The organism is Fibrobacter sp. UWB5 (assembly GCF_002210295.1).
Lineage (GTDB): Bacteria > Fibrobacterota > Fibrobacteria > Fibrobacterales > Fibrobacteraceae > Fibrobacter.
The window spans coordinates 172,262-1,030,171 of record NZ_MWQH01000001.1; the positions used below are offsets into that span (position 1 = coordinate 172,262).

677 protein-coding genes, 9 tRNA genes, 3 pseudogenes and 1 CRISPR repeat array (1 of these 690 running past the window's edge) are annotated in these 857,910 nt (G+C 50.0%); of the genes and pseudogenes, 430 read left to right on the forward strand and 259 right to left on the reverse strand.

What is annotated here, in order from left to right:
* Positions 1-121: the beginning of an acetate/propionate family kinase gene (locus tag B7989_RS00820; RefSeq protein WP_073056524.1), read on the reverse strand. 1,052 nt of this gene lie to the left of the window's left edge; the window shows 121 of its 1,173 coding nt (coding positions 1-121); the start codon lies at positions 119-121; its stop codon lies beyond the left edge, outside the window.
* Between the two features lie 83 nt (positions 122-204).
* Between B7989_RS00820 and B7989_RS00825 the strand changes: the two genes are divergently transcribed.
* From B7989_RS00825 to B7989_RS00865, 9 genes are all read left to right on the forward strand, one after another.
* On the forward strand, positions 205-747 hold the full coding sequence (locus B7989_RS00825; protein WP_088626757.1) for a phosphatase PAP2 family protein: 543 nt from the start codon (positions 205-207) through the stop codon (positions 745-747).
* Positions 748-792: 45 nt separating this feature from the next.
* Entirely contained in the window at positions 793-1,461 is a 669-nt protein-coding gene (locus B7989_RS00830) for a histidine phosphatase family protein (protein ID WP_088626758.1), read from the forward strand.
* Between the two features lie 280 nt (positions 1,462-1,741).
* Positions 1,742-2,902: a PLP-dependent aspartate aminotransferase family protein gene (locus B7989_RS00835; RefSeq protein ID WP_088626759.1), complete on the forward strand. Its 1,161-nt coding sequence runs from the start codon at positions 1,742-1,744 to the stop codon at positions 2,900-2,902.
* Position 2,903: 1 nt separating this feature from the next.
* Entirely contained in the window at positions 2,904-3,815 is a 912-nt protein-coding gene (locus B7989_RS00840; RefSeq protein WP_088626760.1) for a PLP-dependent cysteine synthase family protein, read from the forward strand.
* Positions 3,816-4,045: 230 nt separating this feature from the next.
* A complete protein-coding gene (locus B7989_RS00845; protein WP_073321672.1) occupies positions 4,046-4,600 on the forward strand; it encodes a carboxymuconolactone decarboxylase family protein in 555 nt (184 codons plus the stop codon).
* A gap of 85 nt (positions 4,601-4,685) precedes the next feature.
* The gene (locus B7989_RS00850) at positions 4,686-5,732 is read left to right on the forward strand and encodes an ABC transporter substrate-binding protein (protein ID WP_144264928.1); all 1,047 of its coding nucleotides are present in this window, start codon (positions 4,686-4,688) and stop codon (positions 5,730-5,732) included.
* A 63-nt stretch (positions 5,733-5,795) separates the two neighbouring features.
* Positions 5,796-6,773 carry an ABC transporter permease gene (locus B7989_RS00855; RefSeq protein WP_088626762.1) on the forward strand — a complete coding sequence of 326 codons (978 nt, stop codon included), beginning with the start codon at positions 5,796-5,798 and terminating at the stop codon, positions 6,771-6,773.
* Between the two features lie 9 nt (positions 6,774-6,782).
* A complete protein-coding gene (locus B7989_RS00860; RefSeq protein WP_088626763.1) occupies positions 6,783-7,583 on the forward strand; it encodes an ABC transporter ATP-binding protein in 801 nt (266 codons plus the stop codon).
* A 108-nt stretch (positions 7,584-7,691) separates the two neighbouring features.
* Complete coding sequence (locus tag B7989_RS00865; protein WP_158212836.1) at positions 7,692-9,056, forward strand: aminotransferase class III-fold pyridoxal phosphate-dependent enzyme; 1,365 nt, start codon at positions 7,692-7,694, stop codon at positions 9,054-9,056.
* A 118-nt stretch (positions 9,057-9,174) separates the two neighbouring features.
* Here B7989_RS00865 and B7989_RS00870 read toward each other — a convergent pair whose 3' ends face one another.
* The gene (locus tag B7989_RS00870; RefSeq protein ID WP_088626765.1) at positions 9,175-10,479 is read right to left on the reverse strand and encodes an O-acetylhomoserine aminocarboxypropyltransferase/cysteine synthase family protein; all 1,305 of its coding nucleotides are present in this window, start codon (positions 10,477-10,479) and stop codon (positions 9,175-9,177) included.
* A gap of 222 nt (positions 10,480-10,701) precedes the next feature.
* Between B7989_RS00870 and B7989_RS00875 the strand changes: the two genes are divergently transcribed.
* From B7989_RS00875 to B7989_RS00895, 5 genes are all read left to right on the forward strand, one after another.
* Positions 10,702-11,112 (forward strand): DUF4418 family protein, encoded by a 411-nt coding sequence (locus tag B7989_RS00875; RefSeq protein WP_158212837.1) that lies wholly within the window; start codon positions 10,702-10,704, stop codon positions 11,110-11,112.
* Entirely contained in the window at positions 11,099-12,319 is a 1,221-nt protein-coding gene (locus B7989_RS00880; RefSeq protein WP_088626767.1) for an ABC transporter permease, read from the forward strand. Before B7989_RS00875 ends, B7989_RS00880 begins: the two co-directional genes overlap by 14 nt.
* On the forward strand, positions 12,316-13,029 hold the full coding sequence (locus B7989_RS00885; protein ID WP_088626768.1) for an ABC transporter ATP-binding protein: 714 nt from the start codon (positions 12,316-12,318) through the stop codon (positions 13,027-13,029). The genes B7989_RS00880 and B7989_RS00885 overlap by 4 nt, the downstream gene beginning before the upstream one ends.
* Positions 13,030-13,181: 152 nt before the next feature.
* Positions 13,182-14,525, forward strand: coding sequence for an O-acetylhomoserine aminocarboxypropyltransferase/cysteine synthase family protein (locus B7989_RS00890; RefSeq protein ID WP_088626769.1), 1,344 nt, complete (start codon positions 13,182-13,184; stop codon positions 14,523-14,525).
* Positions 14,526-14,592: 67 nt separating this feature from the next.
* Positions 14,593-15,621 (forward strand): ABC transporter substrate-binding protein, encoded by a 1,029-nt coding sequence (locus tag B7989_RS00895; RefSeq protein WP_088626770.1) that lies wholly within the window; start codon positions 14,593-14,595, stop codon positions 15,619-15,621.
* A gap of 163 nt (positions 15,622-15,784) precedes the next feature.
* Here B7989_RS00895 and metK read toward each other — a convergent pair whose 3' ends face one another.
* Positions 15,785-16,975 carry a methionine adenosyltransferase gene (gene metK / locus B7989_RS00900; protein ID WP_088626771.1) on the reverse strand — a complete coding sequence of 397 codons (1,191 nt, stop codon included), beginning with the start codon at positions 16,973-16,975 and terminating at the stop codon, positions 15,785-15,787.
* Positions 16,976-17,218: 243 nt separating this feature from the next.
* Here metK and B7989_RS00905 point away from each other — a divergent pair, with 243 nt between their 5' ends.
* The 3 genes from B7989_RS00905 to thiF are packed head-to-tail and all read left to right on the forward strand — an operon-like array spanning position 17,219 to position 19,631.
* Positions 17,219-18,178: a 50S ribosomal protein L11 methyltransferase gene (locus tag B7989_RS00905; protein WP_088626772.1), complete on the forward strand. Its 960-nt coding sequence runs from the start codon at positions 17,219-17,221 to the stop codon at positions 18,176-18,178.
* A gap of 15 nt (positions 18,179-18,193) precedes the next feature.
* Positions 18,194-18,796 (forward strand): dimethylsulfonioproprionate lyase family protein, encoded by a 603-nt coding sequence (locus tag B7989_RS00910; RefSeq protein ID WP_088626773.1) that lies wholly within the window; start codon positions 18,194-18,196, stop codon positions 18,794-18,796.
* A 25-nt stretch (positions 18,797-18,821) separates the two neighbouring features.
* Positions 18,822-19,631: a thiazole biosynthesis adenylyltransferase ThiF gene (thiF, locus tag B7989_RS00915; protein WP_088626774.1), complete on the forward strand. Its 810-nt coding sequence runs from the start codon at positions 18,822-18,824 to the stop codon at positions 19,629-19,631.
* Positions 19,632-19,636: 5 nt separating this feature from the next.
* Here thiF and B7989_RS00920 read toward each other — a convergent pair whose 3' ends face one another.
* Positions 19,637-21,046, reverse strand: a complete 1,410-nt coding sequence (locus B7989_RS00920) for a PLP-dependent aminotransferase family protein (protein ID WP_233144191.1) — start codon at positions 21,044-21,046, stop codon at positions 19,637-19,639.
* 155 nt (positions 21,047-21,201) lie between these two features.
* Here B7989_RS00920 and pdxS point away from each other — a divergent pair, with 155 nt between their 5' ends.
* Both pdxS and pdxT read left to right on the forward strand, forming a co-directional pair.
* Positions 21,202-22,080, forward strand: a complete 879-nt coding sequence (gene pdxS / locus B7989_RS00925) for a pyridoxal 5'-phosphate synthase lyase subunit PdxS (RefSeq protein ID WP_073321625.1) — start codon at positions 21,202-21,204, stop codon at positions 22,078-22,080.
* The gene (gene pdxT, locus B7989_RS00930; protein WP_088626776.1) at positions 22,080-22,682 is read left to right on the forward strand and encodes a pyridoxal 5'-phosphate synthase glutaminase subunit PdxT; all 603 of its coding nucleotides are present in this window, start codon (positions 22,080-22,082) and stop codon (positions 22,680-22,682) included. The genes pdxS and pdxT overlap by 1 nt, the downstream gene beginning before the upstream one ends.
* Here pdxT and bioB read toward each other — a convergent pair.
* The 4 genes from bioB to B7989_RS00950 all read right to left on the reverse strand — a co-directional run bounded on the left by bioB (position 22,671) and on the right by B7989_RS00950 (position 25,426).
* Positions 22,671-23,618, reverse strand: a complete 948-nt coding sequence (gene bioB / locus B7989_RS00935) for a biotin synthase BioB (RefSeq protein WP_088626777.1) — start codon at positions 23,616-23,618, stop codon at positions 22,671-22,673. The two genes, pdxT and bioB, sit on opposite strands and share 12 nt — an antisense overlap.
* Positions 23,619-23,627: 9 nt before the next feature.
* Complete coding sequence (locus B7989_RS00940) at positions 23,628-24,635, reverse strand: DsrE/DsrF/DrsH-like family protein (protein ID WP_088626778.1); 1,008 nt, start codon at positions 24,633-24,635, stop codon at positions 23,628-23,630.
* Positions 24,636-24,875: 240 nt separating this feature from the next.
* Positions 24,876-25,154 (reverse strand): type II toxin-antitoxin system YafQ family toxin, encoded by a 279-nt coding sequence (locus tag B7989_RS00945; protein ID WP_173348449.1) that lies wholly within the window; start codon positions 25,152-25,154, stop codon positions 24,876-24,878.
* Positions 25,154-25,426, reverse strand: coding sequence for a type II toxin-antitoxin system RelB/DinJ family antitoxin (locus B7989_RS00950; protein WP_088626779.1), 273 nt, complete (start codon positions 25,424-25,426; stop codon positions 25,154-25,156). The genes B7989_RS00945 and B7989_RS00950 overlap by 1 nt, the downstream gene beginning before the upstream one ends.
* A gap of 272 nt (positions 25,427-25,698) precedes the next feature.
* On the opposite strand from B7989_RS00950, the gene B7989_RS14110 reads away from it, so the two are divergent.
* Complete coding sequence (locus B7989_RS14110; RefSeq protein ID WP_233144192.1) at positions 25,699-26,436, forward strand: AgmX/PglI C-terminal domain-containing protein; 738 nt, start codon at positions 25,699-25,701, stop codon at positions 26,434-26,436.
* A gap of 374 nt (positions 26,437-26,810) precedes the next feature.
* Here the strand turns inward: B7989_RS14110 and B7989_RS00960 are convergent, their stop codons facing one another.
* The 16 genes from B7989_RS00960 to nifH form a co-directional block, all read right to left on the reverse strand.
* Positions 26,811-27,935 (reverse strand): Fic family protein, encoded by a 1,125-nt coding sequence (locus tag B7989_RS00960; RefSeq protein WP_088626780.1) that lies wholly within the window; start codon positions 27,933-27,935, stop codon positions 26,811-26,813.
* Between the two features lie 59 nt (positions 27,936-27,994).
* Positions 27,995-28,705 carry a hypothetical protein gene (locus B7989_RS00965; RefSeq protein WP_088626781.1) on the reverse strand — a complete coding sequence of 237 codons (711 nt, stop codon included), beginning with the start codon at positions 28,703-28,705 and terminating at the stop codon, positions 27,995-27,997.
* Positions 28,702-33,015: an NACHT domain-containing NTPase gene (locus tag B7989_RS00970; RefSeq protein ID WP_144264929.1), complete on the reverse strand. Its 4,314-nt coding sequence runs from the start codon at positions 33,013-33,015 to the stop codon at positions 28,702-28,704. Before B7989_RS00970 ends, B7989_RS00965 begins: the two co-directional genes overlap by 4 nt.
* Positions 33,016-33,025: 10 nt before the next feature.
* On the reverse strand, positions 33,026-34,588 hold the full coding sequence (locus tag B7989_RS00975; protein WP_088626783.1) for a restriction endonuclease subunit S: 1,563 nt from the start codon (positions 34,586-34,588) through the stop codon (positions 33,026-33,028).
* Between the two features lie 5 nt (positions 34,589-34,593).
* Complete coding sequence (locus tag B7989_RS00980; protein ID WP_088626784.1) at positions 34,594-36,141, reverse strand: class I SAM-dependent DNA methyltransferase; 1,548 nt, start codon at positions 36,139-36,141, stop codon at positions 34,594-34,596.
* A gap of 18 nt (positions 36,142-36,159) precedes the next feature.
* Complete coding sequence (locus B7989_RS00985) at positions 36,160-37,137, reverse strand: Fic family protein (protein ID WP_088626785.1); 978 nt, start codon at positions 37,135-37,137, stop codon at positions 36,160-36,162.
* A 98-nt stretch (positions 37,138-37,235) separates the two neighbouring features.
* Positions 37,236-39,545 (reverse strand): EcoAI/FtnUII family type I restriction enzme subunit R, encoded by a 2,310-nt coding sequence (hsdR, locus tag B7989_RS00990; protein WP_088626786.1) that lies wholly within the window; start codon positions 39,543-39,545, stop codon positions 37,236-37,238.
* 82 nt (positions 39,546-39,627) lie between these two features.
* The gene (locus tag B7989_RS00995) at positions 39,628-40,614 is read right to left on the reverse strand and encodes a guanosine polyphosphate pyrophosphohydrolase (RefSeq protein WP_088626787.1); all 987 of its coding nucleotides are present in this window, start codon (positions 40,612-40,614) and stop codon (positions 39,628-39,630) included.
* Positions 40,615-40,730: 116 nt separating this feature from the next.
* Positions 40,731-41,300, reverse strand: coding sequence for an HD domain-containing protein (locus tag B7989_RS01000; protein ID WP_088626788.1), 570 nt, complete (start codon positions 41,298-41,300; stop codon positions 40,731-40,733).
* Positions 41,301-41,347: 47 nt separating this feature from the next.
* On the reverse strand, positions 41,348-42,040 hold the full coding sequence (locus tag B7989_RS01005) for an ABC transporter permease (RefSeq protein ID WP_233144193.1): 693 nt from the start codon (positions 42,038-42,040) through the stop codon (positions 41,348-41,350).
* 68 nt (positions 42,041-42,108) lie between these two features.
* Positions 42,109-42,924, reverse strand: a complete 816-nt coding sequence (locus B7989_RS01010; RefSeq protein WP_073056567.1) for an ABC transporter ATP-binding protein — start codon at positions 42,922-42,924, stop codon at positions 42,109-42,111.
* Between the two features lie 7 nt (positions 42,925-42,931).
* On the reverse strand, positions 42,932-43,972 hold the full coding sequence (locus B7989_RS01015) for an ABC transporter substrate-binding protein (protein WP_088626790.1): 1,041 nt from the start codon (positions 43,970-43,972) through the stop codon (positions 42,932-42,934).
* Positions 43,973-43,989: 17 nt separating this feature from the next.
* Positions 43,990-45,201, reverse strand: coding sequence for a hypothetical protein (locus B7989_RS01020; protein ID WP_088626791.1), 1,212 nt, complete (start codon positions 45,199-45,201; stop codon positions 43,990-43,992).
* A gap of 381 nt (positions 45,202-45,582) precedes the next feature.
* A complete protein-coding gene (locus B7989_RS01025; RefSeq protein WP_088626792.1) occupies positions 45,583-46,929 on the reverse strand; it encodes a nitrogenase component 1 in 1,347 nt (448 codons plus the stop codon).
* A 17-nt stretch (positions 46,930-46,946) separates the two neighbouring features.
* A complete protein-coding gene (locus B7989_RS01030; RefSeq protein ID WP_072801409.1) occupies positions 46,947-48,551 on the reverse strand; it encodes a nitrogenase component 1 in 1,605 nt (534 codons plus the stop codon).
* An 11-nt stretch (positions 48,552-48,562) separates the two neighbouring features.
* Complete coding sequence (gene nifH / locus B7989_RS01035; protein ID WP_072977618.1) at positions 48,563-49,408, reverse strand: nitrogenase iron protein; 846 nt, start codon at positions 49,406-49,408, stop codon at positions 48,563-48,565.
* A 450-nt stretch (positions 49,409-49,858) separates the two neighbouring features.
* Between nifH and B7989_RS01040 the strand changes: the two genes are divergently transcribed.
* The 7 genes from B7989_RS01040 (at position 49,859) to mnmA (B7989_RS01070) (ending at position 56,450) form a co-directional block, all read left to right on the forward strand.
* Positions 49,859-50,731 carry a radical SAM protein gene (locus B7989_RS01040; protein WP_073056572.1) on the forward strand — a complete coding sequence of 291 codons (873 nt, stop codon included), beginning with the start codon at positions 49,859-49,861 and terminating at the stop codon, positions 50,729-50,731.
* The gene (locus B7989_RS01045) at positions 50,724-51,134 is read left to right on the forward strand and encodes a NifB/NifX family molybdenum-iron cluster-binding protein (RefSeq protein WP_072801406.1); all 411 of its coding nucleotides are present in this window, start codon (positions 50,724-50,726) and stop codon (positions 51,132-51,134) included. Before B7989_RS01040 ends, B7989_RS01045 begins: the two co-directional genes overlap by 8 nt.
* A 154-nt stretch (positions 51,135-51,288) precedes the next feature.
* Complete coding sequence (locus B7989_RS01050) at positions 51,289-52,131, forward strand: class I SAM-dependent methyltransferase (RefSeq protein WP_088626793.1); 843 nt, start codon at positions 51,289-51,291, stop codon at positions 52,129-52,131.
* 73 nt (positions 52,132-52,204) lie between these two features.
* Positions 52,205-52,750 carry an alpha/beta hydrolase gene (locus B7989_RS01055; protein WP_088626794.1) on the forward strand — a complete coding sequence of 182 codons (546 nt, stop codon included), beginning with the start codon at positions 52,205-52,207 and terminating at the stop codon, positions 52,748-52,750.
* A gap of 111 nt (positions 52,751-52,861) precedes the next feature.
* Positions 52,862-54,115: a hypothetical protein gene (locus tag B7989_RS01060; RefSeq protein ID WP_088626795.1), complete on the forward strand. Its 1,254-nt coding sequence runs from the start codon at positions 52,862-52,864 to the stop codon at positions 54,113-54,115.
* 104 nt (positions 54,116-54,219) lie between these two features.
* Positions 54,220-55,308 carry an MBL fold metallo-hydrolase gene (locus B7989_RS01065; protein ID WP_088626796.1) on the forward strand — a complete coding sequence of 363 codons (1,089 nt, stop codon included), beginning with the start codon at positions 54,220-54,222 and terminating at the stop codon, positions 55,306-55,308.
* 53 nt (positions 55,309-55,361) lie between these two features.
* Entirely contained in the window at positions 55,362-56,450 is a 1,089-nt protein-coding gene (gene mnmA / locus B7989_RS01070; RefSeq protein WP_088626797.1) for a tRNA 2-thiouridine(34) synthase MnmA, read from the forward strand.
* 1 nt (position 56,451) lies between these two features.
* On the opposite strand, the gene B7989_RS01075 is transcribed toward mnmA (B7989_RS01070), so the two are convergent.
* The gene (locus B7989_RS01075) at positions 56,452-57,357 is read right to left on the reverse strand and encodes a LysR family transcriptional regulator (protein ID WP_088626798.1); all 906 of its coding nucleotides are present in this window, start codon (positions 57,355-57,357) and stop codon (positions 56,452-56,454) included.
* Positions 57,358-57,513: 156 nt separating this feature from the next.
* On the opposite strand from B7989_RS01075, the gene metE reads away from it, so the two are divergent.
* The 3 genes from metE (at position 57,514) to B7989_RS01090 (ending at position 61,237) form a co-directional block, all read left to right on the forward strand.
* The gene (gene metE, locus B7989_RS01080) at positions 57,514-59,778 is read left to right on the forward strand and encodes a 5-methyltetrahydropteroyltriglutamate--homocysteine S-methyltransferase (protein ID WP_088626799.1); all 2,265 of its coding nucleotides are present in this window, start codon (positions 57,514-57,516) and stop codon (positions 59,776-59,778) included.
* A gap of 94 nt (positions 59,779-59,872) precedes the next feature.
* On the forward strand, positions 59,873-60,856 hold the full coding sequence (locus tag B7989_RS01085) for a hypothetical protein (RefSeq protein ID WP_088626800.1): 984 nt from the start codon (positions 59,873-59,875) through the stop codon (positions 60,854-60,856).
* Between the two features lie 57 nt (positions 60,857-60,913).
* Positions 60,914-61,237 (forward strand): hypothetical protein, encoded by a 324-nt coding sequence (locus B7989_RS01090; RefSeq protein ID WP_139261085.1) that lies wholly within the window; start codon positions 60,914-60,916, stop codon positions 61,235-61,237.
* Between the two features lie 59 nt (positions 61,238-61,296).
* On the opposite strand, the gene folD is transcribed toward B7989_RS01090, so the two are convergent.
* Together folD and B7989_RS01100 are read right to left on the reverse strand one after the other, a co-directional pair.
* On the reverse strand, positions 61,297-62,136 hold the full coding sequence (folD, locus tag B7989_RS01095; RefSeq protein ID WP_088626801.1) for a bifunctional methylenetetrahydrofolate dehydrogenase/methenyltetrahydrofolate cyclohydrolase FolD: 840 nt from the start codon (positions 62,134-62,136) through the stop codon (positions 61,297-61,299).
* A 148-nt stretch (positions 62,137-62,284) separates the two neighbouring features.
* A complete protein-coding gene (locus tag B7989_RS01100) occupies positions 62,285-62,506 on the reverse strand; it encodes a hypothetical protein (protein ID WP_073321533.1) in 222 nt (73 codons plus the stop codon).
* 318 nt (positions 62,507-62,824) lie between these two features.
* Between B7989_RS01100 and B7989_RS01105 the strand changes: the two genes are divergently transcribed.
* From B7989_RS01105 to B7989_RS01120, 4 genes are all read left to right on the forward strand, one after another.
* Positions 62,825-63,802 carry an FKBP-type peptidyl-prolyl cis-trans isomerase gene (locus B7989_RS01105; RefSeq protein WP_088626802.1) on the forward strand — a complete coding sequence of 326 codons (978 nt, stop codon included), beginning with the start codon at positions 62,825-62,827 and terminating at the stop codon, positions 63,800-63,802.
* Positions 63,803-63,937: 135 nt separating this feature from the next.
* The gene (locus B7989_RS01110; RefSeq protein WP_233144195.1) at positions 63,938-64,414 is read left to right on the forward strand and encodes an RNA polymerase sigma factor; all 477 of its coding nucleotides are present in this window, start codon (positions 63,938-63,940) and stop codon (positions 64,412-64,414) included.
* Positions 64,411-65,187, forward strand: a complete 777-nt coding sequence (locus B7989_RS01115) for a hypothetical protein (protein WP_088626804.1) — start codon at positions 64,411-64,413, stop codon at positions 65,185-65,187. Before B7989_RS01110 ends, B7989_RS01115 begins: the two co-directional genes overlap by 4 nt.
* A 10-nt stretch (positions 65,188-65,197) precedes the next feature.
* Complete coding sequence (locus B7989_RS01120) at positions 65,198-67,567, forward strand: caspase family protein (protein WP_088626805.1); 2,370 nt, start codon at positions 65,198-65,200, stop codon at positions 67,565-67,567.
* Positions 67,568-67,576: 9 nt separating this feature from the next.
* Here the strand turns inward: B7989_RS01120 and B7989_RS01125 are convergent, their stop codons facing one another.
* On the reverse strand, positions 67,577-67,921 hold the full coding sequence (locus B7989_RS01125) for an Hpt domain-containing protein (protein WP_088626806.1): 345 nt from the start codon (positions 67,919-67,921) through the stop codon (positions 67,577-67,579).
* Complete coding sequence (locus tag B7989_RS01130; RefSeq protein WP_158212838.1) at positions 67,918-69,621, reverse strand: bifunctional diguanylate cyclase/phosphodiesterase; 1,704 nt, start codon at positions 69,619-69,621, stop codon at positions 67,918-67,920. The genes B7989_RS01125 and B7989_RS01130 overlap by 4 nt, the downstream gene beginning before the upstream one ends.
* Before the next feature lie 124 nt (positions 69,622-69,745).
* Here B7989_RS01130 and B7989_RS01135 point away from each other — a divergent pair, with 124 nt between their 5' ends.
* From B7989_RS01135 to B7989_RS01160, 6 genes are all read left to right on the forward strand, one after another.
* The gene (locus B7989_RS01135) at positions 69,746-71,788 is read left to right on the forward strand and encodes a PAS domain-containing hybrid sensor histidine kinase/response regulator (protein WP_088626808.1); all 2,043 of its coding nucleotides are present in this window, start codon (positions 69,746-69,748) and stop codon (positions 71,786-71,788) included.
* Between the two features lie 4 nt (positions 71,789-71,792).
* Positions 71,793-74,717, forward strand: coding sequence for an amino acid permease (locus B7989_RS01140; RefSeq protein ID WP_088626809.1), 2,925 nt, complete (start codon positions 71,793-71,795; stop codon positions 74,715-74,717).
* Positions 74,718-74,736: 19 nt separating this feature from the next.
* Positions 74,737-76,611, forward strand: a complete 1,875-nt coding sequence (locus tag B7989_RS01145) for an ATP-binding protein (RefSeq protein WP_158212839.1) — start codon at positions 74,737-74,739, stop codon at positions 76,609-76,611.
* A gap of 159 nt (positions 76,612-76,770) precedes the next feature.
* Positions 76,771-79,239 carry a TonB-dependent siderophore receptor gene (locus B7989_RS01150; RefSeq protein ID WP_233144196.1) on the forward strand — a complete coding sequence of 823 codons (2,469 nt, stop codon included), beginning with the start codon at positions 76,771-76,773 and terminating at the stop codon, positions 79,237-79,239.
* Between the two features lie 57 nt (positions 79,240-79,296).
* Positions 79,297-80,706 carry a sodium-dependent transporter gene (locus B7989_RS01155; RefSeq protein WP_088626812.1) on the forward strand — a complete coding sequence of 470 codons (1,410 nt, stop codon included), beginning with the start codon at positions 79,297-79,299 and terminating at the stop codon, positions 80,704-80,706.
* A gap of 127 nt (positions 80,707-80,833) precedes the next feature.
* The gene (locus B7989_RS01160; protein ID WP_088626813.1) at positions 80,834-82,480 is read left to right on the forward strand and encodes a hypothetical protein; all 1,647 of its coding nucleotides are present in this window, start codon (positions 80,834-80,836) and stop codon (positions 82,478-82,480) included.
* Between the two features lie 87 nt (positions 82,481-82,567).
* Here the strand turns inward: B7989_RS01160 and B7989_RS01165 are convergent, their stop codons facing one another.
* Both B7989_RS01165 and B7989_RS01170 read right to left on the reverse strand, forming a co-directional pair.
* Positions 82,568-83,749 carry a glycoside hydrolase family 3 protein gene (locus B7989_RS01165; RefSeq protein WP_088626814.1) on the reverse strand — a complete coding sequence of 394 codons (1,182 nt, stop codon included), beginning with the start codon at positions 83,747-83,749 and terminating at the stop codon, positions 82,568-82,570.
* 14 nt (positions 83,750-83,763) lie between these two features.
* Positions 83,764-84,900, reverse strand: a complete 1,137-nt coding sequence (locus B7989_RS01170; protein WP_088626815.1) for an LD-carboxypeptidase — start codon at positions 84,898-84,900, stop codon at positions 83,764-83,766.
* A gap of 187 nt (positions 84,901-85,087) precedes the next feature.
* On the opposite strand from B7989_RS01170, the gene B7989_RS01175 reads away from it, so the two are divergent.
* From B7989_RS01175 to B7989_RS01200, 6 genes are all read left to right on the forward strand, one after another.
* The gene (locus tag B7989_RS01175) at positions 85,088-85,924 is read left to right on the forward strand and encodes a DUF3450 family protein (protein ID WP_072798008.1); all 837 of its coding nucleotides are present in this window, start codon (positions 85,088-85,090) and stop codon (positions 85,922-85,924) included.
* Complete coding sequence (locus B7989_RS01180) at positions 85,921-87,474, forward strand: MotA/TolQ/ExbB proton channel family protein (protein ID WP_088626816.1); 1,554 nt, start codon at positions 85,921-85,923, stop codon at positions 87,472-87,474. The genes B7989_RS01175 and B7989_RS01180 overlap by 4 nt, the downstream gene beginning before the upstream one ends.
* 6 nt (positions 87,475-87,480) lie before the next feature.
* On the forward strand, positions 87,481-88,164 hold the full coding sequence (locus tag B7989_RS01185) for a MotA/TolQ/ExbB proton channel family protein (RefSeq protein ID WP_073056660.1): 684 nt from the start codon (positions 87,481-87,483) through the stop codon (positions 88,162-88,164).
* Positions 88,165-88,166: 2 nt separating this feature from the next.
* Positions 88,167-88,571, forward strand: a complete 405-nt coding sequence (locus tag B7989_RS01190; protein ID WP_072798016.1) for a biopolymer transporter ExbD — start codon at positions 88,167-88,169, stop codon at positions 88,569-88,571.
* Between the two features lie 39 nt (positions 88,572-88,610).
* Entirely contained in the window at positions 88,611-89,234 is a 624-nt protein-coding gene (locus tag B7989_RS01195) for an energy transducer TonB (RefSeq protein ID WP_233144197.1), read from the forward strand.
* 81 nt (positions 89,235-89,315) lie between these two features.
* Positions 89,316-90,413 (forward strand): lipopolysaccharide assembly protein LapB, encoded by a 1,098-nt coding sequence (locus B7989_RS01200; RefSeq protein ID WP_233144198.1) that lies wholly within the window; start codon positions 89,316-89,318, stop codon positions 90,411-90,413.
* Positions 90,414-90,427: 14 nt separating this feature from the next.
* On the opposite strand, the gene B7989_RS01205 is transcribed toward B7989_RS01200, so the two are convergent.
* Genes B7989_RS01205 through B7989_RS01230 form a run of 6 tightly spaced genes read right to left on the reverse strand, consistent with a single transcriptional unit; the run spans position 90,428 to position 96,402 of the window.
* Entirely contained in the window at positions 90,428-91,597 is a 1,170-nt protein-coding gene (locus B7989_RS01205) for a deoxyguanosinetriphosphate triphosphohydrolase family protein (RefSeq protein ID WP_088626817.1), read from the reverse strand.
* 15 nt (positions 91,598-91,612) lie between these two features.
* The gene (locus tag B7989_RS01210) at positions 91,613-92,524 is read right to left on the reverse strand and encodes an MBL fold metallo-hydrolase (RefSeq protein WP_088626818.1); all 912 of its coding nucleotides are present in this window, start codon (positions 92,522-92,524) and stop codon (positions 91,613-91,615) included.
* Positions 92,525-92,573: 49 nt separating this feature from the next.
* On the reverse strand, positions 92,574-93,353 hold the full coding sequence (locus tag B7989_RS01215) for a hypothetical protein (protein WP_088626819.1): 780 nt from the start codon (positions 93,351-93,353) through the stop codon (positions 92,574-92,576).
* Positions 93,353-94,594: a VWA-like domain-containing protein gene (locus B7989_RS01220; RefSeq protein ID WP_088626820.1), complete on the reverse strand. Its 1,242-nt coding sequence runs from the start codon at positions 94,592-94,594 to the stop codon at positions 93,353-93,355. Before B7989_RS01220 ends, B7989_RS01215 begins: the two co-directional genes overlap by 1 nt.
* A gap of 20 nt (positions 94,595-94,614) precedes the next feature.
* Positions 94,615-95,685, reverse strand: a complete 1,071-nt coding sequence (locus B7989_RS01225; protein WP_088626821.1) for an AAA family ATPase — start codon at positions 95,683-95,685, stop codon at positions 94,615-94,617.
* 9 nt (positions 95,686-95,694) lie between these two features.
* The gene (locus tag B7989_RS01230; protein WP_088626822.1) at positions 95,695-96,402 is read right to left on the reverse strand and encodes a hypothetical protein; all 708 of its coding nucleotides are present in this window, start codon (positions 96,400-96,402) and stop codon (positions 95,695-95,697) included.
* Positions 96,403-96,574: 172 nt separating this feature from the next.
* Between B7989_RS01230 and B7989_RS01235 the strand changes: the two genes are divergently transcribed.
* From B7989_RS01235 to B7989_RS01265, 7 genes are all read left to right on the forward strand, one after another.
* On the forward strand, positions 96,575-97,849 hold the full coding sequence (locus B7989_RS01235) for a PD-(D/E)XK nuclease family protein (RefSeq protein WP_088626823.1): 1,275 nt from the start codon (positions 96,575-96,577) through the stop codon (positions 97,847-97,849).
* A 141-nt stretch (positions 97,850-97,990) separates the two neighbouring features.
* On the forward strand, positions 97,991-98,197 hold the full coding sequence (locus tag B7989_RS01240; RefSeq protein WP_088626824.1) for a hypothetical protein: 207 nt from the start codon (positions 97,991-97,993) through the stop codon (positions 98,195-98,197).
* Between the two features lie 17 nt (positions 98,198-98,214).
* Positions 98,215-98,928 carry a hypothetical protein gene (locus B7989_RS01245; protein WP_144264930.1) on the forward strand — a complete coding sequence of 238 codons (714 nt, stop codon included), beginning with the start codon at positions 98,215-98,217 and terminating at the stop codon, positions 98,926-98,928.
* 9 nt (positions 98,929-98,937) lie between these two features.
* Positions 98,938-99,645 (forward strand): hypothetical protein, encoded by a 708-nt coding sequence (locus tag B7989_RS01250; protein ID WP_088626826.1) that lies wholly within the window; start codon positions 98,938-98,940, stop codon positions 99,643-99,645.
* 9 nt (positions 99,646-99,654) lie between these two features.
* Complete coding sequence (locus B7989_RS01255) at positions 99,655-100,431, forward strand: hypothetical protein (protein ID WP_088626827.1); 777 nt, start codon at positions 99,655-99,657, stop codon at positions 100,429-100,431.
* A gap of 76 nt (positions 100,432-100,507) precedes the next feature.
* Entirely contained in the window at positions 100,508-100,831 is a 324-nt protein-coding gene (locus B7989_RS01260; RefSeq protein WP_088626828.1) for a hypothetical protein, read from the forward strand.
* Between the two features lie 402 nt (positions 100,832-101,233).
* Positions 101,234-102,571 carry an ATP-binding protein gene (locus tag B7989_RS01265; RefSeq protein ID WP_088626829.1) on the forward strand — a complete coding sequence of 446 codons (1,338 nt, stop codon included), beginning with the start codon at positions 101,234-101,236 and terminating at the stop codon, positions 102,569-102,571.
* A 111-nt stretch (positions 102,572-102,682) separates the two neighbouring features.
* Here B7989_RS01265 and B7989_RS01270 read toward each other — a convergent pair whose 3' ends face one another.
* The 8 genes from B7989_RS01270 to B7989_RS01305 all read right to left on the reverse strand — a co-directional run bounded on the left by B7989_RS01270 (position 102,683) and on the right by B7989_RS01305 (position 111,746).
* Positions 102,683-105,277, reverse strand: a complete 2,595-nt coding sequence (locus B7989_RS01270; protein ID WP_088626830.1) for a DEAD/DEAH box helicase family protein — start codon at positions 105,275-105,277, stop codon at positions 102,683-102,685.
* A 5-nt stretch (positions 105,278-105,282) separates the two neighbouring features.
* Positions 105,283-107,274 (reverse strand): site-specific DNA-methyltransferase, encoded by a 1,992-nt coding sequence (locus B7989_RS01275; RefSeq protein WP_088626831.1) that lies wholly within the window; start codon positions 107,272-107,274, stop codon positions 105,283-105,285.
* A gap of 294 nt (positions 107,275-107,568) precedes the next feature.
* The gene (locus tag B7989_RS01280) at positions 107,569-107,928 is read right to left on the reverse strand and encodes a hypothetical protein (protein ID WP_088626832.1); all 360 of its coding nucleotides are present in this window, start codon (positions 107,926-107,928) and stop codon (positions 107,569-107,571) included.
* On the reverse strand, positions 107,928-108,347 hold the full coding sequence (locus B7989_RS01285) for a hypothetical protein (RefSeq protein ID WP_088626833.1): 420 nt from the start codon (positions 108,345-108,347) through the stop codon (positions 107,928-107,930). Before B7989_RS01285 ends, B7989_RS01280 begins: the two co-directional genes overlap by 1 nt.
* Positions 108,347-109,021, reverse strand: coding sequence for a DUF4417 domain-containing protein (locus B7989_RS01290; RefSeq protein ID WP_088626834.1), 675 nt, complete (start codon positions 109,019-109,021; stop codon positions 108,347-108,349). The genes B7989_RS01285 and B7989_RS01290 overlap by 1 nt, the downstream gene beginning before the upstream one ends.
* A 600-nt stretch (positions 109,022-109,621) precedes the next feature.
* Positions 109,622-110,344 (reverse strand): metallophosphoesterase, encoded by a 723-nt coding sequence (locus tag B7989_RS01295; protein ID WP_088626835.1) that lies wholly within the window; start codon positions 110,342-110,344, stop codon positions 109,622-109,624.
* The gene (locus B7989_RS01300) at positions 110,344-110,874 is read right to left on the reverse strand and encodes a type II toxin-antitoxin system death-on-curing family toxin (RefSeq protein ID WP_088626836.1); all 531 of its coding nucleotides are present in this window, start codon (positions 110,872-110,874) and stop codon (positions 110,344-110,346) included. Before B7989_RS01300 ends, B7989_RS01295 begins: the two co-directional genes overlap by 1 nt.
* Before the next feature lie 83 nt (positions 110,875-110,957).
* Complete coding sequence (locus B7989_RS01305; protein ID WP_088626837.1) at positions 110,958-111,746, reverse strand: hypothetical protein; 789 nt, start codon at positions 111,744-111,746, stop codon at positions 110,958-110,960.
* 232 nt (positions 111,747-111,978) lie between these two features.
* Here B7989_RS01305 and B7989_RS01310 point away from each other — a divergent pair, with 232 nt between their 5' ends.
* The gene (locus B7989_RS01310) at positions 111,979-112,992 is read left to right on the forward strand and encodes a YafY family protein (RefSeq protein ID WP_088626838.1); all 1,014 of its coding nucleotides are present in this window, start codon (positions 111,979-111,981) and stop codon (positions 112,990-112,992) included.
* A gap of 26 nt (positions 112,993-113,018) precedes the next feature.
* On the opposite strand, the gene B7989_RS01315 is transcribed toward B7989_RS01310, so the two are convergent.
* Together B7989_RS01315 and B7989_RS01320 are read right to left on the reverse strand one after the other, a co-directional pair.
* Positions 113,019-113,654, reverse strand: coding sequence for a hypothetical protein (locus B7989_RS01315; RefSeq protein ID WP_088626839.1), 636 nt, complete (start codon positions 113,652-113,654; stop codon positions 113,019-113,021).
* A gap of 222 nt (positions 113,655-113,876) precedes the next feature.
* Entirely contained in the window at positions 113,877-114,509 is a 633-nt protein-coding gene (locus B7989_RS01320) for a hypothetical protein (protein ID WP_233144199.1), read from the reverse strand.
* A gap of 134 nt (positions 114,510-114,643) precedes the next feature.
* Between B7989_RS01320 and B7989_RS01325 the strand changes: the two genes are divergently transcribed.
* Positions 114,644-114,943, forward strand: a complete 300-nt coding sequence (locus tag B7989_RS01325) for a hypothetical protein (RefSeq protein WP_088626840.1) — start codon at positions 114,644-114,646, stop codon at positions 114,941-114,943.
* Positions 114,944-115,024: 81 nt separating this feature from the next.
* Here the strand turns inward: B7989_RS01325 and B7989_RS01330 are convergent, their stop codons facing one another.
* Together B7989_RS01330 and B7989_RS01335 are read right to left on the reverse strand one after the other, a co-directional pair.
* Complete coding sequence (locus B7989_RS01330) at positions 115,025-117,706, reverse strand: FISUMP domain-containing protein (RefSeq protein ID WP_088626841.1); 2,682 nt, start codon at positions 117,704-117,706, stop codon at positions 115,025-115,027.
* 193 nt (positions 117,707-117,899) lie between these two features.
* Complete coding sequence (locus B7989_RS01335) at positions 117,900-118,076, reverse strand: rubredoxin (RefSeq protein WP_088626842.1); 177 nt, start codon at positions 118,074-118,076, stop codon at positions 117,900-117,902.
* A gap of 118 nt (positions 118,077-118,194) precedes the next feature.
* Between B7989_RS01335 and B7989_RS01340 the strand changes: the two genes are divergently transcribed.
* The 3 genes from B7989_RS01340 to B7989_RS01350 are packed head-to-tail and all read left to right on the forward strand — an operon-like array spanning position 118,195 to position 127,200.
* A complete protein-coding gene (locus B7989_RS01340) occupies positions 118,195-121,719 on the forward strand; it encodes an exodeoxyribonuclease V subunit gamma (RefSeq protein WP_088626843.1) in 3,525 nt (1,174 codons plus the stop codon).
* On the forward strand, positions 121,703-125,263 hold the full coding sequence (locus tag B7989_RS01345; RefSeq protein ID WP_088626844.1) for a UvrD-helicase domain-containing protein: 3,561 nt from the start codon (positions 121,703-121,705) through the stop codon (positions 125,261-125,263). The genes B7989_RS01340 and B7989_RS01345 overlap by 17 nt, the downstream gene beginning before the upstream one ends.
* Entirely contained in the window at positions 125,260-127,200 is a 1,941-nt protein-coding gene (locus B7989_RS01350; RefSeq protein WP_088626845.1) for an ATP-dependent RecD-like DNA helicase, read from the forward strand. Before B7989_RS01345 ends, B7989_RS01350 begins: the two co-directional genes overlap by 4 nt.
* A 51-nt stretch (positions 127,201-127,251) precedes the next feature.
* On the opposite strand, the gene B7989_RS01355 is transcribed toward B7989_RS01350, so the two are convergent.
* The gene (locus tag B7989_RS01355) at positions 127,252-128,433 is read right to left on the reverse strand and encodes a hypothetical protein (RefSeq protein ID WP_088626846.1); all 1,182 of its coding nucleotides are present in this window, start codon (positions 128,431-128,433) and stop codon (positions 127,252-127,254) included.
* A gap of 11 nt (positions 128,434-128,444) precedes the next feature.
* A complete protein-coding gene (locus B7989_RS01360) occupies positions 128,445-129,257 on the reverse strand; it encodes a TIGR02147 family protein (RefSeq protein ID WP_088626847.1) in 813 nt (270 codons plus the stop codon).
* A gap of 85 nt (positions 129,258-129,342) precedes the next feature.
* Here B7989_RS01360 and B7989_RS13930 point away from each other — a divergent pair, with 85 nt between their 5' ends.
* Genes B7989_RS13930 through B7989_RS01375 form a run of 4 tightly spaced genes read left to right on the forward strand, consistent with a single transcriptional unit; the run spans position 129,343 to position 132,357 of the window.
* Positions 129,343-129,537 carry a hypothetical protein gene (locus tag B7989_RS13930; protein ID WP_158212840.1) on the forward strand — a complete coding sequence of 65 codons (195 nt, stop codon included), beginning with the start codon at positions 129,343-129,345 and terminating at the stop codon, positions 129,535-129,537.
* Positions 129,522-130,379, forward strand: coding sequence for a TIGR02147 family protein (locus tag B7989_RS01365; protein WP_088627337.1), 858 nt, complete (start codon positions 129,522-129,524; stop codon positions 130,377-130,379). Before B7989_RS13930 ends, B7989_RS01365 begins: the two co-directional genes overlap by 16 nt.
* Positions 130,379-131,620, forward strand: coding sequence for a hypothetical protein (locus B7989_RS01370; protein ID WP_088626848.1), 1,242 nt, complete (start codon positions 130,379-130,381; stop codon positions 131,618-131,620). The genes B7989_RS01365 and B7989_RS01370 overlap by 1 nt, the downstream gene beginning before the upstream one ends.
* Positions 131,620-132,357 carry a methyltransferase domain-containing protein gene (locus tag B7989_RS01375; protein WP_088626849.1) on the forward strand — a complete coding sequence of 246 codons (738 nt, stop codon included), beginning with the start codon at positions 131,620-131,622 and terminating at the stop codon, positions 132,355-132,357. The genes B7989_RS01370 and B7989_RS01375 overlap by 1 nt, the downstream gene beginning before the upstream one ends.
* Here the strand turns inward: B7989_RS01375 and B7989_RS01380 are convergent.
* The gene (locus B7989_RS01380; protein WP_088626850.1) at positions 132,341-133,549 is read right to left on the reverse strand and encodes a hypothetical protein; all 1,209 of its coding nucleotides are present in this window, start codon (positions 133,547-133,549) and stop codon (positions 132,341-132,343) included. The two genes, B7989_RS01375 and B7989_RS01380, sit on opposite strands and share 17 nt — an antisense overlap.
* 233 nt (positions 133,550-133,782) lie before the next feature.
* Between B7989_RS01380 and rpmH the strand changes: the two genes are divergently transcribed.
* Genes rpmH through B7989_RS01400 form a run of 4 tightly spaced genes read left to right on the forward strand, consistent with a single transcriptional unit; the run spans position 133,783 to position 136,386 of the window.
* Positions 133,783-133,938, forward strand: a complete 156-nt coding sequence (gene rpmH, locus B7989_RS01385) for a 50S ribosomal protein L34 (protein ID WP_072979488.1) — start codon at positions 133,783-133,785, stop codon at positions 133,936-133,938.
* Between the two features lie 18 nt (positions 133,939-133,956).
* Entirely contained in the window at positions 133,957-134,307 is a 351-nt protein-coding gene (locus tag B7989_RS01390; RefSeq protein ID WP_233144200.1) for a ribonuclease P protein component, read from the forward strand.
* Positions 134,285-134,542, forward strand: coding sequence for a membrane protein insertion efficiency factor YidD (yidD, locus tag B7989_RS01395; protein ID WP_088626851.1), 258 nt, complete (start codon positions 134,285-134,287; stop codon positions 134,540-134,542). The genes B7989_RS01390 and yidD overlap by 23 nt, the downstream gene beginning before the upstream one ends.
* On the forward strand, positions 134,539-136,386 hold the full coding sequence (locus tag B7989_RS01400; protein ID WP_088626852.1) for a YidC/Oxa1 family insertase periplasmic-domain containing protein: 1,848 nt from the start codon (positions 134,539-134,541) through the stop codon (positions 136,384-136,386). The genes yidD and B7989_RS01400 overlap by 4 nt, the downstream gene beginning before the upstream one ends.
* 63 nt (positions 136,387-136,449) lie before the next feature.
* On the opposite strand, the gene B7989_RS01405 is transcribed toward B7989_RS01400, so the two are convergent.
* Positions 136,450-137,751: an LTA synthase family protein gene (locus B7989_RS01405; protein WP_158212841.1), complete on the reverse strand. Its 1,302-nt coding sequence runs from the start codon at positions 137,749-137,751 to the stop codon at positions 136,450-136,452.
* A 381-nt stretch (positions 137,752-138,132) separates the two neighbouring features.
* Between B7989_RS01405 and B7989_RS01410 the strand changes: the two genes are divergently transcribed.
* Positions 138,133-146,127: a T9SS type A sorting domain-containing protein gene (locus tag B7989_RS01410; RefSeq protein ID WP_144264931.1), complete on the forward strand. Its 7,995-nt coding sequence runs from the start codon at positions 138,133-138,135 to the stop codon at positions 146,125-146,127.
* A gap of 133 nt (positions 146,128-146,260) precedes the next feature.
* A complete protein-coding gene (locus B7989_RS01415) occupies positions 146,261-147,250 on the forward strand; it encodes a hypothetical protein (protein ID WP_144264932.1) in 990 nt (329 codons plus the stop codon).
* 27 nt (positions 147,251-147,277) lie between these two features.
* Here the strand turns inward: B7989_RS01415 and B7989_RS01420 are convergent, their stop codons facing one another.
* The 3 genes from B7989_RS01420 to B7989_RS01430 are packed head-to-tail and all read right to left on the reverse strand — an operon-like array spanning position 147,278 to position 151,343.
* On the reverse strand, positions 147,278-148,207 hold the full coding sequence (locus B7989_RS01420; protein WP_144264933.1) for a hypothetical protein: 930 nt from the start codon (positions 148,205-148,207) through the stop codon (positions 147,278-147,280).
* A 3-nt stretch (positions 148,208-148,210) separates the two neighbouring features.
* Positions 148,211-150,613, reverse strand: coding sequence for a ribonuclease R family protein (locus B7989_RS01425; protein WP_088626856.1), 2,403 nt, complete (start codon positions 150,611-150,613; stop codon positions 148,211-148,213).
* A 1-nt stretch (position 150,614) separates the two neighbouring features.
* On the reverse strand, positions 150,615-151,343 hold the full coding sequence (locus B7989_RS01430; RefSeq protein WP_088626857.1) for a 1-acyl-sn-glycerol-3-phosphate acyltransferase: 729 nt from the start codon (positions 151,341-151,343) through the stop codon (positions 150,615-150,617).
* Between the two features lie 155 nt (positions 151,344-151,498).
* Between B7989_RS01430 and B7989_RS01435 the strand changes: the two genes are divergently transcribed.
* From B7989_RS01435 to B7989_RS01460, 6 genes are read left to right on the forward strand one after another with little or no spacing between them, the layout of a single operon-like run.
* On the forward strand, positions 151,499-152,080 hold the full coding sequence (locus tag B7989_RS01435; protein ID WP_072798113.1) for an ATP-dependent Clp protease proteolytic subunit: 582 nt from the start codon (positions 151,499-151,501) through the stop codon (positions 152,078-152,080).
* A gap of 21 nt (positions 152,081-152,101) precedes the next feature.
* Positions 152,102-153,025 carry a signal recognition particle-docking protein FtsY gene (gene ftsY / locus B7989_RS01440; protein ID WP_072798115.1) on the forward strand — a complete coding sequence of 308 codons (924 nt, stop codon included), beginning with the start codon at positions 152,102-152,104 and terminating at the stop codon, positions 153,023-153,025.
* 57 nt (positions 153,026-153,082) lie between these two features.
* Positions 153,083-153,496 carry a hypothetical protein gene (locus B7989_RS01445; RefSeq protein ID WP_088626858.1) on the forward strand — a complete coding sequence of 138 codons (414 nt, stop codon included), beginning with the start codon at positions 153,083-153,085 and terminating at the stop codon, positions 153,494-153,496.
* Positions 153,493-153,993: a thioredoxin family protein gene (locus B7989_RS01450; RefSeq protein ID WP_233144201.1), complete on the forward strand. Its 501-nt coding sequence runs from the start codon at positions 153,493-153,495 to the stop codon at positions 153,991-153,993. The genes B7989_RS01445 and B7989_RS01450 overlap by 4 nt, the downstream gene beginning before the upstream one ends.
* The gene (locus tag B7989_RS01455; protein WP_088626859.1) at positions 153,990-155,141 is read left to right on the forward strand and encodes a glycosyltransferase family 2 protein; all 1,152 of its coding nucleotides are present in this window, start codon (positions 153,990-153,992) and stop codon (positions 155,139-155,141) included. Before B7989_RS01450 ends, B7989_RS01455 begins: the two co-directional genes overlap by 4 nt.
* A gap of 24 nt (positions 155,142-155,165) precedes the next feature.
* The gene (locus B7989_RS01460) at positions 155,166-155,624 is read left to right on the forward strand and encodes a hypothetical protein (RefSeq protein WP_088626860.1); all 459 of its coding nucleotides are present in this window, start codon (positions 155,166-155,168) and stop codon (positions 155,622-155,624) included.
* A 68-nt stretch (positions 155,625-155,692) separates the two neighbouring features.
* On the opposite strand, the gene B7989_RS01465 is transcribed toward B7989_RS01460, so the two are convergent.
* A complete protein-coding gene (locus B7989_RS01465; RefSeq protein WP_088626861.1) occupies positions 155,693-156,904 on the reverse strand; it encodes a hypothetical protein in 1,212 nt (403 codons plus the stop codon).
* Positions 156,905-156,952: 48 nt separating this feature from the next.
* Positions 156,953-160,210 (reverse strand): transglycosylase domain-containing protein, encoded by a 3,258-nt coding sequence (locus B7989_RS01470; protein ID WP_088626862.1) that lies wholly within the window; start codon positions 160,208-160,210, stop codon positions 156,953-156,955.
* A gap of 137 nt (positions 160,211-160,347) precedes the next feature.
* Here B7989_RS01470 and B7989_RS01475 point away from each other — a divergent pair.
* The 9 genes from B7989_RS01475 to B7989_RS01515 all read left to right on the forward strand — a co-directional run bounded on the left by B7989_RS01475 (position 160,348) and on the right by B7989_RS01515 (position 172,747).
* Positions 160,348-160,436 (forward strand) — tRNA-Ser (locus tag B7989_RS01475).
* 370 nt (positions 160,437-160,806) lie between these two features.
* A complete protein-coding gene (locus B7989_RS01480; RefSeq protein ID WP_072798295.1) occupies positions 160,807-161,148 on the forward strand; it encodes a hypothetical protein in 342 nt (113 codons plus the stop codon).
* A gap of 80 nt (positions 161,149-161,228) precedes the next feature.
* A complete protein-coding gene (locus tag B7989_RS01485) occupies positions 161,229-162,245 on the forward strand; it encodes a hypothetical protein (RefSeq protein ID WP_088626863.1) in 1,017 nt (338 codons plus the stop codon).
* A gap of 2 nt (positions 162,246-162,247) precedes the next feature.
* Positions 162,248-163,411, forward strand: coding sequence for a glycosyltransferase (locus B7989_RS01490; protein ID WP_088626864.1), 1,164 nt, complete (start codon positions 162,248-162,250; stop codon positions 163,409-163,411).
* A gap of 19 nt (positions 163,412-163,430) precedes the next feature.
* Positions 163,431-165,743, forward strand: a complete 2,313-nt coding sequence (locus tag B7989_RS01495) for an FISUMP domain-containing protein (RefSeq protein WP_088626865.1) — start codon at positions 163,431-163,433, stop codon at positions 165,741-165,743.
* A 19-nt stretch (positions 165,744-165,762) separates the two neighbouring features.
* Complete coding sequence (locus B7989_RS01500) at positions 165,763-167,772, forward strand: LTA synthase family protein (protein ID WP_233144202.1); 2,010 nt, start codon at positions 165,763-165,765, stop codon at positions 167,770-167,772.
* A gap of 36 nt (positions 167,773-167,808) precedes the next feature.
* The gene (locus B7989_RS01505) at positions 167,809-169,245 is read left to right on the forward strand and encodes a polysaccharide biosynthesis C-terminal domain-containing protein (RefSeq protein WP_088626866.1); all 1,437 of its coding nucleotides are present in this window, start codon (positions 167,809-167,811) and stop codon (positions 169,243-169,245) included.
* Positions 169,246-169,251: 6 nt separating this feature from the next.
* Entirely contained in the window at positions 169,252-170,082 is an 831-nt protein-coding gene (locus tag B7989_RS01510; protein WP_088626867.1) for a glycosyltransferase family 32 protein, read from the forward strand.
* A 25-nt stretch (positions 170,083-170,107) separates the two neighbouring features.
* Positions 170,108-172,747, forward strand: coding sequence for an RND family transporter (locus B7989_RS01515; RefSeq protein ID WP_088626868.1), 2,640 nt, complete (start codon positions 170,108-170,110; stop codon positions 172,745-172,747).
* 207 nt (positions 172,748-172,954) lie between these two features.
* On the opposite strand, the gene B7989_RS01520 is transcribed toward B7989_RS01515, so the two are convergent.
* On the reverse strand, positions 172,955-175,024 hold the full coding sequence (locus tag B7989_RS01520) for an LTA synthase family protein (RefSeq protein WP_144264934.1): 2,070 nt from the start codon (positions 175,022-175,024) through the stop codon (positions 172,955-172,957).
* Between the two features lie 39 nt (positions 175,025-175,063).
* On the opposite strand from B7989_RS01520, the gene lptC reads away from it, so the two are divergent.
* From lptC to B7989_RS01560, 8 genes are all read left to right on the forward strand, one after another.
* Complete coding sequence (lptC, locus tag B7989_RS01525; RefSeq protein WP_233144203.1) at positions 175,064-175,930, forward strand: LPS export ABC transporter periplasmic protein LptC; 867 nt, start codon at positions 175,064-175,066, stop codon at positions 175,928-175,930.
* Positions 175,927-177,216: a hypothetical protein gene (locus B7989_RS01530; protein WP_233144204.1), complete on the forward strand. Its 1,290-nt coding sequence runs from the start codon at positions 175,927-175,929 to the stop codon at positions 177,214-177,216. The genes lptC and B7989_RS01530 overlap by 4 nt, the downstream gene beginning before the upstream one ends.
* An 11-nt stretch (positions 177,217-177,227) precedes the next feature.
* A complete protein-coding gene (gene lptB, locus B7989_RS01535) occupies positions 177,228-177,965 on the forward strand; it encodes an LPS export ABC transporter ATP-binding protein (protein ID WP_088626871.1) in 738 nt (245 codons plus the stop codon).
* Between the two features lie 8 nt (positions 177,966-177,973).
* Positions 177,974-179,599, forward strand: a complete 1,626-nt coding sequence (gene rpoN, locus B7989_RS01540; RefSeq protein WP_088626872.1) for an RNA polymerase factor sigma-54 — start codon at positions 177,974-177,976, stop codon at positions 179,597-179,599.
* A 174-nt stretch (positions 179,600-179,773) separates the two neighbouring features.
* Positions 179,774-180,091, forward strand: coding sequence for a ribosome hibernation-promoting factor, HPF/YfiA family (hpf, locus tag B7989_RS01545; protein WP_072979834.1), 318 nt, complete (start codon positions 179,774-179,776; stop codon positions 180,089-180,091).
* An 81-nt stretch (positions 180,092-180,172) separates the two neighbouring features.
* On the forward strand, positions 180,173-181,135 hold the full coding sequence (hprK, locus tag B7989_RS01550) for an HPr(Ser) kinase/phosphatase (protein ID WP_233144205.1): 963 nt from the start codon (positions 180,173-180,175) through the stop codon (positions 181,133-181,135).
* Positions 181,128-182,045, forward strand: coding sequence for an MlaD family protein (locus B7989_RS01555; RefSeq protein ID WP_088626874.1), 918 nt, complete (start codon positions 181,128-181,130; stop codon positions 182,043-182,045). Before hprK ends, B7989_RS01555 begins: the two co-directional genes overlap by 8 nt.
* 84 nt (positions 182,046-182,129) lie before the next feature.
* Positions 182,130-182,600 carry a TraR/DksA C4-type zinc finger protein gene (locus B7989_RS01560; RefSeq protein WP_072798329.1) on the forward strand — a complete coding sequence of 157 codons (471 nt, stop codon included), beginning with the start codon at positions 182,130-182,132 and terminating at the stop codon, positions 182,598-182,600.
* Positions 182,601-182,712: 112 nt separating this feature from the next.
* Here the strand turns inward: B7989_RS01560 and B7989_RS01565 are convergent, their stop codons facing one another.
* Positions 182,713-183,786 (reverse strand): glycoside hydrolase family 5 protein, encoded by a 1,074-nt coding sequence (locus B7989_RS01565; protein WP_088626875.1) that lies wholly within the window; start codon positions 183,784-183,786, stop codon positions 182,713-182,715.
* A gap of 35 nt (positions 183,787-183,821) precedes the next feature.
* Positions 183,822-184,112, reverse strand: a complete 291-nt coding sequence (locus B7989_RS01570; protein ID WP_072798334.1) for a hypothetical protein — start codon at positions 184,110-184,112, stop codon at positions 183,822-183,824.
* 84 nt (positions 184,113-184,196) lie between these two features.
* On the opposite strand from B7989_RS01570, the gene B7989_RS01575 reads away from it, so the two are divergent.
* Together B7989_RS01575 and B7989_RS01580 are read left to right on the forward strand one after the other, a co-directional pair.
* Positions 184,197-185,033, forward strand: a complete 837-nt coding sequence (locus tag B7989_RS01575) for a menaquinone biosynthetic enzyme MqnA/MqnD family protein (RefSeq protein WP_088626876.1) — start codon at positions 184,197-184,199, stop codon at positions 185,031-185,033.
* Positions 185,034-185,111: 78 nt separating this feature from the next.
* Positions 185,112-185,972: a diguanylate cyclase domain-containing protein gene (locus tag B7989_RS01580; protein WP_088626877.1), complete on the forward strand. Its 861-nt coding sequence runs from the start codon at positions 185,112-185,114 to the stop codon at positions 185,970-185,972.
* Positions 185,973-186,135: 163 nt separating this feature from the next.
* Here B7989_RS01580 and B7989_RS01585 read toward each other — a convergent pair whose 3' ends face one another.
* Positions 186,136-186,765, reverse strand: a complete 630-nt coding sequence (locus B7989_RS01585) for a bifunctional 4-hydroxy-2-oxoglutarate aldolase/2-dehydro-3-deoxy-phosphogluconate aldolase (protein ID WP_088626878.1) — start codon at positions 186,763-186,765, stop codon at positions 186,136-186,138.
* Between the two features lie 95 nt (positions 186,766-186,860).
* Positions 186,861-190,049, reverse strand: coding sequence for a glycoside hydrolase family 9 protein (locus B7989_RS01590; protein WP_088626879.1), 3,189 nt, complete (start codon positions 190,047-190,049; stop codon positions 186,861-186,863).
* A gap of 154 nt (positions 190,050-190,203) precedes the next feature.
* Here B7989_RS01590 and B7989_RS01595 point away from each other — a divergent pair, with 154 nt between their 5' ends.
* Positions 190,204-191,535 carry a hypothetical protein gene (locus B7989_RS01595; protein WP_088626880.1) on the forward strand — a complete coding sequence of 444 codons (1,332 nt, stop codon included), beginning with the start codon at positions 190,204-190,206 and terminating at the stop codon, positions 191,533-191,535.
* Positions 191,536-191,620: 85 nt separating this feature from the next.
* On the opposite strand, the gene B7989_RS01600 is transcribed toward B7989_RS01595, so the two are convergent.
* Positions 191,621-192,829, reverse strand: coding sequence for an ABC transporter permease (locus B7989_RS01600; protein ID WP_088626881.1), 1,209 nt, complete (start codon positions 192,827-192,829; stop codon positions 191,621-191,623).
* Complete coding sequence (locus tag B7989_RS01605; RefSeq protein WP_233144206.1) at positions 192,826-193,581, reverse strand: ABC transporter ATP-binding protein; 756 nt, start codon at positions 193,579-193,581, stop codon at positions 192,826-192,828. Before B7989_RS01605 ends, B7989_RS01600 begins: the two co-directional genes overlap by 4 nt.
* A gap of 150 nt (positions 193,582-193,731) precedes the next feature.
* On the opposite strand from B7989_RS01605, the gene B7989_RS14270 reads away from it, so the two are divergent.
* Complete coding sequence (locus B7989_RS14270; protein ID WP_088626883.1) at positions 193,732-196,098, forward strand: OmpA family protein; 2,367 nt, start codon at positions 193,732-193,734, stop codon at positions 196,096-196,098.
* A 219-nt stretch (positions 196,099-196,317) separates the two neighbouring features.
* Here the strand turns inward: B7989_RS14270 and B7989_RS01615 are convergent, their stop codons facing one another.
* Entirely contained in the window at positions 196,318-196,728 is a 411-nt protein-coding gene (locus B7989_RS01615) for a GtrA family protein (protein WP_088626884.1), read from the reverse strand.
* Between the two features lie 34 nt (positions 196,729-196,762).
* On the opposite strand from B7989_RS01615, the gene B7989_RS01620 reads away from it, so the two are divergent.
* From B7989_RS01620 to B7989_RS01630, 3 genes are all read left to right on the forward strand, one after another.
* Positions 196,763-198,250: an acetyl-CoA hydrolase/transferase C-terminal domain-containing protein gene (locus tag B7989_RS01620; protein ID WP_088626885.1), complete on the forward strand. Its 1,488-nt coding sequence runs from the start codon at positions 196,763-196,765 to the stop codon at positions 198,248-198,250.
* Positions 198,251-198,391: 141 nt separating this feature from the next.
* Entirely contained in the window at positions 198,392-200,785 is a 2,394-nt protein-coding gene (locus tag B7989_RS01625; RefSeq protein ID WP_088626886.1) for a histidine phosphatase family protein, read from the forward strand.
* Positions 200,786-200,792: 7 nt separating this feature from the next.
* Positions 200,793-202,403, forward strand: coding sequence for a phosphoglycerate mutase family protein (locus tag B7989_RS01630; RefSeq protein ID WP_144264935.1), 1,611 nt, complete (start codon positions 200,793-200,795; stop codon positions 202,401-202,403).
* A gap of 6 nt (positions 202,404-202,409) precedes the next feature.
* Here B7989_RS01630 and B7989_RS01635 read toward each other — a convergent pair whose 3' ends face one another.
* On the reverse strand, positions 202,410-203,906 hold the full coding sequence (locus tag B7989_RS01635) for an FISUMP domain-containing protein (protein WP_088626888.1): 1,497 nt from the start codon (positions 203,904-203,906) through the stop codon (positions 202,410-202,412).
* A 256-nt stretch (positions 203,907-204,162) separates the two neighbouring features.
* Between B7989_RS01635 and B7989_RS01640 the strand changes: the two genes are divergently transcribed.
* The 6 genes from B7989_RS01640 to B7989_RS01665 all read left to right on the forward strand — a co-directional run bounded on the left by B7989_RS01640 (position 204,163) and on the right by B7989_RS01665 (position 215,297).
* Positions 204,163-205,008: a hypothetical protein gene (locus B7989_RS01640; protein ID WP_088626889.1), complete on the forward strand. Its 846-nt coding sequence runs from the start codon at positions 204,163-204,165 to the stop codon at positions 205,006-205,008.
* A gap of 48 nt (positions 205,009-205,056) precedes the next feature.
* Positions 205,057-205,416, forward strand: coding sequence for an acetyl-CoA carboxylase biotin carboxyl carrier protein subunit (locus tag B7989_RS01645; protein WP_088626890.1), 360 nt, complete (start codon positions 205,057-205,059; stop codon positions 205,414-205,416).
* Between the two features lie 13 nt (positions 205,417-205,429).
* Positions 205,430-206,590 carry a sodium ion-translocating decarboxylase subunit beta gene (locus B7989_RS01650; RefSeq protein WP_088626891.1) on the forward strand — a complete coding sequence of 387 codons (1,161 nt, stop codon included), beginning with the start codon at positions 205,430-205,432 and terminating at the stop codon, positions 206,588-206,590.
* A gap of 119 nt (positions 206,591-206,709) precedes the next feature.
* Positions 206,710-212,478 (forward strand): GLUG motif-containing protein, encoded by a 5,769-nt coding sequence (locus tag B7989_RS01655; protein ID WP_088626892.1) that lies wholly within the window; start codon positions 206,710-206,712, stop codon positions 212,476-212,478.
* 217 nt (positions 212,479-212,695) lie between these two features.
* A complete protein-coding gene (locus B7989_RS01660) occupies positions 212,696-213,550 on the forward strand; it encodes a TIGR02147 family protein (protein ID WP_088627340.1) in 855 nt (284 codons plus the stop codon).
* Position 213,551: 1 nt separating this feature from the next.
* Positions 213,552-215,297, forward strand: coding sequence for an FISUMP domain-containing protein (locus B7989_RS01665; protein WP_088626893.1), 1,746 nt, complete (start codon positions 213,552-213,554; stop codon positions 215,295-215,297).
* 117 nt (positions 215,298-215,414) lie between these two features.
* Here B7989_RS01665 and B7989_RS01670 read toward each other — a convergent pair whose 3' ends face one another.
* A complete protein-coding gene (locus B7989_RS01670; RefSeq protein WP_088627341.1) occupies positions 215,415-216,533 on the reverse strand; it encodes an ATP-binding protein in 1,119 nt (372 codons plus the stop codon).
* Between the two features lie 211 nt (positions 216,534-216,744).
* Between B7989_RS01670 and B7989_RS01675 the strand changes: the two genes are divergently transcribed.
* The 4 genes from B7989_RS01675 to B7989_RS01690 all read left to right on the forward strand — a co-directional run bounded on the left by B7989_RS01675 (position 216,745) and on the right by B7989_RS01690 (position 222,176).
* A complete protein-coding gene (locus B7989_RS01675) occupies positions 216,745-217,608 on the forward strand; it encodes a TIGR02147 family protein (RefSeq protein WP_088626894.1) in 864 nt (287 codons plus the stop codon).
* Complete coding sequence (locus B7989_RS01680) at positions 217,598-219,385, forward strand: hypothetical protein (RefSeq protein WP_088626895.1); 1,788 nt, start codon at positions 217,598-217,600, stop codon at positions 219,383-219,385. The genes B7989_RS01675 and B7989_RS01680 overlap by 11 nt, the downstream gene beginning before the upstream one ends.
* A gap of 220 nt (positions 219,386-219,605) precedes the next feature.
* The gene (locus B7989_RS01685; protein WP_088626896.1) at positions 219,606-220,583 is read left to right on the forward strand and encodes a hypothetical protein; all 978 of its coding nucleotides are present in this window, start codon (positions 219,606-219,608) and stop codon (positions 220,581-220,583) included.
* Positions 220,584-220,616: 33 nt separating this feature from the next.
* The gene (locus tag B7989_RS01690) at positions 220,617-222,176 is read left to right on the forward strand and encodes a hypothetical protein (protein WP_088626897.1); all 1,560 of its coding nucleotides are present in this window, start codon (positions 220,617-220,619) and stop codon (positions 222,174-222,176) included.
* A gap of 65 nt (positions 222,177-222,241) precedes the next feature.
* Here the strand turns inward: B7989_RS01690 and B7989_RS01695 are convergent.
* Both B7989_RS01695 and B7989_RS01700 read right to left on the reverse strand, forming a co-directional pair.
* Positions 222,242-222,315 (reverse strand) — tRNA-His (locus B7989_RS01695).
* 80 nt (positions 222,316-222,395) lie between these two features.
* Complete coding sequence (locus tag B7989_RS01700) at positions 222,396-222,761, reverse strand: hypothetical protein (protein ID WP_072799910.1); 366 nt, start codon at positions 222,759-222,761, stop codon at positions 222,396-222,398.
* A gap of 126 nt (positions 222,762-222,887) precedes the next feature.
* Between B7989_RS01700 and B7989_RS01705 the strand changes: the two genes are divergently transcribed.
* Positions 222,888-223,799 carry a ComEC/Rec2 family competence protein gene (locus B7989_RS01705; protein WP_088626898.1) on the forward strand — a complete coding sequence of 304 codons (912 nt, stop codon included), beginning with the start codon at positions 222,888-222,890 and terminating at the stop codon, positions 223,797-223,799.
* 2 nt (positions 223,800-223,801) lie between these two features.
* Here the strand turns inward: B7989_RS01705 and B7989_RS01710 are convergent, their stop codons facing one another.
* Positions 223,802-224,563 carry an acyl-[acyl-carrier-protein] thioesterase gene (locus tag B7989_RS01710; protein ID WP_088626899.1) on the reverse strand — a complete coding sequence of 254 codons (762 nt, stop codon included), beginning with the start codon at positions 224,561-224,563 and terminating at the stop codon, positions 223,802-223,804.
* A 50-nt stretch (positions 224,564-224,613) separates the two neighbouring features.
* Here B7989_RS01710 and aroA point away from each other — a divergent pair, with 50 nt between their 5' ends.
* The 3 genes from aroA to dacB all read left to right on the forward strand — a co-directional run bounded on the left by aroA (position 224,614) and on the right by dacB (position 229,682).
* Positions 224,614-225,945, forward strand: a complete 1,332-nt coding sequence (aroA, locus tag B7989_RS01715) for a 3-phosphoshikimate 1-carboxyvinyltransferase (protein ID WP_088626900.1) — start codon at positions 224,614-224,616, stop codon at positions 225,943-225,945.
* Positions 225,946-225,970: 25 nt separating this feature from the next.
* Positions 225,971-227,542 (forward strand): extracellular solute-binding protein, encoded by a 1,572-nt coding sequence (locus tag B7989_RS01720; protein WP_088626901.1) that lies wholly within the window; start codon positions 225,971-225,973, stop codon positions 227,540-227,542.
* A 64-nt stretch (positions 227,543-227,606) separates the two neighbouring features.
* Positions 227,607-229,682: a D-alanyl-D-alanine carboxypeptidase/D-alanyl-D-alanine-endopeptidase gene (dacB, locus tag B7989_RS01725; protein WP_233144207.1), complete on the forward strand. Its 2,076-nt coding sequence runs from the start codon at positions 227,607-227,609 to the stop codon at positions 229,680-229,682.
* A gap of 61 nt (positions 229,683-229,743) precedes the next feature.
* On the opposite strand, the gene B7989_RS01730 is transcribed toward dacB, so the two are convergent.
* On the reverse strand, positions 229,744-230,214 hold the full coding sequence (locus tag B7989_RS01730; RefSeq protein WP_144264936.1) for a hypothetical protein: 471 nt from the start codon (positions 230,212-230,214) through the stop codon (positions 229,744-229,746).
* Positions 230,215-230,269: 55 nt separating this feature from the next.
* Between B7989_RS01730 and dxr the strand changes: the two genes are divergently transcribed.
* The 6 genes from dxr to rseP all read left to right on the forward strand — a co-directional run bounded on the left by dxr (position 230,270) and on the right by rseP (position 241,463).
* Positions 230,270-231,418, forward strand: a complete 1,149-nt coding sequence (gene dxr, locus B7989_RS01735) for a 1-deoxy-D-xylulose-5-phosphate reductoisomerase (protein WP_088626904.1) — start codon at positions 230,270-230,272, stop codon at positions 231,416-231,418.
* A 105-nt stretch (positions 231,419-231,523) separates the two neighbouring features.
* A complete protein-coding gene (locus tag B7989_RS01740; protein WP_233144208.1) occupies positions 231,524-232,789 on the forward strand; it encodes an alpha/beta hydrolase in 1,266 nt (421 codons plus the stop codon).
* 100 nt (positions 232,790-232,889) lie between these two features.
* Positions 232,890-234,725: a glycoside hydrolase family 9 protein gene (locus tag B7989_RS01745; RefSeq protein WP_088626905.1), complete on the forward strand. Its 1,836-nt coding sequence runs from the start codon at positions 232,890-232,892 to the stop codon at positions 234,723-234,725.
* Positions 234,726-234,815: 90 nt separating this feature from the next.
* Positions 234,816-237,776, forward strand: coding sequence for a glycoside hydrolase family 44 protein (locus B7989_RS01750; RefSeq protein ID WP_088626906.1), 2,961 nt, complete (start codon positions 234,816-234,818; stop codon positions 237,774-237,776).
* A gap of 172 nt (positions 237,777-237,948) precedes the next feature.
* Complete coding sequence (locus B7989_RS01755; RefSeq protein WP_088626907.1) at positions 237,949-239,955, forward strand: glycoside hydrolase family 9 protein; 2,007 nt, start codon at positions 237,949-237,951, stop codon at positions 239,953-239,955.
* A gap of 128 nt (positions 239,956-240,083) precedes the next feature.
* Positions 240,084-241,463 (forward strand): RIP metalloprotease RseP, encoded by a 1,380-nt coding sequence (gene rseP / locus B7989_RS01760; protein ID WP_088626908.1) that lies wholly within the window; start codon positions 240,084-240,086, stop codon positions 241,461-241,463.
* Positions 241,464-241,465: 2 nt separating this feature from the next.
* Here the strand turns inward: rseP and B7989_RS01765 are convergent, their stop codons facing one another.
* Positions 241,466-242,044: a hypothetical protein gene (locus B7989_RS01765; protein ID WP_088626909.1), complete on the reverse strand. Its 579-nt coding sequence runs from the start codon at positions 242,042-242,044 to the stop codon at positions 241,466-241,468.
* Entirely contained in the window at positions 242,029-242,703 is a 675-nt protein-coding gene (locus B7989_RS01770; RefSeq protein ID WP_088626910.1) for a hypothetical protein, read from the reverse strand. Before B7989_RS01770 ends, B7989_RS01765 begins: the two co-directional genes overlap by 16 nt.
* An 87-nt stretch (positions 242,704-242,790) precedes the next feature.
* Here B7989_RS01770 and B7989_RS13935 point away from each other — a divergent pair, with 87 nt between their 5' ends.
* Positions 242,791-243,324 carry a hypothetical protein gene (locus tag B7989_RS13935; RefSeq protein ID WP_158212842.1) on the forward strand — a complete coding sequence of 178 codons (534 nt, stop codon included), beginning with the start codon at positions 242,791-242,793 and terminating at the stop codon, positions 243,322-243,324.
* Positions 243,325-243,496: 172 nt separating this feature from the next.
* Positions 243,497-244,084: a zinc ribbon domain-containing protein gene (locus tag B7989_RS01775; protein ID WP_088626911.1), complete on the forward strand. Its 588-nt coding sequence runs from the start codon at positions 243,497-243,499 to the stop codon at positions 244,082-244,084.
* 11 nt (positions 244,085-244,095) lie between these two features.
* Here the strand turns inward: B7989_RS01775 and B7989_RS01780 are convergent, their stop codons facing one another.
* Positions 244,096-244,341 carry a TIGR03905 family TSCPD domain-containing protein gene (locus tag B7989_RS01780; RefSeq protein WP_072799897.1) on the reverse strand — a complete coding sequence of 82 codons (246 nt, stop codon included), beginning with the start codon at positions 244,339-244,341 and terminating at the stop codon, positions 244,096-244,098.
* 132 nt (positions 244,342-244,473) lie between these two features.
* On the opposite strand from B7989_RS01780, the gene B7989_RS01785 reads away from it, so the two are divergent.
* The 6 genes from B7989_RS01785 (at position 244,474) to B7989_RS01810 (ending at position 249,074) form a co-directional block, all read left to right on the forward strand.
* Complete coding sequence (locus B7989_RS01785; protein WP_088626912.1) at positions 244,474-244,953, forward strand: isoprenylcysteine carboxylmethyltransferase family protein; 480 nt, start codon at positions 244,474-244,476, stop codon at positions 244,951-244,953.
* A gap of 27 nt (positions 244,954-244,980) precedes the next feature.
* Positions 244,981-245,316, forward strand: coding sequence for a hypothetical protein (locus tag B7989_RS01790; protein ID WP_088626913.1), 336 nt, complete (start codon positions 244,981-244,983; stop codon positions 245,314-245,316).
* A gap of 50 nt (positions 245,317-245,366) precedes the next feature.
* The gene (purD, locus tag B7989_RS01795) at positions 245,367-246,650 is read left to right on the forward strand and encodes a phosphoribosylamine--glycine ligase (RefSeq protein WP_088626914.1); all 1,284 of its coding nucleotides are present in this window, start codon (positions 245,367-245,369) and stop codon (positions 246,648-246,650) included.
* An 11-nt stretch (positions 246,651-246,661) separates the two neighbouring features.
* Positions 246,662-247,141, forward strand: coding sequence for a 5-(carboxyamino)imidazole ribonucleotide mutase (purE, locus tag B7989_RS01800; protein ID WP_088626915.1), 480 nt, complete (start codon positions 246,662-246,664; stop codon positions 247,139-247,141).
* A 6-nt stretch (positions 247,142-247,147) separates the two neighbouring features.
* Positions 247,148-247,936, forward strand: a complete 789-nt coding sequence (locus B7989_RS01805; protein WP_233144209.1) for a DUF3108 domain-containing protein — start codon at positions 247,148-247,150, stop codon at positions 247,934-247,936.
* Positions 247,937-248,051: 115 nt separating this feature from the next.
* On the forward strand, positions 248,052-249,074 hold the full coding sequence (locus tag B7989_RS01810; RefSeq protein WP_088626916.1) for a hypothetical protein: 1,023 nt from the start codon (positions 248,052-248,054) through the stop codon (positions 249,072-249,074).
* Between the two features lie 49 nt (positions 249,075-249,123).
* Here the strand turns inward: B7989_RS01810 and B7989_RS01815 are convergent.
* Both B7989_RS01815 and rimO read right to left on the reverse strand, forming a co-directional pair.
* Positions 249,124-249,197, reverse strand: a tRNA-Arg gene (locus B7989_RS01815).
* A gap of 21 nt (positions 249,198-249,218) precedes the next feature.
* On the reverse strand, positions 249,219-250,529 hold the full coding sequence (gene rimO / locus B7989_RS01820) for a 30S ribosomal protein S12 methylthiotransferase RimO (protein WP_088626917.1): 1,311 nt from the start codon (positions 250,527-250,529) through the stop codon (positions 249,219-249,221).
* Positions 250,530-250,648: 119 nt separating this feature from the next.
* Here rimO and frr point away from each other — a divergent pair, with 119 nt between their 5' ends.
* The 5 genes from frr to B7989_RS01845 all read left to right on the forward strand — a co-directional run bounded on the left by frr (position 250,649) and on the right by B7989_RS01845 (position 255,918).
* Positions 250,649-251,182 carry a ribosome recycling factor gene (gene frr, locus B7989_RS01825; RefSeq protein WP_072799877.1) on the forward strand — a complete coding sequence of 178 codons (534 nt, stop codon included), beginning with the start codon at positions 250,649-250,651 and terminating at the stop codon, positions 251,180-251,182.
* 12 nt (positions 251,183-251,194) lie between these two features.
* Positions 251,195-251,905, forward strand: a complete 711-nt coding sequence (locus B7989_RS01830) for an isoprenyl transferase (RefSeq protein ID WP_073056179.1) — start codon at positions 251,195-251,197, stop codon at positions 251,903-251,905.
* Positions 251,898-252,779, forward strand: a complete 882-nt coding sequence (locus tag B7989_RS01835) for a phosphatidate cytidylyltransferase (RefSeq protein ID WP_088626918.1) — start codon at positions 251,898-251,900, stop codon at positions 252,777-252,779. The genes B7989_RS01830 and B7989_RS01835 overlap by 8 nt, the downstream gene beginning before the upstream one ends.
* A gap of 187 nt (positions 252,780-252,966) precedes the next feature.
* Positions 252,967-254,367, forward strand: a complete 1,401-nt coding sequence (locus tag B7989_RS01840; protein ID WP_088626919.1) for a polysaccharide deacetylase family protein — start codon at positions 252,967-252,969, stop codon at positions 254,365-254,367.
* A gap of 78 nt (positions 254,368-254,445) precedes the next feature.
* Complete coding sequence (locus B7989_RS01845; RefSeq protein ID WP_088626920.1) at positions 254,446-255,918, forward strand: DEAD/DEAH box helicase; 1,473 nt, start codon at positions 254,446-254,448, stop codon at positions 255,916-255,918.
* A 1-nt stretch (position 255,919) separates the two neighbouring features.
* On the opposite strand, the gene B7989_RS01850 is transcribed toward B7989_RS01845, so the two are convergent.
* Positions 255,920-256,720, reverse strand: a complete 801-nt coding sequence (locus B7989_RS01850) for a hypothetical protein (RefSeq protein WP_144264937.1) — start codon at positions 256,718-256,720, stop codon at positions 255,920-255,922.
* A gap of 28 nt (positions 256,721-256,748) precedes the next feature.
* On the reverse strand, positions 256,749-257,777 hold the full coding sequence (locus tag B7989_RS01855; RefSeq protein WP_088626922.1) for a hypothetical protein: 1,029 nt from the start codon (positions 257,775-257,777) through the stop codon (positions 256,749-256,751).
* 229 nt (positions 257,778-258,006) lie between these two features.
* Here B7989_RS01855 and B7989_RS01860 point away from each other — a divergent pair, with 229 nt between their 5' ends.
* Positions 258,007-264,075, forward strand: coding sequence for an InlB B-repeat-containing protein (locus B7989_RS01860; protein WP_158212843.1), 6,069 nt, complete (start codon positions 258,007-258,009; stop codon positions 264,073-264,075).
* Positions 264,076-264,179: 104 nt separating this feature from the next.
* On the opposite strand, the gene B7989_RS01865 is transcribed toward B7989_RS01860, so the two are convergent.
* Positions 264,180-265,223: a sigma-54-dependent Fis family transcriptional regulator gene (locus B7989_RS01865; protein ID WP_233144211.1), complete on the reverse strand. Its 1,044-nt coding sequence runs from the start codon at positions 265,221-265,223 to the stop codon at positions 264,180-264,182.
* 227 nt (positions 265,224-265,450) lie between these two features.
* Here B7989_RS01865 and B7989_RS01870 point away from each other — a divergent pair, with 227 nt between their 5' ends.
* From B7989_RS01870 to B7989_RS01915, 11 genes are all read left to right on the forward strand, one after another.
* Positions 265,451-267,571, forward strand: a complete 2,121-nt coding sequence (locus B7989_RS01870; RefSeq protein WP_072799853.1) for a glutamine synthetase III — start codon at positions 265,451-265,453, stop codon at positions 267,569-267,571.
* 158 nt (positions 267,572-267,729) lie between these two features.
* Positions 267,730-268,263, forward strand: a complete 534-nt coding sequence (locus B7989_RS01875; RefSeq protein ID WP_088626925.1) for a type II toxin-antitoxin system death-on-curing family toxin — start codon at positions 267,730-267,732, stop codon at positions 268,261-268,263.
* Between the two features lie 9 nt (positions 268,264-268,272).
* Positions 268,273-268,902 carry an FISUMP domain-containing protein gene (locus tag B7989_RS01880; protein WP_088626926.1) on the forward strand — a complete coding sequence of 210 codons (630 nt, stop codon included), beginning with the start codon at positions 268,273-268,275 and terminating at the stop codon, positions 268,900-268,902.
* A 644-nt stretch (positions 268,903-269,546) separates the two neighbouring features.
* On the forward strand, positions 269,547-269,885 hold the full coding sequence (locus tag B7989_RS01885) for a DUF1232 domain-containing protein (protein WP_088626927.1): 339 nt from the start codon (positions 269,547-269,549) through the stop codon (positions 269,883-269,885).
* 14 nt (positions 269,886-269,899) lie between these two features.
* Complete coding sequence (locus tag B7989_RS13805) at positions 269,900-270,106, forward strand: hypothetical protein (protein ID WP_144264938.1); 207 nt, start codon at positions 269,900-269,902, stop codon at positions 270,104-270,106.
* Between the two features lie 83 nt (positions 270,107-270,189).
* Positions 270,190-270,570 carry a hypothetical protein gene (locus B7989_RS01890; protein WP_144264939.1) on the forward strand — a complete coding sequence of 127 codons (381 nt, stop codon included), beginning with the start codon at positions 270,190-270,192 and terminating at the stop codon, positions 270,568-270,570.
* Positions 270,571-270,594: 24 nt separating this feature from the next.
* The gene (locus tag B7989_RS01895; RefSeq protein ID WP_088626929.1) at positions 270,595-272,064 is read left to right on the forward strand and encodes a hypothetical protein; all 1,470 of its coding nucleotides are present in this window, start codon (positions 270,595-270,597) and stop codon (positions 272,062-272,064) included.
* Positions 272,065-272,085: 21 nt separating this feature from the next.
* The gene (locus B7989_RS01900) at positions 272,086-272,766 is read left to right on the forward strand and encodes a hypothetical protein (protein WP_088626930.1); all 681 of its coding nucleotides are present in this window, start codon (positions 272,086-272,088) and stop codon (positions 272,764-272,766) included.
* An 88-nt stretch (positions 272,767-272,854) separates the two neighbouring features.
* On the forward strand, positions 272,855-275,173 hold the full coding sequence (locus B7989_RS01905; protein ID WP_088626931.1) for a DUF262 domain-containing protein: 2,319 nt from the start codon (positions 272,855-272,857) through the stop codon (positions 275,171-275,173).
* A 105-nt stretch (positions 275,174-275,278) separates the two neighbouring features.
* Positions 275,279-277,579 (forward strand): AAA family ATPase, encoded by a 2,301-nt coding sequence (locus B7989_RS01910; protein WP_088626932.1) that lies wholly within the window; start codon positions 275,279-275,281, stop codon positions 277,577-277,579.
* Between the two features lie 26 nt (positions 277,580-277,605).
* The gene (locus tag B7989_RS01915; RefSeq protein WP_088626933.1) at positions 277,606-278,127 is read left to right on the forward strand and encodes a phospholipase D-like domain-containing protein; all 522 of its coding nucleotides are present in this window, start codon (positions 277,606-277,608) and stop codon (positions 278,125-278,127) included.
* Here the strand turns inward: B7989_RS01915 and B7989_RS01920 are convergent.
* Entirely contained in the window at positions 278,120-279,145 is a 1,026-nt protein-coding gene (locus B7989_RS01920) for a YafY family protein (RefSeq protein ID WP_088626934.1), read from the reverse strand. The genes B7989_RS01915 and B7989_RS01920 overlap by 8 nt on opposite strands.
* 171 nt (positions 279,146-279,316) lie before the next feature.
* On the opposite strand from B7989_RS01920, the gene B7989_RS01925 reads away from it, so the two are divergent.
* Positions 279,317-280,270 (forward strand): hypothetical protein, encoded by a 954-nt coding sequence (locus tag B7989_RS01925; RefSeq protein WP_158212844.1) that lies wholly within the window; start codon positions 279,317-279,319, stop codon positions 280,268-280,270.
* A gap of 4 nt (positions 280,271-280,274) precedes the next feature.
* Here B7989_RS01925 and B7989_RS01930 read toward each other — a convergent pair whose 3' ends face one another.
* Entirely contained in the window at positions 280,275-281,108 is an 834-nt protein-coding gene (locus B7989_RS01930) for a ThiF family adenylyltransferase (RefSeq protein ID WP_088626936.1), read from the reverse strand.
* Between the two features lie 11 nt (positions 281,109-281,119).
* Positions 281,120-282,343 carry an aminotransferase class V-fold PLP-dependent enzyme gene (locus B7989_RS01935; protein ID WP_088627343.1) on the reverse strand — a complete coding sequence of 408 codons (1,224 nt, stop codon included), beginning with the start codon at positions 282,341-282,343 and terminating at the stop codon, positions 281,120-281,122.
* A gap of 156 nt (positions 282,344-282,499) precedes the next feature.
* Here B7989_RS01935 and B7989_RS01940 point away from each other — a divergent pair, with 156 nt between their 5' ends.
* Positions 282,500-283,921, forward strand: coding sequence for an FISUMP domain-containing protein (locus tag B7989_RS01940; protein WP_088626937.1), 1,422 nt, complete (start codon positions 282,500-282,502; stop codon positions 283,919-283,921).
* A gap of 96 nt (positions 283,922-284,017) precedes the next feature.
* Positions 284,018-284,968 (forward strand): EF-P lysine aminoacylase EpmA, encoded by a 951-nt coding sequence (gene epmA / locus B7989_RS01945; RefSeq protein WP_088626938.1) that lies wholly within the window; start codon positions 284,018-284,020, stop codon positions 284,966-284,968.
* Here the strand turns inward: epmA and B7989_RS01950 are convergent.
* On the reverse strand, positions 284,958-285,443 hold the full coding sequence (locus tag B7989_RS01950; protein ID WP_158212845.1) for a TlpA disulfide reductase family protein: 486 nt from the start codon (positions 285,441-285,443) through the stop codon (positions 284,958-284,960). The two genes, epmA and B7989_RS01950, sit on opposite strands and share 11 nt — an antisense overlap.
* 130 nt (positions 285,444-285,573) lie before the next feature.
* Here B7989_RS01950 and B7989_RS01955 point away from each other — a divergent pair, with 130 nt between their 5' ends.
* Together B7989_RS01955 and B7989_RS01960 are read left to right on the forward strand one after the other, a co-directional pair.
* Positions 285,574-286,641 (forward strand): type IV pilus twitching motility protein PilT, encoded by a 1,068-nt coding sequence (locus B7989_RS01955; protein WP_072799795.1) that lies wholly within the window; start codon positions 285,574-285,576, stop codon positions 286,639-286,641.
* A 3-nt stretch (positions 286,642-286,644) separates the two neighbouring features.
* Positions 286,645-287,847 carry a type II secretion system F family protein gene (locus B7989_RS01960; RefSeq protein ID WP_088626940.1) on the forward strand — a complete coding sequence of 401 codons (1,203 nt, stop codon included), beginning with the start codon at positions 286,645-286,647 and terminating at the stop codon, positions 287,845-287,847.
* Between the two features lie 160 nt (positions 287,848-288,007).
* Here B7989_RS01960 and pflA read toward each other — a convergent pair whose 3' ends face one another.
* A complete protein-coding gene (gene pflA / locus B7989_RS01965; protein ID WP_088626941.1) occupies positions 288,008-288,742 on the reverse strand; it encodes a pyruvate formate-lyase-activating protein in 735 nt (244 codons plus the stop codon).
* 122 nt (positions 288,743-288,864) lie between these two features.
* Between pflA and B7989_RS01970 the strand changes: the two genes are divergently transcribed.
* A complete protein-coding gene (locus B7989_RS01970) occupies positions 288,865-290,001 on the forward strand; it encodes a family 16 glycosylhydrolase (protein ID WP_088626942.1) in 1,137 nt (378 codons plus the stop codon).
* Positions 290,002-290,102: 101 nt separating this feature from the next.
* On the opposite strand, the gene pflB is transcribed toward B7989_RS01970, so the two are convergent.
* Positions 290,103-292,361: a formate C-acetyltransferase gene (gene pflB, locus B7989_RS01975; protein ID WP_088626943.1), complete on the reverse strand. Its 2,259-nt coding sequence runs from the start codon at positions 292,359-292,361 to the stop codon at positions 290,103-290,105.
* A 461-nt stretch (positions 292,362-292,822) separates the two neighbouring features.
* Here pflB and alaS point away from each other — a divergent pair, with 461 nt between their 5' ends.
* From alaS to B7989_RS02005, 5 genes are all read left to right on the forward strand, one after another.
* On the forward strand, positions 292,823-295,468 hold the full coding sequence (gene alaS / locus B7989_RS01980; protein WP_233144213.1) for an alanine--tRNA ligase: 2,646 nt from the start codon (positions 292,823-292,825) through the stop codon (positions 295,466-295,468).
* A gap of 148 nt (positions 295,469-295,616) precedes the next feature.
* Positions 295,617-297,053: a sodium:alanine symporter family protein gene (locus B7989_RS01985; protein WP_088626945.1), complete on the forward strand. Its 1,437-nt coding sequence runs from the start codon at positions 295,617-295,619 to the stop codon at positions 297,051-297,053.
* A gap of 293 nt (positions 297,054-297,346) precedes the next feature.
* On the forward strand, positions 297,347-300,169 hold the full coding sequence (locus tag B7989_RS01995; protein ID WP_088626946.1) for a DEAD/DEAH box helicase family protein: 2,823 nt from the start codon (positions 297,347-297,349) through the stop codon (positions 300,167-300,169).
* A 6-nt stretch (positions 300,170-300,175) separates the two neighbouring features.
* A complete protein-coding gene (locus tag B7989_RS02000; RefSeq protein WP_088626947.1) occupies positions 300,176-301,612 on the forward strand; it encodes a class I SAM-dependent DNA methyltransferase in 1,437 nt (478 codons plus the stop codon).
* Positions 301,609-303,120, forward strand: coding sequence for a restriction endonuclease subunit S (locus B7989_RS02005; protein WP_088626948.1), 1,512 nt, complete (start codon positions 301,609-301,611; stop codon positions 303,118-303,120). Before B7989_RS02000 ends, B7989_RS02005 begins: the two co-directional genes overlap by 4 nt.
* Here the strand turns inward: B7989_RS02005 and B7989_RS02010 are convergent.
* Positions 303,091-303,720 (reverse strand): restriction endonuclease subunit S, encoded by a 630-nt coding sequence (locus B7989_RS02010; RefSeq protein WP_088627344.1) that lies wholly within the window; start codon positions 303,718-303,720, stop codon positions 303,091-303,093. The two genes, B7989_RS02005 and B7989_RS02010, sit on opposite strands and share 30 nt — an antisense overlap.
* A 133-nt stretch (positions 303,721-303,853) precedes the next feature.
* On the opposite strand from B7989_RS02010, the gene B7989_RS02015 reads away from it, so the two are divergent.
* Complete coding sequence (locus tag B7989_RS02015; RefSeq protein WP_198959533.1) at positions 303,854-305,446, forward strand: ATP-binding protein; 1,593 nt, start codon at positions 303,854-303,856, stop codon at positions 305,444-305,446.
* Positions 305,447-305,464: 18 nt separating this feature from the next.
* Positions 305,465-306,295 carry a tyrosine-type recombinase/integrase gene (locus B7989_RS02020; RefSeq protein WP_088626950.1) on the forward strand — a complete coding sequence of 277 codons (831 nt, stop codon included), beginning with the start codon at positions 305,465-305,467 and terminating at the stop codon, positions 306,293-306,295.
* Positions 306,296-306,314: 19 nt separating this feature from the next.
* Here B7989_RS02020 and B7989_RS02025 read toward each other — a convergent pair whose 3' ends face one another.
* The 3 genes from B7989_RS02025 to B7989_RS02035 form a co-directional block, all read right to left on the reverse strand.
* Complete coding sequence (locus tag B7989_RS02025) at positions 306,315-307,703, reverse strand: endo-1,4-beta-xylanase (RefSeq protein WP_088626951.1); 1,389 nt, start codon at positions 307,701-307,703, stop codon at positions 306,315-306,317.
* A gap of 95 nt (positions 307,704-307,798) precedes the next feature.
* Positions 307,799-309,220 carry an endo-1,4-beta-xylanase gene (locus B7989_RS02030; RefSeq protein WP_088626952.1) on the reverse strand — a complete coding sequence of 474 codons (1,422 nt, stop codon included), beginning with the start codon at positions 309,218-309,220 and terminating at the stop codon, positions 307,799-307,801.
* A 100-nt stretch (positions 309,221-309,320) separates the two neighbouring features.
* Positions 309,321-310,265 carry a GSCFA domain-containing protein gene (locus tag B7989_RS02035; protein ID WP_088626953.1) on the reverse strand — a complete coding sequence of 315 codons (945 nt, stop codon included), beginning with the start codon at positions 310,263-310,265 and terminating at the stop codon, positions 309,321-309,323.
* Positions 310,266-310,722: 457 nt separating this feature from the next.
* Between B7989_RS02035 and B7989_RS02040 the strand changes: the two genes are divergently transcribed.
* The 9 genes from B7989_RS02040 to B7989_RS02080 all read left to right on the forward strand — a co-directional run bounded on the left by B7989_RS02040 (position 310,723) and on the right by B7989_RS02080 (position 321,144).
* Positions 310,723-311,556, forward strand: a complete 834-nt coding sequence (locus tag B7989_RS02040; RefSeq protein WP_088626954.1) for a TIGR02147 family protein — start codon at positions 310,723-310,725, stop codon at positions 311,554-311,556.
* Between the two features lie 9 nt (positions 311,557-311,565).
* Positions 311,566-313,167 (forward strand): FISUMP domain-containing protein, encoded by a 1,602-nt coding sequence (locus B7989_RS02045; protein WP_088626955.1) that lies wholly within the window; start codon positions 311,566-311,568, stop codon positions 313,165-313,167.
* Between the two features lie 140 nt (positions 313,168-313,307).
* Positions 313,308-314,063, forward strand: coding sequence for a geranylgeranylglyceryl/heptaprenylglyceryl phosphate synthase (locus B7989_RS02050; protein ID WP_158212846.1), 756 nt, complete (start codon positions 313,308-313,310; stop codon positions 314,061-314,063).
* 161 nt (positions 314,064-314,224) lie between these two features.
* The gene (locus B7989_RS02055) at positions 314,225-314,503 is read left to right on the forward strand and encodes a hypothetical protein (protein ID WP_088626957.1); all 279 of its coding nucleotides are present in this window, start codon (positions 314,225-314,227) and stop codon (positions 314,501-314,503) included.
* Positions 314,504-314,514: 11 nt separating this feature from the next.
* A complete protein-coding gene (locus B7989_RS02060) occupies positions 314,515-315,426 on the forward strand; it encodes an ABC transporter ATP-binding protein (RefSeq protein WP_088626958.1) in 912 nt (303 codons plus the stop codon).
* Positions 315,413-316,216, forward strand: coding sequence for an ABC transporter permease (locus tag B7989_RS02065; protein WP_088627345.1), 804 nt, complete (start codon positions 315,413-315,415; stop codon positions 316,214-316,216). Before B7989_RS02060 ends, B7989_RS02065 begins: the two co-directional genes overlap by 14 nt.
* The gene (locus tag B7989_RS02070) at positions 316,213-317,832 is read left to right on the forward strand and encodes a type IV pilus twitching motility protein PilT (protein WP_088626959.1); all 1,620 of its coding nucleotides are present in this window, start codon (positions 316,213-316,215) and stop codon (positions 317,830-317,832) included. Before B7989_RS02065 ends, B7989_RS02070 begins: the two co-directional genes overlap by 4 nt.
* Before the next feature lie 9 nt (positions 317,833-317,841).
* Positions 317,842-318,840 (forward strand): ATPase, T2SS/T4P/T4SS family, encoded by a 999-nt coding sequence (locus B7989_RS02075; RefSeq protein WP_088626960.1) that lies wholly within the window; start codon positions 317,842-317,844, stop codon positions 318,838-318,840.
* A gap of 3 nt (positions 318,841-318,843) precedes the next feature.
* Positions 318,844-321,144: a patatin-like phospholipase family protein gene (locus B7989_RS02080; protein WP_144264940.1), complete on the forward strand. Its 2,301-nt coding sequence runs from the start codon at positions 318,844-318,846 to the stop codon at positions 321,142-321,144.
* Positions 321,145-321,158: 14 nt separating this feature from the next.
* Here the strand turns inward: B7989_RS02080 and tsaD are convergent, their stop codons facing one another.
* Entirely contained in the window at positions 321,159-322,166 is a 1,008-nt protein-coding gene (tsaD, locus tag B7989_RS02085) for a tRNA (adenosine(37)-N6)-threonylcarbamoyltransferase complex transferase subunit TsaD (protein WP_088626962.1), read from the reverse strand.
* Positions 322,163-323,170, reverse strand: a complete 1,008-nt coding sequence (locus B7989_RS02090; RefSeq protein WP_088626963.1) for a YbbR-like domain-containing protein — start codon at positions 323,168-323,170, stop codon at positions 322,163-322,165. The genes tsaD and B7989_RS02090 overlap by 4 nt, the downstream gene beginning before the upstream one ends.
* Before the next feature lie 89 nt (positions 323,171-323,259).
* Between B7989_RS02090 and B7989_RS02095 the strand changes: the two genes are divergently transcribed.
* The 5 genes from B7989_RS02095 to B7989_RS02115 are packed head-to-tail and all read left to right on the forward strand — an operon-like array spanning position 323,260 to position 328,902.
* Complete coding sequence (locus B7989_RS02095; protein WP_233144214.1) at positions 323,260-324,102, forward strand: ABC transporter permease; 843 nt, start codon at positions 323,260-323,262, stop codon at positions 324,100-324,102.
* A complete protein-coding gene (locus tag B7989_RS02100) occupies positions 324,099-325,472 on the forward strand; it encodes a murein hydrolase activator EnvC (RefSeq protein ID WP_233144215.1) in 1,374 nt (457 codons plus the stop codon). Before B7989_RS02095 ends, B7989_RS02100 begins: the two co-directional genes overlap by 4 nt.
* Positions 325,469-326,593: an AAA family ATPase gene (locus B7989_RS02105; RefSeq protein WP_088626966.1), complete on the forward strand. Its 1,125-nt coding sequence runs from the start codon at positions 325,469-325,471 to the stop codon at positions 326,591-326,593. Before B7989_RS02100 ends, B7989_RS02105 begins: the two co-directional genes overlap by 4 nt.
* Positions 326,594-328,390, forward strand: a complete 1,797-nt coding sequence (gene recJ, locus B7989_RS02110; protein ID WP_233144216.1) for a single-stranded-DNA-specific exonuclease RecJ — start codon at positions 326,594-326,596, stop codon at positions 328,388-328,390.
* Between the two features lie 11 nt (positions 328,391-328,401).
* Positions 328,402-328,902 carry a hypothetical protein gene (locus B7989_RS02115; RefSeq protein WP_088626967.1) on the forward strand — a complete coding sequence of 167 codons (501 nt, stop codon included), beginning with the start codon at positions 328,402-328,404 and terminating at the stop codon, positions 328,900-328,902.
* Here B7989_RS02115 and B7989_RS02120 read toward each other — a convergent pair whose 3' ends face one another.
* On the reverse strand, positions 328,903-329,331 hold the full coding sequence (locus tag B7989_RS02120; RefSeq protein ID WP_073323078.1) for a hypothetical protein: 429 nt from the start codon (positions 329,329-329,331) through the stop codon (positions 328,903-328,905).
* A gap of 26 nt (positions 329,332-329,357) precedes the next feature.
* Positions 329,358-329,440, reverse strand: a tRNA-Leu gene (locus B7989_RS02125).
* An 87-nt stretch (positions 329,441-329,527) separates the two neighbouring features.
* On the opposite strand from B7989_RS02125, the gene B7989_RS02130 reads away from it, so the two are divergent.
* Positions 329,528-330,052, forward strand: a complete 525-nt coding sequence (locus tag B7989_RS02130) for a hypothetical protein (RefSeq protein ID WP_088626968.1) — start codon at positions 329,528-329,530, stop codon at positions 330,050-330,052.
* Positions 330,053-330,085: 33 nt separating this feature from the next.
* Here the strand turns inward: B7989_RS02130 and B7989_RS13810 are convergent, their stop codons facing one another.
* The 4 genes from B7989_RS13810 to uvrB all read right to left on the reverse strand — a co-directional run bounded on the left by B7989_RS13810 (position 330,086) and on the right by uvrB (position 336,255).
* Positions 330,086-330,964: a hypothetical protein gene (locus B7989_RS13810; protein WP_144264941.1), complete on the reverse strand. Its 879-nt coding sequence runs from the start codon at positions 330,962-330,964 to the stop codon at positions 330,086-330,088.
* A gap of 161 nt (positions 330,965-331,125) precedes the next feature.
* Positions 331,126-332,760, reverse strand: coding sequence for a 2,3-bisphosphoglycerate-independent phosphoglycerate mutase (gpmI, locus tag B7989_RS02140; protein ID WP_088626970.1), 1,635 nt, complete (start codon positions 332,758-332,760; stop codon positions 331,126-331,128).
* Positions 332,761-332,863: 103 nt separating this feature from the next.
* Positions 332,864-333,928 (reverse strand): hypothetical protein, encoded by a 1,065-nt coding sequence (locus B7989_RS02145; protein ID WP_088626971.1) that lies wholly within the window; start codon positions 333,926-333,928, stop codon positions 332,864-332,866.
* 143 nt (positions 333,929-334,071) lie between these two features.
* A complete protein-coding gene (uvrB, locus tag B7989_RS02150) occupies positions 334,072-336,255 on the reverse strand; it encodes an excinuclease ABC subunit UvrB (RefSeq protein WP_088626972.1) in 2,184 nt (727 codons plus the stop codon).
* Between the two features lie 87 nt (positions 336,256-336,342).
* Between uvrB and B7989_RS02155 the strand changes: the two genes are divergently transcribed.
* The 11 genes and pseudogenes from B7989_RS02155 to B7989_RS14310 all read left to right on the forward strand — a co-directional run bounded on the left by B7989_RS02155 (position 336,343) and on the right by B7989_RS14310 (position 348,931).
* Positions 336,343-337,416 (forward strand): hypothetical protein, encoded by a 1,074-nt coding sequence (locus tag B7989_RS02155; protein WP_088626973.1) that lies wholly within the window; start codon positions 336,343-336,345, stop codon positions 337,414-337,416.
* Between the two features lie 137 nt (positions 337,417-337,553).
* Positions 337,554-337,793 (forward strand): acyl carrier protein, encoded by a 240-nt coding sequence (locus tag B7989_RS02160; RefSeq protein ID WP_072801095.1) that lies wholly within the window; start codon positions 337,554-337,556, stop codon positions 337,791-337,793.
* 91 nt (positions 337,794-337,884) lie between these two features.
* The gene (locus tag B7989_RS02165; protein ID WP_088626974.1) at positions 337,885-340,281 is read left to right on the forward strand and encodes a beta-ketoacyl-[acyl-carrier-protein] synthase family protein; all 2,397 of its coding nucleotides are present in this window, start codon (positions 337,885-337,887) and stop codon (positions 340,279-340,281) included.
* Positions 340,282-340,305: 24 nt separating this feature from the next.
* On the forward strand, positions 340,306-341,037 hold the full coding sequence (locus tag B7989_RS02170) for an SDR family NAD(P)-dependent oxidoreductase (RefSeq protein ID WP_088626975.1): 732 nt from the start codon (positions 340,306-340,308) through the stop codon (positions 341,035-341,037).
* Positions 341,034-341,480, forward strand: coding sequence for a 3-hydroxyacyl-ACP dehydratase FabZ (gene fabZ, locus B7989_RS02175; RefSeq protein ID WP_072801092.1), 447 nt, complete (start codon positions 341,034-341,036; stop codon positions 341,478-341,480). The genes B7989_RS02170 and fabZ overlap by 4 nt, the downstream gene beginning before the upstream one ends.
* 129 nt (positions 341,481-341,609) lie before the next feature.
* Positions 341,610-342,275: a 1-acyl-sn-glycerol-3-phosphate acyltransferase gene (locus tag B7989_RS02180; RefSeq protein ID WP_088626976.1), complete on the forward strand. Its 666-nt coding sequence runs from the start codon at positions 341,610-341,612 to the stop codon at positions 342,273-342,275.
* Complete coding sequence (locus B7989_RS02185) at positions 342,272-343,117, forward strand: patatin family protein (protein ID WP_088626977.1); 846 nt, start codon at positions 342,272-342,274, stop codon at positions 343,115-343,117. The genes B7989_RS02180 and B7989_RS02185 overlap by 4 nt, the downstream gene beginning before the upstream one ends.
* Positions 343,118-343,166: 49 nt before the next feature.
* Positions 343,167-346,232 carry an FISUMP domain-containing protein gene (locus B7989_RS02190; RefSeq protein ID WP_088626978.1) on the forward strand — a complete coding sequence of 1,022 codons (3,066 nt, stop codon included), beginning with the start codon at positions 343,167-343,169 and terminating at the stop codon, positions 346,230-346,232.
* 197 nt (positions 346,233-346,429) lie between these two features.
* Positions 346,430-346,753 (forward strand): annotated as a pseudogene (locus B7989_RS14300) (FISUMP domain-containing protein); the annotation flags it as partial.
* A 443-nt stretch (positions 346,754-347,196) separates the two neighbouring features.
* Positions 347,197-347,247, forward strand: coding sequence for a hypothetical protein (locus B7989_RS14305; protein WP_369829050.1), 51 nt, complete (start codon positions 347,197-347,199; stop codon positions 347,245-347,247).
* A 55-nt stretch (positions 347,248-347,302) separates the two neighbouring features.
* Complete coding sequence (locus B7989_RS14310; protein WP_369829051.1) at positions 347,303-348,931, forward strand: FISUMP domain-containing protein; 1,629 nt, start codon at positions 347,303-347,305, stop codon at positions 348,929-348,931.
* Between the two features lie 16 nt (positions 348,932-348,947).
* Here the strand turns inward: B7989_RS14310 and B7989_RS02200 are convergent, their stop codons facing one another.
* The 5 genes from B7989_RS02200 to trxA all read right to left on the reverse strand — a co-directional run bounded on the left by B7989_RS02200 (position 348,948) and on the right by trxA (position 353,520).
* Positions 348,948-350,144, reverse strand: coding sequence for an acyltransferase (locus tag B7989_RS02200; RefSeq protein ID WP_088626980.1), 1,197 nt, complete (start codon positions 350,142-350,144; stop codon positions 348,948-348,950).
* The gene (locus B7989_RS02205) at positions 350,144-350,800 is read right to left on the reverse strand and encodes an MBL fold metallo-hydrolase (RefSeq protein ID WP_088626981.1); all 657 of its coding nucleotides are present in this window, start codon (positions 350,798-350,800) and stop codon (positions 350,144-350,146) included. The genes B7989_RS02200 and B7989_RS02205 overlap by 1 nt, the downstream gene beginning before the upstream one ends.
* A gap of 128 nt (positions 350,801-350,928) precedes the next feature.
* Positions 350,929-352,383: a cysteine--tRNA ligase gene (cysS, locus tag B7989_RS02210; RefSeq protein ID WP_088626982.1), complete on the reverse strand. Its 1,455-nt coding sequence runs from the start codon at positions 352,381-352,383 to the stop codon at positions 350,929-350,931.
* 63 nt (positions 352,384-352,446) lie between these two features.
* Positions 352,447-353,118 carry a Crp/Fnr family transcriptional regulator gene (locus B7989_RS02215; RefSeq protein WP_088626983.1) on the reverse strand — a complete coding sequence of 224 codons (672 nt, stop codon included), beginning with the start codon at positions 353,116-353,118 and terminating at the stop codon, positions 352,447-352,449.
* A 90-nt stretch (positions 353,119-353,208) separates the two neighbouring features.
* Complete coding sequence (gene trxA / locus B7989_RS02220) at positions 353,209-353,520, reverse strand: thioredoxin (protein WP_088626984.1); 312 nt, start codon at positions 353,518-353,520, stop codon at positions 353,209-353,211.
* A 110-nt stretch (positions 353,521-353,630) separates the two neighbouring features.
* On the opposite strand from trxA, the gene B7989_RS02225 reads away from it, so the two are divergent.
* The 12 genes from B7989_RS02225 (at position 353,631) to B7989_RS02280 (ending at position 368,420) form a co-directional block, all read left to right on the forward strand.
* Positions 353,631-354,746 carry an adenosylhomocysteinase gene (locus tag B7989_RS02225; protein ID WP_088626985.1) on the forward strand — a complete coding sequence of 372 codons (1,116 nt, stop codon included), beginning with the start codon at positions 353,631-353,633 and terminating at the stop codon, positions 354,744-354,746.
* 125 nt (positions 354,747-354,871) lie between these two features.
* Positions 354,872-356,368: a hypothetical protein gene (locus tag B7989_RS14060; RefSeq protein WP_088626986.1), complete on the forward strand. Its 1,497-nt coding sequence runs from the start codon at positions 354,872-354,874 to the stop codon at positions 356,366-356,368.
* A 103-nt stretch (positions 356,369-356,471) separates the two neighbouring features.
* The gene (locus tag B7989_RS02235) at positions 356,472-357,359 is read left to right on the forward strand and encodes a sulfide/dihydroorotate dehydrogenase-like FAD/NAD-binding protein (RefSeq protein ID WP_072801142.1); all 888 of its coding nucleotides are present in this window, start codon (positions 356,472-356,474) and stop codon (positions 357,357-357,359) included.
* Entirely contained in the window at positions 357,359-358,858 is a 1,500-nt protein-coding gene (gene gltA, locus B7989_RS02240; RefSeq protein ID WP_088626987.1) for an NADPH-dependent glutamate synthase, read from the forward strand. Before B7989_RS02235 ends, gltA begins: the two co-directional genes overlap by 1 nt.
* Before the next feature lie 508 nt (positions 358,859-359,366).
* On the forward strand, positions 359,367-360,722 hold the full coding sequence (locus B7989_RS02245) for a hypothetical protein (RefSeq protein WP_088627347.1): 1,356 nt from the start codon (positions 359,367-359,369) through the stop codon (positions 360,720-360,722).
* Positions 360,723-360,920: 198 nt separating this feature from the next.
* Entirely contained in the window at positions 360,921-361,886 is a 966-nt protein-coding gene (locus B7989_RS02250) for an NAD(P)-dependent oxidoreductase (RefSeq protein WP_088626988.1), read from the forward strand.
* A gap of 5 nt (positions 361,887-361,891) precedes the next feature.
* Positions 361,892-362,809, forward strand: coding sequence for a glycosyltransferase family 2 protein (locus B7989_RS02255; RefSeq protein WP_255406364.1), 918 nt, complete (start codon positions 361,892-361,894; stop codon positions 362,807-362,809).
* A 129-nt stretch (positions 362,810-362,938) separates the two neighbouring features.
* A complete protein-coding gene (locus B7989_RS02260; protein ID WP_088626990.1) occupies positions 362,939-364,027 on the forward strand; it encodes a polysaccharide pyruvyl transferase family protein in 1,089 nt (362 codons plus the stop codon).
* Between the two features lie 3 nt (positions 364,028-364,030).
* Complete coding sequence (locus tag B7989_RS02265; RefSeq protein WP_088626991.1) at positions 364,031-365,185, forward strand: glycosyltransferase family 4 protein; 1,155 nt, start codon at positions 364,031-364,033, stop codon at positions 365,183-365,185.
* Between the two features lie 8 nt (positions 365,186-365,193).
* Positions 365,194-366,294 carry an EpsG family protein gene (locus B7989_RS02270; RefSeq protein ID WP_088626992.1) on the forward strand — a complete coding sequence of 367 codons (1,101 nt, stop codon included), beginning with the start codon at positions 365,194-365,196 and terminating at the stop codon, positions 366,292-366,294.
* Positions 366,295-366,380: 86 nt separating this feature from the next.
* The gene (locus B7989_RS02275; protein ID WP_088626993.1) at positions 366,381-367,421 is read left to right on the forward strand and encodes a glycosyltransferase; all 1,041 of its coding nucleotides are present in this window, start codon (positions 366,381-366,383) and stop codon (positions 367,419-367,421) included.
* 21 nt (positions 367,422-367,442) lie between these two features.
* Entirely contained in the window at positions 367,443-368,420 is a 978-nt protein-coding gene (locus B7989_RS02280) for a glycosyltransferase family 2 protein (protein WP_088626994.1), read from the forward strand.
* 600 nt (positions 368,421-369,020) lie between these two features.
* Here B7989_RS02280 and B7989_RS02285 read toward each other — a convergent pair.
* From B7989_RS02285 to B7989_RS02330, 10 genes are all read right to left on the reverse strand, one after another.
* A complete protein-coding gene (locus B7989_RS02285) occupies positions 369,021-369,350 on the reverse strand; it encodes a beta-1,6-N-acetylglucosaminyltransferase (protein ID WP_088626995.1) in 330 nt (109 codons plus the stop codon).
* An 80-nt stretch (positions 369,351-369,430) separates the two neighbouring features.
* Entirely contained in the window at positions 369,431-370,909 is a 1,479-nt protein-coding gene (locus tag B7989_RS02290) for a lipopolysaccharide biosynthesis protein (RefSeq protein ID WP_233144217.1), read from the reverse strand.
* A 56-nt stretch (positions 370,910-370,965) separates the two neighbouring features.
* Positions 370,966-371,880 (reverse strand): aldo/keto reductase, encoded by a 915-nt coding sequence (locus tag B7989_RS02295; protein WP_198959535.1) that lies wholly within the window; start codon positions 371,878-371,880, stop codon positions 370,966-370,968.
* A gap of 1 nt (position 371,881) precedes the next feature.
* On the reverse strand, positions 371,882-372,880 hold the full coding sequence (locus tag B7989_RS02300) for a 3-oxoacyl-ACP synthase III family protein (protein ID WP_198959536.1): 999 nt from the start codon (positions 372,878-372,880) through the stop codon (positions 371,882-371,884).
* Positions 372,880-373,887: a 3-oxoacyl-ACP synthase III family protein gene (locus B7989_RS02305; RefSeq protein WP_088626998.1), complete on the reverse strand. Its 1,008-nt coding sequence runs from the start codon at positions 373,885-373,887 to the stop codon at positions 372,880-372,882. The genes B7989_RS02300 and B7989_RS02305 overlap by 1 nt, the downstream gene beginning before the upstream one ends.
* An 11-nt stretch (positions 373,888-373,898) precedes the next feature.
* Complete coding sequence (locus B7989_RS02310) at positions 373,899-374,651, reverse strand: SDR family NAD(P)-dependent oxidoreductase (protein ID WP_088626999.1); 753 nt, start codon at positions 374,649-374,651, stop codon at positions 373,899-373,901.
* A gap of 3 nt (positions 374,652-374,654) precedes the next feature.
* On the reverse strand, positions 374,655-374,882 hold the full coding sequence (locus B7989_RS02315) for an acyl carrier protein (RefSeq protein WP_088627000.1): 228 nt from the start codon (positions 374,880-374,882) through the stop codon (positions 374,655-374,657).
* Between the two features lie 17 nt (positions 374,883-374,899).
* Positions 374,900-376,720 carry a Coenzyme F420 hydrogenase/dehydrogenase, beta subunit C-terminal domain gene (locus B7989_RS02320; protein WP_088627001.1) on the reverse strand — a complete coding sequence of 607 codons (1,821 nt, stop codon included), beginning with the start codon at positions 376,718-376,720 and terminating at the stop codon, positions 374,900-374,902.
* Between the two features lie 277 nt (positions 376,721-376,997).
* A complete protein-coding gene (locus B7989_RS02325; protein ID WP_088627002.1) occupies positions 376,998-378,269 on the reverse strand; it encodes a CotH kinase family protein in 1,272 nt (423 codons plus the stop codon).
* Positions 378,270-378,284: 15 nt separating this feature from the next.
* On the reverse strand, positions 378,285-380,045 hold the full coding sequence (locus B7989_RS02330; RefSeq protein ID WP_088627003.1) for a CotH kinase family protein: 1,761 nt from the start codon (positions 380,043-380,045) through the stop codon (positions 378,285-378,287).
* Positions 380,046-380,159: 114 nt separating this feature from the next.
* Here B7989_RS02330 and B7989_RS02335 point away from each other — a divergent pair, with 114 nt between their 5' ends.
* Together B7989_RS02335 and B7989_RS02340 are read left to right on the forward strand one after the other, a co-directional pair.
* Entirely contained in the window at positions 380,160-380,768 is a 609-nt protein-coding gene (locus tag B7989_RS02335; RefSeq protein WP_144264942.1) for a hypothetical protein, read from the forward strand.
* Between the two features lie 48 nt (positions 380,769-380,816).
* Positions 380,817-381,383 carry a PolC-type DNA polymerase III gene (locus B7989_RS02340; protein ID WP_088627005.1) on the forward strand — a complete coding sequence of 189 codons (567 nt, stop codon included), beginning with the start codon at positions 380,817-380,819 and terminating at the stop codon, positions 381,381-381,383.
* Between the two features lie 54 nt (positions 381,384-381,437).
* Here the strand turns inward: B7989_RS02340 and B7989_RS02345 are convergent, their stop codons facing one another.
* The 3 genes from B7989_RS02345 to B7989_RS02355 are packed head-to-tail and all read right to left on the reverse strand — an operon-like array spanning position 381,438 to position 386,295.
* Positions 381,438-382,625 (reverse strand): glycoside hydrolase family 3 N-terminal domain-containing protein, encoded by a 1,188-nt coding sequence (locus tag B7989_RS02345; protein WP_088627006.1) that lies wholly within the window; start codon positions 382,623-382,625, stop codon positions 381,438-381,440.
* Positions 382,626-382,633: 8 nt separating this feature from the next.
* Positions 382,634-385,159, reverse strand: coding sequence for a DNA topoisomerase III (locus B7989_RS02350; RefSeq protein ID WP_088627007.1), 2,526 nt, complete (start codon positions 385,157-385,159; stop codon positions 382,634-382,636).
* A gap of 2 nt (positions 385,160-385,161) precedes the next feature.
* Positions 385,162-386,295, reverse strand: coding sequence for a glycosyltransferase (locus tag B7989_RS02355; RefSeq protein WP_088627349.1), 1,134 nt, complete (start codon positions 386,293-386,295; stop codon positions 385,162-385,164).
* 144 nt (positions 386,296-386,439) lie between these two features.
* On the opposite strand from B7989_RS02355, the gene sstT reads away from it, so the two are divergent.
* Entirely contained in the window at positions 386,440-387,741 is a 1,302-nt protein-coding gene (gene sstT / locus B7989_RS02360) for a serine/threonine transporter SstT (RefSeq protein WP_088627008.1), read from the forward strand.
* Between the two features lie 57 nt (positions 387,742-387,798).
* On the opposite strand, the gene B7989_RS02365 is transcribed toward sstT, so the two are convergent.
* Both B7989_RS02365 and queF read right to left on the reverse strand, forming a co-directional pair.
* Entirely contained in the window at positions 387,799-388,509 is a 711-nt protein-coding gene (locus B7989_RS02365; protein WP_088627009.1) for a queuosine precursor transporter, read from the reverse strand.
* Between the two features lie 15 nt (positions 388,510-388,524).
* On the reverse strand, positions 388,525-389,001 hold the full coding sequence (queF, locus tag B7989_RS02370; RefSeq protein WP_088627010.1) for a preQ(1) synthase: 477 nt from the start codon (positions 388,999-389,001) through the stop codon (positions 388,525-388,527).
* Between the two features lie 303 nt (positions 389,002-389,304).
* Between queF and B7989_RS02375 the strand changes: the two genes are divergently transcribed.
* The 3 genes from B7989_RS02375 to B7989_RS02385 all read left to right on the forward strand — a co-directional run bounded on the left by B7989_RS02375 (position 389,305) and on the right by B7989_RS02385 (position 394,305).
* The gene (locus B7989_RS02375) at positions 389,305-391,704 is read left to right on the forward strand and encodes a Tex family protein (RefSeq protein ID WP_088627011.1); all 2,400 of its coding nucleotides are present in this window, start codon (positions 389,305-389,307) and stop codon (positions 391,702-391,704) included.
* A 337-nt stretch (positions 391,705-392,041) separates the two neighbouring features.
* A complete protein-coding gene (locus B7989_RS02380; RefSeq protein ID WP_088627012.1) occupies positions 392,042-392,884 on the forward strand; it encodes a TIGR02147 family protein in 843 nt (280 codons plus the stop codon).
* Positions 392,884-394,305 (forward strand): LamG domain-containing protein, encoded by a 1,422-nt coding sequence (locus B7989_RS02385; RefSeq protein WP_088627013.1) that lies wholly within the window; start codon positions 392,884-392,886, stop codon positions 394,303-394,305. The genes B7989_RS02380 and B7989_RS02385 overlap by 1 nt, the downstream gene beginning before the upstream one ends.
* A 206-nt stretch (positions 394,306-394,511) precedes the next feature.
* Here the strand turns inward: B7989_RS02385 and B7989_RS02390 are convergent, their stop codons facing one another.
* Positions 394,512-394,709, reverse strand: a complete 198-nt coding sequence (locus tag B7989_RS02390) for a ferredoxin (RefSeq protein WP_072801269.1) — start codon at positions 394,707-394,709, stop codon at positions 394,512-394,514.
* Between the two features lie 275 nt (positions 394,710-394,984).
* Between B7989_RS02390 and argB the strand changes: the two genes are divergently transcribed.
* Both argB and B7989_RS02400 read left to right on the forward strand, forming a co-directional pair.
* Entirely contained in the window at positions 394,985-395,776 is a 792-nt protein-coding gene (argB, locus tag B7989_RS02395; protein WP_088627014.1) for an acetylglutamate kinase, read from the forward strand.
* Positions 395,757-396,965 (forward strand): aspartate aminotransferase family protein, encoded by a 1,209-nt coding sequence (locus tag B7989_RS02400; protein WP_088627015.1) that lies wholly within the window; start codon positions 395,757-395,759, stop codon positions 396,963-396,965. Before argB ends, B7989_RS02400 begins: the two co-directional genes overlap by 20 nt.
* A 244-nt stretch (positions 396,966-397,209) precedes the next feature.
* On the opposite strand, the gene B7989_RS02405 is transcribed toward B7989_RS02400, so the two are convergent.
* Positions 397,210-398,715: a radical SAM protein gene (locus B7989_RS02405; protein ID WP_088627016.1), complete on the reverse strand. Its 1,506-nt coding sequence runs from the start codon at positions 398,713-398,715 to the stop codon at positions 397,210-397,212.
* A gap of 51 nt (positions 398,716-398,766) precedes the next feature.
* On the opposite strand from B7989_RS02405, the gene B7989_RS02410 reads away from it, so the two are divergent.
* Positions 398,767-399,375: a toxin-antitoxin system YwqK family antitoxin gene (locus tag B7989_RS02410; protein WP_088627017.1), complete on the forward strand. Its 609-nt coding sequence runs from the start codon at positions 398,767-398,769 to the stop codon at positions 399,373-399,375.
* Here B7989_RS02410 and B7989_RS02415 read toward each other — a convergent pair.
* From B7989_RS02415 to B7989_RS02455, 9 genes are all read right to left on the reverse strand, one after another.
* Complete coding sequence (locus tag B7989_RS02415) at positions 399,372-400,199, reverse strand: metallophosphoesterase (RefSeq protein ID WP_088627018.1); 828 nt, start codon at positions 400,197-400,199, stop codon at positions 399,372-399,374. The two genes, B7989_RS02410 and B7989_RS02415, sit on opposite strands and share 4 nt — an antisense overlap.
* Before the next feature lie 104 nt (positions 400,200-400,303).
* Entirely contained in the window at positions 400,304-401,026 is a 723-nt protein-coding gene (locus tag B7989_RS02420; RefSeq protein ID WP_088627019.1) for a pseudouridine synthase, read from the reverse strand.
* A gap of 22 nt (positions 401,027-401,048) precedes the next feature.
* On the reverse strand, positions 401,049-401,996 hold the full coding sequence (locus B7989_RS02425) for a phosphatase (RefSeq protein ID WP_088627020.1): 948 nt from the start codon (positions 401,994-401,996) through the stop codon (positions 401,049-401,051).
* Complete coding sequence (locus B7989_RS02430; RefSeq protein WP_198959537.1) at positions 401,989-402,411, reverse strand: hypothetical protein; 423 nt, start codon at positions 402,409-402,411, stop codon at positions 401,989-401,991. Before B7989_RS02430 ends, B7989_RS02425 begins: the two co-directional genes overlap by 8 nt.
* 66 nt (positions 402,412-402,477) lie before the next feature.
* Positions 402,478-402,792, reverse strand: coding sequence for a histone H1 (locus B7989_RS02435; RefSeq protein ID WP_088627021.1), 315 nt, complete (start codon positions 402,790-402,792; stop codon positions 402,478-402,480).
* A 308-nt stretch (positions 402,793-403,100) separates the two neighbouring features.
* Positions 403,101-403,844, reverse strand: coding sequence for a 3-methyl-2-oxobutanoate hydroxymethyltransferase (panB, locus tag B7989_RS02440; RefSeq protein WP_088627022.1), 744 nt, complete (start codon positions 403,842-403,844; stop codon positions 403,101-403,103).
* Positions 403,823-404,626 (reverse strand): DNA repair protein RecO, encoded by an 804-nt coding sequence (gene recO, locus B7989_RS02445; RefSeq protein WP_088627023.1) that lies wholly within the window; start codon positions 404,624-404,626, stop codon positions 403,823-403,825. The genes panB and recO overlap by 22 nt, the downstream gene beginning before the upstream one ends.
* Positions 404,627-404,983, reverse strand: coding sequence for a histidine triad nucleotide-binding protein (locus B7989_RS02450; RefSeq protein WP_088627024.1), 357 nt, complete (start codon positions 404,981-404,983; stop codon positions 404,627-404,629). It abuts the gene before it with no gap.
* Between the two features lie 81 nt (positions 404,984-405,064).
* Positions 405,065-405,910, reverse strand: a complete 846-nt coding sequence (locus B7989_RS02455; RefSeq protein ID WP_088627025.1) for a type II secretion system protein — start codon at positions 405,908-405,910, stop codon at positions 405,065-405,067.
* Positions 405,911-407,005: 1,095 nt separating this feature from the next.
* On the opposite strand from B7989_RS02455, the gene B7989_RS02465 reads away from it, so the two are divergent.
* Positions 407,006-407,341, forward strand: coding sequence for an EamA family transporter (locus B7989_RS02465; protein ID WP_088627027.1), 336 nt, complete (start codon positions 407,006-407,008; stop codon positions 407,339-407,341).
* On the forward strand, positions 407,338-407,676 hold the full coding sequence (locus B7989_RS02470) for a multidrug ABC transporter (RefSeq protein ID WP_144264943.1): 339 nt from the start codon (positions 407,338-407,340) through the stop codon (positions 407,674-407,676). The genes B7989_RS02465 and B7989_RS02470 overlap by 4 nt, the downstream gene beginning before the upstream one ends.
* On the opposite strand, the gene B7989_RS02475 is transcribed toward B7989_RS02470, so the two are convergent.
* From B7989_RS02475 to B7989_RS02560, 18 genes are all read right to left on the reverse strand, one after another.
* The gene (locus tag B7989_RS02475; RefSeq protein WP_088627029.1) at positions 407,644-408,600 is read right to left on the reverse strand and encodes a glycosyltransferase family 2 protein; all 957 of its coding nucleotides are present in this window, start codon (positions 408,598-408,600) and stop codon (positions 407,644-407,646) included. The two genes, B7989_RS02470 and B7989_RS02475, sit on opposite strands and share 33 nt — an antisense overlap.
* Positions 408,601-408,800: 200 nt before the next feature.
* Positions 408,801-409,910 (reverse strand): acyltransferase, encoded by a 1,110-nt coding sequence (locus B7989_RS02480; protein WP_255406368.1) that lies wholly within the window; start codon positions 409,908-409,910, stop codon positions 408,801-408,803.
* Positions 409,911-410,077: 167 nt separating this feature from the next.
* The gene (locus tag B7989_RS02485) at positions 410,078-412,552 is read right to left on the reverse strand and encodes an acyl-CoA reductase (protein ID WP_088627031.1); all 2,475 of its coding nucleotides are present in this window, start codon (positions 412,550-412,552) and stop codon (positions 410,078-410,080) included.
* Positions 412,553-412,556: 4 nt separating this feature from the next.
* Positions 412,557-414,008 carry a class I adenylate-forming enzyme family protein gene (locus B7989_RS02490; RefSeq protein WP_088627032.1) on the reverse strand — a complete coding sequence of 484 codons (1,452 nt, stop codon included), beginning with the start codon at positions 414,006-414,008 and terminating at the stop codon, positions 412,557-412,559.
* Positions 414,005-414,241: an acyl carrier protein gene (locus B7989_RS02495; RefSeq protein ID WP_088627033.1), complete on the reverse strand. Its 237-nt coding sequence runs from the start codon at positions 414,239-414,241 to the stop codon at positions 414,005-414,007. The genes B7989_RS02490 and B7989_RS02495 overlap by 4 nt, the downstream gene beginning before the upstream one ends.
* 16 nt (positions 414,242-414,257) lie before the next feature.
* Positions 414,258-415,004: an SDR family NAD(P)-dependent oxidoreductase gene (locus tag B7989_RS02500; RefSeq protein WP_088627034.1), complete on the reverse strand. Its 747-nt coding sequence runs from the start codon at positions 415,002-415,004 to the stop codon at positions 414,258-414,260.
* Between the two features lies 1 nt (position 415,005).
* Positions 415,006-416,070 carry a 3-oxoacyl-ACP synthase III family protein gene (locus tag B7989_RS02505; protein ID WP_088627035.1) on the reverse strand — a complete coding sequence of 355 codons (1,065 nt, stop codon included), beginning with the start codon at positions 416,068-416,070 and terminating at the stop codon, positions 415,006-415,008.
* A gap of 3 nt (positions 416,071-416,073) precedes the next feature.
* Positions 416,074-416,817, reverse strand: a complete 744-nt coding sequence (locus B7989_RS02510) for an SDR family NAD(P)-dependent oxidoreductase (RefSeq protein ID WP_088627036.1) — start codon at positions 416,815-416,817, stop codon at positions 416,074-416,076.
* Positions 416,817-417,878 (reverse strand): 3-oxoacyl-ACP synthase III family protein, encoded by a 1,062-nt coding sequence (locus tag B7989_RS02515; RefSeq protein ID WP_088627037.1) that lies wholly within the window; start codon positions 417,876-417,878, stop codon positions 416,817-416,819. Before B7989_RS02515 ends, B7989_RS02510 begins: the two co-directional genes overlap by 1 nt.
* The gene (locus tag B7989_RS02520; protein ID WP_088627350.1) at positions 417,878-418,111 is read right to left on the reverse strand and encodes an acyl carrier protein; all 234 of its coding nucleotides are present in this window, start codon (positions 418,109-418,111) and stop codon (positions 417,878-417,880) included. Before B7989_RS02520 ends, B7989_RS02515 begins: the two co-directional genes overlap by 1 nt.
* A gap of 2 nt (positions 418,112-418,113) precedes the next feature.
* Entirely contained in the window at positions 418,114-418,677 is a 564-nt protein-coding gene (locus B7989_RS02525; protein WP_088627038.1) for a GNAT family N-acetyltransferase, read from the reverse strand.
* A gap of 59 nt (positions 418,678-418,736) precedes the next feature.
* Positions 418,737-419,873 carry a dTDP-4-amino-4,6-dideoxygalactose transaminase gene (gene rffA, locus B7989_RS02530; RefSeq protein ID WP_088627039.1) on the reverse strand — a complete coding sequence of 379 codons (1,137 nt, stop codon included), beginning with the start codon at positions 419,871-419,873 and terminating at the stop codon, positions 418,737-418,739.
* A 61-nt stretch (positions 419,874-419,934) separates the two neighbouring features.
* On the reverse strand, positions 419,935-421,113 hold the full coding sequence (locus B7989_RS02535) for a hypothetical protein (RefSeq protein WP_088627040.1): 1,179 nt from the start codon (positions 421,111-421,113) through the stop codon (positions 419,935-419,937).
* Complete coding sequence (locus tag B7989_RS02540) at positions 421,110-422,798, reverse strand: hypothetical protein (protein ID WP_088627041.1); 1,689 nt, start codon at positions 422,796-422,798, stop codon at positions 421,110-421,112. The genes B7989_RS02535 and B7989_RS02540 overlap by 4 nt, the downstream gene beginning before the upstream one ends.
* A gap of 16 nt (positions 422,799-422,814) precedes the next feature.
* On the reverse strand, positions 422,815-424,020 hold the full coding sequence (locus B7989_RS02545) for a hypothetical protein (protein WP_088627042.1): 1,206 nt from the start codon (positions 424,018-424,020) through the stop codon (positions 422,815-422,817).
* Positions 424,021-424,053: 33 nt separating this feature from the next.
* On the reverse strand, positions 424,054-425,601 hold the full coding sequence (locus B7989_RS02550) for a hypothetical protein (RefSeq protein WP_144264944.1): 1,548 nt from the start codon (positions 425,599-425,601) through the stop codon (positions 424,054-424,056).
* Positions 425,602-425,886: 285 nt separating this feature from the next.
* Positions 425,887-426,381 (reverse strand): type IV pilin protein, encoded by a 495-nt coding sequence (locus B7989_RS14275; protein WP_088627044.1) that lies wholly within the window; start codon positions 426,379-426,381, stop codon positions 425,887-425,889.
* Positions 426,382-426,754: 373 nt separating this feature from the next.
* Positions 426,755-427,729 carry a PD-(D/E)XK nuclease family transposase gene (locus B7989_RS02560; RefSeq protein WP_088627045.1) on the reverse strand — a complete coding sequence of 325 codons (975 nt, stop codon included), beginning with the start codon at positions 427,727-427,729 and terminating at the stop codon, positions 426,755-426,757.
* Between the two features lie 183 nt (positions 427,730-427,912).
* Between B7989_RS02560 and B7989_RS02565 the strand changes: the two genes are divergently transcribed.
* Positions 427,913-428,728, forward strand: a complete 816-nt coding sequence (locus B7989_RS02565; protein WP_144264945.1) for a hypothetical protein — start codon at positions 427,913-427,915, stop codon at positions 428,726-428,728.
* A 44-nt stretch (positions 428,729-428,772) separates the two neighbouring features.
* Here B7989_RS02565 and B7989_RS02570 read toward each other — a convergent pair whose 3' ends face one another.
* Positions 428,773-429,798 (reverse strand): Rpn family recombination-promoting nuclease/putative transposase, encoded by a 1,026-nt coding sequence (locus B7989_RS02570; protein WP_088627047.1) that lies wholly within the window; start codon positions 429,796-429,798, stop codon positions 428,773-428,775.
* Positions 429,799-430,449: 651 nt separating this feature from the next.
* Here B7989_RS02570 and B7989_RS02575 point away from each other — a divergent pair.
* On the forward strand, positions 430,450-431,244 hold the full coding sequence (locus B7989_RS02575; protein ID WP_088627048.1) for a PD-(D/E)XK nuclease family transposase: 795 nt from the start codon (positions 430,450-430,452) through the stop codon (positions 431,242-431,244).
* 73 nt (positions 431,245-431,317) lie between these two features.
* Here the strand turns inward: B7989_RS02575 and B7989_RS02580 are convergent, their stop codons facing one another.
* On the reverse strand, positions 431,318-432,277 hold the full coding sequence (locus B7989_RS02580) for a Fic family protein (protein ID WP_158212849.1): 960 nt from the start codon (positions 432,275-432,277) through the stop codon (positions 431,318-431,320).
* A gap of 458 nt (positions 432,278-432,735) precedes the next feature.
* Between B7989_RS02580 and B7989_RS02585 the strand changes: the two genes are divergently transcribed.
* The 23 genes from B7989_RS02585 to B7989_RS02695 all read left to right on the forward strand — a co-directional run bounded on the left by B7989_RS02585 (position 432,736) and on the right by B7989_RS02695 (position 458,410).
* Complete coding sequence (locus B7989_RS02585) at positions 432,736-433,266, forward strand: hypothetical protein (protein WP_233144218.1); 531 nt, start codon at positions 432,736-432,738, stop codon at positions 433,264-433,266.
* A 2-nt stretch (positions 433,267-433,268) separates the two neighbouring features.
* Positions 433,269-433,886: a sugar transferase gene (locus tag B7989_RS02590; protein ID WP_088627352.1), complete on the forward strand. Its 618-nt coding sequence runs from the start codon at positions 433,269-433,271 to the stop codon at positions 433,884-433,886.
* On the forward strand, positions 433,883-434,761 hold the full coding sequence (locus tag B7989_RS02595) for an NAD-dependent epimerase/dehydratase family protein (RefSeq protein ID WP_088627050.1): 879 nt from the start codon (positions 433,883-433,885) through the stop codon (positions 434,759-434,761). The genes B7989_RS02590 and B7989_RS02595 overlap by 4 nt, the downstream gene beginning before the upstream one ends.
* A gap of 26 nt (positions 434,762-434,787) precedes the next feature.
* Positions 434,788-435,594: a glycosyltransferase gene (locus tag B7989_RS02600; protein WP_158212850.1), complete on the forward strand. Its 807-nt coding sequence runs from the start codon at positions 434,788-434,790 to the stop codon at positions 435,592-435,594.
* A complete protein-coding gene (locus B7989_RS02605; protein WP_088627052.1) occupies positions 435,591-436,682 on the forward strand; it encodes a glycosyltransferase in 1,092 nt (363 codons plus the stop codon). The genes B7989_RS02600 and B7989_RS02605 overlap by 4 nt, the downstream gene beginning before the upstream one ends.
* A gap of 9 nt (positions 436,683-436,691) precedes the next feature.
* Entirely contained in the window at positions 436,692-437,858 is a 1,167-nt protein-coding gene (locus B7989_RS02610; protein ID WP_088627053.1) for a glycosyltransferase, read from the forward strand.
* Between the two features lie 206 nt (positions 437,859-438,064).
* Positions 438,065-439,270, forward strand: coding sequence for an MBOAT family protein (locus tag B7989_RS02615; protein WP_198959538.1), 1,206 nt, complete (start codon positions 438,065-438,067; stop codon positions 439,268-439,270).
* On the forward strand, positions 439,239-440,183 hold the full coding sequence (locus B7989_RS02620; protein ID WP_144264946.1) for a hypothetical protein: 945 nt from the start codon (positions 439,239-439,241) through the stop codon (positions 440,181-440,183). The genes B7989_RS02615 and B7989_RS02620 overlap by 32 nt, the downstream gene beginning before the upstream one ends.
* A gap of 21 nt (positions 440,184-440,204) precedes the next feature.
* Complete coding sequence (locus B7989_RS02625) at positions 440,205-441,299, forward strand: EpsG family protein (protein WP_088627055.1); 1,095 nt, start codon at positions 440,205-440,207, stop codon at positions 441,297-441,299.
* On the forward strand, positions 441,300-442,517 hold the full coding sequence (locus B7989_RS02630) for a glycosyltransferase (protein ID WP_088627056.1): 1,218 nt from the start codon (positions 441,300-441,302) through the stop codon (positions 442,515-442,517).
* 40 nt (positions 442,518-442,557) lie between these two features.
* Positions 442,558-444,084 carry a lipopolysaccharide biosynthesis protein gene (locus B7989_RS02635; protein WP_088627057.1) on the forward strand — a complete coding sequence of 509 codons (1,527 nt, stop codon included), beginning with the start codon at positions 442,558-442,560 and terminating at the stop codon, positions 444,082-444,084.
* Entirely contained in the window at positions 444,081-445,343 is a 1,263-nt protein-coding gene (locus B7989_RS02640; protein ID WP_088627058.1) for a hypothetical protein, read from the forward strand. Before B7989_RS02635 ends, B7989_RS02640 begins: the two co-directional genes overlap by 4 nt.
* Positions 445,340-446,380, forward strand: coding sequence for a nitroreductase family protein (locus B7989_RS02645; protein ID WP_088627059.1), 1,041 nt, complete (start codon positions 445,340-445,342; stop codon positions 446,378-446,380). Before B7989_RS02640 ends, B7989_RS02645 begins: the two co-directional genes overlap by 4 nt.
* 17 nt (positions 446,381-446,397) lie before the next feature.
* Entirely contained in the window at positions 446,398-447,585 is a 1,188-nt protein-coding gene (locus tag B7989_RS02650; RefSeq protein ID WP_088627060.1) for a polysaccharide pyruvyl transferase family protein, read from the forward strand.
* Entirely contained in the window at positions 447,572-448,558 is a 987-nt protein-coding gene (locus B7989_RS02655; protein WP_088627061.1) for an acyltransferase, read from the forward strand. Before B7989_RS02650 ends, B7989_RS02655 begins: the two co-directional genes overlap by 14 nt.
* A 4-nt stretch (positions 448,559-448,562) precedes the next feature.
* Positions 448,563-450,608: a glycosyltransferase gene (locus tag B7989_RS02660; protein WP_088627062.1), complete on the forward strand. Its 2,046-nt coding sequence runs from the start codon at positions 448,563-448,565 to the stop codon at positions 450,606-450,608.
* On the forward strand, positions 450,592-451,719 hold the full coding sequence (glf, locus tag B7989_RS02665) for a UDP-galactopyranose mutase (RefSeq protein WP_088627063.1): 1,128 nt from the start codon (positions 450,592-450,594) through the stop codon (positions 451,717-451,719). Before B7989_RS02660 ends, glf begins: the two co-directional genes overlap by 17 nt.
* 2 nt (positions 451,720-451,721) lie before the next feature.
* Positions 451,722-452,963: a glycosyltransferase family 4 protein gene (locus B7989_RS02670; RefSeq protein WP_088627064.1), complete on the forward strand. Its 1,242-nt coding sequence runs from the start codon at positions 451,722-451,724 to the stop codon at positions 452,961-452,963.
* Positions 452,964-453,175: 212 nt separating this feature from the next.
* Complete coding sequence (locus B7989_RS02675) at positions 453,176-454,222, forward strand: polysaccharide biosynthesis protein (protein WP_088627065.1); 1,047 nt, start codon at positions 453,176-453,178, stop codon at positions 454,220-454,222.
* Entirely contained in the window at positions 454,223-455,428 is a 1,206-nt protein-coding gene (locus B7989_RS02680) for a capsular polysaccharide biosynthesis protein CapF (protein WP_088627066.1), read from the forward strand.
* Between the two features lie 11 nt (positions 455,429-455,439).
* Positions 455,440-456,054 (forward strand): hypothetical protein, encoded by a 615-nt coding sequence (locus B7989_RS02685; RefSeq protein WP_088627067.1) that lies wholly within the window; start codon positions 455,440-455,442, stop codon positions 456,052-456,054.
* Positions 456,044-457,228: a UDP-N-acetyl glucosamine 2-epimerase gene (locus B7989_RS02690; RefSeq protein ID WP_088627068.1), complete on the forward strand. Its 1,185-nt coding sequence runs from the start codon at positions 456,044-456,046 to the stop codon at positions 457,226-457,228. The genes B7989_RS02685 and B7989_RS02690 overlap by 11 nt, the downstream gene beginning before the upstream one ends.
* 87 nt (positions 457,229-457,315) lie before the next feature.
* Entirely contained in the window at positions 457,316-458,410 is a 1,095-nt protein-coding gene (locus B7989_RS02695; protein ID WP_088627069.1) for a nucleotidyltransferase family protein, read from the forward strand.
* 66 nt (positions 458,411-458,476) lie between these two features.
* Here the strand turns inward: B7989_RS02695 and galE are convergent, their stop codons facing one another.
* Positions 458,477-459,496: a UDP-glucose 4-epimerase GalE gene (galE, locus tag B7989_RS02700; protein WP_088627070.1), complete on the reverse strand. Its 1,020-nt coding sequence runs from the start codon at positions 459,494-459,496 to the stop codon at positions 458,477-458,479.
* 181 nt (positions 459,497-459,677) lie between these two features.
* Complete coding sequence (locus tag B7989_RS02705; protein ID WP_088627071.1) at positions 459,678-460,628, reverse strand: sugar phosphate nucleotidyltransferase; 951 nt, start codon at positions 460,626-460,628, stop codon at positions 459,678-459,680.
* Positions 460,629-461,674: 1,046 nt separating this feature from the next.
* On the opposite strand from B7989_RS02705, the gene B7989_RS02710 reads away from it, so the two are divergent.
* The 7 genes from B7989_RS02710 to B7989_RS13820 all read left to right on the forward strand — a co-directional run bounded on the left by B7989_RS02710 (position 461,675) and on the right by B7989_RS13820 (position 464,229).
* The gene (locus B7989_RS02710; RefSeq protein WP_083585284.1) at positions 461,675-462,235 is read left to right on the forward strand and encodes a helix-turn-helix transcriptional regulator; all 561 of its coding nucleotides are present in this window, start codon (positions 461,675-461,677) and stop codon (positions 462,233-462,235) included.
* Between the two features lie 319 nt (positions 462,236-462,554).
* Positions 462,555-462,773, forward strand: coding sequence for a DUF3791 domain-containing protein (locus B7989_RS02715; RefSeq protein ID WP_088627072.1), 219 nt, complete (start codon positions 462,555-462,557; stop codon positions 462,771-462,773).
* A gap of 79 nt (positions 462,774-462,852) precedes the next feature.
* On the forward strand, positions 462,853-462,984 hold the full coding sequence (locus tag B7989_RS02720; RefSeq protein ID WP_198959539.1) for a hypothetical protein: 132 nt from the start codon (positions 462,853-462,855) through the stop codon (positions 462,982-462,984).
* Positions 462,984-463,202, forward strand: a complete 219-nt coding sequence (locus B7989_RS02725) for a hypothetical protein (protein ID WP_073318775.1) — start codon at positions 462,984-462,986, stop codon at positions 463,200-463,202. The genes B7989_RS02720 and B7989_RS02725 overlap by 1 nt, the downstream gene beginning before the upstream one ends.
* Positions 463,203-463,452: 250 nt before the next feature.
* Positions 463,453-463,647, forward strand: a complete 195-nt coding sequence (locus B7989_RS02730) for a hypothetical protein (protein WP_088627074.1) — start codon at positions 463,453-463,455, stop codon at positions 463,645-463,647.
* Between the two features lie 208 nt (positions 463,648-463,855).
* Complete coding sequence (locus tag B7989_RS13940; protein ID WP_158212851.1) at positions 463,856-464,014, forward strand: hypothetical protein; 159 nt, start codon at positions 463,856-463,858, stop codon at positions 464,012-464,014.
* 32 nt (positions 464,015-464,046) lie between these two features.
* Entirely contained in the window at positions 464,047-464,229 is a 183-nt protein-coding gene (locus B7989_RS13820; protein ID WP_144264947.1) for a hypothetical protein, read from the forward strand.
* A gap of 716 nt (positions 464,230-464,945) precedes the next feature.
* Here the strand turns inward: B7989_RS13820 and B7989_RS02735 are convergent.
* The 3 genes from B7989_RS02735 to B7989_RS02745 all read right to left on the reverse strand — a co-directional run bounded on the left by B7989_RS02735 (position 464,946) and on the right by B7989_RS02745 (position 470,212).
* A complete protein-coding gene (locus B7989_RS02735; protein WP_144264948.1) occupies positions 464,946-465,623 on the reverse strand; it encodes a DUF3800 domain-containing protein in 678 nt (225 codons plus the stop codon).
* Positions 465,624-465,800: 177 nt separating this feature from the next.
* On the reverse strand, positions 465,801-467,828 hold the full coding sequence (locus B7989_RS02740; protein ID WP_088627076.1) for a glycoside hydrolase family 3 N-terminal domain-containing protein: 2,028 nt from the start codon (positions 467,826-467,828) through the stop codon (positions 465,801-465,803).
* 191 nt (positions 467,829-468,019) lie between these two features.
* Positions 468,020-470,212, reverse strand: a complete 2,193-nt coding sequence (locus B7989_RS02745; RefSeq protein WP_088627077.1) for an NADP-dependent isocitrate dehydrogenase — start codon at positions 470,210-470,212, stop codon at positions 468,020-468,022.
* 281 nt (positions 470,213-470,493) lie between these two features.
* Here B7989_RS02745 and pelA point away from each other — a divergent pair, with 281 nt between their 5' ends.
* The 4 genes from pelA to B7989_RS02765 all read left to right on the forward strand — a co-directional run bounded on the left by pelA (position 470,494) and on the right by B7989_RS02765 (position 476,960).
* A complete protein-coding gene (pelA, locus tag B7989_RS02750; protein ID WP_088627078.1) occupies positions 470,494-472,227 on the forward strand; it encodes a pectate lyase in 1,734 nt (577 codons plus the stop codon).
* A 1-nt stretch (position 472,228) separates the two neighbouring features.
* The gene (locus B7989_RS02755; RefSeq protein WP_088627079.1) at positions 472,229-474,361 is read left to right on the forward strand and encodes a pectinesterase family protein; all 2,133 of its coding nucleotides are present in this window, start codon (positions 472,229-472,231) and stop codon (positions 474,359-474,361) included.
* Between the two features lie 200 nt (positions 474,362-474,561).
* Complete coding sequence (locus tag B7989_RS02760) at positions 474,562-475,497, forward strand: hypothetical protein (protein ID WP_088627080.1); 936 nt, start codon at positions 474,562-474,564, stop codon at positions 475,495-475,497.
* The gene (locus B7989_RS02765; protein ID WP_088627081.1) at positions 475,497-476,960 is read left to right on the forward strand and encodes a pitrilysin family protein; all 1,464 of its coding nucleotides are present in this window, start codon (positions 475,497-475,499) and stop codon (positions 476,958-476,960) included. Before B7989_RS02760 ends, B7989_RS02765 begins: the two co-directional genes overlap by 1 nt.
* 176 nt (positions 476,961-477,136) lie before the next feature.
* Here B7989_RS02765 and B7989_RS02770 read toward each other — a convergent pair whose 3' ends face one another.
* Entirely contained in the window at positions 477,137-478,036 is a 900-nt protein-coding gene (locus B7989_RS02770) for a cation diffusion facilitator family transporter (RefSeq protein WP_088627082.1), read from the reverse strand.
* Between the two features lie 137 nt (positions 478,037-478,173).
* On the opposite strand from B7989_RS02770, the gene B7989_RS02775 reads away from it, so the two are divergent.
* The 12 genes from B7989_RS02775 to rnc all read left to right on the forward strand — a co-directional run bounded on the left by B7989_RS02775 (position 478,174) and on the right by rnc (position 490,448).
* Positions 478,174-479,490, forward strand: a complete 1,317-nt coding sequence (locus tag B7989_RS02775; RefSeq protein ID WP_088627083.1) for an efflux RND transporter periplasmic adaptor subunit — start codon at positions 478,174-478,176, stop codon at positions 479,488-479,490.
* 207 nt (positions 479,491-479,697) lie between these two features.
* A complete protein-coding gene (locus B7989_RS02780; protein WP_088627084.1) occupies positions 479,698-479,994 on the forward strand; it encodes a type II toxin-antitoxin system RelE/ParE family toxin in 297 nt (98 codons plus the stop codon).
* Entirely contained in the window at positions 479,995-480,297 is a 303-nt protein-coding gene (locus B7989_RS02785; protein ID WP_088627085.1) for a hypothetical protein, read from the forward strand.
* A 34-nt stretch (positions 480,298-480,331) separates the two neighbouring features.
* Complete coding sequence (locus B7989_RS02790; protein ID WP_198959540.1) at positions 480,332-480,859, forward strand: DUF177 domain-containing protein; 528 nt, start codon at positions 480,332-480,334, stop codon at positions 480,857-480,859.
* A gap of 2 nt (positions 480,860-480,861) precedes the next feature.
* Entirely contained in the window at positions 480,862-481,047 is a 186-nt protein-coding gene (rpmF, locus tag B7989_RS02795; protein ID WP_073056893.1) for a 50S ribosomal protein L32, read from the forward strand.
* Between the two features lie 31 nt (positions 481,048-481,078).
* Positions 481,079-482,062, forward strand: a complete 984-nt coding sequence (plsX, locus tag B7989_RS02800) for a phosphate acyltransferase PlsX (protein ID WP_088627087.1) — start codon at positions 481,079-481,081, stop codon at positions 482,060-482,062.
* Positions 482,063-482,295: 233 nt separating this feature from the next.
* On the forward strand, positions 482,296-484,776 hold the full coding sequence (locus tag B7989_RS02805; RefSeq protein WP_158212852.1) for a glycoside hydrolase family 9 protein: 2,481 nt from the start codon (positions 482,296-482,298) through the stop codon (positions 484,774-484,776).
* A gap of 157 nt (positions 484,777-484,933) precedes the next feature.
* Positions 484,934-487,417 (forward strand): glycoside hydrolase family 9 protein, encoded by a 2,484-nt coding sequence (locus B7989_RS02810; RefSeq protein WP_158212853.1) that lies wholly within the window; start codon positions 484,934-484,936, stop codon positions 487,415-487,417.
* Between the two features lie 145 nt (positions 487,418-487,562).
* Positions 487,563-488,483 carry an ACP S-malonyltransferase gene (gene fabD, locus B7989_RS02815; protein ID WP_088627090.1) on the forward strand — a complete coding sequence of 307 codons (921 nt, stop codon included), beginning with the start codon at positions 487,563-487,565 and terminating at the stop codon, positions 488,481-488,483.
* A gap of 28 nt (positions 488,484-488,511) precedes the next feature.
* Positions 488,512-489,252: a 3-oxoacyl-[acyl-carrier-protein] reductase gene (gene fabG / locus B7989_RS02820; protein WP_088627091.1), complete on the forward strand. Its 741-nt coding sequence runs from the start codon at positions 488,512-488,514 to the stop codon at positions 489,250-489,252.
* 51 nt (positions 489,253-489,303) lie between these two features.
* Positions 489,304-489,543 carry an acyl carrier protein gene (acpP, locus tag B7989_RS02825; protein ID WP_072800986.1) on the forward strand — a complete coding sequence of 80 codons (240 nt, stop codon included), beginning with the start codon at positions 489,304-489,306 and terminating at the stop codon, positions 489,541-489,543.
* Between the two features lie 86 nt (positions 489,544-489,629).
* Positions 489,630-490,448 (forward strand): ribonuclease III, encoded by an 819-nt coding sequence (gene rnc, locus B7989_RS02830; protein WP_088627092.1) that lies wholly within the window; start codon positions 489,630-489,632, stop codon positions 490,446-490,448.
* Here the strand turns inward: rnc and B7989_RS02835 are convergent.
* Both B7989_RS02835 and B7989_RS02840 read right to left on the reverse strand, forming a co-directional pair.
* Positions 490,445-491,674 (reverse strand): hypothetical protein, encoded by a 1,230-nt coding sequence (locus tag B7989_RS02835; RefSeq protein ID WP_088627093.1) that lies wholly within the window; start codon positions 491,672-491,674, stop codon positions 490,445-490,447. The genes rnc and B7989_RS02835 overlap by 4 nt on opposite strands.
* Positions 491,675-491,677: 3 nt before the next feature.
* Positions 491,678-492,523, reverse strand: coding sequence for a DUF4423 domain-containing protein (locus B7989_RS02840; RefSeq protein WP_088627094.1), 846 nt, complete (start codon positions 492,521-492,523; stop codon positions 491,678-491,680).
* Positions 492,524-492,698: 175 nt separating this feature from the next.
* Between B7989_RS02840 and B7989_RS02845 the strand changes: the two genes are divergently transcribed.
* Positions 492,699-494,429 (forward strand): arabinofuranosidase catalytic domain-containing protein, encoded by a 1,731-nt coding sequence (locus B7989_RS02845; protein ID WP_088627095.1) that lies wholly within the window; start codon positions 492,699-492,701, stop codon positions 494,427-494,429.
* A 221-nt stretch (positions 494,430-494,650) separates the two neighbouring features.
* On the opposite strand, the gene B7989_RS02850 is transcribed toward B7989_RS02845, so the two are convergent.
* A complete protein-coding gene (locus B7989_RS02850) occupies positions 494,651-496,288 on the reverse strand; it encodes a fumarate hydratase (RefSeq protein ID WP_088627096.1) in 1,638 nt (545 codons plus the stop codon).
* 316 nt (positions 496,289-496,604) lie between these two features.
* Between B7989_RS02850 and B7989_RS13945 the strand changes: the two genes are divergently transcribed.
* The 10 genes from B7989_RS13945 to B7989_RS02905 all read left to right on the forward strand — a co-directional run bounded on the left by B7989_RS13945 (position 496,605) and on the right by B7989_RS02905 (position 518,672).
* Positions 496,605-497,267, forward strand: coding sequence for a hypothetical protein (locus tag B7989_RS13945; protein WP_158212854.1), 663 nt, complete (start codon positions 496,605-496,607; stop codon positions 497,265-497,267).
* Positions 497,268-497,634: 367 nt separating this feature from the next.
* On the forward strand, positions 497,635-504,135 hold the full coding sequence (locus B7989_RS02865; protein WP_233144219.1) for a glycoside hydrolase family 9 protein: 6,501 nt from the start codon (positions 497,635-497,637) through the stop codon (positions 504,133-504,135).
* 71 nt (positions 504,136-504,206) lie between these two features.
* The gene (locus B7989_RS02870) at positions 504,207-510,077 is read left to right on the forward strand and encodes a glycoside hydrolase family 9 protein (protein ID WP_088627098.1); all 5,871 of its coding nucleotides are present in this window, start codon (positions 504,207-504,209) and stop codon (positions 510,075-510,077) included.
* A gap of 1 nt (position 510,078) precedes the next feature.
* Positions 510,079-512,430: an ATP-binding protein gene (locus B7989_RS02875; RefSeq protein WP_088627099.1), complete on the forward strand. Its 2,352-nt coding sequence runs from the start codon at positions 510,079-510,081 to the stop codon at positions 512,428-512,430.
* Positions 512,430-512,804 (forward strand): response regulator, encoded by a 375-nt coding sequence (locus B7989_RS02880; RefSeq protein WP_073056863.1) that lies wholly within the window; start codon positions 512,430-512,432, stop codon positions 512,802-512,804. The genes B7989_RS02875 and B7989_RS02880 overlap by 1 nt, the downstream gene beginning before the upstream one ends.
* A 9-nt stretch (positions 512,805-512,813) precedes the next feature.
* A complete protein-coding gene (locus B7989_RS02885; RefSeq protein WP_088627100.1) occupies positions 512,814-514,283 on the forward strand; it encodes a sigma-54 dependent transcriptional regulator in 1,470 nt (489 codons plus the stop codon).
* Positions 514,276-515,688, forward strand: a complete 1,413-nt coding sequence (gene dnaB / locus B7989_RS02890) for a replicative DNA helicase (protein WP_088627101.1) — start codon at positions 514,276-514,278, stop codon at positions 515,686-515,688. Before B7989_RS02885 ends, dnaB begins: the two co-directional genes overlap by 8 nt.
* A gap of 10 nt (positions 515,689-515,698) precedes the next feature.
* Positions 515,699-516,481, forward strand: coding sequence for an ABC transporter permease (locus B7989_RS02895; RefSeq protein ID WP_088627102.1), 783 nt, complete (start codon positions 515,699-515,701; stop codon positions 516,479-516,481).
* 9 nt (positions 516,482-516,490) lie between these two features.
* Positions 516,491-517,276 carry an ABC transporter ATP-binding protein gene (locus B7989_RS02900; protein WP_088627103.1) on the forward strand — a complete coding sequence of 262 codons (786 nt, stop codon included), beginning with the start codon at positions 516,491-516,493 and terminating at the stop codon, positions 517,274-517,276.
* Positions 517,277-517,424: 148 nt separating this feature from the next.
* Positions 517,425-518,672: a hypothetical protein gene (locus B7989_RS02905; RefSeq protein WP_088627104.1), complete on the forward strand. Its 1,248-nt coding sequence runs from the start codon at positions 517,425-517,427 to the stop codon at positions 518,670-518,672.
* A gap of 192 nt (positions 518,673-518,864) precedes the next feature.
* Here the strand turns inward: B7989_RS02905 and B7989_RS02910 are convergent, their stop codons facing one another.
* The 7 genes from B7989_RS02910 to B7989_RS02940 form a co-directional block, all read right to left on the reverse strand.
* Positions 518,865-519,593 (reverse strand): DedA family protein, encoded by a 729-nt coding sequence (locus tag B7989_RS02910; protein ID WP_088627105.1) that lies wholly within the window; start codon positions 519,591-519,593, stop codon positions 518,865-518,867.
* Positions 519,594-519,684: 91 nt separating this feature from the next.
* On the reverse strand, positions 519,685-521,367 hold the full coding sequence (locus B7989_RS02915) for a tol-pal system YbgF family protein (protein WP_088627106.1): 1,683 nt from the start codon (positions 521,365-521,367) through the stop codon (positions 519,685-519,687).
* Positions 521,368-521,450: 83 nt separating this feature from the next.
* Positions 521,451-523,043, reverse strand: a complete 1,593-nt coding sequence (locus tag B7989_RS02920; RefSeq protein WP_088627107.1) for a hypothetical protein — start codon at positions 523,041-523,043, stop codon at positions 521,451-521,453.
* A gap of 6 nt (positions 523,044-523,049) precedes the next feature.
* Positions 523,050-523,667, reverse strand: a complete 618-nt coding sequence (locus B7989_RS02925) for a hypothetical protein (RefSeq protein WP_144264949.1) — start codon at positions 523,665-523,667, stop codon at positions 523,050-523,052.
* Positions 523,668-525,038 (reverse strand): hypothetical protein, encoded by a 1,371-nt coding sequence (locus B7989_RS02930; protein ID WP_088627109.1) that lies wholly within the window; start codon positions 525,036-525,038, stop codon positions 523,668-523,670.
* Positions 525,031-526,308, reverse strand: a complete 1,278-nt coding sequence (locus tag B7989_RS02935) for a hypothetical protein (protein ID WP_088627110.1) — start codon at positions 526,306-526,308, stop codon at positions 525,031-525,033. Before B7989_RS02935 ends, B7989_RS02930 begins: the two co-directional genes overlap by 8 nt.
* Positions 526,305-526,892, reverse strand: a complete 588-nt coding sequence (locus B7989_RS02940; RefSeq protein ID WP_144264950.1) for a hypothetical protein — start codon at positions 526,890-526,892, stop codon at positions 526,305-526,307. The genes B7989_RS02935 and B7989_RS02940 overlap by 4 nt, the downstream gene beginning before the upstream one ends.
* 154 nt (positions 526,893-527,046) lie before the next feature.
* Between B7989_RS02940 and xseB the strand changes: the two genes are divergently transcribed.
* The 22 genes from xseB to B7989_RS03050 all read left to right on the forward strand — a co-directional run bounded on the left by xseB (position 527,047) and on the right by B7989_RS03050 (position 549,988).
* The gene (gene xseB / locus B7989_RS02945; protein WP_088627354.1) at positions 527,047-527,265 is read left to right on the forward strand and encodes an exodeoxyribonuclease VII small subunit; all 219 of its coding nucleotides are present in this window, start codon (positions 527,047-527,049) and stop codon (positions 527,263-527,265) included.
* Between the two features lie 2 nt (positions 527,266-527,267).
* The gene (locus tag B7989_RS02950) at positions 527,268-528,068 is read left to right on the forward strand and encodes an ATP-binding cassette domain-containing protein (RefSeq protein ID WP_088627112.1); all 801 of its coding nucleotides are present in this window, start codon (positions 527,268-527,270) and stop codon (positions 528,066-528,068) included.
* Between the two features lie 31 nt (positions 528,069-528,099).
* A complete protein-coding gene (hisH, locus tag B7989_RS02955; protein WP_088627113.1) occupies positions 528,100-528,723 on the forward strand; it encodes an imidazole glycerol phosphate synthase subunit HisH in 624 nt (207 codons plus the stop codon).
* A 33-nt stretch (positions 528,724-528,756) separates the two neighbouring features.
* On the forward strand, positions 528,757-529,893 hold the full coding sequence (locus B7989_RS02960) for a dTDP-glucose 4,6-dehydratase (protein ID WP_088627114.1): 1,137 nt from the start codon (positions 528,757-528,759) through the stop codon (positions 529,891-529,893).
* 85 nt (positions 529,894-529,978) lie between these two features.
* Positions 529,979-530,542, forward strand: coding sequence for a dTDP-4-dehydrorhamnose 3,5-epimerase (rfbC, locus tag B7989_RS02965; RefSeq protein ID WP_088627115.1), 564 nt, complete (start codon positions 529,979-529,981; stop codon positions 530,540-530,542).
* 99 nt (positions 530,543-530,641) lie between these two features.
* On the forward strand, positions 530,642-531,088 hold the full coding sequence (locus B7989_RS02970; RefSeq protein WP_073056816.1) for a low molecular weight protein-tyrosine-phosphatase: 447 nt from the start codon (positions 530,642-530,644) through the stop codon (positions 531,086-531,088).
* 21 nt (positions 531,089-531,109) lie between these two features.
* The gene (locus B7989_RS02975; RefSeq protein ID WP_088627116.1) at positions 531,110-532,264 is read left to right on the forward strand and encodes a polysaccharide biosynthesis/export family protein; all 1,155 of its coding nucleotides are present in this window, start codon (positions 531,110-531,112) and stop codon (positions 532,262-532,264) included.
* Positions 532,265-532,277: 13 nt separating this feature from the next.
* Positions 532,278-533,654, forward strand: coding sequence for a mannose-1-phosphate guanylyltransferase/mannose-6-phosphate isomerase (locus B7989_RS02980; protein ID WP_088627117.1), 1,377 nt, complete (start codon positions 532,278-532,280; stop codon positions 533,652-533,654).
* Positions 533,655-533,751: 97 nt separating this feature from the next.
* Entirely contained in the window at positions 533,752-534,564 is an 813-nt protein-coding gene (locus tag B7989_RS02985) for an alpha/beta fold hydrolase (protein ID WP_088627118.1), read from the forward strand.
* 8 nt (positions 534,565-534,572) lie between these two features.
* The gene (locus B7989_RS02990; RefSeq protein WP_088627119.1) at positions 534,573-535,631 is read left to right on the forward strand and encodes an acyltransferase family protein; all 1,059 of its coding nucleotides are present in this window, start codon (positions 534,573-534,575) and stop codon (positions 535,629-535,631) included.
* Positions 535,632-535,700: 69 nt separating this feature from the next.
* Positions 535,701-536,804 (forward strand): VWA domain-containing protein, encoded by a 1,104-nt coding sequence (locus B7989_RS02995; protein WP_088627120.1) that lies wholly within the window; start codon positions 535,701-535,703, stop codon positions 536,802-536,804.
* A 12-nt stretch (positions 536,805-536,816) separates the two neighbouring features.
* A complete protein-coding gene (locus B7989_RS03000; protein WP_088627121.1) occupies positions 536,817-537,845 on the forward strand; it encodes a VWA domain-containing protein in 1,029 nt (342 codons plus the stop codon).
* A gap of 264 nt (positions 537,846-538,109) precedes the next feature.
* Positions 538,110-538,793: a DUF4956 domain-containing protein gene (locus B7989_RS03005; RefSeq protein ID WP_072800390.1), complete on the forward strand. Its 684-nt coding sequence runs from the start codon at positions 538,110-538,112 to the stop codon at positions 538,791-538,793.
* Positions 538,794-538,803: 10 nt separating this feature from the next.
* Positions 538,804-539,868 carry an HlyD family secretion protein gene (locus B7989_RS03010; RefSeq protein ID WP_088627122.1) on the forward strand — a complete coding sequence of 355 codons (1,065 nt, stop codon included), beginning with the start codon at positions 538,804-538,806 and terminating at the stop codon, positions 539,866-539,868.
* Positions 539,869-539,876: 8 nt separating this feature from the next.
* Positions 539,877-541,268, forward strand: a complete 1,392-nt coding sequence (locus tag B7989_RS03015) for a hypothetical protein (RefSeq protein WP_088627123.1) — start codon at positions 539,877-539,879, stop codon at positions 541,266-541,268.
* Between the two features lies 1 nt (position 541,269).
* Positions 541,270-542,100 carry a polyphosphate polymerase domain-containing protein gene (locus B7989_RS03020; protein WP_088627124.1) on the forward strand — a complete coding sequence of 277 codons (831 nt, stop codon included), beginning with the start codon at positions 541,270-541,272 and terminating at the stop codon, positions 542,098-542,100.
* Between the two features lie 31 nt (positions 542,101-542,131).
* Positions 542,132-543,841 carry a lamin tail domain-containing protein gene (locus B7989_RS03025; protein ID WP_088627125.1) on the forward strand — a complete coding sequence of 570 codons (1,710 nt, stop codon included), beginning with the start codon at positions 542,132-542,134 and terminating at the stop codon, positions 543,839-543,841.
* Between the two features lie 134 nt (positions 543,842-543,975).
* Positions 543,976-545,748, forward strand: coding sequence for a TolC family protein (locus tag B7989_RS03030; RefSeq protein ID WP_088627126.1), 1,773 nt, complete (start codon positions 543,976-543,978; stop codon positions 545,746-545,748).
* 21 nt (positions 545,749-545,769) lie between these two features.
* Positions 545,770-546,768, forward strand: coding sequence for an HlyD family secretion protein (locus B7989_RS03035; protein WP_088627127.1), 999 nt, complete (start codon positions 545,770-545,772; stop codon positions 546,766-546,768).
* Positions 546,769-546,778: 10 nt separating this feature from the next.
* Complete coding sequence (locus tag B7989_RS03040) at positions 546,779-548,044, forward strand: ABC transporter permease (protein ID WP_088627128.1); 1,266 nt, start codon at positions 546,779-546,781, stop codon at positions 548,042-548,044.
* Positions 548,037-549,227 (forward strand): ABC transporter permease, encoded by a 1,191-nt coding sequence (locus tag B7989_RS03045; protein WP_088627355.1) that lies wholly within the window; start codon positions 548,037-548,039, stop codon positions 549,225-549,227. Before B7989_RS03040 ends, B7989_RS03045 begins: the two co-directional genes overlap by 8 nt.
* Positions 549,228-549,274: 47 nt before the next feature.
* Positions 549,275-549,988, forward strand: coding sequence for a zinc metallopeptidase (locus B7989_RS03050; RefSeq protein ID WP_083597149.1), 714 nt, complete (start codon positions 549,275-549,277; stop codon positions 549,986-549,988).
* Here the strand turns inward: B7989_RS03050 and B7989_RS03055 are convergent.
* Positions 549,985-551,328 (reverse strand): ScpA family protein, encoded by a 1,344-nt coding sequence (locus B7989_RS03055; RefSeq protein ID WP_088627129.1) that lies wholly within the window; start codon positions 551,326-551,328, stop codon positions 549,985-549,987. The two genes, B7989_RS03050 and B7989_RS03055, sit on opposite strands and share 4 nt — an antisense overlap.
* A gap of 25 nt (positions 551,329-551,353) precedes the next feature.
* The gene (gene glmS / locus B7989_RS03060) at positions 551,354-553,180 is read right to left on the reverse strand and encodes a glutamine--fructose-6-phosphate transaminase (isomerizing) (protein WP_088627130.1); all 1,827 of its coding nucleotides are present in this window, start codon (positions 553,178-553,180) and stop codon (positions 551,354-551,356) included.
* Positions 553,181-553,308: 128 nt separating this feature from the next.
* Between glmS and B7989_RS03065 the strand changes: the two genes are divergently transcribed.
* Positions 553,309-554,277 (forward strand): FKBP-type peptidyl-prolyl cis-trans isomerase, encoded by a 969-nt coding sequence (locus B7989_RS03065; protein WP_088627131.1) that lies wholly within the window; start codon positions 553,309-553,311, stop codon positions 554,275-554,277.
* 84 nt (positions 554,278-554,361) lie between these two features.
* The gene (locus tag B7989_RS03070) at positions 554,362-555,675 is read left to right on the forward strand and encodes a M23 family metallopeptidase (protein ID WP_233144220.1); all 1,314 of its coding nucleotides are present in this window, start codon (positions 554,362-554,364) and stop codon (positions 555,673-555,675) included.
* Here the strand turns inward: B7989_RS03070 and B7989_RS03075 are convergent, their stop codons facing one another.
* The 3 genes from B7989_RS03075 to B7989_RS03085 form a co-directional block, all read right to left on the reverse strand.
* Positions 555,676-557,100, reverse strand: a complete 1,425-nt coding sequence (locus tag B7989_RS03075; RefSeq protein ID WP_088627132.1) for a S41 family peptidase — start codon at positions 557,098-557,100, stop codon at positions 555,676-555,678. It lies immediately after the preceding gene.
* Positions 557,101-558,297, reverse strand: a complete 1,197-nt coding sequence (locus tag B7989_RS03080; RefSeq protein WP_158212855.1) for a S41 family peptidase — start codon at positions 558,295-558,297, stop codon at positions 557,101-557,103.
* Between the two features lie 169 nt (positions 558,298-558,466).
* The gene (locus B7989_RS03085; protein WP_088627134.1) at positions 558,467-559,219 is read right to left on the reverse strand and encodes a leucine-rich repeat domain-containing protein; all 753 of its coding nucleotides are present in this window, start codon (positions 559,217-559,219) and stop codon (positions 558,467-558,469) included.
* Between the two features lie 266 nt (positions 559,220-559,485).
* Between B7989_RS03085 and B7989_RS03090 the strand changes: the two genes are divergently transcribed.
* From B7989_RS03090 to B7989_RS03130, 9 genes are all read left to right on the forward strand, one after another.
* Entirely contained in the window at positions 559,486-561,378 is a 1,893-nt protein-coding gene (locus B7989_RS03090; protein ID WP_088627135.1) for an AIPR family protein, read from the forward strand.
* Positions 561,379-561,699: 321 nt separating this feature from the next.
* Positions 561,700-563,514: a hypothetical protein gene (locus tag B7989_RS03095; RefSeq protein WP_088627136.1), complete on the forward strand. Its 1,815-nt coding sequence runs from the start codon at positions 561,700-561,702 to the stop codon at positions 563,512-563,514.
* A 110-nt stretch (positions 563,515-563,624) separates the two neighbouring features.
* Positions 563,625-565,496 (forward strand): hypothetical protein, encoded by a 1,872-nt coding sequence (locus B7989_RS03100; RefSeq protein WP_088627137.1) that lies wholly within the window; start codon positions 563,625-563,627, stop codon positions 565,494-565,496.
* Between the two features lie 110 nt (positions 565,497-565,606).
* The gene (locus B7989_RS03105; RefSeq protein WP_088627138.1) at positions 565,607-567,460 is read left to right on the forward strand and encodes a hypothetical protein; all 1,854 of its coding nucleotides are present in this window, start codon (positions 565,607-565,609) and stop codon (positions 567,458-567,460) included.
* Positions 567,461-567,594: 134 nt separating this feature from the next.
* Positions 567,595-569,214, forward strand: a complete 1,620-nt coding sequence (locus B7989_RS03110) for an acyl-CoA carboxylase subunit beta (protein ID WP_088627139.1) — start codon at positions 567,595-567,597, stop codon at positions 569,212-569,214.
* Positions 569,215-569,508: 294 nt separating this feature from the next.
* Positions 569,509-576,372 carry a cell surface protein SprA gene (sprA, locus tag B7989_RS03115; RefSeq protein ID WP_233144221.1) on the forward strand — a complete coding sequence of 2,288 codons (6,864 nt, stop codon included), beginning with the start codon at positions 569,509-569,511 and terminating at the stop codon, positions 576,370-576,372.
* 1 nt (position 576,373) lies between these two features.
* Positions 576,374-577,474 carry a tRNA 2-thiouridine(34) synthase MnmA gene (gene mnmA, locus B7989_RS03120; protein ID WP_088627141.1) on the forward strand — a complete coding sequence of 367 codons (1,101 nt, stop codon included), beginning with the start codon at positions 576,374-576,376 and terminating at the stop codon, positions 577,472-577,474.
* A 129-nt stretch (positions 577,475-577,603) separates the two neighbouring features.
* Complete coding sequence (locus tag B7989_RS03125) at positions 577,604-579,481, forward strand: T9SS type A sorting domain-containing protein (protein ID WP_088627142.1); 1,878 nt, start codon at positions 577,604-577,606, stop codon at positions 579,479-579,481.
* Positions 579,482-579,596: 115 nt separating this feature from the next.
* Positions 579,597-584,579 carry a hypothetical protein gene (locus tag B7989_RS03130; protein ID WP_088627143.1) on the forward strand — a complete coding sequence of 1,661 codons (4,983 nt, stop codon included), beginning with the start codon at positions 579,597-579,599 and terminating at the stop codon, positions 584,577-584,579.
* Between the two features lie 5 nt (positions 584,580-584,584).
* Here B7989_RS03130 and B7989_RS03135 read toward each other — a convergent pair whose 3' ends face one another.
* Entirely contained in the window at positions 584,585-585,724 is a 1,140-nt protein-coding gene (locus B7989_RS03135; RefSeq protein ID WP_233144222.1) for a glycoside hydrolase family 16 protein, read from the reverse strand.
* A 135-nt stretch (positions 585,725-585,859) separates the two neighbouring features.
* On the opposite strand from B7989_RS03135, the gene B7989_RS03145 reads away from it, so the two are divergent.
* From B7989_RS03145 to B7989_RS03170, 6 genes are all read left to right on the forward strand, one after another.
* Positions 585,860-586,903, forward strand: a complete 1,044-nt coding sequence (locus B7989_RS03145) for an HD domain-containing phosphohydrolase (RefSeq protein ID WP_088627146.1) — start codon at positions 585,860-585,862, stop codon at positions 586,901-586,903.
* 16 nt (positions 586,904-586,919) lie between these two features.
* Entirely contained in the window at positions 586,920-589,145 is a 2,226-nt protein-coding gene (locus B7989_RS03150) for an ATP-binding protein (RefSeq protein WP_088627147.1), read from the forward strand.
* Position 589,146: 1 nt separating this feature from the next.
* Positions 589,147-590,247, forward strand: coding sequence for a BMP family ABC transporter substrate-binding protein (locus B7989_RS03155; protein ID WP_088627148.1), 1,101 nt, complete (start codon positions 589,147-589,149; stop codon positions 590,245-590,247).
* Positions 590,237-591,343 carry a BMP family ABC transporter substrate-binding protein gene (locus B7989_RS03160; RefSeq protein ID WP_088627149.1) on the forward strand — a complete coding sequence of 369 codons (1,107 nt, stop codon included), beginning with the start codon at positions 590,237-590,239 and terminating at the stop codon, positions 591,341-591,343. Before B7989_RS03155 ends, B7989_RS03160 begins: the two co-directional genes overlap by 11 nt.
* A gap of 71 nt (positions 591,344-591,414) precedes the next feature.
* Positions 591,415-593,877, forward strand: a complete 2,463-nt coding sequence (locus B7989_RS03165) for an ATP-binding protein (protein WP_158212856.1) — start codon at positions 591,415-591,417, stop codon at positions 593,875-593,877.
* 68 nt (positions 593,878-593,945) lie between these two features.
* Positions 593,946-594,953 (forward strand): glycoside hydrolase family 11 protein, encoded by a 1,008-nt coding sequence (locus B7989_RS03170; protein WP_088627151.1) that lies wholly within the window; start codon positions 593,946-593,948, stop codon positions 594,951-594,953.
* 61 nt (positions 594,954-595,014) lie between these two features.
* Here B7989_RS03170 and ybaK read toward each other — a convergent pair whose 3' ends face one another.
* Positions 595,015-595,515: a Cys-tRNA(Pro) deacylase gene (gene ybaK / locus B7989_RS03175; RefSeq protein WP_088627152.1), complete on the reverse strand. Its 501-nt coding sequence runs from the start codon at positions 595,513-595,515 to the stop codon at positions 595,015-595,017.
* Between the two features lie 309 nt (positions 595,516-595,824).
* A complete protein-coding gene (locus tag B7989_RS03180) occupies positions 595,825-598,299 on the reverse strand; it encodes a glycogen/starch/alpha-glucan phosphorylase (RefSeq protein WP_088627153.1) in 2,475 nt (824 codons plus the stop codon).
* A 126-nt stretch (positions 598,300-598,425) separates the two neighbouring features.
* Between B7989_RS03180 and B7989_RS03185 the strand changes: the two genes are divergently transcribed.
* Positions 598,426-599,544, forward strand: coding sequence for a histidine phosphatase family protein (locus B7989_RS03185; protein WP_144264951.1), 1,119 nt, complete (start codon positions 598,426-598,428; stop codon positions 599,542-599,544).
* Positions 599,545-599,551: 7 nt separating this feature from the next.
* Positions 599,552-600,277, forward strand: a complete 726-nt coding sequence (locus tag B7989_RS03190) for an NAD(P)H-binding protein (RefSeq protein WP_088627155.1) — start codon at positions 599,552-599,554, stop codon at positions 600,275-600,277.
* Positions 600,278-600,280: 3 nt separating this feature from the next.
* Here B7989_RS03190 and B7989_RS03195 read toward each other — a convergent pair whose 3' ends face one another.
* Genes B7989_RS03195 through B7989_RS03205 form a run of 3 tightly spaced genes read right to left on the reverse strand, consistent with a single transcriptional unit; the run spans position 600,281 to position 603,311 of the window.
* Complete coding sequence (locus B7989_RS03195; protein ID WP_088627156.1) at positions 600,281-601,483, reverse strand: NAD(P)/FAD-dependent oxidoreductase; 1,203 nt, start codon at positions 601,481-601,483, stop codon at positions 600,281-600,283.
* Positions 601,476-601,667, reverse strand: coding sequence for a 4Fe-4S binding protein (locus B7989_RS03200; protein ID WP_088627357.1), 192 nt, complete (start codon positions 601,665-601,667; stop codon positions 601,476-601,478). The genes B7989_RS03195 and B7989_RS03200 overlap by 8 nt, the downstream gene beginning before the upstream one ends.
* A 57-nt stretch (positions 601,668-601,724) precedes the next feature.
* The gene (locus B7989_RS03205; protein ID WP_158212857.1) at positions 601,725-603,311 is read right to left on the reverse strand and encodes a bifunctional diguanylate cyclase/phosphodiesterase; all 1,587 of its coding nucleotides are present in this window, start codon (positions 603,309-603,311) and stop codon (positions 601,725-601,727) included.
* A gap of 392 nt (positions 603,312-603,703) precedes the next feature.
* On the opposite strand from B7989_RS03205, the pseudogene B7989_RS03210 reads away from it, so the two are divergent.
* The 23 genes and pseudogenes from B7989_RS03210 to B7989_RS03320 form a co-directional block, all read left to right on the forward strand.
* Positions 603,704-604,204, forward strand: a pseudogene (locus B7989_RS03210) (NADH-quinone oxidoreductase subunit B); the annotation flags it as partial.
* A gap of 134 nt (positions 604,205-604,338) precedes the next feature.
* Complete coding sequence (locus B7989_RS03215; protein WP_088627158.1) at positions 604,339-604,938, forward strand: NADH-quinone oxidoreductase subunit C; 600 nt, start codon at positions 604,339-604,341, stop codon at positions 604,936-604,938.
* On the forward strand, positions 604,935-606,128 hold the full coding sequence (locus B7989_RS03220) for an NADH-quinone oxidoreductase subunit D (RefSeq protein ID WP_088627159.1): 1,194 nt from the start codon (positions 604,935-604,937) through the stop codon (positions 606,126-606,128). The genes B7989_RS03215 and B7989_RS03220 overlap by 4 nt, the downstream gene beginning before the upstream one ends.
* The gene (locus B7989_RS03225) at positions 606,125-607,186 is read left to right on the forward strand and encodes an NAD(P)H-dependent oxidoreductase subunit E (RefSeq protein ID WP_088627160.1); all 1,062 of its coding nucleotides are present in this window, start codon (positions 606,125-606,127) and stop codon (positions 607,184-607,186) included. Before B7989_RS03220 ends, B7989_RS03225 begins: the two co-directional genes overlap by 4 nt.
* 2 nt (positions 607,187-607,188) lie before the next feature.
* Positions 607,189-608,496, forward strand: a complete 1,308-nt coding sequence (gene nuoF, locus B7989_RS03230) for an NADH-quinone oxidoreductase subunit NuoF (RefSeq protein ID WP_088627161.1) — start codon at positions 607,189-607,191, stop codon at positions 608,494-608,496.
* 4 nt (positions 608,497-608,500) lie between these two features.
* On the forward strand, positions 608,501-610,120 hold the full coding sequence (locus tag B7989_RS03235) for a 2Fe-2S iron-sulfur cluster-binding protein (RefSeq protein ID WP_088627162.1): 1,620 nt from the start codon (positions 608,501-608,503) through the stop codon (positions 610,118-610,120).
* Entirely contained in the window at positions 610,120-611,475 is a 1,356-nt protein-coding gene (locus tag B7989_RS03240) for a complex I subunit 1 family protein (RefSeq protein WP_088627163.1), read from the forward strand. Before B7989_RS03235 ends, B7989_RS03240 begins: the two co-directional genes overlap by 1 nt.
* Entirely contained in the window at positions 611,475-612,047 is a 573-nt protein-coding gene (locus tag B7989_RS03245) for an NADH-quinone oxidoreductase subunit I (protein ID WP_233144223.1), read from the forward strand. Before B7989_RS03240 ends, B7989_RS03245 begins: the two co-directional genes overlap by 1 nt.
* On the forward strand, positions 612,047-612,592 hold the full coding sequence (locus B7989_RS03250) for an NADH-quinone oxidoreductase subunit J (RefSeq protein WP_088627164.1): 546 nt from the start codon (positions 612,047-612,049) through the stop codon (positions 612,590-612,592). The genes B7989_RS03245 and B7989_RS03250 overlap by 1 nt, the downstream gene beginning before the upstream one ends.
* Positions 612,592-612,906: an NADH-quinone oxidoreductase subunit NuoK gene (nuoK, locus tag B7989_RS03255; RefSeq protein ID WP_088627165.1), complete on the forward strand. Its 315-nt coding sequence runs from the start codon at positions 612,592-612,594 to the stop codon at positions 612,904-612,906. The genes B7989_RS03250 and nuoK overlap by 1 nt, the downstream gene beginning before the upstream one ends.
* A gap of 3 nt (positions 612,907-612,909) precedes the next feature.
* Entirely contained in the window at positions 612,910-614,865 is a 1,956-nt protein-coding gene (gene nuoL, locus B7989_RS03260; protein WP_088627166.1) for an NADH-quinone oxidoreductase subunit L, read from the forward strand.
* Positions 614,865-616,598, forward strand: a complete 1,734-nt coding sequence (locus B7989_RS03265) for a NuoM family protein (protein WP_088627167.1) — start codon at positions 614,865-614,867, stop codon at positions 616,596-616,598. Before nuoL ends, B7989_RS03265 begins: the two co-directional genes overlap by 1 nt.
* Positions 616,591-618,063, forward strand: coding sequence for an NADH-quinone oxidoreductase subunit N (locus B7989_RS03270; RefSeq protein WP_088627168.1), 1,473 nt, complete (start codon positions 616,591-616,593; stop codon positions 618,061-618,063). The genes B7989_RS03265 and B7989_RS03270 overlap by 8 nt, the downstream gene beginning before the upstream one ends.
* 154 nt (positions 618,064-618,217) lie before the next feature.
* Complete coding sequence (locus B7989_RS03275) at positions 618,218-620,854, forward strand: fibro-slime domain-containing protein (protein WP_233144224.1); 2,637 nt, start codon at positions 618,218-618,220, stop codon at positions 620,852-620,854.
* A 69-nt stretch (positions 620,855-620,923) separates the two neighbouring features.
* Positions 620,924-621,409, forward strand: coding sequence for a 2-C-methyl-D-erythritol 2,4-cyclodiphosphate synthase (ispF, locus tag B7989_RS03280; RefSeq protein WP_088627170.1), 486 nt, complete (start codon positions 620,924-620,926; stop codon positions 621,407-621,409).
* A 37-nt stretch (positions 621,410-621,446) separates the two neighbouring features.
* On the forward strand, positions 621,447-625,157 hold the full coding sequence (locus B7989_RS03285; RefSeq protein ID WP_088627171.1) for a peptidase A26: 3,711 nt from the start codon (positions 621,447-621,449) through the stop codon (positions 625,155-625,157).
* Between the two features lie 30 nt (positions 625,158-625,187).
* Positions 625,188-627,011: a hypothetical protein gene (locus B7989_RS03290; protein WP_088627172.1), complete on the forward strand. Its 1,824-nt coding sequence runs from the start codon at positions 625,188-625,190 to the stop codon at positions 627,009-627,011.
* Between the two features lie 207 nt (positions 627,012-627,218).
* Complete coding sequence (locus tag B7989_RS03295) at positions 627,219-628,925, forward strand: Na/Pi cotransporter family protein (protein ID WP_088627173.1); 1,707 nt, start codon at positions 627,219-627,221, stop codon at positions 628,923-628,925.
* 495 nt (positions 628,926-629,420) lie between these two features.
* The gene (locus B7989_RS03300; RefSeq protein ID WP_088627174.1) at positions 629,421-631,634 is read left to right on the forward strand and encodes an FISUMP domain-containing protein; all 2,214 of its coding nucleotides are present in this window, start codon (positions 629,421-629,423) and stop codon (positions 631,632-631,634) included.
* 8 nt (positions 631,635-631,642) lie between these two features.
* A complete protein-coding gene (locus tag B7989_RS03305; RefSeq protein ID WP_088627175.1) occupies positions 631,643-632,692 on the forward strand; it encodes a fibrobacter succinogenes major paralogous domain-containing protein in 1,050 nt (349 codons plus the stop codon).
* A gap of 89 nt (positions 632,693-632,781) precedes the next feature.
* Positions 632,782-633,321 (forward strand): ribonuclease domain-containing protein, encoded by a 540-nt coding sequence (locus tag B7989_RS03310; RefSeq protein WP_088627176.1) that lies wholly within the window; start codon positions 632,782-632,784, stop codon positions 633,319-633,321.
* A 4-nt stretch (positions 633,322-633,325) separates the two neighbouring features.
* Positions 633,326-634,438: an iron-containing alcohol dehydrogenase family protein gene (locus B7989_RS03315; protein ID WP_088627177.1), complete on the forward strand. Its 1,113-nt coding sequence runs from the start codon at positions 633,326-633,328 to the stop codon at positions 634,436-634,438.
* A complete protein-coding gene (locus tag B7989_RS03320; RefSeq protein WP_088627178.1) occupies positions 634,432-635,175 on the forward strand; it encodes a phosphatase PAP2 family protein in 744 nt (247 codons plus the stop codon). Before B7989_RS03315 ends, B7989_RS03320 begins: the two co-directional genes overlap by 7 nt.
* Before the next feature lie 3 nt (positions 635,176-635,178).
* Here the strand turns inward: B7989_RS03320 and B7989_RS03325 are convergent, their stop codons facing one another.
* Both B7989_RS03325 and pgk read right to left on the reverse strand, forming a co-directional pair.
* Positions 635,179-635,526: a hypothetical protein gene (locus tag B7989_RS03325; protein WP_088627179.1), complete on the reverse strand. Its 348-nt coding sequence runs from the start codon at positions 635,524-635,526 to the stop codon at positions 635,179-635,181.
* 172 nt (positions 635,527-635,698) lie between these two features.
* On the reverse strand, positions 635,699-636,955 hold the full coding sequence (gene pgk, locus B7989_RS03330; RefSeq protein WP_072826912.1) for a phosphoglycerate kinase: 1,257 nt from the start codon (positions 636,953-636,955) through the stop codon (positions 635,699-635,701).
* Positions 636,956-637,183: 228 nt separating this feature from the next.
* Between pgk and B7989_RS03335 the strand changes: the two genes are divergently transcribed.
* Complete coding sequence (locus B7989_RS03335; protein WP_144264952.1) at positions 637,184-638,218, forward strand: hypothetical protein; 1,035 nt, start codon at positions 637,184-637,186, stop codon at positions 638,216-638,218.
* Complete coding sequence (locus B7989_RS03340; protein ID WP_073318508.1) at positions 638,212-638,577, forward strand: dihydroneopterin aldolase; 366 nt, start codon at positions 638,212-638,214, stop codon at positions 638,575-638,577. Before B7989_RS03335 ends, B7989_RS03340 begins: the two co-directional genes overlap by 7 nt.
* Here B7989_RS03340 and B7989_RS03345 read toward each other — a convergent pair.
* Together B7989_RS03345 and B7989_RS03350 are read right to left on the reverse strand one after the other, a co-directional pair.
* A complete protein-coding gene (locus B7989_RS03345) occupies positions 638,574-640,109 on the reverse strand; it encodes a YifB family Mg chelatase-like AAA ATPase (RefSeq protein ID WP_088627181.1) in 1,536 nt (511 codons plus the stop codon). The genes B7989_RS03340 and B7989_RS03345 overlap by 4 nt on opposite strands.
* 8 nt (positions 640,110-640,117) lie before the next feature.
* Complete coding sequence (locus B7989_RS03350) at positions 640,118-640,447, reverse strand: SpoVG family protein (RefSeq protein ID WP_233144225.1); 330 nt, start codon at positions 640,445-640,447, stop codon at positions 640,118-640,120.
* A gap of 182 nt (positions 640,448-640,629) precedes the next feature.
* On the opposite strand from B7989_RS03350, the gene B7989_RS03355 reads away from it, so the two are divergent.
* The gene (locus B7989_RS03355; RefSeq protein WP_088627182.1) at positions 640,630-641,178 is read left to right on the forward strand and encodes a carbohydrate-binding family 9-like protein; all 549 of its coding nucleotides are present in this window, start codon (positions 640,630-640,632) and stop codon (positions 641,176-641,178) included.
* A 20-nt stretch (positions 641,179-641,198) separates the two neighbouring features.
* On the opposite strand, the gene B7989_RS03360 is transcribed toward B7989_RS03355, so the two are convergent.
* The 9 genes from B7989_RS03360 to B7989_RS03400 form a co-directional block, all read right to left on the reverse strand.
* On the reverse strand, positions 641,199-641,954 hold the full coding sequence (locus tag B7989_RS03360; RefSeq protein ID WP_088627183.1) for an acyl-[acyl-carrier-protein] thioesterase: 756 nt from the start codon (positions 641,952-641,954) through the stop codon (positions 641,199-641,201).
* A gap of 68 nt (positions 641,955-642,022) precedes the next feature.
* Complete coding sequence (locus tag B7989_RS03365) at positions 642,023-643,753, reverse strand: maltotransferase domain-containing protein (protein ID WP_088627184.1); 1,731 nt, start codon at positions 643,751-643,753, stop codon at positions 642,023-642,025.
* 60 nt (positions 643,754-643,813) lie between these two features.
* On the reverse strand, positions 643,814-645,193 hold the full coding sequence (locus B7989_RS03370) for a carbohydrate binding domain-containing protein (protein ID WP_088627185.1): 1,380 nt from the start codon (positions 645,191-645,193) through the stop codon (positions 643,814-643,816).
* Positions 645,193-646,041: a TIGR02147 family protein gene (locus tag B7989_RS03375; protein ID WP_088627186.1), complete on the reverse strand. Its 849-nt coding sequence runs from the start codon at positions 646,039-646,041 to the stop codon at positions 645,193-645,195. Before B7989_RS03375 ends, B7989_RS03370 begins: the two co-directional genes overlap by 1 nt.
* An 81-nt stretch (positions 646,042-646,122) precedes the next feature.
* The gene (locus B7989_RS03380) at positions 646,123-646,737 is read right to left on the reverse strand and encodes a GNAT family N-acetyltransferase (RefSeq protein WP_088627187.1); all 615 of its coding nucleotides are present in this window, start codon (positions 646,735-646,737) and stop codon (positions 646,123-646,125) included.
* Positions 646,738-646,802: 65 nt separating this feature from the next.
* Positions 646,803-646,886: transfer RNA gene (locus B7989_RS03385), tRNA-Leu, on the reverse strand.
* Between the two features lie 45 nt (positions 646,887-646,931).
* Complete coding sequence (locus B7989_RS03390) at positions 646,932-647,588, reverse strand: hypothetical protein (RefSeq protein ID WP_158212858.1); 657 nt, start codon at positions 647,586-647,588, stop codon at positions 646,932-646,934.
* Between the two features lie 99 nt (positions 647,589-647,687).
* Positions 647,688-648,206: a hypothetical protein gene (locus B7989_RS03395; protein WP_088627189.1), complete on the reverse strand. Its 519-nt coding sequence runs from the start codon at positions 648,204-648,206 to the stop codon at positions 647,688-647,690.
* 7 nt (positions 648,207-648,213) lie between these two features.
* Positions 648,214-649,017 carry a hypothetical protein gene (locus tag B7989_RS03400; protein WP_144264954.1) on the reverse strand — a complete coding sequence of 268 codons (804 nt, stop codon included), beginning with the start codon at positions 649,015-649,017 and terminating at the stop codon, positions 648,214-648,216.
* Between the two features lie 34 nt (positions 649,018-649,051).
* Between B7989_RS03400 and B7989_RS03405 the strand changes: the two genes are divergently transcribed.
* The gene (locus B7989_RS03405; RefSeq protein ID WP_233144226.1) at positions 649,052-650,404 is read left to right on the forward strand and encodes a toxin-antitoxin system YwqK family antitoxin; all 1,353 of its coding nucleotides are present in this window, start codon (positions 649,052-649,054) and stop codon (positions 650,402-650,404) included.
* 151 nt (positions 650,405-650,555) lie between these two features.
* On the opposite strand, the gene B7989_RS03410 is transcribed toward B7989_RS03405, so the two are convergent.
* A tRNA-Gly gene (locus tag B7989_RS03410) sits at positions 650,556-650,627 on the reverse strand.
* Between the two features lie 125 nt (positions 650,628-650,752).
* Between B7989_RS03410 and infC the strand changes: the two genes are divergently transcribed.
* Genes infC through rplT form a run of 3 tightly spaced genes read left to right on the forward strand, consistent with a single transcriptional unit; the run spans position 650,753 to position 651,957 of the window.
* On the forward strand, positions 650,753-651,379 hold the full coding sequence (gene infC, locus B7989_RS03415; protein ID WP_233144227.1) for a translation initiation factor IF-3: 627 nt from the start codon (positions 650,753-650,755) through the stop codon (positions 651,377-651,379).
* 18 nt (positions 651,380-651,397) lie between these two features.
* Positions 651,398-651,595: a 50S ribosomal protein L35 gene (rpmI, locus tag B7989_RS03420; RefSeq protein WP_072800243.1), complete on the forward strand. Its 198-nt coding sequence runs from the start codon at positions 651,398-651,400 to the stop codon at positions 651,593-651,595.
* 11 nt (positions 651,596-651,606) lie between these two features.
* A complete protein-coding gene (rplT, locus tag B7989_RS03425; protein ID WP_088627192.1) occupies positions 651,607-651,957 on the forward strand; it encodes a 50S ribosomal protein L20 in 351 nt (116 codons plus the stop codon).
* A gap of 333 nt (positions 651,958-652,290) precedes the next feature.
* Here rplT and B7989_RS03430 read toward each other — a convergent pair.
* From B7989_RS03430 to B7989_RS03440, 3 genes are all read right to left on the reverse strand, one after another.
* A tRNA-Gly gene (locus B7989_RS03430) sits at positions 652,291-652,363 on the reverse strand.
* A gap of 31 nt (positions 652,364-652,394) precedes the next feature.
* Positions 652,395-653,471: an adenylate/guanylate cyclase domain-containing protein gene (locus tag B7989_RS03435; RefSeq protein WP_088627193.1), complete on the reverse strand. Its 1,077-nt coding sequence runs from the start codon at positions 653,469-653,471 to the stop codon at positions 652,395-652,397.
* 7 nt (positions 653,472-653,478) lie between these two features.
* The gene (locus B7989_RS03440; protein WP_144264955.1) at positions 653,479-653,658 is read right to left on the reverse strand and encodes a hypothetical protein; all 180 of its coding nucleotides are present in this window, start codon (positions 653,656-653,658) and stop codon (positions 653,479-653,481) included.
* A gap of 66 nt (positions 653,659-653,724) precedes the next feature.
* Between B7989_RS03440 and hemW the strand changes: the two genes are divergently transcribed.
* The 3 genes from hemW to B7989_RS03455 all read left to right on the forward strand — a co-directional run bounded on the left by hemW (position 653,725) and on the right by B7989_RS03455 (position 661,987).
* Complete coding sequence (gene hemW / locus B7989_RS03445) at positions 653,725-654,894, forward strand: radical SAM family heme chaperone HemW (protein WP_088627195.1); 1,170 nt, start codon at positions 653,725-653,727, stop codon at positions 654,892-654,894.
* A 137-nt stretch (positions 654,895-655,031) separates the two neighbouring features.
* A complete protein-coding gene (locus B7989_RS03450; protein WP_088627196.1) occupies positions 655,032-657,746 on the forward strand; it encodes a hypothetical protein in 2,715 nt (904 codons plus the stop codon).
* Positions 657,747-657,769: 23 nt separating this feature from the next.
* Positions 657,770-661,987, forward strand: a complete 4,218-nt coding sequence (locus B7989_RS03455) for a hypothetical protein (RefSeq protein WP_144264956.1) — start codon at positions 657,770-657,772, stop codon at positions 661,985-661,987.
* A 205-nt stretch (positions 661,988-662,192) separates the two neighbouring features.
* Here B7989_RS03455 and B7989_RS03460 read toward each other — a convergent pair whose 3' ends face one another.
* Positions 662,193-663,005 carry an RNA polymerase sigma factor RpoD/SigA gene (locus tag B7989_RS03460; protein ID WP_072800257.1) on the reverse strand — a complete coding sequence of 271 codons (813 nt, stop codon included), beginning with the start codon at positions 663,003-663,005 and terminating at the stop codon, positions 662,193-662,195.
* Between the two features lie 254 nt (positions 663,006-663,259).
* Between B7989_RS03460 and B7989_RS03465 the strand changes: the two genes are divergently transcribed.
* From B7989_RS03465 to B7989_RS03490, 6 genes are all read left to right on the forward strand, one after another.
* Positions 663,260-664,039 carry a class I SAM-dependent methyltransferase gene (locus tag B7989_RS03465; RefSeq protein ID WP_088627198.1) on the forward strand — a complete coding sequence of 260 codons (780 nt, stop codon included), beginning with the start codon at positions 663,260-663,262 and terminating at the stop codon, positions 664,037-664,039.
* A gap of 3 nt (positions 664,040-664,042) precedes the next feature.
* Entirely contained in the window at positions 664,043-665,197 is a 1,155-nt protein-coding gene (locus B7989_RS03470) for a glycosyltransferase family 4 protein (protein ID WP_088627199.1), read from the forward strand.
* Positions 665,190-666,212, forward strand: coding sequence for a lysylphosphatidylglycerol synthase transmembrane domain-containing protein (locus B7989_RS03475; RefSeq protein WP_088627200.1), 1,023 nt, complete (start codon positions 665,190-665,192; stop codon positions 666,210-666,212). The genes B7989_RS03470 and B7989_RS03475 overlap by 8 nt, the downstream gene beginning before the upstream one ends.
* Before the next feature lie 99 nt (positions 666,213-666,311).
* Positions 666,312-668,540: a UvrD-helicase domain-containing protein gene (locus B7989_RS03480; protein ID WP_088627201.1), complete on the forward strand. Its 2,229-nt coding sequence runs from the start codon at positions 666,312-666,314 to the stop codon at positions 668,538-668,540.
* Positions 668,537-669,346 carry a glutamate racemase gene (murI, locus tag B7989_RS03485; protein ID WP_088627202.1) on the forward strand — a complete coding sequence of 270 codons (810 nt, stop codon included), beginning with the start codon at positions 668,537-668,539 and terminating at the stop codon, positions 669,344-669,346. Before B7989_RS03480 ends, murI begins: the two co-directional genes overlap by 4 nt.
* Before the next feature lie 139 nt (positions 669,347-669,485).
* Positions 669,486-670,124 carry a hypothetical protein gene (locus tag B7989_RS03490; RefSeq protein WP_088627203.1) on the forward strand — a complete coding sequence of 213 codons (639 nt, stop codon included), beginning with the start codon at positions 669,486-669,488 and terminating at the stop codon, positions 670,122-670,124.
* Between the two features lie 115 nt (positions 670,125-670,239).
* Here the strand turns inward: B7989_RS03490 and B7989_RS03495 are convergent, their stop codons facing one another.
* The 10 genes from B7989_RS03495 to B7989_RS03540 all read right to left on the reverse strand — a co-directional run bounded on the left by B7989_RS03495 (position 670,240) and on the right by B7989_RS03540 (position 684,807).
* On the reverse strand, positions 670,240-672,351 hold the full coding sequence (locus B7989_RS03495; protein ID WP_088627204.1) for a glycoside hydrolase family 30 beta sandwich domain-containing protein: 2,112 nt from the start codon (positions 672,349-672,351) through the stop codon (positions 670,240-670,242).
* Between the two features lie 153 nt (positions 672,352-672,504).
* Complete coding sequence (nth, locus tag B7989_RS03500) at positions 672,505-673,131, reverse strand: endonuclease III (RefSeq protein WP_088627205.1); 627 nt, start codon at positions 673,129-673,131, stop codon at positions 672,505-672,507.
* A complete protein-coding gene (cysE, locus tag B7989_RS03505) occupies positions 673,124-673,912 on the reverse strand; it encodes a serine O-acetyltransferase (protein WP_088627206.1) in 789 nt (262 codons plus the stop codon). The genes nth and cysE overlap by 8 nt, the downstream gene beginning before the upstream one ends.
* On the reverse strand, positions 673,909-674,415 hold the full coding sequence (locus B7989_RS03510) for a hypothetical protein (RefSeq protein WP_088627207.1): 507 nt from the start codon (positions 674,413-674,415) through the stop codon (positions 673,909-673,911). The genes cysE and B7989_RS03510 overlap by 4 nt, the downstream gene beginning before the upstream one ends.
* Positions 674,416-674,961: a hypoxanthine phosphoribosyltransferase gene (gene hpt / locus B7989_RS03515; RefSeq protein WP_088627208.1), complete on the reverse strand. Its 546-nt coding sequence runs from the start codon at positions 674,959-674,961 to the stop codon at positions 674,416-674,418.
* Positions 674,962-674,966: 5 nt separating this feature from the next.
* The gene (locus B7989_RS03520; RefSeq protein WP_088627209.1) at positions 674,967-677,381 is read right to left on the reverse strand and encodes a DUF3536 domain-containing protein; all 2,415 of its coding nucleotides are present in this window, start codon (positions 677,379-677,381) and stop codon (positions 674,967-674,969) included.
* Positions 677,382-677,443: 62 nt separating this feature from the next.
* A complete protein-coding gene (locus B7989_RS03525; protein WP_088627210.1) occupies positions 677,444-679,306 on the reverse strand; it encodes a glycosyl hydrolase in 1,863 nt (620 codons plus the stop codon).
* Between the two features lie 130 nt (positions 679,307-679,436).
* The gene (locus tag B7989_RS03530) at positions 679,437-681,188 is read right to left on the reverse strand and encodes a glycosyl hydrolase (protein WP_088627211.1); all 1,752 of its coding nucleotides are present in this window, start codon (positions 681,186-681,188) and stop codon (positions 679,437-679,439) included.
* Positions 681,189-681,314: 126 nt separating this feature from the next.
* Complete coding sequence (locus B7989_RS03535) at positions 681,315-683,621, reverse strand: glycosyl hydrolase (protein ID WP_088627212.1); 2,307 nt, start codon at positions 683,619-683,621, stop codon at positions 681,315-681,317.
* Positions 683,622-683,781: 160 nt separating this feature from the next.
* The gene (locus B7989_RS03540) at positions 683,782-684,807 is read right to left on the reverse strand and encodes an aldose 1-epimerase (RefSeq protein ID WP_088627213.1); all 1,026 of its coding nucleotides are present in this window, start codon (positions 684,805-684,807) and stop codon (positions 683,782-683,784) included.
* Positions 684,808-684,903: 96 nt separating this feature from the next.
* Between B7989_RS03540 and mnmE the strand changes: the two genes are divergently transcribed.
* Together mnmE and B7989_RS03550 are read left to right on the forward strand one after the other, a co-directional pair.
* Positions 684,904-686,256 carry a tRNA uridine-5-carboxymethylaminomethyl(34) synthesis GTPase MnmE gene (mnmE, locus tag B7989_RS03545; protein WP_233144229.1) on the forward strand — a complete coding sequence of 451 codons (1,353 nt, stop codon included), beginning with the start codon at positions 684,904-684,906 and terminating at the stop codon, positions 686,254-686,256.
* A complete protein-coding gene (locus B7989_RS03550) occupies positions 686,246-687,118 on the forward strand; it encodes a GRP family sugar transporter (RefSeq protein ID WP_088627214.1) in 873 nt (290 codons plus the stop codon). Before mnmE ends, B7989_RS03550 begins: the two co-directional genes overlap by 11 nt.
* 19 nt (positions 687,119-687,137) lie before the next feature.
* Here the strand turns inward: B7989_RS03550 and B7989_RS03555 are convergent, their stop codons facing one another.
* Positions 687,138-689,228, reverse strand: coding sequence for a glycoside hydrolase family 9 protein (locus tag B7989_RS03555; protein WP_088627215.1), 2,091 nt, complete (start codon positions 689,226-689,228; stop codon positions 687,138-687,140).
* A 467-nt stretch (positions 689,229-689,695) separates the two neighbouring features.
* Here B7989_RS03555 and cas9 point away from each other — a divergent pair, with 467 nt between their 5' ends.
* Together cas9 and B7989_RS03565 are read left to right on the forward strand one after the other, a co-directional pair.
* The gene (gene cas9 / locus B7989_RS03560) at positions 689,696-692,791 is read left to right on the forward strand and encodes a type II CRISPR RNA-guided endonuclease Cas9 (RefSeq protein WP_088627216.1); all 3,096 of its coding nucleotides are present in this window, start codon (positions 689,696-689,698) and stop codon (positions 692,789-692,791) included.
* A gap of 97 nt (positions 692,792-692,888) precedes the next feature.
* A CRISPR array of direct repeats spans positions 692,889-693,518; the repeat unit is 36 nt; unit sequence AATATAGAAACTTAGGAAATGAGGTTTCGCCAGAAC.
* Between the two features lie 197 nt (positions 693,519-693,715).
* Positions 693,716-694,093 carry a helix-turn-helix domain-containing protein gene (locus B7989_RS03565; RefSeq protein ID WP_088627217.1) on the forward strand — a complete coding sequence of 126 codons (378 nt, stop codon included), beginning with the start codon at positions 693,716-693,718 and terminating at the stop codon, positions 694,091-694,093.
* 14 nt (positions 694,094-694,107) lie between these two features.
* On the opposite strand, the gene B7989_RS03570 is transcribed toward B7989_RS03565, so the two are convergent.
* Complete coding sequence (locus tag B7989_RS03570) at positions 694,108-695,739, reverse strand: FISUMP domain-containing protein (protein WP_088627218.1); 1,632 nt, start codon at positions 695,737-695,739, stop codon at positions 694,108-694,110.
* A gap of 345 nt (positions 695,740-696,084) precedes the next feature.
* On the opposite strand from B7989_RS03570, the gene B7989_RS03575 reads away from it, so the two are divergent.
* From B7989_RS03575 to rplI, 5 genes are all read left to right on the forward strand, one after another.
* Complete coding sequence (locus B7989_RS03575; RefSeq protein WP_088627219.1) at positions 696,085-697,026, forward strand: aldolase catalytic domain-containing protein; 942 nt, start codon at positions 696,085-696,087, stop codon at positions 697,024-697,026.
* 227 nt (positions 697,027-697,253) lie between these two features.
* Positions 697,254-698,084: a hypothetical protein gene (locus B7989_RS03580; protein ID WP_144264957.1), complete on the forward strand. Its 831-nt coding sequence runs from the start codon at positions 697,254-697,256 to the stop codon at positions 698,082-698,084.
* Between the two features lie 126 nt (positions 698,085-698,210).
* Positions 698,211-698,582: a 30S ribosomal protein S6 gene (rpsF, locus tag B7989_RS03585; RefSeq protein ID WP_088627221.1), complete on the forward strand. Its 372-nt coding sequence runs from the start codon at positions 698,211-698,213 to the stop codon at positions 698,580-698,582.
* Positions 698,582-698,833 carry a 30S ribosomal protein S18 gene (gene rpsR, locus B7989_RS03590; protein ID WP_072801474.1) on the forward strand — a complete coding sequence of 84 codons (252 nt, stop codon included), beginning with the start codon at positions 698,582-698,584 and terminating at the stop codon, positions 698,831-698,833. The genes rpsF and rpsR overlap by 1 nt, the downstream gene beginning before the upstream one ends.
* Positions 698,834-698,850: 17 nt before the next feature.
* The gene (gene rplI / locus B7989_RS03595) at positions 698,851-699,300 is read left to right on the forward strand and encodes a 50S ribosomal protein L9 (RefSeq protein ID WP_088627222.1); all 450 of its coding nucleotides are present in this window, start codon (positions 698,851-698,853) and stop codon (positions 699,298-699,300) included.
* 155 nt (positions 699,301-699,455) lie between these two features.
* Here the strand turns inward: rplI and B7989_RS03600 are convergent, their stop codons facing one another.
* Together B7989_RS03600 and B7989_RS03605 are read right to left on the reverse strand one after the other, a co-directional pair.
* Positions 699,456-700,094 (reverse strand): PolC-type DNA polymerase III, encoded by a 639-nt coding sequence (locus B7989_RS03600; protein WP_233144230.1) that lies wholly within the window; start codon positions 700,092-700,094, stop codon positions 699,456-699,458.
* Between the two features lie 54 nt (positions 700,095-700,148).
* On the reverse strand, positions 700,149-700,661 hold the full coding sequence (locus B7989_RS03605) for a lysophospholipid acyltransferase family protein (RefSeq protein ID WP_233144231.1): 513 nt from the start codon (positions 700,659-700,661) through the stop codon (positions 700,149-700,151).
* An 82-nt stretch (positions 700,662-700,743) separates the two neighbouring features.
* Between B7989_RS03605 and B7989_RS03610 the strand changes: the two genes are divergently transcribed.
* A tRNA-Cys gene (locus B7989_RS03610) sits at positions 700,744-700,816 on the forward strand.
* A gap of 239 nt (positions 700,817-701,055) precedes the next feature.
* Here the strand turns inward: B7989_RS03610 and B7989_RS03615 are convergent.
* The gene (locus tag B7989_RS03615) at positions 701,056-701,715 is read right to left on the reverse strand and encodes a hypothetical protein (RefSeq protein ID WP_088627224.1); all 660 of its coding nucleotides are present in this window, start codon (positions 701,713-701,715) and stop codon (positions 701,056-701,058) included.
* Positions 701,716-701,863: 148 nt separating this feature from the next.
* Between B7989_RS03615 and B7989_RS03620 the strand changes: the two genes are divergently transcribed.
* From B7989_RS03620 to B7989_RS03655, 8 genes are all read left to right on the forward strand, one after another.
* Positions 701,864-702,526, forward strand: coding sequence for a DNA alkylation repair protein (locus B7989_RS03620; protein ID WP_073058164.1), 663 nt, complete (start codon positions 701,864-701,866; stop codon positions 702,524-702,526).
* Positions 702,527-702,643: 117 nt separating this feature from the next.
* A complete protein-coding gene (locus B7989_RS03625) occupies positions 702,644-704,617 on the forward strand; it encodes a 4-alpha-glucanotransferase (protein ID WP_088627225.1) in 1,974 nt (657 codons plus the stop codon).
* Position 704,618: 1 nt separating this feature from the next.
* Positions 704,619-705,878 carry a glycoside hydrolase family 13 protein gene (locus B7989_RS03630; RefSeq protein ID WP_088627226.1) on the forward strand — a complete coding sequence of 420 codons (1,260 nt, stop codon included), beginning with the start codon at positions 704,619-704,621 and terminating at the stop codon, positions 705,876-705,878.
* A 348-nt stretch (positions 705,879-706,226) separates the two neighbouring features.
* Positions 706,227-708,887 carry a protein translocase subunit SecD gene (gene secD / locus B7989_RS03635; RefSeq protein ID WP_088627227.1) on the forward strand — a complete coding sequence of 887 codons (2,661 nt, stop codon included), beginning with the start codon at positions 706,227-706,229 and terminating at the stop codon, positions 708,885-708,887.
* A gap of 90 nt (positions 708,888-708,977) precedes the next feature.
* Entirely contained in the window at positions 708,978-709,913 is a 936-nt protein-coding gene (locus B7989_RS03640; RefSeq protein WP_088627228.1) for a magnesium transporter CorA family protein, read from the forward strand.
* 72 nt (positions 709,914-709,985) lie between these two features.
* Entirely contained in the window at positions 709,986-715,280 is a 5,295-nt protein-coding gene (gene uvrA, locus B7989_RS03645) for an excinuclease ABC subunit UvrA (RefSeq protein WP_088627229.1), read from the forward strand.
* Positions 715,281-715,350: 70 nt separating this feature from the next.
* Positions 715,351-717,678, forward strand: coding sequence for an SUMF1/EgtB/PvdO family nonheme iron enzyme (locus B7989_RS03650; protein ID WP_088627230.1), 2,328 nt, complete (start codon positions 715,351-715,353; stop codon positions 717,676-717,678).
* The gene (locus tag B7989_RS03655; protein WP_088627231.1) at positions 717,678-718,244 is read left to right on the forward strand and encodes a hypothetical protein; all 567 of its coding nucleotides are present in this window, start codon (positions 717,678-717,680) and stop codon (positions 718,242-718,244) included. Before B7989_RS03650 ends, B7989_RS03655 begins: the two co-directional genes overlap by 1 nt.
* A gap of 176 nt (positions 718,245-718,420) precedes the next feature.
* On the opposite strand, the gene ychF is transcribed toward B7989_RS03655, so the two are convergent.
* Positions 718,421-719,518, reverse strand: a complete 1,098-nt coding sequence (gene ychF / locus B7989_RS03660) for a redox-regulated ATPase YchF (RefSeq protein WP_088627232.1) — start codon at positions 719,516-719,518, stop codon at positions 718,421-718,423.
* A gap of 123 nt (positions 719,519-719,641) precedes the next feature.
* On the opposite strand from ychF, the gene B7989_RS03665 reads away from it, so the two are divergent.
* The 3 genes from B7989_RS03665 to B7989_RS03675 are packed head-to-tail and all read left to right on the forward strand — an operon-like array spanning position 719,642 to position 723,319.
* Positions 719,642-720,991, forward strand: a complete 1,350-nt coding sequence (locus B7989_RS03665) for an MATE family efflux transporter (RefSeq protein ID WP_088627233.1) — start codon at positions 719,642-719,644, stop codon at positions 720,989-720,991.
* Between the two features lie 13 nt (positions 720,992-721,004).
* Positions 721,005-722,180, forward strand: coding sequence for a hypothetical protein (locus B7989_RS03670; RefSeq protein ID WP_233144233.1), 1,176 nt, complete (start codon positions 721,005-721,007; stop codon positions 722,178-722,180).
* A gap of 8 nt (positions 722,181-722,188) precedes the next feature.
* Complete coding sequence (locus tag B7989_RS03675) at positions 722,189-723,319, forward strand: hypothetical protein (RefSeq protein WP_088627235.1); 1,131 nt, start codon at positions 722,189-722,191, stop codon at positions 723,317-723,319.
* A 4-nt stretch (positions 723,320-723,323) separates the two neighbouring features.
* On the opposite strand, the gene B7989_RS03680 is transcribed toward B7989_RS03675, so the two are convergent.
* Positions 723,324-724,226: a tyrosine-type recombinase/integrase gene (locus tag B7989_RS03680; protein ID WP_088627236.1), complete on the reverse strand. Its 903-nt coding sequence runs from the start codon at positions 724,224-724,226 to the stop codon at positions 723,324-723,326.
* A 58-nt stretch (positions 724,227-724,284) separates the two neighbouring features.
* Between B7989_RS03680 and B7989_RS03685 the strand changes: the two genes are divergently transcribed.
* The 5 genes from B7989_RS03685 to B7989_RS03705 all read left to right on the forward strand — a co-directional run bounded on the left by B7989_RS03685 (position 724,285) and on the right by B7989_RS03705 (position 729,090).
* Entirely contained in the window at positions 724,285-725,559 is a 1,275-nt protein-coding gene (locus B7989_RS03685; RefSeq protein ID WP_088627237.1) for a hypothetical protein, read from the forward strand.
* Positions 725,560-725,651: 92 nt separating this feature from the next.
* Positions 725,652-726,323: an STAS domain-containing protein gene (locus B7989_RS03690; protein WP_088627238.1), complete on the forward strand. Its 672-nt coding sequence runs from the start codon at positions 725,652-725,654 to the stop codon at positions 726,321-726,323.
* 4 nt (positions 726,324-726,327) lie between these two features.
* Positions 726,328-727,248: a peptidase M23 gene (locus B7989_RS03695; protein ID WP_088627239.1), complete on the forward strand. Its 921-nt coding sequence runs from the start codon at positions 726,328-726,330 to the stop codon at positions 727,246-727,248.
* A gap of 13 nt (positions 727,249-727,261) precedes the next feature.
* Positions 727,262-728,380 carry a hypothetical protein gene (locus tag B7989_RS03700; protein WP_233144234.1) on the forward strand — a complete coding sequence of 373 codons (1,119 nt, stop codon included), beginning with the start codon at positions 727,262-727,264 and terminating at the stop codon, positions 728,378-728,380.
* A complete protein-coding gene (locus B7989_RS03705; protein ID WP_088627240.1) occupies positions 728,377-729,090 on the forward strand; it encodes an NUDIX domain-containing protein in 714 nt (237 codons plus the stop codon). Before B7989_RS03700 ends, B7989_RS03705 begins: the two co-directional genes overlap by 4 nt.
* Here the strand turns inward: B7989_RS03705 and B7989_RS03710 are convergent, their stop codons facing one another.
* Entirely contained in the window at positions 729,091-729,303 is a 213-nt protein-coding gene (locus B7989_RS03710) for a hypothetical protein (RefSeq protein WP_088627241.1), read from the reverse strand.
* Between the two features lie 239 nt (positions 729,304-729,542).
* Between B7989_RS03710 and rimP the strand changes: the two genes are divergently transcribed.
* The 22 genes from rimP to B7989_RS03820 all read left to right on the forward strand — a co-directional run bounded on the left by rimP (position 729,543) and on the right by B7989_RS03820 (position 757,085).
* Positions 729,543-729,989 carry a ribosome maturation factor RimP gene (gene rimP / locus B7989_RS03715; protein ID WP_088627242.1) on the forward strand — a complete coding sequence of 149 codons (447 nt, stop codon included), beginning with the start codon at positions 729,543-729,545 and terminating at the stop codon, positions 729,987-729,989.
* Positions 729,990-730,004: 15 nt separating this feature from the next.
* Positions 730,005-731,174, forward strand: coding sequence for a transcription termination factor NusA (gene nusA, locus B7989_RS03720; protein WP_088627243.1), 1,170 nt, complete (start codon positions 730,005-730,007; stop codon positions 731,172-731,174).
* A gap of 30 nt (positions 731,175-731,204) precedes the next feature.
* Positions 731,205-734,267, forward strand: coding sequence for a translation initiation factor IF-2 (gene infB / locus B7989_RS03725; RefSeq protein WP_088627244.1), 3,063 nt, complete (start codon positions 731,205-731,207; stop codon positions 734,265-734,267).
* Complete coding sequence (gene rbfA / locus B7989_RS03730; protein WP_072976600.1) at positions 734,257-734,610, forward strand: 30S ribosome-binding factor RbfA; 354 nt, start codon at positions 734,257-734,259, stop codon at positions 734,608-734,610. Before infB ends, rbfA begins: the two co-directional genes overlap by 11 nt.
* Positions 734,611-735,516 (forward strand): tRNA pseudouridine(55) synthase TruB, encoded by a 906-nt coding sequence (gene truB / locus B7989_RS03735; RefSeq protein WP_088627245.1) that lies wholly within the window; start codon positions 734,611-734,613, stop codon positions 735,514-735,516.
* Entirely contained in the window at positions 735,513-736,415 is a 903-nt protein-coding gene (ribF, locus tag B7989_RS03740) for a riboflavin biosynthesis protein RibF (RefSeq protein ID WP_088627246.1), read from the forward strand. Before truB ends, ribF begins: the two co-directional genes overlap by 4 nt.
* Positions 736,416-736,919 carry a hypothetical protein gene (locus B7989_RS03745; protein ID WP_144264958.1) on the forward strand — a complete coding sequence of 168 codons (504 nt, stop codon included), beginning with the start codon at positions 736,416-736,418 and terminating at the stop codon, positions 736,917-736,919.
* Positions 736,920-737,135: 216 nt separating this feature from the next.
* Positions 737,136-737,612, forward strand: coding sequence for a division/cell wall cluster transcriptional repressor MraZ (locus B7989_RS03750; RefSeq protein WP_088627364.1), 477 nt, complete (start codon positions 737,136-737,138; stop codon positions 737,610-737,612).
* The gene (gene rsmH, locus B7989_RS03755) at positions 737,599-738,636 is read left to right on the forward strand and encodes a 16S rRNA (cytosine(1402)-N(4))-methyltransferase RsmH (protein WP_088627248.1); all 1,038 of its coding nucleotides are present in this window, start codon (positions 737,599-737,601) and stop codon (positions 738,634-738,636) included. The genes B7989_RS03750 and rsmH overlap by 14 nt, the downstream gene beginning before the upstream one ends.
* Positions 738,633-738,941, forward strand: coding sequence for a hypothetical protein (locus B7989_RS03760; RefSeq protein WP_088627249.1), 309 nt, complete (start codon positions 738,633-738,635; stop codon positions 738,939-738,941). Before rsmH ends, B7989_RS03760 begins: the two co-directional genes overlap by 4 nt.
* Complete coding sequence (locus B7989_RS03765; protein ID WP_088627250.1) at positions 738,938-740,836, forward strand: penicillin-binding protein; 1,899 nt, start codon at positions 738,938-738,940, stop codon at positions 740,834-740,836. Before B7989_RS03760 ends, B7989_RS03765 begins: the two co-directional genes overlap by 4 nt.
* A complete protein-coding gene (locus B7989_RS03770; RefSeq protein ID WP_088627251.1) occupies positions 740,837-742,264 on the forward strand; it encodes a UDP-N-acetylmuramoyl-L-alanyl-D-glutamate--2,6-diaminopimelate ligase in 1,428 nt (475 codons plus the stop codon). It abuts the gene before it with no gap.
* On the forward strand, positions 742,257-743,639 hold the full coding sequence (gene murF / locus B7989_RS03775) for a UDP-N-acetylmuramoyl-tripeptide--D-alanyl-D-alanine ligase (RefSeq protein WP_088627252.1): 1,383 nt from the start codon (positions 742,257-742,259) through the stop codon (positions 743,637-743,639). Before B7989_RS03770 ends, murF begins: the two co-directional genes overlap by 8 nt.
* A gap of 18 nt (positions 743,640-743,657) precedes the next feature.
* Positions 743,658-744,833, forward strand: a complete 1,176-nt coding sequence (locus B7989_RS03780; protein WP_088627253.1) for an FtsW/RodA/SpoVE family cell cycle protein — start codon at positions 743,658-743,660, stop codon at positions 744,831-744,833.
* On the forward strand, positions 744,830-745,900 hold the full coding sequence (murG, locus tag B7989_RS03785) for an undecaprenyldiphospho-muramoylpentapeptide beta-N-acetylglucosaminyltransferase (protein WP_088627254.1): 1,071 nt from the start codon (positions 744,830-744,832) through the stop codon (positions 745,898-745,900). Before B7989_RS03780 ends, murG begins: the two co-directional genes overlap by 4 nt.
* Positions 745,900-747,282 (forward strand): UDP-N-acetylmuramate--L-alanine ligase, encoded by a 1,383-nt coding sequence (murC, locus tag B7989_RS03790; protein WP_088627255.1) that lies wholly within the window; start codon positions 745,900-745,902, stop codon positions 747,280-747,282. The genes murG and murC overlap by 1 nt, the downstream gene beginning before the upstream one ends.
* Before the next feature lie 16 nt (positions 747,283-747,298).
* Positions 747,299-748,141, forward strand: a complete 843-nt coding sequence (locus tag B7989_RS03795; protein WP_233144235.1) for a cell division protein FtsQ/DivIB — start codon at positions 747,299-747,301, stop codon at positions 748,139-748,141.
* A complete protein-coding gene (ftsA, locus tag B7989_RS03800) occupies positions 748,134-749,375 on the forward strand; it encodes a cell division protein FtsA (protein ID WP_088627257.1) in 1,242 nt (413 codons plus the stop codon). The genes B7989_RS03795 and ftsA overlap by 8 nt, the downstream gene beginning before the upstream one ends.
* 34 nt (positions 749,376-749,409) lie before the next feature.
* The gene (ftsZ, locus tag B7989_RS03805; RefSeq protein WP_088627258.1) at positions 749,410-751,050 is read left to right on the forward strand and encodes a cell division protein FtsZ; all 1,641 of its coding nucleotides are present in this window, start codon (positions 749,410-749,412) and stop codon (positions 751,048-751,050) included.
* 357 nt (positions 751,051-751,407) lie between these two features.
* Positions 751,408-752,964, forward strand: a complete 1,557-nt coding sequence (locus tag B7989_RS03810) for a hypothetical protein (protein WP_088627259.1) — start codon at positions 751,408-751,410, stop codon at positions 752,962-752,964.
* 56 nt (positions 752,965-753,020) lie between these two features.
* Complete coding sequence (purT, locus tag B7989_RS03815; RefSeq protein ID WP_088627260.1) at positions 753,021-754,205, forward strand: formate-dependent phosphoribosylglycinamide formyltransferase; 1,185 nt, start codon at positions 753,021-753,023, stop codon at positions 754,203-754,205.
* A 96-nt stretch (positions 754,206-754,301) separates the two neighbouring features.
* On the forward strand, positions 754,302-757,085 hold the full coding sequence (locus B7989_RS03820; RefSeq protein ID WP_088627261.1) for an InlB B-repeat-containing protein: 2,784 nt from the start codon (positions 754,302-754,304) through the stop codon (positions 757,083-757,085).
* Positions 757,086-757,131: 46 nt separating this feature from the next.
* Here the strand turns inward: B7989_RS03820 and B7989_RS03825 are convergent, their stop codons facing one another.
* Positions 757,132-757,860 carry a 16S rRNA (uracil(1498)-N(3))-methyltransferase gene (locus B7989_RS03825; protein ID WP_088627365.1) on the reverse strand — a complete coding sequence of 243 codons (729 nt, stop codon included), beginning with the start codon at positions 757,858-757,860 and terminating at the stop codon, positions 757,132-757,134.
* Positions 757,861-757,897: 37 nt separating this feature from the next.
* On the opposite strand from B7989_RS03825, the gene B7989_RS03830 reads away from it, so the two are divergent.
* Both B7989_RS03830 and B7989_RS03835 read left to right on the forward strand, forming a co-directional pair.
* The gene (locus tag B7989_RS03830; protein WP_088627262.1) at positions 757,898-758,698 is read left to right on the forward strand and encodes an HAD-IIA family hydrolase; all 801 of its coding nucleotides are present in this window, start codon (positions 757,898-757,900) and stop codon (positions 758,696-758,698) included.
* 20 nt (positions 758,699-758,718) lie between these two features.
* Positions 758,719-759,693 carry a hypothetical protein gene (locus B7989_RS03835; RefSeq protein WP_088627263.1) on the forward strand — a complete coding sequence of 325 codons (975 nt, stop codon included), beginning with the start codon at positions 758,719-758,721 and terminating at the stop codon, positions 759,691-759,693.
* Positions 759,694-759,759: 66 nt separating this feature from the next.
* Here B7989_RS03835 and B7989_RS03840 read toward each other — a convergent pair whose 3' ends face one another.
* Complete coding sequence (locus tag B7989_RS03840) at positions 759,760-760,464, reverse strand: FISUMP domain-containing protein (RefSeq protein WP_088627264.1); 705 nt, start codon at positions 760,462-760,464, stop codon at positions 759,760-759,762.
* A gap of 77 nt (positions 760,465-760,541) precedes the next feature.
* Positions 760,542-761,303, reverse strand: a complete 762-nt coding sequence (locus B7989_RS03845) for a phosphatase PAP2 family protein (RefSeq protein ID WP_158212859.1) — start codon at positions 761,301-761,303, stop codon at positions 760,542-760,544.
* Between the two features lie 100 nt (positions 761,304-761,403).
* On the opposite strand from B7989_RS03845, the gene B7989_RS03850 reads away from it, so the two are divergent.
* The 3 genes from B7989_RS03850 (at position 761,404) to B7989_RS03855 (ending at position 765,530) form a co-directional block, all read left to right on the forward strand.
* Positions 761,404-762,351 (forward strand): metalloregulator ArsR/SmtB family transcription factor, encoded by a 948-nt coding sequence (locus B7989_RS03850; RefSeq protein ID WP_233144236.1) that lies wholly within the window; start codon positions 761,404-761,406, stop codon positions 762,349-762,351.
* A gap of 168 nt (positions 762,352-762,519) precedes the next feature.
* Entirely contained in the window at positions 762,520-762,642 is a 123-nt protein-coding gene (locus B7989_RS14225) for a hypothetical protein (RefSeq protein WP_255369325.1), read from the forward strand.
* A gap of 107 nt (positions 762,643-762,749) precedes the next feature.
* The gene (locus B7989_RS03855) at positions 762,750-765,530 is read left to right on the forward strand and encodes a hypothetical protein (protein ID WP_233144237.1); all 2,781 of its coding nucleotides are present in this window, start codon (positions 762,750-762,752) and stop codon (positions 765,528-765,530) included.
* 92 nt (positions 765,531-765,622) lie between these two features.
* Here B7989_RS03855 and B7989_RS03860 read toward each other — a convergent pair whose 3' ends face one another.
* Complete coding sequence (locus tag B7989_RS03860) at positions 765,623-765,838, reverse strand: hypothetical protein (RefSeq protein WP_144264959.1); 216 nt, start codon at positions 765,836-765,838, stop codon at positions 765,623-765,625.
* A gap of 68 nt (positions 765,839-765,906) precedes the next feature.
* Here B7989_RS03860 and B7989_RS03865 point away from each other — a divergent pair, with 68 nt between their 5' ends.
* Both B7989_RS03865 and B7989_RS03870 read left to right on the forward strand, forming a co-directional pair.
* Positions 765,907-767,280 (forward strand): tetratricopeptide repeat protein, encoded by a 1,374-nt coding sequence (locus B7989_RS03865; protein WP_088627267.1) that lies wholly within the window; start codon positions 765,907-765,909, stop codon positions 767,278-767,280.
* Positions 767,281-767,500: 220 nt separating this feature from the next.
* The gene (locus B7989_RS03870; protein ID WP_158212860.1) at positions 767,501-769,045 is read left to right on the forward strand and encodes a family 16 glycosylhydrolase; all 1,545 of its coding nucleotides are present in this window, start codon (positions 767,501-767,503) and stop codon (positions 769,043-769,045) included.
* Positions 769,046-769,098: 53 nt separating this feature from the next.
* Here B7989_RS03870 and B7989_RS03875 read toward each other — a convergent pair whose 3' ends face one another.
* Positions 769,099-770,292, reverse strand: coding sequence for a class I SAM-dependent rRNA methyltransferase (locus B7989_RS03875; RefSeq protein WP_088627268.1), 1,194 nt, complete (start codon positions 770,290-770,292; stop codon positions 769,099-769,101).
* Positions 770,293-770,357: 65 nt separating this feature from the next.
* On the opposite strand from B7989_RS03875, the gene B7989_RS03880 reads away from it, so the two are divergent.
* On the forward strand, positions 770,358-770,786 hold the full coding sequence (locus B7989_RS03880) for a VanZ family protein (protein WP_088627269.1): 429 nt from the start codon (positions 770,358-770,360) through the stop codon (positions 770,784-770,786).
* Here the strand turns inward: B7989_RS03880 and murB are convergent.
* Positions 770,783-771,691, reverse strand: a complete 909-nt coding sequence (gene murB, locus B7989_RS03885) for a UDP-N-acetylmuramate dehydrogenase (RefSeq protein ID WP_088627270.1) — start codon at positions 771,689-771,691, stop codon at positions 770,783-770,785. The genes B7989_RS03880 and murB overlap by 4 nt on opposite strands.
* A 45-nt stretch (positions 771,692-771,736) precedes the next feature.
* Here murB and B7989_RS03890 point away from each other — a divergent pair, with 45 nt between their 5' ends.
* Genes B7989_RS03890 through B7989_RS03900 form a run of 3 tightly spaced genes read left to right on the forward strand, consistent with a single transcriptional unit; the run spans position 771,737 to position 775,212 of the window.
* Positions 771,737-772,858, forward strand: coding sequence for a toprim domain-containing protein (locus tag B7989_RS03890; RefSeq protein ID WP_088627271.1), 1,122 nt, complete (start codon positions 771,737-771,739; stop codon positions 772,856-772,858).
* The gene (gene mtgA, locus B7989_RS03895; RefSeq protein WP_088627272.1) at positions 772,858-773,892 is read left to right on the forward strand and encodes a monofunctional biosynthetic peptidoglycan transglycosylase; all 1,035 of its coding nucleotides are present in this window, start codon (positions 772,858-772,860) and stop codon (positions 773,890-773,892) included. The genes B7989_RS03890 and mtgA overlap by 1 nt, the downstream gene beginning before the upstream one ends.
* Positions 773,893-773,940: 48 nt before the next feature.
* On the forward strand, positions 773,941-775,212 hold the full coding sequence (locus B7989_RS03900) for an argininosuccinate synthase (protein WP_072798409.1): 1,272 nt from the start codon (positions 773,941-773,943) through the stop codon (positions 775,210-775,212).
* A 60-nt stretch (positions 775,213-775,272) separates the two neighbouring features.
* On the opposite strand, the gene B7989_RS03905 is transcribed toward B7989_RS03900, so the two are convergent.
* On the reverse strand, positions 775,273-775,776 hold the full coding sequence (locus B7989_RS03905) for a hypothetical protein (protein WP_088627273.1): 504 nt from the start codon (positions 775,774-775,776) through the stop codon (positions 775,273-775,275).
* Between the two features lie 114 nt (positions 775,777-775,890).
* On the opposite strand from B7989_RS03905, the gene B7989_RS03910 reads away from it, so the two are divergent.
* Positions 775,891-776,763, forward strand: a complete 873-nt coding sequence (locus B7989_RS03910; RefSeq protein ID WP_088627274.1) for a DUF3078 domain-containing protein — start codon at positions 775,891-775,893, stop codon at positions 776,761-776,763.
* 106 nt (positions 776,764-776,869) lie between these two features.
* Here the strand turns inward: B7989_RS03910 and rdgB are convergent, their stop codons facing one another.
* Both rdgB and B7989_RS03920 read right to left on the reverse strand, forming a co-directional pair.
* Positions 776,870-777,499, reverse strand: a complete 630-nt coding sequence (gene rdgB, locus B7989_RS03915; RefSeq protein ID WP_088627275.1) for an RdgB/HAM1 family non-canonical purine NTP pyrophosphatase — start codon at positions 777,497-777,499, stop codon at positions 776,870-776,872.
* A 56-nt stretch (positions 777,500-777,555) separates the two neighbouring features.
* Positions 777,556-777,747 (reverse strand): TM2 domain-containing protein, encoded by a 192-nt coding sequence (locus tag B7989_RS03920; protein ID WP_073053469.1) that lies wholly within the window; start codon positions 777,745-777,747, stop codon positions 777,556-777,558.
* A gap of 83 nt (positions 777,748-777,830) precedes the next feature.
* Between B7989_RS03920 and B7989_RS03925 the strand changes: the two genes are divergently transcribed.
* Both B7989_RS03925 and B7989_RS03930 read left to right on the forward strand, forming a co-directional pair.
* On the forward strand, positions 777,831-778,475 hold the full coding sequence (locus B7989_RS03925) for an ABC transporter permease (protein WP_088627276.1): 645 nt from the start codon (positions 777,831-777,833) through the stop codon (positions 778,473-778,475).
* 17 nt (positions 778,476-778,492) lie between these two features.
* Positions 778,493-779,041: a hypothetical protein gene (locus B7989_RS03930; RefSeq protein WP_088627277.1), complete on the forward strand. Its 549-nt coding sequence runs from the start codon at positions 778,493-778,495 to the stop codon at positions 779,039-779,041.
* Here B7989_RS03930 and B7989_RS03935 read toward each other — a convergent pair.
* Both B7989_RS03935 and B7989_RS14065 read right to left on the reverse strand, forming a co-directional pair.
* Positions 779,038-779,925 carry a hypothetical protein gene (locus B7989_RS03935; protein ID WP_088627278.1) on the reverse strand — a complete coding sequence of 296 codons (888 nt, stop codon included), beginning with the start codon at positions 779,923-779,925 and terminating at the stop codon, positions 779,038-779,040. The genes B7989_RS03930 and B7989_RS03935 overlap by 4 nt on opposite strands.
* Before the next feature lie 84 nt (positions 779,926-780,009).
* A complete protein-coding gene (locus B7989_RS14065) occupies positions 780,010-780,177 on the reverse strand; it encodes a hypothetical protein (protein ID WP_198959541.1) in 168 nt (55 codons plus the stop codon).
* 225 nt (positions 780,178-780,402) lie between these two features.
* Between B7989_RS14065 and B7989_RS03940 the strand changes: the two genes are divergently transcribed.
* The gene (locus tag B7989_RS03940) at positions 780,403-780,822 is read left to right on the forward strand and encodes a hypothetical protein (protein ID WP_088627279.1); all 420 of its coding nucleotides are present in this window, start codon (positions 780,403-780,405) and stop codon (positions 780,820-780,822) included.
* Between the two features lie 56 nt (positions 780,823-780,878).
* Here B7989_RS03940 and B7989_RS03945 read toward each other — a convergent pair whose 3' ends face one another.
* From B7989_RS03945 to B7989_RS03955, 3 genes are all read right to left on the reverse strand, one after another.
* Positions 780,879-783,626 (reverse strand): valine--tRNA ligase, encoded by a 2,748-nt coding sequence (locus B7989_RS03945; protein WP_088627280.1) that lies wholly within the window; start codon positions 783,624-783,626, stop codon positions 780,879-780,881.
* A gap of 146 nt (positions 783,627-783,772) precedes the next feature.
* Positions 783,773-786,928: a type ISP restriction/modification enzyme gene (locus B7989_RS03950; protein ID WP_088627281.1), complete on the reverse strand. Its 3,156-nt coding sequence runs from the start codon at positions 786,926-786,928 to the stop codon at positions 783,773-783,775.
* Positions 786,929-787,331: 403 nt separating this feature from the next.
* On the reverse strand, positions 787,332-787,976 hold the full coding sequence (locus B7989_RS03955) for an SIMPL domain-containing protein (protein ID WP_158212861.1): 645 nt from the start codon (positions 787,974-787,976) through the stop codon (positions 787,332-787,334).
* A gap of 427 nt (positions 787,977-788,403) precedes the next feature.
* Between B7989_RS03955 and B7989_RS03960 the strand changes: the two genes are divergently transcribed.
* The gene (locus B7989_RS03960) at positions 788,404-789,513 is read left to right on the forward strand and encodes a hypothetical protein (protein ID WP_088627283.1); all 1,110 of its coding nucleotides are present in this window, start codon (positions 788,404-788,406) and stop codon (positions 789,511-789,513) included.
* A 23-nt stretch (positions 789,514-789,536) separates the two neighbouring features.
* Here the strand turns inward: B7989_RS03960 and B7989_RS03965 are convergent, their stop codons facing one another.
* The 3 genes from B7989_RS03965 to B7989_RS03975 form a co-directional block, all read right to left on the reverse strand.
* Positions 789,537-790,574 (reverse strand): hypothetical protein, encoded by a 1,038-nt coding sequence (locus B7989_RS03965; RefSeq protein WP_088627284.1) that lies wholly within the window; start codon positions 790,572-790,574, stop codon positions 789,537-789,539.
* A 102-nt stretch (positions 790,575-790,676) separates the two neighbouring features.
* On the reverse strand, positions 790,677-792,203 hold the full coding sequence (locus B7989_RS03970; RefSeq protein ID WP_088627285.1) for a DUF4832 domain-containing protein: 1,527 nt from the start codon (positions 792,201-792,203) through the stop codon (positions 790,677-790,679).
* 76 nt (positions 792,204-792,279) lie between these two features.
* Positions 792,280-793,491, reverse strand: coding sequence for a glycoside hydrolase family 18 protein (locus tag B7989_RS03975; RefSeq protein WP_088627286.1), 1,212 nt, complete (start codon positions 793,489-793,491; stop codon positions 792,280-792,282).
* 142 nt (positions 793,492-793,633) lie between these two features.
* Between B7989_RS03975 and B7989_RS03980 the strand changes: the two genes are divergently transcribed.
* The 4 genes from B7989_RS03980 (at position 793,634) to B7989_RS03995 (ending at position 799,789) form a co-directional block, all read left to right on the forward strand.
* The gene (locus B7989_RS03980) at positions 793,634-796,624 is read left to right on the forward strand and encodes a CotH kinase family protein (RefSeq protein WP_088627287.1); all 2,991 of its coding nucleotides are present in this window, start codon (positions 793,634-793,636) and stop codon (positions 796,622-796,624) included.
* Positions 796,625-796,704: 80 nt separating this feature from the next.
* Positions 796,705-798,147 carry a ribosome biogenesis GTPase Der gene (der, locus tag B7989_RS03985; protein ID WP_088627288.1) on the forward strand — a complete coding sequence of 481 codons (1,443 nt, stop codon included), beginning with the start codon at positions 796,705-796,707 and terminating at the stop codon, positions 798,145-798,147.
* Complete coding sequence (gene plsY / locus B7989_RS03990; RefSeq protein ID WP_158212862.1) at positions 798,080-798,715, forward strand: glycerol-3-phosphate 1-O-acyltransferase PlsY; 636 nt, start codon at positions 798,080-798,082, stop codon at positions 798,713-798,715. The genes der and plsY overlap by 68 nt, the downstream gene beginning before the upstream one ends.
* A gap of 42 nt (positions 798,716-798,757) precedes the next feature.
* Entirely contained in the window at positions 798,758-799,789 is a 1,032-nt protein-coding gene (locus tag B7989_RS03995) for an NAD(P)H-dependent glycerol-3-phosphate dehydrogenase (RefSeq protein ID WP_073318184.1), read from the forward strand.
* Positions 799,790-799,872: 83 nt separating this feature from the next.
* Here the strand turns inward: B7989_RS03995 and B7989_RS04000 are convergent, their stop codons facing one another.
* The 3 genes from B7989_RS04000 to B7989_RS04010 all read right to left on the reverse strand — a co-directional run bounded on the left by B7989_RS04000 (position 799,873) and on the right by B7989_RS04010 (position 804,190).
* Positions 799,873-801,231: a hypothetical protein gene (locus B7989_RS04000; protein WP_088627290.1), complete on the reverse strand. Its 1,359-nt coding sequence runs from the start codon at positions 801,229-801,231 to the stop codon at positions 799,873-799,875.
* Positions 801,232-801,347: 116 nt separating this feature from the next.
* A complete protein-coding gene (locus B7989_RS04005; RefSeq protein WP_088627291.1) occupies positions 801,348-803,162 on the reverse strand; it encodes a hypothetical protein in 1,815 nt (604 codons plus the stop codon).
* Positions 803,163-803,227: 65 nt separating this feature from the next.
* Positions 803,228-804,190: a lysylphosphatidylglycerol synthase transmembrane domain-containing protein gene (locus B7989_RS04010; protein WP_088627292.1), complete on the reverse strand. Its 963-nt coding sequence runs from the start codon at positions 804,188-804,190 to the stop codon at positions 803,228-803,230.
* Between the two features lie 60 nt (positions 804,191-804,250).
* Here B7989_RS04010 and B7989_RS04015 point away from each other — a divergent pair, with 60 nt between their 5' ends.
* From B7989_RS04015 to B7989_RS04035, 5 genes are all read left to right on the forward strand, one after another.
* A complete protein-coding gene (locus B7989_RS04015) occupies positions 804,251-804,874 on the forward strand; it encodes a bifunctional 2-polyprenyl-6-hydroxyphenol methylase/3-demethylubiquinol 3-O-methyltransferase UbiG (RefSeq protein ID WP_088627293.1) in 624 nt (207 codons plus the stop codon).
* An 87-nt stretch (positions 804,875-804,961) separates the two neighbouring features.
* Positions 804,962-806,896, forward strand: a complete 1,935-nt coding sequence (locus tag B7989_RS04020) for a LamG-like jellyroll fold domain-containing protein (RefSeq protein WP_088627294.1) — start codon at positions 804,962-804,964, stop codon at positions 806,894-806,896.
* 66 nt (positions 806,897-806,962) lie between these two features.
* Positions 806,963-807,937, forward strand: coding sequence for a glycosyltransferase family 2 protein (locus B7989_RS04025; protein ID WP_088627295.1), 975 nt, complete (start codon positions 806,963-806,965; stop codon positions 807,935-807,937).
* Between the two features lie 20 nt (positions 807,938-807,957).
* Positions 807,958-811,818, forward strand: coding sequence for a DNA polymerase III subunit alpha (dnaE, locus tag B7989_RS04030; RefSeq protein ID WP_088627296.1), 3,861 nt, complete (start codon positions 807,958-807,960; stop codon positions 811,816-811,818).
* A 6-nt stretch (positions 811,819-811,824) separates the two neighbouring features.
* A complete protein-coding gene (locus B7989_RS04035; protein ID WP_088627297.1) occupies positions 811,825-812,925 on the forward strand; it encodes a lipid-A-disaccharide synthase in 1,101 nt (366 codons plus the stop codon).
* Here the strand turns inward: B7989_RS04035 and mutL are convergent.
* On the reverse strand, positions 812,878-814,761 hold the full coding sequence (gene mutL, locus B7989_RS04040; protein WP_088627298.1) for a DNA mismatch repair endonuclease MutL: 1,884 nt from the start codon (positions 814,759-814,761) through the stop codon (positions 812,878-812,880). The two genes, B7989_RS04035 and mutL, sit on opposite strands and share 48 nt — an antisense overlap.
* A gap of 110 nt (positions 814,762-814,871) precedes the next feature.
* Between mutL and B7989_RS04045 the strand changes: the two genes are divergently transcribed.
* Both B7989_RS04045 and B7989_RS13950 read left to right on the forward strand, forming a co-directional pair.
* Entirely contained in the window at positions 814,872-816,167 is a 1,296-nt protein-coding gene (locus B7989_RS04045) for a hypothetical protein (RefSeq protein ID WP_088627299.1), read from the forward strand.
* A gap of 240 nt (positions 816,168-816,407) precedes the next feature.
* The gene (locus B7989_RS13950; RefSeq protein WP_158212863.1) at positions 816,408-816,575 is read left to right on the forward strand and encodes a hypothetical protein; all 168 of its coding nucleotides are present in this window, start codon (positions 816,408-816,410) and stop codon (positions 816,573-816,575) included.
* On the opposite strand, the gene B7989_RS04050 is transcribed toward B7989_RS13950, so the two are convergent.
* Positions 816,546-819,287: a type IA DNA topoisomerase gene (locus tag B7989_RS04050; protein ID WP_088627300.1), complete on the reverse strand. Its 2,742-nt coding sequence runs from the start codon at positions 819,285-819,287 to the stop codon at positions 816,546-816,548. The genes B7989_RS13950 and B7989_RS04050 overlap by 30 nt on opposite strands.
* Positions 819,284-819,901: a hypothetical protein gene (locus B7989_RS04055; protein WP_144264960.1), complete on the reverse strand. Its 618-nt coding sequence runs from the start codon at positions 819,899-819,901 to the stop codon at positions 819,284-819,286. The genes B7989_RS04050 and B7989_RS04055 overlap by 4 nt, the downstream gene beginning before the upstream one ends.
* A 199-nt stretch (positions 819,902-820,100) precedes the next feature.
* Between B7989_RS04055 and B7989_RS04060 the strand changes: the two genes are divergently transcribed.
* Positions 820,101-822,896 carry a fibro-slime domain-containing protein gene (locus tag B7989_RS04060; RefSeq protein ID WP_144264961.1) on the forward strand — a complete coding sequence of 932 codons (2,796 nt, stop codon included), beginning with the start codon at positions 820,101-820,103 and terminating at the stop codon, positions 822,894-822,896.
* Between the two features lie 103 nt (positions 822,897-822,999).
* Here B7989_RS04060 and B7989_RS04065 read toward each other — a convergent pair whose 3' ends face one another.
* The 11 genes from B7989_RS04065 to B7989_RS04115 form a co-directional block, all read right to left on the reverse strand.
* Entirely contained in the window at positions 823,000-824,289 is a 1,290-nt protein-coding gene (locus B7989_RS04065; RefSeq protein ID WP_233144238.1) for a tRNA (N(6)-L-threonylcarbamoyladenosine(37)-C(2))-methylthiotransferase, read from the reverse strand.
* Positions 824,290-824,293: 4 nt separating this feature from the next.
* Positions 824,294-825,919: a SpoIID/LytB domain-containing protein gene (locus tag B7989_RS04070; protein ID WP_088627302.1), complete on the reverse strand. Its 1,626-nt coding sequence runs from the start codon at positions 825,917-825,919 to the stop codon at positions 824,294-824,296.
* A gap of 38 nt (positions 825,920-825,957) precedes the next feature.
* The gene (def, locus tag B7989_RS04075) at positions 825,958-826,497 is read right to left on the reverse strand and encodes a peptide deformylase (protein ID WP_088627303.1); all 540 of its coding nucleotides are present in this window, start codon (positions 826,495-826,497) and stop codon (positions 825,958-825,960) included.
* Between the two features lie 3 nt (positions 826,498-826,500).
* Positions 826,501-826,878, reverse strand: coding sequence for a preprotein translocase subunit YajC (yajC, locus tag B7989_RS04080; protein ID WP_088627304.1), 378 nt, complete (start codon positions 826,876-826,878; stop codon positions 826,501-826,503).
* A 50-nt stretch (positions 826,879-826,928) separates the two neighbouring features.
* On the reverse strand, positions 826,929-827,873 hold the full coding sequence (locus tag B7989_RS04085) for a Crp/Fnr family transcriptional regulator (RefSeq protein ID WP_088627305.1): 945 nt from the start codon (positions 827,871-827,873) through the stop codon (positions 826,929-826,931).
* Entirely contained in the window at positions 827,870-828,802 is a 933-nt protein-coding gene (locus B7989_RS04090; RefSeq protein ID WP_144264962.1) for a cyclic nucleotide-binding domain-containing protein, read from the reverse strand. Before B7989_RS04090 ends, B7989_RS04085 begins: the two co-directional genes overlap by 4 nt.
* A 30-nt stretch (positions 828,803-828,832) precedes the next feature.
* Entirely contained in the window at positions 828,833-829,180 is a 348-nt protein-coding gene (rplS, locus tag B7989_RS04095) for a 50S ribosomal protein L19 (RefSeq protein WP_088627307.1), read from the reverse strand.
* Positions 829,181-829,195: 15 nt separating this feature from the next.
* Complete coding sequence (trmD, locus tag B7989_RS04100) at positions 829,196-829,900, reverse strand: tRNA (guanosine(37)-N1)-methyltransferase TrmD (protein WP_088627308.1); 705 nt, start codon at positions 829,898-829,900, stop codon at positions 829,196-829,198.
* Entirely contained in the window at positions 829,897-830,454 is a 558-nt protein-coding gene (gene rimM / locus B7989_RS04105; RefSeq protein ID WP_088627369.1) for a ribosome maturation factor RimM, read from the reverse strand. The genes trmD and rimM overlap by 4 nt, the downstream gene beginning before the upstream one ends.
* Positions 830,455-830,568: 114 nt before the next feature.
* Positions 830,569-831,012 carry a 30S ribosomal protein S16 gene (gene rpsP, locus B7989_RS14280; RefSeq protein WP_073318120.1) on the reverse strand — a complete coding sequence of 148 codons (444 nt, stop codon included), beginning with the start codon at positions 831,010-831,012 and terminating at the stop codon, positions 830,569-830,571.
* A 276-nt stretch (positions 831,013-831,288) separates the two neighbouring features.
* On the reverse strand, positions 831,289-832,755 hold the full coding sequence (locus B7989_RS04115) for an amidophosphoribosyltransferase (protein WP_088627309.1): 1,467 nt from the start codon (positions 832,753-832,755) through the stop codon (positions 831,289-831,291).
* A 281-nt stretch (positions 832,756-833,036) separates the two neighbouring features.
* On the opposite strand from B7989_RS04115, the gene B7989_RS04120 reads away from it, so the two are divergent.
* Together B7989_RS04120 and B7989_RS04125 are read left to right on the forward strand one after the other, a co-directional pair.
* Positions 833,037-834,413 (forward strand): GGDEF domain-containing protein, encoded by a 1,377-nt coding sequence (locus B7989_RS04120; RefSeq protein WP_088627310.1) that lies wholly within the window; start codon positions 833,037-833,039, stop codon positions 834,411-834,413.
* Positions 834,414-834,527: 114 nt separating this feature from the next.
* A complete protein-coding gene (locus B7989_RS04125; RefSeq protein WP_088627311.1) occupies positions 834,528-836,012 on the forward strand; it encodes a DUF1846 domain-containing protein in 1,485 nt (494 codons plus the stop codon).
* A gap of 287 nt (positions 836,013-836,299) precedes the next feature.
* Here the strand turns inward: B7989_RS04125 and B7989_RS04130 are convergent, their stop codons facing one another.
* Both B7989_RS04130 and dapA read right to left on the reverse strand, forming a co-directional pair.
* Entirely contained in the window at positions 836,300-836,998 is a 699-nt protein-coding gene (locus B7989_RS04130) for a hypothetical protein (RefSeq protein WP_088627312.1), read from the reverse strand.
* A gap of 18 nt (positions 836,999-837,016) precedes the next feature.
* The gene (gene dapA, locus B7989_RS04135) at positions 837,017-837,973 is read right to left on the reverse strand and encodes a 4-hydroxy-tetrahydrodipicolinate synthase (protein ID WP_088627313.1); all 957 of its coding nucleotides are present in this window, start codon (positions 837,971-837,973) and stop codon (positions 837,017-837,019) included.
* Between the two features lie 180 nt (positions 837,974-838,153).
* On the opposite strand from dapA, the gene B7989_RS04140 reads away from it, so the two are divergent.
* From B7989_RS04140 to B7989_RS04165, 5 genes are all read left to right on the forward strand, one after another.
* Positions 838,154-839,419: a nuclease-related domain-containing protein gene (locus B7989_RS04140; RefSeq protein WP_088627314.1), complete on the forward strand. Its 1,266-nt coding sequence runs from the start codon at positions 838,154-838,156 to the stop codon at positions 839,417-839,419.
* A gap of 263 nt (positions 839,420-839,682) precedes the next feature.
* On the forward strand, positions 839,683-841,296 hold the full coding sequence (locus B7989_RS04150) for a phosphomannomutase (protein WP_233144239.1): 1,614 nt from the start codon (positions 839,683-839,685) through the stop codon (positions 841,294-841,296).
* A 23-nt stretch (positions 841,297-841,319) separates the two neighbouring features.
* Entirely contained in the window at positions 841,320-842,135 is an 816-nt protein-coding gene (locus B7989_RS04155) for a hypothetical protein (protein WP_088627316.1), read from the forward strand.
* Positions 842,136-842,166: 31 nt separating this feature from the next.
* Entirely contained in the window at positions 842,167-842,910 is a 744-nt protein-coding gene (locus B7989_RS04160; RefSeq protein ID WP_088627317.1) for a YebC/PmpR family DNA-binding transcriptional regulator, read from the forward strand.
* Positions 842,911-843,067: 157 nt separating this feature from the next.
* Positions 843,068-843,883 (forward strand): hypothetical protein, encoded by an 816-nt coding sequence (locus B7989_RS04165; RefSeq protein WP_088627318.1) that lies wholly within the window; start codon positions 843,068-843,070, stop codon positions 843,881-843,883.
* A 55-nt stretch (positions 843,884-843,938) separates the two neighbouring features.
* Here the strand turns inward: B7989_RS04165 and B7989_RS04170 are convergent, their stop codons facing one another.
* The 9 genes from B7989_RS04170 to B7989_RS04210 all read right to left on the reverse strand — a co-directional run bounded on the left by B7989_RS04170 (position 843,939) and on the right by B7989_RS04210 (position 851,096).
* The gene (locus tag B7989_RS04170) at positions 843,939-845,105 is read right to left on the reverse strand and encodes an N-acetylmuramoyl-L-alanine amidase (RefSeq protein WP_088627319.1); all 1,167 of its coding nucleotides are present in this window, start codon (positions 845,103-845,105) and stop codon (positions 843,939-843,941) included.
* A complete protein-coding gene (smpB, locus tag B7989_RS04175; RefSeq protein WP_072976871.1) occupies positions 845,105-845,575 on the reverse strand; it encodes an SsrA-binding protein SmpB in 471 nt (156 codons plus the stop codon). The genes B7989_RS04170 and smpB overlap by 1 nt, the downstream gene beginning before the upstream one ends.
* 3 nt (positions 845,576-845,578) lie before the next feature.
* Entirely contained in the window at positions 845,579-846,703 is a 1,125-nt protein-coding gene (obgE, locus tag B7989_RS04180) for a GTPase ObgE (RefSeq protein ID WP_088627320.1), read from the reverse strand.
* Entirely contained in the window at positions 846,703-847,665 is a 963-nt protein-coding gene (gene argC / locus B7989_RS04185; protein WP_088627321.1) for an N-acetyl-gamma-glutamyl-phosphate reductase, read from the reverse strand. Before argC ends, obgE begins: the two co-directional genes overlap by 1 nt.
* 37 nt (positions 847,666-847,702) lie before the next feature.
* Positions 847,703-848,200, reverse strand: a complete 498-nt coding sequence (locus B7989_RS04190) for a YchJ family protein (RefSeq protein WP_088627322.1) — start codon at positions 848,198-848,200, stop codon at positions 847,703-847,705.
* A 124-nt stretch (positions 848,201-848,324) separates the two neighbouring features.
* Entirely contained in the window at positions 848,325-848,945 is a 621-nt protein-coding gene (locus B7989_RS04195; RefSeq protein WP_088627323.1) for a methyltransferase, read from the reverse strand.
* Positions 848,945-850,012 (reverse strand): 23S rRNA (adenine(2503)-C(2))-methyltransferase RlmN, encoded by a 1,068-nt coding sequence (gene rlmN / locus B7989_RS04200; RefSeq protein WP_088627324.1) that lies wholly within the window; start codon positions 850,010-850,012, stop codon positions 848,945-848,947. Before rlmN ends, B7989_RS04195 begins: the two co-directional genes overlap by 1 nt.
* A gap of 93 nt (positions 850,013-850,105) precedes the next feature.
* Complete coding sequence (locus B7989_RS04205; protein ID WP_088627325.1) at positions 850,106-850,477, reverse strand: helix-turn-helix domain-containing protein; 372 nt, start codon at positions 850,475-850,477, stop codon at positions 850,106-850,108.
* Between the two features lie 545 nt (positions 850,478-851,022).
* A tRNA-Arg gene (locus B7989_RS04210) sits at positions 851,023-851,096 on the reverse strand.
* Positions 851,097-851,281: 185 nt separating this feature from the next.
* On the opposite strand from B7989_RS04210, the gene B7989_RS04215 reads away from it, so the two are divergent.
* Positions 851,282-853,588, forward strand: a complete 2,307-nt coding sequence (locus B7989_RS04215) for a penicillin-binding protein 1A (protein WP_088627326.1) — start codon at positions 851,282-851,284, stop codon at positions 853,586-853,588.
* A 111-nt stretch (positions 853,589-853,699) separates the two neighbouring features.
* Here B7989_RS04215 and B7989_RS04220 read toward each other — a convergent pair whose 3' ends face one another.
* Positions 853,700-854,245, reverse strand: a complete 546-nt coding sequence (locus tag B7989_RS04220; protein ID WP_088627327.1) for a TlpA disulfide reductase family protein — start codon at positions 854,243-854,245, stop codon at positions 853,700-853,702.
* A 103-nt stretch (positions 854,246-854,348) separates the two neighbouring features.
* Positions 854,349-856,106, reverse strand: coding sequence for a hypothetical protein (locus B7989_RS04225; RefSeq protein ID WP_088627328.1), 1,758 nt, complete (start codon positions 856,104-856,106; stop codon positions 854,349-854,351).
* A gap of 166 nt (positions 856,107-856,272) precedes the next feature.
* Here B7989_RS04225 and B7989_RS04230 point away from each other — a divergent pair, with 166 nt between their 5' ends.
* Positions 856,273-857,295, forward strand: coding sequence for a PD-(D/E)XK nuclease family transposase (locus B7989_RS04230; RefSeq protein ID WP_088627329.1), 1,023 nt, complete (start codon positions 856,273-856,275; stop codon positions 857,293-857,295).
* 110 nt (positions 857,296-857,405) lie between these two features.
* Positions 857,406-857,910 (forward strand): annotated as a pseudogene (locus tag B7989_RS13830) (hypothetical protein); the annotation flags it as partial.

An 857,910-nucleotide genomic window follows, 5' to 3' on the forward strand; every position in this document is an offset into this window, starting at 1 on the left:
TGACGTGGCCATTCACGCCGATGTTTTCGACGAGGCCGCTAGAGATGGATTCTTTGGTCTGGGTGTCGATAACGGCGAACTTGACCGAGGAGCTGCCGCAATTAAGAACGAGTACGCGCATTGTATTATCCTTTTTGTTTTAACAGCTGATAAAATAGGAATTTTGGCGTGGCGTCGCCAATTGAAAAATCTACATTTACCCCGATGTTCAAGAAAATTGCAGAGTTTGACAATCGCGTGTCGGTGTATTGGACGAACCGGCATTTTTCCGCGAAGACGACGAAGTTCCTCAAGTTCTATGTGCGCCTGGGTGACGGCTACATTTGGGGCGCGTTTGCGATGGTGCTCTTTTTGCATTTGGGCTGGTCGGCATTTTGGCCGATTTTGGCGCAGGCTTTGGTGTCGGTGGTGGTATCGCTTGGCTTGTACGAAGGCGTGAAGCTTTCTACCAAGCGGCCGAGGCCATTTGCGGCGAACCCGCAAATCAAGGCGGAAGTTCCGCCTCTCGACAAGTACAGTTTTCCGTCTGGCCATACCATGAACAACTTGGCGGTGGCCTCGGCGGTGTTTTATGCGGTACCGCAGTATGGCTGGATCATGATGCTCTTGCCGCTCACATGGGGGCTTTTACGCGTGTATTTTGGCGTGCATTGGCTCACGGATATTATTTGCGGTTTCTTGCTGGGCGTTTTAAGTTTTGCGATTGCGCATGCCATTTGGATTCCGGTTTCGGGAATGATTGCTTAGAATAGGAGATCCCGGCTCAAGGCCGGGAAGACAAATAAGGCTTATATGTTCATTCCCGCGTCAACCTTCTTCAATTCGCTTGCATCTGATGAGCGCGTATTCCTGTTGATTCGTCATGGGGAACGCAGGCATATAACTCCTGAAGATCCTGATTTCGGTGCGCATGTTGGACTTACGGAGCGTGGGCGCGAGCAGGCCTTGTCGCTTGGCAAGTGCATTCCTGCCGAAGGCGATATGAGTTTCTTTTCGAGTCCGGTAGGGCGTTGCATGGAGACGGCTTCTTGTATCGCGAAAGGTCGCGGCATTGAAAATCCGCAGGTGCAACCGCTTGATTGCCTGGCGGAATACTTTGTTCAAGATTACGACGAATATACCAAGGTGTTGCGCGCCGGATTTTACGAAGGCATTTGCGAATGGCTGAAGAATGAGGCTGAGGGTAACCCGCGTGGCGATAAAGAAGCTTTTGCTCCGCTGCCTGCACGTTCTGAAGAAATGCTTTCGATGATGCTTGAAAAGGGTGGCGCCCGCTTCAACATTTTTGCGACGCACGATGCTTGGGTTGTTCCGTGTCTCACGCACTTTTGCAAGATGGCCTTTACGCCGCAACGCTGGATGAATTACTTGACGGGAATGGCCGTGGTTACCGATGCGCAGAAGAATGTGAAACGGATTGTGCCCGTGACAGGCCTAGATACCGGCTGGTTATTGTTTTAAACTATAACAAACCAAAGAAAAATAGTATAACCAAATAGCCTGTTTTTGGTTGACAGCGTTATTGTTTTTGTCTATATTATCCCTATGAAAACAGTAGGAAAATATAAATGACTCAAAAAATGATGGACATGTGTTGTTGCTGTTGGAGTCGATGTCGAACGGGCGACTAGTTTTTAGGCTTTTATCTAAAACAGATTCCCGCTCGGTTTTGTCTCCGGAGCGGGATTTTTTATTCGAATTTAAACATTAAAAGGCGCAAGGCGCTAAAGGACTTCAAAAAATGTCAAATTCAAAATACATTGAAACGAAACTCATTCACGGCGGTATCGATGGCGATAGCGTAACAGGTGCAGTCAATGTACCTATCTACCAGACTTCTACCTATAAGCAGGCTGGTCTCGGCGAAAATACCGGTTGGGAATATTCCCGCACGGGTAACCCCACCCGCGCCGCTCTCGAAGCGTTGATTGCCGACCTCGAAGGCGGTGTGGCAGGTTTTGCTTTTGGTAGCGGCATGGCGGCTACCTCTACGGTGCTTTCGCTGTTTAAGCAGGGCGATCGCATCATTATCTCTAGCAACGTTTATGGCGGAACCTTCCGCGTTTTGGACAAAGTATTCAAGAACCTCGGCATTACCTATTCTATTGAAGATACGACCGATTTGGCAACGCTCGATACCAAGGTGACGCCCGATGTGAAGGCCTTCTTTATCGAAAGCCCGGCAAACCCGCTCCTGACCGTGACGGACTTGGCTGGCGTCGCAGCCATCGCCAAGAAGCACGGAATTTTGACCATTGTCGATAACACCTTCATGACTCCTTATTTGCAGCGTCCGCTGGAACTTGGCGCCGACATCGTGGTGCATTCTGCGACCAAGTACTTGGGCGGCCATAGCGATGTGGTGGCTGGCCTTGCAGTGACCAACAATAAAGGAATCGCGGAAAAGCTTGCGTTCAATCAGAATGCCGTGGGTGCGGTGCTCGGCCCCTTCGATTCGTTCCTCCTGATTCGCGGTATCAAGACTCTTGGCGTGCGCCTCGATCGTCATACCGAAAATGCAGAACGCATCGCCCGCTACCTGGAACAGCATGAAGCTGTAAAGCACGTTTATTATCCGGGCCTTCCGACCGCTCAGGGTTACGAAATCAACAAGAAGCAGGCCAAGAACGGCGGCGCCATGATTTCGTTCGAACTGTACGAAGGTTACGACATCAAGAAATTCTTCAAGGCCCTGCAGCTGATTTCACTGGCTGAAAGTTTGGGCGGCGTCGAAAGCCTTGTATGCCATCCGGCTACCATGACCCATGCCTCTATTCCGAAGGAAATTCGCGAAAAGGTGGGCATTACCGACGGACTGATTCGTTTGTCTGTAGGTATCGAAAAAGTCGATGACATTATCTTGGATTTGAACGCCGGCATCAACGCCGCGAAGGAAGCATAATATGCATTACTATGAATCGATGCAATCTTTAATCGGGAAGACTCCGCTTGTAAAGCTTACGCACGTGGGACTCCCCGAAGGTGTAAACCTGTTTGCCAAACTGGAGCTCTGGAATCCCTCGGGTAGCGTGAAGGACCGCACCGGCCTTTACATGGTGAACGACGCGATTGAAAAGGGCCTCCTGAAACCGGGTGGAACCATTGTCGAAGCCACCGCAGGCAACACCGGCCTCGGCATCGCCTTCGCAGCCCTCAACCGCGGCATCCGTGTGATATTCGTGGTGCCCACCAAGTTCTCGCAAGAAAAGCAGACGCTCATGCGCGCTCTCGGAGCAGAACTCATCAACACCCCGCGTGAAGACGGAATGCTCGGCGCCGAAAAGAAAGCCGAAGAACTCCTGACGCAAATTCCGGGCTCCGTATCGCTCAGGCAGTTCCGCAACATGTCCAACCCGCTGGCCCATTACGAAACCACCGGCCCCGAAATCTACGAAGATTTGGATGGACAAGTTGACTACGTGGTGGCAGGCGCAGGAAGTGGCGGCACCTTCAGCGGCATTCTCAAGGCGCTCAAGGAACGCAATCCGAACATCAAGGGCGTGCTCGCAGACCCCGTAGGTTCTACTATGGGCGGCGGCGAACATGGCGACTACAACATCGAAGGAATTGGTAACGATTTCATTGCCGACACCATGGACATGTCGCTCGTAGATCAGGTCATCAAGATTAACGATGACGACGCCTTTGGCGGCGCTCGCGAACTCGCCAAGAAAGAAGGACTCATTGCAGGCTCCTCTTCGGGCGCAGCATTCACCGCAGCCAAAAAGCTCATCGCCTCGGGTGCCCGCGGAAACATCGTGTTCGTAGCCCCCGACCGCGGCGATCGTTACTTTAGCAAGGGATTGTACGAGTAAAAGTCACTAGTTGATATTACCTCTGTCTTCAAAACTCCACCAGGTTGGTGGAGTTTTTTTGATACGGATGTAATAGTTTTCTTTTATAACAACCGATAGTTAAATAGTATGTGTTTATGCCTTGACTAGGGTAAAATCTTATTCTATCTTAAAGCCTACAAAAATGGTAGGGAATAAAACCTAGCATAACAAAACAATCGGTGCGAAGCACCACAAGGAGAGTATAAACAATGGCTAGAGTACATTTAAAACAACCGAATGAATTGACTGGCGAAGCAAAGGCTGCTTACGAAAAGTTGGATGCTGCTGGCAAGGTGACCAACATGAAGTTGGTGATGCTCCAGGATTACGGTATCTACAAGGCTTTCATGGGCTGGTACGATGCTTGGGAAAGCCTCGAAAAGACGGTAGGTCTGCGTGCTGCAACGATTTTTGCACACTCGGTTTCTACGACGAACGGCTGCCTTCTCTGCTCGCTGTTCTTCATTAGCGACCTGAAGGCTCTGGGCCTCGATCCGAACAACTTCGAAACTTCGGAAAACGAGAAGCTTTTGCAGCAGCTGGGCCAGCAGATCGTGAAGGATCCGACAAAGGTTCCGGACGAACTTTTCGAAGGTCTTCGCAAATTCTATACCGACGAACAGATTATCATTATCGTTGGTTTTGGCGCTCAGATGCAGGCGACGAACAACTTCAACTCTGTCTTGGGTGTCGACGTTGACAAGCGTCTGTTGCCCTTGAAGGAATTGTTCAAGCCGGCAACTTGGAGAGAAAATATCAAGTAATTTGTACTCTCCGTACAACCCGGCGCTCCTGGAAATATTCGAAGTCCATTTTCAGGGGCGCCTTTTTTTGAAAGAGGTATTTGCGATGAAGAACAACTACAAAGTTTATTTGACCGCCCTGCTCGCATTTGGCTTTGCCCTGTTGGCCGGAGCATGCGGTAACGAAAAAGCGGAAAAACAGGAAGCCCCGCAGGCAGAAAAATCCCAGTTCAAGTTCGGTACTTTGGAACTCCCGATTCTGGACGGTTCCTTGTGCGGTGCGCCTTTCTACGTGGCTAAGGAAAAGGGATTCTTTGCCGAAGAAGGAATTGATGCCAAGTTGATCGCCGCTGATGGCGAAACGCGTAAGCTGGGCCTTAGCAAGGGCACTTATGCGCTCACGAATTCTGACTTCCAGTTTTTCCAGGCGATTGAAAACGGCGTAGACATTAAGATTGTCGATGGTATTCACATCGGTTGCATCAAGGTGCTTGTAAAGAGGGGCTCGCCCTACAAGACTGCTGCTGATTTGAAGGGCAAGAAGATTGCTGTCGATGAAATCGGTGGCACGCCGCATCAGGCTGCAAGCCTTTGGCTTTCGCTGGGCGGTGTCTCGACGAAGCCCGAAGATAATCAGGTGCAGTTCTTGCCTTATGCCGACGGTAACTTGGCTCTTGAAGCTTTGGAACAGGGCCAGATTGATGCCGCTGCCATTTGGGATCCGCTCGCTTCTGCTTACGAAAAGTCGGGCAAGGCCGACGTGATTATGGATGTGGCGAGGGACCCGGTATTTGACGGTCGCTACTGCTGCTTCATTTATGTGTCTGCCAAGATTCTGAAGGAAGAACCGGCAAAGATTGCAGCACTCCTGCGTGCGATTCACAAGGCGGAAGCCTGGATTGCCGAACACCCCGAAGAAACGGTTGACATTATTGCCGAAGGCAAGTATTCCGAAATCGAAGACAAGCCGCTGGCTGTTGAACTGATCAAGAGCTATGTGTACACTTCGCTGGAACAGCGCAAGACTCTTGGCCGCGACGTGAAGGGCGACTTGCGTTACTTTAGCGAACAGCTCAAGAAGATTGGCTACCTCACGCAGGATCCCGACCAGTTTGTCGCGAACCTGTACGAAGAAGTCGATTTGAACAAGTAATCGAAATTCCTTGTTGCTTAGCGCCCGCAAGGGCGCATTTTTAAAAATTTTACGGAGAGTTGAATGAACATTGTTTTGACGATTTCAGGTTTCCTGATCGCCTTCTTGGTAAACTTGCTTTTTCCGCAGGTGGCCGAAAATGTGCGAATCAAGGAATATGTTTTTGGCGGGTTTAGAGTTGACGACAATTTGGCATACCGCTTAGTTTTGCTTGCCATTATTGCCTATTACGCGGTCTATACGGTGGTGCTGTTTGTCCGCAAGGCGAGTGCAGATAAGGTGGCGAAATTTTTCGCGGGCGCGAAGTTCCGTTTCGCGGTTGGCTTGGCTCTTGCGGCATGGGATATTCTCGGAACCAAGTTGCTGTTTTTGCCGCAGCCGTTCTTTCCGGGGCCTGCGATTATTATGGACGCCTTTATTGGCGATACCAAATTCATTTGGCAGAATACGCTTTATTCGCTGCGCCTTTTCGTGGCCGGATTTTCGGTGGGTGTAGTGACAGGCGTGTTGACGGGGGTACTGATCGGTTGGTATCCGAGGGCTCGCTACTGGATTTTGCCGGTGCTCAACATTTGCGGTGTGATTCCTGCGGTGGCGTGGATGCCTTTTGCTTTGACGCTTTTCCCGACTTCGTTTGCGGCGGCGACTTTCTTGATAGCGATTTGCTCCTGGTTCCCGGTGGCGACCATGACGGCCGACGGGGTGCAGGGTACGCCGAAGTCGCTGTTTGAACTTTCGCGCACTTTTGGCGCGGGGCAGCTGTACCAGATTTTCCATATTGCGATTCCCCATGCGATGCCGCAGATTTTTACGGGCATTATGACGGCGGCTGCGTTTGGCTTTACTACGCTCGTGATGGCCGAAATGATGGGGCAGCCGGGCGGTCTTGGCTACTACATTAACACTTCAAAAGTCTGGAGCGCTTATTACAAGGTGTTTGCAGCGATTGTCGTGATGGCTGTGCTGTTCTCGGCGATTTTGAAGGTGGTTGGCGTGGTGCAGCGTTATGTGCTTCGCTGGCAGAAAGGCGTTGTGCGATAGGAGGCGTTGATGATGGATATTTTAGATAAAGAAAAAATCTTGAAGATTCGCGAAGTAAACCGCTCCTTTATCGATGAACGCACGGGCGAACCGCGACAGATTTTGAAAGATATCAATCTTTCTGTTTTTGAGGGCGAATTCATTTCGATTCTGGGCGCATCGGGTTGCGGCAAGACGACGCTTTTGCGCTTGATTGCGGGGCTCGACCCGGTTCAAGAGGGCAAGATTATTCTTGATGGCGAACCGGTGCATGGGCCAGATTCCAAGCGCGGTTATGTGTTCCAGCAGGGTTGCCTTTTCCCGTGGCTCACGGTAGAAGACAACATCGCGATGGGTCTCAAGATTCGTGGCGTTTACAAGCAGAATAAGGATAAGGTTCACGATTTTATCGAAAAAATCGGTCTTGGCGGATTCGAAAAGAATTTCCCGCACCAGATTAGTGGCGGTATGGCGCAGCGCGTGGCAATTGCGCGTGCGTTGATTAATGATCCTGAAATCTTGTTGCTCGATGAACCCATGGGGGCGCTGGATTCGTTTACCCGTGCAGACATCCAGAACTTGCTTTTGGAACTTCGCAAGGAACGCAATACCACGATGATTTTGGTGACTCACGATATTGACGAAGCGCTTTACTTGTCTGATCGTATCGTGATTATGACGCCGCGTCCGGGGCGCATTAGCGAGGTGCTTGAAATTCGCGACAGTTTCCCGCGTGAAAGAGGCTCGGCGCAGTTCCTGGAAAAACGCCGCAATATTTTAGAGCGCTTTAATCTTGCACGTTCCAATACGGCGCCGGAATATGTCATTTAGTCTAGATGGATTTGTTATCGGAAAAATTGATAACGAGCGCTAAAAACAATGTATTGGACAGCGGCTAAAATCGCACCTATATTTGTTCACAAAATTAAGGAGAGTACTATGTCAAATAACATTAGTTATGTGGCGGGAGAAAATGCCGCCTCTTATGAAAAGGCACGAAAGTATAACCTGTTTTCTTTCGCAAATGCCCCCCATAAAGATTACAAGCCGTTCTTTGTAGACCATGCCGACGGTATCTACGTTTACGATGGTGCAGGCAAGGAATACATCGATATCGCGTCGGAACTGGTCAACGTGAATATCGGCTTTAACAATCGCCACATTATTGAAGCGGTGCAAAAGCAGGTGGAACGTTTGGCTTACATCGCTCCGCGTCATGCCTTTGCCGAAGCGGGCGAACTCAGCGAACTCTTGATCGAAAAGATTGCGCCGAAGAACATGAAAAAGGTGCTGTTTACGCTGGGTGGCTCCGAAGCGAATGAATTTGCCATCCGTTTTGTGAAGGCGTTTACGGGCCGCGACAAGATTTTCTCGAAGTATGAATCTTATCACGGAAGCACTTACGGTGCGTCGAGCTTGACGGGCGAAAGCGAACGCGCTTCGCTGTTCCCGACGATTCCCGGATTCATCAAGTATCCGGCTCCGCACCTTTACGGTTACGACATTAAATTTGCAAGTGAGGAAGAAGCGACCAAGCATTTCCTTTCTCGCCTGGAATATCAGATTCAGCAGGAATGCCCGGAATCGGTGGCGGCTGTGTTTATTGAATCGGTCACCGGTTCTAATGGCGTTTATCTTTACCCCAAGGGATACCTGAAGGGTGTCCGCGAAATCTGCGACAAGTACGGAATTTTGATGGTGTGCGACGAGGTCATGAGCGGCTTCTTGCGCACGGGTGAATGGTTCGCCTGCCAGGCCGATGGCGTGGAACCGGACCTGATTACTTTTGCAAAGGGTGTGAACAGCGCTTACGCTCCGCTCGGCGGCGTGCTCATTAGCGAAAAGATTGCGAATTATTATGAAGAAAATGCCTTTACTGCAGGGCTTACCTATAATGCGCATCCGCTGGGCGTTGCGGCGGCTATTGCCTGTATCGAAGAATATTTCCGCCTGGATGTCAAGGGCAATGTGAAAAAGCAGGAACCCCTTTTGAAGAAAAAACTTGCGGAGCTTAAGGCGAAACACCCTTCTGTTGGTGACGTGCGTTCTGTGGGCCTTTTCGGAGCCATCGAATTCAGCTACAGCAAAGATCATAAGGACGTGATTCGCAAGAATGCGGCTGGTGAACCTTTCCTTGGAAACTTCATCACGAAACTCCGCAACGATTACGGCATTCTCACGATGGGCGGCGGCTCCACGATTATTGTGGCTCCTCCGCTGATTATCAACGAGGCTCAGCTGGATGAAATCTTTGATCGTCTGGACAAAGCGATTAGCGAATACGCCGACGGTTTAATAAAATAATCATCTCCAATTCCTTGATGGCGGACTCAATTGAGTCCGCCATTTAATTTTTTGCCAAGAATTAAAGGTGACTGCTAAATGCAGCCACCTTTTAGGTTTTACTATGGTTATAATCGTGCTATTGGATTGCGGCGAAGGCTTGTTCCAGGTCGGCAATCAAATCGTTCACGTCTTCAAGACCAATCGAGAGGCGGATGGTTTCGGAATGGATATCGGCCAATTCCTGAGCGCGTTCCGGGAGCTCGATGTGGGTGGTTGTAGACGGGTTGATAATGAGCGAACGGGCATCACCGATGTTTGCCTGGAAACTGAATACTTTTACGGCTTCCAAGAACTTGATAATGGTTGCGCGGTCGTTCTTTTTAAGGCCAAAACTCAGGATTGCGCCGGCACCCTTGGGGAAATACTTGGCGGCGAGCGCCTTGTACTTGCTGTTTTTTGCGTGCGGGTGATTGACCCAAGAAACTTCGGGGCGCGTTTCCAAAAATTCTACAATCTTTTCAGCAGACTTTACCGATTTCGAAAGACGTTCCGAAAGGGTTTCAATTCCAAGAAGCACCAAGTAAGAATTGAACGGGGCGATGGCACCGCCCAGGTAATTCAGGTGAATGGCGCGGATGCGGCCGGTGAAAGGCGTATCCGGGAACACGTCGTAAAAACTGCGGGGTACGCCCTGCTGCGACACCAAGAAATGCGGCTGGCCGTTGAACTGTGGGAACTTTCCGTTTTTCCAGTTGAACTTGCCGTTTTCTACAATGGCACCGGCAATCACGTTGCCGTGGCCTGTAAGGCCCTTGGTGGCCGAATAAACAACCACGTCGGCGCCGAAATCAAATGGATTCAGCAAGTAGGGGGTTGCCACGGTGTTGTCGACAATCAGCGGGATTCCGTGCTTGTGGGCGATATTTGCGATCGCTTCGATATCCAGAATGGTGGCGTTCGGGTTGGTAATCGATTCAATGTAGATTACTTTGGTGTCTTCTTTGACGAGTGCCTCGAAATTTGCCGGATCGTCAGGGTTTTCTACAATGTCATACTTGACGCCCGTCTCTCCGAAAATTTGTTCGAAACTATCGAAAGATCCGCCGTAAGAACGAGCTGTTGCAAGGATTCTGCCTTTGCCTGCTGTGACGTTCAAAAGCGAATACGTAACCGCGGCCATGCCCGAAGAAAGCGTGACAGCTCCGGTTGCTCCCGGGTGGAGTGCCGTAAGGCGCGCGTCAAGTACATCCGTTGTCGGATTAGAAAGTCGTGTATAAAGTGCTTCGGCGCTGTCGAAATAAAACAGATCGTCGCTGCGCTTTACGGTGTCGAGCGTAAATGCGGTTGTCTGGTAAATGGGCACCGAAACGGCGTGGTTGTGTTCAGCAGGATTATAGCCTGCGTGCAATTTAAGCGTATCAAAAGAAAATTGATTTGACATTAAACTCTCCTTATTTTTTTTGAAAGCAAATATAGATGTGGTTTTTGATAGCGTCCAATACTTAATTCTTATGCTGAATTATTGATTTTTTCTATATGTGCGACGCTGTTGAATTTGTCTGTGTTATAATAAAAACCTATAACAAATCATAGCGATATAGTATTGGACATTTTCGGTATACCTTTTTAATTTATGCACCGAAAATTTTTTAAGGAGAGTACCATGAAACAGTACAAAGTATTTGTTGTTGCTAATCTTATTTTCGGCGTATTGCTGATTGTACTTACCAAGTTGATTTTGCCTGTTTGCCATCCGATGGGTGGTGGAACCATGAGCTGTGAAATTTCGACGACGGTAGATGCTTTTTTAGGACTTGCGTTGCTAGCAAATGCCGTCGTTGCTGCGGGGCTCCTTAAAAAGAAAGCACATGTCATTCTTTCTGCAGTAACGCTTGTGCTTGGTGTTTTTGTTTCGCTTGTGCCAACGGTGATTGTGGGGGTGTGCCCGCATGCTCACATGGCATGCCATGCGATAACGGGGCCGGTGCTTGCTGTGTTTGGTGTGCTGATTGCGCTTTTTGCGGCGCTGAATTTGATTTACTTGAAACTGAGGAGGCGAAATGAACAAGACTGATTTGAATTTGATTATTGAAAATTACTTGCGAAACCCATTCCGCAGTTTTGGGCTTTCACTTTTGATTGCTTTGCTCGCCTCGGTGCTTTTGGTGGGTGGACTTTTGTCGTTTTCGCTTTCGAAGGGCCTGAATCGTCTTTCGTCTCGCTTGGGGGCCGATGTCATCGTGATTCCGCAGGGGAGCGAAATCAACGACCAGACTGTACTTTTGCAGGGCGATTCCAAGTACACCTATTTGCCGCAGGGCTCGCTAGAATTTATTCGTGGCCTTGACGGCGTAGAAATTGCGACGCCGCAGTATTTTTTGACCACCTTGAATTCTAGCTGCTGCGAACAGAAAGTCATGATTATCGGTTTCGAGCCGGCTTCTGATTTTGTGATTCAGCCTTGGATTCACGAGGTCCTTACGGATAAACTCCCTAAGGGTGCTATCGTGGTGGGCAGTGAAATTAGCGTGGGCGAGAAAAAGACCGTCAAGTTCTTTGACCATGAATACCCCGTGGCGGCCACCCTTGAACCGGTCGGCAACAAGTTGGACCAGGCCGTTTTTGTAGATGTGGCGACACTTGCCGATATCCGCGAGGCAGCTAAGGCCAAGGGCGTGATTTTCTTGCATCAGGATGTCAAATCCGAAGGTTCGGATTCGCCGATTTACTCCAGCGTTTTAATTAAACTTCGCGCAGGGGCTGATATCGAGCGCCTCTCTCAAGAAATTCATACCCGCTTTGACGGCGTGCAAATTCGCACCCGCAAGGATTTGTTCTCGGGTCTTGAAAAGTCGGCGAACTTTTTGCAGATTGTGGTGTGGTCAATCGTGGCCCTTTTCTTGGTGATTGCGGTTGCCGCGATTGTGATTTCGTTTTCACTTTCGACTCGCGAACGCAGGCGTGAATATGCGCTTTTGCGAATTGTGGGCTATGCCCGCAAACGTTTAAGGACTCTTGTGCTGGGCGAATCGCTGCTGGTTTCGGCGGTAGGAACGTACATTGGCTTGCTGCTTTCGAGCGTGGCATTTTTCACTTTTAAAATTTGGATTGGCGAACATGTGAACGTGCCCTTCATTGTTCCGGGAAATGCCGAAATCGCGGCTGTTTACGCTGTGGTAGTTTTGCTTTTGCATTCGGTGGGGCCGTTGGCTGTTTATGGTGTGGCAAATAAGGTGAGCAAGATTGATGCCTACGCCGCTTTGAGGGAGGTAGAACATTGATTTTAAACGTATCTAATTTATATAAAACCTATATCCGTCGCGGCGAAGAATTTAACGCAGTTGATAATGTTGAATTTTTTGCCTGGTCCGGTGATTTCTCGGTAATCTATGGCGAATCGGGAAGCGGAAAGAGTACGCTTTTATCGCTCCTTTCGGGAATCAATCGCCCCTCGCAGGGATCTATCATTTTTAATGGTGTTGATTTTGCAAGTTTGACAGATGCCGAACTTTCCGCGATTCGTAACGATAAAATCGGCTACATTCCACAAGAATCCGTTTTCTTGCCGCAATTTACCGTGCTTGAAAATATCTTCTTGCCGCGGGCGATTCGCGAGGGCAATAAGATTGAGGTGAGGGATATTTCGGAATTGGTCGATATTGATATTCATTCAAAACTCGAAACTCTCGGCATTGCCCATTTGGTGAATGAAATGCCGGCGGAGCTTTCGGGTGGCGAACTCAAGCGAGCCTCGATTGTGCGCGCTCTTGTCAACAATCCCGATATCGTGATTGCTGACGAACCGACCAGCAACCTTGACGAAACTAATGCCAAGATTGTCTTTGACCTTTTGGCGGAACTTGCGCAGTCGGGAACGTCGGTACTTGTGGCTACCCATGATCCTCGCGGCTTCAAGTATGGCGACCGCATTTACACCATGCACAAGGGGAGACTCTTGCCGAACGGTGAATCTGATTACGGCGGATTATAAATAAATCAATATTAAGTGATGTTGCCCTCGACTCGGTCGGGGGCATTTTCGTTATAAAAATTTTTGATAATTCCGCATAAAAACAAAGTATTAGAAAAACTGTAAGTCCCTTTCTATTTTTCGCATTGAAATTTATAAGGAGAGTGATTCACATGTCAATTAAAACATCGAAAAAGTCAAGTAAAATCTCAGCGGATGTTACGAATCCGGCAAATTGGAATTTCGGCACCAAGTGCCTGCAGGCGGGCTGGAAGCCGAAAGTGGGCGAGCCCCGCGTTTTGCCGATTTTCCAGTCAACCACTTACAAGTACGAAGATGTTGACGAAGTAGAACGTCTTTTCGCCCTCAAGCAGTCGGGCAATAAGTATACGCGTACGGGCAACCCGACGGTAGCGGCTTTTGAAGCAAAAATTACCGAGTTGGAAGGCGGCGTGGGCGCGGTCGCGACGGCTTCGGGACAGTCGGCCGTATTGCTCGCAATTTCGAATTTGGTGAAGGCGGGCGATCACATTGTGGCTTCTAAGGCGGTGTATGGCGGAACCTACACGCTGCTTGATGTTCGACTTTCTAAGCTCGGTGTCGAAACGACTTTCATTGACCCGGAAGCGCCTATTGCAGAACTTCGTAAGGCTTTCCGCCCGAATACAAAATTGGTCTTCGGCGAAACCATTGGTAACCCGGCGCTTGGCGTTCTGGATTTCGAAAAGTTCTCGAAGCTTGCCAAGGAATTCGACGTGCCGTTCCTTGTGGACAACACTCTTGCAACGCCGTTCTTGGTGAAGCCCTTGAAGCATGGGGCGAATGTCGTCATTCATTCTGCAACCAAGTACATTGACGGTCATGCCATCGCCTTGGGCGGTGTCGTGATTGACGGCGGCAATTACAACTGGAATAACGGAAAGTTCCCGGATCTTGTCAATCCCGATGCGCAGTACGCAAACACTTCTTACACTGAAAAATTCGGCCGCGCTGCCTACATTGTCAAGGCCCGCGCCCAATTTTTGCGCGATTTCGGTGCAGCCCAGAGCCCCTTCAACGCATTCCTTTTGAACTTGGGTCTTGAAACGCTCCATTTGCGTATGCCGCAACACAGTTCTAACGCCTTGGCCTTGGCGGAATACCTCTCCAAGCATCCGGCGGTAAACTGGGTCAACTATCCGGCGCTCAAATCTAGCCCGAACAGCAAGCGCATTCGCAAGTATTTCGATTACCAGGGCGGAAGCGGCGTGCTGACCTTTGGCCTCAAGGGAGGCAAGGCTGCCATTCGCTCGTTCGTGAAGGCTTTGAAAGTCGCTGCCTTGGTGGTGCATGTGGGTGATGCCCGCACAAGCGTGCTGCACCCGGCAACGAGTACGCATTCTCAGCTTTCGCCGAAGGATAGGCTTGCTGCAGGAATTCCTGACGACATGATTCGCGTGTCCGTCGGTATCGAAGATCCGCGCGACATTATCGCCGATTTTGAACAGGCCATTAAGGCGAGTACAACAAAACATTAAACATCCTCATCGTGTCATCCTGAACGCAGTGAAGGATCTAAAAAAAATTAATCATAGGAGATTTTAAATGAAATTCATTCAAACATTACTATCGTTCGCAGCCATTTTCACTTTGGGCTTTGCACTCATCGCCTGCGAAGAAGAAAAATCCGAGAAGGCTGCCGCTACCAATGAACCCGCTTTTAAATACGGTTCTGTCGAAATTCCCGTTTCCGATGGAACCCTTTGCATTGCGCCGTTCTTTGTCGCCAAAGAAAAAGGCTTCTTCGCCAAGGAAGGTGTCGATGTGAAATTCGTGTCGGCGAATGCGGAAACCCGCAAAATCGGCCTCAACAACGGAACCTATCCGATTACGAACTCCGACTTCGCCTTTTTCCAGTCCGTCGAAAATGGCGTGAACATCAAGGTGGTCGAAGGATTCCACGTCGGATGCATTCATTTGCTCGTCAAGAAGGGTTCGCCGATTCGTAGCGCTCAAGATTTAAAGGGCAAAAAGATTGCCGTGAACGCCATTGGCGCTACACCCCACCAAGCTGCGACTCTTTGGCTTGAAGCAAACGGCGTTTCTGCTATAAACGATGTTCAATTCTTACCCTATGCCGATGGCAACTTGGCGCTCGAAGCCTTGGAACGCGGACAGGTCGAAGCGGTTTCACTTTGGGACCCGCTGGGAAGCCTTGCCGCTGTTGACGGCCGCGCCGACGTACTGATGGATTTGGCGACTGACCCTGTTTTTGCAGGCCGCTATTGCTGCTTCTATTATGTTTCGGGCATCCTTCTGGAAAAGGAACCAGAAAAGATCAAGGCTCTCCTCCGCGCTCTCGAACAGGCGCACACCTGGATCAGCGAACACCCGGAAGAAACCGTGGAACTCATGCAGGCAGGCAAGCACTCCGCTATCGAAGACAAGGAATTCGCAACCGCACTCATCAAGTCGTATGAATACCAGTCCCCTGAACAAAAGGCAAAGAGTGGCCGCAACCTGAAAGCCGACTTGCACTACTTTGCAGACCTGCTGCATAAAGTCGGATACCTGCAGCTGAATGCCGACGAATTCACCGAAAAAATCTACCGCGAAGTCGACTGGAATAAGTAATAATTTGTACTCCTAAATTCCTGTGCACTACTCTCCGCGCAGGGACCCCTCGGCAACACATGTTGCCGAGGGTGTTTTTTATGTATGGGGCGTAGGTGTGTGGGCCATAATAAAAAGGCTCGTCGTTTGACGAGCCTTAATTTTTTTACTAGAGAGAGTTCGCTTATGCTTTGGCGAGTTTCTTCAAAGTTGCAGCCTTGTCCGTCTTTTCCCAAGTGAAGCGAGCGCCGGTGCGACCGAAGTGGCCAAGCGCTGCAGTTGCCTGGTAGCCGGGCTTCTTCAAGTCAAGCATTTTCACGATGCCGGCCGGAGAAAGGTCGAAGGTCTTCTTCACGATTTCTTCAATCTTGCGGTCATCAATCTTGCCAGTCTTGAACGTATTCACCAGCACTGACACCGGCTTGGAGTAACCGATGGCGTAAGCGAGCTGAACTTCGCAACGGTCTGCAAGGCCTGCGGCGACAATATTCTTTGCTACATAGCGTGCGGCGTAAGCAGCGCTGCGGTCAACCTTGCTCGGGTCCTTGCCACTGAATGCACCACCACCGTGACGGCCCATGCCGCCGTAGGTGTCCACGATAATCTTACGACCGGTCAGGCCGCAGTCACCGTGCGGGCCACCAATCACGAACTTGCCCGTCGGATTGATGAGGAAGCGAGTTTTCTTGTCCAAAAGCTTTGCCGGAATCACCTTCTTGATAAGCTTTTCGATGATTTCCTTTTCGATGGTAGAATGCTTGAGTTCCTTGCCGTTCACGAATTCGTCGTGCTGGGTGCTGACCACCACGGTATCGACGCGCACGGGCTTATCGTTTTCGTCGTATTCGACAGTCACCTGAGATTTTGCGTCGGGGCGGAGCCATTTGATTTTGCCGGATTCGCGGAGGTTCTGGATTTCTTCCATGAGCTTGTGAGCAAGGCTAATCGGAAGCGGCATCAGTTCCTTGGTTTCGTTCACGGCATAACCGAACATCATGCCCTGATCTCCTGCGCCCTGCTTGTCATCTTCCTTGCCTTCGGCGGCCTTGGCGTCAACACCCTGAGCGATATCGGGAGACTGCTTGTCCACTGCAACGAGTACGGAGCAACCCTTGTAATCAAAAGCGAGTTCCGGGTTCACATAACCGATGCTCTTAATAGTCTTGCGTGCGATCTGCTGGTAGTCAATTACGGCCTTGGTGGTAATTTCGCCAGAGATAACGACCAGACCGGTGTTGGCAAGTGTTTCGCAAGCCACACGGCTGTTCGGGTCTTGGGCGAGGCAGGCGTCGAGAATTGCATCCGAGATCTGGTCGCAAACTTTGTCGGGGTGTCCCTTGGACACGGATTCAGAAGTAAAGAGATAATGTGCCATTGTATAAGGCTCCTTTTGTTAACAGCACCGAAAAGAACGTCGCATTTTTGAGCATTCCCAAGCGCTGAAAAAACGTGGTTTGAATTTCTATGCATAAATCTACATAAATGCATAAACTTTGTCAAGGAAAAACGGGCTTTTTACTTATACAAAAAATTGATAGCAAGCGCTAGAAATTTTGTATTGGACGCGGCTATAGTCCACATCTATATTTGCACTCAAAAAAAGTGAGGCAACCTATAAATGAGTATTTTAGTTGATGTTAAAAAGTATCTGGCTTTAGAAGAAGCACCGAAACATGTTCAAGATTATCTTTCCGTGGCTGTAACGGATCACGCCTATTTGCCAAAGACCGAAGATATTACTAGCGATTGGGTGGCCTACATCGCGGCACCTGCATTCAAGCTGATCCGCGAGAACCTGCGGCACGATGTGGAAGCGTTCGCTTCAATCGGAACGGGTTCCGGCATCGATGTCTTGACGGGCGTTGAACTCTTGGGCGCAAAACGCGTGGGCTTTACCGATTTGCAGAAAAGTGTGGTAGATGCCGCCGCCAAAAATATCAAGAAAAATTTGAAGAATGCAGATTCAATTGAATTGGAATTCGGTGCAGGCGACCTTCTACAACCTCTTGAAAATGGCAAGCGCCGTTACGACGTGATTTACGAGAACCTGCCCAATGTTCCGTTAACCGATAACACCAAGATTGAAGACAAACGAAACAGCGGCCATTACCTGGAAAAGCGCGTCGAAGTGATTCCGGAATTCGTGCATGAGCAAATGCTGGATTTGCATTATCTGGCGCTTAAGCAGGCCCGCGATTACTTGGCCGACAAGGGTGCCGTCTATTCTACACTCGGTGGCCGCGTGCCGCTCAGTGCGTTTATCAAGCTTGGCGAATTGGCGGGCCTTTCTTCTGAAATCTTCACGTATTCCTGGAAGGTGCAGGCGGAACCTGAAGACGTGATTTCGGGCTATGCCGCACAAGAAAAGGCGGGGCTCGGGCCGTTCCGATTCTACCGCGCAAGCGACTTGCAAAAAGCATTCGCCAACATCTCGGTGAAGGAATCCGGCAAGAACGCTTTCGAAATCGAGAAGTCGCTGGAATCTTCGAAGCTTACTGCTAAAGAAGCTTACGAAGCATTCCTAAAGGGCGAAGTGATCGGCCATACGGTCGCCGTACTGAAATCAAGCGTGAAGTAAAACGAGTGTATTTTGATGCAAGATTTTATTGCCCGTTTAATTGAAGAATCGAAGCGATTTCTGAATGAACGTGCCCAAATTGACGATGATATCGGTCAAGAGGCGGCCAAGTTTGTAGCACGTGAAATTCCTGCCCCGAGCGGGACTTTTGAAAAAAGCGATTCTCCGCTGATTCGCTGGATTGAAGATTCCGCAAAACACGGAAGTTCAGAGACTGCAAATTTGCTGAAAGCGCTAAAGCCCGCACTCCCTTTTTTGCCGTGGAAATATAATTACGAACCTCGCGCCGATATGCCTGATTTAGGAAACCGTATGGGATGGGGAGAAATCCTCGGGCCCGAAGCGCCGTATCACGACGAACATTTTTGTTTCGGATTTACGCTTCTCGGAAAGAATACCTTGTATCCGGCGCATTACCACCCTGCCACGGAACTTTATGTGGTGCTTTCGGGCCTTGCCGTTTGGACATTAGACGGCGTTTCAAAAGTCCGCGGTCCCGGAGAATTTATTCTGCACCCATCGAACCACGTCCATTCAATGCAAACAAGGGATGAGCCTCTACTCGCACTTTACACATGGAGCGGCGAAGATGTCGTGACGCTCTCGAAGTACGTGTAATTGAGGTTGAAAATTCAATAGAAAAATGGCTCTTACCAACGAACAACTGGAACGGTATTCGCGCCACATTATTCTTAAAGATGTCGGCGTAAAAGGCCAAAAGAAGCTCTTGAACGCGAAGGTACTCGTCATTGGTGCGGGTGGCCTTGGCGCTCCAGTGGCCATGTACCTTGCCGCCGCCGGTGTGGGCACGATCGGCATTGCCGATGCCGATGTGGTTGACCTTTCAAATTTACAACGTCAGATAATACACGCCACGCAAGATGTGGGTAAGCCCAAGGTGCAATCCGCGAAAGAAACCATGGAAGCGATGAATCCTGACGTGAATGTAATCGCTTACCATACTTTCGTAACGAGCGAAAACATTCTCGACCTCGTCAAGGATTACGATTTTATCGTTGACGGCACCGACAATTTTCCGACGAAATTCTTGATTAATGATGCGTGCGTCATGGCGAAGAAACCTTTTTCGCATGCGGGTATTGTCGGATTTCAGGGGCAGCTGATGACATACGTACCGGAGCAAGGGCCTTGCTATCGCTGCATTTTCGAAGAACCGCCCCCGAAAGGTTCTGTGCCGACTTGCAAAGAGGCAGGCGTGATTGGGGCAATCGCAGGCGTAATCGGAAGTTTGCAGGCGATGGAAGCAATTAAGTATATTCTTGGCGTAGGCAATTTATTGACAGGCTACCTGCTTACCTACAACGCACTCACGGCGGAATTTCGCAAGGTGAAGCTCCCGAGTCATAACGACGACTGCGCCGTTTGCGGAACACACCCGACCATTACGCAGCTCGTTGACTACGAACAGGCTGCTTGTGATTTGAAACATTAAGCTTTTTAGTTGCACAGGCTCGCGAGTATCTGCACTGCCTTTTGCATGCCCGCTTTATCTACCGACGAGTAGTTCACGACAAACTTGTGCTGCGATGGCTTTGCCTCAAAATAATACTCCGAAAGGGCGCGGATGTTTACCCCGCGGAATCGGGCACGGTTGCGGAATTCAATATCGGAACATTTCGTGTCCACTTCCAAGATAAAGTGGAGTCCGGCATCTTCTTCGTAAATTCGGGCGACGTTCGAAATTTTGCTCTTGCGGATAGCCGACAGGAGCATATCGCGCTTGGCACGGTACAGGTTGCGCATGCGGTTGATGTGCGTCTCGTAGTAACCGAGATCGATGAATTTTGCCATCACATACTGGTCCAGATTCGAAACCGTACACGAATAGAACGAAAGCTTATTATGGAATTTCTCGGCAAGGTGCGGCGGGAGCACCATATAACTGAGGCGAATCGCAGAAGTCATCGTCTTGGAAAAGGTGTTCAGGTAAATCACCTTCTCGGTGACATCGATGTTCTGTAATGCGGGGATGGGTTTTCCGGTCATGCGGAATTCGCTGTCATAGTCATCTTCGACGATGTAGCGATTTGGGGATTCGGCAGCCCAACTGAGCAGGCGATAGCGTTCGCCGACAGGCATCACCATCCCGGTCGGAAAATGGTGCGCTGGCGAAATATGCACGACATCGACGTCTGATTTCTTGACAGAATCTACGAAGCTTTCCGCCGCAATGGGAATGTGACTCACCTTGACGCCGTATTGGCTATACAGTTTTGATATTTTGCCCCAGCCAGGGTCTTCTACGCCATAGCACTTGTCGAATCCGAGCAATTGTACTAGCAAGCCATAAAGGTAATCAGTTCCGGCGCCAATGACAATCTGTTCGGGCGATACCTGGATATTTCTGAATTCGCGGAGCATGCGGACAATGGATCGGCGAAGTTCTAGCGAGCCCATTCCCGGAGAAACTTGCAGCAAATCATTTTGCCTTTCGCAAAGGACCTCGCGAGTGATTTTTGCCCAAGTGGTAAAGGGGAACGCCTCGATATCGGAACCGTTACTTGCAAAGTCGGCAATGTATTTCGGGTTGATATGTTCTGACTCGTCGGTGAGTTCTGCGCGGAGCCTGCGGGTACGCGGCATCTTGCGTTTGCGTTGAGCACAAGGTTCCGCCGTTGCGTTGATGTCTGCGACAAAGAAACCTTTTTTAGGGAGCGAGTAGATATAGCCTTCGGCCAAGAGCTGTGCGTAAGCATTTTCAACTGTCACGACGCTAATGCCGAGATTCTGCGCGAGGTTGCGTTTGGAAGGGAGTTGTTCTTCGGCAAGGACGTTTCCGCTTACGATATCTTTTTTGATGCATTGGTAAAGGTAATGGTAGAGGCTGTTTGCTCCCGCTTTGGACATATCGTAAGTGAACATGAAACTGACCTTATTAGTATTGCTAATCTGATATTTAACTGACCTTATAAAAATAGTAAAAAACTGAATATTGTGCAGGTCAAGCGAATGTTTTAAATTACAGCCTGAAATTAAACCATTCCACAACCAAGGAGATTTACATGTCTGACCAGAATCGTTACGAACTCAACAAGAACCTAGCCCAGATGCTCAAGGGTGGCGTCATTATGGATGTGACGACCCCTGAACAGGCCAAAATCGCCGAAGCCGCAGGTGCCGCCGCCGTGATGGCCCTGGAACGCATCCCCGCCGACATCCGCGCGGCAGGCGGTGTATCGCGCATGAGCGACCCCAAGATGATCAAAGGCATTCAGGATGCCGTCTCAATCCCGGTCATGGCCAAATGCCGTATCGGTCATTTTGCCGAAGCGCAAATTTTGCAGGCCATTGAGATCGACTACATCGACGAAAGCGAAGTGCTTTCTCCTGCCGACGACATTTTCCACATCAATAAGCGAGAATTTGATGTGCCGTTCGTTTGCGGCGCGAAGGACTTGGGCGAAGCGCTGCGCCGTATCGAAGAAGGCGCATCGATGATCCGTACCAAGGGCGAGCCGGGTACGGGCGACATCGTCCAGGCCGTACGACACATGCGCCTGATGAACCAGGAAATCGCCCGCATCTCGAGTATGCGCGAAGACGAACTCTTCAATCGCGCCAAAGAACTTCAGGTGTCGTACGACCTGGTGCGCTTCGTTCACGACAACAAGAAACTCCCCGTGGTGAACTTCGCTGCCGGTGGTGTTGCCACCCCCGCCGATGCCGCCCTCATGATGCAACTCGGTGCCGAAGGCGTTTTCGTAGGCTCCGGAATCTTCAAGTCGGGCAACCCCGCCAAGCGTGCCGCAGCCATTGTGCAGGCAGTTACCAATTACACCGATGCAAAGCTCATCGCCAAACTTTCTGAAGACTTGGGTGAAGCCATGGTCGGCATCAACGAACAGGAAATCGCGCTGCTGATGGCCGAAAGGGGAAAGTAATGGGAATTAACAAACCGCAAATTGGCGTACTCGCGGTGCAGGGGGCGTTCATTGAACATGAACGTATCCTCAAATCGCTGGGTGCCGAAGCATTTGAAATCAGGCAGTTGCGCGACCTTGACCGCCATTTGGACGGTCTTGTGCTCCCCGGTGGCGAAAGCACCGTGCAAGGAAAACTGCTCCACGACTTAGGGCTTTTCGAGCCTCTTCGTAAAAAGATTGTCGAAGGCCTGCCCGTACTCGCAACATGTGCCGGCGCAATCCTCCTTGCCGAAAAAATTGCAGGCGAAAACAAGGCGCATTTCGCGACACTCCCCGCGATTATCCGCCGCAATGCTTACGGAAGGCAGCTCGGCAGCTTCTTTACGGAAAACGAAGTCGCTCACATCGGAAAAGTGCCGCAGACCTTTATTCGCGCGCCCTTCTTTGAATCGGTCGGCGATGGCGTCGAAGTCCTTTCGCGTACGGCAAGTTCGAATACTGCAGATGCTCCCGAGCAAATCGTTGCAGTTCGCTACAAGAACCAAATTGCGCTTTCGTTCCATCCGGAACTCAATAGCGACACGAGCATCCACCGGTATTTCTTGAAGTTAGTGGGATGATTCACTTTCCACTTGCCAGGTGAAGCCAGCCGCCTCGATGGTGCGGAAGGTCTCTTCGAGACTCTGGCCGCCTTCGGTGAGATAGCCTGACGCAAAAATAGAGTCGGCTACCTTGAAGAGCGTCTTCTCGTGACCTTTGAAATACACTTCGCGGCCGGCGGCGCAGCGGATATCCGATTTCGGGAGCATTAGGCGCGCAAGGCAAAGCACCTTGATGCAGTATTCGGGCGTGAGTGCCGAAATATCGCGCTCCGCAAGGCGCGTGCCTTCTACCGGCAGCAGGAAGTTGATGGGAACCGAGTCGGGATTAATCTCCAGCAGTTCGAAAAGCATATCGACGACATCTTCGGGCGTTTCGCCCATGCCGATGATGCCGCCGGAGCAGATTTCAAAGCCGAGGCCCTTCAGCATTTTCAAGTTGTCAATTCGTTCCTGGTAAGTGTGCGTGGTGCAAATGCTCGGGTAAAAACGACGGCTGCTGTTCAAGTTGTGATTGATGCGATTGAGGCCCGCTTCTTTAAGAATCAACGCCTGCTTTTCGGTCAGGAACCCGATGGAACAACAGATTTGCGTGTCGTTCTTTTTCATCTTGCGGATACGTTCGGCCAGTTTTTCGATATCGTCATCCGCAAAACGGATGCCGCTGAGCCCGATGCAGTGTCTCGCCAAATGCATTTCGTCAACGAGATCGTTGTCGCCGTAAAGTTTCTTGTCTTCTACATAGCGGTACTTTTCGATCGGTGCTTCGGAATCGCGCGACTGGGCGCAATAGGCGCAGTTCTGCGTACAGTTTCCGCTGCGGACATTGGTCAGCAACTGAATGCTTACGCGGTTGCCTTTGTACTTGGTACGCAGCTGATATGCCTGTTCAATCAAGTTCGGTAACGAATCTGCGTTCGCGTTCAAAATTTCAAGAGCAGTCTGTCTGTTTATCATAACGGGACCTTAAATAAAATATGTCAAGTCGGATTTTTCAGTGGAACCGAGCATCGTCGCGACGCCGCCGAGTTCCACGCCGTCAATCAACTCTTCGGCTGTGATTCCCATGAGTTCCATCGCCATCTGGCAGGCGACAAACTTCACGCCCTTCTGCCTTGCGCTTTCAATCAATTCTTCCAGCGAAGAAACGCCGTTTTGCTTCATGACCGTGCGAATCATCTTGGCGCCGATTCCGCCAAAGTTCATGCGCGAAAGTCCGAGTTTCTTGGAACCGCGGGGCATCATGAACCCGAACATTTTCCCAATGAGCGATTTCTTGACGCGGACCTTTTCGGGCCTGCGCAAAATGCTTACTCCCCAGAAGGTGAAGAACATGGTAACCGGGCGGCCCATGGCAGCAGCTCCGTTCGCCATAATGAAAGAGGCTATCGCCTTGTCCAAATCGCCGCTGAAAACGACAAACGTCTTGCCGTGCTCAAAATCCCTTTTTTCGAGAGACTGGGGCGCGTCTCGCTTTACGATGGTCGCATAGATCACGCCGTCTTTTTCGGAAAGCGATTTCAATTCATTGCCGGTACGCTGGCACCAAACATTCACATCCGAAAAGAACGCTTTCTCGGTCGCTTCCACCTGAACTTCTTCGCCAACAGATACGCTTTTGACAGCTTCGTCCACCTTCACGATGGGGCCCGGGCATTTGAAGCCCTTGGCATCAACAAAGTGAACTTTTGGGATGGCATCAAGCCCGCCTTCTACATTGTACACGTCGTAATCGCGATCGGCGAGAATTTCGGCAACCTCTTCGGAACGGTCTCCCGTGGAGCAGAATACGTAAACGGGCTTGTCTTTCGGGATGCTATCTATCTTCTTGGATAATTCAAAGAACGGAACTTGCAGCGCCCCGTTCACAGGGCGCACGACGGCTTCACTCGTTTCGCGGACATCGAGTAGCGTTGAATTTTGGGAATCAATCTTGTAGAAATCTTTTGCAAGAATTTTTTTGACTTCGGACATTTTGTCGTATAGAAAAGCGTTTAGTGGTGATTCACAGAGTTAAAAGTGTGACAAGCAAAAATACAAATTGCACCTAAGCGGCGCAATATTTCGGGATATACAATTTTTTTATGGCTTTTTATAGCGCAAGACTATTCCCTGCGCGGTGAAGTCGCAATTTGCGACTTCACGAATTCAACTGGAAACAGAATTTTTCGGGAAAGCGCTCAATTTTTACTGTGACATTTTACTGTGACATTTCTACTTTCCGAACAGGTCTGCGTGCGTTCCTGTATCCACAAGAGTAAGTGTCAAAACGCCTTTATTCTTCCTATAGCACAGAAGCCAATCGGGGTGAATATGGAGTTCGCGCGTACCGGCGAAAACTCCAGACAACTCGTGGTCCTGATATTTCTCTTCGAGAATTTGATCTGTTCTGAGTTTTTCGACGACGGACTTTAACTCATCTAAAGGCAATCCGCGCTTTTTACAGCGCTTATAGCCTTTCTTGAAACGGCTAGTCCAAATAACTTCGTAAATCATTTGTCCAAGTCCGTCCACATCTCGTCCATATCCGTATAACGCTTGGTCTTCGGGTCGGCCTCGAGCCGTTTCGCCTCTTCGATGGCATCGAGCAGTTCGCCAGAATGTTCCGGGTACTTCACCTCGAAAGGAAGACCGCGATGCAGAACAACCTGCTTCAGGAACATGGAAATCGCCTGCGACATGGAAAGCCCCAGCCCCTCAAGAAGCTTACTGGCCTGGTTGTTCAATTCGGAATCGATGCGGAAATTTTTTGCTACGGTACTCATAGTACCAAATATATGTCTTTTTGATTGTATATGCAAGCATTTGCTTGCAAAACCTTGCATATTTAGTGCGTTTACCATTGTTGTTTTCATATGACCTCATCTGCTTACATGCTGAAAAAGCAAAGTGTTACTGCACAAATGTATAAAATATGTGTGGATTATCAAGAGTTTTTTTGCAATTTTTTTGAATTTTCTCTTTTGGCAATTTTTGACACTCCTTTATGCTTATATTTAACGTGACAGAAAGTCTTTCTTTAATTATAGGGGCCGACATGAGCTTTATGGAAAAAATCGCATTCGGATTACTCGGATTCGTCGCCTTCACGTATGCGGGCGGAGCGGCTTCCGTTGTTGCGCAAAAGAGCAAGACAAAGGGATTCTCGTATTCCTATGAAACGGAAGAAATCTTTATGAATGAATGTACGCAAGGCGCGAACCAAAGAGTATGTCGTTGTGTCTTCGGCAAGATAAAACAACAGTATAGTGAGACCGATTATTGGCGACTTGAGAATGATCTGAGAAGAAATGAGGACCATCCAGAATACATTTCCTACTTGACAGAGTCTGTTGAACAATGCGACGCGGAATACGCTGAAGGGAGTTATGGTGGTAGCGGTGATGGTTTGGTCGGATTGCTTGGCGGTGGCGGCGGAGGAATAGCCACAAAAGCAAAGGGATCCATTAGGACTCCGTCTGAACGCGATATAGAGATAGGTGCAGGAAGTTCCCGTTCCGCAGCAGACATCATGAAGGTTGTGCGTCAGCGAACGCCTGGTTTACGTCATGTCTACAACAAGTTTTTAAAGAAAAAGCCTGGTTTTCAAGGTAAGGTGGCTTTGAAGTTCACAATTGATCCGAGCGGCGTAATAATCAGTATTTCCATCGCTGCTTCCACGACAGGCTACAGCGAATTTGATAACGAGATAAAAAGCGCAGTAAGTCGCTGGAAATTTAGCAAAGTGAATGCGGGTAATACAACTGTGACGATACCGTTTACATTCTCGGAATAGGCTTAATTCAACTACTGCAAATTTTCATATTTGTAGTAGTTTTGTACATCTGTAAAGTTGTTTTCCGCCTTGCCCCACAGACAAAATCTAGTCTTTTTGTGTTTCTTTCAACACCTCTTCCAAGGTGAAGTCCTCCTTGCTGCAAAAGAACGTTTTCTTCCCCAAGTCCTTTAGAGACGCTCCAAAGTGATGTATTTCACGTCCCCCTCCATTTTGCCCGGCAAAGAACCCTGCTCCCCGTGAAGTCGCAATTTGCGACTTCACGAATTCAAGAGGATACTAAATTTTTCGGGAAAACGTTCAAGGCAAAGACCTACATTTAGCCGAATAATTTGTGGACGAAATTTTCGTCCGCAAAAAAAGCAAAAAAATCCCTAATTTACCTTCCAATAGCCGTTTTTGTCGGCTCCAATACGAGTAATCAAATTTTGCTTTTTCAGCAGCAACAAATCTCTTTTGATTGTTTTGTCTGTAACGCCAAATTTTTCGGCAAGTTTTTGGGCCGACAGATGAGAATCCTTGGATAGTGCGATGATAATCTTTTTCTGCCTATCTTTTGGAGATGTTTTTACAGGGACATTTACAGGGACATTTACAGGGACGTTTTTACTACGCTTTTTTGCCACATTTGGTTTCGATTTTTCAATCACAGCTTTGTCCTTGACTTTCTTGTAATCCACATGCAAATAGCGGTTTTTCAGTTCATTGCGTTCGCCCATTAGCAGGTTGCGGAAGAATTTCTCAAGATATTCCGGCTTTTGCTGGATTCCTTTTCGCACATTCTTGTAGTTCGCACGGACAAGGGCATTCCTGAAATACCACGAATTTTTGGCGAAAATGTCGTTCCCGACTTTAAAGCCCATGGAACGCAGATACTTGATGGTAAAAACCGCCGTAGTACGCGTATTGCCCTCACCGAAGGCATGAATCTGCCAGAGACGCGACACGAAAAAAGCCAGATGACGGACAATTTCATTCATGCTTAAATTGCTATAGCTAAATTCACGTTCGCGCTCAAAATCATAATCCAGAGCCATCCGCAATTCAAACGATGCCCCGTACATTACGGAATCTCCGTTCAGTACCCATTCTTTTTTGGAAATATCGTACTTGCGAATTTCTCCAGCATGTTTGAACACCCCCTCGAAAAGCCGCTTGTGAATAGCAATCAAAAAAGAGGGTGAGAAATTGAACGACTTTTCACTCAATATTTGCGCAATGCGGGCAGAAACTTTGTCAGCTTCTTCAGTATCGTCTTTGTCGTCGGAACGCTCCGTCTTCGATTCGTAGTAAGAATCAATGAGCGCCTGCGCCTTGTTCAGGGAAATCTTCCCTTCGATGTTTTTCTTGGCGACTTCGAGCAGATAATCCGAAGGAGTCAGACCATCGACCTGCTGCAAGCCGATAGCCGTGGACCACGCGTAGGACTTTTCCCGCTTGGCGGGCTCGACTTGGCGGATGTATTCTTCAAAATCCAGTTCTGACGGTTTCTTTCGCATTGGGGGCCCTTGTGATTTTAATATACATTTCTTTGCATGCTGAGACAAGTGTTTTGAATTTACCAAAGCCACGGATGTTTAAAGCAATCTTCGGCAATATCTGTTTTTACATCTTCTAAATATTCTGTATAACTAATTTCCCCGCTATCACCGACTTTATTACAGGGTAAAAATAGCGGCTGAGTCCAAAAATGATCGTCAGGTGTTTGCATTCCTATATCCAACATTGGTAAATAGAAATGATTTTTATGGTAAAAAACCTCTATTTCAAATGATTCACCAACACGAATCTTATTCTCAAAGTATGCAACATAATGCAACGTGCGAGATTTCATCAATTCATCGGCTAGATATTTGTCGCATAACCAAAAATGTCGTTTGTCTTGGCATATTAATGATATTGACGAAACATCAGTTTTGCCAACATTTTCTAAGGTGTAGCGAACTGAAATCCATTCATTTTTGTTCAACTCCTCAGTAGAAAAATTTGCGTACACGAAACCGTCTTCTATGGATGGCTTGAACTCAGCTGTTACGGCCTGTAGCCTATTTTCGCGTAAATCTTCCTCCGTATATTTTGAACCTGTTTGAAATTCAATTATTTTAAACTCAGGTCGATTTTCAAAACGTCTTTGGCGTTCTTTTTCTTCTTCTTTTTCGTCCATTCGGCGTTCTTTGCGGCGATCATTAAAATAGTTGAACACACAGGATACAATACCGCCTGCAATGGCACCACAAATGGCGGAAATAATTTCGTTAGAAATACTCATGTTACGGACCTTGAATAAACTTTTTGTTCGACTTCATCCATGAAATCATAAAGCCATTCGACATATTGTCCGGCTTTTATTCTTTGTTTAATTCGCCAATTCAAAAAAAGTTTAAAAAAGATGAAGGTTCTGCGTCCAATATGTTCTTTTATGCCTTTAGTTGCGATTGTGGCGAGTGCGGAACGCCTTTCAGATTCTTTTTTCATTGAATAATCAAGCAGCATCCAATAAGCGATTAAAAGGCAGATGTTCCTTTTTAGAAAACCGAATAGATATGCGTGATTATATCCGAAATGGGAATCACATTTTCCACCATGGAGATATTCTGATATTTTTTGAAGAATCTCTTTTTTTGAGCCCAAACGACGTAAAAATTCTTTCATTTCTTCGTCTTTATATTTTTTGTATTTGGCGATCAGGCTCTTTTTTTGTTTTGCTGTTATATTTTTTAGTGCATATTCAATGATATTCCATAAGCAAGGATTTTCATGTCTCAATCCGTATTTTTCAAATGGGATTTCATCTATTATCTCACTTAAATACTTTTTATCGGCTTTTTGCCAAAATTCTGGTAAGGGCTCGTACCTAAAATCGCTACCAGCATAGGATTTTTCTGGTTTTGCAAGGACTCGCTTCGTTTCTTCCAATATAATATTTGCAATTTCTTGTTCACGACAATCGAGATGCTCTATAAGGTTCGATAGAAGCTGCGTTTTTACATAAAGATTATCCGTCTGAGGATAAATCTCAAGAGCTTTATCAACTATTTCTGAATATTTAAAACTCGCGATATTATGAAGCCAATCAAAAGCAGAATTATAATTGCCCCAAACGAGTTGATTTTTAAGTATAATTGTTTGTGTTGCTAAGAATTTTGTTGGATATGCGACAATCGTCAATAATTTATCTTTATCAACATATTCAGGAATTTTGCCATCAAATATGATTTGCACATATCTGATAAAAGGTGTTACCCAAATAGGACAATTCAACGATATTATTTGTTGAACATCTAGACTTTTCTGCGATGCACAAACCCCTATAGCCATCGTATCAACAATTTTTTGCTTTATATTTTCATTTTTCTTCAAGAAATTTTTCACTTCTTCATCTGAATGCGACCGAACATAACAATCATAAAAACCTATCCAAAAATTATTGTCATCCGAAAAACATCTTTTTACTATGTATCTAGCATTATCAAACCATGCCGCAAACGGGCCATTCTTTTCAAATGGCTGCAAAAATTTCACCACGAAATCTGAAAATACGGGAGTACGCCTACACTTAAAATTTATTTCATAGCGAATATTATGTTCAATATTTTCATATTCTAAATCAAAGAAATGATAATCAGAAATATCATTTGAAGAATTATTTTTGAAGAATTCTTCAATAGCATTAATTTCCTCTATTATTTTTGAGGAATCAAGAAGTAAGATGCTTTCCTGTGACAATTTATCATTATGTTCTTTCTCTAATTTAGCTAGTAATTCGTCTCTCGCCTTATCTTCTTGAATTTTTTTCTCAAACGTCTTTTCATATTCAGATTTAATAGCCTTATATAAAGGACGATTCCCATCAACAGTATTATAAATTTTCATCAATAGCGAGTTGTCATTTCCTGCCGTAACCTTTTCTCGTACTAATTGCAGATTAGTTCTCGCTAAAGTTTCGTCAGAAATATCTAACAGCAATGTAACCAGACTCCAAAAATACCAATCCCTATTCCAAGTCAACGTTCCTATATTTTGCAAAATCTTTTCAAGCAAACACAACTTTAATTGGTCCGGCAAATCTTTCAAACACGGTTCAATTTCATAGAATGGAAATTCTCTTTTTTCATCCATGGCATACGAAATTATTCCATAAACAATTTCAACTTTGCCCATAGATATAATCCGCCCGTTTTTTTGTAAAAAATCAAAAATTATTTTCTTCAGTTCTCCAAATTCGTAATTGGTACTATGAAAATTAATATGAGCGTGGTTTAATTCGTTAATTATATCAACAGCATCATCAGCAGAGAGGTAATTACCATCCTTTAGTGAATATATAAATGAATTAATTTCGCCGTCAGTATGAATGCAGGGGGTCTTGTAATTATCATCTATTTCATCTGGAATTATATCTGCATGTTGATTTTCGTTGCATTGGTGCTTCATGACCTCAATACACAAAGACTTTGCGATTTTCCTTATATAATCATCATCAGAAAAATCATTAAAAACTTCTAACTGAAAATAAAATTCCTCATAGCTTACAAATTTTCCAAAACCTAGAGTATTTGGGAAAAGCTGCTTCAGGAAATCATTCCATTCATTTGAAAACCAACCTTTTGTCCACCCATAAGTTTTATACCAATTTAATATAGCCGACTCAGATAAAAGGCCTCTAGTTTTTTCTTTTGCCAAAGTATCGTTCAGAAATGTTTTTATGATTTCAATAGAAGCATGTTTTAAACGTTCTTGCTGAGATTTTTCCCATATAATTTCGCCCCACAAACCCAACAAGATTATTGCGTTTGTGTATCCAATTAAATTCTGATTTGTTCTATCGCAATGATATTTCTTTACATACCCTATTAGATATTCAAATATTTCCTCTTTACCCTCAGCAGGAATCAACCCGCACATAGCCTTATTCAAAGCGGATATACCAGACAGGCAATTAAAAGAACTTCGCCAGCGCAGATAGTATATAATTTTACCTTTTTCTTCAAATTCCTCAAAAATCTTTTTATAGCAATCAACTCTATTCTGATACGACAGAGTTCGATAATCAGTCAATAAAACATACGCATTAGTTTCTTTACCAAGTTTTTTCTTTAACCGAGATATCAATTTTGTTTTTGAATCGGCAATATTAAAAATTATGCTAACGACATTGACGAATTTAACATTCAATCGACCTGACGATAAAAAGAAGCCATTCTTTATTTTAGATTCATGCTTTAAATAATATAGGGCAAGAAAATATTCAAAGAATAAATTTGAGACAAAACTTATATTTTCAGATTCGCTGAATTTAATAAGCGAAGAATTGATTATAAACCAAAAATTTTCCTGTGTAGAATCCCTTAATTCCTGTTCAGAAAAGACAATTTTCCCATTACAGAAAGTTTTATAGCAAAGATTAGACAAATCCTCAATTATTTTTTCTTTGTTAATTGGAGATTTGTCTTTTTCTCTTGCCGAGATATTATTTGCATAGTCTGATTTTTGTTTATCCTTATCTAAAAGATGAAAAACAGCCTTTTCAAAAAAATCTTTATATCCAGATATATCCTCGTTTATCTCTAAATACTTCCGATAAAAAGGAATTGAAATCACATCAAAAATTGCTGAATTTTGAAATTTTTCAATTAATTTTCTATTTGAAGATTCATATTGATCAAAATCATCTGTTAATTCTATCGATAATTTATTTTGACTTACACTATTAATTTCTGAGTCAAACGATGCTTGACGACCGGAAATAACAAATCGAATATTTGTAAATTGACTTCGAATATTCTTCAAACACTTTACAAGTTCAATAAGAGTTGATCCAGAGATTTCATCAAGTCCATCAAGAAAGAGAATAGTATTCTCTTTTTCCTCAAACTTTTTATAGAAATCCTTTTGAAAATCTCTTAATTCAAAGAAATACACAACCGGAAAGAAATTATAATCATCGTAATTTTTCTTATCAGAGAATACATCTAAAAATCTATTATAGGCGAATTTAACTTCCGTCGATTTGCCAATGCCTCCAATCCCTTGAATAAAAACATCAGGAAACTCTTCCCATTTATGATTTTTTGCCAAAGACAACAAATAATCTGCTAGGCAATGAGTTCCTTTTTCGTCTTTTAAAACAGTATCACCTTGGCTTGCAATAATACGAGAAGAATATATTCTCCCATCAACATCTATATTTTGTTTTCTTAAAACACCTTCATTTTGCTTGGCAAATATATTTTGAAAATAGGTGTTATAAATATCTGAAGAAACAAATCCTTCGTGATTATTTTTCCATTTTTTTAATTCAGAAACTGGGTACTTTTCAGCATTATTATCAACAAGCTTATTACAAGACTCACACAGCAAAAGAAGATTATCAATACTACGCCGTTCATCATCAGTCATATTTGGATCATATCGAGGACCATCAGGACTAGCGGCACATATATGAGCTATTTCACCAATATGATTATTTTCTGTAATTAAAGGTTTTCGACAATTAGGATTTGCACAAACATTTCCCGACAGACCATAAAGCCTTTTTATGGTATTTTGTGATATATTTCGAGCTGGATTATACGCCATATATTTCTACCTACAGCACCTTAAAGATTTCTTCTAACTTGGCGACGATTCGTTTTTGCTCTGCTAAAGGAGGAAGGGGGAATACAATGGAATCCAATTCGTTTTGGACGAGATGTTTAATTGTTTCTCCCTTTATATGCTCATCAAGTAAATTCGTATTTTTATAGAAGAAAAGACAGTGCATAAAAAAGCGAGCATCTATTCCCTTGTAAAATCTCACTCGATGCAAAGCATTTTGGTATAAAGTTTCTTCATCTTTATCCCAAATGGCGGCTCTACCGCATTCTCCGCCTTCACAAATAAGCAAATCTCCCTTTCGAACAGCATACTTTACCTTTTCCTGTTCGTTAAAGGGCATTTCTTTCACAGTATTTAATCGAATTTCATCCCAATAAACATTTATACTGCATAAATACTTTAGTGGTTTGCCTTTATCTTTATGAGGGCTTTTGGTTTTACCTAAGGCTGTTTCCGCGATCATAGAGAAATTACACCATTCCCAAGATTCCGGTATATCAAATAATTTTCCATCTTCATCTATAGGAATTTCTTCAAGAGCGCTTTTCTTTAGCAAGCCTTGTTTAACAAGAACATCTTTTTCTTTTCGGATTTTGGCAAGGAGAACGGAGGCGGGTTCGTCTTTGGGGTTCTGTGGGACGAGTTTGCCTTGGATGGCTTCTTGGAGGATGCTTTTTTTGAGGGCTTCGGGGAGTTCCTTGTTGAGTTTGTTGAGTTGTTCCTGGGCGGCTCCGTATTCTTCTGCTAGCGGGAGAACTTGTTCAAGTTTTGCGACGATTCGTTTTTGTTCGGCTAGGGGCGGAAGGGGCATTAAGTAATTAACTAGTTTCTCTTTGGAAATATTGGGTTGTGCTCCGCCTTCTCCGCGCTTTATTAAATCGGATTTGCTTGCCATCAAAAAGTAAAACAAATACTTGTTAAAATCATAGTGTACAGTACATGCACAACAGGCTTGGTTTGTGGTTAATTCAATTCCTGCTATAGCCAATTTACCAATTGTGGCTCCGTACATAGCAATCAGAATGTCGCCTGGTTTGCACAAGCGTAGAGAGCATTTTTCTAAAGCAAGTTTAGATATTTTTGTTTTTGTCTCTGATACAATTGAATTGTTTAATTCACCTGTTAAAAGCCAAGGAATTTCACCATTTTGATAAAAAGCTGGATTTCCTTTTGCCGGTGTAGCCCCTGCACCCCATGAACCAATATTCCCCATTCTACACCAAGTCCAATTTTCAGGAATTTCAAACGGGATTTCATCTGAAATGTCCTTGGGAGCGGCGGTGCCGACTTGTTCGTACCACACACCGTTTTCACAATAAATGCGAGAAGGCGGGTTCTTGGATTGCTTCGTCGCCTTAGCTCCTCGCAATGACGTTTTTTTAGAACCTTTACTGGATTCTTCGCTACGCTCAGAATGACGAGAGTCGCCGGCGTTTCGAGATGCGGCGATGCGTTCCAATAATTTCTGGGCGGGTTCGTCCTTGGGGTTCTGGGGAACGAGTTTGCCTTGTATTGCCCATTGCAGAATGCTGTTCTTGAGTTGTTTTCCGTCCATCGTCGCTAACTCCTAGTTCCCCGAACGGAGTCGGGGATGACAATGGTGTCAATTCCCAAAAGTTTCTGGATTTCTTCAAGCTTTTTGTCAATCTTGGCATCCAGCGCGGCGCGTTTCTTGTGGTAGTCTTCCAGGAGTTCTGCGGGCGGCAATACTTCCTCTTCTTCTTTGGGGAACTTGCACTGGTCAAAGTTGCAGTCCATTTCCACGAGTTCTTCGGGGGTGAACTTGCGGGACTTTTCGCTCACGACTTCGCCGTCGTCGTTGGTTTCAAGGATTTCTTCGCGGTTGTTCCACCAGTCCATTATGGGCTTGCAGTGTTCCAGGCGCATGGGCTTTGTCTTGCTGAAGTGCTTGTAACCTTCGGGCATGTCGAGGCGGTAGAACCAGGTTTCCTTGGTGCTGAACCCTGTCGGTGCGCCTTTCGCCTTTTCGTTGTCGAAGAACAGGATGTTCGTGGCGATGCTGGTGTATGGGCTAAAGATGCTGCCCGGCAGGCGAATGACGGTGTGCAGGTTGAATTCGCGGAGCAACTTCTGCTTGATGGCGAGTTTTGCGCCGTCGGTGCCGAACAGGAACCCGTCGGGGATAATCACACCCGCACGACCCATCTTTTTAAGGCGATACATGATGAGCACAATGAAAAGGTCGGCGGTTTCGCTGCTCTGCATGCTCGTCGGGAAGTTCAGCTTGGCGTTCATGCCGGTACTGCCGCCATAGGGCGGGTTCATGCCGATGCAATCTACCTTGTCGCTGTCCTTGAATTCCGTCACCTTGCGACCGAGCGAATCCGTATGGGTGATATTCGGTTCTTCGATATCGTGGACGAGCATGTTGGTTATCGAAAGCAGGTACGGGAGCGGTTTCCATTCCTGCCCGACAATGGACGACTGGAATTTCTTTTCGTCGCTCGTGGTCTTTACGGAGGGTTTCAGGTAGTTCAGGCAACTGGTCAAGAAGCCGCCTGTTCCGCTGGTAAAGTCGCCAAAGGTTTCGCCGAGTTTCGGATGCAACTGTTGCACGATAAAGTCGGTCAATGCACGCGGCGTGTAGAATTCGCCCGCATTGCCTGCACTCTGCAAATCTTTCAGGATTCCTTCGTAAATGTCACCGAAGGTGTGGCGGTCATCGGCGTCGCTAAAGTCTACTTCGTCAATGATGTTGATGAGCTTGCGTAGGATGATGCCGTCTTTCATGTACTGGTTCAAATCTTCGAAGACCATCCGCACAATCGCCTTGCCGCGAGGGGTATTCTCGTTTACGGGCAAGTTCTTGAGCGTCGGGAAAAGTTCGTTGTTCACGAACGCGAGCAACGCTTCGCCCGTGAGCGCCTTGCCGTCTTTCTCATCGACAGCCCAGTTGCGCCAGCGCATCTTTTCGGGAATGATGGATTTGTACTTGTCCTTGGTGCATTCCCAGATTTCTTCTTGGGCGTCATAGACCTTCAAAAAGAACATCCACACCATCTGTTCGATTCGCTGGGCGTCGCCGTTGATACCGGCATCGCCGCGCATTTCGTTCTGCAATCTCTTGACCAAGTTATTTACGGACATATTTTACCTATTAAAACTTTATTTGACGAGCCAGCGGCCGGTTTTATCTGAACCCTCGCGGTAAATAACCATCTGTTGCTGCAGTTTCGACATTTCACGTTCGACAGTTCGTTCAGAAACTTTCAATTTTTTCGCAATACTTGCAATTGTAATATCGTCTTTTCGGATCATATCAACAATTTTTTGCTGACGTGTTGAGAGTTTCGTTTCGGTTACTCTTGAAACATCGCCTTCGATAGGAGCATCCTTAAATTTTTTCAATGAATCAAGAATGTTCTGAAGCATGAATACGATAAATGCACTGCATTCGCTCGAAGCAGAGGACTTTGCAATAGCGTCATAATACTTTTGCTGGTTCGCATACACCATATTCTCTATCGGCAGATGTTCAAAGGCCGGGTTCCATTTTCCAAGAATAAGGGATTGCCAAAGCCTACCCATACGGCCGTTGCCGTCACTAAACGGGTGTATAAATTCAAATTCGTAATGGAATACGCAAGAACGAATAAGCAGATGTTCGTTGCTCTTCTTTAGCCATTCAAACAAATCCGCCATGAGCGCCGGAACTCGATTTGGCGGTGGGGCCAAGTGAATGCATTTTTTCCCTTTAAAAACACCCTCATTGCAGTTACGGAAATTTCCTGCATCTAGGGCGATTCCCTGCATCATTACGCCATGAGCTTTTAAAAGGTCTTTAACAGAAAACGCATTCAATTTGGGGTACAGTTCGTATGTCGCCAAGGCGTTCTTGACCTCAAGAATTTCTCGCGCAGGAGCAAGGACTCTTTTGCCGTTAATAATGTCGCTCACCACATCTTCGCTCAAAGAATTCCCTTCAATGGCAAGAGAACTATGAATACTCTTGATTTTATTCGCCTTGCGCAATTTAAGAGAGTCGGCTTGTTCCAAACGGATGACAAAGCGTTCAACCAGCGACGATATTTCCGTCGCTATTTTCAAAATTTCTGAGTTCAGTTTGTATGGCGGCTCGTACATATTTACTCCGACAAATAATATGACAAATACCCCGACAGATACATAGTCATTTACACTGACAAATACCCCGACATTTACACCGACATTCTAAATATATATTATGCGACGTCGTCGGTCAAGTAGAGCTGCTTTTTCAGGTCTATAACTGCGGCCTCGTAGCCTTCGCGGCCGCCAAAAAGCTTCATAATCTTGGGAACGGTGCCAATATGGCTGAACGGGTCGAGTTTCAGGACTTCGTTCTGTTCCATCTGCAAAATGCCGTCATCGGCATATTTTACGAGAAGGGCTTCCAAAACCTCGCGGGCCTTGCCCTCATATTTTGCCAAATAATTACGCTTTTTCACGTTGTTCGCGCGTTCGCTGCGAGTCAGTGGCTTTTGGTCGAAAGCCACATGGCAAATGATGTCGAAAACATCTGCATTTGCAAGATTTGGGTTCGCCTCGCGGATTGCGTCAATCAGAACATCGTATTCCTTGAGTTCTTCAACAACGGCAGCCTTGCGTTCTTCGGCTGTCCAACGCTTGATAAAGTCATCAAGTGTTGCGAATTTGCCGCGGATATTCTTGCGGGTAAAGTCGGTAAAACTTTCGACCACCTGAGTCTTGCCGTCGGCTCCCAGATACGAAACCGTCTCGGCGTCAATCTTCACTTCCACGTGATTGATGTAGTATTTCTTGGGACCAGCGTTATATGGAGGCGGAGGCGGTTCGTGAAATCCTCCGCCATGTCCATGAGGTTCCTCGGGCATTTCGGGCTCGCCATCGAATTCGGGGTCCTTGAACAGTTTTGTCGCATTGCGAAAATCAAGGATTTCGAAATGCCATTTGCCCTTGTCTGTCTTGAGACGAGTGCCGCGGCCTACAATCTGCTTGAACTCCGTCATCGATCCGATTTCCTTGTCAATGACGATAAGCCCGCAGGTTTTGCAATCTACACCAGTGCTCAACATTTCTGATGTTGTCACCACCACCGGATAGGGTTCGTCGGGTTCAATAAAGTTTCCGAGCTGTTTTTTGCCGACAGCATCATCGCCCGTAATGCGCATGACGTAGCGCGGGTCTTCCTTCATCATGTCGGCATTCAAAGTCGCAAGCAGTTGACGCATCGCTTCGGCTTCTTCCACATCGGGACAGAATACAATAGTCTTGGTCATGCGGCCAATCTTGTAAAGCATCTGGGTAATGCGCCTGGCAACAACTTCGCGACGAGTCTTGATGACAAGTTCGCGGCCAAAATCCGGGCGCTGGTAAAGTTGCTCTGGAATCACGTTCCCAAAGAGGTCTATTTCTTGTGCACTTTCAGGCGTCCAGCCGTTCAAATCTACATTCAAGAAACTGTTTGTCACGCGATACGGCGCAAGGAACCCATCTTCAATACCTTGCTTCAACGAGTACGTGAAAATCGGTTCGCCAAAATATTCCAGGTTGTTTGCACCGTTCTTGACCTTGGGTGTTGCCGTCATGCCAATCTGCGTTGCGCCGCTGAAGTATTCCAGAATTTTTCGCCATTCGGAATCTTCTTTTGCCGAGCCACGATGACATTCGTCTACCAGAATCAAATCGAAAAATTCAGGCTTGAACTCTGTAAACGGATCAGGAATCTCATCGTCGTAGGAAACTAGCTGCTGGTATAGCGCCATGTAGATTTCAAAACTGGAATCCAGTTCCTTGCCCTTTATCTTTGTCATGATTTTCTTGAAGGGCTTGAAATCTTGGACCATGGTCTGGTCAATCAAAACATTGCGGTCTGCTAGGTACAGGATTTTCTTTTTGCAGCCGGACTTGTGCAGGCGTTCGATAATCTGGAAAGCCGTATAGGTTTTGCCTGTACCCGTCGCCATCACGAGCAATATTCTCTGTTGGCCTTTCGCCACGGCCTCAATCGTACGGTTGATTGCAATACGCTGGTAATAACGGGGTGCATGCGTTTCCGCGTCCCAGTAGTAAGGCTGGTTGATGACTATTTCTTGTTCTGGGGTGAACTTCTTGTTCGCCCGTACACGCGTGAGGAGCTGTTCTTTTGTGGGGAACTGTTCTAGAGAAAGCTCCGTTTCGACTCCTGTCAAAAAATCGTGTTCTACAAAGCCATCGCCATTGCTGCTATACGCAAACGGCACGTCAAGGATTTGGGCGTAATCCATCGCCTGCTGCAATCCGCCACCCATGGGGTGGTTGTTGTCCTTCGCCTCGACAATGGCTATCGGGTAATTCGGGGCAGAATAAAGCAGATAGTCTGCCTTTTTACCCTGCTTGCGGGCATGCTTGCCGCCCTGAAAAATAACGCGCCCGTCGGTGAAATACTTTTCCATGCGCATATCTTCGGCCGCCCAGCCTACAGCGTTTAACGCCGGCGTTATGTAGCGGTTCTTGATATCTTCTTCGGAAAGTTCTTTCTTGTTTTCGGGCATAAAAAACCTTTAATACAAATATATATCATATTTGCATTAAAAGGTGGCCTTTTGACGCTCCGTAACGATTTTTAAGTTGTTATCAGTCAATCAAGTCGTTTTGGAAGCGGGACAGATGCTCGAACGGTAAAATCTGGCGACCGCGGAAAAGGCCGCAACCGTCGTTTATTAGCTGGTTGTTGATAGCCTTGAACATGTTCACGTCCACATTCGCGAGCTCGATTTCTTGCAATTTTGTCAGGCGTTCGTAAGCCTCGTCAAAATACACGCATTCGCCGCTCGGAATCTCGTCGTGCTTGCTGCGGCGCACCTCTTGCGTTTTCTCGTAGCCAAAATGGTTCGCCTCGCCGATTTCGGCAAAGTCATCCATGTCCTTGGTGCGCAACTGCACCTCGGTAAAGCAGCGGGCCAGATTGTCGTAGAAAATAATATGCAGCGACTGGTAACCCGAGCTCCTTGGGAATGCCACCGAATCGTGGTAATACGGCTGCACTTGTTCATTCAACAATTCCGAATGACCGTCTTCCGTGTACTTCGTGATTTCTGCCGTAAAGCCGCGCTCTTCCAAGAATTCCGGCAGCACGTTCGCGATTTCGTACAGATACTTTTCTTCTACTTCGCGGCGGTTCTCGCCCTTTTTAATGTGACAAACCGGCATCGAAATCACAATGCGGTAAGCAATCAAGTCGCGAAAGTTCAGCTTGCTCTTGATTTCGGCCTCTGTCGGGAACTTCCCGTTTTTTTTGTAGTAGCCGTAAATGTATTCAAGGATGTAACCGTTGAATTTTTCTTCGGCGCGAATCAGCGACTTAATGCGCCCCTTGAAAGTAAAAGCCAAGAACGGGTATTCCCGCGTCATGAACTTGTAGAATTCCTTGATCCGCTGAGACTGCGAAGTCAAAAAGTCATTGTGCTCCAGCAATTCAATAATCTGAATCAGAAAATTCGAATGCGCAAGGTCGATGCTGTTGCGCGTTTCCTTCGCACCGTTCCTGAGGTCGTTAGAATACTGGTGCAAAATTTTCAGCACCGTGTTTCCGGAATACAAGTAGTCGTTCAGCGTAATCATATTAAATCCTGCGCCCCATAGAATGCAAAAAATATGCCAAAGCTCTTTCACAAGATACTTTGGCATTTTTCGTTACAGTTTTTGGAAAACTTTACGGTTTTTGGATAGCGTCGTAATTACGCGGCGCTACCGGCAAGGCCGATTTCGGCGGCGTGTTCGCGCATGCCCTCGATGCAGATGGCGGCGACGTCTTTCACGTCCATGCCGAGCAGGGCGCAGCCTTTCAGAATGTAGTCGCGGTTGCACTTGGCGGCGAATTTCTTGTCCTTGAACTTCTTCATGAAACTTTTCACTTCCAGGTCCAAAATTCCGTTGGGGCGCATCCTTGCGCAGGCCTGGATGATACCGGTGAGTTCGTCGACGGTGAACAGGCTCTTTTCCATGTTGGTCTTGGGTTCCACCTGGTTCACGATTTCAAAACCGTGTGCCAAAATGGCGCGCACGTCTTCTTCGGAGACGCCCTGCGCAAGCAGTTCCTTTTCGGTGTGCTGCAGGTGTTCTTCGGGGAATTCCTGGTAGTCGTAATCATGCAGATAGCCCACGGCCTGCCAGTGTTCAACGTCTTCGCCGAAGTGTTTGGCCATGGCGCCCATGGCGTAGCATACGTTGAGGGAATGGATGACCAGCGATTCTTCAGTTACATGGTCTTTATTGATTTCTTTTGCGCGTTCAAGGGTCAGACTCATTTTAAATCTCCAATTTCCTCCGCTAATATAAATATTTTGAAGAATGACTAATTCGCTTTTGTCCAGAACAGGAGCTTGCGTTTAACAAGTTCAAACAGTTCCATAATCGCAAGCACCACAATGCCTGTCCAAAGGATTCCGGCAACCATGTTGGGGTAATCGGAATAGTCCGCGTAAAATTGCACGAAGTGACCAAGCCCCGTATTTTCGCCGAAAAGTTCAGCCACGGTGAGCATGATGAACGAAAGCCCCATGCCTACGGACAGTCCCGAGAATATTGAGGGAAGGCTTGCCACAAGGGCGATTCTCCACAAGTATTCAAACTTTCCGATTCCGATAATGGCGGCGTTACGCTTGTATTTTTCGGGAATTTCAGCCGCGCCGGCAGCCGTATTCAAGTAGATGGGCCAAAAGGCGGCAATAAAAATGATGAATGTCGAAGACAGGTAGAACGTCGGTAAAATGGCGATAGCGTAAGGAATGTAAACGTTTGGCGGAATGGGGGCTGCAAACCTGGAAATGGGTTTTAGCATATTGGAGACCCACGGAATGGAACCGGAAACGATTCCGATAGAGATTCCGACAATCGAGGCCACCAAGTAGGCGGGCACAAGTTTTAAAAGAGAGGCTCCCGCACTGCGCAAAAGTTCTTCACGTGAATCAAAGAGGGCTTTCACTATCGCCTTGGGAGACGGAAACAAATATTGGCTGTCCCATTCGGGGCCGCAGCTGATCAGCACCCAAATTCCTAACAAGAAGAGAAGAAAAAGGATTCCTGAAAACTTGGATAAGTATTTTGTAAAGGTTCTCATATGCTGGCACCTCCTTGTACAATGTGGCCTAGTTTTTCAAGGATGTCCTTGTGGTAGGCGTCTTCAATGGTTGCAATGGTTTGTTGGACTTTTTCGTTGCGGAACCATTCACCACGATTCTTCTTTACCGGAAAATCAAGCGGGATGTCTGCAATGATGCGCCCTGGTGTCGAACCCAAAACGATAATGCGGCTCCCGAGATAAACGGCTTCGCGAATGTCGTGCGTTACAAATAAAGTTGTAATCGGGCGGTCTTTGACGCCGCGGCAAAGTTCCAGCACCAAATCCTGGAGGCTTGCACGGTTTACGGGATCGAGAGCGCCAAAGGGTTCGTCTAAAAGAAGGGCGTCAGCGCTGACACTTAAGGCACGCGCTATGGCTCCGCGCTGGCGCATTCCGCCCGAAAGTTCAAAGGGATATTTATGAAGACTTCCAGAAAGCCCCACCAAATTCAAGTATTCTTCGGCTAAATTTTTGGCGTAGCTCGTCTTCAGTTTTTTTGTCTTTTTAATAGCGAGCGTTACATTTTGGAGAAGGGTAAGCCAAGGGAAAAGGGTGTAGTCCTGAAAGACTACACTCCTTTCTGCAGAAGGCTTTTCGATTTCTTTTCCTTTCCAGTAGACATGCCCCTCGCTCGGCTTGGTCAGCCCGGCGAGAAGGTTAAGCAAAGTGGTCTTGCCACTACCGCTTTCGCCTAGCAGGCATACGAATTCACCTTGATTGATTTTCAAGTTGATGTCTTTCAGGATGGCTCTGCCATCGTACGAAAAACCGAGATTCGTTGCTTCAAAACCATTTTGCTTTATTGTCATACTATTCTTAGTTCCTGGACTTGAAAATATTTTCTGCCTTGGCGTAGAATTCGGACTTGGGATTTTCCTTGCGAAGTTCTGCGATGGCGGCCTTGTAGAAATCGGTGCGAACGTATTCGGAGACTTTCCTGTCAGATTTGATGAATTCTGCGTCTTTCAAGAAATCCCAGAAGAATTCGACACCCTTCACGTTCGGGTCCGTATCCTGCGTGACGTGTCCGCTGTAGAACGCCTTGTTGACAAGAGCTGTATCGAGCTTGATCCACTTGGCAATAATTTCCACACTCTTCTTGTGGTCATTTTGCACCAGTTCTTCAGCTTCGATCAGCGATTTGACCAGACGCTTGTAAACATCGTCGCGGCCTTCGATTTTGCGGAGCGAAGCGATCAGGCGGCAGCAAATATGGCCGGGATTGATGTCCTTACTGCGAAGCACCACAGAAAGGCCTGCTTCTTCGGCGCGGAGGTCGTGCGGGCCCCAAGTGACGCCGGCGAATACGCTACCGTTCTTGACGGCTTCGATCACTGCAGGCGGGTTCTTGAGTTCCACGATGGTGACGTCCTTGCGCCAGTCAACGCCTTCTTTCTTGAGGCCTCCGCGGACAATGGCGTCAGCAGTGCCCAAGCGGATGGTGGCAATTTTCTTGCCCTTGAGGTCACTCAGCTTTTTGACGGAGGCTGCGTTTTCTTTGCGGGTAATCACGGCCTGGTCACCACCCATGATGCCACCAATCACGCGGATGTCGGCGCCCTGCGAAATGTGAATAAGTGGAGCGAGCGAACCGAATGCACCTGCATCGAGTTTACCTGCGCGGACAGCGGCAATGCCGTCGCCAGAATTCGAAAATTCTACGAGCGTTACGTCAAGACCGTTTTTCTCGAAAATACCAGCATCTTTTGCGATGAAGAATTTTCCTTGACCTGTAGAAGACAGGTAACCGATGGAAATCTTGTCTGCGGCGATTGCAGAAGTAGCGCAGGCGAGGCTAAAGAGGATTGAGAAAGCAATTCGATTGCGGATTTTATTGAAAATTTGTTTCTGATTCATTATTCAAGTCTCCTTCGTTAGAAGCCATAAGTTGCAGAAAGTTGATAGCGGTTCAAGTCGGCTTCTTTCACGGTGCCGGCGGTCAGGTAATCGGTTTGAACGTGCAAGTATTCAAATCCGAGCGAGAATGCATCGGTCAGGCTGTAGGTGGTGTTTGCGAAAACGGAAATGTTCTGTTCGCGGCCGCCCACGGTTTCGATGTCATCGCGGTCCAGCTTGTCAATACCTGCGCCAGCGTTAATTGCCAGTTTTTGGATCAGTTTAGCCTGCAAAGCGAACCAACCACCGTAAGCCTTGATGCTCTTGATGCTTTCGGGATCTTCGGTGTTGGCGACAAATCCACGACCGATACCGGCAGCGTATGTATCCAGGTTTTCACCGACGAATCCTTCGCCAAGGAAGGTGATTGCGCCTGTGATGGGGAGAGTCAAGTCGACGTTAGCAGACCAGGTGGGAATATCCTTGGTTTTGCCGGTTGCGTCCAAGTCGATTTCTTCTTGTCCGTAATGGCCCGAAACGCCCAAACCAGCCTTCTTGTTATCTACCCACAGCGGAAGCGCAATGCCGATGCGGCCCTGGAAAGTAGGAATGTCGGCGTCGGTACCGGTTTCCGAGGCAGAGGAGGAGTTGTAAGGCTGATTTTCGCCAATGGTGCGGACAACAGCGGCGGCAATATCCACGGAGCCTTCGCCAACGGGGATTTTCTCGGTGAGTCTCAGCTGAGCTCTACGAAGGCCTGCGTCGCCGGAGTTGTTGAGAACGCCTGCGTTAAGCGTCGGGGTTACCAACGGAGAAATCACGTCCCAAGTTTGACCGCCCAAAATAGAGAAGCCAGTCTTGCCGAAAGAAATTTCACCGTAGCCGTGGCGGAGACGCGGGTTAGGATTGTTGGCTGAGCCACCACCGTAAAAGTCTACTTCGACTTTACCGTTGGCCTTGAAATAAGTCGTGTCGCTACCGCTCGAAAGATTGAAACCGATTCGAGTCAGATTCGGAGTCAAGTGCCAGCCACCATCGTTTTCGTTGGTGAGGTCAGAAGCGGCAACAAAGTTGGCGAAGTTACCGTTGTTGCTCTTGGAATCTTCGTAGGCGGCGTTGAGAGAGGCAAAACCGTAGAGTGTTGCGGTTACGCCGGTTTTTGTGGTGACCGAAATCGGTTCGGCGGCGAAAGAGGTGATTGCAGATAAAAGGATAATCTTGGCAGCAATATTTTTCGAATTGATATTCATTTATAAATCTCCTGATTGAAAATTTTTATGAGTTGAGCAACCATGCAAAAAACTTTTTTGCACGACTTGATTAAATTTTGTTTGGTGGGGTTGAATGCTTACTGGCGAATGCCTTGAGCAAAATTATAAAGTCTACACATATAGGTATCCTCGTTCTGATTTGTTTGCTCTTCGGAACATGACGTTCTCGAATTTTTGTACGACAAAAGTAGAAATAAAAATGAGTTTGTAAAATACTTTTTCTTTATAGCTTAATATAGGGTTAGGCTTGAACAGATGTCGTGACAAAAAGTGACTTTGAAGATTTTAAGAAAATGCCGCCTGAATAATCAAGCGACATTTATTTGGAGAGTAAAAAGAATTGTTTAATTTGTCTTGAAATTATTTGCCACCGACAGAAGTGCTATAAATCTTTTCGAGCAAATTAAGCGCACCCTTGTAACCAACGAAGCTGCGATTAATAATCAACGTTTCGCTGGACGGCGGAGTAATTTCAAAAAGCAGTGCATTCTTTTCGTTGGCAATATTGATTTCCCACGAAGAGGCAAGAATCAAAGGCTTTCCAGAAGAGAAATTCACTTCCTTAATGGACTTTTCAATCAGGTAGCCATCTTCTTCAAATTCCACGTCGACATCGACACCTTCGCTAATGTTGTGGAAGGCATTTTCGATACCTTTGCGGAATTTTTCTGGCGGATCGTCACTGATAATTGCCTTCCGCGGAATAAGGCCGATTTGGTCCACGAGGAACTTGGTGTAGGCAAGCGTGTAGGCGGAATCTGCGGTAATGGCAAATTCGCTGGGCATACCGAACCAGTATTCGGCGAAGAATTCAGAGAAGTGTTCCAGATAGTAGTAATAGATTCTGTTTTCTTCCTTGATGAACTTTTCGCTCTGTTTCTTGTCAATTCCGGCAAATTCGACAACTTTACGGATAAATTCGCTTGTCGCTTCGGCGCCGAGCGGAATTTCAGGAATGTGCAGGAACGGCTGACCGTATTTTTCCTGGAGGTGTTCTGCGTTTCGAACGCCCACCCACGGAGAAATAACCAAGTTGAACTGAGCCTTCGGAATGCGCAACCAATCCTTAACACCTTCGTTTTCGGGTCCGAAGGGAACATTGACTTCAAAACCGGCACCACGGAGAATACGGGCAATTTCCTGATAGTCTCCACGCCAGTTCTGGTTGTAGTAAGGAGTTTCAAACCAAAGATTGACAAGACCTTTTTTGCGTTTACCCTTGTAATCACCCACGAACTGGTCGATAATGGCATTCACGACTTCTTCGTGACCGAAAAGGTTGTTGCCCTTGAAACCGGCGGTATCGACAGACACAATCGGGTAGCCCAAATCGCGGTAATTGCGCACCAACGTGGAAACGTCATCACCGATAAGACCGCCCACGCAACCGGTAAGTACAACGTAGAGGTCGCCATTGAACACCTTGAGCGTCGATTTAATCAACTGATCCAAAGTCTTGATGCCGCCAAAAACGATGTCGTTTTCGGTAGAGTTTGCACTCGGCATGTTACCGGCACCGGCGTAAATGCTACCCTGGAAACCGTTTTCAAACGTGAGGAATGCGGTTTGCTTAAGCTGGCAACCCGGAGAGCAGTTGGCAATAGGAACAGCGCCCTTAATAGCGACAACAGTGTGAGATGCACCAACTGCGCAAGCGTATCGGGGGTCCGAAATGGAATTACTCTTTTTTCTTTTAATTGTAGCCATTGTTAAAAATCCCCTTGTTATGCGCTGGTCGAATTGGATTCTGTACCAATTTTCAGTTTGAGATTTCTCGGTTCCGGCAAATCTTCAAGTGCTTCCGGATGGTGTGTCAGGTAGAACGGATCGTCCTGAGCAAGCCACCAGTCAGAATACGGAAGTTTTACGTTGCGTTTAAGCACTTGGTTAAACTTGGTACGTGCAATCACGCCCTTGAGCATTTCGCCGATACGGAGAATGCCCTGATAGCCCACCGGAATATGTTCGTCGCCCATGGTGAGGGTCGGGAATCCGAGGTGGCCCGCGACAGAGGCGAGACCCGGATGGCGAATGAGCAAGAAGTCTGTCTTGGCGCGCTTCAGAAGCTGCGGAAGCTGGAAGGCGCGAGTCTTACTGACGGTATAGTGCGGAATGTCGCCGTAGGTTTCGACCAGTTCCTTCAAGGTATCCTGATGTTCGCCACCGCCGTCGTAAACGGGGTCGTGGTGGAACACGAGTGCAGCGTCGTGGCCGATTCCCAGTTCCGAAAGCACGCTGATAAGGCCGTGTGCGTATGCAGAACCCGTCATCACGATGCCGTTCTTGCCCTTGAAAAATTCGCGGAGTTCGGCAAGCTTCGGGGCAATGCGCTTGTGTTCGCTTTCAATGTATTCTTCGGCTTCTTTTTCTTTGCCGACAACCTTTGCGATAGCGCGGAGCCATGCATCGGTACCCTTGATGCCGTAAGGCTGCGGAGCGTCAATCTGCGGAACGCCGAAAGATTCTTCAAGTGCTGTTGCCATGTAGCCGCCCAACGTATCGCAGAAGGTTGCGGTAGCGACTGCTTCGGAGGCCTGGCGAATTTCTTCGAAAGAGGCGGTATCCAAAAGGTAGTTTACGCGCAGTCCAAGCGGAGCAAGCATTTCGGAGAAATAGTCCGAACCCCAAAGGGCAACAATGTTGATCAAGTCATTCTGTTTCTTGGTCGGGTGGCGTTCCACAATCTGGCGAAGCACACCATGGAATGCGACGTCAAAACCCGTAGACCAGTGCTTGGAACGGAAACCTTCGCAATGCAGCGGAATAATAGGCACGCCAACTTCCGGTTCCATTTCTTCGGCAATAGAATCGATGTCTTCGCCAATAATAGCGGTAGCGCAAGCCATACCGATGAAAATCGCCTTGGGGTTAAAGCGTTCCTTTGCGTCAAGGATAGTCTGGCGGAGCTTTTCAGAAGCGCCGAAAACCATGTCCTTTTCTTTCAGGTTCGTGCTGATGTTCAGCGTGTTCTGCAGGGGCTTTCCACGACGGCGAAGTCCGTTATGCATCGAGAGGTTAAACTTGGAGTTTTCGCCGCTGCAACCAATAGGAGAATGGTCAATCAGGGCGCAGTCCGTAAGGTTTCCCACCTGGCACTGCACAATTGCATTAGAGCACATGGTCTCTTGGTTCAGCGGGGAATTCAATTCGCAAAGTTTGCAGCCCGAGCCCTTGCCCGCGCAGCCGCCATGCTTTTTCGCGCTGCGTTCGTCATAGGCCGATTCCTTGATCAGGTCGCTTGCCTTGCCGTCCCAGCCGATAATTGTACCCAGTCGATATTCGCGGTTTTCGACTGAGGTCATGTTCAAATTAATATTAGTCTTGGCCATGAACCCTCACATTAAATCTGGTAGTCTTTTTCCATCATGCCGTAATCGATGAGAATCTGTTCCAAACGGTCCTGCGTCATCGGGGTCGGAATGGTAAAGAGTTCGTTTTCGTCGATATTCTTGGCGAGTTCACGATAGACGTTTGCCTGGCTGGACTTAGGTTCGAATTCAATCACGGTCTTCTTGCGGATTTCGGCCTGCTGCACAATGTTGTTGCGCGGCACGAACTGAATGAGCTGCGTGTTGAGTTCCTTGGTGAATGCACGGAGCAGGTCAAGTTCGTTATCCACATTACGGCTATTACAGATGATACCGCCCAAGCGCACTTCGCCGTGCTGGGCATACTTGGCGATACCCTTACAAATATTGTTTGCCGCATAAAGGGCCATCATTTCGCCGGAAGCCACGATGTAAATTTCCTTGGCCTTACCTTCACGAATCGGCATGGCGAAACCGCCGCACACCACGTCGCCCAACACATCGTAGAAAACGTAATCAAGGTCTTCGGTGTAGGCACCGAGCTGTTCGAGCATGCTAATCGAGGTAATAATGCCACGGCCTGCGCAACCCACGCCCGGTTCCGGGCCACCGGATTCTACGCAACGCACACCCTTGAAGCCGACCTTTTCAAGGTCAGAAAGCTGAATTTCAGTTTTGTTGTCACGAATGGTATCGAGCACTGTTTTCTGGTGAAGGCCGCCGAGCAAAAGGCGGGTGGAGTCTGCTTTGGGGTCGCAACCGACCACAAGAACGTGTTTCCCCTGTTCTACAAGGCCTGCGGTCAAGTTTTGAGTCGTGGTGGACTTACCGATGCCACCTTTTCCGTAAATAGCGATTTGACGTAATTTCTTAGACATGTTATCGTGTCTCCTTGATGTTTTCCTACAAAAATACTAGGCAAAGGCAAGTTAGAATTAAAGTCAACTCTTTCCAATACTTTTTGAACCCGTTTAGTCAAAAAAAATCACTTTTTTTAAGTTGTTATAAATTCCGCTTATAGCCCTTATTAGCGTGAATCTATTGCGCATGCGAAAAAGTATTTTGCGATAGCGAACGCCTATAACATGCGTTAGCATAAAGCTATCACTCTCTCAAAAAAATGAACTTTTTTTATTTTTGCTCTTGCCTTCGTATTGAAATCCATTGCTGTGATTTTTAACTTTACACCTATACTTCTTTGGCTAAGAAGTTAAAGCATTAATCACGCTACAGAACGCTAGGCAAAACGTTCACAATATTTAATACAAACTAAATCGGTTCTTTACCGATCATTTTTTGTGCAGGGTTTCTATACCTTGCGAGGTTTTATGGCAACCAGTCAAGAAACAGTTTTTAGAGAACACCCGTGTTTTGGTGCTTGCAAAAACCGAAAGGGGCGCATTCATTTGCCAGTCGCCCCAGGTTGCAACATCGAGTGCCGTTTTTGTGATAGGCGCATTAACGAAGATGCTCAAGTACCGGGTAACACGAGTAAGGTGATTAAACCCGAAGAGGCATGCGGGTACATTCGCAAGGCGTTGGAATTCGTACCGGAACTCACGACGGTAGGAATTGCAGGTCCTGGCGATACTCTTGCGACGCCTTTTGCGCTAGATACATTCCGCTTGGTGAAAAAGGAATTTCCGCAGCTGATTCGCTGCATGAGCACCAATGGACTTTTGCTGAATGACAAGGCAGACGAAGTCATCGATGTGGGCATCGATTCGCTCACGGTTACGGTGAATGCCGTGGACCCTGAAATTGAGGCGATGATCAATGCAAGAATTTTCTACCACGGTAAAACCTATACGGGTGTAGAAGCCGCAGAAATTCTGATTCACAACCAGCTCGAAGGCATTCGCAAGGTGGCGAAAAGCGGAACGCTTATCAAAGTGAATACGGTTCTTTGCCCGGGCATTAACGACAAGCATATCGAAGACGTGGCCGCCACCGTGCGCGAAGCGGGGGCCATCATGTACAATATCATTCCGTTGATTCCGCAAAACGGCTTTAAGGATATTCCTGCTCCGACTCCAAAGACCCTTGCGATTGCGCAGGAGCAGGCGGGAGTGTTCATCAACGTCTTCAAACATTGTGCGCATTGCCGTGCCGATGCCGTTGGCGTCCCGGGCGTTTACGATGTCGGTGCGCAAATCTACATGGACCGTATCCGTGTAAAGGAGACTTTCTCTCATGGCTAAATATAGAGTTGCAGTCGCCACAAACGATGGCGAAAATGTCAATGTTCACTTTGGGCATGCCGCGGCGTTCGACGTCTACGAAGTCGATGAAGAAAGCGGAAAATTTGAAAAAGTCGAAGTCCGCGTTAAGCCGGAGCATTGCGACGGCACATGCGGCGATGGTGCTTGCGGTCAGCGAGATGTAGAACGTTCATCTATGTTCTCGGCCGCGAAAAATCTAGCCGACTTGGATTATGTTCTCTGCTCGCAGCTTGGCCCGCAGGCGGTGCAGGCTTTAACGCGCTTTAACGTGCGCGCTTTCGACATTGCGCTCCCCATCGCCGAAGCGATTGCCAAAATCAACGTATACCGCAAAAAGATTGCGGAACGTACCCAGAGACTCAAGGGATTACAGGATAAATAAAATGCTGCCTCTGATTGTAGGATTTTGTTGTAAGAACGGCCGATGTTGACGGGCGTTTTTTGCGGTATTCATTTTGTCGCCCGTGTAAGGTTAGCCTACGCGGGCGTTTCTTATGGGCTAAGGCCCTCAACTAAAATTTTAAAAGGATAATACAATGGAAAGTTTAACAGCAAAATTATGCGCATTTGCACGAGCCTGGCATTCTCTACAATCGGACCATACCGTTTTCAATGACTTTCTGGCGTTCGACCTGATGGGCCGCGAGGAGTACGAAAATGTTTCGCGCTTGATTCTAAAGCGGTTTCCGCAGGAATCAGAAAATTCGGTCGAATATTTCAACCGGAAATACTTCCTCCCGATTGTACTTTCGAGGAGCCGCTTCGCCGAAGACCGCGTTAAGCTCCTTGCCCGTTCGGGAAAGATTCAATATGTAATTTGCGGTGCGGGCGTAGACACGTTCTCGTTCCGCAACAAAGACCCGAATGTCGAAGTTTTTGAATTGGATTTGCTTCCGACGCAAAGCTACAAGAAAAATCGCATTCGCGAACTCAAGTGGAGCGTTTCGGAGAATGTCCATTTTGTGGCGATTGACTTCAGCAAGGACAGCATTGTCGAAAGACTTGTCGCAAATGGCTTTGACTGCAAAAAGCCGACCGTTATTAGCATTCTGGGTGTCTCATATTACCTTCCGCTTCCTGTTTTTGCAGAAACCGTGCGGCAGTTTTCAGAGATTGCATCAACCGGCATTTCGATTGTATTTGATTACCTGCAAAAAGATGCCTATTCGAATTCGGTTCAGGAATTGCGAAAAATCGTTGCCGATTGCGGCGAAACCATGGCCGAAGGCTACTTGGACCGCGAAGTTTTCGAGGTGCTTGAGCGTTACGGATTCAAGGTCGACGAATTTCTCGGTGAAAATGCGCTACAGCAGCGGTATTTTCTGATGGGAAATCTGAAGGCGCTCGATTCCGTGCGTCTGATAGCGGCAGTAAAGTAGGCAAAATGGATTTGGTTTGCAATGAATCCTTTATTTATATACTATTTTTATAGGAAAGAAAAGGACTTCTCGAATGCACTACTTGATTGTTCCCGGTTTAAATAATTCTGGCCCGAACCATTGGCAAACTTTTTGGACCAAAAGCCTGCCTAGCGCAAGCCGAGTCTATCAGCATTGCTGGGATAAGCCCCAAAAAGAGGATTGGATTGCGACACTCGATGAAGCTGTCCGCCAGCTGAAGGACGACACGATTCTGGTTTCACATAGTCTGGGCGTCGTAACGACGGCTCTCTGGCTTTTGCGTGCGAAGCAGCAAGGGAATCTTCCGGCGAATATCAAGGGGGCCTTCCTTGTGGCTCCTGCCGATGCCGACACGGTCGATGTCATCAAGAACTTTGCTCCGATGCCTACCGAAAAATTGCCGGTGCCCGTTTGCATTGTGGGGAGCGAAAACGACCCGTACATGACTCCCGAGCGTACGAAATTCTTTGCCGAGGCGTGGGGCGCGAAGTTGTTTAATGCAGGCGCGCTAGGGCACATCAATTCCGATTCAAATTTGGGCGAATGGGAACAGGGACGTGCATTTTTAGCCGAATTCGAAAAGGGCTTGTCGCTATAGCGTTTGTAATGTTTAGTTAAGCATTAAGGAATAATGTTGTACGAAAAATAATCCCTGAAGCGCGTTAAAAAAAGTTATCTTGTGCGCGGTTTTTTAAAAAGCGGGTTAGGGATGAATCGTCAGCAGCGCGAAGAGCTTCTTGATAGTATCAATCTTTTAGAAAATAGCCGAGATGAATATCTCCATACCTATGCTGGTGTGAGCGTTCACGATCGCACTGTCAGGTCGGTTCAGCTGCGGAAGGCGCTTGAAAACGTGAAGCGGCCTTTCGCCCAATTGTGCGAAAAGATGAAAACGTGCGATTGGCTTTATTTGCCATTCGACTTGCCGGAGCCCGCCCGCGTAAGGGATTCCGAGTTGACTTATTTCGGTATGCCGCCCAAAACGCTTTCGCAACTGATTGTGCTGATTGCGGCGTCGATCAAGAAGCAGAATGTCACGGTTCTTTCTATTTGTACGAGAAATCTTGCCGTATACGAGATGATGTTCGGCTTTTGGAATACCCCGCAGAAAGACAATCTGGATGAACGTGTGGCGGCCATTACCGAGGCAGAGGAAAAGACGGGCGAGCTGTTTGACAAAGCGTCGGAAGAATTCGAAAGAATCCTGAAGATGACGGACTTGGTAAAAACCCAGATGATGTCTGTGACGGAAGCGGAACAGAATGCGAAGGCGAAGTCTGCAGAGGCAGCAGAAAAGGTTGCCGAAATTCAGGCGCTGACAGAACAGCTGGATGCCCGAAAGCAGGGCTTGGAAGAACTTAAAGAATCTTTGACGCTCAAGATGAATGACGCCGAGGACAGGGACAGACAATTTGCCGAGAAGATGGAGTCTGCCCAGAGTCTGATTGACCAGGCTTGTGCAAGGATTTCTGAAATCGACAACATGACGGAAAATAGCTTGAAGGATGTTCAAGCTTGCTTGACGACGTCTAGCGAAAAAGTCGAAAAAATCAAGAAGATGACAGACTTTGTGGGCGGCGGCTCTTTGGGCAGCAGTTTTAGCAAGAGAAAGCGGAGCTTAGGCCGCAAGGCGCGCCTTTGGCTGTTCCTGAGTTTGGTGCTGTTCGGCAGTGCGTCCTGGTGGATTTATAATGTGTTTACCCGATTTGGCGTGCATACGGATTCTGTATGGGCCGATGTGGTAATCAATGTCGCCATGTCTTCGATGGCGGTATTTGCGCTGATCTTTGCCTTGTGGGAATACGGCAAGGAACGCAAATTGCAAGAAGAGTACGCCTTTAGGGAGACCATTGTGTTGACTTTGACGGCGTGCCTGGAACAGCTGGATGCCTGCAACCGTGACGACGTGAAAAAGCTGCTTTCGGACACCGTCGAAAAACTTTGTTCGAAATTGCCGGTGTAGTGTCGCGTTTTTAGAACGATTTAATCGACTGATTTTATACTTCTGTCGGAATTTCTTTGCTGGAATCTGCGGGTTAACGGAATATTTTTTATTCTTTAATACGTATGGTTACGGCAATCTTTTTTACGGTATTCTTTCTTATTTGTAATGCGGGCGCATTGTTCCTTGGCCAGCCTAGTTTCGGGAAAATCCCGCATGGCGCGCGCCTCGAACGAATTAAGCAGTCCCCGCATTACGACGGCAAACAGTTCGTGAACGAAGAAGAAACGCTCTTTATGACCGGTAACAAGAGCACGCTTGCCGTATGGCGGGAGTTCATGTTCAACACTAAACAGCAAACGGTCCCGGACACCGCCCTACCTGCTATCAAGACTGACCTGAAAAAACTGCCCGGCGATAAGGATTGGGTCGTTTGGTTTGGCCATTCGTCTTATCTATTGAATCTTTCTGGCAAAAAAATCTTGGTAGATCCCGTATTTTATAAGGGGTCTCCAGTGAGTTTTGCGAACAAGATGTTCAAGGGTACAGATATCTATAAACCTGCCGATATGCCGGATATTGATTACTTGGTGATTACGCATGATCATTGGGATCATTTGGATTATGAAACCGTTGTGGAATTGGAACCGCGCGTCAAGAAGGTGGTTACGGCACTCGGTGTCGGTTCGCATCTGGAGTATTGGCGTTACCCTGTTGAAAAACTTCTAGAATTCGACTGGTGGGAATCTATGGACCTTGGCGACGGCAACCGCGTCACGGCAACTCCGGCAAGGCATTTTTCGGGTCGAGACCTGAACAAGAACAAGACCTTTTGGGCGTCGTTTATCTATGAATCGCCAAAGCGTACCGTCTGGATTGGTGGCGACGGCGGTTACGGCAAACATTTCAAGCAGATTGGCGAAAAGTTCCGGAATATCGATTTGGGCATTATGGAAAATGGCCAGTACAATCCAGATTGGGCGCAAATCCATACCATGCCGGAATATTTGGGCAAAGAAATGACGGAACTTGGCGCTAAGCGCTACCTCACCGTTCATCACTCAAAATTCTGCCTGAGCAAACACGCTTACTTTGAGCCGCTCGAAAATGCAAAGCGGGCCGCCAAGGAATCTGGCAAGCCCGTATTGATGCCGGAAATCGGCGAAGTCATGTATTTGGACGAACCCGCCGGTATAATTTTTAACGATATCTAGGTATCAAAAAACTTTATTAGACATTTGTTTTTGCGACTTCTACATTTGGCAAAATGACAAAAAGAGTGGCAGTCGGTTTATCGGGCGGAGTGGATTCCGCCCTTTCGGCGTACCTGTTGCAAAAGCAGGGGTACGATGTGGTGGGCCTCACCATGGCAACGTGGGACGGCTCGGTGAATATGCCTGCGGTAGAAGGTCGTGAAGGCTGCTACGGCCCGAGCGAAGACAAAAATATTGAAGAAGCGAAACTGGTGGCAGACCGTTTGGGAATCCCGCATTATGTGGTTCCTGTCGCCGGCGAATATAAAACCAAGGTGCTGGATTATTTCCGCGCCGAATACCGTGCTGGCCGTACGCCGAACCCGTGCGTGCGTTGTAATCAGTCTATCAAGTTTGGCGCATTGCATTTGGCCGCCCGTAAAATGGGAATTGAATTCGATTATTTTGCCACCGGGCATTATGCGCGCCTTGATTTCAAAAACGAGAATGAACCCTTTTTGTATCGCGCCCTAGATACGGGCAAGGACCAGACTTATTTTCTGTCGCGCCTCTCGGCGGAGCAACTTTCGATGGTGCTTTTCCCGCTGGGCGGTATGCACAAGCAAGATGTAAAGGCTCTCGCCGCTGAAATCGGCTGGGAAGATTTTGCTACCAAGCGCGAAAGCCAGGATTTTATCGAATGTGGCGATTACTCGGTGCTGTTCGAAGAATCGGACCAGGTGCCGGGCGATTTCGTGGATGTGAGCGGCAAGGTGCTTGGTCACCACAAGGGAATCGTGAATTATACCGTGGGCCAGCGCAAGGGCTTGAACATTGGCGGCCAAAAGGAACCGCTTTTTGTGGTGGCCATTGACGCCGCCAAGAATCAGGTGATTCTCGGCCCCCGCAGTGCTCTTTCCTGCATTCAAGTTTCTGCCATTGACTTAAACTTGATGGTCAACGAAAACTCGCCACTGCTTAGGGGACCGCTAGACGCCCACATTCGCTTGGGCCACAAGGGTTCTCCGGCAAAGATTCTTGACTTGGAGCCGGGCCGCATTCGTGTGGAATTCGAAACCCCGCAATTCGCTGCCGCCCCCGGCCAGGTGCTGGTGCTTTACGCGGGCGATGGTGTGGTCGCCTCGGCGATTATTGACAAGTAATTTATTTGCAGTGTCGCATAAGTGCGGCAATGTATGCTTTGGCGTAGCGCGATGGCGTTACGCCTTTTCGCATCACGTAACCGATGGTCATTTTGTCGTGAACATCGAGTTGTCTTGCGATAATGTTGCGGCCGTTGAGCTTATGGCTAATCACGCCGGAACAAATGGTATAGCCGTCAAGACCGATAAGTAAGTTGAAAAGGGTGGCACGGTCGCGAACCTTGATATTGCGCGGACAATCGAAGTCGATGGCGGTTAGGGGCTCTTCGGCAAAGTAGAACGAGTTGAAATCGCCCTGTTCGTAGGTAAGGTACGGATACGGCTTTAAGTCTTCCAGCGTGATTTTTTCTTTCTTGGCGAGCGGGTTTTTAGACGACATAAACACGTGCAAAGGGGTCGCAAAGAGCTCTTCAAAGACCAAATTGTTCTTTTGAATCAGTTTTTTGATGACTTTTTCGTTCTTATCACTCAAATAAAGTACGCCAATTTCGCTTTTTAGCTTCGCAATATCGTCAATAATTTCATTAGTTTGGGTCTCTCGGAGCGTGAAATCGTAGCTCGGACCGCCGAATTTTCGGATGACATCGACGAATGCGTTGACTGCAAAAGAGTAATGCTGACAGCTCACGGAGAAGATGGTATTGCCACTTTTTCCACCCTTGTAGCGGTCTTCCATGAGGGTCGCTTGTTCCAAAACTTGCCTTGCGTAAGAAAGGAATTCATCACCCTCGTTAGTGATCGTGACGCCTTTATTGGAGCGGTTAAAGATGGTAACGCCCATTTCTTCTTCGAGGTCGTGAATGGCCGCCGTAAGGCTCGGTTGCGAGATGAATACGCGCTTGGATGCTTCGGTAATATTGCGTGTGTCGGCGATGGCGATAGCGTATTTAAGTTGTTGTAAAGTCATAGGGCTTTCTTATAGCTAGTTATTCAAATGTTTTTGTTTGCTCCATAGGAAAAATCTATGGTGAATGCGTAAAAAATAGTATTTTACCGATGGTAAAAAAGGAGATATATTTGGCGGCGTAATCGAAAAACAAACAAAAAAGGTAGGTAAAACACTATGAGCAATAAAAAAACATCTGTAATCGGTTTCCCGCGTATTGGTAAGGCCCGCGAACTCAAGTTTGCAAGCGAAAAGTTCTTCAAGGGCGAAATCTCCGAAGCGGAGCTCCAGAACGTCGCCAAAGAAATCCGTCAGTACGGTTGGGCAAAGCAGAAGGCCGCCGGCATCGACTTTATTCCTTCGAACGATTTCTCGTTCTACGATAATGTTCTCGATACCGCATTCTTGTTCGGCATTGTTCCGGAACGTTACAAGAAACTCGAGCTTAGCGATCTCGAAAAGTATTTCGCAGCCGCTCACGGTTACCAGGGTGAAAAGGGCGACGTGAAGGCCCTCCCCATGAAGAAGTGGTTCAACACGAACTACCACTACATTGTTCCGGAAATCGATGACGCTTCTGAATTCAAGGTGAATGATTCCAAGCCGGTGCAGGAATACAACGAAGCGAAGGCTGCTGGAATCCAGACCGTGCCGACTTTGATTGGCGCCTACACGCTCCTCCGCTTGGCCCGCTACAATGGTCAAAAGAAGGCCAAGGATTTTGTTACCTCTGCAGTCGCTGCTTACGCAAAGGTCGCTGAACTGCTCGCCGCTGCCGGTGCCGAATGGATCAGCTTTGCCGAACCCGCCTTGGTGTTCGACGTGACCGCCGAAGAAAAGCAGCTCTTCAAGTCTATTTATGTGGAGCTCATCAAAAAGGTGCGTGCCGCAGGCCTCAAGATTGCCTTGCAGACTTACTTTGGCGATATCCGCGATGTGTATCAGGATGTGGCTGCCCTCGGTTTCGATGCCCTCGGTCTTGATTTTGTCGAAGGCCTCAAGTCGCTGGAACTCATCAAGTCTGGTTTCCCGAAGAATACGCTCTTGCTCGCCGGTATCGTGAACGGCAAGAACATCTGGCGTGCCGATTACTCGCAGAAGAATGCTCTGCTCGCCGAAATCGTGAGTGCTGTCGGTGCCGAAAATGTGGTGGTTGGAACTTCTTGCTCGCTGTTGCATGTACCGTATACGGTTGCTGCCGAACAGAAACTCCCCGCCGAAACGCTCCGTCACTTTGCCTTCGCCGAAGAAAAACTTGTGGAACTTGCCGAAATCGCAAGCGGTGATGCTGCCGCTCTCGAAAAGAATAAGGCCTTGTTTGCAACGCCGCGTGTGCAGGCGAACGCCAAGGTGCAGGCGGAACTTGCCGCCCTCACCGCCGCTGATTTCGAACGCAAACCGAGCCGCCTCAAGCGCCGCGAAGTGCAGAAGGCTGAATTCAAGCTGCCCGCATTCCCCACGACTACCATCGGGTCTTTCCCGCAGACGGCTGAAGTCCGTGCGAATCGCGCCGCCTTCCGCAAGGGCGAAATCTCCAAGGAACAGTATGTGGAATTTAACCGCAAAAAGATTGCCGAATGCATCAAGCTGCAAGAAGAAATCGGCCTCGACGTGATTGTGCACGGCGAATTTGAACGCAACGACATGGTGGAATATTTCGGCTCGAAGATTGACGGATTCGTGTTTACGCAGAATGCCTGGGTGCAGAGCTACGGCACCCGTTGCGTGAAGCCGCCTGTAGTTTGGGGCGACGTGAGCCGCAGCGCTCCGATTACGGTTGAATGGTCTGTATACGCTCAGAGCTGCACCAAGAAACCGGTGAAGGGCATGCTCACGGGTCCGGTGACGATTCTCAACTGGTCGTTCCCGCGCGAAGACGTTTCGCTGAAGGTGCAGGCACAGGAAATCGGTTTCGCTATCCGCGACGAAGTCTTGGATCTCGAAAAGAACGGTATTCGCATTATCCAGATTGACGAAGCTGCCCTCCGCGAAAAGCTGCCGCTCCGCAAGAGCGACTGGCACAAGGAATACCTCGACTGGGCCATTCCGGCATTCCGCCTGGTGCATGCCAAGGTCAAGCCCGAAACGCAGATTCACACGCACATGTGCTACAGCGAATTCAACGACATCGTGCGCGATATCGACAACATGGATGCCGACGTGATCACCTTCGAAGCAAGCCGTTCTGACCTCAAGTTGCTTGACGCCTTGAACGAAGCCAAGTTCGAAACGCAGGTGGGGCCGGGCGTGTATGACATTCACTCTCCGCGCGTGCCCTCGGAACAGGAAATCGTCGACGCTCTCCACAAGATCATAGCGAAGGTCCCGCAGCAGAACGTGTGGGTGAACCCTGATTGCGGCCTCAAGACCCGTGGCGAAACCGAAACCACGGCAAGCCTCAAGAACCTTGTGGCAGCCGCAAAGAAACTGCGCGCCGAATAAGCCGTAAGGAATATTTCCTGATTGAGACGTCTCACGTTTTTGGCGTGAGGCGTTTTTTATTGCACTTCCGCTGAAATTATTATACATTAAGGGTATGGATATCGCATCGAGTACATACCGCCGCATTTTTGTGCTGGGTTCCGGATTCAGCAAGTCGTTTTGTCCGCAGATGCCCACGTTGCGCGACTTGAACGAACTGATTCCCTTTGGAATTTCAGACGAGTTCCCGCACCTGCGTGATTACTGCAGGCGGTTTCTGGAGCTTTGCAATAACCAGGCGGAATACCTGAATATCGAAACGCTTTCGACGTCGATTCTGTCGGCACAGATTTTCCCCGGTGTGCGCGAAAGCCTTTACCATTCCAGTTTGCGTTTTGAGCTGTTGCGCTTTATTGCGGGTGCGATTCGCCATGACCATGCGGTAGATTCCCAGTCGGCGGCCATTCTCCGTAAGTTCTTGGCGGGCTGCGTGAATTGCCCGAGCGAGGGCGTGCGCGATACCTTGCTGCTCAGCTTTAATTACGACACGCTGATTGAAAATATTATTGCTGCTGATCCTGAAATGGGTGCGAACGTGGCGGTGGATTACGGCGTGCGTATTGACCCTGCTGACCGCAGTGCGGTTCGTGCTCCGCGGACCCATTCAATTGATTTGCTCAAACTGCATGGCTCGCTGAACTGGTACCCGGTCAAGGGCGCTTCTGATCCGCTTGATTTAAAGAATGTGTGCCAGGTGGAACCTTGCGACCGCAGTTTCCCGATTTACCGCGAAGACACACCGATTTATATTCCGATGGCGCACGCTAAGGAATCTTTCTTGCGCGGGAGCCTGTTTAATTTGTTGTGGAGTAAGGCCGATTACTATCTCAAGAATGCCCAGGAGATTTTCTTCTTGGGCTATGGATTCCCGAAGTCCGACATGAACAATTTGGAATTCTTGCTCCGCCACCGTGACCGCTTCAAGAAGGTCGTGGTGTTCGAACGCGAAGGCCACCCTGATTTGGAACGCCTGCGGGCGCTGTTGGGCGATACCCTGGTGCAGTCCATGGATGCCAAGGAATTCTTGACTAAGTTCTAGGGGCGCGTAATTCGCGTTGCCGAGGTCTTACTATATTTTGCACCGAAGGGTGCAAAAATGAAACTTTTTGGATTGGCCATATTTATGCTTGCGGGCATTGCATGTGCCCAATTGGTGCAAAAGAAGGCGCCGACGGCTGCCGATTCCATTGATCTTGGCGACAAGAAAGGCCCGATTGTCTATTCGGACCCTAAAGAAAACGAAAAGTCTGCCATAAAAGATGCGACTGTCGAAATGGACAGTCGCAAGATTTCAAACGATTCTACCGTCGGGACGTTGATAGGTGTCGGCGCTGAATTCGTAGGCGACATCATGAAAGGCATGCTTTCGCCCAATTCTGCTGAAACCGACGCTGTCGAGTTAGAGCGAACCAGAAGGTAACCAAAACTGATGTGGAATGTGAAATGTTTAATTACTCATCTCACATTTCTCATTCTTAATTATCCCAAATACTTTTCGCCAGATTCCACGCTCTGGTAAATGAGCGTGTTGATGGTCATGGGGCCTACGCCGCCCGGAACCGGAGTGTAGGCGCTGGCCACGTCTTCGAGACCATTTTCGATATCGCCTACGCCACCTGGATGGTAGCCGGCATCAACCACGACGGCGCCCTGCTTGATCCATTCCTTCTTGATGAATTCCGGCTTGCCGACGGCACCCACCAGGATGTCGGCCTGCTTCACGAATTCGGGCAGGTTTTCGGTCTTGCTGTGGCAAATCGTCACGGTGCAGTCTGCATTCAAGAGCATCATGGCCATGGGCTTTCCAAGAATCGCGCTGCGGCCTACAACCACGGCGTGCTTGCCTGCAAGCGGAATGTTGTAAGCCTTCAAGAGACGCATGATGCCGGCAGGTGTCGCACATCCGTAGGCGGGTTCGCCCATCGCCATGCGGCCAAAGCCGAGGCATGTCACGCCGTCCACGTCCTTGCGAGCGTCAATGGCTTCGAAAGCGGCACGTTCGTCAATGTGGCGCGGAACCGGATGCTGCAACAGAATGCCGTGCACGTCGTTGTTGTCGTTGAGTTCCTGAATCTTGTCGAGGAGTTCCTGCGTGGTGGTGTTCTTCGGGAGCACCACGCGGATGCTTTCCATGCCCACGCGGGCGCAGGCGTTGCCCTTCATCTTCACGTAAGTGGCGCTTGCCGGATCGTCACCCACCAAAATCGTTGCAAGGATCGGGGTCTTGCCCGTCTTTTCCTTGAGCTTTGCCACGCGGGCGCTGAGTTCTTCTTCAGTGGTCTTGGCAAGTGCCTTGCCGTCGAGGATGAGTGCTGCCATAAGTGTCTCCGGGGCGCAAAGTGCGCGATTGTTTGCCCCAAAGATAGAAAAGAGTCTGGGGTTAGTCATTAGTTTTGCGCCAAAGAAAAAAATAAAGCCCCGCGGAAGGCGAGGCTACAAAATTTGAAAAATGTAAGGTTCGTAAATCTTAGAACATGTCCTTGAGGGACGGGACCAAGGAGCAAACAATCACCCACGGGTAGGAAAGCGAACCCTTAAGCCAACCAGTCTTGGCAGGGCTCGGGACTGCACGAGCAGTGTTCGAGCTGACCATGCTATCGAGCTCGCTACGAACGCTCTCGATGGAGCTTTCGAAAGCCTGCTTGTTAGCGGAGGCCGAATTTATGAAATTTTCGAAACGGTAGTTCATACAATTTCCTTATATTTCTCACTCTTATGTGTAAATTTAGTAACAAAAATCTGTTTTAGCAACCCCTTTGTAAACCCCCGTTTACGGCAATTGTGTAAGCAAAGTTGTTGTCTGTTTGGATAAAAGTGTCTAAATTTTGCTAAAAACGGCAATTTTTGCTTAAAACTTTTTCTAAAAAGTCGGAATTTTGTACATTTTAGGGCGAAAAGATTGTTCTAAAAAGTGTTCACGACGCGTTCTTTAAAGTCTTTTCTATTTTTGGATGTGTTGGATATCACTGGAATTTGCGATGTAACTCGCTATAGATCAAGGAATTATATGAAGATAAACCATTTTTTTTCGGCTTCTTTGGCACTTTGCTCGGTGCTGGTTGCTTGCGGTGGCGGTCAAAAACCCGCTGTGGATCCCGAGGCTCAGACTGATTCTGCTGCTGCCCCCAAGTCTGCTTTGCCGGATTTGAATAACCCCACCGACCGTTACAGCTATGCGCTGGGTATGGACTTGGGCAAGGCAATTGCGAACGTGAACGTGCCGCTGAACATGGACGTGCTCATGGGCGCTATCAAGGACCAGGTGGATTCTACCCGCCCGGTGCAGATGGCCGATTCTACCGCGGAATCCGCCTTGCAGGATTTGCTTTTGCAGATGCAGAAGAAGAAGGAATCCGACGAAAAGGCCCAGGCCCAGAAGGCGCTTGATGAACAGACGAAATTCCTTGCCGAAAATGCCAAGGATACGACTGTCAAGAAGACTCCGAAGGGCGTGCAGTATAAGGTGATTAAGGCCGGTGCAGGCATTAGCCCCAAGATGAGCGACAAGGTGCAGGTGCACTATATTGGAGCGCTCCTCGACGGAACGGAATTCGACAATAGCGTCAAGCGCGGTGAACCGCTGGAATTCCCGGTGAGCGCCGTGATAGAAGGCTGGCAGGACTTGCTGCAGGTCATGAAGGAAGGCGACAAGGTGAAGGCCTGGATTCCGAGTGCCCTTGCCTATGGCGAAGCGGGCGTGCCTCCGATGATTCCGGCGAATGCGATGCTTGTGTTCGAGGTGGAACTCTTGAAGGTTTATGCCGAAGTGCCTGCGGTTGACAGCACTGCTGTGCCCGCCGCCCCTGCTGCCGCTCCGAAGGCTGAAACGAAGCCTGCGGAACCGGCCAAGGCCGAAGCCAAGCCCGCTGCTGAAAAGAAGGCCGAGGCTAAGCCCGCTGCTGAAAAGAAGCCGGAAGCCAAGCCTGCAGAGAAAAAGGCAGAAGCAAAGCCTGCCGAAGCTGCAAAACCCGCTGCCAAAAAGTAAAAATTGGCGTTTGCCCAATATTTATACAGATATTGCCCCGCACAAGCGGGGCTTTCTTTTTTTTAAATTTGCGGTGACACTTTTAACTTCCACTAGTGTTACAATGGTATGAACGGGAAAAATCTCCTTGATCGCATGGCTTTTTCGAAACTCTACGAGGCTTACGCCCCGATGGTTTACAGACGCTGTGTCTTTTTGCTCAAGGACGATGCCGAAGCCAAAGACATGGTGCAAAATGTGTTTTTGCGTGTATACGAGCGCATGGACACCTTGGATCTTTCGCAGCCGTCGAGTTTGTTGTGGAATACGGCAACCAGACTTTGCCTGAACCGTATTCGTGACAAGAAACGCCGCGGGCTTGATTGTGATTCGAGCGAACTCTTGCTCACCATCGCCTGCGCCGAAGAAGATGACGGTTATGAGGCCAAGGGTCTTTTGGCAAAGATTTTCTCGAAGGAGCAGGAATCTACCCGCACGATTGCGACGCTGCATTATGTAGACGGCATGACTCTGGAAGAAACTGCTGAAACTGTTGGACTTTCGGTGAGTGGCGTGCGCAAGCGTTTGCGTACCCTGCAAGCCAAGATCAAGAATCTGGAGGTTGAAAGATGACATCTGTCAATAAAATTTCCGATTTCAAGCTGGAACGCTATCTGCTCGGGGAACTCTCCGAAAAAGAAATGCGTGAACTCCAGGAACGCGAATTGAGCGACGAAATCTTTGCCGCCCGCGTGGCTGAAATGCGCCTGCAGGGCAAGCGCTTTTTAGCGGAAAATCCGTTTGCGGATCTTGAAGAACGCATTGAGGCTGCCGAAGCCGCCGGGAATTCTGCCGAGAAGGCTGGCCAGAATATTTTGTGGCTCAAGGTGGCTGCCGCGTTGGTGATTGCACTGGGTATTTTCTCGGTGGTTGTGTTGAATCGCGATGTGGCGACTTACGACAACAATGCCGCCTCGATGGAAGTCGCCATGGCCGATGTAGATGACGGCACGCGAATCAAGGGTATGCAGGCTTCTTTGGAAGTCTGGAAAAAGACGGGCGACAGTGCCGTGCAAATGGTGAACCTGGGCGATGCTTACGAAGGTGACGAAATCCAGTTGCGTTACCGCGTTCCACAAAAGTGCTTCGGCATGCTTTTTAGCATGGACGGCAACGGAACCATTACCATGCACATGGGCGAAGGCAACAAGGCTATTGAGCTGGAACCCGGCAAAATGACGACGCTTCCGTTCGCTTACAAGCTCGATAACGCTCCGAAATTCGAAAAGTTCTTCTTGCTCACGTCGCAGAATGCTTTTGAAATTGACGGCAACGATATTGACAAGAGCTTGAAGCAGGCTGGTGTAGAAAACGTTTCGTTTACGCTCCGCAAAGTTGGGAAATAAGGGGGAGAAAATGAAAAAGATTTTGGGTAAGATTTTATTCTGCGATTTTTTGTCGGGTTCTGCGATTTTTTGCCTGGTTTGCCTGGTGGCGATTTTGGCGGCTGCAAGCAATGCCCATGCCGCTGCGAATTCCGGCGAGATCGCGATTAATCGTTACGTGTTCGCGGTGAGTGCGAATAACGGCGGTAAGGGCCGCCCGGTGCTGCGCTATGCCGAAAGCGATGCCCGCGCATTTGCCAATGTGCTTTCGCAAATGGGCGGAGTGGCTAAGCAGAATGTGTACCGCGTGACAGAACCCAGCGTTGCCTCGTTGCAAAGTCAGCTGGATGCCCTCGATAAAAAGTTGCAGGCTTCAAAATCTTCGAAAGGTGCTGGCGCGGATTCCCGCGAAGAAGTACTGGTGTACTATAGCGGTCACGCCGACGAAAAGGGACTTCGCCTCGGCGAAGAAATTTATAGTTGGAAAGAATTCCGCAAGCGTGTGGATGCCTTGAATGCCGACGTGAAAATTGCCGTGATCGATGCTTGCGGCTCGGGTGCTATCACTCGCGCGAAGGGCGGTGTCGCTGTGCCTGCGTTCATGGTCGACAAAAGCAGCGACATGAAAGGCTACGCCTTTATCACCAGCAGCACTCAAGATGAATCTAGCCAGGAAAGCGACAAACTCAAGGGATCCTTCTTTACGCATTCGCTGGTGAGCGGCCTTCGCGGCGCAGGCGATGCGAGCGGTGACGGCAAGGTGACGCTTTCTGAAGCTTACCAGTTCGCCTTCAATGAAACTCTCCAGAAGACCGAAGCCACCATGGGTGGCGCCCAGCACCCCAGCCGCGACATGAACTTGGCGGGCACCGGTGACGTGGTCATGACCGATTTGCGCAGCACAAGCGCAGGCCTCGACTTGGACGAAGATGTAGACGGTCACTTGTTCATTCGCGACGAAAAGGGTGAACTTGTCGCCGAACTTTACAAGAAATCTGGTCGCGCCATGAGCCTCGGGTTCCCTGCCGGCAAGTACAGCGTACGCTTGGAACGCCCTGCCGAATATAAGGAAACATCGATCACGCTTTATGACAACAACCGTGCGCGTCTCGGCAAAAAGCAGTTCACTGCGGTCGCTGTTGAAAAGACGGCTCTTCGCGGCGAAATCAAGAGCGAACGTTCTTGCGCTAATGGCGATACGGCAAAATGCTCTCTGGATTCGCTTGACCGCAACGGAGTTTCTCGCACGACGTTTGGTTTTTACGACCGCGACAAGGATCCGCGCAAGGGCGTGCAATTGGGTCTCTTTGCCACCAAGACGAAAAATTACATGGTCGGTTCGCAGGTGAGCCTGTTCGTGAATAGCGCCGATAAGGATATGCGAGGTATCCAGCTGACGGGCCTCTTGAATATCGCAAACGAAAACATTGATGGTGCACAGATTTCGGGTACCGTGAACTATGCCGAAAGCGTCGATGGTTTGCAGCTGGCCTATATCAACTGGGCATCTGAAAAATCCGAAGGTGCGCAGATCGGTTTTGTGAACGCCGCTCTCGATACCATGCGCTACTTGCAGCTGGGTTTTGTGAATGCTTCTGAATACAGCAAGACTCACGTTGGTTTTGTGAACACGAGTATGGGCTCCAAAGTGCAGGTCGGCTTTGTCGATGTCGCCAAGGACGCCGATGTGCAAGTAGGCTTTGTGAATGTGGCTAAGGACAATGATGTTCAGGTGGGCTTTACGAATGTGGCTGTCAATTCTCGTGTAGGCGTGGGCCTTGTGAATGCCACGGCATGGGAAGGCGGCACGCAGGTGGGTTACGTGAATGTGGCGCCCAAGTCCAAGGGCCGCCAGGTGGGTTTTGTGAACGTTTGCTTGGAATGCGAAAAGACTCCGGTGGGCTTTATCAGCGTCGTTGGCAACGGTGTGTGGGCTGTGACAACGTCCTTGAACGAAATGGGAGTTTTAGATCTTTCGCTTCGCTTGGGTACAGCTTATTTCTACACCGCCTTTGAATGGGCTCGTCCCTTTGAAAAGGGTGAAGGATTCAAACGCTTTGAAGATCACTACGAAAGCGGTTATGGTATCGGTACGCAGTTCGGCAAGTACGGCAACCACTTTGAGTTGGAATACATGTTCCTGAATGCCTTTGAGAATGTTGCTTTCAGCGGTGAAAACAATTACAATTACCACCACCGCCTGCGCTTGGGCTTTGTACATAAGCTCTTCCCGGGGTTAGGCCTTACGGTGGGTGGCTCGCTGAACTGGGCGACGATTGGCGATGCGGACGAGATTTGGCTCAAACCCTGGAACAACTACCACGACGACTTCGGCAGCGAAAAGCATAAGGCTCGTTGGTGGCCCGGCTTCTACTCGGGCATTACCGTGGGTAGATTCTAAAAGTAAAGTTTAATCTGCGCAAAGCCTGCTGAGTTCATCCTTCTTTTCGAGGATGGTGCCGAGCAGGCTTTTGTAATCCATATCGGTTTCGCTGCGGAGCAATTCAGTGATTTCTGCAACCGGCGTATAAATCGGCGTGAGCGAGAGGTTTCCGAGAACACCCTTTAGCGCATGGGCGGCTTCGAAGGCGTTTTTTTTGTCTTTCGCGGCAATGGAATCCTTGAGCTTGTCGAAATTGCCCTCGCCGGGAATGGTCGCCACGAGCTTCAGGTACAGGGCCTCGTTTCCGAAACAGCGTGCAAGCCCTTCGGCGGTATTTGCCCCAAAAGTGTTCAGTTTATCGACGGTTATCATGCGTCCCTCCGGTGTTCAAGTTCCTTTTCGATGAAGGGCTCAAAGTCCTTCGGCGGAACCGGTTTAGAGAAGTAGTAGCCCTGGATAATCTGGCAACCCATTTCCTTGAGTATTTTGAGTTGGGAGGCTGTTTCCACGCCTTCTGCCACGGCAGGAATCTTGAGGAATTTTGCAATGTCCGCTACCAGTTCCACGAGTTTCAGGTTGCGTTCGTCCTTTTCCATGTTGCGTACGAACGACATGTCGATTTTCAGGATATCGATGGGGAGCGTCGTAATCATGTTCAACGAAGAATATCCGGCGCCGAAATCGTCCATCTCGATGCGGAATCCCTTCTTGCGCAGGTTCTCGATGACTTCGATAAGGCGCTCCATGTTTTCGCAGTAGGCACTCTCGGTCACTTCAAGCATGTATTCTTCCGGTGAAAGGCCGTTTTCTTCGAGGAGCCGCATGAGTTTTGTTTCCAGTTCCGGATCCAGGATGTCAATGCGGGACACGTTCACGGAAACGGGTACCGTTACGCCGAATTCATCTTTCCATTTCCGAATTTGCTTTGCCACTTCGTTCCAGACAAAGTTGTCTATTTTTTGTATAAGCCCGTTCCCTTCGAACAGCGGAATAAAGTCGCCCGGACTGATGAATCCTAGCGTCGGATGTATCCAGCGGATAAGGGCTTCTGCACTGGTGAGCCGCGGGGTGTCGCCTTCGATGTTAAACTTGGGCTGGTAATAGACAACCAGGTTCTTGTTGTCTATGGCGCTTTGCAAGTCGCGGATGAGTGTTTCCTCGAACATGTAGCGGGAATGCATCTCGTTGTTGTAGCGGGTGAACGATTGGCTTAGATCGCCACGGTTCTTGTCGCAGGCGGCTTTCGCGCGGTCGAACCAGGCCTCGATTTCTACGTTGCGGTCCACGTTTTCCCATAGGCCGCAGCGTACGCGGATGTGGTTTACCTCGAAGAATTCTGTAATGATTCCCTGGACAATGTCTCGGATGTTGTCGTAGTTTTCCTGGTGGGTCGCGAAGATGTAGAAGGTATCCGCATCCGCACGGCAGGCGATGGCGTTCATGGAGGCGAGTTCCTTTTGGAGCGCGCTGCCGATTTCTGCAAGCAGGTGGTCGCCGAAATCTCTGCCGCAAAATTCGTTCACCAAATGGAATTGCTCGATGTCGAAGACGATTGCGTCGCGGGAAATGTCCCTGCTCCACAGCTCGATTTGGCGGATGTATTCAAAGAAGTAGTCCTTGGTGTATAGGCCGGAAATATGATCGCGTTCCGTCTGGCGGATAATGTCCCTGTCTTCGCAGAGCTCGATAATCCTTTCGCAGCGGGCGAGAACCACCTCGGGCATGTCGAAGGGTTTGGCGATAAAGTCGGCGGCGCCCAGTTTGAGGCTGCGGACTTCGGATTCCTTTTCGGAGGTCATCACGATGACCGGAATGCGCTTGAGTGTTTCGGTGGTTTCTCTTTTTTTCAGGAATTCAAACCCGTCCATCACGGGCATGAGCAGGTCCAATAGGATAAGCGAAAACCGCTTGTCTTGTCTGGAGAGTGCTGCGAGAGCATCCTTGGCGTTGTCGGCATATTCGACGTCGTAGTTCACGGAAAGGATATTACCCAGGATTTCGCGGTTTACCACCTCGTCGTCTACGATAAGGACGTGTCTTTTGATGGTAGTGATCTGGCGTAGTTTTTTCATTTGAAAAAATTCCTTGTATCCGTAGATAAATATATGTAAAAAGAAACAAAAAAGTAACAACGTGCGCGACAAAGCGTTTTTTTTAGATATCTTTAAAACAGAATTACCAGAATACGAGGTCCCCATGTTCGGTCGACACCTTCCCCTGAGCGAGCAGGCATTGCAAGTTATCGAGCAAATCGGCGAAGACATGCCGGGTGGCTTTTTTATTTACAAGGCGACAGGTAACGAGGAACTGCTTTACGCGAACAAGGCCGTGTTCAAGATTTTCGGCTGCGAAACGCTCGAGGAATTCAAGGAACTCACGGGTTACACTTTCAAGGGGATGCTTTGCCCGGACGACTACGAGAAGGTTTCTGGTTCCATTGTGGACCAGATCGAAAAAAGCCAGGGCAATCTGGATTACGTAGAATACCGCATTGTCCGCAAGGATGGCAAGATCCGCTGGCTCGATGACTACGGCCATTACGTGAACTCCGATGTGTACGGCGGACTCTTCTACGTGTTTATTTCGGACATTACCGAAAAGCGCGTACAGATGGAGGCGGACAAGGCCGTCTATACTGCGGTGATTGATGCGCTGAGTCGCGCCTACAATGCCGTGTGGCTTATCAATGATATTGCGACCGGGAGCTTTTCGCTATTCCGTGCCGACACTTCCGAAGGCAGTATCCACGCAAGGCCCACCAAGGAGGCCTTGGAACTGCTCACCTACGAAGACGCCAAGGCGAACTACATCAAAAACTTTGTGGCCCCGTCGGACAGGGGGCGCTTGGAGAAGGAGCTGACGCTTGAAAACATTACCGCGAACACTTCCAGCAAGAAGGTTTTTGGCGTTGTGTTCAAGCGCGTCGTGGGCGACAAGGAATGCTATTACCGCATCGAGTTTGCACAGGTGCAGCTCCCCAACGGCAAGACCGGCATTGTGGCGGGTTTCAAGGACGTGGACGAGGATGTTCGCAAGGAACAGGAAATACAGCAGGTGCTGCGCGATGCCATTGACACGGCGAATGCCTCCAGCAAGGCAAAGAGCGACTTCCTTTCGAGCATGAGCCATGACATCCGTACGCCCATGAACGGGATTATCGGCATGACGGCGATCGCGACCGCCCATCTGGATGACCGGGAGCGTGTGGAGGACTGCCTCAAGAAAATTTCGGAAGCCTCGAGCCACTTGCTTTCGCTCATCAACGAGGTGCTTGACATGAACAAGATCGAGTCGGGCAAAGTGGAACTGAACGAGGAAAACTTCAACCTCTCGGAGCTTGTGAACACGCTGCTTGCCATGACCAAGGCTCAGCTCGAAAGCCACCGTCACAAATTGAAGGTGAACATTGCGGATGTAATCCACGAAAATGTCATTGGCGATAGCCACCGCATTCAGCAGGTGTTCGTGAACTTGATGAGCAATGCTATCAAGTATACTCCCGATGGCGGGACCATCTCCTTGACGGTGGCGGAACGGCCTACCAACGCCCATGGTATAGCCTGCTATGAATTTGTCTTTGAAGACAATGGCATCGGCATGACAGAGGAGTTCCAGAAGCACCTGTTCGAGCCGTTCACGCGCGCAAACGACAAGAAGACTGCCGCTATACAGGGAACGGGGCTCGGTATGACAATCTCGCAGAGTCTGGTGCGCATGATGGGTGGCGACATCCAAGTGAAAAGTAAGCCCGGAGAGGGCTCTCGCTTTACCGTCACTATCTACCTGAAGTTTGTGGACGTGCAGAATGCGGAACCCCACAAGGAAGACCCGCTCAAGAATCTGGAAGACTTGAAGTTCGAGGGCAAGCGCATCTTGCTGGTGGAAGACCACCCGGTCAATGCGGAAATCGCGAAGAACGTGTTGCAAATGACGGGGCTCGAAGTGGAATGGGTCGTGGACGGCGAAGCGGCTGTAGAACGGATGGCAAACAGCAAGGAAGGCGAATTCGACCTGGTGTTCATGGATATCCAGATGCCGAACATGGACGGCTACCAGGCGACGGCGGCCATCAGGGCCATGACGACCTACGCAAGGAGAATCCCCATCGTGGCGATGACCGCGAACGCCTTTGCCGACGATATCCGCAGGGCGAAGGAGGTTGGCATGAACGGTCATATTTCCAAGCCGCTGGACTTTAATGAATTGGCTAGAATCTTGCAGAAGTGGATAAGGGTGTAGATTTATGTTGTTTGAAAAAGGTCAAAAATCTTGTGTCTTGTGCGCATGGGCGCTCTCCTTCGGGTGTGCGCTAGGCTGGGGCGCCTTCGTAATGCCCGCCACCACGCTCTTGCCGATTGCAGGCCCCCTAGGGACGGTTATCGCCCTCGTGCTTGGCGCCGCGCTGATGGGCGTTATTGCCTACAATTTCCATATCATGATGAACCGTATTCCCGGCACGGGGAGCGTGTTCTCCTTTACCAAGCAGCTTTTCGGTTACGACCATTCCTTCCTTTGCACCTGGGCCACGGCGCTTGCGTACTTGGCGGTACTGTGGGCCAACATGTCGGCCTTCGTGCTGTTTATCCGTTTCTTGTTCGGCCCCGTACTGCAAAGGGGATTCTGTTACAGCATCATGGGTTGCGAGGTTTGGGCAGGGGAACTGTTTACCACGCTTGCGATTATACTCCTGTTCGGATTTATCAGCTGCATGAATACGAATGTGCTGCGCTGGGTGAACACGGTGCTTGCGCTCCTGTTCTTTGGCGGTGTAGTGGGCCTGTTTGCAATTGTCGCCAGCAAGGGCGGAATAGACTTTTCGCACATGAGTCCGGCGTTTGCGACGGCGGGTACCGCGAAGGGGCATGCTCCCTTGATGCAGATTGTGAATGTGCTGGTGCTTGCCCCCTGGGCGTTTGTAGGCTTTGGCGTGGTGAGCTTTGCCTCTTCGACTTACCGGTTCAAGCCGAAATACAGTTTTGCGATTATGATGGCCGCCCTTGTTGCCGGTGCCATCGTCTATTCCCTCACCGCGCTGCTTTCGGTCTCGGTGACCCCCGCGAATTTTGGCGACTGGGAAGCTTATTTTACCAACCTGAAGAACCTCAAGGGCATTGAATCTGTCCCGGTATTCCACGCCGTTTTCAAGACCCTCGGTAACGGCGGCTTTGTGCTGCTCGCCATCACCGTCATGGCGGCCATTTCCACAAGCCTTCTTGGGCTTTACCGTTCGCTCGGGCGCATGTTCATGAGCCTTGCCAACGATTCCGTGATGCCGGCCTGGTTCGGGCATACTAACCGTCACGGCGCCACCAACCACAGCATTATCTACGTGATGCTTCTTTCCTGCATTATTCCGTTCTTCGGGAGAACCGCTATCGGTTGGATTGTAGACATCACCTCCATCAGTGCCTCAATCATTTACCTGTATGTGTCTGCGGGTATTGTCAAGATGGCGCGCGGCGAGACTGGCAGGCGCAAGACGGTAATGAACTTTACCGGAACGCTGGGCATCGTTATCTCAACGTTCTTCTTCTTCTTCCCGCTTACGCCGACGCTCTGGAACATGAATACCATTGCCACGGAATCCTTCATGATTCTGATGGCGTGGAGCATTGTCGGGTTCATCGTCTACAGGGCAGTATTCATGCATGACCAGGAGAATCGATTTGGCAAGTCGGCCATTATGTGGGTGACTATGCTGTTCATATTGCTGTTCTCGGCCGTCATGTGGGAACGTCAAGTCACCAACGACGAAACCGAAGATGTCATTGCGCGCATTACCGAGTTCCATACGGGATTGCACCAGAAGATGCATGTTCCCATGACCGAAGGCCAGATGCTTCAGGAAAAGAACTTCATGGAAGAGCAGATGGACCTTGTCCGCGATTCCCAGCTGAAGAACAACCTGGTAGAAACTCTCTTTATTGTCCTGTGTATCTTTATCGTGGTGAATATTTACCGCACGCAACAACAGCGCGAACAGAAACTTGACCAAGAAAAGCATATCGCTGAGGAATCCAACAGGGCAAAGACCATATTCCTTTCGAACATGAGCCATGACCTGCGCACACCCATGAACGCGATTATCGGCTATACCAATCTGTCGCGCAAACCGGAGGCAAGCCCCGAACAAATCCAGAAATACTTGGCCAAGATCGATTCTTCGAACATGTACCTGATGGCCCTCATCAACGACATGCTCGAAATGAGCCGCATCGAAATCGGGAAGATGGAGCTGGAAGAGCGACCCACCGACCTGCGGAAAATGATGGACGAAATCCGTGACATGTTCGAGGCGCAGATGGTGGGCAAGAACATCGCCTTTGCCGTGAAATACGACGGCCTCAGGAACCCAGTGGTGCTCTGCGACAGGAACCGCATGAACCGCGTGATTCTGAACTTGGTCAGCAATTCCTTCAAGTTTACTTCGGAAGGCGGGCACGTGTCAGTGAGCCTCGTCGAAAAGGAATGTGTTGAAGAGGGCAAGGCTGCATTCGAAATCCGCGTGAAGGATGACGGCGTCGGCATTTCGCCCGAGTTTGCAGACCGCGTGTTCGATGCCTTCGAGCGTGAGCGTGTTTCGACCATCAGCGGCGTGCAGGGAACGGGCCTCGGGCTTGCGATTGCAAAGAACGTGGTGTCGTTGATGGGCGGGACGATCAAGTTTGAATCGACAGTCGGCAAGGGGACGGAATTCTTCGTGAATGTGGTGCTGAAGACGGCCGCAGGCACGGATGTTCCCGAAAGCGACGGGCGCAATATTTCTTTTGCGGCCAAGGCGGATTTCACGAACATGCGCCTATTGCTGGTGGAAGACATGGAAGTGAATCGCGAACTGGCCAAAATCATTCTCGAAAGTCTCGGGTTCAAGGTCGAGATGGCGGTAAACGGCAAGCAGGCGGTCGAAATGGTGGAGAAGAACCCTGCCGGCTACTACAACGGGATTGTCATGGATATCCAGATGCCTGTGATGGACGGTTGCGAAGCGAGTCGCCAGATTCGTGCCATGCCCGACAAGAAAAAGGCCGGCGTTCCCATTATCGCCATGACCGCGAACGCCTTTGGCGATGACCTCAAGAAGTCGAAAGATGCCGGCATGAACGCTCACCTGGCAAAGCCCATCGATGTCGGCATGCTCACGGAAACACTTGTGCAGTGGGTACGGTAGCAGAACACGGGAAGAAATTATGACTTATTCAATTATTGGCATCCTGGCGACAATCCTTTTGCTTATTGGCAACCGCGACGTGTTGCGGAAGCAGCGCGAGTCGGAGTATTCGCGTACCCGCCTGTATTACCGCCGATTCTTGCTTGGCGTGCTTGTGTACTACATCACCGACATGCTGTGGGGCTTGCTGGACGAACAACGCCTGACTAGCCTCCAGTTTATCGATACTACCGTCTATTTCGTTGCCATGATAGCGACGGTCGTGCTGTGGGCGCGCTACGTGGTGTCTTATCTCAACCGCAAGAATTTTTTCGAAAAGTGGCTCTTGCGCACGGGACAAGCCATCTTCGGTGTATTCCTTATCTTTATCGTCATCAATTTCTTCTATCCGGTGTTTTTCTGGTTCGATGACCAAGGCGTTTACCACACCGCATTCATGCGGCATGCGGCACTTTTGGTACAAATTGCGATGTTCCTTTCTACATCAATCTATACTTTTTACATGACCGCGAAGACGCAGGGCGATATTCGTCAACGGCACTTGACTATCGGGCTTTTTGGTCTTGCCATGGTGGTGATGATAGCCTTCCAGGTGTTCTTCCCCCTGTGGCCCTTCTATGCGATGGGCTGCATGATCGGCATAACCCTCTTGCATAGCTTTGTGCTCGAAGACGAAACGGAAGAATACCGCCGCGAACTGGAGCGGAGCCGCGAGGCGCTCAAGGAAGCACTAGCTGCCGCCGAAAAGGCAAGCAAGGCGAAGACGGTGTTTCTTTCCAACATGAGCCACGAAATCCGCACGCCCTTGAACGCCATCATCGGACTCAATAGTATCGCCATGAACGATGCCGACCTTTCGCAGACAACGAGGGAGCACCTGCAGAAAATCGGGACATCGGCACAGCATTTGCTGGGTGTCATCAATGACATTCTAGATATCAGCCGTATCGAATCGGGCAGCATGTCGCTCAAGAATGCGGAATTCTCGTTCGTGCAAGAACTCGAGCAGGTGAACGCCATCGTGACGGCGCAGTGCCACGACAAGAAAATCCGTTACAGTTGCGATGTGAAGGACGGGGTGTCCAACTGCTATATCGGCGACGAGATGAAACTCAGACAGGTGCTGATAAACATTCTCGGGAATGCCGTCAAGTTCACTCCCGAAGGCGGCTCCGTTTCGCTTGTGGTGGAAGCGCTCGCGGTCGACGGGGAAAAATGCCCCCTGCGCTTTACCGTAGTAGATTCGGGAATCGGTATCGGCAAGGACTTTATGCCGCGCATGTTCGAAGCTTTTGCGCTGGAAGACGAATCCTACACCAGCAAGCACGGCAGTACGGGCCTAGGGCTTTCTATTACCAAGAGCATCGTGGAACTGATGGATGGGCGCATCGATGTGGAAAGCGAGAAGGGCGTCGGTTCCAAGTTCACCGTTACCGTCACGCTACAGAAGTCTCCGCACAATGGAGGTGGACTTTGCTCGTCGGGCGGACAGCGCGAAAAACCGCGCGCGACACTTTCCGGAAGAAAGGTGCTGCTCGCCGAAGATCTCCCTGTAAATGCGGAAATTATGGCGATGGTGCTTTCGATGCGTGAGATGAAGGCGGAACGTGCAGAAAACGGGCGCATTGCCGTAGAGATGTTCAAGTCGCATGAACCGGGCTACTATTCCGCAATCCTTATGGACGTGCGCATGCCCGAGATGGATGGCCTCGAGGCGACACGCGTCATCCGTTCCATGGACCGCGAAGACGCGAAGAGCATCCCCATTATCGCGCTCACCGCGAACGCCTTCGATGAGGACGTGCAGAACAGCCTGCAGGCCGGCCTGAACGCGCACTTGAGCAAGCCCGTGGAACCCGACGTACTCTTCAAGACGCTCGAGGAATTGCTGTAATCCATATTTTTTTAGGTGAAGGTAACACATTTCGTTCCTTCGGGTGTTACAATGGCAAATAGGGCCTCCTATTTGCTATTTTTTGTGAGAACGCGAGTTATTTTGAAACGTTATATTGAAATTTTCGTTTTGTTGCTGGCTATATTGAGTGTAGCCGCCGTGGCACAAGAACCTGTGCCCGATTCGCTTGCACCCCAAGGAATCACCTTTAACGGAATCGTGCAGGATTCCTCGTTTGCCCCAGGCGAAAAACTCAATGTCGAAATCCTGGAATCGGGCGAGGCGCTGCAAACCACCGTGGGCACGCCCTTTAGCATTGTGCTTCCCGAAGATACCCTTTGGAATGTGTGCGTCACGAATTCGGACACGGCGGGCGCCGAAAAAGAAAAATGCTACGAACTCAAGTACATTGGCGCTGAACGCAGTTTCTCGCAGGCCCTCGGCGAAGCATTCGCTGAACCCGATTCTATAGTAGAAGGGGAAGGCCTTCCCCTCGCTGCTGCCGCTGACACGGCATCCGCTACCCCTTCTAGCGGGGTCGCCCCGCAACGCCCCGACTCGTTGGCAAAAGATACTTTGGCGCAAGATTCCGCAAGCCAAGACGTCGATGTCGACGCCCTCCTCGCTGGCGGCGACAATGCCAAGGTGACCGAACTCAAGAAAGTCGTGGTGCAGCTGCGCCGTCGCCCCAAGCGTAAGCCCGGCGAATCTGTGGTGTCGGCTAAGTCCATCAAGCGTATGCCCAGCCTCGCCGAAGCCGACGTCATCAAGAGTATCCAGGCGCTCCCGGGCGTGGTCGCCAGCTCCGATTTCAGCTCCAAGATTTATGTGCGCGGTGGCGCCGCCGACCAGAACCTCTTCCTGTTCGACAACGCGGTCGTTTACTCTCCGGTGCATTTCTTCGGACTGTTCAGTACCTTCCTGGTCGAAGGCATTGATGACGTGCAATTCTACAAGAGTGGTTTCCCGGCGCAGTATGGTAACCGCCTGAGTTCCGTGCTCAAGATGGATGGCCGCGCCGGCGGTCAGGATACCGTCAATGAATGGTTCAGCAAGTCAAGCATCAAGATCAGTACGTTTGCGGCGCAACTCCATACCGAAGGCCATCAGGGTCCTGCACGCTGGGTGGTGGCAGGCCGTACTACCTACATCGGCTACATGCTCGATTTGATGAACGCCCTCGACATTATCGACCTGAACCTGGACTACGAATTTACAGACGTGCAGGGCACGTTCATGTATAACTTTACCGATGACACCCGCATGAAGCTTAGCTTCTATGTCGGTAAAGACCGCCTGAGTTTCGACCCGCTCTATATGGACTGGGGTAACGTAGCCATTCCGCTCAACATTACGCACCGCATCAATGGCGACTGGGACTACAACGCGACTCTTGCGTTCAGCGAGTTCTACCAGACCATGAAAATCGGTGAACTCATGTCGATCGAGATGTTCCTTTACACCTTCGCGGGCAAGCAGTGGGTTAACTACCGCGGCATTCCGAACCACACGTTCACTGCTGGCTACGAACTGGAATACATCTACGAGCGCTACCGCGAACAGATGTCCACCATCAGTGTGGCCGATATCCAGGAACCCTTCCACCATGTGGGCTACCTGCAGGATGCCTGGAAGTTTGCACCCGATTACCTGTTGCAATACGGCCTTCGCTTTAATTACCAGACGGCTGCAAAAGACTTTGGTGTAGAACCGCGTGCCTCATTGACCGTGAATATCGACGACGACAAGACGGTGGAATTCTACGGCGGTTATTACCTGCAGTATCTGAACGCGCTTGTCTATACCGACCAGGAAACGTTGAACGAATTCTATTATCCGGCCACCACGACCACCAAGGGCAAGCATATCGAGCCTGCGTCCTCGTGGCTGTTTGCGGCAGAGTATAGCCAGCGCGGCATTATGGAAGATTACGATGCGACCGTGGGCGTTTACTACAAGACCCAAAGCAACCTGAATACGTTTGTGTCTGTGCTGGACAGTAACGACGAAACCGCCTCCGACGACTTTGTACTGGCCGATGGCTTCGGAACGGCAGAAGGCTATTCCTTCGGTTACGAACTTTCGCTGCGTAAAGATAAGGGCTGGTGGTTCGGAGGCATTAACTGGAGTCAGAGCATTAGCGTCATGAAGACGGATGACGGCACCAAGCCGTATTTCCCGAGCTGGCATCAGCCTTACGCCCTCAAGATGGACTTGGGCATTAACTGGCGCGGCCCGGAAGATGCGTTGACGGTGCACCCGACCCAAAAGGACATGTATATTCGAACATCGGTTATCATGAAGTATTCAGCGGGCATGCCCATTAGCGAATACAAGGGTTACTACGTGTCGCAGGATATGGGTCACCAGCAGTATACCGATGCGACAGTGGTGTTGCCGGGTAGCCGCAATGCCGCCCGCCAGACGGACTATTTCCGTGTCGATATCAAGGCGATCGATATCGGTCGCGAAAACAAGTGGAACTTTAGCTGGACCTTTATTAACGTAACCGATCACGAGAATATGTTCTACACATTCTACGATACGAGCAAGAATCCGCCCGAAAAAACGGAGGTCACCCAGTTCCCGTTCTTGCCGGTTATGCTCAGTTACGAGTATTATTTCTAGCATTTTGAATAAAGTGGGGCTGACAAGGGTCTAGATTTTTCTATAGTTTTTTATACTATGGAACGCGAAACCTTTAAATCAAGACTCGGATTTATCCTCATTGCCGCCGGTTGCGCCATTGGCCTGGGCAACGTGTGGCGTTTCCCTTACATTGCTGGCCAGTACGGTGGAGCGGCCTTTGTGCTCCCGTACCTCGGCTTCTTGCTCTTCTTGGGCCTGCCCATTTTAATGGCAGAACTTGCCTTGGGTCGTGGCGGTAAGAGCGGTATCGCTCGCGCTTTCGACAACCTGGAAAAACCGGGTACCAAGTGGCATTGGGCCAAGTTCCCGCTGATTTCGGCCAACTATATATTAATGGCCTTCTACTCGGTGGTGACCGGCTGGATGTTCTACTACTTCTACAAGATGGTGACCGATCCCAAGTTCCTCTTGGGCACTCCTGATGAGATTGCGGCCGGCTTCGGCGAAATGCTCGGAAACCCGGGCCTCATGATCTTCTGGATGACGGTTGCCATTGTCATTGGCCTCTTTATTGTGTCGCTTGGCCTCCAGAAGGGTGTGGAACGCATCACCAAGGGCATGATGATTTGCCTGCTTATCATTATGGTGATCCTTGCGATTCGCGCCGTGACGCTCCCCGGCTCTACGGCTGGCCTTGAGTTCTACCTGTTGCCGTCCTTGGAACGCCTTACGCAATCGGGCAAGGGTCTGGGCGAGGCTATCTTTGCCGCCTTTGCACACGCCTTCTTTACCTTGAGCCTCGGTATCGGTAGCATGGCTATTTTCGGTAGCTACATCGGAAAGAATCATTCCCTGGCAAAAGAAGCCACGAGCGTCTGTATTCTTGATACCGTCGTCGCCTTGGTCGCGGGCATCATTGTGATTCCCAGCTGCTTTGCCTTCAACCAGTCTCCTGGTCAGGGCCCGGGCCTTATCTTCGTGACGCTTTCTAACGTGTTCGCCATGATGCCTGCCGGTAGATTCTTCGGTGCCGCATTCTTCCTGTTCATGTCGTTTGCGGCCATGTCTACCTTGATTGCCGTTTTCGAAAACCTGGTGTCGTTCTGGATGGACCTCAAGGGTTTCAAGCGCCGCAAGGTCGCCTATTGGAATATCTTGATCGTGTTCGTGCTTTCGCTCCCCTGCGCTCTCGGCTTCAACATGCTTTCGGGCTTTGAACCGTTCGGCCCCGGCAGCTGCGTTCTGGACCTCGAAGACTTTATCGTGAGCAACACCATGCTCCCGGCTGGTGGCATGTTCATCGCCATCTTCTGCTCTAGCCGCTATGGTTGGGGTCAGGAAAAGTTCTTTACCGAAATGAACGCCGGTAAGGGTTACAAGATTCCGTACAACGCCGCATTTAGAATCTACTTCAAGTGGGTCTTGCCGCTGCTGGTTTCGATCCTCCTGATTCAGGGTTACCTGTCCAAGTTTGCTCCGGAACTCTGCGCCAAGATTTTCGGATAAGCCTTATAAAGCTTGAATGGGGGCCGCATCGTAAAGGTGCGGCTCTTTTTTTATTAAAAAAACAATTGCGGATGGTGACACTTTTGCGGTGTATAGGTGTTTCAAATATGTAAATTTGCAGGGTACAATGAAACAATTGCTTACATCTCGTCGTTTTTTGCCGTTCGCTCTTTGCGCGTTGTTCATGTTGGTGGCGTGCGATTTTCACGGTCCGTGGGAATATTACCCCGAAAAGCGCGACGTGTATACGGGTATCTACACCTACGGCTACGTTATCAGTGGCGAATCTCCTTATGTCTGCTTTTCGAAGGTTTACGAACTTGACGAAACGGCGGCCGAAAACTTTGCGTTTTACGACAGTGCCTACGTAACGGTATCGGGCCATTTTGACAGTCGTTACAGCGGTATAGACGAAGTGGATACGACGCTTGTCTTGAGTCCCTTTAGTCGTAAGCCGAATTGCTTTAGCGACGTTGCATACGAAGGTGTTATCGGCGAAACCTACAAGCTGGAAGCCTACTTTGTGTGGGATAGCTCGGGCCACAAGGCGAAATCCCGTTACAAGGCGGAGGCGATTATTCCGCCAGCTGTTAAAGTCAAGGGCTTGAATGTTCCTCTGCAAAATGGCGACTATGAGTGGATGGCTTTCGATGAAAGTAAGCCTAGGTTCGAAATAGACTTCCTGGAATTTCCCATGGACATGGAATTCGTGAAGTGCGCCCTGGATTACGATCAGTCTGTGAGAGGCGTCATTGCGGTGATGAATTACGACATGGGTAACGCCGAATCGCAGAATACGACCATCAACAACATGTTCAAGGGCTTTACCGACGAAGATGACCAAGGCTACCGCGGTATTGCGATTCATGACCCTTTGGAACTGACTGAAAATTTGGGCTTTACCTCGAACCGCAAGGTGGCAGATTTCCGTGCGCTGGACACCGCCTACCTGATGAACATGATGCTCCCCTTGGGCGATGTCTCTGTGGACTTGTATTCGACGGATGAATCCTATATCGATTATATAGACAAGGTGAAGGAATCGGTGAACGACTCGCGCATCATTCCGGAATCCAATATCGAAAACGGCATGGGCGTGTTTACCGGAATGTCTAAGGCGACGGTGTTGCTGCATGTTAATGGTAAGGGCGTGGGCATGAAGCACATTGCTCATCACAACTGCTACAATACCGAGGGCGATCTTTCGGATAGCTGGGATTCCAAGGGTTGCAGACTTTACCAGGATATTTACTGCGCGGGAATCGATCTCAATTGGACAGGTGACTTGGCGAATCAGAATAGGTATGCCTACGAAACCTACCGAGATTCTGTATACAGCAGGGATTCTAAGGAATGCTATGCCTCGAACGTGAAGGCCGCCATGATGCTCGATACCACCAAGTGGTCCATGTTCCTGCCCGACACGATCAATGCGGAAGACAAGTCCAGAGCCTACGCCGACGGCCTTAAGCGTTATTGCGTGGCAAGCAACTTCGAGAACAACAAGATTGCAGATTGCTACAACTTGTACGAGCTTTGCATCGTGAATCCGGAAGATAATTACTGCAAGGAATATCTGTGGACCTGGTGCGCCGACCGTGACTGGCCGGATATTGAACAGTGTCAGAGCGCCTTGGTGAGCCGCTACTACCTCAAGGAACAGAAGTCAAGCATTCTCAAGCGCGAAGCCCAGAAAATCTGCAACCGTTACCACCCCGTTATTTGCGACAACTGGTGTGAAAAGCAGAAAGACGGCCGCATGAAATGCCAGTAACGTTATGGCAATAAGTTTGTAAGACAAGAGCCCTGGCGATAAAGCCGGGGCTCTTTCTGTATGCGAGGATTTTTGAGCGTTGAAGAGTTATTTCTTCTTTAACGCGAGGATGCGCTTGACGCTTTCGTCGATGCGGGATTCTTTGATGTCGCCCTTTTCGACGGCCTTGACGACTGCATCGAACACCTGCGTGAATTCGCGGGAGCAAAGCACTACGTCGACACCAGCCTGGATAGACTTGATGGCGGCTTCGGCGTTGCCGAATTGCGTGGTGATGGCGCCCATATCCATGGCGTCGGTCACGATGACTCCCTTGAAACCGAGTTCGCCGCGGAGCTTGTCTTGCAGAATGACAGGAGAAAGTGTTGCGGGCAGATCGTCGCCAGTGACTTTCGGAGCCGCGATGTGGGCGGTCATGATCATCTGGGCGCCTGCCTTGATGCCGGCCTTGAACGGAATCATTTCGCACTTGAGCATTTCTTTCCAAGTCTTGTTGGTCTCGGCGTAGCCGGAATGCGTGTCGGTCTTTACGTCGCCGTGGCCAGGGAAATGCTTGAGCGTGCCGATAATGCCTGCGGAATCGAGGCCGTTGAGGTAACTTACCACAAAATCGGCGGCGGTCTCGGGGTCGTCCGAGAAGGCGCGCGCCCCGATGACGATGTTTTCAGGGTTCGTGTTCACGTCGGCGACCGGGGCGTAGTCGATGTCGAATCCGTATTCCTTGATGTAGCTTCCGATGGTGAACGCCGCCTTGTAGGCTTCGTTCGGGTCGCCGCTTTCGGCAATGGCGGCCATGCTTTCGTACTTGGGAACGTCAAAGTTCTCGTTGTTCGCGATACGGGCGACGCGGCCGCCTTCTTCGTCAATGGCAAGGAGTGGAGAGCCGTTCAGTTCCCTGATTTCGGCGATGAATTCGCCGAGCTGGTCTTCGTCTACAATATTGTGGGCGTAAAGAATCATGCCGCCAATGGGGTAGTCCTTGTTGATGGCTAGCATGGTCTTGTTCACGTGCTGTAGCTTGTAATCTGGAAGTTCCGCGTATTCGTTCCAGTGAATGCTCGTGTCAAGCGCTTCGGGGCGAATGAAGAACATCTGTCCCACTTTTTCGCGAATCGACATCTTGCTTACGTCAATCGTGGCGCTTTCTTTAGAATCGTCAGAAGGCGATGACGAAGAATCATCACCGCAGGCGACAAGCGTCAAGGTTAACGATAATGCAAAAATGGAATGTTGCGCGATGCTTGCAATGACGTTTTTCTTGAAATCCATAAACACTTCAAAAATTATTCAATTGAAAAAATCTTACCCGAAAGCATCAGGCGAATTGCCTTCGAAAGGGTAGTCTTGGCTGTGAGTTTGTCTGTGTCGATGTCTTTGGTTTTGCCATCGATATCGAAGGCGAGCGTGGCGCCTTTGTCGCTTACATCCATCTTGACTTTTGCGCCCATCACGAGCGGCAAGTTCACGTCGTCGTGACCGGCCGGGAATCCGCACATCACAGGAATGTCGTATTTCTTGAGGTAGCTCGAAAGCATGGCCTCGGTGCTTTCGTAATCAAGATCGGTGCCGGAATCCACGAACTCGCCGAGAATCACGCCGCGCACGTTTTCCATGACGCCGTGCAGTTCGATGGAATGGAACATGCGGTCGATGTTGCGCAGGTTTTCGCCGATTTCTTCCATGAACAAGATGATTCCGTCGTTCTGGAAAATATCGATGTCGCTTGTGCCGATGAGCGGCACGAAGGTGGTCATGTTGCCGCCCACGAGAATGCCTTCGGCTTTGCCCTTCTGGTTGTATTTGTGCTTGGGAACCTTGTAAGTCGGCACTTCGCCTTTGAGCAAGTCGCGCAGGAGTGTACTGTTGTCGTCTTTGCCTGCGGTTTTGGCGATGCTGGAACTCATGGTGCCGTGAATGCTCATGACGCCTGCCTTGGTCTGCATGGCATGCAGTGTGGTGATATCGCTGTAGCCAATAAGCCACTTGGGGTTCTTTTTCACAAGTTTCGGGTCAATGAGGTCGACCAGTTGAATGGTGCCGTAGCCGCCACGGTTGGCAAGGATTGCCTTGATGCTTGTGTCCTTGAGGGCGGTAATAAAGTCTTTGGCGCGTTCTTCGGCGGTGCCGGCGTATTTGCCTGCTTCAAGTTTGCCTACGTTCTTGCCGATAACGGGCGTGAATCCCCATTCCTTGATGACGTCGGCGGTCTTTTGGATGTTGGAATCGGGGGTGGTGTACGAGGGCGAAATTAGGGCAACCTTGTCGCCTTTTTTCAGGAATGCTGGCATTGTGCATTCGGCGAGCGGAGCCGTTTTTTCTCCGGGCCATTCTATGGCGCCAGTGGAGCCGTCGTCGCTACAGGCGGAAAGGAAACATAGGGCAACAATAGCACTGAAAGTGCCAATTTTTTTAATATCCATAATCACCTTCTTAATTTTGTAAACATAAATATACCTTGAAGGCCGGTTCATGTCAATTAAAAAGGGGCGGAATGGGGCGCCGGATGGGGCCAAACGCTAAAGTTTTTTTGATATATCGGTAACACTTTTGTTTTGGTCAGGTGTTTTATTTATGTAAATTTTGATGTCTCACTTATTGCGGAAAGTTATGAAACGACTGAAATTATTACCGTTGACGCTTGTCGTGATGCTCCTTTCGGGGGTGGCATTTGCTGATCGTGACGCCGAAATTCGCGATTTGAAGCTCGAAAAAGACAAGCTGAATTCCGAAATCCAGAAATTGAACCGCCAGATCGCCTCGACCGATTCGATGCTCAAGGCGGACGATTCCCGTTACAAGACGTTGCAGGCCCGTTACAAGGCCGACACGGAACGCCGTCGTAGCGAAATCGATACCTTGAATGCCAAAATCAAGAACGTGGCTGCTGAACTCCAGACGGAACGCAACAAACAGGCCCGCGCGAAGAACAAGAGCGACAATGTGGCATCCAAGCGTAAGGCGCTGCGCGAAGAACTCGCCGGCATCAGCAAGCGTTTAGAAGCTCAAGTCGCACAGACGCTCCCGTGGGAACGCGAAAGCAGACTTGACCGCGTCAAATCGCTCACCCGCGATATCGAAAGCGGTAACGCCAGCGAAGAAGAAGCTTTTTCTCGCCTGAAGTCGCTTGTTGCCGAAGAAACCAAGTTCGGTGATGAAGTGGCAATCATCAACAGCCCGCTGACCCGTAAAGACGGCGAACTCATTAACGCGGCGATTCTGCGCATCGGTAACCAGTGGATGGTTTACAGCGACGACAACGGTACCGTTTTCGGAACGCTCGTGCGCAAGATGGTGGATGGCAAGATTGTCTACGAATGGAACGAAGACTTGAATTTGGAAGAACGCGCTGCGGTAAAGCTCGCACTTGACGTGAAACAGGCGAAAAAGCCGCCTCAGGTCGTGAAGTTGCCCGTAAGCCTTTCTGTGGTGGGGGGTGAGAAATGATTTTGAATAAGAATGTTGCATTGTGCGCCTTGATGATTTCGGCCTCTTCTGCTTTTGCGTGGCCGTGGTCGGGTTCGGGCGAAAGCAAGGCTACTGCCGAAGACCAGGCACGAATCAAGGATTCCCTGCAGACTGAAGAAGTTCGCAACTTGCAGCGCGAAGTAGAGGCTTTGACCCGCATTCGCTTGCAGAAGGCCGATTCGCTTGAAAAGCTTGAAGCCGAACACTGGCGCAAGCGTTATGCCGAATCCCAGTTGACCGAAGAACACCAGGCGGCATCGCGCGAACTGGATGCCCGCTATTCCAAGCTTTCGACGGATCTTGGTCGCGTGAGCGAAGAAGTCGCGGCAAGCAAGAGCCTGACCGAAGAAGCCGAAGAAAAGGCTCAGTCCGAAGAATCTGCTTACGATGCATTGAATACGCAGGTGAAGCTTTCGATCGATAAGACGCTTGGCGATGCCATGGGTGATTACCCGGTGGGCATGAACGGCCGCTTGATTCGCCTGAAACAAGCCTCTAACGAAGCCGAAAAGGCGACGCCGAATACGATTGGTGCGGTGCAGAGCTACATGGACGATTTGCTGATCCGTCATGAATTGACTTATACGCAGTTCTACGGTCGCGAAACTTCGCAGGTGGGCAGTCGCCCCGATGTGAACGTGAACCGTTTGCGCTTGGGTACCGTGTTTCTCGGCGAAGTCGCGCAGGACAATGGCGATGTGCAGGCATTGCTCCGCTCTGGCGCCTTGCAGGGTAAGGTGTTTGAATGGAATGCTGCGCTCCCGCCTGAAATGGCCGGTAATGTGAAGCAGGCTGTGGTACAGGCAGGTTCTGCTGGCGAAACTGCTTCGCCGACGGTCGTGATTCCGCTGGATGTGCTCCAGAATAAGGCAATCAAGAATGCGATTACCGATACCAAGGAACTCACGATGACTGAACAGTTCAAGGAATTCTTCAAGAAGGGCGGTATCGTGATGTACCCGCTCATGCTGGTGGCGATCTTTGCGTTGCTCCTTTGCTTGGAACGCTTCTTGGTATTGACTTTCCGCGGACATTTGGGCCGCCGCTTCCTCAAAAAGTTGAATGCGCTTGTCAAGGAATCCCGTTACGAAGACGCTGCGAATCTTTGCCTGAAAAAGGAAACGAGCCTTTCGCTGGTGCTGTTTGCAGTGCTGAACCGTGCCCGCGACAAGCGCGAAGATGCGGAACGCTCGCTGCAAGAAGCGATGCTCCGTGAACAGCCGAAATTGGAACGCCGCATGGGCCTGTTGGCTGCCATGGGTACGATTGCTCCGCTGCTTGGCTTGCTCGGTACGGTGACCGGTATCATTACGCTCTTTACCGTGATTACCGAAGTCGGTACGAATGACGCACGCGTTTTGGCAGGCGGTATTTCCGAAGCCCTGGTGACGACGGAAACGGGCCTTGTGATTGCCATTCCGGTGATGATTTTGCACGGCCTCTTGAGCGAAAAAATTGAAAAGGTCACGAGCGAAATGTATGTGCAGAGTACCTCGCTATTGAACAGAATTTTCGGGAAGGAAGCGTAAGCGGGCATGTCTAACACCCATTACATATTCCTGGAGTCTCTGCAGAACACTTACCAGGCGGGCGGCGTGGTTATGCTCCCGATTCTCTTGGCTGGTGTTATCGGATTCTACTTCCTGTTTTCGAGCTGGTTCCGCATTGGGAGTGACTTCTTCCGTGCCGACATTCACAGGGTCATCAAGCGCATGCGTCTTGACTTGAACGGCGGCAACGAAGAATACGAGAAGAATGCTGAACCCCCGAGCGTCGAAAAGGCGTTGCGCAGGCTTCGCAAGCGTGGCGGACTTTTGGGTCGTGAGCTGAGCTATGCGATTGATGTGGCGAAGGAAAACCCTGAAGGATTCCGCGACTACATGCAGGTGCGTCTCGCCAAGACGGTACGCTATATGGAGCAAGGAAACCACATTGTGTCTGTGATGGCCTCGGCCGCACCGCTCCTGGGTTTGCTTGGAACCGTGACGGGCATGGTCTCGACCTTTGAAGTGATTACGCTTTACGGAAACCAGAACCCGGTGCTCATGGCCGATGGCATTTCCGAAGCGTTGATTTCGACGCAGAGTGGCTTGCTCGTGGCATTCCCGCTCACGCTCTTGAAACAGCGCCTGGATGAACGTGTTGAAATTTTGCGCCAGAAGATGGAACTTGGCGCGACTGTGATTGAAAACTATTTTGTGGAAAAGGCTGAAGGCTAGTTATGGAATTCAATTTGCCGAGAAGAAAGCAGAAAGACATGGGCATCGAAATGGGCCCGCTGATGGATATCGTGTTCATCTTGCTCATCTTTTTTGTGGTGACGTCTTCGTTTACGCGTGAAACGGGTGTTGACGTGACTAAGCCGCAGGCACAGTCTGCAAGCCAACTCGAAAAAGAGAACTTGCTGATTGCCATTACCCGCGAAGGCACAATCCATATGAATGAACGCCAGGTGGACTTGGCGAGCTTGCAAGATATTTTGAAACAGTCGCTTGCAAAGGCTCCGGATCGCGAAGCGGTGGTGATTGCTGACAAGGGTGCCGAAACGGGCGTGTTGGTGCAGGTGATTGACATGTGCAACTTGGCTGGAGTCAAGAAGGTTTCGATTGCGGCTCAAGCTGAATAGGGTTAGACGAGAGAGATGTTGCATTTTTTGAAAAAAATAGTGAAGCGTTTTAGCATTTTGCTTGCGGCGATTCTCGCGAGTATGCTTCTCGTGTTCTCGGTGACGATGGCGAACTTGTTCCTGACGGGTAAGGTGTTTCACGAAAAGAAATACAACAAGACCGAAATCGCCATCAAGAAAGTAGACGAAGTCGAAAAAAAAGTTGAAAAGAAAAAGCCTGCTCGCAAGCCGAATCGCATGAGGTCGAATTCTCGCTCGCCTAAGGCTGGCCCGCGTTTTGCGATGAATTTGGGTGCCGCTTCGGGTAACGGCGGCGCTGCTGTAAGCCGTGACTTGGTGGCTGATTTCCGCGGCGGCGCGCTCTCGACGGAAAAGGGCGATGTGGATAAGAAACCCGAAAGCCGCAGCATGGCGAATTTCCAAGTGCCGCCCAAGATTCGCGACAACGAAATCGATGCAACGCTCCGCTTGAGTTTTTGCGTGGATGTAAGCGGCAAGGCTTACGATATCAAGGTGCTTGAAGAATCTCCAGCAGGTTCCGGCCTTGCGCAGGCGGGCCGTGAGGCTCTTGGCCGCATGACATTTACTCCTGCCGAAAAGGCGGGCAAGGCAGTGCCTTTCTGTGGTATGGAACAACCGTTCGAAGTGAAGTTTAGGGACTGATTTAGACGAGAGAACGGACCTACGGTCCTACAGACTAGAGACGAAAGAATTATAATGGCGCTTTGCGCAAAGAGTTTAAAAATGATGATGAAAGGAATGATAAGTAAGTACAATAGTTTGATGGGAGATTCTTGTATTGCATCTCTCTCGTCTCTCGTCTTTCGTCTCTCGTCTGTTTTGCTTTTTCTTGCTGCCTCTTGTTTCGCTGCGCAGTCTTCTTACGATTTGATGGAACGCGCGAATGCCCTTTACCGCGACGGAAAATTCAAGCAGGCCATTACGCTTTATCGCAAGGCTGAATCTCGCGGCGCCGACCCCGTCGCCACCAGTTTCAACATCGCGAATAGCTATTACCAGTTGGAAAACTTGCCCGAAGCCGCCGCCACTTACCGCAAGGCAATCGACTTCTCGAATGGTGCGTTTTCGCCCGCGCTCTTTAACATGGCGAGCGTGTATTTTAGACTCAAACAGTATCCGGAATGCGTGGCGGCGTATCACCGCGCGTTGAAACTGGAACCGGAAAATGTTTCCGGTTGGCTTTACTTAGGCGAAGCCTACAGTAAAACCGGCGACGCGGTCGGCGCCTTGCGTGCCATTGAAAAAGCTTACCAGCTCGACAAAGAAGACATCAGCATCGTGTACCAGCTTTCCGAAGCGAACATCTCGCTCAATGATTTTGAACGCGCTGTGACCGTGATTCGCGAAGGCTATGCCGCCCACCCCGAAGAAATCGACTTCCTGGTTTACCTAGGTGATGTTTACCGTCTGAACAAACAGTACGAAGAAAGCGCCGCCGCCTACCGCGAAGCGCTGGGGGTACGCCCTGATGATCCGGCGACCATGTACAAACTTGCTGACGTTCTCGCCGAAGACAATAAGCCCTTTGTCGCGATGGATGTGCTCAACAACCTCACGCAAATCAAACCCGATTTTAGCGATGCAGCCATCTTCCTCGGGAACCTGGCTTACGACGCTAAGTTCCTCGACCGCGCCGAATCCGCCTACGAGCTTGCCGCAAAGCAGGGCAACACCGAAGCCGTATTCGGTTACAAGAACATGGCCTACGACGCCCACGCCCAAAAGCGCGATGACGAGGCCTTGCGCCTGCTACGCACCGCCCAGAGCTACTTCCCGGACGATGTCACCTTGCAGGCCGACATCTTGGAATTCGAGAAGTAGAATTTTAGAGAACGCTACTGTGCGAAATTAATTCCGAAAGATTTCGGAATGACAATTTCCCTGTAGGAATTCATCAAGTAGTCATCTGTCATTCCAGAAACGTAATCGGCAACGACGCGGGGCTTTGAAGTTGCGGCCTTGTATTCTTCGCTCATGGATTCGTACCAATGACGAATGCCAGTGATTTTCTTATCCGATTCAAGTTCTTCGAGGCATTCTTCCAGAACCGTCTGGAACATGGTTTTGATTTTCTCGTCTTGCGTAGATTTTTTCGGATTCTGGTAAATGTTCTTGTAATTCCAATCTTTCAGGCGGCTTAACGCTTCGGAAACATCTGCCGAGAAAGTCAGCGTTTCCTTGTCGATGCTGTTATTCACAAGGTCTTTGATCAGCGTGTCAACGATAGTGCCATTTTTGTCGCCGAGAACATCCGTGATTTCTCGAGGTAGGTTTTCGCGTTCCACCAGCTTCAACTTGATGGCATCTTCAATGTCGCGGCCAATATAGGCGATTACATCTGAAATGCGCATCACGCAACCTTCCAATGTCATCGGGACCATCGCCTTCGATTTCAGCGCGCCCGTCAAACTGTTGCGGTACTCTTCTAGCAACTTTTCTGGCGTCTTGTTGCGATCGCAACCATAATGGTTCTGCAGAATTTCGCCGTTGTGGCAAATGATTCCGTCAAGCACTTGTGCGGTAAGGTTCAGACCCTTGCCGTACGCTTCAAGCTCATGGAATAAGCGGAAACTCTGAACGTTATGTTCGAAAATTCCTTCGTTCTGTTTTTCCAAAAATGCCGACAGAATGCGCTCGCCGTCGTGTCCAAAAGGCGTGTGGCCCACATCGTGGCCCAGAGAAATCGCCTCGATTAGATCCTCGTTCAAATTCAAGAAACGCCCGATTGTACGCGCAATCTTCGAAACCAATTGCACGTGAAGCACGCGATGCGTAATATGGTCGTTCTCGACCAAGTAAAAAACTTGCGTCTTGTCAATATATCGGCTGTAGCAATAGGAATGAATAATCTTGTCCGAATCATGGAAAAAGTTCGGACGAACATCTTCCGCGGCCTCGCGAAAGCGAACTGCCTGAACAGACTTGCAAGCATAAGGCGCAAGCGAACTTTCCTTCGCATTCAACCGCGCTTCAATCCGTTCCCTAGTTTCAGCATTCCATTCCATAGAACATCCTTAAAATTATTCCGCAAATCCCGGGGGCGGCAAATGCATGCCAGCCATGGTGAGTTTGTTGTCGCGGGCATATTGCATAATACGCTTGCGGCTTTCAATGGACTTTTCCTTGTCCATGTCGTAATTGGAATTGATTTCGGGGTGGTCCTTTTGCAAAGCGTAACCATGCATCAAATCGCCAATCACGAGTAAGTTCGAAATCTGGAAAGCAGTGTGGCCGGGCGTATGGCCCACGGCATCCAGCGCAAGCACGCCGTGCGGCAAGCTGTCGCCAAAGGCGAACAAATGGAGTTTATCCTTGTACATTCCCATGACGACCTTCTGCAAGTCGTTTTTCGGAATGTCATTCATCCAAGCATCGTATTCCACTTTGCCTGCGTAAACGGTGGCGTTGTTGAATACCTTCACGTCTTTGCCAGCAGAATCTTTTGCAATCATGCCTGCGATGTGGTCCACATGAAAGTGCGTCAGATAAATCAAGTCAATCTTGTCAGGAGTCACATCCAAAGCGGCGAGGCGATCCAGCATCTGGCCGCCGAAAGCACCGAGACCCGCATCAAACAAGATGTTCTTGCCGTCCACCTGCAACAGGAACACGCTCACCGAAGCCGGAATGCCATCGGGCAAATTCAAGCTTGCAAACAGAGAGTCGCTGGCGTCGCTAAAGAGGCTGCGTGGGTTCAGCTTTTCGCCCTGATTGTCCTGAATCCAAGTCACGCTAGCACCGTTTGCGAGCTTGATGGTTTTTGCAACTTGCACGACATTCGCCGCTTCAGCTGGGGCAGCATTTTCTGCCGGCTCCGTAGCAGTCTTGGCAGGCTCTGCCGTTTTTTCAGTAGCGGGGGTCTTGGTGTCGCTGCAGCCGAATACGACGAAAGATGCCATCATGGCAAAGAGGGGGAGAAGATGCTTTTTCATAAGGACTCCTGTTTAGAGTGAATATAAAAAAGAATCGTTCTTGTAAAGTTTAAACCCCTGTTTCGGCCTGTAATTTATCCAATTTAGCCCCTTTTTTCCACGGGATTTTATTGCCGTAGCTCTTTATGTCAACGGCGTAGGGAATTTGGTCTAGCAGTTTTTCTATTTGCGCGATGACGTTCAAAATGCCCGAGATTTTTCCCGAGAAATTCTTGGGAGTGAGCGATATTTGAATCATCTTGTGCTTTTTCATTTTCACAAACAGAAGGTAGCGCGTTTCGTCACTGCTTAAATACCACTCATAGTTCGAAGATGACATGATTTGCGGAATAATAGTCTCAATGCTTTTCTCGGCAATATCAATAAGTTTGTTTTCTTTTTCTTGCGAAAGGCGGAGGTTTTGAGCTTGTTCGTGATATTTCGGAAACTTCCTGAGGAATGCATCTATGTTTTTTAAAGTCGCTTCAATATTGCAGTTGAAGCTGTACACGCTTGTATCATATTCTTGTCCCCAATCCGTATTGTATGTGGCATAGAAGTTCGCAAAAGCGTTCCTAGGCTCGACAACGAGCATAAAACGCTCGCTCTTCACTCCGCTTGGAGTGATAGTCAGAATTATTTTTTCAAGGATAGTATTGAACTTCTCTGTGACAGTTCTGTTTATGGGATCTTTCTGGGCGAAATCGTAGATTTGCTTTTTCAAGTATTCCGGATCGATGGGCCAATGCTTTTCGTTTGAAGGGAATGTGGCGATGATACCCCTGATTTTTCTGTTCCAAAATGAATCAAGGAGTATGTAGGTGGTATTTTGATTCCGGCGTAAGGGCATTATGACCTCGGAATATAAGTGACACGATTCCGTTTGAGTTTTTTGAGTCTTTCGCTATTGGATTCGTAATCCGATTTGTTGCTTAGCACCCAAAGAACATCTATGACACGCTTGGTGCTGTAGGTGGGGGATTCAGCAAAACCATCTGTGAAGAAAATTAACCCATCGTATTCAGGATGATTGCAGTAGTAATCTGCGACGGGTTGAAAGTCGGTTCCGCCTCGGCCTATAATTTTTATGCTCTTGCGAGCTTTCTTGAAAGCTTCGGGGATGCCTTTGATTTCTGAATCGAATTGGAGAACGTCCAGCTTCTCGACTCCGAATTTGAAAAGTCTGCCAATGGCCGAGAAAAAGAATTCTAGGCTTCTGTCGGTGACAGAACCACTCACGTCTACGGCTATGAGCAGATTCGCTTTTAAATCGTAGCGGCTGCCCATGGCGTCAAATCCGAATCGGCGATTGGGGCGCATACGTGTCAGATGGCGTTTACTAGAAAGTACCGATGTTTTGAAAATGCTCAGCATTCGTCGGTAATCCATGTCGACCTTCAAGCTCGCCTTGATAAGTCCTTGCATGGAACCGGGAACCGTTCCCCAGGTGTTGCTTGCTATGGCGACTTCAATCATGTCATTGATTTCGCAACAGGCTTCCGGATCTTCCTCCCAAAGTTCCGATACTTGTGCATCTTTCAACCCCTTATTACGACCGCCATCTCCATCATTGTCTCCGTTTCCTTCAGAATCCTGTCCCTCTCCCTGGTTGTTCTCATATTCGCCTACACCGTCCCCGTCTTCGCCATCTTCGTTTCCACCTAGAGGAATCGCTTTTGCGGTTTGCCCCTTCAGTATCTGGTAGTATTCTTCGAAACACAGCCCGTGTGGCAATTGTAAGCTAGTCCCGCTCATCTGTTTTCTAATCAGGAGGGGCACATCGTAGACATCTGCAATGGTCACGTTGCTTGCCATGGTAAGGAGAGCCTTCTCGGCGTAAGGAGGCTGGCGTTGGTACGGGTGTTTTAGCAGAATTCGGAACATCTCTATCTTGAACATTTCCACCAAAATAGAATCGCGTTCATTTTCCAAGAGAGATGGCGAAAATTCAACTTTTCGATTGCCTGTTCGAATGGGAACTTCCAAGGTGTCGTTTTCAACTACGCTGTGACTACAGTATGCCGCGAAAAGCAGTGGTTCTGTCAGGAACCACGTTTCGCCAATTTTCTTGATTCTCTCAAGAACAGTCATGGGTCACCATCCGTCATTGTTTATATAGACTGCACAAAAGCCATTATCTTGCTATACAGCTTGATGCATCGCGTAATGATAAAAGTCATTGCTTGCGGATACACGGCCGAAGAATAGGCGTTTGTAAAGTGCGCCTGTGCTTCACGGAATTTTTCGTCAGAAAGAAAATCAAAATATGCATCGAGATTTGTAGCGACTTTCTCTATTTCGCTGTCATCGTAATTTTTCGTTTCAATAAAGCGGAAAATGGACTCGTTTATCGCGGCGAGTTCCGGTACTTTGCATTTTTTCAATGCAGTTTTTTGTTTTGCAAAATCACCGAGTAAAATGTCCTTTGCGCTGGGCAATCTATTTTGATTGATGCTTGCAAAGAATTTCGAAGCCGCGGTCATCCCGATGACACCAGCAATAATTGTTTTGAGCAGCGAATTAACTTCGTTCTGTTGCAGAATGTTTGAGACACGTTCCCAGGCGCGCCTGTCAGGAGATTTTTCAAGCCCTTGATCTTCGCGGGTGAATTCTGCACCATCAAGCATTTCTGGGTTTTCAGAAATAAAACAGATGACTCGATTATCCAGTTTTTTCTGGGCCGCCCACAGGAGCCATTCTTGAACGGTGGGGCGGAATTCGTAAATATTGAAGCGGCTAACCAAAGCCGGGTCCAAATCGGTGAGTTGGTATTCTTCTCCGTCGTTCACGGCGCTAATCACGCGACTCCCTTCGGGGAGTTTTTTACCAGCGAGTGTCCGGTTTAGCGTCAAGTCCATGATGGTCTGCAACACTTCGGGGCGGGCGCGGTTGAGTTCGTCTAAAAAGAGTACCATCGGCTTCCCGTCCGTCGGGAACCAATAAGGTGGCATAAAGTCCGTCTTTCCTGTTTCTGTATTCAAGCGCGGGAGCCCAATCAAATCGCCAGGATCGCTCATCTGCCCGAGAAATAGAATGACCACCCGTTCTCCGCGCGCAGTGAAGAACTTCTCCAGAATCTGCGACTTGCCGATTCCGTGTTTCCCGGTGAGCATGATGTTCTGCGATGCGGGAGTTGCTGCCAAAAGTTTTTCCAGTTCTTTTCCATTGATGCGTACGCCCATAGACTCTCCTTAAAATCGTGTAAATTCCTTTGTCATTGTAATATCCATCGGGAAGGGCATTGTGTTCAGCAAATTTTCCACGCGCCCAAGCACCTCTAAAAGCGTGGGGAGCCGTTTCATAAAGTCCCTACGGTTCAGTGTCATCGAAATCACGTTCTTTTTCCCCATGCCAATGCGCAAAGAAAAGAACTCGCCTTTGTCTACTAGGTCCCACTCGTAATGCGTTGTTGAAAGCAACTGCTCCACGGCAGACCTGATGCTGATTTTAGCCATCTCTTCAATTTTTGCCTTTTTCTCGGCCTCGATTTTTGCGCGCTCCATTTTTTCTTTATGTTCCGGGAATTCGTCAACAAAGGTTTCCAGGTTTTCTAGCGTTCTTTGCAGGTCGATTGTTGATGCCGAGAAGCTGAATGAATCTCCGTTTCTTAATTTCAAGTGCACGGTCGCCTGAAAATTGATTGTCAATTCAATGATGTACATTGAATCAAATAATTTCTGGATGGTTATTTCTTCAATTTTATCGTTTTGCTGAAACAGTGATCCTTGCTTTTTCCCGTCCATCGTTACCACAAAGCGGCATTCTGCTCTGCGACTTTTCAATTCGTTGAACGCACAAAGAATTTCCCCTTCAGAGGGGAATGTCCTAGATTCGCCCGGTACAATGATGTTTTTAAGTAGCTTTTTCCAGTAAGAAACCTGAATGTCATCCCTAATCATACCGCAAAATATACTCACGGTATGCGACAACTGATGACGTTTACGGAATGCGTAAAATCATTGAATAATATGCAAATAATGCACATTTTTTTGTTTTTTATGAAAAAAATGGCACTTTTGCGATTTTGAGGGTATATTTCTATTAAGAAGCTTTCAATATAAGGAGAAAAAAATGGCTGCAATTATTTTAAATAAAATGTATACTGGGGGGTATTTGGAATCTGGCGAAAATATCGGTCATGAGATAATCAACCTGTATAAGGCGGACAATGACTGCAATTATGTGTATGTAAACGCCTATGGATGGATTGCAAAAGAATGGGATCATAAAATTTCAGAAATCCTTTTGGTCCGAATGATCAATAATGCAACATTGGAAATTCTAGGTGTTGCGTCTGACTTGCAACAAATCCTTTGCGAATATGACTATAAAAAAGAAGACGTTTTTTTTGAAGAGCAAAAAAAATATGTTCATGAAAACGGAATAAAATACGGTTCTGTATATCTCGATGAAATTATGAAGGGAAATCGAGATGAAGTGCAATATAAACCACAGTTAGTTACTTTCAGGGCTGGGAGTGTAAGACGTCCTAGTAAAACTATATATTTAACGACTGATAAATCATTGAATACAAACGCCAATTCCCAATATTTTTATTTACCAGAATATAATTTTTCTTGCACAAGTCCAAAGATTTATTGCGATGAACAAGAGCAGCCAAAAGCACATACGGTTTTGAAAAAAATTATAGATAATTCATCATTATGGCTTAATTCTGAAAAAAGTACTGATAAGGTAAATTTGAAAAACGATATATCGTCAGAGAAATTTTCTTTCTTAACTCTTATCAAAAAGGAATACGATGAACTGTCGTATTCAAATATGTTGGAATATTTCTTTAATTTAGATAAAAATGTCTTTTTTGAGTTTTGCAAAAAAGTCTTAGGAATAAGCAATTTTAATGAGGATTATGAAATTGTTCGCGAAGTTGAGTGTAACATTGATTTACTTATAAAATCGCAAAGGCATGTAATTGTAATTGAGAATAAGATTAAGTCTGGCATAAACGGTTTTGGACACGACATAAAAACAGAGGAAGATGCAAAAAGTCAATTGGATAAATATTATACCCATGTGTGTAAAAATTATAGCGAACGTGAATGTCATTTCTTTTTATTGACTCCTAACTACAATATTATCGATCCATTGAAGTATGCGCAAAATGGAGAATACAAATCACTGTTATACAGTGATATTTATGAATTCTTTTCTGAAGTCAAAAGTGATGTGCTGGAAAAAGACAAGTATTTTGATGATTTTAAAATAGCCCTAAAAAAACAAAGTGAACCAGTTGATAATCAGAATTTTGATATTATGCAAGATCGTTTTGTAAAGACAATTATAAAAATAAAGAATGAGTCGAGCAAAATTTCTGCTAATGGGTAGATGACGGTTTAAACAATCGCTTTTTATCATGATAGGTATAAAGCCCCTTTTTAGGGGCTTTTTTCATATCGGGACCTATCCGTCTGTAATTGTCGCATAACCGATGTATCTTTATTGCGTCAACCTATTTTAGGAGAGAATATGACGCAAGAAGAATTGATTGATAAAGTCCACAACGAAATGTCCGGCAGAGTGCCGTTTGCCGAGGTGGTGCACCGCATTGCGAACGCCATTAGGCTAGAAGGAAAAACAAATTTCCGCACGATGTTTGCAAGGCTTGAACCGGCTTCAAGCGGATACGTCTATGCCTATCCGGATGATATTTCGGATGGTCCTTGGGATATCTAATTGTGAACGAGACGTATATGCGAAGCGAAAACAACCAACTTTTGGAACTATATCCGCTTTCTACTATGCGGAAAATCTTGGATTGTATTGAAACAACACAGAACATTCGTGTTGACATTAGCCGCATCCCTTTAGACGATAAGAAAACACTAGATCTATTCAGGAACGGGGATACGGGGGGAGTATTCGGCTTTGACTCTCCTGACATGCAAGAATATTCGAAACAGCTGAAACCAGATAGCTTCGAAGAATTAATGATTTTATGCGCGTTATGTGGACCTGCGAGAGCGTTTAGGCCCGCGACATCTGATTTGATTACCGAATATATCGATAGAAAGAGGGGCGAATGTGGCTATGACGGCATTCATCCGGATGTAGAACAGATTATTTTGCCTACCTATGGCATGATTATTTACCAAGAGCAGGTGACGGAAATCCTTTGCAAAATTACAGGATATCCTCCAGAAAATGCAGAGGAAGTTCGTCGCATACTTGCAAAAAGAAATCCTGAAAGAATATCGAAACTTGAACCAGAATTTTTCTGTCAGTGCGAGGCCAAGGGGCATGACCAACAAATCGCTTGGCAAATTTGGGACTTGCTTTTCATATACGCAAAACATGCCGTTTGCAAAACACTTGTGTCGATTTACACCTTTGTCGCTTACCAATTTGCCTATTTGAAGGTTCATTACAAGAGCGAATTTTGTTCCGCAATAACCTGCGCAAAATAGGAGGCCCGTATGACGTTAGATGAATTTCAGAAATACAAGGCGCTTAAAAGCTATGTTGAGGAATCGTATCCCGATAAAGAAGAAAGCAAAGATGTTTGGCATTCCGTCAAACGACTGATATTAAGCTGCAACGAACATGACATCAGGCAAGATCAGCTGGAGATCTTTTTCCAAATGTCTGAAACCGGGAAACCGCTTTGTCATCTGGATGTCCTCGTAAATTCAGACGATTTTGTCTCTATTTTTGATGTCTTGGATGAGCCCTTCGTAAGCTACCCATTTACGCATTGCCTGTTGGTGTGCGACGCGGTCAAAAATACGCATCGATTTTTCTTTGTAAATCCAGATGTGTCGGGTACAAAAGATTTTTCGTTCAACAGTAAGTTGGCGCTCAGGGATTCATACATTCTGCTGAGTTCTTGTGAAGAAAGCGTGGAAAATATCGCTGATTTGATAATTCCCGAAACGGCGAAGTTCATCATCCGTTGCGTATTATGCAAGAACCGTGTTAAATATGCGGGCGTATTTGAAATAACAAGAGATTCTGCGGGAAGCATTTCTGCCGTTGAATTCAAGAACGAAGAAATAGATATGCAAGAATCGCTTTGCAAGAGAATAAAGAAATCGGTCTCGGATGCACAAAAAGTGCAAAAGCAGAACGACAACAAAGTTCTTTGGAAATGGGACGAACTCTTTCAAAAGAGTTTCAATAAATAGGAACACCTTATGGGTACAAGGAATTACAAGAGTGTATTCATTCTGCGCGTTTACAGATTCGATTTGTGTGAAAAGCCTGGTTACAGCGTAGACAAATACGAAATTAAACGGAATGGCTATGCTGCGCCGAGTTTTAAAATTTACGAGTCGGAAACAGGAATTTTTGAGACCTTGGCGCAGGCTGAAAAACAAATCCGAAAGCTAACGGGTAACGAAGATATTTATAGTTTTCTTGTGGAGGAAAAACCAGTAGGCGGTACGTTTTATACTGAAGACGCCCTTTCAAGAAGACGCTACTTGAAAGATGGTAAATTGTGGCAAAAATGCGATGTTTCGAGTGTTCGCTGTTTCAATGGGAAAGATGTTGATTTAGGTGAAGTCAATTTTTATGGCCGCAATCCCCAAACCCTTCCTTTCAAGGAGGGTGACATCGTAGAAATTGCCTACAACGATTATGCGCGGCTCGCCATTATCTGGAAACTTCCGCCAAGCGTTGATTACATGAAAACTATATGGGATCAACACAAAAAACTTTGCAAAAAGAATCCTCTTAGTTCGCGCGTTCATCCTGACGAGTCTGAAGACGCCTACACAATCCTGTTTTACTATGTGGACAAAGACGGCGAAATAAGCCACGATGTCATGCACGCGGCTGTATACGAAACATTGCCGCTTTCATTCCCCGTCTCAAGAAAAAGTGCTGCTGAACTCCGCCGCCGCCTTGAAAAGTTTAAAGACGAATATGAACGGTATGAGGATGAATGCGGAGACGTCATTCCGTTCTAAAAAGGTTTTAATATGAAATACGAAGAACGCAAAAGCTCGGAATACATAAATAATATCATAGAACATCTGATTAAAGATGACCGTTTGGTTAAAGTTCAAAGGAAAATTGAAAGGGAAATTGAACTTCATCAAGATTCGCATCTCTTGGCAAGAAAGGTGCTTGCCAACCAGTGTTATTATTAAAGATACTCCCGGGAAAGAGCCTGCTGATTACAAGGAACTCAACGAATGGCACGAAGAATTAAGCTGGAACATCGAATGTCTTGAGCTCCCGGAATTTGATAACGAATACATCTGTTTTGCCATGCACAAGTTCTTTGCCGACGGTTCTTATTCCCTTGCAGACGCCATGCGTATGAAACCAGAGGATTTTCATATTTACACCAAAATAAACATATAAACCAAACGCCAAATAGGACAATTCCCATATTTAGCAAAGGAGTTTTTATGACGCAAAAGGAATTAATTGACAAGGGCCACCGCGAAATGGTTGGCAGCGTGCCGTTCACCGAAGTGGTTCACCGCATTGCGTAAGCCATTACCCGGGAAGGCGCCGCAGATTTCCGCACCTTGTTTGCCAGGCTTGAGCCGGCATCGAGCGCATATGTCTATGCCTACCCGAATGACCTTTCGGACGGACCGTGGGACATCTAAAAGCGATTGGTGTTTTTGAGTCTAAATCGCCACTTTTCTAGAAAAATGCACTTTTTCGGTTGAAAAAGTGCACTCCAGCTACAATAATTCGGTTGAAAAAGTGCGTCAAAGAGTTGACAATTCGGTCGGAAAAGTGTAGTTTTATGGTATGTTCAAGCGAAAAATCCTTAAAGAATTCGAAAATTGGAAAGTTTCGGGGGGCAAAAAGAAGGCCCTGGTTGTCAAAGGCATGCGCCAAATCGGCAAGACATCTAGCGTCCTGGATTTCGCCCGAACCCATTACGAAAACGTCGTCTACATCAACTTTAAGGAAAACGAAAACGCCAAGCAAGTCTTCGACAGTGACCTGAACGTGGGCAGGATTACCATCGACCTTTCGGCGCTTTTCCCAAACGCTCATTTTGTTGAAAACAAGACCGTCATCATCTTCGATGAAATTCAAGAATGCGCAAACGCCCGCGCGAGCATCAAGCCCTTTATGGAAGATGGACGCTACGACGTTATTTGTACCGGATCCCTGCTTGGCATCAAAGGGTACAATCGTAAAAAAGGGAAAGGCGTCCCGACCGGTTTCGAAAGAATCATTTATATGAAACCCATGGATTTCGAAGAATTCCTGTGGGCTAAGGGAATTGGCGAAAACGTGATCGGTTACCTGAAGGAATGCTACGAGAAAAAGGAACCCGTAAGCGAGGCGACGCACAATGCCATGCTCCGCTATTTCAAGGAATACCTTTGCGTGGGCGGACTCCCTTATATTGTTTCCCGTTTTGTCGAAACGAACGACATGAATGTTGTCTGGCAAGAACAGCAGGACATTCTTGAAGAATACAAGGACGATTTTGGCAAGCACCTGGACGAGAACGAAAACGAGGAAATAGATCGCACGCTTCTTGGCCGCATCAACCGCGTGTTCGATTCCATTCCCGCGCAGCTCGCAAAAGAAAACAATAAATTTGTCTATTCTCAGCTAGAAAAGAAAGGTCGTTCTGAAAATTACCAAACCGCAATCCAGTGGCTCAACGATTGCGGCATCATCAACATCTGCTATAATCTGACCAACATCGCAGAACCCCTTGATGGTTACAAAATCGAGAATACGTTCAAGATTTATGTGCAGGATTCCGGATTGTTTGTTGCCATGCTGGAGCGTGGAACAGCTGCAAAGATTCTAAGCGGCGATATGGGATTCTACAAAGGCGCCATCTACGAGAACATCATTGCGGATTGTTTCTCCAAACAGGGCCGCAAACTATTCTACTTCCGCAAAGAATCTGGGCTAGAAATTGACTTTGTAGAAAATGTCGGCGGCGAACTCGCCATTATTGAAGTCAAGGCGACAACGGGGCGTTCCAAGTCGGCAAAGACCGTTCTGAGTAACGATAATTACGCAGCAAAGGTTTGCTACAAACTTTCCGAAAACAACATAGGTGTTGCTGGCAAGATGGTTACATTGCCGTACTATATGGCAATGTTTCTGGAGTGATTTTATAAATTGGCAGGGGAAAGCCTTCCCCTCGCTCGCACTGCATTGCTCGCTACCCCTTCTAGCGGGCGCTCAGTCGCCGCGCCCGCAACGCCCTAGGCTTGCCTTTACTTATTGTGCCAAAGCCTGAAATTCTTTATCAAATACAGGCATTCTATTCTCAAGATTAAAGAAATGGAAGCCCCAAATTCTATAATCATTGTCATCGACAAACATTTTTACGGGAACAGCTTCGTCGATTAGTTGCAGCATGAATTTTTCTTTCCAAGCATCACTCTCAAGAAGTTGTGTTCCTTTGGGTTCAATGAAAATTTGAATCTGTTCAAATCCATCCGTTTTATCTTTTTGAAGAAATAAAACATAATCAGGCTCAAATCTTTCGCCATCATCAAACGAATAAATATGAAATTCTCGTTCGTTTCTAACCAAATAGACTTTACTATAAGTTTTTCTTAAATCGTCGACATATCCTTTAAAATATGCGACAAAGGCTTTTTCTTCTGATGTTCCGAAATTGTCTGTGTAGGCAAACCAATCCTCATTAGACAAATCTATTTTCCATTCCTTTTTCACCGAAGAATCGTTTTGAGAAACTCCAACACCACCGTCATGAGGTTTTGTGTAATTGACCGTTTTGTTTCGGAATACATCACGAACATTTTTTGCCTTAAACTCTTTTGTTCCGCTATATCTCTCCTGAATATCAGAAATTGAGTTGGCAATTTTACCAAGAACATAGAAAACAGCCGAATAAAGCGTTTCTACAGCAGGTTCATCTTCTTTACACTGAATGTCTATTCGAACTTTTCCAAGATATTCGTTGTCAGTAATGAATTGTCTTGTAGATGTTAGATTAGGAAAATATGAGTGCAATGTTTTGAATTTTAAAATAGGGAATTTCATCAACGCTTTGTTGACTATGGCGTAGTTGATGTTTGCAATATCCTTAATAGTTGTATGAGTTGTTTTTAATTCAACCGCCGTTTCGGATTGGGCCGATTCTGTCATAACAGCATCAATGCCGGACATCCCAGAAGATACTCGGAAATGGTAAATGTCATCACGAACTTTTGGCGATAAGCTATGAACATCATTTCGGTCTTTTACAATCTTCTCGTTCAAAAAAATCAAACCATGCGTATACAAATCATCTGTCTTGAAACTCTCTTTAAGAACATATTCTTGCTGAATAATCTCATCGGAATTTAAGCCAATTTCACGAAGAGCGTTTTTCAATTCAGAAACATATCTATGATCATTTTGACAATGGTAATAAAGTGTTTCGCAAATACGTAATTCATTAGTTATGTCTTCATCATACTTTCGCTGAAATTTAGGCTGTTCTTCATCTACTCGGAACGGGCAATACCTTGCGCCGCGTCCAATCAATTGAGCTTCTGCAGTCGTTGCTTCCGATACTTTGTTTTTGCCAGACTGTCTAGTTTCATAAAGTCGGACAATATCAAAAAGATTCAAGACGTCCCAACCTTCATCTAGTTTCTTCACCTCAAAGATAGCACGATACGGATTGTCTGCATCTTCAAGGGTATTTAGCAGGATTTGCTTCTGGGTAGCGTCCTTATCGTCATTTACTGAAACGCAGTGTTCTTCAGAAAAATCGTCTCGTATTTCCGCAGCAAGGGCGTCAAACGATATACCATTGCTTGTAAAAAAGCTAAAAGCCTTTTGCATTGCCTCGTTATTACATTCTATAGAAAGTTTTTGTAATTGCGATCCGGACAAATTCTTTACAGCATTAAGAAAAACCTCCATAAATTCTTTACTGTCTGCGATTTTTGCAGCCTTAAAAAGAACTATGGGCTTGATAGCAAGTCTATTTTTCTGGAAAATTTTCAAGCGGTATTGGCTAAGGACAAGAGCTTGTAAAGCTCTGTTTATACGAGATAAATCTGAGCGAAGGGTGAGAATGTCCTTGGAATATTTGTCATTGTAGAATTTTGAAAGCGTATAATCGAAGACGATTTTGTTTTCATAGGATGCTTGAATCGACTTGTTGGCAAGATCGCATGTTGCCGTAAATTCAAGTAAGATATTGTCAGTATTTCTTCCAAAAATATTTTTTACTGTTTGTTCCCAGGTCCGAAAATCATCTTCCTCGTCTTTCTTTTTCTTAGATTTTGTTTCAACATTCAAATGATGTGCTTCGTCTGAAATTAGAACAACTTTCTGATTGTCAAAATCATCAAAGGTCATCCCATTTTCTTTCGGGAACCACATATCCATATGCAAGCCCTGTGTTGTCGCAAAACGGATATTGATTGAGTCAGGTTCTGCATATTGAAAATTTTCTACTTGGTTGATGCGAATTCGCTCGCCATCAATAACGATTTCGTCGGCAAACAAATATTTGGAGGCAATCGGATTACAGAAATTTTCTTTTGTCTTTTCAACAATGTTTGACAAGTTGACGAAAAAAAGGAAATTGCGATACCCTTGTTTATAGAGATATAGCATTAACCCTGCCATAATCAAGGTTTTTCCACTTCCTGTTGCCATGTGGAATAAAACTTGCAAAGGATTTGGGCGTTTTTCGCTTTCATAATATGTTATAAAATTTTCAAAAGCCTCTTTTTGATAAGGTCGTAATTCAAATTTCGAATTTAGGTTGCGAGGTATGTAATCTGGAAGCGAAACACTATGGCCTTGATCTCGTAAAAAGTCTATGTTCTCGTATAAAAATGCCATTGTTGCTATTCTCCATAGAAACTTCTCGTGAAAGCCTTATCCTCTTCGGGAATGGCAAATTCTGTATCATCAATATCGCAATAGTTTACATACAGAAGGTTTTTGTCAAGAATTTCCATAAGGAAGGTTTTTTGATCATCAAGAGAAAGGTCTGAAAAATCTTCGGCTGCCGAAGCGATTTCTTTCGGATTTACTTTATGGCTAATAAATCCCGACTGAATCATTTTATTGTAGATGATTGAAAGCGAGGCTTTATCTGTTGCAGCTTCAATTTCTTCAACGATGGCTTGATTTTGTTTGGCGAGTTCACAATAGACAAATGAACCTCCTCCTTGCCATCCATAATTGATGGAAACACCTCTCGTATCACCAATAATGGTATTGTACAATCTCTGACAGGTAATGTCCTTAATATAATCCATCTGTTCGCAAAGAATGAATTTTCGATTCATTTTCATTGCGACAGCTCCTGTTGTTCCTGAGCCGGCAAAGAAATCTATGACGGTATCGCCTTCATTTGTACACAGTTCTAATATTCGGGAAATTAATTTTTCAGGTTTTTTCCCTTTCTTTAATACAACTCCACCTTCATTATGAATGTCATTTGGAAGGACATCATCCCAAATATCAGAAATCGGCTGACTAAATGTCATTTTCCCATCAATATTTGCTAGACGGTCAGAAAGGAACAGTATTAATTTGCCTCCTTTTACGTAGTAAGGTTTTTCCTCATTCCCTCGATCAAGGTACATTACATGGTCCGGATTCTGAAGAGAAATGTTTTTCAGTTCTCTTGCCTGTTGGCTAATATTGTCATCATCAAGTGTTGCTAATTGACAAATACGTTCGGAATGTGCTAATACAAATGCCTCTAAGGCTTCATTAAAGCCTTCTTTTCCATAGTACGATTTTAACTTTGATTTTTGAACGCCAGTCTCTTTCGCAAACTCTTCTAGAACAGTAGAAAATTCCCAATTCTCATACCCTTCATCAAAATGAAGAATGTAATTTCCGTAACGAGAATCATATTCTCTAGCACACAAAACCCGATTTGGCTTCCACAAAGTAGATTTTTTGCTGTAAATCACAACATACTCAACTAAATTTACTACACCTGGGTTTATCACTTTTGCCCCAGTGACAGAACCTCGTTTTACAGTGATTATATTTTTTCGGTTTTCTTTACCAAACACCTCATCAAGCAATACCAGTAAATAACCTATCTCGTAATTATCGACGGAGATAGCGATTGTTCCTTCCGGTTTTAAAAGAGTATGAGCTATTTCAAGTCGATTTTTCATAAAGCATAACCAAGTGCTGTGATTGAATCGATCGTTGTAGCCGAAACTGTCATTACCAGTATTGTATGGAACATCTATATACACACACTTGATTTCTCCTTCAAATCGCTTTTTTATTGACGCTATTGAAAGAAGATTGTTTCCTTTAATGACAAGATTATCTGCATTTGTGTACTCAATCCCGCATTCTTCTTTTATCGCTTTATTTTCGAGGCTATATCTCCTTGCGTTAACAAGAACCTTTGGATAAAGAAGTCTGTCAATTTCATCAGGAGCCAATGTTTCGTTATAGAAAATTTCATCTCTTTTTTGATCTTCTTTTGTCTGACCACCTTCTAGAACGCAGTCCTTGTACGGAAATACGAGCTCCACATTCTCTGATGATGAGATCAGATCTCCATTTCCATCAGTGAGACCAATTTTATTTTTGAAACGAGTGTAACTGTTCGGCAAGAACTGACGATTGTTGATAATCCACGCGAAAAGCGCTTTGTCAAAAACCTTGACACCAGCGACATCCGTGAAAAAGCGGGAACAAGTATCTTTGTTTGACAAAAGAAGTTTAATGAGATTTTCGTCCATCTTCATTGCCGCTTCATAAACAGCATTACGGAGAATCATGCCGCTTTCAGACAAAAAACGTTTGTCTGTTCTCAAAACCGAGAGTAGTGTCTCATAAAAATTCGTTTTACTCATCGCATGTTACCTCAGGCTAGAGATGCATTTCTTTTTTAACCTAAGACAACAAAAAAGGCGTGGAGTCGTAGGCTTATCTAGTCTGCGGGCTACCACACCCTTCTACACAATAAGCACAAACGACCCACGCCCCAGATGGGACGTGAGCGTTCGTCTTATCCTCGTGTAGATTGAAAGTGGTAGTTTCAGACTAGAGAATAAGAGACGAATCTCAAAATTTCCGGTCGCTCCGCACCGTTCGGTACGGGGCTATGTCACGGAAAATGATAGTAAAAAAAACAAAGAATAAGGCGATTAGAACCAGAAATAGATTGGTTTGCCCATTTCCTTCGCCTTGCGTAACGCTTGCATCAGTTTTTCAAACGCTGCTTTCTCCAGTTCTCCGGTTTTCTTGTTCCGAAAATTTTCGGCGATGGCGATAGCCGCGTCGACCTTGCCTGCAGGAAGCTCTTCGTTTTCGTAACGGTCGATAAGCGTTTCCAATTTCTCGTTGAATGCGCTATAGATGTCCCATAAGGTCTCGTTTTCCTTTTTGAACATTTTGAACTGCACAAAATGGTGCAACTGGCGGTGTTCCGGATCAGTATTTATATATATGGTCCAGTCATCATTCAAGTCGTGAATTGGGATAAAGATTTCGTCGTAGCGTTCCATTACATTTCGCTCCTGTATTTAATCCTGAAATGAGTTAATGCTTCACGCTCGGCTTTGGACCGACCATGCTGTTTGCCATTCGCGTCAATATAATTTCGCACATCTTTACCATGTATGTCAAGATACAAATTATATGGAACACTTTTATCCTGCAATCGCAGATAACCTCCACCGATATCGGCTACTACAGAAATTTTCGTCTTTTCGTTATCCCACTCGACCTTGTTGCCATGAACCTCCGCATGGGCACTGGGCGCAAATTGATCAATGACATTGTTGATGTTAACCGAGGTCCATTCTTCAGAATGGGCTATATTCCTTTTCTTGCCTTGCATGATTTTTTCCATTAATTCGGCGTCATGTTTAGCGATTTCCTTCTGGGTATCAACCGATGAAGAGTATACATCTTTTGAGTCCATTATATTTCCCTCCTTTGGGCAGATTGTGCATAGCTCCGAGTTCGATAATCTGTAACGACGTTATAGTCAACGCCTTGTTTCACCATCATTCGTTCGCATTCTTCTCTAAGTGGGCCATAGATTGTTAAATGCGAAGGTCTTGTAATCAAAAGTTTGGTCTTGAAGATGAATTCGTGTAGAGGCGTCATTCTTTTTGAGCATCCCAGCGTTCCCACAACATAGGGAATATTCTTCGGATAGGATTCCAGTGCAAATACAGTCTGCAAATCCCCTATTCTGAAATTGGGAATTATCTTTTGGCCCGACAAAGCGACAAATGCTGTAGCAAGCTGGGAAAGCCATATGTTGAACTTTTGCCGTTGGAAAGACCATCTTATTCTAGGACTTAAGTCAAATCCACCGAAGCCTTTAAATTTTCCATATAATTTAATTTCGTCAAGAATGCAGCGAAGCCTTCTTTTTATCAAAACATCATCAGCGAACGAGCACAGCAAGCACTCGTTTGGATTCTTACAACAGCGAATCCTTTGGATTGGTTCGATGAGTGTAGGAGGTTCTTCAAGAATAACCTCCCTGGGAAATACGGGAAAACCGTATCGGTTAAATGGCCATTTTGCCATTTTTAGTTTTGAGCGTAGCAAAATTGCCAACTCGTATAGATTTTTTATTTTCATAAATAATCCTTTTAGGCCAGATTTTCCACTTCCACAATAGGCCTATAATTGTGAATAGGGAGTCGGCCCTTATTCAGCAACTTGCCACGAACATTTTCAATGAATAAAAAAGGCGTGGAGTCGAACAGCTTATCATCGCTGCGGGCTACCACACCCTTACCAATCAATAAGCACAAAACGACCCACGCCCCAAATTTGGACGTAAGCATTCGTCTTATTCTTGATTGGTTTGAAAGTGGTAGTTTCAGCGATAAGAATAAGAGACGTATCTCAAAATTTCCGGTCGCTCCGCACCATTCGGTACGGGGCTATGTCAATGGGAAATATATCATTTTTTCCCGAGAAAAGGAGGTTCCCCGCCTGCGCGGGGAAGGCAAAAGGGGTGTTTTTTTTGGTATGAAAATTATGGTGTTCCGTCTTTTAGGTTCTAGGTAAGGATGGCGGGCTTGCGGTTGACGGCGTGCGCAAACATTACAGACGCTAAATAAAAAACACCGGTAACCTTCCTGCAATCCGGCATCACCAGCCGGCGAGTGTTTTCCGATGCTTTGATATTAATATACATTTTTTTTAGCAAAAGTGAAGTCCCTTTGAAAAAACTTAAACGACTTTCACTATTTCAGCAATGTCAAGCCCTTGGTATGCTGTTTTACCAAGGAACCCTTCGTAATGGTGGTGATAATGACCGTAAAACCAAAGTGGTGGTTTGATGGCTTTTAAAACATAATCAAGATAGCGGCGGGATTCAACAACCTGTTGCCAAGTGCTTTCGCCCACATGTTTATCTCTTTCGAGCATGGGGGCAAAAGATAACGGAGCCTCATGCGACACGATGATATCGGCAGATTCCGGGAGGCCTTCTGTGATTTGCACGAGTGCTTCGTTTTGCCACCAAACACGCTTTGACGAGCCGTGTTTGATAAGCGATTCGTTTATTGTTCGGCGGGATTTTCGTGTGAGTGGGTCAATTAAATCGATATCCGTAGAAACGGCGCCACCGATGGGGTAAATGCGTTTGCCGCAAAGTTCAATCATTTTGTGATCGGGCAAAAAATGTAGGCGCTCGTAATCGTGCTGGCCGTCGAAAAACGCCGGGTCATCGTGATTTCCCCGAATGGTGTATAGGCAATTATCATTCGCTTCAAGTGCCGAGCGAATCTCGCGATACCGCACATCCATTGAATTCGGGCGGCCGAAACCGGCCCCGAAATCACCGACAACGAGAATATCTGCGCACCGGATTTTTAGCCGATGCAAAGCGTCGTGAACCAGGCGTTTTATTTCGCCATGAATGTCGCCACAAATGTACAGATGTCGGTCCATTACATCCCCAGCAGATTTGTGGCGAGTCTCACCATGGTTTCGCGTTCTTCGGGCTTGCTTTCGGCGATAAGCAGTGTGAGCGCCACCAGCGTTCCGTCAGCGATGTTCTTGGAACCGTCTGCTTTATAAAGCAGGCCGTTTCGCGATAAAAACCAAAGAAAAACGAAAGCCGCAATGCGCTTGTTGCCGTCGACAAAGGAATGGTTCTTGACTACCAAATAAAGGAGCATGGCCGCCTTGATTTCTGCGGTAGGGTAAAGTTCCTTGCCGCCGAAAGTCTGGTAGATTTGCCCTAGCGAGCTCTTGAACGAGGCGTCCTTTTCTGTGCCGAAGATATCGCTGTCGTTGAACATTTCCTTGAGAACGGCGATTGCTTCCATCGCCTCTTCGTAAGTAATGCGTTCGCCCGCATTCACGGCAGTGCTCTTGGGGTAAGCGAGTTGTTCGTGGTCATAACGATCAAGCGTTTCTAACGCCGGCCTAAAATCTGCGATAACCGTCTGCAAAGCCAATGTCTCTTGTGTATTCATTTTATGCCCCATTTCAAATTAATGTATCATGTAAATATAACTGCGACATGCGACAAATGTTGCCGCACGCGCTAGAAGACGTTTTAGCTGCCATTTTTAGCTGACTCCCCAAATTCCTTCAGCGTCAGCTCGTTAATCATCGTTTCGAGGTCGCATTTTTCCCCGTCGCCGTGGAAATCGGCACCTGGTTTGGGGTCCGCATACCCCCCTTTGGCGACCTTCTTTTCGTATTCCACCTCGGCAAGCGTCCACTTGGCGATAATGTCCTTCGCGACCCTCTCAATGTCTTCGCAAAGCTTGCCCTGCAAAAACCAGTAATACTTGCCAAAACTGCGGTTGGCGACATGGGGCTCGCTCTTGCATATGGGGCAGTATGCGGTTGCCTGGGAACCGCCCGAAAGCGGAGACCCGGCAAAGCTACGGATGACTGCCGTGCCCCCGCACTTGCAATTCACCTTGAACTGGTCGGTGTCCCAGACGCGGAGGAGGGTCGCCAGCTTGAGATTGATGGTAACGAAAGTGCCTGCAAAGCTGAACCACTTTGCTGTACTCAGGGGGCCGACATAGAGCCCGCCGCCCTTGATTGCGTAATGTACATCCATGTTGGCGTAACGCGGGGTCGCAAGGATTTCGTCCTTGTGGCGCAAAATCAGGTCCAGCTTGTCGTAAAACAGCTTCTTTTTGCGCTCAAACCTTTTTTCTTGGAGTTTGCGCAGTTCCTCCTGTTCGCGGTTTTCTTGTTCCATTTCGTCGCTAATCAGCTTCAGGCCGGCAGCCTGTCGCTTGCACATAGAGGCGAAAGATTCGCGCTTGTTGTTCGGTTCCTGCAGGAACGGCGGGAAGGGTTTTGTATCGTCAATATGGATAGCCATAATGTGTCTCCTTGTTTGTTGTTGCTTGCCTATATATCGTTTTATTATGCATAAATGTAAATACATGCATAAATCTATTTAGAATATACAAAAATAGGCTGACAAAAAGTGTCAATCTGCCATTTTGCATTTTTCAACCTTGCGACGATATATGTCGTATAGAAGCATTATTATTGTCCATGAACGCTTAAAAAGGAGGTTTTTTATATATATTAAGTGATAGAGGTTATTTATGGCAGATATGACTCGTGGCGAACGTACGGTGCAGCTTTTTGCGCAGGTAATTTCGAATCCGACAAAAAAAAACAGCGTCGGCGACTTGATGGAATTGCTCAATATACCAGAAAGCGAACGACGCAATGTGCAGCGCGATATGCGCTTTTTGTCGGAGATGGATGCCGGGCGATATGTCCAGCAAGAAAGCGTCGGCCGTACTTTTTATTATAGGTCCGCTCTGCATAATGCCGACAGGCTTTTGTTCCCGAATTTCGAGAACACTATGCTGCATTTCGTATTCCTGCGCCGTATTGCAAACATTTATCCGGCTACGAGCGAAATTATTACGCAGCTGTTGGAGCGAATTGAAAACAGTCTCCCGCCCAAAGAGAAAAAGTCTATTCAACAGCTTGGTTCAGAACTGAACAGCAAGATTCTCTTTATGGGCACGCCGCCTGATTTTGATGAAGATTCCAGCGAAAAAATCCGCGTGATTTTGCAGGCCATTCACGATAACCGTAAAATCGAAGTGGAATACATGACGGAATCGTCTTGCAAAAAGTCCAAGCGCATTCCGCTGATGGTAATCATTTACCAGAATGATCTTTATGTAGTCTGCCAGTCAATACAGCATGAGGGCGACACCTACACGCTCAAATTCCGCAGAATCAAGAGTGTCAAGCTCTTGAAAGAAACCTACGTGAGCGAGCCCCAAATCCTTGATAAGTTGCGCAGGCAGGTCATGTCGGGCGCCGCCTTCTTAAGCGGCCAGGAGCCCAAACTCCAGGACATCGAAATTGAATTCGAAAGCCATGCAAAGCTCTTCTTGCAAGAAAACCCCTTCAACCGATCCATGCAAATCGGCAAAACCAAAGACGGAAAAATTACCGTCAAGATGAAAGCCGAATGCAACAGGATCCTTTTTAACTGGGTAGTCTCTTTTGCAGATGCCGCCCGCGTTATAAAGCCCGCTGGCCTCAAGACCATGCTGAGCGAATATGCCGATTATTTGAAAGAAATTTACGGGTAAGGGATTCTTTTCTCATATGGTACTTCCTATGCGGCTAAGGCGAGTCGGATTTCTTCGGCAAGATGGTTGCTGGAATCATCTTGAACGGCTTTTCTGATGGCTTTGAGCTGGTTGTAGATTGTGGCGCGGGTGCAGCCTGTCGCTTCGGCGACGGCTACGATTTCGCCCTTGTCCGTAGCCATGCAAGCCTCATGGTATTCCTTCAGGCATTTTTGAAGAGCCGGCTTTCCTTTGAGACGGTTCGTGATCTTCTTGAGAATCGCTCGATGGCCAATCTCTTTGTCGAAATCGGCCGCGTAGGCAGATTCCTTGATGTCGTCTACGCCGACAGCTTCGAAATGGGAACGCTGGGAGTTCCTGCGCTTTTCGCTTAAGGTGTGCCAGATGACATGCTGGATCATGTAACCTAGGAAATCGTCATTGCGAGTCGGGTCAAATTTTAAGATCTGACTGCGGAAAAGCAGAAAGATTTCGCCCATGATGGCGCGACGGCGTTCAGCAGAGGAAAGCCCGCGATACGAGAAATCGGACTGGCGGAAGCTTGCCTGGGAAACGGCAGCCGACAGGATTGCATCGCCATAGCAACTCCAAAGTTGGTCAATTGCTGTTTTTTTGCCGCTTTGGGCGAGACGGATAAGGAGTTCCGTATTAGTCATGGGCATAAGCTTCCTCATGAAATGAAAATTTGAGACGCGTGGAAACGTCCGGATAGGGACATCCGGGGAAAAGGGGACTTTTCACAAAAAAAGGCTAAAAATTAATGTGTTTTGTTAGAATAAGCCCCATTTTGCCGGGGGAGCAACAAAAAATGACCAAAAACTCTCATTCATCAGCGCCTCTAAATATAAATAAAAGTGGATGTCATAATATGACATTTTGAAACTTTATCGCCATACTATATTGTGGTTGTAAGAATTTTTTCGAAGTTGAATGTGCAAATGCTCGTTCAAATTCCCAATATCTTCATGAAGGACAAGGAATCGGTCATCCAATTCGTCGCGAATCATTTTGACCAGTTCTTTGCGATTTGCGAGATTCCCCATATCTTTAATACGGAAATCGATGGCCGCCCCGGTATAGTGCGCCGACTTTGCTGCATGCCCCTCATAGTCGTTTGCGCTAGTGATGAGTGGCTTAAAGTTGTCATTTTCGGCAATGTTGCAGTACGCCTGCACGACAACGGCAATGGCCGAATCAATTTCTGGACGTATGGGATCGAGGTTTACGCCCCATTTTTGCCTGGTCAGCGAGATAATCTTCTCGTGGAACTCTTGTTGGGCCGGATTGCGTGTTTTAAAGACCTGGCTTTCAATTTGCTCAATACTATTATGATAGACTGTCGTGGTCTCATTTTCACTGCCATCGGTACAGAAAAACAGCCCGAAAAGGCAAATTGCCCCTACGAAAAGAGCAACAGGCAACAATACTAAAGCGACCTTGATAACCAGCACCAAAAGTGCAATGGCAATCGCAATGACGGCCAAGCCGACGACAAGCATACCAATCATCTCAAACATATTGCATCCTCGTATAGGTTGTATCGCTAGGAGGTGCAAGAAATGTCAAGGGAGAAATAAGTTTTTTAGGGGTTTTTGACAAAAAAGCCTTGGCCTTGCGATAATGAGTATGGATTAACCAAGGAGTCGTCCAAATGAATCGTAACCACAGTGAAAATCTGTTCTTCCCATTGCTTGCCGCAACTGTCGCGCTGTTCCTTTCGAGCTGCAGTTCCGAATGTACCGACTGCATCGAGGCCGTCAAGTACCTGGATATGCCACAGGATGACGGATCGCTCAATTGCCTGTACTTCGGGGACTTTGAAAAATTCGTCTATAGCGCCTCACGCGGGGCTGAGTGCCCGGACACGCTGCTAATCAAGAAAGAATCCCTGCAATATAAGGGCATTGCAGGGCTAATAATGATTGACGAGGGCTTTGTTGTGCGAAAATAGGCGGAAAAACGGTGCTTTTGGTGAAAAAAGCTCGTTCGGGAGTTGTCCCGAACGAGCTTTGCTTTAAATAAATTGTTTAAACTAAATTTTTATGCAGCGGACAGAAAAACACCTTTCTGAATTAGAACGTCTCTCGATAATCGCAATGTTTTCCGTGATATGCATATATGGATACGAATCTCTATCATACTCATCTTTTTCTGAATCTAAAGTCCAAAAAAACGCACCACCACCACAATACATTTGATAATGCTTGTCGTAATAACCTTCAGGAAGAGCTCCAAATCCGTTTTCAATTTCTTCCGTCACGTACGGGGATAAGCCTCCAATCCATTCTTTAATTCTCTTTAAGGAATCTGCATTTCCTTTTGTTTCTGCAAGTAATTCTTCAAAATCTCTTTTGTGAGGAATCCTCCAACCCTCAGGAGCAACGCCCATTAATGCCGCTCTACTGTAGAAAAGTCCCTTGTCCGAGATATGGGTTTGCAATAGTGGATCATCGTTTCTATATCTATAAGCTCCATCTGTTTCGAATCGAAGATTTTCTGCCATCCAAACCTGATTTCCTATTTTTATCGTTTGATAGCGAGTTCCATCTCTTTTATCAACTAAAAATCCCAAATTTGATTTATATGCAGGTTCTTTTGGCTTTTCGTTATAAAACTGATTACGGTCTTGAACCGCTAAGTTGGCTATTGGATTGTTGGCGCAAAGAATATAATCACTTAGATATTTCTCCTCCCAAGAATCATCATTTCCGCGGCTTTCCTCATATTCGTTCATTCCCCTTTCTAAACTATCTGGATCACTATCTGATTCAATTTCAGAAATGGATGAATTTTCAGCTGCGTCGTAAACACGCGAATCATGCAGGGCTGGCGGACACGGAGACTCGTCTTCTTCCGCCTTTTCTATTTTAGGTTCATCATCTTTAGGCGTATTCTCTTTAGGTGTGGTAGGTTCGTTGTCTTCGTCCTTATGAAGTATTTTTTCTAGTTCTTTTTTAAGAATGACTTTGCGTTTCTCAAAGAATTCACCAAAATTTGTCAGGTCCAAATCGGTGTCGGGAATTAGATGATCAATTTTGTAACTTTCGCCTTGTCTAGATACATATTCTTTTAATGAAAGGTCGCTTTTAACCTTGTTTTCAGTAGAATTCAACATAGATAAATTTGGCATTGTATTGCACAAACGTTTCCATTTTTCCCATGTGTCATAGTGTATATTGTCTGGAGCCATCCCAGAAAAACGAACACGGGCATGAAGATGGTCAACATCAAAAGTAACTTCAGGATTAAATGCAATTTCATTATCTAAGCGCTCCGAACTGATTAACTGAAGGGCCCTTTCACAAACCGTATCGCCTTTTTGCAAATTAAGAATATTTTCTATTTTCTCTTCGGTTACCCTTAAATCAGGATTGCTATCCAATATTTGCATCGTCAACCTAGGGTAGCCGTTATAACGCGACTTATTCATTTCGTTTTTTAATTTAGCCAATTTATTCGTAGTCGCATTGCTATAGTATTTGAATAGAATTGCTCGGCTTATATAGGCTTCGACCGCATCTTTACACAATAGGTAATCGCTGGAATATGCAAAGTCATCACCGTTCTTTTCAGGAAGAATATGGTTGTAGACAAGGTAAACTATAGGGATCAATATGTTCCAGCGGTTTCGAAAGTCCTCTATATGAAGACGCCTTATTGAATATACAAATTCTTGCGTTTTTAAGAGAGCGCTCTTTATTTTCTCCCAATTAATGTGCATTTGATATACCAAATCACGGTGGATATTGGCATTAACATCTTTTTCATAAAGAATTACTGATAATCGTATAAAAAAATCTAATGGGAAATCCTTGTATTCTTTAAATTTCTCTTGATGAAGTTTTCCTTTACGTTTTTTGTAGTCAAATACTTGACACAAAGATTCGTGAGGTTTCTTCCAAAATGCACCAATAATAGCTTCTCCAATTTCGCTTTTCGTTAGTTTTGTTCCGCCATTGTTGAACCTCACAAACATGTCCAAAGCGTCGTTTTCTGTGCCAGTAATTTGTTGATATTGGATAATCTTTTTATCGTATATTTTTTCGCACAACTTTGCCAAGATTTTTCTTGCGTATTCACGACTTGCTTCAGGGACACTTTTTAGAACTTTGTCAATTTCGTCATTCCTTGTTTCCTGAGAATAGAACTTAGTGCTTATGATTCTTTTTATATTGAACAATGTGGGAGATTGATAACATTCTTCATAAAAACCAATATCAAACTTTGTTTGGACGTCGTCATCAGCGTTTTGCTCTTTCACGGCGCCTTTGTCCAATTGGATACATAAATCTACTGGTTCCCCAGCAAATTTTGTTTTTCTTCCTTTTATCAGATTGACTTGTCCAAAAAGGGTTATATATAGTGAGGTCAATCGTTGCTGCCCATCGAGTACGGCGCTATCCAATTTTTCATTTTCTGACCATTTAATTTCTTCTCCATCGTTATCGTGTTCCGATACATTTTTATTGCTACGAAATAATGCGTTCTTTATAAATTGGAAAAAAACGGTATCTTTAGCGATATTCTCTTGTCCTTGTTCAATTTTCCAAAATAAAAATGTCGATATAGGATAGTCCGACAATATCGAATCCCACAAACACGAAACCTGATCTACCGACCAAACATAACTTCTTTGAAATGCAGGAATAACAAAGCCGTTGCATTGTATTTTTTTCATAGCTTCATAGATAGATGTCTCGCCATGAATAATCATGTAAATCTCCTTTCTTGTTTGACAAACAGGTCTGTTTTTTTCCGTTATGAGCCCGCTTTCAAGATTATGTGTTTAAAATATAGTTCCGAGGTAGAGCTCTTGTCAAAGAAAGTGTACTTGCGATGGATGTTATGCCTGTTAGTAAATTCTTTTGCGAATTAAAGATCTATACCGATTTCTGAAGTCGCTGCGCTCAGTCCACATTCTCGAAATCTTCTTTTTCTGCTCCGCAGTGGGGGCAAATCCAATCATCGGGTAAGTCCTGGAACGGTGTTCCTGGCAGGGCGTCTTCGCCGGCTTCAGGATCCCCGTATTCGGGGTCGTAAATGTAGTTGCAGATGTCGCATTGGTATCTGTCGTATTCGTTCATGGTGAATCTCCTTGATGTATTCCTAGATTTATCGCCTTTGAAGGCGATATTTGTCAATTTTTTTATAAAATTTTTAAAGATTGTTGACAAATAGAATTGTAATTGCGATATTCATAGTATGAAACTACACCTGAAGTTTGCCCTGAATTTGGAAAATCTTGCTGATGAAATGATCGACGAGATTTTGAAGCATTGGCGTGATCCGTTTAATGCTCCTATTGTCATTTTCCCGGACCCCAAATTGGAACAGTGGTTCCGTTTGCGTTGGGTGCAAAAGAAGGGCGTGCTTGCGAATCTGAACAAGAGTACGATTGACCGGTTCCTTGTTGATATTCTGGTTGGGAAAAATCCCAAATTCAAGAAGCTTTCGTCTGACATGCTCGCCAACGTTATTATTGCATACCTGCAGCAAAAAACAGACGGAACGTTTAATTACGAACTTTTGGGTGAAAGCGTCAAGGCATATCTCGAAAACGATGGCGTCGTTGACGAAAACAGACTGTTTGATTTTGCGAATGTGATGGCGGGCCTTTTCCTGGAGTACGAAACCAGTCGCCCGAGCGGTTTTCTTTCGGATTCAGAAACGGGCAAAAGTGTGAAGGGAATTCTGGATTGTTGGAAACAAGGTGCGCTGAAAGATTTCTTTATTACGCGCGATGGTACGCCAGCTGCAAATGAAGAATGGCAACGCAAACTTTATTCGGCTTTATTCCATGCAGGCGATAATGAGAAATCGCTGTTGACACAGGTGTTTGAAAAGTCTGCCGCAAAGAGCGGCGAAAACATTACTTATTTGACACTTCCGTATTTGTACGAGGCCTGCAAGGCTGAATTCAATTACGACAGCGATCTTCCGGTCTTTATTTTTGGCCTTTCGGGCATGGGGCAGTTTTACCGTGTGATTCTGCAGAAGTTTGCAGAAAAACATGATGTTTACGCTTACATTCAAAACCCCTGTATGGCGTTCTGGGAAGATTGTAGTGGCGTGCGTAAACCGCCCGAAAGCATGAAATTGACTGTTCCGAGGCTTTCGACAGATCCTGATGACGAAAGCGAACTGATTGATGAGAATGAAAACGAATTGCTGCGTTATTGGGGCAAGGCTGGTCGCGATAATATCAAACTTTGGAGTATCGCTACCGATTACAACTTCATGACGGCAGAAGATTCCATTATCGATCGGAATAAAGAAATGCCTTGCGACACGTTGCTGCATCAAGTGCAACAGATGGTGGCTCAGCGCAAGAATGTGTTCTGCGACGGCTCGAACATCCTTAAAAAGGTCCCGTTTGAAAAAGATGAATCATTTGGCGTAACGACGGCGCCTTCAAAAATGCGCGAAGTGGAAGCGCTTCATTCCCGCATTTGCAAGCTGCTTTCTGAAAAAGATGCGCAAGGGAACCCGAAGGCGACAATTGCCGATATTCTTGTGGTGTCCCCGAATATTGATGACTACCGCACGGCGATTTTCCAGGTTTTTGACCAGACTCGCGATGGATTCCACATTCCGTTTAATATTGTGGATTCTGCTGCTAGCGATTCGCTTACGGCAAATGCACTTTCGATTCTATTCTCTATCCGCGAAAAGGGAACGCTTTCGAGGCCCGACTTCTTTGCACTCGTTCGCAATCCTGTGGTTCAAAATGTCCGTGGTATTTTGGCCGACGAGGTTTCCGATTGGGAATCTTGGACCAGCAATATGAACGTGTACCGCGACCGTTATGTCGAAGATAACGGCGAAACTCGCCGCGAAGAATCTTGGATTACGGCCACTAGGCGTTTGTTGCTTTCCCGCTTCAGCTACGGCGGCGTTGAAACTGATTCGGGCGACATTCATCCGTATAGCGATATCAGTAGTGCCGACGACAATTCGTTATATCGCTTTGTTGATGCGATTGACGTACTTGAAAACTGGATGGCGCTTGGAACCGATGGCGTCGCCGAAGACGACCTTTCGGCTGTTTACCAGTTCTTGGATTCTTGGCTTTGTATGGGTGACCCTCCCAAGGAACTGGTGGGCGAAAGCATTATTTATCAGTCGGTCACATCGGCTCGCGAAAATCTGGAATACCAGTACCTAGCCGGTAACGCTACGATTTCGTTCAAGTGCATTTCGCAGACGTTGATGTATGCTGCCCGCGGCTCGGAATACAGTTGCGGGAACCTGTTCATTAACGGGCTTACTTTCATGAAGTTTGCACCGAACCGTATTGTTCCGACCAAGTATCTATTCTTTATTGGGGCCGATGCAGCGAACTTCCCGGGTGTGCGGAATACGAATACCCTTGATTTGCGCAAGTCGTGCCGCCCCTGGCCCGGCGACGATTCTGTCGTCAGCAGAAACCGCTACGCATTCCTTTGCCAGCTGATGAGCACTTCGGAAGGATTCTTCATTAGCTATGTGAACAAGGATTTGCGAAAAGATGAAGATTTTTATCCGTCGTCTGTTGTGAACGATGTTCGAGGATTCTTGAAAAATGCTGCCAAGGCTGCCGGCGTAACGGATGCAGAAGTTCTCAAGAACATGTGGCCCGATGATAGCGTTCCGCTAGATGAGACGCGTCCGTGGGAAATGCTATTTACCCAGCGCGAAATTCGCAATAAAAAGGCTCAGCTTGAATTCGGGAATGACTGCGACGTGACCAGTTTTACGCCCGCAGCAGATAATATTGAACCTAGGCGTCTCCCAGAACAGGTGAGCGACTACCAGTTCAAAAAATTCCTGAGTGATCCGTTTGAATTCCGCGTTGACGAAATGATGCATATTGAAGACGAAAAGGAAGACCCGGAAAAGACGGAATATGAGCCGATTTCTATTGACAAGTTGCAGAACGCCATTTTACAGCGCATGCTTACGGCGCAAAAACTGGGTGTTTTTGAAAATGATTATTTGACAACGGAAAAGGATATCCTCTCTTATGCGCTTTCTAAGGGATTGCTGCCTAAGGGCGCCTTTAGTGCAAGTAATTGGGCAAGTGTGTGCAATTCTGCCGAAGTGTTTGCTCGTTCTATTGAAAAATTTTACGACAAGAAAAAGTTCCAGTATGGTAGACGCGCGGTAGAACTTCAGATGAATGGATGGATTCTGATGGGGCAAATTCCTTTATTTGTTCGTGATGAACATACCGTTCACTTGATTTCAATGGCGTCGTCAACCCATCAGCGTCATTTTTTGAAGCCTTATATTCATGCGCTTGCGCTCATCTGCGAGGCTGGACAGAAGAATGAGCCTATTCCTGATGTGACCATTGAATGCTTCTCTTTGACGGAGTGGCGGGCAAAACGAATTTTGAAAACGCCTGAACAGGCCGCAGAATTGCTGGATAATCTCTACCAGAAGATGTTCGCAGCGCAAGAAGGCGAAAATGGCAATCGCTATAGTAAGGTCATTCCGATTGATTTGATTGATAACGAGAAAATCCTGACTTATGACGATTATATCAATGCGTTTGAGGGCAAACGTACTCCCTGGGATTTATTTGCTGGTCGCAAGTTGTTTGATATTGAAAAAGTCTGTGGATTTACAGAAGAAAACTTTGAGACGCTTTGGTTCGAAGAAGTAACCGCCATTAAGAATATGGCTCCTGATTTGTGGAAAATCGAAGAAGATATGGTGGAGGGTATCAATGCTGAAGAACTTTGATATTAATGAGTTCCATCTTGGAAATAATCTGTATGTTGATGCTTCGGCTGGAACTGGTAAAACGTATACCATTCAACAGCTGGTGGCAAAACTTGTGCGTGGCGAAGGTAACCATGCCGGCATTCCGCTGTCTAAGATTTTGATTGTGACCTATACTGATAAGGCCACGGGTGAACTCCGGGATCGTATTCGCCAAAAGATGGAAGAATGCCTTGCCGAAGAAAACCTGGAATGCTACCGTGAAGCATTGCAAAATATTCATACAGCACCGATTTTCACCATTCATTCTTTTTGTCAGAAGGTTTTGCACGACTTCGCGTACGAGGCGGGGGCATCCTTTAATTTGGAAGTGGTTGCAGATGAAGATATCAAAAATTTGATTCAGCGCCTGATTCGCGACAAGTGGTCTTTTGAAACAGAGTTCATGGATTTGGTGAATTCTTCAAATTTCAATATGGACTTGTTTGTCAAGAATTTCGTGAATGCGACCAAGTATAAGTTGCTGAATCGCAAAACGAAATGTTATGTTCCCAATTTTGGCTCGCTAGATGCTGTTTTTGATTTTTGCCCTGAGGCCCGTGCCGCGTGGAATGTTCTGCTCAAGAATAAGGACAAGGTTCACCAAGAAAAGAAAACGACTAAGCCAAAGTGTATTTCTGCTCTTATTGAAACAATTCAAGCTTATGATGGCACGAAAGCTCTGTTTTCGGGGACTTCTTATGGCTCAAAATGGCAGAATATTTGGGATTCTGATGAGTTGAATGCTGCGATTGACACGATGATTAGGGTCAAAGACAAGCATCTAGAAAGGGTCTCTATTAAGGGGGATCAGAAGTTTATCTTTAACCATGTGGATGAGCTTGTAGAATTATGGCTAAAAGAAAAACGCCAGAAGAAGGCTCAATCCTTCAACGACATGATTAACGACGTCCACGATTCCATAATGAATGGTGATGGAAAACTGGTGCAGAAATTGCGCGAGAATTACCGTTATGCCATTATTGATGAATTCCAGGACACGAACCAATTGCAGTGGGATATTTTCAAGACAATCTTCTTGGATAGCGATGATAACAATATCGTTGTTGTGGGCGACCCTAAACAGTCGATTTTCTCGTTCCAAGGAGCCGATGTCGGCGTTTACCGCACGGCAATTGGTGAAATAAAAGAACTAAACGGAAGGCGCCTTTCAACGAATTATCGTTCAAGCGACGATATTATCAATGCTTGCAATGAACTATTTAAGAAAGATTTCCTTGAAGGCGATGAATTCTTGGAATCTGACGTACCGGGCGATAAACTAAAGAAAAGTGCACCCACTTTGAATGGTAACCCCACGCCACCGTTGTGGATTTCAAAAATCTACAACGAATTTGAATTTGCTGAATTTGCTGTGCGTAAAATTGTTGAATGTTGCTCGCCTGATCCCCAAAATAAAGATAAGACGGCTTTGCAGATTTTTGACAAGGACAAGAAAGAAATGCGAAATGTCCGTTTCTCGGATTTTGCCATTCTTTCTCGTACCCGAACTGAAATGACTGCTTTGGAAGATGCCATGGCGCAAGTGGGTGTTCCGTATGCCCGCTACAAAGACACGAACTTGTTCTATGGAAAAGAATGCTCCCATTGGATTTCATTTTTGAAAGCTCTTGATGCCCCTGATTTTTCTAGTTGGAATCGCAAGTTCTTGAATGAGGCTTTGATTACGGACTTTTTCAGGGTGCCCCTTGAACGTGTTGAAGACGAGTCGTTTATCTATCCGACTAGTCGCATTATGAAGTTATTCGTTGGCTGGCGTCAGCTCGTTGCGAAACGCCGTTGGGCGGAACTGCAAGAAAGTATTTATCAAGAAACGGAAATTGACAAGTATTTGAGTACCCCTGCCACATTGCAGCAATTGGCAAAAATCAAGCAAATTGGAACGTACATTTTTGACTACCTGTATAACAATCGCGTTTCCCTTGAAGAGGTTGTAAAGCACCTGCAGGGGTTGGCTAGTGCCTCCGAAGGTGTAGATGATACCGATGGAAACTTGGTCGCAAAGGGGAGTGATTTTGATGCTGTGAACCTCATGACGATTCACTCGTCCAAGGGTTTGGCTTTCCCGATAGCCATTATTACGGGTGGCCTTCGTGGCGATAATAATCAACCTGGCAACGATCCTTATGCATTTAGCCTTGATGGCGAAAAATGCATCGGTTTTGATAAGGATATCTCAAAGAAAACGAGTTTCGAGGAATGCCATGCGGAATGGCGTAGACTCATGTATGTGGCGTATACTCGCGCAGAATCGTTGATGATTGTTCCGCAGTATAGCATTTGGTATGATAAGGAAAAGACATCCATTAATCATGGCTTTCCATTTGCGTTCTTGGCGGTTGCAATTGCGCGCCTGTCTCAGACTGAATTCGCTCGATTGCAAGAAGACGAAAATTTGTCTTCCGGTTTGTGGGCATACAAAAAGACTGTCGCCCAAATCTTGCATAACGCAAAAGACGAAATGCCCGACAATAGCAAATTGCCGGATTTCGATTCCTTGCAGCGCAAGGTGAATAACGCTTGTATTTACCAGTATTCTTATTCAAGCTTGGCTTCTAAAAAGCGAGTGCTTGAAGCCCGCGAAGAATTCGTTGACAACGAAGAAATCTCTGTCGACGGCAACCGTGCTAACCGTGAAGACTTTATCGAAGCGAGCGGCGGAACTAATAGCATCATGATTGATGACGCTTCTGCATTGGTGCAGCCCTGCGTAAATTACGACAAGAATGCTCCGATTGCAAACGTCGCGAATTACCCGCGGGGTGCAAACTTGGGTGATGCCTTGCACAAGGTCTTTGAAAATCTGGATTTTGAAACCGTCGGAAATCTTCCCGACGAGAATGCTGCCTGCAACAACACCGAACTCCGCAACTTGATTGCCGAAACGTACCAAGGCAATTCTATCCATATTCAGGAACATCCTGAATGGAATGATTTGACGACGGGCTTTATTTGGAATACCATGAATGCGGAACTTCCGGAAATTCACGGAAGTGCGGTTACCGGGAAGACTTTCTGCCTTAAAGATTTGCCCGCAGCCACTCGTCGCGCCGAAATGGGCTTCCACATGGATAGCCGTAATTCAAAAGACGCCTCTTGGATGAACAGCCTTTGCAAGGGCTTTATTGACTTGATGTTTGTCCGCAAGGGTGACGACGGCGAAGATTATTATTCGATTCTGGACTGGAAATCCGACGTGATGGATGACCCGGATTACAGCGACAAGGATGCGCTTGCGCATAAAATCGAAGAGGAATATTCCATTCAGCGAGTGCTTTATAGCTATCTGTTGATTAAGTGGCTAAAACAGTTCTATGATGATCTTGATGAACAGCAGATTTTCGAAAAGCATTTCGGCGGCATTTACTATGCGCTTGCTCGCGGCACACGCGCCGGAACTTGCAACGGTATTTATTGCCAAACATGGAAGAGTTATAGTGATCTTGAAAAGAGCTACCGCAATGTTGCTGCCTTAATGAAGCGTAGCGCGAAGGAGTCGGCATGAATCTTGAAACCGCAAATGTCAATGGATCGGTAGTTGAATTTTATACCTTACTTCGCGAAATGCGTGGTATTTCTCTCGTTGCCGAGAAAATGCATAACTTACTTTGTGCTCTGCAGCAAAAACCGCAGTTGTCTTTTGATGCGCAAAAGTTGCTGTACATATACCTCTCGCTGCAAGAAGACGGCAACACGCGTATTCCGCTGAATGCTGAACTGCTCTATTCTAAATGGGAACAAAAGTGGAATGGCTTGGTGGTACAGCATCAAGAACCTTGCCCGAGTGCAGAGGTGTTTTTGCCGATTATCCGTAAAGGTGTCGAAGACCTTGCGGCGGGCAAGTACACGCAAATCATTGGCGAGGGGGCAACGCCTCTGCGTTTGCAGCAGACGCCTCAATGCGCCTACTTGATTTCGGCGAAGCATCTCGAAGACAAAAACCACATCGAAAGTATTTTTAAGTCCGGGTTCTTTAAAGAATCGCCGCTGGATAGCACCGCTATACCGCAGGCCAAGGAGTTTGTGCACGGCTTGTTGCGCGAAGGTTCGCCTATTCGCTTTGATGACCGCCAGGCCGAAGTCATCGCTCGCGGTGTATCGCAGAACTTGATTATTACGGGCGGGCCCGGCACCGGAAAGACAACGGTTATCGGATTCTTGCTCTGGAAACTTTTCGCAAGCGATGCAGACTATCTGAATTGGAATCTCTATATGGCGGCACCGAGTGGAAAAGCCGCCGACCGCCTTGCCGAAAGCATGGACGACACCCTGCGCGAAATTTCGGCGGCGGCCCGCGATAAAAATCCCCGCTTTGTAGAAAAGCTTGCCAAGGCCTCCAGCTACACGCTTCACAGACTCTTGAAGTATAGCGTTTCCAAGGGCGGATTTACTTTCAATTCTGGCAACCCGCTTCCCGAAAAGTCCATCTACATTATCGACGAAGCGAGTATGATTGACATCTCGCTATTTGCGGCATTCTTGCAGGCGCTTCCGCCCAGCGGAAACTTCAAGCTGTTTATTTTGGGCGACCCGAATCAGTTGCCCTCGGTAGACGCTGGCGCCGTGCTCGGTAACATTCTGGAATTTGACCGCAATTTCGTGGTCAAACTGATACGCTCTAACCGATTCAATGACGATTCTAAAATCGGCGTGCTGGCGGGTAAAATCCAGCGCGGCGAAGAAGTCGCATTTGAGGGAGTTTCCTTTGACGCTCATGCGCCCTATTGGGAGGCGACCGATAGCGTACACCAGTTGGATCTCGACCAAGGTCAAACCCTTTCGCGCAAAGAAGAACTCAACGCCGTCGAAAGTCTCGTTCGCAAGTGGACCAAGAAATTTTACGCTCCGCTGATGGACTTTGCAAGCGCTGTTGATCCGGCGATGCCTTCTGACAAGGTGACTCCCGAACAGCGGGCAATTCGCGAAAAACTTTGGAGTGTCGCAAATCAGGCTCGAATCCTTTCGGCAGAAAGGCGCGGCAATCGTGGCGTTGAAACCTTGAACCGTATGGTGGCCGAAGCCCTCGGACAGAATGCTTCATCGCGATTCGTCGGGCAAATCCTGATTTTCAATCGTAACCAGAACGAATTCAAGCTCTACAATGGCGATACGGGAATCGTGGTAAAATCGGAACTCCACGAACAGTATTTCTTGATGCTTAAAAAACAGTCGGAATACGTGTTCTATCCGCTTTCGTATTTTGCAGAAGATTGCTTGGAACCTTCCTTCGCTATCACCATTCACAAGTCCCAGGGCTCGGGCTATCCGAACATTATGATGTTCTTGCCCACGCGCAAGGGGCATCCGCTTTTGAATCGACAAATCCTATATACGGGAATCACTCGAACCAAAAAGCAGAGCCTTACCATCATCGCCACTCCCAAAACCTTCAAATCTGCCTGCGAGACGGTCATCGAGCGCGACACGGGTATCGAACTATAAAAAAACGCGGCAGTGATGCCGCGCTTGCTGTTTAAATCGAATTGTTTGAATCTAGTTCCCGTATCTACAGGCTGCAATCACTTTCGTTCCGTAAATGTCCCATACAGGGTCGGAGTAATTGTAGAATGGTTCTGCGCCGTTCTTATCAACGTCTTCTTTATTGAGGGGCGCAATTTTGATCTCGCAGGTGATTTCGCTGTACGTGTCGCTAACGATGGTCCCGTTTTCAAGGGCGCAATATTCGGTAAAGTTCCTTTTGACGAGGGCGAGTTCTTCGGCCGGCATTCGATTGAAATCATTATCGCTCCATTTCTTTGTGACGGTATTGCCGTTCAAGAAAACGGTATAGGAATGGGCTTTCTCGACTTCACCCAAGGAATCACTTATAAAGTTTTGGCAGCGAATGGATTCAGAGATGTTTGTGTACGTGTAGTACACGATTCCGTTGTCCAGGTGCACTCCGTTATTTCCGCATTCGTACGTGAACTCTGTTTCGACGCACTGATTGTCTACCTGGATGTCCTTGGAAAGCGGATTGCCGTGTAAGTAGCTGGCAAGTTTTTCTTCGTCTTCTGAAAGGAATTTCAGATCATCTTCTTCATCAATTATAACTGAGGGATCGCCGTCTGGGGATTCTCCGTCGTCTATCGGCTCTCCGCAGATATCTATAATCTGCTGGGCGTATTTTTTCCAATGGCCGTCAAAGTATTGCATGCCTCCCGGAGTAATTTCGGTCTTCATGGGGGCCGGCAATGTGCAAGAGAGGTCGTATCGACCTGGGAATAACGGCTCGTTTTCTACAGCAATGCCTCCGTCAAGGGTGCAGTCTTGCTTGAATGATTCTGGCGACAGGGTGTCGGGAATGTCATAGTACTTTGTGACGGCGGTATCGGAAACGGAAACAGAATAGACGAACCACATCTCCGTCGTTTCGCAGAAAACGGATTCGAAATTCGTCTTGTAGACGTGTTTCAGTTCGCCATTTTCGGTTTTGATTCCGGAAGGCAAGTCGTGAATGATGTCGATCACGGTGTCCAAGCATTCGGTGCATTCCGGATTTGGTTTCAATGTGTCGTTATCCAGCCATGTTTGAAAGGTGGAGTCGGCGTTTAGGGCATTGAAGGTGCTGGTCTGTTCGTCAGTGCCGGTGACTTTGGAATCGCTGCAGGCGGTAAACAGCGAGGCCGCAAATAGCATGCCCGCGGCGGCGAGTTTTGTGGTGAAGTATTTCATGGTTTCTCCTCCTATACTTTGTCTGTCAACGGGAAAAGTTGCAGATTCAAACGGTAAACTTGGTTGATGTTTTTACAGCCGTTGGCGAGGGCGATAACGCGCTTGCGGCATTTGTCGATTTCTTCGGAAATGCGTGCGAATGTCGGGGCGTCGACCCCCATGGTGACGCCCGAAATGTTCTTGTCCTTCGCCTCTACCTTGTCAATCGCTTCTTTTGCGAGCTCGGTCATTTCACGATTCATGGAGCGGAGCGCCAGCGGGATTGCCTCGGTAGACCCGGTAATGGCCTTGTCCGCTTGACGGTAAGTGTTCTCGCCGGTTTCTTCGAGGAACTTTGCCTTGGTCAAAAGTTCAAGCGAATCGCGCACCTGCTGAGCGGTAAAGAGATGCTTGATCTTTTTGGCCATGTCCTTGGGGAGTGCGCCCGGCATGAGTGGCGCCAGTTCGCGGACAATGGAATTGATGGACGATTCGTAGTAGGCGAACGTGTCGGCATCGATCACGCGGACCTTCTGTTCCTTGGCGATTCGGGTGAGCTCCGTAAACGCGGCCTTTTTCTTTTCGTCGTTTGTGGCGTTCCCGAATTCCACCATCTTTTCAAAGTAGGTGAACTCGTAGCCCGAAAGGTCCATGGCGTTTGCGACTCGCGGGAGCCCGACGCGGCTCAGGCTGCTTTTGCCTTCGCAAACCAGCTTCAGGTACGAGGGCGAGGCGAATCCGGCGCTCTTCGAAAATTCTCTCCAAGTAAAGCCGGACTTCTTGCGTTCTTCGTAGAAATCCCGCATGTAAAGCCGGTAATCTTGGTATTCGGTGATAGGTTTCATGTTGATTTCCTCCTGCTTCTAATATAGCTCTAAAAACTCAAAAGTCAATAGTACGTGATACAAAAATCTTTAAATTTTGCTAAAAATGCGAAAAATTGTGATGTACAAAAAATATTTTTATGCGAATGAAACAAAAGACGGCCTGTATGATACAGAACCTGGACCGGGGGTGTTGAGAATTGCTGTTGAAAATTATGCAACGGAACTTTGTGTCTCTCAATGGATTGTAAACATTTTCTATCTATATTTGGGTAAATTATGGCTATGCCCGAAGTATTAGACTATTTGGAATACCGCGAGTTCCTGAAGGATTGGTTTGTCGAAACCAAGAAAGGCAGCCCCTTCACCTCGTACCGCTATCTTGGTCAGAAGACCGGTGTTGACCCGGCCTGGCTTGTGCGCGTTTTCCAGAAAGAAGGGCATTTGAACGAAGGCACGCTCCCGGCGTTCATCCGTATTTGCGGACTCGACGACCGCCGTGCCGAATACTTCAAGACTTTATACCGTTTCAACAAGACCAAAGCCAAGCAGACTCTTTCGGAACTGTACTATCGACTCATGGAATTGCGTTCCATGGAAACCCGAATCCTGTCGACGCCGGAACTTTCGTATTTCGGTAGCTGGGCTTGCGCCGCGCTCCGCGCCTTGATTGGCATTACCAAGGATACCAGCGATATCGGCAAGCTCGGCAAGAGCCTGAGTCCTGCCATTTCGCAGGACGAAGCCCGCTCTGCCCTTGGCATTTTAAAACAGCTTGGCCTTGTCGTGCCCGATGGCAACGGCGGTTGGAACATTACCGACCAGATTATCAGTACCGGCGGCGAAGTCAAGAGCCAGGCGGTTCGCGACTTCCACAGGCATACGATCGAACTTGCGCAAGAATCGATCGACCGCCACAAACCCGAAGAACGCGATATTTCGTCTGTGGTGTTTACGGCCGATGAATCCGACCTGCCTGAAATCCGCCACCGTATCGAAGAATTCCGTAGAGGTCTGTTGCAGTTCGCCCGCAAGAGCGAACGCGCCGACCGTGTGTATGCTTTGAATATTGCGATGTTCCCTTTGTCTGACAAGGTGGACGACCCTGATACCGGAGCCGCTCCGCAAAACAAGGGGGTGTAATGCGCAACCTCAATGAAAATTTGTATTTTTGGGATGTGTTGAAGAAGACCCCCGCAAATATGGCTAAGTTCGCCGCGACCTCGTTTCTTGCCCTTTCTTTCGGGCTTGGTCTTTCGGCTTGTAGCGAAACCAAAACAGCCGGCGGTGGCCCGAGCGGTACCGAAGCGGGTAACGCAATTACCGCACAGATTTTGACAGCCGAAAAGTCTCCGGCGGCTCTCGCTAAGGTGCGTCTCATGGACAGCGAAGCTCTCGGCGACGAAAAGGCTTATTCTGCCGAAGCCGACAAGAATGGTAACGTGACTATCGAAGGCGTTGAAGACGGCGACTACACGCTCGAAGCGAAACTCGCTGGCGAAGCCTTGCAGATTCCGGTCCAGGTGAAGGGCGCAAGTGTCGACCTCGGTAAGGACAGACTTAAAAAGACTGCGACCGTTTCTGGCTCTGTGGGTGACAAGTCCCTGAAGGGCGTTGTCAAGGTCCGCGGCCTGGAACATTCCGCCAAGGTGAAAGACGGCAACTTCACGCTGGATTCCCTGCCTGAAGGCGTGCTCAGCCTGGTGTTTATTCCCGATGTCGAAGACGTCGATACCAGCAGCACCTATTTGAAGGTCCTCGCAGGCGAAAGCACTGTGTCCGGCTCGTTCGCTGACGAAAGCCGAGCCCTGTTGCTCGAAGACTTCCAGGATTCCAACTACCAGAACCGCTTTATGCCGGCACGTACCTACGATGGTGGTTGGTGGTATTTTGACTTCTCTGCCGACAACGTGACCCCTGACTTTGTGATTGGTGAAAACCATCTCTTTACGCTTGCGAACGAAGACGGAAACATCTCTGCTCACGTGGCGGCCCACTTCGGCGATATCATCAAGGATTCTACCGGAGTCGCTCACTGGCCCTGGGCAACCATGGGAGTCGAACTGGGCAAGAGCGACAAGGCGCTTTGCAATGACATCTCGTCGGTGGATTCCGTCGCCTTCCGCATCAAGGGTATCGGTTCCGTGGTGTTTAACATTATTGATTCCAATCTGAAACCGGACCATCAGAAGTTGATTCAGTCCGAATATGGCCTTGATAGCGTTTGGGTGCGAGTGAGTGTGCCGCTGCTGGCCGACAAGGAAGCCTTCAAGTGCGTCAACCAGCTGGCTTGGGATTTCAAGACGATCGACGGCTACGCCGAAGTCTGGCTCGACGATGTCGAACTGATCGGTGGCGATCGCCTCTCCATTTGGGAGAAATAGTGACCGTTCGCTCTGTTACCAGCAACCAAATCGACATCTACAAGAATTTAGAAGCCGTGGTGCGCAAGTACGCTGCCACGACTTTTTTGCGTCCGGTGGCAGACCATACCCGCGAAGCGTTTGAAATGGCCTCGGATTTCGTGCGCTCTTTTTATGGGTCTAAGGCTACAGGGCGTTTGGATCTTGTGCTGGATTCCGGCTGCGGTACCGGCGAAAGCACCATCCATTTGGCCCGCAAGTTCCCGAATGTCCCGGTCATCGGAATCGACAAGTCGTCGGTGCGGCTCTCGAAAGCCGGCAATGAACGACAGCTCGAAGTTTCGGCGGGCGGTTCTTGCGATGTGCCGGCGAATGCCTTCTGGGTGCGTGCGGAACTGCTGGATTTCTGGCGCCTCGCGCTCGATCGCGTGCAGGCGGGCGAGTGGAATGTCCTGCACCATGCGCTTTACTACCCGAACCCCTGGCCCAAGGAAAGCGAGGCTACTCGGCGCTTTCATTTGCACCCGATTTTCCCGGTACTCATGCGCCTGAGCCCGGTCACGGAACTCCGCACCAATTGGGAAATCTATGCCTGCGAATACAAAGAAGCCGCCCGCATTGCAGGCGACTGTCTCTCGTTAAATGTCAGCGCCGAGTGCTCGGCCTTTAGTCCCGAGAATCCTGAAACCGCCTTCGAACGTAAGTATCAAACCGCCGGCCAGGAATTATACAGGACGCTGGTTAGAGTCTGTCCTTAAGCCACGTGAGGAAGGCGCGGTTCTTGCGCGTGAACTTCACTTCGATTTCGGCTCCATCCTTCACGATAAATTCCGAAAGGCCGTACTTGCTGTCCGGATTGCCCCAGTCGTAAGTATAACCCAGGCGAGTCCACGGACCGGCATCCTTACTGCGCGATACTTTTTCCTTGTCGAACCAGTTCTTGAACCACATGGCGTTTGCGGTGGTGTCTTCTTCAAGCGTGTTCGTGAAGGTCGTATTCATCATGTTGCTGTTGATTTCGGGGAAGAATGCCGGACGGAATACGTCGGTCACTCGTACCCAGAACACGGTAAAGTACCTGTTGTCCGTTTCGGGGGACTTGCCCAAAAGCTGCTTCAAGCGGATATCCCAGTTGTCCACCTTGTCGTGGTTCTCGCGGAACCATTTCAGGAATTCCTTGTCGGTGTAGGCCCAGAGCACTTCATCGTCTTTCAGGGTGGTCACTTCGCCATCCTTGAAACGGTCCGGGTCGTTGTGCCAGGTCACCAGCACCACCTGGGTGTTGTCACCGCTCAAGCTTGCCATGTCGGAACCTTCTTCGATGGTAACCAGCGGGTAAATATCATCGTTAGTGAGGTTCTTGGCGGTTTCGCGAGCGGCCTTGTACTGTTCTCGGTAAAGGGAGTCGCGGTTCATGAAGGTCACCACGCTACCCTTGGTGTCGATCACGTCGCAGTAAGGGATGTTCGGGTAACCGGCGGCCACTTCGTTCTTTTCGAAGTATTCGCTTAGGAGGTCGTCGTTGTGCGAGAACAGGTTGTCGTTTTCGAGGAACGAAATCACGATCTTGCAGAATCCCTTGTCCGGAATCTTCACGGCGTACGGGAAGGGCTTCTTGCCGTTGTCGGTGGTATCGAGCGTGAGCTTGGTTTCGTCGATACCGCAGGCGTATTCGTACTTGTACAGCGGGGCGATGCCTGGCTTCATTTCGCTAATGAACAGGTTGTCCTGATCGTGGCTCCAGCTCGGCTTCACCACGATCTTCTGGGCGCCAAGCGTTATGTACTGGGGCATCACGTCTTCGCAGTAGAAGGCGGTCTGGCGGAACACGCCGATAATACCGGTCTTGTTCTTGTAAACGTCGGGGTCATCCGGCTTGAGCCCCTTAGCGCATCCGGCGATCAGGGTGGCCACCGAAAGGGAAATAGCGAGAATGATTTTCTTCTTCATAGCGCCGGGAAATATAACTTTTTTTGGATGCCGGCCCGGCCTCGTTGCAGGGGCGGGGGGCGGGCGCGTTCAAAATAGATGTTGATAGATTGTTGATAAGTTGAAGAGCCTGTTGGGGAAAGCTCGAAAATGTGAGTAAATCTTGCTTACACAGGCCCTGACCCCTTGATTTATCTAGGAATTTTTCTAATTTTGAGACTCAAAAAATTTGACTTTTAATAAAGGTTACTACAATGAAAAGAACATTCCAGCCTCATAATCGTAAGCGCGCCAACAAGCATGGTTTCCGTGCCCGCATGGAAGACCGTTGGGGTCGTGCTGTTCTGAGCCGTCGTCGCGCCAAGGGTCGCAAGCGCCTCACCGTGAGCGACACCATCTACAAAAAGTAGGATTGGCTCATAGCCTCGTTGCGCTCCTATAGGCTGCCTAACCAGCCAGCTTATCGGCAAGTAGCCGTCCATGGGAAGTTCATCCGCACGCCGTCGTTCACGATGCGTTGGATAGAAAGCCCGGACGGTTTTTGTCGTTTTTGCTTTTTAGCAAAAAAGAAGAACGGTAACGCTGTTTACCGCAACAAGTGCCGTAGATTACTGCGGCCCCTGTTTTTTGAAAGGGTTCCCCATATCGCAAAGCCCGTGTGGGCGATGATCATCGTGAGCGACAATTCCGAAGTCATGTCTTCGGAACGCATGCGCGAATCGGCGCTCAAGGTGTTCAAGAAAATGGAATGGACCGATGGCTTGGACGCACAAGGTTAACGATGTCTTGAAAGGCGCCTTGATTGTGCCTATCCGGCTGTACCAGTTGATTCACCCCTTTTTCTTTCATGGGGTTTGCAGGTTCCAGCCGACATGCTCTCAGTACGCGATTGAAGCAATCCAGGTGCATGGCGTGTTCAAAGGTTTCTTTCTTGCAGTTTATAGAATTTTAAGGTGCAACCCGTTTTGCAAGGGCGGCTATGACCCGGTCCCGCCCAAAAAGGAAAAGAGATGAACAAGAATACTCTTATCGGATCAGTCCTTATCGCAGCCATCATGATTTGGTGGTTCTCCATGACGAGCGCAAACAACGAAGCTGCCGAAAAGGCCAAGCTCGCAAAGCAGGCTGCCGCGAAGGAAGCCGCCGCTCAGGTCGCCGATTCTGCCGAATCTCCGTCCGCAAGCGGACTCGTGCTCCCGGGCTCTACTGCCGAAGTCAAGGCTGCCCCGGTTCTCGGTGCCGCAAACGTTGCTGCCGATAGCGCCGTGAAGGATTCCTCGGTTGCCGCTAACGACTCTGCCGCCGCCGAAGCTCCCAAGCCGATTGCCCAGCGCACGGTTACGGTCGAAACCGACAAGTTCATCATGACCCTTTCTAACAAGGGCGGCAAGGTCCAAAGTGTGATCGTCAAGGCCCTGCCGGATTCCGCAAACCATTTCCCCGAACTCATCCAAGATACGACCCTCGGCGCCCTCGATCTCAAGCTCGGCGGTGCTGACCTTTCCGAAGTCATGTTCAATGTCGAAGCTCCGGAATGGATCAATGTCGAAAACGATACCACGGTGCAGTTCGTCTTTACCGATGCCAATGGCAACCAGCTGGTGCGTAGCTACGGCTTTACCAAGGCCGGCGTTGCAGTCCGTCAGGTGAACAAGTTCAAGGGTTTCCGCGTCGACAACTACGAGCTCTCCTGGAAGGGCGGCATGCGCGAAACCGAAGTGATCCCGAAGGGCAAGAGCTTCGGCGGTACCAGCTACTTCTTTAGCGAAGTGATTTTCAAGAACAACGAAATCACCGAACGCGAAACCTTCTCTGACGCCATGACCTTCGACAACGCCAACTACTACTGGGTCGGTATGCGCCGCAAGTACGTGGCTATGTCGGTGCAGTTCGATTCTCCGGTGCCCGCACAGGTCAAGGCCAAGCACATTAACACCGCCACCGAAGGCAACCCGGATCCGGGTACCTACAGCCTCTCCATTGCAGACGCCGTCCGCGGTGATTCTATCGCTTACAACTTCATGGTGCTCCCGCTCGAATGGTCCGAAGTCGAATCTCTCGGCCAGGGCTACGAAAAGATCATCGTGACCGGTTCCAAGTGGTTCCCCGGTTCCAGCGTCTGGTTCGTGTGGATTTGCGCCATGCTTCTCAAGTTGCTCAAGTTCTTCTACTCGATCATTCCGAACTACGGCGTCGCCATTATCCTCGTGACCTTCATTGTCCGCGGCATCACGACCCCGTTCACTATCAAGCAGCTCAAGTCGACGTCTGCCATGAGCAAGCTCAAACCGCAGCTCGACGAAATCAACGTGAAGTACCGCAGCGATCCGCAAAAGAAGCAGGCCGCCATCATGGAACTCTACGCCAAGAACGGCGTGAACCCGCTCGCCAGCTGCACCGGCGGCTGCCTCCCGATGATTATCCAGATGCCGATCTTCATGGGCCTCTTCTTCGTGCTCGGTCGCGCCGTCGAACTCCGCGGCATGCCGGCATTCCTCTGGATTACCGACCTTAGCCGCAGCGACGTGATTTTCCACGGCTTCAGCATTCCGTTCCTCATGCCCGATGGCCTTGCTCTCCTCCCGTGGATCATGGTGGTGACTACCTACTTCCAGACCAAGGTGACCATGAGCGGCAACGGCGCCATGGACCCCGCCCAGCAGAAGATGATGGTGTGGATGATGCCTGCCATGATGTTCCTGTTCAGCGCAGTGATGCCCTCCGGCCTCGTGCTCTACTGGATTGTGTCCAACTTCTGGAGCATCATTCAGTACAAGATCATCCGCCGCGACAACGGCAATAACGGTCCGAAAACCGTGAACGGCAAGAAAGTCGTCGACGCCGAAATCGTGAAATAACGCGCACACGCGTCATTGCGAGCCCCGAAAGGGCGAAGCAATCTAAATCTTTAGGCCTCGAATTTATTTCGGGGCTTTATTTTTATTGGGGGAATAGTAATAGTCGTAATTGTGGTCGCTGTCTTCGAGAGCCTTGTTCAGCGAATCAAGACCATATTGCTCAAGGAGCGTGGGCACCAAGGAATAAAGCGAACGTCCGAGGCCCAAAGCCCTGCCGGGAATCTTGGCGCCGATGGCTTCGAGAATTGTCGGGAACATGTCGAGCGAAGTAAAGGACCTCTTGTAATTCTTGGCCGAAGAGGCTGAATTGATAAAGAAATCGAGCCAATAGTGGGTCTGTTTAAAGTCTCTGAATCCGATGATATAGGAAGGACTCATTGAAATGTGATCTCCCATCACCGCGATGGTGGTGTTGTCGTACCATTCTTGCGTTTTGGCCCATAGGATAAATTTGTCAAGTTGCCTAGAAGTGCAGCTGATGCTGGATTGGATTAACTCGGTATTCTGAAGGCCTTGTGGAATGTGACAGCCCGGATCGGTTGCTCCGTAAGGCGTGTGCGTATTGAGCGTGATGAACCACATGGCCCAAGGCTTTTCTGTAGAAGCCGCCTTGTTGATGTGCTCTTTTATTAGTTCGTAATGGGCGGAATCCGAAACGCCCCATTCATTCAGTACGTTTCCGCTGATGAGCCAATCGCGTTTGTATTCGTCAAGCCCGTAGCCTTGATCAATGGCATGAGCTTTTATAAACACATCCATTCCTGCAAAACTTAATCGAGCTCCTTTCGAGACGATTGTGTTGTACCCGTTGTCGTGCAGAATATCGGTAAGGCATGTGATATGTTGTGGAAGCTTCTTGTGTGCGCTCTGCTCGATTGGACGCGATTGCCTTTTCATCGGGATGCCGCAGGTCTTGGCGATGACGTCGGCCATGGTCCAACCGGTGCCTGCAATCTTGGTGCCGCCAGGAATAAAGCTTTGTTCCTGTTTTATGTATTCCGTGATTTCGGGAATAAGGTTTTGGCTGAGTCCGCCTCCGTTTGAGGAGTCTTGAAAATTGTATTCGATTGATTCAAGGAATATGAGAATCAGGTTCCGTTTTTCTTTGAACTCTATTTTTACGGAGTCGGGATCTATATATTCTGTTTTGTAGATGTTGCTGTTTTCAGGGGAGGTGTTGGAGCCAGTCCATAGTTTGTAGTAACTAGAGATGGGAATATTTGTATAAATGCTATGGGCGAGGAGTGCAAGGCAAACTGCATTCAGTAAGGCGGAAATTTTTATGTATGAGGGGCGTTTCCTGTGTTTTAGATATGCGATTGTGATGGAGACAACCGCTATTGTTGTGAAAACGGCCCACGCCAAACTTCCAAGAATCAGCGAAAAGATGAAATCGCTAGCTCCGGAAAGGTTGTGTGTTAGGGTAAATACCACTGCATCGGTGTTGTCTAGCGGAAATGTTTCTGCAAGGACTGGGACCAGTTTGATGCAGAAAATCTCAAATGCGAGTGCTAGAGTTAAGAAGATGTGGGGAATATAACGATACATTTATAACCTGGTTCCCTTGAAATGTAGCATATTATTGGGGAACTTTAGGAGAAAACGTTGCTTTTTGTCTGTATTTAACGCAAAGTGTGCGTAAATTATATTTTTATGTTCTTTTTGTAAATGTTTTGATTATTTTTCAAAAGAGGGCTGGTCTGCCTTTACTAGATTTCGTATGTAAACAAATTTTTGGTGTTTTATATGAAAACGAAAATTAACGCAATTTCGCTTTTAATCTTGGCGGTGTTGTTCGCCGTCTCGGCCTCCTGGTCTGCGGATGCGGATCTTTTAGTTAATGCTGCAGGTGGGTACTACATTGATATGCCTAGTACTGGCAGTGGTACGTTGTCGCTTGATGGAAGCGTGAGCGCATTCAAGGTTTATGATAATGCTGGTTCAGATAGCTGGTGCTCTGGAGGTACTAGTGATCTCACAATGACGGCTCCGACAGGCTATGTTTTTCAGGTGTCGGGTACGTTTGTGGGGGAATCTAGTCTTTGTGGTGAATTAGAACTACGTGACGGAACGAATCCGGTCACAATCTTATTGCCTTCTAACGGTTGTGTGACTGGGTTTAGCACGTTTGATGTTGGGATTGTGCGCAGTACAAGTGATGTTCTGACTATTTATAATCGTTGTGCTGATCATAAACTTGAATTGGATGTGTCTCTTTTGAACACTTCTGTGACTCATACCGTTATGCCTGCGACCGTAACAGGGGGCTCCGCTACCATTACCACGGGTAGCGATGCTTTGGTTAATACGACTGTTTCGGTGAAACTGCAACCATCGACGGGTTATTTGCCCGTTGCTGTTAATGCTACCTCGTCAGACAATTTCCCTTTGAATGTATATATGCGTTCATCGTTTGATTATACGGCGACTTTTACGATGCCGTATGGAAATGTTAGTGTTTCACCGGTGTTTACGAATGATTTGACTGCAGATGGTGGTATATTTACTCGTTTGCCGTATAGCGGAAGTGAATCCATTACGATTCCGTCTAATGTCAAATCTTTTAAGGTCAGTAACGAGGTGGATGAGAAAGGTCGCTATGAAAAAGATTTCAATGGAAGCCTTGTCTTGACCGCTCCGGCGAATATGCAATTAGCGGTGGTGGGCACGGTAAGTTTGAGTGATAATTCTACTGACAAGGTGACCATTTTTGAAGGGGAAGAAAGTGCCAATGCTCCGTTATTTGAATTGGATGGCAGTGGCTTTGACTATTATAATACAACCGCCGATGTTGGTAAATTACGTAGTACTGGCAACAAGATAACGATCAAACTTGAAGATGATGGGAACAGTAACTATTCGTCTGGTCTCGATTTGGTCGTGATGGTTATCGATCCGACGAAAACGTATTCGGTCTCAAGTCCTGCAGCGGTTGCTGGGGGCTCTGTAGATGCCGATTTGTCGGAGGCGGTTTACGACCAGATGGTGACGCTAACCATGACTCCTGAAACGGGATATTACCTTGGCGATCTGGACATTCTGTCGAATGGCAAGCCGGTTCCTTATTCAAGAGCTAGCACGGGATCGGCAGAAACGATTACTTTTGAAATGCCTAATGGTGATGTAACGGTAACACCTCATTTTGTAAAACCGGAAGATGTGGGGTATAGAAAGGATGGCTCCTTGGGAGATTCCGTCTATTTCCAGATGAAGTGTGATGGATCGATTTGTACTATTTCTCAGGTTTTCTCGAATACGGTCACATATCAAGGTGATGATATTGGACGTTGGGAGTACTTTAAGCATTGGTTCCGAGGCTCCGTTGATCAATATGATAATTGCGATGGGTATTTTGATCCGCTTATTTCTTCGACGGTTTATAGTAATTGCGATTTCGGTTTGATGGATGTGTACAGGGCTATTTATAGCGATCGTCAAGTAAAGTTTGTCGGCAAATTGGACTTTGGTGGTTATGACTCTGATGCAGGGAAATGCACCATGCAGTTTGAACCGTTTACCGGTGAAAAAACGGGTTATTCGGATAAGTACGATATAACCATTCGGGGTGACGATGCGGTAATTGATGGATTGTGTCAAGAGAGCACTTCTCACTTTGGCTTGACGAATATAGCCGAAGAAACGAATACCCAGGCGATTTCTGTCAGCTTCATGACGATTAAGAATGCGTATATCAATGCCAAAAACAATGCGAATGAATATGTAGATGATGTTGGTGTCGTTGCAGGACTTGCACGTAATGTTTCGGTAAATAACGTCTATGTCGAAAACGCGACGGTTAAGGCTAAGTCCAATGTCGGTGGACTTGTTGGTCGTTCCTTGGGCAATGTTTCCATTGTAATGTCGTCGATTAGAATCCCTGATGGCGCTTCGCTGTCGGGAGACGGTAATAATGCTGTGGTAGGCGGCATTGTTGGCAACATAAGTAGAGCGAATGGCGTAAATAATATTGATGTCTATATCCGCGGGACCTATTCCATAGGAAAAATTGATGCGCCCTCTACAAACGGCTTTATCGTTGGTTCGATGGGTGCATCTACAGTTCGGGATCCTGTAATACAAGGCAATTATCATTTTGGTTCCGATAATCTTGTTTACGGAATTGGTGGAGGTTTTTATACCCAATTGGCAGATTGGCTGGACGCTTATGATGCGAACGGAGTCTTTTCACATGAAATATATGGCAATATTCGTAACGCGAACGCAAACGTGACGGCGAACGGCTCTCTCAGTATAGGCCCTGATCTTGCAGGGCAGAGTTCTAAAGATGAGTATCGATTGAAGAGCGGTTCTGATGTTTATCATAACGGAGCTGTGGCTGCCGATAGTATGAAAACTCGTAGATTTGCTGCCGTGTTAAATGGAGCGTATAATAGCGATTGGACATCTGTTCCGGGGAAAAATGATGGCCTTCCTTTCTTTGCTGGTGCAACATATTCGCCCATTTATATAATCGGCTTTTCGACGGATAATTTTGGAACCTTTGCGAATACTGATAATAAGGCTGCCTATAACGCGGCTATTGCGAGTGGATATATTGATGAAAGCTATTGCGGCTCCGGATGTGGAGGGTTCTCTCTATTTACAAATCATCAGGGGCATTTGGATCAAGACCAGATTGATTTCTTGAATGAACTGTCGAACGGTGGACGTTATTGGTATTCCTCTAGAGGTGCGATCAGTACTTCTAGAAGATATGATTCTAATGTTGATGGAGAGTTTGAAGTTTACCAATACAGCTCGAATCTCACTTTGAACGTGGCTTATTATCTTTGCGTAGGTCAGTACGAACAGAACGCTGCAACTGACCCGTATGTATGTAATGGAACGGAATACATCATTAAGTCTGGTGAGGATTTGACTGATTATGCCGTCGGATTCTTGACGAAGCCGGTAACCGAGTTTGCGCTTAGTGATGATGCCTTAATTCCGGAGATGTTCGTTCGCGAAAATTCGGGTGCGGTTTCGGCCCTTCGACCTAAAATCATGCGGTTTACGCCTGCTAAAAATTCCACGTATTCTGACGATGTGACTTATACATTTACAGATAGGTATTTTAGCGGCTTGCATACTGTTGATAGAACGTATGAACTTGCATCGCTTTATAATTTCGATGGAAGTGATTACAATGACACGTTGCATTTGCTCTACTCCTTGGTGACAGACGATGTCGGCAAGGCAGAGATTGTGAATGGAATGCCCTCTGGCGCAAGCAATTCTGTGTTGCCATTCACTTATAAACCGCTCGTTTATGATATAGATGGTGCACTAGTTAATATTGGAAGTACAGTCGCCTCTTCGCAGCCTGGTGAAATGCCGATTACGCCGGGCTTCACCGTGGAAGCCCCTGCTGGTTATAAGCTTCAGGAATATACGGTGGAGTTGGGCTGCACGCCCGTTCAAATTCAGTCCGTAATTGAGACTGCGGAAAGTTACTTTGCTACTCCGGATGAATTTGCCAAGAATTATGATACGAAGGTGTGGAAGAAAACGGTGACGGATCTAACCGAATTGGTCACCTTGGATTCTGTTTATAAAGGAATGACGGATGAACACGTTACCTTTGATCAAATACAATTGACTATGGTGCCGACATTTGTTGTGGAACAATACACGGTATCTTTTGATTTGTCTTCGTTTAATAGTGGCTTTTATATTGTTTTGGGCAATAATTGGACTGTTAAGAAAGACAATATGGATGTCGAAACGAACAATGAGCTTCCGAAATTGTATATGAGATCTATCTCGGTGGGTGGCGGAGTTAAATCTGTAGAGTATACGGCTATGGAATGGAGCTCGAAAGCGGATGCGACGCCCAATGATCCTTATTCGTCAACTTTGACGTCGGATTTGTTGGCCGGTGCTAGTATTTCAGGATCGGATGTGGCGCTATATCCTTATACACCTAGACAAAGTGGTAGTGCATCGGCTACAATTCGTGTAATTGCCGTTGATGAAACGGGAACCGCTCAGACTGCAAAGGGCGATTATCACGGATCCATTGTTCTTGCACAGAAAAGTAGTGCAGATGAAAACGCTGTGACGTTTGAGCAACAGTCCGATTTGTGCGCTGCGGGTGCAGGCGCAAATGGAGGTAGCGATGTGTACACGCATTGCCTGTATGTGCCGAACGCAGACGATACTTTGAGTTTCAAGGTTTCGCTCGTGCCAGATTCGGGTTACGCTATGACGATAACGGATCAGTCGTTTAAGTGGCAGGATGCCGCCACTGGGCTAGAGGAAGACAAACCGGGCTTTGGTTTTAAGGCTGCGAATGCAGACACGACGTTAGTTGTCCAACCGAAATATATGGTTTCTGCTACAGCGAATAACGATCAGATGTATTTCAAGGTCAAGTACACGGTCACGGGTCCGTTCTATGTGACTTATAACATGAATATCAACACCGGAGACGAAGACAAGCTCTTCTTCCCGACGGATGCATCGTCGGCGGGTAAGTTCGAATTTAGCGAGACCCTCGTTTCTACAGATTTGTGGGTGCCGTATCGTTCCGACAAGTGTTTCGAAGGTTGGTCTGTTGTTCAGTCTGTAAATCCGGCCGTTCCTGCGACGGAACCGCCTAAGATCACGACGCTTTATGCAGATTATGCGGCGTCTGCTTTGAGCTTGGATCCTGATGCTCCTACTGAGTTGCAGGCCAATTGGAAAGATTGCGGCGGTAGCCAGCCTGCAGCGGGTGTTACGATTGCAAACGGCGGCACGAATGCCAAGGTCATGCTGAAGCAGGTGTTTGACGGTACAGAATACGAACACTTGCTCGGCAACGATGCGTTTGCTTTGCCGGCAAATTCGTCGGGCTATAAATTCTTTATCGATTCCGCCAAAAGCGTTGTTGATTTGGGCTACGAGGCGGTCGGTGTCAGTGCCACGTATAGTGTGAATGGCGTTGAACATGAATTGACCATCGAAGGCGATTCTATCGTGGTGGGAAAGACGAATGTTTCTGAGTTCTCAGTGACGGTGAAGACGCAGGTGGCGTTGGATGGTCGTCAATTCTGGCTTGCCGGAAATGCGGATACCGTGTTCTACGGCTCCAGCATTACCATGTTGAAAGTCCACGCTCAAAAGGACGAGCCGATTACGACGGATGTTTACCGCATAGGTTACAAGCTGAAGGGTTGGAGTTTTGAAGACGGCTCTACACCGCAGCAGCAGGGCCCGGTTGCTTTTGTTTATACGCCGATGACCCACTTGAAATTCGATAAGTATTTTGAAGATGACTATGTTGCGTATGCGAAGGCCTATGGCCACTTGCCCGATACGCTGTATGCCGTGTGGGAAGCCGGTGGAAACGCCGATGTGAAACGCGTGGTCAACAAGAGCGAGCAAATCAGTTCGTTCAGGCTGATGCAGGATGTTGGTGGCCAGATGTTTGACTATCTGGTTTCGGATACCTTGCTGTTGCCTGCAGAGGGCCAATTCGAATTTATCGTAGAAATGCTCTATGATTCAAACCAAGTCGAAGTGGACAACATGCATGCCATTGTCGTCTTGGATGAGGATGGCGAACTGGTTGATATTCTTGAAAATAATATCCGCTATACTGTCGAAAAATCTATCGGACTCAGGGCGAACGTGCTGAAGGATAAGCGCGTGCAGTTCGTGCTGAATGAAAACTCCGAAGACCAGGTGTACTTCGGTAGTGACTGGATCGATACGCTTGCCAGCGAGAATCCGGATTCTGCCTTGGTGCTCCCGACCATCGCTTACAATTCGGCGAAGTGTCTTGCCGGTTGGACAATCGATTCGACTTCTAACAAGCTGCTTAAGGTGCTCGACAAGGATCTGTTGAACGACTTGCGTGCAAAGGGCAATGCCTTGGGCCGCAGTATCAGTGAACTGCTTTACGCCAGGTGGACGACGAATCCTGACAGCTGTGTCGGCGATTTCGTGCAGCTTGCGGTGCAACAGGAAAATGGAAGCGTCTGGTTTGTCGAAGGCGACAAGAATACCAAGGAACGCCGCTTTACCGACGAGGGCACCATGTTCGTGCCGAGCGAATTGGACGGCAGCCAGTTTAGAGTGCAGGCATCGGGTACCGATACTTCTGTGTACGTCCTGGATTCTCTAGTGGTGTTGCGCAAGAATAAAGTGGTCGGCGTGCTTAAAGAGGGCGACGCTATGCCCGCGAATCTTAAAGATGTGTCGCTCAAAGCCTACTTTGGCTGGAAAAATAAGACGGAAATCGGCTTCAAGAGGAATCCTCGCCTGGATGTCAATGGCGTCAGGTTCAGACTGGGCTTCAAGGCGAGCGATTTCGAAGTCAGACGTAATGTTTCTGCCAGGGTAGAAGTTCTTGATCGGGCCCGCCTCCGTGCAAAGCCGCCTATCGATACCTTGCTGGGTGATTCGATCGAGATGGGCTACGAGAAAAAGGACTTCATGTTCCCTATGAACAAGCCGGGCGATTATACGATGGTGCTCACGCTTAAGGACAAGTCGGGTTCTGTGGTCACAGACAGTATCGACTTCTCGGTCAGTTCGGAAATTTCGGTGCTCGCTGCGGATACTTGGCAGATGATTTCGCTTTCGTCTGTAGACGTTTCTGCAGTCAAGAACGATGATGACCGGATTTTCTACTGGTGGGATGAAGAAGGCACGGGTGAATACTGGCAGTACAAGAGGCTGGATTTGAGGGATTCTGTCGACCCGACTCTCGGCGTGTGGTATAACTCGCTAGAAGGTCGTGCCCTCCCGTTGCTGACGGATGTCGATGATGAAGACGACGAAGAAGATTTCACTTGGAAATTGAAAAACGTGAGCACAGGTTGGAACATGGTTGCAAACCCGTATAATTGGAGATTGGATTTGTATGCGAAGAATCCGAATGCCAAGAAGAGCTTTGACGAGGAATCGGACATTTCCTTCTATCGTTACGATGCAGAAAGTGCGGACCCTGTTCCGGTTGACACGATTGGCCCCTACGAAGCCGTGTGGGCCTATGTTTCCAAGAATACCAAGTGGAAAATGTCTGCCGATCCGTACTTTCCGCCCGATGCGGCTCCGCTTGAAAAGCGCGCCCTTGCGAAGGCCTCGACCAAGGATCGCTGGACTTTGCAGGCCAAGCTTACGGATGTGAAGGGCAAGAAGGATTCTTGGAACATTTTGGGCGCCGGCTTGAACCCGCTCGTTGCCGACGAACCGCCTGCAAGCATGGGTGACCACGTGAACCTCGCCATTGTCGAAGGCAAGCGCGCCTTGGCCAAGTCTATCAAGCCGTCTAGCGACGAAATGGAATGGACGATTGCCCTGTCGGCATCGAGCGACCGAATTGGTTTCTTGAGCTTGGACGGTATCGATGGCGTGAAGGCTTTCGGCTATCGCGTGTTCGTCACGGTTGACGGCAATACGACCGAAATGCGCGAAGGCGAACCGCTCAAGGTTTACCTGAAGTCCAGCGCCAAGATGGCGACGGTGCGCGTGGCGCCTGCTGCTAAGGCGGTTGTCAAGAATACGCTCAAGGGCCTGCGCACGGCAAGGCTCGGAAACCGCTTGCAGGTGACTTTCGACGCTTCCGGCCTTGCCGGCACCAATGCGCGTGTCGACATTGTGGACTTGAAGGGTAACGTGAAGTCGACGGCTACTGCCAAGACGATCGAAGGCTCGAACGCATTGGTGCTGGACGCTCCGCAGTCTGGTCTGTACATGCTCCGCGTCCGCGCAGGCTCCCAGCAGCAGGCGGCCAAAATTCTCGTGCGATAAGTCACGCATTTTTGCAGTTTGAAAATAAGGTATCCCTGTTTTGCAGGGATATTTTTATTTTTGAATAAAAGATGCAGGAGGATTGGTGAAACTCGTTATCTCAAAAAAAGCATTTCTGTCTTTAGGGGCGTTTTTGTTTGCTGCCCTGTTTTGGGCATGTTCTTTGAATATCGAAGCGACGAATCCCTACCCGCCAGAAAATCCGGGTGCCTCCACTCCTGACACCGTGACGACTCCTAGCCCTGTTTTGCCTCCTGATACATCTACTCTTGACACGTTGTTTCCTCCTGGCATACAAATTGATCCGATTATAGTGCCGCCAGAAACCACGTACGTAATGGATACGATTGTAATCCGCGATACGTTGGTAATTTACAAGGACACCGTTTACGACACTCTTTACGACACGACTTCGTACAACAGCTTTGTTTATCGCACATATTACAAGGGAACGCTTGATACGGTGACCGAATGGTCTGAATTGTTGAATTGCAATATAGGCGACACCGCCTTCTCTTGCAGAAAGTCGCCTAATTTTGCAAGCTTAATGCCGAGATGCGGCTTGACCTTGGTTGCTACGAAGTGCTGCTATGTTGAATATGTGCCGATTAAATTGGATACCAATGTCGTGTATGTTCATGTGCACGACACGCTCTACAAGGATACCTTTCATGTTCAACAGCTAGTTTGCGTGAATGACACGACCTTTATTAACTATGGCGAAAACCGAGTGTTGGATTATATTCCGCCTGAAAAGATTTATGTCGCCCCAAATGCATTTGATTCTACAGAAATGCGTTCGCTTTTAGATACGCTTGACTTTACTGGTGGGGACGATGTTAAGATAGAAATCAAGACGTACTCGTCTTTGCAATTCAACGGATTGCCCTTATTGGAACAAGAATTGATGCCTTTGGATACGGTTGCCACTGCGTTAGGTAGTGAATTAAATTGGAAGCATTGGCCCGAAACGATAGAGGTAAGGGAATCCACCTATTACCTTGTGAATGCGGACTTGGAATCGGATACGACAGTTACATGGACTCTGAAATACACTCACTATGAAACGGAGCGCTCTGAAACAGATTCTATCCAAGTGACATCATTTATTAAGGTGAAATAAAAAACGCCCGCGTGCGCGGGCCTTTTTTTATTTGTACTCGTCGCCGTGAAGTGGCTTGCCGAGTATTTTGTATTTCGTTTTAATGGCTGTCCTGAGTACGGGCCAGCCTACTCTATAGAAGGCCTTTTGCCAAAGTCTGTCGAGGGCTTGGCTGGTTGAGTTCCCGACGGGCTTCGGGAGCCATTCTTCTTTAAAGTCGGGCGCAAGGCCTGCATCCAGAATCATCTTGTGGTAATCGGCATTCAAGGCGTTGTAGGCCTTCTGGCGAATAAAATGCGCCTTCTCTTTAAAGCTAAAGCGGTGCTGCAAGAGTTTGCGCTTGATGAACCCGCCGCCCTGCGCAATCAGCTCGGGGTAGGCAAATAGGGCGCGCAAATGCGTATTGTAAAGTGACGCCGTCTTGATTTCGGCTTCGTCGAATACATTCGCCATGCCGATTTCGAGGCGATGCACCACATCGTAGAATGTTTCTTGCTCGGGTGTTTCGAGCAGGTGCAGGTAGAAGGCGCCCAAGGCTTCTTGCTTTAGGTACAAGAAGAACGATTGCAAGTGCGGACGCACTTCGTCGTTTTGCGTGAGTGATACCACGTCGGCGGTGCTTGCTTCGGCGCGGCGGATAAAGTCGGCAAAGTTGTTCTGGAAGTATACGATGGAATCGTTTGTGAGCAACAAGCGAGTGATGCTGTTGAATTCCACGAGGCTGCTACGGCCATTGGCAACATCCTTCAGGAACCGGCGCCACATGCCGAAATCGAACCCGTGATTTTCGGTCAGGTAAAGCTTGATTCCGTTGTCTTCCAGGAACGACATCGTCTCTGCCGAAAGTGGGCGCTTGTTCGTGAGCAGTACGACGGTAAAGTCTGTTTCCGCAAGGTGCTTTAGCGCAAACCGCACGTACCCGGGAAGGTTTTCCCCGGTCTGGTAGCTTGCGTAAAGAATGACCTTGCCGTTCGACATAAATTACCTTCTGCCACCGCGTCCGTGGCTCTTGTTGCTACGGCCTGCACCCTTGCGGGAACCGCCCTTACGCGGTTTGCTTGCTACGTGGAATCCTTCGCGGTCGTCGCCACGGTCGTTGCGTCCGCCTCTGCTGCGAGAACTGCGGCGCTCAAAGCTCGGAGCGTCGGAATCAAACCTGCCTCCGCGGGATTTTCCGCGGCCGCCACGGTTCATGTGGCTGTGTGCCGAAACGAATTCCGGAACGTCATCGTCAAAGTCTTCGTCGGGCTGGCTTACGTAACCGAGGGCTTCCGCCGCGGCGGCGCGGTCAGCGCGTTCGTGAACGTCGCGGTTGCGGTAGTCGTCGCGCGATTCACCTTGACGGCGGCGCTTCTTCGGTTCGCTAGAGAGCTTTTCGATAATGCTGAAGTCCGCCTGACCGCGCAGAGGGTCCACCCTCAAAAGGCGCACCAGCACCTTGTCGCCGCGCCGGAACGTACGCCCGCTCTTCTTGCCGAAGGCGAGTCCCTGATCCGGGTTGAATACGTAGAAGTCATCGCCGGCGATATCGCGGAAACGCACCAGGCCTTCGGCAATCGGGTCGGCGATAGAAACGTAGATGCCCCATTCCTCGATGCCCGAGACGGTCGCCTCGAAGTCGTCGCCGATGTGGCTCTTCAAAATCCAGCAGCTGCACACCTTGATAGCGATGCGTTCGGTTTTCTGGTTCTTGACTTCGTTTGCCGAAATCAGGTCGCAGACTTCAATTACGCTGTTCTTGCGCTCGGCGGTAATTTCGGCACCCTTGCGCGCGAGCTCACGGTGGCACCACAAGTCGGCGTAACGGCGAATCGGGCTGGTAAAGTGTGCGTAGTCCTGCCAGTTCAAGGCGAAGTGGCCGAAGCTGTTGCTGTCGTAATGCGCCTTCTGCATGCTGCGCAGAATGCGGTTGGTCAAAGTCTCGTCGCCCGCGGCTCGCTTCACCAAATGTTCGTAAAGCTTGAATGCCGTCGGGTTCAGGTTCGTGTCGCCGCTGCGGGGCTTGCCCAGGTCGCGCAACATCACCGGAGAATCCTTGAACAGGTCCGGGTACATATAGTACAGTTCCATGATGTCCTTGGTGTCCGGCGCTTCGTGGATACGGTAAATGCCTTGGAGCTTGCGTTTCTTGAGTTCCTTCGCGCAGCAGTTGTTCGCAATGAGCATGCATTCTTCCACCCACGAATTCGATTCGTCGGTGGTGCGCGGGAAAATCTTTTCCGGTTCGCCCTTTTCATTGAACTTGCAGCCGAATTCGGTGCTCTGGAATTCCAGCAGGCCGTCCTTGGTGCGGTTCTGCTTCAAAAGCGCCGTCACCTCGGCGAGCGCCTTGATGTCGTCGTCGCCGTTCTTCATCATTTCCATCGCCTGTTCGTAGGTGATGGACTTGGTAATCTTCACGATACTGCGGTGGAAATCCCAGCTGAGCACGTTCGCGTGTTTGTCGAGTTCCATCATGCAGGTGAATGCGCAACGGTCTACACCTTGGTGCAAGCTACAAACATTGCTCGAAAGCTTTTCCGGGAGCATCGGCACGGCGGTCCACGGCAGGTACTGCGTGTAGCTCCTTTCCAGGGCCTCTTCGTCGAGCTCGCTCCCTTCGGGTACGTAGTAGCTCACGTCGGCAATGTGCACGCCTAGCCTGTAGCCGCCCTTCGCGGTGCGTTCCACGCTAATGGCGTCGTCATGGTCCATGGCGCCGTCGGGGTCGATACAGAGAATCGTGAGTTGTCTGTAATCCACGCGGCCCTTAAAATCCTTGCCGCACGGTTCCTTGACGCCGTCCACATACTTCTTGATGGCGGGGCTGAAGTCTTTGGGCAAGTTCGCATCTTCCATGAACTTGGTCTTCACTTCCTCCCAGCTGATGTTCATGGCTTCGGCAGTGCGGTCGACCTTTGCGAGGTAGCTGTGCTTGAGTTTCGGATGCGGGTACAGCGTGAAGCTGATGGTTTCGCCTTCCTTGCCCGGAGCCTGCCGGCGGTGGCACATCTCGTACACCTTGCCGGTATCGAGTTCGTGCACTTCCCATTCTTCTTCACCCGTCTGGTGCAGGATGCCGCGCTTCACGCGGGTTTCGTTTTCCTTGTCGTTCTGCCTGCGGCTGCGGGCACCCGGACGGCGATTGTCTTCGGGGTACTGTTCCGCAATCTTCTTCACGCGCTTCTCGCGCTTTTCTTCGACGCTTTCGCCATCGCCCAGCTGGTATTCCTTGTGGCTGGTACGCTTTAACAGCCCGCGGTCCACCATGTCGGCGAGCATCTGCTTAAAGGCCATCTTCTGCTTTTTCGGGAGGCCAAGGGCGCTGCGCAAGCGGCTGCCGACCATCGGTTCGTCACGTAAAATGGCAATAATCTGTTCTTCGCTAGGTAAATGCTGGGCCATATTAAGCCTCCTGTTGGCTGTTCTGCCTGTAAGGCAGCGCCGATGAAATCATGTTGTGCATCTCGTCGCGCAACTGGGCGACGGACTTGTCTCTAAAGCTTTCGGGCGTTTGCAGCGGGTGCACCACAATCTTTACCACACCCGGAGTCTGCGCCCACTTGGTCTTGGAAAGCCGCTTGCCGCTATCGACAATCGTCACCGGCAAGAGCGGGAATTCGTTTTCTTTCGCCATGCGGAAAATGCCGTTCTGGAACGGAAGCATGTGTCCGTCGTTGCTGCGGTGGCCTTCGGGGAACACGGAAATCGTCACGTTGTCTTCGAGGCGCTTTTTCACGGTGGCGCCCATGCCCAGATTTTTGCGCGGGTTCCTGTGCACCGGAATGCAGCCGATTTTAGTCAAGACCCAGCCGAACACGGGAATCTTCCAGAGTTCCGCCTTCGCAATGAACGAGGTCATGGTAATCGAGGGCCAAATGACGTTGATGTCCAAAAAACTCTGGTGGTTGGCAATGAGCACGAACTTCTTGTGGTCCGGAATGTTCTCCTTGCCTTCGATTTCGACCTTGATTCCCGAGAGTTTGAAAAGCACGTTAAAAAAAGGGATGCACACGCGGGTGCTGTCGGCCCAGCGCCTGCAAAGAACGCCTTTGTAGAACATGAAGGGAATGCCAACAACGAATAGTCCGACTGCGATGAACAGGTAATAGAAAATTGCACGGAAAAATGCCATAAGTGTCCTAAAAATAAGGGTTTACACCCATAATGTATATTTTTTATGGGCAATGGAACATAAAACTGAAAAAAATATGCTTGTTTACAAACGGGTTCAAAAAGACGATAATATATTGAATTTTCTAAATTGTACCCGAACAAAAAGGATTTATTATGGCAGATTGCAACGAAAAGAAAGAGAATGCCCCTTCCGAGATCATGAAGAAGGCTGAAGAATTCCTTGCCTCCAAGCGCAAGATTTTCTTGTGGGGCGGTGTCGATGACGAAAGCGCCGAACGCATTGTGAAGGAACTCTTGTACCTGGATTCTCTGAACCACGAAGACATCTATTTCTTCATCAACAGCCCGGGTGGCGTGATTTCTAGCGGCCTTGCCATTTACGACTGCATGAACGCAATCCAGAGCGACGTGGTCACGGTTTGCTGCGGTCAGGCTGCATCCATGGGTGCGGTACTTTTGACTTCTGGCGCAAAGGGCAAGCGTTATGCATGGCCGAACGCCCGTATCATGATTCACCAGCCGCTCATTCACGGTGAAATTGTGGCCCCCGCAAGCGATATCCAGATTCAGGCCGAAGAAATGCTCCGTATCCGTAACATTACGGGCAAAATTCTTGCCGAAACCTCTGGCCACACCATGGAAGAAATCGACCGCGACACGGAACGCGACAACTTTATGAGCGCCGAAGAAGCCAAGGCCTACGGCCTGGTCGACAAGGTCGAAAGCATCGTTTAACGATTATACGGAAATTTTCGAATGGGACTTTTTTCTGCCATTAAGAGTGGCCTTGCCAAGACCCGCGACGCCTTGATGGGCGAACTCAAGGGTATTGTTGGCGCAGGCAAAATTACAGACGACACTCTTGAGGAACTTGAAGAACACCTGATCAAGGCTGACGTGGGCGTTGAAGCTGCGTTCCTTTTGACGGATGCTTTGCGCGAACAGGCCTTGGGCAAGTCGCTGACGACTGAACAGGTGCTTGACATCATGCGCAACGAAGCGGAACGCCTGCTCAAGGATCCGCCGCCGTTTGAACTCAAGGGCAAGCCCCACGTGGTGCTTGTGATTGGCGTGAATGGCGCCGGTAAAACGACTACGATCGGTAAGCTTGCCGCCCGCCTGAAGGACGAAGGCAAGAAGGTGATGATTGCGGCTTGCGATACGTTCCGTGCAGCAGCCATCGACCAGCTTGAAACCTGGGCCGAACGCTCGGGGGCCGAATTCGTGAAGCACCAGGAAGGTTCTGACCCTGCGGCTGTGGCGTTTGATGCCTGCAATGCGGCAGTGGCCCGCGGCTGCGACGTGGTCCTTATAGATACCGCCGGCCGTCTGCATAACAAAGACTACTTGATGGAAGAACTCAAGAAGATTGTCCGCGTGATCAAGAAGGTGAGTCCCGACATGCCGCACGACATGTGGCTCGTGATTGACGGCAACACCGGACAGAATACCATCAACCAGACGAAGATTTTCAACCAGAGCTTCCCGCTCACCGGCCTCGTGGTGACCAAGCTCGACGGTACGGCCCGTGGCGGCGCAGTGCTTTCGATTGCAAGCTCGCTGCAGATTCCTATCCGCTGGATTGGTATGGGCGAACGCATCGACCAGCTGGTGCCTTTCAGCAAGGCTGAATACGTGGAAGGTCTTTTCGAAAACGCTCTGGAAGAAAACGAGCAGTAATCGAGTGTTGTAGATATGTTGAGGGATGTCGGAAAATTATTTTCAAGTCCGCGTGTCATGCAGGGCTTGGTACGGCATCTCCTTGTAGCCGCCTTGTTTTTTAGTGCGGCTTTCGGCATGGGTGGCTGTAGCGGCGAAGTTTCGGTCGACCAGAAGTTCGTAGACTTGTTTGTCGAATTGCGCGTTGCCGAAATCACCTACGGCAAGGATTCTCCGATGGGTCGCCTGGTGCGCCAAGACATCTTGAATGCAGCGGGTTACACTCGCGAACAGTTCCTCGCCAAAACCGAAGAAATCCTGAATGACGAACGCCAGTGGGTGCCGTTCCAGAAGGCGGTAAACGCCCGCATCGACACGCTGCTGACGCCTCCGCAGGCCGCTACGGCAGATGCGAAAGAGGCCGCTCAAAAAGGGAATGGACCGAAAAGGTTGAAGCCTCAGATGCCCGCGCATAAGGGAGGCGTACATTGATTTTCCGCTTGTTGACGCTTGTTGCACTTTGCGTTTCGGTTTCTTTTGCCGCGCCCTTGAACGATGCGGTGCCTGCCAAGAAGGCCTCGGCTAGAAAGTCTACGGTCCATTGGATGGACTATAACGAAGCGCTTGAAAAGGCTCAAAAGTTTCCGAAACTTGTCTTTGTGGATCTGTATGCGGACTGGTGCGTGCCGTGCCGCATTATGGATGCGAACGTTTATAGCGATCCGACGGTCGCCTCTTTGCTGAATAGCCGCTTTTACGCAGTTAAGCTCGATGCCGATTCTCAAGATACCATCATGTGCGATGGCCAAAAGAATACGGTTCAACGTTGCTATTTTGATGTATGGGAACTGAATGCACTCCCCGCATTTGTTCTTATCGCCCCGAAGGGCATGAGCATTTTGACGGTGACCGATTCCATGTCGCCGCAAGAGCTGCAATACATGCTGTACCAGTTCCTTGAAAAAGAGAAGGAGTGGATGTCCCGATGAACGAACAATTCCTTTTTTACGCACAAATCGTTTTCTGGGTGATGATTTTCCTGTTGGTGCATTGCTACCTGCTGTTCCCGATGACGCTCCCGTTCGTAAGCGAAATCTTCAAACGCCGCAAGTCTCCGGAAAAGGGCAACGTTGAATTGCCGACGGTGTCGATTCTGATTTCTGCCTACAACGAAGAGGCGGTGATTGAACGCAAAATTCAGAACATTCTGGAACTCGATTACCCCAAGGATAAACTTGAAGTTTTGATTGGCGATGATGGCTCTGCGGACAAAACCGCCGAAATCGTTGCCCGCTATGCCGACCAAGGAATTACGCTGGTCAAGGCGCCCAAGAATGCGGGTAAGGCTGCTATGCTGAACCGCTTGAACAAGATTGCAAAGAATGATATCTTGCTCTTCTGCGATGCAAACACGATGTTCTTCCCGAATGTGGTGCGCAAGCTCGTGATTCCTTTCCAGGACAAGAAAATCGGTTGCGCCTGCGGTCACTTGATTCTTTCTGACAAGAGTGGCTCTACGCTGGGTCGCGGCGAAAGCTCTTACTGGGATCTGGAATCTGAAATCAAAAAGTTCGAAGGCATTCTTGATATGTTGATTGGCGGTAACGGCGCCCTCTATGCCATCCGTCGCGATTTGTATACGGAACTGCCGGTCAAGAAGAGTGTCATGGACGACTTCTTCGTGACGACCAAGGTGCTTGAAAAGGGCTATTACTGCACCTTCGTTACAAGCGCCATCGGTACCGAGCAGACGTCTAAGGAATCGAGCGGTGAATTCCGCCGCAAGGTGCGTATCGGCCGCGCGAACTTTAATTTCTTGTTCTCTTACTTGCCGCTGTTGAATCCGCTGCACCCGTTGCTTGCTTACTTGTTCTTCTCGCACAAGATTCTACGCTGGTTCTCGCCGCACATTTTGATTTTGTTGTTTATCGCGAACGCTTGCCTGCTCACGAGCGGACTCTTCTACCAGATTTTCTTTGGTGTGATGTCGCTTGCCTTGCTGGTCGCCGGTTTCAAGATTGTCCCGAGCGGTTACTACTTCCTCTCGATGAACTACGCCATGCTTAAAGGTTTCTTTATGGCCTTCAAGCCTGAAAAGAGCGGCGGTTGGGCCCGCGAAGCCCGCAGTGACGAGTAATTTGAATATATTTAGAGTTGTCGCATGAAAAAGATTTTCTCTGCCATTTTGTTTGCGTTAGCATTCGCCATTGTTCCGGCGAACGCTTTCACCATGGATGTGCAGGGCGGTGTCGTGAACCATGTGAGCGATATCGGCAAGTTCAATTTGAACGTCTTCGGCCACTTTTGGTACCCCATTGACCAGATGCTCTTTTTCGGTATCGGTTCGGGTTATCAAGAAATCGACAATGTGAGCCTGATTCCTGTTTCGGGTAGTGTGTGGGTTCGCTTGCCTATCGGTAGCACGGCGCTCCCTGTAGCAACAGGTGACTGGGGCTATCTCTTTGGCTCGAACAATCAGATGTTCTGGCGCGCCGGTGGCGGCCTTGATATCAAGAATGGCGACTATTCGTCGATTATGCTGATGGGCGGCTACCAGTTCCTTGACCACGACGGTAAAGGCTACGCCTACGTGCAAGCCGGCATATTAGTAGAATTGTAAAAACAATGTGCAATGACTGATGTGAAATGTGTAATTACTCATTTCACATCTCACATCCCACATCTGATTTACTTCCCTAATTCTTGTTCCAGGAACTTCTTGTTCTCTTCGACTTTCTGCTTCTGCGGATTGTCAGGGTATTCCGTCAAGCATTTGTCAAGCGGAGCGATTGCGTCGTTCAACAGCTTTTTCTTCTTGGCGGCATCTTTTTGCTTTTGGGCCTTGGCGAACATCTGGCTTGTTGTCTTGCGCTGCTTGGTGCAGAAGGCGTCTGCAAGTTTCGTGTAGAGCTCGTTGGCTTCTTTGCGGAGCTTGCTAGCCCTCAGCTTCATCAGAAGCTCCTTGGCTTCGCTGAACTTTTCCTTTTGCAAGAGAGTGTCTGCCTTGGCGAGAGCCTGTGCCGGATCGTGAGATTCCCAGTACTTGGCGGCTTCAGCATCGTTTGCTTGCGCCAGTTCGCGAATGTGGTCGATAAGCGCTTGAATATGGAGGTCGTTTTCAAAGTCGCGGTAGCGCATCTGGAACGTGATGGCCTGCTTTTCGGCTTCGGCAAATTGAGCCTGGTTGTCAGCTAAGTCCTTGATGGCGGCGTATTCCTTCTTTGCCTTGGCAAGCGTGTTCTTGTAGGCGACGCTCTTTTGCGCCTTGGCCCACTGGGTCAGCGAATCGCCCGGAGCAAGCGCAATCAAACTGTCGGCGGTTTGTGCCACAAGCCCATAGTCGGAACTGGCGCGGTTCATGTTCTGAATCTGGAATACCATCGGCTCGTAAGCCTTCGCCTTTTCGGCGCGAACCTTTCCGAATTCGTTCAGCATGGAATCGGCTTTAGATTCCCACTGCTCCCACAAGGGCTTGATGACGCGGAAACGTTCCAGGTAGGCGCTCGCAGAATCGGTATAGCCTGCTTGGTACAAGGTGTTGGCGTAATCGAAAATGCTCTGGACAATTGCAGGGATCGTTGTGTACGGGTCTGCGATTGCGGCAGTCGTTTTGCCTTCGCTAGTGGCGGGGCCCTGTTCAGGAGCCGTCGGAATATTTTCCGGGGTGGCCAGGCGGTAGCCATCAAGTGCCTGCGAATTGAAAATCGCGCCCGAAGGGGAGCCCGGTTCCTGCGTGTTCAGATGCGACGTGTCGCTTGACAGCGTGTTTGGCTGTTCTTGCTCGGAAGAATCGTTTGCAGAAACGTTAGTCGGTTCTGTTTCGGGAGCGGGTGCATTGCCCACGCAAGCCGTCAGTGCAAAAGCACTTGCTGATAACAAACTAAAAAACTTGATTCTCATTTTATTTTCTTCTTTCGCTAAGTTCTGTCAGCTACCAACTGCCAACTATTAATCCGCTTCGATAGGCACAAAGGCGCTCTTGCTGTCAAAGCCTTCAGGCAAATCCCAGTCGTCGTCCTTGGGCATGGCGGCAGCCTTCGGCTGTGCCGGTTGTGCAGGCTGTGCGGGTACGGCCACGGCGGCGCCTTCCGAAGTAGTGCCTTCGGCAGGACCACTCGGGGCGGCGCCGGCTACATTGGCAGAATCTGCAGGAGCGGCGGGTGCGGCGGCCGGCATGGGCAAGCTAATCATGATTCCGTGGGCGGCGATGTCTTCGGCGGCCGCGGCGTGTACCTGCGGCGGCGTGAATCCCGGAACCTCAATCCACGGGAGCGGGCGGCCTTGTTCGGCGCTACCGCCTGCGATAATGCTTCCGGTCATCGGGTCTACAGTCAGCTGGCCGCGTTCGTTGGGGAGCACCAGCGGAACTTCGCCCGCGGCAAGCATCGAAATGTCGAGGAAGTCAATCTTTTCTGGCAGACCCAAAATATCGATTTCTTTCTTCGCAAAGTCAGCCCACTGCGGAAGGCCGCCGCTCGCGCCTGCAATACGCGTACGGCCAGACTTAAGCGGCTTGTTGTCGTCAAAGCCCACATAGCTACCGATGGCAATCACGGAATCGGTAGAAATTCCGTTCTTCTCGTTCACGTAAGTCGGAAGTGCACCGAGGAAGGCCACGTTGCGGTAATCGTTCGTAGTACCGGTTTTGCCGAGCGCGGGGTAGCGCAGCGTAATGGCTTTATCCGGCGAGGTCACCGTAATGTGCGTGTACTGGCTGCGTGCTGTACCGTTGATGAACACGGAGTGCAACATCACGGCCATCTGCGAGGTAATCGTGTCGCCAAGAACCACCTTGCTTTCGCTCTTGTTTCTAAAGATCACCTTGCCGTCGCGGTTCTTGATTTCCTTGATGAAGCAAGGATCGGTCCAGTCACCATCGAGGCACTTGAATACCTTGCCGGTTAAAAGCGTCTGGTAGGCTGTCGAAATTTCAGCCAGCGTAATGTCGTTCACGCCGAGCGGCATACTGAATACTTTCTGCAGCTTCTGGTGAATACCGATTTCTTTAGCGAAACGTGCGTATTCGGCAAAGGACAAGGAACGTCTGTAATCGGGCCAGTAGCGCAGGTGTTCTGCATCCAGGTAATCGACTTCGCTATCCACCGGCTCAATCATGGTAGAAAGTCGCTTCATGTCGGCAAGCGTAAAGTTGTTGTACAGCACCACCGATTCGATAGGCGGAAGATCAACGGTCGGGTCGAGTTCCTGAGCCTGGCGTTCGCGCAGAATTTCGGAATAGCGCTTGTAGTTGTGCTTGATGAATCCGAGAGTCTTCGCGTCTTTCTTGGACTGCTTCACGGCGACATCGTTAAAGGTGCCGTAGCGCAGGTTCAGCACATCGCGGGCCTTGTCGTCTTTGCCTTCCAGGTGATAGCGTTCGGCCAGAGCGTCACGTGCCTTGGTGAATTCGATTTCGCGCTTGGTGTCTTCTTTCAAAATCAGGCCGTACTTGTCGCGCAGGCGTTCAAAGAATTTCTTGGTGTCTTCGTCTTCGTGGCGGGCCATGTCGTTCACGGCGGCAATGTCGTTGAATTCTTCGAGCGAAAGCTTGTCAAGCAAGTGCTCCAAGAGCCAGATGCTTGCGATGTTTTCAGAACGTGTTGCAGACCAGGCAATGCTTACGACGTCACCCTTGTTCTTGTGGTCCGGACGCGGAAAATAGAACTGATTGGTGAACTGGAAAACGTTGAAGTCGTTTTCAAGCATGTCCAGGTAATTCCAGTGGTACTTGAGGGCGAGTGCGTAAAGAATCGGTTTCCAGCTAGAACCCAGCTGGCGCACAGCCTTAAAGCTACGGTCGAATCCGGTGTTGTGGAAACCGCCTTGGCTTGCGACGACGTTACCATTCTGAATGGCGAAAAGAGCGCCTTGCAGCACGGGTTCCGTTTCAATCTGGCAAGGGGCAAAGCCGTCTACAAGCTTATCGTCCATGATGCTCACCAAGAGGATTGCTCCCTTCTTGAGCTGCGGAGCCAAAATCTTGTTCACGTCGCCACCGGCCTTTTTCGCAAAGTCCTTCACGGCGGCTTCAGAGACCAAGCCCTTGAGCTGGCCGAAGCTGAGCGTCAAAGCCTTGAGACCGCCCTGGTCGTCGACCATGATGCTGTCTACAGTGCCGTACAGGTAGTCACCCTTGCGCGCCGTCTGGGCGCGGTTTGCGAACTGTGCCTTCGGAAGAACAAAACCGCCGAGCTGCATCTGGAGTCCGCTGATGTTTGCCTGCAAAGCGGTCTTAGCAGCGTCCTGGCTGCGGGCGTCGATGGTGGTTGTAATCGAAAGCTGAGCCTTGCGCCAGTCTTCGATTCCTTCGGCTTCAAACTTTTTCTGGAAGAATTCGCCGTCCAGCTTTTCTTCGATGCGGTCGAGCATGGTGCTCACGCTAAAGCGGAAGTTGCCGTGGTTGAATTCCAGCGGCTTGGCGAGCGCTTCGCTCATATCTTCTTCGGAGATGTAGTTTTCTTCGACCATGCGGCCAAGCACGTATTCCAAACGTTCCTTACCGCGGGCCAAGGCCTTTTCGCGGCGTTCGGCGCTGCGCTGAATGAACGGGTCGTAGTTGAACGGGCCCTTCACCGAACCTGCTATAAAGGCGCATTCGGCAAGTGTCAAATCCTTGAGTTCCTTGTTAAAGAAGTACTGGGCGGCAATAGCCACGCCCTTTCCGGTACCCGAAACGTGGAACTGGTTCAGGTAGAATTCCAGGATGTCTTCTTTGCTAAAGTGCTTTTCCATGCGGAGCGCGTTAATGAGCTCCTTGCCCTTTTCCTTGATGCTTCGTTCTTCGCGGCCAAAGATGTTCTTGACGGTCTGCTGGGTCAGCGTAGAACCGCCCTGGCGCATGTGCCCGCTCTTGATGTTCGAAATCATGGCACGGGTAAAGCCATAAATGCTGAAACCGGAGTGTGTCCAGTAGCCGGCGTCTTCGGCGGCGATCAAGGCGTTCACGATATTGGCCGGAATGTCGCCGTAGGGCACGTACACGCGGTGGTTTGCGTCAAAGAAGGCGCCCAAAAGTTCTTCGCCGTCATTATAATAGACGCGGGTTTCGCCCGAAAGCACCTGCAGAATGGTGGAACGGTTGAATTGGTTGTCCGGATCCTGGGTCGGGAGTATCTTGAATACGACGATGTAGGCGGGAATACAGCAAATGAGTCCGACCAGCGCAAATGCGGCCGCGATTTTTAACACTTTGGATAAGAAACGCATGGTGAAAATTTAGAAAATTTGCTTTTTTGCTCCATGTAATGTAAAAAAAAGTGCCATTATGGGGCTAAATTTGCCATTTTTGCGTCTTTACCCTTGAAAAATTACCGAATTTTATCTAAAATTTGTGTCCCCAAGATGGGAAGATGGCCGAGCTGGCCGAAGGCGCGTCCCTGCTAAGGACGTATAGGACTTAATCCTATCGCGAGTTCGAATCTCGCTCTTCCCGCTGCAAAGACCCTCTGGAGCAATCCGGAGGGTCTTTTGCTTTAAAAAGAATTCCATTCCTAAGAATAACTTGTGCTACCTTCAAAATAAGAAGGAATTGCCTTTTTCAGAGGAAAAAAAAGAATTTTTATTGTTTTTAGAGGATGTTGTATGTGGCCTTCGCAAAAGTGTGCGAATGAGTGTCGCAGCGGCAAGTTTACTTGCCGATATGACCGAATGTAGCCACGGACGCCGATAGGCGTCAACTCCGAGCTGGGTTCCCTCCCGCATAATAAAAAAGAGAAAAAATTTTTCTGTCGGGTCTTTTTTTACTTGATTTTTCTATTTTCAGAATGGATATTATAGGAAAAGATTTTTCAAGGAGCTTAAAAATGAAAGCATCAAGTTTTTTTGCCGGTCTTGCCTTGGGTGCTGTTGCTGCTATTGCCGCCTCTAAAAAACTTAAGGCCATGTGCGACGACGAAGATGATTCTTGCGACAACGATGCCGCTCTCAAGGATGCCGAGGACACCGTCCAGAGCCTGCGCAACTCTGCCGACAGCTTGCTGAACGATCTCAAGACCCAGACCGAAGCCAAGCAGACTTACGCCGCCCAGTGCGAAGATCTTAAGGACCAACTTGCAAAGAAAGACGCCGAAATCAACAACCTGAAGAACGTCTGTGACAAGCAGGCCGGCGAAATCAGCAAGCTCGAAGCCGCCCAGGCAGGCTAATTAACCTCTTGTTTTTGCAATTTATCCGATTTCCGGCAAGGGAATCGGAGTTTTTCTTATAATAAAGGTATATTTGACCCATGACAAAGTACCTTTTTGTTCTGACTAGTTCCCCGAAGGATTTTTTCTGTGAACAGACGCTGGTGGCGATTGCCTCTTTGCGTGTGCATAACCCGGGCGCTTTCGTAACGCTCTTGACCGACGACAAGACGGCGGCGACTCTCACTGGCCCGCGTGCGGTCCTTAAAGACGCGGTGGACGAACTCAAGGTACTGACCCTCGACGAAAAGTTTACGCCCATGCTCCGCTCCCGCTACCTCAAGACGGTCATGCGCAATGTGGTCGACGGCGATTTTCTGTACATGGATTCCGATATCGCCATCGTGGGCGACCTCTCGATTCCCGAAGAATGGAAGGGCGGCATTTACGCGGTGCTCGACTTCCACACTAATCTTTCGAAGGCCATCAACCGCAAGAAGGTTCTGAACAACGCAAAGATGATGGGCTTCTCGCCGATTCTGAACGACGAAATCTTTAACGGGGGAGTGATGTTTGCTGCAGACACTCCCGAAGCCCGCAAGTTCTTTGAAACCTGGCACGAACTCTGGCTCTATTGCGTGTCCAAGAATTTTCCCTACGACATGGCAAGCCTCGCCGAGACAAACTTCAAGTTTAATTACATCACCAAGAAAATGCCCGGTGGCTGGAACTGCCAGCTGGCCTACGGCAACAGGTTCCTCCCGACGGCAAAGGTGCTGCATTTCTTCGGTTCGCGAATCATCGATACCCGCGGCCACAAGGTGCCTGCCAGCATGGACCTGTTCTTGCCCAAGATTTTACGCAAGGACTTCTACACGAACCTGAAGAACATTCCGGTAAAAGTCAACGCCGACAAGAGCATTACGATTAACGAGTACTACGACGACGTGATTGCTCACGCCAAGGAAGAATTTGAATTCCAGACCCGTAAGGTGGGGGCTGCGGGCGCCTACATTATTCGCAGCTACGCCTTTGCCAAGTCGCTCGCCTGGATTTATAAGAAGATGCCGTTCCTCGTGTTCCCCTTGAGAGTGCTCGGAAAAATCCTCGGGAGGTAACGATGAACCTGCTTTTTAATCTGGTCGCAGTACAGCCGATTCATAGCGCCAAGTTCCATGGCGGCGGCTCTTACGGCGAAGTGATTTTCTGGGCGCTGGTCAAGCGCGGTGTGCAGTTTAGCTGCGCCTACGATAGCCGCAAGTACCTGGACCCGATGATTCTCGATGCCTGCAAGACGCAGAACATCCCGCTGTTCGACATTAACGAAAAAACGCCGCAGCAGATTATCGACGAAAATCAGATTGACTCCTTTTACACCCCGCTCTATTCGCTCGAAAAAAAGTGGGATATCGATGTGAAGGATTTCGTGTTTACCTGGCACGGTGTGCGTGCACTTGAAATGCAGTACAGCTGGGCGGGTGTAGGTTTCGCCAAGAAACTCGGACAAAAATTCGAAGCTTTGGTACGCTACCGCGAAAGCTGGAAAAAGCATTACTACAAGCCCAAGTACCAAGCGCTCGCGGCCCGCATGGCCGAAGGCAAAGCCCGTACCATTACAGTGAGCGAACACAGCCGCGCCTCGATCAAGTCGTTCTTCCCGGAACTTCTGGATTTGGAAATTCCGGTGTTTTATAGTCCCATGACGGCGTACGAACCCGAGGGATTCTTGCCGCCGGGAGTCGCTGCGAAAAAGTATTTCTTGCTCACGAGCGGTGCCCGCTGGGAAAAGAACAACCTGCGTGCGGCCAAGGCTTTCGATGAACTGGTCGGCATGTATCAGTCGCAGGGCAAACCGTTTGATTTCAAGATGGTCATTACCGGGGCGGCAAACCCCAAGGCCTATTTGTGCCACCTCAAGCATAAAGACCGCTTTGTGCTGCTCGGCTATGTCGAAAACAGGGAACTGGAATTCTTGCACCAGAACGCCTACGCCTTTGTATTCCCGAGCCTGAACGAAGGCTTTGGCTACCCGCCGGTGCAGTCCATGCGTTACGGCGTGCCTGTGGCGGCAAGCGGTACGACTTCGATTCCCGAAGTCTGCGGTGATGCGGTGCTGTACTTTGACCCGTATTCCGTAAGCGAAATCAAGAACCGCCTGGTGCAGCTGCTCGATTCCAAAATTTACGACGAGTATGCGGCCCGCGCGCCCAAGCGCTATCTTGAAGTGCATACCCGCCAGATTGCGGACCTCGAAGAAGCGGTGAATTTCATTTTGAAGGTTTAAATTATTTAGGAGGAGTCTTATGGTGAAAAATTTTTGGGGTGCATCATTTGTGGCAATTGTCTTTGCGGCTTGCGGTGGTGATTCGTCAAGCGTTGTAGAAGACGAATTTACAGATCCTATCGAGTGCGACGATTGCGCGCGGCAAGACGATGTGTCGAGCAGTTCTGTGTCTTCGGAGAAGAAAGGCTTGAGTAGCTTCGATGCCATAGCCGATAGTCTGAAGTCTTCGTCTAGCGCAGGAACCGGTTCTGACGATTCAACAGAAGTGTCTTCTTCTTCGAAATCGGATTCCTCTGACGTGGCGACATCTATCGGTTGGAGCTGGAACCTGTCGAAGGACGACTTGATGAATTCGAAGGTCTCTTACGGAACGATGAGTGATCCCCGCGACCATCAAAAGTACAAGATCGTTTCTATCGGTAGTCAAATTTGGATGGCGGAGAATTTGAATTACAATCCGAAAACATACGAAATGCCATCTGTCTGTTATGCAGAAAAAAATGAAAACTGCTTGTTGGCGGGCAGACTTTATTCATGGTCTGCCGCTATCGACACGCTTTCGCTTGCAAAGAATCATTCATTGACCTGCGGCAACATGGTTCAGTGTGAATTGCCCGGTACGGTTCAGGGAATTTGCCCCGATGGTTGGCACTTGCCCTCTGAAAAGGAATGGCTGAAACTTTTCGATTATGTAGGCGGCAAGGATAAGGCTGCGAAAATTCTCAAGGCCAAGGCCGGTTGGAATAACAACGGAAACGGAGTCGATTCGTATGGCTTCTCGGCGTTGCCTGCAGGCTCTGCTATCGCAAGTCCGTTTAATGGCGGCAAGGATATGTTCGATGGGGATGTCGGAAGCCTGACTTATTTCTGGACATCTACGCCTTATTCCGTTGAAAAAGACAAGGCTGTCTATGTTCAATTTATCAGTGAGTCCGACGCGGCAAAAGTTTCCTGGTTCAGTAAAATTGAAAAGGTCTCTGTTCGTTGCGTGACCGATTCCACTTCGCTTCCGGAAGAATCTTCTAGCAATGCGACGACAATAGGTTGGAGCTGGGATGTCTCTAGAGATTCCTACTTGAATCCGGGAATATCGTACGACAAAATGACTGACCCGCGTGATGGCAAGGAATACAAGACGGTAACGATTGGTAAGGGCGATTTTGCACAAACCTGGATGGCTCAAAACTTGAATTATACAGACGGCTCAGAATGGTTTAAATCCAATTCCTGGTGCTATGATGATGATCCAAGTCATTGTGATGTGGCGGGACGTTTATATTCCTGGGTTGTCGCGGTTGATACGGCAGCCTTGTTGAATGATCCTGACAGACCTTTGAAGTGCGGAAGCAATATGTTGTGTAAGGTTCCTGCAGATTATAAGGTTCAAGGAATTTGCCCTGACGGCTGGCACATTCCGCAGGTTTTTGAAGTGCAGCATCTGTATAATAATATTGGTGCCGGAAATGCGGTCATGTCTGCAGAATTGAAATCGACTGCAGGGTGGAATAATTATGAAAATGGGGACGACTTGTATGGGCTCTCTATTATTCCTTCGGGTAGAAAAAATGGGTCGTCGTACCAGCTTGTTGGAATGGACGGGGGATTTTGGCTGGCGCAATCTTATTTTCAAACATCCTTGCCTGAATACGCCTATGTCTTTAACATTTCGAGTAGTCATGGGTCTGAAATTGATCAGAAAACAATGGGTTATTCTGTTAGATGCTTGAAAGATGCGGCCTCTGATGCGCCTACGCTTTATTGGAGTTGGGATATTCCCAAGGAAAAACGTATGAATCCTGATTATGATTACGGGAAAATGATTGACTCCCGTGATGGACAGGAATATAAAACGACTGTGATCAATGGCAAGACCTGGATGGCGGAAAACCTGAACTATGCGGATACGACGCAAAATCCGGAGCTCATTGGAAAAATCAGGTGCTCTGACTATAAAGAAGAATATTGTGAAATCTCTGGACGGTTCTATACCTGGGATATTGCCGTTGATATCTGCCCTGAAGGCTGGCATCTCCCTGATTCGACAGAATGGTCTTCGTTGATTGAATTCGCGGGTGGAGAAAAGTCTGCCGCCTTAAAATCGCGAACAGGATGGAGTTGGCTTGAATTTTATGCAAACGGAAGCGACGAGTATGGATTCTCGGCCTTGCCTGTAGGTTTTTCTTCGAATATGAATGGCACTTATACCAGATTTTGGACTTCGACGGAACATTCTAAAACATCGGGAAAATCAGTGCCGGTTGACGCACAGAATGTTTATGTTACGTGGAATGATAAAACTGAGAAAATGCCTGTTCGTTGCGTAAAAAATTAACTGATATTTTGGAAAAAGAATGCGGACATTTTTAAGAATCATTAAGAATCCTTACCTTGCGATGGCGCTTGTGGCCCTTGTGGTACAGAGCTTGCTGTTGGTGTTTTTCTACAGCCTGCCCGATCCGCTTGGACTTTCGATGTCCGAAATGTTTGAAGGCAAAACGCTTTGGCAGATTTTCATGGCCTTCGGTGCGGTGCTTGCGATGGCAGGTCTCTTCGGCTTTGCTCGCGCTCCGCGCGGTCTTGCGATTTTTTACGGGCTCTACTTTTTTGCCGCGGTGGCGGACTACGATGTTTTCCGTTTTTCGCACCAGCGCCTTTCTTTCTCTTTCTTGCGCACGTATTTTCATATTTCAAACATCACCGATGCCACGACGGTTTCGACTCTCGGTGGCGACATGCTCGGGACGGTGCTTTGGGTAACGATGGTAGTCCTCTGCCTTGCGGGCGCAATTGCATTTGTAACCGTCTACTCGCTCCGGCTCCGTAAACAGCGCCGTACGCTCGTGCTTAGCAATCAGGGCGGCGCCTGGAAGAGCGCCTCCCGTAAAATTCCGGGAGCGATGTTCGCCATTGGCATGGCTCTCTCGCTTGTGCCGCTCGTGCTGTTCCTTACGGGCACTCGCGGCTGGATTGAAATCCCCGTGACGCACACGAAAGTGGACATGCGCTTTACCTTGGGCAAGCATACGCTGACTGCGCCGATTCTGCATATTGCGGCGGTAGAAACTTTTGAATTCATTCACGACAATACCAAAATCACCGAAGAACTGGTGAGTGATTTGGATGCCTTCTTGCCGAAGGATTTTGCTGCGGGGCGTAGCGATGCTCTGAAACTTCCGATGTACCGGAACGCTCCCACGCACGAATACAAGGCGAAAAAGCCCTACAACATCGTGTTCATTATGGGCGAGTCGTTCAAGGGCCGTATTTTTAACAAGATGCTCGAAGGCGATACAGCCGTCGCGCCGAATATCTGGAAACTTGCAAACGGCGGCTACTTCGAAAAAGATTCTGCCGGCAATTCGCTGGGTGGTGGCCTTTGGTTTAAGCATGCCTTTAGCGGCGGTTACCCCACGGTGCGTGGCACAATGGCGACCTACATGGGTTTCCCCTCGCACCCGAATCGCGATGTGCCGAGTTTCTATGCGGCAAACAAGTTTAAGGGGTGGCCTGAATTTTTGACAAATTATCAGCGTGCGTATGCAACGGTTTCGAACCCGATTTTTGACCATACGCTGCCCTTTATCGAAAAGTTCTTCGAAAAAGATTGGCACTTGATTGGCGAAGAACCGAGCGAGGGCACTGCAGACAGCTTGGGCGCAAGCCTTGCGATTGACGTGCTTGCCAAAATGCCGACCGATAAACCTTGGCAGATTTCCTTTAACACCATCGCATCGCATATTCCGTTTTACGGCTATCCCAGTGATTTTGCAGAAAAATCCGACGATGCCATGGCGCGCTACCGCAATGCGATTCGCTATACCGACAAGCAACTCGGCCGATTCTTTGATTCGCTTTCCAAGCGTCCCGATTTCAAGAATACGGTGGTCTTTGTCTTGGGAGACCATGATACTCCTGTCGATTCGATTGATTACATGGTGCCGCAACCGCTTGGCCTTTCGGCATCGCAGATCTTTATCGGAATTTTCTCGGCAGATTCCGCCTTGTTTAACGGGCTTGCCGTTCGCGAAGATGTGGCATCGCAGCTGGATTTGGGCCCGACGATTTTCGACCTTGCGCAGGTACGTGAACCGAACCATTTCTGGGGTTATGACTTGCTCGCGCAGGAACGCCCTGCAGAACAGCCCTCGGTGTTCTTCTCGCAAAATGCATACTACATGGGCTTCCGTGATCACGTGCTTACGGGTGGCCTCGAAAACGAAGATGTTTACCGCGCCGGTGTCGGCGGCGAAAGCCCCTATGCGATTACAACCGATGCAAATGACCTTGCCTGGAAAAAGAAGGCGGTAGGCGCTGCGAAGGCGGTGCGCTCTGTGCTGCGAAATGACATTATGATGCCTTAGTGTCCTAGGTCCCAATTTTCTATATTGCGAGTAATTATGAGTAATCTGGAAGCAGACAGCAAGTTTTTAAAGAAGGCTGTGGTTATCAATGTGGTGGGGGCAATCCTTAAGGTTTGCGGCCCGCTTTTGACTTTTTTGATGGCGCGTGTTTTTGGCGCCGCTGAATTTGGCATTTTTGTTTCTGCGCAAACGCTCCTTTTGACTATTGCCCACTCGGCAACGCTTGGGCTCGATAAGGGCCTGTATTGGTATCTCCCGCAAAACAAGCTGAATAACCGTCCGGCTTATGACGGCATCATGAATTCCTTTTGGGTGTCGGCACTGATTGCGCTTTTCTGCTCACTCGTGATTTTTGTGGGCTCCTTTACGCCCTACATTTCCAAGGAACTGCCTTGGTATGGTATTTCGCTATTGTTCTATGTGGGCACATTCGTCTTTAGCACAGCTTCCGAAGGCAATCGCCGCCCGCAAAATGCGGTGTTCGTGAATTCTTTCCTTACGGTAACGCTTGCCCCGGGTGTGTCGATTGCGCTACACTTCCTGGATATTCCCCATGCGCTTCCGTTGGGCTTGTTTGTAGGCCAGATGGCCGGATTCATTGTGCATTTTGTGCTGGTGCGCCGTCAGTTCCCCGACATGCCGCTTCACCCGGCCTTGCGCGTGCCCATGGTTCTTTTGAAGTATTCGCTCCCGCTGGGCTTTGGTGAATTCGTTGCGTCTTTCTTGATTCGTTCTGCCCTCTGGATGGTCATGCTGTTCCTTGGTCCCGAAAAGGCGGGCGCCTTCGGTATCATGGTGACGATTTCAAATGCTCTCCAGACGATTCATGTGGGCTTTACGCCTATTTTGACTCCGGTGGTTGCCGGCATGGAAAAGCAGCGCCTGAATACGGACTTGAAATTCGTCTATAGCTATTGCGTGTTCATGGTGACACTCATTCAGCTGTTGATCGGATTCTTTATCGTCTTGTTCCCGAGCGAAATCCTGAGCATTGCGGGTAAGGACTTTATCGTGCAGCCCGAAGCTTTGGGCATTTTGCTCTTGGTGCACTTGGGTACCGGATTTGGTGGACTTTCCGTACTTGTTTTGAAGGGTATGGGCAAAAGCCTTTACACGTTGATTATGGATACGATTTCCCTTGGCTTGACGCTTGGGATGGGCTATCTGTTGATTCCGAGATTCGGCCTTGTGGGGGCGGCGCTTGCCATGCTGAGCTCTACGCTGTTCTCTGCAATCGTCAATAACGGTTACCTTTACAAAATGGGCTTTAGGCTTTATTCGTCCAAGCTTATTTCGCAGGTGCTTTGGATTGTGGCCCTGGTTGCATTCTATATTGCCGTGAATACAGGGAAGTTGCCCATGGTGTTATGGCAAAAGATTGTCGCATATTTGGTGATTGTGGGCCTGCTTGGCCTTTACTGGAAACTCGTAAAGAAGTATTTTTCTGCAAGCGCTATTTCAAACAAAAAGTAAAAGACTATGATTCCCAAGAAAATTCATTACATTTGGCTTTCTAACGATCCGCTGCCGAAGCTTCCTCAGCTGTGTATTGAAAGCTGGAAACGTCATTGCCCGGATTACGAAATTATCCATTGGGACATGGCCAAGTGCGAACAGATTATCAAGAACGTTCCGTTCGTCCGCGAAGCGGTTGAACTCCGTAAGTGGGCTTTCGCAAGCGACTACATTCGCCTTTATGCGATTTCAACAGAGGGCGGTATCTACTTGGACAGCGATGTTTACCTGTACCAGAGTTTTGACAGGTTCCTCGACCACCGCTACTTTACGAATATCGAATTTACGACTCATTTCAAGAGAAATAAATCTTGGAAAAAGTTGAACGAAGACGGCACCAAAAAGAACAAGGACGAAATTCCTTTGCCGGGCCTTGCTTTCCAGGCGGCCATTTTCGGTGGCGAGGCTAATCACCCGTTCTTAAAGAAGTGCATGTCGTACTACGAAAATCAGAAATTCGTTTTGCCGAACGGTAAACTGAATATCGAAAATATCGCTCCGTTTGTTTATGCGCACATGGCAATGGACTTTGGCTTTGTCTATAAGAACCAGATGCAGAACTTGAAAGACGATATGGCCATTTACCCGAGCAAGATATTCTTGCCCAGTTGCGACGATGTCGATTACAAACCCGTGGCCATTCATGTTACCAGCGGAAGCTGGCGACCGCTGTCCCACAGAATCGGGCGCTTCTTTAGGCGCTTGCCGATTATCATCCAAAAGTCTTTCAAGCCCAAGCAGACGATTGATGATGTCTTGAATGGTTACGAATCTAAAAAAGCAATAGAATTCTAATACACCTTTTTATTGAAATCCTGATATGGCTACAAAAAAGACGATTCCCGAAAGATTTTCTAATTGGTACATTCCCCTCATTTGCAAGCACCAGTACAAGGCTCTTGCCTTTTACCTGATTCTTGCGGTGCTTTTTGCCATTCCTATCTTGTTTAAGCCAGGCCTTAAACTGGATGCGGATCTTTCGCACTTGTTGCCTCAGGATACTCCCAGCGTAAAGGCGCTCGAAGAATCGTATTTGCGTTTTGGTTCTACCGACAAGTTCATGATCGCAATCCAGAGCGAAGACTTGAACTTGGTGGTGGCCCTGCAAGATTCTATTGCCGAATACATCCACAAGAATTGGGAAGGCGATTTCGTTTCGACTCAGGTCGATAACGACAACCAGTTCTTCAAGGATAATGCATTGCTTTACCTGCCGGTGAAGCATTTGGAAAACATTCGCGATAACCTGGAAGATTTGCAGCTTGAAATTGGCCGTAAGAACGGCCCACTTGTTGTAGATTTGCTGAGCGGTGATTCTGCGGCAGTCGCTGATTCTACGAATGCTTCTGCAGGTGCCGCGCCCGCGAAAAAGAAACGCGTGTGGTTTGATGAAAACTTGCCGCAGGAATTGGGTCTCCCTGACGAAGCGGTGAGTGCCTTTGACGCATTCTTCAAGAAATCCAAGGGCGACACAATCGATGCGAAGGCCGCCTCGAACGAAGAAGTGGAATGGGATTCCAAGTCGACGATTCCTTCTGAACTCAAGAACCGCCTGGTCGGTTCGCCGCGCCCCGACAGCACTGGCAAGATTCTCTATAACGGCGTGGTGAACGCGAAACTCATCAAGCCCTCTACCGACTATGAATTTGTGACGCATATTCTGGCTCGTACCGATTCCCTGCTCGCTTATTTCAGCGGCAAGACTTACCCGGTGCCCACACGCTTTACAGTGGAAGGCACTTACGAAGGCCTTAAGGAAGTGGACGAAGTCGCGAACGATTCCATCTTCTCGTTCGGCATCAGCTTGGTGCTCATCATATTCCTCACGATTTTCTTCTTCAGGAGCGTGAAGGGCCCGATTCTGGTGACCGCTTCGGTGCTTTACGCGTGCCTCCCGACGCTTGCATTTACGGCTTTATTCTACGGCAAGCTGAACCCGTTTACGGTGTTCGTAGCCTCCATTATTCTCGGTATCGGTATTGACTACTCCATTCACATCTTGGGAACATCGCAAAAGCTGATGCATAAGTATGCGACTCTCGAAGAGGTCTTGGAAGCGGCTCAGCGCAAGATGCTCAAACCGTTCATCCTGGCAAGCTTTACTACGATTGCGGCGTTCTTGACGCTCCTTGCGGCTCATTTCCGCGGCTTCTATGAATTCGGCGTGGTGGCTTCGATGGGTGTGCTGTTCAGTATGCTCACGTCGCTGTTGTTCTTGCCGGTGCTTGTGAAGTGCATGGGCGGTATCCCGAAGGCTCCGGACAATTCCCTGTTGCCCAAGTCCTGGGACGAAGCGAAGATTCTCAAGTTCTTCAAGTACTTGGCTTTTGCGGGCTTTGCTCTCGGTGCGGTCTCCATTTGGTTCGCTCAAGATGTGGACTTTGAACACAACCTGCGTAACTTGCGCCGCGTCTCGACGAACGTGACCACCTCGAAGAACAAGATTTCGACCAAGGTGACTCGCGCAACGGGCAAGGCCGTGACCTCGACGCCGGCTGCCGTGATGGGCTCCAAGCCCGAACAGCTCGACAAGCTTTATGACACCTTGATGGTGCGCCTGCATGTGGAACATGACACGACTCTCGGAAGCTTCCTCACGCTCAAGAGCTTTGTACCGCCGATGGATTCGCAGAAGGCCCGCCTCGAAATCATCGAAGAAATTCGCGACCTTGCCGAAGCCCGTGTGTTTGACCGCGCCGAAGGCGATGATTCCGTGAACATTGCGAACTTGCGCAAACTTTCTGCCGTCGAAGAACCCTTTACTCCCGAAGATGTCCCGAGCTGGACTTTGGACTTGCTACGCGAAAAAGACGGAAGCTACGGTAAGATTGGCTTTATCTACGGCGACTTCCCGAGCTGGGATGCTCATGCGTTGCACCGTTTCCAGGAACGCTATGGCCACTGGAATTTCGACGGCGAAGATCTCCGTACGTTCTCTTCGCAGTTCATTCTCTCTGACGTGATTGATTCGGTGAAGAAAGACAGCTTCAGACTCGCTCTCGTGATTATCCTTGTGATTTTCGGTACGTTGGTGGTTTCGTTCCGCAAGCCGAAATATTTCTTGGCCGGTTGCGTCGCCTTTGGTATGGGTGCATTGCTCACGCTAGGCCTTCTCGGATTCCTTACCGACATGTTCGAATTCGGTAAAATCAGTATCTACAACGTGATTGTGATTCCGATGGCGCTCGGTATCGGAATCGATGCCACCATCCACATGATTACCTCGTGGACGTCTGACAAGAATCAAGGTATGACGCTCCGTCAGCTGATGGATACTACGGGCCGTAACGTGATGGCAAGTTCCACAACGACCATCGCGGGCTTCGTAGGATTCTTGTTCACGACGCACCGCGGCCTGAAGGGCATTGGCGACCTCGCTTGCATCAGCATCGCGATGTTCCTCATTACGAGCATTGTATTCTGTATGTATTTGTGCGGTTCTTGGCTCAAGAAAAAGTAGTCAAAGCCATAAGCATCGTCTAGCTGCGTTCTCGACCCTCTCGCCGTATTATTTATACGGCTTCGGGGTCTGCGGCCTTGCTATACTCGCTTCTGACTTTGACTGTAGTTAAATTGTACAGCTTCGGTCCTGCGGCGTCGTTCTGCTCGCTTCTAGCTTCGGCTTGTCATGCCGCTTGTCATGCTGAACTTGGTTCAGCATCGGCATTTAAAGCCCGCGTTCGAGCGAGTAATCCGAAATCTTGAGCAATGTATCGAGGGTCGCTGAGAGGCGACCTTCTTCGTTTTGCAACTTGCCGGTGAGCTCGTTTTCTTGACGCAGGTCGCCGTCGGCAAAGATATGCGTTTCGTCCTGGGCAGGGTATTTGGCGATAAAGCGGTAGCCGTCCAGCCCGATGGCGGCGTAGCCCGAGTATGCTCCGAGCGAAAGGCCCGCGAGCGCTTGCGGTGCCTGCGGAGCAATTGTAGAATCAACCGCCGCGGAGTCGTTGGCGACAGAGTCAGCCTTCGTTACGTTTCCGCGCAGCAAGTTGTGTCCCATAAAGATGTTCGGAACGGCAAAGCCGGCGAGCTCAAGCACGGTGGGCGCAATGTCAATCTGCGCTGCGGTTGTGGTGTCGCGTACGGCGTCAAGTCCTTTTCCGTGAATAAAGAACGGGATCCAACTCACGTTCGAAAATCCGCCGCCGTTCATCGTCGAAACGCCGTTTTCACCCAGAGGGAAACCGTGGTCGGCCATGATAATCACGTAGGTGTTCTTGTACCATTCCTCGTTTTCGATCGAATGGAAGAATCGGGCGATTTGCCTGTCGGCGTAATTCATGGTCACGTTGATGCGTTCCTGGAGCGGGCGGTTCTTTTGCTCGTCGGTCATGCCGGCGGCAAAGTTGAACGGGTAATGGTTCGAACGCGTCATGAGGGTGGCGAGGAAGGGCTTGCCTTCTTTAGAAAGAGTGTCGCGCACGTATTCAATCGCGTTGTCGATGAAGGTGGAATCGTCTTCGCGTTCGCGGTTGTAATGTTCGGCGGTGTACCACTTGGACATCCATACGCCCAGATTATCCCAGGCGGGGTCGGCGGCCGACATGTAATGCGTGCTGTAGCCGTTTTCGGTCAGCACTTGCACAAAGCTCGGGAGCGTTACGTGGGCAAGGTCTGTTGCCTGAGCCAAGCGAGAGTGGTGCGGAATGCCGATGTGCGTCGAAAGGACACCGCCCGTAGTCGGAACGCCGCTGGTGTGCATGCGCATCCACACGTGGGAATGGGCAGCGAGCGAATCCATGAACGGAGTGGGCGAGGGCTGGAGTTGCGGATTCATGTAGCCCGTATTGCGGCCGCGCTGCGATTCCATGAGCACCAGAATAAAGTTCGGTTGCATTTCGCGCTGGGCCTTCAGCTTTTCGCTGTTCAAGAGGCTTGCGCTCGGCACGCGGTAAAGCGGGAGCCCGTTGCCTTCCTTGGCGTCAGAGAATTGCCAGTCGGAATCACCTTCGATTTTTTGCCACAAGTTCTGGTAAGCGGTGCGGTAATTGCCAAGGTCAGCGTCCGTGAGGCCAACCGTTTTCTTGGCGACAAACAGGTCGTTGTAAATCAGCGAAACAACCGGGCGGAGCTTTGTCATGCGGGCGTTACCAGTCCAGATAAAGTAAACGAACAGGTAAGAGGCAATGTAGAAGACAAGTATCGCAATTGCGGATTTTTTCACGTAGAAACCGTCATCCGGGCGGTACCACTTGCAAAGCAATCTGTAAACGATGTAGGTCAGCGGGAGCATGAGCGCAAGCACCACGAACTGCAAGTACGGTATAGACAAATCGTTCGCAACATAATCGTAGAACACGATAATCGAAGACGTGTCCTTGTAAGTATCCACAAGTCCGAAAGTCAGGTGGCCGCCCAGGAATCGCTGGGTTTCGTTATCCAAAAGGGTCAGGAGCAAAATTGCGGTATGGAAAACGGCATAGAGTACTGTGGCGATTTTCACGACGATCGCTTTGGCTGTTGCCTTGCCGGCGGTAATCCGGTAAACGATGCCACCCAGAATCAGGAACACCACGAGGGCGTTCACAATCCACATGAAATCGATGCACACGGCGTGGAAAATGAACCAGTCCGGCTTAGAGACAAACGGGAATCCGTAAGGGTTGCTGCGGAACAGGAGCAGTACGCGGAGCAGAATATGCGTGACCCAGGCCGCAAGCGAAATAAGAACCAGTTTCTGGAAGGGGGCAACGCTGGCCGCCACTTTCTTCAAAAAGCCGAGAATAGTAGGTTTCATGTGATTAAAATAGAAAATCAAATTATGTATATTTGGCCTATGATTCTTCAAAAGTGGGCGTTGATACCTTTATTGCTAATCGGTCTCATTGTGACCGCTTGCGAAGAAATTGAAGAAGAAAAGCCCTGGCTGCAGGTAGAGCGCCCTGAAATGCTTTTTACCGACACCACCCTCATGGATAGCTACGACAAGGGTGTGCTCGCCTGGAAACTCAAAACTGCCTATTTGGAACGTTGGGGCGATAAGGAAGTTGTCTTTGTACGCCCGGTGCTGGTGGATATTTACGATTCTCTCGGAGAACGCACCGCATTCTTGCGCGCCGATTCGGGCCGCATGGATTTGAAGTTTACCTACGTTTATGCCTACGGACATGTGTATGCGCTTACGCCCAAGGGAGCCTCGGTGCGTTCGGACTCCTTGATTTGGAACAAGGGTGACAATCTGGTGACAACCGAAAGCTACGTGCGCGTGGTGAGCGAAGAAGGCGACGTGTTGCAAGGCCGTGGCTTTGTGAGCGACGCCCACATGGACAATTGGCGCATTCTTTCGAATGTGACCGGTATTTTCCAGGATGCCGCCCGCCGCCTCAAAGAAGAAGACAAGTCCCAGGCCAAGGAAATCGAAACCCGCGACAGCGCCCAGGCGGCAAATCCGGCGCCCGCCCCTGTTGCTCCGCAAGTGAAGCCTGCTCCGCAGCCTGCAAGCTCGGCCTCTCAGGCTCCCGTAAAACCAGATTCCTTGAAGAAGTCGAAGGATTTTGCTAATGCCGCCGCGAAGGCCGCGGTGGCGGCGGAGGCTTCGGCCGACGAGCCGAAGCCGGCAGCGACAAAAGTGGAAATGCAACTGCTGAAAAAGATCAAGGAACGGGGAGACCGCGCCAAAGCAAAGCCGAGGGACGCCGAATGATTTTGCGTCTTTTACCTTTGTTGCTTGCCGCCCTGCTAGCGACAAGTGCTGCCGCGCAGACCTCGCCCTTGATCATGAAACATGCCGACAGCCTTGCTGTCGCCCGCAAGCGCGGAACGCTCTTGCTGCAAGGGCGAGTGCATTTCATTCATGACAGCATCCAGTTTCGTACCCAGCGCGCCTTCTGGAACAAGAACGACGAAAGTGTGCAATGCAGCGGCGGGTTCCTGTTCACGCACCCCTCGGGCTACATTAAGGCCGTAAACGGCTTCTATCGAAAGAAATCCGGAATTGCGACCGCCTCAAACGATGTGTACGCCGGCGACTCGGCGAATTCTTACCTGTTCACGGGCGATTACCTGGAATACGACCGCGAAAACGAAATCCTTACCATGCCGCAAAAGCCCAAGCTTTACCAGTACGAAAAAATGAAAAGTGGCAAAATCGATACGGTGACGATTTCGGCCAAGCGCATTATTTACAACAAGAAGGATTCTTTCGCGCAGGCTTTCGATTCGGTGAAGGTCACGCAGAACGACATGGTCGTCACTTGCGATACGGGCTATTTCGACCGCAAGAACAACTGGCTTTCCATGAAGGGCCATCCGACTTGCGACATGAAGAATTACCACCTTACGGGTGATTCCATTTTCCTGGTGCTGGATTCCGCCGGCAAGTCGCTCAAGTCGGCACTCGTGATCCGCAACGCCCATGGTGTGCAGCAAGAAGATCCCAAGCGCAATGCCCCTGGCAGCGTGACCGAAGCTTTTGGCGACACCCTTTATGCGCAATTCAATAACGACAAAATTGAACGCCTTTACGTGAACCTGAATGCCCGCGGATTCTTCTACGAAACCGACCTCAAGGATTACCGCAACTTAATGGACGGCGACCGCCTGGATCTGTATTTCAATCAAGGCAAGATGGACAAGGCCGTGGTTTCGGGCAAGGCGCAGAGTACGTATTTCTATGTGAAAAAGGACCGCTCCGTTTCGGGCAAGAACGAAGCCGCCGGCGATACCATTCACATCCTGTTCGATGCTCAAAAGAATGCGGTCAAGTCGCTTAAACTCTTGGGTAGCGCAACCATGGCAAGCGGTCGCTATATCGACATGGAAAAAACGGAACGCCTCAAGAAAGAAGCCGAGGCAGCCAAGGCCGCGAATAAAGATATTGACAAAAAGAAAGAATCCGACGATAATAAAAAGGCCGGAAACGTTAAAAGCAAATTGGATATAATGCGAAAAGCCCGTGAAAAGGCAATCGCGCCTGCGAAAGATTTGTAAATTGAGAGTGTATGAAAAATCTTGTTAGTACCATACGCACGGAGCACCTGAGAAAGGTCTATGGCGGTCGCCAAGTGGTGAGCGACGTGTCCATTCGCGTGTCGCAGGGCGAAATCGTCGGACTCCTCGGCCCTAACGGTGCCGGCAAGACGACTTCGTTCTACATGATCGTGGGCATGGTACGTCCGGAGTCCGGGCATATCTTCTTGGACGATATCGAAATGACGGACAAGCCCATGTACAAGCGCGCCCGCCTTGGCATCGGTTACCTGCCGCAAGAAGCTTCGATTTTCCGCAAGCTCAGCGTCGAAGACAACATTATGGCCATTCTCGAAACGCAGAACATGAAGCGTTCCGAACGCAAGCGCCGTCTCGAAGAATTGCTCGAAGAATTTAAGATTACGCACATTCGCAAAACCAAGTCCATGAGCTGCTCAGGCGGTGAACGCCGCCGCTTGGAAATTGCACGCGCCTTGGCAAGCGATCCGTCGTTCCTGTTGCTCGACGAACCGTTTGCAGGTATCGACCCGATTGCCGTGGCCGACATCCAGTCCATTATTTCGGGCCTCAAGGAACGCGGCATGGGCGTGCTCATTACCGACCACAACGTGCGTGAAACGCTTTCGATTACCGACCGCGCCTACATTATGTACAAGAGCCAGGTGCTGACCGAAGGTTCTTCGGAATATTTGGCGAATGACCCCGAAGCCCGTCGCATTTACTTGGGCGATAGCTTTAGCTTAGGTTAGGGGGCTTTGTGGATATAGGGATTCAACTTGGTACAAATCAGCGGCTGGAGCAAAATCTTTCGCCCCAGCTTAGGCAGTTTGTAACCATTCTGCAGAAGAATTCCCTGGAACTCGATACCGCCATCAAAGAAGAACTTGAAACCAATCCGCTTCTGGAATTGGACGATGCCGCCCCGATGGAAGAACGCGAAGTCCACGAAGACGAACTTCCGGATTCTGGTGCCGAGCTGCGCGAAGCTAAAGATAATTTTGACGACTACGATTCTGGCGACTATTCTAGCCTCGAAGACAGCGCCATAGGCGATAGCTCGCTTTTGGACGGTAGCAACGATATCGATTACGAACAGTACTTGAAAGACGGCTCCATGAACGAAGACGCGCCTTTCAAGGATTTGAACGTGGGTAACGATTCCGATGACGAATGGGACCGCCCCATTAAGGATCATGGCAAAAGCCTGCAAGACCAGTTGCGCGACCAGCTTTCGCTTTGGTCGGGCACTCGCGAACAGTTGGAGCAGCTTGCGCAAAGCAATTGCTCCGAAAAGAAATTCCGTTCGCTGGTGGAATACCTGATCGACTCTCTCGACGAAAACGGATTCCTGCAAGAAGTTTCTGCCGAGGTGGCCCCGCTTCGTGCGTCCGAAGATCCCCTGATTAACGAAATTGAATCCATGCTCCGTAACGAAGTCCCGCTGGAAGAATGTTCCTTGCCGGTGCGCGAAGCGGTGCATGTATTGCAGGGCTTTAATCCGCGCGGCATTGGCGCCCGCAACCAGCGCGAATGCTTTTTGATTCAGGCTTACGCCCTCCCGAGTTTTCCGCCGCTTGGCATCAAGATTCTCGAAGAATGCTACGATGACTTGCTGGCGCTACGTTATGCTAAAATTGGAAAGGCCTTGGGCGTTTCGACCGAAGACGTGCAGCGTGCGGTCGCAAGCTTTGCAAAGCTTAACCCGCATCCGGGTTTCCAGCTTTCCAATTCCCGCGTGCAGACCATTGCCGCCGACCTCAAGGTGGTCGACAAGCATGGTCACATGGAAGTCGAATCCGTACGCTCTTCGATGCAAAAGCGCCTGCGCGTGAACCAGACCTACAAGGCTATTCTTGACGACAAGGGAGCCTCCAAGTCCGACAAGGAATACGTGCGCACGCACCTCTTTAAGGCGGTCGAATTTATCAAGGCGCTCGACAACCGCTACACGACCATGGAACTGGTGATGCGGGCCATTTTCAAGCGCCAAAAGGATTTCTTTAAGAAGGGCCCGGCATTCTTGAAGCCCATGGTGCAGCAAGACATTGCCGACGATATCAAACGTGACGTAAGTACCGTGAACCGCTCGGTCAACGGCAAGTATGTCGACACGCCCTACGGCATTTTCGAACTCAAGCAGTTCTTTACTTCGGGCGTCAAGCAGGATTCCTCGCCCGATGGCGAAGAACTCAGCTCGGCAACCATCCTGGACGCCATCAAGAAACTCGTGGACGAAGAAGACAAGAAAAAGCCTCTTTCGGACCAGGCGATTGCAGACAAACTGATGGAACAGGGGATCAAGGTAGCCCGCCGTACGGTGGCAAAATACCGCGAAGAAGAGCTGCATTTGTTGCCCGCCAGCAAGCGAAAAAAACTCATTTAGGCCGTTTTTCGCCCAAAAAGGCGGCTTTTTTAGCAATTATTCCAATTTGGAATAAATTTTTTTGAAAATTTTTGAAAAACCCTTTGTTTTTGAACAAAAAAAGATGTATATACTCTAGACGTGGGGGAAATTCCCACAAATAAAATAAGAACCCTTTTTAAGGAGGTTAATATTATGGATATTCAGTTCTCTGCTCGTCACTTTAATGCTTCTGCCGGACTCCAGGATCGTATTCAAGAAGAAATGGACAAATTAGCTCGATTCTATCCGAATATCACCAGTGCCTCCGTTATCCTTGACCACGAAGTTGAACATCAGCGCCATTGCGAAATTACTGTGAACATTACCGGCTCCCAGGTTGTTGCCTCCGCCGACGAAGAAAACATGGGCAAGGCCGTTGATGTGACTCTCGAACGCATTAAGGTGCAGCTCAAGAAGGCAAACGACAAGCAGAACGATCACCGTGCCCAGCCCGTTTCCGAAGTTGTATAACCGGTTGCAATCGTGGCTGAGTCTAGATTAAAAGACATAAAGATCCTGCACCGGGAACGTCTCCTGGTGCGGGACTTTTTTTTGCATTACGGCAGGGACCTGCAGATGGCCTGCCATTCTCCGGAATCTGCTATGGACGCCCCGATTGCCGAAAGCGGTATTCACCGCCCGGGCCTTGCCATGGCAGGTTACACCAAGGTTTACAGTTCGCAGCAGATTCAGGTAGTCGGGCACACGGAATGGAACTACTTGGAATCGATTGGCCCCGAAGGCCGTGCGAAAGTCTTTGAGAATTTATCTGTATTCAAGGCCCCGATGTGGGTGGTGACGCATTCGCAAATGCCGCACCCCGAACTCAAGGCCATGTGTGACCGCTTGAACATCCCGCTGTTCTCGACCACGCTTCACACTTACGAATTCAACAAGATCGCTCAGCGTATCTTGGAAGAATTCTTTGCTCCGCATGCCATTATTCACGGTAGCCTGGTCGACGTCTACGGCGTCGGCATGCTCTATGTGGGCGACAGCAACGTGGGTAAGTCGGAATGCGTACTTGACCTCGTGGAAAGCGGACACCGCATGGTGGCCGACGACGTAGTCCACATCAGTAACGTGGGCCGTGCCATTATCGGACGTCCGGACCCCTTGATCAAGCACCACATGGAAATCCGCGGCGTAGGCATTCTCGATATCCGCTCCATGTTCGGTATTCACGCCATTCGCAAGGTGAAAAAGATCGAAACCATCGTAGAACTGCAACAATGGCAGCGCGACGGCGGCTACGACCGTACCGGGCTCAATGAGCAGGAAGAAGAGGTCATGGGGGTCAAAATCCCCAAAGTTGTGATTCCTGTGGCTCCTGGCAAGAACCTGACCGTGATTTCTGAGGTCATTGCCATGAATACTTTGATGAAATATAACGGTCAAAACGTGGCTCAGGACTTCAATGAGTCCCTAATGCAAAAGATTAAGGCCAAGGCCAAGGGCGAGTATGTCGATGATTTGTTAGATTTCGACAATCAAAATTGGTCTTACTATGAATAAGTTTTCCAGGCTGATCAAAGAGAACCTGTTGCCGTTTATCGTGTTCGCCATTATCGTGACGTCATGTTGTGCGGCATGGTTCTTTTTACATCCGTCTAGTCCGTTCCATGAACGTTATACTTTCGTGGTGTCTTACGATGCTATCGGTACGCTTTCTCCGGGGAACCTGGTCAAGGTGCGCGGTATTCCGTGCGGTCAGATTACCAAGGTGGAACTGACCGACGACGCTGTCTATGTGACGCTTGAAGTCCTTGCGGAAACGATCATTCCCAAAAACTCCGAGTTCCGCCTGATTACCGCAGGCTTGATGGGCGAACGCGAAATGTGCGTGCTTACGGGCGATTCCAAGGAACTTGTTCACCAGGGCGACACGCTGGTTGGTCATTTTGACCAAGGCATGGCCGGCTTTGGCAAGAAGGTCGGAGCAATTTTGGCCGATCTGGGCGAATTGAGGGATTCTGCCCGCTCGGTCATGGATTCGCTTTCGAACGGTCAGGCCGGTGAACAGCTGAATCGTGTTTCTAGAAAGGCCAAGACCGTTGTCCGCAAGACCAAGGTGAACGTGAACAGCTGGAAGGCCCAGGTTGATTCGCTCCTGGATGAATGCGACCACAGCCTGGGCAATGCCCAAGTGGCCCTGGAGGCTATCGCTCAAACCGGTGCCGCCAAGGTTCACGATCTGGGGAGCTTGGTCGATCGCACCCGCAAACTGCTGGAAACGGTCAAGGCTCTCAAGGAACAGTCCGCTACCGTTTTGGGCAAACTGATGCAAGACGACAACACCGCCGGCTTGATCGTCAGTCAGGATTCCCCGTTTAACAAGGGGCTGGATAAGCTGCTTCAGGACGTCGATGCCCTGCTGAATGACATCAAAAAGAGCGGTTTGGATATTAATGTTGATATTTTCTAAAAAAAGTTTACCCTTTTCGCGAAAAAAAAGTTATTTATCACTTTATCGGTACAAACGAGTATAATCGCAACCAAGGAGAAAACCATGGCTGAAAAGAAACCTGTAAAAATGAGCGATGCTGACCTCAAGTTCTTTGAGGATATGTTGATTGAAAAACGTAGGCAGATTGTTACGGCCCAGACAGACTTTGACAAGACCGAAACGTTCAAGAATCAGGCACAGGCGGGCGAAGGTGGCGAATCGAACAGTGCCGACCTGGCAACCGACTATAATGCTCTCGAAACGAACTTCTCCTTGGCTGCTCGCGAAGGCAAGTATCTGGTTTACCTAGAAGAAGCGCTCAAGCGCATCAAGAAGGGTACCTTCGGTATTTGCAAGGTTTGCGGTGAACTCATTCCCAAGGCCCGCTTGATTGCCGTGCCCACGGCCACCAAGTGCGTGAACTGCAAGGAAGAAACCAAGCGCAAGGAAAAGGAAGACAGCCGTCTTGAAATGGCTCGTATGCTCGCCGAAGCCCAGCGCCGTGAAATGCAGAAGCGCGCTGCCGGTAAATAGAACTTAGTTGGCAGAACTTAGAGCTTAGTCTATTAAGTGGATATTTAAAAAGCGCCCTTTCGGGGGCGCTTTTTCTAAGTTCTACAGCGTAGCGATCTAAGTTCTACCAACTTTAACCTTTAGCGAGCAGTTCCATGAGCTCGTTGTCGAGGCGGTCCGGATTGTTGTACTGCTCGAGGCTGTTGTGGAGCGATTCGCCCTTCGACACAATGCCGAAGTCCAGGTTCTTGTAGTTCCAGTAGCTGTAGCCTACGTCGGCGTCGCGCAAGATTTCCATGAAGTCGTGCATCCAGGCGAGCTGGTACTTTCTCGGCACCTGTACGTACACGCCGAATTCGTTGCAGGCAACGGGCAGGTCGTACTTTGCGCGGAAGTCGAGTGCGTTCTGGATACTTTCTTGCAGACGGGCCTTGTCCCACTTGCCGAATTCCACGTTGAGGCGGGTGGTGGCACCGGCCTCGGGAGCGGCGTAGTCGCCTGGCCACGGGCGTTCAATCTTGAAGAACGGGTCGTTGATCCAGGCGGCACCTTGGTGCGTAAAGGTCACCGGGGTGTAGGTATGAAAGCTGTAGATGGCGTTGTCGTCGTCCATCGGGGTCAGGTACTTGAATTCGTGGGCGCTGTTCCACTTGTTGCTGCCGACCACGATCGTGTTCTTGGGAGCGTGCTTGCGGATTGCCCAGAAAATTTCGTCTTTTACTTTGTCCCAAACCAGGGAGTCGGCCGCAGCGGGCTCGTTCAGGAGTTCCATCATCACGCGCTGTTCACCGCTGTAGCGTTCGGCCATAAACGACCAGACCTTGGCGGTATCCTTGCGGGCATCGGCGCTTACAAAGAAGGGCTGCTCCTGGTAAGAGCCGAGGTGAAAGTCGTGGCCCGGGCACTTGTGCAGGTCAAGAATCACGTACAGGTCATTTGCCAGAATGTCCTTGATGGCCTTGTCGAGCAGAGTGAAAACTTCTTCTTTAGGCTTGATCGTTCCTTCGTCGAACAAGTTGAAGTAGTCCACCGGCAAGCGCACGTGGTTGAACCCCGCACCGCGGATGCGTTTGAAATCCGCGTCGCCAAGGAATGTCTTGATGTGTTCAATGATCCCGGGAAAACCGACGGGATCTTTTTCCTGGATGCAGTCTACCTGACTGAACCATCCACCCAAATTCACTCCCCGCAGTCTCTCATTAATCATTGTATCATCCCTGTGTGCGAAAAGGCTGAATTGCCTTACTCGTTAACAATTGTCAGGTCTTCTTCGGCGATGTTCAAGCTCATGATCACTTCCATGTCATCCGGAAGATCCTTGAAATCAACAACCAGGCCGACCTTCTTCGATTCGTCCTTCTGCTTTTCGAACAGGACGACATCAAAAATCTTCATTCTTACCACCGCCTCTTGTGTGACGGGGATTTCCACAGTCATGCCCTTGCTAATTGGGCCTTCAACAATCTTGCCCTTGAACACCAGAGACGTCTGGTCGTCGCCGAGCGATGTCTTCTTTACATGAAATACAGCCATTATACCTTAGCCATTATCGGTTATTCATCTGTTATTTGAATTTTGACCCTGTTGCAGGTCGTGGCGAAAAATTAACTTTTTTACATGGCTTTACGAGTTGGACGAATCCCATTTTTGGTCTGTGCGCCGTTTTTTCATGACTTCCTTGGACGAGAGTCTGAATTTAGCGATGTTGAATTTGTGGACGGCGTGCCGAGTGCGCATTGTGCGGGACTGAAAAATGGTTCTATCCATTTGTCGCCGGCGTCGTCGATCACGTTTGCGCAACAGCCCGGAGACTTTGTGCTTGCTCCTGATATTTGTACTTCATGTTCCTTTGAAGTGCGTTCCGTAAAGCTGTTTTCCAAGGTGCCTATCGAAGAGCTTTCGCGCAAGTTGGTGTGCCTTACGGCGCAGAGCATGACCTCTATCAACCTGCTCAAAATCTTGCTGCAGGAACGGTTCGGACTTTCGCCCGAATACAAGTCCGGACCTTACGCCGCAAACGATGACGCGTGCTTGTTGATTGGTGACCAGGCGCTCGAAGAAAACGAACGCCGCCGCTTTGCCTACGATTACGACTTGGGTACGCTTTGGCAGGATTGGCAACACGTGCCGTTTGTCTTTGGCGCCTGGATTATTGCAAAGAGCGCTCTGGAACCTGGTTTAGAACAAACTTTAAACCGTTACCTGCAGGCGACTCGCGAAAGCATTGAACGGTTCCGCGAAAATCCTTCGAAATGTCTTGATCGCTGGCTTGCCCGGTACCCCGTCGATTTGCCGCGAGCGGTCGTAGAAAACTACTATTCGTCCATCGATTACCGTTTTACCGATGAACGCAAACGCTCGCTTTCGCTGTTTTTTGAGCATGCGGCATCCCTCGGCCTTATTGAAACTGCCCCGAAATTAGAGTTTTTGGCGTTTCCCTCGCAAGAAGAATAAAAAAGCAAAAAATAAATAGACATCGTTCTAAAACAAAGTTATTTTAAAGCCAAAGCCCTTTAACAGGGGAGGTTTGTGATGGTTGAAGAAAAAATCCTTGTTGTTGACGACAATGAAGAAATCCTGGACAAGACCAAGGATCTCTTGCAACGTGTCGGCTATAGCGTTGAATGCTGCAATTCCGGAAAAGACGCTCTGGATTACTTGAGCGAAAACAAGGTGGATTTGGTGCTGCTCGACATCAACATGCCGAAGATGAACGGCTTCGATGTCTGCTTGCGCATCCGTCAGCGCCATGCCCTCGACGATCTTCCGGTCATCTTCCTTACGAACCGCGAAGATAGCGATAGCGTGACCAAGGGTTTCCAGGCGGGCGCCTCGGACTTTGTGAGTAAGAGCGCCATTGCCGAAATTCTGCTGGCCCGCGTGAATGTGCATATTCGCTTGGCCCGTTCGCTGCGCAACCTCCGCGATATTTCTTTGACTGACGACATGACGGGCTGCTTCAACCGCCGTCACGGTATGTTCTCGCTGCGTGAATGGTTCTCGCGTTCCAAGCGTTACGGCACGCAGTTCGCCATCATTTACTTTGACTTGAACGGCTTGAAGTTCACCAACGACCAGTACGGCCATCAGGCCGGCGACTTGCTGTTGCGTTCGGTGGCGACCGCCGTTAAGGACATTCTGCGCGAAACGGACCAACTCTTTAGAATGGGCGGCGATGAATTCATGGTCATTTGCCCCGAAACCGATGTGAAGGGCGCCTTCGTCTGTGCTGAACGTATGGAAAAGATCGTGTCTGAAATCAAGATTGTTGACAAGCAGGCTTCTTTTGCCTACGGTGTCGCGCATTCCAGCGAAGACTACAAGGAAGTCGACGACATGCTGCACAGCGCTGACGTTTCCATGTACAAGATGAAACAGGAAATGCGGAAATAATGAGCGATGAGTGATGTACAAATGTGTGATGATTCATTTCACATTTGTCATTCCACATTACACATTACATGTTTTGAATTAAATAAAAAATCCTGCTTAAAAGCAGGATTTTTTTGTTGTTTGAATCTCGTGTCCGAGTCATGCTGACGTAGGTCAGCATCAGCTATTTGATAGAAGCGAGAAGCTTCTTCAGGCGCTCGGCAATGGTTGCCCAGTCGCCTGCGGCCATCAGCTTCGGGTCGTAAATGCTTGCGCCGAACGAAAGCAGGTTTGCGCCAGCCTTCAAGTAGCTTGCGGCGTTCTCCGGGTTCACGCCGCCGCATGCCATCAAGGGAATGTCGCGGAACGGCCCGCGCAGCGCCTTGATGTATTCGGGGCCGCCTACGCAGTTTACCGGGAAAATCTTGACGGCGGTAGCGCCCAGGTCAAAAGCTTTTTGCACTTCGGTCGGGGTTAAGGCGCCCGGAATAATCGGGATGCGTGCCGTGGCCGAAAGGCGGATGATTTCGTTACGTGTATTGGGCGTCACGATGAATTCGGCGCCTGCGGCAATGGCTTTGTCTAGGTCGCTCCCGTGACGGACGGTCCCTGCGCCTACGGAAATCCCGTGAGGCTTGGCGGCGGTCTTGAGGGCACTAATAATCGATTCGGCGTTAGCGGTGTTCATGGTGACTTCGATCGCCTTGAGCCCGCATTCAACAGCGGTCTTGACGCATGCTTCTTCTGCGCCTTGGGGAATGTCGCGGAGTATGCCCACGACCGGCATCGGTTGTAAAAATTCAAGCAGATTCATGCCCTAAATATATATGAAAAATTCCTGAATGAGTACCACGAAAAATCAAAAAAAGTCGGCTTTGTGGGCCGACTTTTTCATGATATGTAATGAACTTACTTGATCTTAATGCTCTGGGTTGCAAGCGTCTTGCCGTTTTGCACGACTCTTGCAATCAGGGTGCCGCGGTGCGGAAGCTTGGCGAGGTTCACTTCGGTGTGGGTGCCGTCGAAGGTCTTGACCGAGAGCTGGTTGCCGAGCAGGTCAAAGATTTTCACGGTCTTGGTACCCTGAGCCGATGCAAGCACATAGAGTTTGTTCTTGACAACCTGCATACGGGCCTTTGCAATTTCAATGGGCTTCACGAAACCTTCGCGGTCGCTGGTGGTATTGCCCGGACCGTAACCCCACAGGAGCTTGCCCTTGCTGCGAATGACGATGTACGGATCACGAGGAGGCTCCTGAATGTCGCCCTGGTCCTTGTCCCATTCGGGAACGCCGTCGTAGGCGGGAGCGTCCTTTGTTTCGGAGTGGGCGGTAAAACTCCAGCCGTCGGCAACCTTTATTGCTGCAGGTTCTCTAATGGATGCGCATACGCCTTTAGATTTTTTGCCAGTGCTGGCAGAAAGATCTAGCCGGAAAGTTGTTCCTATTTCATAGGTTCCCAAAGGAATGGCTTTTTCCCAAGTGTAGGTCTTTGTCTTTTCGTTATAGGATCCTTCTACCTTTTCTGCCGGATTTTCTCTCATGTAGGTTCTTAACACGCTGTCATTGGCGCAGAGTCTATTAAATCCGGCTTGGTCATAATTCTGACAAATTTCTAGATCGATAATGGTGCCGCAAGCATCCATCTCTTCTTCTGTGGCGTCGAAGTAGACATAGACGACAACGCTGTCCAGCTTTTCTAGGGATTCGTTAAAAATACGGATGCTGAAGGTCTCTAGGTCGTTGAAGTCATAAGTGTATGCCGCTGCATAAACTTCGTTGGAGAAGGGCGAGGCTTCCGTGGTGTCGCAGTTGTCGCACTTCTTTTCGTAGTAGTCGTTGCCGCCGTTGCTGACGATGGTGAGGGCCGACAGCAGCGTCGCAGAGGCGTCAAGGCAAGTTTCTGATTTTTCCCAGTCTTTCCAACTCGTTTCTTTTTTCGGAACCAACGAGCTTGAATCGCCAGGAACAGTCCCACTAAAAAGGGCTCCTACGGGGCAATTGTACTTGTAGTTAAAACCCGGAGAGGTCTTGCCTTCGGGGTTAGAAGCACGGTGATGCGGGTGAGCGTCGTTCTTGTCGCCAATGCCGTACACGAACGAAACGTCCCACGGATTCACGCCGAGCATGTAGTTCAGCTTGTTGATGCCGAGCTGGCGCATTTCGCTTGCCTTGAGGCCGGTACTTGCCATGGTCGGGAGCGAGATTCCCTGCTTTTCGATATCAGCGGCCACATCAGCGTATGCCAAAACTTCAAAGATGTTTCCCGCTTGATAACGGTTGAAATTCCCGTTCTGGTCGGTAAGCATCGTGTACCAAGTGGGATCGTAGCTGACGGTGTTTTGTTTCCAGCCGATGTCTCCTTTGGGAAGAACGATGGAACCGGTCCCTGTGCCGCTTACATCGCCAAGGTTGGCAATCATGTCGGCAAGGCAGTCTTCGATGGCCGCGAGGCGTTCATCTTCGGTAAGTCCATATTCAGATGTCGCCTTGGTCTTGTCGGCAAGAATCAACTTATACAAAGCATATAGAGCGTAGGAGTGTGCATTTGCCCAGCTGGTGTTCATTGGGCTTTTGAGCATGCCGCTGTTTTCGGTAGCGAACCAACCGCCACCAAAGAAGCCTGCGCCGTCGATGATTCGTTGACCTTTGAAAAGTTCCGTCGTGCGGATCATATCGTCGGCGTAATCCTTCTTGCTTGTAGCATAAAGGAGCGCCACCGAGGCCAATGCCATTTTGTCAATATAAGAAGTGCTGCCGTTGTAGGCCGCGGTGTTGACGATAGCGCTTGTATTGTTCTTGAATGCTTTGCCTTGGGCCAAATCCTTGGCAAAGCCGTACATCTTTTCGGCAACCACCAAGCAGCTGTCAGCAAACTTCTTGTCGTACTTGGCGTAGTCTTTTCCCAAAATGGCAAGGCCTGCTGCAATTTCTGCGGAAACAGTGGAGCCGAGTTCGCCAAGTCGGACCGTGCGTTCGGTAGGACCTCCGCGATGTTTGGCATTCACGTAATCCTGAACTTCGGGGCGTCCCCACCAGTAGTGGTCCGCTCCGAAGTTGCCTACAGAAACGGGCATATCGTCAACAACGCCCTTTGCAAATTCGTACGCTTTCAGGAAGAAGTCAGCACCATGCTTGGCCTCGCGCAAGACATCGGGCACGCCGTCGGTCTTCACGAATTCACCCTGATTGTAATCGTAGTGGTCCACGTCCTTGGCGGGGTTGGTAGCATGCATCACGGCAAGGGTCATGAAGGCGTACGCCATGGTCTGCGATTCCTTCAGGTGATCGCCGCAATCGTACCAGCCACCAGCAAGGGAACCTGCCCTAGATGCGTCAAAGGAAGAGGTAGTATCTCCTGCCGTAGTAATCGCGCCGCCGCCATCTTTGGTATGGCTCGGACCATGGAACCAGGATTCGGAGTTGCCGCTGCGCTGGATGCCAAAGAACTTCAGGGTAGCATCCTTTGCCATGGTGTAAACGTCGTCGCTCACAATGAAGGTGCTAGAGATTTCGTCACCGACCTTGATGCGCAGGCGCTTTTCGGTAGGTACGTTCTGCGGGATTTTGCCGACAAAGATATTGCCTTCAGGTCCGGTGATTTCAACCTTGTAACGCTGCTTGTCGGTAGTTGCATCGTCGGTACCTGCGATAATAGTCCAGCCGCTCTTGGTGGCCGTTTCGGTTGCGGTGAACGTTCCGGTCACTTTGGTGCTGAGCGACTTGCCGTCTGCATCCACAACTTCGAATTCAGTTGCCTTGCTGCCTACGAAGTAGAACTGGCGTTCCGTGTCACTCTTGAGGTAGCCCGCCTGGTTCATGCGGATCGGCGAAATCTTGGTGTTGATGGCATCAAAGTAGGCCTGGTCCAGGGTGTCGGGCATCATCGCCCCCGCCTTGAAGCTTGCGGGAGTCGCCTCTTTCGGAAGCATACCTGTTTTCTTGGTTACCGTGGTATCGAAATTTTCAAAGACTTTCGCGTCCCAGCTCAAGGGCCAGGTGGGGCGAATCAAGTCGTAAGGTGTGGTGGCGGCAAACGCTGTAGAAGCAGAAAGTGCTGCCAAGGTAGAAACCATAACCCCAGACTTTTTAAGATGCATATCATCCTCCGTATTGTATATACGGAGAAAATATAGTACACCCCTCCCCCAATTTGCAAGCAAAATGTAAGATTTTGTGATTTAAAACATGTTTGTGATACGATAAGTATGTACGGTTGTTATATTTTATTATCATTTTTTTAAAGGAGTAGATATGAAATATCGTTTTGGAAAAACGTTGCTAAAAGTTGCATGCATATCTGTTATGACTTCGCTTGCGTTTACAGCGTGTGATGACTCAAGTTCTGTTGCCGCTCCGGCAGAAACTTCTTCTGCAGATGAACAGACCTCTGAATCATCCAGTAGCGAAAAAGTTTCTAGCTCAAGTGAGAAGGTGAAAAGCTCCAGTAGCGAAAAAGCGAAAAGCTCCAGTAGCGAAAAGGTTTCTAGCTCAAGTGAGAAGGTGAAAAGCTCCAGTAGCGAAAAAGTGAAAAGCTCCAGTAGTGTCGCGGAATCCAGTTCTAGCGTCAATGTGTTGGGAAATGCTTGTACAATGCTGCTGTCTACCAATGAGATTTTCCAGCATGATGACGTCTTGGAAGGTCAGCCCTTTGTATGCGAAGACAATAAGCCGAGATTGGCAACGCTTGCTGACACTTTGAAATTGGATACGGTGGATATTTGTTTCGGTCAACGAATTTCAGAAGGCGATCTTGTCACTGGTATTTATACGAATAAAACTTATACTTGCGAAAATGGTTTGGCTCGCAAGGCAACCAAGGCTGAAATTGAACTTGGACACGGCTGTACAGAAAATTTGACTGCGACAGGATTTGTTTTCCAGGGTAAAGTGTGTAATGAACAGGGTGCTTGGCGTGACAGTACTGAATCTGAAAAAATTGTTGGAAGTTTGTGTGTCAAACCGGGAACAATGACCTTGGGACGTAAATGGTCGTGTGATGGCGAAGGAAAATGGACCGTTATAAGTTCTGATAATGTGACATCCCTCGGTTTTATCGGAAAAAGCGTCTTTGTAGCATCCTATACTGCTCGAGGAACGCAGCTATGGACTGTCCGCCATCTTGAATCCATGGTGTTGAATTTCAACGATGCAAAAGATTACTGCAGTAAATTAACGTGGGAAAAGAACGGCACAAAGTCTGCGGGATTCCATTTGGCCACTGAAGATGACTGGGCTACATTGCTGAGATACAATGAATATGCCAGGGATAATGGCTATGGCGATTCTACTAATCTGTATAAATATTACTTGCGTGGTGAGTCTTTTTATGATAGTGAAGCGGAAGCTGGGAATAAAAACTGTAATACAGAAGAGCGACTTGGTCCGGATAAACGCTGTGCATCGCCTACTTGGGTTTCTATGTGGACTGACGATTATTCAAACGGCGTGACATACACTCTATATAATACGGATGAGATTAAGCCAACAAAAGCTGCTGTTCGTTCGGTGGATGCTTACCAGCAGGAGCCGACAACAAAGCAACCCTTCTTCTGTGTAAACGACAGCTATAGAGGAAACGAGTAATAGCGTCTTTTAGAGCTTGAAACAATAGAGGGCTTCCGATTTTACCGGAAGCCTTTTTGTATTAGGGATATTGGCTTAATTTGTATTATTCGAATCGTAGGGCTTCGATGGGGTCTAAACGGCTGGCTTTACGGGCCGGATACCATCCGAAAAAGACTCCGGTGGCAAAGCACACGGCAAAGCTCACGATCACGCTGGTCACCGAGACGCTCATGGGCATGTTGAAGGCGATTTTCACGATTTCGGAGGCGGCGATGCCGAGAGCAATCCCGATAATGCCGCCTAGCAGGCTGATTATCACCGATTCGAACAAAAACTGGAACATGATGTCTTTGCCGCGGGCACCGATGGCCATACGCAGGCCAATTTCCTTGGTGCGTTCCGTGACGGAAACATACATGATGTTCATGATACCGATACCGCCTACAAATAAACTAATACCTGCAATAATCGTGAGAACCAGAGAAATCATGTCAGAAGTACTCGTGATGGTCTGAATCATTTCTTCTTGAGTAAACACGCGGAATGGGTCAACGGGTTTGGTCCAGCCGCGACGTTCCTTCAAGATTCCCATGATTTCTTCGGTGGCTTGCGCCGCGTAGCCCTCGCCAATAGAATTCGCGAAAATCTGGCGGATGTTTGTGGTGGCAGAAAACCTGCGCATCACTGTCTGGTAAGGCGTGAAAATCACGTCGTCGTTGTCTTGCCCGAAGTCGCCGGAGCCTTTTGCTTTAAGTGTGCCGATGACTTTCAAGGGAATGTTCTTGTAGCGAATCGTCTTGCCAATCGGGTCGCCTTCAGGGAACAGGTTCTTGACAACGGTTTGCCCGATCACACAGACTTTGGACATACGGTCCGTGACGTCGTCGAACATCACGCCGTCTTCGATTTCGTAGTTGCGAATCTTGAGGTAGTCTGCCGACACGCCGCTCAAACTAGTGGGGGAGTTATTGTTGCCAACAATGGCTTGCCCGCCTACGGTAATCATTGGAGATACGCCGTTGATGTAGGTGGCGTTTTCGCGAATGGCGATAATGTCGGCTTCTTCGAGGAGTTCGCTAGTAGATTCCTGCTGCACGCCGCCGCGGCGGTCACGGTTTGGCATGATAATGATGGCGTTGGAACCCATCGCCGTCATTTGTTCCTTGATAGAAATTCGGGAGCCTTCGCCCATGGCGACCATGGCAATCACTGCCGCGACACCAATCACGATGCCGAGCACCGAAAGGAAGGTGCGCATGCGGTTGCGCAGCAAAGCCTTGAGTGCAATTTTGATTAAAGTAAACGGACTCATTCTTCCTCCTCAAACGTTTCCGGCGGAGGGAGGGCTTCGAAGGCTGCCTTGGCGTCTTGCACGTTTTCGTTCTTGACGTCTTTTTTAAGGAGTCCGTCGCGCAGCGTAATGGTTCGCCCGCTAAAGGTCGCGATGTCGGGTTCGTGCGTCACGAAGGCGATTGTTTTTCCGCGGCGGTTCAGCTCCTGGAAAATCATCATGATTTCGTAGCTGGTGCGAGTGTCCAAGTTACCGGTGGCTTCGTCGGCCAAGATAATCACGGGGTCGTTCACGAGGGCGCGGGCAATAGCCACGCGTTGTTGCTGACCGCCCGAAAGCTGGTTGGGCACATGGTTCATGCGTTCTTCGAGGCCCACCATTTTTAAAGCTTCAATAGCACGGTGGCGACGTTCCGCCGCCGAGATTTTTGAATTGTACAAAAGCGGGAGTTCTACGTTTTCGATAGCCGTGGTACGGCTGAGCAAGTTGTAACTTTGGAAAACGAATCCGAGTTTTTTGCTACGGATTTTGGCGAGGGCGTCGCGTTTTAACTTTTCGGTATGCTGACCGTCTAGAATGTACTCGCCGGAGGTCGGCTTGTCCATGCAACCCAAAATATTCAGCATGGTCGATTTTCCGGAACCGCTTGTGCCCATGATGGTCACGAATTCGCCGGGGTAGATATCAAAAGAAACTCCACGCAGCGCGTGGACCGTTTCATCGCCCATCTTAAAGTCTCGGCGGATATTTTGTATGGATAAAATCGGGTTCATAATCGCTATTTTGATGTCTAATATAAACTTTTGGTTGCATTCTACATTTTTTAAACGCTTTTTTGAGTGTGAGCGGCGTCACATTTGGCCTCAATCTGGCAAAAATACTACATTGGGAACAAAATGTAATAAAGACATGCGAGGGATACAATGAAAAAAATCATTGCTTTGTCACTAGTCGCTGGCGGTCTTGCCTTTGCCCAGTCCGGGCTTCAGGGTGGAACTTCCGGTATTCATCAACACAACGCTTACACGTTGGGTCAGTGGGGTATTGAAGTCGGTACGGGCGGCGATATTTCTACGGACTCTTGGTCTCAGTCCCGTGGCGGCGTGATCAAGCAGGGGAATCAGGAACGCTCTTTCCATAGCAATGCTGGTTCTCTTAGCGGTAATATTCATGCTGCAATCGGTCTGAAGGATTTCATTGACCTCGGTGTGGCTCTTCCGCTGTACTATGATCATGCTAACCTGAAGGGTGATGGCGAAGGCGATCTTTGGCAAGCAAGCCGTGGTGACCTGAACGTTTGGTTGAAGGCCGGCCTCATTGGTGATTCCAAAAGCTTCTTTGGCCTCGCTATCCAGGGTGATGTCTATTTCCCGACCGGTGATGAAAACGTGGGTGTCCGTCCCCGTCATGCCTGGTACTTGAATGACAACGGTGGCAACACCAACCCGTACACCTCCGGTGGATTTAACTATGCTGGAACCGTGGTGCTCTCCTTGAACTTCGGCGCACTTGGCGTACCGGTCTTGTGGAACACCCATGCAAGCTTCGTTTATGCCGACAAGGGTACCAATACCTTGGTTTATGGCACGGGCTTGAACGTGATGCCGACCGACTGGATGGACATCTTCGTTGAATACTCCGGTGAAATGCGTATCGAAGACGGTGCTTACCGTCGTGACCCGATGGACGACCCGATGCTCCTGACTCCGGGTTTCCGTTTCCACCTGCCGTGGCATATCGACTTCGCTTTGGGTGCAGACATTGCCTTCCGCACTCTTGCTAACCTCGGTTACGATGGCGAAAAGGAAATGAAGCATGTGGGCGACCACACGATTCACCACAACAATTCGACTGGCCGCGTGAGCTATGGCTACGCTCCGACCCCGACGGTTGCCGTGACCGCAGCCCTTACCTGGCGCTTCGGCGGCAATGTCAAGGATGTTCAGACCGACGGCGATGGCGACGGCGTGCCTGATGCCAAGGACAAGTGCGAAAAGACTCCGGCAGGCGCTACGGTGGATAGCCTTGGCTGCCCGATGGATTCTGACAAGGATGGTATTTTTGATGGTCTTGACAAGTGCCAGAACACTCGCGGTGGCGCAAGCGTCGACTCTCTCGGTTGCGAACCGGACTTCGACAAGGACGGCATCCCGGATGCTCTTGACAAGTGCCCGAATACCGCCGAAGGCGTGAAGGCTGACTCTGTCGGCTGCCCGCAGGATACCGACAAGGATGGCGTTTACGACGGTCTCGACAAGTGCGAAAATACTCCGGCAGGTCTCCCGGTCGATGAAACGGGTTGCCCGGCTGATGCTGACAAGGACGGCGTTGCCGACGCGTTCGACAAGTGCCCGAACACGGCTGCTGGCCTCGCTGTTGATACCCTCGGCTGCCCGGCTGACGCTGACAAGGATGGCGTACCTGATGCTCTCGACAAGTGCCCGAACACCAGCGAAGGTGCCCAGGTGAATGCTGAAGGTTGCGAAGGCGACTTCGATGGCGACGGCATTCCGGATGCTAAGGACCAGTGCCCGAACACCAAGCAGGGTGTGGCTGTCGATTCTACGGGTTGCCCGGCTGACGCCGACAAGGATGGCGTGCCTGACGCTCTCGACAAGTGCCCGGATACCAAGGCCGGCTTGAATGTTGACAATACCGGTTGCCCGCTCGACTTCGACAAGGACGGCGTGCCTGATGGTATTGACCAGTGCCCGAATACTCAGCAGGGCGTACCTGTTGACTCTCTGGGTTGCGCTGCTGACGCTGACAAGGATGGCGTTTACGACGGTCTCGACAAGTGCCCGGATACTCCGAAGGGTGCATCTGTTGACACCGCAGGCTGCCCGGTCGACAGCGACAAGGACGGCGTGGCTGACTTCCTCGATAAGTGTCCGAATACCCTCGAAGGTGTACGTATCGACAAGAAGGGTTGTCCGCTCAACAAGGCTGAAGACTTGGAACAGTTGAAGAAGGGTATTAACTTCCAGAGTGGCTCCAAGAAGCTCACCAAGGCAAGCTACAAGACCTTGAACAACATCGTGAAGCTCATGAAGAAGTTCAATACCGCCAACATCGAAGTCCAGGGTCACACCGACAATACGGGCTCCGAAGAAACCAACAAGCAGATCTCTCAGGATCGTGCCCAGGTGGTGGTGGATTACTTCATCCAGAACGGTATTTCTTCTGACCGCGTTCGCGCCGTGGGCTTCGGCTCCGACAAGCCGATCGCCGACAATAAGACGAAGAAGGGCCGCTCCAAGAACCGCCGTGTTGAACTCGTACCGTTCTAATCGGAATTCTTGAAAAGCTTGTGCAGCTCAGCTGCAAAAAAGGGTCGCCGCGAGGCGCCCTTTTTTGTATACGAACAACGACATATGAGAACTCCAAAAGGATTAGTCACTCGTTGTTCGCCCTTCGCTCCGACAATAGGCTAACAGCCTATTGCCATCGCTCGGCAAGAATGCATATAAACATCTCTCGTCTGTAGGACCGTAGGTCCGTTCTTTTGTCTATTTAAACACCCACTTCTTATAAAGCATAAAGCTTGCGACGACATACACGCCGTTGGCGACGATGTTTGCGAAGAAGCCGGGTTTCATGAATTGCGAAATGAAGTCGGTGAACGGTTTGCACCAGGCGGTGTTCAAAACGTAAACGGTGGCTTCGAGCGTTACAAAGTTCAAGGCGTAGGCCGCAAGGAACACGATGATGAATCGGATGATTTCGGTGCGCTTGCGGTTATGGCTCTTGAAATTCCAGATGCGGTTCATCAAGTAGCTGTTGATGGCGCCGAAAATGAACCCGAGAAAGTTCGAAAGTTCCAGGTTCCAGTCAAGTATTTGGTGCATTACCCAGACCGAGGCGAGGGTAATGAGCGTGTTCATGACGCCAATCAAGTTGTATTTGATGAAATGTTTCACGCGGGAAAATCTAAAAAATTATTTTTACGGCACTATGACTTGGATTGATGCTAAGAAGTGCTCGGCAGCCGATGCTGCGGCAATGATTAACGATGGTGATGTGTTGGGAGTGTCCGGTTTTACCTTGGCGGGTTACCCCAAGGAGGTTCCGACGGCTTTGGCTGCACGTGCCGAAAAGTTGCATGCCGAAGGCAAGCCTTTCAAGGTGACGCTCTTCTCGGGAGCGTCGACCGGCGACAGCTGCGACGGGGCTTTAGCTCGGGCGCAGGCGGTGTCGCTCAGAATGCCTTACCAGAGCAATCCGAGTCTTCGCAAGGCGATTAACGCCGGCCAGATCAAGTATATCGATGCCCACCTCGGCAAGATGGGCTACCTCGTGCGTACGGGCGCTGTGCCTGCGCCGACGGCCGCGATCATCGAAGTCTCTGCCATATTGAGCGACGGTCGCGTATGCCTTTCGACCTCGGGCGGAAACTCGGTGACTTACCTCGAGATGGCGCCCAAGATCATTCTGGAATTGAATACGCGCCTGGGTGATTCCTTCATGGGAATTCACGATACCGCGCTCCCGGAACTCCCGCCGCATGCAAAGCCGCTGGCCATTTATAGCGCCGGCGACCGCGTGGGTTCTGAATTCGTTAAAATCGACCCGAACAAGGTCATCGCTGTTGTCGAAACCTCCCGCCTCGACGAAGTGAATCCGTTCGTGGAACCGGATGATGTCTCCAGAAACATCGGCGAACGTATTCTCGACTTTATCTGCTTTGAAGAAAGCAAGGGCAGACTCCCCAAGGGAATGGCCTTCCAGAGCGGCGTAGGCAAGGTGGCAAATGCTGTCCTTAGCGCCATGTCCGACGACAGTCGCCTTGGAACAATCGACCTTTATACCGAAGTCATTCAAGAAGCCGTGTTCCCGCTTTTAAAGAAGGGAAAGCTCGGTGTCGCCTCGGGCACGGCTCTTACTTTGTCCGAAAAAGCGCAGAAGGAATTCGTTGAAAATGCCGCCGAATGGAAAAAACACTTGGTGCTTCGCCAGCAAGAAGTGAGCAATAGCCCCGACGTGATTCGCCGCGTGGGTGTGATTTCCATGAATACGGCGCTCGAAGCCGACATCTTTGGTAACGTGAACAGCAGCCTTGTTACGGGCTCTGCCATGATGAACGGAATTGGCGGTGCGGCAGACTTTGCCCGCAACTGTTACCTTGGCATTTTCTTGACGCCCTCGGTTGCCAAGGACGGCGCCATCAGTTCGATTGTGCCTTACGTGAGCCATGTGGACCAGACAGACCATGATACCATGATTTTCGTGACGGAACAGGGCCTTGCCGACTTGCGTGGGCTTGCCGCCGAAGAACGAGCAAGACTCATTATCAAGAATTGCGCCCACCCGGATTTCCGCGAACCGCTCACCGATTTCTTGGAATACAGCTTGAAACATGCGAAGGGATTACACATGCCCTTGGCCCTGGAAAGGGCTTTCGAAATGCATTCCAGGTTCCTCGAAACCGGAAAAATGCGCTAAAAAGTCCCGTTTTTGCAGATTTTCTGTGATTAGACGCATTGCCCTTGCTCAGGCGGGGGTCTTTGGTAGATTCTATGTGCTTTTTCGTTGAAAAAAAAGTAGTTTCTTGTTATATTGCGAATAGCTTTTTAGGATCGACGAATGAATCGCCTGTTTTGGATTATAGTCTCTGTTTGGTTCGCCTTCTCTATGCAGGCGTGTTCCGGTAGTTCGTCTTCTTCGAACGAAGAACTCGATCCCGATGAAATTGGAGACGATTATATTGATGACGACGATGATGGCCGCTCCAGCGGTTCTCGCTGGGAAAAGCGTTCCAGTGGCGTTGTCCAGAAAGATTCTTTAGGCCGTCCGATTTCGAGTGCGGCTGACCCCGACAAGCCGGGTGAACCTGGCGAACCCGGTGGATCGGGTAATTCCAGTTCTTCGACTGGCCCTGTTGTCGGTATTGAAGATCCGGTTATTGAAGATACCACGACTGTGGTCGATGTAGAGGCCTTGCCGGAATGTACCGCCCAAAGCGAGGGCGAATCCTTCTTGGTCAAGAGCGAAAATATTCTGTATTTCTGCCTAGCGGGTGAGTGGGTTCCTTCCGAAGAAGTCTCACAGGCCGCAGGAATTTCTTGCCGCGATGGCAAGATGTACACGGGTGTCGAAGATGACGACGAGAAGGGCTCTAGCTCGGGTGGAACCTCGCCTTGGGGCAACTTTGGTGGCAACTCCGTAAATACGGCGGCTGTCGATACGGCAGAACCGCGTATCGTGGGTGCTCGTCTGGTCGGCGTTGCCGAAAAGGGACCGTTCCGCTACGGTACATCCATTAAACTGATTGAACTTGACAGTACGCAGCATTTGGCCGATTCCAAGCGTACCCACAAGACTTGTATTTTGAATGGCGATGGCAACTACAGCTTTGACAGCGTGGACTATGTTTCGCCCTATTTGCGCGTGAAGGCGAATGGTTACTATCGCAGTGAACTGACGGGCGGACTTTCTCCGTCGCCTGTAACTCTTGAAGCCGTGGTCGACGTGACCGAAAAAGACACGGTGAACGTGAATATCCTGACTCACATGGAAGCGGAGCGTGTGCTCAAGCTTGTGGAAAATAGCGGCAACAACCAGCCGATTCGCGCCGTGAAGGCGCAGGCCCTGCGCGATATCCTTTCGAGCTTTGATATCCAGTGGGATAAGTCTTCTGGCTCCGGTAGCACCGGTGGTAACGGCGGCTTTGGCGGCTGGAATTTTGGTGGACAGCAACAGCAGCTCACGACCGATGGCCGCTTTGCCGAAGATATTGGACTCTTTGATGGTGACGAGTACAGTGGCGCCTTGCTTGCCATCTCTATCATGATGCAGCGCAAGGGCTCGGGCTCCGAGATGATGTCTTATGCCGCAGGCATTGCCGACCGCATCAAGGGTAACGGCAACTGGGACGACAACAACGCAAAGGCCGACTTGGCTGACTGGCTCATGGTTCTTGATACCAGCGGTTCTTACGCGACGATTCGCAACAATATTGCCAGCTGGAATATGGGCGAGGTCCCCGACTTTGAAAAGCACCTGAAGCGTTTCTGGTCCAGAGCCTATAACTTTGGTGATTGCAATGCGCAGAAAGCCGATTCGGTATTTTGCATTTCGAACAGCCTGAGCGCCTATTTCTGCGGGGGCGGCTACGATCAGCCGGGTCCGACGGTCCGCTTTATCTGCGATGCCAATACACATGAATGGCGCGCCGCTACCGCTGTCGAAAAGGACACTTATGGTTACGGCAAGGGAGAATACCCGGGCCAAATCAAGAATGGCCGCGTCGATAAAGAAAAGTATTATGTCTACGATGACGAAACCAAGAAGTGGCGTGCCGCGACAAGCGACGACATTCAGGAATTTGAAGACCTCGAAGATGTGTATAAGAACTTGAAGGCTGGCGAAAAGGTCATCTTCTTCTTGCGCCATGCCAAGCGCAGCGACGATACCGGCAAGAAGGGCCATTTGACCGATGACGGTAAGACACAGTCGCAGAATGTGGGCGCCAAGTTGAAGGGCGAAGACATTTATTTTGCGAACTCGACCTACACTCGAAGCATGGAAACCTGCGAAAATATTGCTAAGGGCGCTGGCTCCAGCTACTCTGAAAATACGATTGAAGCGCTTGATGGCGAATGGTACGTAAAAGACAACAACAAGCTCGAACAGTACAAGAGCAACAATGGCGGCGGCTGGGTCGTGGCTTCTGAATATGCATACAAGGGCTCGTATACCGACGCATTCTACGACCTTGGAACTTACAGCGAAAGCTTTATTACGGAAATTATCAAGCCTGAATTTGCGAACGTGAAAAAAGTGGGTGTATTCATTTCGCACGACATGTTTGTGGTTCCGCTGACGGCGTACTTCACCGACAAGAAGGTGAACCTGCGCTACTTTGATACCAAGCAATGGGTCAATTACTTGGCGGGCCTTGCAATCATCATGGGGAAAGACGGAACCATTCGTTATGTTCCGGTGAGGGGACTAGATTCCGGAACCATGACGATGTAGGTCGCGTATGAGAAAAAAATGGTGTGTGGAATGTTTGGGTGCTGCCCTGGCAGCAGCCCTGTTCTTGTTTGGATGCAGTGCAGAAAATAATGGTGGTGTCGTAAACGGAGGCGAAACGGCTAACGAGGGCTCGGTAGCGGTAAAGCCCGATACCCAGGCGGTTCAGGTCCTTGAACCGATTTATGCACCGCTCTATACCTTTGAAATTCTAGAAGAACGTATCGCCGCCGCCGATTCGGCGGATTCCGTCAAGGTGGCCCATATAGTGGATCTTTTGGCGCGCCCCCGTGTGGATCAGCACTTGATGAACCATGTTCCGTTAGATTCTGCCGTGGAACGCGCGAAGTACGAAACGCTTGCGGCCTTCGGGGTGGATTCCCTGCAGTATGCGATGGATTCTAATGCCGTATTGCTTGCCATTGCGGCAATGGTGCAGAACCGCGCAAGCAAAGAAGAAACGCTGAATTTTATCCGTACTTTGGGCGAAGACCTGAAAGGCGATGGCGTATGGAGCGACCCCAACGGAAAAATCAAGATTGCGGACTGGATCGTAGGTCTCGATTCCAACTGGAGGTACAACGATATCCGCAACAACGCGATGGCCGCCTACGGCGGCAACGTGCCGAATTTCGAGAAGTACATGCGCGCCTTTTTCCCGCTGGCGTACAGCTTTGTGCCCTGCAGCGCTGCGAATGCGGGACAGGTCACATACGTGAACCAGGGACAGAGTGCGATTTTTGCAAACGACTACGAAACATCTGACCATTCGGCGGTGCGTTTTATTTGCGATGTGAATGGATTCCAATGGCGCATCGCGCAGCCCATGGAAAAAGATACGGTGGGCTTTGGCCCAGGTGAATACGACCGTGAAATTCGCGAAGGGCGCGTCATCCATGACAACTATTACATTTACGATGCCGGCGCCTGGCGCCTTGCCACCCCGCAAGAAGCCGATGGCTTTACCGACCTTGTGGAGGTCTATGCGAACCTCAAGGCCGATGAAAAGGTCATTTTTGTTATCCGTCATAGCGAACGCACGAACGATACGGGCCCGAACGGACACTTGACCGATAACGGCGTAAAGTACGCCAAGAATTTGGGCAAGCGCCTTGCCGATGCCGGGAAAAAGGGGAATTTCTACTACGGCTATTCCGGCTACACGCGCACCAAGGAAACTTGCGAGAACATTGCCGTAGGTTACGGGCAGGCTGGCTACGCCGTCAATGTGGTCCCTGCCATGGACGGGGCGTGGTATGTGAAGGACGATGCGAAGGCAAGCGGCTACGTCGATGCCAATGGCGGTTGGGAAGTTTATTCCAGGTACGCCTTTACCGGTGCCTATGCGGATGCGTTCTACGATCTGGAAGATCGCAGCGTGCAGCTTATCGAAGGCGAACTCGTTGCGAGTTTGCCCCAGATGGAGCGGGTCAACTTCATGTGTACCCACGACTACCTGGTGGTGCCGCTCCTTGCCTATGTGACCGACGGGCATGCGAATGTGCGCTTTTACGAAAAATGGAAATGGGTAAATTACCTTGCCGGGGCGGCCATAATAGTCTCTCCGGACGGCTCGTTGCGCTATATCCCCGTGAAGGGCCTCGAAACCGGCGTGATGTAAGCTGAATTATTCGGCGTTCTTTAAGCAACGCACGGAAAAATAAAGGTCGTTGTTGGTAAAAGGCATACCTGCTACAATCGGACTAGGACTTGCGATAGAGGCGTAGTACCTTCCGTAGTCTTCTCCGATTTTGACTCCGTTTGCAGACCAGAATAGAGCATGGGATCCGGCATATCTAAAGGCCATGTATCGGTTGGGAGGGGGATAAGCATATATGTCGGTATCAATGGAAGCTTGACCGGCAGGAATAGCTGAAAAACCGCTGGTGTTAAGGCCTTCTTCGTAATTCCATCCAGATGTGCTCATTAATTTGAGTGCCAAGTTCTCTTTTTCGCCGACTTCATCAAAAAGCGTTTCCCATTCGGTCTTGTTAGGTAAATGCCATCCGTCCGGGCAAACACTTTGGTACGCGGTTTTGTCTTCGGCGTAAGGCTCGCAGTCGGTCCATTTTTCTGTACATTCCGGCAGAGAGTTGATATCTTTGCCAAAGATTGCCTTGGCGTTGTAGTAGCGTCCCATGATGTCGCAGAATTCTTTCTTGTCTGCATAGCACCACGAAACATTTTCGGAATCGGCGGGTATCGGAACATCGTAGTTCAGGTTTTCGGCCATCCAGACTTGGCTACCGATTTTGACGGTCTTGTATGTCTTGCCGTCACGGGCGTCGGTCATGGTTCCGTAGTCAATATTCGGATTGAAATGGGATTCTTTTGGAATGCTCACGTCAAGAATGTTCGGGAGGTTTTCTTCGTAATCCTTGATGCAACGGATAGGAAGTCGGTCAAAATTTTTTCGAGCATAAAATATTGTGATGAATGAATCGGTAGTTGCGTATGCGGCATAGCCGTTTTCGTAGCTTCCTTCTTCGCCGAGCCAAAAAAGGGCGTAATGAAGCTTCGTTATAATTCCTTCAAAGCTCAGATAGGTATGTATGGAATCGGTGGTTGCTAAAAACGTGGACGCCTCATCTCTGGTGAAGTGGACTCCGTTCGGCAAGTGCCAGCCTTCCGGACAAATTCCGTGAACGCGCTTGTAGGGGTAGCATGCGATATTGTCTCCGCAGCCAAGGCCGTCATTGCCGAATACACCTGCAGAATCCATGGCGGCTGCCCAAGAGTAAAGTCGTCCTTGCCTTTCGCAGTTCGTTTCGTCGTTGTCGCTGCACTGGCTCCCGAAAGAGGCTCCGTTAACTTTGTAGTCAAATTTTAGGTTCTCGGCCATCCAGGTGGAATCGCCCAAGGTAATAGTCTTGTAGGTTCTTCCGTCGCGGGCATCGGTCATGGTTCCGTAGCTTACGACTAAGGCATCTTTTGCGTCAGAGAAACTGCTGGTAGGGTTGTCGCTTGTGTTGAAGCCTGATGAATTGCCGTTGGGCGTGTTGCTGTCGGACGAATGGATTTCGTCGTTTGGATTCGGAGCGCTAGGCGATGAATCGTCATCGTTGCATGCCGCTAGGAAAAGGGCAATTGTCGAAACAAGAAAAAGACGTTGGATATGGAACATGCAACCCCCAAACTAAGATGATTTACGGAATAATCTAGTATTGTTTTGGAATGTGCAAATCGAAAGACTTGAAGTGGTCAAAGAATTTGACCGCCCTAAAGAATGTTTATAAATCTTTACAATTTGGTTCGCCGTGACAAGGGGGCTTTTGAAGCCACAACTCTCACGTCGATTTAACGCGTCTCTCGCCGTTTTCTATATTTTCCCGCGCTGATTTTTACAAAACAGAAACCCATAAGAATGGATTAAGTCCAATATGAACGAAACACAGACCAATGCACCCGAAGTCGAAGAAGTGGCTCCCGCCGCAGCTCCGGAAGCGGAAGTGCAGCAGCCGGCTCTCGTTGCTCCGCAGCCTGAAGCAAAGGTGAAGGGCAAGTTCGACGAACAGCTCGGACTCATGCTCCCCTCCGATGCCGCCCAGGTTCAGGAACAGCTCTCCATGCCGGGTATGAATGACGACATGGTTTACAAGATCGTGGAAAACCACTCTGGTAACCATTCTGTTCTCTACAAGACCTATGACCAGGCAGTCCTTGCCCGCGACGTGCGCGATTCCATCGAGAACGCCGGCGGCCACAAGGTGCTCCCCATCGCCAAGGCCAAACTTGGTTCCACCTACTGCAAGGGCGAATTCTCGACCGAACAGGGCTGCAAGGGTGATTCCGAAACCTTCGGTATCGGCTCCCTGATTGAATTCCAGGCGACCGGTCTTATCGTGGTGATGTGCGTCATCGTGGGCCTCACGGTGCTCTGCTACCTCATGAACTTCATTATGGCCAAGCTCGGCCTCAACAAGGACAAGGCTCCGGCACCTGCGGTCAAGGCCGCTCCGGCCGCTGCCGCCGCTCCCAAGACGATCGGCCCTGCCCACTGTGACTGGGATCCGAACGCCAAGAGCGTCCATCCGGGCTTTACCAACAAGCAGCTCCAGGCTTTCCTCGGCATTGCCGCCGTGGCAGCCCTCGAAGAACACCCGGGTATGAGCAACGACCAGTTCCTCGCCCTCGTGACTGCAGCGGCGACCCAGGCTATTGGTCAGCCCTGCCGCGTGACTGCTTACAGAAACATTAACTCCCCTGCTTGGACAATCGTCAAGTAAGGATAACCTTTAAAAACTCAACAGGCTTTTAAGCCAGGAAATAACAAAATGAAGAAAACCGTCCGTATCAGTTTCGAAGGCAAGACCTACGATGTCGAAGTAGAAGTTCTTGATTCCAATGCAGCCGTTGCCGCTGCTCCGGTTGCCGCTGCCGCTCCGGCCGCTGCTCCCGCTGCCGCTCCTGCCGCCGCCGGTGGTACCGAAGTCAAGAGCCCGCTGGCCGGTTCCGTGTTCAAGCTGAAGGTCAAGGTCGGTGACACCGTTACCGCCAACCAGGAAGTGGCTATCATCGAAGCCCTCAAGATGGAAAACCCGGTCGTCGCTCCGTGCGCCGGCACCGTGAACTCCATCGCCGTCAAGGAAACCGACACCGTCGTCGACGGCCAGACCCTGATGACTATCGCCTAAGAGGTACAGATAAATGAGTTCACTCTTGCAATCGGTCGTTGAGTTCGCAGGCGACACCGGATTCGCATACGTCACCCCTTCGATGGTGATCATGTGGATCGTGAGTTTCGTCTTGATGTACTTGGCGATTGTCAAAAAGTACGAGCCGCTGCTGCTCTTGCCGATTTCGCTCGGCGCACTGGCGGTGAACATCCCGAGCGCGGGATTCTACGATGGCGGCTGGAGCATCGAAGGTATGTTTACCCCGACGGCCGGCCTCTATTACTACATCAGCCAGGGTATCCACCTGGAACTCTTCCCGCCCATCATCTTCTTGGGCGTGGGCGCCATGACGGACTTCGGACCGCTTATCGCTAACCCGCGTACACTGCTTCTCGGCGGTGGCGCTCAGTTCGGCGTGTTCGCGACGATGTTCTGCGCCGTGGCTTTCGGTGGCTTTACTCTCGGTGAAGCGGCCTCTATCGGTATCATCGGTGGTGCCGACGGTCCGACCTCTATCTTCACTGCGAACAAACTTGCTAAGCACCTCATCGGCCCCATCGCCGTGGCTGCTTACACCTACATGGCCCTTGTGCCGCTCATCCAGCCGCCTATCATGCGCCTGATGACCAACGACAAGGAACGCAAGATTCGCATGAAGGCTCTCCGCAAGGTCAGCAAGGCCGAACGTATCGTGTTCGCTGTGATGGTGATGATTGTGTGCATCCTCGTGGTGCCCGATGCATCTGCCTTGATCATCATGCTCATGCTCGGCAATATCTTCAAGGAAGCCGGTGTCGTGGAACGTCTCGTGAAGACTTCTTCCAACGAACTCATGAACATCGTGACTATCTTCCTCGGAACTTCCGTGGGTCTCACGATGTCTGCCGACATCTTCTTGCGTCCGCAGACTCTCATGATTATCGCTATGGGTGTGGTGGCCTTCGGTTTCTCGACCGCTGCAGGCCTCTTCCTTGCCAAGATCATGAACAAGTGCACTCCCAAGAACCCTGTGAACCCGCTCATCGGTTCCGCCGGCGTGTCCGCCGTGCCGATGGCCGCCCGTGTTTCTCAGGTGGAAGGTGCCAAGTATGACCCGCAGAACTTCTTGCTGATGCACGCTATGGGCCCGAACGTGGCTGGCGTGATCGGTACTGCAGTTTGCGCCGGTTACATGATTTCCAGACTCTCGTAAGACTAGTCTAAAAGCAAATCAAGGGAAACCCTCGGCAATCGCCGAGGGTTCCTTTTTATAGGGCATTGTATAATGGGCAGGATTAATGTATATTTTTGTTAAAATAAGCGAGGAGAATTATGAAATTTGGGTTCGTTGTTTCGGCCGTATTGTCATTGTTTGCGATTCAGTCTTTTGCCGCAAACGGTACCATGAAGGGGGCCGGTTCTGCTAAAAATCCATTCCAGATTGAAGACTACGAAGACTTGAAGGCGATAGGCACGGGCGCCTATCTGTATTCTTCGGATTATGCTTTGGCAAAGGACATCGATGCCTCGGCTTCGATGAACGAGATGTGCAATGCGGATGGCTGTAACGGCTTTATTCCTATCGGCAAGAACAAGGATGCCGCCGACAGCATTATCTTCTGGGGAAATATCGATGGCCAGAACCACACCATCAGCAACTTGAATCTTTGGCTCCCGTGCGAAAGGGATGTGGCTTTTATTGCATACTTGGGCGGTTCCGTTTCTAACCTGAACTTTGACCATGTCAACGTGACGGGCAGGGTGTCCGAATCGAACTATGTGGCGACGGTTGCTGCAAAGTCCGTGGGAAAGATCAGGAACGTCAAGGTGACAAACGGTTTTGTCCAAGGGCAAAATTACGTGGGCGGCATTGTCGGCCACGCCACGAAGGAATATAACGAAGGCGCGACTATTGTGAATGCCTCTTTCCAGGGGACCATCAAAGGTTCGCAGCGGGTGGGGGGCATTGTCGGCCAGCTGGACATGGATCTCGATAGCGCCTTTGTCGATGCAGAAATCATTGCCTTGAAAAAGGATGTGGGCGGTATCGTCGGTTATTTGACGGGCGCTGTGAGGCGTACCCGTTCTACCGGCTCGATTATCCCGGGAATGCCGGATGTTGATGATGTGGGTGGCGTAGCGGGCTACTCCAAGGGAGGCGTTTATTCATGCGTATCCTTGATGAACTTGATTTCTTACGGATACACTTTTGACGATGATATTGGCGGCATTGTTGGCGACAACGCGCAGGGCGCCGTTCTGTATTCGTATGCCCTTGGTAACGTTGAAGGTAGTTCGGATGTCGGTGGCATTGTCGGAACCGACGGCCGTGTGATGAATTCGTATGCCTTTGGCTCGGTGAAAGGGGAACAGTATGTCGGTGGCATTGCCGGTTCCTATGCTGGCGTTTTCCATTCTTATGCGGTCGTTTCGGTCCAGGGAAAAAGCGATGTCGGCGGATTGATTGGGGGTTCTCCCGATTCAATTGTTAGCTCTTATTGGAATACCGAGATTTCGGGCATTGACTCGAGCGCCGGTGGAGTCGGCCTTACGACTGCCCAGATGTTGAAATGGGATTCTTATGTGGGCTGGGATACCGTGGGCTACGAAGAATATGTGATCGATGGTACGGACACCTGCGCTTATTACGAATATATAGGTTATTGCACTAGCCCCACAGGAAACTTTATTAAAACCTGGGATATAGACGATGGCAAGTCGTTTCCCTATCTGAAAGAAAATGATTTCTCGAAAAGGTCACTTGTTCCGATTGCGGTCCCGACGGTGGCAGCTAAGTGGCAAGAGACTCCGACGGTTGCCGCGCTCATTGACGTAGAAGGTGAGCTTGTAGGAAAGTGGACAGGCTCTGTGCAGCCGGTATTTGTAGACGACACCCTTTGCAGGGATTCCTTGTACTATGGTTATAGAATTGGCGTGGTCGTCGGTAAGGATACGGTGTGGGGAACGTCGAGCCATGTGGCAATCCCGAACAAGATTGAAATTTCGACTTTTGCTGAACTCCAGAAAATTGGACACGATATCGCTTACCCGCTGCTGGGTAATTATGAACTGACAGCCGATATCGATGCTAAGGGCTTGAATTTTGAACCCATTGGCGATAGCGTGCATATTTTCCACGGAACGTTTGACGGCAAGAACCATACCATCAAGAATTTGGTCATTGACAAGCCCACCCGCGACTTTACAGGACTGTTTGGATTTGTTGAAAGTGCCGTGATCCAGAACTTGACGCTTGAAAATGCGAAGGTTGTGGGCTCCTGGGTCGTGGGCGCCTTGATTGGCGAATCGCGCAATGCGGTCGTGAGCCATGTCGTGTCTTTAAACGGCGATGTTCAGGGTGAATGGTCCGTAGGGGGCTTGATTGGTTACGGTATTGCAGATAGTGTTACCTATGTCGGGACTACCGGAAAAGTCAAGGGTACAGAGAATGTCGGCGGCCTGGTCGGCAGCATAGAAGCTTACTTTGAATTGACGGACGCATTCTCCGTTAACGTTGTCAAGGGTCACGAAGACGTCGGTGGCGTTATCGGCTACAATTACGATTACAGCTATGGTGACATGATTCCGAATATCTATCGCGTTTATTCGGCAAGCATGATCAAGTCTCCCAGATCTGCTGCCGAAGGAATTGTTGAACATGGTGGCAGTTCGGTGGATGACAGCACCTGTTTCTTTGACAGTACCGTTGCAGGAATTGGCCGAAAGGGCAAGACGACTGAGGAAATGCTGTTGAAGTCGACGTATAAGGATTATGACTTTGAAACGGTATGGGAAATTCAGAACGGCGTTTCTTATCCGTACTTCAAGGGCATGGACCCGATTTTGCCGGGTATGCTCGTAGACGACGGTACGGTAAACGTGCTCGCCGGCGCCGGCACCGAAACGGTCCCCTACAAGATTTACGATTACGATGATCTCAAGTATGTCGGTAAATATGAATACGGCCTTGATGCCTACTACAAGCTGATGGGCAATATCAATGCTACGGCTTCGTTCAAGGAAAACTGCAATGCTGACAGCACCTTGTGTAAGGGCTTCGAGCCGATCGGTGAATTCAGCGGTGTGTTCATCGGAAACAACAAGATTATTGCGGGCTTGAATATCAACCGCCCCGACGAAGATTCGGTGGGACTTTTCCGGGCTCTGGCGAAGGGTGCCAAGGTAAGCAACGTTGTCTTTGATACGGCTTCGTATCTTGGAGAAAGCTATTCGTATGGACCTGCGCGTACTAGGGGTGCCATCCGTGGTAAGAACTATGTCGGCGTCCTGGCCGGTGTCGATAACGGCGCGACGGTCGAAAACATCTTTATCAAGTATGATGTTGCCGGCGAAAATTACGTTGGCTCTCTTGCCGGTAAGAAATCTGCCGGCTCTGTCGTGAGGAGCGCTTCTAGATTCCTGGTCTCGGGCAAGGAAAACGTGGGCGGTCTCGTGGGCTTTTTGGGCGAGGCCAGCGTAACGGATTGCTATTCTATCGCAAATGTCTCGGGAACAAAGAATATAGGCGGCTTGGTAGGTTCTTCTGACAAGGCAATCGTGAAAAACTCGTTTGCCGCAGGTCAAGTCGTAGGCGATTCTAAATGGGGTGGCCTTGCGGGCTCTGACAACAAGTCGACCTACACCTCGGTCTATTATGATACGACACTCTGGTATGTTAATACGACGGCTGCGGGGGATCTCCGCAATACAACAGAGATGGTCAAGAAGGAAAACTACGAAGGCTGGGATTTCGATTCAACCTGGAAGATCGCAGCAGATTCGACTTATCCCTATTTGTCGTGGCTGACTAAGCCTTACTATATATCCAAGACAATGAAGGAAAAGATTTATCCGAATCAGGCTGTGGATCAGACCATGATGAAAATGGCCGGTTCCGGTACGGAAAAAGACCCGTTCTTGATCAAGACCTACGGAGACTTGAAATCAATCGGATTCGGAAAATACAAGCTGTCGGCCGTTTATCGCTTGGCTAACGATATCGATGCCGCCGCTTCCAGGACGGATGAGCGTTTTGCTGTCGGTGGAACAGGATTCAAGCCTATTGGTAAGTACGATGTGTTGGAAGAATTCTGCAACTGTTACGGTGTTGTCCTTGGCGGTTACACAAAACAGGATACCGGTGCTTTTACCGGCGAATTCCATGGTGGTGGCCATAGCATCGATAGCCTGTACACAGGATTTTGGGATAAAGAAAACAAGACTGTAGGATTTATTGATACGGTTGCCAAATCTGCGGTTGTAGACAGCTTGACGTTCAAGGGCTATTCTGTCGGTCGCGAAGACTTTGGAATGAAAATAGGTGGCGTTGCTACGGTGAACCATGGTGCTATCCGGAATGTAGATGTCGACATTGTGATGGACAGTGTTTATCAAAGTGCGGGGTTCGTGTTCAGGAACTATGGTTCCATCGAGAATGTATCGGTTAAAGGAAAAATCAATGGTGGCAGACTCGTATCTGGCATTGCACACTTGAATTACGGAACCATTGCCAATGCCAAAATCGATGCGCAGTGGATTGGGGGTGCAAGTGCCGCCGGTGTTGCCGCGTTGAACTGGGGAACCATCAAGAATGTTTCTGTTAAGGCGAACGTAAAGGAAAACTCTGGCTTCGTAGGTGGCATTGCCGGGTTAAATGCTCCTGGTGGAACGATTGATAAGAGCTCTGTGAATGTTGATGTATCTGGACAGAAATCATCTTCAGAAGGTTTCTCCATTTATTACGAAGATGGTGGGGAAATCTCGGTATATTATGATGTGCAAGGCGTTGCAGGCCTTGTCGCAGTCGATAGCGGAATGGTCAAAAATTCTACGGCGTCGGGCGTTATCAATGCAAAAGGAGCCCTCTACGTAGGTGGCTTGATTGCTAAGGCTTACAGCAAAGAATTGAAAGGGCTGCATGCATCTGTCGATGTTGCTGGAGATCATTATGTCGGCGGCTTGGTCGGCTTGAACGAAACAACTATTTCGGAATGCTATGCCACCGGAAACGCTGAAGGAACGGGAACGTTCAGCTATTCTGGAGCTTTTGTTGGCCACAACAAAGGCTTGGTTGAACGCTCTTTTGCGACCGGAAATGCATATAGTGCCGCCAGTTTTGTCGGTGGAAACGATGGAACAATTCGACAGTCTTATTCTACAGGAAATGTCGAAGGCACGGGTAGCTTTGCCCATAACAACCAGTCTGTAATAGAAGACTGCTATTCGACGGGTGATGTGCTTGCTATAGATTCGTACTATGGTTTTGGTTTTGTCGAAATTAACGGCAATGATGCAGAGGTAAGAGGATACTCTTCTGGAAGCGCGTTTAAAGACGGCATCCGTTTCTGCGATGGCTTGCCTGCAAGAACGAAACCCTCGGATGAGTATTACTATTTAGCCGAAGCCTGCAGTGATTCAATGATTGTCGGAAAGGGCCTGACCGATGCTCAGATGAAAATGCAGAAGTCTTTTGCCGCATTCGACTTTGATTCGGTCTGGTACATCGCCGAAGGCATGAGTTACCCGCAGCTTCGCAACATGCCGAATCCGCCGGTTGCTTCGAATGGGGAACTTCTCTATAGCGCCAAACCTCTCGCGAAGGATATCCGTGCCGAACTGCTTGCGGGCGCCTTCGTGATGGATTCTACGGCGAAGAAGGTGCTTAAGCTGGATTCTGCAAGTGAGGCCTTGCTCGATTCTCTGGAAAACGAAAAATCGCCTTCCGGAACGTTTGTCATCTCTTACCGTGTGGGAATCCTTTTCGATTCCGATACGCTCTGGAGCAGGACAGCCAGCGTTGAACTCACCATTGAAAAAACGACGGGTGCCCGCGTTCGCAATGTCGTGGTGATGCATTCGCTCGGTGCTGCGTTCCGCGACGCTCATGTGGCTCTCCACTTCGGAATTCCTGACGCGGGTGCGGTAAAGTTCTTGCTCATGGATATGCAGGGCCGCGTCGTGAAGGCCTTTGACCTAGGACGCCGTGCAGCGGGTGAGTATTTCGAAACTGTCGCTGCCGAGGGTGTCGTTCGCGGTCGCTATATCGGTGTGCTGCAGGTGAATGGCCGTGTGACAGACAAGGTAATGCTGCTGAAGCGGTAAAATACGACCTTTAAAAGTGAATTGAGGGCTCTCGCGAAATGCGGGAGCCTTTTTGTTTTGTGTTTTGAGGATTTTGTTTCATGGATTTTGAACTTTGTTTTATAGATTGCTAAAAATTTTTGCATTCGGATATAAAGTGGCGAAATTTACTTAAAAACGCAAATTCTGTTTTAAGAAAAATGTTGCATGGCGTTTTTTAAAATTCTATTTTATGGTCATGATGAAATCAGTTATTGAATACAAAGACTATCGCGAGTACGTACTCGATTACTACCGCGAGCGCAAGCGCACCTCGGCGTTTACATGGCGCGAGTTTGCGAAGATTGCGGGTTTCGCATCGGGGTCCTACCTGAAGCTTGTTTGCGACGGTAAGACTCGACTTCGGGAAGAGGGAGCAAAGAAAACGGCCTTGGCAATGGGGTTGCTGGGGTTTGAATTCGACTACTTCGTTTTGATGGTTCGATACGAAAACGCAAAGACAGATCGAGAGAAAAAGAAGTGCTTCGAGGAAATGGAGGCCTTGAGTTCTGCGCATCACGTGAAAATTCTGGGCAGCGAGATGTACACGTTCTATGAAACGTGGAAACATTCCGTGGTCCGTGAATTGGCCGTGGCGATGCCCGGGGCGAAACCGCACGAAATCGCGAAGGCTTGCCGGTTGCCTATTTCGGCAGCTGACGTAAGCAGCAGTTTGCGATTCCTTTTGAATGCCGGATTCCTGACGATAGATGCCAAGGGCATTTACCACCAGACGAGTCATTCGATTACGACGGGGCGCTTGAAGGTGGTTTCGGTGGCGGTGCATTCGCTGCTGCGCCAGATGGGCGAATTCGCGCTCGAGGCTTTGGACAAGTTGCCTATTTCGGAGCGCCACTTTAGCGGCGTTACCATGGGCATGACTGCCGAAAGCTACGAGAAGGTCATCGAGGAACTCACGGAGTGCCGCAAGCGCATCGTGTCGATTGTCTCGGCTGACAAAAAGGTGGAAAAAGTTTGCCGCTTGAACATGCAACTTTTCCCGCTATCTGAAAATTTAAATTGTAACCCGACTGATTTGGGTAAAGGAGCTTGAAATGATTCACTTTTTTGACGAGAAGAAAACGGGGCTTGTCTTGGCGCTTGCTTTGGGCGCGTCGCTCACGGCATGCTCCAATGTGGACTCGAAGTCCGCTGGTACGAGCGAAGAAGCGGAAGGCATTATCGCCATTTCGGACAAGAAGATTGCCGGCGTGTCGCAGAAGGGTCCTTTTGTAAAGGGTTCTGAAGTGACCCTTAGGGAAACTTCGAAAGACGGAAGTTTTGAACCTACAGGCAGGGAATTTACCACCAAGACTGTCAGCGACAAGGGCGATTTCAAGTTTGACAATATCGATTTGGAAAGCCAGTACGCGCTTCTTTCTGTAGAGGGTCACTATGAGCGTGAATACACGGGTGAGGCATCTAGCTGCCCGATGCGTCTCGATGCCGTATCTGATTTGGAAAAACGCGAAACGGTAAACATCAACCTCTTGACTCATTTTGAATACAAGCGTGTCCTGAATCTGGTCAAGGAGGGCAAGACCTTTGCCGAAGCCAAAAAGCAAGCCGCAAAGGAAGTCTTTGCCGCGTTCGGTGTCAAGATCGATGTTTCCTCTGCAGAAGACTTGAACATCTACAATTCTTCGGATGGCGACAGAACGCTCTACAATCTTAGCCGAATTATAGATGAACAGCCTGAATGGAATTATTGGCACGATTGGTATAATGCTGATGACGATATCGATTGCTCCAAATTGCAAGATTATATCGATGGATTTACCAATGACTTTGCCGATGACGGTGTTCTCGCAGATTCGATTATGCAGGATCTCGCTGGCGAAGGCTATAGCTCTGCCAAGGAATGGAGCAACATGATGGATGTAGACGAAGATGATATCAAGAGAAAGGACGAGGCAAACCCGGGTGAATTAAGCATCCGTTTCTTGAAGAGTGAATACGATTTCGGCATTCTAGTCTTCTTGAATTATATGGATTTGGAACTCTGTACCGCCGACCTTTGGGGCGAATACAGAAAGCTGGATAAGGCCATGGTGCTTGACGGAGAGCTTGTTGACTCGGGCTATTTCCTTTGCAATGGGTATTATTGGGATTTGCAGACAAAGGGATATATCGATTCTCTCAAGATTCCGGTTGACCACAAAACGGGAACTATGACCGACCCGCGTGACGGACATAAGTACAAGACCGTGAGCTTTGAATACGAAGGGAAAAAGTATGAATGGATGGCCGAAGAACTCAAGTATGAATCTGATGGACTCTATACTTGGACGGAAGCCATGCAACTTGATGACAAGTACATGACGGATGTCGTTGACGACAGCTTGATTGGTGAGACTCACCAGGGGGTCTGTCCCGAAGGTTGGCATGTGTCCAGTACCGAGGATTGGAGAGCCTTGGTGGATTATGTCGGCGACGTTAAAAACTTGCTTAACGAAAACTGGAGAACTTCTGATATAGATGCGGCCTTTGGAAAAGATTTGATTGGCGTGTACTACAACAAGTTTGATTTTAACCTTATGCCGGTGGATACGGTGTACTTGGAAGTCTATTACCATTCTTACAAGCAAGGTTCTTACCATATAAGCGTGCCGGATGAAGACGAGGCTGCTTACTATCAGCTCTTGCTTGAAATAATTGATGATGAAGAAGAACGCGAAGAAATTGAAAGTTATCTTACTCCGACGCCGATAGGTGACTATTATGTGGAAGTCTCTCCCTACGATTATCGTGTTGAAGAAGAACCGCTAAAAGAAGCTTACGTGCGTTGCGTAAAGAATTAGAACAGACAAAGTAAAATACATTTGATTCCCTCAAAATTTGGACCCGGGAGTGTTCGGGCTGAGGGAAGGTTAGGAGAGAGACCTCGCTAGGAAACTAGCGAGGCTTTTTTTGTGTGCTTAAAGCGATTCCATCCAGCGGGACATAAATACGTTATAGACACTATAAGCTTTCCCGTTTAAATCGTTTTGCTCTAGCAGCAGTTCCTTTTCGACAAGGGCAGTGAGGATTTTCTTTGCGGTGGCCGCGTTTCCGATTTTGTATTTCATCAAGAAATCTGCCGCGGTCGGCTTTTTGACTTCGCCTTCTTTGGCGACTGCGACGAGGTATTTCCACTGTTTCTCGGTAATCAGATTGCGACGCTCTATGAAGTTTGTTGTTTCGAACCGAAGAATTCTGGATGCGACTTTTTTTACATCTTCTAACGTAATCCTTTGGGATGAATCCGCAAAAACCTGGTTGCAGACGAATTGAGTGTAATAAGTGTGCCGTTTTGTCCAACCCAAGATAAAATCGACGGCGTCGTCGTCAATGGATTTGCCTGCCTTTTTGAAGAGACCTGTAATAAATGCCTTGTATTTATCTGCGTCTATACGGTTGATATAGATTGTTCTTGAACTTTCATAAAAAGGTTTCTTTGCGTTGGTAAACATGTCTGCCATTAAATGTTTTTTGCTTCCGCAGAAAATGAATTTTACATGGTGTAATTGTTGGATGTATGTCCGCAGTAGGGCTTCGGTATTTGTTTCTTTGAATTCTCTTATTTGTTGAAATTCGTCAATAGCAAAAATGATTTGCGTTTCTTGTTTTTCAAGAAAATCAAAAATGGATTTTAGTGTAGGATGTTTTTGCGAGTCTGTTTGGAATGAAAGCGAAACCTGTGGGCTACCGGAAATGGGATCGTAACTGAGTGTGGGTCTTGCGTTTTTAAGGGCGTTGAAGAATTTTTTTATTATGGACTCGCTTGTTACGGCATTAACGATTGCTTCGGAAAGAATCTTGAGAAAATCATCTAGGTTTTGAGCTGAGAAAATATCTGCATATATGCAGGTGCATTTTTTCTCGCGGAGGTCTTCAAATGTTCTGAAAATTAGGCCTGTTTTTCCGTAACGTCTAGGCGAAATGAGTGTCACGTTGGAGCCATTCGTTAAGAGAGAGACGATTTCTTTGAGCTCCTGTTCGCGGCCGCAGAACAGTTCCTTTGATGTGTAGGGCTCTAGCAAAAACGGGTTTTTCACGATGACCTCACTATACTTTTGGTAATATACCTTTAGTAATATACTAAAAGTATAGTGAAATGTCAATAGGATGGTAGTCCCGTGTCCTTGGAATACGGAATTGTGTTCTGTTTTGCTTAAATTTTTAAAATTTTTGACAAAAATGGTAAATTTTAAAAGTAAATCGTAGATTTGTGTTCTAAATCATCAAAATTTGTCTATATTTGTGACCATGAAGGAGATTGTAGAATATACCGATTATCGTAAGTTCATTCAGGACTATTACGATGAACGCAAGCGTACTTCGGCGTTTACCTGGCGAGACTTTGCGCGAGACGCGGGGTTTTCGTCGGCGGTATATCTGAAGTATGTCTGCGAGGGGAAGAAAAACCTGAGCGTAGGGGCTGCAGGTTCCGTAGCGAGTGCTATGGGGTTGGTGGGGTTCGAACACACGTACTTTGTGCTGATGGTTTCGTACGCGCATGCGAAGGGGGACGAGGCGAAACGAGCCGCGTTCGAGGAACGCTGTGCGCTTGCGAATGCTCACAAGGTGCGTGTGCTAGGGGTCGAAGAGTTCAATTATTTTAAATCGTGGAAAAACGTGGTGCTGCGAGAACTTGCGCCAAATATGCCCGGTGCAAAGCCGCTAGAAATGGCTCATGCGATAAAGCCCGCGATAACCGCTGCCGAAGTCACGGAGACGCTCGACTTTTTGGTGCGGGCAAAGCTCTTGAAAAAAGACAAAAACGGAAATTACCAGCAGACGGACAAGGCGATTTCGATGGGCTCTGTAGACGCCGTGCCTGTGGCTGCCCGCGATTTGCAGCGCCAGATGGGCGAATTCGCCGTAAAGGCAATCAATTTACCGCTTTCGGAACGCGACATGTCGGGCCTTACCATGGGCCTCACCCGTAAATCTTACGAACGGATTCGTAAGGAACTCGCAGATTGCCGCCGCCGAATTATCGCGATTGCCTCGGAAGACGACGAGACGGAACAGGTTTACCGATTGAATTTGCAACTGTTCCCGCTGAGTGAACCTTTGGCAAAAGAAAGCAAGACTTCAGTTAAGAAGGAAGGAGACAATGAAAAATAACTTGTGCAAGATGACCAAGAAAAACTTGGCCTTTGCTTCTGCATTTATAGGCATGTCGCTCTTTGCTGCATGCTCCAGTACCGATGACAAGGGCGTTGCAGGCGGCGTCTCGGAAGATGCCGGCTTTGTGGCCGATGTGGCAGGCGTTGCCCAGAAGGGCCCGTTTGTGAAGGGCGCTACCGTGACAGTGCGCGGTATCGACTGTAAGACGCTGGAATTTACGGATCAGGTTTTTGAAGGCGCAATCAAGAGCGACAAGGGCGATTTTGCTCTCGATAGCGTTGCTCTCGATGCGTCTTGCGCGGTTATCGAAGTTTCGGGTAAGTACCTGAACGAAGTGACTGGCAAAAAGACGAAGAATGAATTGACGCTGCGTGCACTGACCGACCTTAAGGATCGCGATAACGTGAACGTCAACTTGCTTACGAACCTGGAATACGAACGCGTGATGCACCTCGTGAAGGAAAAGAATAAGACCCTGGCCAAGGCGAAGACTCAGGCCGAAAGCGAAGTGCTTGCAGCCTTCGACATCAAGGGCGACTTTGAAGCGTTCGAAAACCTGAACCTCTTGGAGTCGGGCGACGGTAATGCCGCGCTCTTGGCAGTAAGCGTGATGATGCAGGGCGATACTGATGTTGACGGTCTTGTAAAACGCCTCGACAAGTTCGACGATTCCTTTGCCGAAAGCGGTAAGTGGAAAGACTCCGAAACGAAAAAGGCTATTGCAGAATGGGTTGCAGAAGCTGCGGCAAGTGGCGAACTTGAGACGATCCGCAAGAATATCGAAGACATGGGTTACGCAGGCGAAATCCCCGCATTTGAAAAGTACATTCCCGCTGTAGAACCCGCTGATTCGACCGAAGAAGAATCTTCTTCTAGCGATGAATCTTCGTCTTCTGTCGAAGTATCGTCTTCCAGCGACGTCATTACAAGTTCCGAAAGCGAGCCCGCGATTGACTCCACGAAGCAATCGAGCAGCAGTAAGCAGGACTCGCGCGACAGCGTTGTGACTTCTAGCAGCAGCGAGGCTGTTGCCGATACGGTGCTGTCTAGTTCTGCAAAGGCGGATAGTTCCGCGAAGGCGGATTCCCTGGAGCGCGATACGATTAGATCCTCGAGCTCTTTTGTAGAGGATACTTCGAAAACGGATGTACAGGATTCCGTAAAAAGAGATTCCTCGGTTTATGATTCAATTGATCCTGCAATTTACAGGATGATCGATTCCATAAGGTCCACCAGGCGAGAACCGTCGAACCCTGTTTCTGTAAAGGATTCTGCAGCTTGCGCTGATGAAGTCTTTCCTTGGGAATTGGAAAACTTGTTAGGAAACAGCGTGGAAAGATTGGCCCTTCGTTGCGATGAAGACACCATTGTCGTCAATTGGAGAATCCGCCACACGACTAAAGAATATGAGGATACTCTTCTTAGAAACTATGTGTTGGCGGCGGACGAAGATCAAGAAGCGACCGACAGCCTGACCAGATTTAGAGAGGAATGGCTGGATACTACTTACGGGTACGTAGCCGTTCGCAACTTTGAATATAGCAGGAATGACCTGATGGAATTCTTGTGGGGCTATTCATATACGGATGTGGATGCGGACATCTCTCGGATTGGTGATAAGGTTCGTGTTTACTATTACTCGAAAAGGTTGAAGAATTTTGTATATACGGTTGTCGCTTACCCGATGACGGAAGTGATAATGAAAACTAGTAGTGTGCGCACAATACGTTATGGATTTATTCTGGATGTATACAGCTACTACATAACAAAGTAATTTCTCCTCACTCTCTAAAAAAGCGGCCCTGCCAGAAATGGCAGGGTTTTTTGTATTCCTGGAATACTTGCTTTGTGTTCTAGATTATTAAATTTTTAGTAATTTCTATAAAAACTGTAAAATTTGAATAAAAACGCTGATTTTGTGTTCCAACGACTTGAAATCTACCTATATTTGTAGGTGTGAGGGATGTGAAAAACACTCCAACAAAGAAGGGAAAATGAAAAAGAAAAACAAATGGTATGAAGTTCTTGGCGCGGGCCTGTTGTCTGTTTCGGCAATGTACCTCTGCACGTCTCTGGTGGTGACGGGCTGCTCTGTTGACGATGGCAGCTTGGATGCTCTCGATGCGAACGAAACTTCCGAAGTCGTGGAATCCGGCAGTGACGAAGAAGTCGAATCTTCGGAAGCAGAGAAATCCTCAAAGCCCGAAGAAACGTCGAAAGAAGAAGCTGAAGCCTCTGAATCTGAAGAACAGAAACCGGCTGACGCCGAAGAAAATACCGAAGCCGAAGAAACTGCTGACGCAGAAGAAAAGCCGACAACCACTCCAGAAACAGAAAAACCGGCTGAATCTGGCGACGAAACTGCGCCTGAAGAATCTACTGAACCTGAAGAATCCGCAGAACCGGCGGAACCGGCAGAGCCCGCGGAAACCACAGAACCCGCAGAACCGGAAACACCTGTTGAAACTACAGAACCGGACAATGAAACTGAATCTGGCGAAACTACAGAACCGGACGGTGGAAAAAAAGTTGCGCGTCATACAAGGGAATGGTACGATCTTCGCGACACGGTATCGTACTTCATTCAAGAAGAATGTTGGCGAGATAAGAATGCGCTGGAAAAATTAGAAGAGAAACGTTATTCGCTCATTAGCCGCTGCGAATGGGACATCGAAGTCAATGATTGTTCTATGGAAGAATCTGAATTCCATGCAGCCTATCAGGGTAATGAAGACGTGGCGCGTAAGCTCACTGATGCAGGCATTCTTTGGGACGGTAGTGAATGGGAAGGCTGGAATCCGATTGAAGACGGCGAGTCTACCGTTGTTTTGGATACGGCACTGAGTGGTTGGAGCGACGGACGTGTTTATGTGCATGCGGTGTATAGGGTGCGCTACTATTTGAATTCGGATCCTGATACCGAACATAGTTTTTTGCTTGATGTCCCCGTAAAATATATGCGGGAAGATTAAGGATTTCAATTTTTTTCAATAGGAAGGTAAAAAATGAAAAATAAATGGTCTGAATTTCTTGGGGCGGGTCTGCTGTCTGTTTCAACGATGTTCTTTTGCACCTCTCTAATGGTGACAGGCTGTTCCAGTAACGACAGCAGCAGTGTTGCCGGGGGCGATACGGAGGAATCCCTCGAAGAGGAAGATCCCGACAGTGACGAAGGAGTTTCTTCGTCTTCGGTTGCAAGCAAAGATAAAAAGGCGAAGTCCTCGAGCTCTGAAAAGAACGAGAAAATCGAATCTTCAAGCTCCGAAAAAGCGGATTCTTCTAGTGTCGAAGAATATGCAATTAAGAATATGACTTTAACTGGCGTGGCGCAGAAAGGCCCGTTCGTTGAATCTGTAGTCGAATACAGGGAACTTAATTGCAAAACGTTAAGAATAACAAGCAATGGGTATGTTTATAAAGGTAGTGTGGAAAATGGAGTGTATAATCTTGAAAATCTCAACACGATTTCTCCATGTATTGAAATCAGTGTGTGGGGCAATTATCTAGATGAACATACTGGGAAAAAGTCGAACAAAGACATTCGACTACACGCCTTTGTTAATTTGGAAAAACGTAGCACCGTGAATATTAACGTGTTTACGCAGCTTGAATACGACCGCATAATGTATCTTGTGGAAGAAAAGAAAATGCCTGTGGCAGAAGCAAGGGCTCTGGCGAAAAAGGAGATCCTTGCGCTGTTTGATATTAAAGACGATGTCGGTGATTTTGCTGATTTGGATATCCTTAAGCCTGGAGATGGCAACGCAGCACTTTTGGCTGCAAGTGTGCTCTTGTCGGCACAGACCAATTTAGACAAGAAAGCTTATCTTACTTATAGCATAGACTCGTTGGGGGATTCTTATGCTAAAACGGGTGAGTGGGATAACGAAATGAAAACCAAAATTGCCAATTGGGCTAAATCAGCCAAGGCAAACGGCCAACTGGAAACGATTCGCAAAAATGTGGCCGGGTGGAAAAACGTAGAAGCGGTTCCCGAGTTCGAAAAATATGTAGAATCATTTGGCGAAAAATACTCCAACCCAGAAAATGAGGAATCTTCAAAGGAGTCATCTCATCCGAAGGAATGGCACGAACTTCATGACATTGTTTACCATTATGTTCTAGAAGAAAATACTCCTGAAACCTTGGATAAAGGATGTTGCAAAGGAATTGATCGAGAAGATGAAGAAACGAATTTAGAAGAATACTTGATGGATCTAGATGCCTTTAAAGCAGAATATAATTTTGATGACAAAAGTAGTATGTATGACATAGAATGTTTGGGGAGTTCCAAAGTGAGGAATGATGCTAGAATATGGGATGGCGATGAATGGGACGATCCTCGATATCCGAACGTTCATTATGAAGTCTGGCTAGACACGACGTGTGTAGGGGAAGCATACGAGTATGATTCGGATAAGATTAGTGCTGTTGCAGGATATATGATTCGATATACTGTTGGGGTGGCTCCGGATGTTGAAGTACATACTGTTCTTATAGAGTTCCACATCAAGCTCAATGCGCTTGATATACCCTACAATCCGCCCAAGAAAGAAGACGACTAAAACCCTTTTGTCTCCTCACTAAAAAAAAGAACCCCGCTAGTTTGCTAGCGAGGTTCTTTTTTAAGGGTGGGTGACCGGACTCGAACCGACAACATCCAGAATCACAATCTGGGACTCTAACCAATTGAGCTACACCCACCATGATTGTGAGCCCAAATATAAAAAAGCCACCCCGATTTTCAAGGGTGGCCCTGCAATTTTTTTGTAAAATGCGCCTTTTTAGTCGTTTTTCAGCTTGGAAATGATGCGCAGGTAGTTTGCGCGCTTGAAATCGTTGCGGTGTTCTTCGCAGAAACGGGGGTAAATGTACTGCTTCGGGAACACGCGGATGGTGAACAGCTCGTTGCAGCCTTCGAGGCAGCACTTGAAGGTGAGGTCCATGGATTCCGTGTAGTTGTGGCGGAAGATGATGTTCTTGGACTCGATGTTGTCCACGTCCTTCTTCTGCTTCTGGCGCTGCTTGATGTCGCGGTGCAATTCGCAGTACTTGGCGATCGGGTGGCCCCAGAATTCGCGGCCGCAGCCGGGTTCCTGACAGACTTTCAGCTTGATACGCTTTTTCTTTTTGTACTTGGGTAATTGCATAAAAAACCTCGGTTTAAGGGTAAATATAGTAAAGTTTGCCGTCTTTTTCATTTTTGGGGGTAAAATCAGACAGTTTTGCCGATTTTGGCGTATAGGAAAGAGAAGCTTTTAAAATCGGAGACTGCTATGAACCGTTGGATTTACATGTGGGTGCTGATTTGCGCCGTGCTTTGGTGCGCGATTTTCGGCGTTTTTTGGGGCGCCTTGCTGTCGGGCTGCTCTTACGACAGCGGCTGGGGCGGGGAGCCGGTGCCACTGAGGGTTACATTCTTGGATGTGGGGCAGGGACTTGCCGTGCTGCTGGAGCACGACGGGCATTTTGCGCTGTACGATACCGGGCCCGACTCGGCGGGTCTCTCGGATTCGCTTGCCGGTCGTGGAATCAAGGCTCTTGACTGGGTGCTTGTCAGTCATTTTCACCGGGACCACGGCGGTGGGTTTATGGAAATGGGCGCTGCAATCGAGTCGGGGCGGCTCAAGGTCGGGCGCCTCTTGGTGGGGCTGGACACCGCGGTGGGCTTTGTGAGCGATAGTATGTTCAAGGTGGCGCGGCGGTACAAGATTCCGGTCGATACGCTTGAACGCGGCGACACGGTGTACTTTGCCGAGGGGCTAAGGCTCGAATGCCTGTGGCCTGTAAGCTACGGGCGCTTTGGCGAAAACCGGGCGAGTGTGGTCCTCATGGGCTCTATGGTCGGTCCGCAGGCGGGGCGTGAAAGCGCATTCTTGCTTACAGGCGACCTGGATACCGCGGGCGAAAACCGCCTGATGGAACTCTCGCACGAACTGTCGGCGGACTTGCTCCAAGTCGGGCATCATGGTTCTGCGGGCAGTAGCGGGCTCCAGTTTCTCTCGCGGGTGGCCCCCAAGTATGCGGCTATCGGAGTCGGTAAAAATAACCGCTACGGCCACCCCAAAGACGAGGTGGTAAACAAGCTCCGGATTGTCACGGGCGATACGTCGGCGGTGTACCGCACCGACTTGCACGGGAGTTTCAGTTTTGAAATGTGGCCCGGTGTCGGGCTTGTCGTTCCCTGAAGTTATTCCCTGAACCCCACGCGGGCCTGAAAGTGGCAGCGGTTCGTGGTCGGGCTCTTTTCCATGTCGGCGTTCATGCCGAAGAATACGGCGTGGTGGTTCGTATCTTTAAAGCGGATGATGTTCACGTTCGCGCCGAGCGGCACCTGGTTCACAAAGTTCAGCTGCAGCGAGCGGATGCCGCGTTCCTTGATTTCTTCTTTGCTCAGGCAATCGAGAATCCATTCCACATAGCGGCAATGGTTCACGTGGTGGTTCAAGTCCAAATCGCTATTGCGGGCACGTTCCGTATAAACTAATTGCGGGTCTTCGCCCATAGGCAAAACCGAGAGCATCTCGGGCATGGCGCTCTTTTCAAGCTGGATGGGGAAGGGGTACGGGCTATTTGACGGGGGCTCTGCAAAGCCGGTCTTCAGGTTCACGAGAATCCAAGAAGACGTGCCTTCGGCCAGGGCGTGGCCTTGGCTATCGACAACGGCATAGTCCTTGAGGACTACCTTGTCTTTGTAGATTTCCTTGATCCAGGTGGAAACGCGAAGGTCTTCGCCCATGAGCGGAGTGTGATTGATGCGGACCTTCATGCGCGTAATGGCCGAGGTGTAGCCGGCCTTGATCATGCGCCACAGGCCAAATCCACCCCGCTCGGCGTCAGCAATGGCGGCCTCTTCCATAAACTGGAATAGGCGCGAAAGCTTGAGTCTGCCGTATTCGTCGCAGTCCGAAAAGCGTACGGTGAATTTGAGTTCTGTGATTTCGCTCATCATTTAAAGCTCCGTTTGGTCTAATAGCTTATTTAATTTATAAATTTATGACCATGGATACACCCTTTATTCGCCCCAGTCATATTCAGATTCCTGCTTTGAAGTCTTATAACGGTGAACTTCGCGTGCCGGGTTCCAAAAGTATTACCAACCGAGTGCTTTTGATTTCGGCCCTTGCTGAAGGGACCACCCGCTTGCACAACTTGTTGAAAAGCGATGATACCCGCTATATGGGCGAGGCTTTAAAGGCGCTCGGTGTCAAGGCCGAAATGACCGATGACTTTACCGAAGCCGTCATCGAAGGCAACGGGGCTCCTATCGATGCTCCGTCGGTCCTGATGGAAAACGACAACTACGTGGCAGGTCTTTATCTGGGTAATGCGGGCACGGCCATGCGCTCCCTGTGTGCGGCCTTGGCTCTTGGTCGCGGCGTGTTCCACCTGAGCGGTGAAGAACGCATGAAGGAACGCCCGATTCGCGACTTGGTCGATGCTCTTAGATCGCTTGGCGCCGACATCGACTACATGGAAACTGAGGGTTTCCCGCCGGTATGCATTAACGCTCACGGTTTGAAGGGTGGCTCGGTGTCTGTTCGCGGAAACATTTCGAGCCAGTACCTCACGGCGCTTTTGATTTGTGCCCCGTATGCAGAATCTCCGCTCCACATTCATGTGGAAGGCGATTTGATTTCTGCTCCGTACATTTTGCTGACGCTTGATGTCATGAAACAGTTCGGTATCGAAGTCAAGCATGCCGATCTCAAGGAATTTTATGTGCCCAAGGGCGTGTACAAGACTCCGGGCGACTACATGGTCGAAGGCGATGCCAGTTCGGCCAGCTATCCGCTAGCCGCCGCTGCCATTGCGGGCGGCAAGGTGCGTGTGCTTGGCGTGGGTAGCGATTGCCGTCAGGGCGATATCGCTTTTGTCGACGTGCTCAAGAAGATGGGCGCCAACATTACCATGGGCCCCGATTGGACCGAATGCACGGGCGTGGGCGGCAAGCTCAAGAGCCTGGGTGAATTCAACGCCATCGAGATTCCCGATGCGGCCATGACGGTTGCAGTACTCGCCCTGTTTGCCGACGCCCCCATGACCATTACGGGCATTGCCAGCTGGCGTGTCAAGGAAACGGACCGCATTGCGGCCATGGCGGCTGAACTACGCAAGGTGGGCGCCGAAGTCCGCGAAACGACGGATTCCATTACGATTACGCCTCCGGAACACTTGCAGCCCGCCACAATCGAAACCTACAACGACCACCGCATGGCCATGTGCTTCAGCTTGGTCGCCTTGGGCGGTGTTCCGATCAAGATTATGGATCCGGCTTGCATTAACAAGACGTATCCGCGCTACTTTGAAGACTTTTTGAGAATTGCCCAATAGTCAATTTGTATCTTAGAGAAGAATCATGTTCAAGCGTATTTGTAGCATAGCCTTGTTCGTAAGTCTCGCCCTGGGCGGGGTGACCGCACATGCTATGCCGGAACTGAAGGCCATGCCGACACCTCCCGATACGCTTGTGCTTTGGGTGATGGACCAGGATATCAATGCTGGCGCCGCTCTCCAGAAACTCATGAAAAAGTACACGCGCCAAAGCGGAACTCCGGTCAAGATCCGATTCGTGGATTGGGGAGTCGCCTTCGCCGAACTCAACAAGGTCTTGGTAACCGAAGCTGGCCCGGGGACCGATTTTCCGGATGTGTTGCAGTTGGGCTCGAGCTGGGTGCCGTATTTTGCCAAGGCGGGCATGATTAACCCTGTCACAGAATTGTTAGACGCTGTCGATACAAGTCGCTTTTATCCGGAGGCCATGAAATCTGGCCATATCGGTCGCGATACTCTGGTGTACTCGATTCCGTGGTTCCTCGACATTCGTGGATTCTTCGCGAACGAACGCATTTGGTTGGAACTGGGACTGCATGATTCCGAAATCGAAACTTACCCGCAGTTCTTTGGCGTGCTCCGGGCCATTTCGGAAGCCAAGGTGACTAACCGGCAAGATGTTGAGGTGGTGCCGTTTGAATTTGGCGTGAAGGACGACTGGACGGGCTATCAGCAGATGTCTCCGTTCCTCTGGAATTACGGCGGTGACTTCGTTGCAGAAGTCGATGGCGGTTACCGCAGTGCCCTGGCTGACCCTTTGACGCTGGTGGGACTTTGTTTTTATTTGAAATTGTTGCGCGACCATGACGTATCGCCGTACAACCTCAAGGAAAATTCGGCCCAGAGTGCAGACCGCTTTGTGCGTTCCGAACAGTTGATGATTTTTGGTACGTCCGAATTGATCCGCAAAATTGAATTCGACACGGAAATGGGCGGCTTGAGAGATAGCCCGCTCGCCAAAGACGGCTTGATTACGGTGACCGGTCCCAAGGGCCCGTACGGCAATTTCTCGTTTGTGGGCGGAAGCCATTTGACGCTCCCGAAGAACAGCAACCCGATCAAGCATGCAAAGGCCCGCGACTTGTTCCTGTTCATGCTCCGTGCAGACAATATCGATTTCTATTCTAGACAGTGCGGCTTCATTCCGCCCGACAAGAGCTTGATTCGAATCTGGATGCAGGATCCTCGCTACAATCATTTGATTGACGGACTTGAAAATCATGGCCGTAGCTGTCAGAACATTCCGGAATGGAGTGAAATCGAAATGACGGTGAACGGCATGGTGTCTGCCATTGCGGCGGCCTTGCTCAAGCAAGATTCTTCCGTGAATGAAGAAATTGCACGTCTCGTGTTCGATACGCACCAGAAAATCAATGGCATTTTGGGGTACAAAGACCCCGAAACGGAATCCGCTGTAAAGCGCCGTATTCTTGCGGCTTTGGAAACCCCGGTCGAAGAAACCAAGTACGAAAAGGGTTTCGGTTCGGTCAGCGGACAGTCTGAATTTAGCTTGCGGCTTATTGTGGTGATCTCTTTGGGAGCTGTTGCGGTCGTGCTATTGTTGGTGTTCTCTATTCGTCGTTTCCGCAAGCGCTAAAATTATGCGAAATATTTTTGCTTTAATTGGATTATTTGCAACTGTCGCTCTAGCCAATTTTCAATTGGATTCATTCCAGGTGTACGTAGACTCGGTGGTGCCTGGCGCCCGCTACGGACTTTCGATTCGCTCGGTCAAGACCGGCAATGAAATCGGTAACATTCGCGGTGGCGAAAAGTTTACTCCTGCAAGTACGCTCAAGACTTTGACGACGGCGGCGGCTGTGCATTTCTTGCCGCTCGATTATGCGCCCAAGACCCAAGTTTCTTTGAACGGTAGCGTGCGCAAGAAAACTTTTGTCGGAATCATCAATGTCCGCGGTGCGGGCGATCCGAATTTTTCGGGCCGCTATTATGCTGACCCGTTCCACATGCTGTATGCAATGGCCGATTCCATTCATGCTTTGGGCATTGATTCCGTTTCGGGTAAGATTGACCTGGATTCCAGCTATTACAAGGGTCCGTGGCGCGCTGAACACTGGCGCAAGAATTTTTATGATGCCTGGTACGGTGCCGAAATTGCGCCGCTCGGTTTTAACGACAACTGCACCATGATCCGCTTTAAGCCGGGTGCAAAAGTGGGCGAACTGGCTCGTGCCGAGGTTGTGCCCGACGTTGGCTATGTCGTCTTGAAAAATGAAATGGTGACGGTTCCGGGTAAAAAGCGCAAGTGGACTTGGGCGCTTGATTCTGCAAAGCCCGAAATCACGATCGGTGGCGCCATCGGTATCGGTGTGGATTCTAGCCAGCTGGTGCTCCCGGTGCGCAACCCGATTGCCTACTTTAAGGCAGCCTTCATTCACGCTCTCAAGGAACGCGGAATTGCTTTTATGGAACAGCCCAATGTGCAAGAGGGAATCCAGATTGCCTCTTATACTTATTCGGCGGCACCCTTCTTGAGCTTTCTCGACGAAATCAATCAGCGCAGCCAGAACTTGCATGCCGAAACCATCTTCCGCAATCTGGGAGCCCAAAAGACGGGTGTGGGAAGTGTTGAAAGCGGCCGCGCCATGGAAATGAAATTCCTTGCCGAAATGGGAATTGATTCTACGGATTTTGAAGTCTGGGACGGTTGCGGACTTTCGCCCAAGAACAAGGTGAAGCCTTCTACCGAAACCAAGTTGCTTGCCAAGATGGCTCGCCACCCCAAGGGCAGCTATTACATCAACAGCTTTGCTGGCCCTGGAATCGGTACCGGCGGCAAGCGTATGCTGGATTTGCCGTACCCCTGGCTCACTCGATTCAAGACGGGCTTTATTGGCGAAGTCCACGGCTTGGTCGGTTACATTTATACGCTCGATGGCGATACCCTTGCGGTGGCCATGTACTTTAACGAAACGGGCAAGAATCCGGATGCGCAACTCAAGGACGCGCTCGATACTTTGTGGACCCGTCTCGTTTACAGCGCAAATGACAGCTACGCCTCGTTCATGAAAATGAAGCAGATGTGGCTCGGTGCGCAGAATGTGGCCGGTCTTACTGCAAGGCTTGAATATTTCTCTCGCCTCATGAAGGGGACTCCTTACAAGCTTGGCCCCATGGGCGAAAGCTATCTGGATTCTATTGAGAATAAACCGCTGGTGTACATGGATTCGGTCGACTGCGTGACGTACCTGGAACATGCGCTTGCGATGGCCTTGTCGCCGAACGAAAACGAAATCTTCAATACGCTCCAGAAGATCCGCTACAAGGGCGGTAAAATCGGTTACGTGAATCGCAAACATTACCTGTTGGCAGATTGGGTGGCCGATGGCAAGTATGCTCGCGTCATGCAGGTTCCGGGTGACACCGTTATCAAGCGTACCATTCCCAAGCAAGATTTCTTCAAGGCGAAAAAGATCAAGTACGATACTCCCGATGCTCCGATGGATTTGCGCTACTTGCCATACAATCGGGCGATGGAACTGGCGTCTAAACCTTACGAAGGCCCGCTCATGGTAACAGGCGTTGCCTTTGTTGCCGGCGCGAACAATCTGGATGCGACGCATACGGGCTTTGTCATTTTCCGTAACGGCGAACTTCCGAAGTTGCGTCACGCAGCCTTCAAAAAGCACGTGATTGAATTGACTTTGAAAGATTACTTGGCGAGCCGCAAAGGCAAGCTCCCGGGAATCACTCTGTTCGAATTCTTAAAACAATAAGCACCTTGTCTTTCTTGCAAGAGGAGATGCCGGGTCCGTGCCCGGCATGACAGAGTGCTGGTTATTCCCCCAAATCAAACGCAAGAATCGCGACGAGTTCGTGCTCGCCCGCGTTAGTGTGCACGCCGCCTTCATCACCCTGCGGCTCCTTTTCGAACAAAGTCCATGCATCCGGCATCCAACCGTAGGCCGCCATGGTGAGTTCCTTGCCGATGGCAATTTCGGCGGCTTCTACCTCTTCCCAGCGCACGGGGCCTGTGGGTGCCTTGTAGTAGCGCAGCATTCCCAGCGCTTCCATGGATTCCGGGTAATTGTCTACCAGCTGGTAAACGCAATCCTTGTAGCTTTCGCCCTTCAGGCGGATGACGCGGTAAAGCCGCTTGTGACCCAGGAATTTAGAGAGGTCGCCGTGGTGAACGTCAATCTTGGAACCTTGCCCAAAGAATGTCATAAGCTCGCGGAAAATTTCCGAATCCTCTTCCATGAACGGGGAGAGTTTTTTAATAAGGGCGTTAACTTCGTTTGCGAGCATGTTTAAATAATAGATATTTTTTATCTTTTTACCTGTATAAAAAAGAGGCTTCAAAATGAAAAACGTAGTTCTTCTCGGTGCGACCGGTTCTATCGGTACTTCTAGCGTCGATGTCATTCACCAGCATTCCGATATCTTTAATCTTTACGCCGTTGCAGCAAACAGCAGTGTAGCGAAGGTTGCCGAAATCGTGCGCAAGTACAAGGTTGAACGCGTGTGCATGTTCGACCCGAATGCTGCGAAGGAACTTGAAAAAGAAATCGGCATGAAGGTGCTCGCCGGCATGGAAGGCCTGTGCGAACTCGCTGCCGACCCGAAGGCCGACATTATCATCAACTCGCTGATGGGTGCCGTGGGTTGCCTCCCGACCATTACCGCTATCGAACACGGCAAGCATGTGGCTCTCGCCAACAAAGAAACCATGGTCATGGCAGGCCCTGTGATCTGGGATAAGCTTGCCGAAAATCCGAAGTCCTTCATCACGCCGATTGACTCCGAACACAGCGCTATCTTCCAGTGCCTCGAAGGTGGCAAGCGTGAATCCGAAGTCGAATTCCTTGAAATTACGGCATCCGGTGGCCCGTTCCGCGAATGGCCGATTGAAAAGTTTGAAAACATCACCGTGGCCGATGCCTTGAATCACCCGGTGTGGAGCATGGGCAAGAAGATTACCATCGACTCTGCTTCCATGATGAACAAGGGCCTCGAAGTTCTCGAAGCTCACTTCTTGTTCCACATTCCGTACGACCAGATCAAGGTGGTGGTTCACCCGCAGTCCATGGTGCATTCGCTGGTGCAGTTCCGCGACGGTTCCCTCATGGCCCAGCTCGGCGCTCCTGACATGCGCATCCCGATTCAGGTAGCGCTCACGTGGCCGGATCGCTTGAAGCTCGATACCAAGCGCATTGATCTGCCGACCCTTGCGAAGCTGACCTTCTTCGAGCCGGACTTCAACAAGTTCCGTTGCCTTGCGCTCGCTTTTGAAGCCGGCCGCCGCGGCGGTATCGTGCCTGCCATGATGAATGCTGCAAACGAAGTCCTCGTTGACGCCTTCCTTAAAGGTAACCTCAAGTTTACCGACATCCCGCGCCATGTGGAAACGATTATGGCCGGTGCCCCGAACGTGACGGGTCACTTGACGCTTGACCAGGTGCTTGAAGCCGACGCCGAAGCCCGTCGCCTGACGCTCGACCTGATCAAGTAAGTTGTAATCTTGTACAACAGAATTTTGAGTCGCTCCGGAATGGGGCGACTTTTTTGATTTATATTACTTTGTGGGCATTATTGCCCTGTTTGGAAAGGATTGAGTATGAACAAAATTATAGCGGCATCGTGCCTTGCTGTAGCGGTTTCTGCGTTTGCGCAAGGTTTTGGCGGTCAACAAGGCCAAGGAAAAATTGAATATTCCGAAAAATTCGCCGACTTGAATTACGCGGGCGATAGGGAGACATTCCATACATTGGATATCTACCTGCCCAAAGAAACAAAAGATGCTTATCCGGTAGTGATTCACACTTACGGTAGCGCCTGGAGCATGAATAATATGAAGGGCTCCGCTGACCTGAATACAATCGGCTCGGCGCTCGTGAAGGCCGGATACGCGCTTGTGACTCCGAATCACCGTTCTGCAAGCGATGCCATTTACCCGGCGCAGTTGCATGATCTTAAGGCCGTAGTGCGCTTTATTCGCGGTAATGCAGCGAAATACAAAATCGATACATCGTTTATCGCCATGTCCGGATTTTCGTCGGGCGGACATCTCTCCAGTTTGGTCGCTACAACCTGTGGCTTGGAAGAAGGCAAGTCCGGTTCCGTAACGGTGGACTTGGTGGGCTCCCTGGGGGAGTTCACCAAGTTCAGTAGCTGTATCGATGCGGCGTCGCTGTGGTCTCCTCCGACCGATATTTACACCATGAATCCTATCAATAATTTCATGGGTAGCGGAACTTACGAAGGCGCCTTCATCGGTGCCGAGCGCGAAGGCAACAAGGATAAGTGGATGGTAGCCAGTTCGCCGTATTATGCAAGCGAAGACGATCCTCCGATTATCATGTTCCACGGCACGAAGGATCAGGTCGTGAATCCGGAACAGAGCAAGGAACTGTATGATTCGCTCAAAAAGCATAATGTCGTGACGGAACTGGTTTCGGTAACGGACGGAACCCATGGCGGCAACGAAATGTATGTCGACGAAAACTTGAACAAAATGATCAGTTTCTTCAATACGGCTCGTGAAGCAAAATCGCAGATTGTCGAACCTTTGGATACGGCGAAGGTAGATACTTCTGCGACGGATACCACGGTTACCGATACTTTGGATAACGACTCCATGCAGACTCGTCTGCCTTCGAACTGGAAACAGCTGGCTCATGTCGGCTTGGTCGGTAACAAGCTGGTAGCCTTCGGGAATGGGGGCGAATACCGTTGCGCCATCGTCTCCATGAACGGCTCTGTAACCTGGCGGGGCGATTTCCGCGGGGCTTTGGACCTGTCCTGGCTGCCTTCCGGGACGTATGCCATTGTTGTTTCATTCCCGTCTGGAATACAAAAAAGCTTGAAATTTGCGAAAAAATAACACAATGGGTACACTTGTGTCCAATTTCTGGCGTAAGAGAACTCTCTTACGCCTTTTTTGGGGTATATTTGTAGCTACATAATTCATTAAGGAGTCCGAGATGTTGAAATTTGGCTTGAAACAGTATGCCGCTGTCGTACTTTCTCTTACGTCGGCGGCTTTTGCTGCTACGGCGTACATTAACCAGATTGGTTACCGCGTAGGTGATGCAAAGGAATTTACCCTGGCCGATGGAAACGGCGATGTTGAAATTGTGGATGCAAGCGGAACGACCGTTTTGACGGCGACTCCGTCGGCTGCGTCGAATTGGGAACCTAGCGGTCAGAATGTCCAGCTGGTCGATTTCTCGGACTTGAACGTTCCGGGCAAGTATTCCATCAAGGTGGGTGGCCAGGTGCTTCGCCAGGACCTCACGATTGCCGCCAACACCTATGAAGAAGTCACCAAGGCATCTTTGAAGTGGTATTACTACCAGCGTGCTTCCATGGCTTTGGAAGAAACCTACGCCGGTCAGTGGAAGCGTGCCGCCGGTCATACCAATGCAAGCGTGCAGCTCCATAGCTCTACCGGTGAATCCGGTTCGATCAACTCGACCAAGGGCTGGTACGATGCCGGTGACTACGGTCGCTACATTGTGAACTCGGGCATTACCACTTATACGCTCCTTTCGCTGTACGAACATTTCCCGGACTATTTCAAGACTCTCAAGTGGAACATCCCGGCCGAAGGCTCTCTTCCGGACTTGCTGGCCGAAATCAAGTACAACTTGGACTGGATGCTTACCATGCAGGCCTCCGATGGTGGCGTTTACCACAAGCTGACTTCTCTCGGATTCCCGGGCGATGTCATGCCGGCAGACGATATCGATCCGATTTACGTAATCGGTAAGGGCTCGGCCGCTACGTTTGACTTTGCCGCTGTGATGGCCGTGGCTGCCCGCGTGTACAAGCCGTTCGATGCCACGTATGCTGACAAGTGCCTCGAAGCTGCCAAGAAGGCTTACGCTTGGGGCGCCCAGAACCCGAACAAAAAATACAGCAACCCGATGGATGTGCAGACGGGTGAATATGGTGATGGCTGGCTCGAAGACGAAAAGAAGTTTGCCGCTACTGAACTCTTCGTTTCTACCGGCGATGCAACCTATAATCCCAATGGCGCCTCGGCCGGTATTCCGAGCTGGGCCGATGTGGGTGGCCTTGCTACCTATGGTCAGGCAACGCATGCAACGGAATTTGGCGGCGCTGCCCAGGCTGCAAAAGACAGCTTGCTCAAAACGGCTGACGACTTTGTGAAGCGTGCCCAGACGGGTTTCGGTGTCGTAATGGCAAAGAATGACTTCGTGTGGGGTTCTAACGCTGTTGCTGGAAACCAGGGCGTTTGGCTGTTGCACGCTTACTACCTGACTGGCGATGCCAAGTACTACCAGGCTGCCGTCAAGGTGCTTGATTACCTGCTCGGTAAGAACCCGCTGGATATGTCTTTCCTGACGGGTTTTGGCACCAAGTCTGCCAAGAAGCCGCACCATCGTCCGAGTACCTCTGACAAGGTGTCTGCTCCGATTCCCGGCATGATTGTGGGTGGCCCGCAGCCCGGTGGCGAAGACATCGGTTCTGAATCTTGGGAATGCAAGGATTATAGAACCGGCTTCCCGGCAACTTCTTATGTCGACAACAACTGCAGCTATGCTTCAAACGAAGTGGCTATCAACTGGAACGCTCCGTTTGCATACCTCGCTGGCGCTATCGAAGCCATCAACCACGGTTATGCCCCGAGCTTTGCTGCCGAAGGTGTTGCCCGCGGTACCGATGCAATCAAGCCCAAGGTCGCTCGCAGGGCTTACGCCAAGCAGGGCCCGCAGCTCCGCTTTGTCGACCAGAAGCTCTATGTCGAAAACAACGGCAAGCGCTTCAACCTGAAGGGTCATCAGGTTAAGTAGTCTGAATTGAGCTTTCATCTTGCTTTTTGAAGTCATGCTGACGAAAGTCAGCATCGGCTTTTTTTATATATGTTCTCAGGAGAGGTTTTTATGAAAAATCGTTTTGCCAATCGTTTTGTATTTGCTGCCGCAGCGGGGCTTTCGCTTTGTGCTTCCGCTTTTGCCGCCCAGAATGTGATCAAGGTCGATGATTTGCATCCGGGTGTCGTTATCAATAAAGACAACATGATGTCTGCGGACTTGGCGATCTGGAATCCGCCTAGCCGCTATTACGACATGACCTCTGCTTTGGTCGATGGCGGTTACACGCTGTTCCGTTTCCCGAATGGCAGCCTTTCGAATGATTACCACTGGAATGGTATCGGTAGCTATGATAGCACGGGTCTCTGGACCGCCGACGAAAATAAGTGGGCTCGCGGTTTCTTGGGCGAAACGATTTACCGAGGCACCACCAAGGACAACTACGGATTTGTGCGCCGCAGCCACTTGGCCGACGGCAATATGGAAACCATGTGGTGGGGCGAAATTTTGGACCCTGTGGATCCGCCCTGGGTCGTGATTGAATTCCCCGAAAAGATCAATGTTGATTCCTTGCAAATCGATTGGGGAACTCTGCGTCCGAAATCTTTTGAAATAGCCTACTGGACCGAAGACTATGCTGAATATCCGGGTGTGCATCAGGCTCTTGAAAACAAGTTGAAAACCGAGAAGATTGTCAAGGTGAGTGGGGCGACAACGAAGTACAAGTCCAAGTTCCGCACACGCTACGTGGCAATCCGCTTCAAGGCTTCCGATTTGCCGGCCAAGGGCGTGCAGATTCGCGAAATGAAACTCTTCAGTGGCGAAACCGATTTGCTCGGCGGTAACAACTACAAGTTCTACGCCATGTCGACCCGTAACGGCGATAAGGCTCGCACCGACTGGACCGACATCAAGTGGGATTTTGAAGAATTCATGAAGTACATCAAGACGCTCCCGAATGCAAAGGCTGTGATTTGCGTGAATGCAGGCACGGGTACTGCAAAGGAAGCTGCCGCCTGGGTGCGCTACGCCAACAAGGTCAAGGGTTACAATATCAAGCAGTGGGAAATCGGCAACGAACTCGATGGCGAATGGGAAGAATCCGGCCCGATTTCGGCAAGGCATTATGCCGCCCGTTTCTTGGAATATGCACGCGCCATGAAGGCGGTGGATTCCTCCATCATTCTGCACGGACCGCTCCTGAGTACGCATAAGATGATGCAGAAGGGCGCCGGCATTCTTGATGGCAAGTACTGGATGGAAGAATTCCTGCGCATCGTGGGCGAGGCCGAAAAGAAAGACGGCAAGCGTTACCTCGACGTGGTCGACTTGCACAATTATCCGTACTGGACTCCGAATGAACCGAAGCCCGCTGAAATGCTCAAGGCCATGCTCGACGTAGGCCCGAATATGGATACGCTGAATGTGTGGATGAAACGCCACCTCGAAGGCGAACGCCGCGTGTTCCTCTCGGAATTCAGCACTTGCGTGCAGGGCTTTAGCCTGCTGATGGATTACCCGCAGGCTGCTGCTGTGGCAAGTATTTTCGCTCAGCATGCCATGCGCTTTGGTAACCGTTTGCAGGTGCTCCCGTGGGATGCCTTTGGCAACGTGTTCAAGGGACCCGATGACACTTGGGGTACCATCAGTATGACGGCTCTTGCAAAAGAAGGCTCCTGGAATCATTGGAAGTCCTTGGAACCGACGGCGGAATACTACGGCCTTTATATGACTTTCAAGGATTTCTTGGAAGACGGCTATGCCGTGTTCCCGGTAGAGGCGACTTCGCCGGATGTGGAAGCTTATGCAATCGGCAAGGGTGATTCTGCCCGCGTGATGATTGTGAACTTGTCGGACGCACCGCAGGTGGTGCAGATTGACCGTGCAAGCGTCAAGGGCAATTCTAAAGAAGTCGGCAAGGGCGATCTGGTGCGCACACAGGTCGAAATCTTTGGCGAAGATCAGTTCAAGTGGGTGGGTACTTCGCAGAATGCGTTCCCGTATCCGAAAATGGGCCCGAGCGGTCGCCGCATTAACCCGAGCAAGAGCAAGGACATTACGGTGCCGCCGTTTGGTCTCGCTGTCGTGCAAGTCAACCCGAAGGTGGTGGGCTTGAGCGAAGCGACTAAGGACAAGGCCGCCAAGCCTGTGATTCTTGCTGCAGCGCTCGAAAAGAAGGTGCTCATGGCGGGCGATACGATCGACTTGTTCGTGACGGCAACCCAGCCGAATGGCCAGCTGACAAACGGTTCCGTGAATATCGGCAACTGGGGCAAGCGCGGTCTGTTGATGCAGTCGGTGACTCCCGATGACGGCAAGTGGAATGCTTCTATTGAAAGTTTCCATGTGCAGATTCCGATTCCCGATGACATGTACCCTGCAGCACGCACGATCCATGTAGTGGTTCAGGGTCTTGGCGGTAAAGTGACGGTGCTTGAAATTCCGTTCCGCATTCGTGGCGCCTACCGTACCACGCATGTGATGCAGAATTTTGATAACGGCCTCGATGCGGTCGATTGGTTCCCGGTGGCAAACGGCGACAACGCGACGACCATTGGCGCGAAGGTCTTTAACGGTGCTCCTCCGCATGGTGGCTTTATCCGCCACGACTTTATGATCGAGCAGCCGCCTACGCAGGGATGGCCGAACTTTGCGGGCGCCTACTACGTGATTCCCGAAGAAGTTCACAATTCCGTGGGTATCGTGTTTGATTACGCCACGAACCATAGCAATCCCGATGGTTACTTCGAAGTGCAAATCGCAAGCAACCAGGTCCAGGATTACGATGAATTCATGGTGCGCCTCAAGAATACTCGCGGCTCCTGGATGCGCGATACGCTCATTTGGGAAAACATGAAGCAGGAAGGTTGGGGCAAGACTATCCCGCAGCTCGACCCGAAGCAAATCAAGAACTTCTCTTGGCGCGCCCGCTACAGCGGTACAGGCTATATTAGTCTCGACAACATCTACCTGCTCGGCGAAGATGGTGAAGAGGTGCCGATGCCTCGCGGCCTCCGCCGCCTGAGATAACGCTTGCATTCCGGCGTCATGCCGACGTAGGTCGGCATCGGCATTCCTGCCTGATACATTCGACACACTTCTGTCTATAAACGGCTTTTTGTTGGACCGTTTATAGGCTTTTTTCTTTATATTACTCTCGCACGCGCGTTGGTGACGCGTTTTCTCGAAAGAGAGGGATGTTGTGAAATACAAATTTTTTGCTTTAGTCGCAGTTTCTGCGTCTGTTTTGTCGTCTTCGGCCTTTGCCGCTAACGCTTACATTAACCAGGTGGGTTTCCGCCCTTCCGATCCCAAGGAATTTTCGCTTGTCGGAGCCTCTGGCAATGTTGAAATCCAGGATGCCTCTGGCAAGACTGTGCTTACGGTAACGCCTGGCGCCGCCTCGTTCTGGGATGCAAGCGGCCAGAATGTACAGCTGGTCGATATTTCCAAATTGACCGCCGAGGGCAAGTACAGCATTAAGGTGGGCGGCCAGACACTTCGCCAAGATCTGGTGGTCAAGAACAATACCTTTGCCGACGTTTACAAGGCTGCTATCAAGTGGTTCTATTACCAGCGCGCCTCTATGGCTCTCGAAAGTGCATACGCGGGCAAGTGGGCTCGTGCTGCAGGCCATACGAATGCGACTGTCGAACTTCATAATTCTACGGGCGCTTCGGGCACTATCAATTCAAGCAAGGGCTGGTATGATGCCGGCGACTACGGACGCTATATCGTGAATTCGGGCATTACCACCTACACGCTCCTTTCGCTTTACGAACATTTCCCGGAATTTTTCAAGACGGCCAAGTGGAATATTTCTGCCGATGGAACTTTGCCGGATTTGCTCGCCGAAATCAAGTACAATTTGGACTGGATGCTTACTATGCAGGCCAATGACGGTAGCGTTTATCACAAGCTTACCTCTCTTGCATTCCCTGGCGATGTGATGCCTGCGCAAGACAATGCAAAACTTTATGTTATCGGTAAGAGTGCCGAAGCCGCACTTGACTTTGCCGGTGTGATGGCAGTTGCTGCGCGCGTGTACAAACCGTTTGATTCCAATTACGCCGCCAAGTGCCTTGATGCAGCCAAGAAGGCTTATAGCTGGGGCTCTTCGAATATGAGCTACCACTTTACCGCAAACCCCTCCGATGTGGCGACAGGTGCGTACGAAGGCAACAACGCGGCCGACGAAAAGCTTTTTGCCGGCACGGAACTTGCCATTACCACGGGCGATAATTCTTACAAGCAGAATGGTTCTTCGGAATATGTGTCGTACTGGGGCGACCTTTCGGGCGTTGCCACTTATGGCAAGGCAACGCATGCATCTGTGTTTGGCGATGCAAACGAAGCCAAACAGAAAATCTTGGGCACTGCAGATGGTTTCGTGAACCGTACCAAGTCGGGCTTTGGCGTGGTGATGGCGAAAGATGACTTTGTGTGGGGCTCCAACGCCGTGGCCTCCAATCAGGGCGTATGGCTTTTGCATGCCTATTACCTCACCGGCGACGAAAAGTATTACACCGCAGCGCTCAAGGTGCTTGATTACTTGCTCGGCAAGAATCCGCTTGACATGTCATTTGTTACAGGTTACGGCACGAAGTCTCCCAAGATGCCGCACCACCGCCCGAGTACTTCGGACAACGTAGAAGATCCGATTCCGGGTATGCTTGTGGGTGGCCCGCAGCCCGGTGGCGAAGACGTTGGCTCTGCTGCCGAATGGAAGTGTGCCGATTACAGAACTGGCAATGCGGCGACCGCTTATACCGACCAACGTTGTAGCTACGCAACGAACGAAGTCGCTATCAACTGGAATGCACCTCTTGCTTACCTTGCTGGCGCTCTTGAAGCTCTGAACGCTGGTTATGCTCCCTCGTTTGCGGCAAATGGCGTTGCCAGAAAGTCAACCGTCGTCTCGTCGAGTTCCTCGATTGCGTCGTCTAGTTCTCAAATCGCCTCTAGCTCCTCGATTGTTCCGACATCCAGCTCGTCTGAACAAAAATCTAGCTCTTCGGAATCGCTCGCTTCGAGTTCGTCGCAATGGAATCCGTGGGTTTCGAGCAGCTCCATGACTACGGCAATTCACGAAACTTTGCCTGCCCGCATGCAAAACAAGGCTGCTCCGCGCCTTCGCCAAAATGGCCATAAGCTCTATGTCGAAAAGAACGGCAAACGCTTTGACCTTCTCGGCAACAGCGTCCGTTAATTCCATTGGATAAATCTTGTTTCGTAAAATGTCATGCCGGACTAGGTCCGGCATCGGCTTTGTTTTCCTGAGGTCACCCTGAACTCGGTTCAGGGTCAGCATCTCTTTTTTTACTACATTATCACACGATGGAATCGATATTCAGTAATGTCTTGATGTTTGTGCTCGGCCTACTTGGCTTGAGCTTCTTGGTGACCATTCACGAACTCGGCCACTTCTTGGTGGCCAAGTGGAATAATGTCAAGGTCAACACATTCAGCATCGGTTTCGGCAAGAAATTGATTCGCTACCGTCACGGCGAAACGGAATACTGCATTTCGGCAATTCCCTTTGGCGGTTACGTGGCCATGGCGGGCGAAAATCCGGACACGCTCAAAGAAGGCCAAGTTCCGGGAGAACGTGATTTTGTGGCAAAGTCGGTGGGCGCTCGCGCTGCCATTGCATTTGCGGGCCCGTTCATCAATATCGTATTCGCCTTTATCCTGTTGATGATTCTTTATATGGTGGGCGTCGAAGAACCGGCAACAAACGATTTGATCGTGGGCTTTGTCGCGAAAGATTCTCCGGCCGTAACCGCTGGCATTCAGCCGGGTGACACCATTACCGAAATCAACGGCAAACCCACTCAGGGCTGGGATGATTTCCGCGAACAAATCGGCGTGAGTCTCGGCGCAAGTGTCCCGCTTACCGTGCACCGCGGCGGCGAACCGCTAACGATTACGGTCGTCCCCGAAGAACTCGTGATTCCGGCGCAAGATTCTACCAGCTCCGAAATTGCGATGGGTATCGGCGATATCGGTATTTACCCGCGCAACCGCGTGATTGTACGCTTGCCGCCGATGGCAGGCTCTGCAGCCGAAAAGGCGGGCCTTGCCGTGGGCGATACCATCTTTGAAATTAACGGCGAGCATATTTCCCGCTACGAAGAAGTGGTGCGCATTATCGACGGCAGCAAGGGCGAACCCGTGAACATCACCGTTATCCGTAACGGCGATACGCTTACCAATTCGCTCACGCCGGTTTACAACGAAGATTACAAGCGCTACATGGTCGGCATCCAGATGGGCTATGTGCTCTTCCGCGAAACAAAAATTGTGCGCCGCGGTCCTGTGGAAGCCTTCACGAAAACTTGTGCGACCAGCTGGAAAATGACCACGAGTATTTTTCGCTATTTCAAGCGCATGTTCCAAGGCCATGTCAAGGTAGATGCGTTCTCTGGCCCGGTTTCGATTGTCGCCGTCATGGGTAACGTGTGGATGAGCGGCTTCCAGGACTTTTTGATGTTGCTCGCCCTCATCAGTATTAACTTGGGCGTCATGAACCTGCTTCCGCTCGCGATTACCGACGGAGGCCTCTTGATGTTCCTCGGTATCGAAAAGCTGCGTGGCAAACCGCTTTCGACAAAGACGCAGACCGTCATTCAGAACGTCGCTGCAGCCTTCTTCATCAGCTTCTTCGTGTTTATCACGATTCTTGACTTTAGCAAGCTCTCGCTGTTCTTGAAATAGCCCTAGAATGGAATCCAGGGGATGTTCCACTGGAAATTGATGCCCCAGCCGCCCGTAAGCATGGTGTCGCCTCCGCCCGGATTAGCATGCCAGTCACAAGTCAGTACCTGATAGTTGGCCGCCAGCGAAACCTGCAACTGGTCTGTTATGCGATATCCCAATCGATATCCATACTTAAAGTCTCCATGATGCAGAGCGGAACCTTCTTCCATGTCGTCGAAAAGCGCGGGATTAAAATTATTCATTGAGAAAACGTATCCAAAACCAACATAGGTCTCAAACATAATCCGCTTTATCGTCACGGACCAAACGAATGGCTTGATATAAATATCCCATGCAGACACGCTCACGTCGCCATCGGAATGGGAATAACCGAAACGGCTGACGCCTACGGCAAGAGTATAGTCCACCATATTTTCCGGCTCGTTGAACACGCCGAATTCAGCGGCGAAGCCTAGTATTCCACCGGGCTTATAAACAGAATTCTCGGTTTGGAGGCGGCTATCCTTGATGTCAATATCTAGGAAGGCTGCGCTAGCAAAGCCGCAAACAAAAAGGACGAGTGTTAAAATCCTTTGCATACATCCCATCCTTTTGTAGAAAATTCCTCTTTGGAATCATAATGCGTAACGGATATTTTTCTAAAAGCTCCGTCTTTTGAAAATACTCCTTCACTGAGTGCTGAAGAAGCGAAGAATTTAAAACTTCCTGTATAATACGATAGTTTGTCCGTGTTCATGCCGATAGGGAAGTGGGTCGTAATGTTTGTGTGGAAAATACCGTCTATTTTCGGTTCCAAATAAGACACCGGGAACGTTTCCTTGTAAACCGTTTCGTCCGATTCCCATATCGTGTGAACTTCCATATCGTCTCTATAAGATATCGTTTCGCCCCTAAGGGTGTAAGGGATGGTGTCCTCGACAAATTGACCCGTGGTATCGTAAGTCAAAGCGAAGCCGCGTACAACGACTGTTGCACTATCGCCTTCAAAGCAGATTTCCTTACAAAGAATCTTGTCGTAACGTTTTTCACGTCCCAGAGCAGGACGCTCGCCTTCTACATTAGGGAGCTTTTTATCTATGTAGGTGTCCTCGTTAATGATTTCGCTATAATAGCATCCTTGGACATCTTCGGCAGTTACCTGTTCCGGTGCATCTGACGGATCATGAGCGATGTAGGGACACCCCTGTAAACACAGGGCGCTCAGGACAAGTAATAATAAAGAACAATATTTTGTCATGAATAAAAATTTAGATTATTTTTATAGCATTATTACCACTATCCAAAATTTTATAGATATGGTAGCACATAGGCTTAGGAATTGTTGATGACGAAAAAGCATAGAATTCTATTGGCGTTATGTCTTTTATTGCTGGGATGTTCTTCGCTTGGCCGTTTTACGACATATTCTTTATCTACCTACGAAAAAGAAAGTTCATCTTCAAAAAGAGACGTAGAAGAATACCTAGTACAAGAAAATCCGGTAGACTCTTTGAATATTCGAATTAGTGGAAATGAGTATTTCTTATTGGCAGGGATTATTGTCCCGATAATACCTTTATTTCATTCGGATATAATTGAATTGACTTATGAAGTGGAACCTGATGATCAATGTGCTGTTGTTTATCTAGGTGATCAGGAAGCGAAAATGCATCGTTATTCCCCGTGCGATACAATTTACCCTTACCATCGGGGCTGCCCATATTATGAGCCTCGTGAAATTCAAGAAAAAATTTATGAATGTCATTACATTGTAGATGAAGACGACATAGATGATTTGGTTACGTTTAAATTTCCATCGGGTCAATCAACAACATTAAGGATAAATGTTGAAAAAAACTGGAAATATAGATTATATTAACCAACCTCATTTTCAAGCGCATTGTCAAAAAGAACTTTGAACGAATCGCACAAGAATGGTGCTGCACAGAACCGCTAGACAGTAAGCCGTATTAAATTTTTTGCGAAAAGGACTTGACAAAAATTTTCAAATAGTGTACATTTGTGCATGTACAACTAAAAAAGGAGAACCTATGGAATTAAAATTTTGTCAGAGCTGCGGAATGCCGCTCACACCGGAAATCTTGGGCACTAATGCCGATGGCAGCAAGAACGATGAATACTGCATCTACTGCTACAAAGATGGCGCTTTCACCGGCGACTTCAACATGGAACAGATGGTCGAATTCTGCTCGCAGTTCGTCGATGAATTCAACAAGAATACCGGCAAGAACTTTACCCGCGAAGAGTACAAAGTGGAACTTCGCAAGTATTTCCCCACGCTCAAGCGCTGGCGACTCCCCGCGGACCAACTTCCGCACGCCACCTCGCCTATGAAGCAGAAGTTCATTGAAGAAGTCAACGCGCTGGGCATCAAGGACATGCCGAAAATCGACAACCTCTTTGTTCTGCAGGGCTCGTTCATCAACCAGGAATACAAAATCAACGGCAACAACGTCAAGCTCCTGGACGATAACGCAAGCTACTGGGGAAACCAAGTTGAAAAGATTGGTGCCGAAGGCCGCTGCTTCGGAATCGCCTGCGACGAACGCTACATTCTCGTGAGCGAATACGGCAAGAACGGCGCCGATGCCGAAATCGTCGTATTCAAGAAACGGTAATGTTTAAGATATTACGCTTCTTTCCCGAGGACGGCGCGGGCGAGTTGGTCGGCGCAAGATGTTGGCTTTCCGCCGCAGGTGTTGCCTAGGAGTTTTGCCGCGATATCTTCGGCGCTCATGCCTTCGCAGAGTTTGGCAATCGCCTTCAGGTTTCCGTTGCATCCGCCCGTAAAGCGGATGTTTCTGATTTTGTCTCCGTCTCGCGTGAACTGGATCGTCGTCGCGCAAACGCCTCTGGTCTTGAAAGTCTCTTCCATATGTGTCTCGGGGTTGAATGTCCGCCTTAAATATACAATGATTCCCGATGAAAGTACGGTTTGTTCCGATAGAAATGAGCCTGTATTCGTCGGCGTTTTTTAATTTATGTTATATCAAAAAGGAGGATGAATATGAAACGTGTAAGAGATTTCTTTGGGTACTTGCTGGGCGGAGTTCTTTTTGTTGCCTTGATTCCGACAATCATGTGGCTTGCGTCTGGCATGCCCGCGCTTTGGCCGATTGATATGGGGCGCTGCATTGTGGCGCCAATCGTGATGTTTGTTGGCCTTGTGCTGAGTGTTTGGACAATCGTCTACATGCGCAATCGCGGCAAGGGCAACCCGATGGATGCTTTCGGCCATGAAGTGGCTCCGCGTACGCAGCATCTGATGATTGAAGGTCCGTGTAAGATTAACCGTAATCCGATGCTAACCGGGACTCTCGTTTACCTCGTGGGTACCGCCGTGTGGCTGTGGACTTGGCAATCGTGCGTCGTATTTGTCGCCTTCTTTGCCGTCATGATGGTGCAGGTGCTGAGTGAAGAAAAACGTCTCCGCCGCGACTTCGGCGAAGAATATGAAGAATACTGCAAACATTCACGAAGGTTTTAGACCTTGTATTTGGGATGCGAAAACTTTATGAAGTTTTTAGCAGTATTCCTTTTGACTCTTTCGCTGGTGGCGACGAGTTCTTTTGCTGTGCCGTTTAATCCTCCGTTGGTTTTGTCAATGCAGGAATACGAAGGTGCTATGACCTCCAGTGATTTTGACTATAATGAGAGATCGGAGGCTGATCTTAGCGTGTTTAAACCCGCTGTGGGTGTGATTTCGTACTTCGTCGTTGTTTTTGGATTTGTATGGAGCGTATTAGGGGCAAAGGAGCTCAAGGACGGGGGTGATAATGGTGGCGCGATGCTTGGTGGTGGCTTAGGTATAACTGCTTTAGGGGCCCTGGGCATGTACTGGGCATTTTGATGAGCGAATTTTTCTAAATTATCCCCCGTACAAGTATAAGGATACGCTATATGAATATTCTCGTCGTTGGTAGCGGTGGTCGCGAACATGCCATCGCTCTTGCAGTCAAGAAGTCGCCGATGTGCGACACTCTCGTGTGCGCTCCGGGCAACCCGGGCATGGCAAACCTCGGCAAGTGCGTGCCGGTGGATGTGGCCGACCCGAAGGCCATTGCCGACCTCGCCGTAGCCGAAAAGATTGACCTCGCGATTATCGGCCCCGAAATTCCGCTGGTCGCTGGCGTGGTGGATGAATTCCGTTGTCGCGGGCTGCGTGCTTTCGGCCCGACTGCGGCTGCTGCCGCGCTCGAAGGTTCCAAGGCCTTCAGCAAGGATATCATGAAGAAGTACGGCGTGCCGACGGCAGCCTTCGAGACCTTCACCGATCTCGCCTCTGCCAAGAAGTTCCTTGCTGAACACCCGGCTCCGATCGTGGTGAAGGCGTCGGGCCTCGCTGCGGGTAAGGGCGCCATCGTCTGCATGACCGACAAGGAAGCGAATGACGCTGTCGAAGAAATGCTCGGCGACAAGGCTGTCTTCGGCGAATCCGGCAAGACGGTGGTGATCGAAGAATTCATGGACGGCGAAGAAGCCTCCATCTTCGTGGTTTGCGACGGCAAGGACTACGTGATTCTCTCTTCTGCCCAGGACCACAAGCGCGTCTTTGACGACGACAAGGGACCGAACACGGGTGGCATGGGCGCCTACAGCCCGGCTCCGGTAGTCACGGACGCTCTCCTCGACGAAGTGAAAAAGACGATTATTGAACCGACCCTCAAGGGCATGGCCGCCGAAGGCAAGCCTTATACGGGCGTTCTCTATGTGGGCATCATGGTGACTGCGAAGGGCCCGAAGGTTGTGGAATACAACTGCCGCCTCGGCGACCCCGAATGCCAGATTGTGCTTCCGCTCTACGACGGCGACGTGCTTGCCTTGTTTGACGCTGCCGAAAAGGGCGAACTTGCCAAGCTCGGTGCCCCGAAGGCTCCGAAGGGCAGCTCCGCTATCGTCGTGCTCGCCAGCGCCGGTTATCCGGGGTCCTACGAAAAGGGCAAGGTCGTCACGGGTATTGAAGAAGCCGAAAAGAACGGCGCCCAGGTGCTCCATGCCGGTACCAAGATGGTCGACGGCAAGCTCGTGACCAACGGTGGTCGCGTGTTTGGCGTGGTCGGTCACGGTGCTACGCTCCAGGAAGCCTTGGATATTGCTTACGCCGCTTGCGAAAAGGTTCAGTTCGAAGGCAAGTTCTACCGCAAGGACATCGGTAAGAAGGGTCTTGCAAGACTCGCAAAATAAGGAAACTTAAAATGCAGATTAATGAAGTTCCGAATGCAAAGGTCGGTATCGTTGCGGGTAGCAAGTCCGACCAGGAAACTGTAGATAAAATCACCGCGGTGCTCGACCAGTTCGGCATCGTGTGGGAATACAACATCCTCTCTGCACACCGCACCCCGAACGCCACCGCGAAGTATGCTCGCGAAGCTGCCGGGCGAGGCCTCCAGGTCCTCATCGGTGTTGCCGGCCTCGCTGCAGCCCTCCCGGGCGTGCTCGCAGGGCACACCATCCTTCCCGTTATCGGTCTGCCCTGCGCCGGCGGCCCGCTCAACGGCGTCGATGCCCTGCACTCTATCGTGCAGATGCCCCCGGGAATCCCGGTGGCCACGGTCGGCATCGGCAACGGCAAGAATGCCGGTTTCCTCGCCGTCCACATCGTCGCCCTTTCTGATGCAAGTGTTCGCGAAAAGCTCGTCGCTTACCGCAAGGGCCTCGGAGACATCGAAGGCTAATTGAGAGTGGTTAGGAATAGTACAAAGTTCAGCTTCAAGATCGCCGCGCTTGTGGCGGTCTTTGTTGCTGTATGTTTCGCGGGCGAACCGAACTTGCCCGAAGTGAATGCCCCTTGGATGAAAGGCGAAAAGCTGACTTTCAGCCTCGGATGGGGATTCATTACGGCAGGTTCTGCGACGCTCGAAGTTCGTCCGACGCTAGACGGCAAGACGGAATTCTTGACGTATGCGACCGGCAACAAAACGATCAACAAAATTTATCCGGTAAACGATACGGTCTACACCCGCGTGCGCAACAAGGGGCTCATGACCGAAGTGTTCCGCAAGCGCCTGCACGAAGGCACGTTCCATAATACCTCCGTCATCCGCTTTGACCGCAAGGGCGAAAAGGCCTGGCTTTCGGACACGGTATTCACCGACATGAAGACCCGCAAGGTCAAGCGCTCTGCCGATACGGCTGTTACAATCCAGGGGGCGGAACACAGCATTATGTCGGCTTTCTACCTGGTGCGTACACTTCCGCTCAAGGTGGGCGAAACATCCCGTTTTTCGGCGGTGAGCGGCAAAAAGCGTTACGAACTTAAGGTCATTGTACATGGTCGCGAAACCATCAAGAGCGTACTTGGTGAAGTTCCCTGTATCAAGGTGGAACCCGTGCTCGACGGCGACGGCATTTTCGTGTCCAAGGGCCGCATTTTCATCTGGTTGACCGATGACGAACGCCGCATTCCGGTGCTTATGGAGTGCGAAATTGCGCTAGGCTCTATCAAGGCGAAATTGCTTGAGGCCAAATAATGGTAAAAATCCCTTCGAAAAGCGAGTTTTTTGCTTTTTTTACATTAAGTTTCGTGCGATTTGCGCGCTTAAAAGTTATATTCGCAAATGCGATTATATAATCTGAGGCTTTTTCATGTTTAAGAAAGTACTTTTGTCTTTATGCTTAACCGCCTTCATGTCTTGGGCACAAGACGACTTTGACGAGGACGACGAAGGTTTCGTTTCCGCCCCCGCCTCTGCTCAAGAAGATGAGGGTGATGCCGCTCCGCGTGCCACCATGGCTACTGGCGATGACGAAGAAGAGGAAGTCTATGACGTCGGTATCAACTCTGCCCAGCGCCGTGAAATGGCCGAACGCAAGAAGTTCGAAGAAGAACAGCGTCAGGACGAATATGCTAACTCTGAACGCCGCCGTGACTGGCTGCGCAACCGCTTGATTTTCCAGATCGGTATGGGTTCCCGTTACCCGATTATGGGTGAAACCGGTATGGGCATGGGCCTGGGCGCTGGCGTTGAATACATTTTGCCGTTCCATTTGGCTCTGTACGGCTCTTTCGGTTTCTTGCCGAAGGGTACTGACAACGATTTCGACGAATGGGATCTCGAAGGCGGTACGGGTTACAAGGTTGGCTTGAACTACTACCTGTTCCCCAAGAACCCGCTCCATTTGGGCTTGTCTGTGTCTTATGGTACTGTGTACTTTGACCACGATATCGTTCCCGACGAAAGCAAGACTCGTGCTTTGATCAAGGTGGACGGTTTCCAGTTCGATGCTCTTATCACCTACTTGACCAACGAATGGTACTACTTGCAGTTCTCTATCGGTATGTACTACGCTCCGAAACTTGCAAAGACTCCGAAGACCTATTATGCAAGCACCGGTCAGGGCGACCAGGAAACGGATAACCCGAGCTTCCGCAAGCTAGAAACTCCGATGATGGACTTGGAAGGCAACTACCAGAACATCTGGCTGGCTGACGGTGAAACGGGTGAATGGGGCTCCCGCGTGGTGGACCCGAAGGGCATGAGCAAGACGGGTATCGTGTTCGGTATCGCTATCGGTTACGCTCTCCCGGAACTCTTCCCGGATGACACCGAAAAGCGTCGCCGCGAACGTGAAAAGGCTAGAGCCCGCTCTGGCGTTGCCGGTCGCTAAGACTTGCATTGACATTGAAAAAAGGCTCCTCGATGAGGAGCCTTTTTTATACTTGTGATGCGAGTCGAACGCACGACCTCTTCCTTCGGAGGGAAGCACTCTATCCAACTGAGCTACACAAGCGAGTGAATCAAAGATAGTAAATTAAATCAACTTAACTATCAACTCGTGCGGCTCGGCGTCTATCACGAGTGCGTCGCGGAATTCGCCTACGTCGGCATCGCCTTCGAGCACCTTCACGATATCGTCGTTTTCCATGGAGTTGCCTTCGGTGCGTCCGTAAAAGTGGTATTCGCTTTCTTCTGCAACCTGGTCGATGATAATGCGGACGGTCTTTCCGATCATTGCCTCGGCGTGTTCGGCATCCAGTTCTTCTTGCAAGTCGTTCACGGCGTCGAGCCTTGCGCGGGCTTCGCTTTCGTCGACGGCGGGCAAGTCCATTTCCATCACGGGCGTGCCTTCTTCGGGGCTGAACACGAATCCGCCCAGGTGATCGAACTGGATGTCTTCCAAGAGTTCCATCAGTTCTTCAAAGTCTTCGTGGGTTTCGCCGGGGAATCCGACAAGTACCGTGGTGCGAAGCGTAACGCCCGGAATGCGCTCGCGAATCTTGTGCAGAATGTCCACGAGTTCCTTTTTGCGGTAATTGCGCTTCATGTTCTTGAGCACGTTGTCGCTGGCGTGCTGGATCGGCATGTCCACGTATTTCACCAAGCGCGGCTCGTTGGCCATCAGATCCAAAAGTTCGTCGTCCACAAACATCGGATACCAGTAAAGCGTACGGATCCACGGGATGTTCGTGTTGTCGAGAATTGCCTTCAAAAGCTGGGCGAGCGTGCCGCCCTTCTTGCCCTTTTCGCGACCAAAGTAAGTCGTGTCCTGTGCGATGAGAGTGATTTCCTGAACGCCCTGCTTTTCAAGTTCCTTGGCTTCTTCGACAATGTCTTCGATGCTGCGGGAAACCTGCTTGCCGCGAATCAAGGGAATCGCACAGTAGGCGCATCGGCGGTTGCAACCTTCGGCAATCTTCAAGTAAGCGTGGTGCTTGAATCCGCCTAAGTTCATGCGGGCCATGTTTTCGGCGTCGCAAGTTTGCGGTGCTACGATGCCCATCTTCTTCAAAAGTTCGCCCGGCTTGTAGGTGCCTACCCAGTAATCGACTTCAGGGAGCTCCTTTACGAGCTCGTCACCATAGCGGCCCGAAAGGCAGCCCGAAACGATCAGTTTCTGCTTGGACTTTTTGCCGTTAATTTGTGCGAGAATCGCGTTGATGGATTCTTCCTTGGCGGCTTCGATGAATCCGCAGGTGTTCACCAGAATGTAGTCCGCCTTGGCGGCGGTGTCGCAGGTAGTAAAACCGGCGTGCAACATTTCACCGACCAGGTTTTCCGCATCGACCTGGTTCTTGGCGCATCCTAAATGGACAACGAAAACTTTGGGCTTTTTAGTAGGCATAACGCCAAATTTAGAATTTTCTCTTACAAAAACACTACTTATTTTGCGCCTACATTTTCAATTATCTATATTTCGCAACTAGTAACTGGTAAGTAAAACCTTTTAACACGCAAAAAATTATGGCAGATTATTCTGATAAAATGAACAAGGCCATTGAGGCCACCGAACGTGAATTCTCGAAGATCCGCGCAGGCCAGGCTAGCCCCGCTATCCTGAACGACGTGCGCATCGACTACTACGGTACGCCGACTCCGATTTCCCAGGTGGCTAAGGTTTCTGTGCCCGAACCGCGCATGCTGCTTGTGTCCCCGTGGGAAAAGACCATGGTCGACCCGATTGAAAAGGCTATCCTTGCTGCAAACATCGGCCTTACCCCGATGAAGGACGGCAACTGCATTCGCGTGAGCCTTCCGATTCTTACCACGGAACGCCGTCAGGAACTCGCAAAGATTGCACGCAAGCATGCCGAAGAAGGTCGTGTGGCAATCCGCAATATCCGCCGCGATGCTAACGACGCCCTCAAGAAGAACAAGGAACTGCCCGAAGACGAAGTCAAGAAGCAGCAGGACGAAATCCAGAAGGCTACCGACAAGGCTATTGCCCAGATCGACAGCCTCCTCGCTGAAAAGGAAGCAGACATCCTCAAGGTGTAGTCCGGGGTTTGCGTGGCAAATCAGCTTAGACATGTAGCGATTATCATGGATGGCAACGGGCGCTGGGCCCGTAGCCGCGGTCTTGAACGTTTCCTCGGACACCGCAAGGGCACCCAGGCGACGATTGATGCCGTCGAAGTGGGCGTGAACCTGAAACTTGAACACATGACGTTGTATGTGTTCAGTTCCGAAAACTGGGGCAGGCCCAGCAAGGAAGTGGATTACTTGATGAACCTCTTGATCGAGATGGTTGTCAAGGAAATTCCCGACCTCATGGAAAAGAACGTGAAGCTTACGGTGATTGGCAACATGAACCGTTTGCCTGAAAAGCCGCGCGCAAGTCTGCAGTCCGCCATCGACAAGACGGCGAACAACACGGGCATGCAGCTGAACCTCGCTATCTCTTATGGTGGCAGGCAAGAAATTGTCGAAGCGACGCGTTCCATTGCTGCGCAAGTGGCGTCCGGGGCAATCAAGGTTGAAGATATCGACGAGACGCTCTTCGCTAAGAATTTGTATTTAAAAGGAGCTCCCGATCCGGATCTCGTGATTCGTACCGGGGGAGAATTCAGGCTTTCGAATTACCTGCTTTGGCAGGCCGCCTATAGCGAATTCTACGTAACGGATACGCTGTGGCCCGACTTTACCAAGGAAGAATTCTTGAAGGCCGTCGAGTTCTTCAATACTCGAGAAAGACGTTTTGGAAAGGTGTTGCATGAGTAATCTTGCGCAGCGTGTAATTACGGCGGTTGTCGCCATTCCTATCGTATTCTTTTTGCTGTGGTTCTCTGACTACAGCCGTATAGGGTTGATGTGCTTTTTGGCCGGTGTCGGTGCCTGGGAATGGGCCGGCATGGCTTGCAAAATGTATAAGGGTCCCGATACCCGTTACCTTTCGTTTGCCTCTTCTTTAGCCCTTACTTTGGCATGGGCTCTTTCGAAGGGCGATTATTTTGGAATGCCTGCCGTGCCGTATGTGGTGGGCATGACATTCCTTTTGATTTTTGCAATCTACATTGGCTTGGCATATGCCAAGGTCGAAATTGACCACTTGTTCCCGTGGCTCGTGATGCAGCTGGGTGCTCCGCTTTATGTGGGCCTCTGGGGGGGCATGAACGTGCTCATGATGGGCAACGGTCAGGGCTTTGAACATTGCTATCCGTTCATTTTGGTTATGACGTCGATGTGGCTTTGCGATACGGTGGCGTACTTCTTCGGTAAATTTGCTGCTGGCAAGGGTCCCTTCGGTCGTCACCTGTTTGCACCGAGCATTAGCCCGAAAAAGACTTGGGAAGGTTCTATCGCAGGCTCCATTGCGACTATCGCCTGGGTGACTTATTGGGCCAAGTGCACTTCTGCGCTCTCTGTTTTCGGTGCCGAAATCAACTGGGTCTCTGCTATCGTTATCGGCTTGCTCCTCACGGTGGCTGGCCAGGCAGGCGACCTCTTGATGTCTGCCCTGAAGCGCTGGAGCGGTACCAAGGATTCCGGCAACTTGTTTGTCGGCCATGGTGGAGTGCTTGACCGCTGCGATTCCTTCTACCTCGCAGCTCCCGCTCTCTACTTGCTGATGGATTTCCTCCAGAAGCTTGGCTAATTGCCCGCGTCATGCTGATGTAGATCAGCATCGGCTTTTCCACCCAAATTACTGTATATTTTCGTTTACATTCGTTGTTTTAAGTAACAACGGATACTCTCGCCCGATTATTGCGATTGTTTTACCCCATATATATATTATAACGGGGTAAAACATTAAAATCAATCACTAAAAAGGGTGTGAGTGTATGAATTACAAAAAGATTTCTATTGCTGCGCTGATTGCCATGGGTTCTTCCATGGTTTTTGCTCAGGATGCTGAAATTGCCACTTGGGCAGGCTTCCGCAAGGCTGCCGTTTCCTTCACGTTTGACGATGGCCCGCAAAGCGATGTAGGTGTTGCTTTGCCCATGTTCGAGAAGTACGGCTATAAGGCGACCTTTAACATTGTTACAGGTTGGGTTGGCGGACAAGGAATGATTAGTTGGGATGGAGTGAAACAACTAGCCTCTTCTGGTCACGAAATCGCAAGCCATAGTGACAGTCATCCCAATGGACAACCGATGCCCGGTAACGAAATTGCATCGTCCAAGCAGACTCTTAACAGCAAGGTTCAGCAGAAATACGGCTGTATTACGCTGGCTTACCCGAACTGCGATACCCCGGGTGACTCCCAGGTTCTTCAGAATTACGTTGTCGGAAGAATTTGTAACGGAAGCTGGAAGGGCGGCTCCGATATTATGGGCAAAGATGGTCCGAACAACTGGGCTGCCGTTTCTGCGCTCATGACCGGTAATCAGGGAACCAGCGATTTTAAGGGCAATATGCAAAAGGCCGTTCAACAAGGCGGTTGGGTTGCATTCCTGACGCACGGCTTTACAACGGGCACAAACGGCTATGCGACTTACTCTCCGACCGATGCTAGCACTATGGAAGGCTCCCTCCAGTATGCCCAGCAGAACGACAAGGACATTTGGGTGGCTCCGATGGGTCACGTTGCCATGTACATCAAGGAACGTAAGGCCGCCAAGGTTGACGTTTCTAACAGCGGCAGCTCCACTACGGTTAAGCTGACTCACAACATTAAGGACAACATTTCCAATTATGACTACCCGCTGACTTTGAAGGTCAAGACGAGCCTCTCCAAGGCCGAAGTCACGCAGGCCGGTGCCAAGCTCGAATCCAAGATTGATGGCGGCTATGTCTACTTCGACGCCGTGCCGAACGCAGGTGACATCGTGATCGCTGGCGAAGGTGCTGGTCCTTCTCCGGAATCTTCCAGCAGCGCAGAACCGCCGCAGTCTTCTTCTAGCGAAGCCAAGAGCTCTTCTTCTACGAATCCGTGGGGTCCGAAGTCCTCTTCCAGCAAGGGCGAAGTGGATTGCAACGCTAATCCGTTCGACCCTTCTTGCCATGGCATGGCTATTGCTGCCGAACTTCAGAACGACTTCGGTCTCTCTGTCTACAGATCCTCTGACAACTACATCGTGGTCGGTGGCGCTCAGGGCATGAGCATTACCGTGTTCAACAGCCTCGGTCACCAGGTGCGTACCACTCGCGGTCTCGGTGCCGTGCAGAAGGTCTATACCGGAGCCAAGGGCGTGTACATTGTCAAGGTGGGCGGCAAGTCCTTTAAGGTCAAGCTTTAATCCGTTTTACCAAAACCTCTCTCGAAAAAAGGGAATCCTGATAAAAAGGGATTCCCTTTTTCTACATTTGGTTTTAATATGCTTTTTTCAGAACTTCCCCTGGCAAACCCTTTGCAGCGCGCAATTCGCGCTGTCGGCTACGAACAACCCACCCCGATTCAAGAAAAATCAATTCCGAGTTTGTTGGAAGGTAAGGATCTTTTGGGGATTGCTCAGACGGGTACGGGGAAGACGGCGGCTTTTGCGCTCCCGATTCTGCAGTTGTTGCTGGATTCCGGCAAATTCCGTGCACCCAAGACCTGCCGCGCTTTGATTCTTTTGCCCACGCGCGAACTTGCCATTCAGGTAGAAGAATGCTTTAAGCAGTATGCCCAATTTACGGCGATTTCGACCGCCTGCATTTTCGGCGGCGTGAGCGACGTGAGCCAAAAGCGCAACCTGATTCGCGGCGTTGATGTTCTGGTCGCGACTCCGGGCCGCCTGCTCGATTTGATCAACCAGAAGGCGGTATCCCTGAAGACATTGGAATTCTTCGTGCTCGACGAAGCGGACCGCATGCTTGACATGGGGTTCATTCATGATATCCGCAAGGTGGTGGCGCTGTTGCCGCAGAATCGTCAGAATCTGTTCTTTAGCGCGACCATGCCCGAAGACATTACAAAGCTTGCCGCGACAATCCTGCGCCCGAACCCAGTGAGGGTGGAGGTGGCGCCGCAGAGCACTCCGATCGAGCGTATTCACCAGGAACTCTACCGCATCGACAAACGCCGTAAAGGCGCGCTCCTCAAGGAACTGCTGCTCGCTCACCCCGAAATGAAAAAGGTGCTGGTCTTTAGCCGCACCAAGCACGGCGCCGACAAGATTACCCGCGTGCTTGAAAAGGCGGGCATCAAGTGTGCCGCCATTCACGGCAACAAGAGCCAGAACCGCAGGCAACAGGCTTTAGGAAACTTCAAGTGCGAACAGATTCGTGTGCTGGTGGCCACCGACATTGCCGCCCGCGGAATCGACGTGGACGACGTGTCGCATGTGTTCAATTACGACTTGCCCGACGTTCCCGAAACATTCGTGCACCGTATCGGCCGTACCGCCCGCGCGGGTAAAGATGGCATCGCGATTTCGTTCTGCGCTCCTGACGAAGAACAGGATTTACGCGCCATCGAAAAGCTGACCCGAATCAGCATTCCCGAAGGCGACAAGGCGATTTACGAAAAGCTCCCGCCCCAGCAAAAAGAAACTCCCGAAAGCGAAATGCGCAATGCCCGCGGTCGCGGATTCCCGCGCCGCGAACAACAGAATCATGGCAAGCCGAACCGCGACAATAATAATCAGCCCAAGCACGGTCACGGAAAGAATCGCCCGCAGCAAAATCGCCCGCAGAATCAACCGCAAAACGAAAAACGCCCCGCTCCAAAGAGCGAAGGCGTTCAACAAGCGAATCCGCAGGATCAGCTCGGGCGCCGCACCATCGGGAAAAACCGTCCCGGCTCGCGTGCCCGCAAGCGCATGCGCGAGGCTGCCGAGGCCGCTCGCCGCGCTCAAGGCAATTAAGCTATTCGATCGAGTACAAGAACCATTCCCAAATGATTCTGGCCTTTTCGCCCGTAGTCGTGTGCAACTTCGGATTGTTTTCTGCGACCCATCCCAGGTTCTTGACCGGAACGCAGTCGGAATCCTTCAGCAAGTCCTCGTCATCGTAGTAGTCGTCATGTTCGTTCTTGTCCCTGAGAACCGGGCAAATCTCGATTGCGTCGATACCGCGGGGCAGCTGGATAGCAATCTTCTTTTCGCCAGCCCATCTGTCGACGTCGACAGTATCCAGAATCGTTGCAGAAAACGGGTCGTACTCCGAAGGATCGGAGTCAATGTAAGACTTGACCAGGAACCTGATTTCGGGATCGCCCAGCTTTTCGCTCTTGCTAATGGATTCAACTGTCTGCTTGTAGTTGATAAGCGTAATGCTCAGCATCTTGTTGTAGCGCAGGTAGTTGACCATCGGGCCATCGTCTGATCCGGTGTAGTTGCCCTTGTCGTTGTATTCGTCTTCGTTCTTGACCATCTTGATGATTGTGGCAAGGCTCAGCACGGTGTCGGCGCTGTTGCCCCTGAACTTGTCGATAAAGAGGTCGCAGCGCTTCTTGTAGTTGTCGGTAAAGCGCTTGGTCTGGTCGTAACAGGTATAGTTGTCGATATCTTCGCGCAAGGCTTCAAGGGACTCCAGGGCGTCCTGGGCTCCGACTTCGATCGAGAATTCGACTTGTTTCTTGTCTTCGACTTCAATGGGATTGTCGCCGCATGCAACAAACGGAAGCGTTGCCATGGCAAGCAGCGGAATCGTGACGAGTTTCAACATAAAGCTTTTCTGATTCATAATAATACCATTACCTTATGCTAAAGTCCAAGAACATGCGCCAGGTCGGGGTTCCTTGTCCGATGTTGTAGAATCGGTGGTTCGCGTTCTGGGTGGCGCCGCCAAAGGCAAACATCTGGACTTCGAAGGATACGAGTCGGCTTTCGATACCGAGACCGATCCAGCTGTTCGTTTCCCAGTCGTCCATATAGAAGAACTTGTTGGTCTGATGGCTTTCGTATGCCGGGAACGGTGTTACGCCTGCGCTTTCGAACAGGGCAATGTCTTCTTTAAGCTTCTTGTTTTTGGTACTCAAGTAGAGTCTGTTCTCGGTGTCGGTCAGTTCGTAAATGGGCTTGGTCAGTCCAAGCGTCAAGCTGGTGTACAAGAAGGTGGTCGTTCCCTTGATGTGGTAACCGAACTTGCCGGTCAGCGGCATGTCGGCCGAGAAATTGTAGTACTTGCGGTCAAGTTCGTGCCTGAGCGTGTACTTTTCGCCTGTAGAAAGCTTGCCTTCTTGTTCGTCTACATCAAAGGTCCAGCGGGAATAGCGGTACAGTGCACCCAGTCGACCTTGGACTCCAAAATAGTTGCCAAAGTAGTGTCTGTAGAAGTAATACATGCCCATGCCCATGCCCCAATTGGCGTCGTGGTCCATGTGCCAGTAGTTCTTGTCGTTGTAGGTGGCGCTCATCAGGCTTAAGCCGTGGTGCATGGTCTTGGAGCGCTTCTTGGCAGAACGCTGGACCTTGTCCTGGTAGTCGGCGTAAGTGATCTTGTTGCGCATTTTCTTTGGTGCGGCAGTGTCGGCGGCAGCGGTATCTGCCTTGGCCTTGGTCGGAGCGGCGACTTTGGCGGTGTCGGCAGGCTTTACAGTTTCTGCCGGCTTTGCACTGTCTGCTTCGGCCGTTGCGGCTGTGGTAGCCGTTGTGGCGGTAGAATCTGTAGAAACGGCGGTAGAGTCGTTAGCGGCTACTGTTGCGATGCTATCTTGTTTGGCTTGGGCTGCTGCTGCGGAATCGGTCACGACGACGTATTCCTGGGCAAAACCGAATGCCATGGATAGGCTGCATATCGTTAAAACTTTGCGAATTATGGTCATAATCGTGCGTTTGCTCCCATAAAAGGGTTCCAATTACATAAAATAAGAAAAAAATAACCCTTGTGCAAAAAAATATTAAAAAAAACGCTCTTTGTAAAAAAAAATAATTAATTTTATGGCGAGAAGGAAATTCAAGGATTTTCCTTGTTTTTGTGGAACGGAAAGATGTCAGTTTAAGGGGATATCTATGGCTGCTAGTAAGATTTCTCTCGCAAGAGTGTTCGCCCTGCTTATTTTAGTGGCGGGTTTTCAATCTGTATGGGCTGATGTTTGGAAAGGTAATATCGAGGCTCCTGGTAAGCAGACTATCGGGGGCAAGGAATATTACGTGATTGAAAAGGCGGCGCACCTGGCATGGTTCTCCGATTCCGTTAACAAGTATGCGATAGATGCAAAATGGCAAAAGTTGATTAGCCTCATTGAGGCCGACACTTCTAAAGCCGAATATAAGACCCGAGCGTTCAAGGATTCGGCAATCAGTTTGATGACTGCAATCCGGCAAGATCCAGAATCCTACTACCGGGATCCTGCCAAAAATGCTCTGTGGAACAAGGCTCCTTATACGGGGTATTTGAGAACGGCGTGGAACACCGAGGTCAACATCCCGATGAATGCCACGATAACGGCGGAATACCTGGATATGAACAATATTCCGTTTACCCCGATTGCGGCCGGTAATGGAACTGCGAGGTTTACAGGAACGTTTTTGGGAAATGGTATTACCATTAAGAACCTGAAGGTCGACAGTAAAGAATTTGCCATGCAGGTTTTTGATGTGGTGCATGGCTACCCCTCCTATTGCCAGAACGTGGGCTTGTTCGGCGTGATTGGCAGTGGTACGGTAAGGAATTTGATTCTTGACGGGGTGACTATTTATGCAACCGGTAAAAATGACTACTGGGCAAACCCGCACCAGGTGAGTGTGGGCCCTGTTGTCGGTTGGATGACTGGAGGAACCATTGATACCTGCTATACTTCGGGTAGTATCGTCACGAACGGTCGAGATGTGGGTGCGGGCGGTATCATGGGCGCCATGACCAATGGCAAAAAAATTAGCAATGCGCTGAGTACGGTTTCTATTGAAGCGTCCGGTCGAGATGTCTATGTCGGTGGTATTTCGGGCGTGATTCGTGGTAGCGTGACTATTTCGAGTAGCGTCTATGATGGTGACAATCTGGAGGCCCATCCGGATGAAATTGGAGCACAGGGTGCTATAACAGGCCGAATCGTCAATAACAGAGACACGACAAGGCATGAGATAGTGACGATTACTTTGGAAAATTGCTATTACGACATGGATGCCTTGGAAAATGACATTTGGGTCGGATCCCGCGATGTATATGTGGATGTTGTTGGCGACCCCAAGGGATTCTCTAATGTCAATACCGAAGAAAATGCATGCTTGCTGAATAAGCACACGTGGAACGAATCGACAAAGACTTGCTCCGATTCTACGGGCCTTTGGACGAATCAAGAAAATATCGCCATTACCGGTGTTTCTAAAAGAGAAGGCGACTTGAATGCGGAAACGGTATTCTTGATTACCTTCGATGCAAACGGTGGCTCGTTCGCTCCTGGCGCAAAGACGACTAAGGAACTGAAGTTCAATACCCCGTTGACGGCCGATGAAATCTCGACTCCGACTTACGACAGCACCAAGGCTTTTGTGGGCTGGTCTTTGGATCCGACGGCTACGGCATCTGGAGATTTGGGAATTGTCTATGGCGTAAAAAAAGTGTATGCCGTATGGAAAAATCTGAATCTTTACAAGATTACCTTTGACCTCAATACGGGCGATAGCTCTGCTACGTTCACGAAGATGGTGGTGCAAGATAAAGCCATTACGACAGATGGTTTTGCAGAGGGCGACTTGCCGACAGTCTATATGGTCGGAGATGTCAAGTATTATTTTGCTGGATGGTCGCTTTCTAAGGTGGGTGGACAAGTTGTCGACACCTTGGGAGTGGCGACGAAGGACATAACGTTCTATGCCCGATGGAACTTAGCGCCGCAATATAAGGTAATCTTTAATGTGCAAGGTCATGGAACCGCGCCCGCCGACAAGCTTGTTTCCGAAGGCGAACACACGACGGCTCCCGATGAACCTACCGCCATCGGATATGTTTTTGAAGGCTGGTATACGGAACCAGCTTGCAAGAACAAGTATAATTTCCAGACGTTGGTAGATACGACAATTACCTTGTATGCCAATTGGACCGCTATTCCTTACAGCATTACTTACAATTTGAATGATGGACTGAATAATGTCGCCAATCCGTCGACTTATACGATAGAAGAAGAATTCTCTCTCGAAGCGCCGACCATTAATAACGACACTCTTGAATTCAAGGGTTGGTTCTATGACGGCTCCTTTACGAATCAGGCTAAACAGATCACGAAGGGCTCTTACGGCGATATAACGCTGTATGCCAACTGGAAAATCAAGGAATTCGTCATCAATTATCAGGCCGGTGAAGAAGGCGTGAACAACGTTCCTCCTGTGGTAAAGAAATATGGCGAACCGATCACCTTGTTGGGGGCTGTGTACCAGCGTCCCGGTTACGAACAAGATGGTTGGTCTACTGTCGATAACGGCGAAAAGGTGTATGACCTGAATGGTCTTTATACGGACAATAAGCCCGTGCAATTGTTCCCCCATTGGAATAAGGTCACTTATACCATTACGTACGTACTGAACGGCGGCGAAGATGCTACTGGTAATCCGACGACTTACACCTTGGATGATTCGACGGGTTTTGACCTGAATAAACCGACAAGATTGGGTTATGAATTTAAGGGTTGGTTTGGCGCCGAAGACTTTAGCGGTTCCGAAATCAAGAAATTCCAGGCCAAGACTCCGTATGGCCACAAGACTCTTTATGCCAAGTGGCAGGTGAAACCGGTGACGGTGACGGTCGTAGGACAATCCTGTGATTATAATGGAAAAAGCTGTGGAGCCAAGGTTACTTCTATATCGAATATTCCGAACGGATACAAGGGATATGTAATTACGGATTCTATCAAGAATGTGAAGGACGGTCCGATTGCTGCAAAGGTTGTAGGCTTTGCCATCTTAAATACGACGACGGGTGATACGGTAACCAGTGCGTTTGAAGTCGTGTATAATGAAAGCGATTCTGTTGGTGTGAATCCGAAGGTGGTTAACTTTACTACGGCAAATATTCCGTCGGAAACATATACGGGTGATTCCATCCATGTTAAAGGTGGCTCCAAGACGAATGACTTGGTTCCGGGCCATACGCACAATGTGGGCTATACCGTAGACGTGCTTGATGCGGGTAGTTATGATCCGGTCATGACGGACCCTGCGGATGTGAAAATCTTGGATGCCGATGGCAACGACGTGACGGATAACTATACCATAGGCAGTATTGCTCCGCCGACCAATAAATTTGTTGTTGAACAGAGCGATGACGATTTCGAGGTTGCTTTTGCCGACGAATATGTGACGGATGACGGCAATCCGCATTCTATGACGCATGGGGCTTCTAGCGATGTCCCGGGAACGACTTTCAAGTATCAGATGGATGGTGCCGGCGAATGGACGAATGATGTGAGTACGCTCGTTGCTTCGGGAGTAGGAGACCATACGATTAAAGTCATTGCGACCAACCCGAACTACAAGAATCCTCAGGAGAAAACGGCTACTCTGCGTATTACCGACAAGATTATTATTGCTATAGAGGTGAAGAGTAAATCCAAGGATTATGATGGAACGCCTTTGACTCCGACTTATGAGGTGGTAAAGGGCACATTTAAGCCGGGTGATGAACCGGTTGTAGAATTGACAGGCTCTATTACGAGTGTTGGCTCTGTAATTGCTCGAGTGTCGTCTTTTAAAGTGATGAAAGGGACATCGGATGTGACTGCTAACTATGTGCTCAATAAGTACGATGCGTTCTTGACGGTGAATAAGGCTACGCTCAACATTAAGACTGAATCTGCTTCAAAACCCTACGACGGAACGCCTCTTGTCAGGGATGTCCCAATCGTTACTGGACTTAAGAATGGAGAAAAACCCACAATTGAGGTGACGGGTAGCCAGAAAATGGTCGGCTCTTCTACAAATGAATATAAGATTATTTGGGGCTCTGTGAATCCCAAGAACTATCAGATTGTAGAAGATCTTGGAACCCTCACGGTGACAAAGGCTGAGGCCACTATTAAGGTAAAAGATGTTGTTAAGCTTTACGGCGATGCGGATCCTGCTATGTTGGGTTACGTGTCGGGACTTAAAGACGATGCCGATCTGGGCGAACTCAGGTGCTACCGCTTGAATCCGACGGTCAAGAATGCGGGTGAAAATGTAGACTCCATTGCAGTGAGCTATACGCTTAACCCGAATTACGATGTGACGGTTGTTCTGGGCAAGCTGACGATTAAAAAGCGCCATGTGACATTGACCTCTGCTTCTGCAACCAAGGTGTACGATGGCACGCCGCTGACGAACGATACGGTCAAGGTGGGCGGCGATGGCTTCGCTCCCGATGAAGGCTTTATCTTTACGGTGAACGGCACGCAGACAAATGCCGGTAGCAGCAAGAATGCCTTTACCTATGTTCTTAAGGCCAGTACGGACACGGCCGCAAACTATATCATTGACGCACCGGTAATCGGTACACTTGAGGTGACCAAGTCTCCTGTGAAGGTGACTGTCAAGGGTAACACCAATACCTATGCCTATAATGGTTGGGAACAGGTGATCTCGGGTTACAGCTTGAGGATTGACAACAATCTTTATTCTGTAAATGATATCGAGTTCAGCGGAGATTCTGTCATCCGCAAGACTAGAAGCGGCAATTACCCGATGGGTCTTGAAGCCAAGAACTTTACGAACAAGAATCCGAACTTCGACGTTACCTTTGACGTGACGGATGGCCGTTTGGTTATTCTCTCGCCTGAAATCGTAGTCAAGTACAACGATGCCGGCGATACAATCCGTGTGATTGTCGGCGAAAAGGATTCCGATTCCGAAGTGAACGACAAGATTAACGCCGCCCTCGAAAATCATGTGCCGCCGATTTCGCTGCCGACAAAGGCTGCTGACGACGACTCTACCTACGCCTTTGCCGGTTGGGCAAAGAACCTGGGCTCGGGCATGTATGAACCTGTATTCGATGCCACGGTCAAGCTTGACACGGTTCAGGTGGTTTACCAGAAGAATCCTAAGGAAACGATCGGTGTCGTAATTCACGTGACGGATACGTACAGCGAAATCGTTCAGAGAATCGATAGTACGCTTAAAGATAATGGTATCGATTTGCCGACCAAGCCGAGCGATGGTGATTCGAACTACGTGCTCGTTTGGGTGAAGGATGATTCTACCGGAGAGTATAAACCTGAATTCAAAGGCGAATTGATTGTGGAAGAAATTGTCGTGCAATACGGCGATAATCCGACCGATACCATTCATGTGAAGATTCGTCCGAAGGATACGCACACGCAGATTACCGATAAGATCGGTAGCGCCCTTACGAACCATTTGCCGCCGATTAAGGTGACGCCTAAGGATACTTCGTACTCGCTCATCGGCTGGAAGCAAGATTCGAAGACTGGCAACTACGTTCCGATTTTCTCGAAGGATGAATTGGTCTTCAAGATCAATTTCCACCTGCCCGATGGCGCCGAATTGGTTGAAGAATTCGAAGGCTACGTTTACGGCAAGGTCACGAAACTTCCGGATGCTGTCATGACATCGGATACGACTTGGGTGTTCAAGGGCTGGTATACAAAGACCAAGGGCCGCGGCAACCATGTGAAGGCCATGCGTGAAGGCGATTATGGCAACAAGAGCCTGTATCCGTACTTCATCAAGACTCTTCGTTACGACACCTATGGCGAAAAGGAAGTGAATGCCAATGGTCAGAAGGGAGAGATCGTGGTCATTTACACGGACCGTGCTGACACGACCATTGAGCGCGCCCTGCGTAGCGTTATGCCGAAGGACTTCTCCAAGAACGGTGTGAAGTACACGTTCAATGGCTGGAAACTTAACGAAGACGTGTATACGGCGACCTTCAAGCGAGTCACGGTCCGCTTCAATGTGGTGCTCGATTCTCGCGCCTTCAGTATTGAAGAAGCGCAGATGGGTGCCCGTTATGCCGTGTTCGACATGGATGGCCGCGTTGTAAGGCGTGGTGTGGTGTCGAATGGCTCGCAGCGTGTAGAAGTGCCTAAGTCGGGTAGTTACATGGTGCGCGTGGGCAAGGACGCCCTCCAGGTGAACGTCAAGTAGAATGTCGTCCCGGGCGCTGACCCACTGCGGGTTCGACGCTTTCTTGTCTTCCCGGCCACCGACCCATTCTTGTCATCCCGGGCACCGACCCGGGATCTCCTTTCTTAGCCTGATATATTTATTTTTAATCGGTGCACCTTGTAGTGCATGACTCTCGGCGAAATGCTTAAATCCCGTGCGGCAGCAGACATGTTGCCGCCGTTTCTTTTTAGCGCCTCGCTCAGGATTTCTTTTTCGTAGGTATCCATGAGCGTCGAGAGCGGTGCAATCTGGTTCGGAAGCATGGGCTTGCGGGCCGATTCATCGGTCTGCAAGGTGGGCGGCAGGTTGTGCGAATGGATGCAGTCGTCGCTGGTGGCGAGGGCTGCGCGCTCGATGCAGTTTTCGAGTTCCTGCACGTTGCCTGGCCAGTGGTAACTCATGAGCATGTCAATCGCGGGCGTCGAGAGGCGCACCACGTGCGTGCCGTACTTGAGGTTCACTTGCGAAATAAAATGCTCCGCCAAAAGCAAGATATCGCTCTTGCGCTGTGCCAAGTCGGGGAGCGAAATCTGTACGATGTTCAGGCGGTAGAACAAGTCTTCGCGGAAAAGCTTTTGCTGCATCAGACTTTCGAGATTCTTGCTGGATGCTGCAATCAGGCGCACGTCGCTATGCAGGCGAATGTTGCCACCTTGGCGGTAAAAGCTCTGGTCTTGCATGAACCGCAGAAGAATTTCTTGGTTCTTTGGGCTGAGTGCCGAGACATCATCCAGAAATAGCGTGCCGCCGTTCGCCACTTCGGCTTTGCCCAAGTGGCGGCTGTTTGCGCCAATGAAGGCGCCGCGTTCGTAGCCGAAGAGTTCGCTTTCGAATGTGTTCGCGGGGTTTCCGAAGCCTTCGCTCAAGTTTGCACAACCCATCACCACAAAGGGCTGTTCCTTGCGGGCAGAAAGTTCTGCGATGGTGTGGGCGGTGAGTTCCTTGCCCGTACCGTCGTTGCCATAGATAAGCACCTGTGCGTCGTTCTTGGCGCACTTCTTGATTTGCTTATAGACCTCACGCATTTCACCGCTGTTGCCGACCATTTTGCCCGGCTTCTCGTCGATGATATTGCGCAGCTCGCGGATCTCCGCTTTCAGTCTCTCTATTTCTTCTGCTTCCGTCATTGATTCTTGCCTTGTCGCAGTCATGCTGAACTTGGTTCAGCATCTGCATTCTCGTGTCTGAACCTCTTATGCCATTACAATAATGTAATAATATACACTAATTTTACAATATTGTAAAATATTTTGTTTCAAAACCTGTAAATTTTGGGTGCCAACCCCCGTTTTTATTCCTAATTTCCTTCCATAAATTAAAAAACAGCCGTAAAACGGCAAAAAAGAGGTTCAAAATGAGCGTAAGCTACCGCAAAAAGACCATCAACGAAATCGCAAAGGCCCCTACCGCGCCCGTCAAGCCGGCCGGTCCGGTGAATGTGGATTTCTATGGCGAAGATGTGTTCAACATCGACGCCATGCGCGAATACTTGCCCAAGGATGTCTGCGAAAAGCTGATTGCAACCATTAACGAAGGTGCCGCCCTCGATCCGAGTATCGCAGGCGATGTGGCCCACGCCATGAAGAAGTGGGCGATGGACCGCGGTGCCACGCACTTTACGCACTGGTTCCAGCCGCTCACCGGTTCCACTGCCGAAAAGCATGACTCCTTCCTTGAACCTGACGGTTGCCGCGCCATCATGGCCTTTAGCGGCAAGAACCTGATTGTCGGCGAACCGGACGCTTCTAGCTTCCCGAGCGGGGGACTCCGTTCCACGTTTGAAGCCCGCGGCTATACCGCCTGGGATCCGACCAGCCCGGCATTCCTCAAGCGCCACGGCAACGGGGCTACGCTCTGCATCCCGACTGCATTCTGCAGCTACACCGGAGAAGCGCTCGACAAGAAGACTCCGCTCCTGCGCAGTTTGCAAGCTCTTTCTAAATCTACCCGCCGCCTCATGACCTGCTTCAAGGCGGGTCCCAAGAAGACGACGGTCACGCTCGGTGCCGAACAGGAATATTTCTTGATTGACAAGCGTTTCTATCTGCAACGCCCCGACCTGTACCAGGCGGGCCGCACGCTGTTCGGTGCCGCTCCCGCGAAGCATCAGCAGATGGATGACCACTACTTCGGTAGCATCCCGGCTCGCATTTTGAACTTCATGAACGAAGTGGAAATCGAACTTTGGAAGCTCGGCATTCCGGCGAAGACCCGCCACAACGAAGTGGCGCCTGCCCAGTTCGAACTCGCCCCGATGTTCGAAGAAGTGAACCTCGCTTGCGACCACAACATGCAAATCATGGAAGTGCTCCGCAACGTGGCCGACAAGAATGGCCTCGTTTGCTTGCTCCACGAAAAGCCTTTCGCAGGCGTGAACGGTTCCGGCAAGCATAACAACTGGTCTGTGTCTTACGGCAAGGGCAACCTCCTCAATCCTGGTAAGGACCCGCACCAGAACGCCGTGTTCCTCACCACGCTCTGCGCCATCATTTATGCCGTCGACACCCATGCTGACTTGCTCCGCATGACGACTGCTGGCGCCGGCAACGACCATCGCCTCGGTGCAAACGAAGCTCCTCCGGCCATTGTCTCCATGTTCCTCGGCGACCAGCTCATGGACGTCATCGAACAGATTGAACAAGGCGTGCCCAAGTCCTCTAAGCAAGCTGGCGCACTCCGCATCGGTGCCGACATGCTCCCGGCCCTCCCGCGCGATGCCACCGACCGCAACCGTACATCGCCCTTCGCCTTTACCGGCAACAAGTTCGAATTCCGTGCACCGGGCTCCAGCCAGAGCTGCTCCGAACCGAACGTGGTTCTGAACACCATCGTGGCCGAAGCGTTCGATATGATTTCTGAACAGCTCGAAAAGCTCGACGAAAAGAACTTCCACACGGGCCTGCAAAAGATCCTGCAGAAGATCGTGAAGGAACACAAGCGCGTCATCTTCAACGGTAATGGCTACACCGACGAATGGGTCGCCGAAGCCGAGCGCCGCGGACTCCCGAACATTCGCACTTCCGTGGAAGCCCTCAAGGCCCTCACCAAGGAAGAAAATATTCAGTTGTTCGAAAAGTACGGTGTCATGAACCGCCGCGAAATGGAATCCCGCTACGAAATCAACGTTGAAGATTTCCACAAGCGCATCCACATCGAAGGCGAAGTCTGCCGCGACATGGCAAAGAATATCATTTTGCCGAAGGTCGTCGAGGCTTACTCCAGCGCCCTCAAGACAAACGAAATGGCTCTGAACCAGGGCTTCCCTGGCGTCGATGCCTACGTGAAGTCTCTCGGCGAAGGCGTCAAGAACCTGAGTGCCGCCATCGCTACGATGGAAGAAAGCCTGAACGGCCTGCACGAAGGTATTCTCGATGCGATGGCCGCTTTGCGCAAGGTTGTTGATGGCCTCGAAAAGGTCGTCCCCGACGAAATGTGGCCTCTGCCGAAGTATCGCGAGATGTTGTTTATTTACTAGTAGTGTCATCCTGAGCGAGTGAAACGAGTCGAAGGATCTCTAGTAAAATACCCTTAAATTTTCCCTGCCCTCGGGCGGGGATTTTTTGTATCTGCATACGACGCTAATTGTCGCATGCTCAATCTATATTCGTGATGTTCCCCTAAAAGGAGTGCGTCGTGAACAGATTGGAAAAACTTGAAATATCGAATGTCATCGGTGATTTTCGTGCGGCCCTTGAAACTTTGGACCGCTACGACCATCAGCAACTGGAATTCCCGAAGACCGGCGTAGACTACAGCGAAACGAACGGCCCCATCACCTATGAGTTGGCGATGGAAGCGATTTCTGTGCTCAAGGAAAAATTCCGCGACAGCGGAATCTTCGGTGTCGAAAAAGATGCTTCTTTCAAGAGTTCACTCGGACAAATTTACCAGACCTTCGACGGCAAGGAACTTTATCCGACCGTGCAGATGAAGGCGGCAACACTCCTGTATCTGCTTGTCAAGAACCATTCCTTTGTCGATGGCAATAAACGTATTGCTGCATTCATTTTCTTGTGGTACATGTCGCGCAACGATATCCTTTATCGAGTGGACGGCTCCAAAATCGTAAGCGATGGTGCCCTGGTCGCACTCACGCTGCTCATTGCCGAAAGCAAACCCGAAGAACGTGAAACCATGACCAAACTCGTGGTGAATTTGATTTTGTAGGAGGCTTTTATGAAAGACTCATACTTTACAGACCCGCGAGACGGTGAAACCTACCGCACCGTGAAAATCGGAAATCGGATTTGGTTCGCCGAAAACTTGCGGCATAAATGCGAAGGTGCGCAGGCGTATGCTGGCGGCATGGGGTATCTGTGCTTGAATGGCGAAACGCCGCCTTACGATTGGAACTGCGACCCGGATGTGAAGAAATATGGCTTGTGCTACTACTGGAAATTTGCAGAAGCCGCAGTCCCCAAAGGTTGGCGCTTGCCGAACAATGACGATTGGCGAGACTTGTTTAATGCAGTTGGCGCAAAATGTGAAATGGGCGAGCATGGTGCCGAAACTTACCTTGGGGCGGCTCTTGCGTTAAAGTCCAAAGACGATTGGGAAGAAGACGAACTGTTCCCTGTCGGTAAAAGTACCGATGCTTTCGGTTTTACGGCGTATCCGGCAGGCTGCATGGAGGAATTCGGCTTTTGCGGAGCACGTGGCAGACACACGCGTTTCTGGAGTTCCGTCGGGCAAAACAAGTGGGCATACCGCGTTCGCCTAGACAATTGTTACGACGACGCCGTTCTCGACCGTTTTTGGAACGATTTTTCCTGCGCGAATTCAATCCGCTGCGTGAAGGACTGCTGAAAACATAAAATTGCACTTTTTAGGTAAAATTAGGCAATAAATTATGTTTTAGTCCATTATGACGAACTATTTTCTGTATTTTAGTCCATTACAGTGGACTATTTACTGTATTTTTGTCCATTAGAAAGTGACTTGTGGATTAAAAAAGAGACTGTAGGTCTTTGAAGAGCACATAAAGAATGCATTGGAATGGAGCCTTGGTTCTGAAAAGTGAAAAAAGTGGTCATCGGGCCATTTTTTCTTTTGTTGGTTTCGTTGTGTAAAAAAAAGGCTTTTATAAGGTAATCGTTTTTTTTGTAGAGTCCCAACTACCAGAAGTGAACGACATCTATTGTCGCCTAGTGGGTATATATTCATCCTTACGGCAAAACTTACGAAAATGCGAGGACCTATGAAAACAAATGCAGCATGCAAAATACTAAAAGCGGATTTTGAATCTGGAGCGAAGATTGGAGGGGCGAACTTTATAAGACGCTACTGGGCCAAAGTCAAAGACTGGGGTGCTGTGCGTTGGCTGGCGAGGCTAGGAGGGCGCCCGTTACGACATCAAAAATGAATATGCGTATGGTAAAGACGTATTTTTCTTCAAAAAAAGTGCACTTTTGAAAAAAACAGGATATATTTCTTTTTGAGAAGGAAAAAATATGGATAAAGAACCAGAAGTTTTAGATGTGGAGAATTTGAACGGTGCCTCGCCACTGCAAAAGGGGCTCGCCGTTTTTTTGATAATCATGTCGCTTCTGTACACCGCGTCGCCCATTGACTTGGCTCCCGATGCAATTCCCGTAGTGGGCTGGCTCGATGATGTTGGCTTCCTTGTGACTGCAACCATGAATGCGGTTCAGCAGTTCGCAAAGGATCAAAATAGCGCGTTGGTGAAAATTCTAAAATACGCCAAATGGTTTATGGTCATCGCCGTTGTAATCGCCGCGCTGCTACTCGGCGGTTTGATTGCTGCGATTGTGGCGCTGGTGGTGAAGTAGTCTGGAGGCTATGTATGAATTTTTATTGCAAAAAATGCGGACAGTCCTACGATGCTTGGACTATTGCGAATGGTGGCTGCAGCAAAGGCGGCAAGCATGACCCTTATCGCGGTATGCAACAGGGGCCTAAATACGTGTGCGCCAAGTGTGGCTTTTCATATGATTTTTGGACAATCGCCAACTGCGGATGTAGCCGTGGCGGGAAGCATGAAGTGTTGTAGTTAAGGAAAAAAATATTATGTCAAAATATTGGGAAAAAATTGAGCCGTCGAATTTGGCTAAATATGTGGATAAATTTGGCAATATGAAAATGTTTCTCCATTTTATGGAAACCGATTTGGCAAAATATAAGTCCATTCAGTCATTAGGGTTTCAACCTGGTGAGGATGTCCTTTATCTTGTTACTGATTTGAGTTGTTGGTGTAATGAACCAAATACATTCAAATTAGATTTCTATTTGTTCGAAGGCGAGTATCATCTTTGCCTAAAAAGAAATAAAGATAAAGAATTTAAAGATGAAGATGTTCCAGAAAAAATTTTTGAAATCATTAATAAAATGTTTCGTATCTATAGAAATGATTCCCTTTGCATAACATTAATGGACAATTGTGATGGAAAATTAATAGCCTCGAGATTAAAAATCTTTCTAGATGATTTATCTGTTGCTTTGAAAAAAAGCAAATGAATTATAATTGTGGAGAATTTAACTATGTCGTCATCAAAGAAATCAAGTAAACAATCTGCTTCGAAAAAAGACGCCAAACCGGTAGCAAATGAAACTACCGATAAAAAAGTTCCTTTTTGGAAAAAAGTTAATGATGGTATGGATGGAGCAAAAAAGGCTATTGATTCTGGAAAAGCTATAAACGAAAATTTGGGAAATCCTTTAAAAATTTTAAAAGACAGCTTTTTTAGTGTGTTTAGAAAATCCAAAGAAGAAGAAATAAAAAAGGATAATCAGGAAAATGTTAGTGCAACATTAGATCAAAAGATTGTGAAATCTAGTGATGCTGAAAAACCTATTGAAGATTTTGATAAAAATGAAGTAGAAAGCGTTGATGAAAATTCTTTGAATGATGCACCTGACGAAAAAAATAGTAAAAAATCGGCATTTGAATTATTTGAAAAACAGTTGCAGGTTTGTTCGGAAAACCCGTTGTATAGTGATTCTGTAAAAAATTTGGTTGTTGCAGAATTGGGTATGTTTAAAATACTGAAATCGCCAAATTGTTTGTTGCTTCAGAATTTTAGCGATTTAGTTATGGAACATTTATTACTCTCTTTTGAAAATATAGAAGATGAAAATGATAAAAAGAATTTCCAAAAAAATGCAGGATTGTTAATTCGTTCAATAGTAAATTATTTACAAGCGCGAATAGCTTATCTTGAAGATGATAGTGTTGGAGCTCAGGATCTTGTAGACAGTGCTTGTAGTGATATTACATCTATATCAAAGTTTATATTAGGTATTTTGACATCGAATAAAACAAAAATAGATATAGAAGGTCTTGCATTTACACCGGTTGCAGGAAAAGTTAGCAAAATCTCTATTGAGCCAGAGTTTGATTATGAATCAATAAAAAATGCTTGTGATGAACTGAAAAAAATAAAAAGCTTTGGATTCTTTGCACGACTCTTTCTTGCAAGAAAAAAAATACAACAAGAAAAAGAAATTTTTTATTCCTTTTTAGCAGGATTGTTTGAAAATTTAAGAAAATACAGATATGTTTTTGGATGTGAAAATAGAATTTTGTCGCAACTTGTTGAACGATATGGATCGATTATTGCAGAAGAAGGTGTGTTTTCAGAAGATGATGTAATGGATGGATTTTGGAAAATAGTAGAAATAGACCCTTTGTTGATGAATGAATATCCTAAATATCCTCGACGAAAACCATTTTATATCCCTTTGATTGTAGTATTGTTTTTGACAATCATATTGGATTCGGGAATTATATATGCAATAAGGGATACAAGCTTTTTTGTTCTATTAACAATTTTAACCATAATTATTTCAGTAATCATTGCATATTTTGTTTTGCAATTCATTGATGAAGTATATTATGGTGAAATGGCGAATAATGAATGGCGAGAAAAAGTTAATAATTTTTATAAAGAAGTTGCTTGTGTTTATTACAAAGGGTTAGCTAAGATATTTTATGATTTTGATAAATCCTAATTAGTTTGAAGGAACTTTTCTATGACCCCGCAAGTTCAACAGCTTTACAAAGTTCTTTACGACAAGGCGAAATCTCTGCCCAATAGCGATGCTTTGGGTATTATGCCGACGCATTTTGTTGGTCCGAAAAGCCGTTTTAAGAAAGGTTTGCCGATGTTCATCGGTCGGGATACTTATGGCCTTGGGCAGGACAAGGTTCCGTTGGTAACCGATTACGAATACGATGGACTGAATTGGCTCAAATCTAGGGATGGCTATTACTTTGATGATTCCTCGTTTTGGAGGGTGGTCGGTCATGTCCTTGAACGGGTTCGTGGTGAGTCGTATGGTTCGAATGTCTTCCATGATTTCTATTGGAGCGACTTGTATAAAATTAATTTCCGCGCGAAACAGGGAACCACACAGGGCTTAAGAAGTAATCAGATTAATGAATGCGCCCAGTTGTTGCTTGCTGAAATGGATGACCTGGATCCCTGCGTTTCTGTTTTCTTGACCGGCGTTTACGAGGGTGAGAAAAAGGGTGTCGGTCGATTCTTTGAACGCTGGGAACCTCGCGGACAACTTAAATCAAAAAATGATTCTACAGGCGAATTTACCCTAGTTGACGGATCTGGAACAATGCATCGATGCATTGTTGTGCCGCACCCGCAAGGAAAAGTACAGGAAGAAATTATTCAGAAGATTTGCTCCCTGTGGAAATAAATGTTAAGAAGGTAGTCTTTCGACAATCCTATTTGAATGATTTCTGGGTGGTCTGTCGGTTATTGAATAAAAAGATGAAAAGGTGGATATGGGAAATACAAACGAATGGACTCTTCAAGAAATTGCCAATTGGTCCGATGTCAAAATAAAAATTCCTGCTATACAACGGGGACTTGTATGGAAACCATGGCAAATTGAATTATTGTGGGATTCTATTTTAAGAGGTTTCCCCATAGGATGCTTTTTGCTTTCTGAAAATTGTGATGGCACATATGATTTGATGGATGGACAGCAACGATTCAATGCAATAACATGTGCTTTTTCACCATTAAAGGACGATTCCCAATCAGAATTATGGATTGATATAGATCCGGAAGTGTCAGAAACAACAAGACTTTTTTGGATTAAAGTGACGACCATTGCCCATCCGTGGGGTTTTGAAAACAATGATGAATGCAAGGTGCTGCCTGCATCAAAGAGACGGAATGCATTAGAGAAATTTGGAAAAACGCCTCACTTCAATATTTATCACGACAACGAAAGGGACAATCTCACTCTTTCAGAGTCGTTTCCTTATATGGCGAAAGCCCCGGTTCCGCTACACTATATGCTGGATGCGTGTAAAGACTCTGCGAATGAGGATGACTTTGCTGAATCCATTATCATCAAGATTAAAGAATCAAATCGTAATTTTGCAAAGAACAAACTTGTTTACGACAAGGAGAAAATCAAGATTTTTTACCCTATATTTAAAAGAATAAAACAATATAGAGTCTACTCAAATGTCATAAACGTTCTAGATAAAACGGATGGTAGGCAAGAAGACGCCTCGGGCCTAGAAATTCTTTTCAATAGACTGAACAGAAATGGAACTCAAATTACCGCTGATGAACTCAAATATTCTGCAATAAAGGCATATTGGCCGGAAATCAGAGACATCAACAATGATTTGGCTCAAGGAATTATGCCTCCGGAAAGACTTGTTTTGATAATATTTAAATTAGTTTTAACAGAAAATAGTAGGTCTCTAAAAAATGAACCAACTATTAAGCAAATTAGAGAACTTGCAGGAGTTGATTCTATAAAAAATCTTGTTAATTGCAAATACAAACACTTCAAAAGCTACTTTGAAAAAATTAATGATTGGTTGGGGGTTGACAAAACTATTGATTCAACACCAATAATTCTTCGTTCTAGGATTATTAACAATTCTCCAGACCTGTTCTTTTTATTAGTCTTCATGGCTAGCAATTCTGTAAATACTCTCCCAAAAGAGACTGTGCGTGCATTTGTCTTTTTTATTCATTTTTTTGTAAGCAATAAATTGCATAAACAAATAATTGAAGGCTATGTACAAAACAGTTATTCTTCTAATCCAGAGACCTTTGAAAGAATTTTTTATACGCAGATTGGTAATCTTGTGAATAAAAATTTTTTTATTCCTTCGTATAAAAGTGGTTTGCGTCTAGATGAGAATAGTATACAATCTAGCGAAAAATGGTTTGAAAATACCTTTTCTTCACACTCCGCACAGCAGATATTCAGCCTCATCAAGAACAATCGTGAAATACTCTTATTTGCCCAAAGGCGGTTTTTAAATAAGAATTTTGATATGTTTCTTTCAACGAGTGGAAAGGCATGGGAAGATCACAATGTCCCATGGGATTACGATCACATTGTTCCCCAGGAATGGATAGCTAGTCAAAGAGGTGGAGCTATCCCGTTTTGCAAACAATGGCTTAATACCATAGGAAATCTTGCTGCTATTCCATTTGAAGTAAATCGCTCGAAGAGCAATAATGGCTGTTGGGATTTTTATGAAAACAATGCTGATGAACTTTTCTTTGATAAAGGTTTTGCTGAACAACAAATTAGAAAAAATAATCTAAAACAAGAATCGTGTGCCGTTAAATTTGCGAACTTCAGTTTGCAACGAATGCAAAAAATATACGAGCAGCTGGACAATGTCCTCAATCCAATAGATTTCAATAAAGTGCTTTGGGACGATAATTATATTGTTAATCGGAAAAAATTTTTTGATGAAATTGAAAAATGCTCAAAGGAGCCTGCATCAAAATCTTTTTTCAATGGAGAAAGCGATGTCCAAATCTTGCATCCATTAGATTGGTGTAGACACTGGATTTCTATCGGATACAAAATCAATAATAAATATTTTATCGCAATGACATCTCAAGGTGAAGCGTTAGATATGGAAATAGGAGTCCGAAAAATAAACAGAGAGGATTCTGAAAAATTGAATGTGACAGGCGCGTTGAAAGATTATACTGTTTATGATAATAACCCTTATTGGTTTATCTGTAAAAATATTCCGGCAGATACGATTGTTGAAATAATTGTCAAAGAATTAGAGATGTTAAGAAAATTTGTATTAGACCATTTGTCATAAAATGTAAAAAAATATTGGTTTGATTTTTTTGTGGAGGGTGCATCGCGCGACATTAATTGTCGTGCGCTTCTTTTATATTGCATAGCAGAAACAAGAGGTTTTGCTATGCAGTTACATTATCAGAATTCGGCAGAGAATTATTTCGGGAATGCGCTGAATCGGTTAGAAGGGGAGTCGCCTGCGGCGAAGGCGGAGTCGAGGACTTCTTTTATCGACTTGAAGATTATGGAATACTGGGTGCGCTTTATGCGGGCGTATCCGGATGGTTGCTGTCGCAGTTTTTGTGAGAATTATTTGCCGGTCCGTTATTATGGCGAATTTGCGGACCGTGTTTACGAGATTCGCGACCAGGTTGATTTTTCGAGTACTATCAGGGCTTCGATTGATGACAAGCATTATGGGGTACGGGAGCTTTTGGAGGCGTATCACGAAACCAGGAATGTTCGCTTTGCTCAGCAGTTTTTTGAGATTATGGCTTATTTGGAGCGCGCGAACGATTGCCTGCGACCGATTGTCGTGCAGATGATTGAAAATTGCGTAAAAGAAAAGCTGGCAAAAGGTTGCTCGTACGATGACGAAGCTTTGCAACGCGCTTTTGAATTAAAGCGTCTTTTCCATTTGTCGGATGAGGCGGTGGAACTGGTGCTTTATTTGTGGCTTCGGAACCATCAGCGACTGTATTTGAGGCTAGAAAACATTCGGGTGAAAGAGGGGGAAACTTTTGACCCGAATGAGCGTGGAGCCTTTAGTCGGATAGCCTTGCTGACGGGGCTTGATGGCACATCGCTTCAGGAACTTTGTTCCAAGGAGAGTCCGCTTCTTAAGTTTCAGTTGGTTCAAATGGAAGAATCGTTCCGCAATACGGATTTGAGAATCAAACGCAAGGAATTGTACCTAGCGGACGACGTGAGCAATTATCTGTATGGTTTCTCAGATATGTCGCAGATTATGGATTTCAGACCGGCTGCAAAACCGTGTGTTCCCTATGAGCAGATTGTCAAGACGAACCCGCAGGCGTCTTTTGTTTTGCAGATGCTGAAATCGCACCAGAAGGGTTCTCCGCTGAACATTCTTTTTTATGGTCGCGAGGGAACGGGCAAGACGGAACTTGCCAAGGCGATTGCGCAAAAGTTGAATGTTACGCTGCTTTCGGTGGGCATCGGTGAAGAATCGATGAGCGAGGAATCCCTTTTGCAGACGCGCTTGCGCTCGATGCTTTTGGCCGATTGGGAATGTGAGCGGAGTGGCGGCATCATCTTGATGGATGAGGCGGACTTGGTCTTGAACAAGGCCGAAAAGGGATTGCTGAATATTATTTTCGAGAGCCTGAAAACGCCTGTCATCTGGATTACGAATAATATCGCGATGATTGAAAATAGCACCCGCCGTCGTTTCGATTATTCGTTGGAATTTTTCTCGTTCAGCAAGAGTGAACGCATTGCGATTTGGCAGTCCGTACTGAAAACGCAGCAAGCGGAATCGATGATGCGTAGCGAAGATATCGAATGTGTCGCCAAGGAAATTCCGGTGATGGCAGGTAGCGCCACTTTGGCAGTTCGGCTTGCGCAACGGATGCAGTCTCAGGAGATGTCGCCTTTGAATGTGGTTCGCGAGGTCGCATCTTCGCATGCGAAACTTTTGGGTATATCGACTTTGCCGCAGGAATCAAGATCGGAGTATAATTTGGATTGCGTCCGTATTTCGAGTGGAGATATTCGGAATGTAGATTATGTCGTGCCGATGCTCAAGAATTTTGATGCCCGTTGGAAAGATTCGAAGGTGACGGGGCGCAGGGAAAACTTGAATATATTCCTGTATGGTCCTCCCGGTACCGGAAAATCGGCTTTTGCAAAGCATGTCGCGCATGACATTCTAGATCGCGAGATTATCGTGAAACGGGCGAGCGATATTCTGGGGAGCCATGTGGGTGAAAGTGAACATAACGTTAGCGCCATGTTCCGTGAAGCGGAACGGAGTGATGCGATTCTGTTTATTGACGAGGCGGACAGTTTCTTTGAAAATCGTGGCAACGCGAAAAATCATTGGGAAGTGACGCTTGTGAATGAGTTCATTTGCCAGATGGATTCGTTCAATGGGATGCTGATTGCTGCGACAAACTACGAGAATGTTCTGGATTGGGCGATTCGCCGGCGCTTTCAGCTGAAACTGGCGTTTAACTATATGGATCTGCCGCAAATTTCAAAAACATGGACGGCATTTTTCGGGGGCCATTGCCCCAAGGAAATCCTTCGCTGTGATAATGTGGCGATTAGCGACTTTCAGAATGTGCGCCGCAAGCTGGAATATGTGCCTGCCGAGTTGCGGACGAAGGAACTTATCTTGCAGAACATGCTCGAAGAACTCGCCAATAAAGACGACCATCAGGGCCGTAGGCTGGGGTTGTAGAGTTTAACAAATCTATATTTTCCACGATGTCCATCTTTACCAAATACATCCAGAACGAAGAACACTATTCCGAAGTGATTTCACGAATCATGTCGGTTCGCAATAACTTGTGGATTGGTACTGCCGACATTAAGGATGTGTATGTGAAACAGGATGGTGAGGCGATTCCGTTGCTGGGGCAGTTGGCTGCGCTTTTGAAGCGGGGGGTGGGCGTGCGTTTGATTCATGCGAAGGAGCCTGGCCCGAATTTTCGCGAGGACTTTGACCGCTTTCCGATTCTGGTGACGGATTTGGAGCGCGTGATGTGCCCGCGAGTGCATTTCAAGATGATGATTTTTGATCTTGAAACGGCTTACATCGGGTCCGCGAATTTGACGGGTGCGGGAATCGGCATGAAAAGCTCTCTACGCCGTAACTTCGAGGCGGGAATCCTCACGAATGACCCTGCGCTTGTCGAACCTGCTATAGAACAGTTCGATACGTTGTGGATGGGCTCGCATTGCAAAAAATGTGGCCGCCAGGAATTCTGCGGTGACAGGATTAAGTAGACTTTCTTTCGTACAGGTTCACCAGTTCCTTCGCGCTGTCGAGTACCATTTGGCGGAGCTTGGCGGGCTTTAGCACCTCAGCGATAGAACCATAGTACATGATCCATTGCTTGAGCAGACCGTTCACGGCGACTTTCATGGTCACGTGTATGTCGCCGCAGTCCAGTTCCTTGATTTTCATGCTGGGGTGATAGGGGCGTTCCTGCAGAAAGTTTTTGGCGTAGCCCGGGAAATAGATGACGACTTTTTCTTCTTGTTGGTCTTGGTCGCCGGACAGCAGCGTACCGGTGCGGATTCGTTTACGGAGAATGTCGACAACTTTCGGATCTTCGACGAATTGTTCGCGCAAAAGTTTTACGGATTGAATACGGCGGAGCTTGAGGGTGTATGTTTGATCGGGGTGGTGCTGCGATACGCAACCGATGTAGATTTCGCCCTGGTGGATGGCTACCATCAGCGGAATGCGCGGCTTGTTGGTAGGATTTCCCCAATTGTCGGTGTAGGCGATTTGCACCTTCTGTTTTTTACGAATTGCATCAAGAATGACCGGCAGATTTTTGCCGACATTTTCGTCAACGCTCGGTGGCGTACCCATGAATAGGATGCGTCCATTCAATTCCTTCGCGTAATATGCTAAAGTCGATTGTTCCTTAGCGGGCAAGTCCTGCGTGATTCTCTTGATCAAGTCTTCGATGAGGTTTGAAGTTGCTGGATAAATGTTCGCGATGCGCTGCAGGAACATGAAATGCAGTAGCGTGTCGCCAAATTCCGGGAATATGAGCTTGTTCGCGCGTTCTAGCGCCACTTGGTAATAGGTCCTGCCGCTTTCAACAGAGCGCTTGATGTAACCGCCCCCTATATTGGAAAGCGCTTGCATGTCTCGCTGAACGCTCCGTAAGTCCCCTTCACGGAAGTCTAAGTGCCGCATGATGTCTGTTACACTGTAACGGTTGTTGTAGTGCGCCATCATGTAGACGAATATCTGTATCATTCGTTCGCCGCGAGTTTGACTGGCCATAAAGCCTCCTGCAGAAGTGCAATTCTCATAAAGTGAGAAGTATTTCTTAATATATAAAATGTAGACGACAATAATTGTCGTCTTTTTATGCGAAAGCAGTTCGTTTGCCGAAGCATGGAGGCTGCTTGGCCCCTGCCAAGGAATCAGAAAAATTCTAAATTTGGCCCTGTCATGTTTTTGAGGAAACATTTGGGGCTTATTTTTGGATTTGGAGTGGCGGTTATTGCGCTTGCCATGGTCTACCTTTCTACTCGTCCGCTTATCCCGTTGGTCGTTCAGGAACAGATCGAAGCCGATATTGAAAAATGTGGCGGGCAGCTGAAAGAGACTCGTTGCGCGGTAAGCGGTGTAGACGACTGGATTTTCTTGCAGGAAAGTCTTGTCAACCTGGTGGTGGACTGGAAAGAAAATTTGAATTCATTTGTGGCTTTCAACGATTCGCTGGAAGCGCGCGGTATCAAGTTGGTGGTGGTGCCTGTTCCAGACAAATTGCAAATCGAGGCGGAACATTATTCGGAAGAATTGTCGGGTGGTATCGTTGCCCCGCAATATGAAGAATGGGTAGATGCGTTGCAAGACGAAGGCATTGTCGTTGTCGATGCGGTGGAGGAGTTTCTCGAAAAGAACGAGGAAACGCCCATGTTCGAGGCGTACGAAAGCCATTATACAAGTGCCGGTCGGCAGGTTCTTGCCCAGATGATTGCCGATACCATCAACGAGATGAACTTGGATATTCCGAGAGAAGAATGGTTCCTGCGCGACACGATTGTTCCCGGCACCGGAAATCTTTATCACTTGAAGTACAATTCTTACCCTGATTACGATGTGCGCGTGTTAAAGACCGTGGATGCGGAAGGTAAACGCTACCGCGGATCCAAAGATGCTCCCATTGTGATAATTGGCGACAGCAATGCCGATTTTGGCTGGAACAGCTCTTCCAATATAGGCGCCTACATTGCGCAGGCGACAGGGATAGAGACGTTTACGCGTAGCCGTATTGGTGGCGGAAACTTTGGTCCGACCTTGTTCAAGGACCGTTCGGAATTCCTGGAAGGAAAAAAGATGGTGGTCTGGGTGTTTGATGGCCGTGAACTTTACGGCGATTTCAGCATGCCGGAATTCTAGCTTTTTACTCCGCGCTGGCTAAGGCTTTCTTGTAGATGTCCTGCATCACGAGGCCTGCGATCATGAATCCGAAAATAGCGGTGGAGTGCGCCATGGTGCCGTTGATTTGCGCCTTGCTGCTGCACCATTCGTGATCGACCAGGTTTGCATTCTGGAGTTCGGCTTCGCTCCTTTCGTGGCGCACCTTGGGGCACATGCAGGCGTCCGTTCCGCAAGAGGAATTCTTGCCGCGGTTTTTCAGGAGTTCGTCGCTGTAGACGCATAGCACTTTTTTCTTGAGAGCCATTTTCTTTTTCTTGAACTTGTCGCGGAGCGCGCGGGCGAGCGGGCAACCGGCGACTTTCCAGAATTCGGCGACCTTGATTCGTGTGGGGTCCATCTTGAGGGCTGCCCCCATTGAAGAAAATACCGTGGCCTTGGTGCGCGTGGCGTGCCACAACAGCTGCATCTTGTTTTCGAGGCTGTCGATGGCATCGATGATGTAGTCGAATGTGTCCAGTTGGAATTTGTCCGTATTCGCTTCTTCGTAGATGTCTTGGAGTGCTACGATGTTGGCGTGCGGGTTGATTTCGAGCAGACGATTTTTCAGTACGTCCACCTTGACTTGCCCCACGGTTTTCGTGGTGGCCATCAGTTGGCGGTTCACGTTGGTGACGCACACGCGGTCTGAATCAACGAGTACGAGTTCCTTGATGCCGGAACGCACCAGGCTTTCGGCGCACCAGCTGCCGACTCCGCCGAGACCGAAGATGATGACGCGCTTCTGGTAGATGTTGTCCATCACGTCGTCCCCGAGCAGGAGCGATGTGCGGTTAAAGATGCCTTTCTCGATTCCCATACGAGTCCCGGTTAACCGAAGAGTCGGAGTACGCGCTTGATGCCGGCGATAAAGCGGTCGATGTCGCGCTTCAGGGTGTACGCGCCGAAGCTCAAACGAAGCGTGGCGTCGACGCCGAAGCGGTCCATGACAGGTTGGGCGCAGTGGTGCCCGCTGCGGACGGCTACGTTTTCTTCGTCGAGAATCATGGCGGCGTCGCTTACGGCGATGCCGTCGAGTGTAATACTGATGAGAGCGCCGCGTTCCTTCGGGTTGCCGAGAACTTTCACTTGCGGAATCTGGGCGAGTTGTTCCAGCGCATACTGCGTAATTTCTTCTTCGTGCTTGCGGATGTTCTCGATGCCAACCGCATTGATCCATTCGATGGCTTTGCCGAGGCCGATGACTTCGGCAATCATGGGCGTGCCAGCCTCGAAGCGTGCGGGAACGTCGGCGTAAGTCGTCTTTTCGAAGGTCACGTTCTTGATCATCTCGCCGCCGCCGTGCCAGGGGGGCATGCTGTCGAGAACTTCGTACTTGCCGTAGAGAACGCCTACGCCTGTCGGGCCGTACATCTTGTGTCCGCTGAAGGCGATAAAATCGCAGTCGAGTTTTTGCACATCAATCTTGATGTGGCTCGAACTCTGGGCGGCGTCAATCAAAATTTTTGCCTGCGGGGCAAGCTTGCGGACGGTCGCAATGATTTCTGCAATGGGGTTTACCGTGCCGACGGAATTGCTCACGTGGGCGACGGCCACCATCTTGGTGCGTGGAGTGAGTAATCCGGGTAGTGCCGCCAAATCCAAATCGCCGTTGTCCAAAACGGGAATCACCTTGATCTTGGCGCCCTTCATTTCGGCGACGATTTGCCAGCTCACGATGTTGGCATGGTGTTCGAGTCCGCTGATCAGAATTTCGTCGCCTGCTTCGAAGAACTTGCGGCCGTAACTCCACGCCACCAGATTGATGCTTTCGGTGGTGCCGCGGGTGAATACGATTTCGTCTTCGGTTTTGGCGTTGATGAACTTGGCCACGTTCTTGCGGGTGGCTTCGAATGCTTCGGTGGTGCGAGCGCTCAAGCGATACACGCCGCGCTTTACGGAACTGTAGTGCTCGCGGTAAAAATCGTTCATGACGTCGATCACGCAGTCGGGCTTTTGCGTGGTGGCCGTGCTGTCGAGGAAGGCGAGCGGCTTTGCGTCCTTATCGCCTGCGACGAGCATCGGGAATTCGTTGCGGATTTTTTCAGCATCAATCATGCGCCCAAATATAGAAAATGCAAAAAGGAATTTTCTGTACCGGGCTATATGTTTGTTTTATGGCTGGCTATAAACCGCTAATCACTGTCTACTTCCTACTGCCTACTTCTTACTTTTTCTATATTTGTGGCGGAATTTTTTGTGAGGGTTAAAATGAAAATTCTTAGAGGTGTATTGTTTATAGGGGTTCTTGCTTTGGGCGCGACAACTGCTTTTGCCCAGCCGGAACTTCGCGATGCTATTGATAATGGCGATATTGCAACCGCCCAGAAAATCGTAAAAAAGGGCGCTGCCGAAGAAATCTATTGCGGCAAGCTTTCGCCTACCGATGCCGTCAAGGTTTACGAAAAGATCTTCAAGGCCATGCCTTACGAATCGTTCTCGAATTGCCAATCGCAATTCTCTTACGGTTACGGCACCAAGGTCTGCGCCAATGCCAAGGCCATGGATGCATGTACCGAGGTGATTTCGTACCTGCTTTTGGAAGGCGAATCGGGCAATACGAAGGCTCTTGAAACTTTGGAATCGGTGGCCAAGGTCGCCCTGAAGACGAAGGGCTATTCCAAGCCGGTCAAGGTTGATGCCGACACGAGCATTTGGGTGCCTTGCCCCAAGAAGAAGGGCGAAGCCCGTGACAAGTGCATTGAAGAATGCTATGAAAAGGCCGGCAGCCTGCGCGATACCATTCGCGAAGCTGCTTGCGCTACCAAGCCGGAACACTTTGTCGATACGACTATCAAGGTGAAGGTTCCTTCTCCGCTTTATGAAAAGCTCCGTAAGGGCTTGCTCGAAGGTTACTGGAAGACTCCGAAGAGCGCTGCTGAAAAGTATTCCAAGATCATGCAGGCCTCTGCCAAGGCTCTCTCGATTCCGGATACGGCGATCATTAACCTAGCTTACGTGAATCGCTGGGCCGACAAGCACAAGGCCGACTCTACGGCGCTCCCGGGTGGCGAACTCTTCCGTTTCTGCACGTCTTGGCAGCCGGCGGTGGACTCTATCTTGGGTGCCAAGGAATTTGAAACCCGTTGCCCGGTGTTCGAATCGTTCGTGGACAATCGCGATGGCCAGACTTACAGGGTTAAGGAAATCAATGGCACGCGCTGGTTTGTGCAGAATCTGAACTTTGCGATTGAAGAAAACTCCATGTGCTATGACCGCGAAGAAGAAAATTGCGCTACTTACGGCCGCCTGTATACGCATGAGGCTGCTTTGACGGCTTGCCCCGAAGGCACTCGTCTTGCAACCGATGACGATTGGAAAATGCTTGAAATTTATGCCGGTGGTGCAAATGAAGCGGCAGTCCGCCTGCGTAGCAATGGCTCTGATGATTATGCCTTTACGGCCATGTTCGGTGGCTACGCCAACAAGAACGGCATCTCGGTGATTCAGGGCGAAGGTGCTTATTTCTGGACGAGCAAGGATGTGGGTGACGGTCGCGGTATTGCACGCTCCATGTTCAACACCGACAAAGAAGTGTCTGCTATTCCGGTTGACAAAAAGTTCTGGCTCTCTGTGCGCTGCGTCGTGAATGCGGCTCCTGCAGAAGAATCCGCTCCCGCTGCTGTTGAATGATGTGTAATGAGTCATGTGAAATGAGTAATGAATAATCACTCATCTCACATCTCACATCCCTAACCACTGTCTACTTCCTACTGTCTACTTCTTCCTATGTCTTTCAAACCGACTTGCGACCGCGATTCTTGGGTAAAGCGCCAGGCCTTGATGAATAAGGTGCGTCGCTTCTTTGAAGGTCGCGGAGTGCTCGAAGTGGAAACGCCGACGCTTTCAAATGCGGGCGGTACCGACCCTCAGCTAGACTACTTTGAGGTCGAGGGCAAGCATTTCATGATGACGAGCCCCGAGTTCCATATGAAGCGCTTGCTTGCGGCAGGTTTCGGCGACATTTTCCAGATTACAAAGTCTTTCCGCAAAGATGAATTCGGTGCCCACCATAACAATGAATTCAGCATGGTGGAGTGGTACCGTGTCGGCATGCCGCAAGAAAAGTTGATGGACGAAGTCGAAGCACTCGTTTCTGAAATCATCGGCAAGCCGATTAACGCTCGCCGCACGCGCTGGATTGATGCGTTTAAGAATTACGCCGGCGTGAATCCGCTGACGGCTTCGGGCGAAGAATTTGCCGCGGCCTGTACGGCCCGCGATATTCCGCTACCGGCCGATGGCACGGCCATGTCCCGCGAAGACTGGTGGGATTACCTGATGGTGTTTGCGGTGGAACCGGTACTTGCCAAGAACGGCCCCGAGTTCATTCTGGATTACCCGCAGTCCCAGGCGGCACTTGCGCAAACGTATGTGGGCGAAGACGGCTACACTTGGGCGCGTCGATTCGAACTGTTTGTAGACCAGGTGGAACTTTGCAACGGCTACACGGAACTCACCGATGCGGCAGAACAGCGCAGACGTTTTGCTGCCGACCTTGAAATCCGTCGCAGCATGAACAAACCGCAACCGCCGATTGACGAGAACTTCTTGGCGGCACTTGAATCGGGAATGCCCGCCTGTTCTGGCGTGGCGCTTGGTCTAGACCGATTGTTTATGCTTGCAATGGGAAAGTCCGAAATCAAGGACGTGATACTCTTCCCGAGTCCTATTGCTTAAGGGCTTTCTCGATTAACTTTCGCATCTGTTTTTCGTCGAATTCACCGACGTTGATTTTCACGATGCTGTCTTGTGCGTTTACAAGATAAGTCACAGGAATCACGCCCGGATTTCCGAGAACGTTCATCATGTCGTAATTCCAGTGGAATGTGGTCCAATTGATGCCTGCGGCCTTGTTGTACTTGGCGCCGATTTTGGGGGAGTCGTCTTCGTTCACCATCAGAATCTTGAAACCCTTGTCGGCAAATTCTTCGTCAAGTTTTTTGAGGAGCGGAAGCTCGGCGCGGCAGCCGGGGCACCACGATGCGGTCAGTGCGATTAAGGTGACGGTTCCCTTTTCGGCTTGGTAGGTGGAGATGCCTCCGTCAAGGAGTTTGCCTTTGAAATCTTCGATTTTGGTGGGGGCGGTTTGGAAGTGTTCCTGCCCGCATGCAGAAAACGAGAATGCAAGTGCCAAAAGCAACGTGCAAACCACAGAAAAAACACCTCGCGAAGAGGTTATTTTACGCCCAAGTTCCATTCTACCATAATAAAATAGCGTTTTTTTGAAAAAAATGTGCATTTTTAATGGAAATATGCCCGTTTTTTAAGTTATATTCTTAAGCATGGCATACAATATTCAAGATCTTCTTTCTGAAATGGTCCAGCGTGGCGCTTCTGACTTGCATATTACCGCAGGTGCGCCTCCTCTCATTCGTCTTTCCGGCAAGCTTACGCCTATTGGCGAAGACAAGCTGAAACCGGACGAAACCATGCGCATGACCTACAGCTTGATGAACGAAGGCCAGAAGAAGACTTTCGAACAGCAGAAGGAATGCGACTTTTCTTTCGGTATTGCAAACCTCGCGCGTTTCCGTGCGAACGCCTATTTGCAGCGCGGTTGCGTGGCTTTGGCCTTGCGTATTATTCCGCTCGAAATCAAGACCTTTAAGGATCTCGGCCTTCCGAAAATCATGGCCGAATTTACGACCCGTCCGTCGGGCCTTGTGCTGGTGACGGGTGCTACCGGTTCCGGTAAGTCCACGACCTTGGCTGCCATGATCGACAAGATCAACAAGGAACGTCACGACCACATTTTGACGGTGGAAGACCCGATCGAATTCTTGCACAAGCACCAGGGCTGTATGATCAACCAGCGTGAAGTCGGTAGCGATACCAACAGCTTTGCCCAGGCGCTTAAGATGGCTCTCCGTCAGGACCCTGACGTGGTGCTTATCGGCGAAATGCGTGACCTTGAAACGATTCGTGCTGCCCTTACCATTGCGGAAACCGGTCACTTGGCTTTTGCAACTTTGCATACCAACTCTTGTGTGCAGACCATTAACCGTGTGGTCGATGCGTTCCCGAAGGGCGAACAGCAGACCGTGCGTACGCAGCTTTCGTTCGTGCTGCAGGGCGTGATATGCCAGACCCTTATGCCGCGTATTGGCGGTGGCCGCGTGATGGCTTACGAAGTCATGAACGTGACGCCGGGTATTCGTGCCCTGATTCGCGATGACAAGGTACACCAGATTGAATCCATGATTGAAATTGGCCAAAAGTTCGGCATGAACACCATGAATATGTGCTTGTGCGAATTGGTGAAGAACCACAAGGTCGACCGTTTCGATGCGCTTGCCCGTTCTCCGAGTCCGGACCAGCTGGAACAGTTGTTTGTGAAAGAAGGCGTGTAATTTATGGCAGAATTCCTTTACAAGGCGACAAATAGCCAGGGTAACAATTTTGAGGGAACTCTCGAAGCGAAGGACAAGGCTGAAGCTGAAGCGCTCTTGATGCGCAGGCGCCTTATCATTGTAAGCCTCAAGAAGAAACCGACTGAAATCAAGATTAAGATTGGTTCGGGTATTAAGCCTGCAGAAATTGCACGTTTTACCCGTATGTTCTCTTCGATGAGTTCTGCCGGTTTGCCCATGTTGCAGTGCTTGAACATTCTGGAGAACCAGTGTGAAAACCCGGAACTCAAGAATGTGGTCCACAAGATTACGCAGTCCATTAACGGTGGTTCTTCGTTGGCTGACGCTTTGTCCCAACACCCGAAGGTGTTCAGTACCCTGTATACGAACATGGTGGCGGCCGGTGAAGCGGGCGGTATCTTGGATGGTATTTTGGCCCGTTTGGCAGAAACCTTGGAAAACCAGGAACGCTTGAAACGTAAGGTGAAAAAGGCTTTGACCTACCCGGTGATGCTTATTATCGTGGGTATCTTGGTGGTGATTGCCCTTATGACTTTCGTGGTGCCGACCTTTGCTGAACAGTTCGCAGCTTTGGATGCTGAACTCCCGGCGCCGACTCAAGCGGTGATGGGTATTTCTGACTTTATCCGTGATAACGGTGCGTTCCTGTTTATTGGTGCAATCCTCATAATAGTCGGCTTTAAGGTGGCCATGCGCGTGCCTGCGGCCAAGTTTGCCTGGGACGGCTTTATGTTGAAGGTGCCCAAGCTAGGTGACCTTCAGATTAAATCGACCACGGCAAGTTTCTCGAGAACGCTTGGTACTTTGTTGAATGCCGGTGTGTCCATCATGGATTCCTTGAAGGTGGTGGCCTCGACTGTGACGAACAAGGTGGTGGAAAAAGGTATCAACAAGATTGCCATCGGTATTGCAGGCGGTAAGAGCATTGCAGACCCGATGCAGGAAACAGGCCTGTTCCCTCCCATGGTGATTCAGATGACTGGCGTGGGTGAAAAAACCGGTAACCTGGGCGGCATGCTTTTGAAGCTGGCAGACTTCTACGATGAAGAAGTGGACGCTGCAGTGGACGCCGTGGTGGGCATGATGGAACCGTTGATCATCGTGTTCCTCGGCGGTGCTGTCGGTGGCTTGCTGATTGCAATGTATATGCCGATGTTTTCCATGGGCGACGCGGTCAAGGGATAAAATTTCGCTCGTATCCAAGCAAAATTTTTGTTGTAAGGTGTTTATCCCTTGCCTGAGAAGGTTCTCGGTAGCCTTTCGGCAAAATCTCGTATTTGAAAAAAAAAGCGGACTTTGGTCCGTCTTTTTTTTGTTATAGATCTTTCGTTCAGAAGCGAGAAAGTTAGGCGCCGAGGATTTTTTTTGCGTTAGCAATTCTTTCGGGACTTGGCGACTTCACGTCTTTGAGCACGTAGTCGATGCCGAGTTCTTGGTACTTGGCGAGGGCGAGGGCGTGGTAGGGTAGGATTTCGACTTTTTCGACGTTGTGGAGCGTGTCGATGAATTCGCGCGTCTTGATGAGGAGTTCGTCGTTGTCGCTCATGCCGGGGACGAGTACGTGGCGGATCCAGATGGGTTTGTGGATTTCATCCAGGTAGCGGAACATGTCGATGATGTTCTTGTTGTCGTGGCCGGTGAGTTTCTTGTGTTCTGCGGAATCGATGTTCTTGATGTCGACGAGGAGCAAGTCTGTTGCATCCATAAGGCGCTTGAACTTGCCGAAGTAGGGCTCGTTACGAACAAAGTTTACGCCGGAGGTGTCGATGCAGGTGTGTACGCCTGCGGCTTTGGCGGCTTCGAAGAACTCGATGAGAAAATCCATTTGCGCAAGCGGCTCGCCACCGCTGACTGTGATGCCGCCGTCTTTACCCCAATAGCTCTGGTAGCGTAGGGCTTTCTTTAAAAGGTCTTGCGCAGAGATGTCGTATGCTCCGGCTTTGTCGCCTTTGAAATCCCAGGTTTCGGGGTTGTGACAGAACTGGCAACGCATGGGACAGCCTTGCACAAACACGACAAAACGCACTCCGGGGCCGTCTACCGAGCCAAAGGTCTCTAATTTATTGATTCGTCCGAGCATATTGTAAATGTAGAAATTTATGGATTGATACTTTTGATACAGTTGTGTTTGGTTTGCGTTTTGGACGCTACTCGGGAGCTGGAAAAGGGGGTATATTTATATTCAAAGAAACGAGGTAGTTTATGAAAACGAAATTCCTTCTCCCGATTATCGCTCTTGGCCTGTTCGCCGCTTGCGGCGATGACAGCAGCTCTCATACTCCTGTAGCTTCTGATCCGTCCGCTGTGGTGGACCCGACTCAGAATCCGACTCAGACTGATCCTGCAACCAATCCTGCCGTGACTGACCCTGCTCAGACGCAGACTGACCCTGCTACGACCCCGACTGATCCGGCAACGACTCCGACGGATCCTGCAACGGATCCCGCTGTGACCGATCCGACCGTGACTGACCCGACGACTCCGACCGATCCGGCTACGGACCCGGCCGTGACTCCGGACCCGACTCAGGCTGGTGGCTGCAAGAATATTGTTCGCACGAATATCGTTGCTCCGGCAATGGTGCCTGAAGTGAGCGCAACCGGTAGCTACAGCTACTACGGTGCTGAAGTTTCTGGTACGGATCAGTTCAAGTACGGCCGTTTCGAAGCTTGCATGAAGATGGTTTCGATTCCGGGTTCCGTGAGCTCCATGTTCCTTTACTACGATGATTCCTGGAAAAAGGAAGAAGAACCGTGGAACGAAATCGATATTGAAGTGCTCGGCAAGGGCGGTACGATGTGGCAGTCCAACATCATTACCCGCGAAGGCGATCCTTCTATCAAGAGCAACACGTCTTCTGAAAGCAAGCCGCTGCACGAATTTGGTTTCGATGCAACTGAAGGATTCCACTTGTTTGCAATGGTTTGGACTCCGGAATACGTCTCTTGGGAAATCGACAGCGTCGAAGTTCGCCGTGACTCGATTGGCATTACCCGCGGTACTCACGCCGATGCAGACCAGGTTGCCTTCTTGACCGAAAATCAGTCCCTGCGCTTTAACCTGTGGGCATCGAAGAGTGCCGCATGGGTGGGCAAGTTCACTGGCGACGAACTCGCCAACGGACCGCAGGTACAGTGGATTGACTACGTTCGCGTGTACTCCTACGACGAAGCTACCAAGACCTTTACTCAGACCTGGCAGGATGACTTCGATGGCGAAGACCTCTCGGATCACTGGACCGCAGGTAACTGGGAAATGGAACGCGTCATGCTCTCTCGCGATAACGTGGTCGTTGAAGGCGGCTACTGCAAGATGCTCATGACCCGCGAACCGGACTAATCTAAAGTCCTCGCAGTAATAAACATTTTTGTTCTCCTCCATAAATCAAAACGTCCCGGATGAAAATCCGGGGCGTTTTTTATATGCTCTTTTGCGCGCTATTACAACACACCGTGGCAGGTGCGGCTGATGACGTCGTCCTGCTGTTCCTTCGTGAGCGAGAGGAACTTGACAGCGTAGCCGGAAACGCGGATGGTGAAGTTCGCGTATTCGGGCTTTTCCGGGTGCGCCTGGGCGTCGAGCAACTTTTCCACGCCGAACACGTTCACGTTCAGGTGGTGGGCGCCCTGGGCGAAGTAACCGTCCATGACGGTGACGAGCTTCTGGGCGCGTTCATCGTCGCTGTGGCCGAGAGCGTTCGGGCTGATGGTCTGCGTGTTGCTGATGCCGTCGAGTGCGTATTCGTACGGGAGCTTGGCAACAGAGTTGAGCGAGGCCAGGAGACCGTTCTTTTCGGCGCCGTAGCTCGGGTTTGCACCGGGAGCGAACGGGGCGTGAGCCGGACGACCATCGGGGAGAGCGCCCGTGGCCTTGCCGTAAACAACGTTACTGGTAATCGTAAGAATCGACGTGGTCGGTTCGGCACCGCGGTAGGTGTGGTGCTTCTTGATCTTCGCGATGAATTCCTTGAGGAGCCAGACTGCAATTTCGTCGGCGCGGTCGTCGTCGTTGCCGTATTTGGGGAAGTCGCCTTCGATCTTGAAGTCCTTCACGAGGCCGTTTTCGCCGCGAACGACGGAGACCTTTGCGTACTTGATGGCGCAGAGGCTGTCGACCACGTGGCTGAAGCCTGCGATACCCGTTGCAAACGTGCGGCGCACGTCAGTATCGATAAGGGCGAGTTCAGCAGCTTCGTAGTAGTACTTGTCGTGCATGTAGTGGATCAGGTTCAGCGTGTTCACGTAGATACCTGCGAGCCATTCGAGCATGATGTCGTACTTGTGCATCACTTCGTCGTAGTTCAGCACGTCGCCGGTGATCGGAGCGAGTTCCGGACCAATCTGCATGCCGGGCACGAGACCGGCTTCTTCATCCTTGCCGCCGTTGATAGCGTAGAGGAGAGCCTTGGCGAGGTTGGCGCGAGCACCGAAGAACTGCATTTCCTTACCGGTCTGCGTTGCAGACACGCAGCAGCAAATGCTGTAGTCGTCACCCCAAACCGGGCGCATCACGTCATCGTTTTCATACTGGATCGAGCTGGTCGTCACAGAAATGAAGGCGGCGTATTCCTTGAAGTTTTCAGGGAGGCGCTTGGTGTAGAGAACGGTGAGGTTGGGTTCCGGAGACGGGCCCATGTTTTCGAGGGTGTGCAAGAAACGGAAGTCGTTCTTGGTGACCATCGGGCGGCCATCCTGGCCCATACCGCCGACTTCGAGGGTGGCCCACACCGGGTCGCCGCTGAAGAGCTGGTTGTAAGATTCGATACGGGCGAACTTGACCATGCGGAACTTCATGACCATGTGGTCCACGAGTTCCTGGGCTTCGCTTTCGGTAAGCACGCCGTTCTTGAGGTCACGTTCGATATAAATGTCGAGGAAGGTCGAAATACGGCCAACGCTCATGGCGGCACCGTTCTGCGTCTTGATGGCAGAGAGGTAACCGAAGTAGAGCCACTGGAAGGCTTCGCGGGCGTTGGTAGCCGGCTTCGAAATGTCGAAACCGTAGCTCTGAGCCATCACCTTCATGGCCTTAAGGGCCTTGATCTGTTCGGCGACTTCTTCGCGGAGGCGAATCACATCGTCGGTCATGGTGCCGTCACCCACGTGGGCGAGGTCGTTCTGCTTCTGCTGGATGATGTAGTCGATACCGTAAAGGGCTACGCGGCGGTAGTCACCCACGATACGGCCACGACCGTAAGTGTCCGGAAGACCGGTCAGCAAGTGGGCCTTGCGGACGGCGCGAATTTCCGGAGTGTAGCAGTCGAACACAGCCTGGTTGTGGGTCTTGTGGTAGTCGGTAAAGATCTTGTGGAGGTCAGCGCTCGGCTTGTAGCCGTACTGCAGGCAAGATTCTTCGGCCATCTTGATGCCGCCGAACGGCATGAAGGCGCGCTTCAGCGGCTTGTCGGTCTGGAGACCCACGACCTTTTCCAGGTCCTTGAGGCTTTCGCTGATGTAGCCCGGCTTATGGCTCGTGATGCTCGAAACGATGTCGGTGTCCATATCGAGCACGCCGCCCTTCTTGCGTTCTTCGGCCTGCAGCTTCTGGAGTTCGCCCCAGAGTTTTTCGGTGGCGTCTGTCGGGCCTGCCAAAAATTCCTTGCCGCCTTCGTATGCGGTGTAGTTGCGTTGAATAAAGTCGCGTACGTTAATCTCTTCTTGCCAACGTCCGCCCTCAAAGCCTTTCCATGCTTCGCTCATGATTTTCCTTCTTTGCTCGGCTGGCCAACGCCATAAATTCAGACAGCCGAGTCTTTCTTTTTGTTGATTTTTGTTTGAACCCCAATATAGAAAATAAGGGGGTATGCCCAAAGGGATTATTTGGACTATATTTTGCTTTCTTGACGCACTTCTTTACAGATTATGTTTTTTGTAAAAGACCTAATCCTTCGCCTATCAAGGAGTTAGGAACTTGTATGAAGGCCTCGGGTTTTAGGGCAGAGCCCTAGGAGAGGGGGTAGCGAAAGACTTGTTTCAAGGCTTTCGCGAGGGGGAAACTAACCCCTTACAAGACCGTTCGGCTCTTATGTAGACATGAAAATGTGATTTCGCCTCACTCTCGCCAACACGACTCGTTCATACGAGTCGCTTTTGGCTCACGGATTGCTGAATCTCTGCTTGATTTTTCTATCTTTGCGCTCGTAAAATAAAAGGGACACATTATGCCTACTATGACTTCTGCGCAGGTGCGCGAATCTTTCATCAAGTTCTTTGAATCCAAGGGCCACCTCTTTGTGCGTTCTTCGCCGGTGGTTCCGCATGACGACCCGACGCTCATGTTCACGAACGCGGGCATGAACCAGTTCAAGGCTATCTTCCTGGGCGACAATCCGAAGGGTTGGAAGCGCGCATGCAACAGTCAGAAGTGCCTCCGCGTGTCCGGTAAGCACAACGACCTCGACGTGGTGGGCCGCGACAACTACCACCACACCTTCTTCGAGATGCTCGGCAACTGGAGCTTTGGCGACTACTACAAGAAAGAAGCTATTTCTTGGGCTTGGGAACTCTTGACCGAAGTGTGGAAGCTCCCGAAGGAACGCCTGTTCGCGACCGTGTACCAGGACGATGACGAAGCCTGGCAGATTTGGAAGGACGTGTCCGGTCTTCCGGATGATCGCATCATGCGTTTTGACGCTCACTCCAACTTCTGGGAAATGGGCGACACCGGTCCCTGCGGCCCCTGCTCCGAAATCCACTACGACCGCGGCGACCTCGCTACGCAGGCCGAAACGTTCAAGGACCCGATCAAGGGCGTGAACGGCGAAAACGACCGCTATATTGAAATTTGGAATAACGTGTTCATGCAATACGAACGCGTGAGCGATGGCTCCCTGATTCCGCTGAAGGCCAAGAACGTCGATACCGGTATGGGTTTCGAACGTATCTGCGCTATTCTTCAGGGCAAGACCAGCAACTACGACACTGACGTGTTCACCCCGATCATCGCTAAGATCGCTGAACTCTCTGGCGTTCCATACAACGATGGCGAAGCCGGCACCCCGCACCGCGTGATTGCTGACCACATCCGCGCCATTTCTTTTGCTATTGCTGACGGCGCACTTCCCTCTAACGAAGGTCGTGGCTACGTGCTCCGCCGCATTCTCCGCCGCGCCAGCCGCTTTGCTCGCCTGCTTGGCCAGAAGAAGCCGTTCATTTGCCAGCTCGTTCAGGTGCTCGCCGACACGATGGGTGACGCCTTCCCGGAAATCCGCGAACGCAAGGAATTCGTTGCTAGCGTCATCAAGAGCGAAGAAGAAAGCTTTATCCGCACGCTGGACGCCGGCCTCGAACGCTTCGCCGCTATCTCTGCCGAACTCAAGAAGGGCGACAAGATTCCGGGTGACAAGGTGTTCTTGCTCTATGATACCTATGGATTCCCGCCGGACCTCACGGGCATTCTCGCCGAAGAAAAGGGCCTCCTCATCGATGAAGAAGGCTACGAGAAGTGCATGGAAGAACAGAAGGCCCGCGCCCGCGCCAACATGAAGCAGGGCATCAACACCATGGGTACCGAAGGCTGGACGCAGTACAGCGAAGAAAGCACCAAGTTCGTGGGCTATGAACTTTCCGCTTGCGAAACGAAGGTTGTCCGCTGGCGTGAAGACAAGGGCGTGCTCAGCATCGTGCTTGAAACTTCTCCGTTCTATGCCGAAATGGGTGGCCAGGTCGGCGATAAGGGTACGCTCGTTTCTGGCGACCTCGAAATTGACGTGTTCGACACCGTGAAGGTGAACGACACTGCCCTCTGCCGTGGTAAGGTGAAGAAGGGTACGGCAAACGAAGAAACGATGGGTGCTGTGTTCATGGCAACTGTCGATAACGACCGCCGTAACGACATCCGCAAGAACCACTCCGCCACTCACTTGCTGCAGGCCGCTCTCCGTCAGGTGCTCGGCACTCACGTGCAACAGCAGGGTAGCTTCGTTTCGAACGAACTTCTCCGCTTCGATTTCAGCCACTTCAACGCAATGACTGCCGAAGAAATTCAGAAGGTCGAAGACATCGTGAACGCGAAGGTCATGGAATGCCTGCCGGTCAACACTCAGGTGATGGGTGTGGATGAAGCTAAGGCTAGCGGTGCCATGGCACTGTTCGGCGAAAAGTATGGCGACGAAGTCCGCGTCGTGAAGATGGGCTGCGCAAACGAAGAATTCTCCAAGGAACTCTGCGGTGGCTTGCACGTGCAGAACACCGGTAACATCGGCCTCGTGAAGATTATCAGCGAATCCAGCGTATCCGCTGGCGTGCGCCGTATCGAAGCTGTCTCTGGCCGTGGCGCTCTCTCTCTGCTCCGCGCCGGTACGCAGATTCTTACGGCTCTCCGCGAACAGCTCCGCTGCAAGGATGCCGAAGTTCTCGACCGCATTCAGCAGAGCTTCGCCAAGACGCAGAACCTCGAAAAGAGTCTGCAGTCCGTGAAGCTGGAACTTGCGACCCTTGCCGCTGCCGAACTCTTGAACGGCGGCATCAACGTGGCAGGCGTGAACCTCTACGTTCGTGAACTCTCGATTCCGGATGAAAAGTACAAGAACTTGCTGGACGGCGTTCAGAACAAGCTCGACACCGATAGCGTCGCCGTGATTGCCAATAAGGATAATGGTTCTGGCAGTATCGCCGTGTTGGTCGGCAAGGACGTGCAGGCCAAGGGCATCAAGGCCGGTGACCTCGTCAAAGACCTCGCCGCTGCTTGCGGTGGCCGCGGCGGTGGACGTCCGGACCGCGCTCAGGCCGGTACCAAGGAAGTCGACAAGATTGCCGGTGCTATCGCCAACGCCAACAACTGGATTAGAGCGAAGCTGGGTGCGTAAATAACGCGCAGCATCACCATTTCAAAAGGCGTTCCTCGCATTAGTGCGGGGCGCCTTTTTTGATAAACTCCTTTCGCAGTTAAAGCACTGGAAGATTTAGTTTTTTTTCTAGATTGTTTCCTTAGCATTCATTTTGTTAGGAGATGCGATGATTGTTGACTTTTTGAACACCGTTGACAGCGTTCTTTATTACCCGATTCTGATTATCGTTCTTGCTGCGGCGGGAATCTATTTTAGCATTCGCACACGGTTCGTGCAAATTAGGCTTTTCGTGGAGGCGGTCTGCACGCTGATTGAAAAACCGCACGAAGCGGGTGGCGTGTCTTCGCTGCAGGCACTCTTGGTGTCGACGGCGTCGCGCGTGGGCACAGGCAACATTATCGGTGTTTCGACGGCAATTTGCCTCGGTGGCGCCGGTGCCGCTTTCTGGATGTGGGTGCTTGCTATTATCGGAGCGTCGTCGGCGTTTGTCGAAAGCACGCTTGCGCAGGTGTACAAGCATCGCGACCGTCGTACGAATGGCTGCTACGGTGGCCCTGCGTATTATATTGAAAGTGCACTGCATAGCCGCTGGCTGGGCATCGTGTTTGCGGTGTTCCTGATTTCTACTTACGCGTTCGGCTTCAATCTGCTATGCTCCTACAACTTGCAGTCGACTTTTGAAACTTACAGCTTCTACAATCCGTCGGTCACGCCATGGATTATCGGCGTAATCCTTGCGGTGTTGGTGGGCTTTTGCCTGTTCGGCGGTGGCAAGCGCATCGTAAAGACGACGGGAATCCTTGTCCCGGTCATGGGACTTTTCTATGTGATTCTTGCGGCCATCATGCTGATTGCGCATTTCAACTTGATTCCCTCTGTGATTGTTGCGATTATGCAAGATGCGTTCGATTTTCAGGCGATTGGCGGAGGCATCGCTGGCTCTTGCCTGATGTATGGAATCAAGCGCGGCCTTTATTCTAACGAGGCGGGCGTCGGTTCTGCCCCGAACGCGGCTGCGGCGGCTCACGTTTCGCACCCGGTAAAGCAGGGCCTTGCGCAGATGCTTTCCGTTTACATCGATACGCTTTTCCTTTGCACGGCCACGGCCCTGATGTGCCTTGTTTCTGGCGTTCCGGGAACGGCCGAGAATGCGGGCGCCATGTATGTGCAACAGGCTGTCTCGACGACGTTCGGTACGGTGGGTTCGGTGTTCATTACGGTGTCGATGACGCTGTTCGCCTTCACAACCCTTTTAGGTAACCTTTACTACGTGCATAACGCGATTGCCTACATCAACAAGAAAAAGATGCCCGGCAAGGCCACGATGGCGGTGATCCATGTTTTGTGCAGTCTGGTGGTGCTCTTTGGCGCGGTTACTCCGATGGATGCCTGTTGGGCACTCGCTGACATTACCATGGGTGGCATGGCGCTCATCAACTTGCCCGCGTGCGTTATTCTGGGCGGGGTTGCCATCAAGGCGCTTCGCGATTACGAATTCCAACGCAAACAAGGTCGCAATCCGGCTTTTATCGCAAGGCATATCGGCTTAGATGCTGAAAAGCTCGATTACTGGCACCATAAGGAAAGGGACGAAAGGGAATAATCGAATTCTAAGTCATGAAATTAAAAGGGCTGCGAAATGAATCGCAGCCTTTTTTTCTTGATTTTCTGCTTTCGCATATGCCTAATCCCGAAAATACCCCTGATGCGGAACGCCGAGCGTTCTTTGATAAACACCTTTCGCAACTCAAACACTGGAAACAAGTGTAAAAAAGGCGCTCCCCGCATTAGTGCGGGGGGGGGACTTTTTACTTTCATCCCTGCTTTTTTGTCATGCCCGCGTAGGCGGGCATTTCCTGTTTTTAGAAAATAAGTTATTTTAGGGTTTAGAAATTCATGAGTGAATTAAAGCCCGAAGAAGAAGCACGCGTATTGATAGATGAAAAGCTCGCCACTGCCGGTTGGGCCGTTGTTTCGCGTTCTGAGTATTCAGAAAAACAAAATGCGCAAGCCGTCATGGAAGCTATCACAATAGGGAAAAAAGAAGCCGATTACATTTTATTCTTGGATGGCAAAGCAATCGGCGTATTGGAAGCAAAACGCGCAGAAAATAATTTAGGAACTCAGGTAGCAGATCAAGTTGCTGGTTATTCAATCGGGCTTCCATCTTGGTGTCAAACTTGGTCTACGCCTCTACCATTCCTTTTCATGAGCAATGGAGACAAACTGCTGTTCTGCGACCGAAGGGATTTTGCTGCTGGCGAACCACTAGAGTTTGTTGAACTCAAAAAGATGTTCACGCCGAAAGAGCTTGCGACCCGTGCGGAACTTAAATCTGAATTTGCAAAAATGCCTGCAGTCCCCGCAGTGCAGACGAAGGCCAAAGCAGGTTTGCGCCAATGCCAGTACGATGCAATTTGCAACTTGGAACTGAGCTTTAAGCATGGCAAGAAAAAGGCTTTGATTGTTCTTGCAACGGGTGCTGGTAAAACATTTACCGCATGCACAGCGGCGTATCGTCTGCTCAATTATACCCCGGCTAAAAAAGTCTTGTTCCTGGTGGACCGCAACAACCTTGGCAAGCAGGCCGAAGGTGAGTTCGGGATGTATAAACTTACGGAAACGGGAATTCCGTTTAGCGACGAGTATGTCGTTCAGCGTCTTCACAACGTGAAGGATATCGAAAAGTCCCATGTGGTGATATCTACCATTCAGCGTCTTTATGCTGTTTTGACCGGGCAAACTTTTGTTGATACCGACGATGACGAATCAGAACTTGATGGCGACTCAACGAACGATCAGTCCTCCGTAAGTATTGAACTTCCGCAAGATTTGAAGGTTGCAAGAGATGCCTTTGATTTGATTATTGTGGATGAATGCCACCGTTCCATTTATGGTAAATGGAAACAGGTGCTCGATTATTTCAATACGGCTCGTGTTGTTGGATTGACTGCGACTCCGACCGAAGAGGCTTACGCGTTCTTCAACAAGAATACGGTGGTGGAGTACACCCTCGAAGATTCTATCCGCGATGGCGTGAACGTACCCCCGCGCGTATTCCGAATCAAGACCCTAGTCAGTTCGCAGGGCGGGACAATCGGTCAAGGCGAACACGTAGAGCGCATTACGCTCTTGGATGGCTCCAAGCAAAAGAAAATTCAGAAAGAGGACCAAAAGTACGAAAGTACCGAATTAGACCGCAGTGTCGTGAACCCGGCACAGATTAGGCTCGTAGTTGACTCCTTTAAGCAAGCCATTTATTCGTCGCTTTACCCGGAACGTTTGAGCGATGACCCTGTCCGCAATTGGAAATATATTCCCAAGACGCTTTTCTTTGCAAAGACCGACAGCCACGCTGACAACATCATTGAGGCCATCAAACAGTCCTTTGCCGTTGAATTTGAAAAGGTGGGGCTCAAGCTTCCCGAAAAGTTCGTGCAGAAGATTACTTGTAAAGCAGGAAATTCCAATCAGCTGATTTCCGATTTCAGGAACGAGAAGGAATTTCGCATTGCGGTGACGGTGACGCTTGTGGCGACCGGTACAGATGTGAAACCTTTGGAAGTCCTAGTGTTCATGCGCGATATCAATTCCGCCGTACTTTACACGCAGATGAAGGGTCGCGGTTGCCGAACGATGGACGATGACAAGTTCCAGCTTGCAACTCCGAACGGAACGAGCAAGGACTGTTTTTACTTAGTCGATGCTGTTGGCGTTACCGAACACGAAATGAAGCTTCCGGGTGCGACTAGCGATGCGGAATTTCACAAGACCTTGGGACTCGAAAGATTGATGGAACGCCTGGCCCATGGCGAAGTTCCTGATGAACACTTGAATTTGTTTGCGGGTTATCTCTCGAAAATAAACAACAAGGCGGAGCAGGAAGATTTGAGCGAAGTTAACAAGTTGCTGGCTCCAACATCCCTGTATTTCTTTGTAAGTCGAATTTATGATGCCCTCACAGGTAAGAACGAATTCTCGACGCATCCTTTACCGGAATACAAGGACATCAACGACGCTAATATTGAGCGCAGAGAATTGATTTCTGCTGTCATCAACAATGTCAAGGTTCGCAAAATTCTTCTTGAAATCAATCGTGGCTTTATCAAGATTCAGCATGAAGGCACTGATAGTCTAGTTTACTCCGGTTTCAGCATTGATGAATCTAAAAAGTATGCGGAAATCTTTAAGGATTTTATTGAGCAGAATCGTGATGAAGTGGAAGCTCTGCGCATTATCTACAACAGCGAAGATGTTGCCATTACCTACGAAATGCTCTCGGATTTGAAGCGCAAACTCGAAAAGTTTAACCCGATGCTGAACGAGAAGAATCTTTGGACTTGCTATAAGACATTGTCCGTGAATAAAGTGGGTAAGGCCGGAAAAGTAAAGGACCTAGAAAAGGACGAAGTTGGCCTTTTGACGAACCTTATACAGTTGGTGCGTTACGCTTTGGGGCAAAAAGAGTCGCTTTATTCATTGCAAAGCACTTCTGCCAGCCTTTTTGAATTATATTGCGGTCAAAATCAACGCGTGTTAAACGAAGATCAAAAGCAAGTGCTTAAGAGGATTGCTCAATATGTTGTGCAGAACGGTTGCGTCTCGGTGCCAATCCTGATGCAGTATGAGAAACCTCTATTCTTACAGGCGGCAAAACTCTTCGGCCCGCAAAATGTTAATACCGAAATCCAGAACCTGACAAAGTTCATGTTCCAGTAAAGAAAGATGAAAAAACAGATTGAAGTAAAATCCGAAACGACATTGACAAAAAAGGTCTGGAATATGGCCGATGTGCTGGCGGCGGCTGGAGTGGGCTTTACCGACTACATTATCCAGCTGACTTACTTGCTGTTCCTGAAGATGGATGCAGAAAAGGAATCCTACGGATTGGGTAGTGCTATTCCCAAGGGCAATCGCTGGAAAGATTTGCTTTCTCTTGACGGTCCGGATTTGCAGGCGAAATACGAAAAAATTCTTGAAACGCTCAAATCCAAAGACGGTCTGATTGGTGCAATCTTTACCGAAGCGCAGAACAAGATTCAAAAGCCCGCCATGCTTAAAAAGCTCATCAACATGATTGATGAAGAAAATTGGTTCAGCATGGAAGGCGACATCAAGGGTGCTATTTACGAAAGCATTCTTGAAAAGAACGGACAAGATAAAAAGAGCGGTGCAGGGCAGTATTTTACTCCGCGTCCGCTTATTAACGCCATGGTCGATGTCGTGGCTCCGAAAATTACGGAAACCGTTGCAGACCCCGCTTGTGGAACGGGTGGCTTTTTGCTTGCCGCATACGATTACATGAAACGCCAGAGCAACGATATCGAAAAGTTGAAGTTCCTGCAGACAAAGGCTCTTAGCGGTAATGACATCACGCCTTTGGTGGTGACCTTGGCGAGCATGAACCTTTATTTGCACGATGTTAGCCCGGATACGACTCCTGTCAAGTGCGTTGATTCCTTGGAGCACGAACCTGAACATTTGGTGGATGTTATTTTGGCGAATCCGCCTTTCGGAACGCGTCCGGCAGGTAGCGTGGATATTACCACCATGCGCACCGACTTGATTGTCACGACGACCAACAATCAGCTGAACTTTTTGCAGCACATGATGTTGATGCTCAAGGATGGTGGCCGTGCGGGCGTGGTGTTGCCGGATAATGTTCTCTTTGCAGATGGTGCGGGTGAAACGCTCCGCAAAAAACTTTTGACCGAGTTCAACCTCCACACAATTCTCAGGCTCCCCACGGGAATTTTCTATGCGAACGGCGTGAAGGCAAATGTGCTGTTCTTTGTCAAGGGAACCCCAACCAAGGAAACTTGGTTCTATGATTACCGTACAGGCGTCAAACACACGCTTGCGACAAGACCCCTGAAACGCAGCGATCTTGATGATTTTGTGAATTGCTACAATGCAAAGAACATCGCTAAACGCAAAGAAACTTGGAGCGAAGAAAACCCGACCGGGCGTTGGCGCAAGTATGATGTCAAGGATCTTTTGGCCCGCGACAAGACGAGCCTCGACATAACTTGGATTAAGGACAAGGACGATATTGAAGACGTAACGCTTGCCGACCTTTTGGCAAACATCAAGGACGAAGCGAAGGAAATTGCCGCCCACTCCGAAAAACTCGCCAAGATGCTCAAGGGAATCGACGGATGAACACGAAACTCCTGAAGCAAAAAATCCTCGACCTCGCCATTCGCGGAAAGCTCACGCAACAACTCAAAAGCGACGGCACTGCCGCTGATTTGCTGAAAGAAATTTCTGATGCGAAAAGCGCACTGAGCCAGCCGAAGGGTAAGAAGTCGAAGAGATTTGTCCCGATATCTCGCATCTATTGTGAAAACGGAGTCTGGTTTGAGCAACTTGAGAATGCGAAGCCCAAGGACATTTCAGAAGAAATTCCCTTTGAAATACCTGAGAATTGGACATGGTGTAGATTAGAATGCGTTTGTTTTGATATTGCTGATATAGACCATAAAATGCCTGCTGTTTGTGACAATGGGATTCCGTATATTTCTCCGCTTAACTTTGTTGCAAATAACAAAATTGATTTTGCTGGGGCAAAAAAAATTTCAAAAGAAGATTTTTTACAATTATCAAAAAAATGTAAACCAGAAAGGGGTGATATTATTTTCCCTCGTTATGGAACTATTGGTGTAATAAGAACTGTTGAAACGGATATAGATTTTCTTGTCTCATATTCTTGTGCAACGATAAAACCTTGTAAAAACCATATGGATGCGAGGTACGTCAGTGCTCTTTTACAATCCCCTTTGATTCAAGAGATTGAGATTCCTCGTTATATAAATAAAACCACACAAGCTAATGTTGGATTGCAATCTATAAAGAAATTTTTATTCGCTCTTCCCCCATTAGCAGAGCAACAGCGTATTGTTGAAAAAATTCAGGAAGCCTTCGCCGAAATTGATTCCATCGAAAATAACAAGGAACTCCTCAAAACCCACATCAAGCAAACCCGCCAAAAAATCCTTGACCTCGCCATCCACGGCAAACTCGTCCCCCAAAACAAATCCGACGAACCCGCCAGCGTTTTGCTAGAACGAATAACACGTGATAACCCCCATTATGAGAAGTTGACCGATGTTCCCTTTGAAATACCGGATTCGTGGGAATGGGTTAAGTTGGGAGATGTGTGCAAACCAATAAAAAGAGGAAAATCACCCAAATACATTGAACAAAGTAATATATTGGTTTTTGCTCAAAAATGCAATCAAAAAGATGGTCCCGTTTCACTGGAGAAGGCTCTTTATTTAGATGAATCAACGCTAAATAAATATCCTAAAGAAGAATTTCTGCAAAAGGGTGATGTTATCATCAATTCAACAGGTACAGGGACATTAGGACGTGTAGGCCATTTTAATGTTGATTTGCCTCAAGGAATAAAAGGAATCGTTCCTGATAGCCATGTGACAACGATTCGCTCATCTGTTGTAAATTCAAATTACCTCTATTCTTATTTGAAAAATAAACAATCATATTTGGAAAAAAACGGAGAAGGCTCCACAAATCAAAAGGAACTTAAACCGCACACAATATACGATTTAGAATTTCCACTCCCGCCTTTGGCGGAGCAAAAAAGAATCGTGAACAAAATAGAAGAAATCTTTGCTTCGTTAAACGAGATTTCTCTCCATTTGGTCTAGCGCAGAAAACAGTTCTTCAATCTTTGTTACAATGCGAGATTGCTCAGCTAGCGGAGGAAGTGGGATAGTGAAATCAATAAGGTTTTGTGAACTTATTGAAGGTGAATTATCGCCTTTCATAAATTGATTTAAACCATCAACAACATAATTGCTAGTCAATAGGAAAAAACAAAAGTCAGAATTGACAATGATGGGCGAACAAACAAAGAATCCTGTTGATGCAATACAATCATTTTCGGTAACTTTTGCAATATTACGAAGATATGGACGCACTAAAGAAAATAGTATGTCACCTTTTTTAGTAAATCGTGAAGCTCTGCTAGGTGCATTTTTTGATTCAATCATTTTTGGTGCTTTAATTCTGCAAGTGGAATTATCTATTGCATCGATATCGATATATTTAAAAAATGCTCCTTTAGGAGTTGTTGATTGCATTGGAGCAAGAATATCCCCCAATCTGCACCAAATCCAATTCTCAGGTATATCAAACGGAATTTCATCTTTGCTTATTGGAGCAAGGAGATTCCCGCCTTCGCGGGAATGACGTTTGTAGTTAGAATCTCTCTCGTCTTTCGTCTCTCGTCTTTCGTCTAAACCCATCTTCTCATAATGGGGGTTATGTCTTACAATTTTTTTTTCAAAAAAATTCCAAACCTCTTGACAAATTTTTAAAATAGTGTATATTTGTGCAGTAGTCCGTTTTTTATAGCGTGTAAACGGAGTGAGGTAGTATATGAGCAAGCAGAATGTGTCGACTTTTACCGCATCAAAATCAGCCGGCAAACTCTATTTTTCCCTAATTTTTAGTATCAAAATGCCGCAAATTTGCTCAATTTGCGAAAAAAGTGCTTATTACATGGCGGAAAGTGGGGTGAAAGGTGCACTTTCCGCAGTGCAATCGGGCATTTTTGGCGAAATTCGCTCAATTATCGGGCGTCATGAGGAGAAAAAAGTTCTCCAAAGGTGTGTGGATAGTGAAAGAGCTGAGTTTGTCGCGATATATGGTCGCAGGAGAATCGGCAAGACTTTTCTGGTAAAGCAGTTCTTTGAAAGCTCGTTTGATTTTTATACGACTGGAGTCTATCAGGTCTCTCGTTCTGAACAATTGAAAAATTGGCAAAAGCAATTACTGAAATACAGTAAACAGAGAAGGAACACGCCTAAAGATTGGTTTGAGGCTTTTGATCAGCTTCAAGAGTATCTGCAATCCTTAAAAAAGGAACGGTTTGTCGTTTTTATTGATGAATTGCCTTGGCTCGATACACCCAAATCGAATTTCCTAAAGGCTCTTGAAATGTTTTGGAACAGCTGGGGTTCTGATTGCAATCGACTAAAGCTGATTGTTTGTGGCAGCGCCACAACCTGGATGATTAATAAACTGCTAGGTGATAAGGGCGGTTTGCACAATCGTGTGACAATGCCGATTTGCCTTTCTCCGTTCACCTTGCACGAAACAAGTCAATACTTGACTTATATGGGCTTTGACTGGTCCGATATGGAAGTTATCGAGACTTACATGGTATTGGGTGGAGTTCCTTATTATTTGTCTCTGTTGGGCCCCTCTTTAAGTTTGCGGCAAAATATAGACAACCTGTTTTTTAAGCGTAACGCGGTGTTAAAAACGGAATATGACTTCCTTTTTAACTCGCTTTATAGCGAGGCACAAGCATACAAGAAAGTTGTGGAACTTTTATCGTCAAAAATGATTGGCATGACTCGTAGCGAGATGATGTCGAATCTTAAACTTTTGGACAATGGTTTTTTCTCGATAGTTCTTGATAACTTGGAAAAATGCGATTTTATTCGGCATTATCAATCTTTCGGAAAAAGAAAAAACGAAGCGTTATACCAGCTGACGGACATGTTCACACTGTTCTTTGTGCGGTTTGTCAAGAATTATAACGGCATGGATGAAAATGCCTGGAGTCATTTGCCCGATGGCAAACGCAATGCTTGGCTAGGTTACGCTTATGAACAGGTTTGCATACACCATATAAACCAAATAAAAAAAACTTTGGGCATATCAGGGATTGCAAGTGATGTTTGCTCATGGACTAAAAAAGGAGAGAACGGCGCACAGATAGATTTGGTTATTGATCGGAGCGATAGGGTGATTGACTTATGCGAAATCAAGTATTGCGATCGACCGTTTGAAATCAAAAAAGATTATGCAGATTGGCTTAAAGAACGACGTGATATTTTTAGAGAGAATGTGCGAACGAACAAGACTTTGCACCTGACCATGATTACCCCCTTTGGATTGGCTAAAGGGAAATATGAATCCTGTGTTCAAGGATGTGTGACGGCAGCAGACCTTTTTCAATAAGGAGAGGAGATACTTGCGATGGATTGTTTCGTTTTCTACCTTGCCGAAAGACCTTCGTTTTACCAGTATCTGGAAGGGCAGAACCTTGCTGTCAATACGATGGATTCGTATTGCTGGACAGCGGACTTCTTCAAGTCGCATTTCGGACGGTTCGGTCGTAAGTCGCTGGCTGATTACAAGAGTTTTCTTCTGAAAAATTTCAAGCCCAAGACCGTTAATTTGCGGATCCAGGGCATCAATAAATATCTGGATTACGCAGGCAAATCAAAACTACGAGTCAAGAATGTCAAGGTTCAGCAAAAAAGTTTTCTGGAAAATGTCATTAGCGATGCCGATTACAGATTCTTGAAGACGAGTCTGCTGCAAGATGGCCAAACCAAGTGGTATTTTGTGGTGTGGTTCCTGTCGGCGACGGGCGCCCGCGTGAGCGAACTGGTGAAACTCAAGGTGGAACATGTGGAGTGCGGATATTTCGACATCTACGGAAAGGGCGGAAAGCTGCGACGGCTCTACATTCCGGAAACTTTGCAAAAAGAAGCTTTGCGCTGGTTGGAAAGTGAAGGCCGATCCAGCGGATACCTTTTCCTGAATCGTTTTGGCAAGCAGATTACTCCGCGGGGGATTGCCTCACAACTGAAAGCGTTCGCAAAGAAGTATGGCCTAGATGAAGCCGTTGTTTATCCTCATTCGTTTCGCCACCGCTTTGCTAAGAACTTTTTGGAAAAGCGAAACGACATCGCTTTGCTTGCCGACCTTATGGGGCACGAACATATCGAAACGACTCGTATTTATTTGCGCCAAACAGCAAGCGAACAGCGTGAAGTCGTGAATAAGGTGGTGACGTGGTAGAACTTTTTTTTGTGTAATTTTACTTGACCACAATTCTCTGCATCAGACTCTTGGAGCCGTCGCGCACGCGGACTACGAATAAACCTTCGGAAAGTCCGCTGAGTTCGACGGAACCTTTCACGTCCTTTGCGCTGAATGCCGAGCGGCCCTGCATATCGAACACGTTGACCTTGGCGGCAGTGGCGCCTGCAATGGAGAGCGTGCGACCGCTGAGGTACATCGAAAGGGTGCTCGTGCCGGCAATGCTCTTGATTGCTTCAGAGGAATCTCCGCAATTGCCGTCGCATGGCGCGTCAAATAGAGAATCTGGATACGGTGATTTTACTTCAGATGCCGGGTGTGCCTTGAGGCTGACCATAATGCTATCGTAGGCGGGCTTCGGCTTGTATTGTTTGTCGTAGAGCAGTCCTTCGGTCTTGCCTTGCTGCTCGTCGAGCCAGCTGTGAGCATCGGTGAGTCCCCAAATCACGAATTCGCCCATGTTCGGTTCTTCGAGGAAAACGTCCATGAACTGGCGGTACAGATGCCCTTGCTTCTCGTAGTCTGCGGCGGTGAGTTTGCCTGCCGATCCTTTCGGGAACCCGATGTCAAGTTCGGTGATGTTTAATGTAACGTCCAATTCTGCGAGAGCCTTGGCAAATGCGCGAACGTTCTGCGGCGTGGTTTCGTGGGCGATTTCGATATGTGTCTGCGTGCCTACGCAAGTAATAGGAATGCCATTTGCCTTCCAGCGCTTGACTTGTTCCAATACAAAACCCGCCTTGGAACCTTCGTTAATGCCCCATTCTACGGCGTAGTCGTTGTAGCAGAGCTCTGCATCGGGGTCGGCGGCATGCGCCCATACGAATGCGGAGTCCAGGAATTCAGGGCCAATGCCTTCGTACCACACGGAACCGGTAGAACGCCAGTCGTGATTGTAGTCGTCGTTAATGGCTTCGTTTACTACGTCCCATTCGGCGATTTTACCCTTCCAGTGACCGACCACGTTGTCGATGTGGTTCTTGAGTACGCTGAGCAACTTTTCCTTTTGACCGCTGTAGTTGTTCACCCAGCCGGGGACTTGGCTATGCCAGGCGAGGGCATGACCACGTACGCGGAGTCCGTTGGCCTGGGCGTATTCGACCATCTTGTCTCCCTTCGCGAAATTGAATTCGTTCTCGCTCGGTTCCGTGGCGTCGAACTTCATCTCGTTTTCGGCGACGACCACGTTGAACTGGGTTTTGTGAATTTCTTCGAATTCAGGTTCAATAGCGTCGTTGAACCATTCGCTGTTCAGGATGGTCCCGATAAAGCGCCCGCGTTCTTTGGCGAGGTCTCGGATGGTTTCGTCGGCGAAGGAGTTAGAAAGGCCTGCCCCTAAAAGAGCTGCGCTAAATACAATGCGCGAAAATGACAGAGTATGTTTCATAAATTCCTCTATCATCCCAGTACACCGTCGCTAAAGATAATAAAAAGGGCTAGGATATCAATCCTAGTCCTTGTGATTAGAGAGGTGTTGCAAACTTACTTGATGGTGACTCTTTGCATCAGATTCTTGGAGCCGTCGCGCACGCGAACCACGTACATGCCTTCGGCAACCTTCAAGTCGACAGAACCCTTCACGTTCTTTGCGCTGAATACCGGGCGGCCCTGCATGTCGAACACGTCGACCTTGGCGGCGGTGGCGCCTGCAATAAAGAGCGTGCGGTCAGAGAGGTGCATCGAAAGACTGCTCATGCCGGCAATGCTCTTGATTGCGATTGTGGAATCGTTCGATGTCGTGTCCTTCTTGGTGGTGTCTGTCTTGGTTGTATCCGTTTTAGTCGTGTCGGTTTTCGTAGTGTCCTGCTTTACCGTATCCTGCGGCGGTTCATACGTCTTAAGTCTCACCAAGATGCTGTCGAATGCCGGTTTCGGTTGCAAGTTGTCGTCGTAAATGAGACCCTTTTGCCTGTTCAGGCCGCCAAGCCAACTCCATTTATCAGAAACGCCCCAAATCAGGTAGGTGTCCGCATTCGGTTCTTCAAGGATAATGTCCAGGTACTGGCGGAAAGTCTGGCCTTGGCGTTCAAGATCGCTCTTGCTCACGTTGATCCCGCTCTTGAATCCGATATCGAGCTCGGTGATTTTCAGCTTGATGTTGAGTTTTGCAAGTTCCTTGGCAAGGGATCGCAGGCTGTCCGGCGAGCCGATAAAGTGCTTGTCGGTGGTGGTGTCTTCCACGTGGGTCTGCGAACCTACGCAATGGATAGGAATGCCGTTTGCGACCCAACGCTTCACCTGTTCCAGCAAGAACCCTGCCTTGGCTTTCGGGTTGACGCCCTGTTCCAAGTTGTAGTCGTTGTAGCAGAGCTCCGCGTTGGGGTCGGCGGCGTGCGCCCACACGAAGGCGGAGTCGATAAATTCGGGGCCGATTCCCTGGTACCACACGGAATAGGAACGCCATTGGGGTTCGTTGTTGCTGATGGCCTCGTTCACCACGTCCCATTCATCCACCTGGCCTTTCCAGTGTCCGACCACGTTGTTGATGTGGTTCTTGAGAACAGAGAGCAGTTTTTTCTTGTCGTTCTTGTAGTTGTTTACCCAGTTCGGGACCTGGCTATGCCAGGCGAGGGCATGGCCACGGACACGCATGCCGTTCTGCTTTGCGTACTTGACCATCTTGTCGCCGTTGTTGTAGTTGAACCTGTTTTCGCTAGGTTCGGTGGCGTCGAACTTCATCTCGTTTTCGGCGACGACAATATTGAACTGTGTCTTGTGAATTTGTTCGTAGTTGCCTGGGAGGCCACCGCCAAACCACTGCGAATTCAGAATGGCGCCGATATAGATATTGTTTTTATCGGCCAGCGATCTAAGGGTTTCGTCTGCGGCGAAGGAGCTCGTGAATCCAGCGCCAAGAAGGGCGATGCCAATAGCAAAGCCCGAGAAGGAAAGCTTCTTTCTCATTGTTTTACCTCTTCTGAACCACACCACTCACTCAGCTATATAAAATAATCAAAAAATAAGCAAAGAGAGGTAAAGAAAACGAAACGAAAGGTTCCGCTTTTTAGCCTAATTTTAGCCCTGGGATCTGCTTTTCAAGTTCAAGTGCCTGAGCCGCAAGTTTTTTCTTGAGCTCCTGGGTGGCGGGGGAGCTCTCGTCTTGAATGCGGTGATTCGCCATTTTCAGGAACTTTTCCACTTTCGCCATGTTCTCGCGGGTGGTGCTGTCGCAGTAGGTCTCTGTCATCCGTTCAAAGATGTATTCCTCGGCGGTTTTAGACAAATGAATCATGTCTTCGGCGTAAAAACGGTAGTCCCGCAGTTCGTCCATCACGATTTCGTAGCTCGGGAAATAATCTATGGTGGTACTGTGGATGGCGAGTTGCAATGTCGATTTAGAAAGTGTGTTGTTGTGGGCACCGTCGCTCATGTGGCGCAGCGGTGATACGGTAAAGACGATGTGGACGTTGCAATTCGTGTCGCGGAGCAGGGCGACGATTTTCTGGATGGACTGCGAGGCTTCTTCTACGGAAATCAGCCTGCGCTCAAATAGGTGGGGGTCTTGCCTGTGACAATTCGATACGGGCTTGTCGATGTCCTTTAAATAGTAGACGAATGCGGAGCCGAGCGTGATGAAGGCGGTGTCCGCCTTTTGCAAGAATCCGCGGGCTTGTGCCGTTGCGGCATTCAGCTTTTCGATGCATTCCTCTTTTGTTGCGCCCGAAAGCGAACTGTGCGCGTCCCAGCAATGCCAAAGGCCGTCGCATCGCGTGTCCTGAAAGACATCTTCTTCTCCGAAAATTTTTCCGTCGGCAATCGCCTTGATTTGACCTGCCAAAGAAACCGGGTTGTAGACTGTCCCGAACGGGTTTACGAGAACATGGAATTTCCTTTCCGCAAACTGAGCCGAGATATTGTCCGCAAAACAAGAACCGAAAAAGGCCAGACGGCTCGTGTAGTCGATTTTAAAATCTGCGGCGGGAATGTCGATTTTCGTGAAGAAGTCCATGTTACAAATTTAAGTAGAATTTTATTTGCAAGTGCTTAGGGTGTCACACGGATTCGAAAAAACTAACGTTTTTTCTTTTTATAATAAATATTGAAGAATTTTTTTGTCGTGCGCAATTGTTGAAAGGTGGTCTGTTAGATTTTACGTTAGTAAAATCAAATAAATGCGTAAGGCGAGTGAAGCAGGATTGCTTGCAAGCCTGTTTTTGAGCCTAGCATTTAGTACTTAAGTACAATCCGTGTGGCATAGGGGGCGCTTGCCGTCTGATTTTAAAGAGTTTTATATTGTAGAATACGTCTAATTTTTGTGTAGAAATTGCAAAAACTTGCAAATTTTAATGAAATTCAATAAAAAATATTGTAAAACTATTGTCTTTTTAAAAATTTTATTGTATATTCATTCTTGTCCGACACATTTTGTGATGTGGGTTTAATTTGGGATCGGGCAGGAGGAATAGGTGGAAGACATTCTAACTTATACGGGCTACCGCCAGTATATCGCGGATTATTACGCCGACAAAAAGGCGAAATCCGCGTTTACTTGGCAGGAGTTCGCCCGTGCGGCGGGATTCTCGTCACCTGTTTACCTAAAATACGTGAGCGAAGGACGCTTTAACTTGAGCGATGAGGCCGCATTCCGTGTGGCTGTTGCAATGCACCTTGTGGATTACGAGCAGGAATATTTCTGCGAAATGGTCAAGTTTGACCACGCCAAAAAGGATTCCGACAAAAAGGCTGCGTTCAATAAGATGCTTGCCATAGCCGAGGCGCACAAGGCAAAAATTCTGGAAGGCGAGGCTTTCCGCTTTTTCGGTGACTGGAAAAATCCAGTGCTCCGCGAGCTGGCGCCAGCCATGCCCGGGGCGAAACCCTTGGCGCTTGCGCATGCGTGTCGTGCCAAGGTGAGTGCGGCTGAAGTTACCGAGACGCTCAATTTTTTGGTGAAGGCTGGCCTGCTTCAAAAAGATGAAGACGGCAATTATAAACAGACTGAAAAGTCGGTTACGACGGGCCCCATGGAAGTGACTCCCTTGGCTGTTCGTAATTTGCATCGTCAGATGGGCGAGTTTGCTCTTGATACAATTGAGGGCGTGCCGCAAGATAAACGCCAATTCTCGGGGGTGACTGTTGGTGTGACGCGCGAAGCTTACGAAGAAATCGTGCAAGAAATTGCCGAGTTCCGTAAGCGTGTCATTGCGATTGCTACTAGGGATTCTGCGACAGACGAGGTGTATCGCCTGAATATGCAGTTTTTCCCGATGACGAACAAGGGTGAAAATAAAAAGGGTTAGGAGAGTCTTATGAAGTTTACAAAGGCCGGAGAATTTATCGATTACGCCTTTGCGGCTCTATTTGCCGCGACGGTGTTGACATTCTTGCTATTGACGGGCTGCTCTACGGAAGACGCGGTGCATTCGCCCGAAAAGAATGGAACGCAGATGACCGAAATGGGTGGCGCCTCGGAAGAAACGGGTATCGCCATGCTGTACAACAATATTACGGTGAGGGGCCGTGTGGCGGAACTGTCTACGATGCTTGATTCTGCGAACAAGTATTCGGATAGCGTGTTGAGCTACAAGACGTCTGCTGTAAGAATGTATGAACTGGATTCTGTAACGTTCGATACGGTTGGATCGGTTCATTTGGGCTATCTTCTTAATCCGCGAGGCGAGTTCCGCTTCGATAGCGTTTCCTTGAATAGTCCGTATATCTTGCTGGAAGTGAGTCCGGATCAATTTGGAGGGTACGGGGAATCTCAATTGGCGGAACGGACGGGATTGACGGCCGTTGTTGATTTGCGTGAGACGAAAGATATCGAAATCAACAAGTTGACGTGTCTGGAAGGCTATCGCCTGCGTTATTTGGTTCAGTCGGGAATGTCCATTGCCGAAGCCAGACTGCAAGCGGGGCGCGATGTACTGGATGCTTTTGGAATGTACAAGGTCGATTTTGAAACGATTAAAACGACTGAAGTCGCTGAAGGTGTAATGGCAATCGACATGTTTGAAGATTTCCTGGATCTGTTGAATTATGGCGAACTTGACGAGGTTGCCGAAAAACTGGGCGAAGAGGGAAACCTGAGCCATGTGGCCTCTTCTGTAAGTGACCGCTTTATTTATTGGACGCTTAGAGATTTGGATTATATGATTGTGAGCGAGGCGCATGGTTTCCCGAGAGACACATCTTTGAAAAAAGAAATCTACGTTAACTTTGCCGTGATTTTGCTCGGCTTAGATGATTGTGATTCCCGTAATGACGGACGTGTCGTCAGGAATGAAGATGTCATTTTCAACTTCAAGTGCTCCGATGAAAAGTGGGACATCGTTGTTAAATCCGTTGACTATGTCGCCGATTCCCTGACCGATGCTCGTGACGGGAAAACGTACAAGACTGCAACGTATATCATCAATGGCGAAATGCAGACTTGGATGAGCGAAAATTTGATGTTTGGCGAAGGGACTGGTGACTACCTGTTTACCGAGGTGATGAACATTGATGGGGATATCACGGATTCTTCTGGCTTCATTGATTATGACAGAGTCTATGCGATAATGGATTCTGTCCAGGCCGAGAAGGGCTATTACCAGGGCGTATGTCCTGACGGATGGCACCTCCCGAATGGTTTTGAGTGGCAGAATCTGATGAACTTTATTGAAGGCAAGTTGGATATAGAGTATGATATAGGGGTGTATCTGTTCGCTGCGGGATTTGGGGTGGTGGTAGATAGCACTGCCATGAAAGACGTGATTGTTTACGCAGTTAGGCCGGACCCCGCACGAGGTGATGTTACACTCGGGGGATCTAAGGATAATGCGCTTTATATCGATGGTGACGGAAAATGGGTCATTAGCCAGAATAATGATAATCATGTCATGCGTGTCCGCTGCGTTAAAGATGAATAGAGAATTTGGCGGTTAGGAGAACGGGAGGTGAACGAGAAGGTGGGCTTCGGCCCGCCTTCTTTACTTTTTTTGTGGCATGGAGGAAACAAATAATGTATCTTTATGGTATCTTGCGGAGTAGACGCAAGAAAAGGAATTGTATGAAACCTGGGAAGACTGAACTTCGTTTGAATGCCGAAATCGAAAAACGCGGTGCGCTTTTTGCCGTGCTGTTGGACCCCGATACGTCTGACGAAGCCGCCTTTGTGAAAGCGGGCGCTATGGCCGCCGAAAACGGTGCCGACCTTTTGTTGGTGGGCGGCTCTTACCTGGGTAACTTTACGCTGCCCAAGCAGGTGGCTGCCCTTAAGGCCAACGTGGACTTGCCCGTGGTGCTGTTCCCGGGTGGCGCTTCTCAGGTGGTGCCCGGCTTTGACGCGATGCTTTTTATGACGCTTGTGAGTGGCCGTAATCCGAATTACCTGATTGACGAACAGGTTCGCGGTGGCGCCTTGGTGCGTGCCCTGAACATGGAAGCGATTCCGACGGCTTACCAGTTGATCAATAGCGGCAAGCGTACCACGGTTGAATACATTAGCGGTACCATGCCGGTGCCCGCCAACAAGCCCAAGCTCAGCATGGTGAATTCCATTGCCGCCGAACTCATGGGCATGCGCTATGTGTATCTGGAAGCCGGTAGCGGTGCCGAAGAACCCGTGCCGGTGGAACACATCGCCTACACCCGCAAGGCGACCGAAATGACCATCATTACCGGTGGCGGAATCAAGGATCCGCAGACTGCCGCTATGCGTGTGGCAGCCGGCGCGAACATTATCGTGACGGGGACTCTCTGGGAAAAGGTTGAAGACCCGAAGTTATTGGCTGAATTCGCCGCTGCTATCCATGTGAAGGGATAGACGCCTCGCTTTTGAGCCTTTGTTGTCAAATGTCATGCCCGCGCAAGCGGGCATCTCCTTTTTTATAGGCTTTTTGAGGGAGCGGCTTTTCCTTTACTCAAATATTTGTGTATTTTTCTGTTAGAAGGAATGCACCGTTTTGGTGCAGTTTTGAGGTATCTATGAAAAAACTCGTGATTGTGACTTATGTGCTCCGTGCGCTTGGCTTTGTGTTGGTGCTTTTGATGCTTTTCGGACACAGCATTGTCCTGAATATCTTCCCTGGGCTCGAGGGTCATTCGATCAATCCGATTTTCTATACGGGCGTGGCCTGCTACGCCGTGGGTGCGATTATCCATTTCTTTATCAAGAAGCAAGAAAGGGAAGAACGCCGCAAAAGGGAAATTGAGGAAGCCTCGGAACGGGCCTTTGGTAAAAAGTCCGATGATTCGGACAAGTGATTGGGGTGTTTATGATTAAGATTGAACATTTGCATAAGACGTACCGCAGCGGTTTCTTGATGAAACCGAAGCTTGCGCTTAAGGATGTGAGTTTTAGTGTAGAACCGGGACAGGTGTATGGCTTTATCGGGCCGAACGGCGCGGGCAAGTCTACGACTATCAAGGTGCTTACGGGCCTTTTGAATTTTGATTCGGGCAAGGTGCTGGTGAACGGGATTTCTCCGCGTAACGTGAAGAGCCGTCAGTTTATCGGTTACTCGCCGGAACAGCCGTACTTCTACGACTACCTCACGGGCCGTGAACTGTTGAAATTTTACGGCAAGTTGGTGGGTCTTTCTGGGACCGAACTGGACAAGCGCATCGACTGGTCGCTGGACTTGCTGCATGCGAACAAGGACTGGATCGACCGCCGCCTGCGTTCGTACTCCAAGGGTATGATGCAGCGCGTGGGTATTGCCCAGGCAATTCTCGGCAAGCCGAAGCTTTTGATTCTCGACGAACCCATGAGCGGTCTTGACCCGATGGGTCGCCGCGATGTGCGCGAAGCCATTATGGAACTGAACCGCACGGGGGTCACGATTTTCTATTCGAGCCACTTGCTCTCCGATGTGGAATCGATCAGCCACAAGGTGGCGATGATTGTGGACGGCAAGATCGTTCGCGAAGGAACCGTAGACGAAATTACGGAATCTTGCGGCGTGGAATACCACGTGCGTACCCGCGAAGCGATTCCGCAGGCGGAACTGCCCGAGGGCGTAAGCCCCGCTGGCCATCCGCAGGAATGCGTGTGCGCCGACGATGCTGCCCGCGACCGCCTGTTGCGTTACTGTTTAGATAAAGGCGTTGCCGTGGAACGTATGGACCACAAGCGCCCGAGTCTCGAAGACATTTTGACAGAGGAGATTGCCCGTGCAGACGCTTAAGCATATCGGCATCATTGCCCTCAATACGTTCCGCGAATCCATTCGCGACAAGATTCTTTATAACATCGGCTTTTTGGCGATTGCGCTTACCTTGTTCAGCATTGTGCTTGGTGAATGGTCGGTGTTTGACCGCGCCTACGTAATCAAGTCGACGACGCTTTCGGTGATGAGCCTTTCGGGCTTGTTGATTTCGATTTTCGTGGGCATTAGCTTGGTGCAAAAGGAAATCCAGCGCAGAACAGTGCTTACGCTTTTGTCGAAGCCCATTAGCCGCGCCTCGTTCATTGTGGGCAAGTACTTTGGCTTGCTTGCAGTGGTGGCGGTTCACCTGACGCTGCTGACTGCCATTTACTACGTGATGCTGTTCCTGACGGGCTCTGCCCCGACGCTCAGCTTGCTTACGGCCATCTACCTGATTTTCTGCGAGATGGCGGTGGTGATTGCGGTGGCGCTCCTGTTCAGCAGCTTTAGCAGCACGGTGCTTAGCGCTCTCTTTACGCTGGGCGTTTACTTTGCGGGCCACTTGAGCGACCAGCTTTTGGAACAGGTTCGCTTTGCGACCCGCATGGGCGAACTGAATGGAACGTCGAGCATGCTGTTCCAGAAGGCCGCCGAAGTGATTCATGCGATTTTCCCGGGATTGTACCGCTACAATGTGACGACCTATGTGGTGCATGGCGTGGCGCTCCCCGATATGTATGTGTTCTGGAATAGCATTTATGCGCTAGGCTACATCGGCGTGTTCCTTGCAATTGCAAGCTGGTGGTTTAGCCGGAGGGACTTCTTATGAGAAACCAATACATGGCGAAAGTCCTTGTGCATAACAAGGTTGTTTCCGAGGCGCAGGTTAAGGCGCATTGGGGCGAAATTACCGACAAGAAGGATATTGGCCAGGTGCTCGTGGATGCGGGAATTTTGCCGCCCCCGATGTATATCAAGGTGCTTGCCTTTGTGAAGAACCTTGAGGCGAAGGCTGCCGCCGAAGGCGGCGCGGCTGCTCCTGCCGCAGCACCTGCAAGTGCTGCTTCCGCGGCTCCGCAAAAGCAGTCGACCGCACGCTTCGAGGCTCCTCCGGCCTCGGCCCCGTCGGTAGCCCCTGCACAGCCCGCTCCCTCCGAAGGCTTGCAGATTGAAGGCAACAGCAGCCTGTATGGCGAAGTTTCGACCTCCAATGTGGAAGTCGAAGCGGTCGCGGGCCTGGAATCGACCAGCATCAGCACGGTGCAGGTGCAGGCCGAAGCCGAAGAAGATGCTTCGGGCGAGGATTCCGAAAAACTGCCGAGCCGCTTTGCAATTCTGACCGGAGAAGGCACTCCCGTCGAAGCGCCCGAAAAGATTCGTCCGATGACGAACCTGTCGCAGATCATTGCATTTGCCCGCAAGTTCGGCGCAACCGATATTTACCTGTATGCAGACCGTCCGGTGGTCATGCGTCAGTCGGGAGCACTCTTTGTGGCTTCGGACGACGCTCTGGATTTGTCCCGCATTAACGAACGCCTGGACGAGGCTTCCAAGGGCTTCTCGGACGGCTACAAGATTGTCGTCGGCAAGAATTTCAGCAAGACGATCGGTCTTGCCGGCGTTGGCCGTGCCCGTATTACGGTCACATGGAATGGCACGAATCCGAGCGTCTCGATTCGCGTGATTCCGCAGGAATCGACCACGCTTGAAAACCTGTATTTGCCGGCGTTCTGCAACCAGTTCGTGGAACTCAATAGCGGGCTTGTGCTTGTCGCAGGCCCTGCCGCAAGCGGTCGTTCTACGACGATTTCGACTTTCGCCGAGACGATTGCCGCTAACCGCGACGTGTACATTCAGACGGTTGAAAAACCGATCGAACGCGTTCTCCAGAATCCGCGCGGTGCAATAGCCCAGCGTGAAGTCGGCTTGCATGTGCGTTCGGGTATCGAAGGCGTCGAGTTTGCCATGCAGAGCGGTGCCGACGTGATTCTGTTCGACTACCTTGAAAATATGGATGAACTTTCGATGTTGCTGCGTGCATCGAACGCGGGCGCCTTGGTGTTCGCGGTGACCACGGGCAACAACATTCATGCTTTGCTTTCCCGCTTGCTTTCGTCGGTGCCGGCAGGAGACCGCACGGCGTTTGCAAACTCGCTGGCTGAACAGCTCAAGGGAATCATTGTGCAACACCTGATTCCGATTGTGCAGAATCAGGGCCAGGTTCTTGCGGTCGAAGCCGCCAAGATGAATTCGACGATGGCGAACATGCTTCGCCGCGGAGAAATTTCTCAGCTGTCCGCTTCGATCAGCAGTCAGAAAGATCAGGGCATTTCGCTCGACGATTCCTTGCAGAAGTGCGTGGAATCGGGCTACATTGAAGGCGCCGAGGCGTGGAAGCGCGCCTGCGACAGCCGCCGCTTTGCCGCTTACAGGGTTCAGAAATAAGGGGGTGCTATGGCTACAGAAATTGAATCTTTGCTAGAATACACGCTGAATGTGGGCGCCTCTGAACTCGTGATTACCGAAGGCGCAGCCTCTGCAGTGCGCTTGGCGGGTAAGGTCTGCGCCATTCCCGATGCCCCTGCTGTCGAAACGGGTTCGCTTCGCAACTTCCTGAATTCCATGGAAGGCGAATCGGGCACGATTATGGGTGGCCCGTGGTGCGGTTCCAAGTGGCGCGTGCGTTACAACCGTACGGCTCTGGGTAGCTCTGCGATTTTCCGCCCGGTGCTCGATGAATGCCCGGACTTTACGGCACTGGGCGTGCCGGATTCTTTGATGAACCTGCTCGGAATCCGTTCGGGCCTGGTCGTGTTCAGTGGTCCCGCTTGTAGCGGAAAGACGACAACGGGTACCGCTTACGTGTCTGCGCTGTGCCAGTCGGGCATTTTGCGCGTGAGCTTGCTGGACCAGGAAGCTGAAATGCCTGTGAAACAGGGTGACAGCTTGATCCTTGAAAATTCGACGGGTACGATTCCTGAAAAACTGGAGCAGGCGCTTCGCAGTGGAATCGACCTGATTTGGCTGGGCAATTTCGAAGGCCAGTCCTTGATTCCGGTTTTGCGTGCTGCCGAAGCTGGCGCCCTGGTGGTGCTTACCGTGACGGCGGGTAACGCCGTGGGCGCGCTGGATGCGCTGCTTTCGTCGGAATCGCTTGAAAATCGTGACATGGCTTGCAATATGCTGGCTTCTGTTTTGAAGGCGGTGGTGGTGCAGCGCTTGCTGCCGGGTGCCCAGGGCGTTGTGCCTGCTTGGGAAATCCTTTACGGCACGCAGAACGTGGCCTCCAAGATTCGTAGCGGCGAATATTACGCTTTGCCCTCGATTATTGCGGCCTCTGCTTCTGAAGGCATGATGCTCATGGACGATTGCCTTGCCGAATTGGTGAAGGCGGGGTATGTTTCTCCGGACGACGCCGTTCGCGTCGTTTCGAATCCGGCTCGCTTAGGGTAATTTGTGCAGAAAGGGTTAGGCAAATTTATAGCGATAGTTGCGCTATGCGTAACGGGGGCTTTCTCTGCCGAGAAAGGCTCTGTTGAGAAGGTGCCGTCGCTTGATTTGCTGAAAGCCTCGGTGGATTCGATTGCGGCGGCAGATACGGCGGCTGGTGAGACGGCGGTCAAGCCCGATTCTTCGCTGAAAACGGTTCTGTACTTGGGCGGAGGCGAGCGTTCGCCATGGTTCCAGTTGGGTGTTTTCTATGCGATTGAAGAATATGGTATCCCTGTAGATTCCGTGGTGGCGACTTCTTGGGGAGCCTGGATGGCAGCCCTCTGGACTCGCGGCGTTCCGCTCGATGATATCCAGAAGATTATGCTGGATCCGGCGATTGCTCCTTTCGTGGGGCATGACCTTGCTGCGCCTACAAACAAGGCGGGGTATCGTGAGGTGGATTCCTACGAGCTGCCGATTTCTGTTTCGGGAATTCCTTCGATGCGCAAGCGTTTTGCGCTGACCATGGATTCGGCGTTCTCGGTGCATAGCGATTCTAAATCGCTCACGCCAGATTCCATGCAGGTGGTGCGCGCTCTTGCAAAGCTCCGCTTTCAAGAAAGCCTTTACCGCCAGCGCTCCAAGATAAAGATTCCGTTTGCGGTGCAGTCTTGCGAATCGGGCAAGGCTGTGGTTATCGGGAATTCTACGCAAGAGGTAATCGCCTCGCTTCCGCTGTGGAAGAATCCGAAAGATTCTTCGGTGAATCCGTCGGGTGAACTTTGCCCGTATTACGCGATGCCGATTGAAGATAATGCGCAGGAACTTTCGATTATTGTTGTCGCAGACCCGCTGCGCGCCCCGATTGTGGGCGATGAACGTACGCGCCTGATCAAGCAGCATGCCTCCGAGATTTTGGCAAGCCAGCCGGGAATCATTGTGCGCGCGCATACGATTCTCGATACCGCACGCTCGGTGTGGATCCAGTCCGGATTCACTTCGTTCGAAAAACAGCTTGGCAGCTTCAAGGTGCTTAATGGACGTCGTCACGCCTATTCTGCGGACCAAAAAGGAGCGATGCCTTGGTTCAAATTTGAACCCTCGTATGACAGCCTTTCGTCTGAAGTACAGAATGCGGTAAAGTCGTACTGGCTGGAGTCGGATACGGGCATGGTGGCGCCCGAAAATTTTGCGTTGAGCTTATTGCAGAATCCGGCATACGATTCGCTGGATTTGAACATGCGCCCGAGCGGGCATGTTACGGTGGAATCTTCGGTGAAGCCGATTGTGGATTTTGCCGTGGGCGGCTTTGGCTCGAATGCGTTTGGCCCGAATGTATACGGCGAGGCGTCGGTTCATTATGTGGACCATGTCGAAATTGAACTGGTGATGGCCGGGTTCTGGGGCGAACATTCATACGGGTTCCGCCCGCGTTTGAATATTTCGAAATTGTGGAACCGCCATTGGGATTTGCAGTTCGGTTACGATTACTTGAAGCTTGTGCCGCTGAAGGGCTTTAACGGCAACACTCATCGCTGGCTTCGCATTTTGTCGGAAGAACGTAGCGACTTGATGATGGACCTTTTGTATACGGTCGATAGCCGCCAGCGTGTTTCTGCGGAATTCAGGTTCGGTTCCAGGTACTACGATTTGGATTCGGCATACTATGGCACTCGCGAAATGAAGGCGTATCCGGTTTCGCCGATGTTGCATTACCGCTACTTGAATGGCGAAGACGACAACTGGTTTGCAAATAACGGCTATGCCTTGAACGTTTGGGGCGGCTTTGAATCGATTGGCTATGATGACGGCATTATCGATGTGGTTCCCATTTACTGGAAACTTTTGGCCGATGCTCGTTATACGATTTCGCCGGTGCGCTTTGTGACATTGACGGCTGCGGCGGCGGGTGCAATCGAGCGTTACCACGACGAAGGTCATGGCTATGTCTCGCCCAAATCCTTTGACAAGCCCCCGCTGGATGTAGCGTACCGCCAGCATGCGGCTGCAACGCCTTGGTCGACTGAATGGTACGATCCGGAACTTTCTTCGCATGAATATGCCATGGTGCGCTTGAACGGCGGACTTCATGGCGATTATCTGGGTGCATGGATTTTTGGCGCTTACTACCATGACTTTGAAGAAAGCCCGTATGCAGATTTGGACGTAGACAAGTTCGTGTTCGAACCGGCGCTGCGCTTTGCGTACAAGTCGGTTACCCTGTATGCGGGCTTGAGCCGCGTAGTGGGCTACGGCACATTTGGTGACTTGACTCACCTGAGCGGATACAATTACTTTGTCCGCGTCGGAAATTACGAATTCTAAATGATTGGCGCTTGCTACAGGGCGAGCGGCATCCAGGGCTTGACTTCGTTGACCGAGGTCAGCTTGCTTTGCAGTTTGCGACGGATCGCAGCTGCGGCAATCATGGCGCCGTTGTCGGTGCTCAGGCTGCGTTCCGGAATGCAGAACATAATCCCGTGCTTGTCGCAGTAATCTTGCAGGCGCGTACGGAGCCAGGCGTTGGCGCTCACGCCGCCACCGACCACGAGGGTCTTCATCTTCGTCTTTTTGAGGGCGGTGATCGTCTTTGTGACAAGGCTATCGACAATGGCGTCTTCCAGGGAGGCGCAAATGTCGCCGATGTTCTTCTGGATGAATTCCGGGTCGTGTGTTTCGGTGTAGCGGAGCACGGCTGTCTTTAGGCCACTAAAAGAAAATTCGCAGTTGTCGTGCACATGGAGGGCACGCGGAAAATCCACAAACTTGCGGTTGCCATCTTTGCCGAGGCGGCTGATGGTGGCGCCTGCCGGGTACTTGAGGCCGAGCAGTTTTCCGCATTTGTCGAATGCTTCGCCGGCGGCATCGTCGCGGGTGCGGCCGATACTGGTGTACTTGAATCCGGGTTCTTCGAGCACGAGTTCCGTGTGACCGCCCGAAACGGTAAGCGTCAGGAATGGCGGCTCGATTTCGGGGTGCGTGAGCCAGGCGGCGGCCAGGTGGCCTTCCAGGTGGTTCATGCCGTAAGCCGGAATCTGCAAGTCGCGGGCGAGACCCTTGGCAAAGCTTGCGCCTACCAGGAGCGGTCCCATAAGGCCCGGGCCCGTGGTGTAGGCGATAGCGTCAATATCCTTGAGCTCGATGCCGGCTTCCTTGACAGCGGCTTCGGCAATCGGGGAAATCTTTTGCAAGTGCGCGCGTGCGGCAATTTCGGGAACCACGCCGCCATAGAGGGCGTGTTCATCGATCTGGCTATAAAGCGGGTTAGAAAGGACTTTTACAGGATCGTCTTGCAGTACGGCACAGGCGGTTTCGTCGCAGCTGGATTCAATTCCAAGCCAGATCATGGAGCAACCTCTTCAAGCGAGTCTGCGGGAGCGGCAGGCTTTGTTTCTTTTTTGCGGAGCGTTACCTTTTCGGGTTTCAACTGGATTGCCTTGATAGACATTTCGCGGTTGATGTGGGCCGGGAGCGAAAGCTTGACGGTCGGTGAAAGACTGTCGGCGTCTTCGATGGCGAATCGGTTGAATTCCATCGCCAGTTCAATGTTGTGCGAGGTAATCGAATCAAGAACGGTTTCGCCGCCAGTAATTTCGACCGAAAGGGTCTTGGGCTCCAGAGAGTAAATGCTCCTGTCGAAAAATCCGATCAGGTTTACGGGTATGCTGTCGTAAGTGCGGGTGGCCATCTTCTGGATGTTCACCGAAATCTTGACCGAGGAATCGCTGGGCGAAACGAATGCCGGGAGCATGCTGAAGTCCAGCGGAATCGTGAATTCCTGGCTTGCGTGCAGCGTGTCGTAGAAAGACGAATCGGTCGGAATGTCGATAATGCGGGTGAGCGCGTTACGGGCGCCGGAAACCATCAGCTCTTCGGGCGTAATCGTGGGCTCGTCTGCAATCAGGTAGCCCTGGGCTGCAGTGAACGTCGCTACCGACTTGATGGGAACGTTTCTGGTAATGCGGGTGTCGATGTCGAGGTCTACAAACAAAAGCTGGTTTTCAGGCTCGACAAAGCGGATGTCGGGAAAACCGGCGGCCACAAAGTTCTTGCTGTCCAGGTGAATGCGCTTTGCGCCCAGTTCGGCTTGCTGCAGGTCTACGACCATGGCGATGGAGTTCTGCTTGGGGTCGCTTACTAGGTTGTTCAAACGGATCAAGTCCCACGACTTGCCTTCGACCGTAATGTGCAAACTATGCGGCGGTTTCGAGGCAATCGCCATGGTTTCGGGGAGTTTCACAAAGTTCAAAGGCACGTTCACCGAAAGCTGGAAATCCTTTTGCGAGATCACCAGGAACCAGAGGGCTATGCCAAATATCAGTGCGGTTATTTTTAGAACGATGTTTCCCATAGAACTCTCGAATGACTGCCTAAAATTTAGTTATAATTCACTCCGTGCTCGGACAACTTGGCTATTTAATATCGGAATCTTTTCGCGGAATGCGGCAGCACCGCACGGTGATTTTACCGTCGTTTGCGACCATATTCCTGTGTTCGCTGCTTTTGGCGGCTTCGTTTACCGCTTTCGGGGCGGTCATGCGCGTTCTTTCGATGGAAAAGAACCTGTATGCCATCGAGGCCTTTTTGCCGGAATCGGTCAGCGAGGATTCCCTGCAGGTGATCCAGAATCGCCTGGAACACACCAAGTTCGTGGATTCCGTGACCTTCGTGAGCGCCGATTCGGCCCTAGCCGATTTCCGCAGGCATTTCTCGGGTGAAATGCTCGACCTGGTTGAAGGAAACCCGATTCCGCCGTTTTTCAGGGTGACTCTTGACGAAGAGAACAAGAACCCTTCTACCCTTGTCGAGGTCAAGAACGCCCTTGCCCGTGAAGACATTTTCGAAGAAATCCAGGCCCCGGTCGAATGGGTCGAAAAGATTGCTGCCTGGAAGTTCCGTATGATCTTCTGGCCCATCTGCATAAGCGTCTTGCTCCTGTTTACGCTTTCGCTCATTATATGCAACTCCGTCAGGCTTTCGCTTTTGTCTCGCAGGCTTCTTGTCGAAAACATGAAGTACGCTGGCGGCAGTCACTTCTTTATCGAGTTCCCGTTTGTGCTGCAGGGAGCCTTCCAGGGGCTGGTCGGCAGTGGCATTGCCGTGATTCTTTTGGCCATCGTGTTGAACTCGGTGGCAGATGCTTTCCCGATTGTGGCTGCAAATTTGGCTGGACTTGGAACGGGGTTGTTCCTGGTGGTTGTCTTGGTCACAGCCCTTTCGGGTTATTTTAGTTTCCGTACGGTGCGCGAATTCCTTTCGATTAAGCGCAATGAACAGGAATGATGATGCGTCTTGTCGTCTTGCTGTTTTGCTTGCTGCTTGGGCTCGGTGCTGAAAACGCCTATGCAAAGCCTGCTGCAAAAAACGCCAAGAGCACGCCTGCGAAAACGACAAGTAAAAAGCCGACCAAGGCTTCTGTAAAGGCTTCGTCGAAGAACGCCTCCAAGTCGGTGACCAAGAAGACGGACGCCCAGATTAGCGAACAGAAAAACGCCCTTAAGAAGTTGGAGTCGGACCTTGCGAAAAAGCGCCAGGAACTGGCCCTCCTCGAAACCGAAGAAAAGGGCGTGCTCAATACGATTTCGATTCTCGACCAGAACTTGAACCAGACCCGCACCTACCTCTCGGAACTGACCAAGAGCGAGGTCATGCTGGAACGGGCGCTTGTGCAACTGACGGCGGATATCGATTCCTTGGACCGTAAAATCGAGACTAGGCGCGAGGCCATGAAAAAGCGAATCCGCACGCTCTACGTGAGCGGACGCAACAGCGAAGCCCGTGTGCTTTACAGCCTGCTCACCCAACAAGGCAACCCCGACCGCCAAGTGTATTGGGTGCATCACATTCTGAACCAGGACCAGCAAGAAGTCGAAGCCTTGCAACAGCTGGTGCAAGAACGCGACGAGAAAAAGCAGATGGAAAGCGATCACCTTTCCGACTTGAAGCAGATGCGTTCCAAGAAGGCGGCCGAAGAAAAGGGCCTTGTTTCGCAGATGAGCGGACAAGAAAAAATGTTGCAATCCTTGAAGCATGACCAGAACATGCAACGCCGCGCCCTCAAGGAATTCGAACAGAACCAGAAGACCATGCTAGCGCTTATCAAGAAACTCGAGGAAAAGCGCAAGAAAGAAATCGAACAGGCCAAGAAAGACGAGGCTGCCCGCAAGGCAAAGGAAAAGGCCGACAAGGGCAAAAAGAAAGATACGAAGGCGCCTGCCAAGAAGGTGGAAAAACCGAAGGTCACGGTGGCCGAATCGGTAAAGGGCCCCAAGTGCACTCCGCTCAAGGGAAATATTATCAGCCAATACGGCTTGCAGGAACACCCGGTGCTCCACATTATGACTCGTAACCTGGGTGTCGAAATTCGCGGAAAACGGGGCGATGCCGTCCGTGCCGCAGCGGCAGGTTCAGTCGTCATGGTGGGCGAAATCGACGGCCGCGGACCCTCGGTGATTATCGAACACGAGGGCGGAACTTACTCCGTTTATGGCCACCTCAAGTCAATTCGCGTGCAAGAAGGCAAAGAAGTGCGAAATTGCGAAGAAATTGGCGAAGTGGGCGATGTTGCATCGCTAAATGGAATTAAATTGTACTTCCAAGTGAGCGAGGGTACACAGACCGTGGACCCCTTGCAGTGGTTAAAGCAGAAATGATCGAATATACGTTAAATGGTCCCGCCTCTCAAGAACGCGCCCGCATCCGCTTGATGTCGGCGCTCCGTGAGAACCGCTTTCCGCAGGCGATTTTGATTGATGGCCCTGCTGGAATCGGCAAGAAAAGGCTCGCGATGGAAATCGCGAAGGCGCTCCAGTGTACCGATCCGAACATGCGCCCCTGCGGTCATTGTTTTGGTTGCCGTATGGCCGACGACAGCGGTGCCACCGATGGCTGGGTCGTGCCCATGGAATCGGCCGAGGCCCACGCCCGCAGTTCCGACGACGTGTCTGCCGGCAGCAAGGCGAAAACGGTGGAAGACTTCAAGAAGGCCTACATCGAAGAAATCCAGAAGAACCCGTACCGCGTAGACGTATTTTCGACAGGCGCCTTTATTTCGGTGGACTTGATGCGCATGATGACATCGAGCTTCGCCATGAAGGGCGACCGCGTGCGCACGGTGATTATTGCCGAGGCGGATCGCATGAACGAATCGGCGGCAAACGCCTTCCTCAAGACGCTTGAAGAAGTCCCGCCGGACACGTATTTTATTCTGACGACCAATTCCCGCGAAAAGATGCTCCAGACGATTCGTTCCCGCTGTCTGGCGCTCCACTTGTTGCCGCTCTCCGACGAAGAAGTGAAGTCGGAAGTCTTGCGGGTCGCGGGCGAAGATTTTGATGAATCCTCTTTGACCGACGATGTCATCGGGCTTGCGGTGGGGTCTCCGGGCAAGGCGCTTTACTACGCCGAACATGCCAAGGTCTGGTGCAAACTGGCCGCTGATTTTGTGGTGCATTCCCTGCGCGGGAATTACACCGACTTGTTTATGGAATTGAGCGAAACCTCGCTGAGCGATGCCTACGAAGCGAACCGATTCCTGGAAGTGCTTTCGTTCTTGCTGGCCGACTTGTTGCGTGAACAGGCGGGCGCGCGCTTGCGTATGCCCGAAACGACCACGTCGGTTGGACTTGCGAATTTCCCGCGGGTCGATGCGACTGCGCTGGAACTGGCGCTTGTTGCCGTGCAAGAAACGATGTCTAGAATTGAGTCACGCCGTGTGACGGCGACCATGAGCTTGCAAAGCTTGTCGCTTAAACTGTTCGAGGGCTACAAGTAAATGGCTCTAGAAACGACAGACGTTGAACTGAACGAACGCCTGGCTTCGGCAATGTCGAAGAGCCTGCGCATACCCCATGTGGTGGCGCGCTTCTTGGTGTCTCGTGGCGTCTGTTCTGTGTCCGAGGCGCACCGCATGCTGTGCGGTAACGCGGGCGACGTGCTTGACCCGTTCTTGATGAAGGGAATGGAAGAGGCTGTTGCCTGGCTGCTGGACATTCGCGAAAAGCACGAAAAGGTTTTTGTTTTTGGCGACTACGATTTGGACGGCATGTCGGCCGTGACGCTCATGACGCGTGCCCTGGCCGAGCTTGGCCTGGAATCGGATTGGCGCCTGCCGAACCGCTTTGGCGATGGCTACGGGCTTTCGTCTTCGGCGGTAGAAGAAATGCGCGAGGCGGGCGCCCGCTATGTGATTACGGTCGATACCGGCATTACCGCGAACGCCGAGATTGCACTTGCCAAGAGCTACGGGATGTCGGTGTTGGTCATTGACCACCACCAGCCTTCGGGCGATGGACTCCCGGAATGCGATGTGCTTTTGGACCCGCACCAGGAAGGCGATACTTACCCGAATCCGGAACTTTGCGGCGTGGGCGTTTCGTACAAATTCGTATGCGCCCTGTACTCCAAGCTTTCGATGCCCGAACCGACCAAGTTCCTGGACTTGGTGGCGCTCGGAACGCTTGCCGACTTGGTGTCTATGACGCCCGAGAACCGCGCCTTTACCAAGACTGGTCTCAGGTCTATTGAGCGCAGCCATTGGCCGGGCCTGCAAGAAATGTACAGCAACTTGATGAAGGGCCACGGTAGCGTGGGCGGCATCGATGTCATGTACAAGTTTGCTCCGCTCCTGAATGCACCCGGTCGCATGGAACGCCCGGATCCGGCGCTCAAGCTTTTGCTCAGCCCGAATATGGCGACTGCCAACGCCCTGATGGCGGAACTGCGCGAATGGAACAGCAAGCGCAAGCAGAAAGAAGCTGAAATTACGGAAATGGCTCAGGCCCAGATGACGGCCATGTACGGCGACAATTTGCCGACGGTGATTGTCGTTGCCGGTAACGACTGGCATGTGGGCGTCATCGGAATTGTGGCCGCCAAGCTCGCGCAAGAATACCACCGCCCGACTGCAGTGCTTTCGATTCAGGGCGGCATGGCGCATGCGAGTGCGCGCGCGGTGCCGTGCTTCAACTGGCATAAGGCCTTGTTTGAATCGCGCGAATTGTTTGACCGCTGGGGCGGTCACGCCAACGCGGCGGGCTTCTCGCTTCCGGCCGAAAAAATTGACGAACTCCGCAAGCGCCTGGAAGTTTCTGCGGCAAACCAGAATTACACCGGCACCGAAGAATGCGAAGGCGAGACGGCACCTTGCTCGTATGACATTTGCATCTCGCTCAACGAGTTGATTGTCGAGGCTTCGCAGTACATGGCGCCGAGTGATTACGGTTCTGGCAATAGCGCAAACAAGGGCCAATTGATTTCGATTCTCGACTTTATTGACCTGCTCGAACCTTTCAGCGGAAATTTCCCGTATCCGACCTTCCGTGCCGACAACGTGAAAATCCACCGACTTCGCGAACTCAAGGGCGGACACTTGCAGATGGATATTTCGCAGGCGGGTAGCCGCGTGTATCCGGCCATCGGCTTTGGGCTGCGTAAGTTCAAAAGCCTGCTCAGCAAGCCCGTGTCGGTGATTTTTGAACCCACCTGGAATTATTTTAACGACCGCAAGTCCTTGCAACTTTGCGTCAAGGCCATTGAGCCTTATATTGAACCCAACACCGTAAACGACTAGGATAACTAAAAATGCGCAACTTGCCGATATATTTCATGATTCTGGTTTTTGCGGGAATGCTGTTTGCGCTCTCGAAGGTGCATATCTATACGCCGGTGGTTCTTCCGGCAGAACCGGAGCCCGCCCCTGTGGAACAGGAGGGCTTTACGGGGCGCGTGATCATGCCTTCGCTAGACGATATCTACGTGTTGGAGAATACGGCCGGTCGAGACATCATGCAGTTTGCAAGGTTCTTGAAGGGCCGTGCCGCGGGTCTCCATTTTGCATCGGCCGCCTACTTCAAGGCGAACCAGAAGAACTTGAAAAAGGATTCTCCCCAGGCGATTATGGGAATCAAAATGGCCCTTGATTCCTTGGGTACTTTCTCGCCCGAAATCCTTTTCACCAACGTACACGACGACAATTTTAAAGGCCTGGTGCTTTCGCAAATCCAGACCTATTGGCGCTATCCGCGCAGTGAAAGCGGACGCTTTGTCGTTTGGTTCCCAATCGCTTGGAAAACCGAATACTGATTACTTGCTCTTCAAAATCGCGAGCAGTTCGGCGGTGCGCTTCTCAATCAAGATGAAGGCTTCGAACATGCGGGCTTCGCGCCACTTCACCAAGTACTTGGCCTTCCATTCTTCGGCCACTTCTTCGGGATCTTCATGGTGCGATTCGTTGCGGTACCATTCTTCTTTCTTGATTTCGCGAATCATGTCGCCCATTTCGGCGGCAGGCTGGAGCGAACCCTTGCAGAGCAGGAGTGCGCGCAGGTTATCAAGCAGAATTTCGTCGGACGGATTGTCGGAATCGTCGCGGGCGCAATCCCAAATTTCGCCGCGGTGGCGTTCCGTCCAGCCCATCAGGTGCTTTTCGGTTCTCTGGAGTTCACCCTTGGCGAGCTTTTCTTCGACGGCTTCGCGCGGGTAATAGATGCTGTTCGGGTAGAATTCGATCATAAGGAGCTCCCTGATTTAGCCTTTAATGCCCGGGGCGGGACTTGAACCCGCACGAGGTTGCCCTCAAGGGATTTTAAGTCCCCAGTGTCTACCATTCCACCACCCGGGCTCGGGCGTGCCACAAATATAGTAAACGGAGCTGCAATTCCGGCCTTTTTGCAAAAATCTCGAGCAACAATTCTGTTATTTTTGGAATATGAAACAGTTTGCACTTATTCTGGTTGCTTTTGTAGTTGCACCGCTTTTCGCCTACGATGGCGATATGGATACTTACCACGAATTTAAGGAAGATCTTTCGCTTGCCCGCGACGGCTATGTCGCATGCCTCAACATGGCCATGGAATCGGCTAACGAAAGTACTGAAGGCTCGTTAGAGGGGTGGTTCAACCTCCGCGACAAGGGCGGCGCCCGCTCCTGGATGCAGCTAGATTTCGAAGCCCCTGCATTCAAGTTCCTGAAGATGGAAGAAGTGCCTTACGGCTTTAAACTGAAAGGATCTCACGGCCCGTACAAGATTGATGCTGAAATCCGTGTCGTTACCCGCGACACAGACATTTTCTACGACGTCAAGTACAACAAGGCGAGCAATGTCGCCGGCAAGGAAATCTTCGGCGAAGTGTTCCGCAATGACCGCGTCGTGTTCTACGACGAAAGCACCCCCTGCAAGCGTAAGGCCGTCTCCTGCATTAACGAGTACGCCCGCGGAACGATGGGCAAATAAAAAAAAGGAACCCGTAAGGGTTCCTTTGGAAATCTAGTCCGGTTTAGCGGAATTCTGTTTGGAAACTAAGTCCATCAACTCATCGGTTGTATACTCGTTCCCGTCATCACATTTTTGCTTGTGCTCGTTGATCCAATGGTCGTACTTCGCTCCGTTGGCATTCACGGTGTCGAGCTTGGTCTCGTAAGCATCCTTACAGTTGAGGGTTGTATTATCTGCCAACGTGTACTTGTTTGGATAATTTGTGCTGGCTTCGGCGTCTTTGGCCTGATTGGTGAAGTATTCCTTTGCAGAAGGACATGCTTCGCCGTTGGTTGCCGCTGTTGGGGCACATTGTTCGATGGTGTCTCCGACTAAAGCGAAATAGTTTGTTGTGACGTACGCCATCTTTTTGAAATAAATCATCCCGTTGTCGCATTTGAACACGGAATCATTTCGGGCGGGGACGGTGCACGTTTGAGGCGGAACGCCGTAAAGAGCCTCGTTCTCGGAGAGCTCGGCCATGACGGTCTTTAAGTTTGGTCGGTACGAAGCGCAAGGCGATGGAGTGTAGAATGTCGAGTCCTTGCAATGAACCGATGGGTGCAACCCTAACGTGTACGGGTAATCGGGGTTGAAATAAGAAGAACTGCTGGGCTCTTCGCTGCTAGACGAAGCCGGTTCCTGAATGTCTGGGTTAGCCGGTTGTTCCTCGGAACTGCTAGAAAGCTCGCTAGGTTCGCCTGTCTGAATCTCGGAACTGCTAGAAGGAGTCTCGGTCTGCGATTCTGAACTACTTGAAACATCGTTAGACGCGTTCGTTTCCGGGTCGGGAACGGGGGCTACGGAGCTGCTAGAGTCGTTGTCGCATGCCGCCCAAAAAAGGGATGCTATGCACAGGGCTAGTTTGCGTTTGCATTTTCGAATAGACATGATTGTTCTCCTTTTTTGTTCACTATAAATATATACAAAAAAAAGAGAACAGTACAATTTATCTGTAACATTGCCGTGGACAAATTGTAAAAAAAGGAACCCTCGCGGGTTCCTTTTTTAATGGATTGCTTCGGGGCTGTTCGCCCCTCGCTATGACGTTCTTACTTGATGATGAGCATCGAGTCGTCCCAGGCTTCATGTTTCTCCAAGCCGAGGAGGTTCGCGGTCGTTGCAGCGATGTTGGAAAGACCCCAGTCGCCTTCCTTGAGGCCGAGCTTGCCGCCCGTTACGTTATCGTAAAGGATGCAAGGAACCTTGTTGAGCGTGTGGCTCGTCTTGGCCTTGAACGTACCGTCCTTGTTGACCTTCGGCATGCCGGTCTTCTTGTCGATTTCGTACATTTCGTCGGCGTTACCGTGGTCAGCCGTGATGATAGCAACACCACCGAGAGCGTCAATCACCGGGAGCAAACGGGCGAGGCCGATGTCCACAGCTTCGATAGCCATCGTAGCAGCGCGGAAGGAGCCGGTGTGGCCCACCATGTCGCCGTTCGGGAAGTTGCAGCGGAGAGTCTGGTACTTGCCGCTCTTCAAGGCTTCGATCATGGCGTCGGTGATTTCGGCAGCCTTCATCCACGGGCGCTGTTCGAACGGAACAACGTCAGATTCAATTTCGAGGTAGGTTTCGCCGTCGAACTTGCTGGAACGGTTACCATTCCAGAAATAGGTCACGTGGCCGTACTTCTGCGTTTCGGAGCAAGCGAACTGCTTGACGCCCGTTTCAGCGAGCCATTCGCCGCTAGTTTCCTTGATGGCCGGAGGCGGAACGAGGAAGCGGTTCGGGAGCTTGAGGTCGCCGTCGTACTGGAGCATGCCAGCGTAGCAGACGTGCGGGAAGCGCTTGCGGTCAAATTCATTGAAGGATTCTTCTTCGAAGGCGCGGGTGATTTCGATGGCGCGGTCGCCACGGAAGTTGAAGAATACCACGGAGTCGCCGTCGTTGATGGTACCCACCGGCTGGCCGTCCTTAGCAATCACGAACGGCGGGAGATCCTGGTCAATAGCCTTGGTTTCGCCACGGAGAGTTTCGATAGCCTGCGTAGCGTTGTCGAACATACGGCCTTCGCCGAGCACGTGGGTCTTCCAGCCGAGTTCCACCATCTTCCAGTTAGCGTTGTAACGGTCCATGGTGATCTGCATACGGCCACCGCCGCTAGCAATGCAAACGTCGAATTCCGGAGAGCGGAGTTCGTCGAGGAACTTTTCGAACGGGCCAACGTAATCGAGAGCGGAAGTTTCCGGCACGTCACGACCGTCGAGGAGGATGTGCACGCGGACCTTCTTGAGGCCTTCCTTCTTGGCCTGGGCAACCATGGCCTTCAGGTGAGAAATGTTGGAGTGAACGTTACCGTCGCTGAAGAGACCGATGAAGTGGAGGACGGTGTTCTTTTCGCGGGCGTTGCCGGCGATTTCCTTCCAAGCGTCGCGGCCGAAGATGTCGCCGGAGACGATGGCGTCCTGCACGAGGGCGGCACCTTGGTTGTACACCTGGCCAGCACCGATGGCGTTGTGGCCCACTTCGGAGTTACCCATGTCTTCATTGGTCGGCATACCCACGGCGCGGCCGTGAGCCTTCAGGAGCACGTTCGGGTACATCTTGAAGAGGTTGTCGAGAGTCGGGGTGCGGGCGGCCTTGATGGCGTTGCCTTCGACTTTATCGGTGATACCAAAACCATCCATCACGATGGTTACGACCGGTCCCTTGATGCCGGGGAAGTTGGAAAGTTTCTTGAGCATATTTACTCCGTGTTTGAATTTACGGGCGTAAATTTAGAAAATCTACCGAGTAAATAAAAAAGCCCTCCCACGGGGGAGGGCTTAAACTTGGTTTTAGACCAGATTACTGGACTCTGTAGACCTTTACCTTGAAGGTGTAGTCGCCGTTGTTGCCTTCGGTCGGTTCGGTAATAGCGAACGCGAAGAAGCCGGCGCCCGTTTCAGCATTGTAGGCTGCGGTCTTTGCGACGTAGATCTGGTTGGCGTTCTGGATCATGCCGGTCAGCTGAGTGCCTTCGATAGCCTTGAACTTGAAGTCGCTCACGTAGGCGGTTGCCGGAGAGCGGTCTGCGTTCATGTCTTCGGGCCACATATCCACTTCGTAGTCGTCGGCGTACGGCGGAAGGTCACCGTTGGTAATCGGGGTGACAAAGACGCCTGCGCCCGTGGTCGCAGCAAGTTCAGGTTCGTTTCTGGTGCCAGCCTTAGAGAAGGTAATATCAGCAGGAGAGCCGGCCGGAACTGCAGTGCAGGTGGAGAGGCTCAGACCCGGATTCACGTTCGTAGAAAGTTCCACCTGGCAAGAGGTCATGGGAATTTCGACCTTCACGGGCTGCTGAGAAGTCGTGTCTTCGGTGCGGCAGTATTCACCTGCATCGCGTTCGAACGGAATGATTTCGGTTCTCTGGTAATCCTTTTCACCGTCGTTAGCCGTTACGGTAACGACCAGGCTGTACGTACCGCATTCGGTGAATGCCGGATCAGTCAGGTTGACGGACACGTAGGCGGAATTCATGGAATTCAGGTCGATGGAGTTCTGTGTCGGGAAAAGAATTTGGTTGGAGCTAATCGTCACGCCAACATTGACCATGTTGCTTGCGTCAGTGCCCTTGCCGACCTTATAGTCGATGCCGGTGAAGACGGTGTTGAAAACGCTGTCCTGGGCGTCAGGGTCGCCGACAAAATCCAGACCGAACTGGCCTTTGAATCTGATTTCGTCACCGGCGATTCGAGAAGAAAATTCCGTAACGGTGATGTTGGGGTCTTTCTTGTCCGGAACGACAATTTTATCGCCCTGCTGGTCCGGTCCGGCTTCGGTAGAAGACTTGCTATCGCTTCCGCAAGCAATGAGACCGAATGCGCCAATGGCGAAAACGGAACTCAGGATAAGTTTCTTTGCAAAAATCATGATCTTTCCTCATTAATTGTTTTTCTGCCCTTGAAAATAAACAAAAATGGGCTAAAATGCAATCAAAAAAGTGTAAATTTAAGCTAAAATGAAGCGAAAAACACGCTTTTTTGCGCAAAAAAGCGGATTTTCGTGATAAAAATCTATTCCATACCGCGGATAATGTCGCGAAGCCGCGCCGCTTCCTCGAAATCGAGGCGTGCGGCAGCCTCTTTCATTTGACGTTCCAGGTCTTCGAGCTTGGACGAATCGGATGTCTGTTCCAGCAGTTTGGCGTTTTCAGCGCGTTTTGAACCACGTGCGCCCTTCTTCTTCGTCTTGCTCGAAGGCTGTAGCGGTTCCATGGGGCGGATGCCGTTGCCATCGTCTTCCCAGTCCTCGTCGACGGAATCGTCGCCGATATCGCCGAGCGGGTCGTTGATTCTCAGGTCGTCTTCCAGCTTGCGGGTCACGGACTTCGGGGTGATTCCATGTTCCTTGTTGAATTCTTCCTGAACGCTGCGACGGCGGGCGGTTTCGGTGATGGCCTTGTCGAGGCTGTCGGTCATGTTGTCCGCGAACAAAAGCACCGTGCCGTTCACGTTGCGGCTTGCGCGGCCCATCGTCTGGATTAAGCTGCGGTAGTTGCGCAGAAATCCTTCCTTGTCGGCGTCGAGGATCGCGACCATGCTCACTTCGGGCAGGTCCAGGCCTTCGCGCAGCAGGTTGATACCCACCAGCACGTCGAATTCACCGGTGCGGAGTCCGCGAATCAGTTCGTGGCGTTCCAGCGTCTTGATATCGCTGTGCAGGTAGCGCGCGCGGATTCCCGCTTCCACGAAAAAGTCGGTGAGGTCCTGCGCCATTTTCTTGGTGAGTGTCGTGACCAGTACGCGGTCGCCGTTCTTGACGACTTCCTCGATGCGGTACAGGAGCACGTCCATCTGGCCCTTGATGGGGAACATCTCGATTTTCGGGTCCAAAAGTCCGGTGGGCCTGTTAATTTGTTCGGTAACGACGCCGCCCGTCTTGGTAAGTTCGTAATCGCCGGGGGTGGCGCTCACAAAGAGCACCTGCTTCGGGTACATGTACTCGAATTCGGCGAAGTTCATGGGGCGGTTGTCCAACGCGCAAGGCAGGCGGAAACCGTACTGCACCAGCGTGGTCTTGCGGCTCTTATCGCCCTCGGCCATGCCGCCCACCTGCGGAATGCTCACGTGGGATTCGTCAATCATCAAAAGCCAGTCATCGCCAAAGTAGTCGATAAGCGTGAAGGGGCGCGTACCCGGGGCGCGGTTTTCGATAATGCGGGAGTAGTTTTCGATGCCGCTGCACATGCCGGTTTCGCGGATCATTTCCATGTCGTAGCGGGTGCGGCTGCTGAGACGGGCCGATTCCAGCACCTTGCCTTCCTTGTCGAGTTCCGCGAGGCGGTCGGTGAGTTCCATCTGCATGCGCTGCAGAATGCCTGCGCGACCTTCTTCCTTGGTCACGAAGTGCTTTGCCGGAGCGATGGTCATTTCGTCCATTTCCTGAGTGACTTCGCCGGTAATGATGTTGAAGCGAACGAGCCTGTCGACTTCATCGCCGAAAAGCTCGATGCGTAAGCCCTCTTCGTCGTAGCTCGGGTGAATCTCGATCACGTCGCCGTGCACGCGGAAAGAACCGCGCTCCAGACTGAAATCGTTTCTCGTGTATTGAATGCGCACCAGGTCGTGGAGAATCTTGTCGCGGTCGTAAACGTCACCCTTCTTGATGCGAACCATCAGATCGAAATATTCGCTCGGGCTTCCCAAACCGTAAATGCAGCTGACGGAAGCGACGATAATTACGTCGCGGCGGGTCAAAAGGTTCGCGGTGGCGCGCAGGCGGAGCTTGTCGATTTCGTCGTTGATGCTGGCGTCTTTTTCAATAAAGGTATCCGTGTGCGGAATATAGGCTTCGGGCTGGAAGTAGTCGTAATAGCTCACGAAATATTCTACCGCGTTGTGCGGGAAGAAAGCCTTGAATTCCTGGTAGAGCTGGGCTGCAAGCGTCTTGTTGTGGGTCAAAATCAGCGTTGGCTTGCCCACGTTCTTGATGACGTTCGCCATCGTGAAAGTCTTGCCGGAACCCGTGACGCCAAGCAATGTCTGGAACTGTTCGCCGTGCTTGAATCCTTCCGTTAATTCTTTGATGGCCTTCGGCTGGTCGCCCGCTGCCCCGTAAGGGCTCACCAGTTCAAAGTTTGCGCGCGTCGGCGACTGGAACTGCTTGAGGTGACCCGGCAAACTCTTTTCGGGCGGTAGCGGTTTCGCTATCGGTTTCGCATACGGGTCGGGTGTAATTGTCTTGCGTGCGCGAGCCATGTGATATAAGAATAATTGATGAATAATGAACAGTGAAAAATTAACAATAAATAAAAGGTTTCATTTTAATTTTATATTTGGTTTGTAATGGAATTGTTGAAAAAAATAGGATTGCTCTTGTTTGTTTTCGTGACGCTTGTGGCCGCGGCAACGGAAGATGCGTCCGAAGACGATTTTCAACGCTATTCCGTGGTCCCGATTTTGGGCTATACCGAAGAGACGGAATTCCAGATTGGCGTGATGGCGCTGCTGTTTTTGCGCCCCGACGAACCGAAGGGCAATGTCCCCGAAATCGGCCTTACAGCGTATGGTTCGACGCGCGGTCAGTTGCAGTTGCAACTGGAACCGTACTACTACCTGTTCCACGATCAAATCAGTATTTGGGGGTTGCTCAAGTATCAAGATTGGGTGGCTGGTTACTATGGTCGCGGCAACGATCCGGATATCGATATTTTCACTAATTTTAACCGCAAAAAATTCCAGTATGGCACGCGAATCGAATCGAGAATCGGACTTCCGAAGGCGTTCAAGTACGGTGTCGAAGTCCATGCGGAATACACCGAAATCGATTTCGAAGAAGGAAAAATAACGGATTTGCCGGATGACCATTCCGGTTGGCGTAATGGTGCGGGCTATTTGTTTGGGGTTGATACTCGCGACAATATCAACTGGACGCGTCATGGCTTTTTAGCCCAGTGGCAGCAAATGTTCTACAGCGATCTCCTTGGGGACTACACTTTTGATGTAGAATCTTTGGACCTGCGCGGTTACTCGACTTTAACTCAAACGACAACGATGGCGCTAGGTTTCTTGTGGCAGCGTGCCGGTGGCGACGTGCCTTTCGACATGCTTGCAGGGCCCGATGGAATCTGTCGGTTCCGCGGTGTAGAAAGCCTGTATTTTGGCGACAACCAGGCGGTAATCATGCAGGCCGAAGTCCGTCAGTTTATCTGGTGGCGCCTGGGTAGCCATGTATTTTTCGAAGGCGGAAAATCGGGTCGCTATTTTAGTGAACTTGTTCGTAACGACTGGCACCGGTCTGTTGGCGCAGGCGCTCTTTTGGGCCTGAATTTAAAGCAGAACCTGTTTGCCCGTGCCGATTTCTCTTGGGTCGATTTTGACCATTTAGGCCTGTCTTTCTACGTCCGTCAAGCATTTTAGCGCAAAAAATGCGCAAAAACGGCAGATTGTGTGCATTTCGTCCCTAAATTAGGGCTATATGTCGCTTTTGTAACAATTTAGACAACTCATTTGTTATTTTTTTCTATCTTTGCCCCAAAAAAGTTACGAGGTATAATATGAACGAAATGAAAGAAAAACTCAAGGCCTTCTTTATGTCTGATCTCGGTGTTGATGGCGACGTGCTTCAGTTTGACACTCCGCTTTTCGGTGAAGAAATTGGCCTGGATTCTGTGGATTCCCTTGAAATCATCTCCTTCGTTGACAGCAACTTCGGCGTGTCCATGACTGGCGTTGCCAAGGAAAACTTCCAGAGCATCGATACGATCGCTGCTTACATCGAAGCTCATAAGGCCTAAAGAATTTAGCCGGGGACACGTTCTCGGCTCTTTTTTTGTTTTTTCGCATCCTGGAGCTTGGCGATAGGATGCATCTATCTTTGGAAAGAATATGACCCCTAATGACAAGCGTTGTGTAGTTACAGGTTTAGGCGTCATTTGTGCCGTCGGTAACAATGTCGAAGAAACTTGGAAGAGTGCCCTGGAATCGGTTTCCGGCATTCATAAGACCACTTCTGTTGATACGGTGAACTGCTATGCGGACTTGGCTGCCGAAGTCAAGTGCGACACCCTTGATGAAATTGACGCTCCCGAAGAAAAGGACCGCGTCTCGAAACTTTGCATCAAGGCTGCAAACGAAGCTTTGGCCGATGCAGGACTCAAGAACTTTGGCGATGACCAGCGCGTGAGCGTGGTGATCGGAAGTTGCGTGGGTGGCGTTCTTTCAATTGAACAGTATCATCAGCATGGTCGCGACGCTTCTGAAATTGCCAAGATGCCGATCGCTTCGATCGCCTCCCAGGTGGCCGAAACTTGTGGTGCTGGCGGTATTGTCACGAATGTGGCGAACGCTTGTGCTGCCGGTACGATTTCGATTGCGGTGGCTTGCGACTTGATTCGCGCCGGCAAGGCTGACGTTGTCATTGCGGGTGGTGCCGATTCTTTTGCCTCGGTGCCTTATTCCGGATTCCTTTCTCTGCATGCGCTTGATGAAAACGGCTGCTCTCCGTTCAACCGCTGCAACGGCATTACGCTCGGCGAAGGCGCCGGCATCGTGATTGTCGAATCTTACGAACATGCTCAAAAGCGCTCGGCCAAGCAGTATTGCGAAGTGCTCGGTTCTGGTGTCACCAGCGATGCAAACCACATTACCGCTCCGCGCGAAGATGGCCTTTGCCTTAAGGAAGCGATTAACCGCTCCGTCAAGAATTCCGGCATTGCAAAGACTGACATCGGTTACATCAATGCCCACGGTACGGGTACGGGCAAGAACGATAACGCCGAAATGACGGCCTTCAAGGCCTACTTTGGCGAAGAAAACCCGACGGTGAGCGTGAGCTCCACCAAGGTGCTTACGGGCCACTGCCTGGGTGCCGCTGGTGCCATCGAAGCCGTCTTTAGCATCAAGGCTCTTACCACCGATACGGTGCTTCCGACCTTCCCGTATAGCGAAGAACAGTCCGCCGCCCTCAAGGAAAAGGTCGGCGACATGGACTTTGTGCAGAACAAGGCCCGCCATAAGGAACTCAAGTGCGTGCTGAGCAACAATGTGGCATTCGGTGGTACGAATGCCGCAATCGTCTTCTCGAAGGAAGCGGGTAACGTGTCTGCCCAGAGTGCAGCAGGCAAGAAGATTGCCGTGACGGGTCTTGGAATTGTATCGCCGCTCGGCAACAGCAAGACCGCTTACGTCGAAGCCGTGAAGGCCGGCAAGAAGCCCGAGTCCGCCTCGGTGCGTTCGACAATCGCTCTTGACGACTACAAGGAACTTGGCATCAAGATGGCCTTCTACCGCAAGCTCGACAATTTGGGCCAGCTCCAGACGGTTTCGGGCATGCGTGCGCTGCAAGATGCAAACTTCAAGGTTTCCGATCAAAACGCTATGGATATCGGTATCATCGTGGGAACCAGCGAAGGCGGTCTTGGCGCCACTTACGATTTTGAAGAACTGATTGCTGAACTCGGCAATGCCGGCGGTTCCGCTTTCAAGTTCCCGCACACCGTTTACAACGCGGCTGGCGGTTACCTCTCTATTTGTTCGGGCATCAAGGGCTACGGTGTGACCATTACCACCGGTCCGCTTTCTGGCCTCGATAGCATCGGCTACTCCATGAACGTGATTCACGACGGTCAGGAACAGGCCATGATGGCTACCGGTACCGACGAAAACCTGCCGATTATTACGGAATTTGCCCAGAAACTTGGCGTGGCCGCAAACGACGTGGTCGCTCCTTACGCAAATGCCGAAGGCTTTGTGGTGGGCGACGGCTCCGTGTCGATTCTGCTCGAAGAAGAAGAATATGCCAAGGCCCGCGGCGCCAAGGTTTACTGCTACGCTCTCGGATTCGGCCATGGCCGCAAGAATGTGAAGTTCGGTAAGCTCTCGGGTTCTGACGAAGCTTTGGACAAGGCCATTGCCGATGCCCTGGCCGATGCCGGCATTACGGCAGCCGACGTGGATGCTGTTTGCGGTTTTGCCAACGGCTGCAAGAAGATTGACGACATTGAAAAGGGTGCCCTTAAGCGCGTGTTTGGCGAAAAGCTTGCCGCGATGCCGCTCTTCGAAGTCAAGGAACGCACCGGTGAAGGCCGTGCGGGGTCTGCTGCCCTTGCCGCTGCCGAAGCCGCTCTCCTTTTGAGCGGTGAACTTGCAAACGACAACGCCTACTTTGTGGCGGCAGACGGTTCTGTCTCGGCAAAGACGGCTGAATCGGCAAATCTCAAGAAAATTTTGGTTATCTCTTATGCGACGGGCGGTTCTTACAGCGCAGTCGTGTTCGGAAAATAGTGCTTAGGTAGAAGGAGCTTGAATATGAAAGTAGCTTTGGTAACAGGTGCATCTAAGGGAATCGGCAAGGCTTGTGCCTTGCGCCTTGCTCGCGATGGCTATACTGTCGTGGTGAACTACTCCAGTTCCGATGAGGCTGCCCAGCAGACTTTGGACCAGATTAAGGCCGAAGGTGGCGACGGCATGATTTACAAGGCGAATGTCGCCGACCTTTCTCAGGTGAAAGTCATGATCCGCGAAGTCTTCAAGGCATACGGTCGCATTGACGTGCTCGTGAACAACGCCGGTATCGTTCGCGACGAATACCTGATGATGATGAATCCCGAAACCTTGGACAAGTGCTTCGACCTGAACGTGAAGGGTTATTTCTACTGCGCACAGCAGGTGGCCGTGAAGATGTACAAGCAGAAGTCCGGCGTGATCATTAACATGAGCTCCGTTTCTTCGAAGTTCGCTCTCGCAGGCCAGGCTGTTTACAGCGCCACGAAGGGCGCCGTGAATTCCCTGACGCAGACGCTTGCCAAGGAACTCGGCGGTTTCGGTATCCGCGTGAATGCCGTGGCTCCGGGCTTTATCGCTACCGAAATGATCGAAGCGATTCCTGAAGAAACCCGCAAGGGCTACCTCGAAAAGATTCCTCTAAAGCGTTTTGGTTCTGCCGACGAAGTCGCCAACATTGTTTCTGCCTTGGCTTCTGACCAGTTCGCCTATGTGACTGGCCAGGTGTTCGTGCTCGATGGAGGTCTTTCTCTATGATGAATATTTACGAAATCAGCGAAAAGATTGCTCAGCGTCCGCCGTTCCAGATGATCGAAAAGGTCACGGAACTGGTGCCGAATGAATCTGCCGTGGGCATCAAGAATGTGAGTGTGAACGAGCCGTACTTTACCGGTCACTTTCCGGGCACCCCGATTATGCCGGGCGTGCTCATTGTGGAAAGCTGCGCTCAGCTCTGCTCGCTCGTGATTGAAAAGCCTGCCGAAGATTTGGAAAAGAATCTCTATGTGCTTTTGAAGATTGACGGATTCAAGTTCGTGAAGCCGGTGATTCCGGGCGACCAGCTTGAAATCTCTGTCAAGAAGACGAAGGAAGGCGGCGTGTTGGTCGGTTTTGACTGCATCGTGAAAGTGAACGGCAACGTTCATGCCAAGGGCGCCTTGACGTTCACAAGCATCCCGAAGGAAAGTTTAGGAAAGTAATGGCTAGTGTGTAATGTGTGATGACTAATGATAATTTCACATCTCACATTCCACATTTCACATCTCCTCTGCCTCTGAATTTTATATATCGTGAACGATAAAAAGAAAAATATTTTTGTCGAAAGTTTTATGCGGCTCTTTATGGTGGTAGTCATCTACACCGTGCGCGTCTATTTGCTTGTTTGGTACCGCCCGAAGGTGACCTTTGTCGGTAACACGGTAAAGTCTCCGCGCTTGAAGACGCCCTCGGTGATTATTGCAAACCATACGAGTATGTGGGATCCCCTCATGATGCTCGCTATCTTTTTCCATCACAAAAGCATCGTGGTGGCTAAAGACCAGATTGAAGACCCGCATTTTAGTTGGGCGCTGACCCGCGTGAAGTGCGTGATTCCTTGCGACCGCTTTAACATGGACACCGAATGGGCCTTGCTTGCCAAACGTGAACTGGAAAAGGGAAACAACGTCATTATTTTCCCTGAAGGCAAGTGCCGCTATGACGGCTTGTTGAACGAATTCAAGACGGGTTTTGCGTTCCTTGCCCGCAGTACCGGCGCGCCAGTGCTTTCGGTGGGAATCGACGGCATTTATAAGCGAGGCCATCGCACGCAGATTGTAGTGAGCGAACCCGAAAAGATTGAACGCGTGAAGGGTATTCCTTCTTCAAAGCACTTGGCCGAACGCAGCGAATACTTCCGACAGAAAGTCTGGGGTCTCAAGCAACAGGCGCTTGGCGTCACTAATGCGCCGGAGCTCCCGGTCGCGGCTGAAACGCCCGAAGAGGTGCAGGCATGAAGACGGGGTTGGTGTTAGAGGGCGGTTCTCGTCAGACCATGTTCAGTGCAGGCGTGATTGACACCTGGCTCGACGAAGGGATTGATTTTAATTACGTGGCAGGTGTTTCTGCCGGAGCCCATGCGGCGGTGAACTTCATTACGCGCCAGCAGGGCCGCTTGCGTTTTATTGTGCTCCCGACTCGTTTGCAGAAAGGCAAAAAGTGGGCGAGCAAGTTCATCGGAATCCAAAAGGAATTCCATGCTTTGAACTATCTGGCTGCCGATGGCGAAATGCCGCTTGATTTTGAAGCGTACCGTAATTCCAAAATCGAATGCGAAATCGGACTAACCTGTTGCGAAACGGGACGCGCCGAATTCAAGAGTGAAAAGAACGACAAGAAGCGCTTGCTGGACTTGATCAGCGCCAGTTGCGCCTTGCCCATGATTTTCCCGATGGCGGAACTCGACGGCAAGCATTATGCCGACGGTTGCATTACCGCCGCAATACCGTTCGAGCGTGCGTTTGAAAAGGGCTGCGACAAGGTGGTAGCCATTTCGACCCATTATCCGGGCGAAGCGGTGACGGATTTCCGCAAGTACCGTGCGATTCTGAACCCGATGTACAAGCGCAAGTACCCGGATTTGTTCCGTGCGCTCATGATTCGCCTGAAACGCTACGAAAAAATGTTCGTACGCATGGAAAAACTGGAAAAAGAGGGCAAACTCTTCTTAATTCGCCCCATTATCGACTTGTGCGACCAGTTCGATACCAACATGGACAAGATGAATGAGTCCTATGAACATGGCGTTGAGATGGCAAAACGTAGCCTGGATGACCTCAAGGCGTTTTTAGAAATATAAATTTACATAGTAGAATTTACGGGGTAAGTAATCTTCATAGGAGGAGACTGTGAACTCTGCTGCCAAGTTTATTTTTTGTTGTGCACTGTCCAGCCTTTGTTTGACAGCGTGCGGTGGAGATTCCGGTTCTGGGACTGATAATTCCGGCACTGAAAGATCCAACTCTGAAAACGGTTCCTCTTCGAAGGAAGGATCGGACGTGTCTCGTGAGGTAGACGTCAAGTCTTCGGACGACCCGGTGATTAGGAGCGAAATCTGGGATTCCCGTACCGGCGAGACCATTGAAACCATCCAGATCGGCATGTATATCTGGCTGACCAAGAATGTGAATGGTAGTGGTTGGGGATCCTCCAGCGTTTGCTATGACGACGATGTCGAAAATTGCGATACCTACGGCAAACTTTTTGAATCGTGGTCAGCCGGTACAGCATGCCCGACGGGTTTTGATGTGCCTTTGAAAAGAGACTGGAAGTGGCTTGGCAATTACAGCGCCAAATACCCGACCACGGTTGATGCCCTGCAGTTGAATTACGGCGGTTACTGTTCCGACAAATCGGGTTTGTTAGATTGCAAAGGTCTCGGGGATTACGGTAAGTACCTGGCTCAAGACGGCATTGCCGTGTTTTCGCCGAAGTCTGCATCGCCGGCATTTGAAGAAGAACAAACGTTTACCTATTACCAGCTGCGCTGCAGGACCTATACTTATATTGTTGAATCTAAAAAGGACTTGCCCGTTTGCGATTCCATTAGTAAAGAAATCCTCGGACCGTTTTATGTCGTGAACGAGCAGACCAACTACCGTTGCCTCGGAACCCGTTGGGAAGACGATTTCAGTGAAAGTTGCAACCACGTTATTAAAAATACGGCGGTGACGATCAACGATACCATGTACATCTGTAAGTACAATTCTTGGCAGGTGGCCGATATCTCCGATGCGCGTGAAAACTGCACCGCCGCCAATGATTCGACGACCATGCTGTTTAACGGCGAGCGTTATGCCTGCGAAGATAGCACCTGGCGTAAGTTCACTGAAGTCGAAAAACAGTTGGGCTATTGCCGCGGCAAGTTGAAGGGAACTTTCGATACCCTCAAGACGAAAGTCGATTTGACGACGAAGATTCAAGAATATTTCTGTAGCGACGAAGGCTGGCGCCTGGCTGTGATGACGGACCATGTGGGCGAATGCGACAGTTCTAGAGTCTATTCGACGGTCAACTACCACGATGTGGACTATGTCTGCCGCAGCGACCGCTGGAATCAGTTGTCGAGCCTGGAAAAGGAACTGGGAATATGCATTCCCCAAAGACAGGGAATCATCGATTCGACTGAAAGCGGCTACTTCTATATTTGCGATGCGGCCGATTGGCGCCGTACGGTGCTGACCGACTTTATCGGCATGTGCGATTCCACGAGAATTGATTCGGTGGCAAGGCATGGCGGAAAGGGATATCTTTGCAAGACGGATGGCTGGTCCCAGTTGAGCGCCTTGGAAAATGAAATCGGAGTCTGCATTAAAGATAAAGTTTCTGGACTGGCCAAGACGGGCGACGGTGTCGATTACATCTGCACGACTTCGGGTTGGACTCGCGCGGTCCCTGCCGATATCGGAGGGGTTTGCGACAGCACGAAGCAATATAAGACCGTGAAGGTGAGCGGAACTAGCTACTACTGCAATGGTACAAGCTGGAGCACGATGTCTTCTATAGATGCTCAGCTCGGCTTCTGTACTGAAAAGATTCAGGGAAAAATCGATTCTACAGGCGAAGGTTCGTCGGTAGTTCGTTACTCCTGCGAATCGACCGGATGGAAGAAGATGACCGCCTTGGAATTCCGCTTCGGATTCTGCAATTCTAAAAACGACAGCACCAAAAAGGTGGTGCATGATTCCGTTTACGTGTGTAGCAAGAACGCCTGGAAACTCGGGACGATTACGGATATGTTCGGCGTCTGCGATTCTCTTGCCGCGGGCAAGACGGGCTCGTTCATGGGCGAGAAGTATGGTTGCCGCAAAAAATCTTGGCTGAAGATGAGCGACTTCGAAATTGAAAATGGATTCTGCAGCGAAAAGAATGCCGGCGAAAACATTAAGGTGGGTTCCGAATATTATGAATGTACCGTCTCTTCTACGAGTGCTTACTGGAAGAAAACGACTGACTTCAAGTATGTAATGGGCCCATGCCCCAAGGATACGACCTTCCGTAAGACCTATAAGGATACACTGTTTGTGTGTAGGTATACCAGGTGGGAACGTGTCACTATTAATGAGGAGTATGGTTACTGCGAACAGGGGGCTCCGAAAAAGACCGTCGTATTCAACAAGCAAGAGTATATATGCGATTACGGTGTAGTAGACGTTGATTGGCACCACATGACGACCATGGATTCCCTGTATGGAGTCTGCAACAGGACAAGGTATGGCGATACGGCAACCTATAAAAACAATCGCTACTTTTGCAATATAAACCGCGATGGCTTTGCTTGGGATTATGCCAGTTACAGGCAGTATATGGGACAATGTACATCTGCCAGGGAAGGGCATGAAATGTTTAACGGGTTCAATACAAGCAAGTGTACCTCTGGCAAGTGGATCGCCATTGTCAACGACTATATGACTGATAGCCGCGATGGGAAAAAGTACAAGATGGTTACGATCAAGGGACAGAATTGGATGGTTCAGGATTTGAACTATGTGACAACGGCTAGCGATACCAGCTGGGCAATGAATTCTAGAAGTGATGCGCGCTTGTATTCCCTGACTGTGGCAAAGAAAGTGTGCCCGTCAGGGTGGCGCTTGCCGACTAAAACCGAATGGGAAACTTTCCGTAGGACCTTTACATCTTTGTATGATTACGGTGAGTCCGGCATGCTTGCGGGCAGTTGGAGTAACCTTAATGGTTACTCGGCTGATGACTTCTATGGTGTAGCGATTTATCCGACAGGATATATGGAAGCTTATGTGTCGGGAGGCAATCTAGTGTCATCGCAACAGAATGGCAATAATGGAGCATATTTCTGGGCTTCCGATGGCTCGCTTATGACTTTTGGCCAATTTACCTCTTATCCGCGAATGGGGGGTGAGGTTGTTGGCGCTGCCGTAAGGTGCGTTAAGAATTAGGGTAAGGAATGATTTTGCATAGGGAGGATATCGTGAACTCTGCAATCAAGGGACTTTTCATTTTAGCGTTGTCGAGCCTTTGCTTGACGGCATGCGGTGGCGATTCTAGCAGCTCTACGAAGCCTGCTGCCGAGGACGAAACGGAATCTAGCGAATCTGGCTCTCTGGCTAGGGATCGCTCTTCCAGTTCGTGGGCGATGTCGAGTGCGACGACGGTCGTCGATGCCGACGCCAAGGATGTCCGCAATACGGAACATAGCCACGATTCTGAAGTTGATTCTGCGACGGGAACCTCCTTTACGACACATTCCGTTGGCATTTACACCTGGACCGAGCAGAACATCAATGTGAAATCCTCTGTGGCAAGAAACACCTGCTACGCTTACGATGATTCCAATTGCAACCCGTACGGAAGACTGTATCTCTCGAGCAATGCCGAAAAGGTTTGCCCCACGGGTTACACCTTGCCGACTGTTTCAGACTGGAAAAACTTGCTGCAGGCGGAACTGACGAAGACGGACTACGCGGGCATTTGTACCAAACGCGATACCTTGGAATGTACAGGTATCGGTGATTCCGTACGTTACCTTGCCAGCGATGGCTATGCCGTGTTGATGGACCGCTCCGGCTTGTTTGAACGTCAGATGGTCCGAGACAATGAATTCTATTCGCTGCGCTGCATTCGTTATAGGAGCATTGTGGAACGCATGGCGGATTTGCCCGACTGTGAAGATGACGGGAACAACAACTATGCCAGCATTTATGTGGTAGATCGTGATTCGAATTATTATTGTAGCGGCGGCAAGTGGTATTCTTCTAGCACCAAGGGCTCCTGCAGGGAACAGGAAACGGGCGACAAGTACTTGATCAAGGGCTATGTGTACATCTGCAAGAATGGCAGTTGGAGATTCACGACCATTGACGATGTGGATATCAAGTGTAACGATGACAACCGCTACGAGGAATACGTGGTAAACGATGTACGCTACGCCTGTGGCGACAATGGCATGGTTAAACTGACGTATCCGGCGACAGAACTTGGCTTTTGTAGCCCGAAGGTGGAAGGCAAGATGGCCGAAATAGATTCCGCGACCGCCTATGTCTGCGAAGACTTCTTGTGGAGAAAGGCGGAACTGGAAGACTATTACGGAAAGTGCGATTCGGCTAAGACAAACCAAATTATATCTTACAAGAACTTAGGTTACATCTGTTACAATAAATCGTGGAGAAGAACGACCGCGATTGAAGACGAATTCGGCGCTTGTACACCGGAGTTGCAGGATTCGCTACGTGAGACCAAGGACCATTATTATTATGAATGCTATTATGAAAATTGGCATAAGGCGGATAACAGCTTGGTCCTTGGAAATTGTACTAGTGAAAAGGAAGGCTTGAAAATCCTCATTGGAACGAACGAGTATGAGTGTGTCAACAATACGTGGAAACAACATGACAAAATGAGTAGGGAAATCGGTTTCTGCACCACGCAAAATGTGGGCGCAAAAGGGGTGTACCTCGATACGATTTACTATTGCGAAGCTGACCGCGGCTATGGTTGGCAAAAGGCAACGGAATTGGAAAAAACACTGGGATACTGCCGCAGGGATACCACATTTGTCGTAGAAAATTCCGGAAAATTCTATAAATGTTCTGGCTCTTGGAAAGAGGCGGCACAGAGTGATGTCCTTGGGTCTTGTAATTCCGCTAAAGGCGAAAAAAAGATTTTTAATGGCAGGGAGTTCGTTTGCGATACGACGGCCCTGAAGAGTAATGGAGCCTGGTATGCCATGACGGCTCTTGATTCTGCCTTGGGTGGATACTGCAGAACGGCCATTTTGGGAAAAGCGGTGAAACACAATGATACCATTTACGTGTGCCGTGTCGATAGCGAATCAAAGACCAAGAAAACTTGGACTATTGGAACATTTGAGGATTATAGAGGAAAGTGCGATAAGGACAACCTTGGACGTCGCGTGTTTAATGGCGTAGATACGGCAGTATGCATTTATAATTCATGTAGCACAGTTCGTGAAAGAACTTACGCCTATAATGGAAAAGATACGGAAATATGTGGCAAATACAATATAACGGGATATTTTTGGGAATCGATCGTGCGCGAAAGCATCACGGATAAGCGTGACGGAGCCGTGTATGGCGTGTTGACTTTTGGTACGCAAAAATGGTTGAACCGAGATTTGCAATATTGGACCACGAGCGCTTATGGAGGCGATGGATATAAAATGAGAGAGAACCCATATGTATTTGAGCCAGACATGTATCACTCGTTTTACTATGTGTGGAGTGATGCTCTGGGTGGTGCAAATATTTGCCCCGATGGGACTCGGATCCCGTCCAAAGCGGACTGGAAGACGCTTTTTGAATTTGCGGAGAGTTTGAATCCTGGCGAGGGTGTGGTTTCTTTACTTGATGATGATTGGCGAGTGAGTAGAACGGGGAAAGATTATTTTAACCTTGGTCTAAGAAGAAACGGCTTTATGGATATGGATTATTATCCGCTTGGTAACGACCCTTTGGTTGGTTCGGCTGATTATATGTCTCTTTATTATTGGACGACAGATGCGGGAAAGACAACGAGTACGGGAAGCGCTGTTTACGTCGATACGTTGCTCAATGTCAATTACCAAGTTGAAGCGCTGAAAGAAGACGCTTACACCATCCGTTGCATTGTAGATAAGTAAACGCGGGTCGTCTCTTTTAATCTCGGATGTTTAAACTCTCGCGGACGCTGGCGGGCTGCTTGCCGAGCAACTTGTAGAGTTTGCAACGGAAAAGCGGAATGGCGGCGATGACTCCTGCCGTTACGATGGCGATGGATAAGTAGGCGATGCCGGGTTGGTTGAATGTGCTGCGGAAGAGCAGACGCATGACCAGCAGAATGTACCAGTGAACCGCAAGAATCACGAGTGCGTTGCGCGAGATGTTTCGCAGGATTCCTTTGATAATTCGGATAGGCCCGATGTTTGGAATCTTGTCGGCTGCGACAAAGGCGGTTACAAGGCCTGCGATGCCGAAGAAGGAACTCGCGATGAATATCGGGAGTGATTTTCCGAGGATGTTGTTCATGATGCTGAAATTCGGGTCGGGAACTTCGAAAGCGGCGTAGAGAATGAACGCCGTGATGGATGTGGCGACCGCAAGACTCCAGGGAATGCTTTTTTTCCCTTTCACGCAGAGCCTGTTGCGAATGGGGTCCTTGCTCAGCCATCCGCAGGCGAAAAAGAATAGTACCGTCAAATCTCGCTCGATTCCGAGCGGCAAGCGAATGTGATTCTTGTAAAGAATCCAGCCGCCCGCAAGGCTTGCGATTGCGAAGACTGCGATAAACAATTTGCTTACGCTCTCTGTCTTCTCGGCCTTCTTATTGTCATGCCGCACTTGATGCGGCATCTCCTTTCTCGTTTGCGAAAAAAAGTGAATTGCAACCCATTGCACTCCGTAAAACATGAGGCTCACCGAATACAGCGTGAACACGAACCACAGCGGGCCTGACCCGATGGAAGATTTTCCGGCCACAAATGTTTTCGCGAGGTTCCAGTAGATGTAATCCCACACGGTCGCGATTTCGGGCTTGATATTCATGACCGTCATGCGCGGCGCTTTCGGGAACAAGTCGAAATTGTACAGCACCGGATCCAGCGCCAAGAACAACAGCGAAAGCAGAATGTAGGGAATGAGCAAGACGCGGGTTTTGTGAACAAGGTAACTTTTAAAATCGGGGAAGCGTCGCGTGCTGAAAAGCATTCCCGAAATGAAGAAGAACGCCGACATGCGGAGCGCACTCAGGTGCAACATCCCCATTTGCGCGTATGAGAAAGATTGCTCCACATGGTATAGGCATACGAGCAACAACACGAATCCCTTGAATTCGTCAATCCAGCCGATTCGACCCATTAATACCAGCGCCTCTCATCCCCGATAGTCGTCATAGGCCCGTGTCCGGGGAACACGACGGTTTCTTTGGGGAGCGTGAGGAGTTTACTCTTGATGCCTGTGACGAGCGCGTGGTCATCGCCGCCGAATAAATCGCTGCGCCCGCGACTGCCCGCGAACAGAATGTCGCCGGGGAACAGGAGCGGGGGAACATTCTTCTGTCCATTCACTTCGCCCGGGTTTTCGCAGTAAAACGCGATGCCGCCAGGGGAGTGGCCGGCCACGTGAATCACCTGCAAGCGAATGCCGGGCACCTCGACGGCATCGCCCTCGGCAAGGTAGTTGCCGAGTCCGGGCGAAGGCTCACGCATCGGGAGTCCGTACATTTGGCTCTGTTCTTCTTGCAAATCCAAAAGGAACGCGTCTTCTTCGTGTGCCTCGGGCTGCACGCCGTATTTGTTGGCGATGAATGCATTGCCTAGCACATGGTCCAAGTGCAGGTGCGTGTTCAACAGGTGCTTTACCGTAAGCTTGTTTTGCTCAATGTAGCGGGCGAGGGCTTGTTCCTCTTGCTCGCTTCCAGCGCTCGGGTCAATCAGAATGGCGTCGCCGGCGTCGTTACTTAAAACGAAACCGTTCACGCCAAAGGAATTGAAGACGAAGGGTTTGAGATTCATATCGTTAATATAAAAAAGAAGGCCCGAAACTTTTCGCTCGGGACCCCTTGTATAGCTTTGGACAATGCTCTTACAATGTGAAATGAGAAAAGGATAATCTCACATTTCACACTACACATTACACATCTCTACGCCTTGATTTCCCAAGTCGTGCCTTCCTTGGAATCCTTGATGACCACGTTCATCGCGGCGAGTTCGTCGCGGATGCGGTCACTTTCGGCCCAGTTCTTGTTAGCGCGGGCTTCCTTACGGGCGGCAATCAGAGCTTCAATCTTTGCGACATCCACGCCGTCGTTGGCTCCCTTCTTGGCATATTCTTCACGAGGCTGGTCGAGCTTCAAGCCGAAAATCTTGTCGAAATCGGCTACGAGGGCGGCCTTTTCACCGTCATCGATATCGCTCTTGAGCATCGTGTTCATGATACCGAGGGCGCGCGGCATGTTCAAGTCGTCGCCGATAGCGTCCTTGAATTCCTGCTGGAAAGCCTTGGCGGCATCGCTTGTAATTGCGGTAGCCTTGCCAATCAGCGGGTCTGTCTTCTTGTGCAAACTCTTCAGGCCTTCCTTAGCGCCTTCCAGAGCTTCCCACGTGAAGTTCAGGTAGTTGCGGTAGTGACTGCCGATGGCGAAGAAGCGGTAGTCAAGCGGATTGAAACCGCGGTCCATGAGGAGCGAAACCGTCAGGAATTCGCCGCTGGACTTACTCATCTTGCCGAACTTCTGTTCGGTGGTTCCGTCTTCCAGCTTTTCTTCGCTAGCTGTACGGAGGAATTCGCCGTGCATCCAGAAGCGGGCAAACTGCACGCCGTTGGCGCATTCGCTCTGGGCGATTTCGTTGGTGTGGTGCACGCGGATGTGGTCGGTTCCGCCGCAGTGAATGTCGAGGGTCGGGCCGTTGTACTTCATGGCCATGGCGGAGCATTCAATGTGCCAGCCGGGGAAACCAACGCCCCACGGGCTGTCCCATTCCATAGCGCGCTTCTTGTCCTTCGGGCTGAACTTCCACAGAGCGAAGTCGGTGGCGTTCTTCTTTTCGCCCATGTCGATGCGGCTACCTTTGCGCAGGTTTTCCACGTCGAGGCGGGCAAAGTCGGCATAGCGCGGGAACTTGAGGCTATCGAAGTAGATGCCGTCGCTGGTACGGTAGGTGTAACCCTTTTCTTCCAAGGTCTTCACCAGGTCAATCTGTTCCTGGATGTGCTGCGTGGCAGGCGTCCAGCGGGTCGGTTCCTGGATGTTTAAGCGGTGCCAGTCGGCCATGAACGCGTCGGTGTAGAACTTCGCGATGTCCCAAACGGACTTGCCTTCGCGGGCGGCACCCTTTTCCATTTTGTCGTCGCCGGAGTCGGCGTCGCTGGTGAGGTGACCCACGTCGGTGATGTTCACGATGTGATTCACCTTGTAGCCGTAGTACTTGAGCGTACGGACCAGGAAGTCTTCGAAAATGTAGGTGCGGAGGTTACCGATGTGGGCGAAATGGTACACCGTCGGGCCGCAACAGTACATGCGCACGGCGGGAACGCCTTCAGGAAGTGTGAAAATCTCTTTCTTACGCGATGCAGTGTTGTAGAATTGAAGTGCCATTTTAAGCCTCCGGTTAGTTAATGCGGCGCAACTTGCGTCAACGCGGCCAAATATAGAATTATTTTACAGGATTTTCTTCAGACCGTCGATGTCGCGGAGCAGGATTCTGCCCCTCTTGATTTCGACAAGGCCCTTGGCGGCGAATTCCTGGAGCATGCGGGCCACCACTTCTCGGGCAGAATTCACGTCGCGGGCGATTTCTTCCTGCGTTTTCTTGATTTCGTCCTTGCCGCCGGTTTCGTAAGCCGAAATCAGGTAAGAGGCCAGACGCTGGTCGAACCTTTTGAAAAGCATGAGTTGAATGGCCCAAATGGTCTGCGAATAACGCTCGGTCTCTTTTTCGAAGACAAAAGCTTTCACGTGGACGTTCGAATCCATCAACTTGGCGCACAGCGATGCCGGAATCACCAATACGGTCGTGTCTTCTTCGGCGGTGACTTGGGTCTCGAAGGTTAGCTGGTGAATCACGCAAGAAGCGGTCGATACGCAAAACTCGTTGGCGTGGGCGCGGTAAAGGGTGATTTCGCGACCTTCGTCAGAGATGAGTCCCACGCGAATCCCGCCACTCAGAATAAAGATGATCCCGAGGCAAGAGGTCTTGCTGTTGTGAATCATCTGGTTCTTGCCGAAGCGTTTTGTGACGCAACGGTCCGAAACCATCGCCTTTTCTTCGGGCGAAAGATTCTGCCAAAAGGGCAGATTCGGAAGGAAGTGACTGAATGGACCTAAGCTCATAAAAGATGCACCTTCCTTGCAATATACAAAAAAGGTGCATCGCCTTAAGGAGGACAGTTTAATCGATTAAGCGTTTAGCCAATAATGCGTTTAGCTGAACATGCTTACGATCTGGTCTTTCGGACGAACCCCGACTACGGAGTTGACGATTTTACCTTCCTTGATGACCACGAGCGTAGGAATGCTCATGACGCCGAAGGTGGATGCCAGTTCGCCTTGTTCGTCGACGTTTACCTTGCAGACCTTTACCTTGTCTCCGTACTCTTCGGCGATTTCGGAGATGGTGGGCGAAAGCATGCGGCAGGGCCCGCACCAGGGTGCCCAAAAGTCGATCAGAACGGGCCTGTCGGAGTTCATGACTTCTGCTTCAAAGTTTTCCTTGGTGATGTTCATTTCGGTCATTTTTACCTCTCTTATTTTTATTCTTGTTTACACCTATATTTTACCTAATGTGCGCCCGCTTATCTGTGACTAGGTCACATTATCCGAAAATTTTTTCTAAATTCGGCGCCATGCTTTTTTCCGAGATCATCAAAGAATCTTACGAGCCGAGGGAATATCCGGCGCTGGCCCAACTTTCAGATGAGTGGGTGCAGACACGCCCGTTTTGGGGATGTAAGGTCTTGGTGGCAACACCGATTTTCAGGAACACGCTGGTAGAATACCGCGCATTGTTAGCCGGCGGGGCTGACCTTTATGTGGGTTATTCCGTCGGATCGTCGGGGGCGGCAATGCCTTGCGACCAGAAAATCATTGATTTGCTGAAAGAAAAAGACGTTCCCGTCGTGACCGATGAAGATATCAAGAGCGGTAAAGTTGCCGATGATTTCGACCTGATTCTGGATTGTGCCGGTCAGTTTGCCTTTTGCCACCCGAAAAAGGGCTTTGTGGAACTCACCCGCAGTGGCGTGCAGTTCTATGCCGACTCGGAATTTCCGGTATATGTCGCCGATAGCGGAATCGTCAAGCGCATTGAAACCGTGCTTGGTACGGGTGACGGTTATTTTCGCGCACTTGAATCTCTGGGACATTCCGAATTCGAAGGAAAGTCGCTTGTGGTCTTTGGCAGCGGTAAGGTGGGCTGCGGCATTGCCTTGCACGGGGTGCGCCGCGGCATGAATGTCTGCACCATCACCAATACCCGTAACGAAGATTCCAACTCGAATTTCAGCAGAGTCCTGTTGAACAACGAGGTGCGAATTGAAGACTACATGGACGACGAAATGGTGGCGGACGTGATTGCCCACGCCGATTTTGTGGTGACGGCGACGGGACGCAAAAATGCGTTGACCTTGTCTGCCGTGTCGGCGGTTCTTTCAAACGTCAAGGCGGTGGTCGCGAATATGGGTGTCGAAGACGAATTCGGTGAACTTGTTCCCGATACAAGAGTTCTGAACGGAAAGTCTCCCTTGAATTTTGTGCTGGATGAACCCACTCATCTCAAGTATATCGATACGAGTCTCGCATTGCATGCGGCCTTGGGTGAACGCCTGCTGCAGGAATGTGCCGAAGAGGCAAGTCCTTTCAAGGGAGTACAGGATCCTCCTAGCGAAATCGAACAACGTTTGTTGGTAACGACTATCCAGAACGGGGCGATTGGCCCTGAAATCTGCGACATGATGCGCTGAGCGCCGTGCTGAAGCGGGCTTTAAGCCTGCATTCTATGTAAAAAGTACAGCCTTTGTAAATAAATTCTTGCTTTTTTGACTTTTTTAAAGTATAATTGCAAAAGAAAGTAAACAAACGAGGTTGTATGAATCTGAAGAAAATTTTTGCAATGGCTCTCGTGTCGGCTGCTTTCGCCATGGCACAAGAAGCTGCCCCTGCTAAAAAGGCCGCTCCTGCTGAAGCTGCACAACCTGCCCCTGCCGCAGAAGCTCCGGCTACAGAAGCCCAGCCTGCAGCAGCACCTGCCGCTGAAACTCCGGCTCCTGCCGAAGTTGCACAGCCTGCCCAAGAGGCCGCTCCTGCAGCTGCCCCTGCAGGAACTGCAGAAGCTCCTGCCGCAGAAACCTCGGCCGCCGAAGCCCAGGCTCCGGCTGAAGTGGCCCAGCCCGTTCAAGAACCCGCTCCTGCTGCAGCCCCTGCAGAAACAGCAAAGCCTGCAGAGCCCGAACAGGTTGCCGCGCCGTCTGATGCACCCCAGGGTCCGCAAGGCGCTCCCGAAGGCGTGCGCATGGGCCCGCCCAAAACACCGTTTACCGTCATTCACGGCAGCGCTTACAATACCGTCAAGAACGAAGCCGCTGGCGACAATGTCGACCTTCTTTTGGATCGCCGTTTGACCAAGTTCTACGGCCAGAAATTCTTCTACATCGAACCCGCTGGCGAACGCGGTGTCGTTTCGCTCGGTAATTTCTTTGGCGCCATGGATATTTCGGGCGATGTAGGCCGTGCCACCCTCGGCTACACCAACGGTAGCTTCGGTGCCGAAATCCGTGCTGGCGTCGGCAAGCGCTATTTCGACAACGACAACGTTGAACAGAAGGTTTCTTACAACGGAAATGACTTCGGTCTTACTTTGTCCCAAATGCTCGGCGGCTATGTGCTCACCTTGGGCGGTGACTGGATTACCGTTGCCGAAGAAACCGATACGGATCCTAAGGCAAAGCGCGCGCCGACCACTGAAGAACGCTACCGCGACCTTACCGCGACCCTCGTGCTTACCGATGGCCCGTCTGCCCGTAAGCATTTCTGGTCTGCCGGCGTGAACTTTACCCGTCACGTCAACGAAATGGAAGTGGCCGGTTCCCTCAAGAACGAAAATCCCGACTCCTATATCAGTGTCGTTCCGTTCTTCAACTACGGTACTCCCGCACTCCAGTCGGAACATGCAAGACTCATGCTCGGCTTGAACACGGCGGTTCCTACCGTTATTCAGGATGAATACATTGTCCGCGACACCACCAGCGGGGCATCCGCCAAGAAGAACATGACCCACGTAGGCCTTTCGCTGACGCCGAACGTAGTGGGCGAGGTCCTTCTGGGTGAATCGGTCATGCTCTTTGGTGAAGCCGCTTACCAGTGGGAAGCCGTGTCTTACACCAAGGGCGAAAACGTCGAAGCCGGTGACTACAAGGTGCTCGAAAGCGTGGCCGACAAGGTCCAGGCGACTGTTGGCTTCCGTTACCAGTACAAGGATTGGGCCGCTTGCGAATTTGCCTTTGGCGATTCCTTCTTCACCGACACCAAGTCCATCTTCAATGGCGAAGGCGTGTTCGTAAGCTTCGGTGGCTTTATCTACTTCTAGTGACAAATAGTCCTTTTTCGGGCCTTATCGGTCCAAATGGAGTATGTTTTTATGAAAAAGGTAACCTCGTTCAGGGTGCCTTTTTTCTATTTTTCAGCCCACTATGGCAAAAATTCTCTTTAAAAAACAAATGTCTTCCGCGGTCTACATGTTCCGCGTCGAGGCCCCGCTGATCGCTCAAGAGCGTAAGGCCGGCCAGTTTATCATCCTCCAGACGAACAAGGACAACGGCGAACGCGTGCCTCTCACCATCGCCGATGCCGACACGACTGAAGGCTCTATCACCCTGATTTTCCAGACGGTTGGCAAGACCACCACCGAACTTTCCAAGTTCGAAGTCGGTGACGATATTCCCGTGCTCGTGGGCCCGCTCGGCTCTCCGACCCACATCGAGAATTTTGGCCACGTGGTTTGCGTGTGCGGTGGCGTGGGTATCGCCCCGATGCACCCGATCGTTCAGGCCCTCAAGGCTGCAGGCAACAAGGTCACCATCATCATGGGTGCCCGTAACGAAAGCCTGTTCCTCATGAAGGACGAAATGACCGCTCTCGCCGACAACATCATCTTCATGACCGACGACGGTTCCTATGGCCGCAAGGGGCTCGTGACCGAACCGCTTAAGGAACTCTGCGAAGACACCAAGGGCAAGCCCGACATGGTGATCGCTATCGGTCCTCCGATCATGATGAAGTTCTGCGCCCTCACCACCAAGCCCTACGGCGTGAAGACCGTGGTGAGCCTCAATAGCATCATGGTGGACGGAACCGGCATGTGCGGTGGCTGCCGCGTGACTATCGGTGGCAAGACCAAGTTCGTCTGCGTCGACGGTCCGGAATTCGACGGTCACGAAGTCGACTGGAACAACATGCTCCAGCGTATGGGCGCCTTCAAGCCCCAGGAACAGGAATCTCTGCACCGCTTCGGTGCAAACGATGGCCACAAGTGCAACATTGACAAGATGGCTGACGCAAAGGCCAAGGAGAGCAAGTAATGTCTGAACATTTGACTCGTGAACAGTTGGACGCCGCCGCCAAGGTGGAACTTGAAAAGATTAATGCCCTTCCGAAGCCGCTCAAGCCCAAGGACAAGACTGCCATTCCGGCACAGCCGATGCCGCAGCTCGAACCCAGCTACCGCGCCCGCGTGATGGAAGAAGTCGCCCAGGGTTACACCGAAGCCCAGGCTATCGTCGAAGCTAACCGCTGCCTCGCTTGTAAGAACCAGCCTTGCGTCGAAAGCTGCCCGGTGCACATCGACATTCCGGCCTTCATCGCCAAGATTGCCGAAGGTGACTTCAAGGCCGCTATCGCCAAGATTAAGGAAACCAGCTTGCTCCCGGCAATCTGCGGCCGCGTTTGCCCGCAGGAACGCCAGTGCCAGATGAACTGCACCATGGGCAAGATGCACAAGGACGTGAACCAGGCTGTGGCTATCGGCCGCCTGGAACGCTTTGCTGCCGACTATGAACGCAACAACGGTGGTGCCTCTGTGCCGGCCGTGAAGCCCGCTACCGGCAAGAAGGTGGCTGTGATCGGTTCCGGTCCTGCCGGCCTGGTTGTCGCTGCTGACGTGCGCCGCGAAGGCCACGACGTGACCATCTTCGAAGCTTTCCACAAGCTTGGTGGTGTGGTCCGCTACGGTATTCCTGAATTCCGTCTCCCGAAGAAGATCGTGGACAACGAAATTGAATCCCTCGCTGCCATGGGCGTGAAGTTCGAGACAAATTTTGTCATCGGCCGTACCCGCAAGCTCAAGGACTTGATTGAAAAGGATGGCTTCGATGCCGTGTTCGTCGGTACTGGTGCAGGCCTCCCGCTCTTCATGAACATCGAAGGTGAAAACTTGGTTGGTGTGTTCGCCGCTAACGAATACCTGACCCGCGCCAACCTCATGCGCGCCTACGACAAGGAACATGCAGATACTCCGATGTGGCCCGGTAAGAACGTGGTCGTTCTCGGTGGTGGTAACGTCGCTATGGACGCTGCCCGTATGGCTCTCCGTCTCGGTGCCGAAAAGGTCCGCATCATTTACCGCCGCAGCATGAACGAACTCCCGGCCCGTAAGGAAGAAGTTCTCCATGCTCAGGAAGAGGGTGTCGAATTCTGCGTTCTGCAGAACCCGGCCAAGATCCTTGGCGACGAAGCCGGCCACGTGCGCGGCATGCTCGTCGACAAGTACGAACTCGGCGAACCCGACGAAAAGGGCCGTCCGCGTCCGGTCAAGGTCGAAGGTGCAAGCTTCGAAATCGAATGCGACACCGTGCTCGTTGCTATCGGTAACGGTTCTAACCCGCTCATCAGCAACACCACGCCGGAACTCTCCGTCGACAAGAAGGGTCACATCCTTCTCGAAGATGCTGCTGCCAACAAGACCTTTATGGAAAAGGTTTATGCCGGTGGTGACATCGTGCTCGGCGCTGCAACCGTGATCCTCGCCATGGGTGAGGGTCGTCGTGCTGCTGCAGGCATCAACGAATATTTGAAGAAATAAACTTCGCGATAGTTCGTCACCCGGACTCTCGACGTACGAGTTGTACGCCTTCGGTCCGGGTTCCTGCTCTCGCTCGTTTCTTCTTCAAATCTTAGATTTGAAAAAAAGATGGTCTTTTGACCATCTTTTTTGATTTTCAGTTATGGGGGCTCGGCTCCTGCTCTCGCTAGGTTCCTTTTCCAAGCCCTGAAGAAAAATGTTTCTTCTTCAAATCTTGGATTTGGAAAAAAAGATGGTTTCGGCCATCTTTTTTTATGCGTTAATTTGCCTTAATTGCGGCTTTTGGAGTGCAGAACGGAATGTGAACAAAACTTTGGTCTGAAACAGGGTATTTTTACTGTGTAGCCTTTGTAGTAAATACGTATTTTGTTAAATTGAGAAAGAAATAGAGATGACGATGATTTATAGATATTTATTAATCCTTTTTTTGTGCATATCGGCGTCTTCTTTTGCATCTCCTGTTATTTCGCCAGAACGGTACAATCTTAAACTTCTTCAGACGGCTCCAATGCTGTTCGACTTTCATCGTTTAACGACTTCTTCGTTAAGACAGGAATTTCATTATCCGCAGCGCGATTCTTCTTGGCGCAAGAATGCAAAATCGTTTGAAAAAGATGCCCTGTTCTTGCATCATTCCGATCATTCTTTTCTTGCTGCAAGTCTTGTCGGTGGAATCGATTATCGTGCTGGGGAAGCCCTTGGCGATACAATTTGGCCGGGAATTGATGGTGGTCTTTTTTTGAGAGGGTATATTGATTCCTTGGAGTTTGTTTTAGATGCACGAATTTATTCTGAAAGTCATTCTTCTCAAAATCCCAAGTCGTATGATGGGGAATACATTGATTTGCAGGAAGAAAACAGTAATGATGGACTGGAGTATGTGAGCTACGCACGTTATCGTGGGCATTTGGCTTTGAATATGGGCTTTGCTCGGTTTGATGTCGGACGTGACGTAATGCATTGGGGCCCAGGCTATTATAATAATTTGGCGTTGAACCAATTCTCGCTTCCTTTCAATTCAATGTCTGTCGATTTGCAAGTGGGGCCTCTCACAGTGGTTTCTGTTTATGGCGATTTGCGTATTTATAAGGGGAACGTTAATGAGGGGAATAAAGAAGCTCGCAATCTTTATGGGCATCGTTACGAACTGAACTTCGGTGATTTGATTATAGGAATGAGTGAACTTCAGGTCGTTTATGATGATAACGATGTGTGGTTGTTAGTTCCGATTGTTCCGCTTTTCATGGAAAAAGGAAACTATACTGAAAGTTCCAATAATGGAGCGCTGTCTTTTGATTTGAATTATAGATTGTTCAATATGGCTCGAATTTATACAGAGTTTTTCATGGATGATTTTCAGAGCCCGGCAGAGCTTATAAAAAATGAGGATGTGCAATCCAAATGGGCTTGGATGGTGGGCGCCCAAATAGGCCATGATTTTGAGTGGAAGTCTCATAAGCTTGAATTGGGAACCCTAGTCGAATATGCTCGAGTTGAACCTTATGTATATACGCATTTTAATAGCAATACGGCTCAGTTGGCGCACCTGGAGGTTCCTTTGGGAAATCAGGGAGGACCGAATAGCCAGACTATTGAATGGCTTGCTTATTCACGTGTTGATGGCCGATGGGTTGCGGGACTTCATCAGAAATGGTTCTGGAAAGGTAATGATGCGGGTAGTTCCCTGAATGATCCGAATCCTTCGAATCATGCGAATGTGAAAAAACGTTTTCTCCATGGGGCCAAAATGCAATATTCATTAACCCCAATTTTGGGTTATGAAGGCCGATTTGTCAATTTTGCGTTAGAATGGACATTTGTTGATGGCAAGAAAGTATACTCTAGAGCTGGATTTAAGTGGTGAAAAAGAGGGCGTCTATACTCTTTAGTGAAAATAGCTCAATACAGGAAATTTTTTTTGTCACTTTGTTTATGTATTTATTAAATTATGTGAAGGAATGTTTTTTTAATTATTATAAACTTGCGATGATCTTGTGTGACAGTGTTATTTTGTTGAACGGACCTCGGTGCGGAGTTCCCTGCAAGAGGAGAATTGTATAATATGCAGTTCGATACTTTTATCATATTTGGTGGTTGCGGTTTTATTGGTTCGCATACGGCGAATTTGCTTCGTTCAAGATACCCAGATGCAAAAATTGTTATTGCAGACCTTTTGGCAGAGGGATCCGCTCTTTCTCAAAGAGTCGATGTGCGTAACCCGATCAGTTTACAGGGTGAATTTGGTAAAAGTACCTTAATATTTAATTTCGCGGCAATTCATCGTACGCCAGGTCATCCTGACCATGCATATTTTGAAACGAACATTCGTGGTGCCGAAAATGTTTGCGAATTCGCACGCGAACACAACATTGAAAACATTGTTTTTACTAGTAGTATTGCCCCGTATGGAGCGGCCGAAGAATTAAAGACGGAAGAAACTCTGCCAACTCCCAACACACCTTATGGCATATCTAAATTGGTGGCCGAAAAGATTCATCGTGAATGGGCTGCCGAAGATTCTAATCGTAGACTCTCGATTGTGCGCCCGGGCATTGTGTTCGGTACCGGTGAAAATGGTAACATGACCCGCCTCTATAGGGCGCTCAAGAAACGTAAGTTTGCTTATGCGGGCCGTAAGGATACAATCAAGGCTTGCATTTATGTGAAGGACTTGGTGCGTGTGATGCTGGCCATGGCTGAAAATCAAAATGCTGACCGCATTCAGTTGCATAACTGTTGCTATTATCCCTCATTTACCATTGAACAAATTGCTAATACCATGCTCAAAGCAACAGGCATGAATCGTCATATTCCGTATATTCCCAAGAAACCCATGATGGCTGCTGCTACCATTTGTGGTGTGCTTGGAGGCTTGGGACTAGGTATTTGCCCTGCTCGTGTGAAAAAGCTGATGATTAGCACGAATATTGATGGTCATAAACTGGCGAAAAACTATCCGCTTTCTTATTCGCTAGAAAGTGCGTTTAGGGATTGGTTTAAGGATTGCGAAGAAAAGGAACTGGTGTAATGAGCATGTCTTCTAGGAAGGTTAGCGTTATTATAATGACGCTTAACGCTGAAATGTATATCAAGAACATGCTTGATATTTTGTGTAGACAATCATTAAGGCCGGTTGAAATAATTGTTGCTGATTCTGAGTCAACTGATAAAACTGTTGAAATTGCCAAAACATATGAATTGGTGAAAATATTTGATGTAAAGCGGTCTGAATTTGACCATGGTGGCTCTCGAGATGCAGCTTTGAGAGCGTCTGTAGGCGATTTTGTTTTGTTCTTTACGCAGGATGCTGTAATTGAACAGGAAAATTACATTGAACAGATTACATCTAATTTTGAGGATGAATCTGTTGCTATGGTTTGTGCTCGTCAAAAGGCAAAAACTGATGCCGCTCATTATGAACGTCTAATTCGGGAATTTAATTACCCAATGGTAAAGAAAGTTCGTACCAAGGCTGATATTGATGTAATGGGCGTGAAGGCTTTTTATATGAGCGATGCATGTTCAGCATATAGAAGAACTGCATATTTTGATTTGGGCGGATTTGAACATCCAATTCTTACCAACGAGGATATGCTGATTGCTGCATGCGCTCTGAAAAAAGGTTACAAAACTGTTTACGATCCCAGTGTTTATGTGCTGCATTCTCACAATTTTACGTGCAAACAAGAATTTAAACGTAATTTTGATGTTGCAGCCTTTATGGTCATGCACAAAGATGTATTTGCTGGTATGAAGATTGAAGGCGAAGGAATGAAATTAGTGAAATATGTGTCTAAAGGTTTGCTTAGTCGGTTGCACTTTATCTCTTTCTTTAAATTCGGTATGATTTGTGTTGCTAAGTTTGCTGGATATCGTAAAGGCTGTTGTGTTGAAAGTATGGGTCTTGACGAAATAAAAGAGAATAGTGGTTTGCCTGGGTGGTGGAAGTAGCTTTGGGGGAGTAAGGTCTGTTTGGCATAGGAATGGTTGACAGACGAGCTTGGTTGCGTGAATTCTTTTTTTGAACTACCTTAATCTTTGTGACGAAATTGCTTTATTTATGGATGAAAAAGGGCGCGTATGAAAATAGGAATTTTAAATTTAGCCCTTGACAATAATTATGGAGGAAATCTTCAGCGCTTTGCACTAATTACTTTTTTGCAAAAATTAGGGCATCAGGCTAAGCATATTCAAATTAAAGGTTATGATTTTTTGCCTTGGTATAAGGTTCCCTATGCTTATCCAAAACGGTTTGTCTTGAAATTTGTATTGCATAAGATAAACCATATTCGTCAGGAAAAATTTTCCAATCAAGAACAGAAAGATCTTTGGAAAACTATAGAACCATTCTATGAACACTATGTTCCTCATACAGGTGCTATTAAAAATAAGGAACAATTGAAAATTGTATCTGATTTGGAAAACTTTGATGCTGTGATTGTTGGTTCTGATCAAGTCTGGCGAGCCTCCATGACAAGATGTTTCGGTATGTCTTCGTATATGCTGGATTTTGTTTCAAGGGATAAAACAAAGAAAATTGCTTATGCGGTTTCTTTAGGTGTTGATAATCCTGAATTGAATCCAAGTCAGGCAATGCGCTTGAATAATCTTTATCGCCAGTTCAGTGCAGTTTCTGTAAGAGAATCTTCGGCTTTAAAGTTGTTCGATCAATATGGGTGGACTTATCCGCGTGCGGAGGTTTGCGTTGACCCGACTTTGCTATTGGATGTTGAAGATTATAATCGTGTGATAGATAATGCAAATGTTAATGATTGCACAACAGGGAAAATTTTTGCATATCTACTAGACGCTACATTTGAAAAAGAGAATCGAATAAGAAAGGAGTCGGCAGCGAAGAAATTTGCGGTGCATTGTATGGGATTGCATGATGCGTCAACCTCTATAGAACAATGGCTTAACAACATTCGAAGGGCCGAAATGGTTGTGACCGATTCTTTCCATGGAGTGGTGTTTAGCGTCATTTTTGATAAACCGTTTTTATTTCTTGGAAACCAAAGACGAGGGAATGCTAGATTACTGTCTTTACTTGTTATGCTGGATGTTGACCCCCGGAATTTGGATTGTTTTATTCATGTTCAGAAAAAAACGAAATTGATTGCTGCGAGAAAAAAATCTGCAGAATTTTTAAAAATGGCGTTGGAAACGTAATTTATGAAGATTTTAATTGTTTCTGATGAAATTACACATCCCTCAACAGCTGGGAATCGTCAGTGGATTTTAGCTCAAAGTAATTTGCTTATGGAACTTGGACATGAAGTGCATTTTCTGTATATCAAAAAGAAATCGTTAAGGTCTAAACATAGCATTGATGAAACTGAAGCTAAAAAATTTTGGGCAGAAAAATTTCATGTCCTAGATACAGGCCGTTTAGGTGGGTTACGATATGCCTTTTTTCTGCAGTTGCGTCAGAGATTTTGCAAGGGATATTTTAAATGCGATGATATGTATGTAGCCAAATTAACAAAGACAGTTGAAATGTTGAATGAAGAACATGGTTTTGATGCTGTTTTTGTTAATTATTATTGGCTGTCAAAGCTTTTTCTGAAAACAAAAATTCCATTAAGGGTTCTCTGTACGCACGATTGCTTTTCTTTTAAAGATCTTAAGGGTGGAAAAAATGCTTGGATGTGTACAAGTGCTAATGAAGAGGCTAAGGCTTTACAACGTTGTGATGTTGTTTTGGGACTACAACAGGATGAGTCTACATATTTTTCGTATTTAGCTCCGTTAAGTAAAGTTTATACAGTTTATTGTCCTTATAAGTATTATGCGCAGCCTATAGCTGGGAATCACAATATTATGTTCTTATCTGGGCCGAATGGGTATAACTTGGAGGGGCTAAATTGGTTTGTTGATGAAATTTTGCCCTTGATAAAAGACCGCTATGCTGATGCAAAACTTATTATTGGGGGAGGAGTCTGCAAAGTCTTGACTAGATTGAAAGGCAGAACAGATGTCGAACTGCTTGGGTTTGTGAATGATCCTTATGAATTTTGGGCCAGGGGCGATGTGGCTATAAATCCGACCTTTAGGGGCACAGGCCTGAAAATAAAAACTTTTGAAGCGATATCTTTCGATAAAGTTGTCATGGTTCATCCCCATAGTGCAGTAGGGATTTTTAAATGCGATTCGGCACCTTTGTTTGCTTCGGAAAATCCGCAAAAATGGGTGGATTTTATCAGTAAAGTATGGAGCTCTTGTGGCGAAATTGAATCTATAAAATCAAAAAACTGCCAGTATATAGAAAATCTTAATGGATATATAAGAGAACAGTTCAAAGAAATGTTAAATTGTTGTGATAAATAATTTTTATTATGGAATTATATTGGATTATACATTCGCTTGTTTTTTTGAGTACGGGTTTTGAACTTTCGTCTCCTAAATGGAAGAAAGTTGTTTTGATTGCTTGGTGTGTGTTCTTTACGCTTTTTGGAGGATTGCGTTGGAGAATTGGCAATGATTGGACTCAATACTTAGAGTATTTCAGGTTTGTTCGTTGGGACAATATATTCTCGTATTATCGAGATGGTGGTTCCTTGATGGAACCTGGATATATGTTTTTAAATATGTTGGTTAAATCCGTTTTTGGTGGATTTTATTGGCAGAATTTATTGATATGTGGTTTCTTGCAGTTTACGTTCTATCGTTTTTGCACGGGGCTTTTCCCTAAAAGACCTTTGTTGATGTATAGTTTGTTTTTGACTGCGGTCTGTTATTTCCCGATTCGTGCGGGATTAGCTGTAGCGATTTGTATGTGGGGATATAAATTCATTAAAGAAAAGAATCTTCTTTGTTTTCTTGTCACAATATTTATCGCATCGAGTGTCCATAACATGTGTTTGATTTTCTTGCCAATGTATTGGATTGGAAAAATTAGGCCGAATTTTTGGGTTTATTCTGCTGCGTATTTTTTTGTTTTTGCGACATCCATTGTTTTTGCAAATTATTTTGAAGGAATTGCACTTGCAATGATGGATGATTCGTCGCAGGTTGCTATTTATTTGGCCAATGGGGCTGAAGGTGATAAAACTTCGATATTTAATGTTCTTTTGCATTATGTCTTTTTATGTGGCTATTTGCATGTGAAAAATAAAGAAAAGCTGCAGGATGATGAGTGGACATCTGCAGTTATAAACATGTATTTCATTTCTTTTGCAATAACAATGATTTTTTCTGAAAGAAATCCTGTTTTTAGTCGCTTAAATGATGTTTTCAATGCTGCTACGGTATTCACTTTTGTGTGGGCGCTAGATTATTTTCTCTCAAAGAAAAAAGGTGTTCGATTAATTGCCGCATTGTTCTTTGTCTTTTATTACTGCTACAAGTTTAGGAATGGCATTGGGGATATATACTTTGAACGTACGTGTGTACCTTATAAGAGTATTTTTGATTATAATTCCTGGAATTTGATGTAGCTTTAGCGATGGTTTGTATTTTGGGTTGAAAATAAGAAGAATATTTCTAATTAATGTGTAAAAAACAAAATGCTGTGTAGGCTTGTATGGTATATTTAGTTTGTCAAGAATGGTATAACACGAAAGATAATCATGCGGGAATCAAGCATCTTTGTAATGAATTACAAAGGCGCTATCCTGATAATTATAAGTCTATTGTTATTCCTGAATATGACAACGGCAAGTGCCACAATAAAATCTTGAAAAAATTTTGGAGACTTAACGCGTATATTCGGCATAGGCTTTATATACATAAAATTGTGTTGGCTTTTAAGAAAATGTTAAAACCAGGAGATAAGGTTTTATTGACAGAGTATCTTTGGAAAGCGAATACTCAGTTACCCATAGCCGATGCAATAAAACGGTCTGGAATGCCTGTAAAGGTTTATGCCATGGCACATTTGGTACCTAGCATATATGATAAAAAATTTTCTGATTCAAAGTTGAAAAAATGGATTGATGCCGTTGATGGTGTTATGACATTGGGACATTCGTTGTCCGATTATCTTGTTAACAGGGGTGTTGAAAAAGAAAAGGTCTTTACGACATTTCATTATGTTGATTTGGATTATTATCATGTTTTAGCTCCTAAGGACGATGTGGTTACGGTTATTGCAATGGGAAATATGATGCGAAATGTAACCTTATTGCAGAGTATTGTAAAACAGAATAGTGCCGTTCATTTTATCATTTGCCAAGGAGCGAATGATTTGAGCCAATTTTTTGAAGGCCTGAAAAATGTGGAGTTGCTGCCCTATATCACAGAAGCGGAATTGCGTGATTATATGAATAAAGCGAGCATATCTTTAAATGTAATGGTGGATACTATCGGTAGTAATGTCATTGTTACTTCAATGGCTATGGGATTAGCTATGATTTGTAGTGATGTTGGTTCTATTCGAGATTATTGTGATGAAAAAAATACGGTGTTTTGTGACAACCATGATGAGAATTCCTGGACAGACGCGATTAAGACCTTGTCTGGAGACATATCAAGACTGAAGGATATGCAAAAAGAATCGCTTCTGAAATCACGGCATTTTTCTTTTGAAAACTTTCATTGTAAATTGCAGCAAATTATGAATTAATAATTTTATGGAGAAATTGATATGAGCTGTAAGCCTCTTGTTTCAGTTATAGTCCCTGTATATAATGTTGAAAAGTACTTGTTGGAAAGTGTCGAAAGCCTTCGAAAGCAAACTTATCCGAATCTGGAAATAGTTCTAGTTGATGACGGATCTCCAGATAATTGCCCAAGGCTCTGTGACGAATTAGCTGCGCAAGATAATAGAATAATGGTTGTGCACAAGAAAAATGGAGGGCTGAGTGATGCTCGAAATGCTGGTATGCAGGTGGCTACTGGCGATTATGTGTTTTTCATGGATTCAGATGATGAAATTACTCCGAATTGTATAGAACTGCACTGTGAAGCTATTGCAAAAAATAATGCCGATTTTTCCATTGCGAATATCCGCATTATAGGCAGTAAATCTGCGGTTGTGAAAGATTTGAATCCCAATTTAGATGAAAACCAACCTTTAAAAACATATTTGAATAGAGAGTGGAGTGCGAGTGCTTGTAATAAATTGTATAGGAAATCTTTTTTAACGAAATGCGGAATTCTTTTTAAAAAGGGTTTGCTACATGAGGACGTGTTATGGTCCTTGAAGAATTCTGAATACGCCCGTAAAATAGCCGTTGTAAAAGAGGCTACGTATCTTTATAAGATAAGGAATGATTCGATAACAACAGAATGTGTTAAGAAAAATAGAATAGACAGTTTGCTTTTTATTCTTCAAGAATGCTGGGCTGACTGGCAGGGAGGTTTAATTCCGGAACCTTTAAAAAATATCTTTGCCAAATTTGTGGATTATTGGCGCTTTTATACAGCTCTTGCATTGTTGCGTTTTGATGGAACCTATGGAGACCGTCAAAAGTATTATCGCGAATTGAAAAAATTAAAGGTTGAAGGGCAATCTTTCAATAAGTACGGATTCTTTATGAATCTTCCCTATATCTTTTTTTTGTTGGTTATGCTTCCAACATTAAAAGCGTATAAATGCGTTCAAAAAATTGCAAAACAATAAAACCAGAATTCTGAAACAAACTGATTGGAAAAACCAAATGAATTGTGATGCGTTCGTTCCTTAGGATCGTGCGTAGTCATCTAGTTTGTTTAATAATTCAATAGATTTTGAAAGTGTTACTTTGCGGCAGAAAAGCATGCCGCTTTGAATAACTTCTTCATAATCACGAGCGTCTAAAATTAGTGGAAGTGATTTGGTGGGGCGTTTTGGATGTCAATCAATGTATCTCAAAGAAGTTGTTGTTTCGATATTTAGTTGCTTCACAAAGGGATGAAGAATTGTTTGGAAAAAAAGCTCGTCGGAACAGGCTGTGAAACGGAATCGTTTTGCCATTGCAGAGTAGTCTTGGTGATGAGAAGATAGCCGGGTAATTACAGTTTTGTTAAAAGATCACCATTGCCAACCCGCAAATAAATTTTCAATATAAGGTATTTTTTTTATGCTTAGCATTTTGGATAGGATGCGCTTAAGCAGCAACGGCTTTATGTTTATATCATTTAGATGGTATCGACATACTCTCGTCCAGGGTATTTTTTCTTTCTCCAAAGAAGAGCTTCGTCTTCTTTGTCGTAATACAAAAAAGATTTTCCATTGTTCTTTTCAAAAAAAATCATCTAGTAAATTATTGCTCACTATAGGATAATCATGTCCTGAGATTAAATGGAAGTAATCCATGTTGATTCCGCAAGTTAATGCTGATTTCATTAGTTGAAATTCTGCTTCAACTTGTGAAAAGCCTCCCCATGATACTCGTACACGAGAGTCATTAGGTAATATTGTCAAACCTTTTAATGAAAAATTAAAGTGTTCCTTAGAAATTTTACGATCAATATGCATGAAAATAAAGTGATTTGGGGCAATCAATCTATTTACAATACGTAATGCTAATTCAGGCTCGTCGTGTACCATCATCAAAAAAGCATGATTCATATGAACTCCGTGATGCTTGTGCTTTTATGGAAAACCCATGAATGATTGTGGTGTGATTGTTTTTTATGTAAAAATAGTTGCTATGGGTGAGACCGTTTTAACAAAAGTGCCTTTACTTTGTTTTTAAGAGCGTTCCGCATCTCTGTTTCTAGGCCAACAAACCAAGATGATGTGATGACGGAAAGAACGGAAAGAATTACTACCGCGAAGAACGATAGATAAGATTCGTCGCTTAGTTTGTAATACAAAAAGAGCGGTGCTGGCAAAGCACAACACAAAACCTTAAAACAAGGAACGAATACTGAGGAGATATCCTTCCATTTATAATTGACAATTTTTATTATCAAAAGAGGTTTTATCACAAGTCCGAGGAATGCGTATGTAAATAGACTTGTCCACGACAAGGCTTCAGGAGAAAAACCTAATCGAAAAAGAATATATACGATTGGAAATTGTATGAAGCCTAATAGGGGGGAAATTAGTGCGTTTTCTTTTAGGCGACCTTTTGCATAAAGGGCTCTATAGAAGGATGTGTCGAATACGCAGAATAAACTTTGAATTATCGCCAGTTGTAAAAAGATTATGGTATATTCTGGGACTGTTTTTAACCATAATGTTAAAAGTTGCTTTGTTCCAAGGCAAATCGGAAGACTTAAAAGTAGCATTAAATAAAAACTGAATTTTGTGGTTGCTAACAAAAGTTGCTTTGAACCTTCATAATCTTTGGCAGCATATTTTTTTACAATTTGCGGATTTGCTGCTGTTTGAAAGTTTGTTACAAATTGATTTGCTGCGGCGTTGACTTGTAGCGATATGGCGCGAGCTGCAACGACAGCTGGAGAAAAAAACATGTTTAACAGAACTAGAACCCCTTGATTATTCAATGCGATTGCGGTGTTGGCGAATAAGCTCCATCCTGAAAAACTAGCGATTTCTTTAAAGAGTTTTTTATCGAAATAAAATCGAAATTTCGTCTCGTCAAAATTTCGGATACAGTAAAGTCTGTAAAAAATGATAATTCCTATTTGTAATAAACACAATAGTAAAGCATATAACTTTAGCTTGTCGATGGAGCCTATTTCCAAAAGATATATAATTAGCAGCTTTAATGATGCCTCAATTATACTAACGTAAGCGTAAATGCCCATTTTTTCGTGAGCGATAATGCTAGCTCCATACGGAACTTGCGTGAGAGAAAAAAAAGCAGTTATTACGGAAAGATGAAGAACAAATTTGGCTGCGTCAAGACGTTCAGGTGCAATCACTAGTTTGTTGTGCAAGAACCATAAGCCCGCTGATTCCGCTAAAATGGCAATAAAGATTGCTAAGCAAAGGTGTGCTGTCAACGTCGTGGAAAAAATGTTTTTTAATTTCTGCGGATCGTTTTCGCCCAATCCGAATGTTATAAAGCGGGATGACCCTGTACTCAGAGCGTTATTAACAAAACTCAAGAAACCGACAATCCCGCCTACAGCTTGATAAATGCCATAGTCGTCAACGCCCAAAATCTGTAAAACCACGCGTGATGTATACAATGAAATGATCATTGTGAGCATCATGCGGAAATACAGGAAAATAGTATTTCTTGCGATTGTTTTGTTGGACGAGTTCATTTTTACAGTATCGAAAAATCGCAATTGTCTGGATCATAGCGTAGGCGACTATTGATATTAATTCCGTCGATATGAGCCATGTCTTCTGCATCTAATTCAAAATCGAAAATATTCAGATTGCTTTTTTGATGTTGTTTACTCAAGCAACGAACTAGTGGAATAACTCCGTTTTGTACGTGCCAACGTAAAATGATCTGAATGAAATTTTTATGGTACTTTTGCTCTAGACGTTTTAGTAGGGGTAGTCTTACAAGACGGTCGTCGTAGCGAGCAAGGGAGGTGTATGCCTCGACGAGAATGTCCTGAGATTTATAGAATTCAATAAGAGGCTTCTGAGTGAACAGCGGGTGGATTTCAAATTGACCGATTTCGGGACGGTGTTTGCAAATAGAAAAAATCGCTTCTAAATGATGCTGATGGCAATTGGCGACTCCCAGATGCTTTACATATCCTTCTTCGTACAATTTTTCCATTTCGCGCCACGTGTCGAGATATAAATCTGTTACAGGCCAATGGAATTGTAGAATGTCGACATAATCTGTTCCGAAGCCTTCAAGACATTTGAAGAACTCTTCTCGAACAGAATGATTTCGTTGGGCCGCGTTGCTGACACGAGTTGTTAACAGAAGCTCAGATCGTGCAATTCCAGATTTTTTTATGGCTTTGCCGATTAGAGAGCCGTCTCCGTAAGCAGAAGAATAGTCTATAAGGCGAAAGCCTTGCTGCAATGCACTTGATACAGAATCAATGTACTTGTTTTGCGCTAAAGGTCGTCTATAAAGCTTGTTTTGGACTTTGTCGAGAAACAGGAAAATACCTTTTTTCTGTTTCTTCATTTTTGGGGAATATCCCATACCCCCTGGACCGAATCCAATTTGAGGAATTGTATTGTTTTTTAAAAGGCCTTCCAGTTTCATCTTAAAACCTCAATATCGTTCCGCCCCAGCTTAAACCCACTCCAAAACCTGCAATCATGACCTTCATTCCGGTTTTAATTGTTCCATCATTTAGGCTGTTCTTGAGACCAATCAATATTGTTGAAGAAACAGTGTTGCCTGTGTTTTCAAGGTTGATGTAGAATTTGTCTTTAGGAAGGCCGCACACCTTGCGTATAGTGCTCAACATAAACTTGTTTGCCTGGTGAAAAACAAAATAATCAACTACGTCTTGGTCCAATTTGTTTCGATACAGTACATTCTGCATCATTGGTGGAACTATATCTAAAGTAAAATTGAATACATCTGAGCCGTTCATGTAGAGATAATCATCTCTACGAACATGACCTTCCTCGTCAACGGATTCTTTGCCGTTGGGTTTTGGTTCGCGAGCTGCACCTGTTTTCAAAATCAGACTTTCTGCGCCACCGCCATCTGTGCCCAAGTCAAATTCACCAATTTCTGCAAAACCTTCTGTTGAAATCAAGCATGCTGCGGCGCCGTCGCCGAAAATGGAACGGTTGCTTTTGTCTTGTGGATGCAGATATTTTGTGTATGTTTCCGCAGTCAGTAACAATATATTCTTCGCAATATTTGCAGCAACTAGTCCCTTGGCAATTGCTATGCCATAAATGCAGCCCGAACAACCAAGATTGTAATCGAATGCTCCAGCCGTTTTAGGAATTCCCAGTTTATGCTGGAGTATGCATGCTGTTGAAGGTAGTGCGTAATCTGAACTTTGCGTACACAACAACACAAAATCGATAGACTTCGGATCTATGGAATATTCTTCGAATAGCTTGCGGGCAGCCTTTTCGGCTAGATCACCAGCAGTTTCGCTATTACTTGACAAATGTCGTGAGTTCACACCGACCTTCGCGGCGACCTTTTCGACGCTCCATTCGGGAAATTCCTTGACAAGTTCCTCGTTCGTAAGAACGTGTTCTGGGAGATAATACGATATCGCTTTAATAAACGCCATTATTCATCCACGCCAAAATAAAGTATTGTTCCTGCCCAGGAAAGACCAACTCCAAATCCAGCAAGCATGACTTTTGCGTTATTCTTAATAAGTCCTTGCTTTAAACATTCTTTTAAAGCTATTGGCACTGTCGATGATGTCGTGTTCCCGGTGCTTTCAATGTTGACGTAGAACCGGTCTTTTTCCAAACCGCAAACTTTTCTTATCGTGTTCAGCATATATTTGTTTGCTTGATGGAATACAAAATAGTCAACATCGCTTTGCTGCAAGGAATTCCTTTCTAGAGTTTCCTTGATGAGCGTCGGCAGCCTTTCTACAGTAAAGCCGAAAACGGAGGCCCCATCCATATAGAAGAAATCGTCTCTCCGCGTATTTCCTTCGGAATCGACCATTTCTTGGCCTGTTAATTCAAGTTGGCGGGCGGCACGATTTTTTACGATTAGCATGTCGCCACCGGAACCATCCGTTCCTTTGACCAAGGAGCCGATCTTAGCAAGCCCCGATTTGGAGATTACACTAGCTGTTGCCGCTTCCCCGAATAAGATCCTGTTGTTATCCTGAGGATGCATAAATCTTGTTATTGTATCTCCCGTCAACAGCAAGATGTTCTTTGCGAGTCCGCTTTCCACAAAGCTATTGGCTATTCCGAGACCATATACATAACCAGAACAGCCTAAGTCAAAGTCGAAGGCTCCAGCCGTGTTGGGTATGCCTAGTCTTGATTGAATGGAACATGCGGTAGGTGGTAAAAAATGGTCCGGAGTCTGTGTTGCAAAGATTACGAAATCTATTTCTTCGGGAGAAATTCCGTATTCAACGAACAGTGCCTTTGCTGCCTCAACTGCCATGTCCCCTGCAGTTACGGATGGAGCCGCGATATGTCGAATGTTGACACCGACACTTTTCGCAATTTTGGAAACTTCACAGTTGATTAGCTCTTTTTGCAAATCATCATTTGAAAGTTCTTTGGGTGGCAGGTAATAAGACAAAGCCCTTAAAAAAGCCATTGTTCATCTCCTTATACAAGAACGCCTTCTCCACCGCCGGAGATATTGATGCTTTCTCCCGTCATCCAGGAGGATGCTGCGCTTAACAGGTAAATAACCAAATTTGCGATGTCTTCAACTCTGCCAAAACGTTTCAATGGATATTTTTGTTCTGCTTCACGCAGAGTATCTTCGTCAAGAACTTTCGTGATAAGTTCTGTCCACACCATGCCGGGGCAAATGCAGTTTACCCGAATAAGTCTAGGCGCTAATTCAAGAGCGAGGCATTTCGCATACGAAATAAGGGCACCCTTAGATGCGCTATAGATGGCATTGCCCATAGAGGGGGATTCTGCGGCTCTAGAGGCTATGAATACGATGGACGCTCCCTTATTTATTTTTTTTGAAGATAGCAGGGAGGCTTGCAATAACATTGGAGCGTTCATATTTGTACGCATTACAAAATCTATATCAGATTGCGTGATGTTTTTACAAGGGACCCTGTTTGCAACACCAGCACAATGAACAACGCCGTCTAAAGAAGGCATTGCATTTACCAATCCATTTAAAGAGGATGAATCCAGAATATCTGCAGGTGCGACAATGTGATTGCCGCTAGGCATTTCCTGAAATGTTTCTTGCAGCCGTTCTACATTCCTGCCATTCAAGACGATGGATGCGCCCATTCTAGCGCAGGCGATAGCAACTGCTTTGCCTATACCGGATGAAGCTCCTGTAACAAGAATGTTTTTATTCTCTAATGAAAATGGATTGAAACTGTTCATTGCTTATTTGGACTCCACTAAAGCCTTGAGCTCTGCAACAGTTTCGCATGAGCGAATTTCTTTGCCCGTAATCGTTTTCCCATATTTCGTTTTTGCCATAGCGATAACGGACATGTTTATCAATGATCCCCATTCGTCCAAATCCTGGAAAATGGTGTCGGCGGTAATTTCCGATGCGTCCGTATCGTCAAACACATCTGCAAAATTTTTGATAAATTCATCAAGATTCATTTTTTTTCTCCTGTTGTTTAGTATTTCCAATAAACATCTTCGTCTACGACCTGCGCTGGGTTCCCGGCTACCATCGTGAATGCCGGAACTGCAGATGCGACAAGGGCTTTTGCTCCAATGATGGCTCCATCGCCAATCTTTGCTCCTGCAATTATGGTGCAGCCCTCACACAGCCAAGCGTGTTGCCCGATATGCACTGGCCTGGTATTTTTATAACCGCGGCGGGCGATGTAGTGATTGCCGTTGTTGTCGCGGATTGTAACTGCACGACCAATCATAACACCTCGTCCGAAATGAATGTGCTCGCCGCAAATAATCGTGCTGTTGATATTGGTCCCGCCAATTCCTTCCACATGGAATAACGCATTCTTGAAAATTTCTAAATCGCTACCGTAAAAAAGTACCCAGTCGTCGTCAACCTGCCAAGTTGCACCATCTTCTATCAAGACTCTTGTTTCCAACTTGGAATTTGCAAATTTTTTCTCGCCGATTTTCAGTATGCCGTTGACCTTTAGGCATGACTTGGGGTGAAGCTCTAGGACAACATGCTTGGATATTAGCACATAATGCTTTAAGGATATTGTTGTATGCACTCTTGAACAGAGCAGATTATAGTAGATGTTTTTCCACCAAGTAGAAAGACTAAAGCCGGAGACTCTTATAACCGCTTTAACAAAGCCAAGGATGTTTTTCAGCTTCCTTTTTGACGAAATGGGGCTGTCAATAGGTCTTGATATATACTTCTTTGCAACAGCTCCGAACGAGGAACTGTCTAAATCCTTGTAGAATTGTTCCCTGTCAACGAGTGGAGGGTTTAATGGTTTCACTAGGGCTGGGTTTTTGGCGAGAACGGATTTGAATGGAATAATCTGTTCGTTTATGCTTGCCTTGATGGATTCGAAGTATTTCATCCCCTTTTGGGAATTGACCATTACCAGGGATGTTCCCATATCCCCATCTAAGTCTTTACCAACGATTTTTTCCGCACCCCAGAGATCGGCCAGTGTTATATCAGAAATTCTGGGAAAATCCTTGAACTTGCAGTCATAACATGACGGCCTTGAATAGACTCCCGTATTCAGGTATCCGACTGTGAAATAGTTAATATCCCTTGTGTCATAAAGGGTTTGTCCATTCGCAAATCGAATCTTTGATGTCAATTGCCGCCAACCAAGCTCCTTGTTTTTGGCTTTATAATAAACAACCTTTGAACCAAATCTATCTTCTAGATAATCAAGATATTTTCTAAATACCTTCGGAGAATTTGTGCCTCGGCAAATAAAATCAACAATAATCAGGTTTTCGTAGTCTTTCTTTAGGAAAGCTCGCAGAGCAGCCATTTGACAGGGCGAACCACAAACAAGGACCCTTTCTCCTGCTTTGACTAAATCACGAACAGCTATGTAAAGCCCTTCCGTATCGCTCTGAAGATATTTTGAACTCCTTAGGGTGGACAAATCCTTTTTGTTGTTGGAGATGAAGAACTTTACGCCATAGTCTTCTGTAAAAATGGCTCCACCAACATAGCCTCCTGCTTTGTAGGTTGCTTCTGCCAAAGCGGAAAAAAGACCGCCGGAGGTGGAATCAAATCGGATTTCGATATTCTTGTGGATGGCTGCATGGCATTCTGATTGCGGCAAATCGTTTTTTTTGAGAGAATCAATGTTGATAATTGGACAAACTTTCTCACATAATTTACAGTCAATGCACAAATTTTGGTCCACTTCGGGGTACCAAAATCCCTCTATATCAGTCTTGAACGATATCGCTTTCTTGGGACAAACATCCCCGCAGGCTTTACAGCCGCAACATTGTTCTTTGGAAGAAAGATTAATCATATTAATTCTCTAGAGCGATTTCCAACCAATTAAATGAAAATATACATTTTTCTTTAAGTTTTTCTAATCTGCGTAGGTTCAAGAGAATCTTAAAATGGGACTTTTTACGGCATTGGTTGTAGAGATTCCTGTTTTTTCAAGGGAATACTGAAGAAGGCTTTTCTATGAAAAGAACCTGTTACAACATGTGATATGTTGCTGCGGGTACTTAACCACGCGGGTTGGTGTGATGCCTGATGTTCCTATCTTGAAATTATCCTTTGACCGAAATTTGTATTTATAGCTGATTGATTAAACTGTCTAATTCCGTTATACGATTTAGAATAGTGCTTTTTAACATGTTGATGGATGTGTAGAAATCTTCTTTTTCATCTCCACAAGCATCTGCTGATATGTCAATAGGCCATTTTTTAAGGTTGGCTTCATTTGACTTGTATATGAGTGCTGCAATTGAGTCTATAAAATTAGTTGTTCCTATGAAAAAGTTTTTGCGAGTGTTCCATTCGTTTTTTACGATGTCCAAAAAATAATCTTGTTTTTTTAGAGCGTCTATCCACATTCGATGTGTATTTCGTAGTCCCTTTTTTGTAGGGGTAAATGTTTGCCAATCAAAATCCCATATTGGTCCGAAATTTAAAACAGTATCTTTGTGGACAAAAATGCTTTTAGGATGATGCATTTCGTCATTTTGTGCAATTTCATATATAATCCAATAAGAGGCGAGACTCTGAAGATTTAAGTATTGTTGAATGTCTAAAGAATTGCACTTCCCGTATAAAATACATTCTATAGTGTCTATATAATCTTGAATGTAATTGAATTGTTCCTCGGATAATTCCTTGGGATATTTAATATTTGCAGGCAGATTTTTGAAGGAAGTTCTGAACTTGTTGTCTTCGTCATAGTGAGTATCGAATTCAATTAGAAAACCGTTTTCATCTAATTCTAACCGATTCTTTTTGACTTCTACTTTCTCACAAATGTAATAGTTGCCTATGTATTTTCTGTTAAAAAAAACATCAACGAATCTTCCGCTAGGAGTCCATTTAAGAGATGTCCTACGTGCGATTTCAAACGCCACGGCATTCCTTATTAAAGTCCTGTCTCTATAGTTAGCTAGCATAACCCATTTCTTCGCTTTGGGCATTCCAAGAAATGCTTGCTTCTCATTGAATTTTATTGCATAGGGTTTTTTGGGATAACTCCATGTTGTATTCCCCCTCCCTCTTATAGTCAGCTCCATCACTTCGCTTTCGGGGGCGTCCGCGCCCCATACTTGCAGCTTGGCGGGGATCTCTGTTTCGCGGTCCTTGATTTCTCGATGGTTCTCTGTTTCGATGACGATTCTGGGAATGCCTGCGTAGGGGTATTCCGAGTCGTCAATGGGGAGGTAGTTTAGTTCTGTGAAGAGAGGGGTGGCGTCTTCTTCTACATCCCAAAAGGCGACGATTTCGTTATCTATTCTTTCGCTATTACTACATCCAAACCCCAGGCAACAGATGACGATGCCTAGGAGCAGGGGGAGTGGTTTGGCGAAATGATAACGCATCTTTACAAATATAGATTATTTGTAAATTGCTGTTAGCGTCAGGGCGTTCTTGGAAAATATTGTACGCGTGCTGTTGGTGTCTCCGTCGCTCCAGCCGCCCCATTTGTGGCCTTTTTGCGGCTTTGCGGTGAGTGTGACGGGGTAATTCTTGAAAAAGTCGATGGTGATTTCGCTTTCGTTCAGGGGGAGCCCGTGCACCAAAATGGTGCCGGGGCCGCTGGTGGCGAGCGTGACGGGTACCGTTTCTTCGAGGTCAAAGAAATCGCGGAGGTTGTCGGTGACGATGCCTGCACGCGTCCTTGCAAATTCCTTGATGATTTCCAGCTGTTCGTCCATGTGGGCTTTGTCGTGCGACCAGCGTTGTTGATCGCGCGGAATTTCTTGCTCGATTTCGGACATCATTTTGTCTATGCGTGCAAGGATTTTACTTTGTTCAAAATTTGTTTGCAGGAGTACTGCCAAGCGGTTGATGAATGCGGCTTCGAACTCTTTGTTCTTGAGCAGGCATCGGATGAGGAAGGTGGCGATAGGCGCATTTTTATTGTAACCGACTTTCGCCTGCGAGGTCATGTATTCAAAAATGTTGATGTCGTCGTAGGGGAGCGTGCCAAAGCCCGCGTCCATATCGTACAGAATCCATTTCCATTTGCTTTGCGGGTTTACAATGTTCCATCTTTTCAAGTTGTTGCCAGGCCAATCGAGATTGTTCGCAAAGATTTCTGTATGCAGGTAGTTCAAAAGGTTGTCGATATCGATGAGCGAATCGATATGGGCGTAATTGCTGTCAATGTCTAGGCTGTGGCTCTTAAGCCATTGAATGAGTGCACTGTAACTGGTGGCAGAACCAGCCGTGGACTTGCCACTGCTTTTGAGCAAGTTGATGTTGTTCTTGCTGATTCCGTAATGCGTTTCGATGTAGGATTCGTTAGAACGTTCGCGCAAATCGTGGATGCCGAAATATTCCCCGTTGTAGTACACGGTTGCAAAACGCCCGCGTTGGTAATCGACGCCGAGCCCCTCGCTGAGTGAACTGGCGAGGCGGTCGCGAATGTAGTCGTTCGAAAAATTGTTGCCGTTGTTGCGCAAGATAAAGCTCTTGAATACAGTGAGCTCAGGAAATTCCGGAAACAGCGGGTAATGGAGCCTTTTGTCGTCGTATTTTTCGCGGAAGTTGATGGCGACAGATTTTTTGGGATTTATGCGGCTGTACTTGCCGAAAATTTTGAGACCGGCGTGCTTTGCGAAGGCGGGGTAGTTCTGGTCGCTTTCGACGAGCTCCACGTATACGGGGATTTCTTTGTCGAGCCAGTAGTTGGCACCATCGTGCGGGACTTCTTCCTGGGCGTTGAGGCCGGTCATGTAGATTCCGCTGTCGGGGTCAAAGAGCGAGTTCGGATCCGCAGTGAGGAATACCGCCGCGATGGTCGGCTTTTCTTCGAAAATGTAGGTGCGGATGATTTCGGTTTTTGCCGTGTCAGAAAGATGGAGGCAGCGGATGGTTGTGGTGGAGTCGAATCGAAAAGTCGATGCGCGCTGGCTTTGGGCGTTTGGGATTTTGCCGCCGGCTTCGCAGTTCAAAGAATCGTTTTCGGGGAGCTCGACGGTGAATGCCTCCGTGAAAAAACCGGATTCCGGGAACTCGCTAAAGACTTGTTTGGCGACCGGTCGCCCTCCGTAATTTTGCCTTGTATTGTTGGCATAATCGCTGTTGCTGCAGGCGCAAAAAACGAGTCCAGCGAGCGTGCAGAATAGGGATGGGGTGGCGATGCGGGGCATTTAGGGCAAAAATAGCAAAGTATTAAAATAATATGCTTTTTTTTGGCGTTTTTCCGCCTTTTTTGTTAAGATTCATTTATATTACGCTATGGAGTATTAGTGTAAGAGGATCCCATGAAGTTTAACGTTTGGGTATGTGGGTCGGTTGGATTTTTATGGGTTGTGGCGATGATTCTGTTGCTTTCGGCGACAGGGGTCTTTGCTGAAGACATGATCGCCACGGCTTCGAACGGTTCAACGGTGATTCTGCACGATAACGGCCGTTGGGAATACCACCAGAACAATTCAAAAATTCGCGATGTACGCCCGAGCGCCATTCCCGAAGACGCTAAATTCCAGATTACCGTCCAGTACGAAAATGCGAACAAGATCAAAAAAGACATTCGCATGATGATGGATGGCGAATTTGCCACCGAAGAAGAAATCCGTGACAGTCTGCGCAAGGTGCCCAAGGGCGGCATGGTGTACTTTCAGGTGCCCACCAAGCAGATTAAGCCGGGGTTCACCCGCGAGCTGACATACTACATTTACGACAAGGGCAAAAAGCCGATTTTTTCGAAGACGGCCCGCGATAGCGAAGCTACCCCAACTCCCGAAACCAGCAGTATTTCGAACTTGATGGTGGTCCCGCTTTATGCTAAGCCCAAATCCAAAGTGCTCAAGGCGAAAGTCGTGAGCGAATCCGCCCGCCAATCGCTGGAGTTCGATATCCCGATTAAATAAGTCTTCCGTGTCTTCCCGGGCTTTGACCCGGGATCTCCTTTTTTTTGTATGAAATTTGCTGTTGTAGATTTAGAGACGACTGGTGGAACGGCTGAAGAGGGCCGTATTACCGAAGTCGGCATTGTGTTGATGGATGATTGCGAAGTAGTCAAGACTTATTCGGCGATGGTAGACCCTGGCATGCCGATTCAGCCTTTTGTGCAGAACCTGACGGGCATTACGGATGAAATGGTTCGCGGCAAGCCGCAGTTCGCGTCTATTGCCGAAGAGGTGGCCGAACTTTTGAAAGACCGCATCTTCGTGGCGCACAATGTCCAGTTCGACAGCAAGTTCATGCGCACGGAGCTCAAGCGTTGCTGCATCAAGATGGATCCGCCGAGGCTTTGTACCGTCAAGATTGCGCGTCGCTTTTTTCCCGGGCTTCCGAGTTACAGCCTGCATAAGTTGACGCAGGCGTTGGAGTTACCGGAATTCAATCATCACCGCGCTTTGGATGACGCTTTGGCTGCGGCTGAGATTTTGAAGCTGGCCTACAATAAGGTCGGGCCGGAAAAGATCCTGAAAGAAGTGAAGAACCTTTCGACCCCCAAGAAAGCGAAAGTCGAGGCTATTTAGGTTATTTGATTATTCCCGCCCCCTGTCAACCCGGACTCGATCCGGGTTCAGCATTTACTGCTTAATTATCCCTGCGCGATACTTCATCTTGAGTATGCGGGCGGAGGATTCTTCGATTCGTTCGCGGTAATACTTACTTTGTTTGGAAAGCGCTTCTAAGTAATTCACCATTTCTACCGCTTTCTGCGGGTAGGTAATCATGAACATGTCGTTGCCGGCCATTAAGGCGGTGCGCACGAGTTTCCTGAAGTCCTTGGCGGGGTAGTTCTTGCTACGCACGCGTTCGTTGCCGCTCACCCAGGCGCGCAGGCTGACGCCCCACAGGTCGTCGGTCAGGATCACGGTTTCGGGCGACATGTCGCGGGCCATCTTCACAATCTTCGGCTCGAATACGGCGGGGCGGCTAGAGATGCGCACGAAGCTCACGCTGCTCATCATGGTCACGGGAATATCGTTGGCGAGCGTCTTGAAAAATTCCACATTCTTCGCCACTTTAGCCTTGGGTGTCGAGCTCACGGCAATTTGGTGGTCGCTGTTGGTCCAGGAATCGTAACCCGGGAAATGCTTCGAAACGCAGGCTACGTTGCTTTCGCGCATGCCTTGCACAAAAGCGCGGACTTTAGGTGCGTTCAAGGTGTCTTCGCCCCAGGAACGCTTGGATTCTTCCATGAATGAATTCTTGCCGCGGCTGTCCTTGGCGGGGTCGAGCACGGGAGCCAAATTCAAGTTGATTCCAACACTGTCGAGGACGGCGCCGATTCTTTGGGCCAGCGCGCGAATGGAATCTTCACTCATGGCGCGCATTTGCTTGGCGCTCGGGGTGCGCTCCCATTGCGGTGCCACGACCGAGATACGGTTCACGTAACCGCCTTCCTGGTCGGCGGCCACCAGCGGCTTGATTCGCATGTTCTCGTTGACGGTGCGGATATTTTCCGTGAACTTGTCCAGATTTTTCAGGTGATTTTTCATCACCAGGTATCCGCCGAATTCGTGCTCGAGCATGAACGATGCGGGCGTCATGTAGACCATGACCATCTGCGCCGCCTTCTGCTTGATCGTCAGCGAATCCCACAGCGGCATAAGCTCGCGGGGGAGACCGTAAGGCGTCTCGACTTGCTTTTCAACCTCAATCGATTCCGTCAGCGAATTCAGCGGAACAAACTTGTAATCGGGCAGAGAATCCTCCGCCTGCACAATGGCGAATGCCGCAAGTAAAAATGTGACTGCTCTTTTTAGGTGCATTCCGCGGGCTACTCGGCTTTCTTCTTGCCAAAGCGTCTCGGTTTGAATTCACGGGGCGGGAAGTCGAACTTGAGCTTGCCGCCTTTATCCAAATAAAGGTATGCGTCAAAGGTGCGGTGGGTCTTGTTGCTGCGGAAACCCTTAAGGAGCGTCGTCTTTTCGCCGGCGAGCATCTTCTTGATTTCTTCCAGCGGAATTTCCTTGCCCAGGAGAATCTTCGGGAGCGTAATGCCGCTGGGTTCCTTTTTGAGGTAAGAATCGCTCACGTAACCGGTCATGGTTTCGTACACGGCGGCGCCGTCTACAGGAGACTTGCCGACCTCGGCTCCGACTTCTACTTCTTCGGGCTTTTCGTCGAATACAAATTCAATCTTGTTTTCGTCGTTGATAATCACCACTGCCGAGAATTCGGCACCGCGCTTGCTGCGGAATCCGGTAAGCGGGCCAATCTTCCTGTTGGTCAAGAGCTCGGTGATTTCTTCGGGAGTGAGTCTCTTGCCGCCGATCATCTTGCGGATCACGATGCCGTCTTCGGTGGTGTAGCGGCTCACGGTTTCGAAAACCTTCTTGCCGTTCACGGGGCTAAACGGAGCTTCGCCGGTGGTGCTTTCTTCCTTGAATCCCTTGATGTTCTTGACCATGGTGCGCGTCATGTCGACGATGCCTTCCATGAACTTTTCGCGGGTTTCCTTGCCCTTCTCGATTTGCTCCATTTTATATTCCCAGTTACCTGTGAGTTCCGGGCTGGTGAGCGCTTCGATGTCCATGGCCTTCAGCACCTTGATGAGGTCGAATGCCTTGGCGGTCGGAATCATGTCCTTGCCGTCGCGAACCACGTACTTGTCGCTGACGAGCTTTTCGATAATGGCGGCGCGAGTTGCCGGCGTTCCAAGTCCGCGTTCCTTCATGGCGTCGCGGAGTTCTTCGTCTTCCACCAACTTACCGGCGCTTTCCATCATCGAAAGGAGCGTGCTTTCGGTGTAGTGTGCAGGCGGCTTGGTAAAGTCTTCCTTTTCTTCGAGGGCGACCGTCTTGGCGGACTTGCCCTTCAGGGCCGGGATGCTGGATTCGTCGTCGCTGTCCTTGCCGTACACGGCCTTGAAACCCGGATCCACCAGCACCTTGCCTTCGGTGAGGAAGGTTTCGCCTTCAACGGTCGTAATTCGGGTGGTGTTTTCGTACTTGGCAGGCGGGAAGAACACTGCGATGAATCGCTGGCAAATCATCGTGAAAATCTTCTGTTCGGCTTCGGTCAGGCCCGAGGGCATCACACCGGTGGGGATGATGGCGAAGTGGTCCGAAATCTTGGAGTTGTCGAACACCTTGGGGGTCTTCACGACCCAGTTGTTCTTGAGGGCGGTCTCGGCGAATTTGGCGAGCGGACCTTCAATCTTTCCAAGCGTTGCCTTCACCGGGGCCACGTAATCTTCGGGCAGGCAACGGCTGTCGGTACGCGGGTAGGTGGTCGCCTTGTGGCGTTCGTACAGAGCCTGCGCAATTGAAAGGGTGGTCTTGGCGCTAAAGCCGAAGCGGTTGTTTGCTTCGCGCTGCAAGGTCGTCAAGTCGTACAGCGGGCCGCATTTCTGGAGCGATGGGGCGGAGGTTTCTTCCACGGTGCCGGCCTTGCCCTTGCACTTTTTCAGGATTTCCTTGACTTTCTTTTCGTCAAAAATCTGCTTGACCTTGTCCTTGCCGTCTTCCTTGCTGGTGGTGAACCACTTGCCGGGGTAGTGGCTGCCGTCGTTGTCGAATTCGGCTTCCACGGTCCAGAACTTTTGCGGTACAAACTGCAGGCGTTCTTCTTCGCGGTTCACAATGATGGCGAGCGTCGGCGTCTGCACGCGTCCGCACGGGGTCACCTGGAATCCGCCCATGCTGCTGTTGTAGGCGGTAAGTCCGCGGCTTCCGTTCATGCCAATGAGCCAGTCGGCTTCGCTACGGCAAAGGGCGGCGGCCTTCAGGTTTTCCATTTCGGAGCCGTCGCGCATGTTTTCGAATGCTTCCTTGATGGCGGCCGGGGTCATACTCTGCATCCACAGGCGCTTGATGGTCTTGCCTGTGAACTTGCCCTTGAGCACATACTGTAATATATAGAAGAAAATCAGTTCACCTTCGCGGCCCGCATCGCATGCGTTCACGATGGTCGTCACGTCCTTGCGCTTGATGAGCTTGCTAAGAGCGGAAAGCTGGCCCTTGGTGGCCGGTGTGGCAACCAGCGGGAATTCCTTGGGGAGCATGGGGAGCGTGCTCATTTCCCACTTCTTGTACTTCTCGTCGATTTCCTTGGGGTCGGCGATTTCGACCAGGTGGCCGATGGCATGGCTCACGATGGTGGTGTCGCTTTCGTAGTGGGTCTTTTCGTTCTTGAAACTCTTTTGGCCGAGCACGCGGACCAAGTCCAGGGCCACACTCGGTTTTTCGGCGATAATTAAAGTCTTGCCTTCGACCGGGGCTTTTACCGCCTTCGTTGTTTTCTTTGCAGCGGTAGTCTTTGTCGCTGCGGTCTTTGTTGCTTTTTTAGTAGTAGTTGCCATCATTATTTCCATTTGAATCGTCCGAACAGGCCAAAAAGCACGGCCAGCACGGTAAAGGGGGCGTGGATAAATTCAACAGGAATGCACCATTTTAAAAGGTGTTCCTGCCTAAAGATCCTAAGCCCGCGAAGAATTAAAACCAAATCACCAACACATTTGGCGACAAATGCGATAATTGTCGCGATAAAAATCTCGAAACTGAACGGCGAAAGTACCGCCGCTATACACTGCATGGTCAGGAACAGGAATACCATGCTGAGTACAAATACGATTTTCGGTGTATAATAGATAGTCTTCGACGCCCAGCGCTTGCGTTGCTCCCAGAGCTCCTTCAAGGTTTCTTTGCCGTTGGTGGTCACGAAGGTGCTTTCGGCGATGCAGTATCGCATGGCCCAGGGGCGGTCGGCAGCCAGTTTTTGCATTAGCAGGTCGTCGTCGCCGCTCTGGATCTTGATGACGTTGTCGAACCCGTGCACGCTTTTGAAGAAGCTCTTGCGGTAGGCGAGGTTGTTACCGGTGCTCGTGAGCGGGAGTCGCATGGCGAGGCCCGCGGTGCCTGCGACGCGGTAGATTAGCGTCTCGATAGCCTGCATGCAAATGAGCACGCTTGACTTACCGGGGATTGTGGGAATGTAGGAATGTCCGGCCACCAGTTCAATGCCCGGTTCGAATTCGGCCGTAATGCCCGTGACCCAGGTGGGCTTTACCAGGCAGTCGGCGTCGGTCAGGCACAGAATTTCGCCTTCGCATGCCTCGATCAGCAGCGAAAGCGCATGCTTTTTCGGGCTGACCCCTTCCGGAATCTCTTTGATCGTCAAAACGTGCAGTCTGGGGTTCTTGGCAGCATATTCGGCCAAAATAGCCGGAGTTTCGTCGTCACTTCGGTCATCGGCCACCCAGACGTCCCATTCGCCACGGTAGTCCTGGGCCAAAACCGAGTCCAAGGTCTCGCGTATGCCGGCCGCCTCATTGCGCGCGGCAATCAAGATGCTCACCTTGGGGGCGGGCTCCACGTCGGAGTTCCCCACGCGCACCGAACCCAGCGCACGGAAGAACCGCGCCTCCAAGACTATATAGAATAGTCCGAACACAGCCAAAAGGCCGATGACCAGGTATGTGAGCACCGTAAAAAACATTTTCCGCGCAAAATTTAGTTCATCGGGGCGGCTTTGGAAAATGACGCCCGCCAAAATGGCCTTGTTTTTTTGCGCACCTTTCGTTTTTGTTCCAAAAACCGCAAAATTATATTTATATTACACACAGGAAAGTGGAGGCCTGCCATGAAATTAAACGCATTGGTCAATAAATATAATAGTGCGAACTTGGTGCTCCGCATCGCAATTTCGATTGTGGTGGGTGCGCTCTTGGGCGTGTTTCTGCCGTCGCAAAAATGGATTTCCGAATTCGGCGTGCTCTTTGTAGGCGCGCTTAAGGCCGTGGCGCCGGTACTGGTGTTCATTTTGATTATCTGTTCCCTTGCCAATGGCAAGTCCCGCTTGGACCGTCGTTTTGTCCGCGTGGTTGCCCTATACCTGGTGGGTACGCTGCTAGCGTCCTTTGTCGCCGTGGGGTCGAGCATCATGTTCCCGCAGAATCTAGAGTTGAATGTGTCGGCCGACGTTTCGACCGTGCCGACCGATATTTACGAAATCTTGCATAATTTGTTGGTGAATGCGGTGTCGAATCCGTTTGCGTCTATTTCCGATGCGAACTATATCGGTATTCTGGTTTGGGCTGCCTTTATGGGTTTTGCTATCAAGAAGATTGCAAGTCCGGTGACGTTTACCGTGCTGCAGGATGTGTCGAATGCGGTTTCGATGGTGGTTCGCTGGATTATCAATTTGGCCCCGCTCGGTATCATGGGTATTATGTATACCTCGGTTTCTACGAACGGAATCGGAATTTTCAAGACTTATGGTTCGCTCATTCTGGTTCTGGTGGGAACCATGCTTTTCGTGATGCTTGTTGTGGTGCCGGCTCTTGTAGGACTTGTGTTGCGGCATGACCCGTATCCGCTGGTGCTCAAGTGCCTCAAGAGCAGTGCCGTTACGGCCTTCTTTACCCGCAGTTCCGCCGCGAACATTCCCGTGAACATGGCGCTTTGTAAAAGGCTCGGGCTCGACCGCGAATTTTATTCTGTGTCTATTCCGCTGGGTGCTACCATCAATATGAGCGGCGCGGCGATTACCATTACGGTGATGGCGCTTGCTACGGTGCATACCCTCGGAGTGCCGGTCACATTAACCTCGACTTTGATCGTTTGCTTGCTTGCAACCATTGGCGCCTGCGGTACTAGCGGTGTGGCGGGCGGTTCGCTCCTCTTGATTCCTCTGGCATGCGCTCCCTTCGGCATTTCGACCGACATTGCCATGCAGGTGGTGGCGATCGGCTTTATCATCGGCGTGATTCAAGACAGTATGGAAACGGCCCTGAACTCAACGACGGATGCCATCTTCACGGCGACAGCCGAATACGCCGCCTGGCGTAAGCAGGGCAAGCCCTTGCCCAAGGAATTGTTCCACGAGCATAAGGCCGAAGAACATGAATCTGAGGATCACGAAACCGAAGAACATGATGCATAAAAAATCGCGCCTGTTGGGGCGCGATTCTTGTATTGAGATTTTCGATATTCTTTATAATTAGTCTTTCAGCAATTCCGGGTGCTTTTCGGAAATGCGGCGTGCGAGGTACACGAACGGGGTGTCCATCAGCGATGTCACGATAAAGATTCCGTAACCGAAGACCAGGATTTCGCCAATCGTATTCCACGGGAACACGCCGGCGAAGGCCAACAGGTTGAACACGACTACGTTGATCAGCTGGCTAATGAGCGTCGAGCCGTTGTTACGCAGCCACAAGAAGCTCTTCTTTTCGCCGAACTTGTTTTCGGTCCATTTCCACCAGGCATGGTAGGCCCACACGTCGAACATTTCGCAAATGGCGTAGGCGAACAGGCTGGCTAGCATCACGCGGGGGGTGTTGGCGAACACGGTGCGGATCGGTTCTGCCATGGTGTCGCCGGCAGCCGGAATGTACAGGAACCAGCTCTGCGAAATCAGAATGAAGGTCACGTTGGCGAGAATGCCGATTTTAACGCAGCGGCTTGCTTCTTTCTTGCCGTAAATTTCACTCATGATATCGGTGGCGAGGAATGTCGAGGCGAAAATCACGTTGCCGAGCGTGGTGTCGAGCCCGAAGGCGTGCACCAGAATCAGGACTTCGATGTTGGCGGCAATGGTGCAAATCACCGTCCAGGCGAAAATGCCCTGCTTGCCGAAGAAGCGGAAAAAGGCGACGAGGCCGCCGAAGAATACAAAGATAGAGGCGATAAGGATGATTTCGTTCTGCATGATTTCCCCCAGGGTTTAGTGTCTTCTGTCGATTGCGGTGAACAGGCGGCTCTTGGCGAGCGCTTCGAATTCGGTACCCGGTTTGCCGTAGTTGGCAAACGGGTAAAGCGAAATACCGCCGCGGGGCATAAAGATGCCTTCGACTTCGATGTACTTGGGGTCAAGCAGCTTGACCAAGTCCTTCATGATGATGTTCACGCAGTCTTCGTGAAAGTCTCCGTGATTGCGGAACGAGAACATGTAAAGCTTTAAGGACTTGGATTCTACCAGATACTGGTCCGGAATGTAGTTGATCTTGATTTCGGCAAAGTCCGGCTGGCCGGTTTTCGGGCAAAGGCTCGTAAATTCCGGGCAGTTGAAGGTGACCATGTAGTCGTTACCCGGATGCTTGTTCGGGAACTTTTCAAGGACTTCGGGACTGTAGGTGGTCTTGTATTGCGTCTTGTTGTTGCCGAGCAACGTGACGCCTTCGAGTTCAGATTCTGAACGCATAAAGTCTCCTAGTTTTGTTTAAAGTCAGGATGGGTTTCGAACTGACCGACCCAAAGATAGAAAATTATCCAATATTCCAAAGGGTTGTTGGGTTGAGCGTAAGTTGTTGAGACTCCGTGAGTTAACAATTTCGCTACAATAAACTTACAGAGAATGGGGCTGTTTTGACACTCAGCTGTCATCGGAATTATCTATATTCCCCTTACCTTTGGAAAATTCCCGGGGTACCTCGCACTGCGGTGCTGGGTTGAACTTAGGGCTTTAAGACCCTCAAACCGAAATATATAACGGAAACTACATATTATGGATTTTTCTGCAATTATTGCCGAAGAGCTTAACCTTGAAGTATGGCGCGTCGCCAAGGCGCTCGAACTGATGGACCAGGGTGGTACCATCCCCTTTATCGCCCGTTACCGTAAAGACCAGACGGGTACACTGAACGAAATTGAACTGCGCGACATCAGCCACCGTCGCGACTACCTGCAAGAACTGGTAGACCGTAAAGAAACGATTCTCAAGAGCATCGAAGAACAGGGCAAGCTCACGCCCGAACTCAAGGCACAGATCGAAGCCTGTAAAGATAAGACTCTCCTCGAAGATATTTACGCCCCTTACAAGCCCAAGAAGCGCACCCGCGCCACGGCCGCCAAGGAACTGGGCCTCGAACCTTTGGCCCGCCTGATGTGGGCACAGGAAGAAACCGGCAACACCGCAGAACAGATTGCCCTGATTTACCTGTCCGAAGAAAAGGGCCTTGCCGACCCGAAGGCTGCCCTCAAGGGTGCCGCCGACATTTTGGCCGAAGAAGTGGCCGACAACACCGAATTCCGTCAGTACCTGCGTAACAAGATGGAAAAGACCGGTGTCATGATTTCCAAGGTCAAGAAGGACTTCGAAGGCCAGGAAACCAAGTTCAAGGATTACTACGACTACAGCGAACAGGTGTCCAAGATCCCGAGCCACCGTATGCTGGCTCTCCGCCGCGGCGAAAAGGAAAAGGTGCTCCGCCTTTCTATCGAAGTGCCGAACGAAGAAATGATCGGCTACCTCAAGCAGCAGATTATCAAGGGCAACACCACTTGGACTCCGTATCTGGAAGCCATGTGCCAGGATGCCTGGGAACGCCTGCTCCAGCCGAGTATGGAAAGCGAAGTGCGCCTGATGCTCAAGGACGCCGCCGAAGAAGAAGCTTTCAAGGTGTTCAGCAAGAACCTGCAGGACGTTTTGCTCGCCGCTCCGGCCGGCCACAAGGCTGTGCTCGCTCTCGACCCGGGTTTCCGTACGGGTTGCAAGGTGGCTGTGCTCGACGAAAACGGCAAGTTCATGGATCACGGCATTATCAAGCCCCATGAACCGTGGAACGACAAGGCCGGTGCCGCCGTGTACCTGATGGGCCTTATCGACAAGTACAAGATTGACTTGATTGCAATCGGTAACGGTACCGCTAGCCGCGAAACGGATGCCTTCTGCGCCGAAATGTCCGCCAAGTTCAAGGGCAAGGTTCCGCCGCGCGTGATCGTTTCTGAAGCAGGTGCATCTGTGTACAGCGCAAGCATGATTGCTATCCAGGAATTCCCGAAGGAAGATGTGACGACTCGTGGCGCCATTTCGATTGGCCGCCGCTTGCAGGACCCGCTTGCCGAACTTGTAAAGGTGGACCCGCAGTCTATTGGCGTTGGCCAGTACCAGCACGACGTGAACCAGCGCGAACTCAAGAAGCGCCTGGACGAAGTGGTGGAAAGCTGCGTGAACATGGTCGGCGTCGACGTGAACAGCGCTTCTGCTCCGCTGCTTTCTCATGTGGCAGGCCTCAGCAATACTTTGTCCGAAGCCATCGTGAAGTACCGCGAAGAAAACGGTGCTTACGCTAGCCGCGAAGCTTTGAAGAATGTGAAGGGCTTCGGTCCGAAGGCCTTTGAACAGGCCGCAGGCTTTATGCGCATTCCGGGTGCCGAAAACCCGCTGGATGATTCTGCCGTTCACCCCGAAAACTACGCCCTTGTAGAAAAGATGGCCGAAAAGGCCGGCGTTTCTGTGAAGGACATGGTGGGTAACGCCGAAGCCGTGAAGGCGATCAACCTCGAAGAATTCCTCTCTGACGAAGTGGGTAAGGCTACTTTGGACGACATCATGAAGGAACTCCAGAAGCCGAGCCGTGACCCGCGTAAGGAATTCCGCTATGCCAAATTCGACGACAAGATCCGCACCATTCAGGACCTGATTACGGGTAGCTGGATGGAAGGTGTCGTGACCAACGTGGCAAACTTTGGTGCCTTCGTGGACATTGGCGTTCACCAGGACGGCCTCGTGCATGTTTCTGAAATCAGCGACAAGTTCGTAGAAGACGCCAAGACGGTTTTGACCGTGGGCGATATCGTGAAGGTGCGCGTGGTCGCAGTCGATGTGGGTCAGAAGCGCATTAGCCTTTCGATGAAGCAGGAATCTACCGACGGCGTTGCCGGTGCCGGCGCTAATGGCCCGCGTGGCCAGCGCGCAGGCGGTAACCGCGGCGGATTCGGTGGCCACGGCCGCGATGGTCGCGGCAATGCCCGCCCGCAGGGCGGCATCCAGGGCCATGCAACGCTTGCGGACCTCAAGGCAAAAATCGCCGGCAAGGACCGCCCGGGTGCAGCTCCGAAGAAGACGAACGCCATGCCCGGCAAGATGAGCGCCCTTCTGAAGAACTTTAAAAAAGGCATGTAGTTCCTAATTGTCATGGCGGCCTCCGAGCCGCCATCTCCTTTTACGGCTTTCCAAAACGCTTGCATTTCTCATTGCAAGCGTTTCTTATATGGGGGGCGTTACGGGGGGGTGTCCCCCGTTAGAGAGGGTAACGATAGACACGGCGAAAGCCTGGCTAGAGTTAGGGGGAGGCTTTCCCCTTTTGACATGTGTAAACTTTTCTTATGATTTCCTTTGCGGCACGATTCGTCTCGGTTGTGTGACGAACATCAAAATATGCCCCTTAAGAGTCGTTGAGGGCGTGTAAAAATTTTCTCGGGCTATTGCCTGGTGTGTAAAAATTATTTATTTTAGGGTTATGTGTATTGCGCTAGAACATCTGTTTGATTACGACGACTTCCGCAAGTTCCTGCAAGACTACTTTGAGGAACAGAAAAAAATGCGGGCCGTCTTTTCGCACCGATTCTTCGCGGCGAAGGCGGGTTTCAGCAGTTCGTCTTACTGCCTGAACGTCATCCGCGGGCGCTTTAACCTCACGCCAAAGTCTATCGAAAAAATCGCGAAGGCGATGGATTTCGAACCGTTGCAGAAGGCGTATTTCGAGGCCCTGGTGCAGTACAACCAGGCCCAGCAGGTTAACGAGCGCGAAAACGCCTGGGAACAGATTGTCCAGATCCGCAAACAAATCGAATTTACACACGTGACTACTCGTGAACAGGCCTACTTTAGCAAGTGGTACTATCCGGTGGTCCGCGAAATGGCGGTGAACGCCGACTGGCACGACGACTACATGGTGCTGGCCCGCATGCTCACTCCGCAGATCACGACCGAAGAGGCCCGCGACGCTGTCAAGAAACTTCTGGAATGGAATTTGATCAAGAAGGTGGGCGACCATTACGAAGAGACTTCGCAAATGCTCGATGCCGCCGAGATTCCGCCGATTTCTTTGCGCCAGATCCGCCGCGAATATATTCAGCACGCCATCGGTGCCGTGGAATCCATGCCCAAGAACGAACGTTTTGCCGCGTTCACCACCTTGGCCATGAGCGAAAGTTCTTATAATTACGCTGTTGAAGTTCTTGAAGACGCCCGCAAGAAGATTATTGCGAAGGCGGCGAACGATCCCAATGTGGAGCGAGTTTACGAGATGATGCTTGTGGCGTTCCCGATGAGTAAGAAGATTGAAAAGGAGGCAAAATAATGGATACTTTGTTCAAATATGCCTCTGGTGTGGCTTTAGCCATTTTTGCTATTGGTCTGAGTTCCTGCTCCAAGACAGAGAATGTTGCCGGTGGCGTGACTGATATTGGTAACTCCGTTGCGCAGGGCATTGTGGTGACCGAGGCGAACCAGCCTGTGGCCCGCGCCCGCGTGGTGGCTTATTACGACAACTGGGATAAGACCTCCATCGAAGATTCCGTGGTGGTGGAAGCCGACAACAACGGCATTTTCAGCTTGAAGTTTGACAGCACGCGCTCTGTGGTGATTTATGCCGAAAACGGTTCTGAATCCGGCCTTTCCCGCATTCAGAAAGGTGGCGATGCCCTTGTGATGGTGGGTCACCCGCGCAGACTTGAAAGTCGCGTCGCCAAGGCCAAGTCCGGCTACATGCGCATTGTGGGCCGTAGCGATGTCGCGGCCGTCAAGTCCGATGGTTCGTTTGCATTCGACGCGATGCCCGTGGGCGAAATCTCGCTGGTGTATGTGGAAAGCGATCAGTCGCAGGCCCGTTTAAACTTCATGACGGCTGTCGCGGGCGACACGCTCAAGATTCCGTCTCTCGAAAACAAGAACGAGGGCTGGCTCACGATTTCGGATTACCACTACTATAGTGGCGCCGCTTACGGTGGCATTATGGTGAATGTGCCCGATGGTATTTCTGTTCCGCAGGATACCGCTACGCCGGAACCGGTGGTGCCTGACACCACTGCAAAAGATACTACCGCTGTCGATACCACGGAAGAACTTGCGATATCCTTGAACCTCCACATGGATGGCTCCGATAGCGTAGCTAAGGTCTATAACAATGACGGCTCGGTCGCCGATTCCGTGAACTACGTGGAAGGTGTGTCGGGCAAGGGCATTCTGCTCAAGGTCGGTCAGTTCGTCGAAGTGGGTGATATTGACCCCTGTGCAGGTGACTTTACCATGAGCGCATGGACCAAGTGGAGCGGTTACCGTGGCGATGGCATTTACCAGCTCCTCTTTGCAGAACGTGAAGACTGGATGACCGGATTGTCCAGGTTCCAGCTGCAGTATGAATTTATGACGAGTTCCTTTGTTGCCGTGGGCGATGGCATGGACTTGTCGGGCTATGGCTATGCATGGCTTGCCAAGGGCAATGTCGAACGTGGTGGCACGCTGCCTATGAATGAATGGTCGCTGCTGGTGCTCGTTAACGAAGGTGGCAAACTGTACTTCTACATTAACGGCGAACTCGTGAGCAACAAGGCCGGTGTCCCGTTTACGCCCAAGGAAGTTGCAGCCCCGCTGCCGTTCCGTATTGGTGGTTCCGAAGTGCCGAACGACACTTGGAATGGCGCCATCGACGAAGTCAAGATTGAATCGGTCGCCCGCTCCGCTGAATGGGTCAAAGCCGAATACGAAAAATACGCAAAATAGCCCGAATGTCTTCCCGGCCTTAGACCGGTTAGTGGGCACTTGCAATTTATTGCTTATGTGCCCACAATCCTCGGAACGGGGAGACCTCCTTTTACGGCTTTCCTAGAAATAAAAAAAGGCCTTGTCCGAAGACAAGGCTTTAAAAGTTTTTAAGTAACTTAGGCGATACTCACCTCGGCACTACGGACGCCTAGCGCCCCTAATGATTACTCGTACTTAATCACGCCGGCCGGGCAGCTGTCAGCAGCGTCCTTGATTTCGCTTTCGTAAGCGGAATAGTCAACGCCTTCCTTGACCTTCATCTTTTCAGGAACTTCGAACACTGCGTCGCAAGTAGCTTCGCAAGCGCCGCAGGAGACGCATTCGTCACTGGATTCGTCCAGCCAAACTTTCGTGATTGCCATAATATACCTCTTTGTGTCTTAGGTTTGAATTATGATTTAAATATATAAAATTTTCGCAAGTTTATTTTTAAAAGCCACACGGATTTGATATACGAAACTTAAAAAACTTGTTTTTTTTAGTTGAGTTAAGTCCTTTGGACTAAAATCTAACGATTTTTCTATAGGATTTTGCGTTAGCAAAATCGAATTCGTGTGATCCCTATATTTTTTCTTTTCTACATTTGGGGTCGTATTTTTAACGTCTATCAAAATTCACGAGAGGAATTCACCGAAAGATGAAAAAAGTGGTTGTAAAAATTGGTGGCAGCCTGGCAATCGACGAAGCCAAGCTCGCTGATTTTGTGTCGGCAGTCTCTACCCTCCCCGGTAATGGCTGTCAGGTGGCCGTGGTTCACGGCGGTGGCAAGGACATCAACGAAAACATTGCCTTGCTCAAGGAACAACCGACATTCATCGACGGCCTCCGAGTCACGACCCCCGGCATCATGAAGATGGTCGAGATGACCCTCTCCGGTCACGTGAACAAGAAGCTCGTGCGCATGCTCCTGAACAACGGTTGCGGTGCAGTCGGTATTTCGGGCGTAGACGCGAATCTGTTCCAGGTCGAAAAGAAACAGGGCAAGGTGGACCTTGGCCTGGTGGGCGAAATCAAGAAGGTGAACCCGGGCATTGTGACCGCGCTCTGGGGTGCGGGGTTTGTTCCCGTGGTGAGCCCGATTTCTATTGGTCCTGACGCTAACGGTAACGGCGTGAGCTGGAACGTGAATGCCGACACGGCTGCAAGCGAACTGGCTGTGGCGCTCGAGGCCGACCAGTTCGTGCTGGTGAGCGACGTGCCGGGCGTGATGGACGAAAACAAGAATGTAATTCCCGAACTGAGCGAAGCGGACGCCGAAAAGCTGATTGAAGCTGGCGTCATCTCCGGCGGTATGATTCCCAAAGTCCGCGAGAGTTTCAAGTCTATCCGACGAGGACTCAAGAGCATCCACATCGTGGGTTGGAAGGACGCGGAACACTTTGGCAAACAAATTAATGGAGATTTAAACTATGGCACAATCTTGCGCTAACCTGCTCGAACAGGACAAACAAATTATCGCGCCGCTCTACGGCAAGGCAGACATCAACTTTGTGAAGGGCGAAGGCTCTTACCTCTACGACGACCAGGGCAACAAGTACCTGGACTTTGTGGCAGGCATCGCCGTGAACGCGCTCGGTCACCAGAACCAGGCAATTAAGGATGCGGTGGTGGAACAGATGAACCACTTCAACCACATCAGCAACCTTTACCCGAACTACCCGCAGATCGAACTCGGCAAGGCACTCCTTGAAATCACCAAGTTCGACAAGGCCTTTTTCTGCAACTCCGGTACCGAAGCCAACGAAGGCGCTATCAAGTTCGCGCGTAAGTACTTCGACCGGAAGGGCGAAAAGAACAGGCAGAAGATTATCACCTTCGTGAACAGCTTCCACGGAAGGACGTATGCCGCGCTTTCTGCAACGGGTCAGCCGGCTATCCGCGAAGGCTTCGGCTCTATGCCGGGTGACTTCGTGCATGTGACATGGAACGACTGCGAAGCCCTCAAGGCTGAAGTCAACAAGGACACTTGCGCGATTATGCTCGAAAGTCTCGCGGCCGAAGGCGGCGTGATGACGCTCTCTGCCGAAATGGTGGCGACCATCAACAGCTTGCAGAAGGAATACGGCTGCCTTGTGATCGTTGATGAAGTGCAGGCAGGCGTAGGCAGGCTTGGAACCTTCTGCGGTTTCGAAAAGTATGGCCTGAATCCGGACCTCGTAACGCTCGCGAAGGGCATCGGTGGCGGTCTCCCGCTCGGTGCGGTGCTCCTGCGCCAGAAGATTGCCGACCAGCTTAAGGCCGGCGACCACGGCACGACTTTCGGCGGCAACCCGATTGCCTGCGCCGCAGGTCTCGCTGTCGTGAAGCAGATTCCGGGCCTCCTCAAGAATGTCGCTGAACGTTCCGCCCAGATTAAGGCGGGTTTGGCTGCCCTCGTGGAGAAGTACAGCTTTGCCAAGGAAATCCGCGGTGAAGGTTTGATTCTCGGTGTGGCCCTCGATGAATCCATGCCGGTGGGCAACATCATCGCTGCCGCCCGCGCCGAAAAGCTCATGGTGCTGAGCGCCAAGGGTAACGTGCTGCGTATGCTCCCGCCGCTGAACGTGAGCGCCGCCGAAGTGGACGAAGCCCTCGAAAAATTGGGCAAGGCATTCGCCGCTGTATATTTTTCACGATAAGCGTCGCATAGCTTCGTGTTGCGGCTACTGAGGCTCTGCGCTTTAGCGCAGGAGGTTGGCTAGTCCAACCAATCGCCGAAGGATGTCGTTACCATGTTTTGTCAGAAACTAGTTTCTGATACAAAACATAGGTAAGGACCTCGCTCTGCTCGCTTCTCCTAAAAATTGGTTTGCTAAAAAAAGATTGAATAAATGAAAAGCCGCAGTGATGAACTGCGGCTTTCTTAATTGTTAGCTGAATCGCTTATTCTTTCACCGTCGGGGCTTGGCGGGCGACGGGGGCGAGCTGTCCGTGCTTGCGGAAGAGGTGCTTCACGAGGGTGCCGAATCCACGCATCACGCGGTAGCGTTCGCGCGGGTTCTTGATCGCCATGATGCCCTGACGCAGAATATAGCTCGGACGCAGGTAGAATTCACGGCGGGCCTTGTCGCAGAAGTCGACCAAAGCCTGGCTGGTGAGTTCGCCGCGCTGGATGGTGGTGCGGTGGAAACCGTCCTTGTCCAGCCACTGGTTGTAATCCTTTGTCTGCAATGCGCCGCTAGCGAGAGCTTCCTTGTAGGCCTCGGTGCCGGGGTATGCCATAATGGGGTAGAACTGAGCCGTATTCGGGTTCAACTTCTTGGCGTAGTCAAGCGTCATGCGGAGCGTTTCCGGCGTGTCGCCCGGGTTACCGACCATAAAGCAGCCGTGCACCAGCAGGCCTGCCTTGCGGGCGTTCTTGGTGAATTCGATTGCCTTGTCGGTGTTCTTGACACCCTTGTGGATGTTTTCGAGAACCACAGGCGAAGCGCTTTCGAAGCCCACGCACATTTCGCGGCCGCCGGCCTTTTTCATGAGCTTGAGCAAGTCGAGCGGCACATCGGCGCGGGCGTTGCAGCTCCAAGTAATCTTGAGGCCGCGTTCCAGAATCAAGTTGCAAATTTCGCGCACGTGTTCGTGGCTTGCGGTAAACGTGTCGTCTTCAAAGAACACTTCGCCGAGGTCGTCAAAGTTTTCCTTGATATACTGCAGTTCGTCCACCACATCTTTCGGAGAGCGGCGACGGAACTTGTGGCCGTTCAGCGTCTGCGGAATCACGCAGTAGCTGCAGCGGTTTGGACAACCGCGTCCCGAGAGAATCACGATCAGCGGGTTCAGGTTCGCACCGTAGAAATACTTCTTGTAGCAACTGTACAGGTACTTGCGGTAAACTTTGGACACCCAGGGGATTTCGTCGAGGTTTTCAATCTTCGGACCTTCGGGCTGAAAATCTACCGTGCCGTCGGCCTTGCGGAAGGCGAGGCCAGCGATGCTAGAAATATCCTTGATGTCGCCGCGCAGGTAGCGGGCGAGATTCCTGGCGGTGTAGTCCGCCTCGCCGATAATCACGAAGTCGAGGCTCGGTTCCATTTCCATAGATTCGAGCGGCTCGGCGGTAGCGTGCGTACCCATGATTGCGATCTTCGTTTTCGGAAGCGCTTCTTTAATGGCGTGCACCACCTTCAGGTCGTTCAGAATACTCGGAGTGCTCGTGCTGCAAACCACGAGCTCGGGGTCAAACTTCTTGATACCATCCAGAGTCTGCGCGAGGTCGAGTTCCATGGCCGGGCTATCGATGAGCTGAATCTCATTACCGTCGGCTTCGACTGTGCCGGCGGCGTAGCTCAAAAACATGGGCCAGTAAAGGGTAGAGGACTTGGTCACGCACGGACTGCGCGACTCGCGACTGAACATCGGATGAAACGGGGGATTTAAAAAAGTAATGCGCATAAGCAATGGCAAAATACATAATTATCGGAGATAAAGCTACATTTGGTTTCGATGAAAGCGTTGATTTCGTTGTGTATTTCTCTATGTGGGCTTTGCTCGATTGCGCTGGCGCAAAATTCGCCGGCGGTGGCGCTTGATACGATAAAAGAATTTTACGCCGAAGGTACGCTTTCACGCCTTTACGCGGTCCAAAAAGGGACTTCCATTCGTGAAGGTATAGCCTACAGTTATCACCCGAACGGTAAGGTCGCTATCGAGGCTCCGTACAAAAACGGCAAGCTCGACGGGGTGTTCAGGAGTTATTTCGAAAACGGCAAGGTGTGGCAGACTATCGGCTACAAGGCCGGTATCGAAGAGGGAATCTCGACGACGTACTTTGAAAACGGGAAAAAGAAAAGCAAGGAAGTTTACCGTGACGGGCTGCTCGACGGAATGACCGAAGAGTGGGACGACAAGGGGCGCCTGCGCCGCAAGCTGCCGTACATGCGCGGGCAGTTGCACGGGGTCGCAAAAATTTTCGATGATCTGGGCGGCCTCAAAGAAGAGATGACTTTGGAGCATGGCCTAAGGCACGGATCGTACCGCCGCTACAACAAGGGCGTTAAAGTACTTGAAGCGGAATTTGTTCAAAACCGCTGCGTCAAGAATTGTGATTTCTAGTATCCGGCCCACTCGGCGGCAACGCTGGGCGAGGCTTTGCGGATTTCTTTAGCGTGTTCGCTGTCGTCGGCGAGAGCGATGCCGCCGCTTGCAATTTTCGCCTTAATATCTTCGAATGACTTGGGCTGTTTGGCTTCGGGCAAGTGGTCGCCTGGTACAATGCAAGGGGCATCGATGGCGGTTTTCGCCTTGTCTTTGACCGGCGAATATTCGCGGGCGGCGGGCACTTCGTAGAATTTGTCTTCTTCGGGGCACCAGGCCATCAGCTTTTTGCCGTAAACGCAACCCGCGTCAAGCCCAATGAATCCGGGGCGGTTCACGAATCCCATCTTGGCCCAGTGTCCGAATACCACCGTCTTGTTCCAGTTAATTTGTTCAAACCACGGACGGTTGTTCCAGTATCTTACGGACAAAATAACTTCCCGGTCCATGTCCTCTAGTCTGACCTTGCCGGGCTCCAATCCGGCGTGAACCAGCAGCGCGTGTGGGGTGTCGCGCCATAGGGGCCAGGTGCTTACCTCGGCGGCAATGGCGTGCCAGGTTTCCATCGGGAGCTTGGCGAAGCGGGCGCGTTGCTTTTCGGTCCAGCCGCTTTCGGGCAGTTCCAATGCGCGAATCAAATGCTCTTCGTGGTTGCCGCGCACCGTGAGGATTCCGTTGTCCTTCACGAACTGCAGTGCGCGCAACATGTCGGGACCCTTGTTGATGATATCGCCCGTCTGGTATAGTGTGTCTTTACCGCGTACAAAACCGAATGCGTCTACAATGCGCTCGAGTTCATCCGCGCAACCATGAACATCGCCGATGTAAAGAGTCCTTGACATAAGAGTTATTCGTTACTGGTTAATAAATGAGTGATGTGAAATGTGTAATGTGAGATTAGATATGATCTATTTTTCATTTCACATTCCTCATCACGCATCTCACATTATTTTACGTGAACCGCTTGTCTCAGCTTGTTCATTTCGTCGGCGGTGAGTTCGCGGAATTCGCCGGCGGGCAAGTCGCCCAAGGTCAGCTTGCAGTAACTTACGCGCTTGAGGTCGCGAATCTCGTAGCCCACGGCGCGCATCATGCGGCGGATTTCGCGGTTCTTGCCTTCAATCAGCACGAGTTCGGCAAAGCCTTTCTCTAAATAAATGTCGGTGGCGAATGCGATTTCTTCTTGTTCGGCGCCTTCTTCGCGAATGTCAACGCCGTCTACCAGCTTCTGCGCGGCGTGCTCGCTCAGCGGGCGGTCTGTCCACACGTAGTAGCTGCGCGGGATTTCGTAACTCGGGTGCGTGAGGCGGTGCAAGAGTTCGCCGTCGTCGGTGAACAGCAACAGCCCGCGGCTCTGCAAGTCCAGGCGGCCCACATACTTAAGGCTCTGGTAGGCGGGCGGCAAGTAGTCGTACACCGTGCGGCGACCTTGCGGGTCGGTCTTGGTGCAAACGCAGCCGGCCGGCTTGTGGAACATGATGGTCGTCGTCTTGCGCGGGAGACGGGCGGGCTTGCCGTCGACAACAACGTTGTCCGCGTTCTCGTCGACCTGGTGCCCCAAGTCCTTAATCACGTCGCCGTTCACTTGCACGCGGCCTTCTTCAATCAAGGCGTCGGCCGCGCGACGGCTCGCAATTCCACAGAGAGAGATGAATTTATTGATACGCATTTTGCTTCCTAGTCTCTCGATGTCATGCCGGGCTAGACCCGGCATCTCCGTTTACTTTCTGACTACAAGAGGAGATCCCGGCCTTCGCCGGGAAGACAGTAGGCGTTTCATACAGCAGTCCGAACCTAAGACCGGCTGTACTAATCTTAAATGTTTCGACGCGGAGTTTTTCCAATAGCGACTTCAGCCAGAACAGCCCGCAAATAATGACTTCGTGGCGGCCGTTTTCCAAACCGGGGAGCATGGCGCGGAGTTCCTTGGACAAGTTGGAGATGCGCGTGGTGACGGCATCCAGGTCGCTGATCGAAAGTTCCAAACCTTCAATGGCCTTGTAATCGAACTGTTGCTTGTTCAGGTAGACCATGGCCAGCGCCGTGCCCGTACCGCCAATCAAGTACACCGGCTTCTTGGTCATGCCCTTGAAGCTGACTTCTTTGAAGGTTTCCTTCACGAACTTCTTGTATTCCGGGCCAGGAATCGGGCCCATGGCCTTGAACATCTTGAGGGCGCCCACCGGAATCGAGAACGTGTTGTCGCCGTTGCTGAGTTCCGTGGAACCGCCTCCGATGTCGATCGTCACGATACCTTCGCCGTGCCATTCCTTGACCGAGCGGTAGGTGAGCTTGCCTTCTTCTTCACCGCTGATGATTCTGGGTTTGACCCAGAGGGCTTTCTCTACAGCGGCAATCACTTCGTCCGGGTTTTCGGCATTGCGCATGGCTTCCGTCATCACCGCGGCCTTGAGGTTTGCGCCCAGCGCGTGCAAGTCCATGCGGAACTTCGTCATAATCGCTTCGAGTTCCTGGATGCGCTTTTCGGTAATGGCGCCGTGTTCGTAAATGTCTTCGCCCAGTCGGCAGACTTCCACCTTCTGGAGCTTGGGTACCAGCACCCCCTCCTCAAACGCCGCAATCAACAGAATGCAGCTGTGGCTCCCGATATCAACCGTCGCAATCAGCTTGTTATCCATTCTGCGCCTCGTCGCCTGCGTTCGCCGCGGCATCACCGCCCTCTGTCTTCCCGGCCTCCGGGCCTTCTGTCATCCCGGGCTCGACCCGGGATCTCCTCTCGTTGTCCGAGGAGAGAACGCCGGACTTAATCTTCTCGGCGAGTTTTGCCGGGTTCATCAAGAATTCCTTGGCAAACGCAATGGCTTCTTCCACGACGGAATCCGGATGCTTTCCGCTCCAGCTGGCAACCAAGTCGCCCGATTCAGATCCAAGTTCCTTGCCTTCGCGAATCTCTTGCCCCATCTTCAAGGCGAGCAAAAGCCCGAGTTCAAAGGCGCGGGGCTCGCTTTTGCCTTCTAAAAGTTTTTCAACGCGCTCGATGCGCTGTTCGTAGGGGATATTTTCGAGTTCGGCGAGGTCTTTTTCAGAAATCATAGCCCAAAAATAGAAAACGAGCCTCGGAGTAAACCGAGGCTCGCCAACAAAGGAGAATTTTGTTGATTACTTCTTGGCAGCCTTCTTAGCAGCGGGCTTCTTAGCAGCGGGCTTCTTAGCGGCCGGCTTCTTAGCGGCCGGCTTCTTTGCAGCAGCGGGCTTCTTAGCAACCGGCTTCTTGGCGGCGGGCTTCTTAGCAGCCGGCTTCTTTGCAGCAGCAGGCTTCTTAGCAGCGGCCGGCTTCTTGGCGGCGGGCTTCTTAGCAGCCGGCTTCTTTGCAGCAGCGGGCTTCTTAACAGCGGCCGGCTTCTTAGCGGCAGCGGGTTTCTTAGCAGCGGGCTTCTTAGCAGCCGGCTTCTTTGCAGTCTTTGTAGTAGCCATTTTTTTCTTCCTTATGGTTATGTTGTGAATTAGCTGTGTATAAAATAACTTATTTTCACAAATAATCAACACCTTTTTCAAAAAAAATTAAAAAAAAGTTGTTTTTTTACAAAAAAAAGATTATGAAGTGATACCCTTCACTTTCGAAAAATTGAATTTTTAATTTGTATGTAATTTGGAAATGCTTGTTACTCAACGCGTTAGGTTTCTTTCGCGCGAATTTTTCTTGCTGACGAGAAAAAAAGAAATCCCGGAGCTTCGCCCGGGATGACATGGTCAACGTTACAAAGACGACGCCGACGTTACAATTAGAGTGAGTTCACGCTCTCGATGTACTTCTTGAAGCCTTCGACACCTAGGCTGTACATGTCGACGAACTTCGTTGCGAATGGTGGCAGCTTGCGCGGGTGCATACCCAGGGCGTCGTGCATCACGAGCACTTGCCCGTCTGTAAACTTTCCGCCGCCAATACCGATCGTCACCGCGTTCACCATGCCGGTAATTTTGGTGCCGAGCTCTTCGGGAATGTGCTCCAGCACTATCTCGAAGCAACCCGCGCTGTCTACGTACTTGGCCGCCTCGATGATTGCAGCCGCTTCTTCTTCGGTGCGGCCCTTCTGCTTGAAGTTTTCGGCCGTCTGCGGCAAAAGTCCGAGGTGCGCGCAAATAGGAATGTCGTGGTTCAGCAAGTATTCATGCACGCCAGCGGGGGTACCCTCGATTTTGACGCAAGAAGCACCCACGTCCATAAAGCGGCGCGCGTTATCGTATGCTGTCTGCGGATCCTTGTCGCTCAAGTAGGGCATGTCGGCCACCACGTGGGTATTGGGGGCGCCGCGGCAAACCGCAGCCACAAAAATCAGCATCTCGTTCATGCCGATTTCGCGGGTACTCTTGTAGCCGAGCATGGTGTTAGCAAGACTGTCGCCTACCAGAATCTGGTCTACGCCTGCCGCCTCTGCCATCTGGGCAAATGCGTAGTCGTAGGCAGTAATCATCGAAACTTTTTCGCCTTTAGCTTTCTTGTTCTTTATGTCGATGGGGCTGAGCATAACTTACGAACCTCCTGTAGCCATGAAAGGGAATGGATTTCTTTCAGGAATCCGATGTGATTGCGCAGATAAGATAGCAAAGCGTTCTCCACAAAAACGCGACCCGTGAGCTTTTGTGGAGCCTGCTCGGGGTTGTTTTGCGCTAAATTCAGTTCCCAGAGCCCCTGCAACGTCTCTGCGCGGGCACGAGCGCTCTGTACACCCTGGCAATGCTTGCAAATGAGCGCGCCCGATTCCGGGAAAAAGTCCGCCGCGGGTTCCGTGAGCACCTTTTCGCAGCGGCTGCACACGCCAAGTTCCAGGTGGTAGCCCCACAAGTCGCAAATGTTCAACAACCAGCGGCTGAATACCGAGTCGGCACTCGTGTTGGCCGGCGTAACAGCAGAGTCGCTCGTGGTGCCTGTGGGGGAGTCGAACTCCGCAAGCGCCTGCTTTAGCAAGGCGAATTCTTCGGGAATCGGGGTGGCCGGCGGCGCATACCGCAACACGATCTCTGCCATCACCTGTGCAACCGCCAGGTTCAACAGGGAATTCCGCAACTCACTGTGCCAGTCGATAATCGACGCCTCTTTAATAAACTGCAACTCGGCATTCGGGTTCTGCCGGAATACCACCTCGGAGAGCGCCAAAGGGTCGAGCGCCCCCTTGAAGGGCGACTCCTTGCGCTTTGCCCCCTTGATAATAAAACTCACCACGCCGCACTCTTCCGTGAGCGCTTTCACGATAAAGCTCGAGTCGCTGTACGCGAACCGGTGCAGGACAATGGCGCGGGTTTTGATCATTTAGTCTTTCGGGAACGGGGGCCAGCCCATGACCTGGCCGCCAAGCACGTGCAGGTGAATGTGGAACACCGTCTGGCCCGCGTCGGCCTTGCAGTTGAACACAAAGCGTGCGCCCGATTCCTCGATACCGAGTTCCTTGGCAATGAGTTGTGCGCGGTAAAGCATTTTGCCCACCAGTTCGCAGTCGGTCGGCTGCATGTCCATGATGGTCGAAATGTGGCGCTTGGGCACTACCAGAAAGTGCACTGGGGCCTGCGGGGCAATGTCGTAGAAGGCGAACACGTCGTCGTCTTCGTAGATTTTCTTGGAAGGGATTTCACCCTTGATGATTTTGCAGAAAAGACAGTTTTCACTCATAGTGACTATAAAGTAGTAAAAAGAAAGGCCGCCCGTTTTTTAATTCGGGCGGCCAGCGGAGGGTAGAAGGGTTAGGCTGGGCTATCTACTGGCTCTTGATTCCCTACAGCCGGCAGGTCCCATTGTTGAAAAACATATTCCTTGACGACTAAGCAATGCTTTTCGGTATGTGTCGTGTTGTCCTCCCAAAAAGACCTCTAGAGAATGACTGTTGGAGTCTAGGTTAGTCCAGATCATTTTCATGGCAATTCGAGTGTTGTCTTTACCTGTTGCGGCTTTATCGACTGTCATGAAGCGACTTCTGAATATAGGTGTGTTGGGATATGTTCGATAATATGTATGTTCCGTGTCTGCCGTGTTTTTGACGGCGGTATATGTAGTTGGTTTGTAATTTGCGTAATTTTTATGTGCGTCTCTATCTGCAACGATATCTGCAACCGCTCCAAAACCGCCCTCTTTTAAGGCTGTACTCCAAAAACCAGCAGAATACATCAAACCACACATATTGTGATTGCTCATAGTACTATGAGTTCCTTGGTAGCTCATGGGCATGGATTCGTTTAGTTCCATGATAAAATAGGTGACGCCCTTTTGATCCGTTAGCCATTTGTTTAAATCGCTATTGCTAATTGCAGGGCAATCCTGTCCTTGCTTTCCTTCTTTCATATTATGGACATCGTCTTCATACAAAGCGCGGTTTACGGCGTCACGGAGATAATAGAGGTGCAGTAAATCTATTTTTTGTTTTGTTCTTTCGATATAGTCAGTGAGCTTTGGTACCGCGACTCCCGAAAGCAGGTTCACGATAATAATAACGACCATCAATTCAATAAGCGTAAAACCGCCTTTCCATTTGTTCTGGGAGGCCCCCTGCGGCACCTTGAGCGAGCAGAACTCGCGAATATTGTTTAGAATCTTCGTCAGCATAAGATTACCCCTTCTTGAGGTCCAACCCTGTAAATATAAAACAAAAATTTACACGTGGCTGTGATCTGTAACAAAAATATGATTTTTTTCTTATTCCAAATTGGAGTAAAAAGCTTAAACACCCTGGCCCAGAAAGAAAGGATTAGTCCATACCATCCTTGATGCAGAAGCATTTCATCTTCTTCAGTAAGAGCGGCTTTAGCAAGAAATTCATCCAAGCCGCATCGGAAAAAATCAACCTGCGGAAGGTTACGGCAATCGCGCTAATTTTAGTGGGCGTTGTCGTGTTCTTTTGGGAGTGATTCCTAAAACGTCCATAATCTACAGTTCGTTCAATTTAATTAATTTCATAAAAATTGTCTAGTAGTAGTAAACAATTTCGAAAAAATTGATAAATTGTCCAGTAAAAAGTGTGCTGGCTCTGCTAGGCCAATCCGTACGCCCGACCCCGGCTAGCAAACTTTCCTTATTTCGTAAGCCCCTTCCAGGCTGTTTATTCACTGCGTAACCGTAGTTTTTAGGCTATTTCGGCAGGTTCCGACTTCGCAGTGTTTCCGTAGCCGTACAGAATGACTGGACAGAGCCATATAAATTTTCAGGGGTTCGCCGTCAACGTGCCAAGAATGCGCCATGGCTTCCATGAGGAGTGGTTGTTTCCATTTTGGAAACAACCACTTTAGAGGAACATCGCAAAGTATATCGGCAAATACAAGACCGCACCTTTTTGCACCACATTAGGGCTATTGGACACCCCGGTAAGGATGCCGACGTCATTGAGATACAATTTTAGGAGATTCTTGGTTGAAGACTCAATCAAAGGGAACTTGACATCTGTTATTGCAGAAACTTTTGTTTTCCATCATCGATGGAATCACGTCGCCTTTGAATCTTCCGGTATAGCATTTTTCAATCACTTTTTGCTATAAAAACATACACTTTTCAAACGTTTCAGGCAATCACTTTCTACACTTTTCAATAAAATTACTGATTTTCTGCTCATTTGAGCACTGAAAATATAAATTCGCCAGAACTATTTGTCAATACCTAAAATGAGAAAGATTCTACTTCCATTAACAATTCTATATTCCCCATCGGATGCTCACCGTCCTTAAATACATCGCCCTGGTCGGCACGTTCTTCATTTACACCACGTCGGGGGTGTTCTCGAAGCTTGCGTCGCAGCGGGAGTTCCTCTCGCCGGGGTACATCGCGTTCCTTGCATGCACGGTGGGCGTGTTGGGGATTTACGCTGTGCTGTGGCAGCAGATTATCAAGCGGATGGACGTGAGCCTGGCCTACATGTTCAAGGGCACGGGCGTGGTGTTCGGGCTAATGCTTGCGCACTATGTGTTTGGCGAGGCAATCACCACGACGAACATGGTCGGGGCGGCAATCATCATCTGCGGCATCACGCTGTATGCGAGGCCATGATGTTCTACGCTCTGGCACTATTCAACGTCTTTGTCGCGGCGGTGGCCCAGATGCTCCTGAAGAAGGCCGCTATCACACCGCACAAGTCATTTGTCAAGGAGTACCTGAACCCGTGGGTTATTGGCGGATACTCGCTGATGGTATTCTCGCTGGTATCGAACGTGTATGTGCTGAGCCAGGGCGTGCTGCTCAAGGAACTCGGCACCATCGAGGCGGCCAGTTACCTGTTCGTGCCGGCACTCGCCTTTGTCTGCTTCAAGGAAAAAATCAACCTGCGAAAAGTCGCGGCAATCGCGCTTATCTTAGCGGGCGTTGTCGTGTTCTTTTGGGAGTGAACCCTTAATTTCCTTAATCACATATTGCGGGGAATCATTGATGCATATATAGATGCGGCCGATGTATTCGCCGATAAGGCCGAGCATCATCAGGATAAGTCCGCCAATAATCAGAATCAGCGCGATGATGGTACTCCAGCCGTCTACCGTTGTGAGGCCGAGTAGCCTGCGAACAACCACAAGTATTGTAAAAGCAAAGCCCAGGAATGCAAAGAAAAATCCAAGGAACGTACTCAAGCGCAAAGGTTTCACCGAAAACGCCGTGAAGCCGTTCAGCCAGAGCCCAAGCAGACGTACAAACGAATAGCCCGATGTTCCTTGCAGGCGCGAGCGATGATTCGTTTCGACCCAGGCGATTTTGCGAGTGGTGCGTAGCACAAGGCCCAGCAGATACGGGAAGGCGTTCTTGTAATTGCACATTTCGCGAATCACGAACCCGCGTGCCACATAAAAACTGCTGCCCTTCATATCCTTAGGCGGATCCAGCATGAACTTGCCCATGAGCCCAGCCATCCACGAACCAAAACGGCGGAACAGGTTCTGCTTGATTTCGTGGTAGTAGGCATACACCACGTCGTAGCCTTCTTCAAGCTTTGCAATCAAATCGTTCAGCGAATCCAGCGGGGCCTGGCCATCGTCATCCAGCGAAACCACATATTCACCGGAACACTTGCCGTAACCCGCCAACAAAGCAGAATGCTGTCCGAAATTTTTAGCGAGGTTGATACCGATAACGTTGTTTTCCACTTCGGCAAGTTTCTCAATAACATTCCACACGCCATCTGGACTGCAGTCATTCACCAGTACAATCTCGTAACTGTCACCCGGACGCTTGGCGGCCATTTCACTCTTGATTTCATCCACCACCGTGATGATGGTATTTTCGGAGCGGTAACACGGAATCACAAATGAAAACTTAGGCATAATATCCTCCAAGGGTAAATATACATTACATCCATGACGAATCCATCAAAAAATCAAACAGACCTATGGTCAAGGCGATGTAGAACTTTCGTGTAGAATGGACGCCTTTTGTTTGAAATATTAAACGCAGTCCTCATTCGGTGGTCAATTCGCCATTCTTAACCGATTAACGGGTCTACACCTAATCCACAACACAAATGTCATACTTTCCTGACATCATACTGCTTGTTCGTGCACTGGATTCCCCCGACCTTGTTGATAATTCCCACAACCTTGCCCTGCAACTTGTGGAACCCGATTCGCTTCTTGACGAATTCAATGCAGACAGACAGCAGTAAGGAGGTTGCGAACAACGCCAAAAAAATCAGTATCGGGTACTTGAACCCGTAAATAAAGTTGTGAAAAAAATACCCGTAGATAAAGGTGTGGGTGAGGTACATGTTCATGGAATGCTTACCCACGTATTGCATGGCCACAAACCGCCGCCCCGTTACACGGCAAAGGCTCACTACGGCAAGCGCAACAAACACCGTGGCGAAGGGCTCGACGGCAAAGCCTGTAAATCCTGACAAAACGGGGAACCCGCGTAAGAAAAGCAAAACAGTGGCAGCGACAAGCGAAACACAGAGAACGATATAAGGGTGAACTATATTTAGAATCCTGTTGATCCGCGCTATATGCAAGGCGATAAAAATTCCGAGGGTGAATGGAAAGATGTAGGTGGATAGGCCAGGTGCTATGTAATTCAATAGAAGCAATATATCGTTGGGGTTTGCGAACAAGAATACCAGCATGCAAATGCAGACAACCCTTCTTTTCATGGTCTGGTATAGAAATGGGAAAAGTAGCCAGAGTCCGAGTATTACCGCGTTGAACCACCATGTTATGTTGTACGAACAGAAACTTTGTTGCCCTAGCATGTCGCTCATGAATGACTTTACTATATTGGAATTTTCGCCATAGGCGACTTCCAGTGAACGTCCGAAACAAAAAACACCCACAGAAACTGCGATAAAGAAGATGAACCAATAGTTCAGGAAGAACTTGGTGTATCGCTTGCACAAGATAAAAATGTGCGTTTTTGCGATATTTTGCTGAACTTTAGGGAATGATGCTGTCATGCCGTAACCAGAAAGGAATACGAACAGCGTAACGCAAATCTTTCCAATCATCCCTATGTTAACCATAATCGCCCCAAAACTTGGCTGGTCGAAAAATAGGTGGTGAACAAGCATCGCCATAATAGCAATGGCCTTGATTATCCACGTTTCATCGAGTGTAATGCGATAATCTGTTTTAGAGGTGTGCATAAAGAAGAGAAAGGATTTATCAAATGGCACTTATTCACAATTTAATATATATCCAACATTCCGACCGCCTGGAGCACCTGAGAAATCTACGACGGAACCGTTCGTGCGGACCCGCAGGTATTCGGCGTTCACGTAGAGCACGGAGTACCGACCCAGAGACAAGTCCATTAACAAAGCGGTCCGAATAATGTATTCCACCGAACAAGCCGATCTATTAAGAATATTCCGTCCCAAGGCATTTCGAAGTTAAGCATCCGACCAATCAATGGGCAACGTGCCACACCCTTTTGTGTAGCTTTATTCGCAAAATCTATCGCTTTTTCTTTGGGAGCAGCAATACCTATCGTCTGCACATAACTCTCTATGCAATCTAAGGCCTGATTGATATGTTCAACTTGATGCACCATCAGTGTTCTCGAGTATACAGGCTTGCATAGCAACGATTCAGCCGCATCATCCAAAAGGACACTCCAACTCATCGTGGCGCTACCCCAAACTTTCCCTTTAAAATCATATACACCACGAATTGAATGAATCGCAGCAATCTGTTCTGGAGATACGGTCGGTTTCGGAATTTGCACTTCCGTTTTTGGGAAAACGTCCGCAAGAATTTCACAGAATCTTTCAGGTGAGATGACTCCGCCTTTTTCGATATATAGATTATGCGGAGACGCACAACCCGCCTGATCAAAAACAGACACGTCTACTGTTACTCGCCGCGCAAGTTTCTTGGCTTCTTGTTCTGACGACAATTCTTCTTTTGCAATAACTGCATAAGACAACTTCGGACCAAAAACAACCGTTTCACAATCAATGGATGCAGGATACGCGGCAACAGTTTCTACTGCATCTTTTCCACCCCACGCAATGCGGACTTTGGCTTCCCTAGACATCATCTCGCCCAACTTCGTTGCATTACGGGAAAAATAAACTACACCTATAGTTTTCAACAAGTCGTCACCCTTGATACAAAAACCTTCTTTGGTTGTATATTCGAGGTTTTCAAAAGCCTTCATCAAGTTTGCAAAAACGCCCGCATCTTTTGCCGCTACTTTTATCAAATTAGTGTTCTTTGTCAAAATGCTTTGGACCAAAGCAAACATTCCCAAAATTTGAACATTTCCCGCCATCCAGTGACATACTAGACCACGAGCATTGGCTCTCATCAAATGCTTTTCACTATCAGCAAACGGTAAAAATTCATCCGCGTATCTGATATTGCCACGAAGTCCATCTTTAGCAATCTGCCGCAAATGCCGATCATCACACCATTGCGAAAGGAAAAGCAAGCCCTTATCTTTTAAAAAAATGTATTTGGGATCAGAAAGCCATCTTTTAGAAACTTCGCCAATTATTCCAATTAAAGCATCAATAGGCTGATTTCGAAGCCATTCATTCTGTTCATTAAGCCGTTCAATAATAGAAGCCAATTGCTTCTCAGAATCGGTCTCATCCACAGGGACTTTAAAATATTGAACATCGAGCGTATTATCGTCTAATAATTTTTCCTTCTCTTTCGCATTAAATGTCAACTTAGCAGAAAGAATATCCCCACAACCACGTACTTCGGCTTTTTTTAATCGACCGTTCACCTTAAATCGAATCCCTGGACGACCATAGGGACAAGGTTCATCATAAACAACTCCCAAATCATCCGTCAAAACAGCGTTGCCCGGGTAACTATGGGGAATCGGAGTTATAAACTCCAACAAGCCTTCTTTGCCAGCAGGCAGAACATCTCTACTTACAATATCTCGTACAAGTACTTTAACATATGATGACGCGTGCTTACAACCGCATTTGCAATCAGGGTAATTCAGCCCCATTTGTTCAGTAAATCCGTAAATATCAATAACATCCGTAGATTCTATTCCGAAAGCATCTGCTATTTGCCGATTGAATTCTGGCTTTTCAACCTTCTCACTTTCTAATTTCTTCCACCCACCAATATGGATTACTTTAGACCCCTTGGGCAATACAATCTGCCCACAAGATGCCAGAATTGCTTTTAATACTTGGCTATATAGTATATACGTAAACCCAAATACAACAACAGGCTTCTCAGACGGCAACTCCGCCAAGAAACTATTCATCGCATCGATATCAAAATACGATATGCCATCTTTCGCCTTTAAAAAAAATCCCGACTTGGACGCAAAATTTAAATATCCCGCTATAGCAGCAAAACGAGCCCCCAACAACGAGCGGAATTCCGATTTTGGATCAATATCCATTACGAGAAACGGTTTACGGTCTTTGCCAATAAACTCCTGTACGACTTTAACCATGGCCTTTGCTTGGCGCCGGCTAGTAGTTTTATCCACAGCAATTGTGCTTGGCGTCCCAGAAGTCGCAGAAGACTGAAGCCTTAGTTTTATCTCTTCTTTTGAAACAGAAGATAAATTGGTCCCCAATTCCTTAAATACACTAACGGAAACTGGGGGGATACATTCGACACCCGTCAGTTCTTCGTAAGGATTAAACTGCTTACGTTCACAAAACTGACGGTACATTGGATTATTTTCATAATGAAAAATCAGTTCATCTTGCAAAGAACGAATAAATAGCGATTGCGCCACTTGCGAATCGTCGTAAACAGGTAAGTCAAAAAGTTGTTCTATATTTTTTTCTGAATTTTCCATTATTTTACGATTGTTTTAGTTTTATTCTTTGAATTTTTCCATTCAGCGTTCTCGGAATCTCTTTAATTCGTTCTATTTTCTCAGGCATCTTGTAAGTTTCAAGTTTCGTTCTCAACGATTCTAGTATAAATTCGTCCGTTACGTTCTCATCCGCCACAACAAAAGCCTTAACAACCTCTCCCAAAATTCCATTTTCATCAGGAATACCAACGCAAGCGCACTCTTTAACCCCAGGAATTGCGTTTATCATTTCCTCCACTTCCATGGGGCTCACTTTTTTCCCACCTACGTTAATCATTTCCTTTATTCGGCTTTTTAAATAAATATACCCATTTTCATCCATCACCGCACAATCTCCCGTGCGAAAGTAATCTCCATAGAAATCCTTTTTAAATTCGTCGAGAGAAACATTCCAATAACCAGAGCAAACATGCTCACCTTTTACACAAATCTCTCCTTCTTCGCCCAAAGCAACTTTTTGACCACTTGTATTAAATAAGACTATATCAACCCCAGGAGAAGGCTTACCAATCGTACCTAAATTGTCCTTCTCCTGATGGAATTCCATAAAAGCACTTCTTGACGCTTCGGTAAGCCCATAATGCATATTCAATCGAGTATTAGGAAGCAGTTCCATTAAAAGTCGTTTTTCTTCTTGCTGCATAAAGGAACTACCAATTTCAATGTACTTCAGTTGGTTTGCAAAATTGACAATATACTTGCCGCTAAATTTTTTCATATAAGCCCAACTTGCCGGGACCATACCGAAACCGGTAACATAATGTTCTTTTATTTCCTTAAAAAAACGTTTAATATTAGCAAAGGAACCTAGAACAACCAATGTTCCGCCAATAGACAAAACACAACGAATGCGTCCTAAGCCAAAGGAATGACTAACAGGAAGAGCCAACAACTCAACATCATCTTCAGTGTTGCCGATGAATGTATTGATTTGTGCTGCAGCCGCCGCCAGATTCTTATACGACAGCGTCACTCCCTTTGGATTTCCTGTCGTGCCCGTCGTAAAAAGAATGTCGGCAATATCATCTTGACTCGGCTCTAGATAGTCAAAAAAAGAATTGTCGTTTTCGGCAAATTTATCAAATGAAATTCCGCTTACACCAGCCTTATGAAGGCAACCTATTACACATTTAGGAGATGTCGTTTCTTTTATGTATTCGTAGCGAGTAAAATTCGTGTCAGGATCAATCGGGACAGCAATGCCACCAGCAATGTGCACACCGAAATATGCGTAGATAAATTCTACGTTCCCTGAAGCAGACAAAATCACGCGGTCACCCTTACGAACTCCATATTCATTTCGCAAGCTATCCGCCGCGCAAAGAATACTCGACCAAAGTTGAGCGAAAGTCACCTCATGGTCATTTGCGATTAAGGCCGTTTTTTTAGGAGTACGGATTGTATGATTTCTTATCTGTTCTTCAATAGATTTCATCCCTGCAGTTTGCCTTCCGTAACCTTGATGATGTCTCCAACATCTTCCATTTCCATCAACTCCTCTGGTTCAAAACTGACATTTAATTCACTTTCTATCTCTTGAAGAATGCGCAATTGAGCCATTGAGTCCCAACTCGGAAAGTCACCAACCGTTGATTGCTCCGAAATCTTTTCGATTTCTATCTCACAAACAGAAGCAATTATTTTTAGAACACTTTCTTTAACATTCATGATTGACCCTTTTGTTTTATTTAATTCCACCATCCACACGAATTATTTGACCATTCACAAAGGAACTTGAGGATGACGCTAAATAAATATAAGTATTTGCAATTTCTTCGGAATTGGCAAGGCGTCCCATCAAGGACTGTTGCTCCATTGATAATTTCGCCTTATCCCCCATTATATCAGCAAACTTGGTATCAGTAAGCCCTGGTGCAACTGCATTCACACGAATTTTTGAGGTCGCTAATTCTTTTGACAACACCTTTGTAAAAAGAATCATAGACGCTTTTGTAGCGCCATAAACACTATTGCCCATTTCTCCATCAATTCCCGCAATGGAGGCTGTATTAATAATAGAACTTTCACCATCTCTCGAAATAATTCCCAAAAGGCCCTGAGTAATTTGCAAATGCGCAAAATAATTCACCTGGAACACCTTTGAAACATCAGCCATTTTTGTAAAAGGCAAAATAGCGAGGTGAGGGATTCCAGCATTATTTATCAAAACATTTATTTTAACCTTCAATGACTTAATTTCGGTGATTCCATTTTTTATAGACTCACTATCAGACATGTCAAAATATATCGGGAAAACATTCACATCATATTTTCGTTTTAAATCAGAGAAAAAAATCGCAGATTCGTCTTTGGGCGATCGACAACAAACAATTAGATTCGCGCCCTCGACAGCAAACTTTCGTGAAATCGCTTTACCTATTCCACCATCAGCTCCAGTAATACAAACAACCTTATTTTCAAATTTCTTCATACTAATCAACCTCAATTAAAGGTAAAACATTCAAATTTTCTGTTTCAATATATGCAGACGCCCATGACAATCCCGCTCCAAAACCGCATAAAATCATACGATTCGTTCCACACATGAGTTTTTCGCGAATTTGCGTTACCATTGTCATTGGAATCGTCGCACTACTGGTGTTACCAAATAATTCCAAACAAAAAGGCACTTTTTCTTTTTCCAACTTTAATTTCTGTCTAATTTTATCATCAATAAATTTATTTGCCTGGTGAATTAACAGATAATCCATTTCATTATGTAAATCAATCCCGAAATTTTCACACAAATCTTCAATACACTTGGGAATTTGAGATATTGTAAAAGAAAAAACCGTCATGCCGTCCATACGAACATGCGTTCGGTTCAAAATGATTCCATTCTTGACTTTCTTCATTTCCAAGGACGATTCCGTCACTGGTTCTCGCACCCCAGATGCAGGAGCAATAATTGCGTCATACTGAGTTCCATCACTCATCAAATTGAACTTCATAGGCGTTGCATTTGGATCATATTCCAACGCAGTAGCACTACCGGCATCTCCATGAATACTCCACATGGTTTTATCTAATGGAGAAAGAATCTTCGAGGGAGTATCACCAACAAGAAGTAGGGCTCTTTTCATACAGCCTAAAGAAAGCAATGAAGAAACTACAGACAATCCATAACAATATCCCGAACAAGCCATAGGAACATCAATCGTATAGCATGTTTTAGGAAGTCCCATCTTTCCTTGAATTACAGTCGCCGTATTTGGTTCAATATAATCCCGAGAAACAGACACATAAATTAAACAATCAATACTCTCTTTCTTCCAGCCAATACATTCCATCAATCGTTCTGCAGCATTCATACAATAATCAGAACAGACTTTTGTAGCAGAAGCCATTCTACATTCCTTAACCCCTGTCAAAGCAATAGTCTTTTCCGCTTCAGACACTGATTCAAAACAGTCTAATGTTTTGATATCTTTTATCTGTTTAGGAACAGCACACGATAAGCCAACAACACGAACGTTTGGAATTGTTAAGAACGCCATAAATCAAACCAAGTGAACACCACCGTCTATAATAATTTGCGTACCCGTAACCCACTTTGTCGCATCAGAAAGAAGGTATATAATAGCCCACGCGATTTCTTCAGGATTACCATATCGCTTAATCGGATAATGATTTTTATCTGCTTCCAATTCCTCTGAAGAGAACGACAAATTCCGAGTCATTTCTGTATTAACCATTCCAGGCAAAACGCTATTAACTCTTATTCCTTTACAAGCAGTTTCTACCGCACAATACTCAGCAAAAGTTTTTATAGCAGACTTTGAAATTCCATACACAGAATTACCAGGAGCAAATGTTATTGCAGCAAGAGATGAAACCATAACTATAGAAGATTGATTTGACATCAGTTTCTTTTTTAAAATACTCTTGGTTAACATAATCGGGGCGAAAGTATTTATTTCTAAGACTTTTTCCACATCTTCTTTTTTCACAAACGGAATTGGTTTCGACATAACAATTCCAGCATCATTTACTAAGCCATCTAACTTTGGAAGCGAGTTCACCAAGCATTCAAGATCCGCAGGAAGAGTCAAATCAGCAACGATCATTTTGTGCCCAACCCCTTCAAGCGAGTCTAAAGTGGACTTCAAACGTTCCTCATTGCGAGCAGTAAGAATCAAATTAGCACCAAGTTTAGAACACTCAATAGCAGTTGCTCGTCCAATGCCCGAAGACGCGCCAGTTATCAAGATCGTTTTTCCATCCAAACTATACGGATTATACATTAGAAAACTACCACCTTTGGACAAACTATTTTATCCGTAACAAAATGGAACGTACCCCAAGAAAGTCCTGTGCCAAAGCCACAACCAATTGTGTTCATAGACTTTGACGCATAATCATCACCACATTCAGAAACAATTGTTAATGGAATAGACGCACTGGTTGTATTTCCATAATTTTTTAGACTAGAAGGAACTTGTTCCTTACTAGCCCCGATTTTCTTTGCAATTTTATCAAGCATAAATTTATTCGCCTGATGCAACAAAACTTTGTCAACAGAACTCATATCTATATTGAAGTGTCGGCAAAAATCTTTTATATTTTTGGGGACCGTAGATATTCCAAAAGAAAAAACACTCGCGCCATCCATACCCCCATTATCATTGTTGACCGGAACACTTCCTGACAACATTTCCAGTTCTCTTTTAAATGTTTCTTCTGTATAAGGAGTTCTACTTCGACCATATTTGCGTAACAAGGCGCTACCCTCCTTGCTAAGTGTTCCGACTTGAAATTCCATCGGATTGACATTAGCATCGTATTCCAAAGCGGTGCATGTCCCACAATCCCCCAAAAGAGGTCTCGTTTCTCTATTCAACTTATAATTTATGGCAGAACAATTATCCCCATCAAAAAAGACAGCCCTTTTTATACACCCTACACTAATCATTGATGCTATTGTAGATAATCCAACAACCCAGCCGGGGCAGCCATGGTTTATATCTAAGGCAAAACAATTCTCCGGTAGATTGAGTCTGTTGTGGATGACAAAAACATTGGGAGGCATTATATAATCCTCTGTCTGAGTTGCATAAAAAACAGCATCAATCGAATCTAATTCCCAGCTGAGTTTTTCGTTCAAAGCATAAAAAGCCTTTTCACACAAATCTAGATTTGTAATACCGGGCTCAACGATATGTTTTCGTTCAATCCCTGTACGCTTTATGACCTGTTCGGCTTCTTCAGGCGAATAAAAGGGGATATCCCTATTTTCTTCGACCTTCGGAGGAACACAAGCGGAAATGCCCCGAATGGCAACATTATTGACAGAAAAGAAAGCCATTATCCTTTTTTACTTTTTACAATGTTAAATAAATCTTCTATAGTAATCGCAGAACGAAGGTCATTCCCTTTTATGGTCACATCATATTCTTCGTCAACCATAGCAATGAGAGACAAAGCAATCAAAGACGAATACTCGTCTAGTTCTTGGAATTTAGTAGAAGCAACAATCTGAGAAGCATCCGTTTCTTCAAACTGATCCACAACATGGGCAATAAATTCATTCAGGTCCATTTTCATCCTTTTGTTAACGTTAATTTTTTCTTGTACAATCTTTCTAACATTTGTCGAATCTTTCTTGATGAAGAGCTTTCCTCATTCAAATCATCTTCGAAGTAAAGAGCATTATGTCCACTCCGAACTACTTTTTTTACAAATGTTGATTTTTTCTTAACATCGCTCAAGTGATGCACATTATTTTCATAAACAACAGAACAAATCCGGTTCAATTTAAGAACATCGCGGCAAAAATCAGCGACAAGCAAACTAACTTCCATGATTTCCGTGGGTTCGCCAACATTCACTTCACGACCAAGTTCAGCCATTCCATCGCGAATGTTATAGGCCCCATACAAACCAATCCTTTCACCCTTTTTATTCAACACTACAAAATAGTAGTCGTTCGGTTCCTGCATCTGCCAGCGGATAAAATCCTTCTGGGCTTCGAGAGACTGAGCCAGTTGCCCTACGGTGTCGCGGTTCCGCTTGTCGGCACGGATATTATACGAAAACTCAGCATCATCAAGCGTGATGCTTCGTAAATCGACAAACATTCCGTGTATCACTTCAGGGTAAACCATAAAACGCCTACTATTTTGTAATATAAGTTATTTTAGAGACGCAAGGAGCATTTTGACCTTTACACTCCAAAGAATTCAAACACCTTCCCGCAGATATACTCGATTTCTTCCGATTTCAACCCGTAGAACATGGGCAAACGAAGCAGACGGTTACTTTCGTTGGTGGTATACTTGTCATCTCCGTGGAATCTGCCGAATCGCATACCTGCGGGCGACGAATGCAGAGGCACATAGTGGAACACCGCGAGAATGCCGTTATACACCAAATGCTTCAAGAGCGCCGTTCGCGTCGCAAGATCTTCCACCTTCAGGTAAAACATGTGTGCGTTGTGTTTGCAATGTTCCGGAATGTACGGCAACTCGACCAGGCCCTTTTCGGCAAGGGTCGCAAGCCTTTCACGATAGGCGTTCCAGCTCGCCATACGTGCATCATTGATGATGTCGGCACATTCCAGTTCAGCGTAAAGATAAGCCGCGTTCAGCTCGCTCGGCAAATAGCTAGAACCGAGTTCCACCCAAGTGTATTTATCGACTTCGCCACGGTGGAACTGACAGCGGTTCGTGCCTTTCTCGCGGATAATCTCTGCACGATCGTTGTACTTGGGGTCATTGATGAGCAACGCGCCACCTTCGCCCATGCTGTAGTTCTTGGTCTCATGATAGCTGTAACAACCAAAGTCACCAAGCGTTCCGAGTGCACGGCCCTTGTAGGTCGCCATCATGCCCTGTGCGGCATCTTCGACCACAAACAAATTATGGCGTTTCGCGATTTCGTTTATCTTGTCCATCTCGCAGGCGACCCCCGCATAGTGGACCGGCACAATCGCCTTCGTCTTTTTGGTAATGGCGTCTTCGATAAGCTTTTCGTCCAGATTCATCGTGTCGGGGCGAATGTCCACGAACACGCATTTAGCCCCCTGCGAAACAAACGCATCGGCCGTGCTCACGAAAGTAAACGAGGGCATAATCACCTCGTCGCCGGGAGCGACATTACAGAGACGGGCAGACATTTCGAGAGCGTGGGTGCAGCTAGTGGTCAGGAGCGCCTTCGCGGCCCCCGTATGCTTTTCGAGCCATTCATGACAACGCAGGTTGAACGTTCCGTCACCACAAATACGACCGCTCTCCACGGCCTGCTTCACATAATCAAATTCCATCCCCACAAAGGGAGGCTTGTTGAAAGGAATTTTGTTCATGTCCGAAATATAAACTTTATTTTACTAAACGGAGCGATTTCTTTCAAAAAAGTTGCAAAAATCAGTTCAGTACCATATACGGCACCCAACGGCGATAAAATTTCGCCTGAAATTCAAGCGGCGAAAGAATTGGTTCGTGATCCCCCTGCACAATAAAGCGCACATCAGGGTGTTTTCTTGCTAAATCAGCAATAATCCGCAATGTTCCGAACAGGCGCTCATAATAGAGTTTTTCAGTTTTAATAGGATCATCGCTAATGGGGAAACGGGTATCGCGGGTTGTCCAGGCGATAAAACGCTTTTGCGTAGTATCGGCAAGCAGGCTATCCATTTTTGCGACCATCATACTATCAGGCGAATCTTTAGATGTAAACAAAGCTTCGGCAAATCCGATTTTGTGAACGTACTTATTACGGCGCTGAATCAGAGAATCGCCTCCGAATAAGAACGTATTCTTAAAGCCTATTTTGGCTAAACGATTGGGTATAAACAAGGAATCTATTCTTTCCGTCGAATCTTTCCAAACCGAATCCAACAAGTCTTCACACTCTGCCGTACGTGTCCGTGAATACCTACGGAAATGAGCTCCGTAATTTGTAAGATTCTTGCTGAATATAGTCAACTCGCTATTAAGCCTATTTGTATCCATGGGGATTCCCCACGACTCCACAAGAACTACCACATTGCTGCGGGCGGTATCTATGTATTGGCGCGTAATCTTGACGGAATCAGTAACATTGTAGCGATCTTTAAAATTGCTTGGCAGTTGGTTGCGTGGCGGGGTATAGGGAGTAAGCCGAGATAACGTCCGCAACATAGGGAATTCAAACAAAGGCTGAGAAGGAACAATATTCAGGAAAAGAATGTGCACGGACAAACAAGAAAATAAAACTAGATTTATTGCCGACACATCTATTTTCTTAACAGGACGAGTAACAAGAAGGGCTATGGGTACAGTCACAAAAGGAAGAAAAAAATACCAAACAAAAGTCTCTTTTCGCACGTAAAGAAAATTAGACATATCAACAAAAGAACTCAGTAGAAGAGCAGCAACAATAATAAAGCGCCAAAGGATCGCTCGTCGATTCCTTACATACACATAAAGCAAAAGCAAGGCCAAGGCAAAAAAACTGAATATTCCATGGGGAATATAATAATACTCTTTCTCAAATGTCGCTAAATATGGTATAACGCTCACAAACGCAGATGCCGCAAAAATATAAAGCAAGCTTTTTATCATAGCGAATCCTTTACCAAAGAATACTTGTAAACACCAATACCATTAAAATCACGAACAATATCAACAATCACTGAATCATAGTAGTGATTCGTCAAAAAATTTGACAGTTCAGATTCTCCGACAACCAAGACATTATCATTGATTACATCCCTCAAAGGGTTTTCCATTCCCCGTTTACGGAATTCTCTTTCCATACTCGGAAAATACATAGTCCATCCCCCCTCCGGAACAAACCTATTTTGGCTACCAAACATTTCTGATAAATAAGGTGGAGTTTTATTAATTGACAAGCGCATACCTATGTCTGGAGAAACCATAAGTAGTGTTGAATCCGGTAAAGAATCAACGTACTTAAAGAATCCTGCATAATCCATTTTAGTTATTCTTTTTGAATAATAAAAAGCATGTACAGATTCTCTATCTGTAGCATAAATAAAAACATTCAAAATAGCCACCAAAGCAATAACAGCACTCGAAATGGTTCTAGAAAAATACAAATTAAATTTTTTATTTATATCTTCCACTGAAGGGAAACACGGAATTAGAGCTACAATTGCATAAAGCCACAAACCAGATTCAACGCGATAAATAAGTCGCGCAATGCTCAAGAAATACCCTATATAGCAAAGAATCAGAGCCAGTAAGCACCATACCACATATGATTTTTTGTTATTGGTAAGAATTAACAAAAAAGAAATCAACATCCAAAACCACACGATAGGTTCCTTTGCGCATCGAGGTAAAATATTTATCGTCGAATAAAAAAGTTCAACAGGGTCTTTTTTAACAATATGTGTTTTAAGGACACTATCGAAAACACTCAAATTTCTCATGGAAAACACTTCATTATCATAAAACTTCCAATTTCGAATCATTTTAAAATCATCGCCCCAATTTCCCAATTCCTCTAAATCCTCATAAATTTTTTCGTCATCAGTCGCATGAAAATCATTTAAACGTACTCTCGCCTTTTGAAAATCAATATATGCCTGATATTCTGGAGAACCATACGCTAGCTGGTCTATTTTTTTTAGGCCAAATGTACAAGTAACAAGTAAAGACAAGAATACAATAAATATTTTTTTTCTGCACATGAATTTACAATTCACAGCCAAAAGTACTGCCAAAAAAGGCATGCCCATCAAAAAAGCATCATAACGCATTACAGAACCCCAAAGCATAAGAAACAAAGATAAAATAAGTACAATTATTCCATTCCGTCTTTCATCCGGACCTACTGGCAACATTTCAAAAGCAAACAGAATTATTCCCGCTGCAGTCAGTGCCGATGCACATTGCGTAAATTGCAAAGCCAGATAAAAATCCGGAGCAAAAAAAGTTAAGAAAAGCATTGCCAAAATTAAGCCCAATCTTACACCTAGCAAACGAATAATAACGTAAGATATTGTGGTAAAAGACGCAAAAACAGCAAAAGTTTCTCCTATATAATACCAGCCTATCTTTGGAAATAAGTAATATAAAGGAAGTAATACATAACCATACACAACATTAATAAATGTCATGTGAACATTATAATCATCTCCATAAACACCTTCAAGAATCCGAGACATGGCGTAATCATCTGAAATGCCAAACATAATCACGCCAAAGAAATGCGTAATAAAAATGAAGAATACATTAATAATTACAGCAAGGAATAATGAATGTTTGCTAAATAAATACATATTTCAACCCTCTATATCAATTCAGCACTACATACGGCACCCAATGGCGGTAAAATTTCCGCTGAAACTCCATTGGCGCCAATATCGGCTCGTGGTCACCCTGCACCACAAAGCGCACCTCGGGGTGTTTTTTCGCCAAATCAGCCACTGCCTGCAGGGTCCCGAACAATCGTTCAAAATACAACCGCTCCGTCTCAGCAGCATCTTCGCTAATGGGGAATCGCGTATCACGCGTGGTCCAAGCAATAAAATGCTTTGCGGTATCCTGCAGACTCAACAAGGAATCAATCATCCCCGCCATCACATTATCCGTCGTCGCCGAGTCCGTCCAAAACGCTTCCTGGAAACCAATGTTACGGATGTACTTATAGCGCCATTGGACCGTAGAATCCCCACCAAAGAAGAATGACGTCAAATAACCGAGTTGTGCAAAACGGCTTGGCATAAATAGGGTATCCCTTTGCCCGGTAGAATCCCTCCACGTGGTATCCATCAGGTCTTCTCGTTCCGCCATATAAGTACGACTAAACTTCCTGGCATGCACGCCCCGCTTTTGGAGCACACTCCCAAACACGGTCATTTCCCTTGCAAACATTGCTGAATCCATGGGAATCCCCCAGGATTCCACAAGCACAACGACATTGCTACGAGTTGTATCTACATAATCCTTAGTGACCGATACAGAATGCGTGACGTCATACGCTGATTTTATTGATTCCGGAATATGCATCCTATCTACGCTTTGCTGGCTCTGCGCCATATACAGCGGGACTGAGAACTGCATCAGCGGCTGATCGGGATAAATCCGCATTGCCCCGAAATGGGCAAAGAAAGAAACAAATAGCACTAGATTCACATTTCGTACGGATATTCCCTTGACATCTTTCAAAAGAGCGAGAGCGACAAGGCAACTCACAAACGGAATCAGGCCATAATAGCCAACACCGCTCTTTTTCGCCGTCAATATGGTCAGCAGATCCACCCAAGAGAGCGCAACCAGCAGCACATAAAACAATGCAACAAACCACTTCTTCTCGCCAAAGGTCCTTTTAAGGCAGACGTAGAACAGCAGCACTGCAAAAACGCCATACTCGAACAGGCCGCGGGTAATCCCCTGCCCCTTTTCAAAGGTCAGCAGGTAAGGGGCTATTGTCACAAGCGCCGTCGACATGCCCACAAGCGAAACTGTCTTTACGTTCTTTTTTATGCTATTTTTCACCATTCAACACCATCGCCGGCACATCATACGGTTTATTTATTCAAAATACTTAAAAAACTTAACGGTGCCCATTTCGCGAAGCGTATCTACCTTTACGTTTTCATAATAATGCCTATGCAAATAATCTAATAAAAATTCGTCATTCGCAATGACAACAACATTTTCTTTCACAACATCTCGCATAGGATTTTCAACCCCATACTGTTTTAAGGCGTTTTCAACATCCGGGAAATAGGGAGTCCAAAAGCCAAAAGACACCATCCTTTTCCAACTGCCAATCGGGGAAGATAAATAAAGTGGTTGTATACAACGGGAAAAAATATGATATGTATCCATCGGCATCAAAAAAACAGTATTTTCCGGTAAAGAATCCATATACCTAAAGACGGTCTGGTAATCACTCTTCAGTGATTCCTGCCGCGACACATTCAAAAAATGGCCATTCGCATTAGAATGTATAAAAGAATGAGTATAAAAGAAATTGACCGTATACACGACAAAACACATTCCCATCACGGCCAACAAAAGACGGCGAGAGATAGGCCTAAAGCCTTTTAACAAAGGAATCGCCAAGACTGAAGCGTAAAGCCACAAACCTGTTTCCACTCGATACACCAACCGCATCATATAAAGAAGGTAAGACATTTCTGCCAACACAATAAAAAAAGCGCCCCACATATATAACGAGCGACGCCCATTGAGACACAAAAGTAAGAGACCAACGAAGCAAAATGCCCAGCAACACGGATAAGATAAGGACAAATCGAATCTATAAAGAACCTTTAACGGGTTTTCAGACCATTTTAGAGGATATGTATATTTCGCTATTTTATCCGTAAATCTTTTTAGGGAATCTGGAGCAAAATTTTCTTTGTCATAGAAGATCCAATTCTGTAAAAGCGAATAATCTTCGCCATACATTCCACTTTCTTCTAATTCTTCATAGACAGCATCTTTATCATAATTTGTTTTATCGCCCAACATTACACGAGTTGGCTGAAAATTTAAATATGTTTGATACTCCGGCGCAGAATAATGAATTTCATTGAAATATTTTGCGCCACACAATCCCAACAACACAACAGTAATGCACAGTAAGAATCGATATCTATATGTATAGAGTTTCTTTATATAAAAAAGCATAATAAAAGCTAAGAACGGCAACCCCATTAAAAAGGCGTCATTACGCATGCAATATCCCCATAGTATAAGGATGAATGCCAACGCAAGAATTTTCTTTTGCGAAAATCCTCCATCTATACCATATACAAAAAGAAGCATTCCCGCTGCACCAAGAGCAGCAGCACATTGGGTAAATTGAAGCGTCAGGTAGAAGTCTCTCGCAAAGCAAGCTACAATCAAAAACGAAATGATTGTTCCCCATTGCGGTCCTACTTTTTTGATAATTACATATGATATAACCGTAAAAGAAATAAATACGCCAATGACTTCGCCGATGTAATACCAACTAATTTTTGGAAACAAATAATATAAAGGCAATAAAGCGTATCCATATAAAACATTGACAAATGTCATTCGGACATTATACGAATCGCCGTAAGCACCTTCTAAAATTCGTGCCATAAACACATCATCGCACAGACCCACAAAAAAATTCTCCCCTAGTCCAAAACAAACTAGGAGAAAAAACAGATTGAGTGCTAGTGCAATTTTTACGGCGTAATTCCTTTCACCACACATATAAAAACATTTCATTTGGTTATTGATTGAAAACGTATATAGGCAAGGAAAACGCGCTAAAGGAAAAAAACGGAAAAGAACGCATGGAAATAAGGACTATCAAAGAAACGGCAAACAAAAAAAAGGAGACCCCTGAAAGAGAGTCTCCTTTTTTATTATACAATGTTATTAGTTGCCAATTGCAGTGCAGGTACCCGATCCACCGATATTGCAGAAGTTCGGGGTAAGCGGCTGCTGACAATTGGCCAGGCTGCTAACCTTCGGCTCATAGGAAACAGCACCACCAGACGACGAGTTTGCGGAAATGTCAAGACGCCAAACACCATTCACGCAGTCGTTCAGAGTTGCACCCGCAGTAGCCGTCCACGCAGACGCCTTACCGGAGGTGATTGCCACATCATTACCCGTTTTGAAACCATCGTAGGTGAAGACCGTGGACGTCGGAACGGAATAGCCGATAGCCTGCATAGAACCGACAACCGTCCCCTTTTCTGCCACGTATGCGTCCTGCAACTTCACGTAGGTACCGGCGGCGGGGCCTACTTCGGAAGCCTTGGACTTAGCGATCATGCCGAACAGTTTCGGTACTGCGACGGCGGCCAAGATGCCCATGATCACGATCACGACCATCAATTCGATAAGGGTAAAACCTTGCTTTTTCATAGTGTACTCCTTGTTGATTTGTTACACACTTGTTTGGTTTCCGGCCCGTTAGTGGGCGTTCAACCGGTTTATGTCTGTAATATAAACAATTTTTTTCAGAAAAGCAATAGTTTTGCAAAATTTTTTGTATTTTTGTGTAAAAATTGTCAGACTTTTGTCACGAATTTTTACTTTGTCTGCAAAATTCTATCGTTTTTACATCAAAATCGCCATATTCCAGTCAGAACTTTGATGATGTATATATACAAATTTTTTTGAAAAAAAACATTTTTTTAAGAAAAAAACTGAATTTTTTTTTATTCCAACATGGATTAAAAAACAGAAAAACCCGGCAAAAGCCGGGTTTCAAAGACATTTTTCACGAGTTTGTCTGCTACTTCAGGGCGAAGCCTTCTGCGATAATCGCCTCGGAAACACCTTTAGAACGGAAAAACTCCGCTCGTTTGGTGTCGCGAGCAGCATTGTCCGCATCATTCTTTTCGCGCTCCTGCTGGGCACCTTTTTCCATACCCTTTTCCATGCCCCTCGCTTGGCCCTTGAGGTAGGCTTCGGCTTCGAGAGCTTCGTATTCATGACGGTCGAACATGTTTGCCTCCAGTGCTTTCAAAAGTTCAGGATTCATGCGGCTTACGCGCAGACGGTCTAATGCATTCGCAAAGATCGGATCTTCTGTTTCGGGCACCTGCAGCGGGCCTCTTGAAATGAGCCGGAGCCAGAAATCTTCGCGAGTTTTCACGCCTTTGCGCAACTGCAAAAAATTAGGCAGGTCTACTACAATATACCTATTTTTCCGCGAAATGGGAAGAGCGTTCCCCGACTTGACTTCGTATTCGCTATAGGTGGTCCACACATCCTTGTAGATTTCCTTCGACCTGAGTACCGGATTGTTGCAGAGCCAAATGGATACTGTTTCCGGGAGCTCATAGTAGCGGTACTTGCGTTCCTCTTCCGGCAGGCCCATAAAATAGTCAGAACGATTAAACTCGTACTTGCCGCGCAGCGTGAGGTACGAATTGTAGAGCTGCAAGCGGTCAAAAAAGAAGGCATGAACCTTGTTCTGCATCTCGATATTCTTGTAGCGGTTGTCCCGGGTGTGTACCCAGACGTCGAGGCGCGCGGGGTCGTTTTCGGGCATAAAGATGTCGATGGGCTTCTCGAATTCATATTCGAGGTCGACAATTTCATGGTCGCGGTCCAGCTGGAGCAGGCTGTTGAGTACGTCGCGGATTGTGTCCTTGTCGTCCATCAGGATGCGGAATGTCGCCGCGTATTTGGGCAGCAGGAATTCTTCGCCCTGTTCGTTCGTGACGATGTAGTTTTTTGTAGAATGATTGGTATTGTCAGACATGTGTTTCCTTTCGTGTTAAGTTGAGGCACACTCCCTCTTTACTAACACGCCATTTTGGAGCATTTGAATACCATTTTTCCGTAAAAGCTTTGTAAAAAAAACTGGCGCGGGCTTCTTTTTACTACCTTTCGGGGCAGGAACATGGAGGACCCGATGAAAAGAGTTTTGTTTTGCCTGCTGGCGTTGGCGGCTTTTGCCGCGGCGAACACTTGCACGAAGGCGTGGTACGAAATCCATGCGTTCAATTTCTTGTCGATAAAAGACGCTCCGCACCTGGATTCCGTTTACTACAGGGAGCAGCCCACCCCCGAAGAGGTCCACGAGTGGTACCAGAAGTATTACTATAAAGATGGTCTGATCCACCATTCGGTGTTCAAGTTCAGGGACAACGACCCGGTCGACAACCGGATTTATCTCTCGGCCGACGAGGCTACGCTTACCCGGAGCGGGCGCGAGCTGTTGCTGTCAGATTCTGTCGCGGGCGACACGGTCTACTTTTTCCAGAAGATGTACAATAGCGGCGAGTTGGTTCAGACGGTCGTACACAAGTTGACGGACCTCTACGCGTCGGAACAGGACTACGACCCCGCCAGCGGCAGGCGAACCTTCGCCGAATATTTTTTCCGCAACGACACGCTGGTGTCAAGAACCGTTTACGATTACGGATCCGGAATGCGAGATTCGGCGTATTACTATTACGTGGGCGTACCCGGCGACGAGTACAAGTGCGCGGAGTATCGCGGCGACTCGCTTACGAACAACCTAACCTACAAGAAACTGGCCACGGGATTCTCCGTCGCGATCTTTAACGACACGTTCCTGCGCGAATTTGTTATGGAAGTCCCGGAGGTGCATACCACCGCAGTCCAGAGACGGGATGATGCCCAGAAATCGCGCGAACAATCCGCCGCGCAAAGCAAGCGCCGCCCCGCAAAGATCTCGCCGCGCGCCCGCTACTTCGACCTGCTCGGCCGCTACAAACGCGCGAAGATAAGGTAGGGTTCGGTCGTTGCCGCTTTGGTCAGGACTTAAGTTGAATTATTTTACTTCGTCATTTTGGACTGGAGTTGCCGAATGTGATCTTCGGACAACTTGGTCTCTTTGGCGATGGTAGCTACAGGGGTTCCCTTGGAAAGCAGGTCCAACGCGGTCAGCGTAGAGTCCAAGCCCTGCTGAATCCCTTGCTGAATCCCTTGCTGAATCCCTTGCTGAATACCCTGCTGAATACCCTGCTGTCTACCTGTAACCACTCCGTCGGCAATGCGCGCGTCTATTTCGTCTTGTGTAACCATTGAGTCTACCTGACTAGAAAGAAGTTCATCGCTGGCGGAACCAATCTCGATTCTTTCCAGGGCCTTTTGCAGAATAGGGTCTGCAAAGTCCATCGAAGCGTTGGCCTTGCCCGCATGGGTCAGCAGGTACAGCCATTTCTCTTCGCGGCTTTCGGCCTTGGCGTGAATTCTGGAGAATTCCCCCAAGTCTATCAAAATATAACTCATTTTGTCGAAAACGGGTGCGGGGTTTCCCTGCTTTACGGCGTTGTCGCTGTACAGGTGCCAGGTGTCGCGGAAATTTTTTGGTTCAAGCCTAAGGGGAAAATTGCACAGCCAGATAGACACGATTTCGGGCAACTGGTAGCGCCTGCGCTTTCTCTCGTTCTCCTCCAGGGCCTTGAACTCCGGGGACTTGTCCATCTTGATTTTGCCGTCTATGGTAAGGTATGCGCCGTAAAGCAACACCCGGTCGGTAAAGAAGGGGTGCGACGCCCTCTGGATTTCGATATCCATGCAGCGGTTGTCCTCTGTCCATGCGTGAATGTCGAACTTGATTTCTTTGGCCTCGGGCGCGCGCAAGATGAGCGGCTGGTTAAAGGTGTATTTCATGGACTTTATCTTGCGACCGTCTTCCAGGTGCAGCAGGCTGTTGATAAAGTCCGCCAGAGCCTCCTCGTCGTCGAGCAGGGCGTAGAATGCTGGGTCGTAGGTTGGGTCCAGGTACCGCTTGCCCCGCAAAATTTCGGGGATTTCCTTGCGGGTGGTAGGGTTGTTTGCATTTTGGTTTGGCGTCATGGTATAGTACTCCTTAGATGAAAAAAACACTTGATTGTTCAAGTGCTTGGAGCCTATTCGGTGACGCTCAGGCAGATAATAGAAAAGGTGTAGAAATTGTAAAGGGCTTTTTTGTAAAAGATGTGTAAAACCATCATCCAGACTATAAGGGATTGCTTTAAATAGTCTTTAGTAGTTGCAAGATAATGTTTAAGACGAAATAAGATTTAGAATCCATATCTTTTTCTGAGAAGAGAAAGTTTCTTTAGTCCAGCAGCTCCGCTTAGAACTTCTGCCTTGACGCGACTCCTTGATGCAGGATTCTTTAATGAACGTTCAACAGCGCTAACGAAGGACTTTACTTGCTTGGTCCCTGCTATTGTGAAACTGTTTTTGATACTTGAAGTCGCCATATTTGAAACCTTCTTTTTAAATATACATTAATACAATCGATATTCAAGTCTTTACTTGATTTAGTTAGGCTAAATCCATTCACAAGTTCTGCACGTCTCTTCCCCCAAAAAAATTTGGGGCCGGGTGGTCGGGGAGTGGTGGCCGGGGGAGATTCTCGTTTTTACAAAAGTTTTACGAAAAATTGGTATTCAAACGGACGAAACTGGCGTGTTAATAAAGAGGGGGTGGACCACAATTTAACCCGAAAGGAAAATACAAATGAAAATCAAGTCTTTTGACGACCTAGACATTACCGACCCGATTATGTTCGGACTCGTATTCAGCAACAAGCACATCGCGCAACCATTCATCGAGCATTTGTTAGGCATAAAAATCGACCATCTGGAAACTCCAGTTCCTGAGGCGGTTTTGAGCTTCGATGCGGAGCACAAGGGCGTGCGCTATGATGTTTTTGCTCGCGAAACAAATGAAAACGGCGAAATGATTCGTTCTTTTGATTTGGAAATGCAAATGGTCGATACCAAGGAACTTCCGCAGCGTGCCAGATATTATCAGAGTGTGGGTGATGGTGTTGCTCTTTCAAAGGGAGGTTATTACACTAGCCTCAAGGAGCAGTACATCATTTTTCTTTGCCCTATGGATATTTTTGGGCGAGGTTTCCCCGCTTATCATTTTGAAAATAGGGCGCGTGAGGATTCTAGCGTTATATTGGATGACCGCACTTTCAAAAATTTTTATATCTTTAAGAAGTACGAGGATTTTACGGATCCGGTCGTCAAGGCTTACATGAAGTATTTTGCGACCAGAAATGTGGACTCCCGTGAAACTAGAACCATCAACGATCAAGTGTCTTATTACAAAGCCGACACTCTCATAAGGAGCAAGTACATGACTTTCGAATATGACCTTCATGAAAGCAAGGAAGAAGGCAAAGCTGAAGCCAAACTCGAAATGATTGACGCCATGATTGCAAACGATATTCCTGTTGAGAAAATCGCTGTTATTTCGGGTGTTCCTCTGGATGAGATTCAAAAACGTCGCTCTCAGCGATAAAACATTCCCCCTTCCCCGAAAAAGTTCATGCCCGGATCTGCTGGATTCGGGTGCTTTTTTATTTGCGGTAGGTCTAGTTCCTCATCAAGGATTCCGGTAAGAATCCCTGTTGATTAAGTGCACGGATAAGGCTCACCATCAACGGGCCGCCTGCGAATTTCAGGTAATACTTCCTGGCGCCTTCGGATATGGGGGCGATAAAACCTGCATTCAGCATACTACGAATATATCTGGACCTGGTGTAGGCATTGGGCCAGATGTCGGCTATGTCGGAGGCTTGAAATACGGGCTTTTCTAACGACACTTGCAAAGCAGAGTAGATGTCCTTCCCGATTACGCCTGTGTGTAGGGAATCTTGCAATGCGGGTTTCAGAATGTACTTTCTGACATAATTGATATCTGTCAATTTTTCGGTCTTTTGCAGTTCGTCCAAAAGCCCCTGAAGCACAAACGCGCACCACTGAACCATTGCCTCGTTGTTCTTGGAGTCTGCAACCTTCAGCATTTCGTAGTATTTGTTGCGATCGGAGCAGAATACCGCCGTAGGATTAAACAGCCTGGACTGCCGAGCATCAAAAAGGCGTACGATCATGGCGTAAGTCAATAGCCTTGCGGTTCTGCCGTTTCCGTTGCGGAAGGGGTGTATCCATACGAACTGGTGGTGCGCTACAGAGACCTTCAGAAGGTCGAATTGTTGGTCATACGGTTTATTGATGAACTTTACAAGTTCACGCATCAATGCGGGAACATCGTCCGCGGCGGGGGGCTCATGGTTAGAGCCCGCGATGGTAATAGGCGTGTCGCGATAGCGACCTGCATTGGGGGCGACGGCCATTTTCTGTAATTCGCAAATAAATTGCTCGTCTATGGGCGCACTGCTTACTTCAATGAACTGTAGAGCCTGTTCCAGATTGCCGATTTCTACGAACCCTTCCCTTTCTCTGATTGCGGGCGGCAGATTTTCTTTCGAAACATAGTCCAAGACGGTGGTGTTGTTCCCTTCTATCCTTGAAGAACCGATTGCTTCCAGCAATTGGAAACTGCGCTGCAGCTGGAAAAACCATACCCTTGGAGTGGAACCAGACAGTGCGATACCCCGGAGATGCTCCAGTTTGAAAAGTAGTGTCGTTACCGGAGAGCCGAAACTCACCACAGGCATCATCAATTCTTCTACAATATCTTCCATGACATTTGCTCCATTTCGATAGGAAAATTAGCAAACAATTGCGCTGAGATAATGCGTACAATAGTCAAATTATTGAAAATTTATAAAAATTCCATATTTTTTGTAGATGAAAAGTATAGAAATTTTATAGAAACAATTGACTTTTAATAAAAAGAACAATTGACTTTTGGTGGAGCAATAAAGGATTCTAGTAAGATTTCTGTGATAAATTTGGCTTGAATTGCCCGAAGTTACGTAACAATTACCTATATTTGCCGAGAATTTGTTCAACATAGGTTTTCAAACCATAACCCGAGGTTTGCGGCGTGGCGCAGAACAAGAACCTCCTTATTCTAGGTGCTGGCCAGTATGGCGTCATGGCGAAGGAAATCGCCGAGGCCATGGGCGTTTTCGAGCGTATCGCTTTCCTCGACGACTCTTTCTTGGCTTGTCATCCTGAGCAAGCTACGCGCGTCGAAGGATCTATGGCAGACCTCCCGAAATTCGCCGTCGATTACCGCTACGGGTTCGTGGCTATCGGTAATCCGGAACTCCGCCGCAAGCTTACCGAACAGCTTTTACAAAACAACATGACCCCGGCAACACTCGTGCACCCCACGGCATACGTGAGCCCGAGTGCTAAGCTCGAACAGGGCTGCTGCATCGAGCCGAATGCCACCGTGCAAACCGGGGCGACTCTCGGAACGGCAACCTTCGTGGCGAGCGGAGCCGTTGTCCGCCATAACGCAACCGTTGGCGACTTCAGCCATATAGACTGCAACGCCGTTGTCCAAACGGGCGCTGTTGTCCCTGCGGCGACAAAGGTCGCCTGTAATTCTGTTTTTAACAAGGTCTAATGATGTATAAGCATTTCTTTAAACGCCTTATCGATATCGTTCTTTCTGGATTCGGCATTGTGGTGCTCGCGCTCCCGATGCTTGCCATAGCAATCGCCATCAAGCTGGATAGCAAGGGCCCGGTGTTCTTCAAGCAGAAACGCGTGGGCCTGCATAAGACACATTTTTACATCTACAAGTTTCGCACCATGCGTACCGACACCCCGAAGGATGCTCCGACCCATGAACTGAGCGACCCCAAGAAGTGGATTACGCGAGTGGGCGGGTTCCTGCGCAAAACCAGCCTGGATGAACTCCCGCAGATGTTCAACATTTTCGGCGGCACCATGAGCATTATCGGCCCGCGCCCGGCTCTGTGGAACCAGTACGACCTGATTGCTGAACGCGACAAGTATGGTGCCAACGACGTGCCCGTAGGCCTTACCGGCTGGGCCCAGATTAACGGCCGCGACGAACTGGAAATCCCTGTGAAGGCAGCCCTTGACGGAGAATACGTAAAGCGCCAGAGCTTTGCCTTTGACTGCAAGTGCTTCTTTGGTACGTTTATTAGCGTGCTCAAGAGCGATGGCGTGGTCGAAGGCGGTACCGGCGAACTCCACAAGCAGGAGGCTGCACGATGAAACGCATCCTGATTACCGGAGCCAACAGCTACATTGGCACAAACTTTGCTACCTACCTGGCACAGCCTGAATTTGCGGGCAAATACCAGGTAGATACCCTCGACATGGTGGGTGTTGCTTGGAAGTCCTTTGACTTTTCGCCTTACGATGCCGTTTACCACGTGGCAGGTATTGCCCATAGCGACAATGGCAAGATTAGCGACGAACGCGCCAAGATTTATTACGCTGTGAATACAGACCTTACTATAGTATGCGCCCAGAGGGCGAAGGATGCTGGCGTAAAGCAGTTTGTGTTCATGAGCAGTGCCATTGTGTATGGCGATAGTGCCCCTATTGGTAAGTCCAAGATTATTACCCGCGACACTCCCGTGAACCCGGCCAACTGCTACGGCGACAGCAAGGTGCAGGCTGAAAATGGCCTGCGTCAGCTAGATTGCGATACCTTCAAGGTTGTGATTTTGCGCCCGCCCATGATTTTTGGCAAGTACAGTAAGGGCAATTATCCGTTACTCAGTAAACTTGCTCGGAAACTCCCGGTGTTCCCGAAGGTGGATAATTGCCGCAGCATGCTCTACATTGGCAACTTGGTGGAATTTGTTCGCCTGATGATCGAAAACGAAGAGCAGGGAACCTTCTGGCCGCAGAACCCGCAGTATAGCAACACTAGCGAAGTGATTGCACAAATCGCGAAGGCTCACGGCAAGCGCTGCGTGCTTATTCCCGGATTCGGCTGGGCTCTCAAGATTCTTTCACATGCCACTGGTTTGGTGAATAAGGCCTTTGGCAACCTTGCTTACGACCAGAGCCTGAGCGTGTACAAGGAACCCTACCAGAAGTATAGCCTGCAAGAAGCTATCGAAAGGACGGAAAAGTAGAAATGGCTCAACCGTATAGTGTTTTGATGGCTGTGTACAAGAAAGATGATCCGTCTTTCTTGTCAACTGCTGTAGAAAGCATGCTTAAGCAGACTATTCTTTGTGAACAGTTTATTATTGTTGAAGATGGCCCTTTGCCGGAGAGCCTTCAAGTAATTATTGATAAGTACGAAAAGAATTCCCCAGAGTTGTTCACTGTTGTAAGGTTAAGTGAAAATAAGGGTCTCGCGAATGCATTGAATAATGGAATTGCGGTTTCTCGAAATGAACTTATTGCGAGAATGGATAGTGATGATATATCGTTTCCGAAAAGGTGCGAAAAACAACTGTTAATGTTTCAGCAGGATTCTGATTTAGCTCTTGTTGGAACAGCTACGCTTGACTTTTTTGATTCGCCAGAGAATGCTAAGCCTAGTGTTCGCCCGACTCCCGCAAAAGCAGAAGAAATAAAGAGAATCTTAAAACGAAATGATCCTTTTGCGCATCCCACTGTTATGTATAAAAAATCTGTAATACAAGCGTGTGGCGGCTATGATGCGTCTCTGCGTCGTGTGGAAGATTATGAATTGTTTTCACATTTGGTTGCCTTAGGCTATAAAGCGACGAATATAGAAGAACCGCTGCTCTATTATAGGGCGAATAAAATGATGCTTTTACGCAATAGAAGTAAAATTAACAGGAATACTCGTATTCTTGTCCAGAAAAAGATATATCGCCGCGGTGAATGTTCGTTTCTTGACTATTTGTATGTTTTCTTTGCCATGAAAGTTGCTGGATTGATACCATCGTTTATTTATGAAAAAGCTTATAATTTGGTCAAGAAAAAATCATGAAACGAGTTTTGTTTATTTTACCAACTCTTACTAATGGAGGCGCTGAAAAAGTTGCCTCAATTATCGCCAATGCCTTATGTACGAAATTTGCTGTTGATTTCCTGCTTTTAGAAAATGATAATAAAGAATGCTACTTTTTGAATGAAAACATCGCCATAAAGAATTTAGGCGTGCGAATATCTCATCGAGGAAACAAATTTTTAACGGTATGTGCGTTCTTTAGGAGCTTTCTCAAACAATATATAGGTGTTAAATCAGCTTTGAAAATATTAAAACCAGATGTGGTTGTGTCATTTTTGCCTAAAGCTGATTTGTTTGCGTATTTATTCAAAAATAAAATTGGTTACAAATGGATTTCTTCGGAAAGAAACGATCCTACTGTGAGAAATGCCGTTGAAAGAAATGTTCTTGAAATAATATATAGGCGATGTGATACTTTTGTATGCCAAAGTTCAGTTGTTGCTAGGTATTATGAAAAAAGGCGTGTTAAAAATTGTATTGTAATTCCGAATCCTATTTGTAATTTGGAAGAAAATAAGATTGAGAATGTTCCTTATGATGACTATATGGTTGCTGTTGGTCGATTTAATGAACAAAAAAATTATTCGTTGTTAGTAAATGCTTATTCTGATGCTTTAAAAGAGATGTCTTTTAAAACTAAGCTTGTTATTGTTGGTGATGGCCCGCTTTGGGATAATATTAAAGCCCTTATAACAGAAAAAAATCTTTTGGAAAAAGTAATACTTTTAGGTAGAAAAAATAATGTTAACGACTATTTGAAGAAAGCCAAATTTTTTGTATTGACATCTAATTATGAGGGTATGCCTAATGTGTTGATCGAGGCTATGTCTGCGGGCTTGCCAGTTGTGTCAACCGATTTTTTTACTGGTGTTGCTCGCGAATTAATTTCCGACGAAAATGGTGTTGTTGTGCCTGTGGGCGACCGACTTGAATTAAAGAAAGCGCTTTTGAAAATGGTGGGGAAAAAAGAAGAGGAATTGAAGATGATGGGGACTTTGGGAAGAAAACATCTTAAGCATATGGATAAAGAGTCTGTATGTGGTTTATGGGAAAAGATTTTTGCATAGAAGGCTTTTATGGAAATTTTATATTCTTTAAACGCGTTGTTTCCTTATGGAACTCCTATTGCTTCAAGAACGCTCAACATTTGTCGAATATTACACTCTATGGGACATAGAGTCCATCTCTTTTGTGATTACTTGAGCGAACCTTCTATTTGTGATGAATCTAAAGATTTTGCAGTGCTTGAAGGAATAAACATTCACTTCTCTTTTGTGCAACGGAATTTTAAATCTCAGTTGTTTAAATCTTTGCATGCGTCAAGAAAAATTGAGAATTTCTTGAAAAAGAATCATGTCGATTTGATAATTGCAACGACAAATGCCGAACGATTCTTGATGACTTCAAAAATCGCCGCAAGGTATAACATTCCGTTGTTGTTAGAAATTTGTGAAAAATACCATTATTCAAATTGGTCTTTTGGCCGCTTTAATCCGAGATATTATACATTTCTTAGATGTTGGAAAAAGGAATATATGAAAGCGGATGGCGTTATTGCTATCAGCAGATTTCTTGAAAAACATTTTACTGAATATGGGAAAAAAACTATTAGGATGCCTTCTGTCTTGGACGTTTCTAAAATTCCATGCAGACTAACGAGTACTTCAGATAATTGTGTTAGATTTGTTTTTTCTGGAGGATTGGGAAATGGCAAAGATTCCTTGGCTGAATTTATGATTGCTTTGAATAATGTCAAGGGAAAACTTTCTCGAAAAATAGAGCTGAATATTTATGGCCCAACAAAAACTGCTGTACTGAATCAGCTTGGAAAAAAAGCGTATGTTGCTCACGAATTGGATGATATAGTGTGCTATCATGGTCGAATTCCTCAAAATGAAATTCCTCTGCGTTTACTTGAAAACGATTTTGGGATTATATTACGTCCTCAAAGAGAATCTTCTAATGCCGGTTTTCCAACTAAATTGGCGGAATATATGTCCGCAGGGCTTCCTGTTCTGGCAAATGATACAGGTGACATTGGTTTGTATCTTAATTCAACCAATGGCTGTTTGTTGGAAAACAAAAGTGTAAAAAAAATTGAACAAGCTGTTCTTGCAATAGACTCGATGTCTAAAGAAAAATTGTCTGATATGCGAAAAGCAGCTCGTAAAACTGCGGAGGAAAATTTTGATTACCATATTTATGCTCCGCTTTTGAGAGACTTTTTACAGAACATTCGATAAGATGCTTTTTACTGATTTCAAATTCTTTTTCGTGATGCCTATAATATTTACTATTTATTGGCTTATTCCGCTGCGTCTAAATTGGATCAGGAAAGTATTTTTGCTTATTGTTAGTTATTTGCTGTACATGAATTTTAACCCCTCGTATGCACTGCTTTTGTTGGTGATATCCTTGATTACATTTTACGGTGCTAAGATGCTGGAAAATGGCTCAATATTTGCAAGGGGGGGGTAAAATTGTTGCAATTCTTGTTTTAATTCCATTGGTTGCCTTCAAATATTACAACTTTATCAATGACTCAATGTTTGATTTTTTATCTATAATCCATCTGCGTTTTCGCCTGCCTGGTTTGAATTGGGCGATTCCTGTAGGAATCAGCTTTTTTACATTTCAAGCTTTAGGCTATTTTTTGGATGTATATCATAAGAGAATTTCTGCAGAGAAAAACCTGATGGATTATCTACTTTTTGTCTCTTTTTTTCCTCAGGTTGCATCAGGACCGATTAGTAAGGCCTCCGAGCTTTTGCCTCAAATAAAAAAAATAAAGGTTTTTTCTTATGATAAGGCTGTAAACGGATGTCGGTATTTTTTATGGGGCTTATTCTTGAAAATTGCATTGGCAGATAGAGCCGATGTATATGTTGCAAAAGTATTAGGCAATTATGAAAATTTCTCTGGTTTAAATTGTCTTTTGGCGTCTTTTATGTACAGCATTCAGATATATGCTGATTTTGCTGGTTATTCCTTTATGGCTATAGGAGTGGGAAAACTATTAGGTTTTGATCTCATAAACAATTTTAACCATCCGTATTTTTCGATGAGTGTTACTGATTTTTGGAGACGCTGGCATATTTCGCTATCCCGTTGGCTTAAGGATTATGTCTATATTCCTCTTGGTGGAAGTCGCTGCTCTAGACTTAGAAATTACGTTAACATCTTAATTACGTTTCTTGTTAGTGGGCTATGGCATGGTGCCAATTGGACTTTTATTATCTGGGGCGTTTTTCATGGTGTATGTCAAGTGATAGAAAAAATGTCTGGGTTGCCAAAAATAGAGTCGAAAGGTTTTTTCCGTGCAACTAGAATTCTTGTAACTTTCACTATTGTTAGCTTTGCTTGGATTATCTTCCGCAGCTCTTCTATTGGCAATGCATATAATATTGTTTATTCCATTCTGACATTGTATAAAAACCTAACAGTCTCTATGGCTGGATCAGATGTTTTGGCATATTTCTTTGTTGCATTTGTGCCTTTTATTGCGTTTGAAGTGTTGCATGAGTTTTATTCGGATTTATATAAAAAATTGAAGAAAGTTTTTCTTATTCGTTGGACTGCTTATATTGTGATAATGTCTTTAATTTTATTGATAGGTGTTTTTGATGGAAGTCAGTTCATTTATGCAAATTTCTAATATGCAAAGATTTGTTGTGAAAATGGTTGCGTTTGTTTTGTGCATGCTTGTTGTTGATGCGTTCTGTGGTATTGCATTCTCTTTTTTTAGAAACCATGCAAAAGGAGGCTCTACACAAGAAGCAAACTATATTGCGGAACAATGTAACGCTGATATACTCATTCTGGGATCGTCCCGAGCAAATCATCACTACAATCCTGTTATATTAGATTCTATCGGTGGATTTGCTTATAATGGTGGAATTGATGGCCAAGGTATTGTATTAGGTCTAGGGAGATATCTAATGTGTGCTGAGAATCATGTTCCGAAGATTGTAATTTACGAGATTACACCTGAATTTGATTACTTGGCGTACGGGCAAAATTCAAAATACTTCGGTTTTTTACGTCCCTATTATGAAAAAGCTGGGGTTGAATCGATTTTTGAAAAAATTGAAACCCCTTTTAATCGTTTAAAATTGCATTCGCAAATGTATCGGAATAATTCAAAATTGTTGTCTAATGTACGTGATTTATTTGTAAAAGGTCAAAATACACGTGGCTATTATCCGCAACACGGAACGTTGAATAAGAATTTAAAAGAAAATGAGGGAGAAAGGTCTATTGTGATAGATTCTGTCAAATTGTCTATGATGGAGTCCTTGATTAATGAAACCGCAAAAAGGGGTACAAAACTCTATTTTGCGATCAGTCCAAGATTCCTCACCGTTAATGATAATAAAGTTTTGTTGATGTATCAGCCAGGTATTGAATTGGCGCAAAAATATAATGTGCCTGTTTTAAATTATATCTTTACAACGGGTTTGTCCGATAATTCTGAAATGTTTGTAGATTATGTTCATATGAATGACATTGGCTCCGCTATTTATTCGCGTATGATTGTGTCTAAAATATCTAATTTGAATGGTGATTAATAGAAAGATGGTTTATTATAAATGCTCGTACTTGTAGTTGCTAGTATAATTGCTTTAATTGTAACCTTTTATGCCTCAAGGGATGAAATTCCTTTTGGGTTGGAATTTGCGTTTTTGCTCATTACTTTTGTCGCTGCAATCCATTATAATTACGGAAATGATTATCAATCATATGCCACCATATTTGATGTTGTCACAAGGCACGATTTTTCCTATGAAGGTCTGATAAAGCATACGTTTTATAAAGAGTCTGGATGGGCTTTGTTGTGCTTTATATTTAAACCAGTCGGTTTTTTATGGATGGTCGTTTTTTTAAGTATTGTTCAAAATCTTATTTATTACAGTTTCGTTCGCTTTTATGTTCCTAAGGAATGGTGGCTGTTGGGGGTATTTATTTATTTAACAAGTAAGTCGCTTTATATTTTGAACATGTCTATGATGCGGCAGGGACTTGCGATTGCACTATTTCTGCTTGCTTGGCCTTTTATTCAAAAAAAGAAACCTCTTGGAATTGCGGTTGCGACACTTATTATTTTTGTTGCGACAACAATTCATTCTTCGGCGTTAATCCTATATCCATTTGTTTTTTGGGGGTATATACCAATGAAAAATGGACGAATAAATGGGATTATTTTATTAATCCTTTTTGTAATACTTTTTTCTTCCGTTGATTTTCTTAATTCGATATTAATTCAATTTGCAGAGATTGAAGATCTGCAAGAATACTTCAAAATGTTCGAGAATCGAGCGACTTCTAAATTTGGTCTTGGCTTTATTCTTCTGACGATACCTTTTGTAATTTCGGTAGTCTTTTTGATATTTAACAAAAATGCAACGACAGAAGAAAAGCAGTTTGTGACGATAGCTTCTTTGGGATCTTTGATAATTCCATTTGTTCAAATAATTTCAATGCTTGCTCGCGTTGGGTATTATTTTGCTCCATTTACAATTGTTTCTGTTCCGATTACATATAGGTGGCTTCCTAATCCTTTGAAAAAGATATTTGTATCATTGTTTGTTTTTATTATGATTTTTGATTATTGGAACTTCTTCCATTCTGATATTTTTACTGCTGCGTATCTAACATTTCACTCGGTCTTTGAGGTCATTTTTTAGATGAATGTATTTGAAATAAATTCATGGGATGTTGGAAGTACGGGCAAAATTATGCTCCAAATTTCGGCAAGGGGCTTTGAAAAAGGAGTGCCTGTTCAAACGGTGTCTTCAAAATGGAATGGACGTAAACAATTTAAATCTCAGAATAACAATCCAAGACATTATTATTTAGGTTCATTTTTGTCTTCGGCTGTACACTATATTTTGGGAAGTAAATTAGGCCTGCTAGGTTTTTTTTCATTATTGAATACAGTAAAATTGTGCTGCTTGATGAAGAAAAAAAGAGTTGAATTAATTCATCTTCACAATTTGCATGGGTTTTACATAAATTTGCCCATTCTTTTTCGTTTCATTAAGAAGTACAATATTCCAGTGATTTGGACGTTGCATGATTGTTGGAGCTTTACTGGACGTTGTCCTTATTTTGATCTGACAAATTGCGATATGTGGAAGACTGGGTGTCATGACTGCCCATACCCGAAAAAAAACTATCCACCATCGTATATTGATACTTCAAGAATAATGTGGAAATGCAAACGTAAGTGGTTCTCTGGTGTTAGAAATATGACTGTTGTGACTCCTTCACAATGGCTCGGGAATTTAGTAAAACAGTCTTTTTTGAGGGATTATCCGGTTAAGGTAATTAACAACGGCATTGATTTGACTGTGTTTAAACCAACTGAAAATGATTTTCGTGATCGTTTCGGTCTTGTTGGCAAGAAACTTGTACTCGGAGTGGCTTTCGGCTGGGGCAAACGCAAAGGGATAGATGTGTTCGTTGAACTTTCGAAGCGATTGCCTAGCAACTATCAAATTGTGCTTGTTGGTACGGACGAAAATGTGGAAAAAATTTTGCCTGCTAATATCATCTCTATTCGTCGTACACAGAACCAAAAAGAACTTGCTGAAATCTACACTGCCGCCGATGTGTTTGCGAATCCCACTAGGGAAGAAAATTATCCAACTGTTAATATGGAAAGCCTCGCTTGTGGAACGCCTGTTGTCACATTTAAAACAGGTGGAAGTCCTGAAATGTTAGACGAAACTTGTGGAACAGTCGTCCCCTACGATGATGTTGAGGCTATGGAAATAGAAATTCGCAGAGTTTGTGAAGAAAATCCGTTTTCGAAGGAAGCCTGTATTGCTCATTCAAAAAAATTTGATATGAATGCAAGATTTCAAGAATATGTAGATTTGTATAGAACATTCGCTTTATGAATGTGGTAAAAAAGGTATTTGAACAAATAGATAAATTTTTATGTCTGGGAAACGACAAATTGCGAAGAATATGATATTTAATACCATTTCTTTTGGTATTAATTTCATCATTTCTTTTTTCTTTACCCCGTATCTTATTAGAACTGTGGGTAAAGAGGCATATAGTTTTTTTCCTTTAGTGAACAACATCATTGGTTATTCAAGCATTCTTACTGCGGCTGTGGGCTCAATGGGTGGGCGATTTATAACCATGAGTTTTTATCAAAATGACAGGGAAAGCGCAAATCAATATTTTAATTCCATTTGGGTGGCCAATATCTTTCTGTCAATTTTGTTTACTTTGGTGTCAATTGTTGTAATTGTATTTATATCAGATATTCTCACTGTACCTGAATATCTTAAAACGGATGTTCAATGGCTGTTTGCATTTGGTGTAATATCGATGATTTTGGGACTTCTTACGGGGCTGTTTGGCATAGGTACGTATGTTAAGAATCGACTTGATTTGCTGGCTTCACGTAATGTTTTGATAAACGTAATTCGGGTGCTATGCATACTTTTGCTGTTTTATATTTTTAAGCCTACAATTGTTTTTATGAGCTTGTCGGCTTTTGTTGCCGCTATAGTTGGACTTTGTTTTAATATATCGTTTAAGAAAAAACTTCTTCCTGAACTAACTGTAAACCCCCAAAAATATTTTTCATGGAATAAGATAAAAGAGACCACTTTTTCTGGTATGTGGAATTCCCTAAACCAATTAAGTTCGGTTCTTCTTAATCAAGTCGATTTGTTGATAACCAACGTCTTTATCGGGGCTGCTGCTACTGGGGATTATTCTATTGCAAAGACTGCTCCAATATTGGTATTGAATCTTTTAAGCATACTTTCTGGTACATTCATGCCTCATTTTAACATTTTGTATGCTAAGAACCAAACGACAGAATTGATTAAAGACGTATCTCGTTCTATAGAGTTGGTTTCTTTACTTATCGGTATTCCGATGGGTTTCTTACTTGTTTTTAGTGGGGAATTCTTTGAATTATGGGTGCCAGGTCAAGATTCTGAGATGCTTTATTGGTTAAGCTTTTTAACTGTAGCGCCTTTGATTGTCGGCGCGACGATTAACCCTGTTTATGGTTTGTTTGGGGTTGTCAACAAGTTGAAGGTCCCGTCAATAGCAGTTCTCATTGGCAGTTCTATGCAGACCATAGTGATATTGATTCTCATAAACACAACAGAATTGGGAATATGGTCTATTCCTATTGTGTCTGGTATACAAGCTGTTTTGCGAAACGTCATTTTCACAACAGTATATGGTGGCCTTTGTCTGGGACGGAAATGGAATACTTTTTTCCCTGCGCTTATAAAGGGAATTCTGGCTATGCTTGTTGTTGTTGGCGTTTGTCTTGCTTTAAAACCGTTTGTGAAAATAGATAATTTTTTAATTTTGCTTGCAGTATTTGCTCTTGCGGGAATTATCTCGATAGCTATTAATATCAATATTATATTTGATAGGCATGAACGTGTCATTGTATTTAACATGATAAAAAATAAAATAAAGCGATGAGTCAGATGAAAAATGTTACGTTAAAAAGCATTAATATTTCTGGGAACAGATGTGAATACGTCTTTGAATATCCTGATGAAATGTCTCGCTATATTGCAGATGGCTCTCAAACGTTGTTTGTAGAGTTGCCTGCCCAATATAATTTAAAAGACGTTCCAGAAGCGCTTCTTGCAGTTCCTTTTGTAGGAGGTATGATGTGTGTAACCATGTTGTTGGGGTACGGAATAAAAGTTCCTGAGTTAGATAAAACATTTTTTGAAAGTGTTCCTCACATAAAGAACGCTTTTCATAAAATGTTCCCCTATGCGAAATTCTGTTTTGATGTTGATGTTGAGAAAATAGTGGATTGTTGTTACGAAACTCAGAATGTGCCTTCTGTTTTCTTTTCGGGAGGATTGGATGCGACAAGCGCCCTGATTGAGCATATAGAAGAGAATCCTCTAATGATCAATATTTATGGGGGTGATTTATTGCTAACTGATACTGATTCGCATGTTGCTTTGGATCAATACTTCAGAAGATTAACTGGTCAAATAGGCAATGAATATGCATTTGTGAAGTCGAATTGTCGAAGATTTTTTAATGAAAGAAAAATTGAAATAGATTATTTGGATAATATTTTAAAGCCCGAGGAAAACCATGGATGGTGGGCGAGTATTGCGCACATATTATCCATGTCCTCTGTTATAGCACCAATAGAATACTTAACGAAGACTGCAATCAATTATATAGGTTCTGGTTATTCTTCAAAATCAAAAGGTTTTGACGCGAATAATATTAATATGGTTAATGCGATTAAGTTTGCTTCTTGCAGATTCTCATTGGTGGATGATTCTCTAGAGAGAGATGACAAGGTTACAAAAGTTATAAAATATTGTACTGCAAATAAGTTGAATGTTGAAATTAAGGTATGCTGGTTTGCAAAAGCTTCTGAAAATTGTTCGCATTGTGAAAAATGCTACCGGACCATATTGGAAATACTAAGTAATCATGCCAATCCTAATGATTATGGCTTTAGGATGGATGCTCAAGGCTATAAGGAAATGCATAAATTTGCCAAATATAATATGGTAAATACAGCATTTTGGGGCGCTTCGCAAAAGGCTTTTTTGGCAGATAAAGATTATTGGGCGAAGAAAAAAGAGATTTCATGGATATTAGATTTTGACTTCAATAATCCACGAAGGCTTGCATTATATGGCTTATATCGAAAAGTTCGTGGCTTTGCGGGTAGGGTGAAAAGGAAAATTATAGGATGAAGAAAAATATTATGTCGGTTGTAAGAAAAATCATGTACCACGCAGTGCATCCATTAGCAGCACTGCAAAAAATTAGATATCTTGGCAAAAACCATTTGGAAGTGACTGCCATCAAGACGATGAAGTATGACTTGGCTCGATATGTCAAATATGCAGGCGTATTTCATCCGGATACGAAAGAGAATCTTGAGGCAAGGATTATTCATACTTATCATGGGTTGGAGAAGGGGTTGACGATGCCAAACCGAAAATTTAACTTCGGCCATGATGCGGTTTCAAGCCTTGTTGAACTAATAAAATTGTATACGACTAAATTTGGGAAACTAGAAGGTCAGGTAGAGCATGCTGTTGGTATTCTTAAAGCGTATCTTGATATGCATAAGGAATATGACGGAAAAGATTCTACGGGTTTCTGGAGTGCAATTCATAAAGTGACTGATGATTATCCGTTGATTCAGCCCGCAATTCAGCCTCACGTATCTTCTGCAGATTTTTACAAATATGTTACTTCTGATTTTGCAAAATTTGCAAAATCGAGGCACACCTTGCGTCATTATACAGGCCATGTCAGCGAAGAGGAAATACAAAAAGCAGTAGAACTTGCTATGACAGCTCCTTCAGCTTGTAATAGGCAACCTGTAAGAGTTCATTGCGTTTGCGAAAAAGAAATGGTTGATGAAGTTTTGATGCTGCAAAGTGGAAATAGAGGCTTTGGTAAAGATGCCGATAAAGTTTTGATAATTTCGGGCGATTTGGCCGATGTTTGTTGGGTTGATGAACGGTATGACACCTACACGAATTGCGGCATATTTATAATGAATCTTTGTTATTCGTTGTTTTATTATAAAATAGCTCATTGCGTTTTGAATTGGTCTATCTGTGTAGATCCTATAAAAGATCGACGACTCCATGAACTTGCGGGAATTCCTGATAGTGAGGTTGTTGCGGCCATGATTACATGTGGAAAAACTCCCGATGTAGTAGATGTGGCGGAATCTCCAAGAAAAGATGTTTCTGAAATATTAAGGTTTCACTAATAGCAACGAGATGATGCGTGAAAGTTGGTATACTTACATATCATTCTGAAATGAATTATGGATGCACTTTGCAGGCTTTTGCAATGCAAGAGGCGTACAAGGAATTGGGCCAAGATCCGATCATTATTGATAGATTCATTACGCCTAGCAATTCGCTTTTATTGGGACCACTGTCTAGAAAAGGTTTTAAAGGATTCATCAAGAATGTTGTTTTTTGCATTTTTGGCTGCGGCACTTTCTCTATGATCGTAAGAGTTTTGAAAACTCTACGATTTCATAAGAAATATATGTATAAGACCCCTTATTCATTTTACGATTGGAATGATGCGCCCAAGAGCTTGGGTGTTGATATGATTTCTGTTGGTAGCGACCAAATATGGAATGCGAATCTCTATTCTCCGGTGCCGTATTTATTAAAGGGTATACCAAATACAATTCCAGGCATTTCTTATGCGGCAAGTATTGGAATGCCTGAATTATCTCCACAATATTTACAAGAGTTCAAAGATGGTTTTGCTAAGTTTAAGGCTATTAGCGTTCGAGAAAAACAAGGCGTAAAACTAGTCAACGGCCTAGGTTTTTCGGCTACACAAGTTGTTGACCCTACCTTATTAGTTAATCCTGCATTATGGAAAAAATTCAAAAGCAATAAGATCTATAAGAAAAAACGTCTTCTATGTTATACCTTGGCAGAAGAGTTGTTGGAACTTTTACCGAAACTTGAAAAATTCTCGAAAGATAACGATTGCGACGTTGTGGTTTTTCCTGATAGATTCGAAAAATGGTATGGTTTTAAGCCGCTAAACGTTCTCAAAACTCAGAAACTAAGACTTCGTCTACTAAAGTCTCCTGTTAAGGTTTTTATATCTGCGGCAATAGAAGATTTTATGAGGGAAATATCTGCTGCAACTTGGATTGTTACAAATTCATATCATGCAATGATGTTTTCTGTGATATACAGACGGAATATTCGAATAATTGTTCCATCTGATAAGGTCCGTCAAGGAATGCATGCGAGAATGCAGGAATTTGAGGGAACTATTGTTGAAGGTCCATTAATGCAAGCAAGTACGGCAGATGCGTTGAAGTCTTTTGAAAAAGGTGAAATTGTGTCAGTTAACGAAATTGAATTGAGCAATCGAATAAAAAAATCAAAAGAATGGTTGAAGTCACAATTAATAACAATAAAAAATGAAGTCAATTAGCCCTGAATTAAGTTCTCGTATTTCGTCTTTGAGCTTTGTATGCGCCTGCATGGTTGTGCTCATTCATGTGCCGGTGCCCTCGACAACCGGCTCTTGGGGGTGGTATTTAAGCAGCATTTTCTCTTATGGAGTGTGCTTGATTTCAGTTCCGTTCTTTTTTATTATAAGTGGATTTTTTCTTGGAAGGCACTTGGATGAAGATGGGTGGTATAAGAAGGCTCTGAAGAAACGAGTGAGAAGTTTACTAATACCTTATATTGTGTTCAATGCGCTCTATTGGGGATTGACTCATGTGGATTTTGAGTTGTGGAACATGAAAAATATTGTAGTTGGCATTGTTGGATATCCTTTTGGATATCCGTCATTAGGCCCGACTTGGTATATAAGATCTCTTTTGATATTTGTAGCATTAAGTCCGTTATTGTCTCATAGATTGTTATTAACGGGGGGGGGGACGTTTATTGTGGCTATATTCTTTTTGATTTTGTCAGATTATAATCCGGACTTGAAAATCATAAAACTATTGAAGTATACATTTTCTATACAAAATTTATTTTATTTTGTGACCGGATTGATATTATCAAAACGAAATTTGCTGGTAAGTCAGTCTTTAGCAAAGTTTGCTGCAGCATCGGCTTTTGTGATACTTATTTTCAAGGTTTATTTTGAATCACGGGGTTTTGCCATTCCCACTATATGGAGATTGCTGTTTTGTCCGCTAACATTAATTGCTTTTTGGAAACTATTTCCAAAAGTGAATATGAGTGAAAATATAACCGCCTTGGCATTCCCGATATTTTTATTACATTATTTTTCTTTAATAGTTTTAACAAAAATGAACTTAGATTACAATAGTGCCTTCGGGTTTATTGGAGGTTACGCCTTTATGCTGATTAGTTCACTTTGCGTTTCTTTTTTGATTAGAAGAATCCTCCCTGATAAGATTATCTCATTTATGTTTGGTGGAAGATAGAGTAATGATTAAAGTATCAATCGCTATCCCCGTTTATAATGTATCAAAATATGTGGAAAAGTCATTACGTTCTGCATTAGATCAAGACTTTCAAGAGAAATATGAAATCATTCTTGTTGATGATTGTGGAACGGATGATAGCATGATGGTCGTTGACCGCGTTATTGCTAGTCATGCTAGAGGAAATATTGTCCGAATTATTCGGCATGAAAAAAATATGGGATTAGGTCCAGCAAGAAATACCGCAATCAACAACGCAAATGGGCTATACATATTCTTTCTTGACTCAGATGATTGGATTTCGCAGGATTGTCTTTCTGTTCTTTATAAAAAAGCTGTTGAGACAAAAGCTGATGCTGTTGTAGGTTCTGTTGAACGGGTTGAAGATGAAACATTGCGTCAGCTCGGGCAAAATCAATATCCTGATACTGTTGTTTGTCATAATGGCGCTGGCGTATGGATGGTGAATCACAAACCGGATATGCACATTGAAGTATGGAATAAACTTTTTCGGACAGAATTCCTTCGAAAAAACAGGATTTGTTTTGTACATAGAATATTTGAAGATTACTATTTCGATTTTCGTTTTCGTGCGTCTGCTCAAACAATCGCCTTCTGCTCTGAAAAAACTTTGTTTTATAATATTCGCCAAAATTCCATTTTGACAACACTCAAGGCGACAAAGGGTTCTGATGAATCCGTTAAAACTTTTTGTGAAATCTTGCGCTATCTCCAGGAAATGCTGGTAAATGAATACTCCTCTATAATGGATGTATATGACTTGTATTTCCAAAGGGTTATTTGGGTATTTGAAAATTTCGCTAGGTACCAATATTCAGAAGACCAATGGAAATACATAAAAGAGCATGTTAAAGGTTTTTGTTCTGTTATTCCAAATATTTCAGCCTTGCACAGCTCTCGGAATAAATTCATCTATAAAAGAATTGCCCAAAATGAGAGTCTGGATTTGTTTTACAAAGTCAATAGACAGTATTTTAAGTTAGATAAGTGGAAAAAAAGAATCGGTATGCTTAGACAAGTGGAACCGATGTACGTTTTAGGAAGAGTAAAAAATAAAATAGAATGGCTCCTTTTGGGAGGAAAGAAAAAAGCTGAACAATTTGCTTATCAGAGGGGCTTGAATCAGCAGCATTGTTATGATTTCCCTGCAGAATCTAACGGATGGAAAAAATTGAACCGTTCGCCAGTTTATGGAAATGAACTGACAGGAACGATTTTCGATCCCTTTGTGATGAATTATGGCGATTCATTCCTTATGGTTGCGTCCGAACGAAAGTCGGGAAACTTGATATCGCTTCATTCTAAAGATGGGGTGCGATGGTCAAGACCGTCTACCATATTGCATGGCGTAAAGAATTCTTGGGAAACTGTAGTTAACCGAGCTTGTGTTATTAATGTTTGTGGAACTTGGCATTTGTGGTATACTGGGCAAAATAACGGCAAAGGATGTATCGGCCATCTTACTAGTAACAATTTAAGGCAATTTAAAAGACCTGCAACAAGCAAACCGATTCTTTCGCCAACTTTAAAAGCAGAAGGGCGCTCCGTAATGAATCCTTGTGTGTTGTGGGATGAACAAAAACGCGTATTTCGTATGTGGTATGCCGCAGGTGAAAATTATGAACCCGATGCTATTTTTTATGCAGAAAGTATAGATGGCGACAAATGGGAAAAATTTGATCGCCCTGTACTTACGAAAATAGAATCTCGTGAGTGGGAGCTCTATAAGGTTGGCGGGTGTGATGTAAAATTACTTGCGGATGGTTCATATATTATGTACTACATTGGCTACCAGAATCTTGATGTTGCAAGAATTTGTTTTGCCACATCTAAAGACGGATTAGAATGGTGTCGATCAGAAAATAATCTCTGTATTGCGCCATCAAAAGATTCTTGGGACGCTCATGCCTGTTATAAACCGGCTGTTGTTATAAAAGAAAATAAAGAATTAATGTGGTATAATGGACGCAAAAATAATTGCGAGTATATAGGTTTAGCTGTAAAGGAAAAAAATGAATATAAAGTATGACTATCTTGTTGTAGGTTCCGGCCTGTTCGGGGCGACTTTTGCATTCCGTGCTGTGAAGGCAGGCAAGAAATGCTTGATCATTGACAAACGCCCCCATCTGGGTGGAAACGTTTATTGCGAAAATGTGGAGGGCATAAATGTTCATAAGTATGGCGCCCATATTTTTCATACCAACAACAAGCAGGTGTGGGACTTCGTGAATTCTATTGTGGAATTCAATCGGTACACGAATAGTCCTGTCGCAAATTATAAGGGTAAGCTTTATAACTTGCCGTTCAATATGAATACGTTCTACCAGATGTGGGGCGTAACCACTCCGGCAGAAGCCCAAGCTAAAATTGAAGAGCAGAAGGCAGAGGCTCTGTCGGCTTTAAATGGCCGTGAGCCCGCTAATCTTGAAGAACAGGCGCTGACGCTTGTCGGTAAGGATATCTTTGAAAAACTCATCAAGGAATACACCGAAAAGCAGTGGGGCAGAAATTGCAAGGACTTGCCTGCGTTCATTATCAAACGTCTCCCGGTGCGTTTGGTCTTTGATAATAATTACTTCAATGACCGCTATCAAGGAATCCCTATTGGTGGGTACAACAAGCTTATTGACGGCTTGCTGGAGGGCGTTGAAACTCGCACGGGCGTAGACTTCTTCGCAGAATACAAAAATAATTGGCGTGATGTGGCGGATAAACTCGTCTATACAGGAGCTATTGACGAATATTTCGGTTACAAGCTCGGAAAGCTAGATTGGCGTACGGTCAGCTTTAAGACGCGTGTCGAAAACACCCCGAATTACCAGGGAAATGCCGTCGTAAATTATACGTCGCATGATCAGCCTTATACCCGTATTATTGAACACAAACATTTTGAAATGTTCGGACAGACTGTTTACGATTGTCCTAGGACGGTTGTTTCGGAAGAGTATTCAACAGAATACAAAGACGGGATGGAACCTTATTATCCTGTCAATGATGAACGTAATAATGCCTTGGCTGAAGAATACCGTAAACTGGCGTCTGCAGAAAAGGATGTTGTGTTTGGCGGTCGACTGGCACAATACAAGTACTATGATATGGCTCCAGTTATTGAACAGGTGCTGTGTATCAAGGAGGTTTAATAATGAAAGTTCTGATTTGGACGAAAAATATCCCTTTGATTAATAAGGGCGGGCCAAATGGGTATTGTTACAATATAAAATCCTATTTAGATGAACATCCCTGTGATGAAATAGATTTTTATCCGGGAAGCAAATGCTGCGATTCTGTAGAAGTTTCTGCACAAACAGATAATTCTCAAAACAAATCTTTAAAAAGAAAAATTTACAACTTTATCAAAAAGAATAATTTCTTATTCTTTTTGTTAACAATTTACGCGTTGTTTTTCAAAAAAAATCATTTGTCTGATGAAGATAAATCCTTGTTGCAAAAATATGATTTTGTCCATGTTCATGGCTCATACGAGATTTTGAGTTCGTTTCTTAATTATAAAAGTACTAAGACGAAGGTGATTTTAACAACGCATACTCCAGAACCTCTTATTGATGAGGAAATTGAGCGATTTGGTATGGATTTTTTGTTTAAAATCATGCCATGCATAAGAAATTTCTTTTTACGTCGAGAAATAAAGGCTTATGAAAGAGCCGATTTGGTGATGTTTCCTGTGGCAGAAGCTCGGGAACCTTATGCAAATAGAAGTTTCTACCATAAGAGAATTTTTGATCTTATTGAGGAAAAAACGTTCTATGTTCCTACAGCAATTAATCATTTAAATGAGGAAGTTCGGAATATCAATCTTTTAGATAAGTTTAGTATTCCAGAAAAATCCTTAAAAATCTGTTATATTGGACGTCATAATGAGATTAAAGGTTATGATCAGTTAAAAAAAATCGCCTGTCGAACTTGGACAAAACTTCCCAATGCTTTTTTTATTGTTGGGGGAAAAGAATATCCTCTTAAGGGACTGCAGGATTCTCGATGGATAGAATTAGGCTGGATTAAAACGAGTGAATTGTTAAAAGAAATTGATGTGTTTATTTTGCCAAACAGAGAAACCTATTTTGACATAATTTTACTAGAGGTTTTGCGTCAAGGAGTTCCTGTTGTTATTTCCAAAACTGGAGGAAATAAGTGGTTTGAAAAAAAGAATGTTGCGGGAATACATTGCTATGATTATTCAGATGAAGATGGTTGCTCTAGAATTTTACAAGAAATATACACTAATAAAATTAATGGAAGAATCAGCTTGCAAAAAGAAGCAAATATCGACTTCTTTGAACAGAATCTTTTTATGTCTAAGTATGTTGAGAATTACATCTCCTCATTAAAGAAATTTTTTGATTATTCTCTTCAGACGAAGTCCTAAATTCCTTTTTTTCAAAAAAGTTGATAATAGGTCTATGTGAGTGTATGAGGAGAATGTGTGGTCAGGACATTGTAGAAGAGTTAAATTGACGATTTTGTCGCTTTCTACCAAGCAAAGACGCTTGCTGTGCGGTAGCTAAAGCAAGGGAGATGGCTTCTCCCTACAAAATAAAAAGCTAGATTTTAACAGAAAAAAATAAGGAACAATTAATCATGACTATTTTCAATGGCAAAACACTTCTGATTACGGGTGGCACGGGTAGTTTCGGTAATGCGGTTCTTAACCGTTTCTTGCAGACGGATATCGGTGAAATTCGCATTTTCAGCCGTGACGAAAAGAAACAAGACGATATGCGCCATGAATTCCAGGCCAAAATGCCCGAAGTGGCCGACAAGATCAAGTTTTACATTGGCGATGTTCGCGATCTTTCCAGCGTAAAAAATGCCATGCATGGTGTGGACTACATTTTCCACGCAGCAGCACTTAAGCAGGTGCCGAGTTGTGAATTTTTCCCGCTCGAAGCTGTTAAGACCAACGTGTTTGGTACGGACAACGTGCTCACAGCCGCTATTGACGAAGGAGTAAAGAACGTTGTTTGTTTGAGCACCGATAAGGCTGCTTATCCGGTGAACGCCATGGGCACCAGTAAGGCCATGATGGAAAAGGTTATTGTGGCAAAATCCCGCACGGTGGCTCCTGAAAAAACTAAGATTTGTTGCACTCGTTATGGTAATGTGATGTGCAGCCGTGGCTCCGTCATCCCCTTGTGGATTGACCAGATTCGTGCAGGTAATCCGATTACCATTACCGAAGGTTCCATGACTCGTTTCATCATGAGTTTGGATGAGGCCGTGGACCTGGTTCTGTTCGCATTCGAAAACGGTGTCTCGGGCGATATCCTGGTGCAGAAGGCCCCGGCTTGCACCATTCAAACCCAAGCAGAAGCTGTGTGCGAATTGTTCGGTGGCGATAAGTCCAAGATCAAGGTTATTGGCATTCGTCATGGCGAAAAGATGTACGAAACACTTTTGACTAACGAAGAATGTGCTCATGCAGTGGATCTCGGTAACTTCTACCGTGTGCCCTGCGACAAGCGTGGTTTGAATTACGATAAGTACTTCAGCAAGGGCGATACCGAACGTAATACCCTTACCGAATTTAACAGCAGCAATACCAAGCTTTTGAATGTTGAACAGGTCAAGGAAAAACTCCTTACTTTGAGCTACATTCGCGAAGAACTCGCTAAGGCGGGCAAGTAAATGAATATTCTTGTTACTGGAGCCAAGGGCTTTGTTGGCCGCAATTTGGTTGCGGCTCTCGAATGTATCCGCGATGGCAAGGATCGTACCCATGCGGGGCTTGTCGTAAATGAAATTTATGGCTATGATATTGACTCTACGCCGAAACAGTTGGATGAATATTGCGCCAAGGCCGACTTTGTGTTTAACTTGGCTGGCGTGAATCGTCCGAAAGATAACAGCGAATTTATGGCTGGAAATTTCGGCTTTGCTAGCACATTGCTCGATACGCTCAAAAAGCATAATAACAAGTGCCCCGTGATGCTCAGCAGTAGTATTCAGGCTACGCTTGCAGGTCGTTTCGGCAATAGTGAATATGGCCGTAGCAAAAAAGCTGGCGAAGAACTGTTCTTTGAATACGGTAAAGAAAACGGCGTGCGTGTGCTGGTTTATCGTTTCCCGAACTTGTTCGGCAAGTGGTGCCGCCCGAACTACAACAGCGCCGTGGCAACCTTCTGCAATAACATCGCAAACGACTTGCCCATTCAGGTGAATGATCCGAATGTGGACATGGAATTGCTCTATATTGACGACTTGGTTGCTGAAATGATTGCTGCCCTGCAGGGTGGCGAACACCATGCCGAATTTGATGGTGTAGAAACCATTCTGAAAGATGACGGCAGATACTGCGCTGTTCCGACGGTCCACAAGATTAAACTCGGTGAAATCGTTGATTTGCTGAACGTGTTCCATAACCAGCCGAATACGTTGGTGATGCCGGAAATCCCGAACAATAGCTTTGCGAAGAAGCTTTATTCCACTTACTTGAGCTACTTGCCCAAAGAAAAGGTTTGTTTCCCGCTCAAGATGAACGTGGATGCTCGCGGTAGCTTCACTGAACTTTTGAAGACAGTGAATTGTGGTCAGTTTAGCGTGAATGTGTCTAAGCCGGGAATCACCAAGGGTGAACATTGGCACCACACTAAGTGGGAATTCTTTATCGTGGTTAGCGGTCGCGCCCTGATTCAGGAACGCAAGATTGGCACTGACGAATTGATTGAATTCGAAGTGAGCGGCGAAAAGATTGAAGCAGTTCACATGTTGCCTGGCTATACTCACAACATCATTAACCTCTCTGATACTGAGAATTTGGTAACTGTCATGTGGGCTAACGAATCTTTCGACCCCAACCATCCCGATACCTTCGGCGAAAAGGTAGCGCTATAGGGGTTGTTCTTATGGAAATTAGGACAAAAAAAGAATTAAAGTTCGTTATAAATGCCGATAGAATAATGAATGGTTGTTTTGGTGGGGGAATTCTCTGCAAAATAAAGCTTCTTTTGTTTCCTAATTATATAATTTCTTTCCTGAAAGAAATGCGTATAGTCTCTTATTACAAACATCAAAAAGGTGTTTTGAATAAAATCTTTTTAGGAGTACATTACGCAAGGTATCGTAAATTGGGATTGAAACTAGGCTTTTCTATAGGATATGATTCTCTTGGTTATGGGGTTGTTATTCCTCATTATGGTACGATTGTAATTGGTGGTTCTAATCGAATTGGAAATTATGCAGTTCTTCATACATCAACTTGCATATCCGATAATGGCAAAAATATTGGAGATGGTTTATATTTGTCTACAGGAGCAAAGATTACATCTAAGGTAAATTTGGGTAATGGAATTTCCATCGGAGCCAATTCTTTGGTAAATAAAGACTGTGTAGAGGATAATGTTTTACTTGCAGGAATGCCCGCGAAGGTTATTCGCCAATCTGAAATATGGTATATTAGGGATTCTTTTGATAAAAAAGTAGAAAGAATTGAGGAGCTGAAAAAACAATATGGAATTTAAAACAGACTACAGTGATGTGAAATTCGCCAATAACGGCAAGCTTAAACTTTTGATTATCGTGGGTACTCGCCCTGAAATCATTCGCCTTGCAGCCGTTATCGACAAATGCCGTAAGTACTTCGATTGCATCTTGGCGCATACGGGTCAGAACTATGACTACAATTTGAATGGCGTGTTCTTTAAGGACTTGAGCCTCAAGGATCCTGAAGTCTATATGGATGCAGTGGGCGATGACTTGGGCGCAACTGTGGGTAACATTATCAATTGCAGCTACAAGCTGATGGTTGCTTGCAAACCCGATGCTATGCTTATTCTTGGCGATACCAACAGCTGCCTTTCTGCTATTCCGGCAAAGCGCTTGCACATTCCTATCTTCCATATGGAAGCCGGTAACCGTTGCAAGGATGAATGTCTGCCCGAAGAAACCAACCGTCGCATCGTTGATATCATTAGCGATGTGAATATGGCATATTCTGAACATGCTCGCCGTTATTTGGCTGATTGTGGCTTGCCCAAGGAACGTACCTATGTGACGGGCAGCCCTATGGCAGAAGTCTTGCACAAGAATTTGGCTTCTATCGAGGCTAGCGATATTCATGCTCGTCTTGGCCTTACCAAGGGCAAGTACATTTTGCTGAGCGCCCACCGCGAAGAAAATATTGATACTGAAAAGAACTTCAATAGCCTCTTTACGGCTATCAACAAGATGGCTGAAAAGTACGATATGCCGATTCTTTACAGCTGTCATCCGCGTAGCCGCAATCGTCTTGCTGCTAGTGGCTTTAAGCTTGACAAGCGTGTGATTCAGCATGAACCTCTCGGCTTCCATGATTACAACTGCTTGCAGATGAACGCTTTTGCCGTCGTTAGCGATAGCGGTACGCTTCCTGAAGAAAGTTCTTTCTTTACGAGTGTCGGCCACCCGTTCCCGGCTGTGTGTATTCGTACCAGTACTGAACGCCCCGAAGCAATCGACAAGGCATGCTTCTTTATCGCAGGCATTGACGAAAAGTCTCTGTTGCAGGCTGTCGATACTGCCGTCACGATGAACGCTAATGGTGATTACGGCATCCCTGTGCCGGACTACGTTGAAGAAAATGCCAGCACGAAGGTTGTGAAAATCATTCAGAGCTACACCGGCATCGTTGATAAAATGGTCTGGCGAAAGTACTAATAATTTGACTGATACAAGAAATGGTCCCAAGGGGACCTTTCTTGTATCTTATAGAGATTGTATAAAATCTGTTCCCTAAAAGTGTATATGAAAGAATCTTTGGATGTTGTATTCTGTCATCTTTTGCGATTTGCATTGGGCGTGTCTCAGGTTTTTCCGTACAAGCCAACAGAAGAAGAATGGCAAAAACTTTTTAAAATGGCGAAACAACAGACCGTACAAGGAGTATTTTTCAATGCCATTTCTCGATTGCCCGTAGAACAACGACCGCCTCGCCGGTTAACCATGCATTTATCATTTATTACAGAGGCGATTCGTGGAAAAAATCGTCAAATGAACCAGGAATCGGCTCGTTATACACAGCTATTTGACGGACAAGGCGTTCAATGCATTGTTCTAAAAGGCCAAGCGAACGCACGTTTATACCCTGACCCACTGTCAAGGCAGGCTGGAGATATTGATATCTGGGTGCCAGGCGGCTATGATAAGGTGGAACATTTGCTGCTTGATATGGGGCTTATTTCTGGACGTAAAGATTCGTATAAAGAATCTCGCCATATTAGTTTTCGCAATGAGAATGACATAGAAATCGAGATTCATCATAGACCTACGGAAAGTTTGTTTAGGAACAAGGAACTCCAAGAAGTTCTCTTCACTGAATTGAAAAATTCAACACTTGTACCCGAGGGGTTTTATTCGCCGAGCATTCGTTTTGCGTTGATAATGCAGTTGCAACACCTATATTATCATTGTGTCAATGAAGGCGTTGGGTTTCGTCACTTTATGGATTACTTTATATTGCTTACGCATTCAAGTGATGATGATCGAAAGTTCGTATGGGGTAAAATAAGGCAATTTGGCTTGACGAGGGCTTGTGCGGGAATAATGTGGGTCCTTGAAAAAACGTTTGGTCTCTCGCGCGAAATGATGCTCTGTGCTCCGGATGAGAAAAGAGGATTGCGTTTATACAAGAACACCATAATCGGTGGAAATTTCGGACGAAATAATCCGCAAAAAAAGAAGGAATCGCATTCGCTGAAGCATTGGCTTTACAAAAGAAAATGTTCGCTCAGTTGGTTCTCTTTTGATCCACTAAACACCGTTCTACAAGAAATCCAATATTGGAAAGATACAATTTCTCTTATTCCAGAGAGAATAAAACGTCGAAAAATGTTCTTATGAAATATTCCTGTGTATCTCTTGCAGGGTGTTGCTATGCAAAGGTTACAAAATGTTTTTTTGCGGTTCCTAGTGGTGGCCGTACCCGTTGGGGTTGTTCTTCTGCCAGTTCCAGGAGTCGCGGCACATGTCCTCGATGCCGTACTGGGCCCTCCAACCGAGTTCCTTGAACGCCTTTTCGGGGTTGCAGTAACAGGTGGCAATGTCTCCTGCACGGCGTGGCTTGATGCTGTAGGGAACCTTCACGTTGTTTACCTTTTCAAAGGCTTTCACAACGTCTAAAACAGAATAGCCATGACCTGTGCCCAAATTGTAGATGGCGAGACCGCACTTGTTTTCGATTGCCTTGAGGGCGCTTACGTGACCCGAGGCGAGGTCGCAAACGTGAATGTAGTCGCGCACGCCGGTTCCATCGGGGGTGTCGTAGTCGTTGCCGAACACGCCCAGTTCTTTACGGATGCCAACGGCAGTTTGCGTGATGTAGGGCATTAAGTTGTTCGGAATTCCGTTGGGGTCTTCGCCGATTTTCCCGCTCGGGTGTGCGCCGATGGGGTTAAAGTAGCGGAGCAAGACCACGTTCCATTCGGGGTCTGCCTTCTGCACGTCAATGAGCACCTGTTCCAGCATGGACTTGGTTTGTCCGTAAGGGTTGGTGATGGCGCCCTTCGGGCAGTTCTCGGTAATAGGAATTTCGGCAGGGTTGCCGTACACGGTTGCCGACGACGAGAAGATGATGTTCTTCACGCCGTTGTTGCGCATGGCGTTGAGCAACACGAAGGTAGCGTTCATGTTGTTTTCGTAGTATTCCAGCGGCTTGGCTACAGATTCGCCGACAGCCTTGAGACCGGCAAAATGAATGCAAGCGTCAAAATGGTTTTCCTTGAAGATCTTGTCCATGGCAGCGGCATCGCGGGCGTCTGCCTTGATAAAGGGAATTTCTTGACCGACGATTTCAGCAACTCGACGCAGAGATTCATCGCAGGAGTTCACCAGGTTGTCGACAGCGACAACGGAGTGGCCTTTTTTGTAAAGTTCAACAATTGTATGCGATGCAATATATCCGGCGCCACCTGTCAACAAGACGTTCATAATAAATCCTTCTTTAATTTGTTCTTTTGGGGCTAAATATAATAATAAAGCAGTCCTATATATGGTTCTAGTTCTGCCAGATGAATTACGGGGTTTTAGGGGCGGAGCCCTTAGGCGAAGGGGTAGCGAGCTACTGCGCAAACGCAGTGCGAGCGAGGGGAAGACTTGCCCCTCCAGTCCATTAGCATTTGGCTATGACTTGGCCGTTGATTTGCGAGGAATGGACTTCCACGTTTTTCCATATAACGCAGTTTTGAATGTTCGCGTTTTTGATGACGCTGTTGTCGCCGATGGTCACGTTGGGGCCGATGGTACTGTTCTCGATGATTACGTTCATGCCGATGTTGCATGGGGGAATCAGCTTGACGTTGTTCATGGACTTGTTGTGGCTGACGACGTGGCAGATGTTGTTGAGCTTGGGCCTGTTCTGCAGTAGCCAGGTGTTGGTCTGAATTAGCGTTTCGGGGAGTCCGCAGTCCAGCCATTCTTTTACGGGGGCGGTGCGGAATTTGCAGCCCTGTTCAATCATCATCTGGAGTGCGTCGGTCAGCTGGAATTCTCCGCGGGTGCGGATGTCGTTGCTGATCAGGTGCTGGAGCGCCTTTTTGAGTTCCTTGACGTCTTTGATGTAGTAGATTCCGACGATAGCCTCGTCGCTTACGAATTCTTGAGGTTTTTCGACTAGGCGTTCGATTTGCCTGCTCGCATTGGTGACGGCTACGCCAAAGCGGCGCGGGTCCTGGACCTTGTAGGTGTAAAGGACGTTCTCGGTGGCGTTCGCGAGGCTCTGGATGTCTGCGTCGAAGAGCGTGTCGCCTAGGATGATGAGCAGCGGTTCGTCGTCATTCACGTAGGGGAGTGCAAGGCTGATGGCTTGCCCCAGGCCTTGCGGGTCGCTTTGGAGTACTGTGCGTGTGTTGCCCCATTCGCGCTTTGCCTTGAGGTATTCGTCCATCTTCTCGGCCTTGTATCCGGTAATGAAGATGGTTTCGGTGGGCTTGAGCGGGAGGGTGTCTTCTACAATCCAGTCAATGATAGTCTTGCCGCCCACGGGCAATAGGCACTTGGGCAGGTTGTTGGTGTAGGGGCGCATGCGCTCGCCCTTGCCGGCGACTGGCAGAATGACTTTCATTTCCTTCTTATCCTCGATAATTTGTCACAAAATGGAGGGGGATGCACAAAGATAATAAAATTGTATGCTTTTGTTTGGCGGGGAGGGGAGTCTGTCCGCTCGATCCAGGTGTATCGCGTGGACGGGAATTCGCCCACCCACCCGCCCTGTTGAGGGCGTATTATGACGCGGATGTGGATGCCTGGGAAATCTGGTGAACTTGCCGCTAGATTGTCTTCCCGGGCTTGACCCGGGATCTCCTTTATTATGCAAAAAAGGAAGATTGGACAAAAAAGTGGCTGTTTGGTAAAACCGAACAACTGGTTTAGTTGCTTTTTGGGGGAAGGAGGCCTTTTCTATGGCGAGGAAATCTTCCCCACCCACCCAACCCTGTTGAGGGGGGTGTATGGCAGGGGTGGGAATGCTAAGGATTGCTGGTGAACCTGTCGACGGATTGTCTTCCCGGGCTTGCCAATAGCCACTTGCAGCTTTGCTGCTTAGAGTACCTTGGCATAATACTAACCGAACAAAGTTCGGAGTATTATGAAGCCAAGTTACATCGGTGGCTGTGTTGTCATAATAAATTGGTAGCGGCACTAAAGTGCCGAGCCACACAGAGGATATGGTCCTCGGAACGGGGAAGCCGGGATCTCCTTTGATGAGTGGAAAAATGTAAAATTATTCCAAAATGGAATAATTTCATTGAAATTTGAATAAAAATTATATATATTATTCCAAAATGAAATAAATCCATTTTTACTAAAGGACTGAAAATGAAATAATAGGAGTCGTTATGCCGCAAGCAGTGCAACCGTGGGAATACGGAACAAGCCAAAAGAACGCTCCCGTTTGTTCATAACGAACAAAAAGGTTTGCTTGCTATAGATCAACGGCCTCCAAAAGGAGGTGTACAACTTAGGTTGTACATTTATCCGCAGGAACAAGTCCGGATAATCCACCTGACGTCTATTGGCGATAAACAATCGCAACAAAAGGACATTAAGGCTGGACATCAGTTTATCCAAACGCTATGAAGCGACATGCAACCCACCCCTCAGGAGATCAACATGGACCAGAGAATATCGACCATATCAGATTTAATGAACGAAATGGGAGTTGAAAAAGAGACTGTAAAACAAGTAACGGAAAACATCAAGAACTACAGCATTAGTCAAAACCTGACAATCCTCCGAGCCAAGGCGAATCTTTCTCAATCCGAAATGGCAAAGAAAATGAAGACATCCCAGTCTTTCATTTCTAAGCTGGAAAGTGCAAGCAACGATCAAATTAAAGTTGATGATATGTGCACGTTCTTGGCTACACTTGGCTACGAAACGACCATTACTATTTCTAAACCGCAAAATATCGCACAAAAAATCAAGGCGAGTTACTGTCAGTTAGTCGATTTGGTGAAAGAACTGCAAAAGTACGCCGTCAACGATGACGCTATCCTTGAAGGCATTGCCAGTTTTGAAATTGAAGCGACGCAAAATATGCTGAATTTGGCATCGATGCTTATTGAAAGTTCTTCTGCAAAACTTGACAAAATTCACCCGCGTCAGGAACCTCAGATTATTCTACAGAACGAGAATGTGAATAAACCCAAAAAGGTTCTTGCTTCGGTATAATATCAAAAAGAGTGACGTGTTAAAAAAAGATGCTCGTAACGAGCATCTTTTTTATATCAAAGATTATTTCTTTATGCTTTTTGCGTTAGGGATCGAAGCCCGAAGGGCCGGGAGGGCCGCTGGTGTCCCGCGCTCGGCACTCTAGGCGGAAAAATTGCGGCCCCGGAACGTGTCCGGGTAAAATCCATGCCGCAATTTTATGCCGCGAGAGCCCGCCCCTGTGCAGCAGGGAACGCCTTTTATATGTTTTTGACTCCTTTTTCTGCCCGAAAATGAAATCCGGCTTGTTTTTAACGACTACATAATCTATATTCAAATTATGGCCGACAAGTACAAAATACCTTACGTGAACATGTGCATCCGTCTTTTTGCGCGGCGTTTCCAAATGACGCTTCAGGGGGCGGCTGATTACCTGTGCAAGTTTAAGGGAATTCGGTTTCTAGATGACTGCTATCCTTCGGAACATCTTCTGCCTGTGGAAGATGCCTTGGACGACCTTGTCGCCGTCTGCAAAAATAACGGTGGGTCCATTGGATGATTCTGTATCATGGGACCAATTCTGACTTTTCCCAAATTAATCTGGGGAAGGGCCCATTGCAGATGACGGAGTTGCCTATTTGTTGAATTTGTACGAAGAAGGCCTGCGGACTTTGGAAGAACTAGCAAAGGAACTTGAATACAAGGACCTGAACAATCAGTTCTGCTTTTTGACGGATCGTGCAATTTCTCTTTTGCATCGGGTAAAATAATGACGGCAGCTCAAAGCGAATCTCTCGTATCAAAAATTGTCGAGAAAAACGTTCAGCTTTTGATGAACGAGTTCTCCTTGGATTTGGAGTCCGCTTTTGCCTTCATATACAAGACGAAGGTGTTCGAGTCATTGAACGCGCCTGACACGGGATTGCGTGCCCGTAGCGCCGATTATATTTACGAACTTGTGCGCGAAGAATTTTTAGCTAAACGGTAGTTTTTGCGTTAGGTCTCCAGCCACTCGCGACTATGCCGCTTAGTGGCTATGGTTCCCTTTAGGGGAGATCGAAGCCCGTAGGGCCGGGAGGGCCGCTGGTGTCCCGCGCTCGGCCCTCTAGGCGGGTGAAAAGGGAATGTGCAGCTGGAAGCGCTCGTTTTTTTTTACAAACCTTGCAATCAATAGATTGCACAATTTTCGATTTTAGTGTCTAGATTTGTTTTTTGAAAAATGTATATTGGGGGCAATTATGGCTTTACCTATTAGCAACATACCGATCTTGACGGGCGCGGCTGCGGAGTCCTTCGTGGAAAATGCGGAGATTGCCGAGCAGAACCGTGGCTCTATCGACTTTTCCCGGCAGATTGCCGAGTGGAAAGGTTTTGAAACGCGCAATGCGGAACGTATCGCTAAGCTGAGGGCCGAAGGCAAATGGCCTTTCTAACTTAGGCAGGCAACTTCCGTGGGAAAAGCGCGACCTGATTTATCCTGCCGTACTTATTGGTCGTCTTGGGGTGAACAATTCCTTCAAGAACAGGCGTGTCGGCAGCGTTGCATACGCGTATGATGTATTTCGACCTGATGCTGCTTTCGAATTAGGATGGGGTGCCTCGGGTGTTGACTCCTGTGGTTTGTAATTCTATATTTAGGCTATGGCACTTGAAATCAGACCTATACCGACCTTGAAGGGGCAAGAAGCCCTTGCGTTCGCCCTGGCGGCCGAACGCGCTACAAAGGTGCGCGGAAAGCAGGACTTTCCCGAGCGAATTCGGAAGGCTGATTTGATTTTGAAAGAGGCCGGATTCATTTGATTTGAATTTCGATTTGGTAGCGGAGGACTGTCATGCGGATTATTTCATCGGAATTTAGGCAAATGCTGAAAAAGAGCGACGTGTTCGCCCTGTTTTCGCGTTCTCGCAAGCCCGACCATTCCAAGCTGGACAAAGAAGTCGAGCAGTTCGAGAAGTGGATTGCCGATGAGCACGCAATAGACCGACGTTTGCTGCTAGAGGCATCTGGCAAATAGCTTCTTATTAAGCCCAAATACGACGAAGGCCGCATCTTCGTGTATCAAGTTATCTAGGGCCGAAAGCCCTTTTCTATGGCGAGGAAATTCTCCCTACCCACCCAACCCAACGCTTATCGTGGGCACGGGATTTCGCTTGCCTACCCGCCCCTTTGCGGGGAATATGGCGTGGGGAGGGGTTGCAGTCAGAATGTCTTCTCGGGCTTGCCAATAGCCACTTGCAGCTTTGCTGCTTAGTGGATATGGTCCTCGGAACGGGGAAGCCGGGATCTCCTTTGATGAGGGCGAATGAAGCGCTTGTTAATTCGGAAAATTCGAAATTACAAAAAAAAATCAGGGGATTTGACAAAAAAGTGGTCGTTCGGATAAACCGAACAACCTGTTGCTTTGCTAGTGCTGCTTGCTGTACATTGCTTGATTATCGGTGATTTCTGGAGTGGGGCGCTTTATGTGGCGTTCTTTATATCCCTTTTCGCTATGGTGCATAATTATTTCCGATTTAGGGAGTACTATATTGCGCAGATATATGCTTCGTTAACTGCAGTCTGATTTGCAAGAGTGCTTCCGCGTTAGGGATCGAAGCCCGAAGGGCCGGGAGGGCCGCTGGTGTCCCGCGCTCGGCACTCTAGGCGGAAAAATTGCGGCGTGAGGCCGCAATTTTATGCCGCGAGAGCCCGCCCCTGCGTAGCAGGGAACGCCCGTGAGTGGGTGACTTGTTAATTCCACTCCTTCTTTTTTAGGGTTTTCAAATAGTTCTGCTTCAAATCTTTCCTGTTGCCGAAGAATGCCATTTCTGACTTTGAGAAAAGGTTGCTTTCAAGTTTCAGGTTTATAAGTTCCATCGTGCAAATAAAGTCTGCGACTTGGAATAATCTGTAATCGGATGGCATCACTTTTCGAAAAATCGGATTGGGCAACAGAGCGTTAAATACGGACGATAAAAGCTTGCTTACTTCAACTTGTCCGTTGTCGTAGTAAATTTTGACATCGTCAAAAGTGAGAAATTCATCATAATGACTTCTTAAAAATGAAGAAATTTGCTTTGAAAGTTTGCCTGTTGCTTCTACAGAATCTTTGATGTGCTTTTTTTCGATAGAGAAGCATTTATATTGAATCCCTGCAGAACGAATAAACGCCATCATTTTGTTGAAAATACGTCTCCGTTCAACGATACTCAAGTCTTTGTAAATTTCTTCCTTGCGGATAATTGGGCCGGTATGGATGCAAAGATTATCTAGTCCGAGATATGACAATTCCGTGTCAAGACGGTGGACGTTTTCCTGAATGTCGATATCCTGCTTATGGAACACCATTGTTATTATGTAGTACGGAGAATGTGGGCTGTATTCGCCAAAGTCCCCCGATTCATCGATGAAAACGCTTAGTTCCTTCAAGATTCTCTCCACAAAAAAAGCGAGGAACTTCCTCGCCAGAGATGGACCTGGGTCTTTCGACCAGCCCAATAAGAATATACTTAATTATAAGCCAAATGTCAATAGGTTGAACGAATAAAGATGATCATTTTACGTCCGCGTTAGGCCTCCAGCCACTTGGCAGATCGAGAGGGGTTTCTAGTACGTCAGCCCGTAGCCGTACGGGTATAATCCCTTTTTGCCGTCACCGACGTTGATCGGAATTTGCTTGGCGTCTTTGGGCCAGGTGTGGGGGAGCTTGCCGGTGGGCTTTACCTTGCCGTAGAGAACGTCTGCGACACCTGCGCCTTCGCTGCCGGGGAGCCATGCCACGACAAAGGCGTCGGCGGTCTTGATGAACGAGGTGATGGGGAGCGGGCGGCCGGTGATGAGCACGACGGCGACTTTGTGGCCGGCTTTTTGCCAGGCCTTGATCTGCGTAATATATTCGTCGGTGCTGTTGAAAGACATGTCGGTGCGGTCTTCTTTGAAGATGATTTTGTTGTTGAAGTCATCGCCGCGGTAGTCGCCGAACCATTCGGCGTAGGGGACTTCGCCGACAACGTACACGATGGTGCCTGCTTCTTCGGCGGTTTCAACGCGTGAGCCTTTTGCGACTTCGTCGAATCCGGCTTGAATCGAGGTGGCTCCGGGGACTTCGTCGAGGGTGCCTTGCCAGCCGAGCGTCCAGGCGCCGCATTGCAGGCCGGTATTGTTGGCGTGGCTGCCGGTTACAAAAACTTTGCTGTTGGTATCCAGCGGAAGAACCTTGTTGTTCTTGAGGATGACGAGGCTTTTTTGAACGGCTTCGCGGGCGAGTTGACGGTGTTCTTTGCTACCGATGTTCTTGGTAACGCCGACGTAAGCGGCAGGGCCCTTGGGGTTGTCGATTCGGCCAGCGCGGATTTTGGCGCGCAATATTCTGCGGCAGGCGTCTTTGATGCGGTCTTCGCTAATGTTCCCTTCGGCAAGGAGTACCTTCATGGTCTTGACAAAGTTGTGTACCGATTGCGGAACCATGGCCATGTCGAGGCCTGCGTTAATGGAAGCGCGAATGGCGTCTTTCGAAGACATGTCGGTGACTTCGCCGGCGAAGTAGTTGCCTGCAGCGCCTGGCGTCGTGGAATGTTCGATGCCTTCCCAGTCAGCAATCACGTAGCCGTCAAAGGCGAGTTCCGTCTTGAGAACGCCTGTGAGCAGGGTAGAATCGATGTGCTGGTGGATTTCGTTCACTTGGTTAAAGCTTGCCATGACGCTCAAAGCGCCTTGTTCGATGGCGGCTTCGTAGGGCGGCAGGTATTTTTTGTAGAGGTCCTTTTTAGAGATGATGGCGTTGCCGCGGTCGTAGCCTTTTTTGGTGGCGCCATCGCCGATAAAGTGCTTGATGGTGGTAATCACGCGCCATTCGGCATCGTTATGGTCGCCTTGTTGCCCGCGCACGAATGCGGCCCCCAGGCTCACGGCGAGTTCGGGGTCTTCGCCAAAGCCTTCGTAGACGCGGCCCCAGCGTTCATCTTGCGGTACAGTGATGGCGGGTGCGAAATTCAAGTCAATGTGGGCGGCCCACATTTCTTCGGCGACGGCTTGCCCGATTCTGCGTACAAGCGCTGAGTCGCGGGTGGCGCCGAGACCAATGTTGTGCGGGAATATGGTTGCCCCTTTTACGTCGGCGACGCCGTGCACGTTGTCTTTGCCGTAGGTGGCAGGGATTTTTTGACTCCAGGCGCTCTTGTAGAAATCGGCGGTGTAGGCACCGCCGCCTTCGAGGGCGGAACCGCAAACGCCTTCGCCACAGTTGAGCTTGGGAACTTTCGCTTGCGTCATCTGGGCGATCATGTCGTCAATGGTCATGCCCGCCATGATTTCGTCGAGTCTATTTTCGATGGGGTCGCGCTTTAAGGTAATGTTGTCGTATTTCTTTTGACCAGGGGCAACGCTGAGCGTTTCGGGGAGGAACCCCGCCTTGCGCACAATGATGCTTTGGTCTTTCTTGGCGTTGCCGAGCTTGAAGGCTCCCTTGTCGTTCGTGAGCGTTCGGGCGTTTGCGAGCAAGTTCGGGAGAGTCCTGACGGTGACGGCGGCGTCCTTGACGGGTGCCCCCGATTCGTCGACGACGTTGCCCGTAATGGCTGCCTGCGAAAAACCGTAGGCGGCAACGGCGAAAAGAGCGATTTTAGAAAAATTCATAATAATACCTTCCAAGGTAAATTTACATACAAAAGGCTTTTGCCGGAAAAAGAACTTGCGAATTCTCGTGTACATAAGAAAACGGCCTTATTTCACGAGGAAATAAGACCGAATCTTGTGCCGGGCTTGTCCGGCGTCTTATAACGCGCTTCGGCGCGTCATGTGCGGAGTGCGAATTACAGCGCGTAAAATTACAATGCGTCGATGACGGCGTTGAATTCCGCTACCGGGCGCATCCACTTCTTTAAGAGATTAGCCTTCGGCAGGTAATAGCCGCCGATATCAGCGGGTTTGCCCTGCTGGTTGGCAAACGCGGCGACGATTTCGGCTTCGCGGGCCTTCAAGGCGTCGGCGACCGGGGCGAACTTGGCTGCAAGTTCGGCGTCGTCCTTCTGGGCGGCAAGAGCCTCGGACCAGTAGAGCGCCAAGTAGAAGTGTGAGCCGCGGTTGTCGAGTTCGCCGATCTTGCGGGCCGGCGTGCGGTTGAATTCGAGAATCTTGCCGTTCGCCTCGTCCAGCGTGTCGGCGAGAACTTTCGCCTTCTTGTTGCCGTCCTTGAGGGCGACCTGTTCGAAGGCGGGCACCAGCGCGAAGTATTCGCCGAGGGAATCCCAGCGGAGGTAGTTTTCGGCGAGGAACTGCTGCACCTGCTTGGGGGCAGAACCACCTGCACCTGTTTCGTAGAGGCCACCGCCCGCCATCAAGGGCACGATGCTGAGCATCTTTGCAGAGGTTCCGACTTCGAGAATCGGGAAGAGGTCGGTGAGGTAGTCGCGCATCACGTTGCCGGTTACGCCGATGGTATCGAGACCAGCCTTCGCGCGCTTCATGGTTTCGACAATCGCCTTGCGCGGGCTCATGATCTTGATGTCGAGGCCGTTCAAATCGTGTTCGGGCAGGTAGGCTTCGACCTTCTTCTGGATTTCGCGGTCGTGAGCGCGTTCCGGGTCGAGCCAGAAAATCGCCGGCGTGTTGCTGAGGCGGGCGCGCGTCACGGCGAGTTTCACCCAGTCGCGCACCGGAGCGTCCTTGGCCTGGCACATGCGGAAAATGTCACCTGCTTCAACATTCTGCTGCAAAAGGACTTCGCCCTTGCTGTTGACGGCGCGGATAATGCCCTTGCCTTTAGCGACAAAGGTCTTGTCGTGGCTGCCGTATTCTTCGGCGCCCTGGGCCATGAGGCCCACGTTCGGCACAGTGCCCATGGTCTTCGGGTCGAATGCGCCGTTCTGTTTGCAGAATTCAATCGTCTCGTCGTAAATGCCGGCGTAGCAGCGGTCCGGAATGCAGGCGACAACTTCTTGCAGTTTGCCTTCCTTGTTCCACATGCAGCCGGAATTGCGAATCATCGCAGGCATCGAGGCGTCGATAATCACGTCGCTCGGCACATGCAGATTCGTAACGCCCTTGGCAGAATCCACCATGGCGAGGTCCGGACCCGCAGCAAGAGCGGCGTCAATGGCTGCGCGAACTTCGGCTTCCTTCGCATTGCCTTCCAGGCGCTTGTACAAATCACCCAGACCGTTGTTGGCATCGATGCCGAGTTCCTTGAACAAGTCGGCATACTTCGTGAATACATCCTTGAAGAACACGCGCACGAATGCACCGAACAGCACCGGGTCAGAGACCTTCATCATGGTAGCCTTCAGGTGCACCGAGAACAGCAGGCCCTTCGCCTTCGCTTCGGCCATCGCATTCGCGATAAACTTTTCGAGCGATGCCATGCGCATGACGGTCGCATCGATGATTTCGCCCTTCAGGAGCGGCTTTGCGGCACGGAGTTCCGTGACTTCGCCTGCTTCATTGACAAATTCAATCTTGAACGTGTCGGCGTCGGCCATGGTGATGGACTTTTCGTTGCCGTAAAAGTCGTCGGCCTGCATGCTTGCCACATGCGTCTTTACAGAAGTGTTCCAGTTGCCGTTGCTGTGCGGGTTGTTGCGGGCAAAGTTCTTTACGGCCTTGGGAGCGCGGCGGTCGGAGTTGCCCTGGCGAAGCACCGGGTTCACGGCGGAGCCCTTCACCTTGTCGTACTTGGCACGGATTGCCTTCTCTTCGTCGTTCGCCGGAGCGTCCGGATAGTCGGGCACATCGAAACCGTTCTTCTGGAGTTCGGCAATGGCGGCCTTGAGCTGCGGCACAGAAGCCGAAATGTTCGGGAGCTTGATGATGTTTGCATCCGGTTCAAGCGTAAGCTTGCCGAGGAATTCCAGGTCGTCGCTCGCCTTGCCAAAAGCAGCCAGAATGCGGCCCGGCAACGAGATGTTCTTGGTTTCCACATCGATATCGGCGGCCTTTGCAAAGCCGCGGACGATGGGGAGCAGGGATTGAGTCGCCAGGAACGGCGACTCGTCAGTCAGAGTATAGTAAATCTTGGTATTCATACGAATACAAAGATAGAAATTTCAGGGCAATCCCCGGCTCGCCGGGGTGGGCTGTACTCGCTAATGAAAAATTCTGTTGTTTGCTTAATTGTGGACTACAATTTCTGTAAAATTTTTCTTTAATTTCTTGCGAAAACCTTCATTTTTGTGCAAATGTGGACTAAAATACGCGCAAAAGTTGTCCGTGGACTACGAAAAAAGTGCTTTTGTTTGACCGCAACCTCTATAAATAAGGTAGATTTAAAACGAATGTGCGGGTGTGCTCGCAAAATGAGGATGCTATGAGTGTTTGGAAGTTGCCTGCGCCGGTCATGGGCGCGTTCGGTTTGATGTTTGCGGTGTCGTCGTATGCGGCGGATTATGTTCCCCCTTCGACGGCGGTTTCGAAGATTAATTCTTATCGCGGCTATTCGGAACTGACGAAGGCGGCGTCTGGCATGGACATTGACCAGTATACCTACAACATGACCACGTGGCAAATTAGCAACGGCGGTTTTTACAAGGCGATGGCCGACAAGTACAAAAGTGCTTATTCCGGCGGGCAAAAGTCGGAATGGCGAGCCAAGGACGGCGGCGACTTAGCGACGATTGACAACAATGCAACCATCCAAGAAATTCGTTTATTGGCTCTCCGGTATAAGGAGACAACGAATTCCAACTACAAGGCGGCTTTCAAGACGAGTTTTAACAAGGCCGTGAATTTTTTGCTGACCATGCAGCGCTCCAAGGGTGGGCTTCCACAGGTGTGGCCCAAGCGTGGCAATTACAGCGACCAGATTACGCTGAACGATAACGCCATGATCCGCGCGATGGTCACGATGATGGACATTGCAAACAAGACTTCGCCTTTCGATAGCGACATCATTGACGATGCAACCCGCAGCAAAATGCAGGGCGCGATGGACAAGGCGATTGATTACTTGCTCAAAGCGCAGATTGTAAACAACGGAAATTTGACGGTGTGGTGCGCCCAGCATGACACGAACAGCCTCGCTCCGGTGGGAGCCCGCGCTTACGAACTCCCGAGCAAGTCCGGTAACGAATCAATGGGCGTGGTGTGGTTCCTAATGAATTGGCCGGAACAGACCGAAGCAATTCAGAAGGCGGTCAAAGGGGCCATTGCCTGGTACAAGAAAAACAAGCTGAAAGACAAAGCCTTTAGCAAGACTGCCGGTGTAGTCGACAAGGCGGGCTCTTCGTTGTGGTTCCGCTTTTACGAGGTGAATAGCGACGACTACTTTTTCTGCGACCGCGACGGGGCCAGCACCAAGACGCAGGATTTTATGAAGATCAGCGAGGAACGCCGCACGGGTTACCAGTGGGCAGGCGACTACGGCAGTGCAATCCTTTCGACGGAAGCCGCTTATTTAGAAGCGCTTGAAAAGATGTCTGGCACCTACGTTCCGCCTCCGCCGCCGGCAGTACTTTGCGGGAGCGATACCTGCAAGACATTCATCGATGGCGTGAACTTTGTAGACATCAAGGGCGCTAAAGAAGCGACCAACACGGGCTTTGTGGGCGAGGGCTACGCCAATGTAGACAACGAAACGGGTAGCTACGTAACTTACGGCGTGACCGCCGCGAAAAAGGGCGAATACGATTTGACAATCCGCTTTGCAAACGGTGGCTCGGGCGCTCGCGGCTACGACATCTACGTGGGCGATGTGCTATTAGTTCAAGGGGTGAGCATGGGCTCTACTGGTGGCTGGACCACTTGGGAGGCACAAACCATTAAGGTGCCGCTCGAAAAGGGCTACAGCGAACTCAAGTTTGTGAGCGCCTCGAAAGATGGCATGGCAAACATCGATTACGTGGGCTGGATGAACGCTGACTTGTACGCCGGCGAAAAGGATATCGGTGGAACGACCGTGATCGGGGGCCGCGCCGTGCAGGCTGTTCCGGCAAATGCTGCCGCCCGCTACTATGTAGACTTTGGTAGCCGCGACAGCGCCGCCGGCGTGTACCTGAAAAAAGCAAACGGGAAGGTTTTTAAAGTGAATGGAGTAAAGAGGTAGTATGTTGAATAGTATTGCATCAAAAATCTGTCTACTTGCGACATTTGGGCTCGCAATTTCTGCCTCCGCAGTCGAAAAAAAGAAAATCGATTTCGTGGTCGGTGTCGATGGCGACTTCAAGGCGGCCATGAGCAAGGCTGCGTCTTCGGGCGCGAGCGAATCGAACCATTTCGTCATCTTTTTCCCAGACGGCGAATACAACATCGGGAGCCTTACCGGCGACAGCAACCAGATGACGACTTTCACGGCGTCGAATACTTCGCTCGTGGGCCAGAGCGCCGACAAGACGGTTCTTTACAACAAGTCCATTAACGAAGGCATTAGCGTGACCGCGACTCTTAAGGTGAGCGCAAACAGCGTGTACATGCAAGACATTACGCTTTACAACAAGGCAAACTACGGGAATGAAGCCAACTGCGGCAGCGCCTGCCGCCACGACGCGCTCATGACCGTGGGCGACAAGCTTGTCTACAAGAACGTAAAGCTCCTGAGTACGCAGGATACCTATTACACCAAACTGAACAACAACAAGAAGGGCCGCAGCTACTGGGAAAACGGACAGATCGAAGGTACGGTCGACTTTATTTGCGGTGACGGCGATGTGTTCTTTGAAGGCACGAACCTGGTGATGCGCCGTAGCGGTGGCTACATTACCGCCTCGCAGAACAATACCGATTGGGGTTACGTGTTCAACAACACGACAATCACCGTGACGAACAATAGCTACAACGGAACATTCTACTTGGGCCGTTCCTGGGGAACCGCGAGAACGGTTTTCTTGAATACCAAGATGATTGCGCAGCCGACGGCTGAAGGCTGGCAGAAGAATATGAATTCGGCGCCCAAAGTCTTTGGCGAGTACAACAGCAAGGACGGCAACGGGAACCCCGTAAACACAAGCAAGCGCCGCACTTACTTTGACGGCAGTAAAGACGGTTCTACCGCCACGCTCAAGACGGTATGGGACGCAAACGATGCCGCCAAGTACACGCTTTCGAACGTGCTCAAGGGTAGCGACAACTGGGATCCGACCAAGTTGACGGCGCAGGTTTCTGCTCCGAAAATCGCGCAGGAAGGCGCCGAAATTGTCTGGGCCGACGACAATAACGCCCGCGCTTGGGTGGTGTTTGTAAACGGCAAGTACAAGGCGAATGTAGTCGCTCCGAGTTTTTCGCTTGAAGGCGTTGCCACGGGCTCCAAGATTACGGTGCGTGCAGCAAACAGCATGGGCGGTCTCGGCGCGTATTCCAACGAAGTCACGACGCTCGATGCGAATGCGACTTACTACAAAGTAACGCTTGGCGATGCAATCGGCGGCAAGGTGACGACAAACCTTTCGGGCGACAAGGTGGCCGAGGGCAAGACGGCGACCTTTACCGCAGTCCCGAATGCGGGCTGGGAATTCGCGGGCTGGAGCGGCAAGAGCGCAAGCCAGATTGATGCGAGCAAGGCTGCGGTTGAAATCGTCGCAGCGGGCGATATCGAACTCATTCCGAGTTTTATTGCCAAGGGAACGACCGTGTTCCAGGCGGAAGACGGTATCATTACGAACGCCGCAGCCGAAAGCAACAATGCGGGCTTTAACGGAAGTGCCTTCGTGAACTTTGCGGCCGGCGACTTGAGCATGATTCAAGTGCCCGTATATGCTGAAGTCGCGGGCGAGTATGAAGTTGTGGTGCGCTACGCCAACGGTAGCGGTAATGCGCGCAGCCTGGCGGCCGCGGCCCCGGGCGTGTGCACCGCCGGCATTGACGGCTGCAAGAGTGCCGAGTCACTGTCCTTTGCGGCAACCACGAATTGGACGACTTGGGAAACGCTTTCGTTCAAGGCGAAACTCGCCGAGGGCGCGGGCTACATGACGTTTGCGACCATAGGCGGTAACGATGGCCCGAACCTGGACCAGGTGGAACTCAAGTTGGTGAAGGCCGATGGAACGACTGTGATTCGCGGGCTTGCAACGCCGAGCCAGTCGCTCACTCCGACAACTCGCGTTCGCCTGTTTACCTTGACTGGACAACTGGTTCGCGAATCCGTGGGGCCAAGCGTAAGCACTGAAAATCTGGCGCCGGGCATGTACCTGCTGCAGCGCGGCGACGGCTCCCTACTCCGCCAGCAAATCATCCGCGTGAAGTAGCGGCGGACAGCACTTAGTACTTTTAGTGCTTAGTGCGCATGGCCATCAGGGTGGGGCGTTGCGGGGCGGCGTCAGAGCCCCGCTCGATGGGGTAGTGAACAACGAAGTGTGAACGAGGGGCAGACCTGCCCCTTTTTTATAAAACCTATCATCACACACTGCACATCTCTCATTGCACATCTTTCTATATTCACACTCGTATGTTAGGTATTGAGCAGAAAAAAGGAAACGACGATAACCTGTGCGGGCGCATGATTGCCTACGCCAAGATTTTGCCGAACCCCGACGAACGCGATAGCGGCACACCGTTCGATGACATGATCAAGAACGGGCTCTTGGCGCTCGAAGGCGATTTCCGCATGTTTTCGCCGCGCGTACCTAGCAAGAAGGCGATTGACCGTGCTGTCGATGACAAGCTGAACGACATGCTGGAATCGATGCAGGCCGATGGCGTGGAACTCCCGCCCGATATGGATGTAGAGCAGATGCGCGAACGCCTGCACGAACTTTCGAGCATGGAAGTCATCCCGATTCCGGCAAAGATCGGTAACTTCACCCGCGAAGAGGACATTCTCGCCGAAGACGCCGACATCTATTACATCGGTGAATTCATTGGCGCGGGGCAGGCTCACTTTTGCCTCACGACGCTCCCGATTTATTACCAGGCAAGGTTCCGCGAACAGGCCCGCAAAAAAGAGATGGACTTTTTGAACGAGGCGCTCACGCAGATTGAATCGGGCGAATTCATGGATACCGAAGACCTGCAGAACGATACCGAGGAATTGTTCCCGAAGGGGCTCACGTTGAATACCTTCGTGGGCGACTTGGGCAAGCTTTTGAACGTGCGCGTGATTCCGTTTTTGCTCGCGCTCGAAACGGATGCCCAGTACGACGAACAAATCAAGCTTTTTTATGACTTTATGAAGGGCTACCCGGCAAAGGCCGACATCAAGCTGATTGACTTGGCCATTCGCGATTTGCGCAATCAGAAGGATTCTGCGCTGGCCCGCCGCATTCTGGAACTGGGTTGCCAAAAAATCGATGCCATCTACAACGAAGACACGCAGAAGGCAAACGAAATCGCAGAAGAAATTGTCAAGTTCGCTAAAGATAAAAGTAGCGGGGAGCAGTCGTAATGAATTGGCTCAATAAAATTTCGTGTGGTGTGGCGCTGGCCGCTGCCTTGTTTACGCAGCCTTTTGCACAGGTGAACTTGGTGGTTCACAAAGAAGTCTTGCCGAACGGCCTTACGGTGCTTTTGCACCCGAACAAGCAGGCGCCTACGGTGAGCTGCCGCCTGTTCTACGTGACAGGTTCCGTGCACGAAGTCCCGGGCAAGTCGGGCCTGGCACACATTCTGGAACATGAACTCTTTAAGGGCACCAAGAAGGTGGGCATTACCGACAGCATTGCCGACGCCAAGTTCATGGCCACACAAGATAGCTTGCAGGCACTCATCCGTCCGGCAATTTTGGCGGGCGATACCGCGAAGGTGAAAAAGCTCACCGCCGAACACGATTCCGTGGTGAACGAACACCGCAAGATTTTTGTGAAGGACGAACTTTGGAGCGCTTACCAGGCCGCGGGCGGTACGGGCTTGAACGCTTTCACCAGCGACCTCATGACCGCCTACATCGTGACGCTCCCGAAGAATAAAATTGAACTGTTCATGTGGCTGGAAGCCGACCGCATGCAGAACGCCGTGCTGCGCGAATTCTATTCGGAACGCATGGTCGTGCGCGAAGAACGCCGCATGCGCTACGACGACAAGCCCACAGGCCGCTACTACGAAACGCTGAATTCCATGATTTACGAGGCGTTCCCGTACCGCGTGCCGACCATTGGCTGGCCAAGCGACATCATGAACTTGACGCGCGAAATGGCCGATGAACATTACCGCAAGTATTACAAGCCGCGCAATGCGATTTTGGTGCTGGCGGGCGACATCGATACGACCGCCACCATGGAAATGGTCAAGAAGTACTTTGGCCCGATTCCTACAGGCGAGGCGTTCCCTCCGCTGACGATTCGCGACCCCGAGCAGGCCGGCGAAAAGCGCCTGACGGTAAAACGCCCCGATGCGCCGAACCTGTATTCGCTGGTGTTTACGACGCCTGCCGTGGGCGACCAGATTCTGTACCCGCTGGATATTGCCGAGGGCGTTTTGAATGGCCGCTCCGGCAGACTTTACAGGCGCCTGATTCAAGAAGAAAAGCTTGCCGTGAGCGTGAAGGCTTCGAATTCGCCAAACAAGTATGTGTCTGAATTCGGCGTGACGGTGAACTTGCGCCCAGATGCCGACCCCGCGAAGGTTGAAAAAATCGTGTGGGAAGAACTGGAACGCTTGAAGACCGAAACGGTGAGCGAACGCGATTTCCAGAAGGTGAAGAACCACGCCTACGCCGGCCTGGTGCGCAGCCTGACCGATATGGAAAACGTGGCGACGATGCTTGCCTGGTACGAAATGTACGGCGACTACCGCATTTTCCTCAACTGGGCGGACGAACTCAATAAGGTCTCTGCCGCCGACGTACAAGCGGCCGCGCAGAAAACCTTCGTCCGCGAAAAGAGCGTCGCCGGCTTCCTGCTGAAGAAATAGCCCCGATTGTCTTCCCGGATGCTTCCTAATTGTCTTCCCGCACGTAGATGCGGGATCTCCCTTTACGGCTTTCCAAAGCGCTTGCAGTAAAAATGCAAGCGTTTTTTCAAACAACTAGAGGAGATGCCGGGTCAAGCCCGGCATGACATGTGCAATATCCGGGAAGACAGTATGGATTATACTTTCTTAGGATCGTACGGGTCGATGTGCACAAGCGCATCGACTACATTTTCACCCGCGTCAATAATACGGCGTTCCACTTCTTCGGCTAAATCATGTGCGGCAAGGAGTGTCATGTCGGCGGGAACGACCACATGCAAATCCACGTGCAAATCGCTGCCTACGTAACGCGTGCGGAACCCGTGAATGCTAATCACATTCGGGCAGGCGAGTGCGACATCCTTTAACTTTTGGGCCACTTCGGCGCTGGCGCCTTCGTCAGCCACGCGGTGGATTCCCGGCCATGCAATTTCAAAGCCCGAATGCAGAATGAAAACGGAAACGATAATCGCGCCTACGGAGTCTGCAAACCAGAGTGTGGGGCAAAGAATCCCGAACAAGACTGCAATCAAGACCGGTATGGAACTGTAGGCGTCGCTCCGGTGGTGCCAAGCGTTTGCTTCGACGGCTTCGCTGCGGATGGCGCGACCCTTCGCCCGCGTGTAGCGGAAAAGCACCTCTTTCACGATAATCGAAACCGCCGCCATAATCGCCGCAATCCATTCGGGGTGCGACTGCTCGCCGTTCGTGAGCGCTACCACCGCATTGTAACCGAGCCCGAGCCCCACGGCGCAAACCGCAAGCCCGATTCCGACCGAAATCAGCGTCTCGAATCGCCTGTGCCCATACGGGTGCTCCGCATCGGGCGGCGAATTCCAGAACCGCGACCCGACAATAATTGCAATGTCCGTGGTAAAATCAGACGCACTGTGAATGGCGTCGGCGATAAGTGCCTGTGACCCGCCAAAATAACCCGCAAAAAACTTGCCAACCGACAAGGCGACGTTCCAGCCGAGCCCCACCCACGTAACGCGGCGGACCTCTGCGCTGTCATCTTTTTTTGCAATGCGAGTCATAATCTAGACGAAAGAACGGACCTCTGGTCCTACAGACGAGAGACGAAAGAAAATATAAAATAATGCAACCTTTTGCGGTGCATACGCATCTAATTATTCGAAAAACGGGTAAGACTTTCTATTTTTAGGTCGCATCTATGAAAAAGCTTTTGAAAATCCTCATCCTCCTCGTGATTCTTGGTGCTATCGCTTATGGCGTCAAGATGTTCTTTTTTTCCGAGAAGGCGAGCGATGCCGCAGGCCCGCTCGTAAGCACCAAGGTGGTGCAGACCACGATTTCGACCACCATTTCGGCAACCGGTACACTGGAACCCGTCGACCAGGTGGAAGTCGGTACCCAGGTGTCGGGCGACATCGCGAAAATCAATGTCGACTTCAATTCCAAGGTCAAAAAAGGCCAGATTATTGCCGAACTGGACAAGTCCAAGCTCAAGGCCACACTCACGCAGGCCGAAATTGCCTTCCGTAGCGCCGAAACCGACTATAAGTATAAGGAATCGACCTACAACCGCGTCAAGAAACTTTCCGAAAGCCATTCCGCAAGCGCCGTGGAACTCGAAACTGCCGAATACAACATGAATTCGGCAAAGCTCTCCGTTGAACGCAGCCAGAACGAAGTCAACCAGGCTCGACTCAACTTGAGTTATGCGACCATCAAGAGCCCCATCGACGGTGTGGTTCTGAAGCGCGCTGTAGAAGTCGGCCAGACGGTGGCCGCCTCCATGAGTACTCCTACTTTGTTCGTAATTGCCAAGGATTTGAGCCAGATGAAGGTGATGGCCGCCGTAGATGAAGCGGACATCGGTCAGGTGAAGCAAGGCCAGCGCGTTACCTTCACCGTAGACGCCTTCCAAAATGAAACTTTCAACGGCTCGGTGCAAGAGGTCCGCCTGAATCCGACGACCACGAGCAACGTGGTGACTTACACCGTGGTGATTACCGCCGAAAACCCGGACCAGAAACTGCTCCCGGGCATGACGGCGACCTGCACCATTGTGACTCAAGAAATCACCGACGCCATCGCGATACCGGTGAAGGCTCTCAAGTTCACGCCTGCCGACGGTACCCCGATGGCAGAACCGCCCCAAGGCATGCGTCCGCCGCACCCCGAATCCGGCGACTCCACCTCCGGCGACTTTATGCCCGGCAATTTCCCGAAAGGCGACTTTAAAAAGGGCAACTTCCCGCCTCCCGGCAGTTTCCCCAAGTCTTTCAAAAAACGCCCCGACGGCAAAAAGCCGAGCGGCAATCTCGTATGGGTGAGCATCGATGGCAAAGCCGCCCCGCGCCCCGTCAAGACAGGCATCAGCGACGGCGTGAACATCCAGATCCTCAAGGGACTTTCCGTGGGCGACTCCGTGGTCGTAAGTCAAGAAACGGTGGCCGCCACCAAGGAAAAATCCGCCGCCAGCAGCCCCTTCATGCCCACTCCACCGGGTAAAAAGAAGAAGTAATTAAGACTTGAACTATCCGGAAATTCCGGATAGTTTTTTTTGTAAAAAAGAAAAAATATTTCGAAAAAATATCTTCGGACGTTCAAAAAAAGCGTGTATAGTAAATGGGGGTGTAAACTTTAACCCAAGGGAATACTATGAACACGCAAAGTAATAGTCACTTTTTGAATATGTTGACAAAATCAAATCATTTGCCTATATTCTAATATGAAGTTCGCTGTAGAAAAGTTGCCGGCCGCTGCAGCCGAAATTGAAGCCTTGGAGCAATCGCAGAAAGAACTTCTTGACAAGGAGTACGAAACAATTGAAAAACAGGGGCTAGAATATGTTCGTGTAAGACCTCTTCAAAAAGAAATTTTTGAAATCAAGTCGAATGAACTACGGTCTTTGTTTAAATACAAGGCAGGAGCGATCATTGTAATTGGAGTCGTCTTTGTTAAAAAGGCGCAGAAAACTCCGAAAGAAAAGATAAAGCTTGCCGTAAAGCGATTGAAGGAGGTTTAGATGTCATATGTTTATGTGAAAGATTCCGAGGGATTCGTATACAAGAAAAAAGAATCGGATGTCGCCGCAGACGAAAAGATTATCTCGGAAAAAGAATATCTGAAAAAATCGGGCATAGCCCTTTACGAAAAGAAGTTCGGACATGGCGGTGCGCGCGAAAATGCAGGCAGAAAGACGAAATTTGCATCTCCGTTGAAATTTCAGATTCGGGTCACAAAAGAGGAAAAGGAATTCCTGGCTTTTGCAAGGAACAATAAGCTCAATTTCACGACTTTGATGAACCTTGCCATGAAGATAGATTGACTTATACCCCGGTTTTTACTAAATTTGGGTCACTTTGAGATTAGATATCGCACAAAAACTTGTTGATTCCGAAGACCGCCGGGTGGTCTGGTCCCGCTCCGATGCCCCCGAAATCTTCGACGAACTGCACCTCAAGGGCGACCTGGTAGCCGAGGTGTTGGTAAGCCCCGAAGGCGAAAGCAAGTGCCTTGTGACCGGTACAATCTCCGGAGTGCAAACTCTGACCTGCTCCCGCACCCTGGAGCCGTTCGACCGCCCCTTTACGACCGAAGTCGTGATCGAGGTGACGCGTACCCAGGTTGCCCAACAGGAACTGGACGAAGACGATGTTGACGTTTTTGCCTACCAGATTCCCCAGGGGCAGAGCTTCGTAGATGTTTCCGAGTGCGTCCGACAGCTGGTTATATTGCAAGAACCAGTCGCACCCGTGAAAAATCCTGACGAAGATTTTATCTTTGTAACAAACAATCAAGCCGACGGTGGCGAATCGGGCGAAAAACCCATGGACCCCCGTTGGGAAAAACTCAAGGCTCTTAAGAGCAAAATGGAAAATAGGAGTTAAAAATGGCAGTACCTAAAAGAAAAACCTCGACCGCCCGTCGTGACAAGCGCCGCACCCACTGGAAGATGGAAGTGCCCGCTATGGCTACCTGCGATCATTGCGGTTCCGTGAAGCGCCCGCACCGCGTGTGCCCGGTTTGCGGCTACTACAATGGTGTCGAAGTGATCAACATGAAGGATGCCGAATAATTAACGGTTCTACTGTTGTAAGGAGATGTCCATGGTAAAAGTTGCTCTTGATGCTCTCGGTGGCGATTTCGCCCCGGACGTAGTAATTGAAGGTGCGGTTAACGCCGTCAACAAGAACGAAAACCTGCATGTGGTTCTGTGCGGACCGGAGGCCGAGGTCAAGGCTAAGCTCGAAAAGCTCGGCTATACTGGCAAAGGCATTTCCGTGGTCGATGCACCGGATCCTGTGGCCATGGACGAACATCCTGTCGAAGTCCTCAAGAAGAAGCCCCATTCCGGCTTGGTGACTTGCGTTGCCTTGCAGAAGAAGGGCATGGTAGATGCCTCCGTGAGTGCTGGTAACTCTGGCGCCATGATGGCTAGCTGCCTCATGCTTCTTGGTCGTACTACAGACAAATTCAGCCGTCCGCCTATCGGCTGCGTGATTCCGACCGCTGACCGCCCGATCATCTTGGTCGATGCCGGTGCTAACGTCGACGAACGCGCCGCTACCCTGGTGGATTTCGCCATTGCAGGTTCCGCTTTCGCTGAGACCTACTTCGGTTACGAAAACCCGAAGGTCGGTCTTTTGAACATGGGCGAAGAAGAACACAAGGGCCCGGCTGTGCTGCAGGAAGCTCACCAGTTGCTGAAGGCTGCTCCGGTGAACTTTATCGGTAACATCGAAGGCGAAACGCTGATCGAAGGCGTGGCCGACGTGGTGGTGACCTCCGGCTTTACAGGCAACGTTGTCCTGAAGATGCTCGAAGGCTTCTACGAACTGCACAAGAAGATGTTCGGTGTCATCGATACCCCGAACGGTCGTCGTTTCGACGAAATGTGGGACTACCGCATGACGGGTGGCGCCTTGCTGCTCGGCCTGAACGGTACCGGCATTATCGCTCATGGTCGTTCCGATGCTCTCGCTATCGAAAAGGCTGTGGAAGTGGCTGCCAAGTACGCCGAAAAGGGCGTGTCCAAGAACGTCAACGAACGCCTGCTCGCTATCAAGGATGATTCCTCCGAAGCAAAGTAAGCTCGATAATTAGCTTATTGAAACCAGGTTTCAGGGACCCCGATCACTCGGGGTTCTTTTTTTTACGCCCAATTGTCATGCCGCACTTGATGCGGCATCTCCTTGGCATCTCCTTTTTTTATATGTATGACAAATCACGAAAAATTGTTCTCGCTCCATATTGGACCCAAAAGTTTTTAAATTATCATAGAATAAGTTGCCTTTAAAAAAGGCTTTTTATGAAGGAGAAGAGTATGTCTCAGTTTACGTTTTTAAAGACGGCTGCCGCTTTCGGCGTTGCCTTGGGTGCAACCCAGTCCTTGGCTGCCGACACCCCGTTTGACCTGCTTCGTCCGGTTTACCCGATGGAATGGAGTACGGCCGCCGTTGAAGAAGGCGGAACGGTCTACGATTTTGCCAATTTCAAGGTAAACGAAGAAGATACTTTTGTCGGTACGCCGAAGTCCGGTTCAAAGCCTGCTGATTTCAAGGCAAACGCCTACATCGCAGACACCGTGGACCAGGCCTACCTCGATGCCTTGATTTTGCAGCCCAGTGACATCCGCGTGAACCAGGCCGGTTACCTGACGGATGATCCCGAAAAGCAGTTCTACTATGTTTCGGATAAATGCGAAGAGGCTACCTATTCCGTTGTGGACTTGGATGGCGAAGAAGTCGCTAAAGGTGGCAAATTCAAGGCAAATGGCACATCTGACCAAGTCATCAGAGTGGTGAATGCTTTTGTTAATTCGTTGCTTAAGCGTTATACGGTGGAAAAGACGACTCCCGGAACCAAGGTGTGTGCAGGCAAGCTTGCCGAGTTGGCGGCCCTCCCCACGGACAAACGCCTTCGCATCAAGGTGGGCAAACAATATTCTTCGACCTTTATTGTGAGCGACAAGGTCTATTCCATGGTGCGCGACGCGAACCTCAAGTTCTTTGGCGTCCAGCGCAGTGGCGATTCGGAGTCCTGGTTCCACGGACCGAGCCATGTGCACGACACCATTACCGGCGGTTGGTATGATGCTGGCGATTTCTTGAAGGAGGCGCCGACCATGGGTTATGCCTTTATGATGCTTTCGGTGCTTTCGACAGTTCACCCGGAACGCGACGAAGACCATTACGCCTTCAACCACAACGAAATCGTAAAGACGGACGGCATTCCGGACATGCTGCGCGAAGCGCGCCATGGTGCAGAATTTTACCTGCGTTCTTATGAGTACGCCAAGGGCGAAATCAAGGATATGATCGTAAACATTGGTGATGAAACTGATCATATTTATTGGACTCGTGCGGATAGTATGGAATCGATTGACCCGGTGCCTCCAAGACCGGTTATACATGGCATTGGCCCAGGCATGTCTGCTCAGGTTGCGGCTGGCCTTGCCCTATTGAGCGTGAGTTATGCAACGTATGATAAACCTTTCGCAGATAGTTGCCTTAAAGTGGCTGAAAAACTGTATGCCTATGCCAAGGAACACTTTGGTGAAGAGGAAGTTTGTTACCAAGCTTTTTATTCCTGCAGCAATCCATCGAAATATGTTGATGTTCTTGCGATGGCGGCCATTGCGCTTCATTATGCGACTTACGAAAAATCAAAGAAGATGGATTACCTGAATGATGCTGCCGAAGACAAAAAAATATCCGACAATTCTCAAAATCATAAATATGAGTCGGGTTTTGCGGGTGGTTGGCTTGGCAAACCTTCTGGTTTTTCTTCGGCGGGTTGGACTTCAACTTACGATGAACGCTATGCGATTACGTCGTATGCCTTTTACAAGTTGCTTTTGGCAGATAAGGAAACAGCTGCTAAATATGGAATTCAGGATTCCTTACGCATTGACTATACGAGCAGATTAAAGGATGCTCTTGCAAAAAATGTGTATAATGATGCTGGGAGTGATGGTGATAATTCTGTGACTCTACATTTTGGACCGGTTGATCATCGTCAAGTTGAAAATTTTTATTACGCTACGCCATGGTATGTAAAGCCGTTTTTTAATTACGCCCCTGTTCGTTATGAATCTGGTTTGATATTAAATATGCTTGCGTATGCAGAAGTTGCAAAATCTGATGAGATTCGTCAGCTTGCCATAAACAAGATGAATTACATTCTGGGTGCTAACCAATGGGATATGTCTTTTATGGTGGGTGTGGGCGACAAGAACGATGCGCATGCCCACAACCGTACGGCAAACCCGGAAGGTTGGAATAGGTTTGATAAGGAGAATATGGCGGAACGTCCTGTGGGTTATAGCTACAGACCGCCGGTCGGCGCTCTCTTGGGTGGGTCGATGAGCGATACTCTGCTTTCTGACTGGAATAAGTATGGTTCAATAGAAACGGCCATAGACGTTAATGCCACCTTCCTTGCGGCAAACGTGCTTCTTTCTCCGGAAAAATCTGCTGCAGACACGTCCAAGAAAGATACCACCAAGGCCGACTCCACGAAGGAAGCGATTGTCGAAATTGCGAAAATTGGCGAAGCCCGCCTGGCTGTCGTGAACAACGGTGTGACGCTTGATGTGAACTACACGCTCCCCACCGAGCAGAACGTGAAAATCACGCTGGTGTCGGTGAAGGGCAAAGTCCAGAGACAGTATGCTCCGGGCCGTCAGACCGCCGGTAGCCACGCCTTGCAGTGGAATGTAGAGGCAATCCCCGCAGGCGCCTACATCGTGAATTACACCGCCGGCAGCTTCCACCAGCACAAACTGGTGAAGATTACACGCTAGAATGTCTTCCCGGCCGAAGAGCGGGTTAGTGGGCACTTGCAATTTATTGCTTATGTGCCCACAATCCTCGGAACGGGGAGATCTCCTTTTACGGTTTTCCAAAGCGCTTGCAATTCTTATTATATTGTATTACAGAGAACAAAAGAGAGGAGAAATTATGCGTTTAGCATCCCTTATTCCGTTTATAGCGGTTGGCGCGTTTGCTGCTGACACCCCGTTTGACCTGATTCGTCCGGTTTACCCGATGGAATGGAGTACGGCCATCGTTGAAAATGGCGGAACGGTCTATGACTTTGCCCTTTTTAACGTAAACGAAAAGGATACTGTAGTCGGTACGCCGAAGTCCGGTTCCAAGCCCGCAGATTTCAAGGCCAACGCCTACATCGCAGACACCTTGAACCAGGCTTACATCGATGCCTTGAGCCTCAGTGTCAGCAATATCCGCGTGAACCAGGCCGGTTACTTGCCGGACGACCCTGAAAAACTGTTTTATTACGTTTCGTATGAATGTGAATCGGCGACCTATTCCGTTGTGGACTTGGATGGTGAAGAAGTTGCCGCGGGAGGCAAGTTCACGGCTACTGGGGATTATGCTCAATCTAATAGAACAGTGAAGGCGTATGTCAATTCTATTCAAGAGCGTTACACGGTGGAAAGGGTCACTCCAAAAACCAAACTGTGCGCAGGCAAACTTGCCGAGCTGGCTGCCCTCCCCACGGACAAACGCCTCCGCATCAAGGTGGGTAAGGAATATTCTTCGACCTTTATTGTGAGCGACAAGGTCTATTCCATGGTTCGCGATGCGAACCTCAAGTTCTTTGGCGGTGAACGCAGTGGCGATTCGGAGTCCTGGTCCCATGGGCCGAGCCATGTGCACGACACCATTCCTGGTGGTTGGTACGATGCAGGTGACTTTTTGAAGATGGCTCCGACGATGGGCTATACCTTTTTTGTGCTTTCTGTGCTTTCTGCTGTTCATCCGGAACGTGACGAAGACCATTACGCCTTCAACCACAACGAAATCGTAAAGACAGACGGCATTCCGGACATGTTGCGCGAAGCTCGCCACGGTGCAGAATTTTACCTGCGTTCCTATGAATATGCCAAGGGCGATATCAAGGATATGATTGTAAACATTGGCGATGCTGAGGATCATAATTATTGGAATCGTGCGGACAGTATGGAATCTGTGAAACAGTTGCGCCCTAGATCGGTTCTGCATGGTATTGGCCCTGGTATGTCTGCCCAGGTTGCTGCTGGCTTAGCCCTGTTGAGCGTGCAATATGCAACGTATGATAAAACTTTCGCAGATAGTTGCTTGAATGTCGCCATCAAACTGTACGACTATGCCAAGGCTCACTATGGTGAAGGGGAAGTTTGTGTCGGTAGCCTTTATCCCTGCAGCAATCCATCGAATTATGTTGATGTTCTTGCGATGGCGGCTATTGCCCTCCATTATGCGACTTACGAAAAAACGAAGAAGATGGATTACCTGAACGATGCTGCTGAAGATAAGACGATTAATGACAACAAAAATGCCAAGTATGGTTTTGAGTATTTCTCTGCAGGTTGGTTGGGCTCTGCAAGAGGTTTTTATGCAGGTGGCTGGCCTTCGGATTATGATAATCGATTTGCGATAACGTTGTATGCCTTCTACAAGTTGCTTTTGGCCGACAAGTCTACGGCTGAAAAATTTGGCATTCAGGATTCTGTCCGTCTGGATTATATCCAGAGGGTGGTCTATTCGATGGCTAGAGGTGTTGCGGATGGTGCAAGTGGAGGGGAAAATGCAATAAGTCTTCTTGGCGGACGTGATTTGCATTATCCGACTCCATGGTTTGTTACGGTAATCTTCTCATGGGGCACGAATCAATATGATTCTGGCAACATTATCAATATGCTGACTTACGCTGAAGTTGCCAAAGATATTGAAACCAAGAAGACGCTTGGGGATACTTTAGTTTGGAATCATGCTAAGGTACGTCAGCTTGCTATAAACAAGATGAACTATATCCTGGGCATGAACCAGTGGGATATCTGCTTTATGATGGGCGTAGGTGACAAGAACGAGGCGCATCCCCATCACCGCACCTCTAATCCGGAAGGTTGGAATGGTTATGATTACGAGAGGCACGAGGAACTTCCTGTGACTTATAATTACAGGCCGCCGGTCGGTGCTCTTATGGGTGGTTCATTGGACGATTCTTTGACTTCTGATTGGGCAAAGTATACCGCTACAGAAACTACTATATACGGCAATGCTTCGTTCCTTGTGACAAACGTACTTCTTTCTCCGGAAAAATCTACTGCCATTGCAGACACGTCCAAGAAAGATACCACCAAGGCCGACTCCACGAAGGAAGCGATTGTCGAAATTGCGAAAATCGGCGATGCCCGCCTGGCTGTCGTGAACAACGGTGTGACCCTGGATGTGAACTACACGCTCCCCACGGAACAGAACGTGAATATTTCGCTGGTGTCTGTGAAGGGCAAGGTCCAGAAACGTTATGCACCGGGCCGTGAATCCGCCGGCAGCCATGCATTGCAGTGGAATGTGGAATCAATCCCCGCTGGTGCGTACATCGTGAACTACTCCGCCGGCAGCTTCCGTCAGCACAAACTGGTGACAATTACCCGCTAGAACGTGTTCTTACGAAAATACGTCAAAACTCTTTCATTTACAATTTCTTGTATACAGGGGCAGGCGGTCCGATGACGCCTGCCCTTATTTTCTAAATTGTAGCGCGAAACAAAAAATGCGGTCTAGCCGCAGAGGTATATATATAATGTCTAAGACGATTCTTCTTTTCCCCGGCCAGGGTGCTCAGTATGTGGGCATGGGCCAGACGCTCGCTTCTACTTTTGAACCGGCCAAGAAGCTCATGCAACAGGCCGATGAAATTCTCGGTTTCTCGCTTTCCAAGCTCATGGCCGAAGGTCCGGAAGATGTTTTGAAGAGCACCGACAACACGCAGCCGGCTCTCTTTACCGTGTCTGCCATGGTGATGGAACTCCTCAAGTCCGAAGGTTTTGCTTTTGACTACGTGGCAGGGCATTCCCTCGGTGAATACTCCGCCATCTACGCTGCCGGCGGTTTCAGCTTCGAAGAAGGTCTCCGCCTGGTGCGCACCCGTGGCGAACTCATGGCCAGCGCCGGTTCCAAGAATCCGGGTGCGATGGCCGCCATCATGGGTCAGGATGAAGCCAAGATTCTTGAACTTTGCGAAGCCGTGAAGGATGTCGGTACCGTGGTTCCGGCCAACATCAACTGCCCGGGCCAGATCGTGGTGTCCGGTGCGGTCGCTGGCGTGAACAAGCTCGTTGAAAACTGCGGTGCCGCCGGTATCAAGGCCATTCCGCTCGCCGTGTCTGGCGCCTTCCACAGCCCGCTCATGCAGTTTGCACAGGCAGGCCTTGCCGAAGCTATTGCAAAGACCAAGTTTAACGATGTCGAAAAGCCGGTCATTGCCAACGTGATTGCTGAACCGGTCACGAAGGGTGCCGAACTTGCCGAACTTTTGGTGAAGCAACTGGTATCTCCGGTCCGTTGGAACGACTGCATGAACAAGGCTATGTCCTTGGGCGTGACGCAGGGTGTCGAAGTGGGTTCCGGCAAGGTGCTCATGGGCCTGATGCGCAAGATTAGCCGCGATGTGAAGGTCACTCCGGTCGAAACGATCGAAGCTTTCCAGGCTCTCAAGGGATAATTTTAACTACAAACCACAGGTAACTACTATGGGTAAACTTACTGGTAAAAAGGCAATCGTGACCGGCGCTTCTCGCGGTATCGGTCTCGCCATTGCAACTAAGCTCGCCAGCGAAGGCGCTGACGTCGCCATCCTTTCCACCTCGGTCAAGGAAGATTTGGCCGCCAAACTTTCCGCCGAACTTGGGGTGCAGGTCAAGAGCTATGCTTGCAACGTGGCCGACTCCGAAACGGTGCAGAACGTGTTCAAGCAGATCATTGCTGACATGGGCACGGTCGACATTCTGGTGAACAACGCCGGTATTACCCGCGACGGTCTCCTGATGCGCATGAAGGACGAAGACTTCGACGCCGTGATCGCCACGAACCTCCGTTCCGTGTTCCTTTGCACCCGCGCTGTCGCTCGCACCATGATGGGCAAGCGTACCGGCCGTATCGTGAACATTTCGAGCATTAACGCCCTGCACGGCCAGGCCGGTCAGGCTAACTATGCCGCTGCCAAGGCTGGCATTATCGGTATGACCCGTTCTAACGCCATGGAATTTGCTTCTCGCGGTATCACTGTGAACGCCATTGCCCCGGGCTTTATCGGTACCGACATGACTGCTGCCATGGACGACGCTACCAAGGAAAAGTATGCTGCCCAGATTCCGCTCGGACGTATCGGAAAACCCGAAGATGTGGCCAATGCAGTCGCATTTTTGGCATCTGACGACGCCTGCTACATCACCGGCCAGATTCTTGGTGTCGATGGTGGGTTGAACGCCTAGGCATTTTTTACTAAATTTGAACTCAAACAATCAATCCAAATGGAGATTACAATGAACGAAGAAATTTTCAAGAAGGTCACCGCTGTTATCGTTGACAAGCTCGGCGTTAAGGCTGAAGATGTGAAGCCGGAATCCGAATTCGGTAACGACCTCGGTGCCGACTCCCTCGACCGCGTGGAACTCGTGATGGCCCTCGAAGACGAATTCGAAGTCGAAATCCTCGACTCCGACGCCGAAAAGTTTGCCAAGGTTGCCGACGTGGTTGCCTTCATCGAAGCTAAGAAGGCTTAATTTATTAGCCTCTCTCGATAAGAAACTGGATTGGGTGGCCCGGAACGGGTTGCCCTTTTCTTTTTGCCCCTTACTAGAATAACGATATGAGTGATAACAACCTCCTCCATAAAGTGCTTAAACTCTGGTTTCGCCAGAAGTCCGACGGCGGGCTTGAGGCGAAGCTCGGGTACCGGTTCAAGGATCCTGAACTTTTGGCGCACGCCCTGGTGCACCGTTCATTCTTGACAGGTACTGACCTGCCTTACGTGAGCAACAACGAACGTCTGGAATTCCTGGGCGATTCCGTGCTGAACATGCTCACCACCGAATACCTTTACAAGACTTACCCCGACGACCCGGAAGGTGAACTTTCCAAGCGCAAGAGCGCCATCGTCTCGGGACATGCTTGCGCCCAGTCGTCCAAGGAATGGAGCCTGAGCGAATACGTGAAGGTGGGCAAGGCCGAAGAAAAACTCGGCGGCCGCGGCAAGGAAAGCATTCTGGCCGACGCTTACGAAGCGGTTCTTGGCGCCGTGTATTTGGATGGCGGCCTCGACGAAGTCCGCGTGATTCTGAACAAGTTCCATTTCCCGCGCGTGCAAGAGATTATCTCTGCCGAAGACTTTATCAACCACAAGAGCGAACTGCTGGAATACCTGCAGGGCAAGTTCCGCACGGTGCCGGAATATGTGGTGGTCGATGAATCGGGCCCGGAACACCAGAAGTTGTTCACGGTCGAAGTCCATGTGGACGGCCGCGTGTACGGTCGCGGACAGGGTGGCAACAAGAAGAAGGCCGAACAGGAGGCCTCTCGCGTGTCGCTCGAAATGCTGCTAGCCGAAGCCGCCAAGGCCGAAGCAGAAAAGGGCCCGGAAGAATCCAAGCCCAAGAAGCAGAAACAACGTCATGTGGGACTGCCCTAGCGGGCGGTAAAGTCGCTGGGCTTGATGCCGTAGAACACGACGTCGTCAATCCAGAATTCTGTGCTGTCGTAGGCGGCGATCGAAATCGTCGTCACGTTCTCGCTGATGACTTCCCAGCCGAGGTTTCCGTACTTGTCGTCGCGGGGCTTGAAGTTTTCGGGCTTTATAACTCGGCGCGTCCACTCGTCGCTAGTCTTGAGCGTGTCGTAGGCGAGTGTCTTGCCTTCGGTGTTTGATTCGCCCAAGGTTTCCAGGATAATCGAGATGACGCCTGTGCCGCGAGCGTAGTAAACGATAGAATCGGTTGCGGACAAGTCGCAGGGCGATTCTTCCTTGCAAATCCAGATTCCGTAGAACGACCAGGAACCAGGCTTTGCTGCTGAAGTCTCCCAATAAATAGCGTTCCCTTCGCGGTCTGCGCCCGCTTCGACAATGAAATCCGAGAGGTCTTTGCGGGTTTCGGGAATGATTTCGACTTCGGGAGTCGTCTTGACGCTTGTGTCGGTAGAAGACATGTAGCCCGTTTCGCTGATGCCGAGTTCCTTGATTGTGAATTGGGCGCTTGCCGATTCAAAATCCAGCACCTTGACCGAGTCGGGCTCGAAGGTGCGCACGTTTGCAGAAACATTCTCGCCGGCGTCGATTTTCGCGGACTGTTCGATAATGCTGTCGCCAACGATCACGCGCATGTCGTATTCGTACGGCGGCAGCGAATCCATTTCGTAAAAGCCTTCGCTGTCGGTTTTAACCAGACGGTCGGTGCCGTACACTTGCACCCAGGCGTAGTCGACGCTGTCGGGCAAGTAAACCTTGCCGCGCAGGCTGCCCGTTTTTTCGAGGGCGTACTGTACGGAATCGCCTTCTTGAATGTCTTCGGCAGAAATCTTGGTGAACAGGCCTTCGCCGGCGTCCACAATTTCAATCGTCGCGACATCGACAGCGAGGCTGTCAATACGGATTTGCCCCAAGGAATCGGTTTTGAATTCCTCGAAGAATTCGGATTTCGCGGAATCCCCGTTGCCGCTATTTTCAGAAACGCTTTGAACAAAGTCCACGGAGCGCATGCGGGCGACAACGCCCACCGCCGGTTTAGAATCTTCACGGACAATCTGAATCAAGAAGGCGTTTTCGGTTTCAACGGTACTAATGCCCGCGACTTCTTTGTCGGAGCAAGCCCAAAAGGCCAGGGGCGCTAAACACGCGAGTAGCAAAAACTGTCGTTTCATGTTTTACCCCTCTTTCTTGGTTCGTGGATCGTTAGAAATGTCGGCCACCGGGTAAAGCGCAAATACAAACTGCATAGCGCGGGTAGGCTTGTTGACCTCGGCCACTCTGCGTTGAACCTGGCGCCTGAACTCCAGAGTCATTTCGTTCAAGTCGGCAAAGCAGTCCTCATCGACTCCCACCAGCAGCGAAGAAATGTTGCGCTTGGCAGGTTCCACTGCAATCAGGGAGTTCTGCGCGAGCGCCAAAAGTTGATTCTGGTAGCTGCGGATGGCGGCGGTCTTTGTGGCTGACCCTGCCGATGTAAAGTTAGCAGTTGTTGCGGCGTAGCGTTCCGAGGCAAGCGGCGTAATGAGCTTTAAATCCTTCAAAACGGTTATGGCTTCGCGGACTTGGTCTTCGGAAACCGTCGGAGAAATCTGCTTGACCAGGTGCGAAACTTCGGCATGCCCGCCGTTCATTTCAATCAGGGCGCGCACTACGGGAATCCACCACTTGCTTAGGAACAGGTATTCGCTTGCACTCAGCTTGCGCAAGTCCACATCTTGCAAGGCGAGCGCCATCTTGTAAAGCTTGTCCTTTTTGGCGGGGGACTTGGTCTTGGAGGCGGCAACGAGGATTTCGAAAAGTTCGCCCTTGCGGCCCTTCAAGTCGAGTAAGTCTTTTGCCAAGGGAATGCTGCGGTTCGGCAGGTGCAGTTCCTTGTTCAGCACGCGGAAAACCTGACTCGTGTCGAGCCCGAGCTTTTGGCCCATCATTTTATAGGAATACAGCGGCATATCCAGCTTGCGCTGGGTATAGTAATTCTTGAGCAAGTCCCTGTAATCGCTTATTTCGTCAATGTTGAGCATAGGCTAGTTCCCTAAACAGTGATCCATTCAATAAAATAACCTTTTCTCGAGCCGAAAAGCAAAAAAAGAGCGAATCGTTTTTGACAAAAATGCAATAGAAGAATCTCCAAAGGCGTGATTTTGGCCCGTTTTAGAGGTAATTTGATATTGGTTGGTAAAAAAGAGGGATGTTGGGATGAAATACAATTCATTTTTGACAGTGCTGGCGCTTGTGGCGCCCACCATGGTCTTGGCCAAAGAAGGCCCCTGTGACATTTACGCAAAGGCAAACACCCCGTGCGTGGCGGCGCATAGTTTGACGCGCGCGCTTTTCGGGGAGTATAATGGCAACCTGTACCAGGTTCGTCGAGCCGATGGAGCCACTAAAGATATTCCGCTCGAAGAAAAGGGCGGGTATGTCAATTCCTCGGTGCAAGACGAATTCTGCAAAGGTTCCAGGTGTACCATCTCGATCATTTACGACCAGTCGGAATACAAGAACGACCTGAAAAAATCGCCCGTGGTATACTGGCTTAAAGAAGGCGGTAAAGAGGCGATTGCGGACAAGGCTCCCATTTACATTAACGGGCGCAAGGCTTATGGCTTTTATCGCGACGCCTGGTCTGCCACCGGTTACCGCAATAACAATACCAAAGGTGTAGCCACCGGCGACGAAGAAGAATCCATGTACATGGTCGTTGACGGCAGACATTACAACGACTTGTGCTGTTTCAACTACGGAAATGCAGAAACAACCGGTAACGATGACGGCCCTGGAACCATGGAATGCATCTACTTCGGAAGCGACAAGGACTGGGGCGGTCCAGGACAAGGAAACGGTCCGTGGGTTGCCGCCGACTTGGAAGACGGCGTATTCAAGGGAAACGATGCTGGTTGGCAATGGGGCAAGACCCATACAACACCGTGGCCAGACGCACTTTCTATTGAAGCAGACTATGTGACCGCCATGCTCAAAGGACCGAATGACGGAACGTTCAAGCTCAAGGGCGGCAGCGCTCAAAAAGGAACCCTCAACACCATGTGGGACGGACCGCGCAAAAGAGGCTACAGCCCACGCAAGCTGCAAGGCGCCATCGTGCTCGGCAATGGCGGTGACGGCAGCGACGGCGGTGCAGGAACGTTCTTCGAAGGTGTGATGACCATCGGAAACCCGCCCGATTCCGTTGACGATTTGGTACAGGCAAACATCGTTGCCGCCGGTTACGGAAGCAAAATTGACATTTTCAAAAAAGTCGAAATTGAACCGTTCAAAGATACACTTACCATCCCCGGAAAAATCGAAGTCGAGAACTATGATAAAGGCGGCAACGGCCGCGGATTCCTGGACAGCGATATCGAAAACGAAAACAGCCTCTACCGCGATGACAACGCAGGCCTCGACAGCGCAGAAGGCGCCATCATTTACGGCTGGGGTTATGCCGATGACTGGTTACGTTACACGGTAAAAGCGTCCAAGAACGACTCGCTCACGCTCACGGCGCGCGTCGCCTCCCCAAGCGATAGCACATTCTTCTCCGTACTCGTTGACGAGAAAAAAGTCGTCACCGTGATGGTCCCGAATACCGGCGACTGGAAGACGTTTGAAACGGTTGTGGTTTCCGTGCCCGCAATTGCAGAAGGTGCGCATGTGCTAAAAATAAAGATTGACAAGCCGTACTTCAATCTCGACTGGATTGAATTTACAATCGCAAAATCCACCACCCAAATGCCGAGATTCAAAAGCAACTTCACTTCAACACCACAAACGGCTACCGTATATGACGTTCTCGGAAATCGCGTTATCACTTTCCGTGCAGATGAAAAGACGATATATAGAGCATGGGATAAAGTTCGTATGAATCTTCCCAACGGAATTTATGTCATCAAAACGAACAATAAAATTGTCCGAGCAGTAAAGACAAAATAAGACACCTCCACACACCCCAAAAACACCCCGCAGGCTCTAGCTTGCGGGGCGTTTCTATTGAAAGGGTGGATATCTGACTAAATGAGACCTTCGAAGAAGTTGTTACCCCAATGAGACTCCGTATTTGGCTATCGCATTAAAGAACTTACGACGCCAAATACTCCGCGCTTCTACGGCTCGTTAATACGAGCCGCATCCGCTTGGCGCAAGGGCAACATCTTTTAAATCAATCCTTCGAAGAAGTTGTTGCCCTTGTCATCCACAAGGATGAAGGCGGGGAAGTCCTTGATGGTGATCTTGCGGATGGCTTCCATGCCGAGTTCCGGGAAAGCCACGATATCGTTGCTGAGGATGTTCTGTTCAGCGAGGATGGCTGCCGGACCGCCGATAGAGCCGAGGAAGAATCCACCGTACTTCTTGCAAGCGTCAGTCACGTCCTGAGAGCGGTTGCCCTTCGCGACCATGATCATCGAAGCACCCTTGCTCTGGAAGCGCATCACGTACGGGTCCATGCGGTTGGCCGTCGTCGGGCCGAAGCTACCCGTGGGCATGCCTGCCGGAGTCTTGGCCGGGCCAGCGTAGTAAATCGGGTGGTCAGACACGACCTTGAGCACGGTCTTTTCTTCGTCGGTGAGTTCTTCGCCGCGTTCCTGCTTGTCGAAGATTTCGGCAATCTTTGCGTGAGCCATGTCGCGGGCCACAATCATCGTGCCCTTGAGGCTGAGGCGAGTCTTCACCGGATACTTGGTGAGGTCGGCGAGCACTTCCTTCATCGGGCGGTCGAGATCGATTTCAACTGCCGGAGCGAGGTTCACGGCGTTGCCAGCCGGGATGTAGTTTTCCGGATGGTGTTCCATCTTTTCGAGCCAGAGGCCGTTTTCGTCAATCTTTGCCTTGATGTTTCGGTCAGCAGAGCAGCTCACGCCGATAGAAACCGGGCAGCTAGCAGCATGACGCGGAGCGCGGATCACGCGAACATCGTGCACCAGGTACTTGCCGCCGAACTGGGCGCCAATGCCTGTCTTCTGGCAAATGTGCAGAACCTTTTCTTCCATTTCGAGGTCGCGGAAAATGCGGCCGCCTTCGGAACCGCTGGTCGGAATATCGTCGAGGTAGCCGCAGCTAGCGAGCTTCACCATGTGGGTGTTCATTTCGGCAGAGGTTCCGCCAATCACGATAGCGAGGTGGTACGGAGGGCATGCCGCAGTACCGAGCGTCTTCACCTTTTCAGCGAGGAACTTTTCCAAGGACTTGGGGTTGAGGAGCGCCTTGGTCATGGGCCAGTAGTAAGTCTTGTTGGCAGAGCCACCGCCCTTAGCGACGAACAAGAACTTCATTTCGGCACCTTCTTCGGCGTGGATGTCGATCTGAGCCGGGAGGTTGCAACCCGTGTTCTTTTCTTCGTACATGGTGAGCGGTGCAATCTGGCTGTAGCGAAGGTTCTTGGTGGTGTAGGCGTTGTAGACGCCTTCCGAAATGGCTTCGGCGTCGTCAAAGCCTGTCCAGACCTGCTGGCCCTTGTGGGCAACGCAAATAGCCGTACCGGTGTCCTGGCAGAAGGGGAGGATGCCCTTGGCGGCCACGCAGGCGTTCTTGAGCATAGTGAGGGCCACAAACTTGTCGTTATCCGAAGCTTCCGGATCCTGGAGAATCTTGGCGACCTTGGCCGTGTGGGCCGGGCGCAGGCAGAATTCGACTTCTTCAAAGGCTGCCTGGGCGATCTTGGTCAAAGCTTCCTTGGAAACCTTGAGGATCTTCTTGCCTTCGAATTCGGCGACGGTCACGCCGTCTTTGCCGAGGTTTACGTATTCGGTAGTATCTTCACCGTGCTGCACGGTCGCTTCGTACTTGAATGCCATAGTAGTTAGCCTGTTTTAAGGTTGTTGTTGTTGTCTTTTTCTCGGTTAGGAGTGGAGGTCCCGGCTCAAAGGCCGGGAAGACAATTGAGGTTGAATGTTTTTTTATGCGTGTAATTTAAAATTTCTTGCCCCCTCCGTCCTAAAAAGGCGGTCTGAATGGAGCTTTTTTGCCTGCGGCAGTGTGCGAAAAATCGCAAAAAGCCGATGAAAAGACGAAAATAGCGGACAATTTGAACTTTTTTTATAAAAAAGTTGGCGGACGACCGAAATATGTACTATTTTTTACAGCGTAAAAGTTTAAACTGAAGAGGATACTATGAAGATCAAGACTCTCATGTTGGCAACTATGCTTGCCTCTGCTGTTGTTTTCGCCGCTCCGGCTGCCAAGAAGGACGCCGCCCCGGCTGCTAAGGCCGCTCCTGCCGCCGAAGCCCCCGCTGCTGCTAAGGCTGAAGCCGCACCTGCCGCTGCTCCGGCTGCCGCTCCTGCCAAGGCCGAAGCTGCCAAGCCTGCCGAAGCCCCGAAGGCCGAAGCCGCCAAGGCTGAACCGGCTCCCGCCGCCGCCCCGGCTGCCGCCGCTGCTCCTGCCGCTGCCGACACCGCCAAGGCTGCCGAAGCTGCCGCTCCGGCTGCTGCTCCTGCTGATTCTGCTGCCGCTGCTGCCGCACCGGCAGACTCCGCCGCCGCTCCGGCTGAAGCCGTAGCCGCCGCCGACACCGCCAAGGCCGATAGCGCCGAAGTGCTCGAAGCCAAGGCCGAAGAAGCCCCGGTCGACAGCGCCGCTCTCGCCAAGGCCGAAGAAGAAAAGAAGGCTGCCGAAGCTGAAGCTAAGGCCAAGGCCGAAGAACAGGCTGCTCTCGAAAACAGCACCGCCGGTTCTGCCAAGACCTCTATCATGGAAAACCCGTGGGAATTCCTGATCGTGTCTGCCGCCTTCGTTGCCTCTGTGCTCGTGATTATCTTCACCGGCAAGGACTAATCTAGCGGTTTAAAATCCACAGATTTTCAGAGGTCGACACCTACGGGTGCCGACCTTTTTTTGTTGCCACCATGTCATGCCTGCTTTTTTTTGTCATGCCGGACTAGGTCCGGCATCTCCTTTTCCACCGCTCGCCTGTAAACAATTTTAAACTTTGTTCTATATATTTCTTACTAAAATCTTTTATACGAAACTGCGTGTCCCAAATCATTGAAAATTGCCGTTTTTGAGAGCAAAAAGCGAACATTTTATGATTTTCACGCAACCGCTTTTTGACTAATAAATCTATTTTTAAAATGTGTATTTGGGCGTTTGCTTACGGGTGCTGACCGCATCCGCCATTTGGTTGTATACAAAGGAGGCTATTGTGCCTAAAACGAAGTGTCTTGTGTTTGCGATGCTTATCGCAATGTCTGCCGTGACTGCCATGGCGGCAACTCAGGAACAACCTACTCCTTACGACTTGCTCCGTCCGATTTTCCCACTTACATGGGATAGCACTGTATTTGACAAGTTTGACACAACGGTTACGATAAAGCACAACATGGTGCCCAAGAACCGCACCCCGGCCTCTTACATGCCGAATGTCCTTATTCCCGATACCTTGAACCAGGCTTACCTGGATGCCATGAACACGCATATCTCCCCGATTCGTGTGAACCAGGCCGGTTATTTGGAAAAGGACCCTGAAAAGCAATTCTTCTATGTGGGTAACGCATCTACTTTCGAAGTGGTGGATATCGATGGTAAATCCCTGGATCCGAAGGTAACGGGTACATTCCAGCCCAGCACTAAGACGACTTCTTCTACTTGGCGTATCATTGCTGGTACCAATGCGGCAACTCAAGATAAACTGCGCTACGAAGTTAACATTACAGGTCCTTCGGGAACCATTCAAATTGGACATATTCCGCCAGGGGTTCCCACCAAGACCCGTCTTCGCATTAAAGTCGGGAATGAACTTTCTAGTACGTTCATTGTAAGTGATGAAGTTTATTCCATGGTTCGCAATGCCGCTCTTAAGTTCTACGGAATCAACCGTAGCGGTAATAGCGAATCCTGGTTCCACCCGCCAAGCCATACTTTGGATGGCATGGGCGCTCTTGCGAAGATTACCGGAGAGGGAGACGCAGGTGTTCAATTTATTTCGGGCGTCAACGAGGCTATGGCAGGAACGTTGGCTGGTGGCTTCTATGACTGCGGCGACCACTTGAAGGAATCCCAGACGCAGATGTTTGCCATGGCGGTCGCCGCCGTGATGACGGCTACGAACCCCGATGCCGACGATGACGTTTACGCCTTTAACCATGGTGAAACGGTGAATACCGACGGTATTCCGGACATGTTACGCGAAGTAAAACATGCTGCTGATTTTGTCCTTAAAGCCTATGTACGAGCCAAGGGCGTGATTGATGATATGGCACTTTCGGTGGGTGATTTCCAACCTGACCATATGTGGTGGGGTCGTCCGGAAACCCAGGACAAGTTGCCAATGGATTCGAGCAAGGGGGACCCGGCTATAAGCAGAGGTGGTCCTTTAACTAGACACGTTCGCTTGGGGGAAATTGGTTCTTCTGTTGCTGGTGAAACGGCTGCGGGCCTCGCTATTTTGGCTAGGAGTTATGCCGAATATGATAAACCCTTTGCCGATAGCTGCTTGATGGTTGCTAAAAAGATGTATGAATTCGGAAAAAATATTGCTACTGGTAAAACAGCAGGGTATAAGTACAATACGACTCCTCTTTTTAACACCCCGGCATATAACGGTTCTACCATTTTCCATGACGACATGGCTCTTGGTGCAGTAGGTTTGCTCTACGCCACCAAGGATACGACCTACCTTTACGATATCGCTGAAAACCCCGCATTGCGCGGAGATCAAGGCAAACAAGACTTTGCCTATGGTAATCCTTATGGATACTTCCGTGGTGGGTGGTTCACCTTCAAACAGGCCAGTTTCTTTAAAGATGGTGCCAATACGGACTGGGCGAGTACCTTCACGTTTGCCTTGTATGCGTTCTATAAATTGATCCTTAAAGATGAAGCGACTGCAGCTTCTTACGGTATTAGCAACGATAGACGTTTGGAATATGTAGAAGATTTGGCTTATACTATGGCTACCAACGTGTCTGCGGTTTCTTACACTGATGGCGCGACAGAATCCATCGTTTTGCCGAAGGGTGGTGGATGGACTTCGGATGGTACGGTGAAATACGAACCCATCTGGTACACAATGAAAACCCAGCAGGAGTGGATTTACAACCGTTACCAGTTGGGCAACACGATTGACGTTTTTACTTACGCTGATGTGACGAAGGACTTGGAAGGTGTGGCACTTCCTCAAAATGGTGTTCAAAACTGGAAGTCTGACGAAATGTTCCAGTTGGGCATTAACCAGTTGAACTACATGCTAGGCATGAACCCCTGGGATGTTTCGTTTATTTATGGTATTGGTGACAAAAACGATGCTCACCCGCACCACCGTGCCTCAAACCCCGAAGGCAAGAACATGCCAGGGGCCTCTTACAAGTACAGACCCCCTGTTGGAGCTTTATTTGGTGGCGTTAGGGCAGACCTACCGTGGGACCCTGAAGGTAAAGGTGGTTCAAGTAAAGCGAGTTGGGATAATTATAAAATTTCTGAAGCTTGTCTTGATGCGTCTGCGGTACTCATTGGAAGTACGATGTTGGTCGCTCAAAAATCTGATAGAACCGTAGCTCCTGATGTTAACGTGGAAATCCGCCACGTGAGTGCGGACTCAGCCATTGTGGTGGTCAAACTTTCAAAACGTGGAACTTCGACCATTTACTACGGCACTAGCGAAACTGCAATGACCGAGACAGCTGTTCCTGATAGCGATGCGGCGGGAGTGCGTCATGAAATTATTTTGCGTGGCTTGCAACCGGGAACGGGGTACTACTTCTATGTTGTGGGTGCAAACGTTTACAATCCGGACAACAAGACCTCCAAGTACATGGTCGATAGCACCAAGACTCCGTTTAGCTTTACCACGCTCAATACGGTGGAAAGCGCCCAGATTACGAACGTGACCGTGTGTAACCTGTTTGGCGACAGTGCCGAAATCATGTGGTACACCCCGAACGGCGAATACGAATCCAAGATTTATTGGGATACGGTTCCGCATACGAACCCCTCTGATTATGCCTTTAACAGTGGCGCAGGCAATGCCGATGTGTCTGGCATTCCGACCAAGTTCCACTACGTAAAAATCGGTGGTCTTAAGGAACAGACGACTTACTATTACATGGTCGAAAGTAACGGACAGCGCACCAATGTAAACGATAAGACGGGTGATATGCTCAAGTTCACCACGCCGGTAATGTGGTACGACTTTAGCGTCCGTGCCTACCAGTATATGGACAACGGGCTCGATGCCTTGGATCTCAATATTTACAATAACGAATCAAGGCCGTTCGATAGTCTTGAATTGCGTTTGTACTTTACGGCTACGCCCGAAGAAGTTGAAAATTGCGCCTTCCTTGTGGATACGGACATTTTGCAGGCTTACGACGAATCCGGCTTTAACCATCCGCTCCTCGACAAGAACGGAAATGACGTCGGTAATACGGTCCGCATGCTTATGAGAGATGCCCAGCCGGTACCGCTGCCCGATACCTACGATCCGGCAACGGGCAAGAAGTCTTACTACTTCCCGGTACCTCTCGGTCCTACAGAAATGAAGTCCGCTTCTAGAATCCGATTGGATTTCGATTTCTCTTATGGCCTTACAAATGATGGGGTGCATTGTGAAACGCTCCGCCAACGCCAGAAGAAAAAGTTGGATGTAAGCACTGGCGACTGGTCTTGGGCACCGCATAAATTCCTAGTGGATGGTGCTGATTATGTGGGTATGCCGGTCGAAAGCAAGGACTATGGCGATTTCGATACGGATATTCCTATCAACCAGTTCATTACAGTTTACCGTAAGAATGAATTTATTTGGGGTTATAGCCCGTCCCATCAGGAAATGACCACCAAGCGTGCCCATTACGAAATGGATGTCCATTTCGATGCTCCGTTCAATGTGTCTGACGGTTCTTACGTGCAGATTGACCAAACCAGCAGTACCGTGTACGTGAGGGGCTATGCCCAGGTTTCGGAACAGGGCTATATTACCCGCATCTGGGCGAACGGCCAGGAAATCAAGACGTATATCCAGAGACATGGTGACGAAATCTTCTTGATCGATGCCGAAAACAATGTTGACATTGCACATTACAATGTAACGAGTGGCAACGGCGCTATTGACTCGACAGGACTTTGGACTTTGAACATCCCTGTGAAGATGAAGATCGGTAGCAACAAGATTGACTTGACGATTTTCGCAGGAGCGAACCCGGAATGCGAAGAATGTGCCGAAAACGGCGGCTGTGCATTCATTAACCGCAATTACTACGTGCAGTTCACTCGCGGTAACATGACGCAGTCCTCGCTCACTATCAAGGATGAAGCTGGCAACCCGGTGACATCGCCGGCCGACCCGTCCAAGACTCGCTTCTATGTTTACCTGAACGACAAGGACAAGGCGGGTTCTTCTGCTCCGGTCGAAGTCCTGATTGTGAACAACAAGAAGAGCGATACCCTGAAGGTGAAGATGGTGGAAGACGCCTCTAACCCGGGTAGCTTCAAGAGCGCATTTGCCATTACGGCAACTTCTGTTGCGCCGGAAGCCAGAAACGGCAACCAGATTTCGTTCTTTGCCGGCGACACCATCCAGGTGATTTACGTGGACCCGGACGACGAAGAAGATGTCTCGAAGCAGAGCTTCTATGCCGAAGCCAAGTACCCCGAACCCACGAAGGTGCTGGCCCAGGATACCGACTGCGACAACGTGGCCGACAAACTCTTGGTAGAGTTCAGCAACACGCTCATTAGCGACTATAGCTTCGACAGCATTCGCGTGTTCTTGCCTGGCATGGCCGACACGGTGACCTTGAAGGTAGACGCCTCCAAGGCGCTCAACAAGTCCGAGGTGCAAGTCGACTTGCCGGCAACGCTTGGCATTGCCGAAAATGCGGCACCCTCTGGAAAGGCGACGGTTTACCTGAAGGCAGAAGGTGCAACCAACGCGACCAAGGTGGCCATTGGCGACGGCATTATGCCGCAGCTGTTGAGCGTGACGATTCTTGAAAACGAAGGTCATGAATATCCGGAAGATACCTTGATGGTCGCCTTTACCGAACCGGTGATCTTGGCGTCTGAAACGGAATGGCCCTTGGAAGTTGTGGGCGCTACGGGTGCTGTCTTTAGCGTGGTGGGTAGAGCTACCACCAGTAACGATGGCAAGAGCTGGATGTTTGCGCTTTCTGGAAACACGAACGGCCAGTTTATCAAGGAAGGCGTGACTGTCACCGTGAAGCCGAATTCCGTGGCCGACAATGCGTACAACTTGCTCGACCCGTCCTTGGCCTGTAAGACAGTCAAGGTGGTCGAAACGCCGAGGCCGGTACCTGTGACGCTTGCCGAAATGCGCGACAACGAAGGCGACGGCTACGCCGACGAACTCTACATGAAGTTTGCCAAGAAGCTCCGCGACAAGGACATGCTCGACAGCTTTGTGGTAGAATGGGGCTTGAAGGGCGAAATCAGGAACCTGAAGCCGGAATGGGAACATACGTTCGAATTCGGCGAACGCTGGGAAAAGGTCTCGTCTGTGGATTCTTCGGGCGCAACGCCTGTCGTAAAGATTGATTCTGTGCTCAAGAATGATACGGTGTCTGTCATTACGATCAAGTTCAATACCGTGAATGGATTTGCCCGCGGCGCAACCACAGGCCCGTACGGCACCTACGGCCGTGTGACTCCGCGCCTTGGCCCCGAAGGCGGATTCTTTGACAAGTTCTATCCGGTTGTCGACAAGTGCCCGCCGATTATTATGACGGCGGTGTGGCAGGGCTTTGACGTGGACGACGATTCTTACGGTTCCCGTGACTACGTGACCTTGACTCTGTCTGAACCGCTCGATACTGTTGCCGGCCACCCGTACGTGGTGGAACGTAGCCGCGACGGTTCTGCGGGTGTGTTCTTCAACCCGAGCCGCAACCCGAATCTCTCGGTAACCTACCTGACCAATTCGACGACGGTAAAGCTGGGCTACAGGCACAAGTATGACGAAGCCATTTGGATTGCCGACTCCGTGCGCCTGATTTCGGATATCGAGACGGGTTACTTCAAGGATATGGCGGGCCAGTATCCGGGCTATGCAACGCCTTGGGTGCCTGTGACCGGTACGGTGTCTAACATCAAGTTCACCATTACGGCGGTCGATGGCGTGACCAAGTCCAGAAACCCCGATTCCATTTACTACGGTGGAATCCCGCTGGATCCGAACGTGAACTTCCGCTTGACGACGCTTAACAAGAACGAAGAAACGATTGTGATTGCCGAAGGCGACAGCAAACTGCACGATGTGTTTAGCGCTCCGATCAGGGGGTACCGCAATGCAGGTCCGACGTTCATGATCGAAATCGCCTTGCCCGATGTGCTCGACAAGACCGAACTCGGCGAAGCCAAGCGAGACTACAAGGTCAACCTCGAAATGGATATCTTCAGCAACCTCGGCCACTACGTGAACAAGGCGACGTATTCGTTCATGTCTTCGACCATGCAGGAATACATTTCGGCGGCCAGTACCATGACCTTGTACCTGGAATGGTGCGCTCCGGAAGATTACCCTGTAAGCGCTTCGGGCAAGAAGATCGGTACTGGGCCTTACATTGCGAAGTTCAATACCGAGGCGAAGAGCGATTACCTGCCGGCGAAGGCTGACGATGGTGACCGCACCGAGGCTCTGAAGGATTCCGACACGTTTACCAGGACGTTTGGCTTCAGAAGGGCTAAAAAATAAAGTGTAGGGGGGAATGTGCCTGGGGAGGCGCATTCTCTTTTTTTTAATGTTTTGGGAGGAAGAGTAAGATTATGAAAAAAGTGTTAAAGGCTGTATTACTGTTGATGTTCTTTGCCGTGGACTTTGCCGTGGCAAGTGAACTCCCTAATTTGGACCGTACCGACAAGGTACATAGCCGTCGGTATCTTGATTCGCTGAATGCGTTTGCGCGTAGGCCCATTCGAATAAACCAGAGTGGCTTTAGACCGCAGGATTACAAGTACGCCTATGTGGCCGACCCGAAGGCGACAAAGTTCCAGGTGATTGACGCCAATAGCGGTGCCGAGGCCTGGAGCGGTTCGTTAAGCCTGATCAAGCAGAATGTGGTAAAGCCAAACATCTGGATTAACGGCGCTTTTAATTCGATATCGAGCGTGTATGAGTTCGGTAGTCAAGATTCAGTCAGTACTGCAAAGGAAACTCTTTATCGAGCCGACTTTACGGGGCTTGCACCGAGTACGCCGGGTGAATATTTTGTAGTGGTGGGGAACGATACTTCGGCAACGTTCCATATTCACCCTTCTATATTCAATTCGATTCTCGAAATGTCTTTGCAGTTCTTTGGTATTCAGCGTTGCGGTAATACCAAGTCTCACTTTCATGGCGCGTGCCACTTGAAAGACGGTTCCAAGATTGGACATGACTTGACGGGTGGTTGGCATGACTGCGGTGACCACTTTAAAGTGTCCGAAACATTGGGCTATGCCACTTACGTGCTTTCGATGGTGTACCTGACTTACCAAGACAAGGCTGAAGACCGCTACGGAAATTCCTATGCCGATACGGTGTTTACCGATGGTATTCCCGATGTGCTGTACGAAGCAAAAATCGGTGCGGACTATCTTTTAAAACTTTATAGGGCGTCTAAAGCAGATGGCCTGATTGCTCAGGGTGATATGTACCATTCGGTTGGCGTCGATGAAGTGGACCACGCCTTTTGGGATTTGCCGGAACGCCAAGATGCTCAGGCTCCGTCTAAAGGTGGCCCAGACCGTGTAGTGCTTACGGATATCGGTACGAATACGGCTGGCATGTTTGCCGCAGCCATGGCAAACGTGGCGGTGGGCTACAAGGTGTATGATGCTGCTTATTCTGATTCTCTGTTGGAGGCGGCAAAAGATATCTATGAAAATGTGGTGATGAAACAGGTCGATGAATACATTACGGCTGGTTTGCCTGGCCGTAATACCGCTTTCCCTGGATTCTATACCGGTGGCGGTCCTCTTTATGATGATGGCGCTGCCGCATCTTTAGCTCTTTGGTATGCGACAAAGGATACCGTTTATCAGTATAACCTTTACAAAAACAAGAATATTTTTGACAACGAAACCAACTACCATTATAACCTGGATTACTTTAGGGCCGGCTTCCTAGGAAATACGAGTGGATTTACGCCGGGTGGTTGGGCTACGGACTACCAGAACATTCATTCGTATGTGCTGTTCGCTTTCCAGAAGATGATTTTAAGTAACCCTACGGTTGCTGCCGAGTATGGGCTTTCTGAAACGGAACGTGATTCGCTTTCGATGCGAACCATGGCAACCTTTAGAAAACTTATTGACAACAGCACGAACGATGGCGACTCTCTGGTGCTCGAAAATCCGGGAGTCGGCTCGGGAGATCCGCATGAAGGCCCGTCTAAACTGCATGTGATAACACCTTACAACTTGGTATGGACCAGCTTTGACTGGGGTGTGATGCGCTACAATATGGGTACTGCGGTGTCCATCTTCTTGATGTATGAGCTTACCGGCGATGAACGCTACTTGAAGGTGGCTCTCGATAACATGTACTTTATTTTGGGTGCCAACCCTTGGGACATTTCGTTCTTGATGGGTGCCGGTGAAAAGAATCCGCAGCATCCGCATAACCGTGCTTCGAACCCCGATGGTTACAACGCGGGTAGTATGCCCTACAAGTACAAGTGCCCGATTGGAGCCTTGATGGGTGCACGCGAACCGACCAAAACTTTGATCGAAGACTGGAACAAATATACCTCGACCGAAACCTGTATCGACTTTACGGCTCAGTTCTTGTTCCCGGCGCAGAGCTTGGCGCAGACACTCCCGATCGATGCCGAAGGCCCCTTGTTCAGTAACATTCAAGGTACCCCGATTACCGAGACGTCTGCTATTGTAAGCTGGGATGCGAACGAAGTTGCCCTAGTGACGGTGTTCTACAATACGACTCCGGATTTGGCCGGCGCAAAGTCGGTGGGACAGACCAAGGCAACCAAGGGCGGCGAAGTCACGCTTGAAGGCCTTGAAATGGGCCAGACCTACTACTTCTTCTTGGAGGGTATGGACACCAAGCGTAACATGACGACGGACGATAACCATGGACAGTGGTACCAGTTTACCATGACCAATGTGAAGCCTAATATTAGCGGTGTGACGATTTGCCAGGTGGACCACCGCAGTGCCAAGATTTACTGGTGGACCGATGTCCGTTCTAACGGCGTGGTGAAGTATGGAACCTCTATGAGCGCCTTGAACGAATCTGCAACTGCAAAGGATGGCGCCGTACTCTTCCACGAAGTGGAATTGACCGATCTTAAGGCAGGAACCACCTACTACTTTAGCGTTTCTTCGGGAATGTCTAGCGACGATAACGGTGGTGCTGGTTACAGCTTTACGACCGAAAGCGAGGCCTCGTATGCGGATCTTGCCATATTCGTGAAACCGAGTTCCTACGGTGACGAGGCTGCTTGCAGTAATTGGGAAGACTGCCATGCGTTTATCGTGTCTATTGCAAACAACGATACTATGCCCTTTGAAGATTTCGAAGTCCGCATGTACTTGAATGATCCTAACCTTGCCGCTTTAGGTAATTGCCATCAGAACTTTGGTGGTGATGGCCAAATGGGTAAGGCCATTAATATCACGTTTGGCAGTGCTCAATCCGACGGCTTGGGTGGGTACTATTTGCCTATCAATGTAAAGGGTGTTCTGGAAGTTTCGGGACAGTTGATTATTCAGGTCGTATTCCATGATTATAACCCCAGTGTAAAAACGGTGAAGTATAAGGATATCGAAGGTTCTTGGTCGCTCCGGGCACACACTGCTAAAGACGATCCCGTATACTTTGAAGGGATTGATTTGACCCAGGCGCCTTACTTCAAGGGCTCGGAAACAACCTTCCTAGAATATAATTCCAATAACGAAAAGGTCGTTGCCTTTACAGAAGACCCCTACATTGCGGTTTTCTACCATGGCAAGCATATTTTTGGTTACACTCCGGATTACACTCCCGAAAATGGTCCGCAGGTTCGCCGCACGGTAACGCTCGAATTCGAAAAGCCGTTCAAGACTCCGTTCTATTCTGTAGAAAAAGAAGACTACAAGACAAGTTACGAAGGCTATAGCAAGGTTTCGCCGACGGGTTTCCTGGATGACTTTGAAATGAACGGTAGGCCGCAGAACCTTGTGTACCAACCTGCAGACCGTACCGATTCCTTTGTCTTTGGCAAGGATACGGTTCTTGCCTACGGCAACAACTACATGGAATGGGTCAGCTGGCATAACCATGGCGCTAACAGCAAGACCGAAAACAAGTACGACTGTGCCTGCGCGGTGGTTCGAACCAATGTGGAAATCGATACCATTACGACTCCGCTCGAAAAACGCTATCTCAGCTTCGACAAGAATTCTTACAAGACTTATCAGACGTCTGCGGGCGGTACACCCAAGATGGTCGAAGTCCGTGTGCAATTGCTCGATTCTTTGGCCCAGCTTTTGGATACGGTGAACGTTACGCTCACTTTGGGCACCACCACTGGAAACGCTCTCTTCTGGAGTTCTGCCACCTCGACGATTCCTATCACGAGCATTCAGCTGGTGAATGGCGAAGCGACGTTCTACGTAAGCTCTGAACAGGTGATGGTGACGACCTTGTACGCAAAGGTCAGCAACTCTACCCAGTTCGATTACGAGCCCGCCACCGCCGACTTGATTATCGAAGAACTGCCGCCTTGGCCGATTATCGATGTCGCAAAGATGATCGATACCGATTGCGACAATAAGCCGGACGCCTTGAAGATTACGATTTCGAACGAATACCAAGAAAACCAGTCGTTCAACTCGGTGGAATTCGTTTATAAAGGTGATACGCTCAAGACCACCGATGTCATTAGCAAGAACGGCAAGGAAATCGTGGTGAAGGCCAACATCAAGGATACCGCCATCAACACGAACCCGAGCGGCTCCATTACGCTGTATTCTAACGTGGGCGGCAAGGTCGAAAGCCATACCGACTTCTACCAGGACGGCATTGCGCCGACTCTGTTGGCGGTCTCGGTGTTGGAACGCCTGGATACCGCGACGAGCGACCGCGTGTACATGCAGTTCAGCGAACCGATTTCTAGCCCGGGTACCGATTGGCCCACGCAGCTGTTCGCGACGAACGGTTCTACAGCGGTCAATGCGCCTACGGTCAAGTTCACGCAGATTTATAACGAATCGATGAACGTGTGGGAATTCGAAATCGGCTTTGACGCCAACGGCAATTCCGTGGTGACCGAAGGCATGTTCGCCCAGCTGTTGTCGAATGCCACAATCAAGGACAAGAACGGTAACGAAGTGTCGGCCACTTGCGGCCAGCCCAAGCTCCCGATTACGCTCAAACTGATTCCGGTGCCCATGACGTATGCCTCTATCTCGGATGCCGACGAAGACGGCGTTGCCGAACGCGTGTATATTGAATACGCCCGCGCCATTGACCAGAAGCATTATCCGGACAGCATCTCGGTAATCTTTGGCCGTACCGCTCCCGAAACCCTTTGGGTGGCGGGCACGGTTCCGACTTACGCTGCCGACGGCATGACTTCTGTACTTGACTTGCCCAAGCCCTTTGCCTATGGCATTACCAGCGGTACTTACGAGGGCGCTTCGAAGGGCGTGAATATTACGGGCGCAGGCCTTGTCGCCCAGCACTTGGGCAAGGGCGCTTCTTACGAGACGAATTCCGTGCTCGGCGAAGACCTGGCCGGCCCCGTGATTGTGACGGCGACGATTGACATGTCCAAGTCCGATAAATTCGACATGCTCGACATGGTGCTGAGCGAACCGGTGGCAGTCGTGGATTCTTCGCTGGTGTATTACCGCGAAAAGATTGCCGATGTCGACACCGCCATTTACAAGCGCTCGGTGCAGACGCTCACCATTGCGGCCACCAAGACGAGCATGGCTGCCATTTACGACAAGGATAGCCGCCTCGCTGTGACCGACGGTGACTTTGTCCGCCTGCATCCAAAAGAATTCAGTGCCCTGCGCGATGCGCACGGCAACATGCCTGCACAGAATTCTCCGTGGGTCCCGATCTTGAGCAGCGGTAATCCGCAGGTCAAGTTCGTGGTGACCATGCAAGACGTGGTGTCCCGTTCGGGCGGCGAATTGCGTTCGCAGGTGCCGTCGCATGACAACATACGCATGTACGTGCTGAACCCCGCTACCCACAAGCTCGACTTGATCCAGAACGGTCAGGTGGTTGCAGCGGGTATCGATTCCGCAAGCGTGCAGGGGGCGGTCTGGAAAATCGAAATGACTGTCCCGAGAGGTTCTTCGGGCAACGAAGCCCCCGCCTGGGATTCCTTGCGGGTCAAGTACAACATGCCGATTTATACCAACCTGGGTAGCTACGTGAACCGCTTGGCTGGCAGGTACAGCGTGCCGTCTGGCGTGTACCTGTCTTCGTCCGGCAAGATCGTGTTCTACGTGGAATGGGCAAATACGGCCGTCGGATTGCAGTCTGAACAGGGTAGGGCTGTTGCCACGGGCGCGTATATTTATAAATTGGATATGGAAACGGTGTTCGTCCCGAATGAAAATTCCACGAACGCAGAAAAATTCAGCGGTAAGAACCACTACGATAAAACATCCACATTTGGTGTCAAACGGGTAAAGTAAAATGGCAGAGAGCCTGTATTCCGATTCTCCATACCTTTTGGTGCTTTCGGTACTAGCCCTTCTTGTATCGTTATACTACCCGGTACTGCTTGAACACAAGATGACGGCACGTCGCTTGCCGAAACCCTTGCGCATGATGGTGGTGTCAAACATCGCCTGGAATGCGTGCAGTATTTTGGGAATTATCTTCTTCAGTGGCACCATCACGCCCGAAATGCCGAACCTTTACATTGGCCGCCAGTTGATTTTTGGCTTGCAGGCCCTTTGTTGGGTCCGCGTGGGCGTCGCCCTTTACGACATGGGCGAACTGGTATTGTTCAGTCGCCGCACTCCGTACAAGACCATTTCGGGTTCTGTGGGCGTCATGTTTGTTATTGCACTTACGTTCTTGTTCGTGGTCGGCCCTGAGGCGGTTTCGGGTTTTGACTTTTTCGGAATCTTGCCGTTTGCGTACATGCCGATCTTCAAAACGTTCACGATTGTGTATGTGTTGTTCTTCTTGCCGGCATGCTTGCTGATTATCTACCAGCTTTTGCGCAGTTCGCTCCGCTCGCTAGACCCGACGGTGCTGCATACCGGTGCCTACATGGCAGGTAGCTTGAGCGTATGCCTTGTGGTGGCCGTACTGTTCGACTTCGTGATTCCGCTGGTCAAGGGCTATGGCGCCTGGAATGGCGGTTTCCAGTTCTTTGTGTGGCACCAGTTCCTTACATTGTTCATTGCGGTTCTTTGTGGCCAGTACTATACCTCGGCCAGGTTCCGCGATATGGGCGCCCATTGGTTTTTGCAAAAGCTAATTAATAAAATCGAAGACGGCATTATTTATTACGACGAAGCCGGAAAGATCAAGGCGGTCAACCACGGTGCCACCAAGTTGCTCGGCCAGTCTTCTATTAGTTTGTGTGGAAGGTCCATCAAGAACGTGCTCCCGCCGAACCTCGACTTTTTCAGGGAGACGGTGTATAGCGATGTGCGCATGAACATCAATGGCGAAACCCACGTGATGAAGATTTATTTCTTCAAGTGCCGTCAGACGTTGATGACGATCGTGAATGTCGCATTTTTCATGGACCAGTCCAAGACGCTTTTGCTGCAGCAGAACCTGAAGACTTTGAACGAACAGTACGTGGAATACACGCACGACCTGGTGCGCTATCAGGACCGCTTGAACAAGGAAGCCTCTATCAAGGTCGAAAAAGAAAACGTGCTGAACACGCTGATTAACGCCTTGCCCTTTAGAGTGTGGTACAAGAGCGAACTGGGCGTGTACCAGAAGCAGAACCGTTTGGACTTGGAAAAGCGCGGCTCCCGCGAAGGCGCCCGTGACAACGACGAAGACATTTCCGTTTACGAAAAGGAAGCCCGAGAAAAGGGCGAAGTCAAGGTGTACACCTCCTTCGAAGACAAGGACGGCTCCGAAATTTCGCAGGACGAAGCGAACCGCCTTACGGGTATGGGCGAACTGGTGCAGACCTTCGACAACATGTACATTCCGATTCTGCAGGCGGCCAAGGCTCCTTACAAGACGCTTTGCTTAAAGGTCGACATGACCGAACAGCGCAGGCTAGAATACGAACGGAACATGTTGCGCGAACAGAAGTTCATTCATTCCCGCCTCGAAGAACTGGGCACCATTTGCGGCGCGTTCGCGCACGACTACAACAACATTCTCGGCTCGCAGCTGGGCTTCCTCGAAATTGCACAAGAAGTCATCGAAGACAAACAGTCCCAGGTGTACACGTTTATTTCGGAAGCCAAGAAGGCCGCCCAGCGCGGCAAGGATTCGCTCAACGAACTATTGAACGCCATCCGCGGCAATGCGAACGCGGCAACGCCTGCGATCGTGTTCTCGCCTTACATGATTATCGAAGACGTGGTCCGCAAGATTTCTCTGACCTTGCCGCCTAACGTGAAGGTGCATAGCGAAGAACTCGACAAGAGCCTCAAGGTCCGCGGTATTGTGGCCTCTCTTGACCGCATTATCAGTAACCTCGCCAACAACGCCCTGTTTGCCATGAAAGAAACGGGCGGCGGTTCCCTGACCTTCAAACTTTATCCTGAAGTTCTCGAATCCCAGCTGGTAACGCCCTATGCACCGCCGGTACCTGCGGGCAGTTACGCCAAGTTCGAAATCTCCGATACGGGTACGGGCATGGATTCGAGCACCCTGGAACGTATTTTTGCACCATTTTTCACGACGAAGGCCCCTGGCGAAGGCTTGGGACTTGGTCTATCTTCTGCCTTAAGGCTGTTAAAAGAGGGAAATGCCTACTTTACCGTGCAGACAACTTTGGGCAAAGGAACTACATTTTATCTATATTGGCCAATGGAAACTGAAACGAAGGAGGGCTAGTGCCTACGATCCTGATTATTGATGACGACGAGCAATTTAATTTGATGCTCAAGTCCGCTCTTGAAATCAAGGGCTACAATGTGGAAACGGCAAAAAACGGTAAGGAAGCCAAGACTCTTTACCAGAATAAGACCTATGATGTGATCATTACTGACATCATTATGCCGGATGTCGATGGTTACGAAGTGATTTTGGACCTGCGCCGCTTGAACATGAGTGACCGCACTATCGCCGTGAGCGGTGGTGGCCGTACCTCTGCCGAGGACTACCTGATGACTGCCCAGCACTTTGACGCCGCGGCAACCTTCAACAAGCCTGTAGACTTGCAAGCCCTTCGCGCGAAGGTCGAAGAAATCATCAAGAGCCATTCGTAGTAGGTCGCGATGAATATCCTGATCGCGGACTTGGATCAGAAATTTATCGGCGATATCCAGCACTCTTGGTCGGTTGCGGGGACAACCTTGTTCACCTGTACCCGCGAGAGTGACCTCATGCCCATCGTCAAGAAGAATTCGATAGACCTCGCGTTTATCGAAGTTCCTTTCTTGATGCAAGACAATATGGACATGGTGAGCTTTTTGAAGGAGACTCACCCGGGCGTGGAAATCTTTGTGCTGTGCGACGACCGCAACTGGCAGGGGGCCGCCTCTGCAATTACCCGCGGCGCGAACACCTTCCTTAAAAAGCCCATTTCGATTTCGCAACTGGAATCGACGGCGCAAAAGGTGCGGACGCAGCAGCTGAACAAGTCCAACAACCAGCTCATGGAATCCCAGGTGCTGGACGGCCTTTTGGGGAATACCCCCGAAATGCGCAAGATTCTAAAGACCGTTTACAAGGTCGCACCCACGAACAGCACCGTGCTCATTACCGGCGAATCCGGTTCGGGCAAGGAATTTTTGGCTAACGTGATCCACCGCTACAGCAAGCGTGCCGCCGAACCGTTCGTGGCGGTAAACTGTGGCGCCATTCCCGAAAACCTGGTCGAAAGCGAACTCTTCGGTAGCAAGAAGGGTTCTTATACCGGTTCTACCGCCGACAAGAAGGGCCTGTTCGAATCCGCAAACGGCGGAACGCTCTTTTTGGACGAAGTCGGCGAACTCTCTGCCGCGACCCAGGTCAAGCTTTTACGTTTTTTGCAAAGCCACGAAATTAGGCGAGTGGGCGACACCCAACCGCAGTACCTGGACGTGCGCGTGCTTGCTGCAACGAACCGCGACCTGCAAGAGGCCATGCAAGAAGGCCGCTTCCGCGAAGACCTTTACTACCGCCTGAACACCTTCCACTTGCTTTTGCCCCCGCTCCGCGAACGCAAGCCTGCGCTCCCGAACCTGATCAAGTATTTCATTTTGAAAAACAAGGACGCCCAGGGCAAGGACATCGTGGACCTTGAACCGGCTGCCCTGTATGCGCTGACCAAGTATTCTTACCCAGGCAACATCCGCGAACTCGAAAACATTATCGAGCATGCGACGGTGCTGGCCGAAGGCGGCGTGATCCGCCTGGAAGACTTGCCCGAAGAGGTGCAGGCCTGCGCCCGCGAACAGACGATGGCGATTCCGCACATCAAGGGCGACCACAATGCCGAACCCCAGGTAATCGAGGCCGAACCGGTCGACTTGCCGGGAATCTCGTTTGAAGGCAGCACAAAAGCAGAAAAGAAGTCCGCCGAAACCGAAGACGGTGGCGAACTCCTGTCGCTCGAAGAAATGGAACGCAGGCACATTCTGCGCGCCTTGAGCGTGTGTGGCGGAAACCGCACCGAAGTCTGCAAGCGCCTGGGAATCAGTCGCGCGACTCTGTGGCGTAAATTGAAAGAACTTAAGATTATGATGGATGGCGACGATGCCTGATTTTGAAAATCAACAGAATTCTTACGAAGGCCGCCAGGTCCCCATGGACCTGGATGCTGAACGTTGCCTGCTTGGAAGTATTTTGCGCGATCCTGACGTGATGGGCGAAGCCATCATGATTATCAAGGACGAAAGCTTTTTCTACCTGGAAAAGCATCAGCTGATTTGGACTGCCCTTTGTACGCTCAACCGTAACGTGACGCCCATTGACTTGGTGACGCTGGCGGCTGAACTCGAAACCATGAACAAGCTTTCGCTTGTGGGCGGTCGCGAATACCTGTTTGAACTTATGGAATCGGTGGCGTCTTCTGCCAACGCCAGTTGGCATATCGAACTCTTGCGCAAGAAGGCGACGCTCCGCAAACTGATCAAGTCTTCGTCTGCGGTCATCAAGAATGCCATGGATCCGGCGGCCGTGCCCGATGAAGTCCTGCAAGATGCCGAACGCGATATCTTCGCCATTGCCGACGACCAGATCCGCGATTCCCTGAAACCGATCCAGAATTTCGTGACTCCGCTCCTGGAACGCCTGAACAACCGCAAGGACGGCATTACGGGCATTCGCACGGGCATTACCGAACTCGACGAACTGACGAACGGTCTGCAAAAGTCCGACTTGATTATTCTCGCTGCTCGTCCGGGTGTGGGTAAGACGTCTTTCGCGCTTACGATTGCGGCCAATGCGGCCATCAACTTCCAGCAGAATGTGGCGTTCTTCAGCCTCGAAATGGATGGCGTGCAGCTGGCCCAGCGTTTGCTTTGCTCGCAGGCTCAGATTGACCAGAGCAAGCTCCGTAACGGCTACCTCAACAGCGACGAAAAGAAAAAGCTGATCGCCGCCGTGACGCCGATTCAAAAGGCCCCGCTCTATGTCGACGACAATGCGGACCTGGGCATCATGGAACTCATGAGCAAGGCGCGCCAGCTCAAGCGCAAGGGCAAACTCGACTTGCTGATTATCGACTACCTGCAGCTCATGAAGACGGGTAAGGAAGAAAACCGCGCCGTCGCTATCGGCGCCATTTCCCGCGGCCTCAAGATTCTTGCCAAGGAAATGCAGATTCCGGTTATCGCGCTCGCTCAGCTTAGCCGTAAAGTCGAAGAAAAGGGCCGCGAACGCCCGCAGCTTTCTGACCTTCGTGAATCAGGTTCTATCGAACAGGATGCCGACATGGTGTGGTTCGTGGAACGTAAGTTCGTGCAGACTCACCGCGAAGAAGACAAGCACACTGCGGAACTGATTGTGGCCAAGCACCGTAACGGTTCGGTCAAGGATATCCCCATGACCTTCATTCCGGAATACACAACCTTCTACGATGCCGCACCCGAAGGCGAAGGCGGTGGCGAAGCCTACGCTTACGACGACGCTAGCGACATGGGCCCGACGGATTTCGGAAGTTACTAAGGAAGTCTAGATGCAGATACTGATAGCTCCATTTGTCTGGATTGGCGAGGTTATCGTAACCGGTATTTCGGCTATTGGCGAAGTGGTCTGCATCTTGTTGAACACGCTTAAGCAGGTTCGCTACATTCACAAGAACCCGGTGCTTATCGTTAAGCAGATGATTTCTATTGGCGTGTCGTCTTTGCCGCTTTTGTTCGTGACCTCTATCTTTACGGGCATGGTGGCTACTGTGCAGGCTGAATTCGAATTCCATAACCTGGTGGCCGACAAGTTCGTGGGTACGGCCGCCTGTAAAATGATCCTGATCGAACTTGGACCCTTGCTGACGGCAATCGTGCTTTCGGGCCGCGTGGGTTCTGCCGTTGCAGCAGAACTCGGTTCCATGAAAGAAAAAGAAGAACTGGCCGCCTACACGGTGCTGGGCCTTGACCCTTACCGCTATTTGGCTCTGCCGCGCTTTGTGGCCTTCTTTACCATGGTGCCTTGCTTGACCGTGATTTCGAATGCGCTGGGTATTATCGGTGGCTGGATCGTTTGCGTGCTCGGCCTCGACATTACCACTTATACTTACGTGACCGGTATGCAGTACCTGTTCGACCCCATGGACTTGTGGTCGGGTACGCTCAAGTCTTTTGTATTTGGAACCTTGATTTTCTTGCTGGGTTACTACCACGGCATTAATGCCAAGGCGGGTGCCCGCGGCGTCGGAATCGCGACCATGAGCGTGGTGGTTTCGAGCTGCCTCATGATTTTGATTGCAGACTTTGTCCTGGATGCCATCCTATTCTTCTAAGGTGTCGCTATGCCAAACGTAAAAATAGACCCGAACGATATCGCCATCCGTCTTAAGGGATTAAAGAAGTCCTTTGGTCCGCAGGATGTGCTTTGCGATGTGAATCTCGACATTCGCCGTGGCGAGACGATGGTGATTATCGGAAAGTCCGGTGGCGGAAAGTCCGTGATTCTCAAGCACATGATTGGGCTTTTGCAACCGGATGGTGGCGAAGTGACGGTGGACGGCGTGACGATCAGTACGCCCAAGTTCTTCGATACGCACACGATCCGTCGCAAGATGGGTATGCTGTTCCAGATGGGTGCACTTTTTGACTCCATGGACACCGGCGAAAATATCGCGTTTGCCTTGCGCGAACACCACCCGGAAATGAGCGAAGCCGAAATCCAGGACGTGGTGACTGAAAAGCTCAAGATGATCAACCTGGTGCCGGAATTCCGTACCAAGATGCCGTCTGAACTTTCGGGCGGTATGCGCAAGCGTGTGGCCCTTGCCCGCGCCATCGCCTTGAACCCCGAAATCCTTTTGTACGACGAACCGACCACGGGTCTTGACCCCATTACCAGCGACGTGATCAACGACTTGATTCTCGATATGCAGAGCAAGCTGGGGGTTACGTCTGTGGTGGTGACTCACGACATGGTGAGTGCCTTCAAGGTGGCCGACCGTATTGCCATGCTGTATAATGGCCGTATTATCGAAGTGGGTACGGTGGACGAAATCAAGAACACCAGCAACCCCTACGTGCACCAGTTTATTACCGGCCAGCGCAAGATTTCGGTGGACGAAGAATAAATAGGGAAAATACGTAAACTTGACTTTACGTTTGTCAAGTGCTAGTAGCCCATGTATGCAAAAAATATGTGCTTTTCTGCACGAAATTTAGCACGCCTATAGCGTTTTGATTTTTAAAAATGTATTTTTCCGACAAAGAGGTTTTATTATGAATAAGAAACTATTCGTAGGTATTTCTATGGTGACTGCGGTCAGTGCAGGCTTCTGGGCCTGTGGTGAAGGCACCATCAATGAAATGACCGAAATGGATAACGTTATTTCGATGCAGTATCCCTTGGATCCGGCAACTGGCGGTGCCAGCCCCGAACTTCAGAACCTGAGGGACAACGCCAAGAACACTTGTAAAGAAGACATGGGTTGCTATACCCAGTATCAGAGTTACCTCGAAGGTACGGAACCGGTAGATGTTCCGGAATCTTCTTCCTCCGAAGAAAATCAGGGCCCGATCACGAACCCCACGATGTCGTCCTCTTCTCGTGGCGATTTCAACATCGTGACCAAGCCGTCTTCTTCTTCCATGCAGATTATCGATAACCCGGAGCCGACGTCCTCTGCTGGTGAAGAAATCATTGTCCCGGTAACGGGTCTCGGTTCTTGCGCTCCGGCCTCTACGCCTATTAGCAAGGGCGGCAAGGTCAAGTGGAAGTTCACTGCAAACACGGCCAATGCGACTTACAGACCTGCTGATTTTGCCAAGGCACAGTTTGCCTGGACTTTCGAGGGCGGTACTCCGGCTACGGGTACTGGTGCTACGACTGGCGACATTACATATAGCGCATCCGGTGCTGTAGGTGCTTCTTTGACCGTGACCATGGGTGATGGCGCTTCTGAAACGATTCAGTGCTCTAAGCTCCAGGTGAACGGCGACCCGATTACGGGTTGTAAGTGTGCACCTGTCGGTGTGACTGGTTCTGTCAATTACCTAGAAACGCCTGATGTCAATTGGGCTGTGTCCGGTTGTACCTCTGCTTCCGACATTACGTCCTATACATGGGAGGGTGTTGAAGGTGCTGACACCTTTACCAAGACCTTTGATGCTGCTGTTGCGTCCTATGCTCCCAAGCTTAAGGTGGGCAATAACGACAATACCGTTGTCGATGTGACATGCAGTGCCGTAAAGGTGACTGAAGGTGCCGAATACACGATCAAGAGTGCTAATGACGAAGGAAAGATTACACTTACGGCGGCTGGAACCTATAACGTGGTTATCGGATTCGCATGCCAGAATAAGACTTTCTTCTGCAATGGAGTTGGCGGTCCGGTGGGTGGTTCCGTGAATGATGTGCCGATGGCGGAAAGTTGGTACACGACAGCCTCTCTGACAGCGGCTGATTGCTCCGGTAATGCTACGGTGTCTCTGACTGTGACTGGTCCTGCCACTTGTGGTGCTCAGTAATATAGATTCAGTCGTTTTAGAAAAAGCTCCCTTCGGGGAGCCTTTTTTTGTATCTATAAAAATGAAATCACGTTAGTGATTTCGAATCCGTGTGGCAATCTTATAAATACTTAAAAGACCACCCTGCAGGGTGGTCTCTTTTATATGCTGTAGAAGATTGCTTCGTTCTTTCAGAACTCGCAATGACGTCTTTTATTTCTTCTTGACCGCGTTCCAAACCATGTAGCCGATGAATAGGGCGCCAAAGGCAAGGAGCGCGATTGCAAGCTCGGAGTTGTACTTCTCGATGATGTCCTTCTGGCCGTGGGCGAGGTAGCCGAGGCCTGCCAAGACGCAGTTCCAGATGGTGGCGCCCAAGAAGGTGTAAAGCGTAAAGGGCAACAGCTTCATGTTGGCGATGCCTGCCGGAATCGAAATCAGCTGACGGATCACGGTAATCAGGCGGCCCACGAAGGTCGAGATGGCACCGTGTTCGCGGAAGTAGTTCTCGGCCTTTTCAAGCTTCTGGGTATCGAGCAGCAAGAAGTGGCCCAGGCGGCTGTCGGCGAACTTGTAGATGATCGGGCGGCCCAGGAACTTGGCCAAGAAGTAGTTGATGTAGGCGCCCACGAGTGCGCCCATGCTGGCGGCCACCACGATCAGGGCGATGTTCAGGCCAGAACCGGGCTGCAAGGCCTTGTAGGCGGCGGGCGGCACTACCAGTTCCGACGGGAACGGAATGAAGGAACTTTCGATGGCCATCAGGAGCGCGATAGACCAATAGTTCAGGTGGGCGTTGTACCAATCGATAATCTGCGTGTAGAGTCCGGCGGACTTTGTGGCGGGGGCGGCCTGCGCGACAGAGTCGGCGGCGTCGGGGGCGGCGAATGCCGCGACTGCAAACAACGTAACGGCTGCAAGAAGCAAGAGTTTTTTATTCATAGGGGCAAATATAGAATTTGGAAAAGGTGACATCGGGAAACAAAAAAGACCTAGCGTCAGAGCCAGGTCTAATTAAAAGTGTTATCGAAGATTATCTCTTTTTCTTCTTGGCGGCGCGGGCCTTCTTGGCTTCGAGCTGCTTCTGTCTAGCCTTCTTCTTGGCTTCCATCTTGGCGGCTCTCTTGTTTGCGGCTGCGCTGTTGTTGTGCTGAACGGCAGGCTGTTCTTCTTCGACAGCATCTTCTTCTTCGACGGCCGGTTCTTCTTCAGCCGGCTGTTCCGGTTCGCTGTAGCTTTCGCCAGTCTGGTATTCAATGATAGACTGTTCTTCGGCTGCCGGAGCTGCTGCGCCGCCGTTCTTGGCCTGCTGCAATGCGGCCTTGGCTTCTTCGACGTACTTGCCGTTCGGGAAACGCTTCAGGTAGATTTCGTAGTCCTTGAGGCGGTTGCCGGCCTTCACCAGTTCAAAGATACCGGCTTCGGCTTCGTCGCGGAATGCACCGTTCGGATTGTCGTTTAAGTAAGTGAGGTAAGCCTTGAAGGTGTTCTGGGCCTGAATAGCGCGGAACTTGTCGTATTCGCTGAGAGAGCGGAGCTTGGCTTCGACTTCGGCCCTACGCGGAGAGTCGGGGTAGTACAGCAAGAACATTTCAAGCATTTCGGGATCGTTGCTGGCCATGACCTGGTCGAAACGAGAATCTTCCTGCTTGGCCTGGTATTCCTTGATCTGCACCTTGCCGCTGTCGAGCGTGGAGTAGAGCTTTTCCTTGGTAGCGAGGTCTGCCGGGTGGCAGAAGGCGAGGAAGCTTTCAAGAACGTCGGCGAACTGCGTACGGGTGTAAGCTTCGCTCATGTCGGGGAGCTCACCGTTTTCGTCGAGGTAGAAGCGGTAGTCGCGTTCAATGGCCATGCAGTCCCAATCGGAGAGCGTGTCCTTGACTTCGCTGTACTTGCGCAGCACGTCGTCGCGGTCATGCAGGTTGTAGCGCATGCGGCGGTCACGGCGGCTTTCACGGCCGAAGTCAAGCGAGAGTTCCAAGCCTACGCGAACCGGCCACTTGTATTCGATCTTGTCGAACTTGAGGTCGGAGTACGGCGAGGGGCTCGGGTTGTTGTCCTTGTCGCGAGCCTTGACGTTTTCGTACGGGAGGAATTCCTTGCGGACGTTGATGCCAATCTTGAAGTCGACATCCTGGAAGATTTCGCCAATGCGGTATTCCAAGGCGCTAGACACAAAGCCCGTCTTGAGCATTTCGGTGTGCTGCTTGGTATTGCCGGCATAGTCGTCGTAGAACGAGAAGAACTGGAAGCCGAAGCCGCCGAGTACGCGCAGGTCAAAGTCGCCGCCAAGGTTAAAGGTGAAACCGGCGAGCACGGACGGAGCGTAAGCGAGGAACCAGAGTTCTTCGTCGTTGTGCGGGCTCTTCTTGTTTTCTTTACCGGTTTCTTCGTCCTTGAAGGTGTACTTCGGGCTATCTTCAATCGTTCCAAACTGAATGGAATTGACTTCGGCACCGAGCCAAAGGGTAAACGGAATGTCCGCCTTCCAAAGCGGGGTAATCAGCGGCGACCACAGGAAACCGACCGAGGCAGGAATCGTGAGAAGCTTGGTGTCGATACCGTCGTCGAGCAGGGTCTTCTTCTTATCTGCCTTGAAGTTCAGAAACGCAGGTTCACCCTGCAGGTACAGCTGGGAACGCCAGTTGATTCTTTCAAAATCGGCGGCCTGAGAAGCCGCAGCTAATAAAGTCAGTGCAAGTAACAGTTTACGCATCAGTCTAAATTTAATTTTTACTTTGGGGTTGAGTGATAAAAAAAATAAATATTAAGCATTTTTTTAATGCTTTTTCGTTCATTTTAGAAGGTTAAAACGAATCCGACGCCCAGGAGGATGATTCCTGTGCCCAGCAAGGCGCCTCCGACAGCCATTTTCTTGTCGCCCTTGTCGACCAAATCCTTGTTTTCGGCGGCCCTGGCCTGGAAGTTTTCGCCACCGGCGGCGGGGCGGTCCAGGTCCTGTTTTATCTTGTCTGCATCTTCGTAATCGATGTTTGCAAGGTAAATAAAGAGCGTTCCCAAAAGAATCGGGGCGATGGACGAACCCATCAGCGTGCGTCCGATAAAGTCCTTCTTGCGTTCATGCAACCATTCCTGCTGCGAAACGAGTTCCTGCTTGTCCGAAATAGGCGTGAGTTCGATTTCGACGTCGGTCAGTTCGGTGGGCGAGGTGAATACGGTCAGCACGGTGTCGCGGAAGCCGGCTTTGCGGATCTGGAAGGTCGAAAGACCGGGTTCGTAAATGGGGTACTTGCTCGGCGTAGATCCGATCGGCTTCGATTTCTTGGATACAGGTGTGCTGCCGCCAAAGATATAGGCGCCTTCGGGATTGGAGTGAATCAAGAGCTCGGGCTTGACGCGTTTGAGCTTCAGGGAAATTTTGGCGGTGTCGCCCGGAATCGGCTTGATGGCGGCCTTTGCGCCCCACATCTGGCGGTCTACACTCCAATAGGCGTAGATATCGGTTTTGCTGGAATCGTCGATGATGAATGTGCAGGGACTCTTGCAAATGTCGTCGTTTCCCCGGGTCATGATGTTTGCGCCGTCGGGGTTGGTTTCTACGTGCAAGTAGCTCTTGTTGCTTGCCACTTGCTGTACGGGGGCGTTTTGAACAGGAAAATTTTCGCCCTGGAGCTGGAGCACGAATCCGCGGAGCTTGTCTTTAGAAAGGGCGTCGCTCAAGGTCTTGATTGCAGACAAATTTGTTTGTGCGACATGGTCGGTCTTGGCTGAATCGCTGAACTGGAAATGCGACATCTGTACCATGATCGAGTCAGGGGTTCTTGCCGAGGTAATCCGTCCGATATAGGCAGATGCCGCCCCGTGTTTCTTCAAGAAGTCCTTGATGCAGATGGCGTCGTTGCAGAAGTCGAATTCCTGACGGTTGATGAAGGTAACGGGCGTTCCGGATTCCTTGAGCAAGCGGATAATCAAGTTTTCCAGTTGTTCGGCAAGTGCAGATTCCGAATTGCGGCGTTCAAACGAAACAAAGATATGCTGGCCTTCGACCGGGGTCTCGATGGAATGTTCTACGACGGCAGAATCGTTCTGCGTCGAATCTTGAACGGTTGAATCCTGGGCGGTGGAGTCTTGACGCGTAGAATCTTGTGCCACGGAGTCTTGGGCGCTTGCCTGTAAAGGGGCTTCTTGGGGCTGGTTCAGGAGGTCGTTGCCGTTGTCGTCGACAATGCTCTTGAAACGGTTCTTGTGAATGCGGATGACGGTGAACTGGCCCTGTATTGTTCCGCCGAGGCTCACAGTGTCGTCTTTAATACCCAGGAATTGGGCGTCTTGCTTGGCGCCGGTCACGAGTTCTACGTGGCTTGGGATTCCTTCTTCGGCCCAAATGACGCTCACCCAAAAGAGTGCAAATGTCAGTAGAATCTTTTTCATAAAGCCCTAGAATGAAAAAATGAATCCAATAGAAAGTAATGAGACGCCTGTGATAAACGATGCGTAGGTAAAGCCCTTTGCGGTCCTTGCCTTGCGCTGGTAACTCCTAAATTCGTCGCGGGCATCTTGGTAGCGGTCTGATTCGATAGATGAATTCTTGATAGTCTTTTTGCTGTCGTCAGCCTTGCTGATTTCGTAATAGGTAATGGCGCCTGACACGAGACTCAAGGCAAAGGGGATCAACGAATACTTCATGAGGTCTTTGCCGAAAACCCTGCGGTTACGCTTGGAAATGTCGGACTCCTGGGCACGCAGGAATTCTTCGTCCAGAATCGGCTGCTGCGAAACGATGATGAACGAGGTGTCTTTGGCAGAAAGCCTTACTCGAATCGTGGTGTCCATGAATCCCGGATTGAACAAGGAAATCAGGATGTCGGAGGCGAGCGAGTCGTCCGTGCTGATGAATGCCGGCGACACGTAGGCCGGTTCCTTGGAATGGTCGGGGCTCACTTCGTCAACGTAAATGTCGGCGTTATTCGGAATGGTCGAGACATGCAGGACTTTCGATTCTGCAAAGGCGTAGCCCATCAAAGAACAAAGGAGTATCATGAGTATTCTAATCATTTAATACTCCCTATTCGGGAAAGGTCCCGTGATGACTCGATAGCTAGACGTGTTCTCGATGTACCAGTGGACATCGGGGAACTTGTTGCGGGCATTGTCTTCGCCCAGGAATTCAATTTTGCACCTGCCGAAACAGCGGGTGTGGAACGACAGCACCGGATTGGAATAATTGGGCTGAATCGTATCGAAATCCACAATGACCGAAAGTCTGGATTCGTTGATTCCGGAGCCGTCGTCGAAGAGCAGGAATTCAACGTCTTCGGCAACGCCGATGGTGTCGTGGTAGGCGGCAATTTGCGGCGAGACATTGTCCTTGAGCACAATGGTGTCGGTCGTGAGCACGGTGTAGGCGGGTACGTCTACAATAAGGCTTTCGCTCGCGTATTCCTTGCGGTAAGATTCTTTCACAAGAATTTTGAGCCCAAGCTGCGGCTCGACCTTGGCGACCAGCGTATTCGAGATTCGGTCGCCGGAGAGCGTTTCAAGCGTGTCGCCGTTGTTGGCGATCAAGTAGGCGACCGTCTGCAAAATGGAATTGTCTCGGTAGCGGTCGTAAATCAGCGGGATCTTGATGGTCGAAGTCTCGTTCAAGATCTTTGTCGAGAAATGGAAGATTTCGGTGGAGTCGCGGTACTGGCGGCCGCTTTCGCTGGTCACCAGCATCTTGGTGCCCCAATACAGCGTGAAGGAACTGTCGTACAGGTCAATCGCTTCTTGGGCGACGGTGTCGAAATCTTCGACAAGGGAACCCATCAAGGAACCTTCGGAATTGCAATCGATTGCGCCGAGCGGAGAAACCCAAACGGAATCCGGGTCGTAAGACAGGTAGACTTCGCAGCGGGCGGTTTCCCACGGGTCAATTCCCGAAACGTTCCAGCGGAGCGGCAAGGCCTGGTCTTCGGAGGGGTCGGCCTGGTTGTAGCCATTGTACGGGAATTCAAGTGAAATGGCGTTGGGCGTGTTCACGTAAATCTTGAAGGTGGAACGCAAGGTGTCGCCGTAGGTGTCGGTGGTCTCGAGCGAACCGTCTATAATTCCGGTCTCGTTAAAGGTGTATCGGAACGAATTCAGGTTGAAGGTGCTTTCGCCGATTTTCCAGAGGAGCCCGTTGTAATAGGCCTGCAAGGTTTCGTCGGTGTAAATGAGCCCGCCTATAGAATAGCCGGCATAGAACCGCAGCGTTTGGCCTTGCTCCACGTAGACTTCTTCTAGGGGCGCAAAACGGTTGGAAATTTCGGTGCTGTATCCGTCGGGCCCGGCAAAGGCGTATTGCGTGAGGACGTTAGAATCCTTGTCGATGAGGTGCTCGTCTCCGCAGGCAATCAAAATAAAGGTTGCTGCCAAAAGCCAGATGTTCAAGAACTTATTCACTGAATACCTCCGGGAGTGTAGAGTTCGGGCGGAGGTAGAACGTCTTTTTATTTCGGTTGTAGCTGGCGTCGAAGGCGACGACCGTAATTGGCTTGTAAGTCCAGCTCTGTACCGCGGCTTCCTTGGTAAAGGGAACGTAGAGCGTGTCGTTCGAAAGCTTGAAATCGTAGAGGTAATCGTTTTCGTAGAAAATGTGAATCTTCGATGTCGGAATGTCGCCGCCGAGGTCTTCGACAATGAACCGCAACGTGTCTGCGATGTTGATGGTATCGCGGTTCCAGGGGGATGCGATGCGCGGCGGTATTTCGTCTTTCAGGATAATGGTGTCAAGTTCCAGGACTTGGTTCGTGCCCAAGCGGAACGGAATGGATTCTGCCGTAAAGTCGCTTTCCTGGTCCACCGAGACGACAATGCGGTAGTTGCCCTTCGACAAGGGTTTGATGTCGAAGTCGGCGTTGCGCAGCTTGGAGGTAGTCAGGGTCTTGATCGTGTCGAGGTTCTGGTCCAAGAGACAGACTTTGAACTTGAAGGCTCCTTGCTCGTTGCTGGTCGTGATTGTTCCGGAGAGGGCGCTTTCTTTGTTAGGCCCGTTGGTGTAGAACGAAGACGAAAGGACTTCGTTGGATTTCTGGTCAAACTCGTTGTAGGCGGTTACGCTCCAGGTGTATTTCCGCAAAGGCGAAAGACCCTTGAGGTACGTAAAGTAAGCCTGGTTCAAGATGGTGTCTACAAGGACGTTCTTTTCGTTATCCTTCAAAATAAAATGCGAATAGATTTCCCAGAGAGAATCCGGGTCGTCAATGTTCCAGGCGAAATTGACGGCGGTATCGGCGGCAATATTCTGGGTCTTGCTTGCCGGAATGAAATGCTCGGTGTCTATGGTCGGGGGAGAGGCGACGGTTATAGAAAGCGTGTCGCTCAAGGTGTCGCCGAAAAAGTCGACAAAGACAAATGCCACCTTGTGTTCGCCGGGAATGTCGATACTTTTCTTGAAACTGTATTCGCTTGCAAAGGAATTGCCGTCGATGGTCCAGTAGTACTGCTTGTTGCGAATGGACTTAGACGGGTAAACCGTCGTCAAGAAAATGAGCGAGTCGCCCGGCTGGACCGTGTCGGATTTTGCTTTTACGGCGTCGACGTCGAAAGACTTGGAGACGGTTGCAGAAACGTAAATTTCTTGAACGGACTGCTCGTTGAACAGGTATTCGTCAGAATCGGTACAGGCGACAAACGCCAAAATCAATAGACCTAGGGCGGCAAGACGTTTCATTCTGCCTCCAAGGCGTCTATGACGAAAAATTCCTGCTTGTCGGTAGAATCCTTGTCGCCGAGGGAATCCGCGACCAGAATGCGGAAGGTGTGGCGGCCTTCGCCAAAGCCCGATTGTATGACTTGTTGCAGTTCTCCCACCTGGTACTGGGTTCCGTCGATTTCGAGGACGTTTTCGAGGCCTTTGCTGCCGTCGCGGTCAAAGGACTGCCAAGAAAACAGGAACGGTGTGTGGCTGTTGCCGTACAGCGTGTCGCCATCGGCCGGAATGGTTTCGGCCAAAATCTGCGGCGGGTTATTGACGTTGACGGAGAACGTGGTCTCGAGCGTGTTGCCCTCTTCGTCCTTAATGACAAGCCGGTTGGGAATAAAGTTCTTTGACAAGAAACTGGAGGTCATGTAGGTGGTGCTGATGGTGTAGGTCGCACCGCTGTCCAGAATATCGTCGTCGTTGTACCAGTAGTACTTGATTTTGTTCTTGTACTTGCTTGGCGTGACTTCGGCAATCAGCTCGGCTTGCTCGTTGGAATTGATCTTGATGGGTTCTTCGATCGCTTCGTCGAATTGCTTTGCGAAGACGCTCACGTTTGAAATTTTTTGAACGTCGTTTGGAGCATGGGGAACATGCAGACATGCCGAAAAAAGGACGCCCGCCGCAAAAGCAAGGCTAATGTCCAAAAGGCTCCGATTGTTCTTACTCAATAAACTCACCTTGTTAAAGATAACTATATTCGTAAATATGAGTACCGAAAATTTTGAATATAAAACCGCAATGGAGCGTTTAGAGAATATCTTGGAGCGAATTGACAACTCCGAGATGGAAATCGACGAATTGGCCGGTGCGGTACAGGAAGCGACGGATTTGCTGCGTAAATGCCGCCAGATTTTGCTCGCGACCGAAAAGAATGTGCAAGAGGCCCTTGCGGGGCTCGACGGCGAGACTGAAGCTGGGGCGTAAGAATGGTTGATGTTCCTGCAATGGAAGTTTCGGGGCTTACGGTCAAGTTTCCGATTCGCGGCGGAGTGCTTGGCAAGGTCCAGAAGTATTTTACGGCGGTCGAAAACGTGTCGTTTTCGATGCAGGCCGGGCAAATCCTTTCGATTGTGGGGGAGTCGGGCTGCGGTAAGTCGACTCTAGTGAAGTCGCTTGTCGGGCTTGTGCCCATGGATAGCGGCGAATTTAAGCTTTTTGGCGAAAAAGTGGTAAAAGGCCGGACTGCATCCGGAAAACGGGTCTCGGACTTGGTTCAGATGATTTTCCAGGATCCGTTCAGCAGTCTGAATCCGCGCCAGACGGTGTCTGAAATTCTGACGGCGCCGCTGGTTGCACGCGGAGTGAAGGTTCTTGACGCCGAGGCGCGTGCAAGAGAACTTTTGGAGCGCGTGTCCTTGCCGAAAGAGGCTCTCCAAAAGTTCCCCCACGAGTTCTCGGGGGGCCAGCGGCAGCGCCTGTGCATTGCCCGCAGCCTCATGGTCAAGCCCAAGATTCTTTTGTGCGACGAAGTCACCAGCGCCCTGGATGTATCGGTGCAGGCCCAGATTCTGCACTTGCTCGACGACTTGCGGGGCGAATTCGGGCTCTCGATTCTGTTTATCAGTCACGACATGCAAGTGGTCCGCGCTCTGAGCGACGAGGTCTTGGTCATGTATTTTGGGCACGTGGTGGAACGTGGTGCGGCCGATTCTGTGCTCACTGATCCACAACATGAATACACGAAAAAACTGCTGGCGAGCGTCCCGACCATTCGCCGCGACAGGTAATTTCTATCTTTGCGTGCGAAAAAGAGGTTTTATGTCCGCGAATCCGATTATCGTAGTAGATTACAATGCCGGCAACCTGACTTCGGTGATGAACGCTCTTGCCCACATTGGTGCAGAGGCGAAGTCTAGCCGCGATGCCGATGAAATTGCCAAGGCCACCCGCCTGATTTTCCCGGGCGTAGGTGCTGCCGCCTCTGCCATGGAAACTCTGACCCGCACAGGAATCGGCGATGCCATCAAGGCGGTTGTCAAGGCCGGAAACCCGGTTCTCGGCATTTGCATTGGCTGCCAGATTATTCTCGAAGAAAGCGAAGAAGACGGCGGTGTCAAGACTTTGGGCCTTATCCCCGGCAAGGCCGTGCGCTTCAAGGATGAACCGGGCCTCAAGATCCCGCACATGGGCTGGAACCAGGTGAACTTTACGCGCGAACACCCGATTATGAAGGGTATCAAGAGCGGAAGCGATTTTTATTACGTGCATTCGTACCACCCGGTGGTGCCTGCCGAATACGCTTTTGCCGAAACGACTTACGGCTCGCAGACCTTCCAGGGAATGGTGGGCAAGGATAACTTGGTTGCAACCCAGTTCCACCAGGAAAAGAGTGGAGACGTGGGTCTTGCCATGCTCAAGAACTTCTGCGATTGGAAAGTTTAGTATTACTATATTTCCCCGCAATTGGAGAAAAATATGAAAAGAACGATCGTGATTACTGGCGGTGCAGGCTTCATTGGTAGCCACGTGGTGCGCCTGTTCGTGAACAAGTACCCGGACTACAAGATTATTAATCTTGACAAGCTGACATACGCCGGTAACCTTGCCAACCTCAAGGACATCGAAGACAAGCCGAACTACAAGTTCGTGAAGATGGACATCTGCGACTTTGACGCTTTCTACAAGCTGATGCAGGACGAAAAAGTCGATGGTATCATTCACCTGGCTGCCGAAAGCCATGTGGACCGCTCCATCAAGGACCCGTTCACGTTTGCCAAGACGAACGTCATGGGTACTCTTGCCCTGCTCCAGGCTGCCAAGCTCTACTGGGAAAGCCTCCCGGAAAAGTACGAAGGCAAGCGATTCTATCATATTTCAACCGACGAAGTTTACGGCGCCCTCAAGATGAACCATCCGGAAGGCATTACGCCTCCGTTCACGACTACGGCGTCCAGTTCGGAACACCACCTGGCTTATGGCGACGACTTCTTCTACGAAACCACGAAGTACACGCCGCACAGCCCGTATTCCGCTTCGAAGGCCGGTTCTGACCACTTTGTCCGCGCCTTCCACGACACCTACGGCATGCCGACGATCGTGACGAACTGCAGCAACAACTATGGTCCGTACCAGTTCCCCGAAAAGTTGATTCCGCTGTTTATCAATAACATCCGCCACAAGAAACCGCTCCCGGTTTACGGCAAGGGCGAAAACGTTCGCGACTGGCTCTTTGTGGAAGACCATGCCCGCGCTATCGACGTGATTTTCCATAACGGCAAGATCGCCGAAACCTACAATATCGGCGGCTTCAACGAATGGAAGAACATTGACATTATCAAAGTGGTCATCAAGACTGTCGACAAACTCCTCGGCCGCGCCGAAGGCGAAGACATGAACTTGATCACTTACGTCACTGACCGCCTGGGTCACGATGCCCGCTACGCCATCGATTCCACCAAGCTCCAGAAGGAACTGGGCTGGGAACCGTCGCTGCAATTCGAAGAAGGCATCGAAAAGACCGTGCGCTGGTATTTGGATAACCAGGAATGGCTGGACAACATCACCAGCGGCGACTACGAGAAGTATTACGAAAGTATGTACAAGGGAAAGTAGAACTTAGAATTTAGAACTTAGAACTTAGATTTATTTGTTCGTCTAAGAGCGAAGCGATCTAAGTTCTGCCAACTACCAACTAAACATGTCCAAATTCAATTTCATTAAAACCTCCATCGAGGGCGTGACGATTGTAGAACCGACGGTCTTTGGCGACCATCGCGGCTATTTTATGGAAACTTATAACAAGGCGGAATTCGATGCAGCCGGCTTGGATATGGTTTTCGTACAAGATAACGAATCCCGCAGCAAGAAGGGCGTGCTTCGCGGACTCCACTTCCAAAAGAAGAACCCGCAAGGCAAACTTGTCCGCGTCATCGAAGGAGAAGTCTTCGACGTGGCGGTGGACCTGCGCAAGGGGAGCCCCACGTTCGGCAAGTGGGAAGGTGTCGTGCTTTCTGCCGAAAACAAGAAGCAGTTCTACATTCCCGAAGGCTTTGCCCACGGTTTCGTGGTGCTTAGCGAAACGGCGACGTTCGTGTACAAGTGCACTCGCCTTTACGACCCGAAGGACGAAGGCGGCCTCATGTGGAACGATCCCGAAATCGGCATCGAATGGCCGGTAGGCAACGGTTTTGAACCGCTTCTTTCCGAAAAGGATACCAAGAACCCGGCTCTCAAGGATTTGGGCTTCGCGTTCGAACTGTAGTTCGCAGACGATCACATTTTGTGCTTAAAGAGTCGTCTTTGTACGGCTCTTTTTATTTTATTCTTGTCTCGGTTGTAATAATTTTTTAATTTTTAGATGATGAAACACATTCTCGTTGTATGTACCGGTAATATTTGTCGTAGCCCCACGGGCGAATATTGCCTTAAAAAGGAACTGGGGCCTGATTTTGAAGTGATGAGCGCTGGGCTTGGTGCCTTGGTGGACCATCCGGCACACGAACTCAGCCAAAAGATTGCTCTTGAACATGGTATCGATATGAGCGCACACCGCGCTCGGCAGATTAATCTGGATATTTTGAAGTGGGCGGACCTCATTTTGGTGATGGAAAACGGCCACAAGATGGATTTGTTGCACCGTTATCCGTGGCTTGAAGGCAAGGTGTTCCGTTACGGCGAACCGCAGCGGGTGGATGTACCTGACCCGTATCGCCGTCCCGAAAACGCGTTCGTGCTCGCATGGAATTTTATCTCTAAACTGACCCCGTACTGGGTAGAAAAAATCAAACAAAGCGAAGGCCAGGCATAAGCTGGCCAAAAGGGTTAATTTATGAAGAAAATGAGTTTGGGTCTTGGCCTTATTGCCGCTGCTCTCTTGAGCGGATGCGCACTCGGACCGCAGATGCAGATGTCTCTTCCGGGCGATTCTGCCGAATACAATGGCATGATTGTTCATATTCATGACATTGGCGAAGGCGATTTTGGCACTGCAGTGGCTGCTTCTGGCTCTGACAGCGCTGGTGCCAGTGATTTTGGTGATTTGAAGGAACTGATGGTGGATTCCCTGCCGGAACTGGAATACCGCATTGGACCTCTGGACATGGTTCAGGTCGTGGTGTGGGAACATCCGGAATTGACTTCCCCGATGGGTCAGTACCAGCCGGCTGGTCAGAAGGTGACTACCGATGGTAAGCTTTTCTACCCCTATGCCGGTGAACTCCAGGCTGCAGGTCTTACCGCCCAGGAACTCCGTGCCGAAATTACCAAGCGCCTTTCTGACAAGATCTTGAACGATCCGCAGGTCGATGTTCGCGTGACGGGTTACCATAGCCGCAAGATGTCTATCTCCGGTGCCGTTTCAAAGCCGGGTTACGTCTCGTTCAATGAAAATCCGATGACGCTCCCCGATGCGATTGCCGGAGTGGGCGGCTTCTCCAAGGAAGCAGACCCGTCGCTCATGCAGCTTCGCCGTGGCGACAAGGTTTATACTATTAACTACCTCGATGCATTCAAGGCCAATTTGCCGCTCGAACGCATCGTAATCAAGCCGGATGATCAGATTTTTGTTCCCTCTCTCTCTGAAACCCAGAAAGACCAGAAGGCCTACATTATGGGTGAAGTCGGCAGACCGGGCCTGATCAACATCTATAACGGAAAGCTGACCCTTGCCGAAGCCTTGGCTTCTGCCGGCGGTCTGCAGGCTCTGAACGCTACCGCTCGCGGCATTTACGTTATCCGTAATACCTCTGACAAGCAGATCGATGTGTTCCAGCTGAACGCAAAGAACGCTATGGCTTTGGCTATGGCAGATCGCTTCCAGTTGAGTGCACGCGATGTCGTGTACGTCGACGCTTCCGAACTCGCAACTTGGAACCGCCTCGTCAGCTTGATCTTCCCGTCTGTTAACATGGTTTACTATGGCGCTTTGGCTGCTCATAACGTCCATGTGGTTAAGGACGACTATACTCCGGATTCCGGCAAATAAGGCTGCGTAGACTATGATTAACTTGATTCTTTGTGGTGGTAGCGGCACGCGCCTTTGGCCCGTGAGCCGCTCCCTGATGCCCAAGCAGTTCGCGCCGCTTTTTGACGGACAGTCCCTTTTTAGAAAGACTGTTGTCACGAATTCCGCCGTTTGCGAATCGCAGTTCATTGTTTCTAATGCCGACCAGTTCTTCTTGGCCAAGGACCAGCTCGAAACGGAAGGCATGACGGGTAGCAAGTTCCTTTTGGAACCTGTGGGCCGTAACACCGCCCCGGCTATCGCCCTTGCTTGCCTGACCATGAATCCGGAAACGGTCGTTCTCGTGTCTCCGTCTGACCACGTGATTCGCAAGAAAGACGAATACAAGAAGGTTTTGCTCCGCGCCCAGGAACTTGCCGAAGCCGGCAATCTGGTGACCTTCGGCATTACGCCGACGAGCCCTGAAACGGGCTATGGCTACATCGAAGCCGATGGCGAAAATGTGAAGCGCTTTGTCGAAAAGCCGGACCGCGCCACCGCCGAAAAGTACCTGCTCTCCGGCAACTTCTACTGGAACAGCGGTATCTTCTGCTTCAAGGCGAAGACTTTCCTTGCCGAACTCGGCAAGTACTCTCCGGAAATGCTTGCAACCGCCCAGAAGGCCCTTGCAAATGCCGAAATCGTAGATGGCGAACCAATCCGCATCGACCGCGACGACATGATGGCGATTCCGTCGAACTCTATCGACTACGCCGTCATGGAAAAGTCCAAGAAGGTGAAGGTGGTGCCCAGCGATATCGGTTGGAGCGACCTCGGAAGCTTCGACAGCCTTTACGGCGAATACCCGCACGACGAAAACGGCAACAACGTGAACCCGCGCCACATTGCCGTGGGCTCCAAGAATTCCTTGGTGATGGGTAGCCAGCGCGCTATCGCTACCATCGACCTCGACAAGATGCTCATCGTCGATACCCCGGATGCCCTCCTGGTCGCTCCGCTCAGCAGCAGCCAGAAGGTCAAGAAGGTGGTGGAAGAACTCAAGGAACGCGGTTCCGACCTCATCAACGTGCCGCAGACCGTGAGCCGCCCGTGGGGAACGTACTCCGTGCTGGAATCTACCGAACGCTACAAGATGAAGCGTATCGTGGTGAAGCCGGGCAAGCGCCTCAGCCTGCAGAAGCACCTGCACCGCTCGGAACACTGGGTGGTCGTAAGCGGTACCGCTACGGTGACCGTGGGCAAGAATGTGTTCTACGTGCGTCCGAACGAATCGACTTACATCCCGGTGGGTGAAGTTCACCGTCTGCAGAACGAAGGCAAGCTCCCGCTGGTCATCGTTGAAGTGCAGGTGGGCGAATACACCGGCGAAGACGATATCATCCGCGTCGAAGACGACTTCCACAGAAATTAATTTTCTGCAGTCGCTGTTACTGGAAAAGTTTAAGTCCCGCAGTCCATGCGGGACTTTTTCTGTGGGCTAGTCTATGCGCTTTTAATATATTTAGGATATGAGCGAAAATCTTGTACATTCGGTGAATACGGGCTCTTTTGAAATGGAATACGCCTGCGTGGGCACCGGCCCCAAACCCTTGATTGTAATCCCCGGGCTTTCAATCAAGAGCGTCATGAAATCGGCCGCCTCGTTAGAGGGACCGTACAAGATTTTTAGGGAAAAGTACACGCTCTACTTTTTTGACCGCAAAAAAGACGCCAAGCCCGGTTATTCGTTGCCCGAAATGGCCGACGACCAGGTGGCTGCCCTCAAGGCTTTAGGCATAGAAAAGGCCGATATCTACGGCGTGTCGCAGGGCGGTATGATTGCGCAGTATATGGCGATCCGCCATCCCGGAGTCGTGAATAAATTGGTTCTTGGTTCTTCGTCATCGAAGGCGGAACCGCGACAGATTACGACGATCCAGAATTGGGCGCACCTCGCTCGTGCCCGCGAAACGACGACGCTTGTAAACAGCTTTATTGACGACTGCTTTAGTGAAAAGTTCGCGGCCCGTTACCGTAGGGCATTGCTGGCCTTGTACAAGGAAATCTCGGACGAAGAATTGGACCGTTTTGCGCTTTTTTCGGATGCCTGCGATTATGTGGATACTTACGATGACCTCGGCAAAATCAAGTGCCCGGTGCTTGTGCTGGGGGCCGGCAAAGACCTTGTGACCACTCCCGAAGCGTCTGTCAAGTTGGCAGAAAAGCTAAAGGCCGAGGGCGTTCCTTGCGAATTCTACATGTACGAAGATTGCGGCCATGCCGTATTCGATGAATTGCCCGATTACAAGAAACGGATTTTCGATTTCCTGGAAAAGGAATAACGGTATTTATGGAACCTGTGACGCCCACATCTGTTGCAAAGCCACGCTACGCTTTTGTCGACCTCGCGAAAGGCATTTGCATTATGCTGGTGGTGTGGCATCACGTGGTGAGCACGTGGGGGCTTGAAACATACCCGCTAAAAGAGGCTGTATCTTCTTTCAGAATGCCATTGTACTTCTTTTTGTCGGGGCTCTTCTTTAAGGAATATGCGGGCTTTTTTGATTTTTGCAAGCGTAAAATCAACAAGTTGCTGATTCCGTTTGCGTTCTTTTTCGTGACGCTTTCGTGCATATTCCCGTTCGTGTTGCACTACCTGCACTTGCGTGGAAATCCCGACGCTTCCGTTTGGTATTCTTTTGTCTGGAAACAGTCTTTTCCGAATATCCCGATTTGGTTTTTGCTAAGCCTATTCTGGACGAATCTGATGTTTTACGGGCTGTACTTGGTCGCAAAAAAAGTTGTAGCCAGAAAGTTCCCGCAGTATGCGACATCATCGCTGGTGGTGCTTTCGGTTGTGCTTGGCCTGATCGGTTTTTTCTTGGGTCGCTACAATATCAAGCTTCCTCTGTTCTGGGCGTCTTCGATGACGGCTATTCCGTATTTTTGCGCGGGTCATGTGGCGTTTCGCTACACCAAGATTCTAGCGCCGAATCCCATGGATAAGTTCAACATTCCATTTGCGCTTTTGGGCTTTGGCCTGGTTGTTGCGCTTGCGTGGAATGCCCCTCCTGATTCGGTGAGTTACGTGAGCAACCGCTATTGGTTCCCGATTTGGAGCGTTTACCTGTGCGGTATTTTAGGGACGCTTGCGGTGCTGTTCTTGTCGAAGGCCATCAAGAAAATTCCGTTGGTGTCGTATTTTGGTCGTTACTCCATCATGGTGCTTGTGACGCATGGATGGGTGCAGTGGGGTATCATTAAAATTTTGCAGGAAAACCATGTGCATTGGTCGCGGCCCGTGGCGCTCGCCTTTGTTTTTGTGGTGACGATGCTTCTTTATTTGGCGATAATCCCGTTTATGAAGTGCTTCTTGCCCCATGTGACTGCGCAGAAAGACGTACTTTAGCCTTTTCCGTTGCAATTTTGTATATTCTCCGTTGTAAAATTTGATTTTTTGCGCTTTTTCGGAGATTTTATGGATATTGGTGCGCTACATTTTCAGAATCCCGAGGCCTTTTGGCTCCTACTTTTGGTTCCTGTTTTAGTCGGCTGGTACATCTATCGTGAACACCGCCGCAAGAGTACGATTAAATTCCCGGCCCTTTCGATTGCCAAGCGTGCGGTTCCGAGCCGTCGCGTCAAATTCCGCCATATTGTGCCGATTTTGCGCCTTGCCGCTCTCGTTTGCTTTGTGGTAGCACTTGCACGCCCACAGAACGCCATGGAAGTCGAATACACCTCTACCGATGGCGTCGACATTATGCTTGCGCTCGACGTCTCGGGCTCCATGGGTACGCTCGATATGCTTACCCGTATGGAACAAGCGAAGCTCGGCGTGATGAATGCGGAACGCATCTTGAAATCCGGCGATTACTGGAAATACAGCCGTCTGGGTTATGCCCAGCAGGTGATTGCGGACTTTATCCAGAAACGCCATAGCGACCGAATCGGTTTGTCCGCTTTCGGAGCCCGTTCCGTTACTCAGTGCCCTCTGACACTCGATTACGGCTCGCTGCTTGAAATTCTGAAAGCGACCGATGACTTGGCCCGCGACAGCATTATGAATAGCCGCACGGCTATTGGCGACGGCCTGATGAACGCCCTTGCCCGTTTGCAAAAGTCCGAAGCCAAGTCCAAGGTGGTGGTGCTCTTGACCGATGGCCGCGATAATGCAAGCCTGGTGCCGCCCATGCGTGCAGCCGATGTGGCTCAGTCGCTTGGTGTCAAGGTTTATACCGTTGGTGTGGGTAAAAAGAACGGCAAAATTCTTGCCTTTCAGCAGAATCCGTGGACTGGCGATATTTCATGGGGTGAACGCGACATTACGCCCGAAGAAGGAATTGACGAGGGTGTGTTGAGGTCTGTTGCCCAAAAGACGGGAGGCCGCTTCTACCGCGCCGAAAACAAGGAAGAACTCGAAAAGATTTATTCCGAAATCGACGAACTCGAAAAGACCGAAATTGAAACGGTGGCTTACGCCCGCTATGCCGAAAAGTTCTACCCGTGGCTCTTGGTGGGTGCCTTGCTGATTTTACTCGAATTGTTGCTTGCGAATACGCGCTTTGTGCGCATCCCGTAATGGAGGCTTTAGATGCGATTTGCTGAACCGATGTTCTTGTGGGGCCTTTTGACGCTCCCGTTGTTTGCGCTCCTTTTTGTGTATGCTTACCACCGTCGCAAAAAACTCGCAGCCCGCTTTGTTTCGCTTTCGATGTTGCCTAAGCTTTCGACTTCGGTGTCGCCCTGGCGTAGGCTTGCGAAGGTGACCATTTTGCTCTTTGCGATTGCCTTCTTGTTTGTGGCTCTTGCGCGCCCGCAGTGGGGCCGTAAAATGGAACATATCGAACGCCGCGGCCTTGATCTTGTGTTGTTGCAGGACATTTCGCTTTCGATGCTTGCCGAAGACGTCAAGCCGAATCGCTTGACCCGCAGCCGTCATGAAATTTCGGCGTTCCTGGAATCGCTTTCGGGCGACCGCGTGGGCCTTGTGGCGTTCTCGGGCGAAGCCCAGGTGATGGTGCCGCTCACTCTCGATTACGGTACCGTGCAGATGATGCTTAGGGAACTCACTCCGGGCTGGCTCATGCCGGGCACGAACCTCGAAAAGGCAATCCGCAAGGGCATGGATTTGTACCGCAATTCGGGAAGCGCCGGGCAGTACTCCGTGATGATTTTGATGAGCGATGGCGAAGAGCTTGAAGCCGCTGCCGTAAACGCCGCCAAGGAAGCGGCCGAAATGGGAATCCGCATTTATACAATCGGTATCGGCTCCCGCGAGGGCGTACCTATTCCGGTGCCCTCCAAGAATGGCGAAGTCGCTTACAAAAAAGATATGCAGGGTAATATCGTGACCACGCGTCTCGAAGACGGAACTCTGCAAGAAATTGCAAGCGTTACCGGTGGGCTTTATTTCTATGCGAACCCGGGTGAATTCCAGTTGCAAAAAGTGCTGACTGAAATTGCAAGCCTCGAAAAAAAGGAACAGGCTACTGACCGCATGGAAAACTATCAGGACCGCTACCAGATTTTTCTGGCTCTTGCAGCCCTCTTGTTCTTGATCGAAGCATTGGTGTCTGAAAGGGGCCGTAAACGCCGTGTCGGAGCGGGCCGATTTAACTGAAAAAAGTAAAAATTTTTTACTGTGATTTGCACGCTTTTTGCACGCTAGTCAGCATTTGCAAATTTCTTTTAAGGTGCTTTTTAGCACCTTTTTTGCTATTATTCTAACTGGTGTGGTAAAATAAGGGTGAATTCGTCCCGAATCGCCTCATTTTTTTAGGAACGTTTGGTTTTTGTTCATCCATTTTTACACAAAAATTCGCTATTTTGCGAGTGATTAAAGTAAATTTTGGCTGAAAAATAAAAAGTAAACCATGGAGTCCCTATGCTCGACCTATTAGCCGTCCAATCCGGCACCGCCAATGCCACTCTCATTACGTTGGCGTACACCTTGATCCTCACATTTATCCTGTCCTCGGTGATTGCGTGGACCTACGAAAAGACCTTCCTCGGGTTGTCGTACTCCAGAAACTTTGTGCAGGCAATTGTGCTTAGTGCAGTCGTTGCTGCCACGGTGATGCAGGCCATTGGTGATAACGTCGGTCGCGGTCTTGGTATGATGGGTGCCCTTTCCGTGGTTCGCTTTAGAACATCTTTTAAGGACCCGCGCGACATTATGTTTGTGTTCGCATCGCTCGGCGCCGGTATCGGTTGCGGTGTGTACGCCTGGGGCGCTGCCGTGGGTGGCACGATTGCCTTTAGCGCTGTGGCCTTCCTCCTTTCTCGTACAGGTCTTGGTACCAAGCACTTCTTTGACGGCATGCTCCGTTTTGCGCTCCCCAACGAAGCCAAGGTCCGTGGTCAGATAGAAGACATCATGAAGTCTAGCCTCAAGACGTTCATCTTGATTACGATGCGTGAAGTTGACGGCGGTGCTCGCCTTGACGTCGCTTACCAGATTCGCCTGCGCGCCACTCATCCGGCTGCAGAAATCCTGAGCGAACTCTCTAAAATAGAAGGCATCTCGGACGTACAGTTCATGATGCAGGACGCCACGACGGAAATGTAAGGGAGACGGTATGAACAAGCTTAGCGATATGCTCGAAAATTTTTGGAACACGCACAAGTCTAATGCCGGTGTCGCTTATGTCTATGGCCACAAGCTTTCTTTGGCCTGGATTCTCTGTGTCATTATCGCCATTATTCTTGGCTACATGTACCAGGGCAAGATTGCAACCTTCCAGGGTATTGCAGAAGCTGCCGAAACCACCATTAGCGTACCGAGCCCCACCGAAGTGGTCAAGGTGCACGTGATGCCTGGCCAGGCAATCAATGCAGGCGATACCATCGTGGAACTCAACCGTCCGGACCTCACGCTGCGCATTGCCGAAGTGACTCGCGAACTTGATGCTAGCGCAGGCCGTAGCAACTTGTCTGCTGCAGACATCGACCAGAAGGTCGCTGCAGTCAAGGCCGACCTTGCCACGAAGACCCTTACGCTCAAGTCCGAAATCAACAGACTTGAAACCGAATACAAGAAGAACAAAGAAATTGCTGCAAAGCTCAAGAGCCTCAAGGGTTCCAACGCCGACAGCGACGGTAACGACGCTATGGCTATGCAAATCAAGAGCTTGAAGAACGAACTTGCCGTTGCTAACGCCAACGCCAACGAACAGATCAAGCTCCTGCGCAGCAGCAACCGTTTGCAGAAGGATGCTGGCAAGAGCGAAGTCGAAAACCTGCAGAAGGAACTCGAAGAACTCAAGAAGCAGCAAGAAGAATTGACCCAGATTGCCAAGGAAAGCTGGGTCGTGGGCTCTGTGAACGTTCATGACGGCGAAAAGGTATCTAGCTTCGCCCCGATCGTCACCCTCACTCACAAGTCCCCGACGCTGGTTCGCGGTTACATCCACGAAAGAATGTACCAGCGCATGGATATTGGCGAAACCGTCAAGGTGAAGTCGCTCGGCGCTACGGGTAAGCCGGTGAAGGGCAAGGTGGTTGGCCTTTCCAGCCGCATTGTGGAATTCCCGATGCGCATGTGGAAGATGCCTGAAATGCCGATTCACGGCCGCGAAGTCATTATCACGATCCCTGCCGAAAATTCGTTCCTCTTGGGCGAAATGGTGACCATCTCCGAATAGTTTGATTTATGAAAAAATCCGCTCTTGTATCTCTGTTTGTTGCAGCACCGTTGCTTGCCGCCCCGCTGACTTGGGAAACCCTCATCAAGTCTGCTGATGATGACGCCCGTTATCAGGGTTCTCAAAAACGTGTAAACATTGCGACCTCTCGCAACACGAAACTGTGGGACAAGCTTGAGTTGCGTTACAAACTCGATGGCTTCAGCTTTGCACAACATGACTTTGAACTTCGCATGACTCCTAAGGCTTTTGGCGAAGGTTCTGCTGACCGTGCGCATTACGAAGCGCAGATGGCCTATGCGAATGCGAATTTGGCTGAAGACCGCGCCGTTCTTTTGTACGACCGCTACGAACGCGGAATTCATTACCTGATGCGCAAGCGTATCAATGCGCTTAACCAGGAACTTTACCAGATCAATGCTGACCGTATCGAAGTGCTGCACCTCAAGTCTGGTTCTGCAAATTTCAATCCGCAGGACTTGATGTCCGCTCTTGAAAAAGAATCATCGATCCGCGCCGCCCTCATTAGCGATTCCAACTCGCTCCAGAATTCCGAAAGAAAACTCCGCGTGTGGATTCCTGAATTCGATAGCGTTGAACTGGATTCCTCTTGGCTTCCGCCTATGGAAGATATCGAAGCCCAGTTGAAAGATGGCGTCGATGTAAGTGACAAGTTCCCGCAAGTTGCCATGGCCAAGGGCAAGATGGATTCCGAAAAGGCTCGCGCCAAGCAAGATGTTGCTAGCCGCCGCGACTACATTTCGCATATCGGTATCGGCTATTCGCTCAAGATTCCGTCTTTGATGAAAAAGTACAAGGACATGGGTTACGACGATTTGTGCAATACGAATAGCGAATATTACAGCGAAGACGATTGTACCAAGTGGAAGGATAAAGCCTATAACGAAGAAACCGCTCGCTTTGACAACACGTATTCTATCCAGAGACTTGTGGATGACAAGGACAATCGTCGCACTCGTGACAAGTTCTTTGCAAACATTGGCATTAAGCTTCCGTTCTTTGACAGCAACAAGGATAACGACCTGCGTAACCAGGTGGCAGACCTTGAAGCCGAAGGCGATTATATGGAAAAGTTCCGCGACGTGAGCGTGAAGGTGAATCGCCTCGTCGAACAGATCAACGGATTCCTTGCTCAATGGAAGGTTCAGAAGGACTTTGCCGAAAAGGTTAAAGCGGGTAACATTTTTGAACAGTTTGCAAAAGACGCCGGTTCTGACCCGCTCCTTTTGCTGCGTGCCCGCGAATCTGCCGTGGAAAGCGAACTGAATGCAGTCAAGCTTGAAGTCGACATTTACGACCTTTATCTTGAGCTGTTGCAGTATGCAGGCCAGCTTTCCAAGGAAGGCGTGCAGAACCACTTAGTCGGGGGGCTCAAGTAGTATGGCCGAAGCCCGCGGATTTAGCCTTCTCGAAAGGTTCGAACTCAAGTACCACATTCCCGTGGAATGGGCGGACCGTATCGGCGCATTCCTTGCTCCGTACTGCGAAGAAGACTACTATTCTAAAATTACGCCGGGCGGATTCTACTGGATTACGAATCTCTACTTGGATTCGCCTTCTTGGACGTTCCTCGGCTGGAAAAAGAAACAGTTGCTGGATCGCTTCAATATGCGCATTCGCACCTATGGTGAACACCCGGCTCAAGACGGAACGTTCCACTTTGAATGCAAGCGCAAGATCAAGAACATTTGCTACAAGAGCCGCGGAACCATCAAGGGCATTAACCCGGGCGAAGTCTGGAACATGAAACCCGAAGACTGGCCGTGCAAGGGTGAAAAGGACCGCATGTACGTGAAGGATTTCTTGTACAAGACGGAACTCTACAATGCGCACCCGCGCCTTTTGACCCAGTACAAGCGCCGCGCCTGGTTTGGCCTTCGCGAAGAATATTCCCGCGTGACGATCGATACCGGCATGCGCTTCCGCGAAGAAAACGGTTTTGATTATACGGTCGATCCGCATTACATGCACTCGACAGGGCTTCCGAGATTTTTCCAGCCTGCATGCGATGCCGTGCTCGAACTCAAGTGCCCTTGCTCCCAGGTACCGTACTGGATGTTCGATTTGATCAAGTTCTTGAACTTAAAACACGCTGCCTTCTCCAAATTCGGCAATGCCGCCGCAGAATGGAAACGTGTATACGAAAATCCGCGTCGCTTTAAGACTCCGTACTGGACGAAGCTTGCCGTAGGCGCTGGCGAAAATTATTAAAATAGAAGAAAGTTTTTGCGAGGATACCTCTATGGATATCAAAAAGATTCTTTTGGCTGGTTCGGCAGTGACCGCAATGGTTCTTGCCACCTCTTGTTCCAGTGACTCGTCTACGGAACCGGATCCTGCTGATCCGACCGTTTCTTCGTCTTCGGAAGGTGGCTCGAATTCGGACCCGACTTCGTCTGCTGGCGATACTCCTGCGACGGGTTCTTCGAGCAGCGTTAGCGGTGACGTTCCCAAATCTTCGGCTGCTGAAGTGGTTGATTCTTCGTACACCCAGATGGCGATTACCGAAATCATGTATAATGCTGACGATGGTTCCGCCTTGGAATGGGTCGAAGTGACAATCCAGAGTGGTCCGGATATCAGCAGTATGCTCGCTTCGGGCATGCGTTTGGACGGTGCGCTTTCCTATACGTTCCCGAACGAAGAACTCAAGAAGGGCGAATACATTGTCGTGACCAACGACAAGGATTTGTTCATGCAGACTTATCCCGAATTCAAGGGCCGTCTCTATGGTCCGTGGGATAATGATCCGAAGACTGGTGCTGTGGCCAAGCTTTCGAACGAAGGCGACGTGATTGACGTGAAACTGACGGGTGAAGGCGACGTGAGTTGCTCTTACAGCATGGAACCGCCTTGGCCGTCTCTTGCCAACGGCAAGGGCCGTACGCTTGTGTACAAGGGCGGCAACGCTGCCCAGGCAACCTCCTGGGGTGCAAGCAAGATTATGAACGGTAATCCGGGTGTGGGCAACGATGAATGGCTCACGACTTCGAATATCCGCTTGAACGAAATCATGCCGACTGGTACGGGCGTCGCTGCCTGGGTTGAGCTCTACAATGCGGGTAGCGCCGATGTTGATGTGACAGGTTGGATTTTTGAATCCAAGATCCGTAAGGAAAAACTCACCATCAAGGCCGGAACGGTTCCTGCAAAGGGTTACCTTGTCTTGAACGCTGAAACCGATTTTAACGATAGCGAAGGTGCCGCAAAGGAACTGATTGTTAGCTCTATCGGTGGTTCTTATTACCTGTATGGCGCAACCGAAGGTGACGAATCCAGTTTGCTTTTGCCTTCTAGCGAACTTTCGAGCGGTGTGGTGGACTTGAGTGATGGCTCTACGGCTCAGGGGGCGCTTGTCGAAGCGACTCCGGGGGCTGCAAACTCCAAGCTTTATATTGGTGGCTTGGTCATTAGCGAAATTCACTACCACCCGAACGAAGAAGACTTGAACGACGTGGAATTCCTGGAACTCAAGAATTTGTCTGAAACGCCCATTACGCCGTTTGAAAAACTTTCAAACGGAAACAGAGGTTGGAAGGTCGAAGGTATTAATTTTGAATTTGCTTCGACTGACGTGATTCCGGCTGGCGGTATTGTGGTGCTGTTCCCGGATTCCTTGCAGACCACCCCTGGTGCAGATAATTTGCGTAAGCGTTTTTCGATTGACGCTAGCGTGTTGATTAGCTTCTATAGCGGTAAGCTTTCCAACCGCGGTGAAACGATTGCTGTAAAGAAGCCTTACTTCTATCAGAAAGATACTTCGAACCCGCTTAATGACCAGTGGTACTACGATTGGTCCGATGCAACGCTCTATAGCGATAAGTGGAGCGGCAACGGCGTTGACTACAAGCGCGCGGACGGTTTCGGTTACAGTTTGCAGCGCAAGGACTTCACCACGATGGGTTATGAAGCTGCCGCTTGGACGGTTGACAAGCCGACTCCGGGTAAGTAAAATGCCTAATTTACAGGTTGATAGCTTTTTATAAGCGTCCTGTAAATGCTTTATAATACATTTTTTGAAAAAAGTAAGTAAACCGCCCCTTTGGGGCGGTTTTTCTGTATGGAAAAATTTATTTTTATCGTGTTATGAAAAAGAGTTTGTTTTTGGGTATTGCAGCGAGTGCTGCCGTTTTTGCAGCACCCATTTCGCTATCGGACGCCATTGCGATGGCAAAGACGAACAATTCGCAGATTAAGGCCGAAAAGGCCAAGGTCGAAATGGCCGAAAGTGGTCAGTCCGAGGCCCGTTCCCGTTTTATGCCCCAGCTTTCGCTGACGGCCAGCGTGACAAAGATAAACGACCCGATCTATATTGATTTGGGTCAAATCCAACAGGGGCTAAGTGGACTTGCAGACGGTCTTGCGACGGTTGGCCCTGCAGGGGTGTATTCCAAAGCTTATATCGATGCCTATAACAAGGCCCAGGCCGGTTACGAGCAGGCATATGCCGGTGCAAGGGCGCAAGGTCTGAGCGAAGCCGAGGCGAATGCCTTTGCCTTGGACAAGGTGGGTGGTTCTGCACAAGAAATCGCTCAACAGACGGCAGACAAGTATGCGGCTGACAGCAAGCAACAGCTTGATGCTGCAAAAGCGAAAATCGACGATGCCGATTTCCGCATGAAGGTGCAGGACGACGTGTTCTTTAATGCGCGCTTGACTGCTATTTGGCCGATTTTTACGGGCCTCAAGATTTATTCCGCCTACGATGCCGCCAAAGAAAACGTGAATGCCAAGAAGGCGGCCTTTGACATGGCGCAAAACACAATCCTCATGGATGTGGCTACCAAGTACTTTACGCTTCGCCTGGCCGAAGAATTGACGGTGCTTCGCGAAAGCACCAAGAAGAACTTGGAAGAACACTTGGCCCGCTCCAAGAAACTGGAAGAAGGTGGCCAGATTAGCAAGGCGGAACGCCTGCGCGCCGAAGTGGCTTTAGCTGAGGCTGAAAACGCGCTTGAAGATTCTTACCGCGACCAAACTCTTGCTCGCTTGGCTCTTGCAAGTCTGTTGCATACGGACACGAACATTACGGCTATCACTCCGGTGCTTGCTCCGGAGCAGACCTTGGCCATGGAAGAATTCAAGCAGCTTGCGATGGATAGACATCCGGGCCTGCGCCAGTTGCGCACCGAACGCAAGCGTAGCCAAGATGCGGTGAGTGCTGCCCGCGCCGATTATTTCCCGACGGTAGCACTCTTTGCCTACAAGGAACTTTATACCCGCGACTTGACGCTCCTGGAGCCCGATTGGGCGGTGGGTGCCAAGATGCAATGGGACTTGTTCAAGGGCGGCGAGACTCGCTCCAAGGTGAGCAACGCGAAGGCTCTCGACCGTTCGCTTTCGAGCATGGAAGAGCAGACCATGGATAACATTGGCCTGCTGGTTGAAAAACGCTGGCGTGAAATGGAGCATGCCAAGAGCCGCTTGGAAAGCCTGAAGAAGACTCGCGAACTTGCCGAAGAAGCGCACCGCAGCCAGACTTTGGCTTACGAAGCGGGCCTTGCCACGGGCTTGGATGTAGTGGATGCAGAACTTGCGCTTTCGCGCTTGCAGGTGGCTGACTTGAAGGCGCATTACGACGCGGTGGTCGCCTGGCTTGGACTTTTGGAAGCAAGCGGAGAAGTGGTGAATGCGGGCGAGATGCTCAAGAACATAAAGCCTGTCGAAGAGACGAAGGCTGAAGAGGTCAAACCTGCCGAACCTGTTGCGGAACCTACAGCTGTTCCCGCCGCAGAGTCGAATGTCGTGGCGAACGATTCTTTGAACGTCATTGCGAACCCCGAAGGGGTGAAGCAATCTGCGCCAGCTGATTCTGCAGCGCCTGCGCCGGTTGATACAACGGCTGCTCCCGCAAACTGATTTTAGAAATGGAGAAAAAGAATGAACGTCTTGAAAGTGATTGGAAAAACTTTGGTCGTCTTGGCGTTGATTGCCTTGATCGTTCTTGGAATTATCACGTTGCAGAAGTTTGCAACAGAACCCCGCGATGCCTATTTGCAGGGCCAGATGGAAGCTCGCCGCGTGCTTGTGGCGGGTAAAGTGCCTGGTCGCGTGGAACAACTGTTCTTCCGCGAAGGCGACATGGTCGAAAAGAATGCCATTGTCGCTATTATTAGCAGCCCCGAAATCGAAGCCAAAAAGATGCAGGCGCAGGGTGCTTTAGGTGCTGCTCGCGCTCAGGCGAACAAGGCGAAGAATGGTGCCCGCTCCGAAGACATTACGGCCCTCAAGGCGATGGCCTCGCGCGCGCAGGATGCCGCGAACCTCGCGAAGAACACTTACGACCGTGTGCAAAAGCTTTATAACGAAGGCGTGTTGCCGCTCCAGAAGCGCGACGAAGCCGAAACCCAAATGAAGGCGTCGCAGTCTGCTGCCGACGCCGCCAAGGCCCAGTACGAACAGGCTCTCGCCGGCACCCGCAGCGAAGACAAGGCTGCCGCAAACGCACTCGTGATGCAGGCGAAGGGCGCCAACGCCGAGGTCGACGCTTACCTCGAAGAAACGAAAATCCGCGCCCCCATCGCAGGCGAGGTCTCCGTGAAACTGGTCGAAGAGGGCGAAGTCGTTGGCTCTGGCATGCCGGTAGTCGCTATTACTGACCTCGACGATTCCTGGGCAGTTTTCCACTTGCGCGAAGACTTGCTCAAGAACGTGTCCAAGGGCAAGACCTTCAGCATGTTCATTCCGGCGCTTGACAAGAATGTCGAAATGGAAGTCAGCTACATTGCTTCGGTGGGCGATTACGCCACCTGGCGTAGCTCCAAGGAAAGCGGCGGCTTTGATCTCAAGAGCTTTGAAGTGCGCCTGCGCCCGAAGGCAAAAATCGAAAACCTGCGCCCTGGCATGAGCGTGCTTTTCCCGGTGGAACAGATTCAGTAAGGTCGTAATCGTGTTCCTTGATGTTTTAAGGGCGATTCGCAAAATCTACATCAGTCACAATATCGTGTTGTGGCTGGTGCTCTTGATTTTGCCGGTGGTGACATCGGTCTTTATGGTGAATTTCTTTTCGGCCGAAATCATTCAGCATGTGCCGATTGGCCTTTTAAAGCAAGACCGCTCGCAGCTGGCCGATAAAGTTGAAATGGCCTTGCGGGCAGACCCCGTGCTCGAAGTTGCCATGGAATGCGATGACCGCAGCGAATGCGAACATGCGGTGATTCGCGGTGATTTGCAGGCGTTTATTGTACTCCCGTACGATATGGAACGCCGGGCGCTGCGACTTGAGACGCCCGTGATTCCGGTGTATTCCAGCGGCCAGAATTACCTCACGAATACCTTTGCGGTCAAGGAAATCCGCTCGGTGATTTCGGCAATCGGTGCCGACATGTTTACCAAGCAAATGGACGACCCGATTCACGTTGAACTCAAGTCGGTCAGCAACAATAGCGGTAACTACCAAGGCTTTTTAGGGCTCGGGCTTGTGACGGCGATTTTCCACTTGGCTGGAATTTTGGCGGCGGTGTACCTGTTCAGTTTTCCGTTCCGCGATCACCGCGTCCGCGAATTCTTGCAGGCGGCGGGCGGCTCGCGCGTGGTGCTTGGTGCCGCGACGGTTTTGCCGCTGGTCGTGATTCAGTGGCTGTCGATGGTGGCGGTGTATGCATATGCTAGGCGTGCACTGACCCCGATGACCTTCGATGAATTTGTGGTGGTGTCTGCGGGGCAGTTGGCGATGATTCTCGCTTGCTCCGGAGCGGGGGCCGCCTTTGTGGGCATTACGGGCAACATGCGTATGTCTTCGAGCGTGGCGGGCGTTATCGCCGGCCCCGCGTTTGCGTTTGCAGGCCAGACGTTCCCGGTGATGGCAATGCCCTTGGTGGTGCGCGGCTTTGCTTTCCTGCTTCCGCTCACGCACGTTTTAAAGGTTCAGTCCGCTATGCTCTTGGGCTCGGTCGGCAAGGCTCATGCCTGGGAATCGATCGTGGTGCTTTTGTTCATGGCGCTGTTCTGGCATTTGCTGGCATCCAAGCTTTTGATGCTTCGCTGGAAAGTCGCCGAAGAAAAAGAGGCGGACTGGGAAGCCCGCGAAAAGTTGCACCTGAAGGACAAGCTGAAAAATATTGCCGGCGCCGTATATTCGGATTTAAGTATCCGAAAGGCGGTCGCAACTGATATGGCGGCAAGAGATGCTCGAAAAGGAGGCCGCAATGATTGACCTCTTTAAGCGACTTTTCAAGGTGGCATTTGCCGAGTGGAAACTGTTCTACACCGATCCTGCGGCCGTGTTGTTGCTGGTGGTGGCGGGCGTGCTTTACGCCTTCTATTACCCGACGCCTTACATGAAACAGACGGCTACAGATGTACCTGTGGCGGTGGTGGATCTTGACCATACGGTCATGTCGCGCGAACTTACGCAGATGTCGGCGGCAGCCCAGCAGATTGATGTGCGTTATGTGTTCTCGGATGTCCGCGAAGCCGAAGAGGCCATGGCGAATGAGAAAATCTACGGTTTCATGGTGATTCCCAAAGACATGGAGAAAACGCTCCGCAACGGTGGCAAGACGAATGTGAACGTGTTCACGCACGGTGCCTACGTGATGCTCCACGGCAACATTGGCACCGCGTTTACCACATGTGCCCTTACGGTGGGGGCGACCACGAAGGTCAAGCGAATAGCCCTCGGCAAGAAAGTCCCTGCGGCCAAGGCGATTGCCATGCGCGACCCGATTCCCATCAGCGTGCAGACCATGTACAACAATACGGGTAGCTACTCCAACTATGTGGTGCCGAGCGTACTTGTACTGATTTTGCAGCAGACGCTGGTGATTGGCATTTGCATTCTGGGCGGAGCCCGCGCTCACCGCAAGTTCCGCAAATTGCAACGCGACAGCTCCGTCGAAAACGAGCTGATGCCTTACCGCTACTTTGGCCGTTCGCTAGCATACTTCTTGCATTACTGCAGCTTTATCTTGTTCTATCATTTTGTGGTGTACAACGTGTTCGAATTCCCGCGCCGCGGCGAAATTTTGCCGATGGTGGCCTTTGCGATCGTGTTCCTGTTTTCGGTCATCAATTTCGGGATGGTGCTTTCGCAGGTATTCCTACGCCGCGAAACGAGCATGCAGCTGTTCCTGTACATGAGCATCCCGATTCTGTTCCTTTCGAATTTTAGCTGGCCTACCGAACTGATTCCGGCGTGGATGAAGGGCTTTTCTTGCCTGCTGCCCTCGACGTTTGCCATTCCGGCATGGCTTGCCATTGAGCAACGCGGCGCCGACATTTATGATGCTGCATCGCTGTTGCTGCCGCTCGCTTTGCAGGCGGTGTTCTACCTGTTGCTCGGGCTAGTGCTGACAAACCTCCGCGATGGTAGCAAGCTACAGACTGGCGATATGTAGGCGTTTTTCCGCCCGCATTTTTGTATATTGCGGTTAGAGGTAACAATATGATGTTTGATCCTTTATACATGATGATTCTCCTGGTCACGCTCGCTCTTTCGGGTAGTGTTTCTTGGATGGTCAAGTCCCGTTTTAACGCTGGCCAGAAGGTCGGCATTTCCAGCGGCCTTACGGGTGCCGATGTGGCGAAGGCAATCCTGATGGATGCGGGCATTACCGACGTGAAGGTACTGCAGCATCATGGATTCTTGTCGGACCATTACAATCCACTGAACAAAACTCTGAACTTGTCGCCTGAAGTTTATAACGGCCGCAATGCATCTGCCGCGGGTGTAGCCGCTCACGAAGTGGGCCACGCCATTCAGCATGCGCAGGGATACTTCCCGCTGTGGCTGCGTTCGTTCATTGTGCCTGCCGCAAACCTCGGCTCGAATCTTGGTCCGTGGCTTGTCATTCTCGGCATCATCCTGATGAGTGCGGGCCGTGCGCTCGGCTACTCGCTCGCCGTGGCGGGAGTGGTACTGTTCGGTATCGCAACGCTCTTTACGCTGGTGACCGTGCCGGTGGAATTCGACGCTTCTTCTCGCGCCAAGAAGGTACTTGCTCGCCTCGATATCGTGGCGCAGGGCCGCGAATACAATACGGTTTCGGGAGTGCTCTTTGCCGCAGGGCTTACCTATGTGGCAGCCGCCATCGGCTCCATTATGCAGTTGCTTTATTGGGCGTACCGTGCCGGACTTATCGGCGGTCGGCGAGACTAGTCGTTAGTATGAACCTCTATTGACGGGAAGTCGTCATCGTCGTCAGAATTGTCTGAATTTTCAGAAGCCTGGGTGTCATAGAACGCCTGGGCTTTTTTCATGAACGCTTCGAATTCTTCGTCCGTCATGTTAGGCTCGTTATTCGAGCCGTCCGACGGCTGTGGCTCTTCGGCCGGCGTCTCTTCGACAGACGCGATCGAGGAGTCGACAGTTTCTTCGACGGGTGCGCTTGTTTCGGGCGCAGATTCAACAACCGGTGCGGTTTCTTCCGCAGGCGCGGTGCTTTCAACCGGAGCATTCTCTGCCGGAGCTTGCTCTGAACTTGTTTCAGAGTCTTCCTTCATCATTTCGGCGAACGGGTTTTCCTGCACTTCGCTCAAGTCTTCGCGACCTTCGAGCATGGCGTTCAAATCGTCTTCGCTCACGTTCCGTCCACGTTCCGTCCACAGCACGGCTTCGCGCATCACCGCGGCCAAGTCGCCCACGGTCTGTTCCTTGGAACGTGCAATCGCCTGGTTGCGAATCGCTTCCACAAGGCCCGGCTTCACGTCCGGATCCTTGCTGAAGAACACGGTCTCGTGCGCCATTTCTTCGGCGTAGTCGGCATTGTTCTTCTTGCGGTAAATCCAAATCGGTCCAAACAGTTCGCTCTGGCGGAACACGATTTCATCCGTCTTGATCATTTCGAGCATGGCCATGAAGGTCACTGCCGCCACAATCGGGTGAGAATCGTTGTCGAGCAAATCTTCGAACAGGGCGCGGCCATTCACCGACAGGTAATTGTTGATTGCCTGCTGACGGTCCTGAATGGTCACGTAGTCCAGCTCAATGTGGTGAATCGTTTCCGAAATCTTGGTCTTCAGGCTCTTCTGGTAAGCGCGGAAAAGCTGCCAAATGTTCGCGTCGGCCAAAGTCTCTTCGTCGGTCTGCGTCTTTTCCAAGCGACCGCGTGAATACGTACCGAAGTTCTCGCTTTCCATTTCTTGGAGGCCGCTCGCGACTTGCTTAAAGCGCTGGTATTCCAGCATTTCTTTCATGAGCTGTTCGCGGTCTTCGTTGTATTCCGCTTCCATCTCGGGGTCGCGCTGCTCGGCCGGTAAAAGTTCCTGCACCTTGAGGGCCATCAAGCGGCTCGCCATGTACAAGAAATCACCCGCCTTCGAAAGGTCGGTGCCCTCGTACTCGTTCACCCACTTTAAAAACTGGTCCGCAATTTCGGCAATCGAAATCTGTTCGAGCGGGACTTCCTTCTTCTGAACAAGATACACCAGCAAGTCCATCGGGCCGTTAAACGCCCCGATGCGTACTTCGTATTCTTCCTGTTCTTCGACTTCGGTCATGCTTATCGATTCTTAGTTAGATAGCTTATTCCACGGTCACGCTCTTGGCGAGGTTGCGCGGCTGGTCCACGTCGTTTCCGCGAAGTACGGCGATGTGGTAGGCGAGCAGCTGGAGCGGCACGCATGTCACAATCGGCATGAGCATCGGGATGGTCTTCGGGACCTTGATCAGGTGGTCGGCAATTTCGTCGAGCGGGTGGCAATCTTCGGTCGAGATGGCGATTACCTTACCGCCACGGGCCTTGATTTCGCGCACGTTGCTAATCACCTTGTCAAACAGGGCGTCCTTCGGGGCAATTACCACGACCGGCATGTTTTCGTCGATCAAGGCAATCGGGCCGTGCTTCATTTCGGCAGCGGGGTAGCCTTCGGCGTGAATGTAGCTGATTTCCTTGAGCTTTAAGGCGCCTTCCATGGCGACCGGGTAGTTGAAGTGACGGCCCAGGTACAAGAAGTTGTTTGCCTTCACGTACTTGTTGGCGATGCCTGCAATCTGGTCGGAAAGCTTGAGGGTCTGTTCCACAAGTTCCGGGAGTTCCTGCATGGCCTTCACGATGTCGGAGCCAGCTTCAAAAGAAAGTCTGCGCTGGCGGCCAAGCAAAAGGGCAATCATGGCGAGCACGGTCACCTGGCTTGTAAACGCCTTGGTCGATGCCACGCCGATTTCAGGGCCTGCATGCAGGTAAACGCCGCCGTCGCTGGTGCGGGCGATGGTGGAACCCACGCCGTTACAAATGGCAAGAGCGGTGGCGCCCTTCTGCTGGGCTTCCTTAAGGGCGGCGAGCGTATCGGCGGTTTCGCCGGACTGGCTAATGGCAAGTACGAGCGTACCCGGCTTGATAATCGGGTTACGGTAACGGAATTCCGAGGCGTATTCCACTTCGACCGGAACGCCGGCCAAGTCTTCGATCATGTATTCACCGACCATACCGGCATAGTAGCTGGTACCGCAGGCGGTAATGATGATACGGTTGATGTTGCGGAGTTCCTTGATGTTGGTGTCGAGGCCTGCAAGCTTGGCATTGCCTTCGGCGTACAGCAGGCGGCCGCGCATGGTGTTGCGGAGCACTTCGGGCTGTTCGAAAATTTCCTTGAGCATGAAGTGGGCAAAGCCGCCCTTCGCAATGGCGTCGGCATCGAATTCCACGTCTTGCACTTCGTGCTGCACTGGCTGGCTGTTCGTATTCAACAGGTTGTAGCCGTCTTCCTTGATTTCGACGATGTCGTTGTCGTCGAGGTAAACGACCTTCTGCGTGTGCATGATGATTGCAGAAACGTCAGAAGCTAGGTAGAATTCATTCTGGCCGATACCCAAAATGAGCGGGGAGCCGCGACGGGCACCGATCATGGTGCCGGGTTCGTCCTTGCAAATCACGGCAAGGCCAAAAGTACCTTCAATCTTGGAAATAGCCTTGAGAACGGCTTCCTTGAGGTTGCCGTTGTAGTAGCGGGCAATCAGGTGGGCGACGACTTCGGTATCGGTTTCAGACTTGAATTCGACGCCTTCAGACTGGAGTTTCTTCTTCAAAATGGCATAGTTTTCGATAATGCCGTTATGGACAATCGAAATCTTGCCGTCAAAGCTCTGGTGGGGGTGCGCGTTCTGTTCGGTCGGGGCGCCGTGGGTGGCCCAACGGGTGTGGGCAATGCCGACATGACCGTGGAGAGGCTTTGTCTTGAGTTTGTCTTCAAGAGCTGCAATCTTGCCGGAGGCACGGACCGTTTCAATATTTCCGTCTTCAATCAGGGCAACGCCCGAGCTATCGTAGCCACGGTATTCCAACTTTTTAAGACCGCCGACCAAGATAGGTAGAGCTTCGTTCTGGCCGATATATCCGACAATTCCGCACATATACTAATAATCCTTCTTTTGTTAACGAAACGCAATATACCAATTTCTTTTGGTAAAAATGGGTTACAAATGGTCTTTTGGCGTAAGATTTTGTTATTTTTCGTTTGTCAAACATAAAAGAGGATAAAATGAACAAAAAACTCATTATTGCTGCGGGTGCTCTCGCATTTGCTCTGACTGGCTGTGACCAGCTGTGCCAGGGTCCCAAGACCAAGACTGCTTTGGTGACCGACAAGGATAAGTACAGCTATGCTCTCGGTGCTCATTTCGGTAACCAGGCTCGTTTCCAGTTGGTAACCCGCGACTCTATCGACCTCGACCTCGATCTCTTTATCCAGGCTTTCAAGGAACGCTATAACGAAGATTCCGCTCATTTCTTGATGAACGATTCCATCATCTTCCAGACCTTGACCGACCTTTCTCAGGCCCGTCAGGCTGAAAAGAACAAGAAGGACAGCCTCGCTGCCGAAGCCAACAAGGCCGCTGGCGAAGCATTCCTCGCCCAGAACAAGACTGCCGAAGGCGTCGTGACCACCGAATCTGGCCTCCAGTACAAGGTGATTACCGAAGGTACGGGTGCAACTCCGGCCGATGGCGACATCGTGAAGGTTCACTACACCGGTACGCTCCTCGACGGCACCAAGTTCGACAGCTCTGTCGACCGTGGCGAACCGCTTGAATTCCCGATCGGCGCCGTGATTCCGGGTTGGACCGAAATGCTCAAGCTCATGAAGGTGGGCGGCAAGGTCACCGCTTGGATCCCGAGCGACCTCGCATACGGTCCGCGTGGCCGTGGCCCGCAGATTCCGGGTAACAGCCTCCTCGTGTTCGAAATGGAATTGATCGATACTCATTCTGCCGACGCTCCGGCTGCTGAAGCCCCGAAGGCCGAAGCTCCGAAGGCTGAAAAGAAGGCTGCCGCTAAGCCGGCTGCTCCGAAGGCCGAAGCCAAGCCCGCCGCCGCAAAGCCGGCTGCTGAAGCAAAGCCTGCCGAAGCTGCTAAGCCCGCTGCTGAAGCCCCGAAGGCCGAAGCTAAGCCGGCTGCTGCCGCTCCTGCCGCCGCTCCCGCTGCAGCTGCACCGGCCGCTGCCAAGTAATCGGTTCAAATAAGAACTTTGAGAATCCCCTTGCTTAAACGCGAGGGGATTTTTTCTATTTTGTACCATCATTTTGAGGTGCATGTGAACCGTTTTTTGCTTGTTGTCTTATCCGCATTTTTCTTGCTTTCCTTGCTTGGCTGTAATGAAGAAGGCAAAATCCAGAAACTGAAAGATGAAGGCGACAAACTCCGTGCACAAATTGATTCCCTGACTAACGAGATTGAACAGCTGCAAATGCAGCCTGGTAATTGGATTGTGCACAACGATACCGTTCGTGCCGGCGATGGCCTTTTCCAGGTGCTTGTCCGCATGCAGATCAACGAACGCGAACGCGGCAAGATTGTGCTTGCCCTCCAGGACAGCGCCGAACTTTCCAAACTCCGCGTGGGCCAGGTCTTTTACGCCGCTATAGACTCTTCGGGCAGTGTCCAGCGATTCCGTTATGCCCCGAATCCGGCGAACATCCACATGCTCAGCCGTACAGAAAACGGTTACGTCTACACCCTCATTCAAAAGCCGGTAACCCGCCGTCAGTCTGTTTTCGAGGGAGCCCTTACCGAAGGCAGCACCTTGAACGGCACGCTTTTCAAGGTGGGCATTCCCGGCCGCATGGTGGGTATTGTCAGTGGCGTGCTCCAGTGCAAGGTGGCATTCCCCTTGGCTCGCGCCGGCGACAAGTTCCGCATTTTGCTCGAAGAAACCTTCTACCAGGATTCTATCTGGATTTCGGGCCGAGTCGTTTACGCCGAATTCAACGGCCGCATCGTGGGACACCATGAAGCTTTCCGTTACGAAGATCCGGATCCGAAAAGTTCCTTTAATGCTCACTATACCGAAAAGGGTGAAGCGCTCGTCTTTGATGGCTTGCGTTACCCGCTGGACCGCCTGCATATTACGAGCCCCTTCGGTAGCCGCATTCACCCCATTACGGGCCAGCGCAAAATGCATGCCGGCATTGACTACGGTAGCCCCACGGGCACGCCGGTTTATGCCGTTGCCGAAGGTATTGTGACGGTTTCGGGCTTTGACCAGTTTAGCGGTAACAAGATTGCCATTCGCCACAGGGACCGTTCCGAAAGCTGGTACATGCACCTCTCTGTTCGCGGCGTCAAGGTAGGCTCCAAGGTGGCTGCGCGCCAGTGCATCGGCCGCGTGGGTTCCACGGGACGAAGCACCGGCCCGCACCTGCATCTGGGTTTCAAGAACGAAAAGGGCAAATGGATCAATCCGGCCTCCAAGACCATGATTGCCGCCCCCAAGCTGGAAGGGCAGAGGCTTGCTCGCCTCAAGGAACAGGTGGCCGAAATCCGCAAACAAATAGAGGCGACTCTCGCCGCCCCTGCCGTAAAAGCAAACGACACCACCGACGTGATGGTGCGTATGCGTAGTCTGTAATTACTTCGCGATTTTATATCTCAGCTTCAGGTCCTTGGCAGTCGGAACTCTGCCAGAGGCTTCGTGCTCATGTTCTTTAGAGAAGTGGTTGAGCTTTTGCGTTCCGTAGCCGGCTGCGCGAACAAACTGAGCTTCTTTGGCGAGTTCCACGGCCTTGGCCATCTGTTCGTCCGGATTGTTGATTTCAAAGTCCGGAACGATTCCCAAGTCATGGTAGCTATCCCAGTTCTTGTCGAAGCCTTGCAGGGCCGTCACTAGGGCGAGACCTTCTCCGACTTCGGTCTGGATCACGAGTTGTCCGATTCCCTTTCCGTAAGTCAGCTGGCCCACGACCGGAACTTTGCGGTTTGCCGTCAGTGCCGAGAGCATGGTTTCGGCGCAGCTTGCCGATCCCGTGTCAGCCATAAAGACGTAGTAGCGGTTCTTGCCAATTCCGTCGCGTTCTGCGGTAACGGTAAGTGTATCGAATTTCTGGAAATACTTCATGCCTCGGCCATCGGGAATGGAATCGACCGTGGCTTCGATATCGATCACGACGGTGTCGCCAGCAGAAAGCAGTTCTTTGGCCATGTTGGCGCACTGTTCGGTTTCGCCACCGGGGTTGTCGCGCAAGTCGATGATCGTGGAGGTGGCGCCTTCGGTCTTTTTGAGGGCTGCCACGAATTCTCCATAGGAACCGCTGTCGCTAATCGAGGTCACGACAAATTCCTTAATCAGGATTACCGGAATGGAGTCTTGGTAAGTGAGCTTGACGGAGGGTTCGTTGTATTCGTCGATAGTCACTTTAATGCTAACCGGTTCCGAGTTGCGGGTGACAACGATGTTGATGACATCGTCTTTGTTGCCGGTGCACATGTTTTCGAAATTGTATGCCGAAGTAATGTTAAGGCCATCTACTTGGGTCACGATGTCTCCGACCATCAAGCCGGCTTTTTGTGCCGGAGAACCCGGATAAATTTCGGTTATAACCAAGTAGCGGGATGTGGAATCCAGCATTTCTTCAACTTCCGCGCCGATGCCTACGATGGATTCGGATTCCAGAATGCTGGAATAAATCTGGTCTGCGACAAGGGGGTCGAAATAACGGGTGAAGGGGTCGGCCATCTGGTTGTACATGTAGCACACGTCGTAGTAGTCTGCAGAACAGTAACCCTTGGTACGGCTGTCTTGGCTTGTTCCCTTGTTCAGGTAGACCTTGTAATCGTCGGCCAGTTCGTTACGCATGTGGGCGTAAATGTAGAACAGGTCGAGCATCTCATAATTGAAATAGAGTTCGGCTTCGTATTCGTTATTGATGTGTTCCATTTCGGGGAACAAGTCGGCCATAATGTCGCGCTCGTCCGACGAGCTGCTTACGGATTGCGAACAAGCCGAAAATAAAAATGGTATGGCGCCAAAAATGGCGAGTGTCTTTTTCAGTTTCATTTATTCCTCTCCTTCTATAATTGCGCCGCCCAAGTCTTTGTAACGGCGTAAAATCTGTGGCTCGTTTGCATCGGCTGCACTCTTTTTAAAGGCCGTCTTCGAGGAGCCCTTCTTGCCGTATTTGCTTTCGAGTGCGTCAAAGCCGCATTGCAGCGATGCTTCGGAACAAGGGTAGTCGGGAATGATTCCCTTTTTGTGGTAGGAATTTCCTTTGGGAGTCAGGAACTCCAGATTCGTAATGAGCGAAAGTCCCCCGGCCATTGTCTTCCAGGTACTTTGGCCAATTCCCTTGCCGTAGCTGACTGTTCCTGCGATAGGAATTTCTGCGCCTTCTTGGAGTGCTACCGCAAAGATTTCAGCACAGCTTGCGCTCCCGCCATTCACGAGTGCCACGAATTTCTTTTTCTCGCCGGCGTCGCCCGGCTTGGCGACCACGGTCACCTTGTTGTAAAGGGGCGTGCCGTCGCCTGCAAAGCTTCGCCAGGAGCGGGTTGAGATATTGCCCTTTTCCATGAACAAGTCTGCCATCGCGGTACAGTGATTTACGTGACCGCCCGGGTTCCCTCGCAAGTCAATGAGTCGGGGTGCCGTCGAGTTCCTGGTCGATTCCAGGTAAGTTGTGAGTTCTCCCAGCGTGCCGTTCTTCTTGTCGACGGTGTTCAGCTTGAATCCGGTAATGGTGATGATTTCGATTCCGTTCAAGGTGTCGACAAATACGGTCGGAGCGTAAACGTCTTCCTTGGTCAGTTCGTATGTGTTGGTGTCGCCCGCGTAGGCCACCGTGATCGAAATTTCCTTGTTTTGAGTCAGGACAGAATCGTAGATGTTGAATGCACGGTCGCCAGAAATTTCGACGCCGTTGACATTCAGGATGTTGCCGTAGCGGGGGATGCCTGCCCTGCCTGCCGGGCTTTCGGGATACACGCGGTAAATGACGAGCGGGTGCTCCATCTGGTTGAACTGCGTGTATTCCATGCCTACGTCGCCCGGTACAATGCTCGTGTTGATATGCGAGATTGCCGCTTCGCTTTTAGACGGCGGAACGTAACGGGTGTAGGGGTCGGACAGCTTGTTGTAGAGTTCGTTTACCGAATCGCCCTGTTCATCCAGCAGGGGCAGTTCGTCTTCGAACAGGTAAGTCTTTTGCAAAAGCCAGTAGTTGAACGAATATTCTGTTGGCGCCGGCGTAGAATCCACCGGCTCGAAAAAATCGCTACAGGCAGTGAGGAAGACGAGAAAAATGAGATGTGGGATGAGGAATGTGAAATGAGCAATTATTGAATTCTCATTAGTTATTTCACATTTCACATTACTCATTATCCTTTCTCCAACCAATCCTAACCACAGCCGACTTTTACAGTCTACGCTATTGGTCGATGCTCAGACCCTTCTTGTCCAGGAGCACGCGCGGGATTCCGCCTTCCATCGGGTTTTCGACGACGGAAATCGTTTCGAGGCTGTCGCATTCGGCGAGGCTTTCGGGGAGCGTGGCGAGCTGGTTTGCGTCGAGGACCAGTTCCTTGAGTTTTTTCAGGTTGCTGAATTCCGAGGGGATTGCGCCCAGGTTGTTACCCGACACCATCAGGACTTCGAGGGATTCCAGGTGGCCGAGGGTGGCCGGAATGGAAGTCAGGTCGTTGTTGTCGAGGTAAAGCTTACGGAGCTTTTTCAGCTTGCCGAGGGTAGGAGGCACTTCGGAAAGCATGTTGTCGTGCAGAGAAATCTTGGTGACGTTGGTCCACTTGCCGACTTCGAGGGTCAGGTCCAAAAGTTGGTTTTTGGCGATATTCACCGTTTCGAGCTTCTCGAGGTTGCCGACGGAATCCGGAAGTTCGGACAGGCTGTTGTAACCCAGGTACAGGTGTTCAAGATTTGTAAGTTCGCCGATGGTTTCGGGGAGTTCCATCAGGTCGTTTTCGCTCACGGAGAGCTTTTTGAGCTTTTTCAGCTTGCAAATGTCGTCGGGAAGTTCCACGAGCATGTTACGGTCGAGGATGAGCTCTTCGAGGTCTTCCAGTTCGAAAAGTTCCTGAGGAAGAATTCTCAGTTCTTTTTGGGAAAGGTCTAACGAGGTGGCTTTTTCGGCTTTAGCTTTACGAATAATGTCTAACAAGTTCATGGGAACATCTCCTATAGTGTAAATCATAGCATTTTTGCCCCGAAAAGATGAAACATTCTACAAAAAAAGCAAAAAAGTATGATTTTTATACAAATGTTCACTATAAATAGGGGCCATTAATGAAAAAAAATGAAAAAAATTGTCTTTAAGTTGCTCAAAAGGGTGTTTTGATGCTATTTTTAGGATACAAATATGATAGTAATATATAAGGTGCCCCTGTTTGCACCCGCATTTTGCTATTGTAAAATAACAAAACTGAGGAAAAAATGGAATTAACCAAATCGCAGGAACGCCGTCTAGCATTTGTGGCTAGCCTCTTGAGTCTCAATCCCAACGATCCTACTGACCGAATTAAGGCACTCCGGCATCTAAACCTTGATGAAAACGGCTGCTTCCATGGTTTCCAATACTCCCAAGGCTTTATGGAATTCTTCATCTTCCTCGATGAAGACACTCCGCTCGAAAAGGTCGTTTCCCACCTCAATTCCGACCTGAAACAGCTCCAGATTGCCGTTTTCCGTACCAGCGACCCTCCTAATCCGTTCTTCATGTCGCTGCGCGAAGAAGCCGACCCCTGGGCTGTGAACAAGATTTCTGATGACGACGAAGACGAAGATGATGATTCTCCGGCTAGTCGTCCGTACATGGAAACGCTCGAAATTACGGTTCTCCGTACCCGTGCGACCCGCGATATTACCGACTCCGAACTGGAACGCACCCTCAAGGATATGCGCCGCAAGCTCGGTATCTGGAAGAACGAAGTCAAGGCAAAACTCGAAATCATTGCCGAACATGACGATTTGACCCGCGATTTCCGCAGCGCCGACGACAAGCTCGAAATCGTGATGGATTCCGATCCGTTGCACTTGACCAGCGATCACGGCGAACTGTTCCTCGGTTTCTGCCCGATTCGCACGATTTTTGACTATCACGTGAACCTCGGTAAGCGTCTCAAGACCAAGCACAACATGGCTATCGTCTCGAGCAACATCCGTACTTACCTCGGCAACCTCACTCACACGAACGCTGCCTTGATCGATGCCTTCCAGACCATGGAACGCAATGACGACCAGAACGTGAATGTGGACGACTTCCCGTTCCTGCATAACGGTATGACCCTTACCGGTGATGACCTGCGCCTCAAGGAACGCGACGGCAAGAAGGTTCTCTATATCGAACGTCCGAAGATTATTAACGGTGCCCAGTCCCTGTTCACCTACGAACAGTACGCCAAGAAGAGCAAGAAGCCGGTGAACCCGCAGGTGCTCGTGAAGGTGGTGGTGCCGTATCCTGGTGCCGACAACTTCCTGAACCAGGTGACCATGGCCAACAACCGCCAGAACCCGGTGTTCAGCTACCATCTGCGTGCTGCTGACGACCTGCAGTTCTTCATTTGGCAGCGTTACCAGGAAGAAGGCTTTACCTACGTTTATAAGGATGGCGTGCGCCTCAAGGCACGTACCCGTAAGCTCGAAGTGCGTATGCGCCCCGAACTTGCCAAGACCCTCTTCATGATGGATGGCAAGCTCAGCGAATGCCGCTCCAGCGACTGCATTTTTGATAAGGAAACCCTGTACCAGCGCTGCTTCGGCGCGTTCGTGCGTGTGTCTCCGGACAAGGAACGCGACTTCGTGCGCAAGACCATCGCCTTTACCAAGGCATGGCAGCTCCTTAGCCGCTTGCCGATCAAGATTCGCCGCGTGACCCCGGGTAAGGGCGTGTCTATCGAAGCGAACGACGATAACCCGCTGACTCGTATCACTTGGAACGGCCGCCTCGAAGACAAGTTTATCTTCCGTAGCGCCGTGAAGGACCTGGTGGTGGCCCTTGCCCTGAAGCACTGGCTCATCTACGGTGACCCGATCCAGGATTTCGAATGGCTGGTCGAAAACGAACTCAACTTCAACGATTCCATCCTCAAGTATGCTTCCAAGATTTACACCGAAGACTTGAAGGGTATCCTGATTTCTGAATTCAAGGACAATCCGGCTTACTACGACACCATCACGACGATTGACAAGGATTCCGGTGAATCCGTGGAACGTCGCCTGTGGAAGGGCTTTGCCAATACCGCCACTTACGACAAGATGATGGATCTTCTGTGCAAGAAGAACCGCACCTGGGAAAAGTGCCGCGGCGGTATCGAAGTATTCCTTTAATTGGCTTCTTAAAATCTTTGTAAGACTCCGTATTACACGGAGTCTTATTTTTTATGCGACCAAAGAAATATGAGAACTCCAAAAGGAAAAGTAAGTCTTTGGTCGCCCTTCGTCTCAACAATAAGCTAATGCTTATTGCTTCGACTCGGCAAAATGTAAGATGATGTACGACATTGTTTTTGTGTCAGAATTAGGTCTTAGAAAAAGTGCAAAAAGTCGTGACTGGATTAACACGATTTTGAACACTTGTCTGTATATAAAACGCTTTGTTCTATTTGATTATATATTTGGGATAGTGAGTCAATTAAGGAGGATTTCACTATGAGTTCTAAAAAGATTAACCTCAGAAAATCTCTTGCATTTGCAACTGTATCGACCTCCTTGGCGATGGTTGCGTGCGATTTTAGTGCCGATACGACCGTCAAGGCTTCGGACGATCCGACACCCGGTCCGGTGTCCGAATTGCCGGAAGGCGCCTTCTTGCAGGTAAATACGCTGGAAGATTTGCCGAACTGTACGCCGAGCCGCGAAGGCAAATCGGCTTACGTGAACATCAGCAATTCCGTTTATGTCTGCTCCAATGAACGTTGGACCAAGGCGAGCGTGACCATCGATCCGATCGTTCCTCCGGAAGAAAGTTCTTCGAGCATCGGCGAAATTGTCCCGGAAACATCGAGTAGCGGACTTGTTCCGCCTCCGCCCCCGCCTCCGTATTATGACTGTTTCCAGACGTGGTACGGCACCGAAAGCGTTTATCGAATCGAAACGGGCTTTGACAATGGTTCCGAAACTTCGGGTTACTGGTTCGCTTACGGGGACGACGCCGATGGCGGTGCGTCAAGAATCATCTGGCCTGTTCCCCCCGGAAACGAGTATGACGAAAATGCTTTTGACCCGATTATCGATCATTGTGGCGGCATTTGCGGCACCTATTATCTAGATCATGGCGGTAACTTGGTATATGATCCGTTCGTAGGCGTCGGCTTCAGTTTGGCCGGATACGATAATAACGGTATCATCACGGTGGTTGATGCCTCTAGCATGGGTGGCATTCGCATTACCTATACGTCCGATGCTCCTGCCGTGCTGGAACTGGGCATGGGCGACTATATGGATCAGAAAGTGGGTTACGACGTTCCGTTCGTAACCCTCCCGAAGGCGACTGCTCCGACCACGAAGGTGTTTACCTGGGCTGATTTCAAACAGGCCGGTTGGGGCTCGGGTAAGATCACTGGCGAAGAAGCCGCAACCATGCTTGCTGTAATCAAGTTCAAGATCCAGAGCAAGAGCGGTTCGACCGGTAGCTTCAACATCATGGCCATTGGTGCCTTTGATGAAACCTGCTCCAGCTATATTCCGCCGATGCCGCGCTCTTCTTCGAGCTTTGTCCCGCCGGAACCCAAGTCTTCTAGCAGTTTCTACGTGCCGTATTACGGCTTTGAAACTTGGTATGGTTACGAAGGCGTTTACAAGATTGAAACGGGTCTTGACGCCGGTGAAGATATGTCGGGTTACTGGTATGAATTCAACGATGCTGTTGATGGCGGCGAATCGAAGATTATTTGGCCCGTTCCGAAGGGTACCGAATGGGACGACAATGCCTTGGATCCGATTATCGATTACTGCGCTGGCGTTTGCGGTACCTACCAGCTTGAACAGGGCAAAATGGACTACAACCCGTTTGTCGGTATAGCCTTCGATATTGCTGGCCCGGCAGATTACTGGGATGGCCCCGCTGTCGCGGCTGACGCCTCTGCAATGGGTGGCTTGTGCATCGCCTACACCTCTGACTTTGCTGCAAGCCTTGAATTAGGTCTCTCCGATGAAAAGGAAGCAGAAGTCGGTTACGATATTCCGTTTGCATCGCTCCCGAAGGCAACTTCCGTCGTGGTGAAGGATATTCCGTGGAGCAGCTTCAAGCAGGCTGGCTGGGGCACGGGTAAGATTACCGGTGAAGAGGCTGCTGCGATGCTGAAGAGCGTTCGCTTCAAGATCCAGGGCAAGGACGGTATGACCGGTAGCTTCAACGTGATGTCTGTGGGCGCCCTTGGTGGCGGTTGTTCTGCAGAACGCTATTTTACCGTTATTCCGACCGTAGATGTTGTTAAGCTTAATGAAAAAAAGATTGACCGTTAATTTTTAGGGATTATCCTTACAGAAGCGGCTCCCGGTTGCGTATAGAATTTGCATCCGGGAGCTTTTTTGTTTATATTCATGGATGTCAAGTGTAAACAGGAGGAATTCAAATGCGCGGGGATATGCTTTTGATGAAGGCTTTGCCTTTTGCCGTTCTTTCAGCATCGCTTGCCATGGTGGCTTGCGATTCCGGTTCTGATTCCGGTGATTCCCGTGATAATAACCCCGCGACGCCAGTGGACGTTGTGGACGATTTTTCTAGCAGCGATTCGATGAATACGGCAAGTGTCGAGACGGTTGAAGATTTGCCCAATTGTACTGAACGCCGCAACGGTAATTTGGCTGTCGTGCTTAGTGAAGACGCCATATACCAGTGTAGTGCAGGACGTTGGGCTAAAGTTACCGTGGTGCCGGAAAAGAATTCATCTTCAAGTATAACGCCTTCGGGAACCCTGTCTTCAAGTTCTAGCAATGAAACTTCCTTGATATCGAGTTCTAGCGATAAAAATCCTATGACTTGGAGTTCGTCTTCGGAGTCTACTGGGGCCGCCCACTGTTTTGAAGATTGGGATGGCTACGCAATGGATTACCAGATTGCAACCGGCTATGACAATGGTTCTGGAACGTCGGGTTATTGGTATTCCTTTGGCGATGACGCTGATGGAGGCATGTCGACGATTGTTTGGCCTGTTCCGGCAACCGAATCGCCCGATGTATTAGATGCGATTATCGACTTTTGTGGTGGTGTTTGCGGAACCTTCGAACTTGCCAAGGGTTCTTTAACATACGACCCTTATGCTGGGGTGGGATTTAATATTGCAGGAGTAGATGAGAATGGCTATCCTACAACGGTAGATGCTTCGGCAATGGGCGGTATCAGTGTGACTTACTCCTCGAGTATGGGGGCGACCTTGGAACTTGGCTTGGGCGAAGAAATGGATCGCAGTATAGGCTACGACAACCCGTTTGTTGTACTTCCCAAAAACACAAATGGTACTGTGAAAGAGTTTAAATGGTCCGAGTTTAAACAGGCGGGCTGGGGAGACGTTGAGATTACCGGTGAAGAGGCTGCAAAAAAACTCGCGTCTATTCGCTTTAGAGTACAAGGCAAAGATGGCTCTAAAGGTGAATTCAATATTAAGGCGATCAAAGCGTATAATCCTAGTGATTGCAATAAGTACAATCTGCAAAAATCCAGCAGCAGCTTTGCACCAAAATCTAGCGGTAGTGTGAAGCCTAAATCTAGTAGTTCTGTGCCTAGGTCCAGCAGCAGTAGAGATGTTTCGGACAAGGTAGGGAAATGCGGGCAGTTTGAGACTTGGCGTGGTGACTATGGAATGTATCGAGTTGAAACGGGCTGCATTACCGAAAAGGAAAATGGCGGTTATTGGTATAGCTTTGATGACTACGTTGATGGTGGTCGCTCAAAAATAGTGTGGCCCGTTCCGAAGGGTACCGAATGGGATGACAATGCCTTGGATCCGATTATCGATTACTGCGCTGGCGTTTGCGGCAAATTTGAACTGAATAAAGGAACAATGACTTTTGATCCCTATGTTGGAGTCGCGTTTGATTTAGCTGGCACCGATGATAAGGGACGCCTCGTTGCAGTAGATGCCTCTGATATGGAAGGGATTTGTATCGCTTATTCAGCCGATGTTGGGGCTTCCCTAGAAATATCGTTTGGCGAAAAAAATGACATCGAGGAATTTGATTACGACGTCCCGTTTGTCACGCTAGCCAAAAGCACAAGTGGTACTGTGAAAGCGTTTAAATGGTCTCAGTTTAAACAGGCTGGCTGGGGACGGAACGCAAAAATTACAGGCGAAGATGCCGCCAAGAGAATTGTTTCGCTTCACTTCAAGATCCAGGGCAAGGACGGTATGACCGGTAGCTTCAACGTGATGTCTGTGGGCGCCTTGGGTGGCGACTGCTCTGGCTACGTGGCCGTTTGGGCAGATAAGAACGTGAAGAACTGGTAATTTTTAAGGATTATCCTTACAGAAGCGGCTCCCGGTTGCGTCTAGAATTTGCATCCGGGAGCTTTTTTGTTTATATTCATGGATGTCAAGTGTAAACAGGAGGAATTCAAATGCGCGGGGATATGCTTTTGATGAAGGCTTTGCCTTTTGCCGTTCTTTCAGCATCGCTTGCCATGGTGGCTTGCGATTCCGGTTCCAATTCCAATGAATCTCGAAATGACAATCCGGTATTGCCGGAAAATCCGGTTGGCGACGGTTCTAATATCGCAGCTGTTGAAACGGCTGAGGACTTGATGAACTGTACCGAAAGCCGTGAAGGCAATATGGCTAAGGTGCTAAGCGAAAATGCCATCTACGAGTGTGTGGATGAACGTTGGAGCAAGGTAACTGTTATTGAGACGTTGCCGAGAGACACTTTGTCAAATGGGATTTCATCGAGTGGAACTTCGTTGATTGAAATTTCGTCAAGTGAAACGTCGCCGAGTGAAAATTCTTCGGCTGGCGAAACACAGATGTCCAGTTCCTCGACGGATTCAAACGTTCCTTCGCCTGTAAAATCGGCGCATTGCTTTAAAGCGTGGGATCCTACGGCGTTCGAGTACTCGATTTATACGGGCTACGACAACGGTACTGAAACCTCTGGCTACTGGTACACTTATGGTGACGATTCCGACGGAGGTATGTCCACAATTACATGGCCGGTTGAAATGGACCCTCCTTTTATGGATGGCATTGATCCGGTTATTGACCATTGCGGCGGTATTTGCGGAACATACATGCTCGACAAGGGAACCTTGTCATACGACCCGTTTGTTGCCTTGGGCTTTAACTTGGGTGGTGAAGAGACTCCGGGAAATCCCGTATCGGTCGACGCCTCGGCCATGGGTGGAATTGTTGTGACTTATACTTCCGATGCGCCAATCCGCCTCGAAATGGGACTTGGCGAAGCAAAGGACAAGCATATAGATTACGACAATCCGTCTGTTACGCTTCCGAAATCAGTTACGAAAACGGTCAAGGCTTTTTCGTGGAGCCAGTTCAAACAGGCGGGCTGGGGCTCGAAGCAAGTCTCGGGTGAAGAAGCATCTAAAATCTTGGTCGCGCTCCATTTCGTAATCCAGGGCAAGGACGGTGCGAAAGGCGAGTTCAATATTATGAGTATCGACGCTTACAATCCAGGGGATTGTGCTGCATTTGTGCCTCCCGTCTATTCGTCTAGTTCTAAAAACATGAGCTCTAGTAGCAGTAAGCCTTCTTCAAGTTCCAGCAGTAGCAATGGAACGTCTGTTGTCATTAAGCCGGCCTACTCTTTTGAAACCTGGAATGGTGCCGAAGGCGTTGAACAAATCATGACGGGATTTGATACGGATATGCAAGATGGGGGCTATTGGTATGAATATGACGATTCCGAAGATGGCGGCAAGTCGTCCATTGCATGGCTGGCACCTCTGGGCAATGAATATGATGAAAAGTCATTTCAGCCGGTAATCGATGTCTGCTCAGGTGTTTGTGGAACGGTCCAGCTGGACGCAGGTGACTTGCAATATGATCCGTACGTAGGCATTGGCTTTGATTTGGCCGGTCATGATATAAATAGGAACCTTGTTCTGGCGGATGCCTCCGGCATGGGTGGCGTATGTATTGGATATTCTTCGGAGATGTCGTTCACGATTGAAATGAGCCTTGGTGAGGCCAAAGACAGGGAACTTGGATACGATATTCCGATTGTCAGAATGCCGAAGTCGTCTTCGTACGTTGTAAAGAAAATCCCCTGGAGTAATTTTAAACGGTCCGGCTGGGGAGGGGGCGAGAACGTTACGGGTGAACAGGCTGCCAAGATGCTCGGCTCGCTCAGGTTTAAATTCCAGGGTAAGGATGGCGTTTCGGCCAACTTCAACATTGTGTCGATTGGCCCCTACCTTAATGGATGGTGTGAGGAGTCGTTGGCGCCTGTGCTTCAGTAACGGCATGGGTTCTTCCTACAAACTACTTGCATCTTACTTATTTAAACAAAAAGAAACAAAAGTCGTTGACTAGCGCAACGGCTTTTTCTAATTTTGGCTACGAAAATCTTACAAGTACAGGAGTTCTTTACAAAATGTGGAACGAAAAGTATATCGCTAAGCTGGATAGCTACCTGGCCCAGGCCCAGGCAGCCGGTGGCGCTGCCCGTGTCGATAAGCAGCACCAGTCCGGAAAGTGCACTGCCCGCGAACGCATGGAAATGCTGTTCGACGAAGGTTCGTTTGTTGAAGTCGGTGCACTCCGCAAGTCGAGCAACCGCGTGCTCAAGGAAAGCAAGGTCGTCCTGGGTGACGGCGTCGTGACCGGTTACGGCAAGGTGAATGGCCGTCTGGTGTTTGCCTCTTCTCAGGACTTTACGGTGGGTGGCGGCTCCTTGGGCCAGTGCCATGCCGAAAAGATTTGCCGCGTCATGGACATGGCTGTGGAAGCCGGTGCCCCGTTTGTTGCCATGAACGATAGTGGTGGAGCTCGTATTGACGAAGGCGTGTTCTCGCTCGCTGGCTATAGCGCCATCATGGCCCGCAACGTGTGGGCTTCCGGCGTGATTCCTCAGATTGCCGTGATCATGGGCCCCTGCGCTGGTGGCGCCTGCTATTCTCCGGCTCTCAGCGACTTCATTTTCATGACCCAGAACACCAGCCAGATGTTCTTGACTGGCCCGGCTGTCGTGAAGCAGGTGATGGGTGAAAACATCACCGCTGCCGACCTCGGTGGCGCTCCGGTGCATACCTCCAAGTCCGGCGTGGCTCACTTCATGTACGAAGACGACAAGAAGTGCCTTGAAGGTGTCCGCAAGCTCCTTAGCTACTTGCCGCAGAGCAACCGCAAGGAATCTGCCGAATGCAACTGCAAGATTGCCGAAGCCGCCAAGAACGACGAAGGCTTCTTCAAGAAGCTGTTCTCCAAGTCCGAATCGAACGAAGTGGCCGCTTCCTTCGACAACAGCGCTTCTATCCAGGACATTGTTCCGGATAACTACAAGCAGGCCTACGACGTGAAGTCCGTGATTGCGGCCTTTGCCGATGCCGACAGCTTTTTTGAAGTGCAGAGCGACTGGGGCAAGAACGTGGTGATCGGCTTTGCCCGCCTGAACGGCGAAGCGATCGGTATCGTCGCTAACCAGCCGAAGGTGCTCGCCGGTTCCTTGGACGTGGACGGTTCCGACAAGGCTGGCCGCTTTGTCCGCTTCTGCGACGCGTTCAACATTCCGCTCCTCGCCCTCGCAGACGTTCCGGGTTACATGCCGGGTTCCAAGCAGGAATACTCGGGCATTATCCGCCACGGTGCAAAGCTCCTTTACGCCTTTGCCGAAGCGACCGTGCCGAAGGTGACGCTCATTCTGCGTAAGGCTTTCGGTGGTGCTTACATCGCCATGAACAGCAAGGACGTGGGGGCCGACTACGTGTTCGCCCTCCCGATTGCCCAGGTGGCCGTGATGGGTGCCGAAGGTGCCGTGGAAATCATCAACAAGAAGGAAATCGCTGCTGCTCCGGATCCGGCTGCTGCTCGCGCCCAGTGCATCGCCAAGTACGAAGAAGAACTGATGAACCCCTACGTTGCTGCCTCCATGGGCGTGGTCGACGAAGTGATTCACCCGGCCGATGTTCGTAAGCGCCTCATTACCGCTTTCGATGCCTTGAAGACCAAGGAACAGAAGAGGCACTGGAAGAAGCACGCCAACATCCCGCTTTAATGAGACCGCTCGGCTCTATTACATAAATGGAAATGTGATATCGCCTCGCTCTCGCAAACGTCCCCGGTTAACACCCGGGGACTTTTTGCTCACGGAGACTGCTCGGTACAAATAAATTAATTTTAAAAACGGCTCGCTCTGCGGGCCGTTTTTTGCTTATGTAGCGCAAGGAAAACCGTCCAAATCGTTGAAAAATTGCTAATTTCGCACAAATTGCGGGAAAAACCCATATTATAGGTGGTTTTGCGGTATGCAAATTCAGTATTTTATGGGGCACCTGTATAGAAGAATATTGTGTTTTTTGAAGGTCTAAAACGCTTGTGGCCGGTGGCGACTGTCGCCCTTGCCGTAGGAATCGCCTGGTCCCAGAGCGATTCTGTTTCGGTTGTGTCTGCAAGCGATGCCGAGACGTCTGAACCGGATCCGGCAGAGACCGAATGGCAGCCGACTTACCAGTATATTGCGTTACCGCCCTCGGTGAACCCGTTGAACGGCTTGTTGCCGTTTGGTGGCATCGGATCTTCGCCCACGCTCATGAGTACGAGCAAGGGGCAGGTCTTTAGCCACGATATCGATGTATCTACCCGTGAAATGGACGTGAGCGAAAAACGCGTGAACTCCGTTTCTCGCGATACGACGACCTTGTGGACGGCGCATTACCCCGAACTGGCGGACTACGTGTCGGACATGTACAGCGTGGGCCAGAAGAGCCTGTGGTTGAACGACTTGGTCGGTAAGGCGAACGACGGTTACGAGACCCCCGAGACCGGTTCGGTGTTCGACATTACGATTCCGGTGACGATGCCTGCGTGGATGCGCGACTTTGGCCTCGACAAACCGAAGCTGATGCTCCAGGGGACCATGGACATTCGCTTGAAGGGTTACGGCGAAAAGGACGATGCCGAGGGTAGCACGAACACGAGCCTGTGGCCGAGCCCGACTTTGAACTACACGCCGAACTTCATGGTGAAGGGTAAAATCGGTCCGTACATCACGGTTGAAATCAACAACGTGGAAGAAGGCCTCGGTGCCCGCAACCAAGTGCGCGTGGTTTACGAAGAATCTTACAAGGACGAATTTGAAGACTACATTCTGCAGCGCGTAGAAGCTGGTACTACGAACCTCGCTTTGACGGGTACGGAACTCACGGGTTACTCCGAGAACCACCAGGGCTTGTTCGGTATCAAGGCCGACTGGAAGTTGGGCGACTGGCGCCTGACCACCATTGCCTCGCAGGATGGTGGCGACCAGGAAGAATACAGCCTTAAGGCTAGCGAATCGACGACAGAATTCCAGATTCTTGATAAAGGCTTTGTCGCATACCGCTACTACTTCTTGAACAACGAGGCTAGGAACACTTACATCAAGGAAGTCTCGCTTTCGGGCAGAAAGACTTCGAGCTATAAGGCGACAAGCCTGAAGCTTTATAAGCGCAGCGCGACGAACTCCAAGGAAGTCATCGACAACGTGTACGTCAGGTACGTGACACCGAACGGGAAGACGGTTGTCAAGAAAGTGGAACGATTGGCCGAAATCAAGAACACCAACAACGACGTGTTCTCTTACGACGAAAAAACGGGCGTGCTCAAGATTAACGGCGTGAACCGCAATACCTTGCTTGCTGCAAGCTGGGCTGAAGACCGCGATGGTAAGACTGCCGTGAAAGAAGGCGATACGATTGCGCTTGTGCAGTGGGACGCCACCCTTTCGGAACTCGTGGACATCGACAAGTTGATGTTGCGTAACGTGTATTCCATCGGTATTTCGGATGCAAGCTCTTCGAGCTTTGTGCTGCGCATGAAAAACAAGGCGGGCATTTCTGGAGACTTCCTCAAGAAACTCGGCCTGGTGGATACCACGACGGGAACCCCCTTGGTAAACGACGCTACGATCTTTAAGAAAGACGCTGCCGGTAATTACACGGGCGAAATGTGGCTGCCTTGTAAATCGAGAGATGACGCTGTTTATGCCGGAAAATCCAACAAGGACGAACTGGCCCGTCAGAACTGCTTGGAACCGTTGCGTAACCTGGACTCTTCGGTGGCCATGGCTCAGCTCTATACGTTGCCGGTCTACAACCTTTCTCGCTATACGAACCGATTCTACTTTGAATCCGTGGGTAAGCGCCGCAGCTCCACCTTGAGCGTGCGCGACCCGAGCTCCAGCTATTCCGTGAGCGGTAATTCCTGTATGGATATTTCGCCGGGAACCGAAAAGGTGACGGCGGGCTCTACGACCCTTATTCGCGGTACCGACTACGAAGTCAACTACGAACTCGGCCAGATTGAACTTTTGAGCGAACGCGCCCTCGACCCGAACAAGGAAATTAAGGTCAGTTACGAATGCGAACCCCTGTTTGAAATCGACAACAAGCTGTTGCTTGGTGCCCGTGCAGAACTCCCGCTGGACTTGTACGGCATGGGTGCGGGTTCCGTGCTCGGCATTACCGCCTTGTACAAGAGCCAGAGCACGACTGCCCAGACTCCGACGCTTGGCAACGAACCGTATTCCAGCGTGCTGTGGGGCATGAACCTCCGCTTGCAGGATACCGTGCCTGCTCTCACGGAACTGGTGAACTTGATTCCGGGCATTAACACCACAGCCCAGTCCAGCTGGCGCTACGAAGCGGAATTTGCCGCTAGCCGCCACAATGCGAACACGAGTGACGACCAGTCCGCCTTGGTCGAAGATTTCGAAGCGACGGCATCGGGACTTACGTATCCGCTGTCTAGACTTTCTTGGTACCACGCATCGCCTCCGGGCGGTATCGAATCGAATGCTTCTACCTATATCAAGAGCCAGGACTACCGTCACCAAGGTGAATTCATTTGGCACAGCAACAATACGGAGCTGTACAAGAACATTTATCCGGCGGTGGGCAATTCCGATGTCGATAACCAGCACTTGACTGTGCTCAAGATGACTCTCAGGGCAAACGACAATCTGTCGGGTAATTCCTGGGGCGGTATCATGCGCCCGAACAGCAGCTATTACCAAGACTTGAGCGACATGAAATACATTGAAGTCGTGGCGCGCGGTAATGTGGGCTCCATTTACCTTGACCTTGGTTTGATCAGCGAAGACCTTTCGATTAGCGGTGATGCGCCGAACGGATTCTACGACGGCGAAAACGACTTGGGTACAACGACCGCCTTGCATGACAGAGGCTTAGATAACAAGACCGGTTCTGAAGAAGAACGTATTGAATGGATTTGCCAAGGCGATGAATGTAAGATTAAGCAGAGGCACAATACGACGAATACGGATGCCTCTACAACTGATATTTCCCGCGATAACTATGACGATGATTTGGACGATGAAAGCGATCCGCCGGTCAATATTAACGGTACCGAAAAGAACTCGGGCGAACGCACCTACGATACCGAAGATATCAACAAGAACGGTTCTTTGGACAGGGACATTAGCTTTGTCCGTTACCGCATCGACTTGTCCGACACGACGGCTCAACTTGAAAAGCTGAAAAACGGCTGGCGCAAGTGGCGCATTTACCTGGACCAGTACGATACCATTGTTTCGCAGACGGGTAGCGATTACCGGACGATTCTTTCGGAAGCCCAGTACAGCAGGCTTTGGCTCGGCAAGTTGAATAATGGCGTTGCCGAAGCCAAGGTGCAGATTGTGCAACTTGCCGTGGTCGGTAATGCCTGGGAAGAACGCACGGTTGCCGACTTCTACAAGACGACCTCGTCGGAACATTCTCAGATTGCCGAAGTGAACGGCCTTGAAATGAAGGTGACTGAAAATGTCGCCTCTAGGGACAATACCTATATCAGCGTTTCGACTATCAACAACCGCGAAGATTCGAACAAATATCACAAGTCGCCCAACACGCGCACCGAACGCGATTCCGATTCCAACGCTCCGCTCAAGGAAACGGCTCTCGTGCTGGATTACCATGACATGAGCCCGGGCCAGGAAGTGGGCGTGACCCGTATTTTCGAAACGGATGTGAAGGACCTTTCGAGCTACCGTTCCCTCAAGATGGAAATTCACTATGCCGATAGCTCGGGATCTGAAAATGTGCCGGTTCGCTTTGCTATCCAGTTCGGTGAAGGCTCGTTGGAAGGTTCGAACGATTACTACGAATGGAGTTTCCGCCCGGTCAACTATAATTGCAACAAGGGCAAGGAACGCGAACAGGATTGCCATGAACGCAACTGGCTCGACAACGCCTTTGCCATGGACTTGGTCGACTTTACGAACTTGAAGCGCGGCCGCCGTCCGCCTTACATGAATGCGGTCGAAAAAGATCTGGGTGGTGAACGCGAAGAAAAGTTGCGCTTGGTGGGTAACCCCTCGATTACCAGCGTCGACTGGATGCGCTTTGTGATTATTGCCGATTCTAACGCCTCGGCAGAGGACATTAAGGGGACGTTCTGGATTGATGACCTGCGCCTTTCGGATATGGATACCGAATGGGGCTATGCCGCCCGTACGAGCGGCCAGGTCAACTTTGCCGACTTTATTTCGCTTTCTGGTGCTATCCGTTACCAGGACGGTAACTTTGCAACGCTATCGACTTCGAACGGTTCTCCCAAGCCGAAGGCTTCTGTAGCAGCCTCCCAGCTCGATGTGGCGGGTGACTTCACCATGAACTTGAACAAGTTCCTGAATGACAGTTCCGGCTTCCACATTCCGCTTTCCTTGGGCTACCATAGCACGACCAAGCGCCCCTACATGAAGCCGACGGACGACATGATTCTTGAACGCAGTAGCTTCGTGGACATGACGGGCGACATGTTCCAGAACAAGCTGGAAGTCGGCTCGAACAAGGAAGAGCAGAAACTGCGTGACGAAGCGGAATCGAAGGGCTACCAGTCTTACGTTCGCGAAAAGTCGTTTGGCATTAGCTACCGCAAGGATTACCACGCTCACGATACCAAGCTCGGCGAAGTGATGTCGCAGATCTTCTTGGATCGTCCGGCAATCAGCTATTCTTACAACGAATCCGAAGGCAAGGCGACGACCTCGGCGGATTCCAGCTATTCTTACCACACTGTGCTTGAATATAAGCTGGGTACGTTCAGCATGTTCAAGTTCAGACCGCTCGAAGGTTTGTCCAAGTACGAATGGCTCAAGCCCTTGTCCAAGTCGGAATTTGAACCGTGGCCGCAGACGTTCGATCTTACGGTGTTTGACTTGAGCTACATTCGTTACGTGAACCAGAGCCGCGATCCGGATTTTGTGGAACCGCAAGTCGACAAGATTGTGACTTACACGACGGAACTGAACCACAAGTTGAACATGCGCTGGAACATTTTCTCGTTCCTTACCACAAGCTATTCCTTGAACATCAAGCGTGACATGTACGGTGGCGGTGACCGCGAAGCATTCGTGAAGAAGAACTTCTTTACATCGCGCGACGGTGGCCTGTTTGCTAACGAATACATCTTTGATTACGACCATACCGACAAGCGCGTGTATATTTCGGGCGATAGCGTGGTCGCTATTCCTTACGACACGATTCCGAAAGTTTCTGAAAGCGGCGATACGCTCGCTATCGATATGCAGAACCCGGATTCCTACGAAATCCGCTACGATTCGACCACCTTCTACAAGGTCGATAGCGTTGGCAGCAAGACTTACGGTAAGTCTTACGGTATTCTGCGTAACGAACGTTCTCGTTCTCAGCAGTTCAAGATCGGCTTTAACCCGAGGCTGATTCCGTTCTTGCCGTTCAGCACGAACTTCAGTTCTGACTTTAACCAGCAAAAGACGATTCCCGACGATTTTGACTTTATGGACGAAACGTCGATCGAGAAAAACTACTGGACGATTTCTCAGACGAACCGCTTTGAATTTGCTCCGTCTTTGAAGGTGCTTGAATTGGCCCGCGCTTTCGGTAAAGAAAACCCGGTGGCAACCGCCTTCGACAAGATCAAGTGGCGTGAAGTGCGCTTTAACTGGACGGCAAGCACCAACACGGTGGGTGAAAACTTTACCTTGGCACAGTTGTACGAAGACCAGGGTGTGACTCCACTGCAGTATTACCTGTATGGACTCGGTCTCGGTAACGGTTATCGCAACCGCGGATTCTATAACATTGTCACGGGTGATATGGGTCTTGACCACCGCGACGATTTCCAGCGTTTCGCCCAGTACAGAAACCGCCATGTCGATACGTTGGTGTATCAGGGTAACTTTAGACATTCCGTGTCCCGCCAGTTCCAGATTGGTACCGGCGTGACGCTCCCGATTTGGGATATCGGCGTGACGGGCGATTTGCAATGGAAGGAAGACTTCTCGCAGGCCCGCGAATACCCGATGTATATTGACACTACGACGGTGTGGCCGAAGATCGGTATCGGTATTACGGTTCCGAACTTTGCTCAGCGAGTTTCGTTCTTGAACAGTTTCCGCAGCGTGTCTACGTTCCACCGCTTCGATTACTCTTATACGACTACGGTACACCCGTTCCAGAGTGCCGAAGATTCCTGGTCGCATAGCATTAACTTCAACCCGCTTATTCGTATTACGTTCTTGCTGCAGAACAACATGCGAATTGAAAACAGCGTGCGCATGAAGATCGAAGATACCGACAGACGCCCGAAGGAAGAAGTCATTGGCGTTACGAGCTGGCCGGATTCTACGGCGCATGGCCGCGATACCAGCGATTACTTCTGGGATATTCCGTGGATTCACACGTCGCTGTATAACGACTTCATGTTCAATATTGGCGATGACTTTACGATTACTTATCCGCTCAAGCTCGATAAGGCTGTGAAGTTCTTCAAGTGGTTCTTCAAGTTCAAGAATTCCATTGACCTCAAGTTCACTGCCGGTTACGACTACAAGAAGACGATTCGTAAGGAATACGATCCGGTCGACGGTTACGACAAGTGGAACAAGGAAAGTGGCACGGACGGAGTGTTCAAGCAGTGGCACTTCGAAAACCCCTTGTACGACGAATTGCCCGATAAAGTTTATAACCCGAAGCTAGAACTGACTGACAGAACCGTGCCGTCGCGTACACATGAATGGTTTATTCGCCCGAGTGCTGGCTACCAGTTCAACAAGATAGCCTCGATGAGCAGCTACATTGAATACCGCCAGATTCATGAAAAGCTGGATGACGAAACGCCGCACTTGCGCCAGATTCTGCAGTTCGAAATTGCACTCATGCTCCGATTTGATTAGTATGACTAAGAAACGTGTAGCGGTAGGCATGAGCGGGGGAGTGGATTCGTCGGTGGCGGCGCTCCTGCTCTTGGAGCAGGGTTACGACGTTTTCGGCGTAACGCTTCGCGTATTACCGCCTCTGGCGAATAATGGTGCGAATCCCTATGATCCTGAAAAAGACGAAAGCGTTTTGCGCGCCCGCGCGGTCGCGGAACGCTTGGGTATAGAGCATTATGTGGCCGTGTGTGACGACGCATTCACGGAGCGCGTGCTTAAACGCTGTCACGGGGATTTTGCGGGGGCGCGTACCCCGAATCCTTGCTGCTATTGCAATCGCTATATCAAGTTCGGCTGGATGCTTGACTTTGCATTGGAGCACGGCGCAGACTTCCTTTCGACGGGACACTACGTGAACGTGAAGGAGGTCGGTGGCGTGCGCAGGCTTTTCAAGGGCCGCGATGCTGCGAAGGATCAGAGTTACTTCTTGTTCGGTGTGCCCGATTCCGCCATGGCGCGGGTGATGACTCCGCTGGGCGGCATGGAAAAGCCCGAGGTTCGCGCGATGGCGGCAAAGCATGGCTTTGAAAATGCGAGCGCCAGCGACAGCCAGGATATTTGCTTTGACATTTACGGCGACGACTATACCGCCTTCTTGCAGGAACGTTTTGGCGCGATGACACGCCCGGGTCGCTTTGTCGATGAAAGTGGCAAGGTGTGGAATACGCATGACGGCTTTCACAAGTACACGGTGGGGCAACGCAAGGGACTTGGCGTTGCGCTGGGTGTCCCTGCATTCGTGCAGAGCGTGAATCCGGAAACGGGCGATATTCTGGTGACCGCCGACAAGTCGGCCGTCTCGGCAAGCGAAGTCCGTATCGAAAACAGCGTGTGGCATGGCGTGAATCCGGCTACAGGCTCCACCTACGCCGCGGGCGATACGTTTGAATGCGAGGGCATGGTACGTTACCGCCAGCGTCCGACCCGTTGCATGGTCAAGATTCTAGAAGACGGCTGCGCACTAGCCAGTTTTGAACAATCCCAATTTGCAGTGACCCCTGGCCAGTGCGCCGTATTCTACGACGGCGATATGGTGATTGGCGGCGGCTGGATTGTGCGTTAGTTTTTTTGCAGGTGTGGACATTTTTTGTGATGAATGTCAACGCCTTGAAATAAAAAATAATCGTTTAAAGCCTTATTAGTGTATTTTTCAGATAACCACTCCAAAGGAGAGTGGTGTTTGAGGAGTATTATGAAAAAAACTGGTTTTAAGGCTTTAAGCGGAGCTTTATTGCTCGGCGGAGCTGTTTCTGCTTTCGCTGCCCCGGGACTCACCGTGAGCGGCACCGATCTCATGTACAACGGCAAGAAGATTTTCTTCTCGGGTACGAATCTCGCCTGGAGCGACTACAACTCCGACGTGGGCGATTCCCCCCTGAACGAAAACGCTTGGCGCAAGGCTGTCGAAGGCACGCGCGCTGCGGGTGGTAACGCCATTCGCTGGTGGCTCTTCAACAACATGAGCCAAAGTCCCGAAATCGATCAGAGCACACATCTGGTTTCGGGTCTCAAGGCAAATACCATCGCCAACATGAAAAAGGCCTTGGACATTGCCGAAGAATACGGCGTGATGGTTTCCATGTGCCTTTTCAGCCACAACCTGATGGAACCGAATCAGTGGGGCCTATACGACGAAAAGCTGGACATTACCGCAAACACGCAGCTTTTTGAAGACGCGGGCACCAAAGCCTTTATCGACAATGCGCTTGTTCCGGTAGTAAAAGCAATCGGTAACCATAATGCGCTCATGACCTGGGAAGTGTTCAACGAACCCGAAGGCATGACAAGCGTGGGCTGGACCACCAAGAAACTCGACAAGGCTGTGCTCCAGAAGTTCACGAACAAGATTGCGGCTGCCATCCACACGGTAAGTCCGGAATTGCTCGTGTCTACGGGTAGCGTGAATATCCAGTATCAGAGCTGGTGGAACGATTCCGAACTCATTGCTGCCGGTGGCGAATCGAACGGTACGCTCGACTTTTTCCAGACGCATTACTATCCGTACTACCAGAACGATGCCGTGTCTCCGTTCGTGAATACGGCTGCCCAGATGGCGACGACGTACAAGTACGACAACAAGCCCATGATTATCGGCGAATTCCCGGCAAGCGGCTGGAAGGGCAATACCTATACCGCAAGCATGGCTGCAAAGACTCAGATTTCTACCGAGGAATGCTACCGCAAGGCCTTTGACGGTGGTTACGCTGGCGCACTTGCCTGGCAGTACATTGGCGACAAGACCGAATCGAACTTTGGCGGTTACACTTACACCATTGATCCGGCTCTCGATGCCATGAAATCTCTCGCCGCCACTGAAGAAGCTTCTATCAAGATCAAGGATGTCGCCATCAGTCAAGAAAGTGGCGATGGCAAGATGTCGGTCACTTACGGTGGCGACAACGCCCAGATCGAATACCAGAAAACCTGGGATTTGAGCAAGGCCAATACGTTCACGTTCGAGGCCACCAACAAGGGCGAAAGCGATGCCCAGTTGCACTTGATTTTCAAGCTGACGGACGCTTGGACCTGGACCCCGGTGAATGATGACGACGGCGCATGCGTCGTGCCTGCGGGCGAATCCGTGACTTGCTCTTACGACATTTCCAGCTACGCCGACCGTAACAAGACCTTGAGCGTCGTTATCGCAAACTATGCCGCAGGCTACACCGGTACAATCCTTTACGACAACTTCAAAGCGGGCGACCAGGTTCTCTGGGACTTTAACGAAGACAAGTACGACGCCTTCAGCCGCGGTTTCGAGAACACCGAAGAGATGATTCCCGAAATCAAAATCGTGTTCGAGGATCCTTCGGGAATCTGTATGCGTCCGCACGTTGCAGGTGCCAAGGCTCTGCGTGTAAGTGGCGACATGCTCACTCTTTCGGTGAATCGTACACAAGGCGTGACGGCGGAACTCTTCGATGTCACGGGCCACAAGGTTGTAACGCTTCACAAGGGTACACTTTCTGCAGGCACGCACCAGTTCAAGGTGAATGCGGCTGCGGGTACATACTTTGTGAAGGTCGCAGGCCAGGGAATCAACCTGACTCAGAAAGTGATGCTGAAATAAGAATTATAAACACGAAGTCGTTTACTTTAAGGCTTTATCCTTTGAGATAAGGCCTTTTTTAATTACATTTACCTTGTATAATATAAGGAGGATGAATATGCTTAAAAGGGCGTGTTTGTTTTTTATTGCACTTTCTTGTGCCGTTTTCGCAGCAGATTTGGGAACTGCCGAAAATCCGTTGACCATTGATAACGAAAATGACTTGGTTTTGCTGCGCAATGCGGTGAATGCCGGTAGCGGTACATTCAAGGGTGTCGACGTTTCTGATGGTGCGACGGACCTGTATTTTAAACTTGTCCGCGATTTGGACTTGAGTACAGTTTGCGGAAAGAATGTCGGAAACTGGACTCCGATTGGCTCCATGGAACATCCGTTCAAGGGCAACTTTGACGGCGACGGCAAGACGATTGACTATCTGTATATCGATGAAGATTTGCCGGAACGCGGTGATACGGAAGTAGGCTATTATGGCTTGTTTGGCGTGATGGAAACTGAATATGAGTCAACGACAGAAGTTAAAAATCTGACCATCGGCGAAAATTCCCGCATTTATTCAGAAAGGGAAGGCCAAGTAGGGGCTGTTGTTGGGCATGCTGGTTTTAATGTGATTATCGCTAATTGTAAAAACAAGGGCCGTGTGCATGGCAGGATTGCTGCGGGTGGCATTGTCGGTTTTGCAGGGAATGCTGCTCTCTCCGACGGAGTGCGTATCAAGAATTGCGTGAATGAAGGCTATGTCGATGCTATGCTCAAGGCAGGTGGCATTGTGGGGGCCGTCAATGGATTCGGAGTGCATATCGATAGCTGTACAAATTTGGGTGGCGTCTATGCGTCCGATACTGCTGCAGGAATCGTTGCGGCTGATTACAGTTCAATAATGACTTCCGCCAAGTTGAATTACTTGATTAACAAGGGAAACGTGAGCTCGGGTAAAATTTCGGGTGGTATCATTGCTGTTACAGCAGACGGCGGGGCCTCCATTACGAATAGTTTTAATTCTGGTCACGTGCAGGCATCGACTTCGGCCGCAGGCATTGTAGGTCATTGGAAATCGATGATGAACCCGCAGACCATTTTAACATGCGTAAATTCGGGCAGCGTTTTTGCGGGGACTAATGCGGGAGGCATCGTTGGGTTTGTCGCAGAATCTTCTCCTAGTTATATGAAGATTTCCCAATCGCTTAACTTGGGTGTAATCAATGCTGGCGCCTATGCCGGTGGAATTGTCGGAAACAACAATAATGGCGCGTTTTATGCAGACCATAATATGAATGCCGGCGCAATCGGCTTTGGTTATGCGGGTGGAATCGCGGGCCGGGTGAAAACAGATGCTGCTGAAAATATCGCTGCGAACTTAAGCATAGCCGCCCCTGATACCTTTGCAATCTATGATAGCGTCATGTCGCATTTTGAAGAGGATTGCCTGTATCCAGTTGATGCGGCGCATGCCTATGTTACGGACAGCTTGATTTCGGGAAAGACTGTAGCTGCTCTGGGCGATTCCCTTTGGGTGTATAAGGAAGGCTACTATCCGCAAATCAAGACCCTTGCCGAAAACCCAATGAAAGAAATCCGCGACGCTCAGCAGGTGGCCTCTACTCCGGTGCGCTTGGGCCTTGGCGATGACATCGCACACATCTCGAAAAACATAAGCTATACGACTAAGGATGCCGCAGGGAATGCAGTCGATGTCTATAGTGCCCGCGGGAACATCTCTTTCGTGAACGATTCTGTTGCAACGCCTTATTCCCTGGGAACGGATACCCTTTATGTGCTTAATGAAAATGCAACGAAAAAAATCATCGTGAATGTTTCTGCGATAAATGATTTGGGAACGCTTGAAAACCCGCTCACGATTTCTTCAGTGGAAGAACTGTTGCAGTTCAGAAAGGCTCTTGCCGATACGACTAAATACAAGGGCGTTCTAATGGATGATGCGGGTGCGCGTCTCGCGTTCAAGATTACCAAAGATCTGGACTTGAGTTCTGTCTGTGGCCCCAGCAAAGGCAACTGGACTCCTATCAAGAATTTCTTGGGTAAACTCAATGGCGCAAATCACAAGATTTCGAATCTCTATATTGATATCGAAGATTCCCTTTCTCAAGTGAATGGAGGTCTTTTCGAAACGATTATCGCTGCCGATACGGCCATTGTTGAAAATCTGGTGCTTGAAAATGTCCATATTCGGCTTGCGGGAGGTCGTTCTGCAGGTGCGATTGCCGGTTACATGGGCGGTAATGTGGGTATTATTCGCAACAATGTATCGGATGGAACCATTTACAGCAACGGAAGGGCTGGTGGCCTTGTTGCCTCGATTGGGTTAAACGAGTTCATCTTGCAGAACAATTTGGTAGAGGGCTCTGTCGAAGTCGCTCGTTCGGACAGTACCAAGTCTCAAGAGATTGTCGGTGGAATAATCGGGTTTACGGGTGGCACAAAAGCATCTGTTACAGGTAATGTGAACCGGGCTAATGTGAAGGGTACATATGTTGATGCAGTGAGCGGTATTCTGGGTGTTATGTCTGCCCAGTCCACTATTGAAAATAATATAAACGAGGGAAATCTAACGGGTGTCGTAGGGTCGTATCTTGGTGGCATCGCCGGTGAAATTACTTCGTCTGTCAGATTTGTAGATAACCATAATAAGGGCGATGTCAAGGTCAATAGTTACGCAGAGTATGTTTATATGGGTGGTACAGTTGGCTTCTTGGCTGAAGTCTATTCAAATGATGGTGTGGTAGAAAATAATTCCAATACCGGTAATATTGATGTTAGCTTGTATGAGTACTTGTATGACAAATATGTAGGAGGTGTTTTCGGCAGATATATACATACGAAAGCATCTGACCTTGTGAATAAAGGTGATGTCTCTGCACTGGTATTAGCTGCAAGTACAGTCAAAGTGGGCGGCGTCATCGGAAGCGCAGACTATACGGATTCCGTTTCGCTTGCATTGATTGTGAATGAAGGCGCCGTCGAAGTGAATGTCGATACATCTGAGGTTGGCACCTATGTGGGTGGCGTTCTAGGTTATTCCAATTCCAAGTATGTAGAAATTCGGGATGCCTTAAACAAGGGAAGTGTTACTGTCGAAAGGAAAAGCTCTTCTTTAACAATTGTCGGTGGTGTTGCGGGTCTTTTGAGTCACAAGAATGCTCGTGTCAAAACCAGCTTTAATTACGGAGATGTAGATGTCCGTGGCGGCAACAATTTGAAAGTGGGTGGCATTGCGGGCTATTATGCCTCTTCGGATACCATTGCGGTGATGCAGAAATGCGGTAACGAGGGTAATCTTCATGCTGTCAAGACTGCCAAAAAAACAAGTGAAATGGATGTGGGAGGCCTTATTGGAGATGGCTGGTCCTTGCATATAAGCGATTCCTATAATTCGGGTAATGTCAGTGCTGGGTATAGGATGGATTCTTTGGTGACACCAAATAAGAATGCGACTTCAGATTTCATTGGCGGACTTGTTGGTGATGCGTATGATGGCGTCCCGAAAGGAATGAATTCTTTCTTTGAAATTGAAAGATCGATAAATATTGGTGATGTGTATTACGAATCGAGTGCTGATGTTGTATTCGCTGCCGGAATTGGCGGCATTGTGGGAAGCTCTCAACCTCAGGAGATGACTATAAAAAACGTGGCAAACTATGGCTCTGTTTCTTCGAATAAGTCGGAGACATTGCTTTGGATGGGCGGCGTTGTCGGTTATTCGCTTTATACCTTGACGATGAAAAATATCGTGAATGGAGGCGCCCTTTCTTTTGATGCCGATGTAAAGAATTCTTCTAGCGGAAGCCTTGTTGGATGGAACGCCGGCTCGACTCCTTATTCGGTAAGTTCTGCTTTCCTCCATGGTTACGAGCATCTTGAAAATCCGGAGCGCTACCATGCCGAAAATTGGGATAGTGCCGTTGTCGATTTGCAGTGGGCTCGCCTTGATACCAATGAAGCGTATACAAGGCGCTTGACTGCAGAACTTACTGCAGATTCTTTACCCTCGGTGTTGAATGCCGAAAACTGGATTCAGGTGGAAGGTTGTTATCCGCAGCTGAAGGCACTTGCAGAGTCTCCGGTAGAAGCGATTCGCAAGATTAGCGCACTTGGTGCAACGCCTGCTTATTTAAAAACCGGAAAAGAAGACTACGAACATGCCGATTTAGTCTGGAGTCCGTTTGCAGTTGCTACGAAGAATGCCCTTGGCGAAACGGCGGTTTGGACATCGAACGTGTCGCAGGTAGTGTTGAAAGCCGATACCGTTTCTTTCAAGGCCCTGGATCGTGACACGGTTACGGTGTTGACCGTTGCTGCAGATGGCTACAAAAAGTCAGTTTGGGTTTCTTTGATGTCCCTCTTCAAAAAGAACCTGGATTTCTCGAAGGTGAAATGGGACTATACGGCGCCCTTCACTTACGATGGAAAGGCTAAGGCTGTTTCTTTGAGTGGCCTTCCGGAACAGGTAAAGGCAACTTACTGCAACGACAGTGCAACGGTTCCTGGAACGTATGTTGCCCGCGTGACGTTGCAATACGATACGGCCCAGTACAATGCGCCGGTCTTCACGGATAGCCTAAAGTGGACCATCAACAAGGATACGCTGGATCTTTCGAAGATCGTGTGGAGTAAGACTGTAGAATTTGAATTTGATTCTACGGAACATTCCGTAAAGCTTGAAAACGTTCCGGAACAAGTTGCGGTCGACTATGCCGATGCCTCGCAGACGAAGCCGGGGGAATACCATGCAATGGCCGTACTCCGTTACGATACCTCGCTGTATGTGGGTAAGGATTACAAGGATTCCACGCTCGTATGGAAGATTACTGAAAGTTCCACGAAGGTGGTTGCTGCAATCACCGCCCCGAACAGCGTGAACCTTGTGCGCTACGGTACAGGAACATGGGCTCTTGAGTTTACGCAGAATGTTCCTGCAAATGCCCGCGTCTCTGTAGTCGGCATTGACGGCAAGAAAATTTCGGCAAAGATAGTGCGTGGCGCCCAAAGTATTGCGTTGCAGGGTATGCCCGCAAACGGCATCGCCCTTGTCCGAGTCGCTTACCCGGGCATGTCAAAGACGTTCAAGATTAATCTTCGCTAAGTAATCTATTGCGTCACTCGAATGTAGTCGACGAGCATTTCGTTCGGGAATTGCGAGTCGTCTACTTCGAATCCGGGCCAGTTGCCTGCAACGGCGACATTCAAGATAAAGAAGAACGGCTTGTGGAATTCTTCGGTGTCGCCGGTGTTATTTTCGATTAAAATCTCGTGATACATGAAGTCATCCACAAACATGCGGATGTACTTTTCGTCCCATGTGAATTTGTAATTGTGGAATTGCGTGACATCGAGATCGAATTTTTGGTCGCGGTAATTGCCGGTGTTGTTGCCGTAGGTGGCATACTCGCTGCCGTTAGCCCAATGGTTGGTGCCGTAGACGATGTTTTCGCTGTTCACCGTTTCGATGATGTCAATTTCGCCGCAGGCGGGCCAGCTTACGGCATCGATGTTTTCTCCGAGCATCCAGAATGCCGGCCAGATTCCCTTGCCTACGGGGAGCGCGATTCTCGCTTCAACGGTGCCGTAGGTAAAGCTGAACTTACCCTTGGTAATCATGCGGGCCGAGGTGTACTTGGAACCTTCGTAGTCTTCCTTGGTTGCGCGAATGTGCAGAATGCCGTCTTGTACGTAGGCGTTTTCTTTGCGGTCGGTGTAGTATTCCCATTCGTTGTTGCCCCAGCCGCTGGCACCGGTGCCGATTTCAAAAGTCCATTTTTCGGAGTCTATGTTGTCGCCGTCAAATTCGTCGTGCCAGAGATACGGGGATTCGCCGGGGTTGCTTTCACTCGAAATGTTTCCGCTGGAAGTGATTCCGCTCGAGCTGCTGGCAATGTCATTTGCGCTGCTCGTGGCAACGCTTGAACTGTTTGCAGTGTCGCTCGAACTGCTTGCGATGTCATTTGCGCTGCTCTCGGCATCGCGAGAACCGCTCATGTCGGTAGCGGAAGAATTTGCTGTGGATGGATTTTCAGCCTCGCTGGAGATTGCCGGGACATCTGCGGAAGACGAGGTCGGTTCGTCAATCGGGGATTCCGTTGCGGAAGATAGGTTCGTCTCACTGGAAGGGGTGGTCTGCTCGCTTATTTCGGTATTTTCGGCATTGGATGAGGAATCCGAGGAGCAGGCTGCCGCGAAAATGGCAACCCCTGCACAGAGGGAAAAAAGGCTAAAAAGGGGGGATTTCATGCCTTAATTATATAAAAAATCGCCATTTTCTGCATAATTGTGAGAATTTCGTCATATTTGTAGAATATTTTCTTAAGAAATCGTCAAAAAAGCCGTTTTATGATATATATTTACAATGTGTAAAGAGGATTTAACATGTTGGTTTCGCAAAACAAAACGGTCTTGATCGTAGACGATGACCGAATGAATTTAAAGTTCGCCGAGCACATGCTCAGTTCGACGTATGACGTCGTGATGGCGAACTCTTACGAGGATGCGTTGGACTACCTGTCAAAGGAGTTGCCTGCGCTTGCCCTTTTGGATGTTCACATGCCGGGCAAGAACGGCTTCGAATTGCTGGCCGAGATTCGTAAGATCAAGCATTGCAACGAGTTACCGGTGGTGTTCTTGACCGCGGACAGCGACCGGGAGACCGAGGTCCGGGTGTTTCAGGAAGGTGGCCTCGACTATATCCAAAAGCCCCTGGTGCCCGAAGTGGTGCTTGAGCGAATCAAGCGAATTCTCTCGCTTCGCGAATTGCAGGTCAACCTTGAAAGCGAAGTGGAACGCCGTACTGAAGAACTCGAAGAAAGCCGTCGCAAACTTCAAGTTCTTTCTTTGCAGGTGGTCAAGACGCTTGCTTCGGCGATTGATGCCAAGGACCGCTACACGAACGGTCATTCGAGCCGCGTGGCTAAGTACAGCAAGGAAATTGCTCGTCGCGCAGGCAAGCCCGTGGAATTCCAGGACGAAATCTATTTCATTGCCCTGTTGCACGATATCGGAAAAATCGGTATTCCGGACTATATCTTGAACAAGAATTCCAAGCTCACGGACGAAGAATACGAAACGATTAAACAGCACCCGAGTATCGGTGTGGAAATTCTGAAGAACATCACCGAGATGCCCAAAATCGAAATCGGTGCGCATTACCACCATGAACGTTTTGACGGCAAGGGTTACCCGGAAGGGCTTGCCGGTTATGGCATTCCTGAAATTGGCCGCATTATCGCCGTGGCCGACGCCTACGATGCCATGACGAGTCGCCGTAGTTACCGTTCGGCCTTGCCGCAAGAAACGGTTCGCAGTGAAATTGTTCGCGGTCGCGGTCTGCAGTTCGATCCGGACTTCGCCGATATCATGCTTCAGATGATTGACGAAGACGTGAATTATACCATGCGCGACGATAGACTTGTCTGATGAGCGGGGTGGATCGATGCGGACTATTGTGCCTAACGACATCTTTGATGAAAACGATCGTCGCGTTTTGCAAACCCTGACACGCGTCATGCGCTGGCTATGGGCGATGTTTCCGTTAATCTATTTCGGAAACATTATTCATTTGTTTAAAATCGACTATTGCGAACTGACGATTTTGACAGCAATCGCTTTCGTGATTCTGTGGCTCCCGACATTTATTGAGCGCATGGGAGCTCCGCTCGTAGTGCGTCGGTATTTTTGCGTGCTCGGTATGGGGTGCATTATTGCAACGCTTGCGACGAACGAAAACATTGGCGTTTACATGACCTATTCTCTTGCCATGGTCACGAGTCTGTTGTTTTTCAACGCTGCCTTTACCCTTAAAATTTCGATATTCAGTTACATCTTGATTGTGGTATCCCTTTACTTTAGGGCTCCCGGTGCCAACCATGGAGAATTTTCTTCGGATACGTTCTGGTGGATTTCTCGTTCGGCGGGCTTTTTGATTGAAGCGATTACCATGACCCTTTTGTGCATTACCATTGCAAAACTCACGCACCGCTTGCTTGAAAATTTGGATAATGCCCGCAAAGAAGCCCAACATTCCGACGAACTCCGTAAGGCTTGGGCCGAAGCCGAAGAAGCCCGTAAGAATGCGGAATCGGCGAACATGGCCAAGAGCTTTTTCCTTGCCAACATGAGCCACGAAATCCGCACGCCGATCAACGGCATTTTAGGGATGAATGCCATGCTCCTGAAGGAATGCAAGGACAACTCGCTGCTGGAATATGCCCAAAATATCCAGAATGCAGGCCACACGCTTTTGTCGTTAGTGAACGATGTCTTGGACATAACCAAGATTGAATCGGGCAAGATGGAACTTTTTGTCGAAGAGTACGACTTGTTCGCGGTGCTGAATGATTGCTACTGCGTCGCTAATCCGCGTGCACAAAGCAAGGGGCTGGAATTCAATATCAACGTGAATCCGAAGACGCCCGCGCTCTTGGAAGGCGACGATGTGCGACTCCGCCAGATTGTGAACAACCTGCTTTCGAACGCTATCAAGTATACGCCGAAGGGAACGGTAGACTTGCTGGTCGATTTCAAGGCCCTGCCTGAGGAAAATTCGACTAAGCGTATTGAACTCGTGATAATTGTGGCTGACACCGGTATCGGGATTCGCTCTGATGACCGTGAAAAATTGTTCCAGAGTTTTGAACGAATCGATTTGGAACGCAACCGGAATATCGAAGGCACGGGACTTGGGCTGAACCTGACGAAAAAATTGGTCGAGATGATGAAGGGCCGCGTGCTGGTGAAAAGCGTCTACGGTTCCGGCTCGGTATTCGAAGTCCATATTCCGCAACCCGTCAAGAGTGATGAAGTTATTGGCAACTTTATTGAACGTCATAAGGAATTTATTTCGTTTGATTCCGCAGATAAAAAGTTCAAGGCGAAAAAAGCCCGGTTGCTCGTGGTCGACGATGTCGTCATGAACCTGAAGGTGGTTTGCGGACTCCTCAAGGAAACGGAGGTAAAAATCGATACGGCGACCAATGGTGAAGATGCCCTTTCGCTTGTTGAAGAAAATCATTATGACTTGATTCTTTTGGACCACATGATGCCCGTGATGGATGGCATTGAAACCTTGCAATGCATGAAGGACATAAAGGGCTTTGATATTCGGAAGACACCCGTGGTCATGCTTACGGCCAATGCCGTGGTGGGCGCCAAAGATGCCTACATGCAGGCGGGATTTACCGACTACATTACCAAGCCGATTCGCGAAAAGGTTTTGCTTTCGGTGGTGAAAAAACTTTTGTCGCCTGAGCTTATCGAAGATGTTCACGCTGTCGAAAAGAACCTGGCGAAACAGGCCTCGTCTTCGATGGGTGCGCTATCGGAATTCCTGAATACGGAAACGGGGCTTGGCTACTGCATGAACGACGAATCCTTTTATCGTGAAATGCTTGCCGAATACGTGAAGAACGATCGTCGCGATGAATTGGAAAAATCCTTGGCAAGTAATGACCTTGAATGTTACCGGATTACAATCCATTCCCTGAAAAGTACATCGTTGACAATCGGGGCGGTCGCCTTGTCGGAATCGGCCAAGGCGCTAGAAACGGCTTGTAAAGAAGGCAACGTGGATTATGTCCGTGCGCAACATGAAAAGTGCATGGCTGACTATAAAACGATTCTAGAAAAATTGTCCGTTTATCTTGCAGCAGGGGAGTCGTAACATGAAGCTAGTTTATGTTGTTCCGTCGCTAATCCTTGCTGTCATTATAGCGGGATTGCTCACATTCAATGTGAAAAAGAAAAATACGGACATTACCCGCGAAAAGACAAGAGTCGCCATGATTATGAACGGCTCTATCGAAGACCATAGCTGGGGACAGTCCCATTATGAGGGAATGCGAAAGACCGCTAAGGAGTTGAATCTGGACGTTATGTTCCGCGAAAGGATTCCGGCAGATAGAACTTCTGAAGAAGTGATGGAAGGCCTCATTGCCGCAGGCGCAAAGATTGTCGTGGCGAATTCTTTCCAGTTGGGGCCTTACGTTCAAAATGTGGCTGTCAAGCACCCGGATGTAAAGTTTTTCCATGCGTCCGGCTTGTCGTATTCCAGGAATATGGCGACGTATTTTGGCCGAATTTACCAGATGCGTTACCTTTCGGGCATTGTTGCCGGTATGCAGACAAAAACGGGTAACATTGGTTATGTGGCGGCGTTCGATATTCCCGAGGTGATTCGTGGAATAAACGCTTTTACCTTGGGCGTGAAAAAGGCGAACCCGGATGCGAACGTGATTGTTCGCTGGACAAAATCCTGGAACGAGGACAAGGCCTGTGCTAGGGCGACCCGTACCCTTTTGGCTCATCACGATTCCATTGATGTGCTTACCTTGCATACAGACAGCCAGGAACCCTTACGCATTGCAGATTCTCTTGGAATCTGGCTGGTGGGTTATAACTTGGACAATGCAGAAATGTATCCGGAACATTTCTTGACGGCTCCCGTGTGGCGCTGGGAAAATTTCTATACGCCGCACATTCTCGAGGTTCTTAAACGAAAATTTGTAGGCCGAAATTATTGGAGCGGAGCCAATTCGGGCGTGGTTGACTTGGCACCACTTACAAGTCATGTGGCGCCGGAGGCTGTTGAACTTGTGGAGAGTGAACGCGAAAAAATTCAGAACGGTTCTTTTGATGTTTTTTACGGACCCATCGAAGATGATGCCGGAACAATTCGCATTAATGAAGGCGAAAGTATGTCTGACAGCGACATGCTGAATAATTTCAACTGGTTCGTAAAGGGGGTAACGGTCGATGAAGAGTAAAGTGACTATGGGGGCGTTAACGGCAGTCGTCATCTTTTTTGCGCTGTTGTACGTGGTGTTTGCAAAAGTCGACAACGTGGAATCGGTCAAGAAGACCGAATCGCAAAAGCTCCGTGTCGGGTTTGTCCTTTTAAGCGATACGGCCGATAATGGCTGGAATGAAACTCATTACAAAGGGATTAGGGCTGCTTGCGATTCCCTTGGCGTGCAAAGGAACTTGGTGATTGATATTCCCGAGGAACGTATTCCCCTTGCGAATGCGGTGACCGGAATGATTGCCGATAGCTTGAAAGTCATTGTGCTTACGAGCTACAATTATCCGATTTTAATCAAGGATATTATTGAATCGCATCCGGAAGTGACATTCTATGGAATCAACTGGGAATACGATGCTCCCAACTATAAAGCCTATTTTGCCCGTATTTACCAGGCTCGATATCTTGCAGGAATTGTTGCGGGGGCCATGACCAAGACGAACCACGTGGGCTTTGTCGCTGCGATGAAGAATATCCAGGTTTATAGGGGCTTGAATGCGTTCATCTTGGGCGTGCAAAGCGTTAACCCGAAAGCGAAGGTGTATGTGCGCTGGACGAATTCCTGGAACGAAGGCGGAATGGAAACTGAAAACGCAAACAAGTTGATTGATAGTTCGGGTATCGATGTTATCGCGTTCCATCAAGACAGGGCCTTTATTATTGAAGTGGCCGAAAAGCGTGGGCTATATTGCATTGGAAACCATGTGGAAAATAACCGGTTCTCGCCTAGAATGCTTACCTCCATCGCTATCAACTGGGGCATTATTTACAAGGACTTTATTCAGGACTATATCCAGAAAAAGGATAACGAAAATATGGATTACTGGGTCGGACTAGAAAAAGATGCCGTAGGGCTTGCATTCTATTCTAGCGAAGTTCCTGATAGCGTGAAGATTCTGGTAAATGCGGCTGCCGAAAAAATCAAGGCAGGCTACAATGTTTTCTCGGGAAGGATTGAGGATGTCGAAGGAAAGATCCGTTCCGAAGAGGGCGAAACGATTAGTGACGAAGTTCTGCACAATGAAATGAATTGGCTTATAAAGGGTGCGATAGAACCATGATAAAAAAGATTGGGGTGCGTCCCTTAGTTGGTATTCTGTTTTTTGTTTTGATACTCCTTTTAGTTGGAGTTTTGCTGCGTGTCAAGTTTTCGAACCTGTTTGATAACTATGTCGAAAAGCAAGTGGCTTACCAAGCCGAAAGCTATGCCGCCGCGGCAGGAGAAAGGCTTGATCTTGAATTGAAATCTCTGGCAGGAATTTCTTCGGGGATTTCTGCGAATATGAGTCATTTTGAGCCGATGCTTGCAACGCTTGAAGACCCGAATGGCAATTATTACTATGGCATGATAGCCTTGAACGGTAAAATTGTCTATAGTGGCGATACGACTCATATCGATGCTTCGCATTTTAAGGGTATTTCGGAATCGTTCCATGGAGTAAAATCCATAAGCTATTCCAAGGGAATTGGCCTTATGTTTTCGGCTCCCGTGTACAGCGGGAAAAACATCAAGTATGTGCTGTTCCGCATGTACAAGGATGAGGCGATTGTAAAGACCTTCGGCGTGCAGAGCTATGGAGGCCGTGGCTATGCTACCCTTAGAGACTCGAGGGATTCTATTATCATCAAGTCTTCGAATGATTCGCTTGGAACAGATTTGCTGTGGGGAGAAGAAGGGTTCTTGGCGGTTCGCGATAAGCTGAGAGCTGGCTTGAATGTCTCCATTTCTGCAGCGACGCATTTGGATGTTCGTGGTGTGGAATACTATTACTTTATCGCTGAACTCAAGTTGCCGGGAGTTGCCTTGACGGGCGTAGTGCCCGAAAGAGAGGTGGCAGCTGAAAAAGATGATATTTCATTCTTGATTATCTGGGTCTTTGGCCTTTTGATATTCATGTTTACAATTGCCATGCTCTATGTGGTGCTTTCTGAAAAGAAAGCCCGCGAAAACAAGGAGCTGCTTCGCGAAAAAGAAAATGCCGAAAGCGCAAGCAAGGCGAAGAGTGTTTTTCTTGCCAACATGAGCCATGAAATCCGTACGCCGATTAATGGAATCTTGGGCATGGATTCGATGCTCTTGAAGGAATGCAAAGATGAAAGCTTGCGTGATTACGCCTTGAATATTCAAAGTGCAGGCCAAACGTTGCTTTCTCTCATTAACGATATTCTGGATATATCTAAAATCGAATCGGGCAAGATGGAAATTCTGCCTGTTACGTATAGCGTGTTTACGGTGCTGAACGACTGTTACAATATGGTGGCTTTCCGCGCTCACGACAAGAATCTGGAAATGAAGATGGATATCTCGCCGGATATTCCAAGAGCGCTGTTCGGTGACGAAGTCCGCATTAGGCAGGTGGTAAACAACTTGCTTTCGAATGCGGTCAAGTACACGAACGAAGGGACGGTCACGCTTTCCGTTTGGACAGAGAAAGTCGATGTTGACCCGATGCAAGGGGACAATACCAGTCGAGTGGACCTCTTTATTCAAGTGAAGGATACTGGCATCGGTATTCGCGAAAGGGACCGTGAAAAATTGTTCAGGGACTTTGTCCGCCTTGACGAGAAACGAAACCGCAATATCGAAGGGACGGGACTTGGCTTGAATTTGACCAAGCAGTTGGTTGATATGATGGGTGGCTTTATCAGCGTGGACAGCGTGTATGGCGAAGGCTCGACTTTTAAGGTTCACCTGAAACAACAGGTCAGCGACGAAACGCCCCTAGGTGATTTCGAAAAGCTTTATAAGCAACACGTGAACGTGGTGGATGCGGCGCACGAACGGTTCGAGGCGCCCAAGGCTAAAATCCTGGTGGTTGACGACGTGCAAATGAACCTGAAGGTGTTTGCGGGCCTCTTGAAGGATACCAAGATTCAAATCGACACGGCGATCAATGGCGCCGACGCTCTGGAACTCATTCAGAGCAAACGCTACGATGTCATTTTCTTGGATCACATGATGCCGGTCATGGACGGTATCGAAGCATTCCGCCGCATGAAGAAACTGGAAAAGAATCCGAACGTCATTACGCCGGTGGTGATGCTTACGGCAAATGCCGTTTCTGATGCCCGGAATGGTTATATGGATGAAGGCTTCTCGGATTACATGGCTAAGCCGATTCGCGAAGAGGCCTTGCTGGCAACACTCAAGAAGTTCTTGTCGAAGGACTTGGTCAAGGTTCTGCATGAAGAAAAGAGTGAAGAGAAAAATTGCGATTCTGCAGAAGTCGTTGATGCAATGCCTCAGGTCGATTTGTCCGAAATGCTGGATACGGCAACGGGTCTTGCTTATTGCATGAACGACAAGAAATTTTATAAAGAAATGCTTGACGAATATGTAAAGAGCGAAAAGACTTCGGAACTGAAAGAATACTTTGAAAAAGGGGACTTTGAATATTACCGCATTACGGTACACTCCATAAAAAGCACTTCTCTTACAATCGGTGCGGTTAAAGTTTATGAAGACGCCAAGGCTCTGGAAATGGCCTGTAAAGAAGGCAACTTGGATTTCGTGAAACAGAACCATGAATTGTTCATGGAAGAATACAGGTCGCTTATCCGGGGAATTCAGGTGGGTTGTTCCAATTTGGGATAGGGGACGCAACTTCTGTACTTGCAAAAACGAATTTGTAGAGTTAAATTTCGTACAAAAGGAAGGTGTATATGAGAAAAATCCTCTATTTCGGCTTAATCGCCGCTTGTTCCCTGACCGCAAATGCTTTTGCTCAGGATTTCTGTAATACTGCCGCGCACAGCGGTTCCAAGGAGGAAGTCACCTCGAATAAGGTGGGTTCGTTCGACAACGGTATCGGTTACGAACTCTGGAACGAAGGCGGTAACGGTGGTTCCGCAACGTTCTATGATGATGGTTCCTTCAATTGTAAGATGACTGGCGCCAAGGACTATCTGTGCCGTGCCGGTCTTTCTTTCAATAGCGATAAGACTCACGAGGAACTTGGCCACATGAAGGCTGATTTCAAGTTGGTCAAGGGTAATCTTTCCGGAATCGATTATTCCTACATCGGCATTTACGGTTGGACCCGTGAACCCTTGGTGGAATGGTACATTGTGGATAACACCGGTAGCCAGTATATGCCGGGCGACTGGGTTGCCCAGGGCTCTTCTGCAAAGAATCATGGCGTGTTTGAAATCGATGGCGCCCAGTATACGGTTTACGAAGGTGACCGTACCTCTTATTCCATCGATGGTGACAATAAATACTTCAAACAGTATTTTAGCGTGCGTAAGAGTAAGCGCGATTGCGGTACCATTGACATTACCGCCCATTTCAAAAAGTGGGAAGAATTGGGCATGAAGATGGGCAAGATGCACGAAGCCAAGATCCTTGGCGAAGCCGGAAGCACTTCGGGTCCGAATGCCAAGGGCGAATACGATTTTCCCTATGCCAAGGTCTATATCGAAGGGGCGGAACAGTCCAGCTCTTCCGAAGAAGTTATCGAATCTAGTAGCTCGACCGAGGCTATCAAGAGCATTCGTTCTATGACTGTCGGTAGCAATACATCGCTCGTGTTTGACGCCCAGGGCAAGTTCCTCGGTTCTGTCGATGCTGCTGACGCAGAATCCCTGAATGCAGCGATCAAGGCCAAGTACAATTCTGGCGTTTATATGGTAAAGCAGGGCCGCGCTGTCCGTAGCATCTCGGTGAAGTAATCCGGTTTGCTGCAAAGCGAAAATTTAAGCCTCTCCTTCGGGAGAGGCTTTTTAGTTTAATTTAATCTTGCGGGGCTTCGGGCGGGACTCGCGCGATCACGCCCACGGTGGCGCGTGTCGCCTTCACAAGGTCGGCGGGTGCAACTTTCAGTTGCAAGCCGCGCTCGCCAGCACTCACGTAAATGTACGGGAAATTCATTGCCGTTTCGTGAATGAAAATCGGGAAGTTCTTCTTGAGCCCGAGCGGACTGCAACCGCCGCGAATGTAGCCGGTCAGCGGCGTCAGATCTTTAAGCGGGACGGTGTCGATCTTCTTGTTGCCACTCACCTTGGCGGCGCCCTTCAAGTCCACTTCAAGATTGCCCGGCACCACGCACACGAGGTAGCCGATCTTGTCGCCGTGAACGAGGATCGTCTTGAAAACTTGATTGATGTCTTCGCCGAGACTGTCGGCCACATGCTGCGCGCCCAGGTCGTTTTCGTCGACCTTGTAGGGGATGAGCTCGTAAGAAATTTTCTGGCGGTCTAGAATTCGCGCCGCATTCGTCTTCTTGATTTCCATAAAAATATCCTTTGGCCCAAATATAATATCGTGAGCCATAAGCGGCACGGCGTAAGCGTGCCGTGATGGCGACCTTTGACCACTTAGTGCTTTTATACGATACTTGGTGCTTTAGCACCTTAGTAGAGTTATCCTCTTTGGGGAAGCACTTACGTGGGTATGGCCACCTTTAGGTGGTAGCGAGGCGATATCACATTTTATAATTGCAATAGAGCCGAGCGGTCATATAAGAAAGGTCGCGATGGAAATCGCGACCTAATCTCTCGTCTGTAGCGAACGCAGTTAGCGTTCTCTAGTCTCTCGTCTAAACTACAGCTTGATGCTGCAGCCCTTGGCGTTCCAGATTTCTTCGGCGTACTGCTTGATGGTACGGTCGGAGCTGAACTTGCCCATGCGAGCGACGTTCAGGATAGCCTTTTCTGCCCAAGTCTTCTTGTCCAAGTATTCCTCGGCGACCTTCTTCTGCATGTCAATGTAGCTGCGGAAGTCTGCGCAGAGCAGGTAGGTGTCGTTGGTGAGGAGCTTTTCGGCAATGTGCTTGAACAGGTCCGGACGATCCGGGCTGAAGAAGCCAGAAGCGATCAGGTCGATCACGCGGCGGAGATCGTCGTCGTGTTCGTAGAAGTCGCGCGGACGGTAGCCCTTGGCGAGCAGGTCGGTGACTTCTTCCACGGTGAGGCCGAAGATGAAGATGTTGTCGTCGCCGACTTCTTCCTTCATTTCGACGTTAGCGCCGTCGAGCGTGCCGATGGTGAGTGCACCGTTCAAGGCGAACTTCATGTTACCGGTACCAGAGGCTTCGGTGCCTGCGGTCGAAATCTGTTCGGAGAGGTCTGCGGCCGGAATAATCTTTTCGGCGAAAGACACGCGGTAGTTTTCGAGGAATACCATCTTGAGCTTGCCCTTGCAGACCGGGTCGGCGTCGATGATTGCGGCCACGGCGTTGGCGAGTCGGATGATCTGCTTTGCCATCCAGTAACCCGGAGCGGCCTTACCACCGATCATGATGGTACGCGGCATGATTTCCTTGCCGTCCTTCAGCTGGATGTACAGGTGAATGGCATGCAGAATGTTCAGGAGCTGGCGCTTGTATTCGTGGATACGCTTGACCTGCACGTCGAAGAACGTGTTCACGTCGACATCGACGCCCTGCGTTGCCTTGAGGTACTTGGCGAGGCGTTCCTTGTTCTGCTTCTTGACAGCCATGAATTCCTTCTGGAACTTGGCGTCCTTTGCAAACTTTTCGAGTTTCTTGAGTTCGTCGAGATCCTTGACCCAACCTTCGCCGATCTTGGAGGTGATGAGTTCGGACATAGCCGGGTTAGCCTTGCGGACCCAGCGGCGCGGCGTCACGCCGTTCGTCTTGTTGTTGAACTTTTCAGGCCACAGTTCGTAGAAGTCCTTGAAGAGCGTGGTCTTCAGGAGGTCGGAGTGGAGTGCTGCCACACCGTTCACGGCGAACGAACCCACGATGGAGAGGTAAGCCATGCGGACCATCTTGCAGCCGCCTTCTTCGATGAGGCTCATGCGGGCGAGGCGAGCATTGTCGCCGGGCCACTTGAGGGACACCTGACGGAGGAAGCGTGCGTTGATTTCGTAAATGATCTGGAGGTGACGCGGCAGGAGCTTTTCGAAGAGGCTGACCGGCCACTTTTCAAGAGCTTCGGGCATCAAGGTGTGGTTCGTGTAGGCAAACGTGTGCGTCACGATTTCCCATGCATCGTCCCATTCCAGGTTTTCTTCGTCCAAGAGGATACGCATCATTTCGGCGATAGAGATGGCCGGGTGCGTGTCGTTCAACTGAATGGCGACCTTTTCAGGGAACACCTTCCATTCACCTTCGTGGAGCTTCTTGAAGCGGCGGATGATGTCCTGCAGAGAGGCGGAGCAGAGGAAGTACTGCTGCTTGAGGCGCAGTTCCTTACCGTTCATGGAAGCGTCGTTCGGGTAGAGCACCTTGGAAATGGTTTCGGAAAGTTCCATGTCCTGCACAGCGGCGATGTAGTCACCGTTGTTGAAGTAGCTGAGGCCGAAGTCGTCGGTGGACTTGGCGCTCCAGAGGCGCAGGTTGTTCACGGTGTTGTTCTTGTAACCCGGAATCGGAGTGTCATAGGGGAGAGCGAGCACGTAGTCCTTGGTTTCCCAACGGTTGCGGAGCTTGCCCTTTTCGTCCATCCAGCTGACCACGTAGCCGTACATGGGCACCTTGACTTCGTTCGACGGACGGGCGATTTCCCACGGGTTGGTGAGACGCAGCCAGTTATCCGGCTGTTCTTCCTGTTCGCCGTTCACGATCTTCTGGCTGAACATACCGTATTCATAACGGATGCCCATACCGGTAGCCGGGAGTTCGAGCGTTGCCATGGAATCGAGGAAGCATGCGGCCAAGCGGCCGAGGCCACCGTTACCGAGGCCGGCGTCGACTTCCTGTTCGCGGAGTTCTTCGAGGGTCATGCCGAGTTCGTCAAGAGCTTCGGTCACGGCGCTTTCGACGTCGAGGTTCAGCACGGAGTTGCCGAGGGTACGGCCAATCAAAAATTCGAGGGACAGGTAATAGACGCGCTTCACGTCTTTCTGGTAGTAGGTTTCCTGGGTCTTGATCCAGCGGTCAACCAAGCGGTCGCGTACGGCGTAAGCGACGGCTAGGAACTTTTCGTGGTCCGTCACGGTCGCGCTGTTACGGGCGAGCGTGTGGTGAATGTGGTCGGTGAATGCTTTGCGGAAAGATTCGGCATCGTTTCCGAGCACGGTCACTTCTTCAGCTTTTTTGAATGATTTTGCCATAAGACAATCCCATGGGTTAGGTTTAAAATTATACGTCGTTAAGTTTAGAAATATTTACGGGTTTTGTGCGGAGCAAATAGTTAAATTAGGGGGATAGATAATAAACCAGAGGAAAAAACGATGAATATGAAAAAGTTTGTAGCCCGCAAGGCTTTCCCCGTGATTTGCGCCGCTTTTATTTCTGTTGTTATTGCTGGCTGTGGTGACGATTCTTCCAATTCGACTCCGGCTTCTCCCGAAACGACGAATCCGGTGGTGACTCCGACTGATTCGTCCACGATAACTCCTGTTACAGATCCTGTAACGGATCCGGCTACAACTCCGACGGACCCGACCGTAACGGACCCCTCGACTGATCCGGCTACCAATCCGGAAAACCCGGGGCAGGATCCGGTGGTAACCGACCCGACAGACCCTGTTACCAACCCTCCGGCAGATACGACTGTCAATCCGTCTACTCCGACGGATCCTACCATGACGGCCGCCGGTTTCTACCGTGACCCCGCCGCAGCCGGTTTGGTTCTCGCTCCCGATACCAACGGATTCTACGATGTGGGCGATATCTACAAGGCTGTCCCTGCCGATGCCAAGATTGTCTACGTGCTGCGCCATGCCGAACGTGAATCGGGCCTGGGCAAAGAATCTCCTCTGACCGAAGTCGGCCTTCAGCAGGCACTTGATGTGGGCGCAAAGCTCAAGAGCGATGAATCGTTCTATTACGGCGCTACCGATTTCTTGCGCACCCAAACGACCGCTGCAAAGATTGCAGAGGGCCGTGGCGAAACCACTGAAGTGGTGACGATGGAAGAAATTAACGGTGGGTATTTCTTGACGGTTCCTTCGGATTCCTTGGATGCCATGGTGTCCAAGCGTGGAGGCTCCTTCAAGTATGTGGCCATGTGGTGCTATGAACAGCCGTTCCCGACTCTTCTGGTGAACTTGGGCCTTCCGGGTTATTTCTATGACCTCATGGAACGTGGCGACCAGTTCGTGAACGAAGTGGTTCTTGCCAACCTGCCTTACTGGAAGCGCGTGAACGTGTTGATTACCCACGACTTGCTCACGGAACCGTTGGCTGTCTATGCTTCTAACCGTACGGTTGACCTCAAGACGTATGAATCCTATCGCTGGATTAACTACATCGCCGGCGTCACGGTGATTGTCACTGCAGACAACAAGGTTGTGGTGTTGCCTACGCGCGGTGTGGAACGCGGCTTCCTGAATACCAGAGATATGGTCAAGTAACTGTTCTATGAAGGTTGCTGTTCTCGGTTCTACCGGACTTATCGGCAAAAACGTTTTGAAATTGCTCGCACGCCTCCCGCAGGTTGTGCGAGTTTTTTGCCCTGTACGGAATATCCCGGATTTAAAGGACCTGGGGATTCTGGAAGGTTCGTTCAAGCTCGACTTTAAGCAAGTGGATTTTGAACAAGATAACGATGCCTTGCGTCTGTTTTTCTATGCGGGCTTTACCGGTTGCGATGCGGTGGTGTGTTGCCTGGGGACGACCCGAAAGCAGGCGGGGAGCAAGGCCGCTCAAGAAAAGGTTGACCTGAGGCTTCCGCTCAAGCTTGCGGCGATTGCCAAGAAGGCGGGAGTCAAGAATTTCTTGTGTGTAAGTGCCATGGGAGCCGACAGCCAGTCGCCGTATTTTTACAACCGCTTAAAGGGCCAGCTCGAAGAAGGCCTGGACATGATGGGCTTTGAAACGCTGACATTGGTGCGACCCTCGCTTTTGCTCGGAAAGCACAAGGACAGGCGCTTTGGCGAAGAACTTTTGCAAAGGACAATCGGCGCGCACCCGGAATGGATTCCGGCGTTCATACGCCCGGTGCATGCAGAAACGGTGGCCGCCCATTTGGTGACATCTATTTTGAAACCGCCTACGGACCACGTGTGCGCCACGGACGGAAAAATAGGCAAGCGGATTATCTATAACCGCGTGCTTGCCAAGACGAAAGTGGATGAGTTGTTCTAGCGGCTACTTGAACTTCCAGAACTTGTACAGGAACTTCGTTGTCTGAAGGGGCGTCTTGAGGAAGGCGCTCTTCTTGTATCCGCTCAGTGCGAATCCTTGCAGTACCTTGTAGAGCCCGATTTGGTCTTCGCGGTTGATGGCGAGCAGGAACCTGCGGAACTTGTATTCGAAGTCGTGCATCTTGCCGAAGTAATCGTAGCAACGCTTTTCGTATTGCTTCAGGAATTCCTTCGAGAGGTTGCCGGCTTTAAGACCTTGGTCTACGTATTCGGCGCAGAATCTTCCCGCCCTCATCGCGGCAGCGATACCACCACCCGTGAGCGGGTTGGTGTGGTGGGCGGCATCGCCCACGAGGGCGAAACGGTCGAGCGTGTAATCCTTGAGCGTGCTCGAAACCGGAATCACGCCTCCGACGGTATGATTGATCTTGGCGCCCGGGAAAAGTTTTTCGAGCCATTCCATCGTGACTTCCAGAATGTTCGGCCTGTTCTTGTTGCTAATCAAAAAGCCTGCGCCGAAATTCGTGACGTTCGATTTCTGCTTCGGGAAACTCCAGATGTAACCGTCGTTAATAAAATCGTGGCCTTGCCAGAAGGTCAGGTAGTCGGGCTTGGTCAAAAGGCCTTGCACCTGGATGTCGACACCGGTGCAGGTCTGCATCATTTTCTGTCCGCAGTCCAGACCCACCATGCGGCCAATGCGGCTTTCGACGCCATCGGCGGCAATGACCATCTTTGCAAAAATTTCCTGGGTGCCCGTTTCGGTGACGGCCCCGTTTCCGTCTCCTTTTCCGAGTACGACCCGTACCATGCGTTCGTCGCCTTCGACATTGCCCACGAATTCCGCGCGGGCGCAAGTCTCTACTTGGGCGCCATCGTCGGCGGCAAGCTTTGCTAGCCAGGGGTCAAAGATTTCGCGGTTGAGCATGATGCCGGTGGCGGGCTTGGGAACCTCGATATTCACGCCGGCGGGGCCATAAATGTAGAGCCCGTTGATAATGCTTTCGATACAGCTCTCGTCAATCGGACCGTAAGTCTGCAAGTCGGCCAGGTTGGTGCTTGCTTCGCCACAACGTACGGGGTAACCGATTTTTTCACGCTTCTCGAGTAACAGGACCTTGCGACCTGCGCGAGCCAGGTTGCGGGCCGCGACGGAACCGCCTGGACCTGCGCCAATGACAACGACATCGTAACGGGAATCAAGCATCGTCCACCTCCACGATTTTCAATGCGCCTACAGGGCATGTCCTGGAGCAAACGCCACACTTGATGCATTTTTCGTGATCAATCTGCAAATCGAGCCCGTACATATCGAGCGCCATCTTGGGGCATGTCCCCACGCAGCCTGCACAGGCGAGGCAAACTTTTCTGTCGTGAACGAGAGTCTTCATTACGTGAGAATATAGCAAAAGAAGATTAATCCGGATTCCTGATTCCAGAATTCGGAATTAATACGTATGATCGCCAGTCAGTCGCTTCAAGAAATCGTCGCGGACCAGGGGCTTGTCGAACAGGAAGCCTTGGGCGTTCTTGCAGTTGATTCCCTTGAGGTAATCGGCCTGTTCCTGGGTTTCAACACCTTCGGCGATCACGTCCTTGTCGAGTTCCTGGGCCATCTTGACCACGTTTCTCAGAATGACTTCGTCGTTGGAGTTCGCCTTGCCGATATTGTTCAACAGCGACTTGTCGATCTTGACGACGCTGACGTTGTAGTCCTTGAGCACGTTCAGGGTCGAATAACCGGTGCCAAAGTCATCGATGGCCACTCCGATACCATTCTTGCGCATGATGTTGATGAATTTCTGCATGGCTATCGTATCGTCAAAATCGGAGACTTCGGTCAGTTCGATTTCGATGTACTTGCCGTCGATTTCGTACTTGCTCAAGGTGTTGAGAATGCGGTCGGCAAAGTCTTCGTTGCGCAGGTGCAGCTTCGAGAAGTTCGAAGAAATGCGTACGGGGGTAATGCCAGCCTTGAGCCAGTCGCTGATATCGCTACAGGCGGTCTCGAAAACGTAGAAGTCCAGTTCGCAGATGGTGCCTTCGCGTTCCAGAATGGGAATGAAGTCCATGGGCGGGACGATGGTCTTGTGGCGGACCCAGCGTGCCAGGGCTTCGGCACCGTTGATTTGCTTGTTGTCGAGGCTGACCTTGGGCTGGTAGAACACGACCAGTTCGCGGTTGCGCATGGCGTTGTGGAATTCAGTCGAGATTTCCCTCTGGTGGATAGACTGAATCTGCATTTCCTTGGTAAAGTACACCACGTCGCGGGTTCTGATGATTCTGGCGGCTTGCATGGCGGTTGCACAGTTGTTCAGGGCGTCGCCGACAATGACGTTTTCTTCGATGGGGTAGACACCCATGCGCGCCTGGAGGCGGATATTCATGGGCTTGGGGCCCTGGCTTGCGGTCAGTTCGCAAACGGTAAACTTGTCGATGAATTCCTTGTGATGGCTTTTTCTGGTCAAAACAAAGAAGTTGTCGCCGCCGAGGCGGGCGATCAGTTCCGTGTTGTCGAGGAACTGGAGAATCTGTTTGACGTACATCTTGAGGGCGAGGTCGCCCACATTGTTGCCCATGGCCTTGTTGATGTACTTGAAATTCTTGAGGTTAATAAAGTGGGCGGTGTAGTCCTTGAGGTTGTCGCCAATGAACTGCTGGGTGAACGCGAAGATGCCGGCCAGGTTGTATGCCCCGGTCATGGGGTCCGAAATGGCGGCCTTGCGGGTGTTGCCCATGAGCCGTGCACGGCCCGAAAGGATAAAGAAGTCCCAGCTGAGGAGTTGGATGATTTGCCTTTCGCCGTCGGTAAAGGTGTGCCCCTGGATGGGGTGGGCTTGGAAGGTGAACGATCCCTGCTCGCCGGTAGTCATGGTCTCGGAAAAGTCCGGGTTGGTGGGCTTTTCGGGGAGGGCCTGCTTGTCGTGGTAGGCGGTAAATTCTCCAGAAAGCCCGTTGGGGGCAAACTGGCTAACCGGTGCGTAGAAAAGGCAGTTTACATAGCCGATATTTGCATTTTTTGCGAGAGGGGGCAAATTTCGGGCTAAATTGGCGAGAATTTCCTCTGTACTAAAGACAGGTCCTAAGAGCTTGGACCTAAAATCAAGATACATACTATTGTACAGTGGAATATCCATTAAATCCTCAACATACCAAAACCGCGCCAAATTTACAAAAAAAGTACAATGGCTGCAAGTTTATTTTGGCGGAGTACCACCAAATTCTGTTGTTTCATATTCAATATATCTTTTTTTCCCGGGAAAAGTGCTCCTTGTCACCATCAAAAAACACTGAAAAATGTTAGTTAAATCTAACTATGGACCGACGGGGGCGGTAATGAATAAAAAACATTTCAAAATGGGCCTTTTGGATATTCATCCCTCTCACTTTTCTATCTTTACGCACGCATTTAAAGAGGTAACCTCCTATGAGTAATGAGGCAGAAAAGCCGAATTTCATTACGACTTCTCTTGACTTTCTCGTCAATTGGGGCCGTACGAACTCCCTATGGCCGTTTCCGTATGGTACGGCATGCTGTGCAATCGAATTCATGAGTACCGAAGTGGGCCGCTACGACTTGTCTCGTATCGGTTCGGAATACGTTCGCTTTACGCCGCGTCAGTCCGACGTGCTGCTCGTGGCAGGAACGATTTCTTACAAGCAGGCTCCGATTCTCAAGCGCATGTACGAACAGATGGCAGAACCCCGCTGGGTGATCGCCATGGGCGCCTGCGCCAGCTCCGGCGGTTTCTATGACTGCTACTGCACGGTGCCGGGTATCGACCACATTATTCCGGTAGACGTTTATATCGGTGGCTGCCCCTCTCGCCCGGAAGCCTTCTTCGAAGCCATGTTCGACCTTCAGAAGAAGATCAAGGATGAATCTTATATGAAGCAGCGCGCCGAACGCGTGAAAGACCAGCTCGAAATGATCAAGGCGAAGACCGAACAGGCAAAGGCGGAAGCCCGTGAATTTGCTCGCGAAAAGACTGCCGAACTCAAGGAATTCGTGACCGAAAAAGAGCAGGAACTTGTCAAGAAAGCCCAGTTCTGGAAGGAGTAATGATGGAATCCGTGATTGACATTCTAGAATCCAAGTTTGGCGCTAAGCGTGATGAAAAGGCCAAGTGGGATGCCTGCGTGGTGGTCCCCAAGGAATTCCTGCACAATGCAGTCGAATTCTTGAAGAACGACCCGTCGATGCAGTTTGACATGCTCCTGGACTTGGCCGGTATCGACTATCTGACTTACCCGAACCACGAAGGCCCCCGCTTTGCGGTGAGCTATGCCTTCAAGAGCATGAAGAAGCCGGGCTCTCGCGTCCGTCTTAAGGTGCTGGTCAGCGAAGCCGACCTGAAGGTTCCGACCATTACCGACCTCTATGCAAGCGCCAACTGGCTCGAACGCGAAGTTTATGACCAATACGGTATCGTGTTCGAAGGCCACCCCGACCTGCGCCGCATTTTGAACCATGTTGAATTTGTGGGCCACCCGCTCCGCAAGGATTACCCTGCCCAGAAGCGCCAGTGGCTGTCGACGACCGATTTCTTGATTCCGGAACTGGAAAAGCGCCTGGAATCCAAGGGCTACAGGATTGTCCAGCGTTCTAAGGAAATCATGCCTGTCGAAGAAGAATATCTTGAAGGGAGTATCAGAGAATGATCGTACTTGACCCGAATGGCGAAAAGCTGAACCTGATGGCCCTGAACGTGGGCCCGACGCATCCGGCTACTCACCACTGCGTGCGCTTGCTGGCTGCCCTCGATGGCGAAACCATCGTGGCCGGTGTCCATGAAATCGGCTTTATGCACCGTGGCTTCGAAAAGATGGTCGAACGCGGCACCTGGCAGCAGGTGATCCCTTACACCGACCGCTTGAACTACTGCTCTGCAATGATGAACAACATTGCATTCTGCCGCGCTGTCGAAAACATGTACGGTATCGAAATCCCGGAACGCACCAAGGTGCTCCGCGTGATTGTGAACGAACTCTCCCGTATCAACGACCATTTTATTTGCGTGGCTGCCGCATTCCAGGACTTGGGCGGTACGACTCCGTTCATGTACGCCTTTAACCCGCGTGAAGAAATCATGCTGATTTGGGAAAAGCTCACGGGCGCACGCCTGACGAACAGCTTTGCCCGCATCGGCGGCCTCTACCGCGACAGCTACGACGGCTTCGAAGAAGACGTGCTCGCCGCTTGCAAGTCGGTGGAAAAGGCTCTCAAGGACCTGCATGCCTGCTTGGACCGCAACCGTATCTTCCTCGACCGTACCGTGGGCGTCGGCAAGATTTCTGCTGAACGCGCTATCAGCTACGGCTGGACCGGTCCGTGTCTCCGTGCTACAGGTGTCGAAAGCGACCTCCGCAAGGATGAACCTTACTACGACTACGAAACCTACGACTGGGAAGTCGTGGTCGGCACGCAGGGCGACGCCAACGACCGTCTGCAGGTGCGTCTTGCCGAAATCGAAGAATCTGTGAAGATTGTGCGCCAGGCCCTGAAGCGCCTCGCTCCGGGCCCGGTCGACATCGTCGACCCACGCATCCGCGTGCCCGCGCACAAGCTTGCCTACCAGGACATGGAAGCCCTTATCGGCCGCTTCAAGAGCGTGTACGAAGGCATCCGCGTGCCCGAAGGCGAATACTACTGCGCAAGCGAATGCGCTAACGGCGAACTCGGCTTCACCATCGTCTCCGATGGTAGCGGCCACCCGTACCGCATCAAGGTGCGTTCCCCGTCGTTTGCCCATGTGTCTGCATTTAACGAACTGGTCGAAGGCCTTACCCTTGCCGACTCTATGGCAACACTGCCTGGCCTCAACATGATTGCTGGAGAACTTGACCGATGACACAACATATTCAAGGTGCAGTTCAGTTTGTATCGAATAACCATTTGAAGTTCGACGGTCCGAGCGAAGCCATTCCGGCCCTTCCGGATCCGGCGCAGACCTTTGGCCACGTGCACAAGGCTGTCCCGCAGCCGCCGACCAAGGAAGTGCTCGCCAAGCTCGACACTCCTGAAATCAAGGAACGTTGCGCCGACTTGCTCAGCCGCTACCCGGTAGGCCAGGGTGCTCTGCTTGAAGTCCTTTGGCTGGTGCAGGGCGTGTTCGGCTGGGTTCCGACCGAAGGTATCCGTTGGGCAGCAAACGTCTGCGGTTGCGCTCCGGCACATGCTCTCGGCGTCGCTACTTTCTATACCATGTACAACCACGCTCCCAAGGGCAAGTTCCTGTTGCAGTTCTGCCGCAACATCAGCTGCGCTATCAAGGGAGCCCAGCCGCTGATCAAGTATGTCGAAAACAAGCTCGGCATCAAGAGCGGCGAAACCACTCCCGACGGTATGTTCACGATTCTTCAGGTGGAATGCCTGGGTAGCTGCGGCAATGGCCCCATGATGCTGGTGAACGACGACTTCGCCACCGACGTGGTTGACGGTCAGCTCAAGATGAAGCGCGGTACGACTCTTACCGAAGCAAGCATCGATCGCATTATCGATTGGTGCAAGGCTCACGCCAACAACATGCCGAAGCACGACGTGCTCGGCGGTGTGGTGAAGGGCCACGGCGGTCACCCCGGTGCTCCGGGCGCAACTGCCAAGCCGCAGGTTGCCGACTATGCTCCGCCTTCTCCGGTCTTGAACGTGAAGGCCGAAGCCGACGAAAATGGTGCCACCCTCACTTGGAAGGGCGCTCCGGAATTCACGAAGCTTGTTGTCGAAAAGAAGAACGGCTCCAAGTGGGATGTCGTTGGCGAACCCGGCGTAAAGGACAAGGCGTTTGTGGACGCTGCCGGTAAGGCTGGCGACGTGTACCGCATGATTGCCACTTCGGGCGAACGCACTGCAAAACCTTCCAAGGAAGCGGTTACCACCCAGAAGCCCGCGACCGTAGAGGAGGCTAAGTAATTATGGCTGAAGTAGTAAAAGTTTGTACAGGAAATTTTGGCAAGGGTGCCCAGGACATTGAAGTCTACAAGAAACTGGGCGGCTACGCAAACATTTCGGATCGCTTGTTCAACATGAGCCAGTTCGAAGTGATTGACTACGTGCAGCGTTCCGGTCTTCGCGGCCGTGGCGGTGCAGGCTTCCCGACTGGCATGAAGTGGAGCTTTGTTCCGCGCAATTCCGGCAAGCCCGTGTATATCGTAGTGAACGCTGACGAAGGCGAAGGCGGTACGTTCAAGGACCATTTCCTGATGATGGAAGATCCGCACCGCTTGATCGAAGGCTTGATTATTGCAGCCTGGGCTCTCGGTAGCCGCGCCGCATACATCTACTGCCGTGGCGAATTCCTGCCTTGCATCGAAAGCTTGAACAAGGCTTTGAACCAGGCATACGCCGCCGGTTACCTCGGCGAAAACATTTGCGGTACCAAGTTCAGTTTCGATATCTTTGTTCACCGTGGCGCAGGCGCCTACATTTGCGGTGAAGAAACTGCTTTGATCAACTCCCTCGAAGGTCAGAAGGGTCAGCCCCGCCTGAAGCCGCCTTTCCCGGCGGTGAGCGGTGCATGGAAGTCTCCGACTTGCGTGAACAACGTCGAAACCATTATGGCCCTCCCGTGGATTTTCCAGCATGAACCCGAAGAATACGCCAAGATGGGTACTCCCCGTGCAGGCGGTACCAAGGTGTTCTGCATCTCGGGTGACGTGAAGAATCCGGGCGTGTACGAAGCTCCGCTCGGCACCCCGATGATGACGATGATTAACGAATACGCCGGTGGCGTCGTGGGCGGAAACCTGAAGGCAGTGTTGCCGGGTGGTTCTTCTTGCGCTCCGCTGAACGCTGGCGAATGTGCCGTGGCCACCATGGACTATGAATGCCTCGCCTCCATGAAGACGATGTTCGGTTCGGGCGCCATGATCGTGATCAACGATACGCACAACATGGCTGAACTCCTGAACGTGCTCGGCAACTTCTACAGCCACGAATCTTGCGGCCAGTGCACTCCGTGCCGCGAAGGTACGGGCTTGTTGCACCGCATTCTGAACCAGATTGTGGAAGGCAAGGGCCACGACGGCGATGTGGAACTGATGCAGAGCCTGAGTGGTGGATTTGGCGGCGTGACGATTTGCCCGCTTTCCATTTCTCTCGGCGGCCCGGTGTCTAGCTACACCGCAAAGTTCAGAGCCGACTTCGACGAACTTATCGCAAAGAACCCCGAACATGCCAAACCGCGTGTTCAGGAAAACTATCGTCCTGGAATTTTCTGGTAATCATATGAGTAACTTCTACAACATGCCGAAACTCCCGACCGAGAATAGCCCGAAGGTGGAAATCTTCGTGGACGACAAGGCGGTGATGGTTCCTGGCGATACGAACCTCCTCGAAGCCCTCAAGGCTGTCGGGATTGAAACTCCCCACGTATGTTACCACCCGTATTTGCCGGTGTCTGGTAACTGCCGCCAGTGCCTGGTGGAACAAGAAGGCCCCCGCGGTCGCATGCTGGTGATTGCCTGCTATACGCCGGTGGCTCCGGGTATGAAGATCTACACGCCGGCATCCAGCGCCCGTGTGAAGAACGCCCGCAAGGCAACCCAGGAATTCATGCTGGTGAACCACCCGCTCGATTGCCCGATTTGCGACAAGGCCGGTGAATGTACCCTGCAAGAAAACTACATGGAAGCGGGCCAGAACGAATCCCGCATGCGTCCTGAATACGGCAAGAACTATCACGGCAATCCGGAACATCAGTTTATTGATGCCAAGGGTCAGGTGCGTGGCGGTAAGCATGTGGACCTCGGTCCCCGTGTTTTGCTCGACGAAGAACGCTGCGTGCAGTGCGACCGTTGCGTGCGCTTTATGCGTAGCATCGCCGGTTCCGAACAGCTGCAGCTTGCTGGCCGTGCCGACCATACTTACATTACGACCTTCCCGGGCGAAAAGCTGGACCACGAATACGACTTGTGCGTCACGGACGTTTGCCCGGTGGGTGCCATGACCGCGAAGTACTTCCGTTTCCAGAAGCGCGTCTGGCTTTTGAGCCACACGCCGACGGTTTCGATGGACGACTCTCTCGGTGCAAACATCTGGCTTGATCACGCCGACGGTCACATTTACCGCGTGATGCCGCGTTGCAACCCCGAAGTGAACCGCAGCTGGCTTTCGAACACCAGCCGCCTCGCTTTCCAGAACTTTGACAAGAACCGCTTGCCGGCTATGGGCTTCCACGTGATTCAGGAAGCTCTCGCCGAAGTCAAGAAGGTCGGGGGCAAGGTCGCCCTCGTCGCCGGTGGCTCTTGCACGAACGAAGATCTCGCCGCGCTCCGCATGCTCAAGGATTGCCTGGGCGACTCCGCCGAACTTTTCGGCGGCACCTTCAAGAAGGTGGGTGCCCCCGACGGTATCGCCATGAGTGGCGACCCGCTCGCTAACCGCGCCGGATTCAAGCTGCTCGGCATTCCTGACAGCAACCTCGACGATCTCGTGAAGCGCGCTTCTGAATTCAAGGTGCTCTTGACGGTGAATGCAGATCTCTTTGGCGAAGGTGGCTCTGCCGTTTCTTCTCTCGAAAAGATTCCGACCCGCATCGCTTTCACTCCGTTCAACGACGCTACCGCCAACAAGGCTACGCTCGCTTATGGTATTCGCCATTGGAGCGAAGTCCAGGGCACTATGGTGAACAGCCTGAACATTCTTCAGAAGCTTTCTGCCTGCCCGGTTTGCCCCGATGAAAAACTTCGTCCGGCTTACGATGTTCTCTCCGAACTCGCCGGCAACAAGTTCGAAAGCGCATTCGACGCCTTCAAGAAGGCGGGCGAGTACGCAAGCGTGCTTGCAGGACTTTCTTACGATACCATCAAGAATACAGGTAAGTTGCTCGAAGGAGGTAACGCCTAATGGATATCATCGAATCCAAAACCTGGGTGGAATGGGTCATTACCATTGCGAAGTTCGCCTTCTGCTTTGTTCCTGTCCTTTACATCCTGTTGTTGATTCCTATGGAACGCCGTGGCGCCGGCTTTATGCAGGATCGTCAGGGACCGAACCGTTCCTATATCAAGATCCCCTTCTTCGGTAAAATCCGCGCGTTCGGCTATGTGCAGAACATGTGCGACGGTACCAAGCTTTTCTTCAAGGAAATGTTTGCTCCGACCGGTTCCAAGAAGTTCCTCTACTACGTGGCTCCGGCAATCCCGTTTGCCATCGTGTTCTTAAGCCCGTGTGTGATTCCGTGGTTTGGCCCGATGGTCTTTGAATGGGGTGGCAAGGTGGTCCGCATTGCAGGTCCGATTCTCGATTCCGAAGTGGGCATCCTGTTGCTCTTCGGTTTCAGCTCGCTTTCTGCTTACGGTGCCGTTCTCGCAGGCCTTAGCTCCCGTTCCAAGTACAGCTACCTCGGCTCTCTGCGTACGACTGCAATGACGATCAGCTACGAAGTCTGCCAGGGCCTTTCCATGATGGGTCTCCTGGTGCTCGCAGGTTCCTTCAGCCTTACCGATATCGTGACTTGGCAAGAAAACCATGTGTGGGGCATTGTCGCTCAGCCGGTGGCTTTCTTCTGCTTCTTGATTGCGACGATTGCCGAAACGGGCCGCGCTCCGTTCGACGTTGCCGAAGGTGAACCGGAACTCGTTGCCGGTTACCACACCGAATATGGCGCCATGCAGTTCGGCCTGTTCTACATGGGCGAATACTCCCACATCTGCATTAGCAGCCTTTTGGTGGCAACCCTCTTCTTGGGTGGCTACTCGGTTCCGTTTGTATCGACTGCAACCATTCAAACCCACATGGGTGGCTCCTTGGCCATTCTCTGCTGGGTGCTTGCATTCCTCGGTCTTGCATTCCTCCACATGATTTACCGTTACTCCCGTAAGCTTGCCGTTTCCAAGCAGAGCAACAAGATGGAAATCCTGCAGGAATACAAGCTCTACAAGATGATTGCATGGGTTGTTACCGCAGCCTTCATTGCCGCCGGCGTTTGCTCCTGGCTCTACTACAACCCGGAATACTCCATGGTTAACGGCGTTGTCGTGAATAGCCTGGGTGCCGCTCTCGGTACTGCCGCCATTCACCTGCTGGTGCTCCTCGCCAAGAGCGTGTTCTTCTGCTGGGTGTGGATTTGGGTCCGCTGGACGCTGCCGCGCTTCCGCTATGACCACGTGATGCATCTCGGCTGGAAGATCATTTTGAATATCGCTATTTTGAACCTCGTCGTGACCGCCGTGGTCGCGAAACTGATGGGAGGTAACTAATGGCCCGCGTTATTAAGCAAAGACCCATGAACTGGGTAGAACGCCTCTACATTTTCGAGGCCATTCGCGGCTTGTGGACAACGCTCAAGCATGCGGCCCGCGGCCTGTTCCGCTACGAAGAACTTCCGACGATTTCCTATCCGGAAGGCCAGCCTGAGGTTCGCAGAAGCTACCGCGCCAAGCATCGTCTGATGCTCCGTGCTGATGGCACGCCCCGTTGCGTTGCCTGTGGCATGTGCGCTGCGGCCTGCCCTGCCCATTGTATTTATATCGAAGCGACCGCCAGTGACGATCCGCGCATCGAAAAGAAGGTCAAGCGCTTCGATATTGACCATTTGACTTGCGTGTTCTGCGGCCTTTGCGTTGAAGCCTGTCCGGTCGATGCGCTCCGTATGGATACCAAGGAAATCATCTTTGAACACCGCACCCGTGACGAATTCGTGGCAACCCTCGAAACTCTCACGAGTTGGAATCCGAAGGATTACCCCGATGACGCTCAGAGCCAAGTGGCTCCGGGTGGTACCAAGAATGCCGAGGCCCGCAAGGTCTGGGGAATGGAGGTTAAAAACTGATGCTAGCCTTGATTTATTTTATCATTCTTGCCGTGGTTGCCGTGGGAGCCGCCCTCTGCGTGTTCCTTTCGAAGCATCCGCTTTACGGTGGTCTTTCTCTCGTTTTGACCATGCTTTCGCTCGCGGGCATTTACGGCCTGCTGGGTAGCCCTTTCATTGGGGTGGTGCAGATCATGGTCTATGCGGGTGCCATTATGATGCTCCTCGTGTTCGTGATTTCGGTCTTGAATGCGGCGAAGGACAACAAGACTCCCATGTTTGACGGTGTTTCGATATTTGTGATTCTCGGCGTGCTCGCGCTTGCCGGTCTCGTCGGCTTTGCCCTGGTGCTTTCGCCCATGGGTTTCGATGTCACCACACTCCGCGGCTCTGTCGAAATGACTTCTTCGAACCTGTTCAATACGGCCCAGGATGGTCCCGGTTACTTCGTGCTTTTCGAAGTGCTCGGCCTGTTGCTGCTTTCTTCGATGGGCGCTGCCGTGCTTATGGCTAAGAAGCGCCTGGGTACTGACGAAGCTGTCGCCGAAGAAAAGGAGGAAAAGTAATGGAACTCCAACCGATTTATATTCAGATTCTCGCCTTGGTGCTCTTTACCATTGGCCTCATTACGGCTCTTGCTCGCCGTAACGTGTTCTTCGTGCTCATGGGTGTCGAACTCGCCCTGAACGCCGTGAACCTTTCTTTCGTGGGCTTTGCAAAGACGCTGCCTGCCGATTTGAGCGTGGCCGGCCAGATTGTGCCGCTGTTCTCGATCGCCGTTGCCGCTGCCGAAGCTTGCGTGGGCCTTGCACTCGTGATCCTCATTTTCCGCAACCGCGAAAGTGTCGATTCCGACAACTATTCTAACATGAAGGGGTAAGCAATGACAAATTTACCGCTTTGGTTTATACCTCTTTTCCCGCTCCTGGGAACAATCCTGCTTGCAACGATTGCCCTTGTTTCTTCGGGTAGCAAGAAGGGTCCTTCCGAAGGTTTCGTGGGCGCCCTCGCGGTGCTTTTCCCGGTGCTTTCGTTCTTGAGTGTTGTGCTGCTCGCTTTCGGTATGCCTGAAGAAGGTGTCCGTCAGACGCTCTGCAACTGGATTGATATCCCGATGCTCAAGGTCGATATCGGATTCCTATTCGACGGTCTTTCCCGCGTGATGCTCCTGTTTGTCACGGGCATCGGTTCGCTCATCGCTCTCTACTCGATCGGTTACATGCATGGCGACCGCGGCTTTACCCGCTTCTTTGCCTACATCAACCTGTTCCTGTTCAGCATGGTCGTGCTCGTGCTTTCCGACAGCTTGCTCCTGACCTTCCTCGGTTGGGAAGGCGTGGGTCTCTGCTCTTACTTGCTTATCGGTTTCTGGAACCACGACTTGAACAATTGCAAGGCTGCAAACAAGGCCTTCATTGTGAACCGCGTGGGCGATATCGGGTTCCTGCTCGGCATGCTTTGCTTGGCAACCTTGGGCGGCTCCGCTATCCTCAATTACGATGCGTTGAACAAGTTCATCGAAATGCTGATTGCCGGTGGCCATGTGGATCTTGCCGCTCCGATCTTGATGATTGCGGGCCTCTTGTTCTTCGTGGGTTGCACGGGTAAGTCTGCTCAGATTCCGCTTCTCACCTGGTTACCCGATGCCATGGCCGGTCCGACTCCCGTGTCGGCCCTTATCCATGCTGCTACCATGGTGACCTCGGGCGTTTACCTGCTTGCACGCCTCAGTCGCATGTTCTCGGTGATTCCCGAAGCTCTCGTGATTATCTTGATTGTGGGTATGCTGACAGCCTTCTGGGCTGCTGTTGCAGGTCTCTTCCAGAACGACATCAAGAAGGTGCTTGCCTACTCGACGATTTCTCAGCTCGGTTACATGTTCATGGCCGCAGGCGCTTTCGCTTTCGACGCTTCTATCTTCCACGTGTTCACCCACGCCTTCTTCAAGGCCGCCCTCTTCCTGGGGGCCGGTGCCGTGATTCACTCCCTTGCGGGTGAACAGGATATGCGTCGCATGGGTGGCCTTATCAAGAAGACTCCGATTACCGCTTGCGTGATGATCTTCTCGTTCCTCGCCATTATCGGTTTCCCGGGCTTTGCAGGTTTCTGGTCCAAGGACCTGATTCTTGAACGCATTTACACGAACGCCCCGTATGGTGAATTCTTCTACGGTGCGGGTCTTCTCACGGCTGTGATTACGGCGGTCTATATGGGTCGCTTGATTATCATGACGTTCTTTGGCGAATACCGCGGTTCCAAGGAAAGCGAAGAACACATTCACGAGGCTCCGGCCAGCATGTTGATCCCGATGGTGGTGCTTGCTTTCGGTGCCGTGTTCGCTGGTTACCTGTGGGCCGACTCCATGGGAATCAAGTTCTTCGAACATACGCTTGCGCCGGTGGTGGGCGATGCCCAGAATTACCTGCTCGGCAAGCTTGATGTTGTCCACGTGAACCCGATGACCTTTGCCTGCTTCGGTACGGCTGCCGCAGTGCTCGGTATGATTATCGCTTACGTCGTTTACGGTCTTAAGCGCCAGCCGCGCTTGCATGCCAAGTGGGGTAGCGCTCCCGAAGGCTTCAAGGCCGATTGGACGTTCTTCTTTGACTATATCCACGAAATTTTCATTGTCATGACGAAGGTTGCCGCTTTTGTCGTTGACATGATTGTCGATAAGATCCTGCAGGGAATCCAATGGACCGTCGGTTCCATTGTCGAAATCGTGGGCGATGGAGTGAGCTCCTTCCAGGTGCGCAAGGTGCGTGTGCAGCTTACGCTTAGCTTGGTGGGTGTCGTTGCACTGGTCGCTGTTGTTCTTTTGACCGGAGGTTTGTTCTAATGCTTTTACATCTCCTCGTCTTAGCTCCTTTTGCCGCTGCCATTCTGATGATGGCAACCTCTAAGGAAGATCCCAAGTCTTCTTCTAGACTGGCCTTCTTGTTCGGCTTTACCTTCGTCGCTTTGTCGATTTCCTTGATTGCCGCGGGCAACCAGGCGACCGAAGCCATCGAATGGTTCCGTATTCCGGGTGCGAAGGGCCCCGTTTACTACTACCTGTATAGCCATGGTCTTGGCGCCTGGATGGTGTTCCTTTCTACGGGGCTTTCCCTAGTCGCCTTGATTACGGGCCGCAACACCTTCGAAAACAACTACCGCAACTTTGCAATAGCCATCTTTGCGTTGATGGGTGCCATGAACGGAACCTTCCTCGCTGCCGATGCGGTGCTGTTCTTCTTCTTCTTTGAAGCGATGGTGTTCCCCGCAGCAGTGCTTATCGCCGGTTTCGGTGGCGCTGAACGCAAGAAGGCCGCCATGACGTTTGCGATTTACACCTTGGTGGGTTCTGCCCCGATGATGGTTGCCCTTTGGTACCTGCTCACGGTTGCTGACAATTCCCTGGTGCTTTCGTTGGCGGTGGCAATCCAGAATCTGGAACCCTCGATGCAGGTGACGCTCCTGGTTTGCTTCTTGCTCGCCTTCTTGGTGAAGACTCCGTTGTTCCCGTTCCACGGCTGGCAGGCGATTACTTACGCCGAAGCTCCGGCTCCGCTTTCGGCTATCCTTACGGGTGCCATGAGTAAGGCTGGCGTGTTCGGATTCATCGCCTGGATTCTTCCGATTTTCCCGCTTTCGATGGAAATTGTCGATAGCATGTTGTGGCTCGGCCTGTTCACGGCGATTTACGGATCGCTCATGGCTCTCCGCGCTACCGACGGCAAGAAACTTTTGGCTTACAGCTCCATGGGTCACTTGGGCCTTGCGGTGGCGGGCGTGTTCAGCTTGTCTGAATCGATGCTCCCGGCCGTGCTCGTGCTCCTGGTCGCTCACGGTCTTAGCGCTGGTGCCCAGTTCTACCTGATGGGTATTGCAGAACGCTTTGCCGGCACTCGCAATATTGAGCAACTCGGCGGTCTTTCTGCCCGCAATCCGGTGTTCAGCTCCCTGTTCGGTTTTGTGGCTGTGCTTTCGCTTGCAGTGCCTGGTACTGCCGGATTTGTGGGTGAATTCACGGTGCTCATGTCCTTGTGGGATATGGGCCCGCTTCCGGCCCTTGCCGCAGGTCTTTGCCTGATTCTCTCGGCTGCCTACGTGCTTCGCTTTGTGCAGAAGGTTATCTTCGGTAAGCCGGCTCGCGACTACGAAGACGGCAAGCGCATGACCGCTCTCGAAGGCTCTTCGATCGGTATCATGGGCGCTCTCCTGTTGGTGTTCGGTATGCATCCGGCATTCATCACCAACGCTCTGCAGCTTTTCGATGAAACTGCCGTGCAAGAAATGAACAAGGTGACGCACCAGTCCGATGTTGCCACCGATGCAACCGTCGAAGCTTCTGCCGATTCTCTTGGGGATGCCGTGGTTGACGAAAATATCGCTGCCGTGGCTCAGCCCATGACCGAAGACGATTTGCGTCAGCTGGATTCCAACTTGAAGGCAAACGGCTTTACCGACGAAGAACGCGCTTCGCTGATCGCTCAGCTCAAGTCCATGAGCGAATCCGATGTCGCCGATGCGGAAAACGCAACTGAATCTAACGAGGCCACAGTAAACGAGGAGGCTTCTAAACATGAGTAATATCGTTAATCTTTTGCCCGTGATTTTGGTTGCCGCAGGCGCCCTGGTGTCGCTTGCCGCTGAACCGTTCATCAAAGACGAAAACAAGCACAAGGTGCTGCCTTGGGTGGCAAGCTTCTTTATCGCTCTCGCAGCCGGGGCATACTACCTGACGACGAACGACACGTTCATGGACTTGTATGCCATGGACCCGATTCGCCGCGTGCTCGGTGTATCTGTTATCCTGTGCGCTTTCCTTGGCATTTCGAGCCTCCAGTGGACTCTCGGCCATGAAAAGTTCAAGGGTGGTGAAGCTTACGGTCTGTTGATGCTTGCCACTGCCGGTGCGCTTCTAATGACCCAGTCCATCGACTTCTTGGCTCTCTACCTGGGCATGGAACTTTCCAGCTTCCCGATTTATGCCTTGGTGGGCCTGCGCCGCAAGGACGTGAACGCAAACGAAGGTGCTTTCAAGTACTTCGTTTCCGGTGCCATTTTCAGCGTCATCTTCCTTTACGGTGTCGCCCTCATTTACGGTGCTACCGGTTCTACGCATATCTTTGCCTCCGTTATCGCTGGCCGCGGCCTGCTTTACGGTTTGGGCGTTCTCCTTGCTTTGTTTGCCCTCCTGTTCAAGGCGGGTGCCGCTCCGGTTCACTTCTGGGTGGCTGACGTCTATACGGGTGCCTCTGTGGCTGTGACCGGCTTTATGGCCGCCGTCGTCAAGGTCGGTGCGCTTGCCGCTCTCGGTACGCTTTGGCTGGGCTCGCTGGTGACCCGCATCGGTTCTGCTCCGGCTTGGAACCTTGCCGAACAGGTGACCATCCACAGCGAAAACAAGAGCTTGTTCTACGTGATCGTGGTGGTGTCGCTGCTTTCCATGGCCATCGGTGCTTTTGGCGGTCTCGCCCAGAAGTCTATCCGCCGCATTATGGCATACTCCGCCGTGATGAACGCCGGCTTTATCGTAATCGGCCTGTTGCTTCCGGACTATGCTACCCAAGGTACGGTGCAGATGGGTGCCATGTTCTACTTCTTGATTACCTATGCCATCGGTAGTGCCGGTGCTTTGGCCGGTATTGCTTACCTTGCCGGCAAGGAAGACAAACTGGAAACTCTGGAAGACATCCAGGGCCGTGGTCGCAAGCGCCCCTATGTGGCTGTCGCAACGACCGTTTGCTTGGCAAGCCTTGCAGGTATGCCGCCTGTTGCCGGTTTCCTCGCCAAGTTCACGCTCTTTACCGATGCCCTTTCGGGTGGACTCGGCCTTATTGCTGCGATTGCCTTTGGCCTTTCGCTCGTGGCTGCTGTGTTCTACCTGCGCATTGCCTTCGTGCTCTTCATGCCGCTCAAGGCTGAGTGCGAATGCAAGTGCTGCTGCGGCAAGAACAAGGCTTTCGCCTACTTGTTGCGCTTTGCGGTGACGCTTGCGGCAATCGCGCTCATCTTCATCGGAATTTTCCCGAAGTATGCGCTGATTGTGTAATTCGCGAATAGCTTTAGCAATCCTTAAAGAATTGATTAAGCCCGCTTTCGAGCGGGCTTTTTCTATGGTTTGTAAAAAAATGCTTGAGAAAGGACCTTTTTTCTTATATATTTGTTACATGCGCTCAAAAATTCTTTAATCTAGGAGTCTCATGATGAACAATAGACTATTAATGGCTGTGAGCCTTGCTTTTGCTCAAATGCTGTGGGCAGGGAACACAAAGCATTTCTTTGTGATGATTTCGCCTGACTTTGAAGAATGGATGTCTGCCGTGCCGATGATCAGTATGGATGGTGGAATGACGGGTAAAGCCATGACCGCTGTAGATGATATGTGCGGTTGGTTTTCTTATGCATTTACCGGTGAAGAACTTACGGACAACGTGGTGCTTTACCGTGATGACGACACTGAACGAGAAGACGTAATAGGTGTGAATGGTAACTGGGAAACCGCTGCCACGGCTCAACCGATAGCGTTGAAAATGCTCTTTAATATGGGAGTTGATTCCCTGTTCTTTGTACCAGACGAAGATCAGAAAACCAATGGCGATGGTTACTACTACAGCAAGGCAGAAGTAGACGGTATAGAAGGTACCTGCTCTTATGTTTTGGCCTCCATTATTTACGATACTGATGCTAGTCTGCATCCGGCATTCTCTTGCTATTCCGCTAGTGGCAAAGATTGCCAGCAAGGAGCCTTGGATGTAAAAGCTGCGGCCGCACTGCAAGCCGTAAATGCTTGCTTTGGTGTGACTCAGGGCCTTGTGTATTCAACTCTTGATGCGACTGTTCCTCAGTCCCAGAGAAAGCCGAAATTGAGTGCTAGCGGCAAGAAGTGCTTTATTGATGAAAAATACTTTAATATGTTGTTTAATTATACTCCGGGCGTGAACGAAAAGAGCTGCTTTGACATGCCGTTCAAGCGTGCCAAGGATGGCAAGTGGGAATTTGACTCGGATTACTACACTAGCCCGGGAGTTAACGTACAGGGCGGTTTCTATCCGGTAGAGACTACGACAGATGCTGTGATTCTTGCGGCGGATCCGAACCAAGTCCCTGTGGCTGCAGCCCGTACCAAGCGTACGGCCGAAGGCCCGGTGTTCTATGCATCGCCCCTTCGTAAAATTAACCAAGCGGAACAGATGCCGGAGATTGATATTCTTTGCAATGGTCCGGGTTGGAACAAGGGCATGGATTGCGAAGGTCTCTTTGCCGATGGTGCCGGAACGGACGCCGCCCTTTCGCCTAAATTCGGTAAGTGTATTTTTGGTTGGAGCTGCAAGGCAGATGCTCCTGAAGATTGGGCATTCTTTGTGAGTGGAACTGAAACTCCGGCTGTAAGAAGTGACTCTAATGAACCGCGCTGGACGTCTAAGGTAAATGATGATGGCACTGGTGGCCGTAATCAGCATTACTGTTTAGAATCTCATGCTAAATTTGTTTATAAGCCCGGTCTGAAATTTAGCTTCCGTAGTGAGGGGGGTGATGCTTGGGTCTTTGTTGACAATACCTTGGCCGCGGATCTTGGTGGCATTCATTTATCGACGCCGGGGTATGTGGACCTAGATAAATTCAAGGGTTACGATGGTAGCTTGCTGACGGTTGGCAATCAGTATGACCTTGATATCTTCTACTGCGACCGCCGTACTCCTATGGCAGGCTTGCGTGTCAAGACGAATGCGTACGTTTCGCGGAAGACTGCTATTAGCGTGAAGGGTAAAAAGAATCCGACAAATCCCGCTGAAACGTCTTACGAAATCTGCTTCACGGCGACAGGCGATGGTTCTTGCGCTTCTGCTCTGACGGGTTCTGACGAAGGAAAAACCTATTGCGGCTCCGAGCTTCTTCTGGAGGCGGGCATCATTCCCTCTTACACGCTCGTGAAAGGAAACAAAGTTTCTTCTGAACCGGTTGCTGGTTTTGAAGATGTTTCTACTTCGGGCGTGTACAAGTGCGGCATCAATTTGACGAATCCTGCCATTCCGAAGGTGGACAAATCCAGCATTTGCTTGCCGGGTGGCTATTACACCTTGTTCGTGACTATTGGTGGCAAGTCCAAGAAGATCATGAGCTTCAAGACCGCCATGGAAATGGATGTACTCTACAGGAACGGTAACGCCATTTCTGTGGATGATGAAACCGGCGATGTTGTTCAGAAGGGAAAGTACTCTGTGGAGACCATCGCTATGGGTGGCGAAATGATTCCGGTCTATGTATCTGCCGTCTCCTCTAGTAACGATTCCAGTGACCTTGAAATCCTTCCGCAAGAAGCTGTCGGCATGGAATATACGCTCTCTTATGACAAGTTAATGAAAGTGTACAAAAAGATTGTTGACTCAAATGGTGACGAAACATTCCAGAAGATTCGTTCTGGTGAAAAACTGACAATCGGTGAGTCCGGTGTTGATACCCTCTACGCAACCGTTGATAAGGATGATTTGTCCGATTCTATTCAATCCTTTGAAGTCAGCGTGACGGGTAGGCCCAATAGCCTGAAACTGAACTTCTCGAAGAATCCCGTTTCCGATAAAATTCCAGGAAAGGGTGGCGCTGCAGTTGGAAAAATTGCAAAGTCTTCCTTCTACGTGAGACAGACGGGCTCGTATCAATTTACCATTGTGATGGATGAATCGGTTACGTCGATCCAGAGAAACTTTGCCGTGATGGATCTGCAGGGCCGAATTGTGCAACAAGGTGTAATCAATTCTACGGAGACCACTGTACCGGTGTTGTCGTCCGGCACCTATGTGGTCAAAGTTGGCCAGGAAATGCAGCGAATCAACGTTCGGTAGCGAAAACGAATCCGTATAACTAGAAGAAGAATCCTTTTTTGTTAAATTTATACAAAAAAGGATTTTTTTATGGATAAGATTTATCGTTCGGGCATCGGGTTTGATGTCCACAAGTTGGTAGAAGGCCGCAAGTGCATTATTGGCGGCGTGGATATTCCTTACGAAAAGGGCTTGCTCGGTCACAGCGATGCAGACGTCTTGCTGCATGCCATTAGCGATGCCTTGCTCGGTGCCGCTGGCCTTGGCGATATCGGTACGTACTTCCCGGATACAGACCCGGCATTCAAAGGCGCTGACAGCTTGGAACTTTTGCGCAAGGTGGGCGAAGAAGTCCGTAAGGCCGGTTACGAAATCATCAATATCGACAGTATCGTGATGTGCGAACGCCCGAAGGTGAACCCGCACAAGGACCAGATGAAGGCAAACATTGCCCGCGTACTCGGTCTCGATATCAAACAGATCGGTATCAAGGGTACCACCACCGAAAAGCTCGGTTTTACGGGCCGTGGCGAAGGTATTGCCAGCCAGGCTGTTGCCATGGTTCGCAGCCTTTAATATCTTTTAGATAAAATACATAGTTAGGAGAACAAAGATGCTTAAACGAATCTACGCAGCTGTATTGCTGCTTGTATTCGCCCAGGTCTCGTATGCGGCCTGGGATGGTTCCGTCAAAATTCCGAAAACGGTCAAGACCGGCGGCGTGGAATACTACGAGATCACCTCACCCGAGGAACTGATCGGTTTCTTGGATTCCGTGACGACGGCGAATATGGGCAAACCAAGCCTCAGGGCTTATTTGAAGAACGATATCGTTTTCGGTGCCGATACGTCAAAGCTTTGTTCCAAGCGATGGGTACGTAGTAATCGTAACGAGTACTTCGAAGGCGATTTTGATGGCAAGGGCCACACTATTTACGGCTTGAATGCGGAACGTTCGTTGTTCCAAATCGTGGGTCAGGGGGGCGGCTTCGTTCACGACTTTAATGTGGCGAACAGTTCTTTTGGCAGCGATACGGCCTATATGGCCGCTGCGGTAGTGACAGAAATGCAATCGGGGCTTTCGAACGTAAACGTAATCAATACGGATGTTCGTAGTGGATTTATCGCAGGCGGCGTTGTGGCTCGAATGCTGAGCCCTTCGGATGCTCAATTGGCTTATATCTTGAGCTGCAATATGATTGGTGGTTCCGTTAAAGGTGGCACCTATGTGGGCGGTGTCGTAGGTACGGCTTATGGGCGCATTGCCGGTTGTAGCAATTCGGCGAAGGTCACTTTTGTAAAGAATGAACGTGTCCAGCCGGAGTACAATATCTTTGTTGGCGGCATTGCTGGCGATGCAGAAGCTCGAGACGGTATCGCTATTGAAAATAGCGTTAACCGCGGTGATGTCGAAATGGTGTCGGGTGCTTCGCTGTCTTATGCGGGTGGCGTTGTCGGTTTTGTGTTGGGCTCTGTGACGAACCTTCAGAACTATGGAAAGGTTTCTGCGAAGACTGCCTTTACTTGCGATACGGTAAGTTCTGATTGGCAAATTACTCTTTATGTCGGAGGTATTGCTGGTAGCAAGCATTACCGTAATTACGAAGAAAGCGAAACCCGTGATTTCGTGAACGAGGGCGATGTAACTGCGATTGTTGAATCTGCTCTTGACGAAGGTATTTTGGCAGTGGGCGGAATCTTTGGTGAAAACAAGAATAACGCCTTCCGCAATGCCTTGAATAAGGGTACCGTCAAAGCCTATGGCTCCGGTAAATACAGAAAGGTTTATGCCGGTGGCGTTATCGGTTACACCGCGATTTATTCGAATGTACGCGGTTATGAAAAGCTAGGCAACCGCGGCAATGTCTCTGCCGAAGGCCCGTACCGAGTTTGGACGGGTGGCATTGCCGGTTATTTGGAACGCGCTACTTCTCCGTTCCTCGCATTGTCCTTGTCTTACAATTATGGCGATGTTACCGGTTCTGTTGCAGAAGATCCGACAGAATACGGTGTCTTGAATGTGGGCGGTGTTCTTGGCTATGCTGACGGGCTTTCCATTTCCGATGTCTATAATCGTGGTAAAGTGATTGCCAAGGGGAAGTTGAATAAGGGAAGTAGCGAAGTGGGTGGACTTGTCGGCTTCTTCAATTATTCCGATCGCCCGATTTCGAATTCTTACAGCGCCGCTCCCGTTGTCAAAGGCGATACCCTTGGCGGCATTTATGGATATTCGGGCCTGAGCTATTCGCCGATCAATACTTACTATGACGGCTCTCTTGCGAATATTGCTACGGCAGGCAGATTCTACTATGATGCGACCAATAGCGCAGAATGCAAAAAGACAACTGAAGATCTCCAGAGCGAAAACATGGTTGTCTTGCTGAATACGACTGGCGGAACGGTGGCTAATCGCAATTTGTGGACGCGTCGCCCTGACGGTTATCCGGTTCTCAAGTTCGATAGCCTGTATAAGAATGATTCTGCTTATTTCGATATGCAGCAGTATGCGATGCCGCCTTCTCAAGCAGATGGCGATACCTTGGTTTATACCATTTCTAAGGCGGAAGAATTGGCAGCCTTTTTGGAAATGCCTCGTTATTTCGAAAAGTATGGGTACAAGAAAATTAAGGTGGAGCTTGCAAGCGATATCGTGATGGGCCGCGACACTACGCTTTTGGCTGCTCGTCAGATGTCTGCGGATACGGGCTATACCAGTTGCCTGAAGGCCGACTTTGACGGTAAAGACCATGCCATTTATGGCCTCAACATGTCGAGAGCGATGTTCTTCTGCATGGATTCTGGCGTGGTCGTGCAGAACTTGACCATTGCAAACAGCCGCTTCGAAAATGACTGGGGTTGGTCTGCGGCAGCCGTGGTTATTAGTAATGGCGGCACTGTTAGAAACGTGACTGTGCGCAACAGCTTGGTTCGCGGTGGGTATTCTGCGGGCGGCATTGTCGCTAACAACCATTATGCGAAATATGGCATTGTGCTGAATTCTAAAAATGAAAATACGACGGTGATTTCGTCGAATATTTCTGGTGGTATTGCCGGTGAATCCGAAGGCGTGCTGCAGAGCGTTCGAAACTCTGGCCGGGTGTATGGACGCTTGGCTGGTGGCATTGTAGGTAAAAACGCTCCTTATTACATTTTCAACAATAGTGCTAGATTGGTTTCTGACGCTTACAATTCGGGAACGGTTGTTGCCACTGGCGAAGCACCTGTTGCTGGCGGTGGCATTGCTGGTTATAGTCAGTTGTCTGTCATAAGCGGCGCGTTTAATACGGGCTTGGTCGAAGGATCCGTCAATAGGGGAGCGCTTATGGTCGGTGGCGTTGCGGGCCGAATCGATTCAACAACGACCCTTACGGGATCGGGTAACTGGGGCCGTGTGCATGCTCTGAATGGCGAAATGGTTTATGCCGGTGGCTTGGCTGGACGTGTTGATGGAAACATAATGTATGATGCGGATGGAAACGGTTTCGGGCTTCTTGCTAATGTGGTGTTCAGCTTTAATTACGGCCCTGTGACTGTAAAGAAGGCTTCTGATGAATCTTATGCGGGTGGGCTCATTGGTATTGGCAAGGGCATTACCATGCAGACAGATTATAACAGAGGTGCCGTAAGAAACGAAGCGAATGTCGCTAATGCCATAACGGGTGGAATCGGTGGGTTGTTGGATTCCGTGATTATCGCTCAGTCTTACTCCTATGGCGACACCTTGATTGGTAAAAAGGTGGGAGCCGTGCTTTATGAACCGACAGGCTTTTTCAAGTTTAACCATGTGATGTACGCCTCGAATATAGAAGATGCCTATAGAGTTTCTTCGGCAGCAGGGACTGATTCCATTGTGGAACCCCTGAGCTTTGAAGAAATGATGTATCCGTCTGTGATGCAGTTGCATCCGGGTTTCAAGAACGAAAAATATGTTGATAATGGGTGCTTGCCGGTATTCAGTTATGACACGACGAGCGCTTGCGCGGTAACGGTGGTCAAGGACTTCTTTGGCGACGCCGATGAACCGTATAAGGTGGGCTATATTGTAGACGTCTTCTATGCAGATTCTACGTTGAATCCGAATGATAGCGGCTTGACTCCTGTGTTGCCGAAACCGGTGGTTTCGCTGTTGCAGGTGGAAGTTTCTGGTCGTAACGTAGCCGTGACGGGCTTGCTTGAGAATAGGCCTGTGATGGTGTTCGATATGCGTGGCCGCATGGTGGCCTCGGTTCGATTCCATGGGACTTCGGTGAACCTGATGATTCCGAAGTCGGGCCGTTACCTGGTCCGTAGCGGCAAACAGTCTCGCTTGATTGTTGTCAGATAACCTAGAGAATTTTTTGTTAGGAGATTCGCTATGTTGAAAAAGTGCTTGGCAGTAGCAATGACTTTGGTTGCCCAGGTAGCGTTTGCTGCCATAGGCGATTCAACGAAATTCGATCAAGATAAATTTGAACGAATCGGAGATACGCTGTATTACAAGATCTCTACTGCTGAGCAATTTGAAAAACTGCTCGAAGGAGTGCGAATCGAAACGGACGGCTATGTCGTTGGCCTGATTGAGAAAGACCTTGTCATGGGCAAGGATACTCTTCATCTGGCAAAGAACAAAATGACTGTCGATACGAGCGGACGATGCACGAACTTGTATCTCAATGGTCAAGGCCATACGATTTACGGCTTGAACATGTCTAGAGCCATGTTCTACTGCGTCGAAAATCTTGTGGAAAATTTGACGATTGCAAATAGCCGTTTTGAAAACGATGAAGGCTTGTCTGCTGCTGGCGTTGCTGTTCACTTAAAGGAAAATGCCTGCGTCCGTAACGTGAAAATCCGTAACAGCGTTGTGAAAAGTGTAGACATCGCCGCAGGTCTTGTGGCGTATAACGATGGCGCGATGCTTAACGATACGAACGAAAACTCGCTAGTTTCTTCGACCAATATCGCCGGTGGCCTTGCGGGCTCGCTTCGCTATGTGTTAATAAACTCCCGTAACAGCGGACGTGTGTCGGGGCGTGTTGCAGGCGGCCTTGTGGGCACGGGCGATAAGCTGGGTACAGACGGAGGAACCATCACGGGCTGCTCTAACAGTGGAATGATTCTTGGTAATGGAAGCGGCTCTGTCTCGGTAGGCGGTATCGCAGGGTATGCTCACCGGACATCATTTAACAGCCTGAAAAATACGGGCCTAATTGAAGGCAAATCTACATCAGGGACGCTTACGGTGGGTGGCATTGTCGGCAGACTTGATTCTACGCAGAATGTTGTAGACTGTGGCAACTGGGGTAGAGTACATGCTCTTTCTGGCAAGAAAGTCTATGCCGGCGGTGTAGTGGGCTTGTATTATGGCGAACTCCAAATGGTGGGAGAACAGCTTAGTCGTGTTTCCTGGTTGGTGACCTCCTATAATTATGGGCCGGTAACAGTCAAGGCGTCCGAAGATTTTGCCTATGCGGGCGGCCTTGCGGGGTATATAACGGGATCGCTCATTTCGGCGGATTACAATAGGGGCACCGTGAAAAACGAAGGCTCTTCGAAAAATCGGTATACGGGAAGCCTTGCCGCATTAGTGGATTGGTGCTCGGTTGCGGGCAACTATAGTTATGTGGATACTTTGACCGGAAGTCATACCGCTTCGCTGGTGTATGAATTTGCGGGGACCAATAATTCTATGTATAGATCGTATTATGGCGGCGTAGAGGTTCCCCCTGTCGGTAAATACTCGGATGACCTGACGAATATGTACCAAAAGGATTCGTTGGTGTCTTTAGGCTTTGAAGAAATGAAGGAGGCCCTTCAGATCTATGACGGCGGTAACTGGGTGCGGACGGACTGCATGGCTCAGGCGAAGACGGATACGAACACGGTTTGCACAGTAAAGGTGATTGCCGATTTCTTCGGTGATTCCGATAAGCCTTATGAGGTTTCCTTCCTTGAAGAAGAAGGCAAGACTCCGGTGATGCCGAAGGTGAAAACTCCGCTTCTGAAGGTCGTTGTCTCTGCCCGAAACATTTCTGTCTGGGGGTTAGCTCCGAGCCGCCCGGTGCAGGTGTTCGACATGCAGGGGAACTTGGTGACGACGGCAAATCCCCAAGGTGCGGTGGTGAACCTTATGGTACCGAAGGCTGGGGTTTACATTGTGCGTAATGGAAGTGCCTTACGCAGGGTGACTGTCCGCTAGTTTTTGAGACTAAAGCCCCCGTCAAATGACGGGGGCTTTGCTTGTAATAAATATTTTCCTTTTTTATAACCCCACATGAAATGGGGGAGTGCTGGCACTTTACTATATTTTTACGCAGTCTTTACAATCACAATTCACCGCCATGAGCCCGAACTAGCTGAAAGGCAGCGACGATGATCCGGTAGTGGCGTTCCGTAGGAATGTCCTATGACACTTATGATTCTTAAAATGATTGGTTGCCTTGCGCTGCTCATGTTCGGCATGAAGACCATGAGCGAAGGCTTGCAGAAGCTCACGGGCGGTCACCTGCGTGCTGTCCTTGGAACCATGACCAAGCACCGCATCGGAGGCCTTCTCACTGGTACCTTTGTGACGGCCTCGGTGCAGTCTTCTACCGCTACGACCGTCCTTACCGTAAGCTTCGTTAACGCTGGCCTGCTCACATTGAGTCAGGCCATTCCTGTTATCATGGGCGCAAACATCGGTACAACGGCCACGGCCTGGATCATGTCCATATTCGGGTTCCAGTTCAACATGAGCTCGGTGGTGTGGCCCTTCTTCGCCCTCGGCATCATCCTTTCTTACACCAAGAAGAATTCGACCAAGAGTATAGGCGAATTCGTGTTCGGTTTCGCGTTCATGTTCCTCGGCCTTACCACGCTGCGTGAAAATGCGGTGGCCATGGACTTGGCACATAACCAGACTGTCATCAACTTCTTTGCGACGACCGGCGGTTGGGGTATCTTCAGCACGCTCCTCTTCTTGCTGCTGGGTAGCATCCTGACCATGTGCGTGCAGTCGTCTGCGGCCATCATGGCAATCACGCTCTTGCTCTGCAGCAGCGGAGTTCTTCCGATTTACCAGGGCATTGCGCTCGTGATGGGTGAAAACATCGGAACGACTGTTACTTCGAACCTGGCGGCCCTTTCGGCAAGTACGCAAGCGAGACGTGCGGCCTTGGCCCACATGTTGTTCAACGTGTTCGGCGTGGTGTGGATTCTGATTATATTCCGTCCGTTCGTGAACATGGTGTGTAGCATTGTAGGGTTCGACCCGACGTTCGTGCCGCACACCGATGAAGAAGTTGCCCAGGCGGGCGTCCGAGTGACCTACGCGCTTTCTGCCTTCCACACGGCATTCAACCTCTGCAATGTGCTAATCCTCATCTGGTTCATTAAGCCGATGGAAAAAATCATCTGCAAGATTATCCGCGAAAAGGAAGACGGCGAGGATTTCAAAGTCAAGTTTATCAGCGCAGGTCTCATGAGTACCGCAGAACTTTCGCTCTTCGAAGCCCGCAAAGAAATTAACTTGTTTGCGGCTCGCACGCAGAAAATGTTCCGCATGGTCCCCGAACTGCTCGAGATGAAGGACGAAAACGATTTCGTGAAACTCTTTGCCCGCATCGAGAAGTACGAAGGCATCAGCGACAACATGGAAATTGAAATCGCCAAGTACCTGAACCAAGTGTCCGAAGGTCGCTTGAGCCCCGAAAGTAAGACGAATATCCAGTCGATGCTCCGCGAAATTTCTGAAATCGAAAGTATCGGTGACGCCTGCTACAATATGGCCCGCGCCATCAACCGCAAGTTTAGGAGCTCCGACGACTTTACCGAAGAACAGTACAACCGCATCAAGCACATTATGCAGTTGTGCGACAAGGCGCTCACGAACATGATCGATGTCATTAGCGATGCTGTGACTGCCGACGCAAACCGTACGCTGAATATGGAGAATGAGATCAACGATTACCGCAAGCTCCTCAAGGAGAAAAATATTGCCGACATCGAATCGCAGAAGTACAGCTACCAAATGGGTGTTCACTACATGGACGTGGTGAACGACTGCGAAAAGCTGGGCGACTACGTGGTGAACGTGGTCGAGGCTCATACAAACAAGAAATTCTCGACCTAAGAGAATTCGCCTATAAACTTCGTCATACTGCATCACGCGAGCTCTCGCTGTATGTTTTATACAGCTTCGGCTCGCGTTCTTTGTCTGACTCGTTTCTAGATGAATTTTGATAATGCGTTTTGCTTTGTATATTCGGTTCGCATTCTACTTTGGCTCTGCACTTTTAGCGCGGGAAATGGGCTTTGCCCATTGTTCGTCGAAGGATGTCGTAATCATATCTTGTCGGAAACTTGTTTCCGCTTCAAGATATAGATTAGGACCTTGCTCGCTTCTAGGCGAATTTTGAAAAAACATCGCAATTCTGCTTCGTGCGAACTTTTGCCGTGCGCTTTGCATGGCTTCGGTTCGCTTTTTTTTGCGTTTTTAAGGCAGTTTAGGCCTTTTTGTGACCGATTTCACATAGGTTCTCAAGGGTTATCTTTCTATTTGAAATATTATCGTGACAAAATTATATTTACATTGAATAGCCCCATCAATCTCTCAAACGAGGTCCGAATGAAAATGAAGTTCTCTCTACAGGCAATGGTTGCCTCAAGCGCACTCTTGATCGCTTGCGGCGGAGATTCCACTTCTACCAAGCCCGAAGCAAAAGATACTCTAGCGGACGGATCTAGCGTAGAGACGATTTACGACTTGGGCAAATGTACATCTGATCGTATTGGCGACGTCATTTTTGTCGAAGAGGAAGGCGTCAATTACGAATGCACCAAGAAAGATTGGAAGGATATCGGAGAACCGGAATCCTCTGCATCGAAAGAGGATAAATCTTCCTCTTCAAAGGTAAAGTCTTCAGAATCTAAAGATGATGATTCCTCTTCTTCAAAAGATAAATCATCCGATTCCAAGGATGATGAATCTTCGTCTTCTAAGGACAAGTCGTCCGATTCCAAGGACAGTTCTTCTGAATCTAAAAAGGATGACTCTAGTTCTTCAACGGCGCCAAGCTCGAGCAGTGTTCCCGAATCGAGTTCCAGCGTACAGGGTGCAAATGAGACTGTAGAAAATGTTGCTATATCAAAGAAAACCTTTACGGGTGTTGCCGAAAAAGGTCCCTTTGCAAGCGGAACAGCGATTAAACTTTCTGAATTAGACGATGTTCTGGACCCGACTGGAACCACTTTTGAATGGGAAGTTACAAGTGAATTGGGCGAATACACGTCGGCTAAGGTGACGCTCAAGAGCCAATATGCATTGATGCAAGCAAATGGCTATTATTACAATGAAAACACCTATAAAAAGAGCGCAGGCCAGTTGACCCTTAAGTCTCTTGTTGATTTGAGTGATCGTAATTCTGCAAATATCAACGTTTTGGGACACCTGGCTCACAAGCGAATCATTAACCTGTTTGCAGAAAGTGGCAAATACAAAAATGTGCCTGCGGCAAAGGCTGCTGCCGAAAAAGAAGTTCTCGCTGCTTTCGGTTGGTCTGGCAACAACCATGCTTTTGAAGACTTGAGCATCTTTGGAAGCTACGAAGATGATGCGAAGCTTCTTGCTGCATCCATTCTTTTGCAGGGGGGCTTGAGCGACGCTGACCTTACCAGCCGATTGACGACTCTTGCAACCGATTTCGAAGATGACGGCCGTTGGAGTGATTCTGCGGCAAAGGTTGCCATGGCTGACTGGGCTATGAAAAATGATTCCAACCTTACTGTTATTCGTACAAAACTGACTGCGATGAATAGCTCTGTTCCGAATTTCGAAAAATATATCAGCATGTTTGTTGGCGAAATTTATGGAATTGGAGTGTGCGATACAAAGCAAGACGGCATGATGATTAAGATGACAAACGCTTACAGCGATAACTTGGGCAAAACTTATGTTTGCGATGGTGACCGTTGGCGTTTGCCCACGTCTATTGAAAATAGTTTCAAAACCGCTTGCACCAAGGGTAATAACAAGAAGACTTTCACCGATATGAATTCTAGCAGTTCTCCTATTACCTATGTATGCGATGGTGGTAATGGAAATTGGCGCAAGATGGGTGTTTACGATTTTAGTAAGAGCGCTTACTTGAACAGTGAAATGGAATATGGAGAAATCAAGGACAGTCGTGATGGAAAGACCTATAAGACGATAACCATTGGACTTCAGACTTGGATGGCAGAAAACTTGAACTATTACGATGAAGATAATGCAAACCTTGTTGAAAACGCCTGGTGCTACAAAAATGTCAAGGACAATTGTGAGGTTGGTGGAAGACTTTATAGCTGGACAGCCGCTATGAATCTTGATTCGAAATACTTGAAGACTTCGGCTGCAGCACTTATTGAAAGTCCGCATAGAGGCCTTTGCCCTGAAAAGTGGCATGTGCCTGACACTGCGGAATGGAGACAGCTTAAGACTTACGTTGCGAAAATGGAAACGGCTTCAACTATGACAAATGATCATACTGGAAAGTTGAAATCTTCTAGAGGTTGGGTGGGCTACAGTACAATCAGCCAGTCTACCAATGAATATGGTTTCTCTGCCATTCCGACAGGAGCTTATTATGGTATTCATGCTGACCCGACGGACAACTATAGCCGTTACCTTTTTGATGATGCGGGCTACTTTGCCAATTTCTGGAGCGCAAATGAGGCCTCCAAAAGCACTGGTGCTATTTACTGGTTCCTTGACTATCGATACAACTATATCAGCTATTATTATAGCAGCTATAACGAGAAGGATCGCGGATTCTCTCTGCGCTGTGTGAAGGATAAGGAATAAATTACCCGATGCGTTTCCCTCTTGTCGCGTTTTGCCCGTTGGTACTATTACTCGCTTGTGGCGATGAATCAAATACTATTGATTCAAGTGGCCTCTCAACTTCAGATACAAAAGAGGTTGAATCTATTTATGACTTGGGGGCTTGTACCAACAAGCGCAAAGGCGAAGTCGTATTCGTAACCGATGACGATAAGGAATACATTTGTTACTCGAACAAGTGGATTCCTTCTGATGAGATTGACAAATCGGATGAAATTTCATCGTCAAGCGAAGATGCAATCGTTGACGACGAAAAATCTTCTAGTAGCAAAAAAGAGGAATCCTCGTCTAGTGAGAACAGTATCTCTGAAAACGAAAAGTCCTCTTCGAGCGAAACCTTGTTAGAGGAATCATCTTCAAGTGGAATAGAGTCTTCCTCTAGCAAAGAGGAACCTGATGAATCTTTGAGCAGCTCGTCTATACAAGAGGAAGAATCGTCTTCTAGTGCAGAGAGTTTGTCGGAATTGACGGATTCTACATTCACGGATTCGCGCGATGGTCAGACATACCGAATTCTCAAGTTGGGAAAGCAAGTCTGGTTTGGCGAAAATTTGAATTATTCCGGTGAAGATGCGGTTGGCTATTGCCATGAGAACGATCCTGAAAAATGTGAAATATACGGCAAGCTATATCGTTGGAACGATGCGATGAAAGCGTGCCCCGAAGGTTGGCATTTGCCGGGTCTTTTGGAATGGATTGACTTGATTAATTATGTCGGCGGACAAGAAATGGCTGGTGTCAAGTTAAAGTCAAAGGCTTACTGGTATATTCAAGAAGAGTTTGCTCAGTATGCAGGTACCGATGATTACGGATTCTCAATTCTTCCGGGAAGCTTTATGTCTGAACAAGGTTCTTTCGGTTCCACGGCCAGGCTTGCAGCCCATTTATGGACTTCGACGGAAGAAACCGATACGAGATCGAATGATGTGTTCCTGATGCATAGTATGGGAAAAGTGGTGCTGGAAGGATCTCCGAGGGATGTCGGAATGTCTGTTCGTTGCCTGAAGGACTCTGACTAGAATCCATTACGTGGATTTTTGATTGACGACTTCAAAATTTAATTCCGGTCAGTATTCCTAAATAGGGTTTTATTTGATATATTTAGGATATGCTGAAAAATGTTTTTTTTAAAATTTCCTTTGCCTGCGCAGTGACCGCTTTCTTTGCGGCCTGCTCGACTCCGACCGTTTCTAGTGACGACGATGATGGCGTTTATAGAAGAGTCAAGTCGTCTTCTAGTGGAGAAGCGACGTCTTCGTCTAGCGAACAGAAACAGTCTGTCTATGATGCCGTGGTAAAGTCCGGCGTGTACACGACCAAGGATTCCGTGGCCGCATACTTGTGCAAGTTCGACAAGTTGCCCAGCAATTATATCGGCAAGGACGAAGCGATTGCCCTTGTTGAAGAAGAAACGGGTAGAGAATTTACGAAGTGGAATTTTAATCCGTGGACCGCCTTTGACTTTATGGTGGGTGGCGATGTCTATGAAAATAGCGATGGCCTTTTGCCTAAAGGATCTTACCACGAAGCCGATGTGGATTATTATGACAGTAGCCGCGGAACCAAGCGCCTTGTCTATGCGTCGGATTGCGTGATTTACTATACCGCAGACCATTACAAGTCTTTCAAAAAGCTGGACGTTCGGTAATTGTATGCGCTCTTTTGTTCCGACAGATATTTATGTCGAAAAAGACTGCGTGAAAAATCACGCGAATCAAATGCTTGCCGTCGGGACTCGCGCGCTCATTATGACGGGCCGCCATTCTGCTGCAGCGAATGGCTCCTTGAGCGACATCGAAAGTGTCTTGAATTCCGGCAATATCCCGTTCCAGGTGTTCAACGAAGTCGAAGAGAATCCGTCGACGGATACGGTGCGCAAGGCCGCTCAGATTGCGCAAGGCTTCAAGGCTGATTTTGTCATTGGTATTGGGGGAGGCTCCGCTATCGATGCCGCCAAGGCGGTGGCGTTGCTCTTGTTGAATCCTTCAGTCGATGCAGACGACCTTCATCAAGTTCCAAGTCACCCTCTGGACCATGCGCCTGTTGTAGCGGTTCCGACAACGTGCGGGATGGGTTCCGAGGCTACGCCTGTTTCTATCATCACGAATCACAAGATTCAGCTCAAGAAGAGTATCCCGCATGTAATTTTCCCGGTACTCGCGCTTGTTGACGGAAAGTACCTTGCTTCTGCAAAGAAACAGTTGATTGTGAATACCGCTGTCGATGCGCTCGCTCACATGGTCGAAAGTATTCTTAACGTCAAGTCGAATGCGTTCAACCGCATGTTTCCGGAATACGGCCTCAAGCTTTGGGGCGAATGCAAAAGCGCTTTGCTATCCGATGCCGCCGTCGATGCGAGCCTCTACGAAAAACTCATGCTCACCTCGACTATTGCGGGCATGTCCATTGCTCATACAAGTACTTCGGTACCGCACGGCATGAGCTACGATCTTACGCTCCATGCGGGCGTTCCTCACGGGCCTGCGGTCGGTTACTTTCTTGCGGCCTACACCGAAGTCTGCGCGAAATTCGTGCCCGAAGATGTTCAGAAGGTTTTTTCTCTTCTAGGTCTTAAGAGTGTTGATGAATTTACGGCGATGCTTCGCAAGCTTATCGGAACTTGTACCGTCTCGCGTGCCATGCGCGACCAGTTTGCCGCGGCCATGAAAACAAACCGCTCTAAGCTGGATCTCGTTCCGGGTGTAATTACGGCAGCCGATGTCAATTTCATATACGAAAAGTCCCTGGTCGTTGAATCATGCTAAATCATTTGCGTAAATGCTTTTTTGTATGTGCGCTTTGGGGTGCGGCTCTTTGCTTTGCTGCCGATGACGTTAAACCGTACATGGGTGCAGAAGACCTTCCGAATGCGTTGAATTTTTACCCCGCTCCGCCGGATACGGGCTCGGCCGCCTTTGCCTACGACGTGGCGCAATATAAATGGGGTAAGTCCATGCGGGCTGATTCTGCCCGGGCAGCCCTTGCCATTGCCCAGGGAACTGTGGATATTGCCGAAATGATGGCCTTGTTCAGCGAAGCCTTTGGCATGGAAATTTCGGAGAAGAAAACGCCGGCGATCTTTTATGTGGTCAAGCGTGGCGTGCTGACCATGCGCCTTGCGGGTCGCGGTCCGAAAAATCATTATATGAGGCCGCGTCCCTATATGTATTTTAACGAGCCGACCCTGATGCCCAAATATGAGGAGGAGCATCGGTCCAATGGTTCTTACCCCTCGGGCCATACGATTCGCGCGTGGGCGATGGCCTTGTTGCTCGCTGAAATCAACCCCGCCGCACAGGATGCTCTCTTGAAATACGGCTATGAATGGGGCCAAAGCCGCGTGATTGCGGGCTACCACTGGCAAAGCGACATCGAAGCCTCCAAAGCGATTATTGCTGGCTGCTTTGCCCGCCTGCATGCCGACGAATCGTTCCTTGCGGACATGAAAAAAGCGAGAGCCGAATTCAAACGGCTCTCAACAGCAAAGAAAAAATCAAAGTAGTTTCTATTTCTCTAAAAAGTCAAGCGCTTCGCCGGCGAGTTCCACGCAGCGATTGCATGGAATGACCTTGTTCGGGCGAATTTCACTGCACTTGGTGAAATTCTGGGCGCCTCGCTTGAAAAAGTCCTCAATGGCGTCGGCATGGTCCGGCTGCATCATCTTTGCCGCATAGAGCGCGCCACATGCGCCATTCGGGGCCTTGCCGCCACCGAAATTACGGAACATCTCGGCAGATGCTACTGCCTCCGCCTCGGACTTGCCCGTTGCACGAGCATAACCGTATGCCACCGACATTGCGCAATTGCCGCGATGCTCTGCGTGAAAGTTCTTCGAAATTTCTGCAATCGACATAAGATGTTCCTTTGTTAAAGACTTCTAAAACGCAATATACAAATCTTAAAACAAAAGTGTGCAATCAGAAGGTTGCAAAAAAAGAAAAAAGACAAGGGAGGGCGTAGCCCTTTGCAAAAAAAAAGACCCTGCAAAAATTTGCAGGGTTATAAAATCCAAAATTTGATTTGAATTACTTGTCGGTGAGCACTGCAACACCGGGGAGGACTTTACCCTCGAGCAATTCGAGAGATGCACCACCACCCGTAGAGGTGTGGGTCACCTTCTTGTCGGCGCCGTACTTCTTGGCAGCCGTAGCGGTATCGCCACCACCGATCACGGTGATTGCGCCGGCAGCGGTAGCTTCGACGATTGCGTCGGCCATAGCCTTGGTAGCCTTTTCGAAGGCTTCGAATTCGAACACGCCTGCAGGACCGTTCCAGACGATGGTCTTTGCAGACTTGATAGCGTTCACGAAGAGCTTGGTGGATTCAGCGCCCACATCGAGACCCATCCAGCCTGCCGGAATGCCTTCGGCGTCAGAGACAGCCTTCGTGGCAGCGTCGGCAGCGAACTTGTCGGCAGCGATGTAGTCGACCGGGAGGATGATTTCCTTGCCGGCAGCCTTGGCCTTGGCCATCAGATCCGGAACGAGCTTGGCGCCTTCTTCGTCAAACAAAGAAGAACCGATTTCGATGTTGTTCAGAACCTTCTTGAAGGTGAAAGCCATGCCACCGCCGATGATGATCTTGTCGGCCTTGTCGAGGAGGTTGTTGATGAGCTGGATCTTATCAGCGACCTTTGCACCGCCGAGGATGGCGAGGAACGGACGCGGAGGATTGTTGAGCACCTGGTCGAATGCCTTGAGTTCCTTGTTCATGAGGAAACCGGCAGCGCGCTGCGGAAGTTCAACACCAGTCATGGAGGAGTGGTCGCGGTGAGCGGTACCGAAAGCGTCGTTCACATAAACGTCAGCGAGCTTGGTGAGGCTTGCGCGGAATGCCTTCACGGCTTCCTTGTCGGCCTTTTCCTTGGTTTCGGTGCCATCGGCGTTCTTGATCTTGCGCTTGCCTTCTTCTTCGATGTGGAAGCGGAGGTTTTCGAGGAGGATGATTTCACCTGGCTTGATAGCGGCGCAGGCGGCTTCGACTTCAGGACCCACGCAGTCGGAGAGGAACTTCACCGGCTTCTTGATGAGTTCTTCGAGCTTCTTGGCAACCGGAGCGAGCGTGTACTTCATGTTCTTTTCGCCATTCGGACGGCCGAGGTGGGAAGCGAGCACGACGGCTGCACCCTTGTCGAGAGCGTACTGGATGGTCGGGAGAGCGGCTTCGATACGCTTGGTGTTGGTGATTTCGCCAGTCACCTTGTCCTGCGGAACGTTGAAGTCAACACGGATGAACACGCGCTTGCCGGCGAGTTCGAGATCTTCGATAGAAAGCTTTGCCATTGTAGCAATCCTCTGTTAGGGTTAAAATTTTACGGGCTAAAATATAGTAAAAAAGAAACCCCTTTGAATTGGTGCCGCTTTGTTGCATAGACCGTGTAAATATTGCTAAACATTAGACTGGAGAGAACATTATGTGCACGGCTGTATATTACAAAACAATTATTTTCAGTACCATTATACGCATTTTTTTATATATTTCCATCAAAAATTAGACATTTTGGAGTACAAATGAAACGTTCACTTTTGATGGTCCTTTGCCTGTCTGTCGTATCCGCTTTCGCAAGCATTTACGATATCGATGAATTTACCGCCAAGGATGCTGGTGTACCCGATGACTACATCGTAGCCGAATTCGGTGGCGAACTCAAGGTCGCTCCGGCTGACGAGGTCTCCTCTTTGCAGAGTGGCCGCTTGGTTGTGCGTCAGAAATTTGAAGACCCGTTTGGTGAATCTGAAACCTCTTACCAGCTCTACCAGGGTGGTAAAGGCGACCTTTCTTCCATGACTCCGATGACCGCCGAAGGCGTTGACTACTCCAAGCTCGTTAACGCTAAGCTCTATACTCGCCGCGGTGCCGCTGCCGATAAGGATGTCGAAAAGGTTTACTTCGACGGTAAGGCTGTCTATGCTCCCGGCCTTTCGACCGCAGTGGTGTATATCGATGGCAAGGCTGTTGAATTGAAGGGCGAAGCTCCTGCTGCCGCTGAAGAAGAAGAGGAAGAATCTGTTGCAGCCGCTCCTGCCGTTCCGAGCAGCCAGGCTGAAGAATGTGACGAATACGATCCGGATTGCGAAGACGACGATGATGAAGACTACAGCAAATACAAGACTTCCGCTCCGGTTGAAGACGATCGTGACTACGCTGCAAGCGCTGCTGCAAGTGACGTGGGTGACCGTTTCGGTATTGCTGACGAAGTCCGTTTCTGGACGGCCGTCGGCCTCTCTGCCTTGGCAGTCACTGCCGCCGTGGTTGGAATCATGCAGCACAGCAAGGCTAACGAAGCCAAGGATGCCTACGACAACTTGAGCGGCTTGAACAGCCAGATCCTGAGCGCTTGCCACGATCCGGGCGAAGCAAACCCGGCCAAGTGCGAAGAAATCATGGCGTCGCAGGTAAGGCAAGAAGCCTGGACCCTGCGCGATCTCCAGAGAAGAATGGAAGAAGACAAGAAGACACAGGATTCTTATACGTCTGCCCGTAACATCTGGTTCGGCGTTTCTGCAGCCGCAATCGCAGGTGCTGTCGTACTCTTCGTATGGTAGTCGAAACCGGAAAAATCACGATTCGTGATTTGGAATTCAACTGCATTATTGGAACGCTCCCTTACGAGCGCGAAAATATGCAGCCGGTTGTTCTGAATATTTCGGTGTGGCTTGATTTTACTCTTGCCGCCCGAAATGAAGATCTTGCCCATTCTATCGATTATGTGCAACTAGCTGACGACGTGCAGGATTTTGTCTGCAGGTCGTCTTTCCAGCTAGAAGAAACCTTGGTGCTTGAAACGGCCAAGTATATCTTGAACCACTACCCGAAGACGCTTGCCGCAGAAGTCTCTGTCCGTAAGCCGTTGGCAATCCCGCAAAGCGCAGGAGCCGAATCGAGTATCAAGGTGATTCGCTAGCTTCTGAAGGCGCGGTAGCGCAGGGCTTCAGAAAGGTCTATAATTTCAACGGAATCGGATTTTCGAAGGTCGGCGATTGTTCTGCCGACCTTTAATAGTCTGTAAAAGCCGCGGGCGCTGAGCCCCATTCTGTCGGCGGCGTTGATGGCGAACTGTTCGGTTTCTGCCGAAAGCTTGCAGCTCTTCTTGGCAAAGTCCGAAGTCATCTCGGCGTTCGTCTTGAACGGTGTCCCCTCGAATCGCTTGCGCTGGATTTCCCGGGCGCTACAGATTCGCTTGCGAATCTCGGCCGAAGACTCGGCGGTGCTCTTGCGGCCGAATTGCGAGGCTTCGACGGGCGGGACGCTCACTTGGATATCGATGCGGTCGAGGAGCGGACCGGATATTTTTTCTTGGTAACGCTTGCGAGCCTCCGGCAGGCAAGTGCAGGCGCGTTTCGGGTCCATGGCGTACCCGCAGGGACAGGGATTCATGGCCGCTCCCATCATGAATCTTGCGGGCCAAGTGACGGTCCCGCTAGCGCGGCTGATCGAGATTTTGCCCTCTTCCATGGGCTCGCGTAAAGCTTCCAGAACGCTGCGGTTGAATTCCGGCAGTTCGTCGAGGAACAGCACTCCGTTATGGGCAAGGCTCGCCTCACCCGGCTTTAGCCGGGTGCCACCCCCCACCAGCGACACCATGGAAGCGCTGTGGTGGGGGGTACGGAACGGGCGGACCATCACGGGCTTGAATTCCTCGGAGTCGCCCGCAGATCTTGCACACGAATGGATTCGGGTCGTTTCCAGAATTTCAAGTTCCGTCATTTCGGGCAGAATGCCTGGCAGGCATTTTGCACACAAGGTCTTGCCCGCTCCGGGCGAGCCAACCATAAGGAAGTTGTGGGCGCCAGCGGCAGCGACTTCGAGCGCCCGCTTCACGCCTTCCATGCCGACCACATTCTTGAAGTCGGGAATATCCCGGTCGGCATGCGTTAAATACATTTGTTCTTTCAATCCGGATGCACGCTGTGCATAATTGTGGGCTTCGGCTTCTATTTTTTCAATGCATTCCATGAGTGTGTCGGCGCAGACATAGCGGATTCCTTCTACAAGCGAGGCTTCTTGCTCGTTGCCTTTCGGGATTACCAGAATGTCTTTAGACTTTTCGGACAAACTCATTGCAATGGAAAGAACGCCCCGGACAGGCTTCAACAGGCCATCGAGTGAAAGTTCTCCGACAAAAACGAGGTGTTCCAAGTCGGGAACTTCGATCTCTCCGGCTGCAGTCAAAAGCCCAAAAGCAAGGGGCAAGTCCAGGGCGCTCCCTTCTTTCCGCAAATCCGCGGGCGACAAGTTTACCGTCGTGCGGAAACCCGTCACCACTTTGCCGGCGGAACGAATTGCAGAAACGACTCGTTCCCTGGACTCTCTTACGGCGTTGTCAGGCAAACCTACCAAGGTGAATCCGGGCAGCCCCTGCGAAGAATCGACTTCGACATTTACAGGGACAGCCTTTATTCCAAGCAAGCAGTAAGAGCGAATTCTGCGGAACATGTTGGCTCCTATACGATGGCGGCCTGGTACTTTTCAAGGATGCAATTTTCGATGTGCTCGCGGAGCTGGCGCGTCACCGGATTGCAAATAGAGCGGAACGATTCGCCCTTGAAGAACGGGTCGATGGGGTAGCCCACGAAAAGCCCATTTTCGCCATCCATCACGCGGAGGCCGCGAATCATGAACTGGTCATTCAGCACGATCGACGCGATTCCCTTGGTGTGTCCCATGGAAGGGCCTTCCTGGAAAGGGTAGACTTGTACATTGGTCACGGCGAGGCAGTCGAATGCGGAACTTGCCTCGGTTTCTTTTTCGGGCATTTTGTTTTTGGTAGCCATAGAGGTCTCCTGTTTTGTTAGAGTTGTTGCTTTGTAAGCAAGCCCCTAAATGCAATTAGCATGCCAATTTTTTGAAATGGCTAAATCGGCAAAAAATCGCCATTTCTCTAAAAGTACCTATGGCGATTCAAGTGATTAATCACTGATTAATCAGTGATTAATCACTTTACTACCTTTTAATCATGCTCTTGAAACCGAATATGAATTGGGTGGCAAACCAGGGGAAAGCTCTCCCGACGGTGCTTGCCGAAGTCGAAATGACGCCGGATTATTTCACGGTGAATTTTACTGTCGAAGAACCTTCGGACTGCTTCCGCGCCGAGGTCAAAGAAGATAACGGCTCCAGCTGGGAAGATTCCTGCGTCGAAATCTTCTTGCAGAATCCGGCGAATCCTGCCGAATACTTTAACTTCGAAACGACTTGCCGCGGCTACTTGCTGGCGGCCCATGGGCCCGATCGCAATTCGCGCACCAAGCTGACGCAACCCGAAATCGATTCGGTTATTCGCACCAAGCAACTTGCTAGCGTCGCGGGCAATCTTGTATGCTGGGGAATGACGGTCCAGATTCCGCCTTCACTCTTTGGTATGCGGACCTTTGAAGGGGTGACTCTTCGCGGAAATCTTTACAAGTGTGCCGATAAATCCAAGACGCCCCATTACTTGAGCGCCTTCCCGGTAGAAACAGAAAAGCCGGATTTTCACCGGCCTGAATTTTTCCACGAATTTTAGTTCGACGAATTTTAATTTGGCTATTTCATCTTGATTTTCATTTCGAAGACTTGGCGGCCGGTGTCGTCTTCAATCTTCATGTAGGTCGCGCCCATCTTGTCGGCGCGGAAAACGGTGACTTCCTGGCCTTCGCGGGTTTCTCCCATGAAATGCAGCTCGAGCATCGCCGGAATGCAAAGTTCCAAGTCGGCGGCGCTGAATACGTTCAGGGCGAGCTTCACGTATTCGATGTTGTTCATGTGGTGCGACATGTCGATGTGCTGCGGCAACACTTTCTGGCGGTAGACTTCTTCGTATTCTTCGTTCTGTACGGGGAACTTCGAAAACTTGTTGTCCATAAAGTGCTCCGGAGCGCCTTCTGCCGGGAAGTCTACGGCTTCGAGCTTCATGGGGCGATGGCGTTCCAAGTCGAGGCAGCAGGCTTCTTGCACGGCAAAAATAATCGGTTCGCCTTCGGCCGTCGTGATGGATGTGTTCACGTAGGTGCGGATCGGAGCGTTGTCCGTGGGGAACGATGTCGTGATGACTTTGTCGCGCCAGAACGGACGCTTGAAAAACTTGAATTTCGCTTTGTAGATTGCCCAGTAGCCGCCCTTTTCGTTCACGCAGAAATTGTCCATCTTGAGTGCGCCGAAATTTTCGGTGAGGTTGTCCTGAACCATGAGTACGGTTTGCGCAATGCCCATCTTGCCCGAGACGTCGATGTAGGCCGAAGTGATGGTGCGCTGTTTCTGGAAAACGAGCGGATTTTTAGCAAGCGAATAAATGTCAATCATACTTTGAATATAAATAAAAAAGGGCGGTAGTGGAACCGCCCTGAAATATTTTCCATTTTTTATTCGGCCTAGATTTTCTTGAGCACCAGCAAGTGGCCGGGAGCCTTGGCGGGGTCAAGTTTCACGTAGTTCTTGTTGCCACGCCAGACAAAGCTTTCGTCGGTAATCAAGTCCTTCAAGAAGTAGAAGGCGTCCTGATTCAGGCCGAGCTTGCCCATGTCGAGTTCCACCATGCCTTCCTGGACGTTATCCATGTCCATGTTGCATACGCATAAAATAACGTCTTCGCCAGCCTTCTTGGAGTAAACCATCAGCTGGTCGTTGCTGCAGTAATGGAAATCGAGGTTGTCGTATTCCTGCAGGGCGATGTGTTCCTGACGGGCGGTATTCACGCGGCGCACGAAATCCTGAATGCCCGGGCCAGTCCAGTTGTGGACCTTGTACTGGTACTTTTCGCTGTCCTGCAATTCTTCCTTGATAGGGCTCGGAATGTTTTCGCAGAGCTCGTAGCCGTTGTACATGCCCGTAAGGCTAGAAAGCGTACCGGCCAAGAAGTAACGCTGCTTGAAGGCGTTCGGGCCCTTGTAGGCGAGGTACTTCGGGAAAATGTCCGGAGTCGTCGGGAAGAAGATGCCGCGCATGTATTCCTTGGCATCGGACTGCGTCAGTTCCTTGAGGTACTGTTCGAATTCCCACTTGGCAGAGCGCCAGGCGAAATAAGTGTAGCTCATATCGAAACCGGACTTGGCCAAGCGATGCATCATCTTCGGACGGGTGAATGCTTCGGCGAGAAACACGAGTTCCGGACGCTTTTCCTTGACGTCTGCAATCAGCCATTCCCAGAACGGGAAGGGCTTGGTGTGCGGGTTGTCGATACGGAAAATTTCGATGCCCTTGTCGGCCCAGAACAGGATAATGTTTTCGATTTCCTGCCACAGGGCCTTGTAGTTCTTGTTGTAGTAGTCGAAGGGGTAAATGTCTTCGTACTTCTTGGGCGGGTTTTCGGCGAACTTGATGCTGCCATCCGGTTCGTGGTAGAACCATTCCGGGTGGCTCTTCACGTACGGGTGGTCGGGGCTGCAGTTCAGCGCGATATCGAGAGCGAGGCGGAGACCCTTCTTGCGGGCAGCCTTGGCGAAGTGTTCGAAATCCTTCATGGAACCAAGTTCGGGATCCACGTCATAGTGGCCGCCGTTCTTGTTACCTACGGCATACGGACAACCCGGTTCCAAGGGCTTCCCCTTCTTGTCGACCTTGGCATGCAAGGCGTTGTTTGCTCCCTTGCGGTTCGTGACACCGATCGGGTGAATCGGTACCAGGTAAACGGTATCGAAGCCGAGGCCGGCAATGTAGTCGAGCTGGTTTTCGCAATCCTTCCAGGTGGCGCTCTTCTTCGGGTCGGTGCCCTGGCTCTTCGGCCACATTTCGTACCAGGTACCAATGCGGGCGTAAGAGGGATCCACGCGGAGCTTCATTACGGGGCTTTCGGTCGGTTCGTCCTTGGGCTCGATGGTCCAGGCGCAAATCTTGTATTCGTAGTAGCCGATATTGTTGACCGTGAAGGAACCTTCCCACTGGTCGTTATCGACAAAGTGCATGGGAGCCTTTTCCCATTTCTTCTTGGAATCGTGGCGGTAGAAAATCGCCGCATCATACTTTTCGTGGCTGTGGCGGAAAATGTCCGCGGTAAGCGTAACGGTGTCGCCCGGTTCGCGCTTGAGCATAAAACGCCCACCTTCGATTTGGGGGCGAATGTTTTCAATAACGAGATTGTCTTTGCGAGTAGGAATTGTAGCCATAGTAACGAAAATTTAGCAAAAAAGGCTCGCCGTGGCGAGCCCTTAAAATGCGTTTTAGTTTTAGTTGATTCTTAATACCTTGACTTCTTTAATCCAGAAGGTTCGTTCGGAACCGCCGAGGTTCAGTTCAAAGCGGGCGAACGGATCGCTGACTTCGGGCGTGAACGTGATTCCGACCGATTGACCCGTGGTCTGCACTTGCACGTGTTCCTGGAATCCGATGGTTTCGTAGGTGTTGTACGAACCGATACGGGCCGTAATCTGACCTTCCACATCGGACCAGATGGTGAATATGCACTGGTACTGGACGCCGGCAATCAGGGCGACGTTTTCTTGAATCAGCTGCACGCTGTAGGAATGCTTGCCGCCATCCGTAACGTTCACCTGCATAATGCGTTCTTTGGACCCCTTTTCGAGCAGCACCGTCGTGTCGGAATGTCCGCCAAACTGGTTCATCAAAATCCAGTCGGTGGTAAAGGGCGAAGAGAAGTTTCCGTTGATAATCGTGTTTTCGCCCTTCTTGGCTGCAATACCCTTCCATATGTCAGCGACATATTCGAAATGTGCATCGCCAGCAACTGTGGTGTAGTCATAACGCAACGGCTGGAAACTTGTCACAAAGCGCTTGTTCATTGCGTTCCACAATTCTGAATTGTACTTGGAATCAATATGAATTACGCTGTCTTCGCCGACTTCGGCGCCCGAGAAATCAATCCCGTCTGTAAACTGCTTGACTCGGAATACTACAGACAAATTGGCCTTGCCGTTTGCGGTATCAATCTGCGAGTAGTGGTAGCGCAACATGAGCGTCTGGAAGTTCGAAAGACTGTAGACGAAGGGATGGTACTTCTTGTCGATGAGAATGCGACCGAATATGGCCATGGTTTCGTCGGGCTTGAATCCGACGCCCATTTCCTTGAGGTAGCCTTCTTCGTTCAAGTCGATGTCCTTGAAGGGATCTTCGATCAAGGAACCCTTGGTAAACGAAATCTCCAGCGACTCGTTGGGGGAATCTTCGTAAGGCCAGAGCTGGAGTCCGACAACGGGGTCGACAATCAAAGTCGTATAATAGTAACTAGAGAAGGAACGAACTTCAGTAAGAATCAGGGAGAAGGAATCCAACAGAATCGGTTCATCCTTTTCTGCTTCCTTGGCAAGGGCCTTGAGATTCACTTCGGAATAGTCAATAGAGAAATCGGCAACCAGCGGAAGGGCAGGTTGTTTCTTGACAGCGGTGTCCTTAGGCGTAGTATCCTTGACCGATGTGTCCTTTACAGAGGTGTCCTTTGCCGTGGTATCTCTTGCGGTTGTATCGCTGTCCGCAATGCTCGGGTTGCCAATTTCGATACCAGCAATGGACTTGTCGTTGGAACAAGCAACCAAAGACAAAAACGCGGTGGCGTATACGGCAATCGTGGCTATGGACAAAAAGAATTTCATCACACTCCTCGGGTCAAGGGGAAGAGCTGAATGTTGACTTGCACAACATCTTCTGCTTCTCCGGCTTTTGCAGAGAAATCTAGTAGTTCTTTTCGCATTAGTTGTAAATGTTTTTTCAAATTGGGAAAATCTGAGCGCTTAATCCCAAAAGTAAGCGCAGAAACGTCCCTTTCGTTGCCCGGAAGGTCTGCAAGCATGGTTGCAGACAGCTTGAGCATCTGGAAATGGTACATCTTGACCATCATATCCTGGACTTCGTCATCGGTCGTAATCAGGGGGTCGCGTTGGCGATAGCCGTTGGCGGTCTTGACCAGGAGGCCCAGTTCCAAGAGCAATTGGAGTGATTCGGTCACCTGTGCGGGAGTCACGAGCCCGCGCAGTTTTTTAGAAATCAAGTCGGGAATGGGGCGGAAATCCTTGAGCCCTACCATCTCAAGAATCACAGAATGGTGCCATTCCTGGAAAATACGGAACTGCGCCTTGTCCATCTTGTGCAGCTTTGAACGGGGGCTTGCCTTGATGAGCTGGGCGTAGTAGATTTGCTTGTCGGCGTCGGTTTGTGCCTGGTTAAAGAATACGAGGCTTTCGAAGTATGCGGCGCGCTGGTTTTCAAGCCCCAAGCCATGAATGAGCTTGGTGACCGTGTTTTTGGTGATGTTGCGCTTGCCGTCGATTGCGAGTTTTAAATGGGCATGGCTAGAAAGCCCTGCCTTCTCGGCAAAGAACCGCAAGCTGAACGCGGTCGAGGTTTTCTTTTTATACTCGTAATAATCACGGAGAAATACCCTGTAGTTCGTGTACTGCAGGATATCCGGTTCTACGAGTTTCTGCTTTTCTCCATTTTCCATACTCAAAAAAATAGAAGAATTAACCCCTGAAAACCATATCTAATTTAATATTCCCGTTTACCCGAGTAACCAATGTAACCATTAATATACGTCTCGTGCCAGGAGCGAAAACCGTCTGTGGTCCACAAATTTGCCGTTTATGAGCTCGTAATCGCGGTTTATGCCTTCTTCCATGAACCCGCATCGTGCGGCAACGGCGGCGCTTTTCCCGTTGTATACAGAGACTAAAAGTTCCAGCCGGTTGAGCTTGAGGGTTGCAAAGGCGAAGGCCGAAAGTAGCTTTACGGCCTCTGTCATAAGGCCCTGGCCTGTATATTCCTTGTAAAGCCAGTAGCTCAGGGTCGCAGAACGATTCGAAAGCTTGACGTCCATCATGATGGCGCCTGCCATCGGGGACGAATCTCCTGCCGAAATTTCTTCGCCCGAGTTCTTGAAAATCAGCCAGCAACCGCCTTGTCCAAAGCGTTCATTCAGGATCCAGGAACGGATGCGTTTCTTGATGTCGAAAATATCGGTGTCGCGAACCCAGGGGAGGTGTTCCGAAAGGTGCTCGCGGGATTTTTCGATGGCCTGCATGATCGATTCTGCAGAAGTAGGACCTTCGGAATTTTCTCGCAGGCCCTTGAGCGTCACTACGTTATTGGCAAGCGTAGCCGTTTCAAAAGTCGCCGTGAAAAAATCTTCGAAGTTATCCATGATGGGGTAAGATAGTAAAAGATGGGGATATAAAAAACCGCCGAATTGCTTCGACGGTTTTTCAGTGCGGATGAAAGGACTTGAACCTTCATGCCCTTGCAGGCACTAGAACCTGAATCTAGCGTGTCTACCAGTTCCACCACATCCGCGTGGGGTAAGCCAAATTTTGAAAATTTTGCCCTATTTGTCAAGGGTTATTTAGAAAAAATCTCTAAAATCCAGTCTTTGCGGTTCTTTTCCCAATAGCTCCAGTCGTGCTCGCCCTGCGGGTCGAACTTGAGGTCGCACCCCGTGCCCACGTTTTTACAGAATTCCTGAATCCAGGGGACGGTCTTGTCGGCGGGGTAGAGTCGGTCGGAGCCGCCTTGAATGAATCGCCAGCGCCCGTTCTTGAGCGGAGCCTGTGCGGCGACTTGTGCTGCCGGTCCGAGCGCTTCGCCATAGGAACTCATGAGAATGCGGTTCTTGATTTTGCGTTTTCCCCACATGGAATAGGCGAGGACGCCGAGCGAACCGTCCGAAATTCCGACGAGCGAGATTTCGGTAATCTCTTTCTTCTGGCGCTTGACGAGACTGTCGAGGGCGTCGTCTAGAGCTTCTATGGTGGTGGGTTCGACCCAATGGTTTTGTTTGCAGGCAGACGCGCTGACAATGGTGTAGTCCGGCAACATTTTAGAAAGTGCTCCGCCCGCTACGAGGCCCTTCTGGCAGTTGCCGCTCGTCATGCCGCCGTGGAACCAGACGATGGTTCCGGCCGATGCTTTTTTGTTGATGTGTCGCCATACGCCTACGGGCATGTCGCTTGTAGGGCTTGTCACCGGGAGCATGATAGATCCCTTGATCGGTGGCATTTTACGGTGTATGGTAAGGGTGTCGGACGGTGCCTGCGCAAAGGCTAACGCAGTCGCAACAAGTGATAATATGACGAGACGTCTCATACCAACGAAGTTCTACTTTCTCTTTTTCACAATCCAGAGAATGAATAACGCGAGCGAGGCAACCGCCAAGGCGAATACAATCGTGCAGCCGATGAATCCGTAATAGACCTGGTAGTCCATGACGAGCGCTTCGAAGTCAATTTCGCCGTCGGTCGAAGACATGCTGTGTACGATGAATGTCTTGTCGTTGATTCTGGAGGCTGAAATTTCAAGCGGAATATCACCTGCGTCGCGGCTGGCAAAGCTGTACCATTCGGCCATGTTGTTCAGCATGTCTTCCGAGGCGTACAGAATGAAGTTAGCCTGGTCGTCGCCGTTAATCTGGAAAATGGTCTTGTCGAAAAAAGGAATGTTGCTCCCGCCAAAAATGCTCGGGATGGCGGCGTGCGAAACGGTACCGTAGAACAGGTGCTCTTCTTGCATCAGGCCTTTGAGGGCTGGCATCAGGTAAGACAGGAGCCAACCTGCCAAAAACATCAGCAGCAAGGAAAAATTCAAAAGAGCCGGTTTTCTAGAAGTATAAAATCGCATGTGTTCCTTATTGCTTGGATCTAAAAATAAAGAAGAAGGTAGAAAGCATCAGCACGAGAGTCAAGAAATAGAATGCCATGGGGATCTTGGACTTGAGCGACATTTCTTCCATGCTCTGGCTTTGGAAAAACTGGATCAGGTCCTCGCTGTACATGACAGCGAGTTCGCTGTTGAATCGGCTCCAGGCAAGCGTCTGTTCTTCGTTGTCCTGGAGCAGGGCGAATACGGCTTCCTTGGTTGAATCGGGAATGGCGTTCACGATGCTGTCGCCAAGGCCCGCGATTCCGACCAGGTAGCCGGCCCGCGCAGAATCGAGCGTGCCGCGTAACGGAATTTGAATGCTTACGGGGAGGCCAGCCACCTGCTGGTTGACCGCCTGCAGTCTCTCGAGCCACCCATGGCGGCTTGCCGCGTAGCGGCGCATGCTCGAAACCTTGGCCAAGACTTCGCGCTCGAATCGTTCGACTGTCGCATGCGGGGGAGCCTTGACTCCGACCCGGCTGATTTCGTCCATTTCGCGCGAGAACGAAACCGCAATTTCGCGCAGCGTCATGGTCTGCGCCTGAACAAAAACGGTGTCAATGCCAAAACCGATTCGTACGCGTTCCATTCCACGCATGGCGTAAGATTCCTGCAGCTGGTAGTCTGAAAGAGTCTTGATGTAGCGCGAATACATGATGATTTGCGGCTTTTGCGAAAAATAGAACAGGACCGTAAGCCCTATGGCAACAGCCAAAACCACCCAAGCCCAAGGGGAGCGGATTCTTGCGTTAAAGGTATCGGCAATCGATTTATTCTTTAACTCTAGCACAATTAGAAATTACCTTTTTTCTACTTTAATTGGTATGCGTACGATTCGTTTTATACCCTTTTTCGGCCTTGTTGCGCCCATTTTGATGCTCGTTTCGGGTTGTACGGTGGAACGTGCCGAAGAAAAAGTGCTCGCCGAACATGCAAATGGGGCGAAGAAGACCTCTATCTGGGTTTACCCTGATGGCGAGATCCTGAAAAGGAACGAATGGTACACCGACGGAATCAAGGAACTGGAAATCCCGTACAAAGATGGCGTGCCGCATGGCGACTTCAAGCGTTGGACAGGCTTTGGCGATGTGGCTCTGCTCGGACATTACAAGAAAGGCCTTAAAGACGGCAAGTGGACCGCCCTTTTTAGCGACAAGAAAGTCGAAGCTTACCTCTACTACGAAAACGATCACCCCGTGGGTGACTGGGAAGGTTGGCATTATAACCGCGAGCGTTCTTTCGAAGAACATTACGACGACGAAGGTCGCGCTATAGGAATCTGGAAAAAATGGTATGATAACAGTGCCCTGCAGCAAGAGGGCAATTGCCACGCCAAGTGGGATCCCAAGCGAGAGATTGTTTCTGCCTCGGGCGATTCAGCCTACCTGAAGCGTTTTTCGAAAGACTGTCATCTGCTCGAAGTGTTCACTTGCAAGAATGGAGAACTGGACGGACCGTTTGCGCTTTATTATGAAAGCTATGGCGAGACGGTCGATACCGCAAATTGCGGTACCGGACGCGTCCGGGTGCAGGGCGTGCTCGGCAAAGGGACAACGGGCAAAGACAGCGCCCTTATCGGGACGGTGACGTACTTTAGGGCCGATGGCACGCGCATGAAACAGGAACACTGGAATGCCGAGGGCAAGCGCGATTCCGTATGGCGCTGGTTCGATGAACGCGGAGACCTGGTGCGTGAAGTGGACTTGAGCCAGAACGGCGTGATCTATGGCGCCTGCGAAGGCGATATGGCCAAGTTCTGCGCCGAAACTTCGTACGTGGGCGGGGTCAACGGGATTCTTGACAGCAGCAATCTTGCCCAGAGCGTGGGCTTTGTACAAAGTATCGGGAAGTTCCCTGCCACGGTTCGTTACGTAAAGCCGGGTCGATTGCTATTGTATGAGGAACTTTGGCAAGACGGTCAAATTGTAGAAAGCCGAAGCTTTTTCCCCGACAGCATGGGTGGAAAACTCGCCAGCGAAACGTTCTGGAAAGATGGCAAACGTAACGGAATTATGCGCAACTGGTACCGGAGCGGCGTGCTCCGCGACAGCCTGACTTTTGTAAATGGTGAACGCGTGGGCGAACAGTTCAGTTATGACAGTACCGGTAAGCTCACCATCCACAAGACCGAGGCCGGCAAGAACCGCCCCGTAATCATGCATTTGCTCGGGGAATAGGGACCTAAACAAAAAAGACCCCATGTAGACCGCTCGGCTCATAATCATCTTGGAACTTATGATTTCGCCTCGCTCTCGCCAACACGACTCGTTAATACGAGTCGTTTATGGCTCACAAATAAAAAGAAGACCCCTCAGTGAGGGGTCTAAGAGCGGCGGACCGGGATCGAACCGGCAACCATTAGCTTGGAAGGCTAAGGCTCTACCATTGAGCTACCGCCGCGAGCAAGTCCAATTATACAAAAATCCGCCTATTTTCAAAGGGGTTGGTTAAAAAGTTCTTGCAATTTTTATTAAAAAAACTATATTTACCGCCACAATAACAATTTTACCTAGAGGTAGCTTAACTTGGCGTTACAAAACCCCCGCGACCGTCGCATGCCGAACAGACAGAGTGATGGAACCCGCATTAACGAAGACATTCGCATTTCCCCGATCCGTCTTGTAAAGGAAGATGGCGAGGCCGTCATCATGGATACCAAACAGGCTCTCCAGATGGCCAAGGACGCCGGACTGGACCTGGTGGAAGTGTCTCCCAATGCTAAGCCGCCTGTATGCCGTATCATCAACTACGGCAAGTTCAAGTTTGAACAGATCAAGAAGGCCAAGGCCGCAAAGGCCAAGCAGCACGTGGTGAAGCTTAAAGAAATCAAGATGCACCCGAAGACTGCCGAGAACGACTACCTGTACAGGATCAAGCAGGCCGCCGAGTTCTTGCAGGATGGCATGAAGGTCAAGCTTATTATGCAGTTCCGTGGGCGCGAAATGGCGCACATGGACTACGGCAAACGCCTGATGGAGCGCGCTAAAGAAGACTTGCTCCAGTACGGCGACTTGGAAATGGATTCGCGAGTCGAAGGCAACACAATGCTCTCGATTTACGGTCCGAAACGCGGTGCAGGTGCTGCCAAAAAGCAGCCCCAGGCACCAAAGCCCGTAACCGAGCCCATGGCAGCAGGTGAGGCTTCAACTTAATAACCTAAAGAGGTAAAAATGCCTAAGATGAAAACACACAGCGGTGCTAAGAAGCGCTTCCGCCTGACTGGCTCCGGCCACGTCAAGTTCAAGCGTGCTGGCATGCGCCACATTCTTGCCAAGATGTCCACGAAGCGTAAGCGTAACCTGCGTAAGGGCGCTCTCGTTAAGAAAGTTGATGTTTACCATGTCAAGCGTCTGCTTGTCGTTGCATAAGGAGTGTAAGAATGCCACGCGCTAAAACCAGAGTTCCTTCCCGCGAACGCCGCAAAAACATCCTCAAGGCCGCCAAGGGTTTCTATGGCCGTCGCAAGTCGAACCTTCGCCTTGCTATTGACGCCGTAGCCCACGCCGGTCAGTATGCCTACGCTCACCGCCGTGACAAGAAGGGTGACTTCCGCTCTCTGTGGATCACTCGCTTGAACGCAGCTGTCCGCGAATATGGCATCAGCTACAGCCAGTTCATTTACAAGCTTTCCAAGGCCAACATCCAGATGAACCGCAAGGTTCTCGCCGATATGGCTGTTGCCGATCCGGCAGCATTTGCCAAGGTCGTGGAAACTGTGAAGGCTGCCTAATAGCTTCATCTTCACGCGAGAAATTCGCCTCGTTCTTTTTGAACGAGGCGTTTTCTTTTGTATGAAATGGAATGAGCAGTCAAAGGGACTGCGGCTGCGCCAGTCTCCGAGCGTTGCATGAGAGCGGGAAAAGGGATTGACAGCTGCGTCAGTCTCCGCTGCGCGGCTGACTTGCTGCCCTGACGGGCCTCCCGCCCTTTAGGGCGTGAGTTCCTAAACAACTCGCAAGCACTTCGTGCGCCTCGTTGTTTAGTCGGCCCCTCTTCTCGTCTCCGAGTCCCGTTCACGCGAATAAAAAAGAACGCCACCGTTAAGGTGGCGTTTCTTTTTTAGAGCGGGAAAAGGGACTCGGACCCTCGACCCCGACCTTGGCAAGGTCGTGCTCTACCAACTGAGCTATTCCCGCGGGGTAGCCCAATTATAGAATAATAAATTCGCTATGTCAAGGGCATATGCAGAGAAAAAATCAAAATTCCGTTCTTTTTTCCCCTTAATTCGAAAAATCCGGCCTTTACGCTCAAAAAACCGTGGGGTAGTGGTAGCGGTAGCCTCAGGAACAGGTCTTCCGAGATCAAGAAATCCTGCCCGAGCTTGGAGCAAAGGGTCTGGATTCGGGAGGTGGTGTTCAGGACGTCGCCGTGGTAGGCCATTTCGCTTCCGAAGTTTCCGACTTCGGTGGAGATGACTTTTCCGCAATGGGCGGCGGCCTTGAAGGCGGGGACAATCCCGTAGCGTTTTTTGAATTTATATGCGGTGCGTTCCAGGCATTCTGCAAAATCGTAAAAGCAGTCTAGCGGGCGGGCGGCGCGTTTGCAGTCGCTGGTTTTCCAGGTCAAGAAAACGCCATCGCCTGCAATCTGGTAGATTTCACCGTGGTTTTCTTCGCAGCAGTTCGAAAGCAGGCGGTAGTAGTCGCGAATAAAGTTGCTGTACTTTACGTGCCCGAGTTCTTCTGCAATCTCGGTAGAGTGCTTCATGTCGATGAACATGAAAATCAGGTCTTCTTCCTTGGGGTCCTGGTTCTTGCCGAGCAGGGTGTTCATAAAGACGCGGGTCCCGAATTTCTTGTGTACAGAACGGACAAAGGTAATCAGGTTCCCGAGCATGAACAGTTCAAAGATCAGGATATGCGTCTTGGGTTGCTTAAAGACGTTAAGCACATGCTGCAGGGCGGCTTCGTTGATAAGGCCTTCGCTCTTGTCGATGTCCCATATCAGAATGCAGAGTGTCAGGTTGGCGCAAATACTTGCGATAAAGAACCAAGAACGGATCAAGAGGGCGGCCACAACCGGCCTTTTGTCCATTTCGTCTTGCAGAATCATCACGTCGTAAATGGCGTGCGAAAGGCCCGTCAAAAGCGACAACTGCAGCATGAACAGCATGCGTGTTGAGTCGAACCCGTTCCCGGCGCCGTACGTCAAAAGGGCCGAGGCGCTCAAGGTAAATATCACCCAGCTCAGGATGTAGAAACCGATCGCCTTGCATTTACGTTGCGTGAGTCTGGTAATGGCCATAGCACCTTCAGTGGATAAATAGAGGCAACGCCCAAATCATGGCGATAATGATGATATCTTTGTACGATTCGTCTAGAAGCAGGGTCGATGCCAAAAAGAAGATGGCGGTGGACAACGTCAAAAAAATCAGGAGCGGAAGCCGCTTCTTCAATTTTTTCTTGAATTTATTTAGTTGTTTGTTGTCCATATACATTTATATAATTTAAATTTTATAAAAAAGGATTTTTGTAACATTTTTATTCGTTTGTAAAAGATGTTTTGTGTTTATCTTCACGTGCCGTTTTGCAAAAAAATTTGCGATTATTGCGATTTTCGCGTAATGCCGTCGCAGTCGAAAATTTTTGCCGAATACACGGACTTGCTGTGTAAGCAAATTGTAAGTTTTGAGGAGGCGAATCCGGGGCTTCTTGCTAATGCGAAAACGCTTTACCTGGGTGGGGGAACCCCTTCGGAATTGCCGGCGGAGTTCCTGCGCCAGGTTTTCGATTGCCTCGCTTCGGTTGGGCTCTATGTGTCCAAATTAAGCGAAGTTTCCATGGAATTTAACCCGGAATCGACTAGCCGCGAATCCGTGCGAAATGCGATGGAACTTGGCGTAAACCGCATCAGTCTTGGGCTCCAGACGTTTGATGCGAATTTGTTGAAATTGGTCGGGCGTTCGCATTCGGTAGAGGCGGGGCTAGATGCTTTAACCTTGCTGACCTCTACGCCGAACTTGCAGGTGAATGCGGACTTGATGTTCGATTTGCCGGGGCAGACTGTGGAGGGCTTTTTGGCCGATGTAGACCGCCTTTCGGATTTTCCGCTGAATCATGTCAGCTTTTACGGGTTGAACGTTTCGCCCCGTTCTAGGCTCGGTCACCGGGTCGATCGTGGGGAACTTACGGTCAACGAAGACCTGTACGAACCCATGTACTTGGGTGGTGTCGAAATCCTGGAACGCAAGGGCTTTGAACGCTACGAGGTATCGAACTTTGCAAGGCCCGGTTTTGAAAGCGCGCATAACCAGAATTACTGGAATCGCGGCGAATATGCGGGTTTTGGCCCTGGCGCCCATAGTTATTTGCGCTCTGTCCGCTATTATGCCCCCGAAATTTACCCCCGGTGGCGCGATTATGTTAAGTCGGGCTGCTCGGAATCGATGCTTTCGGTTGACCGGCTTGGGCGTGAAGACGAAATCATGGAACTTTTATGGCTCTCACTTCGCCAATCGAAGGGAATTTCGACTGAAGATCTCGAAAAAATGGGAATCGCTCTGGATAAATCAGTGTGCGAACGCTGGATTTCGAAGGGCTTTTTGAAACAATGTAATCTGTTAAATTTGTTACAAACTAAATCCAATTTAAGGCTTGATGGCCGTGGCTGGATTTTTATGGACGATATTGTTACAGATTTGGCGAATTCTTATTCCAACTTGGAATAATCCGCCTTGGAAATGCCTTGAGATTCCTGTCACAACGTAAATTTTTGTTGTCCGTTTTCTGAAAAAAAATCATATCTTTGGAGTATATGTTATGCAAAGTTTTCTTTGCGTAATTTGAGTCAATTGTAGAGGTCATAATGCAGTCTGTAAAAAATCATATTCTTTCGCTGATGATGTTCACGTTGCTTTGTCTTGCAGCGGGTGCTTTTGCGCTTGAATCGATTGATTGCATTGACTACAGTGGTAAGCCCGATGTGCGTTGCAAGTACTACCGCATCTGGGATAACCGTGGCGCCATTCTTTACGTGGTTCCGCCCGAAGCCGACCTTGTCAAGAAAAACGCCATCAAGGGAGCTTCGTTCTTTATCTACGCTCCGCAAGAAAAGGACTATGGCCGCGACACTTTGACTCTTGAACTTTCCGAAGATTCCTCTATCGTCAAGAACATGAAGGCTGTAAAAGCCGATGAAGATTCCGGTCTCGTGAAGTTGCGCGTCGGAAGCCGCTATAAACTCTACAACCTTATGCTCGGTACTGCCGAAGACGAAGCTGCGACGGACCCGATTGTGAGCTTGGTCTACAACTTCTACGTGCCGTACCTCAAGTACATTGTGAAGGGCGAAGAAGTGGCGGATGCATCCAAGCTCCAGTACGAAGTGGGCGATACCATGCATGTCGATGTCGAAGCGATTATTCCGATTGGCCCGGCCAAGGGCCGTGTCGATTCGACTCTGAAGAGGACTTTCTATTTCAAGGCTTTCGGTGAAAGCGAAAACCTCCAGTTCTTGAGCGATGGTGGAGTAAACCTGAAGCAAAGTGACAACACCATTCGCTTAAATATTGATAACGGCAAGGGCCAGTTCCTGGTAGTTGCAACCAAGGCTGTGACCGACGGCTCGACATTCAGTATGAACGCCTTCGACGACGGAAAGGATTCCGTAGGCGACACCAAGTTCATTCTGACGGATCCGTTCCCGGGCGAATACCAGTTCGTGAACCCCGATATGCCGACTCTCGATAACGCAGCCATTTACGATACCGATGGCGATGGTATTGGCGACAGCATTGCGACCTGGTTCGGCGGTAAGACCGATTCCATGGACGTGAAGGATTTCTTCTACAGCTGGCCGAGCGACAAGTCCCTTGAAAAGTACAGTGGCGATGTCAAGCAAGATGGCGATATCTTTGGACTGCCCGACGTCAAGGTTGAAATCCAGGGCGACGACGCGAAGGGTATCGTAAAGGCTTATGTGTGCTCGGTGGGTAATCGCTGCGACACGCTCACGACCGCTCTTGCCGATAGCATTGGCGCTGCCATTCAGACGGCCACCTTGGTCAAGGGCAATGACGGAACGGATACTTTGATCGTACGCTTCAACAAGGACATCGATCCGTCTTGGACGAGCGGTCGTGGATTGAAACTCAACGGCGAAGCAATCGATGTGGAGGCAATCTCAAAGAAGGGAACCCAGTGGGTCTTCACTGTGGAATCGGGCGTTGTGTCTGTGGGCGACATGCTCAAGATCGAAACCATCTGCAGTAACAAGGAATGCCCCGATGGAATCCTGACAGCCGCTGACGGTGTGCCGACCAGCAAGAACAACCAGGAAGTCCCGGTGCAGAATGCCGGCCGCATTTATGTAGACAACGACAAGAACGGTTTCTATGACCGCGACGGTGACGGCCGCATGGACTCTACCTCGCTGGGCTTTGAAACACCGATTACCGAAGAAGATCTCAAGAAGATGGATATCACCTTCTACTGGCTCGACAATGACGGTGAACTGGTCGCCATTCATCCGAATATTGCAGACCTTACCCTTTCAGAAGACGGCACGCTGCTGGGCTATGCTCTTGATCCTGAAGAATACGATATCAAGAAATTGTTGACAGGAATTGACAAGTCCTATTCGAAGGGCGGAAAGACCGAATACGGCTACGCCTCGATTACTAACAAGGTTTCTGTTGAAGGCAAGGAATCTGAAGAAGAAATGATGTACGGAATGAACGACTACATGGCTCCGGTCATTTCGTCGACGTTCCTGTATCCGGAATCCTTCCAGATGATGGAACCGGATAAATTCAAGATTAGTTTCTCTGAAACCATGGACAAGAATGCTGTCGATCTTACTGACGACTGCCTCGCTTTCTATGTCGATGGTTCTTGGGTGCATTACAGCCTTAAGTCTTCGGAATGGAGTGAAAATGGCCGTGAATTGATTCTGTACATGGAAGCCGGCGAAGATCTTGCAAGCCGCATGAATCCTGCTGACTCCGTGCGCTTCGATAACTTCACGAGCGGCCTTGTCGACAAGAGCGGTAACAAGGTTTCTGAACTTGCTCCGACTGTCATGGTGGAAGGCGATCCGCGCGTGATTATGAAGACGAATTCGTTTGCGGACTTGAACAAGGCTGAAGAACTCAGTGATCGCGTGAAGCCGTTCACGATTGAACATGTGAAGGATGCCAAGGAAGCCTCTGATCAGTCTTCGCTGGGAGTGCTCATGGATATCGGTTATTCGACCATTATGGGTAAAGATGACAAGGGCCTGGTTGTGCCGAATATGGAAGATATCGGACTCCATTGGGAACTCTATGTGTATACGAATATTGGCAACTACGTTGGAGGCGCTTCGGGCAGCATTGCTTGCGATGATTCGTTCTTCGACGGCAACTGCCTTGAAAATCCGGACAAGCTCTATGTTCGCTGGAACATGCGTGCCGACAATGGCCGCAAGGTGGGCGCCGGTATCTATCTTGCAAAATTCAGAGTAAAGGTTTACGGAGCAAAGGAAGACTTTAAGGTTGAAAGAATCTTTAGATGGGGTATCTCTTCCAAGAGGGCTAAATAAGGATTTTTTCCGAGGGTAAGAACATGAGAAACACTGCCAAATATTTTTCGTTAGTTTTATTGTCTGCGGCGGCAAGCTACGCTGCAGGCGTAGATTACCCTACTCCGGAAAACCCGGCAACGGGTATTTGGATTCAGCAGATTGGCGATATCGTGCCGCATGCTGCTACCAAGGCCACGCTGTACTATACCAAGTACGAACAGAGCGACCGCGTCAAGAGCATTAGCTACCAGTACAATGGTGCGGGTTACTTGCTCATGAAACCCTCGGACAAGAAGACTCTTTGTACCGAAGGCGATGGCATGGAAGGTGCCGATGGTATTGTTCACCATCCGGATGGCGACCTGTTGGTGGCCGGTCAGGGCGAACGTATTTTCAAGGTGAGTAAGACCGCCAAGGAAAATGGCGGTGCATGTCGTGTCGCAAGGGCTACTCCTGCGACGCGTAAGGGCGGTTTCTGGCATTTGATGATGGACCCGAAGGGAGATAACCTTTGGGCTGCCGGTATTCCGGGTTATCTGTACCGTTTTTCGACGAAAACCGATCCTCAAAACCACAACTTTGCAACGACTGGTTATCAGGTTGAATTGAGACCCAAGGGACCGAAGCATACCTCTGAAGAAGACAAGAAACTGGCAACCGTGATTTGGGACGGCGATGGTACGGCCTTCTTTACGCGTTCGGACTATTTCGGTGGCGGCTGCGAAGCGGGCGGCGGATATAGGGCCTGTACGGAACAGGAACGCAAGAATAAGAATAACCTCAAGGATTCGTATTTCGGCGTGTTTACCGATACGACTTGGGTGACTGTGACCAATGCGAACCGCGGTACTTATGGCGGTAACGTTGGTGATAAGGTCATTGCTTCTGTCGGCACCAAGGTTTTGATTGACTCCTTGGAAGGTGCTCATGGTGGCGCCTACGATACTTATTCCAAGACGATCTTTGTGTTCGGCGGTTCTCGCATTGTGCAGATCCAGCCTTATCGCGAAGGTGGCGAAGTCAAGGCGAAAGTCGTTGCAACGATTGACCTTCGTGAATATTTCTTTGAAGAATCGAAGGCGAATTTGAGCGGCCCGAGAACCAGTGGCGTGGGCTGGCGTTTGGACCAGGGTACCACGGATGGTTACGGTCACCTTTTTGTGGCATCCAATACGGGTCACATGATTTTTGTGGATTATGCCGCAAACCCCAAGAAGCTGATTAACGACAACGTCTTGATTCACGTGCAGTGGATTGACAACTACCTTGACGACTTGGCTCCGCTTTCGGGTGTGGGCGTGATTCGTGAAGGCGGTAACACGGGTGGCGATGAAGAATTTTCGAGCAGCTCGCAGAGCAGTTCTTCGCTGGTGGAATACCATGAATCTTCTAGCAGCGTAAAGTCTAGCAGCTCGAATAACGGCTCTAGCTCCGGCAACAACGGCAATTCCAGCAGCGGTACCAATTTGAGCTCTGCAGGCAATGGCAATAGCTCCGGTGGCGATGCTTCTAGCTCTGGCAGCAATGACGGAAGTTCTAATAGTAACAGCGGAAGCTCTAACAGCAATGGCGGAAGCTCCAATAGCGATGGCTCTAGCTCTAACAGCAACGGAGGCAGCTCCGGTAATGATAATGGTAGCAGTGGTAACGATGGCACCAGCAGCGCTGGCGATTCTAACCTGAGCTCTGGCGGAAACGGTGGCCACTCTAGCAGCAACAGCAATGGCAACGGTTCTAGCAGCAGCGAACAGGGCAATGGCGAGGATGTGGGCGACAAGTCCTCTTCGAGCCGCGCTATCGGAACCGGTGAAGACGAAGGTGACGGATCCAGTTCTTCGAGAGTGTATTTCGGTGCCGAAGACTACGATGAAGATCCGGGCGATGGCTTCGATGAATATCCGTCTGCCGATGACTTTGAAAAGGGTGATTCCCTTGTTTCTAAGACCGTGGTGCTTGTTCCCACGGATCCCGATCCGAGCAACCCGAAGGTGGTGGCAATCAATGGTAACCATTACCTGCTGACGAATGATCCCAAGGGCATTCCGATGGACTTGCACTATAATTCCGGCCTGGATTCTGCCAAGGTGGGCGATGTCGTTGCCATTACCTTGGATAAGGATAAGGTTAAGGAATATTTCGGCTCTCCGGATTCTCTCCGCATTGTTTCGAAGACAGGCGTGAAGCTGGTTGATCCGACGGACGGTTCCAAGAACGAATCCCTGGTTGTGAACGCCGACGGCTCCGTGACGATTTTCGTGACGGCAGACGAAGTGGTTCAGGGCGGCTCGATCAAGGTGTATGGTGGCAACGAAATGGTCATCATCGACAACATCAACTTCTTCGATCCGATTCCGGATACCCGCGTCGGCTATATCAAGGATACCGATGGCGATATGGCTTTGGACTATGTGGAAATTTTGCTGGACGACACCTTGTCGCAGACTTACTACTTGGATGGTGTGAAGCTTGTGATTGGTAAGGATACGCTTGATTGCGTGGATCCGAAGCTGAATTCTGCTCGCGACCGTATTCTGGTGGATGTCTCTAGCCTCGTGCTTCCGTCTGTCGGCGAATTCCCGAAGGATGCCAAGGCCTTGGTAACCTATGGCGACAAGGCTAGCGATGGCGCGACCTATGTGCGTGAAACCTCCATTGTGGAAGTGGGTAGCAATGTCATTAAGGATGCCTACGCTATTCGCAATGTAAACGGTCTCGATTCCCTGTTCTTGCAGTATAACATTGACCTGTTCCCGGTAGATATCGGTACGCCCGAAATGCTGGTCATGATCAAGCAGAGTGCCGAACGCTATGGCTTCGATGTGGACCAGATCAAGAAGGTCTACATGCCTGCCAAGGATATCGTGATTCTGGTTGGCAAGAACTTCAAGTTGAAGGGTAGTGACAAGGATAGCGTGTCGCTGTATCCGGGCGCCACTTTCACGAACTTGCCGTACATTACCTCTGACGAATACGAACGTGAAGTTCCTGTCCAGGTGGTTGACAGATTCCCAATGGTTCAGAACGTGGAATACTGGGATACCGATGGCGATGGCGTTCTCGACCAGGTTGTGGCCGTATTCGACAAGAAGTTGACGAAGGATGACCTTGACGAATCGCTCTACATGAGCTTCCCGTGGTACAGCTATCGTGGAATGATGATCCAGTTGCAGGCCCAGCCTGAAAACATGAAGATCGACCCGAAGGATTCGACTCGCGTTATCTGGGATGTTATCTCGACAACAAGGCTTGCCTCTGGCGTCACGAGCATCTCTGATAAGCTGCCGCAGGCAACGGTCTATACTTACTACAAGATCTTTGGTGAAACCTTCGTGAACGAAGACGTTGCACCGCTGGTTGACAAGATGGCTCCGGTTGTGGCAAGCGCGACGCTCAGCTACGGCAAGAAGGCCGATACGCTTGAAATCAAGTTCTCGGAACCGATTCGCACGAAGAACCTGAAGGGTAAGGATTTCTTCTCTTATATTCATGGCGAAGAAACGATCGAGCTGAATCCGACGAGGATCGATTGGTCTCCGGATGGCCTGACTGCAAAGCTCGTCTTTAACGGAAGCGACGGAACGATCATGCCGGGTGACTCCATTGTGGTTCACAAGGGCCTTAAGGATGCAATCAAGGACAACTACGGTAACATCGCTGGTGAAAACCCGCAGGCTGTTGTTATCGGTGGTCTCCTGAACCACTTGGTTGAAACAACGCAGATGGGTACGTTCGACATCAATGATGATACCCCGAAGGAAGATTCTGACGGCAAGAGCTACACGTTGCAGACGGTTAGCTCTGTGAATCTGCGCTACGTGCCGGGGTCGACCACCAAGGAAGACATGGAAAAAGAAGGTGCCCTTGGACAGTTGGTGCAGTTGGGCGAACGCTTTGTGCCGCAGCTCTTGGACCGCGCCCAGGTATCTGCCGACGGTACGTATGATCCGTCCGTGCTTGATTCCTTGAAGCCCGAAGACGTGTACATCTCGTTCATCGTGAACTACTTCGATCACTTGGGTCAGTACGTGAACGACACCATTATCACGGTGCCTTGCGAAAGCCCGAAGTTCGGCGGTAACTGCCTTGAAACCGACAAGAAGGTTTTTGTGAACTGGAACTTCAAGGATAACAAGGGACGCTTTGTCGGAACGGGCGTGTACACTGTGCAGTTCAAGATGGTCGTCCGCTACGAAGACAAGAAGATTGTCGAAGAGATCAAGGACAAGTGGGGCGTCCGCCGCAAGAAACACAAGAAGTAGGGGCGGCTGCGCCGCAGTTAATAGTACTCGGTTACGAGTTCTGAGCAAAAAAATGAAAAGTGATCGCCTTTGGCGGTCGCTTTTTGTATAAGCATAAAAGAAAACGTCTGAATTATCTTCAGACGTTAAATGGTTTTAGATTGTTGCCCGAATGTGGAAAAGGAGTCCAGGGGGCGGAGCCCCATGCGTCATAGGCAGCGATTAATTATTTATTAATCGCTGCGAGGAACGCGTCCTTCTTGTCTTGCAAGAATTCCTTGCTGTTGTATTTGCGGATACGGCGGAGAGCCTGGTCTCGCAACTGACGGACACGTTCGTGGGAAATGTTCATGGATTCGCCCACTTCACGAAGCGTCTGCGGAGCTTCCTGGTTGATGCCGAAGATGCCGGTAATCACCTTGGCTTCGCGTTCCGGAAGCTGTTCCATGAGGTCGCGGGCCAAAGCTTCGACGCTCTGGATTTCGGATTCGTTTTCCGGGTTCGTGGCGGTGCCGTCAGGCAACACTTCGGCGTAGGTCGCCTTGGAGTCTGCCTTGAGCGGGCTGTCGAACGAAACGCCACGCTGACCGATCTGGATAAGTTCGCGGATTTCTTCGTTGATTTCCTTACCGCGGCTCTGTTCGTGCAAAGCCTTACGCACGCGGAGGTGCTGGTTGGCCGGCAAGCGAATCAGGTTGCCCTGTTCGTTAATGGCGCGGGTAATGTAAGCCTTAATCCACCACACGCCGTAACTAATGAACTTAAGACCACGAGTATGTTCAAAGGATTCGATAGCACGTACAAGACCCATAGCGCCTTCGCTCACCAAGTCCGGCAGCGGAATCGGGCAACCACGGTATTGAATAGCGACTTTCAAAACGAAACGCATGTTGGCAGAAATAAGCTTCTTACGGGCGATCTTGTCGCCTTCTTTAGCTTTCTGGAACAGAATCTGCTCTTCTTCACGGGAGAGGGGAGCGGTGCGTCTAATATCTTCGAGGTAACGTTTTAGAGTAGTATCAGTAGAATCAATATGCATTTTATAACCTTACATCCTTAATATCGTATTTTTTTAAGCAAGATGCGTGCCAAAAGTGTAAAAAATTTGCAAAGTGTATCAAATTTCCCTTAAATTGTCACACTTTCGTGAATCTTGTCTCTAAAAATAGAAAAATTGTCTTTATATTTCAACTATTGTCATAAATTTATGACAATTACTGCGCTGGGCCGGAAATGCCCGCAAACATGGCGTTTGCGAATTTGTTTTCAATATTTTCGTATATTTTACACGCTATGTCTATTAAAGAACCTGATCAGTCTGTCTGGAACAGATTTTGGCAACAGAAGAACGATATGGACAAGGTTTATCCTTCGTCCCCGTCTGTGTTGAATACGATTAAGAAGAATTTTAGGCTCGAAGGCCTCAAGGTTTTGGAAGTGGGTGCCGGTACCGGTCGCGACAGTGCTGAACTGGCCCGCCTGGGTGCTGACGTCTACGTGCTCGATTACGCTGAGAATAGTTTGAAGATTGTGGATGCCATTCGTGCCAAGGACAACCTTTACGACAATTTGAAGTTGGTCCGTGGCGATGCGTTCAAGGCTCCGTTCCCGGATTGCACTTTTGACCTGGTGTTCCATCAGGGCTTGGCCGAGCATTTTAAGGATTCGCTCCCGCTGATCAAGGAAAACTACCGCATCTTAAAGCATGGTGGCCATTGCCTGTGCGACGTGCCGCAGACCATTCACCCGTACACTGTAATCAAGCATATCCTGATTGCGATGGACAAGTGGTTTGCCGGTTGGGAAAAACAGTTCACCATGCCGCAGCTCAAGAAGCTCATGACCGATGCGGGCTTTGAATGCGTTTATGATTATGGCGACTGGATGCGTCCGAACCTGTTCTACCGCATTGTGCGCGAAGTGGGCTTTAAGGTGGGCGTGGAACTGCCGAAGTATCCGCTGCAGGGGACTGCTTACCAGAAGATGAAGGATGCTCTTCTGGATGCGCTCGAAAACAATTCGCTTATGCACTACACGCAGTTGTGCATTGGAGTCTTGGGCAAGAAGCCCTAGCCGATGAACATCCTTGTAGTCAATTACCGCGACCGGATGCACCCTGCTGCAGGGGGCGCCGAAAAGCACCTTCACCGTATTTTTTCGCAGATTGCAGAAGCGGGGCACAAGGTTGTGCTCCTTACGACGGCGTTCGCCGGCTGCAAGGCCCGCGAAACGGTCGACGGAATCGAGGTGATTCGCAAGGGCGGTGATTTATTGTTCCAGCTTACGACGGCGATGAACATCCGTAAGCTGGACCGTGAATTCAATTTCGATGTGGTGGTCGAGGACTTGAACAAGCTTCCGCTGTTTACGCCGTTCTTGACCAAGAAACCCGTGGTGGTGCAGATGCACCACTTGTGGCGCGGCTCCATTTTCCATGAGGCGTCGTTCCCGATTGCCTTTATGGTGTGGGCGTTCGAGCGCGTTATTCCGTGGTTCTACCGCAAGCAGCCGTTTGTGGTGGTGAGCCCGAGTACCAAGTACGAACTTGAAGAAATTGGAATTGCCGAAGATCGCATCTCGGTGATTTATAATGGATCTGACGAAGCCCATGAGGCTTCTGATGTGGATCCGTCGCAGGTCGAGAAATCTGAAGAAGTGCCGAGTACGCCGTACTTCTTGTGGCTTTCGCGCGTGCACCGCTACAAGGGAATTTGGACGGCGCTTGAAGCGTTCGAAGAATTTGCCGAGAACCATCCGGATGTGAAACTCGTGGTGGCGGGTGATGGTCCGCTCCTGAAAAAGATTCCGGCATGGCTTAAGGAACGCGGGTTTACGGAACGTGTTGATCTTTTGGGATTTGTATCGCCGTCGAAAAAGCGTGCCCTGCTGCGAAATGCGGTGGCGCTCTTGCAGACGAGCTTCAAGGAAGGCTGGGGGCTTACTGTTGTAGAAGCTGCAAGACTTGGAACGACGACGATTGCAAGCGATGTGCCGGGACTCCGCGATAGCGTTAGGAACGGCGAAACGGGACTCTTGTTCCCGGTGGGGGATTTTCATACTTGCGCGTCCGAAATGGACAGGCTTTATAGCGACGACGATTTGCGCACGAGACTTTCGGCGGCGGCAAAAAGCTATGCGGGCGAGTTCCGCTGGGACATTGCTGCTGAGAAGACGCTTGATCTTTTGCAGGACGCCGTTATAGAGCGACAAGTGGGGGGAGGAAATGAGTAAAATGAATGGCCGACTCAAGTCGGCGTTGATTTTTTGTTTGAAGTTGGTCGTGACGGCGGTTCCGGCTTACTTTGTGTACCGCAACATTGTGATGGCTCCGGACTGGAGCGTCGATGACTTGTATACGCTGTTCAGTACGCATAGCATTTGGCCTTTGTTTGTTGCGCTTTTGTGCCTTGGCCTTTCGAATTTTACAGCATGCTTGCAGTGGAAACTTTTGCTTGAAAAGCAGAACGTGAAGCTTGGTTACGGGCACTTGCTCAAGCTCTATTACGTGGGACTTTTCTTCAATAACTTTATGCCGGGCAATGTGGGTGGCGATGCCAAGAAGGTTTACGATATCCGCATGCAGGGTGGCCAGGATTCCGTAGGCGCTGGGCTTACGGCGACTTTCTTTGACCGCCTTTATGGGCTGTTCTTTATTACGCTGTTTGCGCTTGCCATGGGCTTGTTGTTCTTTATGCACGATGAAGCTCAACGCTCGTTCATGTGGCCCTCGGTCTGGATTTTCCTGGGGTTCTGTGCACTGTTTGCCGCCCTTTGCAGCCGTAGGCTCGGGCGCTTGTTGTGCAAGGTGCTTACGAAGATTTTCCCGAAAAAGATTAACGAACGTCTGATTCACATGTTTGAACGATTCCAACACTTTCGTTCGGCGAAACTCTTGGTGTCGATCAACTTGCTTTCGGCAGTGACTCAGGGACTTCGAATTCTGGTGCATTATTTTTGCGGAATCGCGGTCGGCGTTGACCTTTCGATTTCGTGGTACTTTTACTACATCCCGTTGGTCGCGATCGTGAGTGCGCTCCCGATTTCGATTGGCGGCTTTGGCCCGCGTGAACTTCTGGCGCAGTCGCTTTTTGCACGTGCTGGAGTGCCGGGGCTTGAATCGGTGGTGATTCAGTTGCTCGCTTACTTTGTGAGCTTGTTGCTGAGCCTGTTCGGCGCATTCGTATTTTTGCTTGGCGGAACGCCTGCGACAAATACGCCTGCTAAGACTACGGGCGAGCCGAAATAATTCGACGGCGCAGGCCTTGAACAGACGTTGGGGCGTGCGACGGTTTTTAGATAGCGGTGGCGATTTACATGTACTTCGCCCCAATCCATACGAGGCGTTATGGACGCCGAAGAAATCCTGAAAGGGTTGAATTCTGATCAGCGTGCAGCGGTGCTGCATGACCATGAGCAAGGTGCGCAACTTTTGATTTTGGCGGGGGCCGGCTCGGGCAAGACATCCGTCTTGACCAAGCGAATCCAGTATAGGATTCTTTGCGGTGTAGAGCCCGAAAAAATCTTGGCGCTGACTTTCACCGCAAAGGCCGCCGCCGAAATGCGGGAACGCGTGCAGAAGCTTTTCCCGAATGCGGGCGTGCGACTGTGTACGTTCCATTCGCTTGCGCTATATATGCTCAAGTGCATGATTCCATGCGGTGAAGGCGTGGGCGGCGAGTGTCCTGCCTATGAGCTCTTGGGCTTCAAGAAAATGCCGGTGCCGACAGAATCGTCGGAACGCGAATTTTCGCAGGCGCTTTCGAAGCTCAAGTTGAAAGTCAAAGTGTCGCGGGAGAACTTGTTTTCGGATTGCTACGGCGCGGCGGTTTCGGCAAAGTTGCAACCGCTTCGCGAAACGGTGCTTGAATCGGGCCAAGTCGTATTCGAAGACCTTATCTATTCGGCGATTCAATTGCTTGAAACCAACGAGGCGGCGCGGGATTACTTTCGCGGGCAATGGAAAGAAATTCTGGTCGACGAATACCAGGATATAAACCCTTCGCAGTACCGTTTGGTGAAGGGCTTGCTCGGCGAACGAAAACAACTGTTTGTCGTGGGCGATGACGACCAGGCCATTTACGGATTCCGTGGTGCCGACATCGGAAACATCGAGCGTTTTTGCGAAGATTTCAAGGAATCGACTCTGATTCGGTTGGAATGGAATTACCGCTCGGTGCCGAACGTGTTGTACCTGGCGAATGGCATTTTCAAGAACAAGCCGATTCACTTACGTAAAATGCTTCGTGCCGGTAACTTGAACGGTTCCGGCGGAAACCCGCTCTATAAGGAAAACCGCAAGCCCGAAATCTGGGTGTCCGACAACCCTGTCGAAGAAATCCAGAAGATTGTCGTTTCGATTAAGGAACTTCGCGAGGACTATGACCTTGCCTGGAAAAACTTCGCAATCCTCGTTCGCTATAACCGCCAGCGCCTTTATTATGAGCAGGCCTTTCGGGATTACAATATTCCGATTGCTGGTGATGTGGTGACAGATGCGGGTGAGTCGGATTCTAAAGGGGGCGCAGAGGCTTCGCCCGAGGTGACGGTTGAAGACGGCGTGCATGTCGAGACGGTCCATGCCTCCAAGGGACTCCAGTATGCGGTGGTGTATTATGCGGGTCTATGCGAAAAACTCACGCCCGGGGAATGCACCGGTGACCGCCAGGCACGAAAACGCCAGCTAGATGAGGAACGAAGGCTTTATTACGTCGGGGTGACCCGTGCCGAGGCGTACCTGATTTTGTTATATTGCAAACGTAGATTCTGGAAAGGCAAACTGCGAAAGTTTAGGCGTTCAAGGTTCTTGCCTTCTGAAACTGGCCAGAGTCGAAATATGGATTTGAGTATGCCTGTAATTTTGTTTAAAGTCTATGTCGTTGTCGCAGTGCTGGGGTATATGCTGATGTATATTCTAGCGTTACCGTATTTAAAGCTGCGCTACGGAAAAAATTTTGACGCATGGCTTGAACACAAAATCCAGGATTTCTCGAGATTCTGCATGAAGGTGCTTCGTGTGGATTTGACGATCGAAGACCAGGCTCAGCTCGGTAAAGTCGATTGGAGTCGCCCGGTATTCGTGGTGGGTAATCATAATTCCTTTGCAGATATTCCGATTGTATTTTTGGCTCTCCAGAAGACGGTCGGTTTTGTGGCGAAGAAATCGCTCGGCCGCATTCCGTTCTTGAATTTTTGGATGTACAAGATCGGTTGCGTTTTAGTGAACCGTGAAAAGGGCGGAGCCGCCAAGGCCGTGCGCAAGGCTGTTGCCGAAAGAGGCAGTTCCGTTCGCATCTTTATTTTCCCCGAAGGCACGCGCAGTAAGACGGGTGCTCTTGGAACGTTCAAGAGTGGCGTGTTCCGTTTTGCCTGCGAAAACGATGCCCTTATGCTCCCGCTTGTAATCAAGGGCTCGGGCCCGGTGTGGGAACGCCGTAAGGATACCAAGCGCTGCAAAGTGAACGTGAAGGTGCTTGCGCCGATTGACGTGCTGCAGTGCCGTAAGGAAAGCGAAAAGTTTGACCCGAAGGTTCACATGCTCCCCATGGTCCACAAGATGATGGAGGATGCCCTGTGATAGGCGTGTTCGATTCGGGCTTTGGTGGACTTACCATTCTCAGAAACCTGCAGAAGGCGCTCCCGCAGTACGACTACCTTTACCTGGGCGATAACGCCCGCGCTCCTTATGGCTCGCGTACGTTCGAAACGATTTTCCGCTATACATTGCAGGCTGTTCGCGAACTGTTCAGCCGTGGCTGCCCCTTGGTGATTCTCGCTTGCAATACGGCATCGGCCAAGGCGCTCCGGAGTATTCAGCAAGATGTGCTGCCATATGAGTTCCCGGACAAACGCGTGCTCGGCATTGTGCGACCCACCGCCGAAGAAATCGGCAAGTTCAGCAAGTCGGGCCATATCGGAATTTTCGGGACGGCGGGTACGGTTTCGTCGGGCAGTTACCTGATTGAAATCAACCATTTTTACCCCGAGCTTAAGGTGACGCAGCATGCCTGCCCCATGTGGGTGCCTCTGGTCGAATACGGCGAAAGGGAATCCGAAGGGGCCCGATTCTTTGTCAAGAAGGACGTGGACGCCTTGCTCGCCCAAGACCCGGATATCGATACGGTCTTGCTCGCCTGTACCCATTACCCGCTCCTGGAGGGGGCAATCCGTGCCGCACTCCCCGAAAACGTGAAGCTGGTGTTTCAGGGTGACATTGTTTCCGAGAAGACGGTGGACTACCTGAAGCGTCATCCGGAGATGGATGCCCGCCTTACAAAAAATGGAAAAACCCGGTTCTTGACGACCGATACCGCGAAATTCTTCGAAAAAGGGGCGTCGCTCTTTGGAATGACCAGTTTTTCGGCAGAGTCAGTTACCTTTTAGCTTATAAATTTGTATCTTGCGTATTGAAAAGGGCAACGGACTACCATAAGTAGTCCGATTGTAAGATTTATATAAAAAGGGGACCCCGGACCAAAAATTCGGGGTTCCCAAAGTTTAACCTAACTAGAGTGGATGACAAATGCCTAAAACACAGATCAATCTCGAAGGTTGGCAGGATTACCGCGGCAACGCTGCCGGTAGCTTGCTCTACGTCGAAACCAGCCACCAGTCCGAAATGCCGGTCCGTGACCAGCTGAACGAAAACGGTAAGGGTTTCCTTTATGAACCCAACTACGAAACCAGCACCTATGGTCTGATGAGCTGCTATAACGTGAAGGCGATTAATGCAATCCTCAAGGCAAAGAGCCGCTACATTCTGTTCGGCACCCGTTACGAAGGCCTGAGCGATTCCGAACTCCGCAACAAGTACCTGATTATGGGTTACATGCGCATCGACAAGATCAAGGACGTGCGTACCCGCCACATCCAGCGCTACATGGCTAACCCGGAACTTGAAGAACCGGAATGCATGCAGATGGAACACAACTGGGCTGTTTATGGCCCGATGCGCTTTGTGTCCATGAACGACGCCTTTGTGGTGACCGACGAAATCCTCAAGGAATGGGGCTACAAGGGCCACGCTAGCCGTCAGCTCAAGGCCGTGTTCAAGAAGGAACATCTGGAACAGATTCTTGCTTACCTTGATTCCAAGGACGACATGATCGACGAATACATCGCGACGGTCGACGAATACAAGGAAGCTCTCGAAGAAGGCTAATTGAGTTGCTGAAGCAACAAAAAAAAGCGGGCTAAAGCCCGCTTTTTTTTTATGTGTGATGTGAGATGTGAAATGGATAATTAAACATTTCTCATTTCACATTCCACATTGTTCATTATTTCTTGATGGCCTTTACGGTCGAGGACTTGGTCTTTACGAGGTACATGCCCTGACGGAGGTCGAGGCGCAGCGTGCCGTCGGCGTTCAGAGCCTGGCCCTTGAGGCCGCTCCACACGAGATTGCCGTTCAGGTCGAAGACTTTCGCCGGGGCGAAGCGGTCATTGACGGCGAACTTCGGAGCCTTCGTGATACCGGCCGAGGTGCAGCCCGTAGCCATAATCTTTGCAATGTAGATTCCGGTTGCGTCGCTGTTGAAGTGCAGGGCGGTAGAGCCGTTGTCGCCTTCCTTTTCGAGATCAACGGTGGTTTCGCTCCACTTGCCTGCGGCGGCGGTGCGGCCGTACTGGTAGTCGACCCAGCTGCCACCGTTTGCGGCACCCACGTTCACGTAGGCGTTGGAATTGTCCTGGCTGCGCATGGTGATCACCAGTTCAGAGCAGTTAGCCAGTGCGGCGGCACCTTCTTCGCTGATGTTCACGAGCTGGCTCTTGTAACCGCAATCGGCCTGTTCGCAACCGGCGAGCGGAACGTTTACATAACCGGTAATGCCATCGAGTTCGCCGGCTTCGTAGGTGACGGCGCCGAGGTTGTCGCTCATGGCCTGCCAGGTGGAAACGTCGGTGGTCTTGGAGTAGTCGAGAATGACGACATCTGCAGACGGGGTGATGACCGGTTCAGAGTAGTTCGGGTCGGTCGTTTCGTCTTGGCAGACGGCGACGGTCGGGGCGGCAGCGGTCTTGGTGAGAACAAGCGTCGTCACCGAGCGTGCGGGGAGCATGTAGCAGCTAGCGAGCGTGATGTTCTTGCTCTTGAAGCCGTTTTCCTTGGACTGTACTGCGGTTGCGACATTCATGTTGCTGATTGCCGGAGCGTCAAGCTGAATGGCGGTCTTGCCAGTGTTGATGATGATCACGGAAACGGAGTCGCCGGAGGGGCTTGCGAAAGCGACTGTCTTGAGGTCGTTTTCGGCGGTGGTGGCAGAGATGGCCTTCCAGCCCGGATTCACGAACTTGGAGTAATGACGCATGGCGTGGTATTCAGGGCCAATGACGATTTCGTCTTTTTTGCAGCTGCCCCAGCCTTCGGTGCAAACGCCGATAAGCTGGCCGCGGCCTTCGCCCCAGAAGAGCTGCCAGGCGATGTAGCCACCGAGCTGACCGTCGGTAAAGCCGACCTGCATAATGTGGGCGAGACCCACCATGTCTTCTTCGCGAGTCTTGTCGAGCATGTTGCAGAACTCGGTCATGATAATCGGCTTGCCTTTGCCGCCGTAAGTGGTACCGATAGCCTTCATGGCCTTGCGGTAGTTTTCGGGAGCGAGGTAGTTGTTGCCGGAGTTGTCGTTGCCGTCACCGGCGTGATACAGGTGGTAGGCGTAGCCGTCCAGCTTGTTGTCGTCGAGTTCCTTGGCGTACTTTTCGAAGTTGCTGTAGCCAATACCGAGCGGCTCGGGGCCCAAAATTTTGGTAGTGCCCTTCACGGCGTCATAGACTGCATTCAAAGCTTCTTTGTAGCCGGCCGCTGTGTCTGTTTCGGTGGGGTCGAACAGGGTTTCTTCGTAGTCGGCATTCATGTCCGGTTCGTTCTGAAGGCTGATGTAGTCCGGTGTGATACCCGCAGCCTTGTAGGTTTCGAGGCTTTTTTTCCACCAGGCGGCAAAGTCACTGTAGGCGTAAGCACCATAGGCGTCGCCACTGACTTTTTTCAGGGAGTTGTCGGCCGAACTTGAACCATCCTTACCGTTCACGCTGCCGCTCGGCTTGAGGTTGCCCGGTGCAGACCAGCTGGACATTTCGATCTTCACGTGGTTGCCGAGGCGCTGCTTGGCTGCCTGCACGATGGCGATGTCGTCTTGGCTTACCTTGGCGGTATCGGCCTGGAGCCAGTTGCCCACGCGCAAAAGAGAAAGGTTCAAGCCAGTGAAGGCGGTGTCAAAAAGGGCTTCCTTGTTTTTGTCGGCAAGTGCCGTAATCCAGCTCTGGTAATAAACGGAAGCGCCGCCGAAACCGACAATTTCTTGCTTGGTTGCGGTCGGGTCGACGGTGATACTTGCTGCAGAAGCGATTGTGGCTGCCGCGAGGGCTGCAGTAGAAAGTTTTTTCATCATAACACAACTCCAAATTTTGGTTGAAGATAGCTTTATTTTTCGGTTCTGTTTACCCTAGAATTGTAAAAAAGAAAAAGGAATATAGGGTGCGGATGTGAACATTCTGATTTAAGGGGTGTATTGTTCCGCAATCTAGGTTTTGGGGTATGTTGGTTACTGCTTGCAGCCGATAACGCTGCAAATGGGACATTGCTCGGGCTTGTGGCCGAGGGCCTTGCAGTAAGTGCGCCCGAACAGAATGATTTGAAGGTGACGCTTTTCCCATTCATTTTCGGGGAAGATTTTCTTGAGGTCTTTTTCGGTTTGCTCTACAGAGGAACCGTCGGAAAGTCCCCAGCGCTTGGCAAGACGATGAATGTGCGTGTCCACCGGGAAGGCGGGAACATTGAACGCGTGAATCATCATAACGCTGGCTGTCTTGTGGCCTACGCCGGGGAGCGCTTCAAGTTCTTCGAAGGTCTGCGGAACCACACTGTTGTATTTTTCAACAAGAACCTTGGACAGATTGAAAATGTTCTTGCCCTTGGTGGTTGAAAGACCGCAGGGCTTGATGATTTCGGTGATTTTCTCGACGCCGAGTTTCACCATAGCCTTGGGCGTTTTGGCTTTCTTGTAAAGTTCCTTGGTCACCTGGTTTACGCGGAGGTCGGTGCATTGTGCGCTCAAAACGACCGCGACCAGGAGTGTGTAAGGATCGGAGTAATCAAGTGGAATCGGCGGGTTCGGAAGCAACTCGTCGAGCGTTTCGCTGATGAACTTGATTTTTTCTTTTTTATTCACAGTCGCGTGTGAAGTCTTGCTGCATGTTAAAGCTGGGCATTTCGTCGTGCGGCTTACCGACTTGTACGGCGGGGACGCCTGCGTAAGTCGTGTGTGCCGGAACGTCGCTCACCACCACAGCGCCTGCGCCGATTTTTGCGCCGTCGCCAATGTGAATGTTGCCGAGCAACTGGGCGTGGGCACCGAGCATCACTCCGTTTCCGATTTTCGGATGACGGTCGCCGACTTCGTTACCGGTACCGCCGAGGGTCACGCCGTGCAAGAAACTGACGTTGTTGCCGACTACGGCGGTTTCACCGATGACAATGTTGGTGGCGTGGTCAATCAAGAGACCGTGACCGATTTTGGCGGCCGGATGAATGTCCATGCCGAACTTGCGGCTGATGATGCTTTGGAGCATCTTGGCCGGGAACGAACGACCTTCAAGCCACAAGGCGTGAGCGGCGCGGTAAGCCTGCAGGCCCTGGAAACCTTTGAAGAACAGAAGCGGTTCCAAAAAACTCGTACAAGCCGGGTCACGAAGGACTGTAGCGTACAAGTCCTTGCCTGCGCAAGTGACCAGTTCAGGATACTTGAGATAAAGAATTCCGAAGACCTTTTCAAGTTCGGTGCGGTCAATAACCTCACCTGCAAGCTGACACGAAAGAGTGACCGAAAGCATCGCGGCAAAATTCTTGCTGTTAAGAATTTGTTCCGTAATCATCAGCACCGAAAGCGGTTCGTCGTGAACCAATTTTTCGGCTTCGCAGCGGATTTTCTGTTCTATCTCTTCGACGTTCATTTCTTGGCCTTGTCCTTCGTATCTTCTTCTTCGTCATCCAGAGTGGGAATCACCTTGTTTTCGCGGCAAAGGTTTTCTTCGCGGATCTTGAAGGTAAAGTCTACGAGGTTGTTTTCAAACATTTTCTGGTAAGGTTTTTTCTTCTGCACACTTTCGAGCGCGCAGGTACAGTAGTTGATTCGCTGAATGAGGGACTTTTCGCTGCCGGGCGTACCCTTGCCAAAGACGCATTCGTGCATAATGGCATATTCCATAGCGCGGTCATAGCGGTATTTGCACTTGTTCGGCATGTCGGGTTGGGCTGCCACGCGTTCGATAATGCCTTCGTTCGGAATGCTCGTGAAAACACTACAGGTAAAGATGCCCGCAATAAAGAACAGCAGGCACACGCCCAGGTTGATCAAGAATCGTTTGCCGCGACCAATCTTGTTGTAGCTGCGTTCTACAGCTTCAAAAGCTTGGGTGGCATGGAGTCGGACGTCATCTAAATCGTTATTTGCCATTTAGTTGGTCTCCTGTAGTGTCCAAATGTCCGGTAGGAATCGGTAATCGTTAGCATAGTCGAGCCCGTAACCTACCACGAATTCGTTTGCAATTTCAAAACCTACAAAATCAGCCGTAAGATCGACTTCGCGGCGCTCTTGCTTGTTCAGCAAAACGCAAGTGCGGATCTCTTGGGCGCCCGCTTCCTGGAGCATTTTGCAAAGTCCGAGCATGGTGGTTCCCGTGTCGGCGATGTCGTCGACCATCAGGATTTTCATGCCCTTGAGGTCAATCTTTTCAAGCCCGCGGACCTGGAGCTTGCCGCTGGATTCTGTGGAATTGCCGTAGCTAGAAGCCTTAATGAAGGCTATCGTTTTTTGATAGACCTTGGCGCCTTCGGCCTTGGCGAGTTCGCGGGTCAAGTCGGCGGTAAACATGTAGGCTCCGGTGAGTGCCGAAATCAGGATGTCGTAATCGTAGGCCGCAGCGATTTCGCGGGCAAGTGTGGTTACTCGTTCGCGAATCTCGTTTGCGCTAATCAGCGGTTTTTCGGACATCCTGTACATGCTTCTTATACCTCAAAGTTCAGCCAGCTGAACATGGGCTTGAGTGCCGCAATCTTGCTGGTCGGATACTTCACATATTCCTGATAAGCGGGGAACACCTTGTTTTCGAGGCTCGTCTTGTCGATGCCGAGACCAAGCCAGTCGGCTACGGTAATGAGGCCTGTAATGTGCTTGACTGCAGCGGGGTCGAAACTTTCGAATACGGAATCGATTAACTTTACGAGCTTGGCGTGGAACATGCGTCCCGTACCGCCGAACGAGAAGTGGGTGTGCAATGCCTTCGCTTCTTCGATTAGGTCCTTGATTTCGTCGAAGACCTTCTGGTCATCGTTTTCCATGTAGGCGAGTGCCAGATGGTGAATCTTGGAGTTGATTTCGAGCGAAAGGATTTTGCGCATGGTGTCCGGTAGGGTGTGGTCGGGGTCGGCCAGGCTGTCGATCGAAAGCCCGTGCGAAAGGGCGAAGCTCGAGAACGATTCCGTGATTTCGTTCAAGTACTTCTTGGTCGAAATCTGGTTGATGCGCTTGATCGAGTCGCTCATGAGGTTGCGCATGCGCACCACGTAGGCGGTGGGGTAGGCGGCCTGCAATTCCTGCGTGCTCATGTTCGGGTTTTCCACGAACTTGAGACCGTTCTGTTCGTTTTCGCCATCGGCAACCACCAGGTTGATTCGGCCGAGCATGTCGGTAATGGCGAGCACCGTCGAAATGCGACGTTCGTTGATGTACTTGTCGTAATACTCGGTACGTACAAGCGTCTGGCGCCTGCGAGAAGCAATCTTCGTGGCGACAATCTTCTTGTTCTTTTCCGAATCGTCTTCCAAGTTCAGGTGGAACATGGCGGCCTGTTCGGCTATTTCCTTCACAACCACCGGGACCTTTTCTTCGGCGTAGTTCGTAAACACTTCGGCGCCGTTCCACTTGTGTTCGTTACTCGTGGCGCGGGCAAGAATGCTGATGACTTCGTTCTTGATATGGTGACCATACGGCAGGAACGGTTCCATGAGTTCCATGGCACGCAGGGCGTAGCGCATGTTCTGCACCGGTTCCAGGCCTTCGATGTCGTTGAAGAACCAGCCGCAGCTCGTAAAGCTGAACAGGCAGAACTTCTGGATTTCAAGCAGGCGGATAGCCTTCGCGCACATGTCCGGATCGTTCGGATCCTTGACGGTCTTGGCGAGGAACGCCTTGATGCGGGATTCGTCTTCGGGAGCGACCAGGACTTCCACAAAGTTGTTGCGGGCATCCCACGGGTTCACATCCGAAATCTTTTCGAATTCGCGGTAGAAAATGTCGTCGGCGAGTTTTTTCAGGTGGTTGAATGCGTCGCGCAACGGGCCGCGCCATTTCTGGTTCCAACCCGGGCCACCGCCTGTCGAGCATCCGCAATCGCGGTACCAGCGACCAACGCCGTGAGCGCAGCTCCAGGCGCAACCTTCGCTGTAGAAATTCTTGAGCAACACTTCGTGCTGTGGCGGGAATTCTTCGAGGAACCAACCGTAGTTTACCGGCACCATGTTGTGGTCGGGAGCGTAGTGGTTGTAGAGCCAGGCGGCGCACATGTCGCCAAACGGTTCGTGGTGACCGTAACTTTCGCCATCGGTGCCGATACTTACTAGCTGCGGGTCGTTGCGCTTTTCGTCCCAGGCATCCCTGATGCGGCTGCCGAAGGTGCCTGCGTCGCGCAGCAAGTGCTCAAAGCCCACGGCCGAAGAAAGCCACGGGTTGTAGAAGAATACATCCAGGTAGCCGTCGCAAACGAGTACGCCGTCCTTGTTGCGTGGGTAAATGCGGTACGGGCGAGTCGTGTCGATGTCGGTGTTGCTGCAGCCGGTCCATTCGGTATCGCCCAGCTTGCGGAACTTGTCGGCCTGCGTGGGCGAAAGAATCGTGTACTTGATGCCGGCCTTGATGAGTTCCACCACCGTTTCGAAGTTGATGGCGGTTTCGGCGAGCCACATGGCTTCGGGCATGCGGCCAAAGTGGAACTTGAAATCTTCGATGCCCCAGCGGATCTGCGTCTTTTTGTCTTCGGCGCTTGCGAGCGGCATAATGATGTGGTTGTACACCTGTGCAATCGCGTTGCCGTGACCATTCAGGCGTTCCATGCTGCGCTTGTCGGCTTCTTGAATGCGCTTGTAAGTCGCGGGCGCATTCGTGCGGATCCAACCCATGAGAGTCGGACCCATGTTAAAGCTCATAAAATCGTAGTTGTTGACAATATCGACAATGCGTCCGTTCGGGCTCAAAATACGGCTAGCGGAATTCGGACTATAACATTCACTCGCAATACGGTCATTCCAGTCGTGAAAGGGGCGTGCGCTCGGCTGATTCTCGATAACGCCCGTCCAAGGATTTTCACGAGGCGGCTGGTAAAAGTGACCGTGGATCGTAAAATAAAGGGGGTGCTTCTTTTCCATGTTAACAAATATAAAAAAAGGCTCGCATGGCGAGTCTTTTGATTATTAAATGAGGCTTGGTTTTACTTCACCCTGATTCTCTGCGCGTAGCCTGCAGTGCCGTTCTTGGCGCGTACGATGTAGTTGCCGCGGGCGATGCCGTCGAGGCTGAATTGCAGGGTGCCTGCGGACAGATTGCCCTTGGCGAGGTTTGCAACCTTGTGGCCGAGCATGTCAAAGAGGGCGATGTTTGTGTGGCCCGCCTGCGGAATGGTAATGCTCAGGTTGTTGCCTTGTAACGTAATATTTAATTTGTTTGAAATGCGGCTGGACGCACTTGTGGTGATTTCGGCGACGACCTTGTCCCAGCCGGGCATGTCGTTGAGAGCGATAATGCGTTCGTCGTCCAAGTTCTTTTTCCACATTTCGGTGGTCGTCTTTTCCAAGAAGTTCCCGCTCCAGGTCTGGCTCCAGGTCATCCAGTAGCTCCAATAAGCCTTGTCTTCGGCAATGCTGTCGATGTCCGGAATAGCACCGTTTTCGCTCAAGGCAATCATCTTGCTTGTGCCCACGTCGCTCACAATCTTGTTGTAGTAATTGGCTGCAGAATTGTGGTCGTTCAGCGGGTCATAAATGTCAACAGCGACAATGTCCACGTATTCATCGCCAGGGTACCATGCTGCATTCAGGGCGCTGTAGTCGTAACCGAATTTCGGGTCGGTATTGATGTTCCAGACCCAAATTAGATTATTGAGCTTGTTGGTCTTGACCATGCGATCGAATACCAAGCGGTACAGCTGTACATAGCATTCGGCACTTGCGGTACCCCACCAGAACCAGCCACCGCTTGCCTCGTGAAGCGGGCGCCATACGACGGCGATTCCCTTGTCTTGCAGTTGCTTAAAATAGCCCGAAACAATGTCTACGTCGGCGACAATGTCCTTGTATTCCTGCGAGGTCTCGTCAAGTTCCTGGCATTGTTCGCCCTTGAAAGCCTTGGTGTAGTTAAAGCAGGTATTTGTGTTCGAAGTGCCCATGACGCCTTCGGTGCAGCCGGGGTTGTTAAAGCCTGCGGGAGTGCCCTGTGTGTAGAATACGGTATCTTCGCCGACTTTCCAGTGCCAAGTATAAGTCGGAATGCCGCCCATGTTCCACAAGTCTTCGGTCATGAGCAGGTTGTTTTCGGTGTAGCCCTTGAACCAGCCTTCTTCGTGGTGGCCGCCTGCGGCAAACAGCATGTCGAAGCCGCCGATAGCGGGGTAGTGGCCGCTACGCTTGTAGAATTCGGCAATGTCGGTCTGGCCCTTCCACGAGACTTCTTCGTCGCTGAACTTGCAAGAGTCCGCGGGCGTGCATTCGCCGGGGCCCAAGAGTTTCATGTCGCCATAATTGTAGTTGAAATTCTGGTCGCTAATCATCATGCCGCTAACGGTCTTTTTGCCGAAGTTTTCGCGGAGGAAGGAATAGAGTTTCTTCGCGCTTTCGCTGGCGTTCGGCGTGACTGGTGCAGTTCCGATGTTGAATGTCGGGTCGGGGTGGCGTTCCACGGTAATGTAGTCCACGCCAAGAGCCTGGTTACCCACGGTAATTTTGTTTTCGCCGGCCTTCATTTTGGCCGATGCCGAAACCACGTAGCTCGAATCGCAATTGCGCGGGGTGGTAAGCATGGAGCCTACATCCACACCGTTGACCGCGATTTTAGAGGTGGTCCAGTCGTATTGCTTGATTAAAACCTTGGTGGTAATATCGTAGACGGCGGTTTCTTCGACCTTGACGGTGAACGTGATGCCGCTAGGGTCTGCGGTCTTTGCGTACTTTCCGCCCGAAAATTCGGCGCCTTCGGCAACGCTAGCGCCAGGCAAATCTTCGGCTTCGTACATGGTGGGGGCTGCAAAAGCAGACACCATAGAGAATGCGGACAGCGCCGCGAGTAATTTACATCCCATACAACACTCCTTAATTTATGCCTTAAATATACCTCCGAATGGCCGTGATTTTCATTTTGAAAGCAAAAAAGCGGAAAAGATGTTGTCTTTTCCGCAATAATCGTTTTACGCGTTTTTTAGCGAAATTTGGCTATTTTAGCGTGATTTTGAGGCTCTGAGTCAATCCGTTCGCCTGGATTTTTACTAGGTACGGTCCGCGGGCGAGGCGTGAAAGCGCAATCGTGCCGTTCTGGCTCATCTTTTTCGCGAGCACGCGGTTTCCTTGCAAATCGTAAATCGAGATTTGTGCCGTTGAGGCGTTCAAGTTCACCTGCAAATCGTGACCGACAAGCCGGATGGCGGGGGCCGCTTTCTTGGAGGTGGCGATTGCGGTCGGCTGCATTTCGTACTTGTCCCAGCCGGGCATGTCTTCGAGCGTGATAATGTAGTCGTTGTTCATCACCGTCTTCCAGCTTTCGGCGTTGTTGTCGTTGGCCCAGCCTTCCATGGCGTAGTCGCCGTACCAAGGCATGAACCAGCTCCAGTTGGCGCCATCGGCCTTCATTTCGTCGGGGTAGGGCACGGAGCCATTTTCAGACAAGGTGACAATCTTTTTGGCGCCGTACATTTCCTTGACTTTTTCGAAGGAACTCACGAGAGAGGCGTGGTTTGCTTCGCGGGGGTAGTAGTAATAGTCGCGGCCTACGACGTCTACGTATTCGTCGCCCGGGTACCAATCCAGTGCATCGGGGGCTTCGTCGGTGGTCCAGACCCAAATCAGGTTGTGCAGCCCCTTCTTGTTCACGAAGGTGTCGAACATGAGCTTGTACAAGGCCACGCAAGGCTTTGCGCCATCGGTGCCCCACCAGAACCACTTTCCGCTCGCTTCATGCAGCGGGCGCCACAGCACGGCAACGCCTTCTTTCTGGAGCGTAAGCAGCGAATCGGCAATCATTTCCATGTCGCGCATAAGGGCCTTGTATTCGTCGCTGTCGGTTTTCCACTTGCCGGTGGTGGTGTCGTAAGCAAGCCCGATGCTGAATTCCGTGTAAGGGTCGTTTCCGCTGGATTGCGTGTAGAACGCTTCTACAGTGTGCATCGGGTCTTTCCAGTGCCAGTTGAATTGCGGAATGCCGCCTTTTTTCCATACGGTCTTTGCCATTTCCAAGGAGGCATGTGTATAGCCTTGATACCACTGCTGGTCAGAACTCTTGCCGGAAGAATGCAAGAAATCGAAACCGACGAGTACCACGTTCTTGCCGCTCGCCTTGTTGATATAGCTGAGTTCGGTTTGGGTGTCAAAATCCTGCGGGGTGTACTGCCCGTTGTTTTCGAAGGGGCGTTCGGTCATCACGCCGCTGATCGTGCGCTTGCCGAAATTGCTGTAAAGAAAGTTGTAAAGCTTCTGGGCGCTTTCGGTGGGCTCCGGAGTGACGGGCTTGGGGCTGATGTTCCAGGGGGTCGCCTCGTATTCCGAAATTTCGATGTAGTCAACGGCCACCCATCCCCAGGAATGGACAATCCCGATTGCGTTTTCACCTTTTTTTAGCTTGATTTTACCCGCCGCCTTGAGGACCTTAAAATCATCGGAAACTCCGAAGGTCACCTGGCCGGCGGAGCTTCCGTTCAAAGTCAGATTCTGGGTCTTGCTGCCGCGATCGGTGGGGAGTTTGTAGCTTACGTACAGCGTGTAGTAGCCGTCGCTTGGCATGTTGACGGTGAATGCGAGGTCGCCATCGGCCATTTCTACGTACTTGCCGCCCGAGGCTTTTGCGTCGGTCAATGTCTCGATTTTATGGTCGTCGGCAGGTACGGCGTCTTCGGCTTCGATGCGGATGGCCGCTGCCATGGAGTAGGTCGAAAAAGCGAGCGCTGTCGCGGTTAAAAACTTGTAGGTATTCATACAACCTCCGGTTCCATTTTAAAATACATTATTTTCCCCGAAATTGAAAATTCATTGTTCAAATAGAAGAATCCCCGCGGCAAACTTGCGTCGACCACGGGGATTCTAGGAGTCATGAAGAGAAACTTACTTGATTAATACCGGCTGGGTAGCGGCAATGCCTGCGCCCTTGACGCGCACGATGTAGCGGCCCTTGGGCATGTCGGCGAGGCTGAATGCGCTGGTGCCTGCGGCGAGGTTGCCCTTGTAGAGCGTTGCCACGCGCTTGCCGTTCATACCGAACACTTCGACGGCAACCATGCCAGCCTTGGCGGTAGTGAGCGAGACGGTCTTGCCCGAGACGCCGAGCTTGGCGGAGGCGCTAGCCTTGGCGACTACCGGCTTGATGGCGGCAGGTGCGCCAGATTCGTCGACGAGCTCGATCTTTGCGATGTGACCCTTGCTCTGGTCGGCGGCGGTGAAGAGTTCGGTCTTCTTGTCGAATGCGGAAATCACCTTACCGTTGTCGGCGACGAGTTCATCGAAAATCACGGTTCCTTCGAAGCCTACTGCTGCAACCATGAGCGTTACAGAGAAGAGGTTGTCGAGATCGATCGGGTGTTCTACCTTGTCATCGTCTTCGTACTTGGTGATGTCGAATTCGCAAGTAGCGGAGGCACCGTCGTTGATCCAGCAGCCGGTGGAGGTAGACATTTCCCAAGTCCAACCGTCATCTGCCATACCGTTGCGGACAAAGGCGAGACCAACCCAGATGCCATTGTCTGCACCGCCGGAACCGTTATTCGTAATCTTCAAGGAAACTGTCGTTGCACCAGTGAGGTTCGGAACCTTTTTGAGTTCGATGTTTGCACCGCTGTCGTTCAAGGCAGTGTAGGTCACAGCCATCATCAGGTTCTTGTAGTCTTCAGGAGTTGCTTCGCCGGCACCATACTTGGCGTTTTCGGTCGAGGTCGGGCATGCCTTTGTTGCAGAGGCTGCTTCATTATAGTTGTCCCAACCCGGCATTTCGTCGAGCGTGATGATTCGTTCGTCGGCGAGGTTCTTCTGCCATACGCTTGCGGCGGTTTGGCTCACGTAGCCTGCGGACCAGGAATCATACCACGGCATCCACCAGCTCCACGGGGCGTTTTCTTCGTACATTTTGTCTACATCGGGAATCGGGCCGTTTTCGCTGAGGGCGATAATCTTGTTGGTGCCGCCCTTGTTGGCAAAGTCGATGAATGCAGCGCTGTTGCTCTGGTGATCGTTTGCCTTGTTGTAAATGTCAACGCTAAGAACGTCGTAGTAGGTTTCGCCCGGAGTCCAGGAAAGCTTGGAGGCATCTTGCGGGTTAAAGTCCCAAATCAAGTTGTTCACGCCGTTCTTGAACACCATGCGTTCATAGAGCAACTGGTAGAGGGCGATAAACTGCTTGCCCGTATTGATGCTCCACCAGAACCAGTTTCCGCCGGATTCGTGCAACGGGCGGAAGATGGCGGCAACGCCTTCTTTCTGGAGGTCCAAGAAAATCTGGGAAACGTGGTCGATATCTCCGACAATTGCCTTGTAAGCGGCAGAAGTCGTATCCCAAGTGGTGGAACCCTTGATGAATGCTTCGGAGAAGTCGAATTCGGTGTAGGTGTCATGAGCACCCTTCACGTAGAATTCAACTTCGTCACCCGGGCGCCAGTGCCACGTGAAGGCCGGAATGCCGCCCTTCTTCCAGGTGGTTTTTGCGATATCGATAGCCTTTTCGGTGTACTGCTGGAACCAGCCTTCGTCCTTGTTGGCGCCGGTTGCGTTCATGAGGTCTGCACCGATGAGTGCCGGGTACTTGCCGCCGGCCTTGAAAACTGCTTGCACGTCTTCGTGCTGGGTGGCGTCGCCAATGGTGTAGGCATCCATGTTGCCGGTCATTACGCCAGAAATAGTCTTCTTGCCAAAGTTATTGACCAGGAAGTTGTAAAGTTTGATTGCAGACGGGGTAGCGTTCTTGGTAACGGGAGCGTTGCAAAGGGTGAATGCCTTGGCTTCGAATTCCTTGACTTCGATGTAGTCTACATCGATCCAACCCCAGCTATTGGTAATGGCGATCGTGTTTGCGCCTGCTGCAAGTGTAAGGACGGTTTCGACATCGACAAACTTGCCTTTGTCTGTAACCGGGAAGGAAACCTGAGAGGTAGTACTGCCGACACCGACATAGTTGATCTTGTCGCCACCGTAGTTGTTCATGTAGTGGACCACTACGCTGTATTGGCCGGCTTTCTCGACGGTAACAGCGGGGAACGTGATGTCGCCGCCGTTCATCTTGACGTACTTGCCGCCCGATGCTTCGGTATTGGAGGCGACAGCTGCGTCTTTGGTGAGTGTTCCGTCTTCGGCTTCGTACTGCGCCGCACTTGCAGATGCTGCAGCGGCAAGGCCGAATGCGAGAAGGGTTTTAGTAAATTCCATAACAGACTCCTATATTGTCGTCTTGGAAAATAGGTTTTAAAAAACGCAAATCAAAGAATATTTTGAATTGTGTTGAATAAATCGTTGGGTAATTCTCAACAAAAAAAATCCGCCAAAATGGCGGATTTCGTAGATTGCAGTTTACAAAAAACTTGCGTTTTTATAACTCGATGCCCGTTTTTTCGTGGAATCGGAACCCGAATGTAAACGTGCGTTCTTCACCGGGCGGGATCACAATGAGTCCGCGGTGGTGATTCAAGGCGTCGGGTTCTGCCGTCATGGGCTCGATGGCGATGCTCATGCGGTCAGGCGGAGTGTAAATCTGAATGGCGTTGTATTGCTCGACGCCGGCTTTCTGCCAAATATCAAGCGAATAGTTGTCGCTTTCGAGCGATACGTGAGCGTTGTTGATAAAGTCAGAACCGTTGGCCTGCAATTCGGTGACGTCTTTTTCGAGGCAGAAGCAATCGTTGATGAATTCGTCGTTGATCTTGCGGCCGTTTTCGAAACGGGTGTCTTCCTTGAATTCTCCAGTCGGAATGTCGGCCTTGTCCAACAGGGCAAGCGAGCAGCTGGGCAATTTCATGGTCAAGTTGTCAATCTTTTCGCCCAAAGTAAAGTAGGGGTGCCAGCCTTCGGAATACGGCATGTCGGTGCTGCCGATGTTCTTGACCGTCGAAGAAATCGAAACGCTTTCGCCCGTGAAGGTGATGGCGTTGGTGGCGCGATAGGGGAACGGGAAACCGGCAAATGCGCCCGGCCAGTCACAAGTGAAAATGGCGGTGCAGCTGTCGTTTTCGCTTTCAAAGGATTCGAATTCCCATTCCTTGTCTTGCAGGAATCCGTGCAGGGCGTGCGGAGCCCAGCTTACGTTGTTCACAAGTTCGTAGGTCTTGCCCTGCCAGGTGAATTTGGCGTAGGCCGTGCGGCCGGGGAAGGGGGTAAGCCTGCAACCGGCGTTGGTGTCTGGCGAAATTTTTCTAAGGGTAGGTTCGTCCTTGTAGCCGTAGAGCAAATCGAGCATGGTCGAGGTGCGGGTATTTTGCTGATTTTCTACGGGGACTCGCCAACCGTTGAGTCCGCAGCCAAAGCCGTTCAGGATTTCAAATTCGGCTCCGTCATCGCGTTGTAAAACAAAACAGGGAATGGCGCCCAGGGGGCGGAAAATTAGTTTGAACTGACTCATAGGCTAATAAATGTACAATAAATCGCGAGAAAATGCCCTATTGCAATAATCAAATAAGAAAATATTAAAATACAATGTGTCAATTTTCGTACATAAATGAAGGTCTCGGGCGCTTTTGCTATCTTTGCCGCCATGGATTCCCAGACGATTGTAGCTCCGATGACGCCTGCAGGCGTGAGTGCCGTGGCGGCCCTCCGAGTGAGCGGTACGCAGGTGCGTCTGGTGGTGGAACGCCTGTTTGGAACAAAGGCGGCCAAGGGGTTAAAGCCCCGCATGGCAAATCTCGGCACGGCCCGCGATCCCGAATCGGGCAAGGTGCTCGATAGCCTTCTGTACATTTATTTTGAATCGCCGAATTCCTACACCGGCGAAGACGTGCTGGAACTTTACCCCCACGGAAACCCGCTGATCGTGCGCGACTTGCTGCAGGCAATTCGCAGCATCGAGGGGGTACGCCTGGCCGAACCCGGCGAATACACGCGCCGCGCCTTCTTGAACGGCAAGATGGACTTGACGCAGGCCGAATCGGTGGCCGACGTGATTCACAGCGCGAACCGCGCGGAACTGGAAAATGCCCACCGCCTGCTTTCGGGCGCGCTTTCGAAAAAGATTGCAACGCTCACGGCGCAGGTGAAAGATATCTCGGCCCGCCTCGAGCTTGATGTGGACTTTGCCGAAGAAGAAGCCGACCCCGATTTTGCGGGCTGGCAAGAAAGGTTTGAAAACATCCGCACGACAATCCTGCAGATTTTGAATAGTTTCCGCGGCAAGGCGAACCTGAGCAGGCTCCCGCTGGCCGTTCTTTACGGCGCTCCGAATGCGGGCAAGTCAAGCCTGGTGAATGCGCTCCTCGGCGAAGACCGCGTGCTCGTGAGCAATGTTCCGGGCACCACGCGCGACTTTGTCGAAGTCCGCCTGTTTCTAGATGGCGGTGAAATCCGACTGGTCGATACTGCGGGCATCGCAGAGCATGCCACCGACGAACTCGATGCGCTCAGCATGAAAAAGTCCCGCGAGATTCTGGAAGAAGCGGACCTCAAGATTTTGGTCCTCGATGGAACCGATTCAAGCGAACCGGTTGTTCCGCCCGATTTTATAGTCCACTCCAAGTGCGACGTGCGCGAGTCCCTCCCGAAAACTGGATTCTGCATTTCTTCGAAAACGGGTGCGGGCCTTGCCGAACTCAAGAGCGTCATGAACGCCGCCTTGTTCAAAAAGTCCGACAACGCCGAAGACCTCTGGATTACCAGCGAGCGCGAAAAGGCTTGCCTCGAAGACGCCTACGCCGGCGTGAACCGCGTGCTCGACCTGCTCCGTAGAAATCCGGCGGTAGAACTGCTCGCCTTTGAAATGCAGCTTGTCCGTAGGTCGCTCCAGAGCATAACGGGCGAAATTTCGTCCGAAGACATTTTACAATCTATTTTCGCGGGGTTCTGCATTGGAAAGTAGTTACATCGGTGCTTTGCTTGCCATTTTCATGTTCGGCTCCTACATGGTGCCCCTTAAAAAATGGCCGAATTATTCCAGCTGGGCCTACCTTTCGATGATGACCTTGGGCGCGCTTCTGAGTGCGCTTGTCGTTGCGTTCTATACGGGAACCTTCAATGTGCACCCGATTGGCGTGCTTTGCGGCCTCATGTGGGTCGTGGGTGGCGCCTTCTGTTTCTGGGCGGTGCAGGCCGAAGCCGACCTCGCGGGCGCCGGCGTGCGTTCCATGGGCGTGAGTATTCTGGCTTCGTTCCTTTCGGGCGTGCTCTTGTTCGGCGAACAGTCCAAATTCTTCCTCTCGATTCCGGCCATTGCGTGCTTCTTGATTGGGCTTTCGCGTTTGTCGCCGTCGCATGGCGGCTCCGTATTCAAGAACTGGCGTTCCCTTTTGGGCGGCTTTGCCTTCGGTACCTACCTGATTCCCTATAAGCTTGCAGTTCAGTCGGGCCTCTCGATGACCGATGTCGAATTCCTCTGCCCGTTTACCATCGGCCTTTTTATTGGCAGCCAGGCTCTGATTGCCGTGCTTGAAATCCGCCGCAAAAAAATGTTCGAATACAAACTCGTGCCGAGTCTAGTCACCATTGTGATGGGCGTGCTCTGGATGGTCGGCATGCACGGCTGCTTCTGGGCTATCGATGTGAACGGCGCGCTCGGCTATGCTATCGGTTACCCGCTTACGCAGCTGAACTTGCTGGTGAACCTCGGCTGGGGCGTCTTCGTTTTTGGCGAATACAAAACGGCCCGCGAACGAATCAAGCTGCTCTTGGCGACCTTCATCATTCTCGCGGGCGCTGTGTTGCTGACCCTTTCGAAGGGCTAGCGGGGCGTTTGCCCCTCTTTTACTTTATCGCGATCTTCTTTGCGGCAAGGCCGTTGACTTTGACCATGTAGATTCCGCTCTGCACGTTGTCGAGCTTGAGCGTTGCCTTGCCGGCGGTCAGCGGGCTGCTTGCGATTTTGGAACCGTTCAGCGTGAAGAGTTCTACGCTTGAGGCTCGTACGCCTGCGGCGTTAACTGCGAGTGTGCGGCCCTGCAAACGAACATCGAATGACTGCGCCTTTGCAATATTGGACTTGGGAATGGCGCTTCCAAAGGTGTCAATTTCAATCGATTTTTCGTCATAACGGGTGGCGAGGGCCATCAGGTACCAGGTGCTGTGCGGCAGCCACTGTTCCACCCAGCGCCAGTTGTGCCAAGGTTCGTCGTAAGGGAAACCCACATATTCAACGCCGTCGTCATCCCAAGCGATTTCCGAGCCGTCCTTGTTCTTGCCGGTAATGCCGTTTGCGATACCGCCCTCGAGGGTGGCGTCGTAATCGGAGGTGCCGTCGTACTTGGCCGGGTTCTTCTTGCCGATGCCGTACATCATGCTCACGCCGTAGGGGTTCTTGCCTAAAATCCAGTCGAGCTGGTTTGCTGCATACTTGTCTCCGCCATCGTGGCCTTCGATTTTGTGCATCGAGTGGGTGGCGTATGCTACAGCGGCCGCAAGACTTGCGATACGGGCGTCTTCGCCCTGCCACCAGTAGCCACTCTCGTTATCGTGCGGAATAAAGAATCCTTCCTTGATCTCTCCGCCAGTCTTGTATGCCTGGCGAGCGTAACCGAACGGGTTCTCGACCTTGTCCGTAATGCTGAGTAGCCAGTCGTAGTGCTTTTTGATGGTGTCGCCGACATCCAGGGAATTGCAACGTCCTCCGGTACAGAACAGCAATCCGACTTCGGCATATCGGATGAGGGCGATGAGCGGAAGTCCCGCATCGCTCGCGTGCCAGAACGGGCGCGTCTTGTCGTCGTCGCTCCAGAAATAGCCATCTTTGCTCAGGCGTCCCGAGAGGCTTTCGGCGCGCTTGTCCGCGTCGAGCAAATATTCGCTTTTTCCCGTTGTCGCATACAGTTCGGTTGCCGCAAGGAGTGCCGTGTAGTCGTCGATGATATTTTCCTTGCCGTCGTCACAGTAGGCACAGTTTCCGCCGATGCTCTGTTTTTCGGACAGGTGGGCGTAGGCTTTTTCGGCTGCTTCAAGGTATTGTTCGCTGGTGTAGTCGCCATTTACTCGGAGAGCTGCCACACGGGCAAGGCCTGCAATTGCCATGCCGCCGCCTTCGCGGAATGCCGTCTGGTAATTGCTGCTCTTTTTGCCGTCGTCGCCGCTAAAGGCACACAGGTAGCGGCTCCCCATGCCCCAGTTGTCGAACACCGTCATGTAGAAGAATCCCTGTTCGTCCAGCATGCGTACCAAGAAGTCCGCGCCGTAGGCGGCTTCTTCTGCGGTCTTTGCCTTGGTGCTTGTCGATGCCAGCAGCGTCGGAATGCGTTCTGCTGCGAATGCGAGCGACCACACCGTCAAGGGAATCTGCTGCGGGTTCAGGTAGTTTGCGTAAGAAAGGTGACTCAGGTACTTGCTCACGTCGCCGCTTGCGTCATACCAACCGCCGTGAACATCGCGCGTGACGTTGTCTTTGCCGTAAACGGGAACCTTCTGGTCCCATTCGTTAATGGGGGCCTTGTCGGCGCGATCGTTGTAGAAGTAGTCGAGCACCTTGCCCAGCGTGTTCTTGGCGAGCGCCTTGTCGTCAACGGTGAATTCTGCCGAAGTCGAGGGACTGCCCGCGGTGAGGCTCAGGTAGAACTTGCCGGTGTGGGGGAGCGAATCCCCTAAGTTAACCGTGTAGAACTTGCCGCTTCTGGCCCAGTTGTCCGGGTTTTCGCCTTTCTTGAACGTTCCGCTCTTGACCGTTGCTCCGGTCGTGCCGCCGTCGGGAGCGTAGAAAAGCGTCCATTCGGTGCCTTCGAGTTCCTCAGTGCTCTGCACCACAATCGAAATCGGCTGGCCCTGATCGTAGCCCGCTTCGTTAAAGAAAAACGTGTTGTCAGCGAATGCGGAAACCGCAAGCGCAAAGGGGAGAAGTTTGCAAACTGTATTCATAGGCTTGAATATAATTTATTGCCCCCCGAATATCAACAACCCGGCGTAAAAGTGTGTTTTCAGTCAAAACAACACCCCCTAGGAACACCTTGTGCGAAAAGATATTTTTACGTGACTGTACCCATGGCTTGCGGACAAGCTGTTTTTGTGATGGGGGAGGCCTCCCCCTCGGCAAAGCCTGTAGTCTTTGCCGACCCCCTCGCCTAGGGGCACTGCCCCTAAAACCCTCTTTTTAAAATAAAAAGGAACAAGATAAACTATTATGTCAATATTTGTCTCTCAAAAAAGTATATATTTCAAAGTATGGGAAATGCTGCGCTGACATATAAAACGAGGGTTCCCTTGCGGGAACCCTATTTAGTGCTAGTTTTTCAGCTTATTACTGGCGAAAAACCTCATTTCCTAAGTCACTAATGACCATATTATAATATTTTTATTTGCAAAAGTCAATAGAAGGAGCAAATATAATGGAGAAAAAACGTTATCGTTTAGGAATAGATCTCGGAACGGCCAGTATTGGAACGGCCCTTGTCGAATTAGACGGTCCTGTAGATCATCCCTATCCCAAAAGCATCCTTCATATGGGCGTTCGCATTTTTGATGATGGTCGTGACCCCAAAACAAAAGTTCCGCTCGGTGTCGCTCGTAGAATGGCGAAACAGAACCGAAAAATGCTTGATCGTTATTTAAGGCGTCGCAAACGCCTTATCGATGCGCTTATCAAATTTAAAATTTGGCCGGCAGACGAAACTCAGCGTAAGTCGCTCTGTCTTTTAAATCCGTACGATATTAGGACTCGTGCTCTAGATGAAAAGATTTCTCTTGCTGAACTCGGAAGAGCAATTTTTCACCTAAACCAAAGACGCGGTTTTAAGAGCAATAGAAAAACAGATGGTGGAGAAGATGGAAAAATCAGGCAAGCCGTAGCCAAACTCGAAGAAGTCTTCCAAAAAGAAGGTTGCCGCACATTAGGCGAATTTTATCAAAAAAGACTTGAAAAGGGACAATCTGTTCGAGCAAGGCTAGAAGGCGCTGGAGCAAAAGCGTCTTATCCGTTTTATCCATCTCGTCAAATGATTGAATGTGAATTTGATAAAATATGGGATAAACAAGTAGAATTTTATCCAGATGTTTTGACGGATGCCGCTAAAAAAGAAATTCGCTCGACACTCCTTTATCAGCGTCCGCTTAAACCCGCCAAACCGGGAAAATGCTTCTTAGAACCTAGTGAAGATCGCGCCCCCATAGCAAGTCCTTATTTCCAACGCTTCCGGATTTTGCAAACTGTAAATGAATTAAGAATTATTAATCGCTATGGAGACCAGAGACCGCTTTCGCTTGATGAAAGAAATATTCTTTTAGAGGTTCTGTCTCAAAAGAAAGAACTGAAGTTCTCTGCTGCAAAGAAATTGCTGTCTTTGTCCAATTATGACCGATTTAGCATTCAAGACGAGCGACGCGACAAATTCCAAGGAGACCAAATTGCGGTTTTACTTGGCAACAAGAAATATTTCGGCAAGAATTGGAAATTGCTGCCGCTAGAAAACCAAAATGCAGTGGTTGCAGAACTCATCAGCCAAGATGATTCTGAAGAACTCATTAAAACATTATGTGCCTTCGGGCTTTCCAAAGAAGCCGCAGCGCAGTTGTCCGAAGAAACGCTTCCTACTGGATATGGTAGGCTTTCCGTTGCAGCCTTAAAGAAAATTGTCCCCTACCTTGAAGAATCTGTCATTACTTATTCTGAAGCGGCAACAAAAGCGGGCTATAACCACAGCGATAATTACACAGGTGAAATTTTCCATTATTTACCATACTACGGAAAAGTTCTTGAAAATCGCGTAATGCGTGGTAGTGGCAACGAAGCAGACAATGATGAAGATCGATATGGCAAAGTTGGCAATCCTACGGTTCACATCGCGTTGAATCAGCTTCGCCGTGTTGTAAACTGCGTTATAAAACATTTTGGAGCACCGGAACAGATTGTCATTGAAGTTGCTCGCGATCTTAAGATGACGCAAGATGAGATAAAAGACTATAAAAAACATCTTGCTGAAAATGAAGAACGTAATGCACGTATAGACAAAGAATTGGAAAAACTAGGTCAAGCCACTAACCGCGAAAATCGCGAACGCTATAAATTATGGGAAGAGTTGGCCGACAACCCGATGGATCGTTGCTGTCCTTATACAGGAGAGCGCATCGGTATCGAAAGACTCTTTACTGAAGAAGTGGAAATTGAACACATTCTGCCTTTTGCGCAGACCTATGACAATTCGCTTGCAAACAAGACCCTTTCGATGCGATTCGCCAATAGGCTTAAGCAAAATAGATCCCCGTATGAAGCGTTTGCAGAGCATTCCTACAATGGCGTTCTTCCATATCAAGAAATGCTGGATAGGCTTCCTCAAGATAAAGCTTGGATGAACAAGCGTTGGCGATTTGAAAAGGGCGCTTTAGATAGATACAACGAGGACGGTGATTTCCAAGCAAGGCAGTTAACAGATACTGCTTATGCTTCTCGCTTGGCGCTTGAATATCTCAAGTTTGTATGTCCCAAGGATTCTGTTTGGGCGATTCCGGGGCGACTGACATCTATGCTTAGGCGCCAATGGGGTTTGAATGATATTATCGGCAGGGAATTGCCTGACGGCACTTTTGAAAAGAGTCGCGACCATCATGGACATCACGCTATAGATGCACTTGTCGTTGCAACGACAGATAGATCTCTATTGCAAAAAATGTCCAAAGCGACACAAGTTAATTGGGAACATCAGGAACGTGTCCTATCGCATATAGAACCGCCCTTCTTCGACATTTTCGATCAAGCCAGCGAAAGACTTTCCCGTTTAGTTGTTTCCCATAGGAAAGATCATGGGTTAGGTGGGGCCTTGCACAATGATACAGCCTATGGAATTATAGGCGAATACAAGGATGGCGTAGTTTCTACGGTAAAGCACAAGGTTCCGATAACCGCTATCACGGGTTCCAATATTAACCAAATCCAAAACGACTTTATCCGGAACAGCATTCAAAATTTGATTGCCGAATCGTCTTCTAAATCTTCTTTAGAAAACGCCATCAACGAGTACTCTAACAAAACTGGTATTCGTAGGGTAACTCTTGTAGAAAAGCTTTCTGTCGTGCCCATAAAAAATAAAAAGGGCCAAATATATAAGGCTTTCAAACCCGATGGTAATTACTGCTATGATATTTGGGCTAACGGAGATAAGTGGGACGGTAAAATTGTCAGTAGGTTTGAGGCCAACAATAATGGCGCGAAGAAACATGATAATCTGCTAATGAGAATTTTTGTAGGGGACACTCTTTGCTGTGAAATAGAGAATAAGAAAAAGCTGTACCATATCCTTGGGATAACCGATGGAAAAATCACGATGGTTGAACATTTTGAAGCCGGAAACTTAAGAGAACGAGACCGTGATAAGAAAGATTATCTCAAATATGTCTTTAAAACACCAAATACATTAAAGCCTCTAAAAGCCCGAATCGTTCATGTAGATGAATGTGGCTTTGTGTACGACCCTGGATTTAAGGAAAAATGATTGGCAGAATTCTAGAAATAGGAACTCCAGGAAAGTTTTTAAAACTTTTTCGTGGGTTCTGCATTATACCTTAGCCAGTGGGGCGGTGCGACAACCCAATATAGAAACTTAGGAAAAGAGGTTTCGCCAGAACATGTTCGGCAAGTCCGCACGGTGGGCCGAAAATATAGAAACTTAGGAAATGAGGTTTCGCCAGAACCAGCGTCTTGAGCGTGCGGTCAACGGCCTTAATATAGAAACTTAGGAAAAGAGGCTTCGCCAGAACCCGTGTGTTCGCCTGCAAGGGCCGTGGCAAAATATAGAAACTTAGGAAAAGAGGTTTCGCCAGAACTCCAGCGTGTTCTTCCTCGGCGGGGGTTCTAATATAGAAACTTAGGAAATGAGGTTTCGCCAGAACGAAGTCTTGCCATTTGTCATATTCGGCTGCAATATAGAAACTTAGGAAATGAGGTTTCGCCAGAACCCTACTTCTCAAGGTCGTATGACTGTCAAGAATATAGAAACTTAGGAAATGAGGTTTCGCCAGAACAGGTATTCCATCACCTTGATGGTTTCAAGCAATATAGAAACTTAGGAAATGAGGTTTCGCCAGAACGACAATCCGTTCCAATCGCAGCGTGCTATTAATATAGAAACTTAGGAAATGAGGTTTCGCCAGAACGTTGTACATTACGCCACGTATGCTATGCCGAATATAGAAACTTAGGAAATAAAGTTTATTTATATGCGACGAAATTGTCGGCTATTGTAAAATTTCATTACGCCCCTTGCCAGCTTTTTGAATGTTAGGTACATTCATGCCCGACGCGATTCTCTGTTGAATGGAGAACCGCGTCTTTTTTATTCTGAGATTTCAGGATAATAGGACGCCTCTAACATCAATCAGTCGCAAATTGCGGCTAATGGAGGCTGAAAATCCTGATTATGAAAGAAAAAATTGACAAGTTTGAAGGCGAACAGATTCCTGATTTCGTTTTAGGGATGCTCAAGTACATGTTTCCGAAATGCGTCAAGGTTTACGATACTCCGACCAAGAAGCGTCATGATAAGGATGAAGAGTCGGTTGAGCTTGAAAGCTCCGATTGGTACAAGAAGATGTCTGCGGAGATGACTCCGGGCAAGGCAATTCGTGCCGATCGTGGACTCCGCGGCTGGACACAGAATGTCCTCGCGCAAAAGCTCGGTATCTCTATTCAGAATCTATCGGCGATGGAACATGACCGCCGCCCAGTATCTAAGAAAATGGCTGCGAAGCTGTCTCTGGTTTTCGGAGTCCCGCCCGAAACGTATTTCAAATTTTGATTTAATGAGGTTTATTATTCCTTAATGCATCTGACGGGGACGTATTCGCCGTTTTCGCGGGGGTCGACTTTTTCGTAATGAGCGAAGAAGTCGCTGTTCATTGCGTATTCGCCTTCTTCGACCCAGAACAGGTTGTAGCCAGATAGAGTCATGTCCATGCCGTAGGGGTCTACGCCGCCGTTTTTTCTGAGCGACAGGCCGAATTCATCGGTGACGACTCTGGTGTTGCCTTGAATGTGGGTGCCTATCGCGTACAGCTTGGGGTAGTATTTATCCGCTTCGGAGTAAGACATTTCTGTGATGTGGTTCCAGTCTTCTTTGGTGGGTAAGCGCCAGCCGGTGGGGCAAACTTTCTTGATTACGTTGACGGTGTAGAATCGGCTGGCTCCGTCGCAATAGGCGTTTTCGCTGGGGTCGTGCTTTTTGTGTTCTGCGACCTTGGCGCATTTGCTCTGGTTCACGAAAAGAGGATCGTCTTTGTCGTAGTAGTCGATGTCTTGCGCAAGCCAGGTTTTGCCTTCGTACACGGTTGTCTTGTACACATGCCCGTCGCGAGGGTCTTCGAAGGTGCCGTATTCAAAGTCCGGGTTCAAGAAATATTCTGCGGGTAACGATGCCGTGTTCGATATGGCGCGCCAGAAACTGTCGAGGCAGATGTAGGTCATGTCGTTGTTGTCGTTTCCCCTGACGACGACTCGGTCTCCGTTGTTGGTGCAAATCACGCCGTTCTTTTCTTTGCCGAGCATTTCGAGCGTGACCCACGAACCTTCCTCGCATACAAAATGGTCTTTGTCCAAGGTAATCATGGTGTCGCCGACGCTTGCGTTGCAGTAGGGCATGCCGGCGCACTTTCGCCAGATGTTGCGCATGATGGCCAAGGGGTTGTTGATTTCGCTCATGCTGATGGCGCAGCCCAGGGGCATAAACAACATTGGGTAACCGTCCAAGGCGGCGTATGGGACTTGGTTGATGCAGTAGTTGTCCGCTTCTAGCGTGCCGTCGGCAAAGTCGTCGACCAAATCTTGATTCAGCGTGTTCTCGCTTTTGTTTCCGTAAAGGAAGAATAGCGTGTATTCCAGTTGATATTCCGCGATGTAGGGGTTCTCCTGGAATAGGGTGTCTAGGCCGAGTTCGCGCTGGAGTTCTTCGATGGCGATGTCTCTTGCGGAGTCGTTGCTTAAGCCTTGCTGTACGAGGACCTCGACTCGTTTCTGGATAAAGGCGTCGACCACGCCGAAGGTTTCGCTTTCTACGGGGGCGGTGGGCCTACAGCCTCTTTCTTGCGGAAAACTGATTCCGCCTGCTGGGCCGGAACCTGATTGCGTGGCGCTTGAAGATGATGTGGTTGACGCGGCGGCGCTTGAAGAAGACTGTGTGCCTGTAACTGTGCCGCTTGACAGCGGAGCGTCCGAAGCGGTGTCGCTAGATTGTGTCTCGGCTGCGGAGCTCGACGACAAGGCGCTTTTGCCGGACGATGGCGATTCCTTGTCTGGAGTTGCGTTGCTTTCGCTGGAATATGAGATTTCGGATGATGAAATCTCCGAAACCAGTGGTTCGGTTTCGGGCGAGTTGGCGTTACTGCCGGAATCGTTTCCGCAGGCGCACAGAAAGAATGAAACTAATCCCCAAAAAATTTTCTTCTTCATAGTGTATAAAATAACTTTAAATTGCGGGAATGGCTTGGATTTTCTTTGATTTTATATACGCAAAATATGCGTAAAATAAAAATTGCGCGAACAGCCTTCGCCTGCTTGGTTATGAAGATTCTTATTCAAATGTCGGGCGTTTTTCGTTTCTGGAGGTCTGTTTTTCGGTTTTGGGGAATTTCTAACCCATTGATTTTGATAGAATTATAAACTTTTTGTTAAAAATAACGCAAAATATGCGTTGAAAATGTTCTTTTTTGAACGAAATGTTTTAAGGCTCTTGACCGGTGTCTTCGTAGAACCTATCTTTGCCTGCGAAAGAAAAACAATCCGAAAAGGTAAAACATGTACTACGAAAGCATCAAAGTTTTGGACTGCACCATCCGCGATGGTGGCTTGGTCAACAAGCACGACTTCTCTCTCGAATTTGTGCGTCGCCTTTACACCCTCCTGTCTGCCGCCGGTGTGGACTATATGGAAATGGGCTACAAGAACTCTCCGGATCTCTTTGACCCCAAGGAATACGGTCCGTGGAAGTTCTGCGATGACGATCTGCTCTGGAAGGTGAAAGACGGTATCGATTCCAAGATCAAGATGGCTGTGATGGCTGATGTGGGCCGCGTGAACATGGATGCCGTGAAGCCCGCTAGCGAAAGCCCGTACCAGATGTTCCGCGTGGCTAGCTACGTGAAGAACATCGACAAGGGTATCGAAATGGTGAACGCCTTCCACGAAATGGGTTACGAAACCACCCTCAATATCATGGCTGTGAGCCGTGACCGTGGTCCGGAACTGGACGAAGCCCTGCACCAGGTGAACGAAGAGTGCAAGGCCGACGTGCTTTACCTCGTGGACAGCTTCGGCGCCTTCTACCAGGAAGACATCGATAAGGAAATTACCCGCTACCGCGGTATCGTGAAGGGCAAGAAGTTCGGCTTCCATGGTCACAACAACCAGCAGCTCGCCTTCTCCAACACGATTCAGGCTATCATCGACCACGTGGATTACCTCGATGGTTCCGTGTCCGGTATGGGCCGTGGCGCCGGTAACTGCACCACCGAACTGTTGCTCGGTTTCTTGAAGAACCCGAAGTACGACCTGCGTCCGGTACTCGATGCCTACCAGGAACTGTTCTTGCCGCTCAAGGAAAAGTACGAATGGGGTTACATCATTCCGCAGATGATTACGGGTATGCTGAACCGCCACCCGCAAGACGCCATCGCCGTCCGCAAGACCGAAGACCGCGACAATTACACGAAATTCTATAACCACATGATGAACGATTAGGAGGCGAATCCAGCACGAAAGTGCTCGCACTTTCGTATTGGTGAGCCGACGAATCGTGGACTTGAGCCCGTAGGGCGAAAGGCCAACGACTAATAAGCCTAGCATTGCGATAAGCTATCCAGGTCTTAGGGCGGAGCCCTAGGAGAAGGGGTAGTGGAAAACGCAGCAGGGCTGCGATTGTAACGAGGGGGATTCTTCCCCCTTTGTTTTTTTACTAGCTTATACATGTGCGTTACTTATTCCTGCTGATTGCATTTGTGTTTGGGTGGTCTGCCTCGTTTGCGGCAGACGCCGTAGACTCGCTTGCGTCAGAGAATAAGTTGTCCGAAATCAGTACGGTCCCTTTGCCGGGGCAGACCGCCTACATGGAACAGGGGCTTTCGTTCGGTATGGGTTTCGGTGTTTACGACCCGCTGGACGAGTGCGACTGCATGGGTGCCTGGCAGGTGCAGCTGGAGTATTTCTATTCCGACTGGATTAGCGGCGGTGCCGATGTCCGCTTTTTCGGGGGCGACCTGGACCGCGATGCGATGATCATGTACCAGCGCTACCGCTTGAATGTGCGCCTCCATAAGGCTTCCGATGATTTCGACCTGTACGTGGAGCCGTTCCTGGGCCTTGAAAACACGAGTATTTCGGCCTTCAGAAAGCAGGTGCGCGGCAAAAAGACCCCGTCGAAACAGCAACATTATTGGTGGGACGACGATGACGAGGGTACTGTCGAGGCGGATTCCCTTGAAGAAAGGGAAAATGACGACTGCCAGAAGCTTTTCACCTTGGACGGTTTTTCGATTGGCCTTGGCCTTGGCGGCGGCTATAACCTGACCCGGTATTTCTCGGTGACCGCCGGTACCCATGTGGAATACAACTTTTCGAAGGCCTTTTTGCTGAATATCGTGCCGGGGGTGGCCTTCAACCTCCGCGAAGTGTGGCCGTGGGCCAAGCGTACGCTCCGTTCGACCTGGGTTTCCTTCGAAATCGGGGCTCTAAAGACGTTCAATAACGACATTGACGGCTGGTCGAACGTCTTTTTCCTGGGAATCCAGTTCGGGGCGTAGGGTAGACCTGCCTCCGAGGATTGACGTCTAAATCCCGTTTTTCTATATTTGCTGCACCGATTTTTATCGGAACCCTCCCGGGGCCAATGTCGGTTTCCCGGGCGATAGACCAAAGGGACTCATTATATGAGACAATACGAAACGATGGTGATCATCGACGCTATGATCTCTGACGACGCTATCAAGGCCGAAATCGAGACTATCGCCGCCAACATCACCAAAGGCAACGGCGAAATCCTCCGCCGCGACGATTGGGGCAAGCGCAAGCTCGCTTACACCATCAAGAAGCGCCAGCATGGCTTTTATGTGATCTTCTACTACAAGGCTGAAGCCGCTACGGTCGCCTCTGTGGAAGCCGCTCTTAAGCTGAACGAAAACGTTCTCCGCTGGATGACTCTCGCTGATTATCCGATGAGCGAAATTGTTTATGACCAAACTCAGACCCAGTCCACCGAAGATATCATCCCGGTTGACGCAGAAGAAGGGGAGGCTGAATAATGGCTTTTGAAGATAAGAAGCAGGCAACCCGTATCCGCCGCAAGAAGACTTGCTGGTTCACGGAAAACAACATCAAGTTCATTGACTATAAGGACGAAAAGACTCTTCGTCGCTTTATCTCTGAACGTGGTAAGATCATTCCTCGCCGCATTTCTGGCACCTCCGCCAAGTATCAGCGTATGCTGAACGAAGCTATCAAGCGTGCCCGTCAGATGGCTATTCTCCCGTTCGTTTCGGACAGCTTGCGCTAATAAGGAGGAACTAGACTATGGAAATTATTCTTAAGGCTAATGTCCCCCATTTGGGCAAGATGCTTGACGTCGTGAAGGTTAAGGACGGCTATGCTCGTAACTACCTCTTCCCGCGCAAGCTCGCTGTTCGCGCTACTAAGGAAGCCAAGCTTGAAATCGAAAACAACCGCGCTGCCGTTGAAGCTCAGTTCCAGAAGGAACTCGCTGCCGCTGGCGATGTGGCTGCCAAGCTTTCTCAGGTTTCTGTCAACCTCGAACGCCGCGTTGTGGAAGGCGAACGTCTGTACGGTTCTGTGACCGCTTCTGACATCGCTGACGCCATCACCAAGCAGGGCGTTAAGGTTACCCGTGCTCAGGTTGCTCTCGAAGAACCGATCAAGCAGCTCGGTGTTTACACCGTGACGATCAAGGTCTTCAGCGACGTTGAAGCTCAGGTCAAGGTTTGGGTGGTTGCAGAGAAGGCATAAGTCTTTTCTAAATCACTAGAAATCTTAAAAGCCGCTCCTTCGGGGGCGGTTCTTTTTTTTGCAAGCGCCGATCAAGCGCCGTCGGGCGTCTTGCGTTTATAACAAAAAATGCGGACAAATGAATGTCCGCACGCGATTGAAATTCTGGTGGAAAATTACTTGTTGATGAACTGGGGGATGCCCTTGTACTTTTCCATGTTCTTCATGATGCTGGCCATTTCCCAATCCTTCTCCTTGAAGCGGCGGCGGAGCAGGGCTACGAACACTTCCATGAGCATCAGGCAGTCGTAAACGGCGCGGTGCATCTTGTCGGATTCGATCTTCATGCTGATTTCGTCGCGGCGCTGGAACATGTTGGCCAAGATGCCGAGCTTGTGGGAACTGGCTTCGGGAAGAATCGCCTTGGAAATGGCGAGGGAGTCGATGACCGGGTTGCCGGGCACGAGCTGCGGGTTGTTCTGATAGGCCACGCGCAAGAAGCTTGCGTCGAAGTTTGCGTTGTGGGCGATGAGAATGGAGCTCTGTCCGCAGAATTCCGTGAACTTCTTGATGGCATCGCCGACGGCGGGGGCGTCTTGCACGTCGCTGTCGTAAATGTGGTTCACGGCGGAGGCTTCGGCCGGAATCATCATGTTCGGCTTCACGAAGGTTTCGAGTTCGCCGAGCAGCTTGGGCACGACTTTGCCGTTCTTGGTTTCTACGGTGAACTTGACGGCACCGATTTCAATGATTTCATCTTTCTGGTTGTTAAGACCTGTAGTTTCAAGGTCGAAGGCGACAAATTTAGGCGGCATTAAAATCACGATTCATTCCTTAGTTAATGAGTTATCACCTTGGTATATTTGCAATCACAAAGATAATTTAATTTCGATGTCAATACGTGTCAGCGGCAGGGGTAGAACAAATTTATCCCATGTTTTTAGCGTGATGTGCGCGCCGTACCTGGCGCTGATTTGCCATAGGGGAGTGCCGCTTGTTTTGGAGAGCCAGAGCGAGCCTTTTTTGACTACGCCTGCCGGTCCGCGAGGGCCGTCGAGAGCCATGCCTACAAAGCGGCCTTCGCGGAGCGGTGTAAGCAGGTGGCGCACGTTGGTGGCGCCGTGGGTGCTCGACCCGCGTGTGACACTGTAACCGAGATTTTCTACGATGGTCGCGAAAAGGTCGCCGTCGTTCGACTGCGAAACGAGCGTGTGCACGCCCCAGTTTTTAAAGGCGGCGGCACTCGCGAGTAGATCTTGATGCCATACCCCAAGGATTCCCGGTGCGAATGATTCGGGCGTTTTGAGCCTGATGCGCAGGCTTTTGATCCAGAGGGTTACAAGAAATGCCTTGAACCTGACCTTGAACGGCGGTTTAGTCATGCGTAAAAGATAAAAAAATGCAAAAAATGCCCGGTTTGCCCTTGAAAAAGGGAATAAATTTACCTATATTGCGTTTCACTTTGGCGACGTACCCAAGTTGGTAAGGGGCGGCTCTGCAAAAGCCTTATTCATCAGTTCGAGTCTGATCGTTGCCTCTCAAAACTCCTTCTCACCCCGAGAAGGAGTTTTTTGATTTTGTTTGTAATCGCTGTAGAATTGAGCGGTATTCGTGAGCAACAAAGCCCCAGGCGTTAAGCTGGGGTGGTTGCGAGAGTGAGGCAAAGTCACATTTTAATGAAAGTGATAGAGCCGAGCGGTCTTACCGTGAGCAACAAAGCCCCAGGCGTTAAGCTGGGGCGGTGCGAGAGTGAGGCGATGTCACGTTTAATGAATGTTATAGAGCCGAACGGTCTATAGGATTCTTTCTCGGTCTTCCACGGCCGCGCTTTACGGGAGTGCCGTCAGGCATGGTCGTTGCTTCCGGGTGCTTGGCCCTAAAGAAGTCCTGGATCTTCTTGGCGCGTTCTTCGGCCTTTTGCTTGGCGAGGTCCGCAGCCGACACGATTACGGCCTTGGGCTTGTCGCCGCCCTTGAACCCGAACGATGCCTTGAGTACGCGGCCCGAGGCGGGCTTCGGGGCTTCTGAAATCATGGACTTGGGGGCGCTGTTCAAGGTCGCCTCTTTAAGCTTGTAGCTCGAAAAACTCGGGCTTTCTTGCGTGAAGGCGGTGTTCAGCATTTTCTGCTTTTCGGCCGAAAGTTCGCCGAACGCGGGAATTCCCGGGATGGCTGCCTTGGGCTTGAAATACAGGTCGCCCTGCTTGGGAATCGAACCGAAGATCTCGTTCGCGATGCTCTGGGCTTCTTGGTATTCCTTTTGCTGCTTCTGGGCGAGGCGGTCTTTCTTGGAGGGTCTGGCAGCCCCGTTCTTGCGCTTTCCGCTAAAATCCCTCTTTTTCTCGGAATTCTGGATGATTTCTTCGTCAGTGAGGCCGCGGAGTTCCGGCGGAACTTCGATGATTTGAAGCGCGATATTAGACAAATTCTGATCCATAAAACCCGATTTTTAGCCCTTTGCGGGCTTGTCAAGAGTGAAAAAAGCCAATTTATTGTAAAAAATGCGACCCAAATTTAAAAAAAATTGAAAAAAATGCTTGTCAAGACCTAGAAAAAAAATTTTTTTTGGACTATTTTTGTTATACATGCTTCGGTTTACTCAAGAAATATTACTTGCTCTCCGTGCTATCTCTAATGAAGAGGAAGCACATGAAATGTCTAAGAAGGCTCGAGAACAGTTCGATTTCCTTGGAATTCGCCTTGTTCCCCGCCGTGAGGTGACCTACCCCATATTCGACAAGTATCCTCCGAAAGATGGTGACGAATTGGTGGCTAGGGTTGAGGACATGTGGGCGCAGCCGTATCGTGAAATCCAGTATGCGGCTTGTGACTACCTGTTCCGCCACAGAGTTCTGCTCGGTGGACAGCACCTTGCCTTCCTTAAAAAGTTAATCAAGACCCGTGCCTGGCGCGATACCGTCGATACGCTCGCCGCTTGCGTCCTGGGTGACTTGGCACTCCGCCTCCCGGCGCTCCGTTCCAAGATCGCTTCCTGGATCCGCGACCCGAACGTGTGGGTGCGTCGCAGTGCGATCATTTTCCAGATTCAGTACAAGGATCGTACCGACTGGCCGCTGCTCAGACAGTTCTGCCTGACTTGCGCCAAGGACGACGATTACTATATCAGGAACGGTATCGGTCGTGCCCTTTCGGAATACGCCCGAATCAACCCGACCGAGGTCCGTCGTTTCGTGCAAGATAACACCTTTGCCGAACAGACCGCCCAGGAAATCCTCCGCCTGATCTAAACGAAAAAAGAAACAACTTTTAAGCAGCCTTCCTGTAAATCTTACGGGAAGGTTTTTTTTATGCAATTTCTTTCGTTGCCTGTTTGAGGATTTTTGTCGAAAAACTAAATTTACGCCATGCGTTACGGTGACATTTCATTTTTCCAGAGCGGCGTGGCCGTTCCCCTCTTTAGCCTTTACAGCAAGCAGAGCATCGGTATCGGTGAATTCTTGGACCTGATTCCGTTTGCCCGTTGGACCGCTTTTTGTGATTTCAATATTATTCAGCTTTTGCCGGTGAACGACACGGGTGCCGAGTCGAGCCCCTACAGTGCTCGCAGCGCTTTTGCCTTGAACCCGGTGTTCATCAACGTGCAGTCTGTTGAAGGTTCTTCGGAATACGAAGACGAAATCCAGGCGGGCAAGGCCGATTTTGAAAAGTACGGCAAGATCGACTACTACAATATCTCGACTTGGAAGCGCTTGATTCTGCGCAAGATTTTTGACAACCGTTACGACGACCTGAAAAAAGACAAGGTGTTGCAGCGCTGGATCGACGACAATACTTGGGCAAAACCGTATTGCGTGTACTGCACCCTCAAGGCCCAGAACGATGAAAGAAGTTGGAAGGACTGGAAGAATTACCGCGATCCGACCGAAAAAGATATCGAGGCCCTCTGGAAAAAATTCCTGAAGGACAATCTGTTCCAGGCCTGGATGCAGTTCGAAGCCGAAAAGCAGTTCAGCGCTGCCGTAGCCGAAGTTTCTAAAATGGGTGTCCGCATCAAGGGTGACATTCCTATTCTGATTAACGAAGACAGTGCCGATGTGTGGGCCGACCGCAAGTACTTCTCGCTGGATGACCGCGCGGGCGCTCCTCCTGACATGTTCAGCTACACCGGCCAGAACTGGGGCTTCCCGACATACCGTTGGGACGTGATCGAAAAGGACAACTTTGTATGGTGGCGCCGTCGCCTGGCTCAGGCAAGCAAGTTCTACCACGCTTACCGCATTGACCACGTGCTTGGATTCTTCCGCATTTGGTCGATTCCGCAGCAAGAAGTCACGGGCATTCTGGGTTACTTTAATCCGTGCGTGCCGCTCACATACGACAAACTCGCTGCTGCAGGCTTTATGCGCGAAACGCTTGAATACCTGCGCCGTCCGAATTACGGCTTTGATCAGTTGCGCGAATTCCTGGGTGGCGATGCCGACCGTCTCGCTCCGGTTTGCTTTACCCAGCTCGAAGGTCATCCGGACCGCCTGATCCTCAAGCCGGAATACAGTTCCGAAAAGGCTATCCTTGGCATGAACGAACCGCAAGAGGTCAAGGACAAACTGCTCAAGGTTTACTGGAACCGCGTGTTTGTGCCCTCGGGCGACGAAAACAATTTCTACCCGTATTGGTACTGGTACAACGCACCGGTGCTCTTTACCTTGCCGGATTACGAACAGGAAAAGCTGCGTAACCTGATCAAGGAAAACGAGAATTCCCAGAATGGTTTGTGGGATGCCAATGCCACCAAGCTTTTGACAGTGCTTTCGCAGGAAACCGATATGCTGGTCTGCGCCGAAGACTTGGGTGCCGTGCCGCCTTGCGTGCCTGCCGTGCTCAAAAAGCTCAACATCCTGTCGCTGCGCATTGAACGCTGGGCCCGTAATTGGAATGCTCCGTATTCGCCGTACTACGAAATGGACGAATACCCGCGCCTGTCTGTGTGCGCCACGAGCTGCCACGATACCTCTAGCCTGCGTGGACTTTGGAAAGAACCCGACTTTGACCGCAACCTTTACTGGTCGCATGCACACTTGCCGGGCAACGCCCCTGAAGAAGTGACGCCGTCGGTGGCCCGTGCGATTTTGAGCCACGTGTTTACGGCGAACAGCTTATTCTGCATTTTGCCGGTGCAAGACTACTTCGCCCTTTCGGCAAGCCTTTCCAAGTGCGCGCCCGAAGAAGAACGCGTGAACGTGCCGGGTACGGTGGGTGGCAAGAACTGGTGCTACCGCATGCCGTGTTCTGTGGAAGAACTGATGGATTACTCGTCGCTTGCCTCTGAAATCCGCATGCTCGTGGATGTGCGCAAGCGCCGCCCGATGTGGAATATTTAGGATGTTCGCTCCTGCTTGGGTTAAAGACGCTATTTTCTATCAAATTTTTCCGGACCGGTTTTGCCGTTCGGGGCGTTACCATGCAGTAGGCAAGTTCGTGGAGTGGGGGAGTAAACCCACTCGCGAAAACATGTTTGGCGGAAACCTGGCGGGTATCGAAGACAAGCTTGAATACATTGCGGGCCTGGGTGTCAACGCAATTTACCTGTGCCCGATTTTCAAGAGCAATTCGAATCATCGTTACCACACGGTAGACTACTTCGAGATTGACCCGGTGCTCGGCACGCTCGAAGATTTTGACCGCCTTGTCAAGAAGGCGCACAAGCTAAAGCTGCGCGTGATTCTGGATGGCGTGTTCAACCATTGCTCCCGTGGATTCTTTCAGTTCAATAGCCTCATGGAATTGGGCGAGCATTCGCCGTATGTGGACTGGTTCCATGTGAAGGGCTGGCCGCTGAACGCCTATACCGACAAGCCCAATTACGAATGCTGGTGGAACTTTCCGGCGCTCCCGAAATTCAATACGGACTGCCCCGATGTGCGCGAATACCTTTTCTCGGTAGGCGAGTACTGGATGAAGCGCGGCATTGACGGCTGGCGCCTCGATGTTCCGAATGAAATTGACGACGATAGCTTTTGGCAGGAATTCCGCCGCCGCGTGAAGGCGGTGAATCCGGATGCCTACATTGTGGGCGAAATCTGGGACGACCCGATTCGCTGGCTGAAAGGCGACCAGTTCGACGGCGTGATGAATTACATGTTCCGCAAGGCGGCGATGCAGTTCCTGTTCGACGAGAATCCGATTTCGATCAAGGAATTCGGCGAACGCATGAGTCGCGCATTCCCCGAAGGCCGTGGCGACATTCCCATGAACCTGCTCGGAAGCCATGATACCACGCGCTTGATGTCGCAGCCCTGCGCAAGCCTTGAACGGATCAAGCTCGCGTATGCGATTCTGTTCTTCTTGCCGGGGGCGCCGTGCATTTATTACGGCGAAGAGCTTTCGATGAAGGGCGGTAAGGATCCTGACAACCGCCGTAGCGTACCGTGGAGCAAACTGGCCGAGATGCAGGCCAAGCCGCTGTACGAATTTATCAAGCAGATGATTGCTCTCCGCAACAAGAATGTGGTGCTTCGCGACGGAACGCTTGAAATCCGCTCCGCCGACAATGGATTTGCTATCGAGCGTACCCTCGGTAAGAAAACGATGACGCTCGTTGTGCTGCAAGACGGCTCTGATTTTAAATTCAACATAGTATAAAACCGCTATAGTTGCCACACGGATTGGAAAAAGCTAACGCTTTTTTAAAAGGTGTAGGTTTTCTATCACACTGATTGCACTAATGTGTTAAATAAACAGATTTTGCGTTAGCAAAATCGAATCCGTGTGGTTCTTTTAAAGAAAAACTCTTCTTTTCGGCTGAAAAAGGAGATTCCGGCTCAAGGCCAGGAAGACATGATTGCATAACTTTTTCTATCTTGGTGCGCCTTGACGCACAAGATAGGGCGGCTCGGCCATGTCAAATCCATAAATGGCTTTGCCGCGTCGCTCGCCTTTTTCTATCTTTGCGCGCAAAACTTAGTGAATAATGCCTTATAGGGATTACAAATGAATAAGAAAAAATTCGGCATGCGAGAACTGATTATTCTCCTCGTCATTGTTTTGTCGGCCTACACGGTATGGCCTTCTATCCAGGTTCACACCAAGAAGGGCGAAGAAAAGCAGACCTTCCTCAAGGAAAATCCGAAGATTGGCTCCAAGTCCATCAACTTCGGTTTGGACCTTGCTGGCGGTACGGCCATTACGCTCGAAATCGACAAGTCGAACGTCAAGGGCGACGATATCAAGGACATTCAGGAACAGTCCCTCGAAATCATCCGTAACCGCGTTGACCAGTACGGTCTTTCTGAACCGCAGATTTCCCCGTCCGGCGACGACCGAATCGTGGTTGAACTGGCAGGCGTGGATGACTCCACTGCAAAGGCTCTCGTGGGTTCGACCGCTAAGCTCGAATTCAAGATCCTGGCCGAAGCTGAAAAGTTTACCCAGGTTGTTGGCCTGATTGACCAGTACCTGACCCGTCAGACGACCGACATCGTGGCTGACTCCGCCGCAACGGATTCTACCGCCAAGGATTCTACGGTCGCTAAGGTTGATTCCGCCAAGGATACGCTTCCTAAGGAAGCTACCAAGGCCCTTTCCGATGACGAATTGCTCGGTAAGGCTCCGGCCGCTGAAGTCGCTGCTACCGATTCCGCCAAGGATTCTGCCGCAGTCGAGGCTCAACCGGCATCTGAGGTCGGCGTTGCCCTTTCCGCTTACTACCTGAGCTTTGGTAACGGTGGCTTTATCGCCGAAGAAAATGTCGAAAAGGTCAAGAAGCTCCTCGCCACCGAAGGCGTGCAGAAGCTGATTCCGCGCGATGTTGCTTTCGCTTTCGGCAGCGGTCTCGAACCGGTGCAGCGTGATTCCAAGATCAAGGCCAAGCGCCTTTACCTCCTCAAGCGCCGTGCTGAAATGGCCGGTGACGATGTGGTTGATGCCCGTCCGTACCGCGTGTCTGACGGTGTGAGCGCCGGTGAAGTGGCTGTGAGCCTCAAGTTCGGTGGCATTGGTCCCAAGAAGTTCTCTGCCGTGACTGCCGCTAACATCGGCAAGCAGATGGCTATCGTGCTCGACAACCAGGTGATTTCTGCTCCGGTGATCCGCGACCGTATCCCGAACGGCGAAGCCCAGATTACGGGTCTCGACGACATGGCTGAAGCTAACCGCCTCTCCGTGGTGCTCCGCGCTGGTGCCCTGAAGGCCCCGATGAAGATTATTGAAAGCCGCAGCGTGGGTGCAACCCTCGGTGAAGAAAACATTGTGCAGGGCTTCGGTTCCGGTGCTATCGGTCTTATCCTCTGCTTGGTGTTCATGGTTGCTTACTACCGCCTCGGTGGTTTGATTGCAAGCTTCGGTATGGTGATCAACACCTTGGTGACCGCCGCCGTGATGTCTGTGTTTAACGCTACGTTGACCTTGCCGGGTATCGCAGGCTTCATCCTCGTGGTCGGTATGTCTCTCGACGCCAACGTGATTATTTACGAACGTATCCGTGAAGAACTCAAGAACGGCCTGACTGCCCGCGCCGCTGTGGCCAAGGGTTACGAACGCGCCTTCGGTGCCATCTTGGACTCCAACTTGACCACCGTGCTTACCGGCCTTATCCTTTATAAGATTGGTACGGGTTCTGTGAAGGGTTTCGGTCTTACTCTTACGATCGGTATCTTGACCTCCTTGTTCTGCGCTATCACGGTGACCCGCTCCATCTTGGATTGGAAGCTTGCCAAGCGCGACGCAACGACCCTTTCTATCGGTGGCGGCTTCAAGGCTATCAATGAAGCTAACCTCCAGATCATTCCGAACCGCCGTCGTTTCGGTCTCATTTCCATGATCCTGATTGTGGCCTCTATCGCCTTCATCGCCATCAAGGGCTTTGACTTCAGCATCGACTTCACTGGTGGTCAGGTTTATACCGTGCAGTACCAGGATAACGACAAACATGAAAAGGATTTGAGCAAGGCTCTCTCTGCAGCCGGCATCTCTGGCACGAAGGTCCGTACCCTCGGTGGTACTTCTGCTAACTCTTACCAGATTAGCATGCGTGCCTCTGACGACGCCCAGTTCGAAGTCAAGATGGCTCAGGCCTTCGAAAAGGCCGGTCAGAAGTGCGAAATCGTCGCTAAGGACAATGTGGGTCCGACCATCGGTAAGGAACTCCGCTTCAACGCAATCCTTTCTGTGATCCTCGCATGGCTCGGCATTCTGATTTACGTGTGGTTCCGCTTCGGTAAGTTCGGTCTCGGCTTCGGTGTCGCTGCCGTGCTCGGCCTGGTGCACGATACCGTGATTACGCTCGGCTTCATCTCTGCCTTCGGTCTTTCCTTCGACGGCGCCTTGATTGCCTCGCTCCTCACCATGATCGGTTACTCTGTGAACGACACCATCGTGAACTTCGACCGTATTCGTGAAAACACTGCCGTGTATGGTTCCAGCAACTTTGCCGAAACCATCAACAAGTCTATGAACCAGTGCTTCAGCCGTACCATGGTGACCTCTCTCACGACCTTGTTCGTGTGCGTGATCCTCGCTGTGATGGGTGGTTCTTCCATCCGCGACTTCGGCTTGGTCCAGTGCTTCGGTATCCTTATCGGTACCTACTCTTCTGTGTGCATCTGCTCTCCGATCGTTCTGTGGTGGAGCAAGCGCTTCAAGAAGGGTGTGTAATTTAGCGCTAAACTCAAAAAAAGCTTTAAAAAACCTCGGTTTTGCCGAGGTTTTTTCTATATTAGACCCCGTTCGATAAAGGGGGCTCCTATGCTCAAGAAGTACTACAAGATCGAATCGGGTCGCCTCGCTAGTGCCCCGAACGAAGACAGCGCCGACATCGTGATGATGGGTTCCTTGAGCCAAGAGCAACGTAGCGTGCTCGTTAAAGAGTATGAGATTACTGAACATACCATAGCCTCTGCATTCGACTCGGACGAACTTTCCCGTATCGAATACGACGACGACTTTACGACCATCGTGTTTAAGAAGCCGAAGAACTATTCCGCCAGCGACAACTTCCAGTTCCGCGTGGAATCTTTCGGTATCTTCATCTTCAAGGACTGGGTGCTTTTGCTGACTGACTCCGACATTCCGGTGATGGATGAAAAGCGCTTCTCGAAGATTGACAGCTTGAATACCTTTGTGCTTCGCGTGTTGAGCTACGCTATTTTCCACTTTAACGAACACTTGAAGATTATCAACCGCATTAACGACGAGTTGGAACAGAAGCTGCGTACGGCCATGGAAAACAAGTACCTGCTTTCGATGTTCAGCTTGAACAAGGGCTTGATTTACTACGTGAGCGCCTTGAACAGCAACGACACGCTCCTGAAAAAGTTGCAGATCGGCCGCAGCCTGAACTGGAACGAAAACGAACGGGAACTGCTGGACGATATCGTGATTGAAAACCGTCAGAGCCTGCAGCAAGCTGAAATCTACGCCAACATTTTGACGTCCATGATGGATGCCCGCGCAAGCGTCATCAGCAACAACGTGAATACGCTGATGAAGAATTTGACCATCGTGACGATTTCTATTTCGCTCCCGACGTTCTTCGCTAGCTTGTTCGGTATGAACGTGAAGCTGCCCTTCGGTATGAATGGCGATGCGACGGTCGGTTCGCCCATGGCCTTCTGGTTGATTATTGCGGTGTGTATTCTCTCGGTGCTTGCGTTCCTCGCCTTCTGGATGCGCCGCAAGTAAAAAGCTTGATATTCTGCACATTTGTTCACTGAAAATTAGACGGCTAGGCCGTCTTTTTCTATATTGCGCGGCATGACTAAGTCGATTGAAATCCGCGATGCGCACGAACATAACCTCCGCCATGTGAACCTTTCTATTCCCCGCGATTCGATTGTAGTGGTGACCGGTGTTTCGGGCTCGGGCAAGTCGAGTCTCGCGTTCGATACGGTGTTCCAGGAAGGCCAACGCCGCTTTGTGGAGTCGCTCTCGGCGTATGCGCGCCAGTTCATTGGCCGCATGAAGCATCCCGAGGTGGAAAGCGTGCGCGGCATTTCGCCGACGATTTCGATTGACCAGAAGACGGTGAACCGTAACCCGCGTTCCACAGTGGGTACGGTGGTGGAGATTTTGGACCATTACCGTTTGCTTTTTGCGCGCTTGGGCGTGCCGCATTGCCCCGATTGCGGGCGCGTGATCCAGGCCCAGACGGTGGACCAGATTGTCGATAATTTGTATGTGAGCGACGAGGGCAAGCAGATTACGGTGATGGCCCCGATTGTGCAGGAGCGCAAGGGCGAATACCGCAAGGAATTGGCCGAGCTCAAGGAAAACGGCTTTGTGCGTGCCCGTGTGGACGGCACGATTTACCGCTTGGAAGATGTTCCGGCACTGGTGCGTTATGAGAAGCACACGATTGAGGCGGTGATTGACCGCTTGACGCTGGAGCGCAAGAACAAGAGCCGTTTGCGCGAGGCGCTGGAAGGTGCGTTGAAGCTGACCGACGGAAAGCTCGTGAGTTTCTTGCTGGCTGCGGGCGGTTCTGGCAGGGATGGCGCCGGAGAGGGGAAGGAAGAATATCGCCTGCAGGGCACGTTGCTCGCTTGCCCCAAGTGCGGCATTTCTATTCCGGAACTGGAACCGCGATTTTTCAGCTTTAATGATCCGAAGGGCCGTTGCCCCGCCTGTAAGGGCATGGGCGAAAGCTACAAGTTCGATTTGGATTTGATTATCCCGGACAAGACGAAATCGATTAAGGACGGCTGTATCGCGACCATCAAGAAGGACGACGGTACGCTGATTTTCAGCGACTTCGGCCGCCGCAACTTGAGGAACATCGCAAACGAGATGCATTTTTCGCTGGATACGCCGTGGAACAAGCTCAAAAAGGCGCAACAGGATGCCGTACTGTACGGTACGCCGAGTGAATCGGAACGCGGCATTATCCCGATTATGCAGGAACTGTGGGACATGTGGCACATTTTCCACTTCCGCAAGTACATGCAGATTGGCGTTTGCCCCGAATGCCACGGCACGCGCATTAACCGCACGGCGAATGCGGTCACGTTCCATGGTGTGAATCTGACCGAGATGACGGAATGGTCCGTCGAAAAGTCGGTGGATTTTTTCAACAAGATTGACTTGTCCGAAAAGGAAAAGCGAATCGGCAAGGAAATTTTGAAGGAAATCCGCGGGCGACTTTCGTTCTTGAATGCGGTGGGGCTTGGCTACCTGAATATCAACCGCAAGGCGTCCACGCTTTCGGGCGGTGAAGCGCAGCGAATCAGGCTTGCAAGCGCCGTGGGCGCCGGCCTGCAGGGTGTGCTTTACGTGCTTGACGAGCCGAGCATCGGGCTCCACCCCCGCGATAACGATAAACTGCTCGGGATGTTGGAGCATTTGAGGGCGCAGGGTAATAGCCTGATTATCGTGGAACATGACGAAGATACCATGCGCCATGCGGACTGCGTGATTGACGTGGGGCCGGGTGCCGGCGTAGAGGGCGGCCGCGTGATTGCGGCAGGAACTGTTGAAGAACTGGAAAAGAATAAGGCTTCGCTGACGGGCGCTTATTTGAGCGGCCGCAAGGCGATTGAAATTCCTGCAACCCGCAAGAAGATTGACAAGAATACGCCGAAATTAAAGATTTGCGGTGCTGCCGAAAATAACCTGAAGAATATCGATGTGGAAATCCCGCTGGATGGTGCGTTGACGGTGGTGACGGGCGTTTCGGGTTCCGGTAAGAGTACGCTCATCAACCAGATTCTGCGCCGCGAATTGGCCCGCGTATTCTACAATTCTGAAGAACCGGTCGGCAAGTTTGACCACCTGGAAGGCCTTGAAAACATCGACAAGGTGATTGAAATCGACCAGACGCCGATTGGCCGCACGCCGCGAAGCAATCCGGCGACGTACACCAAGATTTGGGACGATGTGCGCGACCTTTTCGCCAGTATGGAAGAAAGCAAGATTCGCGGTTACAGCAAGAGCCGATTCAGCTTCAACGTGAAGGGTGGCCGCTGCGATGCCTGCGAAGGCGCAGGCGTGAAAATCGTGGATATGCATATTTTGCCGAGTGTGCAGGTGACTTGCGATGTGTGCGGCGGCAAGCGCTTTAACGATGCAACGCGTGAAGTCTATTATAAGGGCAAGAATGTTTCTGAAATTCTCGACTTGAGCATTGCTGATGCGGCGGAATTCTTCAAGGACATCCCGAAGATTGCAGAACCGCTGAATTTGCTGGTGGAAGTGGGCCTTGGCTACTTGACGCTCGGACAGCCATCGACAACGCTCAGCGGCGGTGAAGCGCAGAGAATCAAGATAGCCTCTGAACTGCGCCGCCCGGGTACGGGCAAGACGCTTTACTTGCTCGACGAACCGACGACGGGTTTGCACTTTGAAGATATCCGCAAACTCATGGATTGCCTGAATCGCTTGCGTAGCCTCGGCAACAGCGTCGTGATTATCGAACACAATCTGGACGTGATCAAGTGCGCTGACTGGATTATCGATTTGGGCCCGGATGCGGGTATTCACGGCGGTCGCGTGATTGCTACGGGAACGCCGGAACAGATTGCGAAGTGCAAAAAATCCGAGACGGGCAAGTACCTTGCTCCGGTGCTTGCGAAAAAGCATGGCGAAAACCATCATTTTGATCGCACGCTCAAGGGCGGTGAAGACTTGTCCCTCGATATCGAGGTGCATGGTGCCCGCAAGCATAACCTCAAGAACATTGACGTCACGATTCCGCGTCACAAGCTTACGGTGGTCACAGGCGTTTCGGGCTCCGGCAAGTCGAGCCTCGCTTTCCATACGCTCTTTAGCGAAGGCCAGCGCCGCTTTGTGGAGACGTTGAGCACGTATGCCCGCCGCTTCCTCGGTCGCCCTGACCACGGAAGCATTGATTCCATTTCGGGCCTTGCGCCGGCAATTGCCATCGACCAGAAGAGTGCCAGCAAGAGCCCGCGCAGTACGGTCGCGACCCTCACCGAAATTTATGACTACTTCCGCATTTTCTGGGCGAGGGTCGGGACCCCGCATTGCTTGAAATGCGGGAAGCCAGTGTCTTCGTACAGCGCGGGCGACCTGATGCAATACGCCTTCGACCGCGACTTGAACAAGAAAGTCATGGTGCTTGCCCCGTTCGAAATCAAGGATGTGCTCAAACTTTCAAAAATCCTCACTGAGAAGGGCTACCGCAAGGTTTACCTCGGCAACAAGCTCGTGGAACTTCCGCTGCCGAAAATCCCGACCCGCGAAAAGCAGTTGTTCGCCGTCGTCGATACGGTCGTGGTGAAAGAAGACAATCGCGCTCGCCTGGTGGAAGCTTTTGAACGCGGTTACCGCGACGGCAACGGAATCCTTTATGTGGAAGACGAGAAGGGCGGTCGCTTGGCCTGCTCCGAAAAGCCGGGTTGTCCCGATTGCGGCTGGTACATGGATTCGGCGCTGAACCCGAAGCATTTCAGCTTTAACACTCACTGGGGCGCCTGCGAAACTTGTCTTGGCCTCGGGCACTTTAAAGATGGCGAAGTTTGCCCCGATTGTCATGGCGAACGCTTGAAACCAGAATATTTGGCGGTCCGCATTGGCGACAAGAATATCATGGATGTGAACCACATGAGCATCGCCCAGGCGCTCGAATGGTTCAGCAACGAAAACTTTAAGCGAGACAATTTCGGGGACGACAAGAATGCCGACGGCAAGATGACGGTGGCCGAACCCTTGCTTCGCGAAATTGTCGGCCGCCTCAACTTCCTCAAGGGTGTAGGGCTCGGCTATATCGGCCTCGACCGTGCGGGCGACACGCTCAGCGGCGGTGAATCCCAGCGTATTCGCCTTGCAAGCCAAATCGGTAGCGGCCTCGAAGGTGTGCTCTACGTGCTTGACGAGCCCACGGTGGGCTTGCACGAAAGCGATACCGCTATGTTGCTCAATACGCTTTACCGCCTGCGCGACCTCGGTAATACGCTTGTTGTGGTGGAACATGATATGAAGATGATGCAGGCGGCGGACCATATTATCGATATGGGCCCGGCGGCGGGTGAGTTCGGTGGCGAAGTGGTTGCCGAAGGTTCTCCGGAACAGCTTTCCAAGCCTTATGCCCTGCAACAGTTCCCTCGCAGCGAAACGGTCAAGTACCTGACGCATACCATCCCGATGGCAAACGAGATTGCGGCGAAGCCCATTACCGATTCCACGGAATTCTACGAATTCGAAAAGTTGAATCACAACAACCTTAAGAATTTGTCTGTAAAGTTCCCGAAGGGCGCCATCAGCGTGGTTTGCGGTGTGTCTGGCTCGGGCAAGAGTTCCATGGTCATGGACGAAATTTACCCGCGCCTCAAAAAGAAATTCCAGGCCCGCGGTCGCAAGAAGCAGAATGGCGAAGTTTTGTTAGTCGACCAAAGCCCGATTTCGGGAACTCCTCGCAGCACGCCCGCGAGTTTCACAGGCGTGTTTGACGACATACGCAAGCTATTCGCCAAACTGCCGCAAGCCAAGTTGAAAGGCTTCGACTACGGGCGCTTCAGTTACAACTTGGCTCGCGGCCGCTGCGAGGCCTGCGAAGGCCGCGGCGCCATCTCGGTAGAAATGCACTTCCTTTCGGATGTGTGGGAAGTCTGCGATGTCTGCGGCGGCAAGCGTTACAATCAAGAAACGCTCACCGTCACGTTCAAGGGCAAGAATATCGCCGACGTGCTCGACATGCGCGTGGCCGAAGCCTGCGAATTCTTCAAGGACCAGCCGAAAATCTTGCCAAAGCTGGAATGCCTGCGCGATGTGGGCCTCCCGTACGTGAAACTTGGTCAGTCTGTAACGACGCTCAGCGGTGGCGAATCCCAGCGCCTGAAATTGGCTGCGGAACTTGCTCGCAAACCCGCCCAGGAAATGGTTTACCTGCTCGACGAGCCGACCACGGGGCTCCACCTCAAGGATATTCAGATTCTCTGGAACATGTTGCGCAAACTCTCTGCCCGCGGTGATACGGTCATCGTCATCGAACATCACCCCGATATCATCCGTCTTTCGGACTGGAAAGTGGAACTTGGGCCTGTTGGCGGTGCCGAAGGTGGTCATTTGCTCAAAATCGGGGCAAATCAGACCTAAAAATACCATCGCTGTGTGAAAAAAAAGAAATGTTTTTATATTTCGTTTAGAAATGTAAACAGGAGAAAATATGTCCCTTACTCGTTTGCTTCCGCTTTTGTTGCTGTTGCCGGTACTGACTTGGGCAGCCGACAGCGACAAGAATTTCAGGGTCGCCCCGACTATGTTCAAGGAAGGCGCTCTGATGGAGCCTGTCGCCAATATGGCGATTGTCAAGAAGGAAAAAATGATCTTGTCGGAATCCCCGATGGTTCCGCTGCGCCCGAACATCATGTTCATGCGCCATAAGAAGGGTCCTAAGGAATACCTTTGGTTCTCGGGTCCCATTGATGTCAAGAACTTTGAAAAACTTCACGCCTTTAGCCTGGCCGATAACTATCTGCGTCCGGCCGAAGTGATGCTGCTGCGTTTCTACGGCTCCCAGACCTCCAGGGCTTTCCAGGACGAAGCCGACATCTATTTCGATAGGGAATACCTCTATTCTCCGCGTGTGCCGAAGCTCTATTTCAGAAAGAATGGCCAATGGCAGATGATTCAGGAAACGGAACGCCCGGGCATCATTTCGATCAAGTCCAACGTTAAGGGCCTCGAAGCGGTTTCGATTTCTGTTCCCATGAAAGAAGTCCCGTCTTTGCTTTATCCGATTAACCCGGGCATGTATGCGTTCTCGCTCTCGGCTCCGGACCACCTGCCGTATGTCGATGCCATTTCTGTTCCGGGCGGTTCCATGGTTGAGCTTAAACCGCAATTGCCGGTTGTAGATACCGCCTCCAAGGTCAAGGCGACAACCACGGTCACTTTGCATGCGGTTGCTGCCGCCAAGACTCTCGAAGAAACCGAACGCCTGTTCGATGTGCTTACCCACGATGTCCAGGCCACCGTTGAAAAGGTCGATACGAACGAATTTGACAAGATTTATCCGCCGCTTCGCAAGCCCCTGCTTCTCGGCGTGTCTTCCGATGACAGCGTCTATATCAAGTACCGCAATCGCTACAATGGCAAGCGCGAAGAAGCCAAGCTTTATTGGCGCATGAACAGGATGGGTTCCGCAAGCGCTGTAAACGTCGCCATTCGCCATAAACTGGATAGCCTGCAGGCTTTGCCGCACCGCGTGTCGCTGGTGCCTACCTCTATCGAGGCTATTTACGATGAAAATGCCTGCGAAGAGGTGATTGATTCCTCTGCAGCTCCGGCACCTGCCCCGGCCAAGGTCGATTCTACGGCCAAGGATTCTGCAGCCGCTCCGGCCGAACCGCCTGCTCCCAAGACCAAGACGGTCTGCAAGATGAAGGCTGTTCGCATCAACTACGGCAAGCAAGGCGACCGCTACGATGTTTCCTGGTCGGGTAACGCCGAAGGTTATACCGCAGACTCCTTGTTCGCCCTGCTCACGTCGGGAGCCTCTTCTCGCGCCTTTATCTCTATCGAAAGAAACAAGCCCGTCTGGATTTATCACGAAGGTGACTTGAAGGGCCGCCATCATTACCGTTACGAAAAGCACGAACTGGTCGTGAACGACAAACCGGTCCAGAGCCGTGGTGCTTTTGAACTTCCGCAGTATATCTTTGACGAACCCGAAGTTCAGGAATGGCTGAACCGCCCGATCGAAGAAGAAGCCCATAAGGTGCAGGAACCCAAGGCAAAGGTGCTCAAGGTGGACGACAGCGGCGTGACGCTCGATGTTTCCATGAAGGTCCCGCGCGTCATTCGCGACCGCGACCGTGGCTCGGTGGCCTTGATCGATTCCGGTTCTTTCCGTTACAAGGGCAAGGTGGTTTCCCTGTCTCCGTTCGCAATCCACACGACCGAAGTGACTCAGCAGTTCTTCAAGGACGTGATGGCCAAGGTGGATTCTACGAAGCGCATTAAGGATCGCTCTACCTTTACGGGTGCCCGCCATCCGGTGCACAACATCACCTGGAACGATGCCCAAGCCTTCTGTAAGGCAATCGGTGGCGACCTGCCGACCGAAGCCCAGTGGGAATTTGCTGGCCGCGCCGACAACAACGAAGGCGCTCTTTGGAACCTTGACGAAGACCCGAACCCGGGTATGTACGCCATTTACAAGGCGAACTCCTATAACCGTGGCAAGAAGAGTCCCGAATATGGTCCGCAGCCGGTAAGCACCAAGAAGTCCAACGCCTGGGGTATCTTCGATATGTCGGGTAACGTCGCCGAATGGACTCGCGACAAGTACTTCATGTTCTCGGTCTGGGTGGAATCTTCTAACCCGACGGGCGCCATGATGGGTTCTTCCAAGGTGTATAAGGGTGGTTCCTGGAAAGACAAAGAAAGTCTGCTGAACCTGACTGAACGTGATGATGAAGATCCGCGTTACTGGTCTGATGCCATCGGTTTCCGTTGCGCATTCCCCAGGGATCTTTTTGAAGGAAAGTAATGTTTAAAGGAATGCGTCTGTTTAAAAAGCTTACGGCGATCCCGTATTTGCTTGTTATTGTTGCTTTGCTGATGCCCTTGGCAAATGTTTCTTGTGCTGACGACGTGATTGCCGAGCCCAATCTTTATGAGCTTGCCTCGGGTCTCGATCTGCGACAGGAACTGAAACAGCCTGCCTTGGGTATTCTTGAAAAGATGGAAACGGGTAACCCGAGTGCCATGGAAAAGTTCCGGCAGACCATGCCGCATTTCCCGCAAATGGAACCGGTACCGTTCCTCTACGTGATTCTTGCGGGGGCTGTGATTGCGGGCTTGTTCGCGCTGATCACTCCGCTCGGTTCGATTGCCATGGGCATGCTGACAATGGTTTCGCTCTGGTTCTTCCTCTCGAAACTCGCGCAGATCAATTCAGCCATGGGAATGTCGCTCTTGAAGGTGGAACCCGGCATCGGGATTCATGCCGCATCGTTCATGATTCTGATAGGGACCGCGATGAACCTCGCGACGATTATTCGCCCGATTGTTGAAGAAATCAAGGCCAAACGCGCCGCCAAAAAGAAACAATAAATGAGATTAGGGAGGGCTTAGCCCTCCCTAAAACCTACCCGGCACTCAATAAACCGCGATATTCTGGTTGCAAGTTCTGACTTGCGGTTTATTTCGTGGGCGCCTGTCGGCGCAATAAATTTGCAAAAAGAAAAGGGAACGCGTTGCGTTCCCTTTTTGAATTGAAATAGCAAACATTAAACGTTGAACAGGAAGTACATGATGTCGCCGTCCTGTACCACGTAGTCCTTGCCTTCGGTGCGGACAAGGCCTGCTTCCTTGGCGGCGTTCCAGCTGCCATGCTTCAGGAAGTCTTCGTAGCTCAAAGTTTCGGCGCGGATGAAGCCGCGTTCGAAGTCGGTGTGAATCACGCCTGCGCACTGCGGAGCCTTGTAGCCGGCGTGGAACGTCCAGGCGCGGCATTCCTTTTCGCCAGCGGTGAAGAAGGTGCGCAGACCGAGGATTTCGTAACCCTTGCGGACTACGGCGTCGAGGCCCGATTCCTTCATGCCGAGTTCCTTGAGGAATTCAACCTTGTCGGCGGGTTCCATGGCAGAGAGTTCTTCTTCAATCTTGCCGCTGATCATGATGACTTCGTGACCGTTCTTGGCGGCGTATTCCTTCAGCTGGTCCACGTAGGCGTTGCCGGTCAGAATGTCGTCTTCCTTCACGTTGGCGCAGTAGAAGAGCGGCTTTGCAGTGAGGAGAGCCAAGTCCTTCACGATGAGTTCCATTTCTTCGCTGTCGTGCATCACGGTGCGGGCGGCCTTGCCTTCCTGGAAGGCGTCGCGGAGCTTTTCGCAAGCGGCGAGGCGGGCCTTGGCTTCGGCACCACCCATACGGGCAGCCTTGGCTTCGGTGGCGAGGCGCTTTTCGACAGAGTCGAGGTCCTTCAGAATCAGTTCGGTCTCGATGATTTCCACGTCGCGGACCGGATCCACGGAACCGTGTACGTGCACGATGTTTTCGTCGTCGAAGCAGCGGATGACTTCCATGATGGCTTCGCATTCACGGATGTGGGTCAGGAACTGGTTGCCGAGGCCTTCGCCCTGGGCGGCACCCTTTACAAGACCTGCAATGTCCACGAATTCTGTAACAGCGGGAACGATGGATTTCGGATTGTAGACCTTGACCAGTTCGTCGAGGCGGCTGTCTGGCACGCTCACCATGCCCACGTTCGGTTCGATGGTGCAGAACGGATAGTTGGCAGCTTCGGCGCCGGCGTTGGTGATGGCGTTAAAGATGGTGGACTTGCCCACGTTGGGGAGGCCTACGATACCGCATTTAAAACCCATGATAATCTCCAGTTTTGGCGGCAACATATCTGCCGCTCGTTTTTTTGCGATGTAAAGGTAGAAAAATGCCCTTGTAGGCAGTCCCATGAAAATCTAAATTTACGCCCGTTTTTAAGGTAAGGTATGGCTGGGCTCTCATCGAAGACGAACATCGATATGCTGAATGGGCCCCTCGGGAGAAAAATCCTGAGGTTCGCTATCCCTATTGCCTTGAGTAGCATTTTCCAGCAGATGTTCAACTTGGCAGACGTTGCCGTGGTGGGGCAGTTTGCGGGCGACAAGGCCTTGGCCGCCGTGGGCGCGAACACCTTCGTCATCAACCTGCTAATCAACTTGTTCGTTGGCCTTTCCGTAGGTGCGAACGTGGTGGTGGCCAATTCCATTGGCGAACGCAGTTACCGTTCCGTGACCCGTAGCGTGCACACGTCGGTGATGGTCGCCTTCTTTAGCGGAATATTCCTTTCTTTCGTGGGCATCTTTTTTGCAAGACCGATTCTTGAACTGATTTCGACTCCGGCAGACGTGTTGGACATGGCGGTGCGCTACTTGCAAATCTACTTTGCGGGCATGCCCTTCGTGATGGTCTACAACTTTGTGTCGGCGGTCTTGCGTAGCAAGGGCGATACCAAGCGTCCGCTTTATGTACTCATGGTGGCGGGGGCGGTGAATGTGGTGCTGAACCTGATTCTGGTGGCGGGCTTTGACATGGGCGTGTCAGGCGTGGCCATTGCGACAGTGATTGCAAACGTCATTAGTGGCGTTATTTTGTTCTACCTCCTATTGCACGAGGTGGGCCCTTTCAAGTTGGAATTCTGGAAGTTGCGCGTGACGCCCTTCTTCTTGAGCCGCATTCTGCGCGTAGGGATTCCGACAGGGCTTCGCGGCGTCGTGTTCTCGTTCAGCAATGTGTGCCTGCAGTCGGCCATTAACAGCCTTGGTTCTGCCACGGTGGCGGCTTCGGCTGTGGCGCTGAACTATGAATTCGTGGTGTATTACTGGCTCAGTTCCTTTTCGCAGGCGTGCGTAACCTTTGTCGGACAAAACTATGGCGCGAAGAATATGGAACGCTGTCGTCGCACGGTCCGCTGGACGCTCCTGTTGGGTTGCTCTTCTACAATCGTGTTGAGCGCGCTTTGCTGCATTTTTGCAAAGCCCATGTTGAGCGTGTTTACGTCTAATGCCGAAATCATTGAAATCGGTTCTATCCGCATGTACGTGGTGGTGGGGCTTTTGGCGATTAACGTGTTCCTGGACGTATTTTCGGGAGCGCTTTCGGGAATGGGAAAGTCCCTGGCGCCGGCCCTTACCTGCATGGTGGGCGTTTGCGGAATCCGTATTCTCTGGGTGATTTTCGTGTTCCCCCAGTACAAATCTTTCGCCTCGTTGATGGTTGTGTACCCGATAAGCTGGATTCTTACGATATCTGTGATTATGGGAATCTATTTTTACCATGTCCGGCGTGCTAAGTTTTAGTATATTTCGGATGATGCGTTACTTTAGCCTTACTGCTTTATCTTTTGTATTAGCCCTTTCGGCTTGCGTTTACGAGCCGGAACAGTTTACGGAGTCTGAAACCTCCAATGAAAAAACTGACACGGGTTCGATTTTTGCGGTGAACGGTGGCAAGCAAATTTGCAACCCTTCCGTTTCCCAGGATCCTGAAAATTATCCGGCAGCAATGCTTTGGCTGAACTTTGGCGGCAAGCTGAATGTAGAAGCCCCCGATTCGGTGTACACGACTTCGAAGGTGGTGCAGCATGACCGTCTTTCGGTGTCCGATACGTCGGGCAAGGTTCTTTGGTACTTGATGCGCGATACCGAAGCGGGCGATTGCCAGTTCCAGGACCCGGAATGGAGTACGCATCCGAACTATATCGTAGCCCTTAGAGGCTTCAAGGCTAAAGACAGCAAGTCTTGCTCGGATATTTTGGATTACGGAATCTTTGCCGTTCGCATGTCCGACAAAAAGCAGTTCTTCTTCTACGACAAGGACATTAGCGAATTTGCCACTCCGCACTTGTGGGTAAATCCCGATGCCGTGCGCGATTCTTCGGCAGATGATTCCAAAATTGAAGGATTCTTTGGCACCAATGAAGTGCGCCTGGTTTATGTGAACAAGAAAGACCAGATTGTATTTGTGGATTACGCCAATGGCGGAACCAAGAAGGCCGTTACGCTCAAGAAGCCGTCTGATGTCGATGGCTGGATGATGGATAGCCCCATGATTTCGCCGGATGGCAACTATGTGGTCTACAACGTCATCAATCCTTCGATGACGGGTTGGCGGTCCTTTATTCAAGAACTTTCGAAGGATGCCGCTCCGTTTGAAATTGAAAAGACTTCCGGTATGATTTCTGAACCGGTTCAGCCTCACTGGTTCTCTTTTGCCGGCCGTCTTTTTGTGGTGTGGGCGGAATTCCCGCAAGGTTCGCAGTACGTGAACAAGAACGATTTGTCTGATGCGTCGGTGCAAAACGGTAGCGCTGGCCGTACGGTGATGCGTGAAATCAAGCTGGCTGCCAATGCCCCTGCAGACCTTGCGTTTGAATGGGTGGACAACGCGAAAGAAATTGCCTCGATCCCGATGATTGGTGGACGTTCGCCGGATGGATTCTTCCTGGCGACCGGTGCGAACAATGGTTATTTGATGAAACTCCCGTGAGGTAAAAGATGAAGAAGAATTTATTTAGCGGGATTTTGTCTGGCGTTGCCTTGGCTGCTGTGGCCGGTGGCGCGTTTTATGCCGGTTTAAATTCGCCTGTAGAAGTGGCGACTCCGTGGCAGTCTATTGGTGGCTGCGGCGCAGGCGGCTCCGGTGGCGGTTCTGGCGATGGTATCAAGTGGATTGGCCAGGGTGTTTCTGGCGGTTACCTTGAAGTCGAAGCGTTTACCAAGTACACGGTCGGCCAGAACTTTACGGGAGTCTCGTTTACTCCGCATCTGTCTATCAAGCCGACGTGGTCGACCAAGCTCGGCGTATCTATTCCGTGGACGAGTCATAGCGGCGAAGTGCAGTACCGCAGTAACCAGATTCCGGCAGACCGCACCACAGGCGGCGTGGGCGATGTGTCTATCGACTTTAGCAAGACAATCGGTAGTGGCGGCGCAGCATCGCTTTCTGCGAGCCTCTCCATTCCGACAGGTCAGTATGACATCAAGCGCGGTACTGATTCCGGCAAGGAACTTTTGCCGAGCAGCTTCCAGAAGGGCTCGGGCCTGTATTCGCTTACGGTGGGCTGGGATTACAGCCGCGATACCGACAAAGGTATTTGGCTTTATGGTCTCAGCTACACGCACCCGTTTGCCATGCACTTGATTTCGGGCGAGAACGAATTCAACGATTCTTACTGGAAGGACATGGAACATAAGGGCGATCGCTTTGAGTACCGTTTCAAGCCTTATGGCGAAAATGACCTCGGCGCCTACACTCCTCCTTCAGTGGGCGGTTCCATTGCTTACGGCTATCGCGGCCGTCCGGGAATCGTGCAGAGCTTCGGCGTGAATTTCTCCGTGCCGCTCGGCGTCGCCTGGATTAATTCCGAAAAGGTCGGAACTTACGACCCGCGTCCGGACCCCGATCATCAGGCATGGTCTGTGGCATTTGCCTATGGCATCGAATTCTCGAATGCGGACTTCCCGGTGTTTCTCGCGGTCTCCTTGCCGCTCCATGACAAGAGCAATGCGGCTGACCCCGATGACGAATACGACGAAAGCCCCATGCGCAAGTGGGATACTCCTGACTGGTCCGATTTTGGCCAGCAGTGGACTATCGCCGTCGGCATCAAGGGAAGTTTCTTCTAGTGAGTTATGCTCGCGGGTGCGTCTTCTTGAAGGCGGCTCGCAGGCGTTCTGCATTTACATGAGTATAAACCTGAGTGGTGGAGATGTTCGAATGACCGAGCATCTCTTTTACGCTCATAATCTCGGCTCCGTTTTCGAGCAGGTGCGTCGCAAAGCTATGGCGTAGCACGTGCGGGCTGGCCTTGCCTTCCCAGCCGATTTCGCGCAGCAGGTGCTGGATGTCGTTTCGTAGCGTGCGCAGGCCGAACGGCTTGCCGTCTTCGCTCAAGAACACGTAGCCCGTGGCGGAGGGAATGTGACCGGCCTGCATTTGCATTTGTTTGTAATTTGCGATGCGGTCGATAAAACTTTCTGTCAGAGGGACGATTCGTTCCTTGTTGCCCTTGCCGAGCACGCGCACGAGTTTTGCGCTAGTGTCGATGCGATCCCAAGTGAGATTCTGGCATTCCGAAATACGCAGTCCTGAACCGTAAATGAGTTCGAGCAGAATCCTTGCGCGCACTTGCTGGAGCGTGGGGTCCGCAATGTCCGGGAATTTTTCTTCGGCCAAGTCCTTTTGTCCAAGAACGTTCACCAAGCGCTTGGGGCGCTTGGGCATGGGCACGTTTTCGGCGGGATTCTTTTCAAGAGTCTTGCTTTTGACCAGGAACTTGCCGAAACTCTTTAAGGCGGCCAGGTGTTCGCAAATGCTTGTGGGCGCAAGCTTCTGCTTCATCTTCAAGTCCCACACGAATGTCTTGACGCTAGATTCCGAGAAGGCGTTGAGCGGAAAGTCCGCTGCGCCTTCGCCGAGATGTTCCAGAAATTTTGTGAGCGACTTGCGGTACGTGTCGATTGTACGCGGCGAAAAACGTCGCCGGTCCGCGATGTACTGTAAATATTGCTCGATGTGTTCCGAAAGGTTCATCTAAAATACTTTTTCGCTGGTCTACGAAACAAAAATAATCTATCTTGAAGGTCAAAGTATGACATTAGCGAAAAATTCTGTTTGTATTGCTTTAATTGCTGTTGCGAGTTCTTTTGCCGCCGACCGTGTGGTAGGTGCGAATGCGACCTTGGATATTGAACCGGGTGCGCGTTCCGCTGCATTGGGTTCTGCGACGATGGCCGTCGATGGCGATTACCTGGGGCTCATGTCTAACCCCTACCAGCTTGCAAATGTGAATTACGCGTGGGCATCTTTCTCGCATACCGAATACTATGAAGATACAAAGTATGACTATGCTTCGACGGTGGTGCCGCTGGGTGAGGGTCAGGGCTTAGGTATTTCTTTTTCCAGATTCGGTGCCGACGATATCCCGTACATTAAAGAGGGCGAACCTTTGCCCGAAGGTTCCGACTACAACACGCTTTCGATTGCAGACTACGTGTTCTCGGCAACCTTTGGCCGCAAGCTCACCAAGCGCTTGGATTTGGGTATCGGGTTCCACGGCCTTTACCGCGAAATGGACCAGAGTGGTTGGGGCTTCCGCGGCGATGCCGGACTTCGCTTTAATGCGGTCGATGAACTTTATTTGTCCGCCCTCTTGAAGGGTTGGACGTCTTCGGCGACCAGTTGGGAATCGGGCGAGTTCGAATACTCTTCTCCGGAGCTGTATATCGCAGCCAGTTATGGACTTCCGGTGCCTTACCTGTATGGCAAGTTGAACCTGTATTGGCAGGGTGCAGAACTCTTGCACCGTGAAGCTCGCGACCTGGATTATGAAATGGACCAGTCCCGCGGCAAGCGCGTGTGGGAAAATCCGCTGGATTGGCTTTCGGGCGGTCGCGGCGGTATCGAATACACCTTTGATTTCGGCCTTTTGCTTAGGGCGGGCCTTTCGAGCTTTACCACACTCCAAAGCGTGACTGCGGGTGCGGGTCTTGTTATTGCAAAATTTGTAAAAGTCGACTACGCTTTCGAATCGCACCCGGTGCTTTCTCCGGTGCATCGCGTGAGCGTGAGTATCAGTCCGTACTTGTTCAGCCATGCGCCTAAGCCGGGTACGCCGGAAGCCGCTTCGGGCCGCAGCAAGAACCTGACTGAAGAACCCGATGACGAAACCTCTTACGAGGATATGGAACGCGAACCTTACGAAGATTCTCGCGCTGCAGATAATGCTCCCGAACAGGGTTCTGCCCCTGACCAGGAACAGTCTACATCCGAGGCTCAAAGCGAAAGCCCGGCAGCCGCTTCGCCGGCCGCTCCCGCTCCGGCTAGGAACGCAATCATCGAAACAGACGACGAAGTTTTAGAGTAATTTGGGGCAAAAACCGCGATTTTATCGAGTTTAGGAGCACTTTTTGGTGATAGGTCGCACACGTTGAACCATAATTAGGCTATATTTTTACCATGCCGCAATTAAAGAATTATCGCGAAGTTGGAATTTTTGATTTGATGTCCGCCCCCCTGAATCCGATTGGGGCGTTCGATGCCGAACAGTTTAAGAAAGATGTTCGCGATCTTCTCGCTGAAAAGCCTGATGAAAAGTATTTGGCCGTCGATTTGACGGGTCTCGACTTTGTCTATAGTGACGCTTACAATGCCTTTATCCAGTTCCAGCAGGAAATGGATGACCGTAAGGGCATTTTTGCCGTCCTTACCAACAACCAGACGATTCTTGTTGGCCTCAAGAAGGCCGGTCTCGACAAAAGCATCATGGTCTTCGCTTACGAAGAAGACTTGATGTCGTTCTCGTTGCAGGCCCAGTCTCCGGCTGCAGCCGCTGAACCCGAACTCGAAGTTGCTCACGAAGAACCGGCTCCGGTTGCATCGCAGAACATGGGCAGCACCATGGGTTCTATCGATGTGACTCCGTCTCATTTGGATCGCCGTACTGGTCAGCATCGCAGGTTCACCAAGAGCTTCAATGCGATTGCCAAGGAAGAACCGGTGGAAAATTCCAAGAAGAAGGGCCTCGATGTTCCGTTCGACGAAGAACCGTCTTCGGCCAAGACAGTGATCATTGTTGCCTTGCTTATGTTGGCTGCTGTGGGCGGTGCCATCGCGATTTTCAGCCTTTAGTCCGATGCCTGTCGAGTTCCAAGAATACACACGTAAGCAAAAAACTTTTAATACTCAACATAAGTTCCCGTTAATCCGACTCGTGCTTGTGGCCGTGGCGGCTTTGACGGCCTATTTTTCGGGCTTTGTCTCTAAAATCGCAAATGCGTTGCCGCTTCCGGGTAACGAAGAAGAAAAGCCGATTGAAACTTGGGATTACCGCTGCAAACTTTATGGCGGTAAGCCATTCGTGTTAAAGCAGGGGCTTGCGCAGTGTTCGTGGGTGTTGGTCGATTCCATTCCCGTTTCGCGTTTGCCGAACCCGTTCCTACGTTACGTGGGTTCTCTCCGCAAGTCCGAAAAGTCTAAACTCCACTGGATTGCCCCGGTCAAGGACTTCGGTAATGCGTTGCTCGTGATGCACGAAGACAGCGTACCGTCGGTGTATTTACGTTATATGAAACCGGACTCCAGCTACATATGGGTGTCCAAGAATACGGGCTGCAAGTTCCCCGGAGTGTGTCCGAGACTTCCGCTGGAATGGTCTGCGCTTTCGATTGACGAAGGCTTCGACTTCGAAGGCCAGGAATCGTTGCTGGCGATGGATGTGTTTAGCGGTGTCGGCGAAGCTCCGATTTATCCGGTGCTTGCGGGGCGCGTGCTTGAAACAGGACACGACTCGCTTGGTTACTTTGTTGAAATTGACCACGGTTATAACGTCACGAGCAAAACTTTGGGCATGGGCGCTCCCAACGATTCCCTGTCGGTGGGCGATACCGTTGGCGTGCAGTCGGTGCTGGGCAGGCTTTCTCCGAAAGACAGCGCGACCTTCTTTTTGTCGGTTCGCCTGAATGGTCAGTTTGTCCGTTGGAGCGATTTCTACGCTTCGACGCATCCTGTCGCATTGGATTCGCTTGCATCGTTTGAAAAGTTGAACGGTTTTTAATACCTTTGGTCTCATGAACCGTCTTCGCTCTAAATACATGGGTTTTGCATTGCTGTGGATTTTGTCTGCAGTCGTATTTTTTGCCGGTTGCGAAAAAGACACCGACGGCCCCCTGAATGTTTCGAAAGAAGACTTTAGTTACGATGGCGAAGGATTCTTCGCCTACGCCCGCCTCGATTCCGGCAAGACAATTCACTTGTCCAAGGACACCCTGTATTTGGATATGGGGAAAATGTGGACGTTCTCGAATTGCGCCTTGAAGTCCATCAATCTGGATTACGACAAGGAAGATTCTGTTCTTTGGATTGCGCCGACGCTTTCGATTCATGCGACGGCCGAAGACTGTGCCGCTCCTTATTACCGCCCCGATACGACTCTCAAGCTTCTGCTTTCGTCGAAGCAAATGACCGGTATCGGAGTCATCAAGGTGAAAAACGATGCCGACACGTCGCTGGATTCCATTATCCTTCGCCGCGGAAGCCTTTCGAGAGATACTTTTGAAATGTATCTGGATTCCGCTTTTGCGGACGTGCAGGCGTTCCCGCTTCGCACTAAAGACAAAAAGCACGGAAAAAATTACCCGACGGTCATGCGCGTGCTTGATTCCCTTACGCCGCGTGTGTTCTTCTGGCGCACCATGAAGTCTACTTGCACGCACCGTGTGGACATGTGCAAGAATACGGTTTCCGATACCATTTACCCGAGTTCCTGGAATATTAACGACACGAACTTGGTGCCGGTGCATTACGCCTGCGCCGATTCCGATTCGGTGTACTGCATTAATTCCAAGTGGGAAAACGATTCGACGGAACTGGGCAAGCTGCAGGAACGTCCCGATACCATTTGGCATTACAGCACTTACTATACCGAAAAGATTCCGGAATGCGGAACGTATAGTCACTTTGCGATCAACTCCTTTGTGATCGGTGGGCAGGCCCGCTTTATTCGCGAGCTGTTTACGCCCGATGAAGACGAATCGTTCTGCGGTCCGAATTCTAAAAAAGATTGGATGGTCTATAACTTGTCGACCAACAAGATGGTGGTCGATTCAGACAGCGTTACGGTTCTAGACTCTCTGTATAAAATCTGGAAGAAGGCGACGGTTGCTCCGGACGCCCCGAAAGAAAAATGATTGAATATTCCTATTCTCCCGAAATTGCCGAGGCAGATCGCCCGATTATCCTTGAATCCCGCATTTACAAGGATTGGCTTGAAAAATCTCAAGAAAAATTCGTAGTGACCAAGGTTCACTTTTCTTCAGTGGATTTTTTGCGCAAGGGGCGCCAACCGTTGTTCATTAAGCTCGATGCGACCGCGACGCTTCCGGATGGGCGCCCGGTGCATGGCATTGTGCTTGTGCGCGGGAATGCCGTGGGCGTTTTGGTGGTGCTGCGCTGCGAAGGCAAGAAGTACTTGCTGCTGGTAAGGCAGCCGCGCTTTGCGATAGGCGAGCAGGCTTCCCTTGAAATTCCGGCAGGCATTCTGGACTGGACGGGAGATTACCGCAAGGTTGCCCTGAGCGAGCTTGAAGAAGAAGCCCAGATCAAGGCTGAAGATTCCGAACTGATTGACCTCATGGATTTTTGGTACAAGGGCAAAAGCGATGGCTTTGCGGCGAGTTGCGGACTTCTTGACGAACGTATTCGTTTGTATGCAATTGAACGTGACGTGACGCCGGAACAATTGAAGGCCATGGACGGCAAGGATCAGGAATACACTGAAGAAATCGAATGGATTAAAACGGTGGTGCTCCCTTACGAAGAAGCCGCTCACGAATTTATCGATGGAAAGAACTTGATTGCGCTCTTCTTGTACGAACGCTGGCTGGAATCTAGACGGTAATTACCAGTTTCCCAAGTTGTTAATTGTAAGGCCCAGGAAGAAAATGGTTAAGTAACCATACCAGAGGCCTGTAAGAACGTAGTTCAATTTACGCTTGTAGGCCTTGGGCTCGTTTTTATTCTTTTCGCGAATCACGAGAATGTTCTTGCGCAAAAAATAGGCGCAACCTGCAAGACCGATTAATGTAGCGAGAATCAAAAGTACGTAAGCCATGCGCCAAATGTAGTAATTAGAGCTTAGAACTTAGAACTCAGAATTTAGAGTTTCTATCTAAGTTCTGCCAACTAAGCTCTACTAACAGGGTTTTTAAGCCTCATTTTCTAAAATCCCGGTTGCCTAGCCCCCAAAAAATTTCTCTATTTGGTCTGTCTTGACGTTCGTGGACTCGATTTAGGCTTAAATGAGCAGATTTCGGGGCCGTATGCGAACGCCGTTTATTATACGAGGTCTATTTGGTAGCCCAGAAATTGGATACATTGATCGCCCAGGCATGCGAAGCCGCCGGCGTTACATTGGTGGAACAGGACATGTTCCGCGCAGGCAAGAGAAAGACGCTGCGCCTATACATAGACAAGCCCGAAGGGGTGACGATTGACGACTGCTCTAACGTGAGCCGCCACTTGTCCGACGCCCTGGATGCCGATCCGGATATTATCGAAGGTGCCTACACTTTGGAAGTGTCGTCGCCGGGGCTAGACCGCCCCCTCAAGTCGGTTGCCGATTTTACCCGCAATATCGGACGTTTTTTGCGGGTGACCCGCAGTACCGGTAAGCCTGTAACGGGCAAGCTCGTGGCTGCTGACGAAGAAAATTTGACGCTCACCCTTAAAGGCAATGCCGGTGACGTGGTTGTGCCCCGCAGCGAAGTGCTGGTGGCAAAAGTGGATGTACAAATATAATAGGAAGGTCATTTTATGAAGAACGAACCGAAAGTTAACTTGCTCGATGTGCTGAAAGATGTGGTCGAAGCCAAGGATATGGATGATTCCATTGTCATCAACGCTTTGAAGGAAGCCTTGGTGACGGCAGCACGCAAGTACTTGCACATCGAAAAGAAGATCGATGTGGATTTCGATACTGAAACCAACGAAGTCCATGTGTTCTTGCGCGTGGCCGTTGTCGATGACTATCCGGACTACGACCCGAACATGACCGCTGCCGAAGTGGAAGAACTCGACAAGGGTTACATGCTGGTCGAAGAAGCTCGCGACTTTAACGAAGACGCCCAGCCGGGTGACTTCCTCGAAATGGAAATTCCGATCTCTGCATTCGGTCGCCAGGCCATTCAGACTGCAAAGCAGCTCCTGAACCAGCAGATCCGCGATGCCGAACGCCAGAAGATCATGGATACCTACCGCAGCCGTATCGGTACCATGGTGAGCGGTGAAGTGCTCCGCCTTGAACAAAGTAACATCATCGTGAAACTCGGCAAGCAGACCGAAGCCATGATTCCGGCTCGTGAACAGATCCGCCGCGAACGCTGGGCTCAGGGTAATTCCATCAAGGCCGTGATTGCCCGCGTGGAAGAATCTTCCAAGAACGGTGCCCAGGTGGTGCTGTCCCGCGCTAACGGTGACTTCCTCAAGGAACTCTTCCGTCAGGAAGTTCCGGAAATTTACGAAGGTACGGTTGAAATCAAGGGCGTTGCCCGCGAACCGGGTTTCCGCGCCAAGATTGCCGTGTATTCCCGTGACGAAAAGATTGACCCGGTCGGCGCATGCGTCGGCATGAAGGGTGCCCGCGTGCAGACGATTGTGCGCGAACTCGGTAACGAACGCATTGACATCGTGCAGTGGAATCCGGATCTGGATACCTTCATTACGCGTGCCCTGACTCCGGCTAACGTGATCAAGCTGATTCACGTGCCCGAAACCCGCCGTACCGTGGTGATTATCAGCGACGAAAACCTCGCACTTGCAATTGGCAAGAACGGCCAGAATGTGAAGCTCGCTGCAGAACTCGTGCAGCGTAACCTCGACGTGTTCGGTGAAAATGAATGGAACGAAAAGGACGACGAAACGAAGGCTAAGATTACCTCTCCGTCCGCTGCCGATTTTAACCAGAACCGTAAGGCTGCTCGCTAATTTTTAAAAAAGGAACATTGGAAGCTATTCATGGCTAATGAAGAACAAATTAAACCAGTAGACTGGGCTAAAACCCACGGCATCAAGGTTGATGTCGTGATGAAGCTGCTTCGCGATGCGGGCGTTGCTGTCCGTACTCAAGTGTCCAAGCTCGACGCTAAGGACTATGAGAAAATCGAAGCGGACGCCGAGGCTGAACGCCAGAAGGCTGAAGCTCGCAACAAGAATCTGAAAAAGGCGTCTTCCGCTGAAACTTCCAATGCTTCTTCTGACAAGAAGAGTGAGTCTGCTTCGGCTGGCGATGGTAAGTTGAAGGCCAAGCTCATCAGGACTAAGAAGCCGGCGAAACCCGCTGCCGCTGCTGCCGCACCGGCCGCTGCAAAGCCTGCCGCTACGGTGAAACCTGCCGTAGCTGCCCCCGCCCCCAAGGCCGAGGCCCCTGCCGTTGTCGAAGCACCGAAGGCACCCGAGGTGAAGCCTGCCGCTCCGGCTGCCCCTGCTGCCCCGAAGGCTGAAGCTCCTGCCGCAGCACCTGCTCCCGCCGCAAAGCCTGCCGCCCCGGTTGCCCCGAAGGCTCCGGCCGCTCCCGCAGCACCTGCTCCGGCTCCTGCCGCTCCCGCTGCAGTCAAGCCCGCAGCTCCGGCAGTCAAGCCTGCCGCTCCGGCCGCCCCTGCAGCCCCCGCTGCTGCCGCACCGGCCGCTGCAAAGCCTGCCATGGTTACCCCGGGCATGGAACTCAAGCAGCCTCCGATGAAGGCCCAGGTGTTTAAACCGGACGAAGCCATTCTTGCCCGTATCAAAAAGTCTCAGCAACAGGCCCAGTCGAACCGCGGCGGACACCGCAACGGTGGTGGAAACCAGCAGGGTTATACAGGAACTTTCGGTCGCCTTTCGAACAATGGCGACAACCGCAACGGCAATCGTCGTAACGACAACCGTAATGGTAACGGCGGCCCGAACAACAACGGCGGTCGTACCTTTACCGGTCGCACGGGTGGCTTTACCGGCAACTCGATGCAGGATGCCTTTAATGCAAGCAATGGTGGCGCCCAGGGATTTGGCGGCCAGAACCAGGGCAAGGGCGGCAAGCCGCAGAACGGTCGACATGGCCAGAACGACAAGAACCGTCGTAACAATGGCAAGGACCGCATGGAGCAACAGAAGGAACTCCAGCAGGAAGCCGTACGCCAGAACGTTTCCCGCGTGATGGCTGACCTTTCCAAGAAGCCTGTCAAGAAGGTTTATCGCAAGGAGCATAACGACAATACTCCGGGCGAAGAAAAGAAAATCCTCAAGACTTCCGACTTTATCACTGTGGGCGAACTCGCTGGCCTTATGGACCAGATGCCGGCCCGCGTGATCGCGAAGTGCATGGAAATGGGCATGATGGTGACCATCAACGCCCGCTTGGATTTTGAAACCATCCAGCTCTTGGCTGACGAATTCGGTTACGAAGCCCAGCTGATGGAAGAATACGAAGAAGAAGTGCTCGGCGTGGAAGAAGAATCTTCTGAAAACCTGAAGCCGCGTCACCCGGTGGTGACGGTGATGGGCCACGTTGACCACGGTAAAACTTCTTTGCTCGACTGGATTCGTAAGACCCACGTGGTGTCTGGCGAATCGGGTGGTATTACCCAGCACATCGGTGCATACGAAGTCACGACCAAGCAGGGTAAGGTGACCTTCCTCGATACCCCGGGTCACGAAGCATTCAGTGCTATGCGTGCTCGCGGTTCTCAGGTGACCGACGTGATCGTGCTCGTGGTGGCTGCCGACTCCATGGTGATGCCGCAGACGGTTGAATCTATTGAACTTGCCAAGCGCGAAAAGGTGCCGATGGTCGTGGCAATCACGAAGATCGACTTGCCGACCGCTAACCCCGACAAGATTCGCGCCCAACTCGCTGAACGCGGCGTGGAAGTGGAACAGTGGGGTGGTTCTACCAGCTGTATCGAAGTTTCTGCACGTACGGGTCAGGGCATGGACGACCTCTTGGAAACGCTCGCCCTTGAAGCTGAAGTGCTCGAACTCAAGGCTAACCCCGATGCTCACGCTCGCGGTGCCGTGGTGGAATCCAAGCTCGACGTGGGTAAGGGTTCTATGGCCACGATCCTCGTGCAGAACGGTACGCTCCATGTGGGTGACCCGTTTGTCTGCGGTATTTACGCTGGTCGTGTCCGTGCTATGTTTAACGAACGTGGCGAACAGATGAAGGAAGCTCCTCCGTCTGCTCCGTGTCAGGTGCTCGGTTTTGACGGTACTCCGCAGGCCGGTGACGACTTGATCGTGGTCGAAGATGAAAAGACCGCACGTGAAATTGCCTCCAAGCGCCGTATGGCTGCTCGTGAACGCGACCTGCGTTCTCGTAACGTAAAGACCTTGGAAGATACCTTCAACGATCGTAAGGAAGGCAAGCTCTCCGAACTCAACCTTATTGTCAAGGCCGACGTGGGCGGTTCTGCAGAAGCTCTTGCAGCAAGCCTCGAAAAGCTTACCAACAAGGAAGTGCGCGTCAACATTATCCGCAAGGGTGTGGGTACCATTACGGAATCCGATATCTTGCTCGCTACGACCGCACAGGCAATCATTATTTCCTTCCACTTGATGCCGTCGCTCTCTATCCGCGAAATGGCCCAGAAGGAAGGCATCGAAATCCGCAACTACCGCGTGATTTACGACTGCATTGAAGATATCACCAACGCTGTGGAAGGCCTCCTCAAGCCGACCATGCGCGAAGAACTCTCCGGCGAAGCCGAAATCCGCCAGGTGTTCAAGATTCCGAAGATCGGTCTCATCGCAGGCTGTATGGTTACCGACGGCGAAGTCGACCGTACCAGCCATGTGCGCGTGTACCGCAACGGTGTGGAACTCGGTACGACCGTGGTCCAGTCCTTGAAGCGCATGAAGGACGACGTCAAGTCTGTCGCTCGTGGCTTTGAATGCGGTATCGGTCTTAAGGGTTACGAAGACATCAAGGAAGGCGATAGCTTGATCTTCTTCAAGGAAGTCAAGGTTGCCCGTACCCTGAAGGATGTGGCCCGCGAAGAAGCCGAAGAAAAGGCCAAGAAGGCTGAGGAGTCCAATGAGTCGTAGAACTGACAGATTGGACGAACAGTTCCGCGAGGAAATCGGCAAGCTCTTGCAGAAGGGCTTGAAGGATCCTCGTGTGAGCAGCCTCGCCAGCATCACGCGCGTCACGATTACCGATGACCTGAGCTACGCCAAGGTCATGGTGTCCGTGATGGGTTCCGACAAGGAAAAGCGTGATTCGCTGATTGGCCTCAAGAATTCGGCGGGTTATATCCGCACTGTTTTAGGCAAGGCGCTTAAGATCCGTAAGATTCCGGAACTGAATTTTGTTCTGGATGAAAACTTGGAACACGCCATGCATATCGAAAGCATTCTGGCCGAACTGAAGCAGAAAGGGGACTTGTAATTGAGCAATTCCGGCTTCGTTCTTTTGGACAAGATTGCTGGCGAAACTTCTTTTAAGGCCCTTTTCCCACTGAAAAGGGTCTTTTCTACAAAGCGAGTAGGCCACGCGGGCACGCTGGATTTGCGTGCCTCGGGCTTGATTATTGCGGCGACTGGCCGCTGCACGCGACTGTTGCCCTTTATCGAAGCCAAGGACAAGTGCTACAGCTTTAGACTGCATTTGGGCTACGAAACCGATACGCTCGAATGGGACGGCGAAGTTGTGGAGCAGGGCGAAGCGCTCGCGCTGACTCGCGAAAAGCTCGAAGCGGTTCTCCCGCAGTTTACGGGCGATATCGAACAGATTCCGCCCAAGTACTGTGCTGTGAAAATCAACGGCGTGCGTGCCAGCGACTTGATGGAACGTGGCCGCAACATTGAATTGAAACCCCGCAAGATTCACATTGGCGAACTCAAGGTGATAGGCGAGGGCGAAGTGACGGAAGGCTGCTCCGGCAAGGAATTTGCGACCTTTGACTTGATTTGCGAATGCTCCAAGGGAACTTACATTCGTGCGCTCGGTCGCGATATCGGGCGTGCGCTTGGAACCTACGCGTGCGTATCGCAGATACGCAGACACCGCATCGGCAATGTGACGCTCGATAAGGCGGTGCGTGGCGAGGACTTGACGCGTGAAAATCTGTTGCCGGTCGATGCGGTGCTCGACTTTCCGGTGGTGCGCCTTACCGACGAACAGGTGGCCGTGATTCGCCAGGGCAATTGGTTGCCGTGGAAAGAGAAAGTCGAGGGCGTAGGCCCCGAAGGCCATGTGTTTGCCGCGAACATGCAAGGCGAAGTCTTGAGCCTGTGTTTTTATGAGCCGGGCCGAATCAAGCCGAAATTTTATTTGGGTGAGGATGAAAAATGAAGCGTGCTGTGACGATGGGTAATTTTGACGGATGCCACCTGGGACACCAGGCGCTTTTCCGCACGCTCAAGGCCGTTGCCGAAGTGAACGGCTTGACGCCTACCGTCATTAGCTTTGAGCCGCATTCCAACTATGTGCTGCGCACTCCTGGCGATCCGCTGCTCCTCACGACTACCGAAGAAAAGCGCGAATTTATTGAAAGCCTGGGTCTTGAATTTTTGGTGCTCCCGTTTACGCCCGAGGTGGCGAAGCTCCCGTTCGATGTTTTTGTCCGTCAGGAACTGATTGAAAAGCGCGGCGTGTGTTCGATGTTCTTTGGACACGACCATTGCTTTGGCGCCGGCGGCAAGGGTAACTACGAAACCATTACCGCAGCCTTCCCGGAACTTTCGACTGCCATGCTTTCGATTGTGCTCCACAAGGGTGAACGCGTGAGTTCTTCTGCTGTGCGCAATGCGCTTTTGAATGGCGATGTTTCGCGCGCGCAAACTTATTTGGGCCGCCCGTATCGTTTGTCCGGAACGATTGTCGAAGGCAAACGCTTGGGCCATACCATCGGTTTCCCGACTGCGAACCTTCAGGTGGAAAAGTATAAGTTCTTGCCCAAGCATGGCGTGTATGTGGCAACCGCGCGCTTGCCCGATGGCAACGGGGGAGAGCGTTCTTTCCGCGCCGTAGTGAATATTGGAACGCAGCCTTCTACCGGCAACCAGCGCTTGGCTATCGAAGCGTACCTGCTCGACTTTAGCGAAGACATTTACGGTCGCCCGATGGTGCTTGACTTGATGGCGTACTTGCGCCCTGAACAGAAATTCCCGAGCTTGGATGATCTGGTTCGTCAGATTGGCATGGATGCGGACACCGCTCGCAATTATAACGGCAATCACTGGGCGGAATAAATGAAGCTGTTTAAGATTCTATTTGCTTGCTTATTGATATTGTCGACGACTAGCTTTGCCGCAAAGTCCTCTGCCGCAAAAAAGTCTGTATCTAAGAAAAAGGAATCAAAAGAATCAACGCAGGAGTCGGCGGAGTTTTCGAATAGTTCCCGCTGTCGGTTCTTTTTGCATGCGGGCTTGCTGGATGCAGGCCTTGGCTTGAAGCTTCGCTTGAGTAAAGAAAATGGCGTGTACATGACATTCGACATGATGTGGCAACAATTCCGCACGCAGTATGTTCGCGTTCCGGCATTGATTTACTTGGGCGGCAACAATTTCCATTTCCTCACGGGCTTTACTTTGGTCAACGAAGCTCATGGTGCTGACACCAAGACCGAAGTATCGGCCGGTTTCAACTGGGACTTCAATCAGCATTGGGGCCTGAACGGTGCGATGTTCACTCCGGTGTCGAAAAGGGCCTCTACAGGAACGTCGTACCTTTTAGATATCCGCTACGTATTCTAGACTAATTATTCAAAATATTTAGGGCTTGAAAAATCTCGGTGAACAACCGGGAATTTTTTTTGATGTAGTGAACGCTTGTTCACTTAAATTAAATCGGACCTGGGTTCGAGGTATGCTTTTTGTATGCTTTCGGGGTGAAAATGTCTGCTCTATCTTGCCAAAGTGGTAGAAAATGGTAGATTTGTACTGTGTTGTGGTAAAATGTGTCAAACTAGTATGAACTTTACGTCTTTCATAGGTCAAGCCCAAACGGCTATCGATGGAAAGGGAAGGTCTTCCTTCCCCAGGGAATTCCGTCGTCAGCTCGGGCCAACCGAAGGGGAGCAATTCGTGGTCACGCGTGGCCCTGCTCAAACCCTGCGGTTGTATACCTTGCCGGAATACGAAAAGTTCATGGCGGACTTGGACTCGAGGTCCGACCGCCGTCAAGCTGACCTAGTTCGGAGAAGCCTCTGGCCCACGGTGGTGGAGCTGGATGGCCAGAACCGCATTTTACTTCCAAAGATTTTGTTGGAGTATGCTGGTCTTAAGGGTGAAGTCCTTTACGTACAAGCTAGCGGAAAAACTCTTGAACTATGGAATCCTGAACGCTACAATGCCAAGTATGGCTTGGAAACTGAAGATGCGATGGCCGCATTCGATGCCGCGTTCTATGGAGAAAGCTTGACGGAGGGGTCCGATGGCAATAAATAGCCTCCGCAAGAACGAATTACGTACAAATGAATTTTTGAACGGCCGCGCAGCGGCTGCCCATTCCGAAGCCGCCCTTGCAGGCGTCGAAAACGGCGTGTTCTATCACGATCCGGTGATGCTGAAGGAATGCCTTGAAGGCTTGAACATCAAGCCGAGCGGCACTTATAGCGATTGCACCCTGGGCGGTGGCGGCCATTCTTACGCTATTGCAAACAAACTAGACGAAAACGGAACGCTTCACGCCTTTGATCGCGATGAAGAAGCCGTTGCCTTTGCCACCAAGCGCCTTGCCGGTGTAAAGCCCAAGTTCATTGTGCATCCGGTTCGCTTCGGTGAACTCAAGAACGAAATTGCACCGGATACTTTAGACGGCATTCTCTACGATTTGGGCATTAGCAGCCACCAGGTAGACGCTTCTGACCGTGGCTTTACTTTTGTGGGCGACAATCCGCTGGATTTGCGCATGGACCGCCGCGAAGGCGTTTCTGCCCAGGAATGGCTCAAGACGGTGGATGCCGATACGCTCGCTGCCGCACTCCGCAAGAATGCGGATATGGATCGCGGCTTCAAGCTTGCAACCCGTTTGGTTGAAATGGCTGCCTCCAAGGGCGACCAGGAAATCTTGCCTTCTGACGTGAAGGCGGTGGTGGAATCCGTGTTCCCCGACAAGCGCCGCGAAGTGAATGGCCTTTTGGCCCGCGTGTTCCAGGCGATTCGCATGGAAGTGAACGGCGAACTCAAGGAAATCGAAGATAGCCTGCGCGCTGCCGTAGATTGCCTCAAGGTGGGCGGTCGCCTGGTGGTGATGAGCTACCATTCCGTGGAAGATCGCTGCGTCAAGGAAACGGCCGCTGAATTTGAACGCGCCTGCATTTGCCCCGAACGTCAGCCTGTGTGCACGTGCGGTGGCAATCACCAGCGCCTTAAAAAGGTGAATCGCAAGCCGATTCTGCCTTCTAACGAAGAAATTGCGAACAACAGCAGGGCTCGCTCTGCGAAGCTTAGGGTGTACGAACGGGTATGAGCGAAAAGAATCAAAAATCCCTGTTCAACTCTAACCGCACCATTGTGTGGGTGTTTATCTGCGCCGTGTTGGTGGCGGGGCTTTTGCTGATCTTGCCGTTGTATATGCAGAACTGCTTGTCCAAGCTTTATTTGAAGTCCCAGGATCTTTCTTATAAGATCGGGCAGCTGCAGCGCGAAAGAACCCTGCAGGAACTTGAAATCAACAAGTTGTCTTCTCTTGAAAACTTGTCTGTCTTTGCAGACAGTGTTGGTCTTGACTTGAACGGCATGCCGACCAAGGTCCGCGTAACGGGGGCTCCATGAATATAATCAATATGGATGCTCTCTCGGTTGCAAAGATGATTGTGCTTGGCGCAATTGGTGTTTTGGCATGGCAGACCTTTAACATTCAGGTGCTGAACCGCGAAGTGTACCAGGCCGAAACCAAGAGCATGGTAACCCGTACCAAGAGCATTTACGCCGAACGCGGCGAAATCCTGGACCGTAACGGTGTGGTGTTCGCCAAGAACCTGCGCGATACCGGCAAGGCCGAAGACTACAGCCGAATTTTCTTGCAGGGCAAGCTGGCCTCCCAGATTGTGGGCAAGGTCGGCTACGATGGCGAAGGCAGCATGGGCATGGAACGCATGTACGACTTGCGCCTGCGCGGCAACGAAGGATTCCGCGTGGGTATCAAGGATGCCAAGGAACGCGAAATTCTGGGACGCTCCGAAAACGTGGCCGAAGCAAAGCCGGGCAAGAACCTGGTGCTGACCATTGACCGCGACATGCAAGAAATTGTGGAAAAGGCCCTGAAGGACGGCGTGATCGAATTCAGCGCTGCCAGTGCCTCTGCCGTGGTGGTGGACCCGTACACGGGCGAAATCCTGGCCATGGCAAGTTACCCGACTTTTGACCCGAACTCTAAAAAGCAGGGTGTGGGCAAAATGGCGAAGAACGACATCGTGGCGATGTCTTACGAACCGGGTTCTACCTTCAAGGTGATTACGGCTGCGGCTGCCATTGAAAACGACGTGGTGCCCGAAGATACCGTGTTTGTGAACGAAGGCAAGTGCTGGAGCTGGAGCGCCCGAGCCGAACGCATTTGCGACACGCACATTTATGGCGATATGGATATGGCCGAGGCAATGGTGCAGTCTTCGAACATTGTCTATGCGAAGGTTGCCGACAAGGTGGGCGCCGAAAAGCTTTACCGTATGGCCCGTAACTTCGGCTTTGGCATGAAGACTTCTGAAAACCTGGCTGGTGAAGAAGCCGGTCGCCTTTACATGCCGTACGAACTGACTCGTGATGACCGTACCCTTAAAACCATGGGCTTTGGTCACGCTGTTTCTGTAACGCCGATCCAGATGGTGATGGCTTATGCAGCTATCGCTAACGGCGGCACTCTGATGGAACCGATGATTGTAAAGGAATGGCGCGATTCAGACGGAAACCTGGTCGAAAAGAAGGATCCGGTGAAGGTGCGTCGCGTGATTTCGGAACGCACGGCAGCCTCGATCCGCAAGATGCTCAATCGCGTGGTGAACAGCGGTACGGCAAAGCGCGTGGCAAGCAAGAAGATTCCGGACGTGATTTTTGGCGGAAAGACCGGTACGGCAGAAAAATACAACCAGGAAACCGGCAAGTATGACCGCGAACACCAGGTGGCTTCGTTTATTGGCCTTGCCCCGGTCGAAGATGTGCGCTACGTGTGCATGGTGCTGGTAGACGACCCGAACGCCGACAAGCTTTATGGCCATACGGGTGGTGCAACGGCGGGCCCGATTTTCCGCCGCATTATGGAAGGCATTTACTACCATCCGAAACTTTCGCCGGCATCACATGACCTTGCCTTTGTCAAGAAGAATACGGCTTGCGAAGGCGATTACGTGGGAATGCTTGCCCAGACGGCAAAGTCGGTGGCGGCAAACAAGAAATGCCCGGTGACTTTTGAAGGTGAAGGTTCTCGAGTGATTGCCGTGCGCCGCGACAAGACGGATTCTTTGTCGCTGGTGCTCAAGCTTGGCGATGTCGATGCTTCGACGATGCCGGACTTGAAGGGGCTTTCGCTGAAGGATGCTCTTGAAATTGCTGGAAACATTCGCATGAATGTGGAATATACCGGAATGGGTCGCGTTGTGTCCCAGACGCCGAAAGTCGGGGAAACGCTCCATAAGGGTCAAATTTGCAAGCTTACGCTCAAGGAGAGAGGCTAAATGATTTCTGAAACGTTGATGCAGAAATTGAATGTGCAGGGCCTGTGCGACGACTCCCGCCGCGTGAAGGCAAAAGATTTGTTTTTCTCGATGCCGGGCGAAAAGTCCGATGAATTTGCAAGAACCGCTTTGGCGTCGGGTGCTGTGGCCGTGGTGAGCGAAACGGTCGCTCCCGAAGGTTTGACTTCGAAGTGGATCCAGGTGGCTGATGTGAAGGCGGCTCGCCTCGAAGCGGCACAAGTTTTTTACAAGAACCCGTTTGCAAAGCTTTCGGCTCATGCAGTGACGGGTACGAACGGAAAGACCACCAGCGCATTCCTGATGGATGCGATGCTTACGGCTGCAGGCCATAAGGTGGCTCTCCTTGGAACGATCAAGAACAAGATTGGCGATACTTCGGTACCGGCCACCCTTACGACACCGGGACTTTTGGATTTGTATGCCTTTGCCGCCAAGGGGGTGGAGGCCGGTTGTACGGATTTGGTGATGGAAGCGTCTTCGCACTCGCTGGATCAGGGACGTATGGCAGGCGTGCTTTATAAGAGCGCCTTGTTCAGCAACCTTACGCAAGACCATCTCGATTACCATAAGACAATGGATGCCTACTTTGAGGCAAAGAAGCTTCTGTTTACGCGTTATCTTGCAGATGACGGCGTTGCTGTTGTCAATATCGATGATGCGTACGGACTGAAACTATACGATTCCCTAGCCGGGATAGGAGCGGACCGGAGGGTGGCTGTCTCGCGTCTAGGGGTCGTTAGTGCTCTTGTGAAGCCCGAAGGGGCAGTGAAGAATACCGAAGACGGTCTCAAGATGCTGTTGCCTGCCATTAGTGCAGAACCGTTTGAAACTCCGTTGTGCGGCGACTTTAACGTGGACAACGTGATGCTGGTGCTTGCCTGGGCTAAGGCAATCGGCCTTGCCGAATCTGCCATGCGCAAGGCTCTGGCAGAAGTTCGCGTTCCGGGCCGCTTTGAAAAAGTTTGGAACAAGAATGGCCGCCACGTGATTGTGGACTACGCCCACACTCCCGACGCCCTCGAACGCGTCCTTACGACCGCGCGTAGCCTCTGCCGAGGCCGCCTCGCGTGCGTATTCGGCTGCGGCGGTGACCGCGACAAGACCAAGCGCCCGATTATGGGTGCGATTGCCGAACGCATTGCGGACAAGGCTTGGCTCACCTCCGACAACCCGCGTACCGAAAATCCGACCGACATCATTAACGATGTGCGCGCCGGCATGAAGACGGACAAGTTCAGCGTTGTGGAAAAGCGCGAAGAAGCGATTGCCAAGGCTTGCGCCGAACTCAAGGACGGCGACTGGCTCGTGATTGCGGGCAAGGGCCACGAAGACTACCAGATTGTGGGTAAGACCAAACACCATTTTGATGACCGCGAAGAAGCGGTGAAGGCGATGGAAAATGTATAAGCTGGATTTGAAAATCAAGGAACTCTTGGAAATCCTCGAAACCTACTCGGTAGGCGTTGATGGCCGTACCAAGAACCGCAAAGTGAATCTTTGCATGGATTCTCGCGAACCTGCCAAGGGTGTGGTCTTTTGGCCGATCAAGGGCGCCCGTTTTGACGCCCACCAGTTTGTAACACAAATGGAAAAAAATGGAGCATTGATGAGTGTCGTGAATGCAGATGCCGAAGGCATTGAAAACTTCAAGATGTATGCGCCCGTCGACGATACGACGAAAGCGCTTCTCAAGCTCGCCAAGGGCTACCAGAAGAATTTCAAGGTGAAGAAGGTTGCCATTACGGGCAGCAACGGCAAGACCACCACCAAGGAAATGGTGAAGGCCGTTCTTTCGCAGAAGTACAACACCCACGCCACCGCAGGTAATTTCAACAACCACATCGGTGTGCCCATGACACTGTTCCAGCTCAAGCACTGCCATGAAGCGGCCGTGATTGAAATGGGTACGAGTGGTCCGGATGAAATCCGTCCGCTTTCGATGGCGGTGGAACCCGATGTCGCCGTGATTACCAACATTGGTGCTTCTCACCTGGAACGCCTCAAGGATTTGGACGGCGTGTTCGCCGAAAAGAAGACGATTGTCGCGGGCCTCAAGAAGAACGGCGTGCTCATTGTGAACGCCGACGACCCGCGCCTTTGCAAGTGCCGCAGCACTACGAGCTACAAGGTGGTGACCTTTGGCGTGAAGCGCGGTATCATTAAGCCCGAAAAGCTTGAATGGAACGAAGACAACTGCGCGACCTTCTTTGTGGACCGAACCAAGTTCACGCTGAACGTGCCGGGCATTCATAACCTCTATAACGCACTCGCCGCTATCGCCGTGGGCTTGCAGTACAGAGTGCCCAAGGCCGACATCGCCAAGGCTCTTGCCAACTTCCGTTCGACCAACATGCGCATGGAAATCAAGAATGCCAACGGCTTCAAGATTGTGTCGGACTGCTACAATGCAAACCCGTCTTCGACCAAGATGGCCTTGCAGACCATTGGCAATATGAAGGTGAACCGCCGCATTGCCATTTTGGGCGATATGCTGGAACTCGGCGCCCAGACCGACGCCCTGCACCAGGAAATGGGCGCCATGGTGCCCGAAATGAATTTTGACATGCTCCTGACCGTGGGCGAAAAGGCAAAGCTTTATGTGAAGGGCGCAAAGTCCAAGGGCATGAAGGCCGCTCACCATTTTGCAAGCGTACAGGAACTGATCGACACCCTTACCGAAATCGTGGCAGAAGGCGACGTGCTCTTGATCAAGGGCAGCCGCGGCATGCACATGGAACAGGTGGTGGATGCCATGCTTAAACTCACGAAGGTCAAGGCTTAATTTAGGACTCACGAAGGAATGGAAAACACAGTCGCAAATACCGGCATGAACAAGCTACTCTTGGTAGTAGTGTTGCTGCTGATTTGTTTGGGCGTGCCTATTGTCTATACGGCATCGGCCCATTTCGCTGTGTCCCATGGACTTCCTGCAGAATACTATCTGCAAAAGCACTTGATCAAGGCGGTGTTCGGTTTGATTCTGATGCTTGGCCTTGCCCGGTTCCTGGATTACGGTCACTGGGTATGGCTGGGGCGCATTACCTTCTTTGTGGGCGTTGTCCTTACCATTGCGGCCCTTGTGTCGGGCCACGGCGTCAAGGGCGCAAACCGCTGGATTTTGGGCATTCAGCCTTCTGAAATCATGAAACTCGGCATGCTCATCTGCATTTGCGGAAAGTTCTCGCAGGCAGGCGACAACATCAAGAGTGTCGCTTGCACTATCATTCAGCCGGGAATCTTCTTTGGCATTACCGCTTTCTTGCTGATTTTGCAGCCGAACTATTCGATGCTCATGATGCTTTCGATGGTGGTGATTTGCGTGATGCTCACGGCTGGTGTGAATTACAAGTACCTCGCCATTACCATTGGTGCTGCCATTCCGCCGGGAATTATCATGTTGCTCATGACAGGGCATTCGAGTAAGCGTATTCAGGCGTTTACGGCGGCCGAAGGCGAAATGGTCGCTTCGAACTGGCAGGGTGAACATGCTTTGCTCGCTTTGGGTAACGGCGGATTCTCGGGAACGGGCTTCGGCATGGGCGTGCAGAAACTGGGCTACTTGCCCGAAGTCCATAAAGACGTGATTTATGCGGTGGCCGGCGAAGAATTCGGATTCATGGGAACCTTCTTCTTGTTGGCCTTGTACGCAGTCCTTTTTGCTCAGGGATTCTCGATTGCCCGCCAGTCTTCGACCCGTTTCGGAAAGTACCTGGCCGTGGCTCTCACGTTCTCGCTTTTCTTCAACTTTTTGGTTCACGTCTGCGTTTGCGTGGGACTTTTCCCCACGACGGGCCAACCTCTCCCGTTCATAAGCTTCGGCGGAACCAATCTAATTTACAGCTGTGTGGCAGTGGGGATTCTTTTGAACATTTCCAGATCCAATACAGGCAAGATGATCAAGGAACCCTACATGAGCGGCGCCTCGCTCGAAAGCAGTGCCTACAGAAACTATGAATTTTCAAGGAGTGGCGTATGAAAAAGTTCCTTTTCGTATGTGGCGGTACCGGTGGCCATATTTTCCCGGCCGTAGCCATTGCAAATAGCCTTAAAAAGATGGGCGTGACCGACATTACTTTTGCTGGCCGTAAAGATTCCATGGAAGAACGCTTGGTGGCAAAAGACTGGCCCTACGAATACATTTCGGCTGTTCCTCTGCACCGTGGCCCGTTCCTCAAGAATTTGGCCTTGCCGTTCAATTTGTCCAAGGCCTTGGTGCGCGCCAAGAGCGTGATTAAGAAGGTGAAGCCCGATGTAGTCGTTGCAACCGGTGGCTATGTATCGCTCCCGATCGTGCTTGCCGCAGGCACTGCCGGCATTCCGGTTTACCTGCAGGAACAGAATGCGGTGGCCGGCGTTGCCAACAAGGTGGGCGCCCGTTACGCAAAGACCGTCTTTGTAACCTCTGAAGAAGCAGCCAAGTTCTTCCCGGTAGAAAAGTGCATGATTTTTGGCAACCCGGTTCGTGAATTGCCGATTGGCGATTCTCTCGCTCGCCCTGCCGAATTCGCTCCGGGCAAAAAGGCCGTGTTTATTGTGGGCGGCTCTCAGGGTGCTGTGGGCATCAACAACAAGATTGAAGAAAGCATCAAGACCATTGCCGCCCGCAACGATGTTTCCGTGGTGTGGCAGGTGGGTGTAAAGAACGTGGAAACCATCAGCAACCGCGTAGGCGAAGTTCCGAATGTGGCCATTCGCGGATTCCTGGATGGCATTTACGCCTACATGAAGCATGCCGACTTGATTATCAGCCGCGCAGGAGCTTCTGCCTTGGCCGAAATCTTGGCCTTCGGTAAGCCTTCGATCCTCTTGCCGTTCCCGCATGCAACTGCGAACCACCAGGAACATAACGCCCGCGTGGTCGAAAAGGCTGGCGCTGCCCTTGTGGAACTCGATGCCGAAGAAAATCACCTGTGGGAAAAGGTGGAACAGCTCTTGGCTGATGAAAACCGTTTGAATTCGATGGCCGTCGCGGCTAAAAAGCTCGGAATGCCCGATGCTGCCGACCAGATTGCTCGTGTTATCCTCTCTAAGGAGAATGATTAATGCAGATTAATGATTGTAAGCGTGTCCGTAAGCTTCATTTCGTAGGTATCGGTGGTGCCGGTATGTCCGGTATTGCCGAAGTGCTCCACGACAACGGTTTCGTGGTGAGCGGCTCCGATACCGGTGAAAGCCAGGTGATTGATTATCTGAAAGGCCTTGGCATTAAGGTGTTCTCGAAGCACGAAGCTTCCAACGTCGAAGATACGGACTTGGTGGTTTATTCTTCTGCAGTTCCGCACGATAACCCGGAACTTGTTGAAGCACGCAACCGCCGCATTCCGGTGATTCGCCGAGCAGAAATGCTGGGCGAACTCATGCGCATGAAGTACACGCTTTCGATTGCCGGCACTCACGGCAAGACCACGACCACCTCTATCGTGGGCCAGATTTGGGAAGAAGCCGGCCGTGACCCGACCATTATCGTGGGCGGTGTAGTCAAGGGTAAGGGCAGTGGCGCTAAGGTCGGTAAGGGTGACTACCTGATTGCCGAAAGCGACGAATTCGACCGCAGCTTCCTTTCGATGATGCCGTCTTCTGCAATCATTACCAACATTGACGCCGACCACTTGGATACTTACGAAAACATCGAAGACATCAAGGATGCCTTCGTACAGTTCGCGAACAAGATTCCGTTCTACGGCCAGGTGATCGTCTGCCTGGACGACCCGAACGTGCAGCAGATTTTGGCCCGCCTCAAGAAGCCCGTGATTACTTACGGCTTTACGCGTCAGGCCAAGTACCGCGTGGATAACCTCCGTTTTGAAAAGGGTTACCCTGTATTTGAAATTTTGAACGACGGCGAAAGCTTGGGCGAATTCAAGCTCCAGATTCCAGGCCGTCACAACGTGCTGAATGCAACTGCCGCCGTAGCCCTCGCCATCGAAGAAGGCATCTCTGCCGATGTCGCTCGCAAGGCCTGCGCCGAATTCGAAGGCGTCAAGCGCCGCTTTGAATTCATCGGCGAAAAGAATGATGTTCTGGTCTTTGATGACTATGCTCACCATCCGACCGAAGCGACTGCTACCTTGCTCGGCTTCCGCGATGCCTTCCCGGACCGCCGCATTATCGTTGCCTTCCAGCCGCACCTGTTTACCCGTACCCGCGACCAGCACGATGCCTTTGGCGGTGCGTTTGCGAACTGCGATGTGCTCCTGGTGACCGACATTTACGCCTCCCGCGAAAAGCCCATTGAAGGCGTGACGGGCGCGCTGGTGTCCAATAGCGCTTCTGATCGCGGTCACCGTGACTCTCGCTTTGTGGGCGACCAGCTGAACTTGCTGCCGATTCTCAAGAAGGAATTGCAGCCGGGTGATGTGGTGGTGCTTATGGGCGCCGGCAACATCTGGAAGCTGGGCGAAAGAATTTTGAAGGAATGCCTGTAAGTATTAGGGATTAGAATTGACTGGACGTAAGACAACATTACTCGGCCGTCGAATGGGCTATAACGAACTGAAGCGCAAGCAAGAGCGCGTCCGCAAGGTAAAGGACGGCGTGTCTTCGGTGTGGCATTGGTTCAAGCGCCGCGGCTGGATTTTCACCATCATTTTGGTGGTTCTTGCTGTCCTTGCAATTCACAACCGCTTCTACCTGCAGCATTTCAATCCGCTGGAACTGCGCCACTTGCAGTATGTGGAAATCGAAGGCAACCGCATGCTTTCTTGGGAAGACGTGATGCAGGGCGCCCAGGTCGAAACGGGAATGCTCATGTCGGAACTGAATGCCGATTCTGTCGAAGCTTCGCTCATGCAGCTTCCGATGATCCTTTCGGCGAAGGTCGAAAAGAAGTTTCCGTCTTCGCTCTACATCAAGCTGCAAGAAACCTCGCCGGTGCTTACTGTCCTTTCTGAAGGTCGCGCAACGATCTATTCCGAAAAGGGATTCCCGCTTCCGTTCTCGGTGGCAACGGCCATGAGGCTCCCGGTAATGGATATGGCTGCAATGGAGCATGTGAAGACTGTAACGCAGTTCCTGGTAGAAATGCGTAAGTATGATGCTGAACTTTATAATCGTGTGTCGCAGGTAACCTGGTCTACGGAAGATGAATGCATGAAGATTTACTTCAGGGATGCGGGCTTTACCGCGCTCTTTAGGGATCTCAAGTCGAACAAGGATCAGTTTACACTGTACAAGTCGCTTGAAAACGGGTTTGCAAAGGATTTGCTTTGCGCAGGTGAAGTCGATATGCGCTATTCGGGCTTTGCCTATGTAAGAAATTATGATAAGAGGTGCGTCAATGGATGACAATAAACAGGACAAAAGAAAAGACGAATACATCTTTGGCCTTGACATTGGTGAATCGAAGATAAACCTGTTCGTGGGTGTTTCCGAAGGTGAAAACGTTCGCGTTGTGGAATGCGGCGATTTCCCGCTCAAGAATGCCGACGAATTCGATTCTGTAGTGGAAACATTGCAGCAGGCTGTCCAAGTCATTGAAAATACGACTCGCGTCGATGTGCACGATGTGTACGTGGGCATTGCGGGTAAGCACGTGCGTTCCTTGGATACCCAGGGAATCGTGACGCTCCCCATGGGCGAAGTTCGCGAAGAAGACATCGAGAATGTGACAAAGCAGGCGAGTACCTTGCCTACCCAGGCCGGCGAAATCATTCACATCTTCCCGGGCGAATACAACCTGGACGATGAACCGCATATCCGTAACCCGAAGGGCCGTTCGGGCCGTCGCCTGGGCGTCGATGTCCAGGTGGTGACCGTGAAGCAGAATGCCTTGCAGAACTTGGCCAAGTGCGTGAACCGCGCAGGCCTCAATGTAGCAGGCTTTGTGCTGGAACCGCTCGCGGCTGCAAGTGCGGTGCTGACCAATGACGAACGCGAATTGGGCGTGGCCCTCGTCGACATTGGCGCCGGTACGGCAGACATCGCCGTGTTCGTGAATGAATCCGTGCGCTTCACCTTCTCTTACGAATATGCCGGTAACTCGATTACGAGCGATATCAGCCGCTGCCTCAACGTGCCTATCGCCCTTTCGAAGGCCGAAGAAATCAAGAAAAAGTTTGGAACTTGCGTCATCAGCAACTTGATCGAAGACGATACCTTCCCGGTTCCGGCCGTGGGTAACCGTGGCGATGTCTCTTGCTCCCGCAAGCTTCTTGCCGAAATTATCACGGCGCGCGTAGGCGAAATCTTCTGCAAGCTCAATGAACAGCTCAAGGTTCACCAGCTCGATACCATTATCAATGGCGGTATCGTGCTTACGGGTGGCTGCTGCGCTTTGGAAGGCATCGAAGATGTCGCATGCAAGGTGTTCGGAAAGCCGGTTCGCATCGGTCGCCCCAAGGGCATGAGCGGTATTCAGGAAGCATACCAGAATCCGTCTTACGCAACGGGTATCGGCCTGCTTTACTATGCGAACAAGCAGCACCGCGAAAAGAAAAATCGTGAAACGGGAACGCAGATCGCTGTTTCCATGAAGAAAGGATTCCAGCGTGTTCTCGAAATCATCAGGACTTATCTATAACAACATCAACACTCAACATCAGGGAGATAAAAACATGAGTGAAATCGATAACTTCAACTTCGAGGTAAAGTCTCGCGTTATGGGCGAGGAACCATCCTTCAACAACGCCAAGGTCAAGGTGTTCGGCGTCGGCGGCGCAGGCGGCAACACCGTGAACCGCATGAAGCGTATGAACATTGAAGGTGTGGAATACTATTCCATCAATACCGACGCAATGGCTTTGGACTTGAGCCTTGCTGACCACAAGATTCTGATTGGCGAAAAGACCACCAGAAACTTGGGTGCCGGTATGGACCCCGAAATTGGCCGTAAGGCAGCCGAAGAAAACCTGGACGACATCAGGGAAGCCATGAAGGGCGCTGACATGGTGTTCGTGACCGCCGGTATGGGCGGTGGTACGGGTACGGGTGCTGCTCCGGTGGTGGCAAACATTGCCCGCGAACTCGGTATTCTCACGGTCGCCGTGGTGACCAAGCCGTTCCGCTTCGAAGGTAATGCCCGTTCTTCTATCGCACAGGAAGGCATTAACGCTCTCCGCGCTGCTGTTGACACCATCATCGTTGTCGAAAACAAGAAGCTCCTCACGCTCCTCCAGGCCTCCAACCAGAAGGCTACCATGGATGAGGCCTTCAAGATGGCTGACGAAATCCTCGGTAACGCAGTCCAGAGCATTTGCGGCATCATGTTCCGTCACGGCCTCGTGCACGTTGACTTTGCCGATATCCGTAAGGTCATGCTCAAGGGTGGTTCTGCTCTCATGGGTACGGGTTACGCTCAGGGCGAAAACCGCGGTATCATGGCTGCCGACATGGCTCTTGCCTCTCCGCTTCTCGAAGACATCAATATCGAAGGCGCTTCTGGCGTGCTCGTGAACGTTGCTCACGGCGAAAACTACTCCTTGCTCGAACATAGCGAAGCTATGGATCACATTTACGAAAAGGTCGGCGAAGAAGGTAACCCGAACATCATCATCGGCGATATCACTGACCCGGCTCTCGGCGACAAGGTTTGCATTACCATTATCGCAACGGGTTGCGGTGGCACTGCTGTGAACCAGCCCAAGGTCAGCTCCGCTGGTTTTGGCTTCGGTAACTTCACTGTTCCGCAGCAGACCATTCAGCAGTCCGCTCCGGTTCAGCAGGCTCCTGCCGCTCCGGCTGGCATCCAGCAGGCTACTCCGCGTCCGACCGGTTTCAACGTGTTCGATTTCCAGACCGTTAAGCCCGAATCCACGGAAATGTTTACCCGTCCGCAGTACACGCCCGCTTCTCAGCCGGCTCCTGAAGCTATGACCTCTTCCATTCCGTCTCTGACCGAAACGTCCGTGATGCGTTCTGTGAATGCTGCCATGTTCAGCTCTCCGGAATTCAACGCTGCTGCTCCGGCCGAAGAAGAAGTGGTGTCCCAGGGCTCCGAAACTTCTGAAATGTCTGCTGTTGCCGAAGAAGACCGCATGAACGGTGGTGTTCCGGCTTACGAAGCTCCGTCTTACGAAACTCAGTACGACATGCCTGCTTACGCTCGCAATGCTGCCAATGGCGCTACCGTGACCATGGAACGCCCGGCTGCTACGCGTCAGGAAGTTGTTGAAGAACCGGCTCCTGCCACTCCGGCAACGATCGACTTCAGCTTGCCTGCCTACCTGCGCAACAGAATGAACACGAACAACTTCTAATGAGTCTTGCTGAAAGAATCAGCAAGGTCTGTTCCGCGGCGAAAGCCCCGGTGGGTTTTGCTGAATTCCCCAAGAATTAAACACACACACAACGAGTGCGCGAGTGCGCACTCACCACAACACAAAAGGGTCACCTGGGTCTCCCTGCCTGGGTGATCCTTATTATGTCCGCTCGGCTCTATAGCATTCATGAAAATGTGATATCGCCTCGCTCTCGCCTTCACGACCAACTTGCGTTTGGTCGTTCCGGCTCACGTTATATCCGCTCGCGCCCAATCCGCTCGCGTTATGCTGGAAAACCTTAATTTGTCATGCCCGCGGAGGCGGGCTTCTCCTTTTTTACTTAAATTTCTTTCTATGAAATTGAAGTCCTTATTTTTTGGTTTATGTGCTCTTGGAACGGCTTTGGCTTTTGCAGAATCTTCGGATTCTGCGGCGTACAAGGGCTATTTCCAGATTGGTACGGATTTTAATTTCGGGTTTAACGGTGGTCCGACTGACCCGACGTTCGCTGTCGATACGGCCGAGTATTATGGCAACAATTGGCGTGGGCTTCGTGTGCCTCTCGAAAACGGTCGCAGCTACGAAGAACATATTGAACCTTTCTTTACGCTTAGTTTCCGTGCGGGCTACAAGGATTTCCATTTCTTGATGGAAGCGCCGCTCCGCAAGGATATCGAAGCCTGGTACGATAGCGACCTCAAGACAAACTTTACCTACAAGCCGAGCGAACTCGACATTGGCGTGCCTATTAATGCCTACGCCTTGTGGAACAACCCGGTGGGCTATGTGCAGTTGGGCCGTTTTGACCCTGATTTGAAAGTCTCTCCGAACGACCTCGCCTTGGGCGGAGCCCCTTACCACGATGGTTTGCTTTGGAGGTTCAAGGCCGGCATATTCCGTTATGACTTCTTGGTGAGCTCGTTAAACGCCTGGCTTTTTGACGATATCCCGGGTGCTGCAGACGAAACGGGCTGTGTTTACCCGAAGGGCTCCGAAGCGGCAGAACAAAAATGCCCGGAGCGCGGTAAGCAGGCGAGCAACCAGCGCGACCGCATTTACGACGAGAATGTGAAAAACCTGGTGTATCACCGCATCGGCGTTGAAACCAAGCATTTCTGGACTTACGTGATTGAAGAAAGCATGGTGGGTGGCAAGGATTTGGAATTCCGTTCCATGAATCCGTTCATGTTCCTGCATAACAATTTTGCGGGCGGCTACACCAAGGCGGTCACGACTTTCGAACTCGGCTTTACCCCTGCCCGTTATTCCAAGTTCTACGGCCAGATTAACATGGAAGACATCAATAGCCCCGTGGGCGAAGACGACGACAAAGGCACGAACCGTAGCATGATGAGTTTTATGGCAGGCTATTACCAGGAAATTCCGACGCGCCGTTACGGAACATTCTCCTGGCGCTTCGACGTGGTTCGCACCGACCCGTTGCATAACAACGGTCGCCTCCCGTTGCTGGAATATTCGAGCCGTCGCCTTTACCGCAGCAATTACCGCGAACAGGATGATCCCGATTACGCCGACATGTACTTTGTGGATTACCCGATCGGTTACCGTCGCGGTTCCGACGCTTTGGACATGTGGCTCGACCTCGGCTGGAAATGGGGTAGGCACAACCTGAAAATCACGCTTGCCTGGCTGCAACAGGGCGACAAGGAACTCTACACGGATTACGATGTTGCCATTCAAGAAGGAAAGGCCCCGTCTGGCGTAAAGGAATCGCAGGCGCTGGTCGATGCCCTCTATTCCATGCAGTATAACAGCTGGCTTGGTTTCTACCTCGGCGGTGGATTCCGCAGCTATGAGAATTTGGCGCACGACAAGCACGAAGATGGCAAGGATGGCTGGATCCGTTCTGGCATCAAGATGACCTTTAATCCGGTCGATACGAAGTTCTAGTTAAATCGGGCCCGCGTCTAATACCTATATTATTCCTGTAAACCAAGGAGTATTTTATGGCAGAAATCGGTACACCTCTAAGTTCTAGTGCAACCAAGGTCCTCTTTTGCGGGGCCGGCGAACTGGGTAAAGAAGTTATCATCGAAATGATGCGTCTCGGCGTCGAAGTCATTGCCGTAGACCGTTATGCCAATGCTCCTGGCATGCAGGTGGCCCATCGCAGTCACGTGATTAACATGCTTGACGGTGCCGAGCTCCGCCGCGTGATTGAACTTGAAAAGCCGGACTACATTGTTCCCGAAGTCGAAGCCATTGCGACCGACACGCTTGTGGAACTGGAAAAGGAAGGCTACAACGTCATTCCGACGGCCAAGGCGACCAAGCTTACCATGAACCGCGAAGGTATTCGCCGTCTGGCCGCCGAAGAACTCGGCATCAAGACGAGCCCGTACCGTTTCGCCGACAATTTTGAAGACTTCAAGGCTGCCGTAAAGGAAATCGGCATTCCGTGCGTGATCAAGCCGGTCATGAGTTCCTCGGGCCACGGCCAGAGCGTCATCAAGACCGAAGCAGACATCCAGAAGTCTTGGGACATTTCTCAGCACGAAGGCCGCACGGGCCACGCGAGCCGCGTGATTGTGGAAGGCTTTGTGCCGTTCGATTACGAAATTACATTGCTCACGGTTCGCCATGTGGCGGGCACGAGCTTCCTGGAACCGATTGGTCACCATCAAGTGGGCGGCGACTACCAGGAATCTTGGCAGCCGCAGCCGATGAAGCCGGAACTGCTGGAACAGGCCAAGGTGATTGCAAAGAAGGTCACCGACGCTCTCGGCGGTCGTGGCATCTTTGGCGTAGAACTCTTTGTGTGCAAGGACGAAGTCCTGTTCAGCGAAGTCTCTCCGCGCCCGCACGATACCGGCATGGTGACTCTCATCAGCCAGGACCTTTCCGAATTTGCGCTGCATGCTCGCGCCATTCTCGGCCTGCCTATTCCGAACATCGCTTTCCACGGTCCGAGCGCCTCGAAGGCAATCGTCGTGGATGGCAATTCCGACCACGTGAAGTTCGGCGGCCTCGAAGAAGTGCTTGCAGAACCTGACACCGCGCTCCGCTTGTTTGGCAAGCCCGAACTCAAGGGCCACCGCCGCTTGGGCGTGCTGCTTGCTCGCCGCAATAGCGTCGAAGAAGCCAAGGCTCAGGTCATGGCCATGCGCGAAAAAGTCAAAGTGACTCTGTAGTTTGTCAGCGCGCATTTACTTGATGCGCGATTTCCTGTTCCTGCCTGAGAAGAAAATTCTTGGCCAAGAGTGGGGTGAATTTTTAAGGAGGAGAACATGAAAAGATTTTGGGTTTTAGCTCTTGCCGCAGCTGCATTTGCAGGAGCGGCTATTACGCCAGAAACGCCGTCGAAAGATGCCGACGGCTGCTACGCAATCTCAACAGCAGAAGAACTTTTCGGCTTTGCCGATATTGTGAATACCTCTGCGACGCATGACGAATGTGGTAAGCTCACTGCCAACATTATAGTGAATAAACCTGGCCAAGAAGACGGTACCGTCAAATGGGAACCCATTTCATTTTTTAGCGGGTCTTTTGATGGCCAAGGTCATACTATTGAGGGACTTGCCCTTGGTAATTCAACAACGAACGAAGTACCTGCTTTGCCAAATGCGGGCCTCTTTGGTGTTGTTTCCAGTAGAAATTCTCTGTCGCCAGTGCGTATCAAGAATTTGACTTTAAAAGGGGTGAACTTTTTTGATATAGATAATGGTGGCGGTTTAATTGGCAAAATAGATTCGCTGAGCAATGAAGTTGTTATTGAAAATTGTGATGTAGAAATCTCCATTGGAGTACTTAGATTAGAAGAGGATGTCAGAGGGTACAGAGGCGGCTTGGTCGGTTTGCACCAAGGTGGATGGCTGACTATTAAAGAGTCTCATGTTGAGGGGCATTTCTATGGTGCAGGAACCAATGCGGGCTTGGTTGCGGGAACTACTGGTACGGTAAGGATTTTTAATTCGTACTGCCAAAACAACTTCTCTGATGCAGCGGAAGCGGCTCTCGTTGGTACTGCAACAAATGCAAATGTATATGTCGAAAACAGCTATGCGCTCTCTAGATATACACCTAGCGATCAATGGAATGGCGTTTATAACCTTGTAGGTAAAACGGAAAATTCTTACGTTAAGTACAGTAATGTTTTCCGTATGCATATGGTGTTTTTTAGTGAAACACCCCCCGAAGGCGTTCATGAATTTTACGACGAACAGGTTGAAGACGGAACCATTGCTCGTGTCCTGCATCTTTTTAAAAGTGGAAATGTGGATGGAAGCGTGTGGGGACAAAATGTTGGCACAGATGAATATCCGACTCTTTCGGGGAAAATCGATGGTGGCCAATCTCTCAAGTTGTCCGCTTTGCACTTGATTACCTATGACGCTGATACGGTGACGTATAGTAAACAGTATATTGAAGGAATTGAAAGTTCGCTTCCCTTACCCGAACGTAAAGATTATGAATTTGCGGGGTGGTATGATAATGAAAAATTTTACGGTAAGTCAACGACGACGATTCCAAAAGACGCTACTGGTGATAAAACGTTTTACGCTAAGTGGTGGCATATTCCCAAATTCGTCAACAATTGTTATGAAATCGCGTTGATTGACGAACTGTATTATTTTGCCAATCTGTATAATCGACAGCAATATTCTAAAAATACATGTGTCAAATTAACGGCAGACCTTGTAGATAACAAGAAGGTGGTTGTCGGTGATTCGCTCAATACTGCAGATTCCTCGAAGTTCTGTGCTTGGACTCCCATTCAAAAGTTTAAGGGAACATTCGATGGCCAAGGGCACTCTATTTCGGGTTTGATTTTTGTGGGGAATGATGGTAATCCAAATGCGGGACTTTTCGCTTCCGTTGGTGAAGAAAACGAAGTCTCGGATGAGGTGGTTATTAAGAATTTGGGAATAAAGGATTCCTATTTTGAAGGAAGAAGAAAGTCAGGAAGTCTTGTAGGACAATCTGCTAGTGGGACTAATTTGTATGTGTCCAATGTCTATAGCGAATGCGTCATTAATTCTTGGAACACTGATATTGGTGGGCTGATTGGAGCCTTCAATGCAGACTCTGAAAAGCAATCGCTTTTGTATCTTGTAAATGCTTATCATAAGGGTCACGTTGGTGGGGGTAGTTATGTGGGAGGCCTTGTTGGCAGTATTGAAGATGCCAAGGCATTCATTGTGAACGCGTATCATTCGGGTCTTGTTCAAGGAGGTTCGACTGTTGGCGGCTTGGTGGGCGAAGTGACGGGTGGTGATGATTCTCGTACGTTCATGGCGTATGTTTATAATGACGGACTAGTCAATGCGTCAAGGGGCGCAGTTGCTGGTGGATTAATCGCGAACCAATATACATCGACAACCATTCAGAACGCCTATAACGCTGGAGATGTGACTGCAAAGACTCAATCTGTGGGTGGAATTGTATCCCAATCGTCTAATCCCATCGTTTTGACGAATGTGTTCAATAAAGGAACTCTTTTGCCGGATTCCTATTCGGACGCGCTTGTTGCAGAGACTAACAAAAATTATAAGTTGACGGCAGATAATGTGTTCTTCTTTGAATCTGTGCCTTCAAAGAATGGCGGCTCGGCAGCAACGGCAGATGCGTTTGCAGACTTGTCTCTTGCTAAAAAATTGCATGATTACGCTAAAGGTGACGTTAACGGCGAAGGATGGACCCAAGCTGCAGGCGATCCGTATCCGAATTTCAAAAAGGATGTTGTGGAAGCCTATGCAGAACAATTTATCGTGACTCCGTCTGAACCCGGTTCGAGTAGTTCCTCGGTGGTGGAATCCAGTTCTTCCAGCGAATCCGGCAAGACTTCGCCGGTCGTTTCTCGCGCGGTGTCCCTTGTGAACGTTCGCAGCGTTGGCCGCATGGTTGAAATCTCGGGAATGCAAGCGGGCGAGGCCTACGCCCTCCTGGATATGCAGGGAAGGCTCTTGCAGCGTGGTTTCGCAAGTGGTTCAAACGTTAGTCTGAATGTCGTACGCTCTGGTCGCTACTTGATCCGGGTCGCGGGTCAAACGAAAGCGGTTACAATCCGGTAAGTGAAAACCAACGTCATTGCGAGGGGCTAAGCCCCGAAGCAATCTATTACAGTATTTTTCCGAGCGCAATAATCGCGGCAGTGCGTGCACGCAAGCGCGTATTGCCCAAATTCAGCAAGTGGACCTTCCCGTTCTGGAAGGTCTTTATGGCTTCTATTTCGCGCGGCGAGAATCCGCCTTCGGGGCCGACGAGCAGGGTGATGGGCGCATCATTCTCATTTGCGCCCGAGCCGTCGCCACTCAAGTTCAGTTGGCGTTCTCCATCGATGTCGCAGAGAATCAAGTCGCCCTTGTAGTTTTCAAGCCACTTGTCGAATTCAACGGGGCCTTCGATTGCGGTCATCCAAGCTTTCTTGGATTGCTTCAGGCTCACGAGGCTCTTGAGCTCGGCGCGGCGCACCGTCTTCTTCAAATCGGAATTCTTGGGCTCCTGCGAAAAGTCCGTGCGCAAGAAGATGATTTTGTCGATTTCAGTTTGCGCCGCATGGAATACGACTTCTTCCAAGGCGTCGTCCTTGAGGCAGGCGATTCCGAGCGACACCTTGGGCCGCGGGCGTTCCGCCTCGATCACTTTGTCCACCCGAACTACACAGGCCTTTGCGTCGGCCACATCGATGACTGCGTCAGCGAAGTGCCCCACGCCATCGGACAGCTGCAAAACATCGCCTGCGCACGCCCTGCACACGCGCACTGCGTGCGTACTCTCGTTCTCGTCAAGGGTAATGGTGCCGACCGAAATCAGCGGGCAATAAAAGCGACTATCGGGTGTCTTCATGTAACCAAAGATAGAATCTTTTGCTATTTTGAGGAACATGCCGAAGCGCACCCCTATAAAAGCTGTCGTATTTGACCTCGACGGAACCTTGTACCTGAGTGGCCGCCCCTACCCGAAGGCGGTCAAGACGGTTTGCCGCGTCGCCAAGCAAGTGCCTGTCTACTATTTGAGCAACAATACCAGCAAGTCGCCGGTCTTCTACGAAAACCGCCTCAAGGTCATGGGGCTCCCGCTGGCCGACGATGCCATTATTTCGGCTTTGTACCTTTCGCTCGACGCCATTCACGAAGAAGGCATCAAGAACGTGTTTTTCTTTGCAAACCCCGAAGTCACGGAATGGTTTGCCGCGCAAGACACGACGCTGAACCTGCGTCCCGATGTCAAGGACACCGAGCTGGTGCTGATCGCTTACCATAACAGCTTCGACTACCGCGAACTTTGCGAACTGTCGTTCCGCGTGCAGCGCAAGATCCCGTTCTGGGTCACGCATACCGACTTCGTCTGCCCCGATGCAAACGGCCCCGTGCCCGATATCGGAAGTTTCATGGCGCTCCTCAAGACTGCTTACGGCGTAGAACCTGAACGCAGCTTCGGTAAGCCGAATCCTGCCATGCTTTCGGGCCTTCTCAAAAAGTACCAGCCCGAAGAGATTCTGTTCGTGGGCGACCGCCTGTATACGGACTTTGAACTCGCCAAGCGCAGTGGCTGCCGCTTCGTGCTCCCGCTCTGTGGCGAAACCAAGCAGCAAGATCTGGACAAGCTGACCGTCAAGCCCGAGTTTGTTGTCGACATGGTGAGCGATATCGATTTTGATTCATTCTTCAAGGGTGAAATCTGATTTTAAAAAATGGAGAAAATATGATTAAGCACTTTGCAAATTTTGGAATCCTGGGCGCTTTCGCCTTGGTGTCGTCTGCGGCTTTGGTGGCTTGCGGTGACGATTCCTCTTCCGGAATTTTCAGCATGGAAAAGTCCTTCGAGATGGTTCTCGACAAGGCAAAGTATGACTACAACAAGAAGGATTCTACCTTCAAGCGTATTGAACCGGTCTGTAAAGAAGGCACGCTCGGTAACTTGGTCGGACCTGCCGAAGCCGACATGTGGGATACCCTTACATACAAAGCCTACGAAAACAAGGGCATTATTACCATCATGAAGGGTAAAGATGTCGTGGGTAAGTATAACCTCAGCGATGGTTCTTTCCCGAGGGCTTTCTGGGGTGATGAAGAAAACACCTCCAAGAAGATCCAGGGCGGTTACCGCCTGAACAAGAAAAACGTGATGAACCGCGTGATTCGTTACGACGGCAACTGCTTCATGAAGGATTACTATTCCGTATTCAACAAAGAAGTCAACGCGATCGAAAATATCGATGCCAAGCTCAAGGAATTCTACGCCCGTTTCCAGACCAAGGAAGGCCCGGTGGACGACAAGCAGATGCTGGCCGACATTCGCGCCATCGACTGCGATGAACTTTCCTTGTACGACGGTCTCGTAAAGATTCGCGTCCAGGACTTCAAGGAATCCCAGGGCAGAATCATCATTTCTTACGACAAGCGTTCTTGCAATGTGGACTTCCACCTGCGTTACGCCTTCGAACAAAAGGATTGCGAAGCCGCCTATGCCGACTACAAGGACAGCAAGAGCAAGGAAACGTTTGATTTCAACGATTTCTTCTTTGACGTCACTTACAGCGGCAATGACGAAGAATACTGCCTTGACTACCTGATTCTTGACCTCAAGAAAGAAAAGGGAATTCCGACCACCAAGTCAATCCAGCCGGGCGAATTCGCACGCGGCATCGTGAAATTGATGGTCAACGGCATGAAATAAAAACAGAAAGCTTCTAAAAACAGAAAGGCTCCCTTGCGGGAGCCTTACTAATATACGGGTAAAATCTTAGCGGAGGTCGGCCACGCAGCGAACGTAGAGGCCTTTAGAGAGGCTTTCGTCGGTGCGGTTGATGCTGTGGGCCATGCTGCGGAATTCCCAGGAGCGGGCGGTGTTCTTTTTCACCTTGGAAGCAGACCAGTAGTGACCGGTGTTATCGCCTTCGCAGTAACCGTCCCAGTCCTTGCAGCCGCCCTTGCCCAGGTTGTTCCAGTCCAGCTTGGACTGATCTTTCTGGTAGTCGCGCCATTCGCCGTCGTTGGGGAGGTGCCAGCCGTTGGGGCATGCCTTGGAGGCTTCCTTATGGCTGTAGAAACGTCCGAATTTCTTGCAGTTGCCTTCGTCTTCGAGCAAGCACTGCTTGGGGGTAGAAAGGCTATAGGAGAGATTGTTCTTCATCCATGCCTTGTCGCCACGAATTTCAACTTTGTAGGTCTTGCCGTCGCGGGTGTCGGTGAGCGTGTTGCCGTCCTTGGAAATGTTCTTGCTTTCAAGGGCGAGCGCAAAAAGTTCTTCTTCGCTCAAATTCTGCTCGGGCTGTTCAATCTTGGCGGCTTTGCCCTTGTGGACCAGGTTCGTCTTCTTGACAGACACCTTCGTCATCTTGTGCATGCCCATCTTCTTGGGACCGGCAGCAAAGCTAGCGCCACAGCAAAGGGCGAGAACTGCAGTTGCAGCGACCAGACGATTGAACTTGATACCAAACATTTCCATACTCCTGAGGCATTTTGTTGCGCCTACACTTTTGAATATATACAGGAGTTTTTGGAAAAGATTCTTACAAATTTATTTCAAAATCGGAGTGTGACGCCGGCAACATTCGGCCCTACCCAAAATGAGTACTTTTCGTCCCGTTTTTTGTGCATCTCCAGGATTCCGATGCTGACACCGGTTCCAACAAGCGCTCCGACCAGCACGTCTGTAAAGTAATGTTTACCCGCGGCGATGCGGAGTACGCTTTCGATGGTGGCAAGCGAGTAGGCCGATGCCCTCATGATTCCTTTGTAGGGGGAGTTCGGGTAGGCCGTCCTGAACCATTGGTCGGTAAAGGTGGCGACTGTAAAAGCGGCGGTGGTGTGCCCCGAAAAGAACGACCCGTAGGCCTCCGATTTGGCGCTTTCGGCCTTTTCACGCCCTTCGCCCGATTCTGCATACATGTAGGGGCGGGGCCAGATTTCGAGCGAGCGCATGGCCACGTTGATTCCGTTTCCGATGCCAATGGCCTGGAAAAACATCAAGGTGAAGGTGGCGAATTCACCCCCGGTGGAGCTTCCGTCGTGCCAGGCGATGCCGCCGACCACCAGCGGGGCAATGGCTAAAACGGACCCGATGTCGCTCGCCTTGTCGGCAGATTCGCTGTAGCGGCCGGCCAGGGGCTTGTCCCAGGGCAAAAGGTCGTCTTTGTCTTTCATCGTTTCGGGGGTCTCCATGCGGGAATAAGGGAACATGCCGATTCCGAACATGCCGCCCGCGGCCAATGTGACCGGGATATCGTTTTCAAGGTTCAGCTCGTATGTAGGGCGTTCCACTTCAGAAGCTTGCGCAAAAACCATCAGGAACAAAATACCTACAATCAATGACCTTTTGAAAATTCGCATACAGCCCCTAAGCTAAAAAAATTATATTGCTTTATCGTAAACGAATGGAGCTTTTGTGGCAGATTCTTTAAATACTCGCGAACCGATTGTACCCAGCATGGACCTTTTCGGAGCCATTTCCGACGAAATGCGCCTCAAAATCCTGTTGCTTCTGGACCAGGCGGAATTCACCGTCAACGAAATCAAGGATATCCTGGATATCCACCAGAGTAACGCGAGCCGCCACCTGGCAAAGCTTTCTGCTTGCAACTTGCTCAAGGACCGCCGCGACGGCATCAAGGCCTATTACCGCCTGAGCGAAGAACTGTACCTGAGCACCCGCATGCTTTCGATGATCCGCGATGCCTACGAAGAACTCCCGGACAAGGATATTCTCAAATGCCGTGCCGCCCAGGTGCTCGAAGACCGCACCGACAAGACCAAGGGCCAGATCCACAAGCTCGACCAGGCGGGCGGTAGCCTCAAGGCGCAAATCAGCCTGTTCGGTCGCCTCATGTACCCGTTCGAAAACGCGGTCGATGTGGGCTGTGGCGAAGGCGGCGATCTCACGCTCATACTCTGCAACAGCTGCAAGCGCGTAACTGCCCTCGACTACGACCCGAAAATCATCAGCGGGCTCCAGAAGATTTTAAAGCAGAAGAACATCCAAAACGTGACGCCCAAGGTGGCCGACATGGTCAGCACGGGTCTGCCCGACAACTTTGCCGACCTCGTGCTCATGAGTCAGGTACTTCACCACGCCAAGGACCCGCGCCTTGCCCTCAAGGAGGCGGTCCGTATCCTCAAGCGCGGCGGAACTCTTGCCCTGCTTGACTTGGCTCAGCACAAGGAAGAATCCTTCCGCACCACGCACGGTCACATTTGGCTTGGCTTTGACCGCAGTCAGCTAGAATTCTTTGTGAAGGAATTCAACTGCGATGTCGTCTCCAGCGAAATCATCCCGAGCGAAAACGAAGTCGACAAGAAGCTGCCCGTCATTTGCATGATTCTGAAAAAGAAGTAGCGGACATGTCATCCTGAGTTAAACGAAACTTAGAACTTTAGTTCTCTAGTTGAGTTATGCCCTTTGGGTAGAAGCGAAGGATCTCTACTGATTTTTTTTCACATTTCTTGTTGCGCCGAGCGAAAAAATTGTATATCTTATAGGTAGAGCTTTTTATAGGAGAATATCATGGGTAAGATTATCAAGTATGTCGCAATTGCCGCCGCTTGCATTATTTCGGCATTTGGTGTGTATTGCCTGATCAAGTATTCTTCTGCCGACGACAAACTCGAAAACAAGTCGGAAGATTAATTTTACGTTTATTTTTGTAAATGAATCGGCTATGCAATATAGCCGCTTTTGTTGTTTGTACAGACAACTGTCTATTTCCTACCGTCTACTTTAACTAAATTAACTGCATGAATTTCCTAAACAAGAAGCCCGCATTTTTTGTGGCGGTTTCCGCCATTTTCCTTGGAATTTTGCTGATCGTGTTCCGCGACTTTGCGTTCGACCCGAACCAGCTCATGCTCAACAGCGACCAGCTGAACGGTATCGGTAGCCGCATTCTGCGTGCCGAAAGTGCCGTGCTCACGGAATGGGACGATTCCCGCCTGGGTGGCGTGCCCACGATCGATGCCTTGTTCGCCGACGCTTACCATCCGCTGGTATGGGTGCAGTTCCTGATGGATCCGGCCCGCGCCGTGGGCTTCAAGTTTATCCTCACGCTGTGGGTGGCCTTCATGAGTGCCATGGCTCTCGCCTGGAACCTGACGGGGAACCGCTGGTGGGCGGGCCTCCTCGGCATGCTTTACGCTTTTTCGCCGGAATTTTTCACCTACCTCTACGGCGGCCACGATGGCAAGATGATGGTTTTTGCGATTGCCCCGCTTTCGCTGCTCGCTATCAGGAAGATTGTGCGTTCGGGTAGTGTCCCTTACATGATTGTACTTGCGCTCTCGGTCGCGTGGATGATTCTCGGTTCGCACCTGCAGCTCACTTACTTGTTCCTGTGGGGAGCCGGCCTTTACACACTTTACGAAGTCGCCTTCCATTGTGATGCCCTAAAGACTCGCGGCAAGCGCCTTGGCCTTGCGGCAGTGGGCCTCGGTTTTGGACTTGCGCTTTCTTGCTTCCAGATTGTGCCGCCCTACATGTACACCACTACGCAGTCGGTGCGCGGCGACGACAGCCATACCAATTATGGCCACGCCGTCAGCTGGTCCTTGCACCAAGAAGAAATGGCGCAGATTCTGTTGCCGGGCTTTGTGGGCGTAGACGTTTACGAACAGAACGAAAAGACGGGCGACCTCGAAGGCTCCTCTTTCGTAAGCTTCTCCATGGATGAATACCGCAAGCTGCAGGGCGGCTCTCCGTTCTACTGGGGCCACAATGCGTTCAAGCTCGACCACAACAATGCGGGCGCGCTCCTTACCTTCCTCGGATTCCTTTGTCTGTTCCTGCCGGGCAAGCGCCGCTATGCGGCTTTCTGGGGCTTGGGTGCTGTCGTAGCTTTGAGCTACGGCATGGGCGACCATTCTCCGCTGTTCAAGCTGTGGTACAATGTGCTCCCCGGTGTCAAGAACTTCCGTGCTCCGGGCATGGCCCTGTTCTGGTTGCCGCTGTTGCTGGTGATGATGGCTGGCCCGGTTCTCAAGGCTTTGAGCGCCGAAGGCAAGACTCCTGAAGAAGCCGCCGAAGCCGAAGACAACCGTCGCGCCCTGTTGCATGGTTCTGCCATGTATGGCGTGCTCCTGGTGCTTGCCTTGATTGCCCGTTTTGCCTGGACAACCTTTATTGGCCCTGTCGGCTTGGTGGTGATGATTGTTTATGCCGCCCTCTGCCTTGGTGTGATGAGCCTCGATGACCAGAAGAAAAAGCTTACTATCGCCAACTTGACCGAGGCTTTCCAGAAGGGACTCCCGGGAACGCCGCGTGCACTGCAGGCTTGCATCTTTATTGGCTTTGCCTACCTCGGCGTGATGCTCATGAGCGGTCAGAAGCTCTTGGAAGACCCGATTACGGCTCCTTACTTTAAGCCGCTGAACGAAATCGTGATGAGTGCGACTGCCGGCAAGGCTGTCCCTGGCTTTGTGCTGGTGCTGGTGATTGTCGCGGTGACGCTCTTTGTGGCCAAGTGGAAGGCTCCGGTGGCTCACAAGGCGGGCGTGCTTGCGCTTGCTGCTGGCATCGAACTCTTCTTTATCGATGGCGCATTCATCCAGAATGTTCCTGCAAACGAATACCTGCAGCCGAACAACGCCGTGGTTGCCGCCATCAAGGCTCCGTACAAGGCGGATTCCCTGAATACGCCGCGCGTGCTTTCGCTTTCCCGAAACAAGGCTTTGAGCGGAAACATTTTCTCGCAGTATCACATGCGCAATGCCGACGGTATTCACGACAACGAGCTTGCGAGCTACCGCGTTTTCCGTGGCGGCCAGAATGATGCCAACTACTTGATGAATATCAATGACCCGACGGCAGTGCACCCGTTCCTCGACTTGATGAACGTGGGTGCAATCGTTTTCGATAGCCGTCAGGGAACGACCTACATGCCGATTCCGACAGCGATGGGCGAGGCCTACCTCTACGGCGAAGCCGTGGTGATGGATGATTCCGCTGCCATCAAGACTCTCCAGACGCAGGCCGCCATTCGTGAACAGAAGGTTGCCGAACCGGTGACAGAACCTGTTGCAGACTCCGCCGTGGCGACCGCCGATAGCGCTACCGCTGATTCCGCAAGCGCTGTGGCTGCAAAGCCCGCCGCTCCCGCTGCGCCTGAATTCGGCGATGAACCGGGCAAGTTCTTCTACCGCGAAAAAGTTATTTTGTCTGAAACCCCGGAATTCGACGGCAAGGGCAGCGTGGCTGCCAAGGGCCCGATTCAGGGTTATGCAAAGCTTGTCGCAAGCCCCAAGATGGATACGCAGGTGTTCAGCGTGAATGCTGACCGCGAAGGCTTCATGGTTGTCGCGGGCAACTATCATCCGTACTGGAAGGCTTACGTGAACGGCAAGGAAGCTAAGGTCTACAAGGCCTTTGGAACCTTGCGCGCCGTGCAGATTCCGGCGGGCAATTCCGAAGTCCGCATGGAATACCGCAGCGCTCCGTTCCACAAGACCGTTTGGGTGAGCTTGGTTGCCGTCGTGCTGTTGATTGCCCTCGGCGCAGTGGCTGCCGTGCGTAGGTGCAAGAAGTAAATCAGGAATTGAACGTTGAAATAAATTTTAAAAGGACTGTTGTGAAACAGTCCTTTTTTGCGTTGTTGCGCTATTTTTGGAGACGTTCTTCCTTAGCCGATGCGTTCGCCTTTGTTGTTGGTTCCGGGGGGCGTCTTGATAAAGTAGATGACGCACGGGACAATGATGCAGGCAAAGTAGCAGACGCTCATGAAGTGGTTGAAGGCGTCGTTCATGTAGAGGCTTTCGGGTACGAGGAATTCGTTGATGGCCATCAGGACGGCGGCCACGGCGACTCCGACAAAGATGCGTGCGATCAGTTTGCTCATGCCCTGAATGTAGTATTTCTTTGGCGCAAAGGGAATGCTTTTGGTGTAAAATTTGCTAAATTGAAAGCATGAATATCCGAATTTCTGCGATTGCATTGGCATGTTTGGTGGGTCTATCGTTCAGTGCTGACCCGCGAATGGAACAGGGCGCCCGTTTTGAGGCGAAAGGCGACTTTGAAATGGCTCTCGGCGAATACCGCGCCGTTCTGGCCGAAAATCCGCGTGATGCCGCCGCCTACTTTGCCGCCGCGCAAGTTCGCATGAAAATGAAGGATTACAGCGGGGCGCTTGCCAACTACCGCCTTGCTTATAAGTTTGAACCAACGATGAGCGCCGCTTACGAAGGTGCCGCCAAGGTTTATGAGGTTCTCGGTCAAAAGGCGAAGGCTGATGCCGAACGTGCCAAGGATCCGAAGAACAATCCGGTGGTAGAAGCCCCGATTGAAGCGGCTGCGGTTGCAGAACCAGCTCCGGAACCGGCCAAGGCTGAACCCGCCAAGGTCGCCGAACCCAAGCCGGAACCGAAGCCTGTGGAAGTGGCAAAGCCGGAACCTGCAAAGGTTGCCGAAGCTCCGAAGTCTGTCGAAAAACCGGCAGAAGTGGCCAAGGCAGAACCGGCGAAGGTTGATGCCGCCTCGAACGATCCGTTTGAAAAGGGCAAGGCTCTCTATGCCGAGGGCAAGTATAAGGAAGCCGCTCCCTTGTGGCGTGAAGTCTTGCGCAAGCAGCCTGGACACGCCGGTGCGTATTTCTACGCGGGTCTGACCCGTTACCAGCTCGGCGAAATGGACAAGGCTGAATTCAACTTGAAGAAGGGCCTTGAATACAAGGATGAAGGCAACGACGCCAACTACTTCCTCGCCTTGATTGCAAAGAACAACAAGAAACAGGATCAGGAACTCAAGTTCTTGGCCGCCTACATGAAGAAGGCTGCTCCCAGCGCCAAGTACCGTGCCGCTGCCGAAGCCCGCATTGCTGAAATCAAGGCCGAAAAGGATTCGAAGAACCAGCCAGCCGCTGCTCCGGCAACCGAAACGGTTGCAAAGGTTGAAACGAAGGCTGCCGAACCCGCTCCGGCAAAGGCTGTGGAAGAAGCTCCGGTTGCAGAACCGAAGGTGGCTGACATTGCGGACGCTCCGTCTGGTGCTCCGACGATTGCTAATGCAAACTTGCTCTATAGCGCCGGTAGCATTGAAGCGGCTGTCAAGATGTACAAGGCTTTGCTTGAAACTGAACTGCAGCCCGAAGAACGTTACTTCACCATGCTGCAGTTGGGCAATGCATACCGCGAACTCCGCGACTTCCATAGCGCCGTGGTGCGTTACCGCGAAGTGGTGCAGCAGTTCCCGGATTCTGACTGGGCTGCCGAAGCCGAACGTGCACTCGAAGATGCCGTGTGGCTTGAAAAGCACGCTTCCGAGCTCCCTCGCAGAACTAGATAGTTTGATTGTCTTCCCGGGCGTTAGACCCGGCGGACAGCACTTAGAGCTTTGCTCTTTAGTGCGCATGGCCACCAGGGTGGGGATCTCCTTTTACGGATTCACAAAAATGAACGCTTGCAATCCTTATTGCAAGCGTTTTTTACTTGCTACCGATTTTTTTCTTTGTGAAAAGGCTTCTTGAAAGTATATTTAAGAGACAAGTGTTGGGCGAGGATTGGATATGAAAAAACGTTTTGTAATCTCGAGTATTGTGGCTTTGTCGGCGTCGTTCGCGTTCGCCGACCCGCCGGCGAATTTTAGCGGTTGGGAAAAAGTGTTCGAAGACAACTTCGACGGCACAAGCCTCGACAAGAAAAAGTGGAACCCCACATACAACTGGGGACCGACGCACAACCACCGCGCCTACTGCGCCGAAGAGAACGTCATCGTCTCCGATGGTACGCTCAAACTTAAAGGCGAAAAGAAAAAGCACCCCGATGCTAGCGGCAGAACGGCCAAGTTCAACGGTAAAGAAATCCCGGTTGACTACACATCGGGTGCCATCGATACCAAGGGCCATTTTGAAGTCAAGTACGGTTACATTGAAGGCCGTTTCAAGGCCCCGTCGCAAAAGGGAACCTGGCCTGCGTTCTGGACGCTGCAAGATGGCTGGCCTCCCGAAATCGACATCTTGGAAATTCCTGCTTCGCGCAAACAGCACCATTACTACTTGCATTACACCGACCCCAGCTGGTACAGCAGCCATGGCTCGGCTTGGGACCACGAAGCCTCTTTCGGCGGCCACAAGGATGACGACGTGGACCGTTCCGCAGGATTCCACAACTATGGCGTGGAATGGGACGAAGGCACACTCAGCTTCTACTTTGACGACAAGCGGTTCGCAAGTTACAACCGCCCGACCGAAATCAAGCAGCTTGCGGCACAGTACATCATCGTGAACCTGGCCATTGGTGGCTGGGCTGGAGATGACATTGATATCACGACCGATAAGCCTGCCTACTTTGAGGCAGACTGGGTGCGTGTGTGGCAGGCCAAGCCCGCAAAGCCTGATACGGTACGCATCTTCTCGATGAATTTTGGAACTTGCATGGTGCGGACTTCCGAAGACAAACTTGCGTTGGGTGACTGCAATGGCGACAATGCCGTCGCTACAATCACGCCGCTTTCTTCGACTACTTACCGCATCAACTTTGGCGACTTGTCCATTGACACTCCGAACGAGTCGACTGATGCCGGCATTACAATGGGCTTGTACAAGTGGAACGGTGGCGGACACCAGAAGGTCGTGATGGAAAAACAGTCCGGCTACGAAGGCTCCGTGGTGCGCATGAAGATGCAGCACAGTAACATGTACCTGCGTGCAACCACGGATGGCGAACGCGTGGTGCAGAGCTGGGCCGATGACTGGGAATGGAACCAGATGTGGCGCCTGCTCGGCAAGGACGATGTTGTTCCCTCGAAGGATACGACGAAGAAAGATACGTCTGTAACTGACACCGGCAAGACTGCGCTCCCGAATCTAGGCAATTTCGCAAACGTGTACGGAACCTCGGTGCATTACGCCGACGGCCAGTTGTTTGTAGAACTGGCAAGTGCCTTCAAGAATGGCGCGAATGTGCTAATCCTTGATTTGCAAGGCCGCGAAATCTTGCGCCAGCGTGCGGAACATTCCGCAATTCTCGATGTGCAGTCGCTTGCTCCGGGAGTGTACCACGTGGTGGTGCGAAATAAAAACCGCACGGATATCCGGCGGTTCAAAAAATAAGAGCTTTGCAATGAAAAATGCCTCTCTGCGGAGAGGCGTTTTTTTGAAAGTCTTTAGACGACTTGTACGAGCAATCCCTTGAGGTACTGACCTTCGGGGAATGCCGTGTTCACGGGGTGGTCGGCGGGTTGGCCGAAGCGTTCAATGATTTGAACGCGCCGATGTGCATCGGCGGCGGCATCCGCGATAATCTTCTGGAACAAGTCCATTTCCATAAGGCCCGAGCAGCTGAAAGTCGCGAGCATGCCGCCTTCGGCCAAGAGCTTCATGGCGAGCAGGTTGATGTCCTTGTAGCCGCGGGCACCTTTCTGGAGGTTGTCCTTGCTTTCTACGAACTTGGGCGGGTCCAGTACGATGAGGTCAAAGGTTTCGGCCTTGTCGCGGCACTTGCGCAAGTACTGGAATACGTCAGCTTCCACGTGTGTGGCGTGGGCGGTGCTGAGCTTGTTACGCATGATGCCTTCCTTGGCGAGCTTGAGAGCGTCCTTGGATACATCCACCTGATAAACTTTTTCGCAACCGCCGCGGAGAGCGTAGAGCCCGAAACCGCCGGTATAGCAGAAGCAGTTCAGAACCTTCTTGCCCTTGGAAAGTTCGCCAATACGGCGGCGAGCGTCGCGCTGGTCCAGATAGTAACCGGTCTTGTGACCGTTTTTCACGTCGATGGGGAAGAGAATTCCGTTTTCGTTGATGATGACCGGTTCGTCGGGCACTTCGCCGTAAACGCAACCGGTGCGCAGCTGCAGGCCTTCTTTTTTGCGCACGTCAGAATCGCAGCGTTCGTAGATGCCGCGGCAGTGCGTCTTTTCGGCGAGCAGTTCGTAAATGTCTTTGCGGTGGACTTCGGCGCCGGCGGCCAAGATTTCCACGGAATAAATGTCGGCGTACTTGTCGATAATGCAGCCTGGAATGCCGTCGTTCTCGGCGTTAATCAGGCGGAAAGCGCTGTCCTTGTCTTCGATGTCGAAACCGCGGCTCTTGCGCGCGGCAATGGCGCGGTCGAGCAAGTCGCTAAAGAATTCGCGGTCAATGTTAGCCTTTTCGCCGAATGTCCAGAAACGCCCGCGGATCTGGGACTTGGGCGAGTACGCCGCAAGACCCAGAAAATCGCTCTTGTAGCTGTAAACTTCAACGGTGTCGCCAAGTTCCGGGTCGCCGATAACTTCGTCAACGGCTCCGCTAAAAATCCAGGGGTGGTAACGCAGTGCGGACTTTTCGCGTCCGGCTTTCAAGGTAATTGCTTTCATGAAGGTAAATGTAGGAAAATTTTTGCTTTTAAAATAGGGTGCATTTTTCTACATTTGGCGCCACGATGTTTGAAAGCGTGTTTGACAAATACCCCTTCTTTAGAGCCGTTCCCTGCGTGCTCTGCATGGCTATCATCTTTAAACTGTCTTCGCTCACGACGGAACAGCTTCAAGATTTCCCGCATGTTTGGGATAAGCTGGCTCACTTTTGCGAATACGCGACGCTTGCCGGCTGCTATGCCATGCTCTGGACCCGTAACGAATGGTCCAAGCGCCAGTGGCTGCGTGTGCTGGTGGTGGGAGTTCTCGCGCTTGCTTATGGTTGCACCGACGAATACCACCAGAGCTTTGTCGAGGGCCGCGACAGCAGCGTGCTCGATTTGGTTGCTGACTTGACCGGTGGCCTGATGGGTGGCGTTGTTTACGCCATTGTTACGCGAATCTTGAATCGCTACGACCCGGTGTCCGAAAAACAGTCTTCCGTAGAAAACTAGAATTCTCCGAGCAAGATTATCTCGCGGTGCAGTTCAATGCCGAATTTCTCGGCGACTTTTTGCTGTACGTATTCGCTTAATTGCTTGATATCGCTTGCGGTAGCGCCGCCTGCGTTCACGATAAAGTTTGCATGCACGGTGCTGACTTCGGCACCGCCTATGCGGTAGCCCTTGAGGCCTGCTTGCTCGATGTAATAGCCCGGCGCGATTTGTTGCGGCATGTCGGCGGTGCCATGCTCTAGGCGCTTGAAGGTGGAGCCTGCGTTCGGCATGTTCAGCGGCTGGCTTGCCTTGCGCTTGGCCATGCATTCGGCAAGTTCCGCTTCGAGGTCGGCAATTGTCTTGCTTTCAACACTTGCTGCTTGCAACTGGAATGTCGCCGAGAGAACAATCGCCTTGTTCTTCTGAAAAATACTTTGTCTATACCCGAAGGCGCAGTCGGCGTTAGAAATTTCGCGAATGTTTCCGTCGCTGTCAAGAACGGTGACTTGCGTGCAACAGGTTCCAATTTCTTGGCCGTAGGCGCCCGCATTCATGTAAATTGCTCCGCCCAAGGTTCCGGGGATTCCGGCGAGCTTGTGGATGCTTGCAAAACCCAACTTGAGTACATTGCGGGCGAACCTGCCGAGAGGGGTTGCCGCTCCGACCTTGAACGCTCCGTTTCCTAAATCTTCGATGGCAGAAAATTCTCCGGCGAACGTGATGACAACGCCGTCAAAACCCTTGTCCGAGACAAGCAGATTCGTTCCGTTCCCTAAAATAAAGTAGGGAAGACCTTTTTCGCGGGCCATTTCCAGCGCGTTTTGAAGGTCTTGTATGGTTTCCGCCTTCACGTAATAGTGTGCGGACCCACCCACTTTAAAGGAGGTGTGCTTGCTCATCAATTCGTTTTCGAGAATCTGCATATTGTAAATATAGCTTTGCCAAGAAAAATTGTATATTACCTCGCGATGACTAACGAGGAACTGAAACAATTTAAGTCGGCGATTTCGATCACCGCCGTCGCGCAGACCCTGGGAGTAAATGTGTCCCATGGCAAGTGCCATTGTTTCTTTCCGCAGCGCCACGCCCATGGAGACCGCACGCCTTCGGTTTCAATTTCCGAAGAACGCGGGACTTTCCGTTGCTGGGTTTGCGACGATGTTCGCGGGGACGTGATTTCGTTGGTGCAGATTGTCAAGGATTGTGGCTTTACCGAATCGCTGAACTGGCTCATGGAACAGTACCCGTTCCTGGTGCCGGCCTCCGCCCGTAAAGAGATGGCGAAAATCGCGGAGCGCGCGGCCAATGCCGCTGGACGCCCGCATGCAGCTTCGTCCGTGGCTCGTATGCCCGAGATGGTCCGCCCGGTGGAACCCGAAGAGCCGCCCCTTGTATCCGAAGACGACCGCAAGAAAATCATCCTCTCGTTCCTCAAGCGTTTAAGCCCTGTTGACAATACGCCTGCAGGTAAGTGGCTCGCTCGCCGTCGCATCTACAAGCCCGTGTGGGACAAGATGCTTTTGCGCACCATTAGCAACTACGAAGAGGTGAACAACAGCCTCAAGGCGGACTTTGGCGAGGCGGTGCTGAAGTACGTGGGTCTCTTTAACGACAAAGGGCATTTGCGTTACTACAAGCATCCGTTGATTTTCCCGTATCTGGATCCGCAGCGCCGTGCGTTCTATTTCCAGTCTCGCGCGATTGACAATACGGTGGTGCCCAAGGAACTCAACTTGCGTGGCACGGTGCCGTACCCGTACAACATGGTGGCGCTGGACCAAAAACCGGGCTGGGTCTATTTGTGCGAAGGCGTGGTCGATACGCTCACCTTTTTAGGACAAAGGATCAATGCGGTCGGAATTCCGGGTGTCCGCAGCTTTAAAGTGGAGTGGTTGAATCTTTTTAGAAACAAAAATGTGGTACTTTGTCTGGATCACGATGAAGCGGGCCGCTCTGGTATGGAATATATCGGCAACTTGTTCACACAAGCGGGCATTCATAATGTAATTTTAGGCGAAGGAATGGAAAATTTGCCCACGGCCATGAAAGAAGGTGAAGACATCAATGATTGGTTCGGAGGAAAGAAGTAATGGATAAAGTGAAGTTGTATTTCGGTAAGGTCAAGGACTTTTTTAAGTGGTTTGTTGGAACCAAGTTTGCGAAGATAGCTGGGTTTGTACTCAAGTGGCTTTACCGTACAATCAATTTCATTATCCGTCAGGCCTTGTTGATTCTGATTATCTATTCGGCCATTTTCTCGGTGGCAGCCTCTTACGCCTTGTACCGCGCCTTTATTTACGGCTACGATATTTACGATGGCGTGGCGCAACTCAAGGATGCCCAGCCTGAAATGAGCAAGTACATGGAGGCCCTGCGCGATTCGAACCCGAATATCGAAATCAAGCATACCTACGTACCACTCGATTCTATCAGCCCGTACCTGCGCAAGGCGGTCATTGCAAGCGAAGACGCCGGCTTCTACTTCCATCCGGGTTTTGACATTCGTGCCATTGCCGAAGCCTTGGACGCAAACCAGATGGCGGGGAAGACCAAGTTCGGTGGCTCCACGATTACGCAACAGCTCGCAAAGAACTTGTTCTTGAGTGGCGAACGCTCCTTCAACCGCAAGTTCAAGGAGCTTGCCTACGCGCTCTTGATGGAACATGAGCTTGGCAAGGACCGCATTCTGGAACTGTACCTGAATTACGCCCAGTGGGGCAAGGATATCTTTGGCTGCCAGGAAGCCTGCCGCACCTATTACAAGAAGAACTGCGCCAAGCTGAGCGTAGACCAGGCAATCAACCTGGCCGCCATGCTCGCAAGCCCGGGCAAGCATCACCCGAACATGCGCGAAAGCCAGTTCATGGCCAAGCGTCGCGCCGTGATTTACCAGAACATGTTCCCCAAGAAGGATAGCGTGCTGGTGGATTCCTTGCGCCAGCTGATGGCTCCGATTCCCAAGGACAGCTCCGCGAAGGGAGCGAAGGCATCGGAAAAATCTATGGAAAAGGCCCCAGCTAAAAACCTGGACAAAAAGCCCGAAAAGGCTTCGGAGAAAAATCCGTCGAAGACTTCTGAAAAGTCGGCGAAGGCTCCTGCGAAAGCCTCTACAAAAAAGAAATAAAAGTTTCTATATTTGACTTGTCTAAAATTTTCTTAAAGGACGCTAAAAATGGCTAAGAAAGAATCCAAGAAGAAGGTTGTCCTCGCTTATAGCGGTGGACTCGATACTTCCATCATCATCCCCTGGCTCAAGGAAAACTACGACTGCGAAGTGATCGCTTTCGCTGCCGACCTCGGTCAGAACGACTTCCCGGACGCTAAGGCCCTCGAAGACAAGGCTCTCAAGACTGGCGCTTCCAAGTGCTACGTTCTTGACCTCAAGAAGGAATTCCTTGAAGACTACGTTTGGCCGACCGTTCGCGCCGGTGCTAAGTACGAAGGAACCTACCTCCTGGGTACCTCTTTCGCCCGTCCGCTCATCGCCAAGTATCAGGTGAAGATTGCTGAAAAGGAAGGCGCCTACGCTGTTGCTCACGGTGCTACCGGTAAGGGTAACGACCAGGTCCGTTTCGAACTGACCTACGCCGCTCTCAACCCGAAGCTCGAAATCATCGCTCCGTGGAAGGACCCGAAGTGGACGTTCCATAGCCGCGAAGACGCTATCGACTACGCTGCCGCTCACAAGATTCCGCTGAACGGCATCAGCAAGAAGAAGATTTACTCTGAAGACGGTAACCTGTGGCACCTCTCTCACGAAGGTGGCGTTCTGGAATTCCCGGAACAGGAACACAAGTACGAATTCCTCAAGCACACCAACACGTACGAAAAGGCCCCGAACAAGGCCGATCACGTGACGATTACCTTCGATAAGGGTAATCCGGTGGCTATCGATGGCAAGAAGATGGGTGCTGTCGAACTCCTTGAATACCTGAACAAGATTGGCGGCAAGAACGCTTGCGGTCTCTTGGACATCGTTGAAAACCGCCTCGTCGGCCTGAAGAGCCGCGGCGTGTACGAAACTCCGGGTGGCACGCTTCTGTACAAGGCTCACGAATGCCTGCAGCAGCTCGTGCTCGACAAGGAAACTTTGTTCGAAGCCCAGAAGATGTCTATGACCTATGCCAACCTCGTGTACAATGGCCAGTGGTTCACTCCGCTCCGCCAGGCTATGGACGCCTTCTTCGCTGAAGTGAACAAGGTTGTTACCGGTGACGTGACCCTCAAGCTCTACAAGGGTAACATCATTCCGGCCGGCATCAAGAGCCCCTACAGCCTCTACGACATGGGCCTCGGCGGATTCACCGACGTTGACATGTACGACCAAAAGGACGCAACGGGCTTCATCCGCTGCTACGGCCTCCCGCTCAAGACGCGCGCCCTGTTGCTCGGCAACAAGACCAACGTCGACTTCGGCAAGCCGGTTGTTCTTCCGAAGAAGTAATCGGAAAAGATAATTGAAAAAAATCCCTCGGTTCAAAACCGGGGGATTTTTTTATTTCTACTAAAATTCAAACATGTATCCGGCTCCCCAGAGGAGCTTTTTTACATCATGTTCCCTGTATCGGTTGATAGGGACGCTAATTTGTGTGTACAGCCCGTAAAGGTGAGCCCAAAGTTCAAGCGAAAGGTCGGCTGTTTCTTTATAGTTGTAGGGGAAGGTGTACCTGCCTTCGTTTGCCTTGTTGATTTCCTGGTGCAATTTGTTCGGGGCTTCGGCGTATTCGTAACCAAGACCAAGGCCTGTGTCAAAGTGGAACGGGAGTTCTTTAAAGAAGGTCCAGAGCAGGCTGCCGCGGTAGCCGCACCAAAAGTGATTTTCGCCTTTACTCATGCCCATTCCCTGCAGGTAGACCATCAAGTTGTTGTAGCCAACGCCTCCAATCAGCACGACAGGGGTCTGATTGCGAAGGCCCGCTCCGGCGCTAAAACGCCAGTCTCCGGCGTGGCTAAATACTGCAACAAAAAGGACTACAAAAAACAGGGGTCTAAAAACAGTGCGAAACATAGTCCAAATATAGACAAAACATACGATTATACTCGCAAAAACCTGTTTTTATTCCTATATTGTTTTGCATAAAACTCGGCCCGCCGTAGCACGGACCACAAAAAAGGAATCAATATGAAGATGAAATCACTTATCAAGGCTTGCGCATTTGCTTGCGCTTTCGCCGCTCCTGCAATGGCTGAAGGTGGCATGTTCGAAGGGGCTCTCCCCGAAAACTGGACTGCCGACGTTGTCGCAGCTGTTCGTTATAACTGGTACAACTTCAGCAACTGGCAGAAGGACGGTACCTCCAACTACACTTGGCTCGTGACCTACGATGCCGACGTGCAGGGTAAGTGGAAGGTCGCTAACTGGCGTAACCTCATCGACATCGACCTCGGTCAGACATGGACTAAGGGCGTGGGTAAGCGCAAGTCCAACGACCGTCTCTTCTGGGAATCTATGCTCGACTTCAACATGACCGAAGTCCTGAAGCCCTATATCGGTAACCGCTTTGAAACTCAGTTCATGGCCGGCTACGAATACAGCGAAGACGAAGATGGCAACGAAGTCAAGAAGGCAATTTCCAGCTTCATGGATCCGGCCTACGAAACTCAGCTTGCCGGTCTTGCTTACGTTCCGAACGACAACTTCTCTCAGCGTATCGGTTTTGCTAACCGCATGACCATTTCTAACGGTTACGGTTACGCCGACGACAAGGATACCGAAAAGTTCGAAAAGTTCCGTGACGAACCCGGTCTCGAATCTATCACCGAAGCCAAGTATGCCTTCTCTGACATCGTGAGCTTCAAGACCCGTCTGTGGGCCTTCTGCAACTTCGAAGGTGTCGAAAAGATTGACGGCCTTTGGGAAAACCTGCTCTCCGTGATGATTGCACCGCTCGTTGAACTCCAGGTTGGCTTCGATATGGCCTACGACTGGGATCTCGACGAAGATACGCAGTACAAGAGCATGGTGCTCTTCGGCCTGACCTGGCGCTGGTTTTAATTAGAAACCGGGTCGCTCGGCTCTATCGCATGAAAAAAGTCCCCGTTCGGGGACTTTTTTGTTTTTGAAGTCATGCTGACGCAGGTCAGCATCGGCTTTTTTATTTCTAGCCCTTGGCTTCTAAATCCGCTTTCATGGCTCGAATGGCGTTGCCGCGGTGGCTGATGCCTTTCTTTTCTGCAAGTTCCATCTGCGCGAAAGTGCGGTCAAATCCGTCGGGAACGAATAGCGGGTCGTAACCGAATCCCATGTCGCCAACGGGCGCGAAGTTGATTTGTCCGCGGCACTCGCCTTCATAAATCTTGGGTTCGCTCACAGTCCACTTGCCGTCCACTTCGGCGGCTTTCTGGTAAGAGAGTGCGCAGAAGTAGCGGGCGCTGCGGTCCTTGACGCCTTCAAGCTTTTGCATGAGCTTGTCGTTGTTCGCCTGGTCGTTGCCATGGTAGCCGCAGTAGCGGGCGCTGTAAATGCCGGGTTCGCCGTTCAAAGCGAATACTTCCAAGCCGGAATCGTCGGCAAGAACGCTTGCCTCGATATGCTTTTCGCAAAGCCACTTGGCTACCGAGCTCGACTTAATGATCGCGTTTGCTTCGAACGAATCGCCGTCTTCAACGATATCGTCTGTAAAGCCGATGTCCTTGAGCGTCTTGAATTCCTTGTTCTCGGTTCCGAGAATGTGGGCGAAGTCCCTAATCTTCCCGGGATTTCCCGTCGCGATAACAAATAAATGCTTCATCTTAAAAGATCTCTCGTCTTTCGTCTGTAGGCTCATTGAGCCGTTCTTTTGTCTAATTAGTAGTGTTCCGGTTTCATCACGATAAGGATAGCGTCGACAACGACACCTACGCCACAGAGACCGCCTGTGCAAAGCCAAAGGATTCCGGTCCAGATTTTACCTTCGTAAAAGCGGTGCAGTCCCAGATAGCCGAGCAAAATGCAAAGGGCTAGGGCAATCCATTTGTTGTGTTCACCTTGTGCGGGCATAAGACCTCTTTTTGTTTTTGTGCGACCCAAATATAGAAAAAGCGGACTCTTGATTTTTCTAAATTTATTGATGGATAATTGCTATGTTCCACGTATTCAAGCACGAACTGCGACTGATTTTTAGGGATCCGCGCTTCTGGATCCCCTTCGTTATCCCGCCCGTGATTTTGGCGGCTAGCCAGGGCATAGCCGTGTCGCGTTACGGTGGCCAGATTATGGAGGGCATGCAGGGCTACATGATGCTCTTGCTCGGTTGCCTCATGGCGCCCATGGGCTCGCCCCTTGCTGGCGATACTTTTGCGGGCGAACGCGAACGTAATTCCCTAGAACTCCTGCAACTAGCGCCGATTGCTCCTGCAAAACTCTTCTGGGGCAAGCTTCTGGCGATTCTTCCGTTTCCGGTGGTGTTTGCGTTGCTCGCACAGTTCGGTTACTGGGTGTCGCATCCTGAAATTTCGACGATGTCTGCGGTGGCATCTGTTCTCGGGGCGCTTTCGGCGGTGCTTCTCACGACCTCATTTTCGCTTGTCGTTTCGCTCCGCGTTAAGACGGTCCGGGCTGCGACTCATCTGACTTTGTTTCTTATCGTGCCGCTATTGCTGTTGGTGCAGCTCGGCCACGAGGCTTTCTTGAGCGGGCTGTTCGTGCCTGTCGTAACGCTTGTCGTGTCGGTCTTGCTGAGCATTGCGGCGACTTTCACGAGCATGCGAAAGTTTGTAAGCTTGTAATGTAATAGAGGAAAAATATGAAAAAAGCCCTTTTTGCCATCAGTTCCTTAGTGCTTGCGCTTGCCTTTACGGCCTGCGGCGATTCTTCATCCGGTGCGTCCGATTCTGATCCGTCTAACGGAGGAAAACCTTCCGCAAAGGGTAGTTTCCCGCAAAATGGCGATCCGGAATTTTATTGCTATGCAACTAGTGGAACCGATGAAGATGGTAAAATCTGGGGACAGATCAAGTTGAATATCCCGAACTATAAGGGACATGTAGAAAGAATTACTTTTGATGAAACCGGCAATGGCACGCAATATTATGAACAGTCCTATTACAATTTGAATTCGTATAATAAAACGGCCATGTGCCTTGAATTCGAACAGGGTATCGAAGAAAAATCAAGGAAAAGGAATTTCACTGAAACACACTGCGAAAACGGAGTCTCTTACTTTGTAATATCTTTCCAAGGCGCGCCCATAAATGAACTTATGATGCACGCGACGGAGTTCGAAGAAGATTGCGAACAATACAAGCGCGAGTGGGAAGACGGCGAATACGAAGAATACCAGAAAAAACGTTAATCCTTCAAGTAAACGCTTCGCCCGTCGTTCAACATCAGGATGACGGGCAATTCTTTTGCTATAAAAACGCCGTCATTCAAAAGGCCGCTTTCTATCAGTTGGCCGTTCAAGCTGAAAGCCCTGTATGGGGCGTTAGGCTTGGCGCCTGCAATCTGGTAGCGGTTTTGGCCGAGTTTCGTGAAACTGAACCTTGCCTGCGAGAGTCCCGGGATTGTGGTAGTAATAGTGTCTGCCGCGAACCTGTAATCTGGGCAGAAGTTCAGCGTGTCGAGGAGGAAGGCGTGTATTCCGGCCACAGCCGAGCTTGCTAGCGGTACATCAGCCTTGTCGATATCCTTACCGTCGTTTCTCCGTCTTAATTCTGGCGGGTTGAATTCGCAGCCGGAGTAGCCCCTTTCTTTCCAATAGTATCTACCGCAGAGCTCAAAAACGTGTTCCACCAGAGAATCAGCCTGTTCCGCCGTGCCTTTGAAAACGCCCGCCTTTTGCAGCCGTGCGAACTCGTCTTTGAATACAGCGTCGTGATGCACGCTGAAAAGCGAATCAACGAAGTCGTCTTGGTTGCTGGAATAGGCGACGCGTGCCACCTTGACTACTTTCTCGGAGGCAATTACAATCATGGTGGAGTCAAGCTCAGACCTGTACATCCATACCGTGTCGACACCGGAAGCATTCTTTACGGCAGGTTCGCGATTATCCATCTTGGAGAGGTTCAGGTAGCTGCCCTCGAACAGGTAGAGAGCCACTGCTGGGTATTCGAAATAAGCTCCAGTGCTTCCAGACTCCCTGACGGGTGGCTCGTAGCTGCATTCCGCTGCCTGTAGGGTTGCGGTTCCGATGCCTGCGGCAAAAGCTCCCGCAAATAGAAATTTTGTGAAATTCATACTCTTTTCTCCTTTTAGTCCATCTTCAAGAAATAGTAAAAAAAGAGAGCCGTTTTCGAGCCTAGCAAAAACGAGTGATTTGAGTCAACGGATGCTGCCGTTTTCCTGCTCGTCCCGCAGCATGTTCGAAGCGGCGGACTTGAAAATACTCCTCATGAATTCGTCGTAGCCGGGTTCACCCTTCTTGGGGTGGCGCCTGGGGGCGCTGGCTGCGATCCTTTTCTTCAGTTCGAGAATTTCCTTTTCGTCCATATTGGCCTCTTTTTTTTGTAATCCTGTTAAATATCGCTTGCTTTGCAAGAATTGTAAAGAAATCCCTGAAAAAAACAAGTGCACGCTTGGAGTCCCTATTCCAAGTTGAAATAAAAAATTTTAGAGAAAAAGAAAAAAAAAGGTTATATTATAAACTACATCATGCTAAAACTCGCTTGGCGTGTTGTGCAATAATTAGCGAGAAAACATATTAAGAGGTGCTTTATGAAAAAAATCTTTCTTTTGGGAATGATGATGTGTTTCCTGGCGGTTGTTGGATGCAAGAAAAGTACGGCATGTTGGTACCCGGTTGATGGTGGGCACATAAATTTGGATAATGTAAGCAGGATAACTTCGGAAGTGCAGGTGCTTTTAATTGATGACCAATATAATCGTGATACAATTATAGACGGTGTTATCAGTAAGGAGAATATAAATGCTGCTATCAGTAAAATAAAAAATAAGCAGAAGGAATATGAACGCATAAATTATCACGCATCGATCATTTTTGATAATTTTACCGTCAAACTTCAAACTATGGATGATAAACAGTATTTCCCGAATGGTTGGACAAGCGACGACGACATTATAAAATTGCTGAAATTATGGTTGTCAGCAAAAGAAGATGTTGATTCAATGTTGTAAAAAAAAAGGTGCCCCAATCGGAGCACCTGTTTTAATTTTGTTGGCTTGTCGCAGAATTACTTCAACTCTTTAAGAGCTGCTTCGTTCTTCGCGATAATGTCCTGCTGCGTAGCGAGCTTGGTGCGTTCGGCGTTCACCACTGCTTCGGGGGCGCCGCTCACGAATTTTTCGTTCGAGAGCTTGCGTTCGATGCTGGCGGCGAATGATTTGGCCTTCTCGATTTCCTTTTCGAGGCGGGCGATTTCTGCAGCCGGGTCGAGGATACCTTCGAGCGGAATGTAGAGTTCGCCACCGGGCACCACGGCGCTGGCGCTGAACTTCGGCTTGGCGGCCTTCACGGCGACGCTCAGGTCAGAAAGACCCGAAAGTTCGGTGATGATTGCCATGCAGTCCTTCACGCTTGCTTCTGTTGCGGCATCGTCGACGCTCACCACGGCGTTCAGCTTGGTAGCGGGGCTCACGTTGTAGCGGCCACGCACGCCACGCACGCTTTCCACCACGGCGAATGCCTGGTCGAATGCGGCTTCAATCTTGGCGTCAATGAGCGATTCGTCGGCCTTGGGCCATGCGCGGCTGATCACCATTTCGCTGCCTTGGAACAGGATGCTGTTGAGTTCTTCGGTAATGAACGGCATCACCGGGTGGAGCAGGTCGAGCACGTTCTTCAGCACGTAGCTGAGGATGGCCATGGCGTTCTTCTTTTCGGCGGTGAGCGTTTCGCTGTTGATCACGGACTTCTTAATCTCGAGATAGCTGGAGCAGACGTCGTCCCACACGAAGCGGTACAGGAACCCGGCGAGTTCGGCGAAGTGGTATTCTTCGAGCATGCGGGTGGCGTCCTTGATGGTCGTCTGCAGGCGGCTCAAAATCCACTTGTCTTCCAGGGCGAACAAGCTCTTGTCCATCGGGAGTTCGGCGGCAAGCGCGCCGGCCTGTTCGAGCTGCGGGTAAAGGAAGCGGCAGGCGTTCCACAGCTTGTTGCTGAAGTTACGGCCGATTTCGAACTTTTCGCTGGTGTTGATTTCGCGGCCATCCGGCTGCTTTTCCTTCTTCACCGGCAGGCGCACGTCCTGGTTGTCGGTGCAGAGGCTAGCCATCACAAAGCGCAGAGCGTCGGTACCGTACTTCTCTTCGATATCCATCGGGTCCACGCCGTTGCCCTTGGACTTGCTCATAGTCTGGCCATTGCCGTCCAGAATCTTCGGGTGGATATAGACCGTGTGGAACGGAACCGTGCCCATGTTTTCCTGGCTGAAGAGCACCATGCGGGCGACCCACAGCGTAATGATGTCGCGGCTTGTCACGAGCACGCTGGTGGGGTAGTAGCGCTTGAGCGTGTCGGTGTTTTCCGGCCAGCCCATGGTAGAATGCGGCCAGAGTCCACTGGAGAACCACGTGTCGAGCACGTCTTCTTCCTGCTTGAGTTCGTGACCCGGAACGGCGTCTTCCTTGAGGTCTTCTTCCTGGCTGCACACGAGGTAGCCGCCGTTTTCGGCCTTGTAGAAGTAGATGTCGTCGCGGCCCGCGAATGCGGCCTTCAGTTCGTCTTCGCTAGCATCGGTGTGCCAGATAGGAATGCGGTGGCCCCACCAGAGCTGACGGCTGATGCACCAGTCGCGCTTTTCAGCAAGCCAGTCCAGATACTTGTTGGCGTAGCGTTCCGGGATAATCTTGATTTCGCCCGACTTCACGGCGTTCATTGCGTTTTCGGCGAGCACGTCCATCTTCACGAACCACTGGTCGCTGAGGTACGGCTCGATCACAGTCTTGGAACGGTCGGAGTGGCCCACGTCCATTTCGTGGTCTTCCACCTTGATCAAAAGTCCGAGTTCTTCGAGACCTGCCACCACGGCGTCGCGTGCGGCCTGGCCCTTGAGTCCCTGGAACTTGCCGGCGTTCTCGTTCAGGCTGCCGTCATCGTTCATGATGTTGATCATCGGGAGCTTGTGGCGCAGACCCGTCGCATAGTCGTTCGGGTCATGAGCCGGAGTCACCTTCACGGAACCCGTACCGAAGTCCTTGTCCACCAAGATAGCGTCGGCAATCACCGGGATTTCGCGGTCAACGAACGGCACCTTCAGCATCTTGCCGATGAACTGTGCATAGCGTTCGTCGTTCGGGTGCACGGCGAGGGCGGTATCGCCCATGATCGTTTCCGGACGTGTGGTCGAAACGGGGATAAATCCCGAACCGTCGGCCAGGGGGTACTTGAACGTCCAGAAGTGGCCCTTCACGTGTTCGTAGTAGATTTCGTCGTCGGCAACGGCGGTCTGGAGCTTGGTATCCCAGTTCACTAGGCGCTTGCCGCGGTAAATGAGGCCCTTCTTGAACAGGTTGAAGAAGGCGTGGCGCACGGCCTTTGCGCAAACCGGGTCCAGCGTAAAGCGCTGGCGGCTCCAGTCGCAGCTAACGCCCAGGCTCTTGAGCTGCTTCGTAATGCGGGCTTCGTATTCGTCCTTCCACTTCCAAATGCGTTCCACCAGGGCGTCGCGGCCAATGTCGTGGCGGGTCTTGTGTTCGTCCTGGAAAAGGCGCTTTTCGACCACGGCCTGCGTGGCGATACCCGCGTGGTCCGTACCCGGAATCCACAGCGTGTCGCGGCCGGTCTTACGGCGGTAGCGTACCAAAATGTCCTGGAGCGTATCGTTGAGCGCGTGTCCCAGATGGAGCGCGCCGGTAACGTTCGGGGGCGGAATCACGACCGAGAACGGTTCGCCCTTTCCGCTGGGTGCAAAACTGTTATTCTCAGCCCAGGTCTTATGCCATCGGGCTTCCACATCTTTAGAATTGTAACGAGTTTCCATAGTGCGGGCAAATTTAGAAATTCTCACGCATTATGGCAAAAAGGATTATATAAAAAGGGGAGGGGAAAGCCTTCCCCTCGCTCGCACTACGTTGCTCGCTTCCCCTTCGAGCGGGGCCTCAAACGCCGGCCCCGCAACGCCCTGGCTTACATCTCATCCAATTTCTGCATCAACTTGTGGGTTTCGAGAAGGATGGCGATGATCTTGCGGTAATGCGAGATGTCGTCGTATGTAAGGGTGCGGTTTTTGCGGTCCTTGAGCCACTTTTGGGCGGGTTGGTAGCCACCAATGTAGAAGTTCCAGGCTAGTTCAGAAACATTCGCAAAATACTGCGTCTTGTTGATGTAGACCTTACCGTAGTTGTCATTCCCGGCTTGACCGGAAATATCCTTTTTATACTTAATATCCGTTACGGCATTGTTACCATCGATATCGAAGGAGGTTTCCTGCGGAGGAATTTCTTCCATCAGGTGCAATTTGCGAAGTTTATTGCCGATGGAAACGGTGCGTTCAAATTCTTCCTTGTTTTCGGGATAAGGAATACGTGGGAAATCGATTTTCAGAAATTCCCTATATTTTTCGCGATAGGACGGAGTATGGAGTACTCCATAGATATAATCGAAGATTTGCTCCGGAGATAATTGGCATCCTACAAGTTTTTCAATTTTTTTCAAAATCTTTCCATCTAGATTAGGGTTACGCGATTCTCCAAGAGAAAATTCCTCTTCTGTTGGATATAGATACAGAGGAAAAACATAATCATTATCTTTAGGAGACAATAACGTTTGATCTACAGGTTTGTTAGCCAGGAAATATGTTGACGCATAATCTCTATTTATACGGACAAGGCATAAACAAATATTGTCCTTTTCAAAATGTTGAAATATGTCGTATCTCGGATAAGCAATAAACCCCTTTGTTTTCTTAGAATAGTAGGTATATCGTTCATCAAACAATCTATAAAGAACCTTTTGAACGTTCCCATTTTTTTCAAGCACATCTTTCTTAGCCGACTCAACGGTCCAATCGCGTCCATCTTTTAGTTTATATTTTTTCCGTATCGAATCAACATCCATTCTTTCCATATCGGAAAGTACCGCGCAGACGTCCTTCTCATTGAAATGAATTGTTAACGAATCACGTTTCGTTTGAAAACCAGACACAAATTTTTTCATCAACTCATCAATTTTAAAACCCTTATCATATTTTTCTATCTCTGAAAAATCTTTCGGGACAAAGAAGTAATACGGGTCAAATGGTTTAAGTTCCTGCCAGGGAACATCCTTTAACGAGTGAGTTTGAAGGTAACGGTATTTTTCTGGACGTTTGCCAAAGAGTTCATAGTGATAAACTTTGGCTAGGGATTCTTCTGTTCCAGAACTACAACCCTTTTTCACAAAAATATTAATGCTTACGCCTTGCATGATATCAAAAACATTTTCATCTTTGTCCCCATCAGGTGTAGTTTCTTGTTTTCGAGTATCACCATGCAAATTCAGAATATATATATCGTCAAATATTTTCATTAAAGAATGACGCATTTTTCGATGAGTGATACCATCGACAAAACTGTTATTTGAGATATAGGCAACAATTCCTTCCCCATTTTTTTCTACATAATAGTGAGCCAAACGTATAAATTTAATATAGTCATCATTTAGATTTATCTTCTTCTCGTTCAATCCCTTTTTATACTCTTTCAAGAGATTTGTTATCCAGGTTCCCTTGTTACTACTACTTGCACTATAAGGCGGGTTTCCTATCATCACCATTACTGGAGTATCGCGTTTGACAATATTCGCCTCATTTGCTTCTTGTGCCAACCATTGCGCAAACAGTGTACCTGTATCGTGACCGCATTCTTCAAGGGAATTAGTAAGGAATACGCGAAGTCGCTTGTCCTGTTTTGCCTTGTAGCCAGTCTGCGCCAATACCATGTCCAATTTCAAATGAGCAACGGCGTATGGAGCCATCATGAATTCAAAACCATTCAGGCGCGGCACCAGATGTTCTTCCACATAGTTTTGCCAAGCGCCCTTCTGGTTTTCCATGCCGGAATATATCTTGCGGACCACTTCGGCAAGGAATGTTCCCGTTCCAGTTGCAGGATCAAGAATTTGAACTTTATGGTACTCGCGCGTTTCGTATTTCTTGTGGTCTTTGGTACGATTATCCGTATATAGGTTCGAAGTCTGCCGAACCGTCACCTTGCTCGTGTCGGCAAGCCCATCACTCAAATTGAAGCGGGATTTCAAAATTTCGTCAACGGCATTGACGATAAAGTGGACAACGGGTTCTGGCGTGTAGTAAACACCACAGGCTTTTTTCTGCTTGGGGTCGTAATAGCGTAGAAAATGTTCGTAGAAGTGAATCATGGGGTCGGCTTGACCCGTGGTCTTTCCAAAATTCTTCATGACCTTCGGCATATCCGTCACTCGGAAAGTTTCCGCAAGATCATCAACAATCCACGCAATGCTTGTATCTACATCGAATGCGGCGACATTTTGGAAAACCTTGCGCAAGAACGGATTTGTCTTGGGAATGAGTATTGCCGCTTCTTCCCGACTAAATGTGTCGGGAGTGTCATCATGGAGCCTTGCCGCAAACATTCCATATACAATAGTTTGTGCATAGATGTCAGCAAAGGCTCGTTCCGTCAAATCGTGAATTAAATGGTCTTTGAAAGCAGCCCATTGTCCCTTCAAATCTCCGGACTTTTCGTTACCGGCATCAAGAGTCTTTTCAATAACTTCGGCGAGGAGGCGCGCCTTGGCGGCCATCATCTGCGCCAATTTTGTAGAACTTGTAATCTTCTGCGGCATTGATTCCGCGAGGTGTTCCACCATTTCCAAAAACATCGGAACATTGGCGCCTATTAGCGCAATCTTATTTCCTCTGATTTCTGCGATACAAATGCTATTGACAAATTCGCCATTTTCATAAAGATGGAAATCAAGGTAATCCGTGAAAAGGATATGGTCCAGCGATTTTTTGTATCGATTAAATTGCGCCTTGTGCTGGCGGTTACCATCCAGGTCGCTATCACCGATGTCCTTTGCCTCTACGAACGCAACTGGAATTGATGTTGCACCATTCCCTTTTGCAATAATATAGTCCGGCGCTCCGCATTCTATCCGACTCGGCTCATTTGTAATGGTAAATTTGGGGAGCAAATCGCCAAGCAGTTTTGCAAGTGCCGGGCGGTAACTGTGTTCGGTCGCCTTGCCCGTAGAAAATTGCTTGGAAACCTCGTCGATGTACTGTGCGACGGCTTGAATCTTGCTTTTGTCCAAATCGGCCATGGCGGCTCCAATGTTGCGAGAGCCGTTCCTTGTTGCGCCTCGATTTCCACAAATAAAAAAGGCGTGGAGTCGTAGGCTTACCGCTATCGAGGGCTACCACACCCTGTTGCATAATAAGCACAAACGACCCACGCCCCGATTGGGACGTGAGCGTTCGTCTTATCCTCATGCAACTTGAAAGTGGTAGTTTCGATAGCGAGAATAAGAGACGAATCTCAAAAATTCCGGTCGCTCCGAACCATTCGGTACGGGGCTATGTCAACTGCAATATAGATTATTGGAATGGCGAAAGATGACTTTTGGTCATTTTGTGGATAAAAATAGCCAAATATTGCAAAAACCGACCCAAGTGGATCGGCTCTTGCTGATTATGCAATTCAGGTGTGACTAGCAAGAGTGATTACTACTCCAAATACCAGACTGTTTCAACGGTATCTCCTGCTTCAATATCTTCAGGAGTATAATCGATTGGGCTAGCTCCAATACAATGTTCATCGCATAATTGTCCATCGTCATGAACATCGATCTCAATATGCCGTTTGGAGTAATCAACACTTACAATTCCGCCCAGTTTATGTCCGAGAGTCGTGGCGATAACCTCGGCTTTTTCGCGTGCGTCCTTGACTGCGGACTCAAGAATTTGCAGTTTGGCATCATGAGAATCTTTCCTAATGAAAGATATATTCACTTCGAGTTCAGGCCATGCTGTTCCCAGGGCTGACATGACTTTTGATGTAAGAATTCCATCTAAAGGCAGTTCAATAGAGAGTTGTTGATTCAAATGATATTCGGTAAGCCACCGGACATCCTTGCTAATCCATTCCCGATGTTTTTCTATTGAAAAATCCGATGTTTTGAGAGCGTCTTTCGGAATCTTCAGTTTTTCAAGGGCTTCTCTCAAGCCTTTATTGCCTATGGAGGCTTCGTTATATGCCTTTTCATAGGAATCGTGTTTGGAATCTATAGAAAAGGTGAGTTTTGTGGTGTCAGGAGCAATTTTGACAAAGCCCGTTCCCATCACTCTAATGGTTTTCTGATTCTGTTCCATAATAGCCTCCTTTTGGTTATACCACAAATATATATTCATTTAATTGTCATAAAATGACAATTTGTGAAGAGAGTTTTACTTCGCGTATCTACAGATTTGTGGGACTCCACCAGAAAAGCTCGTCACTCGGCTTTCATTTTCGTGCGTTAGTAAATTGTCGATTTTGACTCAGGCTCACGGAAAAGTATACAGGAAAGTACACAGAAAAGTGCATAGAAAAGTACACAGAAAATCGATGTAATTTGTCAAATTGGCTCTAAAAAACGCCCTAATTGATGAAAAAACTGCAAATGTCCAAGAAAAAGTCCATGAAAATGTCCAAGAAAATGACGGTATAAATGCCGGTGTAAACGAGTGAAATGAAGTAGTCACTTTCTGACATCTGTTTGAATCTATATTTATAGGTGACTCTAGAAAGGAGGCTCCTATGCAGACAGATAATGAAAATCGGGACTTGAAATACTGCCGCTATTACCGTGGCGAACAGCGGAATCCGTATTTGGACTCCTTCAAAGATTGCGCATGGGAGGCCGAACAGTTGGCTAGTGAGCAGGTCTTTGATGAGGCGAAAGATTTCTTGTCATTTGTTGTGACGCACATTCCCAATAGGATTTCCAGTGGTGATGAACTGAATGTTAATCGCTATATAGCCTTTTTTGAACATTGCTCTTTAGAAGAAAAACTTGAAATTGCAAGGGAATATGCAATAGGGGATGCCCTTCAATTCAAGAAACCTCGTGGACGAACTATTTTTGAAAGTCATTCAGATGCGGGTTTCTATACTCCTGAGACAATTGATATGGGTGTTCTGCTCTATAGCGACGGGCGAGTCTATATTAAGAATGCTGTGCCGGAAGGCTGCGGTTGCCTGAATTTGCTGCAGGACGGGCAAGATCCCTGCACTCAGGTGTATTTTTATGCAGGGAAATACAAAGAAACTGCCGATGTGGTCAAGAAACTGATAGATGAAAACTGGGAACGTATTTCCACATTGCCTTCAAAAATTGATGATTTTGTTTGTGATGGCGGCTTTTCGCACTATAAATTCTTGAGCAAACATTTTAGGGGAATGATTTATGGCCAAACGGAAGAATCAAAGGCTATTGAAACCTTCCATAATCAGGTACTCAATATTTTCTATAGGATGAATGCTCCTTCCTACGATTGGCTTGATGTTACGACCGATGTTGAAGCTTTCGTCGAACAATGGGGTGCTTTGTTGGATGAAATTGATGCTGATGAAACCCATGCAAAGGTATATGATTTTATCGAAAGTGGTCGGTTTGATGAAGACTGTCGAAATCTTGGTTTTGAAATGGATTGTTTTGAAAGTTTCGAGAAGCTTTGCAACTGTGATTCTGAAAATACTTTAGGCAACTCGTATAAAGAATTGTTTGCTGTTTGTTCGGATTATCATGTTTTAGGTAATGCGATTTTTAGCCAGTGGCGTTATTACAACCACTGGGCTGATGATGTAAAAGCGGAATTTGATGCCGAATGGTTCAGGCTTGCGTTTAAGCGGCTGCTAGAGTTGTAAAAACAACAAGTATTCCTGATAACCTAGTTTTCTTCGTCCAAGCAGCGTTTGATTTGCTTGCGGATATATTCCTTGTGCGTGTCGATTCGTTCCTGGTAACGCGGGTTTACCGTCGTGTCAACATCGCAAATCTGCTTCTTGGCGAGAACATCTACATCTGCATAAGAACGGCTGATATGTACGTCTGCCAAACAGTTGGAATCGCTTTCCGAAAGGTTGTTCTCTGCCGCATTCTTGGCGCTGTCCAAGAGATCGTTCATGTCTTTTTCGAAGACTTCTTGCATCTCAGAATAAGTGGCGAAATCGTTCTTTTGGCAGAGCGGAGACGGGGTCGGAACGCTGCTGCTGGATTCCGGCTCCGGTTCTGAGCTGGAACTCGATTGAAATTTCTCGGGATACTTTGCTCTATACTCTTCTTCGGTATAGAGAATTTTATCCCCATCAACATAAAAATTGGCGGGATATGTTTGCCCATCGGAACATTTATATACCGCAGTTCCCAAATCTCGATGTGTACATGTGTTACTAGGCACCCCATAAAGAGGAACATCGTATTCGTCTAGGACGGCTTTTGTTTTGTCTTCGAGGGAATCTAGCTGCTCAAGGGTTCGGGTCTGGTTATTGGCAAGTTGTTCCTTTTTCCACCTGACTGTGGATTGATGGTCTTGTCCGTCAAGACATTCGAATGTGGCTCCGACAAAGTTTTCCCAAGCGCAGTGGATGCTAGGGTCGCTTGCAAGCCTATAGGGCATCGAAGGGTCATAGCTGGAGCTAGACTCGGCTTCACTGGAGCTGGACTGGACTTCTTCGGCGGAACTTGAACTTTCGCAAGCGTCGGAACTAGAAACGGCGCCCGAATCAATGTCGTAAACGGGTCTGACTCCATAGAGCGTGTCGGTTTTGATTCCGTCAAGGTCGTCGGGCTTGACGATAGAATCGGGTAGAGTTTCGTTGTTGTCTCCGCCGGTTACAGAGACGCTTTCGCTATCGCCGCCGCAGCTTACCCAAAAGAACGCGGTTGATGACAACAGGACCTTTTTCCAGTGTTTGCGAATGTTCATAAGTTCTCCTCGATTTTCTATAATAGAAAAATACCCTTTTGCGAGGGTATTTTCTACTAAAAAATGATTTTGTTATGGATTATTTGTATAAAATCGTGTAAACTAGCGGCTTAAAATGGGGTAGTAGGCGCCTTTGGCGGCCTTCCCCGGAACGTTACGGCCTTTGATGTCTGTGGCGCGGTTTTTGCCTGCCTCATAGCCGCGATTTCCCCGGCTTTCTGCAAAGCGACCCTTCCCGATGGCGGTGCTATTTTCGTCAAGGAGTCCTTCGATGACCGCAGCGCTACCGTCTAGGCTTGCCTTGTAGGGGATGGTCGCGTCTTTCAGAAGCTTGTCGCCGGTGATAGTGACTTCGGGTGATTCGCTGTCGCCGATTTGAATGCCTGCGATAGTAAAGGTTGCCTCTTTGCCGGGCAAAAGACCCTTAAGCGATTTTTCGCTGCGCACGCCCTTTACGGTTACGTAGGCGTTGTGATACAGCGGTGCAATGCCGATGTTCTTTACGCGCACGGCTGCAGAAATCTTGTTGACTGCGTAGCCTGTGATTTCGAACTTGTAGCCTGCATAGGAACTGGCCTCGTACACGCGTTCCTTGGTGGCGTAACTGCCTTCGGGTGCGTCGTTGCCTATCACGTAGGTCATGTGGTACTTGGCGGCGGCATCTTCCCAGGTGACTCCGTAAAGGCCTGCCGGGTTCAGGAACTCGCGCTGGTCCTTTTCGGTGTAGTAGCTGACTTCGCCTCCGCCGGGAGCGGCTTTCCAGCGGTCCGTACCCAGGTCGCGCCAGTTTTTCTCGTTGTCGCCTTCGCCCTGCGAAATGTCGTGTTCCTTGTGCATGAAGGAATCGTCGAACAGCCCGAAATTGAGCCCGAGTAAGGTCTTGTTGCCTGCGACGGGCGTGTAGTTGTTGTCTGCCGCATCGATGGAGATGCTCCACGGGGTCTCTTCGAACAAACTATCAAGATGCGTCAGGAATTCGGCCTGGTAGTCCTTGGTGGCGAAGTTGACTCCGAAATTGAGCTTGGTGCCGTAGATGTGATATTCGCCCCAGTGTCCGAAACCCGCCTGCACAAAGGCGATGCGCGGATCCTTGTCGTATTTTGCAGCAAAGTCGGTGTAGAACTGCTTGTAGAACCACAGGAGTTCCTTGTTGCTCCAGTCGGCGTAATAGGTGGGACCGTCGCCGCCCGGGTCTTCGGAATACGTCTCGGTGTAGGACTTGTTCGCCTTGATGTAGTTGGGGACTGCGGTAGCGCCCTCTACTTTTTCGGTGCAGCCCGATGCGTTCGTGATGGTTGCGCTCGGGTACTCGATGCGGAACCGCACGATGGCCTGGTGCCCGCGGCTCGCGATATCGTCGAGCATCTTTTCGAAACTGCTCCAGTCGTAGTCAATCTTGTCGTCGGTCTTGTCCTTCACCACGGCGCAGGGGAGGCAGTACGAGAATTCGAGCGAGATGGATTTTTGAAGGTTCTTCTGGTCTTTTGCCTGGTCGGGCCAGAACACGATGCCCTTCATGGGTTCGAGCGATTCGATTTCCTTGTTGAGGGCAACGGAACGGTCCGCCGCGAATGATGCAGTTACCAAAAAGGCAACCGCGCTACCTGCGATTATCAAGTTTTTCACCATACACACTCCTGTCGGGAATACCCGTTACTCTAAATCTATCGTGTTGAATGGCTTGAGTCAAGTAAAAAATATGAACTTATTTCCCGTTTACCGGATAATATGCCCCGCGTGCGGCTTTTGGGGGAACATTACGTCCTTTAAGATCGGTGGCGCGGGTTTTGCGCCTGTCATTGCTCATGGCCTTGTTGTGTTTTGGCCTGATGGCGGCGTTCGCGTCCTGCAGTGCGATGTAGATGCTGTCGAGAATCGGGTTGCCTGTGCCTTCGATGTAGTCATGCGAGACTTCCCACACCATGATTCCGGCATAGCCGTTTTCCTTGACCCAGCGGCTCTTGACGGCAGAAGAATGCGGGTCTTCGAAGGTGACGTATCCGGTTGAAGAGACGCCGTAAGGTGACACGGAGACGCTGTCGAAAAAGAATTCCCATTCGGGGTTCGCGACGATGTCCTTGTACGGGACCTGCTTTGCCGTGCCCTTGGTAAAATCGGTGCCGGGACCCGTTGCGCCCTTGAATTCAAATCCGAACGAGGGAATGCCGAAGACCATCTTTTCGGTGGGGACACCGCGCTTTTTCCAGTAGTCACGGGTCTGTTCCCACGACCAGGTGGTGTAGCCTTCGTGCGGGTAGAGCGGTGAATCGAACATGGCTTTTTCGTCCCAGTCGCCGGTGATATCGTAGGTCATGAACCCGAGCCAGTCCAGGTTTTTCACGAGGACTTCGGGCGTGAAGTATTTCCCGTAATACTGCGAGCAGGGGAGCGCTGCTGAAAGGCTCTTGCCTTCGGGGAGTGCGGCGCGGAGCTCTGTGAGCAGCTTGTTGTAGGCGATGGTGTCGGCGTCGGGCACGGGATTGTATTCCCATTCCCAGTCCATGTCGAGGCCGTCCAAGTTGTGGTCGGCGACGAATTGCACGAGGTTCGCGATGAACTTTTGGCGAAGCGCATCATCCGATGCGACGGGTACGAAATTTTCGCTTTGTCCGCCACCGCCGAGCGAGACGATAACCTTGGTGCCTACATCATGCGCAAGCGTTACCATGGAATCAAGCGCGCTCGGGTCGTCAGCGGCATCGCCTTTAAGTGAACCGTCCGTGTTCGGCGTTATAAAGCTCCACAGCACGTGCGTCAACTTTTCATACGGGACTTTGTCTACCGTGTAGGCGGGCTTATGCCATTTTCCCCAATCCGGGTAATAGCCGATGAACAGGGGTGCTGCCCACGCCGTAGAAATTCCGGCGATGGTGAAAAGGGCTGTCGCGAAAATTTTGCCGATTTTGATTCTCTTCATATTCTGAAAATAACTTTTTTTGGGACGATTTTGCCCGACTCCTTCAATAAAAGCGAAAAAAGGCATTTGTGTTGTTGTGTCTTACATCACTTAAACAATCTTTTACCTATGAATTACAAAGGCCGGTATATATCTTTAGAGCATGAAGACCAGAAAATTACTTTTTTTGGATGTATGGTTTTCTTTGGTCTTGGCGAGTGTGGTGGCTTGCTCGGACAGTAGCAGTTCTGGAACGAGTCCAGAATTAATTATAAGTGAAGACGGTCAGCCGATTCCCGCAAGTTCGGGAGCCGTTTCCGATCCGTCAAATCCTCAGACGGGATTGTCTTCGTCTTCTAAGGCGGATTCCCACGAAGGGCCGCTCCCGGGTGAAGACCCGGGCATGGTTGCTATCGATACGACGGTGCCGTTTATCGGCAATTTCCCGGTGATTTTCTCCGAAGTTTCGCCCTCGAATGCAAACTTTAAAGATAACGACGGCAATGACCCCGGCTGGCTCGAACTCTACAATACAAGCGATGCTCCGGTAAGCCTGAAGGGCGTTGCCTTGAGTAACGATGCCAAGTACCCGCGTCGTTGGGTCTTTGGCGATGCGACTGTGCCTGCGAAGGGTCACATGATTGTGTTCCTTTCGGGCAAGAACTACGCCGACTATATTCCGCCTTCGGATTCGGTCAATATGATTGGTACCGATTGCAGTTCGGAATCTTCTGCCGGCGGGTTCGGCGCGTTCCCCGGTATGGGTGACTGGGGCGGCGGCATGGGAGATTTCGGTGGTGGATTCCCCGGCGGTGGTGCCGGCGCTGGAGTCGGTGGCGCTGCTGCGGCGGGTAATACCGGAAATGCCGAAAATTTGCCCGGACAGTCTTCGCTTTGCTTTAACGAAGGTGGCGCAAACCAAATTGGCGCCGTCATGAAGGTGGCCCAAGGGGGTTCTTACACCCGCGTGGTCGTTAATTCCGGCGCAAAGCTTGGCGACGCTGACCAGCTCGTGATTCGTGGTTTTATCACCAAGACTCACAAGATTCGCGTCAACTTTAAAGAAGGCGACGATATTAGTGCTTGGGGTGGTAAGAATCTTCGCGGTACAGGCGATACGAGCTCGGTTTATTATGTGCGCCTTGGCGACAATGCGGCTGATCTCAAGCGTAACAATGTGACTGCGACGACTTTCGCGACCGAAACGCAGGGCTCCGAATCGACAACAATCAAGATTACGTCTTACATTGCCCGCAAGCGCGGCCATGAACCGCATACGACCTTCAAGGCCGAAGACCGGGGCGGTGTACTTTACCTGGTGAGCGAAACAGGCGTGCTGGACTCCGTGCGCTATTCTGCAGTGCCTACGGGCGCCTCCTGGTCTCGCGATGCCGCAGGCAAATGGGGCTTTGCAACGCCTTCGCCTTATGGCAATACCGTGGGCGAAGTGTTTGCTGAACAGGCTCAGACGAACGAAGTGAATATTCCGGCTTCCGGTTTCTATTCGTCACCGGTATCGGTCACGTTCCCGGCAGGCACTCGCTGCGAACAGGGCGGTACCGAACCTACGGCGAATTCCCCGGTGGTCAACCAAACTTTGAACATCAGCGCAACAACAGTACTTCGTTGCCGTGTTTATACCGAAGGCTCTTACCCGAGTAACGAAGTGATTCGTACTTACGTTTTCGGGCAGGCTCCTTCTGTTGCCGCCTTGTTTGTCACGACGGATCCGCTCTCGATGTTCAGTCCCGATACGGGCCTTTACATGACGGGTAACGGTGCCGCCATGATGGACCCGAAGAAGGGTGCTAACTTCTGGAGCAACCGCGAACTCCCCGTCTATGTGGAGCTCTTTGAACCGGGTTCTCCCAAGACGCCTGCCTTTGGAATCATGGGCGACTACAAGATTTCGGGCCAGTATAGCCGCGCTAAAGAAAAGAAATCGTTCTCCATCACCTTGCGCGAAGAATACGGCGACAAGCGACTCAAATACACGCTGTTCCCGGATTACCCTGAACTCAAGAAATTCAAGGCGTTCTCGCTCCGAAATTTCGGTAACAACTGCGGTGATGACTATGTACGCGACCGCCTGGGAACCTCGATGACAGAAGGCCTTGGCGTAGATTACCAGCGTGGCCGTTACGTTGTTGTATATTACAATGGCACGTACTACGGCGTGCACGATTTGCGCGAACGCAATAACGAATATTATTACGAAACCAAGTATGGTCTCGACGCCAATGACATTGACCTCATTGATGCGCAGAACGAAGTGGGCGCAGGCTCTGCTACCGATTACAAGAACATGCTGGATTGGCTCCAGAGTAACGAACTCACAAGCGATGCCAACTACCAGAAGATTGCAGACCAGATAGACGTTGACAACTACATGAACTACATGCAGGCCGAAATGTTCCTGAACAATGGCGACTGGCCGCACAACAACATGAAAAAGTGGCGTGTTGCAAGCCAGAAGAGCAAATGGAAATGGTTCCTGTACGATGTCGACTTCGGTTTTGGCGTGGGCTACAATACGCAAAACGGCAACGTGTTTAGCTACGTGACCAATCGAAACGGTACAAATGGCATGGGGATGATGCCGGGTATGGGTGGCGGCCAGCAGACGGGTGGCTCCATTTCGGAACACACGATTCTCATGATCCGCTTGCTCGAAAACGAAGGTTTCAAGAAGGCGTTCATCAACCGTTTCTGCGTGCTTCTGTCCATGAATTTTTCTGCCGACAGGCTCCTGAAACGCATCGAAGATTTGCAGTCCCAGGTGCAGGCCGAAGTTGCAGGCGATGCAGCCTTCTGGGGTTACGACGAAGCTTCGATGTCGAGCAATCTCGAAAAGATCAAGAGCTTTGCTCAGACCCGCCAGCAGACAATCATGAGCGAAATGGCGACGTTCTTTAGCTTGGGCGACCCCACTCCGGTAACGCTTTCAACGCAGGGCTCGGGCCATATTCTGGTGCATAACTTGGCGCTTGACCAAAGCTCGATGGCGGTGAACTTCTTTAGAGATGTCCAGGTGACCGTGACGGCGGTGCCTAACACGGGAGTCGTATTCGGAGGCTGGAGCGACGGCGTTCAGGAGGCAACCCGAACGTTTACCCCGGGCGAAGTGACAAGCGTCACTGCAACATTTAAGTAAGAAAATAAGCTCGGCCAAGGCCGAGCTTTCTTGTATTTTGCAACTAGGATTTATCCGCTAAATTTCTATATTTACATGCGATGAAATTACCTGTCGTATGTATAGTAGGGCGCCCGAACGTGGGCAAGTCCTCGCTCTTTAATCGTATCTTGGGGCGTCGCGCCGCTGTCGTGTCTGACCGCGATGGTGTGACCCGCGATCGCCATTACCAGAATGCGAATTACAAGGGCCATGAATTTACGGTGGTCGATACCGGCGGATTCTTGCCGGACGATTCCATCGATGTGCTCGCCGATAGCGTACGCACCCAGATTTTTAACGCCGTCGAAGAGGCCGACCTGGTGCTCTTCATGGTCGATGTCCGCGTGGGCATTACCAAGCTCGACGAACAGTTTGCCCGCATGGTCCGCAAGCTCGACAAGAAGGTGATTCTTGTGGCGAACAAGAGCGAAAACGGTGCCGACCGTCAAGAAAGCTACGAATTCCTGAAGCTTGGCTTCGGGCTTCCGCGTACTATCAGTGCGCTCACGGGCTATGCCTGTCTTTCGCTCATGGACGAAGTCATTGCCGTGCTTCCGACGCCTGTTCGTGGCGAACGCCGCGAAGAACGCCCGATTCGCTTTGCCATTCTCGGCCGCCCCAATGCCGGCAAGAGTACACTCTTGAACCGCCTGCTGAACGAAGACCGCGCTGTGGTGTCCGATATTCCGGGTACTACTCGCGATTCCATTGACTGCGACTTTGCGGTCGATGGCGTCAAGTTCGTGGTGACCGATACGGCTGGCCTCCGCAAGAAGGCGAAGGTCGAAGACGAAGTCGAAATTTTCAGCAACATGCGTACCCTCGAAAGCATTCGCCGCTCCGACGTGTCGGTGCTCATGGTCGATTGCACTCGCGGTCTCGAAGTCCAGGACTTCCGCATTATTACCGAAATCCGCAAGGCCGGCAAGGGCCTGGTGCTCGTGCTCAACAAGTGGGATATCTTCCCGGACAAGACCGAAAAGTCCTTTGACCACATGGTCAAGGAAATGCTTGAACGCGAACCCATGCTTGAATACGTGCCGATCATTTCGGCAAGCGCCAAGGAAGGCCAGCGCGTCAACCGCATTGTCCAGGCCATTCAGACGGTGTATGCCAACTGCCGTCGCGTGCTTGGCCGCGACCGCGTGGCCGAAGCCTTTGCAAGTTTCTTGGAAAAGAATCCGGTGCCGAGCCAGAACGCCCGCGTGGTACAGCTGACTCGCGCCTGCCAGATTATGGTCGAACCCCCTGTGATTGCGATTGAAACCCGCACGCCGGAACTGGTGGCCGATTCTTACAAGCGTTACTTGCTCAAACAGTTTTACGAAGAATTCCAGCTGCAGGGCGCACCCCTCCGCTTGAACTTCGACCAGAAATTAACCCTTAGAAAGGATGAAGATCTTGAACAGTTTACTGAGTCTTCCAATAGCGTACTTGCTGGGGTCAATCCCCAGCGCGATCTGGATCGCAAAAATCGCAAAGGGAAAGTCGTTCGACATTAGAGATTACGGCTCCAAGAATGCGGGCCTCACCAACACGTTCCGCGTGCTCGGCTGGAAACCCGCACTCCCGGTAGTTTTTCTTGACTTGCTCAAGGGCTTTTTTGGACCGTGGATTGCCATGAGAATGTGCGAAGCCCAGGTGGCCGCCGGTGGTGCAGACTACTCCCATTGGGTGCCGCTTGTCGCAGGCCTCTTGGTCATTCTTGGCCACAGCTTTACTTGCTTTGCCGGTTTCCGCGGCGGTAAGGGCGTGCTTGCAGCCTTGGGCGTGTTCCTTGCCCTTTGCCCGATTACGGCTCTTAGCGCTTTTGGTGTGTGGGCCATTTTCACGTTTGCATCGAAGTATGTGTCGGTGGGCAGTATTGCCGCCTGTGTGGCTCTCGGTGTGTTTGCTGTCATGGGCTACCTCAAGTTGCCGTTCCCGCCCGACGATATTAACCTTGGTCTGATGATTACCTGCCTTATTGTGGCCGTTTTTGTGATTGTGAAGCACAAATCCAACATAAAGCGCCTTATGAACGGCACTGAAAACGGTTTTGGCAGCAAACGCAAGACCCCGAAGGCATAATTATTGTAGATTATAGGAAAAAGTGATAGGTAAGGATTTATTATGAAGGTTACAGTTTTAGGTACAGGTGGCTGGGGCTTGTCTCTTGGCCAGGTGGTGTACGAAAATAAGAATGAAGTGATGTTCTGGACCAATTCCCAGGCCGAAGTAGACTTGCTTTCTACGGAACACCAGTACAAGGATAAACTTCCGGGCGTAATTTTCCCGGCCGACTTTAAGTATACGACCGACATGAATGCAGCCCTCGAAGGCTGCGAAATGGTGCTGATCGTGGTGCCTAGCCAGTTTATGGGCGGTGTCGCCAAGAATCTTGGCAAGTGGACTCCGGCCAAGGGTAAGGAACCGGTGGTGGTTTGCGCAACGAAGGGTATTCTCGAAGGCACGAACCAGCTCATGAGCGAAGTCTTGCTCGAAAACGTTCCTTGGCTCACCGAAGACAAAATGGTTGCCTTTAGCGGTCCGTCGCATGCCGAAGAAGTCAGCCGCCATATTCTTACTGCGATTGTTTCTGCTTGCGTGAACGAAGAATCTGCCAAGCTCGTGCAGAAGACCATGAGCTGCTCTTATCTGCGCGTTTACACCTCTACCGATATCGTGGGCGTGGAACTCTGCGGTTCCGTGAAGAACGTGATTGCTATTGCTTCTGGCGTGCTTTATGGCCTCGAAGCCGGTGGCAAGTACAAGATTGGTGACAATACCCGTGCTGCCATTCTCACTCGCGGTCAGGCCGAAATGTGCCGCCTCGGTAAGGCTCTCGGCGCAAAGCCCGAAACCTTCGCAGGCCTTGCCGGCATGGGCGACTTGATTGTGACATGCCTTTCTCAGCATAGCCGTAACCGCTATGTGGGCGAACACATCGGTAAGGGCGAAACCATCGAACAGGTCCTCGGCGGCATGAAGATGGTGGCCGAAGGCGTTCCGACTTGCAAGAGCACCAAGGCTCTCGCCGACAAACTCGGTGTCGAAATGCCGATCGTGAATGCCGTTCATGCCCTCCTTTTCGAAGGCAAGAATGTGGACGATGTTATCAAGGAAATGTGGGGCCGCGAACTCAAGACGGAAGTCTGGGAGTAGTATAGAACTTAGAATTTAGAGCTTAGAACTTAGATTATTTTTCTAAGCTCTACCAACTAAGTTCTACCAACTGAGCATCCCGTTTAGAATTTTAATAATAATCTTAAGTGGGTCGCAAATCCGTTACGGAATGCGGCCCCTTTTTCTGTTTCGAGGTCGCCGGATTTCTTTTTGGATTCTTGCTGTTTGCAGAAATCCTTGGAACCGGAAGAGCCTCCTTTGCCGGAGCCACCCTGACCTGAATTGCCGATATCGGGATCTGCCTTGTCGTCGGGCAAGAATTCCTTGTAGCTGATGTATACCGGAATCAATTGCGCAATGCCGTAATCCAGGGCAATTGAGATTCTTCCTTCGCGGCGAAGCTCGAACCCGAGCGAAGCCACGCCGCCTGCACTCTTGAGTTCTCGCGTGTAGATTTCGTGTTGCTCGTTGTAGGTTACCAAGATCAGTGTTTCGATTTTCTTGTCGATGTCGAGAGTGCCGCTGGCGTAATACGCTTCGATTCCTGCGTTGGGGTTAATGGAATACTTATTCCCGAAATGCCATTGGTAAAAGGCTCCGCCAAAGATTCCGCTTGCGTCAAGGTCGGCGTCAATCCGGAACAATTTCTGTAAAAAGCTAAACGACAGCGATTTCAAGACGGAGGTGGGGAGAGCCCTGTTGGGCGCAAGCGATTCGTAAAAACGGTCTTGGTTGGCTTTTAGTTTGCCCGTAAGGTGGGCGTAATTCAAGTTCGTATTCAAGCTGCCGTATTGCCATCCGGCTTGAATCAGGTGGAGCCTTGCCTCAACCGGAAGGTACATAAAGCGTTTGCGGCTTTCTTCCTGCTGGAAAATCCCGTACAGGCGTGCATTGGCGTCGGCAAAAGAATACCCAAGTTGCAAATGATTCTTGCCGAGGGTTGTACCGTATTCTCCGTGCACTAAAAGAACGTTAATCGAATCTCTGACGTAGTATTCTTTGTCCGGGTTTCTTGGCGACGACTGCAAGTACGTTCCCGATACTCCCAAATGGTGGATTCCCGGATTGAATTCAGCCGAAAGGTTCCGGTAGAACAGGTGCGATTCCCAGCTTACTGAAATCTCGGGAACGATGCTGCTGTAGTCTTCGGACGCCCACTTAATGTCGCCCAAGTCAACAACCCCGCGGCCAATGCTTGTGCCGACGCGGAACAGCGAGTCGGATCGGTGTATGGCAAGCGTTGATTTGATAAAGGGTAAACTGCTGACATCGACACCGAGGGTGATGTACTTGAATCGGCTTTCAAAGCCGACGTTAGCAATGTCCAGGCTGTTGATACCCTTGGCGTCCCAATGGTCCTTTTTTTCGCTGTAGCGCCCTTGGTAGGTAATGTGGCGCAGGTCGCCATAGACTTTCAGGTTTTCTGCTTCAAAGGAATCGTGGACTCCGCATTGCCTTGCCGAAAACTGCTTGTCGCTCATGTGCAACAAGAATAGTCCGCTGCAATCGGCGAAACCTACATTACTGAAAGAATGGGCCGCAATGCTTGCGACCCCAATAAAAAACAGTATTTTAACTGAGAACTTCACGAATTGTTTTAGTCAGCGAAATTCCAGACGCCTTCATAGTAGTCATCTTCATCTTCTTCAGATTCGGTGATGATGATGTTCCAGAACTTTTCAGCCGTCATGCCGGGGAACACGCCGCCAAAAGTAAAGTCCGGGAAGTAGATGAGCTTGCTCAAGTCGCGAGCGGAGTAGTCCTTGATGACGTTGCCTTCAAGGTAACCGTTGTCGAGACCTTGCAGGGAAACTGTCTTTTTACCGCTAGCGTCGGTGAAGTAGAAGTAGTTTTCGGACTGGTACTGGTAAGCCGTCGCGAACTTGGAAACTCCGTTTTCAACCTTACAAACTTCAGAACTCAGTTTTACCGGCGAAGGAACGAATTCTAGATCGTTGCTTCTGTAAGAGTCTTCAGTAATGGTGAAGGTAACCGTGCAGTTGTTGACGGTCGCTGTGTAGCAGTTATAGTAGTAGTCGTTTGCGTCTTCGATGTCCATGCATACTTCAGGGACTGCGGGGACGTCTTCGTAATACCAAGAATAATAGCTGCTCACCCATGCGTGGAAGCCCGTGAGAGTCATGGTCTTTGAAAGTTCGCTCATGATGGAAACACCGATTTCGTGTTCGGCGTAAGCCTTGCCGGTCAAGATGTCTGCCCAACCATAACCCTGATCCGGCTTGAACCATACAGAGGGATCGTTGACATGATGGTACGGCAGGTATTCTTGGAACCCGTCGGTGATTTCAAAGAACTTTGCGACATTGATGGTAATCTTGGAACCTTGCGGCAGCGTGACTTCGACGCCGGTGCGCAGGCCCTGGCGGTAGTATTCCAGAGAATCAATAGCCTTCTGGAAATCCTTGACGCTTACATCAGACATTTCGCCATCGCCTACAATGTAGGGGTCGTTCGTCTGGGTGGCGGTGCCGAGCTTGGATTCTTCAATGCCGTATTGCAGGCCGAGTTCCACGTAAGAAATGGCGCTGTCCAGCAAGTTCGGGATGTTCTTGTAGCTAGACTTCCAACTGTCGTAAATGGTCGTGAAAGAGCTCTTCTTGTTCAAGAGGCTTTCGACTTGACGCATGCTGACTTTCGAGGTCTCGAATTCGTTGTAGTTCTCCAAGTCGTTCATCCAGTCGTAGTTGCCGTTTTCCGAGAAATCGATGTTCATGCTGGCGCCAAGCGTAAGGGCTGCCTTTGCAACGAACAGACCTGCAAGTGCCGGAGCAAATTCGCCGCGGTCCAGTTCAAAGGTGCGGTCCTTGTAGGTGTACTTGCAAGTAAAGTCCTTGTTGTTGACAATGTTTCGCATGTAGATGATTGCGGAATCCAAGGAGGGAATCGCCTCTGCCATGGCGGTCTGGGCAACGCTTGTAAGGAGCTTGCCGTCGGCGGTCATGAGGAGCCTGTTGTAGTCATTGACATTCATGTCGACAAGGTCGTTCTTGTTGCTCACGGTGTCGATGAATCCCTTGATTTCCTTGTTGTTCACAAGGTCGGTCACGATTCCGAGGGCGTAGCCGAGCTGGGCTTCGCAGCTGGCGGGGTATTTGTCGAGAACGGACTTGAAGGTGGCCTTGGTCTGGGCACTAATCACCTGGGCATTGTGGAAATCACCTTCGCCCAAACTCTGTAGAATGTCTACGATGTTTGCCTTGGCCGATTCAAGCTGGGCCTGGGCGTTGGCGTCGGTCATTTCCTGGCAACCGGAAACATTGAAACTAGGGGTGTCGGGCGTATCTGCTGCCGGGCTCGAGGGCTTGTCGTCGTTAGAACCACTGCTGCCGCAGCCAGCCAAAAGAGACATGGCGCCAAATGCGCAGACAAAGAGTTTGTTTGAAAATCCCATGAATGAGTTCCTCCATTTTATTTGTTTACTAAGATAACAAAAAAAACAGAAGATGTAAAGAAATTTTAATTATTTTTGGACAAAGTGTTGTTTTTTGCCGCCAAAAGTACAACGGCCCCCTGTAAAGCCTGGAAAAGTAACGGAATGTAGCCCAAAAGTCCGGCCGAAAGCACGACAGGGGCGGGAATTCCGAGAATCCCGGTAAATAGGGCGACTTGAACGCCTTCGCGCACGCCGATTCCGTTCAAAGAAACCGGGAGCATCGAAATGACTATAGTAATACTTGTGAAAACGACAAGAATGCTGATGTCAATCGTTTGACCCACCGCTCTAAAGTAGGCGTAGGCCATAAAAAGGGTCAAAAGCTGCAGCCACAGGGAATCCAAAGACGAAAGCAAGACCTGCTTTTTGTATTGTCTATAAATAGACAGGCTCTTCTGCATTTTGGGAATGAACGTGAGTTTGTTCAAAATGACGGCCGGAACGGGGACCTTGTCCGAAAACAGGCAAAGAATCACAAATACCATGCAAACCAGCATCGCTATAATCATAACCAGGGTGTAGGCGAAAGGGACCTCGATCTGGCTTAAAGCAAAGGGGAGTGCTATAAAGAAGCACAGGAACATGGCCAATAGCCCTTGGATTCGCGACAGGAGTACCGCCGAAATCGATTGGCTCGTCTGGTTGAATTTTTTGCCGAAAGCAAGCGACTTGACGGCATCGCCCCCGAAACCCGTAGGCAGCAGGTTATTGAAAAAGTACCCCATGGCGGTGTAGGCGTAGTAAGTCTTGAACGGAATTTCGGGCCCTTGTACCGAAAGACCTTTCCAACGGTTCGCCTGGATAAGCATAATCAAGTTCGCGGCGACAAGCATCAAAAGGATCCAAGGAGTCATCGAAAGGCTCCAATTGTCTACGACGCTTGAAAATGGCACCTTGTAAAAGATATAGGCGAATCCTCCCACGCTTACGATAAGCTGGAATAAACGCTTTGCAAAGAGCTTGGTAGCTGTTTTATCGGTTGCCATTGAGCACAATAATAGTATTTTTGATAAAAAAATTTATATTTGCCTAAAAAAAGAGGTTTTATGTACCCGAATAAAATTCGTTACGACATTGCCATGCTTGTTCCGAAAGATGCCAAGAGTGTTCTGGAAATTGGTGCCGGCTCTGGCAAGAACTGCGTGATTTACCCGAAGGATTCCTACAAGGTGGCTATCGAACCCGAAAACCGTACCGACTGCCAGACGGCGGATAATTTCCCGGGCGGTTTTAACGAATACCACCATGTGCTTTACGAAGACTATAAAGAAGACCGCAAGTTCGACCTGATAGTCATGTGCGACGTGCTGGAACATGTGAACGATCCGGTAGACCTCATCAATTTCTGCAAGCAGCATTTGACTCCGGAAGGCCATATCCTCCTTTCGCTCCCCAATTTTATTTGCGTTGAAAACATCCTCAAGATTGTCTTGACCAGGGATTTCCGCTATGTCAAGGTGGACCAGGGTGAACGTGCACTCGGCGTCCTTGATATCAACCACAAGACTTTCTGGACCAAAAAGAGCTTTATCCGCTTCGCCAAGGAAAATGGTCTCGAGGTGGAACGCATCGTGGGTATCCGCAAACAGCTCAAATTCATGCCCAATATCCTGGCCCATTTGAGTTATATCCCGTTCCAGTACGGATTTTTGACCAAAATTAAAAAGTAGTTTACATTCCCACTTGCTTTCTACGTTGGAAAATATTATTTTCTTACAGTGAATGTTTACCCAGAATAAAGGGGTGAAGGAGACAAAATGAAAAAATGGTATGCAATCCCCGCGCTCGCCTCGATGGCGATGCTCGGAATGTTCGGTTGCTCCACCGAGTCGTCATCGTCTTCGTTGACTGGCTCCGTGAGCGAAGAACAGAACGTGATCCGCGTGAATATCGCAGATGCCCAGACGCACCTCGCCAAGTACAGGCGTTCTGTTGTGGAATCCTGGGATCTTTCCGGTTCTACCGCTGATTCTTCGAAGACTGTGTCTGTCGATGTAGATACGACCCTGCAGAGTGACAACTTTGCGGTCGATGCAGACGTGCAGGTCGAAGACGATTCTACGTATACGGTTGCTTCTGCCGGCGTCGATGGCGACGGTGCCGCCTGGATGATTCAGGTTGAAGGTGGCGCTATCGTGTATTCTTGGCGTAACCATGGCGACGGCGACTGGCACAAGTTCAAGACCGACAAGCATATCGAAAAGAAGTCTCTTGCCAACGTGCGTATGGAACGCGCCGGTAAGATCGTCGTGTTCTGGGTCAACGGCCAGATTGTTGCCGCCTTCAAGGACGATTCCGGCAAGGTGGTCCAGGTGAGCGGCAAGCTTACGATTGGCTTTGATATCCTTGTTCCGGGCCAGTGCCACTGCAACAACGGCTCCGTGGAACAGATTGGCGTCGAAAATGTCGACGAAATCGAAGACACGCCGATTGATTCTGTCCAGGTGATCGATACCGTGCAGACTGTGGTCGACACGATTGACCTTACCAAGGACACCGTGATAACCGAATGGATTGCCGAATGGGATTTCAACGATCCTGAAAATGTCGGCCTCGATGTAACGGGTCACGGACATGATGCAATTGCTGGTGAAGGTACTGTTTCTTCGGATTCCGGCATTGCAAGTTTCGATGGCGAATCGGGTCTTAAGGTGTCTCTCGAAAATGACATCAAGATCAACGAATTCGTGGTCGAAGCCCGCGTGAAGCCGACGCAGTTCGGTACCATGCAGAATATTATTGTGGCCGAGCCTCCTGGACGTGGTGTTGACGGCTGGATTATCCGCATTGACAATGGCGTGCTTACGGTCCATCTCCGCGACACCGAAAAGGATTACGACGATTGGAACGTTTTCCCGGGCAAGGAAATGGTTCTCAATGAATGGTGCGAAATCCGTCTGGAACGCAACGCCGACAGTGTCAAGTTGTTCCAGGATGGCGAAGTGACGGTTGCCGTTGCCTATACGGGTGACCTGACTCAAATGGCCTACGACTGGAGTATCGGTTACGATGGCATGCAGCAGGCTTTCCATGATCGCTACTTCATCGGTGAAATGGATTATATCCGCTTCGGTGTGTTCAAGGGCTTTACCGAAGGTGCGGTGGTAGCCAAGAATGAATGGCTGCTTGCTGCCTGGGAATTCAACGAACCGAAGTTTGTCGGCCTTGACCGTATGGCAAACAATTCTACGAAGGTTGCTGTTGGTAATCCGGTCGTTGCCGATACCACGCTTGTCCTCGATGGCAAATCCGGTCTGCCGATTAACCTCTCGAGAGTGTTCATGCGCAATACCTTCGCTGTAACCGCTCGCGTCAAGCCGGCTGAATTTGGCGAAATGCAGAACATCATCGCTGCCGAGCCTCCTGGACGCTATGGCGATGGCTGGATTGTCCGTGTTGACAATGGCGTTCTCACGGTTCATTTCCGCGATGCCGACGTCGACGGCACGGAATGGAACGTCCTCAAGGGTAAGGAACTTGCTCTTGGCGAATGGAACGATATCCGCGTGGAACGTACCGCCGACTCCGTGATTGTCTACCAGAACGGTCAGCGCACCGCTTGGGCAGGCGCCTCGGGCGATGTCTCTCAGCTGGGTTACGACATCGGTATCGCGTACGACGCTGTAAATCAGGCCAAGCACAATCGCTTCTTTAACGGCGAAATCGATTACATCCGCTACTACGGTCTGTAATTCTCGCTGACTAGTTTAAACTATATTTGAAGGGACCTGCGGGTCCCTTTCTTGTTTTAGGTGAATATGAGAATAGATGTCGGTATTATCAATTATAACGGCGGCTCTGAACTTTCGGAGTGCGTCAGAAGCTTGCTTGCACAAACGGAAAAAGTGCGAGTCCTTGTTTATGACAACGCCTCGGCCGACAATTCTATTCAGCTTTTGAAAGAACAGGGGCTCGACTGCAAGGTAATCGAAAACTCCGAGAACTTGGGCTATGCGGGCGCCTGTAACGGACTCCTCGAAAATATGGACGCCGATATCCAGGTGCTTTGCAACATGGACCTGGAATTTGACCCGACTTGGGCGGAAAATCTTTTGAAGTGTTTCGATCGCCATCCCGAAGCTGGTTCTATCGCAAGCCTCGTGATGGAAAAGAGCGGGGTAGTGAATGCCGTGGGCGTACAATTTGGCCCGGACTTGTTTGCCAAAAACGAAGCGAGCGGCTTGAATATCGCCGATGCCGATGTCCGCGAAAAAGAAGTTTTTGGCTGCTATGGAGCCGTGATGAGTTTCCGAAAGTCCGCAGCAAAGGCGGCTGGCAGAATGGATGCTAGTTTCTTCTTGTTCTTCGAAGAAACGGAATGGTATTTCCGCCATAATCTTGCCGGGTACAGGACCATCTTTTGCCCCGAGGCGAAGGTCTATCATGAACGTTCCATGACGACGGTTCGCTACTCGCCGCGCAAGTTATTTTATTCGGAACGCAACCGCTTGCGTACCGCGGTCCGCTTGCTGCCGGCAGGCGATATCCTGAAGCTCCCGGTTCGTGGATTTGTGCGTTACCTGAATATGGCCAAGGGGGGTGTCCCCGGGCAGTCCGGCGATGGAAAAAAGCTTTCAAAAATTGCTATTTGTGGAGCCCTGGCGAAGGCTTGGTTGCAAGCTTTGGCAAAGCTTCCGGAAGAACTTTCTACCCGCCGCCGTTATCAAAAGAAATTCGGTAACGTCAGTGCTAAAGTCCGCGAAATTTTGGCCTTGTATCCGATTGCTGAATAAGAACTTTCTAAATTGCAGGTATGGCCTTTGTTCACCTGCAAGTTCATTCTGAATTTTCTGTTTTACAGTCTTCCGCCCGTCTAGACGGCATTTTGGCTGCCGCCGCCGCCGAAAACGCGCCTGCAGTCGCCCTTACCGACCATGGTGCCATGTTCGGTATTCTAGAAATCCAGACCCGTGGAAAAGACATGAACAAGGCCCGCAAAGAAAAGGGCCTCCCGCCGGTAAAGACAATTTACGGCTGCCACATTTATGTGGACACTTCGAGCGCAAACCAGAAAGATCCGATTACATTTGAGCGATTGACGCTTCTGGTCGAAAATGAAGCGGGATATTACAACTTGCTCCGCATTGTGAGTTACCGCTACGAAGACGGTGACCGCTGGGCAGAAATCCCCTCGGTTCCGCTGTCGGTTATCGAAGAGCATAAAGAAGGCATTATTGCCATTGCAGGCGATTTCTTTAGCAAGTACGGCCAGAGTGTCGCGGCGGGGCGCAATAGCGTTGCCCGCGAATACATGGAAGCCCTCGACAAGATTTTTGACCACGACCATCTGTACATTTCGGTGTGCGACAACGGGGTGCCTCAGCAGAAACTGCTGAACGATTATAACGTTCAGTTGGCCGGTGAATTGGGCCGCGAAATTGTGGCGGTGGCAGACGTCCATTACATTAAGGCCGAAGATGCCGAAGCGCATAAGGTCTTGCGTTGCATTTCGCTTAAAGAAACGCTGAACGGCTTTGATGACAAGCGCTTTCCGACGGACAAGTTCTATTTCCGCAGCGAAGCCGAAATGGTGGAACTGTTCGGGCATATCCCGGGTGCCATCGAAAATACGGTCAAGATTGCAGATCGCTGTAATTATACGGTCAAGACCGGTATCGGCGATGAATTCTGGCCCCGCTTCAAGATTCCTGAAGATTTCTTGGCTTCCGATGAATACCAGAACATCAAGGCCATCATGAAGGCGGAATACGACGCGGAATATCCGGTCGTACGCGAACGTGAACTCAAGGGTATCATCAAGGACAAAAAGAAAAAGGTGACGGCGACCTATTGTGCAGACAAGGGAATTGCCGAAGATGCCCTGACCGACGAAGACAAGGCTGAAATTGAACGCCTGTCGCAGCCGGAATTTTTTGATGAAGACGACAATAAGGCTTGGGACAAGAGTGTGCGCCGTTGGTGTAAACCGGGCGGCGATGCCGACATTTATATTACGCACCTTTGTAATCAGCGTCTCAAGTGGCGATTCCCGAAAGAAGACTTTAAGTTCCCTGCCCACGAAACCGATGTGGCAAAGCGCATGTACAAGGAACTGAATTGTATTCGCAACATGAACGTGGCGGGCTACCTGTTGATTGTGTGGGACTTCATTAACTGGTCTCGTGAACATGGGATTCCCGTGGGCCCGGGCCGTGGATCTGCTGCTGGTTCTCTGGTCACCTACATTATCGGTATTACCGACATCGACCCGCTGACTTTCGACCTCCTTTTTGAACGATTCCTGAACCCCGAACGCGTGTCCATGCCGGATATCGATACCGACTTTGCGGACCGTGACCGCGGTCGCGTGATTCAGTATGTGACGGACAAGTACGGCAAGGAATGCGTGGGCCAGATTATTACCTACGGCATGCTGAAATCGAAGGCGGTGATTACCGACGTAGCGCGTGTCTTGGGACTTCCGCCTGCCGAAGCAAAGCAGATTACCAAGCTGTTCCCGCAGCGCACTTTGAACTTTAGCCTTAAGCAGGCTTGGACGGGTAAAGACAAGAAGGGCAACAACCTGGAAGATGGCTACAGCCCGGAACCTTTGCAGGCGATGATCAATAGCCGCGCCAGTTACCAGAACCTGTGGGATATCGCTAAAAAACTCGAAGATTTGCCGCGCCAGACGGGTGTGCATGCTTGCGGCGTGGTGATTACGCCGACTCCGATTTATAACCTTGCGCCTTTGTACCGTGCCGCCCCCGAAGATACGCCGGTGGTGATGTACGACAAGCATTACGCCGAAGACATCGGACTTTTGAAGATGGACTTCCTTGGCCTTATCAACTTGTCGATCATTCAAGACACGGTGAACATGGTCAAGAAGAATCGTTCGATTGAACTTGACATGGGTCATATTCCTTTGGATGACAAGGAAACGTTCGACTTGCTCGGCAAGGGGATGACCACGACGGTGTTCCAGTTTGAATCTCCGGGTATGCAAAAGTACCTGCGCGAACTGAAGCCCACTCGAATCTTTGACTTGATCGCTATGAACGCCCTGTATCGTCCGGGGCCGATTGACCAGATTCCACACTTTATTGCCCGTAAGAACGGCCAAGAAGAAATTGACTGCTATCACCCCGACTTGGAACAGGTGCTGGGTGAAACCTATGGCGTGATTGTGTACCAGGAACAGGTGATGAAGCTTGCCCAGATTCTGGGCGGTTACACGCTGGGTGGCGCTGACAACATCCGCCGTATCATGGCTAAAAAGATGCCCGAAAAGATGGCGAAACTCGAACCGGAGTTTTTCCAGAAATGCTTGGACAAGGGCTACGACAAGGCCATGATTCAAAAGGTGTGGAATGCGGTGCTCCCGTTCTGCGGATACGCATTCAACAAGAGTCATGCGGCCGCTTACGCTTACGTGGCTTACCAGACAGCATACCTGAAGGCGCATTACGGCCCCGAATACATGGCCGCTTCGATGACCTCGAAGATGGGTAAGACCGAAGATATCGTGACGATCATTCTGGAATGCAAACGCCTCGATATCGAAGTGGTGTCGCCCAACATTAACGCCTCCATGGGCGAATTTGTGGCCAATACGGAAGGCCAGATCCTGTTTGGCTTGGCAGGCATTCGTAACGTGGGTATCGCAGTCGTCGAAGACATTATTGCCGAAAGAGAACGCCGCGGCAAGTTCAAGGACATCTTTGATTTCTGCAAGCGCGTGACCGAATACCAGGGCGAACAAAAAGAAAAACGCCCGCCCATGAACAAGCGCCTTATCGAAAGCTTGATTATGGCTGGCGCCCTCGACGAATTCCCGGGCAACCGCGCCGTACTCATGGCAACCGTAGACCGCGCCATGGAAGTGGCCTCCAGGTTCCAAGAAGATAAAGACCGCGGACAGATGTCGCTCTTTGACATGGGCGGCGGCGCGCCTTCTATGGATAGCTCTGCCGAAGTCCTCGAAGAAGCGGAAGAATGGTCTGCTATGGAAATGCTCAACAAGGAACGTGACGTAGTGGGCATGTTCTTGTCGGGGCATCCGCTCGATGAATTCCGCCCGGAACTGCAGGGCTTTACCTCTTGTTCCTTGGATGAAGAAGAACTGTCGCGCCATGTGGGCGGCACGGTTATTGTGGGCGGTGTGGTGACCAAGCTGCGTTCTATTGAAACCAAGAAGGGCGATACCATTGGCGTGGGGTCTATTCAGGATTTCCACGGCGACCTAGAAATGTTCTTTAAGAAGGACCTGTGGGAAAAGTTCCGCGATACGGTGGCGCTTGATGACCGTGTACTTGTCAAGGGAACCCTGGAACAGCAGCGCATGGGCGATGGCGTACAGATTATTGTCGAAGAAGTGATTCAGCTGGATCGCGTGCGCTCGGACATGGTGAGCCACATTCACATGGTCGTTTATTCTTCGATGATCGATGACAACTTCACCGACAAGTTGCTGACGGCCATGGAAAAGTACGAACCCTTCGAAGGCGAACGCGGTTGCGAAATCGTCTGCCATGTCGAGGCGGAATCCGGCAACGTGCATGTGCTTACCTTGAAGAACAAGAAGGTCGTTTATACTCCGGAATTGCTGCAGTTCTTGCGTAAGGAATTGGGCGCCGCGAAGGTCTGGGTCTCGAATCGCGCCAAGCGGTAAAAGTATATGGCGTGCGGGCCGTACATTCTGATTTGCGCGGGCGAAGACTCCGGGGATTCCGTTGGCGAACCCTTAGTCAAGACTCTCGTTTCTCAAAATTTTGCCGTAAAAGGTTCGGGCGGCCGCCGCATGCAGGCGGCGGGAATGTTGCCCTTGGTCGATTTTGAAACCTTGCCGGTCTCTGGCTTTGGCGATGTCTTGCCCAAGTATTTCAAACTGCGAGAGAGTTTCAATGCGCTAAAGTCGGCGTTGGAATCGCCGGAATGTCTCGGGCTGATTGCGATTGACTATCCGGGCTTTAATATGAAATTGGTGGCGCGGGCGGGGGAGCTCCGCAAGCCCGCTTTGTATGTGGCGCCTCCGCAAGTGTGGGCCTGGAAGCGCAAACGCGCGAAGGTCCTTGCCGAAAATCCGTACGTCAAGCTCGCCGTATTCTTTGATTTTGAAGAATCGGTGTACCGCGAAGCCGGCTGTAACGTGGTCCGCGTCAAGCATCCGTTCGCAGAAATCCAAAATGCAGATTGTCGCAGCGAGAATTTTCTCAACGAGAATCTTCGCGACGCCGCAAATCAGGTTCTCCTTCTTCCCGGAAGTCGCAAGGCGCAGGCGCTCCGCAACTTGCCTATTTATCTGAAAGCGTTGGAGAATGCTGAAAATGTGGTCGTGGTGGCGGCTCGTCAAGAACTGGTGAATGCTTTCAAGAAATATGATGTCCCCGTGATTGTCGCTCCCCAAAGTGCGGCGGAGCGAATGGCTCTGTACCAAAGCGCAGAATATGCGTTGACCGCCCCCGGAACATCGACCTTGGAACTTGCCTTGTCGGGGGCTTCTTTTACGGTTTGCACCAAGCCCGATTTGTTGACTTATTGCTTGGGCCGTTTGTTTATCAAGACTAAATTTTTCGCATTGCCGAACATTATTCTGAATCGTCTTGTATTCTCAGAACACATCGTCCCCCCGTGGTCGGGGGTCGACGCTTGGTCGTTTACCAAGGTCAAAAAAGAAAATGTCGCGAAAGAGCTTTCAGAAAAGCTCTCCGTCGGGAAAAGTTTCGATCAATTAGCGCTTGAATTTCTTGGCCAGTTCGTCGAGCGTAAATCGCAGTAACGTCGGGTGACCGTAGGGCGACTTGAGCGGTTCCTCGGTCAGCATGAGCTGACTAACGAGGGCGGCCATTTCTTCGGATTTGAGCTTGTCGCCAGCCTGGTAGGCGTTCGTGTTTGCCCAAGCCTTGGCAATGGTGTCTTGCACCTTGACCATGTCGCCTTCGCTTTTGCCCTCGTCACCGATGCTGTCCAAGAAATCCTTGACCGCCTTGATGGCGCGTGAAAGCGGGAGAGCGCTTGGAATGGCGCGAATCTGGTAGGTCTCGCCACCGAAATGCTCAATGTAAAAGCCCAAATGCCTGAACTGGTCTTCGACGCTCTTGAGGGCTTCGACTTCAAGCTTGGAAAGTTCCAAGAGTTCCGGGAACAATAGCTCCTGGCTGTCCAGGGCGGCCCCGTTTCTTAAGGTTTCGAGCGCTTGTTCGTAAAGTACGCGAGAATGGGCCGCATGCTGGTCGATCACCAAAAGGCCGTTTGAATCTTCGCCGGCAATGTAGGTGTTGGCAATCTGGAAAAAAGTGGGCGGAACCCATTGGGTTCCCGGCTCGGGGGTCTCGTTTACCTTGCCTTCCAGCGAAATGACCTTGCCTGCTTCAGGCGTGCTGAACAAATCTTGAGCTAAATCGTTTTGCGGAGCGCTCTTACGGGGCTTTTCGTAAGTGAATCCTGCCGTCGGGAAATTCGACATTTCGGGAATGTCGCCGCTCGATTCCTTCGTGGTAAATTCCCTAGGGGTAAAGCTCGGAGCGGGGGGGGCAGCCGGCTTAGAAATCGGTTCTTCAAATCCGTAGGGGACTTCCGGCTTGCAGTCCTGGAGGTCGCTCAAGTCGATCAAGGGCGAATTGGCCTCCATATCCTTGGTAAAGGCGTCGCGAATGGCGTGGGACACCACCAAGAATACCAGATTTTGGTTGGCAAAACGCACTTCGCGCTTGGCGGGGTGCACGTTGACGTCAAATTCCATGTCCGGCATGTCTAAAAACAGTACCGAAACAGGCTTGCACTGGGCGCCGTACGGCTCGTAGGCCTGCTGCACCGCCTTGCTGATCATCTTGCTTTCGATAGGGCGGTTGCGGATGAATAAAAACTGGTGGTTTCGCTTACCGTTGGTTTCGGTGGTGGGGGATACGTAACCCCAAACGTGTACACCGGCTTCGGTGTAGTCGACCGGCAAAAGCGCCTTTGCGATTTTTGAGCCGATAGCCTCGGCAATACGGTTGCGCAGTTCGCCCGGAACTCCTGTAAACAAGGTCTTGTCACCGACCTTGTAATCAAAGCGGATTTCGGGGTGCGCAATAGCCGTTTTTAGAACAACATCGAAAATTCGGGTGCTTTCGGCCGTTTCGCTGCTCAAAAAGTTGCGGCGAACGGGGGTATTGTAAAAAAGGTTTTCGACCAAAAAGGTCGTGCCGCGGCTAGCCTGAACATCCTGTTTTTGAACAACGTTTCCACCTTCCAGGATAATTCGGCCGCTGTCACCGTCGTCGGTGGCGCTGGTTATGGTCAATTTGGACACGGCGGCGATGGAGGCTACGGCTTCGCCTCTAAAACCATTTGTCTGCAAATGGAACAGGTCGTCTGCATTAAAAAGCTTGGAGGTGGTGTGCCTCAGGTAACACAAATCCAGGTCGGCCTCGTTCATGCCTTTGCCGTTGTCGGTAACCTGGATTTTTTTCTTGCCGCCTTCTTCGATGGACACCTGTATACGGGTGGCTCCCGCATCAATGGCGTTTTCAATCAGCTCTTTTACGGCCGACGCGGGGCGCTCTATGACCTCGCCAGCAGCGATTTTATTGATGATTTCATCCGATAAAACGTGTATTTCAGCCGATTTCATGCCCCAAATATAGCCTTTTGGGGGTATAATACGTATATTTTTGCTAAATTAATAGTCCGAAAAGGCTGAGTGGCGTTTTTCAAAATACCATTCAATAGAGTGAGGTAAAAGTGCTTTCTAACCTATTCCTTCAGTTGACTCACATTGAGTTGCTCATCTCGTATCCTGTCAAGGATATCTTGACTCTCATTAAGCGTGACCCTCGTTTCAATGTCAAGTTGCTAAACGACATCTACTTCGAAGATTCGTTCGTGGATGAAAGTGTTCACCGTCTTATGATGAACAATGTGGTAAACTGGCTCTATGAACGTGGCGAAAATCCGGACGAATTCGTACAGCGCATTATGGACCGTTGCGCCACTTTCGAAGCGATTCCCGCTCGTAGCGTGCTTCGTTCTTACCTTCCGTATGTTTCGCAGTTCTATGCAACTGAAGACGTCCGTCAACTCTGCCTTGATATTATTCCGAAGCGTTATCCGCTGCTTTCCAATGCGAAGTTCCTCCGCCGTGAACTGGTCGACGGTTTCCGCAAGGAATACTTCACCTACCGGTTTGACTCCCCGGGTATGCTGATTACGAACCCCATGCGCTGGTTCAACGGCTTGGTGCAGATCGGAGCTATTCTCCTGAATACGCCTCGCTACGAAAAAATTGAATATAAGGCTTGCCAGACCTCTTTTGTGGAAGCTCTTGAAAATCGTGTTGCTGCCGAAGTTCGCGATGGCTTTGTGTTTGTGAATGGCCGCCAGGTGGGCGAATACAAGACCTTTGGCGATTGCCTTGCCGAATATGGCCTCGAATGGGACTTCGAAGCCGAAAAGAAGATGGCCTGCATCCGCGCCACCGAAGATGTGGTGGACGAAAAGGTTGGCGCAGTCCTGATTCAGAAGGGTTGCTATTACGGCGCACCGGCTGGTGTGGTCTACTTTGATTACAAGGCCAATGTGGTGGCTCCGGAACCGTTCAACAAGCTCATGAGTGCCGTGGTTAAGCAGGAATTCGATTCCTGGGAACCGATCCAGAAGGCTCAGGAACAGCTCTTGGAAGCCATGAACGACTCCGTGACGATTATCTACTACAAGAGCGACGATTCTATCTCGGTGAACAACAAGCACTTGATGCGTAACGTGCCTGCTCGAATTCTCCGCAACTTGCTGCGCGAATACAGTGCAACTGGTCGTGAAGAATTTGAAAACCGTGAATTCAAGCGCGATCCGTCTATTTGCATGGACCCGCTGCGTCCGAACTTCGAAAGCCGCTTGAACCGCGTGATTGCTCATATCAACGGCTCCGACGATCCGGAACATCCGTCCGAAGGCGTGAAGAAGTTCTTTGAAATCGAACGCCATCGTCGCGGTGGATTCCGCTTCGTACCGAAGTGCAAGATTATTTTCCGCGAAGAGTAAACGCCTGTTTACTAAATCCCAAATGTAATCGAAACGGATTTAGAAAATAAGCAAATTGGTAGTTCCCGCGGGCAAATAAATGGGTATATTTGGAATCGTGAACGGTAGAAGGGTAAATCCTCAAACGACACTATCATTGCTCCCCTCCTGATAGGTTCAAGGTTCCACATACCGATTCATATTTTCTCCTTCTTAGGAAAGGCTCCTCGTTAGAGGGGCCTTTCTTTTTTCATTGACCGGATGGTCAATGAAAAAAGAAAGGCCTTCGGCTCGGCAATGTCGGCAAACAAGTTTGCCGCCGCTGCGCTCGCCTTACGGCCTTTTCTACGCCTGTTCTACGGCTCGGAAATGGCAATGCAAGCATTGCTGCTTCTCGGTTTATTTTTGAGAGATGACTTCGACGGTTAATTTGTTGAAGGCGAGTTTGCCGCCGTCGCGGATTTCAAGCGCTGCGCGGAAGGTCGTGTCGTTCTTCTTGAACGGCTCCAGAACCGGCGTGAACTTGTTTTTAAGCAAACCCTCCACTTCTTCATCGCTAAATTTGCGCTGGTAGAATACTTGCGGAATGCCAAAGCCACATTGCGGGTTCATGCACACGTAAGCGGCGTGATTCGCTTCGCCATTACCTTGGTTCGATGTCCCGGTGCGAAAACGCAATTGGTCTCCGCAAACGGGGCAGGGAAGGTTCCTGTGGGCGAATTCAAAAACGGTGCGGCCCTTGTTCTCGCCTTCGCCCCATTTGAGGCGTGCGGCGAAATCAGAACCTTTCTTGCTCTTGAAATCTTGAATCAGCGGCGTCTCGCCGTTGGTAAAGAGCTCGTTTATTTCGGCGGCGGTAAGCGCATGGCCTGCGACAGTCTTGAATAGCGTGAATTTGCAATCAACTCCATCGGTCGCGCTGGTGCAGAATAAGGCGTTTTTGTTTTCTTCGAGAATCGCGCCGCAGAGCGGGCACTTGTATTCTGTTTTTTGTCCGTGGAACTTGCCATCGCTTTCGAATTCAAATTGAATATTGAAATCCTTATCGACCGAAAGCTTCGCTGAAAATTCGGTGCCTTTCTTGCTCTTGAATCCAGAAACCGGTCCGACGGTTTCGCCGGCGAGCAGTTTCTTGATCTCGGCGTGGGCAAGCATCTTGCCTGCCACGGTGTGCCCGAATCGGAATCCGCATTCGGGCTTGGGGCACACGTAGCCCCACGGGGCTACATCGAGCGCGCTCCCGCACTTGGGACATGGAATGCTTTCGGTTACGGTTTCGCGCTCGAACTGGCAGCCGTATCGCGCATGCAAATCGGCGAACAGCTGCTTCACGTATTCAACGATTCCGTCGCGGAATTCTGCAGGCGCGAGCACGCCCTTTTCTACTTGCGAAAGCTTGTATTCCCATTCGCCGGTCATTTCGGGCGACTTGACTTTTTCATCCATCAAGGCGATGACTTCGCGCCCGCGGGTGGTACTCACCAGGTAATTCTTTTGCGCTTCGATAAATCCGCGTTTCTTGAGCGTTTCGATAATGCCTGCTTGCGTTGCCGGCGTACCCAAGCCGCGGTCCTTCATGGCTTCGGCAAGTTCTTCGTTTTCGATCTGCTTGCCTGCGGTTTTCATCGCGGCCAGGAGCGTCGCTTCGGTATAGTACTTGGGCTTGCTCTTCTTTTTCTTTTGCAGTTCTACGCTGTCAAAAGGCGCGTGTTCGCCGACGGCCCATTCCGGGAAAGTTTCCACCAGGTTTGTAATTTCGTCGTTGTCGCCCTTGCCTTCGGACTCCCCGCTTTTTTCGCCGCTGGATTCGTCCTTCTTTTTCCCTTTCTTCTTTTCTTCCTTGACGAGGGCGCGGAATCCCAAATCCTCATTGCGCTTGAGCTTCAAACGGAATAGGTCTTTTTCGGTGTTGAGCGCGATTTCCATTTCGTCCCACACGTACGGCTTCAGCCATGCCTGCACAAAACGCTCCTTGGCCAGGTCGTAAATCTTCTGCTCCATTTCGGGCAAATCGTTCGGGGCTTCTCCGGTGGGGATAATGGCAAAGTGGTCTGTCACCTTGCTTGAATTGATAAAGACGAAATTCTCGTCGAAGGTGCGGAAAATCTTTTGCTGCTCCGGGTTTGCCAATTTTTGAGCAAGGGCGTAGGCTTCTTGCTTCATGGTGTCGGGCAGGTACTGCGAATCGGTACGCGGGTAGGTGAGCAGTTTCTTTTCGTACAGGTTCTGCGCGCAATCCAGAACTTGCTGGGCGCTGTATTTAAAACGCTTGTTGCCCTCTTTCTGCAATTCGGTCAAGTCAAAAGGCTTTTGCGGGAACTGCTTCTTTTGCTGGGTATCGATTTTGGCGATCGCGGCTTCTGTCGGCGGATTGCATCGTGCCACCACCGCATTCGCTTCCGTCTCTTTTTCGAAGACGGCGACTTTGTCGTCCTTGAGCAATTGGGCCTGGAATCCTTTCCATGTGCCCACGACGCTGTAGTAGTACAGTTCCTTGAATTGCTCCACGATGGTATCGCGTTCTACAATCAGGTTCAGGGTCGGCGTCTGTACTCGTCCCACCGAAATCATCTTGCCGCGCCCTGCGGTGAGCGTGTAGGCGCGTGTCGCGTTCAGGCCCACCATCCAGTCGGCTCGCTGCCTTAAGCGGGCTGCATAGCTTAAATTCAAGCGCTGGGAGGCGTCTTCCAAGTTCTTCCAGGCCTTGTCCAAGTCTTTGGCCACATAGCTGTTCACCCACAGGCGCTTGATGGTCTTTTGCTTAAAAGAGGGTGTGTAATCGAGCACCAAGTCAAAAATCAAGTTACCTTCGCGACCGGCATCCGCGCCGTTCACCAGAACGTCGGCTTGCTCCATCATCTGGCGCACCACATTCAGTTGCTTCTTGGTGCTCTCGATTTCCATGAGCTTGAATTTCTCGGGGAGCAGGGGCAAATTCGAAAGCCGCCAGCCGCCTTCGAATCCGGGGTAGGCGTCAAGAGGCGCAAGGGTAATCAGGTGACCCACGCACCAGGTGATGCAGTGGTTCTTGCCAATCAAGCATCCGTCGCCCTGGGTAAATTTTTCCCCTTCCAACCGCTCCAGCATGGGGCGGTAGTGTTGGTTTGCGACAGACGGTTTTTCGGCGACAAGCAGGATCACGTTTCAACGTCCAAAAGAGATTTTTCCCAGGATTCCTTGGCGGCACGCAGTTTTTTGAGCGACTCGTCGTCGGCTCCACTTTGGTCGCGCATGTCCATAAGGTCGCGGTACCCTTGGGCGAGTACCTTGGCTTTAGGGTAGTCTTGAACTAGGGAGTCCAGTTCGTTTAGAATGGCCTGGTCCGAGTAAAGCCTCGCCACGCCTTCGAGCGAATGCAGAATGTAGTCCTCGCGACGGTTTTTTTGCTTGGCAAGCTTTGCTTCTTCAAATTCTAGGGGCAAAATCTTGTCGACCCATTCCGCTTCGGCCGTAAAGAGCTCGTTGTCTTCGGCAAGGGCGTCTTTTCGGCGGGTCAGTTCCTGCTGTTTTTTGATGAACGGCCTGTAAGAATCGATGTCTAAATCGACACCCTGTTTCTGGGAAAACTCTTTCAGATTTTTCAGGTTTGTTTCGGTCGGATTGTTCAAAAGGCATTCTTTCAAGACTGAAAGTTGGTCTTTGGCCGGAAGCTGCTTAAAGGATTCGCTTTTCATGCTCACATCCTTGATTTTTAGCCAAAAAATGCGCGCAAAGATGAGGGCCATTACGATGGTAAATAGGGTCGAAAACGTCATTATGGGCCATTATTTAGAAAAATGTGGAGACCTGTTACGCTTGCAAGTAAAAAATAAGTGTTTTCTGGCACGAACTTCCTGCAAATGCTTTGTTTAAACGATTTTTCACAATAAAAAGTTAATAAAATGCAAAAAAAAGGTGTATATTTAAGATGGAATATTCTAAACCTATAATTATGGGTAAGGTGATTGGATTATTATGAAATTGAATTCTGTTAAGCGTGTTGCACTTAGTGCGGCGTTGTTTGGACTTGTTGGGACTGTGACTTCGCAGGCAGTTCCGGTTGATCCCGAAAATCAACGCGAATTGGATATTATTATCCGTGACTTTAGTGTTGTTCACCCTGACTTTGAAAACTTCCAGGAAGAAGCTTATAACAGTATCAACCATGGTGGCGAATGTATTGGTAAAAGTTGCGTAGGCGAGTTCCCGAGTACATGGAACATTACTTATTCTGCAGATGCGGAATGGACGACTCGTCGCTCTAATTATCCTCTTTATGGTTGCGGTAACACCCAGACTCCCGAATACGGCGTTGCGGTTGGTGTGAATGGTTATCCGCACGATATCAAGACTCCCTCGGGCGCCGAGTCGACGACGCCTGACTATGTGCGTAGCGTGATTGACCAGACGGGTTACGCTTGGTACGGTGAATTCAAGGATTGCGCTTACGATGCAAAGTTGAACCCGCTTGGCCTTAAGGTGATGCGTGGCTTGGTGGCAGACCTTTGTTCCGATGCGTCGGGCACTTGGAGCGCCAAAATGAAGGATGACCAGAAGTCTTGCTCTAAGACATGTAAGACTCACTCCTGGTCTCAGATTGTCTATACGACTCCGGGCATGGTGAAACAGAAGCTGGTCTTCCCGCCTGATCCGGGTAATTGCAGTGCCGATGATCCGAGCAAGTGCGCCCTCGACATGTATGAACCGATTATTGAGAAAAATCGTCCTGCTTGCGATAATGGTTATTTTGAACAGTGGTATTTAGATGTCCCTGGCACGAATATGCGCACGAATACCATTTTGACCTTGGACAAGGATGCTGCTGATCCTGCTTACTTTGAAATTGACAGGAACTGGAACAACGGCGGCTACTTCCCGTTGGATTCCCTGGATGACAACCAGCTTCGCGTCATGAATAATAATGCGCTTGTTTTCCCGTTCATGAAAGAAAATCAGTTCGGCCCGCAGTCGCTGTCTATTTTCTGTCCGCCTTATAGTTACCAGTGGGCAAGCTCCCAGACCGATTACTTGGGTAGCGAAACGTCAGCCCTTTGCGATGCATGGCTTGCCAGTGGTGGCCCGAAGAACCCGGATGCTGCAATTGCTGCCGCATTGAGTGGCGCCGGAAAAAATGGTAACATGGGTCTTCGCCACTTGCGCAATTACGGCTTTACCATGATGGGTTATGCCGCATTCAAGTACAAGAAGGGCAAGAAAGAAGTCTTTAAGTTCACCGGTGACGATGACATGTGGATCTTCGTGGATGGCGTGTTGGTGGTTGACCTTGGTGGTACTCACCTTGCTGCTGCCGGTACGGCCGATATGGACTACCTGTCTCAGATGGGTCATGGTTGCCATGCAGGCGATCCGCTGTTCGACTCTTGCGCCGTGAAGCTTGCTTCTGATGGCTCTTGGCTGGATGAATCCTGGCACCATCTGCACTTCTTCTATGCAGACCGTCAGTCCGATGGTTCTAACCTGCGTATCCGCAGCTCCCTTTCTGAACTAGCCCCGTCTCGCTATGGCCAGCCCGCTATCGGTAGCGTGTCTGCAAAGCTTGACTCTAACGGCAACCAGACTGTGACCATGTTCTTGAATACGACTTTGAACCCCGAGACGGTTCAGAATCTTGCCACGTTTGGATCGACTGTGCCGGCTATTATTGTGATGCGTACAGAGACGGATCCGGCAACGGGTGTCAAGACGACCAAGACTTACGGTTACTATGTTACTAGCGTCAAGGAAGGTGCTAGCATGGGTTCTGCCGGTGTGCAGTATACCTTTGAAGGTGTCTTGATGGACGAAAACGGTCAGATTGCCGAGAACCCGATTATTGTGGGCGGCGACAAGATAGCGTTTAACTCTCCCTATGATCAGGAATTTGTGAATAGTGATGAATATGGAATCCAAAAAGCGGACTATGCGGCTCAAGGTGTCGATGAGGCTACCTGGAATTCCTTGATTGCTTGGAACAAGAAGATGACCTTCAAGATCACTTCTTCTTCGGGTAAGTCCGTGGTGGGTTATCCGGATACTCCGGAAGATTGGCCGAATGCTGAATTCAGAGCTCCGACCATTATCTCTCCGTTCGTGTTGGATTCTGCAATCGTTCGCCCCGACTTTACCAACCAGGCAAACATTCTTACCAATATTGCCGAAAGCCACGATGGCGAACTGCCGTTGGACTACACTGGCGACCTCTTGTTCACCTCGGTGCCGAGTGGCGTGGGTAAGGACAACAACCCGCTGGCCCTCACGAGCGATGAAAAGAAGCTGTTCTCTCAGACAAGTGCCGATGGTTCTGTGAACGGTGTGACTAAGGCATATGTGGGTGGCAAGGAATCCGCAACTTCGATGTGCTATTCTGCAAATGGAACGGAAAGCTGCTTCAGCGTTTCTTACCCGGTGATGGGCCCGTTCCGCATCAACGTCCGCGTGTTTGACCACCTTGGTCACTTTGTGAGCCAGTACCAGAAGAGCATGAACGAAGATCAGTTCCATGCCGCTTTGGGTGCCGCTCAGGGTAGCTGTGATGATGGTTCTAAGTACTATGGCGAAACCGGTGCAGGCTTTATCTCTGTTAAGATGTATCCGGTGTCCCAGAACGGTAGAGCCGTTGCTACGGGTCCCTACATTTATCAGGTGACCTTCATTCAGGAAGCATATCGTCCTTGCATTAAGTCCGGTAACGGCACTTATGCCCAGACGGTTTACTACTCTCGTACTTCTGAAACTTACAGACGCGGCTACAAGCGTGCCAAGAACAAGTAGTAGGCGCTTCTCATAAAAGATTTAAAGCCTCGGCGAAGCCGGGGCTTTTTCGTATTTGTTCTCGAATAATTCTCGAGTAGGCGATGTGCGAGCGTGATGCCGGTTAGTTGATGCGGCCGATGAGGGCGAAGGGTTCGGCGTCCGTGATGGTGACGGTGAACCGTTCGCCCGGTTGTAGCGGCCGGTCGCTAGTGATAGCGACGGGGCGGTAGGCGGCGTTGCGGGCGATGTAGGTGCCCTTGCGGTAGCCGGGCTTTTCGATGACCACGGTTTCGGTTTGGCCAATCCAGCGGGCGTTATTTTCGGCCGCGATGCGCTGGAAGGCTTCGGCAAGGGCGGCAGAACGAATGTGCTTGACTTCGTCGGGAACGGCGCCGGCCATGTTGTAGGCGGGCGTGTTCGGGCGGGCTACAAAGCGAGTGATATTGCAGACCGTCGGGCGTGTCTTTTCGAGAATGTCGAGCGTGCATTGGAAATCCTGTTCCGATTCGCCGGGAAATCCGACAATCATGTCGGTGCTGAGCGTGAATAGCGGAAACTGGTTGAATGCTTCGGCAAGCATCACGTAGTCGTCGGCGGAATGCTTGCGGTTCATGGCCTTGAGAATGTTTTCGCTACCGCTTTGCACGGGCAGGTGAATGAACTTGTAGACGCGTTCGTCTTTAAAACATTCGATGAGCTTGTCCAGGTAAAGCATCATGTGGCGCGGGTTTCCCATACCAAGACGAATCTTGTAGTTGCCGGGGATTTCTTCTAAAATCTGCTGTACCAGTTCGGCTAGGTTGGTGCCGGTATCGAATCCGTAGCAGCCGCAATCTTGTCCGGTCAGCTGGATTTCGACACAGCCGTCGTTTACAAGGCTTTTTACTTGTTGGATAATGTCTGCGGCAGGGTAGCTGTGCAAACGGCCCTTGACGAGCCTCGTAGAGCAATAGGCGCATGCATCCAAGCAACCTTCTTCGATGTTGACGATCCCTACCAGCGACGATTCTCGCAGCGTCTTGTTCCCGTCCCTGTCACCCTGAACTCGTTTCAGGGTCAGCTTTCCCTGCCCGAGTTCCTTCAGGCTCGTATATAAGATCTTATCCGTTATCTTTGATGCTTCTTCACGGAAATCTTTCGGTGCGCAGCCTGTAATGAAAATCTTGGCGTCGGGGGCGCTGCTTAATGCTTCGCGCAGCAGCTTTAACGCTCCTGCGTTTCCTTTGACGGTGCAAACGTTCAGCACGAATGCCTGGGGCTTTTGCGCGTCGCTTGCTTTGACTTCGGGCATTCCAAAGACAATGTGGTATTCGTCAGTGAATACTCGCGCAATCTTTTCGCCGTCGCCAAAGTTGGCTGCGCAACCTTGGCTAATCACAGCGAGCAGCGGCTTGTTGGGGGCGCCTTCCATCGCTTTACCGATCGAATTTTTCCAGAGTGATTCCCTGGTAGTAATGGCTCAAGATTTCTTGATAGCTTTGCCCGGCCTGCGCACGTGCCCGCACTCCCATTTGGCACATGCCCACGCCGTGCCCGAATCCGGTGCCGGTAACAACCCATTCCTTGCCTTCTTTCTTTACGGTAAAGAAGGAGGACGGCAGAATCGTGCCGGCCTTCTTGAATAGCCAGCGGGTGCGGTCTGTCAGAACGTCAAAATATCCCTTGTCGGTTTCGACGCGGAGCGTCATGATTCGACCGCTTTTTAACTTGTCTTTAATCTTGATGGATTTGACCTTCTTGAAATCTTTTCCGTTTGTACTGCCAAATACGGCCTTTGCTTCGGTGGCGTTCGTCTTGAACAGCTTGGCGATTTCCTTGTCGGCAAAACGACGTTCCCACTTGATGTAGCTGGACTCATCGCACCAGGGTTTGCCATTGGGGCGCATGTCTGGTACAGATTTCAGGTAGGGAAGGTCGGCGCGGTTCCAGGTAGCGAGCGTTTCGGTAACGCCACCGCATGTAGAATGGTAGTAGGCGATAATGAATTCGCCGCCATAAGTCATCACCACGCCTGCGGTCGCCTTGACGGCGGCATCGGTCAAGGGCGTTGCCGATTCTAGACCCTTGTACACTTGGTCCTTGGTGTCGGCGTATACGTCAAAGCCTACGGATTCGCGGCTGTTAAAATGCTTGTAGGCGTAAGTGCGTGCGGCTACCGCTTGCGCCTTTAAGGCTTCGATACGGCTGCTGTCCAGCTTGCCGATTTCGTAGGGAATCACTCCGCGCAAGTAGTCTTCGACATCCACCGAATTGATAGCGTCGAGCTTGCCGTTTGTATTGCGGAACATGATGCTTCCGGGGTAGCATGCCTTGCCGAGGCTTTTCTTGTCGGCGGCAACGGCGAGGCATCCGCCATCTTCGCTGTTGAATTCGTGGGCAATGTCTTCGGTGGAATTGCCGTCGGCCTCAAAACGCACCATATTGCCGTGCGGCGTGACGCGTACGGTTTCGCCTTGGTATTTCAGGAAGAGTTCCTTGACGCCGGTGTAAATGCCTACGCGAAGCGGGCGGTCCAATTCTTCGGGAATCAAGTGTTCTTTGAATGCGGCCGGCACATCGGTTACAGATGCTTCTGCTACAGGTGCTTTTTGTTCCACCTTCGGTTTGCTTTCGCTTTTAACGGCGGGCTTCGCTGTTACCGGAGGTTCTTCTGGAGGAGGCGGCAAATAGCTATCGGCAATCGCCTTTGCGGACTTGCTGTTCAGAGGCGTCCGTTTCTTCTTTTCCTTATAAGAAGAGTCGCTCTTTGCAGAGGCTGCAGGAGCGACCTTTTTAGAACTAATGTTTTCGGGACTATTGTTGGCGGGCGCAGGCTCGCTTGTCGTCGTCTCTTCAATGGGCGCGAAATTTACAGGACCGTCCGTAATTTCTTCGGCGTTCGCCGGTACTTCAGCTTTTTGCACGTCATCGGGTAAGTCGAAATCATCGTCTGCAAGAGCAAACGATGCGCAGAAAGCAAGAATAGGGAGAATGAATAAAGAAGAATGAAAAATGGATTGCTTCGTCGCTTCGCTCCTCGCAATGACGTTTTTGCAATCCATTCTGAATCCTCTAAGTTCTGCCAACTAAGTTCTAAACTCTATCTTTTCTTCAGCTTCGCCTGCGTGTCCTTCGCCATTTTGCGCAGCTTAGACTGGTTCATGGTGCGGTCGGCAGTCGAAATCTTGTCTACGAACAAGTCGCCGTTCAGGTGGTCTGTCTCGTGCTGAATGCAGCGGCCAAAGAGACCGTCGCAGTCATGCAGTTCCTGGGGTTCGCCGTTGATGTCGAAAAAGCGTACGCAAACTTTATCGGGGCGAATCACGTTGCAGAAAATGTCCGGCACAGAAAGGCAACCTTCATCGTAAGGCACCGGCTTTGCATCAGGTTCGGCTTCCCATTCGGGGTTGAACATGATGTAGGGGCGCGGATCTTCTTCGCCAGGAATGGCGGTGTCGATCACGACCAAGCGGATGTTCTTGCCAATCTGCGGGGCGGCAAGGCCGCAACCCGGAGCCTCGTACATGGTTTCGAGCATGTCCTTGGCGAGCTGGCGCAGTTCGGGTGTAATCTCGGTGATGGGCTCGCACTTTTTGCGGAGCACCGGATCGCCGTAAGTTTTGATTTCTAGAAGAGCCATGGATTACTTCTTTTCTTCGGTCTTGGCGGCCGGGGCGGTTTCTGCGTTCAGAACGCGGAGAATGGCGGACTTTTCAAAATCGATAATGGTGGTAGAACCCGTGCGCACAGAGATCGTGGTGCCGGTTTCGTCGATGTTGGTGACGGTACCGATAATGCCTGCGGTGGTAATCACCTTGTCACCCTTCTTGAGGGCCTTGCGCATTTCTTCCATCTTCTTCATTTCCTTGTTCTTCGGACGAATGAAGAAAAGCCACATCACCACGAACAAGAGGATGAGCGGCAAGAAGCTGCCAATGGCGCTCGGCTGCTGTTCGGGAGCAGCTTCTTCGGCGAAGGCGGCAATGGAGGAAAGGGTCACGAGAAGTGCAGAAAGTTTCATGATTATACCTGTTTGGGGTGAATTGATTTTACAGGTGTAAATATAGCAAACTACTTCACCAGCTTCTTGTCGAGAAGCGGGTAAATGCGGTTGAGTTCCATCAAATCAAGGATGGTGTCAAAATCGCCAAAGAAGAACGGAATGGCCTCGATTTCGGGCAGAACATCTCCGTCTCCAAGCGGAATGGCCGCATTCAAAAGCTTGCGTTCCAGGAGCGGAAGCATCGTGCGCAAGGTAAGCGTAGCGCCGAACATGGCGCGCTTGCCCACCTTCAGGAGCGATTCCGTCTTGACGGTAAACGTTCCGTTCTTGAGCGGTTCCGTGCTTTGCTGGACCGTCTTGATGACTGCATTCAAGACCATCTGTTCGGTCATCGAAAGAATCTGCGGGGGAGTCTTCTTGTAACGTGCGCGGAACCGGATGGATTCGTACAGCAAGTGTACCACGTTGGCGTTCTTCACGTGAATCTCTTCGCCCTGGATTTTAAGGACTTCAAGTTCTTCAAGAATCTTCAGCAGGTCTTCGATGTTGTCTTTCGAAAGATTGAAAAGCTTTTCAACGCCGTCAATGACTTCGGCGTGCGAAACGTAGGTCTCTTCGTTTGCCTTGGCGCGAGTCGAAAGCGAATCCAGAATGTAGAGCAAGCTCGGGAGTGCCTTGATCTTGTCGCTTTTGCGCTTGTTGTCGCCGGCAATCTGCAAACGTCCTGTCAAGAACGATATAATCGACCTGAACCAGGCGGGTTCCTGCTCCAGCGATTCTTCCAAGGCGTCGGGCGTGATTTCAATCAGCTCGCAGTCTTCGGTGGCGGTAATAGTTTCGGTGTAAGGCTCTTTCTTTAAAAAGGCGAGCTCGCCAATTAAAGCGCCTGGGCCGTAGGTGTTGATGGCGGTACCGAGCGTGCTCTTGCCTTGCAGCTCGCCGTCTCGCACCACATAAAGGTTTTCGCCAGGGTCGCCTTCGCGGAATAGAATCTGTCCTTCTTCAAGCGTCATAGCACCCCTCGAATGTTGGTCTCGTAGCGTAGCGCTTTCAAGAAATATTGGACCCTGGTTTTATTGATTTTGAATAGGTCGCAATCGGGATTCTTCGGGTCGGATTTTACGAACCACTGAATTTGCAACAAATTAATCCACTGCGAAACATCGGCGTCGGGGAATTTCTCGTGAATGTAGCTGATCCAGTCGGGGCCAGTTTTTTCGGGCGAAACTTCCATGGCCGACAAAAACACGAGAATCTTTTTCTGCACAATGCTCAGCCTGTAAGGCGCGAATTCCGTTTCGGTTTCCTGGGCTCGGATATAATCCGTAAAAATGTGCAGGAGTTCGGGATCGACAATCTTGCAGAACACGCGGTCGCTCTTTTGCGAAAGCTTGATCAGGTGCCTGCGTAAAAGCGACTTGAAATCTTCTTGCGCGGCCGTGGTCGAAATCTTGGTCAAGAATGAGTATTCTCGAAGCAGCTCGGCGAGATTGAATTCCGTGTCTTGCGGCTTGTGGCTCAGGTATTCGGCGAGGCTCTTGAGAGAATTCCTGACGCGAGTCTCGATGGCGGCGCGCTTCAGCAGGTGGGTCTTTGCAGAAAGGTTGCGGATCAGAGCCAGCAGCCAGAGCGGAAGCCGCTTGAGTTCGGATTCCATGCACTCTTCGGTAACAAGCGTAATCTTGGAATCCTTGCTAGCCGACAGTTCGTACTTGAACGGTTCACGTTCAAGGAGTGCTGCCACCCCGACCAGGTCTCCCGGTCGCATGGTGAATACGACTGAATGGGGCGGAGTCGTTTCGCGGGCAACCAGTTCTCCTTCTTCAAGGATAACGATGCTCCTGTACTCACTGCCCGGTGAATAAACGACAAAACCCGCCTTCACGCTTTGGTGCGTGGGCGGGATTAATTGTTGACGCGAGGTTTGTTTCCCCATATTCATAGGAACGCCAAAGCCTCGAAGTAAGCTTGATTAAGCCTGACGTTCGTCGATACGTGCAGCCTTACCGCGGAGGTCGCGCATGTAGTAGATGCGAGCCTGGCGGACCTTACCGGCGCGGTCGAGCACGATGGAATCGATGCGGGGGGAGTGGAGCGGGAAAATGCGTTCCACGGCCACGCTGCCGGACATCTTGCGGACGGTGAGAGTTGCAGAAATACCGGAGTTCTTCTTCTGGATCACGACGCCCTTGAACGGCTGGATACGTTCCTTGGTGCCTTCGATCACCTTCACATTCACGGTGACGGTATCGCCAGCGCGGAGTTCAGGAAGGTCGGTCTTCAAGTTTTCGTTATGGATTGCTTCAATGTTCAGGGACATTTGTGTACCTCGTTTTTATTTGATGCCAAATTTAGTATCTTCTTCAAGATTTTTAAAGATGTCTGGGCGTCTTTCTTGCGTTCTTTTTAACGATTCTTGGCGCCTCCAGGCTTTAATGTTCGCGTGATGGCCCGAAAGGAGCACTTCGGGGACCTTTTTTCCTTCAAAAACCTCAGGTCGGGTATAGACCGGCCATCCCAGTACGCCCTGCGCAAAAGAGTCCGTTTCGCCGGATTCCTTGTTGCCGAGCGCCCCGTCGATGAGTCTCACCACGGCATCCGTCACGAGCATGGCGGGGAGTTCCCCTCCGCTCACGACAAAATCGCCGATAGAAATCTCCAAGTCGACCTCGGACTGGCGGATGCGGTCGTCGATTCCCTTGTAGTGCCCGCAGACAAGTACCAGGTGGCTTTCTTTCGAAAGTTCCTTGGCCATCTTGTGGGTAAAGGGAACCCCGTCTGCAGTCAAGTAGATGACTTTACCGCCGTCTTCCTTGACTCCCGTGCTGCGAATAGCGTTGGCGAGCGGTTCGGGCCTTAAGACCATTCCCGGTTCGCCGCCATAGGGCACGTCGTCCACCTGGCCGTAATCGTTGATGGCAAAGTCGCGCAGGTAGACGGTGTTGAATTCCATCAGACCTTTGCTCTGGGCGCGACCCATGATCGATTGCTTCATGGGAGCGAACATCTCGGGGAAGATGGTGATGCAGTCGATTCTCACCTTTCCTCCGGGCACAGGCTCTTGAGGTAGTCTGCGCTGAATACGATGTTCTTGCCATCTTCGTCCACGTCCAAGACGCAGTCGTCTATCCAGGGGGCGAGGATTGTTTTCGCGGAAAATTCGCGTTGGAAGGCTGCATCGAACTTGACGTGAAATGCGTTCACGGTCGGCAGTTCCTCGACTTCAAGAACTTCGCCGATGTCGCGGCCGTCTTCCAGTTTTACGCGGAACCCTTCCAGGTCGTCCAGGTAATATTCACCTTCGGGGGCGGGGAGCCTCTCCGATTCGGGAATCATTACGTCTGCATTCACGAAATGGGTGAGCGATTCCGGCGTATCGTACCCCTTGAACTTGAGTAACCACAGATTGTTTGCAAGCCTGGAATCTTCCAGAGTCAATTGGACCTGTTCACCATTGGTCTTCTTTAGCATCACATCCTTAAGCTTCTCGTGACGTGTTAGGTCGTGAGTGAACGGCATCGCCTTGATGTAGCCCTTGACGCCATGAGTGCGCATGAGCTGGCATACGGTGATGTATTCTTCGGATTCAGACATGAAAGACTTAGTGGGGTTTTGAATCAGTGGAAGGCGGTTGCCCTTGTTCAAGCGGTTTTTGCTGCATAAAAAAGTCCCGCGTTGTTTGGCGCGAGACTCTTTATAAAGCGAAAATTATGCTTCGGCGGCAGGAGCTTCAGCGGCCGGTGCTTCGGCAGCGGCAGCAGCTTCAGCAGCAGCGGCTTCCTTGGCAGCCTTTTCAGCTTCGATCTTGGCGAGAGCCTTAGGACCGAGCTTGGCCTTCTTGGCCTTTTCAGCACGCGGAGTAGCGGTCTTGCCTTCGATAGAACGGCCAGCGCGGATTTCGTGGAACAAGTCCATGATGCCGACCTTCTTGAGGAGGCTGCGAACGGTGTCAGACGGCTGTGCACCGGTCTGGAGCCACTTGAGGACCTTTTCCTGTTCGAACTTGATTTCCGGAGTCTTGGAATTCGGGTTGTAGAAACCCACCTGTTCGATAAAGCTATCGTCGCGAGCCTTGCGGGAATCAATCACCACGGCGCGGTAGATGGGGTTGTGACGCTTGCCGAAACGAGCGAGACGGATAACGGTTGCCATTTTAACCTCTTATTTGTTTGTTTCCCTTTTGCAGGGAAATGGGGTTTGTTTTATTGTTTTGGGCCAAATATAGCAAAAGAATCTTGTTTGTAAAGGATGGCAATGTAAAATTTTTCCGTTCTTTACGAACAAACTAACGTAATTTTAGGGGTTTTGGTCCGCAAAAAAGGCGTGAAAACGCAGTTTTTCGGTAAATTTCGCCAATTTTGGGACGTGAATAGCAAACGCCCCCGGGCTTTGCCGGGGGCGCTTGAAAGTCCTTAATCGAGGGCTGAACTACTCTTTATCCTTGTCTTCACTGTGGCATGGGCAGTGGTAGCAGTCACCCGTTTCGGCGTAGTCCTTACCGCTCCAGCAGTAGGTGCAGAGCTGTTCGGCAGGGAGGCCGATGGCGTGAATCAGGTCGTCGATGCGCTGGAACGCGAGAGTCGTCAGGTTCAGCTTCTGGCGGATGTATTCCACCATTCCCTTGTAGGCTTCGCCATCCGGATCGGTGTACTTGTCCAAATCGGGATTCTCGCCTTCCTGGTCGCGGATGTAGCGACGGGTAATCAGGTCGTATTCGTTCTTGGAACGGGAGAAGTTGATGAACTTACAGGGGAAAACCAGCGGCGGGCATGCGATACGCATGTGGGTTTCTTTACAGCCCAGGGAGTAGAGCTTCTGAGCCTGCTTACCGAGCTGCGTGCCGCGCACGATGGAGTCGTCGCAGAACACCAGGCGGCGGTCCTTGATGAGTCCCGGAATCGGAATCAATTTCATGGAAGCCACGCGTTCGCGCTGCTTCTGGTCTTGCGGCATAAAGGAACGGGCCCAAGTCGGCGTGTACTTCACGAACGGGCGGGCGAACTTGATGCCGGCTTCGTGTGCGTAACCGAGGGCGTGGGACGTACCGGAGTCAGGAATACCGCAGGCGGCGTCTGCTTCGGTAGGAGTACGCTTTGCAAGTGCGGAACCGCAGCGGTAGCGGGTCATTTCCACATTGCGACCTTCGTAAGTGGATGCCGGGTAGCCATAGTAAACCCAGAGGAAGGAGCAGATGGCCATCTTCTTGCCCGGAGCGACGAGAGTCTTGTCGCCATCCGGTGTGAGTTCGGCGATTTCGCCCGGACCCATGTCGCGGACGTATTCAAAGCCGAGGTTGTGGAGAGCGCAGCTTTCTTGCAGGGCGATCATGGCGCCTTCCTTCTTGCCGAGCACGATTGCCGTACGGCCCCACTTGTCGCGGCTGGCGTAGAACTTGCCGGTTTCGTCCATCAGAAGAACGGAACAGCTACCCTTGATTTTTTCTTGGACGTACTTGAGACCGTCGACGATGGAGTCTTGTGTAGCGATCAGGGCGGACACCACTTCGGTCGGTCCGACCATTCCGCTGGTCGTGGAGTACTGGAGCTGCATGCAGTTGTTCTTGAACAGCTCGTTCTTGATTTCTTCGATATTCGTAATCAAGCCGACAGTTACGATGGCGAACGTGCCGAGCTTGGAGGTCATGACGAGCGGCTGCGGGTCCGTATCCGAGATAACACCGATACCGACATTGCCTGCGAACGAAGGCAGGTCGTGTTCGAACTTGCTGCGGAACGGGGTGTTCTGGATATTGTGGATTGAACGATGGAAGTGTCCGTTAGCCTTGAGAACAGCCAAACCGCCACGGTGGGTTCCCAGGTGTGAATGGTAGTCGGTTCCGAAGAAGAGATCACTTACGCAATCTTCTTTAGAAACAACTCCGCAAAAGCCGCCCATATGTACTCCTTGAGTGATTGGGGAAAATTTGGCTTAAAAAGTAGAAATTTTGCGAGATATGTTGGAATAAAATTCCTTATTATTGCTTTCCAAGAAAAATACAATCAAGATATAAATGGGGTTTAGGGCGCTTAAAGCGCAATTCGAAGTGAACGCATGTGCATTCTCTTGTCGGAAGGCGGCCATATCTAGATTTTTTTGTAGGAAAATTCTATTTGCAACGCCCTCTTGTTAAAATAATGTTATTTTAATGGTATCTTGATTTTGCTTTGGACCTGTTTATGAATTCGCTTTTGTCCATTGATGATGTGTCGCTTGCTCTATCGCTCGATTACGAGTGCGTGTTTTTTGTCGATATCGAAAGTGACAACTATGCCATGTTCGCATTTGGCGGGAATCATAAAAATCTGGAATTGAGTGAAACCAGCAATTTTTGGGCGGATTCCCGAGTAAACCTCGAAACGGTTATTTATAAAGACGACAGAGAATGGTTTGCTCAAAACATAGCCGACAAGGAATCGCTGATTGCCTCGGTGCAAGACGGTAAAGCCTTTAGAGGAAAGTACCGTATTATGGCAGGGGATAAACCTGTCTGGTATTCCATAAAGGTGGTTCTTGGGCGTGCGGAACAACGCAATTACCTGATTATCGGAGTGACCAATATCGATACCCAGGAACGTGAACGCTTGGCTCTTGAACAAAAAGCGACCAAGAGTGAACTTTATGGCCAAATCGTGATGGCTCTTGCCGAACGCTACGATGCCCTTTATATGGTCGATTTGGATACGAACCATTATGCGCTGTACAAGAGTGAACGGGTGTTCTGCGAATTGAGCGTGGCACTCGAAGGCGAAGATTTCTTTAACCAGCTGAAAAAGGATGCTTTAAACGTCGTTTACAAAGAAGATATTCCCTTGATTGTGAATGCTTTGGATAGGCGTACGCTTTTAAAGGAACTTGATGATAATGGAGTGTTTTCGTTGACGTACCGCCTGAACACTCCGAAAGGACCTTTGTATGTAAACATGGTGGCGGTTTATGCCGATAAAAAGCATGTTGTTATCAGCGTGACCAATATTGATGCTCAGGTTCGCCGCGAACAAAAAATCAGGGAAGAGGTGAGCGCTGCTTACGAAAAGGCTCGTCGCGACGATTTGACCGGGATTAAGAATAAGACCGCATATGGTGAATTTGAAGCCAAACTGAACCAGCAAATCCAGTCGGGCGAAAACGTGAAATTCGCAATCGCCTTGTGCGATGTAAACGGTTTAAAGACGGTGAACGATACGCTGGGGCACATTGCCGGTGACGAATATATTCGCTCGGCCAGTAGGCTTGTGTGCCAGACTTTTGCCCATAGCCCGGTGTTCCGTATTGGTGGCGATGAATTTGTTGCGATTCTGCGTGGTTCCGATTTCGAAAACCGTGAAAAACTGGAAAAGGAATTTACTGAAGCGATTGAGAAAAACGTTGACAAACATAAGGTTGTGGTTGCTTGTGGAATTTCTGTATTTGACAAGGAACATGACAAGGATGTTTCGTCTGTCTTTGAACGAGCCGATGCGCTCATGTATAAAAACAAAGTGCGCATGAAGAATGGGCATGATGAAATTATCGGAACGATTATTCAATCGATTGGAGCCAAATTAACTAATTAGAGCCTTGCCGTGCTCTTCATGGTAGATTGCAACGTCATAGCATTACCCGCAATGACGTTCTTTTTTTTATTTTTGTGCAGATAATTTTTATGATTTTCTAGATGGACAAAAAAGATGTTTAAAGTAGGGTTTGATAACGACGCGTACCTGAGGACGCAGTCCGAAAAGATTGCCGAGCGCATTGCGAAGTTCGGCGGAAAACTTTATCTGGAATTTGGCGGAAAACTGTTCGATGACCATCACGCATCCCGCGTGTTGCCTGGCTTTGCGCCCGACAGTAAAATCCGCATGCTCGAAAAGCTCAAGGACAAGGCCGAAGTGATTATCGCCATTAACGCCGGCGATATCGAAAAGAACAAGGTCCGCGGCGACTTGGGCATTACCTACGATCAAGATGTCTTGCGCCTGATTGATGCCTTCCGCGGTTACGGTCTTTATGTGAGCTCCGTGGTATTGACTCGCTGGCAAGAACAGCCGAGTGCTGTTGCCTATCAGAAAAAGCTTGAAGATCTTGGCCTCAAGGTTTATCGTCATTACCCGATTGCGGGTTACCCGAGCAACATTCCGCTGGTGGTGAGCGACGACGGTTACGGCAAGAATGAATTTGTTGAAACCTCTCGCGAACTTGTGGTGGTGACGGCTCCGGGTCCCGGAAGTGGAAAGATGGCTGTGTGCCTTTCGCAGATTTACCACGAAAACAAGCGTGGCGTGAAGGCCGGCTACGCCAAGTTCGAGACCTTCCCGATTTGGAACATTCCGCTCAAGCACCCGGTGAACCTCGCATACGAAGCCGCCACCGCCGACTTGAACGATGTGAACATGATTGACCCGTTCCACTTGGAAGCATACGGACAGACGACTATCAACTACAACCGCGACGTGGAAATCTTCCCGGTGCTTAACGCCCTGTTTACCCGCATTCTCGGTGAATCTCCGTACAAGAGCCCGACCGATATGGGCGTGAACATGGCCGGCAACTGCATTGTCGATGACGATGCTGTTTGCGAAGCGGCCCGTCAGGAAATCATCCGTCGCTACTACAACACGCTTTGCGACGTGCGTAAGGGCAACGCCGACAAGGACCAAGTTTACAAGCAGGAACTGATTATGGAACAGGCCCAGATCAGTACTGCAAACCGTCCGGTGATTGCGGCTGCTGTCAAGAAGGCCGAAGAAACCGAAGGCCCGGCTGTCGCAATTCAGTTGAACGATGGCGCCATCATTACGGGCAAGACATCTTCGCTGCTCGGCGCCTCTTCTGCAATGCTCTTGGATGCGCTCAAGCACCTGGCCGGAATCCCCGACGAAGTGCGCCTGCTTTCGCCGATGGTGATTGAACCGATTCAGAACCTGAAGACCAAGCAGCTCGGCCACAAGAACCCGCGCCTGCACATGGACGAAGTCCTGGTCGCGCTTTCTGTTTGCGCCCTCACGGATTACAACGCCAAGATTGCCATGGAAAAATTGCCGGAACTCCGCCACTGCGAAGTGCATTCCAGCGTGATTCTGTCGCAGGTCGATGTGGGCGTGTTCCGTCGCCTCGGCGTAAATCTGACTACGGAACCTACTTATCAGACAAGTAAGCTCTATCACGGGTAACAAATGCGTAAATCGAGTGTCGCGCCCATGCTTGCATGGGCATGACCGAGATTAGCATTTGGCGATTGAGCGTAGCGAAAGCGCAAAAAGCCGGTTTAGCTTCGCCTAGCTGCGTTCTCGCCCCACTCGTCGTACTATTTGTACGCCTTCGGGGGCTGCGGCCTGGCTTTGCTTGCTAATCCAACTTTTTTATTTCGATTGAAGAGAATGTTTTAAAAACGAAAAAAAGTCGCGACACTGTCGCGACTTTTTAGCTTGTATGCAATTACTTCGTTTGCTTGGAAGAATTACTTCTTCTTGGAAGCCTTCTTGCTGGAAGATTTCGGGGGGTGAACCGCAATCTTCTTCACGCTCTTGTCTTCGGCCTTGGCGAGTTCAGCTTCTTCGGCTTCGAAGATTGCCTGGGCCTGCTTCAAGGCGTCGGTCGGATCGATTTCGATTGCTTCGGAGGCTTCGTCCACGAGTTCGGCGAAGTCATCGTACCAGTCAGCGAAGATTTCCACTTCGAGGTGATCAACGCCCGGAACGGTGAGGCGTGCGCCGCAGGCTTCGCCCACGCGGTCGAGGTACTTGGCCATCTGCGGCTTGAGGAGCGTCAGGTCGAGACCGTCGAGGTCTTCGGGTTCGAAGTAAACGGCGTCGACATCGCTGTCGTCGTCCTTAGCCTTCTTGCTCTTCTTGCCTTCGCACTTGCCGCACTTGCAGTCGCCGTTGCAGCATTCTTCGTTGCCGTACAGGGCCATGTATTCTTCATCGTCCATGCCGCTGTCGTAGTAGAATTCGTCTTCTTCGAGGTACAGGGTCTCAACAAAGATTCCCTTTGCGCCGAGTGTCTTGGCTGCAGCAATGAATTCCTTGAGGTCGCCGCCGAAGTAGCGGGTGGTTTCCATGTCTTCGTTCAGGGTCTGAACGGGAATGGGGGAGAGCTTCTGCTTCTTGAGGTAGTCGCAGATTTCGTCACTGATGGATTTCTGAGTCTTTGCCATGTGAATCTCCTGGTAAAATTAAACGTGGTACTTCTTGAGGCTCGGAGCCTTTTCGTTAATGAGCTTCATGATGCGTTCGACAGCTTCAACGCCATGTGCGGTGTCCTTCACGCTAACGAGCGGCTGGAACAGCGGGCTGTTGAACAGCGTGCCCAGCGGAATCGGGTTCTTGCGGCAGAACGTGATGTCGATAAAGTCGCGAGCGTCCTTCTGCAGGTCGTGAGCCTTGTCCTTGTCGCCGGCCTGGAAAGCCTTGTAGAGTTCGACGAAGGTCTTCGTGGCTTCGGGAATGTTGCCCGAGGCGCTGATGAGGCCCGTGCCGCCCATTTCGAGCAAGTCTGCGAAGAGACCGTCTTCACCGCTCATCACGGCGAAATCCTTGCCCTTCGTTTCCTTGATCACGCGCATCGTGTCTTCGTGGAACTTTTCGCCGAAGCCGAATTCGACAGCTTGCTTCAGGCCGATGATGTTCTTGTCTTCGGCAAGTTCGATCAAGGTGTCGGGGTGCACGTAGCTGGAGGTACGGCCCGGAACGTTGTAAATCACGATCTTGGCACCCGTTTCGCTGCTGAGCGTACGGTAGTGCTTCAGGAGGCCTTCCTGCGGCGGGTTGTTGTAGTAGCCTGTCACGCAGAGGACTGCCACCGGGGCAATCTTCTGAACGTTTTCGATCATTTCGATAGATTCGCGAGTGCAGTTGGAACCGGCACCGGCAATCACGGGCACGCGGCCATCCACATAGTCGAGCGTAAACTTGATAACATCCAGGTGCTGCTGCGGAGAAACAGTCGCACTCTGACCCGTGGTCACGGCGGGGAGCACGCCACTTGCGCCGTTGGCAATCACGTCGTCAATCATCTGACCCATCTTCTTGTAGTCGATGGAGTTGCGAAGGTTCTTGGGATCGTCGTTCTTGAGTGGGGTGAACAACGCGGGGAAAACACCAGTAAGTTGAGAAGCGTTAGTAATCTGCATAGTGGCCAAAATATAGTATTAGATGACGCTCCGCTCTTAAGAGTAGTCTTTGATTTTTGCGTAATTTGACGTGTTTCCGCCCCGTTTTGCAAACAATTGTTTGCGTTTCTTTGTGCATTGGTATATATTCAATGGAAAAGTAAGAATGAAGTCGATTAATTGCTTGGGAGGTAAAGAGATATGTTGAATGAAAACCCTTTTATGACTTTAGAACGGGCTAGAAGCGTATATTGGCTTAAGAATAACTATAGACCCATGGGGGAGTTGTTTGATAATGGTTTTCTAAACACGCGTCGTCTAGAATGGGGAGCAAATAATGCTTATGATCCGACGATTAAGGCGGCTTGCCAGGTGCTTTTAAAACAGAAACAAAAGACGACTAAAGCGTTTGTTGAGAAAGGGAAATTACCAAGGAATATTGATGAGGCGAGAGCAGTTGTTTGGCCGTTTAGTAAAAATCTTGGTAAAACTGGGCGAACGATGGGTGAATTGACGGATAACCGTGATATTACTAAACGTGATTTGGCTTACGCTTTGGAAAAGGCTTGGGATGAACAGGTTCGAGAAGCGTCCCGCATTATTCTAACTTCTCAATTAGGCATTGAAAACGATCGTGCTAATGAAACGAAAGGTGCTCTTAAGGTAACGGCCAATCGAAGCTTTATGGAAGAACAGATTGAAAGACTTTCTTTTAAGAAGGGAGCTTTCATTGGCATATTGCTAACTATATGCGCATTTCTTTTGATTGCTGATTTTGTTTATATGGGAATGAAAGGGGCTATTCCTGCTTTAGCTAAATTCATTTTGGATACAAAGTATATTGGATTAGCCTTTATAATCCTTTTCATTATTTTTGTTTTAGTTGTTGCCAACTTCGTCATCAAACATACTCTTGAAAAGAAAATTGACAATTATGATGAATCTATAAGGAATCACAAACAAGGAAGAGATGGGGAAGATAAAGTTGTAGATGTTATGCGAGAAACTTTGGATGGTTCGTGCCATGTATTTAGAAATTGTGTATTGCCTGATAAAAAAGGGGATATAGATGCCATTCTTGTTTCTCCGCAAGGCCTTTTTGTTTTTGAAGTAAAGAATTACAATATGAAATGTGAAAATACTCAGGATGAATGGTTCTTTTATAGCGGGAAAAAGAAGAAGAAACTTAAAGAGAATCCATCCATTCAAGCAAAAAGAAATGCTGCAAGATTAGCGGAGCATCTAGAAGCGGATTTTAGTAGAAATAAAGAAAGAAAATGGGTTAATCCCATAGTGGTTATGGCGAATGCTGATGTCGTTTGTTTGGAATGTGAACCGGTTGTCCCGATTTGGCGAATTCAATATTTGTCTGATGAATTGGGCAATATTCCAAACAAAAGAGAAATTTCGGAACAATTGCAGAGTGAAATATGCAAGAAATTGGAATTACTGTATTCAAGTAATTGAAAAGGAGATCCCGCACCGAGTGCGGGAAGACATTTGGCGAAAAGATCGTGACTGCCAAATTGTGGTACAATAACTTACAATTTGTGTACATCTTTCGTAAAAGTTTTAATCTGTGTGACGATAGCGGGGTTTTAGGGGCGGAGCCCCTAGGCGAAGGGGTGATGGAAGACCGCTTTGCGGGCTGAAATCAGGGGAAAACTTGCCCCTGTATATCCAAGTTTTTTCTAAATTTTCCCCGTAAAATTTCAAATACAGGAACCCTTATGGAAAACATTACGCAGATTTGGAAAAAGATCCAGTCCCCGGAATTCAACCCCGCAACAGACATGGGCTTGGTAGAACAGGTCAAACAGGTCGCCCTGACTTCTCAGGAAAGCGCCAAGGTTAGCTTTGGTACGTCCGGCTGGCGTGGCGAAATCGGTTCTGAATTCACCCTCCGCAATCTGCAGGTCGTGGGTGCCGCTATCGTGCGCCTCTATAAGGAAGCTACTCCGGAACTTTTCGAAGCTCTCGGCGTGAAGGATTTTGCCGAACTCCAGAAGCGCGGCGTGGTCGTTGGCCACGACAACCGCTTGCTCGGTCACGAATTCTGCGAAGCCGTTGCCGACCAGTTTGCCAAGGCCGGCGTGAAGGTCTACTACGGTGGCGAAATGCCGACTCCGGAATTCAGCGCCTGCATCGAAATGCTCGGTGCCGCCTGCTCCATCAACATGACTCCGAGCCACAACCCGAGCCACTACAACGGTATCAAGTTCAACCCGGCTGACGGCGGTCCTGCCGGTCCGGAAATCACGAACGTGATCACCAAGCTCAGCAACGAAATGATGGCCACCTGGAAGTTTGAACCGGTGGGCAAGGTCGACTGGGAATTGATCGACTCCCTCAAGATTTACAAGGAATTCTTGGTCAAGCAGGGCACCATCAAGTTCGACCGCATCAAGGACTTCATCAAGAAGGGTCGCCTGACTCTCGTGTGCGACCACGTGCATGGTTCTACCCGTCGCCGTCCGGCCGCTCTCCTCGACAATCCGGAATGCCTGATTACGCTCCGTAACGAAGACGACTCCCTGTTCGGCGGTATCGCTCCGGAACCGTCCAGCAAGAACCTCGAAAAGGTCCGCAAGGTCCTCGACGAAAGCAAGAGCTGGTTCCGCCTGGGCGCAATCTTCGACCCGGATGGTGACCGTATCCGTTTCTACGACGGCACCCGCGAAATCGATATGAACCAGTTCGGTGCTATCGCTTTCCACTACATGGCTACCTGGCGCAAGGAACAGGGCTGCGTGGCTAAGTCCGTCGCTACTTCTAACTTTGTGAACATCATTGCCGAAAAGCTCGGCGTGCCTGTGATGGAAACTCCGGTGGGCTTCAAGAACTTCCGCCCCTGGCTCTCCCGCAACGCCAAGCAGAAGGCTCTCGTGGCTTTCGAAGAATCCGACGGTATTTCCGGCCTGAACAACACGCTTGAAAAGGATGCCCAGTTCGGCCTCCTCATCGCTCTTGAAATCATGGCTGTCACCGGCAAGAACCTCGGTGAATACCTGGATGCCCTGTACGAAGAATATGGCCGCTTCTACCCGACCCGTTCCGGTTTCGAAGTGGACAAGTCCCTCGTTGGCGCTCCGCTCAAGGCCAAGGTTGACGCTATCGCCACGATCGCCCAGCCGGGTGCAAAGGTCATGGTCGGTAACAACGAAAAGACCGTGAAGCAGCTCCTCACGCTCGACGGCGTGAAGGTAATCTTCGACGATGACTCCTGGATGCTGGTGCGTCCGTCCGGTACCGAACCGAAGGTTCGTATCTATACGGAATGCCGCAACCCGGATGAAAAGGACCCGATGTTCGAGGCTGCCAAGGCTCTGTTCTTCAAGAATTAATAAGTCTTTCAAGGGAGGATCCTATGAAAAAACTTATAGTGTTGCTTTGTTTGGTTTTTGTCGCGGTTTGTTCGGCGCAAACGCTGAAGCCTGAGTTCCAGGCTTTTTCGGGTGCCCTGCTCAAGCTGAAAAAGGCCGATAAGGGCTATCATAAGTTCCGCTTGACGGTGGATGTCGCTCCGTGGGCTTTCCAGGCTGACGGTGAAGTGCAGGCCCCGGGCGGTGACGGCGATGCCTTGATTACTGGCCTTTTCGATGGCGATGTCTATGCAATGCTTGCCTATGTTCCTTCGACGGCCGTTGGCTCTGACAACAAGGAATACCAGGTGGGTTTCTTCGACATGATGCTGTTCTTTGAAGACGAACCGACCAGAATTCGTAACTTGCGCTTCAAGCTTTTGCCGCCGGCAAATGACGAATGGGCCATGGGCATTCTGAAGGATGCCTTGGAATCCGGTTCCCTGCTCGGTAACGTGTGGGGCGGCAAGTACGACAAGGATATCACCAAGGCTTCTGCCGATCCGCTCGACAAGGCTAAGCTCCGCGCTTTGCAGAAGAAGGGCGAAAAGAAGCCCGATGAAGAGGCTACCATTACGACTCGCAAACGCCGCGTAGAGGCTGAAGACGAACCGCAGGTCGCCCCGAAGAAAAAGAAAAAAAAGTCCGACGTCGACGAAGAAGCGACGATGAACAAGCGCAAGCGCCGCGTTGATGCTGCAGACGAAGAGCCTGCTCCGACCAAGAAAAAGAAGAAAAAGAAAAAAGTTTCTGGCGATGAATGCGACGATCCTGGTCTCTCTGTCAAGGAAAAGCGCCGCTGCCAACTGAAGAACAAGTAATTTTTTAACTAAAACCAATTAGAGGTAATCTATGTCCGGTCACTCCAAATGGGCCACCACCAAACGTAAGAAAGCCAAGACTGACGTTGCTCGCGCCAAGGCTTGGAACAAGTTGATCAAGGAAATCTCTATTGCTGCTAAGCTTGGCGGCGGAAACCCGGATGCGAACCCGCGTCTGCGTGCTGCTATTCTTAAGTCCAAGAGCCAGAGCTTGCCGACCAAGAACATCGAAAGCGCTATCGCCAAGGGTACGGGTGCCAACTCCGGTACCGAAATGACGGAACCGCTGTACGAAGGACGCGGCCCGGCCGGCATCGCCATCATGGTGCAGTGCTTGACCGACAACAAGGTCCGTACCGTTGCCGAAATCCGCAACATCTTCAACAAGAACAACGGTGCCATGGGCGAATCCGGTTCCGTGTCTTGGGCATTCACCTACAAGGGTGTGATCATTGTTGACGCTGAAAAGTATCCGGAAGACAAGGTCATGGACCTGGTTCTCGAAGCCGGTGCCGAAGACATGTCCACCGAAGACGGCGTGCACGAAATCTCCACCTCTCCGGAAGCTTTCGACGCTGTGTCCAAGGCTCTCGAAGCTGCCGGTATCGAAATGATGAGCGCAGAAATCACCTACGTCGCTAACGACCCGGTGAAGCTCGGTCACGAAGATGCCCAGAAGCTCCTCAAGCTCATCGACAAGTTCGAAGACCACGACGACGTCCAGGACGTTTACCACAACGCCGAAATCGACGAAGCCGATATGGACGCTGAGTAATAGTCTTTTTCTACAAAGATTCAAAAAAGCCGATTGCCAAAAGCAGTCGGTTTTTTTTGCGTTGATTAGATGTCAATGAATTTATCGGAAAAATAATTCCCCTGAAAAGCATTTAAGATAAATTATGTATATATTTGAAAAAAAAGGAGGAGTTGTTATGAACAAGCAAAAGAGTTTACTCACGTGTACCATGGCCCTCGGGCTGTTTCTTGGGCTTGAGACTACCGCCCAGGCTAAGGAATGGGAACAGTCCTTGGTGATAAACCTAACCCGTCATGAAGTGCATGAACCAACTTATGGTTATACTAAATGGGGCTTTTCTAAAGACAGCCTTGTTGAGATAGAACCGGGTGTAGCTATCGAGGGCACGTATTGGCAGGTGGATGAATCTTGTGTATGTGGTATTTCGTTTGGAGCCTGTGAACTTTTTCTTGTACATTGGAATTTTTTTGACTTTGACCAAAACTATTGGAATGTCGTTTTTGGCGATAGCTTGAAAGCGGGAGTAACCCTAGGCTTGAACGATACGACTGCTTTTGCTGCGGTTCCTAGTAGTAAGTCTTCTTTGATAGATACTTATAAATTTACCTCGAAAGAAGGTTCGACTGAAAACGATACCAATTATTTTGTCTATAGAAAGGATTCTTCGTATTACGCCCTTTGCCAATATATAACGGTGTATAATAGTTCTATAAATAGGAATAGTGGAACGGAAATAGGTTTCCCGGCCTATTTTGTGCACCAATGCATTTACCAAGATGACGGAACGCCAACATTCAGCAAGATTCCGATGTATACGGGTGAGTTGCCGCAGGGTAGGCCTATTGATCCGCCCTCTGTTATTGCAAAGCCTATGCGTAAGAATGTCGGCCCGACTGTGGACCGCAAACCGTATCTGGTAAATGGACAGTCGGCTAGGAAAAATTCAGCGAGCGGTGTTCGCGTCGAAAAGGATCGCGTTTACCGACAATAAAAAATTTTCTGATGATGAAGGCAGCCGAAATGGCTGCCTTTTTTGTGACCAAGATTTATTGGCGACCAAGAGTTTCGCGGTAGTTATGGACAGCTTCCTTGTAGCTGCTGACGGCCTTTGAAATGCGTGCAGCGATGTCTGCCTGAGCCTTGCTTGTGATCATGTAGGCTTCTTCTTCGGGGTTGCTGATGAAGCCGATTTCAAAGAGCACGGCAGGCATTAATGCGCCTACGAGCACCATGAATCCGGCGCCGCCGACGCCACCACCCTGGCGCTTGATTTTGCCGTCGTCGAAGGCCTTGAGCATCTGTTCGGTGAACATGTAGCTGTTCTGCTTGTATTTTTCCAAACGGGCTTCGAGCTTGAACCATTCGAGCGGAGAAAGTTCTTCTTTGGCGTTCTTTTCGCCGTAGAGCGTGGCCACCTTGTTTTCGCGACGGGCAATGGCCTTGTCTTCTTCGCTTTCGGGGGCGCGGAGCACGTACACGTGGTAGCCCTTGATTTGCTTTTTGCGTTCGGGGCTTGCGTCGATGGCGTTACAGTGCAGACTGATGAACAGGTCGCCGTCCCATTGGTTCGCGAGGTTGGCTCGTTCGCCGAGCTCGATGAACACGTCCTTGTCGCGGGTCATCTTGACCTTGAAGCCTTCTTTTTCGAGTTCCTTTTTCAGGAGCTTGCCGACGGCGAGTACGATATCTTTTTCGTTGGAATTCTTGCCCTGGGCGCCGGTATCCTTGCCGCCGTGGCCGGGGTCGATCACGATGGTCTTGACTTCGCGGGTGCCGGCGGTTTCGTTTTTCGGTGCGGCGACAGGCGTTGTCTTTGCTGGGGCAGCAGCTGCGGGCGCGGCGGCGACTTTTACGGAAGACGAGGAAACTTTAGCGGGGGAGCTGCTGCTTGCAGGAGCGACCGCGGCGGTTTGTGCTTTGCCGGCATTGAGTAATGTGGCAATGTCTGCGGAATCCAAGAGAATATGGCTGCCCGAGATTTCGGGCGCATGCTTGATTTCGACAGATTTGCCGTGCGTGTTCACGAAGGGAAGGCCAATCGCGAATTTGAGGGTGTCGCTTTCGCCCGCGAGAATGAAGGTCTTTTGAACCGGGAACCAGTGGAAGCTGGCCTTGATTTCTTTGGCGAACTGTTCGGCATCGACTGTGTTTGCTGCCCAGGCAGAGACTGCGAGAGCGAAGCAGACAAGTATATGCCAAACAAAAGCCTTCATTATTTGTGCGCCTTTGCCGCGCGGGCCATTTCAAGTTTAGCGTCGCGGTTGATGATGTCCTGACGCTTGTCGCGCTGGTCCTTACCGCGGCAGATTCCCATTTCGAGCTTGGCGCGGCGGTTCTTGAAGTAAAGCTTCAAGGGAATGAGCGTGCATCCCTTCTGCTCCTTGGCCTTGCGCATCTTGGCGATTTCGTGCACATGGGCCAAGAGCTTGCGGCGCCTTGCCGGAAAATGGTTGAATCGGTTGGCGAAAAGGTATTCGTCGATGTGAGCACCCACGAGCCAGATTTCGTTCTTGGACTCGTCGATGTCGATCCACGCTTCGCCCAAAGTGCACTTGCCATCGCGGATAGACTTGACTTCCGAACCAATCAGCATGATACCTACTTCGAAGGTTTCGTCTACGAAGTAGAGGTGGTTTGCTTTGCGGTTTACGATGACCGGCGTACTCTGTTCTTTTTTCGCCATTCGTTAAGCCTTCTTCTTGCTCCAGCCGGATTTTGCTCCAGCACTTTTTGAAGCGGTCTTCTTGGCGGCGGTTTTCGTGCCGCTTTTCTTTGCGGAGCTCTTGCTGTCGCTTGTTTTGGCGGCGACAACGCTCTTGCTTTCCCAGCCGACCTTCTTCTTTTGCACGTGGGGCACCGCCTCGTCCAGAGCCAAGGTGAGTTCCTTGCAGCCGTCGCCAGTTACGGCGGAGGTCACGATGACGCTTTCCTTGTGGGCCTTGAACTGCTTGATGGCTTCGTCAATGCCGAGGTCGCTCTTGTTCAAAGCAATCACGTAAGGCTTCTTTGCGAGCTTCGGGTGGAATGCCTTGAGTTCGTCCTTAAGAACGCTGAACTGTTCGTAGGCGTTTTCGGCAAAGCCGTCGATCACGAACAGGAGCGTGTGCGTACGTTCGATATGCTTCAAGAACTGGTGACCGAGGCCCTTGCCTTCACTGGCGCCTTCGAGCAAACCAGGAATATCTGCAACCACAAAGCTGTGGCCGTTCAACTGCACAATGCCGAGCACCGGTTCAAGCGTGGTAAACGGGTAGTCGCCGACTTTCGGGCGACCGCTCGAAATCTTGTTCACGAGACTGGACTTGCCTGCGTTCGGGAAACCGACGAGGCCCACGTCTGCCATAAGCTTCAGTTCCAAGAAGAGTTCGCGCTTTTCGCCCTTTTCGCCGGGCGTGCACTTGCGCGGAGCCTGGTTGGCTGGCGTTGCAAAATGCTGGTTGCCCATGCCGCCCTTGCCGCCGCGAGCCGCAATCCACTTTTGGCCGGGTTCGGTAAGGTCTGCGAGAATACGGCCTTCGGCATCCTTCACGATAGTGCCGCGCGGAACGCTTACGATCAAGTCTTCGGCGCTACGACCGGTGCAGCGCTTGGCGCCACCGGCCTGTCCGTTCTGAGCCTTGTACAGGCGTGCGTTACCCATGTCGAGCAGGGTAGAGTACTGTTCGTTCACCTGCAGGATCACATGACCGCCGCGACCGCCGTCACCGCCATCGGGACCGCCGAGGGGTACGAACTTTTCGCGGTGGAAACTGCAAATGCCATCGCCGCCCTTGCCGGAGCGAACTTCAATTGATTTTTCGTCTAGGAACATTAAAGGCTAATTCCTTCGTCGAGGCCGAGCGCGATATTCATGTTCTGAATGGCGGCACCGCTTGCGCCCTTGCCGAGGTTGTCGATAATAGTCGTCACCTGCATCACGTTTTCGTTGCCGAACACCTGAATACGGGCGTTGTTCGTATCGTTGCAGACGGTAGCGTCAAGGCGGCCGTTGAACAGCACGGGGGCTGGCTCAAAGGGCATGACCTTCACAAAGCGGGAACCTTCGTAATGCTTTGCCAAGATTTCGGTGAGGCCTTCGGGACTGACCTTCTTGGTGAGTTCATTTGCAAAGATGGCGACGGTGACCGCCATGCCCTTGTAATAAGGGCCAAGCACCGGGTTGAAGAACGGCGTGTTTTCGAGTTCGCAGTACTTCTTCATTTCGGGGAGGTGCTTGTGGGCGAGCGCGAGCGCGTACGGGGCGGGCGCCATGATAGCCTTCGATTCGCCAGCAGCGTGTGCAAGCGCTGCGGCTTCTTCGTATTCGGCAATCAGCTTCTTGCCGCCGCCGGAATAACCGGTAATGCTGTAGGCGGCAAGGTTTGCGCTCTTCGGCAAAATGCCTGCGGCAACCAGCGGGTGTACGCCAAGAATAAAGCCCGAGGCGTGGCAACCGGGGTTCGCGATGCGCTTGCTCTTGGCAATGGCTTCGCGCTGGGCGGCCGAAAGTTCCGGCATCCCGTAGGTCCAGTCGGGGTTTACGCGGTGGGCGGTGGAGGCGTCGATCACGCGGGTGTTCGGATTTTCGCAGAGTGCTGCACTTTCGACAGCCGCAGCGTCGGGCAGGCACAGGAACGTCACGTCGGACTCGTTGATGAGTCGCTTGCGTTCGTTAATGTCTTTGCGGAGTTCGGGAGAAATGCGCAACACTTCGATGTCGTTACGCTTTGCGAGTCTCTCATAAATCTGCAGGCCAGTGGTGCCTGCTTCACCATCTACGAAAACTTTGAACATTTGCTTAGTTACTAGTTGTTAGTTGTTGGACTGAAAATTACTTGCCGGCGCCGCAGCACTTCTTGTACTTCTTGCCGGAACCGCACGGGCACGGATCGTTACGGCCAACGACCGGACCTTCGTGACGGACAGTTTCCTGCTTCACGGCACGACCGTCGTAGAAGAACCATGCGCCGCCCACCTTGTGGAACTCGCCGAGTTCGTGGTGGTTACGGGTAATGTTGCCCTGCTTGAAACGAGCGATGAATTCGACCCAGCCGATGTTCTTTTCTTCTTCGGTCTTGGTCTGCTTGATTTCAATGCCGAGCCATTCGGAATCCTTGCTCCAAGCGGTCACGCTCGGTTCGTCAAAGTCGCCGCGCTGCGTGGGTTCGAGAGATTCCTTGAGCCAGCCGATTTCCTGCTTTACATAAGCGGTATAGCGAGAACGCATCAATGCTTCGGGGCTTGCCGCGAGAGCTTTCTGCTTGATAATGGGTTCGCAACATTCTCCGTATTCCTTACCGGAACCGCAGGGGCATAAATCTTTAGCCATAATTCAATCCTTGTGTCTTTGTTGAAGCGGCTTTGCCGCCGTTAAAATTTGATGAAAAAAATAGAAAAAAAAGCGAGCGGTTGAATCCCGTTCGCTTTTAAATTAGAGCGTTTCGCGAAGAGGCTTACAGGCACTTCTTGAGTAGCCAGATTTCTTCTTTGCCTTCGCGGCCGGCGATGCTGCTAGTGGGCTTGATGCGTTCGACGACATCGAACACGCCGTCGAGACGGGCCATGAGTTCGCCTTCGCTGGTGGCATGCGGCGGACCCTGCAGAGTCTTGCCGTTCATGAGCGGGTACAAGAAGAGAATCAACAAGCCGTCATCCTTCATCATCTTGTAGCAGACTTCGAAGAATTCGTCGCGGCGACCCGGGTGGATTGCCGTGAAGGCGCAGTAATCATAAACGATATCGAAAAGCTGACCGCCGCGCTTGTCGTCCTTGGGAGAAAGCGAGAACAGGTCGAGGTCCAAAGAACGCAGGTTCTTGTGTTTGCGGCTCAAGTGGTCAAGTTCATCGACGGCAGAGGGGGCAAAGTCGACTGCCAGCACGTCGTGACCGCGCAAAGCCCAAGCTTCGGCGTCGTAGCCAAAGCCTGCACCGGGAACCAGAACGGAGCCCGTTGCGGGACAAGAGGGGTGCTTGAAAAATTCCGTCAGAGCGGGCGTCACCTTCTTGAGATTCCAGTAGTCCTTGCCTTCGGCATAAAGATTATCCCAGAAATCCGGGAGGTTCTGCGTTAACATTATTTACCTTCCTTTTTGTACGCAAGCTGCCCGCAGGCGGCGAGAATGTCGCGGCCGCGCGGGTTGCGGATCGTGATTTGAATTTCGGCTGCCCTAACCATAGCCAAAAAGTCTTCTACCTGTTCCGGCGTAGGGGCGTGTAGTGTGGGGTCGTCGCCGTCGTTTAGGACGATGGCGTTTACCTTCACGCGGCGGGGGGCGCAAATGCGAATGAGCTCCTTGGCCGCCTTCGGGGTGCAGGTGATGTCCTGAATCAGGACAAATTCAAACGTTACATAATTGTCGGTTCTACGAATGTATTCGTCAACCGCTTCCAAAAGTTTTTCAATGGGCCAGGTCTTGTTTACCGGCATGACAGACGAACGGTATTCGTTATTCGTGCTGTTGAGGCTCACGGCAAGGCAACAGGGGGTATTGCGGTCTACCAGTTCCTTGATCTTGGGAACCACGCCGCTCGTGCTTACGGTCATGCGCTTAGAACCCATGTTGAACAGGCTCTGGTTATGGAGCGTACAGCAGACGCGGTGTACGTTTTCCAGGTTGTTCAGGGGTTCGCCCATGCCCATGAAGATGATGTTGGTGACTTGGGCCGTTTTGCCTTCTTCATTCAAAAAGCCGGATTCTTTCAGGTACCAGTTCACGTTGATGATTTCTTCCAGGATTTCGCCGGCTTCGAGGTTCCGGGTGAAGCCCATCTTGGCGGTACGGCAGAAGGCGCAATTCATGGCGCAGCCGACCTGGGTCGAAACGCATACGGAATAGCGACCGTTTGCGGGAATCATCACCGTTTCGATATGGTGGTCGTCGTGTGTCTTGAAAAGCCACTTGACCGTGCCATCGACCGACTCCATGCGCTGTTCTTCTGTCAGGGCACGGAGGCTGAACTGGTTGGCCAGTTTTTCGCGGAGAGCGGGGGAAATGTTCCCCATTTCGTCGTAGCTTTTGACCTGTTGGCAAAAGAGCCATTTTTGAATTTGGCTTGCACGGAACGGCTTTTCATCCTGGTCGCGGAGCCAAGCCTTAAGCTCGTCCTCGGTCAGTGTTTTTATGTTCTTTGGCCATTCCATCGGGGGGTAAAGATAGCAAAAAAATACATTTTTGTTAAGGGTAAAATACCCCTAAAAGCCTTATCTCATTGGCATCTGCCAGTAGATTTGTTATTAGACTTTGGATTTCTTTGGCGGTCCGCAATCCTTGTTTTTCTTGGCCGATTCGATGTATTCCGACATCCGTCTTTTTGTTTCGGCGGCGATATCTGCCGAAATTTCAAAGATTGGAGCCGTATTCGCCACAAGGGGGTAAAGGCGGTCAACCTCTTTGAAGAGCTCCGAAAGCGACTTGTTGTAGACTTTGGCAAGTGCGCTTAAAGTGGTTATGGAGGGCATCCTTTTACCGACCTCGACCTGTGAAATAAATTGTCGGGTGATATTGGACTGTAGGGACGCAGTGTTTTGGGTGAGGCCGCTTTCGCGGCGACAATCCAAGAACACTTGGCGTATAGCTTCGTTTAGTATATGGTCTTCGTATTCCACAAAAAAACACCTTTAAAAAACTGTGGATTACCAAGCACGCCCTACAATGAATTTTAGTATACGTAGGGGGTGGTGCGTGCAAACAATAGATTGCAAACTTTGCAAAATATTGTTAACGGGCGGGGCGTGAAAGCGGATGCAGAAATGGTGAATAAAGGCCAAAATGGTCAATTGAGTCTTGTTTGCGACGCTTGATGAAAAATTTTTTATGAAAGTGATGTTAAGAAAAAGAAAGGTCAATCTTTCGATTGACCTTTCTTTCTGCGGGTGCCAGGACTCGAACCTGGAGCGGTATATAGACCGGATGTGCCAAATTGATGTCAAAAATGCCGGTTGAGGCACATCCTCTCGCAAATGGGCTGGCCCATTTGCTCACAAAAGACCGCTCGGCTCTATCGCATCAACAAGAATGTGATATCGCCTCGCTCTCGCAACCGCCCTCGGTTAACACCCGAGGGCTTTGTTGCTCACAAAGGCTCCAGTTTCTCGCCTGATTTCTATCAGATAAAAAAAGACGACTTGCTAGTCGCAAATCGCCTTTTTTCTGCGGGTGCCAGGACTCGAACCTGGAGCCTTTTGGTTCGTAGCCAAACGCTCTATCCAGTTGGGCTACATCCGCTTGATTGATGGCCCAAAGATAGTTTAAAGCGCGGGTGTTGTCAAGGGTTTTTGTTGAATTTTTTTTAAGAATTTTTGATTTGATGGCTAATATCCCTGCTTTTGCGGGGTTTTGAAGTGTGGCTTGTAATCGGATTGCCTTACAATAACTATCTTTTTGGCCAAATTTTTTAACGGTATTGGACCATGGATAAAGTCAAACCCGTATTACTTTCGGTTCTGAATATTTTGAAGGGCTGGTTTACTGACCGCAAGGTGGTCAAGTGGCTGATCATTTTGGCGGTTCCCGTGCTTGCTGCTTTTATCGCTGTAATCGCGGTCTACAATCACTTTTCGCCGGAGCTGCCTTCGCTTTCGCAGCTCGAGCAGATCAATCCGAGACTTGTCACGAACATTTACGACATGAACGGAAAGATTGCCCACGAATATTTCGTGGAACGCCGCGAATGGACGAGCTTCGACTCGATTCCCGAAAATGCGATTCACGCCGTGATGGCCACCGAAGACCGAGCCTTCTATAGCCACTGGGGCATGAACGTGTGGGCAATTCCGTCTGCCGTTATGGAAAGCGCCTTGTCGGGCAAAAAGCTCCGCGGAGCATCGACCTTGACGCAGCAGCTGACCAAGCTTTTGTTCCTCACGCCGGAACGTACGATTTCGCGTAAGATTAAGGAAATGATGACGGCTATCCGCATCGAACAGACTTATACTAAAGAAGAAATCCTTGAATTCTACATGAACGAAGTGTACCTGGCTGGCGGTAACTACGGTTTCCAGGCGGCAGGTAAGTTCTACTTCGGCCGTCCGCTCGATAGCCTTACGATTCCGGAACTTGCCGTTTTGGCCGGTATGCTGCAGCGCCCGGAAGCTTATCGTCCGGACCGTCACCCCGAAGCCGCTTTTGAACGCCGCAATACGGTGCTTTACGCCATGCGCGATGCCGGCTATATTAATGACGACGAATACCACGAATATATCAAGACGCCGATTACGCTTGCCGAAAAGGAAACTTCGAACGAATCGGGCCTGTACTTCTACGAAGAAATCCGCAAGTACATGGAAAAGAAGTACGGCGAAAATTCCCTGTATGCCGACGGCGTGTCCATCAATTCGACGATTGACCCGGATATTCAGGCCTTTGCCGATAGCGTTGCCCGCGTGCAGGTCGAAAAGGTCCGCCGCCGTGTCAAGTACCGCGCTACCCGCCGCCTGTACCTGACCAAAAAGTACGGCATGCCCGAAGATAGCGTGGTCGCTCACTTCGATAGCGTTTATACTCTCTTTAAAAAGGAATACCTGGCCGACGACTTGAAGCGCCCTGCGGACAAGCGCCGTTTCCCGGACTCCATTCTTTACCACCATCCTGAAATTGCTGCAATCTTGATTGAAAACGAATCGGGCGCAATCCGTGCCATGGTGGGTGGTTCCGACTTTAACCAGTCTCGCTGGAACCGTGCGGTGCAGTCTCTGCGTCAGCCCGGCTCGTCGTTCAAGCCGATTGTGTATTCGACGGCTATGGACAACGGCGCAAGCCCCTGCGACTCGGTGAACGACCAGCCGGTGAGCATTCCTGACCCGGACGACAAGGACAAGAACAAGGTTTGGCGCCCGGCGAACTTCGAACATGACTTCGAAGGCATGATGACGCTCCGCCGTGCCCTTTACAAGTCCAAGAACTTGCCGGCTATTTTGACGGGCATGAAGTACGGCCTGAACAACGTGGTGAACTACGCCCGCAAGTTCGGCATTGTGCGCGCCCCGTTGATGGCTGTTCCTAGCTTGGCCCTGGGTTCCGTGGGTGCAACCCTGATGGAAATGACATCTGCCTATACGGTGTTCCCGAACGGTGGTAACCGAATCGAACCGTACATGATTGAATCCATTGTGGACCGCAACGGCGAAGTCATTGAAAAGAATTCCAAGGTCGAACACGAAGTGCTGCGTCCGGCTTCTGCCTACTTGATGGTCGACATGCTTAAGGACGTGAATATTCGCGGTACGGCTGCCCGCGTGTGGGCAAACGGCTTTACGCACCCGAGTGGCGGTAAGACCGGTACTACGAACGACTATACCGACTGCTGGTACATCGGCTTTACCAAGCAATATACGATGGGCGTGTGGGTCGGCTCCGACAGCCCGGGTACCTTGGGCGCAGGTCATACGGGTACCGAAGATGCCCTGCCGGTATGGATTGCAACCATGAAGCAGTTGCACAAGGACTTGCCGCGTAAGCCGTTCCCGGTTCCGGCCGGTGTCGTAAGCAAGGGCGTTTGCAACCATACGGGTAAGATTGCTGGTGAATTCTGCTCCGAAAAGACTTACTGCCTCTACACGGCAGGCTACGCTCCGACCGAGGTCTGCGACGGTAACCACTTCGAAGTCAAGACCAAGTCTGCCGACGATGCCACGCTCTTCAGCAACAAGGGCGCAAGTTCTGCTCCCAAGCCGAGCAGCAGCGGCCCTGCCAAGAAGAACACCCGCAAGATGTTCTAAGTGTGGCGCCTAAGGCGCGATTATATAAACGGAGAACGCCCCTCTTCGGGGCGGACAACAATAAAAAAGGCGCCTGTTGAGGCGCTTTTTTAATACCTGAAAAGGCAATCGCTATTTGAGCATTTTGTTGAGCGTTGCGCGCATGTGGTTCATGTTCGCTTCGTTCAAAGTTTCGTAGCGGTAGAAGGTTCCGTCTTTCTGCACCACGTACACGACCGGAATATAGCCAGTACCGTAAGCGGGACCGAACTTGTAGTCGCTATCCTGGAATACGGGAATCGCTACGTGGAACTGGTCGATAAACAGGCGGATGTCGTTTTTCTTGATGCCGCCGCCAAGACCGATGGCGATGCCGGTTAAGCCCTTGGGTTCGTATTCCTTGACTAGATCCTGGATTTCGGAAATGTGACGCTGGCAGTGCGGACACTTGGGGCTGAAGTAATAAATCAAAAGAGGCCTGTTTGCAAACTGGCTGAACAGAATTCCCGGATCGCTAATGCCCGAAAGCGGCTTCGAAAAGTCCATCTTCATGGGCTGGTTGGTGGTGGTATCCTGCATCAACTTCACATCAGCCATCAGGGGTTCCGGAGCAAGCTGCGCAAAAGGCGCAACTGCTGCAATGGCGGCAATACCTAAAATTTTAGAAACGAAATTCATAACCCTTAAAATACGAAAAAATAGGTCAAAAAGACAGGTTTGCTCAAAAAAAATGCGATTTTTTGCGAAAAATCACACTTTTGAATATTTCAAACTGGAATGATTACAGGTTATAAGTCGTGATAATCGAGTAGTGCGGCTCGGCCTTGCGCACCCCGTTCAGCGGAATGCTCACGTCCACCTTGTTGACGAGTCGGCTGATGGACTTGGTCTGTGCAAAACGCACGCCAAAACCAATCAGGTAAACCAGGTCCTTGCGGTTGATATCCCAAAGGTCCCAGGCGGTTTCGCCGACGCTTTCAAAGATGGCGAACACGGGCATGAGCGTTGCGATTTCGAAATTCGTGAAGTAGCGCTGTTCCAGGTTCGCGAATACGCGGGCTTGCCCGGCGTAGAATCCGGTGGGGAACCCGGCGAATCCGGTGGCGCCGCCTAAAGTAAGCTGCTTGCCGTAGCGGGCGTCTTCATAGAAGTCGACAAGGCCTGTGAGCGCTGTCGAGAATCTTTCGTTCGGGTGGAAAATGTATTCGCCCGAAAGTTTGCCGTAGTAGTCGTGCTGCTCGCCGTGATCCAAGTAGAAGTTCATCTCGGATTTGAGCGTGAGGTGGTGCATGGAGTATCCCAGCATCAGGTCGGCCCAGAAGTCAAGGCGAATGTCGTTGTCGGCGGCACCCAGCTGTTCGTAGTTCTTGGAAATCTGCGCCTTGAGCGAGTAACCCTTTTCGATGTCTTCGGTCCACTTGGCGTTGTGGAAATTCTTGATCTTTTCGTAGCGGATGTTCGAGAACGTCAGGTACATGCCGAGGCGGGAATCTTTTTGTTCGGGGAGCCATTCGTTGACGGCGGAGGCGGAATCGATGGCGTAGGTGGTGTCGCCGTCGGTGAATACGTAGCGGTAAAGCTTGCCTTCGGTTGCTGTGGTGTAGTGGTAGTCGTAGGTGGCGCCCACGTAGAGCTTGCGGTAGGTTCCGCCGAAGGAACGGCTGATTCTAAAGCTGAGCGAGTCGTCAATAAAGTCCTTGACTGTCATGAGCTTTACAACTTCGTTGCCGTTGTAAAGCGGGAACGAGTCAAGCATGGCTTTCTTGTGATTGTAGATAGGGCTGTCGCCAAATTTCTTTTGGGCGTCGTACACGGTGGCGCCTGGCGGGAGTTCTCCGCTACCATAAAAATAGGCGTTGCGCTTGTTCTTCAAGCCCTCGATGGTGTAGGCCCACTGGTTCTGGCTTCTGCTGAGGAAGGGAATGTACATCTTTCCGTAGGCAAGGTAGCCGTCGGTATTGTAGCTATAGAGAAAGTCTAAATGGTTGTAGCGGAACAAGAAGTGCGGGTCGCCGTATTCCACCTGCCACATGTCGCGGAACTCGTCGTGCCCGAAGTAGAATCCGAGCTTTTGCCCGAGGCCCAGGAAGTTGCTTTCTTGAACGCCGATACCCCAGTTCAAATTGTCGTAGGTCCACTGGTTGCCTGAAAAGCCAAATGTCGTGGGAACGGCGAGAGTCCAGTTGTCGCTGGTCTTGACCGTGGCGATATTTTTGCCGTCTTCGTTGGTAATCTTGATGCTTGCGTCCGAAAGAAAGTTCTGGCTGCGCAGGAACCGTTCGGCCTCTTGAATCTGGATGGGCGTGACGGTTTCGCCTTCATCGAAAAGGAGCAATTTCTTGACGGTCACTTCGCGGGTTTCGATGTGGATCCAATTCAATAAATCGTAGGCCCACTTGTCGTACTGGGTGTGGTACCTGGAATCGTCAAAGGCGTCGCCAATGTTGTATCGGATAGAATCAATCTTGAATGCGCCGGGAGAGTCCTGGGCAAAGGCTGCAAGAGGTACAAAAAAGAGAATAAACAAAATAATCGGCATTGCGAGGATAATATAGAAAAAAGTGTAGTTTCCCTCTGTTTGTGCAGGTTGGAACCTGCTGGAAATGTAAAAAGAAATAAATTTTCGAAAAATTGGTATTCAAACGCCTGAAAAAAGCGTGTTAAGTAATAGGGAGTGTGCCTCAACTTAACACAAAAGGAAACACATGTCTGACAATACCAATCATTCAAAAAAAAATTACATCGTCACAAATGAGCATGGCGAGGAATTCCTGCTGCCCAAATACGCGGCGACATTCCGCATCCTGATGGATGACAAGGACACGATCCGCGATGTGCTCAACAGCCTGCTCCAGCTGGACCATGACCATGAAATCATCGACCTCGAATACGAATTCGAAAAGCCCATCGACATCTTTATGCCCGAAAACGATCCCGCACGCCTCGACGTCTGGGTGCATACTAGGGACAATCGGTATCTCAATATTGAGATGCAGAACAAGGTACATTCGTTCTTTTTTGACCGCTTGCAACTCTACAATTCGTATCTCACGCTGCGCGGCAAGTATGAATTTAATCGTTCCGCATATTTCCTGGGCTTGTCGGAAGAGGAACGCCGGTATCGGTACTATGAACTTCCGGAAACGGTATCCATTTGGCTCTGTAACGATTCCGTTCTCAGGACGAAGGATATCTACAAGGATGTATGGTCCACTTACAGCGAACATGAGGTCAAGTCAGGGAATGCTCTTCCCATTTCGCGGAAAAATAGGTATATTATCGTCGATCTGCCTAATTTCGTGAAGCTGCGCAAGGGCGTGAAAACCCGCGAGGATTTCTGGCTCAGGCTTATCTCTAGGGGTCCGCTCCAGGTTCCCGAGACGGTGGATCCGATTTTTGCGAATGCGCTAGATCGCTTACGCGTAAGCCGCATGAACCCTGAACTCTTGAAAGCCTTGGAGGCAAACATGTTCGACCATCATGAATACGAAGCACTTGAAGCCGAAGCCTTCCTCAAGGGCCAAGCGAGGGGCCTTGCCAGCGGCATGGAAAAGGGTTTGGCGCAGGGCATGGAAAAAGGTATGGCGCAAGGTATGGAAAAAGGTATGGAAAAAGGCGCCCAGCAGGAGCGCGAAAAGAACGATGCGCTGACGACTAAGCGAGCAGACTACTTGCGTTCGCAGAACGTGCCGGACAGCGTGATTGCGGCAATGCTAGCCTTGAAATAGCATTTTTTTATAAGTCCGAAATTTGGAAGCCGATCCTTGGGGTCGGCTTTTTCAATTCCTGCGACATTTAGCTAAATTTGGCAAAAACGTTTGAGGTTACCGGAGGTTTTGTGAAGATTTTTAAAAGCGTTTTGGCCCTGTCTGTTCTCCTGACAATGCTTGTTGCATGCGGAGATGAATCTAGTAGCTCCGCTCCAGCGCCGGACCCGGCCGACGGTTCTTCGTCTTCTGTTGCGCCAACTTCGAGCGATGACGATCAATCCTCGAGTTCGCAAAAGAGTTCCGGCAAGGAAAAGTCTTCTTCGTCTGTAAAGTCTGATTCGAATGGTTCGCAGAAGAGTTCTAGTTCTGTGAGCGGTAAGAACAGTAGTTCATCTGTGGATAAGTTGAGTTCTTCTGAAGGTTGCTCTTTTAGTGGACGAAATGAAGATGGAAGTCTTGATTTTGCGGGCGTTTGTTGCGATGGTGATACAGCCATTGTTATGGGCAAATCTCGTTTGACATATTACACATGCAAAATGAATTATTGGATGTTAGACTCCATTGCTGGCCAAGACACCTGGATTTGTAGGTTTTTTAATAGTGGGTTCATGAACGACCATATTCATTACCGGT

What these genes read in the sequence shown, in the direction of transcription:
- pdxS (WP_073321625.1), top strand. Translation starts at nt 21,202, where the DNA reads ATGTCTGACCAGAATCGTTACGAACTCAACAAGAACCTAGCCCAGATG.
- B7989_RS02590 (WP_088627352.1), top strand. Translation starts at nt 433,269, where the DNA reads ATGTATAAGCATTTCTTTAAACGCCTTATCGATATCGTTCTTTCTGGA.
- B7989_RS01705 (WP_088626898.1), top strand. Translation starts at nt 222,888, where the DNA reads ATGAACCGTTGGATTTACATGTGGGTGCTGATTTGCGCCGTGCTTTGG.
- plsX (WP_088627087.1), top strand. Translation starts at nt 481,079, where the DNA reads ATGGTAAAAGTTGCTCTTGATGCTCTCGGTGGCGATTTCGCCCCGGAC.
- nusA (WP_088627243.1), top strand. Translation starts at nt 730,005, where the DNA reads ATGAAGAACGAACCGAAAGTTAACTTGCTCGATGTGCTGAAAGATGTG.
- B7989_RS01190 (WP_072798016.1), top strand. Translation starts at nt 88,167, where the DNA reads ATGGAATTCAATTTGCCGAGAAGAAAGCAGAAAGACATGGGCATCGAA.
- B7989_RS03875 (WP_088627268.1), bottom strand. Translation starts at nt 770,292, where the DNA reads ATGAAAGCAATTACCTTGAAAGCCGGACGCGAAAAGTCCGCACTGCGT.
- B7989_RS03975 (WP_088627286.1), bottom strand. Translation starts at nt 793,491, where the DNA reads ATGAAGAGAATCAAAATCGGCAAAATTTTCGCGACAGCCCTTTTCACC.
- metK (WP_088626771.1), bottom strand. Translation starts at nt 16,975, where the DNA reads ATGGCACATTATCTCTTTACTTCTGAATCCGTGTCCAAGGGACACCCC.
- B7989_RS04230 (WP_088627329.1), top strand. Translation starts at nt 856,273, where the DNA reads ATGTCTGACAATACCAATCATTCAAAAAAAAATTACATCGTCACAAAT.
- rplS (WP_088627307.1), bottom strand. Translation starts at nt 829,180, where the DNA reads ATGTCCCTGAACATTGAAGCAATCCATAACGAAAACTTGAAGACCGAC.
- B7989_RS04220 (WP_088627327.1), bottom strand. Translation starts at nt 854,245, where the DNA reads ATGAATTTCGTTTCTAAAATTTTAGGTATTGCCGCCATTGCAGCAGTT.
- nuoF (WP_088627161.1), top strand. Translation starts at nt 607,189, where the DNA reads ATGGCTGAAGTAGTAAAAGTTTGTACAGGAAATTTTGGCAAGGGTGCC.
- gpmI (WP_088626970.1), bottom strand. Translation starts at nt 332,760, where the DNA reads ATGCTCAAGAAACTTTCCAACTTCCCCGGCATCAAGGGACCGGTCGTA.
- thiF (WP_088626774.1), top strand. Translation starts at nt 18,822, where the DNA reads ATGGCTCTTACCAACGAACAACTGGAACGGTATTCGCGCCACATTATT.
- B7989_RS02960 (WP_088627114.1), top strand. Translation starts at nt 528,757, where the DNA reads ATGAAAAGAACGATCGTGATTACTGGCGGTGCAGGCTTCATTGGTAGC.
- B7989_RS02310 (WP_088626999.1), bottom strand. Translation starts at nt 374,651, where the DNA reads ATGAACAGTTTCAATCCATTTTCATTAGAGAATAAAAACATTCTTGTT.
- B7989_RS01850 (WP_144264937.1), bottom strand. Translation starts at nt 256,720, where the DNA reads ATGTTGAAACTCGTCACGATTCCGCTGCTTGCCATGGCAACGCTTCCG.
- B7989_RS03820 (WP_088627261.1), top strand. Translation starts at nt 754,302, where the DNA reads ATGAAAAGATTTTGGGTTTTAGCTCTTGCCGCAGCTGCATTTGCAGGA.
- obgE (WP_088627320.1), bottom strand. Translation starts at nt 846,703, where the DNA reads ATGTTCCTAGACGAAAAATCAATTGAAGTTCGCTCCGGCAAGGGCGGC.
- rpsP (WP_073318120.1), bottom strand. Translation starts at nt 831,012, where the DNA reads ATGGCAACCGTTATCCGTCTCGCTCGTTTCGGCAAGCGTCACAACCCC.
- rseP (WP_088626908.1), top strand. Translation starts at nt 240,084, where the DNA reads ATGGAATCGATATTCAGTAATGTCTTGATGTTTGTGCTCGGCCTACTT.
- dapA (WP_088627313.1), bottom strand. Translation starts at nt 837,973, where the DNA reads ATGCAGATTACTAACGCTTCTCAACTTACTGGTGTTTTCCCCGCGTTG.
- pgk (WP_072826912.1), bottom strand. Translation starts at nt 636,955, where the DNA reads ATGGCAAAGCTTTCTATCGAAGATCTCGAACTCGCCGGCAAGCGCGTG.
- ybaK (WP_088627152.1), bottom strand. Translation starts at nt 595,515, where the DNA reads ATGGAAATCAAGAAGACGAATGCGGCGCGAATTCTAGACCGCCAGAAA.
- B7989_RS01740 (WP_233144208.1), top strand. Translation starts at nt 231,524, where the DNA reads ATGAACAAAATTATAGCGGCATCGTGCCTTGCTGTAGCGGTTTCTGCG.
- B7989_RS04020 (WP_088627294.1), top strand. Translation starts at nt 804,962, where the DNA reads ATGAAAAAATGGTATGCAATCCCCGCGCTCGCCTCGATGGCGATGCTC.
- lptC (WP_233144203.1), top strand. Translation starts at nt 175,064, where the DNA reads ATGATTCTTCAAAAGTGGGCGTTGATACCTTTATTGCTAATCGGTCTC.
- rpmF (WP_073056893.1), top strand. Translation starts at nt 480,862, where the DNA reads ATGGCAGTACCTAAAAGAAAAACCTCGACCGCCCGTCGTGACAAGCGC.
- B7989_RS01425 (WP_088626856.1), bottom strand. Translation starts at nt 150,613, where the DNA reads ATGGCCCAGCATTTACCTAGCGAAGAACAGATTATTGCCATTTTACGT.
- B7989_RS02215 (WP_088626983.1), bottom strand. Translation starts at nt 353,118, where the DNA reads ATGAGCTTAGGTCCATTCAGTCACTTCCTTCCGAATCTGCCCTTTTGG.
- B7989_RS02160 (WP_072801095.1), top strand. Translation starts at nt 337,554, where the DNA reads ATGAACGAAATGAAAGAAAAACTCAAGGCCTTCTTTATGTCTGATCTC.
- B7989_RS02985 (WP_088627118.1), top strand. Translation starts at nt 533,752, where the DNA reads ATGAGCGAAAATCTTGTACATTCGGTGAATACGGGCTCTTTTGAAATG.
- B7989_RS04150 (WP_233144239.1), top strand. Translation starts at nt 839,683, where the DNA reads ATGGAAAACATTACGCAGATTTGGAAAAAGATCCAGTCCCCGGAATTC.
- B7989_RS03360 (WP_088627183.1), bottom strand. Translation starts at nt 641,954, where the DNA reads ATGATTGACATTTATTCGCTTGCTAAAAATCCGCTCGTTTTCCAGAAA.
- B7989_RS01170 (WP_088626815.1), bottom strand. Translation starts at nt 84,900, where the DNA reads ATGGATATTAAAAAAATTGGCACTTTCAGTGCTATTGTTGCCCTATGT.
- B7989_RS03185 (WP_144264951.1), top strand. Translation starts at nt 598,426, where the DNA reads ATGAAAAAGTTTGTAGCCCGCAAGGCTTTCCCCGTGATTTGCGCCGCT.
- B7989_RS03960 (WP_088627283.1), top strand. Translation starts at nt 788,404, where the DNA reads ATGCAGACAGATAATGAAAATCGGGACTTGAAATACTGCCGCTATTAC.
- B7989_RS01185 (WP_073056660.1), top strand. Translation starts at nt 87,481, where the DNA reads ATGTCTAACACCCATTACATATTCCTGGAGTCTCTGCAGAACACTTAC.
- B7989_RS01620 (WP_088626885.1), top strand. Translation starts at nt 196,763, where the DNA reads ATGACTTGGATTGATGCTAAGAAGTGCTCGGCAGCCGATGCTGCGGCA.
- B7989_RS02350 (WP_088627007.1), bottom strand. Translation starts at nt 385,159, where the DNA reads ATGGCAACTACTACTAAAAAAGCAACAAAGACCGCAGCGACAAAGACT.
- B7989_RS01865 (WP_233144211.1), bottom strand. Translation starts at nt 265,223, where the DNA reads ATGACGGAAGCAGAAGAAATAGAGAGACTGAAAGCGGAGATCCGCGAG.
- B7989_RS04085 (WP_088627305.1), bottom strand. Translation starts at nt 827,873, where the DNA reads ATGACGCTTGAAGAAGGACAGATTCTATTCCGCGAAGGCGACCCTGGC.
- B7989_RS04090 (WP_144264962.1), bottom strand. Translation starts at nt 828,802, where the DNA reads ATGAATATGGGGAAACAAACCTCGCGTCAACAATTAATCCCGCCCACG.
- B7989_RS02455 (WP_088627025.1), bottom strand. Translation starts at nt 405,910, where the DNA reads ATGCTGACGAAGATTCTAAACAATATTCGCGAGTTCTGCTCGCTCAAG.
- B7989_RS02000 (WP_088626947.1), top strand. Translation starts at nt 300,176, where the DNA reads ATGAAAAAACAGATTGAAGTAAAATCCGAAACGACATTGACAAAAAAG.
- B7989_RS03000 (WP_088627121.1), top strand. Translation starts at nt 536,817, where the DNA reads ATGCGATTTGCTGAACCGATGTTCTTGTGGGGCCTTTTGACGCTCCCG.
- B7989_RS00995 (WP_088626787.1), bottom strand. Translation starts at nt 40,614, where the DNA reads ATGATTACGCTGAACGACTACTTGTATTCCGGAAACACGGTGCTGAAA.
- B7989_RS03630 (WP_088627226.1), top strand. Translation starts at nt 704,619, where the DNA reads ATGTTCGCTCCTGCTTGGGTTAAAGACGCTATTTTCTATCAAATTTTT.
- B7989_RS02055 (WP_088626957.1), top strand. Translation starts at nt 314,225, where the DNA reads ATGAAAAAACTCGTGATTGTGACTTATGTGCTCCGTGCGCTTGGCTTT.
- B7989_RS03085 (WP_088627134.1), bottom strand. Translation starts at nt 559,219, where the DNA reads ATGAACTTGTTAGACATTATTCGTAAAGCTAAAGCCGAAAAAGCCACC.
- purE (WP_088626915.1), top strand. Translation starts at nt 246,662, where the DNA reads ATGCAGATTAATGAAGTTCCGAATGCAAAGGTCGGTATCGTTGCGGGT.
- infB (WP_088627244.1), top strand. Translation starts at nt 731,205, where the DNA reads ATGGCTAATGAAGAACAAATTAAACCAGTAGACTGGGCTAAAACCCAC.
- B7989_RS02655 (WP_088627061.1), top strand. Translation starts at nt 447,572, where the DNA reads ATGAAGTCAATTAGCCCTGAATTAAGTTCTCGTATTTCGTCTTTGAGC.
- lptB (WP_088626871.1), top strand. Translation starts at nt 177,228, where the DNA reads ATGAAAAATCTTGTTAGTACCATACGCACGGAGCACCTGAGAAAGGTC.
- B7989_RS03375 (WP_088627186.1), bottom strand. Translation starts at nt 646,041, where the DNA reads ATGGAAAATGGAGAAAAGCAGAAACTCGTAGAACCGGATATCCTGCAG.
- murG (WP_088627254.1), top strand. Translation starts at nt 744,830, where the DNA reads ATGAAAAAGTTCCTTTTCGTATGTGGCGGTACCGGTGGCCATATTTTC.
- B7989_RS03510 (WP_088627207.1), bottom strand. Translation starts at nt 674,415, where the DNA reads ATGGCAAATAACGATTTAGATGACGTCCGACTCCATGCCACCCAAGCT.
- B7989_RS01115 (WP_088626804.1), top strand. Translation starts at nt 64,411, where the DNA reads ATGACATCTGTCAATAAAATTTCCGATTTCAAGCTGGAACGCTATCTG.
- B7989_RS03825 (WP_088627365.1), bottom strand. Translation starts at nt 757,860, where the DNA reads ATGAAGACACCCGATAGTCGCTTTTATTGCCCGCTGATTTCGGTCGGC.
- B7989_RS04035 (WP_088627297.1), top strand. Translation starts at nt 811,825, where the DNA reads ATGGCGTGCGGGCCGTACATTCTGATTTGCGCGGGCGAAGACTCCGGG.
- B7989_RS01075 (WP_088626798.1), bottom strand. Translation starts at nt 57,357, where the DNA reads ATGACTTTACAACAACTTAAATACGCTATCGCCATCGCCGACACACGC.
- B7989_RS01660 (WP_088627340.1), top strand. Translation starts at nt 212,696, where the DNA reads ATGATGAAATCAGTTATTGAATACAAAGACTATCGCGAGTACGTACTC.
- B7989_RS01500 (WP_233144202.1), top strand. Translation starts at nt 165,763, where the DNA reads ATGCGGACATTTTTAAGAATCATTAAGAATCCTTACCTTGCGATGGCG.
- B7989_RS13820 (WP_144264947.1), top strand. Translation starts at nt 464,047, where the DNA reads ATGCGGATTATTTCATCGGAATTTAGGCAAATGCTGAAAAAGAGCGAC.
- B7989_RS03005 (WP_072800390.1), top strand. Translation starts at nt 538,110, where the DNA reads ATGCTCGACCTATTAGCCGTCCAATCCGGCACCGCCAATGCCACTCTC.
- B7989_RS04225 (WP_088627328.1), bottom strand. Translation starts at nt 856,106, where the DNA reads ATGCCGATTATTTTGTTTATTCTCTTTTTTGTACCTCTTGCAGCCTTT.
- B7989_RS02290 (WP_233144217.1), bottom strand. Translation starts at nt 370,909, where the DNA reads ATGATGCTCACAATGATCATTTCATTGTATACATCACGCGTGGTTTTA.
- B7989_RS02105 (WP_088626966.1), top strand. Translation starts at nt 325,469, where the DNA reads ATGATCGAATATACGTTAAATGGTCCCGCCTCTCAAGAACGCGCCCGC.
- B7989_RS02265 (WP_088626991.1), top strand. Translation starts at nt 364,031, where the DNA reads ATGAAGATTTTAATTGTTTCTGATGAAATTACACATCCCTCAACAGCT.
- B7989_RS02315 (WP_088627000.1), bottom strand. Translation starts at nt 374,882, where the DNA reads ATGAATCTTGATGAATTTATCAAAAATTTTGCAGATGTGTTTGACGAT.
- B7989_RS04155 (WP_088627316.1), top strand. Translation starts at nt 841,320, where the DNA reads ATGAAAAAACTTATAGTGTTGCTTTGTTTGGTTTTTGTCGCGGTTTGT.
- hpf (WP_072979834.1), top strand. Translation starts at nt 179,774, where the DNA reads ATGGATATTCAGTTCTCTGCTCGTCACTTTAATGCTTCTGCCGGACTC.
- B7989_RS02500 (WP_088627034.1), bottom strand. Translation starts at nt 415,004, where the DNA reads ATGAAGAAATTTGAAAATAAGGTTGTTTGTATTACTGGAGCTGATGGT.
- B7989_RS03220 (WP_088627159.1), top strand. Translation starts at nt 604,935, where the DNA reads ATGATCGTACTTGACCCGAATGGCGAAAAGCTGAACCTGATGGCCCTG.
- B7989_RS01510 (WP_088626867.1), top strand. Translation starts at nt 169,252, where the DNA reads ATGATTCCCAAGAAAATTCATTACATTTGGCTTTCTAACGATCCGCTG.
- B7989_RS02145 (WP_088626971.1), bottom strand. Translation starts at nt 333,928, where the DNA reads ATGATTTTTGCAAAGAAACTTATCCTGAGTTCCGTTTTCGCCATTGGC.
- B7989_RS14060 (WP_088626986.1), top strand. Translation starts at nt 354,872, where the DNA reads ATGAATCTGAAGAAAATTTTTGCAATGGCTCTCGTGTCGGCTGCTTTC.
- B7989_RS03995 (WP_073318184.1), top strand. Translation starts at nt 798,758, where the DNA reads ATGAAGGTTACAGTTTTAGGTACAGGTGGCTGGGGCTTGTCTCTTGGC.
- B7989_RS02805 (WP_158212852.1), top strand. Translation starts at nt 482,296, where the DNA reads ATGTCTCAGTTTACGTTTTTAAAGACGGCTGCCGCTTTCGGCGTTGCC.
- yidD (WP_088626851.1), top strand. Translation starts at nt 134,285, where the DNA reads ATGGCTTGGACGCACAAGGTTAACGATGTCTTGAAAGGCGCCTTGATT.
- rplT (WP_088627192.1), top strand. Translation starts at nt 651,607, where the DNA reads ATGCCACGCGCTAAAACCAGAGTTCCTTCCCGCGAACGCCGCAAAAAC.
- B7989_RS02915 (WP_088627106.1), bottom strand. Translation starts at nt 521,367, where the DNA reads ATGCGTAAACTGTTACTTGCACTGACTTTATTAGCTGCGGCTTCTCAG.
- B7989_RS02295 (WP_198959535.1), bottom strand. Translation starts at nt 371,880, where the DNA reads ATGAAACTGGAAGGCCTTTTAAAAAACAATACAATTCCTCAAATTGGA.
- B7989_RS03490 (WP_088627203.1), top strand. Translation starts at nt 669,486, where the DNA reads ATGCCTAAAACACAGATCAATCTCGAAGGTTGGCAGGATTACCGCGGC.
- B7989_RS03955 (WP_158212861.1), bottom strand. Translation starts at nt 787,976, where the DNA reads ATGGAACAGAATCAGAAAACCATTAGAGTGATGGGAACGGGCTTTGTC.
- B7989_RS02250 (WP_088626988.1), top strand. Translation starts at nt 360,921, where the DNA reads ATGCAGTTCGATACTTTTATCATATTTGGTGGTTGCGGTTTTATTGGT.
- B7989_RS02185 (WP_088626977.1), top strand. Translation starts at nt 342,272, where the DNA reads ATGAAGACGGGGTTGGTGTTAGAGGGCGGTTCTCGTCAGACCATGTTC.
- B7989_RS00910 (WP_088626773.1), top strand. Translation starts at nt 18,194, where the DNA reads ATGCAAGATTTTATTGCCCGTTTAATTGAAGAATCGAAGCGATTTCTG.
- B7989_RS01560 (WP_072798329.1), top strand. Translation starts at nt 182,130, where the DNA reads ATGGCTGAAAAGAAACCTGTAAAAATGAGCGATGCTGACCTCAAGTTC.
- B7989_RS01050 (WP_088626793.1), top strand. Translation starts at nt 51,289, where the DNA reads ATGGAAAGTTTAACAGCAAAATTATGCGCATTTGCACGAGCCTGGCAT.
- B7989_RS02010 (WP_088627344.1), bottom strand. Translation starts at nt 303,720, where the DNA reads ATGGGTTTAGACGAAAGACGAGAGACGAAAGACGAGAGAGATTCTAAC.
- B7989_RS03450 (WP_088627196.1), top strand. Translation starts at nt 655,032, where the DNA reads ATGCAGTCTGTAAAAAATCATATTCTTTCGCTGATGATGTTCACGTTG.
- B7989_RS01730 (WP_144264936.1), bottom strand. Translation starts at nt 230,214, where the DNA reads ATGCTCGCAAACGAAGTTAACGCCCTTATTAAAAAACTCTCCCCGTTC.
- folD (WP_088626801.1), bottom strand. Translation starts at nt 62,136, where the DNA reads ATGGCAGCACTCATCCTCGACGGCAAGGCACTTGCCAAGACCACTGAA.
- queF (WP_088627010.1), bottom strand. Translation starts at nt 389,001, where the DNA reads ATGCGTTCAGAATCTGAACTCGAAGGCGTCACGTTGCTCGGCAACAAC.
- B7989_RS03700 (WP_233144234.1), top strand. Translation starts at nt 727,262, where the DNA reads ATGAACCGTCTTCGCTCTAAATACATGGGTTTTGCATTGCTGTGGATT.
- B7989_RS14275 (WP_088627044.1), bottom strand. Translation starts at nt 426,381, where the DNA reads ATGAAAAAGCAAGGTTTTACCCTTATCGAATTGATGGTCGTGATCGTG.
- B7989_RS04000 (WP_088627290.1), bottom strand. Translation starts at nt 801,231, where the DNA reads ATGAGCGACAAGCAGTTTTCGGCAAGGCAATGCGGAGTCCACGATTCC.
- B7989_RS01655 (WP_088626892.1), top strand. Translation starts at nt 206,710, where the DNA reads ATGAAATTTGGGTTCGTTGTTTCGGCCGTATTGTCATTGTTTGCGATT.
- ribF (WP_088627246.1), top strand. Translation starts at nt 735,513, where the DNA reads ATGAAGCGTGCTGTGACGATGGGTAATTTTGACGGATGCCACCTGGGA.
- B7989_RS01765 (WP_088626909.1), bottom strand. Translation starts at nt 242,044, where the DNA reads ATGCAAAGGATTTTAACACTCGTCCTTTTTGTTTGCGGCTTTGCTAGC.
- B7989_RS02470 (WP_144264943.1), top strand. Translation starts at nt 407,338, where the DNA reads ATGATGTTCTACGCTCTGGCACTATTCAACGTCTTTGTCGCGGCGGTG.
- B7989_RS03840 (WP_088627264.1), bottom strand. Translation starts at nt 760,464, where the DNA reads ATGGAAATGTTTGGTATCAAGTTCAATCGTCTGGTCGCTGCAACTGCA.
- B7989_RS02770 (WP_088627082.1), bottom strand. Translation starts at nt 478,036, where the DNA reads ATGACTCGCATTGCAAAAAAAGATGACAGCGCAGAGGTCCGCCGCGTT.
- B7989_RS01890 (WP_144264939.1), top strand. Translation starts at nt 270,190, where the DNA reads ATGAAAATGTTTCTCCATTTTATGGAAACCGATTTGGCAAAATATAAG.
- ftsZ (WP_088627258.1), top strand. Translation starts at nt 749,410, where the DNA reads ATGAGTGAAATCGATAACTTCAACTTCGAGGTAAAGTCTCGCGTTATG.
- B7989_RS04170 (WP_088627319.1), bottom strand. Translation starts at nt 845,105, where the DNA reads ATGAAGGCTTTTGTTTGGCATATACTTGTCTGCTTCGCTCTCGCAGTC.
- B7989_RS14065 (WP_198959541.1), bottom strand. Translation starts at nt 780,177, where the DNA reads ATGGACGAAAAGGAAATTCTCGAACTGAAGAAAAGGATCGCAGCCAGC.
- B7989_RS03480 (WP_088627201.1), top strand. Translation starts at nt 666,312, where the DNA reads ATGGACGCCGAAGAAATCCTGAAAGGGTTGAATTCTGATCAGCGTGCA.
- B7989_RS02575 (WP_088627048.1), top strand. Translation starts at nt 430,450, where the DNA reads ATGAAAATCAAGTCTTTTGACGACCTAGACATTACCGACCCGATTATG.
- B7989_RS00905 (WP_088626772.1), top strand. Translation starts at nt 17,219, where the DNA reads ATGAGTATTTTAGTTGATGTTAAAAAGTATCTGGCTTTAGAAGAAGCA.
- B7989_RS03275 (WP_233144224.1), top strand. Translation starts at nt 618,218, where the DNA reads ATGAACAATAGACTATTAATGGCTGTGAGCCTTGCTTTTGCTCAAATG.
- B7989_RS03835 (WP_088627263.1), top strand. Translation starts at nt 758,719, where the DNA reads ATGATTAAGCACTTTGCAAATTTTGGAATCCTGGGCGCTTTCGCCTTG.
- def (WP_088627303.1), bottom strand. Translation starts at nt 826,497, where the DNA reads ATGGCTCTTCTAGAAATCAAAACTTACGGCGATCCGGTGCTCCGCAAA.
- dxr (WP_088626904.1), top strand. Translation starts at nt 230,270, where the DNA reads ATGAAAAACGTAGTTCTTCTCGGTGCGACCGGTTCTATCGGTACTTCT.
- B7989_RS01630 (WP_144264935.1), top strand. Translation starts at nt 200,793, where the DNA reads ATGAGAAAAAAATGGTGTGTGGAATGTTTGGGTGCTGCCCTGGCAGCA.
- B7989_RS01100 (WP_073321533.1), bottom strand. Translation starts at nt 62,506, where the DNA reads ATGAACTACCGTTTCGAAAATTTCATAAATTCGGCCTCCGCTAACAAG.
- B7989_RS02935 (WP_088627110.1), bottom strand. Translation starts at nt 526,308, where the DNA reads ATGAAACGTCTTGCCGCCCTAGGTCTATTGATTTTGGCGTTTGTCGCC.
- B7989_RS03855 (WP_233144237.1), top strand. Translation starts at nt 762,750, where the DNA reads ATGAATTTCCTAAACAAGAAGCCCGCATTTTTTGTGGCGGTTTCCGCC.
- epmA (WP_088626938.1), top strand. Translation starts at nt 284,018, where the DNA reads ATGTCTTTCAAACCGACTTGCGACCGCGATTCTTGGGTAAAGCGCCAG.
- B7989_RS02950 (WP_088627112.1), top strand. Translation starts at nt 527,268, where the DNA reads ATGGTTGATGTTCCTGCAATGGAAGTTTCGGGGCTTACGGTCAAGTTT.
- B7989_RS00865 (WP_158212836.1), top strand. Translation starts at nt 7,692, where the DNA reads ATGTCAAATAACATTAGTTATGTGGCGGGAGAAAATGCCGCCTCTTAT.
- B7989_RS01290 (WP_088626834.1), bottom strand. Translation starts at nt 109,021, where the DNA reads ATGAAAATAAAAAATCTATACGAGTTGGCAATTTTGCTACGCTCAAAA.
- B7989_RS02850 (WP_088627096.1), bottom strand. Translation starts at nt 496,288, where the DNA reads ATGGCATTCAAGTACGAAGCGACCGTGCAGCACGGTGAAGATACTACC.
- B7989_RS00840 (WP_088626760.1), top strand. Translation starts at nt 2,904, where the DNA reads ATGCATTACTATGAATCGATGCAATCTTTAATCGGGAAGACTCCGCTT.
- B7989_RS01860 (WP_158212843.1), top strand. Translation starts at nt 258,007, where the DNA reads ATGGCTGCTAGTAAGATTTCTCTCGCAAGAGTGTTCGCCCTGCTTATT.
- B7989_RS00970 (WP_144264929.1), bottom strand. Translation starts at nt 33,015, where the DNA reads ATGGCGTATAATCCAGCTCGAAATATATCACAAAATACCATAAAAAGG.
- B7989_RS03155 (WP_088627148.1), top strand. Translation starts at nt 589,147, where the DNA reads ATGAAGCTAGTTTATGTTGTTCCGTCGCTAATCCTTGCTGTCATTATA.
- B7989_RS02435 (WP_088627021.1), bottom strand. Translation starts at nt 402,792, where the DNA reads ATGGCTACTACAAAGACTGCAAAGAAGCCGGCTGCTAAGAAGCCCGCT.
- B7989_RS01455 (WP_088626859.1), top strand. Translation starts at nt 153,990, where the DNA reads ATGAACGAACAATTCCTTTTTTACGCACAAATCGTTTTCTGGGTGATG.
- purD (WP_088626914.1), top strand. Translation starts at nt 245,367, where the DNA reads ATGAATATTCTCGTCGTTGGTAGCGGTGGTCGCGAACATGCCATCGCT.
- B7989_RS02345 (WP_088627006.1), bottom strand. Translation starts at nt 382,625, where the DNA reads ATGCACCTAAAAAGAGCAGTCACATTTTTACTTGCGGCATTCGCCATT.
- B7989_RS03440 (WP_144264955.1), bottom strand. Translation starts at nt 653,658, where the DNA reads ATGGACAACAAACAACTAAATAAATTCAAGAAAAAATTGAAGAAGCGG.
- B7989_RS03920 (WP_073053469.1), bottom strand. Translation starts at nt 777,747, where the DNA reads ATGCCCGCACAAGGTGAACACAACAAATGGATTGCCCTAGCCCTTTGC.
- B7989_RS01240 (WP_088626824.1), top strand. Translation starts at nt 97,991, where the DNA reads ATGACGCAAGAAGAATTGATTGATAAAGTCCACAACGAAATGTCCGGC.
- B7989_RS01600 (WP_088626881.1), bottom strand. Translation starts at nt 192,829, where the DNA reads ATGAGTCCGTTTACTTTAATCAAAATTGCACTCAAGGCTTTGCTGCGC.
- B7989_RS01995 (WP_088626946.1), top strand. Translation starts at nt 297,347, where the DNA reads ATGAGTGAATTAAAGCCCGAAGAAGAAGCACGCGTATTGATAGATGAA.
- B7989_RS02910 (WP_088627105.1), bottom strand. Translation starts at nt 519,593, where the DNA reads ATGAATAAAAAACTCTTGCTTCTTGCAGCCGTTACGTTGTTTGCAGTC.
- B7989_RS03495 (WP_088627204.1), bottom strand. Translation starts at nt 672,351, where the DNA reads ATGATGAAAAAACTTTCTACTGCAGCCCTCGCGGCAGCCACAATCGCT.
- B7989_RS01345 (WP_088626844.1), top strand. Translation starts at nt 121,703, where the DNA reads ATGCTGAAGAACTTTGATATTAATGAGTTCCATCTTGGAAATAATCTG.
- B7989_RS01960 (WP_088626940.1), top strand. Translation starts at nt 286,645, where the DNA reads ATGGCAGAATTCCTTTACAAGGCGACAAATAGCCAGGGTAACAATTTT.
- fabZ (WP_072801092.1), top strand. Translation starts at nt 341,034, where the DNA reads ATGATGAATATTTACGAAATCAGCGAAAAGATTGCTCAGCGTCCGCCG.
- argB (WP_088627014.1), top strand. Translation starts at nt 394,985, where the DNA reads ATGAAAAAAGTGGTTGTAAAAATTGGTGGCAGCCTGGCAATCGACGAA.
- B7989_RS01320 (WP_233144199.1), bottom strand. Translation starts at nt 114,509, where the DNA reads ATGTTTGAGATGATTGGTATGCTTGTCGTCGGCTTGGCCGTCATTGCG.
- B7989_RS03010 (WP_088627122.1), top strand. Translation starts at nt 538,804, where the DNA reads ATGAACAAGCTTAGCGATATGCTCGAAAATTTTTGGAACACGCACAAG.
- B7989_RS02050 (WP_158212846.1), top strand. Translation starts at nt 313,308, where the DNA reads ATGAAACCTGGGAAGACTGAACTTCGTTTGAATGCCGAAATCGAAAAA.
- B7989_RS03235 (WP_088627162.1), top strand. Translation starts at nt 608,501, where the DNA reads ATGAGTAACTTCTACAACATGCCGAAACTCCCGACCGAGAATAGCCCG.
- B7989_RS02335 (WP_144264942.1), top strand. Translation starts at nt 380,160, where the DNA reads ATGAAGTTTAACGTTTGGGTATGTGGGTCGGTTGGATTTTTATGGGTT.
- B7989_RS04015 (WP_088627293.1), top strand. Translation starts at nt 804,251, where the DNA reads ATGTACCCGAATAAAATTCGTTACGACATTGCCATGCTTGTTCCGAAA.
- B7989_RS03940 (WP_088627279.1), top strand. Translation starts at nt 780,403, where the DNA reads ATGAAAAAAATCTTTCTTTTGGGAATGATGATGTGTTTCCTGGCGGTT.
- B7989_RS02670 (WP_088627064.1), top strand. Translation starts at nt 451,722, where the DNA reads ATGAAAGTTCTGATTTGGACGAAAAATATCCCTTTGATTAATAAGGGC.
- B7989_RS03345 (WP_088627181.1), bottom strand. Translation starts at nt 640,109, where the DNA reads ATGTTCCGCAGAATTCGCTCTTACTGCTTGCTTGGAATAAAGGCTGTC.
- B7989_RS02475 (WP_088627029.1), bottom strand. Translation starts at nt 408,600, where the DNA reads ATGCCTAAGTTTTCATTTGTGATTCCGTGTTACCGCTCCGAAAATACC.
- B7989_RS03045 (WP_088627355.1), top strand. Translation starts at nt 548,037, where the DNA reads ATGATTGACCTCTTTAAGCGACTTTTCAAGGTGGCATTTGCCGAGTGG.
- B7989_RS04190 (WP_088627322.1), bottom strand. Translation starts at nt 848,200, where the DNA reads ATGGCTAAAGATTTATGCCCCTGCGGTTCCGGTAAGGAATACGGAGAA.
- B7989_RS01260 (WP_088626828.1), top strand. Translation starts at nt 100,508, where the DNA reads ATGACCGTTTGGTTAAAGTTCAAAGGAAAATTGAAAGGGAAATTGAAC.
- B7989_RS03075 (WP_088627132.1), bottom strand. Translation starts at nt 557,100, where the DNA reads ATGAAACTGAAAAAGACACTCGCCATTTTTGGCGCCATACCATTTTTA.
- B7989_RS01470 (WP_088626862.1), bottom strand. Translation starts at nt 160,210, where the DNA reads ATGCGTTTCTTATCCAAAGTGTTAAAAATCGCGGCCGCATTTGCGCTG.
- B7989_RS02680 (WP_088627066.1), top strand. Translation starts at nt 454,223, where the DNA reads ATGAATATTCTTGTTACTGGAGCCAAGGGCTTTGTTGGCCGCAATTTG.
- hemW (WP_088627195.1), top strand. Translation starts at nt 653,725, where the DNA reads ATGTTTTGTGTTTATCTTCACGTGCCGTTTTGCAAAAAAATTTGCGAT.
- B7989_RS02385 (WP_088627013.1), top strand. Translation starts at nt 392,884, where the DNA reads ATGGATACTTTGTTCAAATATGCCTCTGGTGTGGCTTTAGCCATTTTT.
- B7989_RS01970 (WP_088626942.1), top strand. Translation starts at nt 288,865, where the DNA reads ATGAAAACGAAATTCCTTCTCCCGATTATCGCTCTTGGCCTGTTCGCC.
- B7989_RS03845 (WP_158212859.1), bottom strand. Translation starts at nt 761,303, where the DNA reads ATGGTTTTTGCGCAAGCTTCTGAAGTGGAACGCCCTACATACGAGCTG.
- B7989_RS01420 (WP_144264933.1), bottom strand. Translation starts at nt 148,207, where the DNA reads ATGTCGAACGGCAAGGTCATTCTTTACGCAAGCTACCAGACCGGGGAA.
- B7989_RS02205 (WP_088626981.1), bottom strand. Translation starts at nt 350,800, where the DNA reads ATGAATCTCAAACCCTTCGTCTTCAATTCCTTTGGCGTGAACGGTTTC.
- B7989_RS02480 (WP_255406368.1), bottom strand. Translation starts at nt 409,910, where the DNA reads ATGCACACCTCTAAAACAGATTATCGCATTACACTCGATGAAACGTGG.
- B7989_RS03950 (WP_088627281.1), bottom strand. Translation starts at nt 786,928, where the DNA reads ATGGCCGATTTGGACAAAAGCAAGATTCAAGCCGTCGCACAGTACATC.
- B7989_RS04055 (WP_144264960.1), bottom strand. Translation starts at nt 819,901, where the DNA reads ATGACGTTTTCGACCCTATTTACCATCGTAATGGCCCTCATCTTTGCG.
- B7989_RS03615 (WP_088627224.1), bottom strand. Translation starts at nt 701,715, where the DNA reads ATGGATCAGAATTTGTCTAATATCGCGCTTCAAATCATCGAAGTTCCG.
- B7989_RS02280 (WP_088626994.1), top strand. Translation starts at nt 367,443, where the DNA reads ATGAGCTGTAAGCCTCTTGTTTCAGTTATAGTCCCTGTATATAATGTT.
- B7989_RS01780 (WP_072799897.1), bottom strand. Translation starts at nt 244,341, where the DNA reads ATGGAAGAGACTTTCAAGACCAGAGGCGTTTGCGCGACGACGATCCAG.
- rffA (WP_088627039.1), bottom strand. Translation starts at nt 419,873, where the DNA reads ATGAACAAAATTCCTTTCAACAAGCCTCCCTTTGTGGGGATGGAATTT.
- B7989_RS01880 (WP_088626926.1), top strand. Translation starts at nt 268,273, where the DNA reads ATGAAAGACTCATACTTTACAGACCCGCGAGACGGTGAAACCTACCGC.
- frr (WP_072799877.1), top strand. Translation starts at nt 250,649, where the DNA reads ATGGCAGATTATTCTGATAAAATGAACAAGGCCATTGAGGCCACCGAA.
- B7989_RS03780 (WP_088627253.1), top strand. Translation starts at nt 743,658, where the DNA reads ATGGAAAACACAGTCGCAAATACCGGCATGAACAAGCTACTCTTGGTA.
- rbfA (WP_072976600.1), top strand. Translation starts at nt 734,257, where the DNA reads ATGAGTCGTAGAACTGACAGATTGGACGAACAGTTCCGCGAGGAAATC.
- B7989_RS14310 (WP_369829051.1), top strand. Translation starts at nt 347,303, where the DNA reads ATGGCCGAAATAGATTCCGCGACCGCCTATGTCTGCGAAGACTTCTTG.
- rpmH (WP_072979488.1), top strand. Translation starts at nt 133,783, where the DNA reads ATGAAAAGAACATTCCAGCCTCATAATCGTAAGCGCGCCAACAAGCAT.
- B7989_RS03695 (WP_088627239.1), top strand. Translation starts at nt 726,328, where the DNA reads ATGCCTGTCGAGTTCCAAGAATACACACGTAAGCAAAAAACTTTTAAT.
- B7989_RS03110 (WP_088627139.1), top strand. Translation starts at nt 567,595, where the DNA reads ATGTGGAACGAAAAGTATATCGCTAAGCTGGATAGCTACCTGGCCCAG.
- B7989_RS01675 (WP_088626894.1), top strand. Translation starts at nt 216,745, where the DNA reads ATGAAGGAGATTGTAGAATATACCGATTATCGTAAGTTCATTCAGGAC.
- B7989_RS13810 (WP_144264941.1), bottom strand. Translation starts at nt 330,964, where the DNA reads ATGTCTATTCGAAAATGCAAACGCAAACTAGCCCTGTGCATAGCATCC.
- B7989_RS02845 (WP_088627095.1), top strand. Translation starts at nt 492,699, where the DNA reads ATGAAATACAATTCATTTTTGACAGTGCTGGCGCTTGTGGCGCCCACC.
- fabG (WP_088627091.1), top strand. Translation starts at nt 488,512, where the DNA reads ATGGGTAAACTTACTGGTAAAAAGGCAATCGTGACCGGCGCTTCTCGC.
- B7989_RS01625 (WP_088626886.1), top strand. Translation starts at nt 198,392, where the DNA reads ATGAATCGCCTGTTTTGGATTATAGTCTCTGTTTGGTTCGCCTTCTCT.
- B7989_RS03355 (WP_088627182.1), top strand. Translation starts at nt 640,630, where the DNA reads ATGCTCTTGAAACCGAATATGAATTGGGTGGCAAACCAGGGGAAAGCT.
- B7989_RS03900 (WP_072798409.1), top strand. Translation starts at nt 773,941, where the DNA reads ATGGCTAAGAAAGAATCCAAGAAGAAGGTTGTCCTCGCTTATAGCGGT.
- B7989_RS01905 (WP_088626931.1), top strand. Translation starts at nt 272,855, where the DNA reads ATGGGAAATACAAACGAATGGACTCTTCAAGAAATTGCCAATTGGTCC.
- B7989_RS02660 (WP_088627062.1), top strand. Translation starts at nt 448,563, where the DNA reads ATGATTAAAGTATCAATCGCTATCCCCGTTTATAATGTATCAAAATAT.
- B7989_RS14270 (WP_088626883.1), top strand. Translation starts at nt 193,732, where the DNA reads ATGAAAAAAATCATTGCTTTGTCACTAGTCGCTGGCGGTCTTGCCTTT.
- ychF (WP_088627232.1), bottom strand. Translation starts at nt 719,518, where the DNA reads ATGGGTTTTAAATGCGGTATCGTAGGCCTCCCCAACGTGGGCAAGTCC.
- B7989_RS00835 (WP_088626759.1), top strand. Translation starts at nt 1,742, where the DNA reads ATGTCAAATTCAAAATACATTGAAACGAAACTCATTCACGGCGGTATC.
- B7989_RS02330 (WP_088627003.1), bottom strand. Translation starts at nt 380,045, where the DNA reads ATGCCCCGCATCGCCACCCCATCCCTATTCTGCACGCTCGCTGGACTC.
- hsdR (WP_088626786.1), bottom strand. Translation starts at nt 39,545, where the DNA reads ATGCCCGAAAACAAGAAAGAACTTTCCGAAGAAGATATCAAGAACCGC.
- B7989_RS02420 (WP_088627019.1), bottom strand. Translation starts at nt 401,026, where the DNA reads ATGCGTATCAATAAATTCATCTCTCTCTGTGGAATTGCGAGCCGTCGC.
- B7989_RS03470 (WP_088627199.1), top strand. Translation starts at nt 664,043, where the DNA reads ATGAACATCCTTGTAGTCAATTACCGCGACCGGATGCACCCTGCTGCA.
- B7989_RS01590 (WP_088626879.1), bottom strand. Translation starts at nt 190,049, where the DNA reads ATGCATCTTAAAAAGTCTGGGGTTATGGTTTCTACCTTGGCAGCACTT.
- B7989_RS03670 (WP_233144233.1), top strand. Translation starts at nt 721,005, where the DNA reads ATGCGTTACTTTAGCCTTACTGCTTTATCTTTTGTATTAGCCCTTTCG.
- B7989_RS02485 (WP_088627031.1), bottom strand. Translation starts at nt 412,552, where the DNA reads ATGGAAAATTCAGAAAAAAATATAGAACAACTTTTTGACTTACCTGTT.
- B7989_RS02925 (WP_144264949.1), bottom strand. Translation starts at nt 523,667, where the DNA reads ATGATTAGAATACTCATGATACTCCTTTGTTCTTTGATGGGCTACGCC.
- B7989_RS01010 (WP_073056567.1), bottom strand. Translation starts at nt 42,924, where the DNA reads ATGACAATAAAGCAAAATGGTTTTGAAGCAACGAATCTCGGTTTTTCG.
- B7989_RS01370 (WP_088626848.1), top strand. Translation starts at nt 130,379, where the DNA reads ATGCGCAACCTCAATGAAAATTTGTATTTTTGGGATGTGTTGAAGAAG.
- B7989_RS13950 (WP_158212863.1), top strand. Translation starts at nt 816,408, where the DNA reads ATGGTCAATGAAAAAAGAAAGGCCTTCGGCTCGGCAATGTCGGCAAAC.
- rpsR (WP_072801474.1), top strand. Translation starts at nt 698,582, where the DNA reads ATGGCTTTTGAAGATAAGAAGCAGGCAACCCGTATCCGCCGCAAGAAG.
- B7989_RS01585 (WP_088626878.1), bottom strand. Translation starts at nt 186,765, where the DNA reads ATGAATCTGCTTGAATTTTTACAACCGATGCCGGTCGTGGGCATACTC.
- B7989_RS01340 (WP_088626843.1), top strand. Translation starts at nt 118,195, where the DNA reads ATGAAACTACACCTGAAGTTTGCCCTGAATTTGGAAAATCTTGCTGAT.
- argC (WP_088627321.1), bottom strand. Translation starts at nt 847,665, where the DNA reads ATGTTCAAAGTTTTCGTAGATGGTGAAGCAGGCACCACTGGCCTGCAG.
- B7989_RS02495 (WP_088627033.1), bottom strand. Translation starts at nt 414,241, where the DNA reads ATGAATGTTAAAGAAAGTGTTCTAAAAATAATTGCTTCTGTTTGTGAG.
- B7989_RS02525 (WP_088627038.1), bottom strand. Translation starts at nt 418,677, where the DNA reads ATGGTTTACCCTGAAGTGATACACGGAATGTTTGTCGATTTACGAAGC.
- B7989_RS03675 (WP_088627235.1), top strand. Translation starts at nt 722,189, where the DNA reads ATGAAGAAGAATTTATTTAGCGGGATTTTGTCTGGCGTTGCCTTGGCT.
- B7989_RS03195 (WP_088627156.1), bottom strand. Translation starts at nt 601,483, where the DNA reads ATGCTTGATTCCCGTTACGATGTCGTTGTCATTGGCGCAGGTCCAGGC.
- B7989_RS02075 (WP_088626960.1), top strand. Translation starts at nt 317,842, where the DNA reads ATGGCTACAGAAATTGAATCTTTGCTAGAATACACGCTGAATGTGGGC.
- B7989_RS00825 (WP_088626757.1), top strand. Translation starts at nt 205, where the DNA reads ATGTTCAAGAAAATTGCAGAGTTTGACAATCGCGTGTCGGTGTATTGG.
- B7989_RS03055 (WP_088627129.1), bottom strand. Translation starts at nt 551,328, where the DNA reads ATGACCGAAGTCGAAGAACAGGAAGAATACGAAGTACGCATCGGGGCG.
- B7989_RS01180 (WP_088626816.1), top strand. Translation starts at nt 85,921, where the DNA reads ATGATTTTGAATAAGAATGTTGCATTGTGCGCCTTGATGATTTCGGCC.
- B7989_RS00950 (WP_088626779.1), bottom strand. Translation starts at nt 25,426, where the DNA reads ATGAGTACCGTAGCAAAAAATTTCCGCATCGATTCCGAATTGAACAAC.
- B7989_RS04065 (WP_233144238.1), bottom strand. Translation starts at nt 824,289, where the DNA reads ATGGAAGGCGCCCCCAACAAGCCGCTGCTCGCTGTGATTAGCCAAGGT.
- B7989_RS00860 (WP_088626763.1), top strand. Translation starts at nt 6,783, where the DNA reads ATGATGGATATTTTAGATAAAGAAAAAATCTTGAAGATTCGCGAAGTA.
- cysE (WP_088627206.1), bottom strand. Translation starts at nt 673,912, where the DNA reads ATGAACGTCGAAGAGATAGAACAGAAAATCCGCTGCGAAGCCGAAAAA.
- murC (WP_088627255.1), top strand. Translation starts at nt 745,900, where the DNA reads ATGCAGATTAATGATTGTAAGCGTGTCCGTAAGCTTCATTTCGTAGGT.
- B7989_RS01465 (WP_088626861.1), bottom strand. Translation starts at nt 156,904, where the DNA reads ATGAGAATCAAGTTTTTTAGTTTGTTATCAGCAAGTGCTTTTGCACTG.
- galE (WP_088627070.1), bottom strand. Translation starts at nt 459,496, where the DNA reads ATGAACGTCTTGTTGACAGGTGGCGCCGGATATATTGCATCGCATACA.
- B7989_RS02870 (WP_088627098.1), top strand. Translation starts at nt 504,207, where the DNA reads ATGAAAAAAGTGTTAAAGGCTGTATTACTGTTGATGTTCTTTGCCGTG.
- xseB (WP_088627354.1), top strand. Translation starts at nt 527,047, where the DNA reads ATGAGTACCGAAAATTTTGAATATAAAACCGCAATGGAGCGTTTAGAG.
- B7989_RS14110 (WP_233144192.1), top strand. Translation starts at nt 25,699, where the DNA reads ATGAGCTTTATGGAAAAAATCGCATTCGGATTACTCGGATTCGTCGCC.
- aroA (WP_088626900.1), top strand. Translation starts at nt 224,614, where the DNA reads ATGGATACACCCTTTATTCGCCCCAGTCATATTCAGATTCCTGCTTTG.
- B7989_RS02115 (WP_088626967.1), top strand. Translation starts at nt 328,402, where the DNA reads ATGCGCAACTTGCCGATATATTTCATGATTCTGGTTTTTGCGGGAATG.
- B7989_RS00845 (WP_073321672.1), top strand. Translation starts at nt 4,046, where the DNA reads ATGGCTAGAGTACATTTAAAACAACCGAATGAATTGACTGGCGAAGCA.
- rdgB (WP_088627275.1), bottom strand. Translation starts at nt 777,499, where the DNA reads ATGAAGCATTTATTTGTTATCGCGACGGGAAATCCCGGGAAGATTAGG.
- B7989_RS02765 (WP_088627081.1), top strand. Translation starts at nt 475,497, where the DNA reads ATGAATTGGCTCAATAAAATTTCGTGTGGTGTGGCGCTGGCCGCTGCC.
- B7989_RS02270 (WP_088626992.1), top strand. Translation starts at nt 365,194, where the DNA reads ATGGAATTATATTGGATTATACATTCGCTTGTTTTTTTGAGTACGGGT.
- B7989_RS03290 (WP_088627172.1), top strand. Translation starts at nt 625,188, where the DNA reads ATGTTGAAAAAGTGCTTGGCAGTAGCAATGACTTTGGTTGCCCAGGTA.
- B7989_RS02165 (WP_088626974.1), top strand. Translation starts at nt 337,885, where the DNA reads ATGACCCCTAATGACAAGCGTTGTGTAGTTACAGGTTTAGGCGTCATT.
- B7989_RS02045 (WP_088626955.1), top strand. Translation starts at nt 311,566, where the DNA reads ATGAAGTTTACAAAGGCCGGAGAATTTATCGATTACGCCTTTGCGGCT.
- B7989_RS01085 (WP_088626800.1), top strand. Translation starts at nt 59,873, where the DNA reads ATGGATATCGCATCGAGTACATACCGCCGCATTTTTGTGCTGGGTTCC.
- B7989_RS02155 (WP_088626973.1), top strand. Translation starts at nt 336,343, where the DNA reads ATGGAATTGTTGAAAAAAATAGGATTGCTCTTGTTTGTTTTCGTGACG.
- B7989_RS01295 (WP_088626835.1), bottom strand. Translation starts at nt 110,344, where the DNA reads ATGGACCGACATCTGTACATTTGTGGCGACATTCATGGCGAAATAAAA.
- B7989_RS03970 (WP_088627285.1), bottom strand. Translation starts at nt 792,203, where the DNA reads ATGGTGAAAAACTTGATAATCGCAGGTAGCGCGGTTGCCTTTTTGGTA.
- B7989_RS03905 (WP_088627273.1), bottom strand. Translation starts at nt 775,776, where the DNA reads ATGTTTCGCACTGTTTTTAGACCCCTGTTTTTTGTAGTCCTTTTTGTT.
- B7989_RS13930 (WP_158212840.1), top strand. Translation starts at nt 129,343, where the DNA reads ATGCGAAAAATTGTGATGTACAAAAAATATTTTTATGCGAATGAAACA.
- B7989_RS04125 (WP_088627311.1), top strand. Translation starts at nt 834,528, where the DNA reads ATGTTTAAAGTAGGGTTTGATAACGACGCGTACCTGAGGACGCAGTCC.
- B7989_RS03315 (WP_088627177.1), top strand. Translation starts at nt 633,326, where the DNA reads ATGCGCTCTTTTGTTCCGACAGATATTTATGTCGAAAAAGACTGCGTG.
- B7989_RS03455 (WP_144264956.1), top strand. Translation starts at nt 657,770, where the DNA reads ATGAGAAACACTGCCAAATATTTTTCGTTAGTTTTATTGTCTGCGGCG.
- dnaE (WP_088627296.1), top strand. Translation starts at nt 807,958, where the DNA reads ATGGCCTTTGTTCACCTGCAAGTTCATTCTGAATTTTCTGTTTTACAG.
- B7989_RS01855 (WP_088626922.1), bottom strand. Translation starts at nt 257,777, where the DNA reads ATGGCATTCGGTTTTGCCCAGGAATACGTCGTCGTGACCGATTCCGCA.
- B7989_RS03350 (WP_233144225.1), bottom strand. Translation starts at nt 640,447, where the DNA reads ATGGCTACCAAAAACAAAATGCCCGAAAAAGAAACCGAGGCAAGTTCC.
- B7989_RS02170 (WP_088626975.1), top strand. Translation starts at nt 340,306, where the DNA reads ATGAAAGTAGCTTTGGTAACAGGTGCATCTAAGGGAATCGGCAAGGCT.
- B7989_RS01515 (WP_088626868.1), top strand. Translation starts at nt 170,108, where the DNA reads ATGGCTACAAAAAAGACGATTCCCGAAAGATTTTCTAATTGGTACATT.
- B7989_RS01910 (WP_088626932.1), top strand. Translation starts at nt 275,279, where the DNA reads ATGCAGTTACATTATCAGAATTCGGCAGAGAATTATTTCGGGAATGCG.
- B7989_RS03910 (WP_088627274.1), top strand. Translation starts at nt 775,891, where the DNA reads ATGAAGATGAAATCACTTATCAAGGCTTGCGCATTTGCTTGCGCTTTC.
- B7989_RS03860 (WP_144264959.1), bottom strand. Translation starts at nt 765,838, where the DNA reads ATGAGCAAACTGATCGCACGCATCTTTGTCGGAGTCGCCGTGGCCGCC.
- B7989_RS01105 (WP_088626802.1), top strand. Translation starts at nt 62,825, where the DNA reads ATGAAGATAAACCATTTTTTTTCGGCTTCTTTGGCACTTTGCTCGGTG.
- B7989_RS01365 (WP_088627337.1), top strand. Translation starts at nt 129,522, where the DNA reads ATGCCCGAAGTATTAGACTATTTGGAATACCGCGAGTTCCTGAAGGAT.
- B7989_RS03395 (WP_088627189.1), bottom strand. Translation starts at nt 648,206, where the DNA reads ATGCGATTTTATACTTCTAGAAAACCGGCTCTTTTGAATTTTTCCTTG.
- B7989_RS01930 (WP_088626936.1), bottom strand. Translation starts at nt 281,108, where the DNA reads ATGGGAATCGAGAAAGGCATCTTTAACCGCACATCGCTCCTGCTCGGG.
- glmS (WP_088627130.1), bottom strand. Translation starts at nt 553,180, where the DNA reads ATGTGCGGAATTGTCGGATATATCGGCCAGAACGAAGCTCTACCTATC.
- B7989_RS02570 (WP_088627047.1), bottom strand. Translation starts at nt 429,798, where the DNA reads ATGACGCCAAACCAAAATGCAAACAACCCTACCACCCGCAAGGAAATC.
- B7989_RS14225 (WP_255369325.1), top strand. Translation starts at nt 762,520, where the DNA reads ATGGGTAAGATTATCAAGTATGTCGCAATTGCCGCCGCTTGCATTATT.
- B7989_RS01110 (WP_233144195.1), top strand. Translation starts at nt 63,938, where the DNA reads ATGGCTTTTTCGAAACTCTACGAGGCTTACGCCCCGATGGTTTACAGA.
- B7989_RS01015 (WP_088626790.1), bottom strand. Translation starts at nt 43,972, where the DNA reads ATGAATCAGAAACAAATTTTCAATAAAATCCGCAATCGAATTGCTTTC.
- B7989_RS02780 (WP_088627084.1), top strand. Translation starts at nt 479,698, where the DNA reads ATGAAGTTCGCTGTAGAAAAGTTGCCGGCCGCTGCAGCCGAAATTGAA.
- B7989_RS04140 (WP_088627314.1), top strand. Translation starts at nt 838,154, where the DNA reads ATGTTGAATGAAAACCCTTTTATGACTTTAGAACGGGCTAGAAGCGTA.
- B7989_RS03015 (WP_088627123.1), top strand. Translation starts at nt 539,877, where the DNA reads ATGAAAAAATCCGCTCTTGTATCTCTGTTTGTTGCAGCACCGTTGCTT.
- B7989_RS01680 (WP_088626895.1), top strand. Translation starts at nt 217,598, where the DNA reads ATGAAAAATAACTTGTGCAAGATGACCAAGAAAAACTTGGCCTTTGCT.
- B7989_RS02675 (WP_088627065.1), top strand. Translation starts at nt 453,176, where the DNA reads ATGACTATTTTCAATGGCAAAACACTTCTGATTACGGGTGGCACGGGT.
- B7989_RS02715 (WP_088627072.1), top strand. Translation starts at nt 462,555, where the DNA reads ATGGCCGACAAGTACAAAATACCTTACGTGAACATGTGCATCCGTCTT.
- B7989_RS00920 (WP_233144191.1), bottom strand. Translation starts at nt 21,046, where the DNA reads ATGTCCAAAGCGGGAGCAAACAGCCTCTACCATTACCTTTACCAATGC.
- B7989_RS00975 (WP_088626783.1), bottom strand. Translation starts at nt 34,588, where the DNA reads ATGGACGGAAAACAACTCAAGAACAGCATTCTGCAATGGGCAATACAA.
- B7989_RS02690 (WP_088627068.1), top strand. Translation starts at nt 456,044, where the DNA reads ATGGAATTTAAAACAGACTACAGTGATGTGAAATTCGCCAATAACGGC.
- B7989_RS02875 (WP_088627099.1), top strand. Translation starts at nt 510,079, where the DNA reads ATGGCAGAGAGCCTGTATTCCGATTCTCCATACCTTTTGGTGCTTTCG.
- B7989_RS03370 (WP_088627185.1), bottom strand. Translation starts at nt 645,193, where the DNA reads ATGAAATTCTTTTTGTCCATAGCCACGATTGCCGTATACGCCACCGCG.
- pdxT (WP_088626776.1), top strand. Translation starts at nt 22,080, where the DNA reads ATGGGAATTAACAAACCGCAAATTGGCGTACTCGCGGTGCAGGGGGCG.
- bioB (WP_088626777.1), bottom strand. Translation starts at nt 23,618, where the DNA reads ATGATAAACAGACAGACTGCTCTTGAAATTTTGAACGCGAACGCAGAT.
- B7989_RS02605 (WP_088627052.1), top strand. Translation starts at nt 435,591, where the DNA reads ATGAAACGAGTTTTGTTTATTTTACCAACTCTTACTAATGGAGGCGCT.
- mnmA (WP_088626797.1), top strand. Translation starts at nt 55,362, where the DNA reads ATGACAAAAAGAGTGGCAGTCGGTTTATCGGGCGGAGTGGATTCCGCC.
- B7989_RS03460 (WP_072800257.1), bottom strand. Translation starts at nt 663,005, where the DNA reads ATGCATATTGATTCTACTGATACTACTCTAAAACGTTACCTCGAAGAT.
- B7989_RS01485 (WP_088626863.1), top strand. Translation starts at nt 161,229, where the DNA reads ATGACAAAGTACCTTTTTGTTCTGACTAGTTCCCCGAAGGATTTTTTC.
- B7989_RS02920 (WP_088627107.1), bottom strand. Translation starts at nt 523,043, where the DNA reads ATGAAAAAGATTCTACTGACATTTGCACTCTTTTGGGTGAGCGTCATT.
- B7989_RS01955 (WP_072799795.1), top strand. Translation starts at nt 285,574, where the DNA reads ATGGCATACAATATTCAAGATCTTCTTTCTGAAATGGTCCAGCGTGGC.
- B7989_RS03520 (WP_088627209.1), bottom strand. Translation starts at nt 677,381, where the DNA reads ATGGAAAAGAAGCACCCCCTTTATTTTACGATCCACGGTCACTTTTAC.
- B7989_RS03250 (WP_088627164.1), top strand. Translation starts at nt 612,047, where the DNA reads ATGCTAGCCTTGATTTATTTTATCATTCTTGCCGTGGTTGCCGTGGGA.
- B7989_RS01430 (WP_088626857.1), bottom strand. Translation starts at nt 151,343, where the DNA reads ATGGCATTTTTCCGTGCAATTTTCTATTACCTGTTCATCGCAGTCGGA.
- B7989_RS03935 (WP_088627278.1), bottom strand. Translation starts at nt 779,925, where the DNA reads ATGAATTTCACAAAATTTCTATTTGCGGGAGCTTTTGCCGCAGGCATC.
- B7989_RS03710 (WP_088627241.1), bottom strand. Translation starts at nt 729,303, where the DNA reads ATGGCTTACGTACTTTTGATTCTCGCTACATTAATCGGTCTTGCAGGT.
- B7989_RS04060 (WP_144264961.1), top strand. Translation starts at nt 820,101, where the DNA reads ATGAAATTGAATTCTGTTAAGCGTGTTGCACTTAGTGCGGCGTTGTTT.
- B7989_RS03105 (WP_088627138.1), top strand. Translation starts at nt 565,607, where the DNA reads ATGCGCGGGGATATGCTTTTGATGAAGGCTTTGCCTTTTGCCGTTCTT.
- mnmA (WP_088627141.1), top strand. Translation starts at nt 576,374, where the DNA reads ATGACTAAGAAACGTGTAGCGGTAGGCATGAGCGGGGGAGTGGATTCG.
- metE (WP_088626799.1), top strand. Translation starts at nt 57,514, where the DNA reads ATGAGCAATAAAAAAACATCTGTAATCGGTTTCCCGCGTATTGGTAAG.
- B7989_RS02635 (WP_088627057.1), top strand. Translation starts at nt 442,558, where the DNA reads ATGTCTGGGAAACGACAAATTGCGAAGAATATGATATTTAATACCATT.
- B7989_RS01520 (WP_144264934.1), bottom strand. Translation starts at nt 175,024, where the DNA reads ATGAAACCTACTATTCTCGGCTTTTTGAAGAAAGTGGCGGCCAGCGTT.
- pelA (WP_088627078.1), top strand. Translation starts at nt 470,494, where the DNA reads ATGAGTGTTTGGAAGTTGCCTGCGCCGGTCATGGGCGCGTTCGGTTTG.
- gltA (WP_088626987.1), top strand. Translation starts at nt 357,359, where the DNA reads ATGTCTGAACATTTGACTCGTGAACAGTTGGACGCCGCCGCCAAGGTG.
- B7989_RS02810 (WP_158212853.1), top strand. Translation starts at nt 484,934, where the DNA reads ATGCGTTTAGCATCCCTTATTCCGTTTATAGCGGTTGGCGCGTTTGCT.
- B7989_RS03335 (WP_144264952.1), top strand. Translation starts at nt 637,184, where the DNA reads ATGAAACGTTCACTTTTGATGGTCCTTTGCCTGTCTGTCGTATCCGCT.
- B7989_RS03705 (WP_088627240.1), top strand. Translation starts at nt 728,377, where the DNA reads ATGATTGAATATTCCTATTCTCCCGAAATTGCCGAGGCAGATCGCCCG.
- B7989_RS01770 (WP_088626910.1), bottom strand. Translation starts at nt 242,703, where the DNA reads ATGACAAAATATTGTTCTTTATTATTACTTGTCCTGAGCGCCCTGTGT.
- B7989_RS01045 (WP_072801406.1), top strand. Translation starts at nt 50,724, where the DNA reads ATGGCTAAATATAGAGTTGCAGTCGCCACAAACGATGGCGAAAATGTC.
- B7989_RS03565 (WP_088627217.1), top strand. Translation starts at nt 693,716, where the DNA reads ATGAAAGAAAAAATTGACAAGTTTGAAGGCGAACAGATTCCTGATTTC.
- B7989_RS01305 (WP_088626837.1), bottom strand. Translation starts at nt 111,746, where the DNA reads ATGGCTATCCATATTGACGATACAAAACCCTTCCCGCCGTTCCTGCAG.
- rplI (WP_088627222.1), top strand. Translation starts at nt 698,851, where the DNA reads ATGGAAATTATTCTTAAGGCTAATGTCCCCCATTTGGGCAAGATGCTT.
- B7989_RS01300 (WP_088626836.1), bottom strand. Translation starts at nt 110,874, where the DNA reads ATGAATACACAAGAGACATTGGCTTTGCAGACGGTTATCGCAGATTTT.
- B7989_RS03225 (WP_088627160.1), top strand. Translation starts at nt 606,125, where the DNA reads ATGACACAACATATTCAAGGTGCAGTTCAGTTTGTATCGAATAACCAT.
- B7989_RS04120 (WP_088627310.1), top strand. Translation starts at nt 833,037, where the DNA reads ATGAATTCGCTTTTGTCCATTGATGATGTGTCGCTTGCTCTATCGCTC.
- nuoL (WP_088627166.1), top strand. Translation starts at nt 612,910, where the DNA reads ATGACAAATTTACCGCTTTGGTTTATACCTCTTTTCCCGCTCCTGGGA.
- B7989_RS04115 (WP_088627309.1), bottom strand. Translation starts at nt 832,755, where the DNA reads ATGGGCGGCTTTTGCGGAGTTGTTTCTAAAGAAGATTGCGTAAGTGAT.
- B7989_RS03170 (WP_088627151.1), top strand. Translation starts at nt 593,946, where the DNA reads ATGAGAAAAATCCTCTATTTCGGCTTAATCGCCGCTTGTTCCCTGACC.
- B7989_RS04005 (WP_088627291.1), bottom strand. Translation starts at nt 803,162, where the DNA reads ATGGGATTTTCAAACAAACTCTTTGTCTGCGCATTTGGCGCCATGTCT.
- rfbC (WP_088627115.1), top strand. Translation starts at nt 529,979, where the DNA reads ATGTCCAAATTCAATTTCATTAAAACCTCCATCGAGGGCGTGACGATT.
- B7989_RS02740 (WP_088627076.1), bottom strand. Translation starts at nt 467,828, where the DNA reads ATGAATTTTTCTAAAATCGCTCTTTTCGCCGTTGCCGCCTACGGTTTT.
- B7989_RS02035 (WP_088626953.1), bottom strand. Translation starts at nt 310,265, where the DNA reads ATGGACTTCTTCACGAAAATCGACATTCCCGCCGCAGATTTTAAAATC.
- B7989_RS01000 (WP_088626788.1), bottom strand. Translation starts at nt 41,300, where the DNA reads ATGAGTCTGACCCTTGAACGCGCAAAAGAAATCAATAAAGACCATGTA.
- B7989_RS02020 (WP_088626950.1), top strand. Translation starts at nt 305,465, where the DNA reads ATGGATTGTTTCGTTTTCTACCTTGCCGAAAGACCTTCGTTTTACCAG.
- B7989_RS02180 (WP_088626976.1), top strand. Translation starts at nt 341,610, where the DNA reads ATGCGGCTCTTTATGGTGGTAGTCATCTACACCGTGCGCGTCTATTTG.
- B7989_RS02520 (WP_088627350.1), bottom strand. Translation starts at nt 418,111, where the DNA reads ATGGACCTGAATGAATTTATTGCCCATGTTGTGGATCAGTTTGAAGAA.
- B7989_RS03145 (WP_088627146.1), top strand. Translation starts at nt 585,860, where the DNA reads ATGTTGGTTTCGCAAAACAAAACGGTCTTGATCGTAGACGATGACCGA.
- B7989_RS02090 (WP_088626963.1), bottom strand. Translation starts at nt 323,170, where the DNA reads ATGGGAAACATCGTTCTAAAAATAACCGCACTGATATTTGGCATAGCC.
- B7989_RS02975 (WP_088627116.1), top strand. Translation starts at nt 531,110, where the DNA reads ATGAAGAAAATGAGTTTGGGTCTTGGCCTTATTGCCGCTGCTCTCTTG.
- B7989_RS01775 (WP_088626911.1), top strand. Translation starts at nt 243,497, where the DNA reads ATGGAATTAAAATTTTGTCAGAGCTGCGGAATGCCGCTCACACCGGAA.
- B7989_RS02450 (WP_088627024.1), bottom strand. Translation starts at nt 404,983, where the DNA reads ATGAGTGAAAACTGTCTTTTCTGCAAAATCATCAAGGGTGAAATCCCT.
- B7989_RS03570 (WP_088627218.1), bottom strand. Translation starts at nt 695,739, where the DNA reads ATGAAGAAGAAAATTTTTTGGGGATTAGTTTCATTCTTTCTGTGCGCC.
- B7989_RS03270 (WP_088627168.1), top strand. Translation starts at nt 616,591, where the DNA reads ATGAGTAATATCGTTAATCTTTTGCCCGTGATTTTGGTTGCCGCAGGC.
- B7989_RS01230 (WP_088626822.1), bottom strand. Translation starts at nt 96,402, where the DNA reads ATGATTAGGGATGACATTCAGGTTTCTTACTGGAAAAAGCTACTTAAA.
- B7989_RS03435 (WP_088627193.1), bottom strand. Translation starts at nt 653,471, where the DNA reads ATGGCCATTACCAGACTCACGCAACGTAAATGCAAGGCGATCGGTTTC.
- B7989_RS03650 (WP_088627230.1), top strand. Translation starts at nt 715,351, where the DNA reads ATGTCCCTTACTCGTTTGCTTCCGCTTTTGTTGCTGTTGCCGGTACTG.
- B7989_RS03265 (WP_088627167.1), top strand. Translation starts at nt 614,865, where the DNA reads ATGCTTTTACATCTCCTCGTCTTAGCTCCTTTTGCCGCTGCCATTCTG.
- B7989_RS02465 (WP_088627027.1), top strand. Translation starts at nt 407,006, where the DNA reads ATGCTCACCGTCCTTAAATACATCGCCCTGGTCGGCACGTTCTTCATT.
- B7989_RS03305 (WP_088627175.1), top strand. Translation starts at nt 631,643, where the DNA reads ATGCGTTTCCCTCTTGTCGCGTTTTGCCCGTTGGTACTATTACTCGCT.
- B7989_RS03750 (WP_088627364.1), top strand. Translation starts at nt 737,136, where the DNA reads ATGAACTTTACGTCTTTCATAGGTCAAGCCCAAACGGCTATCGATGGA.
- B7989_RS04070 (WP_088627302.1), bottom strand. Translation starts at nt 825,919, where the DNA reads ATGGATTGCAAAAACGTCATTGCGAGGAGCGAAGCGACGAAGCAATCC.
- B7989_RS01810 (WP_088626916.1), top strand. Translation starts at nt 248,052, where the DNA reads ATGTTTAAGAAAGTACTTTTGTCTTTATGCTTAACCGCCTTCATGTCT.
- B7989_RS03690 (WP_088627238.1), top strand. Translation starts at nt 725,652, where the DNA reads ATGCCGCAATTAAAGAATTATCGCGAAGTTGGAATTTTTGATTTGATG.
- B7989_RS01940 (WP_088626937.1), top strand. Translation starts at nt 282,500, where the DNA reads ATGAAAATTCTTAGAGGTGTATTGTTTATAGGGGTTCTTGCTTTGGGC.
- glf (WP_088627063.1), top strand. Translation starts at nt 450,592, where the DNA reads ATGAATATAAAGTATGACTATCTTGTTGTAGGTTCCGGCCTGTTCGGG.
- B7989_RS02980 (WP_088627117.1), top strand. Translation starts at nt 532,278, where the DNA reads ATGATTAACTTGATTCTTTGTGGTGGTAGCGGCACGCGCCTTTGGCCC.
- B7989_RS01870 (WP_072799853.1), top strand. Translation starts at nt 265,451, where the DNA reads ATGAGCGTAAGCTACCGCAAAAAGACCATCAACGAAATCGCAAAGGCC.
- B7989_RS01205 (WP_088626817.1), bottom strand. Translation starts at nt 91,597, where the DNA reads ATGGAATGGAATGCTGAAACTAGGGAACGGATTGAAGCGCGGTTGAAT.
- B7989_RS01920 (WP_088626934.1), bottom strand. Translation starts at nt 279,145, where the DNA reads ATGGCCAGTCAAACTCGCGGCGAACGAATGATACAGATATTCGTCTAC.
- B7989_RS01060 (WP_088626795.1), top strand. Translation starts at nt 52,862, where the DNA reads ATGAATCGTCAGCAGCGCGAAGAGCTTCTTGATAGTATCAATCTTTTA.
- B7989_RS02730 (WP_088627074.1), top strand. Translation starts at nt 463,453, where the DNA reads ATGGCTTTACCTATTAGCAACATACCGATCTTGACGGGCGCGGCTGCG.
- B7989_RS03090 (WP_088627135.1), top strand. Translation starts at nt 559,486, where the DNA reads ATGGAATTAACCAAATCGCAGGAACGCCGTCTAGCATTTGTGGCTAGC.
- rpsF (WP_088627221.1), top strand. Translation starts at nt 698,211, where the DNA reads ATGAGACAATACGAAACGATGGTGATCATCGACGCTATGATCTCTGAC.
- B7989_RS02070 (WP_088626959.1), top strand. Translation starts at nt 316,213, where the DNA reads ATGAGAAACCAATACATGGCGAAAGTCCTTGTGCATAACAAGGTTGTT.
- B7989_RS02540 (WP_088627041.1), bottom strand. Translation starts at nt 422,798, where the DNA reads ATGTATTTATTTAGCAAACATTCATTATTCCTTGCTGTAATTATTAAT.
- B7989_RS02630 (WP_088627056.1), top strand. Translation starts at nt 441,300, where the DNA reads ATGAATGTATTTGAAATAAATTCATGGGATGTTGGAAGTACGGGCAAA.
- ftsY (WP_072798115.1), top strand. Translation starts at nt 152,102, where the DNA reads ATGGGACTTTTTTCTGCCATTAAGAGTGGCCTTGCCAAGACCCGCGAC.
- B7989_RS03100 (WP_088627137.1), top strand. Translation starts at nt 563,625, where the DNA reads ATGCGCGGGGATATGCTTTTGATGAAGGCTTTGCCTTTTGCCGTTCTT.
- B7989_RS02410 (WP_088627017.1), top strand. Translation starts at nt 398,767, where the DNA reads ATGAAAGCGTTGATTTCGTTGTGTATTTCTCTATGTGGGCTTTGCTCG.
- recO (WP_088627023.1), bottom strand. Translation starts at nt 404,626, where the DNA reads ATGATCAAAACCCGCGCCATTGTCCTGCACCGGTTCGCGTACAGCGAC.
- rpmI (WP_072800243.1), top strand. Translation starts at nt 651,398, where the DNA reads ATGCCTAAGATGAAAACACACAGCGGTGCTAAGAAGCGCTTCCGCCTG.
- B7989_RS02320 (WP_088627001.1), bottom strand. Translation starts at nt 376,720, where the DNA reads ATGATTAATCTTTCTTCCAAAGAACAATGTTGCGGCTGTAAAGCCTGC.
- B7989_RS01750 (WP_088626906.1), top strand. Translation starts at nt 234,816, where the DNA reads ATGAAAAATCGTTTTGCCAATCGTTTTGTATTTGCTGCCGCAGCGGGG.
- B7989_RS13935 (WP_158212842.1), top strand. Translation starts at nt 242,791, where the DNA reads ATGACGAAAAAGCATAGAATTCTATTGGCGTTATGTCTTTTATTGCTG.
- B7989_RS02835 (WP_088627093.1), bottom strand. Translation starts at nt 491,674, where the DNA reads ATGAAACGACAGTTTTTGCTACTCGCGTGTTTAGCGCCCCTGGCCTTT.
- B7989_RS01575 (WP_088626876.1), top strand. Translation starts at nt 184,197, where the DNA reads ATGGCTTTACGAGTTGGACGAATCCCATTTTTGGTCTGTGCGCCGTTT.
- B7989_RS01065 (WP_088626796.1), top strand. Translation starts at nt 54,220, where the DNA reads ATGGTTACGGCAATCTTTTTTACGGTATTCTTTCTTATTTGTAATGCG.
- pflA (WP_088626941.1), bottom strand. Translation starts at nt 288,742, where the DNA reads ATGCTCGGACGAATCAATAAATTAGAGACCTTTGGCTCGGTAGACGGC.
- B7989_RS03030 (WP_088627126.1), top strand. Translation starts at nt 543,976, where the DNA reads ATGAAAAAGAGTTTGTTTTTGGGTATTGCAGCGAGTGCTGCCGTTTTT.
- B7989_RS03190 (WP_088627155.1), top strand. Translation starts at nt 599,552, where the DNA reads ATGAAGGTTGCTGTTCTCGGTTCTACCGGACTTATCGGCAAAAACGTT.
- rsmH (WP_088627248.1), top strand. Translation starts at nt 737,599, where the DNA reads ATGGCAATAAATAGCCTCCGCAAGAACGAATTACGTACAAATGAATTT.
- trxA (WP_088626984.1), bottom strand. Translation starts at nt 353,520, where the DNA reads ATGACCGAAATGAACATCACCAAGGAAAACTTTGAAGCAGAAGTCATG.
- B7989_RS01645 (WP_088626890.1), top strand. Translation starts at nt 205,057, where the DNA reads ATGAAGAAAACCGTCCGTATCAGTTTCGAAGGCAAGACCTACGATGTC.
- B7989_RS02840 (WP_088627094.1), bottom strand. Translation starts at nt 492,523, where the DNA reads ATGCTCAACATTGACGAAATAAGCGATTACAGGGACTTGCTCAAGAAT.
- B7989_RS02015 (WP_198959533.1), top strand. Translation starts at nt 303,854, where the DNA reads ATGAGCAAGCAGAATGTGTCGACTTTTACCGCATCAAAATCAGCCGGC.
- B7989_RS02405 (WP_088627016.1), bottom strand. Translation starts at nt 398,715, where the DNA reads ATGCGCATTACTTTTTTAAATCCCCCGTTTCATCCGATGTTCAGTCGC.
- B7989_RS00965 (WP_088626781.1), bottom strand. Translation starts at nt 28,705, where the DNA reads ATGAGTATTTCTAACGAAATTATTTCCGCCATTTGTGGTGCCATTGCA.
- B7989_RS02245 (WP_088627347.1), top strand. Translation starts at nt 359,367, where the DNA reads ATGCTGTTCGACTTTCATCGTTTAACGACTTCTTCGTTAAGACAGGAA.
- acpP (WP_072800986.1), top strand. Translation starts at nt 489,304, where the DNA reads ATGAACGAAGAAATTTTCAAGAAGGTCACCGCTGTTATCGTTGACAAG.
- B7989_RS03160 (WP_088627149.1), top strand. Translation starts at nt 590,237, where the DNA reads ATGAAGAGTAAAGTGACTATGGGGGCGTTAACGGCAGTCGTCATCTTT.
- B7989_RS01145 (WP_158212839.1), top strand. Translation starts at nt 74,737, where the DNA reads ATGACTTATTCAATTATTGGCATCCTGGCGACAATCCTTTTGCTTATT.
- B7989_RS01790 (WP_088626913.1), top strand. Translation starts at nt 244,981, where the DNA reads ATGAAGTTTTTAGCAGTATTCCTTTTGACTCTTTCGCTGGTGGCGACG.
- B7989_RS01505 (WP_088626866.1), top strand. Translation starts at nt 167,809, where the DNA reads ATGAGTAATCTGGAAGCAGACAGCAAGTTTTTAAAGAAGGCTGTGGTT.
- B7989_RS02305 (WP_088626998.1), bottom strand. Translation starts at nt 373,887, where the DNA reads ATGGCTTTTTTAAGGGCTTTGTCTTATTACCTGCCACCCAAAGAACTT.
- B7989_RS02745 (WP_088627077.1), bottom strand. Translation starts at nt 470,212, where the DNA reads ATGAATACCAAGATTTACTATACTCTGACTGACGAGTCGCCGTTCCTG.
- B7989_RS01925 (WP_158212844.1), top strand. Translation starts at nt 279,317, where the DNA reads ATGTTTTTGAGGAAACATTTGGGGCTTATTTTTGGATTTGGAGTGGCG.
- ftsA (WP_088627257.1), top strand. Translation starts at nt 748,134, where the DNA reads ATGGATGACAATAAACAGGACAAAAGAAAAGACGAATACATCTTTGGC.
- B7989_RS03065 (WP_088627131.1), top strand. Translation starts at nt 553,309, where the DNA reads ATGAACAAAAAACTCATTATTGCTGCGGGTGCTCTCGCATTTGCTCTG.
- B7989_RS01410 (WP_144264931.1), top strand. Translation starts at nt 138,133, where the DNA reads ATGAAAACGAAAATTAACGCAATTTCGCTTTTAATCTTGGCGGTGTTG.
- B7989_RS03300 (WP_088627174.1), top strand. Translation starts at nt 629,421, where the DNA reads ATGAAAATGAAGTTCTCTCTACAGGCAATGGTTGCCTCAAGCGCACTC.
- B7989_RS03025 (WP_088627125.1), top strand. Translation starts at nt 542,132, where the DNA reads ATGGATATCAAAAAGATTCTTTTGGCTGGTTCGGCAGTGACCGCAATG.
- B7989_RS04165 (WP_088627318.1), top strand. Translation starts at nt 843,068, where the DNA reads ATGAACAAGCAAAAGAGTTTACTCACGTGTACCATGGCCCTCGGGCTG.
- B7989_RS00830 (WP_088626758.1), top strand. Translation starts at nt 793, where the DNA reads ATGTTCATTCCCGCGTCAACCTTCTTCAATTCGCTTGCATCTGATGAG.
- B7989_RS02060 (WP_088626958.1), top strand. Translation starts at nt 314,515, where the DNA reads ATGATTAAGATTGAACATTTGCATAAGACGTACCGCAGCGGTTTCTTG.
- B7989_RS01310 (WP_088626838.1), top strand. Translation starts at nt 111,979, where the DNA reads ATGGCAGATATGACTCGTGGCGAACGTACGGTGCAGCTTTTTGCGCAG.
- B7989_RS01710 (WP_088626899.1), bottom strand. Translation starts at nt 224,563, where the DNA reads ATGATGAGCGAAATCACAGAACTCAAATTCACCGTACGCTTTTCGGAC.
- B7989_RS01335 (WP_088626842.1), bottom strand. Translation starts at nt 118,076, where the DNA reads ATGAACGAATACGACAGATACCAATGCGACATCTGCAACTACATTTAC.
- B7989_RS02390 (WP_072801269.1), bottom strand. Translation starts at nt 394,709, where the DNA reads ATGGCAATCACGAAAGTTTGGCTGGACGAATCCAGTGACGAATGCGTC.
- B7989_RS01895 (WP_088626929.1), top strand. Translation starts at nt 270,595, where the DNA reads ATGTCGTCATCAAAGAAATCAAGTAAACAATCTGCTTCGAAAAAAGAC.
- B7989_RS03600 (WP_233144230.1), bottom strand. Translation starts at nt 700,094, where the DNA reads ATGCCGCCTAAATTTGTCGCCTTCGACCTTGAAACTACAGGTCTTAAC.
- B7989_RS01255 (WP_088626827.1), top strand. Translation starts at nt 99,655, where the DNA reads ATGGGTACAAGGAATTACAAGAGTGTATTCATTCTGCGCGTTTACAGA.
- recJ (WP_233144216.1), top strand. Translation starts at nt 326,594, where the DNA reads ATGGCTCTAGAAACGACAGACGTTGAACTGAACGAACGCCTGGCTTCG.
- rlmN (WP_088627324.1), bottom strand. Translation starts at nt 850,012, where the DNA reads ATGGAATGGCCAAAGAACATAAAAACACTGACCGAGGACGAGCTTAAG.
- B7989_RS01120 (WP_088626805.1), top strand. Translation starts at nt 65,198, where the DNA reads ATGAAAAAGATTTTGGGTAAGATTTTATTCTGCGATTTTTTGTCGGGT.
- B7989_RS02355 (WP_088627349.1), bottom strand. Translation starts at nt 386,295, where the DNA reads ATGTTTTTTACGGTGCTCACATACCTGGTCATCGGCCTTTTGGCTGTG.
- B7989_RS03320 (WP_088627178.1), top strand. Translation starts at nt 634,432, where the DNA reads ATGCTAAATCATTTGCGTAAATGCTTTTTTGTATGTGCGCTTTGGGGT.
- B7989_RS03925 (WP_088627276.1), top strand. Translation starts at nt 777,831, where the DNA reads ATGTTCCACGTATTCAAGCACGAACTGCGACTGATTTTTAGGGATCCG.
- B7989_RS02610 (WP_088627053.1), top strand. Translation starts at nt 436,692, where the DNA reads ATGGAAATTTTATATTCTTTAAACGCGTTGTTTCCTTATGGAACTCCT.
- B7989_RS01355 (WP_088626846.1), bottom strand. Translation starts at nt 128,433, where the DNA reads ATGAAATACTTCACCACAAAACTCGCCGCCGCGGGCATGCTATTTGCG.
- B7989_RS01400 (WP_088626852.1), top strand. Translation starts at nt 134,539, where the DNA reads ATGAACAAGAATACTCTTATCGGATCAGTCCTTATCGCAGCCATCATG.
- B7989_RS01605 (WP_233144206.1), bottom strand. Translation starts at nt 193,581, where the DNA reads ATGAACCCGATTTTATCCATACAAAATATCCGCCGAGACTTTAAGATG.
- cysS (WP_088626982.1), bottom strand. Translation starts at nt 352,383, where the DNA reads ATGGCACTTCAATTCTACAACACTGCATCGCGTAAGAAAGAGATTTTC.
- B7989_RS02235 (WP_072801142.1), top strand. Translation starts at nt 356,472, where the DNA reads ATGGCAAAAATTCTCTTTAAAAAACAAATGTCTTCCGCGGTCTACATG.
- B7989_RS01165 (WP_088626814.1), bottom strand. Translation starts at nt 83,749, where the DNA reads ATGGATTTCAAGAAAAACGTCATTGCAAGCATCGCGCAACATTCCATT.
- B7989_RS02905 (WP_088627104.1), top strand. Translation starts at nt 517,425, where the DNA reads ATGAATAAGAAACTATTCGTAGGTATTTCTATGGTGACTGCGGTCAGT.
- B7989_RS01350 (WP_088626845.1), top strand. Translation starts at nt 125,260, where the DNA reads ATGAATCTTGAAACCGCAAATGTCAATGGATCGGTAGTTGAATTTTAT.
- mnmE (WP_233144229.1), top strand. Translation starts at nt 684,904, where the DNA reads ATGAAGGTCTCGGGCGCTTTTGCTATCTTTGCCGCCATGGATTCCCAG.
- B7989_RS02685 (WP_088627067.1), top strand. Translation starts at nt 455,440, where the DNA reads ATGGAAATTAGGACAAAAAAAGAATTAAAGTTCGTTATAAATGCCGAT.
- pflB (WP_088626943.1), bottom strand. Translation starts at nt 292,361, where the DNA reads ATGAGCGAAGCATGGAAAGGCTTTGAGGGCGGACGTTGGCAAGAAGAG.
- nifH (WP_072977618.1), bottom strand. Translation starts at nt 49,408, where the DNA reads ATGTCTAAGAAATTACGTCAAATCGCTATTTACGGAAAAGGTGGCATC.
- uvrB (WP_088626972.1), bottom strand. Translation starts at nt 336,255, where the DNA reads ATGGCTCGCGCACGCAAGACAATTACACCCGACCCGTATGCGAAACCG.
- B7989_RS02550 (WP_144264944.1), bottom strand. Translation starts at nt 425,601, where the DNA reads ATGGCACGAATTTTAGAAGGTGCTTACGGCGATTCGTATAATGTCCGA.
- B7989_RS02760 (WP_088627080.1), top strand. Translation starts at nt 474,562, where the DNA reads ATGTTAGGTATTGAGCAGAAAAAAGGAAACGACGATAACCTGTGCGGG.
- purT (WP_088627260.1), top strand. Translation starts at nt 753,021, where the DNA reads ATGGCAGAAATCGGTACACCTCTAAGTTCTAGTGCAACCAAGGTCCTC.
- B7989_RS01245 (WP_144264930.1), top strand. Translation starts at nt 98,215, where the DNA reads ATGCGAAGCGAAAACAACCAACTTTTGGAACTATATCCGCTTTCTACT.
- B7989_RS02775 (WP_088627083.1), top strand. Translation starts at nt 478,174, where the DNA reads ATGAAAAAGCTTTTGAAAATCCTCATCCTCCTCGTGATTCTTGGTGCT.
- B7989_RS01745 (WP_088626905.1), top strand. Translation starts at nt 232,890, where the DNA reads ATGTTGAAATTTGGCTTGAAACAGTATGCCGCTGTCGTACTTTCTCTT.
- B7989_RS02595 (WP_088627050.1), top strand. Translation starts at nt 433,883, where the DNA reads ATGAAACGCATCCTGATTACCGGAGCCAACAGCTACATTGGCACAAAC.
- B7989_RS01025 (WP_088626792.1), bottom strand. Translation starts at nt 46,929, where the DNA reads ATGGCTACAATTAAAAGAAAAAAGAGTAATTCCATTTCGGACCCCCGA.
- B7989_RS03575 (WP_088627219.1), top strand. Translation starts at nt 696,085, where the DNA reads ATGTACTACGAAAGCATCAAAGTTTTGGACTGCACCATCCGCGATGGT.
- B7989_RS01635 (WP_088626888.1), bottom strand. Translation starts at nt 203,906, where the DNA reads ATGTTCCATATCCAACGTCTTTTTCTTGTTTCGACAATTGCCCTTTTC.
- B7989_RS02275 (WP_088626993.1), top strand. Translation starts at nt 366,381, where the DNA reads ATGGTATATTTAGTTTGTCAAGAATGGTATAACACGAAAGATAATCAT.
- B7989_RS03340 (WP_073318508.1), top strand. Translation starts at nt 638,212, where the DNA reads ATGGTAGTCGAAACCGGAAAAATCACGATTCGTGATTTGGAATTCAAC.
- B7989_RS02990 (WP_088627119.1), top strand. Translation starts at nt 534,573, where the DNA reads ATGGAACCTGTGACGCCCACATCTGTTGCAAAGCCACGCTACGCTTTT.
- dnaB (WP_088627101.1), top strand. Translation starts at nt 514,276, where the DNA reads ATGCCTGATTTTGAAAATCAACAGAATTCTTACGAAGGCCGCCAGGTC.
- B7989_RS01985 (WP_088626945.1), top strand. Translation starts at nt 295,617, where the DNA reads ATGATTGTTGACTTTTTGAACACCGTTGACAGCGTTCTTTATTACCCG.
- rimO (WP_088626917.1), bottom strand. Translation starts at nt 250,529, where the DNA reads ATGCCTACTAAAAAGCCCAAAGTTTTCGTTGTCCATTTAGGATGCGCC.
- uvrA (WP_088627229.1), top strand. Translation starts at nt 709,986, where the DNA reads ATGACTAAGTCGATTGAAATCCGCGATGCGCACGAACATAACCTCCGC.
- B7989_RS02515 (WP_088627037.1), bottom strand. Translation starts at nt 417,878, where the DNA reads ATGGCTTTCTTTTCTGTCAATAATGTTGCCATTCGGGGCATTTCCGCT.
- B7989_RS00875 (WP_158212837.1), top strand. Translation starts at nt 10,702, where the DNA reads ATGAAACAGTACAAAGTATTTGTTGTTGCTAATCTTATTTTCGGCGTA.
- B7989_RS01220 (WP_088626820.1), bottom strand. Translation starts at nt 94,594, where the DNA reads ATGACTGTTCTTGAGAGAATCAAGAAAATTGGCGAAACGTGGTTCCTG.
- B7989_RS00890 (WP_088626769.1), top strand. Translation starts at nt 13,182, where the DNA reads ATGTCAATTAAAACATCGAAAAAGTCAAGTAAAATCTCAGCGGATGTT.
- B7989_RS02755 (WP_088627079.1), top strand. Translation starts at nt 472,229, where the DNA reads ATGTTGAATAGTATTGCATCAAAAATCTGTCTACTTGCGACATTTGGG.
- rimM (WP_088627369.1), bottom strand. Translation starts at nt 830,454, where the DNA reads ATGTCTGAATCCGAAGAATACATCACCGTATGCCAGCTCATGCGCACT.
- B7989_RS03830 (WP_088627262.1), top strand. Translation starts at nt 757,898, where the DNA reads ATGCCGAAGCGCACCCCTATAAAAGCTGTCGTATTTGACCTCGACGGA.
- B7989_RS01275 (WP_088626831.1), bottom strand. Translation starts at nt 107,274, where the DNA reads ATGAGTAAAACGAATTTTTATGAGACACTACTCTCGGTTTTGAGAACA.
- B7989_RS01435 (WP_072798113.1), top strand. Translation starts at nt 151,499, where the DNA reads ATGGCAGATTGCAACGAAAAGAAAGAGAATGCCCCTTCCGAGATCATG.
- B7989_RS01270 (WP_088626830.1), bottom strand. Translation starts at nt 105,277, where the DNA reads ATGGCATTTTTATACGAGAACATAGACTTTTTACGAGATCAAGGCCAT.
- B7989_RS01480 (WP_072798295.1), top strand. Translation starts at nt 160,807, where the DNA reads ATGAAAGCATCAAGTTTTTTTGCCGGTCTTGCCTTGGGTGCTGTTGCT.
- tsaD (WP_088626962.1), bottom strand. Translation starts at nt 322,166, where the DNA reads ATGATCTGGCTTGGAATTGAATCCAGCTGCGACGAAACCGCCTGTGCC.
- B7989_RS02260 (WP_088626990.1), top strand. Translation starts at nt 362,939, where the DNA reads ATGAAAATAGGAATTTTAAATTTAGCCCTTGACAATAATTATGGAGGA.
- B7989_RS02430 (WP_198959537.1), bottom strand. Translation starts at nt 402,411, where the DNA reads ATGATTTCTGAAAAAGACCTCGCCGAACTCGAAAATATCCCCTACGAA.
- murF (WP_088627252.1), top strand. Translation starts at nt 742,257, where the DNA reads ATGTATAAGCTGGATTTGAAAATCAAGGAACTCTTGGAAATCCTCGAA.
- B7989_RS03880 (WP_088627269.1), top strand. Translation starts at nt 770,358, where the DNA reads ATGTTTGAAAGCGTGTTTGACAAATACCCCTTCTTTAGAGCCGTTCCC.
- B7989_RS02900 (WP_088627103.1), top strand. Translation starts at nt 516,491, where the DNA reads ATGCCAAACGTAAAAATAGACCCGAACGATATCGCCATCCGTCTTAAG.
- B7989_RS02425 (WP_088627020.1), bottom strand. Translation starts at nt 401,996, where the DNA reads ATGGATAACAAGCTGATTGCGACGGTTGATATCGGGAGCCACAGCTGC.
- B7989_RS03245 (WP_233144223.1), top strand. Translation starts at nt 611,475, where the DNA reads ATGGCCCGCGTTATTAAGCAAAGACCCATGAACTGGGTAGAACGCCTC.
- B7989_RS02625 (WP_088627055.1), top strand. Translation starts at nt 440,205, where the DNA reads ATGCTCGTACTTGTAGTTGCTAGTATAATTGCTTTAATTGTAACCTTT.
- B7989_RS00960 (WP_088626780.1), bottom strand. Translation starts at nt 27,935, where the DNA reads ATGCGAAAGAAACCGTCAGAACTGGATTTTGAAGAATACATCCGCCAA.
- B7989_RS02005 (WP_088626948.1), top strand. Translation starts at nt 301,609, where the DNA reads ATGAACACGAAACTCCTGAAGCAAAAAATCCTCGACCTCGCCATTCGC.
- B7989_RS02970 (WP_073056816.1), top strand. Translation starts at nt 530,642, where the DNA reads ATGAAACACATTCTCGTTGTATGTACCGGTAATATTTGTCGTAGCCCC.
- B7989_RS01285 (WP_088626833.1), bottom strand. Translation starts at nt 108,347, where the DNA reads ATGGACTCAAAAGATGTATACTCTTCATCGGTTGATACCCAGAAGGAA.
- B7989_RS03685 (WP_088627237.1), top strand. Translation starts at nt 724,285, where the DNA reads ATGACATTAGCGAAAAATTCTGTTTGTATTGCTTTAATTGCTGTTGCG.
- B7989_RS03865 (WP_088627267.1), top strand. Translation starts at nt 765,907, where the DNA reads ATGAATATCCGAATTTCTGCGATTGCATTGGCATGTTTGGTGGGTCTA.
- B7989_RS01595 (WP_088626880.1), top strand. Translation starts at nt 190,204, where the DNA reads ATGAAATATCGTTTTGGAAAAACGTTGCTAAAAGTTGCATGCATATCT.
- B7989_RS01330 (WP_088626841.1), bottom strand. Translation starts at nt 117,706, where the DNA reads ATGATTATTCATGGCGAGACATCTATCTATGAAGCTATGAAAAAAATA.
- B7989_RS03745 (WP_144264958.1), top strand. Translation starts at nt 736,416, where the DNA reads ATGAAGCTGTTTAAGATTCTATTTGCTTGCTTATTGATATTGTCGACG.
- B7989_RS03655 (WP_088627231.1), top strand. Translation starts at nt 717,678, where the DNA reads ATGTTTAAAGGAATGCGTCTGTTTAAAAAGCTTACGGCGATCCCGTAT.
- B7989_RS02505 (WP_088627035.1), bottom strand. Translation starts at nt 416,070, where the DNA reads ATGGCGTTCTTAACAATTCCAAACGTTCGTGTTGTTGGCTTATCGTGT.
- B7989_RS01315 (WP_088626839.1), bottom strand. Translation starts at nt 113,654, where the DNA reads ATGCCCATGACTAATACGGAACTCCTTATCCGTCTCGCCCAAAGCGGC.
- B7989_RS00980 (WP_088626784.1), bottom strand. Translation starts at nt 36,141, where the DNA reads ATGTCCGTAAATAACTTGGTCAAGAGATTGCAGAACGAAATGCGCGGC.
- B7989_RS02725 (WP_073318775.1), top strand. Translation starts at nt 462,984, where the DNA reads ATGACGGCAGCTCAAAGCGAATCTCTCGTATCAAAAATTGTCGAGAAA.
- B7989_RS02225 (WP_088626985.1), top strand. Translation starts at nt 353,631, where the DNA reads ATGCTTTTTTCCGAGATCATCAAAGAATCTTACGAGCCGAGGGAATAT.
- B7989_RS13945 (WP_158212854.1), top strand. Translation starts at nt 496,605, where the DNA reads ATGAAGATCAAGACTCTCATGTTGGCAACTATGCTTGCCTCTGCTGTT.
- B7989_RS01140 (WP_088626809.1), top strand. Translation starts at nt 71,793, where the DNA reads ATGTTGTTTGAAAAAGGTCAAAAATCTTGTGTCTTGTGCGCATGGGCG.
- B7989_RS03180 (WP_088627153.1), bottom strand. Translation starts at nt 598,299, where the DNA reads ATGGCAAAATCATTCAAAAAAGCTGAAGAAGTGACCGTGCTCGGAAAC.
- B7989_RS03760 (WP_088627249.1), top strand. Translation starts at nt 738,633, where the DNA reads ATGAGCGAAAAGAATCAAAAATCCCTGTTCAACTCTAACCGCACCATT.
- B7989_RS01530 (WP_233144204.1), top strand. Translation starts at nt 175,927, where the DNA reads ATGATTTTGCGTCTTTTACCTTTGTTGCTTGCCGCCCTGCTAGCGACA.
- B7989_RS01565 (WP_088626875.1), bottom strand. Translation starts at nt 183,786, where the DNA reads ATGATTAATGAGAGACTGCGGGGAGTGAATTTGGGTGGATGGTTCAGT.
- alaS (WP_233144213.1), top strand. Translation starts at nt 292,823, where the DNA reads ATGCCTACTATGACTTCTGCGCAGGTGCGCGAATCTTTCATCAAGTTC.
- murB (WP_088627270.1), bottom strand. Translation starts at nt 771,691, where the DNA reads ATGCAGATTCTCGAAAACGAATTGATGAGCAAGCACACCTCCTTTAAA.
- B7989_RS01845 (WP_088626920.1), top strand. Translation starts at nt 254,446, where the DNA reads ATGCTTTTTTCAGAACTTCCCCTGGCAAACCCTTTGCAGCGCGCAATT.
- smpB (WP_072976871.1), bottom strand. Translation starts at nt 845,575, where the DNA reads ATGGCGAAAAAAGAACAGAGTACGCCGGTCATCGTAAACCGCAAAGCA.
- B7989_RS02325 (WP_088627002.1), bottom strand. Translation starts at nt 378,269, where the DNA reads ATGCGTTATCATTTCGCCAAACCACTCCCCCTGCTCCTAGGCATCGTC.
- B7989_RS03035 (WP_088627127.1), top strand. Translation starts at nt 545,770, where the DNA reads ATGAACGTCTTGAAAGTGATTGGAAAAACTTTGGTCGTCTTGGCGTTG.
- B7989_RS04195 (WP_088627323.1), bottom strand. Translation starts at nt 848,945, where the DNA reads ATGTTAACGCAGAACCTCCCGGATTTCTGGGATAATCTTTATGCCGAA.
- B7989_RS01840 (WP_088626919.1), top strand. Translation starts at nt 252,967, where the DNA reads ATGAATTACAAAAAGATTTCTATTGCTGCGCTGATTGCCATGGGTTCT.
- der (WP_088627288.1), top strand. Translation starts at nt 796,705, where the DNA reads ATGAAATTACCTGTCGTATGTATAGTAGGGCGCCCGAACGTGGGCAAG.
- B7989_RS01380 (WP_088626850.1), bottom strand. Translation starts at nt 133,549, where the DNA reads ATGAAGAAGAAAATCATTCTCGCTATTTCCCTTTCGGTGGCCACCCTG.
- B7989_RS01265 (WP_088626829.1), top strand. Translation starts at nt 101,234, where the DNA reads ATGTTCAAGCGAAAAATCCTTAAAGAATTCGAAAATTGGAAAGTTTCG.
- B7989_RS03380 (WP_088627187.1), bottom strand. Translation starts at nt 646,737, where the DNA reads ATGGATAACTTCGAAGATTTTTTCACGGCGACTTTTGAAACGGCTACG.
- B7989_RS02095 (WP_233144214.1), top strand. Translation starts at nt 323,260, where the DNA reads ATGCGGCAGCACCGCACGGTGATTTTACCGTCGTTTGCGACCATATTC.
- B7989_RS01055 (WP_088626794.1), top strand. Translation starts at nt 52,205, where the DNA reads ATGCACTACTTGATTGTTCCCGGTTTAAATAATTCTGGCCCGAACCAT.
- B7989_RS02255 (WP_255406364.1), top strand. Translation starts at nt 361,892, where the DNA reads ATGTCTTCTAGGAAGGTTAGCGTTATTATAATGACGCTTAACGCTGAA.
- B7989_RS03765 (WP_088627250.1), top strand. Translation starts at nt 738,938, where the DNA reads ATGAATATAATCAATATGGATGCTCTCTCGGTTGCAAAGATGATTGTG.
- B7989_RS01235 (WP_088626823.1), top strand. Translation starts at nt 96,575, where the DNA reads ATGGCTGCAATTATTTTAAATAAAATGTATACTGGGGGGTATTTGGAA.
- B7989_RS00880 (WP_088626767.1), top strand. Translation starts at nt 11,099, where the DNA reads ATGAACAAGACTGATTTGAATTTGATTATTGAAAATTACTTGCGAAAC.
- nuoK (WP_088627165.1), top strand. Translation starts at nt 612,592, where the DNA reads ATGGAACTCCAACCGATTTATATTCAGATTCTCGCCTTGGTGCTCTTT.
- B7989_RS03125 (WP_088627142.1), top strand. Translation starts at nt 577,604, where the DNA reads ATGAAAAAAACTGGTTTTAAGGCTTTAAGCGGAGCTTTATTGCTCGGC.
- B7989_RS01020 (WP_088626791.1), bottom strand. Translation starts at nt 45,201, where the DNA reads ATGAATATCAATTCGAAAAATATTGCTGCCAAGATTATCCTTTTATCT.
- B7989_RS00855 (WP_088626762.1), top strand. Translation starts at nt 5,796, where the DNA reads ATGAACATTGTTTTGACGATTTCAGGTTTCCTGATCGCCTTCTTGGTA.
- B7989_RS02620 (WP_144264946.1), top strand. Translation starts at nt 439,239, where the DNA reads ATGGAAGTCAGTTCATTTATGCAAATTTCTAATATGCAAAGATTTGTT.
- B7989_RS02365 (WP_088627009.1), bottom strand. Translation starts at nt 388,509, where the DNA reads ATGCAGAACGAAATCATCCTTATCGCCTCTATCTTTGTATTCTTCGGC.
- B7989_RS03405 (WP_233144226.1), top strand. Translation starts at nt 649,052, where the DNA reads ATGCGTACGATTCGTTTTATACCCTTTTTCGGCCTTGTTGCGCCCATT.
- B7989_RS00940 (WP_088626778.1), bottom strand. Translation starts at nt 24,635, where the DNA reads ATGTCCGAAGTCAAAAAAATTCTTGCAAAAGATTTCTACAAGATTGAT.
- B7989_RS01200 (WP_233144198.1), top strand. Translation starts at nt 89,316, where the DNA reads ATGATGATGAAAGGAATGATAAGTAAGTACAATAGTTTGATGGGAGAT.
- B7989_RS03530 (WP_088627211.1), bottom strand. Translation starts at nt 681,188, where the DNA reads ATGAATACCTACAAGTTTTTAACCGCGACAGCGCTCGCTTTTTCGACC.
- B7989_RS03640 (WP_088627228.1), top strand. Translation starts at nt 708,978, where the DNA reads ATGCTCAAGAAGTACTACAAGATCGAATCGGGTCGCCTCGCTAGTGCC.
- B7989_RS03680 (WP_088627236.1), bottom strand. Translation starts at nt 724,226, where the DNA reads ATGAACCTTTCGGAACACATCGAGCAATATTTACAGTACATCGCGGAC.
- yajC (WP_088627304.1), bottom strand. Translation starts at nt 826,878, where the DNA reads ATGAAACTTTCTGCACTTCTCGTGACCCTTTCCTCCATTGCCGCCTTC.
- fabD (WP_088627090.1), top strand. Translation starts at nt 487,563, where the DNA reads ATGTCTAAGACGATTCTTCTTTTCCCCGGCCAGGGTGCTCAGTATGTG.
- B7989_RS02375 (WP_088627011.1), top strand. Translation starts at nt 389,305, where the DNA reads ATGGATTTTTCTGCAATTATTGCCGAAGAGCTTAACCTTGAAGTATGG.
- B7989_RS01215 (WP_088626819.1), bottom strand. Translation starts at nt 93,353, where the DNA reads ATGCCCTTACGCCGGAATCAAAATACCACCTACATACTCCTTGATTCA.
- B7989_RS01900 (WP_088626930.1), top strand. Translation starts at nt 272,086, where the DNA reads ATGACCCCGCAAGTTCAACAGCTTTACAAAGTTCTTTACGACAAGGCG.
- B7989_RS02785 (WP_088627085.1), top strand. Translation starts at nt 479,995, where the DNA reads ATGTCATATGTTTATGTGAAAGATTCCGAGGGATTCGTATACAAGAAA.
- B7989_RS03285 (WP_088627171.1), top strand. Translation starts at nt 621,447, where the DNA reads ATGCTTAAACGAATCTACGCAGCTGTATTGCTGCTTGTATTCGCCCAG.
- B7989_RS02400 (WP_088627015.1), top strand. Translation starts at nt 395,757, where the DNA reads ATGGCACAATCTTGCGCTAACCTGCTCGAACAGGACAAACAAATTATC.
- B7989_RS03135 (WP_233144222.1), bottom strand. Translation starts at nt 585,724, where the DNA reads ATGAAATCCCCCCTTTTTAGCCTTTTTTCCCTCTGTGCAGGGGTTGCC.
- B7989_RS02645 (WP_088627059.1), top strand. Translation starts at nt 445,340, where the DNA reads ATGAAGAAAAATATTATGTCGGTTGTAAGAAAAATCATGTACCACGCA.
- B7989_RS02615 (WP_198959538.1), top strand. Translation starts at nt 438,065, where the DNA reads ATGGCTCAATATTTGCAAGGGGGGGGTAAAATTGTTGCAATTCTTGTT.
- B7989_RS02415 (WP_088627018.1), bottom strand. Translation starts at nt 400,199, where the DNA reads ATGTCAAGGACTCTTTACATCGGCGATGTTCATGGTTGCGCGGATGAA.
- B7989_RS03810 (WP_088627259.1), top strand. Translation starts at nt 751,408, where the DNA reads ATGAAATTGAAGTCCTTATTTTTTGGTTTATGTGCTCTTGGAACGGCT.
- B7989_RS01835 (WP_088626918.1), top strand. Translation starts at nt 251,898, where the DNA reads ATGAGTAATCTTGCGCAGCGTGTAATTACGGCGGTTGTCGCCATTCCT.
- B7989_RS01885 (WP_088626927.1), top strand. Translation starts at nt 269,547, where the DNA reads ATGGATAAAGAACCAGAAGTTTTAGATGTGGAGAATTTGAACGGTGCC.
- B7989_RS02025 (WP_088626951.1), bottom strand. Translation starts at nt 307,703, where the DNA reads ATGAAACATACTCTGTCATTTTCGCGCATTGTATTTAGCGCAGCTCTT.
- B7989_RS03295 (WP_088627173.1), top strand. Translation starts at nt 627,219, where the DNA reads ATGACACTTATGATTCTTAAAATGATTGGTTGCCTTGCGCTGCTCATG.
- B7989_RS03200 (WP_088627357.1), bottom strand. Translation starts at nt 601,667, where the DNA reads ATGAAGACTCTCGTTCACGACAGAAAAGTTTGCCTCGCCTGTGCAGGC.
- B7989_RS00850 (WP_144264928.1), top strand. Translation starts at nt 4,686, where the DNA reads ATGAAGAACAACTACAAAGTTTATTTGACCGCCCTGCTCGCATTTGGC.
- B7989_RS03150 (WP_088627147.1), top strand. Translation starts at nt 586,920, where the DNA reads ATGCGGACTATTGTGCCTAACGACATCTTTGATGAAAACGATCGTCGC.
- B7989_RS03965 (WP_088627284.1), bottom strand. Translation starts at nt 790,574, where the DNA reads ATGAACATTCGCAAACACTGGAAAAAGGTCCTGTTGTCATCAACCGCG.
- hisH (WP_088627113.1), top strand. Translation starts at nt 528,100, where the DNA reads ATGTCCGCGAATCCGATTATCGTAGTAGATTACAATGCCGGCAACCTG.
- B7989_RS02600 (WP_158212850.1), top strand. Translation starts at nt 434,788, where the DNA reads ATGGCTGTGTACAAGAAAGATGATCCGTCTTTCTTGTCAACTGCTGTA.
- B7989_RS02130 (WP_088626968.1), top strand. Translation starts at nt 329,528, where the DNA reads ATGAAACAGTTTGCACTTATTCTGGTTGCTTTTGTAGTTGCACCGCTT.
- B7989_RS02995 (WP_088627120.1), top strand. Translation starts at nt 535,701, where the DNA reads ATGGATATTGGTGCGCTACATTTTCAGAATCCCGAGGCCTTTTGGCTC.
- B7989_RS01640 (WP_088626889.1), top strand. Translation starts at nt 204,163, where the DNA reads ATGAACGAAACACAGACCAATGCACCCGAAGTCGAAGAAGTGGCTCCC.
- B7989_RS01040 (WP_073056572.1), top strand. Translation starts at nt 49,859, where the DNA reads ATGGCAACCAGTCAAGAAACAGTTTTTAGAGAACACCCGTGTTTTGGT.
- B7989_RS02545 (WP_088627042.1), bottom strand. Translation starts at nt 424,020, where the DNA reads ATGGTGAAAAATAGCATAAAAAAGAACGTAAAGACAGTTTCGCTTGTG.
- B7989_RS01325 (WP_088626840.1), top strand. Translation starts at nt 114,644, where the DNA reads ATGAATCGTAACCACAGTGAAAATCTGTTCTTCCCATTGCTTGCCGCA.
- B7989_RS02560 (WP_088627045.1), bottom strand. Translation starts at nt 427,729, where the DNA reads ATGTCTGACAATACCAATCATTCTACAAAAAACTACATCGTCACGAAC.
- hpt (WP_088627208.1), bottom strand. Translation starts at nt 674,961, where the DNA reads ATGTACAGGATGTCCGAAAAACCGCTGATTAGCGCAAACGAGATTCGC.
- B7989_RS00870 (WP_088626765.1), bottom strand. Translation starts at nt 10,479, where the DNA reads ATGTCAAATCAATTTTCTTTTGATACGCTTAAATTGCACGCAGGCTAT.
- B7989_RS02895 (WP_088627102.1), top strand. Translation starts at nt 515,699, where the DNA reads ATGCAGATACTGATAGCTCCATTTGTCTGGATTGGCGAGGTTATCGTA.
- B7989_RS04160 (WP_088627317.1), top strand. Translation starts at nt 842,167, where the DNA reads ATGTCCGGTCACTCCAAATGGGCCACCACCAAACGTAAGAAAGCCAAG.
- B7989_RS01125 (WP_088626806.1), bottom strand. Translation starts at nt 67,921, where the DNA reads ATGATAACCGTCGATAAACTGAACACTTTTGGGGCAAATACCGCCGAA.
- B7989_RS02510 (WP_088627036.1), bottom strand. Translation starts at nt 416,817, where the DNA reads ATGTATAATCCGTATAGTTTGGATGGAAAAACGATCTTGATAACTGGC.
- B7989_RS01685 (WP_088626896.1), top strand. Translation starts at nt 219,606, where the DNA reads ATGAAAAAGAAAAACAAATGGTATGAAGTTCTTGGCGCGGGCCTGTTG.
- B7989_RS01155 (WP_088626812.1), top strand. Translation starts at nt 79,297, where the DNA reads ATGGAACGCGAAACCTTTAAATCAAGACTCGGATTTATCCTCATTGCC.
- B7989_RS00895 (WP_088626770.1), top strand. Translation starts at nt 14,593, where the DNA reads ATGAAATTCATTCAAACATTACTATCGTTCGCAGCCATTTTCACTTTG.
- B7989_RS02285 (WP_088626995.1), bottom strand. Translation starts at nt 369,350, where the DNA reads ATGAATCATGCTTTTTTGATGATGGTACACGACGAGCCTGAATTAGCA.
- sstT (WP_088627008.1), top strand. Translation starts at nt 386,440, where the DNA reads ATGAAATTAAACGCATTGGTCAATAAATATAATAGTGCGAACTTGGTG.
- B7989_RS04010 (WP_088627292.1), bottom strand. Translation starts at nt 804,190, where the DNA reads ATGGCAACCGATAAAACAGCTACCAAGCTCTTTGCAAAGCGTTTATTC.
- rnc (WP_088627092.1), top strand. Translation starts at nt 489,630, where the DNA reads ATGAGTGATAACAACCTCCTCCATAAAGTGCTTAAACTCTGGTTTCGC.
- B7989_RS03465 (WP_088627198.1), top strand. Translation starts at nt 663,260, where the DNA reads ATGTCTATTAAAGAACCTGATCAGTCTGTCTGGAACAGATTTTGGCAA.
- B7989_RS00985 (WP_088626785.1), bottom strand. Translation starts at nt 37,137, where the DNA reads ATGTACGAGCCGCCATACAAACTGAACTCAGAAATTTTGAAAATAGCG.
- B7989_RS02030 (WP_088626952.1), bottom strand. Translation starts at nt 309,220, where the DNA reads ATGAGAAAGAAGCTTTCCTTCTCGGGCTTTGCTATTGGCATCGCCCTT.
- B7989_RS03555 (WP_088627215.1), bottom strand. Translation starts at nt 689,228, where the DNA reads ATGAATACAGTTTGCAAACTTCTCCCCTTTGCGCTTGCGGTTTCCGCA.
- B7989_RS01570 (WP_072798334.1), bottom strand. Translation starts at nt 184,112, where the DNA reads ATGGCTGTATTTCATGTAAAGAAGACATCGCTCGGCGACGACCAGACG.
- B7989_RS03890 (WP_088627271.1), top strand. Translation starts at nt 771,737, where the DNA reads ATGACTAACGAGGAACTGAAACAATTTAAGTCGGCGATTTCGATCACC.
- B7989_RS04215 (WP_088627326.1), top strand. Translation starts at nt 851,282, where the DNA reads ATGGATAAAGTCAAACCCGTATTACTTTCGGTTCTGAATATTTTGAAG.
- B7989_RS02490 (WP_088627032.1), bottom strand. Translation starts at nt 414,008, where the DNA reads ATGAAATCTATTGAAGAACAGATAAGAAATCATACAATCCGTACTCCT.
- B7989_RS03770 (WP_088627251.1), top strand. Translation starts at nt 740,837, where the DNA reads ATGATTTCTGAAACGTTGATGCAGAAATTGAATGTGCAGGGCCTGTGC.
- B7989_RS01360 (WP_088626847.1), bottom strand. Translation starts at nt 129,257, where the DNA reads ATGAAACCTATCACCGAATACCAAGATTACCGGCTTTACATGCGGGAT.
- B7989_RS03535 (WP_088627212.1), bottom strand. Translation starts at nt 683,621, where the DNA reads ATGGAATTTACTAAAACCCTTCTCGCATTCGGCCTTGCCGCTGCAGCA.
- B7989_RS01650 (WP_088626891.1), top strand. Translation starts at nt 205,430, where the DNA reads ATGAGTTCACTCTTGCAATCGGTCGTTGAGTTCGCAGGCGACACCGGA.
- mutL (WP_088627298.1), bottom strand. Translation starts at nt 814,761, where the DNA reads ATGAAATCGGCTGAAATACACGTTTTATCGGATGAAATCATCAATAAA.
- mtgA (WP_088627272.1), top strand. Translation starts at nt 772,858, where the DNA reads ATGGATAAAGTGAAGTTGTATTTCGGTAAGGTCAAGGACTTTTTTAAG.
- B7989_RS01030 (WP_072801409.1), bottom strand. Translation starts at nt 48,551, where the DNA reads ATGGCCAAGACTAATATTAATTTGAACATGACCTCAGTCGAAAACCGC.
- B7989_RS02640 (WP_088627058.1), top strand. Translation starts at nt 444,081, where the DNA reads ATGAGTCAGATGAAAAATGTTACGTTAAAAAGCATTAATATTTCTGGG.
- B7989_RS02120 (WP_073323078.1), bottom strand. Translation starts at nt 329,331, where the DNA reads ATGATCGAATTCTACCCGAACAGCATCTATTACCCGCGCGAAGCCGTC.
- B7989_RS04130 (WP_088627312.1), bottom strand. Translation starts at nt 836,998, where the DNA reads ATGGCAAAGACTCAGAAATCCATCAGTGACGAAATCTGCGACTACCTC.
- B7989_RS01700 (WP_072799910.1), bottom strand. Translation starts at nt 222,761, where the DNA reads ATGCAATTACCCAAGTACAAAAAGAAAAAGCGTATCAAGCTGAAAGTC.
- B7989_RS02885 (WP_088627100.1), top strand. Translation starts at nt 512,814, where the DNA reads ATGAATATCCTGATCGCGGACTTGGATCAGAAATTTATCGGCGATATC.
- B7989_RS03930 (WP_088627277.1), top strand. Translation starts at nt 778,493, where the DNA reads ATGAAAAAAGCCCTTTTTGCCATCAGTTCCTTAGTGCTTGCGCTTGCC.
- B7989_RS03050 (WP_083597149.1), top strand. Translation starts at nt 549,275, where the DNA reads ATGATGTTTGATCCTTTATACATGATGATTCTCCTGGTCACGCTCGCT.
- B7989_RS03475 (WP_088627200.1), top strand. Translation starts at nt 665,190, where the DNA reads ATGAGTAAAATGAATGGCCGACTCAAGTCGGCGTTGATTTTTTGTTTG.
- B7989_RS01250 (WP_088626826.1), top strand. Translation starts at nt 98,938, where the DNA reads ATGACGTTAGATGAATTTCAGAAATACAAGGCGCTTAAAAGCTATGTT.
- B7989_RS03945 (WP_088627280.1), bottom strand. Translation starts at nt 783,626, where the DNA reads ATGGAAACTCGTTACAATTCTAAAGATGTGGAAGCCCGATGGCATAAG.
- B7989_RS01785 (WP_088626912.1), top strand. Translation starts at nt 244,474, where the DNA reads ATGAAACGTGTAAGAGATTTCTTTGGGTACTTGCTGGGCGGAGTTCTT.
- B7989_RS03605 (WP_233144231.1), bottom strand. Translation starts at nt 700,661, where the DNA reads ATGACTAAACCGCCGTTCAAGGTCAGGTTCAAGGCATTTCTTGTAACC.
- B7989_RS02300 (WP_198959536.1), bottom strand. Translation starts at nt 372,880, where the DNA reads ATGGCGTTTATTAAAGCGATATCGTATTATCTCCCAGAACACGTTCTT.
- B7989_RS02100 (WP_233144215.1), top strand. Translation starts at nt 324,099, where the DNA reads ATGATGATGCGTCTTGTCGTCTTGCTGTTTTGCTTGCTGCTTGGGCTC.
- cas9 (WP_088627216.1), top strand. Translation starts at nt 689,696, where the DNA reads ATGGAGAAAAAACGTTATCGTTTAGGAATAGATCTCGGAACGGCCAGT.
- B7989_RS01225 (WP_088626821.1), bottom strand. Translation starts at nt 95,685, where the DNA reads ATGGGCGTACGCATCAATGGAAAAGAACTGGAAAAACTTTTGGCAGCA.
- B7989_RS01090 (WP_139261085.1), top strand. Translation starts at nt 60,914, where the DNA reads ATGAAACTTTTTGGATTGGCCATATTTATGCTTGCGGGCATTGCATGT.
- B7989_RS02695 (WP_088627069.1), top strand. Translation starts at nt 457,316, where the DNA reads ATGAAAGAATCTTTGGATGTTGTATTCTGTCATCTTTTGCGATTTGCA.
- B7989_RS01555 (WP_088626874.1), top strand. Translation starts at nt 181,128, where the DNA reads ATGAATAAGTTTTCCAGGCTGATCAAAGAGAACCTGTTGCCGTTTATC.
- B7989_RS03620 (WP_073058164.1), top strand. Translation starts at nt 701,864, where the DNA reads ATGCTTCGGTTTACTCAAGAAATATTACTTGCTCTCCGTGCTATCTCT.
- B7989_RS01580 (WP_088626877.1), top strand. Translation starts at nt 185,112, where the DNA reads ATGGTTGAAGAAAAAATCCTTGTTGTTGACGACAATGAAGAAATCCTG.
- B7989_RS01495 (WP_088626865.1), top strand. Translation starts at nt 163,431, where the DNA reads ATGGTGAAAAATTTTTGGGGTGCATCATTTGTGGCAATTGTCTTTGCG.
- B7989_RS01130 (WP_158212838.1), bottom strand. Translation starts at nt 69,621, where the DNA reads ATGAAAAAACTACGCCAGATCACTACCATCAAAAGACACGTCCTTATC.
- B7989_RS03215 (WP_088627158.1), top strand. Translation starts at nt 604,339, where the DNA reads ATGATGGAATCCGTGATTGACATTCTAGAATCCAAGTTTGGCGCTAAG.
- B7989_RS01160 (WP_088626813.1), top strand. Translation starts at nt 80,834, where the DNA reads ATGAAACAATTGCTTACATCTCGTCGTTTTTTGCCGTTCGCTCTTTGC.
- B7989_RS03310 (WP_088627176.1), top strand. Translation starts at nt 632,782, where the DNA reads ATGCTGAAAAATGTTTTTTTTAAAATTTCCTTTGCCTGCGCAGTGACC.
- B7989_RS03665 (WP_088627233.1), top strand. Translation starts at nt 719,642, where the DNA reads ATGGCTGGGCTCTCATCGAAGACGAACATCGATATGCTGAATGGGCCC.
- B7989_RS03390 (WP_158212858.1), bottom strand. Translation starts at nt 647,588, where the DNA reads ATGCCACCGATCAAGGGATCTATCATGCTCCCGGTGACAAGCCCTACA.
- B7989_RS01135 (WP_088626808.1), top strand. Translation starts at nt 69,746, where the DNA reads ATGTTCGGTCGACACCTTCCCCTGAGCGAGCAGGCATTGCAAGTTATC.
- B7989_RS01445 (WP_088626858.1), top strand. Translation starts at nt 153,083, where the DNA reads ATGCAGGGCTTGGTACGGCATCTCCTTGTAGCCGCCTTGTTTTTTAGT.
- B7989_RS03365 (WP_088627184.1), bottom strand. Translation starts at nt 643,753, where the DNA reads ATGGCTACAATTCCTACTCGCAAAGACAATCTCGTTATTGAAAACATT.
- B7989_RS03980 (WP_088627287.1), top strand. Translation starts at nt 793,634, where the DNA reads ATGAAGACCAGAAAATTACTTTTTTTGGATGTATGGTTTTCTTTGGTC.
- B7989_RS03095 (WP_088627136.1), top strand. Translation starts at nt 561,700, where the DNA reads ATGAGTTCTAAAAAGATTAACCTCAGAAAATCTCTTGCATTTGCAACT.
- panB (WP_088627022.1), bottom strand. Translation starts at nt 403,844, where the DNA reads ATGCTCAGCCCCATCGACATAAAGAACAAGAAAGCTAAAGGCGAAAAA.
- secD (WP_088627227.1), top strand. Translation starts at nt 706,227, where the DNA reads ATGAATAAGAAAAAATTCGGCATGCGAGAACTGATTATTCTCCTCGTC.
- ispF (WP_088627170.1), top strand. Translation starts at nt 620,924, where the DNA reads ATGGATAAGATTTATCGTTCGGGCATCGGGTTTGATGTCCACAAGTTG.
- B7989_RS01280 (WP_088626832.1), bottom strand. Translation starts at nt 107,928, where the DNA reads ATGGAACGCTACGACGAAATCTTTATCCCAATTCACGACTTGAATGAT.
- B7989_RS13940 (WP_158212851.1), top strand. Translation starts at nt 463,856, where the DNA reads ATGGCACTTGAAATCAGACCTATACCGACCTTGAAGGGGCAAGAAGCC.
- B7989_RS03870 (WP_158212860.1), top strand. Translation starts at nt 767,501, where the DNA reads ATGAAAAAACGTTTTGTAATCTCGAGTATTGTGGCTTTGTCGGCGTCG.
- B7989_RS03625 (WP_088627225.1), top strand. Translation starts at nt 702,644, where the DNA reads ATGCGTTACGGTGACATTTCATTTTTCCAGAGCGGCGTGGCCGTTCCC.
- B7989_RS01665 (WP_088626893.1), top strand. Translation starts at nt 213,552, where the DNA reads ATGATTCACTTTTTTGACGAGAAGAAAACGGGGCTTGTCTTGGCGCTT.
- B7989_RS01490 (WP_088626864.1), top strand. Translation starts at nt 162,248, where the DNA reads ATGAACCTGCTTTTTAATCTGGTCGCAGTACAGCCGATTCATAGCGCC.
- B7989_RS01210 (WP_088626818.1), bottom strand. Translation starts at nt 92,524, where the DNA reads ATGAAAAAGCATCTTCTCCCCCTCTTTGCCATGATGGCATCTTTCGTC.
- B7989_RS03540 (WP_088627213.1), bottom strand. Translation starts at nt 684,807, where the DNA reads ATGAGTCAGTTCAAACTAATTTTCCGCCCCCTGGGCGCCATTCCCTGT.
- B7989_RS02705 (WP_088627071.1), bottom strand. Translation starts at nt 460,628, where the DNA reads ATGAAAGTCATTCTGCCAGTCGCCGGCAAGGGCGAGCGCATGCGCCCC.
- B7989_RS03240 (WP_088627163.1), top strand. Translation starts at nt 610,120, where the DNA reads ATGGATATCATCGAATCCAAAACCTGGGTGGAATGGGTCATTACCATT.
- B7989_RS02200 (WP_088626980.1), bottom strand. Translation starts at nt 350,144, where the DNA reads ATGGGTCGAATCGGCTGGATTGACGAATTCAAGGGATTCGTGTTGTTG.
- B7989_RS02535 (WP_088627040.1), bottom strand. Translation starts at nt 421,113, where the DNA reads ATGATAAAAAGCTTGCTTTATATTTTTGCGGCATCTGCGTTTGTGAGC.
- B7989_RS01720 (WP_088626901.1), top strand. Translation starts at nt 225,971, where the DNA reads ATGTTCAAGCGTATTTGTAGCATAGCCTTGTTCGTAAGTCTCGCCCTG.
- B7989_RS04025 (WP_088627295.1), top strand. Translation starts at nt 806,963, where the DNA reads ATGAGAATAGATGTCGGTATTATCAATTATAACGGCGGCTCTGAACTT.
- B7989_RS02380 (WP_088627012.1), top strand. Translation starts at nt 392,042, where the DNA reads ATGTGTATTGCGCTAGAACATCTGTTTGATTACGACGACTTCCGCAAG.
- B7989_RS01915 (WP_088626933.1), top strand. Translation starts at nt 277,606, where the DNA reads ATGTCCATCTTTACCAAATACATCCAGAACGAAGAACACTATTCCGAA.
- B7989_RS13805 (WP_144264938.1), top strand. Translation starts at nt 269,900, where the DNA reads ATGAATTTTTATTGCAAAAAATGCGGACAGTCCTACGATGCTTGGACT.
- B7989_RS02710 (WP_083585284.1), top strand. Translation starts at nt 461,675, where the DNA reads ATGGACCAGAGAATATCGACCATATCAGATTTAATGAACGAAATGGGA.
- B7989_RS03325 (WP_088627179.1), bottom strand. Translation starts at nt 635,526, where the DNA reads ATGTCGATTGCAGAAATTTCGAAGAACTTTCACGCAGAGCATCGCGGC.
- B7989_RS01175 (WP_072798008.1), top strand. Translation starts at nt 85,088, where the DNA reads ATGAAACGACTGAAATTATTACCGTTGACGCTTGTCGTGATGCTCCTT.
- B7989_RS01690 (WP_088626897.1), top strand. Translation starts at nt 220,617, where the DNA reads ATGAAAAATAAATGGTCTGAATTTCTTGGGGCGGGTCTGCTGTCTGTT.
- B7989_RS03020 (WP_088627124.1), top strand. Translation starts at nt 541,270, where the DNA reads ATGGCCGAAGCCCGCGGATTTAGCCTTCTCGAAAGGTTCGAACTCAAG.
- B7989_RS03525 (WP_088627210.1), bottom strand. Translation starts at nt 679,306, where the DNA reads ATGGGATGTAAATTACTCGCGGCGCTGTCCGCATTCTCTATGGTGTCT.
- B7989_RS01460 (WP_088626860.1), top strand. Translation starts at nt 155,166, where the DNA reads ATGAAAAAGATTTTCTCTGCCATTTTGTTTGCGTTAGCATTCGCCATT.
- B7989_RS02340 (WP_088627005.1), top strand. Translation starts at nt 380,817, where the DNA reads ATGAAATTTGCTGTTGTAGATTTAGAGACGACTGGTGGAACGGCTGAA.